At 70.2% G+C, this 922,746-nt stretch carries 757 protein-coding genes, 2 tRNA genes and 45 pseudogenes (2 of these 804 only partly in view); 356 read left to right on the top strand and 448 right to left on the bottom strand.

Annotated features, from left to right (window positions below):
• The 6 genes and pseudogenes from OG788_RS45305 to tnpB (OG788_RS45280) all read left to right on the top strand — a co-directional run.
• Positions 1–1,073, top strand: the 3' portion of a protein-coding gene (locus tag OG788_RS45305) for a glutamine synthetase family protein (protein WP_356757366.1). It extends 436 nt beyond the left edge of the window; 1,073 of the gene's 1,509 nt are visible here — the last part of the coding sequence; the start codon falls outside the window, past its left edge; it ends in the stop codon at positions 1,071–1,073.
• 155 nt (positions 1,074–1,228) lie between these two features.
• On the top strand, positions 1,229–2,023 hold the full coding sequence (locus OG788_RS45300) for a DUF3050 domain-containing protein (protein ID WP_351544518.1): 795 nt from the start codon (positions 1,229–1,231) through the stop codon (positions 2,021–2,023).
• A 30-nt stretch (positions 2,024–2,053) separates the two neighbouring features.
• Positions 2,054–2,389, top strand: coding sequence for a 4Fe-4S dicluster-binding protein (locus OG788_RS45295; RefSeq protein WP_356470612.1), 336 nt, complete (start codon positions 2,054–2,056; stop codon positions 2,387–2,389).
• Positions 2,386–4,269, top strand: coding sequence for a hypothetical protein (locus tag OG788_RS45290; RefSeq protein WP_406368635.1), 1,884 nt, complete (start codon positions 2,386–2,388; stop codon positions 4,267–4,269). Before OG788_RS45295 ends, OG788_RS45290 begins: the two co-directional genes overlap by 4 nt.
• 146 nt (positions 4,270–4,415) lie before the next feature.
• A pseudogene (locus tag OG788_RS45285) lies at positions 4,416–4,990 on the top strand (IS607 family transposase).
• Positions 4,987–6,435, top strand: coding sequence for an IS607 family element RNA-guided endonuclease TnpB (tnpB, locus tag OG788_RS45280; protein WP_406368636.1), 1,449 nt, complete (start codon positions 4,987–4,989; stop codon positions 6,433–6,435). Before OG788_RS45285 ends, tnpB (OG788_RS45280) begins: the two are co-directional and overlap by 4 nt.
• A gap of 67 nt (positions 6,436–6,502) precedes the next feature.
• On the opposite strand, the gene OG788_RS45275 is transcribed toward tnpB (OG788_RS45280), so the two are convergent.
• From OG788_RS45275 to OG788_RS45250, 6 genes are read right to left on the bottom strand one after another with little or no spacing between them, the layout of a single operon-like run.
• Positions 6,503–7,246: an antibiotic biosynthesis monooxygenase gene (locus OG788_RS45275; RefSeq protein WP_406368638.1), complete on the bottom strand. Its 744-nt coding sequence runs from the start codon at positions 7,244–7,246 to the stop codon at positions 6,503–6,505.
• Between the two features lie 50 nt (positions 7,247–7,296).
• Positions 7,297–8,784: an FAD-dependent monooxygenase gene (locus tag OG788_RS45270; RefSeq protein WP_406368640.1), complete on the bottom strand. Its 1,488-nt coding sequence runs from the start codon at positions 8,782–8,784 to the stop codon at positions 7,297–7,299.
• The gene (locus OG788_RS45265; RefSeq protein WP_406368642.1) at positions 8,760–9,965 is read right to left on the bottom strand and encodes an FAD-dependent monooxygenase; all 1,206 of its coding nucleotides are present in this window, start codon (positions 9,963–9,965) and stop codon (positions 8,760–8,762) included. The genes OG788_RS45270 and OG788_RS45265 overlap by 25 nt, the downstream gene beginning before the upstream one ends.
• Positions 9,962–10,921 (bottom strand): aromatase/cyclase, encoded by a 960-nt coding sequence (locus tag OG788_RS45260; RefSeq protein ID WP_406368644.1) that lies wholly within the window; start codon positions 10,919–10,921, stop codon positions 9,962–9,964. The genes OG788_RS45265 and OG788_RS45260 overlap by 4 nt, the downstream gene beginning before the upstream one ends.
• Positions 10,918–12,519: an FAD-dependent monooxygenase gene (locus OG788_RS45255; RefSeq protein WP_406368645.1), complete on the bottom strand. Its 1,602-nt coding sequence runs from the start codon at positions 12,517–12,519 to the stop codon at positions 10,918–10,920. The genes OG788_RS45260 and OG788_RS45255 overlap by 4 nt, the downstream gene beginning before the upstream one ends.
• Before the next feature lie 57 nt (positions 12,520–12,576).
• Positions 12,577–13,605: a methyltransferase gene (locus OG788_RS45250; RefSeq protein WP_351544484.1), complete on the bottom strand. Its 1,029-nt coding sequence runs from the start codon at positions 13,603–13,605 to the stop codon at positions 12,577–12,579.
• Positions 13,606–13,949: 344 nt separating this feature from the next.
• Here OG788_RS45250 and OG788_RS45245 point away from each other — a divergent pair, with 344 nt between their 5' ends.
• Positions 13,950–14,567 (top strand): DsbA family protein, encoded by a 618-nt coding sequence (locus OG788_RS45245; RefSeq protein WP_406368647.1) that lies wholly within the window; start codon positions 13,950–13,952, stop codon positions 14,565–14,567.
• A gap of 67 nt (positions 14,568–14,634) precedes the next feature.
• Here the strand turns inward: OG788_RS45245 and OG788_RS45240 are convergent, their stop codons facing one another.
• The 3 genes from OG788_RS45240 to OG788_RS45230 all read right to left on the bottom strand — a co-directional run bounded on the left by OG788_RS45240 (position 14,635) and on the right by OG788_RS45230 (position 17,011).
• Positions 14,635–15,513, bottom strand: a complete 879-nt coding sequence (locus OG788_RS45240; RefSeq protein ID WP_406368649.1) for an NmrA/HSCARG family protein — start codon at positions 15,511–15,513, stop codon at positions 14,635–14,637.
• A gap of 95 nt (positions 15,514–15,608) precedes the next feature.
• Entirely contained in the window at positions 15,609–15,908 is a 300-nt protein-coding gene (locus OG788_RS45235) for a hypothetical protein (protein WP_406368650.1), read from the bottom strand.
• Positions 15,909–16,282: 374 nt separating this feature from the next.
• Entirely contained in the window at positions 16,283–17,011 is a 729-nt protein-coding gene (locus tag OG788_RS45230; RefSeq protein WP_356759641.1) for an SDR family oxidoreductase, read from the bottom strand.
• A 321-nt stretch (positions 17,012–17,332) separates the two neighbouring features.
• Between OG788_RS45230 and OG788_RS45225 the strand changes: the two genes are divergently transcribed.
• The 3 genes from OG788_RS45225 (at position 17,333) to hemG (ending at position 21,925) form a co-directional block, all read left to right on the top strand.
• Positions 17,333–18,844, top strand: coding sequence for an FAD-dependent monooxygenase (locus OG788_RS45225; protein WP_406368652.1), 1,512 nt, complete (start codon positions 17,333–17,335; stop codon positions 18,842–18,844).
• 13 nt (positions 18,845–18,857) lie between these two features.
• On the top strand, positions 18,858–20,327 hold the full coding sequence (locus OG788_RS45220; RefSeq protein ID WP_406368653.1) for an FAD-dependent monooxygenase: 1,470 nt from the start codon (positions 18,858–18,860) through the stop codon (positions 20,325–20,327).
• Between the two features lie 119 nt (positions 20,328–20,446).
• On the top strand, positions 20,447–21,925 hold the full coding sequence (gene hemG, locus OG788_RS45215) for a protoporphyrinogen oxidase (RefSeq protein WP_406368654.1): 1,479 nt from the start codon (positions 20,447–20,449) through the stop codon (positions 21,923–21,925).
• Between the two features lie 160 nt (positions 21,926–22,085).
• On the opposite strand, the gene OG788_RS45210 is transcribed toward hemG, so the two are convergent.
• The 9 genes and pseudogenes from OG788_RS45210 to OG788_RS45170 all read right to left on the bottom strand — a co-directional run bounded on the left by OG788_RS45210 (position 22,086) and on the right by OG788_RS45170 (position 34,134).
• On the bottom strand, positions 22,086–23,837 hold the full coding sequence (locus OG788_RS45210) for an FAD-dependent monooxygenase (protein WP_406368656.1): 1,752 nt from the start codon (positions 23,835–23,837) through the stop codon (positions 22,086–22,088).
• A gap of 194 nt (positions 23,838–24,031) precedes the next feature.
• A complete protein-coding gene (locus tag OG788_RS45205; RefSeq protein WP_351544455.1) occupies positions 24,032–24,490 on the bottom strand; it encodes a pyridoxamine 5'-phosphate oxidase family protein in 459 nt (152 codons plus the stop codon).
• Between the two features lie 105 nt (positions 24,491–24,595).
• Positions 24,596–25,993 (bottom strand): annotated as a pseudogene (locus tag OG788_RS45200) (GntG family PLP-dependent aldolase); the annotation flags it as partial.
• A gap of 5 nt (positions 25,994–25,998) precedes the next feature.
• Positions 25,999–27,486, bottom strand: coding sequence for an aldehyde dehydrogenase family protein (locus OG788_RS45195; protein WP_406368658.1), 1,488 nt, complete (start codon positions 27,484–27,486; stop codon positions 25,999–26,001).
• Complete coding sequence (locus OG788_RS45190; RefSeq protein ID WP_406368660.1) at positions 27,483–28,580, bottom strand: hypothetical protein; 1,098 nt, start codon at positions 28,578–28,580, stop codon at positions 27,483–27,485. The genes OG788_RS45195 and OG788_RS45190 overlap by 4 nt, the downstream gene beginning before the upstream one ends.
• Positions 28,522–30,363 (bottom strand): asparagine synthetase B family protein, encoded by a 1,842-nt coding sequence (locus OG788_RS45185; protein ID WP_406368662.1) that lies wholly within the window; start codon positions 30,361–30,363, stop codon positions 28,522–28,524. Before OG788_RS45185 ends, OG788_RS45190 begins: the two co-directional genes overlap by 59 nt.
• Positions 30,351–31,364, bottom strand: a complete 1,014-nt coding sequence (locus OG788_RS45180; protein WP_406368663.1) for an alpha/beta hydrolase — start codon at positions 31,362–31,364, stop codon at positions 30,351–30,353. The genes OG788_RS45185 and OG788_RS45180 overlap by 13 nt, the downstream gene beginning before the upstream one ends.
• Positions 31,361–32,767 (bottom strand): MBL fold metallo-hydrolase, encoded by a 1,407-nt coding sequence (locus tag OG788_RS45175; RefSeq protein ID WP_406368665.1) that lies wholly within the window; start codon positions 32,765–32,767, stop codon positions 31,361–31,363. Before OG788_RS45175 ends, OG788_RS45180 begins: the two co-directional genes overlap by 4 nt.
• Positions 32,767–34,134 (bottom strand): formylglycine-generating enzyme family protein, encoded by a 1,368-nt coding sequence (locus OG788_RS45170; protein ID WP_406368667.1) that lies wholly within the window; start codon positions 34,132–34,134, stop codon positions 32,767–32,769. The genes OG788_RS45175 and OG788_RS45170 overlap by 1 nt, the downstream gene beginning before the upstream one ends.
• A 316-nt stretch (positions 34,135–34,450) precedes the next feature.
• Here OG788_RS45170 and OG788_RS45165 point away from each other — a divergent pair, with 316 nt between their 5' ends.
• Positions 34,451–35,245 (top strand): phytanoyl-CoA dioxygenase family protein, encoded by a 795-nt coding sequence (locus OG788_RS45165; RefSeq protein WP_406368669.1) that lies wholly within the window; start codon positions 34,451–34,453, stop codon positions 35,243–35,245.
• Between the two features lie 79 nt (positions 35,246–35,324).
• Here the strand turns inward: OG788_RS45165 and OG788_RS45160 are convergent, their stop codons facing one another.
• On the bottom strand, positions 35,325–36,566 hold the full coding sequence (locus OG788_RS45160) for an ATP-grasp domain-containing protein (RefSeq protein ID WP_406377021.1): 1,242 nt from the start codon (positions 36,564–36,566) through the stop codon (positions 35,325–35,327).
• 115 nt (positions 36,567–36,681) lie between these two features.
• On the opposite strand from OG788_RS45160, the gene OG788_RS45155 reads away from it, so the two are divergent.
• Together OG788_RS45155 and OG788_RS45150 are read left to right on the top strand one after the other, a co-directional pair.
• Positions 36,682–37,932, top strand: a complete 1,251-nt coding sequence (locus tag OG788_RS45155; RefSeq protein WP_406368672.1) for an MFS transporter — start codon at positions 36,682–36,684, stop codon at positions 37,930–37,932.
• 76 nt (positions 37,933–38,008) lie between these two features.
• Entirely contained in the window at positions 38,009–39,433 is a 1,425-nt protein-coding gene (locus OG788_RS45150; protein WP_406368674.1) for a nucleotide disphospho-sugar-binding domain-containing protein, read from the top strand.
• 75 nt (positions 39,434–39,508) lie between these two features.
• Here OG788_RS45150 and OG788_RS45145 read toward each other — a convergent pair whose 3' ends face one another.
• Positions 39,509–41,059 (bottom strand): alpha/beta fold hydrolase, encoded by a 1,551-nt coding sequence (locus tag OG788_RS45145; RefSeq protein ID WP_406368675.1) that lies wholly within the window; start codon positions 41,057–41,059, stop codon positions 39,509–39,511.
• 166 nt (positions 41,060–41,225) lie between these two features.
• Here OG788_RS45145 and OG788_RS45140 point away from each other — a divergent pair, with 166 nt between their 5' ends.
• From OG788_RS45140 to OG788_RS45130, 3 genes are all read left to right on the top strand, one after another.
• The gene (locus tag OG788_RS45140) at positions 41,226–41,579 is read left to right on the top strand and encodes a VOC family protein (RefSeq protein ID WP_351543883.1); all 354 of its coding nucleotides are present in this window, start codon (positions 41,226–41,228) and stop codon (positions 41,577–41,579) included.
• A 273-nt stretch (positions 41,580–41,852) separates the two neighbouring features.
• The gene (gene rfbB / locus OG788_RS45135) at positions 41,853–42,833 is read left to right on the top strand and encodes a dTDP-glucose 4,6-dehydratase (RefSeq protein ID WP_406368677.1); all 981 of its coding nucleotides are present in this window, start codon (positions 41,853–41,855) and stop codon (positions 42,831–42,833) included.
• A complete protein-coding gene (locus tag OG788_RS45130) occupies positions 42,830–44,218 on the top strand; it encodes an NDP-hexose 2,3-dehydratase family protein (RefSeq protein ID WP_351543877.1) in 1,389 nt (462 codons plus the stop codon). The genes rfbB and OG788_RS45130 overlap by 4 nt, the downstream gene beginning before the upstream one ends.
• Before the next feature lie 398 nt (positions 44,219–44,616).
• On the opposite strand, the gene OG788_RS45125 is transcribed toward OG788_RS45130, so the two are convergent.
• Together OG788_RS45125 and OG788_RS45120 are read right to left on the bottom strand one after the other, a co-directional pair.
• Complete coding sequence (locus tag OG788_RS45125) at positions 44,617–45,123, bottom strand: carboxymuconolactone decarboxylase family protein (protein WP_266766269.1); 507 nt, start codon at positions 45,121–45,123, stop codon at positions 44,617–44,619.
• A 96-nt stretch (positions 45,124–45,219) separates the two neighbouring features.
• Positions 45,220–45,963, bottom strand: coding sequence for a gamma-glutamyl-gamma-aminobutyrate hydrolase family protein (locus OG788_RS45120; RefSeq protein WP_351543874.1), 744 nt, complete (start codon positions 45,961–45,963; stop codon positions 45,220–45,222).
• 229 nt (positions 45,964–46,192) lie between these two features.
• Here OG788_RS45120 and OG788_RS45115 point away from each other — a divergent pair, with 229 nt between their 5' ends.
• The 3 genes from OG788_RS45115 (at position 46,193) to OG788_RS45105 (ending at position 49,336) form a co-directional block, all read left to right on the top strand.
• Positions 46,193–47,119, top strand: coding sequence for an ABC transporter ATP-binding protein (locus OG788_RS45115; protein WP_406376645.1), 927 nt, complete (start codon positions 46,193–46,195; stop codon positions 47,117–47,119).
• Positions 47,116–47,943 (top strand): ABC transporter permease, encoded by an 828-nt coding sequence (locus OG788_RS45110; RefSeq protein ID WP_351543867.1) that lies wholly within the window; start codon positions 47,116–47,118, stop codon positions 47,941–47,943. The genes OG788_RS45115 and OG788_RS45110 overlap by 4 nt, the downstream gene beginning before the upstream one ends.
• A 145-nt stretch (positions 47,944–48,088) precedes the next feature.
• A complete protein-coding gene (locus OG788_RS45105) occupies positions 48,089–49,336 on the top strand; it encodes a nuclease (RefSeq protein ID WP_406368680.1) in 1,248 nt (415 codons plus the stop codon).
• A 584-nt stretch (positions 49,337–49,920) separates the two neighbouring features.
• Here the strand turns inward: OG788_RS45105 and OG788_RS45100 are convergent.
• Positions 49,921–50,184: pseudogene (locus OG788_RS45100) on the bottom strand (helix-turn-helix domain-containing protein); the annotation flags it as partial.
• 521 nt (positions 50,185–50,705) lie between these two features.
• Here OG788_RS45100 and OG788_RS45095 point away from each other — a divergent pair.
• From OG788_RS45095 to OG788_RS45085, 3 genes are all read left to right on the top strand, one after another.
• Positions 50,706–51,116 carry a VOC family protein gene (locus tag OG788_RS45095; protein WP_406368684.1) on the top strand — a complete coding sequence of 137 codons (411 nt, stop codon included), beginning with the start codon at positions 50,706–50,708 and terminating at the stop codon, positions 51,114–51,116.
• Positions 51,117–51,255: 139 nt separating this feature from the next.
• Entirely contained in the window at positions 51,256–51,720 is a 465-nt protein-coding gene (locus OG788_RS45090) for a helix-turn-helix transcriptional regulator (protein WP_406368686.1), read from the top strand.
• A 5-nt stretch (positions 51,721–51,725) separates the two neighbouring features.
• The gene (locus tag OG788_RS45085; RefSeq protein WP_406368687.1) at positions 51,726–52,361 is read left to right on the top strand and encodes a glyoxalase; all 636 of its coding nucleotides are present in this window, start codon (positions 51,726–51,728) and stop codon (positions 52,359–52,361) included.
• Positions 52,362–52,844: 483 nt separating this feature from the next.
• Here OG788_RS45085 and OG788_RS45080 read toward each other — a convergent pair whose 3' ends face one another.
• The 8 genes from OG788_RS45080 to OG788_RS45045 all read right to left on the bottom strand — a co-directional run bounded on the left by OG788_RS45080 (position 52,845) and on the right by OG788_RS45045 (position 65,020).
• Positions 52,845–54,944: a condensation domain-containing protein gene (locus tag OG788_RS45080; RefSeq protein ID WP_406368689.1), complete on the bottom strand. Its 2,100-nt coding sequence runs from the start codon at positions 54,942–54,944 to the stop codon at positions 52,845–52,847.
• 184 nt (positions 54,945–55,128) lie between these two features.
• Positions 55,129–56,100 (bottom strand): 4'-phosphopantetheinyl transferase family protein, encoded by a 972-nt coding sequence (locus OG788_RS45075; RefSeq protein ID WP_406368691.1) that lies wholly within the window; start codon positions 56,098–56,100, stop codon positions 55,129–55,131.
• Between the two features lie 12 nt (positions 56,101–56,112).
• A complete protein-coding gene (locus OG788_RS45070; RefSeq protein WP_406368692.1) occupies positions 56,113–57,840 on the bottom strand; it encodes an acyl-CoA dehydrogenase in 1,728 nt (575 codons plus the stop codon).
• Positions 57,841–57,935: 95 nt separating this feature from the next.
• Positions 57,936–58,892, bottom strand: coding sequence for an aromatase/cyclase (locus tag OG788_RS45065; RefSeq protein WP_406368694.1), 957 nt, complete (start codon positions 58,890–58,892; stop codon positions 57,936–57,938).
• A 51-nt stretch (positions 58,893–58,943) separates the two neighbouring features.
• Positions 58,944–59,747 carry a 3-oxoacyl-ACP reductase FabG gene (gene fabG / locus OG788_RS45060; protein ID WP_266766282.1) on the bottom strand — a complete coding sequence of 268 codons (804 nt, stop codon included), beginning with the start codon at positions 59,745–59,747 and terminating at the stop codon, positions 58,944–58,946.
• Positions 59,744–61,735 carry an FAD-dependent oxidoreductase gene (locus OG788_RS45055; RefSeq protein WP_406368696.1) on the bottom strand — a complete coding sequence of 664 codons (1,992 nt, stop codon included), beginning with the start codon at positions 61,733–61,735 and terminating at the stop codon, positions 59,744–59,746. The genes fabG (OG788_RS45060) and OG788_RS45055 overlap by 4 nt, the downstream gene beginning before the upstream one ends.
• 57 nt (positions 61,736–61,792) lie before the next feature.
• Entirely contained in the window at positions 61,793–63,397 is a 1,605-nt protein-coding gene (locus OG788_RS45050; RefSeq protein ID WP_406376627.1) for a class I adenylate-forming enzyme family protein, read from the bottom strand.
• A gap of 672 nt (positions 63,398–64,069) precedes the next feature.
• Entirely contained in the window at positions 64,070–65,020 is a 951-nt protein-coding gene (locus tag OG788_RS45045; RefSeq protein WP_406368701.1) for an MBL fold metallo-hydrolase, read from the bottom strand.
• Between the two features lie 170 nt (positions 65,021–65,190).
• On the opposite strand from OG788_RS45045, the gene OG788_RS45040 reads away from it, so the two are divergent.
• Positions 65,191–65,430, top strand: coding sequence for a DUF6059 family protein (locus OG788_RS45040; protein WP_406368703.1), 240 nt, complete (start codon positions 65,191–65,193; stop codon positions 65,428–65,430).
• 271 nt (positions 65,431–65,701) lie between these two features.
• Here the strand turns inward: OG788_RS45040 and OG788_RS45035 are convergent, their stop codons facing one another.
• From OG788_RS45035 to OG788_RS45025, 3 genes are all read right to left on the bottom strand, one after another.
• Positions 65,702–65,968: an acyl carrier protein gene (locus OG788_RS45035; RefSeq protein WP_356758536.1), complete on the bottom strand. Its 267-nt coding sequence runs from the start codon at positions 65,966–65,968 to the stop codon at positions 65,702–65,704.
• 120 nt (positions 65,969–66,088) lie between these two features.
• A complete protein-coding gene (locus OG788_RS45030) occupies positions 66,089–66,937 on the bottom strand; it encodes a thioesterase II family protein (protein ID WP_406368705.1) in 849 nt (282 codons plus the stop codon).
• A 51-nt stretch (positions 66,938–66,988) separates the two neighbouring features.
• Positions 66,989–67,804, bottom strand: coding sequence for a BTAD domain-containing putative transcriptional regulator (locus OG788_RS45025; RefSeq protein WP_406368706.1), 816 nt, complete (start codon positions 67,802–67,804; stop codon positions 66,989–66,991).
• Positions 67,805–68,056: 252 nt separating this feature from the next.
• Between OG788_RS45025 and OG788_RS45020 the strand changes: the two genes are divergently transcribed.
• The 5 genes from OG788_RS45020 (at position 68,057) to OG788_RS45000 (ending at position 72,359) form a co-directional block, all read left to right on the top strand.
• Entirely contained in the window at positions 68,057–68,308 is a 252-nt protein-coding gene (locus OG788_RS45020) for a hypothetical protein (protein ID WP_406368708.1), read from the top strand.
• 197 nt (positions 68,309–68,505) lie between these two features.
• Positions 68,506–69,714: an LLM class flavin-dependent oxidoreductase gene (locus OG788_RS45015; protein WP_406368709.1), complete on the top strand. Its 1,209-nt coding sequence runs from the start codon at positions 68,506–68,508 to the stop codon at positions 69,712–69,714.
• Positions 69,715–69,878: 164 nt separating this feature from the next.
• A complete protein-coding gene (locus OG788_RS45010) occupies positions 69,879–70,916 on the top strand; it encodes a BTAD domain-containing putative transcriptional regulator (protein WP_406368711.1) in 1,038 nt (345 codons plus the stop codon).
• Between the two features lie 219 nt (positions 70,917–71,135).
• Positions 71,136–71,372 (top strand): hypothetical protein, encoded by a 237-nt coding sequence (locus OG788_RS45005; RefSeq protein WP_351543803.1) that lies wholly within the window; start codon positions 71,136–71,138, stop codon positions 71,370–71,372.
• A 414-nt stretch (positions 71,373–71,786) separates the two neighbouring features.
• The gene (locus OG788_RS45000; RefSeq protein WP_406368713.1) at positions 71,787–72,359 is read left to right on the top strand and encodes a DUF4240 domain-containing protein; all 573 of its coding nucleotides are present in this window, start codon (positions 71,787–71,789) and stop codon (positions 72,357–72,359) included.
• Positions 72,360–72,671: 312 nt separating this feature from the next.
• Here OG788_RS45000 and OG788_RS44995 read toward each other — a convergent pair whose 3' ends face one another.
• Both OG788_RS44995 and OG788_RS44990 read right to left on the bottom strand, forming a co-directional pair.
• Positions 72,672–73,847 (bottom strand): hypothetical protein, encoded by a 1,176-nt coding sequence (locus tag OG788_RS44995; RefSeq protein ID WP_406368715.1) that lies wholly within the window; start codon positions 73,845–73,847, stop codon positions 72,672–72,674.
• Between the two features lie 760 nt (positions 73,848–74,607).
• Entirely contained in the window at positions 74,608–75,438 is an 831-nt protein-coding gene (locus OG788_RS44990; RefSeq protein ID WP_351557020.1) for an AfsR/SARP family transcriptional regulator, read from the bottom strand.
• Positions 75,439–76,388: 950 nt separating this feature from the next.
• Here OG788_RS44990 and OG788_RS44985 point away from each other — a divergent pair.
• Positions 76,389–76,766 (top strand): hypothetical protein, encoded by a 378-nt coding sequence (locus OG788_RS44985; protein WP_406368716.1) that lies wholly within the window; start codon positions 76,389–76,391, stop codon positions 76,764–76,766.
• Between the two features lie 54 nt (positions 76,767–76,820).
• Here the strand turns inward: OG788_RS44985 and tnpB (OG788_RS44980) are convergent, their stop codons facing one another.
• The gene (gene tnpB / locus OG788_RS44980) at positions 76,821–78,272 is read right to left on the bottom strand and encodes an IS607 family element RNA-guided endonuclease TnpB (RefSeq protein ID WP_406368718.1); all 1,452 of its coding nucleotides are present in this window, start codon (positions 78,270–78,272) and stop codon (positions 76,821–76,823) included.
• Positions 78,269–78,842 (bottom strand): annotated as a pseudogene (locus OG788_RS44975) (IS607 family transposase). Before OG788_RS44975 ends, tnpB (OG788_RS44980) begins: the two are co-directional and overlap by 4 nt.
• Before the next feature lie 57 nt (positions 78,843–78,899).
• Here OG788_RS44975 and OG788_RS44970 point away from each other — a divergent pair.
• Entirely contained in the window at positions 78,900–79,286 is a 387-nt protein-coding gene (locus tag OG788_RS44970) for a DUF6193 family natural product biosynthesis protein (RefSeq protein ID WP_406368720.1), read from the top strand.
• Positions 79,287–79,570: 284 nt separating this feature from the next.
• Here the strand turns inward: OG788_RS44970 and OG788_RS44965 are convergent, their stop codons facing one another.
• A complete protein-coding gene (locus tag OG788_RS44965) occupies positions 79,571–80,047 on the bottom strand; it encodes a carboxymuconolactone decarboxylase family protein (protein WP_406368722.1) in 477 nt (158 codons plus the stop codon).
• 70 nt (positions 80,048–80,117) lie between these two features.
• Between OG788_RS44965 and sigJ (OG788_RS44960) the strand changes: the two are divergent.
• Positions 80,118–81,000, top strand: a pseudogene (gene sigJ, locus OG788_RS44960) (RNA polymerase sigma factor SigJ).
• Positions 81,001–81,366: 366 nt separating this feature from the next.
• Here sigJ (OG788_RS44960) and OG788_RS44955 read toward each other — a convergent pair.
• The 3 genes from OG788_RS44955 to OG788_RS44945 all read right to left on the bottom strand — a co-directional run bounded on the left by OG788_RS44955 (position 81,367) and on the right by OG788_RS44945 (position 84,032).
• Complete coding sequence (locus tag OG788_RS44955) at positions 81,367–82,068, bottom strand: ScbR family autoregulator-binding transcription factor (protein ID WP_406368724.1); 702 nt, start codon at positions 82,066–82,068, stop codon at positions 81,367–81,369.
• A 12-nt stretch (positions 82,069–82,080) separates the two neighbouring features.
• The gene (locus OG788_RS44950; protein WP_406376626.1) at positions 82,081–83,670 is read right to left on the bottom strand and encodes an acyl-CoA carboxylase subunit beta; all 1,590 of its coding nucleotides are present in this window, start codon (positions 83,668–83,670) and stop codon (positions 82,081–82,083) included.
• 95 nt (positions 83,671–83,765) lie between these two features.
• The gene (locus OG788_RS44945; RefSeq protein WP_406368728.1) at positions 83,766–84,032 is read right to left on the bottom strand and encodes an acyl-CoA carboxylase epsilon subunit; all 267 of its coding nucleotides are present in this window, start codon (positions 84,030–84,032) and stop codon (positions 83,766–83,768) included.
• Positions 84,033–84,353: 321 nt separating this feature from the next.
• Between OG788_RS44945 and OG788_RS44940 the strand changes: the two genes are divergently transcribed.
• Positions 84,354–85,340, top strand: a complete 987-nt coding sequence (locus OG788_RS44940; RefSeq protein WP_406368729.1) for a ScbA/BarX family gamma-butyrolactone biosynthesis protein — start codon at positions 84,354–84,356, stop codon at positions 85,338–85,340.
• A gap of 547 nt (positions 85,341–85,887) precedes the next feature.
• Here OG788_RS44940 and OG788_RS44935 read toward each other — a convergent pair.
• Positions 85,888–86,328, bottom strand: a complete 441-nt coding sequence (locus OG788_RS44935; protein ID WP_406368731.1) for a hypothetical protein — start codon at positions 86,326–86,328, stop codon at positions 85,888–85,890.
• Between the two features lie 514 nt (positions 86,329–86,842).
• On the opposite strand from OG788_RS44935, the gene OG788_RS44930 reads away from it, so the two are divergent.
• From OG788_RS44930 to OG788_RS44910, 5 genes are all read left to right on the top strand, one after another.
• Complete coding sequence (locus OG788_RS44930; protein WP_406368733.1) at positions 86,843–87,418, top strand: Uma2 family endonuclease; 576 nt, start codon at positions 86,843–86,845, stop codon at positions 87,416–87,418.
• A complete protein-coding gene (locus tag OG788_RS44925) occupies positions 87,415–87,687 on the top strand; it encodes a helix-turn-helix domain-containing protein (RefSeq protein ID WP_406368735.1) in 273 nt (90 codons plus the stop codon). Before OG788_RS44930 ends, OG788_RS44925 begins: the two co-directional genes overlap by 4 nt.
• Before the next feature lie 524 nt (positions 87,688–88,211).
• The gene (locus OG788_RS44920) at positions 88,212–89,717 is read left to right on the top strand and encodes an MFS transporter (protein ID WP_406368737.1); all 1,506 of its coding nucleotides are present in this window, start codon (positions 88,212–88,214) and stop codon (positions 89,715–89,717) included.
• Positions 89,718–89,980: 263 nt separating this feature from the next.
• Positions 89,981–90,847 carry a class I SAM-dependent methyltransferase gene (locus tag OG788_RS44915; protein ID WP_406376646.1) on the top strand — a complete coding sequence of 289 codons (867 nt, stop codon included), beginning with the start codon at positions 89,981–89,983 and terminating at the stop codon, positions 90,845–90,847.
• Between the two features lie 407 nt (positions 90,848–91,254).
• Positions 91,255–91,818: a hypothetical protein gene (locus OG788_RS44910; RefSeq protein WP_406368739.1), complete on the top strand. Its 564-nt coding sequence runs from the start codon at positions 91,255–91,257 to the stop codon at positions 91,816–91,818.
• A gap of 315 nt (positions 91,819–92,133) precedes the next feature.
• Here the strand turns inward: OG788_RS44910 and OG788_RS44905 are convergent, their stop codons facing one another.
• Positions 92,134–93,021 (bottom strand): NAD(P)H-binding protein, encoded by an 888-nt coding sequence (locus OG788_RS44905; RefSeq protein ID WP_406368740.1) that lies wholly within the window; start codon positions 93,019–93,021, stop codon positions 92,134–92,136.
• Between the two features lie 1,187 nt (positions 93,022–94,208).
• Between OG788_RS44905 and OG788_RS44900 the strand changes: the two genes are divergently transcribed.
• On the top strand, positions 94,209–94,874 hold the full coding sequence (locus OG788_RS44900) for a ScbR family autoregulator-binding transcription factor (RefSeq protein ID WP_266766307.1): 666 nt from the start codon (positions 94,209–94,211) through the stop codon (positions 94,872–94,874).
• 920 nt (positions 94,875–95,794) lie between these two features.
• Here the strand turns inward: OG788_RS44900 and OG788_RS44895 are convergent.
• The 3 genes from OG788_RS44895 to OG788_RS44885 all read right to left on the bottom strand — a co-directional run bounded on the left by OG788_RS44895 (position 95,795) and on the right by OG788_RS44885 (position 100,165).
• On the bottom strand, positions 95,795–97,435 hold the full coding sequence (locus tag OG788_RS44895; RefSeq protein WP_406377019.1) for an FAD-dependent monooxygenase: 1,641 nt from the start codon (positions 97,433–97,435) through the stop codon (positions 95,795–95,797).
• Between the two features lie 1,533 nt (positions 97,436–98,968).
• A complete protein-coding gene (locus tag OG788_RS44890; protein WP_406376625.1) occupies positions 98,969–99,148 on the bottom strand; it encodes a hypothetical protein in 180 nt (59 codons plus the stop codon).
• 342 nt (positions 99,149–99,490) lie between these two features.
• Positions 99,491–100,165 carry a hypothetical protein gene (locus OG788_RS44885; RefSeq protein WP_406376624.1) on the bottom strand — a complete coding sequence of 225 codons (675 nt, stop codon included), beginning with the start codon at positions 100,163–100,165 and terminating at the stop codon, positions 99,491–99,493.
• 819 nt (positions 100,166–100,984) lie between these two features.
• Between OG788_RS44885 and OG788_RS44880 the strand changes: the two are divergent.
• A pseudogene (locus OG788_RS44880) lies at positions 100,985–101,666 on the top strand (IS5 family transposase); the annotation flags it as partial.
• Here OG788_RS44880 and OG788_RS44875 read toward each other — a convergent pair.
• The 5 genes and pseudogenes from OG788_RS44875 to OG788_RS44855 all read right to left on the bottom strand — a co-directional run bounded on the left by OG788_RS44875 (position 101,663) and on the right by OG788_RS44855 (position 105,917).
• Positions 101,663–102,007, bottom strand: coding sequence for a DUF2750 domain-containing protein (locus OG788_RS44875; protein ID WP_406376623.1), 345 nt, complete (start codon positions 102,005–102,007; stop codon positions 101,663–101,665). The pseudogene OG788_RS44880 and the gene OG788_RS44875 sit on opposite strands and share 4 nt — an antisense overlap.
• A 186-nt stretch (positions 102,008–102,193) precedes the next feature.
• Complete coding sequence (locus OG788_RS44870) at positions 102,194–103,498, bottom strand: phospholipase D-like domain-containing protein (protein WP_406376622.1); 1,305 nt, start codon at positions 103,496–103,498, stop codon at positions 102,194–102,196.
• Positions 103,495–104,115 (bottom strand): integrase, encoded by a 621-nt coding sequence (locus OG788_RS44865; RefSeq protein WP_406377046.1) that lies wholly within the window; start codon positions 104,113–104,115, stop codon positions 103,495–103,497. The genes OG788_RS44870 and OG788_RS44865 overlap by 4 nt, the downstream gene beginning before the upstream one ends.
• An 18-nt stretch (positions 104,116–104,133) precedes the next feature.
• A pseudogene (locus tag OG788_RS44860) lies at positions 104,134–104,892 on the bottom strand (IS5 family transposase); the annotation flags it as partial.
• Between the two features lie 263 nt (positions 104,893–105,155).
• Positions 105,156–105,917 carry a maleylpyruvate isomerase family mycothiol-dependent enzyme gene (locus tag OG788_RS44855; RefSeq protein ID WP_406376621.1) on the bottom strand — a complete coding sequence of 254 codons (762 nt, stop codon included), beginning with the start codon at positions 105,915–105,917 and terminating at the stop codon, positions 105,156–105,158.
• Between the two features lie 134 nt (positions 105,918–106,051).
• On the opposite strand from OG788_RS44855, the pseudogene OG788_RS44850 reads away from it, so the two are divergent.
• Positions 106,052–106,276, top strand: a pseudogene (locus tag OG788_RS44850) (transposase); the annotation flags it as partial.
• Positions 106,277–106,518: 242 nt separating this feature from the next.
• Here OG788_RS44850 and OG788_RS44845 read toward each other — a convergent pair.
• The gene (locus tag OG788_RS44845) at positions 106,519–107,367 is read right to left on the bottom strand and encodes a LysR family transcriptional regulator (RefSeq protein ID WP_406376620.1); all 849 of its coding nucleotides are present in this window, start codon (positions 107,365–107,367) and stop codon (positions 106,519–106,521) included.
• Positions 107,368–107,462: 95 nt separating this feature from the next.
• Here OG788_RS44845 and OG788_RS44840 point away from each other — a divergent pair, with 95 nt between their 5' ends.
• Positions 107,463–108,194, top strand: coding sequence for an SDR family NAD(P)-dependent oxidoreductase (locus OG788_RS44840; protein ID WP_406376619.1), 732 nt, complete (start codon positions 107,463–107,465; stop codon positions 108,192–108,194).
• Between the two features lie 90 nt (positions 108,195–108,284).
• On the opposite strand, the gene OG788_RS44835 is transcribed toward OG788_RS44840, so the two are convergent.
• The 3 genes from OG788_RS44835 to OG788_RS44825 form a co-directional block, all read right to left on the bottom strand.
• The gene (locus tag OG788_RS44835) at positions 108,285–108,743 is read right to left on the bottom strand and encodes a hypothetical protein (protein WP_406376618.1); all 459 of its coding nucleotides are present in this window, start codon (positions 108,741–108,743) and stop codon (positions 108,285–108,287) included.
• 494 nt (positions 108,744–109,237) lie between these two features.
• Positions 109,238–110,356, bottom strand: coding sequence for a fatty acid desaturase family protein (locus OG788_RS44830; RefSeq protein ID WP_406376617.1), 1,119 nt, complete (start codon positions 110,354–110,356; stop codon positions 109,238–109,240).
• A 7-nt stretch (positions 110,357–110,363) separates the two neighbouring features.
• A complete protein-coding gene (locus OG788_RS44825) occupies positions 110,364–111,419 on the bottom strand; it encodes a ferredoxin reductase (protein ID WP_406376616.1) in 1,056 nt (351 codons plus the stop codon).
• A gap of 87 nt (positions 111,420–111,506) precedes the next feature.
• On the opposite strand from OG788_RS44825, the gene OG788_RS44820 reads away from it, so the two are divergent.
• Positions 111,507–112,646: a PucR family transcriptional regulator gene (locus OG788_RS44820; RefSeq protein WP_406376615.1), complete on the top strand. Its 1,140-nt coding sequence runs from the start codon at positions 111,507–111,509 to the stop codon at positions 112,644–112,646.
• A gap of 348 nt (positions 112,647–112,994) precedes the next feature.
• Here OG788_RS44820 and OG788_RS44815 read toward each other — a convergent pair whose 3' ends face one another.
• Together OG788_RS44815 and OG788_RS44810 are read right to left on the bottom strand one after the other, a co-directional pair.
• Complete coding sequence (locus tag OG788_RS44815; RefSeq protein WP_406376614.1) at positions 112,995–113,723, bottom strand: SDR family oxidoreductase; 729 nt, start codon at positions 113,721–113,723, stop codon at positions 112,995–112,997.
• A gap of 608 nt (positions 113,724–114,331) precedes the next feature.
• On the bottom strand, positions 114,332–114,796 hold the full coding sequence (locus OG788_RS44810; protein WP_406376613.1) for a hypothetical protein: 465 nt from the start codon (positions 114,794–114,796) through the stop codon (positions 114,332–114,334).
• 597 nt (positions 114,797–115,393) lie between these two features.
• Here OG788_RS44810 and OG788_RS44805 point away from each other — a divergent pair.
• Together OG788_RS44805 and hemC are read left to right on the top strand one after the other, a co-directional pair.
• Positions 115,394–115,810, top strand: a complete 417-nt coding sequence (locus OG788_RS44805) for a hypothetical protein (protein WP_406376611.1) — start codon at positions 115,394–115,396, stop codon at positions 115,808–115,810.
• A gap of 485 nt (positions 115,811–116,295) precedes the next feature.
• Positions 116,296–117,228: a hydroxymethylbilane synthase gene (gene hemC, locus OG788_RS44800; protein WP_406376609.1), complete on the top strand. Its 933-nt coding sequence runs from the start codon at positions 116,296–116,298 to the stop codon at positions 117,226–117,228.
• A gap of 364 nt (positions 117,229–117,592) precedes the next feature.
• On the opposite strand, the gene OG788_RS44795 is transcribed toward hemC, so the two are convergent.
• Entirely contained in the window at positions 117,593–118,519 is a 927-nt protein-coding gene (locus OG788_RS44795; RefSeq protein WP_406376608.1) for an immunity 49 family protein, read from the bottom strand.
• A 365-nt stretch (positions 118,520–118,884) separates the two neighbouring features.
• Here OG788_RS44795 and OG788_RS44790 point away from each other — a divergent pair, with 365 nt between their 5' ends.
• Positions 118,885–119,442, top strand: a complete 558-nt coding sequence (locus OG788_RS44790; RefSeq protein ID WP_406376607.1) for a hypothetical protein — start codon at positions 118,885–118,887, stop codon at positions 119,440–119,442.
• 188 nt (positions 119,443–119,630) lie between these two features.
• Positions 119,631–119,951: a GYD domain-containing protein gene (locus OG788_RS44785; RefSeq protein WP_351552791.1), complete on the top strand. Its 321-nt coding sequence runs from the start codon at positions 119,631–119,633 to the stop codon at positions 119,949–119,951.
• 177 nt (positions 119,952–120,128) lie between these two features.
• On the opposite strand, the gene OG788_RS44780 is transcribed toward OG788_RS44785, so the two are convergent.
• Together OG788_RS44780 and OG788_RS44775 are read right to left on the bottom strand one after the other, a co-directional pair.
• Positions 120,129–120,899 carry a polysaccharide deacetylase family protein gene (locus OG788_RS44780; RefSeq protein ID WP_406377017.1) on the bottom strand — a complete coding sequence of 257 codons (771 nt, stop codon included), beginning with the start codon at positions 120,897–120,899 and terminating at the stop codon, positions 120,129–120,131.
• Positions 120,900–121,253: 354 nt separating this feature from the next.
• Complete coding sequence (locus tag OG788_RS44775) at positions 121,254–122,225, bottom strand: NAD(P)-dependent alcohol dehydrogenase (protein WP_406376606.1); 972 nt, start codon at positions 122,223–122,225, stop codon at positions 121,254–121,256.
• A 32-nt stretch (positions 122,226–122,257) separates the two neighbouring features.
• Between OG788_RS44775 and OG788_RS44770 the strand changes: the two genes are divergently transcribed.
• Positions 122,258–122,542 (top strand): hypothetical protein, encoded by a 285-nt coding sequence (locus tag OG788_RS44770; RefSeq protein WP_406376605.1) that lies wholly within the window; start codon positions 122,258–122,260, stop codon positions 122,540–122,542.
• Here OG788_RS44770 and OG788_RS44765 read toward each other — a convergent pair.
• Positions 122,510–123,562, bottom strand: a complete 1,053-nt coding sequence (locus tag OG788_RS44765) for a helix-turn-helix domain-containing protein (protein ID WP_406376604.1) — start codon at positions 123,560–123,562, stop codon at positions 122,510–122,512. The genes OG788_RS44770 and OG788_RS44765 overlap by 33 nt on opposite strands.
• Positions 123,563–123,818: 256 nt before the next feature.
• On the opposite strand from OG788_RS44765, the gene OG788_RS44760 reads away from it, so the two are divergent.
• Positions 123,819–125,555, top strand: a complete 1,737-nt coding sequence (locus tag OG788_RS44760; protein WP_406376603.1) for a RecQ family ATP-dependent DNA helicase — start codon at positions 123,819–123,821, stop codon at positions 125,553–125,555.
• A gap of 388 nt (positions 125,556–125,943) precedes the next feature.
• On the opposite strand, the gene OG788_RS44755 is transcribed toward OG788_RS44760, so the two are convergent.
• Positions 125,944–128,364, bottom strand: a complete 2,421-nt coding sequence (locus tag OG788_RS44755) for an ABC transporter permease (protein ID WP_406376602.1) — start codon at positions 128,362–128,364, stop codon at positions 125,944–125,946.
• Complete coding sequence (locus OG788_RS44750; protein ID WP_351556612.1) at positions 128,361–129,053, bottom strand: ABC transporter ATP-binding protein; 693 nt, start codon at positions 129,051–129,053, stop codon at positions 128,361–128,363. Before OG788_RS44750 ends, OG788_RS44755 begins: the two co-directional genes overlap by 4 nt.
• A gap of 217 nt (positions 129,054–129,270) precedes the next feature.
• On the opposite strand from OG788_RS44750, the gene OG788_RS44745 reads away from it, so the two are divergent.
• The 3 genes from OG788_RS44745 (at position 129,271) to OG788_RS44735 (ending at position 132,179) form a co-directional block, all read left to right on the top strand.
• Positions 129,271–130,656, top strand: a complete 1,386-nt coding sequence (locus tag OG788_RS44745) for a sensor histidine kinase (protein WP_406376601.1) — start codon at positions 129,271–129,273, stop codon at positions 130,654–130,656.
• Positions 130,653–131,348, top strand: a complete 696-nt coding sequence (locus OG788_RS44740; protein ID WP_406376600.1) for a response regulator — start codon at positions 130,653–130,655, stop codon at positions 131,346–131,348. Before OG788_RS44745 ends, OG788_RS44740 begins: the two co-directional genes overlap by 4 nt.
• Positions 131,349–131,480: 132 nt before the next feature.
• A complete protein-coding gene (locus tag OG788_RS44735) occupies positions 131,481–132,179 on the top strand; it encodes a nucleotidyltransferase domain-containing protein (protein ID WP_406376599.1) in 699 nt (232 codons plus the stop codon).
• Between the two features lie 131 nt (positions 132,180–132,310).
• Here the strand turns inward: OG788_RS44735 and OG788_RS44730 are convergent, their stop codons facing one another.
• The gene (locus OG788_RS44730; protein ID WP_406376598.1) at positions 132,311–132,853 is read right to left on the bottom strand and encodes a flavin reductase family protein; all 543 of its coding nucleotides are present in this window, start codon (positions 132,851–132,853) and stop codon (positions 132,311–132,313) included.
• Between the two features lie 182 nt (positions 132,854–133,035).
• Positions 133,036–134,526 (bottom strand): MDR family MFS transporter, encoded by a 1,491-nt coding sequence (locus tag OG788_RS44725; protein WP_406376597.1) that lies wholly within the window; start codon positions 134,524–134,526, stop codon positions 133,036–133,038.
• 129 nt (positions 134,527–134,655) lie between these two features.
• Here OG788_RS44725 and OG788_RS44720 point away from each other — a divergent pair, with 129 nt between their 5' ends.
• A complete protein-coding gene (locus tag OG788_RS44720) occupies positions 134,656–135,312 on the top strand; it encodes a helix-turn-helix domain-containing protein (RefSeq protein WP_356759422.1) in 657 nt (218 codons plus the stop codon).
• 86 nt (positions 135,313–135,398) lie between these two features.
• Here OG788_RS44720 and OG788_RS44715 read toward each other — a convergent pair whose 3' ends face one another.
• Together OG788_RS44715 and OG788_RS44710 are read right to left on the bottom strand one after the other, a co-directional pair.
• Positions 135,399–136,802 carry an aldehyde dehydrogenase family protein gene (locus OG788_RS44715; protein ID WP_406376596.1) on the bottom strand — a complete coding sequence of 468 codons (1,404 nt, stop codon included), beginning with the start codon at positions 136,800–136,802 and terminating at the stop codon, positions 135,399–135,401.
• A gap of 113 nt (positions 136,803–136,915) precedes the next feature.
• Complete coding sequence (locus tag OG788_RS44710) at positions 136,916–137,218, bottom strand: hypothetical protein (RefSeq protein WP_406376595.1); 303 nt, start codon at positions 137,216–137,218, stop codon at positions 136,916–136,918.
• Positions 137,219–137,486: 268 nt separating this feature from the next.
• Here OG788_RS44710 and OG788_RS44705 point away from each other — a divergent pair, with 268 nt between their 5' ends.
• The 4 genes from OG788_RS44705 (at position 137,487) to OG788_RS44690 (ending at position 164,197) form a co-directional block, all read left to right on the top strand.
• Positions 137,487–161,423 carry an SDR family NAD(P)-dependent oxidoreductase gene (locus tag OG788_RS44705; protein WP_406376594.1) on the top strand — a complete coding sequence of 7,979 codons (23,937 nt, stop codon included), beginning with the start codon at positions 137,487–137,489 and terminating at the stop codon, positions 161,421–161,423.
• A 193-nt stretch (positions 161,424–161,616) separates the two neighbouring features.
• On the top strand, positions 161,617–162,075 hold the full coding sequence (locus OG788_RS44700) for an allene oxide cyclase barrel-like domain-containing protein (RefSeq protein WP_351556875.1): 459 nt from the start codon (positions 161,617–161,619) through the stop codon (positions 162,073–162,075).
• A 31-nt stretch (positions 162,076–162,106) separates the two neighbouring features.
• Complete coding sequence (locus tag OG788_RS44695) at positions 162,107–163,132, top strand: 3-oxoacyl-ACP synthase III family protein (RefSeq protein WP_351556872.1); 1,026 nt, start codon at positions 162,107–162,109, stop codon at positions 163,130–163,132.
• A gap of 36 nt (positions 163,133–163,168) precedes the next feature.
• Positions 163,169–164,197, top strand: coding sequence for an LLM class flavin-dependent oxidoreductase (locus OG788_RS44690; protein WP_406376593.1), 1,029 nt, complete (start codon positions 163,169–163,171; stop codon positions 164,195–164,197).
• A gap of 86 nt (positions 164,198–164,283) precedes the next feature.
• Here the strand turns inward: OG788_RS44690 and OG788_RS44685 are convergent, their stop codons facing one another.
• From OG788_RS44685 to OG788_RS44670, 4 genes are read right to left on the bottom strand one after another with little or no spacing between them, the layout of a single operon-like run.
• On the bottom strand, positions 164,284–166,128 hold the full coding sequence (locus OG788_RS44685) for a dipeptide ABC transporter ATP-binding protein (RefSeq protein WP_406376592.1): 1,845 nt from the start codon (positions 166,126–166,128) through the stop codon (positions 164,284–164,286).
• Positions 166,115–166,993 (bottom strand): ABC transporter permease, encoded by an 879-nt coding sequence (locus OG788_RS44680; RefSeq protein ID WP_406376590.1) that lies wholly within the window; start codon positions 166,991–166,993, stop codon positions 166,115–166,117. Before OG788_RS44680 ends, OG788_RS44685 begins: the two co-directional genes overlap by 14 nt.
• Positions 166,990–167,928: an ABC transporter permease gene (locus OG788_RS44675; protein ID WP_406376589.1), complete on the bottom strand. Its 939-nt coding sequence runs from the start codon at positions 167,926–167,928 to the stop codon at positions 166,990–166,992. The genes OG788_RS44680 and OG788_RS44675 overlap by 4 nt, the downstream gene beginning before the upstream one ends.
• Before the next feature lies 1 nt (position 167,929).
• Complete coding sequence (locus OG788_RS44670) at positions 167,930–169,564, bottom strand: ABC transporter substrate-binding protein (RefSeq protein WP_406376588.1); 1,635 nt, start codon at positions 169,562–169,564, stop codon at positions 167,930–167,932.
• 247 nt (positions 169,565–169,811) lie between these two features.
• Here OG788_RS44670 and OG788_RS44665 point away from each other — a divergent pair, with 247 nt between their 5' ends.
• The 6 genes from OG788_RS44665 (at position 169,812) to OG788_RS44640 (ending at position 208,205) form a co-directional block, all read left to right on the top strand.
• On the top strand, positions 169,812–170,879 hold the full coding sequence (locus OG788_RS44665; protein WP_406376587.1) for an alpha/beta hydrolase: 1,068 nt from the start codon (positions 169,812–169,814) through the stop codon (positions 170,877–170,879).
• Between the two features lie 76 nt (positions 170,880–170,955).
• Positions 170,956–186,807, top strand: coding sequence for an SDR family NAD(P)-dependent oxidoreductase (locus tag OG788_RS44660; protein WP_406377015.1), 15,852 nt, complete (start codon positions 170,956–170,958; stop codon positions 186,805–186,807).
• A gap of 51 nt (positions 186,808–186,858) precedes the next feature.
• The gene (locus OG788_RS44655; RefSeq protein ID WP_406376586.1) at positions 186,859–191,796 is read left to right on the top strand and encodes a type I polyketide synthase; all 4,938 of its coding nucleotides are present in this window, start codon (positions 186,859–186,861) and stop codon (positions 191,794–191,796) included.
• 27 nt (positions 191,797–191,823) lie between these two features.
• Positions 191,824–202,110, top strand: coding sequence for a type I polyketide synthase (locus tag OG788_RS44650; RefSeq protein WP_406376585.1), 10,287 nt, complete (start codon positions 191,824–191,826; stop codon positions 202,108–202,110).
• 37 nt (positions 202,111–202,147) lie between these two features.
• Positions 202,148–206,761 carry a type I polyketide synthase gene (locus OG788_RS44645; protein WP_406377013.1) on the top strand — a complete coding sequence of 1,538 codons (4,614 nt, stop codon included), beginning with the start codon at positions 202,148–202,150 and terminating at the stop codon, positions 206,759–206,761.
• 10 nt (positions 206,762–206,771) lie between these two features.
• Positions 206,772–208,205, top strand: a complete 1,434-nt coding sequence (locus OG788_RS44640) for an FAD-dependent monooxygenase (RefSeq protein WP_406376584.1) — start codon at positions 206,772–206,774, stop codon at positions 208,203–208,205.
• A 306-nt stretch (positions 208,206–208,511) separates the two neighbouring features.
• On the opposite strand, the gene OG788_RS44635 is transcribed toward OG788_RS44640, so the two are convergent.
• Together OG788_RS44635 and OG788_RS44630 are read right to left on the bottom strand one after the other, a co-directional pair.
• A complete protein-coding gene (locus tag OG788_RS44635; RefSeq protein ID WP_406376583.1) occupies positions 208,512–209,534 on the bottom strand; it encodes an LLM class flavin-dependent oxidoreductase in 1,023 nt (340 codons plus the stop codon).
• Entirely contained in the window at positions 209,527–210,486 is a 960-nt protein-coding gene (locus tag OG788_RS44630) for an ACP S-malonyltransferase (RefSeq protein WP_406376582.1), read from the bottom strand. The genes OG788_RS44635 and OG788_RS44630 overlap by 8 nt, the downstream gene beginning before the upstream one ends.
• A gap of 452 nt (positions 210,487–210,938) precedes the next feature.
• On the opposite strand from OG788_RS44630, the gene OG788_RS44625 reads away from it, so the two are divergent.
• The 4 genes from OG788_RS44625 (at position 210,939) to OG788_RS44610 (ending at position 216,847) form a co-directional block, all read left to right on the top strand.
• Positions 210,939–213,737, top strand: a complete 2,799-nt coding sequence (locus tag OG788_RS44625; RefSeq protein WP_406376581.1) for a LuxR C-terminal-related transcriptional regulator — start codon at positions 210,939–210,941, stop codon at positions 213,735–213,737.
• Positions 213,738–213,885: 148 nt separating this feature from the next.
• Positions 213,886–215,799 carry an HAD-IIIC family phosphatase gene (locus OG788_RS44620; protein WP_406376580.1) on the top strand — a complete coding sequence of 638 codons (1,914 nt, stop codon included), beginning with the start codon at positions 213,886–213,888 and terminating at the stop codon, positions 215,797–215,799.
• Positions 215,796–216,023: a phosphopantetheine-binding protein gene (locus OG788_RS44615; RefSeq protein ID WP_351555863.1), complete on the top strand. Its 228-nt coding sequence runs from the start codon at positions 215,796–215,798 to the stop codon at positions 216,021–216,023. The genes OG788_RS44620 and OG788_RS44615 overlap by 4 nt, the downstream gene beginning before the upstream one ends.
• Positions 216,020–216,847, top strand: a complete 828-nt coding sequence (locus tag OG788_RS44610) for a 2-oxo acid dehydrogenase subunit E2 (RefSeq protein ID WP_406376579.1) — start codon at positions 216,020–216,022, stop codon at positions 216,845–216,847. The genes OG788_RS44615 and OG788_RS44610 overlap by 4 nt, the downstream gene beginning before the upstream one ends.
• Positions 216,848–216,969: 122 nt before the next feature.
• Here the strand turns inward: OG788_RS44610 and OG788_RS44605 are convergent, their stop codons facing one another.
• Together OG788_RS44605 and OG788_RS44600 are read right to left on the bottom strand one after the other, a co-directional pair.
• Positions 216,970–217,707, bottom strand: coding sequence for a thioesterase II family protein (locus OG788_RS44605; protein ID WP_406376578.1), 738 nt, complete (start codon positions 217,705–217,707; stop codon positions 216,970–216,972).
• 2 nt (positions 217,708–217,709) lie between these two features.
• The gene (locus tag OG788_RS44600) at positions 217,710–218,474 is read right to left on the bottom strand and encodes an AfsR/SARP family transcriptional regulator (protein ID WP_356756285.1); all 765 of its coding nucleotides are present in this window, start codon (positions 218,472–218,474) and stop codon (positions 217,710–217,712) included.
• A 216-nt stretch (positions 218,475–218,690) separates the two neighbouring features.
• Between OG788_RS44600 and OG788_RS44595 the strand changes: the two genes are divergently transcribed.
• The 4 genes from OG788_RS44595 to OG788_RS44580 all read left to right on the top strand — a co-directional run bounded on the left by OG788_RS44595 (position 218,691) and on the right by OG788_RS44580 (position 222,388).
• Positions 218,691–220,028: a carotenoid oxygenase family protein gene (locus tag OG788_RS44595; RefSeq protein ID WP_406376577.1), complete on the top strand. Its 1,338-nt coding sequence runs from the start codon at positions 218,691–218,693 to the stop codon at positions 220,026–220,028.
• A gap of 69 nt (positions 220,029–220,097) precedes the next feature.
• The gene (locus OG788_RS44590) at positions 220,098–221,681 is read left to right on the top strand and encodes an acyl-CoA carboxylase subunit beta (RefSeq protein WP_406376576.1); all 1,584 of its coding nucleotides are present in this window, start codon (positions 220,098–220,100) and stop codon (positions 221,679–221,681) included.
• A 90-nt stretch (positions 221,682–221,771) separates the two neighbouring features.
• Positions 221,772–222,011, top strand: coding sequence for a hypothetical protein (locus OG788_RS44585; RefSeq protein WP_351557169.1), 240 nt, complete (start codon positions 221,772–221,774; stop codon positions 222,009–222,011).
• Positions 222,011–222,388: a toxin Doc gene (locus OG788_RS44580; protein WP_351557172.1), complete on the top strand. Its 378-nt coding sequence runs from the start codon at positions 222,011–222,013 to the stop codon at positions 222,386–222,388. Before OG788_RS44585 ends, OG788_RS44580 begins: the two co-directional genes overlap by 1 nt.
• A 133-nt stretch (positions 222,389–222,521) precedes the next feature.
• On the opposite strand, the pseudogene OG788_RS44575 reads toward OG788_RS44580, so the two are convergent.
• Together OG788_RS44575 and OG788_RS44570 are read right to left on the bottom strand one after the other, a co-directional pair.
• A pseudogene (locus OG788_RS44575) lies at positions 222,522–223,121 on the bottom strand (maltokinase N-terminal cap-like domain-containing protein).
• Positions 223,122–223,280: 159 nt separating this feature from the next.
• Entirely contained in the window at positions 223,281–223,796 is a 516-nt protein-coding gene (locus OG788_RS44570; RefSeq protein ID WP_406376575.1) for a helix-turn-helix domain-containing protein, read from the bottom strand.
• A 118-nt stretch (positions 223,797–223,914) separates the two neighbouring features.
• On the opposite strand from OG788_RS44570, the gene OG788_RS44565 reads away from it, so the two are divergent.
• Positions 223,915–224,406, top strand: coding sequence for a YbaK/EbsC family protein (locus OG788_RS44565; RefSeq protein ID WP_406376574.1), 492 nt, complete (start codon positions 223,915–223,917; stop codon positions 224,404–224,406).
• 125 nt (positions 224,407–224,531) lie between these two features.
• Here the strand turns inward: OG788_RS44565 and OG788_RS44560 are convergent, their stop codons facing one another.
• A complete protein-coding gene (locus tag OG788_RS44560) occupies positions 224,532–225,344 on the bottom strand; it encodes a metallophosphoesterase family protein (protein WP_406376573.1) in 813 nt (270 codons plus the stop codon).
• Between the two features lie 480 nt (positions 225,345–225,824).
• Positions 225,825–226,121: a hypothetical protein gene (locus tag OG788_RS44555; RefSeq protein WP_356756269.1), complete on the bottom strand. Its 297-nt coding sequence runs from the start codon at positions 226,119–226,121 to the stop codon at positions 225,825–225,827.
• A gap of 63 nt (positions 226,122–226,184) precedes the next feature.
• Between OG788_RS44555 and OG788_RS44550 the strand changes: the two are divergent.
• Positions 226,185–226,422: pseudogene (locus tag OG788_RS44550) on the top strand (hypothetical protein); the annotation flags it as partial.
• Between the two features lie 135 nt (positions 226,423–226,557).
• On the opposite strand, the gene OG788_RS44545 reads toward OG788_RS44550, so the two are convergent.
• The 6 genes from OG788_RS44545 to OG788_RS44520 form a co-directional block, all read right to left on the bottom strand.
• A complete protein-coding gene (locus OG788_RS44545) occupies positions 226,558–227,874 on the bottom strand; it encodes a ferric reductase-like transmembrane domain-containing protein (RefSeq protein ID WP_406376572.1) in 1,317 nt (438 codons plus the stop codon).
• Between the two features lie 247 nt (positions 227,875–228,121).
• On the bottom strand, positions 228,122–229,318 hold the full coding sequence (locus OG788_RS44540; protein WP_406376571.1) for an ABC transporter ATP-binding protein: 1,197 nt from the start codon (positions 229,316–229,318) through the stop codon (positions 228,122–228,124).
• A 38-nt stretch (positions 229,319–229,356) separates the two neighbouring features.
• The gene (locus OG788_RS44535; protein ID WP_406376570.1) at positions 229,357–230,190 is read right to left on the bottom strand and encodes a carbohydrate ABC transporter permease; all 834 of its coding nucleotides are present in this window, start codon (positions 230,188–230,190) and stop codon (positions 229,357–229,359) included.
• Positions 230,190–231,131: a sugar ABC transporter permease gene (locus tag OG788_RS44530; protein WP_351551263.1), complete on the bottom strand. Its 942-nt coding sequence runs from the start codon at positions 231,129–231,131 to the stop codon at positions 230,190–230,192. Before OG788_RS44530 ends, OG788_RS44535 begins: the two co-directional genes overlap by 1 nt.
• Positions 231,128–232,399 carry an ABC transporter substrate-binding protein gene (locus OG788_RS44525; protein WP_406376568.1) on the bottom strand — a complete coding sequence of 424 codons (1,272 nt, stop codon included), beginning with the start codon at positions 232,397–232,399 and terminating at the stop codon, positions 231,128–231,130. The genes OG788_RS44530 and OG788_RS44525 overlap by 4 nt, the downstream gene beginning before the upstream one ends.
• 353 nt (positions 232,400–232,752) lie before the next feature.
• Positions 232,753–234,345, bottom strand: a complete 1,593-nt coding sequence (locus OG788_RS44520; protein ID WP_406376567.1) for a serine/threonine-protein kinase — start codon at positions 234,343–234,345, stop codon at positions 232,753–232,755.
• Positions 234,346–234,635: 290 nt separating this feature from the next.
• Between OG788_RS44520 and OG788_RS44515 the strand changes: the two genes are divergently transcribed.
• A complete protein-coding gene (locus OG788_RS44515) occupies positions 234,636–236,114 on the top strand; it encodes a glutamate--cysteine ligase (RefSeq protein WP_406376566.1) in 1,479 nt (492 codons plus the stop codon).
• 230 nt (positions 236,115–236,344) lie between these two features.
• On the opposite strand, the gene OG788_RS44510 is transcribed toward OG788_RS44515, so the two are convergent.
• From OG788_RS44510 to OG788_RS44495, 4 genes are all read right to left on the bottom strand, one after another.
• Positions 236,345–237,457 (bottom strand): hypothetical protein, encoded by a 1,113-nt coding sequence (locus OG788_RS44510; RefSeq protein ID WP_406376565.1) that lies wholly within the window; start codon positions 237,455–237,457, stop codon positions 236,345–236,347.
• Between the two features lie 113 nt (positions 237,458–237,570).
• Complete coding sequence (locus OG788_RS44505; protein ID WP_356756253.1) at positions 237,571–237,996, bottom strand: SRPBCC family protein; 426 nt, start codon at positions 237,994–237,996, stop codon at positions 237,571–237,573.
• Positions 237,997–238,379: 383 nt separating this feature from the next.
• Positions 238,380–239,348 (bottom strand): alpha/beta hydrolase, encoded by a 969-nt coding sequence (locus tag OG788_RS44500; RefSeq protein ID WP_406376564.1) that lies wholly within the window; start codon positions 239,346–239,348, stop codon positions 238,380–238,382.
• Positions 239,349–239,446: 98 nt separating this feature from the next.
• The gene (locus OG788_RS44495; protein WP_406376562.1) at positions 239,447–239,764 is read right to left on the bottom strand and encodes a putative quinol monooxygenase; all 318 of its coding nucleotides are present in this window, start codon (positions 239,762–239,764) and stop codon (positions 239,447–239,449) included.
• A gap of 143 nt (positions 239,765–239,907) precedes the next feature.
• Here OG788_RS44495 and OG788_RS44490 point away from each other — a divergent pair, with 143 nt between their 5' ends.
• A complete protein-coding gene (locus OG788_RS44490) occupies positions 239,908–240,813 on the top strand; it encodes an AraC family transcriptional regulator N-terminal domain-containing protein (RefSeq protein WP_406376561.1) in 906 nt (301 codons plus the stop codon).
• Between the two features lie 154 nt (positions 240,814–240,967).
• Positions 240,968–241,717, top strand: a complete 750-nt coding sequence (locus OG788_RS44485; protein ID WP_406376560.1) for an SDR family oxidoreductase — start codon at positions 240,968–240,970, stop codon at positions 241,715–241,717.
• A 296-nt stretch (positions 241,718–242,013) separates the two neighbouring features.
• On the opposite strand, the gene OG788_RS44480 is transcribed toward OG788_RS44485, so the two are convergent.
• Together OG788_RS44480 and OG788_RS44475 are read right to left on the bottom strand one after the other, a co-directional pair.
• Complete coding sequence (locus tag OG788_RS44480) at positions 242,014–242,742, bottom strand: family 16 glycosylhydrolase (protein ID WP_406376559.1); 729 nt, start codon at positions 242,740–242,742, stop codon at positions 242,014–242,016.
• A 365-nt stretch (positions 242,743–243,107) separates the two neighbouring features.
• A complete protein-coding gene (locus OG788_RS44475; RefSeq protein WP_406376558.1) occupies positions 243,108–244,433 on the bottom strand; it encodes an MFS transporter in 1,326 nt (441 codons plus the stop codon).
• 72 nt (positions 244,434–244,505) lie between these two features.
• On the opposite strand from OG788_RS44475, the gene OG788_RS44470 reads away from it, so the two are divergent.
• The gene (locus OG788_RS44470) at positions 244,506–245,510 is read left to right on the top strand and encodes a GlxA family transcriptional regulator (RefSeq protein WP_406376556.1); all 1,005 of its coding nucleotides are present in this window, start codon (positions 244,506–244,508) and stop codon (positions 245,508–245,510) included.
• 85 nt (positions 245,511–245,595) lie between these two features.
• On the top strand, positions 245,596–245,844 hold the full coding sequence (locus OG788_RS44465; RefSeq protein ID WP_406377011.1) for a VOC family protein: 249 nt from the start codon (positions 245,596–245,598) through the stop codon (positions 245,842–245,844).
• A gap of 107 nt (positions 245,845–245,951) precedes the next feature.
• On the opposite strand, the gene OG788_RS44460 is transcribed toward OG788_RS44465, so the two are convergent.
• The gene (locus tag OG788_RS44460; RefSeq protein ID WP_406376555.1) at positions 245,952–246,314 is read right to left on the bottom strand and encodes a hypothetical protein; all 363 of its coding nucleotides are present in this window, start codon (positions 246,312–246,314) and stop codon (positions 245,952–245,954) included.
• Positions 246,315–246,414: 100 nt separating this feature from the next.
• Here OG788_RS44460 and sigJ (OG788_RS44455) point away from each other — a divergent pair, with 100 nt between their 5' ends.
• Positions 246,415–247,329, top strand: coding sequence for an RNA polymerase sigma factor SigJ (sigJ, locus tag OG788_RS44455; protein ID WP_406376554.1), 915 nt, complete (start codon positions 246,415–246,417; stop codon positions 247,327–247,329).
• A gap of 160 nt (positions 247,330–247,489) precedes the next feature.
• Here sigJ (OG788_RS44455) and OG788_RS44450 read toward each other — a convergent pair whose 3' ends face one another.
• Both OG788_RS44450 and OG788_RS44445 read right to left on the bottom strand, forming a co-directional pair.
• Positions 247,490–247,804, bottom strand: coding sequence for a hypothetical protein (locus tag OG788_RS44450; protein ID WP_406376553.1), 315 nt, complete (start codon positions 247,802–247,804; stop codon positions 247,490–247,492).
• Positions 247,805–248,187: 383 nt separating this feature from the next.
• Positions 248,188–248,445 (bottom strand): LapA family protein, encoded by a 258-nt coding sequence (locus OG788_RS44445; RefSeq protein ID WP_351551210.1) that lies wholly within the window; start codon positions 248,443–248,445, stop codon positions 248,188–248,190.
• A 76-nt stretch (positions 248,446–248,521) separates the two neighbouring features.
• Here OG788_RS44445 and OG788_RS44440 point away from each other — a divergent pair, with 76 nt between their 5' ends.
• From OG788_RS44440 to OG788_RS44430, 3 genes are all read left to right on the top strand, one after another.
• Positions 248,522–248,665 (top strand): hypothetical protein, encoded by a 144-nt coding sequence (locus OG788_RS44440; protein ID WP_406376552.1) that lies wholly within the window; start codon positions 248,522–248,524, stop codon positions 248,663–248,665.
• Positions 248,666–248,894: 229 nt separating this feature from the next.
• Entirely contained in the window at positions 248,895–250,400 is a 1,506-nt protein-coding gene (locus tag OG788_RS44435) for an FG-GAP repeat protein (RefSeq protein ID WP_406376551.1), read from the top strand.
• 377 nt (positions 250,401–250,777) lie between these two features.
• Positions 250,778–251,344, top strand: coding sequence for a hypothetical protein (locus OG788_RS44430; RefSeq protein ID WP_351551204.1), 567 nt, complete (start codon positions 250,778–250,780; stop codon positions 251,342–251,344).
• Positions 251,345–251,455: 111 nt separating this feature from the next.
• Here the strand turns inward: OG788_RS44430 and OG788_RS44425 are convergent, their stop codons facing one another.
• A complete protein-coding gene (locus tag OG788_RS44425; protein WP_406376550.1) occupies positions 251,456–251,581 on the bottom strand; it encodes a hypothetical protein in 126 nt (41 codons plus the stop codon).
• A 384-nt stretch (positions 251,582–251,965) separates the two neighbouring features.
• On the opposite strand from OG788_RS44425, the gene OG788_RS44420 reads away from it, so the two are divergent.
• The 5 genes from OG788_RS44420 to OG788_RS44400 all read left to right on the top strand — a co-directional run bounded on the left by OG788_RS44420 (position 251,966) and on the right by OG788_RS44400 (position 259,173).
• Complete coding sequence (locus tag OG788_RS44420; protein WP_406376549.1) at positions 251,966–252,454, top strand: sortase; 489 nt, start codon at positions 251,966–251,968, stop codon at positions 252,452–252,454.
• A gap of 154 nt (positions 252,455–252,608) precedes the next feature.
• Positions 252,609–253,232, top strand: coding sequence for a class F sortase (locus tag OG788_RS44415; RefSeq protein WP_406377010.1), 624 nt, complete (start codon positions 252,609–252,611; stop codon positions 253,230–253,232).
• Positions 253,233–253,331: 99 nt separating this feature from the next.
• Complete coding sequence (locus OG788_RS44410) at positions 253,332–255,068, top strand: MOSC domain-containing protein (RefSeq protein ID WP_406376548.1); 1,737 nt, start codon at positions 253,332–253,334, stop codon at positions 255,066–255,068.
• Between the two features lie 389 nt (positions 255,069–255,457).
• Positions 255,458–257,605 (top strand): DUF4139 domain-containing protein, encoded by a 2,148-nt coding sequence (locus OG788_RS44405; RefSeq protein ID WP_406377009.1) that lies wholly within the window; start codon positions 255,458–255,460, stop codon positions 257,603–257,605.
• An 8-nt stretch (positions 257,606–257,613) separates the two neighbouring features.
• On the top strand, positions 257,614–259,173 hold the full coding sequence (locus tag OG788_RS44400) for a mucoidy inhibitor MuiA family protein (RefSeq protein WP_406376547.1): 1,560 nt from the start codon (positions 257,614–257,616) through the stop codon (positions 259,171–259,173).
• Positions 259,174–259,274: 101 nt separating this feature from the next.
• Here the strand turns inward: OG788_RS44400 and OG788_RS44395 are convergent, their stop codons facing one another.
• Complete coding sequence (locus OG788_RS44395; protein WP_406376546.1) at positions 259,275–259,403, bottom strand: hypothetical protein; 129 nt, start codon at positions 259,401–259,403, stop codon at positions 259,275–259,277.
• A gap of 213 nt (positions 259,404–259,616) precedes the next feature.
• Between OG788_RS44395 and OG788_RS44390 the strand changes: the two genes are divergently transcribed.
• Both OG788_RS44390 and OG788_RS44385 read left to right on the top strand, forming a co-directional pair.
• Positions 259,617–260,681 (top strand): hypothetical protein, encoded by a 1,065-nt coding sequence (locus OG788_RS44390; RefSeq protein ID WP_406376545.1) that lies wholly within the window; start codon positions 259,617–259,619, stop codon positions 260,679–260,681.
• Positions 260,682–260,715: 34 nt separating this feature from the next.
• On the top strand, positions 260,716–261,453 hold the full coding sequence (locus tag OG788_RS44385) for a VOC family protein (RefSeq protein ID WP_406376544.1): 738 nt from the start codon (positions 260,716–260,718) through the stop codon (positions 261,451–261,453).
• A 251-nt stretch (positions 261,454–261,704) separates the two neighbouring features.
• Here the strand turns inward: OG788_RS44385 and rph are convergent, their stop codons facing one another.
• A complete protein-coding gene (gene rph, locus OG788_RS44380; protein ID WP_406376543.1) occupies positions 261,705–264,302 on the bottom strand; it encodes a rifamycin-inactivating phosphotransferase in 2,598 nt (865 codons plus the stop codon).
• Positions 264,303–265,069: 767 nt separating this feature from the next.
• Positions 265,070–266,302 (bottom strand): RNA-guided endonuclease InsQ/TnpB family protein, encoded by a 1,233-nt coding sequence (locus OG788_RS44375; protein WP_406376542.1) that lies wholly within the window; start codon positions 266,300–266,302, stop codon positions 265,070–265,072.
• Between the two features lie 73 nt (positions 266,303–266,375).
• On the opposite strand from OG788_RS44375, the pseudogene tnpA (OG788_RS44370) reads away from it, so the two are divergent.
• Positions 266,376–266,743: pseudogene (tnpA, locus tag OG788_RS44370) on the top strand (IS200/IS605 family transposase).
• A 750-nt stretch (positions 266,744–267,493) separates the two neighbouring features.
• Here tnpA (OG788_RS44370) and OG788_RS44365 read toward each other — a convergent pair.
• The 3 genes and pseudogenes from OG788_RS44365 to OG788_RS44355 all read right to left on the bottom strand — a co-directional run.
• A pseudogene (locus OG788_RS44365) lies at positions 267,494–267,611 on the bottom strand (IS5/IS1182 family transposase); the annotation flags it as partial.
• A gap of 81 nt (positions 267,612–267,692) precedes the next feature.
• A complete protein-coding gene (locus tag OG788_RS44360; RefSeq protein WP_406376541.1) occupies positions 267,693–269,498 on the bottom strand; it encodes a fatty acyl-AMP ligase in 1,806 nt (601 codons plus the stop codon).
• 71 nt (positions 269,499–269,569) lie between these two features.
• Positions 269,570–271,366: a fatty acyl-AMP ligase gene (locus tag OG788_RS44355; protein ID WP_406376540.1), complete on the bottom strand. Its 1,797-nt coding sequence runs from the start codon at positions 271,364–271,366 to the stop codon at positions 269,570–269,572.
• 373 nt (positions 271,367–271,739) lie between these two features.
• Between OG788_RS44355 and OG788_RS44350 the strand changes: the two genes are divergently transcribed.
• On the top strand, positions 271,740–273,047 hold the full coding sequence (locus OG788_RS44350; protein WP_351551169.1) for a beta-ketoacyl-[acyl-carrier-protein] synthase family protein: 1,308 nt from the start codon (positions 271,740–271,742) through the stop codon (positions 273,045–273,047).
• Here the strand turns inward: OG788_RS44350 and OG788_RS44345 are convergent.
• Complete coding sequence (locus OG788_RS44345) at positions 273,031–273,783, bottom strand: LuxR C-terminal-related transcriptional regulator (protein ID WP_406376539.1); 753 nt, start codon at positions 273,781–273,783, stop codon at positions 273,031–273,033. The genes OG788_RS44350 and OG788_RS44345 overlap by 17 nt on opposite strands.
• A 384-nt stretch (positions 273,784–274,167) precedes the next feature.
• On the opposite strand from OG788_RS44345, the gene OG788_RS44340 reads away from it, so the two are divergent.
• From OG788_RS44340 to OG788_RS44325, 4 genes are all read left to right on the top strand, one after another.
• Complete coding sequence (locus tag OG788_RS44340) at positions 274,168–275,157, top strand: AraC family transcriptional regulator (protein WP_406377008.1); 990 nt, start codon at positions 274,168–274,170, stop codon at positions 275,155–275,157.
• 662 nt (positions 275,158–275,819) lie between these two features.
• On the top strand, positions 275,820–276,242 hold the full coding sequence (locus tag OG788_RS44335) for a hypothetical protein (RefSeq protein WP_406376538.1): 423 nt from the start codon (positions 275,820–275,822) through the stop codon (positions 276,240–276,242).
• A gap of 24 nt (positions 276,243–276,266) precedes the next feature.
• Positions 276,267–276,548 carry a hypothetical protein gene (locus OG788_RS44330; RefSeq protein ID WP_406376537.1) on the top strand — a complete coding sequence of 94 codons (282 nt, stop codon included), beginning with the start codon at positions 276,267–276,269 and terminating at the stop codon, positions 276,546–276,548.
• 202 nt (positions 276,549–276,750) lie between these two features.
• On the top strand, positions 276,751–277,668 hold the full coding sequence (locus tag OG788_RS44325; RefSeq protein WP_406376536.1) for an aminoglycoside phosphotransferase family protein: 918 nt from the start codon (positions 276,751–276,753) through the stop codon (positions 277,666–277,668).
• A gap of 5 nt (positions 277,669–277,673) precedes the next feature.
• Here OG788_RS44325 and OG788_RS44320 read toward each other — a convergent pair.
• Both OG788_RS44320 and OG788_RS44315 read right to left on the bottom strand, forming a co-directional pair.
• Positions 277,674–277,811 (bottom strand): annotated as a pseudogene (locus OG788_RS44320) (IS5/IS1182 family transposase); the annotation flags it as partial.
• A gap of 359 nt (positions 277,812–278,170) precedes the next feature.
• Complete coding sequence (locus OG788_RS44315; protein WP_406376535.1) at positions 278,171–279,361, bottom strand: RNA-guided endonuclease InsQ/TnpB family protein; 1,191 nt, start codon at positions 279,359–279,361, stop codon at positions 278,171–278,173.
• Between the two features lie 155 nt (positions 279,362–279,516).
• Here OG788_RS44315 and OG788_RS44310 point away from each other — a divergent pair, with 155 nt between their 5' ends.
• From OG788_RS44310 to OG788_RS44285, 6 genes and pseudogenes are all read left to right on the top strand, one after another.
• Entirely contained in the window at positions 279,517–279,936 is a 420-nt protein-coding gene (locus OG788_RS44310) for an FKBP-type peptidyl-prolyl cis-trans isomerase (protein WP_356756197.1), read from the top strand.
• A 102-nt stretch (positions 279,937–280,038) separates the two neighbouring features.
• Positions 280,039–280,268 (top strand): annotated as a pseudogene (locus tag OG788_RS44305) (transposase family protein); the annotation flags it as partial.
• A gap of 568 nt (positions 280,269–280,836) precedes the next feature.
• Positions 280,837–280,911, top strand: a tRNA-Met gene (locus OG788_RS44300).
• A 502-nt stretch (positions 280,912–281,413) separates the two neighbouring features.
• Positions 281,414–282,304, top strand: coding sequence for a glycoside hydrolase family 19 protein (locus OG788_RS44295; RefSeq protein ID WP_406376534.1), 891 nt, complete (start codon positions 281,414–281,416; stop codon positions 282,302–282,304).
• A 510-nt stretch (positions 282,305–282,814) separates the two neighbouring features.
• Complete coding sequence (locus OG788_RS44290) at positions 282,815–284,404, top strand: hypothetical protein (protein ID WP_406376533.1); 1,590 nt, start codon at positions 282,815–282,817, stop codon at positions 284,402–284,404.
• 113 nt (positions 284,405–284,517) lie between these two features.
• Positions 284,518–284,856: a thioredoxin family protein gene (locus tag OG788_RS44285; RefSeq protein ID WP_406376532.1), complete on the top strand. Its 339-nt coding sequence runs from the start codon at positions 284,518–284,520 to the stop codon at positions 284,854–284,856.
• Positions 284,857–285,059: 203 nt separating this feature from the next.
• On the opposite strand, the gene OG788_RS44280 is transcribed toward OG788_RS44285, so the two are convergent.
• Both OG788_RS44280 and OG788_RS44275 read right to left on the bottom strand, forming a co-directional pair.
• Positions 285,060–285,920, bottom strand: coding sequence for an oxygenase MpaB family protein (locus OG788_RS44280; protein ID WP_406376531.1), 861 nt, complete (start codon positions 285,918–285,920; stop codon positions 285,060–285,062).
• Position 285,921: 1 nt separating this feature from the next.
• Positions 285,922–286,755, bottom strand: coding sequence for an oxygenase MpaB family protein (locus OG788_RS44275; protein ID WP_406376530.1), 834 nt, complete (start codon positions 286,753–286,755; stop codon positions 285,922–285,924).
• Positions 286,756–286,987: 232 nt separating this feature from the next.
• Here OG788_RS44275 and OG788_RS44270 point away from each other — a divergent pair, with 232 nt between their 5' ends.
• The 4 genes and pseudogenes from OG788_RS44270 to OG788_RS44255 all read left to right on the top strand — a co-directional run bounded on the left by OG788_RS44270 (position 286,988) and on the right by OG788_RS44255 (position 291,836).
• A complete protein-coding gene (locus OG788_RS44270; protein ID WP_406376529.1) occupies positions 286,988–287,620 on the top strand; it encodes a DUF6230 family protein in 633 nt (210 codons plus the stop codon).
• A 24-nt stretch (positions 287,621–287,644) separates the two neighbouring features.
• On the top strand, positions 287,645–289,189 hold the full coding sequence (locus tag OG788_RS44265; protein WP_406376528.1) for a DUF6114 domain-containing protein: 1,545 nt from the start codon (positions 287,645–287,647) through the stop codon (positions 289,187–289,189).
• 44 nt (positions 289,190–289,233) lie between these two features.
• Positions 289,234–290,103 (top strand): annotated as a pseudogene (locus OG788_RS44260) (oxygenase MpaB family protein); the annotation flags it as partial.
• Positions 290,104–290,330: 227 nt separating this feature from the next.
• Positions 290,331–291,836: an aldehyde dehydrogenase family protein gene (locus tag OG788_RS44255; RefSeq protein ID WP_406376527.1), complete on the top strand. Its 1,506-nt coding sequence runs from the start codon at positions 290,331–290,333 to the stop codon at positions 291,834–291,836.
• Positions 291,837–292,031: 195 nt separating this feature from the next.
• Here OG788_RS44255 and OG788_RS44250 read toward each other — a convergent pair whose 3' ends face one another.
• A complete protein-coding gene (locus OG788_RS44250; protein ID WP_266765378.1) occupies positions 292,032–292,658 on the bottom strand; it encodes a TetR/AcrR family transcriptional regulator in 627 nt (208 codons plus the stop codon).
• A gap of 91 nt (positions 292,659–292,749) precedes the next feature.
• Here OG788_RS44250 and OG788_RS44245 point away from each other — a divergent pair, with 91 nt between their 5' ends.
• Positions 292,750–293,889 (top strand): acyl-CoA dehydrogenase family protein, encoded by a 1,140-nt coding sequence (locus OG788_RS44245; protein WP_406376526.1) that lies wholly within the window; start codon positions 292,750–292,752, stop codon positions 293,887–293,889.
• 70 nt (positions 293,890–293,959) lie between these two features.
• Here OG788_RS44245 and OG788_RS44240 read toward each other — a convergent pair whose 3' ends face one another.
• Together OG788_RS44240 and OG788_RS44235 are read right to left on the bottom strand one after the other, a co-directional pair.
• Positions 293,960–295,813, bottom strand: a complete 1,854-nt coding sequence (locus OG788_RS44240) for an AMP-dependent synthetase/ligase (RefSeq protein ID WP_406376525.1) — start codon at positions 295,811–295,813, stop codon at positions 293,960–293,962.
• A gap of 127 nt (positions 295,814–295,940) precedes the next feature.
• Positions 295,941–296,156 (bottom strand): annotated as a pseudogene (locus tag OG788_RS44235) (hypothetical protein); the annotation flags it as partial.
• Between the two features lie 342 nt (positions 296,157–296,498).
• Here OG788_RS44235 and OG788_RS44230 point away from each other — a divergent pair.
• Both OG788_RS44230 and OG788_RS44225 read left to right on the top strand, forming a co-directional pair.
• On the top strand, positions 296,499–297,191 hold the full coding sequence (locus OG788_RS44230; protein ID WP_406376524.1) for a TetR/AcrR family transcriptional regulator: 693 nt from the start codon (positions 296,499–296,501) through the stop codon (positions 297,189–297,191).
• Between the two features lie 92 nt (positions 297,192–297,283).
• On the top strand, positions 297,284–297,985 hold the full coding sequence (locus tag OG788_RS44225) for a hypothetical protein (RefSeq protein WP_406376523.1): 702 nt from the start codon (positions 297,284–297,286) through the stop codon (positions 297,983–297,985).
• A 263-nt stretch (positions 297,986–298,248) separates the two neighbouring features.
• On the opposite strand, the gene OG788_RS44220 is transcribed toward OG788_RS44225, so the two are convergent.
• The 3 genes from OG788_RS44220 to OG788_RS44210 form a co-directional block, all read right to left on the bottom strand.
• Complete coding sequence (locus OG788_RS44220) at positions 298,249–299,217, bottom strand: hypothetical protein (protein WP_406376522.1); 969 nt, start codon at positions 299,215–299,217, stop codon at positions 298,249–298,251.
• Positions 299,218–299,374: 157 nt separating this feature from the next.
• Positions 299,375–299,773, bottom strand: coding sequence for a peptidase inhibitor family I36 protein (locus OG788_RS44215; RefSeq protein ID WP_351542367.1), 399 nt, complete (start codon positions 299,771–299,773; stop codon positions 299,375–299,377).
• Positions 299,774–299,904: 131 nt separating this feature from the next.
• The gene (locus OG788_RS44210) at positions 299,905–300,927 is read right to left on the bottom strand and encodes an ArsR/SmtB family transcription factor (RefSeq protein WP_406376521.1); all 1,023 of its coding nucleotides are present in this window, start codon (positions 300,925–300,927) and stop codon (positions 299,905–299,907) included.
• Positions 300,928–301,441: 514 nt separating this feature from the next.
• Here OG788_RS44210 and OG788_RS44205 point away from each other — a divergent pair.
• Entirely contained in the window at positions 301,442–303,220 is a 1,779-nt protein-coding gene (locus tag OG788_RS44205; protein WP_406376520.1) for a SpoIIE family protein phosphatase, read from the top strand.
• A gap of 46 nt (positions 303,221–303,266) precedes the next feature.
• A complete protein-coding gene (locus OG788_RS44200) occupies positions 303,267–304,193 on the top strand; it encodes a hypothetical protein (RefSeq protein WP_406377006.1) in 927 nt (308 codons plus the stop codon).
• Between the two features lie 144 nt (positions 304,194–304,337).
• Here OG788_RS44200 and OG788_RS44195 read toward each other — a convergent pair whose 3' ends face one another.
• Positions 304,338–305,432, bottom strand: a complete 1,095-nt coding sequence (locus OG788_RS44195) for a pentapeptide repeat-containing protein (protein WP_406377005.1) — start codon at positions 305,430–305,432, stop codon at positions 304,338–304,340.
• A 222-nt stretch (positions 305,433–305,654) separates the two neighbouring features.
• Between OG788_RS44195 and OG788_RS44190 the strand changes: the two genes are divergently transcribed.
• Positions 305,655–306,494, top strand: a complete 840-nt coding sequence (locus OG788_RS44190) for an aminoglycoside N(3)-acetyltransferase (protein ID WP_406376519.1) — start codon at positions 305,655–305,657, stop codon at positions 306,492–306,494.
• Positions 306,495–306,600: 106 nt separating this feature from the next.
• Positions 306,601–307,371 carry a DUF817 domain-containing protein gene (locus tag OG788_RS44185; protein ID WP_406376518.1) on the top strand — a complete coding sequence of 257 codons (771 nt, stop codon included), beginning with the start codon at positions 306,601–306,603 and terminating at the stop codon, positions 307,369–307,371.
• Between the two features lie 517 nt (positions 307,372–307,888).
• On the opposite strand, the gene OG788_RS44180 is transcribed toward OG788_RS44185, so the two are convergent.
• Positions 307,889–310,168 (bottom strand): FlgD immunoglobulin-like domain containing protein, encoded by a 2,280-nt coding sequence (locus OG788_RS44180; RefSeq protein ID WP_406376517.1) that lies wholly within the window; start codon positions 310,166–310,168, stop codon positions 307,889–307,891.
• A 366-nt stretch (positions 310,169–310,534) separates the two neighbouring features.
• Entirely contained in the window at positions 310,535–311,107 is a 573-nt protein-coding gene (locus tag OG788_RS44175) for a GNAT family N-acetyltransferase (protein WP_406376515.1), read from the bottom strand.
• Between the two features lie 384 nt (positions 311,108–311,491).
• On the opposite strand from OG788_RS44175, the gene OG788_RS44170 reads away from it, so the two are divergent.
• The 3 genes from OG788_RS44170 to OG788_RS44160 all read left to right on the top strand — a co-directional run bounded on the left by OG788_RS44170 (position 311,492) and on the right by OG788_RS44160 (position 315,814).
• Positions 311,492–312,187 (top strand): hypothetical protein, encoded by a 696-nt coding sequence (locus OG788_RS44170; RefSeq protein WP_406376514.1) that lies wholly within the window; start codon positions 311,492–311,494, stop codon positions 312,185–312,187.
• A 293-nt stretch (positions 312,188–312,480) separates the two neighbouring features.
• The gene (locus OG788_RS44165; protein WP_406376513.1) at positions 312,481–313,269 is read left to right on the top strand and encodes an intradiol ring-cleavage dioxygenase; all 789 of its coding nucleotides are present in this window, start codon (positions 312,481–312,483) and stop codon (positions 313,267–313,269) included.
• A 283-nt stretch (positions 313,270–313,552) separates the two neighbouring features.
• Positions 313,553–315,814, top strand: coding sequence for an ATP-binding protein (locus tag OG788_RS44160; protein WP_406376512.1), 2,262 nt, complete (start codon positions 313,553–313,555; stop codon positions 315,812–315,814).
• Positions 315,815–315,987: 173 nt separating this feature from the next.
• On the opposite strand, the gene OG788_RS44155 is transcribed toward OG788_RS44160, so the two are convergent.
• Positions 315,988–317,070: a protein kinase family protein gene (locus tag OG788_RS44155; RefSeq protein WP_406376511.1), complete on the bottom strand. Its 1,083-nt coding sequence runs from the start codon at positions 317,068–317,070 to the stop codon at positions 315,988–315,990.
• Here OG788_RS44155 and OG788_RS44150 point away from each other — a divergent pair.
• Positions 317,010–317,408, top strand: a complete 399-nt coding sequence (locus OG788_RS44150; protein WP_406376510.1) for a DUF5959 family protein — start codon at positions 317,010–317,012, stop codon at positions 317,406–317,408. The genes OG788_RS44155 and OG788_RS44150 overlap by 61 nt on opposite strands.
• On the opposite strand, the gene OG788_RS44145 is transcribed toward OG788_RS44150, so the two are convergent.
• Both OG788_RS44145 and OG788_RS44140 read right to left on the bottom strand, forming a co-directional pair.
• On the bottom strand, positions 317,326–317,829 hold the full coding sequence (locus OG788_RS44145) for a DUF1877 family protein (protein ID WP_406376509.1): 504 nt from the start codon (positions 317,827–317,829) through the stop codon (positions 317,326–317,328). The genes OG788_RS44150 and OG788_RS44145 overlap by 83 nt on opposite strands.
• 205 nt (positions 317,830–318,034) lie before the next feature.
• Positions 318,035–318,778: an SOS response-associated peptidase gene (locus OG788_RS44140; RefSeq protein WP_406376508.1), complete on the bottom strand. Its 744-nt coding sequence runs from the start codon at positions 318,776–318,778 to the stop codon at positions 318,035–318,037.
• Positions 318,779–319,126: 348 nt separating this feature from the next.
• Here OG788_RS44140 and OG788_RS44135 point away from each other — a divergent pair.
• Both OG788_RS44135 and OG788_RS44130 read left to right on the top strand, forming a co-directional pair.
• Positions 319,127–319,912, top strand: a pseudogene (locus OG788_RS44135) (ABC transporter permease); the annotation flags it as partial.
• On the top strand, positions 319,800–321,068 hold the full coding sequence (locus tag OG788_RS44130; protein WP_406376507.1) for a HEAT repeat domain-containing protein: 1,269 nt from the start codon (positions 319,800–319,802) through the stop codon (positions 321,066–321,068). The pseudogene OG788_RS44135 and the gene OG788_RS44130, both read left to right, overlap by 113 nt.
• A gap of 145 nt (positions 321,069–321,213) precedes the next feature.
• Here OG788_RS44130 and OG788_RS44125 read toward each other — a convergent pair whose 3' ends face one another.
• From OG788_RS44125 to OG788_RS44110, 4 genes are all read right to left on the bottom strand, one after another.
• A complete protein-coding gene (locus tag OG788_RS44125) occupies positions 321,214–322,503 on the bottom strand; it encodes a phosphatase PAP2 family protein (RefSeq protein WP_406376506.1) in 1,290 nt (429 codons plus the stop codon).
• A gap of 256 nt (positions 322,504–322,759) precedes the next feature.
• On the bottom strand, positions 322,760–323,989 hold the full coding sequence (locus OG788_RS44120) for an RNA polymerase sigma factor (RefSeq protein ID WP_406376505.1): 1,230 nt from the start codon (positions 323,987–323,989) through the stop codon (positions 322,760–322,762).
• Positions 323,986–324,309 carry a YciI family protein gene (locus tag OG788_RS44115; protein ID WP_351542346.1) on the bottom strand — a complete coding sequence of 108 codons (324 nt, stop codon included), beginning with the start codon at positions 324,307–324,309 and terminating at the stop codon, positions 323,986–323,988. The genes OG788_RS44120 and OG788_RS44115 overlap by 4 nt, the downstream gene beginning before the upstream one ends.
• Before the next feature lie 226 nt (positions 324,310–324,535).
• Positions 324,536–324,943: a MarR family transcriptional regulator gene (locus OG788_RS44110; RefSeq protein ID WP_351542382.1), complete on the bottom strand. Its 408-nt coding sequence runs from the start codon at positions 324,941–324,943 to the stop codon at positions 324,536–324,538.
• A gap of 183 nt (positions 324,944–325,126) precedes the next feature.
• Between OG788_RS44110 and OG788_RS44105 the strand changes: the two genes are divergently transcribed.
• The 3 genes from OG788_RS44105 to OG788_RS44095 all read left to right on the top strand — a co-directional run bounded on the left by OG788_RS44105 (position 325,127) and on the right by OG788_RS44095 (position 328,964).
• Positions 325,127–326,635: an MFS transporter gene (locus tag OG788_RS44105; RefSeq protein WP_406376504.1), complete on the top strand. Its 1,509-nt coding sequence runs from the start codon at positions 325,127–325,129 to the stop codon at positions 326,633–326,635.
• A gap of 44 nt (positions 326,636–326,679) precedes the next feature.
• Positions 326,680–327,495, top strand: coding sequence for a maleylpyruvate isomerase family mycothiol-dependent enzyme (locus tag OG788_RS44100; protein ID WP_406376503.1), 816 nt, complete (start codon positions 326,680–326,682; stop codon positions 327,493–327,495).
• Between the two features lie 215 nt (positions 327,496–327,710).
• Complete coding sequence (locus tag OG788_RS44095) at positions 327,711–328,964, top strand: hypothetical protein (RefSeq protein ID WP_406376502.1); 1,254 nt, start codon at positions 327,711–327,713, stop codon at positions 328,962–328,964.
• 99 nt (positions 328,965–329,063) lie between these two features.
• On the opposite strand, the gene OG788_RS44090 is transcribed toward OG788_RS44095, so the two are convergent.
• From OG788_RS44090 to OG788_RS44060, 7 genes are all read right to left on the bottom strand, one after another.
• Positions 329,064–329,513, bottom strand: a complete 450-nt coding sequence (locus OG788_RS44090) for a response regulator (RefSeq protein WP_406376501.1) — start codon at positions 329,511–329,513, stop codon at positions 329,064–329,066.
• Positions 329,510–331,120 (bottom strand): ATP-binding protein, encoded by a 1,611-nt coding sequence (locus OG788_RS44085; RefSeq protein ID WP_406377004.1) that lies wholly within the window; start codon positions 331,118–331,120, stop codon positions 329,510–329,512. The genes OG788_RS44090 and OG788_RS44085 overlap by 4 nt, the downstream gene beginning before the upstream one ends.
• Positions 331,121–331,173: 53 nt before the next feature.
• Positions 331,174–332,391, bottom strand: coding sequence for a PP2C family protein-serine/threonine phosphatase (locus tag OG788_RS44080; RefSeq protein ID WP_406376500.1), 1,218 nt, complete (start codon positions 332,389–332,391; stop codon positions 331,174–331,176).
• Between the two features lie 164 nt (positions 332,392–332,555).
• Entirely contained in the window at positions 332,556–332,990 is a 435-nt protein-coding gene (locus tag OG788_RS44075; protein ID WP_406376499.1) for an ankyrin repeat domain-containing protein, read from the bottom strand.
• 168 nt (positions 332,991–333,158) lie between these two features.
• Positions 333,159–333,770: an acetoacetate decarboxylase family protein gene (locus OG788_RS44070; RefSeq protein ID WP_406376498.1), complete on the bottom strand. Its 612-nt coding sequence runs from the start codon at positions 333,768–333,770 to the stop codon at positions 333,159–333,161.
• Positions 333,767–335,479 carry an FAD-dependent oxidoreductase gene (locus tag OG788_RS44065; RefSeq protein ID WP_406376497.1) on the bottom strand — a complete coding sequence of 571 codons (1,713 nt, stop codon included), beginning with the start codon at positions 335,477–335,479 and terminating at the stop codon, positions 333,767–333,769. Before OG788_RS44065 ends, OG788_RS44070 begins: the two co-directional genes overlap by 4 nt.
• On the bottom strand, positions 335,476–336,129 hold the full coding sequence (locus OG788_RS44060; RefSeq protein WP_406376496.1) for a TetR/AcrR family transcriptional regulator: 654 nt from the start codon (positions 336,127–336,129) through the stop codon (positions 335,476–335,478). The genes OG788_RS44065 and OG788_RS44060 overlap by 4 nt, the downstream gene beginning before the upstream one ends.
• A gap of 209 nt (positions 336,130–336,338) precedes the next feature.
• Here OG788_RS44060 and OG788_RS44055 point away from each other — a divergent pair, with 209 nt between their 5' ends.
• Together OG788_RS44055 and OG788_RS44050 are read left to right on the top strand one after the other, a co-directional pair.
• Positions 336,339–337,673, top strand: coding sequence for a flavin-containing monooxygenase (locus OG788_RS44055; RefSeq protein ID WP_406376495.1), 1,335 nt, complete (start codon positions 336,339–336,341; stop codon positions 337,671–337,673).
• An 89-nt stretch (positions 337,674–337,762) separates the two neighbouring features.
• Positions 337,763–337,942 carry a DUF6480 family protein gene (locus OG788_RS44050; protein ID WP_351542336.1) on the top strand — a complete coding sequence of 60 codons (180 nt, stop codon included), beginning with the start codon at positions 337,763–337,765 and terminating at the stop codon, positions 337,940–337,942.
• 69 nt (positions 337,943–338,011) lie between these two features.
• Here the strand turns inward: OG788_RS44050 and OG788_RS44045 are convergent, their stop codons facing one another.
• Positions 338,012–338,455, bottom strand: a complete 444-nt coding sequence (locus tag OG788_RS44045; RefSeq protein ID WP_406376494.1) for a DUF742 domain-containing protein — start codon at positions 338,453–338,455, stop codon at positions 338,012–338,014.
• Between the two features lie 744 nt (positions 338,456–339,199).
• On the opposite strand from OG788_RS44045, the gene OG788_RS44040 reads away from it, so the two are divergent.
• The gene (locus OG788_RS44040) at positions 339,200–339,523 is read left to right on the top strand and encodes a hypothetical protein (RefSeq protein ID WP_406377003.1); all 324 of its coding nucleotides are present in this window, start codon (positions 339,200–339,202) and stop codon (positions 339,521–339,523) included.
• Positions 339,524–339,531: 8 nt separating this feature from the next.
• On the opposite strand, the gene OG788_RS44035 is transcribed toward OG788_RS44040, so the two are convergent.
• Together OG788_RS44035 and OG788_RS44030 are read right to left on the bottom strand one after the other, a co-directional pair.
• Positions 339,532–340,533: a hypothetical protein gene (locus tag OG788_RS44035; protein WP_406376493.1), complete on the bottom strand. Its 1,002-nt coding sequence runs from the start codon at positions 340,531–340,533 to the stop codon at positions 339,532–339,534.
• Positions 340,534–340,629: 96 nt separating this feature from the next.
• Positions 340,630–341,847: a PQQ-binding-like beta-propeller repeat protein gene (locus OG788_RS44030; RefSeq protein WP_406376492.1), complete on the bottom strand. Its 1,218-nt coding sequence runs from the start codon at positions 341,845–341,847 to the stop codon at positions 340,630–340,632.
• A 474-nt stretch (positions 341,848–342,321) separates the two neighbouring features.
• Here OG788_RS44030 and OG788_RS44025 point away from each other — a divergent pair, with 474 nt between their 5' ends.
• Complete coding sequence (locus OG788_RS44025) at positions 342,322–342,900, top strand: dihydrofolate reductase family protein (RefSeq protein WP_406376491.1); 579 nt, start codon at positions 342,322–342,324, stop codon at positions 342,898–342,900.
• Here the strand turns inward: OG788_RS44025 and OG788_RS44020 are convergent.
• The 4 genes from OG788_RS44020 to OG788_RS44005 form a co-directional block, all read right to left on the bottom strand.
• Positions 342,872–343,162: a helix-turn-helix domain-containing protein gene (locus OG788_RS44020; RefSeq protein ID WP_406376490.1), complete on the bottom strand. Its 291-nt coding sequence runs from the start codon at positions 343,160–343,162 to the stop codon at positions 342,872–342,874. The two genes, OG788_RS44025 and OG788_RS44020, sit on opposite strands and share 29 nt — an antisense overlap.
• Positions 343,144–343,443, bottom strand: a complete 300-nt coding sequence (locus OG788_RS44015; protein ID WP_406376489.1) for a Tn3 family transposase — start codon at positions 343,441–343,443, stop codon at positions 343,144–343,146. Before OG788_RS44015 ends, OG788_RS44020 begins: the two co-directional genes overlap by 19 nt.
• A gap of 131 nt (positions 343,444–343,574) precedes the next feature.
• Positions 343,575–343,913, bottom strand: a complete 339-nt coding sequence (locus OG788_RS44010; protein WP_406376488.1) for a CU044_2847 family protein — start codon at positions 343,911–343,913, stop codon at positions 343,575–343,577.
• 27 nt (positions 343,914–343,940) lie between these two features.
• Entirely contained in the window at positions 343,941–347,522 is a 3,582-nt protein-coding gene (locus tag OG788_RS44005; protein ID WP_406376487.1) for a CHAT domain-containing protein, read from the bottom strand.
• A 280-nt stretch (positions 347,523–347,802) separates the two neighbouring features.
• Between OG788_RS44005 and OG788_RS44000 the strand changes: the two are divergent.
• Positions 347,803–348,021: pseudogene (locus OG788_RS44000) on the top strand (transposase); the annotation flags it as partial.
• 135 nt (positions 348,022–348,156) lie between these two features.
• On the top strand, positions 348,157–348,327 hold the full coding sequence (locus tag OG788_RS43995) for a hypothetical protein (RefSeq protein WP_406376486.1): 171 nt from the start codon (positions 348,157–348,159) through the stop codon (positions 348,325–348,327).
• A 518-nt stretch (positions 348,328–348,845) separates the two neighbouring features.
• On the opposite strand, the gene OG788_RS43990 is transcribed toward OG788_RS43995, so the two are convergent.
• Positions 348,846–349,007, bottom strand: a complete 162-nt coding sequence (locus OG788_RS43990; protein WP_406376485.1) for a transposase — start codon at positions 349,005–349,007, stop codon at positions 348,846–348,848.
• Positions 349,008–349,063: 56 nt separating this feature from the next.
• Here OG788_RS43990 and OG788_RS43985 point away from each other — a divergent pair, with 56 nt between their 5' ends.
• Positions 349,064–350,044 carry a threonine/serine dehydratase gene (locus tag OG788_RS43985; RefSeq protein WP_406376484.1) on the top strand — a complete coding sequence of 327 codons (981 nt, stop codon included), beginning with the start codon at positions 349,064–349,066 and terminating at the stop codon, positions 350,042–350,044.
• Positions 350,045–350,204: 160 nt separating this feature from the next.
• Here OG788_RS43985 and OG788_RS43980 read toward each other — a convergent pair whose 3' ends face one another.
• The 3 genes from OG788_RS43980 to OG788_RS43970 form a co-directional block, all read right to left on the bottom strand.
• On the bottom strand, positions 350,205–350,447 hold the full coding sequence (locus OG788_RS43980; protein WP_406376483.1) for a hypothetical protein: 243 nt from the start codon (positions 350,445–350,447) through the stop codon (positions 350,205–350,207).
• 132 nt (positions 350,448–350,579) lie between these two features.
• Complete coding sequence (locus tag OG788_RS43975; protein ID WP_406376482.1) at positions 350,580–350,807, bottom strand: hypothetical protein; 228 nt, start codon at positions 350,805–350,807, stop codon at positions 350,580–350,582.
• A 238-nt stretch (positions 350,808–351,045) separates the two neighbouring features.
• Entirely contained in the window at positions 351,046–351,522 is a 477-nt protein-coding gene (locus tag OG788_RS43970; protein ID WP_406376481.1) for a hypothetical protein, read from the bottom strand.
• A 389-nt stretch (positions 351,523–351,911) separates the two neighbouring features.
• Here OG788_RS43970 and OG788_RS43965 point away from each other — a divergent pair, with 389 nt between their 5' ends.
• Complete coding sequence (locus OG788_RS43965) at positions 351,912–352,421, top strand: DUF2867 domain-containing protein (protein ID WP_406376480.1); 510 nt, start codon at positions 351,912–351,914, stop codon at positions 352,419–352,421.
• 484 nt (positions 352,422–352,905) lie between these two features.
• Complete coding sequence (locus OG788_RS43960; protein WP_406376479.1) at positions 352,906–353,586, top strand: adenylate kinase; 681 nt, start codon at positions 352,906–352,908, stop codon at positions 353,584–353,586.
• 185 nt (positions 353,587–353,771) lie between these two features.
• Here OG788_RS43960 and OG788_RS43955 read toward each other — a convergent pair whose 3' ends face one another.
• The 5 genes from OG788_RS43955 to OG788_RS43935 all read right to left on the bottom strand — a co-directional run bounded on the left by OG788_RS43955 (position 353,772) and on the right by OG788_RS43935 (position 356,642).
• Positions 353,772–354,533, bottom strand: a complete 762-nt coding sequence (locus OG788_RS43955; protein ID WP_406376478.1) for an isocitrate lyase/phosphoenolpyruvate mutase family protein — start codon at positions 354,531–354,533, stop codon at positions 353,772–353,774.
• 7 nt (positions 354,534–354,540) lie between these two features.
• Positions 354,541–355,353, bottom strand: a complete 813-nt coding sequence (locus OG788_RS43950) for an SDR family NAD(P)-dependent oxidoreductase (protein ID WP_406376477.1) — start codon at positions 355,351–355,353, stop codon at positions 354,541–354,543.
• 97 nt (positions 355,354–355,450) lie between these two features.
• A complete protein-coding gene (locus OG788_RS43945) occupies positions 355,451–355,795 on the bottom strand; it encodes a helix-turn-helix domain-containing protein (protein ID WP_351542315.1) in 345 nt (114 codons plus the stop codon).
• The gene (locus OG788_RS43940; RefSeq protein WP_406376476.1) at positions 355,792–356,244 is read right to left on the bottom strand and encodes an SRPBCC domain-containing protein; all 453 of its coding nucleotides are present in this window, start codon (positions 356,242–356,244) and stop codon (positions 355,792–355,794) included. The genes OG788_RS43945 and OG788_RS43940 overlap by 4 nt, the downstream gene beginning before the upstream one ends.
• A gap of 248 nt (positions 356,245–356,492) precedes the next feature.
• A complete protein-coding gene (locus OG788_RS43935) occupies positions 356,493–356,642 on the bottom strand; it encodes a hypothetical protein (protein ID WP_406376475.1) in 150 nt (49 codons plus the stop codon).
• Positions 356,643–356,759: 117 nt separating this feature from the next.
• Between OG788_RS43935 and OG788_RS43930 the strand changes: the two genes are divergently transcribed.
• Complete coding sequence (locus OG788_RS43930; protein ID WP_406376474.1) at positions 356,760–357,191, top strand: DUF5958 family protein; 432 nt, start codon at positions 356,760–356,762, stop codon at positions 357,189–357,191.
• A 124-nt stretch (positions 357,192–357,315) separates the two neighbouring features.
• On the opposite strand, the gene OG788_RS43925 is transcribed toward OG788_RS43930, so the two are convergent.
• Positions 357,316–358,014 carry a 2-phosphosulfolactate phosphatase gene (locus OG788_RS43925; protein WP_406376473.1) on the bottom strand — a complete coding sequence of 233 codons (699 nt, stop codon included), beginning with the start codon at positions 358,012–358,014 and terminating at the stop codon, positions 357,316–357,318.
• A gap of 115 nt (positions 358,015–358,129) precedes the next feature.
• On the opposite strand from OG788_RS43925, the gene OG788_RS43920 reads away from it, so the two are divergent.
• Positions 358,130–358,666 (top strand): GNAT family N-acetyltransferase, encoded by a 537-nt coding sequence (locus tag OG788_RS43920; protein WP_406376472.1) that lies wholly within the window; start codon positions 358,130–358,132, stop codon positions 358,664–358,666.
• A 292-nt stretch (positions 358,667–358,958) separates the two neighbouring features.
• On the opposite strand, the pseudogene OG788_RS43915 reads toward OG788_RS43920, so the two are convergent.
• The 3 genes and pseudogenes from OG788_RS43915 to OG788_RS43905 form a co-directional block, all read right to left on the bottom strand.
• Positions 358,959–359,426 (bottom strand): annotated as a pseudogene (locus tag OG788_RS43915) (peptidoglycan-binding protein); the annotation flags it as partial.
• Positions 359,427–359,567: 141 nt separating this feature from the next.
• Positions 359,568–359,828, bottom strand: a pseudogene (locus OG788_RS43910) (M23 family metallopeptidase); the annotation flags it as partial.
• Positions 359,829–360,362: 534 nt separating this feature from the next.
• Positions 360,363–364,496, bottom strand: a complete 4,134-nt coding sequence (locus OG788_RS43905; protein WP_406376471.1) for a BTAD domain-containing putative transcriptional regulator — start codon at positions 364,494–364,496, stop codon at positions 360,363–360,365.
• Positions 364,497–365,033: 537 nt separating this feature from the next.
• Between OG788_RS43905 and OG788_RS43900 the strand changes: the two genes are divergently transcribed.
• Complete coding sequence (locus tag OG788_RS43900) at positions 365,034–365,459, top strand: hypothetical protein (protein ID WP_406376470.1); 426 nt, start codon at positions 365,034–365,036, stop codon at positions 365,457–365,459.
• Between the two features lie 64 nt (positions 365,460–365,523).
• Positions 365,524–366,432, top strand: coding sequence for a hypothetical protein (locus OG788_RS43895; protein ID WP_406376469.1), 909 nt, complete (start codon positions 365,524–365,526; stop codon positions 366,430–366,432).
• 45 nt (positions 366,433–366,477) lie between these two features.
• Here the strand turns inward: OG788_RS43895 and OG788_RS43890 are convergent, their stop codons facing one another.
• The 10 genes from OG788_RS43890 to OG788_RS43845 all read right to left on the bottom strand — a co-directional run bounded on the left by OG788_RS43890 (position 366,478) and on the right by OG788_RS43845 (position 377,104).
• Positions 366,478–366,801, bottom strand: coding sequence for a dihydrofolate reductase family protein (locus OG788_RS43890; protein ID WP_406376468.1), 324 nt, complete (start codon positions 366,799–366,801; stop codon positions 366,478–366,480).
• A gap of 268 nt (positions 366,802–367,069) precedes the next feature.
• Positions 367,070–367,540, bottom strand: coding sequence for a hypothetical protein (locus OG788_RS43885; protein WP_406376467.1), 471 nt, complete (start codon positions 367,538–367,540; stop codon positions 367,070–367,072).
• A 603-nt stretch (positions 367,541–368,143) separates the two neighbouring features.
• The gene (locus tag OG788_RS43880) at positions 368,144–368,587 is read right to left on the bottom strand and encodes a hypothetical protein (RefSeq protein WP_406376466.1); all 444 of its coding nucleotides are present in this window, start codon (positions 368,585–368,587) and stop codon (positions 368,144–368,146) included.
• Positions 368,588–368,688: 101 nt separating this feature from the next.
• Complete coding sequence (locus OG788_RS43875; RefSeq protein WP_406376465.1) at positions 368,689–369,114, bottom strand: hypothetical protein; 426 nt, start codon at positions 369,112–369,114, stop codon at positions 368,689–368,691.
• 23 nt (positions 369,115–369,137) lie between these two features.
• Positions 369,138–371,618: an ABC transporter substrate-binding protein gene (locus OG788_RS43870; protein ID WP_406376464.1), complete on the bottom strand. Its 2,481-nt coding sequence runs from the start codon at positions 371,616–371,618 to the stop codon at positions 369,138–369,140.
• 413 nt (positions 371,619–372,031) lie between these two features.
• Positions 372,032–372,793 (bottom strand): YqjF family protein, encoded by a 762-nt coding sequence (locus OG788_RS43865; protein ID WP_406376463.1) that lies wholly within the window; start codon positions 372,791–372,793, stop codon positions 372,032–372,034.
• Positions 372,794–372,998: 205 nt separating this feature from the next.
• Positions 372,999–373,826 (bottom strand): hypothetical protein, encoded by an 828-nt coding sequence (locus OG788_RS43860; RefSeq protein ID WP_406376462.1) that lies wholly within the window; start codon positions 373,824–373,826, stop codon positions 372,999–373,001.
• A gap of 520 nt (positions 373,827–374,346) precedes the next feature.
• The gene (locus OG788_RS43855) at positions 374,347–374,871 is read right to left on the bottom strand and encodes a hypothetical protein (protein WP_406376461.1); all 525 of its coding nucleotides are present in this window, start codon (positions 374,869–374,871) and stop codon (positions 374,347–374,349) included.
• 440 nt (positions 374,872–375,311) lie between these two features.
• Positions 375,312–376,211 (bottom strand): PIG-L deacetylase family protein, encoded by a 900-nt coding sequence (locus OG788_RS43850; RefSeq protein ID WP_406376460.1) that lies wholly within the window; start codon positions 376,209–376,211, stop codon positions 375,312–375,314.
• 263 nt (positions 376,212–376,474) lie between these two features.
• Positions 376,475–377,104, bottom strand: coding sequence for a DJ-1/PfpI family protein (locus OG788_RS43845; RefSeq protein WP_406376459.1), 630 nt, complete (start codon positions 377,102–377,104; stop codon positions 376,475–376,477).
• A gap of 95 nt (positions 377,105–377,199) precedes the next feature.
• On the opposite strand from OG788_RS43845, the gene OG788_RS43840 reads away from it, so the two are divergent.
• Positions 377,200–378,537, top strand: a complete 1,338-nt coding sequence (locus OG788_RS43840; protein WP_406376458.1) for a PLP-dependent aminotransferase family protein — start codon at positions 377,200–377,202, stop codon at positions 378,535–378,537.
• 131 nt (positions 378,538–378,668) lie between these two features.
• Here OG788_RS43840 and OG788_RS43835 read toward each other — a convergent pair whose 3' ends face one another.
• The 12 genes from OG788_RS43835 to OG788_RS43780 form a co-directional block, all read right to left on the bottom strand.
• Positions 378,669–379,448, bottom strand: a complete 780-nt coding sequence (locus OG788_RS43835; protein WP_406376457.1) for an alpha/beta fold hydrolase — start codon at positions 379,446–379,448, stop codon at positions 378,669–378,671.
• A gap of 77 nt (positions 379,449–379,525) precedes the next feature.
• Positions 379,526–380,662 carry an alpha/beta hydrolase gene (locus tag OG788_RS43830; protein ID WP_406376456.1) on the bottom strand — a complete coding sequence of 379 codons (1,137 nt, stop codon included), beginning with the start codon at positions 380,660–380,662 and terminating at the stop codon, positions 379,526–379,528.
• Positions 380,659–383,457, bottom strand: a complete 2,799-nt coding sequence (locus tag OG788_RS43825) for a thioester reductase domain-containing protein (protein ID WP_406376455.1) — start codon at positions 383,455–383,457, stop codon at positions 380,659–380,661. Before OG788_RS43825 ends, OG788_RS43830 begins: the two co-directional genes overlap by 4 nt.
• Before the next feature lie 67 nt (positions 383,458–383,524).
• Positions 383,525–398,026: an SDR family NAD(P)-dependent oxidoreductase gene (locus tag OG788_RS43820; RefSeq protein ID WP_406376454.1), complete on the bottom strand. Its 14,502-nt coding sequence runs from the start codon at positions 398,024–398,026 to the stop codon at positions 383,525–383,527.
• 306 nt (positions 398,027–398,332) lie between these two features.
• The gene (locus OG788_RS43815) at positions 398,333–400,093 is read right to left on the bottom strand and encodes a fatty acyl-AMP ligase (protein WP_406376453.1); all 1,761 of its coding nucleotides are present in this window, start codon (positions 400,091–400,093) and stop codon (positions 398,333–398,335) included.
• 613 nt (positions 400,094–400,706) lie between these two features.
• Positions 400,707–401,822 carry a S8 family peptidase gene (locus OG788_RS43810; protein ID WP_406376452.1) on the bottom strand — a complete coding sequence of 372 codons (1,116 nt, stop codon included), beginning with the start codon at positions 401,820–401,822 and terminating at the stop codon, positions 400,707–400,709.
• 189 nt (positions 401,823–402,011) lie between these two features.
• A complete protein-coding gene (locus tag OG788_RS43805; RefSeq protein WP_406376451.1) occupies positions 402,012–403,736 on the bottom strand; it encodes a dolichyl-phosphate-mannose--protein mannosyltransferase in 1,725 nt (574 codons plus the stop codon).
• Entirely contained in the window at positions 403,733–404,035 is a 303-nt protein-coding gene (locus OG788_RS43800; protein ID WP_406376450.1) for a hypothetical protein, read from the bottom strand. The genes OG788_RS43805 and OG788_RS43800 overlap by 4 nt, the downstream gene beginning before the upstream one ends.
• A gap of 272 nt (positions 404,036–404,307) precedes the next feature.
• The gene (locus OG788_RS43795; protein ID WP_406377002.1) at positions 404,308–406,254 is read right to left on the bottom strand and encodes an amino acid transporter; all 1,947 of its coding nucleotides are present in this window, start codon (positions 406,252–406,254) and stop codon (positions 404,308–404,310) included.
• Between the two features lie 454 nt (positions 406,255–406,708).
• Positions 406,709–407,248 carry a DUF6300 family protein gene (locus OG788_RS43790; RefSeq protein WP_406376449.1) on the bottom strand — a complete coding sequence of 180 codons (540 nt, stop codon included), beginning with the start codon at positions 407,246–407,248 and terminating at the stop codon, positions 406,709–406,711.
• Positions 407,249–407,326: 78 nt separating this feature from the next.
• Positions 407,327–407,866, bottom strand: a complete 540-nt coding sequence (locus tag OG788_RS43785) for a GNAT family N-acetyltransferase (protein ID WP_356749737.1) — start codon at positions 407,864–407,866, stop codon at positions 407,327–407,329.
• Positions 407,867–408,222: 356 nt separating this feature from the next.
• Positions 408,223–408,861, bottom strand: coding sequence for a TetR/AcrR family transcriptional regulator (locus OG788_RS43780; RefSeq protein WP_406376448.1), 639 nt, complete (start codon positions 408,859–408,861; stop codon positions 408,223–408,225).
• A 67-nt stretch (positions 408,862–408,928) separates the two neighbouring features.
• Between OG788_RS43780 and OG788_RS43775 the strand changes: the two genes are divergently transcribed.
• A complete protein-coding gene (locus tag OG788_RS43775; protein WP_406376447.1) occupies positions 408,929–410,527 on the top strand; it encodes an FAD-binding oxidoreductase in 1,599 nt (532 codons plus the stop codon).
• A gap of 177 nt (positions 410,528–410,704) precedes the next feature.
• On the opposite strand, the gene OG788_RS43770 is transcribed toward OG788_RS43775, so the two are convergent.
• The 3 genes from OG788_RS43770 to OG788_RS43760 form a co-directional block, all read right to left on the bottom strand.
• Positions 410,705–412,156, bottom strand: a complete 1,452-nt coding sequence (locus OG788_RS43770; RefSeq protein ID WP_406376446.1) for an amidase — start codon at positions 412,154–412,156, stop codon at positions 410,705–410,707.
• Positions 412,157–412,310: 154 nt separating this feature from the next.
• Entirely contained in the window at positions 412,311–412,793 is a 483-nt protein-coding gene (locus OG788_RS43765) for a GntR family transcriptional regulator (RefSeq protein ID WP_406376444.1), read from the bottom strand.
• Entirely contained in the window at positions 412,786–413,580 is a 795-nt protein-coding gene (locus OG788_RS43760; protein WP_406376443.1) for a hypothetical protein, read from the bottom strand. The genes OG788_RS43765 and OG788_RS43760 overlap by 8 nt, the downstream gene beginning before the upstream one ends.
• Before the next feature lie 418 nt (positions 413,581–413,998).
• Between OG788_RS43760 and OG788_RS43755 the strand changes: the two genes are divergently transcribed.
• Positions 413,999–415,264: an MFS transporter gene (locus OG788_RS43755; protein ID WP_406376442.1), complete on the top strand. Its 1,266-nt coding sequence runs from the start codon at positions 413,999–414,001 to the stop codon at positions 415,262–415,264.
• A 264-nt stretch (positions 415,265–415,528) separates the two neighbouring features.
• Here OG788_RS43755 and OG788_RS43750 read toward each other — a convergent pair.
• Positions 415,529–415,888, bottom strand: a pseudogene (locus tag OG788_RS43750) (transposase); the annotation flags it as partial.
• 13 nt (positions 415,889–415,901) lie between these two features.
• Here OG788_RS43750 and OG788_RS43745 point away from each other — a divergent pair.
• From OG788_RS43745 to OG788_RS43735, 3 genes are all read left to right on the top strand, one after another.
• Entirely contained in the window at positions 415,902–416,450 is a 549-nt protein-coding gene (locus OG788_RS43745) for a hypothetical protein (RefSeq protein WP_406376441.1), read from the top strand.
• Positions 416,451–416,795: 345 nt separating this feature from the next.
• Positions 416,796–417,554: an SDR family oxidoreductase gene (locus OG788_RS43740; RefSeq protein WP_406376440.1), complete on the top strand. Its 759-nt coding sequence runs from the start codon at positions 416,796–416,798 to the stop codon at positions 417,552–417,554.
• Between the two features lie 113 nt (positions 417,555–417,667).
• Complete coding sequence (locus OG788_RS43735; protein ID WP_356749719.1) at positions 417,668–418,285, top strand: VOC family protein; 618 nt, start codon at positions 417,668–417,670, stop codon at positions 418,283–418,285.
• 233 nt (positions 418,286–418,518) lie between these two features.
• On the opposite strand, the gene OG788_RS43730 is transcribed toward OG788_RS43735, so the two are convergent.
• Positions 418,519–419,082, bottom strand: a complete 564-nt coding sequence (locus tag OG788_RS43730) for a DinB family protein (RefSeq protein WP_406376439.1) — start codon at positions 419,080–419,082, stop codon at positions 418,519–418,521.
• Positions 419,083–419,222: 140 nt separating this feature from the next.
• Here OG788_RS43730 and OG788_RS43725 point away from each other — a divergent pair, with 140 nt between their 5' ends.
• The 3 genes from OG788_RS43725 to OG788_RS43715 all read left to right on the top strand — a co-directional run bounded on the left by OG788_RS43725 (position 419,223) and on the right by OG788_RS43715 (position 423,310).
• Positions 419,223–421,175: an SMI1/KNR4 family protein gene (locus tag OG788_RS43725; protein WP_406376438.1), complete on the top strand. Its 1,953-nt coding sequence runs from the start codon at positions 419,223–419,225 to the stop codon at positions 421,173–421,175.
• A 268-nt stretch (positions 421,176–421,443) separates the two neighbouring features.
• Positions 421,444–422,208 (top strand): alpha/beta hydrolase, encoded by a 765-nt coding sequence (locus tag OG788_RS43720; RefSeq protein WP_406376437.1) that lies wholly within the window; start codon positions 421,444–421,446, stop codon positions 422,206–422,208.
• 724 nt (positions 422,209–422,932) lie between these two features.
• Positions 422,933–423,310 (top strand): hypothetical protein, encoded by a 378-nt coding sequence (locus OG788_RS43715; RefSeq protein WP_406376436.1) that lies wholly within the window; start codon positions 422,933–422,935, stop codon positions 423,308–423,310.
• Positions 423,311–423,498: 188 nt separating this feature from the next.
• Here the strand turns inward: OG788_RS43715 and OG788_RS43710 are convergent, their stop codons facing one another.
• On the bottom strand, positions 423,499–424,422 hold the full coding sequence (locus OG788_RS43710) for a phosphotransferase family protein (RefSeq protein ID WP_406376435.1): 924 nt from the start codon (positions 424,420–424,422) through the stop codon (positions 423,499–423,501).
• Positions 424,423–424,785: 363 nt separating this feature from the next.
• On the opposite strand from OG788_RS43710, the gene OG788_RS43705 reads away from it, so the two are divergent.
• The 3 genes and pseudogenes from OG788_RS43705 (at position 424,786) to OG788_RS43695 (ending at position 426,604) form a co-directional block, all read left to right on the top strand.
• Positions 424,786–425,856, top strand: coding sequence for a hypothetical protein (locus OG788_RS43705; RefSeq protein WP_406376434.1), 1,071 nt, complete (start codon positions 424,786–424,788; stop codon positions 425,854–425,856).
• A gap of 65 nt (positions 425,857–425,921) precedes the next feature.
• Positions 425,922–426,033, top strand: a pseudogene (locus OG788_RS43700) (transposase family protein); the annotation flags it as partial.
• Between the two features lie 145 nt (positions 426,034–426,178).
• Positions 426,179–426,604, top strand: coding sequence for a hypothetical protein (locus OG788_RS43695; RefSeq protein WP_351542480.1), 426 nt, complete (start codon positions 426,179–426,181; stop codon positions 426,602–426,604).
• A gap of 56 nt (positions 426,605–426,660) precedes the next feature.
• Here OG788_RS43695 and OG788_RS43690 read toward each other — a convergent pair.
• Positions 426,661–426,753 (bottom strand): annotated as a pseudogene (locus OG788_RS43690) (IS5/IS1182 family transposase); the annotation flags it as partial.
• Positions 426,754–426,842: 89 nt separating this feature from the next.
• Here OG788_RS43690 and OG788_RS43685 point away from each other — a divergent pair.
• On the top strand, positions 426,843–427,094 hold the full coding sequence (locus OG788_RS43685; protein WP_406376433.1) for a hypothetical protein: 252 nt from the start codon (positions 426,843–426,845) through the stop codon (positions 427,092–427,094).
• Positions 427,095–427,293: 199 nt separating this feature from the next.
• Here OG788_RS43685 and OG788_RS43680 read toward each other — a convergent pair.
• Positions 427,294–427,404, bottom strand: a pseudogene (locus OG788_RS43680) (IS5/IS1182 family transposase); the annotation flags it as partial.
• Between the two features lie 83 nt (positions 427,405–427,487).
• Between OG788_RS43680 and OG788_RS43675 the strand changes: the two are divergent.
• From OG788_RS43675 to OG788_RS43665, 3 genes are all read left to right on the top strand, one after another.
• Entirely contained in the window at positions 427,488–428,363 is an 876-nt protein-coding gene (locus tag OG788_RS43675; protein WP_406376432.1) for a hypothetical protein, read from the top strand.
• A gap of 451 nt (positions 428,364–428,814) precedes the next feature.
• Positions 428,815–429,459: a GAP family protein gene (locus OG788_RS43670; protein WP_406376431.1), complete on the top strand. Its 645-nt coding sequence runs from the start codon at positions 428,815–428,817 to the stop codon at positions 429,457–429,459.
• Between the two features lie 147 nt (positions 429,460–429,606).
• Positions 429,607–429,759 carry a hypothetical protein gene (locus OG788_RS43665; protein ID WP_406376430.1) on the top strand — a complete coding sequence of 51 codons (153 nt, stop codon included), beginning with the start codon at positions 429,607–429,609 and terminating at the stop codon, positions 429,757–429,759.
• Here OG788_RS43665 and OG788_RS43660 read toward each other — a convergent pair.
• Entirely contained in the window at positions 429,743–430,756 is a 1,014-nt protein-coding gene (locus OG788_RS43660; RefSeq protein WP_406376429.1) for an ArsR/SmtB family transcription factor, read from the bottom strand. The genes OG788_RS43665 and OG788_RS43660 overlap by 17 nt on opposite strands.
• 121 nt (positions 430,757–430,877) lie before the next feature.
• On the opposite strand from OG788_RS43660, the gene OG788_RS43655 reads away from it, so the two are divergent.
• Positions 430,878–431,396 carry a DUF2690 domain-containing protein gene (locus OG788_RS43655; protein WP_351542411.1) on the top strand — a complete coding sequence of 173 codons (519 nt, stop codon included), beginning with the start codon at positions 430,878–430,880 and terminating at the stop codon, positions 431,394–431,396.
• Between the two features lie 230 nt (positions 431,397–431,626).
• Positions 431,627–432,136 carry an NUDIX hydrolase gene (locus OG788_RS43650; protein WP_406376428.1) on the top strand — a complete coding sequence of 170 codons (510 nt, stop codon included), beginning with the start codon at positions 431,627–431,629 and terminating at the stop codon, positions 432,134–432,136.
• Positions 432,137–432,182: 46 nt separating this feature from the next.
• Here OG788_RS43650 and OG788_RS43645 read toward each other — a convergent pair whose 3' ends face one another.
• Positions 432,183–433,583: a histidine-type phosphatase gene (locus OG788_RS43645; RefSeq protein ID WP_406377001.1), complete on the bottom strand. Its 1,401-nt coding sequence runs from the start codon at positions 433,581–433,583 to the stop codon at positions 432,183–432,185.
• 109 nt (positions 433,584–433,692) lie between these two features.
• Complete coding sequence (locus OG788_RS43640) at positions 433,693–434,121, bottom strand: hypothetical protein (RefSeq protein WP_406376427.1); 429 nt, start codon at positions 434,119–434,121, stop codon at positions 433,693–433,695.
• Between the two features lie 257 nt (positions 434,122–434,378).
• Here OG788_RS43640 and OG788_RS43635 point away from each other — a divergent pair, with 257 nt between their 5' ends.
• On the top strand, positions 434,379–434,981 hold the full coding sequence (locus OG788_RS43635; protein WP_406376426.1) for a PadR family transcriptional regulator: 603 nt from the start codon (positions 434,379–434,381) through the stop codon (positions 434,979–434,981).
• A 68-nt stretch (positions 434,982–435,049) separates the two neighbouring features.
• Positions 435,050–436,768, top strand: coding sequence for an acyl-CoA dehydrogenase family protein (locus OG788_RS43630; protein ID WP_406376424.1), 1,719 nt, complete (start codon positions 435,050–435,052; stop codon positions 436,766–436,768).
• Positions 436,769–436,781: 13 nt separating this feature from the next.
• Here OG788_RS43630 and OG788_RS43625 read toward each other — a convergent pair whose 3' ends face one another.
• The gene (locus OG788_RS43625; RefSeq protein WP_406376423.1) at positions 436,782–438,014 is read right to left on the bottom strand and encodes an RNA-guided endonuclease InsQ/TnpB family protein; all 1,233 of its coding nucleotides are present in this window, start codon (positions 438,012–438,014) and stop codon (positions 436,782–436,784) included.
• A 79-nt stretch (positions 438,015–438,093) separates the two neighbouring features.
• Between OG788_RS43625 and tnpA (OG788_RS43620) the strand changes: the two are divergent.
• Positions 438,094–438,456 (top strand): annotated as a pseudogene (gene tnpA, locus OG788_RS43620) (IS200/IS605 family transposase); the annotation flags it as partial.
• A 427-nt stretch (positions 438,457–438,883) separates the two neighbouring features.
• Positions 438,884–439,723, top strand: coding sequence for an endonuclease/exonuclease/phosphatase family protein (locus tag OG788_RS43615; protein WP_406377000.1), 840 nt, complete (start codon positions 438,884–438,886; stop codon positions 439,721–439,723).
• Positions 439,724–439,864: 141 nt separating this feature from the next.
• Here the strand turns inward: OG788_RS43615 and ltaE are convergent, their stop codons facing one another.
• Together ltaE and OG788_RS43605 are read right to left on the bottom strand one after the other, a co-directional pair.
• Positions 439,865–440,983, bottom strand: coding sequence for a low-specificity L-threonine aldolase (ltaE, locus tag OG788_RS43610; RefSeq protein WP_406376422.1), 1,119 nt, complete (start codon positions 440,981–440,983; stop codon positions 439,865–439,867).
• A gap of 134 nt (positions 440,984–441,117) precedes the next feature.
• Positions 441,118–442,521 carry a NucA/NucB deoxyribonuclease domain-containing protein gene (locus tag OG788_RS43605; RefSeq protein ID WP_406376421.1) on the bottom strand — a complete coding sequence of 468 codons (1,404 nt, stop codon included), beginning with the start codon at positions 442,519–442,521 and terminating at the stop codon, positions 441,118–441,120.
• Between the two features lie 306 nt (positions 442,522–442,827).
• On the opposite strand from OG788_RS43605, the gene OG788_RS43600 reads away from it, so the two are divergent.
• On the top strand, positions 442,828–443,403 hold the full coding sequence (locus OG788_RS43600; protein ID WP_406376420.1) for an SMI1/KNR4 family protein: 576 nt from the start codon (positions 442,828–442,830) through the stop codon (positions 443,401–443,403).
• Between the two features lie 153 nt (positions 443,404–443,556).
• Here the strand turns inward: OG788_RS43600 and OG788_RS43595 are convergent, their stop codons facing one another.
• On the bottom strand, positions 443,557–443,859 hold the full coding sequence (locus tag OG788_RS43595) for a helix-turn-helix domain-containing protein (RefSeq protein WP_406376418.1): 303 nt from the start codon (positions 443,857–443,859) through the stop codon (positions 443,557–443,559).
• A 66-nt stretch (positions 443,860–443,925) separates the two neighbouring features.
• Here OG788_RS43595 and map point away from each other — a divergent pair, with 66 nt between their 5' ends.
• The 4 genes and pseudogenes from map (at position 443,926) to OG788_RS43575 (ending at position 447,107) form a co-directional block, all read left to right on the top strand.
• Complete coding sequence (gene map / locus OG788_RS43590; protein WP_406376417.1) at positions 443,926–444,720, top strand: type I methionyl aminopeptidase; 795 nt, start codon at positions 443,926–443,928, stop codon at positions 444,718–444,720.
• A 294-nt stretch (positions 444,721–445,014) separates the two neighbouring features.
• A complete protein-coding gene (locus OG788_RS43585) occupies positions 445,015–445,656 on the top strand; it encodes a hypothetical protein (protein WP_406376416.1) in 642 nt (213 codons plus the stop codon).
• Positions 445,657–445,855: 199 nt separating this feature from the next.
• The gene (locus tag OG788_RS43580) at positions 445,856–446,101 is read left to right on the top strand and encodes a hypothetical protein (RefSeq protein ID WP_406376415.1); all 246 of its coding nucleotides are present in this window, start codon (positions 445,856–445,858) and stop codon (positions 446,099–446,101) included.
• 13 nt (positions 446,102–446,114) lie between these two features.
• Positions 446,115–447,107 (top strand): annotated as a pseudogene (locus OG788_RS43575) (IS5 family transposase).
• Positions 447,108–447,333: 226 nt separating this feature from the next.
• On the opposite strand, the gene OG788_RS43570 reads toward OG788_RS43575, so the two are convergent.
• The gene (locus OG788_RS43570) at positions 447,334–449,124 is read right to left on the bottom strand and encodes an RNA polymerase sigma factor (RefSeq protein WP_406376414.1); all 1,791 of its coding nucleotides are present in this window, start codon (positions 449,122–449,124) and stop codon (positions 447,334–447,336) included.
• 191 nt (positions 449,125–449,315) lie between these two features.
• Here OG788_RS43570 and OG788_RS43565 point away from each other — a divergent pair, with 191 nt between their 5' ends.
• Positions 449,316–449,660, top strand: coding sequence for a hypothetical protein (locus tag OG788_RS43565; RefSeq protein ID WP_351542423.1), 345 nt, complete (start codon positions 449,316–449,318; stop codon positions 449,658–449,660).
• Positions 449,661–449,926: 266 nt separating this feature from the next.
• Here OG788_RS43565 and OG788_RS43560 read toward each other — a convergent pair whose 3' ends face one another.
• Positions 449,927–450,703 (bottom strand): helix-turn-helix transcriptional regulator, encoded by a 777-nt coding sequence (locus OG788_RS43560; RefSeq protein WP_406376412.1) that lies wholly within the window; start codon positions 450,701–450,703, stop codon positions 449,927–449,929.
• 334 nt (positions 450,704–451,037) lie between these two features.
• Between OG788_RS43560 and OG788_RS43555 the strand changes: the two genes are divergently transcribed.
• Positions 451,038–451,472 (top strand): peptidoglycan-binding protein, encoded by a 435-nt coding sequence (locus OG788_RS43555; protein ID WP_406376411.1) that lies wholly within the window; start codon positions 451,038–451,040, stop codon positions 451,470–451,472.
• A 422-nt stretch (positions 451,473–451,894) separates the two neighbouring features.
• Here the strand turns inward: OG788_RS43555 and OG788_RS43550 are convergent, their stop codons facing one another.
• Entirely contained in the window at positions 451,895–452,371 is a 477-nt protein-coding gene (locus tag OG788_RS43550; protein WP_406376410.1) for a GNAT family N-acetyltransferase, read from the bottom strand.
• Positions 452,372–452,528: 157 nt separating this feature from the next.
• Positions 452,529–453,710, bottom strand: coding sequence for a serine hydrolase domain-containing protein (locus OG788_RS43545; protein WP_406376409.1), 1,182 nt, complete (start codon positions 453,708–453,710; stop codon positions 452,529–452,531).
• Positions 453,711–454,082: 372 nt separating this feature from the next.
• Between OG788_RS43545 and OG788_RS43540 the strand changes: the two genes are divergently transcribed.
• Complete coding sequence (locus tag OG788_RS43540; RefSeq protein ID WP_351542428.1) at positions 454,083–454,421, top strand: hypothetical protein; 339 nt, start codon at positions 454,083–454,085, stop codon at positions 454,419–454,421.
• Between the two features lie 276 nt (positions 454,422–454,697).
• Here OG788_RS43540 and OG788_RS43535 read toward each other — a convergent pair whose 3' ends face one another.
• From OG788_RS43535 to OG788_RS43525, 3 genes are all read right to left on the bottom strand, one after another.
• The gene (locus OG788_RS43535; protein ID WP_406376408.1) at positions 454,698–455,810 is read right to left on the bottom strand and encodes an ABC transporter substrate-binding protein; all 1,113 of its coding nucleotides are present in this window, start codon (positions 455,808–455,810) and stop codon (positions 454,698–454,700) included.
• A gap of 272 nt (positions 455,811–456,082) precedes the next feature.
• Positions 456,083–456,625 carry a GNAT family N-acetyltransferase gene (locus OG788_RS43530; protein ID WP_406376407.1) on the bottom strand — a complete coding sequence of 181 codons (543 nt, stop codon included), beginning with the start codon at positions 456,623–456,625 and terminating at the stop codon, positions 456,083–456,085.
• A 292-nt stretch (positions 456,626–456,917) separates the two neighbouring features.
• Positions 456,918–457,853, bottom strand: a complete 936-nt coding sequence (locus tag OG788_RS43525) for a LysR family transcriptional regulator (RefSeq protein ID WP_406376406.1) — start codon at positions 457,851–457,853, stop codon at positions 456,918–456,920.
• A 134-nt stretch (positions 457,854–457,987) separates the two neighbouring features.
• On the opposite strand from OG788_RS43525, the gene OG788_RS43520 reads away from it, so the two are divergent.
• Positions 457,988–459,256: an MFS transporter gene (locus OG788_RS43520; protein ID WP_406376405.1), complete on the top strand. Its 1,269-nt coding sequence runs from the start codon at positions 457,988–457,990 to the stop codon at positions 459,254–459,256.
• A gap of 307 nt (positions 459,257–459,563) precedes the next feature.
• Complete coding sequence (locus OG788_RS43515; RefSeq protein WP_406376404.1) at positions 459,564–460,112, top strand: DUF1062 domain-containing protein; 549 nt, start codon at positions 459,564–459,566, stop codon at positions 460,110–460,112.
• A gap of 49 nt (positions 460,113–460,161) precedes the next feature.
• Here the strand turns inward: OG788_RS43515 and OG788_RS43510 are convergent, their stop codons facing one another.
• From OG788_RS43510 to OG788_RS43500, 3 genes are all read right to left on the bottom strand, one after another.
• Positions 460,162–460,665: a polyketide cyclase gene (locus OG788_RS43510; protein WP_406376403.1), complete on the bottom strand. Its 504-nt coding sequence runs from the start codon at positions 460,663–460,665 to the stop codon at positions 460,162–460,164.
• Positions 460,666–460,801: 136 nt separating this feature from the next.
• Positions 460,802–461,269, bottom strand: coding sequence for an HIT family protein (locus OG788_RS43505; RefSeq protein WP_406376402.1), 468 nt, complete (start codon positions 461,267–461,269; stop codon positions 460,802–460,804).
• Positions 461,270–461,401: 132 nt separating this feature from the next.
• The gene (locus OG788_RS43500; RefSeq protein ID WP_406376401.1) at positions 461,402–462,013 is read right to left on the bottom strand and encodes a TetR/AcrR family transcriptional regulator; all 612 of its coding nucleotides are present in this window, start codon (positions 462,011–462,013) and stop codon (positions 461,402–461,404) included.
• Between the two features lie 121 nt (positions 462,014–462,134).
• On the opposite strand from OG788_RS43500, the gene OG788_RS43495 reads away from it, so the two are divergent.
• Together OG788_RS43495 and OG788_RS43490 are read left to right on the top strand one after the other, a co-directional pair.
• Complete coding sequence (locus tag OG788_RS43495; protein WP_406376400.1) at positions 462,135–463,157, top strand: aldo/keto reductase; 1,023 nt, start codon at positions 462,135–462,137, stop codon at positions 463,155–463,157.
• An 81-nt stretch (positions 463,158–463,238) separates the two neighbouring features.
• Entirely contained in the window at positions 463,239–464,618 is a 1,380-nt protein-coding gene (locus OG788_RS43490; RefSeq protein WP_406376399.1) for an FG-GAP and VCBS repeat-containing protein, read from the top strand.
• A 201-nt stretch (positions 464,619–464,819) separates the two neighbouring features.
• Here OG788_RS43490 and OG788_RS43485 read toward each other — a convergent pair whose 3' ends face one another.
• Positions 464,820–466,391, bottom strand: coding sequence for an N-acetylmuramoyl-L-alanine amidase (locus tag OG788_RS43485; RefSeq protein WP_406376398.1), 1,572 nt, complete (start codon positions 466,389–466,391; stop codon positions 464,820–464,822).
• Between the two features lie 217 nt (positions 466,392–466,608).
• Positions 466,609–467,358 carry a D-Ala-D-Ala carboxypeptidase family metallohydrolase gene (locus OG788_RS43480; RefSeq protein ID WP_406376397.1) on the bottom strand — a complete coding sequence of 250 codons (750 nt, stop codon included), beginning with the start codon at positions 467,356–467,358 and terminating at the stop codon, positions 466,609–466,611.
• Positions 467,359–467,537: 179 nt separating this feature from the next.
• On the opposite strand from OG788_RS43480, the gene OG788_RS43475 reads away from it, so the two are divergent.
• Together OG788_RS43475 and OG788_RS43470 are read left to right on the top strand one after the other, a co-directional pair.
• On the top strand, positions 467,538–468,578 hold the full coding sequence (locus OG788_RS43475; RefSeq protein ID WP_406376999.1) for a helix-turn-helix domain-containing protein: 1,041 nt from the start codon (positions 467,538–467,540) through the stop codon (positions 468,576–468,578).
• 68 nt (positions 468,579–468,646) lie between these two features.
• A complete protein-coding gene (locus tag OG788_RS43470; RefSeq protein WP_406376396.1) occupies positions 468,647–469,300 on the top strand; it encodes a hypothetical protein in 654 nt (217 codons plus the stop codon).
• 155 nt (positions 469,301–469,455) lie between these two features.
• Here OG788_RS43470 and OG788_RS43465 read toward each other — a convergent pair.
• Positions 469,456–470,322: pseudogene (locus OG788_RS43465) on the bottom strand (helix-turn-helix domain-containing protein).
• 144 nt (positions 470,323–470,466) lie between these two features.
• On the opposite strand from OG788_RS43465, the gene OG788_RS43460 reads away from it, so the two are divergent.
• The 5 genes from OG788_RS43460 (at position 470,467) to OG788_RS43440 (ending at position 475,087) form a co-directional block, all read left to right on the top strand.
• Positions 470,467–470,871: a cupin domain-containing protein gene (locus tag OG788_RS43460; protein ID WP_406376395.1), complete on the top strand. Its 405-nt coding sequence runs from the start codon at positions 470,467–470,469 to the stop codon at positions 470,869–470,871.
• Between the two features lie 78 nt (positions 470,872–470,949).
• On the top strand, positions 470,950–471,972 hold the full coding sequence (locus OG788_RS43455; protein ID WP_406376394.1) for a zinc-dependent alcohol dehydrogenase family protein: 1,023 nt from the start codon (positions 470,950–470,952) through the stop codon (positions 471,970–471,972).
• 324 nt (positions 471,973–472,296) lie between these two features.
• Positions 472,297–472,962, top strand: a complete 666-nt coding sequence (locus OG788_RS43450) for an SDR family NAD(P)-dependent oxidoreductase (RefSeq protein WP_406376998.1) — start codon at positions 472,297–472,299, stop codon at positions 472,960–472,962.
• A 323-nt stretch (positions 472,963–473,285) separates the two neighbouring features.
• The gene (locus OG788_RS43445) at positions 473,286–474,272 is read left to right on the top strand and encodes an alpha/beta fold hydrolase (RefSeq protein WP_406376393.1); all 987 of its coding nucleotides are present in this window, start codon (positions 473,286–473,288) and stop codon (positions 474,270–474,272) included.
• An 86-nt stretch (positions 474,273–474,358) separates the two neighbouring features.
• Positions 474,359–475,087 (top strand): nucleotidyltransferase domain-containing protein, encoded by a 729-nt coding sequence (locus OG788_RS43440; RefSeq protein ID WP_406376392.1) that lies wholly within the window; start codon positions 474,359–474,361, stop codon positions 475,085–475,087.
• Positions 475,088–475,174: 87 nt separating this feature from the next.
• Here the strand turns inward: OG788_RS43440 and OG788_RS43435 are convergent, their stop codons facing one another.
• From OG788_RS43435 to OG788_RS43425, 3 genes are all read right to left on the bottom strand, one after another.
• On the bottom strand, positions 475,175–475,708 hold the full coding sequence (locus OG788_RS43435; RefSeq protein WP_406376391.1) for a DUF6817 domain-containing protein: 534 nt from the start codon (positions 475,706–475,708) through the stop codon (positions 475,175–475,177).
• Positions 475,709–475,855: 147 nt separating this feature from the next.
• The gene (locus OG788_RS43430; RefSeq protein WP_406376390.1) at positions 475,856–476,692 is read right to left on the bottom strand and encodes a serine hydrolase domain-containing protein; all 837 of its coding nucleotides are present in this window, start codon (positions 476,690–476,692) and stop codon (positions 475,856–475,858) included.
• 180 nt (positions 476,693–476,872) lie between these two features.
• Positions 476,873–477,292 (bottom strand): hypothetical protein, encoded by a 420-nt coding sequence (locus OG788_RS43425; RefSeq protein WP_406376389.1) that lies wholly within the window; start codon positions 477,290–477,292, stop codon positions 476,873–476,875.
• Between the two features lie 230 nt (positions 477,293–477,522).
• Between OG788_RS43425 and OG788_RS43420 the strand changes: the two genes are divergently transcribed.
• The 4 genes from OG788_RS43420 to OG788_RS43405 all read left to right on the top strand — a co-directional run bounded on the left by OG788_RS43420 (position 477,523) and on the right by OG788_RS43405 (position 481,527).
• On the top strand, positions 477,523–478,506 hold the full coding sequence (locus OG788_RS43420; protein ID WP_406376388.1) for a phosphotransferase family protein: 984 nt from the start codon (positions 477,523–477,525) through the stop codon (positions 478,504–478,506).
• 317 nt (positions 478,507–478,823) lie between these two features.
• Positions 478,824–479,414 (top strand): hypothetical protein, encoded by a 591-nt coding sequence (locus tag OG788_RS43415; protein ID WP_406376387.1) that lies wholly within the window; start codon positions 478,824–478,826, stop codon positions 479,412–479,414.
• Positions 479,415–479,637: 223 nt separating this feature from the next.
• On the top strand, positions 479,638–480,108 hold the full coding sequence (locus tag OG788_RS43410; RefSeq protein ID WP_406376997.1) for a DUF4259 domain-containing protein: 471 nt from the start codon (positions 479,638–479,640) through the stop codon (positions 480,106–480,108).
• 189 nt (positions 480,109–480,297) lie between these two features.
• Positions 480,298–481,527, top strand: coding sequence for a serine hydrolase domain-containing protein (locus tag OG788_RS43405; protein ID WP_406376386.1), 1,230 nt, complete (start codon positions 480,298–480,300; stop codon positions 481,525–481,527).
• Positions 481,528–481,643: 116 nt separating this feature from the next.
• Here OG788_RS43405 and OG788_RS43400 read toward each other — a convergent pair whose 3' ends face one another.
• On the bottom strand, positions 481,644–482,111 hold the full coding sequence (locus tag OG788_RS43400; protein WP_406376385.1) for an SAM-dependent methyltransferase: 468 nt from the start codon (positions 482,109–482,111) through the stop codon (positions 481,644–481,646).
• A gap of 225 nt (positions 482,112–482,336) precedes the next feature.
• On the bottom strand, positions 482,337–483,080 hold the full coding sequence (locus tag OG788_RS43395; protein ID WP_406376384.1) for a TetR/AcrR family transcriptional regulator: 744 nt from the start codon (positions 483,078–483,080) through the stop codon (positions 482,337–482,339).
• Between the two features lie 121 nt (positions 483,081–483,201).
• On the opposite strand from OG788_RS43395, the gene OG788_RS43390 reads away from it, so the two are divergent.
• Complete coding sequence (locus OG788_RS43390) at positions 483,202–484,425, top strand: saccharopine dehydrogenase family protein (protein ID WP_406376383.1); 1,224 nt, start codon at positions 483,202–483,204, stop codon at positions 484,423–484,425.
• A gap of 213 nt (positions 484,426–484,638) precedes the next feature.
• Here the strand turns inward: OG788_RS43390 and OG788_RS43385 are convergent, their stop codons facing one another.
• The 9 genes from OG788_RS43385 to dnaK form a co-directional block, all read right to left on the bottom strand.
• Positions 484,639–485,649 carry a zinc-binding dehydrogenase gene (locus OG788_RS43385; protein WP_406376382.1) on the bottom strand — a complete coding sequence of 337 codons (1,011 nt, stop codon included), beginning with the start codon at positions 485,647–485,649 and terminating at the stop codon, positions 484,639–484,641.
• Between the two features lie 646 nt (positions 485,650–486,295).
• Complete coding sequence (locus tag OG788_RS43380) at positions 486,296–488,110, bottom strand: FAD-dependent oxidoreductase (RefSeq protein ID WP_406376381.1); 1,815 nt, start codon at positions 488,108–488,110, stop codon at positions 486,296–486,298.
• Positions 488,110–488,373 (bottom strand): UBP-type zinc finger domain-containing protein, encoded by a 264-nt coding sequence (locus tag OG788_RS43375; protein WP_406376380.1) that lies wholly within the window; start codon positions 488,371–488,373, stop codon positions 488,110–488,112. Before OG788_RS43375 ends, OG788_RS43380 begins: the two co-directional genes overlap by 1 nt.
• 5 nt (positions 488,374–488,378) lie before the next feature.
• Positions 488,379–488,825, bottom strand: coding sequence for a thioredoxin (gene trxA / locus OG788_RS43370; RefSeq protein ID WP_406376379.1), 447 nt, complete (start codon positions 488,823–488,825; stop codon positions 488,379–488,381).
• On the bottom strand, positions 488,822–491,461 hold the full coding sequence (clpB, locus tag OG788_RS43365; protein WP_406376378.1) for an ATP-dependent chaperone ClpB: 2,640 nt from the start codon (positions 491,459–491,461) through the stop codon (positions 488,822–488,824). Before clpB ends, trxA begins: the two co-directional genes overlap by 4 nt.
• Positions 491,452–491,859, bottom strand: coding sequence for a chaperone modulator CbpM (locus OG788_RS43360; protein ID WP_406376377.1), 408 nt, complete (start codon positions 491,857–491,859; stop codon positions 491,452–491,454). The genes clpB and OG788_RS43360 overlap by 10 nt, the downstream gene beginning before the upstream one ends.
• Complete coding sequence (locus OG788_RS43355; protein ID WP_406376376.1) at positions 491,856–492,809, bottom strand: DnaJ C-terminal domain-containing protein; 954 nt, start codon at positions 492,807–492,809, stop codon at positions 491,856–491,858. Before OG788_RS43355 ends, OG788_RS43360 begins: the two co-directional genes overlap by 4 nt.
• A gap of 6 nt (positions 492,810–492,815) precedes the next feature.
• On the bottom strand, positions 492,816–493,427 hold the full coding sequence (gene grpE, locus OG788_RS43350) for a nucleotide exchange factor GrpE (RefSeq protein ID WP_406376375.1): 612 nt from the start codon (positions 493,425–493,427) through the stop codon (positions 492,816–492,818).
• Between the two features lie 8 nt (positions 493,428–493,435).
• Positions 493,436–495,337 (bottom strand): molecular chaperone DnaK, encoded by a 1,902-nt coding sequence (gene dnaK / locus OG788_RS43345; protein WP_406376374.1) that lies wholly within the window; start codon positions 495,335–495,337, stop codon positions 493,436–493,438.
• Positions 495,338–495,625: 288 nt separating this feature from the next.
• On the opposite strand from dnaK, the gene OG788_RS43340 reads away from it, so the two are divergent.
• The gene (locus OG788_RS43340; RefSeq protein ID WP_406376373.1) at positions 495,626–497,392 is read left to right on the top strand and encodes a PucR family transcriptional regulator; all 1,767 of its coding nucleotides are present in this window, start codon (positions 495,626–495,628) and stop codon (positions 497,390–497,392) included.
• A gap of 254 nt (positions 497,393–497,646) precedes the next feature.
• Here the strand turns inward: OG788_RS43340 and OG788_RS43335 are convergent, their stop codons facing one another.
• Positions 497,647–498,537 (bottom strand): LysR family transcriptional regulator, encoded by an 891-nt coding sequence (locus OG788_RS43335; protein WP_406376372.1) that lies wholly within the window; start codon positions 498,535–498,537, stop codon positions 497,647–497,649.
• A 266-nt stretch (positions 498,538–498,803) separates the two neighbouring features.
• Between OG788_RS43335 and OG788_RS43330 the strand changes: the two genes are divergently transcribed.
• Positions 498,804–499,991: an MFS transporter gene (locus tag OG788_RS43330; RefSeq protein WP_406376371.1), complete on the top strand. Its 1,188-nt coding sequence runs from the start codon at positions 498,804–498,806 to the stop codon at positions 499,989–499,991.
• A gap of 119 nt (positions 499,992–500,110) precedes the next feature.
• Here OG788_RS43330 and uvrA read toward each other — a convergent pair whose 3' ends face one another.
• The gene (uvrA, locus tag OG788_RS43325) at positions 500,111–502,597 is read right to left on the bottom strand and encodes an excinuclease ABC subunit UvrA (protein ID WP_406376370.1); all 2,487 of its coding nucleotides are present in this window, start codon (positions 502,595–502,597) and stop codon (positions 500,111–500,113) included.
• A 394-nt stretch (positions 502,598–502,991) separates the two neighbouring features.
• Here uvrA and OG788_RS43320 point away from each other — a divergent pair, with 394 nt between their 5' ends.
• The 3 genes from OG788_RS43320 (at position 502,992) to OG788_RS43310 (ending at position 508,035) form a co-directional block, all read left to right on the top strand.
• Positions 502,992–504,080: a hypothetical protein gene (locus OG788_RS43320; RefSeq protein WP_406376369.1), complete on the top strand. Its 1,089-nt coding sequence runs from the start codon at positions 502,992–502,994 to the stop codon at positions 504,078–504,080.
• A 323-nt stretch (positions 504,081–504,403) separates the two neighbouring features.
• Positions 504,404–505,579, top strand: a complete 1,176-nt coding sequence (locus OG788_RS43315; RefSeq protein ID WP_406376368.1) for a glutathione-independent formaldehyde dehydrogenase — start codon at positions 504,404–504,406, stop codon at positions 505,577–505,579.
• Positions 505,580–505,857: 278 nt separating this feature from the next.
• Positions 505,858–508,035, top strand: a complete 2,178-nt coding sequence (locus OG788_RS43310; protein WP_406376367.1) for an FUSC family protein — start codon at positions 505,858–505,860, stop codon at positions 508,033–508,035.
• Positions 508,036–508,314: 279 nt separating this feature from the next.
• Here OG788_RS43310 and OG788_RS43305 read toward each other — a convergent pair whose 3' ends face one another.
• Entirely contained in the window at positions 508,315–509,073 is a 759-nt protein-coding gene (locus OG788_RS43305) for a hypothetical protein (RefSeq protein WP_406376366.1), read from the bottom strand.
• A gap of 124 nt (positions 509,074–509,197) precedes the next feature.
• On the opposite strand from OG788_RS43305, the gene OG788_RS43300 reads away from it, so the two are divergent.
• The 3 genes from OG788_RS43300 (at position 509,198) to OG788_RS43290 (ending at position 512,366) form a co-directional block, all read left to right on the top strand.
• Positions 509,198–509,842 (top strand): GNAT family N-acetyltransferase, encoded by a 645-nt coding sequence (locus OG788_RS43300; protein ID WP_406376365.1) that lies wholly within the window; start codon positions 509,198–509,200, stop codon positions 509,840–509,842.
• A gap of 122 nt (positions 509,843–509,964) precedes the next feature.
• Complete coding sequence (gene thpR, locus OG788_RS43295; protein ID WP_406376364.1) at positions 509,965–510,561, top strand: RNA 2',3'-cyclic phosphodiesterase; 597 nt, start codon at positions 509,965–509,967, stop codon at positions 510,559–510,561.
• Between the two features lie 281 nt (positions 510,562–510,842).
• Positions 510,843–512,366 carry a hypothetical protein gene (locus OG788_RS43290; RefSeq protein WP_406376363.1) on the top strand — a complete coding sequence of 508 codons (1,524 nt, stop codon included), beginning with the start codon at positions 510,843–510,845 and terminating at the stop codon, positions 512,364–512,366.
• Here the strand turns inward: OG788_RS43290 and OG788_RS43285 are convergent.
• Complete coding sequence (locus OG788_RS43285; RefSeq protein ID WP_406376362.1) at positions 512,349–516,716, bottom strand: discoidin domain-containing protein; 4,368 nt, start codon at positions 516,714–516,716, stop codon at positions 512,349–512,351. The genes OG788_RS43290 and OG788_RS43285 overlap by 18 nt on opposite strands.
• Before the next feature lie 909 nt (positions 516,717–517,625).
• On the opposite strand from OG788_RS43285, the gene OG788_RS43280 reads away from it, so the two are divergent.
• Positions 517,626–518,171, top strand: coding sequence for an RICIN domain-containing protein (locus OG788_RS43280; protein ID WP_406376361.1), 546 nt, complete (start codon positions 517,626–517,628; stop codon positions 518,169–518,171).
• A gap of 482 nt (positions 518,172–518,653) precedes the next feature.
• Here the strand turns inward: OG788_RS43280 and OG788_RS43275 are convergent, their stop codons facing one another.
• On the bottom strand, positions 518,654–519,271 hold the full coding sequence (locus tag OG788_RS43275; RefSeq protein WP_406376359.1) for a CGNR zinc finger domain-containing protein: 618 nt from the start codon (positions 519,269–519,271) through the stop codon (positions 518,654–518,656).
• A 165-nt stretch (positions 519,272–519,436) separates the two neighbouring features.
• Between OG788_RS43275 and OG788_RS43270 the strand changes: the two genes are divergently transcribed.
• Positions 519,437–520,180, top strand: coding sequence for a metallophosphoesterase (locus OG788_RS43270; RefSeq protein WP_406376358.1), 744 nt, complete (start codon positions 519,437–519,439; stop codon positions 520,178–520,180).
• A gap of 98 nt (positions 520,181–520,278) precedes the next feature.
• Here OG788_RS43270 and OG788_RS43265 read toward each other — a convergent pair whose 3' ends face one another.
• From OG788_RS43265 to OG788_RS43235, 7 genes and pseudogenes are all read right to left on the bottom strand, one after another.
• Complete coding sequence (locus OG788_RS43265; RefSeq protein ID WP_406376357.1) at positions 520,279–520,716, bottom strand: cytidine deaminase; 438 nt, start codon at positions 520,714–520,716, stop codon at positions 520,279–520,281.
• Between the two features lie 115 nt (positions 520,717–520,831).
• Positions 520,832–521,431, bottom strand: coding sequence for a DinB family protein (locus tag OG788_RS43260; protein WP_406376996.1), 600 nt, complete (start codon positions 521,429–521,431; stop codon positions 520,832–520,834).
• A 160-nt stretch (positions 521,432–521,591) separates the two neighbouring features.
• Complete coding sequence (locus OG788_RS43255; RefSeq protein WP_406376356.1) at positions 521,592–522,098, bottom strand: DUF6584 family protein; 507 nt, start codon at positions 522,096–522,098, stop codon at positions 521,592–521,594.
• 120 nt (positions 522,099–522,218) lie between these two features.
• The gene (locus OG788_RS43250; protein WP_406376355.1) at positions 522,219–522,575 is read right to left on the bottom strand and encodes a hypothetical protein; all 357 of its coding nucleotides are present in this window, start codon (positions 522,573–522,575) and stop codon (positions 522,219–522,221) included.
• Positions 522,576–522,739: 164 nt separating this feature from the next.
• The gene (locus OG788_RS43245; RefSeq protein WP_351542467.1) at positions 522,740–523,120 is read right to left on the bottom strand and encodes a VOC family protein; all 381 of its coding nucleotides are present in this window, start codon (positions 523,118–523,120) and stop codon (positions 522,740–522,742) included.
• Positions 523,121–523,349: 229 nt separating this feature from the next.
• Positions 523,350–524,516: pseudogene (locus OG788_RS43240) on the bottom strand (MFS transporter); the annotation flags it as partial.
• Positions 524,399–524,797, bottom strand: a complete 399-nt coding sequence (locus OG788_RS43235) for a hypothetical protein (RefSeq protein WP_406376354.1) — start codon at positions 524,795–524,797, stop codon at positions 524,399–524,401. The pseudogene OG788_RS43240 and the gene OG788_RS43235, both read right to left, overlap by 118 nt.
• 108 nt (positions 524,798–524,905) lie before the next feature.
• On the opposite strand from OG788_RS43235, the pseudogene OG788_RS43230 reads away from it, so the two are divergent.
• The 3 genes and pseudogenes from OG788_RS43230 to OG788_RS43220 all read left to right on the top strand — a co-directional run.
• A pseudogene (locus OG788_RS43230) lies at positions 524,906–525,007 on the top strand (aminoglycoside phosphotransferase family protein); the annotation flags it as partial.
• A 228-nt stretch (positions 525,008–525,235) separates the two neighbouring features.
• Positions 525,236–525,466 carry a DUF6332 family protein gene (locus OG788_RS43225; RefSeq protein ID WP_406376353.1) on the top strand — a complete coding sequence of 77 codons (231 nt, stop codon included), beginning with the start codon at positions 525,236–525,238 and terminating at the stop codon, positions 525,464–525,466.
• A gap of 193 nt (positions 525,467–525,659) precedes the next feature.
• Positions 525,660–526,556 carry an NAD-dependent protein deacetylase gene (locus tag OG788_RS43220; protein ID WP_406376352.1) on the top strand — a complete coding sequence of 299 codons (897 nt, stop codon included), beginning with the start codon at positions 525,660–525,662 and terminating at the stop codon, positions 526,554–526,556.
• Positions 526,557–526,839: 283 nt separating this feature from the next.
• Here OG788_RS43220 and dacB read toward each other — a convergent pair whose 3' ends face one another.
• Entirely contained in the window at positions 526,840–528,474 is a 1,635-nt protein-coding gene (gene dacB, locus OG788_RS43215) for a D-alanyl-D-alanine carboxypeptidase/D-alanyl-D-alanine-endopeptidase (RefSeq protein ID WP_406376351.1), read from the bottom strand.
• A 380-nt stretch (positions 528,475–528,854) separates the two neighbouring features.
• On the opposite strand from dacB, the gene OG788_RS43210 reads away from it, so the two are divergent.
• Positions 528,855–529,514, top strand: a complete 660-nt coding sequence (locus tag OG788_RS43210; protein ID WP_406376350.1) for an SMI1/KNR4 family protein — start codon at positions 528,855–528,857, stop codon at positions 529,512–529,514.
• 112 nt (positions 529,515–529,626) lie between these two features.
• Here the strand turns inward: OG788_RS43210 and OG788_RS43205 are convergent, their stop codons facing one another.
• Positions 529,627–530,598, bottom strand: a complete 972-nt coding sequence (locus OG788_RS43205) for a hypothetical protein (protein ID WP_406376349.1) — start codon at positions 530,596–530,598, stop codon at positions 529,627–529,629.
• Between the two features lie 235 nt (positions 530,599–530,833).
• Positions 530,834–532,252 carry an FG-GAP-like repeat-containing protein gene (locus tag OG788_RS43200; protein ID WP_406376348.1) on the bottom strand — a complete coding sequence of 473 codons (1,419 nt, stop codon included), beginning with the start codon at positions 532,250–532,252 and terminating at the stop codon, positions 530,834–530,836.
• A gap of 243 nt (positions 532,253–532,495) precedes the next feature.
• On the opposite strand from OG788_RS43200, the gene OG788_RS43195 reads away from it, so the two are divergent.
• Positions 532,496–532,924, top strand: a complete 429-nt coding sequence (locus tag OG788_RS43195) for a VOC family protein (RefSeq protein ID WP_406376347.1) — start codon at positions 532,496–532,498, stop codon at positions 532,922–532,924.
• Positions 532,925–532,928: 4 nt separating this feature from the next.
• Here the strand turns inward: OG788_RS43195 and OG788_RS43190 are convergent, their stop codons facing one another.
• Entirely contained in the window at positions 532,929–533,354 is a 426-nt protein-coding gene (locus OG788_RS43190; protein ID WP_406376346.1) for a DUF3592 domain-containing protein, read from the bottom strand.
• Positions 533,355–533,746: 392 nt separating this feature from the next.
• Between OG788_RS43190 and OG788_RS43185 the strand changes: the two genes are divergently transcribed.
• Positions 533,747–535,018, top strand: coding sequence for a Rieske 2Fe-2S domain-containing protein (locus tag OG788_RS43185; RefSeq protein WP_406376345.1), 1,272 nt, complete (start codon positions 533,747–533,749; stop codon positions 535,016–535,018).
• 95 nt (positions 535,019–535,113) lie between these two features.
• Here the strand turns inward: OG788_RS43185 and OG788_RS43180 are convergent, their stop codons facing one another.
• On the bottom strand, positions 535,114–536,328 hold the full coding sequence (locus tag OG788_RS43180) for an MFS transporter (protein WP_406376344.1): 1,215 nt from the start codon (positions 536,326–536,328) through the stop codon (positions 535,114–535,116).
• Positions 536,329–536,753: 425 nt separating this feature from the next.
• Positions 536,754–537,473, bottom strand: coding sequence for a hypothetical protein (locus OG788_RS43175; protein WP_406376343.1), 720 nt, complete (start codon positions 537,471–537,473; stop codon positions 536,754–536,756).
• Between the two features lie 349 nt (positions 537,474–537,822).
• On the opposite strand from OG788_RS43175, the gene OG788_RS43170 reads away from it, so the two are divergent.
• The gene (locus OG788_RS43170; RefSeq protein ID WP_406376342.1) at positions 537,823–538,287 is read left to right on the top strand and encodes a GNAT family N-acetyltransferase; all 465 of its coding nucleotides are present in this window, start codon (positions 537,823–537,825) and stop codon (positions 538,285–538,287) included.
• A gap of 41 nt (positions 538,288–538,328) precedes the next feature.
• Here the strand turns inward: OG788_RS43170 and OG788_RS43165 are convergent, their stop codons facing one another.
• On the bottom strand, positions 538,329–539,027 hold the full coding sequence (locus OG788_RS43165; protein ID WP_406376341.1) for a DUF4328 domain-containing protein: 699 nt from the start codon (positions 539,025–539,027) through the stop codon (positions 538,329–538,331).
• Positions 539,028–539,344: 317 nt separating this feature from the next.
• Entirely contained in the window at positions 539,345–540,304 is a 960-nt protein-coding gene (locus tag OG788_RS43160) for an endonuclease/exonuclease/phosphatase family protein (RefSeq protein ID WP_406376340.1), read from the bottom strand.
• Between the two features lie 265 nt (positions 540,305–540,569).
• On the opposite strand from OG788_RS43160, the gene OG788_RS43155 reads away from it, so the two are divergent.
• Complete coding sequence (locus tag OG788_RS43155) at positions 540,570–541,142, top strand: DUF6368 family protein (protein ID WP_406376339.1); 573 nt, start codon at positions 540,570–540,572, stop codon at positions 541,140–541,142.
• Positions 541,143–541,192: 50 nt separating this feature from the next.
• Positions 541,193–541,672, top strand: a complete 480-nt coding sequence (locus OG788_RS43150) for a hypothetical protein (protein ID WP_406376338.1) — start codon at positions 541,193–541,195, stop codon at positions 541,670–541,672.
• Between the two features lie 653 nt (positions 541,673–542,325).
• On the opposite strand, the gene OG788_RS43145 is transcribed toward OG788_RS43150, so the two are convergent.
• Together OG788_RS43145 and OG788_RS43140 are read right to left on the bottom strand one after the other, a co-directional pair.
• A complete protein-coding gene (locus OG788_RS43145) occupies positions 542,326–544,140 on the bottom strand; it encodes a hypothetical protein (RefSeq protein WP_406376337.1) in 1,815 nt (604 codons plus the stop codon).
• 235 nt (positions 544,141–544,375) lie between these two features.
• A complete protein-coding gene (locus tag OG788_RS43140; protein WP_351551952.1) occupies positions 544,376–544,693 on the bottom strand; it encodes a hypothetical protein in 318 nt (105 codons plus the stop codon).
• A 401-nt stretch (positions 544,694–545,094) separates the two neighbouring features.
• Here OG788_RS43140 and OG788_RS43135 point away from each other — a divergent pair, with 401 nt between their 5' ends.
• Complete coding sequence (locus OG788_RS43135) at positions 545,095–545,514, top strand: VOC family protein (RefSeq protein WP_351551955.1); 420 nt, start codon at positions 545,095–545,097, stop codon at positions 545,512–545,514.
• A 240-nt stretch (positions 545,515–545,754) separates the two neighbouring features.
• Here the strand turns inward: OG788_RS43135 and OG788_RS43130 are convergent, their stop codons facing one another.
• The 7 genes from OG788_RS43130 to OG788_RS43100 form a co-directional block, all read right to left on the bottom strand.
• The gene (locus tag OG788_RS43130) at positions 545,755–546,030 is read right to left on the bottom strand and encodes a hypothetical protein (RefSeq protein WP_406376336.1); all 276 of its coding nucleotides are present in this window, start codon (positions 546,028–546,030) and stop codon (positions 545,755–545,757) included.
• Between the two features lie 32 nt (positions 546,031–546,062).
• Complete coding sequence (locus OG788_RS43125) at positions 546,063–546,935, bottom strand: hypothetical protein (RefSeq protein WP_406376335.1); 873 nt, start codon at positions 546,933–546,935, stop codon at positions 546,063–546,065.
• A 278-nt stretch (positions 546,936–547,213) separates the two neighbouring features.
• Complete coding sequence (locus OG788_RS43120; protein WP_406376334.1) at positions 547,214–548,233, bottom strand: 3-oxoacyl-ACP synthase III family protein; 1,020 nt, start codon at positions 548,231–548,233, stop codon at positions 547,214–547,216.
• A complete protein-coding gene (locus tag OG788_RS43115; RefSeq protein WP_406376333.1) occupies positions 548,230–548,883 on the bottom strand; it encodes an SRPBCC family protein in 654 nt (217 codons plus the stop codon). The genes OG788_RS43120 and OG788_RS43115 overlap by 4 nt, the downstream gene beginning before the upstream one ends.
• Positions 548,855–550,654 (bottom strand): thiamine pyrophosphate-binding protein, encoded by a 1,800-nt coding sequence (locus OG788_RS43110; protein WP_406376332.1) that lies wholly within the window; start codon positions 550,652–550,654, stop codon positions 548,855–548,857. Before OG788_RS43110 ends, OG788_RS43115 begins: the two co-directional genes overlap by 29 nt.
• Entirely contained in the window at positions 550,651–551,667 is a 1,017-nt protein-coding gene (locus OG788_RS43105) for a GlxA family transcriptional regulator (RefSeq protein ID WP_406376331.1), read from the bottom strand. Before OG788_RS43105 ends, OG788_RS43110 begins: the two co-directional genes overlap by 4 nt.
• Before the next feature lie 446 nt (positions 551,668–552,113).
• A complete protein-coding gene (locus tag OG788_RS43100) occupies positions 552,114–553,616 on the bottom strand; it encodes a SulP family inorganic anion transporter (RefSeq protein ID WP_406376330.1) in 1,503 nt (500 codons plus the stop codon).
• A 324-nt stretch (positions 553,617–553,940) separates the two neighbouring features.
• On the opposite strand from OG788_RS43100, the gene OG788_RS43095 reads away from it, so the two are divergent.
• Positions 553,941–554,066 carry a hypothetical protein gene (locus tag OG788_RS43095; RefSeq protein ID WP_406376329.1) on the top strand — a complete coding sequence of 42 codons (126 nt, stop codon included), beginning with the start codon at positions 553,941–553,943 and terminating at the stop codon, positions 554,064–554,066.
• Positions 554,067–554,192: 126 nt separating this feature from the next.
• Here OG788_RS43095 and OG788_RS43090 read toward each other — a convergent pair whose 3' ends face one another.
• On the bottom strand, positions 554,193–554,996 hold the full coding sequence (locus OG788_RS43090) for a HEAT repeat domain-containing protein (protein WP_406376328.1): 804 nt from the start codon (positions 554,994–554,996) through the stop codon (positions 554,193–554,195).
• Between the two features lie 72 nt (positions 554,997–555,068).
• The gene (locus OG788_RS43085) at positions 555,069–556,298 is read right to left on the bottom strand and encodes a glycosyltransferase family 4 protein (protein WP_406376326.1); all 1,230 of its coding nucleotides are present in this window, start codon (positions 556,296–556,298) and stop codon (positions 555,069–555,071) included.
• Positions 556,299–556,718: 420 nt separating this feature from the next.
• Here OG788_RS43085 and OG788_RS43080 point away from each other — a divergent pair, with 420 nt between their 5' ends.
• The 5 genes from OG788_RS43080 to OG788_RS43060 all read left to right on the top strand — a co-directional run bounded on the left by OG788_RS43080 (position 556,719) and on the right by OG788_RS43060 (position 563,959).
• Positions 556,719–558,143, top strand: a complete 1,425-nt coding sequence (locus OG788_RS43080) for an FG-GAP-like repeat-containing protein (RefSeq protein WP_406376325.1) — start codon at positions 556,719–556,721, stop codon at positions 558,141–558,143.
• Positions 558,144–558,307: 164 nt separating this feature from the next.
• Positions 558,308–559,801, top strand: coding sequence for an FG-GAP and VCBS repeat-containing protein (locus OG788_RS43075; RefSeq protein WP_406376324.1), 1,494 nt, complete (start codon positions 558,308–558,310; stop codon positions 559,799–559,801).
• Positions 559,802–560,032: 231 nt separating this feature from the next.
• Positions 560,033–560,515 carry a hypothetical protein gene (locus OG788_RS43070; RefSeq protein ID WP_406376323.1) on the top strand — a complete coding sequence of 161 codons (483 nt, stop codon included), beginning with the start codon at positions 560,033–560,035 and terminating at the stop codon, positions 560,513–560,515.
• A gap of 343 nt (positions 560,516–560,858) precedes the next feature.
• The gene (locus tag OG788_RS43065; protein WP_406376995.1) at positions 560,859–562,373 is read left to right on the top strand and encodes an alpha/beta fold hydrolase; all 1,515 of its coding nucleotides are present in this window, start codon (positions 560,859–560,861) and stop codon (positions 562,371–562,373) included.
• The gene (locus OG788_RS43060; protein WP_406376994.1) at positions 562,373–563,959 is read left to right on the top strand and encodes an alpha/beta fold hydrolase; all 1,587 of its coding nucleotides are present in this window, start codon (positions 562,373–562,375) and stop codon (positions 563,957–563,959) included. The genes OG788_RS43065 and OG788_RS43060 overlap by 1 nt, the downstream gene beginning before the upstream one ends.
• 257 nt (positions 563,960–564,216) lie before the next feature.
• Here the strand turns inward: OG788_RS43060 and OG788_RS43055 are convergent, their stop codons facing one another.
• Together OG788_RS43055 and OG788_RS43050 are read right to left on the bottom strand one after the other, a co-directional pair.
• Positions 564,217–564,561, bottom strand: coding sequence for a hypothetical protein (locus OG788_RS43055; RefSeq protein ID WP_406376322.1), 345 nt, complete (start codon positions 564,559–564,561; stop codon positions 564,217–564,219).
• 355 nt (positions 564,562–564,916) lie between these two features.
• Positions 564,917–566,053, bottom strand: coding sequence for an LLM class flavin-dependent oxidoreductase (locus OG788_RS43050; protein ID WP_406376321.1), 1,137 nt, complete (start codon positions 566,051–566,053; stop codon positions 564,917–564,919).
• Positions 566,054–566,885: 832 nt separating this feature from the next.
• Between OG788_RS43050 and OG788_RS43045 the strand changes: the two genes are divergently transcribed.
• The 3 genes from OG788_RS43045 to OG788_RS43035 all read left to right on the top strand — a co-directional run bounded on the left by OG788_RS43045 (position 566,886) and on the right by OG788_RS43035 (position 569,307).
• The gene (locus tag OG788_RS43045) at positions 566,886–567,455 is read left to right on the top strand and encodes a winged helix-turn-helix domain-containing protein (RefSeq protein ID WP_406376320.1); all 570 of its coding nucleotides are present in this window, start codon (positions 566,886–566,888) and stop codon (positions 567,453–567,455) included.
• Between the two features lie 13 nt (positions 567,456–567,468).
• Positions 567,469–568,698, top strand: a complete 1,230-nt coding sequence (locus OG788_RS43040; protein WP_406376319.1) for an acyl-CoA dehydrogenase family protein — start codon at positions 567,469–567,471, stop codon at positions 568,696–568,698.
• Positions 568,699–568,848: 150 nt separating this feature from the next.
• Entirely contained in the window at positions 568,849–569,307 is a 459-nt protein-coding gene (locus OG788_RS43035) for an RrF2 family transcriptional regulator (protein ID WP_406376318.1), read from the top strand.
• A gap of 79 nt (positions 569,308–569,386) precedes the next feature.
• Here the strand turns inward: OG788_RS43035 and OG788_RS43030 are convergent, their stop codons facing one another.
• The 4 genes from OG788_RS43030 to OG788_RS43015 all read right to left on the bottom strand — a co-directional run bounded on the left by OG788_RS43030 (position 569,387) and on the right by OG788_RS43015 (position 573,615).
• A complete protein-coding gene (locus OG788_RS43030; protein WP_406376317.1) occupies positions 569,387–570,730 on the bottom strand; it encodes an LLM class flavin-dependent oxidoreductase in 1,344 nt (447 codons plus the stop codon).
• A gap of 33 nt (positions 570,731–570,763) precedes the next feature.
• Positions 570,764–571,816 (bottom strand): aliphatic sulfonate ABC transporter substrate-binding protein, encoded by a 1,053-nt coding sequence (locus OG788_RS43025; protein ID WP_406376316.1) that lies wholly within the window; start codon positions 571,814–571,816, stop codon positions 570,764–570,766.
• An 87-nt stretch (positions 571,817–571,903) separates the two neighbouring features.
• Positions 571,904–572,644: an ABC transporter ATP-binding protein gene (locus OG788_RS43020; protein WP_406376315.1), complete on the bottom strand. Its 741-nt coding sequence runs from the start codon at positions 572,642–572,644 to the stop codon at positions 571,904–571,906.
• Positions 572,641–573,615: an ABC transporter permease gene (locus OG788_RS43015; protein WP_406376314.1), complete on the bottom strand. Its 975-nt coding sequence runs from the start codon at positions 573,613–573,615 to the stop codon at positions 572,641–572,643. Before OG788_RS43015 ends, OG788_RS43020 begins: the two co-directional genes overlap by 4 nt.
• A 1,042-nt stretch (positions 573,616–574,657) precedes the next feature.
• Here OG788_RS43015 and OG788_RS43010 point away from each other — a divergent pair.
• From OG788_RS43010 to OG788_RS42970, 9 genes and pseudogenes are all read left to right on the top strand, one after another.
• Positions 574,658–575,446, top strand: a complete 789-nt coding sequence (locus OG788_RS43010; RefSeq protein WP_351555743.1) for a GntR family transcriptional regulator — start codon at positions 574,658–574,660, stop codon at positions 575,444–575,446.
• 41 nt (positions 575,447–575,487) lie between these two features.
• Complete coding sequence (locus tag OG788_RS43005) at positions 575,488–575,715, top strand: ferredoxin family protein (protein WP_406376313.1); 228 nt, start codon at positions 575,488–575,490, stop codon at positions 575,713–575,715.
• A 16-nt stretch (positions 575,716–575,731) separates the two neighbouring features.
• Entirely contained in the window at positions 575,732–577,075 is a 1,344-nt protein-coding gene (locus OG788_RS43000; RefSeq protein WP_406376312.1) for an ABC transporter substrate-binding protein, read from the top strand.
• Positions 577,072–578,022, top strand: coding sequence for an ABC transporter permease (locus OG788_RS42995; RefSeq protein ID WP_406376311.1), 951 nt, complete (start codon positions 577,072–577,074; stop codon positions 578,020–578,022). The genes OG788_RS43000 and OG788_RS42995 overlap by 4 nt, the downstream gene beginning before the upstream one ends.
• Positions 578,006–578,773 carry an ABC transporter ATP-binding protein gene (locus OG788_RS42990; RefSeq protein WP_406376310.1) on the top strand — a complete coding sequence of 256 codons (768 nt, stop codon included), beginning with the start codon at positions 578,006–578,008 and terminating at the stop codon, positions 578,771–578,773. The genes OG788_RS42995 and OG788_RS42990 overlap by 17 nt, the downstream gene beginning before the upstream one ends.
• Positions 578,774–578,784: 11 nt before the next feature.
• The gene (locus tag OG788_RS42985) at positions 578,785–581,568 is read left to right on the top strand and encodes a fumarate reductase/succinate dehydrogenase flavoprotein subunit (protein ID WP_406376309.1); all 2,784 of its coding nucleotides are present in this window, start codon (positions 578,785–578,787) and stop codon (positions 581,566–581,568) included.
• A 57-nt stretch (positions 581,569–581,625) separates the two neighbouring features.
• Positions 581,626–581,744 (top strand): annotated as a pseudogene (locus tag OG788_RS42980) (class II aldolase/adducin family protein); the annotation flags it as partial.
• Between the two features lie 271 nt (positions 581,745–582,015).
• The gene (locus tag OG788_RS42975) at positions 582,016–583,224 is read left to right on the top strand and encodes a S8 family peptidase (protein ID WP_406376308.1); all 1,209 of its coding nucleotides are present in this window, start codon (positions 582,016–582,018) and stop codon (positions 583,222–583,224) included.
• 156 nt (positions 583,225–583,380) lie between these two features.
• Positions 583,381–583,841, top strand: a pseudogene (locus OG788_RS42970) (transposase); the annotation flags it as partial.
• Between the two features lie 154 nt (positions 583,842–583,995).
• Here the strand turns inward: OG788_RS42970 and OG788_RS42965 are convergent.
• The 4 genes and pseudogenes from OG788_RS42965 to OG788_RS42950 all read right to left on the bottom strand — a co-directional run bounded on the left by OG788_RS42965 (position 583,996) and on the right by OG788_RS42950 (position 585,633).
• Complete coding sequence (locus OG788_RS42965; RefSeq protein WP_406376307.1) at positions 583,996–584,577, bottom strand: dihydrofolate reductase family protein; 582 nt, start codon at positions 584,575–584,577, stop codon at positions 583,996–583,998.
• Between the two features lie 66 nt (positions 584,578–584,643).
• Positions 584,644–585,045, bottom strand: coding sequence for a helix-turn-helix domain-containing protein (locus OG788_RS42960; protein ID WP_406376306.1), 402 nt, complete (start codon positions 585,043–585,045; stop codon positions 584,644–584,646).
• Positions 585,046–585,169: 124 nt separating this feature from the next.
• Positions 585,170–585,283, bottom strand: a pseudogene (locus tag OG788_RS42955) (hypothetical protein); the annotation flags it as partial.
• Between the two features lie 44 nt (positions 585,284–585,327).
• Positions 585,328–585,633 (bottom strand): Tn3 family transposase, encoded by a 306-nt coding sequence (locus OG788_RS42950; RefSeq protein WP_406376305.1) that lies wholly within the window; start codon positions 585,631–585,633, stop codon positions 585,328–585,330.
• Positions 585,634–585,644: 11 nt separating this feature from the next.
• Here OG788_RS42950 and OG788_RS42945 point away from each other — a divergent pair, with 11 nt between their 5' ends.
• Positions 585,645–585,800, top strand: a complete 156-nt coding sequence (locus OG788_RS42945) for a DUF6131 family protein (protein ID WP_406376304.1) — start codon at positions 585,645–585,647, stop codon at positions 585,798–585,800.
• A gap of 206 nt (positions 585,801–586,006) precedes the next feature.
• On the opposite strand, the gene OG788_RS42940 is transcribed toward OG788_RS42945, so the two are convergent.
• The 5 genes from OG788_RS42940 to OG788_RS42920 all read right to left on the bottom strand — a co-directional run bounded on the left by OG788_RS42940 (position 586,007) and on the right by OG788_RS42920 (position 589,852).
• On the bottom strand, positions 586,007–586,801 hold the full coding sequence (locus OG788_RS42940; protein WP_351555717.1) for a SigB/SigF/SigG family RNA polymerase sigma factor: 795 nt from the start codon (positions 586,799–586,801) through the stop codon (positions 586,007–586,009).
• 457 nt (positions 586,802–587,258) lie between these two features.
• Complete coding sequence (locus OG788_RS42935; protein WP_406376303.1) at positions 587,259–587,687, bottom strand: GNAT family N-acetyltransferase; 429 nt, start codon at positions 587,685–587,687, stop codon at positions 587,259–587,261.
• Positions 587,688–587,827: 140 nt separating this feature from the next.
• Positions 587,828–588,946, bottom strand: coding sequence for an iron-containing redox enzyme family protein (locus tag OG788_RS42930; RefSeq protein WP_406376302.1), 1,119 nt, complete (start codon positions 588,944–588,946; stop codon positions 587,828–587,830).
• On the bottom strand, positions 588,946–589,245 hold the full coding sequence (locus OG788_RS42925; protein ID WP_406376301.1) for a CDGSH iron-sulfur domain-containing protein: 300 nt from the start codon (positions 589,243–589,245) through the stop codon (positions 588,946–588,948). The genes OG788_RS42930 and OG788_RS42925 overlap by 1 nt, the downstream gene beginning before the upstream one ends.
• The gene (locus OG788_RS42920; RefSeq protein ID WP_406376300.1) at positions 589,229–589,852 is read right to left on the bottom strand and encodes a HemK2/MTQ2 family protein methyltransferase; all 624 of its coding nucleotides are present in this window, start codon (positions 589,850–589,852) and stop codon (positions 589,229–589,231) included. Before OG788_RS42920 ends, OG788_RS42925 begins: the two co-directional genes overlap by 17 nt.
• Positions 589,853–590,233: 381 nt before the next feature.
• On the opposite strand from OG788_RS42920, the gene OG788_RS42915 reads away from it, so the two are divergent.
• The 4 genes and pseudogenes from OG788_RS42915 to OG788_RS42900 all read left to right on the top strand — a co-directional run bounded on the left by OG788_RS42915 (position 590,234) and on the right by OG788_RS42900 (position 592,867).
• Entirely contained in the window at positions 590,234–590,425 is a 192-nt protein-coding gene (locus tag OG788_RS42915; protein WP_406376299.1) for a hypothetical protein, read from the top strand.
• Positions 590,425–590,877, top strand: a pseudogene (locus OG788_RS42910) (PAS domain-containing protein); the annotation flags it as partial. The gene OG788_RS42915 and the pseudogene OG788_RS42910, both read left to right, overlap by 1 nt.
• A gap of 102 nt (positions 590,878–590,979) precedes the next feature.
• Positions 590,980–591,690, top strand: coding sequence for a PP2C family protein-serine/threonine phosphatase (locus tag OG788_RS42905; RefSeq protein WP_406376993.1), 711 nt, complete (start codon positions 590,980–590,982; stop codon positions 591,688–591,690).
• 64 nt (positions 591,691–591,754) lie between these two features.
• Positions 591,755–592,867 carry an AI-2E family transporter gene (locus OG788_RS42900; protein WP_406376298.1) on the top strand — a complete coding sequence of 371 codons (1,113 nt, stop codon included), beginning with the start codon at positions 591,755–591,757 and terminating at the stop codon, positions 592,865–592,867.
• A gap of 388 nt (positions 592,868–593,255) precedes the next feature.
• Here OG788_RS42900 and OG788_RS42895 read toward each other — a convergent pair whose 3' ends face one another.
• The 10 genes from OG788_RS42895 to OG788_RS42850 form a co-directional block, all read right to left on the bottom strand.
• Entirely contained in the window at positions 593,256–593,534 is a 279-nt protein-coding gene (locus OG788_RS42895; protein WP_351130956.1) for a gas vesicle protein K, read from the bottom strand.
• Positions 593,531–593,758, bottom strand: a complete 228-nt coding sequence (locus OG788_RS42890) for a gas vesicle protein (protein ID WP_351555683.1) — start codon at positions 593,756–593,758, stop codon at positions 593,531–593,533. The genes OG788_RS42895 and OG788_RS42890 overlap by 4 nt, the downstream gene beginning before the upstream one ends.
• Before the next feature lie 2 nt (positions 593,759–593,760).
• Complete coding sequence (locus OG788_RS42885) at positions 593,761–594,573, bottom strand: GvpL/GvpF family gas vesicle protein (RefSeq protein ID WP_406376297.1); 813 nt, start codon at positions 594,571–594,573, stop codon at positions 593,761–593,763.
• Positions 594,574–594,649: 76 nt separating this feature from the next.
• Positions 594,650–594,973: a gas vesicle protein GvpJ gene (gene gvpJ / locus OG788_RS42880; RefSeq protein WP_351555677.1), complete on the bottom strand. Its 324-nt coding sequence runs from the start codon at positions 594,971–594,973 to the stop codon at positions 594,650–594,652.
• Positions 594,966–596,066 (bottom strand): SRPBCC family protein, encoded by a 1,101-nt coding sequence (locus tag OG788_RS42875; protein ID WP_406376296.1) that lies wholly within the window; start codon positions 596,064–596,066, stop codon positions 594,966–594,968. The genes gvpJ (OG788_RS42880) and OG788_RS42875 overlap by 8 nt, the downstream gene beginning before the upstream one ends.
• Positions 596,067–596,072: 6 nt before the next feature.
• A complete protein-coding gene (locus tag OG788_RS42870) occupies positions 596,073–596,999 on the bottom strand; it encodes a histone protein (RefSeq protein WP_406376295.1) in 927 nt (308 codons plus the stop codon).
• Positions 597,000–597,006: 7 nt separating this feature from the next.
• Positions 597,007–597,261: a gas vesicle protein GvpG gene (locus tag OG788_RS42865; protein ID WP_351557129.1), complete on the bottom strand. Its 255-nt coding sequence runs from the start codon at positions 597,259–597,261 to the stop codon at positions 597,007–597,009.
• 1 nt (position 597,262) lies between these two features.
• Positions 597,263–598,012, bottom strand: a complete 750-nt coding sequence (locus OG788_RS42860) for a GvpL/GvpF family gas vesicle protein (RefSeq protein WP_406376294.1) — start codon at positions 598,010–598,012, stop codon at positions 597,263–597,265.
• A 3-nt stretch (positions 598,013–598,015) separates the two neighbouring features.
• A complete protein-coding gene (gene gvpJ / locus OG788_RS42855) occupies positions 598,016–598,489 on the bottom strand; it encodes a gas vesicle protein GvpJ (protein WP_406376293.1) in 474 nt (157 codons plus the stop codon).
• A gap of 36 nt (positions 598,490–598,525) precedes the next feature.
• Complete coding sequence (locus OG788_RS42850; RefSeq protein WP_406376291.1) at positions 598,526–598,846, bottom strand: gas vesicle protein; 321 nt, start codon at positions 598,844–598,846, stop codon at positions 598,526–598,528.
• A 293-nt stretch (positions 598,847–599,139) separates the two neighbouring features.
• Between OG788_RS42850 and OG788_RS42845 the strand changes: the two genes are divergently transcribed.
• Both OG788_RS42845 and OG788_RS42840 read left to right on the top strand, forming a co-directional pair.
• Positions 599,140–599,940: a class I SAM-dependent methyltransferase gene (locus tag OG788_RS42845; RefSeq protein ID WP_406376290.1), complete on the top strand. Its 801-nt coding sequence runs from the start codon at positions 599,140–599,142 to the stop codon at positions 599,938–599,940.
• A gap of 83 nt (positions 599,941–600,023) precedes the next feature.
• Positions 600,024–600,377: a VOC family protein gene (locus OG788_RS42840; protein WP_406376289.1), complete on the top strand. Its 354-nt coding sequence runs from the start codon at positions 600,024–600,026 to the stop codon at positions 600,375–600,377.
• A gap of 274 nt (positions 600,378–600,651) precedes the next feature.
• Here OG788_RS42840 and OG788_RS42835 read toward each other — a convergent pair whose 3' ends face one another.
• Entirely contained in the window at positions 600,652–601,104 is a 453-nt protein-coding gene (locus OG788_RS42835) for a hypothetical protein (protein ID WP_406376288.1), read from the bottom strand.
• 93 nt (positions 601,105–601,197) lie between these two features.
• Here OG788_RS42835 and OG788_RS42830 point away from each other — a divergent pair.
• The 3 genes and pseudogenes from OG788_RS42830 (at position 601,198) to OG788_RS42820 (ending at position 603,033) form a co-directional block, all read left to right on the top strand.
• Positions 601,198–601,707: pseudogene (locus OG788_RS42830) on the top strand (transposase).
• A gap of 342 nt (positions 601,708–602,049) precedes the next feature.
• A complete protein-coding gene (locus tag OG788_RS42825) occupies positions 602,050–602,829 on the top strand; it encodes a hypothetical protein (protein ID WP_406376287.1) in 780 nt (259 codons plus the stop codon).
• A gap of 105 nt (positions 602,830–602,934) precedes the next feature.
• Positions 602,935–603,033, top strand: coding sequence for a transposase (locus tag OG788_RS42820; RefSeq protein WP_406376992.1), 99 nt, complete (start codon positions 602,935–602,937; stop codon positions 603,031–603,033).
• A gap of 2 nt (positions 603,034–603,035) precedes the next feature.
• Here the strand turns inward: OG788_RS42820 and OG788_RS42815 are convergent.
• Positions 603,036–603,581, bottom strand: a pseudogene (locus tag OG788_RS42815) (carbohydrate binding domain-containing protein); the annotation flags it as partial.
• An 833-nt stretch (positions 603,582–604,414) separates the two neighbouring features.
• On the opposite strand from OG788_RS42815, the gene OG788_RS42810 reads away from it, so the two are divergent.
• The 4 genes and pseudogenes from OG788_RS42810 to OG788_RS42795 form a co-directional block, all read left to right on the top strand.
• Positions 604,415–604,756 carry a metalloregulator ArsR/SmtB family transcription factor gene (locus OG788_RS42810; protein ID WP_356754888.1) on the top strand — a complete coding sequence of 114 codons (342 nt, stop codon included), beginning with the start codon at positions 604,415–604,417 and terminating at the stop codon, positions 604,754–604,756.
• A gap of 2 nt (positions 604,757–604,758) precedes the next feature.
• A complete protein-coding gene (locus OG788_RS42805) occupies positions 604,759–605,265 on the top strand; it encodes an SRPBCC family protein (RefSeq protein ID WP_406376286.1) in 507 nt (168 codons plus the stop codon).
• The gene (locus OG788_RS42800) at positions 605,265–605,900 is read left to right on the top strand and encodes a dihydrofolate reductase family protein (protein WP_406376285.1); all 636 of its coding nucleotides are present in this window, start codon (positions 605,265–605,267) and stop codon (positions 605,898–605,900) included. The genes OG788_RS42805 and OG788_RS42800 overlap by 1 nt, the downstream gene beginning before the upstream one ends.
• Before the next feature lie 578 nt (positions 605,901–606,478).
• Positions 606,479–606,782: pseudogene (locus OG788_RS42795) on the top strand (coproporphyrinogen III oxidase family protein); the annotation flags it as partial.
• A 124-nt stretch (positions 606,783–606,906) separates the two neighbouring features.
• Here the strand turns inward: OG788_RS42795 and OG788_RS42790 are convergent.
• On the bottom strand, positions 606,907–608,100 hold the full coding sequence (locus OG788_RS42790) for an MFS transporter (protein WP_406376284.1): 1,194 nt from the start codon (positions 608,098–608,100) through the stop codon (positions 606,907–606,909).
• 73 nt (positions 608,101–608,173) lie between these two features.
• On the opposite strand from OG788_RS42790, the gene OG788_RS42785 reads away from it, so the two are divergent.
• Positions 608,174–608,932: a DeoR/GlpR family DNA-binding transcription regulator gene (locus tag OG788_RS42785; protein ID WP_406376283.1), complete on the top strand. Its 759-nt coding sequence runs from the start codon at positions 608,174–608,176 to the stop codon at positions 608,930–608,932.
• Between the two features lie 126 nt (positions 608,933–609,058).
• Here the strand turns inward: OG788_RS42785 and OG788_RS42780 are convergent, their stop codons facing one another.
• Complete coding sequence (locus OG788_RS42780) at positions 609,059–609,199, bottom strand: hypothetical protein (protein ID WP_406376282.1); 141 nt, start codon at positions 609,197–609,199, stop codon at positions 609,059–609,061.
• 416 nt (positions 609,200–609,615) lie between these two features.
• Here OG788_RS42780 and OG788_RS42775 point away from each other — a divergent pair, with 416 nt between their 5' ends.
• Together OG788_RS42775 and OG788_RS42770 are read left to right on the top strand one after the other, a co-directional pair.
• The gene (locus tag OG788_RS42775) at positions 609,616–609,987 is read left to right on the top strand and encodes a DUF2255 family protein (RefSeq protein ID WP_406376281.1); all 372 of its coding nucleotides are present in this window, start codon (positions 609,616–609,618) and stop codon (positions 609,985–609,987) included.
• 97 nt (positions 609,988–610,084) lie between these two features.
• A complete protein-coding gene (locus OG788_RS42770) occupies positions 610,085–611,119 on the top strand; it encodes an alcohol dehydrogenase catalytic domain-containing protein (RefSeq protein WP_406376280.1) in 1,035 nt (344 codons plus the stop codon).
• A 97-nt stretch (positions 611,120–611,216) separates the two neighbouring features.
• On the opposite strand, the gene OG788_RS42765 is transcribed toward OG788_RS42770, so the two are convergent.
• Entirely contained in the window at positions 611,217–611,432 is a 216-nt protein-coding gene (locus OG788_RS42765; RefSeq protein WP_406376279.1) for a hypothetical protein, read from the bottom strand.
• Between the two features lie 463 nt (positions 611,433–611,895).
• Here OG788_RS42765 and OG788_RS42760 point away from each other — a divergent pair, with 463 nt between their 5' ends.
• Positions 611,896–613,236, top strand: coding sequence for a phosphatase PAP2 family protein (locus OG788_RS42760; RefSeq protein WP_406376278.1), 1,341 nt, complete (start codon positions 611,896–611,898; stop codon positions 613,234–613,236).
• Positions 613,237–613,446: 210 nt separating this feature from the next.
• Here OG788_RS42760 and OG788_RS42755 read toward each other — a convergent pair.
• Positions 613,447–613,522, bottom strand: a tRNA-Trp gene (locus tag OG788_RS42755).
• Positions 613,523–613,862: 340 nt separating this feature from the next.
• Between OG788_RS42755 and OG788_RS42750 the strand changes: the two genes are divergently transcribed.
• Entirely contained in the window at positions 613,863–614,510 is a 648-nt protein-coding gene (locus tag OG788_RS42750; protein ID WP_406376277.1) for an FMN-binding negative transcriptional regulator, read from the top strand.
• 99 nt (positions 614,511–614,609) lie between these two features.
• Here the strand turns inward: OG788_RS42750 and OG788_RS42745 are convergent, their stop codons facing one another.
• Positions 614,610–615,521, bottom strand: coding sequence for a tetratricopeptide repeat protein (locus OG788_RS42745; RefSeq protein WP_406376276.1), 912 nt, complete (start codon positions 615,519–615,521; stop codon positions 614,610–614,612).
• Positions 615,522–615,862: 341 nt separating this feature from the next.
• Here OG788_RS42745 and OG788_RS42740 point away from each other — a divergent pair, with 341 nt between their 5' ends.
• The 3 genes from OG788_RS42740 to OG788_RS42730 all read left to right on the top strand — a co-directional run bounded on the left by OG788_RS42740 (position 615,863) and on the right by OG788_RS42730 (position 622,428).
• Positions 615,863–619,177, top strand: a complete 3,315-nt coding sequence (locus OG788_RS42740) for an NACHT domain-containing protein (RefSeq protein ID WP_406376275.1) — start codon at positions 615,863–615,865, stop codon at positions 619,175–619,177.
• 323 nt (positions 619,178–619,500) lie between these two features.
• Positions 619,501–619,962 carry a pyridoxamine 5'-phosphate oxidase family protein gene (locus OG788_RS42735; RefSeq protein ID WP_406376274.1) on the top strand — a complete coding sequence of 154 codons (462 nt, stop codon included), beginning with the start codon at positions 619,501–619,503 and terminating at the stop codon, positions 619,960–619,962.
• A gap of 276 nt (positions 619,963–620,238) precedes the next feature.
• Positions 620,239–622,428 (top strand): protein kinase domain-containing protein, encoded by a 2,190-nt coding sequence (locus OG788_RS42730; RefSeq protein ID WP_406376273.1) that lies wholly within the window; start codon positions 620,239–620,241, stop codon positions 622,426–622,428.
• Positions 622,429–623,140: 712 nt separating this feature from the next.
• Here the strand turns inward: OG788_RS42730 and OG788_RS42725 are convergent.
• Together OG788_RS42725 and OG788_RS42720 are read right to left on the bottom strand one after the other, a co-directional pair.
• The gene (locus tag OG788_RS42725; RefSeq protein ID WP_406376272.1) at positions 623,141–623,704 is read right to left on the bottom strand and encodes a cysteine hydrolase family protein; all 564 of its coding nucleotides are present in this window, start codon (positions 623,702–623,704) and stop codon (positions 623,141–623,143) included.
• A gap of 179 nt (positions 623,705–623,883) precedes the next feature.
• A pseudogene (locus tag OG788_RS42720) lies at positions 623,884–624,357 on the bottom strand (hypothetical protein).
• 239 nt (positions 624,358–624,596) lie between these two features.
• Between OG788_RS42720 and OG788_RS42715 the strand changes: the two are divergent.
• Entirely contained in the window at positions 624,597–626,189 is a 1,593-nt protein-coding gene (locus OG788_RS42715; RefSeq protein WP_406376271.1) for a hypothetical protein, read from the top strand.
• A 365-nt stretch (positions 626,190–626,554) separates the two neighbouring features.
• Here the strand turns inward: OG788_RS42715 and OG788_RS42710 are convergent.
• Positions 626,555–627,085 (bottom strand): annotated as a pseudogene (locus OG788_RS42710) (hypothetical protein); the annotation flags it as partial.
• A 384-nt stretch (positions 627,086–627,469) separates the two neighbouring features.
• On the opposite strand from OG788_RS42710, the gene OG788_RS42705 reads away from it, so the two are divergent.
• Together OG788_RS42705 and OG788_RS42700 are read left to right on the top strand one after the other, a co-directional pair.
• The gene (locus OG788_RS42705) at positions 627,470–630,583 is read left to right on the top strand and encodes a tetratricopeptide repeat protein (protein WP_406376270.1); all 3,114 of its coding nucleotides are present in this window, start codon (positions 627,470–627,472) and stop codon (positions 630,581–630,583) included.
• A gap of 803 nt (positions 630,584–631,386) precedes the next feature.
• Positions 631,387–632,418: a S8 family serine peptidase gene (locus tag OG788_RS42700; protein WP_406376269.1), complete on the top strand. Its 1,032-nt coding sequence runs from the start codon at positions 631,387–631,389 to the stop codon at positions 632,416–632,418.
• Between the two features lie 238 nt (positions 632,419–632,656).
• Here the strand turns inward: OG788_RS42700 and OG788_RS42695 are convergent, their stop codons facing one another.
• The 11 genes from OG788_RS42695 to OG788_RS42645 form a co-directional block, all read right to left on the bottom strand.
• Positions 632,657–633,250, bottom strand: coding sequence for a hypothetical protein (locus tag OG788_RS42695; protein WP_406376268.1), 594 nt, complete (start codon positions 633,248–633,250; stop codon positions 632,657–632,659).
• Positions 633,251–633,328: 78 nt separating this feature from the next.
• Positions 633,329–634,225: a phytanoyl-CoA dioxygenase family protein gene (locus OG788_RS42690; protein ID WP_406376267.1), complete on the bottom strand. Its 897-nt coding sequence runs from the start codon at positions 634,223–634,225 to the stop codon at positions 633,329–633,331.
• Between the two features lie 46 nt (positions 634,226–634,271).
• The gene (locus tag OG788_RS42685) at positions 634,272–635,555 is read right to left on the bottom strand and encodes an MFS transporter (RefSeq protein WP_406376266.1); all 1,284 of its coding nucleotides are present in this window, start codon (positions 635,553–635,555) and stop codon (positions 634,272–634,274) included.
• A gap of 11 nt (positions 635,556–635,566) precedes the next feature.
• Positions 635,567–637,126 (bottom strand): amino acid adenylation domain-containing protein, encoded by a 1,560-nt coding sequence (locus tag OG788_RS42680; RefSeq protein WP_406376265.1) that lies wholly within the window; start codon positions 637,124–637,126, stop codon positions 635,567–635,569.
• Positions 637,126–637,368, bottom strand: coding sequence for a phosphopantetheine-binding protein (locus tag OG788_RS42675; RefSeq protein ID WP_356754933.1), 243 nt, complete (start codon positions 637,366–637,368; stop codon positions 637,126–637,128). Before OG788_RS42675 ends, OG788_RS42680 begins: the two co-directional genes overlap by 1 nt.
• On the bottom strand, positions 637,369–638,493 hold the full coding sequence (locus tag OG788_RS42670) for an acyl-CoA dehydrogenase family protein (protein ID WP_406376264.1): 1,125 nt from the start codon (positions 638,491–638,493) through the stop codon (positions 637,369–637,371).
• On the bottom strand, positions 638,490–638,939 hold the full coding sequence (locus tag OG788_RS42665; RefSeq protein WP_406376263.1) for a GNAT family N-acetyltransferase: 450 nt from the start codon (positions 638,937–638,939) through the stop codon (positions 638,490–638,492). Before OG788_RS42665 ends, OG788_RS42670 begins: the two co-directional genes overlap by 4 nt.
• Positions 638,932–639,210, bottom strand: a complete 279-nt coding sequence (locus OG788_RS42660) for a hypothetical protein (protein ID WP_356754939.1) — start codon at positions 639,208–639,210, stop codon at positions 638,932–638,934. The genes OG788_RS42665 and OG788_RS42660 overlap by 8 nt, the downstream gene beginning before the upstream one ends.
• 31 nt (positions 639,211–639,241) lie before the next feature.
• The gene (locus OG788_RS42655; RefSeq protein ID WP_406376262.1) at positions 639,242–640,018 is read right to left on the bottom strand and encodes a hypothetical protein; all 777 of its coding nucleotides are present in this window, start codon (positions 640,016–640,018) and stop codon (positions 639,242–639,244) included.
• A 46-nt stretch (positions 640,019–640,064) separates the two neighbouring features.
• Positions 640,065–641,204, bottom strand: coding sequence for a YcaO-like family protein (locus OG788_RS42650; RefSeq protein WP_406376261.1), 1,140 nt, complete (start codon positions 641,202–641,204; stop codon positions 640,065–640,067).
• Positions 641,191–642,327, bottom strand: coding sequence for a TfuA-like protein (locus OG788_RS42645; protein ID WP_406376260.1), 1,137 nt, complete (start codon positions 642,325–642,327; stop codon positions 641,191–641,193). Before OG788_RS42645 ends, OG788_RS42650 begins: the two co-directional genes overlap by 14 nt.
• Here OG788_RS42645 and OG788_RS42640 point away from each other — a divergent pair.
• From OG788_RS42640 to OG788_RS42630, 3 genes are all read left to right on the top strand, one after another.
• Positions 642,313–642,759, top strand: coding sequence for a hypothetical protein (locus OG788_RS42640; protein ID WP_406376259.1), 447 nt, complete (start codon positions 642,313–642,315; stop codon positions 642,757–642,759). The two genes, OG788_RS42645 and OG788_RS42640, sit on opposite strands and share 15 nt — an antisense overlap.
• Positions 642,760–643,235: 476 nt before the next feature.
• A complete protein-coding gene (locus OG788_RS42635; RefSeq protein WP_406376258.1) occupies positions 643,236–644,579 on the top strand; it encodes a MauE/DoxX family redox-associated membrane protein in 1,344 nt (447 codons plus the stop codon).
• A 707-nt stretch (positions 644,580–645,286) separates the two neighbouring features.
• On the top strand, positions 645,287–646,705 hold the full coding sequence (locus OG788_RS42630; RefSeq protein ID WP_406376257.1) for a S8 family serine peptidase: 1,419 nt from the start codon (positions 645,287–645,289) through the stop codon (positions 646,703–646,705).
• 505 nt (positions 646,706–647,210) lie between these two features.
• On the opposite strand, the gene OG788_RS42625 is transcribed toward OG788_RS42630, so the two are convergent.
• From OG788_RS42625 to OG788_RS42610, 4 genes are all read right to left on the bottom strand, one after another.
• Positions 647,211–647,918: a hypothetical protein gene (locus OG788_RS42625; RefSeq protein ID WP_406376256.1), complete on the bottom strand. Its 708-nt coding sequence runs from the start codon at positions 647,916–647,918 to the stop codon at positions 647,211–647,213.
• A gap of 136 nt (positions 647,919–648,054) precedes the next feature.
• Positions 648,055–648,741 carry a winged helix-turn-helix transcriptional regulator gene (locus OG788_RS42620; RefSeq protein WP_406376255.1) on the bottom strand — a complete coding sequence of 229 codons (687 nt, stop codon included), beginning with the start codon at positions 648,739–648,741 and terminating at the stop codon, positions 648,055–648,057.
• A gap of 9 nt (positions 648,742–648,750) precedes the next feature.
• Entirely contained in the window at positions 648,751–649,449 is a 699-nt protein-coding gene (locus tag OG788_RS42615; RefSeq protein ID WP_406376254.1) for an alpha/beta fold hydrolase, read from the bottom strand.
• Positions 649,446–650,405, bottom strand: coding sequence for an LLM class flavin-dependent oxidoreductase (locus tag OG788_RS42610; protein WP_406376253.1), 960 nt, complete (start codon positions 650,403–650,405; stop codon positions 649,446–649,448). The genes OG788_RS42615 and OG788_RS42610 overlap by 4 nt, the downstream gene beginning before the upstream one ends.
• A 99-nt stretch (positions 650,406–650,504) precedes the next feature.
• On the opposite strand from OG788_RS42610, the gene OG788_RS42605 reads away from it, so the two are divergent.
• Entirely contained in the window at positions 650,505–650,933 is a 429-nt protein-coding gene (locus tag OG788_RS42605) for an organic hydroperoxide resistance protein (protein WP_351544787.1), read from the top strand.
• A 191-nt stretch (positions 650,934–651,124) separates the two neighbouring features.
• On the opposite strand, the gene OG788_RS42600 is transcribed toward OG788_RS42605, so the two are convergent.
• The 3 genes from OG788_RS42600 to OG788_RS42590 all read right to left on the bottom strand — a co-directional run bounded on the left by OG788_RS42600 (position 651,125) and on the right by OG788_RS42590 (position 653,183).
• The gene (locus OG788_RS42600) at positions 651,125–651,433 is read right to left on the bottom strand and encodes a DUF6194 family protein (protein ID WP_406376252.1); all 309 of its coding nucleotides are present in this window, start codon (positions 651,431–651,433) and stop codon (positions 651,125–651,127) included.
• Positions 651,402–651,665 (bottom strand): DUF6194 family protein, encoded by a 264-nt coding sequence (locus tag OG788_RS42595; protein ID WP_406376251.1) that lies wholly within the window; start codon positions 651,663–651,665, stop codon positions 651,402–651,404. Before OG788_RS42595 ends, OG788_RS42600 begins: the two co-directional genes overlap by 32 nt.
• Before the next feature lie 87 nt (positions 651,666–651,752).
• Positions 651,753–653,183: an FG-GAP and VCBS repeat-containing protein gene (locus tag OG788_RS42590; protein ID WP_406376249.1), complete on the bottom strand. Its 1,431-nt coding sequence runs from the start codon at positions 653,181–653,183 to the stop codon at positions 651,753–651,755.
• A gap of 510 nt (positions 653,184–653,693) precedes the next feature.
• On the opposite strand from OG788_RS42590, the gene OG788_RS42585 reads away from it, so the two are divergent.
• Entirely contained in the window at positions 653,694–654,335 is a 642-nt protein-coding gene (locus tag OG788_RS42585) for a DNA alkylation repair protein (RefSeq protein ID WP_406376991.1), read from the top strand.
• 73 nt (positions 654,336–654,408) lie between these two features.
• On the opposite strand, the gene OG788_RS42580 is transcribed toward OG788_RS42585, so the two are convergent.
• From OG788_RS42580 to OG788_RS42545, 8 genes and pseudogenes are all read right to left on the bottom strand, one after another.
• On the bottom strand, positions 654,409–655,407 hold the full coding sequence (locus OG788_RS42580) for a patatin-like phospholipase family protein (protein WP_406376248.1): 999 nt from the start codon (positions 655,405–655,407) through the stop codon (positions 654,409–654,411).
• Positions 655,408–655,489: 82 nt separating this feature from the next.
• Positions 655,490–655,714 carry a hypothetical protein gene (locus OG788_RS42575; protein WP_406376247.1) on the bottom strand — a complete coding sequence of 75 codons (225 nt, stop codon included), beginning with the start codon at positions 655,712–655,714 and terminating at the stop codon, positions 655,490–655,492.
• Between the two features lie 236 nt (positions 655,715–655,950).
• A complete protein-coding gene (locus tag OG788_RS42570; RefSeq protein ID WP_406376246.1) occupies positions 655,951–656,568 on the bottom strand; it encodes a TetR/AcrR family transcriptional regulator in 618 nt (205 codons plus the stop codon).
• Positions 656,569–656,724: 156 nt separating this feature from the next.
• Positions 656,725–657,186 carry a DUF6069 family protein gene (locus OG788_RS42565; protein ID WP_406376990.1) on the bottom strand — a complete coding sequence of 154 codons (462 nt, stop codon included), beginning with the start codon at positions 657,184–657,186 and terminating at the stop codon, positions 656,725–656,727.
• A 5-nt stretch (positions 657,187–657,191) separates the two neighbouring features.
• The gene (locus OG788_RS42560) at positions 657,192–657,488 is read right to left on the bottom strand and encodes a hypothetical protein (protein WP_406376245.1); all 297 of its coding nucleotides are present in this window, start codon (positions 657,486–657,488) and stop codon (positions 657,192–657,194) included.
• Between the two features lie 5 nt (positions 657,489–657,493).
• Entirely contained in the window at positions 657,494–658,492 is a 999-nt protein-coding gene (locus OG788_RS42555; protein ID WP_406376243.1) for an RNA polymerase subunit sigma-70, read from the bottom strand.
• Positions 658,493–658,589: 97 nt separating this feature from the next.
• Positions 658,590–658,823: pseudogene (locus OG788_RS42550) on the bottom strand (IS5/IS1182 family transposase); the annotation flags it as partial.
• An 89-nt stretch (positions 658,824–658,912) separates the two neighbouring features.
• On the bottom strand, positions 658,913–659,566 hold the full coding sequence (locus tag OG788_RS42545) for an NADPH-dependent F420 reductase (RefSeq protein ID WP_406376242.1): 654 nt from the start codon (positions 659,564–659,566) through the stop codon (positions 658,913–658,915).
• A gap of 98 nt (positions 659,567–659,664) precedes the next feature.
• Here OG788_RS42545 and OG788_RS42540 point away from each other — a divergent pair, with 98 nt between their 5' ends.
• The gene (locus OG788_RS42540) at positions 659,665–660,066 is read left to right on the top strand and encodes a winged helix-turn-helix transcriptional regulator (RefSeq protein ID WP_406376241.1); all 402 of its coding nucleotides are present in this window, start codon (positions 659,665–659,667) and stop codon (positions 660,064–660,066) included.
• A gap of 189 nt (positions 660,067–660,255) precedes the next feature.
• Here the strand turns inward: OG788_RS42540 and OG788_RS42535 are convergent, their stop codons facing one another.
• Positions 660,256–661,605 carry an alpha-amylase family glycosyl hydrolase gene (locus OG788_RS42535; RefSeq protein ID WP_406376240.1) on the bottom strand — a complete coding sequence of 450 codons (1,350 nt, stop codon included), beginning with the start codon at positions 661,603–661,605 and terminating at the stop codon, positions 660,256–660,258.
• 11 nt (positions 661,606–661,616) lie between these two features.
• Positions 661,617–662,120: a MarR family winged helix-turn-helix transcriptional regulator gene (locus OG788_RS42530; RefSeq protein WP_406376239.1), complete on the bottom strand. Its 504-nt coding sequence runs from the start codon at positions 662,118–662,120 to the stop codon at positions 661,617–661,619.
• A gap of 172 nt (positions 662,121–662,292) precedes the next feature.
• Between OG788_RS42530 and OG788_RS42525 the strand changes: the two genes are divergently transcribed.
• The gene (locus tag OG788_RS42525) at positions 662,293–663,870 is read left to right on the top strand and encodes an FUSC family protein (RefSeq protein ID WP_406376238.1); all 1,578 of its coding nucleotides are present in this window, start codon (positions 662,293–662,295) and stop codon (positions 663,868–663,870) included.
• Between the two features lie 287 nt (positions 663,871–664,157).
• Here OG788_RS42525 and OG788_RS42520 read toward each other — a convergent pair whose 3' ends face one another.
• Positions 664,158–665,390, bottom strand: coding sequence for a hypothetical protein (locus OG788_RS42520; protein ID WP_406376237.1), 1,233 nt, complete (start codon positions 665,388–665,390; stop codon positions 664,158–664,160).
• A gap of 548 nt (positions 665,391–665,938) precedes the next feature.
• On the opposite strand from OG788_RS42520, the gene OG788_RS42515 reads away from it, so the two are divergent.
• Entirely contained in the window at positions 665,939–667,183 is a 1,245-nt protein-coding gene (locus OG788_RS42515) for an SUKH-4 family immunity protein (RefSeq protein WP_406376236.1), read from the top strand.
• Positions 667,184–667,485: 302 nt separating this feature from the next.
• Positions 667,486–668,223 carry an alpha/beta fold hydrolase gene (locus tag OG788_RS42510; RefSeq protein ID WP_406376235.1) on the top strand — a complete coding sequence of 246 codons (738 nt, stop codon included), beginning with the start codon at positions 667,486–667,488 and terminating at the stop codon, positions 668,221–668,223.
• A 1,224-nt stretch (positions 668,224–669,447) separates the two neighbouring features.
• On the opposite strand, the gene OG788_RS42505 is transcribed toward OG788_RS42510, so the two are convergent.
• Complete coding sequence (locus OG788_RS42505) at positions 669,448–669,696, bottom strand: hypothetical protein (RefSeq protein WP_406376234.1); 249 nt, start codon at positions 669,694–669,696, stop codon at positions 669,448–669,450.
• 711 nt (positions 669,697–670,407) lie between these two features.
• Between OG788_RS42505 and OG788_RS42500 the strand changes: the two are divergent.
• A pseudogene (locus tag OG788_RS42500) lies at positions 670,408–671,266 on the top strand (transposase); the annotation flags it as partial.
• A gap of 455 nt (positions 671,267–671,721) precedes the next feature.
• On the opposite strand, the pseudogene istA reads toward OG788_RS42500, so the two are convergent.
• Positions 671,722–672,501: pseudogene (istA, locus tag OG788_RS42495) on the bottom strand (IS21 family transposase); the annotation flags it as partial.
• Between the two features lie 1,097 nt (positions 672,502–673,598).
• Here istA and OG788_RS42490 point away from each other — a divergent pair.
• Positions 673,599–673,949 (top strand): transposase, encoded by a 351-nt coding sequence (locus tag OG788_RS42490; RefSeq protein ID WP_406376233.1) that lies wholly within the window; start codon positions 673,599–673,601, stop codon positions 673,947–673,949.
• 1,263 nt (positions 673,950–675,212) lie between these two features.
• On the opposite strand, the gene OG788_RS42485 is transcribed toward OG788_RS42490, so the two are convergent.
• A complete protein-coding gene (locus OG788_RS42485; protein WP_406376232.1) occupies positions 675,213–675,626 on the bottom strand; it encodes a DUF4345 domain-containing protein in 414 nt (137 codons plus the stop codon).
• Between the two features lie 91 nt (positions 675,627–675,717).
• On the opposite strand from OG788_RS42485, the gene OG788_RS42480 reads away from it, so the two are divergent.
• The 3 genes from OG788_RS42480 to OG788_RS42470 all read left to right on the top strand — a co-directional run bounded on the left by OG788_RS42480 (position 675,718) and on the right by OG788_RS42470 (position 677,508).
• Entirely contained in the window at positions 675,718–676,356 is a 639-nt protein-coding gene (locus OG788_RS42480) for a TetR/AcrR family transcriptional regulator (RefSeq protein ID WP_406376231.1), read from the top strand.
• A gap of 176 nt (positions 676,357–676,532) precedes the next feature.
• Positions 676,533–677,156, top strand: coding sequence for a histidine phosphatase family protein (locus OG788_RS42475; protein WP_406376230.1), 624 nt, complete (start codon positions 676,533–676,535; stop codon positions 677,154–677,156).
• Between the two features lie 82 nt (positions 677,157–677,238).
• A complete protein-coding gene (locus OG788_RS42470; RefSeq protein WP_406376229.1) occupies positions 677,239–677,508 on the top strand; it encodes a hypothetical protein in 270 nt (89 codons plus the stop codon).
• A 26-nt stretch (positions 677,509–677,534) separates the two neighbouring features.
• Here OG788_RS42470 and OG788_RS42465 read toward each other — a convergent pair whose 3' ends face one another.
• Complete coding sequence (locus OG788_RS42465) at positions 677,535–678,497, bottom strand: MerR family transcriptional regulator (RefSeq protein WP_406376989.1); 963 nt, start codon at positions 678,495–678,497, stop codon at positions 677,535–677,537.
• A 286-nt stretch (positions 678,498–678,783) separates the two neighbouring features.
• A complete protein-coding gene (locus OG788_RS42460; RefSeq protein ID WP_406376228.1) occupies positions 678,784–679,293 on the bottom strand; it encodes a hypothetical protein in 510 nt (169 codons plus the stop codon).
• Positions 679,294–679,882: 589 nt separating this feature from the next.
• Between OG788_RS42460 and OG788_RS42455 the strand changes: the two genes are divergently transcribed.
• From OG788_RS42455 to OG788_RS42445, 3 genes are all read left to right on the top strand, one after another.
• Positions 679,883–680,326: a hypothetical protein gene (locus tag OG788_RS42455; RefSeq protein ID WP_406376227.1), complete on the top strand. Its 444-nt coding sequence runs from the start codon at positions 679,883–679,885 to the stop codon at positions 680,324–680,326.
• Positions 680,327–680,759: 433 nt separating this feature from the next.
• Positions 680,760–681,152 carry a DUF6176 family protein gene (locus OG788_RS42450; protein WP_406376226.1) on the top strand — a complete coding sequence of 131 codons (393 nt, stop codon included), beginning with the start codon at positions 680,760–680,762 and terminating at the stop codon, positions 681,150–681,152.
• Between the two features lie 260 nt (positions 681,153–681,412).
• Complete coding sequence (locus OG788_RS42445) at positions 681,413–682,105, top strand: PH domain-containing protein (protein WP_406376225.1); 693 nt, start codon at positions 681,413–681,415, stop codon at positions 682,103–682,105.
• A 133-nt stretch (positions 682,106–682,238) separates the two neighbouring features.
• Here the strand turns inward: OG788_RS42445 and OG788_RS42440 are convergent, their stop codons facing one another.
• Positions 682,239–683,183: a GlxA family transcriptional regulator gene (locus OG788_RS42440; protein WP_406376224.1), complete on the bottom strand. Its 945-nt coding sequence runs from the start codon at positions 683,181–683,183 to the stop codon at positions 682,239–682,241.
• A 113-nt stretch (positions 683,184–683,296) separates the two neighbouring features.
• On the opposite strand from OG788_RS42440, the gene OG788_RS42435 reads away from it, so the two are divergent.
• From OG788_RS42435 to OG788_RS42425, 3 genes are all read left to right on the top strand, one after another.
• Entirely contained in the window at positions 683,297–684,214 is a 918-nt protein-coding gene (locus OG788_RS42435; RefSeq protein WP_406376223.1) for an NAD-dependent epimerase/dehydratase family protein, read from the top strand.
• Between the two features lie 123 nt (positions 684,215–684,337).
• Positions 684,338–684,742, top strand: a complete 405-nt coding sequence (locus tag OG788_RS42430; protein ID WP_406376222.1) for a ribosomal protein L7/L12 — start codon at positions 684,338–684,340, stop codon at positions 684,740–684,742.
• A 272-nt stretch (positions 684,743–685,014) separates the two neighbouring features.
• Positions 685,015–686,733 carry a hypothetical protein gene (locus tag OG788_RS42425; RefSeq protein ID WP_406376221.1) on the top strand — a complete coding sequence of 573 codons (1,719 nt, stop codon included), beginning with the start codon at positions 685,015–685,017 and terminating at the stop codon, positions 686,731–686,733.
• A gap of 482 nt (positions 686,734–687,215) precedes the next feature.
• Here OG788_RS42425 and OG788_RS42420 read toward each other — a convergent pair whose 3' ends face one another.
• Together OG788_RS42420 and OG788_RS42415 are read right to left on the bottom strand one after the other, a co-directional pair.
• The gene (locus OG788_RS42420; RefSeq protein ID WP_406376220.1) at positions 687,216–688,691 is read right to left on the bottom strand and encodes an FG-GAP-like repeat-containing protein; all 1,476 of its coding nucleotides are present in this window, start codon (positions 688,689–688,691) and stop codon (positions 687,216–687,218) included.
• Positions 688,692–688,951: 260 nt separating this feature from the next.
• Positions 688,952–689,182, bottom strand: coding sequence for an e9imm peptide (locus tag OG788_RS42415; RefSeq protein WP_406376219.1), 231 nt, complete (start codon positions 689,180–689,182; stop codon positions 688,952–688,954).
• A gap of 125 nt (positions 689,183–689,307) precedes the next feature.
• Here OG788_RS42415 and OG788_RS42410 point away from each other — a divergent pair, with 125 nt between their 5' ends.
• Positions 689,308–690,420 (top strand): LLM class flavin-dependent oxidoreductase, encoded by a 1,113-nt coding sequence (locus OG788_RS42410; protein WP_406376218.1) that lies wholly within the window; start codon positions 689,308–689,310, stop codon positions 690,418–690,420.
• Positions 690,421–690,449: 29 nt separating this feature from the next.
• Here OG788_RS42410 and OG788_RS42405 read toward each other — a convergent pair whose 3' ends face one another.
• Positions 690,450–690,845, bottom strand: a complete 396-nt coding sequence (locus OG788_RS42405; RefSeq protein ID WP_406376217.1) for a MerR family transcriptional regulator — start codon at positions 690,843–690,845, stop codon at positions 690,450–690,452.
• A 68-nt stretch (positions 690,846–690,913) separates the two neighbouring features.
• Between OG788_RS42405 and OG788_RS42400 the strand changes: the two genes are divergently transcribed.
• The gene (locus OG788_RS42400) at positions 690,914–692,128 is read left to right on the top strand and encodes an MFS transporter (protein ID WP_406376216.1); all 1,215 of its coding nucleotides are present in this window, start codon (positions 690,914–690,916) and stop codon (positions 692,126–692,128) included.
• A gap of 196 nt (positions 692,129–692,324) precedes the next feature.
• Here the strand turns inward: OG788_RS42400 and OG788_RS42395 are convergent, their stop codons facing one another.
• Positions 692,325–693,122: a hypothetical protein gene (locus OG788_RS42395; protein WP_406376215.1), complete on the bottom strand. Its 798-nt coding sequence runs from the start codon at positions 693,120–693,122 to the stop codon at positions 692,325–692,327.
• A 294-nt stretch (positions 693,123–693,416) separates the two neighbouring features.
• Here OG788_RS42395 and OG788_RS42390 point away from each other — a divergent pair, with 294 nt between their 5' ends.
• Complete coding sequence (locus OG788_RS42390) at positions 693,417–694,577, top strand: hypothetical protein (protein ID WP_406376214.1); 1,161 nt, start codon at positions 693,417–693,419, stop codon at positions 694,575–694,577.
• Positions 694,578–695,063: 486 nt separating this feature from the next.
• Positions 695,064–695,744 (top strand): alpha/beta fold hydrolase, encoded by a 681-nt coding sequence (locus OG788_RS42385; protein WP_406376213.1) that lies wholly within the window; start codon positions 695,064–695,066, stop codon positions 695,742–695,744.
• Between the two features lie 71 nt (positions 695,745–695,815).
• On the opposite strand, the gene OG788_RS42380 is transcribed toward OG788_RS42385, so the two are convergent.
• From OG788_RS42380 to OG788_RS42360, 5 genes are all read right to left on the bottom strand, one after another.
• On the bottom strand, positions 695,816–696,973 hold the full coding sequence (locus OG788_RS42380) for an RNA-guided endonuclease InsQ/TnpB family protein (protein ID WP_406376988.1): 1,158 nt from the start codon (positions 696,971–696,973) through the stop codon (positions 695,816–695,818).
• A 571-nt stretch (positions 696,974–697,544) separates the two neighbouring features.
• Positions 697,545–698,264 carry a DinB family protein gene (locus tag OG788_RS42375; RefSeq protein WP_356755032.1) on the bottom strand — a complete coding sequence of 240 codons (720 nt, stop codon included), beginning with the start codon at positions 698,262–698,264 and terminating at the stop codon, positions 697,545–697,547.
• A 138-nt stretch (positions 698,265–698,402) separates the two neighbouring features.
• Complete coding sequence (locus OG788_RS42370; protein ID WP_406376212.1) at positions 698,403–698,675, bottom strand: hypothetical protein; 273 nt, start codon at positions 698,673–698,675, stop codon at positions 698,403–698,405.
• A 1,412-nt stretch (positions 698,676–700,087) separates the two neighbouring features.
• Entirely contained in the window at positions 700,088–702,028 is a 1,941-nt protein-coding gene (locus OG788_RS42365) for a glycoside hydrolase family 5 protein (RefSeq protein WP_406376211.1), read from the bottom strand.
• A 428-nt stretch (positions 702,029–702,456) separates the two neighbouring features.
• Positions 702,457–703,188, bottom strand: coding sequence for a TetR/AcrR family transcriptional regulator C-terminal domain-containing protein (locus OG788_RS42360; RefSeq protein ID WP_406376210.1), 732 nt, complete (start codon positions 703,186–703,188; stop codon positions 702,457–702,459).
• 62 nt (positions 703,189–703,250) lie between these two features.
• Between OG788_RS42360 and OG788_RS42355 the strand changes: the two genes are divergently transcribed.
• Positions 703,251–704,705, top strand: a complete 1,455-nt coding sequence (locus OG788_RS42355; protein ID WP_406376209.1) for a hypothetical protein — start codon at positions 703,251–703,253, stop codon at positions 704,703–704,705.
• Positions 704,706–704,810: 105 nt separating this feature from the next.
• Here the strand turns inward: OG788_RS42355 and OG788_RS42350 are convergent, their stop codons facing one another.
• Together OG788_RS42350 and OG788_RS42345 are read right to left on the bottom strand one after the other, a co-directional pair.
• Complete coding sequence (locus OG788_RS42350) at positions 704,811–706,427, bottom strand: alpha/beta hydrolase (protein ID WP_406376208.1); 1,617 nt, start codon at positions 706,425–706,427, stop codon at positions 704,811–704,813.
• Between the two features lie 256 nt (positions 706,428–706,683).
• Positions 706,684–707,133 (bottom strand): Clp protease N-terminal domain-containing protein, encoded by a 450-nt coding sequence (locus tag OG788_RS42345; RefSeq protein WP_406376207.1) that lies wholly within the window; start codon positions 707,131–707,133, stop codon positions 706,684–706,686.
• Between the two features lie 249 nt (positions 707,134–707,382).
• Here OG788_RS42345 and OG788_RS42340 point away from each other — a divergent pair, with 249 nt between their 5' ends.
• Complete coding sequence (locus tag OG788_RS42340; RefSeq protein WP_351556529.1) at positions 707,383–707,841, top strand: nuclear transport factor 2 family protein; 459 nt, start codon at positions 707,383–707,385, stop codon at positions 707,839–707,841.
• Between the two features lie 244 nt (positions 707,842–708,085).
• On the opposite strand, the gene OG788_RS42335 is transcribed toward OG788_RS42340, so the two are convergent.
• From OG788_RS42335 to OG788_RS42205, 27 genes are all read right to left on the bottom strand, one after another.
• Positions 708,086–709,375 carry an MFS transporter gene (locus tag OG788_RS42335; RefSeq protein WP_406376206.1) on the bottom strand — a complete coding sequence of 430 codons (1,290 nt, stop codon included), beginning with the start codon at positions 709,373–709,375 and terminating at the stop codon, positions 708,086–708,088.
• The gene (locus OG788_RS42330) at positions 709,372–710,253 is read right to left on the bottom strand and encodes an alpha/beta hydrolase (RefSeq protein ID WP_406376987.1); all 882 of its coding nucleotides are present in this window, start codon (positions 710,251–710,253) and stop codon (positions 709,372–709,374) included. Before OG788_RS42330 ends, OG788_RS42335 begins: the two co-directional genes overlap by 4 nt.
• 41 nt (positions 710,254–710,294) lie before the next feature.
• The gene (locus tag OG788_RS42325; RefSeq protein ID WP_406376205.1) at positions 710,295–710,879 is read right to left on the bottom strand and encodes an NADPH-dependent FMN reductase; all 585 of its coding nucleotides are present in this window, start codon (positions 710,877–710,879) and stop codon (positions 710,295–710,297) included.
• Positions 710,849–711,850: a DMT family transporter gene (locus OG788_RS42320; protein ID WP_406376204.1), complete on the bottom strand. Its 1,002-nt coding sequence runs from the start codon at positions 711,848–711,850 to the stop codon at positions 710,849–710,851. The genes OG788_RS42325 and OG788_RS42320 overlap by 31 nt, the downstream gene beginning before the upstream one ends.
• 66 nt (positions 711,851–711,916) lie before the next feature.
• Positions 711,917–713,689, bottom strand: a complete 1,773-nt coding sequence (locus OG788_RS42315; RefSeq protein WP_406376203.1) for an acetyl/propionyl/methylcrotonyl-CoA carboxylase subunit alpha — start codon at positions 713,687–713,689, stop codon at positions 711,917–711,919.
• 141 nt (positions 713,690–713,830) lie between these two features.
• Positions 713,831–714,079: an acyl-CoA carboxylase subunit epsilon gene (locus OG788_RS42310; RefSeq protein WP_406376202.1), complete on the bottom strand. Its 249-nt coding sequence runs from the start codon at positions 714,077–714,079 to the stop codon at positions 713,831–713,833.
• An 11-nt stretch (positions 714,080–714,090) separates the two neighbouring features.
• Positions 714,091–715,656 (bottom strand): acyl-CoA carboxylase subunit beta, encoded by a 1,566-nt coding sequence (locus OG788_RS42305; protein ID WP_351550580.1) that lies wholly within the window; start codon positions 715,654–715,656, stop codon positions 714,091–714,093.
• 47 nt (positions 715,657–715,703) lie between these two features.
• The gene (fabD, locus tag OG788_RS42300) at positions 715,704–716,672 is read right to left on the bottom strand and encodes an ACP S-malonyltransferase (protein WP_406376201.1); all 969 of its coding nucleotides are present in this window, start codon (positions 716,670–716,672) and stop codon (positions 715,704–715,706) included.
• Positions 716,669–717,526, bottom strand: coding sequence for a 4'-phosphopantetheinyl transferase family protein (locus OG788_RS42295; protein ID WP_406376200.1), 858 nt, complete (start codon positions 717,524–717,526; stop codon positions 716,669–716,671). The genes fabD and OG788_RS42295 overlap by 4 nt, the downstream gene beginning before the upstream one ends.
• Before the next feature lie 23 nt (positions 717,527–717,549).
• Positions 717,550–719,019, bottom strand: a complete 1,470-nt coding sequence (locus tag OG788_RS42290) for an MFS transporter (protein ID WP_406376199.1) — start codon at positions 719,017–719,019, stop codon at positions 717,550–717,552.
• Between the two features lie 43 nt (positions 719,020–719,062).
• Positions 719,063–721,498 (bottom strand): SDR family oxidoreductase, encoded by a 2,436-nt coding sequence (locus tag OG788_RS42285; protein ID WP_406376198.1) that lies wholly within the window; start codon positions 721,496–721,498, stop codon positions 719,063–719,065.
• 2 nt (positions 721,499–721,500) lie between these two features.
• A complete protein-coding gene (locus tag OG788_RS42280; RefSeq protein WP_406376197.1) occupies positions 721,501–722,442 on the bottom strand; it encodes an aromatase/cyclase in 942 nt (313 codons plus the stop codon).
• A 55-nt stretch (positions 722,443–722,497) separates the two neighbouring features.
• Positions 722,498–723,283: a 3-oxoacyl-ACP reductase FabG gene (gene fabG / locus OG788_RS42275; protein WP_351550559.1), complete on the bottom strand. Its 786-nt coding sequence runs from the start codon at positions 723,281–723,283 to the stop codon at positions 722,498–722,500.
• Positions 723,284–723,425: 142 nt separating this feature from the next.
• Entirely contained in the window at positions 723,426–723,695 is a 270-nt protein-coding gene (locus tag OG788_RS42270; protein ID WP_406376196.1) for an acyl carrier protein, read from the bottom strand.
• A gap of 64 nt (positions 723,696–723,759) precedes the next feature.
• Positions 723,760–724,974: a ketosynthase chain-length factor gene (locus OG788_RS42265; RefSeq protein WP_351550550.1), complete on the bottom strand. Its 1,215-nt coding sequence runs from the start codon at positions 724,972–724,974 to the stop codon at positions 723,760–723,762.
• Positions 724,971–726,242: a beta-ketoacyl-[acyl-carrier-protein] synthase family protein gene (locus OG788_RS42260; RefSeq protein WP_351550547.1), complete on the bottom strand. Its 1,272-nt coding sequence runs from the start codon at positions 726,240–726,242 to the stop codon at positions 724,971–724,973. Before OG788_RS42260 ends, OG788_RS42265 begins: the two co-directional genes overlap by 4 nt.
• Positions 726,239–726,568, bottom strand: coding sequence for a TcmI family type II polyketide cyclase (locus OG788_RS42255; RefSeq protein WP_351550544.1), 330 nt, complete (start codon positions 726,566–726,568; stop codon positions 726,239–726,241). Before OG788_RS42255 ends, OG788_RS42260 begins: the two co-directional genes overlap by 4 nt.
• Positions 726,569–726,643: 75 nt before the next feature.
• Positions 726,644–728,134, bottom strand: coding sequence for an FAD-dependent monooxygenase (locus tag OG788_RS42250; RefSeq protein WP_266764813.1), 1,491 nt, complete (start codon positions 728,132–728,134; stop codon positions 726,644–726,646).
• A 414-nt stretch (positions 728,135–728,548) separates the two neighbouring features.
• Positions 728,549–729,253 carry an O-methyltransferase gene (locus OG788_RS42245; protein WP_406376195.1) on the bottom strand — a complete coding sequence of 235 codons (705 nt, stop codon included), beginning with the start codon at positions 729,251–729,253 and terminating at the stop codon, positions 728,549–728,551.
• On the bottom strand, positions 729,250–731,532 hold the full coding sequence (locus OG788_RS42240) for a hypothetical protein (RefSeq protein ID WP_406376194.1): 2,283 nt from the start codon (positions 731,530–731,532) through the stop codon (positions 729,250–729,252). The genes OG788_RS42245 and OG788_RS42240 overlap by 4 nt, the downstream gene beginning before the upstream one ends.
• A gap of 351 nt (positions 731,533–731,883) precedes the next feature.
• Positions 731,884–732,543 carry an antibiotic biosynthesis monooxygenase gene (locus tag OG788_RS42235; protein WP_351550535.1) on the bottom strand — a complete coding sequence of 220 codons (660 nt, stop codon included), beginning with the start codon at positions 732,541–732,543 and terminating at the stop codon, positions 731,884–731,886.
• A gap of 194 nt (positions 732,544–732,737) precedes the next feature.
• Positions 732,738–734,321, bottom strand: a complete 1,584-nt coding sequence (locus OG788_RS42230; protein ID WP_406376193.1) for an MFS transporter — start codon at positions 734,319–734,321, stop codon at positions 732,738–732,740.
• Positions 734,322–734,391: 70 nt separating this feature from the next.
• The gene (locus tag OG788_RS42225) at positions 734,392–735,369 is read right to left on the bottom strand and encodes a DUF6081 family protein (protein ID WP_406376192.1); all 978 of its coding nucleotides are present in this window, start codon (positions 735,367–735,369) and stop codon (positions 734,392–734,394) included.
• Between the two features lie 2 nt (positions 735,370–735,371).
• Positions 735,372–736,529 carry an acyl-CoA dehydrogenase family protein gene (locus OG788_RS42220; RefSeq protein ID WP_406376191.1) on the bottom strand — a complete coding sequence of 386 codons (1,158 nt, stop codon included), beginning with the start codon at positions 736,527–736,529 and terminating at the stop codon, positions 735,372–735,374.
• Between the two features lie 48 nt (positions 736,530–736,577).
• A complete protein-coding gene (locus tag OG788_RS42215; protein WP_266764806.1) occupies positions 736,578–737,162 on the bottom strand; it encodes an NADPH-dependent FMN reductase in 585 nt (194 codons plus the stop codon).
• Between the two features lie 220 nt (positions 737,163–737,382).
• A complete protein-coding gene (locus OG788_RS42210) occupies positions 737,383–737,847 on the bottom strand; it encodes a nuclear transport factor 2 family protein (RefSeq protein WP_266764805.1) in 465 nt (154 codons plus the stop codon).
• Positions 737,848–738,327: 480 nt separating this feature from the next.
• Positions 738,328–739,011 carry a response regulator transcription factor gene (locus tag OG788_RS42205; protein ID WP_356747922.1) on the bottom strand — a complete coding sequence of 228 codons (684 nt, stop codon included), beginning with the start codon at positions 739,009–739,011 and terminating at the stop codon, positions 738,328–738,330.
• Between the two features lie 436 nt (positions 739,012–739,447).
• Between OG788_RS42205 and OG788_RS42200 the strand changes: the two genes are divergently transcribed.
• Positions 739,448–740,014, top strand: coding sequence for a TetR family transcriptional regulator (locus OG788_RS42200; protein ID WP_356747920.1), 567 nt, complete (start codon positions 739,448–739,450; stop codon positions 740,012–740,014).
• Between the two features lie 83 nt (positions 740,015–740,097).
• Here OG788_RS42200 and OG788_RS42195 read toward each other — a convergent pair whose 3' ends face one another.
• On the bottom strand, positions 740,098–740,772 hold the full coding sequence (locus OG788_RS42195; protein ID WP_356747918.1) for a ScbR family autoregulator-binding transcription factor: 675 nt from the start codon (positions 740,770–740,772) through the stop codon (positions 740,098–740,100).
• 169 nt (positions 740,773–740,941) lie between these two features.
• Between OG788_RS42195 and OG788_RS42190 the strand changes: the two genes are divergently transcribed.
• From OG788_RS42190 to OG788_RS42180, 3 genes are all read left to right on the top strand, one after another.
• Positions 740,942–741,922, top strand: coding sequence for a ScbA/BarX family gamma-butyrolactone biosynthesis protein (locus OG788_RS42190; protein WP_406376190.1), 981 nt, complete (start codon positions 740,942–740,944; stop codon positions 741,920–741,922).
• Between the two features lie 540 nt (positions 741,923–742,462).
• The gene (locus OG788_RS42185; RefSeq protein WP_406376189.1) at positions 742,463–743,440 is read left to right on the top strand and encodes an NAD-dependent epimerase/dehydratase family protein; all 978 of its coding nucleotides are present in this window, start codon (positions 742,463–742,465) and stop codon (positions 743,438–743,440) included.
• A gap of 41 nt (positions 743,441–743,481) precedes the next feature.
• Complete coding sequence (locus OG788_RS42180) at positions 743,482–744,744, top strand: cytochrome P450 (RefSeq protein ID WP_406376188.1); 1,263 nt, start codon at positions 743,482–743,484, stop codon at positions 744,742–744,744.
• A gap of 373 nt (positions 744,745–745,117) precedes the next feature.
• On the opposite strand, the gene OG788_RS42175 is transcribed toward OG788_RS42180, so the two are convergent.
• From OG788_RS42175 to OG788_RS42165, 3 genes are all read right to left on the bottom strand, one after another.
• Entirely contained in the window at positions 745,118–745,573 is a 456-nt protein-coding gene (locus OG788_RS42175; RefSeq protein ID WP_406376187.1) for a hypothetical protein, read from the bottom strand.
• A 117-nt stretch (positions 745,574–745,690) separates the two neighbouring features.
• Complete coding sequence (locus OG788_RS42170; RefSeq protein ID WP_406376186.1) at positions 745,691–748,060, bottom strand: FGLLP motif-containing membrane protein; 2,370 nt, start codon at positions 748,058–748,060, stop codon at positions 745,691–745,693.
• A gap of 398 nt (positions 748,061–748,458) precedes the next feature.
• Positions 748,459–748,770: a WhiB family transcriptional regulator gene (locus OG788_RS42165; protein ID WP_351550495.1), complete on the bottom strand. Its 312-nt coding sequence runs from the start codon at positions 748,768–748,770 to the stop codon at positions 748,459–748,461.
• 446 nt (positions 748,771–749,216) lie between these two features.
• Between OG788_RS42165 and OG788_RS42160 the strand changes: the two genes are divergently transcribed.
• Positions 749,217–749,582, top strand: coding sequence for a nuclear transport factor 2 family protein (locus OG788_RS42160; protein ID WP_351550492.1), 366 nt, complete (start codon positions 749,217–749,219; stop codon positions 749,580–749,582).
• 64 nt (positions 749,583–749,646) lie between these two features.
• Here the strand turns inward: OG788_RS42160 and OG788_RS42155 are convergent, their stop codons facing one another.
• Positions 749,647–750,546 carry a LysR substrate-binding domain-containing protein gene (locus tag OG788_RS42155; RefSeq protein ID WP_406376185.1) on the bottom strand — a complete coding sequence of 300 codons (900 nt, stop codon included), beginning with the start codon at positions 750,544–750,546 and terminating at the stop codon, positions 749,647–749,649.
• A gap of 155 nt (positions 750,547–750,701) precedes the next feature.
• Between OG788_RS42155 and OG788_RS42150 the strand changes: the two genes are divergently transcribed.
• Entirely contained in the window at positions 750,702–751,715 is a 1,014-nt protein-coding gene (locus OG788_RS42150; protein ID WP_406376184.1) for an aldo/keto reductase, read from the top strand.
• Between the two features lie 58 nt (positions 751,716–751,773).
• Complete coding sequence (locus OG788_RS42145; RefSeq protein WP_406376183.1) at positions 751,774–752,250, top strand: SRPBCC family protein; 477 nt, start codon at positions 751,774–751,776, stop codon at positions 752,248–752,250.
• A 430-nt stretch (positions 752,251–752,680) separates the two neighbouring features.
• Here the strand turns inward: OG788_RS42145 and msrA are convergent, their stop codons facing one another.
• Positions 752,681–753,193, bottom strand: coding sequence for a peptide-methionine (S)-S-oxide reductase MsrA (gene msrA / locus OG788_RS42140; protein ID WP_351550480.1), 513 nt, complete (start codon positions 753,191–753,193; stop codon positions 752,681–752,683).
• A 319-nt stretch (positions 753,194–753,512) separates the two neighbouring features.
• On the opposite strand from msrA, the gene OG788_RS42135 reads away from it, so the two are divergent.
• Positions 753,513–754,487: an MHYT domain-containing protein gene (locus tag OG788_RS42135; RefSeq protein WP_406376182.1), complete on the top strand. Its 975-nt coding sequence runs from the start codon at positions 753,513–753,515 to the stop codon at positions 754,485–754,487.
• 81 nt (positions 754,488–754,568) lie between these two features.
• Positions 754,569–755,384: an alpha/beta fold hydrolase gene (locus OG788_RS42130; protein ID WP_406376181.1), complete on the top strand. Its 816-nt coding sequence runs from the start codon at positions 754,569–754,571 to the stop codon at positions 755,382–755,384.
• A 123-nt stretch (positions 755,385–755,507) separates the two neighbouring features.
• On the opposite strand, the gene OG788_RS42125 is transcribed toward OG788_RS42130, so the two are convergent.
• Entirely contained in the window at positions 755,508–756,125 is a 618-nt protein-coding gene (locus OG788_RS42125) for an ATP-binding protein (protein ID WP_351550472.1), read from the bottom strand.
• A 231-nt stretch (positions 756,126–756,356) separates the two neighbouring features.
• On the opposite strand from OG788_RS42125, the gene OG788_RS42120 reads away from it, so the two are divergent.
• Positions 756,357–756,953, top strand: a complete 597-nt coding sequence (locus OG788_RS42120) for a TetR family transcriptional regulator (RefSeq protein ID WP_406376180.1) — start codon at positions 756,357–756,359, stop codon at positions 756,951–756,953.
• A gap of 58 nt (positions 756,954–757,011) precedes the next feature.
• On the opposite strand, the gene OG788_RS42115 is transcribed toward OG788_RS42120, so the two are convergent.
• Positions 757,012–758,661, bottom strand: coding sequence for a sigma-70 family RNA polymerase sigma factor (locus tag OG788_RS42115; RefSeq protein WP_406376179.1), 1,650 nt, complete (start codon positions 758,659–758,661; stop codon positions 757,012–757,014).
• 387 nt (positions 758,662–759,048) lie between these two features.
• Here OG788_RS42115 and OG788_RS42110 point away from each other — a divergent pair, with 387 nt between their 5' ends.
• Complete coding sequence (locus OG788_RS42110; protein ID WP_406376178.1) at positions 759,049–760,464, top strand: DEAD/DEAH box helicase; 1,416 nt, start codon at positions 759,049–759,051, stop codon at positions 760,462–760,464.
• 140 nt (positions 760,465–760,604) lie between these two features.
• Here OG788_RS42110 and OG788_RS42105 read toward each other — a convergent pair whose 3' ends face one another.
• Positions 760,605–761,057, bottom strand: a complete 453-nt coding sequence (locus OG788_RS42105; RefSeq protein ID WP_266764782.1) for an iron chaperone — start codon at positions 761,055–761,057, stop codon at positions 760,605–760,607.
• Between the two features lie 160 nt (positions 761,058–761,217).
• On the opposite strand from OG788_RS42105, the gene OG788_RS42100 reads away from it, so the two are divergent.
• The 3 genes from OG788_RS42100 to OG788_RS42090 are packed head-to-tail and all read left to right on the top strand — an operon-like array spanning position 761,218 to position 763,883.
• Positions 761,218–761,880 (top strand): TetR/AcrR family transcriptional regulator, encoded by a 663-nt coding sequence (locus tag OG788_RS42100; RefSeq protein WP_406376177.1) that lies wholly within the window; start codon positions 761,218–761,220, stop codon positions 761,878–761,880.
• A gap of 49 nt (positions 761,881–761,929) precedes the next feature.
• Positions 761,930–762,856, top strand: coding sequence for a helix-turn-helix domain-containing protein (locus tag OG788_RS42095; protein WP_406376176.1), 927 nt, complete (start codon positions 761,930–761,932; stop codon positions 762,854–762,856).
• A gap of 55 nt (positions 762,857–762,911) precedes the next feature.
• A complete protein-coding gene (locus tag OG788_RS42090; protein WP_406376175.1) occupies positions 762,912–763,883 on the top strand; it encodes an SMP-30/gluconolactonase/LRE family protein in 972 nt (323 codons plus the stop codon).
• Positions 763,884–763,928: 45 nt separating this feature from the next.
• Here the strand turns inward: OG788_RS42090 and OG788_RS42085 are convergent, their stop codons facing one another.
• A complete protein-coding gene (locus OG788_RS42085) occupies positions 763,929–765,563 on the bottom strand; it encodes a WD40 repeat domain-containing protein (RefSeq protein ID WP_406376174.1) in 1,635 nt (544 codons plus the stop codon).
• Between the two features lie 257 nt (positions 765,564–765,820).
• Between OG788_RS42085 and OG788_RS42080 the strand changes: the two are divergent.
• Positions 765,821–768,156: pseudogene (locus OG788_RS42080) on the top strand (discoidin domain-containing protein).
• Between the two features lie 108 nt (positions 768,157–768,264).
• On the opposite strand, the gene OG788_RS42075 reads toward OG788_RS42080, so the two are convergent.
• Positions 768,265–769,284: an aldo/keto reductase gene (locus OG788_RS42075; protein WP_406376173.1), complete on the bottom strand. Its 1,020-nt coding sequence runs from the start codon at positions 769,282–769,284 to the stop codon at positions 768,265–768,267.
• A 185-nt stretch (positions 769,285–769,469) separates the two neighbouring features.
• Between OG788_RS42075 and OG788_RS42070 the strand changes: the two genes are divergently transcribed.
• Positions 769,470–770,060, top strand: a complete 591-nt coding sequence (locus OG788_RS42070) for a TetR/AcrR family transcriptional regulator (protein WP_406376172.1) — start codon at positions 769,470–769,472, stop codon at positions 770,058–770,060.
• A 60-nt stretch (positions 770,061–770,120) separates the two neighbouring features.
• Here OG788_RS42070 and OG788_RS42065 read toward each other — a convergent pair whose 3' ends face one another.
• Entirely contained in the window at positions 770,121–771,581 is a 1,461-nt protein-coding gene (locus OG788_RS42065) for a PucR family transcriptional regulator (RefSeq protein WP_406376986.1), read from the bottom strand.
• 100 nt (positions 771,582–771,681) lie between these two features.
• Between OG788_RS42065 and OG788_RS42060 the strand changes: the two genes are divergently transcribed.
• From OG788_RS42060 to OG788_RS42050, 3 genes are all read left to right on the top strand, one after another.
• Positions 771,682–773,217 (top strand): purine-cytosine permease family protein, encoded by a 1,536-nt coding sequence (locus OG788_RS42060; RefSeq protein ID WP_406376171.1) that lies wholly within the window; start codon positions 771,682–771,684, stop codon positions 773,215–773,217.
• A gap of 112 nt (positions 773,218–773,329) precedes the next feature.
• Positions 773,330–773,731 (top strand): YybH family protein, encoded by a 402-nt coding sequence (locus OG788_RS42055; protein WP_406376170.1) that lies wholly within the window; start codon positions 773,330–773,332, stop codon positions 773,729–773,731.
• A gap of 16 nt (positions 773,732–773,747) precedes the next feature.
• Positions 773,748–775,187, top strand: coding sequence for a gamma-aminobutyraldehyde dehydrogenase (locus OG788_RS42050; protein ID WP_406376169.1), 1,440 nt, complete (start codon positions 773,748–773,750; stop codon positions 775,185–775,187).
• A gap of 83 nt (positions 775,188–775,270) precedes the next feature.
• Here the strand turns inward: OG788_RS42050 and OG788_RS42045 are convergent, their stop codons facing one another.
• The gene (locus OG788_RS42045; protein WP_406376168.1) at positions 775,271–776,047 is read right to left on the bottom strand and encodes a polysaccharide lyase family 7 protein; all 777 of its coding nucleotides are present in this window, start codon (positions 776,045–776,047) and stop codon (positions 775,271–775,273) included.
• 258 nt (positions 776,048–776,305) lie between these two features.
• On the bottom strand, positions 776,306–777,577 hold the full coding sequence (locus OG788_RS42040) for a hypothetical protein (protein ID WP_406376167.1): 1,272 nt from the start codon (positions 777,575–777,577) through the stop codon (positions 776,306–776,308).
• A gap of 214 nt (positions 777,578–777,791) precedes the next feature.
• Between OG788_RS42040 and OG788_RS42035 the strand changes: the two genes are divergently transcribed.
• Positions 777,792–777,941 carry a hypothetical protein gene (locus tag OG788_RS42035; RefSeq protein ID WP_406376166.1) on the top strand — a complete coding sequence of 50 codons (150 nt, stop codon included), beginning with the start codon at positions 777,792–777,794 and terminating at the stop codon, positions 777,939–777,941.
• Positions 777,942–778,051: 110 nt separating this feature from the next.
• Here OG788_RS42035 and OG788_RS42030 read toward each other — a convergent pair whose 3' ends face one another.
• The 3 genes from OG788_RS42030 to OG788_RS42020 form a co-directional block, all read right to left on the bottom strand.
• A complete protein-coding gene (locus OG788_RS42030) occupies positions 778,052–779,401 on the bottom strand; it encodes a helix-turn-helix domain-containing protein (protein ID WP_351551660.1) in 1,350 nt (449 codons plus the stop codon).
• 195 nt (positions 779,402–779,596) lie between these two features.
• Entirely contained in the window at positions 779,597–780,319 is a 723-nt protein-coding gene (locus OG788_RS42025) for an HAD family hydrolase (protein ID WP_406376165.1), read from the bottom strand.
• Positions 780,316–781,701, bottom strand: coding sequence for a CynX/NimT family MFS transporter (locus tag OG788_RS42020; protein ID WP_406376164.1), 1,386 nt, complete (start codon positions 781,699–781,701; stop codon positions 780,316–780,318). Before OG788_RS42020 ends, OG788_RS42025 begins: the two co-directional genes overlap by 4 nt.
• Positions 781,702–781,747: 46 nt before the next feature.
• On the opposite strand from OG788_RS42020, the gene OG788_RS42015 reads away from it, so the two are divergent.
• Entirely contained in the window at positions 781,748–782,668 is a 921-nt protein-coding gene (locus OG788_RS42015; protein WP_406376163.1) for a carbohydrate kinase family protein, read from the top strand.
• Here OG788_RS42015 and OG788_RS42010 read toward each other — a convergent pair.
• From OG788_RS42010 to OG788_RS41900, 23 genes are all read right to left on the bottom strand, one after another.
• Entirely contained in the window at positions 782,655–783,161 is a 507-nt protein-coding gene (locus OG788_RS42010; RefSeq protein ID WP_406376162.1) for an NUDIX domain-containing protein, read from the bottom strand. The genes OG788_RS42015 and OG788_RS42010 overlap by 14 nt on opposite strands.
• 17 nt (positions 783,162–783,178) lie before the next feature.
• On the bottom strand, positions 783,179–784,444 hold the full coding sequence (locus OG788_RS42005; RefSeq protein WP_406376161.1) for a UbiD family decarboxylase: 1,266 nt from the start codon (positions 784,442–784,444) through the stop codon (positions 783,179–783,181).
• The gene (locus OG788_RS42000) at positions 784,441–785,025 is read right to left on the bottom strand and encodes a phosphoribosyltransferase (RefSeq protein ID WP_406376160.1); all 585 of its coding nucleotides are present in this window, start codon (positions 785,023–785,025) and stop codon (positions 784,441–784,443) included. Before OG788_RS42000 ends, OG788_RS42005 begins: the two co-directional genes overlap by 4 nt.
• Positions 785,022–786,179: an IMP dehydrogenase gene (locus OG788_RS41995; RefSeq protein WP_406376159.1), complete on the bottom strand. Its 1,158-nt coding sequence runs from the start codon at positions 786,177–786,179 to the stop codon at positions 785,022–785,024. The genes OG788_RS42000 and OG788_RS41995 overlap by 4 nt, the downstream gene beginning before the upstream one ends.
• 17 nt (positions 786,180–786,196) lie before the next feature.
• A complete protein-coding gene (gene folE / locus OG788_RS41990; protein ID WP_266764760.1) occupies positions 786,197–786,799 on the bottom strand; it encodes a GTP cyclohydrolase I in 603 nt (200 codons plus the stop codon).
• Positions 786,799–787,596, bottom strand: a complete 798-nt coding sequence (locus tag OG788_RS41985) for a 7-carboxy-7-deazaguanine synthase QueE (protein WP_406376158.1) — start codon at positions 787,594–787,596, stop codon at positions 786,799–786,801. The genes folE and OG788_RS41985 overlap by 1 nt, the downstream gene beginning before the upstream one ends.
• A complete protein-coding gene (locus OG788_RS41980; RefSeq protein ID WP_356747843.1) occupies positions 787,577–787,957 on the bottom strand; it encodes a 6-carboxytetrahydropterin synthase in 381 nt (126 codons plus the stop codon). Before OG788_RS41980 ends, OG788_RS41985 begins: the two co-directional genes overlap by 20 nt.
• Positions 787,958–788,066: 109 nt before the next feature.
• A complete protein-coding gene (locus tag OG788_RS41975) occupies positions 788,067–788,864 on the bottom strand; it encodes an ABC transporter permease (protein WP_351551693.1) in 798 nt (265 codons plus the stop codon).
• Positions 788,865–788,886: 22 nt separating this feature from the next.
• The gene (locus tag OG788_RS41970) at positions 788,887–789,675 is read right to left on the bottom strand and encodes an ABC transporter permease (RefSeq protein WP_406376157.1); all 789 of its coding nucleotides are present in this window, start codon (positions 789,673–789,675) and stop codon (positions 788,887–788,889) included.
• A complete protein-coding gene (locus OG788_RS41965) occupies positions 789,675–790,676 on the bottom strand; it encodes an ATP-binding cassette domain-containing protein (protein WP_406376156.1) in 1,002 nt (333 codons plus the stop codon). The genes OG788_RS41970 and OG788_RS41965 overlap by 1 nt, the downstream gene beginning before the upstream one ends.
• Positions 790,677–790,688: 12 nt before the next feature.
• Positions 790,689–792,905: an asparagine synthase (glutamine-hydrolyzing) gene (gene asnB / locus OG788_RS41960; protein WP_406376155.1), complete on the bottom strand. Its 2,217-nt coding sequence runs from the start codon at positions 792,903–792,905 to the stop codon at positions 790,689–790,691.
• Between the two features lie 413 nt (positions 792,906–793,318).
• Positions 793,319–793,603: a PqqD family protein gene (locus OG788_RS41955; protein WP_406376154.1), complete on the bottom strand. Its 285-nt coding sequence runs from the start codon at positions 793,601–793,603 to the stop codon at positions 793,319–793,321.
• The gene (locus OG788_RS41950; protein ID WP_406376152.1) at positions 793,603–794,400 is read right to left on the bottom strand and encodes a hypothetical protein; all 798 of its coding nucleotides are present in this window, start codon (positions 794,398–794,400) and stop codon (positions 793,603–793,605) included. The genes OG788_RS41955 and OG788_RS41950 overlap by 1 nt, the downstream gene beginning before the upstream one ends.
• A 14-nt stretch (positions 794,401–794,414) precedes the next feature.
• Complete coding sequence (locus OG788_RS41945) at positions 794,415–795,494, bottom strand: diiron oxygenase (protein WP_406376151.1); 1,080 nt, start codon at positions 795,492–795,494, stop codon at positions 794,415–794,417.
• Between the two features lie 79 nt (positions 795,495–795,573).
• Positions 795,574–796,143 (bottom strand): pyridoxamine 5'-phosphate oxidase family protein, encoded by a 570-nt coding sequence (locus OG788_RS41940; protein ID WP_406376150.1) that lies wholly within the window; start codon positions 796,141–796,143, stop codon positions 795,574–795,576.
• Complete coding sequence (locus OG788_RS41935; RefSeq protein ID WP_406376149.1) at positions 796,140–796,940, bottom strand: SDR family NAD(P)-dependent oxidoreductase; 801 nt, start codon at positions 796,938–796,940, stop codon at positions 796,140–796,142. The genes OG788_RS41940 and OG788_RS41935 overlap by 4 nt, the downstream gene beginning before the upstream one ends.
• A complete protein-coding gene (locus OG788_RS41930) occupies positions 796,937–797,965 on the bottom strand; it encodes a Gfo/Idh/MocA family oxidoreductase (RefSeq protein WP_406376148.1) in 1,029 nt (342 codons plus the stop codon). The genes OG788_RS41935 and OG788_RS41930 overlap by 4 nt, the downstream gene beginning before the upstream one ends.
• Positions 797,966–798,751, bottom strand: a complete 786-nt coding sequence (locus tag OG788_RS41925; RefSeq protein ID WP_266764747.1) for a hypothetical protein — start codon at positions 798,749–798,751, stop codon at positions 797,966–797,968.
• 36 nt (positions 798,752–798,787) lie between these two features.
• A complete protein-coding gene (locus OG788_RS41920; RefSeq protein ID WP_266764746.1) occupies positions 798,788–799,492 on the bottom strand; it encodes a hypothetical protein in 705 nt (234 codons plus the stop codon).
• Between the two features lie 25 nt (positions 799,493–799,517).
• Positions 799,518–799,823 (bottom strand): hypothetical protein, encoded by a 306-nt coding sequence (locus OG788_RS41915; RefSeq protein ID WP_266764745.1) that lies wholly within the window; start codon positions 799,821–799,823, stop codon positions 799,518–799,520.
• Complete coding sequence (locus OG788_RS41910) at positions 799,820–800,488, bottom strand: dTMP kinase (RefSeq protein ID WP_406376147.1); 669 nt, start codon at positions 800,486–800,488, stop codon at positions 799,820–799,822. Before OG788_RS41910 ends, OG788_RS41915 begins: the two co-directional genes overlap by 4 nt.
• On the bottom strand, positions 800,476–801,372 hold the full coding sequence (locus tag OG788_RS41905) for an HAD-IIB family hydrolase (protein WP_406376146.1): 897 nt from the start codon (positions 801,370–801,372) through the stop codon (positions 800,476–800,478). The genes OG788_RS41910 and OG788_RS41905 overlap by 13 nt, the downstream gene beginning before the upstream one ends.
• The gene (locus OG788_RS41900) at positions 801,369–802,046 is read right to left on the bottom strand and encodes an HAD family hydrolase (RefSeq protein ID WP_406376145.1); all 678 of its coding nucleotides are present in this window, start codon (positions 802,044–802,046) and stop codon (positions 801,369–801,371) included. The genes OG788_RS41905 and OG788_RS41900 overlap by 4 nt, the downstream gene beginning before the upstream one ends.
• Positions 802,047–802,356: 310 nt before the next feature.
• Between OG788_RS41900 and OG788_RS41895 the strand changes: the two genes are divergently transcribed.
• From OG788_RS41895 to OG788_RS41865, 7 genes are all read left to right on the top strand, one after another.
• A complete protein-coding gene (locus OG788_RS41895) occupies positions 802,357–803,541 on the top strand; it encodes a hypothetical protein (protein ID WP_406376144.1) in 1,185 nt (394 codons plus the stop codon).
• A complete protein-coding gene (locus OG788_RS41890) occupies positions 803,538–804,338 on the top strand; it encodes a formyltransferase family protein (protein ID WP_406376143.1) in 801 nt (266 codons plus the stop codon). The genes OG788_RS41895 and OG788_RS41890 overlap by 4 nt, the downstream gene beginning before the upstream one ends.
• Before the next feature lie 23 nt (positions 804,339–804,361).
• Positions 804,362–805,318, top strand: a complete 957-nt coding sequence (locus tag OG788_RS41885; RefSeq protein WP_406376142.1) for a nucleoside-diphosphate kinase — start codon at positions 804,362–804,364, stop codon at positions 805,316–805,318.
• Positions 805,315–806,682, top strand: a complete 1,368-nt coding sequence (locus tag OG788_RS41880; RefSeq protein WP_406376141.1) for an aminotransferase class III-fold pyridoxal phosphate-dependent enzyme — start codon at positions 805,315–805,317, stop codon at positions 806,680–806,682. The genes OG788_RS41885 and OG788_RS41880 overlap by 4 nt, the downstream gene beginning before the upstream one ends.
• Positions 806,679–806,849, top strand: coding sequence for a (2Fe-2S)-binding protein (locus OG788_RS41875; RefSeq protein ID WP_351132521.1), 171 nt, complete (start codon positions 806,679–806,681; stop codon positions 806,847–806,849). The genes OG788_RS41880 and OG788_RS41875 overlap by 4 nt, the downstream gene beginning before the upstream one ends.
• A 71-nt stretch (positions 806,850–806,920) precedes the next feature.
• Positions 806,921–807,718 (top strand): inositol monophosphatase family protein, encoded by a 798-nt coding sequence (locus tag OG788_RS41870; RefSeq protein WP_406376140.1) that lies wholly within the window; start codon positions 806,921–806,923, stop codon positions 807,716–807,718.
• Between the two features lie 55 nt (positions 807,719–807,773).
• Positions 807,774–808,247: an SRPBCC domain-containing protein gene (locus tag OG788_RS41865; protein WP_406376139.1), complete on the top strand. Its 474-nt coding sequence runs from the start codon at positions 807,774–807,776 to the stop codon at positions 808,245–808,247.
• A 100-nt stretch (positions 808,248–808,347) separates the two neighbouring features.
• Here OG788_RS41865 and OG788_RS41860 read toward each other — a convergent pair whose 3' ends face one another.
• Entirely contained in the window at positions 808,348–809,961 is a 1,614-nt protein-coding gene (locus tag OG788_RS41860) for a cation acetate symporter (protein WP_406376138.1), read from the bottom strand.
• A gap of 425 nt (positions 809,962–810,386) precedes the next feature.
• On the bottom strand, positions 810,387–811,181 hold the full coding sequence (locus OG788_RS41855; RefSeq protein ID WP_406376137.1) for an SDR family NAD(P)-dependent oxidoreductase: 795 nt from the start codon (positions 811,179–811,181) through the stop codon (positions 810,387–810,389).
• 255 nt (positions 811,182–811,436) lie between these two features.
• Here OG788_RS41855 and OG788_RS41850 point away from each other — a divergent pair, with 255 nt between their 5' ends.
• The 3 genes and pseudogenes from OG788_RS41850 to OG788_RS41840 all read left to right on the top strand — a co-directional run.
• Positions 811,437–812,051, top strand: coding sequence for a hypothetical protein (locus OG788_RS41850; protein ID WP_406376136.1), 615 nt, complete (start codon positions 811,437–811,439; stop codon positions 812,049–812,051).
• Positions 812,048–812,272: a hypothetical protein gene (locus OG788_RS41845; protein ID WP_406376135.1), complete on the top strand. Its 225-nt coding sequence runs from the start codon at positions 812,048–812,050 to the stop codon at positions 812,270–812,272. Before OG788_RS41850 ends, OG788_RS41845 begins: the two co-directional genes overlap by 4 nt.
• 307 nt (positions 812,273–812,579) lie before the next feature.
• Positions 812,580–812,939, top strand: a pseudogene (locus OG788_RS41840) (HGxxPAAW family protein); the annotation flags it as partial.
• A gap of 160 nt (positions 812,940–813,099) precedes the next feature.
• On the opposite strand, the gene OG788_RS41835 reads toward OG788_RS41840, so the two are convergent.
• Positions 813,100–813,630, bottom strand: coding sequence for a MarR family transcriptional regulator (locus tag OG788_RS41835; RefSeq protein ID WP_406376134.1), 531 nt, complete (start codon positions 813,628–813,630; stop codon positions 813,100–813,102).
• 1,119 nt (positions 813,631–814,749) lie between these two features.
• Here OG788_RS41835 and OG788_RS41830 point away from each other — a divergent pair.
• The 5 genes and pseudogenes from OG788_RS41830 to OG788_RS41810 form a co-directional block, all read left to right on the top strand.
• The gene (locus tag OG788_RS41830; RefSeq protein WP_406376133.1) at positions 814,750–815,163 is read left to right on the top strand and encodes a DUF6188 family protein; all 414 of its coding nucleotides are present in this window, start codon (positions 814,750–814,752) and stop codon (positions 815,161–815,163) included.
• A 410-nt stretch (positions 815,164–815,573) separates the two neighbouring features.
• Positions 815,574–815,822: a hypothetical protein gene (locus OG788_RS41825; protein WP_406376132.1), complete on the top strand. Its 249-nt coding sequence runs from the start codon at positions 815,574–815,576 to the stop codon at positions 815,820–815,822.
• A gap of 253 nt (positions 815,823–816,075) precedes the next feature.
• The gene (locus OG788_RS41820; protein ID WP_406376131.1) at positions 816,076–816,915 is read left to right on the top strand and encodes an IS5 family transposase; all 840 of its coding nucleotides are present in this window, start codon (positions 816,076–816,078) and stop codon (positions 816,913–816,915) included.
• A 165-nt stretch (positions 816,916–817,080) separates the two neighbouring features.
• Positions 817,081–817,386, top strand: a complete 306-nt coding sequence (locus OG788_RS41815) for a CPCC family cysteine-rich protein (protein ID WP_406376130.1) — start codon at positions 817,081–817,083, stop codon at positions 817,384–817,386.
• A 102-nt stretch (positions 817,387–817,488) separates the two neighbouring features.
• Positions 817,489–817,548, top strand: a pseudogene (locus OG788_RS41810) (hypothetical protein); the annotation flags it as partial.
• Positions 817,549–817,795: 247 nt separating this feature from the next.
• Here OG788_RS41810 and OG788_RS41805 read toward each other — a convergent pair.
• From OG788_RS41805 to OG788_RS41795, 3 genes are all read right to left on the bottom strand, one after another.
• Positions 817,796–818,017, bottom strand: a complete 222-nt coding sequence (locus tag OG788_RS41805) for a hypothetical protein (RefSeq protein WP_406376129.1) — start codon at positions 818,015–818,017, stop codon at positions 817,796–817,798.
• 620 nt (positions 818,018–818,637) lie between these two features.
• Positions 818,638–819,222, bottom strand: coding sequence for a hypothetical protein (locus OG788_RS41800; protein WP_406376128.1), 585 nt, complete (start codon positions 819,220–819,222; stop codon positions 818,638–818,640).
• Between the two features lie 215 nt (positions 819,223–819,437).
• Entirely contained in the window at positions 819,438–819,878 is a 441-nt protein-coding gene (locus OG788_RS41795; protein ID WP_406376127.1) for a VOC family protein, read from the bottom strand.
• Positions 819,879–820,516: 638 nt separating this feature from the next.
• Here OG788_RS41795 and OG788_RS41790 point away from each other — a divergent pair.
• A complete protein-coding gene (locus OG788_RS41790; protein WP_406376126.1) occupies positions 820,517–821,134 on the top strand; it encodes a hypothetical protein in 618 nt (205 codons plus the stop codon).
• A 133-nt stretch (positions 821,135–821,267) separates the two neighbouring features.
• Complete coding sequence (locus tag OG788_RS41785; RefSeq protein WP_406376125.1) at positions 821,268–821,756, top strand: hypothetical protein; 489 nt, start codon at positions 821,268–821,270, stop codon at positions 821,754–821,756.
• 105 nt (positions 821,757–821,861) lie between these two features.
• Here OG788_RS41785 and OG788_RS41780 read toward each other — a convergent pair whose 3' ends face one another.
• Together OG788_RS41780 and OG788_RS41775 are read right to left on the bottom strand one after the other, a co-directional pair.
• Positions 821,862–822,122 (bottom strand): hypothetical protein, encoded by a 261-nt coding sequence (locus OG788_RS41780; RefSeq protein ID WP_406376124.1) that lies wholly within the window; start codon positions 822,120–822,122, stop codon positions 821,862–821,864.
• A gap of 109 nt (positions 822,123–822,231) precedes the next feature.
• A complete protein-coding gene (locus OG788_RS41775; protein WP_406376123.1) occupies positions 822,232–823,071 on the bottom strand; it encodes an alpha/beta fold hydrolase in 840 nt (279 codons plus the stop codon).
• Between the two features lie 71 nt (positions 823,072–823,142).
• On the opposite strand from OG788_RS41775, the gene OG788_RS41770 reads away from it, so the two are divergent.
• Entirely contained in the window at positions 823,143–823,622 is a 480-nt protein-coding gene (locus OG788_RS41770; RefSeq protein ID WP_351545927.1) for a MarR family winged helix-turn-helix transcriptional regulator, read from the top strand.
• Between the two features lie 167 nt (positions 823,623–823,789).
• Positions 823,790–824,323 carry a GNAT family N-acetyltransferase gene (locus tag OG788_RS41765; RefSeq protein ID WP_406376122.1) on the top strand — a complete coding sequence of 178 codons (534 nt, stop codon included), beginning with the start codon at positions 823,790–823,792 and terminating at the stop codon, positions 824,321–824,323.
• A gap of 151 nt (positions 824,324–824,474) precedes the next feature.
• Here OG788_RS41765 and OG788_RS41760 read toward each other — a convergent pair whose 3' ends face one another.
• On the bottom strand, positions 824,475–824,903 hold the full coding sequence (locus OG788_RS41760) for a YrdB family protein (RefSeq protein WP_406376121.1): 429 nt from the start codon (positions 824,901–824,903) through the stop codon (positions 824,475–824,477).
• 257 nt (positions 824,904–825,160) lie between these two features.
• Entirely contained in the window at positions 825,161–825,745 is a 585-nt protein-coding gene (locus OG788_RS41755; protein ID WP_406376120.1) for a TetR family transcriptional regulator, read from the bottom strand.
• Between the two features lie 130 nt (positions 825,746–825,875).
• Between OG788_RS41755 and OG788_RS41750 the strand changes: the two genes are divergently transcribed.
• The 4 genes and pseudogenes from OG788_RS41750 to OG788_RS41735 form a co-directional block, all read left to right on the top strand.
• Positions 825,876–826,811, top strand: a complete 936-nt coding sequence (locus OG788_RS41750) for an SDR family oxidoreductase (RefSeq protein WP_406376119.1) — start codon at positions 825,876–825,878, stop codon at positions 826,809–826,811.
• A 141-nt stretch (positions 826,812–826,952) separates the two neighbouring features.
• Positions 826,953–827,324, top strand: coding sequence for a VOC family protein (locus tag OG788_RS41745; protein ID WP_351545912.1), 372 nt, complete (start codon positions 826,953–826,955; stop codon positions 827,322–827,324).
• 172 nt (positions 827,325–827,496) lie between these two features.
• Positions 827,497–828,273, top strand: a complete 777-nt coding sequence (locus OG788_RS41740; protein WP_406376118.1) for a DUF6082 family protein — start codon at positions 827,497–827,499, stop codon at positions 828,271–828,273.
• A 40-nt stretch (positions 828,274–828,313) separates the two neighbouring features.
• Positions 828,314–828,814 (top strand): annotated as a pseudogene (locus tag OG788_RS41735) (transposase family protein); the annotation flags it as partial.
• Between the two features lie 72 nt (positions 828,815–828,886).
• Here the strand turns inward: OG788_RS41735 and OG788_RS41730 are convergent.
• The gene (locus OG788_RS41730) at positions 828,887–830,101 is read right to left on the bottom strand and encodes an MFS transporter (RefSeq protein WP_351545906.1); all 1,215 of its coding nucleotides are present in this window, start codon (positions 830,099–830,101) and stop codon (positions 828,887–828,889) included.
• Between the two features lie 307 nt (positions 830,102–830,408).
• The gene (locus OG788_RS41725) at positions 830,409–833,012 is read right to left on the bottom strand and encodes a PA14 domain-containing protein (RefSeq protein WP_406376117.1); all 2,604 of its coding nucleotides are present in this window, start codon (positions 833,010–833,012) and stop codon (positions 830,409–830,411) included.
• 159 nt (positions 833,013–833,171) lie between these two features.
• On the opposite strand from OG788_RS41725, the gene OG788_RS41720 reads away from it, so the two are divergent.
• The 5 genes from OG788_RS41720 (at position 833,172) to OG788_RS41700 (ending at position 838,964) form a co-directional block, all read left to right on the top strand.
• The gene (locus OG788_RS41720; RefSeq protein ID WP_351545900.1) at positions 833,172–834,185 is read left to right on the top strand and encodes a LacI family DNA-binding transcriptional regulator; all 1,014 of its coding nucleotides are present in this window, start codon (positions 833,172–833,174) and stop codon (positions 834,183–834,185) included.
• 143 nt (positions 834,186–834,328) lie between these two features.
• On the top strand, positions 834,329–835,429 hold the full coding sequence (locus OG788_RS41715) for an ABC transporter substrate-binding protein (RefSeq protein ID WP_406376116.1): 1,101 nt from the start codon (positions 834,329–834,331) through the stop codon (positions 835,427–835,429).
• Between the two features lies 1 nt (position 835,430).
• The gene (locus OG788_RS41710; RefSeq protein WP_406376115.1) at positions 835,431–836,990 is read left to right on the top strand and encodes a sugar ABC transporter ATP-binding protein; all 1,560 of its coding nucleotides are present in this window, start codon (positions 835,431–835,433) and stop codon (positions 836,988–836,990) included.
• On the top strand, positions 836,983–837,945 hold the full coding sequence (locus OG788_RS41705) for an ABC transporter permease (protein WP_406376114.1): 963 nt from the start codon (positions 836,983–836,985) through the stop codon (positions 837,943–837,945). Before OG788_RS41710 ends, OG788_RS41705 begins: the two co-directional genes overlap by 8 nt.
• On the top strand, positions 837,942–838,964 hold the full coding sequence (locus tag OG788_RS41700) for an ABC transporter permease (protein WP_406376113.1): 1,023 nt from the start codon (positions 837,942–837,944) through the stop codon (positions 838,962–838,964). The genes OG788_RS41705 and OG788_RS41700 overlap by 4 nt, the downstream gene beginning before the upstream one ends.
• Positions 838,965–839,058: 94 nt before the next feature.
• Here the strand turns inward: OG788_RS41700 and OG788_RS41695 are convergent, their stop codons facing one another.
• The 8 genes from OG788_RS41695 to OG788_RS41660 form a co-directional block, all read right to left on the bottom strand.
• Positions 839,059–839,688: a class I SAM-dependent methyltransferase gene (locus tag OG788_RS41695; protein WP_406376112.1), complete on the bottom strand. Its 630-nt coding sequence runs from the start codon at positions 839,686–839,688 to the stop codon at positions 839,059–839,061.
• A 392-nt stretch (positions 839,689–840,080) separates the two neighbouring features.
• The gene (locus OG788_RS41690) at positions 840,081–840,914 is read right to left on the bottom strand and encodes a lamin tail domain-containing protein (RefSeq protein ID WP_406376111.1); all 834 of its coding nucleotides are present in this window, start codon (positions 840,912–840,914) and stop codon (positions 840,081–840,083) included.
• Positions 840,915–841,547: 633 nt separating this feature from the next.
• Positions 841,548–842,030 carry a hypothetical protein gene (locus OG788_RS41685; protein ID WP_406376110.1) on the bottom strand — a complete coding sequence of 161 codons (483 nt, stop codon included), beginning with the start codon at positions 842,028–842,030 and terminating at the stop codon, positions 841,548–841,550.
• 42 nt (positions 842,031–842,072) lie between these two features.
• Entirely contained in the window at positions 842,073–842,417 is a 345-nt protein-coding gene (locus OG788_RS41680) for an ArsR/SmtB family transcription factor (RefSeq protein ID WP_406376109.1), read from the bottom strand.
• Entirely contained in the window at positions 842,414–842,860 is a 447-nt protein-coding gene (locus tag OG788_RS41675; protein ID WP_406376108.1) for an SRPBCC domain-containing protein, read from the bottom strand. The genes OG788_RS41680 and OG788_RS41675 overlap by 4 nt, the downstream gene beginning before the upstream one ends.
• 105 nt (positions 842,861–842,965) lie before the next feature.
• Entirely contained in the window at positions 842,966–843,319 is a 354-nt protein-coding gene (locus tag OG788_RS41670; RefSeq protein WP_406376107.1) for a hypothetical protein, read from the bottom strand.
• Positions 843,320–843,612: 293 nt separating this feature from the next.
• Entirely contained in the window at positions 843,613–844,695 is a 1,083-nt protein-coding gene (locus tag OG788_RS41665) for a MerR family transcriptional regulator (protein WP_406376106.1), read from the bottom strand.
• A gap of 146 nt (positions 844,696–844,841) precedes the next feature.
• Entirely contained in the window at positions 844,842–846,848 is a 2,007-nt protein-coding gene (locus tag OG788_RS41660) for a serine/threonine-protein kinase (RefSeq protein ID WP_406376105.1), read from the bottom strand.
• A gap of 377 nt (positions 846,849–847,225) precedes the next feature.
• Here OG788_RS41660 and OG788_RS41655 point away from each other — a divergent pair, with 377 nt between their 5' ends.
• Positions 847,226–849,445: an FUSC family protein gene (locus OG788_RS41655; RefSeq protein ID WP_406376104.1), complete on the top strand. Its 2,220-nt coding sequence runs from the start codon at positions 847,226–847,228 to the stop codon at positions 849,443–849,445.
• 188 nt (positions 849,446–849,633) lie between these two features.
• Here the strand turns inward: OG788_RS41655 and OG788_RS41650 are convergent, their stop codons facing one another.
• Together OG788_RS41650 and OG788_RS41645 are read right to left on the bottom strand one after the other, a co-directional pair.
• Positions 849,634–850,500: a YwqG family protein gene (locus tag OG788_RS41650; protein ID WP_406376103.1), complete on the bottom strand. Its 867-nt coding sequence runs from the start codon at positions 850,498–850,500 to the stop codon at positions 849,634–849,636.
• A gap of 191 nt (positions 850,501–850,691) precedes the next feature.
• Positions 850,692–851,729, bottom strand: coding sequence for a LysR family transcriptional regulator (locus tag OG788_RS41645; RefSeq protein ID WP_406376102.1), 1,038 nt, complete (start codon positions 851,727–851,729; stop codon positions 850,692–850,694).
• Between the two features lie 187 nt (positions 851,730–851,916).
• Here OG788_RS41645 and snpA point away from each other — a divergent pair, with 187 nt between their 5' ends.
• Positions 851,917–852,612, top strand: coding sequence for a snapalysin (snpA, locus tag OG788_RS41640; protein ID WP_406376101.1), 696 nt, complete (start codon positions 851,917–851,919; stop codon positions 852,610–852,612).
• Positions 852,613–852,772: 160 nt separating this feature from the next.
• Here the strand turns inward: snpA and OG788_RS41635 are convergent, their stop codons facing one another.
• From OG788_RS41635 to OG788_RS41625, 3 genes are read right to left on the bottom strand one after another with little or no spacing between them, the layout of a single operon-like run.
• Positions 852,773–853,327: a TIGR03086 family metal-binding protein gene (locus OG788_RS41635; RefSeq protein ID WP_406376100.1), complete on the bottom strand. Its 555-nt coding sequence runs from the start codon at positions 853,325–853,327 to the stop codon at positions 852,773–852,775.
• Between the two features lie 26 nt (positions 853,328–853,353).
• Positions 853,354–853,866, bottom strand: a complete 513-nt coding sequence (locus OG788_RS41630; protein WP_406376099.1) for an SRPBCC family protein — start codon at positions 853,864–853,866, stop codon at positions 853,354–853,356.
• A complete protein-coding gene (locus tag OG788_RS41625) occupies positions 853,863–854,225 on the bottom strand; it encodes a metalloregulator ArsR/SmtB family transcription factor (RefSeq protein ID WP_351545845.1) in 363 nt (120 codons plus the stop codon). The genes OG788_RS41630 and OG788_RS41625 overlap by 4 nt, the downstream gene beginning before the upstream one ends.
• Before the next feature lie 557 nt (positions 854,226–854,782).
• Between OG788_RS41625 and OG788_RS41620 the strand changes: the two genes are divergently transcribed.
• Genes OG788_RS41620 through OG788_RS41600 form a run of 5 tightly spaced genes read left to right on the top strand, consistent with a single transcriptional unit; the run spans position 854,783 to position 857,683 of the window.
• Positions 854,783–855,778, top strand: coding sequence for a 3-oxoacyl-ACP synthase III family protein (locus tag OG788_RS41620; RefSeq protein WP_406376098.1), 996 nt, complete (start codon positions 854,783–854,785; stop codon positions 855,776–855,778).
• A gap of 4 nt (positions 855,779–855,782) precedes the next feature.
• The gene (locus OG788_RS41615; protein WP_406376097.1) at positions 855,783–856,049 is read left to right on the top strand and encodes a hypothetical protein; all 267 of its coding nucleotides are present in this window, start codon (positions 855,783–855,785) and stop codon (positions 856,047–856,049) included.
• A gap of 7 nt (positions 856,050–856,056) precedes the next feature.
• Entirely contained in the window at positions 856,057–856,434 is a 378-nt protein-coding gene (locus OG788_RS41610; protein ID WP_406376096.1) for a hypothetical protein, read from the top strand.
• Positions 856,431–857,384, top strand: coding sequence for a cytochrome P450 (locus OG788_RS41605; protein WP_406376095.1), 954 nt, complete (start codon positions 856,431–856,433; stop codon positions 857,382–857,384). Before OG788_RS41610 ends, OG788_RS41605 begins: the two co-directional genes overlap by 4 nt.
• A 5-nt stretch (positions 857,385–857,389) precedes the next feature.
• The gene (locus tag OG788_RS41600; RefSeq protein ID WP_406376094.1) at positions 857,390–857,683 is read left to right on the top strand and encodes a cytochrome P450; all 294 of its coding nucleotides are present in this window, start codon (positions 857,390–857,392) and stop codon (positions 857,681–857,683) included.
• A 110-nt stretch (positions 857,684–857,793) separates the two neighbouring features.
• Here the strand turns inward: OG788_RS41600 and OG788_RS41595 are convergent, their stop codons facing one another.
• Positions 857,794–858,303, bottom strand: a complete 510-nt coding sequence (locus OG788_RS41595) for a molybdenum cofactor biosysynthesis protein (RefSeq protein ID WP_406376093.1) — start codon at positions 858,301–858,303, stop codon at positions 857,794–857,796.
• 222 nt (positions 858,304–858,525) lie between these two features.
• Here OG788_RS41595 and OG788_RS41590 point away from each other — a divergent pair, with 222 nt between their 5' ends.
• Complete coding sequence (locus OG788_RS41590; RefSeq protein WP_406376092.1) at positions 858,526–859,098, top strand: hypothetical protein; 573 nt, start codon at positions 858,526–858,528, stop codon at positions 859,096–859,098.
• 180 nt (positions 859,099–859,278) lie between these two features.
• The gene (locus OG788_RS41585; RefSeq protein WP_351545826.1) at positions 859,279–859,725 is read left to right on the top strand and encodes an SRPBCC family protein; all 447 of its coding nucleotides are present in this window, start codon (positions 859,279–859,281) and stop codon (positions 859,723–859,725) included.
• A 341-nt stretch (positions 859,726–860,066) separates the two neighbouring features.
• On the opposite strand, the gene OG788_RS41580 is transcribed toward OG788_RS41585, so the two are convergent.
• Complete coding sequence (locus OG788_RS41580; RefSeq protein ID WP_406376091.1) at positions 860,067–860,666, bottom strand: DUF5994 family protein; 600 nt, start codon at positions 860,664–860,666, stop codon at positions 860,067–860,069.
• 534 nt (positions 860,667–861,200) lie between these two features.
• Here OG788_RS41580 and OG788_RS41575 point away from each other — a divergent pair.
• Both OG788_RS41575 and OG788_RS41570 read left to right on the top strand, forming a co-directional pair.
• On the top strand, positions 861,201–862,223 hold the full coding sequence (locus OG788_RS41575; RefSeq protein ID WP_406376090.1) for an acyl-CoA desaturase: 1,023 nt from the start codon (positions 861,201–861,203) through the stop codon (positions 862,221–862,223).
• 22 nt (positions 862,224–862,245) lie between these two features.
• Positions 862,246–862,686: a DUF5994 family protein gene (locus OG788_RS41570; protein WP_406376089.1), complete on the top strand. Its 441-nt coding sequence runs from the start codon at positions 862,246–862,248 to the stop codon at positions 862,684–862,686.
• A 24-nt stretch (positions 862,687–862,710) separates the two neighbouring features.
• Here OG788_RS41570 and OG788_RS41565 read toward each other — a convergent pair whose 3' ends face one another.
• The 5 genes from OG788_RS41565 to OG788_RS41545 all read right to left on the bottom strand — a co-directional run bounded on the left by OG788_RS41565 (position 862,711) and on the right by OG788_RS41545 (position 865,702).
• Entirely contained in the window at positions 862,711–863,157 is a 447-nt protein-coding gene (locus OG788_RS41565) for a DUF5994 family protein (RefSeq protein ID WP_406376088.1), read from the bottom strand.
• Positions 863,158–863,392: 235 nt separating this feature from the next.
• A complete protein-coding gene (locus OG788_RS41560) occupies positions 863,393–863,644 on the bottom strand; it encodes a hypothetical protein (RefSeq protein WP_351545813.1) in 252 nt (83 codons plus the stop codon).
• A gap of 111 nt (positions 863,645–863,755) precedes the next feature.
• On the bottom strand, positions 863,756–864,517 hold the full coding sequence (locus OG788_RS41555) for an ANTAR domain-containing protein (protein WP_406376087.1): 762 nt from the start codon (positions 864,515–864,517) through the stop codon (positions 863,756–863,758).
• On the bottom strand, positions 864,514–865,269 hold the full coding sequence (locus OG788_RS41550) for an ANTAR domain-containing protein (protein WP_406376086.1): 756 nt from the start codon (positions 865,267–865,269) through the stop codon (positions 864,514–864,516). Before OG788_RS41550 ends, OG788_RS41555 begins: the two co-directional genes overlap by 4 nt.
• Before the next feature lie 64 nt (positions 865,270–865,333).
• Positions 865,334–865,702, bottom strand: coding sequence for an STAS domain-containing protein (locus OG788_RS41545; RefSeq protein WP_406376085.1), 369 nt, complete (start codon positions 865,700–865,702; stop codon positions 865,334–865,336).
• Positions 865,703–866,320: 618 nt separating this feature from the next.
• Here OG788_RS41545 and OG788_RS41540 point away from each other — a divergent pair.
• Together OG788_RS41540 and OG788_RS41535 are read left to right on the top strand one after the other, a co-directional pair.
• Entirely contained in the window at positions 866,321–868,048 is a 1,728-nt protein-coding gene (locus OG788_RS41540; RefSeq protein ID WP_406376985.1) for an ATP-binding cassette domain-containing protein, read from the top strand.
• 121 nt (positions 868,049–868,169) lie between these two features.
• On the top strand, positions 868,170–869,123 hold the full coding sequence (locus tag OG788_RS41535; RefSeq protein WP_406376084.1) for an NUDIX domain-containing protein: 954 nt from the start codon (positions 868,170–868,172) through the stop codon (positions 869,121–869,123).
• A gap of 163 nt (positions 869,124–869,286) precedes the next feature.
• On the opposite strand, the gene OG788_RS41530 is transcribed toward OG788_RS41535, so the two are convergent.
• The gene (locus tag OG788_RS41530; RefSeq protein WP_406376083.1) at positions 869,287–870,525 is read right to left on the bottom strand and encodes an AI-2E family transporter; all 1,239 of its coding nucleotides are present in this window, start codon (positions 870,523–870,525) and stop codon (positions 869,287–869,289) included.
• 476 nt (positions 870,526–871,001) lie between these two features.
• Positions 871,002–871,241 carry a hypothetical protein gene (locus tag OG788_RS41525; RefSeq protein WP_351545799.1) on the bottom strand — a complete coding sequence of 80 codons (240 nt, stop codon included), beginning with the start codon at positions 871,239–871,241 and terminating at the stop codon, positions 871,002–871,004.
• Positions 871,242–871,492: 251 nt separating this feature from the next.
• On the opposite strand from OG788_RS41525, the gene OG788_RS41520 reads away from it, so the two are divergent.
• The gene (locus OG788_RS41520) at positions 871,493–874,339 is read left to right on the top strand and encodes a SpoIIE family protein phosphatase (protein ID WP_406376082.1); all 2,847 of its coding nucleotides are present in this window, start codon (positions 871,493–871,495) and stop codon (positions 874,337–874,339) included.
• A gap of 45 nt (positions 874,340–874,384) precedes the next feature.
• Here OG788_RS41520 and OG788_RS41515 read toward each other — a convergent pair whose 3' ends face one another.
• Entirely contained in the window at positions 874,385–874,930 is a 546-nt protein-coding gene (locus OG788_RS41515; protein WP_406376081.1) for an ArsR/SmtB family transcription factor, read from the bottom strand.
• Between the two features lie 57 nt (positions 874,931–874,987).
• Here OG788_RS41515 and OG788_RS41510 point away from each other — a divergent pair, with 57 nt between their 5' ends.
• Entirely contained in the window at positions 874,988–875,893 is a 906-nt protein-coding gene (locus tag OG788_RS41510) for a S41 family peptidase (RefSeq protein WP_406376080.1), read from the top strand.
• Positions 875,894–875,984: 91 nt separating this feature from the next.
• On the opposite strand, the gene OG788_RS41505 is transcribed toward OG788_RS41510, so the two are convergent.
• A complete protein-coding gene (locus OG788_RS41505; RefSeq protein ID WP_406376079.1) occupies positions 875,985–876,812 on the bottom strand; it encodes an alpha/beta fold hydrolase in 828 nt (275 codons plus the stop codon).
• Positions 876,813–877,162: 350 nt separating this feature from the next.
• Here OG788_RS41505 and OG788_RS41500 point away from each other — a divergent pair, with 350 nt between their 5' ends.
• Positions 877,163–878,371 (top strand): cytochrome P450, encoded by a 1,209-nt coding sequence (locus tag OG788_RS41500; protein WP_406376078.1) that lies wholly within the window; start codon positions 877,163–877,165, stop codon positions 878,369–878,371.
• Positions 878,372–878,484: 113 nt separating this feature from the next.
• Positions 878,485–879,258 carry a crotonase/enoyl-CoA hydratase family protein gene (locus OG788_RS41495; RefSeq protein ID WP_406376077.1) on the top strand — a complete coding sequence of 258 codons (774 nt, stop codon included), beginning with the start codon at positions 878,485–878,487 and terminating at the stop codon, positions 879,256–879,258.
• A gap of 111 nt (positions 879,259–879,369) precedes the next feature.
• On the opposite strand, the gene OG788_RS41490 is transcribed toward OG788_RS41495, so the two are convergent.
• Positions 879,370–880,257: a GntR family transcriptional regulator gene (locus OG788_RS41490; RefSeq protein WP_406376076.1), complete on the bottom strand. Its 888-nt coding sequence runs from the start codon at positions 880,255–880,257 to the stop codon at positions 879,370–879,372.
• Positions 880,258–880,554: 297 nt separating this feature from the next.
• On the opposite strand from OG788_RS41490, the gene OG788_RS41485 reads away from it, so the two are divergent.
• Both OG788_RS41485 and OG788_RS41480 read left to right on the top strand, forming a co-directional pair.
• Complete coding sequence (locus OG788_RS41485; RefSeq protein ID WP_406376075.1) at positions 880,555–881,991, top strand: cellulose binding domain-containing protein; 1,437 nt, start codon at positions 880,555–880,557, stop codon at positions 881,989–881,991.
• 208 nt (positions 881,992–882,199) lie between these two features.
• The gene (locus OG788_RS41480) at positions 882,200–882,652 is read left to right on the top strand and encodes a hypothetical protein (RefSeq protein ID WP_406376074.1); all 453 of its coding nucleotides are present in this window, start codon (positions 882,200–882,202) and stop codon (positions 882,650–882,652) included.
• A gap of 76 nt (positions 882,653–882,728) precedes the next feature.
• Here OG788_RS41480 and OG788_RS41475 read toward each other — a convergent pair whose 3' ends face one another.
• Positions 882,729–883,652, bottom strand: a complete 924-nt coding sequence (locus OG788_RS41475) for an SGNH/GDSL hydrolase family protein (RefSeq protein WP_406376073.1) — start codon at positions 883,650–883,652, stop codon at positions 882,729–882,731.
• A 353-nt stretch (positions 883,653–884,005) separates the two neighbouring features.
• Between OG788_RS41475 and OG788_RS41470 the strand changes: the two genes are divergently transcribed.
• The 4 genes from OG788_RS41470 to OG788_RS41455 all read left to right on the top strand — a co-directional run bounded on the left by OG788_RS41470 (position 884,006) and on the right by OG788_RS41455 (position 888,143).
• Positions 884,006–884,521: a SigE family RNA polymerase sigma factor gene (locus OG788_RS41470; protein WP_351545765.1), complete on the top strand. Its 516-nt coding sequence runs from the start codon at positions 884,006–884,008 to the stop codon at positions 884,519–884,521.
• Between the two features lie 8 nt (positions 884,522–884,529).
• On the top strand, positions 884,530–885,045 hold the full coding sequence (locus tag OG788_RS41465) for a hypothetical protein (RefSeq protein ID WP_406376072.1): 516 nt from the start codon (positions 884,530–884,532) through the stop codon (positions 885,043–885,045).
• 189 nt (positions 885,046–885,234) lie between these two features.
• Positions 885,235–886,542 (top strand): glycosyltransferase, encoded by a 1,308-nt coding sequence (locus OG788_RS41460; RefSeq protein ID WP_406376071.1) that lies wholly within the window; start codon positions 885,235–885,237, stop codon positions 886,540–886,542.
• Between the two features lie 368 nt (positions 886,543–886,910).
• Positions 886,911–888,143, top strand: a complete 1,233-nt coding sequence (locus tag OG788_RS41455) for a hypothetical protein (protein WP_406376984.1) — start codon at positions 886,911–886,913, stop codon at positions 888,141–888,143.
• A 211-nt stretch (positions 888,144–888,354) separates the two neighbouring features.
• Here the strand turns inward: OG788_RS41455 and OG788_RS41450 are convergent, their stop codons facing one another.
• The 4 genes from OG788_RS41450 to OG788_RS41435 form a co-directional block, all read right to left on the bottom strand.
• Positions 888,355–888,684, bottom strand: coding sequence for an antibiotic biosynthesis monooxygenase (locus OG788_RS41450; protein WP_351553592.1), 330 nt, complete (start codon positions 888,682–888,684; stop codon positions 888,355–888,357).
• A gap of 84 nt (positions 888,685–888,768) precedes the next feature.
• Positions 888,769–889,476 (bottom strand): hypothetical protein, encoded by a 708-nt coding sequence (locus OG788_RS41445; RefSeq protein ID WP_406376070.1) that lies wholly within the window; start codon positions 889,474–889,476, stop codon positions 888,769–888,771.
• Between the two features lie 138 nt (positions 889,477–889,614).
• Positions 889,615–890,613, bottom strand: coding sequence for a type I glyceraldehyde-3-phosphate dehydrogenase (gap, locus tag OG788_RS41440; protein ID WP_351553584.1), 999 nt, complete (start codon positions 890,611–890,613; stop codon positions 889,615–889,617).
• A gap of 103 nt (positions 890,614–890,716) precedes the next feature.
• Positions 890,717–891,673: a helix-turn-helix domain-containing protein gene (locus OG788_RS41435; protein ID WP_351553581.1), complete on the bottom strand. Its 957-nt coding sequence runs from the start codon at positions 891,671–891,673 to the stop codon at positions 890,717–890,719.
• Positions 891,674–892,035: 362 nt separating this feature from the next.
• Here OG788_RS41435 and OG788_RS41430 point away from each other — a divergent pair, with 362 nt between their 5' ends.
• Complete coding sequence (locus tag OG788_RS41430) at positions 892,036–893,208, top strand: amidase domain-containing protein (RefSeq protein WP_406376069.1); 1,173 nt, start codon at positions 892,036–892,038, stop codon at positions 893,206–893,208.
• A gap of 98 nt (positions 893,209–893,306) precedes the next feature.
• Here OG788_RS41430 and OG788_RS41425 read toward each other — a convergent pair whose 3' ends face one another.
• On the bottom strand, positions 893,307–893,672 hold the full coding sequence (locus tag OG788_RS41425) for a DoxX family protein (RefSeq protein WP_406376068.1): 366 nt from the start codon (positions 893,670–893,672) through the stop codon (positions 893,307–893,309).
• 107 nt (positions 893,673–893,779) lie between these two features.
• Between OG788_RS41425 and OG788_RS41420 the strand changes: the two genes are divergently transcribed.
• From OG788_RS41420 to OG788_RS41410, 3 genes are all read left to right on the top strand, one after another.
• Positions 893,780–894,157: a winged helix-turn-helix transcriptional regulator gene (locus OG788_RS41420; RefSeq protein ID WP_406376067.1), complete on the top strand. Its 378-nt coding sequence runs from the start codon at positions 893,780–893,782 to the stop codon at positions 894,155–894,157.
• Between the two features lie 37 nt (positions 894,158–894,194).
• Positions 894,195–894,515, top strand: coding sequence for a DUF6191 domain-containing protein (locus OG788_RS41415; RefSeq protein WP_406376066.1), 321 nt, complete (start codon positions 894,195–894,197; stop codon positions 894,513–894,515).
• 262 nt (positions 894,516–894,777) lie between these two features.
• Entirely contained in the window at positions 894,778–895,953 is a 1,176-nt protein-coding gene (locus OG788_RS41410; protein ID WP_406376065.1) for an epoxide hydrolase family protein, read from the top strand.
• A 42-nt stretch (positions 895,954–895,995) separates the two neighbouring features.
• Here OG788_RS41410 and OG788_RS41405 read toward each other — a convergent pair whose 3' ends face one another.
• Positions 895,996–896,484: a nuclear transport factor 2 family protein gene (locus OG788_RS41405; protein WP_406376064.1), complete on the bottom strand. Its 489-nt coding sequence runs from the start codon at positions 896,482–896,484 to the stop codon at positions 895,996–895,998.
• Positions 896,485–896,653: 169 nt separating this feature from the next.
• Between OG788_RS41405 and OG788_RS41400 the strand changes: the two genes are divergently transcribed.
• Positions 896,654–897,376: a Type 1 glutamine amidotransferase-like domain-containing protein gene (locus OG788_RS41400; RefSeq protein ID WP_406376063.1), complete on the top strand. Its 723-nt coding sequence runs from the start codon at positions 896,654–896,656 to the stop codon at positions 897,374–897,376.
• Positions 897,377–897,470: 94 nt separating this feature from the next.
• Here the strand turns inward: OG788_RS41400 and OG788_RS41395 are convergent, their stop codons facing one another.
• The 4 genes from OG788_RS41395 to OG788_RS41380 form a co-directional block, all read right to left on the bottom strand.
• A complete protein-coding gene (locus OG788_RS41395; RefSeq protein WP_406376062.1) occupies positions 897,471–898,145 on the bottom strand; it encodes a formylglycine-generating enzyme family protein in 675 nt (224 codons plus the stop codon).
• A gap of 65 nt (positions 898,146–898,210) precedes the next feature.
• Entirely contained in the window at positions 898,211–899,017 is an 807-nt protein-coding gene (locus OG788_RS41390) for a rod shape-determining protein (protein ID WP_406376061.1), read from the bottom strand.
• The gene (locus tag OG788_RS41385; protein WP_406376060.1) at positions 899,014–899,388 is read right to left on the bottom strand and encodes a TraR/DksA family transcriptional regulator; all 375 of its coding nucleotides are present in this window, start codon (positions 899,386–899,388) and stop codon (positions 899,014–899,016) included. Before OG788_RS41385 ends, OG788_RS41390 begins: the two co-directional genes overlap by 4 nt.
• Positions 899,389–899,455: 67 nt before the next feature.
• Positions 899,456–899,785, bottom strand: a complete 330-nt coding sequence (locus tag OG788_RS41380; RefSeq protein ID WP_351553551.1) for a TraR/DksA C4-type zinc finger protein — start codon at positions 899,783–899,785, stop codon at positions 899,456–899,458.
• Positions 899,786–900,180: 395 nt separating this feature from the next.
• On the opposite strand from OG788_RS41380, the gene OG788_RS41375 reads away from it, so the two are divergent.
• The 4 genes from OG788_RS41375 (at position 900,181) to OG788_RS41360 (ending at position 905,679) form a co-directional block, all read left to right on the top strand.
• Positions 900,181–901,131, top strand: coding sequence for a HAMP domain-containing sensor histidine kinase (locus tag OG788_RS41375; protein ID WP_406376059.1), 951 nt, complete (start codon positions 900,181–900,183; stop codon positions 901,129–901,131).
• Positions 901,128–901,793: a response regulator transcription factor gene (locus tag OG788_RS41370; protein WP_351553545.1), complete on the top strand. Its 666-nt coding sequence runs from the start codon at positions 901,128–901,130 to the stop codon at positions 901,791–901,793. The genes OG788_RS41375 and OG788_RS41370 overlap by 4 nt, the downstream gene beginning before the upstream one ends.
• 198 nt (positions 901,794–901,991) lie before the next feature.
• Complete coding sequence (gene secD, locus OG788_RS41365; RefSeq protein WP_406376058.1) at positions 901,992–904,289, top strand: protein translocase subunit SecD; 2,298 nt, start codon at positions 901,992–901,994, stop codon at positions 904,287–904,289.
• Between the two features lie 145 nt (positions 904,290–904,434).
• Positions 904,435–905,679, top strand: coding sequence for a hypothetical protein (locus tag OG788_RS41360; protein WP_406376057.1), 1,245 nt, complete (start codon positions 904,435–904,437; stop codon positions 905,677–905,679).
• A 45-nt stretch (positions 905,680–905,724) separates the two neighbouring features.
• Here OG788_RS41360 and OG788_RS41355 read toward each other — a convergent pair whose 3' ends face one another.
• From OG788_RS41355 to OG788_RS41335, 5 genes are all read right to left on the bottom strand, one after another.
• On the bottom strand, positions 905,725–906,069 hold the full coding sequence (locus tag OG788_RS41355; protein WP_406376056.1) for a carboxymuconolactone decarboxylase family protein: 345 nt from the start codon (positions 906,067–906,069) through the stop codon (positions 905,725–905,727).
• Between the two features lie 338 nt (positions 906,070–906,407).
• Entirely contained in the window at positions 906,408–908,795 is a 2,388-nt protein-coding gene (locus OG788_RS41350) for an ATP-binding cassette domain-containing protein (RefSeq protein ID WP_406376055.1), read from the bottom strand.
• 290 nt (positions 908,796–909,085) lie between these two features.
• Positions 909,086–909,385 (bottom strand): DUF6510 family protein, encoded by a 300-nt coding sequence (locus OG788_RS41345; RefSeq protein WP_406376054.1) that lies wholly within the window; start codon positions 909,383–909,385, stop codon positions 909,086–909,088.
• 1 nt (position 909,386) lies between these two features.
• On the bottom strand, positions 909,387–910,142 hold the full coding sequence (locus OG788_RS41340) for a ferredoxin reductase (protein WP_406376053.1): 756 nt from the start codon (positions 910,140–910,142) through the stop codon (positions 909,387–909,389).
• On the bottom strand, positions 910,112–910,759 hold the full coding sequence (locus OG788_RS41335; protein WP_406376052.1) for a sulfite oxidase-like oxidoreductase: 648 nt from the start codon (positions 910,757–910,759) through the stop codon (positions 910,112–910,114). The genes OG788_RS41340 and OG788_RS41335 overlap by 31 nt, the downstream gene beginning before the upstream one ends.
• Positions 910,760–910,875: 116 nt before the next feature.
• On the opposite strand from OG788_RS41335, the gene nhaA reads away from it, so the two are divergent.
• Entirely contained in the window at positions 910,876–912,777 is a 1,902-nt protein-coding gene (gene nhaA, locus OG788_RS41330; RefSeq protein ID WP_406376983.1) for a Na+/H+ antiporter NhaA, read from the top strand.
• Positions 912,778–912,814: 37 nt separating this feature from the next.
• Here the strand turns inward: nhaA and OG788_RS41325 are convergent, their stop codons facing one another.
• Together OG788_RS41325 and OG788_RS41320 are read right to left on the bottom strand one after the other, a co-directional pair.
• Entirely contained in the window at positions 912,815–913,726 is a 912-nt protein-coding gene (locus tag OG788_RS41325; RefSeq protein WP_406376051.1) for a GlxA family transcriptional regulator, read from the bottom strand.
• Between the two features lie 10 nt (positions 913,727–913,736).
• Positions 913,737–914,336, bottom strand: a complete 600-nt coding sequence (locus OG788_RS41320; protein WP_356747648.1) for an isochorismatase family protein — start codon at positions 914,334–914,336, stop codon at positions 913,737–913,739.
• A 537-nt stretch (positions 914,337–914,873) separates the two neighbouring features.
• Between OG788_RS41320 and OG788_RS41315 the strand changes: the two genes are divergently transcribed.
• The 6 genes from OG788_RS41315 to OG788_RS41290 form a co-directional block, all read left to right on the top strand.
• The gene (locus OG788_RS41315) at positions 914,874–915,326 is read left to right on the top strand and encodes a phospholipase (protein WP_351553512.1); all 453 of its coding nucleotides are present in this window, start codon (positions 914,874–914,876) and stop codon (positions 915,324–915,326) included.
• 256 nt (positions 915,327–915,582) lie between these two features.
• Positions 915,583–916,293, top strand: coding sequence for a lipoprotein (locus tag OG788_RS41310; RefSeq protein WP_406376050.1), 711 nt, complete (start codon positions 915,583–915,585; stop codon positions 916,291–916,293).
• 332 nt (positions 916,294–916,625) lie between these two features.
• Complete coding sequence (locus OG788_RS41305; RefSeq protein WP_406376049.1) at positions 916,626–917,186, top strand: three-helix bundle dimerization domain-containing protein; 561 nt, start codon at positions 916,626–916,628, stop codon at positions 917,184–917,186.
• Positions 917,187–917,227: 41 nt separating this feature from the next.
• A complete protein-coding gene (locus OG788_RS41300) occupies positions 917,228–918,262 on the top strand; it encodes a polyphosphate kinase 2 family protein (protein WP_406376048.1) in 1,035 nt (344 codons plus the stop codon).
• 54 nt (positions 918,263–918,316) lie between these two features.
• Positions 918,317–921,034, top strand: a complete 2,718-nt coding sequence (locus OG788_RS41295) for a cation-translocating P-type ATPase (RefSeq protein WP_406376982.1) — start codon at positions 918,317–918,319, stop codon at positions 921,032–921,034.
• Positions 921,035–921,087: 53 nt separating this feature from the next.
• Positions 921,088–922,746: the 5' portion of a SulP family inorganic anion transporter gene (locus tag OG788_RS41290; RefSeq protein WP_406376047.1), read on the top strand. It continues 99 nt past the right edge of the window; 1,659 of the gene's 1,758 nt are visible here — the first part of the coding sequence; it begins with the start codon at positions 921,088–921,090; the stop codon falls past the right edge of the window.

The following is a 922,746-nucleotide window of genomic DNA, read 5'->3' as shown; positions in this document are numbered from 1 at the left end:
CGCACCCGCTGTCCGCGCGCGGCGTGCTGCGCCGGGTCTGCGCCGAGTACGCCCGCCAGGACCTGTCCCCGGTCATCGGTCTCGAGGTCGAGTGGTACCTCACCCGCCTGACCGGCGGCCCGGTGGGCAACGCGGGCAACGGCTTCGGCCTCCAGGGCCCGGCCCCGGAGGTGGAGGCGGTCAACCCCGGCTACCAGTTCAACCTCGACAGCGCCTACGACTCGGTCGCCGACGTCGCCGACCCGCTGGCCGCGATGCTCCAGCAACTCGGCCTGCCGCTGCGCTCGTTCGAGCACGAGTCGGGTCCCGGACAGCTCGAGACGACGTTCAACCCGATGCTGGCGGCGGACGCCGCCGACGCGATGCTGCTGTTCCGCACCCAGCTCAAGCAGGAGTGCAGGCGGCGCGGCTACCACGCCTCGTTCATGACCCTGCCTCGCCTGGCGAGCTTCGACCCCAGCGGCTGGCACCTGCACCAGTCGGTCACCAGCACCAAGACGGGCCTCAACCTGTTCGCCGAGGGCGACGGCCTGCAGGACGCCATCTCCGCCGAGGGCCGCGCCTACATCGCGGGCCTGCTGGCGCGGGCGCGGGAGTTCAGCCTGCTGTCCGTCCCGACCGTCAACGGCTACCGGCGCCTGGCCCCGGAGTTCACGCTCGCCCCGACCGCCGTCGACTGGAGGTTCGAGGACCGCAGCGCCCTGATCCGGGTCCTCAGCGGCGGCAGCTCCACCCACGTCGAGAACCGCATCGGCGAGCCGTGCGCCAACCCCTACCTGGCCATCGCCTCCCAGCTGCACGCCGGCCTCGAAGGGCTGCTCGCCGGCCCCGAAGCCGCCCGTACGGCGCCCGCTCCCGCCCCGCTGCCCCGGACCCTGCGCGAGGCGCTGGAGGCCTTCCGCGCGAGCGAGAGCGCCGAACGGCTGCTCGGCGCACCGCTCGCCTCCTGCCTGACGAAGCTGAAGGAGAGCGAGGCCGCCCGGTTCGACGCCTGGTGCGCGGCCGGGCCCGCCCCGACCGCGCCGGGCGAGGTCACCGCATGGGAGCACCGCGAGTACTTCGGCGCCTTCTGAAAGCAGGCGCGCACCGGACCGGCCCACTCCCGGCCCGGGCCTTGAACCACACCTCTCCGAACCAGACCTCTCCACCAGACCCCTGAACCAGACCTCTGAACCAGACCTCTGAACAGATTTCTCCGAACCAGACCTGAAGAAAAGGGAGTTGCCGCATGTCACGGTACGAATGGGATGGGACCAACTCGGGCGTCGAGACGCTCAAGGAAGCCATCGAGCCGTCCCGTCAGAAGGTTCTCGGCCACCCGGTCTACCACCAGCTGAACAGCGTGGACGCGGTCGTCACGTTCATGGAGCACCACGTGTTCGCGGTGTGGGACTTCATGTCCCTGCTCAAGTCCCTGCAGCGCCGGCTGACCTGCGTGGAGGTGCCGTGGCTGCCGTCCGCCGCCACCGGCAGCCGCCGGCTCATCAACGACATCGTCCTGGTCGAGGAGAGCGACGAGCTCGGCGAGGGCTTCATCAGCCACTTCGAGCTGTACCTCGACGGCATGCGCCAGTCGGGCGCGGACACCACACGCATCGACACCTTCATCGCCCTGCTGCGCCAGGGACGTACGGTCCCGGCCGCGCTGAAGGAGGCGGGCGTGCCGCGGTCGGTGACCGAATTCGTGGGCACGACCTGGGAGTTCATCGAGCACTCCCCCGTGCACTGCCAGGCCGCGGCGTTCGCCTTCGGCCGCGAGGACCTGATCCCCGACATGTTCGACCAGGTCGCCGCGCTCAACGCCGGCCACGGCTCGCTGTCCACGTTCGTCGACTACCTGCGCCGGCACATCCAGGTGGACGCCGAGGAGCACACGCCGATGGCGATGCAGATGCTCGCCGACCTGTGCGGCGACGACGCCGCCAAGTGGGCCGAGTGCCAGGAGACCGTCGACCGCGCGCTCGCGGCCAGGACGGTTCTGTGGAACGGCATTTCGGACGCGATATCCGAGCGCTCCCGCTGACGGGCCATCACTGGTGAGGGTGAGCACAGCATGCCAAGGGTAAAAGACACTCCTTCCACCGCCGCCTCCAAGCGCACCGAGCGGATCGCGCGGCAGTCCCGCGACGAGAACTGGAAGAAACCGCCGCGCCGTATCGAGACGTCGGAATGCATCACCTGTGACACGTGCCTGCGCAGCTGCCCGCCGGAGTTCGGGGCGATCTTCGACGACGGACTCAACGTCGTGATCGTTCCCGAGCTGTGCTCGGGCTGCCCGGTGTGCGTGATGGTCTGCCCCGTCGACTGCATCTATGTGGACGAGGAGTGGACCGCCACCGAGGCCCGCATGTGGGACCACGTCGGCCTGACGGCCAGGGGCCCGGCATGACGGCGCCCGCCGAGCGGGACGGCACCCTCACCCGCAGGGCGGCCCTGGCCAAGGCGCGGCAGAGCCGCAGGCCCAGCAGGCTCGGCCGGCCCGCCGGTGCCACCGGCGGGCCCGACGGCACCGGCGTGCGGGACGCCGGGTTCCCGGCCCTGCTCCGGGCGGTGTGGGAGCAGGCGCGTGCCGCGCCGGACCTGGCGGGGGCCGTGGACACGCTGCTGACGCTCGCCGGGCACGTCCCGGCGGACATCCAGCTGCGGGCGCTGGATGTCGAGGCCGAGACCGCGCTGAAGGCCCTGGCCGGACGGTCCTGGCGCGACGAGGGCGGCGACACCGGCCGGGCCGGCGGCGCCGGCACCGCCTTCCTCGGCGAGATCGGGCTGGACACGAGCGGCCGGGTCGTCGTGCGGGTTCCCTCCCAGGGCCCGCTGAGCGCGCAGGCCGACCTGGTCGACGGCGTGCTGCGGGTGCCGTGGTCCGAGGAGGACCTCGCCGGCTACCGGACCGAACTGGCCCGGGCCGCCGGCCGGTGGCAGGAGTCGGCGGACGACTGCCGCCGGTGGCTGGCGCAGGCGGGCCCCGACGGACGCGCCGCCCTGCTGCAGGACCTGGTCGAGGCGGCGCTGCGCACCGCGCCGTTCGTCCTCTACGCCGGAAAGCGCCAGTACACCAACTTCCGCGGGCCCAACACCCTGACGGGCAAGACGCTGCCCCCGGGGCACCCCGACTGCGCGCTGAGCAGTCTGGCCGGGCTGCCGCTGGAGCTGTGGTCGGACAGCGATGTGCTGCTGGTGGTCTGCCTGACGCTGCTGGTGCGCTCGGCGGGGTACGCCCGCATCGAGGAGGCGAACGGCACCCAGCTCACGCTGGACCACGTCGCCCTCCTGCTGGAGCGCACCCGCAGGGCCTACAACGCGGCCGCTCCCGCGCTGGACCCGGTGCCGGAACCGGCCTCGCACACGGTGGCCGCGCTCGGCGAGCTCGCCGGGTCCCTGGCGGTACGGCGCCGGGACCTGATGCAGCGCGTGCAGCTCTACCGCGAGATCTACGGCCCGCTGATGCACAAGATCGAGCGGGTCGCCGGTCCGGTCAAGAGCGACGCCGAGCGGCTGGAGGCCGAGGTGTGCGCGCGCCTGCGCGAGCGGCTTCCCGTCACCGGTGACACCCTCGCCGAACTGGCCGCGGGCGTGGAGTCCTCGCCGGGCTGGCTGGCCGGGGCGCACGGACAGTTCGGCACGGGGCTGGAGTCCCTGGTGCACGAGACGGTGTGCGCGGCGGCGGCGGTGTTCGACGCCGACTTCGCGATGAGCCGCGGGATGCGGTCGCTGCCGGCGCTGATCGCGGCGCTGCGCGCGGGGGCGTATCCCGAGATCGCCGGCTGGGAGATCCCGCACTTCTTCTGCTGTGTGGTGCCCTCGCCGGACGCGGCGCGGCTGTTCGGCGGTTCGGCGGGCCGGCTGGCCGACACCGCGTGGGCGATCTCCTCGCGGATGCAGTACAACTCCTGGCACTTCCTGGTCGGCAACCTGCCCAAGGTTCCCGAGATCGCGGCACGTGACCACTTCGTGCCGCCGGCGATCCCGGACATCGCGTACTACTCCGATCAGCACCACAACGGCCATGTCGCGGCCAGGGTGCGCTTCACCGTCCGCAGTCCGCAGCCGGTCCAGGTGCTGGGGCAGCGGTTCAACGGGTTCATGGACCTGCGGCTGCTGCGCTGCGAGGGGCTGCCGTTCGACGAGCAGGACCTGCTGGCGGCGCACCGAACCTCCGCCTTCATCGCGGGGGCCACGACCCTGGCGGCCGGCCTGGTCGCCGGTGGCACGGACATCGAGGTCACCGCGTTCGACTCCGCGTGGCACTGGAACGAGATCGCCGGATAGCCGCCGGTGACGGCACGACGAGGCCCCTGACCGTGCCGGTCAGGGGGCCTCGTCGTGCCGTCGGTGTCCGCGGGGGCGACAACTGCCACGGATTTCCTGATTGTTCATAGTCGTCTCAAGTCAGGCATCTCACGTAGCTTGGTTGTGTGAAGCTTTCGGAGTGGGCGCGTTGGCAGCGCGTGAGCTACCAGACCGCCTGGCGTGGGTGAGGGACGGGAAGATGCCCGTGCCGGTCCACCAGGCGCCGTCCGGGACGTGGCTGGTCGACGAGGTTGCCGCCCAGCCGTCCGGACGCGTAGTGGCGTACTGCCGTGTGTCGTCAGCCGAACAGAAGGCCGACCTGGATCGCCAGGCCGCGCGGGTGGTGTCCGGCGCGAACGGACTTGGCCTGGCCGTCGCGGAAGTCGTGACCGAGGTCGGGTCGGGGCTGGACGGGCGACGCCGCGAGCTGCAGCGGCTTCTCGCCGACCCGGACACGGCTGTGATCGTGGTCGAGCACCGTGACCGGCCGGCCCGGTTCGGCGTCGAGCACCTGGAGGCCGCGCTGTCGGCGTCCGGCCGGCGCCTGGTCGTCCTCGACCCTGCCGAGACCGCCGACGATCTGGTGCGGGACATCACCGAGGTGCTCACCTCCATGTGCGCCCGCCTGTACGGGCCGCGGGCGGCGAAGAACCGGGCCGCCCGCGCGGTGGCCGTGGCGACCGGCGAGGCCGCCGAGTGAAGAAGTTCCGGCCGCAGCCCGGGTTCGTGGTGCAGGCGTACCGCTTCGCGCTGGACCCGAACGCCGCCCAGGAGGCCGCTCTTGGGTCGCACTGCGGTGCGGCGCGCGCGGCGTACAACTGGGCGGTGGGCTGGGTGACCGCGTCCTGGTGGCAGCGCCGGGCCGAGGAGACGTACGGCGTCGCCGGGGCGGAGCTGACCGAGTGGCGGCCGTGGTCGCTGCCATCGCTGCGCAAGGCGTTCAACGAGGCCAAGAGGACTGATCCGCGGTTCGCCTCCTGGTGGGAGGAGAACTCCAAGGAGGCGTACTCCACCGGTCTGGCGAACGCGTCGGCTGCGTTCGACAACTACGCGAAGTCGAAGAACGGCAAGCGGTGCGGCCGGCGGATGGGGGCGCCGCGCTTCAAGTCGAAGCGCAAGGCGCGCCTGTCCTGCCGGTTCACCACCGGCACCATCCGGGTGGACGCCGACGGACGGCACGTCACACTGCCCCGACTCGGCACGATCCGTACGCACGAGCCCGTCGCCGGGCTCCTCGCCCGTGTCCAGGCCGGGACCGCGCGCATCCTGTCCGCCACCGTCCGCCACGAACGCGGACGCTGGTTCGTATCCTTCCACGCCGAGGTGAAACGTGACCTGGCGAGGGTCGCCCGCCCGGGCGTCGCGGTCGGCATCGACCTCGGCATCAAGACCCTGGCGGTCATGGCCGACAGCACCGGCGAGATCCGCGAGGTGTCCAACCCTCGGCACCTCGATGCCGCATTGAAAAGGCTGCGCCGCGTATCCCGTACCGTGTCCCGACGCCGGGGCCCGGACCGCCGTACCGGGCAGCAGCCGTCCCGCCGGTGGGAGAAGGCCAACAAGGCGCGTAGCAGGGTGCACTACCGCGTCGCGAATCTTCGGGAAGATGCCCTGCACAAGCTGACCAGTGCCGTGGCGGCCGAGTACGGCACCGTGGTGGTCGAAGACCTCAACATTGCCGGGATGCTCCGCAACCGGTGCCTGGCCCGGCGTATCGCCGACGCCGCATTCGGCGAGATCCGCCGACAGCTCACCTGCAAGACGCAGTGGAACGGCTGCCGCATTGTGGCCGCCGACCGCTGGTACCCCTCCTCCAAGACCTGTTCCGAGTGCGGCGCGGTGAAAGCCAAACTGCCGCTGCACAACCGGACCTACCACTGCGACGCCTGCGGCCTGGTCATCGACCGGGACGCCAACGCCGCACACAACCTCGCCGCACTCGCGGCAGCCGCAGTAACGGGTACCGGAGTGGCCGGAGACCCGGACGCCGTCAAGGCGTTGAAGCCTCGTGGAGCCGACCGGAAGACCCGCACCACCCCGCCCGGCCGCAAAGCCGGGCGGGGGCGGGCAGGTGGCGCAACCCTGCCGCAACAGCAGCAGACAGAAACGAGAGACCGTCCTCACATCGAAGCCCTCACGCTTTGATGATGTGACGGACCGTCCGGGCAGAAATGCCCGGACGGCTGAGACCTGACTACGGACTCAGCAACGGTCAGACCGTCACGGGCTGCTCGGCGGAGCGGGTGTGCACGGCGCGGTAGCTGTTCCAGTCGGCGCTGGTGATCAGGGAGTTGCGCCGGTCCTGGAAGCCGCGGCGCGCGGAGGACCACTGGGCGTCGGCCTGCGTGCGGAAGGCGTCGTAGGAGTCCTTGCCGTCCCACTGGGAGTAGACGACGACGAAGTCGTTGTCCGCGCCGACGGTGGCCAGGGTGCCCTCGCCGCCCTCCAGGTTGCGCGAGCGGATGCCGCGCAGCACGCTCTGCGAGCGGTAGCCGGGCACGTCCACGAGCCAGGAGTGGGCGCCGGCCAGTGTGGCGGTCAGGGCGCCCTGCTCGGCGGGGTCCACGCCGAGGATCTCGATGACCGTGTAGTCGTCGCGCCCGGGCGAGACCTCGGTGACGCCGCCCAGCGCGGGGTGGCGCCGGCTGGAGTCGACCTCGGTCTGCATCAGGCGGACGAAGGTGGTGATCTCGCGGAAGACCGGGACGGTGTGGTGCTTGAACTCGCTGTCGTTGTAGCGGGTCTCCAGGTCCTGCATGCCGCGCCACTGGATGAAGTTCGCGGTTCCCGGGTTCTGTTCGCCGCGGTGCACCGTGCTGGAGATCCAGCCGGGGAACGCCGCGGTGTCGACGATCGCCTTCATCTCCTTGACGAGGGTGTCGACCCGGGCGCGGGTGTCGGTCTTGAACAGGTTGAGGACGGTCAGGTGCCCGTCTTCGGGGTTGATGAACGGCATGGTTCCTCCTGGGTAGTAGTTGAGTGCCCGCGCCGGCGGGGCGTCGTGTCCTAGCGGGGGTCGCGGGGCGTGCCGAAGAAGCGGCCGAGGGCGTCCGTGAGACCGTCCGTCCCGGATCCGTCCGCGCCGATCCAGGCGATGTAGCCGTCCGGGCGGACCAGCAGCGCCTGGACGTCAGCGAGTTCGCCCTCGGGGCGGACCTGTGCGACGACGACGTCGATCCGGTCCGTCCACGGCTCGGCGGCGGCGCTCAGGGCGGCGTCGCCGCGCAGGTCCAGGACGAAGCCGCGCCCGCCGTTGAGGAGTCCGTAGGCGCTCACCTCGCCGGACGTCCCGGCGGTGAGCTTCAGGTCCGGCAGGCGCCGGCCGAGCAGCGGGTGGCCGGAGCCCGGGGTGTCGTAGGCGATGTCGAGTCCGGTGACCATGCCGACCAGGAGCTTCTGGACGTCCTCGTAGGCCAGCAGTTCGGCGAAGACCGACCGCATCGGGTCCATCTCGGGGCCGCCGAGGTAGAGGCTGCGCTGGGAGAGCGTGTTGGCCAGGATGCGGGCGGCGACGGGGTGGCGCTCGCTGTGGTAGGTGTCGAGCAGGCCTTCGGGGGCGGTGCCGCGGATCTCGGCGGCGAGTTTCCAGCCGAGGTTGACGGCGTCGCCGACGCCCGCGCTGATGCCCTGCGCGCCGATCGGCATGTGGATGTGCGCGGCGTCCCCGGCCAGGAAGACGCGGCCCCTGCGGTACTCGGCGGCCTGGCGGCTGGAGTCGGTGAAGTAGCTCAGCCACTGCGGGTTGCCGCTGTGGATGTCGTCGCCGGTGACGCGTTTGAAGGCGTCGGCCACCTCCTGGAAGGTGGGGGGCTGCGCGGTCGGCCGTACGCCCGCGCCGCGTTCGAAGACGACGACGCGGGTGGTGTTGGGGCCGACGGGCAGGACGACGACCATGCCCGCGTCGCCGAGTTCACCGGTCGGGCGCAGCCGTACCTTCACGTCGGTGACGTCGGCCATCAGCATCTCGATGGTGGCCTCGTAGCCGGGGAAGTCGATGCCCGACAGGGTGCGCACGGCGCTGCGGGCGCCGTCGCAGCCCACCACGTAGGCGGCGCGCAGGGTGCGTTCGCCCTCGGGGGTGTTCGCGCGGACCTCGACGCCGTCGTCGCCGGCGGTCAGTGCGGTCAGTTCCCAGCCGCGGCGGACCTCGGCGCCCAGGCCGGTGGCCCAGGCGTGCAGGATCGCCTCGGTGAACGCCTGCGGGACGCCCCGCACGCCGAAGTTGCCGCCCGGCACGACGGTGTAGTCCAGCGGCATGCCGCCGAAGTGCCCGAAGGGGATGACGCCCAGGTCGCCGAAGTGTTCCAGCAGCCCGCGCTGGCCGAATTCCTCCATGGTCCGGGCGGAGAAGCCCAGGGCGCGTGACTGGCGCATCGGCTCGGTCAGCCGCTCCAGTACGACGGCCTCGACGCCCGCCAGGCGCAGTTCGCCCGCGAGCATGAGCCCGGTGGGCCCCGCCCCCACGATGATCACGTCTGTGTCGAAGTCCTGCATTGCCTTTCCTGCCTCCCCTTGCGTACCTGCAAAAACGGGTGGTCGAGGTTGCTCGCCACCGCCGTCAGATGGGTGCGGACCCCCTCGAGGGCGATCAGTTCGGACCAGAGCGTGCGCAGCGGCCCGGCCTCGGGGCCGGCGAACATCAGCTGTTCCTGGGCCGCGACGTGGTCGAGCACCCGGGCCGCCACGGGGTGCCGCTGGTCGTGGTAGGTGTCCAGGAGGCCGGGGGCGGCCCGGCCGTGCACGGTCTCGGCGAGCTTGTGGCCCAGGTCGACGGCGTCCTGCAGTCCGGTGTTCAGCGCCTGGCCGCCGACCGGCGGATGCCAGTGGGCGGCGTCGCCGGCCAGCAGGATCCGGCCGCGCCGGTAGGAGTCGGCGTGTCCCTTGGCGTCGTCGAAGGCGTCCAGCCACACGGGGGTGCCCTCGTGGATGTCCTCTCCGGTCACCCGCTTCCAGGTGGTGGCGACCTCCGCGAAGGAAGGGGGCCCGGGGGGCCCGTGCTGCTTGTCCGGTGTGTCGCCGAAGGCGTGCACCATGACCCGGGTGACGCCGTCGCGGGTGGCCGCCACCGCGAAGCCGGCGTCGAGCCGTTCGAAGCGGCGGTCGCGGATGCGCAGCCCCGACACGTCGGCGCGCAGCAGCCGTCGGGTCGCGGGGGTGGCGGTGACGGTGAAGCGGGCCAGCCGGCGCACCGTGCTGTGCGCGCCGTCGCAGCCCACCAGGTAGGCGGCCCGCAGCAGCCGGTGCCCGGCGGGGCCGCGGACCGCGCATGCGACGTGGTCCCGGCGGTCGGTGAGCGCGGTCAGTTCGTGCCCGCGCAGCACCAACGCGCCCAGCTCCACCGCGCGTTCGCCCAGGGCGGCCTCGGTGCGGTACTGGGGCAGTTTCCAGTGGCCCGCGTACGGGCTGTCGACGGCGGTCAGGGCGAAGCTGAGGCCGCCGAAGTGGGTGCGCGGTTCGTGCGCGGCGCCGGCGAGCAGCGCCGAAAAGCCGCGCTCGTGCAGCAGTTCGGCGCTCAGCGTGGTGAGCTGGCCGGCCCGGGATTCGGTCATGGGGCGGGCCAGGCGTTCCACGACGGTCACCGGGACGTGGGCCCGGCGCAGTTCGCAGGCGAGCAGCAGGCCGACGGGGCCCGCGCCGACGATGACGACCGGCGCGGCGGCCCGGGCGGAGGTCACGGCCGGGCGGGTTCGCCGGCCAGGCCCTCGGCGTAGGCCTTCGCCAGGCGCAGGGTGGCCAGGCTGTTGCCGCTCAGGGCGGTGCGGACGAAGTCCCGTGCGCTGTCGGCGGTCGCGTCCGCGCCGAGGACCTTGGTGATGTTGTCGGTGTTGATCCGCACCGTGTGCCGCGATGTCACCGACACCCCGCCGCCGTCGCGGTCCTCGATGAGCCAGCGCCCGGTGTGCAGGGTCATCAGGGCGGGCAGCACGATCTGCTTGTAGACGATGGCCGTGGCGGCCTTGCACACGCGCACGGAGCGTGTGGTGTGGGTGCTGCCGTCCTTGGTGCGGGTGTCCATCTCCAGGATCTGCAGGCCGGGCTCGTCCTCCTGCAGCGACACCCGGGCGACGTGCGGGAGCCGTTCCTGCCACAGCTGTGCCTCGTTGAGGAAGGCGTAGACGTCCTTGCCGCTCGCCTCGACGGTCACGGTGTCCTCGAAGGTGAACAGTTCGGCGGGCCCGGCCGCCTCGGCGCTGTCCTTCAGCGCCCGCAGTTCGGAGGCGCTGTTGCGGTCGACCGCCGCGCTGATCCAGTCGAGGTCGGCCGCCTCGTCGGTCGCCGCGTAGAAGTCGTGCAGCAGGCGCACCCGGCACGAGGTGGCGGAGCGGGGCTCGACCACCCAGCTGCCGCCCATCCCGCCGACCGGGTGCTGCGACCGTTCCTGACGGAACGTCACGCTGAGCCGGTCCGGGTCGTGCACGCGCCGGGAGGTCCAGGTCTTGGCGGCGTTGTTCGCGGTCGCCCACAGCCGGATCAGTTCCGTGTCGCCGTCGCGTTCGACGACCTCGGCGTGCACGGTCGGGGGGAAGGTCTCGGGCCACCGGCCGACGTCCGTGATCAGCGCGTACACCGACGCGGCGGGGGCTTGGACGTCGATCTCGTGTTCCGTTTCACGTACCGCGTTCTCGGTCACGTCGTGCTCTCCTCTCGGGTGGCGGAGTCCTGGATGGCGGAGTCTCGGGTCGCGGAGTCCTGGGCCGCGGAGTCTTGGGCCGGCTCGCCGAACCAGCGCCGCAGCGCGGCCTCGAGGCCGCCTCCGTCGGGTGCGGTCCAGGCGATGTAGCCGTCGGGGCGGACGAGCACCGACTCGGTCGCGGCGCCGTCCTCCTCCGGTCCGGCGGGGAAGTCCTTCACCCGGACCAGGTCGACGCGGTCCAACCAGCCGGCGGCGGTCCGGCCGGTGTCGCCGGAGGCGTCGGCGGTGATCAGGACGCCGCGGGCCGGGTGCAGCAGGCGGGCGACCTGGTCGTGGCCGCCGTCGGCGCGTTCCAGTGCGCGGTCGGCCATCCGGGCGCCGAGCAGCGGGTGCGCGGGCCGGCCCGTACCCGTACCGGTGCCGGGGCCGGGGCCGGGGCCGGGGCCGGGGCCGGGGCCGTCGAGGTCGTAGCGGATGTCGAGGCCGCTGACCAGGCCGGACAGGTGCCGGGCCACCGCCGGGATCGCGATGATCTCCGCCATCACGGTGCGCAGCGGTGCGACCGACCGGCCGGTGAGGTTGAGCGTTCCCTGGGCGAGTGTGGTGCGCAGGACCCGCGCCGCCACCGGGTGGCGTTCGGCGTGATAGGTGTCGAGCAGGTGCTCGGGGGCGTGGCCCCGGACCGTCGCCGCCAGCTTCCAGCCGAGGTTGAAGGCGTCCTGCACGCCGATGCTCAGGCCCTGCCCGCCGGCGGGCAGGTGGATGTGGGCGGCGTCGCCGGCCAGCAGCACCCGGCCGCGCCGGTACTCGGTGGCCTGGCGGGTGGCGTCCGTGAAGCCGCTGACCCAGCGGGCCTCGCCGTGGTGGATCGAGTCGCCGGTCAGCCGCTGCCAGGCGTCCGCGACCTGAGGGAAGGTCACCTCGCGGCCGCGGTCGGGCTGCGTGCCGTTCTCGCAGACGATGATGCGGGTGTAGCCCTGCTCCAGCGGCGCCGCCATGACCATGCCGTTCGGCAGCAGTTCACCGATCATCCGCGGCTTGATGTCGCAGCCCTTGACGTCCGCCAGGTACATCTCGCGGGTGGCGTCCGAGCCGGCGAACTCGAAACCCGCCAGGCGCCGCACGGTGCTGCGCCCGCCGTCGCAGCCCACCAGGTAGCGGGCGGTGCACTCCTCGAGTCCCCGCGGGCCGCGCACGGTCGCGGTGACGCTGTCGCCGGAATCGCTCACAGCGGTGAGTTCGTGGCCCCGGCGCAGGGTCACGCCCAGCTCCAGCGCCCACGTCTCGAGCATTTCCTCGATCTTGTACTGGGGGGCGCCGCGCACGCCGAAGTGCGAGCCTTCCAGCACCCCGTAGTCGATCGGGATGCCGCCGAAGTGGCCCTGCCGGGTGATCTCGATGTTCTCCAGGCGGTCGAGGATGCCGCGCTGGTGGAACGCCTCGGTGGCGCGCGCCGTGAAGCCGATGCCGCGCGACTCCCAGCTCCGCTCGGTGCGCTGCTCGAAGACGGTGACCTCGGCGCCGCCGAGGCGGAGTTCGGCCGCGAGCGTCAGTCCCGCAGGACCCGCCCCGATGACTATGACCTCGGTATCCATGGTTCCTGTCCTTGAGCCTCGGCTTCTGCGATGGGGACCGGCTTGTGCCCGCCGGGATCAGACCGGGATCGCCTCGATGATCGAGATCGGCGCGCTGGTGGGGACGGCCCGGGTGACCTGGAAGCCGGCCTTGGCGAACAGCTCGGTGTACTGGGCGAGCGTGCGGTCCTGGGCGCCGAGCATCAGCATCAGCCACAGGTCGATGGTGTGGCCGAGGTGCTTCTCGTTGTTCTCGGGGAGCACGTACTCGATGACCAGCAGCTTGCCGCCGGGGGCGATCGCCTCGCGCGCGTTGCGCAGCGCGGTGACGGCGTCGGCCTCGGAGAAGTCGTGGATGATGTGCTTGAACAGGTAGGCGTCGGCGCCGGCGGGCAGCTCGCCGAGGTAGCCGCCGTGCTCGATGGTCAGCCGGTCCGCGACGCCTGCGGCTTCGAAGAGCGCGGGCGAGTCGACGGTGGCGATCTCGGAGTCGTACAGCACACCCTTGACGTCCGGTGCCTGCTTCAGGATGCCCGCCAGCAGGTTGCCGCGGCCGGCGATGACGTCCACGACCGTGGAGAAGCCGGAGAAGTCGTAGGCGGCCAGGATCGGGTCGGTCTCCGACTCCGAGAGCTCGCCGAACGCCTTGAAGAACACGGCCGCGTACTCGGGGGTCGCGTGGAAGAAGTCCAGCGCGCCCATGCCGCGCAGCTTCGGCAGGTTGGGCTCGCCGCTCTCCACAGTGGCCTGCAGGTGGCCCCACTCCTCGTGCAGCAGCGGGTGGCTCATCAGCAGGGCGAACCCGCGCATCGAGTCCGGCGCGTCCTCACGGAGCTTGTCGGACAGCGCGCTGTGCTCGTACCGGCCGTCGCCGCGCACCGCGAAGACCCCGTGCCCGGACAGCGCCCGCAGGATCCGGTGGGTCGCCTTCGGGTCGGATCCGACCCGCTGGGCGATCTCCTCGGCGGACAGCGGTCCGTCGGCGAGGACGTCCGCAATGCCGAGCCTGGCCGCGACGGATATCGCCTGGGTGATCACAGCACCCTGAATGAGATGGAGCAGCTCGTACGAATCGGACTGGTCACGGACCTCGGGCAATGAGGACATGGCTTTCCTTTCATAGCGCCCTTTTCGGGGTTCCAGACGATAGGTCGGCGCTTCCGCGGCCCGCAACTCCGGAATTATCGGAATTCACTCGAACGTTCAACCAGGGAATTTGAGCGGTTGAACAGCACAATTCCAGCGCCGCTCCACCGGTATTCCGGCCCGCCCTTGCCAGGGTGTTCCGGGGTCGCCATGGAAACCGAGAAGGATCCGGGTGAAATGACGGACCCGGGGCCGGCCGCGGCGGTGCGCCGGCCCCGGCTCGACCCGCGCGGGCGGCGCACCTCCGCACCGGCCGCGCAGAGCGCCGGCCCCGCGATCCCACAGGCACTTTCGAGGAGGACCCGTTGCGGCACGACAGCCCCACCCCCGTGGACTTCTGGTTCGACCCGACCTGCCCCTGGGCGTGGCTGACCTCCCGCTGGATCCTCGAGGTCGCCCGGCACCGGCCGCTGGAACTGCGCTGGCACCTGATGAGCCTGACCGTGCTCAACGAGGGGCGCGCCGACCTGCCCGAGCGCTGGCACCGGGACCTGGCCCTGCGGATGGAGCCGGTACGGGTGTGCGCCGCCGCCGTGCAGGCCTACGGCCCCGAGGTGCTGGGCCGGCTGTACACCGAACTCGGCACCCGGTTCCACCTGGAGAAGGCGCCCAAGGAGCGGTCCACCTACGCGGCGGCGCTGGCCGCCGCGGGCCTCGACGCGGGCCTGGCCGACGCGGCCGGGTCCGAGGAGTTCGACGGCGCGGTGCGCGCCTCGCACCGCGACGGCATCGGCCGCGTCGGCACCGACGTGGGCACCCCGGTCGTCGCGGTGAACGACGTGGCGTTCTTCGGCCCGGTGGTGACACCGGCCCCACGCGGCGAGGCCGCGGTGAAGCTCTGGGACGGGGTGCTCGCCGTGGCCGGGACCGAGGGCTTCTTCGAGCTCAAGCGGACCCGTACCCGGGATCCGATCTTCCTCTGAGCTCCCCGGCCCCGGTCCCGGCGACCGGCGTGGTGATGTGGCCGGCGCGGTGATGTGGCCAGCGCGGTCAGCGCGGTGATGTGGCCAGCGGTGCGGTCCAGTTGTCGCTCAGCCAGGTCTCCAGGGAGACCAGGCCGGGCCTGCCCCGGCGCAGTTCGGGCAGGTCGGCGTGGTAGCCGTCGCGCTCGAACCAGTCGAACATGTTGGCCAGGTCGGGGCGGGCCGCGCGCAGCGGCTCGATGGGCAGCTGCCGGAAGCGGGTCGGGACGCCGGACGCGGCCTCGAACGCGGCGGCCATCTGCGGTCCGGTCAGGACGTCTCCGGCGATCTCGACGGTCCGGCCGAGCCAGGCGTCCGGGTTCTCGAAGGCGTCCGCGGCGAACACGCCGATGTCGCTGGTCGCGATGAGCTGCACCGCGGTCCCCGGGTCCAGCCACAGGCCCAGGACGAGTCCGTCGTCCACCGGGCGGGGGGCGATGTCCAGGAGGATGTCGTGGAACATGACCGGCCGCAGCACGGTCACCGGCAGGTCGAGCGTGGACAGGTGCCGCTCGATCCTCAGCTTGCTCTCGAAGTGCGGGACGCGGGTGTCGCGGTCGGCGCCGCCGACCGAGCTGTAGACGAAGTGCCGCACCCCGGCCCGGACGGCGGCGTCGGCCACCGCCCTGCCCTGGCGCTCCTCGGCCTCGACGCCGCCGGGGCCGCGGAAGGTCTGGACGCTGAACACCCCGTGGACGCCCTGCATCGCCGCGAGCAGCGACGCCTCGTCGTCCAGGTCGCCGCGTACGAGGACCGCGCCCGCCTCCTCGAGCTCCCGTGCCTGTTCCTTGCCCGGGTCGCGGACCAGGGCGTGCACGGTGTGTCCGCGCCGCAGCAGTTCGCGGGCCACCGCCCCGCCCTGCCGGCCGGTACCGCCCAGCACCAGGATCGTTCCTTCAACCGCCACTGCCTGCCTCCGTGTCGTGTGCCGCGCCGGGGCTTTTCGGCCCGGCTTCGGTGATCCGTTGTGATGGCCGCGAACGGCCGTTGATCCCCGGGGGATCAGGCCGCGGGGACCGAACTCGCCCACGCCCGCGCCGGCGTGCCGCGGGAGCCGGCGCCGTGGTTCCGGCCGGCCCCGCCGTCCCTCCCCGGCGCGGCGGGAAGAGCGGGTACCGGCTCCTCGGTGACGGCGCGGACCGCCGCCGCGAACGGCAGCACGTGACCGGCCCGGCCCGCACGCGAGCCCGGGCGCGGGACCGTCACCCGGTACGAGTGCGTGGCCGCGCCCGTGACGGGCGGGGCCGGGGTCGCAGCCGGGGCCGGGGTCGTGGTCGCGCCCGTGGCCGCGGCCGCGCCCATGGCCGAGGTTGTGGCCGGGGTCGCTCCCGGGGCCAGGGGCGGGACCGGGGCCGTAGCCCAGTGCGGGTGCGTGGCCGCGCCCGTGATTGTCGGGGCCGGGGTCGCTCCCGGGGTTGAGGCCCTGACCAGGGTCGAGGCCGTGGCCGAGGCCGTGGCCGAGGTCGAGGCCGTGGCCGAGGCCGTGACCGGGCCCGCAGCCGGGGCCAGCGTCGTGGCTCCGCCCGTGGCCGAGGTCGTGGCCGGAACCGGGACCGGGACCGGGACCGGGGTCGGGGCCGGGGCCGGGCCCGCAGCCGGTGCCAGCGTCGTGGCTCCGCCCGTGGCCGAGGTCGTGGCCGGGACCGGGGCCGGGGTCGTCGCCCGGGCGTTCCGTGTCACCACGGCAGGGGTCCGTCGTCCGCCAGGCAGGCGCCCGACGGGCCGGTCTCGTCCAGCAGGGCGAGCCGGACCACGATCGCGGCCCCTTCGGCGGGGGTCCGCCGGCCGCGGTGGTGGTTGATGTCGGTGGCCACCACTCCGGGCAGGGCCGCGTTGACCTTGACGGGGGTGTCCCGCAGCTCTTTCGCGTACGCGAGGGTGAGCGCGTTCAGCGCGGTCTTCGAGGACTGGTAGGCGATCATGTTGACGCCCGCCAGCGGGGAGCCCGGATCCGCCTGCAGGGTCAGCGACCCCACGTGGCTGGAGAGGTTGACGACGCGTCCGGCCGGGGAGCGGCGCAGCAGCGGCAGCATCGCGTGGGTCACGGTGACCACGCCGAAGACGTTGGTCTCGTAGACCTCCCGCAGGTCGGCCGCCCTCGCCTCGCCGGGCGTGCCGGTGAAGGCGCCCGCGACGCCGGCGTTGTTGACCAGGATGTCCAGGCGTCCGTACCGGCGTTCGATCGTGCGGGCGGCCTCGGCCACGCTGTCCGGGTCCCGCACGTCGATGCGCAGCGCTGTCGCGGTGATGCCGTCGGCGGCCAGCGCGTCGGCGGCCTGCTTGCCGAGCACCTCGTCCCGCGCACCGACGATGACGACGACGCCCTGCTCACCGAGCTGTCGCGCGGTGGCGTATCCGATGCCCTTGTTGGCACCCGTGATGAGCGCGATCTTCTCGACCGTCACGTCCTGCTCCTTTCTCGGGGGTTCCGCCTGTCCGCGCCGGCGACGGTGTGCCGCGCGGTGTCCGGGAGGCCGGGCGGCATGTCTTCGAGAATCTGAATGACGCGCGGCACGCACCGTAGTGAGAAGCGGAACGCGAAGGCATCTCCGATATTGCTGTCGCACGGACTCCGTGTCCAAAGTGTTCACTGCCGTGTTCAAGCACGCCGATTCCGCAGTCGAACACCGAACCGGTGCCGGTGAATTTCAGTTCATTGCGGTCGGACATTGCGCTGGGTAGCTTCACGATGGCCAACCATTGCCACAGTGCAGAGGCCTCAAATAATGAATACAACTGACGTGATAGTGGTCGGTGCGGGTCCTGTCGGCCTGATGCTGGCCGTAGAACTCCGCCTGGGCGGAGTGGACGTGAGTGTCTACGACAGGCTGCCCGCCCCGAGCGGGGAGTCCCGTGCCCTCGGCTTCAACCGGCGGGCCGCCGAGTCGCTGGACCAGCGCGGGCTGCTCCCCCGCCTCGGCGCGTTCCGGTGGGGCCCGATGGGGCACTTCGGCGGGGTCCGCTTCGACCTGGGCATGCTCGACGAGGACCACAGCGGAGTGCTGGGCCTCTCGCAGGCCAGGACCGAGGAGGCGCTGGGCGGCCGGCTGGAGGAGCTCGGCGTCCCGGTGCACCGCGGCCGCGAGGTCACCGGGCTGCGCGAGAGCCCCGAGGGCGTGGTGGTGTGCTCCGAGGGCCCCGGCGGACCGGGCGAGGAGAGCGCCGCGTACGTGGTCGGCTGCGACGGCGCGGGCAGCACCGTCCGTGCGCTGGCCCGGATCCCGGCCACCGGCTGGGAGGCCACCCGGGGCATGTACACCGCGGAGATCACCGGTGCCGTCCCGCGTCCCCGGCCCATCGGCGAGCGTCTGGCGGGCGGCAGCATGGTGGTGTGCACCCCGCTGGGCGAGGGCCGCTGCCGCATCGTCATCCACGACCCGGCACTGCCCGCCCGCCCGGACCCGGGAGCGCTGACCTTCGCCGAGGTCGCCGGCGCGTGGCGGCGGCTGACCGGCGAGTCGATCGACGACGCCGAGCCCCAGTGGCTGTGGGCGTGCGGGAACTCCGCCGCGCTGGCCGAGGAGTACCGGCGCGGCCGGGTGCTGCTGGCGGGCGACGCCGCGCACGAGATCCCGCCGCTGGCCGCGTGGGGGCTCAGCGCCGGACTGCAGGACGCGGCCAACCTCGGCTGGAAGCTGGCGGCGACGGTCAGGGGCCGGGCCCCCGAGGGCCTGCTCGACACCTACCACGCCGAACGCCACCCCGTCGGAGGCGAGTTGATCCGCAACGCCCGGGCGGCGTCGAAGATCTACCTCGGTGAGGACGCCCTGGACCCGGTCCGTGAGGTCATGGGCGAACTGCTGGCCCACAAGGGAGCCGCCGAGCAGGCCGCCGGGATCGTCAGCGGTCTCGGCATCCGCTACGACCTCGCCAAGGGCGACCATCCCCTGCTCGGCCGCCGCATGCCACCGTCGCGTGAACTCACCCTGCCCGACGGCACCCGCACCCGCGTCGCCGACCTCCTGCACACCGCCCACGGCCTGCTCATCACCACCGACAGCGGTGCGGCGGCGCAGCATCTGCCGGGCCGGCTCCCCGACCGGCTCGACGTCGTCACCGCCACCTGGACCACCGGCCCCGACCCCGGCCTGGACGCGGTCCTCGTCCGCCCCGACGGCTACGTCGCCTGGACCTCCCCCGGCACCACCGACGACCTCACCCAGGCCCTGGATCGCTGGTTCACCAACCCCAGGCCCCCGGCCCGCGGGCGGGTCACCGCCTGCGGCATCGACCGCTGAGGAGCACACACAGATGACCAGGGATGTGATCGTCGTCGGCGCGGGCCCGGTCGGGCTGATGCTGGCGGGCGAACTCAAGCTCGGCGGCGTCGACGTCGTCGTCCACGAACGGCTCGCCGCCCCGGCGCGGGAGTCGCGCGGCGCGAGCTTCACCAAGCGCACCGCCGAGTGCTTCGACCAGCGGGGCCTGCTCGGCCGGCTCGGCGCGACCGAGCCCGCCGACAGCCACTTCGGCGGGGTGCCGATCGATCTGGGCCTGCTGGCGGAGGACCACTACGGGCACCGGGGGATCTCCCAGTTCCGCACCGAGCGGATGCTGGAGGACTGGGTGGACGAGCTCGGCGTGCCCGTCCTGCGCGGAGTCGAGGTGACCGGCTTCCGCGAGAGCCCCGAGGGCGTCGTGGTCTCCTTCGAGGGCCCGGACGGACCCGGCGAGGAGAGCGCCGCCTATCTGGTCGGCTGCGACGGCGGGCGCAGCTTCGTGCGCAAGCTGGCCGGGATCGGCTTTCCCGGGTCCGAGGGCCGGCGCGGCTTCCTGACGGCCGACGTCACCGGGATCGACACCCGCAAGCGCCGTATCGGCGAGAACCTGCCGGGCGGCAGCATGGTCATGGCGATGGACCTGGAGAACGGGGTGACCCGGGTCGTCGTCCACGAGGCCGGCACACCGCCGCGCGACCGCGCCTCCCTGACCTACGACGACCTCGCCGACGCCTGGGAGCGGCTGACCGGCGAGGACATCCACCACGGGCGGTGCCGCTGGATCAGCTGCTTCACCGACGCCTCACGGGCCGCCGCTCAGTACCGGCGCGGCCGGGTGTTCCTGGCGGGCGACGCCGCGCACGTGCAGCCTCCGGCCATGGCGCAGGGGCTGAGCGTGGGCGTGCAGGACGCGGTGAACCTCGGCTGGAAGCTGGCGGCGGCGGTCAGGGGCCGGGCCCCCGAGGGCCTGCTCGACACCTACCACGGTGAACGCCACCCCGTCGGCGAGCAGTTGGCGCGCAACGCGCGGGCGGCGATCGAGCTGCGGCTCACCGGCGAGGACATGGACCCGGTCCGTGAGGTCATGGGCGAGCTGGTCGCCCACCGGGACGCCGCCGGCCACCTGGCCGGAATGCTGAGCAACCTCGGCATCCGCTACGACCTCGCCAAGGGCGACCATCCGGTGCTCGGCCGGCGCATGCCACCGTCGCGTGAACTCACCCTGCCCGACGGCACCCGCACCCGCGTCGCCGACCTCCTGCACACCGCCCACGGCCTGCTCATCACCACCGACACCAGCAGTCCGGCGGCAGGGCTGCCCGCACACCAACTCCCCGACCGGGTCGACGCCGTCACCGCCACCTGGACCACCGGCCCCGACCCCGGCCTGGACGCGGTCCTCATCCGCCCCGACGGCTACGTCGCCTGGACCTCCCCCGGCACCACCGACGACCTCACCCAGGCCCTCGACCGCTGGTTCACCACCGAAGACCGGCCCTAGCCCTAGGAGCTCTCGACCGGGGGTCCAAGGCCCCCGGCCAGACTGCCAAGACCTGCCCCGACGCCGGGCGCCGGCGCCGGGACGGCCTCTACGACACTAACCATGAAGGATCTGGTGGAATGGCTGGCACCGAACGGGATCAGGCGAGTGGAAAGCCCCATGTGGTCATCATCGGGGGTGGTATCGCGGGACTGGCGGCGGCGTTCTATCTGCGCAACGAGCCGGTCCGGATGACGGTCCTGGAGGGATCGTCACGGATCGGCGGGAAGCTGTCGGTCTCCGAGGTGGCGGGGGTCGCGGTCGACGAGGGCGCCGAATCGCTGTACGCCAACCGACGCAAGACCACCGGGCTGGTCAAGGAGACCGGGCTCGGCGAGCGGATCATGTCGGCGGGCGTCACCGCGTCGGCGATCTGGACCAGGGGCGGCATCCGGCAGCAGCCGGACCGTCAGTTCATGGGCGTGCCCTGCGACATGGACGGCCTCGCCCGTTCCGGGGTACTGTCCGCGGCGGGACTCGACCGGGCCCGCCAGGACCTGGTGCTCGCGCCGTCCGAGCGGGACGGCGACGTCTCGGTCGCGGCCCATGTCGCGGGACGGCTCGGCCAGGAGGTCGTGGACCGTCTCGTCGACCCGTTCCTCGCCGGGGTGTTCTCCGGCCGCGCCGAGGACCTGTCCTTCGAGGCCACGCTGACCCCGCTGGCCAAGGCCTCCCGCGCGCACGTCTCGCTCGCGGACGCGGCGGGCTCGCTGACGCCGCAGCTCGCGCCGGGCGAGAAGCCGCCGCCGGTGAGCGTGGCGACCCTGGACGGCGGGTTCGGTTCGCTGCCCCCCGCGCTCGTGCGGGAGGTGCTGGCCGCCGCACCCGACGCGTCCGTGCGCACCGGAGCCGGTGTCCGCGAGCTCACCCGTACCGCGGACGGCTGGCGGCTGACGGTGGGCACGGGCGGCGCGAGGGAACACATCGACGCGGACGCCGTCGTCGTCGCCGTCCCGGCCGGCCCGGCGAGCAGCCTGCTCTCCGGGGTCTCCGGGATGGCCCCGGCCGTCTCGGAACTGGCCGAAGTCCCCTACGCGAGCGTCGCGATGGTCACGCTCGCCTACCCGCGCGCGGCGTTCCCCGGCGGGCTCTCGGGCCGCGGATACGCCGCCTACCGGGTGCCCGCGGTGGAGAAGAAGGCCGTCAAGGAGGTCACGTTCACCACCGTGAAGTGGCCGCACCTGGCGGGCGAGGTGGAGATCGTGCGCTGCTCGCTCGGGCGTTTCGGCGAGGAGCACCTGCTGCTGCGCGACGACGCCGATCTCGTCGCGCTGGCGACGGCCGAACTCGCCGAGGCCACCGGGGTGAGCGGTGTCCCGGTGGCGAGCCGGGTGAGCCGCTGGCCCGACGCCCTGCCGCAGTACACCGTCGGTCACCTGGAGCGGGTGCGGCGCATCCGTGAGGCGGTGGCGGCCCAGCCCGGACTCGCGGTGTGCGGGGCGCTGTACGAGGGGGTGGGCGCCGGGGTGTGCATGGCCACCGCGCGCAAGGCCGCCGACCAGGTCCTGGCCTGGCTGAAGTCGGACGCGGCCGCCCGGTCCGTCGCGGCCGGAGTCTGAGGAAGCCGGTCCGCAGCGCACGTCCGCCCGCAGCGGGGTGTGCCGGGGGACGCGAGAAGGGGGCCGTGCCCGGTGATCGGGCACGGCCCCCTTCTTCTTTTCGTGTTCCCCGGCGCGTTGTTCCTGGCGTGTCCGTTCCTGGCGCGCTTTCCTGGCGCGTTCAGCGGTCCAGGAGGGCGGCGAAGACCTCGGTGAGGATCTGCTCGGGGTCCTCGCCGGTGCCCGTGGCACGCCAGGCGACGTGCTGGTCGGGGCGTACCAGGAGCGCGCCGGCGTCGGTGATCTGCCGGACGGCCTCCCATCCGCCGTCCACGTCGGCGAACTCGGCGCCGGTGCCGATGCGAACCGTGCTGATGGGGACGGAGAACTTCTGCGCCGCCTTCTCGGCCGCCTCGCACCACGGTGTGCCCTGCGGGCCGGTGATCAGGGTGAAGGCGGTCGGGGTGGTGAGGTCGAGGGTGGACAGGCGTTCGCCGTCCCGGGTGATCCAGGCGTGCGGCAGCCGGTGTCCGGGGCGGGACGTGGGCCGGTGCTCGTCGCGCATGGGCACGCGCGCCGGCGGCTCGCTGCCGTCGGGGACGATCGCGCCCTGTTCGTAGGCGAAGCCGACCTCCATGTCGAGCGACTGGCATCCGCCGCGGTGGGTGTGGAACATCTCCAGGGCGCGGGTGCGCACGGTGTCGCCGAGCGGGGACGGGTCGAAGTAGGCCGCCAGCCGCTGTCCGCGGCGCCCGGCGGGGACGTTGTGGCCCAGCCCGATGGCGTCCATGAGGGCCTGGTGGTGGACGGCGGCGGAGGTCGCCCAGTCGACGTTCTCCCGGCCCACGGGCCGGCGTTCGGCCTCGTAGGTGTCGATCAGGCTGTCGGGGGCGCGGCCGCTGAGCACCGCGGCGAGCTTCCACGCGAGGTTGTGGACGTCCTGGATGCCGGTGTTGAGGCCGAGTCCGACGGCGGGCGGCTGGCGGTGCGCGGCGTCACCGGCGATCAGTACCCGGCCGACCCGGTAGCGGTCGGCGAGGTGCGCGTGCACGATCCAGTCCGTGACCTTGTGCACGGTCACCTCCAGGTCCGGCAGGCCCAGGAGTTCACGGATGCGGGGTATGACCGTCTCGGTGTCCCAGCGGCCGGGCGGGCCGGGGGCGAAGTGCAGGCCCCACTGCTCGCAGGCCTTGCCCCAGCTCGGTCCCATCTCGATGAGGTTGCTGGACAGGTCGGGGTCCTCGGGGCTGAGGAAGTGCGTGATGAGCGTGCCTTCCTCCCACCACGGGGACAGATCTGCGGAGAAGTACGCGGTGGTGGTGTTGACCAGGGAGGGCGGTCCCTCCATGCGGATGCCGACCGCGGGTCCGACCATGCGGCCGCCGTCGGCGCCGATGAGGTACTGCGCCTTGACGGTGGTGGTCTCACCGGTCTCGGTGTCGCGGATCTCGGCCAGGACGTGGTCGCCCTCGTCGGAGAAGGCGGTCACCTCGTGGTGGAACAGGACGCGGCCGGGGCCGCGCTGTTCCGCGTGGCGGCGCAGGATCGGCTCCAGCCACATCTGCGGCAGCTTGGCGGGCAGGACGGGCCCGACCTTCGCGTAGCTCTCGCGCAGTGTGCCGCCGCCGAAGGCATCCATCTCATGGATCAGGCGGCGGTCCATCGGCCCGTCGCCCGCGAGCGTGGTCTGCCAGCGCACCTTGCCGAACAGTTCCAGCGGCGCCGCCTCGGCGAACACGTCGTCGGCGATGCCGTGCCGGCGGAAGATCTCCATCGTGCGCTGGTTGAGATAGTGCGCCTTCGGAATCCTCGATGTGTCCGGGTGCCGTTCCACCAGCAGATGATCGACGCCCTGGTCGGACAGGAACACGGAGGCGGACAGGCCGCATCCGCCGCCGCCGACGATCAGGACCGGAACCTCGATGGCTCCCATATTCGCCCCTCCAGAATTGACAGATGCCTTGCCTGTCGCAGCCTGTCAAAGCGCTCTTCAGCGCCGGTCAAGAACGACTGGACCTCGCGCCGCCGGCCGCTCGCACGGCAGACCGGCCGACGGCCACGACAACGACAACGGCGGCAGTGGCAGTGGCAGTGGCGGCGGCGGCGAGGGGCCGGGTTCCCGGGTGGTCAGTCGAGCCAGGCGCCGTCGCGCATGAGGGTGCGTCCCGCCAGCTCGTTCGCCTCCCGCCAGGCCTGGACGCGGCGCGGCCGGATCCGGAAGTACTGGTAGGGCGCGTCGGTCTCCTTGCGCGGGTCGAAGCCGGTCTTGGCCGCGAACGCCTCGCACGTCTTGTCGCCGAGGTCGGCGCTGTCCACCGGCTCCGCGACGCCGTCGACGATCACGACGTCGCGGGTCGGGCCGACACCCAGGCGCACCTGGGCGTCGGCCAGCAGGTTGCGGCCGGTGACCGAGGTCCGCGGTGTCGAGACGAGGAACGCGGTCCCGTCCCAGAGGTAGGAGAGCGGGACGAGGTGGACGCCGCCGGAGGCGCCCGCTGTCGCGACCCACAGGTCGACGTCGTTCTCCAGCCTCGCGCGGGTGTCGCGCAGCCGCTCCTGCGGTCCACGCGGTGGCACGTCCGTCATGTCTTCCTCCAGGGTGTCAGGAAGAGCTCCCCGTACGGGAGTTCTCCGTCGGTCGCCGGCCGGCCCCGGCGCCGTGGCGGCCACGGCCGCCACGGCGCCGACGGCCTCGCGCACACCGATCATGTCGTGTGCGCGGTGCGTCACGAAGCGCACATGATGGTTGGGCAGCGGCAGGACGCGCACGCCGTGGCCGGCCAGGCGCGCGGCGCACTCCTGCGCGCTCAGCCCGGCCAGGCGCGCCATGACCATGTTGGTGGGCCGGGGCGGGCGCATGACCGTGACGCCGGGCAGGGCGGCGAGGCCGTCGGCGAGCGCGGCGGCCCTGCGGTGGTCGGCGGCCAGGTCGGGCAGGCGGCGAAGCGCGATCAGCGCGGGCGCGGCGGCCACGCCCGCCTGGTGCAGGGAGCCGCCCAGCCATCCCCTCAGCTCGCGGGCGTAGGCGATGTACGCGGACGTCCCGCACAGCAGAGCGCCGACCGGCGCGCCGAGCCCTTTGGAGAGGGAGAAGGCGATGCTGTCCGCGGGTCCGGCGAGCTGGGCGGGCGGGACGTCCAGGGCCACGGCCGCGTTGGCGAGGCGGGCCCCGTCGAGGTGGAAGTGCGCGCCGTGGCGGTGGGCCGACGCGGCCACCGAGCGCATCGCCGCGGCGTCCAGGGCGTTGCCCGCGTGCATCATGCTCGTGTTCTCCACACAGACCACGGTCGGCCGGTCCGCCGGGGCGGACAGCAGCGCGGCCAGGGCGTCGAGATCGGGCAGGCCGTCGGGGCGCTGGTCCACCGGCGTCACCTCGATGCCGCCGAAGCGGCGCAGCCCCGGTGACTCGAGGAACGCCATGTGGGTGCCGGCGCCGGCGATCAGACGCGGCGGCGGAGATCCGGGGCCGAACGCGGCGAGCGGGGCGAGCAGGTTCGCCATCGTGCCGGTCGGGAGGAACAAGGCGGCCTCGGTGCCCAGCAGTTCGGCCGTACGCCGTTCGAGCAGGGCGACGGTGGGGTCGTCGCCGTACACGTCGTCACCGACCTGGGCTCGGGCCATCGCCGCGCGCATCCGCGCGTCCGGCACGGTACGGGTGTCACTGCGGAAGTCGAGCCGCGCACAGGCGGGTTGGGCGGAGGCGGGCTGCGGGGTGGCGGAGGGCCGGGCCAAGGGCCGCGCGGATGTGGGGTGTTGGGCGAGGTACGGGGTGGCGGCGGGCCGCGGGATCGAGGGCCGCAGGGTCGAGGAGCGCGGGGCGGCGGGCCGCCGGCTCGGGGTCTGTGCGGCAGGCGGCTGCGGGGCGGAGGTCTGCGCGGTCGGGGTCTGCGCGGCAGGCGGCTGCAGGGCGGAGGTCTGCGCGGTCGGGGTCTGCGCGGCAGGCGGCTGCAGGGCGGAGGTCTGCGCGGTCGGGGTCTGTGCGGCAGGCGGCTGCGCGGTGGAGGTCTGCGCGGTCGGGTGCGGTGGGGTGACGGAGGGCCCGGTCAAGGGCCTTGCCGTCGGGGGGTGTTGGGCGGGGGGTGGGGGCATCGTGGCTACCGCCCGGTCCGGTGGGCCACCCAGACGGCGCGGGGCCGGGTGTAGCCCTCCACGGCGTGGATGCCCAGTTCGCGGCCGTACCCGGACTGGCCCATGCCCGAGACGCTGACCGTCTCCTGGGTGTCGCCCCAGGTGTTGACCCATACCATGCCGGCGCGCAGGGCGCGGGTGAACCGTTCGGCGCGGTCGGTGTCGGAGGTCCAGACCGACGCCGACAGGCCGTAGGCGGTGTCGTGGGCGAGGTCCAGGGCCTGGGCGTCGGTGTCGAACGCGGCGACGGACAGCACCGGGGCGAAGAGCTCCTCGCGCCAGGCGCGGGTGTCGAAGGGGGCGCCGTCCACGATGACCGGGTGGACGTAGAACCCGCCGTCGAGGTCGCTTCGGACCTCGCGGCGGCCGGGCGGGAGGATCACCCGCGCGCCGCGTTCCGCCGCCTCCTTCACCGCCCGGTCCGCGCGGTCGGCGGCCGCCCGGCTGATCAGCGGGCCGAGATCGGTGCGGGGGTCCTCGGGCCGGCCGACGCACAGGGCGCCGGCGAGTTCGGCGACGCGGGCGACGAACTCCTCGTGCACGGCCCGGTCCACGATCAGGCGGGTCCCGGCCACGCACATCTGGCCGGTGTTGCCGGTGAAGCCGGCGACGACCGCCCGCGCGGCCGCGTCCAGGTCGGCGTCGCGGAAGACCACGACGGGGCTCTTGCCGCCCAGTTCCAGCGAGACGGGCTTGAGGCCGTCCGCGCAGCGCCGGGCGACCTCGCGGCCCGCCGCCGTCGAACCGGTGAAGGAGACCATGGCGACGTCAGCGTGCTCGCACAGCAGCCGGCCGGTCCGGGCCCCGCCGTGGACGGCGGTGAGCACACCGGGGGGAAGCACGTGGGCGGCGTTGTCGGCCAGGCGGCGCACGGACAGCGGTGTCTCGGGTGCCGGTTTGACGACGACCGTGTTGCCGTACGCGAGCGCCGCGGCGATCTTCCAGACGGCCAGCAGGAGCGGGTAGTTGTTCGGGCAGATCGCCGCGCACACCCCCACCGGGACCCGGTCGGTGTAGGTGCGCATGCCGGGGCCGGCCGGGTGGGTCTCCCCCACCGGGTAGCGGGCGGCGGCGGCGAACCAGTCGACGACGTCGGCGGCGAAGTCCACCTCGGCGGCGGCACGGGCGGTGGGCTTGCCCGCGTTGCCGCGTTCCAGCGCCGCGAGGTGGTCGCGGTCCTCGCGCAGCAGGCCGCCGAGTTCGCGCAGCAGTTGGGAGCGGCGGGCGGCGGAGGTGTCGGCCCACACGGTGCGGAACGCGGTGTCGGCGCGGGCCACGGCGTCGGCGACGCCGGGCCCGTCGGTGTCGGGCACATGGGTGAGGACGCGGCCGGTGGCGGGGTCCAGGACGGGCCGTCGCGCCGTCCCGCCGGCATCCGGCAGGCCGGTGACCGCGGGACCGGTGGCGACGGGGCCGGTGGTGGCGGGGCCGAGGGTGCGTTCCGTGGTGGTCACCCCAGCACCTCCGCGTTGCCGGCCAGGCGCAGTCCGGTGTCGATGGCGGTGAGCAGGGTGAAGAACGTGTCGCGTCCCAGGCCGGTGCCGGCGCTGGACAGGAGTCTGAGGTCGTAGCCGTCGGGGTGCTGCCACCAGGCGTCGCAGGCTCCGAACTCAGCGCTGAGGTAGCCGAGATGGACCGGGCGGCCGCCGAGGTCGCGGGTCTCGGCGGTGGCGGGGTGCTTGTCCCTTTGCGGCGGGAACCGAAGGCGTCCGCCGCCGGTGCGCTGGGCGGTCAGGCGCAGTTCGCCGCCGGCCGGGGTGGCGTAGACGACGTCGAGTTCGCGGACGGTGGTGCCGTCGCCGTAGGTGGCGGCGCTGTCGGCGTGGAAGGGGCCGGCGGTGAGCGGGATTCCCTGTTTGCCGAGGAAGGCGGTGAGGTCGGCCGAGGGGGTCCAGTGGCCCTCGTGGGTGCGGCCGCGGCGCTGGAAGGCGAAGACGCCGGTGGGCACGGCGACCGTGTCGGCCCGGTGGCGGGCCCAGTAGCTGAGTTCGGAGAACGGGGTGGCCAGGATCCGGGGCAGCGCCTCGGGTACGGCCGGGCGCAGGGCGGCGTACAGGGCGATGATCTCCTCGTCGGTGAACTCGCCTTCGAGTACGGAGAGTTCGACGGTGGTACGGGCCATGCGGGCGCTGCCGGCCCGGTGGCCGAGGTAGTCGGTGCCGAGCCAGACCACGCGGTCCTCGCCGATCTCGTGGGGGCGGGTCTCGCTGCCCCACAGGCAGGGGTGGTCGGCGGCGGGGAAGGCCCAGTCGTAGAGGAACTGTTTGAGGCGCAGCCTGCGTCCGCCGCCGGAGATCTCGGTGCGGTAGCCCGAGGGGTTGGCGTCGCTCCAGGGGGTGCGGCCGGCGGCGTCGACGCGGCCGGGGGGTGCCTCGCGGCGCAGGGTGCCGGTGCGGGTGTCGCAGCCCCGGGGCAGTTCGGCGGGCTGCCAGAGCACGAAGGTGCACCAGGGCTGGGCGCTGGTCTCGTCCAGCACCGGGGGGACGGGGTCAAGGTCGGCCGCGTGGTGCAGGGCCTGCGGGCGCCATCGGGGGACGGAGTGGCTCACCGTGACTCCTCGGGTGGGTTGTGAGCTCGTTGAGGTGGTCGGTCCAGGCGGAGGCCGATGCCAGGAACATCCATTCGCCGACGCCGAGTTCGGCGCGCAGGGCGGCGGGGGGTGCGGGCAGGCCGAAGGGGGTGCCGAGGCCGTCGGCGAGTTCGGTCAGGCGTCGGGTGTATCCGGGGTCGGCGGGGCTGGGGAAGCCCTGTTTGCGGCGGGCGCGCACCGAGTCGGGCAGCAGGTCGGCGAGTGCTGCTTTGAGGAGGCCTTTGTGGGTGCCGGGCTGGTTGGTGTCCTTGAGGTGTTCGGGGCAGCGGAAGGCCAGTTCGGTCAGGGCGACGTCCTGGAAGACGGGCCGGTCCTCCAGGGTGAAGGTGGCCGAGGTGGCGTCGACCATGTCGTTGACGTAGACGAGGAAGCGGCGCATCAGGTGGTGCCGGCCGCGTTTGAGGGGGGAGGCGGTCTTCAGCGCCCGGTACTCGTCCAGGGTGCGTTCCCACACCCGGTCGGTCACCGTGGTCATGTCGACGTCGAGTTCGTGGGCCATCCAGCTGATGAGGCGGGCCCAGACGGGCCGTTCGTCGGCGTGCAGGCAGTGGGTGAGGTAGTGGCGTCCGTGGATGTAGGTGGGGGCGTAGGGGTCGACGACGGGGAAGTAGCGGCCGTCCTGGTATCCCCAGAGTTCGTCGGCTCCGTGTCCGGAGTAGACGACGGTGTTCTTGTCGTCGGCGATGGTGCGGTAGAGGTGGTGCATCGCCAGTTCGGCGCCGTGCAGCAGGGGCCGCATCAGCCGGGTGGGCAGGACGGGCACCAGGGCGGCGGCGCTGTCGCGGTCCAGGTCGCAGACGGTCAGCGGGATGCCGAGACGGGCGGCGACCTCGGTGGCGTAGGAGACGTCGTCGCCGGAGCCGCCGATGCCGTCCTGGTAGCGCAGGACGTATCCGTCCAGGGGTACTCCGGTGCGGGTCAGGGCGGCGGCGATGGCGGTGCTGTCGACGCCGCCGCTGAGGACGGCGGCGCGCGGGACGTCGGACACGGACCGTTGGTGGACGGCCCGGTCGAAGGCGGCCCTGATCTCCTCGGGCTGGATCGGGTCGTCGACCGCGGCGGGTTTCCAGTAGCGGTGGGTGCTGGTGTGCGGGCGGTCCAGGAGGAGGTATTCGGCGGGCTGCAGGGAGCGGATGCCGCGCAGCCAGGTGTGGTCGTCGGCGGCGTCCATCCGGATCCAGGAGCGCAGGAGGAATTCCTCGGGGTCCACTTCGGGGCTCACCAGGCCGGTGCGCAGCAGGACGCCCTGTTCGGAGGCGAACAGCAGGGCGCCTTCGGTGACGGTGTAGAAGAGGGGTTTGACGCCGAAGTGGTCGCGGGCCAGGACGACGCGGCCGGTGGTGGTGTCGTGCCAGGCGAGGGCGAACATGCCGTCCAGCGGGCGCAGTGCGTTCCCGGGGTCGTCCTGGCGGCAGATCTGCTGGAGGACGAACTCGGTGTCGCAGGTGGTGCGGCGCTCCCACAGGGGTGGTGCGGGTGAACGGGAGCCGTAGACCTCGCCGTTGTGGACCAGCGTGATGCGGCCGGTGGGGTCGGTCATCGGCTGGTCGCCCGCCTCGGTGCGGTCGCGGACCGCCAGGCGGGTCGCGCACAGCATGACGGTGCCGCACGCGGAGACGTAGGGGGCGCAGGCGGCCTCGCCGCGGTGGGCCATGGCGTCGGTCATGGTCCGGCCGAGCGCGTCCAGCCACGCGGGGTCGCGCCGTCCGTCCAGGCTGATGAAGCCCGCTATGCCGCACACGTGTCGCTCTCCGGTTCCTGCCCGTGCCGCCAGGTCTGCCACAGGTGGGCGAGGGCGTCGGTGAAGACGTGCTCGATGCCGTGGTGTCCGCCCGTGTGCTCCTCGTAGACGTGGGGGACGTGGTGGGTGTCGAGGGCGGCGTGCAGGGCGCGGGCTCCCCAGTGCATGCCGTATTCGTCGCGTTCGCCGACGCCGAGGTGGAGCAGGCCCAGGGCGGTGAGCGGGGCGGTGTGGGCGGGCAGCATGCGGACGGGGTCGTGGGTGAGCCAGCGCTGCCACACCCGGTCGCGGAACACGCCGGTCACGGGGTCGCAGGGCAGGGCGTCCTGCGGGGTGGTGCCGGGCCGGTCGGCGTAGCACATGCCCATGGCGATGATGCTCATCGCGACCATGAAGGGTCCGTCGTGCGGGCCGCTGTCGCGGCGGGCCAGCAGGGCGTCGACGCCGCCGGCCGCCCGGATGGTGTCGAGGGTGGCGGGGAGCAGCGGCAGATAGCTGTGTTCGAAGCCGGCGTCGGGCGAGCAGGCGATGACCGCTCCGAACAGCGGGGAGGTCATGCCGGCGACGAGGGCGCCGTAGCCGCCGCTGGATTTGCCGCCGATGGCGCGCCAGGCGGGCTGGGCCCGGGTCGCGAAGCGGCGGTCCACTTCGGCGACGATCTCGGCGAGGTGGCCGGCGTAGCGGCCCGAGGCGGCGGAGTCGAGGTACTGCGAGCCGCCGTAGGCGGTGGTGCAGTCGGGCACGACGAGCAGGGCGGGCGGTACCCGGCCGTCGGTCATCGCCTGGTGCAGGCGGTCGGCGACGGATGTGCCGAAGGCCAGGGCCCGGTTGCCGAGGCCGGGGTGGGCGCCGAATCCCGGCAGCCAGTAGATGACCGGGTAGCGGCGCACGCCGTCGTATCCGGGCGGCAGGTGCACCTCGATGCGGCGGCGGTGGGGGTCGCCCAGCGGGTTGCCGCGCAGGCAGGCGCTGTCGTAGGTGATGACGGCGGGGGTGTTCACGGGGTGCTCGCCTCTCGCAGTCGGCGGTCCATGTGGCGTGTGTAGAAGGACGGGTGGTGGAAGACCGCGGAGAGCAGGACGCCGTCGCTGGCCCACAGGCCGAAGGAGCTGCCGAACAGCAGGTCGGCGTCGAGGAGGGCCTCGAGGGTGCTCGCCGCGATCTCGGTCCAGCCCTCGCCGCCGGCCAGGTGGGCGCGGGCCGGGCCTTCGCCGAGCCGGGTCACCCGGTCGGCGACCGGGTCGAGGAGGAAGGCGGTCTGGGTGCCGTGGTCCTCGTACAGGGAGATGACGTGGCGTCCGGCGCCGTCGTCCAGGGCCCGGTACCAGTAGTCGGTGGCCACCAGGCGGTCCAGGAGTTCGCGCAGCAGGTGTTCGCCGCTGCGGCTCTGGCGGCCGTGGCGGTCGGCGGCGGCGTCGAAGGGGGGCACCGGGGTGGCCGGGTCGAGGGTCACCTCGGCGTAGAGCCGGTCGAAGTCGTAGGCGGCGGGTGCGACGGGTCCGTCGGTCAGGGCGGCCTTGCCGTCGGCCGCCTCGATCACCTGGCCGGGTCCCCACAGCAGGCCGTCGCGGCCCAGTTCGTCGAGCCGGCGCAGGGCCTGGACGGGGGTGAAGGGGAACATGGTCGTGTTGCACCAGGAGTAGTCGCGTGCGCCGTCGCCGCTGACGCGCCAGCCGAAGGAGGAGGGCACGGTCACGGCGGCGGGGATCGCCTCGACGTAGCGGTCGAAGGTGGCGGCGGCGCGGGCGCGGACCGCGTCCGGGTCGGCCAGGGGGCGGCGTTCGGTCAGCACGCCGGGCGGCGAGACGCTGTGCGCGGGGACGAGGACGGCGTCCAGCCGGGGTGCGTCGTCGCGGCGGAAGGCGGCCACGGTCTGCTCGTGCAGGAGGGCGTCGCCGCACAGCATGACGGCCGCGTCGGCCGTCTGCACCAGCACGCTCATCTCGGGGAACGGCACGGCCGAGGGGAAGGTCCGCAGGGTCGCCGCGCCCAGGGTGAGCGTGTCGCCCGGTGTCACCGGGTGCAGGTGCTCGAAGCCCAGGCGGCGCAGGGTCCAGGCGATCGCCTGGTGTCCGAGCCCGGAGGCGGTCAGCCGCGGCGGCACGGGGCCGGCGGGGTAGATGCAGGTGACGGCGGAGCTCTGGCGGGGGCTGTCGTCGAAGTCGACGTCGGCGCCGTCGGCGAGCTGCCGCAGGGAGGGGAAATGGTGGTGGTCGAAGTGGTGGTGGCTGAGGACCACGTAGTCGACGCCGTCGTCGAGGACCTGGCGGACCAGGTCGTGGGGCAGCGGCGGGTGGTGTTCCCAGAAGCGGTCCAGGCGCTGGGTGAGCCAGGGGTCGAAGAGGATCCGCTCGCTGCCCGTCTCGACAAGGACCGCGGCGTGGCCGAGCGAGGTCAGGCGCATCAGGTGCTCGTCTCGTACACGCAGCGGAAGCCGACCTCGTTGTGCCGGTCGGTGATCAGGTCCTTGCCGCGGTAGAAGGTGGTCAGGCAGGTGGGCGGTGAGGTCCAGGTGCCGCCGCGCAGGACGTGGAAGGCGTCCTTGCGGTTCATGAAGTCCAGCGGGTGGCGTCCCTGGAAGAAGGGGTCCATGTCCTGGCCGGTGTAGAAGTTGGTGCGGGTCAGTTCCCACACGTTGCCGGACATCTGCAGGGCCCCGTAGGGGCTGGCGCCCTGCGGGAGGGCGTCGGCGGGCAGCACCGGGTGGTCGGGCCGCTCGCCCTGTTCGACGGTGACCAGCAGGGCTTCGAGGGAGTCGAGGTCGCTGACCTGCTCGCCGAAGGACCGCTCGACGTAGTTCACCCGTGCGGGGTCCCAGTCCTGGCCCCAGGGGTAGCGGCGGCCGTCGACGCCGCGGGCGGCCTTCTCCCACTGGATTTCGCTGGGCAGGGCGCCGCCGGCCCACTTCGCGAAGGCGTAGGCGTCGTACCAGTCCAGGCCCACGACCGGCAGGCCGGGCGCGTTGAAGCGGACGTCGTGGCCGTGCGCGGGGCGGTGGGAGCGCTCGAGGGGCTGGTCGGGGTGGTCGAACTCGCCGGAGTCGCCGACCTCTTCGAGGAAGACGCGGTAGCGGGCGTTGGTGACGGTGGTCCGGTCGATGAGGAAGGCGGGCACGTCGACGGCGCGCAGGGTGCTGTCGTCCTGTGCCATGCGGAAGGCGTCGGGTTTCTCGTCGGCGCCGATGATCGCCGGGCCGCCCGGCACCGCGATCACGTCGGTGTGGCGGCGGGGCCGGCTGCGCGCGGCCTCGATCCGGGTCCGCATGTCGGTGAAGTACTCGTCCTCCAGGCGGCGCAGTTCGGCGGGGTCGCGGGTGCCGAAGACGGCGATGAGGGCGCGTTTGGTCAGCGCCGCGCCGCAGCCGACGGGCTTGCGCGCCCAGTCGGGCCGGGTGAAGTTGCTGGGCCAGCCGGAGATGCGGATGAGGTCGGGGACGGCGGCGGCGATCCGGTACTGGGTGATGACCTTGAGGGCGGTGAAGGCGACCCAGTCGACCGTGTCGTGGGTCGCGGCGGCCACGGCGCTGCCGGCGGCGGGGTCGTCCGCGTGGTGGGCGGCCAGCAGCCGCACCGCGCCGGCGCGCACCGGCCACTCGGGGTGGGCGGCCACCAGGCTCGCCAGCAGCGGCACCCCGTCGGCGGTCGGTGCCTTCTGTCCGGCCAGGTCGACGACGCGTTCCACCGAGGCCCAGTAGCGGTCGTCGGTGGAGTCGTCGATCACCAGCAGGTCGGCGGGAAGGTCGATGACGTGGGAAACGCGATTGCCTACCATTTCTGCCTCTCTCGGGACGACGTGCCGCCCGTACGGAATTCCCGTACGGGCGGCGCGTACTTCGCTGTCAGAGGATTACCACTTGCTGGTCTCCTCGTCCGCGTCACGGGTCTCCATAAAGGTGCGGTCGCTCATATTCCACTCCTTTCGCACATAGCTTTCGATGCGGCCGAACGGCCTCATGGCCCGAGAGGATACGCAGAGCGCCGAAGGGGTGGCAACGAACCGTTTTCCGGCTCGTCTTGAACATGAACGCCCTGTGATACATACGGGTAAATTCGCGGGTGATCCGATGTCAAGAGAGGGAGGACGAGAAATGGTGGAGACCGATTCCGGGGGAATACGGGAGACCGGATTCGTGCGGCTTCCGGGGCTCGCGGCCGGTGACGCGCTGGTGCGGCTGCGGCGGGCGGTGGGCGCGCTGGAGGACCTCACCCGCGACCGCGCCGTCTCGGAGGGGGACTTCGTCCTGGAGGCGCCCGGCATCGGCGGCTGGGCGGCCTGGCAGCAGGGGGAGCGGGCGCTTGCGGGGGTGCTCCGGTCGGCGGACCGGATCCATGTGCACGTCCCCGAGTTCGAGGCCGTGCAGCGCTCGCTGGACCTGGCCGGCGGGGCGGTCGCCCGGGCCGCCGGCGCCCCGGGCACGCTGGTCAACTCCTTCCTGTGGGCCAAGCCGCCGGTGGTGGGCTCGGCCAAGCCCTGGCACCAGGACATGGCGTTCGCGCCGCCCGGCTTCGACGCCGGCGAGCACGGCATCGTGACGGTGTGGGTGGCGCTCGAGCCGGCCACCGTGCACAACGGCTGCCTGGAGTTCCTGCCCGGCTCGCATCTGCTGGGGCTGCTGCCGCACACCGGGGACAGCGAGCGCCTGCCGGGCGAGCCGCCGCTTCGGCGGGCGCGGGAGCCGCGGGTCGCCGACGAGCATCTGCCGCGCACGGCCGTGGTCGCGATGCCCCTGGAGCCGGGGTCGGCGGTCCTGTTCGACGGCCTGGTGCTGCACCGCTCGGCGCCCAACACGACGGCGTCGCAGCCGCGCACCGCGGTCAGTTTCGTCTACCGGGTGCCGCGGCCGGCGTGGTCGCGGCCGGCAGCGGCTCGCGCCGGGCGGTGATGTTCAACTGCTGCCGGGCGGCGGTCGAACGGCGCGACCGGCCCCCGGCCGCGCGGCCTGGGGCACGGCAGCCTGCGGGTCAGGGGCCGGCCGCGGGGTCGAGGACGTAGAAGCCGGTGCCGTCCAGGTGGCGGATCGTGTTCAGGTCGCGCTGCACGACCTCCTCGAGGTCGTGCAGCAGTGTCACGATGACCGGGTAGGTGAGGTCGTCGACCGTCAAGGCGATGTCCTGGCCCGGTTTGACCGGGGTCGCCAGGGCGTGGAAGCTCTCCAGCCGCTGGATCTCCTCGATGCCCCGGTACTGGCTGAGCACGCCCCTGACCGGCGAGACCATGCCGGCGATCGCGCAGTACCGGCGCAGGGTGTAGGTGTCCTGGGCGCGGGCGTGGAAGTCGTGGGGACGCAGGTACGCCTCGACGGTCCACTCCAGCTGCGAGGCGCCGATGCCCAGGCCGGCGGTGGCCGGGATGCCGCCGCCGGCGATCCGGGCGCCGACCTCCACCAGGCACGGCCCGGCGGGGGTCATCCTGATCTCCACGTGCGCGGGGCCGTGGCGGATGCCCAGGGCGTCCAGGACCTGGAAGGCGTAGTGGGTCAGCGGGGCCGCGGCCCGGTCGCCGGAGTCGGTCAGCGCGAGGGCGTCGCACAGGTCCAGGACGCCGTTGGCGCTGACGCGGCTGGTGCGCCAGATGTCGCAGACGTGGTGGCGGCCGTCGCGGCTGACGGTGTTGACCATGTACTCGGTGCCGGGGAGGTACTCCTGCGCCACGGCCCCGTCGTTGGCGCGGGAGAAGACGTCGTCGGTGCCGGCCAGGGAGCGGAACGCGGCGGCCGACTCCTCGGGTGTGTCGCAGAAGAAGACGCCCTGGCTGCCGGCGCTGCGCAGCGGTTTGACGACGACGCGTCCGCCCAGTTCGCGGTGCCAGGCGGCCAGTTCGCCGGCGTCGGTGGCGCGCAGCTGGCGGGCCGCGCGCAGCCCGGCGGCACGCACGGTCTCGACCATGACGTGTTTGTCGCGCCGTGCGGTGCTCAGGGCGGTTCCGTTGCCGGGCAGGCCGAGCCGTTCGGCGAGCAGGTCGGCGAGTTCCACCCCGGACTCGCCGCCCGAGACCACCGCGAGGGGCGTGAACGCGGCGAGGGCGGTGAGGGTGGCCGCCACGTCGCCGTCGTGGACGATGTCGGCGATGAAGTCGTCACGGACGTAGGGCGCCGAACGGTAGACGAGCGGAACGTCGCGTGTGCTTTGCACCCGGACGACCGAACATCCCTGTTTCCTGAATTCAAGAACGAGTGAACGGACGGCGGCATAGGCGTCGACCATCACAATGCACGGGCTGTTCCCGGTGGTTGCTGTCATATGTTCACGATAGGCAGCGGCCCTGGTCGCTGAAATGTGTTCAGCTCTGGCATCCTCCGGTTCCTGGAGGGGGGCTGTGATGACATCGACCTTGTTTCCGGCGGTGCGCCGTTCGCCGAATTTCACTCCCGTATTGCTGTTCGTCAACGCGTGCGGGAGTTTCCTGCTTCTGGTGAGCCTGTCCACGCGGGTGGGGTCGGCCACCGGGTCGGGGCTGCTGGCCGGGGCGGTGCTGAGCGCGCCGTGGCTGCCCGCGCTGCTGCTGGCGCATCCGCTCAACCGGCTGCTGCGCCGGCATCCCCCGGAGCACCTGGTGCGGGCGGCCGAGGCGGCCAGTCTGGTGCTGACGCTGGCCGCCCTCGCGGCGCCGGGCCGCGCGCTGGCGGCCGTGGCCACCGTCCTGGTCCTGGCCCGCGGGTTCTGCGAGGCGCTCACCCGCTCGGCGACCTCGGTCGCGCTGCGCGCCGCCGTCGACCCCGGGCGGCTGGAGCGCGCCAACACCCTCGCGGAGATCGGCAAGCTGACGGGGGTCAGTCTCGGCGCGGCGCTGGCGGGACCGGCCGCCTCGGTCCTGCCGCTGCGGGGCCTGGTCGCGGTGAACGCGGCGCTGCTGGCGCTGTCCGCGCTGCTCGCCTGGGCACTGCCGTCGCCCGCCGGGAACACCCGCGCGAACACCACCGCCGGCACGGACCGCACAGGCGGCACGGACGGCGAGGCTGCCGGGGGTGCCGGGGAGGATGCGGAGGGCGGGCGGCTGCGGGTCACCGATCCGGTGCTGCGCAGGCTGTTCGCCCGGTTCCTGCTGGTGGCGTTCTGGCAGGGGTTCCACACCGTGGCCGTCACCGTGATCCCGCTGCAGGTGCTGGGCGGCGGGACCCGGCTGGTGGGCGTCTTCGTCGCCGTCTCCTCGGTCGCCGTCTTCGCCGGGTCGCTGACCGCCCTGCCCGCCCAGCGCCACCTCGGGCACCTGCCCTCGGCCGCGTGGGCACTGGCACCGATGCCGTTCCTGGCCACCGCGGTGCTGGCCGGGCGCACCGCGCCGACGCTGGTGCTGTACGCGCTGTTCCTGGTCCTGTTCGAGGTCGCCTACGTCCACTTCAACAACCGGCTGCTGGCGGTGGCCACGACCGAGCAGCTGCCGGCGGTGGTGACGCTGCGGGCCACACTGCTGCCGCTGGGCGTGGTGGTGTCCATCCTGCTCACGGGAGCGCTGTGCGACCTGGCGGGACCCTTGCCGACGGCTCTGGCGGTCGCCGCCGTCTCCGTGCTGGTGACCGCCTCGACCAGCACCAGTGGGCAAACCTGGAGAAGCCCCGTACGGGATACGTGATCAGGATGGCAGGGGCGTCGACGCGTGCCGTCGACCGCGCCACCCCCCATTGCCCCTGACCCGAAGGAGATCCGCCGTGCGGGTTCTCATCGTGCCGTTCCCGTTCAAGACGCACCTGTTCAACCTGGTTCCGCTGGCGTGGTCGCTGCAGACGGCCGGGCACGAGGTGCGGGTGGCCGGATGGCCCGACCTCCTGGACGCCGTCGCCGGGGCCGGGCTGACGGGCCTGGGCGTGGGGCCCGGTGAGAGCCCCGAGCTGCGCAGACGGCGCGACGAGCGGCGCCAGGCGGCGGCCGCCGCCGCCCCGCCCGGCGCGCGGAAGTCCGCGCAGGACGGGCTCGGCCCGCTGTTCGAGCTGGGGCCCGACCGTGCGCGGCTGGACTGGGAGCAGGTCACCTCGGTGATGGAGGACCTGGTGCTGCCGCAGGCCCGGCGCTCCAACGACTCGATGATGGAGGAACTGGTCGCCTTCGCCCGCTCCTGGCGGCCCGATCTGGTGCTGTGGGGGGCGAAGGCGTTCGCGGGCGCGGTGGCCGCCGCCGCGGTCGGGGCGGCGCACGCCCGGGTGCTGTACTCCGTCGACGTCTACTCCCGCATGCGGGAGGACTTCCTGCACGCCCGGGCGCTGCGCCCGCCGCACGACCGCGCCGACCGGCTCGGCGAGTGGCTGGCGGGCTGGGCCGAGAAGTACGGCTGCGCGTTCTCCGAGGAGCTGGTGAGCGGGCAGTTCACCATCGACCCGCTGCCCGGGGCGTTCCGCCCCGACGAGCGGGCGACGACGCTGCCCATGCAGTGCGTCCCCTACAACGGGCCGGCCGTGGTGCCGCGGTGGATCGCCGAGCCGCCGCGGGCGCCGCGGGTCCTGATGACCTTCGGGGACGCGGTCAACGACGGTCCGGTGCGGCAGCTGCTGCCCGTGGAACGGATCCAGGAGATCCTCGACTCGGCGGCCGGCCTGGAGATGGAACTGATCCTGACCCTGCCGCGGGAGTCCCAGGCCCGGCTCGAGCGGGTGCCGGCCAACACCCGTCTGGTGGAGTCCGTGCCGCTGGCCGACGTCCTGCCGACCTGCGCGGCCATGGTGCATCACGGCGGCACCTGGTCGTTCGGCTGCGCCCTGCGCTACGGCGTGCCGCAGCTGCTGGTCAGCCGGGCGTTCGACGTCCCGCTCAAACTCCGCTGCCTGGAACGCTCGGGGGCGGGGCTGGCCATGAAGCCCGCCGAGGCGGACGGGCCGCGGGTGCGGGCCGCGCTGGAGCGGCTGCTCCACGACCAGTCGCTGCGGGCCAACGCCCGAAAGCTGAGCGAGGAGGTGCTGGCCATGCCCTCCCCCAACGAGATGACACAGACCCTGGAGGACCTGGTCGCCGCCCACCGGGCCGGCACGGCGCCCGCGGACGTGCTGCGGGCCAGGACGAGCGAGGTGCCCGCGCGGCTGCCGGCGTCCGGGGCGGTGCCCGCACAGGTGCCGGCGTCCGGGCCGGTGCCCGCCGTGCGCTGAGCCGCGACGGCGGGCAAAGGCGGAAGCGGCCCCGCACCCTTCAACGGTGCGGGGCCGCCGTCCGGTTCAGGCGGTTCAGGACGCCGGGACCGGGTCCGGGGAGGCCTGGCAGGTCGCGTCGATGCCCTTCTTGGAGGCGGGACGGGTGCCGTCGCGCAGGTAGTCGCCGACGAAGGTGTTCAGGCAGGCGTTGTTGTTCGCCGACAGGGCCGCGCCGACGTTGTGGCCGCCCTGCTCCAGCACGAGGCGGGAGTTGGGGAACAGCTTGTGCGTGCGCACCGCGCCGGTGGTGCCGTGCGCGGTGTCGAACTCCGGCTGCACCAGCAGGACGTTCACCGAGGGGTCACCGACCTGCTGCGGAGTCTGCGCCGGCACCGGCCAGAACGCGCACGGCGCGTTGTACCAGGCGTTGGTCCAGGTCAGGAAGTGGTTCCCGGCGGCGTACTGGCGGGAGTAATCCTTGTGCCAGCGGCTCCAGTTGCGCGGCTGGGAAGCGTCGGTGCACTGGACCGCGTTGGTCATCGCGTGCCGGTTCTGGTGCGGGAAGCCCGGGTCGGAGTAGGTGGCCCGCAGCGAGGCGGGGTCCTGGCGCACCACCCAGTCGGAGAGCACCTTCGCCCGGGAGAGCCAGGTCCAGCTGCGGTAGACGACCGGCTCGAAGACGTCGGCCCACTCGGACGGGCCGATCTTGCCGTCGAGGGGGGCGGCCCCGAGCGCGTCCTGGCCCCGGTAGTAGTTCGCCTCGACCGCGGCCGCGGTGGTGCCCAGGTGGTAGACCGCGTCGTACTTGGCGACCCAGGTGAAGAAGATCCGGGCGTTCGTCTCGGACGTCTCGTTCTTGGCGAGGTTGTTCTTGTACCACTTGCCGTTGGGCCGGGCCACGCTGTCCAGGATCATCCGCTTGACCCGGTGCGGGTACATCGAGGCGTAGACCGAGCCGAGGTAGGTGCCCCAGTCGGTGCCGAAGTAGGTGATCTTGTCCTGGCCGAGCGCGATCCGCATCCGGTCGAGGTCGCGGGCGGCGTCCTTGGTGGTGAGGTGGTTGAGCACGTCACCGTAGGTGTCGCCGCAGCTCTGGGCGTAGGCGCGGGCCCGGTCGGCCCATTCCTGCTCGGCGGCGGGCGTGGCGGGCACGGAGGCGGGCTGCGCGTGCCCGGGGTAGACGTAGTCGCTGTCGCAGACCACGGACGGTTCGCTGGCGCCGACGCCGCGCGGGTCGAAGCCGATCCAGTCGTAGGCGGCGCCGACGTCCTTGGCCAGCCCGGTGGTGCCCTGGGCGTACCGGGTGGGCAGGTCGCGGCCGATGCCGCCGGGCCACTGGCCGCGGTTGAGGACCACGGCGCCCTGGTACTGGCTGTCGGGGGCCGTGTGGACGGCCCGGGTCAGCGCCAGGCTGATCTGCCGGCCGCCGGGGTCGGCGTAGTCGAGCGGTACCTGGACCGTGCCGCAGTCCAGGCCCTTGAGCAGGCTGCCGAGGACCGGGTCGGTGTCGGGACACGGCGACCAGGCGATGGTCGAGGCGGCCGAAGCGGCCGGCTGGGCCGCGTCCTTGGCCGCCGCCGGGACGACGGCCGGCCCCAGCAGACCGGCCACGGCCACCGCTGTGAGCCATGCGAGCTTATTCACGTGATTTCCCCTCCTGAATTCAGCGCGCTCGCAGCCTGGCAAGGGCCTGTCCACTTCTGGTCAAGAGTGGCTGGAAACCCGCTGGAGTGATCGGGTACGGGGATGCATCACGGCCGCGGATCTTCCTAGCATGGGGGCACGAAATCCCAACCCCCCAGGAGTGGAAATGGCTGACTCGGCCATTCAGGGAATCAAGACCGTCCTGCATCCCGTGGCGGACGTGGCCGCGGCGAAGAAGGTGTACGCCGCCCTGCTCGGCATCGAGCCGCAGACCGACTCGGAGTTCTATGTCGGCTTCGACATCGCGGGCCAGCACATCGGGCTGGTGCCGGCCGGAGCGCAGGACATCACCTCGCCGGTCGCCTACTGGCACGTTCCCGACATCGAGGCGAAGCTGGCCGAGGTGACCGCGGCGGGGGCCACGGTCAAGAGCCCCGCCGCCGACGTCGGCGGCGGCCGGCTGGTGGCCACCGTCACCGACCTCGACGGCAACGTTCTGGGGCTGCTGCAGGACAGCTGACACCCCGGCACACGCTCAGGCAGTTCCGAAAGCCCCCTCGAGTCCGTTTCGAGGGGGCTTTTAGGCGGGCGTCCTAGCCTCGCCGGGCGGGACCGGGTCACAGGCGGTCCCCTCCCCCGGGACCGCCGGGCCGCGTCAGGCAGGAATCCGGCGGCCGAAGGGCGACCGGGAATCAGGCAGTTCTCCAGCGCGGGCCGAGCGGTATCCGTCCCCTCGTCGAAAAGGGAAAAGGCACATGCTTCGAGCGTGGAATTCCGACTGCGATGTGGTCACATGAGAATCCTCGTCACCGGCGGAGCCGGGTTCATCGGCTCGCACTATGTACGGACCCTGCTCGAGGGGGGTTATCCGGGTTTCGAGGACGCGCACGTCACGGTGGTGGACCTGCTGACGTACGCGGGAAACCGCGACAACCTGCCCGCCGCCCATCCGCGGCTCACCTTCGTGCGGGGGGACGTCCTCGACCGGGACCTGCTGGCCGGTGTGCTGGCCGGCCAGGACGCGGTGGTGCACTTCGCGGCCGAGAGCCATGTGGACCGTTCGATCGCCGGCGGCGCCGCGTTCGTGCGGACCAACGTGGAGGGCACCCAGGCACTGATGGAGGCGTGTCCGGCGGCCGGTGTCGGGCGGGTGGTGCACGTCTCGACGGACGAGGTGTACGGCTCCATCGAGGAGGGGACCTGGACCGAGCAGTCGCCACTGCTGCCCAACTCCCCCTACGCGGCGTCCAAGGCGGCCTCCGACCTCGTCGCCCTGGCCTACTTCCGCACCCACCGCCTGGACGTCTCGGTGACCCGCTGCTCCAACAACTACGGCCCCTACCAGCACCCCGAGAAGTTCATCCCGCTCGCCGTCACCCGGCTCCTCGAAGGACAGCCCGTCCCCGTCTACGGCGACGGCGGCCAGATCCGCGAGTGGCTGCACGTGGACGACCACTGCCGGGCCGTGCACCGGGTGCTGACCGGAGGCCGGGCCGGTGAGGTCTACAACATCGGCGCCGGCACCGCCGTGGCGAACCTGGAGCTGGCCCACCGGCTCGCCGAACTGTGCGGGGCAGGGCCGGACATGATCCGGCACGTCACCGACCGCAAGGGCCACGACCGGCGCTACGCCCTGGACCAGGGCAGGATCGAGCGGGAGCTCGGCCACCGGCCGCTCACCTCCTTCGACACCGGTCTGGCACAGACCGTCGCCTGGTACCGGGACAACCCGCAGTGGTGGAAGCAGGCCGCGGACCAGGGCGGCCGGCGATGAGCGCACCGGCGCGGCTGGTCGCCCGGTCCCGGCCCGGAACCGGCGAGCGGCTGGCCCTGTCGGCGGCGACAGCCCAGGGCGTCCACATCGCGACGTCCGAGGTGCCGCGGTGGCTGGAGCGGGTGCGCCGCTCCGCGGGGGCGACGGTGCGGCGCATCCCGTTCGCCGGGCTCGACCACTGGTCGTTCGCGCCGGACACCGGCGACCTGCGGCACCGGTCGGGACGGTTCTTCACCATCGAGGGCCTGCACGTGATGCGGCCCGGCGCCCAGTGGCAGCAGCCGATCATCGTGCAGCCGGAGATCGGCATCCTGGGCATCCTGGCCAAGGAGTTCGACGGCGTCCTGCACTTCCTCATGCAGGCGAAGATGGAACCCGGCAACCCCAACCTGGTGCAGCTCTCCCCCACCGTGCAGGCCACCCGCAGCAACTACACCAAGGCGCACGGCGGAGCGGCGGTGACGTATCTGGAGCACTTCGTCGAGCCGGACCGGCAGCGGGTGCTCACCGACGTCCTGCAGTCCGAGCACGGCGCCTGGTTCTACCGCAAACGCAACCGCAACATGATCGTCGAGACGGACGGCGACGTCCCCGCCGGCGACGCGTTCCGCTGGCTCACCCTGGGGCAGATCGCGGAGCTGCTGCGGCTGGACAACGTCGTGAACATGGACGCGCGGACCGTGCTGGCGAGCGCTCCGGCGGCCGCCGCCGAACCCCGGGCGCTGTCCTGCGACGCGGGCCTGCTGGCCTGGTTCACCGCGGAACGGGCGCGGCAGGACGTGAGCGTGCGCCGTATGCCGCTGCGCGAGGTCGCCGGGTGGCAGGCGGACGAGAGGTCCATCGGCCGGGCCGACGGCCGGTTCTTCCGGGTGGTGGCGGTGTCGGTCGAGGGTGCGGGCCGGGAGGTGGCCGGCTGGACCCAGCCGATCATCGAACCGGTGGAGCGCGGGATCGTCGGCTTCGCCCACCGCGTGTTCGACGGCGTCCCGCACGTCCTGGTGCACGCCCGTGTGGAGGGCGGCTTCCTCGACACCGCCGAGCTCGCGCCGACCGTGCAGTGCGCTCCGGCGAACTACCCCCCGTCGGACCCCGGGCCGCGCCCGCCGTTCCTCGACCTGATGCTGGACGCGCCCGCGGACCGGATCCGGTACTCGGCCGTCCACTCCGAGGAGGGCGGCCGGTTCCTCGACGCCGAGAGCCGCTACCTGATCGTCGACACCGACGAGGCCACCACCCCCACGCAGCCGCCCCCGGGATACCACTGGGTCACCCCGGGCCAGCTGAACTGGCTCGCCGGGCACAGCCGTTACGTCAACGTGCAGGCCAGGACTCTGCTCGCCGTCCTCAGCACCGGTGCGGCCGGCCGCACCGGGCGGGCCGCCTGAGCCGGTCCCGGATTTCCGTACGAGCCAACGTGACTCCCGTGGGCCCGCACCCGTTGTGCGGGCCCACGGGAGTCCGGCATGTCCGCACGGGCCCACGGGAGTCCGAACAGATCCGCGCGGGCCGACGGGTGCCGGGGCGGGGTCCGCGGGTGTCCGCGCGGGCTGGGGCGGGTCCGCGCGGGTTCGGTGGATGCCCGAGGGGCCGGCGCCGGGCCGGGACGGGTCCGCGGGCCGGTGGATGCCCGAGGGGCCGGGGCGGGTCCGCGCGGGTCCGCGGGCCGGTGGGTGGTCGCGGGGCCGGGGCGGGCCGGTGAACGCCCGAGGCCCTGTCCGGCGGTGGTGGCGCCGGACAGGGCCTCGGGCGTGACAGGGAGGCGGGAACGCAGGGGCGGACGGGGTCAGGGGGCGGCGGGCAGCCGGGTGGTCATCGGGGTCCACGTCTTGGGGTTGATGCGCCAGTCCACCGGCTCCTGCTTGGTGGCGACGTTGACGCGGTTCCAGAGGTTGACCAGACCGATGTGCAGGACCACCGCGCCCAGTTCCCGCTCGGTGAAGTGCCGGGCGGCCTCGGCCCAGACCTCGTCCGACACCGGGTCCTTGTGGCCCTCGATGCGGGTGGCGGCCTCGGCCAGTGCCAGCACGGAGCGTTCGGCGTCGGTGAAGCAGGTCTGCTCCCGCCAGGTCTCCACCAGCGGCAGACGGTGGTCCTCCTCCCCCGCCTCCTCGAACTCGCGCTTCTTCACGGGTATCTGGACCGGGCGGCCGTTGATCTGGCTCACCCGCAGGTGGATGAGCACGAGCGTCTGCAACGGCACGCCGACACTGTTGACGGCCTTGACCAGGGCGCGCATGGGCGGCAGGACATCGGGAACGACCAGCGACGGGTTGGGCATCCGCGGCGGCATCTTTAATTCTCCTTCGCGCAGGGATCGGGAAAGACCGGAAAAGACTCTGCCCTCGGGGCCGTGCTTTTCCGCGACGACAAAATTTTCGGCGGCCCGCTAATTCTTCGGACGTCCGGCGGCTTGGGCAAGTGCCTCATGAAGCCGCCGGTCGGATGTCTGCCCGCATTCCCATTGCACACCGACCGCGAAGGGGTGGTCCGTGACTTCGACGGCCTCGACGATCCCGTCGCCGGCCCATCCGGTGGCGGTGAGGCCGGCGCCGAGCCGGCCGACGGCCTGGTGGTGGTGGCAGGCGGTCCGTGGCTCGTCCTCGTCCAGGACGGCCGCGATCCGGCTGTCCGGCCGGAGCTTGAGCGGATGGCGGCCGAGGGTGAAGGACGCGGTGCGCGGGCGGTGGCCGTCGTCGCCGGTGGTGTCCGGCAGGTGCTGCTCGAGGGTGCCCCCGTGCAGCACGTTGAGCAGCTGCATGCCCCGGCAGATCGCCAGGACCGGCAGCCCGGCGTCCAGTGCCCGCCTGGCCAGCGCCAGTTCGACGCGGTCGGCGTCCGGGCTCATCGCCCGGGTCGCCGGGTGCGGGTCCTGGCCGTAGAGCGCGGGATCGAGATCGGGGCCGCCCGGGATCAGCAGTCCGTCGAGCCGGTCCGCCAGGTCCGCCGCGCCGGGCAGCAGCGGGAGCAGCAGCGGGGTGCAGCCCGCCTCGGACAGGAAGGCCACGTGCGACTGGAGGGCGAGGCTGACGGCCAGGTCGCTGCCCTGGAGCGTGACCGGCGCGGTCCGCGCGCAGATCCCGATCACCGGGCGCCGGCCGGTGCCGGGCGGATCGTTCGTGACTGAATTCATGGCCACCCTCATGGGTTTGCGGGTTCAACCGAGGAAAGTAAGCAGATGAAACAGGCGCTCGAGCGGGCAGTCATCACTGCCAAAATAACCACGGGTCGAAGCGGAGGCCATCGTTCAGGACCGGGGCGGTCTGCGACTACTGAACGGAATGGAACTCCTGATACCACAGGCGGGTGGGGAGTGTTTTTTCCCCGGCGAAACTCTCGCAGGCCATTCAACCGAGGTGACCATGATCGAGGCCAAGAACCTCACCAAACGCTACGGCGACAAGACCGCCGTGAACGACCTGTCGTTCACGGTCGAGCCCGGCCGGGTCACCGGCTTCCTGGGCCCCAACGGCGCAGGCAAGTCCACCACCATGCGACTGCTGCTGGGACTGGACCGGCCCGACGCCGGCGAGGCCACCGTCGACGGTGTGCGCTACCGCGATCTCGCGCAGCCCATGCAGGTGGTCGGCGCGCTGCTGGAGGCGCGCGCGGTCCACACCGGCCGCAGCGCCTACGACCATCTGCTGTGCCTGGCCCAGACGCAGGGGTTCGGCAGGCGCCGGGTCGAGGAGGTCATCGAGCGGGTCGGGCTGGCCGCGGTGGCCCGCAAGCGGGCGGGCGGCTTCTCGCTGGGCATGGGGCAGCGGCTGGGCATCGCGGCGGCGCTGCTGGGCGATCCCGCGGTGCTGGTGCTGGACGAGCCGGTCAACGGTCTCGACCCCGAGGGCATCGTGTGGATCCGGAATCTGATGAAGTCGCTCGCGGCGGAGGGCCGTACCGTCTTCGTCTCGAGCCATCTGATGAACGAGATGGCCGTCACCGCCGACCATCTCATCGTCATCGGCCGCGGCCGGCTGGTCGCCGACTGCTCCACCGAGGAGTTCATCGAGCGCAGCACCGAGCAGTCCGTCCTGGTCAAGACCCCTGACGGGGCGCGGCTGGTGACGCTGCTGCGGGCCGAGGGCGCCACCGTCGAACCCACCGGCGACGGGGACCTGGACGTCACCGGGGTCGAGGCCCCGCGCATCGCCGAGATCGCCGCCGCCGGCGGTCTGGTCCTGCACGAGTTGTCGACCCGTCGAGGATCGCTCGAGGACGCCTTCATGGAACTGACCCGGGACGCCGTCGAGTACGACGCCGTCGCACCCACCGCCGGAGGCGTGAAGTGACCACTCTGAGCGCCCCCGTGCGCGTCGCCGCAGCGCACCGGCCGAGCTTCGGGCGGCTGATGCTCTCCGAGTGGACCAAGATCCGCTCGGTCCGCTCCACCGTCTGGTCGCTGGCCATCCTGGTCGTGCTCACCCTCGTCTTCACCGTGCTGTTCATGGAGATGGGCGTCGCGAACTGGGACAAGAGCGATGCCTCCCAGCAGGCCGCGATGCGTCTCGATCCGACCGGCACCATCCTGGGCAGCGGCATCCTGCTCAGCCAGCTCGCGATCTGTGTGCTGGGCACGATGGTCATCGCCTCCGAGTACTCCACCGGCATGATCCGTGCCAGCCTGCTCGCGGTGCCCAAGCGGGTGCCGGTGCTGGCGGCCAAGGGCGCCGTCTTCGGGCTGCTGGTGCTGGCCGTGGGCGAACTGACCGCGTTCGGCTCCTTCTTCATCGGCGCGCCGATCCTGCACAGCAAGGCCCCGGTCGCGATCGGTGACCCGGGAGTCCTGCGGGCCGTCGTCGGCTGCGGCCTCTACCTGTCCCTGCTGGGCCTGTTCGCGCTCGCGATCGGCGCGATCATCCGGCACACGGCGGCGAGCATCACCGGCGTCATCGCCTTCGTCCTGGTGATCGCCCCGATGGCCAAGCTGCTGCCCGGCAGCGTGGGCGAGCACGTCCACGGCTATCTCCCCACGGAGGCCGGATACCTGATCACCCAGCAGCACCCCCGCACGGGCGACGTGCTGGGGCCCTGGCAGGGCCTTGGGGTGCTCGCGCTGTGGACGGCCGCCCTGCTGGCCGTCGCGGCCGTACTGCTGCAGCGCAGGGACGCCTGACCCCCGGCGCCCGCCGCGGGCGTCCGCCGATCCGGCGGGCGCCCGCGGCGTCGTGTTTCCAGAGAACGTCGACCTGCTCTCGACTGCAGCTAAAGACCCTCCTGCGACGCTCGTCGGCAGCGGCAGCAGAGAGGGAGTAACAGGAATGGCTCAGAGCAACGCGCAAGCCGTCTTGATAACGAGTGCATTCAGCCCCGTCCGGATGGAGGGCATCGATTCTTCGACCCGCGGCGAATTCGATCTGAAGAATTTCGAGAAACTGCCGGCACGCGATGTCCCCGTCACCGCGCTGTCGCCCGGGGTGTCCCTGCGCCAGAGCGGAACCGACGCCGCGCACATCCAGCTCCTCGTCGACGCGGCGGGCTCGGCCGAACTGCCGCCCATCCTCGTCCAGGTGGACGGCTGTCGCGTCATCGACGGACTGCACCGGCTGGAGGCCGCCCGGCTCCGCGGCGACGACACCATCCGGGCCCGCTTCGTGGACTGCTCGAACTCCGAGGCCCTCGTCATCGCCATGAAGGCCAACGGCGCGCACGGACTTCCGCTGTCCAAGACCGACCGTGTCTGCGGAGCCCAGCGGGTGCTGACCTCCCACCCCGACTGGTCCGACCGCGCCATCGCCCAGATCACCGGTCTGAGCGCGAAGACGATCGCCTCGCTGCGCGAGAGGACGGCCGGCCACACACCGCTCGACGGAAAGCGCATCGGCCAGGACGGACGCCGGCGCCCGGTGGACGCCGGCGAGGGCCGCCGGCGCGCCGCCCAGTACATCGCCGCCCACCCCGACGCCCCGCTGCGCCAGGTCGCCCGGGAGACCGACGTGTCCCTCGGCACCGTCCACGACGTGAGCGCGCGGCTGCGGCGCGGCGAGGGCCCCGAACGCGACGGACGCCAGAACGCCGCCCGCCCGCAGCACATGCGGCCCGTGCAGTTCGTACCGCCGATGCAGTCCCTCCCGTCCCTGCAGTCCATGCAGTCCATGCAGTCCGTGGCGCCGGCGGGGCAGGGCGAGCGGACGGCGGAGGCGGCGGAGGCGGTCTTCGACGGCGCCGCGCGGGTGCCGCTGCGGGTGGCACCGAACGCCGACGCCGCGCCGGGGCACCGCAGGAACCACACCGACCCCCCGCCCACCTGGGCGGCGGTGGCGGCCAAGATGGCCGCCGACCCCGCCATCCGCTACACCGCCGGCGGCCGGGAGTTCCTGCGCTGGATGCAGCTGCACGCCACCGAGCCCGGCGAGGACTGGCGCACGCTCGTCGACGCGGTCCCGCCGCACTGGCTCGGCGTCATCGCCCCGATCGCCGAGCACATCGGCCGGGAGTGGGGCCTGCTCGCCGAACGGCTCAAGACCCGCCAGGAACTGTGCCGCACTCCCCCGCGCTCACGGCCGTGACCGGGCCGGCGCCGCGGACGCCAGCCGCAGGTGGCCCCCAGCGGCCCGGCCCCCGCGGCTCGGCCCCCCGCGGCTCGGCGCCGCGCGGCGCCGCCGGCGGCCGGAGTGACGGAGGCGCACCCGGGGCGGGCCGTCACGGTGGCCGGGGGGTCCAGCGCGGGCAGCGCGAGCAGGACCGGCGGATCGGCCGGCCTGACCGGGCGCAGCCGCACCGCCACGCTGGTGACACCGTCGGCGGCGACCGTCACGGCCGGCCGGCCGTGCCCCCCGACGAGCACGGTCCGCCCGGCCCGCTCATCGGGCCCGACACCGGCGGCCTGCGCCACCGCGAGCAGGTGCCAGCTCCCGCCGGGAACGTTCTTCAGGGAGTAGCAGGACGGACGCCCGCTGGGCACGTCGACGACGGTCCAGGCGAGCGGCGCGTGCTGGACGACGGCCGTGCGGAACGCGCCCAGGTACACGCGGGCGTTCCCGTGGCCCTCCGGCAGGCTGATCGTCCCGGCGACCGTGCCGCCCCCGGGCCACACGGCCGGCTCCGGGTCCGGCAGGCCCTGCCGCCCGTCCCGCGACAGCCGGCGGAACCGGCCCGGGGACACTCCGACACTGGCCGTGAAGGACTTCGTGAACGAACCCAGGCTGTTGTACCCGATCGCCAGGGATATCTCGGTGATGCTCATCGAGGTGCTCTCGATCAGCCGTTTGGCCTCGTGCATACGGACCGCGGCCAGAAATCTCCCCGGAGTGAGCCCGGTCTCCGCTTTGAATACCCGCGTGAAATAGAAACGGCTGAGCAGAGCGCTTTCGGCGATCTCGGCGAGAGTCAGCGGCTCGCCGCAACGCTCCCGCATGTAGGCGACCGCCCTTTCCACCGCCTGGTCCATCGCGCACCTCACTCCCTCTTGATCCACCCAGCAGCGTGACGCGTCGGCGTCGCGACCGGCTCGAGAAACACTCGGGATCCGGCACAGCCGCGAACGGCAACCGCTCGGCACGGACAGGAACAACGCCGCAGCAGCACGGGAGTTCGGGGGCCGCGGCGCACGTACGCGCGGACCCCGAGTGCGCGATGTGCGGTGCGCGGTGCGCGGTGCGCGGTGCGCGGTGCGGGGTGCGCGGTGCGCGGTGCGCGGTGCGCGGTGCGGGGTGCGGGGCCAACGGGCGGACGGACGGCGGAGAACGGGCGGACGGCATGACAGCCGGACGAACGGTCCGGCTGGCGGCGGCGGAGACGGTGGGACGAGCAGGAGGGAGGGTGCCGGGCGGGCGGGCGGGCTGACGAACAGGCTGGCGGGCAGACGAGCGGGCTGGCGGGCAGACGGGTCAGGAATCGAGAAGCCCCGCTGAGCGGGGCGCCGCTAGCGTGACGGCCATGGATCTCACCATTCATACGAGCGTCATCGCGCATGACGACCCGGACGCCGCGCTGGCCTTCTACGGCGGCGTCCTCGGCTTCGAGGTCCGCAGCGACGTCGGACAGGGCCGGACGCGCCGGATCACGGTCGGCCCCGCCGGCCGGCCCGGCACCTCCCTCCTGCTCGCCCCGGCCGGCGCCGGTCACGGGATCACCGAGGCCGAACGCCGCACCATCGCCGAGATGATGGCCAAGGGCACCTACGGCTGGATCCTGCTGGCCACCGAGGACCTCGACGCCGTCTTCGCGAAGGTGCAGGCGAGCGACGCCGAGGTCGTCCAGGAACCGCTCCTGCAGCCCACCGGCGTCCGCGACTGCGCCTTCCGCGACCCGGCGGGCAACCTGGTCCGCATCCAGGAGACCCGCTGAACCCTCCGGCCGGGGCCGGCCGGGCCCGGCCTGTGCGCCCCACCCCGCCGCACCCGCCCGCTCTGCTCCACTCCGCTCCCGGCATCCACCGAGGTTCTCCCGGAAGGTTCTCCCGGACACGGGAGGAAGGAGTTCTCCCATGTGCCATCCCGCATGGCGGCGCGCACGGATCGCCGCGCAGCACCTGCGCGATCTCGCGCAACTGCGCCGCGTCCGCGACCGGATCGACCGGCAGTACGCGCAGCCGCTGGACCTCGAGGCGCTCGCCCGCGCCGCGGACATGACGGCCGGGCACCTCGGCCGGCAGTTCCGCCTCGCCTACGGCCAGTCGCCGTACGCCTATCTGACGACGCGGCGCATCGAACACGCGATGGCACTGCTGCGCCGCGGCGACCTCGACGTCACCGAGGTCTGGCACGCGGTCGGCTGCCCGTCCCCGGCCGTCTTCACCGCCCGCTTCACCGAGCTGGCCGGTATGCCGCCGGATCTCTACGCCCGCCGCGCGGCGGCCGGAACGGGCGGCATCGCGTGGTACGCGAGTGACCCGGCGGACGGATCGAGCAGGAATGGAGAAGCCACCGCACCCGCACCGCAACTAGCGTGATCGGCATGACTTCCATCGCATCCATCACCCTCGAGGTGGCCGACCCCGCCGCCGCCCAGAACTTCTACACCAACGCCTTCGGCCTCGGCTCCCAGGTGCGCCTGCGGGCCGGCGAGACGCCCACGACCGGCTTCCGCGGGTTCACGCTGGCGCTCACGGTGTCCCAGCCGGCCGACGTCAGCAGCCTCATCAACGCCGCCATCGAGGCCGGCGCCACGGAGCTGAAGCCCGTCGCGAAGTCGCTGTGGGGCTACGGCGGCGTCGTGCAGGCCCCGGACGGGACGATCTGGAAGGTCGCGACCTCCGCGAAGAAGGACACCGGCCCGGCCGGCAAGAAGATCGACGAGATCGTGCTCCTGCTCGGCGTCGAGGACGTCAAGGCGAGCAAGCGGTTCTACGTCGAGCAGGGCCTGACCGTCGGCAAGAGCTTCGGCGGCAAGTACGCCGAGTTCACCGCGGACGAGTCCAGCCCGGTCAAGCTGGCGCTGTACAAGCGCCGCGGCCTGGCCAAGGACCTCGGTGTCGCCGACGACGGCACCGGCTCGCACCGGATCGTCCTGGGCAGCTCCACGGGGTCCTTCACCGACCCGGACGGCTTCGCCTGGGAGGCCACCTCGATGAGCTCCACGTCCTCGTCCTGACCTGCTGCCCCATGACTCCAGGCCCTCGGCACCCGGGCCTTTGTCCGCCGATCCCGGTCTGCCGTGCACCGCACTGCCGTACCGGGGGCGGGCCGCCGGGTGCCGACCTCGATGTGTGTCCGTCTGTACGGGCGGCATGGGTGAAAACCGTGCCGCCCGTACGTGGCGACCGTTGAAGACACCGGGTGAAGAAGTTCCAGCCGCAGTGCGGCAGTTCTCCCTCGGGGAGGATCACCGTGGTCAGGGCTCCGGGCCGAATAGGTGCCGCGTGCCGTGTCGGCCGCCGGAGGCTGACCCGCGAGCAGTGGCTCGAGCGGCGGCGCGACGACATCGGACTCGTCGCCGTCGGCGACTGCCTGCCAGTCCTCGGGATTGACCCGCCACCGTCCGGCTGATCACCACGCAGCCCGGGGAAGAGCGCCCTGTCCTGGCGTGGGACGCCAGGCCTCGCCTTCGCCCGGATCGACACCAGGACCGGCTACCTCACGGCAGGCCGACGGCGGTGTCGTCCGTCATGCGGGGCAGGTCCGCCTCCGGCAGGGCGGCGACGATGTCGGCGATGGTCGTCGACTCGTCGTGGGTGGACGGCAGTTCGCGCAGGAGCCGGGCGCACAGGCCGACCAGCCGGCCGGCGTCGGTGTCCGAGATCCGGGTGCGGTCGTGCACGGCGGTCAGGAGCAGGCTGCCGTCGGTGCCGGGGGACGCGAGCAGGGTGATGGGGAAGGCGCTGTGCAGTCCGAGGGTCTGCGGGGGGCTGATGCGGATGTCGTGTGCGGCCAGGGCGGCGTCCAGGGCCGGTGAGGTGCGCGGGCGGTTCTCGAAGACGATCAGGCTGTCGAGGAGTTTCTCGTCGGCCCCGCGTCCGCTCCATTCGTGGATCTGTGCGGTCGACACCCATTCGTAGGCGGCCATGTCGAGTGCCTGGTCGCGCAGTTGGGCCAGCAGGCGGGGCATGGAGTGGTCCGGGTCGATGCGGACGATGACGGGCAGTGCGTTCATCAGGAGGCCGGGCAGGCGTTCCACGGCGTCCAGGGCGATGCCGCGGCCGGACACGCTGACGCCGAAGCCGACCGGGGCGGGTCCGTGGGCGCCGCCCGTGCGGTAGAGGAGCAGCGCCCACACGGCCTGGAGCATGCTGGATTCGGTGGCGGCACGGGCGGCGGCCCAGCGGCGCAGGCGGCCCGATTCGGCCCGGCTGAGGCGGGCCTGTGCGCGGCCCCAGCCGGTCTGGCCGGTCGCGGGGCCGGGCAGGGCGGGGCGGGTCGTGGGGGTGGCCGGTCCGGTGGCGGCCGACCAGAACGCGCGGGCCGGGGCGGTGTCCTGCCGGGCGAGCCAGTGTGCGTAGTCGCGGATGTCGGGGCGTCGTTCGCTGCCCGGCAGGAGGCCGTCGGCGAGGTAGGCGCGGTAGAACTCCTGGAGCAGGACGGACACGCTCCAGTGGTCGAGGAGCGCGTGGTGGAAGGTGATCAGGACGCGGGTCGACGTGGCGCGTTCGGTGTCACCGGTGGCGCGCGGGTCGCCGGTGGGGGTGTCGTCAGTGGCGCGGGGGTCGCCGGTGGGGCGGGTGTCGTCGAGGAGGGTGGCGCGCAGCAGGCCCGGTGCGCGCAGGTCGAAGCCGCGCAGCCGGTCCTGGTGCAGCAGGTCGTCCCAGTCGAGGGTGCCGGCGCGGTGGTGGACCACGTCGGCGGTGACCTGGTCGTGGAGCACGACGCGCGGTTCGTGGTTCCAGTCGAACGCGGCGCGCAGGACGGTCTCGCGGTCGAAGACGGACTGCCAGGCGGTGGTGAACCGGCCGGTGTCGAGCGGGCCGTGCCAGTGCCAGAACAGCTGTTCCACGTAGCGGCCGGTGCCGTGGTGGGCCAGGGCGTCCAGCAGCAGGGCGTGCTGGCGGGGGGTGACCGGCAGGGTCTGCGGGGCGGCGGGGTGGCTGGTTTCGTGGGGGTGTCCGGGTTCGTGGGGGTGTCCGGGGCTGTTCGCCGCGGCGGGGTTGTCCGGGATCGCCCGGGGGGCGGGGGCGGTGGTGTGGGCGATGAACGCGCGGGGGGCGGCGGCGGGGTTCTCGCCGTGCTCGTAGGCGTCGAGGAGGTCGGCCAGGAGCAGGCCGGCGCACTCGCCGTCGGCGACGAGGCGGTGCATGACGAGCAGCAGGGTGTGGTGCGCGGGCCCGTGGGCGATCAGCACGGTGCGCAGGACGCCGGTGTGTTCCAGGTCGAGTTCCTGGCCGGCCTCGTCCTCGGTGGGCGGGTGGCCGGTGGCGGTGCGGCGTTCCAGGCGGGGGGTGCGGGCCGGGTCGAGGTGGAGGCGGGGCGGACCGTCCGGGCCGTCGGGGCCGGGTGCCAGGCGGGCGGAGAGCAGCGGGTGGCGGGCGATGAGGCGGGCCAGGGCGCTGCGCAGTTCGGTGTCGTCGAGGGGGCCGCGCAGGTCGATGGCGAACACCTGGTTCGAGGAGGCGTCGTGGGGGTGGGCCCGGTGCCGGCGCAGCAGGGCCAGTTGCCGCTCGGTCAGGGGTACGGTGCCCGCCTCGTCCGCCCCGGGTCCGGCGGTCGCGGCGGGCGGCGCGCCTGGGGGCTGGAACTTGGTCATCGGGTGTCTCCTGAATCGCCATCCGGGGCATGGTGCTTGCGGGCATGCCTCGGCTCGGTGGTCCGCACCGTCCGTTCCCGAGTGTCGGGTATGCGGCTGCCATGGCGCTGACGTGCGGCTGACGCGCCGAGCGGGGGTCAGGCGGGTGCGAGCGGGTCTCGAGGTCTCGAGCGCCGGTGCTCGCTCACCCGGGGCGGCGGGGGGCGCGGGGGTCGTGCGGCGGTGGGAGGGAGTGCGTCATGACCGCCGCGAAGCCGGGGTCGAGCATGGTGCGTGCCGAGGTGTCGGGGGCGGTGTCCAGGCCCGCGTCGTGGCGGGCGGTGCTGAGCAGGTAGCGGTCCAGGATGCGGTGGGTGGAGAAGGTCCATTCGGTGCGGGCGGCGGGTGTGCCGTCCGGGGCGAGCAGGCGGCCGGTGTGCAGGCCGAAGCCGAACTCGGTGAAGCGCAGCCGCATGCCCTGGCCCAGCGCCTTGGTGTAGGCCTCTTTGAGGGTCCACAGGCGCAGGGTCTGTTCGCTTTGTTCGTCCTCGGCGAGCCGGGCCAGTTCGGCTGCCTCGGTGGGGGTGCACATTTGGGCCTGCAGCAGGTCGGGGCGCATTTTGCGGTCGGCGGGCTCGGCGTCGACGCCGATCCGGCCGTCTCTGCTGAGTCCGAGGGCCATCAGGTCGCCGGTGTGGGTCAGGCTGAGGTCGAGCTGGTCGAAGCCGCGCAGGTAGGGGCGTCCGCCGAGCCGGTAGGAGACGTCCAGGCCCTCGGGTGCGGTGGCCAGTGCGGCCGCCGCCGTGTATTTCATCAGCAGGCGGGAGGCGACGAACCGGTAGCGGACCGCCGGGTCGGTGATGCGCCGGCAGCGGGCCCAGTCCCGCCGTCCGAGGAGCCGGCGCAGGTGGGGCCGGGTGAGCGCGGCGGGCAGCCATTCGCCCCAGGTGGTGTGGACGACGGCGTGGCCGTGGGCGCTCAGGTGGTCGCGGACGGGCCGCCAGGGTCCGGCGGGCAGGACGTGGATCGGCTCGCCCCTCGCGGGCCGTGGCCGGTCCGTGGCCTGGAGGGGCTCGCCGGCCGCGGGCCGGGGCCGGTGCGTGGTCTGGAGGGGTTCGCCGGCCGCGGGCCGGTCCGAGTCGGCGGGCAGGGGCTCGCCGGTCGCCGTCCGGTGCATGGCGGCTGTCTCCTAGCCTGCGAGGGGTGTGTCGTACACGTCGAAGCTGCGGCCGTGGGCGAACCGCAGGAGTGCTTCCTCCAGGAGGGACTGCACGACGCCGTGGGGCGGTTCGGGGACCGGGAGGCCGAGCCGGCGTCCTATCCGGGACAGGGCCAGCACCGCCCAGGCCGGCTGGGCGAGGAAGGTGCCGGTGTGGTGGTGGCCCTCCCACACGCCCAGGCAGGCGGCGGCGGCGAGGACCAGGACGTAGCGGTCCAGGAGGGTGCAGGCCCGCGGGTCGGCGAGGGTGTCGTGGACGGCTTCGGGGAGGTGGCCGCACTGCTCGCGCAGGGTGCGCATCTCCTGGACGAAGGTGTCCGCGAGGTCGGCCAGTGCCGCCCGCTGCGGGCCGGCGGTGCGCTGCGGGCCGAGCCGGTGGGCGGCGCCGAGGAGGGTGGCGGTCAGGACGTCGTCGCCGCCCGTCAGGGACAGCCTGCGGTAGTCCAGGTCGGGGACGGCGGCGGTGGGCAGGTACAGGGCGGGGGCGGGTTCGGGGGTACGGAACCACGAGGTGCGGGCGAGGGCGCGCAGCCGTGGCACCAGGACGGCCTGGCAGGCGGCGCTGCCGGCGTGGCCGAGTCCGGCGACGGGCAGGTCGCGTCCGAGTTTTTGGAAGCCGCCGTACAGGGGGCCGCGGTCGTAGCCGTGTGCGCCCAGGACGGTGGCCAGTTCGTCCAGGTTCTCGCGCAGCACGTCCTGGGTGGCGAGTTTGACGGCGGCGGCCGCCAGGTGGGCGCTGTCGGGCAGCAGGCTCAGGGTGCGCAGGGCGGTGACGGCCATGGCGTCGCAGGCCAGCAGGTCGGCGAAGACGCCGGCGAGGACCGGTTGGTGACGGCGGGCCGGCTGCCCGGTGGTGCGGCCGGTGGTCGCGGCCTTCACCGCGAGCCGCAGGGCGCTGTCGACGCCGGCGACGAGGGCGGCGGGGATCAGGCAGCGGTTGACCATGAAGGTGCGCAGGGCGAGCGGGAGTCCGTCGCCGGTGGCGGCGACGAGGGCGTCGGCGGGGACGGGGCAGTGGGTGAACTCCAGTCCCGTGAAGCGGTTGCCGCGCATGCCGGGGGTGGCCACGCGCGGCAGGCGGCGCAGCCGGGCGGGCGGGAGCCGGTCGGGATCGAGGAGCAGTACGGAGTGGCTGTGCGGGCCGGGCGCGGCGCTCGTGCGGGCGTACATGACGAACGCGCGGGCCCGGTCGGCGTTGATGATGACGTCCTTGCGTCCGTCGAGGACGAAGCCGCCGCCCGGGGCGGGGTGTGCGGTGAACTCGTCGCGCAGGATGGCGTTGGCGTGGGTCAGTTCGTGGTGCAGGATCGTGACCCGGCCGCCGCCGTCGTCGTCGCCGTGGAGCAGGTGGCGGGCGGTGCGCTCGCGCTGTTGCCGGCTGCCCGCGGCCCAGACGGCGGCCGCGCCGAACAGGGCGGTGATGCCGTAGCCGAAGCCGAGGGCGACGTCGCGGCGGAAGAGCGGGCGCAGCACGCGGGCCAGGGTGTCGGGGCGGGCGAGGCGGCCGCCGAGTTGGTGGGGGACGAACTCGGCGGCGAGGCCGGCGTCGGTGAGCAGTGCCTCGGTGTCCTGCGGGGTGCGGCGCTGTTCGTCGGCGTCCAGGAGCGCGCGGTGGCCGTGCGGGTTGCGCGGGTCGGCCGGATCGCCGAGGAGTTCCTCGATCCGCGCGGCCCGCTCGGCGCCGTCGGACCCTGCCACACCGGCACCTGCACCTGCACCGGCACCGGCGCCGACGCCGGCGGCGGCGGCGGCGGTGTGTGCGGCGGGGGCGGCCGGGGGGCCGGGGGCGGCCCTCACAGGAGCGTGACCGCGCTGCGGGCGTGCCGGCCGGCCAGGTCGAGGACCGCTGTGCTGGTGCGGCCCAGGACCTGACGCAGATGGCGGCGGGCCCCGGCCAGGTCCGCGTGCTCGCCCAGCACCGTGGTGATGTCCTCCTCGCGCAGCACGACATGGTGCTGCGCGATGAGCGTGACGCCCTTCTCGTCGGGGACGACGGACCATTCGCCGGTGTGTGCGGCGATCAGCGGTGCGGTGGCGGTCTGCTTGTAGACGATGCGTCCGGCGTGCGGGAAGCAGACCCGCACGGACCGGGTGGTGTGCGTGCGGCCGTCGGGGGTGCGGGTGTCCATGGACAGGGACTGGATGCCGGGTTCGTCCTCGGTGAAGTCCAGGCGGGTGACGTGCGGGAGCACCTCGGGCCAGTCGCCGATCCGGTAGAGGAAGTCGTAGACCAGTTCGGCCGGTCCGGGCACCCGGAGTGTGTCCTCGAAGGACAGGACCAGGTCGTCCAGGCGGCCCCAGCGCTCGGCGAGAGCGCGCAGGCTCTCCAGCTGTGTACGGGTGTTGGTGTCGGTGGCCCGCCGCACCCAGGCCACGTCCTCACGGTGGCCGCCGGTGACCGTGAAGTCGTGCTGCAGGGTCAGCCGGGAACGGTCGGCGCCGAGCGCCTCGACCGTCCAGGTGCCGGTCATGGAGCGCAGGGGGGCGGCGGGCAGTTCCTGGCAGAACGTGATCCGCCGCCGCTGCGGGTCCAGGGTGCGGCGTGAGGTCCAGGACGTGAGGTGGCCGTTGGCGGTGGCCCACATGCGCAGCCGCTCGTGGTCACCGTCGAAGTCGAGCTGCTCGACGTGCACGGTGGGCGGCAGGAACAGCGGCCACCGGGGGGCGTCGGAGATCAGCCCGTACGCCACGCCCGCCGGCGCGGCGACGATCACCTGGTGCGTGGTGCGGTGCACTCGCTCGGCGGACATGTCCCACTCCTCGCTCTGGGGATCACACGGACGGTTCGGGGCGGGCGGATCTCAGAAGTTGCCCAGACCGCCGCAGACGTTGAGGGCCTGGGCGGTGATGGACGCGGCGTGCTCGGTGGTCAGGTAGCCGACGAGGCCGGCGACCTCCTCGGGGGTGGAGTAGCGGCCGAGCGGGATCTTCGCCTCGAACTGCTCCAGGACCTGTTCCTCGGTGGTGTTCCAGGCGCCGGCGTAGCCCTGGCGGACCCGCTGGGCCATGGGTGTCTCGACGTAGCCGGGGCAGACCGCGTTGACGGTCACGCCGGTGGGGGCGAGTTCCTTGCCGAGCGCCTTGGTGAAGCCGACGACGCCGTGCTTGGAGGCGGAGTAGGGGGCGCCGAGCACGACACCCTGCTTGCCGGCGGTGGAGGCGATGTTGATGATGCGGCCGCCTCGGGTGCCGGCCAGGCCGCCGTTCTTGAGGACCTCGCGGGTGAGCAGGAAGACGCTGTTGAGGTTGGTGTCGATGACGTCGTACCAGAGCTCGTCGGAGAGGTCGGCGGTCGGGCCGCCGCCGCTGCGCCCGGCGTTGTTGACCAGGACGCCGATCGGGCCGAAGGCGTCGACCGCGGCCCGCACGAGCGCGGCGACGGACGGGGCGGAGCGGACGTCGGCGGCGGTGCCGTCGACGTCCAGGCCCTCCTCGCGCAGGTCCTCGACGACCTGTTTGACCTGCTCGGGGTTGCGCGCGCAGATGAAGACACGGTGGCCGCGGCGGCCCAGGTCGCGGGCGACGGCCAGCCCGATGCCGCTCGTCGCGCCGGTGACCAGGGCGGCCGGCTGGGCGGGCGAGGGGGCGGGCGGGGATGACGTCATCGTGTTCTCTCCATTTCCGTGGCGCCTGCTGGGCTGTTCGTCTCGACCGTGTCCTGAACGGCTCGACGGCTGCCGGAGGGCCGCTCGAGAGGCGCTGCATCCCGGGCGGCGACGGGGTGGACCGGGGCGAGCGCCCGCTCCAGCACGGCGGGGGTCAGCGTCTCGCCGCGTGCGGCGAGGTAGCCGTCGGGCCGCACCAGCACCCAGGACCCCTCGGCCGCCAGCCCCAGGGCGGCACGCAGGGCTCCGTCCGGGTCGGGCAGCACTCCCTGTCCTCTCCGGCCGCCGACGCGGCGCACGGACAGCCAGGCCCCGTACCGGCTCTCCGCCTCACGGGCCGTACGCAGCGCAACACTCCCGCTCCCGCTGCCACTCCCGCTCCCGCTGCCACTCCCCCTCCCGCCGATGCCGCCGCCGCTGCTGCTGTCGTCGTGGTCGTGGGCCAGGAGCAGGGACCAGCGCACGTCGCGCAGTTCACGGACCAGCGCGTCGCCTGCGGTGGCCGCTGCGGAGGCGCGTTCGCCCGGCGCGGGCCCGGGCCCCGGCCGGCCGCGCGGACGGCGGGTGCGGGGGATGGCGGCGGGTGTGGTCAGGGGCGATCCGGCGTAGTGCAGGCGCAGCCCCGACATGCCGCCCAGCACCTTGCGCTGGATGGCGCGGCGCAGCCACGGCACGTTGCGCACGACCGCGAAGACCAGCGGCAGCGCGATGGCGGCCAGGGCGTTCTTGAACTGGACCAGCCAGGTGGCGGTGCGCGTCGAGTCCAGCAGCGCCCGCCCGACCGGGACCCGTTCCTGGCCGTAGGACTCGAGCAGCGGGCGCCGCGCGTGCCCGTGGTGGACGGCGGCGAGTTTCCAGGCGAGGTTGTACGCCTCCTGGATGCCGGTGTTCATGCCCTGCCCGGACGCCGGGCTGTGCACATGGGCGGCGTCGCCCGCGACGAACACGCGGCCCTCGTGCATCCGCGGGACCATCCGCTGCTGGAAGGTGAACACGGACGTCCACTCGGGCTCGCCGACCTGGACACCGGTGCCCAGGCCGCGGGAGAGCCTGGCGCTGAACCGTTCGGCGCTCCCCCTCCCGTCATGGCTGCGGGGGGCCGTGTCGAGCAGGCGCCAGTGGCCCTCGCGGGCGTAGGGGACCATCATCAGGGCCTGGCCGCCGGTGTGGACCCAGTAGATGGTGTCGGGCGCCAGGTCCATGCGGACGGGGGCGTCGGCGAGCATCCAGGTGTCGCGGCTCTCGCCGACCAGCGGCAGGCCGAGGGTCTTGCGGACGGTGCTGTGGCCGCCGTCGCAGCCCACCAGCCAGGGCACCGCGCAGACTTCCTCCCACTCCCCCGAATCCCCCGACTCCCCCCGCCCCCGGGGCTCTTCGCGCTCTTCCCGCCCCTGGGGCCCCTCGCGTTCCCGGGGCTCTTCCCGCGCTGGCCGCCCCTCGCGTTCCTCGTGCTCCGCGGCGCCGGTGCTGTCGCGGGTGAGGGTGCTGTCGCGGGTGAGGGTGCGGGTGCTGTCGCGGGTGCTGTCGGTGTGGACCAGCCGTGCCCGTACGCCGGTCGCGTCCTGCTCGAACCCTGCCAGGCGCACGCCCCATTCGACCCGCACGCCGAGCCGGGCGAGGGCGGCGCGCAGCACGCCCTCGGTGCGGGTCTGCTCGATGATGAGGGTGTAGGGGTAACGGGTGGGCATCGAGGCGTAGTCGGCCTCGAGACGGACCAGGCGCCGGCCGGTGGCGTACATGGTGAAGGCCCGGTTGCGGCGGCCGTGGCGGAGCATGCCCTGGACCGTTCCCATCTGGTCGAAGGTCTCCAGGGTGCGCGGGTGGACGGCGACGGCGCGGCTGGTGCGGGCGGGTCCGGGTGCGGCGTCGACGACCCGCACCCGCAGGCCCCTGCGGGCCAGTTCGTGGGCGGCGGTCAGACCGACCGGCCCGGCCCCGACGACCAGCACGTCGGAACCGGGGGGCGGCTTGTGCACAGAGGTCGCCATGAGGGGTCTCCTGTCGGACGGGCGGCCCGGGTGTCGGGCGGGATATCAGGGCACCGTTCAGGCGCCGGCTTCGGCGGCGGCGCGGGCGCGCACGGACTCCCGCAGCGCCTGCCGTTCGGGTTTTCCGGTACGGGTGCGGGGCACGGCGTCCAGTGCCTGGGCCCGGTGGATCCGCTCGCCGGGGGCCAGCCGCCCATTGGCGTCCCGGACGATCGCCTCCAGCGTGCGCGCGGTGTGCCGGGCGGCTCCGGGCGGGCCGCACAGGACGATGCCCGCCCACGCCACGGCGCCGTGCTCCGCGTCCGGCCAGGCCACGACGGCGCAGTCGGCGACCCTGGGGTCCGCGGCGATGACGCGTTCGACGCCGGTGGGTGAGACGAGGTGGCCGTCGCAGGTGAAGACGTCGTCGATCCGGTCCACGAGGAAGAGGCGGCCGTCCTCGTCGAGCAGGCCGACGTCACCGGTGGACAGCCAGCCCTGCGCGTCGATCGGGGACGGTCCGCCGTCGTCCAGGTAGCCGGCCATCACCTGGGGTCCGCGCACCTGCACTTCCCCCGGGGTCCCGGCCGGGACCCCGGCACGTGAGCGGAGGTCCACGACACGGCACTGGGTGCCGGGCAGGGGCGGGCCGACCGCGCCGGGCAGCACGGGGTCGTGGGGGCGCTGCATATGGGACAGCGGGGAGAGTTCGGCCAGGCCGTAGCCCTGGATCACGGGGACGCCGAGCACATGGTGCAGGCGGCGGGCGGCCTCGGGGGCCAGCGCGGTGCCGCCGGACATGAGCGCGGTCAGCCGCGGGCCGGCCGGGATTCCCTCCCGGGCCGTGTCCAGCCGCGGATCGGCGGCGAGCCGGTGCAGCCGGGCGGGCAGCCCGTAGTAGTGGGTGGCACCCGCCCGGGCGGCCAGCGCGAGCGAGGCCACCGGGTCCGGGTCGTGGCACAGGACCTGCCGAGCCCCCGCGTACACCGCGGAGTTGAGATGCATCAGGTGGAACAGCGGCAGGTGGTTGAGGGTGACCGAGGCGGGCCCGAGCCCCTGGGCCAGGGCGGTCTGGGCGGCGTTGGCGACAAGGTTGCGGTGGGTGAGCCGCACTCCCCTGGGGCGCCCGGTGGTCCCGGTGGTGAACTGCAGGCAGACCACCGCGGACAGGTCCGGGGCGGCCGGCGGCGTGTAGGGCTCGCCGGGCACGGTGTCCAGGACGGTGTGCAGCGCGAGGGCGCCCTCGGGGACGGCCCCGCCGGCGTCGGCGTCGGTGACCAGGACGGTGTGCAGCAGGGGCAGCCGGCCGCGGATCCTGGCCAGCGGCTCGGCGACGGCGGCCGGGACCAGGGCGATCTCGATGCCGGCGGCGGTGCACAGGTGGTGCAGGGTGCTCTCGTCGGCCAGTGGATTGATCAGGGCGACGGTGTTGCCGCTGCGGCTGGTGCCGTAGAGGGCGGCGGGGAAGAGCGCGTCGAGGCCGGCGGCCACACCGACCACGACCGGGCCGCGGCCCGCCGTGCGGGCGGCGAGGAACCGGGCGATCCGGTCGGCGTGGGCGTCGAGCTGCCCGAAGGTGACCGTCCCGCGTCCGGTCGTGAGGGCGGGCGCGTGCGGGGCGCGTGCGGCGGCGCGGCGCAGGAGTCCGTCCAGTGGCAGTTGCGGGCACGTGAAGTGCGGCACGGTGTGCGGCCCCCTCTGCGACGGGTCGGCTCCGGCGCGTCGACGGGCCGGCTTGGCGTGGTGGTGGGTACGCCCACGCTCAGGGCCGGAACTCGAGAGATGTTCGAAACCCGCTCGACCGCGGCCGCAGAACACGAGGAGAACCGGCACAGCCGACCGCGCCCCGGCACGGCGCGCGACCGGGCGCGGCGTCGTGAACTCAGCCCGTACACGCGCGGCGAACTGGCCCCGTACGCTTCCGAGTTCGCCGCCTTGGTCCGCGCGGATACGGCGGCACGCGCACCCGGGTGCGGCAGCGCCCGCGCACCGGATACGGCCCACACCGCGCCGGGCCGCGCCGGGCCATGCCGGGCGCGGTGATGGGCGGGGTGATGGGCGGGGCAGGCGGCGAACGCCCGCGCCGGGGACGCCGACTTCACCGGGGACGCCGACTTCGTCGTAGCAGACATGCCTGGGCGCGCGGACATGCGCGGCGCGGACATGGTGGTGTGCGGTGCGCACGGGCGTGGTGGCGTGCGGTGCGCACGGACATGTGCGGCGCGGGCGTGGTGGTGTGCGGTGTCTGCGCAGGGCCGCTCGGGGCGGCCCGCAGGGGCGACGCTCGAGCCGGCCCTCAGAGCGGTTCGGGGCGGCCCGGAGTCAGGGCCGGGTTCCGGGCCGGGGTGCGTCCGGTCAGGCCAGGCAGCAGAGTGGGCCGCCGTTGAACTCGGTCATCTCATCGAGTGCGGCGTGCTTCTGGGGCAGGGGCAGCGGCGCGTCGGCGGGCAGGCCCTGGAGTTCGGCGTAGGCGCGGCTGAGGTTGGCGGACAGCCGCTCCGGGTCCAGGAGGCGTGCGTAGCGTCCCAGGTCTGCGCCGCGTGCCGTCTCAAGCGGGGTCCGGCCGGCCCGTACGCCTTCCTGCGCGAGCCGGCGCACCAGGAGCAGGTAGCCCTCGACGGCGTCGAACACCTCGGGTCCGCACACCGCTCCGTGACCGGGTACGACGGTGGTGGCGCCGTACGCGCGCAGCCGCTCGATCGCGGCCAGGGATCCGGCGAGGGAGCCCATCAGGAAGAAGGGGGTCACTCCGTTCATGGCGAGGTCGCCGGTGAACAGGACCTTCTGTTCGGGCAGCCAGACCACTGTGTCGTTGGAGGTGTGGGCGGGCCCGACGTGCTCCAGTTCGGCGCGGATCTCACCGACGTGGAGGGTGAGGCGGTCGCGGTAGGTCACGGTGGGCGGCGCGAGTTCGATGTCGCCCCACCGCACGTGCGGCCACAGGCTTTTCAGGTGCAGTCCGGCCGCGGTCATCTCCGTGCGGGTGCGCTCGTGGCCGATCACCAGGGCCTCGGGGAAGACGAAGTTGCCGAAGGCGTGGTCGCCGTGGAAGTGCGTGGTGACCACGGTGCGCGGCGGCGCCGGGTTCAGTTCCAGTGCGGCGGCCCGCAGGCTGCGGGCCCTGGTCTCGGTCGCGGCGGTGTCGACGAGGGCGCTGTGGCCGCCGGAGACGAGGATGCCCGCGTTGTTCAGGCACCAGCCGCCGGGCGGCTGGAGATAGGCGTGCACGCCTATCGCGATCTCGGTGACGCGGCCGGCCGGAGCGGGCACGGTCACCGGGGTGCGGACTGAGGGGCTGGGGTGCACGCCGGTCTCCTCACACGAGTTCTCGGTCCGGTGAGCCTGCCAAGTCCGCCTCGCGGCGTGGTGGACAGCGGCCGAACCCGCCGCGCGAGCGGCTCTCGAGCGGTTGTCGACCGTTTCCTAAGAGCGTTGCGGCCACGACCGGTCCACCGGGAAGAAATGGGGAGAGCCAGATGAGCGAGCGCCGCCGATGGCCGTCCCGTCTGCTGCGGCGGGTGTGGCCCGCACTTGCCGCCGCGGGACTGCACCACGTGCTGGGTGAGATGCACCGGGCCCGCGCCCCGAAGGTGCCGCTGGCGCGGCCGCCCCAGGGCCACCCCGAGCGGCTGCGCCCGGATGTGCCGCTGACGTCGCTGGAACTGGCCCTGGTCCGGGAGCTGGACATCCACTGGCGTTCCCGCGCCGAGGGCTGAGGGCAGCGACAGCGGCGGCGGGCGCGGAGGTGCCGCACAGCGCCGGACCGAGCCCCGGTCCGGCGCCGCGGACGGACACGGGCTCGGGCACTGCTCAGGCGCTGCGGGCTCAGGCGCGGGCCGCAGGGGCGCGGGCCCCGGCGCGGACATGGGCGCGGCCCGAACGGGGTTGCTGTGCGCGGGCGTTGTGCCCGGGCCGGCCGGGCAGGTCACCCGGCCCGGTCATCCGCACCCGGCCTTCCAGGGCCTGCCCGGCCTGCCCGGTCGTGGTTCAGGCGACGGCCCGGGGAGCGGACAGTGCGCCGTTGACGAGGGCGAGGAAGGCGCGTGGTGTGTCGGCCTCCTCCAGTGCGTCCTCGTCCAGGGTTATGCCGTGGTCCCGCTCGATCTGGCCGGCGGTCTGCAGGATGGCCAGCGAGTCGTAGCCGAGTTCCATGAACGGGACGTCGATGACGTCGCCGTCCAGGTCGACGCCCTCCTCCTCGCCGGCGCACTCGCGCAGCAGGGTCTTCAGGTCGCTGAGCTCAAGGCGGTTCATGATCTCTCCGTTCGGTTGTGCGGGCGGGTCAGCGGGCGGTGGACGGGGGGCAGTTGGGCGGCCCGGGACGGCCGGACGGCCGGGGCCGGGCGGCGGGGGCGAGCCGTGTCGCCGGCGCCCTCACCGGTGTCCCACGGCCGGCCGGAGTCCCGGTGAGAGTGCGGGTGCGGGTGCGGGTCCGGGTGTCGGTGCAGGCACGGGTGCGGGTGTGAGTGTCGGTGCAGGCACGGGTGTCGGTGCGGGTGCGATGCGGTGTGCCACGCGGCAGGCGCGCCCGATGAGGCGGGGCAGTTCGGGGCCGCGTACGAAGAAGTGGTCGCCCGGCAGTGTGCGGCGCACGAGGCGGCCGCTGGTCCACTGCCGCCAGCCGTCCAGGGCGGCGGGGCCGGCCACGGGGTCGACGCGCCCGCCGACGGCGAGCACGGGCACCGGCAGGGGGCCTGCCCCGTCGTCGACGGCGGCGGCGCGCAGCGCGCGGGCCAGTTCGAGGTCGTCGCGCAGCACGGGCAGGACGGTGCGGTGCCAGACGCTGCCCGGCCCGGTGAGCGGTGTGTCGGGGGCACTGTCCAGCGCGCCGAGCAGACTCAGCAGGTCCCCGTCGGTGGTCTGGCCGGGCCCGGTGGTGCGGGCGGCGGCGAGGTGGGGGGCGGGGCAGGCGCCGACGGCCAGCAGGGCGGGTGCGGGCAGGCCGGCGTCGAGCAGGGCACGGGTGAGGGTGTAGGCGACCATGCCGCCGAGGCTGTGCCCGTAGAGCGCGTACGGGCCCTGGTCGGCGGCGTCGGCGAGCGGGCCGAGCAGATCTCCCAGCAGCCCGTCGCGGTCGGTCGCCCGGGGTTCGCGGCGGCGTCTGCCGCGCCCCGGCAGCAGCAGCGGGACGACGTCGATGCCGGGGCCGCAGAGTTGCTGCCAGCGGCCGAAGCTCGACACCCCGGCGCCGGCGTGCGCGAAGCAGTACAGCCTTACGTCCATGGCCCGAGCCTCGCCGACCCCTCTGGAGAACGGCTTGAACCGGACGTCGGGTCAGGCGGCGTACAGGTCGAACGTGGAGGAGCGGCGCGGCCCGCGCAGGATGTCGAGCTTGGGGTCGACGGCGAGCATCGCGTGGTGCAGGCGCTGCAGCTGCGGTGCGGGTTCGACGCCGAGCTCCTCGATGAGCCGGCCGCGCAGCCGGTGGTAGACGCCGAGTGCGGCGGCCTGCCGGCCGGAGCGGTAGAGCGCGACCATGGCCTGGGAGTGCAGTCCCTCGTGCTGCGGGTGACGGGCTATCAGGTCGGTGAGTTCGGCGATGACCTCGACGTGCCGGCCCAGGCGCAGGTCGGCGTCGATGCGGCGTTCACGGGTGACCAGACGGCTCTCCTCCAGCCGCATGACCTCGATGGACAGGATGGGGCCGACGCGTACGTCGACCAGTGCGGGGCCCTGCCACAGGTCCAGGGCCGCCCGGTAGGCGGCGGCCGCCTGTTCGTCCTCGTCCACGGCCTGCTGTCCCTGGGTCACCAGCCGCTCGTACTCGCGTACGTCGACGGCTTCGGAGGGTATCTGCAGCAGGTAGCCGCCGTGCCGGGTGGCCAGCACGTCCTTGGCGGCGCCGGGTGCGCCGGGTCCCATGGCGGTGCCCAGCCTGCGGCGCAGCTGGAGGATGTAGGTCTGCAGGGTGGTGAGCGCGCTCTGCGGCAGTTCGGTTCCCCAGATCTCCTCCATGAGCGTGGGTACGGGCACGACCCGTCCCGGGTAGAGCGCGAGCAGTGCGAGGATCTGCCGGGGCTTGCCCGCCGTCGGAACGATCGACATCCCGTTGACGGCGGCACTCAACGGACCCAGAACCTGAATCTTCATGGTCTCCTCCGTACCGGTATCCAATTGGGCGTCGATTTTGCGCCGCTCAGATAATTCCTGTCTTTTCCTCACAAGCCGGGGACGAGACGAACCGTAGCCTCTCTCAGTCTTTCGCGGCGTCATCCTCAAGACGCCTTCGAGCAGTTCTCCACACATCCGTTCCTGACAAGGCGCTGACATCGCACTGACCCTTTCCACACGGTGTCCGGCAGGGTCTTCCGGAAAATTCGGGGCGTCATTAGCTTCCCTTCCATGGACAGCCGTGCGCAGCGTGCCGTGCCGACGGACGCGGATCCCCTGACCCGGCAGCTGCTGCGGCAGCTGGCCGCCCGTGCCACAGGGACGCCACCGTCCGGGGGCCCGGACGGTGCGGGGGAGGCGGCCGGCCGCGGGCCGGACGCGGCCGGTGCGCTGCGGCTGCTCGCCGCGTGGCACCGGCGCGGGACCGAGGTGGGATTTCCGGAACTGACGGCCCTGTCACGGACGTCCGCCGCCGGCGGCTGACCACCCCTTCGGGAGAGGTTTCTGCGGGGCTGTGCGCAGGGTTGCCCGGAGGGTTTCCTCGAGGCTGCGCACACGGTTCCTCGAGAGACGCTCGTGTTTGTCCCGCGGCCGTCCCGCTGCGTCTATGGTCCGGTGACCGAGGAGTCTTTTCAGGTTTTTCCGGCAGGCCGGAAACGGATCACGGGACGGAGCCCCTCATGGAATTCGGTGTGAACTTTTTCCCGGCCGTCGACCCGGCGCGGAAGAGCGCGAGCACCTATTACGACGAGAGTCTTCAGCTGGTCGAGCTCGCCGAGGAACTGGGTTTCGCCCATGTCCGGACGGGCGAGCACTACGGCTCCGCGTGCGGCGGCTACAGTCCCGACCCGGTGGTGTTCCTGACGGCGGCGGCGGCGCAGACCCGCCGCATCCGGCTGGTGGCCGGCGCGGCCGTCTCCCCGTTCGCGCACCCCGTGCAGATCGCCGCGCGCCTGGCCCTGCTCGACAACCTCTCGCACGGCCGTCTCGACGCCGGTTTCGCTCACGGCGGTCCGCAGTCCGGGCTGTTCGGCGTGCCGGGCGGGGACGGCGCCGCCCCCGTGGAGGAGACCGCCGAGGCGTGCATCGCCCTGTGGAGCGGCGAGGAGGTCCGCTTCGAGGGCGACGTGCACCGCTTCGGCCCGGTGACCGGCTTCCCCCTGCCCTACCAGCGCCCGCATCCGCCGGTGTTCGTCGACGCGGCGCACAGCGCCGGGTCGTGTGCCCGGGCGGGCGCCCGGGGCCATCATCTGCAGCTCTCCCCGGTCCCGGGCGGCCGCCGGCAGGCGCAGAGGATGACCGGGGCCTACCGAGCGGCGCGGCGGGCCGCGGGCCACCGGGGCGAGGGCCGCGTCCAGATCGCCTACACCTGTTATCTCGGCACGGACCGGGAGGTGACCCTGGCGGCCGCCCGGGCCGGCGAGGACCACCGCGCACGGCTGACGGGCCTGGCCTTCCGGGCGGACGGGCGGCACCCCGTGCCCGGCGCCCCCGGCACCACGGCACACGAATACGACTACGACTACGGCGGTTACGACTTCGACCGGGCGCTGGCCGGCCATCAGGTTCTGGCCGGCACGCCCGACGACGTGCGCGCGCAGATCGAGACGGTCCGTGCCTGGTACGGCTCCGGCAGCTGTCTGAGCCTGCAGTTCAACCCGGGGCATCTGCCCTACGGGCGCGCCGTGCGCGCGATGGAGCTGTTCGCCGCCGAGGTCGCCCCCGCCTTCACCCACTCCCCCGCCCCCGCCCCCGCCACCGCCTCGACCGGCCCAACCGTCGCCCGTGCCGGTGCTGCCGGTGCCGGGGCCGGTGCTGCCGGTGCCGGGGCCGGTGCTGCCGGTGGCCGTGGTGGCGGTCCGGCGGTGGCGGCGACGGCCGCGGCGTGAGAGGCCGAAAGGCGCGGGCCGGGGACGTGCCCGGCCGCGTCCGGCCGGCGAAGGCCTGTCCGGCCGGGTGGCGGCCGGCCCGTACCGGCTGAGCAGTGGGCACCGTGCGCGGCGTGCCGTCACCGGGCCGGTCTGGGCAGCCGCGAGGAAGATACGAGGAAGAGATGCAGTTCCGCATTCTCGGTCCCGTGGAGATCCAGGACGAGCGAACCGGTCTGAGGATCCTTCCGGCGGGCACCAAGCAACGCGCCCTGCTGGGCGCGCTGGTCGCCAGATCCGGGCACGTCGTGCCCGTCCGCCAGCTGATCGACGAACTGTGGGGGCACCGTCCGCCCGCCAACGCGGCGAACGCGCTGCAGGCCCATGTGGCCCGGCTGCGCCGGCTCGTACCCGAACCCGGACCCGAACCGGAACCCGGACCGGGGGCGGGGGCGGGGGCGGGGGTGGTGGGGCGGCAGCGGGAGTGGCTCGTGACGCGCCCGCCCGGCTATCTCCTGCGCCCGGGCCCGGGTGCGAGCGACGCGCAGCGGTTCAGGGAACTGGCCGCCCGGGGCCGGGCCGCCGCCGCCACCGATCCGCGGCATGCGGCCGAACTGCTGCGCGCCGCGCTGGCGTTGTGGCGGGGGCCCGCGCTGGAGGGCAGCGCCCGGGGCGGCATCTGCGCGGCCGAGGCGGCGCGGCTGGAGGAGCAGCGGCTCACCGTGCTGGAGACGCTCTACGACGCATGTCTGCGGGCGGCCCGGCACGACGAGATCATCGGCGAGCTGGAGGAACTGACGGCCGATCACCCGATGCGGGAGCGGTTCCACGACCTGCTGATGGTGGCCCTGTACCGGTGCGGACGCCAGGCGGAGGCGCTGGGCGTGTACGACAAGGCGCGCCGGCGGCTGGTGCGTGAGCTGGGTGTGGAGCCGGGGGCCGCCCTGCGCGAGCGGCTGGACGCGATCCTGCGGCACGACCCGGACCTGGCGCCGCCCCGGCCGGCCGGACACGGGCACATGGCGTCGGTGCACCCGATGCCGCTGCCGGCCCCGCCCCCGCTGCCGCTGCCGGCCGGGACCGCCGGCCCCGACGCGACAGTTGTGAGCCTGAGCGGGGAACTGGCCCGGCTGCAGCACCGCATCGAACGGCTCTCCGCGGAACAGCACGCCCTGATGCGCCGCTTCGACCAGCTGGTCGCCCAGCGGGCGGCGGGCCAGTAGCCGGCAGCCGGCCAGGCCCCGCGGGTGCGGCCGCGGGCGACGCCGCGCGGCCGCAGAACGGTGCCGGCGGCCGTCATCCGACGCGGCCCCGCTCGTGTCCGGGCAAGGGGCGGGTGCAGGCAGCGGGACGTACGTGACACCTCACCATCACTCCAGCCCCCGGTCCTCGGCCCGCGCGCCCGGCCGGGTGCTCCCCCGTGCCCGGCCTACACTCCGGCCGTGGACATCCCGGATGAACTGATCAACCTCGAGCGGATCGCCGAGCAGGAGCGCGCCCGCGTGGCCGGACTCGCCGGCGAGGAGTACGACGCGCAGTGGAAGGCGTGTCGCGAGGCGTCTGCCGCGGTGCAGGCCGCGATCACCGCGCACGCGGCCGAGAGCGGGGCAAGCCGGTACGACGTCGAGCAGGCGGTCAAGCGTGCGGCACGGCGCATCGAGCAGGATCCGACGGAGTAGCCGCCATGCGGTGAGGCCTTGGCCCGGGCGGTTCGGGGCTTCGTACGGGTCCGCGCTCGGGCCGCGTGAGATGCCCGTGCCCGGTCGGCGCGCAGGCCGTACCGGTCCCGGTGGAGCGACCCGCCGCAGTCGACACGCCCCCGCCCGGCGGGCCGGGAACTGGCAGGCACAGCTGCCGGCCCTGCCCGCACGGCCGGGCTTCCGTGGCTCCATAGGGAACGGTCGCCGTCGGTCGCTTCTGTCCGCTCCCGTGATCGACGGTGTTCTCGTGGTTCGCCGCTCGGTGGGCATGGGAGGGGCACGTGGGACGGGCACTTCGGTGTCTTCGGATCGGGGACGGCCCAGTGGTCACGGTGGCGGTGGCGATCCGCTCCGAGGAGCTGTTGTCCTACCGGGGTGGCAAAGTGCCCGGCCATGGACACCTCCGCGTTCTGGACCACCATCGAAGCCGCTCGCTCTGCCACCACGGCGGACAAGCCGTTCGCCGAAGCTCTGGTGGACGAGCTGGCCACCCGCACCAAGCAAGACATCCTGGGCTACCAGGAGCGCTTCGACGAGGCGAGTGGTGCTGTGTACCGGTGGGACGTGTGGGCCGCCGCCTATCTCATCGGCGGAGGCTGCTCGGACGACAGCTTCACGGACTTCCGCGCCGGCCTCATCGCCCTGGGCCGCGACTGGTACGACAAGGCGGCAGCCGCTCCGGACGGACTCGCTGAGCACCCGTCAGTGATCGCCGCCGCACAGGCGCACCGCGACGAAGCGATCTTCGACGAAGAAGCCAACTACGCGGCCAGCGGCGCATTCGGGCGCATCACCGGCGACGAAGAGGACTTCTACGAGGCGTGGGCCACCTACACGGCCTCGCGCGAGCGTCCCGCACGAGACAGCAATGACATGGGTGAGGACTTCGACTTCGACGACGCCCGTGAGATGCACCGCCGACTCCCACGGCTCGCCGCCCTCTGCCTCCGCGACACCACGCGCTGACGGAGGCCATCGTGGTCATCCGTCTCGCGACACCCATGGCTCTGCCGGCGTTGTTCATCGCCGCGGCGGGCCCTGGCGGCACTCGCCCGGGGACCGGGTGCTTCCCGTGGCATCAGCGTGCCCGGCAGGCGGTCCTGGGCCGTGTCGCTCAGCTCCGAAACCGTCGGGGTCGGCCGGTGTCCTGCGGGCGGTGTCCGGCCGGAGGGGGCAGGTCCTGGCCGGATCGGCGTTCGGGCGCTGCCGGGCCACGTCGCGGGGTGGGGCCCGAGAAGCTGTGTGGCGGCGATCCGGCGGATGTCCTGATGTCCCGGGTCAAGGGGCTGTGGTGAAGCGGACGATGACGGGGCGGGAAGGGAACGTACTGCTGCTGACGGAGCCCACGCCCCAGACCTGCCGGGTTCCCGGGACTGCGGTGTAGTCCTTGAGGTGGAGTTTCTGCCGGCAGCCGCCCTCACCGAGCCTGCCCGGCCGGCCGGCGAGGCAGGGCGGCTGGGTGATCCGCTCTTCCTCGCCGGACAGTGTCATATAGCGCTTGGGGGTGAGCATGATGGCGTTCCCGGCCTCGCCGGTCACCCACGGCTCCCCGTCGTCCTCGCTCCACCGGGTGCCGTCCCAGCGCAGTGCGAGCCCGGCGGAGTACGCGTCGCTGTCTCCGCCTTCGCTGGATACGGTGCCGAAGGCGCGCACGTCGTGGGCGGACAGGGCGACGACGCGGGTGAGTTCGCCGTCATGCGGATCGTCCTTGGGTCCCGGCGGCATGGAGGGCATGGTCGCCTTCGTCCAGGTGCGGCCGTCCCAGTGCATGGCCGCAGGGCGCGCAACCTGCTCCCGCGTCAGGCTGAACCCCACGGCCCACAGGTCCCGCCCCGATGCACCCGCCAGGGCCTGCGCCGTGCCGGGCAGCCGCAAGAGCTGCCAGTGCCGCCCGTCCCAGTGCCAGGCGGTGTCCGAACCGTCTACGGCCCAGACGTCCCCGGGGCCGAAGACGGCGACGCCTCTCACGACTTCGGGGAAATCCCGGGGAAGGTCCACGGCCTGCCACGCCGTTCCGTCCCAGTGCGCGGCGAGTGGCGAGCGGCCCCCGCCGGGGTTCGTCGTGGCGCCCGCGAAGAGCCACACGTCGTGCGGCCCGGCGGCGTCGAGCCGGACGGACGAGAGGTCATCGAGGTGGCGCAGCGGGGGTGGGAGGTCGTAGGGGCGCCATGTCTTTCCGTCGTAGTGGAAAAGGAGAGTCTCGTGGATGTCCACCCACCCGGTGACGGGACTCTTGCCGATGGCCCAGGCATCGTCGGCGGAGGCGGCGGCGATGTCGGCGAAGGCGGCGTTGGTGTTCTTCCCGGTGTAGTCGTAGCGCCAGGCGGCTCCGGTGCGGTGGTCACTCGTGCCGGCTCCGCGGGAGGCATTCCGGTGCCCGCCTTGCGGGCTGCCGCATCCGGCGAGCGTCAGGAGGGCCGTGCAGAGGGCGGCGATGCGGCGCCAGGTGGGCATGTCGTTCCCCCTGGGGTGACGGGACGTTACGGCCGGCGGGTGGGGGAAGTGGGCAGGATTCTATGTGAGGCCGGGCCCCCGTGACAGCGGTCGGTGCAGGCAGGACGGTGGGGGGGGGACGGAAGGTGCGGATCATGGTGCCGGCCGGGGTGCGGTACGGGTGCCGGTGCCGGCGGTGCCGGGGCGATGGCCGCGGACGAGCGGCGCGTACCGGAGGTTCGTGCGGCACGCGGTGCTCGTTTGGCCTGTGGCCTGCGGCCCGGTGAGGAGCGCGCGTTGGGCTGCCGGCGAGTGCCGGCACCTGTGCTCCTGCGGTCCGCGGCGAAGGCGGGACGGGCTCAGATCCCGAGCGTGCGGGAGGCCCGCTCGGCAGCCTCCGCGGAGCGCCGAGCGGCCTGCCTCGTGCCCGGGCCGGCCGGGACGCCGTGCTCTTCCCGCCTCCGGCCTTCCGCGTTCTGACGGGACGTCGGGATGCCGTGGAACCGCCGCGTGCGGGTGCGGACGAAATCCCGGGCCGCGGGCATGGGTGACCCCTCCCTCCCGGACGGGGGGTCATCGGGAGGGAGGGGCCGCTGGGACGCGGCACCGGCCGCAGCCGGCCGTGCGGGCGGGCCCGCGGTGCCGGGACGGGGTGCCGGAGCAGGATGCCGGGACGGGGTGCCGGAGCAGGATGCCGGGACGGGGTGCCGGAGCGGGGTGCCGGAGCGGGGTGCCGGAGCGGGGTGCCGGAGCGGGGTGCCGGGACGGGGTGCCGGGGTGGTCAGGCCATCCGGCCGACGAGGCGTGCGGCGGGGTTCTCCGGTCCGGCCGTGAGGGTGGGCTCGGGGTGGGCCATCAGGATGGACCGCTGGAGCCTGCCGAGCGCCGTGGACGGTTCCAGGCCCAGCTCCCGCACCAGCGTGGTGCGCAGGCGCTGGTAGGCGTTGAGGGCCTCACCGCGGCGGCCCGAGCGGTACAGGGCGAGCATGAACTGGCCGTGCAGGCTCTCGTGCATCGGGTACCGGCTGACCAGCACGGTCAGTTCGGACAGCAGCCCGCGGTGGTTGCCGAGCCGCAGGTCGGCCTCGATGCGCTGGTCCAGGGCGCACAGCCGGGTCTCCTCCAGCCGGCTCACCTCCAGGGTGATCTGGCTGCCGGCCTGGACGTCGGCGAGCGCGGTGCCGGTCCACAGCGACAGTGCCTCGCGCAGCCGTTTGGCGGCACCGGCGTAGTCCTCCGCGTCCATGGCCCGGTAGCCGGCTCCCGCGCGCCGTTCCAGCTCCTGGAAGTCCAGGGTGCCGCCGCGGGTCTCCAGCCGGTAGCCGCCCGGCAGGGTGACCAGGACGTCCTTGGCCCTGGTCCCCTCGTCGCCGCCGCGCAGCAGTGCCTCGCCGATGAGTTCGCGCAGCTGCAGGATGTAGGTCTGCAGCGTGGTGCGGGCGCTGCGGGGCGGGTTCTCGTCCCACAGCTCCTCTATCAGCGTGGACACCGGGACGACGTGGTCCGCGTTGAGCGCGAGCAGAGCCAGCACCTGCCGGGGCTTGGGGGCGGTCGGCGCGATGGGGATGCCGTGCTCCCGCACCGACAGCGGGCCCAGTACTTCGATGTCCATCGTTTCTCCCCTGTTGGATGCAGGCAGGTCAGCGCGTGCAACGGGGTCAGCGCGCCGGCACCGGAGCGGGCGTGCTGCGGCATCTGTCCCACCCCCGATAAAAAAACAGCATAGACGGTTTGTCAATCCGGTCGGGCAGTCATCTTTTCCCCAAGACCCCCCGGCCTCGCACCGGATGCACCCGCCACGCCCCGTCGGCACCCCTCCCTCACGCCCGGTTGCCATCCGCCGCCGATTGCGCCCGCGAAACGTCTTTCCGCCGCTCCGGTGACGCGCGCCGGCCGGAGCGGCACGGGCACGCCGCCCGCCCCCGGTACCACCCGCGCCCCGGCACCGGCCCACTTGCCGCCGGTCCGGCCGTGCGGGCCGGCTGCACCCTCAACTTGCCAGGACAGTGCACCGAAAGGGGCTAACAAGGGTGGACGGTCGGGGGCTCGGGGGTACATCGACGAGGGGGCGCGGGGCGCAGCAGCGGCAGCCGGGCCGGGCGCACCCACGGGCCGTCACGCCGAGGAGAAGGACGTATGCGAGACGGGCGCGACTTCCAGCATTCTTCTCGTATGCAACCTTTGCTTTCCGAGCGAGGGCGGGGTGTCGTCCAGTCTGCGCCCCGGTCCGGCAGGCTCTCGCCCCCGGGGATCCGCAGGCTAGGGCGGCGGTCGTGTCACGCCGGAGCCGGTGGAGAGGGCGACTGCGGGAGGAGCCGGAACCCTTCTCGAATCAGACCGGATGGTCTGTTCAATGTGCCGGCATGCCGGGTGCCGGTGGGGGCGGCCCGGGAGTCGGCCGTGGTCGTGCGGGTGACGCGGATGCGGCCTCGGCCTGGCGGTCCCACCCCGTGCCCGCTGTGAACTCGCCCGTCCCCGGGCCGGGTTGCCCGCCCTTGCGGCGGGCGGGAGGGCCGCGCGGGGGCGGTGGGGGCGGTGTGCCGGACTGGCAGACTCGGTGCCGTGCCCGAACGGCCTGACGGCGCCGCAGCGCCGAGCGATCCGATGCACGCGTACGTGGCGCTCTATCCCGAGGTCGTGCGGGCGGGCTCGTTGCGGAACGCGCTGCAGGCGGTGGCCGATCGCGCGGGCCACGGGCTCGCGGTCGAGCTGGCGTCCTCACCGGGGTGGCGCTGCGTGGCTGCCCGGGTGGAGGCCGGCGGCCGCTGGGCGCGGGTCCTGATGGCCCTCGGTGAGCGCCGCTTCATCGTCGACTGCGGGACCGGTGGTGTCCGCATGGCTTGCGGCACCACCCCGGATCTCTCCGCGGTTGCCGGGGCGTTGCACTTCTGGTTGCGGGCACCCCGGGTCCGGGAACTCGTCGCGCAGTGCCGTTGCTGAGTCAGTAGTCAGGTCTCAGCATTCCGGGTATTTCGGCCCGGAAGGTCCGTCACATCACCAGAGCGTCAGGGCTTCGGTTTGAGGACGGTCTCTCGTTTCCGTCTGCCGCTGCTGCGGCAGGGCTGCGCCACCTGCCCGCCCCGTCCCCGTCTTGCGACGGTGGCGAGTGGTGCGGGTCTTCTGGTCGGCTCCACGAGGCTTCGACACCTTGGGGGTGTCCAGGTCTGCGGCCACTCCGGTACCTGTTGCTGCGATTGCCGCGAGTGCGGCGAGGTTGTGTGCGGCGTTGGCGTCCCGGTCGATGACCAGGCCGCAGGCGTCGCATTCGTAGGTCCGCACGTGCAGCGGCAGCTTGGCTTTCACCGCGCCGCACCCGGAACAGGTCTTGGAGGAGGGGTACCAGCGGTCGGCGGCCAGGGTGCGGCAGCCGTTGCGCTGGGTCTTGTAGGTGAGCTGGCGGCGGATCTCCCCGAATCCGGCATCGGCGATCCTGCGGGCCAGGCGCCGGTTGCGGAGCATCCCGGCGACGTTCAGGTCCTCCACCACGACGGTGCCGTATTCGGCGGCCACGGCGGTGGTGAGCTTGTGCAGGGCGTTGGCGCGGAGGTTCGCGATGCGGTGGTGCACGCGGTTGCGCTGGGCGTTGGCTTTCTCCCACCTGCGGGAGGGCTTCTGTCCGGTGCGGCGGTCGGGGCCGCGTCGGCGGGAGACCGTCTGGGAGGCCCGGCGGAGCAGATTCAGGGCGCTGTCCAGGTGCCGCGGGTTGGGCACGGTGCGGATCTCGCCGGTGCTGTCGGCCATCACTGCGAGGGTCTTCACACCCAGGTCGATGCCGACCGCGACGTCGGGCCGTGCGACGCGGACGAGGTCGCGTTTGACCTCGGTCTGGAAGGACACGAACCAGCGTCCGCGTTCGTGGCGGACGGTCGCGGACAGGATGCGCGCGGTCCCGGCCCGGACACGGGCGAGGAGCCCGGCGACGGGCTCGTGCGTACGGATCGTGCCGAGCCGGGGCAGTGTGACGTGCCGTCCGTCGGCGTCCACCCGGATGGTGCCGGTGGTGAACCGGCAGGACAGGCGCGCCTTGCGCTTCGACTTGAAGCGCGGCACCCCCATCCGCCGGCCGCACCGCTTGCCGTTCTTCGACTTCGCGTAGTTGTCGAACGCGGCCGACGCGTTCGCCAGCCCGGTGGAGTACGCCTCCTTGGAGTTCTCCTCCCACCAGGAGGCGAACCGGGGGTCCGTGTGCTTGGCGGCGTTGAACGCCTTGCGCAGCGATGGCAGCGACCACGGCCGCCACTCGGTCCTCTCCGCCCCGGCGACGCCGTACGTCTCCTCGGCCCGGCGCTGCCACCAGGACGCGGTCACCCAGCCCACCGCCCAGTTGTACGCCGCGCGCGCCGCACCGCAGTGCGACCCAAGAGCGGCCTCCTGGGCGGCGTTCGGGTCCAGCGCGAAGCGGTACGCCTGCACCACGAACCCCGGCTGCGGCCGGAACTTCTTCACTCGGCGGCCTCGCCGGTCGCCACGGCCACCGCGCGGGCGGCCCGGTTCTTCGCCGCCCGCGGCCCGTACAGGCGAGCGCACATGGAGGTGAGCACCCCGGTGATGTCCCGCACCAGATCGTCGGCGGTCTCGGCAGGGTCGAGGACGACCAGGCGCCGGCCGGACGCCGACAGCGCGGCCTCCAGGTGCTCGACGCCGAACCGGGCCAGCCGGTCACGATGCTCGACCACGATCACAGCCGGTCCGGGTCGGCAAGAAGCCGCTGCAGCTCGCGGCGTCGCCCGTCCAGCCCCGACCCGACCTCGGTCACGACTTCCGCGACCGCCAGGCCCAGTCCGTTCGCGCCGGACACCACCCGCGCGGCCTGCCGATCCAGGTCGGCCTTCTGGTCGGCTGACGACACACGGCAGTACGCCACCACACGCCCGGACGACGGGGCGGCAACCTCGTCGACCAGCCACGTCCCGGACGGCACCTGACGGACCGGCACGGGCATCATCCCGTCCCTCACCCACGCCAGGCGGTCTGGTAGCTCACGCCCTGCCAACGCGCCCACTCCGAAAGCTTCACACAACCAAGCTACGTGAGATGCCTGACTTGAGACGACTATGAACGATCAGGAAATCCGTGGCAGTTGTGGCCCCCTTTCTGAGGATCTGGGAGCTGGCCGAGGCCCGTGAGCGCGGGGAGACCGAGGCCGTGGCGGTGAGGTGGCGCCGGCTGCGCGAGGCGGCCGCACGTATGCCGGACACGGCGCTGCACGATCTCGTCGAGGCCGCCTTCCGGCAGGAGCGGCTCCGGGCCCTGTCGCCGGGGCGGAGCACCTGCCGGCTCACCTTCAGCAGGCGGGCCGCGCCGCCCGTCCGCGATGACCTGCCGGGGGCCATGCCGGTCGGGAACGGCCGCTACCGGGTGCGGTTCGCCGACGGCCGGCTGCAGGAACTGGACGGTGCGGCACAAGCCGTTGCGGTCATCCTCGCGGCTCTCCCCGGCGACGCCGTCCCGCGCACGTGAGCGTCACGTGGGCGGGACGGCGAGGCGAGCGACTCCGGCCCGCCGCCTGAAGCACGGGGGCACTTCAGGGCGCTGTCCGTGCTTCCGTGGAACCGGTGGTCGGGAGCTGTGCGGGAAGCCGGCGCCGGTCCCGCCCGGGCCACCGAGGTCCAGCGCGACGCGACGTCGCCCGAGCCCGGGGTGGTGCCGGTGGCACAGGCTCCGCGGCCACCGGCACCGCCGCTGCGGACGGGTTGGGCATGCACTGCGCGCCTGCGCGCCCTGACGGCAGGCCGGCAGAGCCGTCACCAGGTGGTGCCGGCGGGCTCCTCGATGGTGGTGTTGATGCGGTTGAAGAAGTTGGTGAGGCCGATCATCAGGATGATCGCGGAAAGCTGCGCCTCGTCGAAGTGGTCCGCGGCCTCGTTCCACACCTCGTCGGGGACGGCCCTGCCGGAGCGGTCGGCGATCCGGGTGGCGGCCTCGGTCAGGGCCAGGGCCGCGCGCTCCTCACCGGTGAAGAACGGCGCCTCGCGCCAGGCGGCCACGGCGTGCAGGCGTTCGTCGCTCTCGCCGTGCTTCTTGGCGCCCGCCACGCCGGCGAACACGCAGGCGCTGCATCCGTTGATCTGACTGGCCCGCAGGTGGACCAGTTCCAGGATCTGCGGGGAGACGCCGCCCTGGTACATGGCCTTGTAGATGTTCTGGATGCCCTTCATGGCGTCCGGCAGGACCAGAGCGGGGTTCTTCATCCGGGCACTGGTGGTGATCGCGGTGTTCATCTGATGCTCTCCTGGTGATCCGTTAGCGTCTGTCACTGGACCGACGGATCCGGACGCGGGGGTGTGACAGGTGAGCGAGAATTCTTTTCTGGCCGACCGTTTCGAGGCCGAGCGGCCCGGGCTGCGGGCGGTGGCCTACCGGATGCTGGGCTCGCTCGCCGAGGCGGAGGACGCCGTCCAGGAGGCGTGGTTCAAGCTCAGCCGCACCGACGTGAGCGACGTGAAGAACCTGGGGGCCTGGCTCACCACGGTCGTGGGCCGGACATGCCTGGACATGCTGCGCTCGCGCACCTCGCGACGCGAGGATCCGCTGCCCGAGCAGGACGGGGCCGTCCGGCTGCCGGACCCGGTGGTCACCGCGGCGGCCCGCGTCGACCCCGAGCGGGAGGTCCTGATCGCAGACTCGGTGGGCATCGCACTCATGATCGTTTTGGAGACCCTCTCCCCGGACGAGCGGCTCGCCTTCGTCCTCCACGACATGTTCGACGTGCCCTTCGACGACATCGCCGCCGCCCTCGGCCGGACCGCGGTCTCCACCCGGCAGCTCGCCAGCCGCGCCCGCCGCCGGGTTCAGGACGCCGCCCCGGCGGCCGACACGGACAATGCCCGCAAGCGCGATGTCGTGGACGCCTTTCTGACCGCCTCCCGCGGCGGCGACTTCGAGGCGCTGCACCGTCCTCCACCCCGACGTGATCGCGCGTTCCGACGGCGGCACGCTCGTCCCGAGCATCCTGCGGCACGGCGCGGGCGACGTGGCGTCCCAGGCGATCACCTTCGCCCGCTACGCGGCGAACGCGCGTCTGGTGCTGGTCAACGGCTCGCCCGGCGTTGTCTCGTTCACCGGGGACCGGCCTTTGTCCGTCATGTCGTTCACCATCCGGGACGGCCGCATCACCGGGCTCGACATCCTCACCGATCCCGACCGCCTGGCCGCGCTCGGCCTGACCGCCTGACCGTCTGACCGGTGCCGGCCACCCCCCGCAGCGGAGGCGGCCCGCAGCGACCGGAGCCAAGGCGTGCTCGGCGGGCTGGGGCGCTGTCACGTCCCGTGATGCTCCCAAGTCCCGTCGGCCGGCCGCGATCAACGCCGTTCACGGACCGTCCTGCACGGCCCGAACCGCTCCGGCACATCACCCCGCCGCACCCCCCTCCGCACCCTGTCCGCACCCGGTACAGCATCCCGTCGATCACCTGCCGGTGGTCCCGTCACCGGCCACAACGCCCTTTGCCACAACGCCCGTTACCGGCCAGGAACGGCCGAAGCCGCTCTGCACGGAAGGCGGCGGCTGCGGCCGGTGCGACGCGGCGCGGTGCGGTGGTCAGGGTCCGGGGCGGGCCGGTGGGGGGCCGGGGGTGTTGCCGGGGGCCGGGTCCTGGTGTGCGGGGGCCGGGGGGTGCGGGGGGTGTGCCGGGGTGCCCGCTGCCTGGAGGTGTCCCAGGGCGGCGGGTGCGGCCAGGCGTGGCAGCAGCAGGCGCCAGAACCGGGTGAGGGTGCGGTAGGAGAGCCATTCGGCGTCCTGGGCTCCCAGGACCTCGAAGCCCACGGTCGCCGCGACGACGGCGACCACCGCGTCGCGCGGCACCACCGTGTCGGCGAGTTCGCCCTCGCCGTCGGCGCGTTTGAGGGTCGACTCGACCCACTGCGTCCACTGCCGGCGCAGGTCCCGTTCGCCGGTGTAGAGGTGTTCGGAGCCCAGGGCGAACCCGGCGCGCAGGACGGCGTCGTCGTGGAGGGTGCCGGCCAGGTGGTGGGTGGCGTCCACCAGGCACTGCAGGGCCTGGCCGGGCCGCTGTTCGCCGTGGACGGTGATGCGGGTCAGCCGGTGTGCGGCGGCCTCCTCGACGGCTTCGGCGAGGGCGGCCTTGCTGGCGAAGTGGAAGTGCAGTGCTCCGTTGCTCACGCCGGCCTGGCCGCTGATCGCGGTGAGCGAGGCGGTGCGGTAGCCCTCGCGGTCGAAGACCGCGGCGGCGGAGTTGATCAGCGCCTCGCGCGTGCGCAGCGCGCGTTCCTGTTTGGCCATCGTGGTGCTCCGTTACTGCGGCGGGTTGCCGTGCTTGCGGGAGGGCAGGTCGGCGTGCTTGGTGCGCAGCATCGCGAGCGATTCGATCAGCACCTCGCGGGTCTCGGCGGGGTCGATGACGTCGTCGACCAGGCCGCGTTCGGCCGCGTAGTAGGGGTGCATCAGCTCGGCCTTGTACTCCTTGACCATGCGGGCGCGCATCGCCTCGGGGTCGGCGGCCGAGGCGATCCGGCGGCGGAAGATGACATTCGCGGCGCCTTCGGCGCCCATCACGGCGATCTCGTTGGCGGGCCAGGCGTAGGTGAGGTCGGCGCCGGTGGACTGGGAGTCCATGACGATGTAGGCGCCTCCGTAGGCCTTGCGCAGGACGAGCGAGATCCGCGGCACGGTGGCGTTGCAGTACGCGTAGAGCAGTTTCGCGCCGTGGCGGATGATGCCGCCGTGTTCCTGGCCCACGCCCGGCAGGAAGCCCGGCACGTCCAGGAGGGTGAGCAGGGGGATGTTGAAGGCGTCGCAGGTCTGCACGAACCGGGCGGCCTTCTCGGAGGCGGCGATGTCCAGCACCCCGGCCAGGTGCCGGGGCTGGTTGGCGACGATGGCGACGACCTGGCCGTCCAGGCGGGCCAGCGCGCAGATGATGTTGCGGGCCCAGTGCTCGTGGACCTCCAGGAAGTCGCCGTCGTCGACGAGTTCGGCGATCACCTCGGTCATGTCGTAGGGGTGGGCGCCGTCGGCCGGGACCAGGCTGGACAGCGCATCGCCGCGCCGGCCCACCGGGTCGGTGCACGCGGTGCGCGGCGGGCTCTGGCGGTTGTTCTGCGGGAGCATGGAGAGCAGGTAGCGGACCTCGGCGAGGCAGGTCTGCTCGTCGTCGTAGGCGAAGTGGCACACCCCGGAGGTCTGCGCGTGGACGTCGGCGCCGCCCAGGCCGTTGTGGGTGATCTCCTCGCCGGTGACCGCCTTGACCACGTCGGGTCCGGTGATGAACATCTGCGAGGTGTCGCGGACCATGAAGACGAAGTCGGTCAGCGCCGGGCTGTAGGCCGCGCCGCCCGCGCACGGGCCGAGCATCACCGAGATCTGCGGGATGACACCGGAAGCCTTGGTGTTGCGCTGGAAGATGCCGCCGTAGCCGGCGAGCGCGGAGACGCCCTCCTGGATCCGGGCGCCCGCGCCGTCGTTCAGGGACACCAGGGGCGCGCCGGCCGCGACGGCCATGTCCATGATCTTGTGGATCTTCTGCGCGTGGGCCTCGCCGAGGGCGCCGCCGAAGATGCGGAAGTCGTGCGCGTAGACGAAGACGGTGCGGCCCTCGACCAGGCCCCAGCCGGTGACGACGCCGTCGGTGTAGGGCTTGTTGGCCTCCAGGCCGAACCCGGTCGCCCGGTGCCGGCGCAGTTGCCCGACCTCCTGGAACGAGTCCGGGTCCAGCAGCAGGGCGATGCGTTCGCGGGCGGTCAGCTTGCCCTTGGCGTGCTGGGCCGCGGTCGCCTCCTCGCCGGGGCCCTGCAGTGCCTGCGCGCGGATGGCGTGGAGTTCCGCCACGCGCCCGCGCGCGGCGGCGCTGTGCGGCCCGGGCCGCTGGGGGGCAGTCGTCGTCATGTCAGGTCCCCTCCTGGGACAAGGCCGAGGAGGTCCCGCCCCGGGTCCGTACGTGGACATTAACAAACCGCTGAAGCGGTTTAAAGTTGTTCTACTCAAGAACCGCTCGAGACGCCGTCGGCCCAGCTGCCCGCCGGCACGAAACCTCCCGGCCCCGGCCACCGGGACGGGCCGGTCCCGGCCCACCCCCCGGGCCCCTCGCCCGCCGGCTCGTCCTCGCGTCCGCCGGCCGGTTCCCCGGGCCGTCCGCCGGCCCGTCCGCGTGCGCCGAGGACCGCGAGCAGCACCGCGGTCAGGGCGGCGAGTTCCGCCTCGTCGGCCTGTCCGCGCTCGACGCGCAGCACCGTGTCCCCGCTGCTCATCGATCACCCCTCTCCCCCGGCGGGCCGTGTCGGGCCGTCACGTCACCGTCGGCCAGGGCGCTGGAGAGACGCTGTGGTGCCGCTCGAGATCGGCTCGCCCCCGCCCGGAGCGCGGCGGCCGGGACCCGACGCCCCAGCTCACGGGCCGCGTCCGGCGGTCCGGGGCGCCGGCCGGGCGCCGATTCGGAGCAAACTGCTCCATTTCCCGCGGGCAGGACCTCGCGGAGAACCCTAGAAACTAAACCGGGTGGTCTGTATCTTCCTGATTCTCAGCGAGCACATCCGACGCCAGGCCAACGCAGCTCAGGGGGAAACATGTCCATGACCACGTTCCGCACCGGGCCGGCCCCGATCGCCACCGCGCCCCTGCCCGCCCCGCCGGACGGCGCCGCGGGGCCCGCCGGACGGGACCCGCGGTTCGCCACCCTGACCACCACGGTGCCCAAGGAACTCGTCCACCGCGCCAGCGTCGCCGAGGTGCTGCTCACCGACTGGGAGCGCATCGCGGCGGACCGCTTCGAGGTCAGCGCCCAGTGGCCGCGCGGGCACAGCTTCTTCACCGCCGTCCAGGGCCGCCACGACCCCCTCATCGCCGCCGAGTCCTTCCGCCAGGCGGCCATCCTGCTCGCCCACACCGAGTTCGGCGTGCCGCTCGAGCACCCCTTCCTGATGCACAGCCTCACCCTGGACGTGCGCCCCGAACACCTGGCCACCGGCAGCGCACCGGCCTCCGTCGGCATCGAGATGACCTGTCACGACGTCACCTGGCGGCGCGGCGCCGCATCGGCGATCCGCTTCGAGGCCGTATTCCGGCGCGGCGGGCACACGGTGGCGAGCGCGTCGGGCTCCTGTACGGCCACCACACCCGCCGTCTACGCCCGGCTGCGCGGCAAGCAGACCGCGCTGGCCGGGGTGCCCGCACCGCTGACCGCCCCGCTGGCCCCGCAGCACGTGGGCCGCACCTCACCCGCCGACGTCGTCCTGTCCCCCGCCGGCGGACCCGGACGCTGGCTGCTGCGCACCGACACCAGCCACCCCGTGCTCTTCGACCACCAGGTCGACCACGTCCCCGGCATGGTCCTGCTCGAGGCCGCCCGCCAGGCCACCGTCGCCACCCTGGGCCAGAACACCTTCGTCCGCCACCTCGCCAGCACCTTCGAACGCTACGCGGAACTCGACGCCCCCTGCACCATCGAGGCCCACCCCCTGCCCGGCCACGCCGGACAGCGCCGCGTCCGCATCCTCGCCCACCAGAACAACACCCCCGTCTTCACCGCCACCACCGGAACCGACCCCCACCCCGCCTGACCCGCGCGCCGGGCCGGCTCCCGGCTCCCGGACTTTCCGCCGCCCCCGCCGGCCGGGCATCCCGGACACCGGACCGCCACGACGGACACGGCAGGCACGGCGGTCCGGCACCGGCGAGACCCGGCGGCACGCGCCGCATCCCGTGCCGCCCGGACCGCCCGCCCCCAAGACCCGCAGCCGGCCACGGACCCGGCCGGGGCGCCCGCCCGCCGTCCGCGCCGCCGCCCCGCCGCCCGGCACCGCGGACGGCACCACGGCCGGCACCACGGCCGGCACCACGGCCGGCACCGCGGACGGCGGGCGCGGGCGGCGCTGCGGACGGCGGGCGCGAGGGCGTGGCGAGAGGGCGTGGCCGCCGGCGGCCACGGCGGCCCGGCACCGACGACCGGGCCGCGGGGCCAGAGCGTGCGAGCCGATCTCACCCGCCGGCGGTCGCAACCCTGCGAAACCGGTGTCGCCGGCCCGTCCGGTGAAGTTCCCCGGACGGCGGGAAACGGCCCGCCGCCCCTGCCCTGCCCTGCCCTGCCCTGCCGTCGGCGGTGTGCCGCTACGAGGCGGGGTCCCGGACGCCGGCCAGGGCTCGGCGGACGGTGCCGGAGAGCCTGCGGGTTCCCTCGGCGGAGGGCAGTTCGCTCTGCCAGGCATCGACGGCCTGCCATCCGTGACCGGCCAGGAACGGGACGGGGGTGCCGGCTTCGAGGCCCGAGGGCGCCGCGGGAAGGCGCACCAGCAGGACCGAGGTCCCCACAGCAGCGGCGGCCGCGATGCCCTCGCGGGCCAGGACCGGGACGCCGTAGGCGGCATGGAGGGGCGCGTGCCGGGCCAACTCGGCCAGCCTGTCCAGGAGATCGGGGTGGGTGTGCAGCTGCCATGCGCCCAGCGCGTAGTCGTCCGGTCCGCCCGGCGGACAGCCCTGCGCCCGCAGGAAGTCCAGCAGCGCAGCGTTCAGGGGATGCTCTGCGCGTATCGGCGGCAGGTCCAAGCGCATGGGCCCGACTCTACGTCCCTGCCGCAAGAGGCGGCCGGATACGGGCAGTTCAGGGCACAGGGTTCGGGGCTCGGGGCTCGGGGCTCGGGGCTCGGGCAAGACGTCCGTGAACGGGGTCACGCGCCGTGACGCCGTCCGGATGCCGCTTCTGGCGGTACTCGCCTCCTCGCCCCGGACCCGCGCGCCGAAGGCTTTCGCTACCCGGCACATCCCCGCGGTCACTGCCGTTCGGGTTCTTGGCGCTCATCCCTCCCGGCGTCCGGTGCAAGGAGGCTTCGAGGCGCTCCCCGTCGTGAGGCGTGATCATCACCGGGAGGTGACTGCCCGGGCCCGTGAACTCTCCCGACGGGCCGGAACCCCCAAGTCGCCGAGTCCGAACCGGGCACGGCACAACGGGCCGTTCCAGTCCGGCGCGGGCACGGTAGTCCCGCTCGCCTCCCGGAAGGCAGCGCGAAGACTCCCGGCGGCTGCGAGGCCCACCATGCATGACGATTTCGTCATGTACGGTGAGGGTATGACGGAACAGAGCATCTACTGGCATCTGCGTGAGTTCCGTGAGACTTTCGACAGGCCTGAACCGCTGGCCTGGCCGGAGATCAGCCATGGCCAACTGCTGATGATGATGAGCCCGAAGAAGCAGCATCAGCTGGTTGCCCACCGCCTGCGCACCCAGCTGGAGCCCCAGTTGGGCAAAGGCATGCTCCTCATGCTCGAAACCGACATGGAAGATGCCGGTCTCGGCATCCTGCGTGTACCCGATCTCGTCGTGATCGACGAGGAAGAGGCCGTGGCCGACAGTGATGCGATCGACCCCCGCCGCTGCCATCTGGTGATCGAGATCGTGTCCCGGTCCAATCCCAGCAACGACTACGAGGGCAAGCTGCGCGACTACCCGGCCATGGGAGTGCCGCACTACCTCATCGTCGACCCCCGTGACGGGAGCGCAGTCCATTACTGGGCACCGGTGCACCGAAGCGGCGTGCCCACCTACGACAACAGGCAGCACTACACGTTCTCGGACACCGTCACCATCGCCGACTGGAAGATCGACACTGCCGGCCTGCCCCGTTACAGCAAGGACGGGCAGTGAACGACACAGCAGACCTGGTCCGCTCCTGGCGCCGGCAGCGCGGAATGTCCCAGACACGCCTGGCCGAGCTCGCCGGGACCGGGCAAGCCGCGATCTCACGCATTGAATCAGGACGGGACCTGCCCACACTGGCCCTCCTCGAGCGCATCGCCTCAGCACTGGACTGCCGGCTGACCGTCACTTTCACATCCGGCTCCGGACAGACACTGCCTTCAGCCCGAGCGTTCCCTCCCCTGCCGGCCAAGCCGACAGGGGGTCCGGACTGCTGACGATCCGCCACCCGCGACACCAAGACCCGTCCGCCCGCACCTGCCCGGCACTTCACCGGCCCCTGCACGCCCGCCGGGTGTCACCACATCCCCCGCGCCGGCCCGGGCACCCGAAGCGCTTCCAGGTGGTCGCGGACGACGGCTGAACACAAGCACGGTCAGGGCCCGCCGGGACTGAGCAGACGGGCCTCGATCGGGCGAGCGAGGCCGGAGAACGGACCCAGCAAACCCGCACCACCGACCTGCGGATTACGCCGCCGCGAGGTCGTCCCGTGCGTTGAGCCGGGACCGGACGCACAGGGACGGCTGCGCTGCCGTCCCGCCGTCCGCCTCGCCCGCTTCCTCATCTCAGCCGGCCTGCACCGCAAAATACGCCCGACCGCCAAGACAGCGCGGTGCAACGCCAGGACAGTGCGGTGCACCCTTGCCGCTGCCCAAGGCATGGGTGCAGGCCTGACGGCTTACGACGCGCGCGGAAGGGCTCCTTCCCTGCGTTGCGGGCGGTTGCTGCTTAGCGTGACCCCATGACCACAGTCCAGGCCCGGCCCGTTTCCGACGACCGGCGGTGGAAGGCGCTCGCGGTCTGCCTGACGGCGGGCTTCATCTCCCTGCTCGACACCTCGATCGTGAACGTGGCGCTGCCCTCGATGGAGCACGGGCTGGCCGCCTCGGAGGCCGCCCAGTCCTGGGTGGTCTCCGGATACGCCCTGGCCTTCGGGCTGGTGCTCGTCCCCGCGGGCCGGCTGGGCGACATGCGCGGGCGGCGGCAGGCCTTCCTGCTCGGGCTGGCCGCGTTCACGCTGGCCTCGGCGGCCTGCGGCCTGGCACCCAGCGCCTCCTGGCTGGTGCTGTTCCGGCTCCTGCAGGGCGCGGCGGCGGGCATGGTCGCCCCGCAGACCTCGGGACTGATCCAGCAGATGTTCCAGGGCGCCGAACGGGCCAAGGCCTTCGGCATGCTCGGCAGCGTCATCGGCATCTCGACGGCACTGGGCCCCCTGGCGGGCGGTCTGCTGATCAACGCCGCCGGCACCGGCGACGGCTGGCGCTGGGTGTTCTTCGTCAACCTGCCCATCGGGGCCGCCGCCCTGGCCGCGGGACTGCGGCTGCTGCCCCGCTTCCCGGCCCCGGCAGGCAAGAAGAAGGAGGAGTTCGACCTGTTCGGCGTGCTGCTCCTGGGCGCCGCGGTACTCGCGCTCATGCTGCCCCTCGTACAGGAGCAGCAGTGGACCGGGCGGCTGAAGTGGGCACTGCTGCCGGTGGGGGCGCTGCTGCTGGCCGCGTTCTGGGCCTGGGAACGGCGCCAGGGACGGCGCGGACAGGCTCCCCTGGTCGACCTGGGCCTGTTCTCCCTGCGGTCCTTCACGTTCGGCTCCCTGATCAGCCTCACCTACTTCGCCGGCTTCACCACCGTCTTCTTCGTCTACTCCCTGTTCCTGCAGAACACCGTCGGATACAGCGCGCTGGCGGCCGGCCTGTCGGTGCTGCCCTTCGCGGCCGCCTCGGCCGTCGGCGCCACGATCGGGGGCCGTCTGGTGATGCGCCACGGACGCATGCTCGTCGTCACCGGCCTCGGCGCCGTGGCGGTGGGACTGCTCGGGGTGATCGCGGCGGTGCAGCTGGTACCCCTGCAGAGCGTGGGGTGGGCCACCGCCCTGCCGATGGTCGTCGCCGGGATCGGCTCCGGCCTCACGGTCTCCCCCAACACGACACTCACCCTCACCCGCGTCCCCGTGCACCGCGCCGGTGCGGCCGGCGGAGTCCTGCAGACGGGACAGCGCATCGGCTCGGCAGCCGGAATCGCCGTGGTCGGCGCGGTGTACTTCGCCCACCAGGCCAACCACGGACAGTCCGTCACCGCCATCCAGCTGGGACTGCTCACCGCCGTCGGATTCAGCATCCTCGCACTGCTCCTCGCGGTCGCGGACCTGCGCGAACGCGCCGCGCATCCCGAACCGGAACCGGCCGTCAAAAACGTCCGGCACCGTTCCGAGGACGGTGACACCGACGACATGGTCCGGCCCGGCAGCTGAAAAAAAGGGGGGCCGCAACACGCCCGCCACGGCGGCCCACCACCGGCCTTGTCCACGACAACGGGCTCAGGTCCCCTTCGTGCGGCCACACAGGGCGGCTGCCGGTCTTCGCCTCATGACGGTGCGGTTTCCGTGGCCGCAGGCGGTCGGTGCGCATGACTGGAGGGCCGCGCATGAAGCCGGCTGCCCTCATCGGACCCTTGCAACCGGTCATCTAGGCTGGCGCGGTGGCTGATGAGCAGGAGCGGATGCAGCCGTCGGGAGTGTGGGCCACGGCGGTGGGAGTGGCCAGGGTGCGGGCGCTGGAGACCGAGCGGGAGAACGCACTGTTCCGCGACCCGCTGGCACAGGCTTTCGCCACCGCCGGCGGCCTGTGGCCCTCCTCGCCGCCGCTGCCCGACGACGAGGCCGCGCGACGCCGCCGGCAGGCCGTGTCGTTCTCCATCGTCATCAGGACGAGGTTCCTCGACGAGGTGTTGCAGCAGGCCTCCGCGTCCGGGGTCCGCCAGGTCGTGCTGCTCGGCGCCGGCATGGACAGCCGGGCCTTCCGGATGGACTGGCCCGAGGGCACCCGGCTGTTCGAGATCGACACCGCCGCGCCCCTGGACTTCAAGGCTTCGGTGCTGCGCCAGGAGCGGGCCGTCGCACGCTGCGAGCGGATCACCGTCGCGGTGGACCTGCGGGAAAACTGGCCGGGCGCGCTCGCCGCCGCAGGGCACGACCCGGCCGTGCCGACCGCGTGGATCGCCGAAGGACTGCTGATCTATCTGCCCCAGGAGGCGGTGGAGCTGCTGCTGGCCCGGATCAGCGCGCAGTCGGCGGCAGGCAGCCGGATGGGGCTGACCCTGGGCTCGCGCGGCGTGATCGAGCGCTTCGGCGCGGACGCCGCGCAGGGATCGGCGGCGTCCATGTGGGTCTCGGAGATGCCCGACGACCCGGTGGACTGGCTGGCCGGGCACGGCTGGGAGGCCCACAGCCACACCCTGCGCGAGCGCGCTGGCGCCTACGGCCGCCCGGCCGGCACCCCGCCGCAGCACGAGGAGCAGCCCGGCGGACTGATCTCGGCGGTCCGCCGGCAGAACGCCTCCCGGTTCCCCGGACGACCGACTCCCAAGGGGGCAGATGACTGACTCCAAAGGGGGGGCCTGACGAGGGCAACCGGCTTCATGCGCGGCCAGCCAGTCACGCGCGCACCGACCGCCCGAGGCCACTGAAGTCCGCCCAGAAACCGGCCGGCCCGACGACGGCGCGGCCGACAGTCCTTCACCGCGAACGAAGTACTGCCGCAGCTGATGCCGCAGCTGAACGAGCTGCTGTTCTCCTCGGTCCAGGCCGTGTCGGCAAAATCGGCCGAGGCGAGCCGGCACGGCCGTCGGCCAGGGCTGGAGCCAGAGCCCGACCAAGACGACGGCGACGGTGCCGCGACGGGCCACGCCGATGCCCCCGCGCACAGCCGGGGCACGCACAACCGGGACGCGCACAGCCGGGACGCGCACGGCCGGGGCGGTGGCCGGAATTCCGCCCCTACGATCGGAGCGTGGACGCAGCGACCTGGCTGAACCTGCTCGCCATCCTGATCTCGGTGAGCGCGGTGGTGGCCTCCATGTGGTTCGGGGCCCGGCAAGTGCGCACCGCGCGGCACGCCAACCACCTGCCCGCCTTCACCGAGTTGCTGGCCGAGTTCCGCAAGCCGCAGATGCACGAGCAGTACGTGTACGTGTGCAGCGAACTCAGGCAGCGGCACTCGCCCGACGGCGGTCTGCGCGGCCTGCCGCCGCAGGCGAAGACCGCGGTCTACAACATCGCCTACTTCTTCCAGACCCTGGCCAGCCTGTACGCGGTCGGGGTCATCGACGAAACCACCGCCGCCCTGATGGTCCGGGGCCGACCGGCAAAGGTCTGGGCCGCCATCGAACCCTTCGTGGAACGCGAACGGCAGTACCCGGACGTCGACCCCCACCTGCTGTCCCTGCTGGAAGCCTTCGCCCGCATCTCCTCCACCTTCGACGGACCCACCCCCGGCCAGCTCCTCGAGGCCCGCCACCGCCGCACCCGCACCCGCACCCGCATCCGCATCCGCCTGCCGTACCGGCCCCGATGACCAGGCCCGATGACCGCGCCCGGCCAAAGACACCGACGGACCGGGAAACACCGCCGCCGGGGACCGGAGTGCGGTGACCCAGCGGTGGCGGCAGGCCCGTCCGCCTCCGCGACGCCGGCCCCTCCCACCCGCAGGACCGGACCACCGCTCCCGTGAACAGCCCGCCGGCCGGCGGGAAACACACCCCAAAAGCCGTGCCGAAGTCCTGAACCGTCAGTCCGGCGCGAACAGGGTTTCCGCTCCCCACCCGGAAGGGGAACACGAAAGATTTCCGGCGGCTCCCGGCCATGGACGCACCCGGCCTTCCCGGCCGCCTCACCCCACCGGCGCCCCGGCGCCCTGCGCACCGGACAGCCGGAACGCGTCCAGGTGGTCACCGACCCAGTCACGGTAGGAACGGGCCGGCCGGCCCAGCAGCGCGGCCACCGCGGGCTCCACCACCTGCTTGGCACCCGCCCGCTGCCGGCACGCACTGTCCAGCAACGCCTCCACCACCAGCGGCGGATACCGCCGCCCCAACACCGCCCGGGCCGCCTCCCGGCCCAGCTCCTCCACACCCAGCTCCACCCCCAACTGCCGCCCCAGCTCCCGCGCCTGCTCCCGCACCGTCAGCGCCTGCGGCCCGGTCAGCGTGTAGGCGCGGCCCGCATGCCCCGGCCCGGTCAGCGCACACACCGCCACCGCCGCCACATCCCGCGGATCCACACACGCATTACGCGACGTCGCACACAACGCCCGCACCACCCGCTCCGTCTTCACCGACGCCGCCCACCCCAACGTGTTCGACATGAACGCCCGCGGACGCAGCAACGTCCACTCAAGCCCCGACCCACACACCACCGCCTCGGCCTCACGCTGCCAGCACGTCACCACATCCCCGGCCTGCGGATCCGTCACCGCCGCAGCCGACAGCTTCACCACCCGCCCCACCCCCGCCGCCCGCGCCGCCCGCACGAACCGCACATCATCACCCTCACCCACCCGGCACGTCAGCAGGAACGCCGCCCGCACCCCCAACAGCGCCCGCTCCAGCGACGCCTCGTCCCCCAGATCCCCCACCACCACCTCCACCCCCGCAGGCAACCCCACCGCACGCCCCGCATCACGCACCAATACCCGCACCCGAACACCCCCGGACAGCCGGCCCAGCCCCTCCACCACCGCCCGCCCCGTCGTCCCCGTCGCCCCCGTCACCAAAATCACAACCCCCACCCCTCCCCACCACCACGAAACAACCCCGACCACACCCGACCCGACCCGGACCCACCCCGGCCCCACCACACCCCAATCCAGCCCCGCCCCACCCCAACACCACCGCCACACCGCCACTGCCACTGCCACTGCCACTGCCACTGCCACTGCCACTGCCGCGAACCAGCCCGCACCTGACCGTGAACCAGCCCGCAGCCACCCGGACTCGGGCCCGGACTCGGGCCCGGACTCGGGCCCGTGCTCGGGTTCGGGCTCGGACTCGGGCTCGGGTTCGGGCTCGGACTCGGGCTCGGGCTCGGGTTCGGGCTCGGGCTCGGGCTCGGACTCGGACTCGGGCTCGGGCTCGGGCTCGGACTGGGGCCCGGACCCGGGCCCGGGCCCGGCATCACCCCAACCGGCCCGGGAGCCACCGTGAACCGGCCCGCAGCCACCCGGACTTGGGCCCGACCTCGAACCCGGACCCGGGCCAGAGCCAGGGCCAGGGCCAGGGCTCGGCTTCGCCCCAACACGGCCGGCACCACTGCGGACCGGCCCGGATCCGACCGTGAACCAGCCCGCAGCCAACCGGACTTGGGCCCGACCTCGGACCCGGACCCGGCTTCAGCCCAGCACCGTCGGCACCACCGCGAACCGGCCCGCGCCTCACCGCGAACCCGGCCCGGAGCCACCCCGGCCCCGGCCCGGGTTCGGGTTCGGGTTCGGGTTCGGCGGTACTCGGGTCCTGGCAGGTGAGCGAACGCGATCCGCGCAGCGGCATACCGGCCGCCCGGCTTCTCACCCCGCATCACCGGGCCCCGCACCGAACCGTCCCGGGGACCCGCCCTCACCCCGGCCATGCGGCACACCCCCGGGCGGGCGGTCCGGGCACGGTCCGCGCGAGCGGCAGCCCGGCCGCCGAGCACGCCGCCCCGCCCCGGCCCACCGCCAGTTGGGCCCGCAAGCGCATCGAACCGGCCTGCTCCCGCCCCGCCCGGCCCCGGTTTCGCCCCGGCCCGTCCTGGTTTCACCACGGACCGGCACCGCTCTCCCGGACATCCGCCCGGCCGGCGTGTCCCGCAATCGGCCGAGGCAGGAGGCCCCACGCCCGACAACCTGTAATATACAAACTGGACGGTTTCTTTTGCCGGGTCGGCGGACCGGGCATATGCCCAGCAAGAACAGCACGGAAGGAGGCCGACATGGCCATGCAGGACCGGGCGATCCGCACCCGGCAGTCGATCCTCTCGGCGGCTGCCGGCGTCTTCGAGGAACGCGGCTACCAGGCCGCCACCATCAGCGAGATCCTCACCGCGGCCGAAGTCACCAAGGGCGCACTGTATTTCCACTTCCCCTCCAAGGAACACCTCGCCCAGGGCGTGCTGTCCCAGCAGGACGGCCAGACCTCCATCCCCCGCGCCTGCAAGGTCCAGGAACTCGTCGACATGGGCATGCTCCACGCCTACCGCCTCCAGACCGACCCCATGGTCCGCGCCGGGGTCCGCCTCGCCCTGGACCAGCAGGCCCAGGGACTGGACCGCAGCGGCCCCTTCGCCCGCTGGAGCCAGTCCATCCGCGACACCCTCACCGCCGCCCAGCAACAAGGCGAACTCCTCCCCCACGTCCAGCCCCACACCACCGCCGACGTCATGGTCGGCGCCTTCGCCGGCGTCCAGGCCATGTCCCAGGCCGTCTGCGACTACCAAGACCTCCAACGCCGCATCTCCGACCTCCTGCGCCACCTGCTGCCCTCCGTCGTCCACTCCTCCGTCCTGGCCTCCGTCGACCTCGCCGACGGCCGAGGCGAAAAAGTCTTCGACGAACTCCAGCAACACCACCACGACACCCCCCAACCCACCACCAACTGACCGGCCCACCCCCACAAACCCCAGGCCACAGGCCCCACGGGCCCCGGGTCCCGCACCCACCACACGACCCGCAGCCCACCCCCACCCCCACACCGCCGCCCGCCACAAACCGGGCGGCAACCCCGCCCGCTCCGCTCCCCACGGCAGACACACAGCCGGGACCGGGCCAGGACCCGGCAAGCACCCGCGGGCAACGCGGCCGACCCACAACCCCGGCCCCGCAACGCCCCCAGCACCCCCCAGGCGCCCTGCCCGACCCCCCGGCATCCCCAGGCGCGCCCTGCCCGACCCCCCGCCGTCCCCCACGAACCCGCCGACAGCACCACCGGCACAGCGGGGCGGGCACCGACACCACCACCGGCACCGACCGCACCGCGGGCACTGCCGGCACCGACCCCACGGCGGGCACACCGCCCCGGCTCCACGACCACCCTCAGCGCCGCGCCCGAACCGGCTCCACGACCGCCCTCAGCGCCGCGCCCGCACCGGTTCCGCCCCTCCGCAGCCCGGGCCACGCAGCCGCCCGGCCGGACCCCGCCCGGGACCGGCCACCCGATGACCGAGACGGACCGCCCCGAGACGGTGAGCCACGCCCCGGACCCGGCGGCCGAGCCGCCCGAGGAACTCACCACAGCGACCCGCGAACACACATCCGCGGATCACCCGCCACACCCCGCCACCGGCGCCACCCACACCCGCACCCCCAGCCCAGGCCCCACCCCACGCCCCTGCCCCGGCCCCTGCCCCGGCCCCTGGCCCGGCCCTGGCCCGGCCCTGGCCCATGCTCCGGCTCCGGCTCCACTCCGGCTCCAGCTCCGGCTCCGGCTCCGGCTCCGGCTCCGGCTCCAGCTCCAGCTCCAGCCCATGCTCCAGCCCATGCTCCGGCCCCGGCGGGCTCCGGCGGGCTCCGGCGGGCACCCTCAGCGCCGCGTCCCGCTGCCCGCCACCCGCCGCGACCCGGCCGGCACCCCCGCAGACCGCACCCCCGCAGACGGCACCCCCTCAGACGGCACCCCCTCAGACGGCGGCCCCGCCGGTCCGCCACACACACCGGGACCCAGCATCGCCCTCAGCGCCACATCCAGCCCCCTCCCCCCGTCCGCCGCCCACGCGATGTAACCGTCCGGCCGCACCAGCAACGCCTCACAGTCCACACCCGGAATCGACGCCACCCGCACCACCCGCACCACCCGCGACCACCCACGCACCTGGTCCACGAAACAACCCCCCGACTCCCCGGCCAGCAACAACACCGGCCCCGCCCCACCCCGCAGCACACCGACCACATCCGTCACCCCGCGCCCGGCCCGCAACACCACATTGCGCAGAAACCTTCCCTCACACCCCGACACAGACCCCTCCGCCACCGGCAGCACCGTGTCCTGCGCACTGACCATCTGCCCCAGACCCCCCGCCCCGCCCTCACGCATCAACGACCCGAACAGATCACGCAACGGATCCAGCTCCGCCCCCGGCCGCATCAACGCCAACTGCGCCCGCGTGCTCTCCACCACCCGCAACGCCGCCGCCCTGCGCTCCACGTCATACGAATCCAACAACTCCTCCCCCGCCACCCCCCGCACACACAACGCCAACTTCCACCCCAGATTCACCGCATCCAAAAGCCCCGTACTCAACCCCTGCCCCCCCACCGGGAAATGCACATGCGCCGCATCCCCCGCCAACAACACCCGCCCCCGCCGAAACGACCCCGCCACCCGCGAAAAATCACTGAACCGCGACAACCACCGCCCCTCCCCCAACACCACATCCCGCCCCACAATCCACGACACCTCCCCCCGCAACTCCCCCAACGACACCGGCCGCCCCCGCACCCCCTCCACCTCACCACCCCCACAATTCAACGTCCGCACATGCACCCCCCCATCCCCCGCCTCCTTCACCACCACCCACCCCCGCCGCGTCCGATGCCACCCCGCCACCAACTCCCCCACCCGAGAAGGCCGCACCCACCCCATCAACGCCCGCGCCGACGCCGGCCACGACCGACACCCGAACCCCGCCAACTCCCGCACCACACCCCGCGCACCATCCGCCCCCACCACAAACCCCGCCCGCCAACTCACCACCCCCCACGGCCCACGCCCCACCACCCGCACACAATCCCCCTCCACCTCCAACCCCTCCACCACCACCCCCCGCACCACCCGCACACCAGCCAACCGCGCCCGCCGCTCAAACCCCACCTCCAACTCCGCCTGCACACACCGCACCACCGGCACCGGCTCCCCCACCGGAGCCGAAATCACCAACCCCCCCAACCCCCCAAAATGAAACACCGACGACACACCCACCCCCGACACCCCACCCACAAGGGCCCCACCCCACCCCGCCGACACACCGGCCGCAGACACCCCCGCCACCGGTGCCCCCCACTCCACCGGCACCACATCACCCCCATAACCACGCCGCACCAGACACTGCACCGACCGCGCATGCAACACCGTCGCCTTCGGCCGCACCTCCACCGACTCCCGCACCTCCACCACCAACACCCGAACCCCCGCCCCCGCCAACTCCGCCGCCAGACACAACCCCACCGGCCCCCCACCCACCACCAACACATCCACATGCACCCGACCCACCACACCAACCCCCAACCCCAACACCCCGACACCGACACCGACACCCGGCACCCGACAGCCAGCAGCACCCAGCCACCAGCACCCGGCCACCAGCCACCAGCCACCAGCAACCGACAGCCACCAGCACCCGGCACAGCACCAGCCACCGCAGCAACCAACCACCGGCACCCGGCACCCGGTACCCGGCGGCAGCCGCCACCGCAGCAACCAGCCACCCGTACCCGGCGGCAGCGGTCACCGCACCCGACCCTAAACAAAACCGGGTGGACGGTTCTTTATAAACCCGGCCCCCACCCCACCACAACAACCCGCACACACCAACACCCCACAAAAGACCAACCACCCAACCCCACCCACACCACCCAACACACCACCCCCACACCACCAACAGCCAAGACCGGCGCCAATGCCCCCGGGCACGCAGCCCCCTCCGAAGCACCCGGGCACGGACAAACCCCAACCACCGACCCCCATGCCACCAGCCCGACGCCGCACGACCAGCAGCTCATGGAAACGCTCTTGGCCCAGCCCACCGATTGAGCGACTGGGCCCGGCAGTCGGTGGCGGTGGTCAGTCCTGGACAAAAGCTTCCGCCAGGCCTGTGCGGACGAGGATGTTGAACAGGTCCGGGAACTGGCGGAGTTCCTCCAGATAGGACCTCCCGACCTCACTACTCGCCTCGCCAAGGTGAGCGGCAGAGACGCAGAGAGCAGCGAGGTAGCCAGGCATCTCACGGCCCCAGGTCTGCCGCTCCGCTGCGTCCTGGCACGCGGACAACGGCCAGCCCTGGCGCGGCCAGCGGGGTCGAGAGCCCGCCGGACCGTCATGACCTGGTGGAGAAATGACGGGTCATGACCAGCAGGCTCTAGGCTGTACGCCGCCCCGTGGCCTCATCAGCACAAAGCACCCCGTCCCGCGTCCCGCCGGTTCCCAGAGCCCTATCCCGCCGACGTTGCACCGTGGTCCCTGTGGGTCACCGGATGGTTGGGCGTCGCGCGGAGGGAGCGCGGTCATCGACTCCGCCCCCGGCGCGGGGACCTCTGCCCGCTCCCGCAGACTGCGCCGGTGACCAGTGCGGTCGGCGCGACCTACGTAGCCTTGGGGCTGCCACTTGTTGCCGTGCCAGAGTTCGGGCAGAACCCAGCGTGAGCACGCCTGTTCGACGTCCTTAGTCACGCTGACGATGTTGCTGAGCCCGATGCGGAAGCGCAGTCTCGGGAGACCGTCGGCGGGCGGGTCCGCGTCCCGTACACGGCGCCACAGCACGGGGTGATCGTGGTCGAAGTCCCCGCCGGGAAAGAGCTCGAGTGTCGCGGTGCTGTATTCGACGGCTGCGTCACCGGTGGAGCAGATGCACACCCCCGCCAGCGAATCCCACGTCAGCAGCGTGTCCCCGACCAGGCTGAACCACCACCACCCCGTCGCGTCGAAGACGAATCTGTCATGGGACGCGGCGGCTGTCCCCATCAGTGCGAACAGGCAGCCGGCCTAGGCGTGAAGCCACCGCGCCACGTCATTGTCGACCAGCGCGGCCCCCGACAAACCGACAGCGGCGAGCGACAAAGCGACCACGGTGACGATCAGACCGTTCTGGACCTCCCGCTGCCCGTGCCGCACGGCGGTCGCATCGTCGGATGGCCGCGCTGGCAAGCTCCCCCCGGCGCTCATGGCCACCACTGTACGGAGACCCTCCGGAGAGGTCCCGGCATTCGCACTCCAGGGGATGGCGCAGCGGGGGCGGCCGAGCCGTGAGCCGATCCTGATGCTGCTCGTGCCACAACGGCCCGACCTCAAAGCTGAGTTCAGCGGGCCCCAGCCCCACCATGCACAGTTCAACGAGCCACCCAGGCGCCGAGCACGGCGCTACGAGGCGCTGGAGGGGTGGCAATGGAAAGGGGGCGGTCGCTGGGGTTGCGGTACTGCGCCTCTGTTCGTAAGGAGGCACCTGGACGCTCGTCCGCCCGGGTGCCCGTGTGTGTGTGGGGGGCGTCGGACGTAACGGGCACCAAGCTACGGGTTGCAATCCTGGAGATCGACAATCCGCACGTGAGGGGCACTGAGTACCGAGCCGATCGTGGACACGAAGACTCCGCGGTCCTCGACTACGCCGGAGCCCAGTCGGCTGAGCGTTCCTCTCGACTGACGTACCCACATGCGTCCTGTGGCGTCTCGAATTGTCAGCCCGGTTACGACGCGGTGCCGCACATTGCCGTTGTCGTCCTTGTCGTATGGCTTGGCATCGAACTCGCTCATGGGGATTTCGATCCGCTTGCACGGCGGCAGCATTCCGACCCAGTCCTTCGTGATGCCCTGTCCCGGTTCCTGTCCGAGGTACACGACGTTTGCCCAGCCTCCCGCCGCGTCGGGAGACCGATTCGAGATCACGAGCGTGTCCTTCTCGGCCCAGATAGTGATGCGCGAGGCCTGCAGTTGCGTCTCTTCGTCACGCTGTTGGCTCGATTGAGCCAGCTGATCATCGGCGACCTGTGCGGACTTCCAGGTGCCCCAGGCGGATATGGCCAGACTGGCGGCCGCGACGACGGCGGCCAGGACGGCCGTGTGCTTTCCGAGATCTGCGACCTGGTACCAGCCGCGTATCCCGGAGAAGGGACGCGTAATGAAGCCGAGCAGACCGGTCGAGCGGCGCTGGGGCGCACGGCGGCGTAAGGGCGGACGCGGCGTCACGCTGCGCACCCGCAAGCGCCGACGGGGATATGCCAACCTGGTCTCACTCTCGTCCCGTAAGTGTTAACGATGACGTCCTCAGCGACGCGACAGTTGCGCTCGGTCGCGTCGAACTTGGACAGAGTTCCTCTGGGTTCGCAAGGGCAGTTCCGGCTGCGGCACGGTGGGCCAGGACAGCGAGAGGCTCCCCGCCCTTCGCAGGTCAGCCAACAGCGCAGCCGCCGCGCGCAGGTCGCCCACTGCAGATCCTGTCCCTGCAGCAGAGGGCTAGCACGGCGGCTTGCCTATCCGCAGCAGGTTCACTCCAGGTCCTCCCATGTCCACGAGGCGACGGCGCTCCTATCGGGCTCCCGCCCGAATACGCCTCGTCAGCCAGCGCGTCCGAGCTGAGAGGCCTACGTACCAAGCGTCGCGGCGCGCGAAGTTGATCACGTTTGCGACGGTGCGGACATCACGATCCAGGCTAGAAGTGAGCCTCGCCGGCGTGGGGCGGGTGCGTCCGCCCGACTGCAGGAGGGCTCGCGCGCTGGGGATGCGTTCATCGCGATCGCCCTCGAGATCCGCGGGCCATGAGAGTACGCACAAGCTCCTGAGCGTCCCGACGTCGCTTTACGTGTCGAGACCAGAACGCGGGGAGCACTACTCCGCAGAGAAGAACGATCACCACGATGGTGATCAGCAGGAATGCCCACGGGTGAGTCGTGAGAACCGTCAGCAGACTCACTGCCGATGCGGTCCCGACTACTCGGCGCATCACCGGGCGTGGCCAGCCACGGCGCTGCCCTCACTCTCTCAATCCACCTGGCGGTGAGGGTCCGGTTGCACACCGGGATCGCCTGGGAGCACCTGCCGCAGGAACTCGGCTTCGGTTCGGGCATGACCTGCTGGAGCCGTCTGGCCGAATGGACAGAGGCCGGGGTGTGGGCCCGGGCTCCACGAGGTTCTCCTCGCCAAGCTCCGCCGCGCGAACGCCCTGGACTTCTCCTGAGCGGCGGTCGACGGCTCCCACATTCGTGCGTTAAAGGGGGGCACCAAGACGGGACGAAGCCCCGTCGACCGGGGCAGGAGGGGCAGCAAGCACCACCTGATCCCGATGTCACCGGCGTCCCGCTCGCCGCCACCGGCGGCAACCGCAACGACGTCACCCAGCTCATCCCACTTCTCCAGGCCGTGCCGCCGGTACGCGGCAAGCGGGGGGCCGGCCCCGGCGTCCTCCTGACGCAGTGCTCGGTGACCGTGGCTACGACCATGACAAGTACCGCCGTCTTGTCTGGGCCTCAGGGTGAAGCCATTGATCGCCCGCCACGGCACCGCGCACGGCTACGGCCTGGGCACCCAGCAGTGGGTCGTGGAGCGCGCGTTCGCCCACCTGCACTGGTTCCGCCGCCTACGGATCCGCTGGGAGATTCGCGACAACATTCACCAGGCATTCCTCGCCCTCGGATGCGCACTCATCTGCTGGCGGCGACTGTGCGCTCTGACGAACCATGCCGTGGGCTAGTCAGCCGCTGCCAGCCGGCTGAGAACTTCCATGGGGGTGAATCTCCAGCCGACCAGTCGTGGCCCGCTCCAGTTGATGCCGACCTTGAGTCCGTCCCGGGCGAGATCGGGCAGTTCGCGATCGCGCCAGGTATCCAAAGGCATGGATGTGACGCGTAGCCCATGCCCCCAGATCTTCCCTGCCCTCTGGGCGCGGGCCGAGGTCGACCAGAAGGGAAGACTTCGCGTGCCGTCCGCGGAGAGGTGCGTCGGACTTCCGTCATCATCCCGAACAAGCCAGACAACTCCGCTTTGGCGGACGTCTTTAAAGAATGCTGCCGCTTGCGAACCACTCTGACTCATGCCCGCCGAGCCTAGCGTTCCTCGCCACTCATTTCGTCAGGACCTCTAAGCCCGTCTCACCGCGACGCCGCAGGCAGACCGGTAAACGCGAGATCCGAGAGAGCGTCTACGCCGTCACCAGTCTCGACACCCACCGGCCCCGCCGACCTCGCCGCAGCAATTCGCGGCCATTGGACACAGTGGCGCCTATTCCTGGACCTGCCTCGGATCGATCGGAATCTCTCGTGCCGTATTCTCGCCGCGCTCCTCGGCGCTCAACCGCTGCGCCACAGTCCCGCAGCAGCGGTCGTACTGGTTCTGCCAGTCCGTCATGAACAAGTCGTAGCTGGACCGGCCGCTCAGCTTCAGGTCCGACTCGTCGTTGTGCCAGACGCCGTTGCTCGTCCAGTTCGAGGAACCGACGAACACGAGCCTGGAGTCGACCACACCCGCGTAACCGCCGCTGACCATCATGTACTTGTCGTGCGTGTAGTGCAGAGCGTTGCCGTTCGCGTCGGTGCCGCGGCTGGTGTCGTGCACGTCGATATTCGACCGGTTCCTCAGGTAGTTCTGCACGCTGTCATCGACCTGGCCGGCGGTGACAAGAATGTGGATCTTGACGCCGGTTTGTGCCAGACTCACCAGCTTCTTCGGCAGCTCCAGATAGTTCGGGTCGCCCGGCTGCCCATGAGAGGTCCACTGGAACATGGCGATGTTGATCGTGGCCGGCGTCTTGATGTTGCTCAGGAAGTCGACCCAGGTGTCGCTTCTGGTGCGTGCCTTGGGCCACTGGTAGGAGGGCGGGGACAGTTTCCTGGCGGCCGTGGCGCTGGTGGAGTTGTAGTAGTCGGGTGCCAGCGGGCCCGGGCCATTGAGCGCCCCCTTGGCCATGGCGGTGAAGTAGCTGACGTAGGAGTTGTACAGGGCGACGTTGCCCTTGACGGTGGCGCTGCTGTTCCACGCGGTGCTGGCCTGGGCGGAGGTGGGGTTGGCGCTGCTGACGGTCACTGTCCTGTTCGCATCGCTCCCGCCGCTGAGCATGTAGTACTTCGCGTGCAGGGCGGAGCCGGCGTAGTGGGTCAGGCAGCCGCCCGGGCACAGCGCGGCGAAGCTGGAGGCTCGCGGGTCGTTGCCCAACTCGGTGACCATCGACTGCCAGAGTGTATTGCTGCTGTGAGCATCCATCAGAGCCTTGACGGTGACGCCGCGCTGGTGCGCGGCAATCAGGGCGTTGGCGAAGTCCGGGCCTGGCTGTGCGTTGCTGATTGAGTACATGGCGACGCGGATGGTCTGCCCGCAGCTGGCGCTGTTGATCGATTCGATGATCGGGCCCATGACCTTCATCTGGGCGGCGGGGTCCTCCGGGTCGTTGAAGCGCGGGCCCGGGCTGGAGGTGAACGTCCGAGACTCGCAACTGAGCGGGGGTTTGGCCTTCTTGACCGCGGCGTGTGCCGTTGTCGGCGACAGCACAGTGACGACCAGCGCGGTGATCAAGGTGAACGTTCGCTTCATGGGCGGCCTTTCACTGGGCTGTCGTGATGAAGAGTCGGGCTGCCGCAAGAGGCCCGTGTGCGCGCCGAAAACCCTGTCACCTTATGCGACATGCGTGTATTTGTGGATGGTGCCGCCGAGGCGATCGCGCCGGATGGCACGCGATTGCTCATCGGCGGGGGGGAAGGTCGGGCGTGCCCACACCGTCGGGGCTTCGTTGTCCGAGTGATCGGTGCAGCCGGGTGCTTGTTGTGGTGGTCGGCGTACTGGTCGATGACGAGGCGCAGGTGTCGTTCTCCGGCGATGAGGATGCGGTCGGTGGCTTCGCGTCGGCAGGATCCGACCCAGCGCTCGGTGATCGCGTTCATGCGAGGCGTGCCGGGCAGGATGGGCACCACGCGGGCGCTGAGGACGCTGAAGACCGCGTCGAAGGCCTCGGTGAAGTAGCCGGCGTTGTCGCGGATCAGGTACCGGATGCCGGCGGTGCGCACGTCGCCCAGCCTCATCAGGGCGTTGCGGGCCTGCTGGGTCACCCACTCGGCGGTGACGTGCCGGGTGACCTGGCGATGTGCACCCGCCGGGTGCCTTGCTCGATGAAGAAACAGGACGAACAGCCGCGCGAGGAACACGGTGTCCACGTGGAGGACGTCGACGCCGAGGAAGGCCTCGTGGATGTCGTCGCGTCGTTCCAGTGGATGCGTAAGCGGCGGAAGCCGTGGAGCCAGGGATGGTGCGCTCGACGACCCAGCGGAAGATGCTCAGGCCAGTGCCGTGGGGTTGGCCTCGTTCGGCGATCACGGGTCGGATGCCGCGCTGCCGGAGCAGGCGCCGGTACTTGTCGTGGTCGTAGCCGCGGTCAGCGAGGAGCGCGTCGGGTCGGTGTCTGGGCCGGCCGACGACACCGGCAACGGCCGGGATCCTGTCGAGCAGGGGCAGGAGTTGGGCGACGTCGTTGCGGTTCCCGCCGGTCAGGGACCCTGCGAGCGGGATGCCCTGGGCGCCGGTGACGACGTGGTGCTTGCTGCCCGGTCGCACGCGGTCGACCGGGCCGGCTCCGCTTTTGGGCCTCGCCGAGCGGCCCGCACGTGGGAGGAGTCGATCACCGCCCGCGATCAGTCCAGCTGCTTCGCGGCCCGCAGCTTCTCCTGCAGCACCAGGAGCAGTTCGTCCCAGACGCCGGCTTCGTTCCACGCAGCCGGGCGTCGCCAGCACGTCATACCCGAGCCGAAGCCCAGCTCCTGGGACAGGTACTCCCCCTGGATGCAGGTCTGCAGCACGAACAGGATCCCGCACAAGGCCTGCCGGTCCGGGACTCAAGGTCTGCCCTGGACCAGCTTCGGTGCCGGCTCGGGCAGCAACGGCTCGACGAGTGACCACAGTTCATCCGACACGATCCACGGCCGCGACTGACGTATTCTCACGCTCGGACCAACGACCACCGAGGCCGAAAGTCACATGATCAACAGCTTCTGTTAGGACCTCTAAGAGCACCTAACAGAAAGCCTGGTCGTAGCCATATCCCTTCCTGGCTGAGTCGGCAGTGCTGCGGGAGGCGCCCGGACCCGAGCTGTACGAGGCCGTACTGGCCGTACTGGCCGTACGCCGCGCGGACGCGGAGCTGTTCGCGATGTTCACCGAGGCGGACGTCATCAAGGCGTCCGCCGGCGGTATTGACCGGCTACTCCTCGGGCTCCCAGGCGATCAGATGCTCGAACACCTGCTGGTCGCCCTCGATCTTCAGGTCGCTCAGCGTGAGGCGGCCCCAGACGAACAGGAGCAGCTGCTCGGCCGTGCCCGTGGCCGTAGCGGAGGCGGGCGCGGCGTCGTCCGTGAGGGGTGCGGGCCAGGCTCCGGTGCCGTCCAAGGCGAGGAGCCAGGAGCGGCCCTCGGTGGCGTGGTAGTGGATGGTGGCGGCCTCGTGCGGCCAGGCCGCCGGGGTGGAGTTGCAGGTGTCGAGGAACTCGGCCACGCCGTCGATCGCGACGTCCGCCGGCATCGGCTGCACGGCGCCTGCGGCGAGCTGGGCGTCGTAGGTGTGCACCAGCACCTCGTGCACCCGGCGCCGGGCAACGCCCCAGGCATTCGCCGGCGACACGCCGGCGCTCCACCACGTCCAGCACTCGCGCTCCGGGCCTGCCTCGCGCAGCGCACTCAGCAGGAGCTCGTTCGAGTCGGCGTACCAGGCCAGCAGCGCCTTGAGCTCGCGCGGCGCCTCCGCGGCACCCTTGGCCGGCGGAGCCTCGGCCGGGCCCGCGGCGACGATCGCGGCCCACCAGCGCTGGCCCGTACCCAGGTGCTGCACCAGATCGAACAACGTCCACTCGGGGCAGGACGGCACCGGCGCGTCAAGGCCGGGCGCGGCGGCAACCGCACTCCGGAACGCGGCCGACCGCTCGTCGATCAGTTGCAGCAGGGCGGAAAACTCAAGACTCTCTGTCACATCACTTACCTATCACCCCAGCTCAGCCGACCGCACCCTATTTTCCAGGCCGTCAGCTGCGGGAGTCAGAGCACCCAATAGAAGGTCTGGTGTAGTCATGTCCCCTTCCTGGCGGGCTCGTTGAACGAGCCGTGGGGAAGCCCGGCTCGAAGCACCACGTCATCACCGACGCAGGCGGCACCCCGCTCGCCATCACCCTGACCGGTGGCAACCGCCACGACATCACCCAACTGCTGCCCCTGCTCGACGCGATCCCGCGGATCCGCGGAGTGACCGGTCGCCCCCGTCACCGGCCGCGGCAGTTGTTCGCCGACCAAGGCTACGACTTCGTCGAGCCGCGCGAACGGCTCCAGGCCCGGCCCCACCCGAACGCCGAGACCCGCAGCTGACTGCCATGATCAAGTGCTTAGCGCCAACGGCTGTACCGCGGGTCCCACGGCCGTGACAGAAGCCGTGCAGTCCAGAGCGGGGTTTCAGCGGCATGTGACGGGTCGAGGCAGATGTCACCTGGCCTCGATATCCGTCACCCGCGTCAGCTCGGCGGGCTGCCATCATGAGCCGGGACACGATAGGTGGAACCTGGCCAGGCATGTTGGAACTACTAGAGACGTGTCGCAGTCCGGACAAGGTCGGCGACTGCTCTGGACCGGCTGTGCTGGGGCCAGGCAATGACGGTGGTAACTGCTGGCGCGTCCAGCACGGGCACGGCGGCGAGGTCATCGTGCAGCTGGGCTCGGCACGACTCCGGTGCGACCGCGCACGCGCGACCGAGCGCGACGAGCTGCAGCAACTGTGCTTGGTCGCGGACTTGTGGGCCGGGGCCGGGCGGGTAGGTGCCGTCGGCGTCGGGCCAGAGTGGCAGGGGCAGGCCAGGCAGGGCGGTGATGTCGGCCATGTGCACATGGGTGCGGACGGTGAGCGGGTGCCCGGCCGGCAGGACCACAACCTGGCCCTCCGTGCTGAGTTCTTCGGAGTGGAACCCGGCTGTCGAGTCGAACGGCCGGTGCAGCAGCGCCACGTCGGCCCGGCCCTCGCGCAGGAGTCGTTGCTGCTCGGCAGGGCCGCACAGGATGACGTCGACCGGGACCGCGCCGGGTTCGGCGGCGTACGCGTCGAGCAGTTTGGCCAGCAGTTCTCTGGACGCGCTGGCCTTCGTGACCAGGGCCAGGCCAGGACGGCCGGTCGCGGAAAGGCCCGCGCGGCGGGTCCGGCGCTCGGCGGCGTCGACCGCGTCGAGGGCCGCCCGGCCCTCGGCCAACAGCACCGAGCCGGCCTCGGTCAGCGTGACGGCGCGGCTGGTCCGATCCAGCAGTGCTGCCCCGAGCCGGCGTTCGAGCTGCTGGATCGCCCGTGACAGAGGCGGCTGCGCGATCCCGAGCCGCTGCGCGGCCCGCCCGAAGTGCAGCTCCTCAGCGACAGCGACGAAATATCGCAGTTCCCGGGTCTCCATGCCGCCACGGTACTCCGGATCAATACCCTGACGGTATCGCTGCCTACCCGATCGGTCTTGGACCCCCGCCGGGGTCCGAGAGCAGCATGGTCCCCATGAGCGAACGAACGATTGCGCTGGTCACCGGCGCGAACAAGGGAATCGGTTACGAGATCGCCATGGGCCTGGGCGCCCTCGGCTGGAGCGTCGGCGTCGGCGCCCGAGACGATCAGCGCCGTGAGACAGCGGTGGAGCAACTGCGCGCGGCCGGCGTCGACGCGTTCGGCGTACCGCTGGACGTGACCGACGACGCGAGCGCCACCGCCGCCGCACAGCTGATCGAGGAACAGGCGGGGCGCCTCGACGTGCTCGTCAACAACGCCGCCATCACCGGCGGCATGCCACAGGAGCCCACCCGGGTCGACCCCGCCACCATCCGGACGGTCGTGGAGACCAACGTGATCGGCGTCATCCGCGTCACCAACGCGATGATGCCGCTGCTGCGCCGCTCTGCCTCACCGAGGATCGTGAACATGTCCAGCAGTGTCGGCTCCCTCACCCGGCAGTCAGGAACCGCTGCTGAGCAGATAACGGGTCCGGTGGCCGTGGCGTACGCGCCGTCGAAGACGTTCCTGAACGCCGTCACCCTCCAGTACGCCCGGGAGCTGAGCGGCACGAACATCCTGATCAATGCCGGCTGCCCCGGCTATGTCGCGACCGACCTCAACGGCTTCCGCGGCGTGCGTACCCCCGAACAGGGCGCAGCGATCGCCATCAAACTGGCGACCCTGCCGGACGACGGTCCGACCGGCAGGTTCTTCCAAGACGCCGGCGTAGTCCCCTGGTGATGTGCACGGCGGTCATCAGCCGCCGGGTGAGGCGGCTTCGCCCGCGCGTCTCGAACCGGTATATCGACAAGGGCTCCAACAGGAGATGATCTACTGGCGGTTCTGAGTTGTCCGGCTTGCGGCGTCTGCGGTGGACACGGGTGGCGGCCTATGCAGCTGGAGCTCCTGACCATTCTCCTGCGAGGGACGCTCGTTCTTGAGGCCGCTGCATGCCAAGAGCTCGGTCCCTGTGGAGTCGAAGTACAAGGTGAAGAACCAAGATCGGTCCGCTGCGACGATGTTGCCGGTACGCAATCGCTCGTCGCGGTGCCGAGCGCGGAGGATCTCAACGGTCTCGTCGAGGCCGAGGGTCGTCAGGCCAATCTTCAACGACCGCTTCAGCCTTGTCGCAGCGATGCCGACGACCATCCACTGTGGCGGCTGTCCGTCGTAGAGCACTACCTCGCCGCCGGCGGCGATGGCGTCGCGTGCTGCCTTGCAGGCACTGGTTTGCTCTTTGAGCATCACGGTGATGTCGGGCGGACTTGGGCTCTCGTCCTCGGTGGCCATGTGGCGACTGTAGAGACCGAATGCAGGCGTTGCTACAGGATTCGGCGCTACAGGATTCGGCGTGACCTGCGCAGGGCTCAGAGACAGAGGCGGTCGTGACACGGCGGCCGGTATGGAAGGGATCTTGCAGCCAGGGTTTGGTGTTGATTGACCACCATGTTGCCGGTCCGCCGTTCTACCCGATCAGTTCGCCGTTTATGTGAGCTACCACATGTGTCTCATCAACAGCTTCCTGTCCGTCGGCAGATCACCGCCGGGTGTGGTTTCTGAGCGGGGAGAAGGCGCCCAGGCCTCGGCTTCGGGATGGTGGACGGATTCGACGTCGACGAGGTGATCGAAGCGGGATGAGCTGCACCTCGTTTCGTGGAGTCCCCGGCCTGCCCCGGATCCCGTGTCGTACGGTCTGACGTCGCGGTCGCCCACCGTCCGCAGCGGATATCACCGAACCGGCGGTGCCGCCGGTTCGGCCGAGAGATCTGAACCAATGCCGGGAATCAGGCGGCGACGAGCTCCCGCTCGCGGTCCGGCGTTTTGACCTTGGGCTTCTTGTTCGGCAGCGAGAGCCGGAAGACCTTGTGCCACGCGGAGAACACCTGCTTGGGCAGCGGGCCGGTGACGTACTCCAGCTCGTACTTCTCGAACAGTGCGCGCACCTTCACCGCGACCTCGGCGTACCGGTTGCTCGGCAGGTCCGGGAACAGGTGGTGCTCGATCTGGTGCGACAGGTTGCCGGTCATGAAGTGCATGGCCTTGCTGCCGCTGATGTTCGCCGAGCCCATCATCTGGCGCAGGTACCACTGGCCGCGCGTCTCGCCCTTGATCGACCGGCGCTCGAAGACCTGTACGCCCTCGGGGAAGTGTCCGCACATGATCACCGAGTGGGACCAGACGTTGCGGACCAGGTTCGCGGTGAACGTGGCGGCGAGCGTGGTGAGGAACGACGGGCCCGACAGCAGCGGGTGGATCACGTAGTCCTTGACCACCTGCTTGCGGATCTTGCGGCCCACGGCCTTGGCCCGCGCGCGGAACTCCGGGTTCTTGCGGCGGCGCTTGTCCAGGTTCTTGCCGAGCTCCAGGTCGTACGCCGCGATGCCGTACTCGAAGAAGCAGGCGTTGAAGAAGTTCCACAGCGGCTGGCCGAGGTGGAACGGGTGCCACTTCTGGTCCTCGTCGACGCGCATGATGCCGTAGCCGAGGTCGTTGTCCTTGCCGATCACGTTGGTGTACGTGTGGTGCAGCTCGTTGTGCGAGTGCTTCCACTGCTCGGCCGGCGAGACGTGATCCCAGTCCCAGGTGGTGGAGTGGATCTTCGGGTCCCGCATCCAGTCCCACTGGCCGTGCAGGACGTTGTGGCCGATCTCCATGTTGTCCATGATCTTCGCCACGGACAGACCGGCGGTGCCGATCAGCCACGCGGGCGGGAAGATCGAGAACAGCAGCACGCCCCGGCTCGCCAGCTCGAGCTTGCGCTGCGCCGAGATGACCTTGCGGATGTAGGCGGCGTCCTTCTCGCCGCGGGCGGCGATCACCTCGTCGCGGATCGCGTCCAGCTCGCGGCCGAGCTCCTCGATCTGCTCCGCGGTCAGGTGGGCGGTGGGGTCGATGGCGGTCAAGGTGCTCCTACCGTTCGATGTCGCAGGGGCCCGCCGCGGCGGACACGCAGGTCTGGATGAGGACGCCCGGCTCGGCCTCGGTGATCTCGCCGGTACGCAGGTCGCGGACGGCGCCCGCCTTGAGCGGCGTGACGCAGCCGAAGCAGATGCCCATGCGGCACCCGGACGGCATGAGCACGCCGGCCTCCTCGCCGACGTCCAGCAACGGCGTGGCGCCGTCCGCGTCGACGGTCTTGCCGGTGGTGCTGAACGTGACCTCGCCACCGTCGCCGGCGACGACGATGCTGGGGCGGAAGCGTTCGGTGTGCAGGCGCTCTCGGACGCCGTGCTCGGTCCAGTGCTCTTCGACGGCGTCGAGCAGGCCCGCGGGTCCGCAAGCCCAGGTCTCGCGCTCGGCCCAGTCGGGCACGAGTTCGCCGAGACGGGCGATGTCGAGCATGCCGTCTGTGTCGGTGTGCAGCTCGGTGAGCCGCAGCTTCTTGTCCGCGACCAGGTCGTGCAGCTCGTTGCGGAAGATCACGTCTTGCGGCTGTGGCGCGGAGTGGACCATGACGACGTCGTCGAACTCGACGTCGCGGAGCATGCCCATCACAGGCGTGATGCCGCTGCCGGCCGTCAGGTAGAGCACTTTGGCGGGCTTGGCCTCCGGTAGCACGAAGTCACCGGTCGCCTGGTCGAGCTGGATCAGCGTGCCCGGTTTCGCCCTGCGGACCAGGTGGTTGCTGACCTTGCCGTCCGGGATCGCCTTCACGGTGATCGTGACAAGGCCGTCCTGGCGGCTTGTCGGCGAGGTGACCGAGTAGGCACGCCACAGGCGCACCCCGTCGACGTCGACCCCGATCCGCACGTACTGACCGGCCGTGTGGCCGCGCCAGCCCCGTCCCGGCCTGATCACGATGGTCGCGGCGTCACCCGTCTCGGGGTGCACGGCCTCGATGCGCCCACGCAGGTCAGCGCCCGCACGCATCGGGCTGACCAGGTCGAGGTAGTCCGACGGCAGCAGCGGCGTCGTGACCATCTCCAGCAGTTTCCACGCCCTACTGCGGAGGGCTGCACTCGTCATGACTCCAGCTTGATGCGCCTCAGGGCGTAAAGTCCTGTCCGCAGGACGTAAATCTGGTCGGCCGAATTGTTCGCAGGGAACAAAACTATGAGCCATGCAATCCGGAGGGCCACCGAGCTGGCCCTGGATGAGACGACGGTCACCGCACTTCGGGCCGCGCTGAAGACCACCGCCGACGAGGTAGTCCAGGCGATCATCGACGAGGTCCCGTCCTACGCCAACGCCCTTTCGGGCCGCATGGGTGGCACCATCCGCCGAGCCGTCCGCACCGCCCTGGGGCACTACCTGGACCTCGCGAGCGGGAACGCCACGGGCGGCGACGGCGATGACGCAGCTTACGAGCTGGGCCGCGGCGAGGTGCGCGACGGCCGTTCGATGGACGCCCTGCTCAGCGCCTACCGCGTCGGCGCCCGCGTGGCCTGGCGATGCCTGGCAGCGGGTGCCGTACCCGCAGGTCTGCCCGCCGCCGAGGTCGCCAAGTTCGCCGAGCTGACCTTCGCCTACATCGACGAGCTCTCGGCCGCGAGCGCCGCGGGCCACGCCGACGAACTGGCCGCCCGAGGCAGGGCCCACGAGCGCCTCCTGGAACACCTGGCCCGCGACCTCCTCGCCGGCGCGAGCCCGGACGTGCTGCTGGCCTCTGTTCAACGGGCCGGGTGGCAGCCTCCGGTTTCGCTGACCGCTGTCCTGCTGCCCGCCGCCCAGGCCCGGCCTGCCTACCGCGCGCTCGACCCGAGCACCCTCGTCCTCGACGATCTGCCGGATGCCACCGGCGTGCTGCTCGTCCCCGATGCCGACCGATCACATCTCTTGCGGCGGCTGACCGACCGCACCGCCGTGGTCGGTCCGGCCCGGCCATGGACTCGTGCGTACGCCTCGTACGCACGAGCCGTACGCGCGCGCTCCCTCTCCTCTGATATTCGCGACACCGAGGACCACCTGCCCGAGCTGGTGCTGAGCGCCGACGCGGACGCGTTCGCAGACCTGCGTGCCCGAGCCCTCGCACCGTTGCGGACCTTGCCTGTCGCGACCGCACGGCGGCTGGAGGAGACGTTGCGGGCGTGGCTGCTGCACCAGGGCAGGCGGGACGAGGTGGCGGCGGCGTTGTTCGTCCATCCCCAGACAGTCCGGTACCGGATGTCGCAGCTGCGGGAGCTATTTCCGGATCTCGCATCGCCACACCGGGTCCTTGAACTGACGCTGGCGGTCGGTCTTCGGGTCAGCTGACGCGTACTTCGACCGTCCACGACCGCGTCCGCGAGGTCCAGGAATCGTGCCTCGTTCTCGGTGCCAACTGCCGGCTCGTGCGGCCCGGGGAAGAGCGGTATGAGCCAGCTGAGACCTGGGGGTGGTCGGTATGGGCTGGGGCACTGTCCAGGTCACGCGGCATGTCTTCCACGTCCGCCGGCCCACGGGCCCTTCAGCACCCGTATGCGCGGTCCCCCGCCTTGGCCAGAAGCGGGGCGGACCTCGTGTCAGGCGTCTATTGGGCGCGTGCTGGTGAAGCAGGAGCACCTGTCGGCTACCTGAATCGTCCGGGTCTGGCCGAACTGGAGGCTGGAGGGCGCGAGCGGTTCAGGAGAGCCAGTCGACGTAGCGGGTGGGGGCGAGGTGGGCGTCCTTGTCGGTGAGGACGTCACCCTTGACGGCGGCGAACATGCCGGCGGTGGGGTCGGTGACAACGGTGCGGCCGTCGCCCTTGTGGGTGAGTGTGATCCGGCCCAGCTCGTCCAAGGAGAAGACCTCAGGCCCGGCGATGTTGCGAATGCCCCCCAGCGGGGCGCCCGCGGCGACTTCGGCCACCGCGTCGGCCACGTCCTTGGAGGCGATCGGCTGGATCGGCGTGGCGGGCAGTCGGACGGTGTCGCCGTCGGCGGTCCAGGACAGGACAGCGTCCATGAACTCCATGAACTGTGTCGCGCGGACGATCGAGTAGGGGACCGGCCCTGCCGCGAGGACGTCCTCCTGGAGCACCTTGGCCCGGTAGTAGTCCAGCTCCGGCACCTGGTCCACGCCGACGATCGAGAGAATGACGAAGTGGCCGACGCCGCCCTTCTGGGCCGCGGCCAGAAGGTTGTCCATCGAGGTCTGGAAGAAGGCCGGGGAGGCTTCGTCGAAGGTCGGGGAGTTCGTCAGGTTGACGATGACATCGGCCCCAGCCACCGCCTCACCCAGTCCCTGGCCGCTGATGACGTCGACTCCGGTGGACTGTGAGTGCGGCACCGCCTCGTGCCCGGCGGCGTTCAGGTTCTTGACGACCTGGGACCCGATCAACCCGGTACCGCCGATGACCGCGAACTTCATGACATGCCTTTCGCCGGAAGATGTGTCCAAAATATGGCACAAAATCCCTAGGTAGGCGTTTGGTACCGAGCCGACGGACCCGCCGGTCGTAGTAGGCGAAGGAGTCGTCGGACAGGGGCGTAGAACGCGCAACTCGCCGCGGTCCTCGCGCACTCGGTGACGGCCTCGGCCAGCGTGCGCTTGTCGTTGCCAGCCCGCCCGGGTGGCCGACGGAGCGTCCGCCCCTCCAGTGATGCTGAGGGGCGGACGATTGCGCAGAGTGACGCACATTTTCGCCCTGGTCCCCGCCTGCCCCGGCCGGGAGCTGGACCGGGGCAGGCGGGGACGGTCGGTTAGCGGCGGAAGTGATGTGCGGGGTGGTCACGCACACCCGTCCCTGCTCGTCGGTCCGGTCGATGAGCTGTCAGAGCGGGTGCGGCATGCCCGGGTGGTTCCACTCCGGGATGCCGATGAGGTAGATGCCGGCCTGACCTTTGTCGAAGGCGTTCAGGGGGCCGGTGTGCAGGAGTTTGTTCGGGGCGAGCGGAACGGCTGAGCAGGCGGAGAGGTAAGTTCCTTTCCGGAACTCCCCGCACCCACCCACCGCCTGCCCGGACGGGCGACCGCGCCTACGCCCGGATGTCTATCGGGCCGGCGCATGCTTCAGGCCCGGCGGACTTCCCCACGCACCCGTAGAGGTCCAGAGAGGTGCCTTCTGTGAGGTTGCCGGTGTTCCACCCGGTGTAATAGGGGTAGGAGTGCCCATATGTCGAAACCGTGCGCTCAGTGCCGTTCGTGCTGGGCCATAGGGTCGCCCCCTTGATTCCGTACCCGTCGGCCGCACCGTCATACGCCCGCAGCGCGTCTCCAGGGGTGCCGAAGCTGTCCGGGTCAGCGTTCCAGTTCACGTATCCGGCGTAGTCGCCGTTGAGATAGAGGTATATGGTCGCCGACTTGCCGGAGTCGTAGTGGCTCACCGTGTAGGTGACATTGAAAGCCGCGCTGGCGGTGCCTGCGCCGATGCTGAGGGAGGCGCCGGCCATCACGGCGGTCGCAGTCAGCAGGGTGGCGATCCGGTTCCTCATCTTGGCCATCAGAAGCCCTTCCCTAACGGAAATGATCGAATCGGTGTAAGGCTGTCGGGCCGCCTTCCAGATGTCATTGGCACTCCGTCCAGACGTCCTTGGCAATGCGTCTGAAGTTGCCCTGCCGCGACGAGTGGTGTGGGCTTCGCACACTTCGTGAAGAACGCCACTGAGCATCCACCACGGAACCGATCGGCCCCCATCGAACCGGGCGGAGTCGCAGCGCGCCTGCTCGCCCCGGAGCGGCAACTCGCCCACGTGTACGCGCTGCACGAGGTGAAGGGCATCTCCGAGCGGCTCGCGGACACGGCGGGCCGCGCAGCCGGAGGGCCCTCGTCGGCAAGTCGGCCTGCGCGGAAGCCATGCGCTCACACGCCATCCATCCTCGACCACCACGACCGGGCATCCCCCATGCCCGCCGACTGCCGTCGTCACAAGATCAGCGCCTGAGCCCGATACTCCCGCATCCGATGACCCGTCGGCGACACCCTCAGACGTCCAGTCGCTCGTGGCAGCACAAGCTGTCAAGTCGCGTACGGGAAGCGGGTGTTGCCTGTCCGACCGGAGCGGGGAGAGACTGTTTGCGAGCAGAGAGAGGGTGCGCCCGTGGCAGCAGCCGATCCGGAACACGTCGTCTGGTTGACCGAGAGGAAGCTGGCCCGAGCCTGGCCGACCATCCGGCCGACCTGCCTGCACGCCACCGCGAACGCCAACGGAGTCCGCAACCACCATCGCGTATCGCACGGCACTTGGGGCGAGAGCACGTGGCGCACGTACCACCCGGCGGACGTCAACCGGGTCGCCGGGGCGATCGCCGACGGCACCGCGGCGCTCCAGCCGCACTGGCGAAACGACACCCCCGAGGCCAAGCTGCTCGATCAGCGCCTCCGCAGGAAGAACCTTCCCGGTGCCATCGGGTGCGCCCTGGTCATCGCCGTCGCGCTGGCGATCATCGTCACTGTCCTGGTCATCCTCTGGAACGACTCCCCATCGTCGTCTTCGACCCCCTCCTACTGGCACTGACCCGACGGAGGCCGCTCAGTCGAGATCCGGTTCGCCGTCGCCCAGGCAAGGACTCCGGGTGCGCCTGGGCGAGCACCAGATGAGGACCCTCGCCGTCGGCCTTGATGGACGTCGGGCTTGATCATCGACGTCGGGAATTCACTCGTTCGAGTGACCGCCGGACATGGAGGCGGCCTTCTCGTGATCCTGAGCGCTGCGCAGAGATCCAGGGATTGGCAGCACAGAAACATTGTTCGATTTGACCTACCTGGACTGCCGCCCGGTGGAGTACTGCACGTCGCCGACCTGCCTGATCTGCTCGAACCGGTCGGTCCGTGCATCGTGGACGACATGCTGCCACCAGACACGTCGCCCACAGACAACCGGGAACGCTCGATTGACTTCCTCGCACGTTTGCCCGATACCCCAACCTCCTTGCTGTGCCGAGGAGATGGGTCTCTGAGTTGGGACCGGCGGGTCGGGCCTCACGGACTATCGTGTACGACATGTCCGCCCCTGAGCTGATCCGTATCGTCTCCCGTGACTCGCCCATGGCTCTGGCCCAGGTGGAGCGCGTCCGCGCCGAGCTTGCGGTGCTCCACCCCGATATCCAGACCACGGTGGTCCCGGTCAAGACAACCGGCGACAAATGGATGGGAGATCTTTCCCAGGTCGAGGGCAAGGGGGCGTTCACCAAGGAGGTCGACGCCGCGCTCGTCGCCCGGGAGGCGGACGTCGCGGTGCACTGCGTCAAGGACGTGCCGGCGGACCGGCCGCTGCCGGCCGGCACGACCTTCGCGGCGTTCCTCAGGCGGGACGACATCCGGGACGCCCTCGTCCATCCCGGCGGCCTGCTCCTGGACGAGCTTCCCGCGGGAACCCGGATCGGGACCTCCTCGGTGCGCAGGGTCGCGCAACTCGCGGCCTCCCACCCGCATCTGGAATGCGTGCCGTTCCGCGGCAACGCCAACCGGCGCCTGGACAAGCTCGCCGCGGGCGAGGCCGACGCACTGCTGCTGGCCGTCTCCGGCCTGGAGCGCATCGGCCGGCCCGACGTGATCACCGAGGTCCTGTCGCCCGAGACGATGATCCCGCCGATCGGGGCCGGCATTCTCGCTCTTCAGTGCCGTGAGGACGACACCTCCACCATCGACGTCATCAGCGCTCTGAACGATTCCGGCACCTATCGAGAGGCCACCGCGGAGCGGATGTTCCTCCACGTCCTCCAAGGCCACTGCAACAGCCCGATCGCCGGATACGCGAAGGCCTCCCGGGGCGATCTGTCGCTCCGCGCCTGCGTGTTCAGCCCGGACGGGAAGACCGTCCTGAACGCTCACGAATGGGCCGGGCGCCTCAGCCCCTCGGACCTCGGCGCTTCCGTCGCACTGGCCCTGCTTCGCCAGGGCGCCCGCGAACTGATCGACGGCATCGCCCACTGACCGCCCCGTCTGGGGCAGGGCGAAGCGATTCCCTCACGGACTCCGTCTCGGTCGGTCACGTGATCGATCGTTCCAGGAAACTCGACCTGCCAAGGACCGTCCGAGTCCGGGGCACGCGCGACCGTGACCCGGCTGCCCGGTGCCAACGCAGCCGTCGGCCATGTCTGCCTCAGGGGACGACCGAGGATGTGCTTTGTCGCCCTGCGGTCATCTACGTCCGCAGGACCAGTGTCGGAACCGTCCGTCATGCCTCTCACCCTGTCGGACGGTCCCCGGCTCGTCGGTGTGTGCGTCACCCGCGGCCCGGAGTCTCGGAGCCTGCTACAAGCCCTCGTGTCTGCTCGCATGGACAGACGGGGGTTGTTCAGGACGCGGCTGGGGCTGGGGCGTTCAGTAGACAGGCGGGCAGATAGCCGGACTTGATCCGCAGGTTCCAGTCGTGCGCCTGCACGGCGAGCGCGGTCAGGGCGATGGCACCGAGCGGCATCAGACTCCGGGGCGCGGGATCCGCGCCGACGCCGACGCGGTGCTCCTCCAGGCGCTGGTGCAGCGCGCGCTCGAAGGCGGCCTGGTCGTCTCGGAGCAGGACGCGCAGCAGCCGCTGGTCGGGGCTCGTCGCTTCGGCGGCGTCCAGGGCCAGCGCCGCGTCCAGCCGCTCGTCGATGGATGGCTTGCACAGCGTCACCTGCGGCCAGTCCCGCGGCAGGTGGCCCGAGGACGGGGTCAGGTAGCCGCACAGGGCGTCCATGTGTGCGAGGTCGGCCGGATCGGAGATCGAGTCCCGTTGTGCGTAGGGCAAGTTCTTATGCAGCATCGGGGCGTAGTCCTTTCGGAGCAGCAACCCGAGCGCCCGCTCCCAGTCCCTCACCAGGCCGCTGGCCACACAGATGTGGAACGCTTCGACCCACGTCCGGGCGGTGACCGTGTCGGTCGCGTCCCGCATCTCGTCGAAGTCCTTCTCCTCACTGCTGAAGCGCGTGCGGGTCAGTGGGAAAGGGATCTCCCAGTCGCCGCCGGGGCAGCAGCCCAGCTCCAGTACGCCGAGGAGGGATTCGGCCGCCGTGGTCAGCGCGAGCCGGGTGCGCTCCTCCTGCAGGTCTGGATCGCTCACGCTGCGTGCGGCGACGTGGTCGAGCAGCTCGTGGCCGAGCTCCGACAACATCTCGCGCAGCGGGTACTCGTGGTGGTAGACGTCCTCGAAACGGCGCTGAACATGGTCCGCCTTGTCGCCGAGAGCCTGCTCCAAGCGCTGCCGGCTCACCGGATGACGCGGCACGTCGTTGATCCCCATGCGTTCATCCTGTCAGTCGCCACTGACAGCCCGGACCTCAGAGCCTGTGAACGGACCCGGCTGCGTCCTGGTACGGGGAGGTGACCGACTGGGGTCTGTTCCCAGGCTCTCGCTTCGAACTTCCGCCAGTACGCCGTCCGTTTCCATGACCAGCTTCCGCCCTCGACGCCGTACACCTTCTTGCCGTCGAGTCACTTCCAGGACATGTGCTGCATGAGCGGGGCGGCCCGGCGGTCCTCAAGTTCCGCATGGGCAGGATGCCTTCCAGTGGCTGACGGACCGCATCGAAGGGGTTCACCGGTGGCGCTGTCCACGAGTTTTGGTGCTGGCGATACGCTGCGGGCCGTTGATCGTAAAGGGAAGACATGTTCAAGCAACTTGTGACGGCCGCAGTGACAGCAGTTCTGATAGCCGGGCTCGGCGCGTGCAGCAGCGGGAGCGACCTCCAAGACGAGGGCACCGACTACTCGGTCGACGTTGACCAGGACGGCGGAAGCGTTGCCGAGGAGCCCCAGCCGGACACAGCCACCACGGCGGACACGAGCGTCTTCGGCCTCCGGGACAAGGTCCGCCACGTCGCCGCCAGGACCACCCGGGCCACACGGCCGCACATGACCAGGAAGTGCAGCACGAGCACGCGGCGGGTCAAACACACGACAAGCACCGGATCGGGCACCAAGCGGCGCACCCGCACCTGGTACTCCACGGAGCAGTCCAAGAGCTGCAAGCAGGTCCGCAGCGGAACCGAGACCTACAGGCGCGTCGTCCGGCCGGAACAGTGGTGCGTCAGCCTGGACAACCTCGGCGGCGACGCAAACCGAGACGACGTCTGGTACCAGGTCAGCAAGACGACCTACGACGCGGCCATCGGCACGGACGAGCACGCCCGGATGACCCTTACTCCCACCGGCAGCGGCTGCTGACAGTCGGCGGAAGCCCGGATGTGCCACCACAGCAGGTGGCCGGACGGCCCACGCTGGAAGGGCCTCACAGCCCAGATGACCGGCGGCCCGCCGCTGTCCGGATGAATCCGGCCCGGTCGGAGTGGTAGTCGGCGAGCCTGCGGGAAGGCCCTTGCGGACCGGACAAGCGATGGGCAGGGAGCATCCCGATGCCGAAGTTCCTCATCCAGGCCAGCTACACGCCCCAAGGCACCAAGGGGCTGCTGGAGGAAGGCGCGAGTGGCCGCCGCGCCGCCGTCGACCAGGTGGTCACCGGCCTCGGCGGCACGGTCGAGGCCATGTACTTCGCTTTCGGTGAGGACGACATCATCCTCATCGTCGACTTCCCCGACCCGGTCTCCATGGCCGCCGTCAGCCTCACCGTCAAGGCCAGCGGTGCCCTTCGCACACGGGCCACCCCGCTCCTCACCCTCGACGAGATCGACGAGGCCGCCCGCCGCCAGGTCGCCTTCCGCGCCCCCGGCGCGTAGCGGAGAAAGAGGCCTGCGAGTTCACGTCGACCATCGTGCAGGACCGGTTCCGGACGTTGAGGAGCCCTCGCGTACCCGGGAGGCCAACAAGCCGGGGGCCCGGCCCGGTGCCGGCCGCGGGCCGCCGCAGGCCGCTCGAGGGCCGGCACCGGGCCCGTGACCGACCCAGGACCGGGTTCAGTGCACCGGGAAGCCGAAGGAGTAGCCCTGCTCCTTGAGCCAGGGCAGGATCCGGCGTAGGGCCTCGACGGTCTGGGAGCGGTCGCCGCCCGCGTCGTGGAAGAGGAGCGTCGGCCCGTTGGGCAGCTCCCGCTGGACCGTGGCGACGATGGTGTCCGTGCCCGGCCGCTCGAAGTCCTTGGAGTCCACGTTCCAGCCCAGCGGGCGCATGCCACGGGAGGCGGCCAGCTTGCGGCTGTAGGGAGTGAACGCCCCGCCGGGCGCCCGGTAGTACATCGGCCGTACGCCCCCGGACGCCTCGGTGATCATGCGTTCGGCGTCGAGTATCTGCTGCGACTGGTATGCATGGGACTTGGCGTCCATGGCGGTGTCGTGCGACACGGAGTGGTCGCACAGCCGGTGCCCGGCAGCGACCACCTTCTTCACGAGGTCCGGGTGGGCCTGCGCCTGCGTCCCCACCATGCAGAACGTGGCCTTCACCCCGTATTCCCGCAGCACATCGAGCACCTGAGGAGTCCACGCGGGGTCGGGGCCGTCGTCGATGGTGATGTTGACGCCTTGCACACCCTTGTCCGAGGCGTGCACGATGGTCACCGCCGCCGGCTTGACGTCACTGCCCGGCGTGGCCGACGCAGCGTGAGGGGACGAGCCGCCCACGGCACCGGCCTGCGCGGTCCACACCGAGGCACCGACGGCCAGCACCGTCACCCCGAGCGCCGCCCCGACCACCTTGCCGTACCAGCCCCGCCCGCCACTGTGCCGTGCCATGTCCGCCCCGCTCTCGCGCAGTTCCTCGCCGATGCCTGGTCGTCTTCCGACCACCTGGCAGGACGAGAGGCGGCGGTCATGGGATGCGTCTGTTACCGATCAAGGACAATTCCGGGAGAGTTCATGGACAACTCGGCGAGCACCGGCCCTCGACCAGCCCATCACCGTCACGCTCGCCCGCCGACTTGGCGACGCTCGGTCACTGACCGGCGTCTGGGGTCAACAGTTGCCGGTGGTGTCTCAGGGCACGGCGCCGCCGGCCGTGTCGAGGCTGCACGGGTACGGCTCTTTGCCGGTGGGGGTCTTGAGCGGACTGGGTCCGGAGGTCCGGCCGCAAAGGGCGCTCGGCTGAGATCAGTTCGGCGGTACGACGGTGATGACGACGTTGCCGATCTTCTGCCCGCCCTCGACGTACCGGTAGGCGTCGACGATGTGCTCCAACGGGTACCGCCGGTCGATGACCGGCCTGAACTCTCCTGATTCCATCAGGTCCCGCAAGTGCCGCACGATCTTCTGGTCCTGCTTCGGAAAGGGGAACTTCACCCTCCTGCCGCGGAACAGCGGCGTGACGAGCGGCAGGAGCAGGTTCTGGCACCAGGGGCCCAACTCCGAGGACAGGTACGCCCCGCCGGGTTTCAGCAGCCTCCTGCAGCGGCCGAACGTGGTCTTGCCGACCGCGTCGAACACCGCGTCGTAGCGCTGCTCGTCCGTCGTGAAGTCCTTCGCCGTGTGGTCGACGACCCGGTCGGCGCCCAGGCCCTTCACCAGCTCCAGGTGCGCCGTGCCACACACCGCGGTCACGATGGCCTTGCGCTGCTTCAGGAGCTGCACCGCCGCCGACCCGATCGCGCCGGTCGCGCCGTACACGAGGACGTCCTGCCCGGCCTGGATGCCCGCGGTCCTGATGAACGCCAGCGCGTAGTGCGAGCCCTCGGTACCGGGAGCGGCCTCCTCGAAGGTCACCCCGGCCGGCATGATCGCGACGGGGCCGTGGTGCGGAACCGACAGGTACTCGGCGTGAGTTCCGAACGCGCCCTCGTTGTACCCGAACACCCGGTCGCCCACCGTGAAGGACGTCACGCCGCTACCGACGGCCTCCGCCACTCCCGCATACTCGGTGCCGAGCACGGTACGCCGGGGTCGGGCAAGACCGGTGAGCATGCGCATGAAGAAGGGGCTGGCCGCCCGGTAGGCACAGTCCGTCCGGTTCACCGTCGTCGCGTGCACCCTGACGAGAACGTCATGGTTCCCGATCGAGGGCTTGTCCACCTCGGCGACCCGCACCACGGCCGGCGGTCCGTACCGGTTGTACACCGCTGCCTTCATGGGCGAACCCTATCGGTAGCGCGGCGATCGGCGTGATCCGCAAGCCCGCGCCGCCCCATGAAGGGCGGTTCCTGCACCGGGACTTCCACCCGGGCAAGGTGCTGTTCGACGACGTGCCGCCCTTCAAGGTCGGCGGGGGCCCGGACCACCGGCGTCGTCGACTGGTCGGCTGCCTCCTGGAGCCCGGCGGATCTCGATGTGGCGGCCACCTCGGCATCGGCATCACCTTCGCCATCGAATGGCCGCGAGCCGCCGCCGAGACCGGGGCGCCTACGCAGCCGAGATCACCTCGCGTGCGGCACGGTGACGAATCCTGACCTTGAGCGCCCGGAGGTTGGTTCGAGTGTCTTCGCGTATTCGGAGAGCGCTTGGAGCCGGTATTCCTTGGGTGAGAGACCGTAGGCGGTGCGGAAGGCACGGGTGAAGTCGGAGGCCCGGTGCAGGCCCCAGCGGGCGGCGAGAGCGTGAATCGGCGTGCTGCGCAGCGCGGGGTCCGCCAAGTCACGGCGGGCGCCTTCGAGCCGTTGGCGGCGGATCAGGGCCGCGACCGTTTCGCCCTGCCCCTGCTGCTGGAAGATCCGGTGCAGGTAGCTGAGGGAGATGTGGTGCGCGGCGGCGATCGTGGGTGGCGCCAGCTCCGGGTCGTGCAGGTTCTGCCGGACGAACGACCGGACGCGTTCCGCCATAGCGTGTTGCCGAGTCTCGGGCGACAGGGCGCCCTCGGAGTCGAGGGACTGGGCGAACAGGGCCGAGATCAGGTCGAGTACGACCGCGCCCAGGCGCGGCGCGGCGGACGGCTGGAGGGTTTCGGCCTGGCGGCTCAAGCCGACCAGGAAGTCCGTGAGGAGAGCGCCGGTGCCCTCCCGGCCGGACAGTGCCCGGCCCAGCAGCTGCTCGACCCGGTGCGTCGGCACGGGCAGCAGCTCTTTGGGAAAGTCCACGCCCACTCCCCTGACAACGCGACGCTCACCGTCGCCGACCGACCGCAGATCGTACGGGCGCGAGCTGTCGACCATGTGCAGGTCACCGGGACCGAACGTGCTGTTCCGTCCGGCATGGTCGAGTGCGAGTTCTCCCTCGAGCAAGAGCGTGAGGTGATACGTCTCGGGGTCGGACCGCCTCACGTGCTGCGGACTGCGCCGGTAGCGGGCCGGCAGGAACGAAGACGGCCACACGGTCACCGGTCCCATTTCCATCAACCGGTGTTCCGCCCGGAAGTCGGTGGCGTGGACGCTGCTGATGTCATGGGGTGAGCGCGTCCGGCCGACCAGTTCCCGCCAGTACGCGAATCGGTCCTCCGCCGGCACGTCCTCGCTCCGGTACAAGGTCCCGATCATTCCGTCATCTCCCCCATCCCCGGCGAGCGCATCCGCCGACATCCTCGCACGTGGGCATCACGTCGTTCCGGTCGCGGGCACGGGCGCCGGATGGGGCGACATCAGCGGAGGACAAAGGACGAAAGCAATGCAGGGAACCCCGCACCGTCGCACGCCAAGGACACGGAACGACAACTCCGCGCGAGCGGCCCGCATTTTCGTCCCATCGGGGGTACACGAGCGCCGAACCCCAGTGGAGAACGGCGTCAGGAGTGCCATGCGCGTCAAGGTCGGATACTTCAAGACCAGGTCACTCAGGAGACGCCTGCGCCGCTGTGCCCGTGAGGTGTTCGGCTGGGAGCGCCTGCGTCCGTCCCAACTCGATGCCATGACAGCCGTGATGGCGGGGCGCGACACCATCGTGGTGATGCCGACCGGTGCGGGGAAGTCCGCCGTGTACCAGGTGCCGGGTGTGCTGCTGGAGGGGCCGACCGTCGTGGTGTCGCCCCTGATAGCGCTCCAGCGGGACCAGGTCGCCCATCTCGCCCGTATCGAGGGGTCCGGCGCCTCGGCCGTCAACTCCGCGCAGCGCCCACGGGACAACGAGGCCGTGTGGGAGCGCGTACGCGAAGGCAGCCTGGACTTTCTGTTCGTCTCTCCCGAGCAGCTCGCGAAGGACGAGGTGGTGGAGCAGATCGCCGCGGCCGCTCCCGCGCTGATGGTGGTCGACGAGGCGCACTGCGTGTCCTCGTGGGGGTACGACTTCCGGCCCGACTACCTGTCCCTGTGCCATGTGCGCGACCGTATCGGCCGGCCTCCGCTCCTCGCCCTCACCGCCAGCGCGGCGGCCCCCGTGCGGGCGGACATCGTGGAGCGGCTCGGCATGCACGAGGCGCACGAGGTGGTCGCGGGGTTCGACCGCCGCAACATCACGCTGGAGGTCGTGCGGCACCGGGAGAACGCGGGGAAGCGCCGGTGGGTGGTGGAACGGGCCGCGGCCGAGGCCAAACCGGGCATCGTCTACGCGGGAACGCGGCGGGAGGCCGAGCAGTACGCGCAGGAGCTGTCGGCGCTCGGCTTCGACAGCGCCGCGTACCACGCGGGGCTGTCGGCGGCGGAGCGCTCCCGGACACACGACCGCTTCCGGGACGGCGGACTCGACGTGGTCGTCGCCACCTCCGCGTTCGGGATGGGCATCGACAAGCCGAACATCCGCTTCGTGCTGCACGCGTCGGTGCCGGGTTCCCTCGACACCTACTACCAGGAGATCGGCCGGGCGGGCCGCGACGGACAACCGTCGACGGCGATCCTCGCGTACCGGCCCGAGGACCTCGGTGTACAGCGGTTCCGGACGGGCGCTCCCCCCGACCCGGAGGCGCTGGGCGAGCTGATCGACGCGGTGCGCGAGCACCAGGGACCCGTCACCGCGACCGGTCTGCGCGAACGCACCGGGCTGTCCCAGACGCCGCTGACGTCGATGCTGCACCTGCTGGAGGAGGCCGGAGCCGTGACGACAGAGAAGCGCGGCGGCGTTCGGGCCGTCCCCGGGGCGCGACGGGACACCTGCGTCCGCGAGGCGCTGCGGATCGCTTCCGCCCGTGTCGACCTCGAGCGTTCCCGGGTGGAGATGATGCGGGCGTACGCCGAGACGAACGGCTGTCGCCGGCGCCACATGCTCGGGTACTTCGGTGAGCGTCTGGCCGAAGGCGACTGCGCGGGCTGCGACACATGCACCCGTACACAGGAGTTGAAGGAGGCTCCCGTCCGGACAGGAGACGTCCTCTCCGGTACGGGCCCCGACCCGCTGGATCCCGTGGCGGCCGACGGCGCCGGCGCCTTTCCGCCCGGGATGCGGGTGGGGCACAGCACGTGGGGCGAGGGCGAGGTGATGAGCGAAGAGGGGAACAGGATCACGGTCCTGTTCGAGAGCGTGGGCTATCGCACGCTGTCCCTCCCCGCCGTCCAGGCGCGGGGTCTGCTGACGCCGGTGTCGTCCGCCCCGACAACGGGCTGACACCACCTCGGCCGCGGCTGCACGTGCGGTCTGGTGACCGCACCCGGAACGGACCGGACCGGACCCGTGGCAGTCAAAGCGACACGTTCATGCAAACCCCGGCGACGGCCGCCGAGCCCGGGCCGTCGACCGCCCGGGCTCGCCACAAGCGACATTCGACATCCCGGACGGCCTCACCGAGCCGCGGTCAGCGCCGCTTCCTCGGGTCCGCGACACCCGGGCGATGCGGACGTCACCTCACCGTTTGCCCGCCTGCCCCCGTCCGGGGGGGCGGGACACACGCACGACCGTTCGGCCCGCGCCGGCCCGCGCCCCGCGCCGCCGGCACCCCGCGGTTCAGCCCGCCGCGTCCCGGCGGGCTGAACCGAACGGCGCCGACCGCCGTCGGTCACTCCGTGCGCAACGCCGTCGCCGTACGGACCTTGGCCGCCCAGCCCGCCGGAGCCGTCGCGCCCAGCAGGGCGACGAGCACACCGGCCAGGCCCAGCAGCACCAACTGCGAGGGGTCGTACACGTCGAGGACCGACGGCGGCAGGCCGGTGCCCGCGGCCTCTCCCATGACCGGCAGCACGTAGCCGTGCAGCGCGAACCCGGCCGGGACGCCGATCAGCCCGCCGACCACGCCGATCCCGGCCACCGACGCGAGCACGAGCCCCACCGTCTGCCGCGGGGACATGCCGAGCGCCTTGCACACCCCCAGGTCGTGGACGCGCTCGCGGGTGTCCAGGACAACGGAGTTGAGCACACCGAGACCCGCCACGGACACCAGCATCAGGGTGAGCAGCGCGGCCATGGCCTCAAGTACGAGGATCATGTTCTCCCCCTTCGGGGCGAAGTTGGCGATGGCGTCAGCGCCCAACGGCTCGATCGCATCACCGAGTTCGTCGGCGTATTCGGCGGGGGTGACTCCCGGATCCACCTCGATCTGGAAGGCCCCGGGTTCTGCCGAGGGGAAGCTGTCGAGATCCGCGTGGACCTGCATGCCGTCGTCCGACGTGTCGAAGGCCTCGCCGACGATCCGCAGGCTCACGGACTCTTTCTCGAACGTCACCCTCACGGTGTCGCCGATCTTGGTGCCCGTCCTCTCCAGGAAGCGGGTGGGCACCACGACCTGGCCCCGCCCGTCGATCCAGTGCCCGTGGATCATCTCGTAGCTGCCCGGGCGGGAATCACCCTGATAGAGGACGGCCCGGACCGTGCCGGAGATCCCGGACACCGTGGCGTCCCCCCGCGCCACGCCGTAGTACGAGGCGGTGCCGGGCTGCGCCGCGATCGCGGCACGCACCGCGTCCGGATCGGCCGACGGCTGTCCCTGGTTCGGCCCCGAAGTGGCGGGCGCGCGCTCGGCGCCGGCCGCGGGCTGCTTCGGCTTCTTCTCCACCCGTTGCCCGACGCCCGAGTTGGGGCCGCCGCTGATGGCGGTGACATCGGCGCGGTCCTCGGGATCCTGCGCGCTGCCCACCGCGTTGAGGGACTGCGTCAGCCCCACCGCGAACGTCGCGGCGACTGTCCCGAAGGTCACGGCGAGCACCATCGCGACGGCGCGCACGGGGTGCGCGAAGGGGCTCGCGAGGCCGTACGTCACCGGCCTCGGCAGCGGAAGCCGCCCGGCCGCGCGGTGCGCCCACTGCCCGCGGGCGGTGCGCGGCGCCCTGCCGACGGCGATCGCCTCGACGGTACGCAGCCTCCCGGCCCGCAGCGCGGGCAGCAGCGCCGCGATCCCGACCACGAGCAGCGCGCAGGCCGGCACCACGACATCCACCCACCAGGCCACCGAGAGCGACACCGTGCCGTACACGGACTCGGTGTCCTCGAGCAGCGGCACGGCCAGCAGGTTGCCCAGGACGACACCCAGCGCGATGCCCGCACTGGCCGGGATCAACGCCTGGGCCACATAGGCCCGTACGACCTCGCCCGGGGTGAATCCGATGGCCTTGAGGATGCCGATGCGGCGCAGACTTGTACCGACGGCGCCGCTGATCACGCTGCCCACGATGATCACCGACATCACGATGCCGAGCACGCCGAAGGCGAACAGGAACGGGATCGTCGCCGCCGCGCCCTGATCGGCGGCCCGCTTGGTGTCCAGCCACGACTGGGTTCCGACCAGCGCCCCGGAGGGCAGGGCGGCGGTGAGCTTCTTCCGGTCGTCCGCGATCTGGGACTTCGTCCCCGCGGAGTCGAAGCGGTAGAGCATCTGGCTCGTGAGGCCGCTGTCTCCGGTCGCGAGCGACCTGACCTGAGCGGGGGTCGCCCACAGGTCGGCGCTTCCGCCGGCCGACAGCGCGAAGCCGACGACGGTCAGCGTCCGCGCGTCCGCGGCCTCGGAACTCATCAGCGTCGAACCGAGCTTGAGGAACTCGCCGGAGAACGAGGCGGACAGCACGATCTCGCCCGACTTCCGTGCCCACCGGCCCGACTTCAGGTCCACTTCGTCCACGTCACTCCCCGGACCGGGCCGTCCGACCAGCGTCAGCGCGGGAAGGTGTCCGCCGTCCTGGCCCACCGGGCTGATCGTCGTGGACGGGAAGGGCCCCGCGCTCGCCGTGACCCCGTCCAGGCTGCGGGTGCTCGCCAGTTGAGCCGCGCTCACCCGGTCCGGATCGAACTCCGCGGTGATGTGCGCGCCGTGCTGCGACGCGAAGGCACGGTCGAAGGGAGCGTTCGTGGCGACCACGAGAGACCCGGCGACCACGGCGGAGGCCACCGCCATCATGGTGGCCACGGCGATCACCAGCGTCTGGACACGTCGCCTGCCGACCCCCGAGCGCACGACCCGCCCGAGGGCACCGCTGCCGAACCGGCTCATCGGACGGTCTCCGCGTGCGTGTCGACGGCGACACGGCCGTCCACCAGATGGATCGTCCGGTGCGCGCACGCCCGGGCCAGCTCCAGGTCGTGCGTGACGAGAACGACGGTCTGGCCGCCGCGGTGCAGGTCCACGAGCAGCTCCCGTACCTCCTGCCCCGAAGCGGTGTCCAGCGCGCCGGTCGGCTCGTCGGCGAGCAGCAGAGCGGGCCTGTTCACCAAGGCCCTTGCCACCGCGACCCGTTGGCGTTCGCCGCCGGACAACCGCCCGGGGTAGGCGCGGGCGTGCTTCTGGATTCCCAGCACCTCCATCAGCTCCCCGGCACGGGATGCCGCCGCCCGCCGGGCGGTCCCGGTCAGCTGGGCGGGAAGCTGGATGTTGTCGGTGACGGTGAGGTCGTCGAGCAGGTTGAAGAACTGGAAGACCATGCCGATCCGTTCGCGGCGGAACCGGGCCAGCGCGTGCTCGCTCAGCCGGTCGATGCGCTGGCCGGCCACGGTCACGGTTCCCTCGCTCGGCCGGTCCAGACCGGCGACGAGGTTGAGCAGCGTGGACTTGCCGCTGCCGGACGGACCCGTCACGGCAAGGGCCTCGCCCTGGGCCACGCGGAGGTCGACCGGTCCGAGCGCCGCCGCGTCGGCTCCGCCGTATCGCTTGGCCACGCCCTCCAGTTCGATCACCTGAGTCATGGGAGTTTCCGTCCTTCGTGGTCGAGGAGCAGCCGATGCCTGTGCAGGCCCGGTGAACGTACGGGCGGACGCCGATGCGGCGCGTCGGCCGCGGCACCGACATCGGGCCCTCCCCGCGGAGGACCCGGCCGCGGGGTCATCCCCGAGGAGTACTCCTGGCGGACAGGAGCCCCCGCCGCACAGGTGGACGCTGACCAGTGCCGCGGGGCCACACAATGTGCGGATGGAGACGGAGGACCTGTACGGGCGGCCACGCGACACGCTGTGGGCGGCCAGATGGCGAGAGCGGGCCGGTGACGCACTGCGGCCGGGGACATGGCGGGCGCACGTCCGCGACGCGCTCCGACCGGAGGGGGAGCCCGCTCCGCTGTCCCGGCGGGCGGTGCGCGTGGACGTGGTGCTGGGGGTCCTGCTGACCGTCGTCGCGCTGGTCGTGGCGGCGCGCTACCCGGGCGACGGGCCGGTACGGATCAGCTCCAGGGTCGTGTCCGAGGGCCCTGGCGCGTTCCCGTACCCGCAGCGGCCTCAGGTCCCTGTCCCGGAGGCCACCTACGACCCGCGGTCCTCCGCGCCCTGGGTCCTGGTCGTGCTGTCGGCGCTGCCGCTCGTGGCCAGGCGCAGGTATCCACTGGTCGTGTTCGGCGTGGTCCTCGCAGCCGTGCTGGCGATAGGTGACAGCGTCTCCTGGATCAACGTGCTGACCTGCAGTATCGGCGCGTACGGAGCGGTCGCGCTCAGCCGCTACCGGATGCGGGCGATGGCCGCGCTGGTCGTCGCCGCCGTGCTGGCGGGTGTCGCGTTCCGGGAGTCGGACCCCATGCTCCCCGGCTGGTCGAGCCCCGCTGTCGTACTTCTGGTCGTCGGGGTGCTGGCCAGCCTCGTCCGCTTCGGGCGGCTGCGGCTGGAGGCGAGCCGGAAACGCTTCACGGACCTCCAGCAGGCCCAGGAGAAGGCTACGCGCCGAGCCGTCGAGGAGGAGCGCGCCCGGATAGCCGCCGAGCTGCATGACGTGGTCACCCACAATGTGAGCGTGATGGTCATTCAGGCGGGCGCCGCGCGCAAGGTGATGGACGCGGCCCCGGAGCGGTCCAAGGAAGCGCTGCTGGCGGTGGAGGCCGGCGGCCGCGCCGCCATGGCAGAACTCCGCCATGTGATGGGCCTGCTCGCGGGCCCGGACACGGGCGCCGACGGCCCCGCCGACGGCCTGGAACCGCAGCCCGGGCTCGGACAGCTCGACGCCCTCGCCGAAAGAGTGCGGGCCGCCGGGACACCGGTGACCGTGACGGTGTCGCTGCCTCCCCGGCAGCTGCCACCCGGGGTGGAACTCACGGCGTACCGAGTCGTCCAGGAGGCGCTCACCAACACGATCAAGCACGCGGCGGGCGCCGGTGCGGCGGTGGCGATCGGCTTCTCCGGCTCCTGGCTGGAGATCGAGGTCACCGACACGGGAGCCGTCCGGGACTCGCCGCCGGTGGACGGCAACGGCCGCGGACTGATCGGGCTGCGCGAGCGGCTCGCGGTCTACGGCGGCGAGCTCACCGCCGGGCCTACGCTGACCGGCGGTTACCGGGTCACGGCCCAGGTCCCGTGGGAGGCGGTGTGAACGGGCCGGCCCTGCGCGCCGTCATCGCGGACGACCAGGCACTGGTGCGTACGGGTTTCGGAATGATCCTCGCCGCCGACGGCATCGAGGTGACGGCCGAGGCCGCGGACGGGGCCGAAGCGGTCGACGCCGTCAGGCGCACCCGTCCCGACGTCGTCCTCATGGACATCCGGATGCCGCGGATGGACGGCATCGAAGCCACCCGGCGCATTCTCGGCGGCGGCCCCGACGGCTCCGACGGAACCCGGGTCATCATCCTCACCACGTACGACCTCGACCACTACGTGTACGCGGCGCTCACCGCCGGAGCGAGCGGCTTCCTGCTCAAGGACGTCACCCCCGAACACCTCGTGGCCGCCGTCCGCCTGGTGCGCTCCGGCGACGCCCTGCTCGCGCCCACGATCACCCGCAGGCTGATCGAGCGCTTCGCGCACCGCCAGGAGTCCCCGCAGACCGGCCTCCACCGTGACCTGTCGGGGCTGACCCCGCGCGAACTGGAAGTGCTGCGCCTGCTGGCGACCGGCCTCAGCAACGCCGAACTCGCAGACCGCCTCTTCCTCAGCCCGACCACGGTCAAGACGCATGTCGGCCGCATCCTGTCGAAGCTCGATCTGAGGGACCGCGTACAGGCCGTCGTACTCGCCTACGAGAGCGGCCTGATCTCCCCGCAAAGCCCGCCCGGCGCCGGCTGACGAGCGCGGCCGGGGATGGGGCCGGGTCGCGAGCATCCGGAGACTGTCCTTCCGTCCAGGTACCTTGCCGTGAGCGAGCAGAAGCTCGACGACGCGCCCCTTGGGCCCGGCGTCGGCGCATACGCTGCGATCATGGATGACCCCGTGCTCACCGCCCGCGAACTGGTTCGGGACCGATTTCCCGCCGCCCGGGCGGCCTTCCTCGCCGGCAGCGTGCTGACCGACCGCCGGACGCCCGCATCCGATCTGGACATCGTGGTCCTCTTGGACGGGCCGCCCGCCCCCAGCCGGGAGAGCCTGGTGCACCGCGGCTGGCCGGTGGAGCTGTTCGTGCAGACGGAGGCCGTCTGGCACAGCTTCGCCGACCAGGAGACCGCGAAGCGGAGATCGCCGCTGCTCTCCATGTGTGCTGGCGGCATGCTCCTGGTGGACAGGGACGGGCTGGGCGCTTCGCTCCAGGACGAGGCGCGACAGCGTTGGGCCGCGGGCCCGCCGCCGCTCTCGGACCGTGAGCGTGACGACCAGCGGTACGTCCTGACCGACTTGCTCGATGACCTGCGTGGCTGCGCGGACCCTGCGGAGCGGGTGTACTTGGTCTCGCACATGCTGCAGCGTGCCTCGGAGCTGGTCCTGCTGGTCGGCGGGCACTGGCTCGGCGGAGGCAAGTGGTTGTCGCGGCGGCTGGCTGCGGCCGACCCCGACCTGCACCGCGCGTTGTCCGAAGCCGCGGCGCAGGCGATCGCCGGGGATCCGAGAGTCTTCCCCGCGGTCGTGGCAGAGGTGCTGCAGCTCGCCGGCGGCCCGCTGTGGGACGGGTATGCCATCCGATGAGTCGGTGGGGCGCGATCACACCAGCCAGGAACACGGCGGCGATCAGCTTGTCGCGGGAGAACACGGGGCCTTGACGCGGCACTCGGAACGGCGTCGGGTCCTGTCGTCGTACTCCCGCACATTCTCGGTGGTCAGCGCGGGTTCGGCGGAAGGCCTTCGAGGGTGCGGTAGGTGCCGTCGTGGTAGAGCAGGGGGCGGTGGTCGCCGGTGGTGGTCACCTGTCGGACCCGCGCCGTCACCAGGTGATGGTCGCCGGCCGGTATGAGGCTCTCCAGGGAGAGCAGCAACCAGGTGCCGACCTCATCGAGCAGGGGTGCGCCGCCGGGCAGGAGTCGGTAGCGCGTGGGCGCCGCGAAGCGGTCGATACCGCTGGTGGCGAACCGGCGGGCGATGTCCTCCTGGTCCGCCGCGAGCAGGTGGGCCACTGCGGTCGTCGCGTCCCGTACGGCCGCCCAACTGGACGCGGTGGCGGCGATCGAGAAGCAGACCAGCGGCGGTGTCAGCGACAGCGACACCAGTGACGTCGCCGTGAATCCGGCGGGGCGGGGGGAGCCCGGCACCGTGATCACGGCAACTCCGGCCGGATGGGCGCGAAAGGCGGACCTGAACCTCTCGGGTGGCACGCTGGGCTGCGCGGGCACGGAACCGGCGGCGACGGGCCTGGCCACGGACACGAGAACTCCCCTCACGGCGGGCGGTGGTGAATGTGCGACAGGTGTTGGGCGGGATGACGCGTTGAGGGCGGACCGTGGGGGCGGCGCGAGAGCGTCCGTCCCCACGATCCGCCATGAGGAACACGAGCGAGCGCCCGGGGGATGTTGGCGCCCGCCCGCATACCCCGCCAGGGGGAGCCGGGTCAGGCCTGCCCGGCCTCCTTCAGGGAACCGGCAGGCGGAGCGGTCGCGGGTGCGGCGGCGGCCGCAGCACGGCGTTCGACCACGGCGAGGAGGACCGCCGGGAGGGTGGCCGCGACGCCGATCCCCAGCGTCCACCAGAAGGCCACGCCGAAGGCGTCTGCCTGGTCGGCCGGCGTCCGGGCGCCCTGGAGCTGCTGCTGCAGCACGACGGCAAGGATGGCCGCTCCGAGCGAACCGCCGATGCGCTGACCCATGTTGAGCTGCACGGTGGCGTCCGGGATCTTCATCATCGACACCGCCCGGTAGGCCGCGGTGACCGCCGGGATCGCGCAGGTGCCGATACCGAAGCCGCGGACCACCATGGCGGCGCCGATCCACCAGTACGAGGTGCCGTCGCCGATGAACACGAACGGGACGGTCGCCACGATGCTGACCAGGCCACCGGCCAGGGCGACCGGGCCGCTGCCGAACCTGTCCACGAAGCGAGCCACCCGCCACATCGCCACCGCGACGCCCACTCCCTGGGGGATCAACAGGAGGCCGGTGCTGACAGCGTCCTCGCCCCGGACCGTCTGAAAGTACAACGGCATGAGGATGACGGCGCCCAGGCTCAGCGCGCCCATGAAGAAGTTGGTGAGCGAGGCCGCGGTGTAGAGCCGGTTCTTGAACAGCCTGATGTCCAGCAGCGGTTTGGCGCTGCGCAGGGAGAGGACGACAAACGCTGCCAGGAGCAGGACGCCCGCGCCGATCGAGACGACCACCTTGGCGGAGGCGGCGTCGCCGGAGTTGCCGATCTCGGAGAGCCCGTAGGTGATGCCGACGCTGCCCGCGACGATGGTGACCAGGCCGGGGACGTCGAGCTTGCCGGGGTGAGCCACGGTGTCGGCCGGCAGCAGCTTCACGGCGAGCAGCACGGTGAGGATGCCGATCGGGATGTTGACCAGGAAGATCGACTCCCAGCCGACGTGCTGGAGCAGCAGACCGCCCACCGTGGGGCCGACAACCGGGGCCATGATGACCGGGATGCCGCTGACGCTCATGACGCGGGCCATCAGCCGGGGTCCGGCGGCGCGGACCAGAATCGCCTGGCTGACCGGGACGGCGATGCCTCCGATGCCCTGGAGGGTACGGAAGACGATCAGCTGCTCGATGGAGGTGGCCAGGCCACAGGCCAGGGAGGCGAGCGTGAAGACGGTGATGGCGGCGATGAAGACCCGTTTGGCGCCGAGCCGCGCGCCGAGCCAGCCGCTGATGGGGATGACCGCCGCCATCGCCAGGAGGTAGGCGGTAACGAGCCACTGGATCGTGGACAGCGAGGTGTCCATCTCGCTCGTCAGCGTCTTGAGCGCCACGTTGACGATGGTGGAGTCGAGGAAGGTCATGAACGCGCCGAGCGTGGTCACCACGATCACTTTGCGCAGCTCCGGGGAGAAGGGCTCCCGTCCGGTGTCCGGCGCGTTCGGCGGGCTGGAGGTGCTATCCGCTGCCATGAGTCGATCTCCCTAAGTGCCGACCAAGGGGGGGTTATGTAGAATTAGGAGCACTGCTCCGAAAAAACGAAGCACCGCTCCGGATGACTATACGGAGCACTGTTCCGAATCTCAACCGAGCGAGGTGCCATGAGTGACCAGCAGGGCGCGACCACAGGCCCGGCCGATGCCGCGGGCCCACCCGCGGGAGCCACGCGGACCGAGTCGGGCGGCGGGATGCGCGTCGACGCCCGCCGCAACCGGGAGAACCTCCTCGCGGTGGCCCGCACCGTCATGGCCGAGGAAGGACTGGACGCCTCCCTCCGGGATGTCGCGCGCCGCGCCGGGGTGGGGATCGCCACCCTCTACCGGCACTTCCCCACCCGCGAGGCACTGGTGCAGGCCGTGCTCAGCGACCGGCTCAACGCGCTCGCCGACGCTGCCGACGAGTCCCTCGCCGCGGCCTCCCCGGGCGCGGCGCTGACCGCGTGGCTGCACCGGTTCACGGCCGGCTCCGGCACATTCCACGGACTGCCCGGATCGGTGCTGGCGGCCCTCCACGACGGTGGCTCCGAGTTGCACGGCTCCTGTGTGGCCATGCACGAGTCCGCCTCGCGGCTGTTGGAGCGCGCCCAGGAGAGCGGTGAGGTGCGCCGGGACATGGACGCCGAGGACCTCTTCACCGCCGCCGCAGCCATCGGCTGGGCCGCGCAGCACTCCGAGACCGAGCGCGCCGAGCGCATCCTGACGCTCCTCACGGACGGGATGCTGGCCGGCGAGAAGGACTCCCGCGGGCGGCCCGGCTGACCGGCCCGCCGCACGTCCTCGGACCGGGCGCTCCGACCGACCGGCCCCGGCACGTCCGCGGACGAGGCCGCCGCGGTGGCGGCCCGTCAGGCCTTCGCGCGGTGCAGTACTTGGAGGTCGGTGAAGGAGTGGTAGCCCCACACACCGTTCTCGGTGCCCACCCCGCTCCACTTGTGGCCGCCGAAGGGCTGGTGCGGCCCCAGCGCGAAGTGGGTATTGACCCATGCCGTGCCGCACTCCAGACGCTCCGCCACCGCGGCCGCCCGGTCGGTGTCGGTGCCCCACACCGAGCCCGACAGGCCATATGTGGTGCCGTTGGCCCGGGCCAAGGCGTCCTCCACGTCGGTGTAGGGGACGACCGGGAGCGCCGGGCCGAACTGCTCCTCGTCCACGATGCCGTCTCCGTCCACGGCGCCGTCCACGATCGTCGGCGGAAAGAAGTAGCCGCCTCCAGTGGGGGCCTTCCCGGCGAGTAGCCGGGCCCCGCCCGCTCGGGCCCGCTCCACGAGTCCGGTCACGCGGTCGAGCTGCCGCCGGTTGTTGACCGGCCCCAGCGCCACTCCGTCATGGGTACCGTCGCCGACCCGCGCGCGCCGTGCCCGGTCGGCGAGCGCCTCCACGACCTCGCCGTACAGCGACCGTGGGGCATACACCCTCTTGACCGCCGCACAGACCTGACCGTTGTTCGCGAAGGCCGCGGCGAACAGACGATCGGCGACCTCGGCCGGGTCCACGTCGTCGAGCAGGATGGCGGGGTCGTTGCCCCCGAGTTCCAGGGTGAGCCGCTTGAGGTCCGGCGCCGCGGCGGCGGCGATGTTCTTGCCGGTGGCGACCGATCCGGTGAAGCTGATCTTGCGGGGGATCTCGTGCCGGGCCAGTCCGGCGCCCAGCTCGTCGCCGCCGCTCACCACGTTGAGCACTCCCGCGGGCAGTACCTCCGCCAACACCTCGCCGGCTTTCAGCGTGGCCAGGGGGGTGTACGGCGAGGGCTTGAGCACCACGGTGTTCCCGGCGAGCAACGCGGGCGCCACCTTCCAGGATGCAAGCACCAGCGGGAAGTTCCACGGCGTGATCGCGGCGACCACACCCACGGGCCGGCGGACCACCTCCACCAGCGCGCTCTCGTCGTCCTGGAGGATCTCTCGCGGCAGTGGCAGATCCGCGTAGTACTTCAACCAGTAGGCGAACCCGAAGACCTCCTCGGCGGCCTCCTTCAGGGGCTTGCCCTGCTCGGCGGTGAGGACCGGGGCGATCTCCCCGACCCTCGCCATCAGCAGGTCCGCCGCCGCATGCAGGGCCGTGCGGCGCGCAGCCAGATCCGCGGCCCAGCCGGGCTGCGCCGCCTGGGCCGCCAGCAACGCCTCGTCCAGTTGCCCGGGCGAGCAGTCAGGCGCCTCGGCCCACACCTCGCCGGTCGCCGGATTGACGACACCGAACGTCCCCGCCGAGGTCACCCTCTCGCCGTCGATCGTCATCGTGAAGTCCGCCATGTCCACCCTCACCGTCGTCGCACGCCGGAGAAACGCCACGACGCTAGAACGCCCCGCTAACGGGAACCCTTGGTACCGCTAAAACCGGTGTTCGGCCCAGCCGTGACGTCCTGTCAGCTTCCGGCCCGGTCCACATCGATGCCGAGCCCCGCCCACAACTCCCGCTCGATCCGGCTCGGTGGGCTCGCGCAGTGCCGCTCCGGATGGGCGGCCGGCGGCTCCTGGGTGCGGCCGCCGCCCCCGTACGGGCCGTGCGCCGCTCCCGGCGGCCAGGCCTCCTGCGCATCGGGTCCGGCACCCGAGTCCGGGTAGTGGACACCGGGCAGCGGTCCCACGGCGAAGAAGCCGAGGCCGGCATGGATCAGCATTTCCATCGCGACGGCACCTGCCTTGGCCAGCCAGAACCTCAGCCTCATACCCGCTTCCTCCCCTCCCGCAGCGCCCCCTGGGCCCGGCGGCCCTCCATGGTGGTCGGCGGTTCTGAAGCGCCGCTTAGGCCTTGGCCGACGGAATAGACACGAAAGGGGCGGCGAGCAGGCGACCGCACATCCGTCGGGCGCGGTGTTGCGGGTGCTTTAGGGCAAGGCAAGGGCGTCGTTAGCCGGCCCGGTGAACCTGATCATCGGTGCGGCACATCCAGCCGCATGCAGCGCGTGCAGTGACGACGAGGGGTGGTCGAGCACCATGGAGCCCAGGTCCGATTCCTCACTCCCCCGGCGGACCGAGCCGGCGCGGCAACCGGGCGGCACCGAACGGGAGCGGCCGATCGCCGTCATCGGACTGTCGTGCCGCCTTCCCGGGGCTCAGGACGCCGCCGCGTTCTGGCAGTTGCTGCGCGACGGCAACGACGCCGTGTCCGACGTGCCGGCCGACCGCTGGGCCGGCGAGGCGCCCACGGCCATGGAGGATCCCGACGGCGACTGGGACCGTACCCGCCGCGGTGGTTTCCTCGACCGGGTCGACGGATTCGACCCGGCGTTCTTCGGCATATCGCCGCGCGAGGCCGCCGCCATGGACCCGCAGCAGCGCATGGTGCTGGAACTCGGCTGGGAGGCCCTGGAGGACGCCGGCATCGTGCCGGGCCGGCTGGCCGGGAGCCGCACGGGCGTCTTCGTCGGCGCCATCTGGGACGACTACGCCAAACTGCTGCACGCCTACGGCTTCCAGGCCGTGGGCAGTCACTCGGTCACCGGACTGCATCGCAGCGTCATAGCCAACCGCCTCTCCTACGCGCTCGGTCTGCGCGGACCGAGCATGACCGTCGACACGGCCCAGTCGTCGGCCCTCGTCGCCGTGCACCTCGCCGTGGAGAGCCTGCGCTGGGGTGCCACCGATCTCGCCCTGGCCGGTGGCATCAACCTCAATCTGGCCCCCGAGAGCGCCCTCGGCGCGTCCCGATTCGGAGGACTGTCACCCGACGGACGCTGCTACACCTTCGACGCGCGGGCCAACGGATACGTGCGCGGCGAGGGCGGCGGCATCGTCGTCCTCAAGCCACTCGACCAGGCACTGCGTGACGGCGACGACATCGTGTGCGTGATTCGCGGCTCCGCAGTGAACAACGACGGCGCGACCGACGGGCTGACCGTTCCGAGCGCCGCCGCGCAGGCGGACGTCGTGCGGGCCGCTCACGAGCAGGCGGGCATCACGCCCGACACCGTCCAGTACGTCGAACTCCACGGCACCGGCACTCCGGTGGGCGACCCCGTCGAGGCGGCCGCGCTCGGTGAGGCGATCGGCCGACACCGTACCGCGGACCGTCCGCTCGCCGTCGGATCGGCGAAGACCAACGTCGGTCATCTCGAAGGCGCCGCCGGCATCGTCGGTCTGCTGAAGGTCGCACTGAGCATCCGCCACCGCCGACTGCCGCCCAGCCTCAACTACGCCACACCCAACCCGGCGATCCCGCTCGACGATCTGGGCCTGCGTGTACAGACCGAGCTGACGACGTGGCCGCAGCCGCGCAAGAAGCTCGTCGCCGGGGTGAGTTCGTTCGGCATGGGCGGCACAAACTGCCACGTCGTCCTCACCGAGGCCCCCCGCCGCAGGCCCCCGGCCGTCACCGGCGCCCCCCGCCTTTCCCCCTCGGCCGGCCGCCCGCTGTCCTGGCTGGTTTCGGCCCGTAGCGAGTCGGCACTGCGGGCGCAGGCCGCGCGGCTCGCCGAGCATGTCCGCACGGCACCCGAGGCGGATCTCCTCGACCTCGCCTCCTCGCTCACCACGAACCGCAGTGCCTTCGAACACCGGGCGGGCATCGTCGGAAGCTCGCGCGAGAACCTGCTCGACGGTCTCGCGGCACTGGCCGCCGGAGACCAGGCACCGCACCTCGTTCGCGGTACGGCGACGGGTGCGGCGCGCGTCGCCTTCCTGTTCTCGGGTCAGGGTTCGCAGCGAACCGGGATGGGACGAGAGCTGTACGACACCTACCCCGTCTTCGCGGAGGCGTTGGACGAGGTGTGCGCCCTGCTCGACCCTCACCTCGAAGCCGCGCACCTCGAAAACCCGCACCTCGAAGACCCGCACCTCGAACTGTCCCTGCGGGACGTCATGTTCGGACAGGACGCCGATCTGCTCGGGCAGACCCTGTACACGCAGACAGCCCTGTTCGCCTTCCACACCGCGCTGTTCAGGCTGCTGGACAGCCTCGGCGTACGGCCTGACTTCCTGGCCGGGCACTCCATCGGCGAGATCTCCGCCGCCCACGCCGCAGGCGTCCTCTCCCTCCACGACGCCACCAAACTCGTCGCCGCCCGGGCACGGCTCATGCAACAACTGGCCCCCGGCGGCACCATGATCGCCATCGAAGCCACCGAAGAAGAACTCCTCCCAGCACTCGCAGAGTTCAGCGACCGGGTCGCGATCGCAGCCGTCAACAGCCCGACCTCCATCGTCCTGTCCGGCGACGAAGGACCCGTCAGCGAACTCGCAGCGCTATGGGAGCAGCGCGGACGGCGGACCCGACGCCTGGACGTCAGCCACGCCTTCCACTCCCCCCACATGGACCCGATCCTCGAACAGTTCCGCTCCACCGCAGCAGAGCTCACCTACAACCCACCCACCATCCCCCTCGCCTCCAACCTCACCGGCGCCCTCGTCAACCCGCAAGAAATCGACGCCGACTACTGGACCCGCCACATCCGCAACACCGTCCGCTTCCACCACGGCATCCAGACACTCCACACCTCAGGCGCCACCACCTACCTCGAACTCGCACCCAGCACCACCCTCAGCTCGCTGGTCCGGCAGAGTCTCGACCGGGCCGTGGCGTTTCCGGCCCAGCGTCCCGACCTCGTGACGGCACTGACCGGCCTCTACGTCCGTGGCACGGAGATGGACTGGGACGCGGTCTTCCCCGGTGGGCGCCGTGTGTCGCTGCCCACCTACGCCTTCCAGCGTGACCGGTTCTGGTTCGACACCTCGGTGGGGCGCGGGCCTGTCCGGGCGCTGACCGCCCGGCTGGGCGAGACGGCCACGGCGACGGCGACGGCGACGGCCGGGGATTCCGCAGCGGAATCATCCGGGCAGGACGCGGCCGCGGGACTGCGGCGACGGCTGGTGCCGCTCGGTGACGCCGAGAGGAACGCGGAGCTGCTGGACTTGGTCCGTACGTCCGTGGCGATCGTGCTGGGGCATCTGACCCCGGAGGCGATCGAGACAGACCGCGCCTTCAAGGATCTCGGTTTCGACTCGCTGTCGAGCGTGCAGTTCCGCGACCATCTCGCGGGGGTCACCGGGCTGCCGTTGGCACCGACCGTGCTGTTCAACCATCCGACGCCTGCGGCTCTCGTACAGCACCTGCGGACCCTGCTGCTGGACGCGGCGCCGGACGACGAGGCCGCACAGGGCGCGCGGGTCAGGGCCGACGAACCGATCGCCATCGTGGCGATGAGCTGCCGTTACCCCGGTGGTATCGGCTCGCCCGAAGAACTGTGGCGGTTCGCCGTGGACGGACGGGACGCCATCACCCCGTTCCCCACCGGCCGCGGATGGAATCTGTCCGAGCTGTTCGACGCGGACCCCGACCGTCCCGGCCGTACCTACGCGCGTGAGGGTGGCTTCCTGCACGACGCCGACCTCTTCGACGCGGCGTTCTTCGGCATCAGCCCACGCGAGGCGACCGCCATAGACCCGCAGCAGCGCCTGCTGCTCGAGCTCTCGTGGGAGGCCGTGGAGCGGGCCGGCATCGATCCGACGTCGCTGCGCACCAGTGCCACCGGCGTCTTCATCGGCGCCGTCGCTCAGGACTACGGCCCCTCTCTGCACGCGGGAGCCGACGGGCTCGGCGGGCACCTCCTCACCGGGTCGACGACGAGCATCGTCTCCGGACGCGTCGCCTACGCGCTCGGGCTCCAGGGGCCCGCCGTCACGATCGACACGGCATGCTCCTCGTCGCTGGTCGCCCTCCACCTGGCGGCTCAGGCGTTGCGCGGCGGCGACTGCGACCTCGCGCTGGCCGGCGGAGTCACCGTCATGGCGAACCCGGGCATGTTCGTGGAGTTCAGCCGGCAGCGCGGCCTTGCCACCGACGGCCGCTGCAAGCCGTTCGCCGCGGGGGCCGACGGCACGGCCTGGGCTGAGGGTGCCGGTGTTCTGCTGCTGGAGCGCCTCTCCGACGCCCGCCGCAACGGTCATCACGTGCTCGGGCTCGTCCGCGGTTCGGCAATCAACCAGGACGGCGCGTCCAACGGTCTCACCGCGCCCAACGGCCCCTCCCAGGAACGCGTCATCCGCCGTACGCTCGCCACCGCCGGCCTCGCCGCCGACGACGTCGACGCGGTCGAGGCCCACGGCACCGGCACCGCGCTCGGCGACCCCATCGAGGCGGAGGCCATCCTCGCGACCTACGGCCGGGACCGGTCTCCCGAGCTGCCTCTGCTGCTGGGTTCGGTCAAGGGCAACATCGGCCACAGCCAGGCCGCGGCCGGTGTGGCGGGTGTCATCAAGATGGTCGAGTCGATGCGGCAGGGGGTGCTCCCCGGCACGCTCAACGTGGACCGCCCGACCGCGCACGTCGACTGGTCGCCCGGAACGGTCACTCTGGTCCAGGAGGCCACACCCTGGCCCGAGACGGCCCACGCACGCCGTGCGGCGGTCTCCTCCTTCGGCATCAGCGGCACCAACGCTCACGTAGTCCTGGAACACGTCCCGCAGGAACCCGCCGAGAGCACGGAGGCCTCCGGTATCGTCCCGGTGGCCTTCTCCGCTCGCACCCCGGAGGCGCTGCTCGCCCAGGCGACCCGTCTGCACGACTTCCTGTCCGAGCGCTCCGACATCGCCCCGCGCGACCTGGCCTATTCCCTGGCCGTCACCCGCACCGCGTTCCAGCACCGCGCCGTGCTGCTCGCCGCCTCCCGCCACGATCTACTGGCCGGACTGTCGGCCACCGCCGAGTCGCGGCCGCCGTCCGGCCTCATCCGCGCGATCGCACCGGACGGCGAGCCGCGACTGGCCTTCTTGTTCTCGGGTCAGGGGTCGCAACGAGCCGGGATGGGACGAGAGCTGTACGACACCTACCCCGTCTTCGCGGAGGCGTTGGACGAGGTGTGCGCCCTGCTCGACTCGCACTTCCAAGACGCGCACCTCGAAGACCCCCACCTCGAACTGTCCCTGCGGGACGTCATGTTCGGCCAGGACGCCGACCTCCTCGGGCAGACCCTCTACACACAGACAGCCCTGTTCGCCTACCACACCGCACTGTTCAAGCTCCTGGACAGCCTCGGTGTGCGGCCCGACTACCTCGCCGGGCACTCCATCGGCGAGATCTCCGCCGCCCACGCCGCAGGCGTCCTCTCCCTCCACGACGCCACCAAACTCGTCGCCGCCCGGGCACAGCTCATGCAACAACTGGCCCCCGGCGGCGCCATGATCGCCATCGAAGCCACCGAAGAAGAACTCCTCCCAGCACTCGCAGAGTTCAGCGACCAGGTCGCGATCGCAGCCGTCAACAGCCCGACCTCCATCGTCCTGTCCGGCGACAACGGACCCGTCAACGAACTCGCCGCCCTCTGGCAGGAGCGCGGACGGCGGACTCGACGCCTGGACGTCAGCCACGCCTTCCACTCCCCCCACATGAACCCCATCCTCGAACAGTTCCACAACACCGCAGCAGAACTCACCTACCAGCCACCCACCATCCCCCTCGCCTCCAACCTCACCGGCCAACTCATCTCACCCGACGACCTCAACGCCGACTACTGGACCCGCCACATCCGCGACACCGTCCGCTTCCACCACGGCATCCAGACGCTGCACGCCGTCGGCGCCACCACCTACCTCGAAGTGGCACCCAGCACCACCCTCAGCTCGCTCATCCACCAGACCCTCGACAACCCCACCACCATCCCCACCCACCCCGACCTCACCACCACACTCGCCCACCTCCACACCCACGGCACCCCCGTCGACTGGCACGCGATCCTGTCCGGAGCCACCCGCGTCGACCTCCCCACCTATCCCTTCCAGCGGGAGTCGTACTGGGCGACGACACCGGATGCGGATTCGAAGGGTCTGACGGCGGCGGGGCTGGACGCCGTCGGGCATCCGTTGTTGGGCGCGGCCGTGGAACTCGTCGACGGCGGAGACCTGGTGCTGTCCGGGCGGCTGTCGCTCGCCGCGTATCCCTGGTTGGCCGACCACGCCATCGCCGGGACGGTCACACTGCCGGGCACGGCCTTCGTGGAGCTGGCGCTGGAGGCGGGCCGGCAGACCGGATACGGGCATCTTGAGGAGCTGACCCTGACGCAGCCGCTCGTGCTGACGGAGGGAGCCTCGCTTCAGCTCCAGGTGACGGTCAGGGCGGACGACGGCAGTGGTGTGCGGGCGGTGACGGTCGGTTCCCGGGCGGACTCGGACAAGCCCTGGACACGGCATGCGAGCGGTGCGCTGACCCGGGCCGTCCTGCCGGAACCAGGTGGTGAGCCCGTGTGGCCGCCCGCGGGAGCCGCACCGGTGGACCTCGGGGTCTTGTACGAGGACGAACTGCCCGAGCGGGGCTACCAGTACGGTCCCGCCTTCCAAGGTCTGGGCAGGTTGTGGCAGCGGGACGACGCACTGTTCGCCGAGGTCACGCTCTCTGCCGATGAGGTTGCGGAGGCGGACCGGTTCAACCTGCATCCGGCCCTGCTGGACGGGGTGCTGCACGCCGTCGTACGCGAGGGGGCGCTGCGGCTGCCGTTCTCCTGGAACGGGGTCACGCTGCATGCCACGTCGGCGACCACCCTGCGGGCACGGATCACATCGGTGGGCGCGGACGCGGTCGACCTCGCGGTCTTCGACCCGGCCGGGCAACCGGTCCTGTCCGTAAGGCGGTTGGTACTTCGGACGACCACCGCGCAGGCGCTGACCGTTCCGCGGTCGTCCGACGAGGAGCAGTTGTTCACGGTGGAGTGGGTCCCCGCGCCCGCGGCAGCGGCGTCCGCTCTCCCCGACGATGTCACGCTTGTGCGGTTCGGCGCGGACGGGGACAAGTCCGGTCCGGGTGACGGCGTACCGTCGTCAGTGCCTGTCGGCGTACGGTCGTCGGTGTCGGACGCGCTGCGGATGGTCCGGGAGTGGCTGAGCGACGAGGATGCCTCCGGCCGGCTGGTCGTGGTGACCGAGGGCGCGGTGGCGGTGTCCGACGACGAGCGGCAGGACCTGGGTGTCGCACCCGTGTGGGGGCTGCTGCGGTCGGCGCAGAGCGAGAACCCCAGCCGCATCGTCCTGGTGGACCTCGACCGGAGCGCGGCCGCCGCGACTGCCCTGCCCGGTGCGCTGGCAGGCGGCGAGCCTCAACTGGCCTTGCGCGGCAGCACCGTTCTCGTGCCTCGGCTGACACGTGCGCAGCGCCCTGTCGCCGCGGAACCGGTGCTGGACACCGACGGCACGGTTCTGGTGACCGGCGGCACCGGCACGTTGGGCACGCTGATCGTCCGGCATCTGGTACGGGAGCACGGTGTGCGGCGTCTGCTGCTCACCAGCCGTCGGGGTCCTGGCGCGCCGGGCGCCGCGGAGCTGGTCGCCGAGCTGGCCGAACTCGGCGCCCACGCGGATGTGGTGGCCTGCGACACGGGGGACCGGGAGTCTGTCGCGACGGTTCTGTCGGCGGTGCCGGCGGAGCACCCGTTGACCGGGGTGTTGCACGCGGCCGGGGTACTGGACGACAGTGTGGTCACCGCTCTGACCGACGCACGCGTGGCGTCCGTTCTGCGGCCCAAGGTCGACGGGGCCTGGCATCTGCACGAGCTGACCCGGGATCTGCCGGACCTGCGCGCGTTCGTGCTCTTCTCATCGGTGTCGGCGGTCATCGGCAATCCGGGGCAGGCCGGCTACTCGGCGGCGAACACCTTCCTCGACGCCCTCGCACGGCGGCGGGTCCAGGAAGGTCTTCCCGCGGTGAGCCTCGCCTGGGGGCTGTGGGACCAGTCGGCCGGCATGGCGGGCGGGCTGAGCGACGCCGACCGGGCACGCATGGCCAGGAACGGTGTGGCGCCGCTCTCCGTTCACGACGGCCTGGCCCTTCTGGACAGGGCATTTGATGCCGACAGTCCGGTGCTGGTGCCGACCCGGCTCGACCTTGCCGCACTGCGCGGGCGCGCGGCTGCGGGCGATCTTCCGCCGCTGTTCTCCTCGTTGGTGCACGGTGCCGCACTCCGGGTGGCCGCCCCGGCGGCGAGCGGGCCCGCCTCGGACCTCGCGGCACGTCTGGTCGGTCTGTCCGAGGAAACCCAACTGGCCGAGGTGCTCGATGTCGTACGGGGTACCACGGCATCGGTGCTGGGCCACGTCACCGCGGACGGACTCGATGGCGCGCGGGCGTTCAAGGAACTCGGCTTCGACTCACTGATGTCGGTCGACCTGCGAAACCGTCTGAACCAGGTCACCGGTCTGCGTCTGCCCACGACGCTCGTCTTCGACCACCCGACCCCGGACGCGGTGGCAGCGCTCGTGAGGTCGACGGTCGCCGGGGACCTGCCGACCGGTGATGTGCCGGCAGCGGTGCGAGCGGTGGGCTCCGACGATCCGATCGCGATCGTGGCGATGGCCTGCCGGTACCCGGGCGACGTCCGTACTCCGGAGGACCTGTGGCGGCTGGTCACGACTGGCACGGACGCCGTCTCCGGATTCCCCACCGACCGCGGCTGGGACATTGCCGAACTCTACGATCCCGACCCGGACCACACCGGCACCAGTTACAGCAGGCACGGCGGATTCCTGCACGACGCCGCCGATTTCGACCCGGACTTCTTCGGGATCAGCCCACGCGAAGCACTCACCATCGACCCCCAGCAACGACTGCTGCTCCAGACCGCATGGGAGGCGTTCGAACGCGCCGGCTTGCGCCCCGCGAAACTCCAGGGCAGTCGCACGGGCGTCTTCACCGGCGTCATGTACGACGACTACGGTGCGCGGCTGCGTCCCGCGCCGGATGGGTTCGAGGGGTACATCGGCAACGGCAGCATGCCGAGCGTGGCCTCAGGCCGGGTGTCCTACACCTTCGGTCTCGAAGGTCCCGCGGTCTCCGTCGACACCGCCTGCTCGTCGTCGCTCGTCGCCCTGCACCTCGCCTCCCAGGCACTCCGCTCAGGTGAATGCGACCTCGCCCTCGCCGGCGGAGTCACCGTCATGGCGACGCCCAACACCTTCATCGAGTTCAGTCGGCAGCGGGGGCTGGCCCCCGACGGCCGATGCAAACCCTTCGCAGCAGCAGCCGACGGCACCGGCTGGGGCGAAGGCGCCGGACTCCTCCTCCTGGAACGACTCTCCGACGCCCGCCGCAACGGCCACCCGATACTCGCCCTCATTCGAGGCTCCGCCGTCAACCAGGACGGCGCCTCCAACGGCCTCACCGCACCCAACGGCCCCTCCCAACAACGCGTCATACGCCAAGCACTCGCCAACGCCCACCTCCAACCCACCGACATCGACGCCGTCGAAGCCCACGGCACCGGCACAAAACTCGGCGACCCCATCGAAGCCCAAGCCCTCATCGCCACCTACGGCCACAACCGCGAACGCCCACTCCACCTCGGCTCCATCAAATCCAACATCGGCCACACCCAAGCCGCCGCAGGCGTCGCCGGCATCATCAAAATGATCCAGGCCATGCACCACGGCGAACTCCCCCGCACCCTCCACATCGACCAACCCACCCCCCACGTCGACTGGGACGAAGGCAACATCACCCTGCTCACGGACCACACGCCATGGCCCGAAGCCGACCGGCCCCGCCGCGCCGCCGTCTCCTCCTTCGGCATCAGCGGCACCAACGCCCACGTCATCCTCGAACACCTTCCGGAATCAAGGACCGTGTCCTCGCCCGCCCCCACTCCCCCGGTCCTGGCCTGGCCGCTCTCCGGCAGGACTGAGGAGGCCGTCCGTGAACTGGCCTCCCAACTGCATTCGTTCACGCCGGGTTCGTCACTGGTGGACGTCGGCCACACGCTCGCTACCGCACGGACCGTGTTCGAGCGGCGCGCCGTGGTCGTCGGCAAAGACGAGGAGGAACTGCGGTCCGCGCTGAGCGCACTCTCCGCAGGAACCTCAGCACCGGGCCTTGTCGAAGGGGCTGCGGCCGGGGCACCAAAACTGGCGTTCTTGTTCTCGGGTCAGGGGTCGCAGCGAGCCGGGATGGGACGAGAGCTGTACGACACCTACCCCGTCTTCGCGGAGGCGTTGGACGAGGTGTGCGCCCTGCTCGACCCCCACCTCGAAGACCCGCACCTCGAAAACCCGCACCTCGAAGACCCGCACGTCGAACTGTCCCTGCGGGACGTCATGTTCGGACAGGACGCCGACCTGCTCGGGCGGACCCTCTACACACAGACAGCCCTGTTCGCCTTCCACACCGCACTGTTCAAGCTCCTGGACAGCCTCGGTGTGCGGCCCGACTTCCTCGCCGGACACTCCATCGGCGAGATCTCCGCCGCCCACGCCGCAGGCATCCTCTCCCTCCACGACGCCACCAAACTCGTCGCCGCACGCGCACAGCTCATGCAACAACTGGCCCCCGGCGGCGCCATGATCGCCATCGAAGCCACCGAAGAAGAACTCCTCCCAGCACTCGCAGAGTTCAGCGACCAGATAGCCATCGCAGCCGTCAACAGCCCGACCTCCATCGTCCTGTCCGGCGACGAAGGACCCGTCAACGAACTCGCCGCGCTATGGGAGCAGCAGGGACGGCGGACCCGACGCCTGGACGTCAGCCATGCCTTCCACTCCCCCCACATGGACCCCATCCTCGAACAGTTCCACAACACCGCAGCAGAACTCACCTACAACCCACCCACCATCCCCCTCGCCTCCAACCTCACCGGCACCCTCGTCAACCCCCAAGAAATCGACGCCGACTACTGGACCCGCCACATCCGCAACACCGTCCGCTTCCACCACAGCATCCAGACACTCGACCAAGCCGGAACCACCACCTACCTCGAACTCGCACCCGAGAGCGTCCTAGCCGCGCCCGCCCAGCAGTCGCTCCCGGAGGACGCCGCTCCGGTCGTTCCGACGCTGCGGCGCGACCGGCCCGAGCCCCTGTCGCTGATCACCTCGCTCGCGCAGTTGTACGTCGCAGGCGCGGAGGTGGACTGGGCCGCGCTGCATCCGGGCGGCCGGTTCACGGACGTACCGACGTATGCGTTCACCAACCGCAGGTTCTGGCTGGCGCCGCGAGCGGCGACAGGCGGGGTGCTGACGGCGGGGCTGGACACGGCGGACCATCCGCTGCTGGGTGCGGCGGTGGAGTCGCCGACGGGATCGGGTCTGCTGATGACCGGCCGGCTGTCTCTGGCGACGCATCCCTGGCTGGCCGATCACGCGGTGGCCGGTACGGTGCTGGTGCCCGCGGCCGCGCTGGTGGACACCGCGCTGCACGCGGCCCGCCGGGTCGGGCTGTCCGGGGTCGCCGAACTGACCATGGAGAACCCGCTGGTGCTCACCGCGGAGGGTGCCGTACGGCTACATGTGGTCGTGGCCGACGGCGAGGGCGACCGGACCGTGGAGATCCACGCGCGGGCGGCGGAGGACGCGCCGTGGGTACGGCACGCGACGGGGCTGCTGACAGACGCAGTACCGGCGGCCGCTCCCGGTCCGCAGGTGTGGCCACCGGAGAACGCCACGCCCGTCGACGTGGCCGAACTGTCCGAACGGCTGGCCGACGACGGCTACCACTACGCGGGTGTCTTCGCCGGGCTGCGTGCGCTGTGGCGAGCGGACGACGACCTGTTCGCCGAGGTGGCACTCCCCGATGACGTCGACCTCGCGGGACACGTCCTGCACCCCGCGCTGCTGGATGCCGCCATCCGGCCGCTGACCGTCTTCAACCGGCCGGGCGAGATCCGGCTGCCGTTCTCGTGGACGCGGATCGGCGTCTCCGCCACCGAGGTGCGGCAGGCGCGGGTACGGATCACACGGACCGGAGAGGACTCCTTCCGGGTGGCCGTCACCGATCAGGCGGGGCTGCCGGTAGCAGCCGTCGAAGGCCTGGCCGTCCGGACACTTCCGGCAGGGGCGTTGTCCGGTGTCCGGCGCGGCCCCCTCCACCACCTGGAGTGGGTGGCCGTCGATCCCGGCGGGCCGGCCTCCGAGGTGGCAGGGGGCGCGACGGACGAACTGCTGCTGTGCGAGGGCGATCCTGCCGCTTCGCCCGCCGACTCCGCGCGGGTCCTCGTCCACCGGGTGCTGGCTGAGGTACAGAGCCTGCTTGCCTCGGACGGGGGCGAGGGGCGGCGGCTGATCGTCGTCACGCACGGCGCGGTGGACTCCACTTCCGCCGATCCGGCGGCGGCCGCCGTGTGGGGTCTCGTGCGGTCGGTCCAGGCCGAGCACCCCGGACGGCTCGTACTGCTGGACCTCGACGACTCCACGTTCGCGAGCCTCGCGGAGGGCTTGTCGAGCCCCGTGGGCGTGGTCGCCTCCGAGGCGGTCGCCACCGGGGACGTGGCTCGGGCTCTGGCCGCAGGTGAGCCGCAGCTCTCCGTACGGGCCGGGGTCGTGCGCGTGCCGCGGCTGGCGGCGTTCCGTGGCGGCGGCGAACCCCCTGTGGCCTTCGCACCCGGCGGGACCCTGCTCATCACGGGCGGCACGGGTGCGTTGGGAGGTCTGCTGGCCCGGCACTTGGTCGCTACACACGGGGTACGGCATCTGCTGCTGGTGAGCCGACGCGGCCGGGCGGCCGACGGCGCGCTCGAGCTGGAAGCGGAGCTGACGGCGCACGGGGCCGAGGTCACCGTGGCGGCATGCGACACCACCGACCGTGCCGCGGTGGCGGCGCTGATCGACGGGGTGCCGTCGGAGCACCCGCTGACATCGGTCGTCCATGCGGCCGGTGTCCTGGACGACGGTGTGATCACCTCGTTGACACCGGAACGGTTCGACGCGGTCCTGCGCCCGAAGGCAGAGGCGGCGTGGCATCTGCACGAACTGACGAGGGAGTTGGGGCTTGCGTCATTCGTCCTGTTCTCGTCGATCGCCGGCACTGTCGGCACGCCGGGGCAGGCGAACTACGCGGCTGCCAACGCCTTTCTCGACGCCCTCGCACAGCGGCGACGGGCGGAGGGGCTGCCCGCCCTGTCCCTGGGCTGGGGGCTGTGGGAGCAGGACGGTGCCATGGCCGAGGGTCTCGGCGGGGCCGACTTGGCCCGCCTCGCCCGCGGCGGCATCGCGGCGCTCGCGCCGGACGAGGGCCTCGCCCTCTTCGACACCGCGCTGACCGCGGAACCCGCCGTATTGGTGCCCGCGCGCTTCGACCTCTCAGCGCTTCGCACCCAGGCAGCACGCGGAGATCTGCCGGAGATCTTCCGCAGCCTGGTACGGGCGACCACGCATCCGACCGCGACAGCAGGCGGCGATGCCTCAGCCCTCAAGGCCCGGCTCGCCGGGCTGGCTCCCGAGCAGCAGGCCGAGCTGTTGCTGGACCTGGTCCGCTCCGCCGTCGCGACCGTCCTGGCGCATGGGTCCGGGCGGACCATCGACCCACATCGCGCGTTCAACGAGATCGGCTTCGACTCGCTGACCGCCGTCGAGCTGCGCAACCGGCTCAACGCCGCGACCGGCTTGCGGCTGCCCTCGACGCTCGTCTTCGACCATCCGACCCCCGACACGCTGGCCCGCCTGTTGCTCACCGAACTGGTGGAGCGCACGAGCGACACCGGCGCTCCGGCCGCTCCCGCTCCGGCCTCCGCCGTCGACGACGAACCGATCGCCATCGTGTCGATGGCGTGCCGCTATCCGGGTGGCGTGGAGAGCCCCGAACAGCTGTGGGACCTTGTCGCGCAGGGCCGGGACGCGGTCTCCGGATTCCCGACCTCCCGCGGTTGGGACCTGGACCGCCTCTACGATCCCGACCCGGACAGCGCCGGGACCAGTTACAGCAGGCACGGCGGCTTCCTGCACAAGGCCGCCGAGTTCGACCCCTCGTTCTTCGGCATGTCCCCGCGCGAGGCCCTCTCGACCGATCCGCAGCAGCGGCTCCTGCTTCAGACGGCGTGGGAGGCGTTCGAACGCGCCGGCATCACTCCGGCATCCCTGCGCGGCACGGACACCGGCGTCTTCACCGGCGTCATGTACGACGACTACGGTTCACGCCATGTGAAGGCCCCGGACGGGTTCGAGGGCTACCTCGTCACCGGCAGCGCGGGCAGTGTGGCCTCGGGCCGGGTCGCGTACACCTTCGGTCTCGAGGGCCCGGCCGTCACGGTCGACACCGCCTGCTCGTCATCACTGGTCGCGGTCCATCTGGCCTCACAGTCACTCCGCAGCGGCGAATGCGACCTCGCCCTGGCCGGCGGAGTCACCGTCATGGCGACGCCAGCCACCTTCATCGAGTTCAGTCGGCAGCGGGGGCTGGCTCCCGACGGCCGATGCAAACCCTTCGCAGCAGCAGCCGACGGCACCGGCTGGGGCGAAGGCGCCGGACTCCTCCTCCTGGAACGACTCTCCGACGCCCGCCGCAACGGCCACCCGATACTCGCCATCGTCCGAGGCTCCGCCGTGAACCAGGACGGCGCCTCCAACGGCCTCACCGCACCCAACGGCCCCTCCCAACAACGCGTCATACGCCAAGCACTCGCCAACGCCCACCTCCAACCCACCGACATCGACGCCGTCGAAGCCCACGGCACCGGCACAAAACTCGGCGACCCCATCGAAGCCCAAGCCCTGCTCACGACCTACGGCCACAACCGCGAACAACCCCTCTACCTCGGCTCCATCAAATCCAACATCGGCCACACCCAAGCCGCCGCAGGCGTCGCCGGCATCATCAAGGTGGTACACGCACTGCGTGAGGCGGTGCTGCCGAAGACCCTGCATGTGGACCAGCCCACCCCGCACGTCGACTGGGACGAGGGCAAGGTCGCCCTGCTGACGGAGCACACGCCGTGGCCCGAGGTGGACAGGCCCCGTCGCGCCGCCGTCTCCTCCTTCGGCATCAGCGGCACCAACGCCCACGTCATCCTGGAGGGCGTACCCGCACCCGAGCCGACGGCACCCAGCAGGACTCCCGCCGCGTTTCCAGTCGTACCACTGGCACTGTCCGCACCCGACGGCGAGGGGCTGCGGCGGCAGGCCGACCGCCTGCGGTCCGTGATCCGGGACGCGTCGGACCGGCAGTTGGCCGCGATCGCCCTCTCCCTGTCCACCACTCGTACGGCGTTCCCCCACCGTGCGGTCATCCTCGCCTCCGACGCGGCGCACGCCTATTCGGCCCTCGCCGCCCTGTCCGAGACGGATGCCGACGGAGAGGGGGTGGTGCGAGGTATAGCCGTGGACGCGCCCAGGGCGGCGTTCGTGTTCTCGGGTCAGGGGTCGCAGCGAGCCGGGATGGGACGAGAGCTGTACGACACCTACCCCGTCTTCGCGGAGGCGTTGGACGAGGTGTGCGCCCTGCTCGACCCCCACCTCGAACTACCCCTGCGGGACGTCATGTTCGGACAGGACGCCGACCTCCTCGGGCAGACCCTCTACACGCAGACAGCCCTGTTCGCCTTCCACACCGCACTGTTCAGGCTCCTGGACAGCCTCGGCGTACGGCCTGGCTTCCTGGCCGGGCACTCCATCGGCGAGATCTCCGCCGCCCACGCCGCAGGCGTCCTCTCCCTCCACGACGCCACCAAACTCGTCGCGGCCCGGGCACGGCTCATGCAGCAACTCCCACCCGGCGGCACCATGATCGCCATCGAAGCCACCGAGGAAGAACTCCTACCGGGACTCGCAGAGTTCAGCGACCGGATAGCCATCGCAGCCGTCAACAGCCCGACCTCCATCGTCCTGTCCGGCGACGAAGGACCCGTCAACGAACTCGCAGCACTATGGCAGGAACGGGGAAGGCGGACCCGACGCCTGGACGTCAGCCACGCCTTCCACTCCCCCCACATGAACCCCATCCTCGAACAGTTCCACAACACCGCACGCGAGCTGACCTACCATCCCCCCACCATCCCTCTCGCCTCCAACCTCACCGGCACCCTCATCAACCCCCAAGAAATCGACGCCGACTACTGGACCCGCCACATCCGCAACACCGTCCGCTTCCACCACAGCATCCAGACACTCGACACCTCAGGCGCCACCACCTACCTCGAACTCGCACCCACCACCACCCTCAGCTCGCTCATCCACCAGACCCTCGACAACCCCACCACCATCCCCACCCACCACGACCTCACCACCACACTCGCCCACCTCCACACCCACGGCACCCCCGTCGACTGGCACGCGATCCTGCCCGGAGCCACCCGCGTCGACCTCCCCACCTATCCCTTCCAGCGGGAGTCGTACTGGCTCGAGTCCGTGCCCGAGCCGGCGGACGCGGAGGGGCTGGGACTGGCCGAGGCCGAGCACCCGTTGCTCGGGGCCGCGGTGGAGCAGCCGGACGGGGACGGGCTGGTACTGACCGGCCGTCTCTCGGTCGACACGCATCCTTGGCTCGCCGAGCACACCGTTGCGGGTCGCCTACTCTTCCCCGGCGCGGGTTTCCTCGAGTTGGCCCTGCACGCTGCCGGCCAGGTGGGAAGCGACCGAGTCGAGGAACTGGCCGTCGAGCAACCGTTGCTCCTGCCAGAGCGGGGCGCTGTGCGGGTGCAGGTTGTGGTCGGTGCGTCGGACGCGGCGGGGTCGCGACCGGTGACCGTGTACGCCCGGGGCGCAGCGGACGAGGGCTGGACCCGGCATGCATCCGGCACGCTGGGGCAGAGCGCCCTCGCAGCGGGTCGCGGTTCGGCGTGGCCGCCGGAGGGGGCCGAACGCCTCGACGTCGACAATCTCTATGACCGGTTCGCCGACGCAGGGTACGGGTACGGTCCGGTCTTCCAGGGCGTCACCGCGGCTTGGCGGGAAGGGTCGACCGTCCACACCGAGGTCTCGCTCCCGACGGAGGCCCTGGTCGATGGGTACACGCTTCATCCGGCGCTGCTCGACGCGGCATTGCACGGCATCGGGCTGACCCGTGCTCTGGAGGGCGAGGTGCCGTTCGCGTGGCGGGGAGTCACCGTCTTCGCCTCGGGCGCGTCCGCCCTGCGGGTGTCGGTGACGCCCGCGGCGGACGGTGAGGTGGCCGTGAGCATCGCTGACGCCGAGGGGAATTCGGTGCTCGACGTGGACGGTCTCACGCTGCGCAAGGCGGCTGGCGGCATTGCTCCGAAACACTTGTACCGGCTGGAGTGGCAGCGCGCCGCGTCAACGGCCGAGCCGGTTCACTGGTTGTCCTGGGGCAGTGAACTTCCCGGCGCAGCAGGGTCCTTCACCGAACCGGCGGAGCTGACGGAGTCGGCCGTGGGTTCGGCCCCGTCGACGGTCGCTGTCGTTCCCGCCGCTCCCGGTGCGGACGTGCAGGAGGCCACGGAGCGTGCACTGTCGCTTGTTCAGGAGTTCCTGGCCGAGGAGGTGTTCTCGGCGTCACGGCTCGTGGTCGTGACCCGACGGGCCACCGCCGAGGAGGACGTGGACCTGGCCGGCGCCGCCGTGTGGGGCCTGATCCGCTCGGCGCAGTCGGAGCACCCGGACCGCCTGGTCCTGGTCGACCTGGACGCGGAGGGCAGCACACGAGACGCGATCCCGACCGTACTCGCCTCCGGTGAATCTCAAGCCGCCGTTCGAGACGGCGAGTTGATGGTGCCGCGACTCGTGCCGGTGACGGCGGTTCCGGAGCCGCGGCGGCTGCGGACGGACGGCACCGTCCTCATCACCGGCGGCACAGGAACCCTCGGCACCCTCCTCGCCCACCACCTCGTCACCCACCACGGCATCCGACACCTCCTCCTCGTCAGCCGCCACGGACCCCACGCACCCCAAGCCACCCACCTCCACCACCAACTCACCACCCTCGGCGCCCACCCCACCATCACCACCTGCGACACCACCGACCCCCACGCCCTCACCACCCTCCTCAACCAAATCCCCACCGAACACCCCCTCACCGCCGTCATCCACACCGCCGGCACCACCGACGACGGCATACTCACCGCACTCACCCCACAACGACTCACCACCGTCCTACGCCCAAAAACAGACACAGCCTGGAACCTCCACACCCTCACCCAACACATGAACCTGGACGCCTTCGTCCTCTACTCCTCACTCGCCGGAACCCTCGGCAACCCCGGCCAAGCCAACTACGCCGCCGCCAACACCTACCTCGACGCCCTCGCCCACCACCGCCACACCCAAGAACTCCCCGCCACCTCAATCGCCTGGGGACTCTGGGACCCCGAAGAAGGCATGGGCAGCGCGCTGAGCCAGGCGGACCGGGATCGAATAGGGCGCGGCGGGGTCGCACCGATCACCACCGCGGAGGGCCTCGCTCTGTTCGACGCCTCGCTCGGTCTGTCGGAGCCCGTGGTGATGCCGGCCCGCATCGACGTGACAGGTGAGCCGGCCTCTCCCGTCCTTCGGGGACTGGCGAGGCGATCCGCCAAGCGCGTCACGACGGGGCGGAGGAACGACACAGCTCTGTACGACCGCCTGGCCGCTGTCGCCGACGACGAGCGGACGCGTCTGCTCGCGGAGACGGTGCGGGAGCACGTGGCCGCGGTACTCGGGCATGCCCGTCCCGGCGACATCGCACCGGACCAGGCGTTCAAGGATCTGGGGTACGACTCACTGATGTCCGTGGAGCTGCGCAACCGTCTACAGCAGACCACGGAACTGCGGCTGCCGTCGACGCTCGTGTTCGACCACCCCACGGTGCTCCAGCTCGCCTCCCACCTCGAGGAGCTGTGGTTCGGCAGGGGCGTTGGGACCGCGGCCCCGCAGGCGGCCGGTACCCACACGACGGACGACCCGATCGTCGTGGTGGCGATGGCGTGCCGCTACCCCGGGGACGTCCGCACGCCCGAGGACCTGTGGCGGCTGGTGAGTTCGGGCACGGACGCAGTCTCCGCCTTCCCGGACGACCGCGGCTGGAACGTGGCGGGCATCCACGACCCGGACCCGAGTCGCCCGCACACCACGTACACGCGTCACGGTGGATTCCTGCACGACGCCGCCGACTTCGACCCGGACTTCTTCGGGATCAGCCCGCGGGAGGCCCTCGCGATCGATCCTCAGCAGCGGCTGCTGCTGGAGACCGCGTGGGAGACGTTCGAACGCGCCGGCATCGATCCGGCATCCGTGCGTGGCGCGAACTCCGGAGTGTTCACGGGCGTCATGTACAACGACTACGCAAGCCGTCTGACGCGGCGCCCCGACGAACTCGACGGTTACGTCGGCACGGGCAGCGCGGGCAGTGTGGCGTCGGGCCGGGTGTCCTACACCTTCGGTCTCGAGGGCCCGGCCGTCACGGTCGACACCGCCTGCTCGTCATCACTGGTCGCGGTCCATCTGGCCTCGCAGTCACTCCGCAGCGGCGAATGCGACCTCGCCCTCGCCGGCGGAGTCACCGTCATGGCGACGCCCAACACCTTCATCGAGTTCAGTCGGCAGCGGGGGCTGGCCCCCGACGGCCGATGCAAACCCTTCGCGGCAGCAGCCGACGGCACCGGCTGGGGCGAAGGCGCCGGACTCCTTCTCCTGGAACGACTCTCCGACGCCCGCCGCAACGGCCACCCGATACTCGCCATCGTCCGAGGCTCCGCCGTCAACCAGGACGGCGCCTCCAACGGCCTCACCGCACCCAACGGCCCCTCCCAACAACGCGTCATACGCCAAGCACTCGCCAACGCCCACCTCCAACCCACCGACATCGACGCCGTCGAAGCCCACGGCACCGGCACAAAACTCGGCGACCCCATCGAAGCCCAAGCCCTCATCGCCACCTACGGCCACAACCGCGAACGCCCACTCCACCTCGGCTCCATCAAATCCAACATCGGCCACACCCAAGCCGCCGCAGGCGTCGCCGGCATCATCAAAATGATCCAGGCCATGCACCACGGCGAACTCCCCAAGTCACTCCACATCGACCGTCCCAGCGACGAGGTCGACTGGGACGAAGGCAACATCGCCCTGCTCACGCACCACACGCCATGGCCCGAAGCCGACCGGCCCCGCCGCGCCGCCGTCTCCTCCTTCGGCATCAGCGGCACCAACGCCCACGTCATCCTCGAACAGCCCCCCGCCCCGACAGCTGCCAAGAAGGCGACGGACCGACGGCATCCGGCACCATGGGTCCTCTCAGGGAAGACAGACGAAGCGCTGGTCGCCCAGGCCGACAGCCTGCGTTCGTACCTCGTGGAACGTCCCGGACTCGCGCCCGCGGACATCTCGCACGCCCTGGCCACGACACGCACCGCGTTCGACCACCGCGCGGTCCTCCTCGGCGACACGGAGGACGACCTCATGGGAGCTCTCTCCGCCCTGGCCGACCGGCAGAACTCGGCCTTCGTTCTCCGCGGTACGACGACGGGTGCGGCGCGCGTCGCCTTCCTGTTCTCGGGTCAGGGGTCGCAGCGAGCCGGGATGGGACGAGAGCTGTACGACACCTACCCCGTCTTCGCGGAGGCGTTGGACGAGGTCTGCGCCCTGCTCGACCCCCACCTCGAAGACCCGCACCTCGAAGACCCGCACCTCGAACTGTCCCTGCGGGACGTCATGTTCGGACAGGACGCCGACCTCCTCGGGCGGACCCTCTACACACAGACAGCCCTGTTCGCCTTCCACACCGCACTGTTCAGGCTCCTGGACAGCCTCGGTGTGCGGCCCGGCTTCCTGGCCGGGCACTCCATCGGCGAAATCTCCGCCGCCCACGCCGCAGGCATCCTCTCCCTCCACGACGCCACCAAACTCGTCGCCGCCCGCGCACGGCTCATGCAACAACTGGCCCCCGGCGGCGCCATGGTCGCCATCGAAGCCACCGAAGAAGAACTCCTCCCAGCACTCGCAGAGTTCAGCGACCGGGTCGCGATCGCAGCCGTCAACAGCCCGACCTCCATCGTCCTGTCCGGCGACGCAGAACCCGTCAACGAACTCGCCGCACTATGGGAGCAGCAGGGACGGCGGACCCGACGCCTGGACGTCAGCCACGCCTTCCACTCCCCCCACATGAACCCCATCCTCGAACAGTTCCGCTCCACCGCAGCAGAGCTCACCTACAACCCACCCACCATCCCCCTCGCCTCCAACCTCACCGGCGCCCTCGTCAACCCCCAAGAAATCGACGCCGACTACTGGACCCGCCACATCCGCAACACCGTCCGCTTCCACCACAGCATCCAGACACTCGACACCTCAGGCGCCACCACCTACCTCGAACTCGCACCCACCACCACCCTCAGCTCGCTCATCCACCAGACCCTCGACAACCCCACCACCATCCCCACCCACCACGACCTCACCACCACACTCGCCCACCTCCACACCCACGGCACCCCCGTCGACTGGACAGGTCTCCTCCCGGAGGAGGCCACCTCCGTCGATCTGCCCACGTACGCGTTTCAACGTCGGCGGTACTGGCTGGACGCCCCTTCAGCCGATCGGCCGGAGAGCGAGCGCAATGGCCATCCGCTGCTGGACGGTGTCGTGGAACTCGCGTCCCCTGGCGGGCTCTTGTACGCCGGTCGACTGTCGGTCACCTCTCATCCGTGGCTTGCCGACCATGTCGTGCTGGGGTCGGTGACAGTCCCGGGAAGCGCCCTCGTGGACATGGTGGTGCAGGCCGGCGGTGTGCTGGAGGAGCTGTCGCTCGACACCCCGCTCGTGATTCCTGACGGCCGGGCGGTCGACGTCCAGCTGGCGGTCGAAGCAGCCGACGACACGGGGCGGCGCGCGGTGGCGGTGCACGCGCGGGTGGCCGGTGGCGGTGAGCCGTGGGTACGCCACGCGCGCGGACTGCTCGGCCCGGCCCCAGTGACCGGGGTCGACCGGCCGAGTCCGGCCGAGTGGCGCCCGGCGGACGGTACGCCGGTGGATGTCGCCACGCTGTACGACGAGTTGTCGGACCGCGGTCTGGCCTACGGGCCGGCGTTCCGGGCCTTGCGCGGGGCGTGGCGGCACGGCGACGAGGTCTTTGCCGATGTGGCGCTGCCCGAGGGGCTGGACGCCGCCGGACACACTCTGCATCCGGTGCTTCTGGATGCAGCCCTGCATGCGATCGCGGCGGACGACGACGGGGGGCGCGGTCAGGTGCCGTTCGTGTGGGAGGGGGTATGGCTGACGGACGGCCGGGCGGCCGTGCAGTCGGCGCTCGTGCGGATCGCGCGAAGCGGGCCGGGGCGGTGGGAGATGGACTTCGCCGACGAGGAGGGCAGGCTCGTCGCAGCCGTGCGGGGGCTGGCCGTCCGGCCGTTGTCCGCGGTGGCGCCCGATGCACTGTTCGCACTGGACTGGGTACCGGCGCCTGTCACCCTGGCGGAGGGTACGGCTGCGGCGCCCTGGGAACTGTTCGGCGACGGGGGCGGTGTGCCGGCGCTGTCGGGGGCGCGGCGGGCGGCGGAACTGCCCATGGCTGCCGATGGGCCGGTGGTGGTGTTCGCCTGCATCGGGGCGGATCCGGTGGGCGGTGATGGGCTGCCCGGTGACACTCCGGGCCGGGCTCACTCGCTGACCGCCGAGGCGCTGGAGCTGCTCGGTGGGTGGCGGTCCGCGGAACGTTCTCGCGAGGCGCGGCTGGTCGTGGTGACCGGTGGCGTGGCCGGGGAGGCTCCGGATCCTGCGGTGGCCGCGGTGTGGGGGCTGCTACGGTCCGCGCAGGCCGAGGAGCCGGGATGCGTGACGCTGCTGGATCTGGACGCGGGCGCGGAGACTGACGCGGTCGTAGCGGCGCTGGCCACCGGGGAACCGCAGGTGGCGGTGCGGGACGGCCGGGTACTGGTCCCTCGATTGCTGCCGGAGCGGCCGGACGGCGATCCCGAGGGCGGGGTGTTCACCGCGGCGGGCACGGTGCTGGTGACCGGTGCCACGGGCGCGCTGGGTGCGGTCGTGGCCCGGCATCTCGTGGCGGAGCACGGTGTGCGCAGGCTGCTGCTGACCGGGCGGAGGGCGGTGGACCCCGAGTTGGTGGCGGAGCTGACCGCAGCGGGTGCCGAGGTGTCCACGCGGTCGTGCGATCTCGCCGACCGGGCGGCGGTCGAGGAGTTGCTGGCGGCGGTGCCGTCCACGCATCCGCTGACCGCCGTGGTCCACGCCGCGGGCGTGCGGGACGACGGGCTGGTGGGGTCGCTGACCGCGGAGCGGCTGGCCGGGGTGTTGCGGCCGAAAGCGGACGCGGCATGGCATCTGCACGAGCTGGTCGGACCGGAGTGCTCGCTGGTGCTGTTCTCCTCGCTGGCGGGTGTGGTGGGTACGGCGGGCCAGGCGGCGTATGCGGCAGGCAACGCCTTCCTGGACGCGTTGGCCTGGTCCCGGCGTGCAGCGGGGCTGCCCGCGGTGAGCCTGGCGTGGGGTCCGTGGGCGCAGACGGGCATGGCCGGGACACTCGGTGAGGCGGACGTGGCGCGGCTGGCCCGTACCGGTGTCGTGGCGGTCTCCCCTGCGGAAGGGCTGGCCCTGCTGGATGCCGTGCTGGGGGCGCGGGTCGCGCCCGCGGTGGCGCCGGTCCGGTGGGATCGGTCGGTCCTGGCCGAGCGGTCGGCCGACGGCGGGCTCGCTCCGGTGCTGAGCGGCCTGGTGCGGTCGGCGCCGCGGGCCTCGGAGCCGGCGGGCGACGGCGGACTGCGGCGTTCGTTGCGCGGCCTGGCTCCCGAGGCACAGCGGGCGGCCCTGTTGGAGCTGGTGCGGACGACTGCCGCGCAGGTGCTGGGCCATGGCTCCGCGACTGTGGTCGCCGCCGAGCGCGGCTTCACCGATCTGGGCGTCGACTCCCTGATGGCGGTCGAGCTGCGCAACCGGCTCAATGGCGCTGTCGGCGTGCTGTTGCCGAGCACGGCTGTCTTCGACCATCCGACGCCGGCCAGGCTGGCCGAGCAGCTGGCTCAGGAACTCGGCAAGGACGAGGAGTCACCGCAGGAAGCGTCGCTGCTGGCCGAACTTGAGCGGTTGGAGGCGGTGTTCACCCGGGCGCGGGACTCCGGAGTCTCGGCCGGCATGCGCGGCCGTATGGCGGCGCGCCTGGGCCGGCTTCTGGCGGCCGTGAACCCGGACGGTGACCTGACGGACCCGTACGCCGAAGCGGACTCCGGGGCGCAGGAGACAGCGTTGCTCTCGCGGATGGACGAGGCGTCGGACGAGGACATCTTCGCCTTCATCGACCAGGAGCTCAACTCCGAATGACGCGCGATACGGCCCGGTACGTCCAGGTCGCACCACCCCTGGCCCGGGCGGGCCGTGCCGAGGTCGAAAGCGCGCCCCAAGAGCGACTTTAGCCCGGTCTTCCAAGATGGCTGTGCCTGCACCTTCGGCACGGACCGATCAGGGCGGACGTGCGAGGACAGCATCGTCCGCCACAACCCAGAGAAGAGGGATCATGGCAGTTCAGACGAAGGATCTCATCGTCATCGGCCCGCTGACGGAGGTCACGCAGGAGCTGAAGATGGTCAACAGCGTCGACCAGGACGCGGTCGAGGGCGGCGACTACAACAGCGTGAAGATCGGCGACTTCGGCACGTACTTCGACCACCTGATCGATGCCGACGGGCAGAAGGTCGGCGAGGTGCTGGGCCGGGCCGAGGCGGTCTACCAGCGTGAGTCGGACGGGCACTTCTTCAGCTGGTACCGGGAGGAGATCACCCTGCCCGACGGCACCGCGCTGTACGAGGGGCCGCTGGACACGACGCAGGCGATCCAGGGCGGCATCACCCGCGCTCCGATCATCGGCACGGGCGGTGCCTACAAGGGGCTGTTGGGGCTGCGCGAGGTGCGGGTGGCCAACGCCAAACTGCTCACCGACGTGAAGTTCGTCTTCTTCCCTGGCTACGAGGCCTGACCGACCGGACGGACAAGGAGGCGACAGGGACGTGGACACGCATCTGCTGGGTGTGGGGACTGCACTGCCCGGGCCCCCGCTGGACAACGCCGTGCTCGCTCGGCTGTTCCAAGTGGGCGAGGCATGGGAGCAGTGGGTCGAGGCGTTCATCGGCACCGCAACGCGGCATCTGTCGGTGAACCTCGAGACGGGGGAGGTCGACCAGTGGCTGGCCGACCTCGGGGCGACGGCCGGGGCGCGGGCCCTGGCCTCGGCCGGGGTCGAGCCGGGCGACGTCGACCTGGTCGTGATGGGCACCTCCTCGCCCGACCAGCTGATGCCGGCCACCGTCAATGTGATCGCCGACCGGCTGGGCATCGACGGCGTGCCCAGCTTCCAGCTCCAGTCAGGCTGCTCGGGCGCCCTTCAGGCGCTCGACGTGGCCCGGCAGTTGCTGCTCGCGGGCCGGCACGAGACGGCGCTGGTGCTGGGCGGAGATGTGTGCGCCAAGCACTACGACCTGTCGGTCGACCCGCGAACGCTCGACCCTGCCGAACTGGTCAATGCCGTGATGTTCGGCGACGGGGCGGGCGCGGTCGTACTCGGCCGTACCCCGGGCGCGGACTCCGTGGTTCTGCGCGAGGTCCGGGTCCGGCTGGCCGGCCGCGGCCGCCCCTCGGGGCACATGGTGGACTGGTTCGGCGTGGCCGACCGCCACCGGCTGCGGACCGGGACGACCGAGGACTACAAGGCCATCGAGGAGCTCGTACCGGTGCTGGCCGTGGACGTCCTGGGGGAACTCCTGGACGACTTGGGGTGGAAGCGCGACGACCTGGACTATCTGCTCCCTCCGCAGTTGTCGGGGCGGATGACGGCACGGATCGTCGAGGCCATGGACGCACCCGGGGCAGCCGAGATCAGTGTCGTCCGCGACATCGGAAACACGGGCAACGCCCTGCCGTTCTTCCAACTCGAGCGACTGCTACCGCGTATGACATCACGTCAGCGTGCGGTGGCGGTCGCTGTGGAGTCCAGCAAGTGGATCAAGTCCGGTTTTGCGCTGGAGAAGTTGTCTTGAGCCGCTGAACAATCGATCGCAGAAGGACAATCCCTGATGAGCGAGTTGAATCGCATCCGGTATTCGGTGCTCGACATAGCGCCTGTGATGTCCGGCTCCACCAGTGCGCAGGCCCTGCGCAACACTCTCGACCTGGCCCGGCGCGCGGAGGAGTTCGGATTTCACCGCTACTGGCTCGCCGAGCACCACAACACCGGGAGCATCGCCAGCTCCTCCCCAGCTGTTCTCGCGGGGCAGGTCGCCGCGTCCACCGCGTCGATCAGGGTGGGCTCGGGCGGAGTGATGCTGCCGAACCACCAGCCGCTGGTGGTGGCGGAGCAGTTCGGGACGCTGGCGGCACTCCATCCGGGCCGGATCGACCTCGGCCTGGGCCGGGCACCCGGCGGCGACCCGTTGACAGCGCAAGCGCTGCGCCGTGATCCGCTGAACGGCGTGGATTTCCCCGAGCAGGTGCGGGAGATCCTCGGCTACGCCACCGGGGAGAACCCCATCACCGCGAACCCGGTGCCGGACGAGTGGCCGCCGGTGTGGATCCTCGGCTCGGGCGGCGGGGGTCCGCGGACCGCCGGCGAGCTGGGTCTGCCGTTCGCGTCGGCGCACCACTTCACTCCGCAGAACACCGTGCCCGGTCTCCAGCTGTACCGCAGGTCGTTCCGGCCGTCGCGGTGGCTCCAGGAGGCATACGCCGTCGTGGCGGCCGTGGTGGTCCTGGCGGACACCGACGCCGAGGCGCAGCGGCTGGCCGCATCCCTGGAGATCGCGCATCTGAAGATGCTGCGGGGCAAGCTCGGCCCGTACGTCAGCCCGGAGGAGGCGGACCGGGAGCCCTTCACCGCTGCGGAGCGCCAGATGGCGAAGGACTCGTTCGTGCCGCAGTTCGTCGGCGGTCCGGAGACCGTCCAGCGGTCGCTGGGGGCACTGGTGCGGGCCTCCGGTGCCGACGAGATCATGGCCCTGACGATCGTGCACGACCACGCGGCGCGGGTGCGTTCGTACGAGCTGCTGGCGCAGGTGTGCGAGTCGCTGCCGCTCTCCCCGGAGTCGGCGGTGGCCGGGGCGGAGTAGCGGACGGCGCGCGCGGGTACGCCGAGGGCGGTGCCGTGGCCGGGGTTGTTCTCCGGTCGTGGCACCGCCCTTCGTGCTGGGGCCGCTCAACCGGCCAGCCCCTCCTCGGGGTTGGGGAGCGCGGCGAGCAGTTCACGTGTGTAGGGGTGCTCCGGCGCGGTGTACACGCGCTCCACGGGACCGTGTTCGACGACCTCGCCGTCACGCATGACGAGGACCCTGTCGCTGACATGGTGGACGACGCCGAGGTCGTGCGAGATGAACAGGCAGGCCAGGCCCATCCGTTCGCGGAGGTCGGTGAGGAGGTCGAGGATCTGTGCCTGGATGGAGACGTCGAGGGCGGAGACCGGCTCGTCGCAGATCAGTACGTCGGGTTGTGGTGCGAGGGCGCGGGCGATGGCCACCCGCTGGCGCTGGCCTCCGGAAAGCTGTGCGGGCCGGCGCCGGAGCAGGCCGGCGTCCAGCCCGACCATGTCGAGAAGTTCGGTGATGCGGTCCCGTCTGCGGCGCGCGGACCACCGGCCGGGGGCGCCCAACGCCTCGCCTACGACGCGTTCGACGGTGTAGCGGGGGTCGAATGCGCTGAGCGGGTCCTGGGGGACGAATTGCAGACGGTGGCGGTCCCGGCGGCGTGCGGACTCCCGTACTCCCGACCAAGGGCGGCCCTGGAGCCTGACCGTGCCGTGGTCCGGTCGCAGCAGGCCGAGGACGATCTGCGCGACGGTGCTCTTGCCGGAGCCCGACTCGCCGACCAGTCCCACGGTCTCCGCCCTGTTGAGGGTGAAGGACACCGAGCGGACGGCGGCGCGGAGTTCGCGGTCGGGGCCGCGGAACGACTTGCCGACTCCGTCGATCTCCAGCAGGACCTCACCGGGGGCGTTGGTGCGTCCGGTGTCCGTCCGGACGCGGGGCCGCCACTCCTGGTCCGTACGCAGACAGCGCGCCCGGTGGCCGCCGCCGACGGTGACGGGCGGCGGGTCCTCGGTCCGGCAGCGGTCGATCGCGAGCGAGCACCGGACGGCGTAGGAGCATCCGGGCCCGTCCTCGCCGGGTGCCTCGGGGCGGGCGGCCGCGAGGCGGGTGCCGCGGGTGTGGGCGGCGGGGACGGCCGCGAGCAGTTCCCGGGTGTACGGGTGCCGGGGCGCGCCCAGGACCTGCGCCGCTGGTCCCTCCTCGATGATCCGCCCGGCGTACATCACGGCGATGCGATCCGCCAGCCGCGCCACGACGGCGAGGTCGTGGCTGATCAGGAGGATGCCGGTGCCCTTGCGTTTCAGGTCGCCGAGCAGGTCGAGGATGTGCGCCTGCACGGTGACGTCGAGGGCGGTCGTCGGTTCGTCGGCGATGAGCAGTCCGGGTTCGGCGGCCAGGGCGGAGGCGATCAGGGCGCGCTGGCGCAGCCCGCCGGACAGCTGGAAGGGGTACTGGCGGGCGCGGATGTCGGGTTCGGGCACATGCACGTCGTCCAGCAGGGCGCGGACACGGGCGGCTGAGGTCTCCAGGCCGTGGCTGCGCAGGGGTTCGGTGATCTCGGCGCCGACCCGGCGCAGCGGGTCGAGGGAGGTGAGGGCGTCCTGGACGACGAGGCCGATGCGCCGGCCGCGGATCCGCCGCCAGTCGGCGGGGCGGAAGCCGGCCGCGTCCTCGCCCGCGACGGTGAAGGAGCCGGCGCGGACGTCGGCGCCGGGACCGGCGAGTCCGACCAGGGCGCGCGCGGTGACACTCTTCCCGGATCCGGACTCGCCGACGATGGCCAGGCATTCGTCGGCCGCCACCCGCAGGTCCACCCCCCGGACCGCCTCGACGGAGCCTGCCGGGCCGCGGAAGGCGACTGTCAGCCCGGTCACGGTGAGCAGGTCGTCGCGGGGGGCGGCCGACTGTCGGACGCCGCCGGGCGGCCGTTCCCCCACGGTGACGTCACGGTCGCGCATGTCGGTCCCTTCCGGCCAGGCGGCGCTGAAGATCGCGGCCGACCACGTTGACCGCGACGACGGTCGCGGTGACGGCGAGTCCGGGGAAGACGGCGACCGCCCAGGACACGCCGAGGAACTGTTGTCCCTGGGCGAGCATGGCTCCCCACTCGGCGGTGGGGGCGGCCGGTCCCAGACCGAGGAAACTGAGGGAGGCGCCCGCGATGATCGACACACCGACGTTGATGGTGGCGAGGACGAGCAGCGGTGGCAGCGCGTTGGGCAGCAGGTGCCGGAGGTAGGCGTCCAGCCGTCCCCGTCCGAAGGTGACGGTGGTACGGACATAGTCGGCGTCGCGGATCGCCAGTGCCTGGCCGCGTACCAGCCGGGCGAAGCCGGGGGCGGCGGACAGGCCGATGGCGATGAGCGAGTGGCCGGTCCCGGGGCCCAGCATGGCGACCACCAGCAGGGCCAGGAGCGTTCCGGGGAACGCGAGCAGCACGTCGGTGACCCGCATGAGGGCCTCGTCCACCCAGCGGCCACCGATGGAGGCCAGACCGCCGACGAACGCGCCCAGCCCGAGGGCGAGTGCCGTAGAGCCGACACCGACCGTGACCGATATGCGGGCGCCGTGGACCACACGGGTGTAGACGTCCCGGCCGAGCTGGTCGGTGCCGAACGGGTGTGCCGCGCCGGGTCCGTGCAGGGCCTGGGTGACGTGTGTGGCATCGGGGTCGCCGGAGGCGAGCAGGTGGGGCCACAGCGTGGCCACGGTGACCAGGGCGAGCACCAGCCAGCACAGGGCGAGGCCTGGTCGCAGTGCGCGCAGCCTCCGGTTTCGCGCGGGCGCGCCGAGCGCGGTGGGGGGCAAGGCCGTGGCGGTCATGGGGCGGTCTCCCTCAACCGGGGGTCGACCACGCGGTACAGCAGGTCGACGGCGATGTTGACGACGGTGAAGACCACGGCCGAGACGACGGCGATCCCGGTGACCAGTGGGAGGTCACGGCCGCTGATGGCGCTTGCCATGACCCGGCCGATGCCCTGCCTGCTGAAGATGGTCTCCACCAGGACCGAGCCGCCGAGGAGTGCGCCGACGACCCAGCCGGACAGGGTGATGACAGGCAGCAGGGCGTGGCGCAGGGCGTGGCGCAGCCGGACAGTGGTCTCGGTGCTGCCGCGGGCTCGTGAGCTGAGGACGAACGGTTCGGTGAGGACCTGGTCCAGGCCCTCACGCATGACTTGCGCGAACGTGCCCATGAGGCCCAGCGACAGGGTGACGGCGGGCAGCACCAGACCGGCGGGGCTGGTGCCGGACACGACCGGGAACAGGCCCAGCCGGAAGGAGAACACCGACAGCAGCAGGACTCCGACCCAGAAGCCCGGTGCTGAGATCATCAGGAGTTCCAGGCCGGCGCTGATCCGGCGCGGCACCGGATGCCCTGTGCCGGCGAAGGCGAGGACCAGTGCCCCGGCCAGGGCCAGCGTGAAGCCGGCCACGGTCAGTTGGACGGTGGGCCACAGCTGACTGCCGATCACTTCACCGACCCGTTGGTGGAGTTGGAAGGACTGGCCGAGGTCGCCGCGGGCCAGATGGCCGAGGTAGTCGGCGTACTGCACGGCGACGGGCCGGTCGTAGCCAAGTTCGCGGCGTGTCTGCGCGAGGATCTCCGCGCTGGGCGTGGAGCCGCCGAGCATCACCACCACGGGGTCCCCGGGGACCATGTGCAGCGCGGTGAAGGCGACGGTGGCGGCGCCCCAGACGACGAGGACCCCGGTGCACAGCCGGCGTACCAGCCAGCGCAGCAGCGGCAGGCGGGTCATGTCAGCCGAGCCACAGGTCGTAGAAGCGCAGCGTGGAGTCCGGGTTGAAGGTCACGCCGTGCACCTTCTTCTGCGCGGCCAGCAGGTTCGCCGGCACCAGGACGGGCACCTGGAGGCCGTGCCGCACGACGTACTGCTGTACCTCGGCGTAGTTCTTCGCACGGACCTTCCAGTCGGTGGTGGATGCGGCGCCGTCGAGCAGGCTGTCGAGCCGGCTGTTCTTGAGGCCGAAGATGTTGCCGCCGCCCTTCCGCAGGGTCGCGTAGGAGGCGAACGAGGAGCGCAGGATGTCGGGGTCGAGACGCTGGTTGCTGCCCGCCCAGATATCGAGGTTGCCGGAGAGGATGTTCTTGGCGAAGGTGCCGGTGTCCTCGGTCTCGTAGCGCAGGTCGAAGCCGGCCTTCTTGGCGTCGGCCTGGATGCCCTGGGCGACGGTGCCGCGCTGGTCGCGGTCGAGCTGGGCTCCGGTGCGCCAGTGCACGGTCAGCCGCTTTCCGTCCTTGGTGCGGTATCCCGCGGTGTCCCGGGTTGTCCAGCCGGCCTCGTCGAGCAGCCGTGCGGCCCGGGCGGTGTCCTTGCGCCAACTGTCTTCCAGGGAGGCGTCGTAGCCGCGGGTGACCGGGCTCAGCGGACTCCACGCCCGCTCGTACTGCCCGAAGTACACCGACTTCACCAGTCCGTCGAGGTCGAGAGAGTCCATGAACGCCAGCCGCACCCGCTCGTCGGTGAACGGACCGCGCGTCGAGTTGAGGCGCAGCCCGTACACCTGGCCCGGTGAGTCGGTCTTGTGGAAGGTGGCCGTGTCGGAGGACTCGAGCGTCTTGACGTTTGATGCGGGCACGTTCTCGATCACGTCGAGCTGGCCACTGGTGAGCGCGCCGAAGCGGGCGGTGTCATCGGCGACGAACTGATAGCGGATGCCGTCGAGATGAGCCGGCCCGGTGTGTGCGGTGCCCGGCGGGGCCCACTGGTAGGCGTCGTTGCGTTTGAGCACGAGTTCCTTGTTCGGTGTCCAGCTGGCGAAGCTGAACGGCCCGGTGCCGACGGGCTTCAGGCATGGCTTGCCCCGGAGTGAACCGGGCGCCTGGATGCCGAGGTACGGCGACCCCAGTGACGTCAGCAGTGCGGCGTCGGGCCGGGTGAGATCGACGCGGACGCTGCGGGACCCGAGCACGGTACTGCCCTTGTAGGCGGACAGCAGCGAAGCGGCGTTGAGGGACTTGGTCTTCGGGTCGACGGCGTGGTCGAGGGTCGCCTTGACGGCCTTGGCGGTGAAGGGAGTACCGTCCTGGAAGGTGACGCCCGCGCGCAGCTCGAACGTATAACTGCGGCCGTTTGCCGAGATCTTCCAGCCGCTGGCGAGCCAGGGGTCGGTGGTGCCGTCGGCGCCGACGGAGACCAGCGAGTCGAAGATGTTGCGGTCGATGAGCCCCGTCGCCGTGTCCGGCGCGAAACCCGGGTCCAGGCACTGGGGTTGCTGCACGGATCCGTAGCTGAGCGTCCCACCCCGTTGGGGCCGGCCGGCCGCCGAGGACTCCGATCCCCCGCCGTCACACGCCGTCACCCCCATGAGCAGTCCGAGCGCGACGACCGCGCCCGCCCCCCGTCGCAGTATTCGGGCCCGCACTCTGTTCACTCTGCTCCTCCTCGGCACGCCGCGCCGGAAATTGACGCCCTGACCATCACAGGAGAATGCATCGGGGTGTCCGAAGAGCACATCAGAACAATCACGTACGGAGATTCCATGGGTCATACCTGAGCGGGGCTTTAGCCATGCTTCAGTCGCTTCCCCATGGACCGCCGACAGTGATTCACGTGACCCTTAGTGGCTCTTTAGAGAACTTTCCCAGGATGGTTGAACGTCCATCATCGGGGAGGCGCTCATGAATGACCTCGACGAACTCAAACAGCATGTGGTGGTACATGCGCGCACTCAGGGGATTCCGCCGTCCGTGTACCTCGATGTCCTCGGGCGAATCTCGGACGACGGTGAGGGAGGCGCCGGTTCCTGGGTCGCGGAATGGAGCCGGGCGGGCGATCTCCAACTCGCCGCCGGGCGCCCCTTCGAGGCATTTCGTTTCTACAGCATTGCGCGTTTTCCCTATCCGTCCGGCGAAACCCGGCAGTCGGCGGCACAAAACGCCGTGGCGGCCTTCGACACATGGCGGCAGGACATTCCCGGGCTCACCCGGATCGACGTGGACCTGCCCGATGGCCGGGTCCGCTGCTGGGCGGGCGGCCTGTCCGCCGAGCGGCCCAAGCCGCTGCTGCTGCTCATGGGTGGCATCGTCAGCACCAAGGAGCAGTACGCGACCGCGCTGGCGCAGGCTCCGCAGCTCGATGTCGCGGGCATCGTCACCGAGCTGCCCGGCGTCGGCGAGAACACCCTGCCGTACACGTCCGACAGTTGGCGGATGATTCCCGTGGTACTGGACGCCGTCGCCGACCGCGCGGACGTGGACCGCACCTATGCCGTCGCGCTCAGTTTCAGCGGGCATCTGGCTCTGCGGGCGGCCCTGCACGACAAGCGGATCCGCGGGGTGGTCACCACGGGGGCACCGATCCACGACTTCTTCTCCGACCCCGGATGGCAGGCCCGGTTGCCCGCCCTGACCCTCGACACGCTGGTCCACCTCACAGGGACCGGACGCGAAGGCCTGGCCGAGGAACTGCGGAAGTGGGCGCTGACCGACGAGGAACTGAGCGCCCTGGACATCCCGGTGGCGTACGCGGCCAGCAGCCGCGACGAGATCATCCCGCCGACCGACCCGGCGCGACTGCGTCGCCACCTCGCCCGGCTGGAGCTGATCGAGAAGGACGACGTGCACGGGTCGCCGGAGCACGTGGACGAGGTCCGCCTGTGGACGCTGTTGTCCGCGCTGCGGATGTGCGGCGACCGGCCGGCGCAGGTTGCCTTCCTGGAATCCGCGCTCAAGGACGCCACACGCTGACGACCGCCGTACGGGTGCACGGTTCCACCGGTCCTGGCTTAGGGGATGGGCACAGATGACGACCAATGAGCAGAAGCTGCGCGAGTACCTCAAGCGCGTCACGGCCGACCTGCACCAGACCAGGCGCCGCCTTCAGGCGGTCGAGGCCCGGGAGCAGGAGCCGATCGCCGTGGTCGGCACGGCCTGCCGGTTCCCCGGCGGCGCGGACACCCCCGAAGCGCTGTGGGACCTGGTGGCGGCAGGCCGGGACGTCGTGTCGGGCTTCCCCACCGACCGGGGCTGGGACCTCCAAAGGCTCTACGACCCCGACCCCGCTCACGAGGGCACGGTCTACGCCCGCGAGGGCGGCTTCCTCCACGACGCCGCGGACTTCGACCCAGAGGTGTTCGGGATCAGCCCTCACGAGGCTCTGGCCGTCGACCCCCAGCAGCGGCTCCTGCTGGAAGTCGCCTGGGAGGCCTTCGAGCGCGCCGGCATCGTCCCGGCCACATTGCGCGGCAGCCGCACCGGAGTCTTCGCGGGCGTGATGTACGACGACTACGGCTCGCGGCTGAGCCCGGCACCCGAGGGATTCGAGGGTTACGTCGGCATCGGCAGCGCGGGCAGTGTCGCTTCAGGCCGAGTGTCCTACACCTTCGGTCTCGAAGGCCCGGCCGTCACCATAGACACCGCCTGCTCGTCCTCCCTGGTCGCCGTGCACCTGGCCGCCCAGTCCCTGCGGCGCGGTGAGTGCACGATGGCGCTGGCCGGCGGGGTGACAGTGATGGCGACCCCGGCGACGTTCGTGGAGTTCAGCCGGCAGCGCGGCCTGGCCCCCGACGGCCGATGCAAGCCGTTCGCCGCGGCGGCCGACGGCACCGGCTGGGCCGAGGGAGCCGGCATCCTGCTGCTGGAACGGCTGTCGGACGCCCGGCGCAACGGCCACCCGGTACTCGCCCTGGTCCGCGGCTCCGCGGTCAACCAGGACGGCGCCTCCAACGGGCTCACCGCACCCAACGGTCCCGCCCAGCAGCGCGTCATCCGCGAGGCACTCGAGAGCGCCCGCCTCGGCCCGGCCGACGTCGACGCGGTCGAGGCACACGGTACGGGCACGAGGCTCGGCGATCCCATCGAGGCCCAGGCCCTTATCGCCGTCTACGGCGAGGACCGCCGGCACCCGCTGCACCTCGGGTCGGTGAAGTCCAACATCGGCCACACCCAGGCCGCCGCGGGCGCGGCCGGCCTCATCAAGACGATCCACGCCCTTCAGGAGGGCGTACTGCCGAAGTCCCTGCACATCGACCGCCCCACGGAAGAGGTCGACTGGTCGGCGGGCACCGCCTCTCTTCTCACCGAGAAGACCCCGTGGCCCGAGGTCGACCGGCCTCGCCGGGCCGCCGTGTCGTCCTTCGGCATCAGCGGTACGAACGCACACGTCATCCTGGAACAAGCGCCTCCACCGGAGTCGGCGCCCGCCGAGCAGAGCACCTCCCCGCAGAATGCCGTTGCGGCCGAGGAGGAGCCGACGGTGGCGCTCGCCGACGCGTCCGTCGACGTGCCCTGGCTGCTGTCGGGGACCTCAGTGGCGGCGCTGCGCGCACAGGCCGCCAGTCTTCACACGTGGCTCGCCGAGCGGCCCGCCCTCGACCTCACGGCGACGGGCACGGCCCTGGCGACGGCCCGCACTGCCTTCGCCGAGCGCGCCGCGCTCCCGGCGGCCTCCCGCGAGGAGCTGCTCGCAGCCCTGACCGCGCTCGCGGACGACCGCGAGGACGAGCGAATACTTCGAGGCACGGCCGTCGAGACACCGAGGGTGGCGTTCGTGTTCTCGGGTCAGGGCTCGCAGCGCGCCGGGATGGGACGAGAGCTGTACGACACCTACCCCGTCTTCGCGGAGGCGTTGGACGAGGTGTGCGCCCTGCTCGACCCGCACCTCGAAGACCCGCACCTCGAACTGTCCCTGCGAGACGTCATGTTCGGCCAGGACGCGGATCTGCTCGGGCAGACCCTCTACACACAGACAGCCCTGTTCGCCTTCCACACCGCGCTGTTCAAACTGCTCACAAGTTTCGGCGTACGGCCCGATTTCCTCGCCGGGCACTCCATCGGCGAGATCTCCGCCGCCCACGCCGCAGGCGTCTTCTCCCTCCACGACGCCACCAGGCTGGTCGCCGCACGCGCACGGCTCATGCAGCAACTCCCACCCGGCGGCGCCATGATCGCCATCGAAGCCACCGAGGAAGAACTCCTACCGGGACTCGCAGAGTTCAGCGACCAGATAGCCATCGCAGCCGTCAACAGCCCGACCTCCATCGTCCTTTCCGGCGACGAAGGACCCGTCAACGAACTCGCCACCCTGTGGCAGGAACGGGGAAGGCGGACCCGACGCCTGGACGTCAGCCACGCCTTCCACTCCCCCCACATGGACCCCATCCTCGAACAGTTCCACTCCACCGCAGCAGAGCTCACGTACAACCCACCCACCATTCCCCTCGCCTCCAACCTCACCGGCGCCCTCGTCAACCCGCAAGAAATCGACGCCGACTACTGGACCCGCCACATCCGCAACACCGTCCGCTTCCACCACGGCATCCAGACACTCGACACCTCAGGCGCCACCACCTACCTCGAAGTGGCACCCAGCACCACCCTCAGCTCGCTCATCCACCAGACTCTCGAAGACCCCACCGTCATCCCCGCCCACCCCGACCTCACCACCACACTCGCCCACCTCCACACCCACGGCATCACCCCCGACTGGCACGCGGTCCTACCGGGAGCCGCCCGCGTCGACCTCCCCACCTACTCCTTCCAGCACCGGCGCTACTGGCTCGACGCACGCCCGGTGAGCGGGGACGTGCGGGGTGCGGGGCTGCTGCCCGGCGGACATCCGCTGCTGGGCGCGGCGACGACGCTGGCGAACGGTGGCAGCACGCTGCTCACGGGCCGGCTGTCGACGACGAGCCACCCGTGGCTGACCGACTTCACCGTCCACGGGGTGGTGACCGTGCCCGTCGGCGCGCTGGCCGAACTGACACTTCATGCCGGCGAACTCGCGGGATTCGAGCGGGTCGGGCGTCTGACCTTCGAGGAACCGCTGACCGTCGTCGCAGGTGGTGCCACGGATGTACAGGTGACCCTGACCGTGGCGGAGGACGCCAGGTCCGCCGAACTCACCATCCATGGGCGACCCTCCACGGACGAGACGGGCAACTGGACTCTGCACGCCTCGGCCTCGTTGGAGCAGGCCCACGGTTCCGGCGGCGAGGAAGAGTCGACCGACACGTGGCCGCCGGCAGGAGCGGTGCCCTTCGACGTCGATGCGGTGTACGACCGCGCCGCCGAGGCAGGTCTACGGTTCGGGCCGGCCTTCGAAGGGCTGGAGGCAGTGTGGACGGTCGGCGACGACCTGTGCGCGACGGTCGTCGCGCCCGAGGGTCTGCTGCCGGACGCAGCTCGTTACGGCCTGCACCCGGCTCTGCTGGACGCCGCCCTGCACCCGTTGGGACAGCAGGTCGCCGAGCTGACGGGCCTCGAGCTGTACGCGGTCGGGGCCTCCGAACTGCGGGTGCAGGTCGCGGGGTTCGGGCAGGACACGGTTTCCGTCACGGTCACCGACGCCGAGGGCCGACCGGTGGCTCGCATCACGTCACTGACCGTACGACCGTGGGCGGCCGGGCGGCCGGCACGGGCGCGGGACGCTCTGCTCCGGGTCGTGTGGCAGCCGTCGGCACGGGCCGAGCGGACAGGAACAGCCCGCCGGGCCGCCCCCTGGCCCGTGCTGGGCTCTACACGGTTACCGGATGAGGTTCCGGTGATCCATCACCCTTCGGTCGCGGCGCTGTTGGAGTCGGTGCCGGAGGAGGCACCGATGCCGCCGGTGGTGCTGCTGGGAGCGGCCACGGGCGACGGCCATCCTGCGGCTCGCGCCGGTGAACTCGCCGTGCAGCTGCTGGACACGGTGCGGGAGTGGCTGGCCGAGGACCGTCTGGCGGCCGTGCGACTGGTGGTCCTCGTGAACGAGAACGACCTCGCGCAGTCGGTCCACCGCGGTTTCGTGCGGTCGGCGCAGGCCGAGCATCCGGGCCGACTCGCACTGGTCGCGCACGACGGTGCCCCGGAGTCGCTGCGCGCTCTCGACGCGGCGCTGGACGCCAGTGAGCCCGAAGTCGCCCTGCGGGCCGGGACGGTGGAGGTTCCTCGACTGATCCGGGCCGAGCCGGCCCAGCCGCGGCGGCTGCGGACGGACGGCACCGTCCTCATCACCGGCGGCACAGGAACCCTCGGCACCCTCCTCGCCCACCACCTCGTCACCCACCACGGCATCCGACACCTCCTCCTCGTCAGCCGCCGCGGACCCCACGCACCCCAAGCCACCCACCTCCACCACCAACTCACCACCCTCGGCGCCCACCCCACCATCACCACCTGCGACACCACCGACCCCCACGCCCTCACCACCCTCCTCAACCAAATCCCCACCGAACACCCCCTCACCGCCGTCATCCACACCGCCGGCACCACCGACGACGGCATACTCACCGCACTCACCCCACAACGACTCACCACCGTCCTACGCCCAAAAACAGACACAGCCTGGAACCTCCACACCCTCACCCAACACATGAACCTGGACGCCTTCGTCCTCTACTCCTCACTCGCCGGAACCCTCGGCAACCCCGGCCAAGCCAACTACGCCGCCGCCAACACCTACCTCGACGCCCTCGCCCACCACCGCCACACCCAAGAACTCCCCGCCACCTCAATCGCCTGGGGACTCTGGGAGCAGGAGAGTGCGCTGACCACGGGCCTGGACAAGGCACCCGACGGGGTGCTGGCGCTCCCCGCAGACGCGGCGCTGGCCCTCTTCGACCAGGCCATCGCCGGGACGGAACCGGTTCCCGTCGCCGCCCGGCTCGATCTGCCGGCGCTCCGTGAGCAGGCAGCCGACGGCACGCTGCCACCGCTGCTGAACGGTCTCGTCCGCACGTCCCGTCGCCGGACCCCGCCGGCCTCCTCGCTCGCGCGCAGGCTGACCGGGCTGACCCCCGAGGCGCAGGACGAGTTGCTGCTGGACACGGTCCGCACTGCGGTCGCCGCAGTTCTCGGCCATCTCACCTCCGACGCGGTGCGGCCCGCCCGGGCCTTCAACGACCTCGGCCTGGACTCGCTCGGCGCGGTCCGGCTGCGCAACCGCCTCGGCGCGAACACCGGCCTGCGGCTGCCTGCCACGCTCGTCTACGACTATCCGACCCCGCAGGCCCTCGTGACCCACCTGCGAGAGGTGCTCCTCGACGACGGACAGGCTGTGGGTGCCCCCGCCGCGACCTTCACCGCCATCGCGGACGACGAGCCGATCGCCGTCGTCTCCATGGCGTGCCGCTTCCCCGGCGGAGCGCGCACCCCCGAGGAGTTCTGGCACCTCGTGCGGTCCGGCACGGACACGATCGGCGGCTTCCCGGAGGACCGCGGCTGGAACGTCGACGAGCTGTACGACCCCGACCCGGAGACTCCGCACACGACGTACGCGCGGCACGGCGGGTTCCTGTACGACGCCGCCGGATTCGACCCGGACTTCTTCGGCATGTCGCCGCGGGAGGCGCTGACCGTCGATCCGCAGCAACGGCTGCTGTTGGAGACCGCGTGGGAGACGTTCGAGCGGGCCGGGCTGGGCCGGGACGCGCTGCGCGGCAGCCGCACCGGCGTCTTCGCCGGCGTCATCGCCCAGGAGTACGGTCCGCGCGGCACCCAAATGCCGGAAGCACTGGAGGGATACTTCCTCACCGGCAGCACGACAAGTGTGGCGTCGGGCCGGGTGTCCTACACCTTCGGTCTCGAGGGCCCGGCCGTCACGGTCGACACCGCCTGCTCGTCATCACTGGTCGCGGTCCATCTGGCCTCTCAGTCACTCCGCAGCGGCGAATGCGACCTCGCCCTGGCCGGCGGAGTCACCGTGATCGCAGATCCGGGCATCTTCACCGAGTTCAGTCGGCAGCGCGGGCTGGCCCCCGACGGCCGATGCAAACCCTTCGCGGCAGCAGCCGACGGCACCGGCTGGGGAGAGGGAGCCGGACTCCTCCTCCTGGAACGACTCTCCGACGCACGCCGCAACGGCCACCCGATACTCGCCATCGTCCGAGGCTCCGCCGTCAATCAGGACGGCGCCTCCAACGGCCTCACCGCACCCAACGGCCCCTCCCAACAACGCGTCATACGCCAAGCACTCGCCAACGCCCACCTCCAACCCACCGACATCGACGCCGTCGAAGCCCACGGCACCGGCACAAAACTCGGCGACCCCATCGAAGCCCAAGCCCTGCTCACGACCTACGGCCACAACCGCGAACAACCCCTCTACCTCGGGGCCGTGAAGTCCAACATCGGTCACACTCAAGCCGCCGCAGGTGCGGCGGGCGTCATCAAGATGATTCACGCGCTGCGTGAGGGCGTCCTGCCCAAGACGCTCCACGTGGACCAGCCCACCCCGCACGTCGACTGGGACGAGGGCAAGGTCGCCCTGCTGACGGAGCACACGCCATGGCCCGAGGTCGACCGGCCCCGCCGCGCCGCCGTCTCCTCCTTCGGCATCAGCGGCACCAACGCCCACGTGATCCTCGAACAGGCCCCCGACGCCCCGGTGGCCCCGGCGCCGGCCGACGGCAGGCCGCTCCCTTGGCTGCTCTCCGCGAAGACCGAGGCCGCCCTGGCCACGCAGGCGGCCCGGCTCCACGCTCATCTGGCCTCGGATCCCGCGGCCGACCCCGGCAGTGTTGCGCGCACACTCCTCACCCGTGAACAGATGACGCACCGTGCAGCCGTCATCGGCGGCACGCTCGCGGAACTGCAGGCCGGACTGGCTTCTCTGGTCGACGGCCATGAGGCCTCCGGCGTCCTCCGTGTCACGGTGCCCGACAACGAGCCACGCCTGGCCTTCTTGTTCTCGGGTCAGGGGTCGCAACGAGCCGGGATGGGACGTGAGCTGTACGACACCTACCCCGTCTTCGCGGAGGCGTTGGACGAGGTGTGCGCCCTGCTCGACCCCCACCTCGAAGACCCGCACCTCGAACTGTCCCTGCGGGACGTCATGTTCGGCCAGGACGCCGACCTCCTCGGACAGACCCTCTACACGCAGACAGCCCTGTTCGCCTTCCACACCGCACTGTTCAAGCTCCTGGACAGCCTCGGTGTGCGGCCCGACTACCTCGCCGGGCACTCCATCGGCGAGATCTCCGCCGCCCACGCCGCAGGCATCCTCTCCCTCCACGACGCGGCCAAGCTGGTCGCTGCACGCGCACGGCTCATGCAACAACTGGCCCCCGGCGGCGCCATGGTCGCCATCGAAGCCACCGAAGAAGAACTCCTCCCAGCACTCGCAGAGTTCAGCGACCGGGTCGCGATCGCAGCCGTCAACAGCCCGACCTCCATCGTCCTGTCCGGCCACGCAGAACCCGTCAACGAACTCGCCGCCCTCTGGCAGGAGCGCGGACGGCGGACCCGACGCCTGGACGTCAGCCATGCCTTCCACTCCCCCCACATGGACCCCATCCTCGAACAGTTCCACAACACCGCAGCAGAACTCACCTACCAGCCACCCACCATCCCCCTCGCCTCCAACCTCACCGGCCGGCTGATCTCACCTGACGACCTCAACGCCGACTACTGGACCCGCCACATCCGCGACACCGTCCGCTTCCACCACGGCATCCAGACGCTGCACGCCGTCGGCGCCACCACCTACCTCGAAGTGGCACCCAGCACCACCCTCACCCCCCTCATCCACCAGGCCCTCGAAGACCCCACCGTCATCCCCACCCACCCCGACCTCACCACCACACTCGCCCACCTCCACACCCACGGCATCACCCCCGACTGGACCACGCTTGTCAAAGGGACGGCTCACCTCTGTGACCTCCCCACCTACCCGTTCCAGCACCAGCGCTACTGGATCACCAAGCCCCGTCCGGCCGGGGACGCCACTCGGCTGGGTCTTGGCGCTTCAGCGCATCCGCTGCTCGGTGGGGTCGTGCACACGGCGACGAGCGGCGAGGAGATCTACGTCGGCCGACTGTCGGTGGAGACGCATCCGTGGCTTGCCGACCACGTGGTGGCGGACACCGTGCTGCTGCCCGGTACGGCCTTCGCCGAGCTGGCGGCCGAGGCGGCTCAGCGTGCCGACGGGGCCGTGCTGGAGGAGCTCACCATCGAGGCGCCGCTGGTGCTTCACGGCACGCAGGCCGTGCAGTTCCAGGTCGTCGTGGGTTCGCCGGACGCCTCTGGGCGACGGGAGTTGAGCATCCACGCGCGCACCGCAACGGAGGACGAAGCGGCGCCGTGGACACGGCACGCGGGTGGTTCGCTCGGGGCGCCGGCCACGGCCGAGGAGGTGCCGTTCGACCTGTCGGCGTGGCCGCCTCCAGGGGCTGCACCCGTACCCCTCGACGAGTTCTACGACCGGCTGGGCGAGCGCGGCCTCGGCTACGGGCCGACGTTCCAGGGGCTGGTGGGTGCCTGGAAGAAGGGTGACGACACGTTCGCCGAGGTCTCTCTGCCGGAGGGCCTGGTGGCGGACGCCCATTTGTACGGCGTCCACCCCGCGCTCCTGGACGCCGCGCTGCATCCCCTCGCTCTGCTGGGCGGGGACGACGTGATCCGCCTTCCTTTCGCCTGGATGGGCGTCCGCTTCTACGCGTCCGGCGCCGGGTCCCTGCGCGTCCGTCTGACGACGGAGGAGGGCAGCGTCCGGCTCGCCGTCGCCGACGGGGCGGGTGCTCCGGTCGCCTCAGTGGACGCGCTGTCGGTCCGCCCGGTGGACCCGGCGGCGCTGGGTGAAGGCATGCGCCGAACGTCTGCGTCGCTGTACCAGTTGCAGTGGCAGGACGTTCGGGCACCGGGCGTGCCGTCGGTGCGCTGGGGTGTCCTCGACATCGCGGCGCACGCCGCCGCCCTCCCGGAGTTCGCGGCCGCCGTACGCGGTGACCTGGACGCCCTCGCGGAACAAGCGCCGGACCTGGTGCTGCTGCCGTCGCCGCAGGACGCCACCACCGGTGAACGCAGCGCTCGGGTAATGGAGTTGGCTCAGGCGTTCCTGGCGCGCGCCGAATTGGCCGCCACGCGGCTGGTGGTGGTCACGCGGCGTGCGGTGAGCACCGACCCCGCCGGTGATGTCACGGATGTCGCAGGGGCCGCGCTGTGGGGTCTGGTTCGCGCGGCGCGGGCCGAGCATCCAGGCCGCTTCGCGTTGCTCGATCTCGACGACGGGTGCGAGAACGCGCTCGACCCGGCCGCCCTCGCGGGGGCGCTGGCCGCCGGGGAGGACGAAGTCGCCTTTCATGGCGGCATGTTGCGTGTGCCCCGACTGGTGCGGGTCCCGTCGTCCGCGCCGTCATCCTCCCGTCGACTACGGAGCGACGGGACGGTCCTGATCACCGGCGGCACCGGCACGCTGGGCGCGCACCTCGCGCGACACCTCGTGACCGCGCACGGCGTGCGCCACCTGCTGCTGGTGAGCCGCAGCGGACTCGACGCGCCGGGCTCGCTGGAGCTCCAGGCCGAACTGCTGGCGCACGGCGCCGACACGACGGTGGCCGCCTGCGACGTGGCCGACCGGGATGCCCTGGCCGCGTTGCTGACGCAGATCCCGTCGGACCATCCGCTGACCGCCGTGATCCACGCTGCCGGAGTACTGGACGACGGCGTGCTCACCGCGCTCACCCCGGAACGGCTGGCGGCCGTGCTACGCCCCAAGGCGGACGCGGCCCGGAACCTGCACAGCCTGACGCAGGACACCGACCTGGACGCGTTCGTCCTCTTCTCCTCGCTCGCGGGCACCCTCGGCAGCCCCGGCCAGGCGAACTACGCCGCCGCCAACGCCTACTTGGACGCCCTGGCCCACCACCGCCACGCTCGAGGCCTTCCGGCGTCCTCCCTCGCCTGGGGGCTGTGGGACCCAGAGGAGGGCATGGGCAGCGGACTGAGGGACGCCGACCGGGCTCGTATCACCGCGAGCGGCATGCAGCCGTTGCCGGCGGCGGCGGGCCTGGCGCTCCTCGACGCCGCTCTGGCCATAGACCTGCCCGCGCTGGTGACAGCGCGACTCGACCTGCCCGCGCTCCGTTCACGCGCCACGGCCGGGACGCTTCACCCCGTCCTGGAGCGGCTGGTGCGCACCCCGGCACGGCGTGCCGCGGCCGGCACTTCCCTCTCACACCGGCTCGCCGGTCTGTCAGCTGCCGAACAGGCTTCTGCGACAGTGGAGTTGGTGCGGGAGACAGTGGCAGCCGTGCTCGGGCACGACAGTGCGGATGCCGTGGCGACCGAACGCGCCTTCAAGGACCTCGGCTTCGACTCTCTGGCCGCGGTGGACCTGCGCAACCGTCTCAACACGGCAACTGGGCTGCGCCTTCCCGCGACCCTCGTCTTCGACCACCCCAGCCCACGGCTGCTCGCCGAGCGGTTGTTGTCCGAGGTACTCGGGGCGGCCGACGCCGAGACCGTCTCCGTGGCGTCGGCCGCGGGTGACCCTGGTGAGCCCATCGCCATTGTGGGGATCGGCTGCCGCTACCCCGGCGGGGTCGCCGACCAGGAGGACCTGTGGCGGTTGGTCCACGGCGGCACGGACGCCATCGGCGACTTCCCGGCCAACCGGGGGTGGCAGGTGGACACGCTCTACGACCCCGACCCGGCGAGCCCCGGCCACACGTACACGCGCGAGGGCGGATTCCTCTACGACGCCGACCAGTTCGACCCCGGCTTCTTCGGAATCAGTCCCAAGGAGGCACTCACGGTGGACCCTCAGCAGCGACTGCTGCTGGAGATCGCGTGGGAGGCGTTCGAACGGGCCGGCATCGATCCCGTGGCCGTCCGCGGCAGCCGGACGGGCGTCTTCACCGGCGTCATGTACAACGACTATGCGGGGCGTCTGTTCAACAACATTCCGGAGGAGTTCGAGCCCTACCTGGGCAACGGCAGCGCGGGCAGTGTGGCGTCGGGCCGGGTCGCATACACCTTCGGCCTGGAAGGCCCGGCCGTCACGGTCGACACCGCCTGCTCCTCGTCCCTGGTCGCCCTGCACCTCGCCTCCCAGGCACTCCGCTCAGGTGAATGCGACCTCGCCCTCGCCGGCGGAGTCACCGTGATGGCGAGCCCCGCGGTATTTGTGGAGTTCAGTCGGCAGCGGGGACTGGCCCCCGACGGCCGATGCAAACCCTTCGCGGCAGCAGCCGACGGCACCGGCTGGGGCGAAGGCGCCGGACTCCTCCTCCTGGAACGACTCTCCGACGCCCGCCGCAACGGCCACCCGATACTCGCCCTCATTCGAGGCTCCGCCGTCAATCAGGACGGCGCCTCCAACGGCCTCACCGCACCCAACGGCCCCTCCCAACAACGCGTCATACGCCAAGCACTGGCCAACGCCCACCTCCAACCCACCGACATCGACGCCGTCGAAGCCCACGGCACCGGCACAAAACTCGGCGACCCCATCGAAGCCCAAGCCCTGCTCACGACCTACGGCCACAACCGCGAACAACCCCTCTACCTCGGCTCCATCAAATCCAACATCGGCCACACCCAAGCAGCCGCAGGCGTCGCCGGCATCATCAAAATGATCCAGGCCATGCACCACGGCGAACTCCCCAAGTCGCTCCACATCGACCGACCCAGCGACGAGGTCGACTGGGAGACCGGCGCACTGACCCTCCTCCGGGACGCCACGCCATGGCCCGAGGTCGACCGGCCCCGCCGCGCCGCCGTCTCCTCCTTCGGCATCAGCGGCACCAACGCCCACGTCATCCTCGAACAGGCCCCCGACACCACGTCCGTCACCCCCGTGGAGGCCCCGGCACCCGCCGCGACCGTCGTGCCCTGGCTGCTGTCGGCACGCAGCGATGACGCACTGCGCGCTCAGGGTGCGGCACTCAGCGGTTACCTCGCCGCCCACCGGAGCAGCACCGTCCACGACGTCGCCCACACCCTGGCCACCAACCGGTCCTCACTGGAACACCGCGCCGTAGTTCTGGGCAGCTCGACCGGCGAATTCCGCACGGCTCTGACGGCGCTGACGGACGGCGAGGACCACCCGGCGGTCGTGACCGGCAAGGTGAACCCCTCAGGGGTGGAGAAGGTGGCGTTCCTGTTCTCGGGGCAGGGGTCGCAGCGAACCGGGATGGGACGAGAGCTGTACGACGCCTACCCCGTCTTCGCGGAGGCGTTGGACGAGGTGTGCACCCTGCTCGACCCGCACCTCGAACTGTCCCTGCGGGACGTCATGTTCGGCCAGGACGCCGATCTGCTCGGACAGACCCTCTACACGCAGACAGCCCTGTTCGCCTTCCACACCGCACTGTTCAAACTGCTCACAAGCCTCGGCGTACGGCCCGACTTCCTCGCCGGACACTCCATCGGCGAGATCTCCGCCGCCCACGCCGCAGGCGTCCTCTCCCTCCACGACGCCACCAAACTCGTCGCGGCCCGGGCACGGCTCATGCAGCAGCTCCCACCCGGCGGCGCCATGATCGCCATCGAAGCCACCGAAGAAGAACTCCTCCCCACCCTCGACACCAACGTATCCATCGCCGCCATCAACTCACCCACCTCCCTCGTGCTCTCCGGCGACTCCAGCACCGTCACCCGGCATGCCGAACACTGGCAGGGACAAGGGCGACGCACCCGTCGCCTGGACGTCAGCCACGCCTTCCACTCCCCCCACATGGACCCGATCCTCGAACAGTTCCGCTCCACCGCAGCAGACCTCACCTACAACCCACCCACCATCCCCCTCGCCTCCAACCTCACCGGCACCCTCGTCAACCCCCAAGAAATCGACGCCGACTACTGGACCCGCCACATCCGCAACACCGTCCGCTTCCACCACAGCATCCGGACACTGCACGCCGCGGGCACCACCGTGCACGTCGAGCTGGGGCCCAGCACCACCCTCAGCTCGCTCATCCACCAGACCCTCGACAACCCCACCACCATCCCCACCCACCCCGACCTCACCACCACACTCGCCCACCTCCACACCCACGGCATCACCCCCGACTGGACAGGTCATGTGGTCGGGGCGACGTTGCACGACCTTCCGACGTATCCGTTCCAGCGGGCGTCGTACTGGATCCACGCTCCACAGGTCAGGAACGCGGGTGGGCTGGGACTCGACGGTGCGCGGCACCCGCTGCTGGGTGCGGCGCTGGACATCGCCGGCAGGGACGCGCAGGTGCTGACCGGGCGGATCTCGCTGGAGACGCATCCGTGGCTGGGCGATCACGCGGTACTGGGCGCGGTGCCACTGCCGGGCGCCGCTTTCCTGGACCTCGCTCTGCACGCTGCGGCGCGCTCGGGCTGCGGGCGGGTGGAGGAGCTGACTCTGGAGGCACCGCTGGTGCTGCCCGAGCAGGGGGCTGTGGATCTCCAGATCGTGGTGGGTGACGCGGACGGTGACGGGCGGCGGCCTGTCGACGTGCATGCGCGGACGGCCGGGGACGCGTGGCTGCGGCACGCGACAGGAACGCTGGCCACGCCGGACCGGGTTGAGCCGGCGTCCGTGTCGACGCTCTGGCCGCCGCAGGACGCGGTGGCGCTGGAGACCACCGGGCTCTACGAACGGCTGCGGGATTTCGGGCTGGCCTACGGTCCGGCTTTCCAGGGCGTGCGGCGGGCGTGGCGCGGGCCCGAGGGGCGGTTGCTCGCCGAGGTGGCCGTGGACGAGGAGAGGGCGCGCGCTGCCGGTGACTTCGTCGTGCATCCGGCCCTGCTGGACGCCACGTTGCACGTGCTGAGTTTCCTGCCGGGTGCGGGTGACGTCGTACGGCTGCCGTTCTCATGGTCGGATGTGACGGTGCATCAGGCGGGGGTCGCCGCGGTGCGGGTGGAGGTGGTGCCGGTCGGGCCGGAGTCCGTGCGGCTGACGCTGTCGGACGCGGCCGGCGTGCCGGTCCTGAGCGTGGGGTCACTGGCACTGCGGCCGGTGTCTGCGCAGGCGCTGGCTGCCGCTCGCGGGGGCGTGTCAGGGGACGCACTGTACGAGGTGTCGTGGGCGACGGCACTCGCGACGACCGGTTCCAAGGGCGATTCCTGGGCGCTGCTGGGCGAGGTCCCCGAGGGGTGGGGGGAGGCGGGTCCGGACGTCGTGCGGTTCGCCGACCTGGCCGCGTTGCGCGTGGCGATCGCGGATGGGAGGTCCGTTCCGGGAACGGTCGTGCTGCCGTTGGTGTCCGCGCCGGACGGTGGGGGCGACGACGTGGTGGCCGGGGCGCGGTCCGTGCTGCGGCAGGTGCTGGCGGTGGTCCAGGAGTGGCTGGCCGACGAGCGTCTGTCCGCCTCCCGGCTGGCGTTGGTGACCGGGGAGGCGGTCGCCACCGAACCGAACGCGGCGGTGGACCTCGCTCACGCTCCGGTGTGGGGGCTGGTTCGTTCGGCGCAGACGGAGAATCCGGGCAGGTTCGTTCTGGTCGACACGTTCGCCGGAACGGCCGGGGCCGCAGCCGGGAACTCGGTACTCCCGCTGTTGACGGACGCGCTGTCCGCTGCCGGTGCGGCCGGCGAGCGGGAACTCGCCCTGCGCGGCGGGCGTGTGCTGGTGCCGCGGCTCGTGCGGTCGACGGCGGCCTCCGCGGAGCCCGTGCCCTTCCTCGGCGAGGGAGCGGCGGAGGGCACGGTCGTGGTCACGGGCGGCACCGGCGCCCTCGGTGGCCGGCTCGCCCGTCATCTGGTGGAGCGTCATGGCGTACGGCGGCTGCTGCTGGCCGCACGGCGGGGGGCCGAGGCACCGGGTGCGGCGGCGCTGCGCGCCGAGTTGACCGCGCTGGGCGCCGAGGTCTCCTTCGCGGCCTGCGACGTGGCCGACCCGCGCGCGGCTGAGGCTCTGTTCGCGCAGGCCGGGCGGGTCGCGGCGGTGATGCATACCGCCGGTGTGGTGGCCGACGGTCTGGTGACCGGGCTCAGTCCGGAGCGGCTCGACGCGGTGCTGCGGCCCAAGATCGACGCGGCCTGGCATCTGCACCGGCTCGCCGAGCGGCACAAGGTAGGCGCGTTCGTGCTGTACTCCTCGATCGCCGGGGTGACCGGCAGCGGGGGGCAGGCCAACTACGCGGCCGCCAACGCCTTCCTGGACGCCCTGGCACACCACCGGCGGTCTTCGGGCGCGCCCGCGACGAGCCTCGCATGGGGCCTGTGGGCGCAGGAGAGCACCCTCACCGGAGCGCTCGGCGCGGCCGACCGGGACCGGATCGCCAGGTCCGGACTCGTACCGCTGTCCCCTGAGGAGGGCTTGGAACTCTTCGACACGGCGGTGGCGCGGGACGTGACCGCGGCTGTCGTCGCCCGGCTGGACCTGGCGGCTGTGCGGGCGCGGGCCGCGGAGGAACCGCCACCCGCGCTCCTTCGGCAATTGGTGACGGGACCGACTGGCCGCCCTCGGCCGTCCTCCGAGTCCGGGCCGGCCCCGGACCTGGCGGGGCTGTCGGACGCGGAACGCGAGCGGGTCATCACCGAGCTGGTGCGGACGCTGACCGCGACACTGCTGGGCCATGGCTCGCCCGCCGACGTGGACATGGAGCGCGGGTTCCTCGATCTCGGAGTGGACTCGCTGAGCGCGCTGGAGCTGCGCAACCGGTTGCAGGTACGCACGGGGCTGCGGCTGGCGAGCACGCTGGTGTTCGACCATCCGAGTCCCCGGGCGCTGGTGCGTCATCTGCACACCGAACTGGGCGAGGCGCAGGCGGCGGTGGACCGGCCGGGGCCGGCCGAGCTGGACCGGCTGGCGCTGGCGCTGACCGGGCGGGCTGCGGACGACGACTGGCGGGTGGACATGACCATCCGGCTGCGCAATCTGCTGGCCGACCTGGAGTCCGGCCGGTCCGCTGCGCCCGCCGCGGCGGCGGACTCGCTGCGGACGGCGAGCAACGAAGAGTTGTTCGACCTGATCGACAACGACCTCGGCATCAGCTGATCCGAACAACGACCCCACACTCCGCGCGACTTCCGAGGGAGCGACATTCCGATGGCGGACGAAGACAGGCTGCGCGACTATCTTGCGCGGACCATCACCGAGTTGCAGCGCACCCGGCAGCGGCTTCAGGAGAGCGAGTCCGCCGGGCACGAGCCGATCGCGATCGTGGCGATGAGCTGCCGTTACCCGGGGGGCGTGGCCTCACCGGAGGAACTGTGGGAACTGCTGGTGGAGGAGCGGGACGCCGTCTCGGGTTTCCCCGCGGACCGCGGCTGGGACCTGGACGCGCTGTACGACCCGGACCCCGGGCATGCGGGGACCGCGTACGTGCGCGAGGGCGGGTTCCTGTACGGAGCCGGGGACTTCGACCCGGAGTTCTTCGGCATCAGCCCACGGGAGGCGTACGCGATCGACCCGCAGCAACGGCTGCTGCTGGAGCTGGCGTGGGAGTCGTTCGAGCGGGCCGGGCTCGACCCCCGGGGACTGAAGGGCAGCCGTACGGGGGTGTTCGCGGGGGTGATGTACGACGACTACGCGTCGCGCCTGTTCCACGCGGTTCCGCAGGAGTACGAGCCGTATCTCGGAAGCGGCAGCGCGGGCAGCATCGCGTCGGGCCGGGTCGCGTACACCTTCGGTCTTGAGGGGCCCGCGGTCACGCTGGACACGGCCTGCTCGTCGTCGCTGGTGGCGGTGCATCTCGCGGCGCAGGCGCTGCGACGCGGCGAGTGCTCGATGGCGCTGGCCGGCGGAGTCACGGTGATGGCGAGCCCGGGGGTCTTCATCGAGTTCAGCCGGCAGCGGGGACTCGCTCCCGACAGCCGCTGCAAGGCGTTCGCGGAAGCCGCCGACGGCACCGCGTGGGGTGAGGGCGCCGGACTGCTGCTGCTGGAGCGCGAGTCGGACGCGCGGGCCAACGGGCACCCGGTGCTCGCGGTGCTGCGGGGGTCCGCGGTCAACCAGGACGGTGCGAGCAGCCAACTGACCGCGCCCAACGGTCCTTCGCAGCAGCGGGTGATCCGCGAGGCGCTTTCGGATGCCGGGCTCTCGACGGCCGACGTGGACGCGGTGGAGGCGCACGGCACGGGTACCCGGCTGGGCGACCCGATCGAGGCGCAGGCCCTGCTGGCGACGTACGGTGGCGGGCGACCCGCGGACCGGCCGCTGCTGCTGGGCTCGGTGAAGTCCAACATCGGGCACACCCAGGCGGCCGCGGGGGTCGCCGGGATCATCAAGCTGGTGCAGGCGATCCGGCACGGGGTGCTGCCGCGGACGCTGCACGTGGACCGGCCGTCGACGCAGGTGGACTGGTCGGCGGGAGCGGTACGACTGCTGTCGCGGGCCGAGACATGGCCGGAGGTGGGGCGGGCGCGCCGGGCGGCGGTGTCGTCGTTCGGCATCAGTGGTACGAACGCGCACCTCATCGTGGAGCAGGCCGGCGACAGGCGGGAACCGACCGACACCGACCCTCCGAGCACGGCAGAAGAGGCCACCGGCGCGCCGCATCGTCCGTTCGTCCCGTGGGTGTTGTCGGCCCGTTCCCCCGAGGCGCTGCGCGCGCAGGCCGAACGGCTGCACCGGCGGCTGTCCGCGCGGACGGCCGTGTCGCCGGTGGACGTGGCGCACGCGCTGGCCACCACCCGCGCCTCGTTCGAGCACCGCGTGGCGGTGGTGGGCCGTACGACGGAGGAACTGCTGGACGGGTTCGCGACGTTCGCCCGCCGGGAGAGCGCCCGCAATGTGCTGCCGGGCACGGCCGGGCCGGCCGGCCGCACGGTGTTCGTCTTTCCCGGGCAGGGATCGCAGTGGCCCGGGATGGCGCGGGCCCTGCTCGCGGGGAACGCCGTCTTTCGTGAGCGGATCCGGGATTGCCACGAAGCGTTGGCGCCACACACCGATTGGTCGCTGCTCGACGTGCTGGAGGAACGGCCGGGCAGCGCCTCCCTGGAGCGGGTCGACGTGGTGCAGCCCGCCCTGTTCGCCGTGATGGTGTCGCTGGCCGCGGTGTGGGAGTCGTACGGGGTACGACCGGACGCGGTGGTCGGGCACTCCCAGGGGGAGATCGCCGCCGCGTACGTCTCCGGGGCGCTGTCGCTGGCCGACGCGGCGCGGATCGTGGCGCTCCGCAGCAGGGCACTGACCGGTCTCGCCGGGCAGGGCGGGATGATGTGGGTCGCGCTCGGCGCGAACGCGGTGGCGGAGCGGATCGGCGAGCTGGACGTGCATGTCGCGGCGGTCAACGGGCCTGGCTCGGTGGTCCTGTCGGGGACTCCGCAGGCGCTGGACGCGTTCGCGGCGGCGTGCTCGGCCGACGAGGTACGTACTCGGCGGGTGCCGGTGGACTACGCCTCGCACTCGCCGCAGGTCGAGGGGCTCCGGGACAGGTTGCTGACCGAGCTTGCCGGCGTCGCGCCCGTCGGCGCCGGGCCGGTCTTCTACTCCACGGTGACCGGCCTGCCGCTGGACGCGGGAGGGCTGGACACCGGCTACTGGTATCGCAATCTGCGGGAGCCGGTGCGGTTCGAGGAGGCCACGCGGGCGCTTGTGGCCGACGGCCACCGTCTGTTCGTCGAGTGCAGCCCGCATGCCGTGCTCACAGCGGGCGTGCAGGAGACGGCTGACGCGCTGGGCGTGACGGTGGCCGCGACAGGCACCTTGCGCCGGGACCGCGACGCCGAGGAGTCGCTGGTGGAGTCGCTGGCCCGGGCCCATGTCCAGGGCGCGGTGGTGGACACGGCGGTGCTGACGGCCGGGCACGGGCCGCAGCCGGTGGAGCTGCCGACGTACGCCTTTCAGCGGCGCCGCTACTGGCTGGAAGAGTCCGCGGAGGGCCGCCGGCTGCGGGCGAGGGCCGCGGGCGGCGACGACGGCGCCGCCTTCTGGGAGGCCGTCAAGCGCGGCGACGTGGAGGATGTGTCGCGCACCCTGGAACTCGGTGCGCACGAGCCGCTCGCCGAGGTGCTGCCGGCGTTGGCCGCCTGGCGCGTCCGCTCCGAGGAGCGTGCGCTGGGCGACCGCCGGCGCTACCGGGTCCGGTGGCGTCCGGTGCCCGAACCGGCCGCCCCGGTGCTGTCGGGAACCTGGCTGCTGGTGGTGCCCGAGGGATACGAGGACGGCGCGGTGGCGGGGCTGTGCCACAAGGCGCTCGCGGGCGCCGGTGCCCGGGTACGGCAGGTGCTGGTCGACCCCGCCACGGCCGGCCCGCAGGATTACGCGCGGCTGCTCGACGGTACGGAGACGGACCGGCCCAGCGGAGTGGTGTCGGTGCTGGCGCTCGCCGACGGACCGCACCCGGCGCACGAGGCGGTGCCGGCGGGAGTGGCCGCGACGGTCGCCCTGGCCGGGGCACTGACCGATGCGGCGAACCCGGCGCCACTGTGGGCGATCACGCGCGGCGGCGTCGCCACCGGCCTGCCCGGCGACGGCCCGGTCTCCCCGGCACAGGCACAGGTGTGGGGGCTGGGGCTCACGGTAGGCCTCGAGCAGCCTCGGCTGTGGGGCGGCCTGCTGGACCTCCCCGAGAACGACGACGACCGTACGGCGGCGCAGGTGGCGGCGGTACTCTCCGGCGGCGGCGCCGAGGACCAGGTCGCGGTCCGGCCCTCGGGTGTGCACGCGCGACGGCTGGTGCCCGCGCCGCGCACGGGCACCGCGCCTGACTGGCGTGCCCGGGGCACCGTGCTGGTCACCGGCGGTACCGGCGGGATAGGCGCCCATGTGGCCCGCTGGCTCGCCGCACGCGGCGCCGAGCACCTCGTCCTGGCCGGGCGGCGCGGGGCTGCCGCGCCCGGAGCCGCGGAGCTGGCGGAGGAGCTGACCGCGACGGGCGTCGGTGTGTCGCTCGTCGCGTGTGATCTCGCCGAACGCGGAGACGTACAGCGTCTGCTGGCCGAGGTACCTCGGGACGTGCCCCTGACCGCTGTCTTCCACGCGGCCGGACTCCCCCAGGACTACACGCCGTTCCAGGACACCGACACCGCCGCGTACGCGCGGGTCGTCGCGGGCAAGACCGGCGGCGCGGACCTCCTCGACGAACTGCTCGCCGGGCGGGAGCTCGACGCGTTCGTGCTGTTCTCCTCCAACGCGGGGGTCTGGGGCAGCGGTGGGCAAGCCGCCTACGCGGCGGGCAACGCCCATCTCGACCTGCTGGCCCACCGGCGGCGCGCCCAGGGGCTGCCGGCGACGTCGGTGGCCTGGGGGGCGTGGGCGGACGGCGGCATGCTGGCGCGTTCCTCGGCAGCCGAAGAGCTGGAGCGGCGCGGCCTGCGGGCCATGACTCCCCGAACTGCCCTCGGTGTCCTCGGCGAGGCGCTCGCCGACGGCGAGACGACGCTGTCGGTCGCCGACATGGACTGGGCTCGGTTCGCGCCGAGTTACACCGCGCTGCGGCCCAGCCGGCTGCTGGCGGAGATACCGGAGGTCCTGGAGGCGGCCGACGAGGCCGAGGGTGCCGGGGCACCGGACGGTGATGTGCTCGCGGCGCTGCGGGATCGGCTGGCGCCGTTGTCCGGGGCGGCCAGAGCCGAGCTGGTGCTGGGCCTGGTGCGCGCCGAGGTGGCGGCGACGCTCGGACACGCCGGTGTTGACGCGGTGGCCGACGACCGGGCGTTCACCGAACTCGGATTCGACTCCGTCACCGCCCTGGAACTGCGCAACCGGCTGGGTGGTGCGGTCGGCCTGCGGCTGCCCGCGGCGGTGGTGTTCGACTTCCCGACGGCCGCTGCGCTGGCTGGGCACCTCGTGACGGAACTGGTCGGCGCCAACGACGGCGTGCAGGCCCTGGCCGCTCAACTGGACAGGCTGGAGCGTGCGTTGTTCGCCGAACCACCCGCCGATGACCTGCCACCGGGCATTGCCGACAGGCTCAGCTCCCTGGCACGGCGGCTGACCGGCGAGCGCACGGTCGGGACGGAGGCCGACGACTCGGCGCTGCTGACCGCCTCGGACGACGAACTCTTCGACGCCCTGGACAGCGAACTCGGAACTCTCTGACGTACTGACGAAGGGTGGGGCGTGGCCATGTCGAACGAGTCGAGCCGATCGAACGAGGAGAGGCTCCGCGATTATCTGCGGCGGGCGACGGCGGACCTGCGCCAGGCCAAGCGCAGGCTCCAGGAGGCAGAGGACGAGCGGTACGAGCCGATCGCCGTCGTCGGCATAGGCTGCCGCTTCCCCGGCGAGGTGCGGACTCCGGAGGACCTGTGGCGCCTGATCGCCGCCGGCACGGACGCGATCGGACCGTTCCCCGCCGACCGCGGCTGGGATCTGGCGGCGCTCTACGATCCCGACCCGGAGACATCGGGCACCTGCTACACGCGGGAGAGCGGCTTCCTGCACGACGCGGGCGACTTCGACGCGGCGTTCTTCGGAATCAGCCCGCGCGAGGCACTCGCCGCCGATCCGCAGCAGCGGCAACTGCTGGAGGTCGGCTGGGAGGCCGTCGAGCACGCCGGGATCGACCCCGTCACCCTGCGCGGCACCCGTACCGGTGTCTTCGCCGGGGTGATCTCCCACGACTACCGGCCGCAGTCCTACCAGGACGGCGAAAGCCTGGAGGGATACGTCCTCACCGGGACGACCAGCAGCGTGGCGTCCGGTCGGGTGGCGTACACACTCGGCCTGGAAGGGCAGGCGGTGTCACTCGACACGGCCTGCTCGTCCTCACTGGTCGCCATCCATCTCGCGGCACAGGCACTGCGGCGCGGGGAATGCACGCTGGCGCTGGCCGGCGGCGTGACCGTGATGGGCAGTCCGGGCGCGTTCGTCGAGTTCAGCCGACAGCGCGGGCTCGCCCCCGACGGGCGCTGCAAGGCGTTCGCGGCGACGGCTGACGGAACCAACTTCGCCGAGGGCGTCGGGATACTTGTCCTTGAGCGGCTCTCGGACGCCCGGCGCAACGGGCGCGACATCCTCGCTGTCGTGCGCGGCTCGGCGGTCAACCAGGACGGCGCCTCCAACGGCCTCACCGCGCCCAACGGCCCCGCCCAGCAGCGCGTCATCCGTCAGGCGCTGGCGAGCGCCCGGCTGGGTCCGGCCGACGTCGACGCCGTGGAGGCGCACGGCACGGGCACCCGCCTGGGTGACCCGATCGAGGCGGAGGCGGTCCTCGCCACCTACGGGCGCGAGCGCGAACGACCGCTCTACCTGGGCTCGGTGAAGTCCAACATCGGCCACACGCAGGCCGCGGCGGGGGTCGCCGGCGTCATCAAGATGATCGGCGCGATGCGACAAGGGATGCTGCCGCCGACCCTGCACGTCGACGAGCCGACCCCGCATGTCGACTGGTCGGCAGGAGGTGTCACGGTCGTCACCGAGCCGACCGCCTGGCCCAGGACCGGGCGCCCGCGGCGGGCGGCGGTCTCGGCGTTCGGCATCAGCGGAACGAACGCACATCTGATCCTGGAGCAGGCCCCGGAGCCGGTGGGGATCCAGACGGACGGAGCGGACAGCGCCCCCGAGGAGACCGAGACCACCGGCATCGCCCCGGCCGGGACTGAGGCCGCCCGCGACGCCGCCGTCGGCCCGGAGGCCGGCGCCGTGCCTGTGCCATGGCTGTTGTCGGCCAAGACCGATGGGGCACTGCGTGTTCAGGCCAGGCGGCTGCTGGCGCACGCCGGCGAGCGCCCGGACCTGGCCACCGCGGACATCGCGCGCTCCCTGATCACCACGCGCACGACGTTCGAGCGGCGGGCGGCAGTGTTGGGCGTGTCCCCCGACGAGCTGCTCGCGGGCCTGACGGCACTGGCCGAGGCTCGCGACCACGAGAGCGTTCTGGCGGGCGCCGTCGGACGTCCGGCGAAGGTCGCCTTTCTCTTCTCCGGGCAGGGCTCTCAACAGCCAAGCATGGGAAGGGAGTTGTACGAGAGGTTCCCCGTCTTCGCGAAGGCGTTGGACGAGGTGTGCGCCCTGCTCGATCCGCACCTCGAACTGTCCCTGCGAGACGTCATGTTCGGACAGGACGCCGATCTGCTCGGACAGACCCTCTACACACAGACAGCCCTGTTCGCCTTCCACACCGCACTGTTCAAACTGCTCACAAGCTTCGGCGTACGGCCCGACTTCCTCGCCGGACACTCCATCGGCGAGATCTCCGCCGCCCACGCCGCAGGCGTCCTCTCCCTCCACGACGCCACCAAACTCGTCGCGGCCCGGGCACGGCTCATGCAGCAACTCCCACCCGGCGGCGCCATGATCGCCATCGAAGCCACCGAGGAAGAACTCCTTCCGGGACTGGAGGAGTTCGGCGACCGGATAGCCATCGCAGCCGTCAACAGCCCGACCTCCATCGTCCTTTCCGGCGACCAAACACCCGTCAACGAACTCGCCGCACTCTGGCAAAAGCGCGGACGACGGACCCGACGCCTGGACGTCAGCCACGCCTTCCACTCCCCCCACATGGACCCCATCCTCGAACAGTTCCGCTCCACCGCAGCGGAACTCACCTACAACCCACCCACCATCCCCCTCGCCTCCAACCTCACCGGCACCCTCGCCTCACCGGAGGACCTCACCTCCCCTGAGTACTGGGTCCACCACATCCGCAACACCGTCCGCTTCCATCACAGCGTCCAGACACTGCACGCCGCGGGCGCCACCGTGCACGTCGAGCTGGGACCGGGGGCGACTCTGACGCCCCTGGTGCACCAGGCCCTGGACGACACCGTTGCAGTGCCGGCCCAGCACCCCGACTTGATCAGGGCCCTGGCCGGGCTTCACACCCACGGCGTGGCGGTGGACTGGACGCCCTTGCTCGCGGGAACCCACACGGTCCCGCTGCCCACGTACGCCTTCGAGCACGAGCGGTACTGGATCGAGTCGGCCTTCAGCCCGTCCTCCGCCGGAGCGGGTGAGGAAGTCGGGGACGCGGAGTTCTGGGACGCCGTGGAGCACGGCGATCCGGAGGAACTGGCCCGCCGCCTCGAGATCGGAGAGGACGCTCCACTGGGCGAACTGCTGCCCGCTCTCGCCGACTGGCGGCGCCGGGCGCGGGAGAGTTCGCAGGTCGACCGGTGGCGCTATCGCGTGATGTGGCAGCCGGCGACGCGGAGCGAGCGGGCCTCGCTCAAGGGCACCTGGCTGGTCGTCGTTCCCGCGGCATACGCGGACGACCCGGCCGTGGAGCTGGCCGGCACCGCGCTGGCCCGGCAAGGCGCGAGGGCCGTGGTCCTGACCGCCCCTGAGGCGGCGCCCAGCGCCTGGTTCGCGGCCCGGCTGCGCGAGGCGGGTGACGGACTCGGTGGTGTCGTCTCGCTGCTGGGCCTCGACCGGCAGCCGCATCCGGCGCACCCCGCGGTCCCGGCAGGAGCTGCGGGGACACTGGCCCTGGTGCGGGGACTGGCCGACAGCGGTTCCTCGGCACGGCTGTGGGCGGTCACACGCGGTGGCGTGGTGTGCGGCGTCGCCGGGGACGGCGAGGCATCGGGCGGTCAGGCGCAGTTGTGGGGGCTCGGTCGCGTGGTCGCCCTGGAGCAACCGCGGCTGTGGGGCGGTCTGGTGGACCTGCCGACGGTGACTCAGGAGCGCACCGCCGCTGATCTCGCCGCCGTGCTGGCCGGACTCGGCGACGAGGACCAGGTGGCCCTGCGCCATGCCGGGCCGCTGGTTCGCCGACTGGTCCGGGCGCCGCTGGTGCGCCGGACCCCGGAGCCCACGCCGTGGAACCCCCGCGGCACCGTACTGGTCACCGGGGGCACAGGCGGCATCGGCGGGCATCTCTCCCGGTGGCTGGCCGCGCACGGTGCCGACCATCTGGTACTGGCGGGGCGGCGCGGGCGGGCAGCGCCGGGCGCGCCGGAGCTGGCGGCGGAACTGGAGGACCTCGGTGTGCGGGTGACGCTCGCCGCCTGCGATGTGAGCGACCCGTCGGCGCTGGCGGACCTGGTGTCGGAACATCCGCCGACAGCCGTGTTCCACGCCGCGGGCAGCGCGCAGGCGTACACACCGGTGGTGGACACCGATCTGGACGAGTACGCGCGGGTGGTGTCCGGCAAGGTCGCGGGCGCGGAGCACCTGGCCACGCTGCTGGCGGACCGCGACCTGGACGCCTTCGTGCTGTTCTCCTCCAACGCGGGCGTCTGGGGCAGCGGCGGGCAGGCCGCGTACGCTGCGGGCAACGCCCATCTCGACGGGCTGGCCGAGCAGTTGCGCGCGGGCGGCCTGCGGGCGCTGTCGGTCGCCTGGGGGGCCTGGGCGGACGGCGGGATGGCCGAGCTGGACGGCGCCACCGACCTGCTGGAGCGGCGCGGTATCCGCCCCATGGCGCCGGCTCTGGCGCTCGGCGCGCTGCGGCAGACCCTCACCGACGGCGAGGCCCTGCTGTCGGTCGCGGACATGGAGTGGGAACGGTTCGCCCCGAGCTACACGTCGGTCCGCCCGAGCCCACTGCTCGACTCGATTCCCGAGGTGCGGGCGGCGCTCATGGAGTCCGGGGACACCACCGGGCGTGAAGCCACCGCGTCGGCGCTGGCCGCGGAAGTTGCCGCGGTCTCACCGCGCGAGCAGCGAGCACTCGTAGGCAGGCTGGTCCGCGGCGAGATCGCGGCGGTGCTCGGGCACACCTCGATCGGAGCCGTGCCGCCCGATCGCGCCTTCAAGGACCTCGGCTTCGACTCGCTGACCGCTCTGGAGGTACGCAACCGGGTCAACCGGGTCACCGGTCTGCGCCTGCCGGCGGTGGCGGTCTTCGACCATCCGACGCCGGCGGCGTTGGCCGGCCACGTCCTGGCGGAACTGCTGGAGAGCGGCGGACCCGCGGAAACCGAGCGGGCGCGTGGCCCGGTCGAGGACGGCGAACCGATCGCCGTGATCGGGATGAGCTGCCGCTACCCGGGCGGGGTGGCGTCCCCTGACGACCTGTGGCAGTTGGTGGCCGAGGGCCGCGACGCGATCTCCGGTTTTCCCACAGATCGCGGCTGGGACCTCCCGGGTCTGTACGACTCGGACCCGGACGGCGTGGGCACCTCCTATGCCCGGCACGGCGGCTTCCTCGACGGCGCCGCGGACTTCGACGCGGCCTTCTTCGGCGTCAACCCGCGCGAGGCGCTCGCCGCCGACCCCCAGCAGCGCATCCTGCTGGAGAGCGCGTGGGAGGCCGTCGAGCACGCCGGGATCGACCCGACGACGCTGCGCGGCAGCCGCACCGGCGTGTTCGTCGGGGTGTTCGCACAGGAGTACGCGGCCCGGCTGCGCAGCGTCCCGGACGGCGTCGAGGGCTATCTCGCCTCGGGCAACGTCACCAGTGTGGCGTCCGGCCGGATCTCCTACACGCTGGGCCTGGAGGGTCCGGCGGTCTCGGTGGACACCGCCTGCTCATCCTCGCTGGTGGCGCTGCACATGGCGTGCCGTGCGCTGCGCGGCGGCGAGTGCGACCTCGCGTTGGCCGGTGGCGCCACGGTCGTGGTGACGCCGAACATCTTCACCGAGTTCAGCCGGCAACGGGGACTGTCCCCCGACGGGAGGTGCCGGTCCTTCGCCGCCGCCGCGGACGGCACCGGATTCGGCGAGGGCGCGGGGCTGCTGATGGTGGAGCGGTTGTCGGACGCGCTGCGCAACGGACACCGGGTGCTCGCGGTGATCCGCGGCAGCGCGGTCAACCAGGACGGTGCCTCCAACGGCCTCACGGCGCCCAGTGGTTCCTCCCAGCAGCGGGTCATCCGGGACGCGCTCGCCGACGCCCGGCTGTCCACGGCGGACGTGGACGCCGTGGAGGCGCACGGCACCGGCACGACTCTGGGCGACCCGATCGAGGCGCAGGCGTTGCTCGCCACGTATGGGCAGGACCGTACGGAACCTCTGTACCTGGGCTCGTTGAAGTCGAACATCGGGCACACCCAGGCCGGTGCGGGTGTCGGCGGAGTCATCAAGATGGTCGAGGCGCTCCGGCACGGCGTACTGCCGCGAACACTGCACGTGGACGCACCCTCGCCGCACGTCGACTGGACGGCGGGGAAAGTGGAACTGCTCGCCGAGCAGCGGCCGTGGCCCGAGGTGGGCCGGCCGCGGCGGGCAGGGGTGTCCTCGTTCGGACTGAGCGGGACCAACGCCCACGTGGTGCTTGAGCAGGCACCCGAGCAGGGGACCGCCGAGCCCTCGGAGGCGCCCGGCGATCCGGCGGTGTCCGGCACCTCGCCGTCGCCGGTGTCCGGGCTCTCGGTATGGCCGGTGTCCGCGCGGACCGAGCCCGCGCTGCGCGCACTGGCCGGGCGACTGCACGCGCTGGCCACCGCGCTTGCGGACGACGCGCCGGCCGACGCCGGACGCGCGCTGGCGGTGCAGCGGGCCACCTTCGACCGGCGGGCCGTGGTGGTGGCCGCGGACCGGGACACGCTGCTCGACGGCTTGGCGGAGATGGCGCGCGGCGGCGAGAGCGACTCCGTCGTGCGCGGCACCGCCACGGAACTCGGCGGCACGGTCTTCGTGTTTCCGGGCCAGGGGTCGCAGTGGCCCGCGATGGCACGGGAGCTGCTGGTGTCCTCACCGGTGTTCCGGGAGCGGATCGAGAGCTGCGCGAGGGCGCTGGAGCCGTTCACCGACTGGTCGCTGGTGGACGTCCTCACCGAGCGGCCGGGGGCCGCGTCGCTGGAACGGGTGGACGTGGTCCAGCCCGTTCTGTGGGCCATGATGGTGTCACTCGCGGCGGTGTGGGAGGCGTACGGCGTTCGCCCGGACGCGGTCGTGGGCCACTCCCAGGGCGAGATCGCCGCCGCCACCGTGGCGGGCGCGCTCGATCTCGACGACGGGGCGCGGGTGGTCGCCCTGCGCAGCGCCGCCCTGAAGGCGCTCTCCGGCCAGGGCGGCATGATGTCCGTGCAGTTGGCGGCGGATGCGGTGCGCGAGCGGGTCTCGGCAGGCGCCGATCTCAGCGTGGCCGCGGTCAACGGGCCGACCTCCACGGTGGTGTCCGGCGCCCCGGACGCCCTGGACGCGCTCGCGGCGGACTGCGAGGCCGCAGGAGTACGGGTCCGCCGGGTGCCCGTGGACTACGCCTCGCACGGTCCGCACGTGGCACGGGTCGAGGCGGAGGTGACGGAGCTGCTCGCCGGGATCCGGCCCCGCTCCACGGACGTCGCGTTCTACTCCACCGTCACCGCCGGCATCTTGGACACGGCGGAACTGGGCCCGGAGTACTGGTACCGGAACCTGCGCCAGACGGTGCAACTGCGCCCCACGGTCGAGGCGTTGATCGACGACGACCACCGGCTGTTCGTCGAGGTGAGCCCGCATCCGGTGTTGACCGTGCCGCTCCAGGAGACCGCGGAGGCGGCGACGGAGGCGACGGTGGCGGTGATCGGCACGCTGCGCAGGGACCACGGCGACGCCACCGAGGTGCTGACCGCACTCGCGCGGGTGCACACCGCGGGCGGGCCGGTCGACCGGGCCGCGCTCGCGGGCGGGGCTCCGCGCCGGGCGGTCGACCTGCCGACGTATCCCTTCCAGCGGCAGCGGTTCTGGCTGGAGGCACCGGCCGGCACCGGCGACCTCGCCGGGGCAGGCCTCGCCGGTGCGGACCACGCGCTGCTCGGCGCGGCGGTGGAACTGGCAGACGGGTCGAGCGTCCTCACCGGCCGGGTGTCCCTGACGACCCACCCCTGGATCGCCGACCACGCGGTCGCCGGGACCGTGCTGCTGCCGGGAACCGCGTTCGTGGACCTCGCCCTGCACGCGGCCGCCGGAAGCGGCGGGGGCGGCCTGCGCGAGCTGACCCTGCACACCCCGCTGACGCTGCCGGAGGACGGCGCAGTGGACCTTCAGGTCGCGGTCGTCCCCGGTGAGGACGAGACACTGCGCACCCTCACCGTGCACGCCCGCCCGGTCGGAGGCACCGACGGTTTCGACGGAGCGGCCTGGACACACCACGCCACCGCCGTCCTCGACTCCGCCACCGGCCCCGGTACGACGACCGTCCTCGGCGCCGCCTCCGGGACGTGGCCGCCGGAGGGCGCCGAAGCCCTGGACACCGAGGCCTTCTACGACGGTCTCGCGGACGCCGGTTACGACTACGGACCGGCGCTGCGCGGCCTGCGCGCCGCCTGGCGGACCCCGGACGCAATCCTCGCGGAGATCGCCCTGCCCGAGCAGATCGGCGCGAGCGGGCACGGTATCCACCCAGCGCTGCTGGACGCGGCGCTGCACGCCATCGCCGCGGACGGCCTGCGCAAGAGCGACGACCGGCGGGTACGGCTGCCGTACGCGTTCGGCGACGTCGTCCTGCACGCGCGAGGCGCCACCGCGCTGCGCGCCCGGCTCACCATCGTCTCCGAACAGCCCGAACAGTTGACGGTGAGCGCCGAGATCGCCGACGCCGACGGGCGACCGGTGCTGTCCGTCGGCAGCCTGGTCCTCCGTCAGGTGGCGGCGGCAGCCACTGTCCGACCCCGGTCCCTCTACGAGATCGCGTGGCCACGACTGGACGGCGACGGTACGGCGGTCCCGGGCCGCTGGGCGCTGTTCGGCACGGACGCCGAGGGACTCGTCCCGCAGGAGGATGTGCACGCCGGTCCAGCGGCGCTGGCGGCCGCAGTCGACGCGGGCCTGCCGGTGCCGGAGGCGGTGCTGGCCCCGCTTCCGGTGGACGCTCGGGACCCCGTCCAGGGCGCGCACGCGGCGGCACAGCACGTGCTCGCCCTGGCGCAGGAGTGGCTCGCCGAGCCCCGGTTCGGGGCGTCACGGCTGGTGGTGGTCACCAGGAACGCCGTCGCCGTCCACGACGACGACGGGCCGGCCGACCCGGCCCGGCTGGCGCACGGCACCGTGCCCGGCCTGCTGCGGTCCGCCGCGGCGGAGAACCCCGGGCGTTTCCTCCTGCTGGACCTCGACGGTACGGCCGCCTCCGACGCGGCCGCTCCCGGCGCGCTGGCCGCAGCCCTCGCCGGGGACGAGCCGGAGGTGGCGGTGCGCGAAGGCGTGGCCCTGGTGCGCAGGCTCAGCAGGGCCACGCCCGGAGAGATCCCCTCCGAAGACCGACTCGACGGCTCTGGCGGCTCCGTCGACTTCGACGGCGAGGGGCCCGTCCTGCTCACCGGAGGCACCGGCACCCTCGGTGCGCAAGTGGCCCGCCACCTCGTGACCAGGCGCGGCGTACGCCGCCTTCTGCTCGCCGGCCGTCAGGGGGCACAGGCGCCGGGGGCGGCCGAACTGGCGGCCGAACTGACCGCCGCCGGTGCCGAGGTGGAGATCGCGGCCTGCGACGCCGCCGACGCCGATGCGCTCCGCGGGCTGCTGGCCGGGCGTGAACTCTCCGGAGTGGTGCACGCGGCCGGCGTCCTCGACGACGCAACGCTCTCCTCGCTCACGAACGGGCAGCTGACCCGGGTGCTGCGACCCAAGGTGGACGCGGCGTGGAATCTGCACACGCTGACCGAGGACCGCCCCGGCACGCCGCTCGTCCTCTTCTCGTCGGCCTCGGCGATCCTCGGCAGCCCCGGACAGGCCAACTACGCTGCGGCCAACGCCTTCCTGGACGCGCTGGCCCACCACCGCAGGAGCCGCGGGCTGCCCGCCGTCTCCCTGTCGTGGGGGCTGTGGGCGCAGGCGAGCGGGATGACCGGGCACCTGGACGACAGTGACCTGCGCCGCATCGGGCAGGGCGGAATCCTGCCGCTCGAGGGTGTGGAGGCACTGGACCTGCTCGACGCTGCGCTCGGTCTCGGCCGGCCGGCTCTGGCACCGGTCCGGCTGGACGCGGCCGCCCTGCGTTCACGGGCCGCGGAGACCGGCGCCGTCCCGGGAGTGCTGAGGGCGCTGGTCCGGGCGGCGGACACCGGGGCCGCGGCCGGGGACGACCTGCTGCGGCGCCTGGCGGTCCTGGACGAGGAAGGGCGGCGGACCGCCGTACTCACCCTGGTCAGGGAGGCGGCGGCGGCCGTGCTGGGCCACGCCGATCCGCAGGCGCTGGAGGAGGACCTGCCCTTCAAGGATCTCGGATTCGACTCGCTCACCGGGGTGTCTCTGCGCAACCGCCTCGGCACGGCTACCGGGCTGCGGCTGCCGGCCACCCTCGTCTTCGACCATCCGACGGCGCGGGCCCTGGCCGACTGGCTGCTGTCGCGGCTGGAGCCCTCGGAGGCGGGAACCGCTCCGATACTCACCGAACTCGACGGCATCGCGGCGGAGTTGACGCGTCTGGGTGCCGACTCAGGTCTGCGCGACCAGGTGGCCGACCGGCTCCGCGCCCTCCTGCGGGACGTCGCGTCGACCGGAGACACGGACAGCGGCGAGGACCACGGCCGGGACGGTGGCGAACGCATCGCGTCCGCTTCCGCCGAGGAGATTTTCGACCTGATCGACAACGAACTGGGCGTCGTCTGATGAGCACGGCCACACCGGCGAGCCGAGGAAAGGGCAACTGATGGCCAGCGAAGAGGAACTCGTCGCGTATCTGCGGCGGGTCACCGCCGACCTCCAGCAGACCCGGCGCAGGCTGGCGCAGGCCGAGGAGAGGGCGCACGAGCCGATCGCCGTCATAGGCATGAGCTGCCGCTACCCGGGCGAGGTCCGTACGCCGGAGGAGCTGTGGCGGCTGGTCGACGAGGAAGTGGACGCCGTCGGCGGCTTCCCGGCCGAACGCGGCTGGGACGTCGAGCAGCTCTACCATCCCGACCCCGACAGGTCCGGCACCGTCACCACCCGGCAGGGCGGCTTCCTGCGCGACGCCGACCGGTTCGACGCCGCGTTCTTCGGGATCTCGCCCCGGGAGGCGCCGGCCATCGACCCACAGCAGCGGATCCTGCTGGAGACCTCGTGGGAGGCGTTCGAGCACGCCGGGATCGACCCGCGTGACCTGCGCGGCAGCCGGACCGGGGTGTACGCGGGCGTGATGTACAACGACTACGGCGCCCGGCTCCAGCACCGCCCGCCCGAGGAGGCCGAAGGCCTGCTCGGCAGCGGCAGCGCGGGCAGCGTGGCGTCCGGCCGGATCGCGTACACCTTCGGCTTCGAGGGCCCGGCCGTCACCGTGGACACGGCATGCTCCTCGTCCCTGGTCGCGGTGCATCTGGCCGCGAGGGCGCTGAGGTCCGGGGAGTGCACGCTGGCACTGGCCGGCGGGGTCGCGGTGATGGCGACCCCGGCGACCTTCGTCGAGTTCAGCAGACAGCGCGGACTGGCGCCCGACGGCCGGTGCAAGGCGTTCTCGGCCGACGCCGATGGCACCGGCTGGGCGGAGGGTGCCGGACTGCTGCTGCTGGAGCGGCTGTCCGAAGCCGAGGCCAACGGGCACCGCGTGCTGGCGGTGATCCGCAGCTCGGCGGTGAACCAGGACGGCGCGTCCAACGGCCTCACCGCCCCCAACGGGCCCTCGCAGGAACGGCTGATCCGGCAAGCGCTCGCCGACGCCCGGCTCGCGCCCGCCGACGTGGACGCCGTCGAGGCGCACGGCACCGGCACCCGGCTGGGCGACCCGATCGAGGCGCAGGCACTGCTCGCCACGTACGGGCAGAACCGTGAACAGCCCTTGCTGCTGGGGTCGGTGAAGTCGAACATCGGGCACACACAGGCAGCCGCCGGGGCCGCCGGAATCATCAAGATGGTGCACGCCCTGCGCGCCGGGGTGCTTCCCCGCACCCTCCATGCCGACCGCCCGACCCCGCACGTCGACTGGTCGGCGGGCCGGGTCCGGCTGCTCACCGAACGGGTTCCGTGGCCGGACGCAGGGCGTCCGCGACGGGCCGCGGTGTCGTCGTTCGGCATCAGCGGCACGAACGCGCACGTGATCCTGGAACAGGCTCCACCACCACGCACGTCGGCGGGCGGTGGGACGCCGAGGGCCACGTCGCCGGAAACGGGGCGGACGAGGACCGACGCGGAACCGCTGACGGAGGCCTCACAAGACACGCCTCCGCTCCCCTGGCTGCTGTCCGCCCGAACCGAGACCGCGCTCGCCGCGCAGGCCGCGCGGCTGCACACCCATCTGACGGGCCGTCCGGACCTGCGCCCGCAGGACGTCGCCCGCACCCTGGCCGGACGGACCCGGTTCGACCATCGCGCCGCGGTGACCGGCGCCGACCGGGAGCAACTCCTCGCCGGGCTGGCCTCCTTGGCCCGCGGAGACAGCGGCGAACCGGTGCTGCTCGGCTCCGGCAGGCCCGGGCGCACCGCGTTCCTCTTCACCGGACAGGGCGCCCAGCACCCTGGGATGGGACGGGAACTGGCCGCCGCCCACCCCGTCTTCGCCGACACCCTGGCCGAGGTGGCCGATCTGTTCGCCCCCCATCTCGAACGCCCCTTGAGGGACGTGCTGTTCACACCGGGCGAGCCGCTCGACGAAACCCTCTACACCCAACCGGCGCTGTTCGCCTACGAGGTCGCGCTCCACCGGCTTCTGCGGCACTGGAACGTCACGCCCGACCTCCTGGCGGGCCATTCCGTCGGCGAACTGGCGGCCGCCACGGCGGCCGGCGTACTCGACCTCCCGTCGGCCGTGCGACTGGTCGCTGTCCGGGCCCGGCTGATGCAAGGACTGCCTCCGGGGGGCATGACCGCACTGGACACCGACGAGGCGACCGCCTTGGCGCTGCTGGACGGGCGGACCGACCTGCTGTCGGTGGCGGCCGTGAACGCGCCAGGATCGGTCGTCGTGTCCGGCGACCCACGCGCGCTCGCCGAGGTCGAGGAGGAGTGGCGCCGCCGAGGCGGCCGCAGCCGGCGTCTCACGGTCGGCGGCGCCTTTCACTCCCCGCTCACGGACACCGTGCTCGCCGAGTTCCGCGCGGTCGCCGAAGGCATCGAGTACCGGCCGCCGTCGGTCCCTGTCGTCTCCACGCTCACCGGCCGCACGGCCGAAGGTGACGACCTGGTCACCGCCGACTACTGGACCCGCCAACTGCGGCACACCGTACGGTTCCAGAACGCGGTGACCGAACTGCGCCGGCTCGGTGTCACGACCCTGCTGGAGATCGGCCCCGCGCCGACGCTCACCGTGCTGGCCAGGCGCACCCTGGAGGCGGACGCATCGGCACCACCGGTGCGTGCCGTGCCCACGGCACGGCCGGAACGTGCCGAGACGGCGGCGCTCCTGGCGGCCGCCGCCGAAGCGCACGTGCAGGGCGTACCGGTGGACTGGCCGACAGTCGCGCGTGGTGCGGGCGCCCTGGTCGAACTGCCCGGCTACGCCTTCCAGCGCGAGCGGTACTGGCTGGACACGCCGTCCGTGGCGGCGGCCGGCACCGAGGAGTCGGCACTCTGGGACGCGGTCGACCGCGCCGACTCGGCGTCCGTCGCGGAGATCCTGCACCTGGAGCACACCGGTCCGCTCCGCCCGGTCGTGGAGGCGTTGTCCGCCTGGCGGCGCCGCCCGCACTGGCCGCACCGCCTGACCTGGCGCCCCGTCCCGGTGCCGGACCGTACGGCCCCCGGCGGGCCCTGGGCGCTGCTCTGTCCTGCCGATCCCTTGCACGGCCGAGCGACGCTGGACGCCGTCGCCGACGCGCTCAGCGCCCAGGGAGCCGAGGTGGTCCGGGTCGCCGACGTGCCCGGCGGGGTCGCCGACGTGCCGGGCGCGGCGCTCGACGGGCGGCCGTGGACCGGAGTGCTGGCCTTTCCGGCACGGGATGCGGCCGACCCCGTCACCGCCACGCTGGGGACGCTCGACGCGCTCGCGTCCGCGGAGTTCCCGGCCCCGCTGTGGGTGGTCACCGCGGGCGGCGTAGCGGTCGACGAGGCCGACGACGACGGGCCCGACCTTGCGCAGGCCGCCCTGTGGGGGCTGGCCCACGGGCTGTCCGTCGAGCGTCCCGGTGCGTGGGGCGGGATCGTCGACCTGCCTCCGGGTACGGCCCCCGATCCGCGCTCGGCGGCCAGGCTGGCCCGGTTCCTGGCCGCGCCGGACGGCGAGGACCAGGTGGCCGTGCGCGGGCCCGAACTGTACGGGCGGCGTCTGGTGGCGGCCCCGGCGCCCCGCCAGGACGAGGTCAAGGTGCCGCCGGGCACGGTCCTGGTCACCGGCGGCACGACCGGGCTGGGCCGGGACGCGGCCCGCTGGCTCGCCCGGCACGGCGCCGAGCACCTGCTGCTGACCCGTGCTCCCGGCGCCCCGGCCGAGGTGGACCCGTATCTGGCCGAGCACGGCGCCGGGGTGACCACCGTGGTCTGGGATCCCTCCGGACGGGAGGCGCCGGCCGCTCCGGAGGTCCAGGCCCTGATCCCGGCCGCCGTCGTGCACATCGTGGTCCCGCCCGGCCCGCCTCCCACCGCCGCGCTCGACCCGGACCGAGCCGGCCGGGAGCTCGACCGGGTGCGGGCACAGGCGGACGTCCTGGCAAACATCGCCGACCGGGCCCCCGGCACGACGCTGCTGTTCCTGGGCGGCGCCAACGGGCTCCTCGGGGGACCCGGCGCCGCCAACGAGGGCCCGGCGCAGGCGTATCTCACCGCGCTGGCCGGGCGCAGGACCGCCGCCGGCCGCCCCACCTCGGCGCTGCTGTGGGGCCCTTGGTCACGGGACGGCACCGTGGAGGGACCTCGGGGGCACGGGCTGCGTCCGGTGCCTGCGGAGGCGGCGATGGAGCATCTGGCCCGCGCGTTCGGCGAGGGCGGCGCACGGCTCGTGATCGCCGACCCGGACTGGGAGCGGCTGCTGCCGGAGTTCGGCGGGGACCGCCCTCGCCCCCTCCTGTCCGAGCTGCCGCCGGCGGCCCGGCTGCTGCGGGCCGCGGCGGTCGAGGGTCGCCCGCTGTCGTGGCGGCGGCGCCTGGCCGAGGCCACCGACGAGGACGTGCCGTCCGTGCTCCTGGATCTCGTCCGTACCCAGGCGGCGGTGGTGCTGGGGCTGCCGGGGCCGGACGACGTGCCCGCGGAGGAGACGTTCCTCGGCATCGGGTTCGCCTCGCTGACCGCGCTCGAACTCAACAACCGGCTGCGGGACGTGGCCGGTCTGTCCGTCCCGGCCACCGGGATCTACGACTTCCCCACGCCGACGGAGCTCGCCCGCTTCCTCAGCGCTTCGTTGCCCATCACCCCGTAAGGAGTCCCGGATGACCCGCACTGTGATCATCGCCGGAGGCGGCCCGGTCGGCCTGCTGGTCGCCGCCGAACTGCGGCTGAACGGCGTGCCCGCCTTGGTCCTCGAACGGCGCACGCACCGCGAGACCGAGGCGTTCTCCCGGCTGCTGCACGGCCGGTCCGCGGACGTCCTGGAACGGCGGGGACTGCTTTCCGGGCTGGGGGAGCTGCCGCGATGGCCCGCGGTGCACTTCGCCCATCTGCCGATGGATCTCGGCAAGGCGTCCCCCGACGACTGCTGGCTGATCGTCCCGCAGAACCGTGTCGAGGCGGCCCTGGAGGACCACGCGGTGGCCCTCGGTACCGAGATCAGGCGCGGCCACGAGGTGCTGGCGGTCGAACAGGACGACGGCGGGGTGACCGCCACCGTGCGCGGGGTCGACGGTGAGTACCGTGTAGAGGGCGCCTTCCTGGTGGGCGCGGACGGCGGCAACAGCACGGTCCGCGAGGCCGCGGGATTCGTGGCGCCGCCGCGGGGGCCGTCCTGGTACGGGCTGGTGGCGCAGGTGGAGGGATACGCCGGACCGGAGGGCGCGGCCACCGGACCGGCCGGGCTCTACGGCGTCATTCCCGACGCCGGTTTCCACCACGTCATGACCACCGAGTTCGCCCGCGACACGCCCGGCCATGAAGTGCCGGTGACCTTCGAGGAGGTCCGGGCCGGCGTGCTGCGCGTGGCAGGGGCACCGGTGACCGGCGGCCGGCCCCGCTGGATGGCCCGCTACGGCAACGTCACCCGTCTCCCGGACAGCTACCGCAAGGGCAGGGTCGTCCTGGCCGGCGACGCCGCGCACACCCACTTCCACGCTGTCGGACACGGGCTGAACACCGGGCTCAACGACGCGGTGAACCTGGGCTGGAAGCTCGCTGCCGAGGTCGACGGCACGGCGCCGGAAGGTCTGCTGGACAGCTACGAGGCCGAGCGGCGCCCGGTCGGCGAGCGCGCGGTCCGGGTGATGCTCGCCCAACTGGCCTTGCTGCACCCGCTGGAGCCGCTGGAGCCGCTGCGCTCCCTGCTCGCCGAACTCGTCGAACTCCAGCCGGTCGTGGAGCACCTGGTCGGTGCCGTCACCACGGTGCGGTATCCGCTGGAGCTGGATCTGCCGGGCGACTCGTCCGAGTTCTCCCCGTTGATCGGCCGTTCGCTGCCCGTGCTGCCCGAAGCGGCGGCTCCGGCCGTGCACAGCGGCCGGGGCGTCCTGCTGGCGCGCGAGGGCGACCCGCGCTCCCCCGGCCCTCTTCCGAACTGGGCGGGCCGTGTGACCCGTGTCGAGATCCCGGCCGTACCGGAGCTGGACGCACCGGGCGTGCTCGTTCGCCCCGACGGCGTCGTCGCGTGGGCCGGCACCGACGACAAGGGCCTCACCGCCGCACTGGAGACCTGGTTCGGCCCGGCGGCCCAGTAATCCAGCCGTTGATCGTGCTTCTTCATGGCTGAGCCGTCGCTCGTACCGGCGGAGTCGGTGCGCAGGGTCGTGGCCCGGGTTGATCGGTGTCGCGGCCAGGTGCTGGTGTCGGCTTCGGCCCGGTCGCAGTGGCGCTCTCTCCGCGCCTGCTCCAGCCGGGCACACGTCGGCTTCGCCGTCGAGTCGTGGTCGTCGCCCTGAAAGCAGTAGACCCCACCGAGGTCAGCGAGGCCTGCTCGCGGTCCGTCCTACCACTCCGACCTGACGTACCCACGCTTGAAGCCGCCCGGAATGGGCGGTCGGTGTCTACCGTGTCCGCAGGTCGGCAGCGACCTCGGCCAGGAGTTCGTACGAGCGCAGTCGGGCCGAGTGGTCGGTGACGATGGTGATCGCCATGAGTTCGTCGGCGCCCGTGCGCTCCAGAAGGGCGGTGAGGGTTCGGCGCGCGGCCGCCGGGTCCCCGACCACCTGACTTTCGAACTGGACCCGTACATGGGCGCGTTGTTGCTCGGTGTAGCCGGCGGTCGCCACCGCCTCGGGACGCAGGTAGGGCCCGAGACGGCCTTCGCTCATCTGGAGGGCGGCCACTTCCAGCGGACCCGCGAGGTACCGCGCACGCTCCTCGCTGTCTGCGAGCAGCACCATCACGTCCAGCACGACGTAGGGCTCCGGCCACCGCGCGCTGGGCCGGAAGGCGTTCCGGTACGCCTTGAGGGCACCGTCCACGGCGTGCGGGCTGAAGTGGTAACCGAAGACGAAGGGCAGGCCGAGCCGGCCGGCGAGCGCGCCGTCGGTCTCGTCGCGGCCCACCAGCCACACGGGTGGCCGGCTGTCCGGGCGGGGTGTGACCGTCACGGTCCCGCCGGTGTCCGCCGGGTCCAGCAGCCGCAGCAATTCCTCGGTGCGTCCGGCGAAAGCGTCCGCGGCGAAGGGGCCGGGCTCGCCGCGCAGGGCGATCTGGACGTCCGGGTTCATCGTGCCGAGCGCGGGGCTGACGCCGAGGTCGACCCGGTCCGGGTGGAAGGCGGCCAGCGTGCAGAACTGTTCGGCGACCGTCAACGGGCTCTGATGGGCGAGCAGGACGCCGCCGGCCCCGACCCGCAGCGTGCCGGTGGCCCTGGCGGCTTCGGCGACGAGCAGGGCGGGCGCCGAGGCGGCAAGACTGAGGGTGCTGTGGTGCTCGGAGAACCAGTGGCGCAGATAGCCGAGGCGTTCGGCGTGGCGGGCCAGGTCCAGCGTGTCCCGCAGCGCCTGTGCTGCGGTGGAGCCCTGCACCACGGGCGCGATGTCGAGCACGGAGAGCGGCACGCCCGCCCGGTGGTCAGGCACGGGCCGTGCTTCCGGCCAGTTCCGCCACCGCGGCCGCGGCCTCGTCGAGGTCACCTGGCTCGTGGATGTGGACGACCGGGAAGGGAAAGTCGATGACTCCCTTCGGTATGGATTTCCCCAAGAGCACGGCCAACCGAGTGCCGTGGCGCTCCAGTTCGGCGAGCATTCCTGGCATGGTGATGGGAGCCACGGGGTTGCGGTCGAACAGGTCGCGGACCTCATCGGCCGTGGTCAGCGCCCTGGGTTCGGGCTGGACCGCCGAGCAGACCGGCACCCGGGGGGCGGTGAAGGGCATGGTGTGGACATACGGGGCCAGGAAATCCCGTTCATGGGCACGCAGTTCGGTGTGGGCGGCGATGGTCTGTCCCTCCAGGACGACCACCGTCCGCTCCGGCAACGACGCCGCGAGGTCCTCCACCGCCGCGCGATGACCGCCGAGCAGCAGCATCCGCTTGGTGCCCTCCAGTACCGGGCCGAAGTCCCCGGCGAGATGGACCCCCGGCCGGGCTTCACCGTAGTAGTCGGCGGGGTTGTCCCCGGCCGGCACGAACGCGCGGGCCACGGCCTGCTCCGGCACCTCCGACGGCAGCCGGGGAACCAAGCGCTGCCGGTGCAGGAAGCGCAGATAGTGCTCCCGGTCGAGGGCTCCGGCCAGGGCGCCGGCGGTCATGCCACCGAGGCTGATGCCGCCGGTCACGGACGGGGAGACGCCGCGTTCCGCGAGGACGTCTGCGATGCCGAGGACGAGAGCGGCCTGGCGCAGAGACCCGCGGCTCTGCCGCTCCTCCTGGTCAGCGGGCAGTTCCTCGGTGCGCAACTGGGCCACCGTCAGGCCGGTCCACCGCGCCGCGCGCGCATAGACCTCCCGGACGGGCGCGAAGGACTCATGGAAGCTGTCGGTCGCCGCGGCGTCGAGGTTGACGCGGCCTCCGACCACGTAGGCAACGGTCATAACGGGAGTCCACACCGTCCACCCAAAGCGCCACTAAAGGAGAAACAAAGCACAATTTCAGCATGTCACCAATCGTGGCATTCACGCCCGGATCGATCACCTTGACGCTCACTATCCGTTTGATATACATTTCGATACGGGACTGTTCGCAACAGAAAGGCCAGGCGGTGCGTGATTCTGCCACCTCCGAGACGGGCGGGCACCTTTCGATCGATCGCGACGTCCCCCTGCCACCCGGATCGATCCGGTGCCGATGTCCGTACGCCGCGGGCGACCGCCGTCCGCCCAGACCGTAGCACGCGCGACCATGGGCGTCTGATGCTCAAAGTCGAGTACAGGCGCGAGCGTTCGGCTGGGTGTACCGAGCCGTTGCCACGGCTGTGAGACTCGCCGTGCACTCTGACGGCGACCCCTTTTTCACCGTGCATTCCTGCATTTAACGGGGTGGCATCATGACGTCTGGCACCATTGATTCCGGAATTCCCATACCGGCGTCGCAGCGGATGGAGATGGAATCGCTGCTCAGCACGCTGGTCGCACTCAAAGGCGGTCGGGGACGCATCATCGAAATCGCCGGGGCGCCCGGCACGGGAAAGTCTCGCATACTGGCGGCAATATCTGCGAGGGCACAGCGCATGGGATTCGCGGTACTGAATGCGCATTATGCGGAATCAGTCGGTCCGGAGAATATTCCGGTGCATGGCGGATCGCCGTTCTCCGGCGCGCCGGTCCCGACGAACGGACGCCTGCTCCACGAAGCACTCGGCGCCCTCCCCTCCCCGGCCGGCGACTGCCGTGCGGTGGTCCTGCTCGACGACTTCCACTGGTCGGGCCGAGGCGGCGCCGACCTGCTCGAGCAGTTGATGCGGCGCACGGCGGTGGTGCCGCTGCTGCTCGTCCTCACCCACCGTCCCAAGCAACTCCCCCCGGCCCTGCGCTCCGTGCTCGCGCGCGGGGTCGAGCAGGGCACCGTCCAGCGCGTCGACCTCGGCCCACTCGCCCCGGCCGAGTCCGCGCGGATCCTCGGGATGCCCGCCTCCGACGCCCGGCTGCTCGAACTGCACCGGCTCAGCCAGGGCGTTCCCCTGTTCCTTTTAGCCCTCGCCGAGTCCGGCCCGGACGGCGCCGTGCAGGAGCGGTACGCGGCACCGGTCCTGGCCGAGATCGCCCGGCTCGGCCCCGACGAACTGGCGGCCGCTCGCGCCGCGGCCCTGCTCGGCGGCAGGTCCTTCGACCTGGAATCCATCGCGGCGGTCACCGAGTTCGGCGTCCCGCGCACCGTGGAGGCGCTCGACGGACTGCTGCAACGCGACATCCTCCGTGCCGTGGGCATCCGGCTCTCCTACCGCCACCCGCTGTTGCGCCGACTGGTCGGACAGGAGACCGACCCGGCCTGGCTGGCCGCCGGACACCGCAAAGCCGCCGTCCACCTGGCCGCACGAGCGGCATCCGCGACCGAACTCGCCGCCCACCTCGAACACTGCCTGGGCGACCCCCTCCCGGGGGACGTGGAGATCCTGCACCGGGCCGCATCCGAGGCGCTGCTGACGGACCCGCAGTCCGCGGCACGCTGGGCCCGCGCGGCACTCGACATCACCCCGGCCGAGGACGACGGGCCACGCCGGGCACTCACCACCATCCTGGCCACGGCGGTCGCCACCGGGGGCCTGCTGGAGGCCGGGCGCGACCTGCTGCACGCGCTGCGCTCGGAGCACGAGGCACTCTCCCCGGCCACGATCGCCCTCTACGCCCAGGTGGAGGTGCTGCTGTGCAACCACGCCGAGGCCGGCGCACTGCTCGGAGCGGAACTCGCCCGCTGGGAGCATCTGCCCGAACCCCCGCTGGAGACGGTCGAGATGATCGTCGTGGAGAGCCTGCTCGCGGCGATCGACGGCCGCCCGCCGGCACCCGGAAGGATCGAACTGGCGCTGCGGATCGCCCGCTCCCACCGCTCGGAGCTCACCGAGGCCGGAGCGCTGGCACTGCAAGGACTGGGCGCCGCCCTGGAGAACCGGATGGACGCAGCGACGGCGGCGCTCGCGGACGCGGCGGCACTCATCGACCGGTTCACCGACCTGGACCTGGCCGCGCATCTCCCCTACCTGACGGCGCTCGCCTGGGGCGAGGCGCTGGCCTGCGAATTCCACAGCGCGCAAAGGCACTTCGCCCGTGGCACGGCCATCGCCCGGAAGCACGGCCGACGCGATCTGCTGCCGGTCCTGCTGCTGGGACTGGCCGTGACCCATCTGCAGATCGGGCGGCCCTCGGTGAGCCGGGAACTCGCCCGTGAGGCGGGCACCCTGGCCCAGGAGTCGAAGGCCCGGCACGTCTGGGGCTTCGCCCTGGCCGTCGAGGCGCTCGGGGCGGCCTGGGCCGAGCCCGAACAGGACACGATCCGGCTCGCGGAGAAGGCCGTGACCGTCCTTCAGGGCGACCGGTTCCACTGGGCGCTGGCAGCCCCTCTGGCCCTGGCGACCGTCGCGCGGCTGCGGGGGGACCGACGCAGGGCGGTGATGCTGATCTTCGACACCGGCGGCGGCCCGGCGCTGGAGGAACTGCCGTCCGTGCTGCGCCCCCGGTCGTTCCAGCTGCTGGCCGGAGCGGTGATGGAGTCCGGCCGGCCGTTCTCGGCCCCTGCCGATCCGGTGCAGACCTCGGACGGCTGGGCGAGCCGCGCCGAGGAGGTCGCGCGGGTCACGGGACGCGCCTCCCACCGAGCCCACGCCGGCATCGCCCGAGGACACGCCCTGCGCACCCGCGGCGAGTTGGAGGCGGCACTCGACAGCTACCGGACGGCCGCATTCCTGTTCTCCTCGGTGGGGATGACCCGTGAACAGGCACTCGCCCTGATGGCGGGCGCCTCCTGTGCGTCCGCGGCGGGTCGCGCCGACGACGCCGCGTCGATGCTGCAGTTCGCCGACGAACTCGCGCACCGCATCGACTCGGAGACGATCGTGGGGTTCCTGCAGCATCTGCGCGCACCGGAGACGGATTCGCTGGCGATGGCAGAACTCACCCCGCGCGAAAGGGAGATCGCGACGATGGCGGGCGACGGCAGGAAGACCCGGGATATCGCCAGGCAGCTCTCGGTCAGCCCGCGCACGGTCGAGGTGCACCTGTCCCGGATCTACCGGAAGCTCAACATCGACTCGCGGACCTCGCTGGCCCTGCTGCTGGCGGGAGCGGCCGGACAGAGCGGCTCGCCCGCCCCACGAGCGGCCGGCGACGAGCACCGGGTCGGAGCCTGGTGAATCCCGGTTCCGCAACGCCGTGAACCGGCGGGCCGCGGCGGAACCGGAACCGGGGAATGCGGCAAGGGGCGCGTAAGCGCGTCTTTAGGGCCGTCTCGGAATGTGGGTCGCACAGCCCGAGCCCTGCCCGTTTCCCGGAAGGACCGCAATGGTGACGAGCCGACCGGACGCGTTGAACGAACTGCTGGCCCTGCAGAGGAACGGCACGCTCCTCGCGGAATTCCCCCGGATCGGTCCGATGCTCGACACGCTCGACGACCACGGGCGGGCCACCGCGGGCCGCCGGCTGGCCGCACTCGATCCGGCCGCCCTGCTGTCGGCGCATCCGGGGCTCGCCGCCCTCACCGTCGCCGTCACCGGGCACGGCACCCTCGCGGAACTCGTCCCCGCACTGACCACCGAGTTCGCCAGGGCGGGCATCGTCGTCCGCCCCGTGGTGTCCGACTTCGACTCCTGGGTCTTCGACCTGGCCGACCCGGAGAGCGGCCTGTACGCGGCATCCCCCGACCTGGTGCTCTGTCTGCTGGATCACGCTGTGGTACTGGACGCGCTGCCGTCACCCTGGGACGTCGACGACGTCGCCCGCGCGCTGGAGGAGAAGGTCCGCGCGGTCGAGGGGCTCACGGCCCGCTTCACCGAGCGCAGCAAGGCCGTGCTCGTCCTCAACACCCTGCCGCTGCCTGGTTCCTTCGCGGCGCTGACCACCGACCAGAGCGCACGGGCCCGGCTGGCGCGGCTCTGGTACGAGGCGAACGCCCGGCTGCTGGCGTTGCCCGAGCTGTATCCGTCGGTGGTCGTGGTGGATCTCGGCGCCCTGACCGCCGAAGGGGTCGCGGTGGAAGACGCCCGGCTGCGCGCCTACGCCCACGCGAACCTCTCACCGGCGCTGCTCGGCCGCTACGCCCGGCAGATCGGCCCGGTCGCGCGCCGGCTCACGGGACGCAGCAAGAAGGTGCTCGCGCTCGACCTCGACGGGACCCTGTGGGGCGGTGTGCTCGGCGAAGACGGGCCGGAGGGCATCGAGCTGGGCGACGGGTACCGCGGTGCGGCGTTCCAGGACTTTCAGCGCGTGGTACGGCAACTGGGCTCCCAGGGCGTTCTGTTGGCGATCGTCAGCAAGAACGACCCGGAGGCCGTGCGGGAAGTGCTGCGCGGCCATCCCGGCATGGTGCTGAAGGAGGAGGACTTCGTCAGCGTCGCCGCGAGCTGGCGGCCGAAGCACGAGAGCCTGCGGGAACTCGCCCAGACGCTCAACCTCGGCACCGACAGCTTCGTGTTCGTGGACGACAACCCCTACGAGTGCGGCCTGGTCCGGCACGAGCTGCCGGAGGTGGCCGTCGTGCAGCTCGACGAGGAGCCCGCGCGGCATGCCGGGCGCCTGCTGGCCGACGGGCACTTCGACGTGGCCGGGCTGACCGCCGACGACCGGGCCCGTCCGGCCCGTTACCGCCAGGAGGTCGAGCGCAGGACGTTCCTGGAGAGCTTCGACTCCCTCGACGGCTACCTGCGCGAACTGGACACCAGGGTGCGGCTCGCCCCGGCCGAGTCCGGTGACATCACCCGGGTCTCCCAACTGACTCTGCGCACCAATCAGTTCAACCTGACGACGGTACGGCTCCAGCCGGCCGCGGTCGGTGACCTGCTCGCCGATCCGAGCGCCTTGGTGCTGACCATCAGTGCCGCCGACCGCTTCGGCGACCACGGGCTGATAGGGGCGGTGCTGCTGCGCCGCGAGGGCGACCGGCTGGACATCGGCAACTTCCTGCTGAGCTGCCGGGTGTTCTCCCGCGGCATCGAACAGGCCTGCCTGGCAGCGGTGTTGCGCGCCGCCCGTGCCGACGGTGTCAGGGAGGTGACCGGCAGTCACCGGTTGACGGCGAAGAACGGCAAGGTGCGGGACTTCCTGGAACGCGGCGGGTTCGAGGTGGTCGGGCGGGACGAGACCGAGACCGCGTTCCGCCACGATCTGGCGGAACTTCTCGCGCCGCCGCCCCACATCACGCTGGACGACCGGGCCGGTACCGGCCCGGCCTCCACGGCCCACGAGGAGAACACGCTGTGAACAGCATCGACGACTTCGTCGTCCTGGTCCGCGACGAGACAGGCCTGGAGGTGACCCGGGAGAACGTGGACGCGGGCTTCGACGCGCTGCCCGGCTGGGACTCACTGCATCTGCTGACGTTGCTGACCGTCCTGGAACGCGAGACCGGCCGGCCCCTGTCCCTGCCGGACGTCCTGGAGGCTCCCAGCCTCGCCCATGTCTACGCCCTGGCGGTGCCGCGGTGAACGGCGCCCCCTTCCCCCGCGCGCGGCTGCACACCCTGTACTTCCTCGGCCATGTCGCCGACTTCGCGCCGGTCTTCCTCGACACCGACGTCGACATGACAAGGGTGCTCTCTCACCGTGCGGCGGCCAGAGCGGACGGTGAGACCTACTCGACGCTCACCTACATCCTGCACACGGCGGCGCGGGTCGTCGCGGCCCACCCGGACGCCAACGCGGCTGTACACCGAGGCCTGTTCGGCCATCGAGTGCACTCCTTCACCGGCGCTTCCGCCAAGATCACCCTGGACAAGCGACTGGGCGGCCGGCGGGTGGTGCTGTCGGCTGTGCTGCCCCGGCTGGACACGGCGTCGCTCGCGGACATCCAGCGGCAGGTGGCGCGCTACCGGGACGGAGATCCGGAGACGATGCCGGAGTTCGCGCCCGTGCGCTCGCTCCAGCGGCTGCCGGAGCCCGTCGGCCGCGCCGTATTCAGGCTGTCACGGCGTTCACTGGGGCGGCGGGAGGCGATGATGGGCGGCTTCGCGGTGACCTCGCTGGGTCACCGCGCCGTACAGGGCTTCCACTCGGTGGGCGGCACCACCCTCACGTTCGGGCTCGGCCAGGTGGAGGAACGGCCGGTTGTCCGCGCGGGGGAGATCACGACCGCCCCGCTGCTGCGGCTGAACCTCGCCTTCGACCACCGGGTGGTGGACGGCGCCGAGGCCGCCGACGTGCTGCACGAGGTGAAGGAGTCCCTGGAGTCCCTGCCCCCGTATGCCACGGGGACGCGGGCCACGCACGCCGCACCGGCCACGGAGCCGGCCGGCCACGGCGCCACCGACTGAGGGCGACAGGGCTGCCGGCGTACGCGTCGCCGCTGCAGTCGTATGTGCGGCTGCCGACGCGGCGAGGGGTGGTACGCGGAGGGCCCGCCGGCCCGAGCGAGCAGCCGGCGGGCCCTCCCCTGTCACGCCCAGGTCTTCACCGAGTCGCGGATCGCCCGCACCACTTCGTCCTGCTGTTCCGCCAGATAGAAGTGACCACCGGGGAACACCTGGGACGCGAAGGCCGCCGTGGTGTGCTCGGACCAGGCGAGGGCGTCCTCGACAGGTGTGACGGGGTCGCGGTCACCGGTCAGCGCGACCAGCGGACAGTCCACGACGGCGGCCGAAAGGCCGTAGCCGGCCAGTGCCCGGTAGTCCGCGCGAATCGCCGGCAGGATCATCTCCAGCAGTTCCGGGTCGCCCAGCACCCGGGCGTCGGTGCCCGCGAGCTTGCGCAGCTCGTCCAGGACGCCGGCGTCGTCGCGGCGGTGGACGGTCTCGGGAACCTGGCGTGAGGGCGCCCTGCGTCCCGAGACGATCAGGACGGCGGGCGGCCGGCCGGCTGCCGACAGCTGCCGGGCGGTCTCGAAGGCCACGACCGCGCCCATGCTGTGCCCGAACAGCGCGAGCGGGCGGTCGTCCTCGGCGTCCAGCGCCGCCACGACGTGCCCGGCCAGGCGTCCGATGTCCGTGACCGGTTCCTCCGTCCGCCGGTCCTGCCTGCCCGGGTACTGCACCGCCAGCGTCTCCATGTCCGCGCCGAGCCGCCGTGCCAGCGGGTGGTAGAAGCTCGCGCTGCCGCCCGCGTGCGGCAGGCAGAGCAGCCTCGGCACGCCCTGCGGGGCCGCCGCATAGCCACGGAACCAGGTGCTGCGCCCCACGGTCACACCACCTGCCGGATATCGGAGTAGTCGGTCCCGAGGATGCCCTGGTGCAACTCGCGTAGCCCGCGCCCGGGTTCCAGGCCCAGCTCCCGCTGGAGCACCTGACGTGCCGAACGGTAGACCTGAAGCGCGTCGGCGCGCCGCTCGGAGTGGTACAGCGCGAGCATCAACTGCCGGTAGAAGGCCTCGTGCAGGGGATACTCGGCGATCAGTGCGAACAGCAGCGGGATCAGCTCGCTGTGCAGCCCGAGTTCGAGGTTGGCCTGCACGAGCTTCTCGGTGCACTCCAGCCGCATCTGGTCCAGCCAGGCGGTGAACCCGGTGATGATGGGACCGCTGGAGGTGTCGACGGGGGCAGGCCCTCGCCACAGGTCCAGGGCCGACGTCAAATGGGCGACCGCGTCGCCGTGGCGGCGTTCACGCACCGCCGCGCGGCCCTGGTTGACCAGGTCCTGGAAGGTGTGGAGGTCCAGTTGGCCCTCCTGCGGCGCGATCAGGTAGCCGGGCGGGCCGGTGACGATGACGCGCGGTCCGCCGGGCCGTTCGAGGATCTTGCGGAGCTGCGAAATGTAGACGTACAAGGCGGCGGTGGCCTGCCGGGGCGGCTTGTCGCCCCAGATCTCCGCGATGAGCTGTTCACAGGAGACAATCTCTCCCGAGCGGATCAGCAGGGCCGCCATCAGCACCTGCATCTTGCGAGCGCTGACCGTGACGACCTCCCCTTCGTCTGTGACGCGGAGCGGACCAAGGATCTCGTAGCGCATGAACTTGCCCCCGTCAGGTGTACTTCGACTCCTACGATCTGGCCGCTCGAGCCTGCCACGGCCGAATATCTGTACGCATCAGCGAAAGCACGTACGTGGCCGGGTCGGTGACCCACGTCACACCTGGCTCGGCAGTCGCTCGGTAGTCGCACGCAAGGTGGTCTTTAGCCCCCGCTGTGAGCATCGGCGTATCGGACCGACGCTACGGGAGCACCCATGGGCAACCGCTATCTCGAAGGACCGTTCGCCCCGGCCACGGAAGAGACCACGACCCTCGACCTGCCGGTGACGGGGCGCATTCCGGCCGAGCTGAACGGGCGTTATCTGCGCAACGGCCCCAACCCGCTGGGGCTGGAGGACGCCGAGGCCTACCACTGGTTCCTCGGCGCGGGCATGGTCCACGGGATACGGCTGCGGGACGGCCGGGCCGAGTGGTATCGCAACCGGTGGGTGCGTTCCAAGGCGATCTCGGCGGCGCTCGGCGAGGACTGGACGCCGGGTCCGCTGTTCTCCGACATAGACGCGGCGCCGAACACGCACGTCATCGGCCATGCCGGCCGTACCTTCGCGCTCGGCGAGGGCGGCGCGACCCCGTACGAACTGGGTTACGAACTGGACTCGTTGGGCCCCACCGACTTCGGCGGCACGCTGCCGGGCACCTACTCCGCGCACACCAAGCGCGACCCGGACACCGGCGACCTGCACGCGATCGCGTACTTCTGGGGGTGGCCGCACGTCCAGTACTCGGTGCTGAACGCAGCGGGGCTGATCACCCGCACGGTGGACATTCCGGTGTCGGACAGCCCTCTCATACACGACCTGGCGCTGACCGACCGGTTCGCCGTGATCTACGACCTCCCGGTCACCTTCAGCATGGACCTGGCCATGACCGGCGCGTCCTTCCCGTACGCCTGGAACGACGCGCACCCGTCACGGGTGGGCCTGCTGCCGCGGGACGGCGACGCGGACGACATCCGCTGGTTCGAGGTGGAACCGTGCTGGGTCTTCCACACCCTCAACGCCTACGACGACGGCGAGCACGTCGTCATCGACCTCGTGAAGTTCCCGAAGATGCTCCAGGGCGGTCGGCTCGACGACAACCCGCCGCCGGTGCTCGAGCGCTGGACACTGGACCTGGCGAGCGGCAAGGCCGTCCAGGAGACACTGGACGACCGGGCACAGGAGTACCCGCGGATCGACGAGCGGCTGGTGTCCCGCCCGCACCGCTACGGCTACACCGTCTCCGGCCTCGGCACCTTCCAGCTCAGGAGCGGGGAGGCCGTCCTCAAGCGGGACTTCCGCACCGGCCGGACCGAGACGCACGCCTTCCCGGCCGGGCACGCGGTGAGCGAGGCCGTGTTCGCGCCGGCCTCCCCCGACGGCGCCGAGGACCACGGCTACCTGCTCACCGTGGTCACCGATCCCGACCGCGGCGCGAGCGATCTGGTCGTGCTGTCGGCCCAGGACGTCGCCGGGGAGCCCGTGGCCGTGGTCCACCTGCCGGTGACCGTCCCGCTGGGACTGCACGGCAGTTGGGTCCCCGACCTCGGCTGAACCCGGCCCGCGCCGGGAGGGTCGGCCCTCCCGGCGCCCGTGACGAACCGACGACGAACAGGAACGGTGATGGCGGAGGTACTGACGACTGCCGACGCGTCGGCGGGCACGCGGCTGCGGGTCACAGAACTGGCCGCGATCCGCGAGGAGGTCCGTCGCGGGCCGAGCGAGAAGGCGACCGAAGCCCAGCGGGCGAAGGGCAAACTGACGGCACGGGAGCGGATCGGACTGCTCCTGGACGAGGGCTCGTTCCACGAACTGGAACCGTTGCGACGACATCGTGCGACAGGCTTCGGCCTGGAGGCCAAGCGCCCCTACACGGACGGGGTGATCACCGGCTGGGGCACGGTCCACGGCCGAACCGTCTTCGTCTACGCGCACGACTTCCGGATCTTCGGCGGAGCACTGGGCGAAGCCCACGCCACGAAGATCCACAAGGTCATGGACATGGCCCTGACGGCGGGCGCGCCGCTGGTGTCGCTGAACGACGGTGCCGGCGCCCGGATCCAGGAGGGCGTGTCGGCGCTGGCCGGATACGGCGGCATCTTCCGCCGCAACACCCGCGCCTCGGGCGTGATCCCGCAGATCAGCGTGATGCTCGGGCCGTGCGCGGGTGGCGCCGCGTACGCGCCCGCGCTGACGGACTTCGTGTTCATGGTGCGGGAGACCTCGCAGATGTTCATCACCGGTCCGGACGTGGTCCAGGCGGTGACCGGCGAGGAGATCACCCAGAACGGCCTGGGCGGCGCGGACGTGCACGCCGAGGTGTCCGGAGTGGCGCACTTCGCCTACGACGACGAGTGGACCTGCCTCCAGGAGGTCCGCTACCTGCTGTCGCTCCTGCCGCAGAACAACCGGGAGAACCCGCCGGCGGAGGAGTCCGACGACCCCGCCGGGCGGCGCGGCGACACCTTGCTGGACCTGGTACCGGCCGAAGGAAACCGCTCTTACGACATGCGGCGGGTCATCGAGGAGATCGTCGACGACGGCGCCCACCTGGAGGTCCATGAGCAGTGGGCCACCAACATCGTGTGCGCGCTGGCCCGTCTGGACGGCCAGGTCGTCGGCATCGTCGCCAACCAGCCGGCCTCGCTGGCGGGAGTGCTCGACATCTCCGCCTCGGAGAAGGCCGCACGTTTCGTGCAGATGTGCGACGCGTTCAGCATCCCTATTGTCACCCTGCTGGACGTGCCCGGATTCCTGCCGGGGGTGACGCAGGAGCACGGCGGGATCATCCGGCACGGCGCGAAGCTGCTGTACGCCTACTGCAACGCGACCGTCCCGCGGGTCTCGGTGATCCTGCGCAAGGCGTACGGCGGCGCCTACATCGTGATGGACTCGCAGTCCATCGGTGCCGACCTGACATTCGCGTGGCCGACGAACGAGATCGCGGTGATGGGCGCGGAGGGCGCGGCAAATGTCGTCTTCCGCCGGCAGATCGCTGAGGCGGACGACCCCGAGGCGATGCGTGCGCGGCTGGTCAAGGAGTACAAGGCCGAGCTGATGCACCCCTACTACGCCGCCGAGCGCGGCCTCGTCGACGATGTGATCGACCCGGCCGACACCCGCGCGGTCCTGATCGACTCCCTCGCGATGCTGCGGACCAAGCACGCCGACCTGCCGGTCCGCAAACACGGCAATCCTCCCCAGTAGCGACGGACCCGACCCGACCTGTCGTTCGCCACCGCGGCCGTACCGCCCAACGGGTCGCGCGAGAAGGTACCGGGTAGGTACCATGCCGGTATGCCATCACTGAATGTGACCTTCACCGAGGAAGAGATGGAAGCCGTGCGCGCGTCCGCCGCGGCCGAGGGCAAGAGTCTCAAGCAGTACATGCACGACCTCGGCGTCCGCGAAGGGCAGCGCAAGCAGTTCGTGGCCGGCGCCGTCTCCTGGGCGGACAGGCTGCGCGCCGAGTTCGACGAGGCGTTCCCGGACGAGATTCCCCCGTCGCAGCGCGGTGAGGGAGCCACAGCCGCCTGATGACTCTGTACATCGATGTCCCCTGGCTCCTCGACGTCCAGGACGCCGCCCTCGGCAATGACGACGTGACGGTCACCGACTACTCGGCCCTCGTGGCGGCTGTCGCGCGCCACAAGACGCGCATGCCGACCCTCGCCACGTCCAACCCCGACGCGGCGTGGCGCGCGGCCGCGCTCCTGCACACCATCGTGCGTCTCGAACCGCTGCCCCACCGCAACAGCCTCTTCGCCGCCTTCGTCACGGGCCAGTACATGGACCAGTCCGGGGAAGGGATCGACCCTCCCTACGGGGCTCTGTCCGACCTGATCAGAAAGGTCCGCGAGACCCGGCTGGGCATCTACGACATCGCCGACGCCCTCCGCTCCTGGCGGCTCTGACGCCGCTCACCCCCATCGAGCTCCAGGAACAGGCTGCAACGGTGGACCAAGGGCCGTACCGCGCTCGCACGGCACGAACCCCGTCACCCAGCCGCTGGGACAGCGGCCCGAACCGCCGACCCCGACCACGCGCCTACTGTCCCCGCGCGACCTCGTACCGCAGGGCGACGGCCGCGAGCACTCCCCGCGCAGCCGTTCCGTCCGGCCACATCCAACCGGCGACAAGCCGTACGGACGACGTCCGCGCGGCCTCCGCCGGCCGCAGGACACGGTTGACCTGAACGTCGAGCCCGTCGTCAGGGCCGGTTCCGTGCACAGTGACGGTCGGGTCGGGGGTGTCGCTCTCGCTCTGGTGCTGCGGCACCGCCTCGCCGCGCAGGAGCGCGCGCAGCTGCGCCATCACCACCGGGTCGTGGACGCCATCGTGGATCCACCGAGTGCCGAGCACCCCGTGCTCGGACGTGCCGATCAACGCCCCGCCGGGGACGCCCTCCAGCGCCGCACCGCGGTAGCCCAGCGGCACCGCATACGCCACCGGCTCCCGCGCGGTGGCGTCCGCCACGACCATGAACTCGATCCCGACCGCGCCATCCGGATCGTCCAGGCGGAACCCGCCCGCCTTGACCAGTTCCGGCGATTCCGCGTCGCCCAGATACCAGCTCTGCTGCGGAAGTCAGCGGGTGAGCAGTTCCAGCCTGGTAGGCGTCATGGTGGTGCGATGGATGGCTGCCATGCCGGCTCCCTCACGCGTAGATCTGGGGCCCGTCCTCGAACGGGAGGTGATCGAACCTGTCGGACACGGCCGCGGCCACCGGGGCGAACCCGCTCACGCGCCTGGCGCAGTCCTCGTACGAGAAGCGGGAGCACCGACGAATGCCGAGCCGGTGATGCCTCACTGTGGGTAACGCACGACGAGCAGGGCCTCGACGTCTCCCGAGGGTGCCTCATACAGGTGCGTGGCATCGGCGGCCCAACTGCCGTGCATGCCGGGGCCGATCAGGACAGGCGCATCGAGTGCGCCGACACGTGCGGTGCCGGCGAGGACGATGACGTGCTCCGACGTGCCGGTCGCATGAGGGGCGGACTCCTGCCTCGTCCCGGCTCGGATGCGCACCCGGTAGGTTTCCGCGACCGAATCTTCGGCCTCGAATCGCTCGATGAGGACGGCGTCGACGGCGTCACCGGAGATCTGGGCGGGAGACGGGAGGTCACTCAGCGCGGCGCTCAGCGGGACCTTGATCGCTGTCGTCACGGCGTAGAGCGTCTCCAGGGTGGGGTTACGGCGACCGCTCTCCAATTCGGACAGTGTCCCCTTGCCGATGCTGGACCTGCGAGCCAGTTCGGACAGGGTCAACCCCTGCGCTTCGCGCAACTCCCGCAAACGCAGGCCGACGCGAGTCAGATCCATGGCGCCTCCACTCCTCGCCGAGGGTGGTTGCTCCATCACCCCGAAGGCCTCTATCGTTCCATAAACAGAACGTTCTGTTTATGGAACGTTCGACGGTGCCGCCGTACGAAGGAGACACATGGCGCCCCAGGAAGGCACGTCCCTGCCCGTTCGCACCATGGAGGTGGCCCGCGCCCTCGCCGCGGCCGGCATCGTGAGCGAGGTGCGCGAACTCTCGGAGTCGGCCCGCACCGCCGCCGAAGCAGCCACGGCCCTGGGCTGCGATGTGGGCGCGATCGCCAACAGCCTCGTCTTCATGTCGGACGACGAAGCGGTACTGGTGCTGACGAGCGGTCGGCACAAGGTGGACGTCACCGCTCTCGCCACCCGTTGGGGACGGGGCAAACTCCGGCGCGCCACCCCGGAACAGGTACGCCAGGCCACCGGACAGGCGATCGGAGGCGTGGCTCCCGTCGGCCACCCTCAGCGCCTTCCCACCGTGGTCGATGAGGCGCTGAGCGAATACCCCCGACTCTGGGCCGCCGCCGGAACTCCCCACACTGTCTTCCCCACCACCGTCACCGAACTCCTCCACCTCACGGAGGGAATCCTGCTGCCCGTCGGCCCATGACCAGGCGTCTCGCCGAGTCGGGCAAGGTCCCACGGCCTCAGTCGGCGGCGCCGCCATCCGATCAGGCGCCGGATGGGGCGATGCAGGCGAACAGGCGTCGGGTCTCATACAGGTGGCGGCGGCAGTCAATTCACGAAGATCCGGGTCTCCGCCTCCAGGACGATCTCTTCCGGATCGGGCGCGTTCGACAGGGTGTCCACGTAACGCTCCGCGTCCGGGTCGGCGGCGCGGCGGGCGCACGCGACAGCGTCCGCGACGTCGTAGCAGCTGGTCCTGAGCCGGACGTCGGGGCCCAGCAACGCCCAGTAAGCGGTGCCCGGTTCACCCCTGTGGTACGGCAGCCCGACGCTGCCCGGGTTCACGCTGCGCAGGCCCGCCACGGCGCGGTCGAACTGGAGGTGTGCGTGTCCGGTGACCAGGACCCGCGCGTCGACGGCCCCGGACAGTTCCGCGAACCTCTCGGGAGGGGTCCCCGGCGTGACCAGTTCGTGGTCACTGCGCGGCGAGCCGTGGCAGAAGTGCACGGGCCCGAGCCCGTCGACCTCGACGACGACCCCGAAGGGGAGGCGGTCGAGGAAGGCGATCGCCTCGGGCGAGTGCTGTGCGACGACCCATGACTGACGCGGGGTGTCGGCGACCCGCGCGGCCGTGCCGATCTGCGCGGCGTAGCGGTCGGCGTTGCCCCGTACGCACAGGGCGCGCCCGCCCAGCGCGACGATCCGTTCGTACGTCTCCTGCGGCTGTGGCCCCCAGGTCAGATCGCCGCAGAGAACTACGAGGTCGGCCGAGGCGACGTCCGGTTCGGCGAGCACCGCGTCGAGGGCGGGGATGTTGGCGTGCACATCGGAGAGCACGGCGACCCGGGCGACGGGACCGTAGCGGCGTGGCGGTCCCTCCCAGTTCGCCGGACCGTGCATTTCGACGTCGTCGTCGGGCATCAGTGCCTTCCTCCTGAGGCTGCGGAGTCCTCGATCGGGCAGGGCCAGGTGCGTTCAGCGGTCCGCGGCGGCGGCCGGGCCCGATGGGACGGACCGCGCGGGGGTGGGTGAGGCAGTTGCCCGGCGACGGGCCGATCAGCGGCCCGCCCTCGGACGGCATGCCGTCCACCTCACGGATCAGGTCGGAGGGATCGTCGGGCGTGTTCCGGAAGTTGAGACACATCAGCTCGCATCCGAGCGCACCGTACAGCGAACAACCCTCCACCGAAGGGTTGTTGGACAACTCCTAGAGCTCGGCGAGCCGTTTCGCCGCAGTCGTAGCCCTCCGTTCTCCTCCGTTCCGGACCACCGGGCGGACCTTCCACTCCGGCTACTTCGGCATCGACACGTGAACGCCGCTGCGGGCAGCCCGTGCGCCGTATCGAGTAGCCGGGTCCGGCGACTCCCTCACCCGCTCGATACTGCGCACGGGCCAGATGATCAACGGCTGAACGGTCGGCGCTGGGCCAGCCCGATCAAACCCGTGGCAAGCAACATCACAACGGCACCGGACATCGTCACCACGAAGCGGACATCCGGTGCGCTGATCAGCAAGCCGCCGACCAGCTGAGCGACAAGTGCGGCAGTCATGGTGAGCTGCGCCCAACCGAAGAGGGCCGGGCGGACGATCCGGCCGCGCGACCAGGGCGGCAGCCAGCCCCGACCAAGGGTGGCGGCTGCCCCACAGGCGACGAGCAGGGCCATGACGCCGAGCAACGCGGCAACGTACGAACTCATGATCGATCCTCCGGCTCCGGAGGGAAATCTTGACACACGCTCTCTGCACCGCCTACCCGGCCGGCACCGCGTTACGAACAGCTCAGCAACTGCCTGTGCAAACTCGCCCGCCACCAGTCTCAGCAGCAGGGCGCCGACAGCCTGGCCGACGTCCTCGCCTTCCTCACCGACGCCGGCCGGATCGCCGGCGAGGCGCGCGGCGGGGTACGAGGCGCGTGGCCGCTCCCTGGACTCGGCGCTGGCCTACGAGTACGGGCGGGACAATGCCTACGCCGGTGAGTACGAGGACGCCTTGGCCGCCCGGCTGCGCGACGAAGAGTGACGCGGCGGCCGCGGTGCCGGGGCGACAGCCCTTCCCGGCACCGCGGCCGGCCCCTCCCCCCGGGAGTCGGCCCCCACGTCTCGCCCACTCCGTCTCCACGGTGCGGATCAGACCTCAGGCCAGGCCGAATTTCTCGGCATGCACCTGTCGACGGGGAACCCTCAGACTCCGCAGGCCGCTGAGCACGGCCGAGGTCATGGCGGGCGGGCCGCAGACGTACACGTCGCGTTCGGTGATGTCGGGGACGAGCGCGAGGAGATTGTCCGCTGCCAACGGCGACTTCCCCTGCCCTGTCCGGCCGGTGAGCAGGTGCAGCCGCCCGCCGCGGGCGGCGGCGAGTGCGCGCACCTCGTCCACCAGCACGGCGTCCCGCTCACTACGGGCCCGGTAGAGCACGACGACATCGCCGGCGGATTCCTCCTCCAGCAGGGCCCGAACGGGCGTGATCCCCACCCCGCCGGCGATCAGCAGCACCCCGGGCCGCGTGCGATGCAGGGAGGTGAACGCGCCGTACGGCCCTTCGAGGTAGGCGCGGGTCCCGACCGGGAGGTGCCGCAGGCCGGTGCTCGCGCTGCCGACCGCCTTCGCCGTCAGACGCAGTCCGCGGTCATTGGGCGCCGCCGACAGCGAGAAGGGATTCGCCGACCACCAGTGGTTGTGCCCGGGGAACCGCCAGATGAAGAACTGACCGGCCCGAGCGGGCAGTTTGTCGAGGTGGCGGCCGGTCACGTGCACCGACACCACGTTGTCCGACTCCGGCGTCACGGCCGCTACCCGGAACCCGTGGTAGGCGTTGCGCCACACCGGCACCACAATCCGCCCGGCGAGCAGAGCGCCGAACGCGAACAGCCACAGCGCCCACCAGTAGACCCTCGCGAACGCGGACGACGTGAAGGTCGTTGTCTCCATCAACTGGTGGACGAACGACAGCCCCAGTGCCACGTACAGCATCAGGTGAAGTCCGTGCCAGACCTCGTAGGGAAGCCGCCGTCGAAGAGGACGAGTGGACACTGCGGCGATCACCACGATGACGCCCGCCGCCAGCATGCCCAGGAGGGAGGCCGGCACCCCGGCAAGCGCCAGGAACGTCTTGGCCATCGACGCGTCGTCGAGTGTCGCGAAACCGAGCACCACCAACGTGGCGTGGGTGAGGACGGTCCACAGCAGAGTGAAGCCGACCCACCGGTGCCACACCGTCAATCGGTCCATGCCGATGCGGCGGTCCAGCCACGGCAACCGGGCCACCAACAACAGTTGGAACAGCATCAGCAAGGCGGCGTGCAGCCCGAAGAACTTGGCGGTGGTGAGCACCCCGTTCTTCCCGGTACCGGCGCTGATGAACAAGGCCTCGACTGTCACCACGTTGACGACGACAAACGTCCACAGCGCCCATCGCGCCGCATCGACCGGAAGCACGGTGCTTCTGGGCACCTGATAATCAGCGGCCACCATCGTTTTCCCCCATACCCCGTCATCGCTGCGCGGCCGCAGTCACGACCGGCGTCCACGATGTCACCAAGACCGGGGATTCCACCCTGTTGCGGATCCCCTCGGGGGATACGGAAACCGACGCCGTCCCGGTTCAGTCAGATCTCGAATATCTGGACGGCTCTTCGGATGCCGGCCGGGCCGGCCCCGCAGATCAGCGGCCGCGTCGGCTCATCCCGCTCGGAGCGGGTCAGCCGACAGGCTCGTCGGACAGGGTCAGGTTGGCCCCGGAGGCCGGGTCGAAGACGTGCATCTTGGTGGTGTCCACCCAGAGTTCGGCTCGGCTGCCCTCGCGCACCTGCGTGGAGGCGTTGAGACGGGTGACGATCTGGTGCCCGCCCGCTCCGGTGTCGGTCATCCCCGAGTCGGCGGCGAGCTCGGCGAGTTCGGAGGTGGCGGTGGGCTGCCACTCGTCCTCGGTGAAGTAGGCGTAGACATCGGACCCCAGGGATTCGACCACGTCGATGTCCACGCTGAAGGTCGTACCCGATCCGACCCTGCCCTCCTCCACCAGGGCCGCGTCCTCGAAGGCCTCCGGACGCAGCCCCACGATCAGGTCACGGGGTGCGTCGTGCCGCTCGAGGGTGCGGCGCACCCGGTCGCTGAGGTCGAGGTCGCCCACCGATGTGCGCAGGCGGCTCTCCTCCACGGTGGCGTGCAGGAAGTTCATCGCGGGCGAACCGATGAACCCGGCGACGAAGAGGTTCTTCGGCTGCTCGTAGAGATGTTGAGGGGTGCCGATCTGCTGCACCACTCCCCCGCGCATCACCACCACCCGGTCGCCCAGGGTCATGGCTTCGGTCTGGTCGTGGGTGACGTAGACCGTGGTGCTGCCCAAGCGTTGCTGGAGGCGGGAGATCTGGGTGCGCATCTGGACGCGGAGCTTCGCGTCCAGATTGGAAAGCGGCTCGTCCATCAAGAACGCCTTGGGGTCGCGCACGATGGCCCGCCCCATCGCCACCCGTTGGCGTTGACCGCCGGAGAGGTTGGCGGGCTTACGGTCCAGATGCTCCGTCAGATCCAGGATGCGGGCGGCCTCTTCGACCTTCTCGCGGATGGCCGCCTTGTCCATTTTGGCCAGCCGGAGCGCGAACCCCATGTTGTCGCGCACACTCATGTGGGGGTAGAGGGCGTAGCTCTGGAAGACCATGGCGATGTCACGGTCCTTCGGGGTTTTGTCGTTGACGACCTGCCCGTCGATCAGGAGGGTGCCCTCGGTGATGTCCTCCAGCCCGGCGATCATGTTGAGGGTGGTGGACTTACCACAGCCGGAGGGACCGACGAGGATGACGAACTCACCGTCCCCGACACTGAGGTTGACGTCCTTCACCGCCACCGCGCCATCGGGGTAGCGCTTGGTGATGCCTTCGAGAACGATCTCTGCCACGGTCGGTCCTTCTTGTCCTGACGAACGGCTGTCGCCGGTCAGCCCTTGACGGCTCCGGAGGTGAGCCCGGCCACGATGCGCCGCTGGAAGAGCAGCACGAAGACGATGATGGGGATGGTGATCACCACGGCGGCTGCGGCGATCGAACCGGTGGGCTGGGCGAACTGGCTGCTCCCCGTGAAGAAGGCGAGGGCCGCCGGCACGGTCCGGGCCGCCGAGGTCGAGGTCAGCGAGATCGCGAAGAGGAAGTCGTTCCAGCAGAAGATGAACACCAGGATCGCCGTGGTGAACACGCCCGGCGCCGCGAGCGGAGCGATCACCAGCCGGAACGCCTGCGCCGGGGTGGCACCGTCCACCTTGGCCGCCTTCTCCAAGTCCCAGGGGATTTCCCGGAAGAAGGCCGACAGGGTGTAGATGGCGAGCGGCAGGGAGAAGGTCATGTACGGGATGATCAAGCCGACCCAGGTGTCGAAAATACCGATGACCCGTTCGATGTTGAACAACGGCGAGACCAACGAGATCGGCGGGAACATGGCGATCAGCAGCGACATGCCGATCAGGAGCCTCTTGCCGGGGAACCGGAGCCGGGCGACGGCGTAGGCCGCCATGGTGCCCAGCACCACGGCGATCACGGTGGAGATCAGGGCGATGCCGATGGAATTGATCAGCGCCCGGGTGAACTCGGAGGTCTGGAAGATCCCCTGGTAGTTCTCCCACGTCCACTCGGTCGGGATGAAGTTGCCGTCGGTGAGGGTGCTGGGGTCCTTGAAGGACAGGGCGATGATCCACCAGACCGGGAACAGGGCATAGGCGATCACCAGGATGTTGACCACGGCCCATCCCGACTTCCGTCGCCGTCCGGTGGCGGACATCAGCGTCCCCCTTCCTGGGAGCCGGGGGCGGCTGCCCCGAACAGTTTGATGAAGGCGAAGGCGATCACTGCCACGCACAGGAAGATGAGTACGGAGATGGCCGAGCCGATGCCGAGGTTGAGCGCGGTGAAGAGGTTGTCGTAGCCCAGGATGGACACCGAGCCGGTGTTGTGCGCGCCGGCCGTGAGGATGTAGATGTTGTCGAAGATCCGGAAGGCGTCGAGGGTACGGAAGAGCAGGGCGACCAGGATGGCCGGCTTCATCAGGGGGACGGTCACCAGGAAGAAGCGCTGCCAGGCTCCGGCGCCGTCGACCTGGGCGGCGCGCAGGGTCTCCTCCGGCACCAGGGCGAGCCCGGCGAGCAGCAGCAGGGCCATGAACGGGGTGGTCTTCCACACCTCGGCCAGGATGATCAGGCCGATGGCCGGCCACTGTTCGGTGAGGGGAGCGTCGCCCGAGGGCAGGAGATCGGCCAGGTAGCCGGTTTCCGGGGTCCAGGCGTACTGCCAGGAGTACGCGGCGACCACGGTGACGATGCCGTACGGGATCAGGATGGCGGTACGAACCGTCCCGCGGCCGAAGATGGTGCGGTGCATCACCAGCGCCAGGGCGAATCCGAGGACGAGTTCCACGACGACGGAGACCACGGTGATGAACACCGTCACCCACAGAGCGTCCCACCAGAACTCCGAGGACAGTACGGCGCCGTAGTTGCTGAGGCCGACGAACTCCGCCTGTTGCGGGAAGCGCAGGTCATATCGCTGGAGTGAGAGGTAGACGGCGTAGACGATGGGGTAGGCGGTGACGGCGAGCATGACGATCACGGCGGGTGCGCACAACAGCCAGCCCAACCGGCGCTCCTGCCTGGCCCCTTCGGACAGAGCGCGGTTGTCTTTGGGGGCCGGTGCGTCCTGAGGGGCGGTCGGAGCCGACTGGGTCATGGGATCAGCCCCTTCGAGGCGAGGGCGTCCTCGATCTGGTCACTGATCTTCTGCACGTCCGGTCTCGGTTCGATCCCGTTCGGCGGCGACAGGGTGTGCGAGATCGCGATGGACACGTTCTGGTAGGCGGGGGTCTTGGGCCGGATACTGGCGTTCTCCAGGGCCGCCAGCACGGTGGAGGCGAAGGGATAGTTCTTGACCAAGGCGGGGTCCGAGTAGAGCGGGCGGAGCGTAGGTGGGAGCCCGCCCTCGAGCGCCGCGGTCATTTGGTTCTGCCGGTTCCGCAGGCACAGCGCCGCCTCGAAGGCGAACTCGGAGTGACGGGTGTAGGCGCCGATGGCCAGGTCGATGCCGCCGATGGTGGGCTTGGCCGGCCGCCCCTCTTCGACCCCCGGGTAGGGCGCCCACCGGAACTGCTCGAAGAGCTTGGGGTTGTTGGCCTTCATCGAGGGATACACGAAGGGGTAGTTGATCTCGAAGGCGGCGGTTCCGGACTCCATGGCCAGCCGGTTCTGGTCCTCCATCTGGTTGGACAGGGACGGGTCGGCTGCGGCCGAGGTGGCCAGGTCCTTCATGATGGAGGCCGCTCGCACGGCGGGTGGGCCCAACCTGGGTGCTGTGGCGGTCGCGTTCAGGATGGAGCCTCCGGCGCTCTCCACCAGTGTGTTGAACCAGACCGTGAGTCCTTCGTACTGTGCGCCCTGGATCTCCACGTAGTGCGGCTTGCCCTGCTTCGCCAGGCCTTCCGCCATCCGGATCATCTGCGCCCAGGTCTTGGGGGGCGTGGGGACCAGGTCCTTGCGATACCAGAGCAGTTGGGTGTTCGTGTTGTACGGGACGGCGTACAACCGCCCCTTCCACGTGGCCGTCTGCAGCGGGACCTCCAGGGTGTCCCGGGTCGCCGCGGTGCGGTTGCTCCCGGTCCACGGCAGGATCCACTTGGCTTCCGCGAACTCGGCGGGCCAGGTGACGTCCAGCCCGATGATGTCGACCGTGTCGTCCTCGGCGGCCAGTCGGCGCACCAGTTGCTGGCGCTGCCCGTCCGCCGTACGGGGCAGTTTGTTGTAACTGATGCGGTAACGCCCACCGGACTGCTTGGAACAGGCGCTCGCCGCACTGGCCAACGCACCGGAATCATCCGGGAAGTTGTACCAGTTGAGGGTCACCGGCCCGCCACCTCCGGTACCGCAGCCGGCCAGCAGAGCCGCCGACAGGCACAGAGCGAGGAGAACCCGCAGGAGGCCACGGATGCCGGACAGACGCGCCACCCTCACACTCCTTCCAGACCAGTACGAGATCCGGACGGAGCAGGAGAAGGTCCGGACGCGCGACACGTTAGGCCCGCACCCCGGCTTCACCGTGCACGCCTCACCAACCAGTCATCCGAACGGCCGCACCGAGCACGGCACACACCGCACAGACCACGGTGATCCGACACCGCACGACGGCCCTGCCACGACGCCCGGCCTCGCCCACGCGAGCGCCGGTCCTCGCGGAGGCCGCCCGGCGTCCGTTCACCGAGCTGCCGACGTCGACCCGAACCCCGGTGGGCTCGCGGTCCTCTCGGCGGTGGCGCCGACAGGTCGACGAACATGGTCTGGCATGAACGAAACGATCCCGGTCACGTGACGGGTGGCTGCTTCGGCCCTGCAAGCCGGAAAGTGCTGCGGATCAGCGCCACACATCCCAGGGCGAAGAGCCAGCCGCCCAGGGCCAGGCGCGGAAAGCCCAGCCCGTTGATCATCTCGACGAGCGCGAAGGTCACGAACAGTCCCGCGGTCAGTGCGGTGGCGAGAATGTGCAGGTACCGGATCGGACGTGGAACGGATGCGGCAGGGGAACGCCGCAGTGCGGAGAGCACCGCCGCGCACGTACACCAACTGAGCACGATGGCTGCGGCGAAGGGCCAGGCACGGGTGAAGGACCATGTCCCGACGAAGAACGAATAGCCCCCGGTCAGGTAGTCCAGGAGAGATGCCTGCGGGGTGAAGGGCAGATACACGGCGAGAGCCAGTGCCACCGAGGAGATCCAGAACAAGAGAGCTCGGCGGAACGTGGAGGACGGCGTCTTCAAGGCCGGTACCGCTCGAGCAGCCCGGAGATTCCCGGTCGTACGGGGAGCTCCGACAGCCGCCGTGGACCGTGCCGGAACCGGCACCGCCGTGGGCCGTACCGGAACCGGCTTCGACACCTTGGGCACCGACCGCGCGGGCCCGGTCGGCGCGGTTTCTGCGGAGACCGGTGCTGCGACTGCGGGCTCCGGTGGAGGGGGCGTCGTGCCTGGCGAAGGTGGTGCGGTGACGGTGGCAGGCAACGCCGCGGCGACCTGCTCGGGCAGCCAGGCCACGGGCTCCGCGACGATCTCCGTGGGGGTATAACCGCCGATGCCCGCCACCAAGGCGAGTTCCTCGATGAGCTCGGCCACTTGCGGGCGCTGAGCGGGGTCCTTGGACAGGCAGCGGGCGACCAGCTCCAGACCCGGCGACGGCAGTCCGCCGAGACGTGGTTCCTCGTAGGCGATACGGAAGTTGAGCGACTGTGCCGAGCCCGTGCCGAAGGGGCCGGTGCCGGTGGCCGCGTAGGTCAGCACGGCGCCCAGGGCGAATACGTCGGTTGCCGGTGTGACGGGCTCGCCGGTGAGCTGCTCCGGAGCCATGAAGCCAGGGGTGCCCACGATCGTTCCGGCTCGGGTCAGCGCGGTGGCCTCGGTCGCGACGGAGATACCGAAGTCGACGACCCGCGGCCCGTCAGGAGCGATGAGCACATTGGAGGGCTTGAGGTCCCGGTGGATCAGGCCGGCCGCGTGGATGGCTTCCAGCGCCTCGGCCAGTCCTGCGCCCAGGGCCCGTACCGAGGTCACCGGCCAGGAGCCATGCGCTGCGACGGCCGCGTCCAGGGGCATTCCTGGGACGTAGGCTGTCGCCAGCCAAGGGGGAGAACCGTCGGCGTCGGCGTCGACCAGAGCGGCGGTGAAGAAGCCGGTGACCTTACGGGCCGCCTCCACCTCCCGGGCGAACCTGAGACGGAAGCCGGGATCTCCGGCCAGTTCCGGCCGAACCACCTTCACCGCCACCAGGCGCCCGCTGGGCGAGCGCCCCAGATAGACCCGGCCCATCCCACCGGCGCCCAGTCGCGCGGAGATCCGGTACCGCCCCACCAGCCGCGGATCGCTCGGCTTCAGTTCTTGCACCGGGATCCCCACCCCCTCACTCACCCTGTGCCTCCACACTCAGCGTCATTACACACCACCGGCCCACGGGACATCGCCGCAGGACCGACCTGGCATCGGCACCCCCGGCGCACTCGACGCAGCCGCGGACGCTCACTCTGCGTGGCACATCCGCGCCGCTGATGAGCTGGGGGACTGCTGCCGACGCAACCGGACGCCGACGAGGCCGCTCCGGCGGTCAGCCGCGGCGTGGGGCCCCGTCCCGCATGGTCAGACCTGCCCTGTGGTGCGACGCTGGAGGGGAGAGGTATCCGTGGGGCCACCCGGGAGGGCCGATGGGACGCGACGTTCCGGCGCAGGTCTTCACCCGCGATGACCGTCGCCGGTACCGGATCAAGATGCAGGAGTGTCTCGACGCCTTCGCACAGATGCTGCGCGAGTCACGGTTCGACGCGGAGCGCCCTCAGGTGGGCCTGGAGATCGAGCTGAACCTGACCGACACGGAGGGCGAGCCGACCATGCGGAGCGGTGACGTGCTCGACGCCATCGCCGATCCCGCCTGGGACACCGAGCTGGGCCGGTTCAATCTGGAGATCAACATTCCGCCCCGGCGGCTCACCGAAGGTGGCCCCAACGACTGGGAGGAGGAGATCCGCGCCGCGCTGAACCACGCGGAGGAGCGCGCCAGGACGGTCGGCGTCCATCTGATCATGATCGGCATCCTGCCCACCCTGCGGGAGGACGACGTGGGCGGGCAGGCCCTGTCGGAGAACGCCCGCTACCACCTGATCAACGAGCAGGTCTTCGCGGCACGCGGCGAGGATCTGCTCATCGAGGTGAACGGTGTCGACCGGCTGCGGACCTACGCGGACACGATCACACCGGAAGCCGCGTGCACCAGCACCCAGTTCCACCTCCAGGTCTCCCCGGAGGAATTCGCCGACTATTGGAACGCGGCCCAGGCCATCGCCGGAATCCAGGTCGCTCTGGCCGCCAACTCCCCCTTCCTGTTCGGCAAGGAACTCGCGCACGAGACCCGCATCCCGCTCTTCGAGCAGGCGACGGACACCCGCCCGCAGGAGATCAAGGCGCAGGGGGTACGGCCCCGGGTCTGGTTCGGTGAACGATGGATCACCAGCGTCTTCGATCTCTTCGAGGAGAACCTCCGCTACTTCCCGGCGCTGCTGCCGCTGTGCGAGGAACAGGACCCCACGCAGACGCTGGACCGCGGAGACACACCGGACCTGTCCGAACTCACCCTCCACAACGGCACCATCTACCGATGGAACCGCCCCGTGTACGCCGTCACCCAGGGCAGACCACACCTGAGAGTGGAGAACCGCGTGCTGCCCGCGGGCCCGACGGTCGCCGACACCCTCGCCAACGGCGCCTTCTACTACGGCCTCACCCGCGCTCTGGTGGACGAAGACCGGCCTGTGTGGTCACGGATGTCCTTCTCGGCCGCCGAGGACAACCTGCACGCCGCGGCACGTCACGGCATCGACGCCCGCCTGTACTGGCCCGGAGCAGGCGAAGTCCCGGTGCCCGAACTCGTCTTGCGGCGACTGCTGCCGCTGGCGCACCAGGGCCTGGAGCGCTCGGGCATGGACGCGGCCTGGCGGGAACCGCTGCTCGGCATCATCGAGCAACGGTGCGTCACCGCGCGCAACGGCGCGGTCTGGCAGAAGGAGATGCTGCACCACTTCGAGGCCTCGGACCACTGCGGCCGTCATGAGGCCCTGCGGCGCATGACGCGGCAGTACATCGACTACATGCACCTCAACGCACCGGTCCACACCTGGCCGGTCGACTGACGGGAGCGGCACGATCGGCCGGTGGACCGGCGCGGAGTGCCCAGCGGACCTCGGGCACGAATCGGCCACGGAGGCAGATCCTTCCAAGTCGCCAAGACCCTTTGCCGCACTCGGAGTTGTGCGGCGGCACCGGCGTATTCGGCGGCGTGCGTCCTTTCGAGCGGAAGCGGAACCGGGCGTCGGTGCGGCCGGCCGGGTCGATGCTGCCTGGACGACCAGGTCGTGGACGGCTAGAAGATGCGGGCCCTGGTCTGCTGCGTGAGGTTCTCGTGGATCTTCCGCAGCCACGGGCTGCGGACAGCCGGCAGCCGGACCATGGCGCGCTGGAACGCCATGGGATCGGCCCGGAACAGGTGAGCGGGACGCGGCGCGGGTGGGTCGTCGCGAAGGACACCGTCTGGCATGGCACCCGACGCGGGGAGGGGTAGGTGCGGCTCGGGAAAGGCCAGCCACAGCCACACCCCGAACGGCAGCGGTACCAGGTACGCCGAGGTGGCAGAACCTTCCGGGGCCCAGACGTTCCCGGTCTGCGGATGGCCCGGCACGAGGAGGATTTCCACGTCCGCGTCGGGGGCGGGCTGTCCCGGCCCGGCCAGGACGGCGCGCCGCACGGGTGGACCCGCGGGCAGCAGGACGTCGAGGGCGCGTTGGAGGACTTCCTGAGCCAGGCCGTCCGGGACCGTCACCGGCCGCCCCTGTGAAGCGGCCAGCAGGTGGGCGAGAGCCCGGCCGACCGCGGCCTCCCACCGCGGGCTCCAGGACCACCAGTGGGCCGACCCCCGGACCGACCCCCAAGTGGTGACCGGCTCGAACGGGGGCGTCCCCATTCCCTCCGCCATCGCCTCCGCCCAGGAGAGCGGTGCGACCTCGGCGTCGGTACCGTCGGCGGGAAGGCGGTGCACCGCGTCGGGGGCGAGCCACACCGCCTGCCAGAGCGAGCAGTCGTCGATCCGGCTCGCCACGGGCAGGCCGCACGCCTCGCAGGCCATGTTCGGGCCATCGGCCCCGTCGAGACCGCAGCAGTATCCGCCGGCCTTCTCCGGGATCAATACGGTGCCGCGGGCATCGCCTGGTGCGATGACGACCGCGCCGGGCGCACCGTCGGAGAGGGAGTAGACCGGCGCATGGATACCGCGGGCGGCCGCCTCGTCCGGCTGGATTTCCTCCCACTTCCGCCATGGCGGCCCCCAGGGCTCCGGCTCCACGGCGAACGTGCCCTGTTCCATGAGCACCGGGAGCTGAATGCCGTTCCCGTACTTCTGATGGGCGTGGACGGGCAGGGCGACCTGGGACAGCGGGGCGGTCAGCTCGGCGCCGCATCCGGCGCACACGAAAACGAACAAATGTCCTCCGTCTGGGAAACAGAGGCATCATCGCAGTTCGTCAGCCGTCCGCCCATCGGATTCGAGCAGGGCCTGAGGGCACGGGAGTCACCACCCTGCGGGCCGGCGGGAAGTCAGGACGAGGCCGCGGTTTCGGCGAGCTTCTGGAACTCGCCGAGGTCGTAATTAGCGAGGACCGAGTCCAGATTGGTGAGTGCCCCGAGGCGCTCGACGAATCCCTTCGGGTCGTACTCGACCTGGAGGGTGACGCGGCTCGAGGCCTCGCTCAGGCGGTGGAACGTCACGACACCCGCGTGGTGGACACCCTGGGTGGTGTGCCAGGCGATCCGCTCCCCGGGGATCACCTCGGTCAGTTCGGCGACGAAGTTCTTGTCCGCCCCCGGAAGGGACAGTTTCCAGGCGAAGCGGCGTTCGTCCAACGGCTCCACCAGGCGGACGTGGCTCAGGAAGGCGGGCCACCTGGTCACATCGCTCCACAGATCCCAGGTGACGGACACAGGGGCTTGGACGTCGACGGTTTCCACCAGGGAAGCGGACACGCGGGCACCTCTCTCGTCCTCGGATCGACGCCGGGTGGCGACGAATCAGTGAGACCCGGCTACCCGCGCACGTCCCTCCCACACGACGTGCATGACCGTGTCCCTCGAGGCCTCTCGCGTGACGGGACCGCGGTGAAGGGTGTCGGCGTAGCCGTCAATCGTGCCCAGCCACATACGGATGAACGTGGGCCCGGTAGTGCTGAGGGCCGGCCTCACCGGCCTCGTGTCTTCAGCCCCGGCCCGGCCCCGCAGCGCTCTGGCGCGGGCCGGACTGCTCGCTGCTCGCTGCTCGCGCCAGGCGGTTTCCGTGCGCGTCGATCCGTCGCACCTCTGCGGGCTGGAAGAGGAGATCGGCACCGCGACGGTCGAGTGCGTCGACCGCGCTACGCGGTGCCCTTCGGAAGCAGCACTCGTGCCAGCCAGTCGGTGCGGGTTCGGCGGGCTGTGGCAGAGATGTGCGCCTGCGGGTACAGGGCGTCGAAGCCGTGGAAGCCGCCTGCCCAGACGTGGAGTTCGGCCTGTCCGCCGGCCGCCCAGATACGGGTGGCGTAGTCGGTGTCCTCGTCGCGGAAGACTTCGGCGGAGCCGGTGTCGATGTAGGTGGTGGGCAGGCCCGAGAGGTCGTCGGCCAGCGCGGGCGAGACGTATGGGGGTACCTCGTCGTGGCGGGTGTCGCCGAGGACGGCGCGCCATCCGAACGCGTTCATCTCGCCGGTCCAGACGCCGGGCACGCCGGAGTACTGACGGCTGGAGATGCTGGTGTTGCGGTGGTCGAGCATGGGGCAGATCAGCACCTGAGCGGCGATCGCCGGGGTGCGGAGATCACGCGCCAGCAGGGTGAGGCCGGCGGCGAGGCCGCCGCCCGCGCTGGCGCCGGCGACGATGATCCGGGCTGGGTCGATGCCCAGTTCGGCGGCGTGTTGGGCAGTCCAGAGCAGACCTTGATAGCAGTCGTCGACGAGCGTGGTGCCCGTGGCCTCCGGTGCGAGCCGGTAGTCCACGGAGACGACGACCGCGCCGAACTCGTCTTGCCACTCCAGCGGGATGTCGATCTGCGAGAAGCGGTCGCCCATGACCATCCCGCCGCCGTGGATCCAGTAGATGCAGGGCGCGGCGGTGGTGCGATCAGGTTGCGCGGGGCTGAAGACCGACAGGCGGATCTGGGCTCCGTCCTTGGCCGGCACGGTGATCTCGCGGCGGTCGACCTTCCGGTGTGCGAGAAGCGAGTCGACAGGCGCCGGGGGGAGCTGCCGCAGTTGCGCGAGAGTTTCCGGAGTGAGCTGGGACATGAGGGGCATGTCGGCCAGCAGCTCGCGGAGTTCGGGGTCCAGGGCGGGACGTGCCGGGGCCATGGTCGTGGGCCTTTCGTGGGGTGGTGCCGGGTGGTCGGACGTGGGCGGGGGTTTCGCAGGGGGGCCGAGGCCGCAGGAGGGCGGAAATCGATCCGGGTTCAGAAGGCGGCCTTGCCGCGGACCGGGACGAAGTCGGTGTACTCGGACCCTTTGGCAAGCAGTCCGTCGACCTGGGCCACGATGGCCTGCGCGGCGTCGCCGGCGAAGACCCGGTGGTGGTCCTCCTCGCTGGTCCACCCTTCGCTGACATGGACGACGTCGGGATCGGACGCGGAACGGGAGACGAGGTAGACGACGCAGTGTTCGCTCGCGCCGGGGCTGCCTTCGTCGAGACCGCTCAGCAGCAGGTCGACCAGCTGGTCGCCCATTCCGGTCCTGGCGGTCAGGGTGGCGTTGAAGCCATATGCGGCGATCATGGAGTCCTTCTTCCCTCTGGTGGAGTGCGGTGATTCCATTCAATCGCCCTGACCTGCGGAAATGTTAGAATCATGCTCGCTCGTACTTGCATAATCCTCGCGGATTCGGGAGTCCGGTGGTGGAGGGGTGCTGCAATGGAGGCATGTACCTCGAAGAGCTCCGCACCCTCCTGGCCCGGCACGCCCGGCCCGACTGGACCACCGCCATCGACGGCGTCCTCATCTCGAAGGTCGACCGGCCGGATCCGCCGGCGCCCTCCATGTCCGGCACGGTGCTGGCGGTCATCGCCCAGGGCGCCAAACGCCTCGCCCTGGGCGAGAGGGTCTACGAATACGGCCCCGGCCAGTATCTGGTCGCCTCCGTCGACCTGCCCGTCACGGGGCAGTTCACCCAGGCCGATCCCGCACAGCCGGCCCTCGGCTTCGGCCTCAGCCTGGAGCCGTCCGCCGTCGCGGAAGTGCTGCTGCAAGCCGGTCCCGGCGACCTCTCCCGCGCCGGCGGAGGCGTTCCCTCGGGGATCGCCGTCAGCGACGCTTCAGCCTCGCTGCTCGATGCGGTGGTCCGGCTGCTGCGACTGCTCGACGAACCCCGCGACCGGGCCGTACTCGCGCCGCTGGTCAAGCGCGAGATCCTGTGGCGCCTGATCACTGGCGAACAGGGTGCGACGGTACGCGAACTCGGCCTGGCCGACAGCGGCCTCAGCCACATCTCCCGGACCGTGCGCTGGATCCGCGAGCACTACGCGCAGCCCTTCCGCGTCGAGGACGTGGCACGCATGTCCGGCATGAGCGTCTCCGCCTTCTACCGCAACTTCCAGGCGGTGACCGCGATGAGCCCCATCCAGTTCCAGAAGCAGATCAGGCTGCAGGAGGCCCGCCTGCTGCTCGCCACCCACCCGGGCGACGTCACCGGCATCGGCCAGCGCGTGGGCTATGACAACCCCTCACAGTTCAGCCGGGAATACCGCCGCCAGTTCGGTGCGCCCCCGAGCCGGGACGCCGCCCGTCTGCGCAGCACCGCGCACTCCCCCGCGACTGTCCTGCCCTGAACCATCGAGGGCACGGTAGAGGATCGTGCAGGAAGCGGCGAGGATAGTTCTACTGTTTCAGCAGTTCAGAGCGATTCAATGGAATCACCGATTCCCCCGCCGAGTAGGAAAAGACCTGTCCGGCCGGGGATCCCATCACATCGCGAGGATCACCATGAAGACCGTTCTGATCACTGGCACCTCCTCCGGATACGGACGGGAGACAGCCCTCCGCTTCCACTCGCAGGGGTGGAACGTCGTCGCCACGATGCGCACCCCGCGACCGGACGTTCTGCCCTCCTCGGACCGGCTGCGCATCGTCGAACTCGACGTGACCCGGCCCGAGAGCATCACCGCCGCGCTCGATGCGGCCGGCCCCATCGACGTCCTGGTCAACAACGCGGGCGTCCCCTCGATCGGCGTGTTCGAGGGCACCCCCATGACCCGCGTCCGGGAGGTGTTCGAGACCAACACCTTCGGTGTGATGGCGACGACCCAGGCGGTGCTGCCCCAACTTCGCGAGCGCGGCTCCGGCGTGGTGGTCAACGTGACCTCCAGCGTGGTGCTGGGCCACATGCCGCTCTCGGCCGTCTACAAGGCGAGCAAGATGGCCGTCGAGGGGTTCACCTCCTCCCTCGCCCTCGAACTCGCGCCGTTCGGCGTGCGGGCCAAGACAGTCGAGCCGGGCGCCTGCCTGACGACAAACTTCGCCGCCACGGCGACGCAGGGTGCCCCACTGGACGAACTGGTCCCGACGCCCTACGCGGCATGGGCGAAGAAGGCCATGGACGACTTCACGGGTCAGCACCTGTTCACCGAGGAGAGCGACGTGGCCGAGGCGGTGTGGCGAGCCGTGCACGACACGACCGGCCAGCTCCGGTTCCCGGCCGGTCCCGACGCGGTCTGGCTCGCCCAGGCGAAGTGACGTGGAGCGAGCCGGCAACGTCCTCAGAGCCGCGACGTCTTTCGTCGCGGCCGAGCTCGACCGGCCGCACACACTCGCAGCCTTCATCGACGCATACCCGATCCGCCTCCGGCGCGCTGCCCCTCGCGCTGTGACGGGCGGCGAGACGCACTGCACCCAGGTCGCCCCGTGCCCCTGGTGAACCCCCTCCGGTCGAGCCATGCAGGAGGGGGTTCGTGCTGACGGTTGTGACTGCCCCGGAACGCTTCCCCTCGGGTCAGCGGGAAGGTTGACCCGGGACGGGCCCGAAGCTCACGTCACGGCGTGTACGGCGTGTATGTGATCGACGAGACCTTCAGGTACCGGGCGCCGTCAGCGGTCGCCCAGGTCGAGGCGTCAGGATTCCCCGGCCAGTCCCCGCCCACGGCCGTGTTGACGATGAAGTGCATGCCGATCCCGGCCGGAGTGGTGTAGGCCTTCGAGCCCGTGATGGTGCCGTCCACAGCGAAGTCGATGTGATCGGGCCACCACGTGAACGAGTACGTGTGGGAGGCGTTCGTCCAGCCTGACGAGTTGCCCGACGCATACTGACTCTGAGCGTTGTTCACGTCGTGGAGGGTCTGGTACACGGTGTTCGGGTTCTGCCCGACGATCTCAGCGGCATCGAACTCGGGCAACCACGGGTTCAAGTAGGCCGCCCACACGGCAGGCAGAAGTCCCTGACCGTTGGGCATGTTCGCGGTGAAGCTGTACGTGCCATAGCCGTAGAGGTTCTTCGACTCCACACGGCCTGAGTAGTACGTCCCGTCGCCGGCCTTGTAGGTCTTGATGATCAGCGTCTCACCCTCGTACCAGACGCAGTTGGGCGTGTAGGTCTCCAGCTCGTTGTTGGCCGTCCACCTCCCGTTGATGGTGTTCCACGAGTTGACTTTCTGCGGTGCGCCCCAGGTGCCCGCGTGAGCCGGCGGCTGGCCCAGGAGAAGCAGCAGGAGGGCAGCCAGCGCGACGGCTATCAAGCGTCCTGGCTTCCGAAGTGCGGATGACATCGCGGCTCCATTGCTCGGATGACATTGACCGTGGGAGCGGTCCCACAACCACTTCGGTTCCGGACTGTAAGAGTCCGTTCAACATGTGACAAGACGTGCGGCACCAGTTGTTCGCCGCCTTCTTAAGTTGAACGCAAGACCTGATGTCGGGCGCGACAGGAATCGCCTCAGGGCGTTCGCCGCCAACGGCCCACTCCCCGACCGGGACGCGTGCGAAGAGGAGTTCCGAAGGCACGTCCAACAGCTCGATGCGATTCCGAGGCCAGTCACGGGATTCACCCCCCAGCACCCCCAGTCCGAAGCGCTGGATCATCCAGTGAACCCAAGGCCCCTCGGTGCCCCGCCACCCAGTGTTTCGGGTCGCCTCATGCTCCGTCCGGACCGGCCGGTTCCCTCGGCGTGCCGACGTCCGTGGGAGCGGCACGGCGCAGCGTGCGGATCGCCGGGATGGTGAGCAGTGCCACGCAGCCCGCGAGACAGGCGCCTGCCGAGATCAGCAGGAGCCGTCCCGGGGAGGCCAGTGCGGTGGCCGGCCCCGCCAGAATCTGACCCACGGCGATTCCGGACACCGAGCCGGCCAACTCGTAGGCGGTGACCCGGTTGAGCACCGCGGGCGGGGTGTGGGTCTGCACGCTGGTCGCCCACATGACGGACCAGAACGCCCAGGCGCCGCCGCCGAGTACGTGGCCCACCAGCAGCACCGGCAGTCCCGCGCTCAGTGACACGCAGAGCGGCAGCACGGCGAACAGTGCCATCGCCACCGCGCCCGCGGCCAGCGGCCGGGCCGGGCGCAGCCGCAGCGCCAGCAGGCCGCCGAGCACCGTTCCGACGCCGAGGAAGGAGACCGCCAGGCCGTAGGCGTTCGGGCCGAGCCGGGCGCCGACCAGCGCCGAGCTGAGCGGTACCAGCGGGCCGAAGAGCAGCACGCCGTAGCCCACCCAGATCAGGATCACCGCCCACATCCAGGTGCGGGAGCGGAACTCGTGCCAGCCCTGGCGCAGGTCACGGCGGAGCGAACTTCCGCTGGACTCAAGGGAATCGGCGTCGTTCGGGGTGTCCGCGGGCGCGTCGGCGGGGGCGGGACGGATGAGCGCCAGGCACAGGGCGCTGAGCACGAAGGTGCCGCCGTCGATCGCGTACACGGTGCCGGCGCCGGTCAGCGCGATCAGCAGCCCTGCCAGGGCCGGGCCGAGCAGTTGGGCGAGCGCGTCGGCCACCTTGAGCGTGGCGTTGGCCCGCTGGGGGTCGCGGGCGACCAGCGGGACCATCCCGTTCACGCCCGGCTGGAACATCGCGGCGGCCGCACCGGCCAGCGCTGCCATGGTCACCAGCAGCCAGAACGGAGGCGGCCCGACGAAGAACGCTACGGCCAGCACACCCTGGGTGAGTACCCGGGCGAGGTCCGCGCCGACCATCATCCGCCGGGCGCCCAGCCGGTCGGCGAACACGCCGCCGAACAGGACCAGGGCGACGAACGTCCCGGTCCAGGTGCCGAGGACGAAGCCGACACCGGAGATCCCGTAGAGCGCGCCGACCGCGAGTGCGGCGGCCACCGGCATCATCGCGTCGCCGACCAGCGAGACCGTGCGGGCGGTGAAGTAGAGCGTGAAGCGCCGGTCCCACAACGGCGGCCGGGCGTCGGGCGGATCGGTGTGCGGGAAGGTACGGGTCTGAGCCTGCGTGGTGGTCACAGCACGCCATCCTGGTCTGGACTATTCGGCCGCCCCAGTGTCCCGAACGACATGACTGGGTACTTTCACGCCATGACGATGCGTTCGCTGCCGAAGTCCCCGGCCCTGCACCGGGTGGTGGCCCTGCTCCAGCCGCCGCAGTCGACCTTCCCGCTGGCCTGCGCGGCCGAGGTGTTCGGCGAGCACGGCCCGGCGATCCCCGCCCGCTACACGTTCGAGGTCTGCACGGAGCACCCCGGCCCGGTGCGCACCCAGGCCGGCTACGACCTGCTGGTCACAGCGGGCCTGGACGCGCTGGAGCGGGCGGACACCGTGGTGGTCCCCGGCTGGCAGCAGGCTCCCGGCACCGAGGTGTCTCCGGCGGTCGTCGCGGCGGTCCGCCTGGCGCGCCGGCGCGGCGCACGGATCGTCGGCATCTGCTCGGGCGCGTTCGTGCTCGCCGCCGCCGGACTGCTGGACGGCCGCCGGGCCGCCACCCACTGGGCCCAGGCCGCCGAACTGGCCGTACGGTTCCCGCAGGTCCGGGTCGACCCGGCGGTGCTCTACGTGGACCACGGTGACGTCGCCACCAGCGCCGGATCGGCGGCGGGCGTGGACCTCTGCCTGCACCTGGTGCGCGCCGACCAGGGCGCCGCGTACGCGCTGCGGATCGCCCGGCAGATGGTGATGCCGCCGCACCGCGAGGGCTGCCAGCTGCAGTACGCAGAGCTGCCCACCTCCGGGCCGGTCACGGACTCGCTGGCCCCGCTGCTGGAGTGGCTGGCCGGGAGGCTGGACCAGCCGGTCAGCGTCGCCGAGATGGCGGCCCGCTCCCAGGTCTCGGCCCGTACGCTGACCCGGCGCTTCACCGAGCAGCTGGGCATCAGTCCCGGACGCTGGCTGCTGGACCGGCGGATCGCCGCCACCCGGGCGCTGCTGGAGGAGACCGACCTGCCGGTGGAGACCATCGCGCACCAGGTCGGCCTCTCCTCGGCCGTCAACCTGCGCCGGCGCTTCCACGAGGCCCTGCGCACCACGCCCGCCGCCTACCGGCGCGACTTCCGCACCGACGAGGCCGGGCAGACCACAGCCGGGTAGCCCGCCCACCGCATGAGGCTTCGGCGGAACGATCGTCCTCGGGCGCGGTACGTGAAGCTCGGGGGACGCCTCCTCAACCACGCTCCTGTTCCTCGATGCCGCGGAGGTCCTGTGCCACTGGACCTTGAGCGTGCACCAGCGAGGTGTGGCGAACACGCTGGGCATTCGCCGCATCATGTTCGCCGTCGACGACATCGACGACGTCATCGCCCGTCTGCGCGGCCACGGCGCCGAACTCGTAGGCGAAGTGGAGCAGTACGAGGACAGCCATCGACTCTGTTGTCTCCGCGGCCCCGAAGGCATCATCGTCGGACTCGCCGAGCAACTCGGCTGACCACAAAGCCGAATTCGGTCTGGGGAGGCGAGCGGGCGGCCCCTGATGCGACCCGATCCGCCGGCCGGCCGGCCGCAGCGGATCCCGGTACTCCCCCGAAGCGGCCCTCAGCGCCGCGCCAGTGCCAGCAAGCTCAAGCCGAACATCAGGACGCCCAGGGGAAGATGGACCGACGGGATGTGCGCGACGCCGAGCACGACCTGGACCGAGGCGAGGGCAAGGAAGCCGGACGCGTGCCAGACGGGCCGGGGCGAGCCGCCACCCGGCTTCCATGCCAGCACCGCCGCGAGCACGTACAGCATCGACGCCCCGTACATCACGCGCGCTCCGACACCGTGCAGTGTCTCTCCGTAGGACGCGGTCAGCAGCAGTCCGGCGGAGACCGCTTGAAGGAAGATCGTCAGGGTCTGCAGGGTGATCGCGATCTGCAGAAACGAGTAGCGGTGCGGTGCCGTCGCCTGGGTCGCCATGCCGCGGTCCCCTCTTTCCGCCCGGAGGCAGTTGATCGATAAGGTCTCATCAACCCGACGACGCGGGCCCGCGAAAGGTAAGGCGAGGAGGCGGCGGAGCATGGGGACGGCTGGGACGAGCACCGACGAGATGGCCGGCGAGCGGCGCCAACTGATCAACGTCGCCTACCGGTTGCTCGGCTCACTGGCGGAGTCCGAGGACGCCGTACAGGAGGCCTACGCGCGCTGGTACGCGCTGCCACGAAGTCGACGGGTCGAGATCGTGTCCCCCGGCGCCTGGCTGACGACTGTGACCGGCCGCATCTGCCTGGACGTGCTCGGCTCGGCCCGGGCGCGGCGTGAACGCTATGTCGGCGCCTGGTTGCCCGATCCGCTGCCCGACCACGCCGAGTGGGACCGCGGCCGGGGCGCCGACCCCGCCGACCAGCTGGTCCTGGACGAATCGGTGACCATGGCCTTCCTCGTGGTCCTGGAGTCGATGACACCCGCCGAGCGGGTGGCGTTCGTCCTGCACGACGTCTTCCGGTACCCGTTCGCCGAGATCGCCGAGATCCTCGGCCGGACTCCCGCGGCATGCAAGCAGCTCGCGGCCTCCGCCCGGCGGCGGGTGCGCGCCGAGCGGCCTCCGGTGACGGCGGCCGGGCAGGCCGACACGGTGCGGCACGTCAAAGAGGCATGGCAGACCAAGAACATCGCGGCCCTCGTCGACCTCCTCGACCCGGCCGCCGTGATGACCGCCGACGGCGGCGGCATGGTCGGTACCGTCCTACGCCCGATCGAAGGCGGTGCGCTCATCGCCCGGTACATGGTCGCCATCGCCGACAAGGCTCCCGGGCTTGAACTCCTGGAGCGGTCCGTCAACGGTGTGCCGGGCTTGGTGGCCCGGCGTGCCGGCGCCGTCACGACCGTAGCCTCGTTCGATGTCGCCCACGGCCGCGTCACCCGAATCTGGGCGGTCCGCAATCCGGAGAAGCTGCGGGCGTGGATGCGCGACAGCGAGGGCGTGTCCGAGTGATCTGCTCGCCTCAACAGATCAACGTCAAACCTCAGTTGGACCAGGAGGACTGACTAGCCGCCGGTTCGGACGCGAAGCCGGAGGCTCCGGGTGCGGTCCCCGTTCCAGAACCGCCTGATGGACCACGGGACTTGGTCACCCGGAACCTCCATGGAGCCCGTTACGCCGCCGAGCGCCCGTCCAGTTCCCGCCGCCTGGCCGCGAGTGCCCTGGCCAGTACTTTCGCCCGGTAGGGGTTCGCGGTATCCAGAGCCGTCGCCACCGTCACCGCCTCGTCCAACAGAGCCAGCCGTTGCGCCGGCAGCTCCCGCACCAGCGGCGAGGCGCCGGCCTCCTCCACCAGCACGTACGCCAGCTTGGACCCGTACGCCTCCGGCTCCACCTGTGTCAGAAGACGGTAGATCCACAACCCCTCGGCACCCCGCACCACCCGCCGGTTGGCGCTGAGCAGCCTGACCCTCGCGAGTACCACCATGTCCTGATCCACCAAACCCCCTTCGCTCCCCCACCCCCGGCCCGCACCCGTCACCCGACGAGGCAGCACAACGAGCGCGCCGGCAGCCAAGGACGGATGCCGGCACGAACGCCGGAGAGTGGATGACCACGAGTCTGCGGGCGGACCACCACCTGCGACAAGGCTGAACGGACGTGCGCTCCGTCCTACCGCAAACCGCTCCGCAGCAGGCATGATGGACCTGACACTCCCCCAGGCCCGGCGCGCACACCGGCCGCCTTCACGCCGGGCGATCTCCGGCAGCACACATCCCGCCGGAACCACTGATGTGACCGCATGCTCCGCCACGCACGACAAGTGGCCCCGGGTCCCCGCATGAGCCGGAGCGGTGTTCCAGAGCCGGGCTACCGGCGGGCGCGACGGCGGTAGGCGATCAACCTTCCCAGGAGGATGCCGACGAGGAGGGTGACGGTCAGGACGATCCACAGCGGGAGGGTGACCTTGGGAATCCAGAGCCTGATGGTGACCGAGCCGGTGTTTGCGGCGATGAACCAGATGGTCAGGGCTGCCAGCACGAAGAAGCCGACGGTGCGCAGCCGCACGTCCCGCCCCTTGACCGTCACGGTGGACGGCCCATGTGCCTTCGCGGTCTTCTGGGCCATGATTCCAGTATCAGGCGGTTCACCCGAGCGGGCGACTCGGTTGCCGGCTCCCTGCCGACGAACCGGGAGGGCCGGCGTGGGCGTGTACGAGGACCGCGGACAGCAGATCGCCCTCGTACATGTCCCGCACTGCCATCGGGCCCTCCTGCAGTCGGGTACGCCGACGACGGGCGCCGTCCGGGTCGTCGTCCCCGCATCCGACGACTTTCCGGCGCGCTGACTACAACCCCGTACGAACTTGGGATGTCTTCTGAGTGAGCGCAAGGGGGGTGTAGTACTCACGGCACCGTCCGACGGGGGAGGCCACCCATGACTTCATGCGGCTTTCCGGCGGGCGCGGTGGCGTCGTGGCCCTCCGAGCGCCTGCCACACCCCTGTCCCTTTCCCGTCCTCGCCCCTGAACTGTGCGTCGCCGTCGGCCGGTCCAGGAAACGAAGGAGGCTCCCCCAGTGCGTCACATCACCAGCGCGGCCGTGACGGCCGCGGCACTGCTCACCCTCGGTGGCAGCACGATGATCGCGGCTCCCGCGGCGCAGGCCGCTGTTCCCTTTCCGTCCATCGGCTGGCAGCAGCACAACTGCGACTACGACGGCAACGGGTTCGACGATGTACTGATCGGCGCCCCAGGCGCCACGGTGGGCGGCGCCAAGGCCGCCGGCTACGTCACCGTGCAGTACAGCTCGTCGAGCGGCCTCAGCACTTCCAGGAAGAGCGTCCTTCACCAGAACACTTCGGGCGTCCCGGGCGCCGCCGAGGCCGGCGACACCTTCGGCAGCGCCGTTGCCTCCGGCGACCTGGACAACGACGGCTACGACGACGCGATCGTCGGTATCCCCGGCGAAGACCTGACCGGACTGTCCGACGCGGGCGGTGCCGTCGTCTTCTGGGGCTCACCGAGCGGGCTCCACGGGAACGACAGCACCTGGCTGCAGGACCCCACCCGGCTCCGGGCCGGCGCGAACTTCGGTCTGGCCATCGAAGCGGCCCGATACTTCGCCCCGGACCCGGCGGCCCCGGACGCGGATCCGCGTGACAGCATCGCCCTCCTGGAGAACGACACGCTGCTGTTCTTCACCGCCGCGCCGGAGGTGGCGGCCAGGCGTCTGAAGGCGGTGGACACGGGTGTCCGCGCTCGGGACATGAGCCCGCTGGGGACCGGCGGTTTCGCCTTCCGGAGCCTCAGTCACGGAAACTACAACGAGGACTCATGGGCTGACCTGGCGATCTCCGGCGTGACCACCGGCGACCAGCCGGGCATCGGCGCCACCCAGGTACTGCACGGCGCACCCGACGTCGAGGCACTGGGAGACGGCGGCACGTTCGAAGGCGGTCCCGCGGTCGTCTCCAGCGACTTCAACCACGACGGCCAGGACGACCTGGCCGTCGGGGACACGGCCGTCGGCTCGCCCGTCGGTGGATCGGTCTCCGTCTACCTGGGCCAGGGCGACCTCTCCGGGCTCGACCCGACCCCGGCGCAGACATGGACGCAGGACTCCCCCGGCGTCCCCGGCACGGCCGAGGCCGGCGACCGGTGGGGCGCCGAACTGTCGTCCGGTGACACCGACGGCGACGGCCGCCCGGACCTCGCGATCGGCGCGCCCGGGGAGGATGTGGGCTCCGTGTCCGACGCGGGTGCGGTCTGGACGCTGCGCGGCGCACCGGGCGGGCTGACGGCGACCGGCGCACGTAGCTTCGACCAGAATTCCGCGGGCGTTCCCGGCGCGGCGGAGCCGTCGGACCACTGGGGCGGCCAGGTGCGGCTGATCGACGCCGACCAGGACGGTCTGTTCGGCCTGCTGGCGGCGGCCCCGGGTGAGAACACCGACGACGGCTTCGTATGGGTCATTCCCGCGTCGTCATCGGGGCTGATCACCAGGGGTTCGTGGACCTTCGACGGGGCGAGCCTCGGAGCGCCGGTGGCCAATGGGCGGTTCGGCGCGGCGATCGACGAGTAGCGGAATCCACCAGGAGGACTGGGAGTTCATCGCCGTGAATCACAACTGCCCATTCCTGTGGGCCTTTTGAGTGGCGGTGAGGGCCCTCCCGGGCTCCGAGTGTGGCGCCGTGTCCGCGGGAAATCGGGTTCGGCGCCACAACCGTCCGCACGTTCGCGGCACTGAGGTCGATCCGCGGAGCCCTTCGCTCGCCTCGTGTCTTCACAGGGCGGCCGGGGTCGGCTGCCGGTGAGGGGGTCCGCGGGGCGAGCGTGCGGACTCGAGGCCTCGGCGGGCGCGCGGGGTTCAGGCCGATTCCAGAGCAGCCCGTACAACCAAACCCGTGACCGGCATGTCTGACATGGCAGGAAACTCAGAGCCGCAAGCAAGGGGACGCGATGCGTACAAGACGATACGGGGCGGTGCTGGCCGCCCTGACGATGGCCGGTGTGGGCGTGGGAGTGGCGGCGCCCACGACGGCGGGTGCGGCCACGACGGCTGTCGCCTGCCCGACCGGATGGGGCAGCCTTCCGAAAACCGCGGCGGACGCCGACACCGGGTCGCTGACCGACATCAGGACCGGCGAGCACGACTGCTACGACCGCATGGTCTTCGACGTACCCACGGCGGGCACCGTGCCGATCGGGTACACCGTGCACTACGTTGACGCCTTCTACCAGGACCCGACCGGCGTGCGCATCCCGATCTCCGGCGGGGCGATCATCGAGATCATGGTGTCCGCCCCCGCCTACGACCCAGAGACTCACTCGGCGACGTACCCGGGCCGGGGCGGGCGACCGCTCCCGGGTGTCGACCTGACCGGCTACCGAACCTTCCGGGACGCGAAGTTCGGCGCCAGCTTCGAGGGAGTCACACAGGTGGGGCTCGGCGTCCGGGCACGGTTGCCGTTCCGGGTGTCGCAGCTCTCCGACCGACTGGTGATCGACGTCGCCCACACCTGGTGACACAGCCGCCGTCGACCGCGTCCAGCCGGATGACGTGTCCCGGCCGAGCCCGGCCATGAAGAAGGATGTGGCGCGGTTGCGTGCAACCCCGCCACATCGCCTCGCACACTGCTACAGCTCGAACTGCCAGCCACTCGTCTTCACCGTTTTGACCGTGCTGTACGAGGACGACCCGGCCTTCTTGAACTGGAGGTCGATGTCGTCGCCGGCCGCGATCCAGCGCGGGTCGATCGTCATCGTCGCCGTGCACACCGACGTCGTGTCACTCCGCGTCGTGCCGCAAATACGAGGGACGGTCGCGCCGGCCCTTTCTCCATGACACAGGCGGGAACTGAGTGGGCATCACCACTCGCCCGGGCACCTGCGACCGCGCGCCAGGAAACAGTCGGGGGTGACGATCGTTCGCCCATCCGCACCCCTCGGCCAAGACATCCACTGCGCCGGTCCCTGCGGCGGCGACCTGCGGAAACGCTGTCGCGCAAGCGGTCACTGCACCTGCCCGGGTGACGGGCCCGCGATGTCTCCTGTTGCGAACCTGACGGAGTGTCGGTTTCCTCGTCGATGGAGCACCACACGGGCACCGCGACTACTCGTCGGCCACAGCTTTGATGGAGGATTCCCTTGCGAAACGCACACGTTGGCGTCGGTATCGGCCTGATCATCGGTGTCCTGGCTCTGGGGGGTCCAGCCTCGGCCGACGCCCCTGACTCACAGCTCCGCATCAACCCGGGCAATGCGGCACCGGGCTCTACGGTCACCGTCACCACCACGGCCTGCGGTGCGGAGACCTACGGCAAGGGCGAGTCGGAGGCCGGCGGGCAGTTCCACCTCTTCGCGGGCAAGCGCAAGGGCGAGCTCACCGGCGAGTTCCAGATCCCTGCGGGGGGAACACCCGGCACCGACACCGTCACCGTGAAGTGCCCTCCACGGATCAAGATCACGGATACCTACGAGATCACCAGCCGACAGCCGAACGGCGCCGTCGAAGCCGGCTTCGGAGACGTCAAGGACACCGACACGCAAGTCGCCCTGGGCGGTGCGCTGCTCGCTGCGGCCGCCGCCGGATCCCTGGTCAGGATGCGCCGCCGCACCCTCGCCGACCGAACCTGACCTCCCGGCTCCCGCCGCCCAGGCCCGGCATGGCGTTCGCCCCCGGGCCGGCGGGAATGAACCCCACCCTGCTGCAGGCAAGAGGCTCAACGTGACGGAACCCCGGCACAAGGCCAGCGCGCGCCCACGCGTATTCGTCCCCCCGGTCGCGTATCTGGTCCTGGCCTTCGCGACAGGCTGCCTGTTGTTGATCAGCGGGTTCCTTCACGGACAGCCGCCTCAGCCGACGGCCGACCAGGCCTTCTCCAGCGCAGCAGGCGGCCCCACCGCTTCAGCGGCACGCCGCGCCGTCCAGCCGCTGCCCCCCGCGCAGCCCGTCCGGATTCGCATCCCCGCCATCGATGTGAATGCCCCCATGGCACGGCTGGACCTCGACAGGGCGGGGGCGCTTCAGCCCCCGCCCGCGGACAGGCCCGGCCTTGCCGGCTGGTACGGCGGAGGCCCGGCGCCAGGTTCGTCCGGCACAGCGCTGACGACGGGGCATGTGGACACGCGCACCGGCAGCCCCGGCGTCTTCTACGAACTCGGCGCCCTCACCAAAGGCGCCACGATCGAGATCAGCCGGACGGACGGCCGGACGGCGGTCTTCACCGTCGACGCCGTGGAGGCCTACGACAAGGACACATTCCCCACCGGACAGGTCTACGGCAGCTCCGACCTGCCCGAACTACGAGTGATCACCTGTGGCGGCCGCGTCAACGACACCGGATACCAGGGCAACGTCGTGGCCTACGCGACGCTCACCGCGGTGAAACAGCCGAGCAGCCAGGTCAGATGAACTGCTCGGCGCCGACCATCGGCACGCCCGCGCCGGGAGCGTGGACTCCACGGTGTGCCGACGCATCCGTAGAAAAGCCACCGCGGGAGGTAGGACCCGATGCCGTCATTGCTTTCGGTGAACGTCGGTATGCCGAAGAACGTGCCGTGGCAGGGCCGGACCGTCTTCACCGGTGTGTGGAAGTACCCGGTGCACGGACCGGTGATGGTGCGACGACTCAACATCGACGGCGACGGGCAGGGCGACACGGCCGGCCACGGCGGCGAGCAGCGGGCCGTGCTGGTCTACCAGATCGAGTCGTACCGGCACTGGAAGCGTCACTTCGGACGCGACGACCTCGAGCACGGTCAGTTCGGGGAGAACCTCACCGTCGACGGCCTTTCGGACGACGAGGTGTGCATCGGTGACCGGTACCGCATCGGCGAGGCCGAGTTCGAGGTGACGCAGCCGCGGGTCACCTGTTACCGCGTGGGTCTGCGCTTCGGTGAACCCGAGCTGCCTGCCCTGCTGGTCAGCCACCACCGTCCCGGCTTCTACATGCGGGTCCTGCGGGAAGGGCACATCCAGGCCGGCGACGAGATCATCAAGACCGGGGCCGGGCCTGGCACGCTGAGCGTGGCCGACACCGACGCACTGCTCTACCTCCCCGACCGGGACCCCGAGAAGCTGCGTCTGGCGGTGAGCATCCCTGCTCTGAGTCCCGGATGGCAGGGCTCGTTCCACGAACTGCTCGAGCCCGCGGAGGGTTCGGGAGCTGCCGCCGCAGGTGGCGGGGCATCGGCTTGGGACGGCTTCAGGGCGCTGCGCGTGGCTGAAGTGATTCCCGAGAGCACAACCGTCTTCTCCATCCACCTCGTCGCCCCGGACGGGTCCCGGCTCCCTCCCGCCCGCGCGGGCCAGTACCTGACACTGCGCGTGCCAGGAGCCGGACAACCTGCCCCGGTGCGCAGCTACTCGCTGTCCTCGGCGCCCGACAGCGGCCGATATCGGATCAGCGTCAAACATGAACCGCACGGCGCCGTCAGCGCGTATCTCACGACGAAGCTGCGGCCGGGCGCGATGCTCGATGCGGCGGCGCCCCGAGGCGACTTCGTCCTCCAGGAGGGCACCGAACCGGTTCTCCTCATCTCCGCCGGCATCGGCCTGACTCCGGTGCTGGCCATGCTGCACGAGCTTGCGGCCTCGCCCGACGGCCGCGAGGTCTGGTGGATCCACGGTGCCCGGGGCCCGCGGGAACACCCTCTGGCCGCAGAAGCGCGGGCGCTTCTCACCGCGCTGCCGCACTCCTGCGAGCATGTGTTCTACAGCGCCGCCGCGCCCGGCGAGTACAGCCGCGACAACGCCAGGCCAGGGCGCCTCACCAAGGACAGCTTGCTCGCTCTCGGTATCCCGGCGAACGCGACCGCCTACGTCTGCGGGCCGGCCTCCTTCATGACCGACATCAAGGACGCACTCATCACGGCGGGGGTCGAGCCGGCTGCCGTCCATTCCGAGCTGTTCGGCGCGCTGCCCCCCATCACCCCCGGTGTGACAGGGCGGAGCGGTCCGCAGCCGCATCAGCCGCCCGGCCCGCCCGGGACCGGGCCGGTGGTGACCTTCGCCCGCAGCGGCATCTCCACGCCGTTCCCCGCCACGCGAAACAGCCTGCTCGAACTGGCCGAGGCATGCGACGTTCCCGTCCGATGGAGCTGCCGCACCGGGGTGTGCCACACCTGCATCACACCGCTCCTGTCCGGCGAGATCGCTTACACCTCGCCCCCGCTCGAGGATCCCGCCACGGGACAGGCACTGATCTGCTGTGCCCGTCCCGACTCCGATGTCGTCCTCGACATGTGAGGTGATGTCGGCCATGACCGCACCCGTCCCGCCGTGAGAGGGCGGGCGGGCCTCGAATCGTGACGCTGTACGACGCGTTGCTCTCTGTGTGCCCCTCACCGGTGGTGGCGTCGAACCGCACGGTGACGGTATCGATGATCCCCGGACCAGACTTCGCGTCGTACATCTTCTGCTGGTTGTCGGCGACACCGGCGATGCCGTCCTGGCTCGCGCCCACGTACTGGGCGGGGATGCCGAGGGCGCCGGAGGGCGTGACCGCCGACGGGTTGGTCTCTGCCGCCGCCACGGTGGAGACGCTCCTGACGGCCGTGCTGCGGCTCGCGGCCAACAGCGCGGCGCCGCCTGGACGTAGGCTTCGCTCAGCACGGACACGGCGGGGGACGGAGCACATGGCGGCTGAGACAGCACACAGGTGGGCGTCGGCCCTCGATTCGGTCGTGGTGTACGCGCAGGGCGCGATCTGCCGCCGCCTGGCGCGGGGCAGCGTGCCGCCGGGCGGGCGCGTCCGGGTGACGGGACTGCCCCGCTCACTCGACCCGGGGTCCTTGCGGGCTCGCATCACGGAAGCCGCCGGAGTACGCGTCGTCGAGGCACGGGTGGAGGTCGAGGCCGAGCCGCTCGGCGCCACCGTGCCCGACGCGTTGCAACGCGAGGTGGAGCGGCTGCGTGAGGAGTGCGCGGCGGCACGGGAGCGCCGCGACCGGCAGCTGATTCTGATCGAGGAGGTCAGGTCTCTGCACCCGGTCCCGCCGGTCCGCAGACGCGACGACCCGCACCGTCGCACCCCGGTCGACGCGTGGCTCGACCTCGCCGAGTTCGTCGACGAGCGGCTGACCAGGCTGCACACCCGTCTCGCCGAACTGGAGGAGGCGCAGGCCCAGGTCGAGCACGCGCTCCGCGTCGCCGCCGACCGGCTCGCCCGCGCCTCCACCGACGCGCCGCCCGCGCATGTGGAGACCACGGTCTCGGCGGTCGTGACCTTCGACGGCACCGGTGACGCGGAAGTGGAGCTGGAGTACACGGTGCCGGGTGCGGTCTGGGTGCCGGCCTACCGTCTCACCCACCGTCAGGGCGACAGCACCGGCCGTCTGGTGCTACGCGCCTCCATCGCCCAGCGCACGGGCGAGGACTGGACCGGCGTACATATCGCCCTGGCCACCGCCGACCTGCGGCGCCGCACCGACCTGCCCAGGCTGCGCTCCCTGCGGATCGGACGCCGTCAGCCCTCCCCCACGCCCTCCGGCTGGCGCGAGCCGCCCACAGGCCTGGCCGACCTCTTCGACGGCTACGACGGAGCGGGCCTTCGGCCTGCCACGACCAGCACGTCGCCCACTGTCGAGGGCGGCACCGTGGTCGCGGCCGGCGGCTTCGCGTACGCTCCCGTTCCGCCGTCACAGTCAATGCCGCAGGGCTACGGCCGGCCGCTCACCGCGGCGTCGCCGGCACCTCAGGGTTACGGCGCACCGCCACCTGCGCCCGGCAGCGCGTACCCGGAGGTGTTCGACACCGACCTGGGCGACTTCGCGCAGCCGGTCCCGTCCCGACCCGGCAGCACGCCGCGTGCCGGCGGCCGTTCCCGCCCGGCCCTCGCCGGCATGGCACCCGCGGCCCCCGGCCAGGCCGCGCCTCCGCCTCCCCCAGCACCCGCGGCCCCCGCCTGGCCCGAAGCGCCGCAGCGAGCCGCGGCGCCGGCGTCCGGTCCGCCGCAGCCGAGCGGCGCTGAACTCGACTACTCCGCCCTCGTCCTGGGCGGCCCCGACGAGCAGGACGGGCGCCGGGGCCGGTTGTTCCCCGACTCCGCCTTCGACCCGATGGCGGCCGAGTACCGCCGCCGCGCCGAGGCGGTGGCGTCGTTGCCGCTGCCCGGACACGCCGTGCGCCCCCGCGAGTCGGCCGGTTCCTTCGACCACCGCTTCGATGCCCTCGCCCGCGCGGACGTACCCTCGGACGGCACCTGGCACACCGTCACCGTCGGCGAGATCCCGGTCGGACTGCGCACCGAGTACCTCTGCGTGCCGTCCGTGGAGCAGACCGTGTACGCGACGCTGGCGCTCGCCAACTCCACCGACCAGGCACTGCTGGCCGGACCGGTGGAGGTCACCGCCGACGACGACTTCCTGCTGACCGCAGCACTGCCCACGCTCGCCCCGGGCGGTGTCTGCCGGGTGGGGCTCGGCCCGGCCGAGGGCATCCGGGTCACCCGTCGTACGAACCTGCACGAGTCGACCTCGGGGCTGCGCAACACCACCACCGTGCTCGACCACCGCGTCCACGTGGAACTGGCCAGCCGGCTCGCCGGACCGGCCACCGTCGAGGTCCTCGAGCGGGTGCCGGTCGCCTCCGACACGGACGTCCGGATCGAGGAGCGGGCCGACTGGACCACGCCCCCGGACGACGCGGAAGGGGAACACCATGCCGCTGGGACACGCATCTGGCGCGTAGACCTGCCCGCCGGCGCCACCACCGCCCTCGACGGCGGCTACGAGATCCGTATCCCGTCCGCCAAGGCCCTGGCCGGCGGCAACCGCAGGAGCTGACGCACCCCATGTCCACGGCACCGGAGCCGATCCCCCTCCCCGTCACCGCCGTCACCTGCCTGGAGGACCGCGCCCACGTCGAGCGCACCGCCGTGCTCGACCTCGAGGCCGGAGTCCAACGGCTGCGTCTGGGGCCCGTCAGCTCGCTGGCCGTCGACCGTACGCTGCACGCCGAGGTGACGGCCGAGCACCCGGCGACCGTCCTCGACGTGCGGATCGTCCGCGACTGGACGCCGCGCGGCCCCCGGCCCGGCGACCACGACTCCGCCCTGCGCCACCGCGTGCACACTCTCGAAGAGGACCTGGTCGCCCTGAGGCGGAAGCACGACCGGCTCCAGGCCCGCCTCGACACCCTCGGCCGTCTCGCCGCCGATCTGCTGCGGGACATCGGCGAAGGCGCCGGCTCGGGAGAGATCGACGGGCTCCGCTGGACCAGGGAACTGGACCGTGTGGACGATGAGCGCGGCTCCTACGGCGAGCAACTACGCGCCGTGGCAGCCCACCTGGATGCCCTCGGCACCGAACTCGCCACGGCCCAAACGGCCTTGACCCTGGCCGAGGAGGAGCCGGCGGAGCTGACCGGCCACATCGAACTGACCGTGGAGGCCGCGGCCGCCGGGCCCGCCGGGCTGCGCCTGAGCCACCTCACCGCGTGCGCGTTGTGGCGGCCCGCCTACCGCGCCGTCCTCGACGGTGAACGCCTCACGCTGGAGACCGAGGCGACGGTCTGGCAGCGCACCGGCGAGGACTGGTCGGACGTACGGTTGACGCTGTCGACGGCGCGCTCGGCACTGGCCACCGAGCCACCCCGGCTGAGCGAGGACCGGCTCACGCTCCAGGACCGCTCCTCCCTGGAACGGAAGACCGTCGACGTCGAGCTGCGCGAGGAGGAGATCGCCGACCTGGGTCCGGCCTCCGTGCTCGGCCTGCCGGGAGTGGACGACGGCGGCGAGGTACGGGTGCTGCACTCGCCCACATCGGTCACGGTGCCCGCGGACGGACGCGCCCACCGCGTGCCACTCTCCGCCTTCACCACGACCGCGAGCAGCGAGTACGCCTGCTCACCCGAGCTGTCCCCGCTGGTGACCCGGGTGGTGCGCTTCGACAACCTGTCCGGCCACGCCCTGCTCGCCGGACCCGTCGACCTCATCCTCGGCAGCCAGTTCAGCGGCCGCGGAACCCTGGACTTCACCGCCCCCGGCGCCCCCGTAGAACTCGCCTACGGCAGCCGCGACGACCACCGGGTCGTCCGGCACACCGACGAGACCCGGGACACCTCCGCGATCACTCAACGCACCGTGCTCACCCGCACCGTCCGCCTCCACCTGTCCCGGTTCTCCACCCCCGAGGAACACGGCGAACGTGTGATCGTCCTCCGCGAACGGATCCCGGTCTCCGAGATCTCGGCGGTGCAGACACGCCTGCGCGAAGAGGACTGCTCCCCCGCCCCCGACACCCTCGACGCCGACGGCATCGCCCGCTGGAACGTCACCCTCCCACCCGGCGGCCGCCGCACGGTCACCCTGGTCTACGAACTGACGGCGAACGCCAAGGTCACCGGGCTCTGAACTCTGGCGGTGATACCTCGCCGGCGCTCCGCCCGGAGTTCGACGCCACTCTTCACCGGTGACGAGCGATGCATTCCTGTCGCAAGCGGGTAGAGGACACCTCACCGCACGATGTGATGGGCGGTCGAACACCACGACAGCGGGCACATGCCGGAGGGTGACCGGCGGGGCGTCGTCGTGCGGGCCTCGACGATCAGTGCGACCACGTAGTCGACATTCCAGGGGGTCACGTGAGCACGGACTGTGTGGGAAACGTCCTCGTCGTCGTTCTCCCCGCGAGGCTCACCACCGCGGTCCCGTCGGACGAATGGCTACCCGGCCCCCTGCCCGTTCATCACGACGGTCTGTGCGCGCATCTTCAAATGAGGAGCTCTCACTTCCTGCCCGCAGTCTCCAGGTTGCTCTACGGCACATCGGAGGCGCCACGCCGCTGGCATCGCCTCGTGCCGCGGAGCGCGTCCGACGCGCCGTTGCTCGCGGTGGAACTACAGCTCGCCGACACCGGGGGCGATGAGCGAAGCGCGCACGTGATCCTGCATCTGCGGATCAATGACACCGAGGTTCTCGATGTCGTCCGGTATTTCGCCGGGCGCCCCAAGGCTCCGTCGTGGGAGCTGCCCGGAACCGACCTGTTCGGACCCTCTGTCAGCATCACCTGGCCGGGGCGCGCCTCCTACCCGTTCGTCCACCTGAAGACGTGGGAGGCTCCCTACACACTCGCCCTCGTCACACCACAGCACGCGGCGCTCCCGCACGTGTATCCGTCGGAGGCCGGCGTTCCCTGGGATCCCCCGGACCAGTGGCTGTTCACCCTCGCCTCTCGGACGGCGCTGGTGGACTACCCGCCGCATCCCGAGAGTCACCAGCAGCTCATGGCGCACGCGATGAACCATTCCGCGTCCTGGAGGAACCTGATCCTCAATCAAGGGGCCGCATTTGTCGGCCTGCGAACCGGGAACTCGTTCCACGCCGTATGCGAGCTCTACGTAAGAGGCCTCTATCTGGACACACTTCTGTTCGGGATCCTGCAGAACGACCGGCTGGAAAGGATGGCCCGCAAGGTTTCGGACGCCTTGAGTTCCCGAAATCTTGCCGTACAACTCGGGTCGCTCGAAAGCGATCTGGCCGTGTTCCGCGGCACCCACTGGAAGCAGGAGATATCGTCCGACAGCCGGACCAACAGCATTCTCCAGACCTTCCAGCAGCAGCACAGGATGACCACACGTTACGAGCAGGCCGTCACGGAGATCAGTGAACTGAACCGGCTTGTCCAGACGCAGGAGAGTCGGCAGATCGGAGCCGCTCTGGGGATCCTCACCATTCTGGGACTACCTCTGGGGACGGCCTTCAGCATCCTCGACGTACTCGAGCTCCACTCGGTGCGGAGCCTGTTGTTCGCCCTGGCCTGCACCGCTGTCTTGTCCGGTCTCATGCTCCTCACCCCGTACGGACGCACCGCGCTGCGCTCGCTGCGAGCGATCCTGCCCAACAACGGGCATCGTCCGTGAGTCTCCGGACCCGGCCGTGCATAGGATCGCCGACATGACGCTGCGACCCGTCCTGGTGAACATCAAGGCACTTGACGACTCGGCGGTCGGCCGGTTCTGGGCGGAGGCACTCGGCTGGCAGGTTTCCAGCTCGGAACCCGGCGCGACCGCGGCCAAACCCGTGGGCTTCGATTGGCTGGACCCCGTCGGCGTCTGCGTCGACGTCATTGCCGTCCCGGAACCCAAGACGACGACGAAGAACCGTGTGCACCTCGATCTCGCCACCACCTCTCGGGCCCATCAGGCGGAGTTGGTCGAGCGCCTCCAGGCTCTCGGTGCGACGCCCGCCCACGTGGGCCAGGGCGATGTGCCGTGGACGGTCCTCGCCGACCCGGAGGGCAACGAGTTCTGCGTGCTGGAGCCTCGGGAGATCTACCGGGACACGGGTCCGATCGCGCGAGTGGTGGTCGACTGCGCGAATCCGAGGGCCATGGCCGGGTTCTGGGACGCCGCGATGGACTGGACCCTGCACGAGGTGACCGACGATCATGCGGTGTGGCGCTCCGCCAAGGGTGTCGGCCCGTATCTGGAGTTCCGCCGCACCGGCGTGAAGACCGTGCCGGACCGCGTCCATCTCGACCTGGTGCCGGACCCCGGTGACGACAAGGCGGCGGAGGTGGCCCGCCTTCGAGGTCTCGGCGCCACCGACCTCGACGTCGGCCAGGGCGACGTCCCGTGGACATGTCTGGCCGACCCGGAGGGACATGAGTTCTGCGTTCTCGCCCGATCCTGACGCGGAGCCCTGAGGACACACCAAGAAGGTGGAAAGTGCCTCGGAGCCGGTACGACAGGACGTTCTGAGCGTCCCGTACGTGGTGGCGGAAGAGGCACTTCCCAGGCGCTTCCCCAGGTGATTCCCAGGTGAGGAACGGCTACGGGTCATGGCCGCGTGCGCGTGTCGCGCGCTGCGGTCGTGGGGTGGCCGTCAACTGCTCGGCGCTTGGTTCGCCGGCAGCTGCGGATGGGGCGTCTCGGTGCGGTCGTTCACGCCAGGATCTCGACGTACCCGTCGGTTCCGTGCACACGGATCCGCTGCCCGTCCCCGATCAGCCGGGTCGCCCGCTCCACTCCCACGACGGCCGGCAAGCCGTACTCACGGGCGATCACCGCGCCATGGGTCATCAGGCCGCCCACCTCCGTCACCAGGCCCGCGATCGCGACGAACAGCGGCGACCAACTGGGGTCCGTGAAGGTCGTGACCAGGATGTCGCCCGCTTCGAGATCGGCTTCCGCCATGTCGAGGATGACGCGGGCCCGTCCCTCGATGGTCCCGGCGGACACCGGTAGGCCGATCAGGGCACCGGCCGGCACGTCGTCGCGCCGGTACGACCCGGTGACGGCCTCACCATCCGATGTGAGGACCCGGGGCAGTGTGAGCGCGTGGTACGACCGGAACGCTTCCTTGCGCTGCTGGACGAGCAGGTCATCCACCTGGTGCGAGCGCACGACATCGTGGAGCTCCTGGAACGTGAGGTAGAAGGCGTCCTCCTGCTCCGAAAGCACGCCTGCCTTCACAAGGCGCCCGGCCTCCTCCATCAGGGCCCGCTTGTAGACGAAGTAGCGGCTGACGATGCCGTACTTCGGGTACTCCCGGTATCCGATGAAGGTGCGGACCCGGTCGATCATCCGCTTGGTCTCGTCGGCCTTCCGGTCCCCGTCCGGCAGGGCCCGCAAGCGGGACAGCACCTCCTGCTCCTTCTTCTGCGCCTTCCGCCGCCCTTGCTCGAAGCGACGCCCGGCGGCGCCCGGCTCGAAGTTCCTGACGTTGTCGAGGATCACGGGCACGAGCGTGGTGGGGCGCTCACGCCACCGTGGCCGCGTGATGTCGATCTCGCCGACGCAGCGCATGCCGTAACGGTCGAGGTAGGCCTCGATGGCGTCGCGCGCTTCGGACCCGCCCGGAAGCTTCGCCAGTTCGTCCAGGAAGCCCTCGTCCTCGACGCCCGCCAGGAAGGCCACCACGTCCGGCTGCGGACGGATCACGTCCGCGACGTCGAGCAGCGCCAGTCCCATCTCGGACGTGACGTTGTCGGGGGCGGACAGCGTGAGCGTGTCAGCGGCGTTCTTCTCGCCCAGCCATTCCTGCAGGTTGTCGTTGAGCCACCACGTGGCCTCCATCCCCGCCATGATCGCCTGCATGCTCAACGGATCACTGAGGACTCGCTTGTGCTCGTCGAAGGCCTCCAGCAGGAAGTCGAACAGGGCTGGTCCGGTCTTCGTCCGGATGTCTCGCTCCAGGGCGGTGACGGACGTCCGGCTGCGCTCGATCAGCTCTTCGACGATGGCCGGATCGGTCTCGATCGGGGCGGGCGCGCCGCTGGCCGGCGGCCCGCCGGGACGCGCGTCCGAGAGCGGCGGAACGAAATCGTCGCGGTCGAGGACGGTCTCCAGGGCGTCCCTGACCAGCGGATCGCCTCTTCCGATGACGTCCAGGAGGCCGGCGCGGCTCGCGGGCGAGGCCAGGCGCCGGGTGACATCGACGAACAGCCTCCCGCCGGCCTCGTGCATCGGCACCATGGCCGTCAGCTGCCACATGGAGAACCCCAGGGGCTTCATGGGGTCGGTCATCATCTGCTGATGCCCCACGGAGACGTAGACGTGATTCTCCTGATCGACCGCCTCGGGGATGGGGAACAGCGTCGTGATCGGCCGGCTCTGAACGATCTGGAAGCCATCGTCGACCAGGCACCATTCGATGTCCTGCGGGCGGCCGAAGTGCGCTTCGATCCGCCGCCCGAGCTGCACGAGCCGCACGACCTGCGCATCCGTCAGCGCCGGTTGCTTCTGCTGCCGCGCGCCGACCGCCACTTCCTGCGTACCGCCGGTCGGCAGGGCCTGAATGGCTCGCTGCTTGGCTGCGATCGTCCTGTCGACGACTTCGCCGTCTCGCACCTTGAAGACGTCCGGGTTCACCAGACCGGAGACCAGCGCCTCGCCGAGGCCGAAGCCGGCGTCCACGGTGGCGACCTTCCGGTTGCCCGTGACGGGGTCGGCCGTGAACAGAATGCCGGAGGCCTGAGGCAGGACCATCAGCTGGACGACCACGGCCATGTGGACCGTACGGTGGTCGATCCCGTTCCGCTGGCGGTAGGTCACGGCCCGCTCGGTGAACAAGGAGGCCCAGCACCGGCTGACGTGCTGGAGGATCGCCGTCGGCCCCACGACGTTCAGGTACGTGTCCTGCTGGCCGGCGAAGGAGGCCGTCGGCAGGTCCTCCGCCGTCGCGCTGGACCGGACGGCGCAGGCGGCTTGCTCGCCGAGCCGGGCGAGCGCGCGGGTGATCGCCGCCGCGAGATCGCCCGGGATGACAATCCCTTCGATGGTCCGACGAATCTGCGCGCTGAGCGTGCGGATCGCCTCCCGGTCGTCCGGGTTCAGGCGCGACAACTGGTCGAGCCGATCGTCGATCGACGGCGCTTCCGCCATGATCCGCCGGAAGGCGTCCGTCGTCACGCAAAAGCCACCCGGCACGGCGACGCCTTCGATCCGCGACAGCCCGCCCAGGTGCGCGGCCTTGCCGCCGACGACCGCGACCTGAGACGCGTCGATCTGCTGAAGGTCCAGCACGTACTGATTGATCATCGCGTTACCTCCGAGGCAGCCGTACTCCGTCGCACCGCGGTGGCCGATCGATTCACCGGCACCTCCCACTCTGTCGAACCTCTTGTCGAGCGTGTACTCATCCCCGATTGCCTTCCCTCTGACGAGTCGGCTGGGCGCTCCGCCCAATGGGGCGGCGCGCACCCCCGCACCTCCGCGCCGAGCACCCGCACTGCCGGTCTCACCACTGGTTCGACGTCACCGCGTCCCCCATACATCGACAACACCCGCAAGTCGTGCCCCCGTTTCCGCAGGTTGTGGCCTCGGCCGACGATTCTGCACCGAGACCCGGGCCTTGCGGCAAGCCCCCCAGCGCGCTATAAGTTGAGAGTGGCAAGGAGAGAGCTCTCCTTGCCTTTGCCTTTTGCCGTCCCATGGAACTGACCAGCTTCTCGCGAAGCGGTGGCGCACCGCGTGCGGGTCCGTCGGTGGCCCAGTCGGATGTCCTCTCGGCCTACACATGCAGCCGCGGAACCAGAAGTTCGTTCCCTTGCCGGCAAGGGAACGAAGGTCGTCGCATCACGCGAGTGCTGGCCCCGGGTTCAGCCGAAGTCACTCCTCGGCCTCGGCGGGAGCGTCGTAGCCGACACCGATGGGCGGAGCGAGATCGAAGTCCATGCGCGCATGATGCCAAACACTCCAGCTCACACCTGCTCGCCCGCTGACTCGAGGCCGCCTGCCGACGAGTTGCTGTCGGTGTGGCCCTCACCTGTGGTGGCGTTGAACCGCACCTTGACATCCTCCCCGGCCTAAAGGCCGGGGATTCCCGCCTGCTCCCACACGACTCGTGCGGGTTGCTTCGGGTGGGTTCCTGCTTCGCTGCGCTGTGCGGGCACGGGTGCCCGTCTTACCTGCGCTCCACAGGCTGTTGCCGCCAGTCCGGCGGCCTGGGCGACGTTGACCGCCGCGTTCACGTCCCGGTCCAGGACGGCCCCGCACGCTCCGCACGTCCAGGTACGCACGTGCAGGGGCTTGGGACCGTCCTTCACGCCGCACACGGAGCACACCTGGGAGGTCGGCTCGAACCGGCCGATCCTCACAAAGGTGCGTCCGTACCGGGCGGCCTTGTACTCCAGCATGGTCACGAACGCGGACCATCCGGCGTCGTGGACGGACTTGGCCAGGCGGGTGCGGGCGAGTCCCTTGACCGCCAGGTCCTCCACGGCGACCGCTTGGTTCTCGCGGATCAGCTTCGTGGAGAGCTGGTGGTGGAACTCGCGGCGCGCGTCGGCCACCCGCGCGTGAGCGCGGGCGACCTTCAGCCTGGCCTTACCGCGGTTGCTGGAGCCCTTGGTCTTGCGGGACAGGTCGCGCTGGGTCTTCTTCAGGCGTTTCTCGGCGCGGCGCAGGAAGCGTGGGCTGTCGATCTTCCGGCCGTCGGAGAGGATCGCGAAGTGCGTCAGCCCCAGATCGATGCCGATCGCGACCGTGGTCTCGGGCAGGATCTCGCTGCCGTCGGTGTCGACGACGAAGCTCGCGAAGTACCGGCCCGCACTGTCCTGCACCACGCTCACCGTGGACGGTCTCGAGGGCAGGACACGCGACCACTTCACCTTCAGGTCGCCGATCTTCGGCAGCCGCAGCTTGTGCCCCGGCGTGATCGACCAGCGGGCGTTCGCGGTGAACCGCACCGCCTGCCGGGTGTCCTTCCGCGACTTGTACCGGGGCGCGCCCATGCGCGGGCGCTTGCCCTTCAGTGCGTCGAAGAAGTTCTTGTACGCGGTGTCCAGGTCGCGCAGGGACTGCTGGAGCACGACCGCCGACACCTCGCCGAGCCAGGCACGCTCCGGCGTCTGCTTGGCCTCGGTGATCAACGTCTTCGACAGGTCGCCGGTCTTCGGGAACGGCATGCCTTCCCTGCGGGCCCCCTCCCGCGCCCGCAGAGCGTCGTTGTAGACCACCCGCGCACACCCGAACGCCCTTGCCAACGCCGCGCGCTGACCAGCCGTCGGGTACAAGCGGAAGCTGTACCGAAGCTGCACACGGATCACGATACGCAGTTGGTTTACGGGTATCGATGAGAACATTCGTACAGGCCGTCACTGTGTCTTCCGCATGCACGTCCACTTGGTTTTCGTGACGAAGTACCGGCACTCCGTCTTCTCCGGAAGCACCTGACGCGGTGCGAGGAGCTCATGCGGGCCGTGTGCGAGGACTTCGAAGCCGAGCTCGTGGAGTTCAACGGCGAGGCCAACCACGTCCACCTGCTCGTGAACTTCCCGCCGAAGGTCGCCGTGCCCAGGCCGGTGAACTCCCTCAACGGCGTCTCCTCACGCCGCCTCCGCCAGGAGTTCCCCGACCTCGTCCGCCACTCCTGGCGTGCACAGCGCCTGTGGTCCGGCTCCTACATCGCCGGATCCGTCGGCGGCGCGCCACTCAGCATCGTGAAGCAGTACATCGAGCAGCAGAACCGGCCGCTCTGACACGGCTGAGGTCAACCCTGCGGATCCGTGCCCACAGCCGAGGTCAGAGCAGTTCTCAGATTCGCTTCACCACCAGGCTGAAGCCCGGTGCACTGCGAATGAACCCGGTAGCGGTGTCGATGGTCTCCGGGCCGGCACCGGCGCTCGAGGAGGTCACGGAGCTGGAGAAGGACGGCCGGCTCGCGAGATACCAGTACCTACCGGCGTTCAAGGCGGACCTGCTGCATCGCCTGGGCCGCTCGGAGGAGGCCTCGGTCGCCTACCCCCCAGGCGCTGGAGTCGACCGGGAACGACGCCGAGCGCGAGTTCCTGGCCGAACGCCTCGCCGGTCCGGGTCGCGCACAACAACGCCCGACAAATTGACGTGGATTGCCTCGGTCGCCCATCGTCGGGGGCAGTTCGTCGTCGGGGGCAGTGGATTCATCTGCCGGCTTGTGCGGCACCATGGCTTCCAGGCGCAGAGGCGAGGGGAAGCAGGCATGGCATGGCTCTTCAGACGGGCGACAGCTGAGGCTCAGTCGTCACGGACGCCGCCGCCCGAGCTGGTGGCGGAGGCTCGCCGACACCCTGGTGGTTGGGTGTACGAAATAGACAGCGACATGGTGAGTGACCCCTGCCATGGGGCGGTGCCCCCTACGGCCATCATCGGGGCATGGGAGGTTGATGAGTGCGGGAATCTCACCGGCACCTATCAGGCGAATCCGAACTACGACCCACGGACGTGACGAGTGCCGTCATCCGGTGGCCGCACAGGGACTCCAACCGCCGGTAGGTGATCAGGCAGCAGGCAAGTTCGAGGAACGCTCTGTGACCGTCGGCCCTGCGTTCCCATCGGATGCGCGGGACGTCGGAAGCCGCGCGGCCAGGCGGGATCCGGCGTCGGCGAACCCGCGCGGTGCCCTGGTCGGCAGGGCACCGCCAGGGCACCGGATCCGCAGCAGGCGCACCGTCATTCGATGAGGGCCGCCTCGAAGGAACCCCCGAGGTACCGGTCCCGGCTGTCGCGCCGTTGCAGCTTGCCGGTCGTCGTGAGCGGCAGCGTCCCCGGCTTGAGAAGGACGACGTCGTGTACCTGGATGCGGTGTCCCGCATGGACAGCGCGCCTGATCTCCCGCTTGATCTCCTGGGCGGTCACTTGATCACCGGTCTCGCCTCCGGCCGCCGTCGTCTCGGCGAGGACGATGAGCCGTTCGTGTGTTCCGTCATCGACCGACACGGCGCAGGAACCGAACTCGCGGACTGCCGGGTGGCTGGCCTCGACGGTGGCCTCGATGTCCTGCGGGTAGTGGTTGGCACCGGCGATGATGATGACATCCTTGGCCCGGCCGGTGATGAACAGCTCCCCGTTCTGCACAAATCCGAGGTCACCAGTACGGAGGAACCGCTCCCCCGGCTGGTCGGGAAGGGACCCCATGAAGGTCTCGGCGGTCTCCTTGGGAGCGTTCAGATAGCCCGTCGCGACGCTCGGGCCGGATACGAAGATCTCACCCACTTCGTCCTCTCCGCAGGGCTTGCCTGTCTCCAGGTCTACGGCTATGGCCGTGCTCAGCGGATGGATCGGACCGCAGCCGACCAACTCCCGGCTGTCCTGTGCCGACGCGGCTGGGCGCACCTTTCCGACGGCGAGCGACTCGGAGTCCAGCCGCAGGACTTCCGGGGCCCGGCCGATCGGCACGGCCGTGACCATCACGGTCGCCTCGGCGAGGCCGTACGCGGGGGACAGCGCCTCGCGCCGGAACCCGGCCTCCGCGAATGCCGCGCTGAAGCGGTCGAGCGTGTCGGAGCGGACGGGCTCACCTCCGACCATGGCCATCTCCCAGCGGCTGAGGTCGAGTTCCCGGCGCTGTGCGTCCGTCACCCGGCGGACGCACAGGTCGTAGGCGAAGTTCGGCGCGCAGCTGTCCGCACGTCCGAGCCGGGAGATGGCCCGCAGCCACGTGAGCGGACGCTGTACGAAGGTCATCGTCGGCAGCAGGGTGACGTCCCGGCCGGTGAAGAGGGGGTCGAGGACATTGCAGATGAGGCCCATGTTGTGGTGGGGCGGCAGCCACGACACGGACGACGGGCGGGGCAGCCCGGCGTCGTCGGCAGACCGACGCGTGTTGTCGTATATCAACGACAGGTTGTGCAGCACATTGCCGTGAGTGATCGCGACGCCTTTGGGCACACCGGTCGATCCCGATGAGTACTGCAGATAGGCGACCATCTCAGCCTCGGCCACCGGTGGGCTCCACTCCTGAGCCAGGTCCAGGTGCACCTCGTCGGTCGCCACCCGGTTGAGTGGGGCGAGCCCGTCGGTTTCGGTGAGGACGTGCTCCGCGGCGGCAAGCATCGGGCCGGTCGACAGGAACAGCGAGGGCTCGGAACTCGCGGCGATCGACTCCACCCGAGTCCATTTGGCATTGCTCCGCGTCCCGTCGAGGGGGGCCACCGGCACCGGGATCAGACCCGCATAGATGCAGCCCAGGAAGGCGACGTGGAAATCCAGTCCCGGCGGGTAGCTGAGCAGCGCGCGTGCGCGCGCGGCAGGAACCCGCTGTCGTAGCGTCACGGCGACCGCTCGTGCCCGGCGGTCGAGTTCGGCAAGGGTCAGTGATTCTGTTTCCTCGACACCGTCGCCCAGGAACACAAAGCTCTTCCGGTCGGGCTCTGCTGCCGCACGAGTGCGGCACAGGTCGATCAGCGTCGGCAGTGCGCTGTGCTCGCCGGCCACCGTCTCGGGCAATCGGACACCGTGCTCGTGATGGGTTCGCATGTGACCACTCCAAACGGAGGAAGAGGAAGAAGGCGGCGCACAGTTCGCGCGCCCCCTGCACGGAGCGAGGCTCAGACTGTCGCGAATGCCCGCGCCCGGTACTTGGACCGGCACTGTGCGCGCTGCAACTTGCCGCTGGTGGTGAACGGCAGCGCACCGGCCTTGACCAGAAGGAGATCGTCGGCCCGGAGGCCGTGCCCGGCGAAGACGGCCTCCTGGACGGCTTCTTCGACCTCGCCCGCCGCGATGATCGCGCGGGGACCTGACGGAGTGTCCGGGACGGGGGCGGCCATGACGCGGTACCGGCTGTTGATCTCAGCCAGAACGACGAGGCGTGTGCGTCCGCCGTCCTCGACGGTGAAGGCGCAGCAGCAGCCCTCCCGTATGGCGGGATGGCTTGCTGCCGCGGTCGCCTCGATGTCGTACGGGTAGTGCTGCACGCCCTCCACGACGATGAGGTCGTCCACACGGCAGGTGACGAAGAGCTGACCGCCGTCCAGAAAGCCCAGGCTGCCGGTGCGCAGGAACCGGCGGCCCTCGTGGCCGCCCACGGTGGCGCTGAACGTACGCGCTGTCTCCTTCGGGGCATTCCAGTACGCGGCACCGATACTCGGTCCGGAAGCCAGGATCTCCCCTGTCTCGTCCGAGGCGCACGGTTCGCCGGTGGCCGGGTCCACCACCGCGATGGTCATGGACGGATGCACCTGGCCCAGGCCGACCAGTCGGCGGACCTCGTCCTCGCGACCGGCTCGCTGCACCTTGCCTTTCGCCAGCGCCACCGCGTCGAACCGGCGGATCACCGGTTCGGGCTCCACCGGCCCGCCGCTGAGCATGACGGTGGACTCGGCGATGCCGTAACTCGGGAAGAACGCCTCGCGGCGGAAGCCGAACGGGGCGAGCATGGCACTGAACTGGTCAATCATCTCCGCACGCACCGGTTCGTCGCCGACCACCGCGATCCGCCAGGCACTGAGGTCGAGGGGACGCAACTGCTCCTCGGAGACGCGCCGCAGGCACAACTCGTATCCGAATCCGGGTGCTGAGCTGATGCCCGCCCCGCGGTCCGATATCGCGCGGAGCCAGTTGACCGGATGCTGGGTGAACGCCGAGGGCGGCATCAGTACGGCGTCGTACCCGACGTAGATCGGCTGGAGAACGCCGGTGATCAGTCCCATGTCGTGGAACACGGGCAGCCAGGACACAACTGGGGGCAGCCGGTCGAAGTCGTCCGTGGCCCGGCTGCCGTTGGCCAAGATCAGTGAGAGGTTGTGGAGAACGTTGCCATGGGTGAGCTCCACACCCCGGGGCGGACCGGTTGTGCCGGAGGTGTACTGCAGGTACGCGATGGTGTCCGAGCCGATGCCGGGGTCATTCCAGCCGTACGCGTCCGTCTCACTGATCTCGTCGGTCGCCACAGCGGTCGGCCGGCGTGGTGTGGAGATGTCCTTCAGCAACGCGTCGACACGGTTCAGCCGTGACCCGATCGACAGCAGCACATCCGGCTGGCAGCTGTTGACGATGGCCCGGAAGCGCGCATACCGGTCGTCGACGCCGACGCGTAGCACCGGAGGAGCCGGCACCGCGATCAGGCCGGCGTACAGGCAGCCGAAGAAGGCGGACACGAAGTCCAGGCCGGGCGGGTAACTCAGCACGGCGCGGGCGCCCGGCGGAGCCTGCCTGCTCAGATGCGCCCCGATTGCCCTTGCCCGGGCGTCCAGTTGGGCGAGGGTGAGCGAGTCGGACTCTTCGAGGCCGTTCTCCAGGAAGGCGAACATCCGTCGATCCGGCTCCTTGGACGCGCGATACCTGCAGAGCTCGACCAAGGTCGTCGGCTCCGGTCGGGATTCTGTGACGGCATGCTCTGACATCGTGGTCCTCCTTTGCGACTCGGCCATTGGCATTGCATCTGCCCTTTGCCCACTGACCCGTGGGGACTTGTCTACGTATCCAGCTATTGCTGTACGTGTGCGTCGTGGTGGTTCCACTCGAAGAGATGCTAAGTCGGCGGAGAAATATCGGGTATCCGCCGCGGGATGGTGTCCGACCTCCTACCGGAGGCGAGCTTCGATTAAGCCGGAAGACGGGTTAAAGCCATCCTCAGGTCGCCGTCAGGGTTCGGTCCGTCGGCCGTTACGGAAAGCACCTCGCACTGGCTAAGTTCATGACGACGGCCAGTGGACGACGGATGGCCCGCATCCAAGGGAGAACATTTCCCCAGAAGGATTCAGAAAGGGAACCTTGATGTCCTACGACGCGTCTGACGATTACTTCTTGGGCTATCCGAAGCTCCCCGATCTCCCCGATCTCCCTGGTCGCCCGGACGGGGAGGTCCTGGGTACGACCGGCGTTGTGGTCACCGGTTTGGGAATGACCACGCCGCTGGGCGGCGACGTCCACTCCACCTGGGAGGCGCTGCTCTCCGGCGCATCCCCGATCACCGTGCTCGACGAACCGTGGGCTCGCGATCTGCCCGTACGGCTGGCAGGCCGGCTGAGTCAGGAACCGACCGAGGTACTGGACCGGGTCGAGGCCCGACGAATGGATCGCTGCCAGCAGATCGCGATGGTGGCTGCCCGGCAGGCATGGGCCGACGCCGGCGCGCCCGAGGTGGCGCCGGAGCGGCTGGCCGTGGTGATCGGTACCGGCCTCGGCGGCGGGGGGACGCTGGTCGACCAGCACGACCTGTCCTTGGCCAAGGGACCGGGCCGCGTGTCACCTTTCGCGGTGACCATGCTGATGCCCAACGGTTCGGCCGCCGCCGTCAGTCTGGCTCTCGACGCCCGGGCCGGCGCCCACGCGCCGACCAGCGCCTGCGCCTCCGGAGCGGAGGCAATAGCCATGGGGCTCGCCATACTGCGTGCCGGGCGGGCCGATGTCGTTGTCGCCGGCGGCACCGAGGCATGCATCGGCCGGCTGTCCATGGCGGCTTTCGCCCGCATGGGAGCCCTGTCCGGCCGTCATGATGACCCTCAGAACGCGTCGCGGCCGTTCGACAGCGCCCGTGACGGCTTCGTCATGTCCGAGGGCGGCGGCGCCGTCGTGCTGGAGCGAATCCCGTTCGCGCAAGCTCGTGGCGCGCGGATGTATGCCACGCTCGCCGGTGCGGGGATGAGTTCCGACGCGCACACCATGACGTCTCCGTCAGCGGACGGTCAGATCAGTGCGATCCGCGAGGCCTTGCGCTCCGGCGGCCTCGGCCCGCAGGACATCGTTCACGTCAACGCCCACGCTCCCGGTACGCCCGTCGGTGACCGTATCGAGGCGGCGGCATTGCTGGAATCGCTCGGTCCGCATGCTCTCGTGACGGCGACCAAGTCGATCACCGGCCATCTCATAGGCGGGGCCGGCGCGATCGAGGCGATCTTCACGGTCCTCAGCGTCTTCACCGACGTGATTCCGGCGACCAGGAACCTCGACGACAAAGACCCGGAGGTGAAGGTGGAGATCGTCACGGAAACCGAGCGGCGCGTCAGCGTCACCGCGGCCATCTCGAACTCCTTCGGTTTCGGCGGTCACAACGTGGTCCTCGCGTTCACCAAGCCCGCCTGACCGCGGGCTCGGGACGGGCGGCCGGAGGACAGGGGGCCGCCTCGGCCTGTTTGGCCCGCGGAGGCTGGGGCAGGTGCGCGAGGCCGCTCCGCTGGGCCATCAGTGCCGCGTGCATCCGGTTCGGCAGCTCGAGCTTGGCGAGGATGCGCGAGACGTGGGACTTCACGGTGGCGAGCGTGACATGCAGGTCGTGGGCGATCTCCTGGTTCGACCTGCCCATGGCTATACCGCGGAGAACTTGTGTCTCGCGGCCGCTCAGGCTTGCCAGGGCGACCGCGTGAGACCGCTCATGCGGCGGCGGCAGGATCTCGAACCGATCGATCAGCCGTCGGGTCATCGTGGGGCACAGGAAGGCCGCGCCCTCAGCAACCGCACGCACGGCTGAGATCAGCTCGTCCTGGCTGGCACTCTTGAGGAGAAACCCACGTGCGCCCGCCTTCAGCGACCCGAGCAGATGACTGTCAAGGGCGTTACTGGTCAGGACAATTACCCCCGGCCCGACCCCGGGTACTGCCGTCTCCGAAAGCTGGGCCAGTTTCCGGATGAATTCGCATTCGGCATCCACCAGGACGACTTGCGGGCGCCGCAACTCGGCCATGCGTAACGCTTCCTCGCCTACCCTCGTATCGGCGACCACCGTGATATCCGGCGCCTCCCCGATGGCCTGCCGGAATCCGCGGCGCACAAGATCCTCATTGTCGACCAGCATTACTTCCAAGGTGCTGAATTCGTCCATCATTCGCTCCGCCTGTGCGATTCGGAAGTGACCCGTTGCCTTCAGTGACCAGCAACCGGCACTGTGCGTTTCACTGGCTGTGCTCGAGAATGCTTTCCGGTGGAGCGGTTGCGCACGTGATGACCGTGGGGCGCGCCGAGCGCTACAGACAGCGGTGGCTGATAACGCGTACGCCCCCTGGTCCGCACGCACATCCCGACTAGGCTGAATGGCAGCCTACGGCGGGATACGCCGCATCGATCCCTTCCGATGCTAGGGGGATTGGCAGTGCTGGTTCCAGGCAATGGCGGCCATACTGTTGGCCGTTCCGGACACGGGGCGGCGGCCGGCGAAGTCGCCACGGCCCCGCGGCTGTTCAACCGAGGCATCGCAGGCGTGCGCGCGATGGTGGACGTGGGCGTCGAGCGCGGAGTGACCGTACCGGCATGCCTCGACGGCAGTGGTGTGGACGAAGACGCTCTCGCCGACGATGCCGCACATGTCCGGGCCTGGCAGGAGCTCACGGTGGCGCAGAACCTGGTCCGCGCCACGGGCGACGCGCCCGGCCTGGGGCTCGAGGTCGGCAACCGGATTCCGCTTCGTACATACAGCGTGTTGGGCTTCGCACTCCTCGCCAGCCCGACGCTGCGCGAGGCCGCGGCTGTGGGACTTCGCTACCTGGAACTCACCTTCGCCATGGTCGGGATCCACCTTCAGGAGGACGGGAACGAGGTGCGTCTCGTCCTGGACGACGGGCTGGTGCCCCCGCCCGTCCGGCACTTCTTCATCGAGCGGGAAATAGCCAATATCCGGGCCATCCTCGACACCATTGTGGGCCGGCCCTTCACCCCCCTCCGGCTGGATCTGCGCTTCCCGCGGCCTGAAAAGTCCGCGCCGTACGAGGCGTTCGACGACGTCCCGATCGCCTTCGGGGCGCCGCGCAACGCGATCGTCACGCTCGCGGCGGTACTGGAGCAGTCGCTGCCGCAGGCGGACCAGCACACCCTGCAGGTGTGCGAACGCGAGTGCAGGCTCCTGCTGGCCCGGCGCACCGACACCGGATTCGCAGCGCGGGTGGGGGAACTGCTCATGCAGTGGCCGGACGGCATCCCCGACATGGGCGCTGCCGCAGCCGCGCTGCACGTCTCCACCCGCACGCTGCACCGGCGTCTGGCGGTGGAGGGCACGTCCTACCGGCGTCTGATCGACACAGCGCGGCACGCTCGTGCTGTCGAGATGCTGTCCGACCTCGGACTCGGCGTCGACCAGATCGCCGCACGTCTCGGGTACGCCGACGGGGCGGCATTCATCCGCGCGTTCCGTCGGTGGACCGGTGCGACCCCCGGTGCCTACCGAACGCGGTCAGTACGCAACCTGTCGAGGGCCCGTGCCTGAGGCGACACGTCCGCCCGGCTCGCTCCGAGAGACGAAAGGGCTGTTGCCGCTGACGACCCCGTTCCTTCAGCTGATCGACGGCGAAACGTCGGGGTTCGCCGAGGACAAGCTGATGGTCGTCCTGACCGAAGTAGACAGGCGAAGCCACAAGCGGATCCAGGCCAGGGTCACCGTGCCTCGAAAGACATAGGCCCCTCTTGTCGTAAAGGTTGCCACCGCCCGGATGAGTTGCTGATCCATAGGACCGGCTCTAGCCGCGCTGTGGACGGCAGTAGGTGCACGGCGCCTATGCCGAACCCGACCCGTCCGGGCCCTGCGTGGAGAGCCGGGGCGGGCAGCGGGCAGGCCGCAAGCGCATCACTCGTCGGCATCCACCGCCGCTGACAACTCGCAAGGTCAGCCTGGAAGGCAGCACGCGTGAAACGGGAGAGCCCGCCCCCACTCCTCATCAACTGACGCCGTGGTTCCGGCACCTACGATCTGGCGCGACACTCCCCAGCGGCAGCCCCGTACCGCTGCGAACGACTCCACCGTTCACCGCACAGGACATCGTCTAGTGTGCCCCGCGTGACCTCAACACAGACGTCCTCGCAGGTGCTGCACGGCAGACGCCGAGCCTCCATCCGGCTGCGGGGCGGGGTGGTAGTACTGGGACGGGCGACGTGCGACGCCGGATACCGGCCGCGGCGATCGAACGGGTCGATGTCGACGGAGCCACGGGCCGGCAGCTGACGATCGTACTGACGGGCGACGCTCCCGTGACGTACCGGTTCATCAGTCGCAGTGCTCCCGCTGTGCGGGAGTTCGCGCGCGTCGTGCACCGTGCGCTGCCCGTGCGGGACGCCGATGAGCCTCAGCCGGACGGGGCCGGTCTGGTGACCGAAGAGCCACTGGAGCGGGCGGCACCGAACCGGGTCCCTCTGCTCTGGTGGGGCCTGGCGGCCGGGTATGCGCTGGTGCTCGTCCTGCTGCTGGTGAAAGGCGCCGGAGTGGTCCCGACAGTCCTCTGGGGGGAGTCCCCGGCCCCGATCGGCGCCGGGGGGCTGGGCGTCCACGTCGGATGGGGAATCCTTCGGGAAGCATGACTGCTGCGTACCCGGGGGATCACGGTGGAAGGGCGGCTGCAACGCTCCCACTGGTCCAACACCGTCGAGCAGTACACCTACACGTACACCGACACCCACGGCGTACAGCGTGAACGCACCGGCTCGGACGGGGGTGCCGAACTGGTGGAGATCACGTACGTCCCCGAAGACCCCAAGATCACCAAGGTCGGCCGCAGAACAACAGGGAAGCTGGTGTTCGGCGCGGTGCTCGTCCTGCTGGCGGGTGTTGTTCTCCTGGCCGGAGTCGCGTTCGTGATCGTGGGCGTGGTGGCACTGGCCCTCTGAACGGGTGGCGGAAGTCCGCAGAGAATGCCCGTCCGAGCGCTTGTGCGAAGCCGGCGATCCCCCAATCAGCATCTGTTCCCGCAAGACGGCTCTGGCTGTACTCCCGCATACGGCGGATCGATCCGCCATCCCTGACGCCCTGAGGCGTCACTCTCCGGTCCCAACCGTGTTGGTGGCCCGGATCCAACTACGGTTGCTCCACGTGGAACCCACCGAGTTGGACATCACTGAGGACTTGATCCGGGATCTGCTGCGCGAGCAGCACCCCGACCTGGCTGATCGCCCGTTGAAGCTCGGAGCGCGTGGCTGGGACAACCAGGTGTGGCGGCTCGGCGACGACCTCGCCGTCCGGATGCCCTGGGCGACGCAGTCTGCGGACGCGCTGCTGCGCAAGGAACACACCTGGCTGCCCATCCTTGCCCCGCGTCTTCCTCTGCCGATCCCTGTCCCGCAGCGCCTCGGTGAGCCCTCCGAACGGTTTCCGCGGCCCTGGCTCGTCACCACCTGGGTACCGGGCGAGCCCGCCGACCGCGCCCCCGCCACGCGCGCCACGGACGCGGCCGTCACCTTGGCCGCCTTCATGACAGCCCTTCACCGCCCCGCCCCCGACGGGGCGCCCGCAGGCCGGGACCGCGGGGGACCACTGGCCGACACCGAGGAGCCCTTCACCCAAGGGCTCGCCTCAGCCGCCGAGCGCGGGCTGATTCGCGATCCGGACGCCGTCCGCGCGGTCTGGGAGGACGCCGCCGCCGCGCCCGCCTGGGCAGGCCCGAGTCTCTGGCTCCACGGCGACCTGCATCCAGCCAACGTCCTGACCACGAACGGCACCTTCTCCGGTGTGATCGACTTCGGCGATCTCTTCGCCGGCGACCCGGCCTGCGACCTCGCCGCAGCCTGGATCCTGCTGCCGGACGGCGCCGCCGACCTCTTCCACGAGACCTACCGACCGACCCCGGACACCGCGACTCTCCGGCGCGCCCGCGGCTGGGCGGTACTGCGCGCCATCGGCGGCATCCATATCGGTGACGCCGGCGTCCACGGCCGCCCCGGAGGCAAGCCCACCTGGGGCCCGCCCGCTCAGGCCTCACTGCGACGCCTCACCGCATCGGTCGACCAGTGAGCGATTCAGCGTTGCCTCTCCAGGTCGAGGACGGCTGTGGCGACGACGGTCATGCCGTTGGGGCTGATGTGGGATCTGCGGAAGATCTGCCAGGACTTCAGCCGTGCCATGACGCGCTCGACCGGAGCCCTGGCTTGGGAAAGTAGGCACTGCCTACACTCCGCCACAGGTAGACGACATCCTCCCCGATTGCATCCGGCCGGCAGGTGCTTGCGCGGTCACTCCGGGGCGCGAACCGATCGGTCCTTGGCCCGCCTCCGGGGCCCGGGGTCACCCTCCCCCGGCGCCCGCGGGGGTGTGGCTGGCTCTCGCTCCGGTACCTCCCCCGGACGCGAGAACCGTGTTCCGTGGCACGGGGTGCACATCGGAGCATGGGCATTGCCGGTAGCGTGATCGCCTGCCGCATGGAATGTCCATGTGTCCGGCCGGCCCGTGCGAGGGATTCCGGTGGCGAGCGATGGGACCGCGTTGACTTCCTCCCCCTCCTGAAGGAGGGGGATTCCTACGGCTCGCGCCGTGGGGTTTCCTGCTTCGTCGCCGCCTGCCCGCCCGGAGTGCTCCGTTGAGGTCTTACGCCAGCTCCACAGGCTGTCACCGCCAGTCCGGCGGCCAGCAGGTTCTTCGCCGCGTTCACGTCCCGGTCGTGGGTCGTGCCGCAGTCGCACGTCCAGGTACGAACATGCAACGGCATCCGCTCCCGGAGGGTGCCGCAGTTGGAGCACAGTTTGGAGGAGGGGAACCATCGGTCGACGGCGATCACCTCGCGTCCGTACCACTGGGCTTTGTACTCCAGCAGGCTCCGGAAGTCTGCCCATGCCGCGTCCGAGACGGCCCGGGCCAGGCTCCGGTTCCTGACCATGTTGCGGACACTCAGGTCCTCGATCACGAGCGTTTGATTCTCACGCACGAGTCGAGTGGTCAGCTGGTGCAGGGTGTCACGGCGGCGGTCGGCGATCCGGGCATGGATCTTCGCGACCTTGCGGCGGGCCTTGGCCCGGTTCGCCGAGCCCTTCTCCTTCTTTGCCAGTCGGCGCTGCGCTTTGGCGAGGGCGGCACGGTCGCGGCGCTCATGCCTCGGGTTGGTGATCTTCTCGCCGGTCGACAGGGTCAGCAGATGGTTCAGGCCGACGTCGATACCGACCGCCGTGTCCGTGGCGGGCAGGGGCCGGACGGACGGGTCCTCGACCAGAAGGGACACGAACCAGCGTCCGGCCGCGTCCTGGGACACGGTCACGGTCGAGGGGGTCACGCCGGCGGGCAGGGGCCTGGACCAGACGATGTCCAGCGGCTCACGCATCTTCGCGAGCGTCAGCCGGCCGTCCCGGAAACGGAACGCGCTGCTGGTGTACTCGGCGGACTTCCGCGACTTCTTCCGGGACTTGAACCGCGGGTACTTCGCCCGCCTGCCGAAGAAGTTGGTGAACGCCACCTGCAGATGCCGCAAAGCCTGCTGCAACGGAACCGACGACACCTCGTTCAGGTAGGCCAGTTCCCCGGTCTTCTTCCAGGCCGTCAGCATCGCCGAGGTCTGGTTGTAGTTCACCCGCTCCTGCCGCGTCCACGCCTCGCTACGCGCGGCCAGCGCCAGGTTGTAGACCTTCCGCACGCATCCGAACGTGCGCGACAGCTCCGCCGCCTGCGCGTCGGTGGGACAGAAGCGGTACTTGAACGCCCGCTTCACGTGAGTGGCCACGGCTCACAAACTAGCGCCAACGTCGGCGACGCATCTAACCTGCCGGTCAGAGCACTGGGATCCACCCTGACAGCGAATCCCAGCCCGCTGCCCTGCTCCGCAGGAGTCCGTTTCCTCCCCGGCCTGAAGGCCGGGGTATCCACGGAGGAGTTCCGATGAGCGAACTGACGAAGCCCGGAATCGAGGTTCCGGAGGGTGACGCGCCCACCGAGCTGACGATCCGGGACCTCGTGGTTGGGGACGGACCCGAGGCGCAGCCGGGCAGGGTCGTCCAGGTTCACTATGTAGGGGTCACGTTCGCGTCCGGAAGGGAGTTCGACTCCTCCTGGGAGCGGGACCGGCCGTTCAAGTTCGCCGTGGGCGGTGGCAGGGTCATCAAGGGCTGGGACCGAGGAGTAAGGGGAATGAAGGTCGGCGGCCGGCGCGAGATCATCGTTCCCCCGCGTCTCGGTTACGGCAAGCAGTCACCCTCTCCGTTGATCCCGGCGGGCTCGACGCTGATCTTCGTCGTGGACCTACTCACGGTCGTGGGCGGGCCCGCCGGAGCGAGGCCCGGCTCGACCGGCTCGGCCTGAACCTGGCGCTCCTGTGGGGCCGGGGACACCCTGTCGCTGCCACGTAAGGACAGCTGCACTCCTCGACAGACACCTCCTCAACCCGTGGCGCGCGAGATGACGGCCCGTCACGGCGCCGGCACCTGGGTCACCACCGGCCTCAAACCGCCACCAGGCGGAGAGCTGACCCCGACCCAGCACACCGTCACCGGGCCCTTGCCCCAGCCGGGGCTCCGGTCGAGCGCGCCATGGCACGGCTGAAGTCCTGGCAGAGCTTCCGCAGATCCCACGTCAGCCCCACCCGCATGACCGTCGTCGCCAAAGCCGTCCTCGACCTGGAGAGGCAACGCTGACAAGGCAGTGATCAAGCACCCCGTCGGGAGGTCAGCCGAGCGCGATCGAGACGTGTGCGCCGATCAGGTCGGCTACGCACGTCGACGTCGCAGGGGTGGCGACCGCCACCCGGGCAGTACGCGGACATGGCCTGAGCGGGGCGCCGGCGATGACGGCACGGGCGTGGCACCGCACCTCGACCGGCACGATCGCGTGTGTGTTGACGCCGGGCCGCGCCGCTCGGGTAAACACGGCGACCAGGATCCGCAGTGTGCCCCGGAGCCAGACGGCGCAGCCAAGCATCCGTCAACTGCCGAGGGCAACTGGGTAGGACGGAAGGTAGTTGGCTCGCGGCCGCTACCACCGCTTCGCGGGCCGTGCCGAACAGGACGCGGTCCCTCACTCGCCATGGTCTGGGAAACCGTGTACCGGTCGACTCCGTGGGCGCTCAGCAAAGGTCCTCCGTCGGCTCCCGATCCCAGGGATTCTGGCCCCTGGGACCGACGGGCGGCCGAGCGTCCATACCGCTGTGCCTTCCGGAAATCCCCTGAATCGATCACCCTTCCTGACGTAAGCTGGGTGAACCGACGCGGGGTGGAGCAGCTCGGTAGCTCGCTGGGCTCATAACCCAGAGGTCGCGTGGTTCAAATCCCGCCCCCGCTACGAACATCCGGCCCCCTGCGACGTACACGTCGCAGGGGGCCGGCTCGCGTGAAGGCGCCTCCCGAAGGCCTCTGCTCCCACAGGGACCCGGCAAGATCCCTTCGGTGCCGACCGACCAGGAGCCGCGTCCTCGCCGGTCTCTTTGCGCGGCGAGAATGCACGGCCGCTCGGCGAGGCAGGGGCGGATTTCGGCCTTTACAGCGCGATGACTTGGCCTGGGCCGAGGGCTTCACTGCCGTCGGCCCGGAGGGTGAGAACGGTGCCCGGCACGTGCAGGCGGCACCGAACCCGGTCGCCTTCCAGCTCACGGCGGTTTCCTGCCAACCTTGTTGGCATTGATTGGTCTACACCCTTGACTGGTACAGACCAAAGCGGTTGAGTGTGGCTCCACACCCCCCACCGCGGTCGCCCCCGGACTCCGCGGCGCCGGCCCTCGTCGGCGCGTGCGCACAAGGCTCCGCCTTGCCTCCGGTGCGGCCTTGCTCCGCAAAGGATTGATTCTGTGTCACACCGCCGCACGTCTTCCCTCTTGGCCGCGATTCTGATCGGCACCGCCGCGCCCGTGCTGCTGCCGGCCGCGAGCGCGTCCGCCGGATCCTGTTCGAGCTACCCGAGTTGGGTGGCCGGCAAGTCCTACGTCACCGGCACCATCGTCCGGTACACCGACGGCAAGGCCTACATCGCAGAGCACGACAACCCGGGCTACGACCCCACCATCAGCACCTGGTTCTGGGAGCCCTACGCCTGCGACGGCGGCCCGACGAACCCCTCCGACGGATTCGTCGTCTCCGAGGCGCAGTTCAACCAGATGTTCCCGAGCCGGAACGGCTTCTACACGTACAGCGGCCTCAAGGCCGCACTGAGCTCCTACCCCGGCTTCGCCAAGACCGGCAGTGACACGGTCAAGAAGCAGGAGGCCGCCGCGTTCCTCGCCAACGTCAACCACGAGACCGGCGGTCTGGTCTACGTGGTGGAGCAGAACACCGCCAACTACCCGCACTACTGCGACTGGAGCCAGTCCTACGGCTGCCCGGCCGGCCAGGCGGCGTACTACGGGCGCGGTCCGATCCAGCTCAGCTGGAACTTCAACTACAAGGCCGCGGGCGACGCCCTCGGCATCGACCTGCTGGGCAACCCCTGGCTCGTCCAGAACGACTCGGCCGTGGCCTGGAAGACCGGCCTCTGGTATTGGAACACCCAGTCCGGCCCCGGCACCATGACCCCGCACAACGCGATGGTCAACAGCGCCGGCTTCGGCCAGACCATCCGCAGCATCAACGGCTCCCTCGAGTGCGACGGCAGGAACCCCGCACAGGTCCAGAGCCGCGTCGACGCCTACCAGCGCTTCACCTCGATCCTCGGCGTCACGCCCGGAGCCAACCTCTACTGCTGAACGGCCCGGTGAAGAGGCGGTTCGACGTCACTCGGGACAGGGTCTGGTGAGACTCGCCGGCCCTTGGTGGCACTCACCGGCAAGGGCGACATGAGTCGCCGTGCGCCTGTGCATGACCAAGCCCCGCCTTCGGCCGAAGAGTTCCGACACCGCGTTCTTCGGCCGAAGGCGACACCGCACGTACTCACGTCTCGCCCGCCTCCGGCACTCCTCCCCTTCCGAGACTGCCGGAATCCGGAGGGCAGTTCGTCCGCGCGAAGCTGGTCCCCACGTCGGCGCTCCGCGCGCGAAGAAGCAGGACAGGGTCCTCGATGTCCGTGCCGCTCGTTCCGGGGCTGCGGAGGAGAACTGCCCGGCCCCATGCGGTCGAAGCCCGGAACACGGCCGAGCGCTGGAAGGGGAAGGCGCGCACCGGCACGAGCGCGACCCCAGCCTCTCCCGGATCGGCCGGCCTCGCGAGCGCCCGTGAAACGTCTCGCGCAGTCCGGACGCCCATGGGAAGATCAACAGGTGCCTTGTATACGTCGCCGGTGGGCGGCCCTGGCCGTCCTGGTCGGCATCCTGCTCTCGCCCACGGTCCCGGCCCAGGCGGCCGGCCCGGCCGTCGAGTTGAAGGTGCCGGACACGGCGTACCTGCCCGAGCGGAACGTCAGCCCCTCCGGAGGCATCCGCCTCTGGCTGGCCCCGCAGCCGGGCGCGGGCCGCGCGACGCAGTCCGATGTGACCCTGACGGTCGACGCGTCGGACCTGGAGGACATCGCCAGGCTCCGCACCCGCCGCGAGTGCGGAGACCACTCCTTTGGTTCGACCGACGTCGTCACCTGCACCCTGGGCTCGCTGACCCACGGCAAGGACAACTACCCTGACGCGATCTACATCGAGGCACTGCCGGGGGTGAGCCGCGGCAGCCACGGCACGATCCGCTACACCTTCAGTGCCCCCGGCGCCGACGACTCCATCTTCGAGACCGACGTCTGGATCGAAGGCCCCGACCTACGCGCACGCCAGGAGAAGCCCCGCAAGGGCGACACGGCCGGCGCGAGCTTCGACTTCACACCGCAGGTTCGCAACGCCGGCAGATTCCCGGCCAAGGGCTTCGGCATGCTGTTCCAGAGCTCACGCGTCACCTTCCCCGTGCAGTACAGCAATTGCCGGTACGCGCTCCAGAGCCCCGGATCCTTCGCGGACTGCTGGTTCGACGAACAACTCATGCCGGGCCAAGCGTACGAATTGGTGGAGCCCGTCGCCGTTCACGTACCGGACTCGATGGTGAACGGCAGTTTCCAGTACAAGCCATTTCTTCAGGGCATGACCGGAAATGCCGAGGAGGTCCCGGGCGCCACCGGCACCGACCCGGGCATGCGGCAGGGTACGGGTCCCGAACTGAAGGTGCGCCCCGTCGACAGCCCGGCCGGCGCCTTCGGCAAGAAGTACAGGCTCGGCGACGTCCGGCTCCACACCTCGCAGACCGCCGACCTCCAGGTGAGCGCCGACACGATCGAGGGCACGACAGGCAGCACCGCCAAGGCCACGTTCCGCCTGCACAACGCCGGACCGGGCCGCATGTCGGGCACGGCTCTGCGCGTCACCGTTCCTGAGGGCCTGAGCGTGGTGGCGCCCACTCCGCCGCCGGACCCCGACAACGAGTCGGAGTGGCAGTGGGAGTGCTACGGGCCCCAGAAGCGCGCCTATACCTGCGGCGCTTTGGGCCCTTTGGAGCCGGGTGACACCTGGCAGACGACCCTCGAGTTCCGCATCGACAGACGCGTACGCGGAGCCGAGGGACTGGTCGAAGTGATCTACGATCCCGAGCGGCCCTCGAACGATCCGAACAACTCGGACAACGCGGCGCCCATCGAAGTACGTGCCGCAGGAGGCCCGTTGGCCGAGCCGTCCGAGCCGAATCCGAAACCGAAACCGACAGCGAAACCGACAGCGAAACCAGCGGCAGCCACCGTGAAAGGCAGCGGCAACGGTGACTCCATGCTCCTGCTGGCGCTGGCGATCGGTGCGGCGATCGGTGGCGGCGCACTGGCTCTCGGACTCCGCGCGCGGGCAGCCCGTCGTGGGGCAGAACCCACCGGTCCGGACGAGAACTGACGGAGCATCCGCAAGAGACGCCGCCGACACCCTGAGCGGATGTCGGCGGTCCGTACCTCATCGCACGAGGGATGATGGGGATGGAATGACGGAACGCGAGGTCAGGAGCTTCCATGGCGAAGCGGGTTCACCAGCCCCGTGAGGACGCGGAGTTCGATTTCATCCTCGGGATGAGCGGAGTCCCGGTCCTCGCCTACTTCACCGGGACCTGGCCCAAGGCGATCGAGCACTGCCGGGCGATGGACCTCGTCGTGGGTGGCATCGCCGACGAGTACTCGGGCCGCCTGACGGTCGTCCGCGCCGACATCACGCGCTGTCCGGCCGCAACCGAGCGATACGGAATCACCGGAGCCCCGTCCTACGTCCTGCTGAAGGAGGGAGAGGCGGTGGCGCACGGCACGGGGCCCATGACCACCGCCGAGGTACGGAAGTTCCTGGACGGCCACCTCTGAGCGGGCGCCGCGGCACTGCCGCCGCCACGTCCGGCACGCAAGCCGTGGGCGTGCCGTCCGCTCTCCTACACGGGCGTCGACGTTCTGTCCTGCGACGAAGTCGGCCTGGGCCGGCGAATCGCGGCCGCGGACGCGACGGCCGGTCGAGCAGTTGGAGACGGCCCTGCGCATCGCCTCCGCCAGTGGTGCGCGCGCACTGGGGCTCAGTCTCTGCTTGGTCCCGGTGCCACATCGACGGTGGCCGCGCGGGCCGCGCGGGCTGTGGGGAGGTAGCGGAGGCGCTCGGGGAGCAGGGGGACCAGGGTGCGTACGACGGCGCCGAAGCGGCGCAGTCTGCGTTCGTCCCTCGGCGTCCACGGAACGCCGAGCCGGTCACGCGCGGCGGGCGGGAGCAGGCCGACCGTGACGAAGACGTGCAGGCGGCCCAGCGGCCGGCGCAGCAGCGGCCACAGCAGGCGCGTCGACGTGCCCGAACCGGGAGGCGGGGTGATGGGGCGGCGCGGGTCGAGCAGTTCCTGGACCACAGCGGTGCTCTCCAGTTCCTCCTGGATCATCGTGTCGAAGTAGGGCCAGAACTCCCCGGGAGTTCCCGGCATGTCGCGCTCGTTGATGCCGAGGATGGCGCCGAGTTGCAGCAGTTCGTCGTAGAGGCGGCGCTCGTCCTCGGGGGACAGTGGCCGGGACAGGTAGCGGGCGGCCCGCAGGAACACCGGGTAGGCGGTGGCGTGCACCCAGGCGTAGTAGGCGGGGGTGAGCGCGTGGTAGCTGCGGCCCCGGCTGTCGGTGCCGCTGATGGTCTTGTGCAGGCGCCGCAGGCGGCGCCCCTCCTCGATCGCCCGCTCGCCACCGTAGACCCACAACTGGAGTGATTCCAGGGAGCGTTCGGCGCGCCCCCAGGGGTCCGTGCGGAACACCGAGTGGTCGTCGACGCCCGCGCCGACCGCCGGGTGGGCGACCTGGAGGACGAGGGCGGCGGGCAGCGAGAGCAGGAGCCGTACGTCGCCCGCGATCTCCCACAGGATCGTTCCCGGGGCGAGCGGAGCGGGCTCGGTGGTGGATTTCATGTCACCTCGCCCCCAGCGGGCGCCGCGCGGCGGGATCGGTGCCCGGCCGGTGCGTGGCCCAGTAGGCGATGGCGAGCGATCCGGTGATGCGGAGCGGGGGCGGGACGAGCAGCATCAGGAACCTCACGACGCGGGCGAAGCGCCGCAGGGCGCGCTGTTGCCGCGGGCTCCAGTCGAGGTGCAGGCGGTCGCGCAGGTGGGGCGGCAGGGTACCGACGGTGACCAGCAGCGCGTAGTGGGCGGCGATCCGGGCGAAGGGCCGCCAGAGCGGGCCAGGGAGCAGGCGGAACGGCTTGGCGGGATGGGCGAGTTCGTCGACGACGTCCCGCACGGACTGGTTGTACTCCAGGCGGTTGTCGACCATGTCGTCGTAGTACGCGGTGAACGATGCCCAGTCCGGGGGCAGATGGTGGTCCTTGAGTCCCCAGACCCGTCCGACGTCCCGCATTTCGCGGTAGTACTCCTCTGTTTCCTCTTCGGTCATGCCCTTGCCGAACAGGTTCTGCGCGTCGACCGGCCCTTTGACGAGGGTCGCGTGCACCCAGTGGTAGGCCTCCGGGTTGAGGGCGTGGTAGCGGCGGCCCGCGGCGTCGGTGCCCTTCATCCCGGCGTGCACGTGGATCAGTCGCCGTGCCTCGTCGGTGGCGGCGCGCTGCCCTCCGTAGATGACGGTGCTCAGTGAGAGCACGGTGCGGATCAGGCGGGGCCAGGGTTCGGCGCGGAAGTTGCTGTGGTCCTCGACGCCGGCGCCGACGACGGGGTGCGCGACCTGGAGCAGGAGCAGCTGGGGCGCCATGAGGGTGGCGCGGGCGTCCCCGAAGTGACGCCAGGCCATTCCGCCCCGACGCGGTGCCCTCACTCTGGAGGTCGCCTCAACTCCCTTTACATATACGGGCGTTGGATCGGCCGACAGGTGCGGCAGAGCAGCCATGACGCCTCCGTTTCTCCGTTGTGTCCGGAGTATTGACGTGCTTCGTGAAACAAGTCAATAGTTTTTGTATCTTCGACTCATCGATGGCCTCCGAGAGCTCGCCACCATCGCCCCAGCCCTGCGAAAGGGACCTCCCATGAGTGACAGATACGCCCATACCTGGACGAGTACCCCGGTTGTGGGTCGTACGCACTGGAAACGCAGCGCCGTCATGTTCGTCCCCTGCACCCTGGCGGTGGGGGCACTCGGCATGGCCCTCGCCCAGGGGGCGCTCGCCGCGTCCTTCGCCGTCTCCGGCGCCGCGTTCAAGGTCTCCGCCTCGGAGATCACCGCGGAGGGGGTGTCGTCGTTCCCCTCCTCCGTCGGCGACTCCGCGAACGACGCGAAACCCGTACTGCTGGCCGCCGTCAAGAACGGCACGGTCTCCGACGTGTGCGTCTCGCTCAAGCAGAGGCTTCCGCTGGTCGGGGACATCACCATGCTGGTGCACTCGGGGGCGGACAAGCCGCTCGAAGGCAGCAATCTCGTGGTGAACGCGGACGCCCTCACCGGAGGCGGCGGCAAGGTCACCGGTGTCCAGGCCGGCCGGGACGCCTCCACTCTGACCGGTGCGCCCGGTGTCACCGGACCCAAGGGCACTTTCGGCGTCCAGGCGAGCACCGCGGTCGCCCATGACGTCGAGAGCACCGCGTACGCCGCCAACGGGGGGACCCTCACGCTGGAGAAGCTGGAGATCGAGTTCAGCCGCACCGGCAAGCAGTGCTTCTGACGGCGACGAAGGGCGGACTCGGTCATGTTCAGCTTCGTCTTCGGCTTCCTGTCGGAACTGGCGCACGAGACCGGCGACTGGTTCGACCGGATCCTGCCCGCGCCCCGGCTGCGCCGCTCCCTGCGCGGCTGGCGGCGCAGGCGTCCGTTCTGGGCGGCGGTGTGGATCATCGCGGGAGGCGTGGAGATGGTCGCCATCCCGCTGGCCCCGCTTCCCCTGATGATCAAGATCGGCGTGGGCGCCATGTCGGCCGTCGGCATCAGTCTGGTACTCATCGCGGGCGGCCTCTTCTTCCTCTTCAAGCCCGACCAGCGGATGTTCGTCTCCGTCGTCACCGCCATCGCCTCGCTGACCTCGATGGCGACGACGAACCTGGGCGGATTCGGCGTCGGCATGATGGCCGGGCTCATCGGCTCCTCGATGGCGTTCGGCTGGATGCCCGATCCGGTCCGCGAGGCGGACGGCGAGGACGGGGGCCGGCTGCCCGGTCCGTCAGGAGCCGGCCCGGGCGATGCGGCCCCGGAGGTCCATGCCGAGGCCGCCCCCGGCGCGGCGGGCCCGCCTCGGGAGGCCGGTGCCCCGAAGGGCCGGGAGGGCGCTGCCCCAAAAGCCCGTGAGGTCCGTGCCCGCTCCGGTGGCCTCCGGAGGCCCGCCCGGGGCACGGCCCTCTTCGTGGTGAGCGCGTGTGTCGCGGCGGCCGGACTCCCGGCCGCCGGCGCCGCCGCCGCTGCTCCGGGCACGGACGTTTTCCCGCTCCCCTGGCCCACCCTGACCTGGCCCCGGGAGCCCAGCCCGTCCCCCTCCCCCACGCCCTCACCCGGCCGTACCGGCTCCGCGTCCGCGCCTCCCTCTGCGGCCGGATCACCGCAGGCCACTGGAGACGCGGACGCCGACAGCCGCGACGCCCCGGACCAGAACGACGACCAGGGGACGGAAGAACGGGAGGACCGTGCCGGGGCCGTCCAGGTCACCCTCCCGTGTCTCACGGGCGTCGACACCGGGGGACTCCCCGACCCTGACCAGGAACTGGAGGAGGCCACACCCGGCGAGTCCGCCACCGACCCGGACGACCTGACCGCACTGCGCCCGCCGGTCGTGGTCGGCGACCAGCCGGGCCGTCCACGGGCCACCTATCCGATCAGCCCCGCCCATCCCGAGGTCGGTGCCGACACACTGACCGCGTACGGCGCCGTCATCCACGGCGCGACCTACCTCCCGACCGTCGGCGGCGGGCGGATGAAGGTGCTGTGGGTGCACGCCGACCGGCTGATCGCGGACAACTACGCCTTCCGCCTGGAGAGCGCGGGCCAGGTCCAGACGATCGATGTGGACCTCGACATCCCGCAGGTCGACATCTACGTCACGCAGCTCACCGGCTCCATCACCATCCCCGTCCTCGGCGTCGGCACCCCGCGCATCTGCATCGGGGCCGACATCGTCCCGGCGAACCTCCCGATCGCCGTACAGCTGCCGAAACTGTCGGTGACCGCGGTGGAGGCCGGTCAGGTGCTGGTCGACGCCGAAACCGTCAACTTCGCCGACCTGTCCGTACACAGCAAGGCCCGATAGCCCACCCGTCCGCACACAGCGGAGACCGATAGGAGACCGCCCCCATGGGCCGCTACAGCCGGCTCCACCGCATCCGGCAGATGGACCCGCAGCAGGACTACGAGGAGATCTTCCGCTGGGTCACCCAGTACGAGTTCCCCTGGGACTACCTCCAGGGCGTCTCGGTCGCCTTCCTGCGGGACTACGGCGTACCGCGCATCTCGCGGCTCCTGGACCGCACCCAGGAATTCGAGCGCGCCGGGCAGAAGCGATACGACGACACCGTGCTGATCGCTCACGAGATGGTCCGCGACGGCATGGAATCCGAGCAGGCCCGTGCCGCGGCCCGCCACCTCAACCGCATCCACGGCCGCTACCGCATACCGAACGAGGACTACCTCTATGTCCTCGCCACGACCGTGGTGGGCCCCAAACGGTGGATCGACCGGTACGGCTGGCGGGAACTGTCCGAGCAGGAGACCGAGAGCCTCGCGCTGGTGGGGCGGCGCATGGGCGAGCTGATGGGCATCACCGGCATCCCGGCCGACTATGCGGGCTTCGCCCGCCTCCACGACGCCTACGAGCAGACGATGTTCGCGTACGACCCGGCCAACCGGCGGGTCGCCGCGGCGACGCTGAGAGTCGTCACCCAGTGGTACCCGAACCTCCTGCGCCCCCTGGTGGTGCGTGCCTCGCTCGCCGTCCTCGACGAACCGCTGCTCACCGCGCTGGGCTTCCGTCCCCAGCCGCGTCCGGTCCGCGAGGCCGCCCACCGCGCCCTGCGCACCCGGGCCGCGCTGCTGCGCCACCTGCCGCCGCGGCCCGAGTGGTGGCCGTACCGGAACAAGCCCCGCAGCTATCCCTTCGGCTGGACCCTGGACGACCTCGGCCCGCACTGGGCCCACAGCAGGCCGCTTCAGCCTCTCCCCGACAAAGACCCCGCAGACACGGACACGGACACGACACCCGCACCCCGGTCGCCGGTGGACCGGCGGACGGCCTCCGAACGGACGGCGGACGAGCCGCCCGGGGCCGTCGCTCCCTCTCCGGCGGACGGACCACCGGAGACCCACGCTGCCGCCGCCCGTCCGGCGGATGAACCACCCGCAGCCGTGACACCGTCCACCCCTCCGGTGGACCGCCACACACCTCTGGAGCAGCGATGACCGAGACGGACCGAGAAACCGCGTCACCCTCCGCGACCTTCACCGTCCACGCCCCGGCGACGGGCAAGGCGCTCGCCGACCACCCGGTCCACGGACCGGCGGACGTGGCCCGCGCCGTGGAGCGGGCTCGGTCGGCCGCGACCGGCTGGGCGGCGCTGCCCGCGGCCCGGCGCCGCGACCATCTGCTGCGCTGGAAGCGGAAGCTCGCGTCCAGGCTGGACGACCTCGCGGACATGATCACGGCGGAGACCGGCAAGCCGCGCGGTGACGCGGTGCTGGAGGCGGTCCTGACGCTGGAGCACCTCACCTGGGCGGCGCGCAACGCGGGCCGCGTGCTGCGGCGGCGTGGTGTGCGCACCGGGCTGCTGGCCGCCAATCAGCGCGCCACGCTGGTTCACCGGCCGCTCGGTGTGATCGGGGTGATCGGGCCGTGGAACTACCCCCTCTACACCCCCATGGGTTCGATCGGTTACGCCTTGGCGGCGGGCAACGCCGTGGTGTTCAAGCCGTCCGAGTACACGCCGGGTACGGGTGTCCTGGTGGCCGGTCTGTTCGACCAGGCCGTTCCCGAGCACGCGGGGCTGCTCCGCGTCGTCACGGGAGCGGCGCCGACGGGCGAGGCGCTGGCCCGGTCCGGTGTCGACAAGGTGGCGTTCACCGGGTCGCCGGGAACGGCGCGCAAGGTGATGGCGGTGTGCGCCCAGTCGCTGACGCCGTTCCTCGCCGAATGCGGTGGCAAGGACGCGACCGTCGTCACCGCCGACGCGGATCTCGACGCGGCCGCCGACGCCGTCGTGTGGGGTGCGATGAGCAACGCCGGCCAGACCTGCGCGGGCGTCGAACGCGTCTACGCCGTGCGGGAGGTGCACGCCGCGCTGTGCCGCAAGGTGGTGGAGCGGGCCGGGGCGCTGAGTGTCGGCCCGGGGCCCGACTCCGCGTACGGGCCGATGACGATGCCGGGTCAGGCGGCCGTGGTCCAACGGCACGTGGACGAGGCGCTGGCGGCCGGTGGGCGCGCGCTGCTGGGCGGATCGGCGTCGGTGACCGGGGCGTACGTGACGCCGGTCGTCCTGGCCGACGTACCGGAGAACGCGGCCGCGATGAGGGAGGAGACCTTCGGACCGACGGTGGTCATCAACGCGGTGGCCGACGCGGACGAGGCGGTGCGGCGCGCCAACGCCTCTCCCTACGCGCTGGGCGCCTCGGTGTTCAGCGGCGACCGGCGCGCCGGCGCCGCGATCGCCGGCCGGCTGCGGGCCGGTGCGGTCTCCGTCAACTCCGTGCTCGGCTTCGCCGCCGTGCCCGCGCTGCCGTTCGGCGGTTCGGGGGATTCAGGTTTCGGACGCGTCCATGGCGCGGACGGGCTGCGGGCCTTCACAGCGCCTCAGTCCGTCACGGTCCAGCGCTTCGTCCCGCCGGTGAACCTGACCTCCTTCACCGCTCCGGCGGCCGCCAGGGCCCGCGCGGTCTCCTTCGCGCGGTGGCTGCACCGACGGCGCTGAGGCGCGACGCCGAGCGCGAACCGTCAGGACGCGCAGGAGGGCCTGAGGTGGCGGCACTGAGGCGCCGTGCCGAAGGCGAATCCCTGGGGCTCGCGAGCGGGGCCCGAGGTGGCCGCCTTGCGGCGCGGCGCCGGACGCGCCGTCAGACGTACGAGGAGAGAAGCGAGCCGGCGGCGGCGCGCCGGCCGCGAACCCTCAGGCGTCGAGGAGCGGGGCGAGATAGCGGCGGGCGAACGCGCGGGCCTGGTCCTCGTCCTCCATCTCGATGCAACTGGACGGGTTCAGCAGGAAGGAGACCGCGACGCGGATCATGAGTTCGGCGACGGGCCGGGGGTCGGACTCGGGGTGTCCTTCGGCCTGCTGGGCACGGCGCAGATGCGCCGTCAGGTAGTCGCAGGTGGCCGCGAGCGAGGGCCCGCCCTGGACGGTCAGATAGGGCAGTACCACCTCGGGTTCGAGGCGCAGCAGGCCGCCGAAGAGCGGGTGGGCCCTCGTGTACCGCAGGGCCACCACGAAGCCCTCGACGACCCGCTCGGCCATGGTCGGCAGGGGCGCCACCGCGGAGTCCAGCTTCTGGAAGAACCTGCTGCCCTCGCGCAGCAGGCAGGCCTCGACCAGTCCGTCCTTGCTCTGGAATCGCCGGTAGACCGTGACCCGCGAGACCCCGGCCCGTTTGGCGACGTCGTCCACCGAGGAGCGGCGCAGGCCGAAGGTCGTGAACTGCTCCAGCGCGGCGTCCAGGATGCGCCGCGCCACCTTTTCCTCGGTCTCGGGCCGGGCGATGGCCCGCGCGAGCAGGGAGTCGTTCGCAGATGTCGTCATGGTGCCCCTCACGATACCGCCACATCCACCCAAAAGAGACTATGAGACATCCCGTATTTCTTTGTAACTCACCCGGAACCCGGAGGACCCCGTGGGCACTCGACTCACCCCCGAGCAGACCGACTTCGTCGCGGCCGTCCGCGACTTCACCCAACGTGAATGCGGCACACGCGACCAGCGCGACGCACTGACCGGGAGCGGCCGTGAGCCGCACAACGCCGAGCTCTACGCCAGGCTCGCCGACTTCGGCTGGCTCGGTGTGTGCCTGCCGGAGGAGTACGGCGGTGCCGGCGGCGGGCTGGCCGATGCCTGTCTGTTCCTGGAGGAGACGTCCTACGGGATGGTCCCCGCGGGCGGCTTCATCACCACCGTCATCACCGCCAAGGCCTACGAACGGTTCGGCACGGAACGCCAGAAGGCCGAGGTGCTCGCGGGGGCGGTGCGGGGCGCGGTCCTCGCCATCGCGATGTCGGAGCCGGCGGCGGGCTCCGACGTGGGCGCACTGAGCTGCCGCGCGCGACGCGGGCCCGGCGGCGACTGGCTGATCGACGGTCAGAAGACCTGGATCTCCAACGCCCATGTGGCCGACAGCATCCTGCTCGTGGCACGCACCGGCGGGGCCAAGCACGCCGGGCTGACGATGTTCCACGTTCCGGCCGGCACGCCCGGGGTGGAGGTCCGGGGCATCGAGACCATGGGCGGCCGGGAGGTCAACGACGTCTTCTTCAGTGGCGTGCGGCTGCCCGTGGACGCCGTCGTCGGGGAGGTCGACAACGGCTGGCGGCAGCTGATGGCCGGGCTGAACTACGAGCGGCTCTTCCTGGCCGCCACCATGCTCGGTCTGGCGCGCCGCGCCTTCGACGACGCCGTCGCCTACGTCCGTGAGCGCGAACAGTTCGGCCGGCCCGTCGGCTCGTTCCAGGCGCTGCGGCACCGGATCGCCGACCTCGCCACGGAGATCGAGTGCACCCGGCTGCTGGTCCGGGAGGTGGCCGCGGACTGCGACGCCGAACCGGACCGGCTCTTCCCCCGCGAGGCGTCCATGGCCAAGCTCAAGGCCACCGAGACCGCCAAGCGGGCCGCCCTCGAAGGCATGCAGATGATGGGCGGCTACGGCTACGCCACCGAGTACGACATGGAACGCCATCTGCGGGCGGCGGTCGTCTCCACCGTCTACGGCGGCACGAGCGAGATCCAGCGGGACGTGATCGGAAAGAGCTACGGACTCTGACGGACGCGACGCGGGCGGCGGGCGCTCCCCTCCGGGGTGGAGCGCCCGCCGCCGTGATCCGCGCCCTGCGTCAGCCCTCGTACAGCTCCGTCAGCTCGGCGCCGTACTTCTCGCGGATGACCTGCCGCCGCATCTTCAGCGACGGCGTCAGCTCACCGGTCGCCGGACCCCACTCCTCGGCCAGCAGCGTGTAGTGCTTGACCTGCTCGGTGCGGTTCAGCCGGGAGTTGGCCGCGGCCACCGCACGGTCCACCTCCTCCCGTACGGCAGGATGCGCCGCCAGCGCCGCCAGGTCCGCGAGGTCGCCGCCGGTGTCGACGCCGTGGGCCGCCGCCCAGGCCGGAGCCGCCTCCGGGTCGAGGACCAGCAGCGCCACGAGGTAGGAACGGTTGTCGCCGTGAACGAGGGCCTGCCCGATCAGCGGGTGCTCCTTGAGGGCGTTCTCCACCAGGGCCGGGGAGACGTTCTTGCCCGTCGAGGTGATGATCATCTCCTTCTTGCGGTCGGTGATCCAGAGGTAGCCGTCCTCGTCCAGGCGCCCGATGTCACCGGTGCGGAGCCAGCCCTCCTCCTCCACCGCCGGCCTCACCGTGCCGTCCTCCCGCAGATAGCCCGCGAACACGGTCGCGCCCCGCACCTCGATCTCGCCGTCCACGGCGATCCGGACCTCGGCCGAGGAGACGGGCCGCCCGACCGAGCCGAGCCGGAATCCCGTGCGGGGACTGTTGGTGGTCGCCACCCCCGTGGTCTCCGTCAGCCCCCATGCATCCATGATCACGATCCCGAACCCGGCCCAGAACCGCACCACGTCGATCGGCATGGGCGCCGACGCGCTGCCCGCCCAGGTGACCCGGTCCAGACCGCCTGCCGCCAGCAGCGGCAGCAGGACTTCCGCCCGGTGCCGGGCATAGGCGGCCTGCAGTCCGGCGGGCGGATCCTCGCCCCGCTCCCGGTGGGCGACATGGTCGCGCGCCACCCGCGCGGCTTCCTCGATGACCGCCTGCTGCTCCGCCGGCAGCAGCGACAGGACGGACCGGACGGTGGCGGCGAGCTTCTCCCATACGCGCGGTACGCCGAAGAACTGGGCCGGGCGCACCTCGCGCACCGTCTCGGCGAGGCCCGCCGGATCGCGACACAGGTAGACGTGCGAGGCCCGGTGGCACGGCAGGTAGATGCCGAGCATGCGTTCCGCGATGTGCGCGAAGGGCAGGTAGCAGATGTGTTCGACGTGGGGTGGCAGCTCCACGACGTCGTCCAGTGCGAGGGCGTTGGCCAGCACGTGCCGGTGACCGAGCACCACGCCTTTGGGTTCTCCGGTGGTCCCGGAGGTGTAGACGACCGTCAGGGGGTCATCGGGCCGGGCCGTGTCCAGGGACTTCGCGAACCGCTCCGGCACGGGCTCCCGGCTGAGGGCGGCGTACGGGAAGTGGCCGTCCTGCGCCCCGGGTTCCACGACGACGAGCCGGTCCAGGGGGGTGTCGGCGTCGTCGAGCAGCGGCGCCCACAGGGCCACCTGCTCCCGTCCCTCGACGACGGCGATCCGGGCCCGGCAATTGCGGGCGATGTGGGTGACCTGTTCGGCGGCCGAGGTGCCGTAGACACTGACGGGCACGGCGCCGAGGCGGACCAGTGCCAGGTCGGACAGCCAGTGTTCGGGCCGGTTGGCCATCATGAGCAGGACGTGGTCGCCTCGGCCGACGCCGAGCGCCGCGTACCCGGCCGCGAGCCGCGTGGTGTGCTCCCGGACCTGGGACCAGGTGAGTGTGCTCCAGCCGTTCTCGCCGGTTCCGGCACCGTCCTCCGGCCGCCAGGACAGGGCGGGCAGGTCGGCGTACCGGAGGGCGTTGCGTTCCAGCAGCAGTGGCACGGTCTGTGCGGTCTGCTCCGCTGGTGGTTCCCCGGTGGTGCGCGGGGCTGTCGTCATCTAACTCGGCCTCCTGGCGGTGGGCGTGCTCGGTGTGGTGAGGGGGCGGCGACTCAGGCGTCGGTGAAGATCTCGCCTCGCTCGGCCTTGCGCAGCAGCAGCCCGGGCGGCGTGAAGCGCTCGCCGTGCGCAGGTCGCCGCCGGCGAAGAAGGACTTCTTGGCGGAGGTGAGGACGACGCCCCTGAGGGTGTCGCGCCGGGCCTCCAGCCGGTCAACCGTGGCATCCAGGGAGTCGATGAACGCCGCGTTCATGGTGGTGGCGGACCGGTCGGGATCGTCGAGGACGAGTGTGACGACGCGGTCGGTGTCCTCTTCCCAGCGGATGGTGCGGCTCTCGGCGATGGTGGCCACGGGTCGGTCTCCAAAGGCAGCGGAAACGCCGACACCGGCGAGGAAGCATGGTGGTTCAACGTCTGCCAGGCCGGGAACTTACTGAGCGTTCGCTAAAGAAGGTACGAGCGGCGGTGAAGACGGTCAACGCCTGCGACGGACCGAGTTTTCGACGCGCTCCCTGAGAGCTGTCAGTGAACTCCCCTTCAGAGGCGCGTACTTCGAGAGCTGGACGTCGAACGAGCACGGACGGCTTCATGCGCAATTGCTGAGCGATCGATAAGCAGAAGTGCGGCGGTGACCGCCCCTCATGGACGTACGATGTCCCCGTCGCCGACCCGCCGAGGAGAGCCGTTGAGCACCGAACCGAGTCAGGCCACCGCCGCTCCCGCGCAGTGCTGGCGCTCGTACGGCCCGCTCACCCTGCACCCGATCCTGCTTCACGCCATGGAGGCCTTCAACGAACACGGCTACCACGGCACTTCGGTCCGGGACATCGCCGGCCGGGTCGGCGTCACCGTGCCCGCTCTCTACTACCACTACGAGAACAAGCAGGCACTGCTCTCCACCTTGCTGGAGACTTCCATGAAGGACGTCCTGGACCGTTGCAGGGCCGCCGCCGAGGAAGCCGGTGACGACCCGCTGCCCCGCTTCCGCGGCATGGTGGAGTCGATCGTGCTCTACATGGCCCACCGCAAGGGGCTCGCCTTCCTGGACACCGAGATCCGCAGCCTGGAGCCCGCGAACCGCGCCCGGTACGTGGCGCTGCGGGACTATCTGGAGCACATGCTTCTGGACACCGTGCACGCGGGCATCCGCCAGGGCACATTCACCACGCCGATCCCGGCCGACGCCGTCCGCGCGGTCCTCATCATGTGCCAGGGCGTCGCCAACTGGTACCGCGAGAGCGGTTCCCTGACCGCCGAGGAGGTCGCCGAGCGCCACGTCCTGCTGAGCCTCGGCACGGTCGGCTACCCCGGAGCCTTCAGCGGAGAGCCCGTCCCGGCGCCGCGGCCACGAGGGGCAGCACGAAGGCGACAGACGTAGGGCAGCTTGCCCCGGGAGGGAACCACCGCCCGGGGAGGTCTCGTGTCCTGGTACGGGTGGACCGGAAACCGGGCGAGGCTCGCGGGGGAATCATGCAGATCATCGAGGTGACCGGGTATGCCGTCCGATCCGCTGTGATCACCATGAGGCGGGCCGGGACGCCGCTGGAGTTCGTGATCTTCCCGATGCTGCATGTGGCTTCGCCGACGTTCTACTCCCAGGTCCGCCTCAGACTCAGGGAATGCGACCTCATAGTCATGGAGGGAATCCGAGGGAAGTCGGTCGGCATAAGCACCCTCACGCTTGCCTACCGGTTCGCCCCACGCCGACGGCGCAACGGCCTTCAGGAGCAGCGGAACGAGCTGCTGCTTTCCGACACCGCACAGGTCATCAACCCCGATGTGACCGCCGCCGAGGCGATCGCGGATCTGAGGACACTCTCGCGATGGACGTACCTGCTGCTCATGGTCGCTGCGCCGGTGATGGGCCTGGTGTTCGCCCTGCGCGGTCCGCGCGCGTTCCTCGATGATGACCTGGTGGTCGAGGATCTGCCGTCGACGCTGGAAGCCGAGATGATGGCCGACAATCCGGTGATTCACGCACTGACCGATCGGCGCGACAAACGGTTGCTCGACGCGCTCGGCGAGATCCACGCGGAGCACGGCGACGAGCCGATCCGGGTGGCGATCGTCTACGGAGCCGGTCACGTCCCGGCCATCACATCGGGACTGATGGACCGCTACGGGTACCGGCCACGCGAACCGGAATGGCTCACCGTCCTCGTCCAGGCATAGATCGCGGGGGAAACGGTCCTGCACAGTCGGGCGGACAACTGTGGTACGACTCCGATGCGCGTCGACCATGCCCGCTGCGGCAAGGATCCTGTGCCCGGCGACTTCCTCATGAAGGCCGGCGGGGATCCGTTCCGCTGGTTCACTCCTCGTCGATCCGCGCCCCGGCGGCCGGCGACCGCGCCGGATCGAGGGAGAATTCAGCACCCCCCCCGCGGTGACGATGCGTCACGCACGCGAACCCGGCACCTGATCGGGTGGGCCCGTCATCCGGCGAGCACGGCCGCCGCGATCTCCACCCGGGCACGGATCGCCTTTTTGATCTCGGCCAGAGCCCCACTGTTCTTCTCGATCGCCTGCTTCTGCAAGGCTGCGTCGACCGCGTACCAGACGCCGACGACGTTGTTCCGCATCTTGCAGTCCGCGTCGGCGCGGGCTGCCGCCTTCTCCTTCGCCGACGCGGTCCTTGTGCGCCAGGCACTGTCGCTGGTGGCCGCGAGCGGGTCGGTGTAGGAAAAGCCGCGGGCTTCCATGCACTGCGACCACTTGGCGAATACGGCTCTGACCAGGGGGTGCTTCCGCGAGGTCTCAAAGCTGTCGATGTTGATGTCGTTGGAGAGCTCCGCGTCGCCTCCGGCTTCCGGCCCTTCGGAGAGCAGTCGCGCCCGAGCCTCACCGAAACATCCGCCGGCAGGGATCTTCCGGCCCTGGTAGACCTGCCCGCCGGCCGCGGTGGAGCCGGGTTTGATGTGCGGGTCGTCAGTTCCCGTCAGTACGAGAGTCATCTCCGCGGACAGCGACGCGGGCTTGACGGTCTTCGGGGCGGTCCTGCTGCCGTTCGGAGCGAATCCATCGACCGCCGCCTCGTTGGGGTCGGTCACGCCGTACCGGAACTGGGTGGGGGTCCTCGGCCTGAAGACCGGGGTCGGGGCTGGAGACGTGTAGCGGAACCCGAACCGGGTCATGCACTGTTCGGTCAGCTTGGCCTGGGCCGCGGTCAGCTCGTCCGACTGCTTGTTGCTCAGGAGGTACGGGGCGATCGGCAGTGATGTGTCGGCTGCCGTGATCAGCCGCGGCACGGAGGAGACCTCCGGCATGACGACGGCCGCGCCCTTAGGCCGGGGAGGCACGGAGGACGAAGGCGAGGACGAGGAGCAGCCCCCGGCCATCAGCACGGAGACCGTCGCCAGGACGACGGCGGCTTTCGGGTGGCCGGTGGTAGGGGACGAAGTCATGAGCCGGTGTGTCCTCGATGCGGTGGGTGGGTACACAAGGACGGCCGAGCATGCGGCCGGGGCGCAGGGGATGCGCCGCCCGGTGTCTTCGGAGCGGGGCACCCCCTGCGTGAGGCTGCGGCGAACAGACCTCAGTCGGTCGGGACGTTCCGCCGGGTCAGCCGAACTTTCCCGAAGCGTTCTCGTTGCGCAGCGTGGTGTTGAAGTTCCCACCGCCGCCCGCGGCGAACCGCTGACTCGCTCCGGTGTAGTTGATGTGGTAGTACACGGTGAAGGCGTTGTTGAAGTCCCAGTTGTCCACCGAAGCGGCATTGTTCCGGACACTCAGGCCCGCGCCGTCACTGCCGTTGGCGCTGGTCGTGAACCTGTAGCTGGAGTAGTTGGGGATGCTGGGGAACTGCTTGAAGAAGGCCCCCTGGTAGTTGGGGTGGTAGTACAGGCAGGCGTAGCCGGTGGAGCAGGTCGTGTCGGCCGCTGCCGCGGGGCTGATGGTGAGGGCGGTGGCGCCGGCGGCCAGGACGGCTGCGACTGCTGCCGAGCGACGTAAGTTCTTCACGGTGTGTCGTATCCCTTCCGGTACGGATGCGGGCTGCCAGCCATACTCGCCAGCTTGTTCGGTTGAGGGACACCCCTTTCCATCGTGGTCGAAATGCGCAGGTGACCAGTGCCCCGGTCACGTTTCCGGTATCAAGTGCCCGAGGTATGAGCCGCGTCGACCAAGGCGGATCCGGTGGAGGTACGGGTGTGCAGGATGAGCTCGCCCTGATGCAGGGTGCTCAGAAGACCCGCCGCGCGCAGCGCGGACAGGTGATGACTCACCGTGGCAGCGGACACACCCACCCGGCGCGCGAGTTCCCCTGATGTGGTCGCGGTCTCGGTGGCGATCAGGATGGAGGCACGGGTGCCGCCCATGAGCCGGCCCAGAGCCCGGACGGTCACCGGCACCGCCGCCCTGTCGTACCCGGCGGGATAGACGAGGACGGGCGGCAGAGCGGGATCGGCGAGCGAGTTCGCGGGTCCCTGGCCGAAGTGCGACGGGGCCAGGAGCAGCCCTCGTCCGTTCAGGTGGAGTGTCTGATCAACGGAATACCGAACGTGCAGGACAGGAGGCGCCCACCGCATCAGCGGCCGGTAGCTGTGCAGCAATCCATCGACTCCGCCGTCGAGAAGGGCCCGGGTACGCATGGCCCGATCCGTCTCGACGCTGTTACGTATCGCATTCCAGTGAGGGACGAGGGCGATACGCTGGTAGTCCATCAAGAGTTTTTGCAAGTCTTCTCGGGCCGCGGAATCCGCTTCGTACAACCGCTCCAGCCAAGGGGATCCCCGACCTCGGTCGAGGAGGTCGAGTTGACTGCGCAGGACGATTCTCGGACATCCGGCCACGGCCTCGATGATCGATTCGATTCCTCCGTGCCGTCGGTATTCCGGAGTCAGAAAATCCGGAAAATATCCCGAGGCCGGGATCATGGGCATCAGCATGAGCCGAATGCGCTGCAGCAGATCACTGCGGGCCGCTTCGGCCTTGACCTGCCGATACCATGGTTCGTACCGGGCTACGGCCAACCGTCTGCGTAATCGGAAGACGCTCAGTACCAGTTCCCACATGGGATCCGGCGATGAGACCACCCTGGTTTTCAATAGATCATCGGTCGTAAAATGAATCCGTAGCATCCCCACCCCCACGAGCCCCCCTGCCTCGTAGGTCATTGTCTATATCAGGAATGTCTGGCTCGCAAGAAACTTTCTCGCATTTCCGCGGCCGCCAATCCCTCCGGCCCGACCCGTCGACTCCGGTCTTCGCCGGCCCGTATCTCCATCGCCACCCGACGGGTGGCTGAATTTCTACCACCGTTTCAAACGAGTGCGTCGGCCGCTTCTTGCGGCGTATCCACGCCTGGGCCGCGACACGCCCCGGACGCGCTCGGGGCCGAGAGCGGTCGCGCGCCTGAACGTGATGGCGGCCTGAGCAAGGCTGTGGCTCGAACGCGGGACAGCGAAGCCGGTTCTCCGCCACGCAGTCAGCCGCCCGGGCGTTGCGCGCGGTCCGTGGAAGCACACGTCATCCGCACGCGGCCGAGAGCCGCACGTCTCTCCTCATCGACGGGGGCACGCGCCACCTCGGCCTGTCACTGCTGATCACCACACTGCGCAGGCGGCCCGCTTGGGCCCGGCGGACCATGGGGAGGACGAGAGTACGCCGAGCCGTGACGGGAGTGCGCAGGTGGCTGGTGGAGGGGAGATCCGCAGCTCCGAGGAGTACGCCGAGGTGCGCCAGATCGAAGCTCTCAATCGTATGGAGGGCCCGGACACCGGCGGATCCCGCTCCTCGTCGGACCGTCGGCGCGCCCGCGAGACCGGCCTCCTGGTGGCAGGGCACGCGCTCGCACGGGCCGAGTCGTTGCGTGAGGCATTGGCCATCGTCCCCCGATTGGCCGACTCCTCGCTGCCTCTGCGCAGCCAGATGGTCCTTCGTTCGGACCGTGAACGTCTGCACTGTGTGGACCAGCTCGGATTTCGGGACTGCGGGGGTGACGACTTCCAGGTTCCGCTGGACTCGGACCACCCAGGCGCACATGCGGTGCGTACAGGACACCCCGTCTTCCTGCCCTCCTTGGATGAATACCGTGCCCGCTTCCCTCCCCACCGGCAGCCTTGCGAGCAAGAGGACCACCAGGCGTGGGCCTATCTGCCGCTGATCACCTACGGCCAGGTGACCGGTGTCTGGGTGGCCGCCTTCGGAGCTCCGGTGGAGATGACCGATGGCGTGCGCGCCCTCCTGACGACGGTGGCCCGTCTCCTCGGCCAGACCATCGAGCGCACATACGCCGACGAGACCGACCTGGCCCTCTCCCGTAGCCTGCGCAGCAGCATGAGCCGCACCGGTCCCGGCGTCGACGGCCTCACCGTCGCCGCCCGGTACGTTCCCACCGGCGGGGGCCTCATGGTCGGCGGCGACTGGTTCGACAGCCTCAGCCTTCCCAACGGACGCCTCGGTCTGGTCATCGGCGACGTCCAGGGCCACGATGTGCATGCCGCCGGGCTGATGTCCCAGCTGCGTACCGCGATCCACGCCTACGCGGCGGAAGGCCACGGACCCGATGCGGTCCTGGTCAGGGCCTCTCAGTTCTTGGCCGCACTGGACGGGGACCGCTTCGCCACCTGCATCTACCTGGAAGCCGACCCCGCCACCGGCACCCTGCGCATCGCTCGCGCCGGGCACCCGCATCCTGTGTTGCGGCTCCCCGACGGAACCTGCCTGCTCAAGCACCTGCGCGGTGGCTTGCCGCTGGGCCTGAGTCTTGGAGAAGACGACTACCCGGTCAACGTCCTCACCCTCCGCGAGGACGAGATCCTCATGCTGTGCACCGACGGCCTGATCGAGACCGGCGGCCACGACATGTACTCCGGCTGGCTCCGGGTGCGCAACGCTCTCGCTCCCGGCACCTCCGAAGATCTCGAAGGCCTGGCGGACCGGCTGTTGAGGGCGGTCGTAGCCCCCCAGGACCCGGAAGAACACCGCCCACTGACATCCCTCACCGAGGACGACATCGCCCTGCTCCTCCTCCGCCGCGACGTCAACGAGCCCAGCCCCGCCCTGCTTGAGCGCCATCTGTCCCTGACCCTCGAACAGGATCAGGCACATGACCTGTCCGAGGCCCGGAACGAGATCCAGGGGCTTCTCCATGACTGGGCCAGTCCTGAACAGGTCGACACGGCCGTGCTGCTCACGTCCGAGCTCCTCGGCAACGTCTTGGTCCACACGGAAGAGGCCGCCGGACTTCGGGCCGATCTCGAGGGGGTGCAAGGCCACAGACGGCTGCGCGTGGAGGTCACCGACCGCAGCGACGACGTTCCACACCGGCGCGCCCCCGGCGAGCTCTCTTCCTCAGGTCGCGGCCTGCTCCTCCTCGACCTCCTGGCCCACCAGTGGAACGTCCGTCCCGAGCCGGAGGGCAAGACGGTGTGGTTCGAGCTGGAGGAGGACCGACCCGAAACCTGACATTTCCAGGATGCGCGGTGGTCCGGCTCGGGAGAATCTGATGATCATGCGGCGAAAGGGCGAAGGAGGCGAGGTTCGGGACGGCGTGGACGCCGCTCTCGACGCGTTGTACACCACGGCTCCGCCCGACTTCGTGGCCCGTCGCGAGCAGCTGGCCGTGGCGGCCAGGACCGCGGGGCGGGCAGATGATGCCCGCCTCATCCATGCCGCTCGCCGCCCCACACTCGCGGCCTGGGCGTCGAATCTGCTGCTGCGCTCCGAACCGGAGGAAAGCCGGCGCTTCCTGGAACTGGGACAGGCGCTGCGCGCGGCCTACCAGGACCTGGACACCGACGCCGTCAAGGAGCTGTCCGAGCGGCGGCGCCAGATCGTGTCCGCGCTGTCCCGGCAGGCCGCACAGCTGGCTCGCACGGCTGGTCACCAGCTGTCGAACGCGGCCGAGCGAGAGGTCGAATCCACTCTCCAGGCCGTGCTCACCGACGAGAGCGCGGCGAGCCAGTGGGGCACCGGCCGTCTGGAGTCAGCACTCAAGCCTCCGTCCTCCCTTCCCGTCGCCCCTCCCCTGACTTCTGGCACACGGCGCAAGCCGCCCGGGTCCACCCGCGCACCAGCGTCATCGCGGACAGCGGCGAAGGACGAAAGTGCCGCTCGGCGCCGCCGGCAGCAGGAGCTGGCCCGGGCCCGGAAGGCGGCCGAAGCCGCGGCGCGGCATCTGCGCGAACTACAGGCGGCTCGAACGGACGCAGACACGTTGTTGCAGCGTGCCCGCGACCGACATGGCAAGGCCCGTGAGCGGTTCTCCATCGCCGAGGAGGAACTGAAGGAGGCGCGGGAGCGACTTCAGCGGACCGAAGAGGACCGGCAGGACGCGGAGACGCGCGATGCCGCTGCCGCGGATGCCGTTGCCGCGGCCGAACTGGCAGTGCACGAAGCCGACCAGGAAGTTCATCGCCTGGGATCGTCCAACGCATAGTGGGCGGCGATGGGCCTGAGCAACCGACTGTCCCGAAGTCTCCCTCAGGTCGTGGGCCGGCAGCTCACCCTCAACTGAGGGGGATGGTCGCGACCGGCGTGATCATCGTCCCGCACCTCGGGGCCTGTCACAGGAGTTGCTCGGTCACGGCATGGAGCTCAGTGGGGGGTGCTGCGCCGTCATCCCCGGCGGCTGGAGCAACGGCGGGGGCTCAGGGCCGGGGTCATCGGTGACGACGACACCGGCGGCCGTATGGTCGAAGTCGGACGGCCAGCGGGTGTGACCGCTGGCCCGGGCTCCGGTCAGGCGCGCCTGCCGAAGGTCGGCCGTGCTCAAGTCGGTGCCCCGCAGATCTGCCAGGCGCAGGTCGGCCCGGCGGAAGATCGCACCGCGCCCGTCGGCCTTGCGCAGGTTCGCCTCGCGCAGGTCGGCCTCGGTGAAGTCGGCGTCCCGCAGGTCCGTTTCGACCAGCCGCGCGCCGCGCACGTCGGCCAGCGCACAACGGCTCTGGCGCAGGATCGCGGTCTTGAGGTCGGCGTGCCTCAGGTTGACCGAGACCAGGGACGCCTGGGTCAGATTGGCGCGGTACAGGCCCGCCGCTTCCATGCAGGAGCGGTCGAGATTGACCTCGGGCAGCCACAGCCCGTCGCAGTCGGCCCGGCGCAGGTCGGTGGCGCTGAGGTTGACCCAGGTCTGCTCCCGGGTCTGGCACAGCACACCGAGGCCGGTCAACGCCACCTGTGAGTCGGCCGCACGGGCCTCCAGCGGCGCGATGTCGTTGATGGGCATGTCCGCCGTCGGCGCTTCGGGACCGGTGGGCGGCCAGGGCAGGTGCGTGCGCAGATAGGCGGCCTGGATGGAGATGACGGCTTCGCGGTCACGGGCGGACTGCTCCGCGACCCGCCACAGCGCGTGGAGTCCGCCGACGCGCACGTCCAGCTTGTCGCTGCCGAGCTGATCGACCGCCCGGCTGAACCGGTCGGTGACATAGCCCTCCTGGGTGGCGCGCAATCCGTCCTGACTGACCCGAAGCTGCCGCCACGTGGCATACGCGCCGAAGAGCACGACCAGCCCGCCGATCACCTGCAGCAGGGTCGTCCGGACATCGTTCACGGCCTTCAGCCGTTCCTGCGGCGCGACAGAGGCTCCGGCGAGATCGTGGTCGACCACCACCCCCGGCAGAACGACGAACACGGTTCCCAGAACGGCCAGGCCCACCACCCCGGCCGGCAGCGCCATGACCGCACGACCGACCGGCCCCTCGCGCCACCGCTGCCGGTTGTGGACCCGTTCCCCCATGGCAGACGAGCCTAGGTGCCGCTGCGGAGGTGATCAAGATGCGGCTCACACACGTGTGAGAGCACGCGGTAACCCGGGCCTTCAGGCCCGGGAGGATGTCAGGATGAGCCGTCACCGACCACACTCCCCCACCTTGCCGCGGGGCGGCGGGAAGGGAGAGCCGTGAGCGCTGTCCCCGCCACGGAAGGGCTCACCGAGTCCGAGATCACTCACCGGCTCGCCGAACTCGGTGTCGAAGAAGGCGACATCCTGCTGGTCCACGCATCGCTGAGCTCCTTCGGAAGGGTCGCGGGTGGCGCCGCCGCCGTACTGAGGGCACTCGGTCGCGTTCTGGGCACACGGGGAACCCTGGTCGTTCCCACGTTCACTGCGGACAATTCGGACACCTCCTCGGTCTACCGGAAACGGGTTCGCGGTCTGAGCGACCGAGAGCGCACTGCGCTTCGGAACGCCATGCCGCCCTTCGACCCCGAGACGACCCCCTCTACGGGCATGGGGGTTCTGGCCGAGACGGTTCGACGCCACGCGCGCTCCGTGCGCAGCGGCCATCCACAGACATCCTTTGCCGCATTGGGCCCTCGAGCCGCGAGGATCACCGACAACCATCATCCGGACTGCCACCTCGGCGAGCACTCGCCTCTTGCCCGGCTGTACGAGCTGAGAGCGCGCGTACTCCTGCTGGGCGTCGGTTTCGACAGGTGTACCGCGTTCCACCTCGGTGAGTACCGCGTCCCCGATCCGCCGCGCCGCACCTACCGGTGTGTGGTCCGAAGGAACGGACTTCGGCAGTGGTGGTCCTACGAAGACGTCGCTCTGGACGACAGCGACTTCGACAGACTCGGAGCGGACCTTGAACGGGCAGCGGCGGGTGAGCGTGTACGAAGCAGCCTGATCGGGGCGGCTCACTGCAGGCTGCTGAGCCTTGTGGACTCCGTTGACCACGCCCGGCATTGGCTCCCCTCCCATCGTGTGGCCGCCGAACAGCGCCCAGCGGACTCATGAGCGCGGACGCGGACGCCGAGCCCTGTTGTCGGCAGGGCTCCTGAACGATCGGTGAAGCCTGTGCCAGGGGAGGAACCACCGCCTCCACCAGCACGTCTCTCCCCTCATGACCGTGATCGTCGCCCCGGTCCAGCAACTGCTGGTCTTCGCCCGCCTCCAGACGCGCTCCTGCGCGTTCGCTGTCGCGCTGCTCTCGGGCATGGCCCTCTCGACCCTGGCCCCGAGGTTGCCTGTGGCCAGGTACGACCTGCTGCTTGTCTACGGGCTGCTGCTCACGCTGGTCTTCCGCCTGCGCGGCTGGGAGACAGGGCGCGATGTCGCGGTGATCGCCGTATGCCACGCGATCGGACTGGCCTTCGAGCTGGTGAAGGTTGCTCACGGTTCCTGGAGCTATCCGGAGCCCGCGGCGCTCAAGATCGCGGGCGTGCCCTTGTACGGAGGGTTCCTCTATGCCGCCGTCGGCAGCTACGTCTGCCGCGCGTGGCGGCTGATGGAGCTGGAGCTCGTCCGCTACCGCCCTTGGGCCACCGCGACCGTGGCCGCCGCCATCTACGCGAACTTCTTCACCCACCACTGGCTGCCCGATGTGCGCTGGCCGCTCGCCGCACTGCTCGCCGTGGTCACCGCCGGTACGTCGGTGCGGTTCAGCGTGGGCAAGGCCCGCTACAGCATGCCGCTGCTGTTCTCGTTCACGCTGATCGGATTCTTCCTGTGGCTGGCCGAGAACATCGCCACCTACCTCGGCGCATGGCGCTACCCGTACCAGCTCCAGGAATGGCAGCCGGTCTCCTTCGACAAGATCGGTGCCTGGTCCCTCCTGATCAGCGTCACCTTCGTGCTCGTCGCGGCGACCAGACGGCGAGCGGATCCCACCTGAGCGTCGGGGGGCGACAGCATCCGCATCGCCTCCCCTCGAGCGCTTGGGCGGCGCGTCCGCGCTCCGCGATCCGACCGCACGGCCGGCTCCGCGGGGGCCGCCAGTTCCTCGGCGCCGATCGTCCGTGCCCCCACGCTGCTCCAGTCCGCGCGAGCGACGACGACCGTGTGCCCCTGCTCGTGCGCGTCCGGGTTCTCCCAGTCGTCACGGGGCGCCAGGGCGAGCCGCAGTTCCGTCTCGCTGCGCCACGCGACATCGAGGGCGGCACCCACATGGCCTTCCGCGACCCGACCAACGTGATCGGGCTGCCCAGGAGGCCGTGCCGTTCTTCGGGGCAGGACCTGCCGGAGGCCGGTGCCCAGCCCCGTGCGGCGCTTCGGCGTCGCCAACGCGTGCAGTTCGCTCGATAGCTCTCCCCACCAGGACGTGTTTTCGTACCTGTTGCAGGGGGCGGGGTCACCGGCCCCTCCCCCGAGTCGGACCGGAGAAGGGGCCGGCTTTCACACGGCTGCCGCCGTCAGTCGGTGACCCGCACGACGCCCGAGGCCATGGCCTCCGCGCCTGTCCCGTCCGCCGGGGTCGAGGTGAGCTGCCAGGTGTACGCGCCGGTCGGCACCGGGGTTCCCGAATCGGACGTGCCGTCCCAGGAGACCCGGAGCGCGCTGAGCGTCTTGCCTCCCGTCCAGGTGCGTACCACCTCGCCGGTCGCCCGGTGGATGAGGGTGACCCGCCAGGATGCCGCGGGCTTGGAGAGCCACCAGGCAGCGGCCCACTCACCGGTGCCGTCCTGCGCGAGCGTGCGAGGTGCGGCGGTGCGGGCGACGCGCAGCGGGGAGACCTCGTGCTGCGGAGCGGTGACGTGGACGGTGTCGTCGGCGCCGACCCAGGCGAGCTTGCCGGCGCCGGCGTCGAGGGTCCAGGTGGTGCCGCGCCCGTCGCCGTTCACGGGCTGCTTCAGGCCGGTGACGGTACCCAGGTCGGCCGTTCCGCCGTCCGCGTGCAGTGCCGTGAGGCGCAGATCGCCGGACGCGTCGCGGTGGGCCAGGAAGCGGTCGCCGAGAAGGGCGCCGGACACCGGTGCGGGGTACGTGCGTCCGGTCGCCAGGTCGCGTACGCCCGCCGCGTCCTGGGAGGCGCAGCTCCAGTACAGCAGGGTGCCGCTGCGCTGGAGTTCGTCCGGGACGCAGGCGGTGCCGAGCTCGATGGTCTCGGTCAGGACGCCGGTGCGCGCGTTGAGGACCTTCACCGTGCCGGGGGTGTTCCGCGCCGCCTTGAGCAGCCACTTCTGTTCGAGTGCGGCGGCCTGCGCCGGCTGCCGGCGGACGATGCGGTCGCGGGCGGTGTCCACGACGTATTGCCGTCCGGCGGCCTCGTACAGCACGAACTCCGGTGCCGTGTCGAGGATCCGGCCGTCCGTACCCGGCAGCGGGAGGCTGTCCGCCGGGTGGTCCGGGTCGTCGCCGGTCAGCAGTGTGTCGGTTCCGGTGTCAGGGTCGGTGACCAGCCGTGCCAGCCCTTCGTCGGTGCCGTCGGAGAAGCGGCCCGCCTCCAGGCCGGGGAAGTCGGCGAGCTCCGCGCCCTTCTCCGGATCGAGCCCGATACCGATGTCCGAGCCGTGCAACGTCTTCGTGCCGGTGAGGGAGTTGGCGTACCGCAACCGCCCCCGGTCGAGGCTCAGCGCCCGGATCTCGCCGTCCGCGGTCTTGACCCGTGGCACCTCCCGCAGGGGCAGGTCGGCGACGAGCCCCAGACCGTCCACGCTGAACAGGTGTACGGCGCGCTTGCCGTCGGTGTCCTTGCCGAGGACGACCAGCGAGCCCGAGCCCTCGGCGCGCAGGTATGCCTGTTCGACGTCGCGGAGCAGGGTTCTTTCCGTCTCCGCGCCTGCGAAGGGGGTGAGGCGCAGGGGGCCGTCGGCGCCCTCGTGCCAGAGCACGTTGTCGCCCACCACGAAGGACGTGACCTCACTGTCGGGGGTCTGAGTGGTGAGTGGCACGATCCGCGGGGCGGCAGTACCGCCGCGCGGCATGATCCGCACGCCCGGCTCTCCGCTCCGGCTGAACCAGCTGACGGTGTTCTGTGTGATTCGGAAGCTGCTCGCCTCACCGGTCACCGGGAGCGGGGCGACCTTGCCGTTGTACGCGGTGAGGACGCCGTAGCCCTGCGTGCCGTCGGCGGTCGTGTAGCCGATCACGAGCTGGTTCGAGTAGGCGCCGAGCAGCACGGGCTCGGCGCCGGTGGTGGCGCCGGCGGGGAGCTGCACCACCGGGTCGGACGCCGGGGCTCCACCGCGGGCCACGCGCAGTTGGTGAGTGCCGTCGCCCTGGTCCACGGTGGCCAGCACCCAGCCGTTGGCGACCCGCGGGTTGAGGTACCCGGCGGGCACGCTGATCGTGCTGGTGAACCCGGGGTCCTCCATGCCGACGCGCACGACGTCCGTGCCGCCGTCCTCGCGCGGCTTGGTGTAGGTGACGCGGTTGAACTCGTCGTGGGTCCGGACGATCGCGTCCTGCGGTACGCCGTCGAGTTCCGGCACGGACTTCGTGGTTCGGTTGTACGTCGTGGTCCAGAGGTAGCCGCTGCCCTCGCGGTGCAGCACACCCTGGCTGCCGGTGGCCAGCACGGTCTCGGCCCCGTCGCCGTATGCGTCGGGCGCGGGTATCTGGATCTCGGCGGCGTCGGCCGCGTGTGCCGTGGTCGGCAGTAAGGTGGCCGACCCCAAGGCGAGGACGACGGCGACGGCAGCGGCGGTGGCGCCACGCCGGGTGCGGCTGGTTGTACGCAGGTGATGGGACACCTGACCCCCCACTTGTTAACCGGTGACAATCGAGTATTTCGCTGTGAACTCGGTTAACAGTACCTGGATGGGCGGGAGTTGTATTCGAAATGTGCACCGCTCGCGTCACAGGAGTGTCGCAGGGAACACGGCTGACATGGAGGGCGCCGCGCCAGGCCCTCCGCGAGGCTCGGCGCAATGACGTGCCCGCGCCCGCATCGCGAGCCCCAGCCCTCTGCACTCAGCCTGCACACGGTCAACTGCCTTACGCGCAAGGACGACTGGCAATTCGGGCGGGCCGCTTGCGTTCGAGCAGGCGCTGAACGCCGCCCTCACCCGTCAAGGCTTCCTCACTCAACCCGGACGTGGTCTCTAGCGGAAACGGACTTAACGTCGCACTTCGCGGGATTGGGACGGCCGCCACTCTCGCCTGATCAACCCGAACACCCACGAGTCGGATACCTCGCCGTTCACCACGCAGTCTTCCCGCAACGTCCCTTCACGCACGAACCCGATCTTCTCCAGAACCCGGGCAGATGCCACGTTGCGCGTATCGGCCTCGGCCTGAACTCGATTCAGGTCCAGTGTGTCGAATGCCCACTGCAGCAAGGCGTGTGCGGCCTCCGTCGCATAGCCGCGGCCCCACATCGCCTCGTCGAGGACATAGCCCAACGACGCGCTGCGGTAGTCCGGGTTCCATCCGGTCAGACCGCACCAGCCGACGAAGGCCCCATCAGAAGCACGGTCGATGGCCACCCGCGCCCCGGTGCCTTCGTCCGCCATCTTCCGGCACATCGCGATGAAGCGCTCGGCGCGGGCCCGTTCGTTCCACGGCGGGGAGTCCCAATAGCGCATCACGTAGGTGCTGCTGTGCAGCGTGAAGAGGGGGTCCGCGTCGGCGTCGGTGAAGGCGCGAAGTCGCAGGCGAGCGGTGTGCAGCGTGGGGGTGGCCAAAGTCATGCGGACCATCTTGTGTGCTCGCGGGGCGGGCAGAAAACCGAATATCCGATCCCGGTCCGGCCCTCACGACCAAGGCACCGCCTACCAGCAGATCATGCATGCGACCCAGACATGAACGTCACCCGCAGCCACCGCTGACGCCAAGGCTTCCTCACCCACCCGGACCAGGCCACTAATGGACACGGACTTAAGGACCCCTCAGTTCTCCGGCGACGCTCGGTTCGACAGAGCGCGGTTCTCCGGCGACGCCATGTTCGGCGAGGCACAGTTCTCCATCAACGCAGCAGGCGCAGTCAAGCCGCACCTGTGGACCGACCAGTGCTGTGACCGAAAGGTTCGCCGGGTCGCGGCGCTGGGTGTGGCCTGGGTCCGTAGCCTGGCCCGATGCCCGATGACATCCTCGCCCCGTGGCCCCTTGCACCCACCTCCGAGACCGACTGGCTCGCGGCGCTCGCCCAGGACGACGGCCTCACCGGCTACCTGGCACCCGGGTTGCCCGACGCGGCCTGGGTGCTCGGCGGCATGTATGAGCGCGGGGAGACCGCGGGGGCCTCCGTCAACGACAGCCAGAGCCGGGACGAGCACCCCGGCCCGGGTTGGGAGCGGCTGCGCTGGACAGAGCTGGCCGCCCGCATCGGCGATCCGGTCGTCCCGCAGGGCGTGTACCCCTGTCTCCGCTGCTTCCCCTCCGCGAAAGGGGCGGGCATTCCCCCCGGCTCCATCGAATGGCCCGCCGAGGGCAGTCTCGACAGGCCGACATGGGACCAGCTGATCCGGCTCCTCACCGCGCACAGCCCTCAGGGAACGGACACCGCCTGCCTGGTGTACTACAACCCGATCATCACGCGGGACTTCGAGAAGGGGCACGTCCGCACCGGCCGCCTGGGCGACGCCCAGGCCCTCTTTGACAACCCGGACATCCTGTACACCCCGTCCAACCTGTGGGCTGCAGACCGCTCCTGGGTCGTCTGTACCGACTACGACCTGTGGGGCACCAAGGTCTGCGGTCACCGCCCGCTTGTCGAAGCGCTGCTCGGGGACCTCGACATCGAAGCCATTCGCCTGCCCTGGACCAGCTAGTGACGTGTGTGAGGTACAGCAACGGCGTCGACTGGAGGCGAGAGCGAACGCCGGCCGACCGTATCCCCGATACGCGCCGGCCGGCTGGGACGCGGGCCCAGTCGAACGCCGTGCCCGTAACCCTCGCCAGGTCGAAGCGCCGCGCCGACGATGTCGTCCGTGCCGAGAGCAATAGGGCCTGGCTCCGCGGCCGGACCGGGCTGGACCTGGCGACGCGTTGGGTTCCGTAACGCACCCGAGTCATCGGTTGTCCGACCGATCCGCTATGCCGCTGCACGGGCCATCGTGGCGGCATGACTGAAACCCCCCACCACGAACCTGCGGAGCAGACCGACGCCACCCGCAGATCCATCCTCGCCACCCTGGGCGGAGCGGCCCTCGGTGTGGCCGCTCTCGGAATCCCGGCTTCGCGAGCCGCAGCGGCAGCCGCAGACCCAGGCGACACGCCCCAGGCCGCCACCGGACTGGCCGCTGCCTGTGTCCTGACGCCCGAGCAGACCGAAGGCCCCTACTATCTGGACCTCGAGACGGTCCGCAAGAACATCACCGAGGGCAAGGCGGGCGTCCCACTCACGCTCCGCGTGACCGTCGTCGACACCGCGACCTGCTTCCCCTTGCCCAACACGGCGGTCGACATCTGGCAGTGCGACGCCCTCGGCGTCTACTCCGGCTACGTCGCGGGCGGCTCGACACCGGACACGACCTTCCTGCGAGGCGTGCAGCTGACCGACTCCGCCGGCGTCGCGGAGTTCACTACCGTCTATCCCGGCTGGTACGTCGGCCGCGCAATCCACATCCACCTCAAGACCCATGCCGGCGGCACGGTGTCCAACGGGACGTACCACGGAGGCCACGTCTCCCACACGGGCCAGCTCTATTTCCCCGAGACGTACAACACCAAGATCGCCGCGTTGACCCCCTACCGGAACAACACGGCGACCCGCACCCTCAACGCGAGGGACGGCATATATCGCAACGGGGGGTCCTCGACCCTGCTGAACATCACCCAGGTCGGCAGCGACCTCGGCAAGGGAGTAGTCGGCACCGTCATCCTCGGTGTCAATCCCGCCGCAACGCCCTGACGCCCCCTCTCGGGCGGCCGAGCCGATGAGACCGGAAGGTTTCGCCCAGGAAGCCCGCGGCCAGGAATCGGGGATGACCCGGCACAGGACATGCGAGTTGTGCGGAGCGGCGCTGACCGCCGGATCACGCGGCGGTCGGCCAGCCCGGTATTGCTCCAATGCGTGCCGACAACGCGCGTTCAGGCAACGCTCGACACAACGCTCCAGAGGGGAACCACCAACCTCACCGGATGCCTCCCTTTCGGATTCGGGTCGCGGGCTGCCGCGAGCGCTCGACTCCTTCGTGGGGCGACGAGAGGAACTCGCCGCCCTGCGCGCCCTGCTGAGGACATCGCGCTTGCTCACGCTGACCGGATCCGGAGGCGTCGGCAAGACGCGGCTGGCGCTGGAGTTCGCCAAAGGGCTGCCCGAGCGCTACGCGCGGGTTGACCTGATCGAACTCGACTCGCTGCACGACGACGCTCCGCTCGCACAGTCCGTGGCCGCCGCGCTGGGCGTGGGCGAGCGAGCGGGGCGTTCCGGCACCGACGCTCTCGTCCGCGCGATCGGCAACACCTCCCGGCTTGTCGTCCTGGACAACTGCGAGCATCTGGCGCAGCCGTGCGCTCAGCTGGCCGCGACGCTGCTGAGCCACTGCCCGCGGTTGCGGATCCTGGCCACCAGCCGGGAAGCGCTGCGGGTCCCCGGCGAGACCGTGTTCCGGGTCGGCGAGCTGTCGCTGCCACCGAGCAGCGCCGGTGACGACCCTGTCGCCCTCCTGCGCTCGGACGCCGTTCGCTTGTTCGTCGAACGCGCCGCCAACCGTGCGCCCGGCTTCACCCTCCGGCGTGGCAACGCTGCGACTGTTGCGGAGATATGCCGCCGGTTGGACGGTCTGACGCTCGGCATCGAACTCGCGGCGCGCCGCGTCGGCACACTCCCCCTGGGCGACATCCTCGCCGGGCTGGACGACCGGCTGTTCCAGCTGTCGCTTCTGGCCGACGGAAGCCGGACAGGTCCCTGTCGTCACCATGGACTGACCGCCGCGATCGACTGGAGCCATCGGCTCCTCGATCCGACGGAACAGGCGGTTTTCCGGCGCCTCGCGGTGCTCGTCGGAGGATTCGACACGGCCGCGGCCGAGGCGGTCTGCGCCGGCGCCGGCGTCGCCCCGCGCCACATTCTCGGCGTCTTGTGCGGCCTTGAGGCCAAGTCGCTGATCGCACGGCTGCCGGGCGACGCACACCCCGCGCGCTTCCGGCAGTTGAACGTCGTTCGCGCCTGCGCCATGGAGCGTCTGATCGCGTCGGGCGAGCTGGATGCCGTACGGCGGCGGTCCCTCGACTGGCTGAACGGCCTCGCGGAACATACCGGTGGCGAGGTGTTCGCCGACCAGGCCCGTGGGCCGCTCACCGGAGAACGGGACAATCTCGCAGCGGCCCTGGCCGGCGCCGGCGGCAGCGATGCCCTCTCGAGCGACCGGCTGACCCTGGAACTGGCCCGCGTGTACTACCAGCGTGAACAGCCTTCGGCCGCCCGCTCGCTACTGGACGACCTTCTGCAGCGGCCTGCCACGCCTGGCCTCGGGGGCGCGGCAGCGGCACTCGCCACCCGTGTCGCCTGCCAGCAGACCGACCTGGCCGCAGCGCTACGCCTTGGTGAGCAGGCGGTACGCCAGGAACGCACGCGTGACCACCCCGCCGGTCTCGCCAACGCCCTGGACGCGCGGGCGGCAGCGCTGCTGTGCCGTGGTGACTTCGCCGCCGCCGTCGCGGACCTGCGTGATTGCCTGCGTGTCGTCTCCGCGCTCGGCCGCCGGGAGGACACCGCGTGGTGCACCCAACACCTGGCTTGGGCCCTGCTCCAGGCAGGCGAGGAGGCCGAGGCCGACGTGCTCATGGATGGCTGTCTTCCGGTGCTCAGGGCGCAGGCGCACTGGAGCCGGGCCGCCGCCGCCCTGCACACCGCCGGCGCCGTACGGCTGTCCCTGGGCCGTCTGGACAACGCCGAGGAACTGTTCGGCGAGGTGCTCCGGATCGTCCCCGAAGCAAGCTTCCACGCGCTGTACCCGGTCGAGGGCCTGGCCCTCGTGGCCGCCGAGAGCGGTGACTTGCGGCGAGCCCTGCGGTTGTACGAGGCGAGCGCGCAGGCACGCCGTCGGCTGGACACCGAGCCGGAAGGCCCGTGGCGCCGACGGGTGGAACTGACCGCGGCTCGTGCACGGGCAGCGCTGTCGGCCGCTGCGCAGGACGCTGCTGTCAGCGGTGGCCGGCGACTACGGGGAGACCGGCTCGTCGCATACGCCCTGCGGAGAGGGAGCGGCCACCCTCGCTCGGCGTCTGACGCCACCGCGGTCGTCGTGGACCAGTTCCCGCTCACAGGACGGGAGTTCACGGTCGCCGAGCTCGTCGCCGAGGGGCTGACCAACCGCCAGATCGGTACAAAGTTAGGTCTTTCGGAACGTACTGTCGCCACCCACCTGGACAAGGTCCGCGACAAACTGGGCCTGCGCTCACGCACCCGGATCGCTCTGTGGGCGGCCGCACGAACCAGGGACGATTCCTGACGACGCCAGGCCCCGTGAGCATCCTCGACGGCTCGTCCAACGGCCGCAACTCCAGGGCCTGTCGGCCCAGACGCCGCTCATTGCTCGCCGGCCTCACCCGAAGCGCTGGGTCCGGCAGGCCCATGGTGGACCAGCTCCGGCGCCACACGCCGCTCGCCAGCGGGAGAGCGCAATCACTCTCGTGACTCTGAGGCGCCGGCCAGGGCTCGCTCGACCTCAGCCGCGGGGAACGGAGTGAACTTGCTCCGCGTCAACAACCGATGGTGGAAGTCGTCCAGGACCGTGGCGTGCGGGGCGTGCCGGTCCAGAATCGCGCCGATGTCGGACGGTACATCGACGGGTCGGTGACCCTCGAGCCATTCCCGCAGGAAGCTTCCGTGGTCGGAGCCACCCCGCATGCCGTCGGGGAGATGGTGGCGCAGCAAGTGGTTGGGTGCGTACGAACGGTCGTACACGAGGTGCTCGGTGAGGAACACGCGCTCCTCCGCCGACAGTTCGAAGTCGCGGCTCGACGCGAGCCCGAAGTCCGCGAAGTACACCTGCCGCCCGTCCGTCAGCAGGTTGGCGAAGTGTGCGTCGAAGTGGACCAGTCCGCGCGCGCTCATGAACTCCGTCCCCCGCAGCAGCTGATCCTCGACCCAGAGGTAGGGCGACTCGCCAACCTGTTCAGGCCGGACGGCGGCGCGCGTGTCGCCGAGCCAGGCGGCGAGCGTCTGGGGCACATGCTCCAGGAAGAGCACGAGACTGAAGGCGGACTTTCCGATGGTCTCCAGCCGACGGCGCACGGCCGCTGAGCCCTCCCAATGCGCGACGGCACCTTCAACGCCACCGAGCCCGTCGGCGAAGCCGACAGGGGCGCTGTCCGGGAGGATCCGCCAGTGGTACAGCAGCGGGAAACCGGCGTACTCGTTCCTCAGCACCCAGCCCGTGGTCATCGCGTGGGCGGCCAGCTCGCGCCAGGCACCGAATCCCGCCGAGCCCGCTCCGTACTGGTAGAAGAGAGGCAGATCGAACAGGTTGCGGGTCGACCGCACGTGCTCCGGCCGCAGCTCGATGTCCGTCAGCGGTACCCGCTTGACGAAGACCCGTATCCCCTCGATCTCCATCTCCGCCGACCTACCGCCGATCCCGGAGCCGAGATTCGGCGCCGAGGCCACCGCGTCCTCGAGCCGACGATCGCTCAGCAGAGAAAGCCGTGCTCCCACGGCCGCGTACGCGGACACGCGCGCGGCATACCCTGACTCGGTCTCATCCACCGGCGGCTCCAACCCGACAACAACACGGCCCGGTTGATCATGCCAGAGGCCTTCCAAAGCCTCTCCCCTGTGGCTGCTCTGCCGAAGTGTGCCCGCTGCTTGCGGACTTGGACGACTGGACAACTGCCCTCGACCTCCGGGCCGCAGGCCAATGGGTCCGGTGGATGGACGACGGACGCCGACCGGCGATCCAGATGACGCCGCAGGGGACCGTGCAACTCGTGATCTGTTGGCACGACACTTCACCGACGACAGTCAGTCAACCCAGACGACCACTGCCATACCCCGCTGTCCGGCGAATTCATAGAAGCTCTGCAACAGGGCGAAGTGTTCCGTGAGATACGCCCGCGGGTCTCCGGAGAACGCGGAGAATCCTCCGACCTCCCGATATGCCGGGAGTCTCTCCAGCAGATGACCGATGTCCATGGCTGCGAGTGCATGAGCCACCTCGGTCACCGCCGCAGGAGTCAGCAGAGCCGGAGGACCATCGAAGCCGTCGTACACCCCAGGATGGTCGAGGAAGGCGATCGGGTCGCTGTCATCCCCTCTGATGCTCCGCTCAAGAACGGCGATCTGCCACGCATCGGGTTGCATGCGCCGATAGAAACCGAGGAGTTGCCAGATCGCCCAGTCAAGATCCAGGGTGTCCTCGTCGGGTGGATCCCAGTCAGGATCGCCGTCGGACGCGGACGCGGCAACTCCACAACACCGGTCGAGGTATTGCAGGGATACTCGTGCAAGTTGCTGGGTCAACGCCATGCACCGGAGTATCACCGGCGACGGTCCGGCAAGGGCAGCGGTTTTCCCTGCACGACCGAAGCCGGCTGCCCACGGGCGGCTCCGTGGCAGGTGAGACGGGTACCCGTGCCCGCACAGCGCGGCGAAGCGGGAACCGACCCGAAGCGACCCACACGGCGTGTGTGGGAGCAGGCGGGAGTCCCAGGCCTTTAGGCCCGGGAGGATGTCAAAAGGGGATCTCGTCCAGGAGGTGGGGGCCGTTGTTGCGGACGTTGTTGACGGCCGGTGAGACGGGGCGGGCGTCGAGATGGCCCTCGGCGGGCTGGGTGAGCAGGGCGCGCAGGTCGTCCGTGTCCTGGTGGTGGGGGTCGAGCCAGGGGTCGTAGTGATCGGGTGTGAGGGCCAGTGGCATGCGGGGATGGACGCGGCCCGCCGTATCGGTGGCCTCGGTGGTGAGGATGGTGCAGGTGATCAGCCAGGCGGCGGGGTCGTCGTCCTGTTCCACCTCGGGGTTGCGCCAGTACTCGTACAGGCCGGCGAGCGCCATCACCTGCTCGTCCTGGGGGTGGATGAAGTACGGCTGCTTGCGGGGCTTGCCGGTGGCCTCGTCCTTGACCTGCTGCCACTCGTAGAAGCCGTCGGCCGGGAGCAGACAGCGGCGTCTGGCGAAGGCCCGGCGGTAGGCGGGTTTCTCGTGCACCGTCTCCACCCGCGCGTTGATCATCCGTGCGCCGGCTTTCGGGTCCTTGGCCCAGGACGGCACCAGGCCCCACCGCAGCGGCCGCAACTCCCGCTCCGCCGCTGCGGATTCGTTCTTCTGGCGGGGGATGCGCTCAAGGACGGCCCATACGGGGTCGGTCGGGGCGACGTTCCAGCTCGGCGCGAGGGCCTCTTCGGGACGCCAGTCGGTGACCTGGAACAGCTGGACCAGGTCCTGAGGGCTGCGGGTGGAGGCATAGCGACCGCACATGCAGCCCACTCTCCCACTCACCTGTGGTCTTCACTCGTGGTCTTGACCCGTGCTCGTCCCGTGTCGTGCGGACGGAGGCAGTCCTGGGCGTCGGCTGCGCGGAGGACGGGACCTCGACAGGTGATCAGCGGCGTGCGTCTCCGCCGCAGAGGCGCAGTGTGCTGTGCAGGCACAGTGCCTCCGCCTCGTGGGTGGTGAAGCGCCCGGTCGCGACCTCTGCCGCGGCGGTGTGCTGGAGCCCCAGGACGGCGGCGGCGAGCCAGGCCGCCGGGAGCGACGGGTCGAAGTCGCCCGTGTGCTGGCCGCGCTGGATGAGCCGTTCGAGCCGGGGGGGGCACGACGCCCTTCGTACTGGGCGGCCTGCTCAGCGACGGCGCTCGCTACCTGTTCGCCTCCGCCATCGTGCTGACCCTCGGCCTGATCATGGGTTACCGCCCCGAAGACGGCGCGTCCGGTGTGCTCGCTGCGGTCGCGCTCGTCGTCGTCTTCGGGCTCTCGCTGTCCCTGCTGTGGGCCGCGGTCGCCCTGGCCGTCCACGACCCGGCCGTCGTCATCAGCATCGCGAACGCCGTACTGATCCCGCTCTCGTTCGCCGGCAACATCTTCGTCCAGCCCCGTTCCATGCCCGGCTGGCTCCAGGCCTTCGTCGACGTCAACCCACTCAGCCATGTGGCGACCGCGGCCCGGGGCCTGATGAACGACGCCGGCGGCGTCGGCGGCGCGGTCGCCTGGTCCCTCACCGCGAGCGCCGTCATCGCCCTCGTGTGCACCCCGATCACGCTCCGCCTCTACGGCAGGCAGGGTCGAGCGCGCGCGTGGACGCCGACTGCTATTGCCGTGTCCCTCGGCCGCGTTCACGCGCGGACGGGTGATGGCGGCGGCGACCCGGCCCCGACGGGTGCGACCGATCACCAACGACCCTGGCTGACCGACCGTGTTCCCCTTCCCGCCGGCCTCTGCCGAGACGGACCTAGACTCGGCCGCGAGAACACGACGGGGGGACCGGCATTTGGGTACAGGTATGGATCCGGGCAGGGGTACGGATGCGAGCGCCGCAGCGGACGGCGAGTCCTCCCTGATCCGCGCGGTCCGGGCCGGAGACACGGCCCTGGTGAAGGACCTCCTCCTCCATGAACGCGACCCCGGCCCCCTCGACACCGCGTTCTGCCTGGCGGTGCGGACGTACTCGGCGGGCCTCGCCCAACTGCTGCTCGATCACGGCGCCGACCCCAGCAGTCACGGGCCGGACGAGCTGATGCCGCTCCGCGAGGCGGTCGAGTCCGGCTCGCCCGCGTTGGTCGAGGTGCTCCTGCACCGAAGAATCCGGGGGCGGTACCCGAGGTCCGAGCTGTTGCGGATGCGGGATCTTGCGCGCCACTGGCACGACACGGGGGTCGACACCGAACTGCGGCGCCGCACGGGCTCGCAGGATGCCGTCGGCCGCACCCGGGTCGAGGACGACGAGTACTACAGCGTCGACGAACTCACCCTCGGCGAGATGACGGTTCGCGACGGGCACGCGGCGATCCTCACGCGCCTGGAGGAACTGCTCGGGATCCGCTCCTCGTTCGAGGAGCTGACGGAACGCGCGTTGAGCCACTGCGACCAGGACCACGCCGCATGGGGAGCTGTCACCATCCTGCTGAGCTCCCGGTGCGACCATGAGACCTGGGCGGCTGCGGCGGCCCTGCGCACACATCCGGACCCCGCTCACCGGCTGTTCGGTGCCGAGGTGCTGCGGCTGACCCACCTCCTCGACGGCAGCGACGAGGACGCGTTCGCGGGCCCCGCCCTCAGCATCTTCGCCGAGTGGGCGACCGCGGAAGCGGATCTCGCCGTGCTCACCGAGGTGCTGGTCGCACTCGGAGAGCACGCCGACCCGCGCGCCGACGCGGCTCTCATGCTCTACACCGGCCATCCCGATCCTCGGGTACGGGGTGCGGTGGCGCGGGGGTTCGGCACGTGGTCGGAGTCGGCTGCCTTCTCCGATGATGTTCGTGAGGCGCTGCTGGTTCTGATGACGGACAAGGACACAGCGGTACGACGGGACGCCTGTCTCACGGTCGCCCAGGGCCGTGACCGCGATCCCGTCCTGGCCGATGCGATGGCCGCCCTGCTGGGTGACGCGGAGCGTCAGGTCCAGGTCGCCGCAGTGCACGGGCTGGCCCTGCACGACGACGAGCGGTGCGTGGAAGCGTCACGCGGTCTTGGGCGGCCGCGGCCCGGCGCCTTTCCCGAGGAGCACTACCTCGACGCTGTGTGGCGCTATGAAGGGCGCCACGGCGTGTGAGGTGCCCCGATCGGTCACGCCCGCCGAAGCGACAGGACACCATCACAAGGTGCGATGGCCGCCCCGCCGGCCGGCTCGGCTCCACTGGGCACCGCCAGTGCACGGCGGCCGGCCGGCGAGGACTGCGAGCGGGCGGCACCGTTCCTCACGCCAGTTCGGTCTGAGGTTCCGAGAGCTTCAGTTCCGGTTGTTGCGCGGGGGCATCGTCGGGATCCCACAGCTTGGTGGTCCGTACATAGGCGTAGATCACCGACGACATCGCCAGGACGAGAAGAGGGCCGAACGCCCAAGGGTGGGTGGCCATTTCCAACGGGATCCAGCGATACGACGCCAGCAGCCCGACGAAGACCGTCGTACCGTAGGCGACCAGCAGCAATCCCGGTCGGCTCCACCCGCGGTCGAACGAGCGCATCGCCGCCTCGATCGTGAGCGCGAACACCACACCGGCGAGAAGGTCGACGCCGTAGTGATAGCCGAACCCCAGCGTCGCGCTGAGTGTGGCGACGAGCCAGAAGGTCCCTACGGATCTCAGGAACCGTGAGCCCTTGCGGGAATGGATGAAGATCGCGGTGGCCCACGCGGTGTGCAGGCTCGGCATGCAGTTGCGGGGGGTGATCTCGTCGAACGGCACCGGGTGCGGGGTGGTGACCGGCGGCGGAATGTTCGGCCACAGGTTCGCCGCCGCCCAGTGCCCGCCGTCGGCGCCGTAGGCGAAGACCGGCCCGACCACCGGGAAGATCATGTAGATGCCCGGTCCCAGCAGGCCTATGGCCAGAAAGGTGCGCACCAGATGGTGGCCCGGGAAGCGCCGCTCGACCGCCACGTGACGTAGTTGATAGAGCGCGAAGACGGCTGCTGCCAGAGGGAGTTGGCCGTAGACCCAGTAGAGGACGTGGGGGCCGACGGGGTCGGTGGCCGCGACGATCCGGCCGGCCAGCCAGGAGGGGTTGCCCAGCGCGTGATCGGCCGTGGCCACGAACGGGTCGAGCACCGTCGGGTGGGTCGCCGCGGTGATGTGGAGCCAGGTGTCGCCGGTCTTGTGGCCGGCCATCAGCAGCAGGCCCAACCCGACGCCCTTGAGGAGCAGGACACGTTCCCGGCCGGTGCGGCGCGTGAGAGCGATGACCGCGTAGCCCAGAACCACCAGCAACGCGCCGTTGCCGAAGTTCATTTCGGCGTCGGCCGCCCACCGCACCAGGAAGAAGGCGACGTCGATGCCGATCGCGGTACCCATCGCGATGAAGCGTTGCCGCCAGGTGAGAACCACCATCATCAACGCCAGGCCGGCATACAGCAGAGGTCCTGAATCGGGGGCGAGGATCACCTCGCGTGCCTGGCTGGTGATCGGCCCCGGCACACCGTAGTGGCGCGCGGCAGCCTCCAGGGCGACGAGGAAACCGAGGGTCGCCACACTTGCGGTGACCCACAGGGTCATCCGGCCTCGGCGCCAAGCAGCGAACGCAGTGCCGCCTTTTATTCGTGAAAGTGCTCGCGTTATAGAAGAAATCAACTCTTTGGCCGCTTTGGTGTATTTGGTCGAATAGTCGCGTCTGTACCGAATCGAGAGAAGGGTAGGCGAATAGGGGTGATCTTTTGCGAGTCAATCACGTTGCCGAGCGAGTGCGCGTCATTTTTTCGGGCGACATATGGTGCGACTCTCGATCGATCTCCCGGTCCGCGGATCCGCGTGACTACCCCAGTTGGTCGCGGCGGCGGGTGAGGCAGGCGGTCTCGGCGGTATTGCCTGCCAGCTCGAGGGCTCTGTCGTAGGCCGCGCGCGCTTCGCCACTGCGGCCCAGCCGACGCAGCAGGTCGGCGCGGGTCGCGTGGTAGGCGTGATAGCCGGCCAACTCGTCGGCGAGGCGGTCGACAAGCGCCAGCGCCACCTGCGGGCCGTCGATCTCGGCGACGGCGACGGCCCGGTTGAGGGCGACGATCGGCGAGGGGTCGAGGCGGACGAGCTGGTCGTAGAGGGCGAGGACCTGCGACCAGTCGGTGTCGCGCACGTCGCGGGCGGAGGTGTGCACGGCGTTGATCGCCGCGCGGATCTGGTAGCGACCGGGGCGCTCACCGCCGGCCAGGCGCTCGCGTACGAGTCGATGCCCCTCGGCGATCAGCGCCGCGTCCCAGGCCCCGCGGTCCTGTTCGCCTAGGGCGACCAGTTCGCCGCTCGGCGAGATCCGGGCGGTTCGGCGGGCCTCGGTGAGCAGCATCAGCGCCAGCAGCCCGGCCACCTCACCGTCCTGCGGCATGAGGGCACGGATCAGGCGCGTCAGCCGGATCGCCTCGGCGGTCAGGTCGTGCCGTACGGGATCGGTGTCAGGGCCGGTCGCCAGGTAGCCCTCGTTGAAGACGAGGAAGAGGACGGCGAGTACGCCGGAGACGCGTCCTGGCAGGTCCTCGGCGGACGGCACCCGGTAGGGGATGCGAGCCCTTTTGATCTTGGCCTTCGCACGGGTGATCCGCTGCCCCATGGCACTCTCCTGCACCAGGAAGGCACGGGCGATCTCGCTCATGGTCAGTCCGCCGACCATGCGCAGCGTCAGCGCCAAGCGGGTCTCCATCGCGAGCGCCGGGTGGCAGCAGGTGAAGATCAGCCGGAGCCGGTCGTCGTCGATGGGCCCGAGAGGCTCGGGCGGGTCGTCGTACGACATCTGAGCCTCCTTCTGCTTGTCCTCGCGCTTGTTCTCGCGCCGGATCCGGTCGATGGCCTTGCGGTTGGCGGTCGTCGTCAGCCAGGCGCCGGGGTTGGGCGGTACACCGTCGGCCGGCCACCGCTCGACGGCGGTCGCGAACGCGTCGGCCGCCGCCTCCTCGGCGGTGTCGAGGTCGCCGAAGCGTCTGGCCAGGACGGCGATCACCCGCGCCCACTCCTCGTGGTGGGCCCGGGTGATCGCCTCCCGGACGTCGATCACGCTCACAGGAACGGCCGCACCTCGACCTTCCGGTTGCAGGCCTTCGAACCCTCGGTCGCGAGTTTGAGCGCCACGTCGAGGTCGGGAGCCTCGATGACCCAGAAGCCGGCGAGGTACTCCTTCGACTCCAGGTAGGGCCCGTCGGTGAACACCGCCTCCCCACCGCGGTTGTCGATCACCGTGGCCGTGTCGGGCGCTCCGAGGCCACCGGCGAAGACCCAGTGACCCTCGGCCTGGATCCGCTCGTTGAACACGTGGATCGCAGCCATCTCGTCCGGGTCGGCGAGGTCGGCCCTGTCATGGATCACGGAAAACAGGTACTGCATCGCGCATCGCCTCCTGTGCGCCGGGGACGCCCCTCACGGGCGACCGCTCACCCTTACTACGAACGCCGCCGCCCCGATCCGACACCACCCCGAATTCTTCGAGGACTTTTCCGGTACGCCGGCCGTGGGCGACCGGCACCGACGGTGTCCAGTCCGGATCCCCGAGGGCTTCGAGCGAGGAGATCCGGAAAACTGATCGCTCCGGCAGGCCCGCCCGCAGGCGAGCTCAGGGCCGGGTGGCGGTGTCCTGGGAGGTGAAGGCGCGCTCCAGCAGGGCGTACAGGGTGTCTCGCTCCTGCTCGTCGAGTCTGTTCAGGCCCGCTTGGGTGGTGTGCATCTTCCCGCGGATCACGTCGATGACCCGCTGCCCCTCCGCGGTCAGGACGACGTCCTTGACCCGGCGATCGGAGGGCCTCGGCTCGCGGCGTACCAGGTCGCGCTTCTCCAGCCGGTCGATGATCCCGGTCATGTTGGAGGCGTCGCAGGTGAGCGTGGTGGCCAGCGCGCTCATGGAGGCGGGCCCCCGGCGCAGCACGTTGAGCGTCTTGCCCTGGCTGGCGGTGAGGTTCTCGCTCGCAGCGGCGACCGTGAAGTCGCCGTAGTAGGCAGCCAGGGAGACCGAGAGCAGTTCCATGAGCTGGGCCGGGTCGCTGCGGGGAGTACCAGTCACGCTCGTCACCCTACGCCAGGAAACTTGACGATCTCAAATATTGATGGCTACGGTCTTGCTATTGCTTGAGTTCATCAAGCATCAACGTCCTCAAGCATCGACGTTCTCAAGTAGTTCCGACAGCTCTCAAGGTAGGAAACACTCTCCGTGTCTCACGAACAGCACACGGTCACCCGACGGCCCGCGGGCGACACCGCCGTCGTCCTGGTGCTCGGGCTTGCCGCCATGGTCGTCTCGATGATGCAGACCCTGGTCGTCCCGATCCTGGGGATCATCCAGAACGACCTCGACACCACGACGGCGAACGTGAGCTGGGTGACCACGGCCACGCTCCTGTCGGCCGCCGTCTTCACGCCCCTGCTCGGACGGTTCGGTGACCAGCACGGCAAGAAGCCGACCCTGGTGGGGGTACTGCTCGTGATGATCGCGGGCTCGGTGCTCGCCGCCACCACGACGTCGCTGACGTGGCTGATCGTGGGCAGGGTGATGCAGGGAGCGGCAACCGCGATCTTCCCGCTCGCCCTCTCCATCCTGCGCGAGGAGATCAGGCCTGAGAAGCTGCACGGCGCGATGGCCCTGGTCAGTGGAACACTCGCGTTCGGCAGCGGGCTCGCGCTGGTCGGTGCGGGGCTGCTGACCCGGGGCCTCGACCCCGACTACCACCGCGTCTTCTGGCTCGCCGTGGTGCTCGCGGTCGTCGCGCTGGCGGGCGTGGTGTTCGCGGTCCCCGCCTCCCGCACGAAAACGGGAGGGCGAACGGACTGGCTGGGCGCGGTGAACCTGGCGGTGCTGCTGGTGCTGCTGCTGGTGCCCATCTCGCAGGGGCACGCATGGGGATGGACGTCCGGCCGTACGCTCGGCGCCTTCGCCGGTGCGGTCGTGATGGCCGTCGCGTGGGTCGTCATCGAGCGCCGGGTCAAGGAACCGATGGTGGACATGAAGATGTTCGCCCACCGTCCCGTTCTCTTCACCAACCTGGCCGGGCTGCTGCTGGGCTTCGCGATGTTCGCCCAGTTCATCGGCGTCTCCTACCTGGTCCAGATGCCCGAGGACATCGCCGGTTACGGCTTCGGTGCCTCCGTGCTCCGAGCCTCCGTCGTGTACCTGCTGCCGACCACCCTCGTCTCGCTCGTGGGCGCCCAGCTCGGCGGTGTTCTGGTCCGCCGGCTCGGCGCGCGCGGCACGCTGGCCGCCGGTGCCTGCTTCGGCGTGCTCGGCTTCACCTGGCTCAGTGCCGCGCACGACACCCCTGCCTCCGTGATCGGCGCGGGCATGGTCATCGGTCTGGCGATCAGCTTCGGCTACGCCTCCATGCCCGCGCTCATCGTCGCCAGCGTCCCGGCCCACCAGACCGGCATCGCCAACGGCATCAACTCCATCTCCCGCTCGGTCGGAAGCGCCATCGCGAGTGCGGTGATCACCTCGCTGCTGGCGTCCAAGACCATTCCGCTGCCGCAGGGGATGCCGGCCCTGCCGCAGGAAGGCCAGTTCACGTTGAGCTTCGTGATCGCGGGAGTGGCGTTCCTGCTGGTTGTGGTCGTCGCCCTGTTCGGTATCAAGGCGGTGCACGCACCTCGTACGACAGCGCCGAGGAAGGTCACGGACTCCGGAACGACGCCGCTCGCCGATGCGGAAGCCGACCCCGAGCTCGTCTGATCACCGCCCTCCGGCATGCCCGCCCCTTCTCCGAAAGGCAGTTCATGACGACCTACGGCCATCCCGGTCACGACCGCTCCCCCGCCGCGGTCGACCACCCCACGGCGGTCGCGGCGGAGACCGCCCGCTTCGTCGCCACGGTCAAGAACGCCGACCTGGCCACACCCGTGCCCACCTGTCCCGGCTGGACGCTGGCCGACCTGGTCAAGCACACCGGCAGCGTCCAGCGCTGGTTCTCGGCGCTCATGCGGGCGCGCATCCAGGAACCCCCACGCACGCGTGAGGTGGACCTGCGGCTCCCGGAGCGGGAGGACGGGTACGCCGGGTGGCTGGACGAGAGTGCGACGGTCGCCGCGGACACGTTCGCAGCCACCGACCTGAGCCTGCCGATGTGGGCGTGGGGCGTCGACCAGCACACGCGCTTCTGGGCACGCCGGATGCTCTTCGAGACCCTGCTGCACCGGGCCGACGCCGAACTCGCACTCGGTCTCCGACCCGCGATCGACCGAACGGTCGCGGTCGACGGGATCGATGAGTTCCTGGTCAATCTCCCCCTCGCCACGTTCTTCGCCCCCAAGGTGGCCAACCTGCGCGGGCCCGACAGGACCATCGGCTTCCGCGCGACCGACGGGGACGACGGTTGGCTCGTACGCCTGCGGCCGGACGGCTTCGGGCTCGACGGGACCCGCCCCGCCACGGACACGGTTGTCCCTGCCGGCACCGCTGACGCGATCGTCCGGGGAACCGCCGCCGACCTGCTCTTGCTCGTCTACGGCCGCCTGCCCCACGCCGCTGAGGTCTTCACGGTCGAAGGCGACGAGCAACTGCTGGCCCACTGGTTCGCCAACTCCGCATTCTGAAACGGGGTGTTCGTCCGTCGAAGGTCGGCGACGGCGAGCGCATCCTCGTCAGCACCAGTACCCGTGCCCGTGCCCGTATGACCATGCAGGGAAGGCACCCGCGCGCGTGCCACTCGGGGACCTCCCGCGTCCGCGCCCGCCGTCCGGGGTGCCTGCGGACAGGTATGCTGCCCGCTCGCTGAGATCCGCTCCGAGGGCAGCGGTGAGGGGGAGCGTTGATACGCAGAGCAGTGGGCCTGGGGCGCAGGAGCCTGGTGGTGGTGACCGTGCTGGCCATTGCCGTCGCGGCAGACGGGTGCGGTGGGGGCTCCGAGCGAGGCGGCTCCCCCACCGCGGGCTCCGCCGGCGCGACCAACTCCGGTGACAAGGAATCTTCGCCGAAGGCCCCTGCGGGTTCCCTCACTTGGGAGTTCGCGCACATCGCGGATTTCAGCGGACGGTTCACGGACGTCGCCGCACTCGCGGATGACGACATCTGGGCGGTCGGGACCGCGGACGACGGCCGGTCCAACGCCCACCTGCTCCACTACGACGGTACGCGGTGGAAGCGGGAGCCGCTGCCCGAAGCGCTCGGCACCAGCGATTATCCGCCCGTTCTCCATGAGGTCGGCACGGAAACCCTCTGGCTGCAGCCACAGCCGCAGGCCTATGAAGAGAGCGGCTCGCATTCATGGGCGCAGTGGGACGGCGCCCGTTGGTCAGCGGTGCCGAACCCTCCGCCGGGCAATGTCGGGGACTTCGAGGCGAAACGCCCGGACGACGTCTGGGCCCTCACCGACGAGCTCACGGCCCAGCACTGGGACGGCACCCGATGGACCACGACCCGGTTGCCGTACGGCGCCTCGGACCTCGCGGTGGTGGGACGGGACGATGTCTGGGCCGTCGGCAGTCGCTCGACCGGGCCGGGCACCGAACTGGGCTACGGCGAGCGGTACAGCCAACCCGCCTCGATGCACTGGGACGGCACGTCCTGGAAGTCGGTCGAGACTCCGCAGGTCCGCTTCGAGAAGCCGATCCCACCGGAGCCCAGTGCCGGACTCCGGCAGGTCTTCGCACTCGACAGCGGTGAGGTGCGCGCGTACGGCAACAACTCCTTCAACCACGGCGAGATCGAGAACGAACCCGCGGACGAGTTCATCCGGCTGCGCTGGGACGGCTCGCAGTGGGTCGAGCAGGACCCCGCGCCCGGCGGGTGCGCTCTACGGACCCCGGTGGGCCAGGACGACAAGGGCCTGTTCCTCGACGGCAACTGGTACCTGACCGACGACGGCACGTGCGTGAAGATCAAGCGCCATCGCCTGCCCCTGTCCACCGGCGCCCGCAAGGATTCGAACCAGTCGCTGTGGCTGGAGGACATCCACCGGGTACCCGGCACCGACGCGTGGCTGGGCGCCGGACACATCCAGGTCAACCAGAGCGGTGACCCCTTCGACGCCCCCGTCGTCGTACGCCTGAGGAGCGGCGGCTGACGGCGGCCGCCCCAACGCGGAGACGGCCCGGTTCTGGAATTGCCTCCGCGTGGGCACGGTTCGGCGAATCCCCGGAAGGCTCCGGTGCCGCCTCGGCGTTCAGCCGTTCTGTCGCGGCAGGCGCACCACCTGGACGAAGAAGTCGTCGATCTGGCGGACGGCGGCGATGAACTGGTCCAGGTCGACCGGCTTGGTGACGTAGGCGTTGGCATGGAGTTTGTAGCTGCGCAGGATGTCCTCCTCCGCGGCGGAGGTGGTGAGCACCACGACCGGGATGTGCGATAGAGCCGGGTCCGACTTGATCTGCTCCAGGACCTGTCGTCCGTCGTACTTGGGCAGGTTGAGGTCGAGGAGGATCAGATCGGGTTGCGGCGCGCCGGTGTGGGCACCGCGCCGATAGAGGAAGTCGAGCGCCTCCTCGCCGTCCCGCACCACGTGCAGCGTGTTGCCGATCTTGTTGTCCTCGAAGGCTTCCCGGGTCATCAGCTCGTCGCCCGGGTCGTCCTCGACGAGGAGGACGTCGATGGGGGTGCCGCCAGGGGTTGTCATGTAAGGGCCTTGTCTTGGGTGCGGGCGTGAGTTCCTGCCGCCGCGTCGGCGGACGGGAGGGTGAAGCAGAAGCGCGTGCCGTCGGTGTAGGTCGTGTCGATCCAGATGCGGCCGCCGTGGTATTCGACGATCTTCTTGCACAGCGCGAGGCCGATACCGGTTCCGCCGTAGGCGTCGCGGCTGTGCAGCCGCTGGAAGATGACGAAGACCTTGTCCTCGAACTCGCGGGGGATGCCGATGCCGTTGTCGGTGACGCACAGGCGCCAGGCGTCAGGGTCCTCCGGATCCTGTTCGCACGTGATCCGGATGTGTGGCGTGCGCTCGGGGTGACGGAACTTGACGGCGTTGCCGACCAGGTTCTGCCAGAGCATCGTCACCAGCGTCGGGTCCCCGACGATCGGGGGCAGTTCGTCCGGTCGCTCGATGAGCGCGCCGCTGTCGGTGACAGAGCTGTCCAGGTTGGCCAGCGCCTTGCTGAGCGCCTGATCCAGATCGACGGGGAGGCGGGAGTCGTTGACGCGGCCCACGCGGGAGAAGGTGAGCAGGTCGTTGATGAGGATCTGCATGCGCTTGGCGCCGTCGACGGCGAAGTCGATGTACTGCCGGGCGCGGTCGTCCAACTGGTCGCTGTAACGCTTCTCCAGAAGCTGGCAGAACGAGGCCACCTTGCGCAGCGGTTCCTGCAGATCGTGGGAGGCGACGTAGGCGAACTGTTCCAGTTCGGCGTTGGAGCGGCGCAGCTCGACGGCCTGCGCGTCCAGGTCGGCGGTCTGCCGGGTCAGGACCTCCTGCTGCGCGCGGGAGGAAGCCAGTTCGGCGACGATCCGCTGCCGCATGTTCTCGACGTCCTCCGCCACCGCGGTGAGGTCCACCGGCCCTCCGCCGGTGATGACATGGTCGAAGTCGCCCTGTGCCACCCTGCGGGTGGCGGTCCGCAGGTCGTCCAGCGGACGTGTCACCAGCACACGTACCAGAACCGTCAGCACCACGCCGGTCAGCAGGAACACCACGACCATGGCGATGAGCACGGCGTCGCGGACCTTCCGCGAGTACGCCAGCTGGTCCTGACCGTCCTCGACCGCCGCCGCCAGCCCGGCCCTCTGCTCGGCCGACGCTCTGCGGATGCGGTCGAAGCTCTCCTTGCCGCGTTCGGCGGTCGCCCGGTCGATCGTGCGTGGCTTGCCCGGCGTGACGCGGTCGACGAGGGGGTCGGCGTAGGTGCGCCGCCACTCGGCCGCCAGCTTCTCGACCTTCTCCAGGTCGTCGAGGAGGCCGTGACGGTCGCCGATGAGATCGCGCATCCGGGCGGCGGCACGCGTCTCGTCCTTCTTGCCCTGATCGTAGGGGTCCAGGAACTGGCGGTCGGCCGCGATGGCGTAGCCGCGGATTCCCGTCTCCTGGTTCACCAGGGATGCCTGCAGCCGGTACGCCTCCGTCTGCGCGGGTTCGACGTCTCGGAGCAGATGGTCCGTGACGGAGGCCGTCCGCTGGAGCAGCACGGCGCCGATCACGGCGCCCACGACCACGAGCAGCGCCATGAAGGCCAGCACCAGCCGGATCCAGCCCTGCACTGTCAGCCGGCTTCCGGCCCACCGCTCGCCGGTCATGTTCCGTATCCCGTCCTCGGAGTCACTGTTCTCACGTTCGCTGTTCACAGCCATCAGCCCCAGCGCAGGTAGAGCACGGCGACGTCGTCGGCCAGGCCGCCCTGCCCCTCGGCCAGTGCCTCGGCCCGATTGATCAACCCGTCGACGAAGGCGGCCGGCCGCAGATCGGCCAGTTCGCGCGCCACCGCCAACAGCCCCTCCTCGCCCAGCCGCTCGGTGCCGCGTCCGACGCGGCCCTCGAACAGTCCGTCGGTGAACAGGACCATCGCCGTGCCCTCTGGGACGTCCAGGTCCTCCACGGGCCAGCGGGCGCCGCCGGGAAGGATTCCCAGCGCCGGCCCGCCTGTCACCTCCACCCACTCGACCCCGGAGGTCCCGCACAGCAGCACGCCGTGATGGCCTGCCCGCACCATCCGGACACGCCGTTGACCGGGGCTGACGGTGAGGATGACCAGGGTGGCGAAGACGCCCACCGTGGCCCGCTCGGCCATCAGGATCTCCTCGAGCCGGCCCACTTGGTCGGCGCCGGTGACACCGCTGAGCACCAGGGTGCGCCAGGCTATGCGCAGCGCGACCCCCAGGGCGGCCTCGTCCGGACCGTGTCCGGAGACGTCTCCGATCATGGCGTGGAGGGTGCCGTCGGCGCTCTGCACGATGTCGTAGAAGTCTCCGCCCAGCAGCGCGTGCGCGCGGCCGGGCCGGTAGCGGGTCACGACCTCCACACCGTTTCCCCGCAGCAGCGGGCGGGGCAGCAGCCCCCGTTCCAGGCGGGCGTTCTCCCGCGCCTGCATCTGACTCGCCTGCAACGCGACCGCGTCCTGCTCGGCCTGCTTGCGCTGGATCGCGTAGCGGACCGCCCGGCCGAACAGCTCCGGCTCGACCCGGCCCTTGACCAGATAGTCCTGCGCACCGGCCGCCACGGCCGCCAGACCGGTCCCCTCCTCGGCGAGTCCCGTCAGCACCACGACGGCCACGTGTTCGGCACGCTCCCGCACCCGCGACACCGCCTCCAACCCCTGCGCGTCCGGGAGATGCAGGTCCAGCAGTACGCAGTCCGGGGCCTCGGACGCGAGCACGTCGCACGCCTCGGCCATGGAGCGCACCCAGCGCAGGCGCATGCCGAGCGCGCTGTCGGCGACCATCTCCTCCACGAGCAGCGCGTCGCCCGGATCGTCCTCGACCAGCAGGACCGACGGCTCCTCCGTCCCCCAGGCCGCCGTACGGTCCAGTTCAGGCGAAGCCACGCCGGCAGCCCCAGGCTGCGACGTCATCATTGAATGAACCCCCCACCCGCCACCATTCCGCCGCTGCCTGACGGATAACTCCGCGAGCATACTCACGCTTCCCTCGGAGCACGGCGTCAGGAATGCCCCTGAGGGGCCGCCGGCCCCAGCCGGAAGCAGACGCCGGTGGCGTCCTGATGACGAACGATGACCTACGTGGTTCCCCCTGGGTGCGTGGCTCCCGCTGCGGTGAGGAGATCGGCGGTTTCGGGGTGGGGGCCGTTCTTCGCCCAGTCCAAGGGAGACCAGCCCGTTCCGTGATCTTCGCGAAGGTTCGGGTCCGCGCCGTGCGCCAACAGTTCGCGCACGGTTTCGGTGTGCCCCCAGCATGCGGCTGCGCACAGGGGTGTGCCCTCCGAACCGAGGCCTCTGCTCTCGGTGTTGGGTGAGATCCCGGCCGCCAGGAGCAGGCGGGCGATCTCCGCTTCTCCGTTCACGGACGCCATGTAGAGAGGGGTGGTGCCCTCACTGTCTCCCCGCTCGGGGTCGGCTCCAGCCCGCAGAACCGCCTTCACACGAGCGGCGTCACCTTCCAGAATCGCTTCGACGAGATGACGGGAGAGCCCCTTCCGCTTGCGCTGGTTCATGGGTGGCGAGGTTAGCGACCGGTACGAGGCGCAGCCATCCGTTTCCACTCGCCGGTGTTGCGGGAGTCGGTGGGGTCAGGGCTTCGCGGAAGAGGCGACACCCGCGAGGTTCTGGGCCGCCGGGCCCAGACCCGGTCGTACGTCGAGGCGTCCCGGTTCGCGGGCCGGTCAGTCTCCGAAGCGCAGGCTGAAGTCCCGCAGGGTCAGGCTGACCAGTGGCGGGCGGCGTGTGAGGGGGCTCAGTGGGCTGTGTGCCGGTGCCGTCCAGCGGGCCCGCGCGAACCTCAGGGCGGTCTTGCTGCTGACTTGGCTCGTCTTGAGCCGGCCGTCCAGGGTCTGCGCCACTTTGTACGAGACCGGCCAGCGGCCGGGCAGCCGCCAGGTCGGGCTGAAGCGGCTCGCGGCCAGGGCGCCCTCCCCCGTGCTGGCGGCCGCCTCGAGGACGTCGGCCCGGTCGAGTTCGAAGACGGCTCTTTCCTTCGGGATGCCCCATAAAGCACGCCCTCCGGCCAAGGAGGCTTCGTTGTCGACCCAGATGTCGGTGATGCAAGCGCGGGGCCGCCTCCCGTCGCGTACCAGCACCGCGCGGAGAAGTTCGTTGTAGTGCAGGACGCTCTCGTCCTCGTAGACGACCCAGGCCGCGCCGACCACGCCCCGGCCGAAGGCCGTGACGGGCACGGTGCCGGGGACGACCTGGGGCAGCTCACTGCGCGGCTCGAGCCACAGGGACAGATACATCTGCCCGGCGAGGTGCCAGGGCTGTTCGGGGTAGGGCGTCATCGCGCGTCCTTTCCGGTGGAGGGCGGCAGGCGCAGGGCCCCGGGAGCGGTGTCCGGGACCACGGGCCGACGCGGCGGTACGGGTTCGACCGGGCGGTAGCGCTCTCCGGGCTCGGGGCGGGGGTCGGGTTCGTCCTTGTTGGGCCACAGGGCCGTTGCGCGCTCCGCGAGGGCGGTGATCGTGAGGGAGGGGTTGACTCCCAGGTTCGCCGACACGGTGGAGCCGTCGATGACGTGCAGTCCGGGGTATCCGTGCAGCCGGTGATACGGGTCGACCACGCCGGTGGTGGCGTCGTCGCCGACGGTGCAGCCGCCGATGAGGTGGCCGGTGGTGGGTATGTCCAAGAGGTCTCCCCAGGTGCCGCAGGGCTGGCCTCCGATGTGGGCTGCCGCGACGCGGGCGGCCCGGTGCCCGGCCGGTATCCAGGTCGGGTTAGGGGCACCCTCGCCGGGGCGGCTGGTGAGGCGGCGCCGACCGGTTCTGGTGCGTCGCAGGAAGGTCGTCACCGAGTTGTCGGCGGTCTGCATGACGAGCAGGACGACCGATTGCCGGGACCAGCGACGCGGATCGTGCAGAGCGGGCAGGTGGCGTGCGTTGCGTGCCATGGCGGCGAGTCCCGTCAGCAGGCGGGACCGCCCCGGGACGGGGTCGGTGAGCAGCGCGCCGAGCAGTGCGAGCAGGTTGCTGCCGGGTCCGTAGCGGACGGGTTCCATGTGGGTGGTCGCGTCGAGGTGGACGGAGGAGGTGATGGCGACCCCGTGGGTGTAGTCCGCGTCGCGGTCCTTGGAGCGGACGCCGAGGATCGCCTCGGAGTTGGTGCGGGTCAGCCACCCGAGACGGGGTGAGACATCGGGGAGGGAGCCGTCGGCGCGCAGTGCGTGGAGCAGCCGTTGCGTGCCCAGGGCGCCCGCCGCCAGAACGACGTGCCGTGCGGTCAGTGTCCGCCGGCGGCGGCCCGCGACGGCGCCGGTGCGCGCCGAGGTGACGGCCCAGCCCTGGCCGTGTCGGGCGATGTGGGTGACGGTGCGCCGCTCCAGCACCGTTGCCCCGGCCCGCTCGGCGAGGCCGAGGTAGTTCTTGGGCAGCGTGTTCTTGGCGTTGTGCCGGCAACCGGTCATGCAGGCACCGCAGTTGAGGCAGGCATGGCGGGTGGGCCCGGCGCCGCCGAAGTAGGGGTCGGGGACGGGTTCGCCGGGTCGGGCGCCGGGCGGGCCGAAGTGGACACCGACCGGGGTGGGGCGGAAGGTGTCTTCGCAGCCCAGTTCGCGAGCGGTGTCCTTGAGCAGGCGGTCGGCCGCGGTGAACACGGGGTTGGGTGTGACGCCGAGCATCCGGCGCGCCTGCGCGTAGTAGGGGGCGAGTTCACGGCGCCAGTCGGTGATGGCGGCCCAGGCCGATCCCTCGTAGAAGGCGGCGGACGGCTCGTAGAGGGTGTTGGCGTAGCCGAGGGAACCGCCGCCGACGCCGGCGCCGCTCAGGACGAGCACGTCACCGAGCAGGGACATGCGCAGGATTCCGGTGCAGCCCAGGCGGGGTGCGAAGAGGTAGTCCCGGACGTGCCAGGACGTTCGTGGGAAGTCGGTGTCGGCGAAGCGCCGTCCCGCTTCCAGCACCGCCACGTCGTATCCCTTCTCGGTCAGTCGCAGGGCGGTGACGCTTCCGCCGAAGCCCGAACCGATGACGAGGACGTCGTGGTCGAAGGCGGTCACCGGTCGCCCCGTGCGGCGAAGCCGGCGAGCAAGGGGGTGACGAGGCGTTCGAGGTTGTCACGGCGGGTCTGGGGATGGCGGGCCGTGAGCGGGACGGGGCCGTCCAGTCCTGGGGTGTGGGTGACGAGGGCGAGGTGCGGGAGCATGACGAGCAGCAGGGAGAGCAGGGCGTCCAGGTCGGCGTCCTTGCGCAGGTCACCTCCCTTGACAGCGCGCTCCAACAGGGGGCGCAGGCCGCTCAGATAGATCTCGTTCACTGGAACCCGTACCGCGTCGCGGACGGCCTGGTCCATCTCCATGTTGGTGGCGGCGGTGACCCCGCGTTCCAGGGGGTGCGTGGCGAAATAGTCGAGCCAGGCTTCCAGCGCGTCGAGGAGATGGAGAGGGAACGCCCTGGTGCCGTCATAGCCGTCGAGCCAGGGCTTCATGTGGGCGTAGATGCGCAGCGATGTCTGTTCCGCGACGTAGGTGAACAGGTCGAGCTTGCCGGAGAAGTACTGGAACAAGGAGCCCTTGGCCACGCCGGCCTCTCGGGCGATGACGTTGAGGCTGCCCGTGGAGTAGCCGTGGGTGCCGAATTCGTCCATGGCGGCGACCAGGACGCTCTCCCGCCGGGCCGGGGAGAGCCGGGTCCAGGTAGGTGTGGGCATGGGGCGCTCCTGTGGGTGACCGGGCGGTCATGTGACCGCCCGGTCATCGTGGGACGCCCGTCATGAAGTGTCAACGCGTCTGACAGGAAAGCATGTTGAGATTTTTCGCAGAGCCGAGAAGCCTGCCCCGCCCCATTGACACCGCGTGGCGCGAGCTCCAGCCTGTGACCACTCGGTCACATGACCGAGTGGTCACAAGGGGCGTGGACATGCGCAAGGTGTGTGTGATCGGGGCGGGCTCATCCGGAATCGCCGCCTGCCAGGTGCTCGCGGAGCGCGGCATCCCGTACGACTGCTACGAACTGGGCTCCGAGGTCGGCGGCAACTGGAGGTACCTGAACGACAACGGCCTGTCGTCCGCCTACCGCTCCCTGCACATCAACACCTCGCGCCAGGTCATGGAGTACGCCTCCTACCCGATGCCGCCGAGCAGTCCCGACTATCCCGGTCACGCGCACATCGCCCGCTACTTCGACGCCTTCGTGGACCATTTCCGGCTGCGCCCGTCCATCGCCTTCCGTACGGAGGTGGTCGATGTATCACCGGCCACCTCCGGCCGGTGGACCGTGACCCACCGCCACCGCGACACGAATCGGCAGGCGGAAACCACCTACGACGCCGTCCTTGTCGCCAACGGACATCACTGGAAGCCCCGCTGGCCGCAGCCGGCCCTGCCGGGAGCCACCGACTTCGCCGGCACGCAGACCCACGCACACGACTACCGGACACCCGAGCCCTACACCGGCCGGCGCGTCATGGTGCTCGGTATCGGCAACTCCGCCTGCGACATCGCCGTGGAGACCTCACGCGTCGCGCAGCGGACGATCCTCGCGACGCGCCGCGGTGCGCACATCCTTCCCAAGTACCTGTTCGGCACACCGACCGACCACCTCACCAACTCGTGGCTGGCCAAGACCCCGCTGGCCCTTCAGGACCGCGGCCTGCGACTGCTGTTGCGCCTGAGCCGAGGCCGACTGACGGACTACGGACTGCCCGCGCCGGCCCACCGCGTTCTGGCCGCACACCCGACCATCTCCGACGACCTCCTGTCACGGCTCGGACACGGAGACATCGTGGTCAGGCCCGCCCCGCAACGCCTTGAGGCGAAGCGGGTGCTCTTCGAGGACGGCAGCGCGGAGGACATCGACACGATCATCTACAGCACGGGATACGACATCTCCTTCCCGTTCCTCACAACCGAGCTGATCGACCCCTCCGACAACAACCTGGGTCTCTTCCACCGTGTCGTCGCACCCGGACACCCGGGTCTGTACTTCATCGGCCTCATCCAGCCGCTCGGCGCGATCATGCCGCTGGCGGAGGCGCAGGCGCACTGGGTCGCCGACCTGCTCCAGGACAGGTGCGCCCTGCCCGCGCGACAGGACATGATCGCCGAGGTCGACGCCTACCGTGCCCGCCTGAAGCGGCGCTACGTCGCCTCGACCCGGCACACCATCCAGGTGGACGCACGGGCCTACCTGCGAGAACTGGCCAAGGAGCGCCGTCGCGGCGCCGCGCGCGCCCGCAGGCGACCGCCCCACTGACCTCCGCGCGCACCGCGGTCGGCCGACGGGCAGCGAACGTCGCCCGGTGCGAAGATGCGCCGTCACAGGTTCGGAGGGACCGTTGAGAGATGACACATTCCCTCGTACCCCCAGGTGAGACCCCGCCCGCCGAAGGCTGCATCGCCGAAGCGCATCAGGAGCGGCCGGACGGCGGAATCTGGGAACACCCCTATTTCTGGCTCTCCCTCATCGTCATCGGCTCGGTGGTCGTCGCGGGCTTCTTCGTGGCCCGGATCGGCGGACTCTGAGCGGCACACCTGTCGCCGAGCGGCCCCCGCACGGCCCGAGTGCCGCGCGAGGACCTGCCATCGGCCCTCCTAGAGTCTCCGAAGGCCGCTGAGCACCTTTTCGAGCAGCGTCACGTGGGGCCTTCCCCCATGGGCGTCGTCCCCTTGAGGCTGTTGCACCGTTACGAGGCCCGCCTCCGCGAGATCCGCAACGAGGATTCGGGCGACTCCCAGCGGAATGGCGAGGTGCGCGGAGATCTCCGCGACCGACTTGACCTCTTGGCAGAGAACGCAGATCCGATAGGCCTCCGGCGTCTGAGCACGAGGCTCCCAGAGGTCTGTTCTGGTGCTGACCAGCGCCTCGATGGCGAGGTGGTGGCTCGGGCGGGTGCGGCCTCCGGTCATGGCGTAGGGGCGGACGAGGGCGGAGGGCTTGGCTCGGCCGCCCGGTGCCGCGTGGAGTCGAGGATCCTGAGCCGTGGACGGCGGCGGACGGTATGCCCTGTACGGATCGCCACCGGGGGGCGTCGTCACGGTTACTGCTCCATTCGGCTGGCGCACCCGAGGACGTCGGGTACCGGAAACGGCCCACTACCGGTGCCGGCAGAAGGTGCGCGTTCATGAACCACACGGTCCGAGCCTGCGCAGCGTGCGGGCGTGCGACGTGCGCTGCGTGGCACAGGACACGGCCCCGAAGCGGGACCCTCGTCGTAATCGATTACGAATCGATTCACAAGAAGGACACTAGCCGCCGCGGCGTCCTCACGGCGGATCTTGGCGTACTTCGTACCCCAGTTCGGAAATCGGCATATGCCGCCACCCCGTTCTGCCCGTGCGAGCGACAGAGTCACCCGGCTCGCGCCCACGACGCCGGGCACAACAACCCCTCGAAGCAAGGCGAGTTGGTCATCGACACCCGCCTCACTCACCGGCCGCGGTCGGCCCACTGCTCCTACGGGACCGCCCCGGGCTCCGTCGCCCAGCCGTTGTCTGCGGGAGGACGCGACAGGCCTCGACGACTCCCCCGGTCACCGATGGGTATCCGGCCCGCCGGCCGCATCGATACCGTAATCGCGTGGATCAGGACCAACGGCTCCTTCACAGCTCGTCGTTCGGCGCGGCGGCCGCCGCTTACGCCGAGCACCGCCCGGACTACGCGCAGAACAGGGTGCGTTGGGCGCTCGAGCAGCAGGGTCGTCAGCAGAAAGGGACCGATGTAGTTGGTGACGGTCTGCAGATCCAGGCCGTCGGCCCGAGGAGCACGACCGCAACAGCCGGATCAACGCCGCGCTGCTGCGCGCGGCTGTCACCCGGGACGGGCCCGGCTCCCCCGCGGCGGACCTGGCCGACATCCTGCTGCGCACCAGCGACGAGTTCGCGCGACTGTGGGAGCGCCACGAGGTGGGCCTGCGGTGGAGCGAAACCAAGCGATTCGTCCATCCCCAGGTCGGACAGCTGGACCTCTACTGCCGACTCCTGCTCGAGCCGGACCAGGGGCAGTCGCTGCTCATATTCACCGCCACCCCGGGCACGGAAAGCCACGAGAAACTCGACCTGCTCCCTGTGCTGGGCACGGACCGTTTCACGGCCGACACCGAGTGACTGCGGCGTCAGTCGTGGTTCCCCGATCGACCTGGTGCTGACGGCGGCAGGCTCTCAGTCAGTCGGTCGACGCCGAAGCCGCTGATCAGTAGGCGTTCCTTGCGGCTGCCGGTGAGGAGTTGGCTCCAGTCGACGAAACCGCCGTCGGCGACTTCCACGAAGTGGTCCTCAACCCCGGCACAGATCTTGAAGCAAACGCCCGTGTAGTAGCCGCTTCCGCTTGTCCGGTCCGGGTCCTCGAGCACGGCGATGCCGGGAAGCGCGCCGAGATCATCACACAGTCGTCCGATGACCGGGCGACTCGCATCGTCCAGGCAGGTGAGCCCGATCCGTGCGCGCTGCACTCCGGCAGCGGCAAGCGCCCGGGCGGCGAACCGTAGATGTTCGGTCAGCTGCTGGTACTCGAAGGATCGGTTGCCGGTGTCCCGACCGGCGGTCACCAGGCCGAATATCTGAAAGTGGGCGAGCATCCCGGGGGTTTTGAAGTGCTGTGCGCGGACGACTCGCTGACTTGCCGCCAGTCGGACCGGCGTACTTGAACGAGCATCTGCGGCCAGAGCCTGGGAACGGCGCAAGGACGCCTCCAAGGCCAAGGCGTTCGTCGGGTCGGCGGCAACCTCGCTGCCGCGAACCGTTGCGATCACCTTGCGCGGATCGACGGTCGCGACGGCTGAATGAGCCGCCAGCGGCAGCACCGGGGCCGGCACGAGCATCTCGAAGTCGTCGGGCAACGCGGACAACAAGGCGTCTTCGGTGCGGCGCAGTGCGGCGAAGCTGATCGGTGCAGGCGCCACGAACCGATCGCTGCGGTACCGCCGCATCACCTCCGCCGGTGAGAGCTGGTCTGCTCGGCGCCGGAACACCTCGAGCAGCAGCGTTGTCAGATCGCCACCAGACATACCCTCGGTCAGCAGATCCAACAGCTCCGTGCCGCGAGGCCGTCTCAGGATTCGTCGTAATGCCGGGTTGGCCTGGATTTCCCCATCGGGATCGGGATCATCACGCCTCATGAATAGGCAGTATCGCCGGACCGGTTCCGCTGGACGAGGGATTATCTGGCGTGCGGACGGGCCCCGCCGCCGGTCGGTGATGTGGCGCGGGCACGGTCAGTCCGTGGCGATCAGTAGGCGCCCCCCGCCGTCTCGCCACCCGATGCTCAGCGCGCCGTCGGCGATGTCGAAAATGTCGAGCTTCCCGAAGTAGCCGGAGTCGCTCCGCGCGGTCATGACCGGCAGCCGCAGGGTGTGGAGCAGGCGGCCGGTTCCCGCATCGAGAATGAGCAGCTCGGCATGGATCCGGCGCCCCGTGTCCGCGTCGGTGAGGAAGGGCTGGCGTACGACGTACACGCGGCCGTCGGTGATCTCGGGGAACCCGTACTCCTGTCCTGCCGGCGCCCGCACCTGCCAGGAGGGGTGACCATCTCGGGCGTCGTAGGCGCGCAGGAGCGTGTCGTGCTCCTCCGAACGCTCTTTCGGGTCGGTGCCGGACAGGACGGTGCCGCTGCCCGCGGCGACCACGTCCCACCCGTCCAGAGGGAGAGTGCCGCGTGGAGAGATCCCTTGACGGTTCATGTCGAGCAACCGGATGGTCCGTTGGTGGCCCAGGTCCGGAGCGACGACGGTGTGCGCGTCGCCCCAGGCCGTTTGCTTGGGGTCCACGGTGCGCCGGCGCCACAGGACCTTGCCCGTGCGGTCGTCGACACCGAGCAGAACGTCGTACTCGTCCCGGTCGACACTCGTCACGTTGCACATCACGTGGACGGCGCTCAGATGGTCCGGCATGGCGTGCACGGAGAAGACGAGTACATCGGCACAGGACTCAGGCATCTTCACCGTCCACAGGCTCCGACCGTCACGCTCGTCGAAGGCACGCACGGCGCCGGGCGCCCCGGTGACGACCTGGCCGCGGACGAGGTCCACGGACCGATAGCCGTGTTCCCGGATCTCTGCGCGCCACAGCAGCTTGCCCGTACGCAGATCGATGCCGACGAGCCTTCCGTCAGCGTGGCCGATCACCGCGGTGCGTTCCGACGCCTTGAAATCCATCACGACGTCCTTCGGCTCCCGGCGCTCATAGCGCCAGTACTCCTTGCCGGTCCGCAGGTTCAGCGCCGTCACGCCGAAAGCCGTCCACCGCAGGGACAGTCCGTGCGCCAAGGCTCGCTCGTCCGCGGTCCGGCGTACGACGCGTTCAGGCGCGATCGGGGCGCCCGCGGCGAACGCGGCGGGAAAGGAGCCACGGGCTCCGGTGAACACGTCCCCCGACGGGTTCCGGCTGGGGCTCACCAGCAGACCGATCACGAGGAGGGCCAGCACGATCAACACACCCCACGCCTGGCCGCGGGCCCTCTGTACGTCCGCACGGCTCGGAACAGGCCTGCCCGGTCCCCTTGGCAGCCCCACCCCTGGCTCTCCCAGCAGATTCATCCGTTGCACCATGACTGCCCCCCACAGGCCCTGCCTCCCGTCACGGCGACAAGGCGGCTCAGGGATCTTCACCCTCGTACAAGGAGCCAGGCAAGTAGGGCCGCCGTCGAAACGCGTCGATCGGCCCGCTTCGGGTGGGCATGGCGCCATGGAGCATTCACGATGCGGAGGCGGATCGCCTGGGAAATGCTTGCTGAGGGTGTCCCGCATCTCCTGTGCGGCTATGCCTGAGGAGCACCGTCGCCCTGCGCCGCATCCGGGTCGGCGCCGGACTCCAGGAGTCCGTGAACGATGAGTTCTGCTGTGGTCTCCGGTCTCTATCCACACACCCGAAATCCACACACCCGAACAACCGCACTCGAGGAGAACGTCATGACCGCTACCTACACCTTCGACGTCTTTTCCAGCCTCGACGGCTTCGGCGCCGCCGGCGGCAACTGGACCGGCTATTGGGGCAAGCAAGGCCCCGAGCTCCTCGACCGCCGCCTCGCCCTGTACGACGAGGAGCAGCGGATGGTCTTCGGGGCCAACACGTACAGGGCGTTCGCACAGATGATCGCCTCGAGCACCGACGAGTCCGAGGTACGTGACCCATGGGTCACGCGGATGAGGAGCCTGCCGGCGACGGTGGTGTCGACCACCCTGGAAGAACCCCTCGACTGGCCGGATGCGAACGTCGTGAGCGGCGACGCCATCGACGTCGTCGCTCGGCTCAAGAAGGAATCCGACGTAGCGCTGCGCTCGCACGGCAGTCTGTCGATGAACCGGGCGCTGATGGCCGCCGGTCTGGTCGACCGCGTCCAGGTGACGCTCTTCCCCGTGATCACCGGCCAGACCGGGCTGGACCCCATCTTCCAGGGTGCGGCCGACTTCGACCTCGAGCTCATCGAGCACCGGACGCTCGACGGCCACATCCAAGAGCTCATCTACCGGCCCAACCTGCATGTGTGAGAGAGGCCGCGAGCGCCTCGTCCAACCGGACTGCGGTCAACGCCCGGAACTCGTGGCCGAAGTGGGCGTGGTCGAAGTAGCCTGCGCCACCGGCGAGGTCGCCCAAGTCGATCGGTCCGGCGGGGTTAATCGCGAACACGGTGGCGGCGAAGCGGTAGGTTCGGGCCAGCCGCTTCGGCGTGACGTCGATGAGCTCTTTGAACCGCTGTGCCAGATGAGTGCTGCTGACCCCGGCTGCCACCCTCAGGTCGCCGATCGCCACCGCCCCGCGTCGCCGCGATGACACTGCTCGTATGGCGGACCAGCCCCAGGACGGCGGTCTCGCACAGCCGTCGCATCAGCTCCTCCTCGAGCAGCGTCCAGGCGGAGAACCCGTTTGCAGGCCTCGGCCTTGTTGGTGGCCGCGGTCACCCGTGCTCGCAGCCCCGAGTCGGCGAGGAACCGCAGCAGCGCCACGGTCCGCATCACACGCCCGACCTCCCGGAACGCCTTGTAGTTCTGGATTTTGCGCGAGTTCGACGACAATCGGCGCATCAGCGTCACCGAAGACACTTTGCATTGTGAAGGGCCGCAATACCATATCTATTGGTGGAGGACTGCGGCTCCGCTGACGACTACAGCGGGCAGGCCATCACATGACGCCCCAGTACGGTGATCCGGGTCTGCCCCGTCCTTCATTCGGCGGGTCGCGGCTCGTTCCGGTGCCAGGTGAGTGTGACGGTGAAATTGGCAGTGGCGCTCGCTGCGGCAATAAAAGCGCCTGCCTCGGCATGCAGGTTCAGTCCGAACTCGACTTGGACCTCGTTGGGAGACTGCGCTGCGGATTGAATATGGGAGACTACCGCGTGGATGGCGGGCTGCACGCGGTATATAGCATCCTCAAAGGTGCGTTGAGCGCGTTCCGTGATGTTGGATCCATTAATTCCGCGCGTCACCACTCCAGTCGATTGGTCACTGACCTCGACGAGTACGGTACTGCCACCCTCAGCAGGGAATTCAACAAGCCGCCCCATGGGCTCTCCTCCTTTTTTGGAAGACCACTAGAAATATTGAAGCGCCCACACCGTGACAGCGTGTCGAGTGCCGGTTGCTAGACGGGTGCCGCCTGGACTGAATGCCAACGAATTAACAGGAAGATTATGACGTATTTTCCGCATCATATGCGCGTTGACTGCATCCCAAATGCGCACTCTTCCGTCTTCGCTGCCAGTGGCGAGCCGGGTACCATCCGGGCTGAATGCCACAGATGTGACAGGCGCATTGTGAGCCAATTCGTGGACCTGGCCCGGGTTCCAAAGGTAGGCCTTGTTATCAGTGCTGCTGCCTGCAGCGGCGCGTTTCCCGTCCGGGCTATACGCCACTGAGTTCAAAAAGCTTCGGCGATCTTCAAATATTTTTAGGCCAGTATCCACTTGCCACACATGTAGTCCACATTGATCAGCCACAATCAATCGGTTTCCGTCCGGGCTAAAGGCCACTGCTTGTACAGGCCGCTGTTCAGCCCAGAAAACTTTCTCGGCGGTCTCAGCATCCCAGATGCAAGCCAAGTCGTAAGATCCGGTGGCGACACAGGTGCCATCCGGATTGAATTCTGCTGCGGCCACTCCATTCCCGGCCGGTATGTGAAGAAGTTTCTTTCCTGTATAGGAATTCCATATTGTGGCGCCCTTTTTTCCTTTGCCGACGAGGCGCGTGCCGTCCGGACTGAACGATGCAATATAGGGAGGCCCCTTCTTTCCTGTCTTGATATTCAACCGCTCAGCACCGGCCATGTCGTAGACGTTAATCTGCGCATCGGTCCAAATGTCGACGGCTAGGTGCTGAACGGACTGATGCTGGCCACTTGATCCCCATGCCATGGCCCCGCAAGGAGCGGCGATATCGAGTGTCTTTCTTGCGAAGATCGACGATGAATTGCGACCGCTCGAGGTTGACCGGGCGATGCGCTGACGGTCACGGCAGAAGTCGAGTCGAGTGACGGTATCCCGGTAATCCGGGTCCCCCTGCATGATCTGTTCATAGCCGTCGATCGCGGTGTTCCAGTCTTTGGAGCGTTCCGCTTCGAAAGCCTGGGCGTACAGGTTTTCTAGGTGTGCCGTGTACTGTTCTTTTGCTACTTCTTGGCGAGCCCGTGTGGACAGTCCGTCGGGGTCGGCAGCGGTCGCGTCCAGTTGCTCAAGTCGTTCACCCACTTCGAGTGCGGCTTGCCATCGCTCTTCGCTCGCGAAGGAGCGCAGTTTATCTTGCAGGTGGGCGATGGCCTGACGGTCGCGGCAGAAGTCGAGTCGAGTGACAGTATCCCGGTAATCCGGATCCCCCTGCATGATCTGTTCATAGCCGTCGATCGCGGTGTTCCAGTCTTTGGAGCGTTCCGCTTCGAAAGCCTGGGCGTACAGGTTTTCTAGGTGTGCCGTGTACTGTTCTTTTGCTACTTCTTGGCGAGCCCGTGTGGACAGTCCGTCGGGGTCGGCAGCGGTCGCGTCCAGTTGCTCAAGTCGTTCACCCACTTCGAGTGCGGCTTGCCATCGCTCTTCGCTCGCGAAGGAGCGCAGTTTATCTTGCAGGCGGGCGATGCGCTGACGGTCGCGGCAGAAGTCGAGCCGAGTGACAGTATCCCGGTCATCCGGGTCCCCCTGCATGATCTGTTCATAGCGGTCGATCGCGGTGTTCCAGTCTTTGGAGCGTTCCGCTTCGAAAGCCAAAGCCTGGGCGTACAGGTTTTCTAGGTGTACTTCTTGGCGAGCCCGTGTGGACAGTCCGTCGGGGTCGGCAGCGGTCGCGTCCAGTTGCTCAAGTCGTTCACTGACTTCGAGTGCGGCTTGCCATCGCTCTTCGCTCGCGAAGGAGCGCAGTTTATCTTGCAGGTGGGCGATGCGCTGACGGTCGCGGCAGAAGTCGAGTCGAGTGACAGTATCCCGGTAATCCGGATCCCCCTGCATGATCTGTTCAAAGCCGTCGATCGCGGTGTTCCAGTCTTTGGAGCGTTCCGCTTCGAAAGCCTGGGCGTACAGGTTTTCTAGGTGTGCCGTGTACTGTTCTTTTGCTACTTCTTGGCGAGCCCGTGTGGACAGTCCGTCGGGGTCGGCAGCGGTCGCGTCCAGTTGCTCAAGTTTTTCACTGACGTAAAGTGCGGCTTGCCATCGCTCTTCGCTCGCGAAGGAGCGCAGTTTATCTTGCAGGTGGGCGATGGCCTGACGGTCGCGGCAGAAGTCGAGTCGAGTGACGGTATCCCGGTAATTCGGATCCCCCTGCATGATCTGTTCATAGCGGTCGATCGCGGTGTTCCAGTCTTCAGATTCCTCAGCCTCTGCTGCTCGGTCATAGACCTTTATGAGCCGCTCCTGCCTGGCCGCCTGATCACGCATCTTGATGGCGTCGCTATTATCAGGGTCGAAAGAGAGCAAGTCGTCAAGCAACTCGATGGCCTTACCGAGGTGGCCGATCCGCAATTCTTCACTGGCCTTGGTGTAAAGCCGGAGCGATCCAACGTTGCATTGGGCGCCTCCCTTCGGTGGCTGAGGCTGGGCGGTCAAGTCAAAAAGAACGTCCGCCTCGCCGTGAACGTACAACACGGGAGTTATCCACTCCAACGACTTGCTGGCACCAAGCATGGAGAGCCGTCCACTCCTGACGGCATCGTCGACTCGACGACCATAAGCCAGCGCAGTATAGAACCCGTGAGCGAAGCATACTGAGGCATCGTCGCTGATCGAAAACTGCATTGCTGCCACTGCGTTTATTCCGCTGCGAACGAGGGCGGCTCCAGTACTTGAGAATCCGTCCCCAGCCCCTCCTTGAGCGGAGGCACAGGAATTAAGCACCACTAGTCGAGGTACGGGGTTGGCCAACCTGATAAGTTGTGCGAGGCGAAACGCTTCTACCATGTGAGCGCGACCGCCCGCGCCCACCAGCGCAATCTGACCCTCTTCGTAATGGAGGTCGTAGTCACCGTGGCCAATGAAGTGGATTACGTGCCATGGGCCAGCATGGAGGCGGTTGTGCAAACTCGTCCAGCTTGCGTCCGTCAACCAGACCAACTCGACCGAGCCGACCTTGACTTGCTCTGCCAGCGCCTCCTCCAATCGTGCGCATTCGGCGTTGGTGTCCAGCAAGGGGAGGCCGCGCGGAGAGGCGATTACCGCAAGGATCCGCAGCGGCGGCTGCACGGGCAAGGGGTTGAGCGTGCGCTCGGATGGAAGGTGTCTGACTATCGGCTCCTGGAGGCACACATAGGAGTCGTTGCGGAAGTCGAACAGAGCCTCCCAGGGTAGGAGCGCCAGCTCTGGCGGATCCAGCCGCAGCACTATTTGCAGGCATTCCTGTCGCTCTTGCGCCACGCCAAGACTCGCGCGGTAGGTTACCAAGATCTGGTCACTGAATAGTGCGTCGAACAGTTGGCGTCCTACACGTTGCACCAGCTGCTCACTCGGCCGTACAGCCCGGCGAGTTGGCTCGGCGGAGAACACCACCTTGTCCTCCAGCGCAGGGCGCTGCTCCAGCAACTCGTCAACGTTGAGAATTAGCGGCGCTCTGGGCTCCCCGCCAGCAGCAGCCTTCACCACCCGCACCTCGTACTCACGCGGGTGAAGCTTGCAAATCTGCAGTTCCAGGATAGTGGCCATCGCCGCCTCGTTCCTGGCACACCCACACGGCCGTAAAAATTGCCAGGCAACCATCATCACGGAAAGCGGCACGTCCGCTTACACCTCCATGATGCGACGAGGCCAATACGCTTGCACGTCGACCATATGTTGAGCCTTCAACGCATAGTCCTGTTTCTCGTGCCCCTCCCCTCGTAGCGTAGAGACCGTGACTGCAGTGGAAGTTGGGAGTCATGGCGGAGAAGCGACGGAAGTTCGGGCCGGAGTTCCGTGAGGAGACTGTACGGACGTCACGGAGACCGGCAAGACGATGGCCGAGGTCGCCGAGTGCCTGGGGATCAACGAGACCACCCTGGCGAGCTGGGTCTCCTTTGCCCGTCGAGCAGGGACCGCACAAGCCGGCGGGAGTGACGAGCTGGAGCGGTTGCGGCGGGAGAACGCCCAGCTCAAGCGGGACAGCAAGGAGCTGGTCATGGAGCGTGATGTCCTCAGACGCTGCATGGTCCTGTGGGTGAAGTAGCCGTGGCGGACCCAGCGCCCGTCGTCGGGGGGATCAGCGGCTTCAGGACCGAGCACGGGCAAACGGCCGGCCGCCCCGGACTTCGTGGGCCGCGACTTCACCGCCGAGGCCCCCGACCTGGTCTGGTGCGGGGACATGACACAGATCGAAACCGGTGAGGGCAAGCTGTATCTGCCCACGGTCATCGACCCGTTCTCCCGGCGTCTGCTGGGCTACGCGACGGGGGCACGCCACGATGCCGAACTAGCGCGGTGGCCTCGGCCTCGATCAGTTCCTGCAGCAGGCGTTCGGCGACTTCGCGGATGAGTTCAAGACCATCCGCTGAACGTAGTGACTCAGCAGGCGAAGTAGTCACGCCGGAACAAGGCCACCGTGCGCTCCTTGGATTGAACTGGCCGTTCACCAAGGACAGTAGCGCCGGGGCCCGCCCTGGACTGGTGCGGGGACCCGAACTTTCTCGAGCACCCGTTGAAACTGCGGGCTGTCGTGCCGGTGCCCGGCCGTGATGATGAAAGGCATGGGCCTTTGCCCCTGTTCGGCGGCGAGGTGAGTCTTCGTGGTCCGCCCGCCGCGGGACCGCCCGAGGACATGGTCATCCGGCTCGGTGTGGATGCTGCCGGGAGGCTCTTTCTGGAGATCCCCTTTTTGCGGGCGCCCGCGGTGTGCTGATGGCACGGCAGACGGTGCAGTCCACGCTGGCCTCCCAGGTGATCAAGCCCTTCGCGCCGACCTCGGTCTGGAGCCGTTCCAGGATCCTTTTGCACGTCCCGTTGCGCTGCCATCGCCGGAACAGGTCGTACACCCGGTCCCACGGGCCGTAGCGCTCAGCCACGTCCCGGCCAGGGTGTTCCGGCGCGGGTACGCCCCCGTATGCCGTCGATCAGCTGCCGCCCGGTCCAGATCGGCGGCCGCCCCGGCCCTTCCCGGCGCGGCAGCAGCAGCTCCAGCCGTGACCACTGCGCATCCGTCAGGTCTCCACGCGCCACAGCGCCACTGCCCAGCCATCAGAACAGAAACCGTTGCCGTACTAGGCTCCTGTGGTGTGCAGGAGACGCGTTTAGATATTGCTCGGATCCGGGCGGCTCGCCGGGTGATCGACCCCATTTTTCTCGACAGTCCGCTGTACCGCTGCGAGGCACTGGAGCCCGGCCTCGGATGCACGGTGAGCATCAAGCTCGAAACGGCGAACCCGGTCCGCAGCTTCAAGGCCCGTGGTACCGAGGTCGTGACGAGCCTGCTCGCCGACCATGGCTCACGAGCCGTGGTGTGCGCCAGCGCAGGCAACCTCGGCCAAGCCCTCGCTTGGTCCGGTCGCGCCCGTGGGCTCGACGTCGCCGTCGTGGCATCCCGCTTCGCGCCTGCGGCCAAGCTTGATCGCATTCGCGCATTGGGGGCCACCTTGGAACTGGTGGACGGCGACTTCGAGATGGCTCGCGCGCGGGCGGCGGCTGTCTCGCGGTACGACGGCATCCGACTGCTCGAAGACAGCCTGGACATCGAGACCTGCGAGGGTGCGGCGACCATCGGGCTGGAGTTGGTGGACGGCCTGCCGTCGGTCGACGCCGTCCTGATCGCTCTCGGCGGCGGGGCGCTGGCCACCGGTGTGGGGCATGTGGTGAAGGCCTGTGCACCCGAAGCCGAGGTGATCTGCGTCCAGCCGCTGGGCGCACCGGCGATGACACACTCGTGGCGCCAACGGCGCGTCGTCACCACCGACACGACCGACACCATCGCTGACGGCGTCGCCGGTCGACGCCCCATCCCGGCCGTCCTGGACGACCTCCTCCTGGTCGCTGACGACGCCGTCCTGGTCGAGGAAGCGTCGATCATCGCCGGTATGAGGCTCCTGTTCGACCACGCCGGCCTCGTAGTCGAACCGTCGGCCGCACTTGGCATCGCGGCGATCCTCGAAGACCGTGACCGCTTCGCCGGTCGACACGTGGTCACCATCGTATGCGGAGGCAATGTCGACGTGGGTGCCTATCGTCGCTGGGTCGGTGGGGCTCCCATCCCCAGATCTTGACAATCGCCCCCAGGCACCCGCCACGGGGGCGGCAAACGCGAACTCGGCAACCGCCGCACGCCGCAGCTCCCTGCTCAAGTCCGCCGCACCGAGGGCGCGGTAGGCACGCAGAAGCCCCCGACTGGTCGGTCACGACGGTCGAGGGGCTTGTGCTGCGTGGCTACGCCACATCGAGAACGTATGTGAAGACCAGACCAGGGATGCCGGCTGTGCCGAGGGCGTTGTCGAGGATGTCGGACGTCCTCGAGGTGGCGTCCTGCGGGGCGTTGGCCGACGAGGCGCCGGCCTTCGCGTCCGGGGATTCGGCGGCGGCGCTGATGACATTGTCGCTCAGCCCTCCCATGGCGCCGACGGCGACAATGAGAGCGGCGGACGCGACGATGATGGCGGTGCGGCTCTTCACGGAACGGACCTCCCCAAGGCTTGTGCTGCGTGCAGGGGACATCTGAGCCGAGGCAATGGCCGCGGATACCTCTGAACCCTGTTCATAAGGCTGACAGAACGGTTCGGTATGGCACTGGGCGGAAGGTCGGTGTCAGTGGGCGGGCCAGCGGATGGGGTGGCCGGAAGGGTCGCTGGTCAGCCAGGTTCCGTCGCCGAGGGGAGTGAGGTCGTACGAGTTGTGGCTGGTGACGGGGAACTCGGTGATCTCGCGTGTGAGCAGGTCGAGGTGGTAGTGACGGTGCCACTCCCTCTCGTCGTCGTCCAGGTCCTCGTCCTCCTCGTGAGGGCGGTGTCCGGAGTGAGGTAGCCGCCGCTCCATTCGATGTACGCGTCCTCCGCGTCGTGCCCGAAGGCGTCGGCCGTCAGGACGAGCGTCGTGTCCCCGTCGGGGTAATTGTGGAAGGCGACGTCGGCCTGCCCGTGGTCGACTGTCATGAACTGGCGGCCGTCGGGTGCCAGGTCGATGAGGCACCGGTCGGGCCACGGGTAGCGGGTCAGCCTGACCTCGGCCCCGTCCAGTGCCGCCCGGTAGATGACCGAGCCGTCCTGGCCCTCACCTACGTCCAGGAGAATGTGGCCGTCCGAGGGGTTCCGGTACTGCTGGCCGCCGTGCCCGACGGTCTCCAGGTCGGCACCGGCGACGGGGGCGCCCGTTCTGGCGTCCAGTACGACCCACCGGTCCGGTCCGTTGCGCCCAGCCATCGCGTGGGCCGGTAGACCCACACCTCGCGCTCGTCCAGCGACAGCGCACAACCGGGCCAGTGCCCGTGCAGACGGTCCGACAGGGGCCGGAGGTCCGAGCGCCAGAGCTCGGTCCCGTCGGCGGCCGCGCAGACGACGCTGTTGAGCGTCGTGTACACGGCCCGCTCAAGGTCGGCGAAGACCGTGTGGCTCTTCACTTCGTCGTCCGGGAGGGGCCGGAACTCCGCAGTGGGTGCGAGCACACCCCGGAGGTCAGGAGACAGGTCGTAGGCGCAGATCCGTCCGTTGAGCAGACGAGTCGGGATCGAGGGACGACGCGAGGGCGTGATCACGGCCAGGAGGCTAGCGGTACCAGTGGGCACGGTCGTTCCCGGGGGCAACGGGGTAGGCGTGGGTCGGTGCGCTTGAGCCTTCGTCCGGTGACTCTGGATGGGTGAGCATCCAGACCGAGGATGGGGCCGCACCGGATTGTCTGGCTCGTGCGCCGAGATCCGGTCGAAGTACTGGGGCGCCGCAACGCCGCGGCGCGGGAGGAGGCGATCCGCGCCGGGCGGATCAAGGCCGACCGGCAGCGTCTGCCGCAGCCTCCGCGGACTCCGCAGCCTCGTCCTAGCCAGGGCCGGCCCTACGGATGAATGGCGCGTTGAGCGCGGTACGCCCCGATGGTGGTGAAGAATCAGAGACAGAGGTGTAGGACCATCACGGGGGAGGGATCCTGATCATGGCTGACGTGCAAGTCCGTAAACACACGAGGCCCGTTGTCGAGAGCGCCGTGGCAAGTCTCGGCGGCTATGACCATATGGATGCGGTGGCCGTGGGTCTCCCCGCAGGTACCAGCGCAATCGAGTTCACTCGTATGGTCTTCACCGGGACTCCTGAGTGGGTGCACAGACTGCTCACCCTGCGCGACATGTTGATGGCGCCCTTAGGACTCCACTCGCAGAAGCGCGTCCCGGTGCAGGACATCCGGATCGAGCCCGGCCTGAAGATGGGGCCCTTCCGATTGTTGGCCGTGACCGAGGACGAGGTCCTGTGCGGAGACGACGACAAGCACCTGGACTTCCGAACCTCTTTCGCGGTTCGTCCGTCTTCCTCTGGTGAAGGGCAGGAAGGCGTGTGCACGACGGTCGTTCGGTTCCACCGCCCAGTCGGACGCTTGTACTTCAAGGCGATCCAGCCATTTCACAACCTGATCATTCCCCGCGTTGTCGCTGGTGCTGTCCGTGTCTGACAGCCACCCTTGGTGAGGCTGCTGGTGCGGCTCACGCGGAATCCACCCTCTTTCCTGGAGGACTTCGGTCGAATCCGCGCCACCGGGATAGGTCTGGTAGGCCAACTCGCCGGGCAGCAGCGGGCCTGCGGCGCCGCCGAACTGGCCCCCATCCTCAATGGGTTCAAGCATGGTTTCGGTGGCGCGGACCAGGGACTGTTCCTCGGATCACGTGCGGAGCCAGATGGTGAGGGACACGAGGGTGACAGGGCCGAGGTAGATCTAGGCGCGTTTCTCGTAGCGGGTGACGACTGACCGGATGCCCTTCGACGACCCGTTCGGCATCCCGGGCACGCCACGGAAATACCTGGGCACCCTGGCGAGAGGACCTCCTATCATCTGCTGGGATGCACAAAGAGCGTGGGCGTGTACGCAGTCACGACGCCCAGGTGCTTCGAATCCTGGGATTGACCCTGGCCATGCATGACGAAGGGACGCCTCATCGATGCGCATCCTCCTGATCGGGCCGCCCGGAGCCGGCAAGGGCACACAGGCAGTGCGCCTTGCCGCGCATCTGTCGATCCAGCACATCTCCGCCGGTGACCTGTTCCGCGAGCACATCGACCAGGGCACCGAGCTCGGGCGGAACGCCCACACGCACATGCGCGCCGGCCTTCTGGTATCGGACGAGGTCACGATCGGGGTGATCAAAGAGCGCCTTGCCCGCCCGGACACCGAGCGCGGATTCCTGCTGGACGGCTTCCCCCGCAATCTTGCCCAGGCGGAGGCGCTGGACGGCATCCTGGCCGACTCGGAGTCGAGGCTGGATGCCGTGCTCGACCTGGAGATACCCGAGGCCGAGGTGGTCAGGCGGATCGCTGGACGATGGCTGTGCCGTCGGGACCGCGAACACATCTTCCACCTCGACTACAGCCCGCCTGTAGTGGCAGGAGCCTGCGACGTCTGCGGCGGTGAGCTGTACCAGCGCGATGACGACCGCGAGGCAACCGTTCGTAGGCGACTGAAGGTCTATCGCAGCGAGACGGCGCCGGTGGTCGACCACTACCAGGCCCAGGGTCTGGTGACCACGATCTCGGCCCTCGGCGCGGTCCAGGAGGTCCTGGACCGCGCGCTGTTCGCGATCGGCCAGGGTCAGATCGATACCTCCGGTGCGTCGAGCTGTTGACCTGTCCGCCCGGCAGGTGCGGGCTGCCGTCCCTGACGGCCGCCGCCGAGGACTGCAAGCTCCGCCCACCCCGGCCTCCGCGCCTCAAGCCACGCCGTGACCGGCTGGGACGGCCGGGGATCCTCAAGACGAGACACCGCCGGTGAAGAACTGTCCGCCCGGCGCGCGACTGTCGATCCGGTCCGTCACTTTCGTGTCGCGAAGAGCGGCAGGAGATCGGTGCGCAGGTGGTCGAGTGCGCTGCCATACAGCTGGGGCCCGACAGACAACCGGGCCACACCGATTGCACGAAGCGCCTCCAGCGACCCGCGCTTGAGCGGAAACCCAGCGTTCACCGGCGCGCCGACCTCCGCGACGATGGCCCGGAGGTCGTCCGGTCCGGCTCCGGGAGGGAATACGCAATCAGCGCCGGCCGACCAGTACGCCTCAGCCCTGCTGATCGCATCGGCACGCTTTCGATTCTCGGCGAGAGGCGAGGTGGGGAAGAAGGAGTCGATCCGGGCGTTGATGACCAGTGGCACCCCGACGCGGTCGGCGGCAGCGCGCATCTGCGCGATGTAGGTGGCGCGGACCTCGACGTCGATCAGGCCTCCCTCGGCGTGATCGCTGTCCTCGATGTTGCAGCCGGCGGCTCCGATCCCGGTCAGCAGTTCGACCAGGTCCTCCGGCGCCATCCCGTAACCGGCCTCGGCGTCGACGGTGACCGGCACGTCGACCGAAGCCGCGATGCGTTGGGCGACGAACATCATCTCGTCCCTCGGAGCACCCTCACCGTCGTCGTAGCCCAGTGCCGCGGCGATCGCGTTGCTGGCGGTGGCGACCACCGGGAAGCCTGCGTCGACGACGGCGCGGGCACTGCCCACGTCCCAGACGTTCGGCAGCACCAGCGGAGCGCCGGGGATGTGCAGGGAACGAAGCAGCCTGGCCTTGTCGGCTCGATCGGACATGGCAGGCTCAGTCGACCAGTGCGCCGGCGGACAGATTGGCGACGGTGCCGGTCATGGCTCCAGCTCGGTCCGAAGCCAGGAACGCGGCCGTCTCCGCGATTTCGGAGAGCGTAGGCAGCCTCTTCAGAAGCGTCCCTTGCACCATCCCCCCGCCTTCGAGCATTTCCTGGACCGACTGCCCGCCCGCTGCCGCCATTTGCTTGAAAAGGTCCTTGGTGTAGGAACCCGCTGCCGGCGCGTCGACGACGGCGTGTGGACGGATACAGACCACCCGAATGTTGTCGGGTGCCAGCTCCGCGGCCAGAACCCGCGAGAAGGCCTCCTTGCCGGCCGCGCTCACGCTGTGTCCCAAGATGCCGCCCACGGCCAGTTTGGAACCGGGCTCGGACAACGTCAGGATGACGCCGGGCCGCTCGCGACCCATGTGGCGCGCCACAGCCTTGCTCGTGATGAACAGCGTCTGCAGAAAGCCGTCGATGGGCCGCATGAACTCCTCGAGTGAGAGGTCCGCGAGAGAGGTCCCCTGGTCGTGCATGACGCTCACGGCGCTGAGGGCGATGTCGATGCTGCCGGCCGTCGCCGCGACGGCGTCGGCGTGCTTTTCGACGGCCTGTTCATCGAGGACGTCGACTTGTGCCGTCTCGACTTTCCCGCCTGTGGCGGCGATATCGCGCGCAACGGCGTCGAGCTTCGCCTGTGTCCGCCCGGCGATAAAGACCCTCGCACCTTCCCGGGCGAATACCCGTGCGATCGCGCCGCCGATAGCGCCCCCGCCTCCGTAGATCACAGCGTTCTTGTCGCCGAGCAGCAATCCACTCATGGTGTCCTCCAAAGGTGATGGTTCATTGCGTGCCGCGTCACCAGGGCGCCGACCTTGGCCGCCGGGACGCCAGAGATCTCCTCCGGCGGCCTGGCAGTCAGTCCCGCTCGTGTTTCTGACGCTGGATCTGTTCTGCGATGCGCTTGATGCGGTTCAGTCGTGCGTCCCATGTCTTGCCAACTTCGTTCAGTTGCCGGACCGCGCGGGCGAGCTGCGCCTCGTCGACTTCGTAGCGCCGCTCGCGGCCCATCGGTGTCGCGTGTACGAGGCCTGCGCGATCGAGGACGCCCAGGTGCTTGGTGACCGCTTGACGCGAGATCGGGAGACGATCACTCAGGCTGGTCGGCGTTCCGACGCCTTCCGCGAGCAGCAGGTCGAGCAGGCGGCGCCTGGTCGGGTCGCCTATCGCCGACCAGAGTTCGTCGTCGACCGCGGCAGTCATCGCGCCACCACGGAAGGGGCGTAGCTCTGCAGTTTGGGCAGGAACAAGTCCCAGCCGCGCTCGTGGTCGTGGAAGGCTTCCTCGAGCACGGCGGCTTCCCAGCCCTTTTCTCGCCAGCCGCTCTCGGTCAGGCGCAGAATCGTGCCGTCCCCGGACGGCTCGAGCTCGATGCTGACCAGGAGAGAGTTTTCGGCGTCGGGCAGCTGACCATCCGCGGCGACCCAGCGGAAGGAGAACCTGCGGGGCGGATCCACGTCGACGACCACGATCCGTTCCACCGCGGCGCGGTCGCCCCAGACCAGTTCGCCGACAGCGCCTGGCGCGGGATCGAACGAAGCGTCATCGGACCACCACATCTTGATGTGCTCGGGACGACTCACGACATCGAACACGATCTCCGGTGCGGCGTCGATGTGGATCTCGCGCTCCAGCTTTCCGAACTCCACCACGGACCTCCAAATAAGCAACCATCGGTTGCGTATAACCCTAGTCGCCACATCGCCGATACGCAACCTTGCGTTGCGCAATGACCCGCCGGCCTGCTTGTAGGCGAAGGTGACGGTGCACGTGAAGCGGACGTCCAGTGAGGGAAGCGGCCTCAGCTGGAGGGTGCGTATCCGACCGGGAGCTCGCTCACCTGAAGGTCAGAGAAGAGCAAGGTCAGGTTGTGCGCGTTGGCCTCGATGCGAACCTCTGCTCAAGTACGGCGGTATCCATGCCGCCCTTTTACCTCACGTGCCGAGACCCCGTGCTGGTTCACCGAGACGGCGCGAAACCCAGCTGCCGCCAGCGGCTCGGCCGGCGGCTCGGCCAGCCGCTCGGCCAGCCGCTCGGCCAGCCGCTCCATCTGCCCTCATGGTTGAAAACGGCGAGAGGTTTGCGTCCGATCACCTCACCGGTGATGCCGTCCCGCTGAAGCGGCCTACCGTCCCGGCCGAAACCGGCAACGTGACACCATCAAGAGATGAGCGGAGCGAGCAGCGACGACGGCGCCGCCTTCCGGCGCGAGACCGAGCAGGTCGTCAACGAGATCGCTCAAGGGCTCCGCACGTTGGACGCCGGTGTGGCCTGGTTCTCCGGCCTCGCCCCGGCACGCCGGCAGGAGGTGTTGCGGGAAGTCGGCGGCTACGCGATGCAGGCGCACATCACATCTGCGGACGGCCGCGCGGGGGTGGCGCGATCCGGGGTGAAGCCCACGGCCAACCCCTCGGTCATGATCTGCATGGACCCACCTCGCTACGGGTTCGCAGGACTCCCCTCCGCCGAACACATCAAGGCATTCCGTGTCCTCGTCTCCGCGTTCGCCGTCGGCGACACTCGCCGCCGCGAGACGTACTGCAGAGGCACCTGCGGACACTCCTGGCACAACCTGCCGACGGCACCCGAGCCGACGTAGCGACAGCGACAGCCAGCCCCTCGCCCCCAAGCAACAAACGGCACACCGACTCCTCGCCATCAGCGTTGCCCGGCGCCACGACCTCCGCGGGATGCGGCGCCGCCTTCTCCGAAGTTCCAGCAGATCAGCGGATATTGAACGGGAGGTCAGGCACCGCAACGGGACGGAGCACCGTGAGAGATTCTTCCTGGCGAGCCATCATCGCAAAGGGGAACCTGTCGATTTCCAGGCAGAGATCGACATCGTCCGGGTGGTATCCGCTCCGCAGCCCAGCGGCAAGATCGGCCGCGGCACGAGAAGTTCTCGCGCGGTGGAGGTACGGGGCCGCCTCGACATCGCCTCCAGCCATGCGTCGGCCGATGTATTCGGCGCAGGCCAGGTCCTCGTCGGCCCGGCCTCCCTCGCCGGTGACGACGAACGTCACCGGACCGGAATCCTTCGTCTGCAGGAACCGCGCGGTCGGGCCGGCCACCACGAAGCTCGCGCACAGGACCAGCGGCGCGTTCGCGACGGCCAGCGCGCCCACCGTTCCTGCCGTCGTCTTCTGCACCAGCGTGCGGCCGGCGAAATCGCATGACCTGAGCAGACCGGGTGAGTTCACCGCGTCGAAGCCCTCCGCCGGTGCTCCGTCCTTCAGAGCCAGCCAACCCGAGCGGCTCCGCTTCAAGGCAAGTGCCTCACTCTCCGTCGAGGCCAGGACGATCCTCTCGACGCCACGAGAGAAGGCCCAGGCAGCCACGGTGAAGGCGCGCATGACGTCGATGACGACAGCGACACGGGGAACGCCGGTCAACTCCGGGATGCCGACGAAGTGATGCTCCATCGCGCCATTTTGACACCCTTGATCATCCGAAGGGCACCTGAATCGGCGTGGCCCACGCGCCGGAGCCCACTTCGACCCTGGGCATGCTGATGGAGAGTTCTGAAACGATCGCAGCGTGACAAGAGACCGCGATACCAGCGCACCACCTTGCCGACGACTCAACGAGCCCCTCCGCCTCGACCTGGCCGACCCAGCCACCCTGCGCCAGCTGTGGGAACTTCAGCGCGCTGCCTACGCCGTGGAGGCCGCACTCATCGGTTTCGACGGCATCCCGCCACTGCACGAGACCCTCCAAGAGTTGCGCGGCTGCAACGAGTCCTTCCTCGGTATCGCTGACGAGACCGGCTTGGCCGGAGCCGTGTCCTGGACCCGACCGGACGACGGCGCCTTGGACATCTGCCGACTCGTGGTCCATCCCCGCGCACACCGCCGCGGCATCGCCACAGCGTTGCTCGACCATCTCGATGCCATGGAATCCGCAGACCTGACCCTGGTCTCCACGGGAACCGCCAACCATCCCGCGCTCGCCCTCTACAAAAGACGCGGATTCACCCCCACCGGCGAACGTCGGATTGCGCCCGGCGTCACAGTCACACTGCTGGAACGAAAGACCGCTGCGCCGGCCAACGGACAGCCCGTCCAGACGACTTGAGACGGGGGGGCACCTTGTGGCCCTCTCCCTGGCGGGTAGAGGTAGGCGCACATAACCGCGCCTCCTCGGTTTCAGGGGGTTGAGAAACATCGGGACGAACGTCGTCATGCCAGGACCAACGCCCCTCGGCTGCCCAGGTACCGGGAGTCGTCCCGGGTGGCGTCTGGAAAACTTCCGGCAGGTCTGTCGAATTCACGTCGCCCGTCCGACGTAGAGGCGTACCGACCAGACGCACAGCGAGGGAGACCCGTGATGGCCCAGTGCGCGAGTGCTTCCCCGCCCACGAGGGTGCTTATCGTCCGGCCTGCAAGGCTGCCCAGGTCTGCGGGCCGACGTCGCCGTCGACGCCGAGGCTGCGGGTGGTCTGGTAGTCGCGCACGGCTTGTTCGGTGTTGGGGCCGAAGTCCCCGTCGATGCCCACGGTTCGGCCGAGTGCCGCGGTCAGTGCTCGCTGCAGTCGGCTGACGTCCGCGCCGGTCGACCCGTTCTGCAGCGCCGGTGTCGAGCCGTACGACAGCAGGGCCGTCCAGGTCCTGGGGCCGATGTCACCGTCGGCCGTGAGGCCCCGGGCGGACTGGAAGGCCATCGTCGCCGTTGCGGTGTTGGGCCCGAAGTCGCCGTCCGGTTCTCCCGGATTGTGTCCGGCGGCGATCAGTCGGCATTGCGCCGCCTTGACCAGACTGCCGTTGGATCCCTGCTGGATGAGGGGGTACGCAGTGAAGTCGAGGTTGACGCCGCTGCAGGTGGGCGCTGGTGTGCCGCCGCAGTTGTTGCTGGTGACGTTCCGCCAGGTCTGGCCGTTGGCCTGGCCGTACTCGACGCCGTTGAACCAGGGGCGGATCCGTTCGGAGGTGGAGTTGCCCCAGGTGGCGGCTCCGTTGTTGTCGGCGTCGTAGGCGAGCTCGAAGTGCAGGTGCGGGTGGTTGTTCGAGGTAGGCCCCGTCCTGCCGACCCAGCCGATCAGCTGGCCGCGCTGCACCGTCTGGCCCACGCTGACATCGCGGCTCTGCAGGTGCAGGTATGTGGTGAAGTAGCGCTGCCCGTGGTTGATCTGGATCACGTTGCCGGCGTTGGAGTGGTAGAAGGACTGCCGGACCGTGCCGGAGGCCGGAGCCAGCACCGGTGCTCCTTCGGTGCCGACCTGGTTGGGCTCGCGGACCATGTCGAGCGCGGGTGCGTGTGCCCAGCTGTCGAGTCGCCACTGCTGGCCGCAGGTGAAGGGCAGTTGGAAGGCGATGGGAGGGGCCGCCGCGGCGGCCGGCGCCGCGGCCTGCCAGGGCAGGACGACGAGGGCGGCAACAGCCACGAGCAGTCTGCCGAGCAGCCCTGGGCTGAGCGTGCGGATGAGGGATATCAACGTGCCTCCTTCTTTGGTGCCGAGTTCATGCGTGTCTGGGGCGGGGTGTGCGGGCGGCGATGGGACGGCAGGTGCCCTTCCGCTGTGGCTGGGCGCTGCGGGACGGCCGCGTTCGGTCGCGGTGTGTCGCCCGCATGGCGCTCACGATGAGGGCCGAGGTGGCGGCAGCCATGTACGGCCCTCATCGTGAGCTCGCCGGCGGGGGGAGCGACCGGTGCGCTGAGCGTGCCCTGCGTCGGTATAGCCCGGGTATTTCCGAAGGTCACCCGGCCGCCCTGGGCGGTGGTGCCAGCCACGGACCGCTTACAGGGGAGCACGCCGCGCCGACGGCGTGCCGGGTCAGGGCTGCGGACAGAGCGCGCCGGTGTCCTGGCCGGGGAGGTAACGGTCGAGTTGCGCCGCGGTCGGCGGTGAGGCGGTGGCTCGGCAGATGCGCCGGATGGCTTCGGTCGCGGTCAGCGGCCAGTGGATGATGCGCTGGTCGGCTCCCGCGGACAGCAGGGTTCGGTCCGGGGTGAACGCCAAGCCCTGCACGTCTGCCGAGTGGCCGGTGAGGGTGGCGATGCGCCGGTGGGTTCGTACATCCCAGACGACGATCGTGTGATCCTCACCTGCCGAGGCGAGGAGGCGTCCGTCCCTGCTGAAGGCGAGCGTGCCGACCGCTGCGGTGTGGCCGGTCAGGGTGCCCCTGCTTTTCCATGTCCGGGTCGACCACAGGCGCACCGTGTGGTCCGAGCCGGCGGTGGCGATCAGATCGCCCGCCGGAGTGGCCGCGATGTCCTGCGTGGACCCCTGCGTGGCCGGGAAGGCCTTCACCAGCCGGTCGTCGGCGGTGCTCCACACGGCGATGCCGCCGGCAGGTGTGCTCGCGACGAGGAGGCCGCCCCGAGCGGGGTAGGCCATGGCGGTCGAGGTGCGCGGGCCGGTCGGCGCCGGCAGTGGACGGGGGTGTGCCGGGTCGCTGACCCTCCAGCGGAACGTTCCTCCCAGGGACATCACGGTGACCGTGCTGCCTTCCGGGCTGAAGGCGACGTCCGTGCCGGTGCCCATACCGGTGAAGGCGATGGTGGTGTAGCGCCGCCCGGTCGACGGGTTCCACAGAGTCAGGGTGTGGTCGCGCGTCACGGCCGCCAGCACCGTGGCGTCCGGGTTGAACGCGACTGCCTTGACATGGTCGGAGTGGCCGCCCAGCAGCCGTTCGGCAGCACCGGAGGCATTCCAGATCCGTACGGACCTGTCGTCGCCGGCGGAGGCGACGAGCCGGCCGTCGGGGCTGACGTCCACGTCGTTCACGGCGCCGCCGTGACCGCTGAAGGGAAGGGCCGTCCGGCGCACCACGATGGTGCGTCCCAGACCGCCCGAGACCACCGTGCTCGCGTCCGGTGCCAGGTCCAGAGCCATGGTCTCCGAGCGGTAGCGGTCGGCGTGGCGGGCGATCTGCTCGCGGCGCCGGTAGTCCCAGATCGAGATCATGCCCTCTTCGTCGGCGATCGCGATCCGATCACCGACCGGCGCGGAGATCATCCAGGGGAAGGCCGTCTGCACCGGGAGGTCGGCGAACTGGCGGGCCGAGCGGCCGGTCAGCCGCCAGAACCTGATGCCGTGTTCTTCGGAGGCCGTGGCCAGGACATCGGATGTGGAGCCGAACCGGGCCACCTGGGCGCCTTCGGTGTTCAGCTCGAAGCGACGGCGACCGGTTTCGATGTCCCAGACGGCCACCGTCCCATCGGTAAGGGTGACGGCGAGCGAGCGCTGATCGCCGGCCAGGCTGAGTGCCGCGGGCATACCGGTGGGCAGGAACACGGCCTTGCCACCGCCCAGCGTGGCTACCCGTGTGCCCTCGCCGGTGCCGTAGGCCACGACCGTGCCGTCGGCGCTGAAGGCCAGACCGTTGCTGAGGTCGCCGGACACGACCTGCTTGAACAGCACCTTCCTCGACCGGACCTCCCGCACGACGACCGAGCCTCCGGTCGGCTGCTTCGGATTGTTCAACCGGGCCAGGGACGCCAGCCGGGTCCCGTCGGCGTTGAAGGCCACCCTCAGCGCGAAGAACCCCTGGGGGAGCGGCTTGACGACATGCTCGGTGAAGGAGGCCAGCCTCCTGTGTCGTTTCGGATCCCACAGCTCCACGGTGCCGTCGCTGGTGGCCGCGGCCACCAACGAGCCGTGAGGGGACAGGGCCAGGCCGAACGACGCGGGCCCGTTCGTGTTGAGTACGACGCTGGGCTGCGCGGACGCCGACGTACTGATCACCGCGCCCAGGGTGTCGGCGTCGGGATGCAGCCGATAGGCGGCCAGGGCGACGGACCGGGCGACGTCCGGGTCGGTGGCGACCAGCGAGCGCGACGTGAGCGCCGCCTGATGGGCCAGGACGGTCAGGTGCTCGCGCTGTGCCACCTGCCGCTGCTGCCAGGCGGCACCGCCCCCGGCCACGGTCGCCGCCAGCAGCACCGCCAGCACTATCGCCAGGACCCTCAGCCGGCGGACCCGGCGCCGCGCCGCAGCGAGTTCGGACTCGGCCAGCTCCTCGCTGGCGTCGAGGAACTCACGCTCCAGAAGGTTCAACTCCGAGCGGTGCGGGCGCGCCTCGGCCAGCCCCAAGCCCCGATAGAGCCCTCCGGCGTCCCGCCCCGACTGCTGCCAGACTCGGGCCGCGGCAGTGAGCCGCTGCCGTACGACCAGGCGCCGGCGGTCCTCGCTCAGCCAGGCCCGCAGCCTGGGCCACGCCACGATGAGCGCCTCATGGGCGATCTCCACCCGATCCTCGTCCACGACCACCAGGCGCGCCGCCACCAGCTCGTCGACCACATCCGCGACCGCCGCGGCCGGGCCCATCCCGTCGAGTTCGGTTTGCGGGACCCGTCGCCGACTGTCCCGCACCCCGTCCTCGTCCAGGCTGATCAACCGCTGCATGAGCCGGCGCACCAGGTCCTGCTCGGCGGGTTCGAGCTCGGCATAGACGTGTTCGGCGGTCTGGGCGATCGCACCGTGCATCCCGCCCCCTGCCTGGTACGCCGCGAGGGTCAGGGTGCGGCCGGCCCGCTTGCGCCAGGTCTCCCGCAGCGCGTGGGACACCAACGGGAGTGCGGCGGCAGCGCCGGAGGCCTCCGCCACCACGGTCGCCAGCAGATCGGCGTCGACCGAGCAGCCCTCAAGATCCGCCGGCCGGACGATCAGCTCTCGCAGTTCCGCGGCCGACGGCGGACCGACCAACAGCTGCGCCTCGCTCATCAGCGCCGGCGCCAGCTCGCTCAGCCCGGTCATCTGGACGAAGAAGTCCGCGCGGACACTGAGCACGACCTTCGTTCCGGCATGGGACGCCGCTAACAGCCCGGCGACGAATTCCTCCCGTACTGTGGGATCGGAGCACACGGTGAACAATTCCTCGAACTGATCGACCACCAGCAGCACCTGACCGGCGGGCCGGTCGTGCTCGGCGAGCGCGGCCGCCAGCTGTTTCACCGGCTGGTCGGTCGGCGTCATCATGACCGGCTGCCACCGAGCGGTCGTATCCCGCCGGATCCGGCCCAGTAGGCCCGCCGCCAGCAGCGAGGTCTTCCCCGATCCCGACGCGCCGAACACGACGACCATGGGGAAGCGTTCCACGCGCTCCCACAGCAGCCCGCACAGCCGGTCGCGGCCGAAGAACCGGTCGTGATCCGAGGAGGTGAACGCCGGCAGGCCCCGGTAGGGGTTGGCCCCGACCGGCACCAGTGCCGCGACGGGGACCGGAGAGGGCATGAGGCCCTCATCTCCGCGGAGCATCGCCTGGTGCAGGCGCTGCAGACCCGGGCCGGGCTCGACGCCCAGTTCGGTCCCGTACAGCGCATGGGTCCGCCGGTAGAGGTCGAACGCCTCGGCCTGCCTGCCCGAGCGATACAGGGCCGTCATGAGCTGGCCGCGGAGCGACTCCCGAAAGGGATGCCGGGGCAGCAGCCCCGTCAGCTCCACGACCACCTCGGCATGCCTGCCGAGGGCCAGACCGCAATCGGCCCACCGCTCATGCACGGCAAGACGCAGCTCCTCCAGCCGGGCCGCCCGGGTCGCGACGGCTTCGGTATCCAGGAACTCCGCGAACGCAGGCCCGTTCCAGCACCGCAGCGCCTCACCGTGCAACTCCTGCGCGCCCGCTGTCTCACCCTGTCGCAGGGCCTCCTCCGCCTGGAGGGCCAGCCGTTCGAACCGCGTGGCGTCCAGCGCATCACCCGCCACCACGCGATAGCCGTCGCCCTGCCGTTCGATACGCTCCGGGCCCAGGGCCTTGCGCAGTAGATGGACGTACAGCTGCAGGTTCTTACGCGCCGAGCGCGGCGGTCGCTCGCCCCACAGTGCGGTCATCAGGAGCTCCGAAGGCACGGGCCGGTCGGGCCTGCTCAGCAGGACCGCGAGCAGCAGACGCACCTTGGGCGATCCGATGTCGACCGGCAAGCCCCCGCGACGGACCGCCAGATCCCCCAGAATCCCCAACTCCACTCGGCCTCCCCCAAGGCTGCACGGATCAACGCTGGCGGCCCGAAGGTACACCAGCCCTCCGACGCAGAACCGCGCCGGCCCGCCCGACCCACGCATGACGCCGCACTGACGTGGATCAGCGGACTGCCGCCTGGTGCGGCCTCCCAGGCCGGCACCCTCTGGCCACATACCCCAAAGAAGCGCGATGCGCAGCCGGCCGAAGCCACGCCCGATCACCCGCCGCACGCATCCCCATCAGGACTTATACGGGCCCTATACCGCGTCTCACAACGATCGCTTCCCGTACCGGGCCCACCGGCTCCTGAACCCCTCCGATCAAGGAAGGAACGGGTGCGCCCATCCAGAACGACACCGACCAGTCCAACAGGCACCCCCCGCCGTGGAGATGACGTCGTAGTCGCAGAGAACGCGAAGAAGGGACACAGCGTGAAGCTCAGGTTCAGCTCGGTAAGCGATCAGAACACCCATCAGCGGATCACTGGGAAGGCAGGACAGCACATGCGTACAAAGCTCGCGGCAGTCGCAGGAGTGGCCGCCATGACCGCCACGCTCGGACTGGCCAGCGCGTCCCCCTCGGCCGCCGGCCCCAACTGCGCCTCCGGCTACCACTGCGTCTTCTACACCGACATCAACTCCGCACGGCAGTCCTTCTTCAACTCCGATCCGGACTTCTCCAACGACACCTTCGACGAGTACAACGTGAGCGGGGTCGGTCGCAACGACACGGTCAACAACAACGTCTACTCGGCCAGCAATTCAAGCACCGGGAACTACGAGAGCCACTACTGGGACAACACCAACGGAACGGGCTTCCTGTTCTGCCTGAACCCCGGTCACTACGTCAACTCCGCCTCCACCGTCGACCAGGCGGGCAGGCAGAGCGGCGATCCGCTGCCCGCTGACCTCCGGAACCGGGCCAGCCGGCTGACGCTCCCGGGCCGAACGTCGACCGACTGCTTCTGACCTCTGTGAACGGCGGGCCCGGCGCAAACCGGGCCCGCACGTTCCGGACCTCGACAGGATTCCCATGGCACTGAGCTTCCACGGCACTCGCCGGCACATCGCCGCCTGCGTCCTGACCGTCACGGTGGGCGCAACGATCTGGGCGCTCGCCGACGCGAGGGCCCAGAACCCCGAACCCCGACCCCATCGTCCGCTGTCCCCGGCCATGCTGGCCGAACAGGGCTTGCGTCCGCCGATCTACACCCAGCTCTACGCCTGGACCCAGAGCGGCGAACAGATCGCGACCGCCCAGCAACAGGTCCTCGTCGCCTGCATGGCCGAGCGCGGATTCACCCTCAAGCCCGCTCCCGTGGCGAAGGCGGGTGACGCGGCGGTGTCCCGCCCGACTCCGTTCGGTCTCGAGACCCTCGAAGAAATCGGGGCGGACAGCCAGACGCAGGCGCCACCGGAGCAGCCGCAAGGAGAGGCCTTCAACCGCGCCCTCTACGGCAAACCCGGAAACGAGATCTCCGTCAAGGGCAAGCTGCTCAAGGTGACCATGCCGGCGGGAGGCTGCCAGGCCGAGGCGGAGAAGCACATGCTGGGCGACGGCCGGGTGCGGTGGACGGAACTGCGGATGCAGCTCGACGAAGGGGAGCAGACAGCGTTCAAGTGGCTCAAGCACGACTCCCTCTTCCGCAAGGCGAACGAGGGCTGGCGGCAGTGCATGCTCACCAACCGCGTCCAGGCCAAAGACCCCCTCGACCTGATCAGAGCCTTGCCGCCCGACGCGGACATCCGCACCCACCCCGCAACCAAGGCGGACGTCCACTGCAAGCAGGACACCGGATACCTGCGCACCGCCTACGCCAGACTCGCCGTGATGCAGCAGCGCTGGCTCGACGATCACCCCGACGTACTCAAGGACCGCACCGCGCTGCGGGACAGGCAGCTGAGAATCGCCCGCCAGGTCCTCCAGGGGCAGGTTGGCTGAGCAATCGGCGCACCCGATCTGCCCCGGCCCGGCTGCACCGGGTGCTCACGGCTGGGTGTGGTAGCGGAGGTAGACCACGCCGCTGGTGAGCCGGCGTTCGTCCAGGAGCTCGAAGCGGAGCCGGGCCCCGTCGGGGAGGAAGGGCTTGCCGCCGCCCAACACGGCGGGGCCGACGAACAGGTGGTACTCGTCCACCAGCCCTGCGGCGATCGCGTGGGCGGCGAGGGCGGCCCCGCCGACGGTGAGGTCACGCTCGGAAGATGCCTTCAGCCGCCGAACCGCCTCGGGGTCGAAGTCGCGTTCGATCCGGGTCCGGGTGGTGGCTTCGTACGCGCCCCACTGCCGAACGAACACCCCACGGTCTGACATCGCCAGCTGACATCAACGTCGCCGAACGACAACGGATCACAGCGATTGAAGCTGGACCACGGCCCGCCCAGCAAGCACGAGTCCAGCCGCACGGATGAGGGATCGAACTCCTAAAGCGGGTGTCGCAGGTTCGAATCCTGCGGAGGTGACACAGACGACAGGGCCGCTTAAAAGGTCTCCCCCTTCGGCTGCCCCCTCGTCGTGTCGCCATCTGCGGACGGCTATGTTCTTGGTGGGTCTCGGTCAAGAGACTTCACTGCGAAGGTGTTCAGCGCAGCGATCGACGCTCATCCACACGGCGTGGTGGGACTCCCAGGAACGCGCCGGGCTCCGCGGAACCGTAGAAGATGTTGAACGTCTCCAGCCGGTAGGACCATTCACCGCCACAACTCCCAACGAACCGGTAGTTGATCTGCCACTGCAGCCACTGACCGGGAGCCAGACGAACGGCAGGCGGGCGTCGGTTGCGTCGAGGCATACCGAACATGGTCACCTCTGGTGGATCCACGCGCAGCAACCCGTCTATCTCGCGAAGGACTGTCCCGGGATTCAGCAGATCCCGCACCTGCATACGAGGCACGAAGGATTCGGACTCCCACATGGCGACCTCGTGCAGGGCAGAACTCAACCCCGAGGGCAACAAGAAGGCCGTGGGAGCGGCATTCCTCCGGGTAGCTTCAGCACCGCCGCGCGACTTCTTGGTCCACGACGTAAGCACCCGCTGAACGACAGCATCCATGGGCTCGATCATCCGGCAGGACATCCCGCCGCGGCCACAGGGTTACCTGCCCTGCCAGAACCGACACCTGCAGGGCGAGAGGAGGGTCTGACGCCCGCTGCGTGTCTAACTGCGTGACAACGGTGACGAACAGCAGCGGACGATCGCAGACGCCAACGGACGATCGCCGCAGGTAATGGCACACCAGCCCAAGGCAGAGCGCCCGTCCAAGTTGCTTCGGGACGAAGCGGTCGGGCTGCAATTCGAAGCAGATCTACAGCCACGTTCCGTTAGGGTGCGCCACATGATCAGCGATGTCCCGGCCTGTCCTGAGTGCAGCCAGCCGATGAGGTCTGGTGGCCTCGTGCTCTCCAGACGCGAGGACGACGGCCGGCGGACCTGTCGATCGCTGTGGCGATGCGTCAGTCAGCACGTCTGGTGGAACTGGGCGGATCGGCCGGGCGAGCCCTTGGAGATTTACCCCATGCCGCAGTTGTTCCAGTGACATCCAACGCTGACATCAACGACCACGGACAGCTGCAGCGTTGGACGGCCGTAGGCGGCACTCGTGTGCGCAGCCAGGCCCCGCCAAGGGCCAGTTGGATCGAACTTACAAGGCGAGGGTCAGTCTTCGCCTACCTGTAGCAGGACCACGGTAAAGCCGTTGCCAGTGCCGACGACCACGCGGTCGAAGGTGTGACGAGTGACGGAACTCCAGGCGCGTACCCGATCCGAGAGATCGCTGATGTTCGTGTGCCAGGCGGACCCGTAGCCAAGCAGCTCGACCACGCGGGCCGCTGCCCGGCGTGCATGGGCGCGGTCACGTCGTGGTCTACCGGGGAACACCAGCTCGTCCACTGCGAGGTACGCCATAAGGTCTGTCGCACATTTCGGGTCGACCTCGATGAGCGCCTCGTCCACCTCGGCTGGCGAGTTGGGGCCGATCGCCCCAGGCGCGGCGTACTGTTCCCAATCCCGTTGCGGCACGTCGTTGTTCCTCCCGGGAAGGCTGAAAACCGCGCAGACATCAGCGGGCACGGTGCGCAGGCTCGACTGCTCTATCCGCACGTCGATATCGGGGGCCGATCATCCGTGCCGCCCTTGCGGTCATCGCCGATCGGTAGCAACGCCGCGGTTGCCGGCGCACCCATCACCGTTGTCCATGGGGGTCATTCGTCCCAGTCGAGCGTGAACTGGCCTGTGGTGCTGTCGTGGCTGACGGTGCAGTTTCGGGGTGTGAAAGCGAAGGTCTCTGCCGCCCATCCGGCGATCGCCGGAGCGAGGGCCTCCTCCGCGTAGTTGACCTCGAAGATCTCCAAGGCCCGAACTGAGATCAGGATGTAGGCGCTGGTCTCGATGCGTTCGATGTCGCCGGCCACTTGGCCCAAGCCGGCCCGCAGCCAGGCGACTTCGCGCTCGTTGAGGACCAGCCGATTCCCGTGGAAGGCGTTGACGACTTCGGAAGCGTCCAACCAGACCCGGTTGCTGACGGGGGCGCCCGGTGTCGGCACATCCGTCAGGTGCGTGACCTCGGCTGCGATCCCGAGAAACAGCCCGAAGCCGCCCTTCTGCACCTTGTAGCGATAGGCTCCCATGCTCCTCAGTCGTTTCGTGAAGGTCAGGGAGTGACGGGGCCGCTGGTCACGGTGGTCCATCGGCCGTCGGCCACCGAGTACACGGTCAGGCGCCGGTTGCGGGTGTCGCCGTACCCGTCGAAAGCGACAGGGCCCGTGACCCCGTCGAAGGAGAGCCGGGCCACGGCCGGTGGCATCTTCGCGCGGGCGTCCCGCGGGAGGGTGCCGCCGTTGGCCGTCACGAGGGACTTCACGGCCTCGATCAGACTCCAGGTCGCGTCGTAGGCGTACGGTCCGTACCAGCCGGCCGCCTCCGAGTACCCCGCCTTGCGGTACCGGGCGAGGAAGTCCACCCCGCGCGCCTCGTGTTCGGCAGGGACGCCGATGTTGACGGCGAGGTCGCCGTCGGCCTTCGGGCCGGATGTGAGGAACTGCTGGTCGAAGATGCCGTCGCCGCCCATCAGGGGGATGCCGGCCCCGGCCTGCTTGAGCTGCTTGGAGAGCGGCCCGGCGGTGTCGTAGTAGCCGCCGAAGTAGACGGAGTCGGCGCCCGAGGCCCGGACCTCCGCGGCGAGGCCGGGGAACTCCCGCTGCGCGGGATCGACCTGCTCCGTGCCGACCACGGTCCCGCCGAGCTTCTCGAACTCGGCCGTGAAACCGGAGGTGAGGCCGGTGCCGTAGGCACTCTTGTCGTCGACGACGTACACCTTGCTCTTCCCCGCCTCGGCGTGGAGGTACCGGGCGGCGAACGGCCCCTGGTCCACGTCCGTGGTAACGGTGCGGAAGTACGTGTCGTACGGACGGGACTTGGTGCCCGCGGCCCAGTCGGGGCCCAGCGTCAGCGCGGGGTCGGTGTTGCCCGGTGAGACGTTGACCAGGTCCGCCCGGGCCAGGGGTGCCACCAGGGTCCGGGCCGTGCTGGAGTTCAACGGTCCGACGACGCCCAGCACCGTCTCGTCGGACACGAAACGGGCGGCGTTCGGCCCGCCCTTGGCCGGGTCGGCCGCGTCGTCCAGGGCCTTGATCTCGAACTTCACGCCCGGGACGTACCCCTTCTCGTTCGCGGTTTTGACCGCCAGGTCGGCCGAGTTCCGGATACCGAGGCCCATCGTGGACAGACCGCCGCTGAGCGGTGCGTCGACCCCGATCACCACCGTGACGGCGGAAGCCGTCGCACCGCTGCCGGCCGCTCCGCCGCCGCCGGGTGTCTCATCCTCTCGGGAGAGACTCCAAGTCAGGACGGAACCGGCCGCGAGCGTGGCCAGCGCCGCGCCCAGGACCACGGAACGCCGGGTGAGGGCGCGCGCCTTCACCGACCCCTGCGCGTCCCTCTCCACCTTGGCCGTCGCCCCCAGCGAGACCAAGTCCTCGGTCGGGGGCAGGGTTACGGGCCCCGGCGGCGGGCCGGTCGGCCGGTCCTGGGCGGGGCGCCGTGGGTTGACCGGGGCGGGGCGCCGTGGGTCGACGGGGGCGGCCCCGGAGTCCTGGACCGTGGGCTTGTGCGGAGTTGAGGGCTCGGGGGGCGTACGGGGCTTGGGCGGCGTAGGAGGTGGTGCCTGCTCCGTCGCGGCGTCCGGTGCCGGTTCCGTCGCGGCGTCCGGTGCCGGTTCCGTCGCGGCCTCCGGTGCCGGTTCCGGGTCGGGAGCGCGTTCGGGCTCCGGCCCCGCCCCCCGCGTGGTGGCCGCGTCCTCCCGGGCGGGGAAGGAGCGCAGCACCGACGCCAGCATCCCGGCGGCCTCGGTGGCGCCCACCCGCTGCTCCGGGTCCTTGGTGAGCAGCGCCTCCAGCACGGGCGCGAGCGGTCCGGCGTGGACCGGCGGCCGGTACGGGCGGGTGAAGACGGCCACCGCCAAGGCGTGGAGCCCTTCCGCCTCGAACGGCGGCTGCCCCTCGACGGCGTGGTACAGGGTGGCGCCGAGTGCCCACAGGTCGTTGGCGGGGGTCGGGCGCTTGCCCTCCAACTGCTCCGGGGGCATGTACTGCGGCGTACCGATGACGATCCCGCTGTGGCTCAGTTTGGTCGTGGCGTCCGCGAGGTGCGCGATGCCGAAGTCGGTGAGGACGACCCGGTCCTTGGTCAGGAGCACGTTGTCCGGTTTGATGTCGCGATGGACGATCCGCGCCTCGTGCGCCTCGGCCAGTGCGTCGAGCATGGCGGCGCCGATCTCGGCCACCCGCTGCACGGGCAGTCGGCCCTCCCGGCGGATGGCGGCGGCCAGGGACTGCCCGCGGATGAACTCCATGACGATCACGGGGGCGCCGTGGTGTTCCACGACGTCATGGATCGTGATGATCCCGGGGTGGCTGAGAGTGACCGCTGCGCGAGCCTCGCCGGTGAAGCGTCTGAGCAGCGTGGCGCGGTCGTCCTCGTCCATCCCCGGTGGGAAGAGGATCTCCTTGATGGCGACCTCGCGTCCGAAGAGCTGCTGGTCCAGGCCACGCCAGACCCGGCCCATACCGCCCTGGCCGATGCGTTCGACCAGCTGGTAGCGGTCGGCGATGAGTTCGGAGTTCTGCTCGGTCACGCGCACACTCTAGGTGCTGCCGCGCCGGTCAGGTGAGGGAACGGTGGCTTGATCCCGTCCCCTGAGAGCAGGGGCGGGGCAAGCCCGGGGCAGGGCTGGGAGCAGGCCCTCGCCGCCCCTCCGGACCCGGTTCGCGTCCAGAGGCCCTGACAAGACCCGCAGTTGTCGGTCTGCGGTGGGGCGGTGAGGATTTTCGTCGGCCCGACAACACCTCCGGGAACGCTTCCTCGCCGACCACTCCGAGGAGATCCGTGACCTGCGCACCGAAGCCGTCGGCGCCGACAGGGCCGGCTGTACAGAGGTTTTCGTCGGTACGTGACGGCGCGGCCGCGCGGATGGCGTCACGCGAGCGCAGGCCCGTCCGCGGGACATCTCCGCTCGCGCGGAGATGACAGACCCCATCATGAAGTCGGCTACGACGCTCGACGGTGCGCTTCGGCACTGGCCCGGATCGGGTACCCGAGGCGGACCGGGACGCCTGGCGAGTACAGGACACTGACCGGGGCGTCACCGGGAGCGAGGATTCCTGCCGCCGGAAGCAGGTTCTCTTCGCACGTGATCAGCTCGGCACGGTACAGGGGCCAGCGCGGATGGTCATTGGGAAGATACTTCGAGCCGCCGAAGAACGTGTTGTGCATCCCCCATCGGGCAGTGAGAAAGTGCTCCAGCTCGGTGGGTTCGTCGACGCGTTCACCGGTCCGTACGGTGATCCGGCTGTACGCCCCTCGAGGGGCGGGCCAGCGACGGGAGCTCGAGTACGTGACGGTGTCCCCGGCGGACCGGATGTCCATCCGCGACCACAGGTACGGCAGCCGGAACCCGAAGCGCCCGATCAGCACCGGGAGCAGCCGTGCCGCGTCCATCGACCTGAAGACGACCCCGCGACGCCCTTGCTCATCGACCGAGTAGAGCCGCACGTTGGTCTCGGGGAAGGACCCGAAGTACGGCACCCCGGGCAGGCGCAGCAGTCCGACCTTGTGCATCCGGAAGGCGACGAGCCCCACGTGAGCAGCTCCGTGATGGGTATCGGGGACGGTCCCACTCGGCAGCAGCCCGGCAACGGCGTCAGGTTCGACGGCCCAATGGACGAACGTGAGGTCGAGCCATTGCTGGGTGAAGAGAGGACGGTCCAGGGATACGGGAGCGTCGGGCGTGACCGAGGTGGGCGATTGCACGTCGCCAGAATGGCAGAAACCACCAAACCCGATGATCGGTCCTTGCACTGAAAGGATGGTTTTCGGGGAGTGCAGCCGCCATTCCGAGAAATGCCAGGTCGCTCTCCGGGCTTCCACCGACCACCGACCACCGGAACAACAGGGGTCCGTGACGGGCATGCCTGTCGACACGATCTGGAGGGTGCCCTCACCCGTCAGGGCCGGACTACCGGCGCGTCCTGTGAAGGAAGCGGCCCGACGGCCGTGACTCCCAGCGCAGGCGCACGCCGGTGGCGCGGGCGACCAGGCGCAGATGCGGTCCGGTGTTCCCCGTGTACCAGATCGCCCGGTCAGAACCGGGCCATGCGTAAGCCGGAACCCCGTCGTCCAGCAGGGAGGTCAGCCGGGGCTCATGAAGGGCCATTGCGGAGTACGCGTAGACCGCGGAGAGCCGAGGGGCGATCAGGCCGTAGTCGAGGAGGCGGGCGAGGGCGTGCTCGTCGAGGATGGCCTCCTCGACGGGCACGCCCACCGGGTATTCGGACGGGAAGGACCGGCCAAGGTCCAGGAACATCCGGACGGTACGCCTGCGGGGGTCGGCCAGCAGGGGACCGAGCGCGGCCAGCGGGCCGAGCGCGAGTCGGGGACGGACCAGCATCGCGTGGGTGAACAGGACGCGGAGGAGCGCGACGTTCATCATGAAGCGCTCCACCTGGAGCTCGGTGGCCGCCAACTCTTCGTGCTGCAGGTAGCCCCCGACGATGCTGGCGTTGTGTGCCCGGTACCAGAGGCCGGGTGCCGGGGTCCGGATGAAGTCGAGCCAGAACTCGACGCTGCGGGCGCTGGCGGTGCCGGTGACGCCGTCGGTCAGCAGACGAGCCTCGACCTTGTCCCGGAGCAGCCGGTCGTTGACAGCACGCCACCAGGGGCTTCCTGGCACGTCGGCGGATTCGGGCGCGAGCACTCCGCGGGCACGCGACCAACGAGTGAAACTCAACTCGGCGTTGCCGTACGGACGGATTGCGTCGGAGGCGAGATAGAAGTCCCGTGCCAAGGCGAAACGGTCGGCAACCCTGTTTCGTACACGTGCCACCTGCTGGTCGGCGTATGAGGCCGCGTCAGTCACAGCTGCCCGATCGGCTCGGAAGCATTCGAGAACCCCAAGAATTCCAGGACCGACGCCCTTGCGAACATCGGTACATTCCGCATGCAGAAAGCGCATGAGCACGGTATCGCGCCTCACGCGATTCGCATCGGCATCACCGCGCCCTGACGTGTGCCAGGTCCGCCGACAACGACGTCCGCTCCTTTGTCTTCCGCCCTCGAAGCGGCGCGGACGGCCTTCAGCGGGGCCGTTTCCGTGCGATGGAATTCGGGAGTCAGTGCCCTGCGCGAGGGGCCCGGCCGCTGGAAACCACCCAGCGGCCGGGCCCCTCGTGCTCGTCCGGTTCACTCGCCCGTCACCGTCGGTCGATGTCTGCCGGCCGTGCGCCACGCATCCGGCGCACCAGACATCCGCACCACCGTTCACCGTGTCGTACCGATGCCGGACGCCCGGCGGGGCGGCTCCGCCGTCAGCCGTTGGTCGTGGTGGTGATGTCGGCGATGTGGTTGTAGCGCTCCAGCAGCACGAAGAGCTTGGTCTTCTGCGTCGTGTCCCCGCTGCCGAAGGTCAGGGTGACGATCACCTCATGGCCCATGCCCACGGCGCCGTTGTCGGCCACCGTCCACCGCGCCGGGACGTTCTGGGCACGCAGGACGCCGTCCACCCCGTTGTCCTCCTCCCAGGCCGCCAGCCGCTCGGCGAAGTCGGGGGTCAGGTAGTGCTTGCGCAGCGCCGTCGCCAGCGTGACGTCCGGGTCCTCGTAGTCGCCCTTCGCGTCGATGTAGGCGCCGTAGAAGTCGGCGACCCGGGTCACCGCCTGGCCGGTCGTACCGCTGACCGACCGTGATGCGGCGGCGGACGCCTTCGTGGGGGCATGGACGGCGGCCTGTGCCGACACCTGCGTCGACACTCCGACTCCGACGGCCAGGACGAGGCCGGCGGCGACGACCGCGAGGCGGCCCGAACGACGGCGTGCGGGGGACTTCCTGCTCATGTGCGGCTTCCTTTGCTGGTCCGTAAGGGGTTGCTCTCGGCCGGTTCCGGCTTGCGTGCCGAAGACGCCTGCCGACGTGTCGCCACCTCGTCCGTGTCCGATGCGAAGACAGGACGGCGGCCGGCTGCCCGATCGGACAGAAGTCGGCCCGGTGTCTTCGTCCCGGGGCGGTCGTTCCACCTCGGTCGGTGCGACACCCAGAGCTTCGAGGACGCCGGAGATCCACCACAACAGCTGCCGCCACACGTGCAACGGTGGAACGGTCCCATCCCTGTTGACCTGCGGAAACAGGGGGTGCCTGGGATGCCCTCCCGGGACGCGGAGACGACGCGAGGTGGTCGGCCGAGCGTCCGGCGAACCAGCCTGGACCGGGCCGTCCGCGTGGCCGTCGGGCCTGCTACCGGCCTCGGGACGCGACGGACCCGCTGGACGTACCTTCCCTACACCGGGCCGGTCCGGTAGTTCGAGGGCAGTGTGTACACGAACTCCCGTGGATCGGCGTGCGCCTGCTCCAGCCAGACGGGGACGCTGTGGTACCCGAGGGTGTAGAGATTCCGGCTGGGGTCCCAGGTGTTGTAGGCCAGGATCGAGGAACGCTTCTTGGCCATGTGGGCCGCCGGAATGTTGAGCACATACGCGGCGCCGCGGCCGCGATCGGCGGGGTTGGGATACTGCTGGTAGGCGTAGATGTGGTTGAAGCGGACGTCGGTGAGTTCGCCGTTCTTCATCAGCCAGTAGGCGGCATCGCTGCACGCCTTGTGCGTGGGGTTCTTGTCCAGCCACCCGGCCGCGAACTTGTGCGAGGCACCGGGATATTGCTGGGCGAGTGCCCGGACCTTGGCCATGATCTTCTTGACGAAGTTGTCATAGTCGCCGAAGGCTTCGTCGGAGAGCTTGAAGTTGATGACCTTGTCGACGCCCAGGGCCTTGGCGGAGAGGTTGAACTCGGCCGTGCGGCCGGTGACGACCTCCGGTGTCGGCCAGCTCTCCTGCCACCCGAGCTTGTGGTAGTGGCCGGGGGCGGAACAATTGCCGCCCAGGCTTTGGCAGTTGCCCTGGTTCATGAACGCGGCGAGGTCACCGTTCTCCCCCTTGCTGACGAGCACCAGATAGACCGGCCTGCCGGCCGCCTTGTGCTCCAGTATCGAACCGGCGAGCCCGATCGCCTCGTCGTCCTGGTGCGGCGAATAGAAGATCGCCGGGGCCGCTGCCGCCGATGCGCTCGGAGCGCCCACGGCGGTGTCGAGCGCCACTCCCGCGGCCACCAGGCCGGCGGTCGTCAGCACCGACCTTCGCGAAGGACCGGACGATGTGGGGCGGTTCGGATCGTGGGCAGGCATGGGTATTCCTCTCACGCGGTGAGTGTGCTGCCGCGGGAGCGCCCGATCACACGAGGTGCGGGCGCTGCTCCGTGGCATGAATCCACGCTGCCAGGCGTCACTGACGTTCCACTGACCTTTTCCTGATGGCCGAAAGCACCTCTCCTGACGGGGCTACCGCGACTGCCACCCCGGCACGCTGTGTGCCTTTTCGCTGGTCACCCTCCGGGCGGTGCCAAGAGCGGAGACGACGGGGGCGGAACTCCCGGTCGAAGATCGGTCGTTCAGATCAGGGCCGGCGCGGGGGCGGGAAGGTAGGGGGTGATGTTGCGCCAGGCGCGCTCGAAATTTTTTTTCTCCTTCTCGCCGACCGGGGCGACATAGCGCAGCGCGCTTTCCGCGGCGTCGTTGCCCTTGAGGCGCGCGATGATCCAGGCGGCGAGGTAGTGCGAGGCCAGGCAGCCGCCGGCGGTGGCGATGTTCTCCTTGGCGTAGAAGGGCTGGTTCAGTACCTCGACGCCGGCGGCGACGACCCAGGGCTTGGTGATCAGGTCGGTGCAGGCGGGGATGTCGTTGAGCAGGCCGAGCTTGGCCAGAACGAGCGCGCCGGAGCACTGTGCCGCGATGAGCTGGCGCGAGGGGTCCAGGCGGCGCAGGACGTTCATGATCGCCGGGTCTTCGACGACCTCGCGGGTGGCGATGCCACTGCCGACGATGACGGCGTCGGCGGCGCACGCCTCCTCAAGGGTCGACATCTGCTCGATGACCACCCCGTTCATCGACGTCACCTTCGGGTTGGGGGTGGCGATGGTGACGCGCCAGTCGTCGTTCTTGACGCGGTTGAGCACACCGAGCGCGATCAGGGAGTCGAGTTCGTTGTAGCCCTCGAAGGTGAGGATGGCGATGTGCGGCACGGCGGCTGTCCTTCCGGCTGGGTGCTGGGTGAGTGCCGACGGTAGGGACCCACAGACAGGACAGTCAAAGAATTGTCATGGATACAATCCGGTGCATGGCAGCCTCGCGGTACAAAGCGCTGGTCGACGCGCTCGCATCCGACATCCGGACCGGGCGGCTCGCCGCGGGCGTGCGGCTGCCGACACACCGCGGGCTCGCCGCCCGGGAGGGCATCGCCGTGGTGACCGCGACCCGGGTGTACGCCGAGCTGGAGACGATGGGCCTGGTGAGTCGGGAACAGGGCCGCGGCACCTTCGTGCGGGACATCGCGGTGCCCGCCGGTCACGGCATCGACCAGCAGGTCGTCGCCACGGACGCGGTCGACCTCAACTTCAACTATCCGTCGCTGCCCGGGCAGGCCGATCTCCTTCGGCAGGCCCTGCGCGAGCTGGCCGCCTCTGGTGATCTCGACGCGCTGCTGCGCTACCAACCGCATCGAGGGCGCCCCCAGGACAGAGCCTCGATCGCACGGCACCTGAGGCGCCGGGGAATCACCACCGACCCGGATCGGATCCTGATCACCAACGGTGCGCAGCACGGCCTCGCCATCACCGTCATGGCCACGCTCAACGCCGGCGACGTCGTCGCGGTCGACGCGCTCACCTACCCGGGCTTCAAGGTGCTCGCGCATGCCTTTCACCTCGACCTGGCACCCATCCCCGCAACCGCCGACGGGCCTGATCTCGACGCGTTGGAGAAGCTGTGCGCGACCCGGCCGGTGCGCGCGATCTACACCATGCCCACCCTGCACAACCCGCTGGGCTGGGTCATGCCGGCGACCGGCCGAACCCGCCTGATCAAGATCGCCCGCCGGCACGGTTCGCTCATCATCGAGGATGCCTCCTACGCCTACCTGGTCGAGGCCCCTCCGCCGCCTCTGGCCGCAACCGCGCCGGACATCACCGTCTACGTCTCGGGACTCTCGAAGAGCGTCGCCACCGGCCTCCGAGTCGGCTTCGTCGTCGCCCCGCCGTCCGCCGTGCCGTCGCTCGAACGCGCGATTCGCGCGACCACCTGGAACACTCCGGCCCTCACGACCGCCGTCGCCTGCCGATGGCTGGAGGACGGCACGGTGGATCATCTGGAAGCGCTGAAGCGCGACGATGCCAAGGCCCGCCAGGCGCTGGCCGGACGAGAGCTGGCAGGTCTCCCTCTCATCAGCCACCCCTCGTCCTATTTCACCTGGCTGCCGCTGCCCGACGACGCGCGCGCCGACCGTCTCACCGCCACCCTCGCGCGCCTGCACATCTCGGTAGCCACAGCCGAGCCGTTCACCACCACGACGCACACACCGCAGGCGATCCGCCTCGCTCTGGGCTCGACCGATCTGGACAGTCTCCGGTCGACGCTGCGTACAGTGCGACGAGTCGCCCTCGAGGACGCCCAGGCCTGAACTCCCCCCAGTCGGCCGCTTCCTGGCCGCACGCGTCACAAGACGCGTGCTCCTTGGCGGACTTGAGGCGAGAGCCGTCGCGCGGGCCGGTCGGCGGCGGGCGTCCGCTCCGGCCCGCACCGAGGGCCCGGCTACGGCTGGTCGGTCACGAACCGGTCGACCACGGCGGTGAGTTCCGCCGGCTTCTCCACGGGCAGTTCATGGCCGGCGTCCACGATCCGCACCACGGCGTCCGGGTAGGCCTTCGCCATCCGCAGCATCTGTGAGAGGGGCAGTTGGATGTCGTGGTAGCCGTGGACCAGGAGGGTGGGGGTGCGGATCTCCCCCAGCCGGTCGAGGACGTCGAAGGACCGCATGGCGCCGTAGCACGTCATGACCACCTCCTGGGGCGTGTCCGCCGAAGCCCGGACGTACTCGCGGATCTTCTCGCGCGGGTAGCCGGGGGCGAAGGCCCGCTGGATGTTGGCGGCCACGAACAGCTTGAACGGCACCATGGTCGAGACCGCCATCAACAGACCCCTCCCCCGGCTGTAGGTCATCCTGCTGATCGAGTTCACCAGAACCAGCCGCTCGACCCGCTCGGGGTGGTCGAGCGTCAGGGTCTGCGCGATCATCCCGCCCATCGAGTGGCCGACGAGGACGAACCGGTCGAGCTCCAGGTGGTCGAGGACGGCGAGAACGTCACCGGCCAGCTCCGCCACGGTCCGCCGCCCCGATCCGGCGCTCTCCCCGTGCCCGCGAAGGTCCAGCCGTACGACCCGCCGCTTCTGGGCGAAGTGGTCCACCTGGTGGTCCCAGCGGTGCCGGTTGGCCGTCCAGCCGTGGATGAACACAAGGGGCACGCCGTCACCGTCGCGGGGGCCCTCGTCGTCGTACGTCAGCGCGGCGCCGTCGACTTCGAGCTGCGGCATGGGGCCTCCTGGAGTGCGGTCCGGTTACTGGTCGGTCTGGTTACTGGTCGGTACGGTATCCGGGCTCGGGGCCGCCGTCACCGTCGTTCGCCGAGGAATTCGAGGATGTGCCCGAACACGTCGAGGGCGGCGCCCCGGCCCAGGAACGTGTCCAGGTGCCCGTAGGCGGGGATCTCGGTGTACGACACGTCCAGCTGGGGCTGGCGGTGTGCCAGCACCTCGTGGCAGAGCTTCTGCGAGTCCAGCCACAGTCCGTTCTCGCTGCCCGCGAGCAGCAGCACCGGGGTGTCGATGCGGGCGGCCGCGTCCAGCGCGTTGGGCGGCAGTGCCCGGTAGCGGTGGTCGGTGTCGTGCCAGCGGACGACGCTGCGGGCGAGTTCGATACGGCGCAGGTGCGGCAGGATCCACAGGGGCGCAGGCCCGAGGAGCTCGGCCAGCCGGTCGTGGGTGGCTTCGGACAGGTTCTCGTGCAGGAACAGCGAGGCGCCCGAACCCCAGGCCGAGTTGTGGAGGATCTGGCAGGTCGGGTCCGGGCAGCCCGCCCCGCGGGAGGCCAGCGCGAACAGGGGCGTGTACTTCGAGCGGAGACCCACCTTGCGGAAATCGACCGGGATGTGGTCGATCCGGTTCTTCAGCAGCTCACCCGCCACCGTCATCCGCAGCGAGGTGCGTCCGGCGAGCTTCGGCGTCAGGAACACGCCCTGGGAGACGACGCCGGCGAGGCCGGGCACCAGCCCCGCCGTCATGCTCAGCGACAGGGTGAGGGAGCCGATGCAGTGGGCGACCACGAACAGCGGCCGGTCGCCGATGCGTTCGCGGATGCGGGAGACGGCTTCGGGGATGTCGTACAGAGCGACGTCGTCGTAGGTGTACCTCTGGCCGGTCTCGTTGTACGGAAGCCGGCAGCTGCCCCGCCAGTCGAGCAGCCAGGGCTCGTAGCCGTCGTCGAGCAGGACGTCGACCAGGTTGCGGGTCTCGGGGAGCAGGAACATGTCGGCGGACGCGGTGTGCCCGTGCAGGAGCAGCACGGCGGGCCGGTCCTGCTCGCCGCTGTCGACGCGGGTGAGACCGAGGCGTACACCGTCCCCGGCCGTGAAGGGGATCTCCTCGACCCGTGCCGGGTCGAGGCGGTGGCGCAGCGGCCGCAGGGCCGTCCCCGTCCTGACCTTGCGGATCGTCGGCCTGGTACGGGAGTTGGTGGTTCTGAGGATCATCGGTGGCGCTCCGAGGGGGTCTTGGTGCGGCGCAGGTCGAGGAGGTCCGCGGCGGCGCGGGCGAAGGGGCCGAGCAGTCCGCGGCCCATCTCCGCGCCGAACCAGGCGAGCCAGGTCAGCTTCGCGACGCGCTTCTCCTGGCCGGTCAGACGCGGGTCCACCTTGATGCCGTCGATCTGGTCGCGCACATAGCTGTCCGCGGGCACGACGAGCTCGCCCGCGAGGCTCGCCGGTTCGCCTTCGCGGCCGATCTCGACACTCAGCGCACGGGTCTGCCGCCACACGTCACGGCGGGCGCGGGCGTACTTGTGGCCCTCCAGCCACCAGCGGCCTCCGTCGGTGTCACGCAACGTCAGTCGGTAGCGCAGGAGTTGGTGGCGCATCCCGTGCCGCTGCGGGATGCCCTCCTCGGGCCGGATCCAGACGTCGCCGTGTTCCACCAGCAGCGGCGCGGGATGGGCCGCGGTGCACACCACCTCGCCGCCGACGTCCACCCGGCGCTCCTCCACCAGTTGGTACATGCTCGCGATGGAGAGGGTGAGCGCCATCGAGCAGGGGGTGTCGGCGCCGGCGCCGACCGGGCCCACGTTGCCCTCGGTCGTCTCGGAGAACCACAGGTACGGCTGGTCGTCCTTGTCCGGCAGCCGGGCCAGTCCGTCCTGGGCGAGCCGCTCGAACGTCCTCAGCTGGGCCTGGGCGTCGTAGCGGGCCGCAGGGCGCAGGCCGAGGGCCTCGACGAGCGCGGCAGTGCGTTCGTCGGTGGCCGCCGGCCCCTTCAGGGTCGCCTCGCACAGCTTGAGGGCGGTGGGACTTCGCAACACCCTTGTGAGAAAGTCGAGTTCGGGGACAGGGTCGGCCTCCAGGCGGGCCAGGGCGTCGGTGCGCCACTCGTCCCAGTCCTGTACACGCACATGCATCCCGCCGAACGCCATGTCCCGTACGACGTCGTCGAGGGTGTTGGGTACGCCGGTCAGGTTGTAGTCGAATCCCCAGGCATCGGGTTCGCAGATGACGCCCGCCGCGACCCGGCTCACCCAGTCCACGGGGGCCGCGTTCAGACGGTGGAAGGCGGGCACGGTGCGGAAGCGGCCGAAGGCCGAGATGAGGCCGCTGCTGAGGTCCTGCGGATTGTGGGCGCCCGTCCGGGTGTGGCCCCCGATTCCTCCCGGGCGCATCGCGGTGACGATCAGGCCGTGGTCGCGGGCCCGCCGCAGAGCGACCTCGGCGGCCCATTTCGTCTGGTCGTAGCCCGCGACGAGGCGGTCGACGTGGGCGAGCGGGTCGTCCTCGCCCATGGAGGCGATGCCGACCTCGTTGAAGACCGCGATCGAGGAGATGTGGTGCAGCGGCTTGGGCGGGCCGGTCGCGGCCAGTTCGGCCAGGGTCAGCGCGCCGATGACATTGCTCTGGCGCAGCGACTGGTAGCCGCGCAGGAAGTCCACGGCCGCCGCCACGCCCACGACGCTGTCCAGTTCGTGAGCGAGCTTGTTCCAGACGTCGTCGGACAGGCCGAGGTGGGGACGCCTGATGTCGCCGGGGAGCACCGTCACCCGGCGGCGGATCTCCGACGACCAGGGCAGCCGGTGACTCTTCAGCGCCTCGCCGAGGCGGGCCGTGGCCGCCTCCTCGTCGGCCGCGCGGACGAGGCAGTGGACATGCGCGTCGCTGTGCCTGAGCAGATCGAGGAGCAGATGACTGCCGAGGAAGCCGGTGGCGCCGGTGAGCAGGATCCGGCGGGGCGGCAGGGGCTCGGGCGAGCCGGTCCAGGGCAGGCGGTCGGCCAGGGAGAGGTCGGCCAGGATCTGGTCGAGGTCCTCGGGACGGGCCGTGGCGTACGGGGTACCGCCGCCGGTGGTCCTGGCGCTGACCGTCGTCCCGGGCGCGATGCGGGGCGAGCGGATGGATGGGGTGTCCGTAGCGGGCGCCAGGCCGGAACCCGGGGCGCGAGCGGAGCTGAATTCCGGGGCCGGAGCCGAGGCGAGGTACGGGAAGGTGTCCGGGGCCTGTGTGGTGCCGATCCTGTCGGTCGCCGGGGCCGGGGTCCGTGCGGCCGTCGAGGCTGCCTGCGCACTCGGGGCCGAGAGGGCCGCCGTGGCACCCGCGGTCGCCAGCCAGCGCAGGGCGAGACTGCGCGGCCGGGCGTCGGCGAACACCTCGTCGAGGTCGATCTCCATGCCCAGCTCGTCCTCCAGCGCCGCGACGAGTTCCACGGCGCCTACGGAGGTGCCCCCGGCGTCGAAGAAGTCGGTGTCGGGTGACAGATGCCCTCCGGGTACGAAGGGACCGGCCGCCGCGGCGACGACGGCGGCCAGGCCGTCCGCGTCGGGTGCAGGGGCCGGTGCGGCCGCAACGGCGAGGGAGGGCAGTGCGCCGGCACCACGGTCCGTGCCGGTATCGGTGTCGCCACCAACTCCCGCGCCCGCTCCCGCACCGAACGGCACGGTGGGCGCATCCGCGTACAGGTCCGTTCCGGCAGCTGACGGCGCGACAGCCGCACCTGCGCCGGACGGCACGGTAGGCGCACCCACGTCCCCACCGGCACCGGACGGCACGGCAGTCTTCGCCGCGTCCGCATCGGCGGCTTCACCGACGCGGGGCGCGGAGGTCTCCGCACCCGCATCGGTCCCCGCACCCGACTCCGTGCCGGTTCCGGTCGCTGTGGGTGTGGGTGTGGGGACCTGTCTGATCCTGGCCAGCAGGGCCTCCACGCTCGGCCCGCCGTCACCCCGCTCGATCGCCTCACCGGTGGCCCGCTGTCCAGCGTACGCCGCCGCGTCCTCGTTCACTTCACTCATCACAGCCCTTCCCCCCGTGCACTGTCCTTTTCCGTACTGCCTCCGCGGGCCGAGCCCGCTGCCCCGCTCACTGCCGCCGCCACGAGCGGAAGGCCCGCAGCTGTTCCGGCGTGACCACGCTCTCCAGGTGCTCGTCGTCCTGGTCGCCGCCGCCGAGCGCGGCCAGCAGACGCCGGGCCGGTACGTTGCGGTCGGTGCGCTCCGCCGTCAGCCGGACCTTCACGCAGCCCAGTCGGTCGGCGCGGTCGGCCAGCCACTCCAACAGCCGTTCCTCGACGCCTCGGCCGAGCGCACGGCAGCTCAACATCCACGCGAGCACGTCGAGTTGATCGCCGTCCGCGCGCAGGGCGAGCAGGCCGATCTGGCCGTAGTCGCCGAAGCGATCCCGTGCCGCGGCCGTCCACACCTCGCCGTGCTCCCGCCATCGCGCCAGATCGCCAGCGTCGGCGGACCGGGGACGGAGCGTGAACTGATTGGTGCGGCGCACGAGTTGTTCGGCCCGCTCGACGTCGGCCCCGGACAGCGCCCGGATGTCGACCTCGAGTTCCAACTGGGCGAGGAACTCCTCGAAACCGGCCTGCTCGCGCACCGCGTCCCGCTCCCGCTCCTGCGCGTAGAACCCTGCCCGCAGTCCGTCCTCGGCCGTCGCCGCCGCCGGGACCAGCGGCCACAACCGGCCGAGGAAGTCGTCCAGTTCGGCCGCCGGAGGGCAGGTCACCGACAGCACCTCCGGCAGCGCCGACCGCATTTTCGCGATCTCTACAGAGTTGTCGTCGAGGAACAGGAAGCTGTCGATCCCCAGGTTGAGGGTGCGCGCCGCCTCCGTGAGACGGCCCGGCTTCGGGCCCCAGCCGGCGGAGAGCACGCTGAAATGCTCTGCCTTCAGCGGGCTGTCCGGACGGTCGAGGACGGCCCGTACGGTGTCCTCGTCGTTGTTGCTGACCAGGGCGAGCAGCGCTCCCGCGGCACGCCAGCTCAGCAGCTTCCGTGCCAGCAGGGCGCGCGGTCCGGTCAGATCCACCGACTCGGGGCCGATCTCCCCGGCGACCCCGCCCCACAGGGTCTCGTCGCCGTCGACCGCGATCACCTTGGGCGCGGGACGCAGTACCGCTCGTACGACCTGGGCCAGCCGCAGGGCGACCGCCGCCTGGAAATGCGGGGTGAAGGGGAGATGGGCCAGCCGTTCGGTCCTTTCGTCGAAGCGTTCCGCGACCGCGTGGTGGCGCGTCCAGTCGTCCGGGCCCAGCACCGCGATGCCGGGCGAATCGGCCAGCTCGGCGAGGAGGTCGCTCTCCCACAGCGCGAAGCGGTCGTCCTGCCGCGCCGAGGGCAGGACGCCGACGATCAGTGGTCTGCGGGTCCGCTCGGACAGGGCCCGCAGCGCGGCCGGGTAGGCGGTGCGCAGTTCGGTCAGCACCGCTTCGGTCACCGGGCCGAACCGTTCCAGGTCCACCGCCCGCAGCAGCACCACACCGACCGCTGTCGTGGGGTCGGTGAAGACGCCCGAGGGATCGCGCAGGGCGGCGAGCACCTGGTGGTACGGCGCTTCCGCGACCGTCGGGCCCTCTTCCCGCGCCCGCTCCCCTGCTCCTTCCCCCGTGCCCTCCTCGATCGCCGCCTCGCACAGCGGCGGCAGATTGCCGAGCGCGAATGTGGCGGCGAGGGCGAGCGTGCGGCGCGGGTGGGCAGCGGGGTCCCGCACGACCGGAGGCGCCGTCGCGAGCGGAGGTGCGGTCGCGATCGGAGGTGCGGTCGTGCCCGTCGCGATCGGCGTCGCCGTCGCAACCGTCGCGGCAGTTGCCGTCGCACCCGTCGTACCGACCGCCGCGGTCGGGTCGTCGGCCGTCGCGGCGAGCAGCCGCAGGAACTCCTCCGCCAGTTCGGTGGAGGTCACCGCGTCCAGGATGTCGAGGTTGTGGTCGAGCCGTACGCGGCCCGCGTCCGGGGTCATGGTGACCATGAGGTCGAGGTCGGAGTAGCCCGTTCCGGCCGGGAGCACCTCCAGCCGGCCGAGGCGGGCCGCCGAGGAGCGTACGTAGTTGAAGTACACCTCCACCAGCGGGGCGTTCGGCCGGTACAGTCCCTGCCCGGCCAGGGTCGAGAGCACGTCCGAGAACATGGCGCCCTTCGCGATGACCCGGTCCAGGCGCGCGTCCGTCCGGCGCAGTACCTCCTCGATCCGCTCCCCCGCCGCCGCTTGTGCCGGGAACGGCACCGGTACGCCGAAAAAGCCCACCGCGTCGTAGGCGTCGGCGTGGATGCGCGTGTCGACGGGCACGGCGAGCACGAAGCGCTCCCGCTCCCGCATCCTGGCCAGCAGGACGGTCAGGGTGCCGAGACAGAAGGCGGCCGGTGTGACGGCGAGCCTGCTCGCGGCCGCCGACACCCGTTCCATCAGTCCGTCGGGTATCGCCACGGTCACGCTCCCGGCCCGGTACGAACGCGTCGCCGGGCGCGGCCGGGCGAGTGTCAGGTCGAGACGCTCGCTGCCGTGGAAGGCCTCGCGCCACTCGGTGGTGCCGGCGCCGGAGGCGTCGCCGGTCCGCTGGGCCTCGATCAGCAGGTCGATGTCACGGTTGGTGACGGCGTCGCCGAGTGAGGTCCCGGACAGTTCGGCGTCGATCTCCCCCGCGACGAGAAGCAGCGACTGCAGGTCGCTCACCGCGTGGTGGGCGCCGAACACCAGGATCTGGCCACGCGTACCGGCGTCGAGCAGCTCGAACCGCCACAGCGGCGTCCTCGCCAGGTCGAACGGCGGCTCCAGCAGCCGGGACAGCCGGTCGTCGGCGTCGAGTACGGCATCGGCGGGCACGTCCGTCCAGCGCAGCAACGGCTCGGCCGGCTGCCGCTCCACCCGCAGCTGTCGGCCCCGTCCGCCACCTGCGGCCATCGCCGTGCGCAGGGCCGCGTGCCGTCCGGCGAGCCGGGCGACGATGTCGGTGAGCGCCTCGCGGGTGGTCGGCGCGGTGAGCCGGACGGCCAGGCCGACGGCGTGCGCCGCGTCCGGCATGCCCGGCTGGGCGCTGCGCAGCAGCCGCACGACGTCGCGGGTCGCGGGCCGCAGCTCGCTCTCGGGCACCTCGGAGGCGGCTTCGGGCTGTGGCTCCTGTCCGCGGGCCCCGGTGTCGCGTTCGGGCAGCACCGCGCCCAGGGCCCGTGCCAGACCCCGGATGTCGGACGCCGAGAAGACGGCGGCGGCCGGGAGTTCGGCGCCCAGCTCGCGGGTGAAGGCGTTGCGCAGCCGGACCAGCATGAGCGAGTCCAGGCCCAGTTCCTTGAGGGCCGTGGTCGCGGACACTTCGACGGCACCGCCGGAGACCTGGTCGATCTTGGCCCGTACATACGCTTCGAGCCGTGCGGTCCGGTCCTGGTCCGTCGTCGCAGCGAACACCCGCGCGACGAGGTCGTCCGTGCCGGCCGGGTCAGCGGCGGCGGTGATCAGGTCGCCCAGGATCGGGCGGGTGCGCGCGGCGTCCGGGTCGAGGTCCAGTGCCGCCCGGTCCAGGGCGAGGGGGGCGAGCTGGCGGCGGGAGGTGGCGAGCACCCGCTCGAACAGGTCTCCGCCTTCCGCCGGAGTGAAGGCGACCAGACCCGCACGGCTGGTCTCGGCGGCCCGGGTGCCGGAACCGGCGACCATGCCGACCTCCGTCCAGGCGCCCCAGTCCAGGCTCAGCGCCCGGCGGTCGGTGCGGGAGAGGTGGTGTGCCCAGGCGTCGAGGAAGGCGTTCGCCGCCGCGTACGGGCTCTGGCCGGCCGAGCCGAGGACACCGGCCGCCGAGGCGAAGAGGACGAACCTCTCGGCCTCCGGCGCCAGTTCGGTGAGCAGGGTGGTGCCGAGGACCTTGGGCGCGAGCACGCGCAGGACGCGTTCGTCGGTCAGGTTCGCCACCGTGGCGTCGTCCAGGACGCCCGCCGCGTGGATGACCGCGGCGATCGGTCCCCCCTCACGTCGTACGGCGTCCAGGGCGGCCGTCAGCGTGGCACGGTCGGCGACGTCCGCGCGGGCGAGGTGCACGGTGACACCGCGTGCTTCGATCCCCTTGATCCAGCTCTCCGCGGCCGCGTCGGGCCCGCCCCGGCTGAGCAGGGCCAGTCGGCGGGCACCCCGGCGGACCAGTCGCTCGGCGGCCACCCGGCCGAGGCCGCCCAGGCCGCCCGTGATCAGGTGCACGCCGTCCGGGCTGATCCCGCCGTGCCCGTCGTCGTCCGGGCGGGTGCGGGCCAGCCGTGGCACCAGCCGGCCCGACTCCCGCAGCGCGACGAGCCGTTCGTCGTCCGCGTGCCGCAGTTGCGTCCACAGGCCGTCGCCGTCGTCCGTGGCCGGCAGGTCGATCAGTGTGGTGAGCAGTTCCGGATACTCCTGGGCCACCGAGAGTCCGAAGCCCCAGGCGAGCGCCTGCTGAGGGTGCGTCACCCGGGTGCTGTCACCGGCGGCCTGGCTGCCCCGTACGACCACGAACAGGCGCGGGGCACGGCCTCGGGGACGGTCGGTGAGCGCCCGTACCAGGTGCAGGGTGCTCAAGCAGCAGTACCGGGCGGCCTCTTCGGCCGTGGCGGCGTCCTCGACGGCCGGCGCGTCGAGGGCGGTCAGCTGAACCACCCGCTCCGGCTGCCCGTCGGGGAAGGCCTCGTCGAGAAGGCGGGTCAACTGCCCTGGATCGGACGGATCGAGGACGTAGCGGCCGGGGCTCTGGGCGCCGAACGCCGCGCCTCTGCGCACGATCACATGGGGTACGGCAGCGGAGGCCAGCCGTTCCGCGAGCGCGTCGGCCACCCCGGTCTCGTCGGCCAGGACGAGCCAGCCGCCGTCGCCGGGCCGCTCCTGTGCCGCCGGGCGCGGCTGCCAGCGGGTCTCGAAGAGCGCACCGTCCAGCGGCGAGAGCGCGGCGAGTTCGAACTCCACCGCCTCCAGGAGCAGTTGCTCCTTCTCGTCCCAGAGCCGCAGATCCACGAGCGCGGTGTCGCCGTCCACGGAGCGCAGGCGGCAGGTCGCCCACGCCGGCGCGGAGCGCAGGCCGGTGAAGCGCAGCCGTCCGACACCGGCGGGCACGAAGGCCCGGCCCGCGGGCGCGTCGGCCGGCAGGGCCGCCGTGTGGAAGGCGGCGTCGAGGACCGCGGGGTGCAGCAGATGCCCGGCGGCGGGCCGCGGGGCGAGTCGGCCGAGCGCCGCGGTGTGCGTGCGGTGCCCCTGCTCCAGGAGCCTGAAGGCGGGGCCGTAGTCGATGCCCAGGGCCGTGAGCCCCGCGTAGACGGCGGACAGGTCGGCCTCTTCGTCGCACCGCTCGCGCAGCACCGCGGGCTCCTCGCCCGCGTCGGCCGCGGCGGGCGCGTCGGGCACGGGATCGGCGGCGGCGTCGACGATCCGTCCGGTGACGTGCCCCTCCCACGGCGCGCGCCGCTCCCCGGTGGCCGCCGAGGCGATGGTGAAGTCCCGTGAGCCGTCCGCCCCCGGGGGCTGCAGAACCAGTTGCAGCCGTACGGGCTGGTGCGCGTCGAGAGCCAGGGGCCGCAGGAACCTCACGTCGGCCAGTGCTACCTCGCCGCCGTCCCGCAGTGCGGACGCGGCCTCCAGGGCCAGGTCGAGGAAGGCGGCGCCGGGCAGCCAGACCTCGCCGTTGACCCGGTGGTCGGTCAGGTAGGCGAAGCGGCTGTCGCGCAGGTCGATGTCGCTCTGGAAGATGTGCCGGCCGGGTGTGTCGCTGGCCTCGACATGCGTGCCGAGCAGCGGTGAACCCCCGGCCGTCCCGGTGGCCGGGGAGGGTGCGCGCCAGTGGCGTTCGCGGGCGAAGGCGTACGTGGGCAGGTCGATCCGGCGGCCCCGCGGGAGCAGCACCGGCCAGTCGGGCGTGTGCCCGGCCTCGTACAACTCCCCCAGCCGGCCCAGCAGAACACCCCGTCCGTCCCGTCCGCGGCTCAGCGAGCCGAGCGAGACCGCGTCGATCCCCGCCTCGGCCGCCACCGCCTCGACCGACGCGGTGAGCGAGGGGTGCGGGCTCAGTTCGACGAAGTAGCGGTAGCCGTCGTCCAGCATCCGCCGGATCGTGTCCGCGAACCGGACGGGACGCCCGAGGTTCGCGTACCAGTGGTCGGCGTCGAGCCGGTCGCCGGGCACCGGTTCGGCCAGCACCGTCGAGTACAGCGGGGTCGTGGTGCGGGTGCCCCGGATGCCGGAGAGCCGGTCGAGGAGATCCGCCCGGACGGGGTCCATCAAGGGGGTGTGGGAAGCGAACGGCGTCGTCAGCCGCCGTACCGGGATGTCCCGCGCTTCGAGGTGCGCGCGCAGTTCGGCCAGCGCCTCGGTGTCGCCGGAGACGGCCGTGGAGTGCGCGCTGTTGACCGCGGCGACGAACAGCCGGTCCGGGTGGGACGCGAGCAGCTTCTCGACTTCCGTGCGCGGCAGCTCCAGGGCCAGCATGCCGCCCTGTCCGACCAGCGGGGCGACCGCTCGGGCGCGCCCCGTCACCACGGACACGGCGTCGTCCAGGGTGAGGGCGCCCGCGCTGTACGCGGCGGCGATCTCGCCCAGGCTGTGCCCGATCACGGCGTCCGGGCGGACGCCGAGCGCACGCCAGGCGGCGGCCAGGGCCGCGTTGACGGCGAACAGCACCGGCTGCAGGTACTCGGTGCGGTCGAGCGGGGCGAACTCCTCGGGTGCCGCGAGCACGTTGAGCACCGACCAGCCGACGTGGCCGTGCACCGCCTTGTCGATACAGGCCAGTTCCTCGCGGAAGGCCTCCGACTCGGCCGCCAACTCCATGCCCATGCCCGGCCACTGGCCGCCGTGCCCGGCGAAGACGAAGGCCACCTTCCCGGACTGCTCCGGACGGGGCGGGGCCAGCGGGACCCGTCCGGTCGCCAACGCGTCGAGCCGTGCGCGTAGTTCGTCCCGGTCGCCGGCGACGATCCCCGCTCGCCGTTCGAAGTGGCTGCGGTGGTGCGCCAGGGTGTGGGCGACGTCGGGCAGCGCGACATCATCCTGGTCCAGGTACCGGGCCAGCCGTGCGGCCTGCCCCCGGACGGCGGCCTCCCCTCTCCCGGACAGCGCGAACAGCCGCTTGCCCGAGGCGGTTTCGTCCTCGGGCGGGAGCTCGGCCGGATCGGCTTCCTCCACGATCAGGTGAGCGTTCGTTCCGCTGATCCCGAAGGCGCTCACGCCGGCCCGCCGTACGCGTTCGCCCGACGACGGCCAGGCGACCGTCTCCCGCAGCAGGTGCAACCCGCTGTCGTCCCAGTCGACATGGCGACTGGGCGTGCTCGCGTGCAGGGTGCGCGGCAGGGACTGGTTGCGCAGGGACTGCACGACCTTGATCAGACCGAGCACGCCCGAAGCGGCCTGCGCGTGACCGATGTTGGACTTGAGCGAGCCGAGATGCAGCGGGTGGCCCTGAGGGCGCGAGGCACCGAAGACCTCCGCGAGGGCGTTCGCCTCGATCGGGTCACCGAGGGTGGTGCCGGTCCCGTGCGCCTCGACGTAGTCGATGTCGGCGGGTTCAAGACCGGACAGCTCCAGTGCCCGTCGGATCACCTGCTCCTGGGCCGGACCGTTCGGCGCCGAGAGGCCCTGGCTGCGGCCGTCCTGGTTGACGGCCGTACCGCGCAGCACGGCCAGCACCTCGTCGCCGTCGCGCCGCGCGTCGCCGAGCCGCTTCAGTACGACCATGCCCGCGCCCTCGGCCCAGATGGCACCGTCGGCGTCGTCGGAGAAGGAGCGGCAGCGGCCGGTCGGGGACAGCCCTCGCAGACGGCTGAACTCGACGAAGGTCCCCGGCGTCACCATCAGCGTCACCCCACCGGCGAGCGCCAGGTCGCACTCGCCCGCGCGCAGCGCCTGCGCCGCCAGGTGCAGCGCCACCAGGGACGACGAGCACGCGGTGTCCACCGTCAGCGCCGGTCCGTTCAGGCCCAGTGTGTACGCGAGCCGGCCCGAGGCCACGCTCGGCGCCGATCCCGTGCCGACGTACCCGTCCAGCTCATCGAGCCGGGAGCCCGCGAGGTAGTCGCTGCCGAACATGCCGACGTACACACCGGTGCTGCTGCCCGCCAGCTCGGCCGGCACGATCCCGGCGCGCTCCAGTGCCTCCCACGCCGTCTCCAGCAGCATCCGCTGCTGCGGGTCCATGGCCGCCGCTTCCTTCGCTGTGATTCCGAAGAAGCCCGCGTCGAAGGACTCCAGGTCGTCGAGGAAGCCACCTTCCTTGGCGTACGACGTGCCCAGGGCCTCCGGGTCGGGGTCGTGCAGCGACTCCACGTCCCAGCGGTCCGCCGGGAACGGGCCCACCGCGTCTCGGCCCTCGGCGACGAGATGCCAGAGGCCCTCGGGGTCACTCACGCCGCCGGGCAGACGGCAGGCCATGGCCACCAGGGCCAGCGGCTCGTCCGACGCCGGCGCCGGGGTGTGGGGGGCCCGCGGATCGGGTGCGCCGCGCCGGGTGGCGTGGCCGTCCGTGGCGAGTGCGGTGGTCAGCAGGTGGGCGGAGAGCCGGGCCACGGTGGGATGGTCGAACAGCAGGGTGGCGGGGAGCCTGGCGCCGATCCGGGTGCCGATGCGGTTGCGGAGCTCCACCGCCGTGACCGAGTCCATGCCGAGCTCACGCAGTGGCTGATCGGGACCGACGGCCTCCGTCGAGCGCAGGCCGAGCGCCCGCGACGCCTCCTCGCGGACCAGGGCCAGGACGCGTGCGGCGCGGTCGGCCTCGGGGAGCCGGGCCAGCCGGTCCGCCAGAGGGGAACCGCCGTCCTGACCGGTCCGGGGCGCGGGCAGCAGCGAGCGCCACAGAGCTGCCGTACCGTCGTCCGTGGCAGCCGTGGTCTCGCGCAGGCGGGGCAGGTCCAGGGACCAGGCGATCAGGTGCGGTGCGCCCCGGCGCAGGGCGAGTTCGACGAGTTCGCGGCCCTGGTCGGGGGTGAGGGCACGGTGGCCCAGCCGGGCCATCCGGTCCAGGTCGGCGTGTTCGGCGGCGAGACCTTCGCCCGCCCAGGCACCGAAGGAGACCGAGACTCCGGGCAGGCCCAGGGCCCGCCGGTGGTGGGCCAGTTGGTCGAGGAAGACGTTGGCCGCCGCGTAATTGCCCTGACCCGGGCTGCCGAGCACGCCGGCCGCCGAGGAGATCAGCAGGAACAGGTCGAGCGGGGTGTCGGCGGTGAGCCGGTGCAGATGGGCGGCGCCGTCCACCTTGGGGCGCAGCACCCGCGCGAGGCGTTCGGGCGTCAGCTCGGCGACCACCCCGTCGTCCAGGATTCCGGCGCAGTGCACGACACCGCGCAGGGGCAACTCGTCGCCGACGCCTGCGAGTACGCCGGCCAAGGCGGTCGCGTCCGCGACGTCGCACTGCGCGATCTCGACCTCGGTTCCGAGCGCGGTCAGTTCGGCGGTGACCTCGACGGCGCGGGGATCCGCAGCGCCCTGACGTGAGGTCAGAAGAAGCCGGGGGACACCGTGTTCGGCGAGGAGCCGGGCGATGTGCCGGCCGACGGCCCCGAGCCCGCCGGTGATGAGCACCGTGCCGTCGGTGGGCGCCGGCGCGCCGTGGCCGACGAGGTCGAGGACGACAGGGGCGCTCGACACCCTGCCCCGCCGTATCGCCTCTCGTGCGGCGGTGACGGGCAGGACCTGGGGGCGGGCCGGACGCGCCCGTCCGGCGACGGTCTCGTGCAGCGTCCGGGCCGCCTCTTCGGCAGTGGTGGCGTCGTCGGACGCGAGGGGCAGGGCGGCCGCGGTGGTGAACGGCATCTCGTCCGGGAGTACCGCGACCAGCCGTGCGTCGGCGACCGCCATGGAACCGGGCGGGGTGTCGGCGAGGCCGACGACCCGCAGGCCGGGTCTCAGGTCCGTCACATCGGCTGCGGTCTCGGTGACCACACCGGCGCGGACGGTACGGGGTCGCTCTCCGCCGGGCCCGGGAACCGCCACGGCGTGCACCTGGATCCGCACCTGGCCCGAGGTCAGGGCCGGGGAGACCACAGCGCGCAGGGTCGGGTCGGTCGCGGGACCGGACAGTTCGTAGCAGTCACCGGCCGGGATCCGCAGCGCGTCGGCCGCGCGGGCACGCACCAGCCGCGGAGCGAGCAAGGAACCTTCCCGGAAGGCGAGTTCGGGCTCGTCGACATGGGCGACGGCCGCCGGAAGGACGTCGGCGGGATCGGAGTCCTCAAGGTCGAGCAGGGTCAGCCCGAGGTGCGGGTGTTCGGTCCGGGCACTGCGGGCGAGGCCCCACAGGACCGACTGGGCCAGGCCGGGCACGGTGTCCGATGCAGCGGTCGCGACCGCGCCGTGGGTCACCCAGACGGTCCGGGAGGGCGGTTGTTCGTCCACCGGCTCGATCAGGCCGCGCAGTTCGGCCAGCGCCGCGGCGGCCAACTCCTGGGCTGCGGCGGCCGGTTCGGCATCGGCCTCCGGACGCGGCCAGAATCGTACGGCGATGTCGGCGCCCGTCTCGCGCACCTGGACACCTGCCGCCGCCAGGCCGCGCAGGGCGGCCGCGACCTGCGGGTCCGAGCGGTCGCCGTGGACGGCCCACGCGGCGCGCGGTACCGCCGCCGGCTGTTCGGTCACGGCCGTCCACGCCACTTCGTACAGGTGACGGCCGTTCTCCGAGGCGCCGTTCAGGTCCGCCGGGTCGACGGCCCGCAGCCGTACGTCCTCGAGTCGGCCCGCCGGAAGGCCGTCGGTGTCCCACAGGGTCACATCGAGGGTGAGGTCCGTCCCCGAGCCGCCCGAACGCCGGACCAGCGCCGTGAGGTCGCTCTCACCGCCGGGCGGCGGCAGGACGCAGCGGCCCACGGCGACCGGCAGCAGCACCCGCCCGTCGGACGCGTCCAGCGCGGCGGCAACGTGCAGGGCGGCATCCAGCAGCGCCGGGTGGACGGGGTACGGATCGCTCGCGTCGCGGGCCACGGCCGGCAGCGACAGCCGGGCCAACAGCTCACCGTCGACGGTGGTCGTGACCGCCGACCGGACGCCCTGGAAGGAGGGACCGTAGCCGAGACCGAGCGCGGCCAGCCGTTCGTACGTCCCCGCGCTCCAGGCCGACTCGGCGGCCTCCGGCCACACGGGCGGCCGCGCGGCCGTCACCGGGGCGGGGGCGGCCGCCGACGCGGTGGCGTGCAGGGTCCAGCCCGGGACCTCCTGGCCGCGCGGTCGGCTGTGCACGGTGACCTCGGGCGCGGATCCGGCGGTGACCACTTCGACCGACACCTCGACCGCGCCGGTGTCCGGCAGCACGAGGGGCGCGAGCAGGAGCAGATCGGTGACGTCGCCGGGAACGTCCGGGCGGGCCACCGCGAGCGCGGCACGGCACAGCTCCATCACGGTCGTGCCCGACACCACGGTCCGCCCGAACACGGCGTGGTCGGGCAGCCAGTCGGCGGTGGCCGGGGACCATTCGTTGCGGAAGGTCCAGCGGGTCTCGTCCGCCGACTGCAGCTGAACGCCCAGCAGCGGGTGCGCGGCGCGGTCGAAGAGACCGTGGGCCACGGCCCCGGACCCGGGTTCGGGCTCGATCCAGTAGGACTGCGGATCCCAGGCGTACGTGGGCAGGTCGGCCGCCTCCCCGTCGGGAACGACGCGGCTCCAGTCGATCCGCCGTCCGTGGACGTGGAGTTCGGCGGCGGCCCGGTCGAGGCAGGCGGGCCCGTCCTCGTCCCGGCGCAGCGATCCGACGGCGACCAGGTCCTCGTGGCCCAGGTCCTCCGCGACCGTGCGCACGGCGGTGACGAGGGAGGGGTGGGGGCTGAGTTCGACGAAGTGGCGGTAGCCGTCCACCGTCATGCGTTCCAACGCGGGCGCGAAGCGCACGGGTTCCCGCAGGTTCGTGTACCAGTAGTCGGCCTCCAGCTCCTCCGTGACCGGCTCGCCGGTGACCGTGGAGTACCAGGCGACGGTGGACGGGGAGGCGGTGACGCCGTCGAGTTCGTCGAGGATCGTCGCGCGCAGTGGCTCGACCCGGGCGCTGTGGGAGGCGTAGTCGACGTCGAGGCGGCGGACGAACACCTGCTCCCGGTCGAGGTCGGCGAGCAGGGCGTCGAGCGGCTCCACGTCGCCGGCGATCACCGTCGAGCGGCCGCTGTTCACGGCGGCGACGGACACCCGGCCGCCGAGGCCGGCGAGGCGCGCCTCGACCTCGGTGTGCGGCAGGGCGACGACGGCCATCGTCCCGGTGCCGGACACCTCGGTCAGGGCCTGGCTGCGCAGGGCGACCACCGCCGCGGCGTCGTTGAGGCTCAGGGCACCGGCGACGCAGGCCGCGGCGACCTCGCCCTGGCTGTGCCCGATCACGGCATCCGGCCGTACGCCACGGGCTCGCCACACCGCGGCCAGGGAGACCATCACGGCGAACAGGACCGGCTGGACGACGTCCACCCGTTCCAGGGACGGAGCGCCCTCGTCGCCGCGCAGGACCGCCGCCACCGACCAGACGGTGAAAGGACGCAGCGCGGCGTCGCAGCGGTCGAGTTCGTCGGCGAACACCGGTGACCGGTCGAGGAGTTCGCGGGCCATGCCGGACCACTGGGCACCCTGGCCGGGGAAGACGAATGCCAACTTGCCCGGCGGGAGGGTCTGTTGCGGGCCCACGACCAGGTCGGGGTCCGGCTTCCCCTCGGCGAGGCCGCGCAGCGCGGCGAGCAGTTCGTCGTGGTCGCCCGCCCGGACGACGGCGCGGTGCTCGAAGTGTGTGCGGTGATGGGTCAGCGTTGCGGCCACTTCGGGCAGGGCCGGGCGCGGTTGTGCGGCGAGCGCGTCGAGCAGGCGGGAAGCCTGCCCCCGGAGGGCCGGGAGGGTGCGGGCGGACAAAGGGAAGAGGACGGGCTCGCCGGTACCGTGGTGCCGGGCGGTCGTGGGAGTGGGTGCCGACATCGGCCCGGTACGGGTGCCCCGGGCGGGCGTCGGCGTGGGAGCCGACGTCAGCATCGGCGTCGGCATCGGCGTCGCGGCCGGTCGTGTCAGGTCCTCCGGTGACTCCTCCAGCACCACATGCGCGTTGGTGCCGCTGATCCCGAACGCGCTCACCCCGGCCCGCCGCACCCGGTCACCGCGCCGTGGCCACGCCTCGCCGCCGCTGTGCACGCGCAGGCCGCCGTCCGCCCAGTCGACGTGCTCGGTCGGGTTCTCGGCGTGCAGGGACGCCGGGAGCCGTTCGTGTCCCAAGGACAGGACCGTCTTGATGACGCCGCCGATACCCGCCGCGGCCTGTGAGTGACCGATGTTGGACTTCAGGGAGCCGACGGCGAGCGGCCGGTCCGCCGGGCGTCCCGGTCCGAAGACCGACGCGAGTGCCCGGCCCTCGATGGGGTCACCGAGACGCGTGCCCGTGCCGTGCGCCTCGACGTAGTCCAGGTCGACCGGCCGCAGCCCGGCGTCGTCGAGGGCGGCGCGCAACACCCGTTCCTGCGCCGGACCGTTCGGCGCGCTCAGGCCCTGACTGCGGCCGTCCTGGTTGATCGCCGACCCCTTGACGACCGCGAGGACCCGGTCGCCGTCCCGGCGCGCGTCCGCGAGCCGCTTCAGGAGCACCAGCCCGCAGCCCTCGGCCCACACCACCCCGTCCGCCTCGGTGGAGAACGGGCTGCACCGCCCGGACGGCGACAGCCCGCGCAGCCTGCTGAACTCGACATGCCCGCGCGGTGTCACGAGGAGCGTCGCGCCTCCGGCCAGCGCGAGGTCGCACTCGCCGCCGGCCAGTGCCCGCGCCGCCAGGTGCAGGGCCACGAGAGAGGAGGAGCAGGCGGTGTCGACCGTGACGGCCGGCCCCTGGAGTCCGAGGGTGTAGGCGATGCGCCCGGACGCCACGCTGGACGCCGAGCCCGTGCCGACGTGCCCGTCGAGCCGGTCCAGCGAGGCCGAGGCGAGGTATCCGCTGTCGTACAGGCCGATGTAGACGCCCGTCGAGCTGCCGTTCAGTGTCTCCGGGACGATCCCGGCGCGCTCGATCGCCTCCCAGCCGGTCTGCAGCAGCAGCCGTTGCTGCGGGTCCATGGCCGCGGCCTCGCGCGGCGAGATCCCGAAGAAGGCCGCGTCGAAACGGTCGATGCCGGTCAGGAAACCGCCGCGCAGGGTGTACGCCTTGCCGGTGGCCTCCGGGTCGGGGTCGTACAGTCCCTGAGTGTCCCAGCGGCCCGCGGGCACCTCGCCGACGGCGTCCTCACCCGCGGCGAGCAGCCGCCAGAGGGCCTCCGGGTCGTCGGCGCCGCCGGGGAACCGGCAGGCCATGGAGATGATCGCGATGTCGTCGTCGTTCCGCACGGACAGGCCGGCGGGCGCGGAGGCCGGGGCCGGATCGGCCGTACCCAGGGGCTGTTCGTCGAAGATGGCCTCGGCGATCCCCGCGATCGTGGGGTGGTCGAAGACGAGGGACGGCTCAAGGGGCCGCCCGGTCCACTCGGACAGGCCCGCGGCCAACACCACCAACTGCCTTGATCCCAGACCGAATTCGGCGATGGGGCGGTCCGGTGCGACGGCCGCCGGGGCAAGCCCGGCCGCGTCGGCGACGGCCGACGTCAACCAGACCCGCACCCCCTCGGAGGTCGTCGGGGACGTCTCGGGGAACTGCTTCGGGGACTCGTTCGCAGGCATCTGGGCTGGTGTCCTCGTGAACTTGGGCTCAGGTGGATTCCGTACGGCCGACGCGACGGGTGCGCAGGGCGTACGACTGATGCCGCCGACGCACGGCAGACGGCAGACGGCAGACGGTGAACTCGGGTGGCGTGCGGCGGATTCCGGTGGATGTATGAGCGTGGCGCGACTCCCATGGCGCTGTCGCACGACCGCCGTACCGACGACCCACGACCCACGGCCCACGAAGCACAAATGAGGAACGGACCTACCCGAGGCCGCCGTTGAGCCGCCGACGGCGCGTGGGCACGCCGCCGGCCGGATAGGTCATCTCGTCGCGGGCCCGCCCACCAGGGAGAGGGTGCCGTCGAGATACGCCGCCCGCGAGGCACGGCGCTGGATCTTCCCGCTGGACGTCTTGGGGATGGTGCCGGGGTGGACGAGCACGACATCGCGCACCGGCAAGCCGTGTGCCTCGCCGATCGCGCCGCGGATCAGATCGATGATCTTCTCGGACTCGCCCGCCGCCTCCGGTGCCGTCTCGGCGACGACGACGGGCTGCTCGCCCTCCCCTCCACCGTCCACGGAGAAGGCGGCGGTGCAGCCGGGCCGCAGCGCCCAGTGGGACATCTCGGCGGACAGTTCCAGGTCCTGCGGGTAGTGGTTGCGTCCGTCGATGACCATCAGGTCCTTGAGACGGCCGGTGACGAATAGTTCGCCGTCCCGCAGGAACCCGAGGTCGCCGGTGCGCAGGAAGCGGCCCTCGCGACCCCTGAGGGTGGCCCGGAAGGTCTCCCGGGTGGCGAGCGCGTTGCGCCAGTAGCCCTTGGCGACACTGGCGCCGGAGACCCAGATCTCGCCGACCTCGCCCTCGGGCAGTTCCTCCTGCCGTTCGGGGTCGGCGATCACCAAGGTGATGCCGGGGCCGGGTCGGCCGGAGCCGACCGCTGCCGCGTCCGCCGACCTGGTCTCCGCCGCGTCGGCGTGCGGCCCGGTCCCTGCACCGTCGGTGGCAGTGGCAGTGGCAGTGGCCAGGGTGGGCGGCTCCTGCACCGAGCTGCCGGTGACGATCAGCGTGGCCTCGGCCAGGCCGTAGCACGGATACAGTGCCTCACGGCGGAAGCCGGCCGCCCCGAAGGTCTCGGTGAACCGGCGCAGGGTCGCGGCCCGCACCGGTTCGGCGCCGTTGAAGGCCACCTTCCACCGGCTCAGGTCGAGGCCGTCGAGCAGGTCCGGCGTGGCGTTCTTCAGGCACAGCTCGTAGGCGAAGTTGGGGCCGCCGCTGGTGTGCGGGCGGTACCGGCTGATGGCGTTCAGCCAGCGCTCGGGCCGCTGGAGGAAGTGCAGCGGGGAGAAGAGGGTGGCGGTCACGCCGAGGTAGGCCGCGTTCAGGACCGGGCCGATGAGGCCCATGTCGTGGTAGACGGGCAGCCAGCTGACGAAGAGTTCATGGTCGTACTCCTCGATCACGTCCGGGGTGTGGCCCATCCGCTCCGTGATGACCCGCTCGTTGTCCAGCAGGTTCCCGTGGGTCACCATCACCCCGCGCGGGGCGGAGGTGGACCCGGAGGTGTACTGGAGGAAGGCGACCGAGTCGGCGGTGAGGTCGGGTTCGTGCCAGGAACCGGCCGCCTCGTCGGGGATGTCCTCGGTGGCGACGCAGGTGATCCCGTCCAGTTCGGGCAGGTGTTCCGACAGGGTGGCGAGGGCCGCGATCGCCTCGCGGCCGCCCAGGATCACCTTGGCGTCCGCGTCGGCGATCAGGCGCTTCATCCGGAGCAGGGCGCGGTGGTTCTGTGACCGCCCCTGCGGGGGCAGGCCCGGCACGGCGACGACCCCGGCCGAAAGGCAGCCGAGATAACCGCAGATGAACTCGATGCCGGGCGGATACAGCAGCATGGCGCGGGAACCGGCGAGGCCGCGCTCCTGCAGCCAGGCGGCGACGGCCCGGGACCGCTCGGCGAGCCGCCCGTAGGAGATGTCCTGAATCTCTCCGTCGCAGTCACCCGTGAGGAGGTACCGGTAGGCGGTCCGGTCGGGCTGTCGGGAGGCATGCGTGGTCAGCAGATCGACCAGGGAACGAGCCATAAGAGGAGTCTCACCTGTTCGGATAAGTGAGTGAGAAGACTGGAGTTCAGAGGCCGCGTCATAGGTACGCGCAGATGCCGTGTCCGCCTGGCCCCCTTGCCAGAACGTCCTTCTCGACCAATCCGCCCGGGAAGCGGCGGCGATGCACGCGCCGGCTCCCCGTGGCCCCCTACGGATTGCTACCAACGAGTAACACACTAGCAAGTTCGACCGGCGCCTCAGATGTAACCCCGGGTACTAAATGCGGAATTGGGCGTTCTGACAGTCGGTCACCGCACGCGAACGGCGTGAAGTCGCTGGTACGCGGGCTGCCGGGAGGGACATGTGTGCCGCGTCACGCGCTCCGAACAGCGTTCGGGGGACAACCGGCCACTCCCCCGACGTCCGGTGTCGCCCACAGGCCGGGCATGAGCGAGGCGGACCGCACGATGCGCGGTCCGCCGCATGCCCTCGCCGTACAGAACTGCCCAGGCGCACGCGGCGTGTGAGACTGCGAAGACCATGGCGTGGGCGCGGTGACGGCGCGACGTGCGCCCACCGGCCCGGTGAGGCGCGACGCTCGTGCGACCGGGGCGACCGGGGCGACCGGGGCGACCGGGGCGACCGGGGCAGGTCACAGGCCGCCGGTGTTGAGCAGCCGGTTGGGCGTGTCGGAGCGGACGCCGCGCACGACACCACGGGTTGCCGTGTGGTCGAGCCAGACGTGGACCTCGTGAGCCGTGGCGTGGGGGTGCGCCGACAGGTACAGCGCGATCACGCCGGTGGCGTGCGGCGCGGCCCAGGACGTCGCGCCGTCGTCCTGCCTGGTCGTACCACCGCCGGCGAGGGCGGCGGTCACCTTCTGGCCGGGGGCGTACAGGTCCACGCACCGCCCGTGACCCGATCCGTAGGAGCCGCCGTCGCTCCACGCGCGGTCGTTCGAGGTGGAGGCCGCCACGACGATCGTGCCGGGGACGCCGGCCGGGGAGTGCTTGCAGGCGTCGTCATGGAAGTTGCCGGCCGACACCACCGTCGGGATCCCCGCGTCGACCATCTCCTTCACGGCGGACTCCACGGCCGCCGACCGGTGGTCGAAGTTGAGCGACATGTTCACCACCGCAGGCTTCTGCGCGTGCGCGGTGACCCACTTGACCGACTTCACCACGGCCGCTTCGGCCGCGGCCGCGGAACCGCCTTCCTCGCTCTCGCACAGGACGCCCTGGACCCGTACGAGCTCCGCCTTGGGCGCCACCCCGTACTTCGCCCCGCCGATGATGCCTGCGACGAACGTGCCGTGGCCGATGCCCCCCTCGCTGAAGCAGTCACCGGAGTCCTTCGGGCCCACGAAGTCGGCGCCGCGGTGGGCGCGTCCGCCGAACTCCTTGTGAGCGATGTCCATCCCGGTGTCGATCACATAGACGTGAACGCCCTTGCCCCTGGCGGTGGTGGTGAGCTTCCCGTTCAGCGGCCTCGACCGCTGGTCCAGGATGTCCAGGTTCCACGGCACGTGCCGGGTGACGGGTGACGCCGGCGTCCCGGACAACTTCCCCACGGCGCCGGGAGACGTCGGCGCCGAGCCGGACGACGCCCCGTGCCCGAAGGGCGCCACGGACTCCCCCTTCCCGTGCGCGGGCAGCGTCCCGCCGGCCCCCGCGGCCGCCGCGCCGGCTTCCCCGCCGCAGGCCGAGGCCCCGAGCACCGTCGCCATGGCCGCCACCAGGAGCCCGGCCTTCGTCACGTTCCGCGTCACAGCGTCCCCCGCATCCCCGCTTCGTACACAGTCAGCGCACAAGACGACCACAGGGGGCGGGCGGTTCCGGCGGGGCGTTGTGGGGGGGGCGGTTCACTCGCTTGCCGGAATCCCGTGCGGCCCGTTGTGGCAGATGGTCCGCGACAGCAGGTGGGGAGCGAGTCGCCCGCGTGTGCCGTGCGGCCGGGCTCAGATCCAGGTGTCGAGCCACATCCTGGCGCGCCAGTCGGCGTACGGGATCGTCTGCCCGGTGTAGATCGGGAAGAAGTAGATGAAGTTCCAGGCGATGAGCAGGACAAGTACGCCCGCGCCCACCGCGCCTCGTATGCGGCGCTTGCCGGCCGCTCCCGGGGGACCCAGCAGCGCTCCCAGCATCATCGCTACGGCCAGGCACAGGTACGGCACGAAGACGACCGCGTAGAAGGAGAAGATCGTGCGGTCCTGGTACAAGAACCAGGGCAGATAGCCGGCACCCACCGCACACAGAACGGCGCCGGAGCGCCAGTCACGGCGCAGCGCCCATCGGTAGAGCAGGTACACGAGTGCGCAGCATCCCGACCACCACAGGAGCGGTGTTCCCAGGGCGAGGATCGCCTGTGAGCAGTCGGCCGTCGCGTGGCAGCCCTCTTCCCCGGGTTTCGGCGACTGGTAGTCGAACAGCACCGGGCGGCCGAGGACCAGCCAACTCCAGGGGTTCGACTGGTACTTGTGGGGAGTGCTCAGCCCGACATTGAACTGGTAGACGCCGTACTCGTAGTGCCACAGGCTGCGCAGCGGTGCCGGAATCCACGACCATGTGCCGCCTCGGCCGTCCGCCCAGTGGCGGCCGTAGCCGTTGTCGGAAAGGAACCAGCCGGTCCATGTCGCCAGATACGTCAGGGCAGCGACCGGGGCGAGGGACAGCACCGACCCGCCGAGATCCTTGCGCAGTACGGCGCGGTAGGGGCGGCGCGCGCCCGCTACCCGGCGGGAGCCGACGTCCCACAGCAGGGTGAGGATCATGAAGAAGGCGAGGAAGTACAGGCCGTTCCACTTGGTCGAGGCCGCCAGTCCCAGGAAGAGGCCCGCGGCGAGCCGCCAGGGACGGGCTCCCGTCCCCGCACGGTCGCCGGTGTGTCCGTCCGGGCGCACCCGGCCGTCCTCGTCGACCGGCAAAGCCGCCGCGAGCCGGGCGCGCGCACTGTCCCGGTCGATGAGCAGGCATCCGAACGCGGCCAGTACGAAGAACATGACGAAGAGGTCGAGCAGAGCGGTCCGGCTCATCACGTAGTGCAGACCGTCCACCGCCATCAGTGCTCCGGCCAGGCAGCCCAGCAGTGTGGAACGGAACAGGCGGCGTCCTATTCGGCACAGCATCAGCACCGACAGCGTGCCGAGGACCGCCGTCATGAAGCGCCAGCCGAACGGGGTGAGGCCGAACATCCACTCGCCGAGGGCGATGACCCACTTGCCCGTCGGCGGGTGCGCGACGAAGGACCCGGTGTCGGAGAGCGGGATCACCTGGGGATCGGCCAGGATCTGCGGGTCGGCAATCCTGCTCTTCGGCCAGGTGCCCTCGTAGCCGAGCCGCAGCAGGGACCAGGCGTCCTTGGAGTAGTACGTCTCGTCGAACACGACCGTGAACGGGCTGCCCAGACGCCAGAAGCGCGGCAGCCCGGCAAGGAGCGCCACCAGCAGTGGGCCGCCCCATTCCGACCAGCGCGCCAGCCGGCACGCCGCTACCGGGGACAGCCCGAGCGTGCGCCACAGCCGTGACCCGGGTTCGGGAAACGGCACGACCAGGCGGTCGCGCACGGACGTACGCGGGCGCTCGACGTGCCCGAAGCGGCGCAGCCGTCGCTCCCAGGAGAGCGGCGGGCGATGCTCCGCCGTCCGTTGCTCGTCGGCAAACGCGGGCGTGTTCTCTTGAATCACGTGGTGAGCTTTCTACTCGTGGAGAGCTGGACGAACGAGCTGTGTCCGCCGGACACCCAGCACTTCCGCGACGTGCTGCTCGGGCAGGTCCTGGTGTGGCGCGGAACCCCGGCAGCCCGTTGTCGCGCCGACAGCAACGCCGGCATGGCCTCCCGCAGGGTCCGTTCGCCCACGGCGTTGATCTCGTCTCCCACCCCGGGGGGGTCGCGCAGTTGGTCCACGGGTGCTCGCCCCACGAGCGACGCCGACCACCGAGCCGTCACGAACCGGTCGGACTCCTCGGCTCCCAACTGCCCCATCACGTCGACCCCTTACGTCCCTGCCGCACCCGTCGGCCTCTGCCACAGCCGCGTGGGACTGCAGGACGGCGCACACCTCATCGACCTCGCACGCCGACGCACGACCGCGGGACCGGGACCACACCCTTACACCTTGGCCAAAGACACTGGCCCCGGTCCCGCTATGCACTCCCACCCTATGGCGTGGATCACACTCGCCACGTCGACACTTGAAGTTCCCGACTTCTCCTGGCTCCCGACGTGTCCTTGCTACGCCGGAGCGGTTCGAGAATTCAGCCGCCGACGTGAATGCCGGGGCGTCGGTCAGGGTCGGGTTCGTTGCTGCGGATGATTTCGCGAGTGACGGGGGCGGTGTCGCCGCGGCCCAGGAGGAAGTAGCGGAACATGTGACGCAGGGGACTTCCTTCGGCCCACGCGAAGTAGCAGTGCGGCTGGACACCGGTGGCGTTGCGCAGGGCGAGCAGGATCGCGGCAATGGCATTCGGAGCGGCCGGGGCCTCGGCGCGCAGGACGCGGTAGCCGTCCACCTCGACGCCCTGTACGCAGAGGGTGTCGCTGAAGTCGGACGGATCGACCACGTCGATCTCCAGGAACAGCACGTCGGCGGGGCCGGGCACGGGGTTGGTGCCGCGCTGTTCCCGTTCCTTGTGGGCGTACTCGGTGCTGTCGCCGGTCTCTCGTCGGTTGGCGATGATGTTGATGGCGTTGTCGTGCGCGAGGGTGTCGGTGATGAATTGGCGCGCGTTGGTGTCGAACACGATGCGGTCGGCGCGTAGTTCAGTGCTGCGTGAGACCCGGGAGATCAGGGACACGGCGACGATGCCCGCGATGAACATGCCCGAGATGGCGATTCCCTCGGGCTTGTCGACGATGTTGGCGACCAGCGCGTAGAGCAGAACAGCGGTGAGCAGGGCGAATCCCGCACCAGCCACGCGTCGGCCGCCGCGGACGACGGACACGGTGACGGCGAACGCGCCGGAGACCATCATGGCCAGGATGCCGGTGGCGTAGGCGCCGGCCTGTGCGTCGACGTCGGCGCCGAATGCGATCGTGATGACGACGCAGAGCACGGTGTAGACGATCACGACCGGGCGTACGGCGCGCCCCCATTCCGGGGCCATGCCGTATTCGGGCAGATACCTGGGCACGATGTTGATGAGCCCGGCCATCGCGGACGCGCCCGCGAACCACAGGATCGAGATGGTGCTGATGTCGTAGGCGGTGCCGAACACTTCGCCGACCTTCTCGTGCGCCAGCCAGGCCAGCGCCCGGCCGTTCGCCTGACCGCCGGACTCGAACTCCTTGTGAGGGATGAGGACAGTGGTCACGAAGCTCGCGGCCAGCAGGTAGACGCTCATGACGAGCGCAGCGGTGGTCAGCAGCCGTCGGGTGTTGCGGATGCGGGACTGCTTGTGCTGCTCGGGGTCGCTGCCCTGCGCGGATATGAGGGGCATCATGCTCACGCCGGTCTCGAAACCGGACAGGCCCAGCACCAGCAGGGGGAACGCCAGCAGTGCGGGCCCTGCCAGGCCTCCGAGACCGCCTCCCCCGTCGCCGAGGGCGTGCGTCCATGCCGAGAACGCGCCCGGCGTGGTGAAGACGTCGACCAGGCCGACGGCGATGACCGCCGCGTTGAGTGCCAGGAAGGCGACGACCAGGGGAATGGCCACCTTGACCGCTTCGCTGAACCCGAGCAGGAACACCCCGCCGAGCACCACCAGCAACGCCACGGTGAGGGCGACCTCGTGACCGTGCAGGGCATGCGGGAAGTAGGGGTTCTCCACGACGTGAACGGAAGCGTCCGCCGTGGACAGCGTGATCGTGATGATCCAGGACGTGGCAACGAAGCCGAGCAGCACCAGCACGAACAACTTGCCCCACCAGAACGGCAGCAGGTCCTCCAGCATGGCCACCGACCCCGCTCCCTCGGAGCTCTCCCGAGTGACCCGCCGGTACATCGGCAGCATGCCCACCAGGGTCAGCGCCACGATCACCAGCGTCGCGAGCGGCGACGCCTCCCCTGCCGCGAGTGCGGCGATCGCCGGGACGTAGGCCAGGCTGGAGAAGTAGTCGACCCCGGTCAGGCACATCACCTTCCACCAGGCGTGCTGCTCGGTGTGTCCCTCGCCTGCCGCGGGCCCGGCCGGCTGCACCCGGTGGCGCAGCAGCCATCGAGCAAGGCTTCCGGTCGGCTGGGTCCGCAGAGCGGGACTTTCCATCTCTGCCGGTATGACCGGCTCGTTCGCGACCTTCATGTCCCCCATCAGCCCTTCCAGTTCACGCCATCGGCGCGCCCGTCCCCGTTCACGGCACGGACGGCCATGAGTATGCGGCCCACCAGCGGTGTCGCGATCACCGGGGCGCCCCAATGGCGCCTGCCGTGGCATCGCCCTGTTCCCAACTGGTGCGGTGTCAGCGCTGCTGGACAGCACGAATCCCGGCAACCCTTGGAACGGGAAGGTGGCTGCGACCAACCAACTCCTCGCGGCGGCTCACGGCCGGCGGCCCGCCCCGTGTGAGCTGAACGGCGGCCCGACGTCAGGGCGTTGCGCGTCTCTCGCCCGCGATCAGGCCCACGGGGCGCACCCTGTCGGCGTGCGGCGCCTGCCGGCCGTGCCGTACCCGGGCTGGAGCGGCTCCACCGTGTCCGGCACGACGCGCCGGCCGGACCGCTCAGGAGTCAGTACAGCCATCGGGTGCGCTCTCGGTGGCGAGTGGGCCGGCGATGGCGGCGCCCAGCTCACGGATGCGTTGCTGAAGCCGCCCGCGCTGCTCGGAGTGGGCGTTCGCCAACTGGGCGCGCAGCGCGTCGCGTTCCTGCCGCAGTTGGTCGACCTCGGGGAATCCGCCGGTCGTTCCCGGGTTCATGAGGTCGCGGGCGGCTGCCTCGTCGTGCGACAGGCCGGGCATGGAGATGGCTGCGTCCACGTCGGTCCCACGCCAGTACCAGCCGTACTCGGCCATCGCCTCCTTCGTCCATCGCATCAGCAGCCGCGCGCCCTCCTCGCTTCGTTCCATGTCGTGCCCGCCGCCCGAGGCGAACCAGAACAAGAGCGCACCTGCGGCCGACTTCTCACCGTCGCACCCCGTGCACAGCTCAAGGTGGATCGGTCGACCGGCGGTGTCGTTCTTGGGCGCGACAACGCTCACGATCAGGTCGCTGCCGCACTGGGAGCACTGCGGCATCCGGTCGGAAATCTGAATACGGTGCACTTGGCTCCTCACTGCCGGCCGGCCCCGTCTAGCCGACGGCACCCGTCTTGTCGCGCATCCTCGTTGTCGGGAGCGAACTCAATCGGACGGCGTGACCGGGGACCACATGCCGAGCCACTGCTCTGCGCCCCAGGCCTCGAACCGCTCCACCTCAGTGAACCCCAGCTTCGCCGCGAGACGCATCGAGCCGACGTTGGCGGTCTGGGTGGTGAGCACCACCGGCTCGCCGGGAAGCGCGTCGGCGAGCCAGCCGAGTGCCGCCGCGCACGCCTCGGCGGCGTACCCGAACCCCCACACCCGCGGCAGGAACAGGTAGCCGAGATCGACCTTCCCCTCGGCAGCCGGGCGCCGGTGCCCCGGTGCCCTTCTGAGCAGGATCTGGCCGATCATCGACCCGTCGAGATCGACGACGAAGCTCCCGGGCCACCGCTCGGGCGCCTCGGGCATCTCGCGCTCAAGCTCGTCACGCGGGCGGGGGCCGCCGAGGTAGGTGTGCACCTCCGGCGACGCGAGCAGCTCGATGAACACCGCACGGTCCCGTGCCTCGGGCTCGCGGAGCACGAGCCGTCCGGTCTTGATCGGGGCAGGCGGCCAGGCGACGGGTCCGAGTTCGGTCATGCCGACCAACCAATCAGCAGGCTCGGAAACGATCAAGACTCGTGGCCCGATTGCCCATCCGTCAGATCCCACGGATACCCGCCCCCCGGAGCCACTCACGCAAGGCTCGACGCCTCCTCCCGCCCCGAGACACAGCAGATCTCAAGCGAACGGTCCGAGGCGAGCGGGGCGAGGCCCCAGGGAACTCCCAGGAACGACCGTGAGCCACGCTTCCGTTGTCAGGGCTTGCGATGTCCGCCCGGTCTGACGCCCCTCCTGACGTACGGCGTGCCTGGAACCCGGGTAGTGCCAGCCGCTGCGCCCGACGATCCGGTCGGCCGCGCCGCCCGCTGTTCCGAAGGCGGCACGCATCCGGTTCACATGCCGTCGCCGCCGCTCGCGAAGATGCTGTGGCCGACGGCGAAGAGCCGTGCACACCGTTGCGCCATGGCCTCCGGTGACTGATCGGGGTGGGTGACCCACCAGCGGACCAGGGCGGTACACAGGCCGCGCCAGGCGTACTTGAGTGCGTCGGCGTCCAGCGGATCACTGGAACCTGCCGCGTCCAGGAGGTCGGTGGTGCCCACCGCGGCGAGGTCGTCGATGGCACGGCGGTAATGCTCGGCGCGTCGGGCGGCGTCACTGTCGGGCGGCAGCGTGGTGTCGTAGAGGACGAACCACGCCTCGCGCTGCCCGTCCAGCGCCGTGAACAGTGCGTGCAGGACGCGGAGAGCTGTGGGCGGTGCTTCGGAGGTGTGTTCGGCCATCGCGGCGCGGATCGCGTCCAGCAGGCGATCGCCGACCGGGTTCAGGCAGGCCAGATAGAGATCTTGCTTGCTGCCGAAGTAGTGGTGCAGGAGGGGTTTGGTGACGCCCACGCGGGCCGCGACGACGGCCACGGTGGTGGCCTCGTAGCCGCGGCGGCCGAACTCCTCGGTGGCGGCGGCCAGGACTTGCTGTTCGCGCGCGGCCCTGGGCACGCCTTTGGTGCCGGCCCTGGAGGAAGGCGTTGTCATGCCTTCGATATTACCCTAGGGTAATTTTCCGTTGGGTAAATTCAGTGGACCCGCTGGGAGCACACGCATGCCTGTCGCCCCGTCCGACCCCGGCACCTCCCGCACCCGCTCCTGGTGGGGCTGGGGGTACGCCGACTCCCACCCCGCCGATGCCGAGTGCGCCGCCTTGGGAGCCCTACTGCCGGGAACCCTGCCTCGCCCGCTGCCGATCCCCCGGGTCGCCGACCTGGACATCGCCCGCCCCGGGGCGACTCCCCCGGACACACTGGCGCACCTGGTCACCGCCGATCCCGAGGTGCGCGCCGCCCACGCGATGGGCAAGGCCTACCGCGACGTCATCCGGGCCCTGCGGGGCCGGCCGGGCCGGATCCCCGACCTGGTCGCCCGCCCGACCGACGGCCGGGAGGTGGCCGACCTGCTGGACTGGGCCGGCGGGCAGGACGTGGCCGTCATCCCCTTCGGCGGCGGATCCTCGGTGGTCGGCGGCGTGGAGTATCGCGGAGACGCCCATCGTGCCGTGCTGTCGCTGGACCTGACCTCGATGGACCGGGTCCTGGAGATCGACGCCGTCAGCCGTTCGGCCCGCATCCAGGCCGGTGCGCTCGGCCCGGTGCTGGAAGACCAATTGCGGTCCCACGGCCTCACCTTGCGTCACTTCCCGCAAAGCTTCGAGTTCTCGACCCTCGGCGGCTGGCTGGCCACGCGGGCCGGAGGCCACTACGCCACCGGCCGCACCCACATCGACGACTACGTGCAGTCGCTGCGCGTCGTCACGCCTGCCGGCGTCAGCGCGTCCTGGCGCCTGCCCGCGTCCGGCGCCGGACCGTCGCCCGACCGCCTGTTCCTCGGCTCCGAGGGCGTGCTCGGTGTCATCACCGAGGCATGGATGCGCCTCCAGGAGCGCCCGCGGCACAAGGCCTCGACGTCCGTGGCCTTCGCCGACTTCCAGCAGGCACTGGACGCGGTGCGTGCCATCGCCCAGAGCGACCTCGCGCCCGCGAACTGCCGCTTGCTGGATCCGGGCGAGGCCCTGCTGTCCGGTGCCTCGCACGATGGTTCCGCCATCTTGATCCTGGGCTTCGAGTCCGCCACCGCCGGCGTTGCCGACCGTCTCACGAGTGCCCTGGACCTGGCCCGCGCCCACGGCGGCCGCGGCGAGGATCCGAGGGGAGACCACAACGCCGTCACCGCCGTGAGCAGTTGGCGTTCGGCGTTCCTGCGCATGCCCTACCTACGTGATGGCCTGGCCCGCATGGGCGCCGTCGTCGAAACCTTCGAGACCGCCGCCACCTGGGACAGGATTCCCGCCCTGATCGACGCCGTGCGCACCCAGGTCGGCGCCGCCGCACTGAAGGCCACCGGACACCCGGCCACCATCAACTGCCGCCTGACCCACGTCTACCCCGACGGCGCAGCCCCCTACTTCACCGTGGCCGTCGCCGGCAGACCCGGCGAGGAGGTGGAGATCTGGGACGACATCAAAGCCGCCGCCGGCGACGTCCTGCACCGCTACGAGGCAACCATCACCCACCACCACGCCGTCGGCCGCGACCACCGTCCCGCCTACGACCTCCAGCGCCCGGAGCCCTTCGCGCTCGCGCTGCGCGCGGCCAAGGACGCCCTGGACCCCCATCACATCCTCAACCCGGGGGTCCTGATCGACTGACCGGCAGCGAGCCGGCGAGCCGTCCCGGCAGGTGAATCGGCAGCCGGCTCCACGCTCGCAGCGGTGGGATGTGACATCTCCCCCATGAAACGGTGCAGGTCATCGGCGAAGCGGCCGAACAGGCCGCCACCCACGAGGATCCGCACCTCGTCCTCGGCGGACATCCGGTGTTACGCCTTACTTCGGTTCCTGGAAGCCGCCGATCTTCCGCTCGAGCAACTCGGCCAGCCGCAGCGGAGTTCGGTCCTCGAACATCGGACCGATGAGCTGCACGCCCACCGGCAAGCCCTCGGGGGACCTGCCCGTCGGTATGGCGGTGGCGGGCAGGCCGGGCATGGTGGCCACCCCGGCCCAGACGAGCTGGTCGAGGTACGGGGACTCGACGCCGTCGATGTCGATCCGGCGTTCCATCGGATCGGGGTGGTGATCGTGCGGGAACGCGGGAGTGGGAGTGATGGGACACACCACGGCGTCGAACTCGGCGAAGAGCCGTCGCCAGCCGTGACGGTGGAGCTCGCGACGGCTGTTCGCCTCGATCCAGTCCCGGTGGCTGAACACCATGCCGCGCAACCGCGCCGCTTCGAGACTCCGGTCGTCTGCGCTCAGTCCGGCGGCTCGGGTCCGCAGCTGCGCGTACGCCTCGACGGGAAAGCGCGCGACGGAGCTCGAAAAGAGCAACTGCGTGTAGAGCATCGCGGCTTCGGTCAGGTCGGGGAGCAGCGGACTGTGCCGTTCGACGCGGGCGCCGTCGTCGACGAGCGCGTCGGCCACCCGGTTCACGCCCGCCCGCACGGCGGACCCGGTGGGAATGAGCGGATGCGTGTCGAGGACCAAGACCCGGAAGTCGCGGAGCCGCTCGTGGCGCGTGGGCGGCAGCTTCAGGTCGTGGGCCACGCCCAGCGTCAGCGGGTCCGGTCCGGCCATGACGTCGAGCAGGAGCGTGAGGTCGCGGGCAGTGCGCGCCATCGGGCCGACGACGGCGAGGTCAAGGTCGGCCGGGAGTGCCGGCTCGGGCGGCGGGACCATACCGCGGACGGCCGCCAGCCCGAGTGTCGGCTTGTGTGCGTAGACACCGCAGAAATGGGCGGGGGTGCGCAACGAACCGGCGATGTCGGAGCCGATGGACAGCGCGCCGAATCCGGACGCCAGGGCCGCCGCTGAGCCGCCGGAGGATCCACCGGGCGTGCGGCCGTGATCCCACGGGTTGTTGGTGGTTCCGTAGATCTCGTTGAAGGTCTGCACATCTTGCAGCCTCAAGGGCACATTGGTCTTGCCGAGCACTACCGCGCCCGCTTCCTTGAGCCGCCGCACCTGCACCGCGTCCTCGGCCGGAATGTAGTTCCGGTGTTGCGGCATCCCCCAGGTCGTGGGCAGCCCGGCGATGTTGTAGGACTCTTTGACCGTCACCGGAATGCCGAGCAGCGGGCGGTCCTCACCGCGGGCGCGCGCCTGGTCGGCGGCGCGCGCGGCGGCCCGCGCACGGTCGAAGTCCGGCACGCAGATCGCGTTCATCGCGGTGTCGTCCCGCTCGATACGGGCGATCGCCGCGTCGGTCAGTTCCGCCGAAGTCACCTCACCGGCACGCAAGGCAGTCGCGAGCATCTCGGCCGTCTGAAAATTCCACTCCATGAAACCGACCGTACGGGCCTGTGGAAGAGGTCATGAAATACCCCTTCCCACAAGCCCCTTCGCAGGATCGATGAACTCCAAAAGGCAATGCCCGGCCCCAGCATCGCCTCCGGTCAGTACCGAATTGTGGGGACATCTGGATCCGGGGTGACGATCAAGTACGAAAGCCGTGGTCGCTCGGGTCGTCGTCGAAGATGAAGGCGCCCGGCCCTTCGGGTCCACCCGCTCCACCGTCGGCGGCGGCCGGGGAGAAGGCGGGCCCTGGGTCCAAGGCGTCACGGACGGCCGTGAGGATGTCCTCGGTATCGGCGCCCAGCGCTCGGGCGGCGGACGTGAAGTCCCTCACCAGAGTCTCGAGTTGGTCGGCATCGTGTGTGTGCGAATCGGACGGGAGGGCCGCGACCCGGGTGCCCGCTCCACGGCGGGTGCGGATCAGGTCGGCGGTCTCCAGCTCGCGGTAGGCACGCGCCACGGTGCCCGGCGCCAGACCGAGGTCGGCGGCGAGCTGACGCACGGTCGGCAGGCGCTCGCCCTCGACCAGCCGTCCGGTGCGGATCAGCGCGGCCAGTTGGGCGCGGATCTGCTCGTACGGCGGTACCTGGCTGGTGGTGTCGACGCGGACGGCGGAGTCACGCATCGTCGAATGTCCCGTCGTCGGCTGCCCCGTCGTCGACCGCCCGGGGGGCCACCACGGTGACCAGGGACCATCCGAAGGTGAACATGCCCAGGAGGCCCAGGGGGCAGATCGCCACGATGGTGGCGGCGCCCAGCGGGCCGGCGCAGGCCTTGTCCGTGAGTGCGACAAGGACCATCAGTACGACGAGCAGCACCTGGCTCGACACCAGCAGCCCCCAGGCTCCGGTGATCGCCCACGCACGGTCGCGGCGCTGCTGGTCGTCCCCCGGGCCGTGGGCGATGCGGCGCAGGGCCCAGACACAGACGGGGGTCCCGACCGCGAGGGCGGCGAACATCGGGCCGCTGTAGTACAGGCCGGGCCAGGGCCCGAGGGATGTGCGCATCCCTTCGCAGGTGACGTTGACGACACGCCCCGCTCTGCCGGTCCGGTCAAAGTCGGAGGAGGCCGTGACCGCACCGATCAGCAGCAGGGTGACGAGGGACGCCGCCTGCAGAAGGAGCAGAGGCGCCATACGGGGCGGCACCTGGTCTCGGATCAGGCGCGGGGCGAGACTCGCGGTGCGTACCGCTGCCTGGGGACGCAGGGTCAGGGCGTCGCCGAGCAGCACACCGCCCACCGCACACAGGCCGAAAGCGGTGATGGCGAACACGAGAGGCATCGTGATGTCGTCGCTGTCCATCGTTACCAGGTGCTGTGCGGCCACGATGCCGATGGCCAGGCCGGACCAGCGGGCGAAGTGGTCGGCGTGGTCGAGGAGCCGGGATTGGAGCGCATCGGTGTCGAGCATGTGGAGATCCCCCCGGATATTCTTGTATCAAGCGGTGGGTACAAGATGCCCTGGTCGAGATCTTGTGTCAAACGCTCGATACAAGGCGGTACGCGGGGAGGTGACCTCTGGCGCGGGGATGCGGCCGACACAAAGGGGGACGACCCCCGACCCAGGTCGCCCGCCGGGCCGGCCCGGGCCCACGGCGACGACGCGGGCTTCCGCTTCGCTCAGCGCTCCCGTCCCGTGTCGATGAGTCGTGGGTGGAGCCTGCAGGATTTCGAGGTGCGGCGACCACAGGCCTGCGGGAAGTCCTGGAACGGGCTGCGACCTGGAGAAATTCAGGTGCCAGGCCAGGACGGCCTGCCTTACCATCGGGCGTTTCGCCTCTGTCCTCTTGCCCCTGATCGGCCACCACGTGAAGTTCTTGATTCCTGGCGTGCTGCGCGACGAGCCGCAGTTCGCCCGCCTGTTCATCGGACAGTCGCTGTCGGTGCTGGGCGACCGTGTTTCGTTCGTAGCCGTCCCCTTTGCCGTGCTCTCCATCGGCGGGTCCGCTTCCGATGTCGGGCTGGTAGCGGCCTCCGGGCTGATTCCCATGCTGCTGTTCGCCCTGGTCGGTGGTGTGTGGGCGGACCGTTTCAAGCGGCACCGCGTCATGCTGGTCTCCGACGTGGTGCGGTGCGCTGTACAGGGGCTCATTGCCGTACTGCTGATCACCGGCGCTGCCAAGATTTCGCATCTCGCACTGCTCATGCTGGTGTTCGGCACGGCCGACGCGTTCTTCATGCCCGCTTCCACAGGGCTGTTGCCACTGGTCGTCGGACCTGACCGGCTGCGGGAGGCGAATGCGCTGCGAGGATTCACCCAGTCGTCCGCGCTGGTGCTCGGTCCGGCTCTGGCCGGCGGTGTGGTCGCGTGGCTCGGCCCCGGCGGCGCTCTGGCCCTGGACGCAGTGACCTTCGCCGCCAGTGCCGCGTTCCTGGCCCGACTGAAACCTCGCAGCACGGCACCCGAGACAGCAGAGCCCACCGCCGGGGGGACGTTCCTCAAGGAAGTGCGCGCTGGTTGGGTGCAGGTGCGCAGCCGGACGTGGGTGTGGTCGGGCATGGCCGCCATCGCGGTCTACCACGTTGTCGTGCTGCCGTCGGTGTTCGTGCTGGGGCCTGTCCTGGCCGAACAGGAGTGGGGCGGTGCGGCAGCCTGGTCGACCGTGACTGCGGGCTTCGGTATCGGCTCCGTTGTCGGAGACGTCTGCGCCTACCGGCTGAAGGTCCCGCGCCCCATGGCCCTCGCCGCCGCAGGACTCGCCGTGGGCTCCTGCCAGGCGATCATCATCGGATCCGGCTCCTCACTCGCCTTGATCACGGTCCTCGAAGGGATCACCGGTGTCGGCGTCTCCCTCTTCTTCGTGCTGTGGGAGACCGCGCTGCAGACACACGTGCCCGAAGCCGCCCTGTCCCGCGTGAGTTCGTACGACTACCTGCTGTCGGCCGGACTCATGCCCCTGGGCCTTGCACTGGCCGGCCCGGTGTCCGACTCCCTCGGCGTGCGACCCACCCTCTACGCCATGACAGTCCTCGCGGTCCCCGCCGCCCTCGCGCTGCTCTGCGTCCCAGCCGTACGACGCCTCCCGGCGCATGCCTCCGGCACGGCCGACGGCCCAGGCAGCATCCACACCGCCCCAGAACCCAGCCTGCCGTGAACACGGTTGGCTGAAGCGGCCCGTTGCACCGGTGAAAGGTCCTGGTGCCAGTAGCCGCCGCCAGGCTTCCTGACATGACGAACGGGCCGGTGGTGAACTCCATCGGCCCCTGTCCTGATCAGCTCGGCTCAGCTCACTGGGTCGCGATCGGGACCGCCAGCACCAAAGAGCTACGGATCAGCCGGTGCCTGGTCCGCATCATGCCGAGCGCACGCAGGTAAGGGGCCCTGTACTCCAGCTGTAGATCACGATCATGCTTGGGTCGCCGCTTGGCGTTTGTACTGGCTCGTAGGTGCGGGCCACCGCGAGGGCGTATCCGGTGGCGCGTTCCTCCAGGGCGGCGCGCAGTGTGCGGTTGCCGCCGTACACCTCGCCTCCTGCCACCCAGGGGGCGTGGTGGCCGGAATCCGGGAAGCGGGTGATCATGCGGGCGGCCAGTTCGGGCTTGGTGGCGAACACGGTGTCCGGGTTGAGCCCGGCCGCCTGACAGCGGTCGGGCCGGCCGGTCCACGAGCGCTGGATGTACAGCTCCCGGTCCAGTGCGGCGTGTCCGCGCCGGCCTGCGTAGGCGAGGTGGACGGCGACTTGGGAGTTCTCGATCCGGCCCGCAGTGCCGGTGTACTGGAAAGGAGACGCCGTGCTGGGATTGCTGGGCTTCTACGACGAACTGGACAACTGCTCCGGCCAGCCGAACGGATCGATACGCGATGCCGTCCAGTCCGTCGGCGAGCCGGACGAGATGGACCTGGTGGCCTACCTGGACGCCGGCCACGTCCTCATCGACGTCATGGAAGGCGGACACGACGTCATCACCGGAAGCGCCCACCGACACTCACCGGGATGTTCTTCCCTGGCGACCGACGGTTCCTGGCTGTGGCGCCAGGACTTCCCGCACTACGTGGAAACGCACCATGTCTCGCTGCCCGACGCGTTCATCGAACACGTCCGCAGCCTGAACTATCAGATGCCCACCATCACCGTCGCGCAGTTCGCTCCGCACTACGACGAGACCATGCCCCTGGTCGGCTGGGCCTCGGCTGTCCCGTGGCGATCGACTGCGACCACGCTCGTACATGGACCACGAGCAGTGACCAGCAAGGCCCAGTTCGACGCGGCGACGCTGGCCCGGGAACGAAACCGGCCGCACGGCAGTTGGCACAGGCCACGCAAACCGCGGAGCACATAGGCGCCACCAGCCATGAGCGATCTACAGCTGGACTACCAGAGAGACGGGGCCCCCTGCCCGCCCGACCGGTAACCGGTCGACGAGCACCGCCTCTCGAGTCGCGGATGCCGTCCACTCGAACGAGTGACAGACTGAAAGTCGGATCGGCGGCCTGTGCCGGAGGGCATGGGGCATGACGCGGCCAACGCAAATGCCCCGGCCGAGGGGTGAGGCGAGCGCGGTGCGCACGGGGTCGCGCAGGCCGGCGCCACCCACAACCTCCATGGGCAGGGGCCCCTGAGCCTGCGTTCGTAGGCGCGAGCGGGGAACGTACGGAATCCGTGTTCTGAGGGTGGTGACCCCCTTGTGAGTGGGACCGATGGAGAGGCCGGTGGAGCACACGGACTGCTTGCCGGGCAGACGGTCGTGGTGGTGGGAGGCAGCGCGGGCATCGGTCTGGAGACCGCGCGGCAGGTGCGTGCGGCAGGCGGCGAGCTGGTTCTCGTGGCGCGCGACGCCGGACGCCTCAAACGGGCCGCGGACGAGCTGAGCCCGCTGAGCACGGCCGCGTTCGACGCCCGGGACGTCGAGCACCTGGAGCGCTTCATAGGAGAGCTGCCCGGGCCGGTGGACCATGTGATGGTCACGGCGGGCAGCCCGTCGTACACCCCGATCGCCGAACTCGACCTGGCCAAGGCCGCGTACGACTTCGGCGGGCGTATCGCGATGATGCTGGCAGTGGCTGGGGCGAGCCGGGAGAAGGTCAGAGCCGGGGGAACGCTGCTGTTCATCGGCGGCACCGGCGGCCGGCGGCCCGCGCTCGGGATGGCCGTGACGGGCGCTCTCACCGCGGCGCTGCCGGCTCTGACCGCCAACCTGGCACTGGAGGTCGCCCCTGTTCGGGTCAACCTCATCGCGGCCGGGTTCGTGGACACACCACTGTCGGCTTCCCTCCTCGGCGACCAACTCGACGCACGGCGGGCGGAGTTGAGGGAGACCCTGCCCATCGGTCGGGTGGTCGGACCTGAGGATGTCGCCGCCCTCGCAGTGCACATCATGGCCAACGGCGCCCTCACCGGCGCCACCTACGACATCGACGGTGGCCAGCAGCTCGTCGCGCGCTGACCGTTCGCTGCCCCGGCCCATGCCGCAGCCGGCCGTCGCGTGCGGTCCGGCGCCGCTCGCGGATCAGGTCGTCGCCGGTAACCGGTCCAGGTCCGAGAGGAGAGGAACAAGCCATGGACATGAAACTCGAGGTCGTGGTGGTGCCGGTGTCCGATGTCGACCGGGCCAAGGACTTCTACACGGCGCTGGGCTGGAGGCTCGACGCGGACGTCGCCACCGACGGCGACTTCCGGGTGGTGCAGGTGACCCCTCCGGGTTCCCCGGCTTCGGTCATCTTCGGCAGATCGGTCACCGATCAGGCCCCGGGCTCCGCTCGCGGACTGCACCTGGTCGTCGACGACATCGAAGCCGCCCGCGAGGAGCTGAGACGAGGCGGCGCCGACCCGGGCGAGGTGTTTCACGACGCCGGAGGCGTCTTCCACCACGCCGGCACCGACGCCCGGGTGCCCGGCCCCGATCCTCAACGCGGCAGCTACGGCTCCTTCCTGTCGTTCAGTGACCCGGACGGCAACGGCTGGCTGCTGCAAGAGATCACCACGCGGCTTCCGGGACGACTGGATCCCGCGACCACCTCGTTCGCCTCGGCCGAGGATCTGGCGAGCGCTCTGCGGCGGGCCGCGGCGGCGCACGGTGAGCACGAGGCACGCATCGGCGCGGAGGACCCGGACTGGCCGGACTGGTACGCGCGGTACATGGTGAGCGAGCAGGCCGGGACAGAACCGCCCTCGTGAGCGGGTCGGACGCACGGTCGCACCGACCACACCGTCGTGGCAAAAGGGCGCGGGCACGCGGGCACAGTCTGCCGGGCCGGTCGCGCACGAGCGGGTCCGGACGGCCGCGGCAGGCAGGCAGGCAGGCAGGCAGGCAGGCAGGCAGGCAGGCAGCGGAGCATTGAAGCTCTCAGCCACGAAGCGTCACGGAGTCCACGTAGGTTTCCGAAGCTCGATCGCCAACTTCCGGAAAGTCAGGTTCGGCGCGGTACGGCTCCGTCCTGCCAGCCGTAGAGGTCGCGCAGCAGGGAAATCTCGGCGCCGTGATGGATCAGCTCCCTGTTGACGTGCAGGACGATGCCCTCCATGGGAAACCGCTCGGGACCCACCGCGGGCGGATTCTCCAGGTCGGCGTCCGAGAGCTCGCGGACCCCCGCGTTCCATCTCCCATACATCTCATCGAGCTGTTTCAGCGCCTCGTCAGCGGTCCCCGCGTAGGCGAATGTCTCGGAGTGGACGTCCTGGCCGCCGAAGTGCCATCCGACCCGATAGCCCAGGCAGGAGACGATGATGTGCGCCAGCCGCCAGGCAATCGTGGTCACCGGCGCCGGCACCGGGCCAGGGGACGCGTAGTCCATCGTCCATTCCCCCGAACCTTCCGACATCGGTGCGGCCGACGTGCCACGCGGGCGGATGCTCCAGCAGCCACGCACCGGCTCCCAGAAGTACTCCTCATCGGCAAGACCGTGCAGCCGCGGCCGCAGGTTCTTTTGCCAGTGCCGGTCCAGCTGGTCCGCGATGCGCTCGCTTCTTGTCATTTCCGCACACTACATACAACGGAGACCTGGCTGCGACGCACGCGTGAGTAACCCGAGCGAGCGCCACGCCAGAGCCTCCGACCTGCATGTTCGAAGATGACGAAGACTCATTGTCAGTGCCGGGTGGCAGCATCGGGTTCATGACGGACACCACGGCATTCGACTGGCCTTCCCTGCTGCGCAGGTGGAGTGGGGAGTGGGCGGATTCCCTTCCGGACGACGAGACGCGGGACGAGGACGACGAGACCGCGCGGCAGGCTCGGTGGCTGGGGTTCCCGCCCGCTTCCGAGGAGCGGATCGCAGCCATGGAGGCGCGCCTGGGCCTGCGGATGCCCCCGTCATACAGGGAGTTCCTCAGGGTCAGCGACGGGTGGCGGCACGCGGGCGGGTTCGTGTGGCTCCTGGCGGGGACCGAGGACGCGCGCTGGCACAACAACGCGTCGGGACTCGCGGACATGTATGAGGAAGACATGGACGAGGACGCCGGGCCCGAGGAGCGGCGGGAGGCGGGCATCTGGCGGCGCGGGCTGCAGCTCGACGTCGAGTCCGACATCACCCACGTTCTCTTGGATCCTGAAGATGTGGACGAGGACGGTGAGTGGGCCGTGTACACGTGGGCGAGTTGGCGGGCCGCTCCGCCCGAGCGGTACGCGAACTTCCTTGAGTTCATGCGGGACATGCATCGGGAGTTCCACAGCCTTCAGGCGCGGCGGAGCGGCCCGGATCCGGTGTTCGCCAACGACACGACGCGCGAGCTGGACACTCTGGTGGAGCAGGCCCGGCTGGAGGCGCTGGGCGGCGGCTGGGAGCGGGCCGGGAAGGCCCTGGACGAGGCCAGGGGGTACGGCAGGCCGCGGGCCGCGGGGCTGGGTGATCAGATACGTCGGCTGCTCGGACAGACCCACACGGTGTACTTCGAGGACCTGGTGACGGACCCGCAGTACGCGCCCGAGCTGCTGCCGTCGCTGGTCGCCGAGCATGTGGCGCGCTCGCACCGAGATGACTCCACGCTGAGATTCCATTTGGGGGGCGCCGACGACGACGTGACGTCGCTGGCTTTCGCGACACTGGAGCAGGTGAGGAATGGCACGTACCGGTACACGGCGGCCGGACCGTTCGGGGAGGCGGTCGAGCGGGCGCGGGAGCTGGCGCGGTGGGGAGAGACCGACGGGGCATGGCGGACGCTGATGGACGCCTTGCCCCTGTGGGAGCCGCTGGGGCCGGACCATCTGGCACCGCTGGGGTGGGTGGCCGACCCGGTGCTCGGGCCGCTGCTGACTCCGGAGCGGGGCCGGGAGCTGCTGTCCACGCCGAGGGGCGGGCAGGCGGGCGAGGCACCGAGGCCGACGGCCGGACTCGACCCGGGCAACTTGGCCTGGCTCGCGGAGCCGGACCCGGGCAACAACCGGACGTCTTTCCGGTTCGTCCTGGTGGAGGGCGTGGAACCGCAGGAGGTGCCCGGACGTCTCGCAGACGGGGGCGACACCGCGCTGAACGAACCCTTCACCTTCTGGGAGGCGTACCGCAGATCGCGGCACAACCGGCGGGAGCACTCGTCCTACGGCGACAGGGCCCTCATGGCGGTCGGCCGGGCAGGCACCGGTTGGAGCTTCGCCTTCGACGGCGATCCCGCCCCGTTCGACCAGCGGCGGTTCGTCTCTCCGGCCGCGGCCGCCAGCGAGGGCACTCGCGCGGTGGTGGTGTGGAGCGGCCTGAGGACAGGGCGCGGGAATTCGTTCTTCCATCTCTCGGTAGCGCGAGATGGTGGCGAGCAGTACGCATTCACGTACTCGGACGGAGGGATCCAGCAGAGCGGGGAGATACCGGATCCGCTGGATCCGAGCCGGTTCTTCGGTGCCTTGGAGGTCGGGGCCGAGGTGGAACGGTCGCTGCTGGAAGCGGTAGCAGGGGAGTTCGGTGTCCATCTGCCGCGCCATGCCATCGTGAACGGACGGCTGCACACGTTCACGACCCGTTCCTGGACGCGGCCGCCGAGGGACGGTGAGACGTACACGGTGATCCGGGTGGAGACGGGCGGCGCGGGCCCGGCGGACGGCCGGCAAACGGGAGAGGACGGGCCGGCCAGCGGGTAGGCGACCGGCCAGGCCGCTTGGCCGCCCGCCCCGGACGGACATCAGCGGCACGGTCGCCCCGCGGTAGTTGCGATCAGTGGTGGGGAAATGGAGTGGAGGGATGATGATCGGGCTGGTAGCTTGCGGTTTGCTGTGACGCCGTCCGAGGAGGTGAGACCCATGAACGCTGTATCGATGTGGGTGCTCCCCCTGCCGTCACGGTCGGGCGATTGACGTAGGTGTCGCCGGGAGCGCCTCGACAGCAAGGCACTCCCGAAAGGCAACACCTATGCGATCTGTACAGTTCACCGCCGAGTCGTCGTCGAACGGCATGGTCGAGCGCGACTTCACCGTGGGCGACGTCCCCGGCGTTCTCTGGTCGCCGGCCTCCGGCGCCGATCGTGCGCCCCTGGTCCTGATGGGCCACGGCGGCGGCAACCACAAGAAGCATCCGGCGATGGCGGGGCGCGCACACCTTCTCGTGACCGGCTGCGGCTTCCATGTCGCCGTCGTCGACGCGCCCGGTCACGGCGACCGGCCGCGCACCGCGCACGACGAGCGGGAGATCGCCGCGCTGCGCAAGGCGCAGACGGCGGGCGAGCCGGAAGGCCCGATCGTCGTCCGTTACAACGCCCGCCTGGCGGAGTTCGCCGTGCCCGAGTGGCAGGCGACCCTGGACGCCCTTCAGGAACTTCCGGAGATCGGCGCCGATGGGCCGGTGGGCTACTTCGGCATCGGCCTGGGCACCGCGATCGGGGTGCCGCTGGTGGCGGTCGAGCCCCGGATCACGGCCGCTGTCTTCGGCCTGCACTGGCCCGATGCCCTGGTCGAGACGGCGAAGCAGATCACCGTCCCGATCGAGTTCGGCCTCCAGTGGGACGACGAGCGCATCCCGCGCCAGGCCGGCCTCGCGCTGTTCGACGCCTTCGCCTCGAAGGAGAAGACGTTGCACGCCAACGCGGGCAAGCACTTCGACTTCCCCAGGTTCGAGGCCGACAGCGCGGTGCGGTTCTTCGCCCGGCATCTCAGCCAGGTGGTCACCTCACCCGCCTGAAGGTGAGCGGTAGCGGCGTCCGGTCTGCCGATCGGGCGCCGCTACGTCAGCGACCTCCCCGCCCACCCTGCGCATCGAGGACACGACGCACCCCACTTGGCCCCCCTCTGAGCTCTAGGCCGCTGTTCTCTGCCGGGACAAGGCAATGAACAGAAGCGGCGGCGCTGGCAGGCTCCGGGACATGAGAAGGACTTTCACGCTGCACAGCGGGATCGCGGTCGGACTGAGCACCGTTCTGCTGTCGTTCGTCTCGTTCACCTGGCCATCGGGGCCGTCTCCCGTCGACAGCACAGGGTGGCCAGTGCCTGTGTTCTTGCCGGCTCTTCTGCTCCTGGGGACGGCAGTTGTGCCCGTGTTCGAGACTGGACGGACGCTTAACGCGCCGCTCGGAGGGCGAGGTGGTCACCTGTCCGGCGCTTGCACGGCATCGGGGAACAGCGACGAGCGACCCGTGGACTCGCGGGTCGGCGCTGTGTTGGCGCAGCGTGCGGCGGATGGCATCAGCTACTGACACCAACACATGCTGACAGCGTCGGTCACGGCCGGGCGTCAGCAGAGGTTTCCCCGAGGAACAGATCTCTGGAGTGGGGGCCGCCGTCTGAGCATGGCACCTTGGCGGTCGCCGCACTGATCCCCGGCCGATATCCGGCGGGCGGAATCTCATCGTTTCAGCGAAACAGCATCATGTTCAGCCCCGGGAGGGCCCCCGACCATGTCTCCTCATGTGACCACAGACGACTGGGTCGTCATCGCCGGCGTCATCACCGTCATCTACACGGTCGCGATGCGCTGGTGCATGCCGACACCAAAGGCAAAGCGGCTGATTTCCTTCGCCCCGCTGGCCGGCAGCGTGTTTTTGGTACCCAGCGCAGCGACAAAAGGATACTCGGCCTCTTTCACCCTGTACTTGTACAGCTGCGTCCTGCTCATGTTCGTCATCATGCTGGTGCCGATCAAGAATCGGGTCGCAGCCGACATTTTGGAACAGGAGCAGAAGCCGTGGGACACAGTGCCGTTCAATAGTGCTTCGTTGTACTGGATCGCATTTTCGTTCACGGGCTGCACCGTCGCGATGCTCTCCATCTGGCCGGCCATCAATTGAACACGGGGCAAGTCACGGTCAGACCGTCATGCTGTTGCGAGCTGGTCGTGGTGTTGCTGGTGGCCCGGCTGTCGCGTCGGGTGGGCGCCGGGTTCCGCTGCTCGTGTGGGGTGATGCGGCTCGGAGGGACTCGAAGGTGCTGGTCAGCCGAGGTTCGGCAGGGCTTGGAGCCGGTCGACAACGTGAGTTCACACGGTGCCAAACCACGCCTCTGCCAGCGAATCCAGCGTGGCTTTCGGCGGCGTCGGCAGCACCCTGAAGTACCAGGGCAAGTTGCTGTAGACGTGCACGAGCGTGTGCGCAAGCAGTTCGCGCGGTGAGAAGTCACGGCCGTAGGCGGCCGTGATCCGGCCGAGCAGACGCGGATCGCCGCGGGAGACGAAGACGCCGACGGCGACGAAGTCGTACGCACGGTCGCCGAGCACGGCAGGCTCGAAATCGAAAAGCCCGCTCAGCGTCCACCGGCTCGAATCCACCAGCAGATGTTCACGCATGACCTCGGTGTGCAGCAGCACCCGGTCCGGTTCACCGGCCAGCGGTGCGGACTGAAGGAACTCCGGTATTTGTTCCAGCCACAGCTCTGGCAGCTTGCGCTCACGCTGCCGCGCCACGGCTGTTCCACACTGTTCGGCAAGAAAGGCACTCCAGCTCGGTGGGCCGAGTACATCACGCAACGGCTCCGTGTCGAGAGCGTGGAGTGCCCCGAGCGCCTCGCCGACCTCGCTTGCCAACCGTTCCCGGTCAACTCCCGGCACACGCGGCCACGACTCGGCCAGCCCCTGGCCGGTGAGCTGCGACATGAGGATGTAGCGCCAGCCGTTCTCGTATTCGCCGTCGGCGTGGACCTCTGGGGTGGCAACAGGAAGCTTGCCCTGGACGTGCTCCAGAACACGCGCTTCCGTGCGGCCCTCCTCAGCGCGGACTGTGGGATACAGCTTGAGCACGTGCCGGTCACCGACTGCGTAGACGGGAAAAGACCCTTCGGGATATCGCCGGAGGGAGTGGCCTGCCAGGCCCAGACGGGCAGCCAGGTGCTCAGCGCCTGGCCGCATGATCGCCTCGACGCCGACAACGGCATCCCACTCCTCATCCGTGTGCACGGCAGGCAGCATGTCCCGGAGCGTAGAGGTGCTTGATCGCACGCACGAATGGTTTTCGAAGCCTGAGCCGTCACGACGATCGGACACCCCAGGTCACCGCGGAACGACGCGCGCTCACTTGAGAAGTGCGTCCGGCGGGCGCTGCGATGGGGAACTCGCCGGCACCATTCTTACTGGTCAAGGCACTCTTTGCCTGCCTGGTGGCCCGTCGCGCAGCGTGCTCCGTGAAAGCGCGAGGCCAGTTGTCACACAGGCAGCGTTACTGTCACTGTGGCCGAGACTGCGTGCGTTGGACTTGGCCAGCAGAACACCCATGCCACCGACGCCGGTTGAGGCGGCCGGGGGTTGTCAGTGGCTGGTGACAGGATCGCCGGCATGGGTTTCGTACGTACTACTCCGCCGCGGCCCGTGGACGTGACCGCGGTCTTTCCTGAGTTGGCTCCGCTGGCGCGTCCTGCGATCCGGCTGCATCCTCGTCCCGGGTCGCCTTCGACAGGGGAGAGTTCGGTCGGGGGGCCGTTGCTGTGGCCGGCCGAGGAGCCGTGGCCACACTGCGAAGGCACGCATGTGGACAGCGGATTCCGCGAGTCGCCGGCAGACATACGGCTGACCCGACGCAGGGTGGCCCGGCAGCTCAGTGATCCCCATGGTCCCGCGTTCACGCCGGAGGAGGAGGCGATCAAGGAACGGAACGCCGCGATGCTCGCGGAGCGACTCGACGCAGGCCCTCCGGGGCCCGCGGAGTGCCCGGTCCCCATGTTGCCCGTGGCCCAGCTGTATCTGCGCGACATACCCCTGTTGCGGCCGCCCGGACAGGCCGATCTGCTCCAGGTCCTCTGGTGCCCCTACGACCACAATCCGGGTCACAAGCCGTCGACCGCACTGTTCTGGCGGTCCGCCGCGGAGGTCGGCGACGTCCTCGTCGCACCGCCGGAACCGTATGAGGTGAACTGGTGGGGATATGTGCCGGAGCCGTGTCTGCTGGCACCAGAAGCGATCACCGAGTATCCCAACAGCCTCGATCTGAGCCCGGAGATGCGGCTGACGGTGGAAGACTGGAGCAGATGGCAGGCAGCCGACGTCGGCGTGGACAGCTCGTACGCGGAATATCCGGCGGAGTTCTATGACGGCAATCTGGCTGACGCTCCCGGCTGGAAGGTCGGCGGCTGGCCTCCGTGGGGCCGCACCGACCCCAACCCCCGGTACTGCGCTGTGTGCGACGTGCAGATGGTCCCGCTGCTGACCATCGCGTCCTTCGAATGGGACGGTGGTGAGCTGCGTGGCTGGGCGCCGTACGAAGACCGAGCCGCCGCCTACGCCGACAGTCACTACGCCGGCCAGGACCCTGCGCAGCCGACCAAGGTAGAAGTAGGCAGCACCGACAACATGCAGCTCTACGTCTGCCCGACCTCTCCCGAGCATCCGCACACCGACCTGATCCAATGACCTGTCGGGCCTGTCACACACCCTCCGCAGTCGGCAGCAGAAGTGCAGCCGCGTCAGGGTGTTGACTCGCACCGCACCAGCCCGCGCTGGTCGCCTTGGTGTACCTGCGCAACCAAGACACCTTCGCGCAGATCGCCGTCGGCTTCGAGCATCTCGGTGGGCACCGCCCACGCCTACGCCCGAATCGAATGTCGTCAATCGGCGCTGCCGTCCTCACCCAGGAGCGGCAACGCCGAAAAGGTTCAGTGACAGGTCGCCAGGGCCAAGAGGCCGTAGCGCTGCGGCATTTAGACTCAGGCCGGTCTGGAGAGTGGAGGGGCGAATGAGCATCGAGGAGCGATGGCAGCGCAGACAGAAGGAGATCGTGACGGATGCCGACGCCCAGGAGGCTGAGAGCGTCCGGCGGCACAACGACCGAGTCGAGGAAGTGCACCAACGGCTTGTGCAAGCCGCGCGCCAGGCCTTCGAGCGGGGCGACGGCTGGTTCGAAGCCGAGATCCCACAGCGCACGGTCGGCAGCCTGAACCACTACTCCCTGTCCCAGATCAAGCGCGATCATCCCAGCGTGCCGCACCCTCCGCGGGCTGACCTGCTCTCCCGGATCGAGGACGAAGGCTGGAAGCTACACACTGCCCAGTACCTCTACGTCCAACTCGGCGAGGAGTCGCGCGACAAGTTGTTCTCGTCGGGGCAACAGGTGAAGGCCAAGGGCGAGATCATCGGGGTGTACCTGTTCCAGAAGGCGTGAGCCCATCGGCGCCGGGCCGCCCCTGGCCCGTGCGACGGCTCTCGGCAGGGACCAGCAACGACCCGACGATGTCGCCCCAGCCGACGCGAGGACTCAACGCCCTTGCGAGCGAGGCAATGTCTGATCCCACGGGCAGGAAGCGAGCCGCGCTCGCCGGCCCGCCACGTCCGCCGGAGTCACATCGAGCGGCAGGTCGATGTCAGCGCGCCAGCCCGGACCAAGAGGGTGGGGCCCTCCCATGTGCGAGGGCTGCGTGACGCCGTACGGCAACCTGGTGGCGGCACTATCTCGGATCGAGATCCAGAGGAAGTTCAGTGGTGGGTCGTGGACCGTCATGGCCAGCACGCGGGGCCACAGCGTGGTAGGCGACAGCTACTGCACGTTCTGGGAGACGGACAACATGGATGAGGACACTCTCCTCCAGGTCCGGGTGTGCATCGTGGAGGGGGAGCACTCGACGTGCTCGGAGGCGAGGTACTCCTACGCCTGACCGGCATCCAGAACCCCTGCAGGAACGAGACAGGCCCCGGCGCTTCACAGCGACAGGGGCTTGCCTCTGGCCGTCCGTCGTTACGGCCGGGGTGACAGAGTCCGGTGGACAGCCGGTCCGCGCCAGAACTCACTCGCGATCAGCGATGGAGAACGACGAAGGCCCGGACTCACTCCCACTGAGTCCGGGCCTTCGTGCGGCGGTGGAGTTGGCCCCACGCCCTCGCCTCGGACCACTCGGTGAACCGGCGGAACGCGGTCACACCCGACAGCCCCAAGCCGGGGGGCAGTTGATTCCACGTACAGGAAGCGAGGGTGAACGTTCCTTGCGGCCGGGGCGTCACAGATTTGGTGGCGGGTCCCGTCCACAACGCCGTTCGTCCCCGGGGGAAACATGCGAAGCATCAGACTGCGCCGGCCGCTCGTCGCGCTCGCCCTGCTCGCGATCGGGGCCGTGGGAGCCACAGCCTGCGGTACCGAGACACCGGCGCAGGTCGGCAGCGACGACCGGGAACGTGCTGAGCGTGCCCGCCGAGTCTCCGAGGCATGGGAGGGTTCCGAAGCCGCGAAGGCCTGGCAGGAGGGCTACTTCCCTCTGGACGATCCGATCCGGCTGCCCGAGGACGCCTTCCACAACAACGCCGACAAGCTCGCGTACCAGACCCGGAACATCGAGCTGCGCGGCAAACTCCCCGACTCCAGCGCCAAGAAGGGCAAGATCCGCTGGCGCGCCGGCGGAGCCCTGACCGTGTCGATCGACTCCGCGCAGACCTCGTACGAGGGCTTGGCCCAGGGCAAGGCCACGAGGGCCGCCCTTGTCATCACCGGCGCCCGGCTCGGCGAGAGGACCCTCCTCACCAGCCGGGGTCCGGCAACCGTGCCTGCCTGGTACTTCACGCTCAAGGGGTACGACACTCCGCTCGTCCGCGTCGCGGTCGCCGGACCGGCGAAACCCCCCAAGTCTCCGATCAAGTCGCTGAAGCTGCCGTCAGATGTGCTCTGGCCACTGGGCGGCCTGGTCTCGGTCTCGAAGGACGGCCGCCGCGTCACGGTGCGCGCCCAACACGGGGCCTGCGACGACGGCCCGGTGGTCGACGTACGGGAAACGGCGAGCAGCGTGGTCCTCTCCGGCTGGATCCGCGGCCGCTCCGACGGTCCCTGCACGAAAGACCTGCTCGCCAAGGAGGTGACGGTGAAACTGGACCGCCCGGTCGGCGAGCGCCCCCTTGTTGACGCGTACACCGGCGGGCCCGTGCCCTACAAGAACTGACCAGCGGGGGCTCCGGTGCGCCGCAGGGCGCCGGGCTCCTCGACGGCCGGCTTTGACCACCGCCTGAACCGCTCTACGAGCCGCTCGCCAGTCCCCGGGATGGAGCGGACGGACGGCAGCCCAATGGATGGAGCGGGACGGACGGCAGCCCGGCGCCGGCGCCTGCACGCGTGTGGCGAAGTCGATCGTCCGCACACGACGAAACCCTCGCCAGTTGGAGTGCGGACCGCCATCGGTGGGGCCATCGAGGCGAAAGGCCGCGAGGGACTGGGAGTAGCGAACTCGGCCACTCATCAGCCTTGTCGCCAGGCGCGGGCGTGGCCTGCTTGACCGGCCGGGCAACCCATTGCAGGGTCGGGATGCGGCACCGCAGCAGGGCCGCCCGACCCTCCGACCGGCCCGCTCGCCCGCAGGCGCCGGACGACCCCGATACCCAGGAGCGACTGATCCAATGGTCCTCGACCTGCTTGTGATCGGAACGGCGATCACCCTGGGGCCTTTGCACAACAGCGCCTTCATCCTGCTGCTCTCCTCCCGGCGCGGCGTTCGCCAGGGCCTGGCCTTCCTGCTGTCGTGGCTGGCCAACCTGCTTGCGGTGATCGCCTGTGTGGTGCTCCTGACCGGCGGTCAGCCCCCGGCCCGTCACAGTGCGCCCTCGACCGCCGCGATCGCCGCGAAACTCGCCATCGGCCTCGCGCTGGTGGTCTACGGTGCCCACCGGCACCGCCGACCGCCCCGCCCGCACGGCCCCCCACGCTGGACCTCCCGGATCGACGACGCCTCCCCGGGCGCGGCAGCCGGCCTGGCATGGCTGCTGCAGCCCTGGGCGATGGTCGGCGCCGGGGCCGCGACCGCCGTCGACGCGGATCTCTCCACCCTCACCGACTGGCTCGCACTGACGGGCTACTGCCTGCTGGCCACGCTCAGCCTCATCGTGATGGAGATGTACACGGTCTGGGCACCCACGGCCGCCAACGCCCGGTTGAACGCGCTGCGCACTTGGCTGGAGCACCATCAGGAGCAGCTGATCGTCACGCTCTCGCTGCTCGTCGGCCTGTGGCTGACGGCCCGAAGCATCTACGAACTGGTCGCCTGACACGGACGGGATCGGCAGTAGCGCCACCGCCCCTGACCGAGGGCGAGGAGAAGAACGGTGTGCCGCCACCGGGTCCGTCGAGCGACGCGAGAACCGTATGGCTCTGCGGGCCACGGAGGCGCCTGGGCTGCGTCGCGCCCGAGGGCGGTGAGCCCGATCAGCGGCACGCGCAAGGGTCGTACGGCCGAGCCCACGGCCGCGATCATCGACGCGCAGTCGGTGCGGGCCGCCGCGACGGTGCCCGAGAGAGCCGCCGCGGGCGTCTGCGGGAGGCGGCGCTCGGTCAAGGGGCGCGCGTAGGTGAGCCTGGAGCAGGGCGGGGTCTCGCCTCACGCAGCAGCGCCGCCCCCAGCGGGGTGAGCGTATGCAGCACGTGGGCGGCCAGGCGCTCGCTCGCGATGAGCCCGGCGTCGCGCAGGGCACGGGTGTGGAAGCTGACGGTGGCCGGCGACACCCCGGCCGCCCTGGCGGCCTCGGTCGAGGTCACGCCGTGCGCTGAAGCGAGCAGGACCGCCGTCCGTGTGCGCCCCAGCAGTGAGTCGAGCGCGGGTTGCCCGCCGCCGCGCACCGGGTCGGGCGGGGCTTTGTGGAGCAGGGGGTAGACCAGGACCGGAGGGAGGCCCGGGTCCGCCAGGGTCACCGGGCTGTGCCAGATGAAGTAGGACGGGAGGAGGACGAGGCCGCGGCCTTTCAGATACAGGTCACCGCCCACCATGTGGTCCTCCACCTCCAGCACCGGAGGCCGCCAGTTCATGCGCGGCGCGAGGCTGGACAGCAGGCCCTCGGCGCCGCCGTCGAGGAAGGCCCGGGCCCGTACGGCCCGGTCGGCGTCGATGCGGGCCTGCATCCGCTCCTCGTACGGCCTGATGGCCGACTCGTGGTACGCCCGCAGCGCGTCGGTCAGCGTCCTGCGCTGCTCCGGCTCGGCGAGGCGCGGCAGCCAGGGGTGGCGGGCAGCGCCGGCGACCAGCGCCATCTCGCGCAGTACCCGGTCACGGGGCGTCGCCAGGATCGCCTCGAGGCCCGCCGCCAGGCCCTCCTGCGACTCCGGGGGTGTCAGAAAGTCGGGGTAGTACGCCGCTCGCGGGAAGGCGGGAATCAGCAGGGACCTCACCGTGGGCGCGAGGCCGGACCCGGTCAGCCGGTGCGCCGCCGACCGGTACCAGCCGGAGTAGGCCCACCTGCCGCGGCGGGTCTGGAAGCGGTGCAGGCTCGATGCGATCTCCCACAGCGGGTCGGGGCGGGACGCCAGCCGCGTCCGGGCCAGGTCTACCTCGGTGAAGTGGATCCGGAGCAACGAATTCCCCCTCGCGGCCAGCGCACTTCGAGCCTGTTCGCAGAGTCTGGGGCGCGCAGGGACCGACTGGCAAGCTGACCGCGTTCCGCATCCGCGGACGATGACAGAAGGGGGCGATTCCGTGCAACGAGTGCGTGTCAAAGCGCTGGTGAGCGCGCTGACCCTGACAGCGGCGACAGGCGCCGCGTGCCTCGGTCTGGCGACACCCGCCCAGGCGGCCACCTGTTCCTGGTACTCGGGCCAGACCGGGACCTCGTCCAACTGCGACAACAAGGACCCCGACGTCCTCGCCGCGTCCTGCGGCTACGACGGGCGGACGATCTACTCCACCCGTCTGAAGCGCAGTTACGACGGCGTCGCGGACGGTCCGTTGCTCGAACTCCGCTACAGCCCGAGCTGCCGCACCGTCTGGGGGCGCCTCACCGGTGCCTGGGGTCCCGACTATGACCAGAGTGGCTGCACCGTCACCGTCCACCGCAACTCGGACGGCCAGGAGTACTCGCGCAAGCCCGCGTTCGAGGCCACGAACGCCACCGTATGGCCGAACACCGTCTACGACGCGGGCGTGACCGCGTACGTCAAGGCGAACTGCGACACGGGCCCCGGCTACCAGTACAGCGGCCAGACCGCCGGCTACTGAGTTCGCGTTCGGCCTGCGCCTGACACCAGAAAGCCCCGCCGCGAGGTGGGTCGCAGCAAGCCACGGGTTCTGCCGGCAGGCTCATCCGGCCGCGCAAGTAGCCGTCCTCGCAACGGTGTTGAAGTTTCCCGAAGGGCCGCTGCTCCTCAACCGCCCCACCCGCGTCGCGGCTGTTGATCCGTCATGACCGGCTCGGATTCTCACGGCGATGGACTGGGAATCATCGCGAGGTGCCCCCCTCTCATGTCCCGCCCCTCGCGGTCGACGGTCGCGGCAATCACCTGGTCTCCTTCGCACGCGGGACCGAAGGCGCGCCACCGTGTGACGCGCCGCTGCCGGCGGCGCTGGTCGCCTTCTGGCACGCCGACCGCGTCCTCATGGTCTTCGATCGATTCCGCCAGGCGTGGGAACTGCCGGGCGGCCGTATAGAGGAAGGCGAATCCCCTCGTCAGGCGGCCGCTCGCGAGTTGCTGGAGGAGAGCGGCCAGGTACCCGACGGACCGTTACGGTTCATCGGGTACGCGGGTTTTGTCCTCGCACCCGACCGACAAGCCGAGAACGCGGCGCTGTTCGCAGGCCGCACCACCGATATTCGGGACTTCCGGGCCACCGAGGAGATCGCGGCGATCCGCTGGCGGAACCTCCGGGAAGTCCTCCCGGGACGTGTTCAATCCCTGGACACGTACCTCGCCCGGCTCACGCGCGAGTCGGGCTCCGGCCCCTCCCACGATCCACGGTGACGTCAAAACTCAAGCCGAGAGGCCCCGTACGTCATCGTCCGGGGCTTCAAGGCCGGGCCTTCGCCGCTGTGCTCACGCGTTCCGTCAGGAGGCCGGGCTTCACGCGCCCGAAGCAGCGTTCCAGTTCGTTCAGGTCGTAGAACGTGCTGCCCTTCGACACCGGACGGCAGCCGGCCTTGAACGACGTCTCCTTCTCGTTGTAGAGCATGCGAACGAGGTAGGCGTCGCCCTTGCGGAACACGTCCCACTGGATGTTCGCTCCGAGCGGTGCCACGGACGCGCCCCGCCAGGGGTTGTCGGCGTAGGTGTAGGGCTGGTCGGGGGTGGCCGGCTCGGTGCTGCCGGGCAGGCCCATCAGGGCCGCCAGCGGGATGATCTCCTCGGCGTGGGTGAAGCGCAGTTCGGCGCCGAGCGTGCTGGTTCCCGCGCGCTTGGCCTCCGCCTGGCGGAAGAAGTCGTCGAGCAGGACGTCGGCCATCTTGTAGGTGATGTCGCTGTCCGCGAAGCCCGGGCCCTTCTCGTAGAAGTCCTCGGTGTCGCCCAGGTATCCGAACCAGGCGGCATCGTGCCGGGAGATGTAGCCCCGCATGTCCCAGCCTCTTCCGCCGGGGCTCTCGTCGCTCATGGCGGGGGCGATGGCGTACAGGTTGTAGACGGCCTCGGCGGCGTCGACGTCGCTGCCGATGGAGGAGAACTCGCCGTCGGTGACGCGCCGCACGAAGTCGTCGGTGAAGATCTCCCGCAGGACGCTGCGGGCGGCGCGGTGGGTGGCGGGCTGGTCGGTGATGGTCTTGAGGGTGGTCGCGAGCCGCTGGTCGTTCGCGATGTAGTCCCGGTAGGCGGCGCCGCCCGCGGCCTTGTGGAAGTAGAGCAGGTCCTTGTCCGTGCGGGTGGGGCCGATCAGCGGGGCCAGGTCCGGGTCGGCGGCGGCGAGCGCGGCGCCGTACAGGTTGCCGCTGTCGACGGCGCGGCCCTGCCCCGAGCTGACCACGTCGATCCTCTCGGAGTCGGCGGCGATCCGGTCGAAGAGCCCGGGCAGCCGCTGCTCCGCGCGGACGGCGGTCTCCTGGATCTCGCGCTTGCCGCGTCCGCTGAGGTTGCCGTACCCGACCGTCGCCATGGCGTCGAGGAGAGCGCGCACCCGGGGCCCGAACCCGCGACCCTTCCGAGTGAGTTCGCCCTCGCTCTCGGCCTTGTCCCACAGGGCGAGAATCAGGTCGCCGTCCTCGCTGTCGGTCGCCGAGCGTGCCCCGTGGCGGGAGACGTTCTCGGTGAAGACCGGGACGAAGCCGCGGGGCGCCCGCTGGTAGGTGCGGGTGTCCTGCCGCGCCTCGTACACGGCCTTGGTGCCGTAGCTGTCGGTGGTCCGTTCGCCGGCCTGGGCCGGGACGGAGCTCGCCAGGAGTGCGCAGAGCCCCAGGGTGAGAGCGGGGGTGACTCGTTTCATGGACGGGCCGTTTCGTCGGAGGGTCACGCGGGTGATCTTCCGTATGGTCGACGGCCGATGTGAACGCAGAGTGGCTCGGGAGTGGCGGGTCAGGAGGGGGCCGGGTGACTCACCCCTGGAGTTTCATGCCCTTGGGTGACGTGAGGCCCTTGTCGGGGTGGGCACGGAAGGTCGCCGTCCAGACGGTGGGCGGGCAGGAGTTGCCGTTGGGCCGCTGCTCCGTCAGCCTGGCCCGGGTGCTGTCTTCGACGACGGTGTCTCCGCTCTTCGCGGACGTCACGGTGAGCCGTACCGGCACGGTGGACGCACCGACGCCGTCGGGGAGTTGCACCGACAGCGAGGCGAACGGGTCGTCGGGACTGCCCGACATCTGCTCCTCGCACGTGCCGTCCACGCACAGCCGGATCCTCGCCGCGTCCCGGCCGCCGAAGTCGGCGGGCCGCCACACCGCGGAGATCCCCGAGTCCGCATCGGCCAGGGTGCACGGCAGGCTCTGGCCGAGGAACGAACATCCGGTCAGGGCCGCTGCCAGCGCCACTGCGAGAAAGATTCTGTGCATGTCAGCGCCACGCTACCGTGCCGGGGAAGGCGCTCTCGGCCGGCCCCAGGCCGGTGACTTCCACGAGCGGTCCGAAGACTTTTCTCGCACCCCGGTGTTCCCAGGCTTCGCAGTGACCCCGAGCACCGGCACGGCGAGTGCCATCGTGACCGACTGCGCCGTCGCTCGGGTGAGCCGCGTCTCACCCGGGCGACGGCGCTTGTCTATGCAACGAGTTGCATAGAAAGCTGTGGGGCATGGCGCTCGAACACGCGATCCTCGTCTCCCTGCTGGAAAAGCCAGGCTCCGGCTATGAGCTGGCCCGGCGGTTCGAGCGGTCCATCGGCTACTTCTGGACCGCGACGCATCAGCAGATCTACCGCGTTCTCAAACGCATGGAGAGCGAGGGCGTTCTCTCCGTGCGCGAGGTACCGCAGCGAGGACGTCCGGACAAGAAGGAGTACTCCGTCGCCGATCCCGGCCGCGCGACCCTCTCCCGATGGCTGCACGAGCCGATCGAGCCGGAGAGCCTTCGTCACGATCTCGCGGTGAAGATCCGCGGCAGCGCCTTCGACGACCCGGCGGCGCTCATCGACGAGGTCGAGCGGCACCACCAGGTCCACAGCGACCGGCTCGCGCACTACCTCACCGGGGAACTGCGGGACTTCACCGGGCCCGACGCCCCCGCACCGCTCGACGCGGGTCAGCAACTGCAGCACGTCGTGCTGCGCGGCGGCATCGCGTTCGAGCGGATGACGATCGCCTGGCTCGACGACGTCCTCGCCACCCTCCACACCCTGGCCATGACGACCGGTGTCACGGTCGGACAGCAGGGCAGCCCGTCGAGGCCGCCAGCCTGAGTCGCACCCTCTTCGTCCATCCCCGTACGGCAATCTCCCACCTCCCATCCCTCGGAAGGCGAACCTCCATGGCCACCCCCTTGCTGTTCAACCCGCGGACCTACGACCCGACGCACTTCGACCCCGAGACGCGCAGGCTCCTGCGCGCCACCGTCGACTGGTTCGAGGACCGCGGCAAGCGCCGCCTGATCGAGGACTACCGCACCCGTGCCTGGCTCGGGGACTTCCTCGCCTTCGCCGCCAAGGAGCGCCTGTTCGCCACCTTCCTCACCCCGGCCTCCGCCGCCGGGCACGAGGACCAGCGCTGGGACACCGCCCGGATCGCCGCTCTGAACGAGATTCTCGGGTTCTACGGTCTCGACTACTGGTACGCCTGGCAGGTGACCATCCTCGGTCTCGGCCCGGTCTGGCAGAGCGACAACGCCGCGGCTCGGAGCCGTGCCGCGGACCTCCTCTCCCAGGGAGAGGTCTTCGCCTTCGGCCTGTCCGAGAAGACCCACGGCGCCGACATCTACTCCACCGACATGCTGCTCGAGCCCGACGGCAGCGGCGGCTTCCGGGCCGGCGGTTCCAAGTACTACATCGGCAACGGCAACGCCGCCGGCCTCGTCTCCGTGTTCGGCCGCCGCACCGACATCGACGGCCCGGACGGATACGTCTTCTTCGCGGCCGACAGCCGCCACCCGGCGTACCACCTGGTGAAGAACGTCGTCGACTCCTCCAAGTACGTCAGCGAGTTCCGCCTGGACGACTACCTGGTCGCCCCCGAGGACGTCCTGCACACCGGCCGCGCCGCCTTCGACGCCGCCCTCAACACCGTCAATGTCGGCAAGTTCAACCTCTGCACCGCCTCGATCGGCATCTGCGAGCACGCGATGTACGAGGCCGTCACCCATGCGCACAACCGCATCCTCTACGGCCGCCCCGTCACCGCCTTCCCCCATGTACGCCGGGAACTGGCCGAGGCCTACGTCCGCCTCGTCGGGATGAAGCTGTTCAGCGACCGCGCCGTCGACTACTTCCGTTCGGCCGGTCCGGAGGACCGCCGCTACCTGCTCTTCAACCCGATGACGAAGATGAAGGTGACCACGGAGGGAGAGAAGGTCATCGATCTGATGTGGGACGTCATCGCCGCCAAGGGCTTCGAGAAGGACAACTACTTCTCCCAGGCCGCCGTGGAGATCCGCGGCCTGCCCAAGCTCGAGGGCACGGTCCACGTCAACCTCGCGCTGATCCTCAAGTTCATGCGCAACCACCTGCTCGAGCCGATCGGCCACCCCGACGTGCCGACCCGTCTCGACGCCGCCGACGACGACTTCCTCTTCCGGCAGGGACCGGCTCGCGGCCTGGGCTCCGTCCGCTTCCACGACTGGCGCCCCGCCTACGACGCGTATGCAGAGGTCCCGAACGTCGCCCGCCTCCGGGAACAGGCCGACGCCCTGTGCGAGTTCGTCACCACCATCGCCCCCGACGAGGAGCAGAGCCGCGACCTCGACTTCCTCCTTTCCGTGGGGCAGTTGTTCGCGCTGGTGGTGCACGGACAGCTGATCCTGGAGCAGGCCCGTCTGACGGACCTGGACGCGTCCGTGCTCGACGAGCTGTTCTCCGTGCTCGTCCGTGACTTCTCCGGACACTGCGTCGAGCTGCACGGCAAGGACTCCGCCACCGAGGACCAGCAGCGCTGGGCGCTTGGCGCGATCCGGCGTCCCGTCGTGGACGAAGAGCGTTCGGCACAGGTCTGGGGTCAGGTCGAGGCACTGTCCGGGGCGTACGAGATGTCGCTTTGACGTCCTCCCGGGCCTAAAGGCCCGGGATTCCAATCTGCTCCCACCGCGGCGACGTGGTGGGTAGCTCTTGGTGGGTTCCTGTTTCGCTGCGCTGTGCGGGCACGGATACCCGTCTTACCTGCGCTCCACAGGCCGGCACCGCCAGTCCGGCGGCCTTGGCGACGTTGACCGCCGCGTTGATGTCCCGGTCGAGGACCGCCCCGCACGCCCCACATGTCCACATACGGACGTTGAGGGGCTTGGGGCCGTCCTTCACGCCGCAGTGTGAGCACACCTGGGAGGTCGGCTCGAAGCGGCCGATCCGGTGGAAGGCGCGCCCGTACCGGGCGGCCTTGTACTCCAGCATGCTCACGAACGCCGACCATCCGGCGTCGTGGACGGACTTGGCCAGGCGCGTGCGGGCGAGTCCCTTCACCGCCAGGTCTTCCACGGCGATCGCTTGATTCTCGCGGATCAGCTTCGTGGAGAGCTGGTGGTGGAACTCGCGGCGCGCGTCCGCAACACGGGCGTGTGCCCGAGCAACGCGGATCCTGGCCTTGTCCCGGTTCTCGCTGCCCTTCTCCTTGCGGGACAGCTCCCGCTGTGCCTTCTTCAGGCGCTTCTCGGCCCGGCGCAGGAAGCGCGGGCTGTCGACCTTCCGGCCGTCGGACAGGACCGCGAAGTGGCCGAGGCCGAGGTCGATCCCGATCTCGGGCGTCGTCTCCGGCAGTACCTCCGAGGCGTCCGTCTCGACGACGAAGCTCGCGAAGTAGCGGCCGGCCGCGTCCTTGACGACGGTCACGGTGGACGGGGTGGACGGCAGCGTCCGGGACCAGCGCACGGGAACGTCGCCGATCTTCGGCAGCCGCAGCTTTTTGCCCGGCGTGATCCGCCAGGCCGCGTTCGCGGTGAAGCGGACCGACTGCCGGTTGTCCCGCTTCGACTTGAAGCGTGGCGCGCCCGTCCTGGGGCGTTTGCCCTTGAGGCCGTCGAAGAAGTTCCGGTAGGCGGTGTCCAGGTCCCTCAGGGACTGCTGGAGGATCACCGCCGAGACCTCGCCGAGCCAGACCCGTTCCGGCGTCTTCTTCGAGGCCGTCAGGTTTCTGGACAGCTCCGCCGAGGTGACGAACGCCAGCCCCGCCCTGCGGGCGTCCTCGCGGACGCGCAACGCGTCGTTGAAGACGACCCGCGCACACCCGAACGCCCTCGCCAACGCAGCACGCTGACCAGCCGTCGGGTACAGGCGGAAGCTGTACCGAAGCTGCACGACGATCACCATACCGCTGGCGTATGTCACCACGATGGGAACCAAAACCCCTCAGGGGCAGAACAGTCGTATGTAAAACCTGCATGCGCATTTGGTCTTCGTCACCGAATACTGGCGTGGAGTCGTGAACGACGAGATGCTGACGCGCTGCGAGGAGGTCATGCGCAAGGTGTGCGAGGACTTCGACGCGCAGTTGAAGGAGTTCAACGGCGAAACGGACCACGTCCACCTGCTCGTGCACTACCCGCCCAAGGTCGCACTCGCCAGCCTGGTCAAGAGCCTCAAGGGCGTCTCCTCCCGCCGCCTGCGCGCGGAGTTCACCGGCCGGGTCAACCGGGCCATCAGGCACGGCCGGTTCTGGTCGCCCTCCTACTTCGCCGGCTCGTGCGGCGGCGCGCCGCTCCACGTGGTCAAGGACTACATCGCACAGCAGAAGCGCCCGGACCGAGAGCGGGCAGCCGTGGGCGCGGGCAGACAATGCAGACCCATGCCCACGGCTGAGGCCAGAACAGTCCAGAGATGCGATTCACCCCCGGGCCTAAAGGCCGGGGCACTCTCGCAAGATCAGAGGTAGACGGCACAGCCACGAGGTCGTGCGCAACAGGCGCCCCCGCGGTGCCAGCCGTTGCGCATGACCGTTCCCGTTCCTGTTCCCGCAACGGCCGGCCCTGGCGCTGCGGTGGCTACGCCAGCCGACGGGAGGTGTCGCGGTGCGCCGGGGCATGCTGGTCGCGGATCGTGTTGATCCGCTCCGGGCTCACATCGTCCGAGCGCGACGAGCACCGGCACACCGTATGCGGGGGTGACAGCCTCGTCCCGTAGCCTCGTGCAGGGAGACGCCAGGTTCGTGCGTGCGCATTGAGGAGGCGATGGTGCTCGGGAGGGGCACACGGTTGCTCGTCGGCGCCGTGATCGTGGCCTGCATGCTGCTCGTGGGCCCCAGCGCACCCAGCGGTGCCCTGATCGCCAGGCCGCTGCCCGCCGACGCCGTCAGGGATGTCGTACCGAACCGGGTCATGACATGGAACATCTGCAACCCGTGCGCGGCGAACAACGTCGACCGGGCTGCGGAGATCGCCACGTATGCGCCCCAGGTCATCGGCCTGCAAGAAGCGTGCGTGCGCGACGTCGAGAAGATCCGGGACTATCTGGAGAGCTTCTACGGGCTCGTTTACCACGTCGAGTACGGGCCGGTTCTTCGGAATTGGGGCCGCTGCGGCGGAGCGCCGTGGAATCCGGGAGCCTACGGACAGGCGGTCCTCTCGGCGGCACCGATGACAGACCGCGTCAGTGTGGAATACCCCGACGGAGGATCCGAAGACCGTGGCTACATGGCAGTCACCACCACGGTGGACGGTCGGCCGGTCCGCGTCTTCAACACCCACCTCGCCCAACGACGTCAAGAGGCAGTCCGAGCGAGCCAGATCGGCGTACTCGCCGCGGAGGTCGCTCGGCACGACCGTGCCATCGTTCTCGGCGACTTCAACACCGTGCCGGATGCTCCCGAACTCACCCGGATGTGGTCACTGGCCGCGGATACAGACCCCCGGTGTCATCCCTCGCCCGTCGGCACCTGCGGGCCGACCACCGACTGGCACAGCAAGTTCGACTACATCTTCCTGCGAGGCATCGTCCCGCTCGAGCACCGTGTACATCCGACCCCGTACTCGGACCACCACCAGCTGTACACCGACCTGGACCCGACTTGAGGGGCATCGTGGCCGGCTCCGCCGGTGACGGCGAGAGCCGACGATCCGCTCCCGGCCAGGGCCCGCGTGACCGGCTACGACCGCCTTGATCCACTCCCGGGAGGCGGCATGACACGAGCGCGGACCAACGGCCCTACAGGCTCAGCGTGTTGCCGTCTCGGCCACGGCCTCGCGCACGATCCGCACCGCGCGTTCCGTGTCGGCGCGCGTCACGTCCAGGTGGAACACGAAGCGCAACTGCCCCGGGTATCCCCCACACAGCAGGCCACGCCGCTCAAGTCGGTCGCGTAGATCGTCGGTCTCGAGGCCGGGAGCGGACTTCGCGAAGACCATGTTGGTCCCGCTGGGCTCCATGGTGAGGCCCTCGACGTCCTTCAGGCCCTCGGCGAACAGCGCGGCGTGCGCATGGTCGTCCGCGAGCCGGGTGACATGGTGGTCGAGCGCGTGGAGTGCCGCTGCCGCCAGCACGCCGGCCTGCCGCATCCCGCCGCCCAGGACCTTTCGCCAGCGCCGTGCGCCGGCCACGAACTCCCGAGATCCCACGAGCGCGGAGCCGACCGGCGCGCCCAGGCCCTTACTGAAACAGACGGAGACGCTGTCGAAGTGGCCGGCGATCAGCCGTGCCTGCTCGTACGGGTCGTCCCCTCCGGCCACTGCCGCGTTGAACAGCCGTGCCCCGTCGAGGTGCGTGGCGAGTCCGTGGTCGCGGGCGACCTGCGTGGCGGTCTTCAGGTAGTCCATCGAAACGGCCCGGCCGCCGACGGTGTTCTCCAGGCAGAGCAACCGTGTGCGCGCGAAGTGCGGGTCGTCCGGTTTCACGGCCGCCGCGATGTCCAGCGGGTCCAGCGTCCCGTCCGCCCGATGCGGCAGCGGCTGGGGCTGGATGCCTCCGAGCACGGCGGCGCCCCCGCCCTCCCACCGGTACGTGTGGGCCATCTGACCGGCGATGTACTCGTCGCCGCGGCCACAGTGGGTCAGCAGGGCACACAGATTGCTCTGCGTCCCCGAGGACACGAAGAGCGCGGCCTCGAAGCCGAGCAGCCCGGCGATCCGCTCCTGCAGCGCGTTGACGGTGGGATCATCGCCGAAGACGTCGTCGCCCACCTCGGCCTCCGCCATCGCCCGGCGCATCGCGTCGCCGGGCCGGGTGACGGTGTCGCTGCGCAGATCGATGACGTGGCCGGGGTCCGCGTGGGCGGCGGCGGTCCCGCTCTCAGCAGGGGAGGCGTCGACGGTACGGGCGGCATCAGTGGTGGGCACACGCATACTCTGCCACGCCAGGTGCGGCCTCGACCGCCGGGGTGGCCGGGGGCCACTCCGACGATCCGAAGCACGCGGCCTTGGGGTGGTGCGGGCCGGACCCCATGTCTGCGGCATGATCCGAACGACTCTCCTCAGTCGCGGACCTCGACCCAGAAGGCGTCCGTCCCGTACAGGATGCGGTCGCTGAAGTAGTACCAGCGCAACAGGCCGCCCGCGGATCGGTTCTCGCCGTTCGGAACCGCACGGACCGAGAAGTCCCAGGTGAAGCTGCCCGCGCCCTCCTCGGTGGACTGGAACGGGTACTCGTCACAGTCCTGGGTGGCCGTGTCGTACGGCGGCAGCCCGCGCCAGTCCTCGTACGGGGGCTTGCGGTTGCAGGCGGCGTCCTTCATGGCCTCATTGGCTTGGGCCGAGGGGCTGCCGTCGGCGACACGGTGCAGACCCTGGTCGTCCCGGGAACCGCTGTACTTGCCGGGGATGTGCTTGGGCTCCAGCTCGATCGGATAGGTCTTCTCGGGGGTGTCCTGGGCGACGCGGATGTGCCGGGCGACCGAGGTGACACGGGTGTCGCTGATGTCGTACTGGAGGTGCGGGATCACCTCGTAGTTGACGCATGCCTTCGGATAGTCGACGCCGAACTGCGAGAAGTAGCCGGCGGAGTCGCAGCGGAAGGCGCGGTCGGCGGTGGTGGCGTCGGGGCCCACGTAGCCGCCACCGGAGCCGCCGAATCGGAAGTGCCAGTGGTGGAAGAGAACTTTGTCGGTGGAGGTGGACGCCTCCTCCTCCGAGTAGATGTCCCAGTGCAGCCACTCGCGGTGGTAGTCCCACTCGTCGAAGGTGTGCTCGATGCCGCTGCCGGTCCCGAAGCAGTACTCGTAGCTCTCCGCGCAGTCCGAGAGGATGAACATCTTGAGGTCCGGGGCGGTGAAGTACCGGTCCCAGAGGCTCCAGTCGTCGTACTCCACCGAGTCGTACTGGGCTTGGAGGTAGGTGCGCAGGACGCGCTGCTGCCCGTTGCCGACCGCCACCGCGTGGTAGGCCACGCTGTTGGTCCCCTGGTACTCCGGCTTTCCATCGATGATCTTGAAGTACTGGACGCCGACGCGCATCTTCCGGCACCACAGCCAGCGGTTGAGGGTCTCCCCCTGAGCGGAGGAAGCCCCGGCGCGGTCGAGGCACTGGTTGGTGTCCTGCGCCGGGGGCTCGTCTCCGAGGTTGGTCGGCGGGAGGCCGAGGGCGGCGGCCCGGGCGGAGGCCCGTCCGTCCGTGGCCAACGGCACCTTGGACGTGTCCAGGTAGGACTTGGCGCCCACCTTTCTCGCCTCTGCCAAGGCTTCCTTCATCGCCTGCTCCGGCGACAGGGACGCCTTCTTGGCCTTGGGCGCGGGCGCGGCCCGCCACGCGGACCGGGGGCGCTGCGCCTTCTTGTCCACGTCCTCGCCGGTGAGGATCACCGGCTTCCCGATCAACTTGCCTTCGGCCGCCGTCCGTTGCCCGCTCCCGTCACCGGGCGAGGGCGCAGGCGTGGCGGACATGGCCGGCGCCCCCATCCCCAGGATCAGGGCGAGCGCCGCCACGACGGCGGACAGTAACTTTCCGCCCCCTGCGCGCACTACGGTTGGATTCCTCACGATCACGGTCCTCTCGTTGCCCCGAGTACCAAAGCCGTCAAACCTGCCCTTGAATGGACTCAGACAACGTTGGTGCGGGTGGCGAGACCAGACCAGGACGGAACCGGACGTTCCCCATGTGCGGGACGTCTGACCGCGGCCGCGACGGTGAGTGAAGGGGAGTGAAAGACCTTGCCCGGTGAACCGGTTGACGTGCCATGGAGCCGAATCGTGCGCCTGCTCACGCGGAACGCTCCCGCCTGTCACGCCCGGCTGAATCCGCCCGCCGACCCCGCGGCGCTACGGCGGGCGGAGCAGGAGACCGGCCGCCCCCTGCCCGAAGGACTGGCCGCCTGGTGGCGCGCCGCCGATGGCGTCTCCCCCACCCGGCCAACCGTCGGCGAGACGCCGTTCCGGCTCTTCCCGTACGGATGCGACCCGTATCCGGTGGCGGAGGCGCTGACGCGACGGAAACAGTATCTGCGCTCGCTGCGCGACACCGTGCCGCCGCCACTGGCCGACGCTCTGGAGGGTTGGCTGGCCCGCTGCGGTCAGGACCGGGCCGGCACGTACTACCCGCATGACGCGACGCCGCTCTGGCTTCCTCAGTGGTTGCCGGTGGCCGGGGACGGCCTGGGCGGCGGCCTTTTCGTCGACCTGCGCGCGGGTGACCAGTACGGGTGCGTCGTCCGCCACGGCACCATGTCCCACGGCCCGAAACCGTCCTGGCCGGACATCGAGACCCTCCTCGCCCACGTGGCGGACACCCTGGAGGAACTCGGCGGAGACGGCGACCACCGACGTTGAACTCGTGATGTCGTCTCGCTGCTCCGCCGGTCGGCCCGGTCCCTGCGGGACAGTCTTCTACGAGGTCGCTGCGGCACTGGATGTGCCATGGGCAGAGCACCCGCTGACGGGCTGCGGTCAGAAGGTCCTGACAGTCGCGTCAGGCGAAGCACGTCAAGAGGTCAACTGCTGACGTGCGTTGCGACCGGAGGCGGTCGGCCCGACGCCACGCTCGGGCCGGCTGATCTCGACCCACACCGCGTCGAGGGAAAGGCCGAGGACATCGGCGATGGCCGCGACGGTCGAGAAGGCGGGCGTGGCCACGCGGCCCGACTCTATCTTCCGGAGGGTCTCCGGCGAGACGCGTGCGTCGAGCGCGGTGGCGAGCATCGAGCGCTCTCCCCTGGCCCGACGCAAGAGGGCGCCGAGGCGCTGTCCTCGTTCGACCTCGGCGGGAGTGAGCGGCAACCTGACCATGACTCCAATTCTAGTACCGGTATAGTTTGACCGGTATAGTTATTGGATTCACGAGAAGGACGCCGCATGATCGAGATCCTGAACCCCACTCGACTGGCCCGAGCGAAAGACACAGGCGCCCTGGTCGCCGCCATCCTGCGGACGCTGAAGAGCCGTAGCACGATCGGCACGAACCTTCTGGACATCGACCGCTGGGCCAAGACCCTGATCGTCGAGGCCGGTGCGCAGTCCTGCTACGTCGACTACGCACCGTCCTTCGGACGCGGCCCGTTCGGCCACTACATCTGCACGGGCGTCAACGACGCCGTGCTCCACGGACTGCCGTACGACTACACACTCGCCGATGGCGATCTGCTGACGCTCGACCTCGCCGTCTCCAAGGGCGGAGTAGCCGCGGACGCTGCCATCAGTTTCATCGTGGGCGACACACAGCCCCCGGAGAGCGTCGCGATGATCAGGGCGACCGAACGCGCGCTGGCCGCAGGGATCGCCGCTGCCGGTCCCGGGGCTCGCATCGGCGACCTCGCCCATGCCATCGGCACGGTCCTCAGCGAGGCCGGGTACCCGATCAACACCGAGTTCGGAGGTCATGGCATCGGATCGACGATGCACCAGGACCCGCACATTCCTAACACCGGACGGCCTGGCCGTGGATACAAACTGCGCCCCGGGCTGCTGCTGGCGCTGGAGCCGTGGGTCATGGCGGACACCGCCGAACTCGTCACCGATGCCGACGGATGGACGCTCCGAAGTGCGACAGGCTGCCGGACAGCACACAGCGAGCACACGATCGCCATCACCGACGACGGGGCCGAGATCCTCACCTTGCCGAAGCAGACGCAGACGCAGGCGCAGCCGTAAGGTCGGAGCCCCCGTGTTCCTCCTCTTGAAGCCCAGGTGTCCCGGCCCGCTGTGAGGCGGCGGTCAGTCCGCTGCCGCTCTGACCGCACAGGTTCGCCGGGTTGTGTTCAGGCCTGATGAGGATCTCTGAAGAGGTCTCTGGCCGCTCTCTGGTGAGCGCGGTCCTAGTAGGGTCCTGGCGTGCCGTTCTCTACTGCCATGAAGCGATCCATGTCTCGGGGCGTGTTCTCGTCGCTGCCACGACCCCGTACACGGCGCCGGCGGCTCACCGCCGCTCTGGGCGGCAGTCTCGCCGTGATCGCCGGTGGTACGTGGCTACTGCTGGGCACCGGGCCCCGACCCGGCGACCACGCCCCCATGACCATATGCGCCGTCGACGGCTTTACCCTGCGCGCCGACGTGGACGCGGACGGACATCTGGACGAGATCAACGAGGGCACCAGCTCAGTCGTCTTCCAGGGAGACGATCAACGGACCGCTGTCCGAGTCGACGATGCCCGCGGCTTCTGGCAGAAGCTGCGAGGTGCGTCGAAGGAGGACATGGCGACCCGGGGAGCCTTCGGCGACTTCGACGGCGACGGTTACCTCGACTTGGCCATCTTCTACAGCCAGCGCGACGAGGGCGACTCGACCCGGGACAACATGGTGGTACATGAGGTGCATTACGGGCCGCTCGCCCACGATGTGAGCAGCGACCGGATCGGCACCATCCGTATCCGGTCGTCGTCGTTCGTGTCCGAAGTACGGGCCGTCGATACGAACCATGACGGCCGCGCCGAGCTGGAGGTCTTCCAGTCGGGCGGGGACGGCTCGATCTCCCGCCACATCGGCCGGCAGGACGGAGGCGGCGTGTCTGTGAGCCGTGAGGGTACCGACGATTTCGCGCCCTACCGCGAACCCGATGCCCTCGGCTACGGCGCCTGCGCCGATCGCTAGGGCCTGTCCTGAGTTGTGGTCAGGGTGTGGATGTCCCTTCCGGTGATCGTTCGTGAGCTGGTGTCCTGTGACTGTGAACCTTGATCATGGCCATCGAGGTTTGGTGATCGTGGGGTCGTGCCGCCGAAGGTTGGACGTGCAGGCGTGCACCCATTGAGCTGCGACGCCCGGCATACCGCTGACCTGGCATGATGCCCTTATGGAAATCGGCTTCCCATGGGGGTCCACGCCAACCGTCGATCTCCGCCTGTGGCGATCTGATGCCATCGTGCTGTTCGACTGGCTGATGAGCACCGACCTGAACGCCGTACCGATCACGCATCCGGCTCAGAAGCAGGCTCTCGCGGACCTGCTGGCGCGCTTGGAGGAGGTGGACGTTATTGAGTCCACCGAGGAAGAGATTGCCGCAGCCCAGGAAGAGGTAGCCAAGGATATGGGCTGGTAGGAGGCAGGAGACGATCAAGCGTCGCCGGCACGCGCTCAAGGTTCAGATCGGGCCGTTGCTGCCGGTAGGCAGGTTCGGCCCCGTATCCGGAGCATCTGCGGGAGCAGTTCGAGGGCGTGATCTGGAAGTTCCGCTCGGGCAGTCAGTGGCGGGAGATGCCAACGGAGTTCTGGGTCTGGCAGACCGTCTACAACCGTTTCCTCCAGTGGCGCGACGCGGGCGTCTTCCAGGCCCTGATGGACGCGATGATCACCGAGGCGGCCCGGCGCGGGCAGGCAGACCTTTCCCTGGTCAGTGTTGACTCGACGGTCACCCGTGCCCACCACGATGCAGCTGGCATGCGGGTCAGTGAGGAGGTTCTGTTGTCCCTGGAAGAGGCGGCCGAGGCGTCAAAAGGGGCCGCGGAAAGGAGCGAAGGCCGCAGGTTGCAGACGGCCGGAACGCGCCGGACCCGGTCCGGGACGAGCGGCGACGCGTTCGGCGACGCCACCGGGCCCGGCTGAAGGCCGCCCTGCTCGGGCGCTCGCGAGGCGGCCTGACCAGCAAGGTCCATCTCGCCTCCGATCCGCGCTGCCGCCCGCTCGCTTTCGTCCTGACCGAGGGCCAAGCCGCTGACAGCCCTCGATTCGTCCCCGTGCTGAACAGGATCAATGTCCGTGGCCCGGTCGGCCGCCTGCGCACCCGGCCCGATGCGGTGGCCGGCGACAAGGCGTACTCCTGTCGCGCCAATCGCGCTCACCTGCGGAAACGGAACATCAAGGCAGTCATTCCGGAGAAAGCTGACCAGCCCGCGAACCGCAAGAAGAAGGGCCATCGGGGCGGCAGGCCCATTTCTCACGACGCGGAGCTCTACAAAGATCGCAACCGCGTCGAACGCTGCATCAACAAAATCAAGGCGTGGCGCGGCCTTGCGACCCGCTACGACAAGACGCCCGACAGCTACCTCGTCGGCCTCCATCCGCGCGGAGCAGTGATCTGGATGCGCAGCCTCCGTCCCGAAACATGATCACGACTCAGGACAGGCCCTAGTGCGCCAGGTCACGGACTCCCCCATGGGGTGCTGACGCCACGGTCGGTTTGCCACGGCATGGCGGAACTCCGGCCTGGCCAGACACAGACACAGACACAGACACAGACACAGACACGGCGAAACGCCGGAACCAGGCCCTGGCTCTGGCTCTGGCTCTGGTTCTGACTCTGGCCTGCAAGATCACAGCCCTCTGCAACACGCTTCAGGCCGTACCGCCCCATTGCGGGGTCGGCTTGTCCGTATCCGTGGCGGTGATGGGTTTGCCGTCGGCCCAGTTCCTGTAGGTGATGTCGAAGGTGTCGACGGGCTTCTCACCCTCATATCCGTCCGTGCGGGTGACGGGGATGTTCAGTGTCAACGACGTCGGCAGGTGGCGGGAGTCGGTGGCCAGGGTGAAGGTTGCCGTTCCGGACGGAGAGGTCTTGAGGTACGGGCGGTAGAAGACTCCCACCGTCGGATCGGCGGCCAGGTCGCTCAAGGCGGCGGTTCCACGGAGAGTCGGTCCACTCTCCTTCCCCTTCTTCTCCGTGAACGCCGATGCCTTCTCTATGAGCACCGAGAGGTCGGCGGGTTGCGCGAGCCACTGGGCTTCCAGGGCGTTGCGGACGGAGAGGTCGGTGACCGTGTCGGTGACGGGGACCACTTTGGTGGCTCCGTAGGCTTCGGCGCCCTTGGTCACCGGCGTGTTGTCCGGAGTGACGTACGCGCTCCCGCCGACGAGCACGATGTCCGGCGGAGTCCAGGTGTGGCCCTCGCCGTAGTCGTACAGCACGTGTGTCGCGGCTCTGACGGGCTTTCGGGTCATGTCGAGCCGGCCCTGTCCGACGAAGAAGTTCGGGTCGCCCGGGGGCCTGGCGTTGATGTCGAAGGCGACCAGTCTCTGCTTGAGCATCGCGGAGGTGACGGCGGATGCCGCTGCGGCCCGCTGGTCCGGAGCGGTCTTCGGCGCCGCGCCCGCGTTGAGCGCGCGGAGGGCGAGCAGGGCAAGGACGGTCGTCACGGCGACGGCCGCTCCGGTCCGGACAGCCCGGCGCCGGATCGTCCTGCCCTTGCCCGGCGGTCGGCCGTCCGGAGGGCCGGGGGGCGAGGGCGGGGGTTGAGGTGAACGGCTGGGTACGGCAGTGGAGTTGGCGACCTCTTGGAGGGCCGACTCGACGCGCTCGCGGAACGCGGCGGCCAGGATGACCGGAATGGCGACCGGGGCGGCCTGCCAGATGAGCCGCTGCTGAGTAATGCGGCACGAGGAACAGTTGCCGCATGTCCGGCAGGTGCTGTAGTGCTCGACCACGCGTTCGGCCAGGGCCGCGGTGTAGCCGGGGCCGTTCTGCCGCTCGTGGTCCGCCAACAGCTCACCGAGCGCGGCACACCGGGTCGCGCCGTCCCGGACCAGCAGCAGGACATGGAACCGCTCGGCCACGAGCTTGTCGAGCTTGGTGCACGCCTTGCTGACGGTGTTGGGGTCCTCGCCCTTGCCGGCCGCGATCTCTCGCCCGGTCAGGCCTCCGAGGTTACGGAGTCGATAGAGGTCCCGCTGGCCTTCATCGAGGCTCTCGAACACCGCTCCCAGGAGCTGATGGACCCGTTCGAGGCGGATGAGGTCGTGGCCCGGCTCGATGACGCGTTCGCGTTCTTTCAGCACTTCGACCGCTCCGTCGGCCATGCCTGGGCGCTCCTTGCGGCCTCGCGACCAGTACTTCAGCACCCGGCGCCGGGCGACCTCGACCAGCCAGGCCTCGAGTCGGTACGGCGGTCCCAGCGACGTGTACTGGTCGAAGTAGCGGAAGGCGTCGACGAACGTGTCCTGCACGATGTCCGGCGCGTCGTCGGCGTCCACCCGGCCGGCGACGAATCGCAGGACGACGGGGCGGTGGCGCTCCGCGATCACGGCATAGACGTCGGCCCGGGCGGCAGGGTCCGGGTAGCGCTCCAGTAAGCGCAGCAGTTCCTCGTCCGTCTCGTCGGCCAGCGTGCGACGAGAAACCCGCTCATTCATCCCGCGCCTCCGTGAACTGCGGAAACGGCAATCGGAGAAGGCCTGTTGAAGATTCTTGCGCGGAACGCGGGAAAAATCCGCCGGACCCGGCCTGACCCTCCGTACGGCCCCGAGCCCGAGGAGGCACCCATGTTCCGTACAGGAGGGCGTTCCACGCCCGGTCGTCCCGTCGTCGCCGGTGGGTGGTCCCGATGAGCTTCTTCTCCCGGGCGCTGGTCGTTTCTGCGGGAGCGCCGCTCGCGCTTCTGAGTGTCTGGCACGGCCGGCGTGGTCTCGCGCTCGCCGCCGTGGTCACGTTGGTCGCATGCCTCGGCCGGGAGGTCGTGGGAGCCGTGTCCCGCTGGGCCCTCGCACCCGCGCAGCGCCAGCAGCGCTGGCTGCTCAAGCACGGCCATGTCGCCGGGCAGTTGACCGCGCGACAACTGGTCGAACTGACGCAGGCGACGCACGCGGCGGAGTTGTCCGCGCGTGCCGGGACAACGCCCCCACCCGCGACTCCCCCGTCCGCACCGCGCACAGACACCACAGGCCCGTGACAGCGGTGCTCCCCCTGTCCCCATAAGCCCCTCTCCCGCCCAAGCACCCACGCGGCACCCCATGCTAGAGAGGACCACCTCATACCAGGGCTACTTCGACGAAACGCCCCGCGGGCATCTGGCGCCGCACGGCATCTCACCGCGCGACGGGGAGATCCGTGGCCTTGTCCGCCGCCACCGGTCCGAGGCCCGACCGCCGGCCCGGGTCGAGCCACACGACCGACAGCCGCAGCGGGGCCGGCCTGGGAACGCGTGGGACGCGGTGCTCAGTTGGGGTGCCGGAGCATCGCGCTCGTCACCTGCCCCGGGACGAAGTCCTGCGCGTCATGCAAGGAGGCGCCGGAACGGTAGGCGCTGAAGGCGCTGGGCGTACGGCCCGTCATCGCTTTGAACACCCGGTCGAAGTGCGGCTGGTCGTGGTATCCCGCCTGGGCCGCCGCATCCGCCCACGTGGCACCCGCCTCTTTGCCGCTCAGGGCCGCCTGCAGCCTCATCACCTGCGCCGTCCCTTTCGGGGTCAGCCCGATCTGGGCGCGGAAGCGGCGCTCGAGGTGACGGCGGCTCCAGCCCGTGCGGGCCGCGAGTTCCTCGACCCGGATCCGCCCGCCCGTGGTCCGGATCCGATGCCATGCCCAGGCCACCTCGGGGCTGACGGCGGGCCCCGTGTCGAGTGCCTGCCGCAGAACGTGGTCCAGCAAGGCGAAACGCCGGCCCCAGTCGGAGACGTGGGCCAGCCGGGCGGGTAAGTCGGCCCAGGGAGAGGGGCGCAGGTCCTCGGGAGGTACGGACAGCTGAGCCCACTCGGACATGGGCACCCCGAACAACCGGTAGGCGGCGAGCGGAGTGAGCAGGATGGTCACTCCGTGGATGAGGCCGGTGTGCTCACCGATCGCGGACGTCGTGCGGGCCCCGCTGGCGAGGCAGACGCCACTGAAGCAGAGGGTCGGGTCGGCGGAGTCGCGCACGCGCACCGGGTCGCCGAAGCCCACCATCACCTTCACCACGGCGTCGGGGATCAGCAGCCTGCGCCGCGTCCCGATCACATCGAAGCGAAAACCCCGGTACCCCAGAACCCGATCGCGCAGGTCCGACGCAGCTGGTCGTAAGAGCAGTTCGTGCACGTGCCGATCCCCCCATCGGTCAACTCGGGCACGGCAACCCTAGAAGTGCCAGGTGTCCCGCGCGGCCCGAGCATCCCGAACTTGGCCGGTATCAGGGGGCGTTGGCCGATACGGGGCATGTCGGGCTGCTGGTCGCATTCGTGCAAGCAGTCGACGCCCGCTCCCGGCGAGGCTGTGGCAGCGCGGTCGGCCGATGACGGCGACCGAAGGAACCGACAGAAACGAGGAGACAATGCGTGCTGTATCCAGGGCACTTGTGAGTGCCACCGCTGTCGTCGGGATCGCCGTGGGGTCCCTGATGGGCGCGAGCGCCGCCCTCGCGGCGCCCCCGTCGGCCGCCGGAGCCGCGGTGAGCACCCAGGGCGTCACCATCCAAGCCGTCAACAACCTCGGTCTCACCACCTCCGAAGGCAAGAGCGTGCAGTGCTACGTCCGCGACGCCGGGTTCAGCCCCGGCACGATCGACGGGCAGCTCGGCACCAGCAGTTGGAAGGCCTGGCAGCGATTCCTCAACGATCGCGGATACAACGCCGGAACCGTCGACGGCGACGTCGGCCCCGCCACCATCCGTGCCCTCCAGCGCTTCCTCACCTACATCGGCTACGACACCGGCGGCATAGACGGCGTCGCAGGAACCAAGACCCGGGCCGCCTGGAAGGCGTTCTCCCACCTCGGCGGAGGCTGGTGCTGACCACTCGCCGCGGCCTAGAAGCGAACGGGCGCCTGCCTACGCGGTTCTCCATCGCGTAGGAGTTCTTGAAGGCCCCGGCCGACTGCTGTCGGTCAAGGCTCAGCCGTGACCCGGTCGTGTTGCTCTCCGGCGGAGTCGGCTACCTGCTTCCTGGACGGCGAAGCAGGTAGCCATCCGGTTCCGACTCTGGGAGCACGTCGGTGGAGGCCGCGACGTCGCCGTCGCGTCGGCGGGCGGCCTCAGCGGTCGCCTCCGCGATGTCGCCGTCGCGCCACGGGTCTCGGGACGCACCGGTGACCACTGCCGTTGCCGGGCAGCGTTGCTGATCACCCTTGATCCAGATCATCGCCGGAGTCGGCCACGGAACGCGGATCGCGTGCGTTGGTGTGGGCGTTGGCGTTGGCGTGAACGTGGGCGTGCGGTCAGTGGAGCAAGGTGAGGAGCACCTCGTCGACTTCCTCGCCTCGTGCGTTCGCGAAATCCCGTGCGCTGCCGGAGATTTCGAACCCGCACTTCTTCAGGACCTGGATCGAAGCGAGGTTGTCCGCGGCCGCACGGGCGTGCAACGGACGCTCCGTCGCGACACCGATGATCTTCCGCAGCGCGGCGGTGGCTGCTCCTCGCCCCCAGTACTCCCGCCCGATCCAGTACGTGACCTCGCGTTCCTCGGGGGGTCCGAACACGCCGGCATGCCCGACGACCTCATCGCCGTCGCCAAGGATGGTGCGCGCGACCACCGTTGAGTCTTGGCGGATCCGTGCCCAGTGGGCCTCGAAGAGCGCCCTGTCCGAAGGGTCCTTGGCAGTGAACGCCGCCATCCGGAGCCCTTCGGGGTCGTTCATCTGAGCGAAGAAGGTGGGCAGGTCATCGTCCCTCACGTCTCGCAGCACTACCTCCATCAGAGCCCTCCCCGGCTGGTGATCGTGAGCGGTCAGCAGTGTCGCTCGCCAGTAGTGGCCTGCGCTGTCAGCCAGACCTCACCGCACCATCTGCTCCGCGATCAAAGGATTACCCATGGCCCCTCTCTGCGCCAGTCCAGCCGGTTCGTCGTTACGTTCAGGGGGTGTTGGAGCCTTCGGCACACAATGCGTGGTCGATCAGGGTGCTGCCCGCGCCTTCCTGGCCCAGGATGTGCTCAAGGGTGTCGCCGCGGGCCTCGGACATGGACACCACGGCGCTTCGGGTGCCGTCGTCGGTGACGCCGTTGAGTGTGATGTAGCCGCCGTCCCCGCCCTCGTGGCTCCAGTAGGTTCCTCCACAGCTCAGGGGTCGTTCGACCAGGCCGAGCCCGTATCGGCCCCCGGGCCAGAGCTGTTGGACCTCCGCGTTCACGGGGACGGTCCGCTTCATCTCGGCCAGCTGCCGCGCCGGGAGCAGGCGGCCCGTGAGCAGCGCGCGGAAGAAGCCGTTCTCGTCTCGTGTGGTCGTGACGAACGCGAGGTTCTCGTGGTCCACCGGTATCTGGTCGGTGACGTCCACCAGGGAACCGGGGCCGAAGAGTTGGTAGGCCTGGGCGTGCGGCCGGGGCAGGGTGGGTGAGGTGCCGGTCCAGCGGGTCCGACCGAGGCCGAGCGGGCGCAGGATGCGATCTTCGATCTCCCGGTGAGCGGGTCGACCCGTGACCTTGTGGATGACGGTGCCGAGCAGAACGTACCCGGTGTTGGAGTATTGCCAGCCCTCACCGGGCGGGAAGTCCGGCGCGTGGCTCATGGCCCGGGCGACGAGTTGCTCGGGGCCGTAGACCTGGTGGCGCTGCTGGAAGTACTCCGTCGGCGTGGTGTATCCGGGCAGGTCGTCGTGGATGCCGCTGGTGTGCTGGAGCAGTTGACGGATGGTGATCCCGCTGCCGTCGTTGCCGTTGCCGCGCACCACTCCCGGCAGCCAGTGCTCGACCGTGTCGTCCAGGGAAAGCCTGCCCTCGGACTCCAGTTGGAGGACCACGGTGGCGACCAGCGTCTTGGACGTGCTGGCCATGCGGAAATAGCCGTCGGACGGGACCGGGCGGCCGGTCTTGAGGTCGGCGGTGCCACTGGTGGCGACCGACTGCCGACCGTCGGGCGCGATCGCACGGGCCTGCACACCACTGATACCGAGGGCGTGAATCGCTGCGGTGTCCTGGCGTAACTGGGCCGTACGGGAGGGACCGGTGGGCTGGGCAACGGCGATGGCCACCTCGGCGGTGAGCAGCACAGCGACCCCGAGTGCCATGACGAGGTGCTTTCGCGGAGTCGACATCATGGCTGAACGCTAGTTTCGCCCCCAGTGGGGGCGCGATCCTGTGCACCCCAGGATCGGAGTGGGGATATCCCCCGGAGCGCGCCGTCACCAGCGTGGAAACGATCCTCTGGCCTCTTCGACTCATGTCGGCCGCACCTGTTGACGCCAGCACGGGACATGACTCTGCCGCATCCATGACCGACCACGGAGCCGGAGCCGGAACCGGAGCCGAGAGAATGCAGCGGGACGGGCTGACGCGCGTGTTCATGCCCGTCGGGCACCGTCGAGGTCGGCGAAGGCGCGCCCCGGTCTCCGTGCGCCGGTGGGTACGTCCGCGGCGCGATCACTCTGACGTGCCAAGGGCGCCGCGCTTCCAAGATCTAGGCTCTGGGCATGACCGACGAAGAAGTGATGGCGCGCGTCGTCGCGATCCTCACCAAGACACGTGAGTACGTGGGGGAAGACGCCCCGGAACCGGACAGCGAAAGCGATGTCCTCCTCAACGAGTTGGTGAAGGACATCTTCCCGAGAAGCGTGGACATCGACGACGATGCCACCCCGCAGGAGGTCGCCAACGCCATCGCCAAGGCAATGAGCGGCCCGATCTTCGCAGCCTTCGGCGCGTTCGCCGCGGCATTCCACCAACTCGCGGCGGAACACGATCGCGATGATCCCGAGGTCACCTCCGCCCAGGTGCTTCGCGACCTCGCCCTACGCGCCAGCAGCGAGTGACAGCCGATCAGCAGCCCCGTCCGCAGGGAGCTTCCGGCGACCGGTGAGCCCCTGCGTGATCGGACGGTCGGCAGGGACGCCGAACTCGCCCGCCAGGACGGACCCGACCCGAGCCTCCCGAGCCAGGCGCAATCGTCCGACCGGCGTCGGCGCCCGTGTGGGGAAACCCTGCCGCCTCGCCGGAATGCGGCACGGGACGCTGCGCGGCTTCATCCCGCACTCCGTGCAAGGCGGAGGCCCCCGGGTGCCGGGGACCGATCGGACGTCGGCGCTGCCTCAGCCGACGTGAAGGATCCGAAAGCGATCCGGTTCCGCCGGATCTCGGTCCACGACCTGGACCGGCGTCCAGGCCCATTGCCAAACGCTGATGCCCGGCGTGCGGGAGAACTCGATCGACCCTCGGGTGCCTTCGACTGCGACACGCCCCCAGGATTCGGCAGTGCGCGCCCGGTCCGTGCCGTGAGAACGCAGCATTTCTGCGAGGACCGTGATCGTGTCGTAGCCCTCGAAGGCGACGAAGGAGGGCGCTTCGGCCAGTCGCTCGCGGAGGACCGTCTCGACTCGTGTGCCGAGCGGGCTGAGGCGCTCGGGCAGGTAGCGCAGGAACGGGATCGCTGCGCCGTCGTCACCCAGCAGCGTCGCCCATTCGGCGAACTCCGGTTGCCCGGCGGGAGCACCGATCAGCATCTCGGCGAGGCGCTCGTCTCGGCGCACGGACGTCACGATCGACACCGCCGGATCCGGGTGGCCGACCAGAAGCAGGAGGGCCGTCGCGCCCGTGTCGACGAGTTCGTCGCATACGGCCGCGGGGGTCAGTGTGCTCACATCGAGTTCGATGACGGTGCCGCCGCGTGGAGCGAGGTAATCCCGCAGGATGCGGGTCCCCGATGCCCAGTAGACACTCGGCTGGGTCGCTACGACGATTCGACTGTGGCCCGCGCCGAGGAGGAAGTCCGCGTAGATCTGCCAGCCGTGGGACTGCGCCGGGGCGAGGCGCGCGACCCAGTCCGTCGGTTGCTCGGTGAGTGCGTCGAGAACCGCTGACGAACAGAGGAAGGGCAGGCCGAGGGCGTCGGCCCTGGCGGCGGCGGCGCGAGCGACGACGCTGTGATACTCCCCCGCCAGGGCGGCGACGCCCAGGCGGGCCAATTCGTCCACGGCCGCCGCGGCCTTCTGAGGATCAGCCGCGGTTTCGCGGACCACCAGCTCGAGTGGTCTTCCGACGATCCCGCCGCCGTCATTGACGTCGCGAACGGCCAACTCGATTCCAGCGAGCAGGTGTTCGCCCGCCTCGACCCACCCGGGCCGGGTCAGCGGAACGAGGGCTCCGATCCGGACGGATGATCCGTCTGTTCGCTCCGCTCCACGTGGCGATGGTGGCGCGTTCATGTGGCGTCTCCCGTGTGACGATGCGGTCGCGGTCTGCCCGGAGGACAGAGGGGCAAGGCCCGGTGGTACGTGTTCATCTCCTCCCGCCGTGGCGGGCGCACCCGGGTGGCCATGCCGGATATTGGATGCACAACCATCGCCACCAGGCAACCCGTTGTGGTTCCCCGAGCAGTCCGTCACCTGATCGCGGCGTCCCTGGCTCCGGGTGGCGGGAACCGGTGACTGCCGACCATGTTCAAGACGAGCGTGAACAACGAATCAGAACTACGCGTCTAGCCCTTCGAGTCCGGCTTCCAGTCCTGAACGAGGAGCCCGAGCAGCACCTGGTCCAGGAACTCGCCCAGCACCCAGGCCGAGGAGCGCAGCACGCCCTCGCGGACGAACCCGTTGCGCTCGGCGGAACGCAGCATCGCGGCGTTGTCCGCCAGTGTCTCAATCTGCAGCCGCTGAAGGCCGCGCACGACGAAACCGTAGTGGCACGGCACCGCGACCACGTCGGTGCCGTAGCCCTTGCCGCGCGAGGACGGCAGCAGCCCCAGCCCGATGTGCGCGGAGCGGTTGTGGTTGTCGATGCCCCACAGCGTCGCGGTACCGACCAGCGTGCCGCCGTCCAGCTCCACCACGGAGAACGGGACGTGCCCCTGCTCCTTGTCGTCCACTACGAGCCGCGGGTCCTTCGAACCTGGCGTGATCGGCCGCCACGGCCGGCCCTCGGCCCGCGAACCGTTGACCACGTCGTCGTAGAGTTCGGCCCGCAGGACCGGGACGTCGTCGTCGTGCCGGGCCCTCAGCCCGACCTTGCTGCCCTTTAGCATGCGAGCTTCCTATCCGACCGGGCCGGCCGGCGGCAAACCATGAGAAGATCGGCTCAGTTGGTGGAGCGGTGGCGCTGGCACCTGCGGAGTGGAGTCCGTCCGAGACCGGTAGTCAGGCACCCACCGTCCCGCAACACTCCTTCGGTGCCTGGGCTCCCCTTCCACTCCGCCCTACGGCAGTGCCGTCAACGTCCCGGACCGACGTACGCGCGGTCCGTCGAGCGGGCGCTGCACCGGCCAGGCCCACGATCCTGGGGTGCGCTTCGTCCGAAGGCCGACGGCGGAACGGTGTTCAGCGCGGAATGACCCAGTCCGGCACCCACGTCCCGGCGGCGTCGGGACCGGCCGCTGTGGCGGCGAGGTGGGAGCGGAGGGTGGCCAGCGCCGGGTGGGGGTTGTCGCGGCGCCAGAGGAGCGAGTGCGGGTAGACGGGCGTCGGGTCGGTGACCGGGATGCGGCGCAGGTCGTGGCCGGCGGGCCAGACGAGGCGGGTCTGCCCGCCCATGAAGGTGGCCAGGGCCGGGGTGTCGGCGACGGTGTCGAGGAGCGCGTCGGAGCCGAAGTTGGGGCCGGTCGCCTCGATGGTGAGGCCGAACTCGGCGACGAGGTCGTCGTAGTAGACGGCCCATTCGGTACCGGGGACGATGCCGGGCATCCAGATCCGGTGCCCGGCCAGCCGGCCGAGGGGCACCGACCGGGCGCCCGCCAGCACGTGGGCGGGGCCGGTGAGGAGCTGCAGCGGCTCGTCGAGCACCCGGACGGACTCGACGTCCTCGGGAAGGGGCCGGCCGGGTACGGCGACAGCGCGGAAGGACGCGTCGATCTCACCGGACCGGATGGCGGCGACGGCCGTCTCGATGTCGAACAGCCACACCACGTCGAGCTCGATCTCGGGGTGCGCGCGGTGGAACCCGCGCATGAGACCCGACGCAGCGCCGCGCGAGGCGATCACGTCGACGCGCAGCGGACGACGGCCGGTGCGCACGGACGTGACCGCGCGCTCGGCGACGCGCAGCAGCTCGCGCGCGTGGGGCAGGAACGCCTGCCCGTCGATGGTGAGCTCGGCACCGCGCGCGGTACGGGTGAACAGCCGCACACCGAGGGTGCGCTCCAGCGCGGCGATGCGCTTGGAGACGGCCTGCTGGGTGACCGCCAGCTCGGCGGCGGCCTCCTGGAACTGCCCCGCGTCGGCGGCGGCGACGAAGGTCCGGACGGTGTCGAGGTCCATGTCCACACCCTACGGGGCACAACCAACGGTTGTGGCCCGGCGGCCTGGCGGTTGTTTGACCCCCGGGTACGGTGCTCGCTTTGATGCTTCCGATCGCGGATCGGTTGTGCGGGTGAGTGGCGAGGGGCGTCGACATGAGGAGCGGGGACCGGCTGGGGCAGCTGCTCGGAGGTCGGCTGGGGCGGCAGTTCGGGTGGCTCTGGGGAGCGTACGGGACCAGCGCGCTCGGCACCTGGCTCGCGTTCGGCGCGTTCCCGCTGATCGCCATCCAGGTACTGCACGCCGGACCCGCCGAGGTCGCCGCGCTCTCCTCCGTCGGGGCCGCGGTGGGCGCTGCCGCGGCGGTGCCGCTCGGCCCGTGGGTGGAGTTCCGCCGCAAGCGACCGGTCCTGATCGCCATGGACCTGGTGCGCTGCGCCGCGTTGCTGACGATCCCCGCCGCGTTCGCACTCGGCGTGCTCACCTTCCTTCAGCTCCTGGTGGTCTCGGTCGTCGTCGCGGCGGCGGACATCACCTTCCGCACCGCCTCCGGCGCCTACCTGAAGACGCTGCTGGCGGCCGAAGACCTGCTCGTCGCCCATGCCCGGTTCGAGTCCACGGCCTGGACGACCACGATCATCGGACCGCCGCTGGGCGGCGCCGCGATCGGGCTCCTCGGTCCGGTGGCGACGGTGGTGGCCGACGCGGTCAGCTACCTGCTCTCGGCCCTGGGCATTCGCGCGACAGGCGGGCACGAGCCGCTGCCCGAGCGCCGCAAGGCCACGCGCATGCGCGCCGGTGACCTGCTCGATGGCTGGCGGTACATCCTCGCCGACGCGACGCTACGTCCGCTGTTCTTCAACACCGCCTTGTTCAACGGCCTGGTGATGGCCACCCAGCCACTGCTGGCCGTCCTCATGCTCGGCCGACTCGGGTTCGCCCCGTGGCAGTACGGCCTCGCCTTCGCCGCGCCCTCGATCGGCGGGCTGCTCGGCTCACGGCTGGCCAGGCCGCTCGTCACCCGGTTCGGGCAGCACCAGGTCCTGGTCGTGGCCGGCGCACTGCGCGCGCTCTGGCCCGTCGGCCTGGCCTTCCTCGGGCCGGGCACCGGCGGCCTGCTCCTGGTGATGGGCGTAGAGCTCGGGCTCATCTTCTGTTGCGGAGTCTTCAACCCCGTCTGCGCCACCTACCGCCTCCAGCGCACCGAGACCGACCGGGTCGCCCGCACCCTGTCCGCCTGGTCGGTGACGACGAAGGCCTCGACCGCACTCCTGACGGCCGTCTGGGGCGTGCTGGGCGGCCTGCTCGGCCCGCGTACGGCCATCGGCCTGGCCGGCGTGCTCCTGCTGGCGACCCCGCTGCTGCTCCCCCGCCGCGCGGCAACGCCTCTCTCCGAGCCGGAGCCGACACCGGACCGCGCCTGACGGCCGGCCTCGCCCGTCACACATCAGCACCACCGCGCCCACGTGTCGCGCCACGGAGCCAGGTTCGCCCCGACAGCACCGGCTTCGTCCATGATCCGCAGAGCAGGACCTGGCCGCGAGGGGCCCGAAAAGCAGTGGAGCAGAGCCGCTGTGCGCCACTACCGTGCTGCCGGACCCAGTCGTCTCCCGTCAAGGACGTGCCGTTGTACACCCTGTGAGACCTCCCGAGCGCTGAATCGTCGCGCGTCGCGCATGTGCGCCGCGCTCCTTTTTGCTGCGGACTTCTCACTGAAACCGGTGTACTTCTGTGCTCGAAAACTGGGTGGTCATACCCACCTGCCTGCCGCTCGTCCTCCGCCGCTGCCACGCATGCGCGTCGGAGCGCTTCCGGGCAAGCGGAAAGTTTCGCGTCAACGCGAACCACAAGCTCATCGACGCCTGGCTCCTCGCGCTCTGTACCGGCTGCGGGGACACGGTGAAGCTCACGGTCCTGGAGCGGATGAATGTGCGCTCCGTACGGCCTGAGCTGCTGGACCGGCTCCATGACAACGACCGTGGTCTGACAGCCGAGCTGCTTCAGGATCCGGTCGTACGGCGCCGTAATCGCATCGCCCTCGACTGGGGCAACGCCTGGCGCCTGGACACCGGCGGATCGGATCGCCGGGACCGTGAGGTGATCGACGTGTCGGTCCGCTTCGCGGCGCCGATCCCCGTGCGGCCGGTGCGGCTGATCGCCGAAGGCTGCGCTCTTTCGCGGGCCGAGGTCGAGAGGCTGATCGCGGAGGGGAATCTCGTCTCGGCCGTCCGGCTGAGCGGCAAGCTCTCCGGCGACTTCACCTTCACGCTCAAGCGCTGAGCCGTCGTCGGGGCCAGGGGCCTGTCCGGCAAGATCCGCCGGACAGGCCTCAGCCGCCGGTCGTCCCGGCCCCCGACGTCCGTGCGGCGAGCTCGGCCAGATGGTGCAGCGAGTCGGGGAGATGCTCAGGGCCGAACGGCGGGAACCGGATGCCGCGCTCGCGGATGAACCGCGGCACCGCCGACCAGTCGTAGGTGAGCGTGACCTCGGTCTCGGACGGACCGAGCGGCGCAAGGTCGTATCGCCAGATCCAGCCGCCGAACTCCAGCCGGCCATCGCCCTTCTCCTGCCCCGTCATCCAGCCGATGGCGCGCGGCGGGTCGAGCACCTGGACCTTGTTGACCACCCGGTAGTCACCGTCCGGATGCTTGGCGTGGTACATGTCCATCCGGAAGATCTGCCCCACCTCCGTCAGCGGCGCCCGGTCGACGGATTCCTGGACCCAGCCGGTGCCATCGATCGCGGAATGGGTCGTCGGGTCCGCCAGCACCGCGAACACGCGCGTGACGGGCACGGCGATCGTCAAGGCGGCGCTCACGCTCTCCTGATTCACGGTGTGCACGCTCCTTGCCATCTCGTCCCCGGGCCCCGCCGTTCCGGAAGGGATGTTCCCTTCATACAGACGACGCGGCGACGCGAAACTCATCGGTGGGCAGGCGGGATTCCCCTGTCTCCGGGCGAGGATGATGTCAGCCGGCGTTCGGGTGCCCATCGAGCTGGGCGCGGAGTGTGCGGGCGATTCGGTCTGCCCGGTCAGCCGTCACCCGCTCCTCCTCCGGTCGCCGGAGCAGCTCGAAGATGCCCGGCCCACGATGCTCCGGCCGCAGATCTGCCATGCGCGGCACGATGTGGAAGTGCACGTGCGCGAAGCCCTCGGCTTCGGCGAATTGGACGACGTAGGTCTTGTGGCAACCCGTCACACTCCGGAGAGCCCGGGAGAGCTTGACCTGCCACACCCCCAGGGCAGATGCCTCAGCGTCGGTGAGGTCATGGACTGCCGCGACATGGCGCCGGGGCAGCAGCACCAACCAGCCGTGAACCGCGGTGTTCAAGGCGTGGGCCACCCGCCAGTGTTGGTCATGGACCACGCACTCGCGGGGTGGGAGGTCGTCGAACTCTGCTTCCTGGCTGCATGTGTAGCAGTCGAGAGTCGTCATGCTCCGAGATCGTAGAGCTGTGTCGGGCGCCGCATCGGGGAGCGGACGGCGCCTCTACCGTCGGCGCCACCGGTGCCCCACAACCGCCTCCGGCTACCTCCCCACCTCCCCGTCGCAGGCGCCCTCGTCCGGTCAGCTCGACGGGCCGGACGAGACGCCCTGGCGCGGGGTGCGCAGCCCGTCGATGAGCACGGCGACCATGCGTCGGTTGTACTCGGGGCCTTCGCCGGGGACGGGCATGCACAGGTTGGCGATGGCGTAGAGCAGGTCGTGCGCGCTGACGTCGTCACGAACCGCTCCTTCGGCTGCCGCGGTGTCGAGCAGCGCCGTGAGAGCGGGGCCGACCTTCTCCAGGAAGTAGCCGGACAGGCCTTCGTAGGCCGGATCGCCCGAATGGAGCGCCGGAGCCAGCCCTCGCTTGGTCCCCAGGAACTCGGTGTACCGGCGCAGCCACTCTGCGAGCGCATCTCCCGGCTCGTGGACGGCACTGAGCTGCGGTCCTGCCGCGGCGCAGGCGTCGATCCCGCTCTCCACCACGGCCTTGACCAGGTCCGACCGCAGCGGGAAGTGCCGGTAGAGCGTCCCGACGCCCACGCCGGCCAGGTCGGCGATCTCCTTGGCGGGCGCGTCGACGCCGGAAGCGTCGAAGACGGTCCTTGCGGCCTTCATCAGGGCGTCCACATTGCGCTGTGCGTCCGCGCGCAGGCGACGGGGCGTCTCGGGCGACCCTGCCTTCTCGGTCATGTTCCCTCCGGTTGCATAACCGGAAACGCTTTCCGTATAGTTCTGGAAAGGCTTTCCGTTTAACTGCAGGGTAGGGCATCCCGCAGGTTCGGGTGCTCTCCCACACCTCAGGAGGGACCGCATGCAGTACCGCACTCTGGGCCGCACCGGCATGCAGATCAGCCCGTACGCACTCGGCACGCTGATGTTCGCCTCGGCCGTCGGCAACGCCGACCACGGGGATTCGATCCGCGTCATCCACAAGGCGCTGGACGCCGGCATCAACTTCATCGACACCGCCGACGCCTACGGCGACTCCGAGGAAGTGGTCGGCAAAGCCATCGAAGGGCGCCGCGACAACCTCGTCCTGACCACCAAGGTGAGCCGCCCGATGGGCGAGGACCCCAACCAGCAGGGCGCCTCCCGGCGCTGGATCATGACCGCGGTCGAGAACTCGCTGCGTCGTCTGCGGACCGACTACATCGACCTCTACCAGATCCACCGCGTCGACCCCACAACCGACGTCGAGGAAACCCTCTCCGCGCTCACGGACCTGATCCGCAGCGGAAAGGTCCGCGCCATCGGCTCCTCCACGACTCCCGCCTCCGGCATCGTCGAGGCACAGTGGGTCGCGGAGCGCCGGAACCTGGAGCGCTTCCGCACCGAGCAGCCGCCGTACTCCATCCTCAACCGCGGCATCGAGCGCGAGGTCCTGCCCGTCGCCCAGCGGTACGGCATGGGCACCCTGGTGTGGGGGCCGCTCGCTCAAGGTCTCCTCACCGGCCGCGTCCGCAAGAACCAGCGCAACGACCTGAGCCGTGCAGGCTTCTTCAAGCACCTCAACGACGAGCGCCGCATCGACATCGTCGAACAGCTCATCCCCCTCGCCGAGGAAGCGGGCATGCCGATGACCCACCTCGCGACGGCGTTCGCCATCGCCCACCCCGGCGTCACCAGCGCCATCATCGGGCCGCGCACGACGGACCACCTCGATGACCTCCTCGCCGGCATCGACGTCGTCCTCGGCGACGACGTCCTGGACCGGATCGACGAGATCGTCCCGCCGGGCACCGATGTCGGCGCGCTCGACCAGGACTACCGGCCTCCCGCCCTGGAATCCGCGAGCCTGCGCCGCCGTCCACTCGGCGAACGCGCAGCCGCCTGAGAATCGTGTACAACCCGAGGGCATCTCCAAGCGTCATGTAGTTGCCAGCCGCTTTCCCCCGTTGTCCCCGGAGGCCCGTCCGTGCGCCGTTCCCTTCCCCTCGCCGTCGCCGTCGCCGCACTCGTGATCGGCCCGGTGTCCGTCGCCGGACCGGCCGGAGCCGCCCCGGCAGTACCTACGCCGGTCACCGACTTCAACGGCGACGGCTACGCCGATCTCGCTGTCGCCGCGCCTGCGGCCACCGTGAGCGGCCGGGACGACGCCGGGTACGTCACCGTCCTGTACGGGTCCGCCGGCGGTGTCGACACCGCGCGCCCCCAGCTCATCAGCAGGGCGTCCCCGGGTGTACCCGGTGCCGTGGTGGACTACGACTCCTTCGGCCGCACGAGTGCCGCCCGCGACTTCGACGGCGACGGCTACACCGATCTCGTCCTCGGGTCCGAGAACGGGCCGACGATCGTCCTGTGGGGCTCCCCGGCCGGTCTCAAGGACTCCGTCGCTCTCGCGCTCGCCCCGCACAGCGGCCCCCTGGCCGCCGGCGACGTCAACGGCGACGGGCATGCCGACCTGGTCGTCGGCACGGGCCTGGTGGGTGTGGAGTTCGGCCCGATCACCCGAGCGGGCAAGTCCGCGGGCCGCACCGTCGTCCCCTTCGGCGACGAGGACGAGGCCCGCTACGACTTCATCGTGGGCGACGTGACCGGCGACGGGGCCGACGACATCGTCACCACCCACGGGTTCGAGGACCAGGGCCTCGGAACACGCCTCTGGAAGGGCGGCAAGGACGGTTCCGTCACCCGTGTCCCGGGAACGACCACTCCGTCCTCGGAGGGAGTGATCGCCGACTTCGACCGCGACGGCTACGGCGACTTCGCCACCTTCAAGTTCGGCACGAGTCATGAGGACATCGTCACGCGCCCCGGCACCGTCGAGATCCGCTACGGCTCACCCTCCGGCCTCTCCACCCGGACGACGACGATCACCCAGAACACGCCTGGAGTTCCCGGCGTCAACGAGGCCGGAGACCAGTTCGGCCGGGCGCTGGCGGCAGGCGACGTCACCGGAGACGGCTACCCGGACCTCGCGGTGGGCGTGCCGGGAGAGGCCATCGGCAGCACCGACGCCGCGGGGAGCGTCATCCTCCTGAAGGGCGGGCCGATGGGCCCGACAGGCAACGGAGCACTCGCGTTCTCGCAGTCCACCAAGGGTGTCCCCGGGGTCTCGGAGAAGGACGACAGCTTCGGTGACGAGGTCCTGCTGGCCGACATCAACGACAACAACCGCGCCGACCTCATCGTCGCAGCGCCCTGGGAGGACGCTCCGCAGACCGACTCCGGCGCCGCCTGGGTCCTGCGCGGCTCGAAGGACGGCCCTGTCACCAAGAACATCGCAAGCTTCACCCCCGCCACCCTCAACACACCTGGAACAGAGGCCCACTTCGGCTCGTCGCTCGCCCACTGAACCTCGCGGAGCAGGGTCCGCCCAGTGCCCTGGTCGGCGGGCGTCGCCGCTCGGCGGCCGGGGACCGGGCCGGGCTCCTCGTCGACCCGACCGCTCTTGGACCTTGACCACCTCGGAACGGGTACGGCGGCTGGTGCACGTCGACGCTCACCAGCCGCGGCCTCGTCACCGCGGCCGCGGCTGGTCACGCGGTGATCCCGGTCAGCGACCGGCCTGCAGGGCACTCCAGGTCGCGGGGCCGACCGAGCCGTCGACGCTCAGCCCGCGACTGCTCTGGTAGTCCCGGACCGCCTGGTCGGTGCCTGATCCGAAGTCACCGTCCGCGGAGACGGTCCGCCCCAGAGCGGCCGTGAGAGCCCTCTGAAGACGCCGGACGTCGGAGCCCGTGCTGCCCTGGCGGAGCACCGGCACGCTGCCGGCGGAGAGGAGCGCGGTCCAGGTGTGCGCGCCGACGACCCCATCGGCGCTGAGCCTGCGGGCCTGCTGGAACGCCGTGACGGCCGCCGTGGTCTTCGAACCGAAGCTGCCGTCCACGGTGCCCGCGTCGAATCCCTGCTGGTTGAGAAGTGACTGCGCGGCCGACACCTGAGCTCCGGAGGAGCCGGAGCGAAGGGTGTCGTAGGACGGGAAGGTCAACTGGACGTCGCCTCCGCCTCCCGTGCTGCCGCCGACCAGTTGCATGTAGTAGGTCCAGTTCCAGTTCGGTCCTGGATCGGTGTGATCGTTGCCGGGCACCTCCGAGTGTCCGACGATGTGGGCGCGGTCCTTGGGGATGCTGTAGCGGTTGCACAGGTAGGCCGTCAGTGCCGCGGAGGAGCGGTACATCGCGTCGGTGAACCAGCTCGGGTTGTCGATGTATCCCTCGTGTTCGATGCCGATGCCCGATGCGTTGCCCGACCGGGCGTGCCAGGCCGTGTCCTTGTCGCGCACCATCTGGGTGATCTGACCGTCGGAGGAACGCACCACGTAATGGGCGCTGACCTCGGACGAAGGATTCTGGAACCAGCTGATCGTCCCGGCGTAGGAGCCTTGGGTGACATGGATGACGACTTTGCTGATCGTGGCCGTGCGGCCCACGGTGTAGTTGGCGGAGTTGGCTGCGACCCAGAGGGCCGGCGGGTAGTCCGGGCTCTGTGCCGTCGGCGCCGCGGCGGCCTCGTAGCGGCCGCGTTCGGGGGCGACAGGGCGGGCGGTGACGGTCAGCTCCTCCCCGTCCGGCGTGCGGGTTGTCACGCCGTCGGCCAGGAAGGTGTAGACGGTGTCGGCGTAGAGGCGCGCGGCGGAGGGGGTGGTCGCGCCGCCGTACCGGGCGATCAGCGGATACCAGGCATCGGTGTCATGCCGCTCGGCTCGGCCGAGGCCGGCGTCGTCGGCGTAGGCGCGCAGGACGGCCGCTCCGCCGCGGATGTTCGCCGCGGTGTGCTGGCGCAGTGCGCGGGGTGCCTCACCGGTGAGCCGGGAGGCAAGTTCGAGGGTGTGCTGATCGGGGTTGCTCACCAGGTGCATCACGCCGTAGCCACCGGCCTGGCTCGGCAGGCCCGCGTGGTCGTCGAGGTGGGTTTCCCCGTATCCGAGGGCGACCAGGACATCGCGCGGCACGTCGAACTCGGCCGCCGCCCGGGTGAAGGCGCGGCTGACGGGGCCCGGAGCCGTGAGGCCCCCGGCGCGGGGCGCGGCGCCGGCGGGCTGCACGGCGGCGACCAGCACGGTCAGGGTGCCGAGGACGGACAGGGCTGCGCGCCGCAGGGGTACGCGCGACGGACTGCGGTTCATGGGTGTGCCTCCAGGTGGGGACTGTGGCTTCGGGCGCGCGAGGGCAGAACCCGGGTGGCGAGGGGGCGGGGGCGGGTGGCGGGCCGCTTCGGACACCGGGCCGCCGGGACCTCACCGGAGTCCCCGGCTCGGCCCAACCCGGCCGAGCCCGGCTCGACTTGGGTCAGGTCGGGCCGAGCCGGGCTGTCGGGCTGTCGGGCTGTCGGGCTGTCGGGCTTCAGATGGTGCCGCTCTCCCACCACCAGGCCCGCCCGAGGTCCGCGCGGCTGTCGACATGCTGGTGATCGACGGTGTACCGCTCCAGCCCGGAGAACCCGCAGGTCTCCGCCTTCTGATACACCGTGCGGTTGCTGACACCGGGGACGGTGAGGTCGGCGGCGGTGCCGTAGAGGTGCATGCTGTCGCTGGCCCCGCCGATCTCGGCGTTGTGCGCGATGCTGCGGAACCCCGAGTTGACGGTGATGGGTGTGTTGCCGAGCTTCTTGCGCAGGGCCTCCAGCTTGTACATGCAGCGGCGGGCGTTTTCCCTGACGGTGGCAGCGCTCACTTTGCCGCCGTCGAAGGTGCCGCTCGACCGGTCGGTGAACTCGCTCCAGTTGAAGTGGGCCGTCGAACCGTCCGACTGCTCAAGGGCATTGAGCTGTGCCTGGGTGGCGGGTCCGGCGCTGCCGTCGACGGCCAGTCCGTAAGCCGCCTGGAACCTGCGGACCGCGGCGGCCGTGCCCGGGCCGAAGTCGCCGTCGATGCTCACCCGGGACTGGCTGGCCGAGTCCGCGGCCCAGCCGGAGATCCGGATCTGCAGTTCCGTCACATCCGATCCGCTGGCGCCCTGGTTCAGGGTGCGTGACCAGTTGTAGGCGTGTGCGGTGCCCGACAGCAGCAGGGGGCCCGCGAGGGCGCCCACGGTGGCGGCGAAGGTTCCGCGCAGGATCGCGCGGCGGTTCATGGGACGCAGGGGGGAGGTCATCGTGATTCCTTGGGGGACGTGCGCGGGTGCGGCGCTGGGGCGGGGGGTGTCAGGCACGAGAACCGCATGAGGTGTCGCGAGGCCGGTGGGACGGGGCGAGTTCATGCTCCGGCCTACGCCTCTACCTGTCATGCTCATTCGAACGTGCTGAAATATCGCAGGTGGAAAGGGTGTTGGCCGTGCTTCGCTTCCACTTCTCTGCTGAGGATCTGGCCAGGACCCGGGTCACCGCCGCCCCGCACCCGATGTGGGAGATCGCCTCCAGCCTGCACCGCTTCCAAACCCCTGCGGGCCGTTGGGCGTACGCGCACTGGTACGGGCCCGCTCGTGAGCGACTTCGGGAAGCGGGCCTCGAGGACGTGGTGCGGCGGGTGCTGCTGCCCCTCTTCCCGCGCGCGTCCTACTTCCCCGACTTCCTCACCCCACTGGAAGGCACGGCAGGTTTGGAGGCAGGGCTCGAGGCGATCCTCCGCACGCCGTCGGACCAGGTCGCGACGCAACTCGCCGCCCTCGCCCGGGTCACCCGGGTGCCGGCCTGGCTCGGCCGGCTGACGGAGCGGGAAACGCGTGGCGAGCTGGTGGACATCCTGCGCGCCTACCACCGGACCGTCATCGCACCCCACGAGGAGTGGGTGCACGAAAGCCTGCACACCGAGCGGATCCGACTGGCCCGTCACCTGCTCGACGGGGGCACCGAGGGCCTGCTCGAAGGGCTCGGACCGACAGTCCGGTGGAGGCACCCACGCCTTGAGATCACCACGTATCCGACGGAACACGACATCCACTTGAAGGGCCGCGGGCTGCTGCTGATTCCGTCGTACTTCTGCTGGAAGGGACCGATCTCTCTCGCGGATCCGGGGTTACCCCCCGTCCTCATCTACTCCCTGCGCCACGAGATACCCACCGCGCCGTCCAAGACGGCGGCCGAGAGCACCGGTTCGCCGCCGTTGCAGGTGCTGCTGGGCCGGGCCCGCGCCGCCGTCCTGCAGGCCACGGCCGCCGGAGTGACCACCACCGAAGCCGCCCGACGGGCCGGAGTCACACCGGCCACCGCCACCCATCACACCACCGCGCTGCGTGATGCCGGACTCATCACCAGCCACCGCCACGGCAACACCGTGGTCCACACGCTGACCCTGATGGGGGCGACCATGCTGAGCAAGAACCAGCGGCATCCCCTCCAAGCGTCCGCATCGGCTCATCACCACCCGCGAGCGTGACCGCCCCCGCTGAAGCGTGAGACGCGGGCGCTCAAGTGCACGAACGGTCCTCCGCCTATCCTCTTGCCGTGGAGCTTCCCGGGGATCCGTCGAACATCGCCGTCCTGGTCGCAGCGTTCCCTGCCTGCCTTGCCGACGACGTACAGAGCGTGCTGAAGGTCATGCCGGAGGCCAGGCACGCGCCGGTGGGGCCGTTCGAGATCGAGGTGCGGGGCGAGACCGTCGCCATCCCCGCACGCCTCTACAACGAGGAGCCCGCCGTCGGCTCGGAGCGGTCCCTCACCGGAACGCAGCAGGTGATCCTGCATTGCCTGTACTCCCGGCACCATGACGGCCACGTGCGTCAGCGCCACCTCGAACGGGTCCTGGCGTCGAGCGAGCCGTGGGTGGTCCCCTTCGTGATGCAGCCGGCCGGGGAGTACGTGCTGGAGATCCTGCACGTGATCGCTTCGGGGCTGGCGGAGCTCGCCGTCCCGGGCTCGGCCCAGTGCAGGCGCTACGGAGAGTTCATCGCGAGGAACCCGGCCTTCTTCGCACGCACGGAGCGACGCGTGGTGAGCTACTGGTCGGTGTACTACCGCTGGAAGTACCCCGTGTTCGGGACGTATCCGGGGTGCGCACTGCTCGATGCGTTCCGGAGCGCCGCGTCGCACCATACGGGGACGAGGTGGCCGCGCAATACGCCGTCTTCCCTGGCAGGCGGGGTCGACGGGTTCGTCTGAGCGGTTGTGCGCCTCTTTCCCTGCCGGGAGGGTGGCCCGCGCCCTCGGTGACTCCCACGGTGGCTGTCAGACCTCGCTGTGCGCCGTGCCGATGCCCACACCTGTCCGGGTGGTCGCACCCTTGCTCATCCCCGTTGGGCCGGCGTGGCCGCTGGTCAGGCCGCCGGGTCCGAGGAGGCAGTCAGATGCCGGTCGGCGGCCCAGGAAGCGAGGATGCGCAGTCCGTCGCGGCCGGGAGTGCCGACTTCGGCGGTCCAGACGACGAGTTGCTGGTCCGGGTCGGTGCTGGCGGTGAGGGTGTCCCAGTCCAGCACCAGCTTCACGGCGACGGGGTGGTTGAGGGTCTTGGTGCCGATCGTTCGCGCGGCGACATGACGGGCGGCCCACCACTGCCGAAAGTCGGCGTCCTGCACCGACAGCTCACCGACCAGGGCGGTCAGCCGGGAGTCGTCCGGGTATTTCGCCGCCTCCATCCGTAGCTGGGCCACCGCGGTGCGCGCCACACTCCCCCAGTCGGCATACAGAGTTCTCATCGCCGGGTCGGTGAAAAGAATCCGGGTGTAATTCCGCTTCTTTTCGGGAACCTCCCCGAAATTTGTCACCAATGCGGCAGCGAGCGAATTCCACGCGAGAATACCCATGCGGCGGCCCATGACGATGGCCGGTGTCGCCGTCAGGTCGTCCAGGACCCGCTGGAGCTACGGCTGCACCTTCTGCATCGGGCGGCGCCGGGGGCGGCTCGTCCTGCCCGCCAGTTCGAACAGGTAGTCGCGCTGGTCGTCATCCAGGTGGAGTACCTGAGCCAGGGTGGTCAGGACCGGCGCGGACGCCTGCATACGGCCCTGCTCGACCCGGGTGTAGTAGTCGGTGCTGATGGCGGCGAGCTGGGCGACCTCCTCACGGCGCAGCCCCTTGACCCGGCGGATGCCGGTCTCCGGCAGTCCCACCGTGCGGGGGCTGAGCGCGACCCGGCGCTGTTTGAGGAACTCGCCCAGCTCGTCGAGGGGTGCGTTGCGCGTCATGGTCGACAGTATCGCACCGGATCCGCCGCTGTATGGGGGGGAGGCTCAGTCGGTGAGGAGATCTTCGACGAGGCCGAGGGTTCCTGACCGACCGGCTCACCACCCCCGTACGGAACGTACACGCACAAGGAGAGACACGAAACCATGGAGCTTCTGAAGAAGCAGCCGACGATCAAGCTGCCGGAGACCTGGTTCACCGGGGATGCCTGGGCCGATGTGATCTACCGCGGCGAGGCCCCCTCCCGGGCCCGCGCGAACGCGGTGCGCTTCTCGCCCGGCGCCCGCACCGCCTGGCACTCCCACGGCGTGGGCCAGACCCTCTGCATCGTGGAGGGCACCGCCCTGATCCAGTCCCGCGGCGGAGACATCCTCGAAGCCCACCCGGGCGACGTGATCTGGACGCCGCCGGGCGAGGAGCACTGGCACGGCGCCGCCCCCGACCACTTCATGGTGCACATCGCCCTGTGGGAGACCGACGAGGTCAACTGGCTCGACCACGTCACCGACGGCGAATACGGCGGCCCGCGCCGCAGTACCCGAACCGCCTGACCCACCCCACCTTCGACTCCCGCGCCCGGCTCTTCCCCCGGCGGGACGCGGTCCCCCTTCTTTGAGAAAGGCACCATCATGCGCGGAGCAGTCCTCTACGCTCCCGGCGACGTCCGCTTCGAGGAGCGCCCCGACCCGAAGATCGTCAACGCGACCGACGCGGTCATCCGCACCGTCGCCACCTGTGTCTGCGGCTCGGACCTGTGGGACTACCGCGGTATCAACCCGGTTGAGCAGCCCACCCCGTTCGGACACGAGTACGTCGGCGTCGTCGAAGAGGTCGGCGACGACGTGAAGACCGTCAAGCCGGGCCAGTTCGTCGTCGGCTCGTTCATGGCCTCCGACAACACCTGCGCGAACTGCCGGAACGGCTACCAGACCAACTGTCTGCACCGCGAGTTCGTCGGCGCGGAAGGCTGCCAGGCCGAGCGGCTGCGCGTTCCGCTGGCCGACGGCACCCTGGTCGCCACCCCCGAACTGCCCGCCGAACAGTACGTTCCCAGCCTGCTGGCCTGCTCGGACGTGATGGGCACCGGCTGGTACGCGGCCGTCGCCGCCCAGGTCCGGCCCGGTGACACCGTCGCCGTGGTTGGCGACGGAGCGGTGGGGCTGTGCGCGGTCATCGCCGCCAAGGAACTAGGCGCGGAGCGGATCATCACCATGTCCCGGCACGCGTCCCGCCAGAAGCTGGCCCGCGAGTTCGGCGCCACCGACATCGTCGCCGAACGCGGCGAGGAGGGCGTGGCCCGGATCAAGGAGATGACCGGCGGGATCGGCGCCGACCGCGTGCTCGAGTGCGTGGGCAACGAGCAGTCGATGCAGCAGGCTCTCGACTCCACCCGGCCCGGTGGCAACGTCGGCTTCGTCGGCGTCCCCCACGGTGTGCGGATCGACGGCACCGAACTGTTCTCCTCGCACGTCGGCCTACGCGGCGGCCCGGCCCCCGTACGGGAGTTCCTGCCCGACCTGATCGACCGGGTCCTGTCCGGCCGAATCGACCCCGGCAAGGTCTTCGACCTGGAACTGCCGCTCTCCGAGGTCGCCGAAGGCTACAAGGCCATGGACGAGCGCCGCGCCATCAAGGCCCTGCTCAAGCCCTGACCACCGGCCGCCGCAGGGCACCCCGCGGTCAGCACCCCGTGGCACACGTCCGCACCCGACCAGCCGCTGTCCGCGCTCACTTGAGGGAGTTCGATCGTGCATACACGTACGCTCGGCCAGGGCCTCGAGGTCTCCGCCATCGGGCTCGGACGCATGGGCGTGTCGCAGCGTTACGGCCCCAACCCCGGCGGCCGGCGCGCCCGCCCGTGCCCAGGTCCCCCGATGGCCATCGACCGTGCCCGCGCCAGCACCAGCACCAGCACCAGCACCCTCAAACTGACCCCGCCTGACCCAGTCCCGTCAGTACGTCGCAAGGAGTGCCTCGTGACCACGTTCGCCCTCATCGGTGCCGGCCCCGGACTCGGTGCCGCCGTCGCCCGCCGCTTCGGCCGCCAGGGCTTCGACATCGCCCTCATCTCCCGCTCCCGGCCCCGCCTTGACACCCTTGTGGCCCAACTCGGCGAGGACGGCATCACCGCACGCGGCTTCGCCGCCGACGTCCTGGACCCCGCCACTCTGGACGCCGCGCTGGACGCCGCGAGCAGCACCCTCGGCCCCATCGAGGTCATGCAGTACAGCCCCGTACCGCACAAGGACTTCATGAAGCCCCTCCTGGAGACCACCGCCGCCGACCTGGAAGGCCCCTTCGCGTTCTCCGTCCGCGGCCCGGTCACGGCGGTACGCAATGTCTTGCCGGGCATGCGCGAACTGGGCCGGGGAACCATGCTGTTCGTCAACGGCGGCTCCGCCGTCCAGCCGCACGCCGAACGCGCCGGCACCTCGATCGCCTTCGCCGCTGAAAGCGCCTACGCCCACCTGCTCCACGACCAGCTCGCCCCGGACGGCGTCCACGTCGCCCAGCTGATCATCCCCGGAGCCATCACGGCGGGCGATGCCCGCAAGGACCCCGACGTCCTGGCCGGCCTGCTGTGGGACATCCACCGCGAGCGCACCGGCTTCCGGCACTTCGCCGAACCCCTCGAATCCTGACAACGCCTCAGGTCGCCAGGAGGGGCCCTTGCGCGGCACCGGACGCGCGACCACGGAAGCCGTCGTAACCGTCCTGCAGCGCCCCGACCATCGTGGTGCGCCTGGACCCGGCCGTGTCGAGGTCGGGCCGACGGGACCGCGCCGACGTGGGGGACGAGCCGGGCGAGTGACGGGACGGGACGCGTTTGCCGAAGCGGCAACAGGACTCGTGGCGGCCTCCAGGCCTGCCGCACGATCATTGCCTGAGCCGCAGGCACGCTGCCCCTGGACCGGTCTGTGGCTCATTCGACGCACACGGATCGATCGACAACCCTGGAGGATTCATGTCGCAGCCCGCCCAGGCCACGGAAGTCACACATCGTCTGGTCCCCTCTCCCGCCGGCAGGATCCACCTGGTGGAGCAGGGCGTTGGGCCCTTGGTACTGCTGGTGCACGGGTTCCCGGAGTCCTGGTATTCCTGGCGCCACCAGCTGCCGGTGCTGGCCGCAGCCGGGTACCGCGCGGTCGCCATGGACGTCCGCGGCTACGGGCGTTCCTCCAAGCCCGAGAGCGCGGCCGCATACCGGATGCTCGACCTGATCGAGGACAACGTGGCCGTGGTGCGGGCGCTCGGCGAGGAGACGGCGGTGATCATCGGGCACGACTGGGGCTCGACCATCGCCGCGAACTCCGCCCTCGTCAGCCCGGACGTCTTCCGCGCGGTCGGACTGCTCAGCGTTCCGTACGCGCCCCCCGGTGGACCGCGGCCCAGCGAGATCTTCGCGCAGATGGGCGGCGACGAGGAGTTCTACGTCTCCTACTTCCAGGAGCCCGGCCGGGCCGAGGCCGAGATCGAACCCGACGTCCGCGGCTGGCTCGCGGGCTTCTACGCCGCCCTCTCGGCCGAGACCATGCCCGCACCCGGAGCCCCGGACCCGCACTTCGTCAGCCGCGGCGGGACACTGCGTGACCGCTTCCCCACCGGACGGCTGCCCGCCTGGCTCAGCGAGGACGACCTCGACGTCTACGCAGGGGAGTTCGAGCGCTCCGGCCTGCCCGGAGCGCTCAACCGCTACAGGAACATGGACCGGGACTGGGAGGACCTGGTCGGCTTCAAGGGCGAGCCCATCACCCAGCCGTCCCTGTTCCTCGGCGGGGCGCTGGACGCCTCCACCACCTGGATGGCCGAGGCGATCCAGGCATACCCCACCACCCTGCCCGGTCTGGTCTCCTCGTACGTCCTTGACGGCTGTGGCCACTGGATCCAGCAGGAGCGCCGCGAGGAGGTCAACGAGATCCTGACCGGCTGGCTCGCCTCCCTGCCGGCCTGAACACGGGCACCTGCGAACCGAGCCGGCCCTAGGTAAGCGTCCGGAGCAATGCACACTCAGCGAACCGGCTGGCACCATGAAGGTCCATGAGTGATCAAGAAGCTGCGTCCGCTCACGCGGGTCGCCTGGTGGAAGCTCTGTTCCCGCAGGCACTGGGGGCCGTTCTCGGTGGGTCGGCTGCCGCAGGCCGTTCCACTCCGACCAGCGACCTCGACATCGGCATCCTCCTCCCGGACTCTGCCGCGAGCGGCCGGGAGGTGATCCGTCACGAAGGGCGCCTTGTGGAGCTGTTCCTCAACTCCATCGGGGACGTGCCCAAGTTCTTCGAGTGGGACCGTGCTCGTCGACGGGCGACCGTGGTCTTCGTCTACGCCCAAGGGGTGACACTGACGGACCCCCACGGACATGCCGCCCGCACGCGTCAGCTGGCAGAAGAGGTCGTCACCATGGGACCACCGCCCCTGACGGCAGAGCAGTGGCGTCACGGCCGCTATGTGCTGACCTGCTATCTCGACGACCTGGTCGACACCCCGCCATCAAGGCGCCATGAGCAACTGGTCATCGCGGACCACCTGCTGCGGGAGGCTGCCGAACTCGTCACGGCTCACCATGGTGTGTGGACGGGGATCGGCAAATGGCTGCCCCGCCGACTCGTGGCGGCGGACCCCGACCTGGGCACGGCGTTGCTGGACGGACACCAAACGGTGGCAGAGCAAGCTGATCCGACTCCGTTGGCAGCCGCGGTGAAGGAACTCCTGGAGCTGATCGGCGGACCTCTGCGAGAGGGCTACTCCCACAGGTGGCAGACGACGTGAACGGAACCTGACGCAGTCAGTCGCCAGGTCTCGGCGATTCGTCGCGCCCGGCTTGCTGGGTGTAGGTGGCGGCCGCCGGCCAGTGGGTCACGTCCGGTTCAGCACCCTGCCGCAATGCGCCCAGGCGGGCTCGGACAGCAGGGGCCGCCATCGAGTGAACAGGCCCAGCAGGTCCGCCCCGTGACGGGAGCGGATCTCCGGGCTGTTTGCGGCTACGTCCAGCTCGTTGGCGGCGGTGAGCTCTGCGAAGTCCCTGCGCGCTGCGCGGGACGCAGACATCTGTGCGCCCGTGAACCGGTTGACGAACGGGCCCGTGTCCTCGGCCAGGCCGCGGTAGGAGGCCTCGCGGTCACAGGACGCGTAGACGTAGACGAGTCCCTCGGCTTCGGCGCCGATCGCCTCGACGAGTTCCGCGCGACGCCCCAAGTCCCACAGCACGACCGGGAACCCGTCGGTCCCGTAGAACGCGTGACACAGCCCGGCCGACACCAGCTCCGGGCGAGCGCCCCAGGAGGAGAGAAGACCGCTGACGCGCTGCAGGTGCGCCAGCAGTGTGCCGCCAGGGTGCTCGATGCCTTCCGCTCCGGCCGCCTGCAACAGCGCCGGCGCTTCCGCGGTCAACTCAACGTCACCTACCCGAGGGATCGCTGCAGGATCTGGAACAGGGCCTGATCATAAGACGGTTGGCCGCCGCCTGACCGCGGTCCTACGGCTTCGACCGTACGGACGGGTGGGCAGGCCGAGGGCAGGCCCTTCAGATCCTTTCCGTCAGGACGGGGGCGTCTGCTGGTTCTTGAGTGAGTGCAGGCCGAGCTGGTCCGTGGCGTCGGGCGAGCCGTTGAGGCGATGTACGAGGACCCAGCGGCCGTCGGGCATGGCGCCGGCGAAGACCGACGCGTCGCGGGTGGCGCCGTTGTGCCACAGGAGGGGACCGGCTGTCTGCCAGGCGAGGCCGGGGTCGCCGAGGGCTCGGTCGATGAGCAGGCGTACGACGAGGGCGGCCGCGGCGTCAGGGGTGGCCCACAGTCCCCCGGCGGGGAGGATCGCTCCCGACATGGTCCACGGACGGCGTTCCTTGCGCAGCCTGCCCGGAGCGAGCAGGCACCGCTCTCGGGGCGGGAGGACGGCGACGTCGCTGATGCCCAACGGGCCCAGGACGTAGCTGTGCACGAGCTCCTCGTACGTCGCCTCACCAGCCACGGTGAGGGCCCGGCCCAGGATGGCGTAGCCGAGGTTGGAGTATTCCTCGTGCTGCTCCGGCGGGCTCTGAACGAGCGCAGGCAGGCGTTCCAGGATTTCTTGGAGCGCCCGGTCGTCGAATGCCGCGTAGGGGTCGCGGCGTGAGGTCCGGGGCGGCAGGCGGGGCAGCCCGGAGGTGTGCTGGGCGAGGTGGCGCAAGGTGATACCGCTGCCGGCCGGGACGTTCAGCCAACGTTCGAGCGGGTCGTCGCTGCGCAGGACGCCGGTGGCTTCCATGCGCTGCAGGACAGTGCTGGTGACGACTTTGGTGAGGGAACCGATCTCGACGAACCGGTCGGCGTGGTGTCCGTCGCTGATGTGGACCGGTGAGGAACTGCTCAGGATGCAAGTAGGTATGCGGGGCATGGGTGTTCTGACGCCTTCGGCTGCGGGTGGAGGGGAGCAAAGTGCGGTGGCGCCGGGCCTGCGGTGGCGGTTGCGGTTGCGGTTGCGGGCCACACGACGGGAGAGGCGGTGGGCCGCCCTGCGCAGGCCGGGCAGTTCGACGAGGGCAGCGGCGATTCGCCGGCCGCCGGAGTCTCGCCGTCAAGGTCGACGCGGCCCGGTCAGAGCGGTCTCGACGGCCTCGGCCGTCATCTCGATGACGATGGCACCGTGTTGCATCTCTGGCGGAAGGTCGGCGTGCTGCTCCTGCCGGCATACGACTCGGCCGCTGCCCGGGTCGATGATGACCGCGCCCAGCCGGGAGACCAGTTCCGCGACAATGCCGAAGACGCCGCCGGCCTGTGGACGGTGCACCGTGATGCCGTACTCATCGACAAAGACCTCTGCCTCACTGCCGTCGGAGGCCCGGATCCAGAAACCCAGGCTCCCGTCCTCACCCACCGTCAGCTGCGGGTCCCCGACATCGTGCGGCTCCAGAACAGCCCGTACCAGCTCCAGGTCCGGCGAAACGGGCGCCTCACCACCGCCGACGAACTTGTGGACCGACGGACTCCACCCCACGAAGACCCCCACCTATGACAGAGCTTGGCCGGATCACGAACCTGGTCCCGTCGACGCGTTGCCGTCGGTCACGCGGTGCCGTGACACCAGCCCCACCCACCCTAGACCGCTCGGGGTCGGACGGAACACCAAGCTGTCGAGGTCCAGGCAGCGCCGTCCGCCGCCGCCAATGCTGTCACGGCTGTCCGTCATGCCCCGTGCGTGAGTGAGAAGATCAATAGGCTGTCGTCATGGCTGAGGACGAGAGCGCGGCGGTGGTCGAGGCTGAATTCGATGACCTGGGCTGGTCCAGCACGCGGAGGTGGGTGGAGCGGAACTTGCGCCCCGGAGACCGGATCCGCGCTGTGGAACGCCTGCGAGGGGGCTGGACATCGCAGATGCGCCGCCTGGACATCGAGGGGGATCGTGAGCCGTACTCCGTCGCGCTCCGGTCCTTCGTCAAACCGTTCTTCGTGAAGCACGCGCTGGGACTGCTCACACGGGAGGCAGACATACTCCGCCTGCTCGCGGACACCGCCGTGCCGACCGCTCGTCTTCACGGTGTTGATGCGGCAGCCGAACACTGCGACCATCCTTCGCTGCTGATGTCGTTGCTTCCAGGGAGTGTCCGGCTGGGTGACGAGGACATCGAGCGGAAGTCATGGCTCCTTGCCCGGCAATTGCTGGCGATCCACGAGGTGAACGTTCCAGAAGGAGCCCGGCCGCGCACCTACGAAGCGTGGACCGGTCCAGAGCGGGTGCGGCTTCCCGAGGGCTCGAGACGGCCGGAGGTGTGGCAGCGTGCCGTGGAGGTGATCCGGCGACCGCCCCCGGGCTACCGGCCTTGCTTCCTGCACCGTGACTTCCACCCCGGGAACGTGCTCTTCGAGGGAGAAGGAGCCGGTTTGACGATCACGGGTGTCGTGGACTGGGTGGAGACGTCCTGGGGACCCGCTGACCTTGACGTCGCCCACTGCTCCACCAATCTTGCTCTGCTGCACGGAGCGCCTGCCGGAATGCGGTTCGCCGATCACTACGTCGCAGCCGGTGGAACGCTCAGCGGCGACCCTGCCGATCACCTCTACTGGCGCCTGCTGGATGCACTGGCCTTCGCACCGAACGCGGAGAAGGTCGCCGAGCCTTGGCGAGAACTCGGGCGAGAAGATGTGACATCAGTGGTGCTCGCCCAGCGCCTGGAGGAGTACCTCCAGGCACTTTTCTGCCGGTACGGCTGACCGCGCGGAGGGCGGCGCCTGGCTCGGAGGGCGTCGCCTGGCTCGGAGGTCAGTGCCTGGCGCGGAGGTCGGTGCCTGGCGCGGAGGTCGGTGCCTGGCGCGGAGGTCGGTGCCTGGCGCGGCAGCGGCCCCTGCCGCCGGTTCACGGATGAACGCAAAGTGGAACGGCCCCTCGCATGCGTCGCCGTCGCCGCAGCCCTCATCGGCTCGTCGCAGGCTCGGCAGGTGAGTCGGCCCGCCTCAAGTGGACGCCACCATCTCTGCGTTGTCAGTGGAAGCCCATAGGGTCCGTCCATCATCTCGAAGGAGGAACTCCCGTGGGATTCTCGGGTCACCTGGTCTTTGCTCGGAGCAACCACCCGCTGCTGGAAGCACCCGTGTTCGACAGCGTCGAAGAAGAACTGAAGGACACCGTGCACGCATGGGAGACACGGCCCGGGGGCTGGCAGACGCTCGAGCTCGATCACGGGATATGGGACGACGCCTGCCTGCCCGCCCTGGTCGAATGGAGCAGGGCGCCTGCCTGCGTCGCCGACGTCTCCGACAGCGACCTTGCCCTCCTGACCGGACTGGACACCACCGGCCGGCGGTGGCAGGCATGGCTCAACCTGGACAAGGCGGCAAGGCTCCTGGCCGATGAGCCCGAGGACCTCGACGATGAGATTCTGTGGCTGGACACACCTGACTTCCACGACGCCGTCAGGCGCAAGCGCGCGGAGCTCGACGCGGACGTTCGCGCCGACGCCACCGGCGCCCTTGCATGGGCAGCAGCCGCCGGCCTCCCGGGCAGAGCTCAGCACTCCCGCATCGAGGAGCTGCTTCGATCACACGAGACCTTCGTGGAAGACCTGTTCACCACGCTGCTCGACCAGTTGGGCTTCCCCCCAGACAGTCCCTCTGTCCCGTGATCGGTGAGGGTCCAGCCGGTCGTTCCCGTCGGTGTCACGGTTGGCCGGAGATCCGGGGATGGTAGCGCTGCACGCGCCGCGAAGCGGAGGTGCGAGCCGAGACGGACAATTGCCGATGTCCGGCCGAGCCGTCCGGGCCCCCACTCAGGCGAGATCTGTCCGCGCCCCCGCCGTGTTGTCAGTGACTGCTGCGACGATCCCGGCACGACGCGAGGAGATCATCATGGGCACCTGGGACACCGGCCCCTTCGACAACGACACAGCGGCCGACTTCGCCGACGCACTCGACGACGCCGGGCCCGAGGAACGCGAGCGCCTGATCCGCGGCGTCCTCACGCGCACGGTGAACGCCACCGGCTACCTCAAGGAAGCCGAAGAGGCGGTGGCCGCCGCCAGCCTGATCGCGGCGCAATGCCCAGGCGGTGAACCCGTCGACACGCCCTACGGCCCCGAGACATCGATGCCGGACTTCGCCCCCGATCTTCGGACTCTCGCCGCCGAAGCCCTCACCGTCATCGTCAGCGACGACAGCGAGCGGGCCTCGAGCTGGGTCGACCCAGGTGACTGGAAACGATGGCGTGCAGCCCTCGACCGACTTCGCGACGTACTTGATCCGCCTCCACCCTCCATCGACATCCCGCTCTTCGACATCCGCTCTTCGAGAACGAGTCATGACGCAACGCTTCATGGATGAGGTCGGTGCGGTTCTGAAGCCTGAATTCGAGGCAGCGGAGGGGAGCTTCGTGAACCTCGCCCAGGATGTCGGCGTTTGCTGTCGACCGCACGTCCGTACCGCGCCGCGGGCAGCCCGATGGGTGATGTTCTTGCGGGTCGTGCGGTCGCCGGGCCGCCGCCCGGGCGGTCCGATCCGATACTGCGGGACATGCGACCCATGCACCCGGCTACCCTGCTGCGCCTGACCGCGGTCTCTGCCCTGATCGCCCTCTGCTCCCCCGCTACGGCCGCCAGCGGAGCGGCGAGCGACGGTGGCCACCGTCGGCCCTGCGTCAGTTCTCGGCTGCCCGACCGCGGCCCGGCACGCGACATCCTGCGGATCGCCGAGCAGGCCAAGAGGGAAATGGACCTCAAGTCCGTCATCCTGCGCGTCACCGTCGACGGCCGCGAGGTCATCACCACCGCTCTCGGCGAGTCGATGACGGGGGTGCCGGCCGAACCCGCCATGCATTTCCGGAACGGCAACGTGGCCATCAGCTACATGGGCACGACGCTCCTGCGGCTGGTCGACGAGGGGAAGGTCGGCCTCGACGACCCCGTCGGGCGATGGCTCCCCGACCTTCCGCACGGCCTCGGAAACCGGATCACCCTGCGCATGCTCGGCGCCTCCACCTCCGGACTCATCGACTACGTCACCTCTCCCGGCTTCTCCGACGCCGTCTACGCGGACCCCTTCCGCCAGTGGACGGCCGAGGAACTGGTGGCCATCTCGACCAGTAAGCCTCTGTGGTACGAGCCGGGCACCAACTGGAGCTATTCGCACGCCAACTTCGTCCTCCTCGGCGCCGCCCTGGAGAAGATCACCGGGACTCCGCTCGACGTCCTGCTCCGGCAGAAGGTCATGGGTCCCCTCGGTCTGCGCGAGACCAGCAACAGCTCTACACCCGACATTCCGACCCCTGTCCTGCACGCTTTCACCGCCGACCGCGGAACGTACGAGGAGTCCTCTTTCTGGAACCCCTCATGGACCACCGCTCCAGGAGCGGTGCAGACCACCGACATCTGCGACCTGGCCCGCTCCGCCGCCGGCATCGGCTCGGGCGAGCTGCTCTCCCCGTCCGCCTACCAGGAGCTGCTGAACCCCGGGACGGTGGGCCTGGGCCACGCCACCAAGACCTGCCCGGCAACGGTATGCATCGCGAACACCGAAGCGACCCACTACGGAATGGGCCTGCTCGTCCTGAACGACTGGATCTCCCAACACCCGCTGTTCTTCGGTTACACCGCCGCGCAGGCATACCTTCCGGCGAAGGACCTGGCCATCGCGGTGTCGACCACCAAGGGCCACAACACCCCCGACGGTCACACCGCCCAGACGATCACCCAGCGGATCGCCGCGGCACTCGTCCCCGGCCATCCGATCCCCGACTTCGGCTGAGCCCAGTACGCGCGTACCGCGGGAAGCCGACTCCGCCTCCGCCACGCAGGCCGGACCGGGCAGTAGTGCCGAGGTCGCCGAGCTGGGCGTTTCCGGGCTTCGCCCTCGGATCCCGCCTACGGCTGGAAGTACTCCGACATCATGCGGCTGACCCATTCCGGCTGCTTGATGTCCGCCGGGCTGAACTCCGCCATCGTCGGCTTCAGATCGATGACCGGGGTACCCGAAACCGCGTCGAGGCCGACCACCGTCAGTTCACGGCCGTGGACGGCATCGATGGCGCAGCACGTCACCCCGATGCGGTTGGGTCTGCGGGGGCCGCGGCCGGCGAAGACACCGACGGGCGGGAGGTCGGAGCGGCCGCGGTAGGGGCGGGGTTCGCTGTAGTCGTCGAGTTCCGGGAGCTGGTCGAAGACGAAGAGGACCTCCACGTGGGAGAAGCCCTCCAGACCCTGCAGGCACGCCTCGCCGAAGCGTTCGTCGATGGTGATCGTGCTGCGGACAGCACCCCAGTTGTCCGTGTGCTGGACGTCCGTCCGGTTGTTCCGGACCGTGCCTATCGGTGTGATCTCGAAGCTCGGCATGGCCAGAGGCTATCGCCAGGGCGTGTACGTACGTCACGGCGAGGTGTGCCCGCCGCACCGGGCTCGCTCGCGAGGTGCCGGTCCTGCCGGACGACCGTCGGCGCGGGTCCGGACGCCGGATCGCGGCACAGGTCACGCTGCCGTCGGAACGTCGCGGTGATGAGGAACGCGCGGATAGGAGAAGGGGTCCACGGCGTTGGCATAAGCCTTGGGGTCAGGGTTTGGTCAGGGTTTCTGTGCGCTCGCGGCGTCGGGATACCGCCGCGCGCGTGCCCAGGAGAGCTGCTCTGCCGCGCTGTTCAGGAGTGTGTCGAGGACGACGGGATACGCGCTGTGGGTCATCCGCCCGGCCAGGAGCCGCGCGGTGGCCGCGATGTGCGGGTGGGTGTCGGCGGGCAGTTCGGCGTAGGTGGAGTGCCACATCTCCTCGTCCGCCGCGCGGGCCTCGCCCGTCAGCGCCAGCGATCCGGCGTCCAGGGCGGCGAAGGCCAGCGTGAGGTCGATGAACGCGTGGTACACGACGACCGCGTCCGCGTCCGGGAAGCCCGCGGAACGAAGGATGCCCAGGATCGTCTCGTCCACCGCGATCTCCCGTGGCCGTCCGGTGACGCGGCTGGCGGTCAGCACGGCGGCCTGGGGATCGGCGAGGTAGGAGGCGTGAATGGCCCCGCCGAGGACCCGCAGGTCGGACCGCCAGTCTCCGGTGGCCGTCCAGGTGTCCAGCGCCCGCCCCATCAGCTCCTCGCCGATGGCCCTGGTCAGGTCGTCCAGTCCGGCGAAGTACCGGTAGAGGGTGCTGGGGTCGGCGCCGAGTGCCGCGCCGAGCCTGCGTGCTGTCAGCCCCGTGCTGCCGTGCTCCCGCAGCATCCGCAACGCCGTCTGCACGATCAGCTTCTCGGACAGCACCGTGCCCTGCCTCGTCGGCCGGCGCCTGCGCCGTGCCACCTCCGGCACCACCTGTTTCCCCATACCGACTCTCCCTGCGCGCCGCGCGGCTCTTATGCCAACTTCGTTGACTTTACGCCAGGACATCCCGTTGCATCGATCCAGCCCCGGAGGCGTGCGTCTCCGGCAACGAAAGGTGTGTGACATGCGAGTGCTTCTCGTGGGCGCCGGCGGTGTGGGCACGGCCGTCACCCGGATCGCGGCCCGCCGCGACTTCCTGACCCACATGGTCGTCGCGGACTACGACCTCGCCCGCGCCGAAGCGGCCGTCGCGGCGCTCGAGCAACATGGGGACCGGTTCAGCGCGAGGCGCCTGGACGCCTCCGACGAGGACGCCGTACGTCGGGCGCTCACCGAAGAGAACTGTGACGCCCTGCTCAACGCGACCGATCCACGGTTCGTGATGCCGCTGTTCAACGCGGCCCTCGCGGCGGGCACGCACTATGTCGACATGGCGATGTCCCTGTCCGCGCCGCACGCCACCCACCCGTACGAGCGATGCGGCGTGAAGCTCGGCGACGCGCAGTTCGAACAGGCCGGTGCGTGGGAGCGATCCGGGCGGCTGGCCCTGGTCGGCATGGGCGTGGAGCCGGGCCTCTCGGACGTCTTCGCCCGGTACGCAGCCGACGAACTCTTCGACGAGATCGAGGAGATCGGCGTCCGTGACGGCGCCAACCTGACCGTCGAGGGCTATGACTTCGCGCCGTCCTTCAGTATCTGGACGACCATCGAGGAGTGCCTCAATCCCCCGGTCGTCTACGAGAAGGAGCGCGGCTGGTTCACCACCGCCCCCTTCAGCGAACCGGAGATCTTCGACTTCCCCGAGGGCATCGGCCCGGTGGAGTGCGTCAACGTCGAGCACGAGGAAGTGCTGCTCATCCCCCGCTGGGTCGACGCCCGCCGCGTGACCTTCAAGTACGGCCTCGGTGACGACTTCATCACCAAGCTGAAGACCCTCCACGAGCTGGGTCTGGACGCCACCAAGAAGGTCACCGTCCCCTCCGAGAACGGACCTGTGGCGGTCTCCCCGCGCGACGTGGTCGCCGCCTGCCTGCCCGACCCGGCCACACTGGGCGACCGCATGACCGGCAAGACCTGTGCGGGCACCTGGGTCAAGGGCACCAAGGACGGCTCGGCGCGCGAGGTCTACCTCTACCACGTGGTCGACAATGAATGGTCGATGCGTCAGTACGGATCCCAGGCGGTGGTGTGGCAGACCGCCATCAACCCCGTCATCGCCCTCGAACTCGTCGCGGGCGGAGCCTGGTCGGCCGGCGGCGTCCTCGGTCCGGAGGCTTTGCCGCCCCGCCCCTTCCTCGACCTGCTCACCGAGTACGGCTCGCCATGGGGCCTGCGCGAGGAAGGCTGACGGCTCGCGCAGGCCGCGAGCCCGGGCGGCCGACGGGCCCTCGGCGGAGGGGTCCCGGTCGCCGGTCGGACGACGGGGCTCGAGGCCTGCGCGCGGGCGCGCACTGCACGGGTAGGTGTGGCGAGGTGGGCAGCGCTGTATCGACCTGAGAGTAGGGGGACGCCGTAACCGGTTTACAACGGCTACTGGCGCGCCATAACCGGTCTCCGGCGGCTACTGGCGCCGATGCCGGACGCGGACGACGAGCTTGCCGGTTGCGCGGTCGTGCTCCATGTCGTCGTGGGCCTTCTGGACCTCTTCCAGACCTTGGTAGACGCGGTCCACGGGGAAGGACAGCCGGCCGGCCGCGACCGCGTCGAGGATGTCCTGGAAGGCTTCCCGAGGCAGGTCGGCGGCGTCACCGAAGTAACCCGCCAGGCGCACCCCCCTCGGCAGGTACTCGTTCGGGGAGAAGTCCCGCACGGTCCATTGGTTGGAGAGGCTGCCTCCGAAGCAGGCCGTGCCGTGCACGCGTACGGCGCGCAGGGTGTCGGGCAGGGTCGGCGTGCCGACGAGGTCAAGGGCCGCGTCGACTCCGTCCGGATACAGCTCGCGCACGGCGGGCGCGACCTCCCCGGTGTCGAGCAGGGGATGGTCGACGCCGTGCTCCTTCAGCAGAGACAGGCGGCCGGCCCGGCGGGTGGTGGACAGCACCGTGGCTCCGCGCCATGTGGCCAGCGCGGCGGCGGCCAGGCCCACCGAGGAGGTGCCGCCACGGATCAGCACGGACTGACCGGGTTTCAGGTCCAGGCCGATGGTGAGCGAGCCGTAGGCGGTCTGGACCATCTCCGGCAGGGCGCCCAGCACCTCCCAGGGCAGGTCGGTCTCGACGGGGATGACCTGGGACAGCGGCACGGACGTGTATTCGGCATAGCCACCGTCGTACGTGCGCCCCATGTCCCCCATCATCGCGACGACCTTCTGCCCGGGAGCCAGCCCGCTGTCGGCCGGTGCCGCATCGACGGTGCCGGCGGCCTCGATGCCCGGAACCCGGGGGAAGTCGGCGCCCACGCTCAGGCCCAGCCGAAGCTTCAGCTCCGAGCGGTTGAGGCCGAACGCCTCGACACGGATGCGCACCCAGCCGGCCCTCTCGGGCGGCAGCGGGAGCGTGCTCAGCCTCAGGTTGTCCACGGGGCCGGGGCCGGAGAGCCGTACGGCACGCATGGTGGTCGGCGAGGACGTCATGGGGCTGCCTTCTTCCCGGGGTAGGAGAGTCGGTCGGCGATGGTCAACGTGCGGTCGCTGCTGTTGCATTCCCGACTCGCGCCGGTTTTCCGTCTGCCCGGTCACCGCCGCCCGTGTCCGTGCCCACAGCGCGCTCTCCTCGTGCCGCGTCCGCGCCTGCCTGTGGCGGCTCCGGATACCCCCACATCATCGCGGGCAGGCGCGACCGGGCCGGGTACCGCCGTCGGCGCGGCTCCGGCGTCGGACACGCATCCGGTTCCGTCAGCGAACGCGCCGCGTTCCGCTCCACCGACGCCAACGCCCAGGCCAGTGCCGACGCCCACGCCCACGCCGATGCCGATGCCGATGCCGATGCCGCCAAGGCATCCCTCGCGTCCTCATGCGAACGGAACCAGGAGCCCCGACCGGCCGGGACGGAACGCGTCCTCGGACTCCGACACGTTCGCGAGAGGCGTCCACGCGCCCGCCGCCGACTCCAGCGGGCCGATCACCTGGTTGAGCAGTTCGTCGACCTCGACCAGGGGGTGAGAGGGGTGGGTGCCCAGACGGGCCTTTCCTTCAGACCGCCACCGCGGTGCCGCCGGACGGGCACGGCCACCGCCATCGCCTCCATCTTCCTTCTCGTGATCTCATCGCCCGCCATTCGTCATGCGAGCCATGCGGACTCCTTGTGCCGTATGCGTGGGGAGACATCCGAGCCGCCCGCGGCAGCGGACGTGCCCGTGGTGCCGGGTGCGGCCGAGTGCCCCAGGTGCCGGTGCACGAAGTGGATGGCCATCGCGCCCTCACCGGCCGCCGAGGCCACCCGCTTGACCGAGCCGCTACGGACGTCCCCTACCGCGAAGACCCCTGGCAGGCTGGTCTCCAGAGTCATGCACGAGCGCCCGCGGCCGTGCCACACCTCGGGGTGGGCGCAGGCTTCCTGGGCCTCCGGACCGGTGAGGACGAAGCCGCGGGAGTCGAGAGCGATGATGCCGGCGAGCCACTCGGTGTGGGCGTCGGCGCCGGTGAAGACGAACAGGCCCCGTACCGCGAGTCGGTGGTGTCCGCCCGTGCGGTTGTCGACCATGGCGAGCTCCTCCAGCACCTCCTGGCCGATGACCTCGGTGACCTCGGTGTGCAGCATGACCTCCACCCGCGGGTGGCGTTCGACCTGCTCGACCAGGTAGCGGGACATGTTGGCCTCAAGGCTGGGTCCTCGGACCAGCAGGTACACCTTCGGCGCGTACCCGGCGAGGAACAGCACCGCCTGGCCCGCCGAGTTTCCTCCGCCGACGACGGCCACCGGGTCGGTGCGGCACTGCTGGGCCTCGTAGACGGTCGCCGAGTAGTGGACGCTCGTTCCCTCCAGGCGTTCGATGTTGGGCACCTGGAGCCGGCGGTAGCGGACGCCCGTGGCCAGGACGACGGCGCGGGCGGCGATCTCGCTGCCGTCGGCGAACGCCACCACGTAGTGGTCCTCGTCCTTGGGATGGAGACCGGTCGCCTCCAGCGGGATGCTGATCCTGGCGCCGAACTTGTCGGCTTGGAGCACGGCGCGTTCGGTGAGTTCGGCGCCGGAGATGCCGGCGGGGAAGCCGAGCAGATTCTCGATGCGGGACGACGTGCCGGCCTGGCCACCGGTGGCCATCTCCTCCACCACGGTGGTGCTCAGGCCCTCGGAGGCGGCGTACACCGCGGCAGCGAGGCCGGCGGGTCCGGAGCCGACGATGAGGACGTCGCCGTGACGGTTTCCGGCGGGCAGTGACGGAAGGCCGATGAGCCGGGCCAGTTCCGCGTTGCTGGGGTTGCGCAACAGGGTGGTGTCCCGCCAGATGACGAGCGGTGTCTCCTCCGGGCCGACGCCGAAGCGGCGCAGCAGGTCCTCGGCCTCCCCGTCGGTCTCCAGGTCGATCCAGCGGTGCGGCAGCCGGTTGCGGATGGCGAACTCGCGCAGCCGCCGGGTGTCGGGCGAGTAGCGCGAGCCGATGATGCGGAAGCCGGCGCCCTGTCCGACGAGCAGCGCGCGACGGCCCAGACAGGCGCGCAGCACGAGGTCCCCGATGGTGGAGTCCTGGGACACCAGGTGGCGCAATTGGTCCAGGGAGACGACGAGGACCTCGCCCGGCTCCCTGGCGACAGCGGTGTAGAAGGCCACCTGCCCGTGCAGCAGCCCGAGTTCCCCGATGAAGCGACCGGGGCCGTGCACACGCAGCACGTGTTCCTCGGGAGCGCCGTAGTCCTCGACGACGGCGACGGTACCGCCGAGTACGACGAAGAGCGTCTCGCAGCGCTCCCCCTCTTGGATCAGCACGTCGTTCGGAGCCGTGCTCCGGCGTTGCCCGTGCTCCGCCAGACGTGCTATCTGGTCCTCCGTAAGGCGCGGATACGCGCCGTAGATGTCCGGGGTCTCCCAGAAGACGGCCCCGTCCGCCTCCTCCGGCACCAGTTCTTCGCCCGGCAGCGGCTGGTCGCCGGACATCAGACGAACGCCTCGTGAACGTAGCACCAGCGCCATTCCTCGCCGGGCTGGAACGACTGCACGATCGGATGGGCGTCTGCAGCTGCGTGCCTACGCGCGTGCTTGTTCGGCGAGGAGTCACAGCAGCCGACGTGCCCGCAGGTCAGGCAGAGCCTCAGGTGGACCCACGGGGAGCCGCGCAGGAGACACTCCTGACACCCTTCTGGGGTCAGCGGCTGGACCGGCCGGACAAGCGCGAGGTGGGGGTCTGCGTGCAGGGTCATCCGGATCACCCTTCCCGAGCTGTGATCGACTGTTCCACCCACTGGCGCAGAACGGGGGCGGGCGCCGCCCCCGCCTGCCGGGCGACCGTCTCACCCTGGTCGAGGACGAGCAGTGTCGGTACCGCCTGGACCTCGAAACGCTGCGACAGCCGCGGGTTCTTGTCGATGTCGACCTTGACGAGTTTGATTCGGCCGGCGAGATCGGTGGCGACCTTCTCCAGCGCGGGGCTGACCATGCGGCAGGGGCCGCACCAGGTGGCCCACAGGTCGACCACGACGGGGACGTCCGCCCGCTCGGCGACCTCGGTGAAGTCGGCGTCGCCCGCGTCCACCATCCACGGGATGGGCTGCTTGCAGTGGCCGCACTTGGGGCGGCCCTCCGCGGCCACGGGCACCCGGTTGGTGCGCCCGCAGTTGGGACAGCTGACGGTCGTCGCCTGCATCGTGCTCATGCCGCCCGCGCTCCCTTCACGTCCTCGGGCTGGTCGTAGGTGACCACCAGATCTCCGTGTTCGGCGTCGACGCGGACCGTCGCGCCGTCCCGGACGTCGCCGCGCAGCAGGGCGCGTCCGACCAGTGTCTCGACCTCGTGGGAGATGTAGCGGCGCAGTGGCCGGGCCCCGTACACCGGGTCGTAGCCTTGGTGGGCGATCACTTCCCGGGCGGTGTCGGTGAGTTCCACGGTGATGCGGCGTTCGGCGAGCCGCTGCCGCAGTTCGTCGAACTGCAGTTCCACGATCCGCTCGATCTGCCGCTCGCCGAGCGGTTTGAACAGCACGATGTCGTCGACGCGGTTGAGGAACTCCGGGCGGAAATGCCCGCGCAGCTCGCCCATCACCAGGGCGCGGGCGTCGGGCTTGATCTCGCCTTCGGCGGTGGCGCCGTCGAGGAGGTGCTCGGAGCCGATGTTGGACGTCATGATGATCACGGTGTTGCGGAAGTTGACGGTGCGGCCCTGCGCATCGGTGATGCGGCCGTCATCGAGGATCTGCAGCAGGGTGTTGAAGACATCGGTGTGCGCCTTCTCGATCTCGTCGAACAACACAACGGAGTACGGCTTGCGGCGTACGGCCTCGGTGAGCTGGCCGCCTTCCTCGTAGCCGACGTATCCGGGCGGTGCGCCCATGAGCCGGCTGACGGTGTGCCGCTCCTGGTACTCACTCATGTCGAGGCGGACTATGTTCTCCTCGGAGTCGAACAGGGTCCGGGCGAGCGTCTTGGCCAGCTCGGTCTTCCCGACGCCGGTGGGGCCGAGGAAGATGAACGAGCCGATGGGGCGGCGAGGGTCGCGGATGCCGGAGCGGGCGCGGATGATGGCGTCGGCGACGAGCTTGACGGCTTCGTCCTGGCCGATGACACGCTCGCGCAGGATCTCGTCGAGACGCAGCAGTTTCTCGCGTTCGCCCTCCTGGAGGCGGGCGACGGGGATGCCGGTCCAGGCGGCGACGATCTCGGCGATCTCCTCCTCGGTGACGACCTCGCGCAACAGCCGGTTCTGCCCTTGTTTGGCGGCCAGTTGCTCCTCCTCTGCGGCGAGTCGGCGCTCCAGGTCCTGGAGTCGGCCGTAGCGGAGTTCGGCGGCGCGGTTGAGGTCGTAGGCGCGTTCGGCCTCCTCTGCCTCGTGGCGGACCTGCTCCAGTTCCTGGCGCAGTTCCTGCACGCGGCGGATCGCCTGCCGTTCGGCCTCCCACTGGGCGTGTTTGGCGTCGGCCTCGCCGCGTAGGTCGGCCAACTCCCTGCGCAGCTCCTCCAGGCGGGTTTTGCTGGCGGGGTCGGTCTCCTTGGACAGGGCCGCGTCCTCGATCTCCAGGCGGGTGACGCGGCGGGTGATCTCGTCGAGTTCGGCGGGCATCGAGTCGATCTCGGTACGCAGCCGGGCGCACGCCTCGTCGACGAGGTCGATGGCCTTGTCGGGCAGGAACCGGTCGGTGATGTAGCGGTGGCTGAGGGTGGCCGCGGAGACCAGCGCGGTGTCCTGGATCTTCACGCCGTGGAACACCTCGAGGCGTTCGCGCAGGCCGCGCAGGATGGAGATGGTGTCCTCCACGCTCGGCTCGTCGACCAGGACCTGTTGGAAGCGGCGTTCGAGGGCGGCGTCCTTCTCGATGTGCTTGCGGTACTCATCGAGGGTGGTGGCGCCAATCATGTGGAGTTCGCCGCGGGCGAGCATCGGCTTGAGCATGTTGCCCGCGTCCATGGCCCCTTCGGCGGCGCCCGCTCCTACGACGGTGTGGAGTTCGTCGACGAAGAGCAGGATGCGCCCCTGGGCGGCCTTCACCTCGGACAGCACGGCCTTGAGGCGTTCCTCGAACTCCCCGCGGTACTTGGCACCGGCGACCAGGGAGCCCATGTCGAGGGCGAACACCGTCTTGTCGCGCAGGCCCTCGGGGACGTCGCCGCGAACGATGCGCTGGGCCAGACCCTCGACGATGGCGGTCTTGCCGACGCCGGGGTCGCCGATGAGGACGGGGTTGTTCTTGGTCTTGCGGCTGAGGATCTGAGTGACGCGGCGGATCTCCGCGTCACGGCCGATGACCGGGTCCAGCCGCCCGGACCGAGCCTCGAGGACCAGGTCGCGGCCGTACTTCTCCAGAGCCTCGTAGGCCACTTCGGGGTTGGCGGACGTGACGCGCTGGTTGCCGCGGACCTGGGTGAGCGCGCTCAGGAACGAGTCCCTGGTGATGCCGGCCTGTTTGAGCAGTCGCCCGGCGGCGGTCGAAGAGCTCTCCTCAGCCAGGGCGAGCAGGAGGTGCTCCACGGACACGTACTCGTCCTTGAGGCGTTTGGCCTCCCGTTCGGCGGCGTCGAGCAGCCGGGCGAGGCGCTGGGTGACGAAGACCTGGCCGGGTGCCGCGCCGGGGCCGGTGACCTTCGGGCGGCGGGAGAGTTCCTCACGTACGGCCGCGCGCAATTCCTTCGGCTCGGTGCCCGCCTGTTGCAGCAACCGCGGGATCAGACCGTCCTCCTGATCGAGAAGTGCGAGCAGTAGGTGTTCCCCGTCGACCTCGGTGTGCCCCATGCCGACGGCCGCGGTCTGGGCCTCCTGGAGGGCTCCTTGGGACTTCTGGGTGAGACGGTTCATGTCCATGGGGGTGTTTCACTCCTCGTGCCGCGGCCGCGCAGGGCGGCTTCGAGCAGGCTGATGCGGTCGAGCAGGTCGAGCACCAGGCCGATGGATGCGTAGTTGAGGCAGAGTCCGGTGCGCAGCCGCTGTATGCGGGCAAGGACCGCCGGGGCCGTGGGGTCGAACACCAGGTGTCCCGCGGCGTCGCGTTCGGCGTCGACCAGGCCGAGGGCGACGAACCGGCGGATCAGATCGGGGTGGAGGCCCGAGAGACGGGCCACGGCGTCGAGGGAGAGCCTGGGGGCGGGCACGAGCGCGTACCGGACAGCCGTCGTGGCGGTGATGTCTGCGCCCGTTCGTACCGGCCGGGCGCCCCCGTCGGCCCAGCCGCGGCCTGCCGCTCCCGCGCGTCGGTCGTTCATCGCGTCCTCCTGGGGTCGAACGAGGAAGTGGCGGCGAGCTCCTCGAACAGTTCGCGCTCCCGGTCGCCGAGGGCGGGCGGCACCATGATGCGGAGTTCGGCGTACAGATCGCCGTTCGCGCCGCGCGGGTTCGGCATGCCCTCGCCACGCAGCCGCAGCCGCCGGCCGCTGGACGAACCCGCGGGCACCGTGACCTTGGCCGTGCCGCCGCCGGGCGTGGGCACTGGCACGGTCGCGCCCAGGGCCGCCTCCCAGGGGGCGACCGGGACCTGGATGTGCACGTCGCGGCCGTCCAGCCGGAACCGGGGGTGGGGCTGGATACGCACCCGCAGGTACAGGTCGCCCGCGGCGGCGTCACCACTGCCCCGGCCGCCCTCGCCCGCCAGCCGGATGCGCTGCCCGTCGGTGACGCCCGGCGGCACGTCGACCTCGTAGCGCCGCGGCTGCCCGGTGGGACCGGCGAGCGTGACGGTGCGACGGCCGCCTCGGTACGCCTCCTCGACGGTGAGCGGCAGCTCGGCCTCCTGGTCCGCTCCGGGGACGCCGCCTCGGGCGGCGTCGGCTCCGAACATGGAGCCGAGCAGGTCCTCGATGTCGATGCCCTCCGCGCCGAAGTCGTCGCCGAAGCCGGTGGTGTACCGGACGCGAGGACCGCCACCGCCTGCGGTCCTCCGACCGTGGAAGCCGCCGCCCGCTCCGGCCGCGACCCGTTCGTCGAAGTCCTCGGGGATCTTGCGGAAGTCCTCGCCGAAGCGGTCGTAGCGGGCCCGGGTCTTGGGATCGGACAGGACGCTGTGTGCCTCGTTGAGGTCCTTGAAACGCTCCTCCGCCCCGGGGTCCTTGTTGACGTCGGGGTGGTACCTGCGGGCGAGTTTGCGATACGCCTGCTGGATCTCGTCCTGGCTCGCGCTCCTCGACACGCCCAGCACCTCGTAGTAGTCCCGTGCCATCGCCGGTCACTCCCGCTTCGCGACGGTCACCGCGGCCGGCCTGAGCTGCCTCTCGCCGTCCCCGTAGCCGGGGCGCAGCACCTCGACGACCGTGCCCGGTGGGGCGTCCGGCTCCTGGACGACGCCGACCACCTCGTGCCGGGCCGGGTCGAAGGCGACGCCGGTCTCCGCGTGCCGCGGGTAGCCGAGCAGTTCCAGGACGTTCACGGCCTGGTCGCGTACGGCCCGGATGCCCTCCACGATCGCGCCCGGATCGGCGCCGGCATGGGTCAGGGCGAGTTCGAGGTTGTCGAGGACGGGCAGGAAGGCGGCCGCCGTGCGGGACCGCTCGACGGCCCGTTCGCGCTCCAGTTCCCTGGCGTGACGCTTGCGAAGGTTGTCGAGGTCGGCGAGTGCGCGCCGCCAGCGGTCCTCCAGTTCCTGGATCGCGGTCGTGTACTCGTCCTCGGCAGGCGCGGGGCCGGCGGCGTCGGGTCCCGGTTCGCCGTTCGCCGCTTCCGGCCGGGTCGGCGGGCCCGGTTGCGGCAAATCCCCGCGAGGAGGGCGTACGGCGCCTTCCGGGGCTGGTTCGACCGGATCCGACCCGGCCCGGCCGGGTTCCTGGGGGTGGGTGGGCATGGCGCGCCTCAGCCCTTGTCGAATTCCGCGTCGATGACATCGTCGCCACCGGCGTCGCCGCTCGTGGGACCACCGGTGGCGGCATCCTGGCCGGGACCGCCGTCCGCGGTGCCGGCGCCCTGATGGGCCACCAGCCCGGCGAGCACCTGCTGGAGTTCGGAGGTCAGGGGCCGCACGCGCTCCACGCCTGCCTCTTCCTTGACCGCCGCCCGGGCGTCGGACACGAGCATCTCGGCGCGTGCCTTCTCGTGCGCCGGCGCTGCGTCGCCCAGTTCGGCGAGGCGCTTCTCGACCTGGTATGCGACGGCGTCGAGTTCGTTGCGGGCATCGACGGCCTCGCGGAGTGCGTGGTCCTGGCCCTGGTTGCGCTCGGCCTCCTGGACCATGCGTTCGACCTCACTGCGGTCCAGGTTGGAGCTCTCGCTGATGGTGATGCCCTGTTCCTTGCCGGTGTCCCGGTCGCGGGCCTTGACGTTGAGGATCCCGTTGGCGTCGATGTCGAAGGTGACCTCGACCTGCGGTTCGCCCCGCGGCGCCGGCCGGATGTCGGTGAGCTGGAACCGGCCCAGCACCCGGTTGTCGGCGGCCCGCTCGCGCTCGCCCTGGAGGACCACCACATCGACGGCCGGCTGGTTGTCCTCGGCGGTGGAGAAGGTCTCGCTGCGACGCACCGGGATGGTGGTGTTCCGCTCGATGATCTTCGTCATCACTCCGCCGCGCGTCTCCACGCCCAGCGACAAAGGTGTGACGTCGAGCAGCAGGACGTCCTTGACCTCGCCCTTCAGCACCCCGGCCTGGATCGCGGCGCCCAGGGCCACGACCTCGTCGGGGTTGACGCTCATGTTGGGTTCCTTGCCGCCGGTCAGTCGGCGGACCAGAGCCTGCACCGCCGGGATACGGGTGGAGCCGCCTACGAGGATGACCTCGTCGATGTCGCTCTCGCCGACCTTGGCGTCGGCCATCGCCTGCTGCACCGGTCCCAGGCAGCGCTCCACCAGGTCGCCGGTGATCTGCTCGAACGTGGACCGCATGATCGAGTCGGTGAGGTGCTTGGGCCCCGAGGCGTCGGCGGTGATGAACGGCAGGCTGACCTGCGTCTGCGTCACCGAACTGAGCTCGGTCTTGGCCTTCTCCGCCGCCTCGAACAATCGTTGCAGCGCCTGCGGGTCCTTGCGCAGGTCGATGCCGTTCTCCTTCTGGAAGTCGTCCGCGAGGTAATCCACCAGACGCCGGTCGAAGTCGTCGCCGCCCAGGTGGCTGTCGCCGGCGGTGGAGCGGACCTCCACCACGCCGTCGCCGACGTCGAGGATGCTCACGTCGAAGGTGCCGCCGCCCAGGTCGAAGACGAGGACGGTCTCGTGCTCCTTCTTGTCCATGCCGTACGCGAGGGCCGCCGCGGTCGGCTCGTTGATGATCCGCAGCACCTCCAGTCCCGCGATCCGTCCGGCGTCCTTGGTGGCGGTGCGCTGAGCGTCGTTGAAGTAGGCGGGCACCGTGATGACCGCCTCCGTGACCCGCTCCCCGAGCTGCTTGGAGGCGTCGTCGGCGAGTTTGCGCAGCACCTGTGCGCTGATCTCCTCAGGCGCGTACAGCTTGTCGCGCACCTTGAAGCGCGCCGCCCCGCCGTCGCCTTCGACGACGTCGTACGTCACCGCCCTGGCCTCCTCGGAGATCTCGTCGAAGTGCCGGCCGATGAACCGCTTGGCCGAGTAGATGGTGCCCTTCGGGTTGAGGATCGCCTGGCGCCGGGCCAGCTGGCCCACCAGACGTTCCCCGGTGTCGGTGAAGGCCACCACGGACGGTGTCGTGCGGTTGCCCTCGGTGTTGGGCACGACGGACGGCTCGCCGCCCTCCCACACGGCGATCACCGAGTTGGTGGTGCCCAGGTCGATGCCCACTGCCTTGGCCATGAGGAACTCCTCCCGGTACGGCGCCTGCGTCGACTCTCCGGATCACGTTCGTTCAGGTAGAGGTTGTGCCTCCGCCGGTTTCCCACCGGTGCGCACGGAGGGTCTCGAGCACTCCCCAGGGTGACTGCCCGGGTGCCTCCACGCCTGCGCCTGGCGAGTCAGGAATGCACGGGTCCGGTCGCCCCACGAGTACGAGAGAAAGAATCCGAACATCTCGGGTAAGCCGGCCGGGAGCGGGTACGCGAAATACCACTCTCCCTGAAGGCTCAGGGAGAACGGAGTGATCCCATGGCCGGCAGTCGGACGCGCAGCCTGTACCACCGCCGCTCCGACCGGGCGAGCAGCCTTCCGCGGGGCAGCGCCCGGTGGCACCCCACGGCCGCGCGCATACGGCCCCGCCCACCCGTTCGCAACCTGGACGACCATGCCCTCCGCGACCTGACGCTGCTTTCCCGCGCCCTGTTCGACACCCCGGACGAAGGCGAGATCCTGCGACTGGCCATGGACCACATAGCCGCCGCGGGGCCATACAGCGCCGAGGCCGGATACCTCAAGGTGGACGGCGACCTGGTCCCCAGCCCGAGGAACGGGCAGACGCATGCCTCGGCCGTGGGCCGGAGGGTGCGGGAGCTGGCCGGGCAGGACGGCCCCGTGACCGTACCCGGCAGGCCCTGGGGCCGAGCCCTGGGGCTACGCGGACTTGACAGACTCCACGGCTACCTCGTGGTGACGTCCCGCTCCCGGCCCACCGAGGCCGAGCGCTCCCTGCTCGCCACACTCGTCCGGCACACCGCTGCTGCCCTGTCAGTCGCCTTCGCACACAGCCGCCAACGCGAGGACACGCTAGAACTGCACCGACTGAGGGACGAACGCACAGCCCTCCAGCGGCAGCTGATCTCCGTCGTGGCCGAGCTGAGGTACCAGCGGGCCGTTCACGCGCTCATGGCCGACGTCACGGCCTCGAGCGGCGGCGAGGAAGCCATCACCCGCGTGCTGCACAGGCTCACTGGATTCCCCGCGCTGGCCGAGGACCGCTTCGGTCGGCTGAGGTCCTGGACCGGCCCCAGCCGCCCCGACCCCTATCCCGAGCCGGACCCCGTGCGCCAGGACGAAATGCTGCACGCCGTCGCCCGTCAGGCCGGGCCGGTGCGGATAAGGGACCGGCTGATCACGCTGGTCCGCCCGCACGGCGAGATCCTGGGCGTGCTGGCCCTGGTCGATGCCCGGGACGAGGCCGACGAGCACACCGTGCTCGCGCTGGAACACGCCGCCGTGTCGCTCGCCCCGGAGCTGGCGCACCTGCGCAATCTGGCCGAAGTGGAGCTGAGGCTGCACCGCGGGCTGGTCGACGACCTCCTGGCAGGGACGGACGAGGGGAGCGCCTACGCCCGGTCCGAGGCAGTCGGACACGACCTGCACCGAAGCCACTACATCGTCGTGGTGCAGTGGCCGAACCGGACCGCGGACGATTCCTTCGCGCAGACCGTGGGACGGGCGGCCTCTGCCGTGGGCATGCACTCGCTGCTGACCCGACGTTCCGACCACGTGGTCCTGGTCGCCGACGACAGGCCGCACGCCCGCGCGTTGTACGAGGCGCTCGCCCGGGAGACCGGGTCACGGTCCGGGACGATCGGGGTGAGCTCCCCTTGCGACTCCCTGGACGACATCCCCCACCACTACCAGGAGGCGCAGCGCCGCCACTCCCGCGAGCACTACGGCACGACGTTCTTCGACGAGCTCGGCCTCTACCGCATCCTGGGGCCTGGCAACGATTACCGGGAACTGGAGACGTTCGTCCAGGAGTGGCTCGGGCAGCTCATCGACTACGACTCCCGGCACCACACGGCCATGGTGGAGACCCTGTCCCGGTACTTCGACTGTGGCGGCAACTACGACGAGACCGCGGACTCCCTCGCGATCCACCGCAGCACGCTGCGCTATCGGCTCCAGCGCATCCGCGACATCAGCGGCAACGACCTCGCGAACGTCGAGGACCGGCTGAACCTCCAGGTGGCGACCCGAGTGTGGAAGATCGTGCTGGGCGGCCCCGGCTGATGCCTCGCTGGAACTCTTGCGCGATCGGAGTCAGCAGCAGTGGGCGAGCTGCCCTGTTACCGAGCTGCAGCGGGTGGCTGGCCCTTCCTCGGTTGATCCAGGGAGGTCACGTCGCGCCAGAAGATGGGGGCCCTGGTTCGTCACCGCCATCGCGATGATCGGCGGGGGCACCAGCCTCGAAGGGGCCGAGAAGGCGGCCGCAGTGGCCCGGACAGACACCACCGACGGGAGACGTCCGGGCCGCGGCCCAGGCGTCACAGGGCGATGACGTGGAGGTCGACCAGGTCGAGCAGCGCCCGCAGGGCGGAGCTGGGCCGCCGGGTCGACGACGTACCGAGATGCATGCTCCAGCGGAGCATGGTGCCGTGGACGTCCAGGACGTGCAGGCCGGGGGTGCGGGCAACGGCGAACGCGGGCAGGAAGGCGATGCCCAGACCGTGCCGGACCAGTGCCGCCCCCATGTCGATGTCGGGCACTTCCAGTGCCACCCGGCGTACGACGCCCGCCACAGCGAACGCCCGGTCGACCACCTCGCGGTTGCCGTAGCCCGGCGGGAAGTCCACGAAGGGTTCCCCCGCGAGGTCCGCAAGTGCCACCTCCCCCCGCTGGGCGAGCGGATGGGCGGCGCTCACCACCAGGACGAGCGGCACGGTGGCCAGCTCCCGTGCGTCGATCCCGGCGGGTTTGTGCTCGGGCAGCGACAGGAAGGCCACGTCCAAGTCCCCGCTGAGCAGTGCGTGCGCCAGTCCCGCCGATCCGGTCGTCGCCAGCCGTAGCCGGACGTCGATCGCCGGATGCCGCGCGTGCAACTGTCCGAGGAGCGCAGGCAGGTCCACCACCTCGACCGAGGCCATGGCGCCCACGTTCACCGTGCCGCGCAGCGTGTCCTGTGCCTCGCGCACGGCGTCCTGGGCCGCCTGGGCGGCGTGCAGGGTGGCCCGAGCCTCCGGCAGCAGCGCCGCGCCCGCCCCGGTGAGCCGGACCTGCTGCGACGTGCGCTCGAACAGCGCGCAGCCGAGCTCGCGCTCCAGGGAGCGGATCGCGGCGGACACCCCGGACTGCACCACGTGCAGCCGACGGGCGGCACGCGTGAAACTCAGCTCCTCGGCGACCGCGATGAAGTGCTCCAGCTGACGTAGCTCCACCCGAGAAGTATCACTCGCATTGCTCGAGCCCAGCAAAAACATTCGTTGGCACTGATCCCGGCTGGTGAGGAGGATGGAAAACGCCATCCACTTCCGCCCGAGGAGGGGTACCCCTGCCTGCCGTCCCGACGCCGCTGAGCCGTCCCAGAGCCGACGCTCCCGACGATCCGACCCACCGGATCCCAGGACCCGCTCCCGCAGACCTGCCGCCCCGCGCCCCCGCCCGGCGCCGTGCCTCGCACGCGACCGGCTTCTGGTTCGTGGCGGTGGCCTTCACCGTGCTGATGGCCTTCGGCACCGCGCCGACCCCGCTGTGGCCGCTGTACGAGGCCCGGGACCACTTCGGCGCGACCACGGTCACGGTGGCGTACGCCTCGATGGTCGTGGGCGCAGCGGCCGCCTTCCTCGGACTGGGACACCTGTCGGACCGGCTCGGCCGGCGGCGCATCATCGTCCCGGCGCTGCTGGTCGGCATCGTCGCGTCGGTCGTACTGATCGCGTGGCGGGACCTGCCGGGGCTGATCGCGGGCAGGATCCTGAACGGCGTCGGACTGGGGCTGATGGCCTCGACCGCGACGACGTACCTGCACGACCTCCACCACGAGGCCCGTCCGGAACGGACGGGTTCGGTGCTGCCAGGCATCGTGGCCACCGCGGCCAACCTCGGCGGCCTGGCCTCAGGCCCCCTGGTCGCCGGAGCCGCCGCCGAGTGGCTTCCCACGCCCCTGATCACCACCCAGGCGATCTTCACGCTCGCCATGGCCGTGTGCCTGGTACTGGTGCTGTCCATCCCTGAGACCGTGGACCTGGAGCTGCCCGCGGCCGAACCGCCCAGCAGGTTCGTCCTGCGCCCCGGCGGCCGGCGGACGTTCGCCGCGGCCGGCGCGCTGGGCGCCTTCGCCTTCGCGATCCTCGGCCTGATCTCCTCCCTCGGGGCGAGCGTGCTCCACGGCACCCTGCACAGCGACTCGCACCTCGTGGTCGGCCTGGCTGCCTTCCTCATGTTCGGTTCCGCGGCGGCCGCCCAGCTGGTGCTGGGCCGTCTCCCACTGCCCCGGGTCCTGACCGTGGGGGCAGTGGTCTTCCCCGTCGGCCTGGTCCTGTGCGCCGTCGCCCTCTGCCACCCGGCGCTCTGGCTCTATCTGGTCGCCGTGTCCCTGTCGGGAGCCGGCTCCGGGCTGCTGTTCAAGGGAGGCGTCGAACGTGCCGTTTCAGTGGCCGAGCCCGCCTCACGCGCGGGGGTCCTCGCCGTGTTCTTCGTCGTCGCGTACCTGGGAATGGGCCTGCCCTCCGTCCTGTTCAGCATCGCCCTGAGGCATTTCGCCGTACAGACCGCGATGATCGGCTTCGCGGCGGCCCTCGCCTGCGGCGCCGTTGTGTCGGTCGCCGTCGCGTTGCGCGACCGCGCACCCGGTCCCGGCGCGCTCTCGGCGCAGTCCGCCCGCCCCTCCTGACCTCCCTCCGGCGCTCGCGACGCCGGTTGCCTGGGAAGCGCGGACCTGGGCACCCGGTGCGGGCGCGAGTGACACGGATCCGCGGATACGCCCTTCGAGTACGGGCCGTGGGGACCGGTCTACGAGCTGTTCCGCCGATGGCGGCGCGCGAGCCGGGCCGCGAGATAGGGGGCGGTGGCGCTGCGGCGGGCCCTCGCCACCTTGGCCGGCGGGCCCGCCGCGACCACCCGCCCGCCCGCGTCGCCGCCGCCCGGCCCGAGGTCGATGACCCAGTCGGCGGTGGCGATCGTGTCCAGGTCGTGCTCGACGAGGACGACGGTGTTGCCCGCGTCGACGAGCCGGTGCAGCTGTCGCAGCAGCAGCGCGATGTCCGAGGGGTGCAGCCCCGCCGTCGGCTCGTCGAGCAGGTAGAGCGCGTGTCCGCGGCGGGCTCGCTGGAGTTCGGTGGCCAGTTTGATGCGTTGCGCCTCACCACCGCTGAGTTCCGTCGCGGGCTGCCCCAGCCGCAGATACCCCAGTCCCACCTCCCGCAACGTCTCCAGACTGCGGGAGGCGGCCGGGACGGCGGACAGGAACTCGGCGGCGGCGTCGACGGACAGCTCCAGCACTTCCGCGATGTTCTTGTCGCGGTAGGTGACTTCCAGCGTTTCGGCGTTGTACCGGGCGCCCTGGCAGGTCGGGCACGGCGCGTAGGTGCCGGGCAGAAACAGTAGTTCGACCGCGACGAATCCTTCGCCCTGGCAGGTCTCGCAGCGCCCTTCGGGCACGTTGAAGGAGAACCGTCCGGCCGAGTAGCCGCGTGCCCTGGCCTCGTCCGTGGCCGCGTACAGCTTGCGCACCGCGTCGAACATCCCCGTGTACGTGGCGAGGTTGGACCGGGGAGTTCGGCCGATGGGCCGTTGGTCGACCCGGACCAGCCGGTCGAACGACTCGACCCCCGACGCGTCCTGGACGTCGACCTCCAGCTGCGCCTCGTCGGGCTCCTCGGGTACGAGTCCGAGGTGGCCGCGGACGACCTCGGCGAGCACCTGCGTCACCAGCGTCGACTTTCCGGAACCGGACACGCCCGTCACCGCCGTCAGTACGCAGAGCGGTACGTCGACGGACACGTCGTGCAGATTGTGGCGGGAGACGCCGCTCAGGTGCAGCCAACCGTGCGGAGTGCGCGGGCGGTGATCGAGCGGCTGGGCGCGCCCGAACAGGTACTGGCTCGTGGCCGACTCCCCGACCCTCTCAAGGCCGGCGACCGGGCCGCTGTACAGCACGCGTCCGCCGCCCTCACCCGCGCCGGGGCCGATGTCGACCACCCAGTCCGCCCGCCGTACGACGTCCATGTCGTGCTCCACGACGAACAGCGAGTTGCCCGCCGCCTTGAGACGGTCCAGCACGTCCAGCAGCGGTTCCGCATCAGCCGGGTGCAGGCCCGCGGAGGGTTCGTCGAGGACGTAGACGACGCCGAACAGCCCCGAGCGCAGCTGGGTGGCGATCCGCAGGCGCTGCGCCTCGCCGGGCGACAGGGTCGTCGAGCGGCGCCCGAGGCTGAGATATCCGAGGCCCAGGTCGAGCAGTACGTCGACCCGCGCGACCAGATCGCCGCAGATCCGGACCGCGACCTCGGTCGTCTCCCCGGATCGGGCGGTCGACGTGGTGGCGTCGGCCTCGGACCGCCCCGCGACGGGCCGCAGCAGCGCCACGACCTCGGTGAGCGGCATCGCGTTGATCTCGGCGATGGAACGTCCGGCGAAGGTCACGGCGAGCGCCTCGGGCCGCAGTCCGCTGCCGTGACACTCGGGGCAGGGCACACTCCTGACGAACCGGAGCGCCCGTTCGCGCATCTTCTCGCTCTTGGAGTCGGCGAGGACGTGCATGACGTGCTTGCGGGCGCTCCAGAACTTGCCCTGGTATCCGTAGTCGACGCGGTCCTCCTCCGGCTCGATGTACACGGAGGGCTGCTCGTCCGTGTACAGCAGCCAGTCCCGGTCCTTCTTCCTGAGCCTGCGCCACGGTCGGTCGATGTCGATCCCCAGACCGCTCACGACACTGCGCAGGTTGGCGCCCTGCCAGGCGCCCGGCCAGGCGGCGATCGCCCCCTCGCGGATGCTCAGCGACGGGTCCGGGACGAGCAGGTCCTCGGCGACGTCGTGCACGACGCCCAGTCCGTGGCACTCCGGGCAGGCCCCGGCCGCGGTGTTGGGTGAGAACGACTCCGCCTCCAGCCGTGCGGCCCGGGGCGGATAGGTGCCGGCGCGGGAGTACAGCATGCGCAGCAGATTGGACAGCGTGGTGATGGTGCCGACCGTCGAGCGCGAGCTGGGCGACCCGCGTCGCTGCTGCAGGGCCACGGCGGGTGGCAGTCCGGTGATTTCCTGCACGTGCGGTGCGCCGACCTGTTGCAACAGCCTTCGGGCGTACGGTGCTACGGACTCGAAGTAACGCCGCTGGGCCTCCGCGTAGAGCGTGCCGAACGCGAGCGAGGACTTGCCCGAACCTGAGACACCGGTGAAGGCGACCATCGCGTCCCGCGGAACGTCGACATCGATGTTCCGCAGGTTGTTCTCACGGGCGCCCCGGACATGCACGAAGGGGTCGGTCGCGTCCTTGTTCACCGTTCCTGACTACCTGATCGCGCCGGGAACCGCGCGACAGGCGCCGTGACGGGGGCCCGCTCACACCAGCCTCCGGAGGCAGTGATGCCCATGAAGGTGATCACGGTGACGAGGTTGAACAGGAGGCGGGCCTGCTGCCGATCGATCTCGCCGCGGTGCCCGGGGTCGCGCGGAGCTGCTGTTCGCGGTGGCGCACGCAACCATGGCCCGGTGGTGGAGCAGGCCCTGTGCGGGGAGGACGAGGAGACCTGACCGTACCTCCTGCACCTGCCGGCAGGGGCCAGCGTGTCACGCGGCGTCGGCGATACCTCGGGGGCATTCTGTGGGCACGGGCGATCGCGGGGGCAGCCGACGAGAAGGAGTCATGCGGGTGTCGTCTCAGGGCGTTACGGTCGTGGCTCTCCTGGCGGATCCCGACGCGCCCACGGAGATCGCGCAGCGCATGGCCCGGACACTTCCTGCTCGGCTCGCCGACAAGTCAGGCCAGGGACGACGGTTCGACGTCGAGGTGGTCAGTGAGCCCTTCACCGCAGGGACCGAGGACCCGCCCACCTTGATGCGCCGGATCATGGACCGCGGAAGAGCGGAGAGTTGGGACATCGTCGTGGCCCTCACCGACCTTCCGCTGCACTCACTCGGGCGCAAGCTCGTTTTGGATCTGAGTCACGAACACGGCGTGGCCCTGCTGTCTCTTCCTCCGCTGGGGGCCTTGCGTCTGCAGACGAGAGCCCGGCGGGCCGTGGAAGAAGCCGTGCTCAGCTTGGCGGGCCCGCGGGCCACCGGGGCTGAGGGACCTCCGCGGAGTCAGCCGCTTCTGGGGCCCTTCGTCAGTCGCCTCGCGCCTATTCACCCGGGCCAGGTCGGTGCGGAGGAGACCGCTGATCTTCGGTACGTCGTCAGCGGAGCGCGCGGTTACCTGAGGGTGCTCTTCGGTATGGTCCGCGCCAACCGGCCGTGGCGCTTGGTGCCGGGCTTGTCGAAAGCCCTGGCGGCCGCACTCGCCACGGGAGTAGCCGCCACGGTGAACTCCACCATCTGGAACCTGGCCGAGTCCCTGAGCGCACCACGCCTCGCGATCGCCACGGTCGGGTCCGTCGCGCTCATGATCGGCTGGCTGATCGTGGACGCGCAGCTGTGGCATCGATCAGCGGAGGTCTCGCGGGAGGCGAGGCAGAGGGCGAGGCTCTACAACGCCTCGACGGTCATGACCGTGGGTATCGGGGTGCTCGTCTGCTACGCGGGTTTGATCGTCGTCAACTTGGTGTGGGCCCTCTTCATCCTCAACGGCCAAGTGTTCGCCTCTACGACAGGAACCCCGCTTCACGCCGCGGAATACTGGACGTTGTCCTGGTTCGTCGCTTCGGTCGCCACGGTGGGCGGGGCGCTGGGATCGGGCTTGGAGAGCGACGAGGCGATCCGGGCGGCCGCCTACTCCAAGCGCGAACAGGAGCGCCGCCGAGTGCTCCAAGGCGACGACGACTAGCTGGTGACCCGAGTCGGAGATTCGTCGGTGGCTGGGGGTTGGTGGTTGGTGGTCGTCCGTGTACGAAGATTCCGCTGATCGATCGTGCGTGGTTGTTTCGCGTCAAGGGCCGACGGGGACTCGGAAGGCACGCCGCCGGAGCGCCGAAGCTCCGCCGGACAGGCCCACGGCGGCACCGCCGTTCCACCTGAACCGGGTGAACGACCCACAGAGGCATGTCAGAGCCATGGACCCCGTCGCACCAACTCCCGGGAGTCAGGCTCGGTAGGCCGTCCCCATCGCACCCGTGCTGCGGTCATGCCGCGGCACCGAAGGAAGCGATCATGAAAGCAGCGGTATATGAAGGTCCGCGAACGGTCACGGTGAAGGACGTACCGGACGCGAAGATCGAGCATCCTTGCGACATCATCGTCAAGATCACCACTACCAACATCTGCGGTTCGGACCTGCACATGTACGAGGGCCGCACCTCGTTCGAGGCCGGCCGCACCCTGGGACACGAGAACATGGGTCAGGTCGTGGAGGTCGGCCCGGCCGTCCGCAAGGTCCAGGTCGGCGAGTATGTGGTCCTGCCTTTCAACATCGCCTGCGGCTTCTGCAAGCAGTGCGAGCAGGGTCTGACCAGCTACTGCCTGACGATGCAACCGGAACCGGCCCTCGCCGGAGCCGCCTACGGATTCGCCGAAATGGGCCCCTACCAGGGAGGCCAGGCGGAACTGCTGCGCGTGCCCTACGGCGACTTCAACGCGCTGCGTCTGGGTGAGGACGCCGCCGAGCGGCAGACCGACTATGTGATGCTCGCCGACATCTTCCCCACCGGCTATCACGCCACTGAGATGGCCCACGTCAAACCGGGCGACCAGACGATCGTCTTCGGGGCCGGTCCCGTCGGGCTGATGGCGGCCTACTCCGCCCTCCTCAAGGGCGCCGGCCGCGTGTGGGTGGCCGACCACCAGCCCGACCGGCTGCGCAAGGCGGAGGAGATCGGGGCCATCCCGATCAACACCGCCGATCAGAATCCGGCGGAGGTCGTCAAGGAGGCCACCCTCGGTCTGGGTGCCGACAACGGCTGTGAGTGCGTCGGATACCAGGCACACGACCCCGAGGGACATGAGGACGCCAGCCTCACGCTCAACGGACTGATCGACGCGGTCAGGTTCACGGGCGACATCGGTGTGGTGGGCGTGTTCCTGCCCGAGGACCCCGGCGGTGCTGAGGCCCAGGGGGAGCTGGAGGCGTGGGGCAAGGTCCCGATCGACTTCGGCATGATGTGGTTCAAGGGCCAGCACATGGGCACCGGGCAGGCGCCCGTGAAGAGGTACAACCGGGCGCTGCGTGATCTGATCGCCGGCGAGAAGGCAACGCCGAGCTTCGTCGTCTCCCACGAACTCAGCCTGGACGAGGCCCCCACCGCCTACGAGCACTTCGACGCCCGGGACGAGGGCTGGATCAAGGTGGTCCTGCACCCGAACGGACACGGGAACGGCCACAAGCGATAGGGAATCCGAAGGGCCACCGTCCCGCCCGTCCTCCGGCCGGGGCTGGGGGCAATCGCCCGTGCTCCGGGCGGACCTGAACCAACGGCGACTGCCTGCGCTCCGGCCCGGCAGGACGGACGGCGGACGCTCAGGAGTGTCCGCAGTGGCTGCACCCCGTCCAGCCGCTGCGGCCGCCGGCCTGTTCGCGGGGCGTGTGGGAGGCTTCCCTGCCCGACGGTTGCCGCACCTCGAATCAGGCCGATGCGACCCGGCAGGGTCTTCCGGCTAGGCTCACACCCGTGACGTGGCTGCGGGCCTTCGGAGAGGTCGTGCGATCCGGGCTCACGATCGAGGAGACGCGGCTGGAGCCCCTGCTCGCGCTGCGCACGGCCGCTGGGGTGGCGATCGTCGTCGGGCCGGCGCTGTGGCTCGTCTCCCCTGCGTATGCCGCGTCCGCCGCCCTCGGTGCCTACTCCGCGGGTGGGGCCACCTTCCAGCGCACCTGGCGTCCACGCAAGGTGATCGCGCTCGGCGCGGGCGCGGGTCTGGCGCTCAGCACCTTCGTGGGCTACCTGGCGGCGGGGCGACTCGTGACGTTCCTCCCACTGCTGGCCGTATGGGCCTTTGTCGCGGGGATGGCGTGGGCCGTCGGATCGACCGCTGGGATCGTCGCAGCGACGACGGTCGGCAGCATGCTGGTGACCATCACCCTGCCCACGAGCGTCGGGCGAGCCCTGGAGCACGCCGGGGTCATCGCGCTCGGGGGCGTGGTGCAGGCCGTGCTGATCTTGCTGTTCCCGATCCGCCGTTGGGGGGCGCATCGTGACGCGCTCGCCGACGCCCTGGCCGCCGTGGCGGACTACGCCCGCCGGTTGCGGCACGACCCGACCGCCCCGTTCGACCCGGAGCCGTTGATGACGGCCCGGGACGCGGCCGCCGTGACGCCGTCACAGGCCCGTACCCGTCCCCCCGTCCTCCACGGCCCCCGAGGACTCGCCGAGCGCATTCGGCCGGTCGTCGCCGCGCTCGCCGACCCGGACGTCGGCGCCCCGGCGCAGGGACCCGGGAGGGACCGCGCGCGGGAGTTGCTCGACGCGGCCGCCGACGTCCTGGATGCGGCCGCTCGTTCGATCCGCCGCGGCACTCCCGCCGAGGTGCGGCCCGGGAGCACGGACGTCCTGCGTGTCGACGAGGAGCACGAGGTGCTGGAGGGGCCCGCGCGGCAGGCGGCCGAGCGGCTCGTGGAGCTGCTCGGCGAGGCGTTGGAGATCGCCGGGAGCGGCGGCGCACGCGGGAGGACGCCTACGCCGCCCGGCCCTGCCGGCGCCCAGTTCCTGGTGCGCCCGACAATGCTCCGACTGGTCCCGGTCGTCATCCGGGCGGTCCGCCGTGAGCTCCGGCGAGACTCGCCCGTGTTCCGGCACGCCGTCCGCCTGGCAGCGGTGGCCACGCTCGGCTACCTGATCGCCACCCGGCTGCCCCTGGGCCACGGCTACTGGGCGCCCATCGCCTCGGTGATGGTGATGCGCCCGGACTTCCACCGGACTTACGCGCGCGCGGTGGCCCGTTTCGCCGGGACCCTGGCAGGGGTCGCGCTCGCCACCGGGATGGTGCGGGCCCTGGGCCCGGACGCCCATGTGTTCGGCGCGCTGGCGGTGATCTCGGCAGGCCTGTCGTACACGCTGATCCGTACCGGCTACGCATACTCCCAGTGCTTCACTGCCGCATACGTCGTCTTCCTGCTCGGCATGGGCGGCCAGGCGTGGGAGCAGACGGTCCCGGAGCGGGTGGTGCTCACCCTGCTCGGCGGGGCCCTGGCAATGCTGGCCTACGTGGTGTTCCCCGCGTGGGAGACGCCCCGGCTGCCGGGCCGGCTCGCGGACTGGCTCGCCACCAACGGCCGCTACGCGGCCGCGGTGCTCCGCAACTACGCCGAACCGACCCGGGAGCATCACGCCGACATACGCAGGGCACTGCTGGCGAGCAGGGAGGCACGTGCCGCCTGGCAGGAGACATACGACCGGGCACGGCAGGAACCGGTCCGCCCCAGGGGTCTGACGTCGCGTGAGGCGGAGGAGGCGCAAGAGGCGCTGAAGGGGTTCGGCCGGGCGGCGATGCTCATGGAGAGCCACGTCCCGCGGGCCGACAGCCATCTAGTCCCCGAAGCGGAGCGGCTCGCCGAGGCCCTGGAGACGGACACCGCGAAGGCAGCAGTCGACGTGCGCGAGCACAGGAATCCAGACTGGGGGCGTGTGGAGGAGGCGCTTCACGCGTGGGAGGACGCTGCCGCCGGCAACCGGAACCCGGTCGTGCGGCGCGAGGCGGAACTGCAAAAGCGAGCCTTGGAAGACCTCGCGACGGCCGTGAGTCGCACACCCCTGGAACGGGACGTCGGCTCTGCTCGCGAGGAGCAGCGAGTGCGGGCTGCCGTGGCGGCGGAAGGTGACGGATCGGGCACCGCGCACCGGGGTGGGTGACGAAGTCGGCCATGGGGAGCGCCGCGCCTCCTGGAGCGGCAAGTAGTCTCCCGGCCGCGTCGGGCGCCGCCACACGTACGCCGCTGTCGCCACGCGGACTTCGGGCCGGGACCCGGACGGCTTGGATTCGGCGACGGTCATCACGATTCCTCTCCAGCGTGCGGCGGGGGCTCGTGGCGGCCCCGGCCCCTGCGGATCATCCACCGGGGCCGGATGCGGCACCAGCGATTTACGAGGGGCCGGCGAGCGAACCCTGCGCGGCCACCGCCGCCCCGGATATCAGGGGCGTGTGGCGGGGGCGGTACGGGCCGCGGGAGCCTGCGGGAAGTTGGCGGCGGCCACGACCACGGGCGGCCGTACGTAGCCGCCGATGCTCTCCACGCGGACGACGAGCGCCAGAGGTGACTTCGTGTCGTACGCCTTGGCCAGCGCGCGGATCTCACCGCGGGCGAACAGCTGGGTCGCACCCGAGGTGGCCAGCAGAGCGCACCCCGCGATCATCACGAGGCGGCTCCGGGCCGCGAAGGGATTGCGGGCCAGCAGGACGATGGCGTGGTCCACGAGTGTCGACCGGTCGAGGTCGGACTCGCCGTACTCCTCGCCGGTCTCCACGCAGACGATGCGATAGTCCGTGGGAAACTGCCGGAACTCGTAGGGGGCGTCGAGCCGGTCGGCCATCAACCGCCAGACGTCGTTGTGCAACGGTCCGCCGATGACGACCAGGTTCTCCTCGGCATCCGATGCCATGGCGAAGGCCCTGGCCCTGACCGTTGCCGCCTCGTGCAACCGCAGGTCCTGGGAGAGGAACTGCCGTAGGTTCATGGCCGCCAGGGCATCGGTTTCCGGGATCTTCGGATACGCGGACGACGCTCCGCCCGACTCGCCGACGACCATCACCAGGCGCCTGTCGCGGTCCAGCCGCCACACACGCCCCGCCGGCAGCCTGGTCCGGTAGTAGTGCACGAGAGCGCGGCCGAGCCAGCCCACGGCGAACGCCAGCAGCGAGGCCACGAGATTGACCGTCAGATCCTGTCGCACGAACGGCTCCCCCGCCCTCGTCTGCGTGTCAACGAGCAGTCTGCACTACGGAATTGGCGAGCGCGAAGTGGCCCGTGGTCCAATCGACTGGTCCACCGGTCCCGGTGATCGATAGCCTCCGTCCGTGATCGAAGACATGGCTGGGGCTGTGGATGCGCGCCTTACCGGGGAGCAACTGCAGGACGGGGAAACGGAATCGCCTCGCGAGGTTTGCTGGCGGGGTAAGGGCGTCGCGTTCGCGCCGCTCGACGTCGACGACGCGGAGCTGATCCAGGTCTGGCGCTCCGACCCCGTGGCTGCCCACGAGATCGGCATGTGGCCGCGTTCCCTCTCCGCCGTGCGCGAGCGCATCGAGCACGACCGCGACGAGCACGACCGCGACGACTTCCTCGTCCTGCTTCCCGACGGCACGCCGATCGGCCACATCGCCCTGACGGACCAGGACATGGTCGACGGTACAGCCGAGATCATGCTGATGCTGGACTCCGACCACAGGGGCAAGGGCCATGGCACGGACGCCGTTGACGCACTCGTCGACCTCGCCTTCGGTGAACTCCCCATGCACCGCGTCCAGGCGGTCACGCACACCACCAATACCGGGGCTCTCGGCGTCCTGGCCAGGGCCGGGTTCGTCCAGGAGGGAGTGCGCCGCTCCGCCTGCCTGCACCGGGGCCACCGGTACGACGTCGCGGTGCTGGCCCTGCTCCGGGACGAGTGGCAGGCGCTCAACCGACCCCGGTCCTGGGACGTGCTGATCACCGGCCGGTGACCCCGCCGCTCGCATGGTCTCCGCGGGCCGGTCGTGGCCGCCTCGGCATCGCGCCCCCGAACGGCTCTCCGGCAGCACTTCGGCCTTCGCATCGGCTGCCCAGGTGCGGTACGAAGGCTCGTGTGAACGATCAGACCCAGCCCTTGTCCGTGCGCGTGTTCATCGCCCTCGCCCCACCGGACCACGCGAAAGAGGAATTGGCCCGGCAACTGCGCCCCGCTTACGAGGCATTCCCGCACATGCGGTGGAACCGCATCGAGGACTGGCACATCACCCTGGCGTTCCTGGGGGAACTGCCGGTGGAGACGGTTCCGCTCCTGCGACCGCCTCTCGCCGCCCTCGCAGCGGACGACCGACCCCTCAGTCTGGCACTGCGCGGCGGCGGTACCTTCGACGACCGCGTGCTGTGGAGCGGCATCGACGGAGACCTCGATGAGCTGCACAGGCTCGCAGCCGACGTGCGTAACGCCGTCAAGAGCTGCGGGATCGTCTTCGAGGACCGGCCGCTTCGCCCCCATCTGACGTTGGCCCGTGCCCGCAGAGGAGACCGGTCCTCGGCAGGAGAGATCGCCCAAGGGCTGGCCGAATTCGCCGGCCGGCGATGGGCGGCCGAACGTCTGCATCTGGTCGGCAGCAACTTCGGCCGTAGTCCCGGACCGATCCACTACCGCGACATCGAGGCCTGGACGTTCGGCACCGGGAAATCCCCCGCGTCCTGAACGAACCGGCCGCGTAGGGGGAACAGAAGTCCTCGCGCGGCAGACGCCCGGCCCGCACCGGGGCATGTCTCTGCCGGCCTGTGCCGACCGTCAGCACCTCTCGCGGGCCCGACAACACTCCGAAGGGATCAGTAGGTCGGGCACCACCCGGGTAGCCTTCCCGGCGACGCGGCCAGGGGGAGGCAGGAGTGCGGGCAGGGGATCTGACTCCGGTGGAACTACGGGTTCGGGATGCGTTCTCCCGTGGCGAGAGGCTGGACCTGCGAATCGGCGATCCGGAAGTGGACGACCCGGCCGCCGGCGACGGATGGGGGCCCGAGCGTGTGGTCAGGGGCGCTGCCCTCACATGGTTGCTGCTCGACGGCGGTACTGCCGAACCGGGCCATGTCCCCGCGTTACGCCTTGCCGGCGCACGGATCGACGGATCACTGGAACTCGACTACGCGGAGATCCCGTACCGCGTCACCATGGATGCCTGCGACTTCCGAGGCCGGATCACCCTGTACAGCGCACGCACCCGCCAGTTCAGCCTGAAGCACTGCCGCCTTGTCCGCTTCTACGCCGCCAATGCGTCCGTCGACGGCACTCTCAGAGTGCATCGTTGTCAGCTGGACGGTCTGCTGAAGCTGGACGGCACGCACATCACCGGCGTCCTCGATCTCGATGGAAGTGTGCTGACCAACTCCGACGGTCCCTCCCTGGCCGCCGACCGGCTTCAGGTGGACGACCACATACGGATGCGCCACGGATTCACCGCTGAGGGTGAGGTGACCCTGCGCGGGGCTCACGTCGGCGGTGACCTCGACATGAGTGACTCTCGGTTGTCGAACCCCGGAAATGTGGCGCTGACGGTCGCGCAGATGCATGTCGAGGGCGACGTGTTGTGCGACCGGATCAAGACGGTGGGCCAGGTCGACTTCGCGGGCGCCAAAGTCATGGGAGTCGTTCGCTTCTGGGGCGCGCAGCTGAGCAACCCGGGCAGGAAGGCGCTGTACGGATACCACCTGGAGGTCGGCACGAGCCTGCACCTCAACAGCGGATTCTCGGCGGAAGGGAGCATCGAGCTCGCTGGAGCCAGGGTCACTGGCCGGATCACGCTGGAGGAGGCGCGGATCATGGCTCCCGGCGGCGTGGCGCTGGCCCTGCCGCATGCCCAGGCGGAAGAGGTGGATCTGCGGATGGCGCAGCGGCCACAGGGCCTCGTCGACCTCCGTCACGCGGTGCTGGGAATCATCCGCGACGGATGGGCGAGCTGGCCGGACGAGCTGAAGCTCGACGGTCTTCGCTACGACCGGTTCGAGAACCCGCTGCCCCCTGGGCAGCGCGTCCGTTGGCTGCTCCGCGACGGGTCGGGATACACCCCGCAGCCCTTCGAACAACTGGCCCTCACGTACCGCTCGTTGGGCCACGAGGACGAGGCGCGCACGGTTTCGCTGCTCAAGGAACGTCTCCGCCGAAAGACCCTGCCACGGCCGGCTCAGGTCTGGGGAGTCGTTCAGGACATCACCGTGGGCTACGGCTATCGACCGATGCGCGCGGTGTTCTGGCTGTTGGCCCTGCTGGTGCTCGGCTCTGTCGTCTTCACCGTCCAGCGGCCCACCCGAGCCGGCTCCGGTGGTACCGAGGTCTTCAATCCAGTGATCTTCACCCTCGACGTTCTGCTCCCCGTCATCGGGCTCGGACAAGGAACGGCGTTCACCCCCACGCCTGGCACTCAGTGGATCGGCTATCTGCTGACCGCCTCGGGGTGGATCCTCGCGACGACGATAGTCACCGGCGTCACACGTTCACTCAACCGACGGTGATCGAGCGTCGCACGACGGCGCGGGGCCGCCCTCGCGGAGGGCGGCCCCGTACTGTTCAGTGCCGTTCGGAACGTACTCGATATTGATCTTGAAGGTGCTGGTCCTGTTGCGGATGTCCTCGGCGTTGCCGCTCATCCGCAGGTTGCGGAAGGTGGCTTCACCGACGGCCGGGCCCTGGCCGGGCTCCGGTAGTTCGTTCGCCCAGACGCCGAATCCGGACTTGGCGTCGAAGGCGTCTCCGCTCTTCTTGGAGTTGGTGATGGAGATGTCGGTGAAGATGGTGTCCTTCACCGGGAACTGGGCTTGGCCACCGGAGTAGTTGGTCTGGAACATGACGCCTCCGTAGGTGGAGTCGTCGATGTCGACGTCGTTGACCCGGATGCCCTGGAAGACCTTGGAGGCGGAGAACGCCCAGATGGCGGGGAAGACCTGCGAGCCCCAGAAGTGGCCGCCCGTTCTTTCCAGGGAGACGTTCTCGATCGTCGTGGGCTCGGTCCCGAAGCCGTTCATCGGGTAGCCGAAGTCCAGTGAGGAGATCGTGATGCCGGAGTAGACCAGGGTGTCGGCGACGCGGATGTTGCGGAAGGTGTTGTTGTAGCCGCCGTAGACGGCGATGCCGGCCGCTCTCCAGGTGAGCGTCGACGTCAGGTTCTCGTAGAGGTTGTTCTTCTCGTCTGCGCCGCCGGCGTCGATCGCCGAGAAGAGGGCGAAGCTGTCGTCGCCCGTGGCGCGGGCGTCGTTGTTGACCACGTGGTTGTCCGTGGATCCGTTCGTCATGTTGATGCCGTCGGCGAACGTGTCCCGGATGCGGGTGTTCTTGATGGTCATGCTGTCGGTGTTGGCGCCCCAGTAGAGGCAGACCATGTGCTCGACCCAGACGTCGTCGATGGTGATGTCGGAGACGTTGGAGAAGTCGAACACCTTGCCCGGGCCGTCGATCCGGGATGTGTAGTTGCCGAAGTAGGCGAAGCCGCCGAAGGTCGAGCCCTTGGCGCTGGCCTCGGCCCGGAAGCCGACATCGGTGTTCTCCTGCGAAGCGGGGGCACGGAAGCGGGTGAACCACGGCCCGGCTCCGACGACCTTGACCGCCTTGCCGTACACCTGGAACTTGCTGGAGGTCTCGTAGTCGCCTGCCGGCAGGTAGACGCCGATGAGCTTGCCCGTCGTGTCCATGCGGACCTTGTCGAGCGCGTTCTGCACGTCCTGGTGCGTGAAGCCGGTCGGGACCGCGTACGCGGCCGGGTCCGGGTTCGGGGCAGCCGTGGCCTGCTCGGTGTTGACGAAGTCGATGGCGTAGGTGGAGCTGTTGGCGGTGTCCTTCTGGAGTCGGATCTTGGAACCGGCCTGAACGGTCTTGCCGAGCAGCAGGTTCGCCTCGTCGTAGATGTGGCGCGGTGCACCGGAGCCGGGCGAGTTGCCGGGCGCGGTCTCGTTGCCGTAGAGCCAGGCGTACTTGGAGGTCAGGTCGATCGCCTTGAGGAACTGGCCGTCCACGTAGACGTTGAGCGTCGTGTCGGTGCCGTCAGGGATCGAGAAGCGCGTCACCAGGCTGTTGGTCGCCGCGCGGGTGGTCCACTCGACGTACTGTCCGGTCCCGGTGAGGGTCACCGCCTTGCGGCCGCTCGCCTCACCGGCGACGTCGCCGATGGTCCGGTTCGGGCCGACGACCTTGGCGCCGCCTCCGACCGTGCCGTCCTCGGCCTCGTACATGTCGTACGGCATGTCCGCGCCGCGGCCGACGAACAGGGCCTGGGTGGTGGTGTTGTTGGGCCGCTTGACCGGGAGTTCGTTGGCGTCGTCGGCGAGGACCGTCTTGACGGTGTACTTGCCGTTGACGGCCGTCCACGAACCGAGGCTGACGGGAGCGGTGGTCTGGCCCGCCGCGATGGCGCCGCTGTAGGAGCCGGAAAGCGTTCTGACGGTGGCGCCCTTGGAGTCCTGGACCGTCAGCGTGACGCCGTGGGCACCGGACGCCGAGGCGATCGATCCCTGGTTCTTGATCGCGACGGTGAACTTGACGTCGTCGCCGGCGGAGGCGCTGGTGGGAGTCCAGGAGACCGGTGCGGCGATCAGGTCGGAGCTGGAGACGGGCTTGACGACGAGAGCGTCGGAGCGGGTGAAGGAGTTGTTCGCCTCGTTCTGCTCGATGACCTTGTTCGACGGATCCACGGCGGCACCGACCGGGTAACTGCCCGCGTCGCGGGTCCCGATGCTCGCGCTGACCGTCTTCGACTCACCGGCCGCGAGGGCCGGGACGTCCGCCGTGGCGGCCTTCGTACCGCCGAGCGTGAAGTTCAGGTCGGTGGCCTTGGCCGCCTTGCTGCCGCTGTTGGTGACGGTCGCGGTGAGACTGATGGCGTCCGACTCGACCGGGGCGGCGGGCGTGTTGGTGATGCCGGTGACCTGGAGGTCCGGGTTGGCGGACGGGGTGCCGATCACCTGGAACTCGGCGACCTGCCCGCCCGGGGCACCGGAGTTGGCGGTGAACTTGAGCTGGATGTCGGCGGCGGCACCGGAGACGGGGATGGTTACGGTGTTGCCGCTGCCGGGCGAGAAGGTGTAGTCCTTCGCCGCGGCGAGGCTGGTGAAGGCCGTGGTGTCCTGGTCGCGGCCGAGTACCTGGATGTTCTGCGTGCGCGTCGACCAGGCGGCGTCCGGATTGAGCTTGACGACAACCTGGTTCAGATCGGCGTTGGCACCGAGCTTGGTGGTGAGGGTGGCCGGGTAGGCACCGCCCGCACTCTCCCAATAGGTGCTGCTGAGACCGTCGTTCGCGTTGGTCGCGACGAATGTGAAGGTGGACGAGGACGCCTCGATGGGCTTGCCCTGGGCGAGGTTGGAGCCGGGACCGGTCGGTGAGCCGGGCCGGGTGACGCTGTTGCTCGCCGTGGACACGTTCCCGGCCGCGTCCTTCGCCTTCACGTAGTAGGTGACCGTGGTCGCGGCCGACGGGGTGTCGGTGTACGTCGTGACGTCGCCCGCCACGGACTTGACGAGCTGGTCGTTGCCGTAGACGTCGTAGCCGGTGACCTTCACGTTGTCGCTCGACGCCTGCCAGGTGAGCTTCACGTCGCCGCCGGTCTGCGTGTAGGCGAGGTTGCCGGGCGCCGTGGGGGCCTGGGTGTCTCCGCCCGAGCCCTGGCGGGTGACGCTGTTGCTGTTGGAGGAGACGTTGCCCGCGGCGTCCTTGGCCCGCACGAAGTACGTGATGTCGCTGCCGGCCGGCTGCGTGTCGGTATAGGTCAGCACGTTCCCGGCGACGCTCGCCCGCAGTTGGCCGTTGGCGTAGATGTCGTACCCGGTGACGGCCGTGTCGTCGCTCGCGGCGTTCCAGGTCAGCTTGATCTGCCCGGTGCCCGGCTCTGTGTAGGCCAGGTTCGACGGCGCGGTGGGCGCCTGGGTGTCACCACTCACCGGGCCGTAGACCTCGAGCTCGGACAACTGCCCGGCGGGCCAACCGGTGTTGGCGGTGATCAGCGCGCGCACGTAACGCGTCGTGGTGGTGTCGAAGCTGATGGTCGCCGACTGGTCGTTGCCGCTGTCGAAGGTGTACGCCTTCGAGGTCGTCAGGTCCGTGAAGTTCTGGTTGTCGGTGGAGCCCTGGATCTTGAGTGTCTGGCTGCGGCTCGGCCACCCTCCGGGCAGCCGCAAGGCCACCTGGTTCACCTTGACCGATGATCCGAGATCGACCTGGATCCACTGCGGGAACGCGTTGTTCTTGCTCTCCCAGTAGGTGGCGCGGTTGCCGTCACCGGCGTTGGCGGCGACGTACACGTCGGCGTGCCCGCTCTCGCTGAAGGGCTTGCCCTGGGCGAGATTGGGGGTCGACGCGGCGGTCGTCAGGACCTGCATCTCGGCGAGCTGGGCGGTGGCGGCGACCGAGTTCTTGCTGAAGTCGGCGCGTACGTACCGGGCCAGGGTCGCCGGGAAGGAGACGTTCACCGTGTTGCCGTTGCCGGGGCTGAACACGTACTGCGCCGACGACTTGAGCGTGGCGAAGCTCTTGCCGTCGGCGCTGCCCTGCAGCGCCAGTGTCTGCTTGCGGGTCTGCCAGTCCTGGGGAAGGCGCAGCACGACCTGGCGAACGCGCCGGGTCCGCCCGAGGTCGGTCTGCACCCACTGGGCCGACTTCTTTCCGGCCTGCCAGTAGGTGTCGGCGTCGCCGTCGGTGACGTTGGCGGCCGTGTGTGCGCCGCGGGCGCTTCCGGCCTTGGTCGCGGCGTCCGCGGCGGCGTCGGGACCGCCGGCCGCGTGGGCGCCGATGGCGGGCACGCCCAGAACCATGACGGCGGAGGCGAGCGCAGCGGTCGCTGCGCGCCGTCTCCAGGATCTCGGCTTGTGTCGAATCATGCGGGGTCACTCCCTGCGGAGGTTCGCGCGCCGGAGGGGGCGGCGAGGTCGGCTCGTTCCTGGGCAGAGCGGTGGCGCGGTACGACAGAGCGGCAGGAGCTGTCTGCACAGACCTGCAAGACTTCCGAAAGGGGATCGTGCGCAGCTTCTTGCGTTGTTTCATCGCAATATTGCAGAGCAGTACGAGTCCGTCTACGGTCAGTGCGGCACAAGTTTCACCTCAACACCCGCGTCCTCAGCGGTGAAGGCATAGCGCGCGCAGCCTCCAGACCGACGAACCGGCGATGCACGAGGCTCGAAGGACCAACCGAAGCAGACGGGACGCCGCCGAAGCACCGCTCCCCCGGACGCAATCTCCTTACTCCGCCCACCGAATGCCTCTCGTCGCCCATGCGGAGGCGAGCTTCGCCCGCGCCGGCACCTCGTGGCCTCAGTCCCGCAACACGCCTATCCAGACCTTGCGTCCCGCAATGCAAGCGAACGCAAGTCACGCAACTTTTTGCGCTCCCATGCTTCACTACTGACCGGCGTTCCGGTTCGTTGCCCGCTCGCGGAGTCGGTCGACCACGAGGCCACGCTCACGATCGCCTCACGCACCCTGTACATCAGTTGCCTCTGCCCGATCGCCGAGTACCGGCCCGGCCGGCCAAGGAAGCCGAAGGGGGTGCCCCCTGGGTGCGGTCCACCCCGACCCGGACGGCGTGGACGAGGGCTTTGGTACGGGTCGCTGCCGAGTGCTCGCCGGGGAGAGGAGCGGAGGAATCGGTTCCGCCAACCCGGCCGGGCCCGCGCGACCTGTCACGGCCCAAGTGGGCGGTGTAGAAGATCAGTTACGTCGCAAACTTATGCGATCATGAGCGGCGATTTCCGGCTGCTCGCCGGATTCTCCCTATTCGATTGCAGAGGACCATGAAGCCCACCGCGTTCGTCCGTGCCTGGCACGGCCTGCTTGTTCTTGCCGCCTCCCTCGGTCTCGTCTTCGGCCTCTCGGCCGTTCCGGCCCAGGCCGCGCCGTCCCTCGATTACCTGTCCACTGTCGAGATCCGCGCGGAGCACTCCGGCCAGTGTCTTGAGGTGGCGGACTGGAGCACGGCGAACGGCGCGGCCGTCCGCCAGTGGCCCTGCACCGGTGGCGACAACCAGAAATGGCACCGCTACTCCTCGACGGACATGCCCGGCGAGTCGTACTTCTACGTGAACGCCAACAGCGGCAAGTGCCTGGAGATCGGCGGCTGGGGGCGCAACAACGGTGCGACCGCCAACCAGTGGGACTGCCACTACGGCCTCAACCAGCTCTTCTACGGCCAGTCCGGTTTCGCCATGGACTACACGTACGTTCAGCACAAGTGCCTGGAGATAGCCGACTGGAGCACGCAGGCGGGCGCCCCCGCGCGGCTGTGGACGTGCCACTACGGTGCCAACCAGAGCTTCAGCATCAAGGCCGTGGACTGGTAAGCCCCTGGGCGGGCGTCGGGCGGCTGTCCGACGCCCGCCCGTTCACGCGGATGAACAGCCTGCCGCGCGGGCAGGCACCTGCCAGACTCCAGGGACCGACGCTCATCCAGCAGCCGTTCGTAGATCCACTTCGCCGTATGGCGCTGCTTCCGCGGTGCGGTCAGATCGGTCGTGAGGATCTCGTCGATCGCCGGCCTGAAGAGGCCAGCCGCGTTTCCCGGTTGCATCTTCTTCCGCGGTTTCGGCAGCGCCGACACCAGTGCCCTCTCCACGGTCTCGTAGCCGACGCCGCACTCCGTACAACCGCACGCAGCGGCAGGCCGGCCTGCCGCTACCCGAACAGAAGGCTGCTGCCGACGACTTGGTTGTCGGCAGCAGCACCCCACACTCACGGCAGTACCGCCGAACCGCCCCACCCAAGGCCATAGCACCCGGGATCCAGACCACCGGATCTCCTCGCCAGAGAGATCTCAGACAGGCGCTCAGGACGGGACGGAACCGCCATCGGTAGCCGTGCGGTGACGCTGGTAGTGGCGAGCCGCTCGGGCACGGTTTCCGCACGACGGTTTGCACCACTCCTGCCGCCCATGGCTCTTCACGAAGTAGCGCACACAGCGGGGCGCGGCGCAGGCACGCAACTGCTCGCACTGCGGGCCGCTCAGAAAATCGATCGCGGCGCGGGCCAGCGCTGCCACGAGTCGGATCCTTTGATCGTGCTGCGCGGACAGCAGACGGGCCGTGGGAGTGCCGTCCGGTGGCCACTCCAGCTGCGGGACGACCGTTTCACGGGCGGCCACCGTGTTGAGGTGCGCCAATGCCTGGTCGGACGGCATCAGTTGACCGACCTCCACCGAGCTGGCGGGAGCGCGCCCGACGGCCCGGACGAACAGCGCCCGAACCGACTGCCGCAACGCGATGATCTCCATCCTGAGGTCCTCGTCCGCCGCCATCTCCCCAGCCGGGACATGACCGGCCAGCAGGTCGGCCTGCGCGTGAATCCAGCGGGTCGCTCCACGCGCCGTCGCGAGGTCGTCGGTGACGCCGCCGTCTCCGTCGTGGCGGATCGTGCTCGCCAGCTCCAGTGCCAGCCAGCGCTCCATCAGCATCCCCTTCTCTGCCTGGCCGCATACCCCCTTGAGGACATCCTCCCGCTCAGCCTAGAGTCTCTAACGGCAAACTGAAAATTTCCGTTAGAGACGAGGGGGACGACACCCCCGCCTCGGTGTGGAGCGGCGGCCCGAGCCGCCAGTGGGAGGGGACAGACGATGACGGTGCTGCTTGCACAGATCAGTGACCTGCACCTGGACGGCAGCGAGAGGGCCAGCCGGCGCGCCAGTCGTGTCATGGACTACCTGCGGGCCCTGCCACACCCGGTCGATGCCGTCCTGGTCACCGGGGACATCGCCGATCACGGGGAGGAAGCCGAATACGAGGAAGCGGCCCGGATTCTGACGGCCCCTTTCCCGGTGCTCACCTGCCCCGGCAACCATGACGTACGTCAGGCCTACCGCAAGGCGCTGCTCGGCGAGGCGCCCGACCACGGGCCCGTCAATCGGATCCATCGCATCGCCGGGGCCGCCATCCTGATGTGCGACTCGACCATCCCGGGCCGGGACGAAGGACGCCTCGACGCGGAGACGCTCGACTGGATCGATGCCCAGCTCACCGGACTCCCCCGGGACACCCCGGCGCTGATCGCCTTCCACCAGCCGCCGGTAGAGCTCCACCACCCTCTGCCCGACTCCGGAATGCTCGAACAGCCCGGCCGACTTGCCGCCTTGCTGGAGGCACACCCTCAAGTGGTCGCCGTCCTGACGGGACACGCCCACACAGCCGCCGCCTCGACCTTCGCCGCCCGTCCCCTGATCGTCGGACCGGCCATCACCTGGACCCTGCGCATGCCCTGGGAGGGCGACCAGCCGGCGGACCGCGACCAGCCGCCCGGCGTCGCCTTCCACATCCTGGGCGACGACCGGCGCCTGACCACGCACTACCGCGTCGTGCTCTGACCTCACCTGCCGCCGGCCCTCTGGCCATCGCGGCCCGCCCCCGCGCGCTCCTCGAGTTGTTCTCGCCGGCGGCCGCTCCCAGCCCGCGCATCTCGGCGTCAGCTCGTGCCGAGCGGTGTGCTCTCCTCAGTGGCGAGCTGATGGTCCGCCCAGACGTAGCCTTCGGGAAGCAGGTCGGTGACGGGCACCATCCGGAGGCCTTCCTTCGTCCCGACAATGACCTCGAGTGCTGGGAAGTAGTCAAGAAGTACCTGGCGGCAGCGGCCACATGGGGGCACGACCCCACGGTCGCGGTCCCCCACGGCGACAATGATGTCCAGCTCATAGGCGCCCTGGGCGGCAGCGGTCCCGATCAGGACGAGCTCCGCGCAGGGGCCGCCGGTGAAGTGATAGGCGTTCACCGCGGTGATGATCCCGCCGCCTCGGACGCGGGCCGCTGCCGCCATGGTGTGGTTGTCACCCCGGCAGCGTGTGGCCGCGACGTGCGCCGCCGCCCGGATCAGTTCGTGGTCGACGCGGTCGGTCTGTGTTGTCATCTTCTCTGCCACCTTCGCAGGGTCAGGTCGGGGGACGGTGGCCCTGTCGACGACAGAGAGCCGGCGCCGGTCGCCGACGGGGAAGTACCGCCGCAGTCACCGGGATCGGGCGGGTTCAGCGGTTGCCGACCTCTCGCGCGACCTGCTCCAATCGGCTCCGGTACTCCTTCCACCATTCCTCATCGCCTGACGGCACATTCTCCTTGCCCTGCAACCATCCGACGGACCCGTCCATGAGTTCGCGCAGGACATCGGCGTGGCCGGCGTGCCGGTGGGTATCGGCGATCACGCGAACGGCGACGTGGTGCAGGGTCACCTCTCGTTGTTCCTCGGGCCACCACGGAACGTGGCCGATCGTGTCCAGGGCCAGCGTCTCGATCGTGCTGTTGGTGTGCTCCCATGCCTGCCGGTACAGCCCCACGATCTGTTCACGCGACTCGTCCGCGGTGGCCCACATGTCCGCGTTCGACTCGGCGTCCTCCGTGTACCACCATTGCGGAGGCTCCGCGTCGAAATACGGCCGCCCGAACGTGTCGCCGAAGTAGGCCAACTCCACCCCCGTGACGTGCTTGACCAGCCCCAACAAATTGGTGCCGGTCGGCGTGAAAGGGCGGCGGATGTCGTACTCGGAGAGACCCTCCAGCTTCCACAGCAAGGCATCGCGAGCATCCTGCAGGTACCGGAGAAGGTCCGCTTTCGCATTCGATTCGACCATGCCCGGCAGTTTCCCACCCGCCACTGACAGCCGGCCACCGCCGCACACTCCTGCCTTGTCCTCCTGCGCGCCCGTGCCCTGTTCACGGAAGGCTCGGCCGGTCGCACCACTACCTTGGGCGGCGTCTCCCCAGCCCCCGACACAGCCCCGACGCCTTGAGTCAGCCAAAAAGGGCAACGAGCCCGTTCACCCAGATCGCGAGGAATGCGAGGACGGCCACCAGACATCCGGCCGCCGCCAGGAAACCGGCGAAAGCGCTGCCACTGTTGTCTGTCTCCCGGCTGGACGGCACCGTGTCCCAGTCGACGGGGTGCCCCACGTCGTCGGAGCAGGCTGCTCGTATTGCTGCCAATTGCTGTCTGGCAAAGGCAGATTCGGCAAGCGACTCGGAGCCGTGCCAGGCAAGAGCCCGCATGCGCTGCGGAGCGGTGCGGTATCTCGCCTCGAAGGCCGAGGTCTCGGATGCGTCCCGGTCCTTGTCGAGGTACGTCCAGCGGCCCGCTTCGGCAGGCTCTCCGTACATTCGGTACACCTCGGCCAGGCGGCGACGAAGCATCAGGTCGTTCGGAAAGGACGACACCAGCCCGCGCAGGCGCTGGCGCGCGACGGGAACCCGACCGGCGGCGAGGTCCGCATCGACTCGGGAAAGGGTGTCTCTCAGCGGCATAAACGCATGATCGGGTACCGCAGTGACCGCCGTCGACCTGGTTTTGTCGGTGACAGTTTTCGGGCCCCTGGCATCAAGCACGCGCCGAGCAGGCGACCAGCCAGTCAGGCGGTCAGGCGGTCAGTTGAAGGCATCGGTCATGCAGTCCACCCGGCAGTCGGCGGCCTCAAAGCGCCGGCGGAGGGCGGCAGCTGCCTCTTCGCGCTCCACGAAGAGGTGTCCATAGTGCTGACCCGCCACCCTGGTCACGTCCTCGACCGTGACGATGGCCGGTTCACCCTGGGCAGCCCTGCGGCGGGCCTCGGCGATCGCCATGTCCGCGGAACGCAGCAGACTTCTGGAACGGTCCCGGATCGCGGCCGCCTGTGCTCGTTTCGCCGAGAGGGGGCGCAGGACACGCCCCCTCCAGACGAAACCGGCAGCGACAAGTACGAGACCGAACGCTATGAACAGGAGTCCGCCGGGATCGTGAGGCATCTGTCCAGTCTTCACCACTCGCCTGTTGATGGCTGCAGCCGGGAGAACCGGAAGGACTGGAGGGGCTCGTGAGGCGTGCTCGTGCGACCCCCGTTACAGGTTGGTTCCCAGATCTTGTGCGCGGCCGCGGGTGGCGACCGCGTCGATCGTTCGGGCGACGACCGTCAGAGCGGGTCGAGGCGGCGCTTGAGGAGGCAGAACTCGTTGCCCTCCGGATCGGCGAGGACGTGCCAGGACGCGTCCGCGGGCTGACCGATGTCAACGGGTTTGGCTCCGGCGGCCAGGAGGCGCTCGAGCTCGGCGTCCTGGTCGCGGTCGGTGGGGTTGACGTCGATGTGCAGCCGGGCATGCCCGTTCTTGGGCTCGTCGTCGCGGATGAGGAAGATCGTCGGCTGCGCGCCGCCGAACCCTTCGCGCGGACCGATCTCGATACAGCCCTCCGCTTCGCGCTCGAGTTCGACGAAGTCCAGGACCTCGCACCAGAACCGCGCCAGCACCTCAGGGTCGTGGCACTTGAGCACGAGCTCACTGATACGGCATGCCATTGACGAAACCTACTCTCAGCGTGGGGACTGCCAGGGTGGCCACACACATCTCATGGGCACCCTGCAGTGAGAACCGGATCGTGACCGTACCGGGCGAGTCATGCGGGGTCGAGTCGATTTCGCCAACTACACCTGGCAATACGGCAGGACCCGCTCCTTGACGGTGCTCCAGCCACTCCCTACACCGGGAGGTCGCGGCTCGCGCCCGGCGCAGCGAACCGCTGAGCCGCCTTCCTCGATCCTTCTCGATGACAACGGCGGAGGCGGAGAGGAGCGTCGCGGCGGCGAGGCTTCCCCAGAGGGCGGCCGAGCCGCGGGGTGCGAGAGCGGTGATGACCGCCGGGGAGATGGCGAGGCCGAAGCCGGTGGAGAGCTCGAAGCGGGCGAGCACGCGTCCCACGGCATGGGCGGGGGCGAGGCCGGTGACGAGCGCGGTGGCGCTGCCGGCCTAGATGATCTCGCCGATCGTGCAGACCACGGACACCGTGGCGACGGCCGGGGCACCCCAGCCGTGCCCCAGGGAGGTGGCCGCGAGGAAGCCGAGGTAGGACGCGGTGAGGACCAGTCCGGCGAGAGCCAGCGCGGTGCGCCGCGTGAAGCGGAACATCAGGACGGTGACCGGAACCTGAAGGGTGACCACCAGCACCGTGTTGGCCACGAAGACAGCCGCCGACCACGCCGGGGATGCGTGCAGCTGCGTCACCAGGACCAGAGGGACCGCGATTTCGGGGACGTTGAGGCAGAAGACGTGTACAACGTTGGCCGCCAGCAGTGCGCGCATCCGGGGTGCGGGTCCGTCGTCCCTGTCCTTGGCCGGGGCCACAACCGGATCCGCGTGCAGGTGGACCGACCATGCCAGGGTCGCCGCAGTGAGATAGGCGAGCCCGGTGACGGCCGCCAGCGCCCGCAACGCGGTGGTGCCGCCGGCAAGGCAGGCGGTGGCGAGGAGCGCGCCCGCGCCCAGGCCGGCGTTGCGCAGGGCGCGGCCCGCCGCGAGAGCGGCATCGCGTTCCCGGCCGTGGGCGACCGTGGCGACGAGAGCCGCGTGGGCGGCCGGCCAGGCCTGGTTGCCGATGCCGAGGAAGAGCGCGGCCGTCGCGAACAACTGGGCGTGCCCTGTCGGGGTGGCCAGCAGCAGCGCGACGCCCAGGACCCGCACGAGCATCGCCGCTGCCACGACCGTGCGTGCGCCGCGGTCCAGCCATCGGCCCACCGCGGGCATGCACACCAGGCCCACCACGATGCCGATTCGCCCAGGTGCCGCACCAGCTGAATCGATCAGTGAGCCGCGAACCGTCGCCAGAAGTCTGCGCCGGCGCGGGCCACCTCCGCGTCGTACTCGCTCGCGTCGAAGTCGAACTCCAGTGGCCGGGCCCCCGAGTCGGGAACCTGCCAGTCCGACCACTGGACGACGTTTGCGGTGCGCTGCACGACCAAGGAGAGGAAGCCGCAGCACCCTCCGGTGCACTCCGGCTCGCCCAACTGCACGCGGCGCGGCTCGCGTGTCGCCCGTAGCGTGCTGGGGAGATCAAAGGGCAACGCCTGTGCGGCGAACGGTCCGCGGCCCCCAGCGCCGACTGCCTGTTCCACAACGTCCTTGCCGTTGACCCAGAAGCGAAGCTGGGCCGGGAAGCGTGGCCCTGGCGGCAGCACCGCGATCTCCAACCGATCGAACATCACGCCACCCTATGGCCGCCGGCGGCCACGGGTACGCGCTCGGCCTGGCGTGCTCCCGGGGGGGCGACGGGCGATGCCGTGTCGCCTCTGCGGCCGCCGTGACAGGAGGCAGGCCCCCTCCGACTCCTCGATGGCGACTTTCCTGACCGCGAGTTCATGCGAGGCATCGCCGAACACAATCTGCGGGAGGCATTGGCCCCGCTTCCGTAAGGCCCGTTGCTCCCAGCCTCCGTAAAGCCCGGTGCTCCCCCGGAGCCCGCGATCCGGAGGCCGGACATGTCCCGCCGTTGGAGTCTCCTGCCACCTCCGCATTTCTCAACAACCGTACTCACCAAGCGAGTTCGCAGAAGCAGGGTCCGCGCTAGTACTCGCTGCCACTGCCCGGATCTGCGCGTGGATGTACCGATTGCGGACACCCCGTATGGGCATACTGCCTGCATGGGGGAGCAGAGGACCCAGGCGCAGAAGGACGAGGTCACCGTCGAGTCGATGTACGTCGCCATTTCCGCCGTGATCCTCGCTGGGGCCGCCTTTCTGGTGGTGGCGAGCCCCGCGTTGCTGTTTGACATGGTCCACGGCGATGCACGACGCGCCGTAGTGATAGGCGCCAAAGGTGCCGGAGCAGCAACGTTCCTGGCCAGGCTGATCACGGGCTTGTGGCGCTGTTGACTTCCGCTCCCTGCGCTCATGCTCCGAATGCCCCTCATGTCCTTCATGCCCTTCATGCCTCGCATTCCCGCACGCGGACGCGGCCTGCCGGCGATCCTTCCGGCTCCTGGAGTCGGTGACCGGCGCAGAGCTCCTCCAGCGGAGGCGAGGGTGCCGCTCCGCGCCGCGTGCGTCGAGTCCGTACCCTGGCGGCATGCGCATGCGCCCCACTCTGCACTGGACTCCCACCGAGGACCTGCCGCCGGGCACCACGGATCTGGAGCCGGTCGCCGACGCGCTGAGCACCGGCGGGGTGCTGGTCCTCAGCGGGGCGGGCATCTCCACGGAGTCGGGCATCCCCGACTACCGGGGCGAGGGCGGAAGCCTGAGCCGGCACACCCCGATGACCTACCAGGACTTCACCGCAAGCGCGGGGGCCCGGCGACGGTACTGGGCTCGCAGCCACCTCGGCTGGCGAACTTTCGGCCGCGCCCGCCCCAACGACGGGCATCGGGCGGTGGCCGCGTTCGGGCGGCACGGCCTGCTCTCGGGGGTGATCACCCAGAACGTCGACGGTCTGCACCAGGCCGTCGGCAGCGAGGGCGTCGTGGAACTCCATGGAGGCCTGGACCGGGTCGTCTGCCTTTCCTGCGGCGCCTCCACCCCGCGCCGCGAACTCGCCGCGCGGCTGGAGGAGGCCAATCCGGGCTTCGACCCGGTGACCGCCGCCATCAACCCGGACGGTGACGCCGACCTCACCGATGAACAGGTCGGGGACTTCCGCGTGGTGCCCTGCACCGCATGCGGCGGCATCCTCAAACCGGACGTCGTGTTCTTCGGCGAAACCGTTCCGCCCTCGCGGGTCGAGCACTGCCGCGGGCTGGTCCGGGAGGCGACCTCGCTGCTGGTACTGGGGTCCTCGCTGACGGTGATGTCCGGGCTCCGGTTCGTCCGCCAGGCCGCCCAGGCCGGGAAGCCGGTGCTGATCGTCAACCGGGACCCGACCCGGGGCGACCAGCACGCCGTCACCCGGGTCGCGCTCCCCCTGGGCAGGGCCCTCACCACCGTGGCCGACCGGCTGGACATCCCTCTCGACGATGCGGCGGCCTGAGGGCGTCGGACGCCATGGGGCGGCCCCCGCTACGCTCCCGCTGTCATGGGCACCGATGGTCAGGCGCAGCCTGCCCTTCCGGTCGTCTTCGGCCCAGATCGTCGGGGAGCGCAGACGAAGGCAGATGAAGGACGACGGGAGCGCGGATCCTGATCTTCTCCAGCAGGGGGTGAGCTGCGGGCCGGCGGCGGCCTGGCCCCCGGGCAGGACGAACAGCGGCGGGCGGTCGCGGGAGGGCCCCGGCCGCTGGGTGCGGTCGGGGCCCTTCGGGTCGGAGGGAGGATCAGTGGGAGTGGCCTGCGGCCTGCTCCTGCAGCAGTCCGGCGATACGGGCCAGGTCGTCGCCGATGTCGATGACGCCCTGGATGTCCGGGGTGGACGCCCCGTTCACCGCGAGGTAGAAGGTGTGCAGGCGTCCGTGGCCGGCGTCGAGGTAGCCGCCGATGGTTTCCGCGCCGACCGCCAGCCGTTCGTTGAGGGCGTCGAGGCCGGCGACCGTACCGGTCTTCGCCCACACCTTGCCCTTGCCGGGGCAGGTGGGTTCGCCGTCGCAGACGAAGGCCAGCAGGCCGTCGACGCCGAGGATCGGCTGGGCCTCGCGGAATCGGTCCGCGCCCGGAGTTCCCTGCCAGTAGTGCAGCAGTTCGTTCTCCGCCCGCGGGGTCACCCGGTCGACGGGATCGCCGCCGCGGCCGTCGAGGAGCTGCACCTGCGTCGGGTCGACCCCGGCCTTGCGCAGGAAGCGGTTCAGGACGGGGAAGCCGTCGATGCACTGGTGGCTGCCCGCGGTGACGGCCATCAGGCAGATCGCGAGGTTCGCGCCGAGGTTGTGGCTGACCTTGAAGATGAGCTTGGCGTACTGGGCGTAGACCGGCGAGACGTACGCGGCGACGCGCTGCGTACCCGCGTACGACCGCGGTACGAGGTCGGCCGGATTGGAACCGGTCGGTCGAGCGGTCACCCTGACGCCTGCCCGGGCGAGCGCCTCGATCAGCGCGGTGCGCCCGAAGGCCGCCGGGTCCTGGACGTTCGAGATGCGCAGCGCCGGCTGCGCGTCGGCGGCGATCGTGCCCGACAGCTTGATCCGGGTTCCGTCGGGGGAGGCGGACACCTGGATGTCCGTGGTCCCGCCCGCCGCGACCGTCCGCACGGTCGAGGTCACCCGGTAGGGCGCGACCTGGGGACGCCAGCTGAGCCGCGCGGGCCGGCCGGGGGCGGTCGGGGTGGACAGCAGGTCGATGACGTTGTCGTTGATGATCAACGGGGTCGGCGTCGGATCGAGTGCCGCGTAGGAGGTGAACAGCCGGGTGTCGACGGCCAGGTTCCCGCGCACTTCGGTGATGCCGGAGCGGCGTACCTGACGGGCGATGTGGTTGAGCCCGGCGAGCGGGTTCTCCGGGGTGAGGGTCGCCCCGGGGACGTTGTTGGCGTAGGTGTGGTCGATCGTGGTGTACGACACCGAACCGTCGGGTGCGGTCCGGCCGCCCATGGTCAGATCGCCCTTCCCGACGAGCACGAGATTGCCGTTCAGCACCGGGCCGTCGCGGCGGCCGACCGCCTGGACGGGGGTGGTGAACCGGTGGTCACCGCCCAGGGCGTTCCAGGCACCGGAGACGCTGACCAGTTTGGCCGTCGACCCGGGGATGAAGAACTGGTCCGGATGCTGCGAGTGGATGACCCGGCCGGTCCTGTTGTCCATCTCCAGCAGCCCCCACTGGGCGTGCTTGTAGGCCGGCTTGTTCATGATGGCGGTGATGTCGGGGCTGAGGCCGCCGCCGTGCGGGCCCGTCGGGCCCGCGACGCCCATGGTCAAGGCGCCGGTGACCACGGCCGCGACGGCGCCGACCCACCCGCGCCGAAACCGGCGGCCCGGCCCGGTCGGCCCGGCCTGCTGATTCTGCTGTTTTTTGTGGAACACGGCCGCACACATACCGCACCGGCTTCCCGACCCACCCCCCGTTCACCCGCCCGTTCACTCGCCCGGCCGCCTCCCCGCCCGCGTCCGGCCCAGGCCCTCTGTGAGGTCGCGATCAATTGCCCGGATCCGGGAGGTCGTCGATCCGGATCGTGGAGGCGCGAAGTGGAGTCCGGCGACGTGGCTTTCGGGGGCCTTGTCGTAGCGGGTGACGATGTCGGGCCGCGGAGCGAGCGGGGGACGGCGAGGTCATCGACACGGAGATCGCCGACGCGCTCGTCGGTGATCCGACCACCCTCGTGGGCAGCGCACGGTGCCGAGCTAAGGCCCGCCCCACAACCGCACCATGAGGACTCCGGCCAGAGGTGACCTACGCTCGTCCCATGACAGAACCGCCCCTCATCGAGAGCGAGATCGCAGAGGCCGAACGGGAGCTCGGTGTGTCCTTTCCCGAGTCCTACCGCGCCTATCTGAGTGGGGTGAGCGCGGGTGGGGCGCTGTCCCGGCTGGAGCGATCCGGGCGCGGTTGGTGGTGGGCGGGGAACCGTGAGGACCGGCGGGCGCTGCTGGCCCTTCCCTTTCCCCATCCCGACTCCTACGTCGAGGCCGACGACGAGCTGACGGCACGCGAGCCGCAGGCCGAGGCGTTCGAGAACGAGGCCGCGCATCTGGCCGCCTGGCACGCCTGGGACGACGAGGCAGGCAGGTTCGAGGACTTGAAGACGGCTGGTGCCGTCGTCGTGCAGGAGCACGGGTGCGGTTTCTCCACGCTGCTGGCGCTGACCGGCCCCCTGGCCGGGACGATGTGGTGGGACGGACGGGCCACCTGTGACCTGATCGTCCCGCTGTCCCTGGACCACGTCGGTGGCGCCCCACCGGTGCGGTTCAGCGAGTGGCTCGAACACGGTTCGTGGGCCCTGCTGCCGCCGGGCTGGGGGCCGTCCAGTCCACCGGCCCCAGTCATTCCCCTCAGCGCGGATCCATTCCCTCGAGATCGTTTCAGGGGCCTGGCTCGACGGCTGAGAATCCGCCGCCCCCGGTAGGCGCGCCCGCGGTGTACTCCACGTCGGCGAGCATGCGGGCTCTGGTACGACAGCACTTCGTCGCCCCTCCAGCGAACCCGATCCACGAGTCCGGCCCCCTCCCCGCGCATGGTCACGAGGCCAGGGACTGCCACCGGTCTTCCTGCGCGGGGGTGACCCCGCTGAGCCACACCAGCGCTTCACCGATCAGGCCGGGCTTGTCCCGGGTGGCCAGGGCCGGGGCTTCGAGCATGTCGGCAGCCTCTTCGAGATAGGTGACGAGCGTGTCGAGTTCTTCGCCCGGGGGTTCGCCGTAGCGGGACCAGCTGCCCAGGTAGCCGGTCGTGGCGTCCAGGTACAAACCCGAGGTGCGGTCAGAAGCGCCGTAGGAGACAACCGGAATCCAGGTGGGCTTCCACACGGTGATGCGGTCGCCGTCAGGGCGGCCGGCGTTCAAGGTGTCTTCGTGGGCCTGCGAGTCCATCATCTGCCGGTGGAAGGCGGCCACGGCGTCCAGGGGCATCAAGGTCCGATTGCCCGGGAGACATCCCCAGCCCTTGGCCCCGTCGTCGCCCGCGGTCAACAGCCAGAGAGCGCACAGCTCGACGGGTATCCGAATGCCGAGGTCGCCTTCCAGGGCGGCTATGGTGCCGGGGCCGGCGCCGGCGCGGAGTGCAGCGTAGGAATCGGGGGCGTTGTGCTGGAGCCAGCGGGTGATGCGGTGCCAGGCGTCCACTGTCTCCCGTACGGTGATCGCCGCGGTGGCGGGGTCGGCAGGCCGCTCCTGGTCGCGTCCCTGCTCCGGGTCATGGGCCTCGACATCGGCATCGGCATCGGCATCGGTGGACGGCTCGGTCGAGCGGACCGGCCTCAGGAAGCGAATCTCGATCCGGTCCGGCTCACGGATGTAGCCGACGGACAGGTGGGGGCAGTCCTCGAACAAGTCGCCGTCGACCGTCACGTCAAGGATGCCGGGCAAGCCCGAAGGCCGGCCCATGTCAGGGTCGTCGGCCAGCCGACCGGCCAGGACCTTCAGCGCGTAGGGAACACCGGCCCCGAGCTGGGAGGCGGTGTCGCTGACGTCCGGCGGGATCTCGACGTTCACGCCTGATGCTCCTCGCTCAGTGGATGCGGGACAAGCGCCTCACACTGTAGGCCGTCCGCGTTCGCACCAAGCGGGGGCGCAGCAAGCCGCGTCCGCCGGCAAGGAGGGCGGTGTGACGCAGCCGCGGCGGGTGACAAACACGCGTGGCACGGCGGGAGTTGGGGAGCGAGCGACTGCGTACGGGACTTGGGCCCCGGCCGACGACGTGCGTCGGCCGGGGCCGAGGTACTCCTGGTCAGGGTCGGGTGGTCGCGCCCAGAGCCGTTCCGAAGCGCGCCTTTGCTGCGGGGTGGTCCAGACTCTCGGGGGTGAAGAGGATGGACCCCGTTCCGGTGGGCCCGTCGGCCGAGCCGGGGATGACGCTGACCGCACCGGTGCCGAGGTACTTGCCCGGGGCGCCGACGGTGAGGTCGGCGGTTCCGTCCGCGTCGTAGTCGCCCGCCGCCACGGCCGCGCCGAAGAGGTCGTTGCCCTCGCTCGCGCCGGTCACGCCGGGCGTGGCCAGGGTGATCGTGCGCGCGTGCGCCGCGTCGAGGCCGGCCCCCGTGCCCGGTACGACCGTCACCGCGCCCGCGTTGTTGAAGCCGTCCGGGTCGACGGCGCTGGTGTCGGAGGTGACCAGGTCGGCGTGGCCGTCGCCGTCGAGGTCGGCGAGGGTGGCGGCTCGGCCGGGCTGCGCCGGGCCGCCGTAGGGCACGCCCGCGCCGAGGCCCGAGGCGGTGCCCGGGAACATCCGGAGCAGGAAGTCGTCCGGGCCGTCCGAGAAGCCGGTGTCCACGACGATGTCGCCCTTGCCGTCGCCGGTGACATCACCGGCGACGATGCTGTATCCGGCGAAGGGCAGACCTGTCTTGCCCAGCGACCTGCCGGTGAGGCCCTGCGCCGAGCCGGCGAGAACGCCGAGAGTGCCCTCGTCCGCCGGGTCGTCGAAGTAGGCGACAGTGGCGAGGTCGGTGTACCCGTCGCCGTTCACGTCGGCGGCCGCGATCTGTCCGGTGCCGGCGCCGCCGCCGGGCGGGGTGTAGGACTTCATGGCGGGCTTCGCCGTGTCGCGGAGCTTGGCAGCGCCCTTCACCACCTGCACCTTCGTGCCGGCCGCGACCGCGATGTCGTCGCGGCCGTCGTGGTCGAAGTCGCCGACGGCCAGCCTGTTGCCGAAGGCCTGACGGGCCGTCGGCGTGGGTGCGTGGAACGCGATCGCGTCGCCGCTCACTCCGCCCTTCGCACCGAAGACCACCGTCACCGAGCCGGCGCCCTTGACGGAACCGATCGCCTCGCCGCCCGAGCCGATGACGAGGTCCGCGTACCCGTCGCCGTCCACGTCCCCGACGGCCACGGCGGACCCGAACCGGTCGCCCGTCTCGGGGGTGCCGGGAATGCCCGCCGTGCGCTGGGTTATGCCCTTGTGGCGAGTGGTGCGGACGCCCTGCGCGGTGCCGTACACCACCGAGACATAGCCGGCCTTCGAGAACCCGGCGATCGTCCCCTCCGGCGAGCCGACCGCGAGGTCCCCGAAACCGTCACCGTCGAGGTCACCGGCGCGGGCGGCTGCCGACCCGCTGCCGGGCGCCGCCTGCGCGGGCATCAGGCCCAAGCCCCCGCCCGTTACCGCCAGCGCCGTCGCACATGCCGCGAGGATCCGTCGCCGTCCCATACCGTTCACACTCCTGTGTCGTCCTCATGCGGTTACGCCGATACGCGTACGGTCCGGGCGGTATACGCCGTACCGTCACCACAGCAGACCCGTGGGGCACATGAACGGTTGCCCTCGAAGCATTGAGAAGGCGTGAATGCCGGGCTGTGGGCAGACTCCGACCGGCCCCCGCGCATTCGCCTGGCCGGATGATCCACCGGGCCGGCTCCGACCGATGAGGCACAGGCGCGGCACAGTGGAGACATGGACGCAGACAGCGGGAACGATCTGGCGCGGGCGCTCGGTGTGGCGACCCGGCTGCCGGCTCAGGATCTGGAGCGGGCTCGGCGCTTCTACTCCGAGAAGCTCGGTCTCGATCCCGTCGACGAGCGGCCCGGCGGGCTGCTGTACCGGTGCGCGGACTCCGAGTTCGTGGTGTTCGCGTCGACGGGATCCTCACCCGGAAGCTTCACTCAGATGGCGTTGCGGGTCGACGACATCGAGGCGGTGGTGGCGGAACTGAAGCGGCGCGGCGTGGTGTTCGAGGAGGTCGACCTGCCTGGGTTGCGGACCCGGGACGGCATCGCCGAGATTCAGGGGAACTATCCGAGCACGGGTGCCCGCGGCGAACGCGGCGCCTGGTTCCACGACAGCGAGGGAAACCTGCTGGGCATCGGCGAACCGATCGTCTGAGCGGTCAGAGAGTGAGCAGTCGGACGAGCACCACTCCCAGCGTGCCCACGGTGAACAGCGACCCCAGCACGGTGAACAGGAGGTCGATCGTCGTTGCGTCCCAGCCCTGGATCGCGAACCGGCGGGGGTCTTCTGGATCGTATTTCACCGTGACCATGGCTCCCACGCCGAAGCCCGCTCGGACGGAACCGCGGCCGAGCCTCGACGCGTACTCGCACGCGCGGCCGTCCCGGGTGGTCCAGGCCGCGACCGGGTGCTGATACCTGGCCCCTTCGTCACCCCGGCTGACATCGTGTCGGACGATCCGGCCCTGTGCGATGACGCCTGTGCGACGCAGCACGCTGGCACGGTGGAGTCCGTACACGCCGAGGCCGAGGAAGAGCACGCCGATCGTCAGCGGGATGAGCGAGAAGAGCCATTCACGTTCCATGTCTTCTGCGACGCGCGGGACAGGGGTGCTGGTTGCGAGTGCACGGCCGTGGCAGCCCTTCTGCCCCTCCGGCGACGCGACGGGTCGAGGAGTACGCGGCTGTCCTCGTCGTCGTTGCATCGGGCACGACGTCCGGCGCGGCAGCGCTGCCTTCCGGCTGCCTTGGCATGTGCCGGACCAGTGGTGCCACCAATGCACCTCCGCGGTTGACGAGCGGGGTGGCCCCGGCGACCGTGGGGAGGTGGAGCCCCGCGGCGGCGGGCTGATCACCTGCGTCGGCGGCGGCTGTCCGTGGTGGGGTCGCGGGCGTGCGGGGCACCGCGCGCCTGACGCGCGGCACCCTCGCGACCACCCGACACGACCTCCCGCACGAGCGCAAGGGACCAGAGCAGATGACTGAGGCCCGACCCGTCCGCCCCGGAGCAGACCAGCAGGACCGGCACTCCACCGCCGACCCGACGGCGTACCCGCCACATGTCCCGGACGGCCGGCTCAGGGCCCTTCCCGCCCCGGTCCAGGACCTCCGGCGGATCGGTATCTCCCCGGACCACTGGTATCCGGTGGCGACATCCCGGAAAGTACGGCGCGGTCGGACGTTCGCGACCGCCTTCGCCGGCGAGCGGATCGCCCTGTACCGGGGACGCAGCGGCACGGTCCACGCGTTGGAGGACCGCTGCGCCCACCGCCAGGTACCCCTGAGCATGGGTGTGGTGGAGGGCGAGATCCTGCGATGCTGCTATCACGCCTGGGCCTACCGGGGTGACGGCCGCATCTCGCAGATCCCCTACCTGCCCAAGGGCTGTGAGCGGCCGCCGCGCGGTGTCCGCTCCTACCCGGTCCGAGAAGCCTACGGCCTGGTTTTCGTGTTTCCCGGAGACCCGGCCCTGGCCCCGGCGGCGCCGTTCCCGATGCTCCCCGAGTACCGTTCGGCCGCCCACCGGACCATGACGTTCTCCCGTACCGTGCGGTGCCACTACTCGTTCATGCACGAGAACCTCCTCGACATGAATCACCAGTTCCTGCACCGGAGCGTGCTCGGCAGGATCAAGCCCGAGTTGCTGGGGTACGAGACCGGGCCACGGCACGTCCAGGCCCGGTACCTCTTCGTCCCTGCCGGAGGGCGCAAGGACCGGGGTGCGGGCCTGCTCTCCGCGGAGGGGATCGGCGGCCAGGACACACCCGACGTCATCACCATCCGCACCGAGTACCCCTACCAGACGCTGCGGGGCGTCCCGGAGGGCACGGACCTTCCGGCGTTCTCGCTCTGGGCCGCGTATGTGCCGGAGGACGCGGAGCAGCGTGTCAACCACGCGTACGGCCTGCTGACGATCGCCAAGCCGTCGGTTCCGGGGGCGCTCCATCTCGCCTGGCCGCTCATCCGCCGCTTCACCGAGCGTGTCTTCGCCCAGGACCGGACCGCGGTCGAGGCCGAACAGCGTGCCTGGGACGAGCAGGGCGAAGATCACAACCACGAGGTCTTCCCGCTCATCCTCGACCTCCGCGACGTACTGCGCAGCAACGGAGTGCCGCTGAGTCCGGACCAGGCCTCGGGCTGCGGGCCGTGCGGGCTGGCCACGCCGGCGCACCACGCCGAGGTCACGGGCCATGCCGGACCTGTGGAGTCCGCCGGCTCGGTGGCGGAAGGCGCCGCCGGGTCCGAGTAGTGCCACCGGTGCGTCGAAGGGCAGCGGTACCGCCTCCGGATCAGAGGCGGGCCCAGTGCTTCAGCAGATCCTGAGGTCGACGCACGGTCGAAGGGTCAGTCCGCCGTGTGGACGTGCGCCTGTTGTTCGATGACGGGCGACGCCTTGGTGATCACCTCGGAGCGTCGGTGGCCCCGTTCCACGAAACCGCCCGTGAAGGCGAGCCCGAGACCGGCCACGGCGAGAGCCGCGCCGACCAGGTTGGGGGCGGCCCAGCCCCAGCCCGCCGAGATGACCAGGCCGCCGAGCCAGGCACCACCCGCGTTGGCCAGGTTGAAGGCGGAGTGGTTGGAGGCCGCCGCCATAGTCGGGGCGTTCTTCGCCTTGGCCATCAGGAGCATTTGGATCGGCGTGGTGATGAGGGAACCCATAGCACCGATGAACGTGATGGTCACCAGGGCGGGCACAGTGCTGTGGACCGTGAAGTAGAACGTCACCAGCGCCGCGGCGAGGAGAACGAGCCCCCAGTACATCGTCGGGCGCAGCGCGCGGTCCGTGAGCGGTCCGGCGATGAGGGTGCCGAGCGTCATGCCGACGCCGTAGAGCGCGAGGACCCAGGTGGTCGAGGTGCCGGAGACACCGGTCACGTGCGTGAGCATGGGCACGAGGTAGCTGTAGACGGCGAAGAATCCGCCGAATCCTATGACGGCCGTGGCCAGGCCGATGGCGACCTGCCTGTTGCCCATGGCCCGCAGTTCGTGCCGGATGCCTGACTGCTGCCCGCGTGGCTGGTGCGGGACGAAGGCGGCCAGGGCGGCAAGAGCGACCAGGCCGATGACGGCGACCGCCCCATAGGCGGACCGCCAGCCCAGCTGCTGCCCGAGGGCCGTGCAGGCCGGCACCCCGACGATGTTGGCGATGGTGAGACCGAGGAACATCTTCGAGACGGCGCGTGCCGCGCGCTCCGGAGCGACCAGTCGCGAGGCGACGACGGCGCCCACGCCGAACAGCGCACCGTGCGGCAGACCTGCCAGGAAGCGCGCGGCGAAGAGCGTGCCGAAGTCGGGAGCGAACGCGGACGCGATGTTGCCGATCACGAACAGCCCGGTCAGGAGCAGCAGCAGCCGCTTGTGCGGGATGCGCGCGCCGATGCCGGTCAGCACCGGCGCGCCGACGACGACACCGAGCGCGTAGGCCGACACGACGTTGCCGGCCTGCGGCACGGACACACCGATCCCGTCAGCGATCTGGGGCAGCAGCCCCATGGTGGCGAACTCGGTCGTGCCGATACCGAACGCGACGACCGCCAGGGCCAGCAGAGCCAAGGGCATGGTGCGGGAGAACCTTTCGAAGACAGCGGGCCAGGGACGAGGGAGCGGGCAGGATCGAGATCATTGGCAGTTCTCGTGTCCCGTCGTGCCGAGCGCCGTTGCCCGGAGCACCCTGGAACAGGGTGAGCCCATGAGGGGTGCAGCAATACCGAAGGGCCATCCATTCCAAGATCGACCTGCGGTTCGCCGCATCGGGCGGGGCCCTGTCCCCCAGGCTGTGGCAGTCTGCCCCGGCCGGTGAGAAGGATAGCCTCTGCGGCTTCTGCGCCGTCCTCGGCAGCTGCGGGCCCATGGCCTCGAGCGTTGCGACCTGTCGCGCCTGACGCCGACAGTGAAGGGCCCCGCAGCTCGCCTGCGGGGCCCTTCACTCGAACCGAACCGGAACCGTCGGACGAGTCCGTCACGCGATCCCTCAGACGGGTCCGTCAGGCGGTCTTCTCGAGCTTGGTGACCTGCGCCTCCATGACAGCGGCCGGCACCTCGGGCGCCTTGCCGCCCAGGGCGTTCATCGCGTAGAAGACGGCCAGGGTCGACCCGCTGCGCACGACGGTGTACGTCACCGGGATCTTGTCTCCGTCGATGTCACTGGTCATCGTGTACGACACCGCCTCGTCACCGAGGGCAGGAGCCTTGAGCGGCTTGACGCCGGTGTACTGGTAGCCGGTGTGCTCGTAGGAGCCGCACTTCTCACTCTGGGTGCGCAGGTCACCGACGACCTTCTTGGCGTCCGCTTCCTTGTGCGCGAGCAGGCCCAGCCGCAGCACCGTGGCGTCGGTCGCGGTCAGGCTGGTCAGCGTCCGGGACACACGGGACGTGGCGTCGGGCTCGGTGCCGAGCAGGAACATGTCGGCGACGGCCTGGCAGGTGGCGGGCTTCGCGGGCACGCTGACTTCCGGGATCTCGTCGTCGGGTGTGTTGCCGACGCGGTAGCCCTTCACGTCCGCCTTGGTGATCGCGGACTTCGTCAACTGCGCCTCGGTGAGCGGCTTCAGAGCATCCTGGGCGGCGGGCGACGCCGTTTTGGCCGCAGGCTTCTTCGATCCGCTGCCCTTGTCGTCGGTGTCCTGTCCCCCGCATGCGGCCGTCGCGGCGAGCGCAGCCGTCACGCCGATGCCTACCAGGACGCGCCCCAGAGCTGACTTCACGTTCGTTCCCATCTCATGTGTCCAAGGACGCGTCCATGATCCGATCGCGCCGAGCCGACATCAAAGCCGACAACCAGCAGGCTTTGCCAGCCCATTGGGTTTGCTTGACGTAACGATCAGAGATCGACGATTTGGTTGTACGGCGAGGGCGTGGCGCTCGACACGGTCAGGTGTCTCAACGCGGCACGGTGGAACGGTGAGGTCGCCGCGCCGACGCTGAACTGCACTACAGGCCACAGGTCTTGCGGTTGGCGCCCCATCGCCGACGGAAGGGCGACCAGTCGGGCTGCGTGCCGACCGGTGGCAAGGCGTCGAAAATTCACTTGCAGTGGCCACGTAGGGTGCCGTCATGCCGACTTCGCTGCACCTGCAAGAGATCACGCCCGACAACTTCGAGACCGCCATCAACCTGAGAGTCCGCCCGGACCAGGAACACGCGGTGGCACCGGTCCTGAAGTCTCTCGCCGAGGCGTACGTCCACCCTGCGGTCGCATGGCCCCGGCTCATCTGCGATGACGACGAGGTCGTCGGGTTCCTCATGGCCTTCCTCGGTATCGACTGGACCGGCGACGGTACCGACCTGCGCTCCGGGCTCTGGCGTCTCAACATCGCGGCCGGAAAGCAGGGGCGCGGCTACGGACGCTTCGCGGTCGAGTCCGTAGCCGCCGAGATCCGGCGCCGAGGCGGCACCCGTCTGACGACCACCTGGCATCCTGGCCCGGATGGCCCGTCAGGCTTCTATCTGGCGCTCGGATTCCAACCGACCGGAGAGATCAGTGGAGACCAGACGGTGGGGACGCTGGAGCTGAACTGACGCCTGGCTGCTGGATGAGGGATCGTATCGTTCCTGTGCCGTCAGGCTCGCTTGGTCACCAGGAGCTCGTTCGAGCTCTTGGGCAGACTCTCGGCCGGGGCATGCGCCGTCGGTACGGCGCGCTCCAGTGTGCGACTGAGCTGCCAGACGACGGTGATCGACAGCGCAGCGGCGCAGACGAACAGACCGTCGCTGACCATCAGCTGCCGCAGGGCATGTCGAGCCTGGCTCGCGGTGGCAGCTTTCTTCAGCTCCTCGGGGGCATCGTTGTAGGCATTCGCCGCCACGAGGACGGCCAGCCACCATGCCGTGAGCAGGGGATGTCCGCGACGACGCCGCGCTTCCGGCCTACCGGCAGCCCACAGGTCGTTGATGAACATCTTGGGTATGAAGAGCTGCGCCACCGGTATCACCCAGCCGAATGCCAGCCACGCCCTGCGCCGACGCTGCCCCTCTCGCCAGAGCACATCGGCGAGGTCGCGCATGTTCGCGAGCCAGATGCTGAACTGGAGCAGGGCCATGAGGAGCAGCCCCGTCCGCCACCCCATCAGGTTCCGGAAGTACGTGTCGACCTCGACGAACGGGTTGTCGACGTACGGCTCCGGCGCCCCCGGTCCCGCCAGCAGCCGGTACTTGTGCCACGCTGCCAGCCCGGCCGCGACAGTCACCAGCGCGAACGCCGCAAGCGTCCCGCAGGCCATCCGGGCCTGCCAGCTCGGCGGCCTCACGGCTCTGGCCACTTCACACCCCCTGGAAGCCGCCCGTTCGGACTTTCCGCAGGTCGGCAGCGGATCTTAACTCCCGGTGAGCCGGCGCCCACAACTCCGGCTCGTGAGCCTTTCGGCACCGAGTTCCGCGACCAGATATGCCCATATATCGACGGGTACGCGGGGTAGGCGGTCGGGGCGCCGCCACGTCGGCACATCGGAACGGTCCTTCGACGCCGGAACTCCCACGGGTCAGCGTCAGGTCAGGTCAGGTCAGGTCGATCCTCAGGGGGCCGTTCGCCCTCCGTAGGCTCCTCGTACGCCACCGGCCTCGCCGACCAGGACGGTTCTCAACTCATCGTGAACCGTGCGCCGAGAGGCAGGTGGTCGCTGCCGGTGGCCGGCAGCGTATGCATGTGGCTGATGGTTGCCGAGCGGGCCATGACCTGGTCGATCCGTCCCAGCGGGAAGGCGGCCGGGAAGGTGAAGGCGAAGCCCCCCTCCGCCACGTCCAGTTGTGAGGTGAGGGGGGTGAGCCCACGGTCGTCCACCGTTCCGTTCAGGTCTCCGAGCAGGATCACGGACTTCAGCTTCTCGGCGGCGATGGCCTTTGCCAGCAGACGGGCACTCTCGTCTCGCCACGAAGACGCCAAGCCGCTCGCGCGGAGGCGGACCGAGGGAAGGTGTGCAACGTACGCCGCGAACGCACCCTGTGGTGTGTGGACCTCCGCTCGCAGCCCGCGACTCCACTCCGCGACGATTCCACTGGGTTTGATGTCCACCGACCGGACACCGGTGAGCGGATACCTCGACCAGAGCCCGACGGTGCCCCGAATCGCGCGATAAGGGTAGTGCGGGGCGAAGGCTTTCTCGTAGAGCGGCACTGCGTCGGGCACCAGTTCCTGCAGCGCGATGAGGTCGGGCTCGCCATCGGCGAGGGTGCGAGCCGTGCCGGCCGGATCGGCGTTCTCATCACTGACGTTGTGCTGCACCACGAGCAGATCGTGGGTGTCGTGCGTGTCCGCCTCCGCCAGGGGCATGAGCAACCCGCCGAAGAGGTACGCCCAGGCCGTCACCGGTAACACCAGGGCCACCAGAGCGATGGTCGAACGGCGCAGCAGGGCCAAGCCGAACAGGGGGACGACCACCAGGCCGAGCCAGGGCAGGAACGATTCCAGCAGGCTTCCCAGGTGTCCCACAGAGTTGGGCACCGCCCGGTGGAACATCAGCAGTCCGGCCGTCAGCACCGCGAGCGAGGCAAGGACCCGCCCTCTTTCCCCAGTCGAGCGGCTCAGGGTGTCCGCCTTCATCCCCGGCTCCGGTGGCCCGGCGCGACGCCGTACCCACCAGGGCCCCGCTGTCTCCACCGTCGACGTCACACCTCTGCCCGACTTCTCCACCATGACTATCCGTCCTCGTGAGTTTGCTTCCCAGGACGAGCTGCCGGGTGAATCGGTTCTTGATCGGCATCGGCAAGGCGCGGGAGCCGCACGATTTCCTGGCGGTTGAAAATCTCTGGTGGATGCGCCTCCCCGCCGCCACGCTGGACGGCAAGCGCGGTTCGAGGAGGTTGTCATGGGTGGGCCCGCGGCAGGACTGTGGCTGGCAGAGGAGCGCAGCGCGCTCGACGCTCTGCCGTGGCTGGAGCCCTTCTGTGAGGTGCGGGTCGAGAAGGACGAATCGCTTGAGTTCCATGTCCGTCGGCCCTCGGCGTTCGGCCTTGGCGGTCTCGCACAGCCGTCACCCGGAGCATTCCATCTTGGGGCGGAATCCCTGGAGGACTATGAGGAACGGGGGTTCCCGGGGCTCGACCGCCCGCCCGCGGCCGAACTGGCCCTGCTCGCCCACTCCTCCGGGCGGGACAACCACATGCTGCTCGGACACCTTGCACTGCTCCTCGCCGAACGCTTCGACGCCCTGATCGACTTCGGCGGCCTACTCGGCTACCGCTCTTCCCTCCACGAGGTGTCGGACGAGGAGGAGGCGGTGCGCCTTGCCGAAGCCCGGAATCTGGTGTCGTCTCTTCCGGGTCAGGTCTGGGAGATGCCCTACGCCACTGTCGGCGGTGGCTGCTGGTACAGCCACATCGGCGACCGCGCATTCCTGAGTGCTTGGCTGAAGCACCCGGACTTTCGCATGATCAAGTAGGAATGAACGGAAGGACCCGTGACGCTGCTCACGGCCCTGGACGAGGTGCCGTGACCAGCATTCCGCGACACGCCCAAGTGGCAACTCACCCGCCTGAGTCACTGCACGACAGACACCGAATCGCGCTCGCCCGCGTCGCGTGTCGACCCGCCATCGCGGCCACGAAGTCGACGCTGTTGGATGGCTGGGTGGTGAGGCGAACGCGGGAGAAGCAGAGGCAGCCTTTCTTCGGCATGCCGACGGGAATCGCTTTGCTGGCCACGCCGGACGGCTGGCGCCACAGTGTCCTCAGCGTTGACGGCGGAATGCTCTGCGGACGTCTCACCGACGTGCCGGTCGACGCCGACCCGAACCAGGCACAGGCTGCCGCGGCCGCCATGGTGGTGGGACTCGCACGCGACTTCCACGAAGCCTGCGTCGAAGTGACGTGGGATCCACCTCAAGAACCCTGGTCCTGGACCGGTCGGGTCACCCCCGTTACCGGAGACGAGATCGTCCTCCCTGGCAGCGGAAGCTCATCGGCGTGCTGACGATCCGGCTTGCGTAAGTGGTGCCATGACGAACGGAGCAGAGACGAAGCTCTTCGGGAACCGCTGGGGCGACGCGTCGGACCCCTCTCCTGGTGGGCGCGGGTCATACAGAGACACGTGCTCATGCTTCGACCAGGCCCGGCGGCGTCCACGGGCTCGCGTCGGATTCCACAGCGAACGGCAAGACACTTCCGCGCCAGGGTGGCGGCGCCTTCTGGAGCTCATCGACGAGGCCGCGGGAGACGGGCGGGAAGAGTTCCGTCCGTTGGCTGCGCTCAGCCCTGAGGAGCGGCGCCGGGTCGTCACCCTGCCCGCGAGCATCGCCAAGCTGACAGCGGTCAAGCGCCTCGTGCTCTACGGGAGCAACCTGGTCCGTCTCCCGCCCGAGATCGGCGCCATGGAGGGCCTGGAGGAGTTCACTCCCTACACCTCCTATCGACTGCACTGGTTCCCGTACGAGATCACGCGCTGCGCGCGTCTCACCCGCAGCACGGTGAGCACCCGTGCGTTGTTCGGCAACCACAGATTCCGCCCGCCGTTCCCCCGACTCCAACCCTCGAGGGAAGATGCACCAGGTCTCCCCGTCACCGACCTGGATCCCGGCCTCTGGGGGATCCGGGACCCCCGGTCAAGGCACCTGGGCGGTCAGACGCCTACGGCCACGGAAACCCGAGCTCCTCGGCGCGTTCGCGGTTGCCTCCGCAGACCTGTCCGTAGGTCTTCGGGTCCTCAACGGCCAGCCGGCGGAGAGCGGCGGCGGCCTGTGTCTCGGGAGGGGTGCCGTCGTCCGGTACGACCCAGCGGAATTGGAGGGGGATGCCTTCCGGCTTCCCGGAGGCGAGTCCTGGCGCGTACGAGAACGTCACCACAGTGCTGTCCGGGTCGTCGAAGCCGCTGCTGATCCAGCCCCGCTTTGCGTCCCAGCGGCTCAGCAGCTCCGGCTGTTTCATCAAGCCTGCTTTGATCAGGCGGGCGACGGTGCGGGCCGGCCAGGACCAGGAGTAGTCCGCTTCCGCCCGGGCGATCTCCGCGTCGTAGGCGGTGGCGTCGAACCGGTAGGCGGGCAGTTCGGGTACGGGCTCAAGGGAACCCGGCATCGTAGGTGGCCGCCGCCAGTTCTCCCAGACGACGTGATCGCCGTCGCGTCGGATGGTGACGTACAGCGCGCCACAGCATCCTTCGGTGCAGTAGGCCACGGCGAGCCCAACCTCGCGGGGCTCCGGCCCGGCCCGGAGCCTGCCCTCGTCCAGGAGGTAGTCGGGGCTGTGGGCAGGCCCGCGAGCGAAGACGGCGGGGACGAGAGGGCGTTCGTCGAGGAGGATGCGGGTCTCGACGGGTTCACGGTCCACGGGATCGCCGGCCACGACCTGAATACGCAGCCTGCCGGCCGTGGCCGGGCGGACGAACGGCTGCCTACCGGTGCGCCGGATCCACCCGGCCCACAGCCGCTGGTCCACCGTGCCCGCGTCGGTCTCCGTCAGGGAGGCCCACTGCGGCGCGGCCAGCAGCCGGCCGAGTGAGTCGAGCAGTGCCTCGCGCCGCCCGGGAGGCCAGTTCAGCAGCATGCCGGGGCCGCTGCTCAAGTCCAAGGCCAGGGAGAGCAGCATGGCGTGGTGCTTCAGCGTCGGTGGGAGCAGGCCGGCGCGTGAGATGACGTCTTCGTACAGAGTGATTGCGTCGGGGTAGTCGAGCAGTTCGGTCGGGTTGTCGCGCGGGCAGACCATCCGGGCCAGGATTCTGCCCGCCCTGGCGAGCAGTGCCGTGTCGGAGGGGTACCGCCCGAGCAGGTCCGGCAGCCGCGCGGCTTCTGCGATCCTGCGGGCAGCCGCGGTATTGAGGTACCGGGGTGACGCAGAAAGCGCCTCCAGTCCCGCGCGAATGGTGTGCGGGTCCCCTGCCCGCAGGGCCTGGACGAGCGGACGCAGTTCGTCGCCGCGGGCTCGGACCACGAGCCAGAGGACGGCGGCGGACCGGCGGTCGAGGGCGTCGAGCGCCTCGACGGCGGCAGGAGTGAGATCCCGGAGCAGGCCGAGGTCGGCGATGTACGGGACGTCTTCGGCTTCGCCGAGGCGGATGAGCAGGGCAAGGCCCACGGTGACGGCGGGCACGGTGGTGCCGGTGCGGATCAACTGGCGGGCCAGCGACCGGACCGCGTCACGCTGCCCGGCGGGTAGCTGCAGGTTGGCGACGGCGGATCGGATCAGGTGCCTGTGGTGGTCCCAGATGCCCAGTCGGGTGAAGCGGCGGTGCAGAGTGGCGGAGTCGTCCGGCAGCGGGATCAGTGCTTCCCGGATGATGTCGGACGCCGCTTCCCGGGGCCCCAGGGCCTCACCCGGTTCGGGCCGCTCCGGTAGAGGGAAGCCTCGCCTGGGTGGTTCCCCTTCGGGAGACTCGCCCAACAGGCGCTGAACATAGTCGTACAAGGCGAGCGGAGGGGTGAGCGCGTCGCGCTCTTCCTGGGCGCTCACCGGGCGGCGTGGAACTCGATTCCGTAGGTCATGCCCCGCAGCCTGCCAGCTCCGTCCCACACTGTCGAAGCAATTTCCTGCACCCGGGAATCACCGTGGAATCACGGTGGCAGCGGACTACCGGCCGGCGCTGGCACCGAGGGCCGATGCTCCCTGTGTGCGACGGCGCCGGCGCGTCATGCCGCGGGCGTGCATGAGAGCGCCGGCCGTCGCGTCGAGGAAGCGGCTCCCCGGCCTACAGGACGTGGTGCAGCCAGCGCTGAAGGGCGTTGTTGACGTCTGCCGGCAGAGCACTGATCTGGTCGATGACGGCACGGTCTTCGGGCATCGGGGGAATACCGGCGGCGGTGAGTGCCGCGTGCAGGTCGAGACGGCGCTGGTCGTGCGGGTCGAGGGTGTAGCTGAGACGCTGGGCGGGGTCGGGCGGTGCCAGGAAGTAGTCGACGTCGTCACGGGGCTGTGCCTGAACCGGCCAGGCGGCGTCTCGGGAAGGTGCGGCATAGGGGTCGACGAAGGCGCAGGAACCGAGGTTCTCGTTGCTCCAAGGGGCCATCTCTGTCTCCTCACCGAATGCGTTGCTGATTACTGATCCAGAGCCCCGCGAGGGCCGCTTCGGTTGCGGTCGCGGCCATATGTCACGCGGACGGCGCCATCGGCGGCTGATCACCTCGTGTGACCAGCAGACAGTTCCCTGCGCCACGACTCGAGATGGACGATTCCTTGTCCGGCTCCGACGACGGGATGCCGCCGCTCTCGCCGCGGACGATCCGCAAGATTCCGGGTAGGTGAGAGCAGTTCAGGCGGCCTTCAGAGCCCGTGCCGGCCGCGGACGAACGCGGTGGGGCGAGCCGCCGTGCGGGGGGCCCGGCCTCACCGCCGGGCGCAGTTGCCTTCCGGGGCGGCCGGCCGAGGCTAGTGTCCAGTTGCGGCAAACCGTCACGAAAGGATCTCACCTTGAGTTCTCGCCTCAACCCGTACCTGAGCTTCGCGGGTGACGCCAGACAGGCCATGACCTTCTACGAGAGCGTGTTCGGCGGCACGCTGACGCTCAACGAGTACGGCGCCTTCGGTTCCGAGGCGCCCCCTGGGTACACCGACAAGGTCATGCACGGTCTTCTGGAGGCGCCGAACGGCTTCGTCCTCATGGGCGCCGACATCCCGCCGGGCATGGAGCACCAGCCGGGCAACAACTTCGCCGTGAGCCTGAGCGGTGACAGCGCCGACGAACTGCGCGGCTACTGGGAGAAGCTGTCCGACGGCGGCACGGTGTCGGTCTCGCTGGAGAAGCAGATGTGGGGTGACACGTTCGGCATGTGCACGGACCGTTTCGGTATCAGCTGGATGGTCAACATCAGCGGAGCGAAGGGGGCCTGACGCACCCTCGGCCCGTGGATGCGCGCGGCGCGAATCCGACCGTCCGTGTCACGCCGTCCGGTCCAGCCGGACTCCGACTCCCCCTTGCGTTCGCGCCGCCTGCCCGTTCCCGGAGTCCGGAGTCCGGCGTCCGGCCAGTCGGGGAGAGAACAGCGCCGAACCCCGCCCCTGACTTGTCGGGAGCGGGGTTCGCGTCGGACGTTCGGGCTTTCGGACGTCCTGACGTTCGGGCTTTCGGTGCTACGAGAGCAGCGCGCCGGTGACGGCGACGGCGATGATCGCGAGTGTCATCGCCCGCACGAACCAGGGCTTGTCTCCGAGGCCCTTCCAGTCGGCGCCGAACGTCAGAGCGGCGACGGCGAAGAGTGGGACCGCCAGCCAGGCGGCGCTGACCGTACGGTCGAGGAAGTAGACCAGCGGCAGGTAGGAGACGGCGTATCCGAGTGCCATCATCGCGGCCCCGCGCCACGGGACCGACCGTCGCCGCCGGGCCGAATCGGCAGGGAGTGTGTTCACATGAACCTCTTGAGAGCGAGTTGCCGGACGGACTACTTCAGATCGTCGAAACATGCCTTCTTGACCGCTTTGATCCCGAACAGGGTAGATCCACCGGACCCGAGGGCCGACAGGGCCCCCTTCTTGGTGTCCACGCTGGCCAGGACCGTGAGGATCTTCTTGATCCCCCCAGCCGCCTTGATCACCTTGTAGGCCTTCGCTCCCGGGACGAAAGCGGCCCCCAGGGCGGCGCCGCACTTCATGGAGTTCCAGGTGTCGCTGACCATGCCGCCCCCTATCTCCTTGGCCTTGTCCCACCAGGAGGGGTCGGCGACGACCGGAAAGGCGGTGGACTCATCGACCTCGACCGTCTGCACGAGGTCACCGCCCTCCAGGCGGTAACTCGTCTTCACCGGCGCCCCGTTCGCGTCGACCGCCCACGGCGCGGCGAACGATCCGAGCGTGCGGCCCGCCCCGTCGGCGACGGTCAGCCCTCCGTCGGCGTCGAACACCACGCGGCTGCTGTCGGGAAGGGAGAGCGGGAAACGGAACTCCCTGGGCGCGGCCGCGTTCTTGAGGACGACCAAGGCGCTCACCGCACCGCTGTCCGAGACACGGACGGCCACATCGGTGGAGGCATCCGGCTCGGAGTACATCACCGTGCCGTCCGGATACGTCTCGGGCTGCGCCTGCGGCGATCCCGGCAGGCCGATACCGAGCCGGGCGCCTGAGGAGTCGGCCATGGTGACCTGACCGGAACCGGCGGAGGGCAGGTCGGGGAGGGTCTGCGAGGGCTGTGCGGTTGCCGGTTCTTCCGTCGCCGCGCCCGCCGGGGCGGCCACGGCCAGGAGCGCCCCGGTGGTCAGCGCTGCGAGCAGGGGAAGGGCGGAACGACGGTGGGTGGCCCCGGAGCCGGTTATGAACACTCAAATTCCTTGCGTCTGTTGCATGGGGGGTCTGGCCGGCCCGAGGGCAACTCGAGCTCGTGACCAGCGAGTTCGATCATAGGGGCAAATGATCACCACACTTACCGATATGAGCAACATCTGAGCTATATGGCCTTCAGCCCCTTCGCACCCTGGCTCTGCCCACCCGCGAGCCCCTGACCCGGCCCCTCACCACCATGAATGAGCCCCGCTCCACGGAGTTGGTTGCTTCCGACGCCGTGACGAGTGCCACGATTCGCCCGGACCGGTTCCGCGTGTCATCCCTGCCCGCCGTGCCAGCGGACGGCGGCGGCACCGGCGAAGTCGCCCGCGTGGGCGAATCCCCCCACGACCACCAGGTCACCGTCCTTCACCTGCCCCGAGCGGATCGCGCGGTCCAGGGTGATCGGGATCGCCGCTCCGAAGAGGTTCCCGTACTGGTCGAAGGTGTTCAGGTGCCGCTCGGCCGGCAGTTGCAGCGCCTCGCGCCAGTTCCGCAGGAAGGTCCGGTTCGGCTGGTTGGTGACGAGGACGTCGATGTCGCCGGTGGCCACGCCGAGCCGTCGGCACAGGTCCGTGATCACCTCCGGGACGAGGCGGTTGCCACGTGCCAGAACCTTGGCGACGCTGGCGTCGGTGAACCCGATCCGCAGCTGGGACTCCCCCGGCTCCCAGTACTTGCGGCCGTCGTCGACGGCCACGGTCATGTCCCCCGCGTACTCGCCGATGTGCCGGGTCTCCACGTCGAGGACGGGGGTGTCGGCCGACGTCGTCACATATCCCACGCCGCAGCCGTCGCCCGGGACCGCCGCCTGGGCGAGCCGGCGTACCTCGGACTGGGTGAAGCACTGGCCCGCGGCGCTCTGCGCGTTGCAGATGAGGGCGGTCTTCGCATCGGTGGTGGTGAGGATCTGCCGGGCCAGCTTCAGCATGTACACGAAGGACGCGCAACCGGCGTTGGCCACATCGACGAGCCACTCCGGGTTCAGGCCCAGTCGGCGTGCCACCTCGGTGCCGGCGCCGACGAACGGCAGATCCGGCAACTGGCTGTGCACCAACAGCACGTCGACACCCCGGATCTCGGCCCTGCCGTGCCGTTCGATCAGGGGCTGCACGGCTCGCTCGACCATGTCCGCGTTGGTCTCGTCCGCGGCCACGTGGTGCCGTGACGGCGGGACCTTGAACATGGGGTGGTTGCGGAGCTTGTCCTCCGCTCCGGGGTAGTCGGTGTAGAACTCGGCGGGGACCGGCTCGCCGGGAAGGTAGCTCGCGACGTCGGTGAGGCTGACCGTGGTCACGGCGCCACCGCCGTGGCCGGAGCCACGCTGACCGGAAGGCCGTTGCGGTAGCGGTGTTCCAGGATGGCCTTGAGGTTGTTCATCTCCACGGTGTGCCCCGCGTAGAAGAGGTCCCAGTAGTCGCCCACCCAGGGCCGGTCCGGACGGGGGGCCAGGTCGGGGTGCGGGTTGATGTCGTAGTAGGGATGGCGGCAGTTGGTCCAGGTGATCACCGATCCGGGTTTGTCGAGCACCAGGCGGGCCGGAACGACGCGCATCAGGTAGATCATCCACAGCTTGTCGGCCTGATCCCAGGAGCAGTGGTAGTCCACGGTCATGGCGTCGGGGTTGGCGACCACCTTGCAGTAGATCCTGGTGTCGTCCTCGAGCCGGTCGCGGCCGACCCACAGCCCGGGTGTGCCGGAGGGAGCGAAGTCCCGCAGGCTGCAGGTCCACTCCTCCAGGTGGTGGCCTCGGCTCAGGTAGTCGTAGGTCAGTTCTGGAGGGCAGTCCACGTACTCATGGATGGTGCAGTACTGCCCGTAGACCTGATGGTGGGGGTAGACGGCGTGAGTGAGCTCCATGCAGTGGGCCGTCAGCTCGTCCTTGCCCGGGTTCTCGATCCGCATCAGACCGGGGATGTCAGCCAACGCGGACGACTCGTCGCTCATCTGAACTCTCCTTGCTGTCGGCGTTCTCATTACTGCCGGTGGCTTCGGCGAAGGGCTGAAAGGGCAGGAACGGAGGGATCTCCTGCGGGTCGCAGTCCAGCGCGACGAAAGCCGGGCCGCCGCCCGTGTTGCTCCGCAGTAGCGCGTTGCGCAACTGCGCGGCGTTCTCGGCCCCGGTGACGTCGAGGGACGGGAAAGCGGCGGCCACCCCGGCGGCGATGTCGGTCCGGCCGAACAGGTCGTCGGTGCGGCTGCCGCCCTGGAGGAACTCCTCACGCATCGCGCACATGGCGTGGGCGTTGTTGTTGAAGATGACGAAGGTCACGGGTGCGGCGTACTCCACGGCGGTGTGCACTTCCATCCCGTGCATGAAGAAGGCGCCGTCGCCGGCGAGTACGTAGGTCCGTCGCCCGGTGGCGAGCGCGGCGCCGATGCCGGCACCGAAGGTGTAGCCCATGCCCCCCATACCGAGCGCCACCACGAAGCGGCCGTGGCGCGGTGCCGGGAGGAGATGGATCGCGCTGGCGCCCGCGTTGCCGGCGTCCACGAAGACGTGCGCGTCCTGAGGGAGCACCGCCCCCACCGCGGCGATCGCCTCCGTGTAGGGGACGGTTCGCGCGCGGGTCGGCGGGGAGACCGGGCCCGGCATGAGGGTGGGGAGGGGACCGGAGTGCTGGGGGCAGTCATGTGGGCGTGCGGGAAGCGCCTCGGTCACCGCGCGCAGCGCGTCCCGCAGGTCCCCGCCCAGGGCGGTGCCCGGCACGAACGGCCGTGCGTGCCCCAGGGACACGACGTCGGTGGCGGCCAGGGCCCGCTCCAGGCCGCCACGCGCCAGAAGCGGCAGCCGGGTACCCACCAGCAGGCACACGTCGGCCCGCCGCAGACAGTCTTCGACGTTGGCATGGCCCATCACTCCGGCCACCCCGGCGAACCGGGGATCATGGTTGTCGAAGACGTCCTTGGCGTCCGGAGTGACCGCCACCCACGCCCCGAGGCTCCGGGCCAGTTCCGCCAGTTCCGCACGGGCGTCCGCGGCGGCAACCTCCTCGCCGGCGATGACCAGGACCCTGTCGGCCCCACGGAGGATGTTCGACGCCTCGGCGAGTGCCGCGCCGTCGAGACGTGCCGTCGGTACCGTCGGCGCTGACGTCGGCAGGCCCGGTGTGGGCGCCGGGCCGGCCGGTGTCGGTGCCGGGCCGCGGCCGGGCAACCGGATCCGCGCCTGCTGTACGTCCTTGGGCAGCAGCAGCACCGCCGGCCCGCGCGGATCGGTCTGTGCCGCCGCCAACGCCCGCGGCAGCAGCTCCATGAAGGAGTCCGCGTCCTCGACGCGGGCGCAGAAGCGGGAGATGGGTGTGAAGACCTCCCCGGCGTCGAAGGAGCCCCCCTTGCCGCTGGAGTCCTGGAACGCTCCGTGGCCTTCCTGGCCGGTCGGCGGCTGGCCCACCAGGGCCAGCACGGGCACTTGGGAGGCGTACGCCTCCGCCAGGCCCGGTACCAGGTTCATCGCACCGCCGCCCGAGGTGGCCGCAACAACCCCGAGGCGCCTGGTGGTTCGGGCATATCCGTCGGCCATCGTGACGGCCGAGAACTCGTGTTTGGCGACCACACCGCGGACGGCGCCGCCGCGGTGAACGGCGTCGTAGAAGTCCTCGATGTTCGCGCCGCCGACGCCGAACACATGGGTGACACCGGCCCTGGCGAGCTCCGCCGCCAGATGGTCGACCAGGCGTACTGTCCCTGCCTCGGGTAAGTCCGAGGTGATGGTCATGCGGGGCTCCTGTCCGTCTCGTGGCGCCGGTCGATGAGGCCGGATGGCGTGACGACCTGAAAGCGGTGCCGGTACTCCTTGGGAGTGAGTCCGAGACTTCGTCCGAAGCAGCGGAAGAAGGTCTCGGGGGCGCCGAATCCGCAGCGGCCCGCTATTTGACCGATCGGCAGATCGGTCGTCTCCAGCAGCTCTCGCGCGCGGGCGATGCGCGTGCGTTCGACGAACTGGCCGGGGGTCGTGCCCACCTCGCGCCTGAAGACCCGGGCGAAATTGCGCGGGCTCATGTTGGCCCGCATGGCCATCTCGGCCACGGGTAACGGGTTGTGCAGGTTGTCCAGAATCCACTCCTGTGCGGTCCGGATGGGTGGATGGTCGGCCAACTGGGCGTCCAGTACCGCGCTGAACTGGGACTGCCCTCCGTGCCGTTTGAGGAAGAGCACCAGAAAACGCGCCGTCTCCAACGCGAGCGCCGCACCGTGATCGGCCTCCACCAGGGCAAGGGCCATGTCGATCCCGGTCGACACGCCCGCCGAGGTCACAAAGGGGCCGTCCCAGACGAAGATCGGCTCGGCGTCCACCGTCACGGCCGGATAGCGGCAGGCCATCGCCTCGCTGTACGCCCAGTGCGTGGTGGCACGTCTGCCGTCCAGAAGTCCCGCCTCGGCCAGCAGAAAGGATCCGCCGCATACCGAGGCGACTCTGCGCGACCGGGCCGCCGCCTCGCCGATCCACGAGACCAGCGCACGGTCCCCGAGCACCTCGCCGAGACTCCATCCGCCCGGGACGAGGAGGGTGTCGATGGAACCCTGCCCCGCTTCCAGTGGCGAGGCCTGCACGACCACTCCTGAACTCGTGCGCACCAGTGGTGCGTCGACGGAGACCAGGTCGATCCGATAGGGGGCGGCCGCCGGGGCAAGGAGCCGGTTGGCGACATCGAACACTTCAATCGGTCCGGTGATGTCCAGCGCCATGGCGCCCGCGTACACCACCACAACAACACGTCGCTCAGACACGATCACAGCCTGTATCGGATCTCGCACTGACTGCAATGACAGATTACTGACGTATCCGGCCAGCGAGGGTCGCCGGATGCGGGATCAGGGCTGTTGGCCAGGCAGTTCGGCCACGGCAGCCGACCGCGACGGGTGAGGTAACTCACAGGTGGGGTGGCTCGTCGGGACGTCACGCCGGTGAGCCGAGTTCGCCCGGGCGCGGCGCCCTCGTCGCCATGGTCATCTGGCTGCGGTCGGCAGCCGTGCCTCGCCCTCCCCCGACGGGCAGGGCGGTGGTGTGGCCGAACACCACGATCAGTGCCGCGACCGCACGCTCCGCCTCGGGGCCGACGGTCTCGACACGCGCGGCGCCGTCGACGGTTCGTCGTCCGGCTCGGGAATGCCCGTGGCAACGGAGAAGGACCTCGGCCGGCGGCCGAGGTCCTTCGTGGTTCGCGAGACGGGGTTCAGTGGCTGGTGAGTTCGCCGGTGAGCCTGCTGTGCAGGTTCGCGCTGGGAACGTTCAGGCCGACGATCTCGACCGTCTTTCCACGCTGCTCGTACTTGGACTCGATGGCGTCGAGTGCGGCCACCGACGAGGCGTCCCAGATGTGGGCGGCAGTGAGGTCGATGACGACCTTGTCCGGGTCGCCCGCGTAGTCGAACCGGCTGACGAGGTCGTTCGACGAGGCGAAGAAGAGCGCCCCCGTCAGGGAGTAGACCACCGTGGTGCCGTCGGGGTCGGTGACGGCTGTGACGTCGGCGAGGTGGGCTACGCGCCTGGCGAAGATGACCATGGCGGTGACGGAGCCGACGACGACCCCGATGGCGAGGTTGCTGGTGGCGACCACACAGGCGACCGTGACGACCATGACGGTGATCTCGCCGACCGGCATCCGCTTGAGGGTCTTGGGGGCGATGGAGTGCCAGTCGAAGGTCGCGAAGCACACCATCACCATGACGGCGACCAGGGCGGCCATCGGGATGTCGGACACGATCGGGCCGAAGACGATGCACAGCACCATCAGCAAAGAACCGGCCAGGAAGGTGGACAGCCGGGTGCGGGCGCCGGAGACCTTCACGTTGATCATCGTCTGGCCGATCATGGCGCAGCCCCCCATGCCGCCGAAGAAGCCGGTGACGATGTTGGCGATGCCCTGGCCGATGGACTCGCGGGTTTTGGAGGAGTGCGTGTCCGTGATGTCGTCGACCAGCTTGGCCGTCATCAGCGACTCCATCAGACCGACCAGCGCCATCGCGAACGCGTAGGGGGCGACGGTGGTCAGGGTGTCCATCGTGAACGGCACGTCCGGCAGGCCGGGCACGGGCAGCGAGGAGGGCAGCTCGCCCTTGTCTCCGACCGTCGGCACCGAGATTCCCGCGGCGACGGTGACGGCGGTGAGGATGACGATGGAGACGAGCGGGGCCGGGATCACCTTGGTGATCTTCGGGAAGAACACCATCAGGGCGAGGCCGCCGATGATGAGCGGGTAGACCGGCCACGGGACGTCGTGCATCTCGGGGACCTGGGCCATGAAGATCAGGATGGCGAGAGCGTTGACGAAGCCGACCATCACGCTGCGGGGCACGAACCGCATCAGCTTCGCGACGCCGAGCGCACCGAGAAGGATCTGGATGACACCGGCCAGGATGACGGCGGCGACCAGGTACCCGAAACCGTGCTCACGGTTCAGCGGCCCGATGACCAGGGCAACCGCACCGGTCGCGGCGGAGATCATGGCCCGGCGCCCGCCGACGACGGAGATGGTGACGGCCATGGTGAAGGAGGCGAACAGGCCGATCGCGGGATCGACACCGGCGATGATCGAGAAGGAGATCGCCTCGGGGATCAGGGCCAGGGCGACCACGAGGCCGGCAAGCACCTCGGTGCGCCAGACCTTCGGATCGGAGATCCAGTCGGGGCGCAGGTCACGCAGTCGCGCGGCGGGAGACAGTACGGAGGAAGACAAAGAAGGGGAACCTGACGTGCTCGGGCACAGACCCACGGACCACCGGGGCGTGCTGGAAGGGCGCGGAAGGTCGGACCGGCCCCCGCGGACGGCCCGGCAGTCGGGCCAACGGTCTGGGATCGACGCAGCGGCGGCGCAGGACGCGGCCGGGCTTCGTCAGGGGCGAAGCATCACGGCGGGCAGGCGGCGACGGCCGGCACGGACACGCGCACGCTTGGCTCCTGCACAGTTCGGGATCTACGCCGGGGGCGCCATCGGCCCCGACACGGCAGCGGGCTGAGGACGGCACCACGCCGTCCCTCAGGATCGGCAACTCTACCCCGTGTGCGCGCGTACGAGCGGGCCGGCGCCGTGCAGGTCGACCGGCTGCGCGTCCGGCTGACCCGCGCCGACTTCACCTCCATCCTGTGCTCCCGCCTGGAGCACACCGCTCCTTCTCGACGTTCCTGATCGTCGGCGTGGGGCGCGTACCGCCCCGCTCTTCGGCGCGTACGGCGCACCTAGTCGACGCGTTCCGGGAGGGGGCCGCGGGTCGGACGCGCAGCGGTGCGGACGCACCGTCGGTGACCGCTGTCGTCACGCCGGCTCGCGGACCGTTTCCACCGCCTCCCGGACATCCGGGTGCGGGTCGTCCGCGAGGACGTCCAGGAGCTCGGCGACCCCGGGCGTGGTCCAGCGGCCGACCGCCCACACCAGGTTCTCCCGGACGCCGGCGTAGGGATGGGCGGCGAGAGGCGCCAGTTGGGCCACCGGACCTCGTCGCCGCATGCCGAACCAGTGCAGCGCGTCGCTCAGCACGTCCGGGTCGCCCGGGTCACCCGCCGCCGCGACACGGGCGAGCAGCACCGGGACCGGCGGGGGCGGGCCGTCCAGCGGATGCGGCAGCCGCTCACGCAGGCGTCGCGATCCGTACTCGCCGCGCACCCGGCACCCGTAGCAGGTGCAGGGGCGCACTCCGTGCGCGTCCGGCCAGTACCGCCAGCCCGCCACCTGGGGCACGGAACGGATCCGGTGCAACTCGCGCGGCCGGATGGCCCGGGGCACGAACACCTCCCATCCCCGCGGGTCCTCGAGCGCCGCGACGCGCCGCACCGCCTCGGCCGCGGTGACGCACCTCTGCGCATCCCGGGCCCGGTCCGAGTAGCGCCCGACCAGCACGCTCTGGGCGTCGTCCAGCCGCACGTGGACGGCGACCAGCCCGCCCCGGGTGCCGCTCCGGGACAGTTCTCGCACCCACTGGTGGGTGAGGGTGTAAGACGGCAGCACCGGGAAGCAGTAGACGCCTCGTGCACCGCCCTGCCCACGACTGTCCGCACGTATCCCGGTCCTCCGGACGCGCGGCGCGTTCGCCGCCGACATCAAATGCACGAACATCGCCATGCCCGGAATGCTAGGGGCATCCGCGGCGACGCGGCACGCGACATGGGCCGACGCGAGTGGGGTGGCCGCTGTTCAGCGGCGGGGCGAGGGGAGCAGTCGGCGCGCGAAGGGACCGATGCGGGCGCGCAACCAGCCGCGTCTGCGCAGCCAGGCACGGGAGCGGCGGGTTCCGGCCAGCTCGGTGAACAGGTCGTCGTAGGACCTGGCGATGGGAACCGGGTCGAAGCGACGGGAGGCGGCCCGCGCCGCGTCGCCCATACGACGGCGGGTGGCTTCGTCGTCGATGAGGTCGAGCAGGGCCGCGGCGAGCGCCTCCGAGTCACCGACGGGGACCAGTCGGCCGTCGACACGGTCGCGGACTATTTCGGCCGGGCCGAGCGGGCAGTCGGTGCTGACCACGGGAACTCCGCAGCGCATGGCCTCGACCAGGGTCATGCCGAACGACTCCGCGTCGGAGGCGCTCGCCACGATGGACGCCTGGGCGAACTCGGCCTCAATGCGTGCGGTCGCGCCCATCAGAGTCGCCCGCCCCACCAGACCGCGGTCGTCGATGAGCTCTTGGAGCCGCTCCTTGTCCGCGCCGGTGCCATAGATACGCAGGGCCCAGTCCGGGCGCTCGGCGGCGACCTTGGCGAAGGCCTCTATGAGCAGGTCGAACCGTTTGCTGGGGACCAGGCGCCCGGCCGCGGCTATGACGTTCGCTCCGCCGAGGGTGGCCGGTACGTCGGGTTCGGGCACGCTGTTGGCAATGGCCTGGATGTGCACACCGGGCAGGCGCATCCTGGTGCGGTACGCGGTGGCGTCCGCTTCGGTGGTGGTGATCACGGCGTCCAGGGCGCGGTAGTGCTGGGCGAGTTGGCCGCGCAGCCGCTTGCCGTGGGTGTCGTGCGTGAGGTGTTCCTGAGCGATGCGCAGCGCCTCGCGGGGTGCGAATCGCGCCAGGTAGACATTGATGCCCGGACGAGTGCCGATGATCACGTCGGCGTCGCAGGTCCGCAGATACTCCTCGGCCCGCAGGTCGGTGAGCCGGCTGTACTGACCGTGCCGTTTCTCGGCAGAGGGGAACGCCTCGGCCGGCTGACGCGACCGCGGATCGGCCTTGTCGGCGGCGTCCTTGCGGTGGTCGACCAGCGGTAACAGGGTCACCCGCTTGTCGATGGTGAACCGGGGTTTGGTGCGGTGGCGCAGCATCGAGACGATCGTCACCTCATGGTGGTCCGCGAGGGCCGAGGCGAGATTGAGCGTGGTGCGGATGGTTCCGCCGATGCCGTAGACGTTGTGGATCAGGAAGACGATTTTCACTCAGTGGGGCTCCTTTCACTACGCGGTTGAAGACGGCCGGCCAAGGCTCATGGTTGCCCCATTTGCCTCAACTGCTTCTGTCCGTTCTCGCGCCGCTCGGCGCGTGGCCCCTCGCCCGGCGCACCAAATCCAGCCCGGAACACGTCTGTTGGCCGTCGGCCCGGTGGGGCTCGGCATGGCCAAAACTCATCGCCGACACCCATGGGTCGAGGGCGCCGGGAAGACGGTCCTCGGCCCGGTCCCGCGGCTGGGGGCGCGACGCCGGGCGGCGGTCCGTCCGTCCTCCACACCTCCGGCCAAGCTTCATGACCGCGCGAATGTTCACCCTCTCTTCCCACTCGTACAACCCTTTGTCCACTCGAGGGGTCGTACGTCACCGAAGCCGCGCCGGAGTCGGTTCCACAGACAGGGAGCACCACCTTGCACGCACGCACTCTCGCCGTCGCCACGGCTGCCGTCCTCGCCGTCGTGGGGCTCGGCTCCCCCGCCGCCGTCGCGGCTCCCTCCGGGCTGCCGGACGACTTCAACGGGGATGGCTACCGCGACCTGGTGATCGGCACCCCCAAGGCGAGCGGGGGCACGGTCACCGTCCTCCTCGGCTCGGCCTCCGGTGTCAGCCCCGCGCGCTCGATGACCATCACGCAGAACACGCCCGGTGTACCCGGCGTCTCGGAGTCCGAGGACAAGTTCGGTGAGAACGTCACCAGCGGCGACGTCGACGGTGACGGCTACGCCGATCTGATCGTCGGCGCGCCCCGCGAGGAGGTCACGGGCAAGCCGCGCGGCTCGGTCACCATCATGTGGGGCGGGGTGAAGCCGTTCACGTCCGGCGGCATGGTGCTCACGGCCCCGACGGCCGATGCCGACTTCTTCGGCGAGGGCACCGCTTTCGCCGACCTCGACGGCGACGGGACCGGCAACCTGGTCGTCGTGGGCGGCAACAGCTTCTGGTGGTACGCCGACGGGAAACCGTCCCAGGACGGCGCGCTGGCACCGGAAGTCGGTTTCCTGCCCGAGAACGTGCAACTGGACGGTGTCGTCGCAGGTCACTTCTCCGGCACCGACGGCAGCGACTACGTGCTGCACGGCAAGAAGCTGGCCGCCGACAGCGGCGCCTCCAGCACCTACGTCGGCGTCCTGCGCGGCGGCCCCGGGGACCTCGGGTACAACTACTCGGCGCTGGCCGAAGGCACCACCCCGGGAGGCGCCTCCTGGGCGTCGGCCGTTGCGGGCGGAGACATCAACGGCGACGGATACGACGACCTGGTCACCGGCAACACGGCGGTCGCACAGGGTGGTTCGTTCACCGTCCGATATGGCAGAGCGGCCGGGCTCCCCCTCACGGGCACGACCTACACCCAGGCCAGCGCGGGAGTCCCCGGCACCGACGAGGCGTTCGACGACTTCGGCGCGGCCGTGGCGGTGGGCGACGCGACCGGTGACGGCCGCGCGGACGTCGCGATCGGCGCCTCGTACGAGGACGTGGACGGCCACAACAATGTCGGCAACGTCGTCTTCCTGAAGGGCGGTTCGGGCGGCCTGACCACGAGCGGTGCCCAGTCCTTCCACCAGGCCACTCCGGGTGTGCCGGGCGCCGCCGAGGCGGGCGACCACTTCGGATCCTCGCTGCGGCTGCGTGACATCAACGGCAACGGCAGGGCGGATCTGGCGGTCGGCGCGTTCGGCGAGGACGTCCTGCCGAACGGGTACGACGACGGTGCGGCGTGGGTCCTGCGCGGCGCGACCACGGGCCTGACGAGCACGTACGCGACAGCCTTCAACGCGACGGACTTCGACTACCCCGTCGTCGACGGACGCAGGTTCGCGGACACCTTCGGCCGCTGACGCGCCTGCCCGGGTGCCCTGGCACCCGGGCTCGCACCCGCAGCCGTCCCAAGACGCGCTCGTGGAACAGCGGGTCCCCACGAACACCCCGAGAAGCGCCACAAGAACCACTTCCGGCAAGCACCCCTGACATGCAACCGACAACACACGGAGTCCGGACACCGATGCGAAACACGCTTCTTTCCGCGACGGCGATCTGCGCGGTGACCCTGGTGGGTCTGACCGCGCCCACCACCTCCGCTGCCGCGGGGCCGGCCGGGACCACCGCGCCACGCGGGGACTTCAACGGCGACGGCTACCCGGACCTGGCGGTGGGCGTGCCCTCCGCTCAGGTCGGTGCCGCCTCGCAGGCCGGATATGTGCAGGTTCTGTGGGGCGGACCCGACGGCCCGGGCCGGCACGGATCCGTGCGGATCAGCCAGGCCACGGCCGGGGTGCCGGGCACCCCCGAGGCGGGCGACCTCTTCGGCTCCGCGGTCACCGCAGCGGACGTCGACGGCGACCGGTTCGCCGACCTGGTCGTGGGCGTCTCCAGCGAGTCCCTCTCCGCCGACCCGCTGGCCGAACAGGGCACTGTCACCGTGCTGCGGGGTTCCGCTACCGGGCTCACCCACGGCTACACGGTCGCGCGGGGCGTCGACGAATTCTCCCGGATCGGCTCGGTGCTCGCCGCCGCGGACCTGACCGGCGACGGTCTCACGGACCTCGCCCTCGGCCGTAGGGGGGAGGAGTACAGCAGCGTGGTCCTTCGGCCCGGCCCGCTCACCGCCCCGTCCCCGGACACCCTGACCGGGGACATGGTCGAGCAGGACTTCGGCCGTCAGCCCAGCCTCGCCACCGGTGACTTCGACGGAGACGGCGACGACGACCTGGCACTCTCGATCTCCGCGACGGAGAACCGATTCACCGGGGTCTACCGCTGGCAGGAGGGCGCTCCGGTGCGGCTGTGGAGCACCACGGCCTCCGCCACCGCCCTCGCCGCCGGAGACTTCGACGGGGACGGTACCGACGATCTGGCGCTCGGCGCCTGCTACCCGAACTACGAGGCGGACGAGCCGGACTGCGCGAACTACGCGACGGGCCGCGCCGAGGTGTTCACGGGCGGACTGGTGCACATCGCCTACGGCTCCAAGTCCGGCGCATTCGGCGCCCGCACCCACGACATCCACCAGGACACCCCGGGCATCGCCGGAACCGCCGAGTCCGAGGACCGTCTGGGTGTCTCCCTCGCCGCCGCCGACATCGACGGCGACGGATACGCGGACCTCGCCGTCGGCGACCCGTACGAGGCGATCGGCACGCGGCAGGAGGCGGGCTCGGTGCTCCTCGTGCGCGGCTCCGGCACCGGCCTGCTGTCGTCGGGCGGCACGGCGGCGAGCCTCGCCTTCAGCCAGAGCACGGCCGGCGTCCAGGGCACCGCGGAGAAGGGTGACCATTTCGGGGCCTCGGTCGGGCTCCAGGACTACGACGCCGACGGCCACGCGGACCTCACGACGGGTGCTCCCGGCGAGAACGCGGCGACGGGGGGCGTCTGGCTCCTCCCCGGGACCTCGCAGGGGACCACGGCGACGGGCTCCCGTGCCCTGACGCCGAAGAGCCTGGGCCTGCCGTCGTCGACGAGTGCGCTGGGGTACGGGCTGGTGCTGGGACGCGACTGAGGGTTCAGCGGTCGGTGCGGGCCGTCGCCGTTTCGGCCGTCGCCTTCACAGCCGTCACAGCCGTCGCCGCCGTCGCCGCCACGGGCGAGCGGGGTATCCCCCTGCCCTCCCGTGGCGCCGACGGGCGGGAGCACGCCGCCGAGGTCACGCCACCGCCGCCCGCCGACGGCGTCGCCCTGATGGTCGGCCCACGTCGTGCCGCTGCGGGAAGGCCCATGACATCCTGCGACCGTGCGATTGAGTGATCAGGCAAGCGGAGTCGAACTCCGTCCGCTGCGCTATGAGTTCGCCACGGCCCGGGGCAACCGCTATGACGACAACTGGCTGGTCGTCGGCGGCACGGTGACGACTCCCGAGGGCACCTGGTCCTTCACCGATCCCTCTCTGCTGACCCACGAAGCCCACCAGGTCACAGCCTGGCTGCGCGCGGTGGCCGCGGGGACGATGCCGGTAACCCTGCCTGACGCCGAAGGCTACTTCTCCCCGGACACGTGGTTCGACGAACCGGTCCTGGCCTTCAGCCTCGCCGACCGAAGCGAGACGGAGGCGGTGATTCGCCTCCACCTGTCGCTGGAGGCGAGGCCTCCATGGCAGCAAGGTGAGAACAGGGCCGGCATCTACCAGTACTTCGTGGAAGTGCGCGTGGACACAGCCGCGCTGCTTCGCGCGGCCGACCAGTGGGATCTCGCTCTGGCCGCGTTCCCGACCCGCTGACCCACGTCGGTCGCGGCACACGGAGCGGCCAAGCGGCTGCGCGGCACAGCGGGGGCTGCCCCGGGGTGATGCCGACGGCCAAGTGGAGCCCACGAGTGGTGGACGTCTCCCCACCGACTCAGGCTGGCGTACGCAGTGCCCGCCCCGATCATGTGGCGGCGGGCGGAGCCACGCGGCGTCGTCCCGGTGAGAGAGGCCGGGGACGTCAGAGAGACGGGATCACATGACGGAACAGGGCCTCAGTCCGGGTTGCCTGCCGTCCGTTCGCGGGAACGGCGGGATCGTACGAAGAAGGGTGCAACACCGGTACGCACAGCGGCGCTCCCGGGGCGCGCGCACCACCATGGCGCTCGTCGCGGCCGGTCTGGCCTTCCTCGGAACGGCGGGCGCGGCACCGAACGGTGCCGTGTCACCCGTCGGCGCGCCCCTGTCGAAACCTCCGGCGCGGTTCGTGCCCGGTCCTTGCCCGAAGACGCCCGAGCCGGTCCCCGGGCGATGCGGGGTCCTGGAGGTGCCCGAGAACCGCGCCCACCGGCGAGGGCGGACCATCCGGCTGGCCGTCGCGATCATCCCCGCCGCGTCGGCGCGACCGGCCGGGGACCCGGTGGTGTTCATGTCCGGGGGTCCCGGTGGCGACGTGATGGGGGATGTTCCCTTCCTGATCGGCGCCGGTGTGAACCGGGACCGCGATCTGATCGTCATGACCCAGCGCGGAACGCTCTATGCGCAGCCGAACCTCGCCTGCCCGGAGATCGACCGGTTCTACGCGGACGCCGTGGGGCTGCCTTACGACGCGCCGTCGACCGGGCGTCGTCTGGTGCGCGCGACGAAGCAGTGCCGGGACCGTCTGACGGCCGACGGAATCGAGGTGAGTGCCTACAACACCACGGAGAACGCAGCCGACTTCGCCGACCTGCGGAAGGCGCTCGACATCCCCCGGTGGAACGTCTACGGGTACTCCTACGGCACCGACCTGGCCCTCACCTACCTGCGCCGGCACCCCCAGGGGATCCGCTCGGTGGCCATCGACTCCGTCGTCCCTCCGCAGATCGTGAGCCTGCCCTGGACCTGGGACAGTGCCCAGGAGGGGATCGGCGCGATCTTCGCGGCGTGCGCGGCCCAGCCCGCGTGCAAGAGCCGCTACCCCGATCTCCCGCGCACGCTGACGCGACAGATCCGGCGACTGGAGGCGCACCCCCTCACGGTGACGACACCGCCGCCGGGCGGCGGAGACCCGGTGAAGGTCGTCCTCGACGGAGGCGCGCTGGTGAACCTGCTGGTCGCCAACGCGGTCCCGGCCGTCGACGTCCCCGCGGCCCTCGACGAACTGGCCCACGGACATCCTGACCGCTTCGCGCAGGCCCGCGCCGCCGGCGCGAATCCCGTCATCGGTGAGTTCGCCCACGGCCTGACGCAGTCGGTGGCCTGCAGCGAGTGGGTGCCGGGCTTTTCGCGGTCCGACCTGCTGAAGGCGGGCCGCCGGGCCTTCCCCGGGTGGCCGGACACGGTCCTGGCCCAGGCACCGCAGCTCCCCTTCCAGCACGACGCCTGCCGCGTCTGGAACGTCCCGGACCGCACCCCCGTCCAGCGGGTGGCGACCTTCAGCAAGGTGCCGACGCTCATCGTCTCCGGGACCTTCGACGCGAAGACCGGAGCGCGCTGGGGGCCGTACGCGGGCCGAACGCTGCCCCGCTCGACCGCCGTGCGGATTCCCGGCATCGGCCACTGGGTGGTCCCCCAGTCGCCCTGCGCGGAAAGCGTCCTGGCCTCCTTCCTCACACATCCGACCTCGCCCGACACCGCCTGTGTGGCAGGGCTCGAACCGAGACCGTTCACCATCACCCCGGAGAGCGCATGATGTCCATCCGCCCGCCCCACCACCGTCGCACCGTGCGACGACTCCCCGCCGCGTTGGCCGGAGCCACGGCCGGTGTCCTCGTCCTCGGCCTCGCCGTGACACCCGCGCGAGCCGAAGGCAGCCCCGCGGCGCCCCTCGGCACCGTCGCACGAACGGTGGGCGACGCCCGCTTCGTGCCAGGGCCCTGTCCGAGGACGGCGGACCCGATCCCCGCTCTCCAAGGGGCCCGCTGCGGGACGCTCACCGTGCCCGAGAACCGCTCCCGCCACAAGGGACGGAAGATCACCCTCGGAGTCGCGATCGTTGCGGCCGCGACGAGGAGACCGGCGCGCGACCCGATCGTGTGGCTCGCCGGCGGGCCCGGCGACGACGCGGTCTCCGAGGCCCAGCTGGCGATCGACGGCGGCCTGAACCGCGACCGGGACGTCATCTTCATGTCCCAGCGGGGGACCTACTCGGCCGACCCGACGCTCACCTGTCCGAACGTCGACGCGTTCAACGCACGCGCCGTCGGCCTCGTCTACGGTGCGCCGTCCACCGGGCGTCTGCACGTCAGGGCGACGCGGGTCTGCCGCGAGCAGTCGGCGAGCCGCGGCGACCTCAGCGCCTACGACAGCACCGAGAGCGCCACCGACTACGCCGACCTGCGCGTCGCGCTGGGCATCGAGCGGTGGAACGTATTCGGTATCTCCTACGGCACCGACCTGGCTCTCATCTACCTGCGCGACCACCCCAAGGGCATCCGGTCGGTCGGCATCGACGGCGTCCTGCCGCCGTCCCTGGCAGGCGGAGCCGTGACCTGGAGCGCCGCACGGCAGGGCTTCGACGGCCTGTTCAAGGCCTGCGCCGAACAGCCCGCCTGCAACGGCCGGTACCCGAACCTGTCGGACACCTTCGAGCGCCTCGTCCGTCAGCTCGAAGCCCGCCCGCTCACCACCCGCGTCACGATCCCGGGCCAACCGGCGCCGGTCAAGGTCGTGCTGGACGGCGGGGTCCTGGTGAACTGGCTGACCTCCGCCACCCATGTGGCGGCCGGAGTACCCCGCTCCATCGACGAGTTGGCCCACGGCAACCCGCAGCGCATCGCCGAGCAGTGGGCGGGGGGCAAACTCAGTCCGCAGGCCATGGGCAGGGTTGCCCACGGGCTCGCCTACGGCGTCTTCTGCCGCGAGTGGACACCCTTCGAGAGCGAAGCCGATGTGATCCGGGGAGGGCGGCGCGCATTCCCCTCCTTCCCCCGCTCGGTGCTCGCCAACGCACCCCAACTCCCGTTCCTCCACGCGGACTGCCGCGCCTGGGACGTCCCGGCCGCACCGCGCTCGGTGCGTGACGTGACGCGAAGCAACATCCCGACCCTCGTCATGTCCGGCGGGTTCGACGCCCAGACCGCGCCGAGCAACGGCGCCTACGTCGCTCGTACGCTGAGCCGGTCCACCGTCGTGACGGTCCCCTACGTCGCCCATGTCGCCTTCGCCGAGTCGCCGTGCGCGCAAGCGATCACCGCCTCGTTCTTCGACAGGCCGACCTCGCCGAACACGGAATGCCTCGCGGGTCTCCAGCCGCCCGAGTTCGAGATCGCGCCGTAGGACTGGGGGCAGTCGCCCTCACGGGCCGGGTGGTCTTACAGGCCGGGTGGGCCGGGTGGCCTCGCAAGCCACGTGGTCCTGTCGGTCAGGTGGTCTGGCGGCCGGTCAGGCTGTAGGGAACGCGCCGCCGAAGCCCGCGCCACCCTGCCGATGTCGCTCGACCCGACGTCTCCGGAGCGGAGTTCCGCTCCGGAGACGTCGCGACTTGGAGCTCCCTGCCGAGGAGTGGCAGTCCCGGCCCACTCGGGTCACGCACCTCAAGCCAGAGGCCAGAGCTGCATCCTGCGTCGACTCAGGGGGTCGGGCCCTTCCCGCCAGGCGACGCAGAGGACGACTCCGTCGCCGCGGCTGTCCTCGGACGGCACCTGGAAGTGCAGTTCAGCCCCGGCGGGTACCTCGTTCCACTGCCGGATATGGCGGAAGGGCCGAAAGTGCCCCCTCGGCGTGGCCCAGCCGACCGAGATGCCCACGCGGTACGCATTCGCGTATCCGCCGTTGGCCAGCCCGTATTCGCCCGGCGCGGCGTTGTGCCGCACCAGCAAGCGGATGGCGGGGTTCTCCTTCCGGGACCGCCAGGAGTGAACGCCCTCCGTGGCCACCACGCCGACCAGTACTCCGACAACCGCGGTAACGAGATCCCCCAGCCCATGAGACGAACGTACCGCGCGTCGGCCGTCGATCGACACGGAAAGGGTTTCGTCCTCAGCCAATGGACTCAACTTGGCGCCTGCACAACCCCGTTCGTCGCGCCGTTGTCCCCACGCCCTATCGGCACGTCACCGTCGTGTCACCTTTCATGCCTCCACCGCCGCCGGCGCCGACTGCGCGCCGCGTTCGGCACGCCAGTGAGCGAAACGTTCGATCATGATCCTGTGCTTCTCAAGGTGCTGTTCAAGTAGAGCGCCATCCTGAATGCCCGTCAGCTCGGCCGGGGCAGCGGTGGTTGCGCGACCGGCGTCATCCGTGCACCGCCGCGAGACTCTGCGTGCCACGCGCCGCTCGCTCGGCGTCGCGCTTGGCGACCTCCTCGCGGACGATCGGGATCACGTACCGGCCGAAGTCGATCGCGTCACCCAGCAGGTCGTAGCCGCGGGCGGAGAGGATGTCGACACCGAGGTCGTAGTAGTCCAGCAGGGCCTGGGCGACCGTTTCGGGGGTTCCGACCAAGGCGTTGGAGTTGCCCGCGCCACCGGTCGCGGCGGCGGTCGGCGTCCACAGGGCGCGGTCGTAGCGCTCCCCCGCCTCCGCTATGGCGATCAGCCGCTGCGAGCCGGAGTTCTGCGGCTGGCCCTGGCCGTTGCGGCGCTTGGTGACCGGATCGCCCTTCTCCTTGCGGGCCTTGATCGCGCCGACCGTGCGGTGCGCCTTCTCCCAGGCCAGTTCCTCGGTCGGGGCGATGATCGGGCGGAACGCGGCCTGGATGCGCGGCACGTCGGTGCGACCGGCCGCCTTGGCGGCGGCCTTCACCGCCTCGATCTGCTCGGCGGTCTTCTCCAGGGGCTCGCCCCACAGGCAGTAGATGTCGGCCTCGGCGCCCCCAGCGGCGTACGCGGCAGGTGACGAGCCACCGAACGACACGTTCGGACGGGGATGCTGGACCGGAAAGACGTCGCTGACGAAGTCCTCGAACCGGTAGTGCTCCCCCTCGTGGTCGAAGGGCTCGTGGGTGGTCCAGATCTTCTTGACGATCTGGATGTACTCACGCGTGCGGGCGTAGCGTTCGTCCTTGGTGAGGGTGTCGCCCTCGCGGCCCTGTTCGTGGTCGTTGCCACCGGTGATGAAATGCACGGCCAGCCGGCCCTCGCTGATCTGGTCGAGGGTGGCGAAGGTCTTCGCGGCGAAGGTCGGGTACGAGACGTTGGGCCGGTGGGCGAGCAGGATCTGGAGGCGGTCCAGCCTGCTCGCGATGTAGGCGGCGGCGGGCGCGGGATCCGGCGATCCGGAACCGTAGGCGAACAGCACCCGGTCCCAGCCGTGGTCCTCGTGCGCCCGGGCGAGCCGGAGCGTGTACTCCTTGTCGAAGGCGGCGCCGGAGCGCGGGGTGGTTTCGGAGCCGTTGTTGGTGGCTGCGATGCCAAGGAACTCCACTGGCATGGGAGATGGCCTTTCCTCAAGTCCTGCGGGACCGCCGTCGGCGGCGCGTGGGCACGGCGGAGCGGCCCTCGGTGCGGCGGGGTGTGACGGCGCTTCAGGGGCAATGGATCCACATGGGTGAGCAGGCGTGACGACGCCGGGGTACGGGCCTCGGGTGATGTCGGCGGCGGCCGGTGTCAGGCGTCGCTGAACCGTCCATGCACGGGTTCGGCAGGTTTTCAGCGCATGGCTACGACGGTGGGGCGACGGGAGGACTCGGCCCGCTACGGGGTCACCGAGGGAGGCGGGACCGTTCAGACGGCCCGCTGCCGGATCAGGTGCAACACGCGGCGGACCACACCCGACCGAAGTCGATGTGGTCGCGGGTGACCAGGCGCTGCTCGGCATTCATACGGCCAATTCAGCAGTACATCTCGCTCCCCCGTCAACTGTGGCCCGGATACTGGACCCTTCAGCCGTAGCGGCACGTGGTCGACCTGCGTCCCGGCCGCTTGGACGGGCACGACCTGCCGCCCGCGGGCGTCGGCCTACGGCGACGGGTGTGCCCGCCGCGGTGCCATGTTCCCTACTTTTCCTATCGATTTACTAGGAAAGCATTGACCGCCCGTCCAACGGGTGCGCAGGATGATGCACATGACCCATACGCAGCAACGACTCGTTCGTCGTCGGCATGTCGACTTTGGTCACGTCGTCAGCGCCGCCTGCTGTCGCGTCTAAGGCACGCGCCACACACACCGCGCGTCCCACCCCGCTCCTTCTCTCTCAACCCTGGTGATCAGGCGCACCACCCCCTGCGCCTGACGACCCGACGCACTTCCGAAGGGCAACCGCCATGACCACGGCACTTCCGGCCCAGACCACTTCCGCGGATCCAGCGCTCCCCGGCACGCGCCGGCTCCATCTCGTGGACGACGCGGCGCCGAGCGGCACCCCGGAGCACAACTCCCCACGCCTCGTCGGCTACCTCGTGTTCGTCCCCGAGGGCACCGATCCCGCCACGCTCTTCGCCGAGAACGTGCCGCGGCCGGAGATCCGTCCGCTCGCCTCCACGGACTCACCTTCCTTGCGGCGGACGGGACACGGCGCCCTCCGCATCGATGCGGAGCAGCGTGTCGCAGCACTGGACGGACGCGAACTCGACCTCACATACCTGGAGTTCGGGCTGCTGGCCCATCTCGTCCTGCACCCCCACCAAGTGCACTCGCGCGAGCAGTTGATGGCCGTCGTCTGGGGCTACGACCACATCGGCGACGGCCGCACCGTGGATGTCCACATCGCGCGGCTGCGTCACAAGCTGGGCAAGGTCCACCGGCGCGGGATCGTCACCGTACGGAGCGTGGGCTACAAGTACGTGCCCGACCAGCAGGAGAGCACCGACACCGCTCCTTGCCGCCGAACTTGAGGAGACCACCACCATGGGCGTTGCCACCGCGCCGTCCGGGCCCACCGCGGAATCCGTCCGGACCGGACCCGACCGTGTGCACTGGCTGCGCGCGGCCCGCGAAACGGCGGACGACCTGGCCACGGACGCGGTGGCCAGGGAGCAGGCGGGCAAGACCCCGTTCGACGAAGTGTCCCGCCTGCGTGAGGCAGGGCTGTTCACGCTCCTCGTACCGGCCGAAGCGGGGGGAGGCGGCGCGGACTGGCCCACGGCCTACGCCGTCGTGCGGGAGATCTCCGCGGCCGACGGCGCGATCGGTCAACTGCTCGGCTGTCACTACTTCCTGTCGTGGAGCGCCCGGTTCCTCACCGAGTTCACCCCTGCCGCTCGCGCCGAACGGCCGTCCGTGGCGGACCAGTTGTGCTGGGGTGGCGGTTTCGCCCGTCAGGAACTGCCTCTGACCCTGGCCAGGAAGGCCGATGGCTATGTGCTGGACGGTCGGCAGAGCTACGCCACGGGATTACTCGTCGCCGACCGCCTCGCCGTGCGGGCCGAGCGGGTCGACACCGGCGAGCCCTTCGCCGTGGTCGTCGATCCCGCCCATCACGGCGTACGGATCGACGGCGACACGGATACCTTCGGCCAGCGGCTCGCGGCCGGCGGAAGCGTGGAGTTCGACGCCGTACCGGTCTCCGCCGACAACGTAGTCGGCTCGCTCTCCGTGGACGAGGATGTCCTGTCACCATCGGCCGCTCTCACATCACCGGTCGGACGTCTCCTCTCCGTCCAGATCCTTCTCGGCATGGCCGAAGGAGTGCTCGCCGAAGCACGTGAGTACAGCAGAGCGGGCCACTCACCCTGGCATCCCGCCTGGCCCGTCGGCTCGCCCCAGGACCCGCAAGTGCTGGCCGTCTACGGAGAGCTCATCGTCCTCGCCCGCTCCGCCTCCGCACTCACCGAACAGGCTGTGGAAGCCGTGCACGGCGGGCTGGCACGCGGTGAAGACCTCTCCTACGACGAGTACGCGGAGATCTCTGTCCTCGTGACCATGGCCGAGGCCGCCGCTTCCCGGGCCGCGCAGGAGTCCACAGCCCGCGTCCTCGACATCGTCGGCGCCCGCTCGGCATCCTCCCGGCTGGGCTTCGACCGTTTCTGGCGCAATGCGCGGACCCATACCCTGTACGAGCCCGTCGCCCACCGGCTCCGCGACGTCGGGGACCACTTCCTCAACGGCGCGCACCCTCCGTTCGTCCTGCCTGTCTGACCTGGGGCTTCCTGCCCGTCCTGCCCAGGGTCCGTGGGGCGCCGCGCAGAGGTCTCAGCAACCGGACCGTCGGGCAGGGGCGGGGACCCGCGCCCCCGGCCGGGCCCGCCCGCGATGGAGACCGACCGAACCGTACGGGATAATGCGCACATGCGGATTTCAGCCAGGGCGGACTACGCGGTACGTGCCGCACTGCAGCTCGCCGCGTCACAGGATGACGGGCCGTTGAAGGCCGAGGCGATCGCCGACGCCCAGGACATCCCCCACAAATTCCTCGAAGGCATCCTGAACGACATGCGCCGGGGCGGTCTCGTGCTCAGCCAGCGCGGCGGCAACGGCGGCTACCGACTGGCCAAGCCCGCCGAGTCCATCAGCATCGCCGACGTCATACGCACCGTCGACGGACCGCTCGTCTCGGTGCGAGGGGTCCGCCCCCCGGACCTCTCCTACACCGGCCCGGCCCAGTCGCTGCTCCCCCTGTGGATCGCGCTGCGGTCCAACGTGCGCGAGATCCTCGAGGGCGTGTCGCTCGCCGACGTCGCATCGGCCCAACTGCCTCCCGACGTATCCGCGTTGACCGACACCCCAGGCGCCTGGGCGAACCCCTGACGCCATGGGGCCGCACGGTGAGCGTGCGCGTGCCGAACCTCTGGGCGAGCGGAGCCGGCGGCCCGTCGTCAGTCACCGGTCATACGGGCCCTTCCGCGCGGAACTGGTTGGCCGGCACCGGCAGCCCGTAGTGCTCGCGAAGGGTCGACCCTTCGTACTCCTCACGGAACAGGCCCTTGCCGCGAAGGATCGGCAGGACGTGCTCGATGAAGCTTTCCAGGCCGGACGGCAGGGCCGGCGCCATGATGTTGAACCCGTCCGCGGCACCTCCCTCGAACCAGGCGACGATCGTGTCCGCCACCTGTTCGGGCGTGCCGATGAACTCGAAGTGGCCGCGGCCGCCGCCGAGCCGCGAGATGATCCGGCGGACCGTCAGCTTCTCGCGTACGGCGAGTTCGATGATCAGGTCGGAGCGGCTCTGCGAGCCCTCCAGCTTCGGCCTCGCGAGGATGAAGTCGGGCAGCGGCCCGTCGAGTTCGAACACCGACGGTTCCGTCTCGAAGACCGCGGCCAGCCGGCGCAGCCCGTACTCCGGAACGCGGAGCTCGTCGAACTGCCGCGACAGCGCCCGAGCTTCCGCCTCGGTCGACCCGATGTACGGGACGATGCCCGGCAGTACGATCACGCCGTCCGGGTCACGCCCCGCGGCCCTGGTCCTGGACTTGATGTCGGCGTAGAAGTCGGCTGCGCGCTCGTACGTCTGATGGGCGGTGAAGATCGCCTCGGCGTGCCGTGCCGCGAAGTCCTTGCCGTCCTCGGAGGAGCCGGCCTGCACGAGCAGGGGGTGACCCTGCGGCGGACGCTCGACGTTGAGCGGACCGGCCACCGAGAAGCGCGTGCCCCGGTGGTCGAGCCTGTGGAGCCGAGCGGGGTCGGCGTAGCGCCCCGTGGTCTTGTCGGCGACGACCGCCTCGGACTCCCAGCTGTCCCACAGTGCCTTGGCGATGTGCAGGAACTCGTCGGCCCGGGCGTACCGCTCGGCGTGGTCGGGACGGTCGACGAGGCCGAAGTTGGCCGCCTCGTCGGCGCCCGCCGAGGTGACGATGTTCCATCCGGCCCGGCCGCCGCTGACATGGTCGACCGATGCGAGGCGACGGGCGAGGTTGTAGGGCTCGTTGTACGTCGACGACACGGTCGCGATGAGTCCGATCCTGCTGGTCGCCTGTGACAGCGCGGTCAGCAGGGTGAGCGGTTCGAGCTGGCCCGGAGGCCGGAACTCGCCCGTGCCGACGATGGCCGGGCCGTCCGCGAGGAACAACGAGTCGAACTTGGCGCTCTCCGCCAGCTGTGCCAGCTCGATCCAGTGCCGCAGGTCGAAGTCCGCCCGCGGGTTGCTGTGCGGGAGCCGCCACGCCGCCTCGTGGTGTCCGGCCTCCATGAGGAAGGCGTTGAGGTGGAGCCGGCGTCTTGTCTGATCGCTCACGACTGCTCTCCAGTCCGTTCGTGGTGTGCCGACTCAGCCGACCGACAGCTTGGAGCTGTCGTATCCGGCCGGAAGGAGGTTGTCGGTGATCGACGAGACATCGACCTTCTTGGTGATCTGGCCCGCCTCACGGAAGGAGTCGGCGAGCTTCTGCTCCGCCTCGATGTCCGGCTTCCCCACCGGAGTGACCCGGAACTGGAAGGCGGCCAGCGTCGCCTTGGCGTCGGCCAGGGGAATGCCCTGCTCCCGAGAGAGCGCCTGCGCGTGCTTGCCCGGGTGCTCGACCGCCCAGGCGAACTCGCGGGACAGCCTCTTCAGGACGTCGGTGAGAGCCGCCCGCTTCGTGGGGTCCTTCAGCGACTTGTCGGTGGCGACGTAGTAGCTGCTCGTCTGGTCGATCGGCGGGAGACCCTTCGCCAGGATCCGCGCGCCGTTCTTGACCGCGATCGCCGACTGCGGATTCCAGATCGACCAGGCGTCCACCTTGCCCGTGTTGAACGCCGTGGCGCCGGCCGCCGGATCGAGGAAGACCAGCTTCACGTCCTTGAGACCGAGGCCCACGCTCTTGATCGCGTTCAGGGCCAGACCGTGCGCCGAACTGCCCTGTGGCACGGCGATCCTCTTGCCTTTGAGGTCCTTCAGCGTCTTCAGCTGCGAGCCCTTCGGCACGATGATGTTCTCCAGTGCCTGGTCGGGCCTGAGCGAGCGGTTGACGGCGACGATCTTGAAGCCGTACTCCTTCGCGGCACCGGTGATCGGCGGCACGTCGCCGACGCTGCCCAGGTCGATGTCACCCGAGGCCGCCGCCTGCACGAGCGGCGGGCCGTAGGTGAAGCGGGCGAACTTCACCTTGTAGGGAGCGTTCTCGAACACTCCGGTGATCTTCGCCAGCTCCTGGCTGCCGTCACCGCCGTTGTCACCGATGGTGAAGGTGTACTTCTTCCACTCGGGGTGGCTGTCGGCCCCCGATCCGCTGGGACCGCTCAGGGGCGCGGCGGCCTCCGACGTCGAGGCGCAGGCGACGAGAGTGCTTCCCAGGGCGAGCAGGCCGACGGCGGCGACGATACGGGAGGGTCTTCTGGACATGGGTTCTCACGTGCTTTCTGTGCTGTGGTGGAAGGGGTCGGTGGATGTGCCGGGACGTGCTGGATGTGGTGGATGTGCTGGGCGAAATCAGTGCTGGTTGGCCAGACCGAGGTCTTCCAGAAGCGCGGAGCGCAGCTCCTCTCGCGCGATGCTCGCCTCGCGGTCCCCGGCCGACAGCTCGACGAAGTGCGAGGTGCCGATGCGTCCGTTGCTCATGACGACGACGCGGTCGGCCAGCGCGATCGCCTCGTCGACGTCGTGGGTGACGAGCAGCATGGCCGCGTGGTGCCTGCTCCGCAGCTCCCGCACGAGGTCGTGCATGCGCAGCCGCGTGATCGCGTCGAGCGCCGCGAACGGTTCGTCGAGCAGCACGAGTTCGGGCTCCGAGACGAGCGCCCGTGCCAGTGACACCCGCTGGGCCTCGCCGCCGGAGAGCTCCTTGGGCCAGGCCTTCTCGCGGCCCGCGAGTCCGACCTCGGTGAGCACGTCGAGGGCCCGCTGGTCGGCGTCCGGTCCGTGCAGGCCGAGGGTGACGTTGCGCAGCACCCGCTGCCACGGCAGCAGACGGTCGGCCTGGAACACGATCGCCCGTTTGGCCGGGACCTCGACCCGCCCGTCGTCGGGCCGGTCCAGCCCCGCGAGCAACCTGAGGAGGGTGCTCTTGCCGCAGCCGGAGGGGCCCAGCAGGACCACCAGCTCCTCGTCGGCGATGGTGAGGTCCAGGTGGTCGAGGACGACCCGGTCCCCGAACCGGCGGACGACCTGCTCGACGACGGCGCCTGCCTGCCGGCGAGGCTGTGTGCCGTGCGAAATTGCGGTGGTGCTCATGCCGCCTCATAACTGGGACGCCACCGCAGCAGCACCCGCTCGAGAACCCGGACGAACTGGTCGGCGAGCAGACCGAGGAGCGAGTAGATCACCAGCCCCACGAAGACCTGGCCGGTCTGCAGGTAGGTCTGCCCTTGGGTGATGAGGAACCCGAGCCCCTTGTCTGCGTTGACCGTCTCGGCGGCGACGAGGCCCAGAACGCTGTACGCGAGGGAGAACCGGAGTCCGACCAGGAACCCGGGCAGGGCTCCGGGCACCAGCACCCGCGTCACGAGTCGCCAGGTGCCCGCGCCCGTCGTCCGCGTCATCTCGATCAGCCGCTGGTCGACGCCGCGGATCGCGGCGAACAGGTTGAGATACATCGGGACGCCCGCACCGAACGAGATCAGCAGCACCTTCGTGAGCTCGTCGATGCCGAACCACACGATCATCAGTGGCAGCACCGCCAGCAGCGGGATCGTGTTCAGGATCTGCACGAGGCCGTTGAACAGATACTCGCCGCTGCGCAGCAGCCCGCCGAGCACACCGCTGATGATCCCCACCGTCAGACCGAGCGTGAGACCGATGCCGGCCCGTTGCAGCGAGATGGCCAAGTCCGGTCCCAGGACGCCCTGTTGCCATAGATCGACAGCGGATCCGACGATGGAGGACGGTGCCGGGGCATAGGTCTTCTTCAGTGCTCCGGCCCTGGCCAGGATCTCCCAGGTTACGAGGATCACGGCCGGAGTGGTGTAGATGCCCAGCGGCCAGCGCAGCCGCTCGCGAAGGGTGCGGAGCAGGGTCCGGCGGCGGGCGTCGCGCGGCAGGAAGACCTCGCGCCCCGGTGCGGTCGCCGACTCGGCGGTAGTCGGCGCGGTGGTCGCCGGCGCGGTGGTCGGCGCGGTCGCCGACTCGGCGGTCGTCGAGTCGGCGATCGCCGACGCGGCGGCAGCGGGTTCGGCGGCCGGCCTCTTGAGGCTGACCTCGGTCATGGGGCGGCCACCTCCAACTCCTTGCTGCGGTGCGGGGCGTCACCGGCGACCGCGCCGATGCGGCGCGTGAGTTTGCGGATGGACGGAGGCATGAGGGGCCCCTCTCGAGGGTTTGGGCGCACCGGGTGCTGAGAGTCGGAGTGAACGGATGATGACGGCGATGAGCGGCGATGAACGGCCACGAAGCCGGTACCCGGTCCGGTCGCGGACGCGAGAACCTCGACGGCTCCGCGGGCGTACCGGACGAAGGCCTGGCTGTGTGGTGACGGTCGTGCCGCCGCGCCGGCCGGTGTGCGCCGTCCGGGACGCCTTACGGAAGTCCCGCCGGGCACACGCCACTTGCACGACGTGCCCTTGGCCCGTAGCTGATGGCGGATCCCCTCGCCCACCTCGCAGTGCGCCGCACCCACTTCTCCCCGGGGAGAGGGAGAGGGAGGGAGTAGGAGCGGGAGCGCGGAGGGAAGTACGAGGGGAAGGAGAAGGCAGTCATCCCGCGGATACCGCGGTACCCCGGGAGACACCGCTGAGGCGGTATCGCACCGAACCTTCCGAGGTCAGGCCTTCGGAGCCCATCGACGGCTGCGGCTGCCGAGGACCGCTTGGCGGATCAGCTGCACACCTTGGGGGTCAACGACAACAGAACGCGCTGGAGACGTGCGCCAGGTCGATGTGGCGCCTCCGAGTCAAATCCACGCGGGGGTTCATGGAACGTGAGTTGAGCAGACACCCGCGCCGTCGGTCAACAACTTCCGGACAGGTCTCACATTGCGGAAACGTGGAACCGGCCCGCTCTGGAGAACACAGTCGAGGACGGCGCTACACGAGAGGCGGCCCCTTGCGCCGAGGGGGCGGAAGTCGGTGCCTGCTCCGCCGCGGATCGCGTCCCGCAGCGCCCGGCACCGCTCCCCGGGACCGGCAGCAGCTGGCACATCTTCCCACCGGCCGCCGGAAACCCCAGGTCAGTGGCGTGTCTGGCCAGGCGTCAGGTGGCGCAACACTTCAGCAACACGACTTTTCCTATCGGATCGCTAGGGTTCGACCCGTGCCTCCCACCGACCGCATCCGAGACCACGCCGGCCAGGGCGCGACCACCGTCGCCGCCCACCGCGCGCGGCGCCGACTGCGCGCCGATCAGGCCCGGCAGCTTGCCGACCTCCTCCGCCACCAACTCCTCACCGGCGGCTTCCCCACCGGCACGCTGCCGCACGAGTCGACCCTCGCCGGCGAGTACCGCGCTTCCCGCAACACCGTCCGCCAGGCTCTCGACCTCCTGCGGGCCGAAGGCCTCGTCGAACGCCAGCCCGGCGTCGGCACCGTGGTCGTCGCCCGGAAATATCCCCACGGCCTCGACCGCCTGATGGGCCTCGCCGAGACCCTCCGTGAACACGGCCAAGTCACCAACGAGGTCCGCACGGTGGGTCCCGCCCCGGCACCCGCCCCGGTCGCCGAGCGCCTTCACGTCCCGCCCGGCACCGACGTCCTCTACATCGAACGCCTGCGCCGCCTGGGTGGCCTCCCCCTTTCTCTCGACCTCACCTACATCCCCCTGGACGTCGGCACCGCCCTGCTCGGCGCCGACCTGGAGAACACCGACGTCTTCCGCCTCCTGGAAACCATCACGGGCCAGCCCCTCGGTCACGCCGAAATCACCCTGGAGGCGGTCACGGCCGACGCCCACTCCGCCGCCGTGCTCGAAGCCCCGCGCGGCGCGGCCGTCCTCATGCTGGAACGGCTCACTCACCTCGCCGACGGCCGCCCGGTCGACCTGGAGTTCATCCGATTCCGCGGCGACCGCATCACGATGAGCGGCCTCCTGCACCGGTCGCTCTGACCCCGTCCCCCTTCCTCAGCACGACCTTCCCGGAGACAGCCATGCCCTTGACACCCCAGCGGGCCGATGTGCCCGTGACCATCGACCAGTCGAAGTGCATCGAAGGCTGCACGCTCTGCGTGGACATGTGCCCGCTGGACTCCCTCGCCATCGACGACGGCAGCGGCAAGGCGTACATGCACGTCGACGAGTGCTGGTACTGCGGCCCGTGCGCGGCCCGCTGTCCCACCGGAGCCGTCACGGTCAACATGCCCTACCTGCTCCGGTGAAAGGCCCCGAACTCCCATGAAATTCACACCAGTTGCCGCAGGTGCCCTCCTTCTCCTCCCTCTGACGGCCTGCGGCGGCAACGCCGCGGCGGGAAGCGACGGCTCCACCGTCACCGTCACCGTCGGCTACCAGTCCAAGACCATCAACACGGTGACGGCAGGCACCCTTCTGCGGTCTCTCGGCTACTTCGAGAAGGACCTCAACGCCCTCCACGACGGCCACACCTACAAGGTCGACTGGCAGGACTACGCCACTGGTGCCCCCATCACCGCCCAGATGACCGCCGGGAAGATCGACATCGGCTCGATGGGTGACTTCCCTCTTCTCATCAACGCGGCCCGGGGCAAGCAAGTCGGCCGCCCCACCCACCTCGTCTCGGTCACCGGCTACAACCTCCGCGGCGGCCTCAACACCATCGTCACCGCCCCCGACTCCCCGCTCGGCTCCCTCGCGGACCTGAAGGGCAAGAAGGTCTCGACGAGCATCGGCTCGGCCGCCGACGGCACACTGATACGCGCCCTGCGACGCGCCGGCATCGACCCCGACAAGGACATCCAGAAGCTCAACCAGCAACCGGCGGTGGGGGCGTCCGCCCTCTCCGGGGGCAGCGCGGACGCGCTGTCGCAGTTCGTCGCCTGGCCGGGCCTGCTCGCCTACCAGGGCAAGGCCAAGGCCCTTTACGACGGCGCCCAGTTGAACCTGCCCACCTTCCACGGTGTCACCGCCCGCGAGGACTTCGCCAAGGAGCGGCCCGCCGTCCTGGAAGCCTTCCTCAAGGCCCAGGCAGAGGCGACGGACTATCTCAACGCCCACCCCGTCCCCGCCGCCGAGAAAGTAGCCGAGGCCACCGGCCTGCCCGCCGAGGTCGTCTACCTCTACAACGGCGCCCACGGCATCTCCACCTTCGCTCCGGCGATCAAACCGCAGCTCGTCTCCGCCCTGAAGCGGGACGTGTCGATCCTCAGGTCGGCGAAGCTCACCGGTGACGTGGACGTGGACGCCTTCGTCGACGACCGGTACGTCAGGAAGGCCCTCGGACCCTCCTACGCCGAGCGCCTCGCCGCGACGCCCGCACCGGTCGCGAGCGAGGTGTGGCCCAAGGGCGCCGAACAGACCCGTACTCTCAAGTCTCCGGCAGCGCTGCTGAGTTACGTCGGCCGGAACAAGGACGCGATCCGCGCCGCCTACGTACCCGACGCCACCACCGGCACCCTGTGGTTCGCCGACAGGGCGGTCTGGGTGGCCGACGGCGTCCGGCTCCTCCCCTTCGTCGCACCGGCGACCGCGAAGGCGTACGTGGCCGAGCACGGCGGCGCCCGTGTCATCACGTACGCCGACGCACTACGGCGGGCGTCATGACCCGGGACGCGCACCGGGCCGGCCGGTTCACGCCCCGGCATCCGCACCGGGCCGGCCGGTTCACGCCCCGGTATCCGCGGCGGGCGGGCCGGTTCGCACTGCGCCTCGGCTCGCTGGCGGCCGCCCTCGGCCTCTGGCAGCTGCTGACCAGCCTGAACGTCGACCTGTGGCTGCGCTTCTCCCAGTTCCCCACGGTCGCCGACGTGGCACGCACCTTCACCGAACGCCTGTCCGGCCCCGACTACTGGACGGACCTCACCGACAGCCTCACGCGCATCCTCACCGGCTTCCTGCTCGCCGCCGTCCTGGGCGTGGCCATCGGCGTGCTCGTCGCCCGCTCCCGCCTCGCCGAGGACCTGCTCGGCCCGCTGCTGGAGGTGATCCGGCCCATCCCGGCCATCGCCCTCGTCCCCGTGGCGATCCTCCTCCTGCCCTCCAACGAACAGGGCATCGTCTTCATCACCTTCACCGCCGCCTTCTTCCCCGTCCTGGTCTCCACCCGGCACTCCGTCCGCGCGCTGACCCCGGTGTGGGAAGAGGCGGTGCGCACCATGGGCGGCGGCCGCCTGCGGATCCTCGGCTCGGTCGTCCTGCCCGGCGCGCTGCCCGGCATCTTCGGCGGCCTGTCGGTCGGCCTCGGCGTCTCGTGGATCTGCGTCATCTCCGCCGAGATGATCTCCGGCCAGTACGGCGTCGGCTACCGCACCTGGCAGGACTACACGATCGTCAACTATCCGGGCGTGTTCGTCGGGATGGTGACGATCGGTGTCCTCGGCTGGGTCACCTCCACGGCCGTGGAGCTCCTGGGCCGTCGCCTGACCCACTGGCTGCCGCGCACGTCGTACGTGCCCGGGGTGCGGGTCCCGCGGCGGGTGCGCGATGCCGGCACCCCCGTACCCGTAGCACCCAGGACCGAGGAGGACGTGCCCCATGACCAGCTTGTCTGACGCCCGTTCACCGTCGCGCACGGGGGCGGGGCTCGCCCTGCGCGACGCCACCCTCGGTCGCCCGGGCGCGCCCGTGCTGGACCGGGTGGACCTCGACGTGACTCCCGGCGAGATCCTCACCGTCGTCGGTCCCTCCGGCTGCGGCAAGTCGACGCTCCTGCGCACGCTGGCCGGGCTGCTGTCTCCCCTCGCCGGCGAGGTCGCCCAGGACACGCGCCGGCTGACGGGCCCCTCCGCCGACCGCGCCCTGATCTTCCAGGAGGACGCTCTCCTGCCCTGGCGCAGCTTGCGCGCGAACGTCGAACTGCCGCTCGCCATCGCGGGGTTGTCCCGAGCCGAACGCCGCGCACAGGCCGAGTCCTGGCTCACCCGGGTCGGACTCGCCGAGCAGGCCGGACAGTTGCCGCACCGCGTCTCGGGTGGCCAGCGCCAGCGCGCACAGCTGGCCCGCGCCCTGGCGCCCGCGCCGCGCGCCGTCCTCATGGACGAGCCCTTCGGCGCCCTCGACGCCCAGACCCGCGCCGGTATGCAGGACCTGCTGGTGGAGGTGTTGCGGGGCACGGGCGCGACCGTCGTGTTCGTCACCCACGACGTCGACGAGGCGCTCTTCCTCGGCGACCGGGTGGCGCTGCTCGGCTCCGGCCGGCTCGCCGCAGTGCGCGCCGTGCCCCGCCCGCGCGACCGCACGGCGCACGACGACCCGGCGCGCGTGGCGCTGCGACGCGACGTCCTCTCCTCGCTCGGTACCTGAAAGGCACACCGGTGACCACCCCCGTGAACACCCCCCTGGAGATCCCCGCCCTCGACGACGCCGAGGAGCTCAGCTGCGACGTCCTCGTCATCGGGGGCGGCACCGCCGGCACCATGGCGGCGCTGACCGCCGCCGAACACGGCGCGCGGGTGATCCTCTTGGAGAAAGCCCACGTCCGCCACTCCGGCGCCCTCGCCATGGGCATGGACGGCGTCAACAACGCCGTCGTCCCGGGCCGCGCCGAACCCGACGACTACGTCGCCGAGATCACCCGCGCCAACGACGGCATCGTCGACCAGTCCACCGTCCGCCAGACCGCGACCCGCGGTTTCGCCATGGTGCAGCGCCTGGAGTCGTACGGGGTGAAGTTCGAGAAGGACGAGCACGGCGAGTACGCGGTCCGCCAGGTGCACCGCTCCGGCTCCTACGTGCTGCCCATGCCGGAGGGCAAGGACGTCAAGAAGGTCCTGTACCGGCAGCTGCGACGGCGTGAGATGCGGGAGCGGATCCGCATCGAGAACCGGGTGATGCCGGTGCGCGTGCTGACGGCGCGGGGGCAGGCCGTGGGGGCGGCGGGATTCAACACCCGTACAGGGCAGTTCGTCACCGTCCGCGCGGGCGCCGTGATCCTGGCGACCGGCGCCTGCGGCCGGCTGGGCCTGCCCGCCTCCGGCTACCTGTACGGCACGTACGAGAACCCGACCAACGCGGGCGACGGCTACTCCATGGCGTACCACTCGGGTGCCGAACTCACCGGCATCGAATGCTTCCAGATCAACCCGCTGATCAAGGACTACAACGGTCCTGCCTGCGCCTACGTGGCCAACCCCTTCGGCGGCTACCAGGTCAACCGGCACGGCGAACGGTTCGTCGACTCCGACTACTGGTCCGGGCAGATGATGGCCGAGTTCGCGGCCGAGGTGGCGTCCGACCGCGGCCCGGTGTACCTGAAGCTGAGCCACCTCCCGGAGGAGTCGGTCGCGGCGCTGGAGTCGATCCTCCACTCGACCGAGCGCCCGACCCGGGGCACGTTCCACTCCGGCCGCGGCCACGACTACCGCACGCACGACATCGAGATGCACATCTCCGAAATCGGTCTGTGCGGTGGCCATTCGGCCTCGGGCGTACGCGTGGACGACCACGCCCGTACGACCGTGCCGCGTCTGTACGCCGCCGGAGACCTGGCCTGTGTCCCGCACAACTACATGATCGGCGCTTTCGTGTTCGGCGATCTGGCGGGCGCGGACGCGGCCCGGTACACGGCGTACGAGGGTGAACTGCCGTCCGCCCAGCTGCGCGAGGCGCACGATCTGATCTACCGCCCGCTGCGCAACCCGGACGGCCCGCCGCAGCCCCAGGTCGAGTACAAGCTGCGCCGTTTCGTGAACGACTATGTGGCCCCGCCGAAGTCCGGCGCCCGGCTGTCCCTCGCCCTGGAGGCGTTCGAGCGCATGCGTGACGACATCGCGGAGATGGGCGCCCGCACCCCGCACGAGCTGATGCGCTGCGCCGAGGTCACCTTCATCCGCGACTGCGCGGAGATGGCCGCGCGGGCGTCCCTGGCGCGCACGGAGTCCCGCTGGGGCCTCTACCACGACCGCCTCGACCACCCCCGGCGCGACGACACCTCCTGGTTCCACCACCTCGACCTGTACAAGTCGCCTTCCGGCACTATGGAGTTCACCACCCGTCCGGTGGCTCCGTATCTGGTGCCGGTCGACGGCTTCACCCCGGTCGGCGGCCCCTCCCGTCACCTCGGCGAGGTCCACCCTCAGCAGGTGGCGACCGCCGGGGCCCGGGAAGCGGCGCCGGTGACGATGGCGCACGAAACCTCACCGAGCGGCGCGACCGTCCACCGCGCCGCCGCCGCGGACGCACCCACCACACCGCGCCTCCTCGAACTGCTCTCGCTCGCGGAGGAGGAGCCCGAACTGTCCTCCGTCGCGCCCTACTTGAGCGACGCCGATCCCACCGTCCGGCGGACCGCCGTCACCGTCCTGACCGAGACCGTGCCGCCCGGCACCGGACCCGCCCTCGCCGCGGCACTCGTCGACGCCGACGCCGACGTGCGCGAGGCCGCGGCCGGCTCATTGCGCGAACTCGTCGAGACGCTGCCGCCCGAACCGGCGCTGCGCGACGGCCTCGCCGCCGCCTTGTCCGGAGCAGACCCCATCGTGCGGGCCGCCGCGCTGGACGTTCTGCGCGCCCTGCGTCTCGGTGACGCCGCACTGTTCCGGGACTCTCTCTCGGACTCCAGCATCGCCGTCCGTATCGCGGCCGTGCGTGCGCTCGTGTCGGTCGACGCCACCGCGGACGTGGCCCGCGCGGCCGTGGACCCGTCCCGTGAGGTCCGCGTCACGATCGCCAAGGCACTGGGCACCACCGTCGCGGGGCAGCTCGGCGACACCACACCGACGGGCCCCGAGCCCGGTACGGCCCACTCGGCCCTGTCCGAGCTGATCGACGATCCGGACGCCCTGGTGCGTGCGGCCGCCTACGAGGCACTGGGCGCCATCGGCTGCCCGGCACCGCTGGACGCCCGCGCCGTGGCCGCCCTGTCGGATGCGGCCTGGCAGGTCCGGGCCGGCTCCGCCACGGCCCTGTCGTTCGCGGACCCCGGCCTGGCGGTCCCCGCCCTGGCAGAGGCCCTGGACGACCCGAACGCCGACGTACGCAAGGCCGCCGTACTGGCGTTGACCCGGCACCGTGCCGTCGAGGACGCCCGCGCCGCCCTGGCCACGGCGACGGCCGACCCGGACGCGGATGTCCGGGCCTACGCGGCACGAGCACGGTGACGGCGCCCTCCGCCTCGGGCCGAGTGCCGGAGGGGCGGGCCGCGGCCCCGGGTTCCGATGCCGGCTGCGGTCGTGGCCGGGCACGGCTGTCCGCGTGGGGTGCCGATCCGCGGCAGGCCCGGCACCACACGGAAGTCGTCGAGTGGCTGCTGGAGTTGGAGCTGACGCGGCGCTGAGCAATTCCGGCCCCCCTTTCGACCCGGAGCCATCCGATCGGCCCGTGTCCGCGACCGCATTTTCTTTACACGCACATGACGCTCCATTACGCGCCATGGACGCGTCATGGCAGGGATATGACAAGAACCGTTTTCCCTTGTTCCCCCGGTCCGCGGTGTTCAACGGTAGGAAAACCGCAGGAGCTGACTCCGGCCTCCGGCGATGTGTGCAGCGAAGCCCCCGTCGAGCGCGCCCGCACAGCGCGCCACCGATCGAGAAGGAACACTCGCGATGACACTGATCCATACCACCGGGCGTCTGATCGCCGCGGCGATCACGACGACCGTCACCGCCGCCACCCTGGGAGCGGGCACCGCATTACCGGCGCACGCGGCGTCGCCCGAGGGCCGGGTGCTGCACACCGGGTCGGCTGCGGCCGTCCCCGGCAGCTACATCGTCACCCTCAAGAACTCGGCGGGCCTCAAGGCCGCCTCCACCACCGGGAGGAACCTGATAACCGGCTACGGCGGCAAGGTGAAGCGCACCTTCGGCTCCGCGCTCAACGGCTACACCGCGACCCTCACCGCCACCGAGGCCCGCAGACTCGCCGCCGACCCGTCCGTCGCCACTGTCGAGCAGGACCAGAAGGTCCACGTCGACGCCACCCAGTCCAGCGCCCCTTGGGGACTGGACCGGATCGACCAGGCGGCCCGCCCGCTGAGCGGCACCTACACCTACCCCGACACCGCAGGCGGCGGGGCGACCGTCTACGTCCTGGACACCGGCGTCCGGATCTCCCACTCGGAGATCAACGGCCGGGCCTCGTACGGCTACGACTTCGTCGACAACGACTCCACCGCCCAGGACGGCTACGGCCACGGAACCCACGTGGCCACCACCGTCGCGGGCAGCACCTACGGGGTCGCCAAGAAGGCCAAGATCGTAGCGGTCCGGGTCCTTGGCAACGACGGTTCCGGCACCACGGCCGGAGTGATCGCCGGGGTCGACTGGATCACCGCCAACCACACCGGCCCCTCCGTGGCCAACGTGTCCCTCGGAGGCAGCGCCAGCACCGCACTGGACACCGCGGTCAGCAACTCCATCGCCTCCGGAGTGACCTACTCCATCGCGGCCGGCAACTCCGGCGCCAACGCAGCGAACTACTCCCCCGCCCGAGTGAGCAGCGCCATCACCGTCGGCGCCACCACCAGCAGCGACGCCAGGGCCAGCTACTCCAACTACGGCTCCAGGGTTGACCTGTTCGCCCCCGGGTCGAACATCACCGCCGGGTGGAACACCTCGGACACCGCCACCTACACCGGCTCGGGCACCTCGTTCGCCGCCCCGCACGTGTCGGGCGCGGCCGCCGTGTATCTCACCAGCCACCCCACGGCCACTCCGGCCGAGGTCGCCGACGCGCTGGTCAGCGGCGCCACGTCCAACGTCCTGACCGGCATCGGCACCGGGTCGCCCAACAAGCTCCTCAGGCTCGTCGCGTAACACCCCGCCGATTCGGACGGGTCGCCCGCCGGGTCCCCGTGGGCCGCTGAGGCCTTCGGGGATCCGGCCACGGCCCGGTCGGGTCGGCCAGCGTCCGGAGCCCGATCGCGCGGTCCTGGCGTGCCGGGTCCTGGAGGCCGATGACGGCACCGAGGGCGCCCCCACGCATGGCGCGAGGCCGTGGAGGTCGTCGCGATGGACGGGTTCACCGGCCTCGAGAGCGCCGCCGCTGAGGAGATCTCCGTCGCGGTCGCGGTGATGGACCCCTTCCACGTGGTGCGCCTGGCCGGCGACGCCCTGAACGACTGCCGCCGCCACGTTCAGCAGACCACCCGCGGCCGCCGCGGCCGTAAGAACGACCCGCTCCACAGTGCCCCGGCGAACCCTGCACACCGGTGCCGACCTGGTCACCGACAAGCAGGCCGCCCGACTCACGGCCCTGTTCGCCATCGATGCACGTCGAGGTCGAGGCCACCTGGGGCATCTACCAGCGGATGATCGCCGCCTACCGGCACCCCGACCCAGCCGCGGGCCGCGAGCTGATGGTCAAGCTGATCGAGTCGCTCAGCGCCGGCGTCCCCAGGCCGCTGGTCGAGATCGCCAAGCTCGGCCGCACAACCAGTGATCTCGAGTTGAACTGGCCGCAGGTGAGGTGCTGGGGCGGATCGGCGTCGGCTGCCCGACCAGGGACAGCGATGCGCAGACGCAGCCGGAGGCCCGATCCTGTGTCACCGTTCGCAGTGGACTTCTTCGCCTACCCGCTCAGATCGGTCAACGGCGCACCCGATAGCGCAGGTGAAGCACCCGGTTGCCCTGAATCACCACGTCAGGATCCTCCAACAGGTGCTGCGCGTGGACCGACCCGAAGTAGCGCTTGCCGGACCCGAACACAACGGGTACGACGTCCATGCGCACCTCGTCGATCAGGCCCGCGGCAAGCACCTGGCCACCGACGTCGCCGGCGGCGACCTCGACCATGCGGTCACCCGCAAGCTCCTGCGCCTTGGCCACGGCCGCCTCGACGCCGTCGACGAAGTGAAACGGCGCCTCGGGGTCCCAGCCCTCGGGCTTCGGCCGGTGCGTCACGACGACCACGTGGTCGATCCCGCCCGGAGGCTTCCCGTCCCAGCCGTCCGTCATGTCGAAGACATGGCGGCCGACGAGTGTCGCCCCGATCTGGTCCCAGTACGGCCGGGTGTAGTCGTAGGACGTCCGCGACACCTTCAGCTCGCCGCTCTCGTCCAACGGGACGTCACCGCTGGACAACCAGTCGAACAGCGGTCCGGGCTGGTCATTCTCGTCCGCGATGAAGCCGTCCACCGACACCGAGCTGTACATGACCACCTTGCCCACGGGGCTCTCCTCAGCTTTGGGATGCCCCCAAATTAGCGTGTCGCGAGCTGTCGCTCTTGTCAGAAATCAATCGGCCGGGAGCGGCCAGCTGTCCAGCGCGTGGCCGGGATGTTCGCGCAGGAACCGCCGCCGGACTTCGACGTACCGGGTAGGCGTGAGCCCGGTGAACGCCCGGATTTCGCGGCCGAAGTGGGCCTGATCGAAGTAGCCTGCGCCCGCGGCGAGGTCGCCCCAGTCGATCGGTCCGGCGGGGTTGATCGCGAACATGGTGGCGGCGAAGCGGTGGGTGCGGGCCAGCCGCTTCGGTGTGACGCCGATGAGCTCTTTGAACCGCTGTGCCAGATGAGTGCTGCTGACACCGGCTGCCACCCTCAAGTGGCCGATCGCCACCGCCCCGCTGGTCGCCGCGATGACGCTGCTCGTATGGCGGACCAGCCACAGGCCGGGGGTCTCGCACAGCCGTCGCATCAGCTCCTCCGGAGGGTAGAGCAGTCGACCTCGTCCAGCGCGGGGTCGAACACGTCCGGCGGGATGTGGAGTTCGTCGGTCGCGTAGGCGCCGAACCGGAGGATGTGGGAGTCAGGTGGGGCGAGAGCCGGGCCAGATCCTCGGCGGTCACCTGCCACCCCTCGGTAACCAGCTGCCGGATGACCTCCATCATGTCGATCGCGGTGTGGAACACGATCAGGTTGCACAGCAGCGAGTTCCATTTGACCGGCTTTTCCTACTCGGCCGGGTCGTTCTCGGCGATCACGCCCTGGTTGCCGAACCGGGGTCCAGGCCGAGAACCCCTTGTGGGCCTCGGCCTTGTTGGTGGCCGCCGTCACCCCGTGCCCGCAGCCCCGAGTCGGCGAGGAACCGCAGCAGCGCCACGGTCCGCATCACGCGCCCGACCTCAATGAACGCCTTGTAGATGTGGGCTTTGCGCGAGTTCGACGACAATCGGCGCATCAGCCTCACCGAAGACACTTCGCATGGTGAAGAGCCCGTTTGCCTCACAGGAAGACGGGGACTCGTGAAAGGAAATGGGGACGCCCGCAGACGACGTCCCGTCATCGGAGGACGCCATGATCATCCTCGGACTCATTCTGCTCGTCGTCGGCCTCATTGCGGGCATGGGAATTCTTTGGACCATAGGGGTCGTCCTGGTCGTGGTCGGAATTCTGCTGTGGATTCTGGGAGCGATAGGACATGAGGTCGGCGGACGACGCCACTACTGGTAGTGGCTGACCGGTAACCGCCGTTCCAGAGCGTTCGTCAGACCAAGATCAGCGATGTCCCGTGGGGACGGACATCACTCACGGACATCGCTATGGGCTGCACGCCCCCGCAGCGGTTCGGTGCGGCCCTCCATGATTCCCGAGCCCCGGCCGCCTGGTTTCTGCGAACGGCGAACCCGCCGGGCGGCCGGCTCTTCCGCTCCCGGAGCCTACGGTGCGTCCGAGAGCACCTCATCGCGCAGCGACGCGCACGTGCTGCTGAGCAGACGCGACACATGCATCTGCGAGATGCCGAGCTGGTCCGCGATGCAGCTCTGTGTCATGCCGCAGAAGAACCGCAGGTAGAGGATCGTCCGCTCGCGCTCGGGAAGTGTGCGCAGAGCCGGCTTGACGGCTTCGCGGTCGACGACCAGGTCGAAACCTGCATCGGACTCGCCCAGCGCGTCGGCCAGGGTGAATCCGTTGTCACCGCCGGGCAGTTCGGCGTCCAGGGACAGCGTCGCGAAACTGTCCAGGGCTTCCAGACCGGTGCGTACGTCGTCTTCCGTCAGGTGCGCGCACTCGGCGATCTCCGTGACGGTGGGCCGACGGTCCGAGAGCGTCGGTGCGAGGTCCTTCATGGCGGTGCGCACCTTGTTACGCGCTTCCTGGACCCGGCGCGGCACGTGGAGGACCCACATGTGGTCGCGGAAGTGACGCTTGATCTCTCCGACGATGGTCGGGACCGCATAGCTCTCGAACGCGTTGCCCCGGCTTGGTTCGAAACGGTCGACGGACTTGACCAGGCCCAACGCGGCGACCTGGGTCAGATCCTCGACGGACTCGCCCCGGCCGCGGTACTTGCCGGCGATCCGTTCCGCCATGGGCATCCACGCCTGCACGATTTCGTCACGCAGAGCCTGTCGCTCGGGTCCGTCGGGGAGACCGGCCAGGTGGGCGAAGGGGGCGGCGGTATCGGGGGCGTCGTGATGCGTATGCCGCTTCGTGGTGATCGTAGGGCGCATGGTGCTTACAACTCCCTCAAGGGGTTGCCGACTGGGCGGAACACCATGGGGCGCACGCACGAGCGACGCGAGACACCGTCTTCCGGAGCTGACCGCTCCCACGGACGTGCCTTCCGTCCGAAGCACTAATGTGGGGTTGCCCTCGCGTCGACCCGGTAAACCGATTTCGAAATGGCGTGACGCTGGGGCATCGACCGGTCCTGAAGCGTGATATTTGCGGGCCGATTCAGTAATGCCGACAATTGCGCGTCGTGCATCCCGCAGGCCTCTTCGGGAGGGTGATTCCCGAGTTTGAGATCACGGCCCGCACATCCTGATCACGAGCCGGAATCCGGACGGCCTGGAGTCGTCCCGAAGAGGCCTCCCGAAAAGCGCTCCGAAACGCTTTCCTGGCCGGTTTAACGAAGAGGTTGCCGAAGACAGTGTCGTGAGGACCGTTCGCCGGGAGAGCGCCTCACTACTCGCCGAGCGTCATCCAGTTCCCCGGCTTTTCGAGCGGTGCGAATCCCACTTCGGCGTAGACACCGTGCGCGTCCGCCGTGGCCAGCAGCACACGGCGCAGTCCATAGGGGGCGAGGTGGTCTCTGACGGCAGCCACGAGAGCGGTGCCCAGGCCTTTGCCACGTACGGCGGGAGCGATGTAGACGTCGCAGAGCCAAGCGAACGTGGCCCGGTCGGTGACGACTCGGGCGTAGCCGGACTGAGAACCCGAGGCACGGTCGTAGATGCCGAAGTTGAGAGATCGGGCGATGGCCTGGTCCTGCTTCTCCCGGGAGCGGCCCAGAGCCCAGTACGCGTCCTGTGACAGCCACTGATGGATCAGCGCGTGATCAAGACGCTCGAGGGCGGTGGAGATTTCATACGCGGCCGGAAGAACCCTGTTCATGTCCGCATCCAAGCAGCCCGGATCCGGACAGGCCAACGGATTCCTTCGAGACCGCGGTCCGGCCCCAGGAGAGCGCGCCGGGCAGAAGGCCGAAAGGCATATGACCGGGGCCGGGACCGGGACCCACCCCTGTCCTCCGCTCAACGGGGTCCTGTGGTTCGACCTTCACGCCGGCTGGCTTCCTTGCTGGCTTCCTGTCCCGGGTGGGGCGAGGCAGAGGTCGGGCGAAGCACCTGGCCCTGTCCGCGGGACTGGGCCGGGATGCGAAGGGCGCTGCTTCCGTCCCGCCAGGCAGCGAGGAGCACGGCTCCGAGCCGGTCCTCCAGGAGCGTGGTGGCCTGGACGCCGAAGACGACGTCCGGCTCCAGCGCGGGCTCGCTCTCCAGCAGACCGCCCACCACGTCATGGCGCACGACCTGTTCGTGGACCGCGTCCGCCTCGACGTGCTCGTCGTAGAACCGGATGGCGGCCGGACCGGCACCGGTGCGGCGCAGCGCCTTCGCCAGTCGGCGCGAGCCCGGGGAGGACGTCACCTCGACGGCGGCGAAGTGTCCGACGAGCGCGCCCCGCAACGCCCGGTGCAGCCCGAACAGGGACATCAGGTTCACTGTGGCGAGTGCCGCGGCCGGGGCGGCATCGAGGTAGTGGCCGTATGCCGTCTCCAGGCCGAGGTCGTCCATGAGGTCGGCGAACAGTCTGGCATGGATCTCCTCAGGGCGCCCCGCACCGAATTCGTCGTACTCGACCGCCACCATCGCCGCCTTGGCGCGGCCGTGCAGCCGGGGGATGACCCAGGCGTGCGGGTCCGCCTCTTTGAGGTGGTACAGCGAGCGCAGCGCCGCATATTCCGCCAACTGGCAAGGTTCGCCGTCGCGTTGCAGATAGTGCGAGACGCTCGTTCCGTCGTGGCCGACCAGCTCGATCTGCAGATCGTCGAGCGCCTCCTTCACCGTGACCGGGCGTGGGACGTCGGCACGCAGAGCGGCGAGAAAGCTCTGTTCGAGTGCGCGGCGCAGGGCCAGAAGGCCGGGGTCCCACTCACGCTCTTCGTCCACGCCCTCGAAACCTTGGTAATGGAGTTCGTACAGCACATACAGCGCGAGCTGCAGATCGTCACCGTAGGGATCGACACCGGCTGCCCCTTCTGGTCCCGGCGCCGGCTGCCCGTGCCCGAGAGCCGAGACGACGCCGGTGGACAGCGGTCCCCGCGGGGTGGGCAGAGGCGGGCTGGACCGTCGGGCCTCTTGTCGGGTGGACATCACTCGACTCCCCTCGGCCCGGCTGCCTGTTCGGCCGCATCACCGGGCTCGGGTCCGCGGTCCGCGGGCGCCCCGACGGGCCCGCTGGTCTCGCCGTCCGGCTTCACACGGCGGCGGTGACTGGTGTCGCACCACGGATAGGTGCGGCTGCGTCGACAGGTACAGATGGCCACCATGAACCGGCGGGAGACAGTGACGCTGCCGTCCTTCCCGATCACCTCGACCGGCCCCTCCACGAGCAGCGGCCCGTCCGGGTCGACCCGGACACGGCGCGGTCGTTGTTCAGGCGTGTTCGGCACGGATGACCACCAGCTCTTCCTCGACCTCGTCGCGGACCAGACCCGTCCGACGCAGCCACGGCAGACGGGACCGGAGCACCGGCCCGAAGGGCACCATGGCCCTGTCCGTGACCACCGGAGTCATTCCGGCGCCCGTGAGCCGGTCCAGGGTGGCGTCGACACCGCAGAGCCCCGAGTGGACCACGAGCAGTACACCGGTGGGCCGCAGCGCCGCGGGGGCGGCATCGCAGATCCGGTCCACCAGAGTTCGGCCGTCGTGTCCCGCGTCCCAGGCCCGGGCTGCGCCTTTGCGCGGGGGGCGGGCGTCGGGTGAGGGCACGTAGGGCGGATTGCTGATCACCAGGTCGTACGACCGACCCGCGACCGCGGCCGTGAGGTCGCCGTGCCGCACAGTGACGTGTGCCCGGGCCATGAGGGCGTTGAGGCGCGCGGTCAGCACGGCCCGTCGGGAGATGTCGACGGCCGTCACCCGAGCTCCCCGTCTCGCAGCCTCCAGCGCCAGGGCACCACTGCCCGTTCCCAGCTCCAGCACCTGGGTGCCGGACCCCATGTCCTCACGTCGCAGCGCCTGCGCGAGCAGGCGTGTGTCGTACTGGGGCCGGTACACCCCGGGGGGCGCCAGCAGAAAGGGGGGAACCAGGGGGCGAACGTCTGGGTGGTCACTGCCTGTCTCCGATGTCCGGGTACGGCGCGGGACGACCTGGGTCCTCCTGTCGCGCACCCATGCCGAGTCGTTCGAGGAATCGCGGAGGCGGACGCCTCGTGCGTCCGCAACGACGCCGTGCTGCGGTGCAGCCCTCCGTCGAGGCGAGTCCTGTCCCTTTCGGCACTCGGGTCCCGTGGCTCTCTTCGCACCGAGTGCCCCCGCGGCGGCGAGCCATACATAGATGGCAGGATTACGGGAGATGCAGGGATACAAGGGGTTCCTTCAGGTTTCAGGGCAGTCTGCGAGGATGTCCGTATGGACGTGCGGAGCAGGAACCGGACGGTGACCGGCCGAACGGCCGGCCCCGTCGTGACACTCGCGCACGGATACGGGTGCGACCAGAACCCGTGGCGGCTGGAGCGCGATGCCACCGCGGTGCTGTTCGACCCCGTGGGGTCGTGGCGCCCGGATCTGCCCTCCTGGCGCGAGCGGCGCCACACCGCGATCGCGGCCTTCGCCGGAGCCGGGCTCTGATGTGCAGGACCGACGACAACGGGACGAGCGAGAGTCCTCCCCCTCGCTCTCAACCGATCGGCGACCAGGCCGTGTTCTCCGCTTTGCTGGAGGACAGCGCGGAGGACCTGTACGAACACGCGCCGTGCGGCTACCTCTCCACGACGCTGAACGGCCGCATCGCGAAGATCAACCAGACTCTGCTGAACTGGCTCGGCTACGAAAACAGCGACTTGGTGGGCCGGAGGGATTTCTCCGATCTGCTCACCGTCGGCGGCCGGCTCTACCACGAGACCCATTTCGGCCCACTGCTGCGCCTGCAGGGCGAGATCAGCGGCATCGCCCTGGAACTCAAAACCGCTGACGGCGACCGGCTGCCTGTTCTCGTCACCTCCATCCTGCGCACGGGCAGTGACGGACAGCCGCTGCTGATCCGCACCACGGTCTTCGACGCCCGGGACCGGCGTACGTACGAATCCGAGCTCTTGCGTGCCCGTCAGGAATCGGACCGGGAACGCGAACGCCTGAAGAACCTGAACGCCACACTCCAGAAGACGCTGCTGCCCCCCACCCTGGTGGACGTGCCCGGCCTGGACGTCGCCGCCCACTACCACGTCGCCTCCACCGACGAGGTCGGCGGTGACTTCTACGACGTGTTCCCCCTCGCCTCCGGCACCTGGGGATTCTTCCTGGGCGACGTCTGCGGCAAAGGAGCCGCCGCCGCGGCCGTCACTTCCCTGGCGCGCTACACACTGCGCGCGGCCGCCGTGTACGACCCCGATCCCGCGGCCGTGCTCGCCAACCTCAACACCGTCTTGAATCATGAGTACAACGGCGACGACCCGCGCTTCTGCACCGTCATCTTCGGTCTGCTCACCCCGGACGGAGACAAGGGCGGCTTCCAGGTCACCCTGGCCGCCGGTGGCCACCCGCCGGCCCTGCTGATGCGTTCCGACGGCCGGGCCGACTACCTGCCAACCCCCGGCGGGCAGCTGATCGGCGTCCTGCCCGACGCCGACATCGCCACCACCAGCGTCCGCCTCGACCCCGGGGACACACTGTTCCTCTACACCGACGGTCTCACCGAAGCCCACGCCGCCGGCCCCGACGGCCGCTACGGCGACGAAGCCCTGCTGAGGTTCGCCCAGGAGCTCGCACCCACAACCGCCCGCGACGCCGTTGCCGCGATTCAGGAGTTGCTCGACACCTTCGGGACCGGCGTGGACGACGACACCGCAGTCCTGGCCTTCAATGTTCCCCGACACACCGGCGAAGAGCGGACATGACCCACGGACTGACCTCTCTGGCCAGGACAGCGGAGTAGGACCCGTACACCCATAGGGTGATCGCATGACTGCCCCGTTGAGTTCCACGAGGACCCGTGCCGCGCTGCGCGCGTCCGCGCGCATCTCGGTCGATCTGCTGCTGGTTCTCTTGATGACCGGGGTGGCTCTGTGGGTTGTGGGGCGGATGTGGTCGGTGGTCTGGCCACTGATCGTCGCTCTGTTCCTCACCACCCTGACCTGGCCCCTTACCCGCTTCCTGCGCCGGCGCGGCTGGCGCCCCGCACTCGCCGCGTCAGCAGTGACCGTGCTGTTCCTCGTCGTCGCCCTGGGCGTCGTCGCTCTGATCGCGGTGCCGGTGGCCTCCCAGACCGGTGAGCTGACCGACGGCGTGGTCCAAGGGATCCACAAGGTCCGCGAGTGGGCCGCGGGGCCACCGCTGAACATAGGCGACGACCAGATCTCGAAATCCTCGGACGCCGCGATCGACCGTATCCAGAACAGCGTCGGCAGCGTGGTGACGGCGCTCGTCACGGGCGTGAGCACAGTCGTGAACGGCCTGGTCACCGCCGTACTGGCCCTGTTCCTGATGTTCTTCTTCCTCAAGGACGGTCCGAGATTCCTGCCGTGGCTCACCCGTCAACTGCCGGGCCGCCTGGCCACGGACGTTACGACCGTGGCAGCGCGCGGCTGGGAAACGTTGAGCGCGTTCGTACGTTCGCAGGCACTCGTCGGCCTGCTCGATGCCGTGCTGATCGGTGCCGGCCTCTGGATCCTGGGAGTCCCGCTGGTCCTCCCGCTGGCCGTTCTGACGTTCGTCACCGCCTTCGTCCCGATCGTGGGCGCCGTCTTCGCCGGCTTCGTCGCGGTCCTCATCACCTTGGTGTCGAACGGCCTGACGGACGCGCTGATCATGCTGGCGATCATCGTCGTGGTGCAGCAACTCGAGGGAAACGTGTTCCAGCCCATGATCCAGAGTCGCGGACTCGGCCTGCACGCGGCGGTGGTGCTGCTGGCGGTGACGCTCGGCGGCAGTCTGGCCGGTGTTGTCGGGAGCCTGCTCGCCGTACCGGCTGCCGCATTCATCGCCGTGATCTGGAAGTATCTGCGCGAGCAGCTCAGCGACGTGCCACCGCAGCCGGAGGCGGAGCTTCGAGCCGGTACCGCCGGCTCGTCCTAGCGCGTCCTCTCGGCCGCGAGAGACGGCCGTGCCGCATGCCCGCGGACGCACTCGGATTCCTGATCCGGACTGGGCACGAACACGGCAAGACCCGGTGGCCTCCTCTCCCCTGCGGCCCGCGACCCGCTGACATGCCTGTTTGAACGAACCAGGCAAGGTCACTCAAGGGGTGGGTCCGTGAATCCCCGGACCCGGCGCTGATCGTTGGGACAACAGCGACCAGCGCCGCCGCCGCATCCGACGTCCTGTCCACACGGCGGAACGCGATGGCATGGCAACGGCAACGACGTCGTCCCGCCGGCCGAACCGACGCACCGGCGCGATACACCGCAGGGAGCATGGCGGGCCGGACCGCACGGCTCCGAGGAGGCGGGCAGCATCAGCTTCGTCAGCTTCTGGGCAAAAGGGTCCCGAGCGGGCCGAGGTCGAGGTTGAGATCTTCCGGACGCACTCCGTGCTGCTCGCAGAGTTCGGCCATTCGCTGGTCGAGCAGCATCAGCGTGGTCCCGATCTCGTCAACCTGCTCGTCGCTGAGGTCACCCTGCTCGACCCGGCGAATCGCCTGGCGCTCCATCAGCTGCCGAAGCAGTTCGACCACGGTGAGTACCAGGGCGACCAGGTCGCGCCCCATCTGGTCGGAGTCCAGGTCGAGTCGGGAACCGCTCATAGCGGGCCGCCGTCCGCCCAGGGAGCCGGGACGCGCTCGTTGACGGACGACAGCAGCGCATGAAGGGACAACCGCACCAACGGGACGTCGGCGATGGCGATGACCAGATCCCCACTGATCACCACGCCGGTCGCCAGGACACGGTCCAACAGGTCGACGAGCGGTACCCCGATGGGGCCGCTCAGGGGCCCGGAACTGTCCCAGGGCACCACGTCGCGCGTCATGTCTACACCTCGCCAACGAATGAGTAGGGCACCCACGGCCCCGACAGCTCGATGTCCGCCCCCGTGCGTTCCCGCAGTGTCCTTGCCAGCAGGGCGAGTTCCTCAGCGCGGTGCTCGGCCACCAGATACGTCGCATTGAGGACCTGGATCCGGCGTTCCCCCGAAGGCTGGACGTGCGGCCGCAACCTGCGGGACGCCGTGGCGAGGCCCCGGACTTCGGTGTCCACCGCTTCCGCGGTCCTCAAGGCCTCCTCCTGGCTCTGCTCGCGGCGCTCTTGCGCCCCTCGCTTGCGGTTCAGGTAGGCGAGGCCGGCTCCGGGCGCAGGGCGCGATCGGTCGGTCGGCGTGAGATGCCGGATCGGCGCCTGCCCCGTGTCCTCTCGCGGGCAGGGCGGCGCGTAGACCTTCACACCCCATTCGGCGTGGTGCGCGATGCGCTTGAGCGCGGCGTTGAACCGACCCGCTTCCTTGCCCAGCGCCTCGCGCGCCCTCTCCTCATCGTGGTACAGCGTGGCCATCGGCAGGGGAACCGTCGGGCAGCGAGCCGCGGCCGCAGAGACGACGTCGTGGTGGGCGCGCGCGTATCGCTCCAGTTCACGTTGGTCGGACAGGCGCGCCTGCCAGACTTCGTCGGTGAAGTCGCTCGCCCGGACGGTCTGGACGATCGCCGTCAACTTCCCCAGCGACAGTGAACTCACAGGCGCCTCGTCCGTGACACCTGGCAGTCCGACGACGGCCGAGAGGTCCGGATTCCAGCAGACAGCGAACACATAGATGGCGTTGGCGCCCGCAGGCACAGGGCCGCGCTCCGTCATGTACTTCGGTCTCCTTGTTCCTTGCCGGGTGAGTTCGGGGGGCGTTCGGGGCGTTGCTGTGGGGCCTTCGATGTCGCTATGTTTCGGTTGCCTCGGATTCGAGTTCCTTGACCCGCTCGCGCAATTCGCGGTTCTCGTCCTGCAAGGCGTCGCGGGAAGCACGCGAGCTGAGTGCCGGATCATTTTCCCACCAGTCGATTCCGGCCTTCTTCGCGGTATCCACGGATGCCACGAACAAGCGGAGCCGAATGGTGAGCAGCTCGATGTCAAGGAGATCGATCTTGATGTCCCCGGCGATCACGATGCCTTTGTCCAGGACGCGTTCGAGAATATCGGCGAGGTTGGTGGTCTGAGGGCCGGAGACGGGATAGGACCCCTGCCGGAAGTCGACGTCAGTCACGGCGTCGCCTCTGTCCTCTCCTCTTCCTGGGAGCGTCCTCCTCTTCCTCCGCCTCCTCGTCCTCCGCTCCCTCTTCGTCCTCGTCCTCGTATGCGTCCTCCGCCCCCTCCTCGCCCTCCTCGTCCTCGTCCTCGTACTCGTCCTCCGCCGCTCCTTCGTCCTCGTCCTCGTCCTCGTCCTCGTATGCGGAGTCGGCACCTTCCTCCGCATCGCCTTCGCCCTCACCGTCACCCTCGGGCTCTTCGCCCTCGGATTCCTCCTGCTCAGCCTCTTCCTCTTCCACGGCGTCCTCATGGGACACGACGACTTCGCCGTCCCGGATTTCGCCGCGCCACCCCTCGGGTTCTTCATTGGTGAGGGTGACGTACCGCTGGAAGTTCTTGAAGTCCAGTCGCATACGGCGCCCTTGCGCCCGCCAGAGGTTGCCCGTCTTCTCGAAGAAGCCGGACGGGTAGTACTCCACCACCAGGACGATTCGCGTCAGGGTGGGCGCCAGCTCATGGAAGCTGACCGCGCCGCGGGTGGTGCCCTTGGCTCCCTCAGAGGTCCACACGATGCGGTCGTCAGGAATCTGCTCCTGGACGGTCGCCTTGAAGCTGCGCGACGAAGGACCGACTTTGACCTTCCAGTCACTCCCGACCTCATCGGCCTTCGAAACGTCGCGAACACCCTTGGCAAAGCTGCTGAACTTGTCGTACTGCGTCCAGTAGTCGTACGTGTCCCGCAAAGGCACTCCCACATCGAGAACCTCGATGATGTTCATGACCTTGCCGCCACTGGCCTTCCGTTTCCCCTTCCCCCCGCCACCAAAGACACCCTTGGCCTTCTCCACGACGTTGTCCTTGACACCCTTGGCCTTCTCCGACACGAAAGCCTTCACCGGTGAGTCGCCTTGGAGGATGCGGGAGCCGATCGCGGGAAGGGAGCCACTCTCGGCCGCATCACTGAGCTGCCCGGTGACGTCCGACAGTTTGTCGCCGGCCTTCTCGGCAAGATTCTCCACCTGCGCGGACAAGAACTTGGACAGCTCTTCACGAACCCGGTCCGCACCCGACGTTCCCTCTGCAGGTTCGTCTCTCTCCGTCTTGGTCATCGATGTCTACCTCCGACGATCGGCGCGCTTGGATGCTGCCCGCTTCGATGACGTCGTCTTCCTGGCCGCGGTCTTCTTGGCCGGAGCGGTCTTCTTCGCCGCGGTCTTCTTCGATGCCGTCTTCTTCGCCGCCGTCTTCTTGGCAGCCGTCTTCTTCGCCGCGGTCTTCTTGGCCGGAGCGGTCTTCTTCGCCGCCGTCTTCTTCGCCGCCGTCTTGCCGGCCGCCGTCTTCTTGCTGGGCGCGGTCTTCTTCGCCGCTGCCCTGCTGGAAGCGGTCTTCTTCGCCGGTGCCGTCTTCTTCGCCGCCCGAGGCTTCTCTCCGCCGGCGGGAGCGGCCTTCTCGCGTGCCGATGATGCGGGTGCCTTGCGGGACCGGTCCGATCGCGAACTGCGGCGCCTCCGCGGCTTCGCTTCCGGTTCTTCCTCCTCCTCTTCCTCCTCTTCCTCGAATTCGCCTTCCGGCTCTTCCTCTTCCTCTTCCTCGGCCTGGTCCTCGGCCTGGTCCTCGTCGTACTCGGCCTCGGGCTCTTCTTCCTCCTCCGGCTCTTCCTCCTCCTCGTACTCCTCGTACTCGTCTTCCGGCGCGTACTCCTCCTCGTCCTCCTCGCCCTCGTCCGGCTTCTCGAGGAGTCGGGACGTACGGTCGCTGAGGCTGTCGGCAAGCGTGGCCATGCCCCGGTCGGCGGCGGCGGTCATGGCCTTGCGCCCTGCCTCCAGCACTTCCCCGCGCAACTGCTCCTGCAATTCGGCGACCTGCGGAATCTCCCCCAACCTGCGCATTCCTTCGGCGGCGAGCTGGCGAGGTTCGAGACCGAATCGCCGACCGGCCAGGTAGGTCGCAATGGACAGGGCCAACCGGCCCTTCTTGGTACGACCCAGCACGTATCCGCCCACTACAGCAGCGGCGAGGGCCACCTTTTCCTTGTCATCCATGATCGCGTCACCTTCGATCGTTCGGCCCGGAACAGGCTTGAGCGGCATGCAGCCGATCGAGCAGCCGTTCCTCTTCTCGTTCGAACTCCTCCAAGCTGATGTCGCCCTCTTCAAGTTCCCTGTTCAGCACGGCCAGTTGGGCACGGAGCACTCCTGGGTCGTGCAACTCACGCTCGGCTGCGTCATTGAGCTTCTCCGCCACCCAGACGACGCCACGGACCGGCGCGAGGGGCAGGGTGAGCAAACCGGTGATCAGTCCCATCTCAGACTCCGACGGTTCGGGCAGGAGCGCCTTCGGCGGAGACGAAGCTGTAGCAGGGCAACGGACCCGAAAGGCGGAGCTCCACCCGGTCACGGTTCGTGCGAGCCAACTTCTCGGCCGTCCTACGGAAGGCATCGCTGTCACCGCGGTTGACGAGAAACGACGCATTGAGCACGCATCCCTGGACCGCGGGCCCCGAGGCCACCGCACGGGCCTTGGGTGTGAGCTCGCGCAGAATACGCCGACCGGCTTCGGCGGCCCTGCTCTCCAGAGCGGCCGCGATGGCCTCGCCCAGTCGCATGCTGGCTTCGTATCCGGGCCGTCGACGCACTTCGTCCCGCAGGCGACGGACGTTCTTGTCCTCCGCCACAAGGCTTGCCAGCGCGTCCTGCGCCGGGAGCGCCTTGACGTTGACCTCGACCCCGTCGGAGAGGTGTTCCAGCGCAGCCATGTGGTCCGCCTCGCGGGCCCTCAGCTCGCCGCGCACCGTGTCCTCGTCGCGTGCGACCATTCCGAACCGCATCGGCAGTACCGGACCCTGTTCCGACAGGCGCAGCAGTAGATCCTGGTGAGCGAGGAGATCGCGTCGTCTGGCGCGGAGCTTGGGAGGAGCCTCACTCACGACAGCGGCGACCCGCCCCTGCCGGATCGCCCGCAGCGAGGCAGCCGGGTTGCCCACACCCGTCGCGTCTACCGGCAGTGGCCCTTCCGCCCGAATGATCGCGTAGACGTACACACCATCGGCTGTCACAACTCACGCCTCCGCATGTCGTCGTCGACTGCTACTGCTGCTGCTCCGGGCCGGAGCGCGCCGCTTCCTCGGCCGTTCCTGCTGCTCTTCCTCGTCCTCGTCGGACTCGTCGGAGCCGTCGTCGCGCCCCCCGACCGCCTTGCGAACGGTGTCCCCCACCGTCTCCGCGGCCTTACGGACCTTGCGCTTGCCGATGGACTTGGCGGCGCCACCGCTGAGCAGCTCGGGGATGGTGGTGCTGCTGGAGTCCCGCTCCAGGTCAAGGCGGTTGCACGCCTCCGCGAATCGCAGGTATGTGTCGACACTCGCCACCACGATGCGCGCATCTATCTTCAGGATCTCGATGCCGACCAGGGACACCCGGACGAACACGTCGATCACCATGCCCCGGTCAAGAATGAGCTCGAGCACGTCGTACAACGTGCCGGCGCGCGGTGGGCACGCCACTACCTCATCGGAGTAGGTGGTCGCAGGCATAGGGTGTCCTTCCGGTTGTGAGGCAAACCTGAGTGGTCACTCATCGGCGGATCCCCGCCGATAGCGGCGGACCCTGCGGTACTCCATGAGTTCACCGTCCTGGTCGAGCCGCACCTCGTACGACGCGAGGAGGCTCGTCGTGTCGGGAATCCGCGGCAGCTCGAGGACGTCCACGACGACACACCAACCGTCGTCCTCACGCCCCACCGCTGATACACCCTCGGTGGGATGGCCGATCAAGCCCTCCAGGCTCCGGCAGGCAGCACGCGCAGCTTGTTCCGCTCCACGCACGGGCTGCGTGCGGCGAGCGGTTGTCGTCGAGGGTTTCCTGGTACGCGGACGACGCTCTTCTGCCATGAACACAAGTCTGGTACGTCTCCGGCCAGGCGCACCTTGAGTGGACCAAGCGAGCGTTCGTACCGGCCCGCCGCGCCGTGCCGTGCCGCTGGATCAGCACCCGCGGCACGTCCGGATCTCTGGACAGGCCAGGTCGCCGTGGGTGTTCCACGTACTCCCCACCCCCGGGACACCGGTCTGCGGTCGGGCCCGAAAGCTGTCACCCTGGCTTCAGCCGGTGATCAATGCTGAGGAGTCTCCATGGCACGGACGGGCGGGCGAGGCACGGGAGCACCGAGGCTCGAGGGCGGGTCATGACCGGCTCTCCGGACTCCGGCGGCCATTACGGCCAGGACCTGTTCGAGCCGGAGCACCCCGAGGAAGCCGGACGCATCGACGCGGCGGCGCTCGTCTACGACCCGGTCACCACACGTCGGCTGCGCGCTCTGGGCGCAGGGCCGGGCAGTCGCTGCCTGGAGGTGGGGGCCGGGACCGGAACGGTCGTTCGCTGGCTCCTGGAGGAGGCGGGCGCCGCGGAGGTCGTCGCACTGGACCGGGACACCAGCGGCCTGGACACACTGTCGGATCCGCGGGTACGGGTGGTCACGGCGGATCTCAGTGACGAGAGCCTGGACCTGGGCAGCTTCGACCTCATTCATGCCCGGTTCGTGCTCATGCACCTGCCCGAACGCCGTCGGCTCGTCTCGCGCCTCACGCGATGGCTGAACCCTGGGGGCTGGCTGGTGCTGGGTGATGCCGTGGAGGTGCCGAATGTCCTGGACACCTCGTCGGCCTACCGGCGGACCATGGATGCCATGTGGCAGGCGCTGAGGTCGACGATCGGTACGGACACGTCCTCCGTCCCCGCATATCCGCATTTCCTGCGCGAGGAGGGCCTCCAGAACGTGGCCGGGGAGCTCATCTGCCCACCGCTGGTCGCAGGCGGACCGCTGGCCCGTTTCTGGTCCGAGACGTGGAACCGGATGCGGCCCGCGCTGGAGGAGACCGGGCGAGTGGACTCCGCCGTCATCGACGACGCACTCGCCTATCTGGCCTCACCCGAGCTCGCCGAACTCGGACCCGGCATGGTGATGGCCTGGGGCCGGCGACTCTGAGCCGTGGCCGCCGACCGGCGTGACGAAAGCGGGCGAGGGTGTGGTGCCGCCACGCCCGATCGCCGTCCTGCCAAGATGGCGGCATGGAACGCGTACTTGGAATCGGTGGGTACTTCATGCGGGCTGCCGACCCGACGGCCCTGAGCGCTTGGTATCGCGATTCCCTGGGCCTGGACGCCGACGAGAACGGCCTGTGGCGTCAGGAATCCGGGCCGACGGTGTTCGCGGCGTTCGAGTCCGAGACCGACTACTTCGGGTCCCGCGCCCAGCAGGCCATGCTCAACTTCCGGGTCCGCGACCTGGATGCGATGCTCGCGCAGTTGCGGGCCAAGGGTGCGGACGTGGCCGAAGAGACGCAGGACATGGAGGGGGTCGGTCGATTCGGCTGGGTCACGGACCCCGAGGGCAATCGGGTCGAGCTGTGGCAGCCCGCCTGACCGTGCCGCAGGTGCTGGGATCCACCGACCGGACGGCCGGTCGCCCTGGGCCAGTTGGGCCGCGGGCACTGGCAGCGCGTCCCGCCGACGGGCGCAGCAGACGGGGCCCGGGCACTATCCCGGGCTGACCGGCGGCGCGCTCCGTGAGGTCTGTACGTCCCGTGCTCTCAAGGGCGAGTTCGGAGATGCGACGCGGCAATGTCCTCAGCAAGGCAGGGGCCGCCTCCCCATGGAGAAGGCAAACTCTGTCGAGAGGCAGAGACCAGCTCCGCGATCAGTCGAACCAGACCACGAGTCGCACGTGCTCCGGGCCATGCAGCTCGCCGAGCGTCCGCATCACGTCCCAGACCGGCGCCCAGTGGGTCCCCGCCCCGGCGACCATACTTCGGCTGAGCCTGCCGGACCGATCCTTCTCGTCCCAGTCGGCGCCTGCCAGCTCGGCCCATGTGATCCATGTCGTTCCGTGCGCGTCCTGTGGCCCGCCCCACGCGTTGAACGCGTCCCGCAGTCCGCTCGAGGCGTCCTCCGGCAGACCACGGTCCTCGGTCAGCGGCCGGAAACCGAAGGAGTTGTGCACCCCGAAGAGGCAGGCGAGGGCGTCATAGGCGTTGCCGGTGTTGAGGAGGAACAGGTCAATGGCGTCGTGCCATACCGCGTCCTCGTCGTCCTCTCCCCAGATCCGGGCCAAGGGTCTGCACTCGATCATTCCGCTCACGTCGGTGGACATGTCCGCAGTCTGCCGATGGGGGCACGGCTCGTCGCCTGGATTTCGATGCAGAACTTGGAAGTCGTCTTTGGTTGACTCGGCATTCTGTGGGTCATGGTGGGGATGATTGAGCGGTTGGTGCCGGACACGTTGTGGGAGTTGTTCCAGCGGGCGGTACCGGGAGGCGCCGTCGCGACCCCAGGGGGTGGCCGGCGTCGATACGGTGACCAGGAGGTGCTGGCCGCGATGGTGTTCGTAGCCACGTCGGGTTGTACCTGGCAGCAGGTGCCGTCGGCGTCGTTCGGGCCGTCGGGGGAGACGGCCCACCGCCGCTTCACGGAGTGGTCGAACGCCCGGGTGTGGGCCAAGCTCCACCGCCCGGTCGACGACGAGCTGGGCGCACGCGGCGAGTTGGACTGGTCCCGTTGCGTGATCGACGCGGTGAACATGCGGGCCCTGAAAATGGGAGGGACCTGACAGGTCCGAATCCGTTGGACCGTAGAGCGCACCATGGCCTGGCTCGCCGGCTGCCGCCGCCTCCACCGACGCTACGAACGCAAAGCGGACCACTTCCTCGCCTTCACCAGCATCGCCTGCACCCTCATCTGCTGCCGCAGGCTCTGAGGGGCACGTTCACGTGTCCCCACGGGCGTGGAACGCCTTCGCCGCCCCGCAGGTTGGCCGCCCACTTGTCGTCCTGCGTGCGGTACACCGGCCGCTCCTCCTCGGTGGCAGGGGCCAGGGAGAGCGGGGTACAGCCGGACGGGGGACGCAGGTGCCACGGTACGAGGGCGTGCGGGAGGTGGCTCATCATCGGCCCGGCCGTCGGGATGTGTCCGTCAGGCCCTTGACCGGGTGCGGCTGCGACTGCGACTGCGACTGCGACGGAGGATGGGGGAAGAGAGCGGGTCTGCGTGGTGCAGTGTGGGCCTCTGACAACTCCGACAACAAGGAGCGTTTCTTCCGATGACCACACAGCCCGCCCGCACTGAGCGCAGCGGTCCCGAGACCGCCTCGGTCATGGATGTCTCGCCGTTCAAGCCTTCTCTCGTCAAAGCGGTGTTCAGGGACGTGACCCCGATGCACGTCTCTCGGTCGGCCGCATGGGCCGCCGCGTCGGTGACGCGGACAGTGCTGACGGAGATCATCGACGGCGCGAGGAGAGCGGCGGCGGCGGAGGCCCGGAAGAAGCTGATTCCCGGGGACCTTGTCTCGGCGATCGACCGGAACGTCGAGCTGGAGCTGGGGGCCAAGTGGTACGACCACAGCCCGACGTTTCAAGGCCTGACCGGTGTCCTGTACGACGCCGAGGGTGTCATTGTGCCTTCTCGTAAGCGCAGCAGGTCGCGCAAACCGAGTGCTGTGGTCGGCGCCCACCGGTTCGAGGCCGGGGTCAAGAAGTTGCTGCGGAGCCAGGGGGCGACGGCCGTCCCGGCGATGGTCCGCGACCTGGACGGAATCGCGAGCGTGTTCCTGACGGACCTCGCCCGGGACGCGGCCATGGTCGTCCGCGAGGGCGGGGTCAAACGTTTCGGTACGGTCACCCCGGTGATGTCGGGCGAACCGGCCCCACCCCCGTTCCTCAAGGATTCCCGCCGGGCCCCGTCCGCCCGCAGGGGGCACAGGCGGACCATCGGCAGGGATGACATCCTGGCCGCCACCACGATTCAGTTGTTCGGCGGCAACCTCAGGCAGCGAGCCCTCACCGAGGCACGCGAGGCGGCACAGAACACTGCGGCCGACTGAGCGGGTGCGACCGACATCGCCGCCTGCACCCTCATCTGCTACCGCAGACTCGCCAAATGACATGGCCTCTTGACCGCTGGGCCGGCGTGCGGCGACCCGGACCGGGTGCGGACCGGCGTGCAGTGGCGTGGCCTTCCCGAACCGTTCGGGCCATGGAAGACCGTCGATGAACGCCACCGGCTGTGGTCGGCCTACGCAACCTAGGCACCACCGCCGCCGCCAGGCCCGTCCAGGGTGATGTCGTCGGCGTAGTACTTGCCCTGTGCGTACCAGCCGTGCACGTAGATCGTCACGCTGGTCTGGGAGGCGCCTGTAGTGAAGGAGACGGTCAGTGGGCTGTATCCGGAGGGAGAATTGGTCCAGGTGGAGGCACCGCCGTTCACGCCCAGGTAGACGTAGGAGCCGCGGACCCAGCCGCTGAGTGAGTAAGTGGTCTTCGGCCGTACAGCGATGGTCTGGTTGCACTGCGCGGTGTCGCTCGAACTCACCTTTCCCTGAAGGGCCTTGGAGCCCGTGTGGACGGGAGACGAGACGATCGAGCCCGGGTTGCCGGCGCAGCTCCACGGCGAGACGCTGCCCGACTCGAAGCCGGGGTTGGTCAGGACGTCGGCGGCTCCGACCGCGCCCGGGGCGGCTGACGTCGGGTCCGCCGAGGCGCTCGCCGAGGGTGCGGCCGGGGTGGCGTCGCTACGGCTGGGGATCAGGAGGGAGCAGCCGAAGCCGATGACGGCCGCCGCGGCGACCGCGATCACCACGGCCGCCCGGCGCTGTCCGGGGCCGAGGCGCGGGCGACCTCCGGGACGCGACGGGCGGGCGTCGCCGTCACATGCGGGAGGTCTCTCCGTCGTGCCGCCGGCGACAGGAGGAAGCTCCTCTGTCTCGCCGCCGGGGACAGGTGGAAGTTCCTCTGTCTCGCCGCCGGTCCGGGTGTGTGGGACCTGTGCGGCCACGGTCTCGTGGCTGCGGTAGTCCTTGTCCTGACGTATCTCGTCGAGCAGTTGGGCCAACGCGTCGGTGCGGCGCGCGCGCAGCACGCGGACGGGCTCCAGCGCGGGGCGGTCGTCCGGTGAGTCGGACGCGGGCGGTGTGGGCACGGTGCTCTCCTTCCGTCCCGTGGTAGGGATCTGAGCTGTCCCTCTGGAATTGATACGCATCGCCCGCTCCGGAGGTTCAGCCGACGTTGCGCCTGGGGAAGCATGCGGAACGCCCGTGAGGTCAGGAACAGCCGTACGTCGATCGGGCGTTGACGTGCGCCGGCCTGAAGTCCTCGACCTCCATGTGCGCGGCGTTGGTGCCGTTACGGCCGTAAAGCATGACCTCGCTGCAGCGCCCGCACCATCCCCGAGCGGGCCGATCAGGTACGCAATCGCGGCGGGCGCGGCGGTCGCGGCGGTCGCGGCGGTCGCGGCGGTCGCGGCGGTCGCGGCGGTCGGCCAACCGCATACGCCGCGCGCGCCGCCAAGGTCCGCCTGGACCCGCCGAACGCGCCCCGGCCCGCTCCCGTCGAAGCCGCCGGGCCGGACCTGACACGACACGCTGATCCCTCCGCCTTGACGCATGCCGATATCGGAATACGATAGACCCCATGGCACGAGCAGCGACGACGTCGGACGTCTTCAACGCGATCGCGGAGCCGCAGCGCCGGGAGATCCTGCTGCTGCTGCGGGCAGGTGAGCGGCCGGTGACCGAGTTGGCCCAGGAGTTGGGGATGACCCAGCCGGGGGCGTCCAAACACCTGCGGGTGCTCCGGGAGGTCGGGCTGGTGCGGGACCGCAAGGCAGGCAAGCAGCGCCTGTACGGCCTTGACGCCCGCGGGCTGCGACCGGTCCACGAGTGGACCGGCGGGTTCGAGCGGTTCTGGAACGAGAGCTTCGACCGGCTGGACGAGTACGTGCAGGACCTCAAGCAGGCAAGGCAGGAGGATTGACCATGACAGCGACAGGACGGGACGCGCCGGCGCAGTCAGCGACGGCCGACCGCGAGATCGTGATCTCCCGGATCATCAGTGCCCCACGGGAGCTGGTGTTCGAGGCGTTCACCGAGGTGCGGCACGTGTCGCGGTGGTGGGGACCGGAGGGGTTCACGACCACCACGCGGGCGTTCGAGTTCCGCGTCGGCGGGGAGTGGGACTTCGTGATGCACGGACCGGACGGGACGGACTACCAGGAGTGGATCTCCTGGACCGAGATCGCCCCGCCGGAGCGGATCGCGTTGCTCCACGGTGAGTCCCGCGACGACCCGAACGCGTTCGAGTCGTTCCTCACGTTCGCGCCCGACGGCGCGGCGACCCGGATCGAGATGCGCACGGTGTTCCCGACCAAGGAGCTGCGCGACGAGGCGGTCGAGAAGTACCACGCCATCGAGGGCGGCCGGCAGACCCTGAGCAACCTGGCTGCCTACGTCACCGAGATCGTTCGGAAGGGAGCGGAGGACTGATGGCCGGAAAGGTGTTCTTCAGCGTGACGATGTCGCTGGACGGGTTCATCGCGCCCGAGGAACGCACGGACGACCCGGATGCGCAGCGCTGGACGGCGCAGTGGATGGAGTTGCAGCAGTGGCTGTTGCCGCAGCGGTTCCTCCGGGAGAACCTGAAGATCGGCGAGGGCGGCGAGGAGGGGCGCGACAACGACATCGTGCGGGAGACGTTCGAGCGCACCGGCGCGAGCGTGATGGGCAAGCGCATGTTCGACCTCGGCGAGCCGTCGTGGCCGGAGGAGGCGCCGTTCCACACGCCGGTCTTCGTCGTGACCCACGAGAAGCGTGACCCGTGGGAGCGGCCGGGTGGAACCACCTTCCACTTCGTCAACGACGGCATCGAGCCCGCGCTCGACCGGGCCCGCGAAGCCGCCGGCGACCGGGACGTCCGCATCGCGGGCGGCGGCGCGACGATCCTGGAGTACGTGAACGCGGGCCTGATCGACGAGTTCTCGATCGCGCTGTCACCCGTGCTGCTCGGCTCCGGAATCCGCCTGTTCGAGGGCGTGGACGCCGGCCGCGTGGCCCTGGAGCCGGTCGGCGCCGAGCCCTCCCCAAGGGCGACGCACCTGACCTACACCGTCCGCAAGCGGTAACTGTCCCGAACTCAGCGCTCTCCCGCCGAGGTCGGCTGCCCGCGGACTACCCGGCCCGCCCTGGCGGCGACGACCATCGATTCTTGGAGCCCTGAGCCGCGACCGGTGGATCCCCCTCCACGCGGCAGCGGCAGCGGCTCCTCCGAGACCGCACGGCCCAGCGCCGCCGCGTGAATCTGGCGCCGGTCACATTGCAAGAGCCCCCGCCCTTCTGCGTCCCGACACAGCGTGAAACCAGCGCAGTTGATGCTCCGGACGACCGGCCGACCGGGTGCTGCGAGTGAGCGCTCACCGCCGCTGCTCGCCACTTCAGAGTCCGACCCGCCGCGATCTCCACCCTCGAACGCGGCAGCCGCCGCGACGACGAGCTCGCGGACAGCTACCGCGACCGGCTCCAAGTCGCGTGACGACCAAGAGGAGCATCCATCGGACGCGGAGCCGGGCGCCGCCCGCTCGGCGACCGGGCCTCGGACTCCCGCCGCCCTGCGTCGACCCCCCGGCCGGTGGCCCTCGGGGTGTTCACCCGACGGCTTCCTCCCCCTCTCCCCGTCCCCAGGGGCCCACCCCTGTTCGCCGTGATGTCAGTGGGGCTTGGTAGAACTCGCACCGCCTGCCGGCCGCTCGTCCCACGCCCCGCGCTCAAGGACCTGTGGGCGGGCGAGCCCCGGCGGTCGCTCTCGCTGCACGTGCACATCCCGTTCTGCGAGGTCCGCTGCGGCTTCGGCAACCTGTTCACCCGGATCGGCGCGCCCGGCGACCTGACGGGACGCTACCTGGAGGCGGTGCGGCGCCAGGCCGCCGCTGTGCGTGAGGCACTCGGCGACAAGGAGACCCCCGCGTTTCGCCAACGCCGCGTTCGGGGGTGGCACACCGACGTTCCTGAAGCGACACGGCACTCTGCGCTCCGCCCGGTACGACTTCACCGGTCTCATGCCGGCGTCGACGGAGGCAGCACCCGTCCTGCAGTCCGCCGGAGAGGCCCCTGCGGCGCCGACGTCGGGGCTCATCACACCGTCTCCACCTCCACCTCCACCTCCACGCGTCCGGAGGGCTGCGGTTGCAGGATTCCGGCCGCACAGGCCGCGACAACGCAGAAGGTGACAGGGAGGAGGAAGGTGATGTTGAGGGGGACGAACTGAGTCAGCGGCCCGATGACAGCGGGGCCGGCGAGCATGCCTAGATAGCCGAGGCCCGCGACCCGGGAGACGTTGGCGCCCGCGGCGTCCTGGTCCGCGTGTCCGGCGGCGCTGAAGAGCTGCGGGACACAGCCGGACAGCCCGGCTCCGAACACGGCCCAGCCGATCAGCACCAGCGGGACCCAGCCGGACAGTGCGGCGACGGCGAGGCCGAGAGCCGCGGTGGACGCCCCGTACCGCAGGATGGCGACGGAGCCGAAGCGTTCGGCGAGCCGGTCGGCGAGCAGCCGGCCGACGGTCATCGCGGTGGCGAAGGCCCCGTAGGCGAGGGCGGCGGTCGCCGGAGGCGCGTCCAGGACCCGGCGCAGGTGGAGTGTGCTCCAGTCGTTGGCCACGCCCTCGCACAGCATGATCATCAGTGCCAGCACCGCCAGCATCCAGATGTGCCGGGGCGTCCTGCGTCGGCCCTTCGGGGAACCGGCACCGGGCTCCGGCGCGTGCGCGCCGTCGGACCTGAGCAGCGACGGGGCCGCGAGGACGGAAGCGGCGAGGCCCAGGGCCGCGACGGCGAGCAGGGTGGACGCGGGGCTCCACCCCCAGCTGAGCGTGCGGGCTCCGACCAGAGCCGCAAGGACGCCGCCTATGGAGAAGGTCGCGTGGAAGGCGGACATGACGGGGCGCGCGTAGACGCGCTCCACCTGGACGGCGTGGGCGTTCATGCTGACGTCCAGGCAACCGTTGCCCACACCCAGGGCCAGCAGTGCCGCACCGAGGGTCCAGACGTTCCCGGCCATGCCAGGCAGGGCGACGGTGGCACTGCACAGCGCCGCGCTGAGCGGCACGACCGTGCGCGCCCCGAAGCGGTCGGTCAGCGGCCCGACGGCCTGCATACCCGCGAAGGCGCCCGCACCGAGCAGCAGCAGGAGCCAACCGAGGGTCGCATGGCCGATCCCCACGCGCTGCTCGAGGCTGGGGATGTGGACGATCCACATCCCCATGAGGAAGCCGTTCAGAATGAAGTAGGCGAAGGTGGCCAGCCGAGCGGCCCGCAGGTGTCTTTCCACCCTTCAAACGTAACGAACAAACCTTACTTTCGAAAGATTGCCTTTCGAACATCCTTCATGTTCAATACGTGGCATGGCTGGCACTGACCGACTGAGGCAGATCACCGAGGCCGTGCGACAGGCAGGCCGCCTGGGCGTCGCGGAACTGGCCGAGCTGACCGGGGCGTCGGAGATGACCATCCGCCGCGACCTGGAGGCTCTGGCCGCGCAGGGCGTGCTCGAGCGCTACCGCGGCGGCGCACGCAGCCTGCTGCTGCGCGGCGAGGAGCCGCCGTTCGCGATGCGGGTCCATGACGGGCTGGAGACCAAGCGGCGCATCGCCACCGAGGCCGCGCGGCTCATCGCGGACGGCGAGTCCGTCGTCGTCGACAGCGGCACGACCTGCCTCGAGGTGGCCCACGCCCTGAAGGACCGCCGAATGACGGTGATGCCCCTGTCGTTGCACGCGGCCAACGCGCTCACCGATGCGCCACAGCTGACACTGCTGGTGCCGGGCGGCCGGCCACGGCAAGGCGAGCTGGCCTTGACCGGCCCTCTGACGCTGGCATCGCTGGCCGCGCTCCGCTTCGACACCGCTGTCATCGGCTGCTGCGGTCTCGACGCCGTGAACGGCCTGACCGCCTACGACCTGGACGACGCCGCCGTCAAACGCGCCGCGATCGCCTCGGCCCGCCGCGTCATCGCCGTCACGGAGGGCTCGAAGTTCTCCCACACCGCCCTGGCTTTCGTCACGCCCGCCTCCGCCCTGCACTCCGTCGTCACCGACGAGCACGCCCCGGAAGACCAGATCGAGGCTTTGTCCGCGGCGGGCGTGACGGTACGGCAGGTGTGACTCCGCCCTCTCGTGAAGGAGGCGGATTCCTGGCTGACGTCGGCTGCGGACCGGCGACCGGCAGTTCTTGCACGATCAGCACCAGCCGGGTCGGGACCAGCCCGGACGAGCATCACGCGGGCGGCGTCAAGGCGCGGGCGACGAGGGCCGGGCGACGATCGGCGCCGCGGCCTCGGCGCGGGCGCGCGCCATGGCGGTCTCGACCTGCTCCCGCGTGACCTCCTTGTAGAGGCGGGGCGCCGCTCGGCGGACCAGCCGACCTGGCACCAGTGCCGTTCCGGCGCACTCGGACGCGCCGGGAAAGGGGCCCTGTCACTCCCCCGCCGGCCGTTCCCTGGCAGATCTCGGCCTGCCTGACTCGTGCATGAGGCCACAGACTGGGTTGTGACGCCCGGAGGCGAGACGCGGCAGAGAGCGGTGATCTCCAGGTCACCGGCATGTACGTCCCCGGGCGGTGGACACCCGCAGGCACCCGCACAAGCCGGAAGGACCGCAAGGACCGCACGCCACCCGCACCCCCGCCGCGCACCGCACCCCTCGTCGGCGCCGTGGCTCCTGATGGCGCCGTGGCTCCTGCTGGCGGCGCTCGCGGGCTCGGGCGACGGTGGAGCGGAGGGACGCGGTCACGGCTGCGCACCTGCCGGTCCGGTGACCGGCCGAGCACGACGTGGAAGGAGACGACGATGACGCGGTGGAACGACAGGGACCTGGAGCAGATCGGTACGGCCGAAGAGCTGGACCTCCGGTCCGAGCGCGCCGACGGCACGCTGCGTGACCCCGTGACGATGTGGGTGGTCCGCGCCGACGAACAGGTCTACGTCCGTTCGGTCAAAGGCATCGATGGCCCTTGGTACCGCGGAACGCGGTCCCGTCACCAGGGCCGCGTCGACGCGGGCGGCGTACGGCAGGACGTCACCTTCCGCACGGCGGATCCCGGCGAATACGCAGCCGTGGACGCCGCCTACCGCGACAAGTACGGGCACTACACGAGCATCGTCGAGCACGTCCTGACCGACCGGGCCCGCACCTCCACCCTCTGCCTGGAGCCGCGCTGATACCTCTGCCGGGCCGCCGCGACGCCACCGAGAACCCGCGACGCCGCCGCCGGGCGGCCCCTCACTCCATCTCCCCCACTTTCGAGGAGCTGCGCTCATGCGTGCCACCCTGCTGTACGCGGCCGACGACGTACGCGTCGAGGACGTTGTCGACCCCAAGATCCAGAATCCGACCGACGCGGTCGTGCGGATCGTGCTGTCCTGCGTCTGCGGCAGCGATCTGTGGCCCTACAAGTCACTGCCGCCCACCGACCACCCGCGCCACATGGGCCACGAGTTCCTCGGCATCGTGGAGGAGACCGGCTCCGAGGTGTCGGGACTCAAGCCCGGTGACGTGGTCGTGGCCCCCTTCGTCTACGCCGACAACACCTGCGAATACTGCCGCGAGGGCCTCCAGACCTCATGCGTGAACGGCGGACCGTGGGGCGTGAACGGTGTCGACGGCGGCCAGGGACAAGCCGCGCGTGTCCCCTACGCGGACGGCACCCTCGTGAAGCTGCCGGTCGGTGAGGACTCGGAGCTGCTGCCCGACCTGCTGACCCTGTCCGACGTCCTGTGCACCGGCTACCACGCCGCCCGCACCGCCGGAGTCCGGCACGGCGACACCGTCACCGTCGTCGGGGACGGCGCCGTGGGCCTGGCCGCCGTGATCTCCGCCAAGCTGCTGGGCGCCGAACAGATCATCCTCATGGGCCGCCACCAGGTGCGCACCGACCTGGGCCGCGACTTCGGCGCCACCGACGTGGTCGCCGAGCGGGGTGAAGCGGGCATCTCCAAGGTCCGCGAGCTGACCGGCGGCGAGGGCACCCGCAAGGTCCTGGAATGCGTGGGCCTCGAGGACGCGCTCGTGCAGAGCTTCGCCGTGGTGCGCAACGGCGGAACGATCAGCCGGGTCGGGGCTCCGCAGTTCACCGACGTGCCCTTCGGCTTCGGTGACTTCATGCGCAACATCACCCTCACCGGCGGTGTCGCCCCGGCCCGTGCCTACATCGAAGAACTGATGCCGTACATCCTCGACGGCTCGATCCGACCCGGCCGCGTCTTCGACCGCACCGTTTCCCTGGACGACGTCGCCGACGGCTACCGGGCGATGAACGACCGCGAGGCCCTGAAGGTCCTCATCCGGCTCTGACCCGACGCCCCCGGCCGCCGATCGCCGCCGTGCCCTTGATGCCCCACTTGATGACGTGATAGGGGGACTTGCACGCCAGGGAGATGGCGCGGCGCTGTCAGTGGTCCCATACGCCGGGGCCGCCGCCGCGCCATTCGATCCAGTCCGCGGCCCTGACGTCGGAGGCTTCGACCTCGTCCATGCCTGCCCGGCCGAGGAACTCGGCGATGTCGACGAGGGTGTAGGCCATGCCGACGAACCTGGCGGCGACGCGGACTCTGCGGCCGCCGTCCGCGGCGGGCGGGTAGACGACGACGGGCTGATCAATGGCCATGCCTTCAGCGTGCGGGCCCCACCGGCCCCGCGCACGCGGAGCGGCCGCGCCGACCCATACCCCGGACTTCGTCGCCGCTTCGTCGCCGAGGGCGAGCTGATCGCCGCATTCGGCGTTCGGCGTGATGGCGTGATGCCAACATTCCCTCCCCCGCCGCCGGTTCACGCGGATTGCGTACTCGCGTCAGAGCCACCGGATACCCCAAGGCGCCCTCGCCGTCCCCTGACAGCGAGAGTTCTCGGCCGTCCCCGAGTCGAAAACCGGCCAGGCGGGATCGGCCGAACTGACACCACCCGTGACCAGCGAAACCCGCCCGCAGCGCTCCGCTAACATGATCGACCTAACGGCGATGCCCTCAGATCGCCTTTCGTTCACCGGAAATCCATGCCATCCGGCACGAAGAGTGACCTATTAACTAACAACTAACAAATCGGCCAAACACTTGATACCTATAGCATCGCGGGTGTTTTCGCGAATAAACAGCAGAATACCGTTCGCCACGTGGCGCCGGCCACGGGTGATCCTCTGGACCGCAGTGAGCGTGACGGCCCTCGGATTCCTCATCACGCTGGAGATCGCCGCGCGGCACTACGGCCTGCCGGGACCGATCACCAACCAGGTGAAAGAGGTGATATTCGCGCCCAAATCGGGACCGCTTCTCTACGCCAGCATGGCGTTGATGATGGTGGTGCTCACCCGGCGGCAACGGTTCGTCGCGGCTGGTGTCGCGGTCGGTATCGACCTCGCGTTCTTCCTGGTGCGGTGGGCGGTCGACGCCAAAATGATGTTCGGCAACGGCGCGTTGTGGGTCATCTTGGGCTGTGCGGTCATCGCCGTCACGCGACGCACCGGCCAGGAGCGCGTCCTGCTGCTGAAAGGCGTCGGGCTGGCTCTGCTCCTCGTGGCCGGCCGGAAGACCGGCGACACCTGGCTGCTCATCACGTCGAAGACGCGCCCGGCGGTGCTCGACCAGTACGTGGCGACCGCCGATCACGCGCTGGGCAACCCGTCCTGGCTGGTGGGCCGGATGGTCAAGGCGACCGGCCCGATCGGCGCCCACGTCCTCGACTACGTCTACATACAGCTTGCCGTGTTCGCGGTCATCGTCACGCTGTATCAGCTGCGTCATGTGGGGGTCGAGCGCCGCTTCCCGCGCCACCACCTCGTGCGCACCTTTCTCGTCATAGGCCTCCTCGGGCCGGGCATCTACATGCTCTTCCCGGTGGTCGGACCGATCTTCGCGTACGGCGCCGACGGCGGGCAGTGGGCGGCGGCCGACCTCTGGCCCAACACTCCCCCGCCGATCCACGCCCCGCTCCACATGTCATTCGACGAGATCACCCCGCGCAACTGCATGCCCAGCCTGCACACCGCGTGGGCCACCGCGATCTTCATTCATTCCCGCAAGGGCCCCCGCGTTCTGCAATTCGCGGGCGCCTTCTGGCTGATCGCCACGCTCGGCGCGACGCTGGGCTTCGGCTATCACTACGGCGCGGATATCGTTGCCGGAGTCGTGTTCACGCTCACCATCGAGGCAGGTCTGCGCTCGCAGGAACGTGGCTGGGACCGGTCGGGAATCCAGCTGGTCGCCCACGGTGCGACGGTCTTCGTCGCGCTCTTGCTGGCCTATCGCTATCTGCCGATGGAGATGGCCGAACACCCGTGGGTGTTCGGCCCCCTTGTCATGCTGGCGATGGCCTCAGTGATCCACGGCTACGTACGGACCACCAGGCTGTGGGACCCGACGGCCGCACCGGCACGGCTGCCGAACCAGCGATCGGAACCGCAACCCGAACTGGTGTGAGCCGTGTTCTCCAGAGGACACCCGCTGTGGGCCCCTCCTGATTCAGGAGGGGCCCACAGCGTTCTGTCACAGAGCCGGTCGGAAGGCGGCCCGGGTCGAGGGCGGGCGGGGCCTCTGCCCGCGGCCGTCGGCTCGAAGCTCTCAGCCGGGCAGACGGCCACTTCCCAGCACAGACGACGCGGTGCGACCGTGCTGGGCAGCCGTGACCGGTGGCAGGGGCGGCAGGAGTCGAACCTGCGGCATCCGGTTTTGGAGACCGGCGCTCTGGCCTCTGAGCTACGCCCCTTCGATGGGTGTCATCCTGGCATGACCAACGGGACGATCTCCAAGGGATTTCCGCTCGCCCGGAACGGGCACGGGACACCGACCGTCCCCGAGGGCGGCGCGAGTCAGCCCGTGGGAGCCGGACCGGGCCCTTCTGTTCCCGCCGGCCGCCCGCTGCGGGGACCTCGCCGTCGTCGCCGTAGATCACCGCTCTCCACCCGGCCGGCACCGTCCCGCTCGCCCACGGCGTCCTCCACGAGCTTGTCCACCGCGACCAGTCCGTCGGCCGGGGCACCGCCGCCGTCCCCTTCACCTTCCTCGCCCTGAACCGAGCCCATGGCTCACCCCGTTAGGAGCACCTCATGTTCATCCAGCCCTGGGACGCGAGCCTGGACGAAGCCGAATGGCAGACGTGGATCGCCGAAGGCCACGACTTCGGACAGCTCAGCGTCAACGGCCTGCCGGGCCACCCTCCCGTCGCCGTCCCCACCCACTTCACCGGCGACGGACGCCACCTCCTCGTCCATCTCGCCCGCCCCAACCCCGTTTGGAAGGCGATCGAGAACGACCCGCACGTCCTCCTCACCGTGATCGGCGACTACGCCTTCATCCCCGGCCCGTGGCGCGCCAAGCCGGACACCCCGCCTACCGAGGGCGTCCCCACCAGCTACTACACAGCCGTCCAGTTCACCTGTCGCGCGCACATCGTCGACGACCCCGAGGCCAAGGCCGAACTGCTGCGCCGCCAGCTCGCCCACTTCCAGCCCGACGGCGACCACGCCGACGTCGCTGTCGACCAGCCGCCGTACGGCCGGATGCTGCCCGGCATCCGCGGCCTGCGTCTGGAGGTCACGACCGTGGTGGCCAAGTTCAAGTACGACGACCAGAAGCCCGTCGAGCACCGCACCGCCGTCGCCGACCGTCTCGGCACACGCGGCCAGGGCCTCGACGTTCCCACGGCTCGCCAACAGCTCCGCCGCCTGGACCGCATCGGCCCCTGGACGCCCTGACACCACCCGCCCGTACACCCGAGGGTTCCGTCGGGCCGGTCGGCGGCTGTCCGGCCCGTTTCCCCGTCGTCTCCCCTCCGTCCTGGACGGATCGGACCCTCAACTGTCTTGGAAGCGGCGGGCCGCAGCCACGAGTTCGGCGGGCAGGGCGGGACCCGCGCACGCGTGGTCGATCAGCAGGCCCCGGTACGAGTCGTTCGGCAGACGCGGCGCCAGTTCGATGAGCTCACCCAGTTCGGCAGGTGATCCGGTGAGCCGTGCGCGGTAGGCGGCCCCGGCCGCGCGAAGGGTGAGCTCATCCGGCTCCTGCCGCAGTCCCTGGTCGACCAGCCGGACCGTTGCGGCGAAGTCGCCCTGCTCGGCGTGCACGTCGGCCAGGTCGAGGTAGAGCGACCAGTTGGCCGGGTCCAGGGCAAGAGCTCGCTCGAACGCCGCCACGGTCTGTCGAGCATCCCCCAGCTTGCGCCACGTACCCGCTCGCACGACTTCCGTCAGCATGATCCGCTCCGTGGAGTCCGCCCGGTCGCAGAGGGCGAACGACGCTTCCGTGCGACCACAAGCCCTGAGGAGGATCGCCATCTTGGCCAACGCCTCCGGCAACGGCTGTCGGGTGGAGACGGATTCGACGGCGCGGAACCAGGGCCGGAACCGCTCCCGCATGACTTCTGTGTCCAGGACATGGCCATGGTCCATCGTCCGGACAGCTGCCTCGGCCAGCGCGTCGGCACTCACCCCGCCGAGAAAACGTTCGCCGCCGAACCAGGGGGCTTCGGCCCACGCGACGTCCGGCCGCGCGCCCGTGACCGACCCGATCGCCAGCGCCGCACCGTCCATGTCTCCTTCGAGGAAACTGATGTACGACTGCGCCAGGACGGCCCTCAAAGAGTCGGCGCCCTGGACGACTTCGGCCAGGTCCGCCGGACTGTCTCTCCACAACTCGGCGAGAACCGTATAGGGCTCGGAGTTGGCGGGTGCGGACGCGATGGCACCCGCCAGGTAGCGCACCGCCATTGCGGGACTCCCCCCGCAGTGCGCCATCACCCGCGCGAGACCTGCTCCCGTCGCTGCTGCCCGATTCGACACCGCCCGAGGGTATCCCTGATCGTTGCGTCGTCGGCCCGACCCCGTCGCTCGTCGGCTGTGCTCGTACCCGAAGGCAAAGGGAGCGGTCTCGCGCCACCGTGCTCATCGCTCATCGCTCATCGCACTCCCTCCGATTGCCTGAACCCGGATTCGGCCCCGCACGCTGTTTCAAGTTTCGGTGCGGCAACGGATGTTGGGGCCGAACGGGTTTATCCGGTCCCGCCCGCTGCCAGAATCGACAGGAGTTGCACAGAGGGGCAGGGGGGCCTGTGTCGCTGTCGGGCAAATACCTCGCGCTGGACAGCGCGTCCGTCGTCACGGCGCTCGGTGGACTGCTGGTCGCGATGATCGCGGCGGCGGTGGCGCTGTGGCAGGTGAAGCGCGTCCAGAGCCTGGAACGGGAGAAGATCCAGCTCGAAACGGCCGCCCAGATGCGGCTGAAGGAGCAGGAGTGGCAGCACGAAAGACAAGTGACGGCGCGTGAGCGCCGCCGGGCCGCCCGCGAGGCCGAGCAGGAACGAGAACGGGCCGCCGAGCGGGTGGCCGCCCACCGCAGCACGCTGGAGGCGGGGGCGGCGGCGTACTGCGGACGCCTGGTCCAGGAGCTGTCGACGCTGCGGATCCTGGACATGTCGCGGCCGCTGCGACTGGAGCGGTTGTACGTGCAGGTGGGGGTGCAGGAGCAGCAGCCGTTGCGGTTCCTGTCCGCCGACGAGGTGGAACGACAGGCCCGCCGTACGGACGGCGAGCGCCGCACCTGGCGTACGGAGGCGGAACGCGCGGAGGCCAGGGCCGCGGCCGAGAGCCACGCCGCCGTCCACACCTACGCACCGGTCGACGCCCTCCAGCGCTACCGGCGCATCGTGGTGGTCGGCGACCCCGGCGCCGGAAAGACGACGATGCTGCGGCATCTGGCGCTACGGATGGCCACGCAGTCGGAGCACGAGTCGCTGCCCGTGCTCCCGGCGTACGTCGAGTTGTTCAGGTTTGTCGAGAGCGGTCACGAGTCGCTGCTCGACCACCTCGCGGAGCACTGGGCCGACCATTACGGCTTCGAGGACGCCCGTGACTACATCGTGGAGAAGCTCACCGACGGCAGCGCGGCCCTGCTGCTCGACGGGCTGGACGAAGTGCTGGGCGGCGAGAGCGCACGGGAGGCGGAGAGTGCCTACCACCGGGTGACGGCCGAACTCACCCGTCTGGCAACGCGATTCCCCCGTGCGCCGATCGCCACGACCTGTCGCCGACAGGGCTGGCGGGGAGGACTGTCACAGTTCCAGGTGCTGGAGGCACTGGACTTCGAGTGGCCGCAGATCGAGACGTTCGTCGCCAACTGGTTCGGCGCCGGCGACCGGCGACGGGCCGGTCTCGTCCGCGCCCTCTCGGCGAACGGTCGCCTCCAAACCCTCGCCGCCAACCCGCTGTTGCTCAGCCTGATCGCGATCGTCTACGAGCGTGACCTCGAACTCCCCGAACGCCGCGCGGCGTTGTACCAGCGCTGCGTGGAGGTGCTGCTGCGCGAGTGGGACGCGCACCGCAAGATCTCGCGGTACAGCCGCTTCACCACCGACCGCAAACAGGACCTGCTGAAAGAGATCGCCCGCCACTACCACCAACGGGGCCTGCGCTATTTCCCCGAGGACGACCTCCTCGACCAGATCGCCCGCTTCCTGCCCACCATCGATCTGGCCCCCGAGGACAGCCGGGCCATCCTCGACGAGATCGCGGCCCAGTACGGCCTGCTCAAACCGCAGGCGCACGGCTGGTACGGCTTCCTGCACCTCACCCTCCAGGAGCACTTCACCGCCGCCGCCCTGCTGGAGCGGGGTGCGGACGGCATCCAGCAGGCGGTAGGGGCGCGCTACGACCCGTGGTGGGAAGAGGTGATCCTGTTGCTGGCGGGGTCCCTGCCGGACGCGTCCCCGCTGCTGTCGGGCCTGCTGCAACTGGAACCGGACCGGCCACGCACGGACGCCGCCGGCCTCCTCGACCTGCCCGACGACGACCTCTTCCACACGGACCTGCTGCTCGCTGCGCGCTGTCTGACGGGCAGCCCGCGGGTGGCCGATGTGGCCCTGCGGCGGGAGATCGTCGCCTCCGTCTGGCACCTGCTGGACGGATCCCGGTACCCGGACGAGAAACGGCGGGCGGCCGAGGCCCTGGTCGGGGTGGCGCGATCGGACGCGCAACTGGACGAGATCGTCGCGTACATCTGCGACGAGCAGCGGGACAGCGAGGCCCGGCTCGCGCTGATCCAGGCGCTGGAGGCGCACGGCGGGCGGCGGGTGGGCGAGCGGTTGCTGGGCGTCTTCGGGCTGGGCGGCGTCAACTCCTTCTACCTGCGGGAGGCGTTGATCACCGCGCTCGGCACGCTGCGCGTGGAGGCCGCGGTACCGGCGCTGCGCGCGGAGCTGGAGCGGAGGCTGACCTCCCTGGCCGGTGCGCCCGCACGCGACAACTGGTCGGCTGCCAAGGACATCGCCATGATCATGCGTGCACTGGGTCAGGCGGGCGCCCCTGCCGAGGTCTTCCTGCACGCGCTGGAAAGTCGCACGGGCTCCCCGTGGTTCTCGACCATCGCGGCGGCGGCGCGGGACGCGCTCAAGAACACCCGGGAGCCGGGCACGGCCGAACGGCTGCTCGAACTCCTCCTGCGACCCCTCGACAACGAGGATGTGGCCGGGGCCTATCTGGACGCGGCGGGCGAGGCCGGGGTCCGGACGCTGCTGGACCGGTTCCGGTCCATGGGGAGCACCGGTGCGCTGCTGACGGCGGTCCGGGACCACATCGCCGAGAGTCACGGCCGCGCGCCGCGCGACGCGCTCCTCGCTCTCGTCCGGGACCACACCGTGACGGCCCAGGCCCGCTGCCTCGCGCTCGAATGCCTGGACGAGAGCCCCGGAGACCCCGACGAGCTCGACACGTTCGTCACCCACCCCGACACGAGCGTGCGGGTGGCGGCCGCGGCGACGCTGGCGGCATGGGGGGCGCCGGTGGGCCTCGACGTCATCCGTACAGCGATCCTGGACGGCAGCGTGGTGCTCCTGGACCGCTGGAACATCGAGGAGGAGGGGGACGAATCCGTCTCGACTCCGCACCGCCTCGTCTCCGTCCTGGTGCCGTACGGCGTCACGGGGATCGTGGAGGACCTGCGGGCCAGAGCCGGGCTGTCGGGTCGCGACGGGGTGAAGGCGCGCGACTGGCTGTACGCCTTCTCCCCCGAGGACGAGGTGGACGACTGCCTGTACCGGCTGAGCAGCGGCGAGCATCTGGGGCGGTACGAGATCCCGGATCACGTACCGTCGTCCCGGACCAAGACGGTCTTCCAGTACTTCCAGAGCACCCCGAGCGCGGGCTTCGGCTCCCTGCGCAGCGACTACGAGAAACTTCTGACCGTCGCCGCTGCCGCCGCCGAAGGCGCCGAATCGGTGGCCTGGCTGGTCCGCTTCCTGCCCGGCGGCGACCTCAGCAGCATGTACTTCCCGCAGGCTCACCACCACGCCTACGAAGCGAGCCGCCGCGCCCGCGTGCGGGTCCTGCGAGACCGCACCGTCCGGCCCATCGGGCGCCAAGGCGACGAGTGAGCGGAGCCGACAGAAAAAAGACCCCGTCCCGGAAGTACGGGACGGGGTCTTCACCGAGCGCCGGGCAGGCCTTGCACCTGCATCTCCCCGCAGGAAGCGGGACGTCTTTCCTTGGACCACCGACGCACACGAACCGGCTCGACATCCGCCGACCAGCTCAAGATCCACATTATCAGACGAGTGCGCGGACCTTGTCCGCCGCTCCCCTTCCCGGGCCCTCTGGGTCACCCGGCCGAGCCAAAAGCTGAGCGGCTCATCGGTCGCTGGGAGTAGGTCCTGTGCCTCAGGCGCCCTTCGGGCCTGCTTGGCTAGGGTCGATCCTCATGGAGACCACGGGAATCGTTCGCCGCCCGACGGCGGAACGTATGCACGACACTCTCGAGCGGCTCGTTACCGAGCGGGATGTATGGGTGTCGACGGCTCACCCTGATCACGGGCCGCACCAGGTGCCGCTGCGGTTCCTGTGGGATGGGCGAGCAGTGTGGATGTGCACCAGCGCCACTTCCGTGACAGCGCGAAACGTCCGCAAAGAGCCGCGCGTGCGCCTGGCGCTACCGGACACCTTCGACGTAGTGCTCCTCCAGGGTGAGGCGGAGTGCTTCCCCGACCGAGAGGTACCCGAAGGCGCAGCTGAGGCGTTCGCCGACAAGTTCGGGTGGGATCCACGCGTGGAAGAGGGTTCCTTTCTGTATGTACGAGTGGTCCCGAGGACTGTGCGCGCTTGGCGCGGCGAGCCAGAGCTACGCGGGAGAGTCATCATGCGCGACGGGATGTGGCTGGAATAGCCGTCCCTCACCGAGGCACCAGACGGTGCCACATCCTCAGATCCTCCTTCAACAGGCCAGCGCGCCATGAGACTCGAAGGTGCAGCCGCTCCCCGGACAAGTCAATGCCCGGATCCTTCGCCGCCGAGTCTCGAACCACTGTTCTCCATTCCTTTGACTGCCATGCAGCAGTGACGTTTCACTGAGACTGATCCACGCAACCCGCCACCGACGGCCGTCCGGGAGCTCTACGCTCACTCGCGGTCTCGGGGAGAGGCCGTGTGCAAGGGGGCTCGGATGACACTGCTGAAGGACGATCCCACCTGGGTGGGCACGTACCGTTTGGAAAGCCGACTCGGGTCGGGCGGCATGGGAGTGGTGTACCGGGCGTGCTCCGCGTCCGGTCAGGTCCTTGCGTTAAAGGTGATACGCCGGCAGTGGGCCGCGAACCCGGAATTCCGGGCCCGCTTCGAGCTGGAGGTCGCCGCCGCCCGCATGGTCCACAGCAAGCACACCGTGCCGATCACCGACGCTGATCCCCACGCACCTGATCCGTGGATGGCCAGCCCCTACGTCCCGGGAGAGTCCCTGGCTGTCCGCGTGGAGGAGCGTGGACCCCTCGACGAGCCGGAACTTCGTGCGCTGGCCCGGGCGTTGGCCGGCGCCCTGCGGGACGTTCACAGGGCCGGGGTGGTCCATCGCGACCTCAAACCCGGCAACGTGCTGCTCAGCGAGCGCGGTCCGCTGATCATCGACTTCGGTGTCTCCCGAGCCGTCGACGGAAGACCCCTCACCGCCGCTGGCCAGATCGTCGGCACCCCCGCCTTCATGGCACCCGAGCAATTCACCACACCCTCCGAAGCCGGCCCGGCGGCCGATGTGTTCTCCCTGGGCTGCGTGCTGGTCTTCGCCGCGACCGGACGCAGTCCATTCGAAGCTGGCAGCCCCTACGCCTCGGCCCACCTGAGCATGCACGAGGAGCCGGACCTGAGCACCCTGCCCGAGTTCTTGCACGACCTGGTCACGGCCTGTCTGCGGAAGCTTCCGGCTGAACGGCCCACCCCGGAGGAACTGCTGCTGACCCTCACCCCTTCCGAAGCGCCACGCAAGTCCGCGCGTTCCACGGCGCTCCGCAGGTTCCGTGCGCTCGCGGTCCGCTGGCTAGGTCGGCGGGTGCCCGCGTGGCTGATGGCTCTCACCGTCCTGGCCTCGGTGGCGACGGGCATCGGCACCATGGCGGCCTGGCCACCCTCCCCGGCTACCGTGCCGGCCACCCGTCATACCCAGACGGACTGGCACCCGTGGGAGACGAGGCTTGCGGGAAACGGCGACATTCAGCGGTGTTCCGCGTACGACGAAGTCATCTACTGCACCACTGGCAACGGCTCCGTCGCCCGTATCAACACCTACAACAACGGCCGCATCGCCTGGACGAGCGACGCCCCTGCCGACCAGTACGCCAACTTCACACCCCCCAACGGTGGCACGGCCGTGCTCGGCATCTCCCACGGCATGGTCTTTATCGTGCGGGACCGCGCCCGCCACGACCCCGAGCCCGATGACGCATGGGTCACGCTGCCCTCTCGGCTCTACGCGCTGGATGCCGGCACCGGGAAGACGCTGTGGACCCGTCTTCTCCCCGACAACACCACAGACATCCCAGGATTTCAGGCAGCACAGTTGGTGCGGGAGACAAATACCCTGTACCTCACTGATCTGGCCAGGCGCGAGATCCGGGCGATCAATGTGGCCACCCGCGAAACTCGGTGGAAACGGCCGCTCGCCCCGAGAGAGATACTCGCCGCGACACCCGACGGCCTGTACGCCATCCGGACCTCGCTGAAACGTGCTCAACAACCCAACAAGTCTGTGATCACGGCAGTCGAAGCATCAACCGGGCGGACAGCGTGGTCCACCACCAAGGCAGGCATCCTCGACTTCGCCGCGTCCGCACCAGGCGCCTTGTACCTGTCAGAGCGCAACAAAGACCTGGCCAATGACGTCAGGAACATCGCGCTGGTCCGCCTCGATACCCGTACCCGCACCGACCTCCGCGTCCACATTCCAGGAGGCTTCGAGATTCGACTGGCACCAAACACCACACAATCGATCAAGGACCACTATGGAGTACCTGATCGCAACTTCTTCTACATCGTGGCTTACAGCGGCGACACCATCGCCGTGGACACCAAGAGCAAGCGCATCCGATGGCACCGCACCCCTGGAACAATTGTCCCGACGGGCATGCCGACCCTCGTTGGGACACAGCTGCTCTATCCCACTCGCTTCGGAGAGGTGTTCGCTGTAGACACTCATACGGGCGATCAACTCTGGCAGACCCACCCGCGTACCGCCTCCGTCAAACGCCCATGGACCTCCTCGAGCCCTGTCATGATCGTAAATGGCAGGCTGTATGTAGCCTCTCGCAACAGCGTCTTCGTAGTCGATGCGAGCCCTTCCCCGCCAGCCCTCGATCAGCAAACATGATCATCTTCCCGAACGGGAACATGAGCCAGCACTGCAGCCCAACGAACCGCGTCAATGCTCAGAAGTTGTTGTCGTTCCGAACCTGACAGCTGACTTTCGGCTGGTCAGGCATGGCGTCGTGGGTTCCGTGGCAGGCCCAGGGCGTCGTGTCGTCGCGGTGGTGGAGGTTAAGGAGTGCCCTCGGTGAGAGGTCTGCTGGTGGAGCGGGAACGGGAAACTGCTCGGCGGGTGGAGGTGCTTCCTCGCCCAACTGCAGGACGCGGGAGGGGACTGGGAGCGATTCGTGATGTCACGGGAGACGGTGGTCGAGGTCCTTGCTGGTCCCGGACCATGACGACGTTGCGGCCGGGCCTGGTGGTCCAGCGATGAGATCCCTTTGCTGGCGCCGATTTTGAGGTCGGTGGTGCCGGTGTGGGGTGAGGGCCGTCAGGTCTCGGTGCTGCCGGCGGACTATCAACGGCTGACGGCGGTCCTGCCTGTCCAGGGTGGCTCGTTGAGCTGCAAGGAGGTCGTGTCGGCACTCGGAGTGCAGCCCGTGCACTCGAAGATCGAGGGAGTGCGGTCGGGCAGGTCCTCGGAGTGGTGAGGGGGCGCCGGTGCCGCCGAAGTCCAAGGTCGATCTGTATGCGGCGATCCGCCGTGATGTCCGGGCGGGAATGTCGAACCGGGCCGTCCAGCCCAAGTATGGGGTGGGCTTCCGGGCGGCCTCCCGCTAACGCGGGGCGATGGCTTTGAGCCAGTCCTCGACGGCGAGGACATCTGCCCACTCCGGGAACAGTTTCTCGGTGAGCATCCGGTGCACCTCGGGGTCGGTGTCGAGGCAGGCATCCGCCAGGACGGTGAGGGCGAAGTCCAGGTCAATGGCGTGCCACAGAGTGGACAGCACTACGGCGCTGGTGGCGATGCCGGTGAGAACAAGGCTGTCGATATCGCGAGCCCTGGGCACCAGGCCGAGGTCGCTGCCCGAGAACGCGCTCCCCCGCCTCTTCGTGACCACGACGTCGCCCTGCTGGGGCTCGACGTCGTGATGAATCGCGGTTCCAGGGGCCCCCTCGGTGAACAGGCCGGCCCGCACGGCGTTTGTCATCACCCTGTTGCGGGGGCTGACTTCCGGATCGCCCGGCCGTAACCCGAGCACGACGTAGATCACGGTGATACCGGCAGCCCGGGCACCGTCGATCGCCCTGCGCAAGCGTGGCAGATATCCGGAGCCATCATCGGCGATGGCCACGACGTCCCGTTGGACGTCCATCACCAGAAGTGCGCTGTTCGCCATGCCTACCGTCCCTTCTCCGTCGGGGATACAGGAGCAAGTCTGGTGGACCAACCGAGCTGCGGTGGAGGTTTCGGAGCTCCTCAAAGTCAGTCACAAATTCCGTGAGGACGATCGACGGAGTTTGGTCTCGGCGACCGCGCGTCATCAGGGATCAATCGTGGTCGCCGTCCAGGACCCGGCTATCTGACCGGCCCTTGCTCATCGACGAGCATGGTGGGCGTGGACAGGAACACATCGTTGTTCACCGGGCCGTAGGCGATGTTGAACGTGTCGAGCCAGTACGACCAGTCCTGCATGCCTGCCATGCTGCTGAAGCGATAGTTGAGCTGCCAGCGCACCCACTGGCCGGGGGCAAGTCGCACCGCCGGGGGACGTCGCGGCCTGGGCGGCAGGGCGAACAAGGGCTCTACTCGGGGCAGGACCCGCAGGCGTCCGTCGGTTTCACGGAGCTGGACATCGACCTTGCCGCGGTCTTCCTGGGTGTCATACGGCTCGAAGCCGTCTCGCTCGTGCATACGGATTACGTGTGCGGAGGCGGCCGCGACATACGGGAGAGCGAAGCCGATCGGGGCCGCGTTCCTGCGCGAAGCAGCCTCCCCTCCCCGGGACTGCTTCGTTCAGGACGTCCGTATCCACTGGACGGTGATCTCCATGGCGAACCCCTGCCGACTCGTCGAGGAACTCACTCTAGGTTCCGTGCTCAAGAATCACCGAGCCCCTCCGACAGTCACTGGCTGTTCCGACGGGCGGGCAGCAGTGAGTAGGACGGCTTACGGCGGAGTGGGAGTTCGGCCCGTTCCCGATCACGTACACGGATGAGTCGATTCCTCGGAAGACCCCAGGAAAGCGCCGGGCCTGACAGACTGTGCGCCACCTGGGGGGAGAGATTGTCGTGCCGGATGAGTTGACCGTCCGCCGGATACTCGGGGACCAGCCGTTCGCCGAGATCGGCAGGCCCGTGTGGGCGGTGCCCGACGCGCGTCACGGCTGCGTCATCGCGGCCGGTGACCTCGGGCACGTCATGTGGCGCGGTACGGGCCACTGGCTCGGCCACCGCATCGGCGTGTACGAGGCCGACACCCTCCGTCCGCGCCACGTCGTCGCCTCCCGCTACTCCGTATGTGCCATCGAGCCTCACCCCGAGCTGCCGCTCGTCGCCGTCGGCACCGGCCGCTACGACGGCTCGTGGGACTTCCAGGGACAGCTGCTCCTGCTGCACCTGGAGACCGGGCGCGTGACGAACCTGCTGAGCAAGAGCCGCCAAGTGCGCCACCTGCGCTGGCTGGACGACGGCAGGCTCGCGATGCTGCTCTCCCCCGAGGACAAGGACGGCGGCTTCCGCGAGGGCTTCGAGCTGGCCGTCGCGGTGGACGACTGGCTGTCTGCTCCGGCCGGTCTGGTGGACCCCGACGACACACGCCATCCGATGGTCGAGAGCGGGCTCCTTCACGACCCGCGTGTGGAGGACACCCTCGCGCGGCTGACGGAGGGCCGGTGGCGGCGGCGGGCGGAGGTGCGGGACCTGGCGGTGCTGGCCGACGGCCGGGTGCTCGCCACCGGCAGGCACACGGACCTCGAATGCTGGGATCCGTCCGGCACGCTGATGTGGGCTCTTCCTGCGGACGGGGAGGGGAGCGTCCGGGTCGAGGCAGCCCCTGGCGACGAGTCGGCGTGGGTGACGTACCGGGGCTACCGGCGCCACGAGGTGACGGGTCGCCCGGTTGACCGCGCGACCACTGTTCGGCGGATATCGACGGCGGACGGCGGTGCGGTGGACTGCGTGGACGTGCCGTCGGTCCCCGCACTGTGCGCCGCGGACGACGGCTGGCTCGCCCTGCGCCCGCAAGGGCGCGAGGCACACGCCGCCGCGCTGCTGCTCGCCCCCACGCATCAGGAGGCGGCACGCCTCGGCCTCGCCCCCAGCCGCTCCAACTCCCCGGCGCTGCGCGTCAGACACAGCGCCCGTCTGCTGTACGTGGACGGCCCCGGCCCGGACGACGACGCGCCGTGGATCCACGCGATCGAACCTCCAGGCGCCCACGGCCCCGCCACTCTGCGCGCCCTCTTCCCCTTGCGCTGGGACCCGGCGTCCGCACTCCAGCCCTGGTACGGCCCCGCCGTCGAGCTGACACACACCCTCGTCCACGCGGGCAGGTCGTACGAACAGGGCGCCACATACGCGGAAGCCCGCGAGGGCACGTACGTCGCGAGTCGCCGGCTGCCGAACGGAGAGGCGCGCTGGGTGTACCGCACCGACAAGCCGCTCGCCGATCTCGACGGCGACGAGCGGAGGATGTACGTCGTGTATCTCACCGGTGAGGTGGAGACCCTGGACACGGCGACGGGCGAGGTGCGAGCCCGGCACACGCTGCACGCGCACGGCCACCCGGTCACGCCGGTGTCCGCCGCGTACCGGGCGGAGCAACAGCGGCTGGTCGTAGGGACGGTGGACGGGCGGATCCTGGACTGCTCGGTCTCGGGTTGACCGGGTCGGCACAAACCGCCCGCCACCACAATGGGCCAACTGCGGGCGGAGATCTCCTCACGAGGCTTCAACGGACGACCGAAGGGTGAGGGGCCCGGCTGGCTGCATCGGACGAGCACCAGTCAGTGCCCCTCCGCGCGGAGACGATCCGCGAAAACCCACTGTCAGCGAGGTCTTGCCGTCATCGGTGCGCGGCAATGCGGTCGATGGGCAGCAGCTTCCCCTCCAGGACAGTGTGAGGAATGGCTGTTTCGCTGTTGACTGAGCGCGCTCGTGGCCGGCCTGGCCCCGGAGCGCGCTCAGGGTTCTGCACGGCGCACATCGCCGTGACGCTTCTGTGCGGGGAGGCGGTCCGCGTGCGTCGCCTACCGTACGGCGACGTAATCGCCGGTCGACGACTTCGCTCCGGAGGTGGAGTTCCCGTAGTACGTCCACCGCCACGTCCCCGGCCCGGCGGCCTTCGCCGTGGTCGTGAGCGCCGCCGTGCTGCTCGACGTCGCCTTCTTGACCGTCGTGTACGAGGAGGCGCCCGTCGCCTTGAACTGCAGGCTCACCGTGCGGCCCGCGTACCCCTGGTACGTGTGGGTGTCCCAGTTCGCCCGTGTGACCTGCCCGGTCACGGTGATCGTCTTCCCTGCCGCGACCGGCTCCGGCGAGGCGTTGACGGTGACGCGTGTAGCACGCTTGACCTGCAACGGGAGGTTCTCGTCGTCCGTGTCGTAGGCGTCACCGGCGAGAAAGACCCGAGCGGCGGTTTTCCAGGTGCCGGCGTCCTCGTTCCCGAAGTCGGAGTTCCGCGGGTCGATGTACAGCCACTCCTTGAAGTCGCAGACTCCGTTCGCCTTGTCCACGACCGTGCAGTCGCTGGTGATGACGGAGCTGTGCAGCGTGTCCCCCGTGTCCGGCCTCCCCCTGAGTTCCGAGAGCCGTCCGCACAGTCGAGCAGATCCATGTGCCACAGATGGCTCTCGTGCCTGTAGCTATCGGTGGAGTAGCGCTCGGCGTGGACGCTCACCACCGCGATGGCCGCATCCCGATCCCGGCGCTGTTCCGCTGCCTGGGCCCTCTCGAACGTGGGGTGACAAGCCGCCTCTGGTGAACCTCTGGGCGAAAGGACTGCGGCGAAGCCAGACTGGTCTCACGGTCTGACGCAGGGGGGCGGGCGGGTGAGACACAGGCTGCCAGGAGAGCAATCAGTACAGGACATTCTCAGCGAACGTAGGCGCCGCGGCTTCCTCGGCCGGGAGGCGGAACGCGCCGCGTTCACGGAGAACTTCACCGTGGCACCGGAGGATGAGCGCCATCGTTTTCTCTTTCACATTCATGGCGACGCCGGTGTTGGCAAGACGTTCCTCTTGGCCGAGCTGGAGCACATCGCGCGTGAGCAAGGAGCGTTGACTGCCTGCGTTGACGAATCCGCCGACAGCGTGCCGGAGGCGCTCGGTGCGCTCAGCGCCCAGTTCGGTCGCCAAGGTCACCGATTCCGGGAGCTCAACCGCCTGCTCGCCGTCTGGCGGGAGCGCCGGCATGAGGCGGCATCTGTGGGTTTGGATGAACTGCCGGACAGCAGTGTGCCGGAGCCGTCGCCGAGCAGCATGGTGGTCGCGCGTGCCAGCCTCATCGGGCTTGGGCTGGTGCCCGGTGCGGGAGTCTTCACGGGGGCGGTCGATCCGGCTCAGGTGGCCCGAGGAGCGGACCGGCTGCGGGTCGGGCTCGGTGCGCGGTTACGCAGCCAGGAAGACGTCCAGATGGTGATGTCCCCCGAGCTCGTGCTGACTCCGGTGTTCTTACGGGAGTTGGCCGAGGCGGTCGCGTCCGTTCCATGGATCGTGCTCTTCTTCGATGCGTACGAGAGAACGGCGCCCGTTCTGGACGACTGGCTGCGGGATGTGATGACGACGACGCGGTATGGCGCTTTGACGTCCCGGGTCGTTGTGGTGACGGCCGGGCAGTACGCCATCAATGCCGCCGGATGGGGTGATTTCGCCAGTGTGATCGCGGACTGGCCGCTGGGGAACTTCACCGAGGCGGAGGCACGCAAGCTGCTGCGGAACAAGGGGGTCGTCTCCGAACCGGTGGTCAGGGAGGTACTCCGGCTCAGCGGCGGCTTGCCCGTGCTGGTCTCCACTCTCGCGGCCGGCAGGCCCACGGAACCCGACCGAGTGAAGGACCCCAGCGCCACGGCCGTGGAGGGCTTCCTGAAATGGGAGCAGGATCCGGTGCGGCGAGCGGCGGCACTGGCCGGCGCGCTGCCTCTGCACCTGGACGTTGACATCTTCCGTACAGCGGTTGGCTGCTCCAACGCCGAGGGGGCCGCTCTGTTCCCGTGGCTGCATGGCCTGCCCTTCGTAGCAGAGCATGGCATCGGTGTGCGCTATCACGATGTGGTGCGGGCCCAGATGCTGCGCCTGCAGCGCCGCCGTTCGTTGCGTGACTGGATCGAGCGGCACACGGCTCTGGTCGAGTTGTTCAGGCAGTGGCGGGTACAGGCCGAGGAACACCTGACTCCGGGCTCGTTCTGGAAGGATGACAGGTGGCGAGAGCTACGCGTGGCGGAGTCGTATCACCTCCTGTGTACCGGGTCGCGACGTGCGTGGGACGCTGTCCTGCTCGACGTGGCGTCGGCGTGTACTGCAGGTGAGACCGTGGCCCGCCGCTGGGCGCAAGTCTTCCGGGACGCGGGCGGGGACACGGAATCCGAGGAGCTCCTTGCGTGGGGGCGCCGCCTGCACGCGGCCCTTGCCGAGGGTGGAACGACGCAGGCTCTGCATCTGCTGCTTGACCAGGCGGGTTTCGGCTCAGAGGGTCAGGCGGCAGTCCTGGTCGCCTGCGGGGGCTTGCGTCGCGCGGAAGGCGAGGTCCGTCATGCCCTGGCCGACTACCACCGGGCTGTGGCTCTCAGTCCTCGAATGGAACCGGCCTACGTAGGCCGGGCACTCGCCTATGCCGAACAGGGCGAGTATCCCGCGGCCATCGAAGACCTGGACCTCGCCGACGCACTGGCTCCTGATACCGCGCAGACCCTGCGACGGCGCGGTGACTACTACCGGATCACGGGCCGACCCCAGGAATCGATGCGTGATCTCCAACGGGCCGTTGAACTTTCCCCGCTCGATCCCATGGTGTGGACGTCCCGGGGCACGACACACGACAGTCTCGGCGACACCGCGGCGGCTCTCACCGATCTCAACCATGCCTTGCAGCTGAAGCCCGACAGTGTGCGCGCCCTGATCCACAGGGCCCGGGTGCATACCTTCCAGCCGCAGCACCGCGCGCAGGCGTTGGAAGACCTAGACCGAGCAGTGGAGTTGGAGCCCGACGCTGCCTGGGTGCGCTGCGAACGCGGTTCAGCGCTGCGGATCATGGGTCGCAGCCCGTCCGCCCTCGCTGACTTCGACCGAGCCATCGAACTCGACCGCGGATATGCCCGCGCCTACAGCGGTCGCGGCGCCACGCTGGGCATTCTGGGCCGGTACCCGGAAGCCCTGAGCGACCTGAACCGTTCGGTGGAGCTGTTTCCCCTCCATGCCTGGTCGTGGTCCCGCCGCTGCTGGGTCCACACCAAGCTCGGAGCGTACGAGGAGGCACTTGCCGACGCCAACCATGCACTCGCCTTGACACCCGGTGATGCGAGCACGCTGATGCACCGCGCCGAAGTACTGCACAGATTGGGACGGTTCGAGGAAGCACGCGTTGATCTCGAGACCACCATCGAAAGTGGCTTCGAGCACGCGAACACCTGGTCGCCGTGGCTCAGGATCGACTTCTGCCTTGCAACCGGCCGCCTGCAGCAAGCCCAAGCCGACCTGCACTTCTACCTAGAACGCGGAGTGCAGGAATCCGCCGCACAAGCACAGCATCTTCTCGCCCGTATCCACCTGCTCAACGGCCGGACCGAACAGGCCATGACAGCACTCCAGAAGGCCTGGAGGGCGGACCCGCCAAGGCAGACCATGCTTGAAACTCTATGCACCGCGCACCGACGAACCGGCCGGGGCGTCGCGGCGCTACAGGCAGCCGAGCAACTGCGAGTCAGCGACGAAGCCTCCGGACTGACATGCCGCGCCCTTACCTTGGAGACCTGTAACGGCAGGCAGGCTGCCCATACCTGGTGGCACGCCGCAGAGCAGGCCCTCCACCAGGCCAAGCTCCCCGCCGAGACACGGCATCAATACAGCGCTGTCGTCTACGCGGCGCTCGATCGCTGGCCCGCGGTGGATGCAGAACTGGCCCATCAGCTGGCCACCCCGTCGGCCCGCTGGAACGAACTGGCCGAGCTCGCCGACACACTGGAAGAAATGCTACGCACCACCGGCATCGACCGCACCCGCCTCGCGCCCCGCCTGACGGCCCTCGCCGCCGCGCGCGATTCCATCCGCGCCCGCTACGAATAGGGCCTTGGCCCAAGGCCCGTCTCGCTGTGGGCTGCCTCCTGATACTGGGGGCTGGCTACGACGGGGATTGGTCAGGTCTCTGGGTGGGGTGCGGGTTCAGTATCGGCATGGATGCAAGGAGGCTGAACTCTTCCGCCGCCCTCATCCATGGGTTTCGGGAGGCCCGGACCAAGACTGCGATGTGCGGTCCGTGGCGATGCTGCCGGGTATAGCTGGGCACCGAAGCCGGAGGGGTGCCCTCCAACCATGGGTCACTGAGCACGTCCGCTTACCACGGCACACTGACGTTCGGGCTGCTCGGCAGCGTGCCGCAAGGCGCCCGCACCTGTGCCGGCGAGCCGCCGCCCGAGTGAACGACTGTCCCGTACCGACGCGGACGTGGCAGTCATGTCGTGTCCGGACATGTCCCGGGCGAACGCTTCTCCCCTCGGAACGGAGTGCCCGTGGCCCGTCTCGGCCGTGCCGCCGCCTTGTCCACATCGGCGTTGGTGTTCTTCGCCCTCGCCGCCCCTCAGACCACAGTCGCAGCTCCGGATCCGGCACCGGAAGCAACCTTCGTGGTGGTGCTGAAGGATTCGGTGACCGATCCCCAAGCAGCCTCACGGGATCAGATCAAGGCTTACGGAGGCGCTCGGCGTGGCGTCTACACCCATGCTTTGAAGGGGTACACAGCCGTGCTGACAGAGGCTGCGGCAGCCCTCCTGGAGCGTGACCCGGCTGTGCGATTCGTGACCCGGGAACACACCTTTCGCCCGCCTGCCCGGACGCATCCCAGACTTGTCGGCTGCAAGGAGTCGACAGGCGTGAAGCAGTGCCTTCCGGACTGGGCGCGCCGGGTGAACGCCGACCGGTCGTCGACGCGTTCGGGCGACGGACGGGGCTCGGTCCACGTGAACGTCGCCGTCCTCGACACGGGCATCAGTAACGCCCAGCCCGACCTCAATGTGCGCGGCGGCGTCGACTGCCTCTCGGGCACGCCTGTCGTACCGGGCGCCAGCTTCGACGATCCGGACGGGCACGGCACGGAGGTCGCGGGCGTGGTCGGGGCGAAGGACAACGGCATCGACGTCGTGGGCATCGCCCCGGGTACACCGGTGTGGGCGGTCAAGGTGGCCGACGACCAGGAGCAGATCACCGATTCCGCCGCTCTGTGCGGACTCGACTGGATCACCGCGACCCGCACCGACGGCGACCCCGCCAACGACATCACCATCGCCAACATGAGCTTCGGCGGTCCCGGATCCGACGACGGCGCGTGCGGGACGACGAACGCGGATGCCGAGCACGTCGCCGTGTGTGGCGCGGTGCGGGCCGGAGTCACCCTGGTCGCCTCCGCCGGCAACGAGCACCGCGATCTGGGGCAGCGCGTTCCTGCCACGTACGACGAGGTGCTCACCGCCACCGCCATGGCGGACTTCGACGGACGCCCGGGCGGCAAGGGCGTCGCGCAGTGCTACGGCTTCGATCACGCCTTCTTCGGAGAGTCCGACGACGAGGCCGCGCTGGAGTTCAGCAACTTCGCGAGATCGGTGGCAGACCGCCGGCACACCGTGGCCGCACCCGGAGTCTGCATGGAGACCACGGAGCCTCCCGGTTCGCCCTACACCTGGGTCGACGGCACGAGCTATGCCGCGCCTGTGGTCACCGGAGTGACGGCGCTGTGCGTCTCCGTGGGCCGCTGCGGCACCGACAGCCCGGGCCGGAATCTGCGCACGATCGTGAACGACGCGAAGAAGGCCAACACGAAGCAGCCTCGCTACGGCTTCTTCGGCGACCCCCTTCGCCCCATCCCCGGCCGCTACTACGGACACCTCGTCACCGCCGACCGGTACTGACGGTGCCGCCATGTCCCGACGGGGCCGCGCCATGAGATCCCCAGCCTGTCCGAGATGGTCGACGTCGCCCCCGCGTCAACGCTACGGAGGCGGACCGCATCCTCGGGTACCTGCACCCCGAGGCAGTGAACATCAAGGCCGTGCCGACCGCCCGTCCATATCCCTCCGTTCGGTACGGCACCACCCGCAGGCCAGTGTGCTGGGATGCACCACGTCGCGGATCTTGCGAACGTGCAGGTCAACGGGGGTTCGTCTCTTTGGAGGTGGACCCCCGGCCTGCTGCTTTGACTTCGGCGAGCGAATGGAACCTGCGGACCCGGTCGGGTCGCGAGGTCTCGGCAACCGGGCGCAGATGCCAGCGCGCCGTGGGCGTATGCGGGTTCCGGTCCGGTGATGTGTCGGAGACGGCGACGATGTCGTCCTCGTACGCCTCCGTGAACACGTATCCCATGCTCGGGTTGCCCAGCACGGGGCAGTAGTCCACCGCAATCCGGAGGCACTCGGCATGGATGGCGGCAGAGGACACCACCGCCGACCCGTCCCGCGGCTCCTGAAGGGCCACCCACGCCGTGGTGCCCAGATCGTTCCCGCACACCTGGCAGCCCCAGAGCCGGCGGCACAGCTCCGCCTTCACCCGCTCGATCTCGCGGAAGAGCGGCTGGCCGTCGCCCATGGGGGTGACCCAGGGAAAGGGCAGCCCGCCCACCACCGGGCGCGGCAGTCCGGCGGGGTTCTGGAACTCCTCGCCCCTGTAACGCGGCGGATGGACGTACACGACGTCTTTCATCCGCTGGCCGTCCAGCCGGTCCCGCAGGTAGACAACTCTCTGCATGCTCTGCTCGGTCCTTTCCCAGGTTTCTCGGCGTCGCTCTCGTCGAGCACGGTCACGCCCGGTGCCCGTGTCCCGGGTTCACCGGGCGACGGTGCCTTCCTTCAGGCGTGCGATCATGCGCTCGGTCGTGACGATGGGGGTCTCGACGACGGAGGAGGGGTCGGAGGCAACGCCGGGCTGGTCGTTCCACGTCTCGTGGCCCGCGAACGCAATGGTCTCGCGGGGCGAGTACCGCGGCAGCGGACGGTAGTTGTTCACACTCTCGACGGATTCGCCGCGTACCAGGACCGGATCCAGGTAGAGCCCCTGGCTCTCGATGCGGGTGGAGGTGGCGATGTACCCGATGTCCAGCCCGCAGCGCCGCTTCGGTGAGGTGTTCGCCTCCGAGCAGTGCAGCAGGTGGGGGTGGTGGATCGAGACGTCCCCGGGGTTCAGCTCGATGTCGACGATGCCCCGCTCCTCGGCCCACTGGCGTACCAGTCCGCCGTCGGCTTCCGAGAACAGCATGTTGGGCTTGTCGGTGCGTAGGTTCGGTTCGTACAGGGGCAGTTCGTGGCTGCCGGGGATCATGCGCAGGCAGCCGTTCTCGGTGGTGCTCTCGTCGACGGCCAGCCACACCGTGAGAGCGTTCATCGGTGCGAGCTTCCAGTACGCGCCGTCCTGGTGCCAAAGCACCGGTTGGCCGTCGTAGGGCGGCTTGCAGATGTAGTGCGCGGTGAAGCACGCGAGGTCGGGGCCGAGGAAGTACTCACCGATGTCCACGAGCCGCGGGTCCGATATGAGACGGACCCAGAACGCGTCGTTGCGGATCAGCGGGTGGTGGAAGTGCTCGGGACGTATGTGCGGGTACTTGGCCGTGAGCCAGTCGACGTGTTCTCGTGCTTCTTCGAGCAGGTCCTCGGGGATGACGTTGCGAATGATGGCGAAGCCGTGTTCCGCGTAGTCGGCAGCGGCCTGTTCCAGCGCGTTGGTCATGCGTGTCTCCAGTCGATCACGGTACTTCTGTGTGTGCTTGCGGACTTCAGCCGCGGACCTCCCACTCCTCGGGGAGTCTGCTGTGGCGGCGTACGGGGGACAGGAGCAGCAGAACGAGCGGGACGCCCATGGCCACGGCCCCTGCCCACAGAGCCGTGCCGGTGGACCAGTGGTTGGCGATCAGGCCGCCGGCGAGGGCCCCCAGAGGTGTGGCCCCTTGGACGACGACGCTGTACGCGGCCGTGACCCGGCCCATGTACTCGTTCGGGGTCACCCGGGCCCGCAGTCCTGCCGTGGAAACCGACCGGCCCACGATGGCGACGCCGATGAGGACCTCCGCCAGCGCCATGAGCGGCACGGCGGCGCCTCGGAAGACGCCGGCGAGGGGAGCCGCCACCACGGCGAACGGGGCCAGGGCGGAGAAGATGAGCGTCATCCGGATCTCACCGAACCGGCGCCGCAGTCGTGGAGCCAGGAGCGAGGCAGCGAACCCGGCCAGGGCGCCGAGCGTGGACAGCAGGCCGAACATCCAGGTCGAGATGCCGATCTCCTTGAGAAGGAAGACCGGCAGCATGGCCAGGATGATGCCCGCGCCGATGTTGTTCATGGCTGCCTGGTTGAGGAGCAGGCGGAGCAGGGGCTGCTTGAACAGGACGCCCATACCGTCCGCGATCTCACGGCGGAACCTGCGCTCGGGTGCCCTGCCTCGCGCGACGTCCCCGGACGGGTGGATACGTCGTACCAGCAGGAGCGACATCAGGTGGCAGAGCCCGACGAAGCAATAGAGAACAGGTGCGGCGATGCTCTGTGCCACCACGCCCGCGACGCTGGGCGAGATCGCCTGAATGGTGGTCTGGGAGGTCTGCAGCCGGGCGTTGCCGTCGGCCACTCGCCGTCTGGGCAGCACGTACGGCAGCACGCTGCTGTGGGCCACTTCGAAGAAGACCCCGGCCATGCTGACCACCAGGGCCACCACGATCAACTGGGCCACGGTGAGGACGTCCAGGAAATAGGCGACCGGGATGCTGCCGAAGGCGACGGCGTAGGCGACGTCTGCCCAGACCATCACCGGCTTCTTGCGCCAGCGGTCGATCCAGACGCCGGCGGGCAGACCCACCGTCAGGAATCCCGCCCGGCTGCAGACGAAGATCAGACTCATCACCAGCGGACGCGCGTGCAGCAGCAGGAGCGCGGTGACGGGCAGGGCGAACCCGGCGACCTCGGAAGCCGCGTACCGGAAACCGTTCGCGGCCCACAGTCGCCGGAAGTCGGGGACCTTGAGGACCTCGGTGGCATCGTCGTCGGCGTCGATGACAGAAGAAAGCGTCACGGTCTACTCCGTCAGCGGATGATGGTGAGGCTGGGGATCTCACCCAGCGTCTGTCGTGCTGCCAACTCCGCCAGCACCTTGCGGTCGGCCTTCCCGTTGGAGTTCCGCGGCAGTTCGTCCGCGACCAGGAGGATGCGCTGCGGGATCATGTAGTGCGGGAGCCGGGCGCGCAGCAGGTCGGGCAGTTGTTTGACGTCGTCGATGTGGTCTGCGGTGACGAACGCGGTGATCAGGTTGGAGAAGACGGCGTCCGGTGTCGCCACGGCGACGCAATCTCGGACGCCGCCGAGCGCGCGAAGGTGCCGCTCGATCTCTCCGAGTTCGACACGGAAGCCGCGTGACTTGATCTGCGCGTCCTCGCGACCGATGAACTCGAGTTCTCCCGACGGCGTTTCCCGGACGAGATCGCCGCTGGCGTACCATGACCGTCCGTCCGCGGTCCGGACGAACGCCCGGGCCGTCTGGTCGGGATCGAGATAGCCCTCCATCAGCATGGTGCCCCGTACCAGGAGTTGGCCCGCGGAGCCCGTCTCCACCGGTTCCAGTCCCTCGTCCACCACGGCGATCTCGGCGCCGGGAAGCACCCGCCCGATGGGGATGACGGCATGGGCCGGCTGCGTACCGCGGATCTCATGGAACGTGCACACATTGCTCTCGGTGGGGCCGTACACATTGAGCAGCCGCAGCCCGGGCACGGCCGAGAGCAGTACGTTCACATCGTCGGGCTGCAGCACCTCGCCGCCGACCACCGCCGCACGCAGTGTCCCGAGCTGCGGCAGCAGGTCCTTGCCCCGGCGGGTGAGCCAGGCCAGGGTCGACGTCACGGCGTACCAGACGGTCCCGCCGACCTGTCGGCAGAAGTCGATGTAGGCAGCGGGAAACGGTGCCGCCGACGCGGGCATCAGCGCGACCGCGGCACCCACCCGGACGGCACCGAAGAGGTGCAGCGTCGTGGGATCGAAGTGCAGCGGTGCGGAGTTGATGATGACGTCACGCTCGGTGAGCCCGAGTTCCCGGACCGACCAGTCGACGAAAGCCGAGGCGCTCGCATGGGTGTGCACCACGCCCTTGGGAACGCCGGTGCTGCCGGAAGTGTGCAGTACGTAGGCGAGATCAGCGACCGGCGCGCGCGGTGCTTCCTGCGGGATCGCGCACCACAGCGCGTCGGCCCCTTCGAAGCCGGCGGTCAGCGGTTGCCAGACGAGCTGCGGCATGACCGTACGCCACTGGTCCCGGGCTGCGGCGTCCGCCACCAGTGCCCGAGGGCGGCTGCGACCGACGATGAGTTCGGCCCTGCTGATGGGGCCGTCCGGATCGACGGGCACGTAGCCGGCCCCGGAGCGGAGGATGCCGTGGACGGCCACCACCGCGAGGGCGTTCTTCGCCCCGTGCCAGACGACGCAGCTCCCAGGCCGGACACCCAGCTCTCGCAGGACCCCCGCGATGTGCTCCGCGCCGGCGTCCAATGCCTCGTACGTGAGCGTGATCGTCCCGTCCATGACGGCGGGGCGGTCGCCGTGGCGCGCGGCGGTCGCGCGAAGGTCCTCCACAAGGGATCGTCCGGGAGCCATCAGCAGCCCTTGGTCTTCAAGAACGCGCGGATGGCGGTCGGGCTCTCGAAGTTGACCGGCAGCACCTCCGCGTCCCGGATGGTGACGGGGAATTCCTTCTCGAGGAGCGCGACCAGGCTCAGCAGTGACAGGGAATCGATGATCCGCTCGGCTATGAGCTGGGTGTCCTCGGAGACCCGGGCGCCCGGCGCCACCTCCCGCACCGCGGCAACGACGGACTCGAGCACAGTGTCCTGTGTCATCTACAAACCCAGCCCTTCGGAAATGATCTTCATCTGCATGTCGGAGGTTCCGGAGTAGTACCGGCTGGCCACCGCGTCGGCCGTCAGCGTCATGGCCTCTGTCTCGGGCAGCAGCGCGTAACCGCCGTACACATCGGGGAGTTCGTGGCAGAACCGGTTGAACTCGGTGCTCACGTGCAGCTTCGTCAGCGACGACCGGCCATGGTCCAGGGAATCCTCATCCCCTGCACGAGCCGTGGCGTACAGCACCTCGCGCGCGCTCATCAGACTCAGATGCATCCGGACCAGGCGCTGTCGAATCGTGTCGTAGGTGCTGAGCGGCTGCCCGAACTGCTTGCGTGCCCGCGCGTGTTCGACTGCGCGACGCAGCGCCCGGGCCATCAGCCCCAGTACCGGAGCGAGGATGAAGGCACGTTCATGGCGCATCGCATGCATGAGCACGGCGAACCCGCAGCCGGTTCCGCCAAGCTGATCCTTGTCGTCGACCGTGCAGTCGTCCAGGAGCAGCGAACCGAGCTGAGCGCCGTCCAGGGCGGCCTTGTCGATGTCCTTGCCGATCCGCAGGCCTGGGGTGCCGCGCGGGACGAGGAAGGCGGTCAGCCCGGAGAGGGCACTGCCCTCGGCGGTGCGGGCCAGGATCAGGAAGACGTCAGCGGTGGGCCCGTTGGTGACGAAGGTCTTGGAGCCGTTCAGCCGCCACCGCCCGTCGGCGTCCCGCTCGGCGCGGGTCCGCAGCGACAACAGGTCTGAGCCCGAGTCGTACTCAGTGGCCGCGAAGGCGCCGACGGCCCTTCCCTCGATGAGCGGCGTCAGGTACCTGGAGTGCTGGTCCGGGGCGCCGAATGCGAGCAGCGGCTCCTGGCACGCCCACATCTGTGCCGCCATCGCGAAGGGCAGGCCGCTTCGACCGCTCTCCTCCGCGAACGCCTCCAGGGCGAGGCAGGCAGCCTCGTAGCCGGTGCCGGTACCGCCCGCTGTTGCGGGTACGGGCAGGGCCAGCAGCCCCTGACCGGCCGCCTCACGCCAGGCGGTGGCACCCTCCGGTGATTTGCCGGCCCAGTCCCGCAGCCCGGCCAGCCAGTCGGCGAACTCCGCGCTGTTCGGTGATGTCGCGCGCTCCGTCATGTGCGCCTGTCTCCTTCCACGACGGCCCACTTGAACGCCTGATGGGACTCCGACAGTCCGAACCGATCGAAGGCTGCTGGACGTTGCCCCAGCGGGGCCAGTGCGAGAAGTTCCCTCTCGGTGCCCACGGCGCGGCTTTCCTCCAGCCAGGCCAGGATGTCCTCCGCGACTCCCGCCCCTCGGACGCTCGGCCGTAGCTTGATCTCGTGGAGCAACAGCCGGTCCCTTCCGTCGGGGCGCAGTCGGCCGAGGCCGGTGAGTGCGAAGGCCGCGACCGTCTCACCGTCGGACTCGGCCACATAGTGCGTCGTCCCGGATGCTGTGTGCGTGTCCGCGAGTCGCGCCGCGAACTCCTCGACATCGCCGAATCCGTAGAGTTCACGGATGGCCCGGGCGTCCGCGACCGTGGCCTCGCGGATGGTCCGCGACGGTTTCGCCTCAGCCACCGGCCACCGCCGACATGATCATCACCGTGCTGTTCGGCGCCACCGCGACATCCAGCGATCCGAGATCACGGATGTTGTCCTCACCGATGTAGACGCTGACGAAGGGCAGAAGGGCGCCGGAGTTGTCCTCCATGCGCACGCGCAGTGTCGGATGCCGCTCGTAGACCTTGTCGATGATCTCCTGGAAGGTGCCGGCGGGCACCCGGAACTTGCTCTCGCCGTCGGCGAACTGGGCGAGCGGGGTCGAGAGGACGACTTCTACCTCGGGCACTGCGTACTCCTCACTCGGATATGGCCTGTCGTCATTCAGAGGCGCTGACGCTTCGGGAGGAATGCAGGTCCCTATAGGTCTCCCAGCGGCTGATGGCATCCCTGAGCTGGGAGTCGTAGTCGGCGTCCTTGACGAACCCATGGCCCCGCTCATCGCGAAGCATGGCCGCCCGGGCGCTCTCATGGCCCTTCAGGTTCCGCATGATCGGGCGCAGGTGCTCGAGAGCGAAATACGAGTCCTTCTCCGAGATCAACGCGTGCAGATAGCGACCCGCGTCAGGAGCGGCCCAGTCCTTGATGATGTCGGTCATGGTCTCGGGAGCGGCCATGCCGGGCAGATCTGCGAACGGCTTCGCTTCGCGATCCCACTGAGGGAGGACGGTGGGGTCGTTGTGCGGTGCGATGACGAACGCCAGGTCGTCGCCCCCCGCCCGCATGCAGTGCTTGAGCGCGGCATAGCCGCCCGACGACAGACCGTGCCAGACGGTTGCCTTGAGGCCGTGGCGTTCCAGCAGGGTCGCGCGCAGGTCGTACATCTTCGGTACGAACTCTTCCTCGCCCAGCAGGAACCAGCCGCAGCACGAGTCCTGGGTGAAGCGGTGGATCGGGTCCGAGAAGGAAAGGCAGACGGACTGCGCCGCCTGTTTCCACTGCTTGCGTGCGAAGACCGGAGGCACGTGCTTCTCGATACGGCTGAAGCCGTGGAAGAGGATGTGCAGATACGGGCTGGAGACGGTTTCGGGTTCGGAAACCTCGTACTCCAGGACGTATCCCTTCGAGTGCCGGAAACGGTCCTGCTGAATCTTCACTGGAAAACCTCGTATCGAATGGTCCCGCGGTCACAAGTTCGGGAGGTCAGGGGGTGAGGGTGCGGCCTTCCGCGTACGAGAGCCCCGGGCAGACGACGCGTACGACGCTGAACGGCTCGGATTCCTCGGACAGCTCGACCACGACGGGCGCATGACCGGTGGTGTCGGTCATGCGCCGCACCACGAAGGCGAGCTCCTGTTCCATGTCGTCGTAGCTGCTTCCGTGACCACGCAGGGCTTCCTCGAGGCTCAGGCCCTCGGCGTGTGCGCCAAAGCCCGGATCCGTGCTCGCGTCTCTGGTGGTGTCCTGGTCCGAGGGGATGTCGTCACGCGTGGCACTGATTTCCGTCAGCCGGCTCTGCACGGCTTCGGTCAGCGCACGGGACAGGGCGACGTCCGAGTCCAGGTGGGTGCCGGATCCAGCGCACACGATGGGGAAGAGGGCCGACCAGACGAACGCGGCGAATGTCGGAATGCCGAACCGGTTCGGAATGCACGTGATCTCGAACTCGACGCCCGCGTCCGTGAGATGCCGGATCAGGGAACGCAGGTGTGCGCTGTGGATCGTCGCCGGATTCACCCGGACACGGCCGGGGTGGGTGCGGGAGGGGTGAGCTGCCAGTACGTCGCGCTCGACCACTTCGTAGATCCCGTGGAGACACGCCTCCACGAAGGTGTTGCCGGACGCCAGCCCGGTGCTGCTCGTTTCGAAGACTCGAGGGCGCCAGAAGTGTTCTCCGCTGTACGAGAGCCGGACAAGGTCGAGGGGGACCGGAACGGGTCGGTCATCAGCCAGCGATCGCCCCCAGACCCAGGGAAGCTCGAGCTCCTCGATCCAGTCCTCCGCCACCCGCAGGTTCAGGTCCCGCAGGGAATAGGGCAGGTCCAGGCTGCTGGGCGGTGCGGTGAAGGCGTCCAGCGGTGGGCGCTCGGCGTGCCACAGCTCGACGGACTCCATGACTGCGGAGAGCATCGCGAGGAGCGGCGATGCGCCCTTGCCCTGGGTGACGGCGAGGGTCTCCGACTCGGGCCGTACGGCGAGGAAGACGGGAACGCCTATGTTGTCCAGGCGCGTGACATCGGCGACGCGGGTGATCCCGTAGTGGCGCAATCTGGGTTTCAGGCGTGCCCACGTGGTCTCCGGCGCCACGGCCCGGTGCGTTCCGGGCAATCTAACCTTGGGCATGGCTGCGTTCTCCATGTGTTGTCGGTTCCCGGAGATCGGACAGGTAGCCGATGGCGAAGGGCCGCAAGGCCGCGGATGCCTGGCGCACCGAGGAGAAGCCCCTCCTGCCGCACTCCGTGGCAAGGTCCTCGACGCCGACGCCCCAGATGCGTCCCAGCAGCCGCGCGCAGACAGCTTCCCTGATCTGGCTGAGGCTGCGTTCCGGGTGAGCGTCCAGGTGCCGCCGCGTCTGTTCCAGCCAGTCAGCGCTTCGGGCCCGGTCCTGAGGCGTCTCCCTCTGCAGGAGCAGCTTGGCGTCGTGGCGGTTCACCAGGTCGGGCAGTGGAGACAGCAGCCTGGTGATGCGCGCCCGCAGCCGCGGGTCGTCGAGCCACCGGAGCGCCACCGGGCCCAGCTGCCGCTGGATGTGAGCGCGAAACCCGCCGGTGGTGCAGGGGGATGTCGGGTCGGAGGAAACGTGCAGGAAGTCCCACCACACGTCGGGGAATTCGGGGTTGAAGACCTGCTGGTAGGCGAGCCGGTGGTGCAGATCGGGTGCCGCCGTCGCGAAGCGGTTGCGCCAGCGTCGGTGGTACTCGGTGGACCAGTCCCGTCCGCTTTCGCCGCCCGCGGTCCAGCGCTGTTCGGGGCGTGCGCGGTTGTCGAGCTGCTCGGCCAGCGCACATGCTTCGAGGGCGTCGGCTCTCTTCTGGTCGAACGCGTCCGGGTCGGAGGCGAGTTGTTGGCCGTACCAGTCCGCGAACGGCGTCTCACCGCACTCCTTGGCGAGAGTGAGGACTCGTTCCCGGGTGCGGAGAGGGTAGTACTCGCGCTCGAGTCGGGCCATCAGATCCCGTCCTGCCTCCTGCCGCAGGACGCCTGCCTCGCAAGCGGCCACGACGGCGGTGTGGAGGCTGACGAGAGGCACGTTGATCCCGGCCGGCGAGCGGGTCTCGCCGTGGGCAACGCTGACCGCGTCGTCCCCGTCGAAGACGCCGGAGCGGTACCAGTGGTAGACGCGGCCGACGCCGATCATGCCGAACTCGTCGAGCTCGGCGGCGCGCAGGGCACCGATGCTGGCCGCCCCGAGGACCGCGATGCCACGCGCCAGTGCATCGAGGATCTCTTTGTGACGCAGGGCCAAGCGGTGGTGATAAAAGCCGTCCACAATGACAGCGACATCTCCGGAGGAGAGGTCACCCGAGAACAGATCACCGTGTTTTGCAGGTCCGCGCAGAACACAATCCGGATGATTCTTCAGTACAAGAGGTTCGGGGCACGACGGCCCGACGAACACATGAACCGTCATGCCCTTCCCCCTCAACGGCGTGCCGGTAAAACCAGATCGAGCGATTCAATCAGCACGAACCGCATCATGCGATGGTCAGTCGCGGACTTCGCTGTCCGTGATGATGAGCGGGCTGTCCGCGAAGAGGTTCTCGAAGTCCTCACCGGTGAGCTCTTCAACCTCACTGACGGTCTCAACAGTGGTCTCAGCCATGCCTTTTCTCCATCTCTGATTGAGGGAATTGCCGACGCCACCGTGGCGCCTGATGCAGGCTACAACGAGCCTTGATCGCAGGTCCAGAAACTTTTTTACTGCGACTGGTTTTCCGCCAATTGCCGGAGTGGCTGATTAAGCCGATCCGAGTGTCCGGCCGCTAACGTGGCATCAAGTCCAAGGGCAACAGCGAGCACGGCGGTCGACCGGTTCTTTATTGATCCAAAACCCTTCAATGACTCACCCATGGGTGAAGTATGAGACCTCCTTGGTGAACCCACAGCGGCTGGCCAATTGGGGTCGCGAAGCAGCCCACCGATGGAAATGAGACAGATCCCCTCGGGTTCCCGTCGCCGCCGGCCGGAGGCGACTCTCCGGTCACGCCTGTGGCTCTTGACGCCCCGCCGTGGCCGTATGCAGGATCTTGGAGCCGGGGCAGTTGACGGGCGATGACTGTGGAATCGTCGGCGCATGTGAGCATCGAGCAGGCCTCGTGTGCGACGTGAGCGAGCCGGGACGGCGCGAGACCTGACTTCCTCGGGGGATTAGTAATGGCTTTCCAGATCACGCCCATGGCCCTGGTGATATCGAGCCTTCTCTTCCATCAGATCAACAGGCATTGGGAGTACGGGTTCTCTGCGGTGGGGCAACACTTCGCGCCGGTATTCGGCATTCGCCTGCCGCGTGTGGCCGCAATTGCCGGCCAGGTCGCCGCGCTCCCGCTGGCCTTGCTGATCGTGTCGACGGCACACTCACTCGCCGGACGCCTCACGGCCGTTGCGTTTGCCTTCTACTGGATACTTGCGACGCACCGAAGGCTTTCGGATCACTCCTGGCTCGGGTGGGTTGCCGCAGCAGTGATGGCGGTCACCCCCGCAGGAATCCATCCATTTGTTGCGCGAGACCTCTTGGCGTGCGTTTACCTGACTACAGCACTGCTCAAGGTCAATGACGAGTATCTGTTCACCGAGCGGAGCGCGGGCCGTATCGTCACCGCGCACTACCTCCAACTGCTCGGGCTTCCGGCCCGTCCCGCGTTCCTGAAAACCGTGGCGACTTCAGTGATCGTCGTTGAGTTCACGGCGGGCGTCACGCTGTTGGTCCCGGGCGGGGAACCCTGGAGCCTGTGGCTTGCGATACTGATGCACCTGGCCTTCGGGGTTTCGGGAAACCTCCCGTTCTCGGTCGTGGCCATGGCGCTGTGGGTGACGGTGTTCTCCCCTGACGGAACGATCGACATCTCGGGTGACACGGACCCGGTCTGGCTTGCCGCCCTCCTCGCTGGTCTGGCCGCTCTGACGCTGGGGCGCACCGCCACCGGCCGCCGGTCCCGCAGGTGGCTCGTGAAGGACTTCTACCAGGGCGCCGTCTACGGGGCCCTGTGCGCGGTTGCCGTACTGTCGCGGGCCGAGGGACCGGCCCCGCGAAGCAGCCACGTCGTGCTTGTCCACGGGCTGGTCGGGACCGCGTTCGTGGTGAACTTCCTTCTGGTGGTGACCGGCGTGAAACTCGAGTGGGCCTTCGCCATGTTCACCAGCCTCCGTCCGTTCGGCCGGTCCTGGCTCGAGCGCCACCGGCTCATGCACTGGCCCCGTTACTACGCGCTCACGCTCCCGGCCCGCATCCCGAAGTCACTGCTGCGCGAGATCGACCCGGAGTTCCTCTACCTGGCGACACGGGCGGAGAACGTCGTCCACGAGGGCGTGGTCTACCACCTGGAGGCCACGGCGCGGAAGTGCGACGTCTCGTTCGCTCCTCAGGCGATGACCGTCGATCTCGGCGTGCGCGAACTCGTCCCCGCCCCCGCCGATCCGCCCCAACCCGCTCCCCGGCGGCGTCTTCTCGCGTACCCGGCCATCGCACCCAAGAGCCTGGACCGGCGCTACCTCGTCTGAGGGAAACGGTGCCGCCGGCCGAGCGGGTCGTCGGGCCGGGGGCCGGCCCGGCGCCCCCCGCGGGGCGCCGCTCGCGCACGAGCCAGTGCACCGGACAGCGCGCGTGACATCCCGTCAATGCCCTCCGCCCAACCCCGCCAAAGGGCAACGGCATACGGAGGCCGGCTGACCACCGGGTGGTCGGCGCGCAGGCGCAGCGAGCGGCGTTGCTCGTGGCCCTCCAGGCTTCGGGCAGGCCGAGTTTCACCGCGGCCGCCGCGGTGGGCACGACGAGAGGGTCGGCGTCCTTGCCGTTGCGGTGCAGTTTCGCCGCACCGAGTCCGGAACTGGTGAGGGTCCATTCCACCAGTTCCGGGATCGTGCTGGCCGGGCGGTCCAGCACGATGCCGTCGGTGCCGTACGCGGAGCTGTCGCCGTCCAGGACGGTGAGCGGGCCGTGCGGGAAGCGCGGGTCGGTGTCGGGGGACGGGGCGGCCCTCTTCTTCACCGGACGGTGCGACGACGTGGTGGGCCGGGTAGCGAGGCTCTCCTGTTCCGGTGCGCTCTGGTCTACGGGCGTTTGGGTTGCGGGCGACGTCGGTGGCCCGGGCACGGAGGGCCGTCACCCGGATCTGCCCAGCGCAACGGCAGGTGACGTTTCGCCGGAGACGGCCGCCGACCGGGTGAGGGACCGTGGGACGTGTGGTGGGCGGGGCACGTATGACCTTGTGAACCGTCTCAGGCGTACCGTCATCCTGGCCACGTCGGTCGTGGCATTGCTGGTCCCCGCAGTCGCCCCCGCGGCCCCCGCGGTCGCCCCCGCGGTGCCGTCCGCCCACTCCGCCGCGTCAGCGCAGTACGTGGTGGTACTCAAGGATTCGGTGGGCGATCCGAAGGCGGCCTCGGCCGCTCAGGTCAAGGCCCACGGCGGCACTGTCAGGGGGGTGTACTCCCACGCGTTCAAGGGGTACGCAGCCGAGCTGACACCGGATCAGGCCGCCAGGCTCGGAAGTGACCCGGGGGTGCGGTTCGTGAAGCGGTCACGCGGTTTCCACCGGCCCGCCTCGCACCCCGAGGCCAAGCCGGTGCGATGCGGCACGCCCGAAAGCGCGACCGGCCAGTGCCTGGCGAACTGGGCGGACCGCGTCGAAGCCGAGCGGTCCTCGGCGCGTTCCGGCGACGGCCGCGGCTCGGTCGGCGTCCATGTCGCGGTGATCGACGACGGCATCGCCGGGGGACACCCGGACCTCAACGTGCGAGGCGGCGTGGACTGCTCCACCGGTTCGCCGGTCGTCCCGGGAAACAGCCTCTCCCCCGTGACCCCGCACGGCACGGCGGTGGCCGGCGTGGTGGGTGCCCGGGACGATGAGCAGGGGACGGTGGGCGTCGCCCCCGGCACCCCGCTGTGGGCCGTGAACGTCTTCGACGGCGCCACCGAGGACGCGACCGACGCCGCCGTTCTGTGCGGGATCGAGTGGGTCACCGCGACCCGCACCGACGGCGACCCCGCCAACGACATCACGATCGCCAACATGAGCATCGACGGATCAGGAACGGACGACGGCAAGTGCGGAACGGTCGACCACGACGTCCTCCACATGGCCGTCTGCGCGGCAGTGCGGGCAGGAGTCACCCTGGTGGTCAATGCGGGCAACGACCACGCCGACTTCCGTGGCTCGATCCCCGCAGCCTACGACGAGGTGCTCACCGCCACCGCCATGGCGGACTTCGACGGACGCCCGGGCGGCAGGGCCGAACCGGTGTGCTACGGAACAGATCTCGGTGATCTCGGCGATGCGGACGACCAGGCAGTGCTGGGATTCAGCAACTTCGCCACATCGGCGGCGGACCGCCGGCACGCGGTGGCCGCGCCCGGAGACTGCATGGAGACCACCTACCTGTCTCCCGGCTTCTTCGCGCTCGTCGCCGGTACGAGCTTCTCGGCGCCAGTGGTCACCGGAGTGACGGCGCTGTGCGTCTCCGTGGGCCGCTGCGGCACCGACAGCCCGGGCCGGAATCTGCGCACGATCGTGAACGACGCGAAGAAGGCCAACACGAAGCAGCCTCGCTACGGCTTCTTCGGCGACCCCCTTCGCCCCATCCCCGGCCGCTACTACGGACACCTCGTCACCGCCGACCGGTACTAGGTCCGCCTGCAAACGGGCACACCGGTGTGCGCCTTGGGAGACGCGCCGTGCGCCGTCGATGTGCCGACGCGTCGGATGCCTGAGGGGGGTCACACCCCTCCCCTGCCAGGGTGTGACCCCCCGTACGGTCGTTTCGCTCCGCGTCACCGGCACGTGCGTGCCGGTTGTGCGGGCGAGGGGTTCGTCAGTTGTCCCGACACCCCCATCTACATTCCGCCGCCGGACATCGGCACCTGGTCATAGCCGGCTTCGCAGCCATGGTGGGGGGCGGTGCTGCGGCCAGGATGCTGCGCGCTTCCCTGGAACCCCATCCGTGCCTGTGCTGGGCGAAGGCGCCGAGGACCGCCGGGTAGAACTCTCGGAGCTGGGAACGAAGCCTGTTGTGGTCCTGGCCGCGGGCCCGGACGGCGTCTTGCCGGGCCCGGGCGAGCACGGCGACGGCATGGACGAGCTCAAGCCATATCAAGCACACGCACCGTTCCCGAGCCTGAATGAGTGCCTCGAGTCAGCCGGTTCGGGTGTCCGCGAGCCAAGTCCTCCAGACGTGCAGCGTGTTGGGGACCTCCGGACGGTCGAGGAGCCAGAGCACGTAGCCCGCGTGGAGTTGGGACCACGGGTTGTGCGAGTGGCGTGCCCAGTTGAGCCTCGTGCGCAGCTCATCCCCGTCGACGGCTCGGGCCACCCGGACGTACTCGCGGTCCTTGCAGCGGTAGGCCCGCTGCACGACGAGTTCGACGAGGTCGATCAGCTTCTCTGTGACGGCCTCGCTGTGGCCGCTCACCGCCACGCTCCGAATGAGGGATTGCTTCGTGCCCCATGCCTTGGCGTGCTCCGTCCACTCCTCCGGATAGCGCGCCTCCCACTCCAGGAAGAGCAGGGCGAAAGACAGTTGCGGGGACGTCCTGATGTCATCGGCGGGTCTCGTCAGCCACAGTGCTTCCGGCAGACAACGGCTCTCGACATCGTCCGCGCGTGCGCGCGCCGCCAGGACCTCCGGAGCTCGGAACAAGGTCTCCGCATCCGACCTGCTCGCCTGGATCCAGTACTCGTTGTACTCAGCGTGTGCCTTCTGGGCTTCTGCGCGGACCTCGTCCAGCCGGACGAGCGCCGCACCCCGCTCGACGTTGTCGGGCGCTATCAAGCCGTACGTCCAGCCCAGACGCTCAGCCCACTCTCCGGGGCCGTACGTGTTCGGACCCGCTGCTTCCGCCATGGGCACATCTTGCCTTGGCCTGTGCACAAAAGGCGATCCCCGATTTTGGCGGTGCCCGGGCGCCGGAGAGCGGCACAGCAGCGACGTACCGCAGGCACGGCAGCCGCCGTCGCCAGGTGGTGGGATCAGGGCGTGATCAGGACGACGGCTGGTCCGGGGCACGGGTGTGCGGGGGCGGCAGACGGAACAGGTCTCCCAGTCTGCGCAGAGCCTGCTTGTCACCGGATGCCGACGCGGCACCCGTCTCGATCGCCTCGGCGAACGTGAAGCCCTGGCCGGTGAGGCGGAGGAACGCCTCCTGGCTGATCGTGACGGTCGCGTCCGGGCGCTGGGCCGGTCCGTGCAGCGCCTCGATCGCCCCGTCATCGATCCGGGCGTGGAACAGCTCGTCGTCGATGCGGAACTCGTACACCGCGTGGAGTCCCGCGGCGGCCTCGGTGTCGAAGCAGGCTCGAAGGCCGAGCACGGCCCAGCCCGGATGGAACGTCTCGGTGGCGCGCCGTTCACCCATCGCCCACTTCAGGCCCCACCGGGCCAACTCCAGGATCGCCGGGCCGAGTTCTTCTCCGGCTTCGGTGAGGGCGTAGGCCGGGGTCCGGGCGGGCGGAGGGAGCGTGATCTTGTGCGCCAGTCCTTCGCGCTCCAGATGCTTGAGGCGGGCGGCCAGCAGTCCGGTGCCGAGGCCGCGGAGGCTGGCCTGGAGGTCACCGAACCGCTTGGGTCCGGTCAGAAGCTCGCGGATCAGCAACAGCGTCCAGCGCTCGCCGACGAGGTCGAGGGTGCGCGCGGTGGCGCAGTACTGGTTGTACGTTCGCTGTTCCACTGCATCATTCTAGACTTCACGCTTCCCCTTCTTGAAGGAGGAGGCATCGAGGAGGATCCGGGCGAACGGCTCCGGATCGGTCAGCATGATGTCGTGCGGACCGTCCAGCACGTGGGTCCGGTAGCCGACGGCCTCGCCGAAGCGGTCGAACGGGTAGGTCTGCGGTCTGCAGTGGACGGCGGTTCCGGGAATCCGGTCGACGGCCCCGCTCAGGCGCGTGGGTTCGGTGAACGTGCGCAGCGGTTGGGGGACCATGCGCGCGGCCAGCCAGGCCGCGTCGTCGGTGTCGACGACGCCGAACACCTCCGGGGGCGGGGCGGGGATCCGCCAACCGTCCCCCAGCTTCTCTGCCGCCGTACGGACCGTGTCGGCGAAGCCGTCGGGAGCCAGGCTCACCATGCTGGCACCGTCGGGGCCCGCCCATCCGTCCACGAGGACGATGCGGCTGATGAGATCGGGCCGGGCGTCGGCGGCCTCCCGGACGACCAGGCCCGCGTAGCTGTGTCCGACCAGCACAAGGTCGCCGTCCTCCCGAACGGTGTCGAGGGCAGCGACGACCGTACCGGCGTGGTCGTGGAGCCCGTGGTCCCCGACGGTGCTCAGGTCCGGGGTGAGCGTTCGCGCGCCGGCGGCGTGCAGCAGGGGGACGGTCCGGTCCCAGGCCCATGGACCGTGCCAGGCGCCGTGGACCAGGACGAACGTGGTCATCGGCCGTCCTCCTCACGCAGCAGAGGCAGCACCCGGTCGGCGAACTCTTCCAGTCCCGAGTCGTGGTCGTCGGTCGCGAGGCGGATGACGAGGTGGCGGGCGCCGGCCGCGATGTAGCCGTTCAACCAGTCGGCGGCCTGGCGGGCGGTACCGGCGAACATGGCCTGGACGGAGGCGACGAACTCGAGCGGTGCGTCGTAGTAGCGCTCGACGCTCGTCCGCAGGCGGCGGCGCGCGTTCTCCGGGGCGTCGTCCAGGCAGAGCGTCGCGTACAGGGCGGGGGTCACCGAACGGGGCGTCGCCGCTTGCCCGATGGCCTCCTGGATGGTCTCGCGCTCCTCGGCGTAGGTCGTCGCGTCGATCGGATAGGGGAGCCAGCCGTCGGCGAGCCGGGCCACGCGCCGCAGCGCCGGTCCGCCGCTTCCCGCCAGCCAGATCGGCGGGCCTCCCGGACGGGACGGCGGAGGCTCGATCCGCACGTCGTCGAAGGCGAAGTGCTCGCCCTTGTACGTCACCGCCTCCCCCGACCAGAGCCGCCGCATGGCGTCGATCGACTCCTCCATGCGGCTCATGCGGCGGGCGAATCCGATACCGACCGCAGAGAACTGCGCCTGGGTGTTCGGGTTCGGGAACCCGCCGCCCATGCCCGCGATCAGCCGTCCTTCCGACAGCCGGTCGAGGGTGGCGAGTTGATGCGCCAGCAGGATCGGATGGCGCAGCGCCGGCAGCAGCACCGCCGTGCCGAGCGCGACCCGCTCGGTGGCCTGGGCCGCGGCGGCCAACAGCATCAGCGGGTCCGCGCGCGGCCTGGTGACGGGGCTGTCCCCGGCCCAGACCGAGTCCAGCCCCAGTCGCTCCGCTCGTCGTGCCTGGGCGATGAGCCGGCCCGGTTCGTGCTCGCCCTTAACGGACTGGTCGCGCGTCGGCAGCAGGTAGCCGATCTTCAGTTCCGCCATGTCCCCTCCCGGTTGCCGTGAGGGTCCCGATCATAGGCCGTTGACTTCTTGTTTTTGAAGTGTCAGATTCATATTTCGGTAGCATTGAGGGGAGTCAGGATGACCAAAGCGCTCTACACGGCCCATGCGCACGTCGCCGGCGGCAGGAACGGCCACGGACGCACGAACGACGGGCGACTGGACCTGGATCTGCGGCAGCCCAAGGAGCTGGGCGGCGACGGTGAGGGGGCGAACCCCGAGCAGCTCTTCGCGATCGGATACGCCGCCTGCTTCGGTACGACGCTCGCCCTGGTCGGGCAGTTCGCCGAGCTCAAGGCCGACGACGCGGAGATCGATTCGTCGGTATCCCTGGTACCGGTCGACGGCGGCCGCTTTCAACTCGGCGTCGAACTGCGCATCTCGCTCGCCTCGATCACGGACGAGCAAGCGGTCCAACTGGTCAAGACGGCCCATCAGGTCTGCCCGTACTCCAACGCCACGCGCGACAACATCGACGTCGCCCTGGTGGTGAACGGCACCCGCCTGTGACACCGGCCCCGCTCCTCACTCGACGAGAGGAGCGGGGCCTCAGCACACCGCCGGCCCGCAACCAGCACCGAACGGACCACCGCCGGCCGAACACGGCCCGCCCGCGATCCCTGGACCACTCAGGTCCCGGGCATCTGGGTCCCCCGCGTCCGCAAGGACTTCAGAGCAGCCTCATGAGCCCGGTACGCCACTCACGCGCCATGCCGTCGCTCGTGGCGCGCCCGTGCGCGTTGACAGGCCGTGCGGAGCAGCTCGCGGGTTGCCTCGCCCGTGCGCTTGCCCGGATTCACCACCGCGAGCCAGCCGACTGAGCCGTACACGGGGTGGGCGATCACGGCGTCGGTGACGCTCGGGTCGTCCTCGCCGGCTGGTCCGCCCGGTGCGTGGCCGGTCCAGCCGATGAACGCCTCCTTCCCGGCGGGGATGTTGACGCGGAACATATCCGGGCGCTCCAGGCGCGAACTTTCGTCACCCGGGTAGTTCTTCGTCACGATCGTCACGAACGGCTGGGCCGTCCTCGGCGTTCTTCGTCACGATCGTCGGGAACGGCTGGGCCGTCCTCGGCACGACGCCGTCGGGCGAGTAGAAGAAGAACGTGTCTCCCCGACTGATCTCTGGTGAGCCGTCGTCGGGGCCCGGCCTGATGGCCAGGACCCCGTCGAAGCCCGAGCTGCGGCACGGGCGCGGATCGGCAGATGTCCGAGCCGCACTGGCGGCCCGGGAGGCGAGCATCGCGACTCGCTCCCGACCCCTCCTCGACGCGGCGGCCGCACTCAGCGCCGTCCTCGCTGCCGCGACCGCGACCCGGACATGAGGGTCTCAGCGGAGGTCCTCGACGGTGAAGTGGCGGTGGTATCTCATCCCCTCATCGGTGCCGCGCAGGACCCAGAACGCGTCAAGGTCCCGCTTCTTCGCGTCCAGGAAGCCCGGGGCACCGAACACCACGTCCAGGTGCTTGTCACCGTCGGTGTCCAGCAGCGGGCCTACGACGGTGATGCGATTGCGGGTCGGGCCCCGGCCGGCGGGCGGGGTGTCGCTGCCCGGGACGCCGGGGGTGCCGAGGGTCACCGCCTGCACGCCTCCGGCCTCCGCCGCGAGCAGATCGGGAACCAGCCAGACCACACCGTTGTTGTTGTTGGCGCCGGTCGCCGAGACGACCAGATCGGCCCTGCCGTCGCCGGTGACGTCACCGAGAGCGGTGCCGCCGATACCCCCGTACTGCGGCTCGTCCGTCAGCCCTGACGCAGGGCTCGTACTCACCCCGTCCCGCTCACCGGTCTCGGGCCCGGACCGGGTGCTCAGCCAGTAGCCGGCACCGAGTTGCTTCCGATACGCGAGGAAGCTCGCCGTGTACAGATCGTCGATGCCGTCGCCGTCCACGTCCCCCGGCTGCCCCTCCAGGCCGATGTCCGGGCGATCGCGGCGCTCGGAGAGCTTCAGCCCTCGCGGGCCGCCCCGCAGATACTGCAGACCGCTGATGGTCACATCGCCGTCGCTCTCCATGTCCGGGTCGGTCCCGTAGAACCACAGCGCCAGATCGGTGGCCTTGTCGCCGTCGAAGTCGCCGGCGAGGAAGCGGGCCGGAAGGGAGTCCGGCCAGCGCCCGTTGGTCAGGTTCTGGACGCGGGCGGGTGCGCCGCCGCGCTTGACGGGGCCGAACCACACCGTGCCCTCCGGGCCCGTGGTGCCGCCTGGGATGAACAGGTCGGCGTTGCCGTCCCCGTCGAAGTCCCCGGTGGCCGCGGGGCTTCTCGGCGCCCCTGCGAGCGGCTGCGGGTCGCCCACACCGCGTGGCCCGCCCCGGAGCACGGCCGGACCGCGTCGGTCAGGGGCCTGGACCAGATCGGTGTAGCCGTCGTGGTCCAGATCGGCGCGGAACAGTTGCACCTGCTCCGGCCCCGTCTTCGAGGCCGGCTGCGGGAACACGGTGCGCCGGCGCGGATCGAGTCCGTCCGCCGAGCCGTACACCACGACCAGGCTCGGGCCCGCCACCATCGCGGCGAAGTCGTCGTAGCCGTCGCCGTTGAGATCTCCGGACCGAGGTCGCTCCGAGGGCTTCCCTGCCGACGGCCGCTCGCCCTGGGAGCGGGTCGGCGGCCGCTCGCCCTGGGAGCGGGCCGATTGTCGCCGCCCGTTGCCGCTGTCGCCGTCGACCGGACGCTGATCGGTGCTGCACCCGGCCCCCAGCAGCACGGCTGCCAACGCCGCTGCGGCGAATCTCCATGGGCGGCCGACGACGCGACCTGCCATGAGGGTCGGAGGTCGACGCCTGTGCCGCGTACCGAGATGCCTGTCGACTTTGGGGACCGCCGACCGCACCGGCATCTCCGCCTTCCGTGGCACTCGCACCAGCCGCTCCATGAGACCTCGCACTTCGACGATGCCGAAACACACTCTGGACCACCGGCAGGTCGGAAAGGTTGCCGCCGATCGGCAATTCCGCCGGGGTGACAGCGGCCTCCCCCGCCGCCCGGACAGATGGCTGACCGGGGCGGGAAGCCCGCCCGCGACAGACTCGGTGGCGAACATCCGGTGACGTCGCGCGGTGTGCAGATCAGCGGCTCGCGGACCTGGTCTCGAAGTTCGAAGTCCGGTGGCCCCCGGGTTGCGGTGGAGCAGTCGTCGCCCGCGGCCTCGCTCACGCGGGCGGACAGCATCTCGCACCGGCCTGTACGGCAAGAGCCCGACCTGCCTCGTACGCTGCATGTCGTCGATGGTGAACAGGAGGCTGAGGTGGCCGAGACGACGGTGGCCGAGGTGATGGCCGAGCTGGCCGAGCTCGAGGACCCCAAGGCACGCGCGGTGAACGAGAAGCACGGTGACGATCACGGGGTGAACCTCAGCAAGCTGCGCGCGCTCGCGAAGCGACTGAAGACGCAGCAGGAACTCGCGTGCCGGCTCTGGGAGACGGATGACACCGCGGCGAGACTGCTGGCGATCCTGATCTGCCGTCCGAAGGCGTTCGGGCGTGACGAGTTGGACGCCATGGTGCGCGAGGCGCGCGCACCCAAGGTGCACGACTGGCTCGTGAACTACGTGGTGAAGAAGATCCCGCACTCCGAGGAGCTGCGCCTGGCCTGGTCCGCCGATCCGGATCCCGCGGTCGCCAGTGCCGGCTGGGCGCTGACCACCGAGCGCTTGGCGAAGAAGCCCGAGGGACTCGACCTCCCGGGACTGCTCGACGTCATCGAGGCAGAGATGAAAGATGCCCCCGATCGCCTGCAGTGGGCGATGAACCACTGCCTGGCTCAGATCGGGATCGAGCACGCCGAGCACCGCGCCCGTGCCATCGCCATCGGTGAGCGCCTGGAAGTGCTCAAGGACTACCCGACGTCCCCGGGCTGCACGTCCCCCTTCGCACCGGTCTGGATCACCGAGATGGTGCGCCGGCAGGACGCCTGAGCCGGAGGGCAGACAACCGAGGCCGCCGGACACGGGCATCAAGCGACCGAAGCGGCCAGGGACCGCCCATCGGTCAGTCGCCGCTGGGCGTTCGGGCGTCGCTCAGGCCGCTGTAGGCCTCGTGGACCGCGGCGCGTCCCGCTTCCAACGCGGTTTCGAGGAGGTCGCCCTCGCGGGCCAGGCGGCCGACCGACGGCGAGTCCGCGGCGGGGCGGATCGAGACGACGGCCGAGTGGTGGGCCAGGCGGGCATCGTCCTCGGCCAGGCGTGTTTCGCGGTCGAGGAACACCTGGCGCAAGGCCACGGGCTCACGGCGCAGGAAAGCCCTGGCGATGATCGGTGCGGAGCGCGACGGCCGCGCGACGTCGGTCGCACGCCGGGATCGCAGCACCATGACATGGGTCGCGCCCTGAGCCAGTGCGGTCCGGTACGGCACGGATTCCGAGACGCCCGCGTCGTAGAACCGGCGCCCGCGCAGCGTCACGGGGTCGCCCGCCAGCAGCGGCAGGGCGGCACTGGCCCGCAGCGCCAGGCGCAATTCCGCGTCGTCGTCGATGAAAGGCCGCAGGTCGGTGGAATCGCCGGTGGCGGCGTCGGTGGCCAGCGGGTGGTACTCGACGTCGTTGGCCAGGATCGACGCGAAGTCCATCGGCGCGCAGTCCTGGTCGCCGTAGCGGTAGAGCACCTCGTAGAAGGCGTGCAGGTCCACGAGCGGCCGCCCCCGCAGCGGGTTGGAGCGCCGGATCAGCGTCCTCGCGTACTTGGGCACCGCCCAGAAACGCAGTGATTCCGGGCTGCTGCTCAGCAGCCACGCCCCGGAGGCGGCTCCGGCAGAGGCACCGTAGACGGCGTCGAAACTGTTGGTCAGCCCGAGTTCGTGCAGTGCCAGGGCCATCCCGCCAGCGATGATTCCCCTCATCCCGCCGCCCTCGATGGCCAGTGCGACCCGGTGCCCGTCGGCACGTGCGCCGGGCCGGCTGCCGACCCTCGCTCGTTCGGTGAGCACGCCCCATACCGGGTGCGGCTGCTCGGGCCCGGGCGTCGCGGCGGAACTGGTGGCGGTCGTCGTCATCTCGGTCAGGGCTCCAGAGGGACTGCTCGGGTGCGGTGTCTGCGCACAGGGTCGGGACGGCACGGCACGAGCGCCGGCCGGATCACCGCTTGGTCGTCAGGGCGGCTGCGCCGACATCGTGGGTGACGGCGGCCTTGGCCGAGCTCAACAGGGCGCGGCGTACTTTCCGGCCGAGGCGGCTCTCGGCGGTCCGATCCGCGGCATCGGCGCTGATGGTCTCCGCGACGGCAAGGCGAGAGAAACCTCGCGTGCCGGGCAACCTGCGCGGCACGCGGCTCTGCAACGGCATGCCCACCACCCGCACCATCGCCCTTCGCCCCTCGATCTCACGAACCCGCACTCACTTTACCAGCGAGTAGCCACTCACTAGCCATCGGCTAGCGAAGAGATTCACGCTGCTCGCTGCGGCTGTCCAGGCAGTGTCGGAGCACGTGCGTGACCCCGAGCCCGTCGCCGGTCGACAATCGGCAATCGGCAATCGGCAATCGGTGCCAGATCTCCCGGATTCGGGTCCGCCCGGCCGCCGGCTTCACGGACGTCGACTCACGCCTCGTCGGATGTCGCTTCGCCGGACTTCGCTTCGCCGGGAACGGCGAGGAGACCTCGGGCGGTCAGGAGAAGGGTGGCCCGTAGATCATCGTCCGAGAGGTCGGACAGTTCGCCGAGCCCCTCCAGCATCCACACGCACATCACATAGGCCATGCGTTCCGCCGGTGTGGGTGAGCTGCCGAACAGAACCCGCAGGATGCGACGCCTGCGCCCGTCGTTCTCGGCGTAGACACTGGCGGCCCGAATCTCAGGATCGTGCAGGAGCATGGTTCCGAGTTCACGGTTGCGCACCAGGAAGTCGACCCAGCCGACCGCGTACGCGTCCAGCCTCTCCCTGCGCGATGTCATGCCCGCCAACTCGTCCAGAAGCACCGTCATTTCCTCGACCACCGGATCGAGCGAGGCCTGGAGGATCTGCGCCTTGGTTCGGAAGTGGTAGTAGACAGCTGCCTTGGTGAGACCCATGTCGTTCGCGATGGCCTGCAACGAGGTCGACTGGTAGCCACGGTCTGCGAAGAGGCGCTGCGCCGTCTCGACGATCTGTTGCCGGGTGGCCGCGGCCTGCGCGGATCGACTGACCGCGGGGGCACCCCACTCTCGATCCCTGAGCACGCTCGCTTGCTCCCGCATAGGTCTTGCCTTCATGGGGCCGTAGCAGCCACCGCCGAACCCCACTTTACCTGCACTGTCCGTCGACTGGCCAACGGCTAGCGGACGGCCGGGAAGAGGGTTCGGCCGCTCCGCCCCCTGCTTCTTCGTACACCCGACTCAGCTTTCGAATCGACCAACGGTCCGGGCGCGGAGGCTCCGCGCCAGGGTGGGGATCATCACCGTCGCAGGGACGAGGTGCAGCCCGAGAAGGGCGATGGTGGTGGCGCTGTCTGCCCCGGACAGGAGGGGCGGGACCAACGAGATCGCGGTCAGCGACACTGCCGTCCACACGAATCGCTCGGCGGGGCGAGCGCTCCAACGATGAAGCGCGACGGCAATGACGATGCCCACGACCGAGAAGAAGCCGGTCACCACGGCGAACCCGGACAACGGGATCGTCTCGCCACCGTCGGGGACCTCGAAGTCGACGCCAAAGGCCTGGGCGAGCGCGGCGGCAAGGGTGGTGGCCACCAACGCTGCGAGCGTGGCGATGAAGCCGGTGCCGGCGAGCCCGCGGAGTGGGTGGGTGCGGCCGCTCTGGCCCGATGTCGGGCCCGCGCCGACCCCGGCGTCGTTCATGCTGTTCACGTCGTTCCTCCGTCATTCGGCAACTGGGGTACGGAGTGTCTTGACTGGCATGTGACGGTCCTCGCCCCGGGGGTGAAGATGCGCACCCTCGCCGTGCGACGGCCGGGGTTCCGCAGGGCGCGGACGCCGGTGCCGCGGAGCCAGAACCCGGCTTCGCGTCCCAGGACCGGCCCGGGCTCGCCGTCGCGCAGCTCCAGCTGCACCCGCCCGCGGGTGACGACGCCGAACGCCTCGCACCACTCCGCCGCGACCACCGCGACACGCGCGCCACCGCGCAGCGCGAGCGTCCACACCGCGACTACTCCGTGCCGTCCGCCGGCAGGCGTTCCGGCAGCCCGAGCCGCGGGAACCGGTCGTCGTGGAACGTGACGATCTCGGTGATCGCCCCGCCGGTGACGCGCAGGACGTCGATCGTCAGCGGCAGGTACACGCCCTCCCGCTTCTGCCAGAGGTAGAAGGCGACGGCGGGCTGCCGATTCACCGAGGTGAGGACGGTGCGCAGGCCCTTCATGCCCTCGAAGCCGCTCTCGATCCAGTCGTTCACCACCGCTTCGCGGCCGACGTACAGGCCCGGCGTGGGAGGCATCGAGCAGCGGGCGTCGTCCCGTAGCAGTGCGGCGAGCCGGTCGATGTCCGTGGCCACGCTGGCGTCGGTGTAGCGGCGCACCAGCTCGCGCGTCCCGGCGTCCTGTTCGCCGCCGGTCCAGTCCTGCCGCTCGGCGGGCAGGTGCTCCCGCATGCCGGCGCGGGCCCGCTGCAGCGCGCTGTTCACGGAGTTGACGGAGTCCCCGAGGAGCTCGGCGACGTCCTTCGCCGGCCAGCCGAGCACGTCCCGCAGGATCAGCACGGCCCGCGGGCGCGGTGCGAGGTGCTGGACGGCGACCAGGTACGCCAGCTCGATCGTCTCCCGCGCGACGGCGACGGTCTCCGGATCGTCCGCGTCACCCGCGGGCAGCTCGTCGAGCAGCCGGTCCGGGTAGGGCTGCAGCCACAGCACCTCGCCGCCGGTCGCGGGCTCCGGGCGGCACTTGGCGAGCAGGTCGAGGCAGGCGTTGGTGGCGATCCGGTACAGCCAGGCCCGGAACGTCGACCGCCCCTCGAAGGTCTCCCGCCGCCGCCAGGCACGGAGGAACGTCTCCTGCACGGTGTCCTCGGCGTCCTCGAACGACCCGAGCATCCGGTAGCAGTGCACGTGCAGCTCCCGCCGGTGCCGCTCCGCCAGCCCCGAGAACGCCGACTCGTCGACCTCGCCCAGCCCGCTCACGCCCAGCTCCTCCAGCCGCGTGTCCGCACTCATCACGTCATCCTTCCGCCTCGTCGTGTCCCGTCGTAGGTGTGACGGGTGCGGGCGCGAAAACTCATCACCAGGATCGGTCGGCATGACTGAGCGTTTCTCATCCTTGGCTGGTCGGGTCTTCGACGTGGTGGAGAACGAGGATGGCCTGCACCCTTACGGTCGTCCCGGAAGGGCTGCGGCGCAGCTTGGCCAGGATTTTCCAGGTCGTGAAGGTGGCGGCGGCGCGTTCGCCGCGGCAGCGGATCCGGGCGTGGGCCTCGTTCGCGGCCTTCTGCCGGCACGACAGCTTCGGCCGGTGGCGGTGTCGCTTGAACGGGATACGCACGGAACCGCCGCCAGGGAGCACGTCAATGTTCGCCCTCGACCCAGCCGGATGCACGGGCGTCACCCCCGATCTCCCCGATCGGCGTGGACAGCGGTTCAGTTCGTCGCAGCCGGTGAAGGGACGCGCGGGATGGCGGAGTTGGGGTCGAAGCCCGCGAACGCCAGCCCGATGACGAAACCTGCCACCTCCTCCAGCTGACGGACGCGATCCAGCGCTCCGAGGGTCGCGGGCGTCCCGCCGACATCGCGGACCAGCTCGCCGACCACGCCCAGTGCGGCCGCATCGTCCCCGCACATCGCCACGGTCACAGGGGATCGGCCGCCGACCGGTGAGCTCGTCCACTGGTCGGCGGGAAAGAGATGAAACGCTTTGACGACATGAGCTCCAGGAGCGAGCTCGGCGATCCGGCTCGCCATCGACTCGCCGTAGCCGGTGAGGAGGGCGCCGACACCGTGCGTCACAGCGTTCGTGGGATCGATCAGCGGCGTCCCCTCGAGCACGCCGTCGGAGGCGCCCGCCAGTTCCAGCATGTCCTCGACGCCGTCCCAGGTCACGGCGAGCAGCACCGCGTCGCGCCCCGTGACCGCCTCGCGCGGCGAGAGGGCGAGCACACCGTGGCCCAGCCGCTCGGCAAGGTTCTCCGCCCCGACCGACGAGCGTCCGCCGATCGCCACCTCGTGCCCCGCACGTGCCCAGCCCTCCCCCAGTGCCGCCGCCAGTGTCCCCGTTCCCAGGATCCCGATACGCATCGCCGCTCCCTTTCCACCAGTTGTCGGTCGAGTGGCTACGGTAGGGAGGGCGTTACGCACCGATCAGTGCGTGACCGGCGCGCGATGATGGTGGTGCGATGACTGAACACGAAGCCCACTGCTACGAGTTGGTCGCCGATTGTCGTCTGCGCGCGGCCACCGATCTCTTCGCCCACACCTGGGATCCCGTCGTACTGGCGGCGCTCCGTGAGGGACCGCGCCGACGCCGCGTCCTGCGCGCCTCGATCGGCGGCATCAGCGACAAGGTCCTGACGGACACCTTGCGTCGCCTGCTCACCGGCGGCCTGATCGGCCGGCACGCCCACGCCGAGGCACCGCCTCGTGTCGAGTACAGCCTTACGAGCCTGGGGCAGAGTCTGGTCGAGGGCCCGATGAGGGAGCTCGGGCGCTGGGCGGTCGAGCACGGCGACGAGCTTCTCGAGGCCCAGGAGAGCGCGGCCCGAACACGATCGGACGGGAAGGCGACCGCGAAGCCGTAGCGGTCCGCCGGCCCGACGCACGGGTGCGTCGGGCCAGGTCTGTGCGTCGGGCCAGGTCTTCCCCCTACTTCACAGCCCCACGGCTGTTCTCCGTTCGCCGCCGTTCACCGGGATCGTCGGCCCGGGCTGCACATGATCACGCGACCACCGTCCACGGTGAAGGCCTGGCCCCGGATGTCGTCCGTCTCGTCACGGGCCAGAAAGGTGACCAGCCCGCCGGGCCGCGATGTTCGCTCCCGATGTCGTGGCGATGAACCACCCCAGCGGGGGCAGGGAGACGGAACCCGTGGCGGGTTCGACGGAGGCGTCACCCGCGGCACAGGTCCATGAAGCGGCCGGAATGTCTGCGGTGGCCGGAGCAAGGCCGAAGTTGAGGGCGACCGCGACGGCGGAGCCGGAATCAGGTGCGGTGAGTGTGTAGCTGAGGACTGTGTTGTCGAGGGTGTGAACCCGGGTCTGGGCGCGTACGAGCCAGGAGTGGCGGCGTCGAATGCCCACCAGGGTCCGGTGAAGCCGCTCGACGGGGAGACCGTCGGAACCGAGGCCCGACGGGGAGGCGGGGAACGCGGGACGGATGGCGTCGTCCCCGCCCGCGCGCTCCTCCTTGACGCCCGGCCACGCACGCTCGTCTCCCGCGTAGACGGACGGCGTCCCCCCGACGGTGAACAGCACGGTCAGCGCGTGCGCCAAGTGGCGGGGCTCGTGCAGCCGACTGGCGACGCGCGTGACGTCGTGGTTGCCGACGAACGTCTGCGGCGCGAAGGTGCCGACCATGGCGTTGTGGCGCTTGAGCGCCCAGGCCAGCTCGTGCGGGTTGCGGTCGTTGAGCGAGCTCCAGATCGCCTTCCACAACTCGTACTGCGTCACGGAGTCCAGTCCGCCTTCGGTGACGTACGCGGCGTAGTCGCCGTGGATCACCTCGCCGCTGAACCACGCCTCGGGGTGGCGGGAACGCACTCGTTCCGTGACGGTGCGCCAGAAGGGCCGGGGAACCGCGTAGGCGGCATCCAGCCGCCAGCCGGCGATGCCACGCTCGAGCCAGTGGTCGAGGACGGCGACGACGTGGTCGGCGACCGCGGGGGACGCGTGGTTCAGGGCGACCAGATGCGAGTGCCCCTCGAAGGTGCGGAAGTCGTCGCCCTCGGGCACGAACCAGTCCGCGTACGGGGAAGCGCTGCCGTGCCGCGTCACGTCGACGAAGGGGGCGAAGGACCGGCCGACATGATTGAAGACACCGTCGAACAGGATGCGAACCCCGCGCGCCGCAGCCCGCTCGACGAGTTCGAGCAGGTCGTCCTCGGTTCCCAGACGGGGATCGACGCGAAAGTGGTCGGTCGTGTCGTAGCCGTGCGTCTCGGCGGCGAAGACCGGCCCCAGGGCGAGACCGTTGCACCCGAGGCCGACGAGATGGTCCAGCCAGTCGACGAGGACCGGCAGGCGGTGCCGCGGAGGTGCGTCGGTGGGCAGGGCGGTCGGCTCCGCGCCGAGGAAACTCAGCGGGTGGACCTGCCACCAGATGGCATGGTCGGACCAGGACACGGCAGCCTCCGTCAGTGGGGTCGGGTCGTGGGGCCGGGCGCGGCGGTCGGGGAGTCCGCGAGGCGGTTCATCAGGCGGGCGGCGAGCAGCAGGACCTGACGCTCCGTCTCGGTGAGGTCGACCAGGGCGACGTCGAGCCACGCGTCGCGCTGTGCCATGTCACGGGCGAGGGCCTCTCGGCCCGCGTCGGTCAGTTGCAGCACGCGCTGCCGCCCGTCCTGAGTGTCGCGCGTCCGGCTGATCAGACCTTCCTGTTCGAGATCGGCGAAGACCCGCGTCAGAGACTGGGGTTGCTGGTGATCGGCGGCGGCCAGCGCGCCGGCCGGCATGGCGCCGTTGCGGTGCAGGTGACCGAGCACGCTGCTCTTGTTGAGGCTGAGCCCGTCCGCGGGGCGCTCGGCACTCAGTCTGCGCGCGAGCCGGATGACGCCGGTCCGGATCTCGGCGGACGCCCGGCTGTCCCGCCCCTCGGGCGCCGTTCGTTCCGCGTCACCGTGCTCTGTTCGCTCTCCCATCACATTGTTAAGGTAGCACTTACGATATGGCTGGAGCCTCGATTCCTCCAATGCCCCATTCCCGGGAATCCCTCGGCGGTGATTCTACGTGCTGCGTACCTTTCTCAGGTCGGCAAGTCGTGCGTTGCACTTCGACCCGCGGGGGACGCACCTGCGCGCGACCGCCGTGGCCATGGCCACCGTGCTGGGTACGTACGGCTGGGCGTTGTTCGTCGAGCACGAGGCGGGGCTGCGCGTGGACAGCCTGGTGCAGGCCGTGGTGATCGCCTCGGCGCTCGGCCGCGTACAACGCCTCTTCGATCGAGCCGACCGACTGCTGGCCTGCACCGTGCTGCCCTGCGCGGCGGCGGGAGGGACAGAGCTGAGCACCTTGATCCAGCGGCACCCCCTCGCGGGTGACACGGTGTTCGTCCTGGGGGTCACGGCGGCGATCTGGGTCCGCCGGTTCGGAGCGCGCGCCACCCGGGCGGGCACGCTCGTCGTTCTCCCGCTCGTCGCGGTACTCGTGGCGCCCTCGGGTACAGGGCCCGTGAGCGGGCACGAGCACTCGCTATGGGCGGCGGTAACGGCGCTGGTGGCGGTCGTCTGGGGAACCGTGCTGACGTGGACGGCACAGCACACCGGTCTCGTGCCGCGGCCACCCTCCACGAGGGTGACCGCGGTGGCCCGCGCGGCGCGCCGCCGGATCCCGGCCGGCACCCGGATGGCGTTGCAGATGGCGGCCGCGTCGACCGCCGCGTTCGTGATCGGACGGTTTCTGTGGCCGGAGCACTGGGCGTGGGTGGTGCTCACGGCATTCCTGGTGTGCAGCGGTGCGCGCAGCCGCGGGGACGTACTGCTCAAGGGGACGTGGCGAACGCTCGGCGCCGCGGGCGGCACGGTGGTGGCCGGCACCGTTTCCGGACTGTTCGGACCCCGGTCGGACACCGCGGTCGTCGTCATCTTCGTCGTACTGGCCGTGGCCACATGGCTGCGTGAACTCGGCTACGCCTACTGGGCGGGCTGCGTCACCGCCGTACTCTCGCTGTTCTACGACTGGCTCGGGCAGAGTCCCGGAGACCTTCTGCACACCCGGCTGGCAGGAATCGCGGTCGGCGCCGTACTCGGCGTGGCGGCTTCCTGGCTGGTCCTGCCCGTCCGCACCGGGGCAGTGATACGAGCACGCACGGCCGCGGCGCTCTCGGGCCTGGGCGAACTGATGGAAGCCGACTGGCGCGACGGCCCGGCTGTCCGCATGGCGCAGGCTCGTTTCACCTACCTCGTCCAGCAGTTGGGAACCGCGACCGCCCCGATGCGCATCCAGGCCGCTCTCCCCAAGACCCGGATACTGTCCCCTCGTTGGCACCCCGACCCGTTCACGCTCCGGTCCCTGACAGCGGTTCGGTGCTGCGGCAACCCTGTCGACGACCTCGTCCTGGCCATCCAGGCGACCCCGGACGCCGTCACCGCCGACCCGGCCGTGACGGTACGGCGTACTCAGATCGCGGCGCATGCGATCGCCCTGCGCCGGGCCATCGGCCGCCGCCCGGCCCCGCTCTCCGCCCCGCGAGCCGAGCCGTCGCAACAGCTCCGGCCGGCCAACGCCGCGGCTCCCCTCAGCCGATGTACCCAGACCGCCACCCTCGCTGCTCTCGCTGCTCTCGCAGCTCTCGACGGAATCGACACCCAACTCGGCGTGCTCAGCGGGTTGTTCGTTCCTGCACCCGCACCCACACCCACGTCCGACACGACCGCGACGGCGGCCAACTGACCGGGGGCCGCGCCCTGATCCTCAACACCCCACGGATTCAAGGAAAATGCCCTCGCAGCCCTCGGCAACACTCGTTCAAGGCTGTCCCCTAGGTCGACGGCTGAGCAACTGTTCCGTTCGGGGCGATGCAGGTCAAGGCAATGGCGAACCCTGGAACAGGCCCGCCAGCAGTGGCAGCAGCGAGCCGAAGCCGTGGCGGGACGGCTGGACGGCTGGACGGCTGGACGGCTGGACGGCTGGACGGCTGGACGGCTGGACGGCTGGACGGCTGGACGGCTGGAGGTGAACTAGGGCCGGTACCGCACGATCACGGCGCGGCTGAAGTTCGCGTCACCGAACGCTCCGAGTTCGGCCGTGCCGACGCCCCATGCCTCATCGGTCCCCGGAACCGGGGCGATCTCGGCCAGCCGGAACGCCTGTTTCCTGTCGACCTCGGTGACCTTCCCGGTGATCCCGGTGACGTAGGGCGGCCGTGCGATGCGGCTCACCTTCCCGTTCTCGCCGCGCACCCTCTTCGCGTCGAGGATCCCCGCCGGTAGTGCATGCGACTTGCTCCACCGCTTGCCGTCCCAGTGCAGAGCGCAGGGACGGTCGCCCGGAGGCGCGTATCTGGTCCCGGTGTACGGGCCGTACTCGATCCCCATGGCCCAGACGTCGTCGGCTCCTCGCGCGACGAGCGTCTGTATGTGCGTCCGGCAGCCGGGAAACCTCGCGTCCGGCGTCTCGACGTCGGGCATCCGCTCCTCGCGCCACTTCCGCCCGTCCCAGCGCGCGGCCGCGAGCCGAAGGCGGCGCGGCTTCGGATGGTCCGGATCCGACTCGTCCGCCTTGTCCGCCTCCGGGTCGGGAATGTTCCCGGCCACCCGGAGGTCCCCGCCGACGGTCTCCGTCGTGATGGCCTGTGCCTCCAGCGGCAGTCGGGTGGCGGTCCAGCCGCGCCCGTCCCAGTGCCAGGCCTTACGTTGCTTGGGCTTCCCGAGCGCCCAGATGTCCGAGGGGCCGAGCACCGCGACGCCGGCCATGTCGCTGTCCTCGGGCAGCGCGACGGGCAGCCAGCGGGTGCCGTCGAACCGGGCGGCGATCGGAGTGGAGTGCGTGCCCGGCCCGTGGTCGACGCGCGCGAACAGCCAGGCGCTGCCCGCGCCGGCGTGCAGAGTCGGCGAACCGAGCGTGCCGCTGCCGAGTGCGTCACGGAGATCGGAGGACAGGTCGTACTGCTGCCACCGTGAGCCCTCGAACCGGAGCATCTGCATCCGCGCGCCTGAGCCGCCGGCTTCGTGCAGCGCCGCGACGGCCCAGGCCTCGCGCTGGGACACGGCGGCGATGTCGAGCACCTGATTGCCGACGGGGTCGGCGTCGGAGACGTACTCGTACGCCCACGCCCGGTGGACGGGTGCCTCACTGGTACGGGAGCCGCTCGGCGCCGGATCGGCCGGGTTCGCCCCCTCCCTGCCGCACCCGGCGAGCAGCGCCGCAACGGCAACGAGGGCGACCTTGCTGGTGACGCGTGGTATCGGCATTCGCGGGATTGTACGACCTGGCCCGGCCTGGCCCTACGTCGTCGCGAGCACCAGGTGCCTCCTGCCTGTTGCCGTTGCCTGTTGCCTCTTGCCTCTTGCCTGTTGCCGTTGCCTGTTGCCTCTTGCCTCTTGCCTCTTGCCTCTTGCCTCTTGCCTCTTGCCTCTTGAAAGCGTGTCGCCGTCTCGGCGGTGGCCGCGATGACGCCGCAGGTCCCGTTCCGCGACCGCCAGTTCCTCCCGCCAGGTGTCCACCTCGGCGGCCTGCTCGACCAACGGCTGTTGGCAGCCATCACGGTGTCCGCCGCGACCGCCAGCCGTCGCGGCGGTGGGAAGGCGGCGTACAGAGTCACGGAGCGCGGGCGCGGAGCTGGCCAACACGTCACTGATACGGCCTTGGTGCGGCTGGTGAGATCACCGCGTCGTCGAACCACCCTGAGCCTTGGGCGCCGGGGCGCCACGTCGCCCCGGCCCTCCGAGTGGCCCGGCCCTTCCCGTCGCGACCCGTCTCAGCGGGCGGTGCTGTCAGCGGCGGCTGGCAGCATGTCCGCATGACTCGCGACGATCTTGACACGCTGTTCGCCTCCCCCGCGGCCCTGTTCGCCGCCGGCCCCGTGGCCCTTCGGGACCTGCCCGCCACGGGCGGTGGAGTGGGCCGCGAAGCCTACGCCCAGGCTGCCACGATCCTCGACGGAGCCGAGGTGCCGCGGGCGGAGTTCGCCTCGTGGCTGCACTTCGGCGCGAAGGTTCTGGGCCACGACGCCTACGCCGACCTGGTCGCCGAAGCCGAGCCGGAGATGCCGTGGCGAACCGTCTGGGCCTGGTGGCGGCCGGTCGGCGCCTACCGGGCCAGGCCGAACTTGAGCGGGGACGCCAACGTCGAGGTCCACGAGGCGCCGGACGGCCGTCTCCTGCTCAAGCTGTGGTCGCAGTGGACGCGGGAGCGCTGGCTCGATCCGGCCACCGGCGAACGGGTCCCCGCCCCGGCCGACGGCGAGTTCACCGAGCGGCCGTACGACGCCCCCATCGAGGGGCACGCCCTCTTCGACCCGGACGACGACCACGGCCTCCACCAGCCCGACGCCTGGGAGGAGCCCGCACCCCTCGGAGTCGATCGCGTCATGTTCTTCGAGCCGCGCGGCGTCGTGGTCCTGGAGCGCAACGGCGCGGCGGCGGGCGGGTCGGCAGGGTCCGAAGCCGTCTCCTGGGGCGCGGGCGGACCGTGGTTCACAGGGCCGACGGCAGCTGAAGCACCGCTGGACGCCGCCCGCTTGGAGGAGGCGTTCGACACGGACGGGATGGTGCTGCTGACGCAGGATCAACTGCCCGCCGCGCTGACGCACGCGCCCACGCGGGACCTGGCCGTCACGGCGGGGCTGCCGACATGGTTCGCCGCGGGAGTCGCCACGTTCACCCTGGCCTGGAACGACGAGAAGGCGCACGGGCTGGAGCCCGACGAGAACGGCCTGCTGCACCTGGGCACCTTCGAGCTGGCGTACGCCGACACCGGCCGGGTACTCGTCCACCCTCAGACTGGCGCGGTGCCGATGGTTCGCAACGACCAGGGCCCGTTCCCCCTCGCCCGGGACACCGAGACCTTCGTACGGCTGCTGGAGGCCGTGTACCGGTTCATGGGCGCCTGCTGGAACCCGTACACGGGCGAGCCGAGCGAGCGGGACTTCCTGACCGAGGTTGCCGCCCTCGAACCGCTTTCGGTGAACGAGGAAGCGCCCGCGCAGGACGTCTGGGGGCACCTGTTCGCATCCATCGTCGAACTCAGCCCGTGGGGCTTCTGACAGCAGACGAGCCGACACCGAACGTCCGGGCGACGATGCCGGCCCGAGCGCAGGGCACAGGGCACAGGGCACAGGGCACAGGGCACAGGGCACAGGGCACAGGGCACAGGGCACAGGGCACACCAAAGGCTCGCGCAGGACGACGAGTTCGTCGCTGCGACGCGGCTCCAGTTCGATGCGGCTTGGGTCCTTTCCGGCGGATCCTGCCGGGCCCGTGCGCCAGGAACGACTGGAATCTCCCCCAGGGGGAGGTCCTACCGTCCTGACCGACCGCACAGGCGATGCTTCGAAAGAGGGCTGTCATGACTACGTTTCTGCTGATCCCGGGGCTTTTCATGGGTGGCTGGGCCTGGGAGGCGGTGGCCGCCGAGCTGACCGCGCAAGGGCACCGGGCGCTTCCGGTCACCTTGCCCGGCATGGCTGAGCGGGCCGGGGAGGACCCCGCCGGCGTCGGGCTGGGCGAGCACACCGACGCCGTGGCGGCGCTGCTCGACGCGGAGGGCCCGGGGGTTGTACTGGTGGCGCACAGCTACGGCATCTTCCCCGCCCTCGCGGCGGCCGACCGGCGCCCCGGACAGGTCGCCCGGGTCGTGTTCGTGGACACCGGCTTCCCGGAGCCGGGTGAGTCGATGGTGGCTCAGATGCCGCTCGGCCTGCTGGACCGCGCCCACGGCGGCGTCATCCCGGTGCCCGAGGAGATCCCGGCCGTGCACGCCGTCCCACCGGCGGAGCTGGAGCGGTACCACCGCCTGGCCACCCCACACCCGGTCCGGACCGTCACCGAGCCGATCGAGCTGACCGGTGCCTGGCTCAAGCTCCCGACCACGGGGGTGTTCTGCCTCGCGAACGGCCTCAGCCTGGAGTTCGCCCGCACGCTGCACGGCACCGGCCTGCCACGGTTCGCCAAACTCGCCGAGCCCGGAGTCACCTTCTTCGAACTGGCCACCGGCCACTACCCGATGCTCTCCACCCCGGTGGAGCTGGCCGACGTCCTGGTGCGCGCGGCGGCCGGCGAGGGCCTCGGCCTGTACGACGGCTGACTGTCCGCAGGTGCGGGGCTGATGAGGGTCACGGTCGCCCAACGGCGTTCACGCCGGGCGTCAGTGCGGCTGACCGCCTGCTGCTTGACGCGGCGACGAGGTGACGGCCCCGGTTCGCGGCTTCGGTGACGACGCGTGAGCCGACCATGCCTGAGGCTCCGATGACGACGATCCTCTTCGATGGCCCCTTTCCGGTACGGGTGTTAATGCGGCGTCGGGCGAGCGGACGGGCGCGGGGAGCTGCCCCGCGACGATCGAGGCGAGGGCGAGGCCGAACACCACGAGTTGGATCGGGCCGAGGGTCTGGCCGAGGACGACGGCGCCCAGAACTGCGGCGACCAGCGGGGAGCACGGGCCGAGAACCGCGACCTAGGTGACCGGCAGGGTGGCGACGCCCTGGAACCACACAAGAAGGTGAGCAGACCGCCGACCCAGGACGGCGACCATGAGCGGCTGAGCAGCCACCAAGGTGGCGGCGACGCCTCCCGGCAGGCGTTCGGCCGCGATGAACAGCAGCGGGAGGAGGAGGCCGATGTTCAGCAGGCCGAGCGCCGCGGCTTTCCCTCACCACGCTTCGTACCGCAATTCGCTCCGCGACCGTCCATCCTGCCGTCGACTCCAAGAGCGTCGGTCGTCACTGGTGGCTCAAGTCTGCTGAAGCCCGCTGTCGTTGATGTCACGCGTGGATGTCAGCCGTTCATCAGATCCTGGTAGGGACAGCGCTCCAACGGGGCGGTCGGCCGATCGGCCCACTTCCACCAGACGTGTTGGTTGGAACAGCCCCAGACCACACGGCAGGTTCGGCGGTCATCCTCCTCGCGGTGGCAAAGCGCCATCGCGCCGGCCTTCAACAGGCCACCGCACTGGGGACAGGTTGGCACGGACTCGGTCGGCACCCTTGCAACGTACCTCCTGCTCCGGTGGCCTGAGCCTCAACTTGGGGAGCCTGGGTTCTCTCATTGCGAGAGCTCAACTGACGTGCGGCGGAGCGGTGTCGACGCCTGGGAGGCGGCCGACTGGTTTCCCGCTGTTCCCCTTGGTTCCCCGCACGATCTGGCACGCACCTGGCACCTGAGCCCTCGGTCGGTTGCGGCCCCGCGGTCATTGGCCAGCTGCTTCGAAGACGCTTTGCTCGGTACGTCCGCAATCGGCCCCTGGCCTGGGCTGTCACCCGTTCCGATCACGGCTTGCCCCCGACTTCGACAGCATTCGACACGGCCCGGACTACTCGTAGATGGTTGCCGCTCTCAGAGCTCGTGCGAAGAATCTCCAGTCACCGCCGGCCGGCAACTCCCGGCCAGTGTTGCTGTACCAGCCGTCCGCGTCGTCGATCCACGCTGCCAAAGCCTCCAGAAAGCTCGGGAGGTCCGCGTTCTCCCATGAGCTTCCATCCTCGGCGTGGCTGCACTGCAGGGAACGAACGAAGGCTGCTAGGTCTTCTTTGCTGTCGACGTTCTCTGGAGAAGTAGTCACGCCCGGGACCCTACTTGGCAAGCCAGCTCTGAGGCTTGGTGAGCACCGATTTATGAGTTCGATCGCCTCAGCCGTCTGGAACTCTTCCCCTTGCGTCCACGCCCCGTGGCTGACTATCGCGGACCACCCATGTCCGCCGTCGTTGATGTCACTTGGTGATGCCAGGAGCGGATGGGGTCTTGAGGTACCGCCGCATCAAGGTTCGCAGAGCTTCAAGTTCGGTGCGAGGAAACGACATCTCGGCGCGTGAGTCTTGATCACCCAACACCAGCCTGGCTACGGCGTACAGGAATTGCTCCGGTCCATCGCTGATACGTGAAGCGCTCATCTCCGCTTCGCCTTGATCGTCACTCACCTTGACGACGGCCCATCCGTGGTGGCGTGGAGTCCAAGTGATCGTTAGAGATCTCATCGCATTCCCCCTTACCTTGAGCCTAGGACGAGGCGCGCGACAGGGCCTGCAAATAAATTTGGGAAGCTGAGGTGATCTAGGAGCTGCTACTTGGCTGACGTATGGCGGAGCCGGGACGGTGCGAGGGCTGGCGCCGAAATGTTGCCCGGTGCTCCCCGTGGTTCCCCGAAGGATCTGGCACGGCCCTGGCACGACACGTAACCCTGTGGCCGCAGTGCGGCACCCGACCGATGATTGAGCGCATGGATGCAGTTGTTCAGCGAGTGCGCACGTCGTGGACGAAGGAGTCACGTGGTGGTTCCGAAGCTGCTCGCAGAATCGCCGCCCCAACGGCCTTCTTGCTTCCGCCCGGCTTGAGTTCTGCCCTCCACGAGGTCGCCATGCGGGAGTCCGATTCCTTCGGGCCTCGTACACGGGTCCGTCTACTCAATCGCCTCCACGACGTGCTCACCAGCATCAGTCCGGCCCTGGAGTCGGCCTTCGACTACGCCGATCACAAGGGCGCCCTGGTCCTGCTCACCGGCTACCAGACACCTGCCGCCCTGCGCCGGGTACGGTCAAAACCGCCTCACCCGCTGGCTGACCGGCCGAGGCGTGCGCCACCCCGACACGGTGGCTGCTGCCGCCCTCAAGGCCGCGCACGCCCAGCACATCACCCTGCCCGGCCAGGACACCGCCGCGAGCATCACCGCGGACCTTGCCCACCAGGTCCTGGCCCTGGACGACCGGCTCAAGCAGCTTGACCGGCAAATCCGCGACGCCTTCCACACCCACCCGCAGGCCGCCCTCATCGAGTCGATGCCCGGCATGGGCCCGATCCTGGGTGCTGAGTTCCTCGTCGCCGCTGGCGACCTCAAGGCCTACGCCGACGTCGGCCACCTCGCCTCCGCTGCCGGGCTGGTTCCGGTGGCAAAAGACTCCGGACGCCGCACCGGCAACCTGCACCGGACGAAGCGCTACAGCCGCCACCTGCGTCGTGTCTTCTACCTCTCCGCCCAGACCAGCATCATCCGCGACGGCCCCAACCGCACCTACTACCTCAAGAAGCGAGCCGAGGGACACAAACACATCCCCGCCGTCATCGCTCTCGCCCGCCGCCGCGTCGACGTCGTTTGGGCCCCCCTACGCGACAACCGCCCCTTCAGCACCGAACCGCCAAAAAACACCGACAGCAACAGTCACGGCGGCCTGACCCGGGCGCGAAGCCCCGATCACCTGCGGTGCGCACCAGAGTTGACTTCCTTGTGCGCCCAGCCGACCGAGCAGGTGATCCATGCGTCCACGCCCTCATCCGCCCACGCCGTGCCCTCACTGCGGGGCAGCAAAAGACCGCGTCCTGACCGTGTTCGTGCCCACCACCACAGACGAGCACGAACTCTTTCGCATCGCGCACAGCACATCAGAGTCGGTGCCCACCTACCTCACCTGCGCCGACTGCCGCCACGAGTGGGGATGGGAAGAAGGGACCAGCACTCCAAAGGGTTGACTCGGTCATTAAGACTCCACCGACCTGGACACTCCGGTGTGCCGGTTCGGGCACCTACGGTGCGATATGGGTAGTTTGGGATGGATTCCGATCATCTCTTGGTGTGTGGGGTGTTGTGGGAACTCATGAAGTCGGCCGGCGAGGCGAACACCCGCCCGGGCAGGAACGACGTCTCCAGATTGCCGTTGGCCCGCTCGACCAGGCCCTTGGCCTCCGGATCCCGCGGCTTGCCGAGCAGGAACTTGATGCCCAGTAGTCCGGCGAACGCGGCGAATTCGTCGGTCAGTTGAGGACCGCCGGGCCTCCAGGAGCCGACGGCTCCCTCGTTGTCCCAGACCAGCACCCGGGGGACGGCGTCCAGCTCGGTCAGCAGCCGCCAGTGTCCGGCGATCAGGTCGGCCGCAGACCTCGACGGCAGCATCCGGGCGGTGATCCACCGCGAGTAGCCAGCGACCATGACCAGCACCGGCGGCCGTCCGACCTGGCCGAAGCCGAGCGGGATGTCGGCCGGCGGGAACCACAGGTCGCACTGGCCGATCTCGCCCGGCTCATAGACCGTCCGCGAGGCCGGATCCGTGGGCCGATAGGCCGGCCGCAGGTCTCGGATGCGGTCCTTGAGCACCGTCAGACCCCGGTTCCAGCCGATCCGCTCAGCGATCACCGTCGCGGGCATCTCCGGCCACTGCTCGAGCAGTTCACGGATCTGCGGCTCGACCACGTCCACGATCGAGCCCTTCGGCGCCCGCTGATACTTCGGCGGCGCGTCGTCCGCGATCGCTCTGCGGACAGTGTTCCTCGCGATCCCCAGCTTCCTCGCGATCCCCAGCTTCCTCGCGATCGCCCGCACCGGCATCTGCTCGGCCCGATGAAGCCGGCGGATCTCCGCCCAGTCCTCCACGCTGATCACCACTCCTCCCGGCCTGGCTCAACGAGCCAGACCCTGGAGGGGGTCAACTTTCAAGCGCCGCTACCGGTCCACTTTTCAGCCGTCGCCGACACCGCTCTTCGTCGTTGTTGCGCGCTGATCTCGTGTGAGTGGCGTGTGGGTCACGACTGCGGCTTGCGAGACTAGGCCTCGCGTCGGCCGCGTTCCTGGGTTGCGGCACCATGACAGGCATGGATCTTGAGGTCGTAGGCGCGCTCTCCGCAGCCGGGGTGGCGCTGATCGGGATACCCGCCACAGTGCTCATAGGCCGATGGCAGATGAAAGCCCGCATTGCGCACGGCAGAGGCCACGAGTGAGGCGGGTTTGGCCCAAGCCAACTCCTCCTACCGTGCAGCATTGGACGCCGTCCGCGCTGAGACATACGCCGCTCATATGCAGTGGCGTCGTGGCATCCAGCGGGAGGCGTACGCCTCCTTCCTGCTTGCCGCGCATCGCGTTGCGGAGGTGGGAGAACGTTTTGCCATGGATAACGCGGAAGAACTCCCAGTGGAGAGCATGAGAGCCGGGAAGACCGCGATCGAAGATGCCCTCTTGGCACTCAAGGCAGCTCAAACGATCATCGAATTGGAAGGCCCCGATGACGTAGCTGCGCCTGCCGCACGGATGGCCAATGCTGCCAAGATGATAGCTATGCACCTAGGTCACCAGGCCACCTTCGAGAGAGCGTTGGGAAAGCTCCACAGAATGCAGGATGATCAGTCGCCGCTCGTGAGTGCCCCGGCTGAAAGACTCGGCCAGGCACTTTCCTATCTCCGCCGTCTCCACTTCGCAGTCTCATCCGAGTCCGCTGACCTGGACGAACACGCGACCGAGGAACTCGAGCCGCAGAGCGGTCCTGCCGTGAGGCCGAAAGGGCCTTGCCGCCCAACGCCCTCGATTACGCGGAGTTCGAGGCACTCCTCGTGGGACATTCGCCCCGTCCTCCAATGCTCAGCAGCAGGTACTTCGATGTAGCTCGTCAATTTGACGAGGCAGAAGTAATCTTCGTCCGAGCCGCGAAGGTGGAACTGCACAGCCAAATTCCCTGAGACCGCGTTTGAGATCTACTGTGTCCCGGGATGGGAGGGGTCGTTGAGCCTTGCGTGAGTGGCCCTGGGGGCGGGTATCCGTGGGATCTGACCGATGAGCAGTGGGCTCCGGTCGAGCCGTTACTGCCGGCGGCGAGGGTTGGGCCGAAGGGCGGGCGGCGTGAGAAGCACCCACGCCGGCGGATCGTGGACGGGATCTTCTATGTGGTACGGACCGGGTGCGCCTGGCGCCAACTGCCGAAGGACTTCCCGCCCTGGCCCACTGTGCCGAGGGCCTCACCGCCCGCCGGGCGGTGCTGGCGTCGTGGACCTGCTCGACGGTGCCGTCGTCGTTTTGGCGATCCCTACACGGCGGTCAGGCCGGCGGCCTGCGTCTGCTAATTGAGCGGGATCATCGCTATTACAGCGCGGCTGCGATCTTCGCGTTGGCTGCTTCCTCGTGGCCATCGATACATCCGTGGTAACGACAGTGGATCACTCCCGGCGAGTCGCCCACCCGTCAGGCCACCTCCGCGATCGGCACACCGGCGTTCAGCCACCGCCTGATGCAGGCGTGTCGAAGGTCGTACGGGGCGCCCAGCCAGCGGCGAGGTGACGCGCTCAGGCGGTAGGGCGTACTCCCGCGCTTCCTCCCAGACCCGCCAATAGGTGAATGAGCCGACCACTCCCCCGCGCTCGTTGCCGAACACGCTCCCCTCCTTCGCTGTCCCGAACTCCTTCAGGTGTGCCCGGAGGATCGCCACCAAGATGGGCGGGATGGGGACCGGTCGGTCCGCGGAGGCCTCGCTCGCCTTCAGGCCCCGGCGGTCGTGCCGTTCCCCGGAGTCTGTCCACTGCTTGCCGGAGACGGGACGCGTCTCCCGTAGTGTCAGAGTGCCCCAACCGGTCTCCGGCAGGTGACAGGCGAACGGCCGGAGTCCGACTGCCTCTGCGGGTCTGAGACCCGCGTAGTAGAGCACCGCGTAGAACGCCACGAGACGCCGACCACGGTTGCGATGCCACGACCCGACGTACGAGACGGCGGTGAGCAACTGGCGCCCCTGCACGGCGTTCACGAGGACGCGCCTGTCCACCACATCGTCCGAGCCCATGCGCTTCCTGCGGGCCCGCTGGAGAGGATTCTCCGGGAGCTCCCCGAGGTCCCACCGCATGTTCGAGCGCGGTGTTCAGCGCGCGGCGCCGCCGCTTGTACGTTTCGCCTGCCGGGCGGACGCCATCGACGCGATAGCTGAGGCAGTACTGGACGTCCTCGAAGACCTCCGCGTCGGTCAGATCCAGGACCGGCCGATCCGACGTCGTGAGCCACTCTTACGGGGCCCCAACTCTGCCGACGGCTTCTCCCCCGCGTTCGCGGGCACGATGCCCCACCGGAACGCGAGGCGAAGATCCGTGTCTTCCGGAACGCCCTCACCGCGCTGGACCATGGCGAGAGCCACGGCCGCGAGCCCGTCCGCCATGCTCTCGCGCGTCCTGGCCGCGCCGGTACGCCAACGACCTGCTATGTACTTCCGCTACCAGGTCGACCCCCAGCTCTGGGCCACAGCAGGAATACTGCGGTGCCGAGTTGTCGACGATCACGTATTTCCTCACCGGCAGCCTCAATGTGCCCGCCCAAGCGTTCGATCTGGACGAGCTCAGGCACGTTCATCGCCCGGCGGGCATGGACTCAACGTCGCTGTGCGGGGCCCGCTCCTCTGCGTCGGCCAGCCAGAAGAAGACCGGTGGGAGGCTGAGTTCGATCACCGCCAGCGCAATCTGGAACCACTGGGGCCAGCCGTGCACGGCGAGCGAGAACAGTCGGCCCACGCCGCCCAGCAGGAAAACGCCGGCCAGCCACCGCACCGTCCGAGCTGGGATCGGGCGCTGCCGCGCGGCCCAGAGCCAGGCCAGCCCGTAGCCGACGAAGCTGGCCCCCATGAACCGGCCCCAGCTGTCGATTGTCGTGCCGGCGGAACCTGCGCCCGGGATTGCCGCGTTGCCGAGTGCCACGTGGAGCAGGCCGATCGCCACGCAGGTCCAGCCCATCAACTGTGTGAGTACGCGCAGAGCCCTGGCCATAGTCCCTCCAAGTCGTCTTTGGCGGAGCTTAGTTGACATGCGTCTACTACAGTGGATGCGCTAGTAGACGCATGTCAACTAAACTTCGTGCGTGCCTCCCCGTAAGCGACTCACTCCCGCCGACCGTCGCACCCAACTCCTCGCCGTCGGCGCACGGCTCTTCGCCGCACGCCCGTACGCCGACGTGCTGATGGAGGAGGTCGCCGCAGAGGCCGGCGTCTCGCGGGCCCTGCTCTACCGTCACTTCCCCAGCAAGCACGCCCTCTTCGCGGCCGTCTACCAGCAGGCTGCGGATCAACTGCTCGCCGAGACGCGGCTCGACCCCGCCGACTCCCTGGTCGAGCAGCTCATCCAGGGCATGGACGTCCATCTCGACTACTTCGTCGCGAACCGCAACGCCGTCCTCGCCGCGAACCGGGTCCTCGCGGGCGACCCGGTGATCCAGACGATCATGACGAACGAGCTGGACGCGCTCCGTGCGCGGCTGCTGGCCGTACTCCCGCTCACGGACGAGAGCGCCCGCGAGGCCGTATCAGGCGTCCTAAAAAGCTGGCTGGTCTTCGTCCAGGTCCTCTGCGTCGACTGGCTCACCCAGGCGACCTGTACCCGCACCCAGCTGCGCGACGTCTGTGTCGGCGCGGTACTCGGCGCCCTCCGGCCGCTGCTCGCCGAGGACCCCGCCCCCGACTGGCCGTCACCCGGTCGACGGCGGTCTGCGCCCACTGCGTGACCCAGGGGCAGCGATCTTGACGAGGACGATGACGGCGAGGATCAGGGCCCGTCCTCCCGGCCTTGCGATGCGCTGATCCAGCTTGAAGCCCGGCCCCAGCCCATTGTGGAACCGGCCCACGCCGGTCGGCGTCCCTCCATGAGTCCGCAAGATCGACTTCACCGAAGGAGGCACCCATGACCGGTACGGCCGCCCGCTACCTCTACCTCACCCGCCACGGCGAGGCATCACCGGACGAAAGTGAACTGACGGATGCCGGCCGCCGCCAAGCCGCCTTGCTCGGGGAGCGGCTCTGCGGGGTTCCGCTGGCGGCAATCCACCACGGGCCGCTCGCCCGTGCCGAACAGACCGCTCAACTGGTCGGTGAGCGGCTCGACGGCGTCCCCCGGCATCGCTCCGAAACAGCCGGCGACTACATTCCCTACCTGCCGACACGCGAGGAGCTGCCGCCGGAGGCAGCCGAGGCCTGGCTCAAGTTCCTGGACCAGTTCACGGCCGAGGAACGCGAACAGGGCCCCGGGCTCGCGGCAGCGGCGCTCGCGGACTTCACCGGACCTGTCGTCGGCGACGAACCGCGCCACGAGCTTGTCATCACCCACAACTTCCTCGTCGGCTGGCTCGTCCGAGCCGCCCTCGACGCGCCGAAGTGGCGATGGTTGGGCGTCAACCACGCCAACGCGGCCCTGACCGTCATCCGCTACACACCCGACCGCCCTCCGGCGGTCCTCCTCTTCAACGACACGGGCCACCTCCCCGCCGAGCTCCGCTGGACCGGCTTCCCGCCAGAGCTCCACGTCTGAAGCCCGTAGACGAGATCGGTGTTGATCCATCGGAGGGTCATCCGATCCTGTCGGCAAACGATCCTTCGCCGACAGGAGATGTATGCATCCAATTGACATGCCGGGCAAGGTCGCCGACTTCCTCCGCGCCACCGAGCTGGGCGACGCCGACCTGGCCGCGCGCGACCACGGCGTAACCGTACGGCGCGGCCAGGGCTACACCCTGCGCGTCAGCGCCACCCCGGCTGCCCACCGCCGGCTCCTCGCCCGCTGCCCCCCGGCGGCAGCCGCGGCGCCCCGACCGACCCGGCACTGCGCAGGGCCCGCCGAGAGCACGAGAAGCGGGTCAGCGCCCTTCCCGACCGAGCCATGATCATCACCAACATCTGTTCCGACCCATCAAGGCCGGTGGGTGTTGTCGCCGAGCCAGGCCAGGACCTGGTCGGCGTGTTCGTCCGGCGGGAAGACCGGATAGAAGACGTGCTCGATCATGTTGTCCTTGATGATCAGCGTGAGCCGCTTGTACAGCGCCAGCCCGCTGGTGGTGAACGTGGGAAGGTCCAGTGCCTGGGCCAGGCTCCGTGCGGGGTCGGACAGCATCTGGAACGGCAGGCGGAGCCGCTCGGTGACCTCGCGCTGGTAGTCGCTGCCCTGGCTGGAGAGGCCGTACACCTGGGCCGCGCCGGCCGCGAGCAGGTCCTGGTGGTGGTCGCGGAAGCCGCACGTCTCGGAAGTGCAGCCACGAGCGCCGGGGATGGAGTCCCAGCCCTCGGGCAGATCGGTGCCAGGGCGGCCCGTCAGCGGGTAGACGTAGAGCACCGTGCGACCTGCACCCAGCGCGTCAAGGCCGACCGTCGCGCCGTCGGTGGCACGGAGTTCCAGATGCGGCATTCTCGCACCACGCAAGTGGGCAGCAGCGCCGTCGTCCTCGGGAACGGGCAGGTCGGCAGGCAGGCTCGTGTAGTCGGTCATCGGTTCCTCTCCTTCGGCAGCCGGTGAGAGGCGGCTGTTGCGGTGAGCGGCCTCGTGCAAGTGCGCCGCCAGCACCGCCCGGCGGGCGGTGAGGCCCTCGATCCGCTGCGTGAGCTCGTCGATGGCGTCCCGGTACCCGGCCAGCGCGGCCGGGCAGTCGTCCGCGTGCCGGTGCCCCACGGCCAGACATTCCAGAAACGGCCGTGTCCCCTCGACAGGGATGCCGAGGCGACACAGCGCCCTGATCTCCTGCGTGAGCCGTACGTCGTGCTCGTCGTAGTCCCGGTAGCGGTTGGTCAACCGCACCGGCGCTAGCAGCCCCAGCGATTCGTAATAGCGCACCGCTTTGGTCGTCACACCCGCTCGCCGGGCCAGCTCCCCGATCCGCATGCCTCTCACTTCGAAGAACGTAAACCTTGCCCTTGAGGGTAAGGTCAAGCGCTCTGCGGGGATGCCTGAACGACGGGCAGTCGAACACAGCCGCCCGCTGGTTCGGCATTCTCACTGCTCTTACGAAGCCCACCACGGGCCGAGGCGATGTACGCGCTCATCGACACCACCCGGCCATGATCGATTTCCCCAATGACCCGGTACCGATGTTCCACGGGGCCGGGAGCCCGTGGGTTCAGGGAACCTGAAGCCTGTTCAGCGAGAACTCCCGGGTTGGTCCGTGTCATCAGCTGGGCGCATCCGTGGGTTTGGCGGAAACCGCCGGGTGGGCTGCGAGGCGGCGGGCTTCGGCCATGACCTCGGTATCGACCTGGTCCACAGTCCTGCCGCCGTATTCGATGGTGTCGTACTCATCGTCGAGTTCGGCGAGCCGCTCAGTGAGGGGCAACTCGTGTCCGTAGCGCTGGTGGGTGCGGAATGTGAACTCCCGAGGGGTGAGCTCGCCGCCGAGCATGCATCGTGCCAGCGCTCGGGCGGCGGCCTCTTGGCCGGTATCGCTGGCGACCGGATAGAAGGTGAGGCCGAGTTCGTCGAGTGCCTCGGGAAGCAACTCGTGGACGTCGTAGTCCGCCTCGGCGCGGGTGCAGGCAGCGAGGACTCGAAGGCCAGGGGTGTCGAGTCCGGCGACGAGCGCATCACAGGCGGCGTTGACGACATCGCTCGCACGGATTTCCCCCATGCTCCAGAGGGCGGCATGGTCCTGTAGGGCGAGTGCTGCTGCTTCAGTCGACGTCACTCGCCCATGATTCCCTTCATGCCGCGTCCCGGTCGAGCCGGTTTCATCAAAGTTGCTGTTCAGCGCTCCGTTCCAGCAGAGATCGTGCGGATTCCGCGTAGCGCACGGCGGGCTTCTCGTCGAGGCCGAACACCTCGGCGAGGTGGAGCGGATCGGGCCCGTGGGTCAGGGCTTCTTCGAGTTGCCGGTTGACGCGGAGCCGTCCAGTGTCGCGTCCTGCCCGCGCATGGAGGCACTGATCCAGCGGTTGCCGGCCCGGCTGACCTCGGTGGCGGTCTGGCGCCGTTCTCGTGAGCTTTGTCCGCCAGTGACCGTGGCTCCCCGCTGCCCCGACCGAAAGGGCACGGGAGGGACGCGTCGATTGGCGATCCCTACACGGCGGGCAGGCCGGCGAACAGCCCGGCCGCCACGGCAGAGAAGCCCGCGGATTTCTCCGGCCCGGCCCCGAGCACCACACGATCACGCGCACAGCCGCACAGCCGCACAGCCGCACAGAGAAGTTGAACATGTTCAATAATGCTGTCAAGATGACGAGCACCCGCTCGACGACTGGTCGAACCCGGGTCGTCCGTGTGTCCCGCTGAAGGTGTTGGGGTGGCGTGAGTTGCGTTCCTGTCGGGCAGTCCTGGTCCTCGTTCCCATCGCGTTCGCCCTCGTCGCATGTGGCAGGTTCGCCTTCCCGCCCGTCCCTGACGGAAAGCCGGCCGAGCTACCCCGATCGCAGACAGCGACCACGTGGGGCGACGGCGCGGGCGGCAGACTGGAGCTGAAGCCGGATGGAACGTTCACTGCCGACGATGTCTGCGGTGATTACGACATCTCTGCCTACGGGCCGGAGAACGAACCCCGGTCGGGATCGGGCACCTGGGACGACGATGACTGGGAGGGACAGAGCAGCGTCACGGTGTCGTTCGAAGCCGATCGCGTGAGCTCCACCTACGAGGCCCTGCGAGACGGCAAGACACTGAAACTCTGGACATATGTCGGGGACCCCGACGAGGGCCATTCGCTCTGCATCCTGACCTTGCGGTAGGACTGAATCGGCCCCTGCCCAGCCAACTTGGTCAATACCACTTGAAGCGCGCGATGTTTCCACTGCCGCGCAGCACGAACCGCGTGATGGGCTCGCCTCCGCCATCCGGCACTCACTCAAGGCCCGGCGCGTGCATGGCCGTCGTCTCCCATCAGACTATGGAAGACACCCTCGCCAGCTACCAGGGCCGTCGGCCTTCACGGCCGCCTCCATGCCTCTCGGCTGCCGAGCATCCCGTGTCGCCTCGCCCAAAGGTCTCAACGCCGGCCGGCCGGTCGAAGGCTCGCAGCGGAAGACCAGGGCCACGACACACACCCAGCTCCATGTTCTTGTGGACGACGCCCGAGAGTTGGCCGAGGGGCCGGGCCTCCCTTGGCACACTGCCCATCGCGCCCAGGTACCTCGGAAGAGCGTTCTGACAAACTGCCCGCTTATGAGTGAAGAGCGTCCTGCGAGCATCCCCTCCGGTCTGGTTGTCGAACTGTCGCGTGCCAAGGTCAAACCCGGCGCCGAGGCCGAGGCCGACAGATGGATGCGCATGCTCAACGACCGACTCGACGAATGCGTAGCCACGCTGGATCGCGAACGGATGGCGATCGAGATCGTGTTCCGGCTACGGGAAGACGGCGAGGACCATCTGTTCTGGGTCACCGTGAGAGGTCAGGACGGGGCAGGCCTGGAACACACTCTTCCCATCGATCGCGATCACATCGAGCAGGCAAAGCGGACGAAGGAACCTGGCTGGGTGGAGGCTGAACCACAGGTGCTCATGCTTCCAGAACCAGTGCGGACGGCGGTGTTGAACTGGGCGCTGCGAGACCAGTGACCGCTCGCTCAATCGTGCCCAGCCGTCCGTCATCGCATCAGTCCCCCCGGCGCCGGCCGATCCCCTGCCGGAAGCTTCGTCTTCACAGTTTGTGCCCGTGCGACGCCGAGGAGCCTCAGCGGGATCTCTCCCACTGGAGCCGGCCACCCGGCCGACAGCCTGCGGAAACGCTCCGGCTACTGTGTCGCGACGATGGACGGCGCAAGAGGCGGGGCGGAAGCGTGCACACAGGGCAACGGGAGTACCGGAAGCGCAAGAAGATGCCCCGGGCATTGCTGGTGTTCTTGGGCGTCCAGACGCTGTTGGTGACCGGCAGACTGGGCGCTATCGACAGCGACCGCCCCTGGGCCCCGTGGCTCAAGGCAGGCAGCGTCCTCGCCCTGCTCTTGATGTACACCTGGCTGCTGGTACGCATGCGGTTCGGGCGCACCATTGTGGGGCCGGACGGTGTGACCACTCGGGGGGCCGTGATGCGCCGCCACCGGGCCTGGCCCGACCTCTACGACATCAGGGTCGAGCCGACCAAGGCCGGCGCGATGGCCCCCGAGCACTCGACGTTGGCCTACGGCACGGACGGACGCCGCCTGCCGCTCTTCTTCGTGGACAGCCGTCAGTGCGACGACCTCCTCGCCGAGGTCGAGGCCATCCGCACCGATGGCGCTGCGTGGCGCGACAGGCCCTGGATCCGTCTGCCGGAGGTGGAGGAGAAGATCCGCCGCCGAGCACTGCGCCGGGACAGTTGGAATTGGGCCTTCATCTGCATGATCTGCTCCTACGTGCCCGCACTTTTCTTCGTCTTCTGGCGCCTTTTCCATCATGAGGAAGGCCATCCGGTCCTGTTCTTCGTGTGGGGGCCGCTGGCGGTGCTGCTCGCTTGCCTGACGCTGTTCGTGGCAACGGAATCCCGGCGCCCCTTTCCGTCCTCTCGGCCGGGTGTCCTGACAGACTCCTGATGGGTGGGCCCGGTCGTGCTGTGAGCGAGGTGCGCGAAGGCCAGGAAGTGGTGTGCGAAGGCCAAGAAAGGGATGCGCTGACCGCTTGAGCCCGCCGTCGTCTGCTGACGCGCGGCGACCATGACGCCTCGATCTATTGATTCTGGGTGAAGGCGGCGCGGTACGCGCTGGGAGTGAGCCCTGTCCTTCTCGACACGTGCCCGCGTAGAGAGTCCGTGGTGGCGAGGCCACTGAGCTGGGCGACCTGGTCCATCGGCAGGTCCGTTGTCTCCAGGAGCTCCTGCGCCCGGATCACACGCTGATGGAGAAGCCACTGCAGCGGACTCAGGCCTGTTTCGTCGTGGAACCTGCGCGTCAGCGTGCGGACGCTGGTCGTCGCGTGAGCGGCGAGGTCGGCACGGCTGAGCGGTTCATGCAGGCGATCGAGCGCCCATGTCCGGGTCGCGGCCAGCGAGGTGCCCCTCTCGGGTGGCAGAGGCGTCGCGATGAACTGTGCCTGCCCACCGGGCCGCACCGGTGCCGCCACCACCAGTCTGGCGACGGCATTGGCCGTCGCGGCGCCGTAGTCGGAACGGACCAGGTGCAGACACAGGTCGATGCCGGCGGACAGCCCCGCGGAGGTCAGGACGTTGCCGTCCTCGACGTACAGCACATCGGGCCGCAGCCGGACCGCGGGAAATCGGGCGGAGAACTCCTCGGACTTCGCCCAGTAGGTGGTGGCGCTGCGGCCGTCGAGCAGCCCGGCTTGGGCGAGGACGAACGCTCCTGTGCAGATCGAGGCGATGCGTTTGCCCGCGGCCGCCGCGTGGCGCAGCGTCGCGAGAAGCCTCGGCTCGACGTCGTCGCGGGCACCGGTTCCGGTCACGATGACGGTGTCGGCGTCGTCGACGGCCTCCAGGCCGTGGGGGACGGTGACTTCCATGCTGCCGCTGGTGGCGACGGGACCTGGGTGGACGGTACAGATGCGCACCTGATAGCCGGGGCGGCCGTCGATGGTCGTCTCGCCGAGGACCAGCTCCGGAATCGACAGGTCGAAGGTGGTGGCAGGGGGGACGGCGACGACGGCAACGCGGCGCATGGCCCGAACCTCCGGATGTTTGGCATTCGGGCCACTACCCTACGGATCAACCGTGGCTGAGGGTAGGGGCGTTGGGGCGGGCGGTCCCGACTTTTCGACCAGGGAGTGCACGCATGTCCTTGTACGTCATCGTCGGAGCCGGAGCCACGGGATCGGCCGCCGCGCGGCTGTTGGCGGACGCCGGCGAGCAGGTCCGGCTCGTCACCCGCCGGGGCAGCGGACCGGCGCACGATCGGATCGACCGGGTGACCGCCGACGCCACCGATACCGCGCGACTGATGGAACTGACGCGCGGGGCGGCGGCCCTGTTCAACTGCGCCATGCCGGCCTACGACCGATGGCCGTCCGAGTTCCCACCGCTGGCCGCCTCGTTGCTGGGCGCAGCGGAACACGGTGGAGCGGACTATGTGATGCTCGGGAACACCTACGGTTACGGACCCGTTGACGGGCCCGCCACCGAGGACCTGCCCATGGCGCCCACCAGCGTCAAGGGCCGCGTCCGGGCTCAGATGTGGCATGACGCTCTTGGCGCGCACGAGGAGGGCCGGGTGCGGGTGACCGAGGTCCGGGCCAGCGACTACCTCGGTGCGGGCGCGTACTCGCCGTTCACGCTCATGGTGGGGGCACAGGTGCTGACCGGTGCGCCCGTCTCCTACCCAGGAGACCTCGATGCCCCACACAGTTGGACCTACACCGCCGACGCAGCCCGGACACTGATCGCCGCCGCCCGGTGCGAGAAGTCCTGGGGCCGGGCCTGGCACGTGCCGTCCGTCTCCCGGGCCCCGGTCCGCGAGCTGGCCGCACACCTGGCCCTCGCAGCCTCGGCGCCCGGCCCCGAGCTGACACACATGACGAAGACCGAGTTGGAGGAGATCGGACGGACCGATTCGGTCATGGCGGAGTTCCCGGAGATGCTGTACCTGTACGACCGTCCCAACATCCTCGACGCGTCGCTCACCGCGGAGGTCTTGAACATCGCGCCGGCTCCGCTCGATGCGGTCCTCGACGAGATGGCGGGGGAACACAGTTAGGTCGCATCATGTGCCGATCTCGGAGCTCTATGACGGCAAGCGCCGGCCTTGTGGCTACAGCAGCCTGGTAGCGCTCGTCCACAAGGCGAAACGAGCGTGCGGTCGTGGCGATCACCTGCTTCCATGGTGCGGTGCCCACCAAGCCTTTCACGTTCCCGCTCCCGAGCCCGGGAAGGCCGTTTGTCGCGGAGGTCTCCCCTGGAAGAGCCTGAGTTCGACGTGGTGCTGTCCTCTGGCGGCGATCGCGGGATCGACGTTGTCCAAGTGGTTCGGGCAGTGACTGGGCTGAGCGCATGGCGAAGCAAGCAGCTGCTCGAAGCCGGCCCGACAACGGTGGTCGACCGGACATGCTTTGAGGCCGCGACGGAAGCGGTGAGGCGCCTCGACGCAGTCGGCGCTCGAGCTGAATTGCTCTGCGGATGGTGTGAGCGGGTGCTGTCTCTCGAGGACTGCCCGGTGGACGCGGGGCCGTGCTCGTCGCCCTTCTTGTCTCCGGACGGATGCCCCGCAAGCCGACCGAGAGCTTGATCCCCGCCCTTCCGAACACCGTCACTCCGGCACATGTCCACGTCGGGTGACGTGTTCTCGGGGCGCGGGAGGGTGGGCGGCGGTGGGGCGCAGCCGACCGTCAAGACGGCCTCGACGCAACCAGGTTCCGAGTGCACGCCCCGTCGACGTCGGAGGACGCGCCCGGTCGGTAAGGTGTGCGGCTCGATGAAGATCAATCACGGGCGGCCGGGGAGCCGTTGAGGGAGGAACGGGTTGTGGGCAATCTGCCCGGTGTATTCGCGATGCCTCGGATGCTGCGTCATTTCGGGGCCACCGGCGAGCACATGCCGCCGGACGGCGCGGTGGAGGTGGACGCTCCGGACTCCGCTCTGCGGGCCGCGCTGTTCGCGGCCCGGTCGGGGAGCTGGGAGCCGACGGCGGAACTGATGGCGCAGACGCGCACCGCCCGGGACTGGGACCGGCGCAGCCGGTGCACCGCCGGACTGGCCGAACTCGCTCTGCACCACACTGGATGGCTCGACGACTGGCGCCGGGAGCGGCCCGGCGACCCCGATCTCGCGCTGGTCGCGGCCGAACTGGAGATCAGTCGCGCCTGGGAGATCCGCACCGCCGCGCGTGCCCGCCATGTGTCTCAGGAGCAGTTCCAGGCGTTTCGCGCTGTCCTGCGCGACGCCGAACCGGTCCTGCGGACGGCCGCCGACCTCAACCCCGGCGACCCCGTACCCTGGCGGATCCTCATCGCCCACGCCATGGGGCTCGGCGCTCCCCGCCCCGTGTTCGACGAGTACCTGGCGCGGGGGCGCGAGGCCGACGCGCACCATCTGGGGCTCCACGCGCGCGCGGTGCAGTATCTGGCTCAGAAGTGGTACGGCTCCCACGCGGAGATGTTCGAGTTCGCAGAGGCGGCCGCCGCAGGGGCCCCCGAGAGTTCACCGCTGCGCGGACTGCCCCTGCACGCGGTCACCGAGTACGCGCTGGAGCACAAGGCGGGCAGAGGGCGGGGCCCGGTGGACTGGTCCCGCATCGAGGGTCATGTCGAGGCAGGTCTGAACCTGTCCGCCGGGTACGAACCGGGCGACCAGCGGGCGTCCGATTTCCGCAACCATCTCGCGCTCGGGCTGATCCGCTCCGGGCGCGAGGCGGAGGCCCTGGAGGTCTTCCGCCTCATCGGCACCGACGCTCGTACCTTTCCCTGGGCGTACATGGGTGACCCGAGAGAGATCTTCCTTCTGATGCGCCGCGCGGTCCGGGTGCATGTCGCCCGCCGGACGCCGTACTTCGGCGGCTCCGTACCGGCGCCGGCTTTCGGCGACGCGGCGGGTGCGGCGACCTCGACGACCTCAACGACCTCGGAGAATGGGGCTGCCCAGACCGCCGCCATGGCCTTCGCGCTCGCCGGAGCGACGCTGCGGGACGTCCGCGAGGCGATCCTGATCACCGGCACGACCATGCGTCTCGCTCCGGCGCGCGGCGGCGGCACGTTCGTCGAGATCGCGCCCTCGGCGGATCCGCCGGGCCGCCGCAGGGGCGTACGAGGGACCCTGCTCGGCGAGGGCGGGCTTCCCGGTCTGGCGGGCACGTTCAGCCGGGGTGAGAAGTGGCCTGTGCTGGTGGCGGTCAAGGAGGGGGCGGACTACACGCTCCACCTGTACCGCGACGGCCGCCTGGTGGCCGCACACGTCTGGTGGGCCGATCCGGCCGAGATGCCGACCCAGGAGGAGGCGGCGGAGCGGGCTGCCGCGCTGGCGGCGGCCTACGGGACGTCGGACGCTCGCCCCCTCACCGCGATTCTGCGGGGCACCGGTGATCCACGGCAGCACCTCGACGAGGCCTTCGCGGCGCTGGGACTGCCCTCGCCACCGGCCGGCTTCGGGCACCGCCCCGAGCCGCTGGCCGAGGTGCCGGGTGCGCAGCTGGTCGAGCGGAGGTCCTTCTTCCGCGCCATCAAGGAGACGCTCGCCTCCGAAGACGACGCAGCCTCCGGAGGTGAACTGCCCCCGCTGTCCTGACGTCGACAGGTCAGTTCAGTTCAGCTGGTCATCCAGGAGACGGCAGAAGCCCTGCTCGAGCGCAAAGACACCATCGGCCTGCGTCATGTCCTCCTGGCCTGCGGCCGCGCGACCACCGACGACGCGCTGGATCATCTCGGTGCTGCTCTGGACTGTGATCCCGAGTGGATGACGACCGAAGGCACGGACCTGCTGATCAAGCAGTTGAGCAAGCTCGCGACGGACCAAGACGCCGGCGTCCGCGACGAAGCCCGACAGATCCTGGCGAGGCTGCGGCCGCGCGTGGAATGCGCGCGACTCGAGCCTCGCCGAACCTTGATCCGCATCCTTGATGCTCGTCGATCAGGGCTCTTCCGCGACCCGCGGGCTGAGCCACTCGATGATGCGCCCGCGGATGGGAACCCGCGGGCTTCACCGGCTCCAGGTCTCGCTGCCTGCGGTCCCACGGTCCCAGAAGGCCGCTGATTGACGTGTCGTGAGCTCTACGGGATGGCCATTCCGGGGCCGTTGTCGCCGCTCAGGTTCTCGCCGAACAACGCCTTCGCCGCCGGTGCCCCGATGTCCGTCGGGTTCTGCGCGACCGACTTCGAGGCCGTCAGGCCGGAGGCGGCGCCGCGCAGCAGCCATACCGCGCCGCCGTTCACGACGTTCCCCAGGTTCTCGCCAGGCGCGCCCGCGACCAGGTCCGCCCTGCCGTCACGGGTCACGTCGAGCAGTCGTATCGAACCGCCGAACAGGTCGCCGGACTCCGCGACGCCCGGCACGCTCGCCGTGTCCTGGTGGAAGGCCTGCGCGCCGGTGCCGGTGAGTCCGGCCCTGCCGCCCTTGAGCAGCACCACGGCGCCTGCCTTCTTCTTCGAGCCGATCGCCTCTCCGGGGACACCGACTGCCAGGTCGGGGTATCCGTCGCCGTTCACGTCGCCCGCGCTCAGCCGCCCGCCGAACTGGTCGCTCTTCTCGCTCACCCCGGGCACGCCCGCCGTGTTCTGCGTGATCGTCCGCGTGCGGGTCTGGCTGGGGCCGGCCGGCGAGCCGTAGTAGATCTTGACGGTGCCGGGGTCCTCCACGTTCTCGGTGTCACCGTTGGGGAAGATCCGGGTGGCGAGGTCGGCGTAGCCGTCCTGGTCGAAGTCGGCGACGGCGGTGCTGGCGGCGGAGGTCAGCCGTTGCGGGACGGTGGACAGGCCGTCCTTCGTGCCGAGCCACAGCTTGCCGCCCTCGGCGTGGTTCTCGTAGACGTAGAAGGTCGCGAGGTCCTCGATGCCGTCGCCGTTGAAGTCGCCCGCGGCGGTGGAGTTGATGGTGTTGTCGGTGCTGTACACCTGCAGCCGCTGATCGCGGGCGGGAGAGCCGCCCCGGTCGATGGGGCCGTAGAGCACGTCGTGGTAGTCGTAGGAGTCTTCGCTGTTGCCCATGAACAGGTCCGTGTGCCCGTCGCTGTCGAAGTCGCCGGCGGTGATGTCTTCGCCGACCTGGGCGTTCGCCGGTGCGTCGAGGCGGACGGCGTCCTGGCCGGACATGCCGAGCTGCCGGCCCCACAGGACGATCACCGATCCGCCGATGTTGTCCTCCGGCCGGTATTCGCGGGTGACCAGGGCCAGGTCGGTCAGGCCGTCGCCGTCCAGGTCGCGGGAGATCATGTCATAGCCGAATTGCGCGTTGTCGCTGGGGACGCCGGGCACACCAGGAGTGTCCTGGGTGATGACCATGGTGCGCTCGGGGTCGAGGTCGTGCGCCGAGCCGTAGGTGATCGTGATGTAGCCGGCCCACGTATGCCCATTGACCGTCCCGCCGGGGGCTGCGACGGCGAGGTCCTGGTAGCCGTCGCCGTTGAAGTCCTCGCGCACGGTGGCGGCGCCGTCCTTCGCGGATGCGGTGCCCGCGACGATCGGTACGCTGAACGACCCGATCAGCGCGGCGGCTACGGCGGTCGACAGGGCGGGTCGGCGGATGCTCACGGTTCCTCCTTTGAGCGCGAGCGACGTCGAGACGCGTGCGCGCGGATGTGACTCACCTGCGAGACACGCGGCAACGGCTGATGGTTGTGCGGTGAACGGCACTTGAACGGATGGAAGTCGCCCAGGGACCGGCACCGCGCGCCGCACGACGAGCGTCGAGACCGGCGAAGAGGTGCGCGACCGGCTGCGTGCCCCGCCTCGAGCAGCGTGGCTCCGGCATCACCGACGTGCTCATCCGGCGTCTGAGCTCAGTCCCGGCCTCACAACGCGATCGGCCGATACGCCAGGGCCTGATCTACTACCTCTTCGGCCGAGAGTTCCCGCTCCGGCGGCCAGAAGATCAGGTCGCAGACATGACCGGACGGGCATGCCAGAGCTCTGTCGAGCCTCTCCAGCCAGGCGTCCGCCTCTTCGTCCGAGGCGTGGTCCGCTCGCATGACCCGCTGCACAAGCGCGACCGCCTCCGCGCGACTCATCTCCACAGCACTCATCAGATCCCTCCGCAGAGTCAGCCCAACCGCACGCGTGATCTCCCGGACAGGTCCCTGGTGTTGCGGGTCGGGAGGTTGTTGACGGGTTGACCTTCACATCGGTGTGATGGTTGTGCAATCGAGTCATGGAAAAGGACTCGATGAATCCCGGCTCGTTTCGGATCGGCCTGGCGTTGGAGGGCACGGGTTGGCACCCTGCCTCGTGGCTGTTGTCGTCGGTGACTGATGCCGAGGAGGTTTTCAAGGGCGGCTACTGGACGGACTGGGGGCGCGCGGCCGCGTCAGGTGGCGTCGACTTCGTCACGCTCGAGGACGGTCTGAGCCTGCAGACCGACCGGTTCGGTACGGCCGACCAGGCCCACGACCGGGTACGCGGCAGGCTCGATCCTCTGGTCACCGCAGCGGTCCTGCTGGCGACGACGGACATCAGCGAAGTGGTCGTCTCGCGCAACGTGACGCACACCGACCCGTTCCACATCGCCGTCCAGCTGGCATCCTTGGCGGCGATAGGGCCCGGCCGGGTGGTGTGGCGGCCGCAGGTTTCCGCCGACGCGCGCGACGCCACCGTGGTCGGTGGACCGGCGACGCCTCAACTGCTGCCCGAGGACGTGTACGTCCCGACTCGCATCGCACGCCGGCTGCGGGACCTCTTTCGTGATGCCGAGGACTACGTGCGAACAGTGCGCGAGCTGTGGAAGACGTTTCCCGCCGAGAGCCTGAGCTCCGGGGACACGTTCCTGCACCGGGACATGGTCGCCCCGTTGCGGCTCACCGGCAGGGAGAGGTACCCGGCGGCCGGCCCGCTGACCGTCCCGGTGCCGAGCACCCCGAAGGTCGCGGTGCTCGCGCACCATGCCCTGGAGCCGTATCGACTCGCTGCCGCCGTCGCGGACCGGGTCTTCGTGACTCCGTCCCAGGAGCATCCGATTCCCGCGCTCCTGACGGCGTTTCGAGAAATCGAGAGGCTGACGCCGGACGCCGCCGGGACCGAGGTGTACGCGGATGTGGCGGTTGTCCTGGGCGACACTGCCGAGCACGCGGAGGCGAGGCTGGCCCGGCTGAACGAAGCGGCCGGCTTCGTCTGGGCACCGGACACACAGGTGTTGGTCGGTACCGCGGACCACCTCGCCCGCGAACTCGGCCGCTGGCGTGAACAGTTCGGCCTGAGCGGGGTTCGGCTGCGCCCCGCCGTGCTCTCGGATGACGGCGCCAGGATCGTCCAGGAGCTTGTCCGGTGAGGAACTCGCCTCAGGCCCCGCGTAGTTGATCAGACGCTGTCCAGTTGACTCGACACAACCGGGGCGCGATGGTGCTCCACCTCGGCCAAATACTCGGTCATCGCGTTCCGGTTGCGGGTGAGCACCTCGATCCGGTCGGTGAGCTTGTCCCGCTCCGAAGTCAGCAACGCCAGCATCTCCGGGGTCGCGTCCGGGAAGTGAATGGACCTGGGCTTGTCCAGGCACGGCAGGATCTGCTTGATGACCCGGGTCGGCAACCCCGCCGCCAGCAGACCGCGTATCTGCTTCACGCGGTCCACGTACCGCTCGTCGTAGTCACGGTATCCGTTCGTCGTCCGATCCGGCACGATCAGACCCTGCTCCTCGTAGTACCGCAACAGACGCCGGGACACACCCGTCAGGCGGCACAGTTCACCGATCCGCACATGCTCGAGCGTAGCCGCGCGGTCCGAGCTTGACCATCACATCAATGTGAGGGTTTCACGATCAGTGCATGACGACCACAACAGCCTCTCCTACAAGACGTGATGCCCTGCCCTGGTCCGCGCTCCTTGCACTGGGCACCGCGGTCTTCATCACCAGCCTGACCGAGACCCTCCCGGCGGGCGTCCTCCCGCAGATGTCCTCCTCCATCGGCGTCAGCTCCGGTGCGGCGGGCCAGACCGTCACCGTGTACGCCACCGGTACGGCCCTCACCGCCATACCGTTGGCCGCTGCCACGGCGGGAGTTCGGCGCAAGCCACTGCTGCTGAGCGCCATGACCGCCTTCCTGGTCGCGAACACGCTCACCGCTGCCGCGCCCGGCTACACGGTCCTGCTTGTCTCACGGTTCCTCGCCGGCGTCGCCGCCGGACTCGCGTGGGCCATCCTTGCCGGATACGCGCGGCGTATCGCGCCCACCGGTCAGGAAGGACGTGCCATCGCGATCGCGATGACCGGGATTCCCCTGGCGCTGTCGCTGGGAGTTCCCACCGGGACGCTGATCGGGCAACAGATCGGGTGGCGAGCGTCCTTCGCGGCCGTCTCAGTGATCACCCTCGCCGTCCTCGCGTGGATCACGGTCAGCGTTCCCGCCGTCAACGAGACGACGGCGGCGGCTGAAGAGCCCAAGCCGACCGCCCTGCAGACACTCCGGGTCCCTGGGGTCACCGCCACCCTGGTCGTCGTCGTGACCTTCGTCCTCGGCCACACCATCCTCTACGCGTACATCGCGCCGTACCTGCGTCACGCCGGCCTCGCCACCGCAGTGGACGCGATCCTGCTGACCTTCGGCATCGCCTGCCTGGTCAGCATCTGGTACACCGGCCGTCACATCGACAGACACCCTCGTGGCCTCGCGCTGACCGCCGCAACGCTGTTCACCGTCGGCACGGCCGTCTTCGCCACCACCACGGCACAGGCCGCCGTCTGGGTCGCAGCCGTCGCGTGGGGCCTGGGATGGGGCGGTACACCCACGCTCCTCCAGACCGCGGCCGGTCATGCGGGGATGCGACGCGGCCCAGCCGTCGCCGACACCGCGCAAGCCATCCTTGTGACGTTGTGGAACGCGGCCATGGCACTCGGCGGCATCATCGGCGGCATACTCCTGCAGCGTGTCGACATCACCGCCGACGCCGTCGCCGCGGCAGGGCTCGGAATCCTCAGCCTGGCCGTGATCACGCTCGCGCGGAAGCACGCCTTCGCACCAACGGAGCAGGAAGCACCGTGACACACGCGAACGCAGCACTGTCGGTCGAGGGGCGACACCGGCAGGGTCTCGAGCTCGACGTGCTCCAGCCCGTGCGCCTCGGCGACCTGCGTGGCCGGACGGCCGGGTCTGCGGCACTCGCACGGGACCGGCGGAGGGCTGCGGCCTCCGCCGATCACCCGCACCGCCGACCGTCCTCGGGCGACGAGCTACGCCGTCACACCGGGGCCGGTCGGCCACCGTCGGATACGTCCATCGTGCCGGCGGCCCGGATGCGCCCTACCACCACCCGCAGTCTCACCAGCGCGGCCACAGTTCCGGCACCGACAGGAACGAGCGGCCAGAACACGGGGCGGATCCCGAAAGCCGCGCACCCGATGAGCGCGGAGATCGCCGCAACCCCGACGAGGAACCCGAGCAGCCAGGGCCCGGCGCGGTCCCGCCGCTCCAGCCGCACCCGGTCGCGGCGGCACATGACATACGCGAAGGCGGCCACGGCGAGGGCCAGCAGATACCCCATGATCAGTGGGTACAGCACGAACAGCGCGATGTCCCACGCGCCTGGGTGCCAGCCGGGCCACACGTCGCGCCCGTCGATCTCCACGATCCGCCCGTGCCACAACCCCGCCTCGACCCGCTGCCCCTCCTGGAGGCCGTGCGCCGAATCGTCCGGGACGCCGTCCACCGTCTTCAGCTCGTCACCGACGCGCAGTTCGATCGTGTACTCGGTGTGGACGAACCAGCGCCCGCTGCCGCCGTCCTGGCCTCCGCCCTCCCTCCCGGACTCCGTGTGGCCTGTCAGTCCGGTGACAGTGGCCCCGACCGTGCGCAGCGACCCGTTCGACCGCGCGAGTGCCACGGCCGTCTCCTCGTAGGTGCGTACGCCGAGCAACACGATGAGGGCAGCCATGAAGAGGCGGAACACCAGACGTACTGCGCGCGCCTTCACGGTGCCGGTCCGGCCGGGGTCCGGTCCGGCCTGCGACCTCACGTCCCCTGCGGGGTCCTGCGTCATCGGCTCCCCCTTCGCGTTCAGGTTCCGATCGGGACGGGCGACCGCTGTCCCACCAGATCACACGCCGTACAACTGACCTTGGTTGCGGCTCCCTTGACGGCTACGCCCGGTCGCGGACGTGGAGCGCCGGACCGGCCCCCCTTGGGCCCGGTGGCGCCATGGGCTCGGGGCGACGGCGGCTGAAGCCGGAACAGTCGACTGCCCGACCGGACATGTGTCGCAAGCGATCTTCACCCCCTACTCTTCGGTTGATCGAAACACTGACGGACGCAGGTCCGAGGCGGGGGAAGGCACATGACGTATCGGCGCGCGGTGATACCGGCTGTGATCGGAGGCCTGGTGATCACGATGCTGCTGTGGTGGGCGGGTGCGAGCACACAGGCACTGCAACTGCGCGGCACCACAAGCGTGTTCGACGCTCAGTCCGCGAGCGAACTCACGCGATGGCTGGCACCGTGGTCGTACAGCCCCCCGGCGGACCTGCTGTCCGACGGGCCTGGCGCCGCCGGCGGAGACACCGTGGTGAGCGGAAGCACTCAGTACGCCGGGCTGTACGGCACCGCGATGCAGATCAGGTTCGTGGCGGTCTTCGTGTTCTTCGTGGCGGGCTCGCTGCTCCTGATCCGCAGGATTCCGCCGACGCAGGGCCGTACGCCGGCCACGCTGCTCGCGCTCTGGGCCTGGGGGCCGGTGGCCGGGACGCTGGCCGTGACCGTCTCCGCTCCGTGGCTGCTCGCGTCCCGAGGGCACGGCAGCTACCGGGTCCTGCCGCAGCTGGCGAGCGTGATCGCGTCGAGCGGGCCGGTCGTGGTGATCACGGCCCTCTTGACCGCCCTGCTCACGGTGCTCGTGGCGCGTGTCACCGCCAAGGGTGAGGACCCGCTGCCCCGGCAGAGTGTGCCTCCGCGCGCGGCCCGCCTGGCCGCGAGCGCCGGGACCGCTGTGGTCGCGCTGTCGCTGGTGATCCTTTCGTACGATTCGGTGGCGGCACGGATCCAGACCTCGTTCGTCGGTGGAGGGCTGCTGTCCGAACCCGGTGACCTCCTGCGTCAGTGGCTGCTGCTCGGCAGCTGGACGAGCCCGGCGACCACGCCGCTCGGCGACTGGCTGCTCTACCGGGCCGCCGACGTGCTCGCGCTGGCCGTCGTGTGGTGGGCGCTGCGGCTCCTGCCCGGCCTGCTCACCCGGGCCACGGTTCCGGCGATGGCGATCGGCGCGGTCTGCGCAACCGTGCTGGGGCTGTTGGCGAGTCAGGTGCTGCACATGGCGATCGACGACACGGTCGCCGTGTGGGGCCCTGTCCACCTCTTCTCGAACCTGGGCGTCGGTGTCCCGGCCGCGCTCACCTTCGGCACCGTTGCGGGGATGGCGGCCCTCGTGACACTGCGCCTGGCCGGGGGCCGTGACACTGCGGAGGCCGCGGAGGCCCCGGTGACGGAACGAGCTGAACGGTAGACCGCGTGGCGATCCCAGCGGCTACCACCTGGTGGCGACATGAGGTCGGGTGCTGCGGCATCAGGTCGGGTCTCACGGGGTGACGATCCAGCTCGCGACGGCTGTCCCAGCCCCCACGGAAGCGGTGCCTCTCAAAAAAAGACCCTGTCCCGCACTGCACGGGACAGGGTCTTCACAGAGCGCCGGGCAGGCCTTGCACCTGCATTTCCCCGCAGGAAGCGGGGCGTCTTTCCTTGGACCACCAACGCATCGCGAACCGGCGCGTCTTCCGCCGATCTGCTCAAGATCAATGCTAACGCATGACCCTGCATGCACACCACGCCGGACGAGGGACGCAAACGCGCAGACCTCACCCCGACACCGCACCCGCGGTTGCGTACGGTCTCCCGCGTGCCGAAGGGATACACATACCCGCGGCTGCCACCGATGACTTTCGTCGCTCCCGGCGGTCGGTATGTCCTGAGGGTGAAACGGATGGAAGTGAGGATGAGCATGTTCGTCCTGGTTCCCGGGGCCGGGGGTTCGGCCTGGTACTGGCATCGTGTGGCGTCCGCGTTGCGGAGCCGAGGGCATGAGGTCATCGCCCTCGATCTGCCCGGCGCCGACGAGTCCTCGGGGCTGCCCGAGTACGCCGACGCGGTCGTCGCGGCCGTCGGTGATCGCCGCGGCGTCGTAGTGGTGGCCCAGTCGATGGGCGGGTTCACCGCGCCGATGGCCTGCGCCCGCACCTCCGTAGAACTGCTGGTGCTCGTCAACGCGATGATTCCGCTGCCGGGCGAGACGCCAGGGCAGTGGTGGGGCAACACCGGATCAGAGCAGGCCCGTATCACGGCGGCCGAAGCAGGTGGATACACCGCGGAAATCGACCTGGACACGTACTTCCTGCACGACGTGCCGGCCGAAGTCGCCGCCGCCGGAGCGGATCACCAGGGGCCCGAGGCCGACATCGCCTTCAACCAGCCCTGCGACATCCGCACGTGGCCCGACGTGACCACACACGTGTTTGCCGCGGCCGACGACCGGTTCTTCCCCCTGGAGTTCCAGCGCCGAGTCGCCCGCGATCGTCTAGGGGTCGAGGCCGAGACGATTCCCGGTGGGCACCTGGCCGCGCTGTCGCACCCGGTTCCCCTCGTCGACCGACTCATCGCGTATCTGCCGTCAACTTGACCCGGCCAAAGGACCGGGCTTGGAGGTAGCGCCCAACTGGCTGCTGGGTGGGCTCCTCCGTCCTGACACCCCTACGGGGTGTCAGGGACGCGTGACTCACGCCCCGCAGTCCACACAGCCTCGCCCTTGTGGGCGATGTTGTGGGAAGCGTTCCGGTCTGCGTGGGCAACGACCCCGCAGTTCCGGCAGGAGAAGAGGGCCTGGCTTGCCCGGTTCTTCTTGTCGGTGTGGCCGCACGCGCAGCACTGCTGCGACGTGTTGGCGGGATCGACGAAGACCACGGGGACGCCAGTCCGGTGGGCCTTGTAGACGATGAAGTCTGCGAGCTGGGCGAAGGCCCAGGAATGGAGCGCGACCCGTTGGGGCTTGCGGAGCCGTACCCTCTGCCGGATTCCCCTGAGTTCTTCCAGGGAGATCCCGGCCGAGGTGCGTTCAGCCTCGGTCACGATCGTCTTGGCGATGATGTGGTTCTGGTTCTTCGCATGCCGCTGCTCGCGCCGGTTGCGCTTCTTCAACAGCCGCTTGGCGGACTTGGTGCCCTTGGCCTGCAGCTTCTTGCGCAGGTCGAGTTGCCGCTTGCGGTACCGGTTCAGGCCACGCCCGGCGGCCTGGTAGCCGGCGGAGGTGGTAGCGATGTTGACGATGCCGAAGTCCACGCCGATGAAGTGGTCGGGCTCGTACTGCTCGGCCTCAGGCACATCGCAGGTCGCGATCAGGTAGAACACGCCGTCACGCTCGATCAGATCAGACTCGCCCTGCCGGTGCTCCCTGAGCAACTTGAGTGCGTCAGTTGAGCAGGCGAAGCGGACGTTCTTGATACGCCCGGCGGTCGTCCAGATCGAAACGGTCCGCACGTCGTACTGCCAGCTCAAACACCGGTCGTCATACGGCTGCGCGGCCTCACGCCGGAAGGTGATCGGCTTGGACTCGGCCTTGGTTCGGCGCGTCGATCCCGGCTTCCCCAGGCTCCCGGCCTTGATGTTGGCTCTGAGCGTTGTGTAGGCGTCGCGGGTCTTCTTGATGACGTGCTGGGCGGCCTGCGCCCCCAGCCCCCGCGACCGCAGTTCACCATAGGTGTGCTTGCGCAGCTCGTACTCACGCGGGACACCGTGCTCGAACGCCACCGCCGACACCCAGCAGGCTGCCTCGCTGACCGTGCGCAGCGTCAACGACAGCGCGGCGGCCTGCTCCGCCTCCGGCATCAGCTTCACCTGCGTCACGAGTTTCATGACCACGACCGTATCGCTGATCGATGTCCCCACGCTGGGAGCCAAACTCCCATATCCGCCAGGGTCGCACCGTCGCCTACACCCTCCATGCCCACGTGGTCTTCACACCGCATTGAGAACCAGAAGCGACCCGACTCAGGTCCACGGTGCAGGCCCGGGCGCCCGCGCGGGCAGAGCAGTCCAGAGAAGCGCTTCGTCCCGGGCGTGACTGCCCGGGGTTCCGCGCTAGATCACGCTGAAACACCGGCGAAGCGGCGCTGTCGTGGTTCTGCCCCTCCCCGGGCAGAGCTCATGCCGCAGCAGGTTCGCCTCGTCTTGGGCGTCTCACGCCACGCCCGCGGCACGTCCGGTCAAAGCCGCGCGCCGGATCGTATCCCCTGGGGCGGAATCTCGTTGAAGAGGTCATCGCGCAAACGCCCCCGACGGTTGCGCGGCACGTGAGGGCCCGAATCCCTGCCCGGTCTCGGGCCCTCACACCCGTCCGTCGAGAACCGGGCCGACGGCGACGGAGGGGCCGGCGAACGTACTTGCGGCCTGCCGGGCATACCCGGTCGGCAGGCCGGCGCCCGGCCTAGGCGGAGGTGGTGGGGCGGGTCCGCCACAGGTCGCGGAGCAACGCGATCTCGGCCATGTGGTGGATGAATTCGAGGTTGGCCCCCGCCAGTACGGCGATGAAGGGGTCGTCGGGGTCGGAGCCGTACGGGTACTGCGAGAAGCCGACCGTGTCGAGCTGCTCGTCGGTGACGGCGCCGACGCTGTCGCGCCAGCGGTCGATCAGCGCCCAGAACCGCTCGAGCGCCAAGGGGGCCGAGGGAGTGAAGTCGGTCAGCAGCTTCGGTTCGTGCCGTCGTTCGCCGAAGGTCCATTCCCAGCCGCCGGCGAAGTGGAAGTGCAGGTGCCCAAGCCGCCACGCGATGGTCGTGACCGGCGTATCGTCCGGCTCCGGCGCGCCGGTGTGGGCGAGGATCTGCTCCACCCGCTCGACACTCACGCTCCAGTCGTCGGCAATCTTGGCCACGCTCATACCGCCGGCGGCCTGCCGGGCCACCTCGGCGTACTCGCCGGCCGGGATGTCCGCTGCGCCCAGGTCGAGCACCCACTCGCCCGGCCCGAACGCCCTGGGCGTCGTCGCCTGGTCCCGGCGTCTGATCGACCAGCTTCCGGGCACCGGTTCCCACAGGTACTCCTCGTCGCTGAGCCCCGTGAGCCGCACCTGGGCCATCTCCCTGGCATGGTCGAACTGGTCGAGCAGCAAACCCAGCCGGTCGGTCCTCGCGCCCTTGATCTCCATGCCCGATTCCCCTCGCGTTCGCGTCTCGCAACTCACTGCGCTCAGGCGGAAGTTAGCGGCTCGGCATACGGGACGCGACCGATTTCCTCGCCCGCCGACCAATGCGGCACCACCCTCAACGCCGCACCCTGGGAGGGTTCAGGTTCTGCGGAGGACGCGGCCCGCACCGGCCGCGACGGTGGTCGCCGGCAGCCGGCCGGTACCGACGAAGACGATCGCCACCCACTGCATCGCCCCGCTCGGGCTGTACGCCCGCTCCTGGCCGAGGTCGACGAGGGAGAGCAGCGGATCGAGGGCGTAGATGACCGGCTGGTAGTGATAGGGACCGTCTCCCACGGGTGTGGGCGGCCACGTCCCGAAGAGCGTGGAGCCGATGATCAGAAGGCACGCCAGGAGCCATCCGGCTCGCATCGGCCGATACCCGTAGCCGACGGTCGCATCCTGGAGGAAGCCCCACAGGACATGCCGGCAGCGCCAGAGTGGACCGCATGCTGCGCTGCTTGGCCACCAGGACGGTGCGTGCGTCGGCGTCCCGGCCGTGCCGCTGGTAGACGGAGGCCAGTTGCTCGTACGGCTGGGGCGTGAAGCCGTCCGGATCCCGCCCGAGCCAGGGAAGGCGCTCGGCGGCGGGGAGGGCGGGGCGAAGGGTGTCGTAGACGGTCCCCTCGAGGATCAGGGAGGCGGGCCAGGCCGTGGGCTCGTCCTGCAGCAGTCCGACCCTGGTGCGGCTGAGATCGACGGTACCCAGGGATGCGTCACGGAGGTGAAGGGTGAGGACGGATGCCGTCGTACCGCGACAGATGAGGGCCTTCTCATCGGCGGCGGCGTCCAGGAGCGCATCCTCGAAGCACAACCTGCTGCGAATAGTGGCGCTGCTCAGGCGGATCCGGCCGTGAGCGGTGAAGCCGTCGCACAGGTTCGCCACGCCGCCGACGTCGACGCCGTTGGCCTTCAGGACGACCCAGTCGCTTGTGGAGGCGGTCAGTTCGGCGGCTTCGCACAGGACCGACCCGCCGACGCGGGCGTCGCACAGGTCGATGGTTCCCTGTGCCGTGAGTCCGTCCCGGCAGTCGAGTCTCCCGGTGCGGGGCGGACCGTCGTGTCCTGGAACAGCCGATGTGTGCCGACGCTGAGGGAGCGTAGGTCCAGGGTGCCGTTCACGGTGCAGCGGGTCACCTTGAACTCCTGTGTGACGCGGGCACTGTGGGCGTTCAGACCGGGGAGCCGGCACTCGTCGAGTTCGACCGCCTCGAACTGCCCGCCCTCCGGGCGCGGAGCGTCGTCGAGGCGGCACCGACGCAGCCGTACGGCGTCCTGCACGGCGGCCTCGGACAGGTCCAGCTGGCTGTCCCCGTGTGCGGGCGTCGCTCAGCCGGAGTCGGGCCAGGGGGCCGGGGTAGGGGGACGGCGCGGACAGCAGGAGCCTGCGCACGGCGGCCCCCCGCACCTCCGTCACGTCGTCGCACCGGTCGCCGCGGCGATACGCCTCCCACATGCGGCGCTCTCGCTCACCCCAGTCCGCTGGTGGGTCGTCGTCCTCCGCCATCCGGGTCCCCCTCCGCCACAGCCCAGCCGCGCGAGCACCTCTTCCTTGCCTGTGGGAGGGATTGATCATCCGCGATCTCCGCGTGCCGGTGCCTGCTCGCCGCACCCGGGGATCGGCACGTCCGACGGACGCCGACCGAGCCAAGTCGGCCTGCGATCGACGTACTTGGCCAGTTGGGACCCGCGTGGATGACTCTCGCGCAGCGGCCGTCACTCACGGCGCGCCGCCGCTCGACAACGACGATGACGCAGAGGCCTTTACAGCGGACGAGTGCCGATCAGGTCAGTTTGCGGCACAGCAGGGCGGCCGGGCCCTGGTTGGCGCCGAGGCGTGTGGTGAAGGCGATCCCGGCGGCGTACTCGTCGTCGGCGCACTGGCCCTTGTAGTCGCCGTTCGCGAAGTCGCCGCCGGCGGCGCCGGAGGGCCGGTTGTCGGACCGGTCGAACCACACGGTTCGACCGGCGCCCGCCAGTGAGTGGCCTGCGGGCACGCAGAGCGCGGCCGATGTCCGGCCGCCGCGACGGCTGTAGCCGATGAGGAAGTTCCCCGCGGGACACTGCAACTTGGTGTACCCCGAGGCCCAGTCGCCGCCCGCGGGAACGTGGCGTTCGTCGGGGACGACCGTCTGCGTGTTGCCCGCGGCGCGAAGGTCGCCGGTGGAGACGTCGGTGCACAGCCCGCGAACGCCACTGTGGCCGAGACCGATCAGTCGCTGACCGTCGGGGCAAGCGGCCTTGGACGCACCCGAGTTCCAGTCACCATTCGCTCGCACCCGGAGCGACTGGACGTAGTCGCCGTGATCGGTGGCGAGCATGCGCCAGCTGGGAACCGCGGCGACGGACCCGGTGCGTGTCGGCGCGGTCATGAGCCGGTTCCACGCGGTCGCGCGCCAGTCGGCCTGGTCGAGGATGCCGTACCGGTTGCCCGAGGTGTCGTAGCGCAGCAGGGACCAGTCGTCGTGGCCCTCCCACCCGACGAGCGGCCAGTAGGCGAAGTCGGCGTCGTGGTCGGCGAAGTAGTCGGTGATGTTGCCGAACCAGGTACGGGCGGCCGCGCCGGTCTCGCCCGCTCCGATGCCGAACTCGCTGATCCACACCGGTGCGGTGAAGTGCTGGTTTCCCTCGGAGGAGACGAAGAAGGCCTGGTCGTTGAGGACTTGGTGGAGCTGGTCGCGGGTGAGGTCCTGGTAGCGGGCGTCATGGGTCTCGCCGATCCCGGTGGCGCCGCTGTGATTGGGGCCGGTGTACCCGTAGAAGTGGGCCGAGTACACCAGCTTGTGCGTGGCGACGAGGGTGTGCGAGAGCGTGCGCGCGGGGGTGAGGGTGGGGCGGCCGTGCGGGAGTCCGTCGACCGGAAGGCCGGTCCAGTTGATGCCCTCGATGACGATGAGGAGGTCGGGGTTGGCCTCGGCGAGGATGCGGTCGGCGGCGAGCTGGGCGGCCGCGTACCAGTCGTGGGCGTCGCCCAGGCCCCAGTTGGGGTCGTCCAGTACGTCACGGCGTACCTCGTTGTAGAGGTCGGCGCCCGCCACGCGTGGGTCACTGGCGTAGCGGCGGGCCATGAAGACCCAGTCGTCCGCCCACTGCTGGGTCGACTGTCCGCTGTTCCACCGTTCGTTGCCGTCGACGCCGCAGCACCAACGCGAGGTATTGGTGTGATTGTTGAGGATGACCGCGAACCCGTCCTGGGTGAGGGCGGCGACCACGGCGTCGTAGACCTGCAGTGGTGTTCTGCCGCGCAGTCCCGGGTTGGCGGTGAGGGCGACGTCCGGAACGGGCGTCGTCGTGTGGATCATCTCGTTGGAGAAGGGCAGTCGGATGCTGTTGATGCCGAGCCGGTGGAAGTCGCCGAGCAGTTGGGGCAGGGGGACCCGGTCCAGGCCGAGGGGGATGCCGTAGGAGTTCTGTCCGGCGTGGTGGTTGGCCGGGTCGGCGGTGCTGCCGCTGCCGTTCCAGGAGCCCTGCGCGCCGTCCCAGTTGGCCGACTTCAGCCGGAACCGGTTGCCGTCGGCGTCGACGACGTACCGTCCGCGGGTGGACAACGGCGGTTGCCACGCCTCCGTCGCCTGTGCGCCGGCGGACGTCGTCCACGCGGTGCCCGCAGGGTCCGCGGTGGCGGCAGGGTCCGCGGTGGCGGCGACCGCCCCTGGGGCCGCGGCCAGCAGCAGGAGGGCCGCGGTCGCCAGTGTCAGGTACTTGCCAAATCTGAGGGTGGGCATCGGACCTCTGTGAGTGAGTGTTGGTGCGCGGACGTGGGAGTCTTTGCCGACCGGCGCCCAAGTGTGCGGGGTCTGTCGCCGAGTTCGTGACGGACGGGCGGATTCGGCTCTCGGGCGGGCCTCTTGGGCGAACGTGCGCGTGCGGCTCTGGTGCGGCTCGTGCGGGCGGCGGCCACCGGTTCAGGGGAACCCGGGTGTCGCCTCGGTTGGGTCGGTCGGGTCGCGACGGCATGATCTTGGACGGGCGCTCATGGCCGCAACGTCGGCTACGCCACGGCGACTTCATCCTTCCCACCGACCACAGGAAGGTACCGGAGTCCGGCGGCGCGGCCGAGCTTCGGGCGATGGTTCCGGTCAGTCCCCACGCCCAGCGGCGCCTTGGGGGGCGCGCCCGCCGGGCGCGTCGGCCGCGCCGCTCGCCGGCAGGCTCAGCGCTTGAGCTGGGCCTCGATGCCGTCGAGCAGAAAGGTCAGGCTGATCTCGAACTGCTCGTCCATGTCGGGCCCGGATGGCGCCCCCATCCAGCGCGCGAGCAGCTCGTACCCCCCTTGCTCCGCCAGCCCTTGGGCCGCGGTGACGGCCTCGGTGAGCCGCTGCGGGGTGTCGAAGCCGAGCCGACGCCGCATCGCATGCTCCTCGGCCACCTGTTGTGCGCTGCCCAGGACATGGCGGTCGAGCAGCGCCGCGTAGGCGACGGCCCGGCCGAGGTCGGCTCCTTGCCCCACGAGGACACGGAGCTGGAATTCCGTGCGGCGCAACATGTGCGGGCCGAGCGGGGGGCGGGCCGGGGCGAGCTGGGCGTACCAGAGGTGCCGTTTCGCCATCTCCCATGTGTCCATGGCCACCGCTCGCAGGGCCGGCCACCCCTCGTCCCCCGGCTCCGGGGGCAACGGAACCTCCGCGGTCGCGGCGTCGAGCATCAGGTCGACGAGTCCGTCCTTGTTCAGCACATGGCGGTAGAGGGCCATAGGTGTGTACGGGCCCAGCCGCCGGGCCACCGCGGTCATCGTGAGCGCTTCCGCGCCGCCCTCGTCGGCGACGGCCATCGCCACGCGGACGATGTCCTCGCGCTCCAGCGGGCTCTGCCGGCGCCGGGGTGCGGGATGGGCCCAGATCAGGGGTACGCCGGCCTCCCCGATCGGCTTGCGCGCTTCGTCCACGTCGAGAGTTTATCTCATCAGCTACAGTTTATGGCATATACGTAAGAAGGGAGGAGAGCGCGATGGAGCAGGACGCGGTGCCTGCCGGGATCCGGCTCGGTGTCGGCCGGGGCATCAGTTATGGCCTGTTCGGTGCGCCGGACGCGTTCGTGCCACAGGTCCGGGCGCTCGGCGGCACGCTCGTACGCGTCTATGTGTACTGGGGGCAGGTGGAGCCGCAGCCCGGCCGCTACGACTGGACGGCGGTGGACGCGATCCTGGAACAGCTGGACCCGGCCGCCGAGACCTGGTTCACGGTCTGCTCCAGCTCGCCGTGGGCCACCCGGACCCCGTCTGGTTTCCTGCCGTCGTCCCCGGCGAACGACGAAGGGCGGTACGCCCTCTTCATCGACCGTCTGGTGTCCCGCTGCCGGGGCCGTGTCGCGTACTGGCAGTGCGGCAACGAACCGAGCAACACCGGTCTGCTCTGGGACGGCACCGCGCCGGAGTACGTCGCGCAGCTCGCCGCCTTCGCACGGGCTGTGCGGGAGGCCGACCCCGCCGCCCGCGTCGTCCTGGGCGGCTGCGGCTACGACGTGCTGTCCAGCCCTCCGGGCAGTCCCGCCCGCGTGTTCTTCGACCAGGTGGTGGAGCAGGCCCGCGACGACTACGACCTGTTCTGCGTGAACCTGTACGGCGATCCGCACGACATCCCAGTGTACGTCGACGACGCCCGCACGATGATGCGCGGGCACGGCTATGAACGTCCGGTGGTGGCGGGTGAGTACAACGGCCCGACACTGTTCGAGTTCCCCGAGGCGCAGGCGGCGTTCCAGCGGGAGATGACGGCCGCCTTCACCGCCCCTGCCACGGGTCCGGAGGCGGAACCGCCGGACCGCCGTACCATGCGCGCGTTGTACGACCGGGCGGCCGAACTCCCGGACACCCTGCGGATGTTCCTGGAGGACTGCCCGCCGGAGCTGACCGCGCGGCGGGACCGGATCAACTGCCGGCAGATCGTGACCCGCAACATCCTCGCCCTGGCCGCCGGTGTCAGCCGCACGGTGTGCTGGAACCTCGCCCCGGAGATCCCCGGCTACCGCGACCGGCTCAACATGATGGGTTTCCTCTTCGGCAAACTGGCGCTGCTCGACTACGACGGGACCGAGCTGACCGTACGCCGCCCGTCGGCCGACACGTTCGCACTCCTGGCCGCGCACCTGGAGGACGTCGATCACGTGCGCCGCGTCGCCGCGGAGCACAGTCCCGATCTCTTCCTCTTCGAGGTGGAGCGGCACGGGCAGGGTCCGCTGGAGGTCATGTGGACCGACGGTGACGTGTTCACCGGAGAGGAGCGGCCCGCCTCGTGGATCGAGCGCCCCTGGCCGCACGCGGACGCGCACGCCGTCGACGCCTTCGGCACACCCGTGCCGGTGGAGCGGGACGGCGTGCTGGTCCGCCTGCGGGTCTCGGTGACGCCGGTCTTCCTCTCCGGCGGTCCGGCACCCGTGCCGGAATCCGGGAGATCACTGCGGTGATCGGCATGTTGCCGTCGAGTGTTGTGGGCCGGGGAGATGACATGCTCCAGCGCGCCGCCCTGCTCCCGGCCCGACCGGACCGAGCGGCCCTCGCAGCCTCCCCGTTCAGCGTGGGGCGGGCCCGCCTGCGGCGGTGGGGGCGCCGGTCCGTGTGAGGGGGGTCGAGAAGGGCGGGGTGTCCTGGTCGCACTTCGTTCCGGGCCGTGGGAGGGTGCCGTCGATGAAGTAGCGGCTCTCGTGAGCGTTGATGCAGCTGCTGGGGTTGAGCAGTGCGGTGTGCCCGTAGCCGGTGTTGGTCAGCAGGCGGGCGTCGGCCAGTTCCTTGGTCATGGCCTGCGCGTCGCGGTAGGGGGTGGAAGGGTCGTAGGCGGTGCCGACGACGAGGACCGGGTTCGCGGTCCTCTTGTTCCACGGGCCGGTGTAGCGGTGCGCTGCGACTGCCGGCCAGGTGGCACAAGGCTCCGCCGCCCACGTCCAGAAGCGTCCGGCGTCACCCGCACGGGCGGCACTCGCCTCCTCTAGCGGGTGGTAGACCCGCGGATCACGCGGATTGGGGCTGTCTCCGCAGAGCACGGCGCCGGCCTGTTCCTCACCCAGATACGGAACGGGGTACGGGAGGGAGGGGGCGGCCGGGGCGGCGGGAGGCTGAGGCACGCGTCCCTGCCACAAATCCTGCAGCCGCGCGGCCAGTTGCGTCCAGCCGGGGTGGACGATGTAGAGGCTGCTGACCGTGTCCCCCACCGTCCTGGCGTACGTCCACGTGCTCACCGGATGCTTCCGGAGGCGGTTCATCAGTCGGTCGAACTTGCTCCGGGTGGCTTGCGGGCTGCCTGCGGAGAAGGCGCAGTGCGCTGCGTCGGATCCGCAGAGTTTCAGGAACTGGTCCAGAGTGGCTGCGGCGCTGCGGTCCGAGCCCATGCGCAGGAATGTCGGCAGCCGGGCGTCGTCGGAGGCGTGGTTCGTCCATGCCGTCGGGGCGATGTTGCTGTCGAGGGTCATGGCGCGGACCCGGGAGGGGAAGAGGTTGGCGTAGGTGGCGCCGAGGATCGTGCCGTAGGAGATTCCGAGGTAGTTGAGCTTCGGGTCACCCACCGCCCTGCGGAGCTGGTCGAGGTCACGGGCGGTGTCCTCGGTCGACACGTGTCGCAGCAGCTCGGGGTCACGCTCGTCGCAGAGCCGGCCGAGTTCCTCGTACGCGGAGACCCACGCCTTCCGTTCCTGTCGGCCCACCGGAAAGCCGGCCGGCTTGCTCGCGTTCCAGGTCTCGGCCTCCTCGGGGCTCGCGAAGCAGTTCACCGCGGTGCTGTTGCCGACCCCGCGAGGGTCCCAGCTGACGATGTCGAACCGCTCGCGCACCTCCTTCGGGAAGAAGTCGTAGCCCGTCGGCATCTGGAGCGTCCCCGGCCCACCGGGTCCGCCGGGGTTGAAGAAGAGGGTGCCGATACGCCGGCCGGGGCCGGTCGCCTTCCGCTTGATGACCGCCAGTTCGATGGTGCGCCCGCGTGGCCTGCTGTAGTCGAGCGGAACACGCGCGGTCGCACAGTCGTACGGGCTGTCCTGGACGCAGACTCGCCAGTCGAGCTTCAGGGGCGGCACGGAAGGTGTCGCGCCCCCCTCGGCGGCGACATGGTGCTGCCCCGCCAGTGCCGTCGAGAACGCCACCATCGCGGCGACAGCCGCGCCGCTCCCGCGACGGCTCCCCCTGAATACCGATCCGCGCATGCCTCGTCCTTTCACGGCCGAGCGCCCGACACCGTCCGCGCGGGTGCCGGCACGCCTCCGTGACCACCACACCGAGGTCCGGCGAGGGGCGCGAGGTGACCGCAGCCGAATGGACCAGCCAGTGCTCATGTCACCGCATCGCGCACCCGAGTCGGGTGACGCAGTACCCCGCTCGCGGACTCCTCACGCCGACCAGAGACGCGGCGGTCATCCGGACGGCGGTGGGTGACACGCCGGCCGGATGACCTCCCCGTGGTCACACCGTCGAGTTCTTCCTCAGGGCGTCCAGGCTCTTGCGGACCGGAGGGTAGGAGAGCCCGAAGACGGCCCATGCGCCCTTGCCGGGACGGTACTTGAGCGCTGCCAGCAGCAGGTGCTCGGTGCCGAGCCGGCTGTCGCCGATCTCCCCCATCTCGGCGGCCGCGCCCTCCAGCAGGGCCGCGTGCTCCTGGCTCGGCCGGATGTCGTCCGCGGACGTCCGCGAGACCGGCGGAATCATCTGACGGCTGCGATTGGCGGAGAATTCATGGAAGGCCGCCAGATCCACGCCGTTGGCGACCAGCAGGGCCGAGAAAGTGGAATCATCCTGTGCACTCAGCACGGTGAGAAGATGAATGGTGAATAATTCGGGACTGCGCTGGGCGGCGGCGAGTTCACTCGCGGTCCGCACGGCCGTCGCCATGCGATCGGTGTACTGCACCTGCATGAGGAATTCCCTTCACTTCGTGTTTATTTCCGGCGGCCGGACGGGCGCGCACCGCACCCCTTGCCCACGCCGCTGAGCAGGTCAAATGCGGTGCCTCAGAAAGAATGTGACGCACCGTCGACCTTCGATGTCGTGTCGCAATCATAGACCGCTTTCCCGACCCTACTACCTACTCAACTCTTTTTCGACGGCCGGCTGACCAAATACCTACTTGACGGTGCATCGGGCTGGAATGGCAGTCTTTACGGCATGACCACTCAAGAGGACACCATCGCCATCACTGTACTCATCAGCCGGTTTTTCCGTGCTCTCAATGAGCGGCGCTTCGAAGGGGATTGGAGCAAGGAATACTTCACCGATGACGTGAGGGCGGAGAGCCCGCACGGAACCGCGGTGGGCGCGGAGGCCGTGCGCCAGTCGCAGCAGGCCGTGGAGGACTGGGCCGTCATCCAGTACATGAACACGGACATCCTCGTGGAGGGCGACGGCGACACTGCCACGGCGTCGTGGAACTCCCTGATGACCCATATCCACCACGAATCCACGCTCAAGAAACTCGGTGAGGGTCTCGACCCCCTGTTCACCGTCGGCGGCGTCTGGGACGTGGACCTGCGTCGCACGGCCGACGGCTGGCGCTTCTCCCGGACCTCTGTCCGTCCGATATGGATGTCCGGAACGGCGCCCCAGCTCCCCGCGGCAGCCGAGTGATCCAGCGGATCCCGACGTCTCTCGCGGGACGTCGGGATCCGCTCCCCCGATCGATCGGAGCCGCCCGGGCGAAGGCGCGGGCCGGAGCGCACGGGACCGTCCCTGGCCGTCGTCGCCGGGCTCGGTTCGGGTTCCATCTCGCAGGCTCCCTCCGGGGATGCCCGTTCCGCTGAGGGCGGGCTCTCTTTCAGCACCCCGTGCCCGAGGCGTATTCCACGGCCGTGCCGAGCGCACCTCGTGACCATCAGGGGGCCCGCTTCCTCTCCGCGGGCCCTGTCTGCCGGGAGGCGCGGAGCGCGAGGAAGGCCAGGGCCGCCAGACCGGTGGCCAAGGAGATCAGGCCGCCGGCGACGAGGGCAGCGCGAGCACCGTGGCGGGCGGCGATCCAGCCGGTCAGGAGTGCGCCGAACGGCGTCGATCCTTGGAGCAGGAGGGTGTACAGCGCCAGGATCCGGCCACGGAAGCCGGGGGCCGAGCCGAGTTGGACGCGGTGGTTGACGGCCTGGGTGAAGTAGAGGGCGGTGAAACCCGTGACGGCCAGCAGAACCAGGGCGGTGCCCTGCCCCGGAGCGAGCCCGGTCAACGCCTCCGCCGCACCGAAGGCCACGGCCCCTCCGGCCACCAGCAGCGCCGACGGGCGCCCCTTGCGTCCCGTACCGACCAGGGCGCCGATCAGCGATCCCGCGGCGACGGCGGAGGTGAACAGCCCGAAGGACCCGGCGTCGGCGTGGAAGACCGTCTTGGCGAGCAGCGGCAGGGTGAGCTGGAAGTTCAGGCCGAAGAGGGCGACGAGGGCGACCGTGAGAAGAGGCAGCAGCAGGTCGGGGCGCGCCGCGACGTACCGCAGCGCGTCGACGGAGCGTCCGTCACGCGCGGTGCTCCTCCCCCGCAGCAGTTCCGCGGGACGCATCATCAGCAGCGCCGCCACGGTGGCCAGGTAGCTGACCGCGTTGAGCACCGACACGGTTCCGATGCCGAGCCAGGTGATCGCGAGGCCGCCCAGCGCGGGCCCGAAGATGCGTGCCAGATTGAAGTAGGCGGCGCTCAGGGCCGAGGCGTTGGGCAGGAGTTCGCCGCCGACCATCTCGTGCACGAAGGACATCCGGGTCGGCGTCTCGATCGCGTTGACCACGCCGAGGCAGAAGGCCAGGGCGCACACGTGCCAAACGCGCACGGCTCCCGTGATCACCAGGGGAGCCAGGGTCATCGACAGGGCACCCGAGACGAGGTTGGCCGCGACGAGAATCGTGCGCTTGTCGTGGCGGTCGGCGAGCCGGCCTCCGTAGAGCGAGAGAAACAGCATGGGCGCGAACTGGAGCGCTGTGACGATGCCGAGGACGCCCGCCGAGTCGTCGGACAGGGACAGCACCAGCCAGTCCTGCGTGACGATCATCATCCAGGTGCCCATGACCGAGATGAGCTGGCCGGTGAAGAACAGCCGGAAGTTGCGTACCGACAGGGACCGGCCGATGGCCTTGACCCGAGGGACGGGCCCGGCCGTGCGAGCGGTTCGCCGGGGCGCCTCCTGTCTCACGCGCCGACCTGTCCGCGCCGCGCGAGCAGTTCCTCCAGGAAGGCCAGGACACGCAGGTGGTAGGAGCGGGCGGCCCACCCGAGGCTGATGTTGTGGCCCGCGTCCGGCTGCCGGTCCATCGTGACGGTGGTCGCCCGCAGGTGGCTCGTCATGTCCGCGAGGGCGTCGGCGTCGTGGAGCCACCAGTTCTCGTACTCCGCGAAGGTGAACCGGACCGGGACCCGGACCCGGGCGGCAACCCCTGGAAAGGACTGCGACCACTGCCGCAGCTCGTGTTCCTCCGCCAGGGGCATGGGCGCGAGCAGCGGGCGGCTGTAGCGGAAGCTGTTCGGCGGGTAGAGCCGCAGGGGGCCCCAGTGCCACTTCCAGGAGTCCCGGGCGAGGACGCCGGGCGGCTCCCTGGACTCGGTGGCGTAGCGGTGGCCGCAGCCGGAGATGTCGAGGCCGATGAGCCGGCCCCGCTCGTCGTCGGCCGCGGCCGTCAACGCGACCTTGCCGCCGAAGGAGTGCGCGACCAGCAGGAATCCCGCACCCGTCGGGAACCGCCGCGCGTAGTCGTCGAGTGCCGCGTGCAGGGTGGCCGACTGCTCGGTGAGGCTCTGTCCGTGCGGAATCTCGCGGGCGGAGCGCCCGTAGCCGGGCCGGTCCAGGCTCAGCACCGCGAATCCGAGGCGCGCCCCCAGCCCCAGCAGCGACACGCTCGGATGCGCCTGCCCGTCGAAGTACCCGGCCGTCATGCCGCCGCCGTGCACGGCGACCACGACCGCCCGGGGTGAGGGGCCCGGCGGCTCGATGTGCAGTCCGGACAGGGTGATGCCGCCCGCGTCGAGGGTGACGTCCGTGACCCCGGACGTCCTGGTCGCGTACGTCCGCTGCATGCCCGGGGTCTCCAGCCTTGCCACCGTCGTCTCCTTCGTGTTCACGCCGCGAACGGGCGTCGCTCGCGCGCCTGTTGGAGCGCGGCCGCCCACCACATCAGCTGGCCGAGCATGGTTTTCACCGCTGCTTCGAGACCCGGGGCGTCCCTCGGGTTGCCGTCCTCGTCGAAGTGGCTTCGCGCGTCCGCCAGGCTGACCCCGTCGCGCAGGGTCGCCACGTGGAGTTCGGCGAAGGTCTGCCGCAGCTGCTCCACCGCCCGCAGCCCCCGGGAACGGCCTCCGTACGAGACGAAGGAGACCGGCTTTCCGCGCCACTGCGTGGGATGCCAGTCGATGACGCTCTTCAGGACGGCGGGACAGCCGTGGTTGTACTCGGCGGTGACGACCACATAGGCGTCGGCCGCCTCGATCCGCGTCGCCACATCAGCGAGTCGGTCCCGCGCCTCCGCGGCACGGGCCGGGGAGACCACCACCGGAAGATCGGCCTGCACGGCGTCGATCACGTCGACGCTGAACACACCGAACTGCTCGGCCTGTCGGGTCAGCCACCGGGCGACGACGGGACCCGAACTGCTCTCCGGGGGACTGCTGGTGATCACTGCGAGACGTAGGGGCTCTTCGTGCATGACTGGCCTCTCGTGACATCGGGACTCGGTCTTCCATGGGCTGACAGGCGGGGCGCGCGCTCCCCGGGGGACGCGCGCGGCACACCGGAGGCCACGGGAACCGATCCCTCGGAGCGCCCGGTGCCTTCGCGGACCGCCCGGTCGCGGACCAGTGCCAGCAGTCCGACGGCCGCCGTGCCGGCGGCCGTCACCACCAACGGAAGTCCGGCCGCGCCGTAGCGGAATCCGTCGTCCATCACGGCGACACCGATCAGGGACGCGACGACCGGATTCACCAGCGTCGTCGTCACGAGCGGCACCGTGAGGCCGGCCCCGCCGTACGAGGCCTGGGACGTGGCCAGCCCCGCCACGGCCATCAAAGCCGTGAGACACAGGCCCGCCGCCTCGGCGCCCACGCCGAGAACGCCCCAGCCGTCCACGACCGCCTTGACGTGGACCGACGCCCCACCGAACGCCACACCGGCGGCAGCGGCGAGCACCGCGCTCCGTCCCGCGGCCCACCGCATCCTGAACGCGGTGACAGCCAGCAGGGCCACACCTCCGATGACCAGTCCCGCGATCACCGACTGGTCCCGGACGGACAGCACGCCGCCCGGCCCCGTGTCGACCATCGCGGTCAGCACCGCGAGACCACCGGCGACGAGTCCCACTCCGGCCCACGCGGCCCGCCCCGCACCTGCACGGCCGGCCCCTCGGCCGTGGCCCAGCGCGGCCAGGGGCAGGGCGAACACGATGGTGAGCGCGCCCAGCGGCTGTACGAGGGTCAGGGGCCCCCAGCGCAGGGCGAGCACGTGGAGAAGTCCGCCTCCGCCATTGAGCGTGAGCGCGGCCCACCAGAGGCCGGAGCAGAGCGTCGCGTGCACGGCCGGCTGCCGTGCCGCGACGGCGACCCGCTCCTGGAGCAGCGCCCCCACGGCATAGCAGAGTGCCGACACCAGGCACAGCAGCACCGACAACGCCGAGGCGCTCACCGCCCGCGCCTCCGCACCACGTCCGGCGCCGCGTCGCGAACCCCGCTGTGGACCGTCCTCATCCGTTCAGTCCTTGATCTCGCAGATGGGGGCGCCCGAGGTGAACGCGGCGCCGACCTCGGCGACCAGGTCCTTGATGGTGCCGGAGCGGTGGGCGTTGAGGGGCTGTTCCATCTTCATGGCCTCGAGGACGACGACGAGGTCGCCCTCCTTGACCTCCTGGCCCTCCTCGACGGCCACCTTGACGATGGTGCCCTGCATCGGCGAGGCCAGGGTGTCGCCCGAGGCGACCGGCCCGGACTTCCTCGCCGGCCTCCGCTTCGGCTTGGCACCCGCGGCCAGACCCGTACGGGCCAGCGACATGCCCAGCGAGGAGGGCAGGGAGACCTCCAGGCGCTTGCCGCCGACCTCGACGACCACGGTCTCGCGGCCGGGTTCGTCGTCGGTGTCGGTGTCGGCCGGGGCGGCGAACGCCTTGATCTCGTTGACGAACTCGGTCTCGATCCAGCGGGTGTGGACCGTGAACGGGGCGTCGGAGCCGGTGAGCTCGGGGGCGAAGGCCGGGTCGGTGACGACCGCGCGGTGGAAGGGGATGGCGGTGGCCATGCCCTCGACCTGGAACTCCGCCAGTGCGCGGGAGGCGCGCTGCAGGGCCTGTGCGCGGGTGGCTCCGGTGACGATCAGCTTGGCGAGCAGGGAGTCCCAGGCGGGGCCGATGACGCTGCCCGATTCCACGCCGGCGTCCAGGCGCACACCCGGGCCCGAGGGGGGCGCGAAGGCGGTGACGGTGCCGGGGGCGGGCAGGAAGTTGCGGCCCGGGTCCTCGCCGTTGATGCGGAACTCGATGGAGTGGCCGCGCAGTTCGGGGTCGCCGTAGCCGAGTTCCTCGCCGTCGGCGATGCGGAACATCTCGCGGACCAGGTCGATGCCGGCGACCTCTTCGGTGACCGGGTGCTCGACCTGCAGACGGGTGTTGACCTCCAGGAAGGAGATCGTGCCGTCGGTGCCGACCAGGAACTCCACGGTGCCCGCGCCGACATAGCCGGCTTCCTTCAGGATCGCCTTGGAGGAGGCGTACAGCTCGTCCACCTGCGCCTGCGACAGGAAGGGGGCGGGAGCCTCCTCGACCAGCTTCTGGTGACGGCGCTGGAGCGAGCAGTCACGGGTGGAGACCACGACCACGTTGCCGTGGGTGTCGGCCAGGCACTGCGTCTCCACGTGCCTCGGCTTGTCGAGGTAGCGCTCCACGAAGCACTCGCCCCGCCCGAACGCCGCGACCGCCTCACGCACCGCCGACTCGTACAGCTCGGGCACCTCTTCGAGGGTCCGGGCCACCTTCAGACCACGCCCGCCGCCACCGAAGGCGGCCTTGATCGCGATCGGCAGACCGTGCTCCTCGGCGAACGCCACGACCTCCTCGGCACCCGCAACCGGGTCCGGGGTACCGGCCACCAGCGGCGCACCCGCGCGCTGGGCGATGTGCCGGGCGGCGACCTTGTCACCGAGGTCCCGGATCGCCTGCGGCGGCGGGCCGATCCAGATCAGCCCCGCGTCGAGAACGGCCTGCGCGAAGTCCGCGTTCTCCGAAAGAAAGCCGTAACCGGGGTGGATCGCGTCGGCCCCGGACTCGCGTGCGGCCCGTAGCACCTTCTCAGCGTCCAGGTAACTGGTGGCCGGGGTGTCACCGCCCAGCGCGAACGCTTCGTCCGCGGCGTGGACATGCAGAGCGTCCCGGTCCGGGTCGGCATACACGGCGACGCTCGCGATCCCGGCATCCCGGCACGCCCGGGCCACGCGGACAGCGATCTCACCGCGGTTGGCGATGAGCACCTTGCGCACGATGATCCATCCTTTGCTCGCTTGAAGATCGGTCGAAGAAAAGTCTGTCGAAGGCCGGTCGAGGGGCGGTGGAAGGCGGGGGCGAAACGCGGAAGCTCCGTCAACCGCTGAACCGCTCCGCCGAAACCTCGGCGGGGGCGGTCAGTCCTGTCGGGGCCGGTGGGCGGCGCCCCGTGCGGGCGCCGATCGCCAGCTCACGGGGCTGCCCGCCACGGGACGGGTACCCGCCCTGCTCCAGCGCGCCGTCGGCGCCCGGCCCTCGTCGGCGCAGACGTCGTGCGCGGCGCGGTGGAGCAGTACCGCGGTGAGGGCGGCGAGTTCGGCGGGGCCGGCCGTGCCCTTCTCGACGCGGAACAGCGGTTCGGGGGCTGCGAAGGGGGCGATGGTCATCGGAACACTCCTCATTGCGGCGGATTCCCGTGCTTGCGGGCGGGCAGTTCGGCATGCTTGGCGCGGAGCATCGCCAGGGACCTGATCAGCACCGTTCGCGTCTGGCGCGGGTCGATGACATCGTCGATCAGGCCGCGTTCGGCGGCGTAGTAGGGATGCATGAGCTCCGACTGGTATTCCTCGATCTTGCGCTGCCGGACCGCGTCCGGGTCGTCGGAGGCGTTGATCTCCCGGCGGAAGATGACGTTGGCGGCACCTTCCGCGCCCATGACCGCGATCTCGTTGGTGGGCCAGGCGAGGGCCAGATCGGCGCCGATGGAACGGGAGTCCATGACGATGTACGCGCCGCCGTAGGCCTTGCGCAGGATCAGGGAGATGCGCGGCACGGTGGCGTTGCAATACGCGTAGAGCAGCTTGGCGCCGCGCCGGATGATGCCGTTGTGCTCCTGGTCGACGCCGGGCAGGAAGCCGGGGACGTCGACCAGGGTGACCAGGGGAATGTTGAACGCGTCGCACAGCTGGACGAACCGGGCCGCCTTCTCCGACGACTCGATGTCGAGCACGCCGGCCATGGAGGCGGGCTGGTTGGCCACGACGCCCACGACGTGCCCGTCCAGCCGGACGAACGCCACGACGATGTTGGGCGCCCAGGTGGCGTGCACCTCGAAGTACTCGCCGTCGTCGACGATCTCCTCGATGACGGCCCGGACGTCGTACGACCGGTTGGCGTCGGCCGGCACCAGGTCGAGCAGGGCGTCCGTGGTCCGGTCCGCGGGGTCTCCGGTCGTCTCGACCGGCGCCGTCTCGCGGTTGTTGGAGGGGAGCAGCCCGAGCAGGTGACGCACGTCCTCCAGGCAGCTCTCCTCGTCGTCGTACGCGAAGTGCGCGACGCCGCTCGTCGCGGCATGCACGTCCGCACCGCCGAGGCCGTTCTGGGTGATCTCCTCGCCGGTCACGGCCTTGACCACGTCCGGGCCGGTGATGAACATCTGCGAGGTGTCGCGGACCATGAACACGAAGTCGGTCAGCGCCGGGCTGTAGGCCGCGCCGCCCGCGCACGGGCCGAGCATGACACTGATCTGCGGGATGACGCCGGAGGCGCGGGTGTTGCGCCGGAAGATGCCGCCGTAGCCGGCGAGCGCGGTGACGCCCTCCTGGATGCGGGCCCCGGCACCGTCGTTGAGGCTCACGACCGGGGCACCGGCGGCCTCGGCCATGTCCAGGATCTTGTGGATCTTCTGGGCGTGCGCCTCGCCCAGGGCGCCGCCGAAGATGCGGAAGTCGTGCGCGTAGACGAACACGGTCCGGCCGTCGACCGTTCCCCAGCCGGTGACCACACCGTCCGTGTAGGGCTTCCTGGCCTCCAGACCGAATCCGGAGGCGCGGTGCCGGCGCAGGGGCTCGACCTCGTTGAACGAGCCTTTGTCCAGCAGCAGTTCGACGCGCTCACGGGCGGTCAGCTTTCCCTTGCCGTGCTGGCGCTCGGTGGCCGCGGGGTCCGGTCCCGCCAGGACCGACTCCTTGATGGCCTCCAGTTCGTCCAGGCGTTCCTGGATGATGTTTCCGGTGGCGGGCATGGTTTCCCCTCCTTGACGTGGCGTGGCGATCAGACGTGGCGTGGCGATCAGACGGCGTGGACGGTGTCGTCTGCCGTGGCGAGGAGCTCCAGGGCCGAGACGACGTGACTCACGTCGTGCGTGGGGTGGGCGGGCACGTCCGGTGCGATCCGGCGGCACAGACCGGAGAGGACCTTGCCGGGGCCCACTTCGACGATCCGGTCCGTCCCCTCGTCGGCGATGCGGGTCACGGTCTCGGTCCAGCGCACCCGGCCCGTCAGCTGGCGCCGCAGGGTGTCCACGACCTCCCCCGCGCTGGTCAGGGGCGCGGCCGTCACCGCGGAGATCACCGGGACGGCCGGGTCACGGAACTCGGTGCGCAGCAGGGCCTCGGTGAACTCCTCCTCCACCGGTGCCATGAGGCTGCTGTGGAAGGGCGCGCCGACCTTCAGCGCGAGGGCGCGTGCGGCGCCCGCGGCCCGCGCCGACGTGATCAGTTCGTCCACCGCTTCGGCCTGTCCCGACACGACCGTCTGGGCGAACTCGTTGTCGTTGGCGACCTCGACGACCTGGCCGCTCGACTCCCGGACGGCGGCGCAGAGGCCTTCGACGGTGCGCAGGTCCAGGCCCATCACCGCGGCCATCCTGCCGGGCACCCGCTCGTTGACGGCGGCCATGAGCCGGCCGCGCAGCCGGACCAGGCGCAGGGCGTCGCGCCAGTCCAGGACACCGGCGGCGACCAGCGCCGCGTACTCGCCCAGGCTGTGTCCCGCCACCAGGGCGGGGCGGATGCCGTGGCGCGTCAGGACGTCGAGGGTGGCGACGCTCGTCAGCAGGATGGCGGGCTGGGTGATCGCCGTGTCGGCGAGTGTCTCGGCCGGGCCCTGCCGGCACAGCTCGGTGAGCGGGAGTCCGAGGATCTCGTCGGCGGGCCGGTAGTAGGTGTCGAGCAGATCGGGCCATCGGGTGACGAGGTCCCGGCCCATGCCGACGCGTTGTGAGCCCTGGCCCGGGAAGACGAAGGCGGTGGTGGTCATGTCAGTGTCTCCTTCACGCGAGCGGCCGTGGTCAGGGGCGCGATCCGCGCCAGGACGTGGGCGGCGTCGCCGTCGTACAGCCACTCCGCAGGGAGCGGGCGGACCGTGCAGGGGCCGGCGGGGGTGCCCAGGACGGCGACGGCGGCTCCATGTGCGGGGCCGCAGGGCAGGTCGAGGACCGTCCAGTGCGGGGGCCTGAGCCATGGGTCGCGGTGCGGCGAGCCCAAGTAGTCGGCGTGCAGCGGGCGTTCGAGGCCGGTGCCGAGGCCCTTCAGGTAGGCCTCCTTGCGGGCCCACAACTGTCCGAAGGCGGCGCCGCGCCGGCCGGGCGGCAGCTCGTCGAGTTCGGCGCGCTCGCCCGGGTGCAGCAGGCCGGTGCAGACTTCCGTGGTCTCCGCCGAGGGCATCCGCTGGATGTCCACTCCGATCGGTGCCGGGGCCACGGCCACCAGGGCCTTCCCGCTGCTGTGGGACAGCGAGAAGTGGACGGCGGGTTCGTCGCCGCGGACTCCGGGAGCGGGTCGCAGGGCGGGCCGCCCGTGCGGTCCACCGCATTCCGGGCAGGCTTCTCGGACGTACGCCACGTCCTGCGGCGCGAGCCCGAGGGCGGCCGCGAGGACTCTGCGCAGGGCGATGTGGGCGGCGGTGTAGAGCAGGGCGTCCCGGGGCCGCGGCAGGGACGCGGCACGGGCACGCTCCTGGGCGTCGAGTTCGTCCACGGCGAGCCTGCGTCCCGTGTAGTGCGGCACGGGGTGGTGCACCAGCCAGAGGTCGACGGCGACACCGCCGTCCGGGCCGGTCTCCTCACGAGGCCGGGAGGACCCGGTGCGGTGCGACGCGGAATGTGAGGACAACGCCAGGTCCTCCCTTCGGTTCGTCATGACGGGCTCGGTCGGTGCGTACGCCGTGGCAGGACGCCGGTGACCGAGACGGCCAGCCCCGCGATGCCGACGGCGGTGATGAGCAGGAGCGCCGGGTGGTAGCCGGCCAGGACGTCGGCGGAGGACGCGCCCGGCCCCGGGCGGTGCGCCGACATCAGGGCGGCCACGAGGGCCAGCATCAGCGCGGCGCCGAACTGGACGGCGGTCTGGTACACGCCGCTCGCGATGCCGGGTTCGGCCTTCGGAGCGGCGGTCAGCGCCTGCATGTGCAGCGCGGCGAAGCACAGCACGAAGGCCGCGCCGAGGAGCAGCAGTGTGGGCAGGACCTCGGTCGCGTACCGCGTGGGCACCGACGCCCGCAGGTACAGGGCGTAGCCGAGCGGAGGGGCCAGATACCCGACGGCGATCAGCCGGGCCGCTCCGAACCGCTGGACCATCCGCCCGGAGTACGCGGCGGAGAGGGCCAGCGGCAGGGCGGCGGGCAGAAGTGCCAGTCCCGTCCTGGCCGGTGACCACCCCAGCAGCGCCTGAAGCTGGAAGGTGACGACGAACAGCAGCCCCAGGTACGACCCGTTCAGCGCCGCGGCGCCGAACGCCGAACGCCTCAGGGCCGGTTGGGCGAGCACCCGCAGCGGCAGCAGCGGATGTTCGGCCCGCCGCTCCCGGAACACCACCAGGGCACACAGCGCGGCGGCGAGTGCGAAGGCGACGAGGGTTCCGGGAGCGCTCCAGCCGTGTACGGGTACGTTCCCGATCCCGTACACCAGCGCCAGCAGCGCGGCGGGCAGGCCGAGCGCGGTCGGCAGCTCGTACGAACGGCCGCCGTCCGCCCGGCTCTTGCCGCGCTGCTCCGGTACGAGGCGCAGCCCGACCAGGAGCAGCACCGCGGCGACGGGCGCGGGGAAGGCGAACGTCCAGCGCCAGCTGACCTCGGTGAGCAGCCCCGAGAGGACGAGTCCCAGGGAGAAGCCGCTCGCTCCGAAGAGGCTGTACACCGAGACGGCGCGGTTGCGGGCCGGACCCTCCGGGAACGTGCTGGTGATGATCGCCAGCCCGGTGGGGGCGGTGAGCGCCGCGCACACGCCCTTGACCACTCGCGTGACGATCAGGAACCACGCGGCGCCGGCCAGTGCCCCGGCCAGCGAGGCGACGGCGAAGACGGTGACGGCCGCGAGGTACACCCGGCGCCGTCCCAGCCGTTCCACGAGCCGGGTGCCGAACAGGATCACGGCGCCGAAGCCGACGGCGAAGCCGCTCATGACCCACTGCAGCGAGGTCGGGCCCGCTCCCAGGTCCCCGCCGATCGACGGCAGGGCGACCACGGCCACCGACACCTCCAGGGCGTCGATGAGCATGTTGCCGGCCAGCACGAGCAGCAGCGCCCACAGGCGCGGGCTCCATCGGCCGGTCCCGCCGCCGGCCGCTCCGGGCCGTTCGGCGACCGGTCGCACGGTCGTCGGTCTCATCGTCCTGTCCCCCGTCTCGTTCCGTTCCCGTCGGCTCGCGTGCTCAGCCGACGAGGGTGCCCCCGCTGGCGTCGATGAAGGCGCCGGTGATCCAGCGGGCGTCGTCGGACGCGAGCAGGGCGACGATGTCGCCGACGTCCTGCGGTTCGCCGACCCGGTTGAAGACCGACAGCTGCGCCATCTGCTCGACGGCCTCGGGGATGTCGAAGACCGGGTTGCCGTTGCGGGTGATGCCCGGCGCGACGCTGTTGATCGTGATGCCGCGCGGGCCGAGGTGCTTGGCGAAGTGCAGCGCGAGCATCTCGACGGCGCCCTTGCTCATCGCGTACGCGATCTCCTGGGGGTTGGCGACCTTGGTGAGGCCCGTGGAGATGTTGATGATGCGGCCACCGTCGGGCATGATCGACAGCGCGCGCTGGATAATGAAGAACGGCGCCTTGGCGTTGACCGCGATGACCCGGTCGAACAGCTCGGGGGTGGTCTCCTCCGGGGGCACGCCGCCCATGACACCGGCGTTGTTGACCAGGATGTTCAGCTCGGTGGCGCCGGTGCGCTCCTTGAGCCCCTGCTCCAGTCCGAGGAACAGCTCGTGGACGTCACCCGGGACGCCGAGTTCGGCCTGGACGGCGAAGGCCCGGCCTCCCTCCTTCTCGATCGTGCGGACGACGTCGTCGGCCGCCTCCTGGTTGCTGGTGTAGTGGACGGCGACAAGTGCCCCCTCGCCGGCGAGGCGCAGGGCCGTCGCCCGGCCTATGCCTCGGCTCGATCCCGTGACCAGTGCGGTCTTCCCGGTGAGCGTTCCCATCGTGGTCCTCCTGTGGTTGCCTGTGTCGGCGGTTGGGGCGGGTGCCTCGGTCGGTGTGGCAGGTGCGGTGGTGCGTGTTCCGGGCGCGGTGCCGGGGGCGCCGGGTGGTGTTCCGAACCAGCGGTGCAGGGCTGTCGGCAGTCCCGTGGTGTCAGGTGCGGCCGCCCAGGCGACGTACCCGTCGGGCCGCAGCAGGACGGCGTCGGTGCCGGTGAGGTCCACGCCGTCGTTGTTCCGGAGCCGGGCCGTCACGAGGGAAACCTGCTCGGCCCAGGGCCGGAGCTCGGCGGACCACTCCGCCCGGAGCCCGGCGTCCCCGGAGAGGTCGAGCAGGACGCCGCGGCCGTCCCGCAGCAGTTCGGCCACCGTGCGGGGCCCGTCCGGTGTCGTCAGGTCCAGCGGGGGGAAGCGTCGGCCGAGCAGCGGGGGGCCGGTGCGGTGGCCGGTGCTCCCGCCGTCGCCGTCGCCGTCATCGGTGTCGGTATCGGTGTCGGCGTCGGCGTCGGCGTCGGCGTCGGCGTCGGCGTCGGCGTCGGCGTAGGAGATGTCGAGGCCCGCGATCATCGCGGCGAGGTGGGCCCGGGCGGCCGGCAGCAGGACCAGTTCCCCGAACACCTCGCGGACGGCCTCCACTTCCTCGCCGCCGAGCAGCAGCCGTGCCTGGGTCCGGATGTTGCTCAGGACCCGGCGGCCGACGGGGTGGCGTTCGCCGTGGTACGAGTCCAGCAGGTCCTCGCCGGCCCGGCCGGTCACCCGCGCGGCCAGCTTCCAGCCGAGGTTGACCGCGTCCTGGAGAGCCAGGTTGAGGGCCTGGCCGCCGATCGGCATCTGCCGGTGGGCGGCGTCCCCGGCCAGCAGGACGCGTGCCCTGCGGTACTCGGTCGCCTGGCGTGAGGCGTCGCCGAAGGAGTTCACCCACAGCGGGGTGCCGTGGCCGATGTCCTCGTCGGTGACGCGGCGCCAGACGGCGGCGATCTCGGCGAAGTCGGGCTCGGTGGTGCGGGGGCGGGCGGGGCTGCCGAACTCGTGCACCATGACCCGGGTGACGCCGTCGGGACGCCGGGCCGCGATGGCCAGACCCAGCGGCAGCCGCTGGAAGCGCCGGCCCGGGATGTCGATGCCCGCCACGTCGGCGCGCAGCAACTCCCGTTCGGCGTCCGCTCCGGCGAACTCGAACCCCGCCAGCCGTCGTACGGCGCTCTGCTCCCCGTCGCATCCCACGACGTACTCGGCACGGATGCTCAGCGGCCCGTCGGGGCCCGACACCTCGGCCACGACGTGGTCGTCGGCGGTCGTCAGCGCGCGCAGCTCGTGGCCGCGCAGCACCACCGCGCCCAGGCCGGTGCTCCACTCCTGCAGGACCCGCTCGACCTCCGCCTGCAGGACCTTCCACTGTCCCGGGTGGGTGCCGGGCAGCGTCAGGTCGAGCGGGATGCCGCCGAAGTGGCCCATGGGCTCGTTCGGCGGAGTGCCGAACCTCTCCAGCAGGCCCCGGGCGTCGAGGGTCTCCATGGTCCTGGCGTGCAGGGTCGAGGCCCGTGACTCGGTGGTGGGGGTGTCCAGCCGCTCCGCGACCAGCACCTCGGCGCCACCGAGCCGCAGTTCCCCGGCGAGCATGAGGCCCGCCGGGCCGGCCCCGACCACCAGTACCTGGGTACGCAGAGTGCGGGACATGGTCAGCGCGCCTCGGCGTGGGCCTTGGCGTACCCCAGCGTGGCCCGGCTGTTGGTGCTCAGCGCGGTGCGGACGTACTCGCGCGCCTCGGCGACGCCGGCGTCCGGCCCGAGGATCTTGGTGATGTTCCCGGTGTTGAGGACGACGGTGTGCTGGGAGGAGGCCGTGGCGCCGTCCGCGTCCTGGGTGAAGGTCCAGTAGCCGGTGTGCAGCGTCATCAGCGCGGGCAGCGTCACCTGCTTGTACGAGATCTTCCGGCCCTCGAAGCAGACCCGGTACGACTTGGTCAGATGGGTGGACCCGTCCTTGGCGCGGGTCTCCATCTCCAGGGTCTGCAGACCCGGCACGTCCTCGTCGAGACGGACGGAGGCGACGTGGGGCAGGCGCTCCTGCCACAGGTGTGCCTCGTTGATGAAGTCGTACGCGTCCTTGGCCGAGCCGTCGATCCGGATGGTGTCCTCGAAGGAGAACGTCACCTCCTCGGCGGCGTGGGCCAGTTCGACGTTGGTCTTCAGGGCCGCCAGTTCGGAGCGCGAGTTGCGGTCGACCGCCTCGTCGATCCACCGCAGGTCGTCCGGGTCGTCGTCGACGGCACGGTAGTCGTGCAGCAGCCGGATCCGGGACGTCTCGTCGTCGAGCGGCTCGATGATCCAGGTGCCGCCCATGGCGGCCACCGGCGGCGTCGAGACCTCCTGGCGGAACGTGATCCGCAGGGTGTCCGGGTCCAGGACACGGCGGGAGGTCCAGTTCTTCGCCTCACCGTTGGCCGTGGCCCAGATCCGGATGCGTTCGGTGTCCGCCTCACGCTCCAGGTGGTCGACGTAGATGGTCGGCGGGAAGATGCGCGGCCAGTTCTCGACCTCGGCGATCAGACGGTAGACGGCGGCGGCCGGAGCCGAGACCGTGATCTCGTGCTCCACCTCGCGCAGGCCGGGCTGCGACATGCTCAGGCTCCTTGGAATGAGTGCGTGGTCGGCGGACGGGGTGCGGCGGGCGGGCTCAGAAGTTGCCCAGGCCGCCACAGACGTTCAGCGCCTGGGAGGTGATGGAGGCGGCCGTGTCGGAGGCCAGGTAGCCGACCAGGCCGGCGACCTCCTCCGGGGTGGAGTAGCGGCCCAGCGGGATCTTGGACTGGAACTTCTCCAGGATCACTTCCTCCGTGGCGTCGTACGCGGCGGCGTAACCCGCCCGCACCCGCTGCGCCATCGGCGTCTCGACATATCCGGGGCACACGGCGTTGACGGTGATCCCGGTGGGGGCCAGCTCGTTGCCGAGGGCCTTGGTGAAGCCGACCACGCCGTGCTTCGACGCGGAGTACGGGGCGCCCAGGACGACGCCCTGCTTGCCGGCGGTGGACGCGATGTTGATGATGCGGCCCCACTCTTTGTGGCGCAGGCCACCGGTGTTGAGGACCGCGCTGGTGAGGCGGAAGACGCTGTTGAGGTTGGTGTCGACGACGTCGTCCCACAGCTCCTCGTCGAGGTCGGCCGTGACACCGCCGCCGCTGCGGCCCGCGTTGTTCACCAGGATGTCGACGGTGCCGAAGCGGTCGACGGCGGCCTGGACGAAGGCGCGCGCCGAGTCCGTGGAGCGCACGTCGAGGGTGGTGCCGTCGGCGTCGATGCCCTCGCTCTGGAGCAGCTTCACCGTCTCCGTCACGTTCTCGGCGTTGCGCGCCCCGATGAACACCTTGTGCCGCGCGCCGCCGAGGAGGCGGGCGATGGCGAGGCCGATGCCGCTCGTGGCGCCGGTGATCAGGGCGACCCGGCCGTTCTGCTCTGTCATGTGCGTCTCCTTGTGCGGGGAGGGTTGGGGAGGAGGCGGGCCCGTCGGGGGCCGGGGCCGGGGTCGAAGCGGGCCGGGCCGGAGGGGGGACCCGCCCCGGCCCGCTCGGTCGGCCCGACACGCGGTCGGGCCGAGTCAGGGGTCAGGCGGCGATGTCGACCGAGAGGAGGTCGTTGACGGCCGCGACGAGGGCTCGCGGAGTGGTGATGTCGGAGAGGTTGACGTCGTCGAGGCTGACGCCGAACTCGCGCTCGATGCGGCCACCGGTCTCCAGCAGCGCGAGGGACTCGTAGCCCAGCACCTCGAACTCGCTGTCGGCGATGTCGCCGTACAGGTCGATGCCTTCTTCCGCGCCCGCGCTCTCGAGCAGAATGCGGCGCAGGTCGTCCAGGGTGAATATCCGGTTGGACATGGTGTCTTCCTCCAGTGCTGAGGGTGTGTGTGCTGTCGGGCTCTGGTGCTGTGGGGGCGGCCGGTCAGGCCGCTGCGCGCACGACCACCGCGGAGTTGAAGCCGCCGTAGCCGCGGGCGATCACCAGCGCGGCACGTACGGATGCCGTGCGCGGGGATCCGGTCACCAGGTCGAGGTCGTACTCGGGGGCGAGCTGCACGTTCGTCGTGGCCGGGATGAGACCGTCCTGGATCGCCAGCAGGGCGGCCGCCACGTCCAGGGGCGCGGCGCCCGAGTAGAGGCGTCCGGTCATCGTCTTGGGCGCCGTCACGGGGACGCCGCGCGGCCCGAAGACCTCGGTGATGGCCTCGGCCTCGATGCGGTCGAGCTCGGGCACGGCCGCCGCGTCGGCGAAGACCACGTCGATGTCGGCGGGCGCGGCACCGGCGTCGTCGAGCGCGGCACGGATCGCCTGGCGCAGGCCGGGCTGCCGGTCGCTGCCGGGCTTGGGGTCGAAGGTGGCCCCGTAGCCGGCGATCTCGCCGTAGACCCTGGCGCCGCGGGCCCGAGCCGCCGCGAGGTCCTCCATGATGAGGATCGCGCCGCCCTCGCCCGGGACGTGACCGGCGGCGAGCGGGTCGAAGGGCACGTACGCGCGGTCCGGGTCGTCCTTCTGGCTCAGCCTCTCGCTGGCGAGCTGGGCGACCCAGCCCCACGGGCAGATCGAGGCGTCGATCCCGCCGGAGACGATGAGGCGGGTGCCCTTGCGGATCTGCCGCCGCGCCTGGGCCAGGGCGTCGAGGCCGCCCGCCTGGTCGCTGACCACGACACCGCTGGGGCCCTTCATGCCGTTGCGGATCGAGATCTGGCCGCTGTTGACCGCGTAGAACCAGGCGAACGACTGGTAGGCGCTGACGAACTGGCCGCCCTTGCTCCAGAGCTTCTGGAGTTCGTTCTGCCCGAACTCGAAGCCCCCGGAAGAACTCGCGGTGACCACGCCCATGTCGTAGGCGTTCAGTTCCTTCGGCGTGACCTCGGCATCCTCCAGCGCCCAGTCGGTGGCGACCAGCGCGAGCCGGGTCATCCGGTCGGTCTGCGGCAGGAGCCGGCCCGGCAGATGCTCCTCGGCGACGAAGCCGGGCACCTCTCCGGCGAGGCGCGCCGGGTACTGGTCCGGCGTGAAGCGTGTGACCGGTCCGATCCCGCTCTCGCCCTGCAGCGTGGCCGCCCAGAAGTCCTTGGTGCCCAGGCCGTTGGGAGCAGCGATGCCCAGGCCCGTGACCACTACCGGGGTCGTCATGCGATGCTCCTGTCGGGTCGCGCCAGCACCATGGCGCTCTGGAATCCGCCGAACCCGCTGCCGACGGTCAGGACCGTGTCGGTGCGCCACTCCCGCGCCGTGATGGGCACGTAGTCGAGGTCGCACTCGGGGTCCGGGGTGTGCAGGTTGGCCGTGGGCGGGACGACGTTGTTCTCCATGGCCAGCGCGGAGGCCGCGATCTCGATGGAGCCGATCGCACCGAGCGAGTGGCCCACCATCGACTTGATCGAGCTGACCGGCGTCCGGTAGGCGTGGTCACCGAGGACGCGCTTGAACGCGGCGGTCTCGTGACGGTCGTTCTGCTTGGTGCCGGAGCCGTGCGCGTTGATGTAGTCGATCGCGTCGGGGTTCATCCGTGCCTCGTCGAGGGCCACCCCGATGGCCTCGGCCATCTCGGCGCCGTCGGGGCGCAGTCCCGTCATGTGGAAGGCGTTGCAGCGGGAGGCGTAGCCGGCGATCTCCGCGTAGATGTGCGCTCCGCGGCGCTTGGCGCTCTCCAGCTCCTCCAGGACGAACACCGCCGAACCCTCGCCCAGCACGAAGCCGTTGCGGGTTCCGTCGAAGGGGCGGGAGGCGTGCTCGGGGTCGTCGTTGCGTGACGTCGTCGCCTTGATCGCGTCGAAGCAGGCGACGGTGATCGGGGAGATCGGGGCGTCCGAACTGCCCGCGATCATGACGTCCGCCGTCCCCTCCCGGATGATGTCCACCGCGTGGCCGACCGAGTCGAGGCCGGAGGTGCAGCCGGTGGAGACGACCGTGGAGGGGCCCTCGGCGCCCACCGCCCAGGCGACCTCGGCCGCGAAGGAGCTCGGCACGAAGTGGTTGTAGAGGTGGGGCACGGCGTAGCGGTGGTCGACCAGGTCCAGCCGCCCGCCGTCGCTGACGACGCGGTACTCCTGGTCGAGCCCGGTGGTGGCGCCGACCGCGCTGCCGATCGTCACTCCGGTGCGGTAGGGGTCGAGTTCGGCCAGGTCGATGCCGCTGTCGGCGACTGCCTCCCGGGTCGCCACGACGGCGAGCTGGGCGGCACGGTCCATACGGCGGATCTCCTGCGGGCTCAGCCCGTGCTCCTCGGGATCGAAGTCGATCTCCGCGGCGACGCGTGAGCGGAAGGGAGAGGGATCGAAGAAGGTGATGCCCCTCGTGGAGGTCCGCCCTTCGCTGAGCAGATTCCAGAAGTTCTTGGCGCCTATGCCGCCCGGCGCGAGGACTCCGATTCCGGTGATGGCAACTCGACGGCCGGTCACGAGGACGCTTCCCAGTGGTAGAAGGACTTGGCCATGGCATCGGCGGGCGAACGCCAAGTGGCGGGGTCGTACGCCTGGATGTACGGCTTGAGGTCCTCGCTTATCCGAACAAAGCGCGGATCTGTTTTCGCCTCTTCGATGATCTCGCCACCGTTGTCGGTATCGAATTCCTGGAGATGGAAGTAGAGGCCCTTGTACTGGAAGAGCTGGCGCCGCCGGGTTCCCATGATGTGCGGCATTTCTGTTCCGTCGAACTCCTTGAAGAGCCTGGCGACGTCATAACGCGCACCGGGTTCCATCCGGGCGACAATCAGTGTGCTATGCATGCTCTTTTTCTTCTCCTTCGCGGCGAGCAGGTCCGGTGAAGCCGGAACGGCCCCGGAGTGCGGATCGAAAGGCGGTCAGCGCTGCCGGCCCGCCCGGGAGGGGCCGAACCAGCGTTCCAGCGCCATGGGAAGGTCGTGGTGACTGCCGGGAGCGGCCCAGGCGACGTAGCCGTCCGGGCGGACGAGGATCGCGGCCGTGCCCGCCAGCGGGCTCCCGGCGGACAGGCCGACCGGTGCCGCCGTCACGATGTCCACGCGGTCGGCCCACGGTTGCGCCCGCTCGCGGAGGACGGCGGTGTCCTCCAGGTCGAGCAGCACGCCACGGCCCGGGTTGAGCAGGTCGAAGCTGCTGACGCGCTGCGAGGTCGAGGCCGTCGCCAGTTCCAGCCGCGGCATGCGCCGGCCGAGCAGGGGATGCGCGCCGGACCCGACGTCGTACCGGATCTCCAGGCCGCTCACCATGCCGGCCAGGTGACGGGACACCTCCGGATAGGCGATGAGCTCGGAGAGCACGTCGCGGACCGGCTGGACCTCCCCTCCGCTGAGGAAGAGCAGCCCCTGGGCCCTGGTGTTCATCAGCAGGCGCCGGCCGACCGGGTGGCGCTCGTCGTGGTACGTGTCCAGCAGCGCCTCCGGCGCCCGGCCCTGGACCACGGCGGCAAGCTTCCAGCCCAGGTTGACGGCGTCCTGGATGCTCGTGTTCATGCCCTGGCCGCCGGCGGGCAGGTGGATGTGCGCGGAGTCCCCGGCGAGCAGGACACGCCCGTCGCGGTACCGGGTCGCCTGGCGGGTGGCGTCGCCGAACGCGCTGACCCACACCGGCTCGCCGTGCGAGATGTCGACGCCGGTCAGCCGCTTCCAGGCCGCCGCCACCTCCTCGTAGGCCGGGGCCTCGGTGCGGCGCTGCGGGGGCGTGCCCCGCTCACAGACGATCAGGCGGGTGATGCCGCCGGGCAGATGGCCGACCATCACCATGCCGCCGGGCAGGGTCTCGCCGATCATGCGCGGCTCGAGATCGAGCCCCCGCACGTCGGCCAGGTACATCTCCAGCGTGGAGGCCGTACCGGGGAAGTCGAATCCGACGGCCTTGCGGACCTTGCTGCGTCCGCCGTCGCAGCCGACGAGGTACTGGGCGCGCAGCTCGTGCACGCCGTCGGGGCCGCGTACCTCCACGAGGGTGCTGTCGCCGTCGTCCTTGACGGAGACCACCTCATGGCTGCGGCGGATGTCCGTGCCGAGGTCGGTGACCCACTGCTCCAGCACGGTCTCGGTGTGGGACTGCGGCACGGTCTTCGCCGCCTGGTGGGCTCCGTCGAGGATGCTGAAGTCGACGGGCAGGCCACCGAAGTGCCCGAAATCGCTGACCTCGATCTCTCCGAATCGGGAGAGCAGCCCCCGTTGGGCGAACACCTCCATCGTCCTCGCGGTGAATCCCAGTCCGCGCGACTCACCGGTGCGTTCGGCCAGTCGCTCCAGAAGGACGACGTCCACTCCGGCGAGCCGCAATTCGCCGGCGAGCATCAGTCCTGCGGGACCGGCTCCCACGACTATGACTTCGGCGTCCATGCCACTCTCCTCGGTCATCCTCGGGAATTTATCCAAAGTTCTGCATTCACGGTGCTGACGGCATGACGACTCCATTCGGGAATCCATGACCGTCAGGTAAGGCGTCCGGCATCCGGCGTCCGATGGGACTGCCGCTCGAAGACAACTCAATAATCACTAGAACTGACCGGCCGGTTCAAGGAGATGTGGGTGCGACCTCGTCATGACTGTGCGAAGTTTCGTCAGATCTTTGTGAGGTGACGCCGTGGAGATTACGGAATTGTTTCCGCCGAATTGATTCCCGCGCGCCGGCCGGAGCCGGGTCGTCCCGGCTCCGGCGGGCGGGCCTCCGGCCACGTGGCACACGGCACGTGGCACACGGCACACGGCACACGCGGCGGCGTCATCCCCGCGCCGGCGCGCGGAGGGGCCGGATCATTCCGGCCAGCGGCTGACTTCGAAACCGCAGGCGTCCACCGGCAGCGTCGTGGTGGCGACGGCCCCGTGGTCCTTGGTGAACGCGGCGTAGTCGCGCAGGTCCCAGGCGAAGACCGGGTGGCACACGTCGTGGGCGATCACCAGCGCGCCCGGCGCCAGATGGGGCAGCCAGCGCTCCAGCAGCCGGGCGTATCCGGACTTGCGTGAGCCCGGCACGTCGATGTCGATGAGGAGCAGGTCCCACTGGCCCCCCGCGCTGTGCTCCGCGGCGTCGAAGGCGTCGCCCACGACGGCCTCGGCACCCGGCGCGAACCCCGCTCGCCGCAGATTGTCCGAGGCGAGCGCCACCGGCTCGGCGGCCACGTCCAGACCCAGGGACCGCCGACCGGGATAGACGGGCGTCGGGCCGAAGCCCGGTCCCGAGGTCCAGGCCATGAGGTTGCCGGCGAAACAGCCCAACGTGGCTACGGAGGCGGGCTGTCGAGCCGCGGACAGACCGTACAGAACGCGTGCCGCCAGCGGTGTGAGTGTCGTGGTCGGAACCTGGAAGGAGGAGACCAGGTGGGCGCGGAAGGCGTGGTAATCCGGCCAGGACACGGCGGGCGCGTCCGGAGCCAGAACCCCGGCCGCACGGCAGTGGTCCAGGAAACGGTCTGCCAGCGCGTCCGCCTGAGGACTCGTCAGCCGAGGAAGAGGACTCATCGCCGACCACGTCCGGCGACCGCTTCCGCCGGGTCGAGTACGGCCCTCGGCACGGCGCTCGCCGTGCCGGCTGTGTCCCCCTGGGCAGCGGCATCTGCGGTGACGCGTGCGCCCGGTGCCACGACGGCCTCCGCCGGGCCGGAAACACCCTTCGCCGCAACCGAGTTCACCACGCCGGAGGCGCCTTCCACGTCGGAGGACCTCACCACACCGGAGGTGCCTGCTGCCACAGCGGACGTCACAGCGCCGGAGGCGCCCTCCGCGTCGGAGGACCTCACCACACCGGAGGTGCCTGCTGCCACAGCGGACGTCACAGCGCCGGACGCACCGCCCCTCTCGGCGGACGTCACCTCGCCCGAGGAATCTCCCGCCCTCTCCCCCAGCAGCCGGCTCGGGTTCTCGCGGGCCGTGATGCCTGCCAGGAAGCGGTTGAGGTCCCGGTCGGGCAGCCCCTCCAGGTCGACGGCGGCCAGGTAGGAGGGCAGTTTGGAGGAGGGTGGCGCGATCTCGGCGCCCGCCTGCGTCAGGGCCTCGGCCAGCTCGTCACCGCCGACCCCCCGGTCGTACGCGCCGGCCGCCTCCGGGTACCAGATCCGGGCCGCTGTCAGGGTGTGCCGGTCCCAGCGGGATCCGCCCAGGGTCAGTGCCCACAGCAGCCCCGCCAGGTCCTGGGCGAACGCCGGCTCGTCGCAGAGCCGGCGGGCGGTCCGGGCCGCGTCGCGGTAGTGCCGGGCGGCGTCCGCGTGATCGCCCCGCCGCAGATCCGTGTACCCGGCGGCGGCGAACAGCTTCTCCAGATGGAAGGGGTCGCTCAGCTCCCCGGCGACACGGACGGCCGCTCCGAACGAGGCCGCGGCCTCTTCGTGACTGCCCCTGCGCAACTGCAGAACGGCGATCGCGTAGTGGTGCGGCACGAAGAACTCGGGCCTGCCGGTGCCGAGCATCGTCGCCGACACGGACCGCAGGAAGTCCTCCGCCTGCCGGTGCCGGCCGGTGATCTGGAGCAGGAAGGCCAGGTTGTGGCTGAGGTTGTACCGCAGGTAGAAGGCGCTGTCCCCCGGCATCTCCCGCACCATCCGGAAGGCGTCGAATTCCAGCTCGAACGCTTCCTTGAACAACACGTCGCGGCGCTCGGCGTCCTCGGTCGCGCGAGCGTCGATGGCCGCGGCGAGCGCCAGGCCGTTGAGGATCCACGCCTTCTCCACCTGCGCGTCCACGCCCGGCGTGTCGAGTGCGTCGATGCACTCCAGCCCCCGCAGGTAGAAGGCGCGCGCCGTCTGTGTGTCGTCCTTGCGCTTGGTGACGAGGAGCGCGATGAGGTAGTTCAGATGGGCCCGGAGCTCCGGCTTCTCCGCCAGGTCCAGTGACCGCTCCAGCTTGGCCACGGCGGTGTCGATCCGCCCGGTCTGCGCTTCCGAGATGGCCTGGAGCCTGATCAGGTCGGCCAGATCGTCGGCCCTCCCGCCCTCGGCGCCGACCGCTTCCAGATGGGCGGCGATCAGGAGGTCGGCCCGCTCGAAGTTCTGCAGCGCGATCGCGTCGCCGATGGCACGCAGCGGGCTGGCGGGGCCTCCGGAACGCCATGCCTCGACCACAAGGCCGGGGGCGCCGCGCGGGGCGTCCGGCACCGGCGGCAGAGCCGCGCAGACACGGACGGCACGCAGCCGGGAGAGCCGCTCGAGGAACAAGGTGCCGCCGTCGCGCAGCAGTCCCCGCACGGTGATGCTCCGCCCTTGCTGGTCCGCGATCAGAACGGTCCGGTACAGGATGCGGACCGAGATGCGGTCCCAGTGGTCGAAGGCGCGCAGGACGAGGACGGGCCGGCCGCCCAGGGCGGGCAGGGCGTCGACGAGGAAGCGGGCCGCGCGGTCGATCCAGCCGGCGGTGATGTGGGATTCACGGCTGATGCGCCGGGTGGTGCCGAGCGAAGCGGTCTCGGACACGGGCACGAACCGGCCCCGGCGTCCGGCCCCTTCGCCGTCCGGACCCTCCTGTCGCGTGAGCAGGCCGACGACGTCGGCATGGCGCTCCAGCACCTCGGGCAGGGCGCCGCGCACCGCGGGCAGCAGGACGGCCAACAGCTCCTGGAGTCCGCACAGATGGTCGTAGCCGACACCGGGTGGGCCTATGTCCACGGCCGCTTCGGCGGCGTTCGGGCCCAGACAGGCGGCGAGGTCGTGGGGTTGGGCGCAGAGCACCACGCCGTGTGCGGCGGGGCGCCATGCGAGGGTCGGATCCTGCAGCCAGTTGGGACGGGGTGCCACGGCATCAGAGGTCACGGCGCGCTCCTAGTTCCGATCGGAAAAGGCCGGCCCCCGCTGCGGAACAGCGAGGGCCGGCGATGTGGAGACCATGGGCTACCAGGTCTCGTTGCCCAGGGCGAGCTCGAACTCGCTCTCGGTCAGCTCGTTCTCGGCCGAGAACGTGGCGAGGACCTCGTCCAGAGCGGCGCTCAGTGCGGCGTCGGTCATGGGTGTCACCTCCTCCCTCAGAGGTCGTTGCGGGTGGGGGGCTCCCGGACGCACCCGGCGCTCGCTCGCTCGGGGCGGGCGGTGCGCGGGGCGCGTGCGGGAGGGTCTGTGGTGTACGGCCGACGCGTGTCGGACCGCGGGTCCGGGACCCTCAGGTCCTCAGACCTTGGTCGCCTCGGTGATGTAGGCGATCTTCAGCGTGTACTCGCGTACGTCGATGCCGTCCAGCGCGGCCGGCTCGGCGCCCTGCGCGGCGCGGAAGGCCCGGTAGGCGTCCTCGCTCTGCCACTGCGAGTAGCTGACGACGGACTCGCCCTCGAAGTCCCGGTGGACGCTGTGCGCCATATAGCCCGGCGTCGCGTCGAGGGCCGCGTCGTGCTGGGCCACCGCCTCGAGCAGTGTCTCCTGCTGGGACTTGGACCGGGTGCGGGCCACCTCGATGACGGTGAAGACGTCCTGCTGCTCCGATATCTCGAGTATCTCGGCGGTCGGATCGTCCAGTTCGGGGTTCCGCTGGGTGTGGACGACCTCGCAGTGGATGCTGTCGAACGTCGCGAAGGTCAGGACTTCCTTGAAACGCTCCTGGCGGCCCGGGTCGACGAGGATGTTCTCCCAGGCGGCCTTGTCACGCCACTGTATGTAGCTGATGACGGAGTTGCCGTCGTGGCTCAGGTGCGCGTTGACCGACACGAGTCCGGTCCGCTCGTCCGCGGCGCCGAGACTCTGCCAGATGTCGATCAGCCGGTGCTGGTGCTCCGGGGACGTCTCGAAGATGTTGACCAGTGTGTAGTACTGGTCCTTGACACTGATCCTCGTCATGCGAGGAACCTCCTTGTCGTTCCCGGCATGCCGGGGGGCGAGTGGTTCGGGGGCCTGTCCGGCGGATCGGGCCGGTGGGACCACCGGTGTCGGATCGGCACCGGTGAGCGGGGCTCGGCGAGCGACGCCGACGCGCGGATGTGCGTACCGAGCCCCGCGGTCTCCGGCGGGATCCGCCGGACAGGTCCTGGTTCCTAGTTCTGCGCGCCGGTGGGCACCGTCTCCTCGGCGACTGCCACCGGCTGCGGCTCGGGCTGGGCCGGCGCGGGAAGTGCCCTGCGCAGCAGTACGGCGACCAGTGCGGCCATCGCGAGGAGTACGCCGATGGAGACGAAGGAAGCGATCTCCATACCGTGGGCGAAGGCGTCGTGGGCGGCCGCGCTCAGCTCACCGCCGACCCGGGCGGGGAGTTCGCCCGCCACGGCGGCCGCCTCGGAGACGCTGCTGCGCGCCGCCTCGTGCGCCGCTCCGGTGACACCGGAGGGCAGGTTGTCGTCGAGGGTGGCGCCGTAGACCGCGGTCGCCAGGCTGCCGACGAGGGCGATGCCGACCGCGCCGCCCAGTTCGTTGGTGGTGGAGGCCAGTGCGGACGCCGCGCCGGCCCGCTCGACCGGGGCCGCCTGGACGATGGTGCCGATCCCGAGCGCCATCACCGGGGCGAGACCGATGAACATGATCGCGGACGAGACGACCACCAGCGCCGTGCCGGAGTTGCCGTCGATCTGCGTCAGCACGCCGAAGCCGACGGAGCCGACCAGCAGACCGGCGATCAGCACGGGCGGGGTGCCGATCTTCTGGGAGACGCCGGTACCGACGATCGCGGCGATGATGCCGGGGATGATGACCGGGAGCTGCCACAGACCCGCTTCGGCCGGCGACATGCCGAGCACGACCTGCATGTAGGTGGCCAGCAGGTACTGGATGCCCATCATCAGGCCGGTGGTCAGGAGCAGGGTGCCGACGGAGACCGAGAAGGCGGCGCGGGAGAACAGCGTGATGTCCATGAGAGGCACGGACAGGCCGCGCTGGCGCAGCACGAAGGCCACACCGAAGGCCAGGCCGATCACGAGGCTCAGCGCGGGCCAGATCTCGAATCCGTCGCGGGCCAGCTCCTTGATGCCGTAGACCGCGGGCAGGATCGCGGCCAGCGACATGCCCAGGCTCAGCAGGTCGATACGACCGCCGGCCGGGTCCTTGTACTCGGGAAGCAGGAGCGGTCCGGCGATCAGCAGCAGGACCATGACCGGGACGGCCAGCAGGAAGGGCGCGCCCCACCAGAAGTGGTCGAGCAGCAGTCCACCGGCGATCGGCCCGACGATACCGCCGACCATGAACGACGTGGTCCAGATCGTGACCGCCGTCGTGCTCTCCTTCTCGTCCCGGAACATGACGCGCAGCAGCGACAGGGTCGACGGGGCGAGGGTGGCGGCCGAGATGCCGAGCAGGGCTCGGGCGGCGATGAGCATCTCGGGGCTGTTGGCCTGCGCCGTGAGCACCGAGGCCACTCCGAAGAACACGGCTCCGATCATGAGCAGCCTGCGGCGCCCGATGCGCTCGCCGAGGCTGCCCATGGTGATGAGGAAGCCGGCGATCAGGAAGCCGTAGATGTCGCTGGCCCACAGCAGCTGGCTGCTGGTGGGGTCCAGGTCGGCCGTCAGCTTGGGGACGGCCATGAACAGGAGTGTCAGGTCCATGGTCGTGAGCAGGGCCGGCAGGCAGAGGACTACCAGACCGATCCACTCACGGCGGCCCGCCTTCGCGGGCGTTACTGCATTCACAACGAATTCCTTTACTACTGAATGGGGGGATGGCGGAGTTGTCAGGACCGCTGAGGCCGGGGGCCCGGACTCAGACGGCGGTGACCGAGACGTCACGCACGTTCAGCGCGACGCCCTGGCCCCACAGGCGGTTGGCGGAGATGCTCTGTTCGTCGAGAAACTTCTGCGGCCAGGGGGCACCGGACCGCGGATTGACGTAATGGGCGGGCGCCGAGTCGATGCGCACCAGACCGGTGCCGTCGGCGTCCAGGGCTCCGTCGAGCAGGGTGAACATGCCGATGCCGGTGATCAGTTGACGCGGGGAGACGTCCTCCGGCTCTCCCGCGTGGTCGAGCAGCTGGTGCGCCCGGTCCAGGACCGGGTGTCCTATCCGGTCGACCGAGAGGACCTCCCGGCCGTTCACCTCCCAGGTGACCGTGGAGCGTGCGCGGTCCAGCGTGATCCGCAGCATGTCGACGTCTCCGGGCGCCCGTCGGGCGACAGGCACGGCGTAGGTGTACGCCGCGTAGGTGGTGCCGGGTATGCGGAGCCGCTCGTAGTTCGCGTACACCTGGGTGTTGGTGACGAAGAACCCGAATATCGACGCGCTCTCCACGTCCGCCGTGATCATCGAGCCGCAGGCCAGCCGCGGATCGGCCTGGGGGTCGGTGACCGCCGCTCCGAACGGGTGGTCCTCCGTGCCGTAGGTGGACACCGCGAGGGTGGTGGTGCAGACGAGAGCGCCGGTCGCGGGGACGTCGAAGCCGGGCAGTCCGGTCGCGGCCGTACGGTTCGGCATGGCTGTCCACTTGACATGGTCCCGGGTGCCTTCGCCCCCGTCCGCCTGCTGGCCGGTCGTCGAGACGAAGGCGGGGGCGCCGGTGCGCGGGTTGACGCCGGTGGGCACCACGGCGAGACCGAGCGCGGACGCGTGGGGCACTCCGTCGCCGCCCGGGACGCCCGCGACGTCCTGGGTGTGCCAGGCGGCGTCCGGGCCGGTGGCCGAGAAGCCGTTCTGGAAGGTCTCGTGGAACAGCCGGCCGCTCTGGACGGCTCCTAAGGTGCTCATGGTCAGGAACTCTTCTCGGCTCGGGCGGCGTCGAGCGGACCGCGGGTGAAGGCCAGCGCGGCGGGCTCGAACTGCAGCACCATGTGGCTGGCGGCGGAGTTCACGTCCCTCCAGATGCGCTGCAGCGGGTCGGACGCGGACTGGCTGCGGGTACCGCCGCCGCGGAAGAGGGTGTCCACGGCGCCGACGAGCAGTTGGGTGGCCAGTGCGCAGTCCCTGCGGTTGCGCACCAGGACGTCGTCGGTGGCCCTCGCCCGGTCGACGCTCTGGGCGGCGCGGGTCAGCAGCAGGCCGGCCGCGTCGATCTCACCGGCCGCCCGGGCATGGGCTATGCGCTGTGTCTCGCTCGGCTCGTTGCCGCGTGCCGTCTTCTCGGCGAGTGCGCGTGCCGAGAGCTTCAGCGCGCCCCGCGCCGCACCCAGGATCGGTGCGGCGAAGGTGAGGCCGTTGACGGCGAACGTCGGCTGGGAGTGGCGGAGTTCGTCCGAGACGGCACCCCGGCCCGCGAACATGTCGTCCATGAGGCAGGTCCGGTGCGTGGGGACGAACTCCTCGTCGACGAGGAGTGTGTGGCTGCCGGTCGCCCGCATCCCGACCGTGTCCCAGGTCTCCTCGATCCGGTAGGCGCTGCGGGGTACGGCGAAGAAGCGGGCCTGCGGTTTCTCGTCCGCCCCGGGCACCATCGCCATCACCAGCGCCCAGTCGGAGAACTCGACTCCGCTGGCGTAGGTCCAGGTCCCGGACAGGTGCCAGCCGCTGTCGGTCGCCCGGGCGGTGGCGGCGGTGGAGACCAGGGAGCTGACCAGTCGGCTGTCGGGGCCGTCCGCCCAGATCTCGGCCTGTGCCTCGGCGGGCAGATAGGCGGCGAAGCGAGCGGTGTAGGCGAGCAGCGAGCCGATCCAGGCGGCGGAGGCACAGCCTTCGCCGACCGCGGCGACCGCCTCGGTGAGCGTGGCGAAGTCCGTCGCTTCACCGCCGTGGCGGGCCGGGACCAGCGCCCTGCTGAAGCCGGCCTCGACCAGTGCCTCCACCACGTCGGCGGAGAGCCGTCGTTCGCGGTCGGCCCGGGCCGCGTGGCGGCCCGCCGGCACACCTGCGGCCCGTGCGGCGGACACGAAGGTGTCCGAGGTGGTGCGGGGAGCGAGGAGCATCCCGGTCATGGCTGTCTCATTTCATGAACGTCTCGGCTGAGAGCGGGGCGGGCCGGCTCAGGCGCGGTAGGGACGCTTGGCGCGCGCCTCGCGCAGCGCGGTGCCCCACCACACGAGCTGGTCGAGCATGGTCTTGGTCGCGGCGGAGCAGCCCGCCGGCTCCTTGGGGTTTCCGTCCGCGTCGAACGTGGCGGCGGCACCGTGGAAGCTGACCGTGTCGCGCAGGGTGACGGCGTGCATCTCGGCGTAGACCTGGCGCAGTTGCTCGACCGCGCGCAGACCGCCGGAGAGGCCGCCGTAGGAGACGAAGCCGATCGGCTTGGCCTGCCACTGCGTGTAGTTCCAGTCGATCGCGACCTTGAGCGGAGCGGGGAAGCTGTGGTTGTACTCGGGGGTCAGGACGACGAACGCCTCGGCCGCCTCCAGCCGGGCGCTGAGGGCCGCTGCCGTCGCCGCGTCCGCCGGCTCCGGGGCGTCGGTCACCGCCACCGGCAGGGGGTAGTCGGCGAGGTCGACGATGTCCAGCTCGATGCCGTCGTTCTGCCGGGTCTCTTCGGCGAACCACTTCGCGATGGTGGGACCGAAACGGGTGGCGCGGGTGCTCCCGATCACCAGGGCTACTCGGAGACTTTCCTCGGACATGGGGATCCTCACGGTCGAAGGTGTGCTGTGCGGGTGGGGGCGCGCCACCCGGTGGTCCGGGCTCGGCGGAGCGGTACGCCCCCGCGTCGGGCTCTGGGGAGTGCGGTGCGGTGCGGCGGGCCGTCCCCACGTCACCGCCGCACCGCCCCGGCACCCGCTACCGGTAAGACCGTGGTCTCCGCTACTGCCACGGCCGTACCGGGGTCGGTGTCGCCGGAGGTCAGACGACCTGGCGGCGGGCTCCCTGGGCGTCGCGCGGCGACCACCACAGAGCGGTGGTCTCGGCGCCGGCGCCCAGGACCGTCCAACGGCCCTCCACGATGCGGCCGTTGCTCCAGCGCAACAGGTGCAGCGCCTCGACCGCGAAGGTGTCGTAGGGGGAGGTGCTGTCCGCCGTGGCCCCGGCGCGCACTGCCGTGATGTGGTTGACGTCGACCGAGTAGCCGGCTTCGGGGTTCACCAGGACGGTCACGTTCTCGCCGTGCATGGTGCCGCCGGAGAGCCGGAACATGTTCCCGAAGAACTCCAGGAAGGCGTCGAGACCCTCGTACCAGCCGGAGTAGGCGTGCAGCCCGGGTACTTCGAAGCGCACGTTCTCGTCCCAGAACTCGGTTATCTTCGCCCGGTCCCCGGTACCGAGGGATGCCCAGGCGGCGCCGACGCGTTCGGCGGTGAGATCAGACATGGATCTTCGTTCCTTTCGAAGTGTTCCGTTCGGACTGCTGTCGGTTCGGCCCTGTGCCGAAAACGCTGTACCGGTGGCGTCGACGCGTGGGCCGGTGATCGCGGAATCGACCACCCGGATTCCGGTCTCCACCTTTCCGGAACGCTCCGAGAGCGCCTGAACCGAACCGCTGTAAAATTCGGCGACGGCATTCGGCAGGGCGGTGTCTGCCCGTACGGTGAATGCCCTGCCGCCCACCGCTCCAAGGGACTTGACGACCTCGTGGCCTGCCGTGACGCCGTGTTCCTGGTCCACCGAGCCACTGCTGTCGCTCTCGGGATTTCCCACGGGAATCCTCCTTGAAGACGGCCGGAAAACCGTTCCTCAGACCGCCGAGAACTTATTGATAGTCATATCGGTACGTCCTGCGAGAGATAACTCGACGGCGGGCACCGTCAGTCAGTCACCCGAAAGTCCGAACCGGCAGGTGAAGAGCCGGAGTCAGCGATGGTCGGCGGGTTCGAAACACAGTCCGACACCGCGTATCGTCGTTATCCATTCATCGGGTCCGAGCTTTCTGCGCAAGCTGGCCACATGGGTGTCGATGGTGCGGCTGGGCGGGGACCAGTGCTCCCCCCACACCTGGCTCATGAGCTGACGCCGCGACACCACCGCGCCCGGCTGTGAGGCCAGCAGGCAGAGCAGGTCGAATTCCTTGCGGGTGCACTCCACGCGCCGGCCGCGCAGCGTGACCTCCCGCACCTTCATGTCTATGCGGAGCGATCCCCACTCCATGACATCCACCGCGCGGTCCTGGCGCAGGCTGCGACGCATCACCGCACCGATCCGCGCCGTCAACTCCCGCAGGTCGTAAGGCTTGAGGAGGCAGTCGTCCGCCCCTGCCTCAAGGACGAGTACCTGGTCCCACTCACTGCGGCGACAGGTGAACGCGATGATGGGCGTGTCCCCTGCCGCCCTGATCGCCGCGCACACGTCGAGACCATGCAGATCCGACAGCTCCAGATCCAGCAGGACCAGATCGGCGTGCTCGTACATCTCCAGCGCCTTGCTGCCGCTGTCGACACTGACAACGTCGCAGCCCTGACGCTTGAGACTGTGAGCGATTCCCCGTTGTGCGTGCACATCACTTTCGACCACGAGCACACGCCACGCCACTTCAGTCACGTGTACTCCCGACCTGAGACCCGGCCCTTCCCACGCTGCGCTGCGCTGCGCACCGGAAGTGCGGTGACGGTGATGCATGCCGCGTGTTCTGTGCCGAACTATGCCCGGCTGGCTCATGCGACGTTCCCCCTGTTCCTGCGTGGACACCCACGCCGAAATCGTTCAAGCACCGCCAGACTACAAACCGACACGCATGTATGTCAACGCGCCGCGAGTGGCTTGGAGCACACCCTGCCGGGCCCGATCGGCACTGGAAAAACGGTCATACGCCCACGAAACGACCAAGGTCCACTTGCCGACCACCGACTCGACGGCCGAGAAAAGCCCCGAACGAGGAGGATAAAGATACAGGTGTGAATGTTATATTCGCCCCCTTGCGGCGCGGATCCGGATCCGACGGCACCGCAAGCCACCTGCACGAACGTGAGGAGTCGGCATGAGAGACAAGGCGGCCCGGACCCGCTCCCGATTGATACGTTCGGCCGCGACGGAATTCGCCGAACATGGCTACGTGAGAGCGAAGTTGTCCACCATCGCCGCGGATGCCGGAGTGAGCAGAGGAGCTCTCCACTTCCACTTCCCCAAGAAGGAAGCCCTGGCGGACGCGGTGGAGGCGTCGGCGGCCGAGAGATTCGCGGACGTCACGAGCGACTGGGACGAAAGCGCCGCGCAGAGCCTGTCGCAAGCCGTCCAGGCGTTCGCCGACCTCTACCGGCGGGATGTCACCTTCCGCGCCGGGGTACTCCTGAGCTGCGAAAAGGACCGGAAATCCACGGTGAACCTGGTCCAGCGGTGGGAGGAGTACGTGACGTCCGCCGTCGCGGCCGCGGAGCGCGGGTCACCCTTCTCCCGCTCCGGCGCGGCGCGGCACGCCTCCAGCGCCATCGTGGCGATGACCGTGGGGCTGGCGTTCCTGTGGCATGACAACGAGCAGTGGCTCGCCGAGTCAACCGTCAGCGGTGTATGGAATCTGCTGCCGCCCCTGGGCGGCCGCGTGGGCTGAGGAAGCGGCGCGACCGGGGCCCGCCCCCAATGGGTGGGCCCCCACACTTCGGAACATGTTCGACAAGCCGAACATGCGGAGGATCAGCAGTCGCCGTGCTCGCTCTCCTCGGCTTCCCGAGCCGCCAGGGCGCTCAGCTCCGCGCCGACCTTGAGCCCACGCTCCGGACTCAGATCGAGCTGCACCAGGACCGAGGGCTCCGCGATGCTGGGAAGCACGTGCTTCAGCAGCGCCCGGATCCGCGCCTCCAGGTCCACCCAGCCGGTCATGACCTGCGAGAACAGCTGCACCCCGGTGAAACAGGAGCACAGCAGCTCGGCCGTCTCCACCAGATCCACGTGCGGGCGCAGCTCGCCCTGCGCGCGCGCCTGCTCGAGGATCCGCTGATTGCGCTCGACCCAGCTCCTGAAGGGGAGCTTCCGGTCCAGCCCCACCGAGTCCAGCTCCAGCGACAGTCTGACGCTGCCCTGCAGGACGGGGTCCCTGGTCAACTGACACGCGAACACCAGCCCCAGGTCGACCAGCTCCTGGAGCTTGATGTCCCGGACGACGGCGGGGATGTCCGCCTGACTGGCGAGCACGGTCCGGGCTAGCTCCTCCTTCGAGGAGAAGTGGAAGTACACGGCGCCCCGGGTGAGGCCCAGCTTCTTGAGCACGTCGGCGACCGTCGTGGCGCTGTAGCCACGTTCGGCGAAGACGGATCCTGCGGCCTCCAGGATCATCCGTCGGGTCGCGAGTCCTCGTTCCTGCGTCGCCATCGGCCCTACCTCCGGGGTTGTGCGGCTATCTGTGCGGGCGGAGCCGGCTTAACCCACCATTAATCTCACTATGTGAGACACCCCATTGAGCTACATACCGACTCGCACGTATGTTACGTCCCGCTCGAGGTTAACTCGAGCTCAGCTTCAGCATTCCTGGGGGGAAGGCATGCAAGCCATAGCTCTATGTACGGAAAGCAGACAAGACTCCGGACGAATAGAAACGGACATATCACCCGATATACCGTTCCATTCCGTCCCGAAAGAACTGGTGCACCGTACGAACCCGTCCGATGTCCTGCCCGCCGGATGGCGTCCTCTGACCAAGGATCGCTTTCTGATCAGCGTCGCCTGGCCGCAGGACCACCCGTTCTATACACGAGTGCATGGTAACCACGCGGCGAATCTGATCGGCGAGACCATCCGGCAGTGCGGCCTGTTGCTCGCCCACGCCGCGTACGACGTGCCACTGGGCCACCACTTCGTGATGTGGGACATGACGTACACCCTGGAAGCGGCCCGTCAGGCCGCGCACGGGACCCATCGCATCGAGGTGGAGGTCCGCTGTTCCGACCTGCGCTTCCGCGGTTCCCGGCTGGGGGCCATGACCTGCGAGATGACCCTGCGCGCTGACGGCAGGACCGTGGCGCAGGGAGGCGGTCGCTTCGACATCGTCAGCCCCGCCGCGTACCGCAGGCTGCGCGGGGATCAGATCGAGGCCGGCATCCAACCGTTTCAGCCCGACCCCGTCCTGCCCGCCGCGGTCGGCCGTACCCGGGCGATCGACGTTCTGCTCGCCCCGGCTCCCGAGCCGGCGCCCAAGGCCGACGCGCCGTCGGGCCGATGGCGACTGCGCGCGGACTTCGGGCACCCGACCCTGTTCGACCACCGCAACGACCACTACCCGGGGATGGTTCTCGTCGAGGCGGCGTTCCAAGCCGCAAACGCGACCGTCGCACCGGCCCTGCACCATCACACCTCGGCCAAGATCGCCTTCCTCGGCTACGTCGAGTACGGCGACCCGTGCTGGATCGAGGCCCGCGTCCAACCGACCGGCTCGGCGCATCTGACGGCGATCGAGGTCACCGGGCGCCAGAGCGACCGTCTGATGTTCACGGCACTGCTCGAAGGCACTTCGGCGCAACGCTGAAAATCCCTTCGTTCGCTCGCCCGTCATCGAGCGGGGCCCGAGTCACCGTCGACCGGCCCGCTCATCCCGCGGATCGTCACCACCGCTGTCGGTGAATCCCGTTCCACATCGCTGTCCGCGGCGTCCGGTACACCACAGACCTGCGCTGTTCGATTCCCGTCACCGTCACTGACGCCTGGTGGCGCCCCCTCGCATGCCCTGTGCACAGGGCTTCCGCACGGGTGCCGCCAGGCGGTTCACACCGGCCCGCCGAAGTGTCCGCGAGGCCACCGGCCGCGCGACGCCTCGCGGTGCGACGACCCGCGTCAACAACTCCGCTCCAGCAGGAAAGGATCCGACTCCTGTGACGCACCTCTTCACGGCCGAGAACATCGGCCGGCCATCCCCGCACACGCACAACTCCCGTCCGCACGCGCTTCGTTCCAACGGCCGCAGCGCCGTCATCGTATCCCGCACCACCGGAATTGCCTCCGCCCGTGCAGGGCGCTGGCTGATCTCTTTCGCAAACAGGCGTGATAGCGAGCGGTGGGTGAACCCGGCATGAGCGACGGCCCGTCCACCATCCTCGTCACCGGCGCGACCGGGTTCATCGGCCATCAGGTCGTCCACCGTCTGCTCACCCACCCGACTCGTCCGCGACTGCGGCTGCTGGCCCATGAGACGGACGTACCGGACTGCTGTGCCGCCACGGCCCCCGTCGTCCGGGGCAGCCTCACCGACCCGGCGTCCCTGCGTGATGTGTGCCGCGGTGTCGACACGGTCCTGCACCTCGCCTCGGTGATCACCCAGGACCCCGCACACGCCCATGCCGTCAACGCCAGGGGGGCCGAGAACCTGCTGGCCGAGGCGCGCCGGTCGGGCGTCCGGCGGTTCGTGCGGCTGAGTACCGCCGCCGTCTACGGGCAGGGCCCCCATCAGGGCGGGCCCCGGCCGTCCGAGCGTCCGCTGTCGGTGACCAGCGCCTCGCGGCTCGCCGGCGACCGGAGCGTCCTCGACGCCGGCGGCGTCGTCCTGCGCCCCTATCTCGTCTACGGCGCCGGTGACGTCTGGGTCCTCCCCGCTCTCGTCAAAATGATCACGCTGCTGCCTCGCTGGATCGAGGGAGGGCGGGCCAGGCTGTCGCTGATCTCCGTCGACGACCTGGCCCGTGTCACGGCGGCCCTGGCGACCCGGCCGACGCCGCTTCCCGCGTCCGCCGTCCTGCACGCGGCCCATCCCCGGCCGGTCGCCGTGCGCGACCTCGTCGCGACGATCTGCCGTTACCTGGGGCTTCCGCTGCCGCTCGGGAACATGTCCTCGGCGGACCTGGCCGAACGATTCGGCGGCTCGGCCGATCCGGCCCTGGCGCTGAGGCTCGCGCAGTTCGGAACCGACCACTGGTACGACAGCGCTCCGCTGTGGTCCCTGGCCGGGCTCGAACCGGGTCCCGGCATCGCGGAGCACTTCGCCGCCTGCGCTCCCTGGTACCGCGAACACCTGAGGGACCTCGTGCCCGCCGCCCTGCCTCCCGCCGCGTGAACCGGCCTTCCTGTCACCCCGACCCGAAAGCGGAATCAACGATGCACCCCACACAGTCCGCCCAGCAGCCTGCGACGTGCCCCTTCGCGATCGACCCCACCGGCCGCGACATCCAGGGCGAGATCGGCCGTATCCGTCAGCACGGCCCCGTCACCCGGGTCGAACTCCCGGGGGGTGTACCGGCCTGGTCGGTGACCAGCGCCGATCTGATCAAGCGGCTCCTGCTGGATCCGCGTGTCTCGAAGGACGCCTACCGGCACTGGCCGGCGTGGATCAACGGCGAGGTCACCGCGGACTGGCCCCTGTCCATCTGGGTCTCGGTACAGAACATGGTCACCGCGTACGGCTCCGAGCACTCCCGCATGCGCCGTCCGGTCGCCGGAGCGTTCGGCGTCCGCCGGGTCAACGCGCTGCGGCCCCGCATCGAGAAGATCGTCGACGAACTGCTGGACCGGCTCGCGGATCTGGCGGCCGCCGCACCCGACTCGGTGGTGGACCTCCGGGAGCACTACGCCCATCCGCTGCCCAGCAGCGTCGTCTCCGAACTCTTCGGCGTTCCCGAGTCGGCGCGCGGGGAACTCCTGCGCATCATCAAGGGGTTCTTCGCGACGACATCGTCGGCGCAGGAGGCGCAGAGCAATGTCGTCCGCCTCTACACGACCATGAACGACCTCGTCGCCCTGAAGCAGCGGGAGCCCGGCGACGACCTGACGACGGACCTGATCGAGGCCCGTGACGACAAGGGCGCGGTGATGAGCGAGAAGGAGCTCGCCGACAATCTCATTCTGCTGCTCACGGCCGGTTACGAGACGACGGTGAACCTCCTCGACAACGCGATCACCCGGCTCCTCGCCCATCCCGAACAGCTCGAACTCGTCCGCTCCGGGCAGGCCTCGTGGGACGACGTCATCGACGAGTCGCTGCGCCTGGACGCGCCCGGTGCGCACTCCGTGCTGCGCTACGCGGTGGAGGACCTGGAGATCGGCGGGGTGACGATCGCCCGCGGCGAGGCGATCTCGATCTCGTACGCCGCCGCGGGCCGGGATCCCGACCTGCACGGGGAGCACGCCGACCGTTTCGACGTCACCCGCGCCACCCGGGGTGAGCACCTCTCGTTCGGGCACGGAGTGCACTACTGCCTGGGAGCCCAACTGGCCCGCATGGAGGCGTCCATCGCCCTCTCCGCACTCTTCGCACGCTTCCCCGCACTTCGGTCGGCCGTACCCGCGGACGAACTGCGCCCGCTGGAGTCCTTCATCTCCAACGGCCACCAGGAGGTACCCGCGTTGCTGACCGCGCCGTGACGTGACCGGGGCCGAACGCCCTCCGGAGCCGGCCGACGACAGCCGTCCTTACGGAAGGGGACGGTGGTGATGCGGGTGATGAACGCCCGTCGGGGTTCGTCGTGAGGGCCCGCCGGGCTCCTCCGGAAGCCGGCCTCCGTCATCCCGCCCCACCCCGGACGCCTTCGGGGGGCCCGGCCGCTGGAGGAGACACTGCGGCGCCTGAACGGCGCCGCGGTGCTCCCGGCGGTGTCGAGAGCTCCGACGAGGCCGGGCACCGACTCCCGCGCTCCCGGCCCTTGGTGTCTTTGCGCAGCCACACGCCCGGGTTCCCGCAATACCCTCCGGACCACTGTCGGACGACCCGGACGGCGGACTCTTCCACAAGCCCTGCTCACCGTGCCGGAAGTCCCTCCGCACGACGGCGAACCTCGAAGAGGGAAACGGCGGGGCGGCCCAGTGTCTCCGTCAGCACATGCCGTTGGTGCTCCGTCAGAGGGGCGACGAAGACCACGGCGTCGGCATCGGTCGCTGCGCGGACCGCCGCCAGTTCGCGGACCTTTCCGGAGCTCAGCAGGGTGCGAGAGGAATACGGCAAGGCCATCTTCTCGACCCCGCCGCCCGAGACGCCACGCCGTTGCACGGTCCGCCCGACGATCCGAGCACCGCGCGCTGTCAGTTCCGCGGCCGCCGCATCCATGATGCCGACGAAATTCCGCTCCTTCGCGGAGAAGTAGCCGACGAGCAGGACATCGGCCCCCGCCAGCTCCACGTCCGCAGACCGGCGCTCCGCGGACCCCACTCCCCCACGACGGGCTGGACGCCGGTCGCGCCTTCGGAACCGCTGCATGGCCCACAGGTTAGACGCCCGCCATCCTCGGCGGTACGCGAATTCTCACGACTTGAGGTCGAAGGGTGGTCGGCGCGCGGAACGGCCGGGCGGTGCGAGGCCGGCCAGCCGTCGTGGTCAGCCGGCGGGCGCGGGCTGCCGCTCCACGCGGGCCACGTGCCACCGGAGGACGAGGGACAGCACCCACGCGAGCAGGAACAGCCCGGTGGCCACCACCACGGTGCACCAACGCAGGTCCGCGTCGGCCACGAGATCGCTGCCCACGCCGGGGTGGAGAGTCGACAGCAGGACGTGGAAGAAGAAGAACAGGCCTGTCAGGTAGAGCGCGTACCAGGCGGCCTTGTTCCACTCCTTCAAGTGGCGTCCGTCCATCCCCGACAACGGGAGCAGGCCGAAGACCACCACCTCGATGCCGGCGACGGCAGCCAACCCGACGGCATAGGCGGCGACGTAGGGCAGGCTGCCGGGAGCCGCGTGCTCCGTCCGGGCGGAGGCGATCAACGGTGCGCCCAGCACCCAGACGAGGACCGCGGCCGCCAGCACGCAGATCCCGCCGATCAGGACCGCTTGCCCCCTCTCCGTGCCGCCGGGCCGCGTGCCACCGCCGGAAGGCCGCACCCCGGCAGCGATATACACGGCGACCAGGCCATAGACGTAGGGGACCGGGAACTCGAGGAACCGGGACATCGCCGTCATCGCTACGGCCAGCAGCAGTCCGGCGGGAATGACCTTCAGCTGTGAGGTGATCGGGCCCCGCGCCGGGTGGAGCAGAGAGTCCTTGGTCTTCTCGTAGGCCACCAGGATGATGAGCATCCCCGCGGCGGCCCCGACGATCTTGATCGCGGTCGAGCCGCTCCACCCTGTTCCGGCGTCGGCCCAAACGGCCAGAGAGCCGCCCAGCAGGGCGAATCCGCACATCGTGACCCACCCGGGCGTGCTGATCCGCCAAGACCGCCCGGTCCGCCTCGCCCGTCGCTCCCGAAGGCGGCGCCACCAGCGGGTCAGCGCGTTGTCCGCCAACTGGGAGGGAAAGGCCCGCTCCAGGAGGAGAACGAGCACGAGGAACCACGCGGCCATCGCGGCCGACCCGGCCACGTCCTTCAGCCTCCATGAGACGTCGGCCGGGGTGTGCAGCGACCCGACGAGCCCCGCGTCCGGTTGGTCGTGGCCCTTTGCGGGATCGTCGGGGCCTTCGGGCTCGCTGGGGTGCGGCTTGCCGGAAGCGCCGCTCGAGTGCGAAGCACCACCCGTCGGGTGGCCCCGTGACGTGGAGGCACTGGGTGACGGACCGGGCGAACCGGCACCGTCCGTGGGCGGGGGTGTGATCGCTCCGCTGTCCCCCTCGTGATGACCGGTGGATCCCAGGGGGAGAGCGAAGAACGTCAGCTCCTCGGACGTCGGCAGGGTGATTTCACCCGCCCTCTCCCGAGACCGCCCCGCGCAGGTCAGTTCCACACCGAGGCGGCCCTTCAGGTCGTCCGGCAGGTGCGCGTGGAGATCGATGAACTCCCAGTGTCCCGGCCGGACGTTGCCCTCGAACGAGTCCCTGTCCAGCCAGGTGTCCAGACGGTGACCGCCGATGACGATGTGACCCCGCGTGCACGCGACCGGGTGGTCGGTGATGTGGATGGTGACGTCGTGGGGCACTCCGGACGGGGTGACGACGACCTCCCGGGGTTCCACGGCGAAGGTGTCCGTGTCCCGCGTCTCCGCCGGACTCCCGCACGCCGCGGTCACTTCGTGCCGCCCCTCCTCTGCGGTGGAAGGGACGGTGATCGAGCTGTTGAGCGACCCGTTCTCGTCCGGCGTCCCTGCCGCGACAAACTTCCCGTCCCAGAGGAGGTCGACTCCGGATCCTTCGTCGCATACGAAGTCCGTGCCGTCGATCGTCAACGGACTCGACGGGGTCCCGGAGCCGGGTGACAGCGTGATCTCCGGTCGGGGCCGGGGTCGGACCGGCTCGACGACCTCGAATTCGGCCTGGGCGGTGGGCCCTTCGACGTCCGCGCACCGTGCCGTCGTCCCGTACACCCCCGGAGTGGCGTCTTCCGGCACCACGACCGGTTGCTCGAAGGTTCCGGTGTCGTCGACCGACAGATCCACAGGGGCCTGACCCTCCACGGAGAACGTCAGCGGGCCCGCCGCCGTATCGCCTTCCGCGGAGCAGGCGAAATCCGTGCCGGTCACCGTGAAGGTCTCACCCCGTTTCACCTTGACGAAGGGCGGCGACAAGGAGGGGTCGGGGGGCTGCGGCGAGGGGGTGTCTTCCGTCTCGGTGTCCGTCGGCTGCGGAACGGGGCTCGTCCCGAAGGGAGTTGCCTGTGCCGGCGTCCGTACCGGCCCATGACGCGCCGGGACATCGGCGACCGCCCGCGCCCCACCGCTCGGACCGACCACCGTCGGCATCACCGCCGTTCCGACGAGCACCGACACCGTGGCGACCGCGTCCCACACCCCGCGGTACCTCACCCGACCGGCATGCCTCATGGCCGTCCCCCCTCGCCCGCCCGCACGGCCCTGCCCGGCCGTGTCCCCCTGGGCTCAACAAGTCGGACGAACCAGCACGCTCCCTCGTTTCCGCACTTGGGGGCGTACGAGGGCGTGATGCGGTACATGGGAGGGTCACGCGCCACTGGCGCACGCCTCGAGTCACCCCGCAGGGGCTCCGCGCCCCCGGCCGCACGGGAGGTTCCCCGAGCGTCTCGGCGTCACCGGGGCGGGCGGGGTCAGCGGCTCGCCGCGATGGGCCCGCGCGGTTCGGACGGCGCGCGAGATCACCCGGACCGGCCGTGGTTCAGAACACGGGGTCGGTCACTGTCTCCGCGCGGGGGACGGTCCGAGCGCCGTCCCCTCACTCGCCGCGTCGATGCGCATGCGCGCCTTCGTCAACTCGCCCTCTGGGCGACGGCCGGGGCGTCGTGGGTGCGCTCGTGTTCCACCCGGGCCGTTTCCAGGAGACTCCGCCAGGAGGTGACGGTCGGCCGACGGCGCAGCAGGGCCCGCCGTTCGCGCTCGGTCATGCCTCCCCACACGCCGTGCTCGATGCGCTGGTCCAGCGCATAGGCGAGGCATTCGGTGAGTACGGGGCAGCCACTGCACAGCATTTTGGCCCGGTTCTGTGCGGCGCCCTCGACGAACAGGTCGTCAGGGTCGGCCGTTCGGCACAGTCCCCGGTCGCTCCAGTCGGTGCTCGTCATCTCGTGATGCCGTCCTCTCCCCTGGCCCCCGCCTGCGAGTTACCCCTCTGCCCTGGGCAACAGGCATATGACACTACGCCTTTTGAGGACCGTCACTCTATCTGCCGTACGTCACCACACCTTCGAGTGAGCGCCGCTTGCCTCCTGCGCCCCGCAGCGCTATGGAGGTCCGGAACGCCTTGCGGTGCGGCCCAAAGGCCGACTTGGCGGGTTTGTCGGTCCGCCGGGCCCTGGTCGCGGTTCCTGTCCGTGTCCTGTCCGTCGCTCTGGGCGGAGTTGTGGTCGCGGAGGTCTGATTGATCACGCCCGAGCGCCCATGAAGCGACATCCTCGGCGCCGGCGGCTGCCTTTCACCCTTCCTCGTGCGGCGCTTCCACGTCCACCGGCGGCAGCGGCGGATAGCGTCCGAGGAGTCGCGCAGTCGAGGCCACCGGAAAGCAGGAGTCATGTCCCGGAACAAGCAGACCGTCGAGACCTATCTGGACGGCTTCCGCAAGAACGATCACGCACAGATCCTGAGTTGTCTGACCGATGACATCGAGTGGACCGTCTTCGGCGGCTTCCGTCTGACCGGCAAGGAGGCCTACGACGCCGCCATCGAGGGCCCCGGCTTCGTACCGCCCCCGCAGCTGGAGGTCGTGCGCATGGTCGAGGAGGACGACGTGGTCATGGCCGAGCTCGGCGGAACGGTGAAGCGCGACACCGGGGAGGTGATGCGCATGTCGATGGCCGAGGTGTTCCGGATGCGCGACGGGAAGATCTGCGAGCGACGCGCGTGGGTGATCGAACTCAAGGAGAACGACTACCGCTGAGGCCATCGGCCGGCACCGGTGCCGGCCGGTGGAGCGGTCCGGACCTGTGCGAAGGCCCCTCGCCTCATGCGACGGCCCGGTCCGCGAGCACCGTCTCGCGGAAGGCGGCCACCACGGGCCGCAGATCGATGCGGTGCCAGGACGCCCACAGCTGAACGGACCCCTCGTACCAGGGCAGTTCACGGACGGCGACGCCGTCGGACGTGCCGCGCACCATGCTTTTCTGGATGAGGGCGAGGCCCAGGCCGGAGGCGACCAGGCCCAGCGCGGTGAGCGGGTCGGCCGCGTCGAGACGGATGTCCGGCGTGAAGCCGGAGGCGACGCACGAGGCGACGAACGTGTCGCGCCACGCCGGGTCCCGGGCGTCGCCCACCGCGATCCACGGCTGCCCGTCGAGATCGTCGGGTGTCACCTCCTCGCGCCGGGCGAGGGGATGCCGCTCGGGCAGCGCGAGCAGCAGCGGATCCCGCAGCAACGGCGCCGCGTTCAGATCCGGGTCGTCCTCGGGCGGCGGCGTGCGCACCAGCGCGATGTCCAGGCTGCGCTGGCGCAGTCCCTCGAACTGCTCGGACGACTCCTGGTCGTACAGCGCGACATGGATACCCGGGCGCTGGTCGCGCAGGGTGCGCAGGGCCGAGGGCAGCACGCCGGTATGCATGGCGTCGGCCACGTATCCGATGCACAGGCCGCCCTCCTCCCCGCGGCCGAGCCGCCGGCCGAGGTTCTCCAACCGGTCGGCATGGCGCAGCAGCGCCTGTGCCTCGGTCAGGAAGACCCTGCCGTCGGAGGTCAGCCGGATGCGTTGCTGGCTGCGCTCGAAGAGGGTGAGGCCCAGGTTCTTCTCGAGCTGGGCGATCTGCCGGCTGAGGGGTGACTGGGAGATGTGCAGCCGCTCGGCGGCGCGGCCGACGTGTTCGGCCTCGGCGACGGCGACGAAATAGCGGAGTTGTCGCAGGTCAAGCATGTAGGACCTCGGAGGACTCAACTGTGTCCAAGCAAGTCTTGGACAGTCTCATGTAGGGATCCTAGCCTCGAACACGCAAGGCCGACGGATCGCACATTCAGGAGCTATCCGTCCGAACCGCCATTGCTCCGAACCACCCTTGTGAGGACCCCTCCATGAGCATCAAGCCCCTCCTGCCCGGCGCGCTCGGCTTCGGCACCGCACCGCTCGGCAACATGTTCCGTGCCATCCCCGAGGAGGAGGCCGCGGCCACCGTCGAGGCGGCCTGGGACCAGGGCATCCGCTACTTCGACACCGCGCCCTTCTACGGCGCCGGGCTCTCCGAGATCCGGCTCGGCGACGTACTGGCACAGCACCCGCGCGAGGAGTTCGTCCTCAGCACGAAGGTCGGTCGCGTCATCCTCGACGAGATGGAGGACCCGGCCGCCCGCGACCTCGGCGAGAAGGGCGGCCTCTTCGAACACGGCCGCCCGAACAAGATGGTCAACGACTACACCGCCGATGCCACCCTGCGCTCCATCGAGGACAGTCTCAAGCGTCTTCGGACGGACCGCCTCGACATCGTGTGGGTGCACGATGTCGCGCAGGACTTCTACGGGGACGAGTGGCTGGCCGCCTACGAGAGCGCCCGCACCGGTGCCTTCCGCGTCCTGCAGAAGCTGCGCGAGGAAGGGGTCATCAAGGCCTGGGGCCTCGGCGTGAACCGTGTGGAACCCCTGGAGCTCACCCTTGACCTGGACGAGCCGAAGCCCGACGCCTTCCTCCTCGCGGGGCGCTACACCCTTCTCGACCACGACCGCGCCCTGCAGCGCCTGCTGCCGGCCGCCGCGGCCCAGGACGTCGACATCGTGGTCGGCGGCCCGTACAGCTCGGGCATCCTCGCCGGAGGTACGCACTTCGAGTACCAGAAGGCGCCCACGCACATCATCGCCAAGGTGGAGCGGATCAAGGCGCTCGCCGAGCGGCACGGAGTCGGCATCAAGTCGGCCGCGCTGCAGTTCTCCCTCGCCCATCCGGCGACGGCCGCCGCGATCCCCGGCGCCACCCGGCCCAGTCGTATCGCCGAGGACGTCACCGCTCTCGGTGAGAAGATCCCGGCCGCGTTCTGGACCGACCTGCGCGAGGAACGACTGATAGCGCAGGACGCTCCCGTTCCCGCCGCCGCCTGACCCCTCCCACCCCGCACACCCCCACACCCCCACACCCCCACACCCCCAGGAGAATCCCGTGGCCACGACCAGCGCGTCCATCGACATCGCCGCGTCACCCGACCGCGTCTGGCAGCTCATCGGCGGCTTCGACTCGCTGCCCGACTGGCTCCCCTACATCCCCACCAGCGAACTGAGCGAGGGCGGACGCCTGCGCCGCCTGGAGAACGAGGAAGGCGAGGTCATCGTCGAACGGCTCGAGACCTTCGACAACGACGCCCGCACGTACAGCTACTCGATCCTCCGGGCGCCGTTCCCCGTCACCGGCTACCGCTCCACACTCACGGTGCACGAGACGCCGCGCGAGGACACGGCCCGGGTGGAATGGTCCGGCTCCTTCACCCCCGACGGCATCAGCGACCGCGACGCCGTCGCCCTGTTCGACGGCATCTACACGCAGGGCCTGACCGCGCTGAGCGAAACCCTCAGCGCGTCCGCCGGGTCCGCGCGCCGCCAGGGCGACAGCGGTCAGCGCAGTGTCGCCGCCGCCTTGTAGGTGCGCAGTACCGGCGCCGTCTCGATCCGCGTGACGGCGTCCCACGCCCCGCCGCGTCAGGTACTGGTGCAGGGCCTCCGTCCCGCGGCACAGCGCGTGGGCGACCAGGTTCGTCGGGCCGGTCGTCGCCGCGGCCACGGCCAGTTCCTCGCGGCCGGCCGACGCTGTCGCCACCGTATCCAGGTGCGCCGCGGTCCTGGCCGCGGCGGCGTTGGCGGCCGCGACGATGACCGCGCGGCCCGCCGGGCGCTGACGGCCTGCTGCCGACCCACGACCGACGGCCGCCACCGGCCGGGACTGTACCGGTGGGCCGCCGAGCAGTTCCCCGAGCTGCACCCGCAGGACCGGGGCGCAGCTGAGCGGCCCGCCCATCGATCCGGATGAACGCCCCGCGCCCGCGGAATTCGCGGGCGCGGCGATCAGCCCCGGATCAGGATTCCGCGCGCCTCGGCAGCCGCCAGTTCGGACGGACGAAGTGGCAGGTGTAGCCGTCCGGGTAGCGCTGCAGGTAGTCCTGGTGCTCGGGCTCCGCCTCCCAGAACGGACCGGCCGGCGCGACCTCGGTCACGACCTTCCCCGGCCACAGTCCGGAGGCGTCCACGTCGGCGATGGTCTCCTCGGCGACACGCTTCTGCTCGTCGTCGACGTAGAAGATGGCGGAGCGGTAGCTGAGACCGATGTCGTTGCCCTGCCGGTTCTTCGTCGACGGGTCATGGATCTGGAAGAAGTACTCCAGGATCGTCCGGTAGTCCGTCTTCGCGGGATCGAACGTGATCTCGATCGCCTCGGCGTGCGTGCCGTGGTTGCGATACGTCGCGTGGTCCACATCGCCACCGCTGTATCCGACCCGCGTGTCCAGCACGCCCGGGAAGGTCCTGATCAGATCCTGCACGCCCCAGAAGCAGCCGCCCGCCAGCAGCGCCTTCTCCTCGTTCCGGCTCATCGCACGCACCCTTCTTCTTTGTCTTCGCCAGACTCGCACAGGCGCCACCGCCGCACGTGCTCCGAGCGGTCCGTCTCCCCCGCCCTCGCGGCGACGCGGCACCGATCTGCACAAGGCCGAAGACACCCGTCGAAATTCCCGGGCCGGCCCTGAGTCGCTGGAAGGGGCAGAGGCCGGTCGCCGGCCGGGCCGACGGTCCCGCACGGCACCGATAAAAATTGTGCAAGTTTCAATCACCAATGCCGTGAGAATTTGCTATCGCTACCAGGAAAAGGGCTCAATGTCCCTGCTATGTCAGCAGAAAATGGATAGGGAGCGGATGAACGGCACGATCGACGGCTTCAGCTACGGACTGGTCACCCCGGTGGCCGCCTACGTGATGGCATGCGTGGGCTCGGCGCTGGGGCTGCGCTGCGTGGTGCGCACGGTGCACCACGAGCCCGGCTGGAGGCTGGGCTGGCTCGCCCTGGGAGCCACCGCTCTCGGCTGTGGCATCTGGACCATGCACTTCATCGCCATGACCGGCTTCTCCGTGGAGCAGACGTCCATAACCTACGACGTCCCTCTGACCGTGCTCAGCCTGGTCGTGGCGATCGTCGTGGTCTCCGCGGGCGTGTTCATCGTCGGGCACCGCGGTGCCACGCGGAACTCCCTGACCGTGGCCGGCGGCATCACCGGTGTCGGCGTCGCGATGATGCACTATCTCGGCATGTTCGCGATGCGGCTCAACGGAGACCTCGAGTACAACGTGTTCACCGTGGCCATGTCTCTGGTCATCGCCCTGGTCGCGGCGACGGCCGCGCTGTGGGCAGCCGTCTCCGTGCAGGGCTTCCTTCGCTCCCTCGGCGCCAGCCTCGTCATGGGCCTCGCGGTCACGGGCATGCACTACACCGGCATGGCCGCAGTGAGCGTCCATCTCCACGCCGGGGCGCAGCAGGCGACCAGCGGCCAGTCCGGCGCCTCGCTCCTGCTGCCCATGCTCCTGGGCCCGACCATCTTCCTCATCCTCGCCGCGGCCATCGTCATGTTCGACCCGGTCCTGATCCTCGGGGAGAGCAATTGGAACCGGTCCCCCGAGCGACGCTCCGCGACAGCGGCGAGCGGGACCCGGATTCCCGTGTCGGTGCCGGGCATCGAGAGCTCTTCGTCCTTCACGTCCTCTGCCTGGCACGCCGACAGCCGGCCTCCGGCTCCCGCTCCCGCTCCGTGGCTCGCCGCTGATGAGGAGCACGTGTCCCACTACGGCGACAGAGGCACCGGCGAGGCCCACAGCTCCCGGCAGAGCACCGAGTAGGTCACCGCGTTCGGCTCCTCATCGTGGCGGAGCGCCACAGTCCTCTGCCCTCGGGACGATCTTGAGACTAGGGTGCCGGGCATGACCTCCATAGCCTTGCGCGGCACCACGCTCCACTACGACGACACCGGTTCGCCTGCCGGGCTGCCGGTCATGCTGATCCACGGGCATCCCTTCAACCGGACCCTGTGGGCCCCGCAGGTCGAGGCGCTCGTCGCGGCCGGACACCGTGTCGTCACCCCGGACCTGCGCGGCTACGGCGACAGCGGGGTGGATGACGGTCCCGTCCATCTCGAGGACTTCGCCGACGACCTCGTCGGACTCCTGGACCACCTGGACATCGAGCGGGCCGTGGTCGGCGGCGTCTCGATGGGCGGCCAGATCGCCATGGAAGTGCAGCGCCGCCACGCCCGTCGCGTACACGCCCTCGTCCTCTCGGACACCTCCGCACCGGCCGAGACGGACGAGGGCAAGGCGTTCCGCAACCGGCTCGCCGACCGCCTCCTGGCGGAAGGCATGGACGGCTACGCGGACGAGGTCATCGACAAGATGCTCGCCGCCTACAACGTGACCGCGATGCCGGACGTCGCCGCTCGCGTGCTGCGCATGATGCGCGCCACCGACCCCCGCGGCGCCGCGGCGGCCCTGCGTGGCCGGGCCGAACGACCCGACTACCGGGACACCCTCGCCGCCGTACAGTCCCCCGTGCTGATCGTCGTGGGCGCCGACGACGCCTACACACCGGTCGCCGACGCCGAGATGATCCATGCCCTCGTCCCGCACGCGATCCTGACCGTCGTCGACGGTGCCGGCCATCTCCCGGGCGCCGAACAGCCCGGCCTCTTCAATGCCGCGCTGCTGGACTTCCTCACCAGCCAAGTGGCCACCCGTACCTGATCGCACGTCCGGCCGGTGTCGGCTCGGTACGGCGCCGGCGACGGCGAGGCCCTTCAGGCGGCCCTCTCGAGAAGTGATCTTCACTCCGAGGCTACGGCACCGGTGAACCGCCGGGCGGGCCGGTCACAGCAGGAAGGGCGACGGTGTCTGCAGCGGGATCTCGAACCACATGGTCTTGCCGGTGGGCATCCGCGTGCTGCCCCAGGCTTCGGCGAGCAGATCGAGCAGCTCGGTACCGCGCCCGCCCTCCGCGTCGGCGTCGACCTCCCGGCGTACGGGGCCGGCGGGATCCGTGTCCTCGACCTCGCAGCGCAGGCGGGAGCCACGCGCGCACAGGTTGAGCCGCAGAGGGCCGCGTGTGTGACGCAGCGCGTTGGTGACCAGTTCGCTGACCAGTAGTTCCGCGGTGTCGGCCAGACCGTCCAGATCCCAGTCGGCCAGTTGCGCGGTCACCAGACGGCGGGCCCGGCGCGCCGAGGTCAGTTCCCGGGTCAGGGGCCAGGAGGTGTCCCAGGCGGTGACACGGGCGCGCGGCGCGTCGAACGGCCTGATGGGTTCCAGCGCACGCGACCACAGAGCCTGGTGCCGGGCGAGCCACGAGGTGGGCGCGGCCGGACCGGATCGGTCCTCCTCCGCCCGGTTCTCGGCAGTCTTGCGCTCCGACCCCTCAGGCCGGCGGCAGAACCGTGCGAAACGCCCACGGCGAGGTATCGCCGGGAGGTCGATGGCCCCGGGGGCCATGGGAATCAGTCCCTTCTGCACTGCTGGCGACCACGGCTGCCGGGGCGAAAACAGAACCCGTCGAAGACTGGTCCAGGCATGTGCCAGGTCACGTGTTTACGTGGCGCTCGTCACGATAACAAAAATACATGTAGCACTCGCTACGGTAAAAATACTTTCTGATGGTACCCAACCGGGCATATGGAATGTGTTCGGTGTCACGGAGCCGCACGCAACGCAGCGGGGAGCCTCATGCCACGGCCGCCCGACCAGGCCAAACGACGCGACCTCATCGACCGGGTTCGCGCCTACATGGTGCGCCACGGCTTGGCAGACCTCTCCCTGCGCCCTCTCGCCCGGGCCTTGGGCACCAGCGACCGCATGCTCCTGTACTACTTCGGGAGCAAGGAACGCATGGTCGCCGAGGCGCTCGCCCTCGACGAGCGACGACCTCTCCTGCGCGCCCGCAGCCTGCTCGGACCCGCCGGTTCCGTCCGGGACCCGGCGGGACTCCGCCGCTTCATGGAGGAGACCTGGGAGCAGTTCAGCGCTCCCGGCCTGCGCGCCACGCTTCCCCTCTACCTCGAGATCATGACGGTCGGCCTTCGCCACCCCGACCGGTACGGGCCCGTCATGCGGGACGTGCTGACCGAGTGGACGGCCCTGCTCACCTCCGCCTTCCGCGGCCTCGGCATGACCGAGGACCGGGCCCGGACGGAGGCCAGCGTGCTGGTCGACGCGACCTTCGGGCTGCTGATCGCTTCGCTGGCCGTCGACGACCGGGGCCGGGCGGACGCGGCGTTCCACGCCCTCCTCGACCGCCTCGAACCCGGCTGGCACGTCTTCTGAGACCTGTCGGCCCGAGCCCCGACCGGCGGACGCGCCGTTCGAAGCGGATCAGCAGGCGTCAGAGCTTGGTCCCGAAGTCCTGGGTCCACCACGGGCCGCCCGACCCCTTGTGCACCCCCACCCCGATGTTCTTGAACGAGCAGTTCAGGATGTTCGCGCGGTGCCCTGGGCTGTTCATCCAGGAGTCCATCACCGCCTGCGGTGTCTGCTGGCCCATGGCGATGTTCTCGCCGTAGGTGGACCAGCGGTAGCCCGCGGCGGTGATGCGCTCACCAGGGTCGGCGCCGTCGGGGTTGCTGTGGTCGAAGAAGTCGCGGGCGGCCATGTCCTGGGAGTGAGCCAGGGCGGCGTCCTCCAGCTGCGCGTCCTCGGTGAGCGGACCGCAGCCGGCTGCCGCCCGCTCCTTGTTCACCAGCGCGACGACCTGCGCCACGGAGCCCGTGGGGGCCGACTGTGCCTGGGGTGCGGCGGACACCCGCCGAGTGGGGGGAGCCGAGGAGGGGGCGGCCGACGCGCTCGACCTGGCAGGACGGGGAGTCTTGGAGGCCTTCGCCTTCGGCCGCTTCGACGCGGACTCCGATGAAGAGGGGGATGCCGACGCCGAGTCGGACGCGGAAGGGCCGGCGGCGCCGGAGGCCGAGAGGTCCGTGACGGGGTCGCCCGCGGTGCGCGAGGGGGTCGCCTCGTCGGTTCGTGTCCCGGGCCCGATACCGAGATACCAGAGGCCGCCGCCCGCCACACAGGCCGCCAGGACGGCAGCGCCCACGGCCCGGCGCCGGACGCGCCGGCGTCGGCGCGCCTCGCTGCGGGAGGTCGCTCCGCCCCGGGACGCGCGGTGCCCGAGCGTCACCGAGCCCGCTTCTCCGTGGCCCGCGACGACCGGGAGCTCCGATGTCGAGCCCGCGGCGGCCATCCCGTCGGAGGTGGTCCTCAGGGCGGCGAGCAGCCCGGGTGATACGGCGATCAGGGCCAGGCCGGCCAGCAGTCCCTCCGCCGGCACCAGTCCGCTCCACAGGCCGGAGCAGCGTGCGCAGTCGCGGGCGTGCCGGGCTATTCGCTTCCGCCACAGCGCCGAGGGACGGCCGTCCCAGGAAGCGAGGACGCCCCGCAGTTCCTCGCAGGGCGGCCGGCCGTCGAGGGCGCGTACCACCACCCGGGCCGTCTCCAGCTGCGCCTTCATCCGCTGCACCCGGACCGCCGTGTGCTGCGGCGAGAGCTCCAGTGCCTCGGCGACCTCGGTCCGGGTCAGTTCACCGGCGCACTCCAGCCACCACAGGGAGAGGACTCCCCGATCGTCGGGCTCGAGCCAGCGGGTCGCCAGCGCGGTCTCCCGGCGCTGGCCGGAGAGCTGGAGCCGCACCATCGTCAGGTCCACGAAGTCGGCGCCCGGGTCCGCGAGCTCCTCGGCCTCCTCCACGGCACCCGCGAGCTGCCGGTCCTGCCAGTGCGCGCGGACCTGGTTCATCGCGATCGCCACGAGCCAGGAGCGGAAGCTCTCCGGCGTCCGCAGCCCGTCCAGGCCGTCCAGGGCGCGGAGCATGGTGTTCTGCACGACGTCGTCGACATCGACAGAGCCGTTCAGGGCCCGCCCCACGATGTTGTAGACCAGCGGCAGGAAGGTGCTGACCAGGGCGTCCTGGGCCTCCGCGTCACCCGCTCGGGCGGCAGTCACCAGTGCCGCCGTCGCCACCCCGTGCTGTCTCCTCATGAATACTTCCCTGTCCTCGACTCCGAACGATGCTGCCGTCACCTGGGAGACCGCCCGCAGAACCTCGGATAACAGTTCTTCGGAGACTCGTTGCGGGAGACACTTGCCGCGTCCGTCCGTCGGCCGCAATGGGAAAGGTCACATCCGGGCCACCCCGTCCGAATGAGTCGGATCGCTATGGCAGCCTTGCCCGGATTCGACCATGTACCTGCACCGCTCGCCGCACGTCTGACTGCCGGACGGCGGTCACGCGCAGCGCCGGACAGCGGACCGGCGGACGCCCTGGGGCCCGCTGGTAAAATGGGGGCACGCTTCGTGTCGCCGGGGCCCGTGCCAAGAGGTACGGGCCCCGGGGCGTTCCGGGCGTCAGACCGAGGAAGGTTCCCCATGAACGCGAAGCCGCCGGCTCCTGGACTCTCCCCCGCCGGCGAGCGCCGGCCGACGACAGCGCCGCAGGGCGACGTGCCGACACCGCAGTCGCCCCCCACGGGACTGCCTCCGGCCGCGTCGTTCGACGCACTCGGACTGCCGTCGGAGCTGGTGAAGAAGATGACCGGCCTCGGGGTGACGGAGCCCTTCCCCATCCAGGCCGCGACGCTGCCCAACGCGCTGGCCGGGCACGACGTCCTCGGCCGCGCACGGACCGGGTCCGGCAAGACGCTGGCCTTCGGACTCGCCCTGCTCACGCGGACGACGGGCCGGCGCGCGGAGTCGAAGCGGCCGCTGGCGCTGGTCCTGGTGCCGACCCGGGAGCTCGCACAGCAGGTGAGCGACGCGCTGGAACCGTACGCGCAGACCTTGAACGTACGACTGGCGACGGTGGTGGGCGGCCTGTCGATCAACCGGCAGCAGGCTCAGCTGCGGACCGGCGTCGAGGTGCTCATCGCGACACCCGGGCGGCTGACCGACCTGGTGTCACGCCGGGACTGCGTCCTGAACCATGTGCGGATCACGGTGCTGGACGAGGCGGACCAGATGTGCGACCTGGGCTTCCTGCCGCAGGTCTCGGACCTCCTCGACCAGATCCCGGCCGACGGACAGCGGCTGCTGTTCTCGGCCACGCTCGACAACAACGTCGACCAGCTCGTACGGACTTACCTTCACGACCCGGTTCCGGCCTCGGTCGACCAGGTGGCGGGCTCGGTCGCCACGATGCAACACCATGTGCTGAACATCCACGGCGCCGACAAGTACGCGTCCGCGACCGAGATCGCCGCGCGGGACGGCCGGGTACTGATGTTCCTGGACACCAAGGCGGGCGTCGACCAGTTCACCCGCCACCTGCGGGCCAGCGGCATCCGTGCCTCCGCGCTGCACAGCGGGAAGTCGCAGCCGCAGCGCACGCACACGCTCGCCCAGTTCAAGAACGGTGAGATCAACGTGCTGGTGGCCACCAATGTCGCCGCGCGAGGCATCCACATCGAGGCGCTCGATCTCGTCGTCAACGTCGACCCTCCGGCCGACGCCAAGGACTACCTCCACCGGGGCGGGCGCACGGCTCGCGCCGGCGAGTCCGGGAGCGTGGTCACTCTGGTCACCCCCAACCAGCGGCGCGATGTGAACCGGCTGATGTCCGAGGCCGGGATCCGGCCGGTCGTCACCCAGGTGCGCTCGGGCGAGGCGGCGCTGTCGGCCATCACGGGTGCCAGGCGCCCGCCGACCGAGACGAAGACCAACACCGGCAACGCGCCCTTCCGCGGTCTCGGCACCCGGCCGGGGCGCGCCAAGGAGTCCCGGAAGACCTCGGACGCCCGAAAGGCCGCGGAGGCCCGTGCGGCGGCCCGGGTACGCAGGGGTCGCTGACGCGGGACGGAACCGCTCTCCCCGGGGCGTCCCGCGCGGCCACGCAGGACGACGAGGAAGAGACGTACGCAGGGCCCTCCGCACGACGAGGAGGGCCCTGCGCGGCTTCGGCCTCCCCCGAGTCCTCTCCGGGTAAGCCCTTAGCTCACCGCCTGCTTCACCAGCGCGGCGATCCGCGCCTCCGCCTCGTCCGTCAGCTCGGTCAGGGCGAAGGCGCTGGCCCACATCGTGCCCTCGTCCAGCTTCGCCTGGTCACTGAACCCGAGCGTCGCGTAGCGCGCCTTGAACTTCTCCGCGCTCTGGAAGAAGCAGACGACCTTGCCGTCCAGCGCGTAGGCGGGCATGCCGTACCAGAGCTTCGGCGCGAGGACCGGTGCGTTGGCCTTGACGACGGCGTGGACGCGCTCGGCCATGACCCGGTCGGAGTCCTGCATCTCGGCGATCTTCGCGACCACGTCCCGCTCGGCCTCGGCCGCCTTGTCCGCACGCGAGCTGCGGCGGGCCTCCTTCTTCAGCTCTTGGGCGTGGTCCTTCATCGCGGCCCGCTCCTCGGCCGTGAATCCCTCGTGCTTGGCGCTTTCGCTGCTGCTCATGGCAGATGTCCCCTTGAGGATCTGATGTGCGTGATGTCGGGCTTGTATGTGGCGTCACACCACTATCCCATCATCGGCACGCACCGTGCCGATAATGCCTGAATATCCCGCGCGATCCCGGCATTGTCAACGGCACGGATCGTGCCGATAGGGTGGCCTCATGACCGAGCCACCCGCCATGCCACGCCGCCGGGGCGCCGCGCGCACCGACGAGCTGCTCCAGGTGACCCTCGATCTGGCCGCCGAGGTCGGCTACGCGGGCCTGAGCATCGAGGCGGTCGGCCGACGGGCCGGGGTCGGAAAGCACACGATCTACCGGCGCTGGCCCTCCAAGGCGGCACTGCTGCTCGACGCGCTCAGCCGCGTCTGGACCAGCGACCTGGACTACCGCGACACCGGGGACGTCCGAGGGGACCTGCGGGAGCAGTTCCTCCGTTCGGGCCGCGCCCTCTCCAGCCCGCCGATCGGCCCCGTCTACCGCGCGGTCATCGCCGAAGCGCAGGCCGATCCCACCCTGCGGGCGACCCTGCACGAACGCTTCCTGGCCACCGTCGAGCAGAGCACCCTCGACCGGATCACCCGCGCCCAGCACACCGGGGAACTGACCGCGGAAGCGGACCTGGAATTCGCCGCCGAGGTGCTGTGCGGTGCCCTGTACTACCGCAGCCTCCTGTCGACCCGCCCCATCGACGAGGCCGCGGTCGACGGCCTGCTGGACATGTTCATGGCCGCCTACGGAACCACGGGCCAGGACGACCCGGATTCGCCTGGCGACCCGGTTTCGCCGACGCGACGAGGAGGAAGCGAACCCCCGTTTGCCTAGCCACAGTTGGGGCAGGCTGTGAGGCCGGAGGCGGCCCATACTCGGATCCATGACCGGAAAATCGCAGCTCGGGGACTTTCTCAAGGCCCGGCGCTCCCAACTGGGGCCAGAGGACGCCGGGGTGGCCACCTACGGGGAGCGGCGCCGGGTGCCAGGGCTTCGGCGCGAGGAACTGGCGTTGCTGGCCGGGGTGAGCGCCTCCTACTACACCCGGCTCGAACAGGGGCAGTCACTGAGCGCCTCACCCGAGGTGCTGGACGCCATAGCCGGGGCTCTGCGACTGGACGAGTCCGAACGCGGCTACCTCCACGACCTGGCCCGGGCCGACCGGCCTCGCGTCCGGCGCCGGCGGCCCGGGCCGGAGCACGTCACGCGGGCGACAGGGCAGTTGCTGGAAGCACTGGCGGACACACCCGCGATCGCGCTCGGGCTGCGCGGTGACGTACTGGCGTGGAACCGCCTCGGCCACGCGTTGTTCGCGGGCCACCTGGATCCCGGTGCCCCCGGCCTGCCGGCCCGACGGCCCAACATGGCCGCGCTCGTCTTCCTCGACCGTCATACGCGCGACCTGTACGCGGACTGGCCGAGCAAGGCCAGAGCGGTCGTCGGCCATCTCCGCCTGGTGGCGGCCCAGCACCCGCAGGACACCGCCCTTCACACCCTCCTCGGTGAACTCAGCACGCAGAGCGCGGAGTTCGCCTCGATGTGGGCCGACCATCGCATCAAGGCCTGCACCGTCGCGTCCTATGAGATGCGGCATCCCTTGGTCGGCCCGCTCACGGTCCTTCAGCAGACCCTGAGCCACGGGCCCGGTCCCAGTGTCGTGGTCGCCACCGCGGAGGCCGGCTCACCCTCCCGTGCGGCGCTGGCGCTCCTCGCCCAGGCCATCACCCGGGACGACGTCCCGGCCGCCCCTGCCGGCCGGGCACCCCGGCCGGCAGCACCTGACCGACACCGGCCGACCGGTACCCGCTGACACCGCTCCCCCCCCATCACTCACCGACGCACGCCCGAAAACCGGAGAAGGAACCATGCCCAAGAAGCACTCCATGTCCGCCGTGCCCGCGGCCGCCCTTGTCGTGGCCGCCGTCGCTGCCACAGCGCTCGCCCCCGGCTCGGCGGCAGCCGTCTCGGCCCCCCTGGACAACGCACGGATCGCCGCCCACTTCGACCTGGCCGAGGGCCAGACGCCGGAGAACATCGCCCTGACACCCCGTGGCACCGCGTACGTCACCTTCGCCCAGGCCCGCCAGATCGCCGAGGTCTCCCCCGGGGGCGCCACCAGGATTGTGGCCACGCTGCCCGAACCCGCCGACGGCGGCGTCCACACCCCGGCGCTGGGCTTCCCGCTGACCTCCGGCATCGTCCGCGACCACGACGGCACGTTGTACTTCCTGTATGCCACCGGCACCCCCGACCTGACCGGCGTGTGGCGCCTGCGCGTCGGCGGCGAACCGCAGCGGATCGCCGCGCTGCCCGCGGACGGCCTGCCCAACGGCCTTGCTCTGGACCCGCGCACCCGCACCCTGTACGTCGCCGACTCCGCACTCGGCACCGTCTGGAGCCTGCCCATCGCGGGCGGCACTCCCACCGCCTGGTCCACCGCGCCCGAACTGGCCTCCACCGGATTCCTCGGCGCCAACGGCCTGAAGGTCCACAAGGGAGCGGTCTGGGTCACCAACCTCGACAGGGGCACCGTCCTGCGCATCCCCATCCGGCACGACGGGCGTGCCGGTTCGGTCCGCACCAAGGCCACCGGCCTGACGGGAATCGACGACTTCGCCTTCACCGGTCGCGGCGACCAGCTCCTCGCCGCCCTCGACGGCCCGAGCGAGGTCGCGCTCGTCCAGCCCGACGGCAGGCGTTCCACCGTGCTGGACTCCGCCGACGGCCTGCAGAACCCCACGTCCATCGCGCTGCGCGGCCACACCGTCCACGTACTGAGCGCCGGCTGGATCACCGCCAAGGACCCCAACCTGGTCCTCGCCCACCTCGACGACTAGGACAGCGGCCGCACTTGGGCCGACCGGAGCGCGAGAGGCACCGGGTCATGGGACGACGGCGGCCGCGTCCCACATGATGAGTGTGCCCTCGCGGTCCATGGTCAACAGGTATTTCCGGTCCGGCGACAGGTGGCACTCCTGAATGTTCTCGGTGCGGAGTTCAAGGGTGTTCAGCAGCTCGCCGGAGCGAGTGGAGCGGATCTGCACCCGTTCGCGGTCGGGCACGGCCAGCCAGTCCTCGGTGGTGGCGAAGTCGGTGCCCCGCTGCTTCACGGTGAAACGCTCGTCCCCGCCGGGCAAGTCCAGAACCCGGATTCCGTACAGGTCACCGATCGCGATCCAGGATCCGTCCGGGGCCATGCCGAGCCGGTCGACCGCATAGGGATGGTCCGGCAGTTTCGCTGCCCGACGGCCGGTACGCGGGTCCCAGAGCCCGATCTGGCCACGGGCGTTCCCCATGGCGAGAACCGACCCGTCGGCGGCCAGAGCCAGGCGTCCGACCTGACCCCCCAGGGGTTTCGTCGGCAGGCGTTCGCCGGTGAGCGGGTTGACGAGGTCACCGGTGGCCGCGTCGTAGGAGAGCCACATGTCGCCGGGTCCGTACACGGAATCCGCCAAGTCACCGACCTCGAAAGGGATGCGCTCTTCTCCGGTGGCCGCGTCCCACGCCCGGGCGTCCTCACCGGCGGACTTGGTCATGATGAAGCTGCCGTCCGGGGCGACGGCGCAGTTGTAGCCCACCTCGGGCGGGGCCGCGATCACCTGCCGTACGGCCTGAGCCGCCACGTCGTAGATCCTGATGTGCTTGTCCCGCCCGACCGCCACCAACCATGTGCTGTCCGGTGACATCGCGAAGTCCTGTGTCCGGACCGGCAGGCGCAGGACCGCATGATGCGCCGGAGGCCGCTGGGCGACGACAACCTGCTCCGCGAGGCCCAGGGCTTGCGACAGCTCGTCGGCCAGCCCTCTCGGGTCGTCGGGCGCGGCGGGATCCAGTCGGCTCAGGACCTCGTCGATCACCGAGGCGGCGGCCCTGGACTCCGGGGAGTCGACCAGGACCAGGTCGGCCAGCAGTCCCCGCACCTCCAGCCGCTGGATACGGGCGATCTGCCAACTCGGATACACGACCAGCGCCGCGGCCTTCTCGGGGGCGCTGTGCCACAGGTGCCAGATAAGGTTCCGCCACCAGTAGTCCGCCAGAACGGGCAGATCCAACCAGGTGCCTCCGGGCTGGGCCAGGACGCGGGCATTGTCGAGCAGTCGCTCGTGCCACTCGGCCTCCTCGTCCGCCGTCCAATGTGGCCTCAGGCGGTCGCGCAGTCCTTCGGGGACGGTGAGCCGCATCCTGCCGTCGGCAGCCGGGGCGACGGTGACCAGCCGTACGTCCCGGAGACGCTCGAGCAGGTTCAGCGTGAACGCGTAGGGGCCTCCGTCCATCCCGGCCCAGGCCTCCTTGACCTCGGCCACACCCAGCCCGACGCCCGGGCGAAGGGCCGACAGGCGCCGCGCGTCGAGAGACTCACGCAGGTTGAACACAGTCGTCAGCGCAGTGCCGATCCGGTCGTCGCCCCAGTCCTCGTGGCCCGTCTCCCGCAACCACTCCGCGGCCTCGCGCGCCCTGACCCTCTCCTCGAACCGGCGCCAGCGCCAGTCACCCCAGATCCCCCACGGTGTCCTCATCGCCCGCGCCCCCGCCCGCACATGTAATCCCGGTCAACCGTTCGAACGCCCGCGCGTAGGCCTTCCCTCGCGGTCCGTGTGTCAACCACACCGGCCGAAGAGGACGCACGCCGACGGCGACAGCCCACCCCCATCACGATGCCGTCGATAATTTGCGAAGTCTCGTATCAATCTTGCGCACGTTCATAGACTTCCCTTGCCGTGACTCCTAGCCTTCTTGCGTCCGCTCACCCCACGAGCCCTAAGGACGCACGCCTGTGACTTCCTCTCCCCAAGGCAGACCCCTGCGCCGCGGCGTAGCCGCATCCGTGTCATTGGCACTCGCCGCGGCCGGCACGGTCGCGGCGGTGGCACTCGCCCCTCACGCGGTCGCGGCGGGAGTGCCCGCCCCCTCCCCGGTCGGGATCTCCGGCCGGGGCGCCGACGTTCCGTTCAAGGAACAGGAGGCCGAGTACGCCGCCACCAACGGCACCCTCATCGGGCCGGACCGCCTGTACGGCCATCTCCCCTCCGAGGCGTCCGGACGTCAGGCGGTGACGCTGGACGCGACCGGCGAGTACGTCGAGTTCACCCTGACCGCACCGGCCGACGCCATGTCGTTCCGCTACTCGCTGCCGGACAACGCCGCCGGCACGGGACGTGACGCGAGCCTCGACCTGAAGGTGAACGGGAATCAGCTCAAGAGCATCCCGGTGACCTCCAAGTACGGCTGGTACTACGGCGGTTACCCCTTCAACAACAACCCCGGGGACACCAACCCGCACCACTTCTACGACGAGACCCGCACCACGTTCGGCTCCACGCTGCCCGTCGGCAGCAAGGTGCGACTGCAGGTCTCCTCCACGAGCGCCTCACCGACGTTCACCATCGACCTCGCCGACTTCGAGAAGGCGGGCGCGGCGATCGGCAAGCCCTCCGGCGCTCTGGACGTGGTGAGCGACTTCGGCGCGGACCCGACCGGTACGGCGGATTCCACCGCCAAGATCCAGGCCGCGGTCGACGCGGGCAAGGCGCAGGGCAGGACCGTGTACATCCCGCAGGGCACCTTCCAGGTACGCGATCACATCGTCGTCGACCAGGTGACACTGGCCGGGGCGGGCCCCTGGTACAGCGTTCTGACAGGCCGTGACCCGTCGAACCGGTCGAAGGCCGTCGGCGTGTACGGCAAGTACGCCGCTCAGGGCGGCAGCAAGAACGTCGTCCTCAAGGACTTCGCCGTCATCGGCGACATCCGGGAGCGCGAGGACAACGACCAGGTCAACGCCATCGGCGGCGCGATGTCCGACTCCACGGTCGACAACGTGTGGATGCAGCACACCAAATGCGGGGCCTGGATGGACGGGCCGATGGACAACTTCACCATCAAGAACAGTCGCATCCTGGATCAGACCGCCGACGGCGTGAACTTCCACATGGGCGTCACCAACTCCACCGTCACCAACACCTTCGTACGGAACACGGGTGACGACGGGCTCGCGATGTGGGCGGAGAGCGTCCCGAACGTCAAGAACAAGTTCACCTTCAACACGGTGGTCCTGCCGATCCTCGCGAACAACATCGTCACGTACGGCGGCAAGGACATCACCCTCTCCGACAACGTCATGTCGGACACGATCACCAACGGCGGCGGCCTGCACATCGCGGCTATCCCGGGGTCAACTCCGGCCAGGGCACCGCCGTGTCCGGCACCACGACGGCCGCCCGCAACACCCTGATACGGACCGGGAACAGCGACTACAACTGGCAGTTCGGAGTCGGCGCGGTCTGGTTCAGCGGCCTCAACGAACCTCTGGACGCGACCGTCAACATCACCGACAGCGAGATCCTCGACAGCTCCTACGCCGCGATCATGAACATCGAGGGAGCGACGAAGGGGCTGCACTTCGACCATGTTCGGATCGACGGGGCAGGCACCTACGCACTCCAGATCCAGGCACCCGGGTCGGCGTCGTTCAGCAACGTCACGGCGACGAACATCGGCCAGTCCAACCCGATCCACAACTGCGTCGGTTCCGGCTTCGCGATCACCCGCGGCGCGGGCAACAGCGGCTGGTACGCCGACCCGCCGGTCTGCACCGGCACCTGGCCGGACCCGAAGTGGACCAACGGCGGAGTACCGGGCGGGGGCACCCCGCCGCCCACCGACCCGCCGACCGACCCTCCGACCGACCCCACCGTGAACCTCGCCAGGAACCGGCCCATCACCGAGACGAGTCACACCGACGTCTACCCGGCTTCCAAGGCCGTGGACGGCAACGCCGACACCTACTGGGAGAGTGCCAACAACGCCTTCCCGCAGTCCGTCACCGTCGACCTCGGCAACGCTCAGGCGGTCAAGCGGGTCGTCCTCAAGCTGCCCCCGGCGTCCGCCTGGGCCACGCGTACCCAGACCCTGAGCGTCCAGGGCAGCACCGACAACACCACGTTCACCACGCTCAAGGCGTCGGCCGGATACACGTTCAATCCGGCGAGCGGCAACACCGCGACCCTCACCCTGTCCGGCACCCCCACCCGCTATCTGCGGATCACCGTCACGGGCAACACCGGCTGGCCCGCGGGACAACTGTCCGAACTCGAGGCCTACACCGGCTGAGAGCGGCTCTGTCCCCCACGTTCCTGGCGGTCCTGTTCCGGAACTCTGACCCGGAGCAGGGCCGCCAGGTGCTCGACCGAGTCGCGAGACGGTCGACCGCCTCCGCTGTCAACGGCGTCGCAGTGACGGGTCGAGGAGCGCGGGCGGAGTGTCGTACTTCTCGTCGGCGGCGAGGTCGGTACCGGGGGCGACGATCTCGTCGATCGCGTCGAGCACGTCGGTGGAGAGCACGGTGTCGGCCGCAGCGAGTTGCGCTTGCAGGTGGGCCTCCGTGCGGGGGCCGATGAGTGCGCTCGTCACGGCGGGATGCGCCGTCACGAATCCGAGCGCGAGCTGGATCAGGGTCAGGCCGGCTCCGTCGGCCACTCCGGCCAGTCGCTCGACGGCAGCGAGCCTGGCCCGGTTGGCGGGCACCGTGGTGTCGAAGCGTTGCGGCATGAAGGTCGAGCGGCTCGTGGTGATGTCCCGGCCCTCGCGGACGGCGCCCGACAGCCACCCCGAGGCCAGCGGACTCCACACCAGCACACCGAGCCCGTACTCCTCGGTCACGGGCAGGACGTGGGTCTCGATCCCCCGCTGCAGGATCGAGTAGCTGGGCTGTTCGGTGACGTACCGGCTCAAGTGATGTTCGCGGGCGGCCCATTGAGCCTGCACCAGTCGGTAGGCGGGGAAGGTCGAGGAGCCGAAGTAGCGGATCTTTCCCGCGCGTTGCAGGTCGGTCAGGGCCGACAGCGTCTCCTCGTCGCTGGTGTTCGGGTCCCATCGATGGATCTGGTAGAGATCGACATGGTCGACACCGAGCCGGCGCAGGCTGTTGTCCAGCTCGGTGACCAGCCAGCGGCGCGAGCCGCCCCGATGGTTGCGCTCGTCGCCCATGGGCATGCCCGCCTTCGTGGCCAGCACGAGGTCGTCACGGCGGCCGGCGATGGCCTTGCCGACCATCTCCTCCGACTCGCCGTCGCCGTACCTGTCGGCGGTGTCGATCAGGTTGATCCCGCCTTCGAGAGCGGCATCGACGATCGCGGTGGCCTCTTCCTGGGTGGTGCGCCCGATCGCGCCGAAGTTCATCGCGCCGAGCGCGAGGGAGCTGACCTGCACGCCGGTGCTGCCCAAGGTGCGGTACTGCATGATCCTGTCGCCTCCATTGAGGGTGAAGCCTGGTGGTGATGCGCGGATTGGTCGCCGGGTGCCCGGTCTGCCATCATGAACAAACGGAACACCGTCCCGTTTGACGATACGGAACACTGTCCCACTTAGCAAGCCGATACGGAACACTGTCCCGTTTGGTGGTTCGATCACGGAGGAAGGGCGCGATGAGCGACAGCGACGAGGCCGCCGGGCGAACGGGCAGGCCGAAACGGGCCGACGCCCGGCGCAATCAGGAGACGCTGCTCGACGCGGCCGCCGCGATCTTCGCCAGGTCGGGCGTGGAGGCACCCGTACGCGATGTCGCGGCCGAGGCCGGTGTCGGGACGGCCACGATCTACCGCCACTTCCCGACCCGAGCGGACCTCATCGTCGCCGTCTACCGGCACCAGGTCGAGGCCTGTGCCGAGGCGGGGCCGGCCCTGCTGAGGGACTGCGCGTCCCCCCATGCCGCGCTGGCGCGATGGATCGACCTGTTCGTCGACTTCCTCGTCACCAAACACGGACTGGCCGCCGTCCTCCAGCCCGACAACACCGCCTTCGAGGCCTTGCACACCTATTTCCTCGACCGGCTCCTCCCCGTGTGCGCCCAGCTCCTCGACGCCGCCGCCGAGGCCGGCGAGATCCGCCCCGGCCTGAGCGCCTACGAGCTGATGCGCGGCGTCGGGAACCTCTGCATCGGCGCCGGCAACGACCCCCGCTATGACGCGCGGCGACTGGTCGAACTCCTCATCGCGGGCCTGCGCCGACCCCACTGATTCCCCTCGGCTGCCGGAGCCCGAGCCGGGCGGGCCGCTCCCGGCCGGCCCCGGGTCCGCTCAGTCGGGGAGGCCGAGCGCTCCCGCTGCCTGGATCGCCAGCCAGACCTCGGCCAGGGCACCCGTCGACGTCAGATCCCGGTCGGCGAGCGCGCCGAACCGGCGCAGCCGGTAGGCGAGGGTGTTGGGGTGGATGTGGAGTGCCGCCGCGGCCGTCTCGGTACGGCGGTCGCGCTCCATCCAGGTGCGGACGGAGACCAGCAGCTGCGAGTCATGGGTCTCGTCGTAGCGCAGGACGTCGCCGAGGACGTGCTCGACCAGCGCGGTCAGGACAGCGGGGTCGTCGGGCAGCCACCGGCCCGCCCCGTCGTCGCCGTAGCGGACGACGGGGCGGCCCGACTCGACGGCTTGGGAAACGGCCCAGAGCGCCTCGCGCTGGGCGACCCTCAGTGCGGCGCCCGGCAGGAAGGGACGACTGGTGCCGGCCGCCACGGCCGGGAGCTCACCGACGGCCGCCGCCAGTTCCGGCGCCCCGAGGACGTAGCGGTCCTCACCTCGGGTGAGCAGCAGATGGGGTCGGTCCTCCAGACAGCGCAGCAGTGCCTCGTCGGTGGTGCGGCGCACGACGAGGAGGATGGCGTCTCCCTCGATCCCGTGCCGGGCGAGCCGCCGCCGCGCCGCCTCCGGGTCGAGGATCTCCTGCAGCAGCTCGGCGAGCGTCTCCGCTCCCTCGCGGCGCAGCGTCTCGCGTTCGTTGCGGACCATCGCCAGCCGCAGTGCCGCCACGGTGGCGATGTGCTGGACGACGGCGAGTCCCGCGGGCCGGGCGCCCTGACGCTCGTACGCGACGAGAAAGCCCGCCGGGCCGCCGGGCGCGGGCACCGGGATGACGAATCCGCCGGGGATGGTCGGCGGGGCGTCGACGGACGCGGGCAGGACGGCGGGGTCGGGCACGGGGACTCCGGGAAGGAGCGGGCGGCCCTGGGGTGTGCACAGGAAGACGTCGTAGCCCGACAGGCCTTCGAGGCGGCGCAGGAGCGTCGGTGTGTCGAGGTTCTCGGTGACCAGCCAGCGCAGCGCGCCGAAGACCTGGAGCTGCGCGCCCAGCCTGTGGCGCGCCTCTTCCTGGGCCGAGGCCGCGACCTCCTGGGCCACCGCGATGAAGGGGACGGCGAGCGGCACCTCGAGGACGGGGAAGCCCCGCTCCTCCGCCGCCTCGAAGAACGCTTCGTGCAGCGGGGGCATGTGCAGCTGCGCGGAGACTGCCAGCGCGGATGCCCCGGCGTCGTCCAGGCACTCCAGGTAGGCGCGCTGTTCGGCGGCGGTCCGGGGAATCGCCAGGCCCGCCGTCATGATCAGCTCGGCTCCCAGGAGCCAGGGCGTCGGATCGACGAGTTCGCTGGCGTGCGCCCAGGAAACGGACCGGCCCAGACCTCCGCGGCCGGCCTTCAGGGTGAGCTGGAGTGCCGGAGAGGAGAGCAGGTCTCCGATGGTGAGGTTGTTGCTGGCCACAAATGACATCGTACGCATCTGTGATCGGCACCATTGTCGCTGGTCACGGGGGGCCTCACACTGTGGAAACCGCCCCTTGCATGGTGCATGAACGGAAAATGGAGCGCCCGTGACGACATCGGTCACCGAAATCGAGACATATGGCGTCGAGCGGATCCCTGACGAGGACCGCACGGCCGGACCCATCGACCTGTTCCGGCTCGCCTTCGGCGGTGCCAACACCTTCGCGACCTGCGTGCTGGGCGCCTTCCCGATCCTCTTCGGCCTCTCCTTCTGGCAGGGGCTCGCGGCGACCGTCCTCGGCCTGGTCGCGGGTGCGCTGCTACTGGCGCCGATGGCCCTGTTCGGCCCTGCCAACGGCACGAACAACGCCGTCTCCTCCTCCGCGCACCTCGGCGTGCACGGCCGGGTCGTCGGTTCCTTCCTCTCCCTGCTCACCGCCATCGCGTTCTTCTCGATCTCGGTGTGGTCCTCGGGTGACGCGCTCGTCGGCGGCGCGCACCGGCTCGTGGACGTCCCCGAGTCGGACGTCACCTACGGCCTCGCGTACGCGATCTTCGGCGGGCTCGTGCTCGTCGTCTGCATCTACGGTTTCCGGTTCATGCTGCTGGTGAACAAGATCGCGGTGCTGGCGGCCTCGGCCCTGTTCGTGCTCGGTGCCTTCGCCTTCGCGGGCGACTTCGACCCCGGCTACGCGGGAGCCTTCGCCTCCACCGCCGATCCGCTGTTCTGGCCGTCGTTCATCGGCGCCGCGCTGATCGTGCTGTCCAACCCGGTCTCCTTCGGCGCGTTCCTCGGTGACTGGTCCCGCTACATCCCCGCGAACACCCCGCGCCGCCGGGTGATGGGCGCCGCGTTCCTCGCCCAGATCGCCACCCTGCTGCCGTTCCTGTTCGGCCTGGCCACCGCGTCGATCATCGCGACGAAGGCCGCGAAGTACGTCGACCCGGCCGCCCCGAACTACGTGGGCGGGCTGCTGGCGATCTCCCCCGGCTGGTACTTCCTGCCCCTCTGCCTGATCGCCCTGATCGGTGGCCTGTCCACCGGCACGACGTCCCTGTACGGCACGGGTCTGGACTTCTCCAGCGTCTTCCCGCGCTTCAACCGCGTCCAGGCCACCTTCTTCATCGGTGCCCTGTCCATCGCGTTCATCTTCATCGGCCGCTTCGCGCTCAACCTCACGCAGTCCATCTCCACCTTCGCCACGCTGATCATCACCTGCACCGCACCGTGGATGGTCGTCATGGCGCTCGGCTTCGTCACCCGACGCGGCTGGTACGACGCGGAGGCGCTGCAGGTCTTCAACCGGCGCCAGCGCGGTGGCCGCTACTGGTTCGCGCACGGCTGGAACTGGCGCGGTATGGGCACCTGGATCGTCAGCGCCGTCGTGGCGCTGCTCTTCACCAACCTGCCGGGCCAGTTCGTCGGCCCGCTGGGCAACCTCGCGGACGGCGCGGACATCTCGCTGCCGGTCGGCCTCGCCCTGGCCGTCGTGCTCTACCTCGCCTCGCTCGTCGTGTTCCCCGAGCCGCGCGCCGTGTTCGGGCCGGCCGGACCCCGCTTCGTCCGGGCGTCCGACGCCGAAGTGGCGCCGATCACCGGCGGCACCGAGGAGAAGGCGGCCGAGCCCGCCCCGGCCCTCTGAGCCCTGGGGGCTGTCGTCCGCATCACGCGGCGGACGGCGGCTCCCGGACGTCACCCCCCGCAACTTGGGCGTCCGGTCCTGACCGCCGGACGCCCCTGACCAGGAGTCGTGCATGAGCACCACCACTGTCCAGGAGGTCCGGGCCGCCGCGGACGCGCTCGTCGCCGCCTTCGCCGAAGGCCGCCTCGACGACTACTTCGGCGCCTTCGCCCCGGACGCGACCTTCGTCTTCCACACCACGCCGCAGCGGCTCGGCTCCACGGCCGAGTACCGCGCCCTGTGGCAGCAGTGGGTGGAGCAGGACGGTTTCCGCATTCTCGGCTGCGTGTCGTCCGCGCAGCTGATCCAGCCCTTCGGCGACACCGCCGTCTTCAGCCACGACGTGGAGACCCGGGTCGCCACCCACGCGGGCGAGGAGACGGTCCGCGAGCGGGAGACCATCGTCTTCGCCCGCTCCGGGGACGGCACCTGGGGTGCCGTCCACGAGCACCTGTCCGCCCGTACCGCCGCCTGACCAGGAGACACGTTCCATGAGCAGCACGTTCCGCAACTACATCGACGGTGCTTTCGCGGACGCCGCGGACGGCCGGACCCTAGAGGTGGTGGACCCCAGCACCGGCGACGTCTACGGGACCTCCCCGCTCTCGGGGGCGGCCGATGTCGACGCGGCGATGGCTGCCGCGGCCGCGGCGTTCCCCGTCTGGCGCGACGCGACCCCGTCCGTGCGGCAGCGCGCGCTGCTGAAGATCGCCGACGCGATGGAGGCGCGGGCCGAGGAGCTGGTCGCCGCGGAGAGCCGGGACACCGGCAAGCCGCTGCATCTCACCCTCAGCGAGGAGCTCGCCCCCGCGATCGACCAGGTCCGCTTCTTCGCCGGCGCCGCCCGGATGCTGGAGGGCCGCTCGGCCGGCGAGTACATGGACGGGATGACCTCGATCATCCGCCGCGAGCCGGTCGGTGTGTGCGCTCAGGTCGCGCCGTGGAACTACCCCCTGCTGATGGCCGTGTGGAAGTTCGCCCCGGCCCTCGCGGCAGGCAACGCCGTGGTCCTCAAGCCCTCGGACACCACCCCGGCCTCCACCGTCCTGATGGCCGAGATCATCGGCGGTGTCCTGGCGGAACTGGGCCTGCCCCAGGGGATCTTCAACGTGGTCTGCGGCGACCGCGAGACCGGCCGGCTGATGGTGGAGCACCCGACCCCGGCGATGGCCTCCATCACCGGTTCGGTCCGCGCCGGCATCCAGGTCGCCCAGAGCGCGGCCAAGGACGTCAAGCGGGTCCACCTGGAGCTCGGCGGCAAGGCCCCGGCCGTGGTGTTCGAGGACGCCGACCTGGCGAGGGCGGTCGAGGACCTGGTGGTCGGCGGCTTCTTCAACGCCGGTCAGGACTGCACGGCCGCGACCCGCGTCCTGGTCCACGAGTCGGTCCACGACGAGTTCGTCGCCGCGCTCGCCAAGGCCGCCGCCGAGACGAGGACCGGTCGGCCGGACGACGAGGACGTCCTGTACGGACCGCTCAACAACGCGGGCCAGCTCGCCCAGGTCAGCGGCTTCATCGAGCGCCTGCCCGAGCACGCGAAGGTCGAGGCGGGCGGTCACCGGGTCGGTGACAAGGGCTACTTCTACGCCCCGACCGTCGTCTCGGGCCTGCGGCAGGACGACGAGATCATCCAGAACGAGGTCTTCGGACCGGTCATGACCGTCCAGTCGTTCACGGACGAGGCCCAGGCCGTGCGGTACGCCAACGGTGTCGACTACGCGCTCGCCTCCTCGGTGTGGACCAAGGACCACGCGAGGGCGATGCGGATGTCGAAGAACCTCGACTTCGGCTGCGTGTGGATCAACACCCACATGGCACTCGTCGCCGAGATGCCGCACGGCGGGTTCAAGAAGTCCGGCTACGGCAAGGACCTCTCCGCGTACGGCTTCGAGGACTACACCCGGATCAAGCACGTCATGACGTCGCTCTGAGGGAACGCTCCACCGCCGTGATCGCTTTCGGGTGATGGTGCCGGGCAGGCCCACGGGCCTGCCCGACCGTGCGTCACGGCCCGTCAGCCGTGCGAGACGTTCAGCCCGTAGAACGCGACGCGCGCGCCCTTCGTCGTGCTGTCGGAGGACGACTGGTTGTACGAGCCGGCCTTGAAGTACTGCTTGTACGGGAAGAACGACGACGGAATCGGGTAGTGCGTGGTGCTGCCGTTGACCGTCAGGTCGATGGTGTTGCCGCCGGAGACGGCGATCGTGTAGGTCCACGTCTTACCGACCGCCACGTGCCCCACCGTGTGGGGTGTCTGCCCGCCCGACGGCGAGTTCTCGGTGCCGACGACGATGTCGCCGCTGGAGCGGTAGTACAGCTCCACCAGCGGTTTGGTGGACGAGCCGCCGGTGCCGAGGTGGATCTGACCGACACACACGTTGGAGGTGACCGACACCACCCGCAGCGTCGCGCTCAGCCGGTGACTGCCGCTCAGCGACCAGTTCGCCGCGCTGCCGCTGCGGTTCATCTCCCGCAGTTCGGAGCGGGCGTACGAGGAGTTCGGCGTCGTGACGCCCTTCTCGGGCGCCCAGAAGGTCATCGCACCGTCGCGGGTGTCGGTGTAGAAGTACGCGTCCTGGTAGCCGTTCGCCCCCTGCAGCCGGGAGGAGGAGATGGTGGTGGGCGAGCCCGGGGAGCCCACGGGCTCCTGCAGTTGCCAGACGGACAGGTCGAAGTTGCCACCGGGCGCGACGCCCGGATCGGCGGCGCCCGCGCCGCCGGTGCCCAGGACGGTCGCTGCGACGACGACGCCCGTGACGGTCGCCGTCGCCAGAAGATTGGAACGGGTCATGTTGACGTCCTTCACTGATCGTGGGGGATGGAAGGCGTTCCGCGGGTCCGGCGTGAACCGGTCCGCCCGGTGACGGTGACGACCCTCCTGGCGATCGTCCCGACCAGACGGCAAGATAAGCGTTGTTCATGTGAGTGAACAACGGGTTCACCTATGAACCCTGTGTGCCGTGACGCTAAAGGTCTGAACCAGCGCCGTCAAGAGGTCGCGCGCCTCGCCGCCCTGGGGTCAGAGGACTTGGGACCAGGCACCCGGGAATCAGGGAGACCTCGGAAATCGCGGCCCGCCCCCGCCGACCGACCGGCCGAACCCCGCGTCAGACTCCGGCCGACCCGCCCCGCGCTCCGAGGACCGCTCCCCCAGTGTCAGCCGGGCCAGCTCCCTGCTCGGGACGGCGATCCCGTCGTCGGCCAGCCACATCACCAACAGCCCTAGCGGCGCACCGTGTTCGGCCATCAGCACAGCCAGGGCGCGTGCCGCGTCATCGCCGGGCGGACGGTGCAGCACGGTGCGCACATAGCGCTGTCGCACCTTGCCCACCGCCCGGCCGAACCGCACCCGTTCGGCATGCAGCCGCCGACGCAACAGTGGCGCGTCACAGAACGGGAATCCCGCGACACCGCCGAACAGTTCGGCCGCCCGGCACACCACGTCGTCGAGAAAGTCCAGGGGTACCTGTCCCGCGAAGAGCCGGGTCAACTGGTCGGTGACGAGCCGCCGTACGACGTGGCCGGCACCTCGGGGACCTGGCACGACCCCCAGCCCGAGGAGCAGCGCCAGCGATCGCGCGGCATGCGCGGCCGCGTCGGCCGCGTCGGCACCGAGTCGGCCGGCGACCCACTCCCGCAGCTCCGCCATGTCCGGGAAACCGGTCGTAGCGCCGCCCGCCCTCACGGCCGCCGCGACACTCTCGACCCTGACCAGCAGGCCGAGACGGTCTTGGTGACGGCGCGTCAGATCGAGGTCGGCCAGGGGCAGCAGTCGGCCACAGAGGCAGCTCGGAGAGCAGTCGGGGGAGCAGTCCGCGCCGAGGTCGCAGAGCAGCCGGACAAGGACCGGTCCGCCGCCGTCGGAGCCGTCACTCTCACGGACGACCACCGGAACACCGCACGCCGCAAGGGACTTGGCGATTCCCGTCGCCCGGTCGGACCCGGCCTCGTCACCCTCGACAACACCGACGATGCCGGCCGCGTCGACTCCGGCCGCGCGGAGCATCCCGAGGACGTCGCCGAAAATCCGCTGGTCTCCGCATTCGCGCGAGAAGGCCACGGCCGTGACGCACTCGACGGAGCCGGGAGTCCGCGGCCCGAAGGGATTGATGCCGTGCGGATGGACGCACCACTGGGACATCACGGCGGGCGAAGCCCTGGCGAGCCCTCCTCCCCGAGGCCAGTTCCACCATCGGTGCGGGTGCGCGAGCGCGGTCGCCTCGTCCGCCACGGCGACCGGCCCCGCGGGCACCCGCGCATATCCGTGATCCGCGAGGTAATCGGCGACGAACGTATCCGAGCATCCTGCAATCGACACCATGACAACAATAATGACAGGTGTCATGACAGTAGTCATGGCCGGAGCCACCCCGCGATCGAAGTCGGTCCTCACGGCCAGAATCAGTCGGCGGATAGGTCGGCATCACGTAGCAAAATACCCCAAAACCAACCCTTGACTCGACCCTTGACAGGCCGAGTCAAGTTTCACATGATTAGGTCGCTCGCCGACAAGATCATCAAAAAGGGGAACCCAAATGCTTCGCAAGCGCATCGTTGTCGCTGCTATCGCCATTGCCTTCACCGCTCTCGGCTTCGCGTCAACGAGCGGCGTCGCCACCGCCGGCGCGCCCACCGCCGCCGCGCAGACAGAGGCCGCCCTGATCGGCTTCCCGCCCTGCTGCTGAGCTTGCTCACGCACAAAAAAGTTCTTGCCGGGCAGATGCTGCACGCCTGCCCGGCAAGAACACCGCGATGAGGGGAACCCGTCCCCCGCGCCCCGTGTGAAGGGGCGGCCCTACACCGAACGCCGCCCCTTCAGGAGCGGCCCTCTGGCCCGGTCCGAGGACTGGTAGCCCAGACACCGCATCCCTTCGCGGTACGCCTTGACCGCGCGCTCGGCCTCGCCCTGGGCGTCGAGGAACTCCGCCAGCTCGGTCCAGACCCGGGCCGCCTGCCGGCCGGCGCCCGAAGCCTCCAGGCTCAGCGCCGCCCGCTCGTACGCCTGCCGCGCTCGCACCGAGTCGCCCTGCGCACTGCGGGCCGCCCCCAGGATCAGCGTCGCCCGTGCCGCCTCCAGGCGATGCCCGTCCCCCAGCCCCCGCAGCGCCTCCAGCGCACAGCTCTCGGCCTCCTCCGGCTCGGCGAGCAGCAGCGCCACCCGCGCGAGTTCGGTCTGGCAGTACGCCATGTCCACATCGCCGCCGATGCGCCGGAAGGACTCCACGGCTTCGGTGAGCAGTCCGCGCGCTTCGGCCGGCTGCGGCGGGTCGGCCTGCAGCAACACCGCGGCGTGGGCCGTACGGAGCCGGGCGACCGCCCGCTCGTTGTCGCTCTCGGCGTACAGCGCCTGGGCTCGCTGCACCAGGCGCAGTGCGTCCGAGGTGCGGCCGGCCTCGTACGCGACCATGCTCGCGTTCCAGTAGGCGGCGCCCAGCGCCTTGCGGTTGTCCAGTGCCGAAGCGCGCTCGACCGCCATCTCCGCGAGGTAGCTCGCCCGGTGGATGTCGCCGCGTTCGCAGTACAGGCCGACGATCGTGGAGATCAGCTCGATGCCCTCGGGGCTGGGGACCAGAGCCAACTGCTCGAGCGCTGCGAGCGCCTGCTCGCCGACATCGATCGCGCGCCCGAGGTCACCGAGTTCGCGGTAACAGCGGCAGACCGCGATGAGCACCGCGGTCCTGTCCACCCGCTCCGCCCCCGCCCCTTCGGGCCAGGTACGCAGACGCTCGTACAGGCGAACCGCCTCTTCCAGCTTGCCGGATCGCTCCAGCCCCTGGGCCAATCCCCACGTGGCACCGACGGTCAGACCGGCGTGGCCGGAGGGCGTGACCCTGTCCAGGAGCGCCGAGAAGCGCTCGACGGCATGCTTGGCATCACCGTTGGCCAACGCCAGCTCGGCGTACCGCAGCTCCAGCTCCAGCTCGTCGTCCTGCTGACGGCCGAGGTAGGACAGCAGCTCGGACTCGGGACACTTGAGCTTCGCCGCGAGCTTCGAGACGACCTCGGGTGACGGAATCCGCTTTCCGGCTTCGACCAGGGAGACATAACTGGGCGAGATGCCGTCACCGGCCAACTGTGCCTGGGACAGGCCCTGCTGGCGCCGGAGCGCACGGATTCTCCCTCCGAGGGACTGATGGTCCGCCATCACTACCTCTATCCATATCGATGGAATCTATTTTAGCATTACACCAAACGAGACGGGCAGGTCAACAAGATTTGTCACTAAAGTGACCGATTGATCGCGAGATCTTCACTGGCCCGTAATAGGCAGCGCAACTGGAGTTACTTTACCTCCCGTGAACCGGGAATCACGCTCGGTAGAACCTTTATTGACCATCGGTCAGGAAACCCGCGCTGTGCCGTTCCATTCGTCCACCACGGCCGGAATGTCCTTGAGCGACGCCACGACCGCATCCGGCTCGCCACCGCGAGCGCCCAGTTCCTCGGCCGGAATGGCGCTGTGCGGCACCAGGATCGTACGCATCCCCGCCTCCCTGGCCCCGTGCACGTCCTCGAAGAGCCGGTCGCCGACGAACACGCAATCGGCCGGCGAGTCCGCGCCGAGCCGCTCGACTACGGCCGCGAAGATCTCCGGATGCGGCTTGGTCCAGGCGACCTCGCTGGAGTAGACGGCCGCGTCGAGAAGACCCAGCACCCCGTCCCGGTCGAAGATCTCCTCGTGCCAGTCGGCCGGCCACAGAGTGTTGGAGAGCACCCCGATCCCGTAACCGCGCTCACGCAGCCCCACCAGCATCTCCGCGCCGTCCGGGTCGAGCAGCGTGTGCGCCTCCCACGCCTGCCGGTAGGCGGCGAGGGCCTGCCGCCCGGCCACCACCCCGGCCAGTTCGAAGACCTCCCCGAGAGTGGCCGAGCACTGGGTGTCGCGACAGCGGGCCATCAGCTCCCGTTCCGCGGCGAACAACCGGTCCGCGACACCCTCCACCTCGTCCGCGGCGACCCCGTCGAGGGCTTCGGCGGCCGCCCGCCAGATGCCCGGCAGATCCACCGTGTGCCAAGGGGTGAGCGTGCCCGCCCAGTCGAACACCACATATTTGACGGTCACGCCGACTTCTCCTTCTGGTCTTCCTGCTGGTCTTTCACACTGTTCCGGCCGCTCCGGATCCGGCTGTCCCGCGGGTCCGCCCTCTCCCGCACCCCCAGCTGCAACAGCACGAGCCCTCCGACGCATCCCGCGAGCAGGCAGGGTCCGACGGCCCACCAGCCGTCGGCCGTCGTCACCGCCAGCCCCACCAGCGGCGGCGCAGCGAGCGCCCCGATGCTGCCGAACTGGGCGACCAGGCCGTTGGCGGCGCCCAGATCCGAACCGGCCCGTACGGTCAGGGGAATCGCGGCGAACACACACGCCACCACCAGCTCGTTGGCGAGCGCGATCACCAGGGCGCTGCCCACCGAGACTCCGAGCCCGCCCGACCCCGCGAAGGCGGCCAGGGCACCGATCGGCATCAACAGAGCGGCCAGGAAGAGGTACTTCACACCGACGCCCCTGACCAGCAGCCAGCTCGCGAGGAAGCCGCCCGCCACTCCGACCAGGGAGACCGTGCCGGTGAGCGTGCCGGCCGCCCCGGCCGCGAGCCCGAACTCCTCGTGAAGATAGGCAGGGTAGAGGGTCACGACGGTGACGATCGACCCGCTGATCGTGGCGAATCCCGCGCCGAGCGCGGCGGGTCGCGCCAGCCGTGCGATCCGGGCCCCGGGGCGGACGGCCGCCGGGGTCCCGGAGGCCTCCCCGCCGACCGGCTTCCCGGGCATCGACGTGCCCGGTGTACGCGGCAGTCGGCTCGTCGCCACGCCGACCAGCAGCGTCCCGGCCGCGGTGACCGTCAGCCAACTCTGCCAGTCCAGCCGGCTCGAGAGCAGCCCGCCCGCGAACGAGCCGAGGGCGAGCCCCACGGGCATGAAGGTGCCCCAGATCGCCAGCGCGCCGGTCAGTCTGCGGCCGTCGCCGAGGGCGAACAGCAGCACCGGCGCGACGATCACCACGACCACGTATCCGACGCTCTCCACGAGCCGCCCGCCCAGCATGGCGGCGAACGTTTCGGTGCGGGCGCAGAACAGCCCCGCGAGCCCCATCAGGACGAGCCCGGCGACCAGCATCCGGCGCGGGTCGAGGGGCCGGATCAGGTAGCTGACGAACACTCCGAGAACGGCGGCCACGAAAGTCACCAACGAGGCGATCAGGGCTACTTGAGCGAGCGAAAGATGAAGATCCGCCCGGAGCGCGACGGATACCGGTGATATCTTTCCCATACTGGTGGCGGCGGTGACGCCCGCCAGATAAATCAGAGCGAACTTCCACCAGAACGCGCGTGCCTCGCGCCTTTCGAAGCTCACTTCCCCGCGTTCATCCCCGCGTCCTGGCCGGTGCCCTTCCGGGACCGGATCGATTTCTCCGTCGCCGAACGCGACGTCGTTCTCCGCTGCCATGAAGCCCTACCCCATCCTGAAACTGTCGGAGGTCTGTCCTGTGAGCATGCTTTTCGGCCGCGACGTCGGCGACACCGATCGGGCCGCGTGCGACGTGGTGGTGCTCGGGTCGCTCGTCATGGACCGCAAGTACTTCGCGGCGGGGACCTTCGCCGCGGCGCTCCCGGTCTGGGGCGTGCAGCGCCAGCACGGTGGCGTCGGCCGCAACGTCGCGGTCAACACCGCCCGGCTCGGGGGCCGTACGGCATTCGCGGGCCTGTCCGGGTTCGGGCGTGACGCCGTCGATCTGGAGGCCGAACTGAGCGGGCTCGGCGTGCACCTCGAAGTCCTGCGCACGGAAGCCGGCATAGGGCGCTTCGACGTGCTGCTCGATGAGCGGGGCCGCCAGATCACGTCGACGATCGAGCTCCCGGATCCTGCGTCCGCCAAGGGCCTGTGCGGGCCCGCCCTGGCCGCCGTCATCAGCCGGGCGAAGGCGGTGGTGGCCGAGGGGGGCCTCGACGAGGACGTGCTCGCCTGGGTGTCGCGAGAGGCCCGGCGGCACGCGATACCGATGTGCTGCATGCCCACCCGCCAGGCCGACTTCGGGCCACGCGGCCATCTGCTCGGGCTGTACGACGTGCTCGTGCTCAACCTGAAGGAGGCCGCGGCCCTCACCGGTCGGCCGGGAGACGCCGCCGAGCAGGCGGAGCGGCTCCTCGTCCGGGGGCCGCGGGTGGTCGTGGTGACCTCCGGGGCGGACGGCGCCGCGGTGGCCTCGGCGGAGCGGCCGGCGGCCGTGACGGTGCCGGCCGAGGAGGGCCCCTGCGCGGACGACACCGGGGCCGGCGACGCGCTCGCCTCCGCGTTCCTGCTCGCGCTCGTGGACGGCGCGAGCCCCCGGGCCGCGTTGACCCGAGGGCTGCGGGCGGCCCGGCAGACCATCGGCTGCCGGGAGAGCACCTGCCAGGCGCTCACGGCGCGATGAAGCGGGTGGTGGAGGCCACCTGGTGCGCGTGCATCGTGATGCCGTCCGCCGCGAGCGCCCGCTCGACGGTCTCGTCGTCATAGGCGGCGAGTCCGGCGTCGGTGAGGATCCGCAGGTCCGTCGAGTGCATGGGAATGTCCTCGACACGGGCCTGGCGGATCTCCCCCACGTTGTCGCCCTCGAAGCCGTCGGGCATCTCGTAGGCGCCGTCCGCGAGGAACGCGAACATCAGCAGGTGGTAGCCGCCCTGCTCCCACTTGCCGGTGAACTCGTAGACGGCGAAGAGCGAACAGGACCGTACGGCGATCCCGGTCTCTTCGCGAGCCTCCCGCAGGGCGGCTGCCGCGGCGGCCTCGCCGGGCTCGATCCCGCCGCCCGGCAGCAGCCAGTTGTGGGCGTACGGGCCCTTGAGCTGGCGGATGAACGTCACCGTCCCGCCGGGGCCGGGGATGACCATCAGGGCGGCGGGCAGTGCGCGTGCGAATCGGTCCATGGGTGTGCGGTCCTCGTTCAGTACTCGGTCGGCCAGCCGTCCGGCGGGAGCACCAGGGCCAGCCCGATGCGTTCGCCCTCGACCTTGCCCTTGCGGTAGTACGGCCCGGTCTGCGTGGTGAAGCCGTACGTGGCCAGGGCCTGGCCGGGGTTGGCGAGGTCCGGGCCGGCGATGATCACCTTGGAGCGTACGTCGAACTCCATCGCCTCTCGCACGAGTTCCTGGCTCGGCGCGTCCGTCTCGATGTACGCGACGAACTCGCCCCGCGCCTTGATCGAATAGCGTACGGACCTGATCGCGTACCCGAGGCCGCGCAGGTGGGCGTACATCAGGTACTCGTTCTGGAAGCTCATCAGGGTGAGTCCCGACTCGCCGCCCGCCACGATCGTCGGCCAGGGCGCGCCGGGCGTGGCCTCGACCGAGGTCACCGTGAGCACGTTGCTGCGCCGGGCCTCGGCGTAGTAGCCCTTGAACTCGCCGAAGGGGCCCTCGACTTCGTCCCGGGCCTCCACGTACCCGGAGACGACGTGGGTGGCGTCGTCCGGAACCGGCGGGGTGCCGCCGACGCCGAGCGGGCGTCCGAGGAGCCGGGAGGCGATCGCGTAGTCGTCTCCCTCGGCCGGCAGCCGGGAGGCGGCGACCACGGTGATCGCAGGATCGGCGCCCAGGAAGATCGAGACGGGCATCGGGCGGCCCGTCTCGTGCCAGGCGAGCATGTTGCGGTGGCCGTCGGTGCGCGGGTCCAGGAAGATGCGCGCCTCGCCGGGGCCGACCACCTGGATCCGGTAGAAGCCCATGTTGACGCCGCTGCCGTCCGGCCTCGAAGTCACCCCGACACCCGCCGTGATGTACGGTCCCGCGTCGCCCGGACGATGCTGGAGGATCGGCAAGTCGTCGAGCAGGCCGGGAAGTTGCTGCCGGAGGACCGGTCCCGCGCCGACGGGCGACGGAGCGGGGGCGGGCGACGCGAGCCGCCGCGCCATCTCGTCCAGGTGCTTCTCCTCCGTCGTGGCCAACGCCGCCAGCAGCACGGCCCGCGGATAGGGGTGGCACAGCACGCTGGTGCCCGGGAGCTCGGCGATGTCGGTGAACACCACGGTGGGCCGGGCACCGTGCGCCTTCTCGATGTCGGCGAGGGTGCGGGCCACCTCCACGCGGCCGCTCAGCCGACGGTCGTAGGTGTAGAGGTCGACCGCGTCGTAGCAGGCGGGCAGGCCGAGCCCGGCGGCGGAAGCCGCCGGGCTCAGCCCGCTGCCCTCGAAACCAGGCCTGGACGCGTTCATGTGCGCACCCTCAACTCACTCGGGAAGGGGCGGCACTTGTCGAGGGACTCACGCGTCGTCTCCCAGGGGAAGACGATCCAGTCGTCGATGACGGCCGGGCAGAAGTCCGGGACATAGGCGCTGAGATGGTTGCGCACCACCGCGGCGAACCGCACGTCGTCCGCCGCGATCCCCTGCTCGGCAAGGAACGCCAGCACCACGTCGGCGGTCGCCCCCGTGCCCACGATGTCGTCGACCACCAGGATCTTGTCACCCGGCTTCAGCGCCAGGCCCGCGGAGGCCTCGATGACGGGCTGCTGCTTGGCCGCGTACCGGCTGTCGTCGGCGGTCCTGCGCACCCGCACGGTGTGCATGACCGGCACGTCCAGCGCACAGGTCAGATACCCGGCGGCGGTGAGCCCGCCGCGGGCCACCGCGAGGACGGCGTCCGGCGCGAAGTCCTCGGCACGCACCGCGTCGGCGAGGTCGTCGGTGAGCTGCCCGAAGCTCGCCCAGTCCAGCAGATAGGCACCCTGCCGGGACCACATCCCGGGCTGCTCGCCGGCCACACCCGGCTGTTCCGCGACCCGTGTCGGGCTCATCCTCGTACCGCCTTCGCGACGTGGTCCGTGTCGATCTGCACCGAGCGCTCGCGGGCGTGCGGCACGTTCTCCGCCCGTCCCGCGCTGGTCACCCGGATGAACTCGGCCTGCGCGCGGAAGGTGTCCAGGTCACGCGCCCCGGAGTAGCTCATCGCCGACTGCACGCCGCCGGTGAGTGCTCGCAGGGTGCGGGCGAGCGGTCCGGAAGCCGGGAAGGTCGCCTCGACGCCCTCGGGGACGTAGTCGTCGACCTCCTCCTGGGTGACCTTGCCGCCGGCGGCCTTGCGCAGGGTCAGTTCCATGCCGAGCGACACGAATCCGTTGCTGACGCGGTAGTGGCGGCCGTCGCGCTCCACCGGGGTGGCCTCGCTCTCGTCGGCGCCCGCGAGCGCCGAGCCGAGCATCACCGCGTGGGCGCCCGCGGCGAGGGACTTGGCGATGTCGCCGGACTGGCGGATTCCGCCGTCGGCGATGATCGTCACGCCCGCCGTCTCGGCGGCGGCCGCGCAGTCCAGGACGGCCGTGAGCTGGGGCACTCCAGTGCCCGCCACGAGCCGGGTGGTGCAGACGCCACCGGGGCCGATGCCGACCTTCACCGCCTGGGCGCCCGCCGCCGCCAGGTCGCGTACGCCCTCCGGTGTGGCCACGTTGCCGGCGATCAGCGCGGTCTGCGGCCAGGAGGCGCGCAACTCCTCGACCACGGAGATGACTTGATCGCTGTGGCCGTGGGCGACATCGACGAGGAGGACGTCCACTCCGTGCGCGACGAGTTCGGCGGCGCGCTCCCGCCAGTCGCCCGTGACACCGACGGCGCCGCCGACGAGCAGGCGCCCGTCCGCGGCGAGCGTGGCCTTCTCGGACTGTTCGGCGGACAGCTCCACGAACTTGACCGCGTCGAGCTGCTTGATCTGCTGCTCGACGGTCTGCATCCGGTGCAGGATGCCGAGGCCGCCCTGGAGTGCCATCGCGGCGGCCATCCGGTCGCCGGTGCACCACTGGGTGTTGGCTGAGATGATCGGCACCCGCAGCCGCACACCCGGCACCAGCTCGGAGCTGGTGTCCGCCTGTCGGCGGCTGGTCAGCGAGGTGCGCCGGGGCACGAACAGGACGTCGTCGAAGCTCAGTCCGGTACGGGCCGGTTCGGTGATCCGCATGAGTGTCTCCTTCCCCGTCAGCCGCGGCCGGCGACGGTCAGCGCGAGCAGTTCGGCCCGCATCGGAGCCTCCGCGAGCGCGCCGCGCCATACGGCGGTCGTCATGGTGGCGGGGGTGCGAATACCGCGCATGGCCATGCACAGGTGCTCGCCGCGGCCGATCACGGCCACGTCGGGCGAGCCGGTGAGCTTCTCGATGTCGTCGGCGATCTGCTGGGACAGCTGCTCCTGCGACTGCAGCTTGTGGGCGTGCTGGTGAGCGATGCGGGCGAACTTGCTCAGGCCCAGCATCTTGCCCTGCGGCAGATAGCCGATGGTGATCTCGCACGAGAACGGCAGCAGGTGGTGCTCGCAGAGCGACCAGACGCTGATGCCGGAGACAGCGACCAGACTGCCGCTCGCGGTGGTCTCGAACACCGTGTCGACGGAACCCGGGTCGTACTGGGTGAACTCGCGCCACCAGCGCGCATAGCGGGCCGGTGTGTCCTGAAGACCCTCACGGTCGGGGTCCTCGCCTATCTCCACGAGCAGCCGGCGGGCGATGGCCTCCAGCGGGTCCCGGCCCGCGGGGTCGCCCGGCAGGGCCAGGTCGTCGGTCAGTACTTCGATGCTGCTGGTCATCAGATACCCCGCTTGCTTCCCCACACGTTCACGTGCAGCCGTCCCGACAGATTCCATTTGCGCGCGATCACGTCGTCAGCCAACGTGCGCATACCGTGCTCGATCTCTTCGGGGGACTGCCCCCGGGGCATGATCCAGACGTTCTTGAGGTTGAGCTCGCCGACGAGTGCGTCGACCTCGTCGAGGTCGGATCCGTCGGCGCAGACGAACTTGAAGGCCGCGGTGGGCAGTTCGCCGAACCTGCGCAGCACCTCGGGCACGATGCGCCGTTCCTCGGCGACGCCCGAGTGCGCCAGTTTCGGGGACACGTTGAACCGGACTCCGGTCTCCACCAGCGTGTCCGTGGGCATCACGGTGCCGTTGGTCTCGAACTCCACGGCCACACCCTGGCGACCCAGCGCCCGGACCACGGGCAGTACCCGGTCCTGCTGGCTGAGCGGTTCACCGCCGGAGATCACGATCAGTTCGACGCCGAACCCGAGCAGCCGCTCGGTCACCTCGTCGACACTCAGCGCGTGCAGCTCGTCGGCCGCACGGTAGGCGATGCCGGTGTCCGACTCGCCCTTCCAGTCCCAGGTGTACGGCGTGTCGCACCAGCGACACGTCAGATTGCATCCCCCCAGCCGCAGGAACGCGCACAGCCTTCCGGTGGAAGGCCCTTCGCCCTGTACGGCGCTAGGTGGGTCCGAATATCTCGTTGACCACGAGCTTCGGAACCGCCATTTACACCACCCCCTACTGCCCAACCGGGCTTTGTCGCCTATGAGTTGCTGTTGCTCAGACGGTCTCTCGGGCACCCGGCCGGTACGTCGCCCAGGTCTTCGGCGTCTCCGAGACCCGTACGGCGGTCAGCTCGGGGAAGTCCGCGGACCAGGTGCGATGGATCCACATCGCGATGTGTTCGGCCGACGGGTTCTCGTCGCCCAGCACGTCGTTGAGGTGCCGGTGGTCGATCGTGTCGTCGATCCACTTCTTGAAGACGGCCAGCTCGCCGTAGTCCCGGACGAAGCCGGGCTTGGTCAACTGCTCCGGAGCCGCGGAGAGTTCGAGCACCACGATGTAGTTGTGGCCGTGCAGCCGGCCGCACGGGTGGCCCGGCGGGAGGTGGGCCAGCTGGTGGCTGGCCGAGAAGTGGAACTCCTTGGTGATGGACAACACGGCGCGGTCTCTCTTTCTCGGAAAGCGGCTTTGTCACGGAGGTTCGTCACGGAGGTTCGTCACGCGGACAGCTCGTGGACGGGTCCGGACGCACAGGTGGCGTGGTCGGTCACATGACGTCGAGGGCAGCGTCCGCCCGGCTACGGCGCTCGAAGAAGCGCAGCAGCCCGAGGGCCAGGAGCCCGTAACCGAGTGCGACGAGCAGCTCCCGTCCGAGGCTCGACCACACCTCGGCGAGCGGGGCGCCGGCGAACAGGGCGCGCAGCGCCTCGATGGAGTGGGACAGCGGCAGGAGGCTGCCCGCTGTGCTCATCCAGCCGGGCATGGCATCCCGCGGCAGGTTGGCGCCACTGAACAGGATCAACAGGGTGAAGGCAGCGTTCGAGATGACGAACACATCACGGATACGGACCGCGAGCGCGCCCAGCATGAGGCCGAACAGCGCACAGGACGTGGCCGCGGCCACGAACACCTGGACCAGGCCGAACAGCACGCGCGGCGGCAGGTCGAGCCCGAGGGCGAGTGAGCCCACCAGCATCATGAACGCCATCACCGCACAGCCGTTGAGGATGTACGGCAGTACCCGGCCGCCCCAGATCAGTCCCCGGGAACGGGGGCTGAGCAGCACCGCTCCCAGAGTCCCGTAGCGGCGCTCGTTGGCGACCGCCATGATCGCTCCGTACACGCAGGGCACGCTCGTGGCGAGCACCGCGTTGCCGAGCAGGTAGAACCGGTCGTCGGCGACGCCCAGGCTGCGCCCGACGTGGACGAAGAAGAAGATCTGGAACAGCGGGCTGACCAGCAGCGTGCCGATGAACATCGGCGGTGTGGTCCAGTTGAACAGGGCACGGTAGGAGATGCCGCCGCCGCGGAATGTCAGGCGCAGGGCGCGGGTCACAGAATTCATCACTTGTCTCCGATCCGGGCGCTCAGGTGAGGGCGAGGGTGCCGGCGCCGCGTGCGCGGCGCTCCACCCAGACGAGGGCGACCAGGGCCAGGACCACGTAGAGCACGCCGAGCCCGAGAGCGACGGCCGACGGCCACAGGACGGGGCCGCCGGACGTGGCCGCCTGGACCGCGCGGGCGCCCCAACTGGTGGGCAGTGCCCAGGTGATGGGGTGTGTCCAGGCGGGCAGGGTCGCGGTGGAGACGAGCATCCCGGACAGCATCCAGACCGGCGAGTCCAAGGCGTTGGCGAGGGCGTTGGCATTGCGGAGCAGCACGAACGTGGCCGCCATCAGCAGGCCCATCATGCCGAGCGCCACCACACAGACCAGCAGCGCGGGCACGAACAGCAGGGGCGCGGCGGGGGTGAAGGGCACACCGAACAGCATTACGCCCCACAGGATGGTGGCGACCATCGAGTAGACGCCGACCAGGGCGGTCGCGAAGGTGATGGGGATCAGGACCAGGGAGAGCCGGGTCGGCGCCGACACCAGTGTCTCCAGCGTTCCCATCCAGCGCTGCTCCTGGATGGCGCCGCCGGAGCCGAAGAGCACGGCGGACCAGACACCCATCAGGCCGGCACCGACCGACGCCTGCAGCAGCCGGTCCGGGCTGTCCCCGGCGCGGAAGAGGTAGACGGCCAGCGTGGCGAAGACGAGGGGCGTGAACACCGCCATCACCAACTCCACGCCGGAGCGGGACAGATGCAGGACGTGGGTGCGCAGACCGACGGCCATCAGCCGCCAGAACCGTTGCAGGGAGAGCCCGTTCATCACTGCTCCCCCGTCGCGCCCGAGGCACCGATGATGGAGACATAGGCGTCTTCGAGGGTGGGTTCGCGGCTGGTGACCTTTCCGGTGCGCAGCCCGGCGAGCGCCGCCATCACGGCTCCGTGGTTCCCGGCCGAGGGCTGGGCGTGCACGGTGACGGTGTCGACCGGTCCACGGGTCTCCACGGTGACCTGTTCGACGCCGGGGGTCGCCCGCAGCGTCCGGAGCTGCTCGTCGCCCGCGGCCTCGTGGACCTCCACCTCCAGGACGTCGAGTTTGCGCACCCGGTCCTTGAGTTCGGTGGGGGTGCCCTCCGCACGCAGGGTGCCGGAGGCGATGACCGCGATGCGGTCGCACAGTTGGTCGGCCTCGGCCATGTAGTGGGTGGTCAGCAGGACCGTGGTGCCGGCCGCGACGAGGTCGGCGACCATCTGGCGCAGTTCGCGGGCGGCGACCGGGTCGACGCCGATGGTCGGCTCGTCGAGGAAGAGAACCTCGGGGCGGTGCAGCAGGCCTCGCGCGATGTGCAGCTTCTGCCGCATGCCGCGGGAGTAGCCCTCTACCCGTTCGCCCTCCCGTCCCTTGAGGCCGACGGACTCCAGCAGTTCGTGGATGCGCGGGAGTTGCTCGCGCGCCTCGACTCCGTACAGCTCGGCGAAGTAGCGCAGGTTGTCGAGGGCGGAGAGCCGCTCGTACAGGCCCCGGTCGCCGCCGAAGACGTACCCGATACGACGGCGCACCTCGACCGGATCGGTCGCGACGTCGTGGCCCAGCACCCGCGCGCTGCCCTCGGTGGGCAGCAGCAGGGTGTTGAGCATCTTGATCGTGGTGGTCTTGCCGGCTCCGTTGGGGCCCAGCAGTCCGAAGAGTTCGCCGCGGCCGACGGTGAAGGAGACACCGCGGACGGCTTGGATCGTCTTGCGTTGGGGCCGCAGCCAGCCGGTGCGCGTGTGGTAGGAGCGGCACAGGCCGGCCGCCTCGATGGCCAGGTCGTGGTCGGTCATGGTCGCCTCGTCTCAGTCGGTGGGGGATGACGCCGGGGTCCCCGGCAGTTCGAGGAGGCCGAGGTCGAGGGAGTCGTCGAGGAACGCGCTCACCGATTCGGGCCGCACGCCTGTCGTGGCGGCCGCGTCGTCGAGCGAGCGCTCGCCGTCCAGCGCCAGCAGCAGCTTCAGCCAGTCGCTGTCTTCCTCCAGGACGTACTCGAGGGCTCCGTCGACCGCGAGGTACCAGGTGCCGGACCGGTCCTGGAGCAGCGTCGCGTTGTCGGCGAGGGCAGGCACGCTCTTCCCGTCCCAGCGCGGTGGCGCGAACACCAGAGCCTCGATCTCCTCCGCCTCCGCGTCGAAGTCGCCGACGGGGTGCTCGGGTCGGACCGGGGGCAGCAGATGCGCGGTGTCCGCGAGCGGCGGCGGGACGTCGGCGACCATGCGGTCGAGCAGGCACAGGTTGAGCAGGGGCAGCAGCCGCTCGACGTGTCCGGCGAGCGGCGCGCGCTCCAGGCGGGCCAGCAGGCCCCTGACGCGGTCGGCGTCCAGGAGCGTACGGCCGTGCTCGGTGGAAAGGGCCTCCTCCACCAGTGCGCCGTTGTCCCGGGTGAGCATGGCGATGAAGGGGCGGTGGGTGTGCTGGACGCCTTGGCCGTAGAAGAAGGGCACCTTGGGGCGGTTCACCACATCGGGGGGCAGCAGGTCGGCGACGGCCTCGCGGACGATGGCCTTGTCCCACAGGAGTCGTTCGCGGCGAGAGGCCGGGATGGAGGCGACCAGCTCGATCAGCCGGCGGTCCAGGAACGGGACGCGCGCCTCGGTGCCGCTGCCCGCCGCGGTGCGGTCCTCGTGCCAGCAGTTGAACTGCTCGACGTCGCGCATCTTCGCGGCGACGAAGGCGCCGTAGGGGTCACGGCCGAGCAGCGTACGACCGTGGTCGAGGGCCGCGTCGCTGAGCAGTCCGCCCTCGGCACCCTCCCACCAGGCCCCGAGCTTCGGCCGGTGCTCCTCCAGCCGGCCGCGGCGGGCCATCTCGGTGAGCGCGTGTTCGAAGACGTCCCAGCCTCCGCCGCCGGAGCTGGTCACCGAGTATCCGCCGCAGAACTCGTCGGCCGCGGCGCCGAGCAGCATGCCCTTGATCTCCGGGTGCTCGGCGCGCACGTACCGGTGCAGCTCGTGCTTGTAGTACTGCTCGGGACTGCACGTCGGCATCTCGGTGAGCCACAGCAGTCGCTTCCACTCGTCCGCGCTGGGCGCGTACGAGGCGTCGAAGCGGATCTGGTGGTTGGGGACGCCGAGCTTGTCCGCGACGATCCGGGCGTACCGGGCGTCGCCGTTGACGACGGTCGAGCCGCTGAGGACGGAGAAGGTCTCCAGCGAGGTGGTGTCGGCGGCGAGTGCCGCGACCGCCGCGGAGTCGACACCGCCGCTGAGGAAGAGTCCGATGGAGGCGTCGGCGGTGGCGCAGGCCCGGACGGAGTCGGCGAGGATCTCGCGGAACTGCCCGATGATCTCGCGGTCGCTGAGCGTCGACTCACCGTCGAAGGAGGGAAGTTGCCAGTACTGGTGGCGCTTGGTGGCGCCGTCGCGCAGGTCGATCTCCAGGATCGTGGCGGCCGGTACGGACTCGACGCCCTCGAAGTACGTGGTGGGCGCGGCCAGGTCGAGCGAGGGTGCCGAGGTGACGGTCGGGTTCACCAGCGCCTTGTCCCAGGCGATCCGGCGCGGGGAGGCCGGGTCGGCGAAGAGCGCCTTGATCTCGGAGGCGAAGGCCACGCGTCGCTGGTCCCGCGTGTAGTAGAGCGGCTTCACGCCGAAGTGGTCGCGGGCCATGACCAGGACATTGCGCCGCCGGTCCCACAGCACCAGGCCGAACATGCCACGGACGTCGTCGAGGAAGTCCAGACCCTTCTGCTGGTACAGGTGGACCAGTACCTCGCAGTCCGACCGGGTCCTGAAGGGGGTGCCGGCCGGCAGGGTGGCCTCGAGCTCCTTGTGGTTGTAGACCTCGCCGTTGGCGATCAGGACGACGGAGCCGTCGGGGCTGTACAGGGGCTGGCCGCCGTTCTCCGGGGCGACCAGGGAGAGCCGGGTGAAGGCGAGTCCCACGGGACCCTCACGCAGCAGTTCCTCCTCGTCGGGGCCACGGTGCGCCAGTGTGCGGGCCATGGCCGCCAGGACGGCATCGGCCTCGACGCCGAGGTCGTGTCCGTCGATCCTCGCCAAACCGCCGAGTCCGCACATTCTCCCCACCCATTCCTTTCCAGCGAATCTTCTGCGGGTGCACCGCACAACTGGTGCACCAAGAGGAAGGGCGCCTCCGGCGGAGAATTTCCGCGAGAGGCGCCCTTACCGCGTAATTAGCGGTTGTTCATCATGACGCGGTTGAAGTCGATCTTCTTGACCTCGGGCTTCGTGTACTGCTTCATGTGAATACTCCTTCAATGGTTACCGCCCGCCCGGATCTTCCGGACCGGCGAGCTGTGGCTGAGCTTATGAGGATCTTTCCCGCCCTTGCAAGCCCGTTCTCGGATTTATTTTCAGCGCCTTTGAAAACGGAAAAAGGAAACGCCTCCAAGCCGTTTGCGAATATCGCAAACGGCTCTGTGCACGGCTCGGTAACTAAAAGAAATTCTCGGAAATTCGCTTCAGACGACTCACATGAATACGAGCTTCTCCTCGACCAGCCATGCGAGCATGTCGACGGTGTCCGAGAGCGCGGTCGGGCCGTCGATCCCGTACCGCTCGGCGACCGCTCCGGCGATGTCCGTGACCGGTGTGGTCCCGTCGATGCGACGCCAGATGAAGGCCGCCACCTCCGGCAGTTCGTAGGCCTGGTCGTAGCGGGCCAGCAGGATCGCGCCCTGGCTGGAGCGGATGCGCACCTCGAGGTTGTGACGGGGCACGCCGGCCGCGGACGTCACGGTGTGTGCCGCGCTCATCAGACCTCCACCTCCATGGAGACACGCCGGACGCAGCCGATCACGTCCTCGATCCAGCGGCCCGGGTCCTCGGGGTCGTACGTGCGCATGGTCTCGATCTCCCAGTAGCGCTCGAAGGGGAGCACGGTCGGCGCGGCGGCCCGGTACTTCTTGGACCGCCACTTCGCGGTGGTGCCGTACTCGCCGTGGTGGGCGAGCAGGGCGTCGGCCGCGTATCCGAAGGCGAGTTTGGCCGTGAGCAGCGCGCTCTCCGGGTCGCCCGAGCCGAGCTGGCCGAGCGCGTCCTCGGCGAAGGTGTCGGCGAGGTCGAGGCTGCGGGCCGCGATCGTCCTGCCGAACGCGGAGTCGGCGAACTGCTGGCGGCGCTCCGCCAGCCAGTCGGCGCCGTCGAGCGCGACCGCGTGCTGGAGCTTGACCAGGCAGTCGCGCTCGATCTGGCTGACCGTGGCGCCCGTGTCCCGGCCGCTGCGGTACTCCTCCCAGGAGATCTTCGCCATCAGCTGATCGAACTGCCCGGTCGTCCAGTACTCGACATCCCCGCGCAGCGCGCCGAACTGTGGCACGGCGACCCCGACACGGTCCGGTTCCAGGGACACCGGGTGGAAATCGGCTTCGCCTTCCCAGACGAAGGGATCGTCCGTCACGACGTACAGATCCAGGTCACTCGTGGCGTTTCCCCAGCCACGTACGAGCGAGCCCGCCGCGTACACACACCGACAGGAATCCGGTAGGAGCCCCTGTTCCTTCAATTGGCCGATGAGCCGGGGTCCGTCCGCGGCCGTGATTGTCTCTGCCATCAGCATTCCATTCATCAGATCAGTCCGTACGCCGCGAATTCTTCGCGTACCTGGGCGTCGTTCAGGGCGCCGACCGAGGCGAAGTGCCGCACCGTCTGCTGGGCCACGCCGCGGGCGTAGCCGTCCACAGCCGCGTCGGGGAACAGTTCGCCGACGATCTGTTTGGCACCGTCCCGCGAGATGCCGTATCCCCTGATCTCGCTCTCCATGGAGTCGACGTCCGGGTCGATGAAGATGCGGATCAGCCGTGGCACCTGGAGTGCGGCCCTCCTGCGGGTCGTGGGCGGCAGCTGCCCCCACAGGTGGCGCAGGAAGACGGCGAAGTAGGCGTGGTGCTTGCCCTCGTCGAGGGCATGGTCGCGGACGGTCTCCCGGACCGCCGGGACGACCGTCGGGTCGTTCGACATCTCCGACAGCTGGGCCGAGATGAGCGTCTCCGAGACGATGACGAAGAGGATCTCGGTGAGCGCCCGCAGGTCCTGCGGGGTCTCCTCCAGGAACCGCTCCAGGCGCGCCATGAAGTACGGGACCGGAGGCAGCTCGCAGCGCACACCGGTCGTCTCCCGCACCTGGCCGGCGAGGTCCGCCGAGAACAGCGCGTGGTACGCCTCGTCGCAGTAGATCTTGAAGGCGTCCAGCCGCATGGCATCGGGGAGTTCTATGCCGACGGTGCCGTGCGCGATGCCGAGCACCGTGCGGTTGACCACCAGGTGTTCCAGCTTGGCGGTGAAGTCGAGGTACCGGTACAGGTGCCGCACGAGCACCTCCTGGTACAGCTCCGGGCGGTCCTCGCGCAGCCCCTGGACGAGGGGGTGTGAGGCGAGCGGGACCAGCTCCGGGGCGAAGAAGTGCTGTTCGGGTTCGAGCGGGGTCAGCTCACGACGCTTGCCGGCCCGTACGGTGGAGCGCTCGTACCAGTTACGGAAGGGGCTCACGTACGGATCGTCCGGAGCCACCAGGGATCCGGCCGGCCCCTCGGCCCCCTCGGGACCGGTCCCCGGTCCGGCGGTCTCCTCCCGCCCGGCCATGAGGGCCTGTTTGGGGCAGAGGCTCACCGCCGTGCACCCCATGAACAGACCGACCGTGCCGCACATGCGTCTCCCGCCCCTTCTCTTGAGTCCTGGCTGCGTCTTCGTGCGTTGTGCTGTGAACAGGCCGTCTTCTCCGAGCGCCTCAGCGGGTCGGCGTACCGGGGGGCCGCTTCGGCAGCGGCGGGTTCGCGAGGTTGCGCTCGATGTCCGCGGTGTTCCACAGGTTGCTGAACTTGCTCGCCCGGCCGCAGTGGTAGTACGCCTCCGACACGTGCACGAGGGTGCCCCACCGGTAGCGGGCCCGCTCGCCCTCTTCCAGGGGAAGCCCTCCCCACCGCGAGTCCTCCGGACTCAGCGGCTCCGCATGTCCGTTGACCCTGACGGTCTCGCGCATACCGGGGATCAGGAAGAGCAGCCCGATGCCGGGATTCTCACGCAGGTTGTGCAAGGTCTGGAGCAGTCGGTTCCCGGACTCCTCCGGCACGAACAGCGTCCGCTCGTCGAGGATGCGCACGAATCCGGGAACGCCGCCGCGAGGAGACGCGTCGCAGTGCCCCGTCCCGTCCGCACTGGCCATGACCACGTACGGGGAGAGGGTGATGAACTCGCGCAGCCACGCGTGCAGCACGGGTGAGATCTTCGCGTGTACGCGGTCCAGCGGGGCTCCGAGACTCTCGGCGAGTGCGTCGTGGACCGATGTCTCCGAACTCAAGGCACCATCACCGCGCCCCCGTTGACGCCGATGGTCTGGCCCGTGAGGTAGCTTCCCGCGTCACCGACCAGATAGGCCACCGCGTACGCCACGTCCTGGGGGGAGGCGACCCGGCCGAGCGGGATCTCCTTGCCCTTGGCGGCGAACCCCTCTTCGTCCAGGCCGGGTTGGCCGGTGCGGGTCACCCCGGGCGCCACGGTGTTGACCGTGATCCCGTACTCGGCGAAGGCTCGCGCGAGGGACTTGCCGAGGGCCACCAGACCGCCCTTGCTCGCCGCGTAGTGGGCGCCCTTCGGTGAGCCGGTGAAGGCCGCGCTGGACGCCACGTTGACGATCCGCCCGGACCGCTGGGCCATCATGAGCGGGGCGGCCTCCTGGGCACAGAGGAAGGCACCCTTGAGGTTGGTGTCGAGGACCAGGTCCCAGGTCTCCTCGTCGAGTTCGAGGACCTTCGCACGGGGGAAGACCCCGGCGTTGTTGACGAGGATGTCGAGCCGGCCCAGCTGATGGCGGGCGTCGGAGAACATGGCGGCGACCTGTTCCCGGTCGCGCACGTCTGCCTCGACGGAGAAGCAGCCCGCGGGCAGTTCCTCGGCGCCGCTCTCGGTGCCGGAGCCCGGCAGCCGGTTGACCGCGACCCGGGCCCCGAGCCCGGCGAGCGTGCGCGCCACGGCCAAGCCGATGCCACTGCCGCCGCCGGTGACGAGCGCGGTGCGCCCGGTGAGGTCGGGAGACACCGGGTTGACGAGGTCCGTCGGCCCGACCGGCCTCCTGGACTCGGGCCCTTCCGGGATCATGACCCGCCTTCCGTCGGAATCTGCCGGAGGGCGTCGTCGAGCACCCGGTAGACCTCCAGGCATGCCGAGAGGGGCGAGGTGCTGGGCGTGCCGGTCGTGACGGAGTGGTGGAAGGACTCCAGCTCCGTGGAGTAGCCGGTGCGGCCGTACCCTCCGCGTCTGCTGGGCCAGTCGTAGACCACGCTCTCCTTGCCGTCGAGGACCCCGGCGCCGGGCGCGCCCGAAGGCCGGCTCAGGACAAGAGAGTTCAGCTGGTCGAGGACTCCGGTGACGCCCTGGTCCGTGACGAACTCGCAGCGGACTTCGAGGCGGTTGGAGTAGTTGCCGACCCGCAGGGTCGCGAGGCGGCCGTCGGCGTACTCCAGGAAGAGGTGCACGGCGTAGCGTGTGCCGCCGACGCGCGCACGGCGGGCCGTGACCCGGTCCGGGACGCCGAACTCGCGCAGAGCCATGTCGACCGCGTGCGTGCCGAGCCCCTGCAGCAGGCTCTCGACCACCGTCGCGCTCCCCCACACCGGGGTGGTCGGCTTGGCCGACACCATGCGCAGGTCGAAGGTCCTCGGTTCGCCATGGGCGCGCAGAGTTTCGCGGAGCTTCCGGTAGGACTGCCCGTAGGGGAAGTTGAAGCCGACGAACGCCACTGTGCCGCCGGGCGCCGTGCGCTCGGCCTCGACCAGCTTCTCCAGCGTGGCCGTGCCGGGTGCGGGCGGCTTCTCGACGAAGACGCTGACACCCCGGGCGAGCGCCGACTCCACGACCTCGGCGTTCAGTTCGGGTGAGCCCGCCACGACGAGGGCGTCGACCGCCCCGTCCAGGAGCTCTGTCCAGTCGACCGTCCAGGCGGTCGCGCCCCAGCGCCGGGCCGCCGCGGCGGCGGCCTCGGGCCTGCGCGCCGCCACCGCGGTCAGCCGGGCGCCCTCCAGCACCGACAGGGCGGGCAGCAGATTCTCCTGCGCGTGCGTGCCGGGCCCGATCAGCCCGTAGCGCAACGGGCCCGGTCCCGGCGGAAGCTGATGGAGGGTCATTTAGACGATCCCCAGCTCTTCCAGCCGCTTGCACCAGTAGTGGTACTTCTCCTTGGTCATCTGCCGCTCGGCGCGCCGCTCGGCGGACTCGCGGTCCTCGCCGACGCGCCAGAACATGGTGCCGACCCCGGCGGCCTCCGGCTCGACCTCGGAGAGGTCGCCGTCGGCACGCTCCTGGTGCAGCCGCAGCGCCTCCTCGCGCCCGCGGGTCTCCTTGAACATGACGGGCGCGCGGTCCTTGACCGGGTTGCCCCGCAGCACCAGGGATATGGTGCCCAGTTCGGTGAACGGGGTGGAGTGCAGGGCGTTGTGGTGAATGGTGAAGCACTCGCCGGCCCGGTCCTGGTGCAGCAGCACGGGCTGCACGTCGTCGGGCAGCGTGTTCTCGTCGAACCCGTTGCGCGCCACGTAGTTGCGGTGCAGGTAGGTGCCGCGCAGCACCAGGTTGGTGAAGGAGAAGCGGTGGTTGTGGGCCAGCTGCTGCTGGTGGTCCGTGGACATCCGGAGCCTGATCCGCAGCCCCTTCTCCACGTCGTCCCACAGGACGATCTTGTCCTCGACCACGTCCTCCTCGCACTTCGCCCAGAGGTACGGGTCGTGCTCCACCGCGAGAAGAAGGCGCTTGAACAGTGCCTTGTCCTCCGCGAACTCACGGATGAGGCGCTGGGTGAGGACGGCGACCTTGGGCAGGTCCTCCCAGTCGATGGGGCCGATGTCGTCGAACAGCTCGACCCGGGTGTTGTTGACGTGGACCCGGTCCGCCGTCTCGGTCGTCTGGATGCTCATGGGTGTCCCTAGTCGTCAATGGTGGTGGGGTGGACGTCAGATGACGCCGAGCTTCTCCAGGCGCTCCCGGATCTGGCGGTACGCCTCCAGGCCCATGGCCTTCTGCAGACGACGCTCCTCGGGCTCGTCCTGACGGCCGAAGCGCCACCACAGCGTGCCCTCCTCCTTGTCCATGATCACGGAACGGTCCTTCTCGACCGGGCCGCGCAGGAAGAGGGAGACGGTGTCGGGCGTCGTGAACGTGGTGTGGATGGCGCTGTGGTGCAGCGTGTAGCAGCTGCCGGGCTCCTCCCAGCGCACCACGTGCGGCGTCAGCTTCTCCAGGTGGACGTTGCCGCGCGGGTCCGGGTTGTGCCGGCTGAGGTACTGCCGCGCCTCCGGGTCCGGTCCGTCCGCGTACAGGTCACCGTCGAGGTGGTACCAGGTGTGCGTGTAGCCGCCGGCCACGATGCGGCTGGAGAAGGAGAAGCGGTGGTCGTGCGGACGGTCGTAGTGGTCGTCCGTGGAGATGTGCAGGCGCAGCCGGATGCCCCGGTCCAGGGCGTCGTACAGCACGATGTAGTCGAGCAGCTGATGACGCTCGCACATGGCGAGCAGCTCCGGCTGGTGCTCCACGTCATAGACGAGCTTGCGCAGCGACTCCTTGTCGTCCGCGAGGCGCTGCACCACCTCGCGGGTGATCTGGCCGGCGGCCTCGAAGTCGTTCCAGTCGACTGTGAGTCGGTCGAGGTAGTCGATCACGGTTGCTCCTTGATGCGGGGCTGCTTCATGGGTGTTCGCGGGCGGTGGTCGGCTCGCCGAGCGCGGAGAGCGCGGCGAGGGCCTCGGGGGTGCCGAGGGCGGTGAGCACCTCCCGGCACGCGCTTCGGGTGTGCCGGGCGCCCGGTCCGCTCCTGTCGTGGCGCGCGGCCGACTCCAGGAAGCGGACCAGGGCGGGGACTTCGGCGGACGGGGCCGCGGCGGCGAAGGCGGTGAGTTCGGCGGTCGTCCTGCGGCCGGCGAGCACATCGCCGAGGAGGTCGGCGAGCACCTCGGGATGGGACGTGCCGACGACGTCGCGCGTGGGGCTCATGGCTGTCTCCTCGTGGTACGGACCCGGTCCACCACGGCCTGCGCGATCCGCTCGGGCGGCTCGTCAGGGTCGGGCGCGAGCACCAGCCAGCCCCGTTCCCCCGCCATCCGCAGCAGTTCGCCCCGTACGACGCTCTGGTACGCATGGAACGCGTCCCGCGGCGGACCGGTGAACCCGTCCCAGCGGCCGGTCTCGGTGTCCTTGAAGCTGCCGCGGCGCGCCCAGGCGGTCTCCGGTGCGACATCGAGCAGGACCGTCAACTCCGGTTCGGGGACGGGCGCGAAGAGCGATTCGACCCACTGCGCGTCCAGCGGCTCGCGCACCAGGGTCTTGGCTATGTTGCGGTAGTACCAGCCGTCCATGACCGCGATACGGTCCGGGTCGGTGAGATCGGATCGCAGCCGGGCCAGCCCCGCGTACCAGGACGCGATGAGCAGGATCCAGTGCGTGGCGCCGAAGGTGTCTCCGTCCGCCTCGGGCGAGGCCCAGATCAGTCGGCGGAGCCGGTCGGCCCGGGCGGCGGCCTCGGCCCCCAAGGGACCCAGTGCCTTCTTGCCGCCCGAGCCGGCGGTGCCGACGGACCCCGGGGAGTTGAGCTCCTGCTCGACCAGCCGGGCGACGGTGGACTTCCCGCTGCCGTCGATGCCTTCCATCACGAGGAACACGGCGGGCCCTCCTCGCGCAGCAGGTGACGCACCACACCGTCCTCGTCGTTGGCGGCGGTGACCGCGGTGGCGCGGGCGAGCACGTCCGGGTGGGCGTTGACGGGCGCCACCCGACGGTCGGCGACGGAGAACATCGGCAGGTCGTTCAGGTGGTCTCCGTACACGGTGAGCCGCGCGTCCGCCATCCCGACGGCCTCCGCCAAGTTCCTCACGGCACGCCCCTTCTCGGCCTCCGGATGTGCCACCTGCACCTCCGACCAGCCGGGCACGTAGCGATTCGCGGCGGCGAGCACGGCCCCCCTCCCGTGCAGCGCCTTCTCCAGTTCGGCCACAGCCCGCTCGGCCCGGTCGTCCGGCACGAAGGCGATGACCGCGGCGGTGTGCTCCGCTCGTGCCACGGCCCGGACGTCGGCACGGGACCGCAGCCGGGGGTCGCCGTACGCGCGCTTCTCGTCGATGTACCAGGTGGCCCCGGCGTTCAGCCCCGCGCCGAAGTGGACGTGGTCGGCGGCGCCGTCCCAGGTGGTGAGGACCGCCTGGGTACCCAGTGCCTCCAGCGTCTCGATCGCGACCAGCGTGGTGTCGGCGTCGAGGGTGCGGTGCGCGAGGTGACGTCCCGTCGCGAGGTCGGTGAGGAAGGCGCCGTTGAGTTCGACGACCGGCAGGCGCAGCCGAACTCCGGCGAGCAGTGTTGCCATGGCGGCGGCACTGCGGGCACTGGCGACGGTCAACGCGAGCCCGGCGTCGAGGAGTTGGTTGAGCCCGTCGCGCGCGAACGGGCTGAGGGTGGCGTCGGAGCGCAGGAGCGTGCCGTCGAGATCGCAGACGTGCAGGTCGCCGCGGTCGTCCTGGCCGGCGGTCCGGTCCACGGGGGCGGCGGTCATCGGCTCACCTCCACGAGTGGTGCGGGGAACAGTTCCGGGAGCAGGTCGGCCAGTTCGTCCATGGCGCCGAACACCCGGTGCGCATCGGCGAGCCGTTCGCGCGGGGTGACGGAGGCGAAGCCGTACACGGTCATGCCGGCCGCCCGCGCGGCCGCCACACCCCGCGGACTGTCCTCGATCACGAGACACGCTTCGGGTGCTGCCCCGAACTGCGCGGCCGCATGGAGGAAGAGGTCGGGTGCGGGCTTGGGCCGCTCGACCATGTCGGAGCTGAAGACACGGCCGGCCATGCGGTCGAGGAGACCCGTGCGGCGCAGGGACAGGGCGAGCCGGTCGGCGGTGTCGTTGGAGGCGACGCAGTGCGCGACGCCGAGCGCGTCGAGCCCGTCGAGCACCCGCTCCACGCCCTCGACGGCCGCTAGCCGCTCCTCGAAGACGTCGAACAGTTCGGTGTGGAAGCTCTCCACGAATCCTTCGGGCACCACCGCACCGGTACGCCGCCGCACCTCCTGCGTCACGTCCGTGAGCGTCTTGCCGAGGTAGTGCTCCACCGCTTCGTCGAAGGTCGTCGGCACCACGAGCCGGGTCAGGAGTCCGGCCAGCACCTGGTTTCCGAGGGTTTCACTGTCCGCGAGTACACCGCTGTTGTCGAAGATAACCAGATCGTGTTCCAACGGACTCCCCCTCGCTCTGCCTTCCCGGCGACCATACTGACCCATGACAACTGAGTCAAGGTTTATTGACTCAGTAAGTTGACAGAGAGTCTCGGTGTCCGTATTGGCCACTTTCGCGGTCAAATTTCCGCGCTTTTTGCCTCTTGCAGACCACCCGTTCGATGGTAATGTCGGCGCTCGCCCGCCCAGACAGGCCTTGTTTATTGACTCAGGCAGGGACGGCAGCAGATCAGAAATTTCCCGGAATGGAATCGCGTCAATAATTCCCGGTGGATTCCAGGCCGGCCCGGAGAGTGATGAGGGATGAATCATGGGGAACCTGTCTGACTCGGCCGAGCAGACGCGCGCGCCGCTGCTCCCGGTGGAGGTCCACTGCCACGGCTTCGAGGGCGTGGACTTCTCCGAGTTCTCCCTGCTCGACCTGGAAGCCCTGGAAGAGGTCTGCGCACGGGAGGGCGTGCTCAGCATCCCCACGCTCTACCTTCATCACCACCGCCTGGCGGAGTTCGAGAAGTTCATGCGCCGCTACGACGTGATGCGCCGGGCCGGCCGGATCCCGCACGTCGTCGGCGTCGCCCTGGAGGGGCCACTCCTCTCCAGCCACGGTGGCACCCCGGCCGACACCGTATGGGCGCCGACCCGCGCGGAATGGGAGCGCCTCGCCCGGCTGGGCGACTACGGGCTCTGCTACATGGTCCTGTCGCCGGACGCCTTCTCGCCCGCCTCCGACTTCCACGGTCAGACCTTCGACCGCCACCCCGGCTTCGCATGGATCGTCCCGCTGCTCATGGGCCACGGAGTGCGCCCCGCGCTCGGCCACTTCACCCGCAGCGACCCGCGCCTTGCGGCCCAGCTGGTGACGGACATCGTCGACATCGCGTGGGACGCCGAGTGGAACGGCCAGGGCGCCCGCGTCGTCACCGACCACCTCTTCAACGACATGCCGCTCAACATCCGTCACGCGTTCCGCACGACGCGGGCCCGCCAGACCCGCGAGGCCACCCTCGCCTCGTACGACCTGCCGGGCTGGACGCTCGACGCGATGGACGAGATCGCCGGCCCGGTACCCGGCGCCATCATGCGCGAGGCCGCCGCGGGCCGGATCGCGGCGTGCATCAACTTCGACGGCGACCACGTCGACCTCGACATCGCGAGCCGCGCGGTCGTGCTCATGGGCCTCGAGAACTCGATGATGATGACCGACCGCTGCGACTCGGCGCGCCTGGGCGGCCAGGACCTGACGCAGGGCGAGGAGAACGGCCTCTGGTACCAGGCGGGAGGCATCGTCGCCGCGGGATCCCAGCCGCTGGCCCAGCAGATGCGCAACGCCATCGGTCGTTCCATCGAGGGTCCCGAGCTGTGGGACCTGGCAGCCGGCACCGCACACCGGGCGTTCGGGCTCACCGCGCTGGACGCGTCCGAACTGCCCGACGGCATGCTCGCCGCCTCGCACGCCGGCTGGGCCTCGCTCGAAACGGTCGGCGGCTCCCGGTGACCGTCGTCGCCTCCCGCCCCCTGCGCCGACTCTCCACCTCCGGCCCCCTGCGGGTGGGAGTGCTCGTCTCGGCGACCGGGGCCAACCTGCGCACCCTCATCGACCTGCAGACGGCCGAGCCGGACGCCTTCCAGGTCAGCCTGGTCGCCTCGCACGGCACCCGGTCCAAGGCACTGGCCGTCGCCGCCGACCACGGCGTCGAGGCGTGGCCCGGCGACTTCGACGCCCGCTGCGGCCTGGTCTCGCAGGCCCGGACCGAGGCCGACCACGCCGCCTACCGGAGCCGGGCCCGGCAGTGGCACGACGAACTCGACCGGCGCATCGCCCGCTGGGAGTTGGAGGAGGGCCCGCTCGACCTGATCGTGCTGGCCTACCACCGCTGGATCGAGGGCGAGCTGCTGACCCGGTACCGGGGCCGCATGATCAACCAGCATCCAGGCGACCTGAGCGTCCTGGACCCGTCCGGGGCCCGCGTCCTGACCGGCAACGACCCGGTGGCCAGGGCCATAGAGCTGGGGCACGCCTCGACCCGTACGTCCTGCTTCCTGGTCGACGAGACGTACGACGGCGGCGCGGTCCTGTGCCAGGGACCGGCCGTGCCGCTGCCGCCCGAGCCCGATCCCTGGGCGCACGAACTCAGCCAGAAGCAGCTCAGCGACCGCCCCTGTCTGGAGTGGACGGTACGAGCCTTCGCCGCCGGTTCCCTGGAACTGACCGGCGCGACCCACCCCGACGGCAGCCCGGCCGTCGGCGTCGACGGCGTCCCGATGCCGCTCGGCGGAATGAAGCTGACATGAGCCCGAGCCGAAGGAGCGAACCCGTGCCGCGCAGCGCGATAGCCGCCCATGCGCTGGATCCGCTGACGAAGGACCCCGCCAAGGCCGAGGCGTACCGCTACGACACATACCTGCGAGAGGGCATCCACTCCCTCGCGTCGGCCGGTGGCCGGGCGGGGGAGAGCTTGCTCGACCACACGTTCGTGGTGCTGAAACCGGACGCGTTCGCCGGCCGACGCTGCCGGCTGATCCTGGACATCCTGCGGTCCGAGGGCTGGCACCCGGTCGCGGCGACGCCGATACGCTTCGACCCACTGCTCGTGCGCGAACTGTGGCGCTACCAGTTCAACGCCGCGTCGGAGCAGCGCATAGCCGTCGTCGACCACCTCCTGTCGTCCGGCCCCAGCCTGCTCGTGCTCCTCGCGGACCGGCAGCGCCCCGACTGGCTGCCGGCCAGCGCCCGGCTGACCGCGGCGAAGGGATCGGCGGAGCCGAGCGCGGCCCGCGCAAGCGACCTGCGCAGCCGCATAGGCAGGGTCAACGGCCTCTTCAACTTCATGCACACGGCGGACGAACCAGCCGACGTGGTAAGGGAGTTGCAGCTCTTCTCCTACCAGGCAGGATGGGACTGGTGCGCGGGTCCCCTCCTCGGTTCCGGGCCGACGCACCCGGCCTGGACCCCGGACGCGCTGTTGACCGAGCTCGAGGCCGAGATCCCGGCGCACGACCTGGACGTCGAGGCAGCCCTGCGCCGTCTGTCGGCCCTGTCCTTCCCCTGGGGCGAGTGCGCCCGGGCGAACAACACGCCCGACACGATCGGGAATTGGCTCGGGATGCTCCGTGTCGCCCCGCTGCCCGCCGGCGGCGCCCGCTGGGACGTACTGACGGTCCTGACCAGCTGGATCGACTGCAACGAGCCGGGAGTCACCCCCCTGATCGCGACCGGCACCGCCGAAGCCTGGCGCCCGATCGCCCTCCCCCACGAGGTGAGCCCCGTATGACGACAGCCCCCGGCCCTCTCGCCTCCGCCCCGGAGGCCGAACGGCCCACTGTCCCGGCGCATGTCGGTGCCGGAAACCTCATCTACCGGGCCGACCACATCCCCCGATTCGTCCGGGCCGAGGGAAGCCACCTCGAATCCGCCGACGGACGACGGTACTTGGACGCCGAGGCGGCGAACGGCACCGCGGCCTTCGGCTACGACCGGACCATTCTGGCGGACGCCCTGCGCCACTGCCAGGACCTCCCCGCGCTGCCCTCCTTCTGTGAATCCGACCTGCGCCTGAACGTACTGCACCGCCTGGAGTGGCTGTTCGGCGAGGCGACCGGCGTACCGGGGCGGGTCGAACTGGACCTGGGCGGCGCGCAGGGCATGGAGACGGCGCTGCGCATCGCCTTCAGCGCGGTGGGCCCCGGCACGGTCGTCGTCTTCGAGGGCTCCTTCCACGGCAGGTCCGGTGTCACCAGCATGCTCAGCGCCAGCCCCCGCTACCGCGAACTGCTCGCGGCCTGGGGCCTGGAGGTCGTCCGGCTCCCGGTCCACGACGGCGCAGGCTGCCCTCACCCCGATCCCGCCCGGGGCGGCTGCGGCGCCGCCTGCGTCGCCGCGGTGACCCGTTGGGGCTCCGAACTGTCCGGCGTCGGCGGCACCGGCTTCCGTCGCGGGGTGAGCGCGTTCGTCTTCGAGTCCGTCCAGAACGTCGGCGGCATGGCGGAGCCCGACCACGCGGTGCTGCGGGCCGCGGTGGACCACGCGCGCGCCAACGGCGCCGTGGTCATCGCCGACGAGATCTTCACCGGCATGCACCGCACCGGTCCGCGATGGGGCTTCCAGCGCTCGGGCGTCACCCCTGACATCGTGGTCGCGAGCAAGGCTCTCACCAACGGCGCCGCCGCACTGAGCGCGGTCTGGGCCCGCGAGCCCCTGGCCGGCCCGGAGACCTACCGGCCGGGCAGTCACTCGTCGACCTACATCGGCATTCCGCACGCCCTGGGAGTCGCCCGAGCGGTCCTGGACCGCTGGGACAGCTGGCCCGACGCGGAGTCCGCCATGAGCGACCTGGCGGCGGCCATGACCACGCGCCTGGCCCAACTACAGTCGTCCCACCCGGATCTGGTGGACGGCCACCGGGCGTTCGGCGGCACCGCCCGGCTGGTCCTGACCGGCGACCACGCGCCCCTGCTCCGTCGCCTGTGCCTGACGGCGGACCCCGGCCTGGGCCTGATCGTCGCGTCCACCGGCATGGCCCCCGACGTCATCAACATCCACCCCCCGCTGGTCATCGGGGCCGACGACCTCGACGCCATGACGGAGGTCCTGGACCGCTCCCTGACCCTCCTCGCCGAGACCCTGGAGCAGCGGTGACCCCCGACCCCCTGATCTGCCTCTGCGCCCGGGTTCCGGAGAGCATCATCCTCACCGCGGTGGCCTCCGGAATCCACGACATCGCCTCCCTCCGCGAGGCCACCGGGGCGAACACCGGCTGCGGCGACTGCCTGATGGATCTGGAGGAACTGCTGGAAGCGGGGTGAGCGTCGAAGGCGCGGAGCCGAGTCCGCGGACCCCGTCGCGGACTCGGCCCCCTCCCCCTAGTCTGGGCACCATGATCGATTCGTACGCCCATCGGGACGACACCGAGGTCGCGGCGGCGGCGGCACGTTCCGGCGCGGAGGTGGTACGCGGCCTGTACGGCCGACGGCTCGCCCGCGTCGACAAGGGCGGCGGGGACTTCGCCACCGCGGCCGACGTGCTGGCGGAGCAGGCGATCCTGGACGTCCTGCGTGCCGCACGCCCCGACGACGCGGTGCTCGGCGAAGAGGGCGGGCAGCAGGGGGCCGCGGGTGCCGCTCGCCAGTGGTTGGTCGATCCCCTGTGCGGCACCCTCAACTACGCCGTCGGCTCCCTGCTGGTGGCGGTCAACGTGGCCCTGCGCCATGGGGCGGCGGCGGTGGCCGACCCGTTCGGCGACGAGGTCTTCTTCACCGACGGCGAGGCTGCCTGGGTCCGGAACGACGGGGTCGACGCGCGCCTCGCGCCCACGCCCGCCAGTCGGTTGGTCGACGTGAACCTGGACCCACCCTTTCCGAACGCGCCCGGATTCCGGGCCGTGGACCTGCTCGCCCACCCCGGATTCGTGGAACGGTTCAGACCGCGGGTCATGTCCACGACGCTGGCGTTGGCCTGGGTCGCGGCAGGCAGGCGCGCCGCGTACGTGACCGACGGCGGCGACCTGTCCGGAAGCGTGCATTTCGCCGCGGGTATCGCCCTGTGCCGGGCCGCAGGCTGCGTGGTCACGGGGATCGACGGCGCCCCGCTCGGTGAGAACGGCCGCGGACTCGTGGCGGCCGCCGACGCCGAGACCCACGATCTGCTGATGTCGATGATCCGCACCCAGAACTGACTGCGCCCCTGGAGTCGACCGCGTCCTCGCACCCGCCCTGTGTAGCCTGGAAGTCGTGTATACGACGCGCGTCTCGCGGCGCATGAACGCCTCGCGAGCAGAGGTCTACCGGACGCTGCTCGACCCGAACGCCGTCGCGAAGTGGCGGGTGCCGACCGGTATGCGCAGCGAGGTCCATGGGTTCGAGGCCCACGAAGGTGGCGCCTTCCGGGTCTCGCTCACCTATGAAACACCGAACGGAACCGGCAAGTCGGAGGCGCACACCGACACCTACCACGGCCGTTTCGTGGAGCTCGTCCCGGACGAACGCGTGGTCGAGGTCGTCGAGTTCGAGACGGCCGATCCCGGGCTCCGCGGAGAGATGACCATGACCACGGAACTGACCGAGGTGGACGGCGGAACGCAGGTCGTCATCGTGCACGAGGGAGTCCCTGACGCGGTGCCCGCCGCCGACAACGAGACCGGAACGCGCATGGCGTTGGACAACCTGGCTCGGCTGGTCGAGCCGAAGCAGGGCGAGGGGCCGTGAGGCCGACACCTCCCCAAGGGCCGCCGGCCTCGGCAACGCGTCATCCGAACCGGGAGGACGGGGGACGCAGCGAACGGGTCGGCAGGCCCTGAGCGGAGCTTCATGGCCGTCCCGCAGGGTCGAGTCTGCCCGGTCCGGGCGGTACCGGTCCGGTCCTCTCCTTCCAGGGGTGCTCGGAAGCGCGGGCACGAGTGCGGCCGACGAGCCCGAGCAGGAAGCCCGCCGGGATCGTGACCAACCCGGGCGTCTGGAGCGGGAACCAGTGGAAGTCGTCGTCGGGGAAGATCGCGATGGACGTGCCCGACACCGCGGGGGATCCGGTCAGCAGCAGCACGATCAGCGGAAGGGTCCCGTAGACGGTCCAGCGCACGCCGGTGGCGGAGTGGCCGGGCAGGAAGAGCGCGTACAGCAGGACCGGGGCGAGCACCGAGGCCGCGACGGTGAACGACAACGAGATCAGCGTCAGTCTCCCGCGGTCCCCGAGCATCGCCGCCAGGACGACGGCGACGGCTCCGACCAGGACGATGGCCAGCCGCGCCCGGCGTATCTCCCGGGCCGCCGAGCGGCCCCCATTTCCGTGGGCGGCGGCCCGGCCGCCGAAGTCGCGGGCCAGGCTGGAGGCGGCCGCCAGGGTGATACCCGCGACCGCGGCGAGGGTGGTCGCGAACACCGCGCAGGCGACGATCGCGAACAGCATGCTGTGCCGGGCACCGCCGGCGACCGGATCGAGAGCGCCCGTCACCATCAGGAGTGCGGTCGCTCCCCCGGGGTCGGCGGCCCGCAGCAGGTCCCGCCCGATGAGGGCGCAGGCACCCAGCCCGGCCACCACGACTCCGGCGCACACCACCGCGACGGGGCCCACCGCCCAGCCGACGGCGCGCCGCGCGGTGCGGGCGTCCCGGACCGGATACAGCCTCATGGTGATGTGCGGCAGACACGCGGCGCCGACCAGGAGTGTGGCCTCGAAACTGATCAGGTCGAGGCGCCCGGCGACGGAGTGGCCGAAGTGGAGTCCGGGGGTCACGTAGTCGCCGCCCGCTCCGGAGCGCTCCCGGGCGGCGTCGAAGAGGGCCGGTGGTGACCATCCGTACCGGGCGAGGACGATCCCGGCGAGCAGCAGCATGGCGGTGAGGGCCACACCGACCTTCAGGATCTGTACGTATCCGACGCCGCGCATCCCTCCGAACGCGGCGTAGCAGACCATCAGGGCGCCTCCGGCGACGGTGCACCCGGTGAGCGCGCCGTCGGGGAGCCCGAACATGGCCGCCATGATGCGACCGGCGGTGGAGAGCTGCACCAGGAGCAGCGGAGTGAGGACGACGAGCGTGGCGACGCCGAGGGCCCTGCGTACGGAGGGGGCCCCGAGCCGGTCGGCGAGGAAGTCCCCCAGGGTGAACACGCCCGCGCGGCGCAGGGGTTCACCGAGGATCCGCATGACCAGGTAGAGCGAGATGATGGTGGCACAGGCGAAGAGGATGCCGTCCACCCCGTCGAGGGCGACCGCGCCCGTGGTGCTGAGCAGGGTGGCCGCCGAGATGTAGTCACCGGCGATCGCGATCCCGCCTCCGACCGGTCCGAAGGCCGCGCTGCCGCCCGCGTAGAAATGCTCGGGGTCGTCCAGGTCGGCCGCCGCCAGCCCGCACAGCAGCAGGGACACGGCGACGAACCCGAGGAAGACCACGACGGCGAGCGACTGTCCGTCGGCGGCGCTCACGGGTGGCGCTCCGACGTCGCTGGTGCGTGCAGTCCTGTCGGTGCGCCCGGGACCGGAGGCGAGGGAGATACGGGAGACATGCCGGGCATGGCATCAGCCGCCCCGGGCCGGGTACAGGGGACGGCGCGTTCGGGAGGCGGTTGCACAGCGGTACGGGGGTGGACCTGTGCGGGGGCACAAGTCCGGTACGCCTCCATGAATCGGCGCGCCAACACCCTTGTCCACCGGGGGATTTGGCGCGGGCATTGCCCCCCGGGGCTCTCCCCCGTGCTCTCTCCCCCCGGCTCTCCCCCGTGCGAGAAGAGTGCATCCCACGCCGTTGCTCGGCCCAGCACCCTGACGGCCCTGACGGCCCTGACGGCTCCCGTCCGGACCGTCGGAGGCGCGGAGCAACGGACCGTCGGAGGCGGGGAGCGACGGCCGTCTCAGGGAAGGATCGAGTCGACGTATCCGCCGTCGACCCGCACCGCCCCCCCGGTCGTCGCCGAAGCCTGTTGCGAGCTGAGGTACACGACGAGGTTGGCGATCTCCTCGGGTTCGATCAGTCTCTGCAGGAGGGACTGGGGGCGGTATTCGCGCATGAAGGCGCGCTGCGCCTCGTCCCAGGGCAGGTCCCGGTCCACGAGTTCATAGACGAACTCCTCGACGCCGCCGGTGTGCGTGGGGCCCGCGATGACGGAGTTGACGGTGACGCCCGTACCCGCGGCCGCCTTGGCGAATCCCCTGCTCACGGCCAGCAGTGCCGTCTTGGACATGCCGTAGTGGATCATCTCAGCCGGGACGGCCACCGCCGAGTCGCTGGCGATGTACTGGACGCGCCCGAAGCCCCGGTCCGTCATGCCGGGCAGGTAGAGGCGCGTGAGACGGACGGCGGCGAGCACGTTGATCTCGAAGTAGCGCCGCCATTCGTCATCGCTGATCTCCAGAGCCGGCCGGGCCCCGAAGATCCCCAGGTTGTTGACCAGGATGTCCACCTCGGGGAGAGCCTCCAGGGCACGGGCGGCGCCTTCCTCGGTGCCGACGTCCGCGGTCACCGCCACCAGGTCCGCCCGGGGCGCCTCGGCCCGGGCGCGTCCGACAGCCTCCTCGACCCGGCGCTCGTCCCGCCCGTTGACACCGACGCGAGCGCCGGCCCGGGCCAGACCCAGGGCGATCGCCGCGCCGATTCCCTGCGTCGAGCCGGTGACGAGTGCTGTCCGTCCTGCAAGATTCAGCTCCATCAGCGCACTCCATTGCGGTCGTGGAGAGTAGGGGGCACCTCGCTCTCCCCCGTCCCGATCATCACGGATGGCCCGGACATCGGCATGGCGGACAGGAGTGGCACGAGCACCGTGGCGGCCTGGCCACCACGTTGATCCATCGGAATGATTCACCGGCGCCGCGGAGTGAAGGATCGGACGGCACGCCCCGCGTCGACGGTGCCCGGACCCTCGCGGTCACTAGCGTTGCCGCTTGTGTCGATGAGCTATGCCTTTGTGAACCTGAAACCCGGAGTGGGCAAGACGACGAGCGCGGTGTGGTTGGCCCACGCGCTGCACGAATCGGGCTTCTCACCACTGCTCGTGGACAGTGACCCCGCTTCCTCGGCTCTGCGGTGGAGCGAACTGGCGGGAGGTTTTCCGTTCCCGGTGTTCTCCCTTCCGGTCGGCGACGTGCACCGGCGCGTGAACGACTTCCTCGGCGACCGGCGGGCCGTCGTCTTCGACGCGCCGCAGATGGAGGACCACGCCCACATCACCCGGAGCGTCATGCGGTACGCGAGCGAGTGGATCGTGCCGGTCACCCCGTCCCCCATCGAACTGGACCGAATGGCGCCCATCGGCGGCGAGATGGGCGACGTACAGTCCCTGCGCGCTCTGCCGGCTCGCGCCGCGGTGCTGCTGAACCGTACGAACCGGCCCGACGCGACCCGGACCGGTCCCGACGCCGACGCCCGCGAAGCGCTCACCGAGCGCGGCTTCGACGTACTGTCCACCCACATTCCGCGACTCGACCTGTACTCCCAGTCGTTCGGCAGCCCTGTCGAGGTCAAGGGATCGGCGTACATGGATCTCGCGGACGAGCTCATCAAGCGTCAGGACACGATGTGAATCAGCGCAGGGACACGTACCGGGCCGCCTTGCAGCGGGAACCGGACACCGCCGGACCGCGCCACGCCAAGGTCGCTCGCCTGGACACGCGATACGTCCGAGTGACGATCGAGTTCGACCCCGCGTTGCCGCACGAGCTGACCCGATGGGTGGGGCCACCCGTGTCAGCGGTCCTGCGCGTCGGCGCGGCCCTGCTGCGCCCTCTGACGGGCACCACGTAGGCACGTCGCCGCACGCCCGGGGGCGCTCGAATGCCCACCGAGGACCACCGAGGACCCGCCAGAACCCACCACGGACCCGCCAAGGACCCGCCAAGGACCCGCCCGGGGAGCGAGGCACAGGATGACCGCGAGATGGGGCAGCCTGTTCGGCGCCTCGTCTCGCCCGGCCGGGCGAGACGCATCGACAGATGACCGCCCGGCCCCCGCCCCACCGGTTTGCCGTCCCCCTTCGGTGGTTCTACGATGGCGCCAAATATTTTAGCTCGCGAGATAAATCTTCTCGCGCCTTGCCACTCCGAGGAGACTCATGAGCGGTCTGCATGGAACGCACGACCTGGGCCACACCGTCGCCGGATGGACCGGAACCGCCATCGCGGTGATCGGTTTCTGTGTCGCGGGAGCCGCCATGACGAGGGGCTCGACACCGGGTCTCGTGCTGGGCGCGGGTGTCGTCGCCGTCGCCGCGCCGGTCACCTGGGTGCTGCATCTGAGCGGCTGGGGCAAGCCGAGCGGGCCCCGGTCCGTCCCTGAACAGAACTGGCGCGTCAGGGACCACGCAGCCGCCCAGGGACACCCCGAATGTCTCGGCTGCCGCGTCGCAGGACGAACCGGCGCCCGCCGCGGCGCCGCCGGGTCCGGCAGCAGGCGGCTACCGTCCGCGCGTCCATCCCGAGAGAGCGCGCCGACCCGCTTCCGGTCAGCCGTGCCGGTAGAGGCTTCAGCGGTGCCGGCTGAGGCTGCAGCGGTTCCGGCTGAGGCTTCAGTCGTACGGAGCGAGGGCTGGGGCTGGGACGGGGGCGGGGGCGGGCGCTGAACCGCCCGGGCACTCAGTCCCGTGCCGGTGACGGGCTTTCGGCCCGGGCGGCGCCCTCGGCCCGGGCGGCGTCGCGCAGGTCGTCCAGGCTCTCCTGCATCGCCGTCCTGGCCCTGGAGAACCAGTCCGCCAGTACCGCGACCTCGTCGCGGGTGAAGTCGGCGAAGAGCAGGCGCAGACGCTCGTAGAAGGGGCCGTAGACCTCGAGGATGCGCGCCTGAGCGGACTCGTCCATCACGACCCAGACCCGTCGACGGTCCGTCAGGTCACTCTCCCTGCGGATGAAACGAGCCTTCTCCAACCGGTTGAGCACACCGGTGACAGCACCCGTGCTCAACCGGGCTCGCGCGGCGAGATCGCTGGCGCCCAGCGACTCACCGGCCAAGGAGGCCTCGATCACGAACCCGAGACAGGTCAGGTCGGTGACGTTGAGCCCGAGCCGTCCGGCGATGTCCTGCTGCCCGAACTGCGCCAGCGCGATCAGGCGGTCCATCTCGTACAACGCCTGATCGGCGGTCGCCTCGGGACGCGCCTTGCCCTCCATGCATCACCCATGACCCATGACATCACTACGCCAAGCCGAATCGGACGGGACAAACCCTAACGTTCATCCGCCCAGGCCACAGACCAGGCCGCGAGTACTGACGAACAGGGGTGTGCGGCGACGGGGCCCTCCGTGAGAGCCACCGGGCCCGGATCTGCGGCACCACAGCCGTTCGCCCCGTTCGGCAACTCGACCAACCGCGACCGCACGCTCGCCGGCCGAGCGCTCACCCAAACTGCTTCGGGACGAAGAGGTCCGGGTCCAAGGCTCGCAAAGCCGGCAGGCGTCATGCTGGCTGAGCCGGTTTCGACGCTGCCTGCTGTCAAGCCAGGGCAGGCATGAAGCCGCCGCGGGCGGTGCCCGGGGACAGCAGGGCAGACCAGTCGAGCGCCTCGGGTAGTTGGTCCAAAGACAGAACGACTGCTCCGCCCGCCTGCTCGGCATCCACGCACCAGTCAGCCATGCCGCTCGATACCGCACCACCCTCGGCCCCGCCGAGCACCGGCGCAACGAAAGCGGGAACGACTAGTCCGTGTTCCCGGGTCCATCTACGACACACAGGGTGAGTCGGGGGACGATGCTCCACCCCTCGCACAGGGGCACTGCCCCGTCGTGTGAGGTCAGGAGCGGCAGGGCATCGTGAACAGGCGCGTCGGCCAGCAGGAGCACGGGCGTGGCACCACGGACGAACAGAGTTTTCTCAGGATCCAGCAGCACGGGACCACTCTCGCAGGCTGGGGGAAAGGAGCAGCAGGGGGGTGTCGAGAAAGGCAGCGAGCGCGCGTTGGCCAAACGCGCCTGTCATCCATCGCTGCCATTTGCCATTTGCCATCAACGATCTCGGACAGCGGCGTACCCCCTGGAAAACCGACGTACGACGCGCGGCAGCAAGACCCCCGAGTCTGCAGAAGTCCGGGAACGACGTCGGGCGGCGAAGCGGCTCGGGCTGCCTGGCTTCCGGATGAGTAGTGGCCCCGTTCTGGAACGGGTTCTGGCCCCACTTGGACGTCGGGAAGACATTGATCACCAGCGAGTCTTGGCCCCACCCAGGGGTAGCTGTGGGGCCTCCGGGGCGGTTCTGACTGGCGTGGTCGGCATGGGGCAATGCATCGTGCGGTGGTGAATGAATTTGCCTTTGTCGAGCATGAAGACCGTTGGACCTTGGGTCTTCGGGGTCTTCCTGTTGCCAAGATCAGCGTTGACTACCGGTTGTCACTTCTGCTGGGGACGGATGCCTGGGTCGTTCTGGAGGGGCCGTGCCGGCTGTCGCAGGGGGCGGCTGGCGGGGATGATCGGCGGGAGATGCTGGATCCTCAGCAGCAGGACGTAGCTGCGGCTCTGGCCTTGTTCGGAGCCAAGGTTGTGTCGGCTGTGGCTTTCAAAACGGGTTCGCTGAGGCTGGTTTTCGACAATGGGCTGCATCTCACTTGCCGGGCCGACCCATCGTTCGAAGCCTGGCAGCTGACGGGGCCGGGAGGCTGGCGTTTCGTGTCGATGCCCGGTGGGGAGCTTGCGGTGTGGTCCGGCTCCTAGGGGATCAAGAGTGGTGTAAACCCGTTGAACCTCGGGCCAGTATGGGCACTACTGTTCCATCGTGATCGACATCAGCGCGGCCCGACTCGGGGCCGAAGCCGCCCGCCGCTTGAAGCAGGCCGACTGCTGCGAGATAGAGCCCGGGCTCACTGACGACGAGTTCGAGCGTATAGAGGCGGAATACGGCTTCCAATTCTCAGACGATCACCGTGCCTTTCTCGCTGCTGGCCTACCGGTCAGCGAACCACCCCAGGAAGGCGCGACCTGGGACAAGCCCTGGCCCGATTGGCGCAACGGCAATCCCGCCGAGCTGCGATCCCATCTCGCATGGCCGACCGAGGGCATATTGCTCGAGGTGGAGCATGGTTACTGGTACCGGGGATGGGGGCGGCGGCCCACAGAGCCGCAGGATGCCCGGGGCGTCGCCGAACGACACCTGGCAGCAGTCCCTCAACTGGCCCCGGTATACGCGCACCGGTTCCTTCCGGCGGACCTACGCGCACCCCGTCCTGTCGATCTGGGACGGCACCGACATCATCTACTACGGTAGCGACCTGGCCGATTACATCGACCACGAGTTCAACGAAGATCACGAACCAGACTGGGAGAACTGGAACCCGAAGGCGACCGTCCCCTTCTGGAAGGACTTCTTGCGGTAGTCGGGCTTCCTGCCAGCAGATCTCAAACACGGTCTCAAAGAGTGTTTTGTCCCGCTGAGGTTGTTTGGTGTCGATTTGCAGACCGAGGTGGTATGGGGCCCTTGGGGCAGGCGTGCCTGATGTGGGGCAAGGGATTCGTGTCGTCGTTCGGCGACCCGTTTCGTTCCGTTCGCTCCTGTCTGATGCCAACGCGCCCCCGGTTGACCTCGTTTGCGCCCTGGGGAGATGGTCTGCTCGACGGTACTACCGAAACATGACGCGACACCGCCCATACCCCAGCGACCTCTCCGATGCGCGCTGGGAACTGATCGGGCCCACTCTCACCAACTGGCGGGCCGAGCGCAGAGGCAAGGGTCTCGACATCGGTCGCCCGCCTGAGCATGACCTGCGCCGCATCATGGACGCCATCCTCTACGTCGACCGCACCGGCATTGCCTGGCGCTACCTGCCCCACGACTTCCCGCCATGGGAGACGGTCTACGGCTACTTCGCCGCCTGGCAAAAAGAAGGCGTCTTCGGCCAACTCAACGGTCTCCTGCGACGCCTGGTCCGTGAGGCCGAAGGCCGCGACGCCGAGCCAACCGCATGCATGCTGGACGCACAGAGCGTGAAGACCTCCGCGAACGTGCCCGCCACCAGCCAGGGCATCGATGCCGGCAAGAAAATCGCAGGCCGCAAGCGCCACATCGGAGTGGACACCCTCGGCCTGCTCCTCGCTGTCTGGGTCACCGCGGCGAGCGTCTCCGACAACGTCGGCGGCATACACGTGATGTCCCACATCGCCGCCACTCACCCTCGCGTGACCAAAGCATGGGCCGACACCGGCTACCGCACCAAAGCCATCGACCACGGCGCACGCCTCGGCATCGACGTCGAAGTCGTCCAACGCAAGCCGGGCATCAAAGGGTTCAAGGTGATTCCCCGACGTTGGGTGGTCGAGCGGACCTTCGGCTGGCTCATGCACCACCGCCGCCTGGCCCGCGACTACGAAGCCCATCCCCACCGTTCCGAAGCCATAATCCACGTCGCGATGATCGACCTCATAAGCCGCAGACTCACCCGCGAATCCACCCTGAACTGGCGCGACACCTGAACCTCGAACCAAACCACCTCAGCGGGACAAAACGCTCCTTCAGCGACTGCCTGGGGTCACTGCCGCAGTGGACTGAAATCACTGCGCGCCCGATAGGTCCAAGTCCATACCCTCTGCGACATGGCCCCTTAGGAATCAAGCTCGTTGCCCCGTGGGCCCCGGCCTGTGGACGGAGGACCATACGAGTGCCCGTGCCGCCGACTCATGACTCTGGAGACATCGCCCGGCTTCGAGATCTGTCCAGAACGCGAGTGGGAGGACGATGGGCAGGACGATTTCGACGCGGACAAAGTCCTGGGCGGTGCCGACGGGTTGGAGAGCCTGACGGAAGCGCGGGAACGCTACGCGGCGTGCATGGCCGAGTCAGCCGATCCTGGCAGCGTCAGTCGGGGCGGCGAGGGGGCTTGGTGGTCCGCCGCAAGATTGGTTATCGAAGACTCAGGCGAGCTACAGCCGAGACAGGCCGAGTAGGCGCGCAGTTGCAGGTCAGATCAAACATGCCCGCGTGCCACCATCGCGCCAGATGAGGCGGGAACTTACGGGAACCTCGGCCACCGGCAGTTGATCGACGCGGTGCGCTGCCTCGTTGACAACGGCATCACATGGCGGGCGATGCCGTCCAACTTCCCGCCCTGGCCGTGCGTCTACGCCTTCTTCGCTCGCTGGCGGGATACGGCGTTGGTGGGCGAACTGCATGAGCATCTGCACCAGGCAGGCCGCCGGACGGAAGGCCGTGGACCGGAGCCGAGTGCAACCGTGGTGGACACACAGTCGGTGAAGGCGGACGCCACTCCACCGAGGGGTGGGACGGCAGACCGGATGGCGGCAGGGAGGATTGTGGTTCCGTGGAACCGATCAGTGCAGTCGCCGGCCCTCAGGCTCATGCGAAGGGGGAGAGTCCAGCAGTCTCAAGGTGATCAAGCAGGTCTTGAAGACATGCGTCCGGCGAGGGCTGGTCGGTACGAAAGAACGAATCCTTGCCCAAAGCTCCGCCGGACACGATCACCATCCACCGTGTGCCCGGGGTGCGCTCGCCGTCAGCCTTGAAGACTGCGCAGCACCCCTGCTCGGTCAGCCATTCCATGAGTTCCACGACGTCCATGCCCACCCCTCCCCTGTAGATCTTGCCAGCACCAAGCATCAGGTGACCGGTGGGGCCGTCCCTGGGCCGTGCGAAGGTGACCAAGGGTGCACCACGACGACAACCGCTGACGGTTCCCCGCAGCTCACGGGAATGATCATGGGTTGGCCCGCAGGTCAAAGAACCGGGGCGTCACTTCTTCGGCTACTGACCACACCCGGAGGCGCTTGACGTCACCATCGCCGCAGCGGCCATCTAGAGGCGGCCAACGGCGTGCCCTCCCGGGCTCGTTCGGTCGGGAAACCGCGAGGAGCCCCCAGCCAGCCCATGGCGCCGCGGCTCCAACGGGGACACCTCGCGTCACCTCACCCGAGCCGCTCGACCTCCGACAGCCGGACACCGCCGATCTTGGAGAAATCGCCCTTCGTGATCTCCGCCCGTCCCCGCTGACAGTCAACCCCGAGAGGAGGGCGCCCGCGGGAACGGCCAGGTCATGTCCGGTTGCATTGATCCCATGGCCGCATCCTCGTCTACGACCGGAGTCCCGTCATGCCCTGGGGCCGCTACTCAGGGCGCCGGAGGGATGGTTGAGGGATAAACGCCACCCCGTGAACCGTCCCGGGCACAGCACCAGGCCCCTCTCACGCCGGTGCGGCACTGTCACCCGGAGGGCGGCGGAGCAGGTGCAGACAGACGACCGAGGCAACGACGGTCCGCCGTTCGAAGGCGTTCAGGCGGGGATTCGTTTCGACTACGTACCGCTGCAATCCGAGCCACGCGTCGCCGGAGCTCACCGTGACCCGGCCGAGTATCTCGGGCGCCGGGCTCCGTCTCGGATCGGTCTCCGTAAGAAGCCATTCGGCGGACAGGTGACCCCACCGCGTGAGGAGGAGCTGGCGTCCCTGTTCCGTCTGAAGGGTCAGCCGTAGGGTCTTCACGACTCCACGGGCAACGGCGGTGCCGACCTCCGAGTCCGCGCTGTCGGTGAAGTGGAACCACACCGGTCCGAACTGGCCGAACCGGGAACGCCTCTTGATACGGACGATGCACTCGCCGGACGCTTTCGCGAGGAGGGAGTGAGTGTCGTCGGTGTGCGTGACCTGGGCCAGCAGGGTCCCTTCCACGGTGGACACGGCCAGGGCGGGACCCACGTATCTGCGCCACCGTGAACGCTCCGGTTGCCCCACCACGACGGCTTCCAGTTCGAACAGACCGGGTTCCGTCATCGGTCTTCCTTCCCCCACCACGGCTTCCCCCTCGACTGAGTGGGTTCACTGTGACGGAGAACCTGCCCGACTCCCATCCTTCGGGCGGAAATCGACGCCACGCGATGTCGCCCGGGACGATGCCCGTCTGCTAGAAGTTCTCAGGGCGAGCGCAGCTCGAACGCCGAGGTCCATCTCGTGGCTTCCGTTCGGCTGCATGGTTCGGTTCCTCCTTCTCAGCGCAGCTGCTCGGCCAGTCCGACGATGATGCCCTCCGGGCCGCGGAGGTAGCAGAGCAGATAGCTGTCCTCGAACCGGGCGATCTCGCCGACGAGTTCGGCGCCGTGAGGGCGCAGGCGGGCGACGGTGTCCTCGATGTCGTCGACGGCGAACATGACGCGGTGCGTGCCCAGAATGTTGTGCGGCTGGTTGCGCGGCCCGGCGCTGATCGCCGCTGGGCTGCGGTACTTCGCCAGCTCGAGCCGGCTGTGACCGTCTGGAGTCCGGACCATCGCGATGTCACAGTGGACGCCGTCGAGCCCGGTGCACTGGTCGGCGACGAGGCCCTCGACCTCCGCCCTGCCCTCCAGCTCCATTCCGAGTTCCACGAAGAACGCGATGGCGGCATCCATGTCCTCGACGACGATGCCGACGTTGTCCATCCGCTGAATCGCCATGCTGGTTTCTCCTTCTCCTCGTGCGGCCGGTGGTGGCCGCTGCTGTCCCTGGGACGGAGCCGGTGGCACGTTCTCGACATCCGCAGACCGCCGAACTCCGAAAAATCTGGATCGCGCCTCAGGTGAGATTCATACCAATGTGCCAACCCACCGTCGGCACGATGAGAATGGCTCCCACGATGCCCGCACCGTGGCTGCTGCGCTGTGCGAGGTAGAGAGCGGAGCAAGCGCGCTCAGCCAGATACCCGGCAGGAGCGACCTTAGCCAAGGGACGTTGGCGCCCCTACCTCGACCTTCGAGGTGACGGGTCCGACTCATGACCATCACCCCGGCCCTCCTGCCACATGCACCGCAGAGCGCCAGGACCTGCGAGAGAGCAGTCAAAGCGTTCGAATTTGGCCTACGGAACCAATGCCGGTAGAAGCATGTCGTAGATGTAGATCCTCCGACCATGAAACGAAATGGATTTGCATCAAGTGGCACAGGCGACCCGTCCGGACGAACCAGAACCTCCCGCATCTCCCCCAGCGCAGGTGCCCCCACCACGGCCGACTCCCGATCCAGGCCAGACTCCCACCCCCCGGCTTTCAAGAAGGCTGCGGGCTCGACAAGCTCTGCACAGAACGAACTGGGAGAGGTTGGCCACCATAACGGCTGCCGCAGCGGCTGCCATCGGCCTCGTATTCAGCGCCTGGACCACTTACATCTCACAGGAGGTGGCGCGAGATCAGCTGGCGCATTCGAAAGATCAAGATGAAGAATCGCAGCGCTCTCAGGCCGCTTCGGCAAATGCGTGGGTGGAACAGAGATGGAAGAGCGGAGTAGCGGCACTGGTCATCTCGAATCGATCTTTTGAGCCGCTCAAGGACGTAGTAGTTGGCATGATCGTCTTCGGGTACGTCGGAGAGGAGCAGAAACCTCTACGAGTCGCCACTATCTCAATAGCGGACTCGATCCCGCCGTGCTCAAAAGTAGAACTACACCTTAAAGATGTCTACGCTACAGACGAAAAGGTGAACACTCTGCTGGAGCACGCCAAAGTTGACGACTATTTCATCTCATTCAGAGACGCCAACGCGAGGGAATGGGAACGCGATAAATACGGCAGCCTCCGGCAAGCGTCTCGAAATGCCGACAACTCCACCCGGGAAGAGTATGTTTCTCTCGGAGAGACTCTCGAATACGATGGACCGCATCAAGCGAAACTTGACGAGGAACTCAACTCTTACAAAGCTCTTGATTGCGGAGATAGGTAATTCAAGACCGGCTCGCCCCGGCAACGGCTCATACAGAGGGAAGACCCCCGCAGGCCCCAGGGCGAGAAGAAGCACAGGCCACGACAGCCGTATTTGGCTGGCCAGAACGCGTCTCCGGCTCCAACATGACCGCATGGACCGGTTGCGGCACAGCGCTTGGCAGTACGTGGCAGAGGTACTCCACGCCGAGGAACTGCCGATGCTGGCCGCGCATGCGCTCGTTGACGGGCATGATTCGCCGTCCCTGCGCGAGCTGGCGGGACTGCCACGCCGGAGCGACGCGTCCGAAGTGCGCGAGCTGTACGTCCAAGCCCTGCACGAACTCGACGTACCCCTTCCTGACGACGTGGCGGCCGGCCGATGTCTCCTCGTGAGCCTCGCGTTCGGTCTCGCGGAGGGCGAGCTGAGCCCCAAGGAAGTGGCCGACCGCATGTCGATGACGGTCACAGCTCTCAGTGAGGAGGAGGCGCGGTTCCTCTCCGTCGCTGCGGACTACAGCGAATGGCTCGGGCCCACAGACCTCCCGGGATGGGAACGCGATCTCCGGACCGCAGCCCACGCATTGGCTGCCTCCACCGACCTTGCTCCCAGCATCGGTCGCCCAGGCATGCGCGTCACTTGACCAACCCGCCTTGGTCCCGCTCGGGTGCCAACACTGAAGGCGGAGATGCGGGCTGCCACCGAGCCGCCGAGCCCCGCCCGGCACCGCACGTGCCCTGCCGGAAGCTCAGGTGTCCATCGGGTGGCCGCCGTCGCCTTCGACCACGGTCCGGTCGACGCCGGGCTCGTCGGCCCGCTCGACCATCGTCAGGTCGATCTCCCCGTCGCCGGTGGTGTCGAACTGGTAGAGATCGGCCTTGCCGTCACCTGTGGTGTCGGTCATCCATACGTCGGTCCTGCCGTCACCGTTGGTGTCGGCGCTGAGGACGACGTGATGCTCGTCCCCCTGGGTCTCGATCACTTCTTCGGTGCCGTCATTCGTCTCCATGACGGCCGGTTGCCCCCGTCGACCCGTCCAAAACTACGGCCCCTCGCGGCCTGGCAGGACAGGATCAGGCTCCAGGGCCGGCCCCGGAGGCCCGCGAGCGGCTGAACGCTCAGGCCAGGAACCGCGTCAGCGCATCGTTGACTTCGACCGGTTGTTCCGTGGGGAGGGAGTGGTGGGAGGCGTTCGGGAGGAGAGTGACGGTCGCGCCGGGCATGAGCCGGCGGGCCTCGGCGGCCACGCGCCGCACGTTGTGTGCGCGGCTGCGACCGGCAAGGAGTACCAGCGCAGGAACGGCGCAGGCCGTCAGATCCTCCGGCTTCGGGCGTCGCATGGCGACGACCTTCGAGCGGCGGGCGGTGGCGGTGCTGCCCAGGAACGCCCGCCAGGCGGGATTCTCGGGCGTACGGCCCGTTTCCCACCGGTGGAAGGCTGCCACGCGTTCGGCGCTGGGCTTGAGCAGCATCGGCAGCGCGCGACCGAGGTATCCGAAGCTCATCCCGGCGAAGCAGTTGGTGGGGTCCAGCAACGCGAGGCGGCCGAGCCGGTGCGGTGCGCGCAGCGCGTAGTTCAGGGCGATCCAGGCTCCGTAGGAGTGGCCGCACAGGTGCGCGCCGTCCAGGCGCAGCTCGTCGAAAAGGGCGTCGAGCCACGCCGTCAGGTCATCGGCGCAGCGCAGTGGCGCCCCGTCGTGGACGCTGCGGCCGATGTCGCCCATCAGGTCGGGCGCGTAGACCCGATGGGCGGCGGACAGGGGCCCGACGTTGGCGAACCACACGACCGAAGTGGTGCCGCCGCCGGGCAGCAGTACGAGCGGGGTGCCGTCCTTCGGACCGGTGATGTGGACTCGGGTTCTGCCGTAGGGAGACGACACATCGACGCTCTCGACCTCGACGGGCCACTGGCGCAGGACCGTGTCGTACGCCGCCTGGAACCCCGCCTCACCATCCATGATCGCCGCCCTATGATTGCTCGACCAACGATAGTCTCGATGGTCGAGATAATATCATCGGGAGGAACACCGTGGACGATCGGAACCCGGACCTGCACCTGGTCCATCTGCTGCGAGCCGTCACCGTGGAACTCGATCTCTTCGCGGCCGAGTTCGCCGGACTTCATGGCCTGCATCCCACCGATGTGCGCGCACTGATCCACCTCCTGGACGCCGGCCGGGCCGACACGCCCGCCACCCCCGGATGGCTCGGCGCGCAGCTGGGAGTGAACTCGGCGTCGACCACGGCCCTGATCGACCGGCTGGAGGGCCTGGAACTCGTCCGCCGGGAACGGGACACCCGCGACCGCAGGCGGGTCCTGCTCACCGTCACGGACAAGGCCGTCGCCCTGGGCTGGTCCTTCTTCGGTCCGTTGATCGACGAGATGGTCGCCTCGATGCGTACCTTCGACGAGGAGGACCTGGCCACAGTGCGGCGTTTTCTGCTGGCCATGCGTGACGTAGCCGCCACCGGGCGAAGGAATCAGAGGGACGGCTCCGCCGGACAGTGACATGCCGACAAGGCGCAGGTGGCGGCCGACCGGGTGACCGCGACTGCGGACAAGGTGCCCGCAGGCTGTCGGCAGACCGGTCGCGCCTCGCGGCCGTGATCCGCGGCGGTGCGTCACCGCACCCCGGCCACCGGCCGGTGCCTCTCCCGTAGGGCAGGATGGGTGTCATGACCGAGATCCGCACCCCCCGCCTCCTCCTCCGCCGCTGGTACGACGACGACCTCGCCCCCATGGCGGACATCAACGCGGACCCCCAGGTCATGCGCTGGATCGACGACGGGTCGGTGCGCGATCTGGACGACACGGCCGAGGCCATCGAGCGGTGGGAAGAGGAATGGGACGAGGAGGGTTTCGGCCTCTTCGCCGTGGAACTGCTGGGCTCGGGTGAGATGGCCGGCTTCGCGGGACTGTCCGTACCGGAGTACCTGCCGGAGGTCCTGCCCGCCGTGGCGATCAGCTGGCGGTTCGGCGCGCAGTTCTGGGGCCAGGGCTACGCGTCCGAAGCCGCCCACGCCACCCTGGAGTTCGCGCTCCAGGACCGCGGCCTCGACCGCGTCATCAGCATCAACCGGCTGGGCAACGACGCCTCGGAGAACATCGTCCGCAAGCTCGGCATGAAGCCGGAGAGCGAGACGACGCACCCGGTGTACGGCTTCCCGCTGAGCATCCACGCCATCGATCTGACCGAGTTCCAGGCGTGAGGGCGGCTGCTCGCATCTGAACAGCCCTGCCGTCACTCCTGCCCAGGGGATGACGGCAGGGACTGCGGCAGCACTGTGGCAGGGACTGTGGCGACGCCCGGGAAGACGCGACGCCGGGGAGGATCAGTGCCGTGGACGCCCTTCCGCGCCCTCAGCCGGTCTCCGGTGAGCCGGTCGCAGCCTCCCGCCCTGCGGGTCGGACGGCGACCGTGCGGCGAAAGGTCTCGGCCGCGGCCGTGTTCGTGACCACCACGATCGCCATGACCACGGCGGCGACGGGATGCCCGACTCCGTAGAGAGCCGCCGCGCCGCCGCCCAGCACCACCGCCTTGACGACGAGCACGAGGGGCAGCCCCGGTCGCAGCCGCGCCTTCGGCGCCGCGAACAACCACCAGAGCACTGTCCCCAGCAGGGGCGTCCCCACACCGAGCAGGATGTGCGGAGCCGGGCCGTGGCCGACGGTGAACCCCCACCAGCTCAGACATGCCAGCGCGGCGAGTTCCACCATGAACGCCAGGAGTTCGTTGGCCGCGAACCAAGGCCGCTCGGCGAACAGGGTTATGTCGGGGTCCGTTGACATGACGTCCTCTCGTTGCGCCAGGAAGCCCAGCATGACAGGACGCCAACACCTGATCTATCGATTCAACGAACCATGGCCGGACCCGCGGCCGGAACCACAGCCGAAGAGCACCCCCAAGAGGAACGACTGGCCGATTTACGGGAGTTGAGCCCAGCCATGGGTCACCACCTCGTGCCGAGTGCGCATGTCCCACCCGTCGAGTCGGAGGTGAACTACCGGCCACCCAGGGCGACTTGACCCCGTCCGGGCATCAGACCTCAAGCGCCCTCCGTCACCACCCTGAGTCCCGCCAACGACTCTCCGATGAACTGTGACAAGTCCATGTGCCGGTCGCGCCGGCCCTGCTGATCCTGCTCGACCCAACGCCGGAACGCGATCTTGAAGACGGCGATGCCCACCTCCGCGGAGAGGCTCGCCGTGGCGTCGTCGACGCCGCGTTGCCGCAGGGCGTCGGCGAGCGCCGTGGACAGCGAGGCGAGTTTGATCAGCTCGCGTTCCTGCAACTCGGTGTTGGCATCGATCACGGCCTGTCGCCGACGGGCATGCTCCTGGCGTTCCTGCAGCACGCCTGCGGCCGCCTCCAGCGCGGCCGCCACCGCCTCCATCGGGGTGACGGGCTCGGGAGCGCCGGCGACGGCGCCCACGAGCACCTCCTGCAGCGCGCTCGAACCCGCGAACAGCACTTCGCGCTTGTCCGCGTAGTGCCGGAAGAACGTCCGCTCCGTCAGCCCCGCCCGTTCGGCGATCTCCGCCACCGAGGTGCGCTCGAAGCCGCGCTCGACGTAGAGCTCCAGCGCCGCCCGTTCGAGGCGGCCACGCGCGTCCGGCTGCCAGCGACCCATGCCCGGCATCGTACTCGATGACAGTCACTGACATCGAGTGTTACGTTTGATGACAGTGACTGACATCGCCCGGTCGCCCCGCCCACATTTCCCGGCGCGGGGGCGATCGCCCGACACTGGAGGCTTCCTCATGCGCGTTTTCGTCACCGGGGCATCCGGATGGATCGGCTCCGCACTGGTCCCCGAACTCATCGGCGCGGGTCACCAGGTCGTCGGCCTCGCCCGCTCGGACACCTCGGCCGCCGTCCTCACGAAGGCCGGAGCCGACGCCGTGCGCGGCACCCTCGACGACCTCGACGTGCTGCGCGACGCCGCCGACGCGTCGGACGGCGTGGTCCACCTCGCGTTCAAGCACGAGATCGCCTTCTCGGGCGGCTTCCAGAACGCCGCCGACGCGGATCGCCGCGCCGTCGAAACGTTCGGTGACTCGCTCGCGGGTTCCGGCCGACCGTTCGTGCTCGCCTCAGGACTGCTCGGGCTGCTCCCGGGGCAGGTGAGCACCGAGGCCGACGGACGGACGTCCGAGGCGATGCCCGCGCACCTGACGGGCGGCCCGGCGACCCGTATGGGCACCGCCCACCTGACCGTCGCCCTCGCCGACCGGAACATCCGCTCGTCCGTCGTACGGCTCCCCCCGACCGTTCATGGTGACGGCGACCACGGGTTCATGGCGGCCCTGGTCGGCATGGCCCGCGACAAGGGCGTCTCCGGATACATCGGTGACGGCTCCCAACGCTGGCCGGCCGCGCACCGTATCGATGTGGCACGGCTCTTCCGGCTCGCCCTGGAAGGCGCACCGGCCGGCTCGGTCCTCCACGCCTCCGCCGATCAGGGCGTGCCGATCCGTTCGATCGCCGAGGTCATCGGTCGCCACCTCGAAATGCCCACCCGCTCCGTCCCCGCCGAGGACGCCGCCGGGCACTTCACCTGGCTGGCGGCCTTCCTCGGCCTCGACAGCCCGGCATCCAGCGGGGCGACCCGCGAGCTGCTGGGGTGGCGGCCGGACCAGCCGGGCCTGATCGAGGACCTGGACAAGGGCCACTACTTCCGAGCCCAACAGCGGTAGTCGGCCGCTTCTCCCGGCCGGGCGAGGACGGCGAGGCGCCGTCCGGCAGCCGACCCGCGCCGACTCCTCGGATCACGCTCTTGATGACATGAAGCCGCCCGCCGGGTTCCGTCCGGGCGGAACCGGGGCACAGTGGCCGACATGCCTCTCTCGCTGCATCACATCGTCATCGACGCTCACGACCTCCCCGCCCTGGCCCGGTTCTGGGCCGAGGTGCTCCACTGGCGGATCCTGTCCGAGCGGGAGCGGGAGGTCGTGATCGGGCCGGACGAGACGGCCCCGGTGGGCATCTGTTTCATGCCGGTGACGGACCACAAGGTCGTCAAGAACCGCCTGCACCTCGATCTGACGTCCGCGGCCGAGGACCGGGAGGCCGAGATCGAGCGCATCCTCGCACTCGGCGCCCGCAGAGCGGACGTCGGGCAGAGCGGCGACGAGTCATGGACCGTGCTGGCCGATCCGGAGGGTAACGAGTTCTGCGTGGTCCGCCCCAAGGCGACCCTCATCGGCTGAGGGTTGTCCCGTAGATGACCTTTAGCTGGTGCGGCTGTGGTCCGTCCGGCAGCGAGCTGTCCGTCCATCGGGCGCGGTTGAGGGGTGCGGGCGGGCGGGCGATGTTGAGCACGGCAGCTGGAAGTAGGCTGCCTCAGGCTCGCCCTGGTCACGGGTACAGGTACACACGGGGGTGATTGACCTGATAGGTCGTCATGGGTCTGCGGCTGCAGCACCGGTGGCTCGCCGAGCAGGCAGAGTTCTGGGTCTGGTCGGTGCCGCTGCGGTTGCGCTGACGGTGGTGCTGTTGTCGCCTTTCGTGCTGGAGGCGCTCTCCGGCTCCAAGGGCGTGGACTGGAACAGGCTGAGTCAGATCGGCGCGGCGTACGGCTTCACGTCGGCGATCGTCTCGGCGCTGGCGTTGGCCGGCGTTGCCGTTTCCCTGGTCGTGCAGAACCGGCAGGCGAAGGCGGAGCAAGTCCAGGGGATCCGCAGTTACTACCTGGAGCTCGTCCGCCTGGAACTCGACGACATGCCGCTCTTCCAGCCCGTGTGGGGCGACACGGACATCGTCGATCCGCATGAGCAGAAGCGGCATGTCTACGCCGACCTCATGATGAACTACGCGTGGATGGGCTTCGAGATCGGGACCGTTCGCGAAGGCCTGCTGCGCGACATGCTCGCCGGGATGTTCACCGGAGAGGCCGGCCGACATTACTGGAGCAGGGCTCACACCTCGTGGATCGCCGGCACGTCCGCAAGCCGGGTCGGCCGTCGCTTTCTGGCCGTCGTGGGCGAGGAGCACGCACGGGCTGTCGCTTCCGGACCGCCGACGCGCTCGATCATTGCGCCCCGTCCGCCTGCCGTGCCGGCCTCGGCGGCGTCGCCCGCGCTGCGGACATCGGTCGGTGCCCTGATCGGTCTGGGCGCCGGCCTGGCGCTCGGGTCGCTGCTGCGCAGCCGACGCTAGGTGTTGCCTGCCGCAGGCTAGATGATCACGGTGGGGCGATGTGATTACGGCGTCGGAGCCGTCTTGGACAACGTCGTTCTCCGGACTGAGCTCGCGCCGGTTCGGCAAGTTGATGGCTGCCGTGCGGCGTGAGAGCGCCGAGCAGTCGAAGAACTACCGGTATTCCACCAACCAGCCGGTCATGATCGACGGCGACACCCGCCCGGCAGTGGTCGGCCGACCACTGCCGGGCAGCCGTAACGACTGCATGCGACCGCATGGGCGGAATCCGGCGCCAGGGCAGCAGTCGGCGGCACCACTTGCCGACGGCGGTTGTCCGGGCACCGGACTCGTCATGCCCCACCGGCGCCGTGAGGGCGAAGATCTGCCGGACTGGAAAGTCGCGCACAACAAGTCGCACAAGAAGGTCCGCGCCCGCGTGGAACACGTCTTCGCCCGCATGAAGACTTGGAAGATCCTCCGCGACTGCCGCCTCACAGGCGACGGCATCCACCACGCCACGCTCGGCATCGCCCGCTTGCACAGCCCCACCCTCGGCGGATGGCCGGACGGGTTCAGCCGCACGACCCCGAAGATCGTTTACGGGGCAGCCCTCAGGACGTTGCGAGCACGGTCACCGCTCTCCCGAGTCACGCGACCGGGTCCTCACCGATGCGGGCTGTCGGAGCAGGTAGACGGCCGCGATGGAGACCAGGACGGCCATGCAGGCGATGAACACGAGCCCCGCGCCCTCCAGGCCGATCGGACCCACCAGCACGCCCACTCCGATCACCGGCAGTGAGATGCCCGTGTAGGCCACGACGAAGAGGGTGGAGATCACCGCGGCACGCTGGTGCTCGGGAGACGCCTGCGCCACGGTGGCCAGCGCCCCGCGGAAGGCCAGCCCTTGGCCGCCTCCACCGACGATCGCGCTCAGCACCACCAGTGCCAGCAGGTCCCATCGCAACGCGCCCGCGAGCAGCGCGAGCCCGCCGAGGAGCGCGAAGCAGCCCAGCGGCAGTGACCGCCGTACGCCGACCCGGCCGACGGCGAGCTGACCGGCGGTCGAGGCGAAGAAGGCGAGTGCGACGATCAGCCCGCTCACCGCGTGGCTGTGGACGTCCAGGGACTCGGTGAGGAACGCCGGGCTGACCGACGTGAACACCCCGAAGAGGGCGAACCCCACGAACGCGGCGATCGCGGGCGGCCCGAACACCGGCCGCACCTCCGGGGGCAGGCCGGGCCGCTGGGGTCGTACCGTACTCAGCGGCCGGCGTTCCCCTACCGTCTCCGGGAGCCGCAGCAGGACGGCGGCCGAGCAGGCCACCAGGACGAGGTGTACGACGAACGGCAGATACAGCGGCCAGGGCGCGAACTGTGCGAGCAGCCCGGCGAGCAGGGGGCCGCAGCCCAGCCCGCCCATGTTGGCGGCCGTCGCCACGAAGGTGGCCCGGGCGGCGCCGCCCCGGGGGGCCAGTTCCATCACGTACGCCGTGGCGGCCCCGGTGAACAGACCGGCGGACAGTCCGGACAGCAGCCGCCCCACGTACAGCCAGCCCAGCCCGGTGGCGCAGAGGAAGCAGACAGCGCTCGCGGCCGCGAATCCGAGGCCCCACAGCAGCACCGGACGCCTGCCCACCGAGTCCGAGGCGTTGCCCGCCAGCAGCAGCACGCCGATGACCCCGAAGGCGTACACGGCGTACACGACGGTGACCATCAGCTCGGAGAATCCGAACTTCTCCTGGTAGAGGCCGTAGAGAGGGGTCGGCAGTGTGGTGCCGGCCATGCATACGGCGAACACTGCCCCGCTGAGCAAGCATGGGCGCCACCCTCGGCGATCACCGTCCATGCCGCCGACAGTAACGTCGTGCGCCGCCATGGTCCTCCCCGACGTGCCGCGACGGGGCGGGGAGGCCCTGCGCGTGCTCACGATCCGGTACGCCGGAACGTCCGGTCCCCCGCCCGTGGATGACGGACGGGGCACGGTCCGCCCTCCTTGTAGCGGTAGCGGGAGGGCGGACCATGCCGACGACCCGTCAGCGGGTCGGGGCGAGGCGCACGCGGTGCGGCGGGGAGGCGTGTGCCGGGCGCCTCGTCGTCAGGAACAGCCCGTCGGCGTGGGCGTCGTCAGGAACAGCCCGTCGGCGTGGGCGTCGTCAGGAACAGCCCGCCGGCGTCGGCTGTGACGCGTCGTGGATCAGCGCGTCATGGGCGGCCTTCAGCCGCTTCACGTCCGGCTTGACCACCTTCCGGTCGTACGTGACCAGTCCGTTCAGCTCTCCTTCCACGTCCGAGATCTGGGTGTAGACGGCGCCGTTGCCGCCCTTGCAGGCGAGCTTGTGCACCTCGGCCAGCCGGGCCAGGTAGTCGTCGGTGTACGTCGAGGGGTCGACGTCCACGTAGGACTGCTGGACGGACCAGGCGTGTCCGGGCACCGCGAGTCCGAGCCCGCCGTACTCGCCGCTGACCAGGGCCCGTTTCCCGTCCGGGTGCGGTGGCAGCGCGGGGCTCGGGTAGCCGTGCTCGTCGATGATGTCGCCGGTGCCGCCGTCCACGCCGAGGTTGATGCCCGACATGGAGTTGATGAGGCGCGTCGGGTCCCAGGCCTTGGCCTGGTCGGCGATGCGGGCCTCGTCGTACTGGCCCCAGCCCTCGTTGAAGGTCACCCACATGACGATCGACGGGCTGCTGATGTGCTCGTCGATCATCTGCTTCATCTCGCGCTCGTACTCGGCGCGGGACGCGGCGTCCGGGTTGACCCCGGCGGTCATGGCGGGCATGTCCTGCCACACCATCAGGCCGAGGCGGTCCGCCCAGTAGAACCAGCGGTCGGGTTCCACCTTGATGTGCTTGCGGACCGCGTTGAAGCCCATCTCCTTGTGCATCTTCAGGTCGTACGCCAGGGCCTCGTCGGTCGGCGCGGTGTGCAGGCCGTCGGGCCAGAATCCCTGGTCGAGGGTGGCCATCATGAAGACGGGTTCGCCGTTGAGGACGGTGCGCGGGGTTCCGTTCACCTGTTCCACGGCGATGGACCGCATCCCGAAGTAGCTGCCGACACGGTCGGCACCGACGCTCACCTTCAGGTCGTAGAGGAACGGGTCGTCGGGCGACCAGAGGTGCGGGTCGGTGATCTTCAGGGTCAGCGGCTGCCCGGTTCGGCCGGTGACGGTGGCGACCTTGCGGTGTCCGGCGTACGCGGTGGCGGTGACCGGCACTCCGTCCCGGACGCCCTGCGGCTCGACGGTGAGCCGGCCGTTCTCGACGTCGGGCGTCAGCTTGAGCGAGCCGACGTGGTCGGCGGCGACCGGCTCCATCCACACCGTCTGCCAGATTCCGGAGGACGGGGTGTACCAGATGCCGCTGGGGTCGAGGCGCTGCTTGCCGACCGGAGGGTTCTCGCCGCCCTGCGCGTCGGTCGGGTCGTAGACGCCGACGATCAGTTCCTGCGTGCGGCCGGGCTTCAGCGCGGACGTGATGTCGGCGCTGAACTTGTCGTAGCCGCCCTGGTGTTCGGCGACCCTGGTCCCGTTGACAAAGACCTCGGCCCGCCAGTCGACGGCGCCGAAGTTGAGCTGGAGGCGCTTGCCGGAGCCGACCTTCCAGTCGGACGGGACGGTGAAGGTGCGCCGGTACCACATACGGTCCTCGTGCCGTTCGATGCCGGAGAGCTGGGACTCCACGGGGTAGGGCACGAGGATCTTCTCGGCGAGCTTCCTGCCCACCGGCGGCTGCTCACCGGCCTCGGCCGCGGCGAACTGCCACGAGCCGTTCAGGTTGCGCCACTTGTCCCGGGTCAGCTGCGGCCGGGGGTACTCGGGGTGGGCGTTGCCCGGGCCCACGTCGTCCGCCCATTTCGTGCGCAGCTGGTAGGTGGAGTGGTTGGGGCCGCTGCTCCAGAAGGCGTTGACAACGTTGCCGTTCGTCCCGGAGAGGCCGCCCTTGCCGTCGTAGCGCAGGTCGGCGGTGCCACGGGCCGTGCCGGTCTTGTTGCCGACGACGGGTTCCTTCAGGCCGACCAGCAGGGTTTTGGGGTCGGCCGGGTCCAGTTTCGCCGAGACCAGGGGCCACTTGGCGCCGCCGATGACGGCTTCGACATGGCCGGTGAGACCGGCCGGGGGCGCGGTCAGCGCCTGGGCGAAGTCGAGGCGCAGGGTGCGGCCGTCACCCTGGACGGTGGTCGCGATGGCGCCGTCGTAGGCGTATCCGTCGGGCAGCCGGAGGGCCGATTGCGGGACGGCCGCCCTGGTGCCGCCGGGCGGGGTCCAGCGCAGATGGAGGTTCGAGCCGCCGAAGTGCTCGAAGTACTCGACCTTGATGTCGTAGGCCTGACCGGCCGTCAGATCGAGGGCCGGGGAGGTCTGTTCGCGGTCCCAGTCGTCGACCCAGTGGTCGATGGCGAGGCGTCCGTCGACCCACAGCCGGAAGCCGTTGTCGCCGGTGATCGAGAAGGTGTGGGCGCCGGTCTTCTCCGGGACTATCCGGCCGGTCCAGCGGACGTTGACGTCGTCGGACTGACCGGTGGCGAAGTCGAGGCGTGGCTCCAGGTTGTCGAAGTCGAGGTTGGTGTCGAATCCGGTGGCCTTCAGCTCATGGAAGTCGAAGGCGCCGGGGGCGGACTGGGTGTAGTACTCGCCCTTCAGGCCGTGGACTTCCACGGGGTCGTCGGCGGCTGTGGCGGCCGGGGCTGCGGTGAGTCCCGCGGCGCCGAGCACCGCGACGAGCAGGAGTGCCATTCGGGTTCGGAGTCTTCTGATGCGCACGGATCCTCCTTGGCTGAGGAAGGGTGGCGGCTCGTTGCTTCAGTCTGTACAACGTTGGAAGGAACGGGAGTTGGCATCACAGCACGGGTCCCGGCCTCTGTCCAGGGTCATGACAAACGCCCAGGTGACAGAGGCGCACATCGATGAAGAGGAGATCCCTTGCGGGTCAGCCTGAAGGACGTCGCCGAGCACGCCGGCGTCTCGATCAAGACGGTTTCGAACGTCGTGAACAACTATCCGCACGTCACCCCGGCCATGCGGGCACGGGTTCAGGAAGCCATCGACGAGCTGGGCTACCGGCCGAACCTCACGGCGCGCCACCTGCGCAAAGGGCGCACGGGCATCATCGCCCTCGCCATCCCCGAGCTGGGCAACCCGTACTTCGCGGAGCTGGCGGGCGCCGTCATCGACGCCGCCGCCGAGCACGAGTTCACCGTGCTCCTGGACCACACGCGCGGCGACCGTGAACAGGAAGTGCTGGTGAGCCAGGGTTTCCGGGCCAACGTCATCGACGGCCTGATCCTCAGCCCGCTGGAGCTGGAGGACGAGGATCTGCGCTCCCGGACCGACGACGTGCCGCTCGTGCTGCTCGGCGAGCGGGAGTACGAACTGCCCTACGACCACATCGCGATCGACAACGTGGCGGCCGCGCGCAGTGCCGTACGCCATCTGCTGAGCCGCGGACGCTCGCGGATCGCCTACCTGGGGGCCCGGACGGATTCGGCCAACCGGCCCGCCCATCTGCGACTGGCGGGCTGGCGCGAGGAGTTGACGGAGGCCGGGGTGCCCGCGCCCGACGAACTGGTGGTGCCGGTCGGCGGCTGGGACCGCGACGAGGGCGCCCGGGCGATGGCCCGGCTGCTGGATTCCGGAGTGCGCCCGGACGCCGTCTTCGCGTACAACGACCTGGTCGCGATCGGTGCGATGCGGGTGCTGCACGAACGCGGTCTGCGGGTGCCGTGGGACGTGGCGGTGGTCGGCTTCGACGACATCGAGGAGGGGCGATTCGGCGCGGTCACGCTGACGACGGTCTCGCCGGACAAACAGGCCATCGCGCGGATGGCGGTGGCCTCCCTGCTGCGCAGTCTGTCGGGTCGGACCGAGCCCGGCGGACGTGAACTGACCGCGGATTTCAGGCTCGTTGAACGCGAGAGCACCTTGGGGCGGCGCTGACGAGATTTCGGACGGAAGGCTTTACAGCCTCCTTCCAACGATGTAAAAACCTCCCCGGAACGACGTGTACACCGAGTTGACCGCAAGAGCCGATCATCCCCGGGAGCGCTCTCAGCGCCGGGGCCGCGCCGTTTGGGGACTCCATGAAGCCGATCGCACCACGTCATCGCACCTCCGCCAGGACCCTCCTCGCCACCGGCCTCATCACGAGCCTCGCGCTCGTCTCCGGATGCGCGAAGTCGGAGGACGACTCCGCCGACAAGGACAAGAACTCCACCGGCCAGGGCGACTCGGGGCAGGTCGTCGCCTCACCGTCCGCGGGCTCCGGACCGACCTGCGCCATCGACGCCTACGGCGCCCGGAAGATCGACCTGAAGACCGCCACCGTCGGCTTCTCCCAGTCCGAGAAGGAAGCCAACCCCTTCCGGATCGCCGAGACCGCGTCGATCAAGGCCGAGGCGGACAAGCGGGGCGTGAAACTGCTGACGGCCAACGCGCAGTCGCAGTTCTCCAAGCAGATCAGCGACGTCCAGGACCTCATCGCCAAGGGCGCCGACCTCCTCGTGATCGCGCCGCTCAACTCCGACGGCTGGGAACCCGTCCTGCGCTCGGCCTCCGCCAAGCACATCCCGATCATCACCATCGACCGCAAGATCAACGCCACCGCCTGCAAGGACTACGTGAGCTTCATCGGCTCCGACTTCGTGGAGCAGGGCAAGCGGGCCGCCGACCGGATGATCGAGGCCACCGGCGGCAAGGGCGACATCGCCATCCTGCTCGGCGCCGCGGGCAACAACGTGACGACCGAACGCACCCAGGGCTTCGAGGACCGCATCAAGGAGAAGGCCCCCGGCCTCAAGATCGTCTTCAAGCAGACCGGCGAATTCGCCCGGGAGAAGGGCCAGTCGGTCACCGAGAACCTCATCCAGTCCAAGCCCGGCATCACCGGGATCTACGCCGAGAACGACGAGATGGGACTCGGTGCGGTCAACGCCCTCAAGGGGGCCGGCAAGAAGCCGGGCGCGGTGAAGATCGTGACGATCGACGGCACCCGCAACGCCGTCCAGGGCATCGTCGACGGCTGGATCGACGGCGTCGTCGAGTCCAACCCGCGCTTCGGGCCGCTCGCCTTCCAGACCCTGGACACCTTCACCCAGGGCGAGAAGGTCGCCCAGGACATCGTGATCCAGGACAGCGCGTACACCGAGGACAACGCCAAGTCCGACCTGGGCAAGGCCTACTGACATGTTGTCGGTGAACGGCCTGTCCAAGACCTTTCCCGGCGTCAAGGCCCTGTCCTCGGTGGACTTCACGGCCCGCGCCGGGGAGGTGCACGCACTCATCGGAGAGAACGGCGCCGGCAAGTCGACCCTCATCAAGGTCCTCACCGGCGTCTACCGGCCCGACGAGGGCGAGGTGACGTACGACGGCGCCCCGGTCCACTTCGCCACGCCGCTCCAGGCGCAGCACGCGGGAATCTCCACCATCTACCAGGAGGTCAACCTCGTCCCGCTGATGAGCGTGGCCCGCAACCTCTTCCTCGGCCGCGAACCACGCAACCGGCTCGGCCTGATCGACTTCCGGCGTATGCACCGGCAGGCGGACGAGGCCCTGCGCGCACTCGGTCTGCGCGTCGACGTACGCCGGCCGCTGCGTGAACTGGGCGTCGGCGCACAGCAGATGGTGGCCCTCGCCCGCGCCGTCTCCGTCGACGCCCGGGTGGTCGTCATGGACGAGCCGACCTCCTCGCTCGAACCCCGCGAGGTGCGGACCCTGTTCGGAGTGATCCGGATCCTGCGCGAGCGGGGCATCGCGGTGATCTACGTCAGCCACCGGCTCGACGAGCTGTACGAGATCTGCGACGCGGTCACCGTGCTGCGCGACGGCAAGGTGGTGCACACGGGCCGGATCGCCGAACTCGACCGCCTGCGGCTCGTGGCGCTGATGCTGGGCAGGGAGATCGCGGACGTACGACAGGACGGCCTGACCAAGTTCGCGGGCAGCCACGACACGGAGGCCGAACCCGTCCTGGAGGCACATGCCCTGACAGTGCGTCATCAACTGGACGGTGTGTCGGTCTCCGTGCGGCCCGGCGAGGTGGTGGGGCTCGGCGGACTGCTCGGTTCGGGCCGCACCGAGACCGCGAAGGCCATCGCGGGCGCTCTGCCCACCGACTCCGGGCGGGTCGTGGTGGCGGGCGTGCGCGTGCGCTCCGGCTCGACCCCCGCCGCGATCCGGGCCGGCATCAGTCTGCTGCCCGAGGACCGCAAGGCCGAGGGCATCGTGCCGGGCCTCTCGGTCCGCGAGAACATCGCGCTCGCCGCGCTGCCAGGGCTCTCGCGCTTCGGTCTGGTCGACGAGGCACGCATCGACCGGATCGTGGAGACCTTCATGAAACGGCTGCGGATCAAGGCCGCGAGCCCCCACCAGAAGGTGGGCGAACTGTCCGGCGGCAACCAGCAGAAGGTCCTGCTGGCCCGCTGGCTGGCCATGCAGCCCAAGGTCCTGCTCCTCGACGAGCCGACCCGTGGCATCGACGTCGGCGCCAAGGCGGAGGTGCAGAAACTGATCGACGAACTGGCCGACGACGGACTCGGCGTCCTCCTGATCTCCTCCGATCCCGAGGAACTGATCGAGGGCAGCGACCGGGTGATCGTGCTCAAGGACGGCGCGGTCGTGGAAGAACTGACCGGCGACGCCGTCACCGAGGACCGGCTGATGCGCGCCATCGCCACCGCACCCGCCGCATCCGCCGTCCCCACCGCGACGGCTACCGGCACGGGCCCGGGAGGCCACGATGACTGACCTGACGCTGGGCCGGGTGACCGCCGACCGCGACCGGCTGCTGCGCCTGCTCCAGGAATACGGCGTGTACCTGGGCGTCGTGGTCCTCTTCCTGGTGAACACGGTGTTCACGCCGCACTTCCTGTCCACCGAGAACTTCCGCACCCAGGCGGTCCAGGTGGCCCCGGTCCTGATCGTGGCGCTCGGCATGGCGCTGGCGATCGGCAGCGAGGGCGTCGACCTGGCGGTGGGCTCGGTGATGGCCCTGTCCACCTCGCTCCTGTCCCTCTACCTCGGCTACGGGCCCGGCCTCGCCATCCTCGTCGCGCTGGTCGGCGGCGCCGTGATCGGCGTCGCCAACGGCTCGCTCATCGCCTTCGTCGGCGTCCAGCCGATCGTCGCGACACTGGCCCTGATGGTCGCGGGGCGCGGACTGGCCCTGGTGCTCCTCCCCCAGCTCAAGGACGTCCGCGACCCGGCCATGGCGGAACTCGGCGCGGGCGACGTGCTGGGCATCCCGTACGTCGTGCTGATCGCCGTCGCCCTCGCCCTGCTCGTCGCCTTCGTCGTGCGCCGCACGACGTTCGGCCGCCGGCTCCTGGCCATCGGGGACAGCCGCCCGGCGGCCCGGCTCGCCGGACTGCCGGTGCGCCGCGTACTGATCCTGGTGTACGTCTGCTCCGGCGTCCTCGCGGCCGCCGCGGGCGTGCTGGCCACCGCCCGCCTGACCGCGAGCGACCCGACCTCGCTCGGCAACCTGATGGAACTGTCCGCGATCACCGCGGTCGTGGTCGGCGGCACCCCGCTGAGCGGAGGCCGGGTCCGCATCGGCGGCACGGTCGCCGGCGCGGTCCTCATCCAATTGCTCACCACCACGCTCATCAAGCACGATCTGCCGCCGTCGTGGACCCAGATCGCCCAGGCCGTGGTGATCGTCCTCGCCGTCTACGCGGCACGGGAACGGGGAAAGCGATGACGACCGACGTGGACACTCCGGTACGCGCGAAGCACACGGCCGAGGCCGAGGCGTCCGGCTCCGGCCGCTCCGAGCGGGTCAGCGCCCTCGCCCAGCAGCACGGCGCCCTGGTCACCCTGATCGTCGCGATGATCGCGGCGTCCCTCGGCTTCGACACCTTCCTGACCGGCGACAACCTCGAGAACATGGCGCTCTCCTCGGCGTTCCTCGCCGTGGTCGCACTCGGCATGACCTTCGTCATCATCACCGGCGGCATCGATCTGTCGGTGGGCTCGCTCTTCGCCCTCGGCGGCGTCCTGGCGGCCTGGGGTTCGCAGTACGGAACGGCGGTCGCCCTGCTGTTGCCGCTGGTGGTATGCGGACTGATCGGCCTGGTCAACGGCCTGCTGATCGCCTGTTCGGGCCTGACCCCCTTCATCGTCACCCTGGCCGCGATGCTGGGCGCCCGGGGCATCCTGCTCTCCGTCACCGACGAGGGCTCGAAGACGTACCTCGTGGACAAGGAGTCGTTCTTCGCCAAGCTCGGACAGGGCACGCTGCTCGGTGTCGGCGTGCCCGTGTGGATCACCGTGGCGCTGTTCGTGCTCGGCGCGGTCGTGCTCCGGCGCACCCGGTTCGGCCAGTACGTGTACGCGGTCGGCGGGAACGAGGACGCGGCGGCGCTGATGGGCGCGCCCGTGGCCCGTACGAAAATCTCCGTCTACACGCTCTCCGGGCTGTGCGCGGGGCTCGCCGGAGCGCTCAACGCGGCCTGGCTGGTGTCCGGCGTGACGATCCTCGGCTCCGGCATGGAACTGGAGGCGATCTCCGCGGTCGTCATCGGCGGCACCCTGCTCACCGGCGGCTTCGGCTTCATCAGCGGCTCGCTCGTGGGCGTGCTCCTGCTGAAGGTCATCCAGAACGTCATCAACCAGATCGGCTCCCTGGACTCCGCCTACCAACAGGTCGTCAGCGGCGCCTTCCTGGCCGTCGTGGTCATCGCGCAGACGTGGCTCGGACGCAGACGCCGGGTGCTGTGAGGGCCGCGGCCCCGACTCCGTCGTCGACGGCCGCGCCCCGTCGCGGGTCACCGGACCACTGCGGGTCACCCCGACCCACGGATGCCGGCACCCCTCACACCCTCGTCATGGCGACGCGCCAGGCCCGGATGCCGGCCGGGTCCAGGGTGATCTCGATCGTGGCCGGCTCGATGGAGTCGACGCGCAGCGCGTCGGCGAAGGCGTCCGTGATCTCCTCCCGCGTCAGCCGGTGCGGGCCCCTGGCCCCGGTCTCGGGCTCACGGTCGCTGAAGCACAGCATGAAGTAGCGGCCACCGGGGCGCAGCACCGCCCGCAGTCCGCCGGTGAAGGCGGCGCGGTCGTCCGGGTCGAGCATGTGGAACAGACCGGAGTCGAGCACGGTGTCGAACCGCTCCTCCAGAGCCGCGAGTCGCCGCGCGTCGTAATGGAGGAACCGCACCTCGGCGCCGCGCCGACGCGCCTTGTCCTCGGCGGCCCGCAACGCGGTGTTCGCCAGGTCCACGCCGAAGACCTCGAGGCCGAGGCCGGCACACATGAGCGCGTGTTCTCCCGTGCCGCAGCCGACGTCCAGCACCCGTCCCCGGATGGCGCCCGATCGCGCGAGGTCGAGAAAGGCCGGCTGCGGATGTCCGATCTCCCACGGCGGCCGGACGGCGTACAGGTCGTCGAGCCATTGCCAGGGGTTCGTGGCATCCGCTTCGTCGTGCGAGGACAGTCCGGCCATGCCATCGACCTCCCACCGCGTCGCCATCGCCCGGCTCCGGCGCCCGGGTTCACGTCACCGGTTCACGTCACGGCAGCGCTCTCCCCGTCGACTCTACGCCGAGGGGGCTTTTCGGGCCGTACGGGCGACGGCGCGTGCCGAAGGCCGTGCGCGGCTCCAGACTTCGCCCGAAGGCCCAAGTCCGTGGACCCCTCCCCCGAGCGGAAGGGTCCACGCGTGCTCGGACGCAGAAGACCCGCACCGTGCGGTGCGGGTCTTCTGCGGTGCTTCCGTCCTGCGGGCCCCTGGTTCTCACCAGGTCCGATCGGGCCCGTGACTACAGCCGGTCATCTCCACGTCCTGACCGGATGCTGTCCGCGCGCACCCTCGACGGGTGTGCTTTCAGACGCTGTTCAGCCCCGGCCCGGACCGTGCCCGTGGCCCTGTCCCTGACCCTGGCCCTGACCCTGTCCCTGACCCTGTCCCTGGCCCTGACCCTGACCCTGGCCCTGGCGCGGACCGCGGTTGTCACCGTGCCCGCGGTTGTCACCGTGACCCCGGTTGTCGCCGTGCCCGCGGTTGTCACCGTGACCCCGGTTGTCGCCGTGACCCCGGTTGTCGCCGTGCCCTCGGTTGTCACCGTGACCCCGGTTGTCGCCATGCCCTCGGTTGTCACCGTGACCCCGGTTGTCGCCATGCCCACGGTTGTCACCGTGACCCCGGTTGTCGCCATGCCCACGGTTGTCACCGTGACCCCGGTTGTCGTCGCGTCCGTGGTCACGGTCGTGGTGCCGGCCCCACGAGACGTTGTCGACGAAGCGGCCGCGCTCGGTCCTCAGGGTGGCGGTGTCGGAGCGGTTGTCCCACACCTCGGCACGGCGGTCCTGGTAGACGTCGCGGCTGGTGTCGCGGCCGTAGCCGGTGTGGACACGGACGGTGGAGCGGCCGGCCAGGTAGTAGTGGTGGAACGTGTAGCGGTTGCCGTCCTCGTCCGACAGCGTCCAGCCGTTCAGGTTCACCGAGCGGCGGTTCGAGTTGGTGATTTCCACCCACTCCGCGTTCAGGGAACGGCTGGAGCGGTCGTCAAAGCCCGGCGCGTCGCTCTGGACCCTGCTGATGGCGACGTGCGTGCGCTCATGGCGCGGCTCCGCGGCGGAGGCCGACACGGCGGCCGAGCCGACCAGCGTGCCGGCGGCGAGGACCGCGGCCGCCAGACGACGGGCCGTGACAGACGTGGAAGCGGACATGAATGCTCCTCAAGGTTCGAGAGCAGGCACACCCTGAGCAGCGCCCCTTTGTAGGGAACTGCACGGTGCGACCTTGTGCGAGTCCCGGCCCGGTGGCCGAGGACTCATAAGTTCCTCCTCGTCCCGGCCCGATACGAGCGACACCCGACCGCTGTTACCGATTGAGAACATTTCGGTTACAGACGCCTGTATCCGGCCTTTAACTGCCGAAAGCTGAAGAGTGCGGGACTGTCATCCTCAACTCCCGTACTCCTACAGCTTCTGGCCCATAAGCGGGCATCCGGCACATCGGCCCACGTCGTGCACCCGTCACCCGAAAGTGAGTAACACGGTTCCGCCCCCGACCGACCCGAAACGGGTACGCCACGTCTCCACAGGGCCACCTGACAACGCCTCAGGAACGGGAAGGGCATGGGGCCCCGAGGAGACATCACACAATGCGTGCCGTTTTCACCCCACTTGCACATTCCTGCCAAATAATCGGACCGCAGGGTGCCGCATCCGCCGAGTTGCGAGCGAGGCGTTCCGCCGTTGACCGGCCCGAAGGACTTGGCGGGGGCCGACCACCGTGACGTTCACGGCCGTACAGACGGCGGCCGTGCCCGGGCAGGCCCCGGAGCGTCGAGGTGACGGTCAGACTCGGCCGGGGGCAGCGACACGCAGGTCCAGGAGCTGCCGGGTGTGCCTGGGCACGTGGTCCTCGGCCAGGCCGTCGATGAGGGCGGCGAGCGGAACCGGCTGGTCCAGCACGAGTGCGTCGCCGGACAGGAGGAGCGAGGGCACCAGGACCGCCGCGGCCTGCTCGCCGAGCCGGTCGGCGATGCCACACAGGACGGTGACCTGGCTCCGCAGATGGGCTGTCAGGTCCGCCCTGCCCGCGTGCTCGGCGATGATCCGCTCGAGATTCCATGGGTCGAGGGAGACACGGTTGTCGAAGGTCGGGCGTGAACCGGAGACGACACCAAGAGCGACGGCCGCGATCGCGGCGTCGACGCTGAGGAGGTGAGCCAGTATCTGATCGGCGTTCCATCCTCCGTCCTCGGCTTCACCGAGGTCGGGCCTGGCCGCGATGTCGAACAACGTGTCGTAGGCGGCGCGAAGCCCTGTCGTGTCCATGGGTGGTTCCTTTCGGTCGTGCCGATGTGAGCGCGACGACGCCTACTCCCCCGCTTCGGCGACGCGCTTGACGTGCGCGAGCCGCCGGTCCCAGTCCGCCGCGAGCGCGGCCATCCACCGGGCGGTCGCGTCCAGCGCCGCGGGCCGCAGCGCGTACCGCACTTCACGTCCGACGCGGCCGCCGGAAACCAGTCCTGCGGCGTCCAGGACGGCGAGGTGCTTGACGACCGCCTGCCGTGAGACAGGGAGTCGTTCGGCGAGGGTCGTCGCGGTGGCCGTGCCCTGTTCGGCCAGCAGATCGAGCAGTTGACGGCGCGTCGGGTCGGCCAGCGCACCGAGGACGCTGTCGACATCCTCGGCGGCGCCTGCAGCCTGTTCCTCCCTCACGGCGACGGCTGTTCGGCGCGCTTCTTGAGCGCGTCGAGTTCCAGGGGCCAGCCCGCGCTGTGGTCCTTCAGGTTCTGGCTGCGCAGCTCCTCGGACCCGGCCAGTGCCGCGAATCCGCTCTCCACCACGCGCAGCCGCGTCCGGTCGCCCTCCTGGGTCAGCGTGAACTCCACGAGGGTGCTGTTCTCCTCGCGCAGTTCCTCCCCGGGGAACGCACTGGTCCAGCGGTAGGCCAAGTACGTCGGCGGCTGAACCTTCTCCACACGTACGGGGAAGTCGCCGTGCTCGGCGTTCTTCGCCACCATCGACTCACCCTCCCTCGCCACAGTGCCGGGCAGGCTCGCCTTGTCGGCGACCCAGAAGCCGGGTTGGGCCACCAGCGACCAGACGCGTTCCAGAGGTGCCTCGATCAAGGTTTCGCGTTCGATCCGGTCAGCGCTCATGAGGGGACTCCTTCATCGCCACGATCAGATGCAACTCCAGGGTTGCACAATGACCCTCGTGGTGCAACCCGAGAGTTGCACCACGAGGGCGTGGCGACCCGCCGGTCAGCGGAACTCGTGCACCAGCTGGATCCTGCCGACGATGTGGGCGTTGAACTCGTCCAACTCCTCGGCGGGTACCCACAGCTCCAGGATGGTCCGGCCCCCTGCCTGCTGGACGGGGTACCGGCGCAGGAACTCCGAGTCGACCTCGAAGCGGGTGACGAAACCGGCACCGTCGTGCTTGACGTTCCAGTCCCTCGCGATCTTCACCGCGTAGTCCTCGTCGAGGACGGGGTAGAAGATCGGCTGCTCGGGAAGGCGGGGTGGCCAGGCGCTCCAGTCCAGCGCCCGGACGAGGTCCAGTTCCGCGGGGCCGGTCGGGCGCCACAGAGTCGTCGTCGCGCGCTGACTGTTCATGGGCGTCACTCTCTGGATGTGGCATACCGCTCGTTCGGTCGGCCGGGATTGCAGACCGTACGACAACACCAGCGCGACAGCCACGCCGATTTCGAGTGGAGACCCGGCCGGCCGGCTGCCCGACCGCGCTCAGGAGCGGAGCGCGACGTCGAGTTCGCGGACGAACGCTCCCACGCGCCCGCCTCCGGAAGGGGCCTGATCGTCACGGCGCCCTGGAAGGCCGTGCCTCGGCGCCGTTCAGGAGCGCCGCACGACCGCCGCTGTGCCCTGCCCGTCGGGCCCTGGGCCTGTGCTCAGGTGTCCAGGCGGACCGGCATCAGCATGGAGAGCGTGTTCTCGTCGTCGGGCCGTCGGATCGCGATGGGCGCGGTGGGGGCGCCGATCTCCAGGATCAGTCGGTCCCGGGCTCCTGCGGCGAGCGCGTGCAGCAGGAACTCGCGGTTGACGGCTACCTGGTCCTGATCGTCGTCGCCGTCTTCGACGAGGGTCACCGTGCCGTCGGCCGTCACCTTGAGCACAGTGAGGTCGGGAGCCTTGTCGTCCGGGCCGTGTTCGTCGCTCGTGCGGACGGGACCGGTCCGCACCGCCTCCTGGAAGGCCGCCGCGTCGACGACCGCGCGTCGTCCGGCCGGCAGGTGGACGAGGCGACGGTAGTCGGGGAAGTCGTGGTCGAGGCATTGGCCCGCCGCCTGCCGGTCCCCGGTCTCGAGCGTCACCCGGTCGCCGTCCACGGCGAGTTGGACGTGGTCCTCGCCGCTGAGCAGTGCGCGCATCGCGTCGGCCAGTGGGGAGGGGACGATGACCTGCGCGCGGGAATCGGCGGGCCCGTCGGCCTCGGCGTGCGCGACGGCCATCCGGTACCGGTCGGTGGCCACGACGTGAAGGGTCCCGCCGTCGACGTCGAAGAGGACACCACCGAGCATCGGCAGCTCCGGGTCGGTGCCGGCGGCGAAACGGACCGCGTCCAGCGCGGCGGCCAGCTCCGGCGCGGAGACCGTCAGGCGGGCGGCGGCGGTGCGGGGCAAAGGCATGGGTTTCTCCCTGCGTTCGAGGAGTGCTCGGAGCGTGGAGAACTCGCTGCGGGCATCGGACAACCCCGCCTCAAGACGGCGCACATGCGCCTGAAAGAGCCTTCGCACGAGGTCGGTGTCCGCGCCGGACCAGCCCGCGAGCATCAACCGGATGTCCGCCAACGGCATACCGGCCCGGCGCAACCGAGCCAGCAACCGGGCTTCGTCGAGCTGCTCCGGGTCGTACCAGCGGTAGCCGCTCACCGGATCCACCCAGGCAGGGACCAGCACACCGCCACGGTCGTAGAACCGCAGGGCGCTGACGCTCAGTCCGCTGTCCCGGGCCATCTCACCAATGCTGCGCATCTCGCTCTCCACACCCGGAACCCTGTGCCCTCGACCAGGTCGAGGGTCAACCTGCGTCGGACAGGCCGTTCCTTCGTCGTTGCTTCACCACTCCTCGGCCGGTCCCCGACTCCGGTCCTCGGGCGGTTCCTCTGCCCGGCCCGCGATCAGGACGGGCAGTCGGCCGAGGTCTCCGCCGTGCCCCAACGGATCATCAGGTAGCCGGAGCCGCCTATCTCCGCCACGGCATAGCGGGAGTACGGCCACGCCTCGCCCGCGCTGTCCTTCTGCTTCACCAGAGCCCGGCACGCCTCGCCCGCCGTCATGGCCGCCCAGGTCTCGACCTGCCCCTGGTTCCATGCGACGTAGTCCGACCACACGTACATCGTCGCGTCTCCGGGGTCGAAGCCCACCTTGAGCTCCTTGTTGCCCAGCAGGCGGTCGGTGCCGAGCGTCGTGCGCATTCCGTTGGTGCGCTCGATGATCTTCCTGGCGGCGCGGTCCGCGACCTTGATCTCATCGCCGTCGGTGCTGGGGATCATGGCCTGGCCGAGCCCCTGTTCGTCCGGCTGCCAGTCCTGCCCGGCGTCCGCGGCCTGCCCGGCGTCGTCGTCGGCGGCCGACGTGCACTGCGCGTCGGTGCGGAAGTCGTCGTACCACGTCACCTGCGGGTCCCGGCCCGTCGATTCCTTCACCAGGACATAGGTGCGGTACGGCAGAGCCGGGTGGAGGCGCAGAACGACGTCGCGCAGCGTCCGGCACATCAGACCGGCGACCTCCGTCTCCGCGTACATCGTTCCCTGCTCGTCGGAGGAGAGCCGGTACGAGAGGTAGACCTCCCGGCGCGACGCGTGGAACCTGACGGTCTTCGGGGAGAAGTCGATGCCTTCGCCGAGTTCCTGGACGAGAACACCTTGGTCGTGCAGGACGGCGCGCGCCACGTCGTGTTCGCCCTCGCCCTGGGCCGTCCGTGCCGCGGCCCAGCTCGCCGCGCCGGCCGGGCCGTCGCTCGCGGTCTGCTTCCCCTTCGCCGCCGTGCTCGCCTTCGCGCTCGCCGCGGACGGTCCCGGGCTCGTCGAGGAGGACGGCGGAGCGGAGGCCGTGGCCGTGGTCCGGTGCTTGTCGCCCTCCGTCTTTCCGGGCATCAGGGCCACCACTCCGCCGGCCAGGCCCCCGATGACCGCTGCCGCGACGACCACCATGCCTGCCCAGGGCCTTCGTCGGCGGTTCGCGGGCATGGGCCACACCGGATCGTTCCCGGTGGGTATGTCCCAGACGGCTGTGACCATGTCCTCGGCCCGCGTGAACAGTGTGTCGGCGCGCACCACTTGGGTGACCTGGGAGGCGAGGAGCTCCACACAGTCCTCGGCGGCGTCCGCGGCCGAGGGACGGCCCTCGGGCTCCTTGGCCAGGGCCCGCTGCACGATCGCGCGCAGGGGAGCGGGGACGCCGTCCAGGTCCGGATCGCCCGACATCACGCGGAACGCGACCACGTCGGGGGCACCGGCCCCGAAAGGTGTTCTTCCGGTGGCCGCGTAGGCCACGAGCGCTCCCCAGGCGAACACGTCGCCCGCGGGCCCGGTGGCCCCCGTGCGGTACTGCTCAGGGCTGATCCAGCCCGGGGTGCCGGTCATGACCCCGGTACGGGTGACGCTGGTGCCGTCGGCGGCGTGCGCGATCCCGAAGTCCAGGACGTGGGGGCCTGCGGGCGTGAGGATGACGTTCTGCGGTTTCACATCGCGGTGCACCACACCCACGGCGTGGACGGCGGCCAGCGCCTGCGCGGTGGCCGTCGCGAAGGCGTACAGACTCGCCCCGGTGAGCGGTCCGTGCGCGAGCACCTGCTGGTTCAGCGTCGGTCCGGGTACGTACGCGGTCGCGAGCCAGGGTGTCACCGCGTTCGCGTCGGCCCTGAGCAGGGGAATCAGGTACGGGCCTGTGACACGGGCGGACAATTCCACTTCGCGCTTGAACCGGGCCCGGAACTCCGGCTCTTGGGCCTGCGCGGGATGAATCACCTTCACCGCCACACGCGTTCCGTCGGGGGCGACTCCGGCGTGGACGGTACCCATGCCCCCGGCGCCGAGGCGGCCGATGATCCGGTAGGGACCGATACGGGAGGGGTCGCCGGCATGAGCCGGCTGGACTCTTCCGGAGGAGCCGGTTTCGCTCACAGATGGTTCCTTCGTGCGGGACTGAATGCCTGAGCAGACAGCGATGTGACAGGTAGTCGCGGATCAGCTTCGAACCCCAATAGGCCTTTTGGGTGACTGCCCGTCCGGATGCTATGCCCTGTCCTGCCGCCTGGGTAGAGAAGATCCCTGCCCAGCGGCGGTGTGCCCGGCCCCGTCGCTCCGGATGCCGGGCGGGCTTCCGCGCGGGCGCTCCGGCGCGCGTGGGAACAGCGCGTCACCGGACCCTCGGGAGCGTGCGCCGGGCCCACCGGGCAGGGACAGAGCGCGGGAGGGTCGCGCTGCCCGTGCCCCGGTCCCGGCCGACAATGGACGTACGGCGGGGACGGCCCCGGGGAGGCGCCGGGGAAGGAGCGTGCATGCCGAAGCGGCCCCTCTCCCCCGGTCGCGTGCGGGCCGCGCGGCAGTCCGCGCGGGTCACGGTCGCGTCCGCCGCGGGCTTCTACCCGGCCCTGTACTGGCTGGACCGGCCGATCGTCGCGATCTACGCCCTCTTCGCGGCGATCTCGCTCGGGGTTCTCTCCCCCGTTCCCGGCGGCGGCCGGGACCGGGCGCGTACCGTCCTGTTCGCGCTGCCGGTCGCCATGGCGCTGACCGGCCTCGGCACCGCTCTCGCCGTGACGACCGGCTCCGCCGTGGCGGGGACGCTGGTGGTCGGCTTCACCGTCTCCTTCGCCGCCGCCTATGGACCGGCTCCGGCGAGTGTGGTCCCGGGGCTGCTGCTCTTCTACGTGCTGGCCTGCTTCCCGCCGTACGCGCCGGACGCTCTGCCGCAACGGCTCCTGGGCGTGCTCGCCGGTGGCGTTCTGCTGGTCGTGTGCGAGCTGCTGGTCCTGCCCGCCCCACCCTCGCAGCCCTACCGCGCTCGGGTCGCCGCGGCGCTGGACCTCGCGGCCGCCGCGGCTCTCGCGGCCGCGCAGGGCCACCGTCACGGTCCCGAGGCCGCACGGGACCTGCGCCGGGCGGGCCTGGCACTGCGCCTGTCCCAGGCCCCACCGGCCTCGCGCCCGACCGGGGCGGGCCGCACCGCCCGCGGACTGGCGCAGGCCGGAGCCGCGACACGGCGCGTACTGGACCAGCTGGCCCGGATGGCCGAGCGGCCCGAGTCCGCGCCGGTCGGCGATCCGCCCTCCGAGGCGCTGCTTCGCGGTGTCGCGGCCGGATGCGCCGCTACGGCGGGCGCACTGCGCGGTGCGCGGGCCGTTCCGGGACCCGAGGCCCTCGAGGAGATGGCCGCCGACTTCATCGCCGTACGCGGGCGCCCGTCCGGTACGCGGGCCGACATGGACGGCAGACCGTCGCCGCGGCTGCTGAGTCACCGGTCCGGCGTACTGACCGCGGCGGCCTCGGCCATGACCGCCCAGGCCGCGGTCGCCGTGGCGATCGGAGGGCGCCGCACCGCGCCGGGCCTGCCGCACGACCAGTTCTGGTACGCGGAACCGCCCGTGAGACGGCTGCTGGCGCTGCGGCTGACCGGCAATCTCACACTGCGCTCGGTCCTGTTCCAGAACGCCGTGCGCACGGCCCTGGGGCTCGGCGCGGCCCGTCTCGTGGCCGGAGCCCTGGACCTCTCGCACGGCTTCTGGGTGCTGCTGGCCGTGCTGACGCTGGGGCGCACGACCGCGGGGGCGACGTGGTCCACGGTGCGCTCGGCGGCACTCGGCACGCTGGTGGGCTCACTCGCCGCCGGGGTACTGCTCTTCGAGGCGGGCGGTGCCGTCGACGTCTACGCCGTCGTGCTGGTGCCCGCGATGTTCGTGGCCTTCTCCGTAGGGCCGATCGCCGGACCGGCCTGGGCGCAGGGGCTGTTCACGCTGGTCGTCGCCGCTGCCTTCAGCCAGCTCGCTCCGCCCGACTGGCGGCTCGCGGAGGCACGGCTGCTCGACGTCCTGACGGGCTGCGCGATCGGGCTGGTGTGCGGCGTGCTCGCCTGGCCCGCCGGAGCCCGTGGCGAGGTTCGGCGCAGTGTGGCGGATCTGCTGCGGGCGGTGGCGCCGCTGGTGCGTCTCACCGTGGTCGCCGCGGTCGGCGCGCCCGGCGATCCGGAGACTCGGCGCGTCGCGGCGGAGGAAGCGCTGCGCCTGACCCGGCACCGGCTCCGTATCGCGGAGGCCGCCTACGCGCAGTACCGGACGGAGGGCGGCCGGCACCCCGTCGAGGGCGGACCCGACTGGCATGTGGCGCTCAACTGTGCCTCCCACGCGGTGGTCGGGTCCCACTGGCTGCCTCGGCAGGAGTACGGTCCGGCGCCGCCCGACGCGGTCCGGTGGGCGCGGGACGCGGTCGGGCAACTGACCGCGGCGATGGACCGGGCGGCCGCACTCCCGTCCGGTGCTGTACGGGCACGACCGGCACCTCTGCCGCCCGAGGTCGTCTCCACGTCCCCGGGTCCCGTACTGCCCATGCTGGTCGACATCGACGGCTGGCTCCAGACCCTCGCGGCGGACCTGACGGCGATCGCCGGGGACGGGAACGTCCCGGACGGGCGGCCTCCGGTCGCGGACGCCGGCTCGGAGACGGGCGATGGGGCGGAGCCGGGCGGCCGGCAGGGCTCGGGTGCCGCGTCCCGGGCCGGTTGACGCCGTCCGCTGCTGCCGCGCGCGCTCACCGCGGTCCGCGTCCGTCCGGAACCGGACCGTGGAGCGAGCGCCGCTGCTCCTCGTCGGCGCGGCCGCTCTCTTCCGCGGCAAGGGCACGCGCAGAGTGCTCTCGACACCAGAGGGAAGGCAGAGGGGCCCCGGAAACCGCACCGGCGGGTCATCCGGCCTCAGCTGCACTGCCAGGTGAACATGGCCCGGTCGAAGCGTCGTTCGGCCAGATCCGCCGGGCGGATCAGCCAGTACAGGGCACCGCCGTCGCCCCACATCATCTCGGAGGCGTCGTCACTGCCGAACTGAGCGAGCAGCACCCACTCGCCGATCTCGGCGTCGAGAGCGGGGTCGCCCCACGACACGTCCCCGTCCATGACCGCTTCCGCCACCTCGATCTCCACCGGGTTCTGTATCGAGTGGGGAAGACCACCGATCTGATGGCCCGGCACCTCGTCGAACTCCCAGAGAGCGTCGAGGAATTGCTGCGCGCACACCGGATGGTCGTACCGATTGCCCAACGGTGCCCCAGGCGCGAACGCGTCACGGATCCGAGGATGCCAGGGCTCGGCCGCGGTCAGACCCGGCCGTGCGGCGAGCGAAATCCTCGGAAAGGCCCGGAGACCGGCGGGCGTTTCACGCTCCCCCGACGTCTCGTCGGCCGGCGTGTACAGGACGCGCGCTCCTGCCCAGCTCTCCCGGTCCTCGGCGAGCACGAGCGCCTCGCCGTCGTCCAGTTGACCGTCGAAGTAGAAGAACGACAGGGTCCCGTCGGCCGGCAGCCCGATGTCCAGGGCGCCCGCGGGCAGCAGGGCGCAGTCCACCGAGCCGACGAACGAGAGCGGCCCGTGGTCTTCCCACTGCGGCCACTCCAGATGCGCCGACAGCTTCGGCGATCCGCCCATGTGCCCGACGGCCTCGTCCGAGGACCCGGCCGCCTCCAGGCGGACAGCCGGACGGAGCAGGCGGACCCAGCGCTCCGCCGTCTCGGCGGACAAGTGCTGGTGGGCGAGGGCGCTCAGGGCTTCGGAGGATCCGTGTGTCATGCGTTCGATGATGCCCCGCCCCACTGACAGCGGGTTTCATCAGCCCTCTCGGACGGACATCGGCCGTCCCTCGCTTCACCGGCGAGGCCTCGGCAGCGACGCGCCACGGCTTTCCCGCGCCAGAGCCTGTCCGATCGGGCGGTCGACAGGCCCGATCCGCGAAGGCAGATCACCCGCCCGGGCTTACGGAGTCACCGCCCGCCTCCGCCCGTGCCGGTACCGTCCGTCGTGAGCACCCGCTCGGGTGTCTCCCGCGTGTCGTCAGTCCCGGGTTCACGCAGGACTCGCGTGGCCTCCGGCGTACCCGAACGCTTCAGCCAGGCGCGGTAGGCCGGCGCCTGACGGGCCACCTCCCAGTAGGCGTCCACCAACTCGTCGTATCCGTGGTCGAGTTCGGCCTCCGAGCGGGCGGCGAGCAGTAGTCGTACGCCTATCGGGTCGCCCTGCAGCGGCCGGACGACGACATCGGATCGCGGGCGCGCGGTGGGCTGGCTGACCGTGACGACCTCGCCGGTGGCGGCCAGGGAGTACGCCGTGAGGTAGTCGCCGTGCAGCATGTCGGGTTCTATCCCCGCGTCGCGAAGGACACGGCAGAGCGCGTCCCACTCGCCGTCGACCGTGGAGTCCACCATCCAGTGGTCGTCGGCCAGGTCGGCGAGCCGCACCTCGGACCGCTCCGCCGCCGGGTGGTCGGCGGCGAGCGTGACGAACTGCGGTTCGCGTTCGACCAGGACGCGCAGACAGAGCCCGGACGGGATGCACAGAGGACTGCCCTCGACCTCATGGACGAAGGCCAGCTCGAGCCACCCCCCGGCGACCATGCGCAGCAGGGAGTTCGCGGAAACGTCCATCCGGAGCGTGGGTTCGGTGCGGGGAACACGGGCGCGCAGTCGGCGCAGCCAGCCGGGCAGAGCCCGGCTCGCCGTGGCCCCGATACGCAGGGTGTACTCATCCGTGGCCCGGGCCACCGCCGCCCTCGTCTCCGTGACGATCGCGGCGAGTTCGGCGACGAGAGGTCTGGCGCGGCTCAGTACCGCGTGGCCCAGTGGTGTGGGGCGGCAGCCCGTGCCCGCGCGGACGAAGAGCTGCGCGCCGAGTGCCTGCTCGATACGGCGCAGTTGGGTGCTCAACGAGGGTTGTGCCACGCCGAGTTCACGCGCCGCCTTGTGCAGGCTGCCCGTGTCGGCGATGGCGCACAGGGCACGTAAGTGCCTCACCTCGAGCTCCATGCCGGAAGGGTAGGGCGAGGCGGAGCGACGCACCAGATGTTCAAAACGCGACGAAGCCTGACGAGTCGGCTCCCCGATAGCTCCGCGCTATCCCCGAATGCCATCATCCGCCACCCCCTTGGCCTACCCGAGACTCCTGCTGAACCAATCGTTCACCACCCCACACGAACGAGTAGGAGCACCCCACATGCTGTCCTCCCGCATGAAGTCGAAGGCCTCCAGGAGAGTCCTGGCTCTCACGCTCGGCCTGGGTCTGGCCTCGGCCGCGCTGGGCACCGCGGTCCCGGCGAGCGCCAAGTCGGCGGACTCCGCCCCGGCCGGTTCCACCTCCGCCTCGGCGGCCCGGTACGCCGGTTCGGCCGAGAACGCCGCCGGGAACAAGGCGTTCTTCGACGCCGTACTGAAGTCGGTCGCCAAGAAGCAGGCGGCCAACCCCTCCGTGCAGTCGGTGACCGTCTACTACAACGCCTCCCAGGCGCCGAGTTTCCGTTCCCAGATATCGAGTTCCGCCTCGATCTGGAACAGCTCCGTGTCGAACGTCAAGCTCCAGGCGGTCTCGAGCGGCGCGGACTTCACCTACTACGAGGGCAACGACTCGCGCGGGTCGTACGCCTCCACGGACGGCCACGGCAGCGGCTACATCTTCCTCGACTACGCGCAGAACCGGCGGTACGACTCGATCCGCGTCACCGCCCACGAGACCGGTCACGTGCTGGGGCTGCCGGACCACTACAGCGGTCCGTGCAGCGAGCTGATGTCGGGCGGCGGCCCGGGCACGTCCTGCACCAACCGCTACCCGAACACGGCCGAGCGCTCCCGCGTCAACCAGCTCTGGGCCAACGGCCTCGCGAAGGCCCTCGCCAAGCTGGAGAACGCGCGCTGACCCAGTGCCCGGCACACGTGTCGCGCGCTGCGCGCCGCACACCCGGGCCGCGCTGATACGGGCCGTGGCATCCGAGCCACGGCCCGTACCGAGCCCGTCCGGGGCGGGCCGCGGCCCGAGGACACGACCGTCCGGGCATTGATGCGTCCGGTCGCGTCGCTCAGGGCTGACGTCCGATGAAGGCGATCAGACGAGTCTGTACGTCAGCGCTCTCGGGGACCTCGACCCGCGGCCCGTACTGCCCGCTCTTGCGCAGCACGTCGTCGAGCGGCAGCATCCCTTCGAGCAGTCGGGCGCACATGCCGGGGTCGAGGCGCTCCTCCTGGCCGCTGGCCCGCGCCAGGTCCCAGGTGTGCATGAAGACGTCGGCGGTGTAGAAGCGGTCGACCGCCTGGTCCAGCGGCACCTCCCCGATGTGCGGGTTCGACAGCGTCTTCCCCGCCGTGGCCGGATCGTCGAGGAGGGCCTGCACGCCGTCGCTGTGCACCGTCCAGGCGGCCACCGGATCGTCGTCCGCCGAGGGCCCCTTCGGCAGTTCGACCCCGGCGCCGGCCTTCAGGAAGTCCGGGAACCACTCGACAAGATGGCGCACCACGTCCCGGGCGACCCATCCCTCGACCGGTGCGGGGTTGTCCCAGGCTCCGGGGCGCACTCCGCGCACACGGTCCGTGAAGACCCCCGCGACGGTGCGGTGTTCATCGGCTGCGCTCGTCATGATCTCAAGCCTTCCGTCTCGGTCCGTCATACCGCGTCGCCGCTCGGGCGGCCGGCGAGCAGCTCGTCCAGCCGCTCGTGGCCTTCGCGGACGCCGCGTTGCATGCCACTTCTGATCATCGAGTCGCGGGCCTCGATGGAGCCCATGAGGGATGTGGTCGTGACCCGGGTGCGGCCGCCGAGGTCCTCGAAGACGGTTGTCTCCAGGCTGACGCCGTCCGGGAAGCCGTCGAAGGCGAAGGTCTGCACGATGCGTTCGTCGCGGCGGACCTCGTGGAACACGCCGCGGAAGCCGTACTCCGTCCCGTCGTCCTCACGGTGCACATAGCGGTACGAGCCGCCGCTGCGCGCCTCGTACGCGTCGATCCTCATGGTGAGCCGACGCGGGCCGAGCCACTGGACGACGAGTTCGGGATCGGTGTACGCCCTGAACACGCGCTCCGCAGAGGCGTCGAACTCCCGGGTGATGAGGATGGTGGGCAGCGCCGGGTCGGCGGCGATCTGTGTCTCGTGCCGACGGTTCGCCTTCGCGGTGCTCACGATGCCTCCTTCTTCCTCGTGGTGTCCTTCACCGGCTGTTCCTCCATCCGCTCGAGGACGGCGTCGAGCCGGCGGAAACGGTCCTCCGCCTCCCGGCGGTAGCGTTCGATCCATCGCGTCATCAGGTCGAAGACCTCACCCTCGAGGTGGCAGGGCCGACGCTGCGCGTCCCTGCTCCGGCTGACCAGACCGGCGTCCTCCAGAACCCTGATGTGCTTGGAAACGGCCTGCACGGTCACGTCGTAGGGCTCGGCCAGTTCGTTGACCGTGGCGTCTCCCGTGGCCAGCCTGGCCACGATGTCGCGCCGGGTCGGGTCGGCCAGAGCGGAGAACACCCGGGACAGCCGGTCGTCGGCCACCTCTCACCTCACCTATTCAACCAATCGGTTGAATAACCGTACGGCCGGGCCCCCGCCTTTGTCAACCGATCGGTTGAATGACGGCGTCAGCCCGGACGGGCCCCGCCACCACCGACGCCTCCGAGAACCCCACTCAGGCAGGACCGGCGGTCACGGGATCCGCACACGAAGAGGCCCGTGCAACACGTTCAACAGGTACCGCACACCCTGCCCGTTGCCCACGCCGCGCCGATGCGGTCCCCTCACCCGGAGAGGCCCACTTCCGGGCGTCAGCACGACGCCTCGACAGCCGTGCCAGATTCAGCCCTTGGGGCGATACGCGGATGGCCCAGCGGCCGTAACGTTTCCCCCTGGACACCCCTGAGCTGCCCGGACAGCGTCTCGTTCCGCACTCAGAACATCCGTTCTCCTCTCATGCGTTCCCGACGTGATCTTGACGCGCCCTACAGTCGTGCCGCTCCCTCCAAGATCGCTTCTGAGAGACGTGCGTGCCCCTCTTGTCTTGCGCAGAACAGCAGTTGTTCCCTCTTGCCACCCGGCCCGCGCCGCCCGGACCCTTGGCCCTTCACAGCGCCGTCGTCCACGCCACCGTCCACGTACCGGAGGAACGCCAGAGCGTCTCCGCGGTCGAAGACCGTTTCCGGGCGAGCAGCCCCGGAATCCCGATGTCCCGAGGCGTACTCCAGCACACGTACGGGCTGGCCCAGCGCACGGTGGCCCCACTCGACGAGCAGCCCTCCGACCTCGCGGTGCACGCGGCCCGGGACCTGCTGGCCGAGAGCGGCACCCCGCCCCAGGAGGTTGATCTGCTCCTGTACGCCGGCATCCTGGCCGACATGGAGGAGCCGGCCACCGCCCACGTGGTGGCGGCCAAACTCAGCCTGGAATGCCCGGTGTTCGATCTGAAGAACGCCTGCAACGGAGTACTGAACGCGCTGGAGGTGGCCGACGCGTTCATCCGGACCGGCCAGTACCGGCGCGTGCTGATCACCAGTGCCGAGGTCAGTACCCGCGAGAGCCGCTGGAGCGTCACGGACCCGGACGACGTCCTGAACGCCCTGCCGAGCCTGAGCACCGGCGACATGGGCTCGGCCGTGCTCGTCACCGCGAGCGGGAAGCCGGGGATCCTCGGGAGCCGGTTCTTCGCCAACTCCTGGGGATGGGAGGCCGCGACGCTGCCCAACCCGTACGCGAACCACCGCAGGCTGGGACAGCTGGAGATCGACTCCGTGAAGCTCGTGGCCTCCTTCGACGGGATGCCGGCGAAGGTGCGCGGAGCGGTACGCGATCTCGGGGTGAGCGTGGAGGACTTCGACCTCGTCTGCGTGCATCAGCCGTCCGTGGCCTTCACCCGGGCGGCATGCGACTGGGGCGGAGTGGATCCGGAACAGATCCTCTCCACATTCCCGGCCCACGGCAACGTCGCCACGAACACCATCCCCCTGCAGCTGGCGACGGCGCTGCGGTCGGACCGGCTCCACCCGGGGGACCTCGTGGACATGTTCGGGTTCGCGAGCGGCGCCAGCGCCGGCATCGTCGTCTGCCGGTGGTGAGGCGATGAACAGCGACCCCGGGAATCGGTCCGGAGCGAGCACGACGAGCGGCCCCGCCGCACCCGCCGCACCCGCCGCACCCGAGGAAGCGCCGACCCGCCCCGTGCGCATCACCCCGCTGCCGCCCGAGCGGTGGACACCCGAACTCCGCGGGCTCCTGGCCGGATCCGCCAAGGACGGTCCCGGCCGCGTCAACCTCTTCGGCACCCTCGCCCACCATCCGGAACTCGCGGCACGCCTGGCTCTCGCTCGCCCGGGTCCTCACCCATGAAGGCACTTTGACGGACCGTCAGCGCGAACTGATCATCCTCCGCACGGCGCACCGGCGCGGCGGCTCCTTCGTGTACGACCGCCACCGAGCGATCGCCGGCTCCTGCGGTCTGGACACCCGGGAGACAGCGGCCACGGCACAGGCGCTCGGCGAACACCCCTGGGCCGACGGCGAACTGGCACTGCTGGAGGCCTCCGACGCGCTCGCGGCCGGCGAGCCGCTGCCCCAGCCGCTGTGGGACCGACTGGCAGGCGAGCTGCCTCCCGAGCAGCTCATCGAGCTCCTGATCCTCACCGGGCAGTGCGCCACCATGTGCGCCACCCTCGGCGCCCTGCACACCCCGCCCGACGGCGGCCGAACCCTCTCCGATGGAGATTCGCCATGATGACCGCGACCACGAGCGCCCCCACCGAGGCGCGGGCCCTGGCCCCGCTGTCCCTCCCCGCCGCGTACGGGTCCTGCCCGTACGACCCGCCTCCCGGATACACATCGGCTGCCGCCGAAGCCCGCGTCAGCCGCGCCGACCTCCCCGACGGCTCTCCATGCTGGCTCGTGACGGGCCACCAAGAGGTCCGCGCGGTACTCGCCGACGCCCGCTTCACCGCCGACGCCCGCACCCCCGGCTTCCCCTTCCTGTCCCCCGGTGAGCGTCAACTGGCCACCGCCCAGCCCAGTTTCATCCGGATGGACGACCCCGAACACGCCCGGCTCCGCCGCATGGCCGCCAAGGACTTCCTGCCCCGCCGCATCCAGGAACTGCGCCCGGTCATCGCCGACGTCGTCGAGACGGCCGTCGGCGCCATCACCGCCGACGGCCGCCGGACCGCCGACCTCGTAGCGGACTTCGCACTCCCCGTCCCGTCCCTGGTCATCTGCCTCATGCTGGGGGTTCCGTACGAGGACCACGCGATGTTCCAGTCCCTCAGCCGGACCCTGCTCGACAACACCACCGCCCCCGACCGGGCGGCGGTGGCCCACCCCGAGCTGATGGCCTACCTGGCGGCACTCGCCGAGCGGAAGCGAGCGACACCCGGGGACGACATCCTCGGCCGGCTCGCCGTCCGGCCCGACCTCACACCCCAGGAGACGGCCTCACTCGGCTTCATGCTCCTGATCACCGGGCACGAGAGCACCACCAACATGGCGGCGCTCAGCGTCCTCGCCCTTCTGCGCCGCCCCGCCCAGGCGGCCCTGCCGCGGGCCGACCCCGCGCTGATCCCAGCGGCGGTCGAGGAACTCCTGCGCTACCTCACCATCATCCACCTCGGCCTGGGACGGGCAGCCACCGAAGACGTACCGTCGGCGATGTCGCGATCCGGGCCGGCGACGGGGTGATCTGCGTGCTGTCCACCGCCAACCGGCAGCCGGAACTCTTCGGCCCCGAAGCACGGAGCGAGGGCGCGGCATGTCCCGCCGAGCCGGACGTGACCCGGGACGCGCGCCGGCACGTGGCCTTCGGGCACGGCGTGCACCAGTGCCTCGGCCACACGCTGGCACGCGTCGAGCTCCAGATCGTGCTGGAGACCGTACTGCGCAGGCTGCCGGAACTACGGCTGGCCGTACCCGAGGAGCAACTCGTGTTCCAGCGCGACACCATCGTCTACCGACTGCGCGAACTCCCCGTCACCTGGTGACGGCCCGAGCGGCCGGCCCGTCGTAGGTGCGGCGGCACCCACGGATCAGCCCCTCGCGGGTGCCGGCTCCACCACCGCCGGCCCGTCGTAGGTGCGGCGGCACCCACGGATCAGCCCCTCGCGGGTGCCGGCTCCACCACGTCGAAGACGGCGGGCCCCACGGCGAGGATCCCGTCGGACAGGGGGCGGCAGCGGACTCCCCCACGGGCGCGCAGCGCCCGCTGCGCGCCCAGGCCCAGTGTCGTGTCCATCCACGCGCAGGGCCTGGCCGCGCTGTGCACGGCCAGCACCACAGGCCCGGTACCGCAGTCCAGGGAGACGGTCGCGCCGACGTACGCGTCGATGTCCGCACCCCGCAGCAGGACATTGCGCCGGGTCGGACGGAGGTCCGCTTCCGAGGCAAGCCCGTCCGGGAAGCGTTCGGCGGCCATGACGGTGATCGAAGCGTTGCGATGCGCGGGGTGACGGAAGTAGCGGTCGCCGACGATCCCGAGTCCGGCGCGCACCCGCGCCGTCGTCACCAGGTCCGCGTCGGGCAGCGGGGGCGCTCCGTCACCCGGGCGCCCCTCGAACCGGTGTACGGGCGAGACCAGCAACTGAAGGATTTCCACACGGTGCACCTCATCGAGCCTAGGGGAGCCCCCGTGGATGATCCACGGAGAGGAGTGGGTCGAGACCGCCCCGCACGGCCGGGCCCGGCCGGTCAGCGATTCCGCCGCCCACAGGGCGACGCAACGGAGGGCATCGAAGGGGTCGTGTGCCGGACATCCCGCTGACACGGCGACGGCGCGCGTGACAGGGTCGGCGGTGATCGAAGACAAGCAGCGGCGAAGGGGGCTTCCGTGGACACGCAGACGTGGGACACGCTGGTCAGCTCGATGAAAAGCACCTACGTCAACGGAGTGGGCGAGGGCGCGGTGCCCAGGCCGGTCATCATGCCGCTGGTGCGAGGCGAGCTGGTCGGGCTGATCTGGGTCCGCCCCACCGAGCCCGGCGCCGACACGCTGACCGGTGTCGCGGCACTGTCGAACATCGCCGCGGCGGCCTGCGCGGACGAGGTCGTCCTCGCCTGGGAGACCCATGACCTCGCCACCGGCGGCGGGCTGCCCGTCGTCGGCCCCGCCCCTTGCCTGAACATGGTCCACGCCACCCCGGACGGTCATGTGCTGCATCAGTTCCCGTACGAAGAGGGGCGCACGTCCCACGGCTCCGAGGACGGGACCACGACCGCTCTCGACTGGAAGCCGGCTCCCGCTCCCCAGCCGGGCGGCGAACTGCCGCCGCCCATTCGGGCCGCCGTCGACTACGCCTTCACCCCGATGGAACTGGACCACCCCAACCCCTTCGGCGTCACCGTCGTCCTGATGGAGGAGGACGGCTACACCGTGCGCCTGACCGAGAGCTTCGACCACTGATCGTGCGGGTCCGGCGCGCGGAGGCATGAACAAGGCCCCCTCCTCGCGTCCCGCGTCCCGGTCACCGTACGAATGGGTCCGTGTGACGCGCCGGTGAACCGTCCGGCCCCTAGGCTGAGCGTGCGCGGCAAGCCCGCGCGCCCTCAGCGGGCGGTCCGTGATCGCAGCACAGGAGGAACCGTGTCCGGTCAGTTCGAGGCGACAACCGAGATCAACCGCCCTGTCGAGGAAGTCTTCGCCTTCCTCGCCGCCGGCACGAACGACCCCAAGTTCAGCCCCAGGGTGCAGTCGATCACCAAGACGCCGGAGGGCCCGACGGCCGTGGGCACGATCTTCACCAGCACGGTGAAGGACGCCGGCATGAAGACGGGCCGGAAGTTCCGGATCACCGAGTTCGAGCCGCCCCATCTGATCCGCTGGGCGGAAGTATCGAAGAACACCGTGACGGCGGACGAGGGTGGCTACGACCTCGAGACGACCGGCGCCGGCACGACCCGTGTCAGGATCTTCAACGTCCTCTCCGGCCATGGCATCGGCAAGCTTCTGGTGGGCTTCGCGCTGAGTGCGGCCCGCAAGGACGCGGACGCCTTCGGCAAGCGGATCAAGGCGGCGGTGGAGGCTTCCTGAGGAACGCCGACCCCTCGGCGGTCCGCGCGCGGGGCCGGTGCCGGATCCCGGCCGGTCAGCTGCCGTCAGGGGTACGACTGGGGTGGCGCCGCGATGGGAAGCGACCGCGGCCCCCGTCGCTGTGGTCACGTCGTTCGCCCGGGGGCGGCCTATCGGACCGCCGCGGTCCCGCCGGGGGCTGCGGCGCACTGGGGCCGCCGCGGGCGGGCCGGGCCGCGCTGTACCGGTGCTCGGCGATTCTTTCGGCGTGCTGGATGTTGAGCCGGTGGATCATGTAGGCCGCCACCGCGATGAGACCCACGCAGGCGAGGGCCGTCAGAAGGTCGTCCATGGCGGCCGCCTCACATTCCGACGATCAGGCGACTGGCCCGGCTGTCCGGACCGGTCTGTTCCGGAATGACCGCGGCGACCGCCGAAGCGCCGCCTTCGTACTCCCACGCCTCGTCCGGCCCCAACGGCCGGTCGGCCACGGAGACTCCGTGCAGGGCCTCCTCCGCTGCCATGAGCGCGCTCGCGGTCAACGGCGGACCGTCGCGGTCGGAAGCGGCTCTCATCAGACGGGCCGCCGACGCCGCCCCGGTCTCGGGCGGGATGATCAGGAGATCCCAGCGGCCGGTGCCGTAGGAGAGCAGCAGCAGCTTGTGCGGGTCGATCTCCGGGGTGAACCATCCGACCTTGACGACGTGGCCGTCCACGGGAACCTTGTGCGGGATGACCGGCCAGTATCGCGGGTTGACGGCGATCCGGGTGATGCGACCCCATAGGGGATCCAGCGTCTTGACCAGGGCGGGCAGTTCACTCGGCAGATCCCGGGAGCGGGGCCACCAGGCACCGTCCAGAAGTCCGCGGGAGGCGCCGTCGGTCTTGAGGGCGAGACGCGCGGCAGCCGGGGCGGCAACGGGCTCGACGTGCGGCAGAGTTGGGTACAAGGTCGCCGACATGATGCGGACCCGTCTCCGGGCCGCGTCTGCGGCGACCCGGGTTTCGTGTCTCTCCGAGGACGACCCGGCATGGAAGCCGGTGCGCGAAGTGCCCTCGGTACTCGCAACATTACTCCGCGCATGTCCGAGGCGGGGCGCTGCGGCCGTCCGGATGTCGAACAGTCGTGGTGCGTTCTCCCGTGTACCGCCGCGGCGCGAGCCGGAGTTCGTCGGACGGGCTCCGGGCGGGACGGAGGGGCGGTGGGCCTCGCCCGGTCCTTGAAGTGCGAGGCCCTGCTCCGGACCGTCGGCGCCCTGCGCGGCACCGTGGGGCCGGCGTCCGCCGGAGGTCCGTGGCGTCGCAGTGGTCACGCGATCCGGCAAGCCCCGTTTCGGAGCGTGCGGGAGTACGGTGGAGACACCGAGGACTCTTCCTATGTCGCTGTCCGGGCTCCTATGTCGCTGTCCGGAGCGGTCCCGTTCTCACGACTCCCAATCACAGGGGCAGCCCCTGACCCCGGCCGCGCCACCCGCACCGAGGCCGAGGAGTTCCGTATGCCTCTCATGTCCACCCCCGCCACGACGGCCGGTCCGTCGGACGGCCCCTCTCCGCCTCAGGTCTACGACGGGACCTCGCCCTTCCCAGCGGACGGCTCGGTGCCCGCGCGCGGCGGCGGGGAGCGGCTGTACGTGACGGTGACGGCGGTGATCGTGGTCCTGCCGTTCGTGGCGCTCGGTCTGGCCGGCTGGCTGCTGTGGGGACGTCTCATCCATCCCGTCGACGTGCTGCTCGCCGCTGTCCTCTACATGGTCACCGGCCTCGGCGTCACGGTCGGATTCCACCGCGGCCTCACCCACGGCGGATACCGGGCCGTCCGCCCCGTGCGCGTCGCGCTCGCGGTGGCCGGTTCGATGAGTTTCCAGGGCGATGTCATCGGCTGGGTCGCCACGCACCGCCGCCATCACGCCTTCACCGACCGGCCCGGTGACCCGCACTCCCCGTACCGCTACGGCACGCACCTGCGGGGCCAGCTGCGCGGGCTGATCCACGCGCACGTCGGCTGGCTGTTCCGCAACGAAGCCACACCGGCGGAGCGTTACGCCCCCGACCTCGTCGCCGACCGTGACATCCGGGCCGTCGCCCGGGCCTTCCCGGCACTGTGCCTCCTCACCCTCGCTCTGCCCTTCGGGCTGGGCTGGGCGATCGGCGGCACCTGGGTGTACGGCCTGACCGCCCTTCTGTGGGCGGGCCTTGTGCGCATCGCGCTGCTCCATCACGTGACCTGGAGTGTCAACTCACTGTGCCACATGATCGGCGAACGCCCGTTCCACACCCGGCGCCACGACAGGGCCACCAACCTGTGGCCGCTTGCCCTGCTGTCGTTCGGCGAGAGCTGGCACAACCTCCACCACGCCGACCCCACGAGCGCCCGCCACGGCGTGGACCGCGGGCAGATCGACCCGTCGGCCGCCTTCATCCGCGTCCTCGAACGCCTCGGCTGGGTGTACGAGGTGCGCTGGCCGACCCCGGAGCGCGTCGCCGCCCGTCGCGTCCGAGTCAAAGTCTCATCCATGTAAGGCAGTTGGCAGGAGCGCCTCGATGACCACCGCACTGCAGCCTCCGCTTCCCGTCCACCCTCTTCTCCGTCTGCGTCTGGCGCCTCATGGCGGCCTGCCCCGGGCCATCGACGGAGCGTGGTGGCCGCGGTCGTACGATCTGCTCGCCGAACTTCCCCAGCTGCTCGCCGGGTTGCCTCGCGCGTGGGGCCACATCAGCAGCGTCACGGTCAGCGGGGCCGCGTGGTCCGCGGTGCCCGGCCGCATCCTCGTAGACGGCCAGGTGGTGCGACTGCACGTGAGCCCGACGGCATCCACTCGGCACTCCGTCATCCTGCTCGCTCCCGGCTGGGGACGCTGGGACCTGCTCGTCGTGCCCCCGGATACGACCTCGGAGGCCGCCGAGCCCCTCATGGCAGCCGCGGCGGGAGTCACGGCTGGTCCCACTGGCGACGGACCGCCCCGCGGATCGCCGGTGGGCTGACGGCCAGGGCGGTGGCGCGGGCCGTCACCTGGCCGGCACCGGTCGCTCGGGGCGGCCGGTGTCGGGCTCGTCCGACAAGGGCACGGTGTCGACCTGTTCCGCCGCCATGAGGGCGGTCGCGGTCGGCGACGGGCCGGTGCCGGCACTCGCGGCGGACATCAGCCGGGCCGCAGCGGGGGCGCCGGTCTCCGGAGGGATCACGAGGAGGTCCCAGCGGCCCGACGTGGAGGAGAGCAACAGGATCTTGTGCGGGTCCTGCCCCGAGGTGAACCAATCGACCTTCACCGCACGGCCGTTGACGAGGATCCTGCGCGGGATGACCGGCCAGCGGCCGGGATCGACGGCGATCCGGGTGATCCGCCCCCACAGCGGATCCAGCACATCTGCCAGAGCGGAGAGTTCGGGCGTCAGATCATGAGAACGAGGCCACCAGGCACCGTCCAGTTCGGCACGGCCTCCTGACGGACTCACCGGTTTCAGGGCGAGGCGCACGATCGGGGCCCTGAAGGGCGTTGGCCGTGGCGGGGGTTGGTCGGCGGTCGCGTGCATCGCGCGAACCCGTCTCCGGGCCGCTGTTCTCGAGCGATCGCCCGGCGCTTGTGACTCACCGGGAACGACACCGGCATCGGGGCCGGTGCGCGGAATGCTCCCGATGGCCTCACGCTACTCCTGGTGAAGGCCGAACGGACCGTTCCTGGAGGCCGGCTCACTTCCGGTCGGAACGCGTTGCCGGGGAGCGGCTGGTCTCCAGCCAGGAGCGTGCCGGTTCCGCCGGGTTATCGGTGTCGACGGTGAGCTGGAGCCGCGTGCCCCCGTCGGTGCTCGCGGGATAGCTGCGCTGCTCGGTGGCGTCGAAGCACCGGCGAAGCACTTCCGCCACGCGGCGGGCGACATCCGGGGAAGCCGCGACGATGCGTACCTCGGCATGTCCGTCCGAGAGCGATTCCGATGACTGCATGGCGACCTCGTCGTTGGGGGCAGAGATCAGCTGACCGGAACTTTCACTCTACTCCCGCGTGCCCCTCAGGAGCCGCCTGCCAGGCGTGCGCGGGCCGGGAAACGGCGGCGCTCAGCCGCTGTGCCCCTCGGGCGGGACAGGTGCCGGAATGGCCGCGGTGTCGAAGCCCCCCGAGATGATGCGTACGGCGAGGTCGGAGAGCCGCAGATGCCGGGAGCGCGCGTAGGAGCGGAAGGCGGTGAAAGCGTCGTCGACAGAGGTGTTCCAGCGTTCCGCCAGCACTCCCTTGGCCTGCTCGATCAAGATGCGACTGGTCAGCGCGGTCTCCAGCTGACTGTTCTCGACGTGCGACTGCTCCAGCGTGCGCTGCTGCAGGATCGCGATGGTCGCCACGTCGGCGAGTGCCTGGGAGAGCGCGATGTCGTCGTCACCGAGGCGGTCCCGGGTGGTGTGGAAGAGGTTCAGCGCGCCGACGACCCGGTTGCGCAGGCGCAGCGGGATGGCGTGCGTGGTCACATACCCCGTCTCACGGGCTCGCGCGGCGAACCGCGGCCAGCCGGCGGTCGTCTCGGTACGCGACAAGTCGATGTTCGTCCGGGCCGTGCCGGAGCGGTAGCACTCGACGCACGGACCCTGGTCGTGCTGGAGGGCGAAGAGTTCCAGCAGGCGGGTGTGTTCGTCCGAGGCGGCGATGACCTGCAGTTCGCCGTGTGCGTCCGCGAGGAGGATCCCGGCCGCGGACACGTCGAGCAGTTCGACGCAGCGCGCCGACAGACGGTGCAGGAGGTCGATGACGTCGAAGTCCTCGACGAGGGAGTCCGCGACCTCCACGAAGATCTCGGCCAGACGCCGTTCGCGTGTCATGCCGCTCATCCCTTTCCGCCGTCGGGCGAATACAGCCCGCTCTTATCGTCGTCGAAGTCGTCGTTGAAACGGAGCCTGCGGGCGACGACGTCTTCCGCGACCTCGCCGAGGGGGCGCTCACTGCCATAGGCATGAGCACGCAGGCGCAGGAGGGCCACGTCCATGGGCACGCCCAGCTGCACGCTGATCATGCCCGTGGCCTGATGCACGACCGCGCGATGCAGCCCGGAAGGCCACTGCAGCACCATGCCGAGACCGGACACATTGCCAACTCCACTCGCCCCTCCACGTTGCTCCACGTTCAGGAAGGCGCCGGTCAGCGCCGCCGCCAGGGCGGTCGCGTCGGCGCACTGCTGCTCACTCAATCGCCGGTCCTCGTCGCACAGCACAGTCAGTACACCGACCCGGATGGCCCCCACACCCAGCGGAAAGCAGCCCACACCCTGCACGCCCATCTCCCGCGCGAGTGGCAGCAGCACCGGCCATCGCCCGGGGTGCACCCGCCGCAGGTCCGGCTCCAGGACGGTCAAGCCGGTACGGACCGCGTCCGGCCCGGGGCCCTCGCCCAGCGTGAACTGGAGTTCCTCGAAGCGCTCGCTCGGCCCGGGCCGGCACCAGAGCGGCTCGGCCGCCCGGTCCTCACCGACCAGCAACGACAGCGCGACACCCTCGACGCCCAGCGCCCGCACGCACACCAGTGCCGGATCGCCGCCGCCCAGGCGCAGCGACCGCAGGGCATCGGCCATGCCGTCGCTGATCACCGTGCTCCGCCCCTTCCCGGCCGGGAGTCCTCGATGTGAGACAGCGTCCGGCTGCCGACGTACCTCACGTGTCGCGGTCAGCCGACGCACCGTCGGCGGTACAGCCCTTCCACGCGTCATGAGCGTTCGCGTAACGCGGGAACCGCTCCAGTAGATCGCCGGCCCGGAACACGAGACCCGGGCCGGGCCGGGTGTGCACGACGCGGACCCATCCGAGCCGCTCATGACACTCCTCCCACGCCGCGCACAGCGGGGCCAGGACGCTGCCGTCCATGAACGTCACGCCGCGCAGGTCCACTATGAGGAACAACCGTCCGGTGCCGTGCCGGGCGTTCTCCAGGTCATGCGCGAAGGCGGCCGCTGTCGTCAGATCCAGCTCGCCGTCGGCCCGGACCACGCGCACCTCGTCGAACAACCCGGGATGCGGGCCCATGCGTCCCAACTCCTCTGCCGGTGGGATGGCTTTCGCCTTGCGCAGTGCCTCTGTTGCGCGGAACGAGACTGCACGGAGAGGGCCGGGGACACGGGCGGGCCGTAGGGCCAGGGTACCGCCGGGGTGGAGAGGGCGGTCACCGTTCTCCAATTGCGGATCAGTTGGCCACGGATCGGGACAGCGGCCTGCGGAGGGGGAACCGCTGCCGATGCGCCTGCATCGCCATCTCCGGAGCCCGCCGGGCGCTCGCGGGCAGCACCGCAAGCCCCATCCGTCACTCACGCATCAACCACGGCGATTCGGCCATCCGCTCGTGGCCACCGGACCCCGTATCCCGGAAGGCCGCGACCGGCCTGCCCCGCCGCGCACGGATTCCGATGCGGCCGAAACACGTGTGTTCGATATCGCGGTACCTGTCGTTGAGTCATCTGAAGTCGTCTTCATCCCCATCAAATCGCCCAGGGAGACGAGCAGTTGACCTCAAAGACCGCGTCCGTTCCACCGCCGCCTCCCGCTGAGATCACGTACTCCGGGCAGTACTCCGTGAATCCGCTCGGCGAAGTCGGCTTCCGGGCCCTGTGCTCCCAGCTCCCGCGCGTCGTCGGCCGCATCACGGGCATGGCCTGGCGGATCGACCGTCGCGCCGTACTCCTCATCCTCGCCTGCCAGTTGGCCACAGGCTTCACCGCCGCCGTGCTGCTGGCCGCCACGGCGAGGGCCATGTCCCCCATCCTCGGTGGCGGAGCGGTGTCGGACCGCCTGTACGAGGCGCTTCCGGCCCTGGCCGTCGTGGCCGGGGCCGGCGCGGTCGCGCGGCTTTCGGTGGCCGTCGCCGCGTACGCCGAGCGGCGCATCACACCTCGGCTGACGACGATCATGGACTCGGCGCTGGTCGAGGCCGTCTGCCGGGTCGAAGCGTCCGCGTACGCGGTGGACGGGTTCTCCGACCGCCAGGAGGCCGCCGAGATGGGAGTGATGCGCACGCACGTCATGGTCATGGATGCCCAGCGCTTCCTGTCCGCCCTGATCAGGATGGTCACCGCCGGCGGCGTTCTGTCCGTGCTCAACCCCCTGATGCTGCCGCTGCTCCTCCTGGCCGTCACCCCGGCCGGCGTCGGCGCGGTCCTCACCGCGCGGGTCGACTACGAGATCCACTACGCGAACGTCGCCGACCGCAACGTCCGCGGGATGACGCGCTGGTGGGCCACCACGCCGAAGTACGGCGACGAGGTCCGCGCCAACGGAATGACCGACTACCTCCTCTACTGGTACCGGGCCCTCTCCGATCGGGTCGACCGACGCACGCTCGCCGCCGCGCCCCGGACTCTGCGGATCGCGGTGCTGTCCTCCCTGGCCGGCGGAGCCTTCCTCGGGGCGGCCTGGGGCATGCTCGCCTGGCTGGCCGTCACGGAACGGATCGCGCCGGCGATCGCGGCCACCGCGGTCGTCGCCGTCCAGACCACTCTGGCCGCGCTGTCCCAGGTCGTCATCAATGGCGCCGCCGTGTTCCACACCAGCCTCTACCTCGGCGACATGCAGGCATTTTTCGACGACGCCGCCGAGCGCGCGCCCAAGCGAGGGCGAGCGGTCATCGAGGCGCCGGTGGAGGAGATCCGATTGGACGAGGTCACCTACCGATACCCGGGAAAATCGAAGCCCGCGGTCGACGGCGTCTCCCTGACCCTGAGGCGCGGCGACATCCTCGCCGTCGTCGGCGTGAACGGCTCGGGCAAAAGCACCCTGACGCGTCTGATCACCGGGATCTACCTCGCCGACAAGGGCCGGGTCACCTGGAACGGCACCGACCTCGCTCACGCCGATCCCGCCACCGCCTGGAACTGCACCGGCCTCGTACCGCAGATCTTCGCCCAATGGCCCCTCCGGGCCCGCGAGAACGTGACGCTGGGCCAGCCCAGGTCCGCCGACGACCACCACGTGTGGGACGCCGTCGAGGCGGTGGGCATGCGCGAAGCCATCGAGGAACTCCCCGCCGGGCTCGACACCCTTCTCGCGCGCGAGATCTTCGGCGGCGCCGAACTCTCCGGCGGCCAATGGCAGCGCCTCGCCTGCTCCCGGGCCCTGTACCGGCGGCCGCCTCTGCTGATCCTGGACGAACCCACCTCGCAGATGGACCCGCGAGGCGAGCACGGCATCTTCGAGAAGATCAGGAGCATCTCCGCGGACCGCATCACCATCGTGGTCACGCACCGGCTGGAGAACACCCGGATCGCCGACCACATCGTGGTCATGGAACAGGGCCGCCTCACCGAACAGGGCACGTACGACGACCTCGTCCACGCCGGTGGCACCTTCGCCGATCTCCTGCGCCTGTCCCAGGAACGCTGAACGTCCGACCGGCTCCCGCCCGGCCACCCACCCGGTTCACACCACCGCTTCCCGCCCCCCTTCAGGCCACCGCTTCCCTGCTCGGTCTTTCGGGATCGCGCGACACGAAAGGACTCTCTCCGTGACCGACACGAGTGCCTCCGGACCCCCGATCAGTCCTCGCACCATCGAGGTGCACGGCACAGCCGCCCTGCTCGTCGACGACTCCGGGCGTTACCTGCTGCACCTGCGCGACGCGAACAGACCCATCTGGCGCCCCGGGACCTGGGCCCTGCTCGGCGGGGGCACCGAGCCCGGCGAGACGTGTGCCGAGGGCATCGCCCGCGAGCTGTACGAGGAGACCGGCCTCACCGTCCCCGACCTGACCCCGTTCGTCATCCTGGACACCCTCGACGCGTCGGGCACGCTCAAGGACCGTGCCCTCGTCTACCGGGGCACTCTGAACCGGCCCGCCCACGAGATCCCGCTCCACGAGGGCATCCAGCTCCGCTGGACCCACGCCGACGAGACGGCGGACATGACCATGGACCCGGGCGCGGTGGCGGTCGTCCACGAGCACCGGAGGCACCCGCTCCCCCGCCTCGACAGCAGCGGCACACCGTCGACCGTGCGGGTCCGGGAGGAGAGCGAGCCTCGGGGGCGCAGTATCGTCGGCGCCCATCTCGTCCTCGTACGTGACGGCGCGGTGCTGCTCGGCAGACGCCACCCTGACAGCGCCTTCGCGCCCTCGACCTGGCACGTACCGGCCGGACACCGCGAGCAGGGAGAGTCCGCGCTGGCGTGCATGGTCAGAGAGACCTCGGAGGAAACCGGCATCACCCTCGAGGCGAGCGACCTCGCCCTCGTGCACACCGTGGATCAGCACAACTCCTGGAGTCTCGTTCCCCGCGTGCAGCTGTTCTTCGCCGCCTCCCGCTGGAGCGGTGAGCCCGAGGTCCTGGAGCCCGACCGGTGCACGGAGTGGCGGTGGTGGCCGCTGGACGCGCTCCCCGACCGGCTGGTCGACTACACCCGCACCGCGCTCGCCGCCATCGCCCGCGGAGAGTCCTACACACATCTGGGCTGGACGGAATGAACTCCACCGGCAGGCCGGAAGACGAGCGCCCCGGCGGGCTGGGGCCTTTTCCGGCAACCGGCCACCGGGCGGTAAGCGCTGGAGCGGCGCCGCGATCTCGGCCGCAGGGCGACACGACGGGGCCGGCTTCACCACCACGGGGCCGCCCGGCCCGTCGGGCCGTTCACCGCGCAGGGCCCGTGGCCCGGGACGGTCCGGTCGGCCGGGAGCTCGGGCCGGGCGGGGCGGACGGGTGACCAGGTGAGCGGCCGGCGGGCTCGGGCTCGGGGGGTGCGCGCAGTTCGCAGATCACGGACCAGGCGACCGAGACCAGCGGCACGGCCACGACGGCGCCGACCACGCCGGCCAGGATGCTGCCCGCGATGACGGAGAGGGCCACGACCACGGGGTGCAGCCGGACCGCCCAGCTCAGGACGAGCGGGTGCAGTACGTGACCCTCCAACTGGCCGATGACGACGATCAGGGCCAGCACCACGATCGCGACGACGGGCCCGCGGGTGGCCAGGGCGACGACGGTGGCCACGCCAAGCGCGACGGGCGAGCCCACCAGAGGGATGAACGCCGCGAAGAACTCCAGCAGCGTCAGCGGCAGTGCGAGGGGGACGCCCAGCACGTACAGGGCGATTCCCACGAGCACGGCGTTGGTGGCCGCCACGATGATGATGCCGCGCGTGTACCCGGCGAAGGTACGCCAGGCCGCCCGTCCCGCCCGGTCCAACGGGTCTCGCGCACCCCCCGGCATCAACGCCTTGAACCAGCGCCAGAACCTGTCCCCGGAGCGGATGAAGAACAGCGAGCAGAAGAGGGCGAGCACCAGGCCGGTGATGAACTCGACCGCCCGGCCCGCGCCGCTGAGGGCGCTGCTGATCAGTACGGAGCGGTGCTCGGAGACGAAGGTGGCGACCTTGCCCTGGAGGTCCGACAGCACCGCGTGGCTCACGTGGAAAGGGGAGCCCTCCAGCCAGCGTTCGATCCGCCCCAGGCCCCCGGCGAACTCATGGCCCAGACGACCCGATTCGCCCGCCACCTGGCTACCGACCAGCGCCATCACTCCCAGGACCAGGAGCAGGCTTCCGATGATGCTCACGATCACAGCCACGGTCCTCGGCATGTGACGCGCCAGCAGATCGGCGAGCGGACGCAGGACCGCCGTCACGACCAGGGCGAGGAACAGCGCCACGGCGACCAGCTGCAACCTGCCCAGAAAGGCGAAGACCACGTAGACGGCCGCTCCGAGGACGAGCAGCCGCCACGCGTACGCGGCGGCCACGCGCAGCCCGTGACCCACCGTCACTCCGTCACCGTGTCCGGCGCCCCGCCGCACGACGGCACCGGCGGTACGCGCCCGCGCCACCGACCGGGCGCCGCGGGAGGAACGGTTCCCCACGACGACGTACCGCATCCGGCGTCCGCCGCGACCGGTGCCGGGCGAGTCCGGCCGCCGGTGAGAACGGCGCGATCCGGCGTTCACCTGTGTGCCACCGTCCTCCCGCCGTCGGGGCCGTCCGCCACGTGTGCCCGTACGGGAACCGCCGCGCGACGCCGGGGGAACGGGCGACCGGGCGGCGTAGACCGTCGATCACTCGGGCGTCCTGGCCAGCGTGGTGTCGCGCACCGGGCCCCGCAACCCGGGGCACGCACGGTGGGCGGCGCCGAGCGGCGGTCCGGCGCACCGCTCGCGGGGCCGGCCCGATGACCCGGCGCCGACGCCGCGGGGGACGAGCCCGGCCTGCGGAGGACGCGTCGGCGCCCCCGGCCGTGGCGGCCCAGGTCGACGGCGGTCTCCGTACGGCGAGCGGACCGTGGCACCTCGGCACGGGAGCGTCGGGTCCGCACACACTTCCCCGCGCGAGCGGCCGCGGCCGCCGGCCGCACGCACTAGCCGATGGCCGCGAACGTGATCGTGATCGGGTCCTGCTCCAGGCCGGTGTTGCCGACGCTGAACACGCGACCGGTGAAGTCCAGGCCGCTGAGGGTGTTGTCGCTGATCGTCTGCGTCGCGGTGGTGCCGTCACCGTTGCCGTTACCGGCGTCACCGTCCGCCGCGGCGGTGCCGGCCAGGCCGACCAGGGCTACGACAGCGACGGCGGGGAGGGCGAGAGCCGTTCTGATGCGCATGAATGCGTTCCTTCGAAGTCGGTGGATCTGCTGTTGCACCACCAAAAGCGATCACACGCCCGACACACGCGGATTGAGCCGTCCCTTGGCGCGCCGCCCCGCGCCGGCCTCGCGCCGACCTCGCGCCGGTGCCGGTCGCCGCGCCCGCCCGGAACGAGGCGACTCCCCTCACGCCGGTCCGGAACGAGGCACTCTCCGTAGCAGAGAATGCCATTAATGTCATTTACGGCATTCCATCCTATATTGGGTCTGTGATCAGGCGGCTGGACCTACTCGACACCGCTGACGACGACATCACGGAAAGCGAGGTCTTCCGGCTCGCCCTTCAGCACTCCGTCGCGGAGCTGGGCTGTGTCGGCGGGGCCGTCTACCTGCGGGGCCCCATGTCGGCTCTGCGTCTGGTGTCCTCCGCAGGACTGCCGTCGTCGCTCACGCGGGCATGGGAGATCGTCGACCAGGACGGACCGACGGCGACCGCCCGTGCCGTGCGCTCGGGCGAGAACGTCTGGGTGACCGCACTCCCCACCGACCTGGTCGAACCCGACGCGCCGCTCCTGTCGCGGTCCGGCTGGTTCTCCGTGCCCCTGGTCGACAAGAACCGTGCCATCGGCGCGATCACCTGCCTCACCGGGGACAACGAGGAGCCGGCGCCCGCCCAGTGGACGTTCCTCACCTCAGTGGCCCAATGGGCCATGAACCGTCTGCGGAAGATGCCGGAGCCCGCCCGCCTGCGCACCGACCTCGACTTCACTCCGGTCGGATCCTGGGAGTGGGACGTACGCACCGGCGAGCTGCTGTGGGACGAGGCGGCGATGACGGTCTACCAGACCGATCCCGCGGCCTTCGTCCCCGGCGTCGAGAGCTGGATGAAGGTGGTGCACCCCGACGATCTGCCGAGCACGCTGGCGGCGGCGGAACGCACCATCCGGACCCAGGCACCCTTCGAGGCCGAGTACCGGGTCCGGCGCGGCGACGGGGGCTACACATGGACGCGGGCGTCCGGTCACGTCGTCCTCGACGACGAGGGCCAGGTCGCGCGCATCATAGGCAAGGGCTGGGCCAGCGACGCCTCGCGTTCCACCCGCGACACCCTCAGCCGCGCCCTGCAGCACATGAGCGACGCCTTCCTGTCCGTGGACGACGACTGGCGCATCACCTTCGCCAACCTGGAGGCGGAACGCGTCCTCGGCTCGGAGGACGAACAGCTCTTCGGACGTGACCTGTGGGACCTTCCCGCCCTGCGCCGGATGTCCGATCTGGAGGAACGGTGCCGTCGTGGTGCCGAGCGGTCCACGGCCACCGGTTTCGACGTCACGATGGCCGACACCGGCCGCTGTTACGACCTGCGGCTCGTCCCCGTGCCCAGCGGTCTCACCCTCTACTTCACCGACGTCACCGATCGGCGCCGCCGCGAGGCCGAGCACGTGGCGGCCATCCGGACCGCGGCCGAGCGGGCGAGCCGGACGGTGGAGCTGACCACGCAGCTCGCCGCGGCGACCACCTCGCAGGACGTCGTGAAAGCCGTCGCCCAGCGTGTCCTGCCGCCGTTCGACGCCCAGGGCCTGCTCGTGCTCGTCATCGAGGAGCAGCGGCTGGTGCACATCGGGTCCGTCGGCTATCCGAGCTCCTTTCTGCGGCAGATGCGCGGTGCGCACGGCATGGAACTGTCCGGTGCCGATCCCGCCGGACAGGCGGTCCTCACGGGCGAACCCCGTTTCTACTCGTCGCGGGAGGAATGGGCGTCGGCGTTCCCGGACGGCGAGCAGCAGCCTCCGACGGACAAGGAGGCCTGGGCCTTCCTTCCGCTGACGGCCTCCGGCCACACCTTCGGCGTGTGTGTCATCGCCTTCGACACCGCCCGGCGCCTCACCTCCGAGGAACGCACCCTCCTCATCACCATCAGCGCGCTCGTGGCGCACGCTCTGGAGAGGGCACGGCTCTACGACGCCGAGCTCACCCGCTCGCAGGAACTCCAGGAAGCCCTGCTGCCGCTGCGACTGCCCACCGTGCCCGAAGTCACCGCGGCGGCACGCTACTTGCCGGCCGGCCAGACCTCCGACGTGGGCGGGGACTGGTACGACCTGATCCCGCTGTCCGCGGGCCAGGTGGCCCTGGTCATCGGCGACGTGATGGGCCACGGTCTGCCCGAGGCCGCGACCATGGGACGTCTGCGCACCGCGCTGCACACCCTGGCCGCTCTGGAACTGCCTCCCGACGAGATCATGGGGCACCTCAACGACATCGTCGGAGCCCTCGGCGATCACGCGTACGCGACCTGCCTCTACGCGCTCTACGACTCCACCGACGGGTCGTGCACCGTGGTGCGGGCGGGGCATCCGCCGCCGCTCGTCGTACGGCCCGACGGCAGCGCCTACTTCCCCGAGGTCCCCGCCAATCCTCCCCTCGGCGCCGCGTTCCCTCCGTTCGAGACGACGAAACTGAAGCTGTCGGCGGACAGTCTTGTGGTCCTCTACACCGACGGACTCGTGGAGTCACCGCAACGGGAGATCGACCAGGGCATGGCCCAGCTCGCCGATCTGCTCCCCCGTACCACCTGCTGTCCGGACCTGGAGGAGCTGTGCGACACGGTCACCGCGGGCCTGCTGCCGGGCGGGCAGCCCGCCCACGACGACGCCGCCCTGCTGATCGCACGGCTGCACACGGTGGCCGACCGGCAGATGGCTTCCTGGGACCTGTCGGAGGGCCCGGAGGCCGCGGGTGAGGCCCGCCGCCATGTCCGGGAACAGCTCGCCCAATGGCATCTGGACGACCTGGTCATGACGACGGAGCTGCTGGCCAGTGAGCTCGTCGGCAACGTCATCCGCCATGCCAGGGGCCCCATCGGGCTACGGCTCCTGTGCAGCGGAACCCTCGTCTGCGAAGTGTCCGACGCGAGTCTGACCATGCCCCGCATCCGGCGCGCCTCCGAGACCGACGAGGGGGGCCGGGGGCTCCAGCTCATCAGCGCCCTGTGTGAACGCTGGGGAAGCCGGTACACCACGGAGGGCAAGGCGATCTGGACCGAGCAGGCGCTCCCCGGCCCGGAGGAACCGGCGGACGGGGATCTGTCCGCCTCGAACGCCGGACAGCCTGGCTGAGGCGGGGATCGCGGAGATGCCGCTCGGTTCTCCGACCGCACCCGGCTACGAGGACCTGTCGGTGATGCCGGGCTCGGTGGCTTGCTGATACAGCGTCACCAGCACGCCGTGCATGGGCTGTTCCTCCTCGTCCTCCTCGGCCTCGTCGACCAGCCGGGCGAGCGTCTCGGCCAGTTCCTGTGCCTTCGCGGGGCTGAGACGCAGGTGTCGCAGCGTCAGACAGGTCTCCGAGGGGGAGCGCTCCAGTTCCTGGGCGACCGCGGCGAACATCGCCGCGGTGCCGTCCGCCCGAGGTTCGTCGACGACCATGCGGCGGGCCGTGCGCTGGTAGTAGTGCTCCGTTCCGCCGCGCACCTGACGGGTCTCGGCGATGTGGACCAGCCCGGCTTCGCGCAGGACTTTGAGGTGGTGGGCGACGTTGCCCTTCTTCGCGTCGAGCTGCACCGCGAGACCGCTGATGGTGGCGGGCCGGTGGCCTAGGACGAACAGCAGGCGCTGACGCAGCGGATGGGCGAGCGCCGCGAACTGCTCGGGGCTGCCGATCTGCTGGAGATCCTGGGGAGGCTTCGGACTGGGCGGCTGATCGTGCATTCCGAAAGTGTCTAATTCTCTTGACGCTTTCGCAAGGGCAGTGCTCTACTCCCTGCCATGACGACCCTGACGCAGTTACGGCCCGCCCCGGTCATCGACGAGACGGCCCGGCTCCTGATCGAACACTATGTCTTCCCGGAGACGGCCGAGCAGTTGGCGGACCTGCTGCGACGGCGCCTCGCCGAGGGCACCTACGACGTCGACAGCGCCGAAGAGCTGGGCCGGTTGGTCACCGCGGACCTGCAATCCGTGAACGGCGACCTGCACTTGAGGCTGGCGTACCACGCCGAGCCGGTGCCTTCGGAGAAGGGAGCGGCCGCCCTGGCGGCGATGCGCCGGAACTTCGACACCTCGCTGGGCGGCGCGCCCCGTGTGGAGCTGCTCGAGGGAGGGGTGGCCGTAGTGGAACTGGCACCGACGCTGTTTCCACTGGAGTGGGCGGCCGAACCGCTGGGTGCCGCGCTCACCCTGGCATCGAGCGCCCGGGCGCTGATCCTGGACCTTCGCGCCAACCTGGGCGGTGACCCGGACACGGTCGCCTTCGTCTGCAGCTATCTGCTGGACGATCGCACCCACCTCAACACCATGCACTGGCGGGAGGGCGAGCGCAACGAGCAGTCCTGGAGCCTGCCGCACGTGCCCGGCGCGCGCTTCGGCGGCACCAAACCGCTGTACGTGCTGTGCAGCAACCGCACCTTCTCCGCCGCGGAGGAACTCACCTACGATCTGCAGCAGCTCGGCCGCGCCGTCGTCGTCGGCGAGCGCACCGGCGGCGGGGCGCACCCGCGTGACGGCTGGACGGTGCACCCGCACCTGGAGGCCACCATCCCGGTCGGCCGCTCGGTCAACCCAGTCTCCGGCACCAACTGGGAAGGCACCGGCATACAGCCGGACATCACCTGCGCCGCCGCCGACTCCCTCGACCGCGCCCACGCGCTGGCCCTCGCGCGACTGGCGGACTGAAGCGGCCTGACCGGACTGCCGGCGTGCCCGTCGGCCACGGGCACGCCGCACCGGTCTCCGATACGCCATGAACACCCAGGTGGCTGTCGGCTCAACTGCGGGCGAACTCAAGGAGGTCGGCGTTGAACACCTCGGCGAACTTGGGCACCATGGCCAGGCCGTGCGGAGCGCCCGGGTACACCTTGTAGACCACGTCCTTGACGAGCTTCGAGGACTTGTCGCCGGAGGCCACGATGGGCACGATCTGGTCGTCGTCGCCGTGCACGATCAGGGTGGGGACGTCGATCTTCTTGAGGTCCTCGGTGAGGTCGGTCTCGGAGAACGCCTTGACGCAGTCGTAGGCGCCCTTGATGCCCACGGTCATTCCCCAGAGCCAGAACTCGTCCTGCGTGCCCTGGGTGACGGTCGATCCGTCGCGGTTGGCGCCGTAGAACGGGGCACTGAGGTCCTTGTAGAACTGCGACCGGTCCGTCTCCACGCCTTTGCGGATCTCGTCGAAGACGTCGATCGGCAGACCCTCGGGGTTGGCGTCGGTCTTCAGCATGAGGGGCGGGATCGCGCCGACCAGGACCGCCTTGGCCACACGGCCGGAGCCGTGCCGGCCGATGTAGCGGGTGACCTCACCGCCGCCGGTCGAGTGTCCGACCAGAATGACATCCCGGAGATCCAGGGCTTCGATGACGGCCGCCAGGTCGTCGGCGTACGTGTCGAGGTTGTTGCCGTCCCAGGACTGGCCGGAGCGGCCGCCACCGCGCCGGTCGTGGGCGATGGCCCGGAAGCCGTTGTCCGCCATCACCTTCATCTGGGCGTCCCAGGCGTCCGCGGTCAGCGGCCAGCCGTGGGAGAAGACAACGGGCTGACCCGATCCCCAGTCCTTGTAGAAGATCTGTGTGCCGTCCTGGGCGGTGGCGAAGGGCATGTGTGGTTCCTCTCCAACTGGTACGGAATTCCACGCTTCACGCGATTTCGGTGCCCGCGCCGGCAGGTGAACGCCGAATGCCACGCCACGGACCAGCGGCGGACGCACGGGGGCGACGGAACGGTCGAGAGCACAGAATGACCGGAATGGGCACGTCGTCCGCATTACTCTAGCCGAGGGACCACGCTTCGGCGCGTCGGGCAGTCGCCGCCTCCGAGGCCGCCGGGAGCGCTGATCCGTCGGAGCGATCTTGCAGGTTCCGGCGCCCGCGGTTCGCCGGTTTCCGTATCCTCCGGCCGCGCCCGGGCGTTGGCGCGGTGTCCGAATCGATCATCGACTCCGGAGCCGGCGTGCCCGTTCCCCGAGTACCGTCCCCACCCCCTGGCCTGCTGGCAGCACGGGTGCGGGACCCGTATCCCTACTTCGCCTGGCTGCGCCGGCATGCACCCGCTCACGCGGACCGCAGACCCGGCCGGCCCACCGTGTGGCAGATCTCCCGCTACGCGGACGTCCGGGCTCTGCTGACCGACGGTCGGCTGAGCAAGGACCCCGGCCGGGTGCCCGGCTATTTTCCGGGGCCGGCCGGGCTGAACCGGCACCTGGTCCACGCCGATCCCCCGGACCACACCCGGCTGCGGACCCTGGTGAACGCGGCGTTCGTACCCCGTCGCATCGCCCGGCTGGAACCCTTCATCGCGGACGCCGCGAACCGCCTGCTGGACGGCATCGAACGCGACACCCACGTGGATGTGATCGCGGCGTTCGCGGCGCCTCTCACCTTCCGGATGATCTGCGCGATCCTCGGTGTCCCCGAGGAGCTGGACAACGCGGCGACCCGGGACACCCTGATGGCCACGATCGCCCCCGATCCGGGCCGGGATCAAGCCCGGGTGGAAGCGGATCTCCATGCCCTCCTCGACACCCTGATCGCCGGCAAGCGCGCCGGGGGCGAGCGCGGCGGAGTGGACCTGCTGGGCGCTCTGGTACGGGCGGGCGACACCAGCGGGGCGATGAGCGAGGAGGAGCTGCGCTCGACCGCCTATCTGCTGCTGCTGGTGGGCCACGACACCACGATGAACCTGATCGGCAACGGCATGCTCGCCCTGCTCCGGAACCCGGACGAGGCCGCCCGGCTGACCGGAGCGGGTGCGGGCCCGGAGCTTGTCGGGACAGCGGTCGAGGAACTGCTCCGCTACGACTCTCCGGTGCGCGACGCCACCTTCCGGTGCGCCACGGGACCGATCAGCCTGCACGGTCAGCTGATCGGCGAGGGCGACATCGTCAGCCTCCTGATCGGCTCCGCCAACCGGGACGACGCCCGCTTCCCGGACGCGGACCGGCTCGATGTGAGCCGGACGCCCAATGACCATCTCGCCTTCGGCCACGGCCCCCACTTCTGCATCGGCGCGGCCCTGGCCCGGCTCGAAGGCGCCGTCGCGCTCCCGCTGTTGCTCCGGCGCCTGGGTGCGGTGCAGCTGGCCAAGCCGGCCGACGAACTCCCCTGGCGGCCCGCCCGGGTCATGCGCGGACTGGCGGCCCTGCCCGTCGTCCGGACCTGACTCCCTCCGCAGACCGCCCGCACGACCGGCCCGCACGACCGGATGGCCTCCCGCCGTCCTACCTCCATCCCCCATCTCCGCATGCCGTACATCCCCCACCAGGAGCACACCGCATGAACAGCCACGAGCCCGTAGTGATGACGGCCGAGCCACGCCCCGGGGTCCTGCTCGTCACCCTCAACAGGCCCCGCGTCCGCAATGCCGTCGACCAGGCGCTGGCCGACGCCCTGGACTCGGCGCTCACCCGCCTGGAGTCCGACCCGTCCCTGTCCGTCGGCATCCTCACCGGGGCGGGCGGCCACTTCTGTTCGGGAATGGACCTCAAGGCCTTTCCCACCGAAGGCGTTCCGCTCGTCGCCGACCGCGGACTCGGCGGGCTGACCCGCGCCCGCGTCCGCAAGCCGCTCATCGCCGCCGTCGAGGGCGCGGCCGTCGCCGGCGGCTTCGAACTCGCCCTCGCCTGTGACCTCATCACCGCGTCCGACACCGCGTTCTTCGCCCTGCCCGAGGTCGCCCGCGGGCTCGTCGCGGCCGAAGGCGGAGCCGTCCGCCTGCCCGGCCGGCTCCCCTACCACGTGGCGATGGAGATGCTGCTGACCGCGGCTCCTCTGCCCGCCCCGGACGCCGCCCGGTACGGACTCGTCAATCGGCTCACGGACGAGGGCCTGGCCGTCGACGCGGCGCTCACCCTGGCCGATCGCGTCCAGGCCCACTCCCGTGAGGCCGTCCACATCACGAAGCGGATCGTCCAGGACACGCGAGGGCTCGACGATCACACCGCCTACACCGTCCAGGACCCGCTGAGCGCACCGGTCTTCACCACCGGCGCCGCCACCGAGGGCGCCCAGGCGTTCACCGAGAAGCGCCCGCCGGTCTGGAGCCGGTGAGATCCGAGCCCGGCGGTGTGGGCGGGGGAAGCACGCGGGCGGGGTGCCGCGGGCCTGGAATCCGCGGACCTCGGCGGCGCCTTGACGGGGGACGGGCAGGACCGTCCGCCGTCATGTCGCCGGTCCGACCCCGCCCCGTCCGCCGCCGTGCCCGAAGAGGTCGCCCGCCACCACGCCACGGGTGGAGAAGGTGACGGGTTCTCCCGGCAGGAAGTCTCCCGGCGGGATGCCGGGGTGGTGCCCGTCGCGTGCTGACGGATGCCCGGACCGCGGACCGAGCGCCAGACGGGAGACGATGCGATAGCGGTCTCCCCGGTAGATCGAGTGGACGTACTCCACCGGCCGGTCCTGGGCGTCCGAGGTGAGGCGTTCGAAGAGGAGGGCCGGGGACAGCTCCGGCACATCGAGCAGGCCCGCCTCGTCGCGGGTCACCACCGTGGGCTCGATCGACTGGACCGCCTCACTGACCTGGATTCCGTGCCGTTCCCCGAGGTGCTCGTACAGGTCGCCGTTCTCCAGCTCGTCACTGGTCAGGTCGGGCACCAGGTCGGCGGGGACGTGCAGGTACTCGATGGCCATGGGCGAGCCGTCGACCAGGCGGAGCCTTGCCACGTACCGGATTCTGGCGGCGGGCGAGATGCGCAGCCTGCGGCCCACCCGGGCGCCCGCCGGGAGCGTGCTGAATTCCAGGAGTCTGCTGGTCCAGGTGCCCGCGGCCTGGGGCAGGCTGAAGGTCTGCCGGTCCGAGACCAGTTCCTGGGTGATCTTCTCCGCGGCCACGAACATGCCGCGGCCGTGTTCGCGCACCAGGAGTCCGGCGACGACGAGTTGGTCCACCGCCGCCCGCAACGTGGGCCGGGAGACGCCCAGTTCGGCGCAGAGCGCGCGCTCGGAGGGAATGGCGTCACCGGGGCGGCGCCCCTCGATCAGTTCGAGGATCGCGTCACGGACTCTCTCGCGCTTGAGTACCGCGCGGGAGGCGGCGGGATCGATCTCCATGCAGGACTCTCGTTCCTCGTCGGTACGGGCCAACTGGTATGGCTTCTGACCATAACTGGTCCGCTGGTCAACGGGGTCGACTCTGATCGGCGCCGCGACACAGGTAACCCGAACCCCCTGCTTCAAGCAAGTCCCCTTGCTGACAAGGGGGTTGACGAGCGCAATGGTCTATGCCACTTTCATGCGACGCCAACTGGTAAGCCCAGCCGGTCAACTGGTCAAGCGCGGAATGTCTCCTCGTGTTCCTGAGCACCCCCACTCTCCCGCGCTCTGCGGGAGCCCCCGAAAGGAACTCACATGAGAAACCGTCCACCCACAGGCCGCCGTCGTGTGGCCCTCGCCCTGTCGGCCCTCCTGGGCGGCACCGCCCTGGTCGCCGTTCCCCTGAGCGCCCCCGCCGCCGCGGCCGGAGGTCTCGCCGTCCAGTACCGCACCAGCGCGAGCGGAGCCACCGCCGACCAGAGCGAGCCCTGGTTCAAGGTGCGCAACACCAGTTCCTCGTCTGTGCAGTTGAGCCAGGTGAAGATCCGCTACTACTTCAAGGCGGACTCGGCGAGCACCACCTATCGCTTCGCCTGTTCCTGGGCGGTCAAGGGGTGCGCGAACATCACCGGCACGTTCGGCACACTGAGTCACCCCACCGGAACGGCGGACCGGTATCTGGAGATCGGCTTCACCTCCGGGGCCGGCTCACTGGCACCGGGCGCCGACACCGGCGACATGCAGCTTCGCTTCTACCAGTCCAACTGGCAGAGCGTGAACCAGGCGGACGACTACTCGTTCAACGCCACGCAGACCTCGTACGCGGACTGGGGCAAGGTCACCGCTCAGCTCGCCGGAACGACCGTGTGGGGCACGGCACCGGAGGGCAACGACCCCACGGATCCGACCGACCCCACCGATCCGCCGACGGATCCTCCCGGTGGCGGCCAGGCCCTGTTCGACGACTTCACCTACTCGTCGTCCACCGACCCCGCGATCTCCGCCCACGGCTGGAACGTCCGCTCCAACTCCGGCGGCCCCGGTGTCCCCGGCGCCACCTGGGACCCCTCCAAGGTCACCTTCCCGAAGGTGTCCGGCAACTCGGTGATGAACCTGGAGACCTCGACCGCGGGCACCGCCGCGTCCACCAAGCAGACCGAAGTCCTCACCAAGAGCACGAAGTTCAAGAACGGCACCTACGCGGCGCGAGTGAACTTCGCCGACGCGCCCCAGTCCGGCCCGGACGGCGATCACCTGGTGCAGACGTTCTTCACCATCAACGACCTCAAGGCGCCCATGGCCGACGACTACGCCGAGTACGACTTCGAGTATCTGCCGAACGGCGGCTGGGGCGAGTCGGGCAACATCCTCTACACGACGTCCTGGGAGACCTACAACCCGGATCCCTGGCAGGCCGTCAACCAGCACACCGAGGCGCGCCAGAGCTACGCCGGATGGCACGACCTGGTGCTCACCATCGACAACAGCAGCATCAAGTACTACATCGACGGACAGCTCTTCGGCACCCACGACGCCCAGTACCTGCCCGAGCGGCCGATGTCGATCAACTTCAACCAGTGGCTGATCGACCTCGCCGGACAGACCTCGACCACGTCCCGCGCCTACAACCAGCAGGTCGACTACGTCCTGCACGTCAAGGACCAGGTCCTCACCCCGGCCCAGGTATCCGCGAAGGTGGCCGCGTACCGCGGTGCCGGCACCGCGTTCGTGGACGAGGTCCCGGCCACCTGACGTCGCCGTTCGGCAGGGTCCCTCGTTCCGGCAGGGTCCCTCGTTCCGGCCGGGCCGCCGGTCCGGCCGGAACGGGTGCCCGCACATGCGTCGTCGGAGTCGGAACAGATCGACGAAGCCCGTGTTCAGCCCCGCCCCTTGCGCGGGAAGCGCCGGGTCATGGACGACACGCGGGTTGGACGAGTCCCGACCGGAGCACAGTAAGGAGGTGGAATGGACAAGCCTCCTCAGCACCACCATGGGTGCGCTCATCGCCCTCGCCGCGTCCGCGCTGGCGGAGCGGCGCCGTTGGCTGCGGGAGAGCGAGCAACGGACCCGGGACGACCGCCGCGCCGCCTACGTCGCCTTCCTCAACGCCACCGCGGAGGCGAGCGAGATCCTCATCAACATCGCCAGAGGACACGACCGCGACGAAACGGCGCTCGCCCGGGCCGGGACGGTCCTGCGCGACAGCAATGTGCTGCCCCGCCGACTGGAACTGTCTCTCGTGGCCGACGACCAGGTCGTCGAGCAAGCCACCCTCACCGTCACCCTGCTGCGCACCTACCGCGACACCGTCGCGCGCGGGCTGACCTTCGACACCGAGGAGTTCCAAGGGGCGCGCACCGCCTTCAACGACCAACGCGACCGCCTCACCCAGCGCATGCGCGGCACACTCTGAACGGGATCCCTGCCGGCGGACGCACGGGCGCTCGCCGACAGGGACGCTCACGAGCCGGGTGCCGCGACCGGACCGGTCAGTGGTGCCCGGATCCCTTGGCCAGACGCTCCAGCACCGCTCGCGCCATCGCTTCCTGGCCCTTGGCGTTGGGATGGGCCGGAGCGGCGGGAGAGGTCGGGCGCAGGGGTTCGATCCAGCGGTCGGCGGGTGCCTTGCACATGTCGTGGCCCACGGTCGGCCCGTAGGTGTCGACGTACTCGGCCCGGTTCAGCCGCGCCACCGTGCGCAGCATCAGGTTGAGCCGCTTGCCGGTGTCCCGCAGATAGGGGAAGTCCTTCGCGGCGAACGGAACGGTCGGGTAGCAGCCACTGCCGTCGTCGGGCAGGAGGTCGGGGTAGCCGACGACCACCACGCGCGCGTGCGGCGCCCTGGCGTGCACCGCGCGCAGCACCCGGGCGACCTTGGGAGCCGTTTCGACGATGTTCAGGGTGAGTTGGTCGAAGCCGGAGGCGCCGTAGTACTGCTGGCACGGATTGCCCGCGAGGTCCTTCGAGCTGAGCCCGGCGCAGGTGGCGATGATGGAGCCGAAGCCCATGTCGTTGCCGCCGATCTGCACGGTCACCAGGTCGGTGTCCCGCTTCACCGCGTCCAGCTGGGGTCCGTTGGTCCCCTGTGCCTTCCACATCTCGTCGGTCTTCGCGCCGCCGCAGCTCACGTCCGTGAAGGAGCGGACCTTGCGCTCGGCCGCGGTGATCGAGGGGTAGTTGTGGTCGGACCGCGCGCAGTTCGCGTCGGTCTGCTGAGGAATCAGAGGCCCGGACGTGTACGAGTCGCCGAGCGCCACATAGTCGACGCCGGAATGCGTGTGACCTTGCCCCGCCGCGGCGGGTGTCGCCGCGGCGACACCCGCGACGAGCGCGCAGCTGCTCAGCGCGGCCCCCACCGCCATGGCGCCGCGTCGCCTCGGGACGGCGTCGTCCGGACGCGTGTGATGGTTCATCGTGCCCCTCCCCTGAAGCCATGACAGCCTGCGGGACGGGCACCGGCTCCCGTCGGCGCGCACCAGGGATCGCGACGCCGCGGAGGCCGGACGGCTCCTGCCCGGCAGACCCAACGTCGCTTGTATACCGGCCGGTAGGCCGCCGGGCCATAGTCTGATCAGTCTCGGCTTGTCCAACCTTCATCAGCCGCTGCCCCGCACTCGTCCGTGGCTGTTCCCTCCGCGCCACGAACGGGGAACCCGCGGACCTCTCAGGGCGCGTGACCCAGATCACGCGATCTGGGTGCATAGTGCGACCCCCGCCGACGTCTTTCTCCAGGTGTACGAAGGCGGCAAGGGCGGGGACGGTGCGGATGCAACAGACAAGGACCGAGGGGATCGACGGCTTCGACGGCTTCGTCGCGGCCCGTTGGTCGGCGCTGTTCCACCTCGCACGCCTGCTCTGCGCGGGTGACCGGCACCGCGCCGAGGATCTGCTCCAGGAGTCCCTGGTCAAACTCTGGTTCGTCTGGCCGAAGGTCGCCGAGGAGGCACCCGAGGCATACGTCCGGAAGGTCCTGGCGCGTGCGGCGGCCCGCTCCGCACGGCGACGGTGGTGGGGCGAACGCCCCGTGGAGGAACTGCCGGACCTGGCCCACACCGGGGACGAGTCCGCGGCCGTGGTGGAGCGGTCCCGGCTCGAGGCGGCGCTCGCCCAACTGCCGCCCAAACAGCGGGCGGCCGTCGTACTGCGCTACTACCAGGACCTGCCCGAGAAGCAGGTGGCGGAGGTCCTGGGTTGCCCACTGGGCACCGCCCGTTCCCACGCGTCACGCGGTGTGGCGCGGCTGCGCCAGATCCTGGCGGACGTCATCGAGCCGGTGGGGTGAAGGGAAGCATGGACCACTTCGAGCGGGAGCTGTCGCGGATGATGCGCGACGCCCAGGAACACACCCCCTTCGAACCCGCGCAGCAGGACAGCCTCCGGGCCGGTGTGCGCGTCCGGCGCCGGGTCCGCGCGGCACAGAGGGCCGCGAGCTGTGTCCTGGCCGTCGCCGGCGTCAGCCTCGGCCTGTTCCTGCTGCCGCACGCCCCGGACCGCGACCGGCCGCTGGCCCCTGTGCCGCGGCCCGCGACCAGCCCCACCTCCCCGTTCGGCACCCCGACACCGACCCACTTCCCGAGTGGGACACCCACCGGGTCGGCCACTGCCGAGAGCACGGACGGGATCTCCGGCCCACCCGACACACCTACCACGACAGGGAGTTCGACCTCGGTGGCCACCGACCCCGCGGGAACAGCGACCACAGGCGCGCCGTCCACCGCACCGGCGACACCGAGCAGAACACCCTCGTCCCCGCCGACGTCGACGCTCGAGCCGTCGTCGTTCGCCAGCGAGACCGGCACCGCGTAGCTCCGGCACGCTCTCCAACCGCCCGCACCACCGGGCGGGTTAGGCCCCGGACGGGTGGACGGGTTCTCGCCCGCACCTCCACCTTCCCTGCCGCCCCCGCCCGCGCACCCCCATCCGCACTCCGTTGTCGCAGTCCGGCCGCGAGCGTCTTCGGCCTGCCCTGCGACGGCGAACAGAACAGGACACATCATGACGAAGGCATTGCGGTCCGCTCCCACGGACTTCGAGAGGGGACTACAGGTGGCGCGCAAGCCCGTGGAGCGACGGTCCGTCGACAGCCTGCCCGTCCGCCTTCCGCTGCCGGCTGACCACGCGGAACCCGTCCTGGACGTGGTCGTTCCCGTGTTCAACGAGGAGACGGACCTGGAGCCCAGCGTGCGGCGCCTGCACGCCCACCTGCGCGACACCTTCCCGTACCCGTTCCGGATCACCGTCGCCGACAACGCCAGCACCGACGCCACTCCGCGCATCGCCGCACGGCTGGCCGCCGACCTTCCCGAGGCCACGTGGATCCGGCTCGACGAGAAGGGACGCGGCCGGGCCCTGCGCACCGCGTGGTCGGGCTCGAAGGCCCCGGTACTCGCCTACGTCGACGTGGACCTGTCCACCGAACTGAACGCACTGCTTCCGCTGGTCGCCCCGCTGATATCCGGGCACTCCGACATCGCCATCGGCTCCCGGCTGGCCCGCGGCTCCCGGGTGACCCGCGGCCCCCGCCGCGAGATCATCTCCCGCTGCTACAACGCCCTGTTGCGCTCCACTCTCGCCGTGGGCTTCTCCGACGCGCAGTGCGGTTTCAAGGCGATCCGCCGCGATGTCGCCGAGCGCCTGCTGCCCCTGGTGGAGGACTCGGGGTGGTTCTTCGACACCGAACTGCTGGTGATCGCCGAACGCGCCGGGCTGCGTATCCATGAGGTACCGGTCGACTGGGTGGACGACCCCGACAGCCGCGTCGACCTCGTCTCCACGGCCGTCGCCGACCTGCGCGGCATCGCCAGGATCGGCCGCGCGCTGGCCCGTGGCACGCTGCCGACGGCACGGCTCGGGCGCGCGCCCGAGGGTGGGCCGCCCGGCTCACTGACGGCACAGGTGCTGCGGTTCGGCGCCGTGGGCGCGGTGAGCACCGTCGGGTACGTCCTCCTGTACGCGGCCCTGCGCCCGGCGGCGGGGCCGCAGGCCGCCAACGCGTGGGCGCTGCTGGTCTGCGCCATCGCCAACACCGCCGCGAACCGACGGCTCACCTTCGGACTGCGCGGCCGGGGCGGCGCACTGCGCCACCAGGCCAAGGGCCTGGCCGTCTTCGGCCTCGGTCTCGCGCTCACCAGCGGCTCACTGGCCGCGCTGCACCGCTGGACGCCCGGGCCCGGACGGCCCACCGAGATCGCGGTCCTCGTCACCGCCAACCTGGCCGCGACACTGCTGCGCTTCCTGCTCCTGCGCACCTGGGTGTTCACCGCCGCAGCGCGGGGCAACGGCACGGGAACCGGGTCGCGATGAACGACCACGGCCCCGCGAACTCCCCGACGGAACGGGACAACAGGCCCCGCACTGGCGTCCGTTGGCCCATGGACAAGCCGGCGGACGGTCCGGATACGGCCCACGGCACCCGCTCGACGCGGGGCGCTTCCGCGGCCCACGGCACTCGTCCGACGCACGGCGCCTCCGCGAACGGCGAGGGAGCCGGTTGCGACGCGGCTACGCAGGACAGGACAACGGCTTGGGCGACGGACCGTCACGGCCAAGGCTCCCACCCGTCACCGGTCCCCACCGAAGCGCCCGCGAGGGTCCTGCTTGCCTCCCACGCCCCCGCCATCACCTCGGCGCGCGACCATGCCCGTGCCCGGGCCCACGACGGGTGGACGCGGCTGTGCGGGGCGGCGCGGCGGCACGGCCCGGTCCTCGCGCTCTACGGCACGGTCAAGCTCATCGGCTTCTGCGTCTTCATGTTCCTGCTGGACTCCTCCGGGGACTTCCGCAGAAAGAACCCCCGCTTCGGGGGTGGCGCCCACGTCTGGGACGTCCTGGCGACCTGGGACGGCTGGTGGTACCAGCAGATCGCCGCGCACGGCTACCACCCCGCGCTCGTGCCGGTGCCCGGTGCCACGGGCCTGATCACCCTCGAGGGCAACTCGGCCGCCTTCTTCCCGCTGTACCCCGCCCTCATGCGCCTGGTCTCGTCCTGCACCGGACTCGGCCTGCTCGGCGCCGGCCTCGTGGTCTCCGTCGCCGCGTCGTTCGTGGCCGCGCTGGGCATCCACGCCGTGACCGCCCGGGTCGGCGGCCGACGCGCCGGGCTGGCCGCGGCCGGACTCTGGGCTGTCTGGCCCGGCTCCGGCATGGAGTGGTCCGCCTACTCGGAATCCCTCTACATCGCCCTCGCCGCCTGGGCCTGCTACGCCGTCATGCGCCGGCACTGGCTCACCGCCGGTCTCCTGACCTGCGCCGCCGGACTCACCCGGCCGACCGCCACCGCGCTGATAGCGGCCCTCACTCTCGCCGTGCTGATGGACCTGCTGCGCCATCGGCGCGCGGTGCGCCGCTGGGGAGACACCCCCCTCCCCGACGGGAGAGCGCGCCGGGGCGCGGTCCTGCGCCCGTTGACGGCGGTCGCGATCGCCCCGGTCGGCCTGGCCGGCTACCTCGGCTGGGTGGGCCACCGGATGGGCGACTACGGCGGGTACTTCAAACTGCAGGACGGCGCCTGGGCCCACTCGTTCGACTACGGCCGACACACCGTCAAGGTGTTCGGCTCACTCCTGGTCGGCCACTTCGACTACCTCTACGCCTACCCCTACGAAGATGCCATCGGCGCCGCCACCGTCCTGCTGGCCCTGATCATCCTGCCCTTGCTGTTCCGGCTGCGCCCGCCCCTCGTCCTGACCGTCTACACGCTCCTGACCATGGCACTCGTCCTGGGGAGCCAGCAGATCTTCGGCAACGTCTCCCGCTATCTGCTCCCCGCCTTCCCCCTGCTCATCCCGTGCGCCACCGCCATGCGCCGGCTCAGCACACCGGTGCTGTGCACCGTCCTCACCATCGCGGCACTCGCCTCGGGCTCCTACGCCGGATACGTCCTGTTCGAGGCCGGTATCCCGTGACCGACGCCCCCACAGGTCAACTGCCGCTCAGCGCACGACAGTTGATCTCCAGAGCGAGAACCGTGTTGTCCACGACGCCGGTCCGCCCCTGATGCCGCCGGTGGATCCGGGTGGCCCCGGACGAGCGCCCCCGCCGCCTGAGGCATCATCCGCCGGCTCGCGACCGGCCGACGGCACCGCGGCACCGCCGGCCGGTCGCGCGACGATCCGTCTACGACTTGGTCGGCTCCGCCTGCTGTACGACCTCGAAGGACCACAACGTGGACCCGCTCGCCGCCGGCTTGGGACGCTCGGCACCCTGCGCGTCACCGCCCTGGTGGGCGGCCTTCATCGGGCCCTCCATCCAGGCCTGGAAGGACTCCTCGTCACGCCACCGGGTGTAGACGAGATAGCTGTCGGTGCCCTCGACGGGGCGGAGGAGCTCGAACCACTCGAACCCGTCGGAACCCTCCACCGCGTGGGCGCGGGAAGCGAAGCGCTTCTCCAGCGTCTCCCGCTGTTCGGCGGGCACGGTCAGTACGTTGATCTTGACTACGCTCATGACCCCATCCTGCCGCACGACCGTGGGCGGAAGGCCCATGGACCGCCCCGCGCCGGGCTCGGGACGGCTCGAGCGGCCCGTCGATCAGGCACGCAGCCAGACGCGCAGCGGGCCGATGGGCTCGAAGCCATGGCGAACCGCCGCCGCGAGGGCCTCGCCGTGCTCGTACCCGACCACCGGCAGCAGCGGGAACAGCGAGTGCACCGCCTCCAGGACGACCGGCCATGCCGTGTCGGGGCCGCCGTCGAGCGCGAAGACATTGGAGATTCCGACCACTCGGCCGCTGCGACTCGCCGTCGCGCCGGCGACGACCCGGCCGTGCGCGGACCGCCCGGCCAGCACGAACGTGGCCGGGTCGTCGAGCAGTTCGGGCCGGAAGAGGTCCGCACCGCCGTCTCCGTCGTCCCAGGCGTGCGCCCAGGCACGCAGAGCGTCCGGTCCGGTCACGACGTCCCAGACGAGCTCCGGGGCGGTGGCGGGCGCGATCGCCGGACGGTGGATCCACTGTGCCTCGAACAGCACCTGGAATCCCGCTCCCGTCAGATCGAGATCGGCGAAGCTGTCCTTGACGGACGCCCCGGGCGCGATGTCGATCCGGGCCGCCAGCGCGGTGGGGTCGGCGCCCGGGACCAACGTGACCGCGTCCGGGTAGTACCGCGGAGTGCGGGTCGGGGAAGCCCAGGCCTGCGGCCCGAATCGGCCCACCGAGCCGTGCGTCCGGCTCATCGCCGCGCACCATTCCGCGTTGTTGGACGCTGCGGCCAGGACCAGGGACTGCTTCGTCGTATCCACGGGTGTGGATCATGGCGCGTCCCGGCCGGGCCTGTCGAACGGTTTCCTGATGGCCGCCCCCGGGTGGTCTCCAGGGGCGGGGCGCCGCGCACGGCGCCCCCGCCCTGTGGAGTAGCGCCCCTGCCCCGCGGCCTTCCGTCAGCCGGCGGCGAGGAGCTGAAGCGTGTCGATCACACGGTTGGAGAAGCCCCACTCGTTGTCGTACCAGGCGACCACCTTGATGTGGCGGCCGTCGACGCGCGTCAGGGCGGAGTCGAAGATCGACGAAGCCGGGTTGCCCGTGATGTCGGACGACACGAGCGCGTCGTCCGAGTACTCGAGCACGCCGGCGAGCGGCCCCTCGGCCGCGGCGCGGTAGGCCTCCAGGACCTCGTCACGCGTCACGTCGCGGGCCACGGTGGTGTTGAGCTCGACGATCGAGCCCACCGGGACGGGCACGCGGATCGAGTCGCCCGAGAGCTTGCCCTCGAGGTTCGGCAGCACCAGGCCGATCGCCTTGGCGGCGCCGGTCGTCGTCGGCACGATGTTGACCGCGGCGGCACGGGCACGGCGGGCGTCGCGGTGCGGGCCGTCCTGCAGGTTCTGCTCCTGCGTGTAGGCGTGCACGGTCGTCATGAAGCCGTGCTCGATGCCGGCGAGTTCGTCGAGCACCGCGGCCAGGGGCGCGAGCGCGTTGGTGGTGCACGACGCGTTCGAGATGATCGTGTGCACGTCCGGGTCGTAGGCGTCGTTGTTGACACCGAACGCGAGCGTCACGTCGGCGCCCTCCGCCGGCGCGCTGACGAGGACCTTCTTCGCACCCGCGTCGAGGTGGGCTCCGGCCGCCTTGGCCGAGGTGAAACGGCCGGTCGCCTCCAGCACGACGTCGACGCCGAGCTCGGCCCAGGGCAACTGGCCCGGTTCACGCTCGGCCAGCACCTTGATGCGCCTTCCGTCGACCACGAGGGTGTCGCCGTCGACGGTCACCGGGCGACCGAGCCGGCCGGAGGTCGAGTCGTAGGCGAGCAGCCGCGCGAGCGTGGCGGGCTCCGTCAGGTCATTGACCGCGACGACTTCCAGGTCGGTGTCGCGTTCGAGCAGGGCGCGCAGCACGTTGCGTCCGATGCGGCCGAATCCATTGATGGCGATACGAGTCATGAGTGGTGTCCCTTCGGTTCCCTCCCAGGTTCGCTCGCGGCATCGGGCCGTGACAGCGGCGAGATCGCCATGGTCCGCAAGGATCGCGCCACCCGCCCGCGGACTACTCGCCCTGGGTGAAGGTGCGCCGGTACTCGCTCGGGGAGGTGCCGAGGATCTTGTGGAAATGCAGTCGCAGATTGGCGCCGGTACCGAGACCGACGCCCGCGGCGATCTGCTCGACACTCCATTGCGAACGCTCGAGGAGCTCGCGGGCCATGTCGATGCGGGCTCGCATGACCCATTGCATCGGTGTGTATCCCGTGTCGTCGGCGAAGCGCCGCGAGAAGGTGCGGGGCGACACCGCCGCGTGCTGGGCGAGCACCTCGAGAGAAAGGGGTTCGCCGAGCCGGTGCAGCGCCCATTCGCGGGTCGCGGCGAAGCGCTCGCCGAGCGGTTCGGGAACGCTGCGCGGCACATACTGCGCCTGACCGCCGCTGCGGTAGGGGGCCGCGACAAGGCGGCGGGCCGCATGATTCGACGCGGCCACCCCGAGGTCGCCCCGCAGAATATGGAGGCACAGGTCGATGCCCGACGCGGCGCCGGCCGAGGTGAGCACGCTTCCCTCGTCGATGAAGAGGACGTTCTCGTCGACCTTGACGAGCGGATGCTTCGCCGCGAGCGCCCGCGTGTAGTGCCAGTGGGTCGTGGCGCGCTTTCCGTCGAGCAGCCCCGTCGCCGCGAGCGCGAAGGCGCCCGTCGAGATGGCGGCGAGCCGTGCGCCCCGTTCGTGGGCGTCGATCAGCGCGTCGACGACGGCGCGCGGCGGGTCCTCACGGTCCGGTGAGCGGTAGCCGGGGACGAAGACGATGTCGGCCCAGGCGAGTTGTTCGAGTCCGTGGGCGACGTGGTACGACAGGCCGTCGCCGCCTGTCACGAGACCGGGTTCCGCGCCGCACACCCGTACCTCGTACGGCATGCTCGCGCGGGTCGTGAACACCTGCGCGGCGATGCCGACATCGAGCGGTTTCGCCCCCTCGAGCACGAGAACGGCGACGTGATGCAAGGGGGAGGCTGCCACGGTGAAGAGGGTACGTGGGCCTCCTCGTCCATGGCTTTCGATGGGTCTCGCGTCGACTCCTCCACCACCGGATGGAGTGGCGCCCGATGCGACACGATCGCCCGGATTGCCCCCTCTCGCTCCGACATGTGATGACCCGTCACGGGAATCGGCGAGGGGCCTCACCTCCGGCCGGGGCGGTCTCGGAGCCCATGACCCGGGCCCGGGCAGGACCCGGCCGCGGGGAGCGGTCCCTCCCGCCGGCGGAGCTACCGCCATCCGCGGAGCCGTGATACCGCTTCGGTAACCCCCTTCACAGGAGCCTCACACGTCGTGCGAGGATGCGGCTCCGGTATCGAATACCGGCGTAGAGGGGAACACCATTGAAATCAAGGAAACTGAGCCGTAAGCGGCAGCGCGCGACCATAGTCGGGGCGGCGGCCGCGTCGGTCGTCGCCGGTGCGGCTCTGCTGCCCAACTGGTCCGCGGGCGCGGCGAATGTCGCCGCCGACCCCAAGGTGGACGCGTCGACGAAGGCCACCTTCCAGCGGCTGGCGGACGCGGTCTTCACCGACCGTACCGACGCCCTGGTGGACAACGACGAGAGCAAGCGGAAGGCGTCCCGGTTCTCCGGCGACGTGCGGCTGTCCTCCACCCAGACGCACGCCGAGAAGGCCGCGCTGTCGCAGCTGGAGAGCCGCAAGGCCCGCCTGGCGTCGCTCGGCGAGAAGTACAGCGCGGCCAACACGACTGTGTCGCTGGACCGTACGCAGCTGAAGGGCCGTCACGCCAAGGTCACCGTCACCGAGACGACGACGCTGACCTACGACGAGGCCAAGGGCACCGAGCCGAAGACCACCGGCTTCGTGGCGCACCACGAGCTGACGTTCAAGGCCGACCGCAAGGGCGACTGGCAGCTCACGGGCGTCCGTGACACCGACGACGGGGTCGCGGTCAACCAGGTCGCCACCACACCGCTCGTCGCCACGCCGATGACCGGCGACACCGCCCCGCCCTCGGCGACGCGCTCCGCGACCACGCGGCCCGCGCCGTCGAAGCCGAAGAACTTCTCGGCCACCGGTTACGACTACAAGGCCATGGCGGCGTACGCGGCCAAGTACTGGAAGAACTACAACCCGGCCTACCCCGACTTCAACGGGGAGGGCGCCGGCGGCGACTGCACCAACTTCGTCAGCCAGTCCCTGAAGGCCGGCGGCTGGAAGCACGTTCCCGGCTACACGAACGACTTCCACAAGTGGTTCGGCAACGCCGACATCCAGTCGGACTCGTTCGTCGGCGTCAACGAGTTCTCGTGGTTCGCCCTGTCGTCCAAGCGGGTCACCAGCCTCGCCAACGTCTATCAGGCGGACGTCGGTGACGTGCTCCAGATGGACTTCAACAAGGACGGGTCCAAGGACCACACCATGATCGTCACGTACCGCAGCCCGCAGGGTGTGCCGTATGTGTCGTACCACTCGACCAACACCTACAACAGGTCGCTGGCGAGCATCATCGCGTCGTACCCGAACGCGGCGTACTACGCCTACCGCACCTGAGCGGTCGCGTTCCGGGGCGGGAGTCGGCACCATGTGCCGACTCCCGCCTTTTCGTTGCGCGGGGCGCCGTGCCGGGTCCCCGGCACGCGGCGGGCCGGTCAGAGCCAGGTGGTCCCCAGCTGGACGGCCGCCGCGGCGGCCAGGAGCAGGGCGATGTTGAGCCCGATCAGCCGGGCCTCGCCGCGAGAGACGTGGACGGCGATTCCGCCGACCTGTAGGAGGACGAGGCCCGCCGCCGCGGCGACGGCGAGCCAGGGCGCGATCCCGGTGAGCGGTGGCAGGATCAGGCCTGCCGCGCCGAGGACCTCCAGTGTCCCGATGAGTCTGACGAGCGGCATGGGAACGCGATCGACCCACCCCATCATGGGCTGGAGGCGCTCCTGGCTCTGCAGGACCTTCTTGCCTCCGGCGTAGACGTAGAACACCGCCAGCAGCGCTGCGACGATCCAGTAGGCGACGTCCATAGCGACCCCTCGCACAATAGTTACCGGGCGTAAGTTGCCTCATGATGTGTCACGGTCGGGAGGCTTACAAAAGGCACATGGATGTGCGCTACCCACAGGGAGTTGTCATGTCGCAGTACGAGCACACGTGCATGATCCGCGGGGACGGCGGTCAGACGATCCGCGCCGTGCTCGACCGCATCTGCGACAAGTGGACGCTGCTGATCGTGACGACCCTCGAGCGGGGACACCTGCGTTTCACCGACCTGCAGCGGCAGATACCCGGCATCTCGCAGCGGATGCTGACGCTGACCCTGCGGAACCTGGAGCGCGACGGCCTGGTGTCCCGGACGGCCTACGCGGAGGTCCCACCACGCGTCGAGTACGCGCTGACCCCGACCGGACAGAGCCTCATACCCCCGGCGCTCGCGCTCGCCGGCTGGGCGATCGAACACATCGCGGAGATCGAGGCCAGCAGGGCCGCGTACGAGCAACGGACCGGCTGACGGCTCTCTCCGGCCCCGCACGGCGGATACTGGGGGGATGGGATTCGTGGTCTTCATGACGTTGCCGGGGCTGGTCATACTTCTGACCGCGGTGGCCTTCGCCGACCAGCTGGTGCTGCGTGCGGGGCGAGCCGGACTGCTCCCCTGGCGGAACAGCGTCCGGCACGGGCAGATATCGGCGACCGGCTTCGAGCAGCTGCACGCGAGCTTCTCGCCGGGCAAGCAGAGCGAGTTGAAGGAGCGGCAGTCGGCGCTCATCCTGCGGGACGACGAGGAGGACGGAGCACCGCCGAACCGGACCGTGGTGGATCTGGACGGCGGAACGGCGGTCGTCCGCCTGCCTCAGCGCGGCCGGTGACCCGACGCTCAGGTCCGCCCGCCGGGGACCCACTCCCCACCCGGCGAGGAGTTCGCTCGTCGCCCGGCGGTGCGGCGGGCTCGACGGCACTTCGGCGCGGAGCGCGCCGGCCGCAGGTCGTCGATCCACCGCGATACCGCCGCCCGGCGGAACGGCGACACGGGCTCCTCCTGTCAGGGGCCCCTGGAGGGTGACCGCCGGCGGCGCCACGCCTGCGGGCGCGTTCGGGACGTCCCGCGGCACGCTCCCTAGGATGCCCCTCATGCCTGATGTCGCGCCTCGCGCCGAGCCGTTCACTCCGCGGACCGCCCCGGCCGCCCTCGACGACCTCCGCTCACGACTGCGCGGGACGCGCTGGCCCGACGCCCCCGAGGACGCCGGATGGTCACTCGGGACCGACCTCGACTACCTCCGCGAGCTCGTCGCCTACTGGGCCGACGGGTTCGACTGGCCGGCGCGGGAGGCGGCGCTCGCCCGGCTCCCGCGGTACCGCGTCCGGCTCGGCGGTCTCGGGATCCACTTCGTGCACGCCCGGGCCGTCGCACCGGCCGGGCCCGTCCTGCCGCTGGTGCTCAGCCACGGCTGGCCGGACTCGTTCTGGCGCTACACGAAGGTGATCCCGCTGCTGGCGGATCCCGGCGCGCACGGAGGCGATCCCGCCGACGCGTTCGACGTGATCGTGCCCGACCTGCCGGGCTTCGGATACTCCGACCGCCCCACGGGCCGGCCACTCGACTCCATCGCCGTCGCCGGTCTGTGGGCCGAGCTCATGGACGTCCTCGGATACGAGCGGTTCGGCGCGGCCGGCGGTGATCTCGGCAGCCATGTGAGCCGCTATCTCGCGCTCGACCACCCGCACCGCGTCGTGGCCGTCCACCGCATGGACGGTGGTCTGCCCGTCTTCACCGGAGATCCCGCCGACCTCACACCGGAGGAGCGGGACTGGATGGAGCGCGCCGCGGCCTGGGGCGGCACCGAGGGCGCGTACGCCGCCATGCACCGCACGAAGCCCCAGACCGCAGCCGTGGGGCTCACCGACTCACCGGCCGGCCTCGCGGCCTGGATCGTCGAGAAGCTCCGGGCGTGGAGCGACTGCGACGGCGACATCGAACGGTCCTTCACGAAGGACGAGATCCTCACGAACGTGACGCTCTACTGGCTCACGGAGACGATCGGTTCGTCCATGCGCATGTACCGCGCGAACGGCGCGATCGCGCCCGCGCAGCTCGCCCGCCGTGTCGAGGTGCCGTCCGGCTTCTCGATCTTCCGCGGCGACGTGGTCCGCCCGCCGCGGGCGTGGCTCGAGCGCACGACGAACCTCGCGCGCGTCACCGAGCCGCCGCGCGGCGGCCACTTCGCCCCCTTCGAGGAGCCCGAGCTCTACGCGGAGGAACTGCGCGCGTTCTTCCGCCCCTACCGGGCGTCGGTGACGGGCTGAGGAAGGGGCTTCGCCCCGGCGGGGTCGGACGGCGGGACGGCATCACAGCGACCGTGGAGGGCCGGTCGGCGCGTCCAGGCGTTCCGTCGGCCCGCCGAACGGCAGGACGAGCGTGCGCGTCGCCATGAGCCAGACGCCGTCGACCCTGCGGAAGGTGTCCTCGTAGTGACCGATGTTCGCGGGCAGCCGCGGCGGAACCAACGTGCCCTCGGTGTGACCGTCGACCCGGTAAGTGGTGAAGTAGGTCGTCGCCGCGGCCGTGTCCGGCGAGTCCACGGTGACCAGGATGTTCGTGCACATCCGCCGGGACAGCCGGTCCACCGGCCGCGAACCGAAGTAGGCCCGCAGTGCCTCCCGGCCTTCGATCCGTCGCCCGTCGTACGGCCATTCCCAGACGCCGTCCGGTGTGAAGAGGTCGCACACCGTACTCGGATCACCCAGGTCGAGCCGACGAACCAGCTCCAGGACCAGCCGCTCACAGGCACGTTCGGCGAGGAGAAGATCCAGAGGGTCGAGATCGCGCGTTGTCATCTCCACTTCCTACCAACCCGGCCGGGGCGCCCACCACTTGATTCTACGCGGCGACGAGAGAAGCTGATCACTCCACAGCGGGATATGCGATTGCGGGCGCACGCGGCGACCCGGCAGGGTTCACGGCACCGTCGGCTCTGACGGACCCGCTTGCGAAGGAGGCTCTTCCGTGACGGCCGTTCCCGTGCGTCGGCTGGCTCTGCTGGGGGGTGGCTTCTCCATCGACGACGACGGACTGCTGGACGCATGGGTCCTTGGCAGAGCGAGGGCTTCACGCCCCAGGGTGTGCTTCGTGCCCACGGCCAGTGGAGATGCCGCCGGCTACGTCGAGCGGTTTCTCGCGGCGTTCGCGCCACGCGCCTGTGAGCCCAGTGTCCTGCCGCTGTTCCGGAGGGAGCTCGACGACGACGCGCTGCGAGCGTTCCTGCTCTCCCAAGACGTCGTCTACGTAGGCGGCGGCAACACCGCGAACCTGCTCGCGGTCTGGCGTGTGCACGGTGTGGACCGGCTGCTGTGCGAGGCCTACGACCGCGGAACGCTGCTCTGCGGTATCAGCGCCGGTGCCAACTGCTGGGCCGCGGGCTCCCACACCGACTCCTTCGGACCGCTGACGTCTCTGCCCGACGGGCTGGGCCTCCTGTCCGGGTCGGTCTGCCCGCACTACGACACCGAGCCGGGCCGCCGCCCCTCCTACCGGGCAGCCGTGGCAACCGGTGGACTCCCGGCCGGGTGGGCTCTGGAGGACGGTGTCGGCGCCCTGTTCACGGACGGCGTTCTGACCGAAGCGGTGACCCGCACGCCACGGGCCCACCTCTACAGGGTCGAGCCGGACGGGCTCAGCGCCGCCCGGGAGCGAGCGCTGCCGTGTCGCCTCCTCACGGAAGGGAAATAGTCCGGGCCGTCACCTCGCGGATGCCGCCGGGCAGTCGCGGGACGGGCCGGTGAAGAACAGGGCTGAAGGACTGGGCTCCCCTCTCACACCCGGATCAGCCGACCAGGGACCGCGCGACACGGAAGCCGACGTCGTCCACCGTGAAGGTGGGGTGGCTGCGGCGCCTTACGGAAGCTCGGCAGCTCCAGTGTTCGTCGAACCAGCCACCGCCGCGTAGCACCCGGTAGCTGCCGTAGATCTCGGGGTCGTAGATGTCCCAGCACCACTCCCACACGTTGCCCAACATGTCGTACAGGCCCCACGAGTTGGGCCGTTTGCCGCCCACCTCGTGCATCCGCTCGCCGGAGTTGCCCCGATGCCAGGCGATCTCGTCGAGAGGGCCGTAACGCGGTCCGGTCGTGCCGGCCCGGCAGGCGTTCTCCCACTCCGCCTCGCCGGGCAGCCGGTATCCGTCGGCCGACGCGTCGCGTTCGATGTCCTCGTCGTCCGCCCCGAGACGGTAGACGGGCCTCAGTCCCTCGCGTCGGGACAGGGCGTTGCAGAACCGCACCGCGTCCCACCAGGAGACGCCCTCGACGGGCAACCGGTCCCCACGCCCGCCGCTCGGACACAGGCCGGTGACCTCCGCGTACAGCCCCTGGGTGACCGGGTGCTCCCCGATGGCGTACGGCGCGAACTCCACCGTCCAACTGCGCTGTGTCCGCCGGTCCGACAGGGTGACCCGCCCCGCCGGGATCGCGATCATCTCGTGCTCCGTGCCCGTATCCATGAGCGGACGATCCTACCGGCGCGTGTCCGCGACGGCGTCGTACGCCTTCGTGGTGCGCGCCCACCTCACCGCACGGTCGGCGGGCAGAGGGAGAGCGACGACGGGTGGGTGTGGGCCGCCGCCAGCAGGTGGGCCGCGCCGCGGACAGCCGCGGTGTGGGGGGCCGGGGCGGGTCTGACGGGAGCGTGCAGGTGCTGGGTGAGGCGGTAGGTGATGTCGGGGCGAAGGGCCCCTCCGCCTGCCAGGAGCGCTCCTCGGTGCACGGCGTCGAGGGTCTGGGTGGTGTGGTCCTGCTCCAGCATGGTGGTGACCATGGCGACGACGGCGTCGGCGATCCGCGTGGACGGGGTGAGGCCGTCCAGATCACTGGTGCCCAGAGCGGTGCGGCGGGCATCGGTGACCGTGCCGTCGGTGAGGAGGACGACCTCGGTGACGTGGGCCCCGAGGTCCACGACGAGCAGGGGCGTGCTCAGGTCGGCGCCGGCGGCGGCCGCGACGGCCCGTGCGGCCGGGACGGTCAGCACCGTGCGCGGTCGCAGGCTCTCGACCGCGAGGCGGGCCTCGGCGCGGAACGCGATTCCGCCGAGGACGGGTGTGGTGAGGATGAGGAGGGGGCGGCCCGTGCGGGGCAGGCGGTGGGTGAGCAGACGGTCGAGCATCCGGGCCGTTCCGGGGGTGTCGACGATCGTGCCCCGCTGGACGGGGTGTGCGGCGCCGCCGCCGGAGAAGGTCACCGTCGGCACGTCGAGGATCGCTCCCCGGCCGGACATCCAGGCGCGGGTGCGGGAGCTGCCGAGGTCCAGCGCGATGCCGGTGCAGTGCCGGCACCGGGGCCAGGGCCGGTGCCGTCCGGGGAGGGGTGTCGTGGTCACCGTCCGGCCTCCCTGACCCGCCGGCAGCGCCCGCAGTATCGGGCTTGCGGCACGATGGTCAGAAGTTCCCGGTCGACGGGCTCGCGGCACAGGTGGCAGGCGCCGTAGCGGCCCTCGTCCATGCGCTGGAGAGCCGCTTCGACGTCGGCGAGAACCATGCGGGCGGAGGCCGCGAGTTTCACGCGGACCTCGATCCGGGAGGCGGTCTGCCGGGTCGGCAGCGCCTCGGTGGCGTTCGTGGCGGCGGCCGCGAGCTGCTGGAGCTGCTCCTGCCGGAACAGGCGTTGCTCGTGGAGGTTCTCGCGGAGCGCGGCGAGGTCCTCGATCGACAGGGTCGTACGGCGGTCGCCGATGATCTGATGGGTCACCACTTCACCCCTCGGGCAGGGCGGGAAACGGACACGGCCGGACGGGACGCGCAGGACGGACGGCCGCTCGTCAGGCGGTGTCGCGCCGGCACGGGACGCAGAAACGTGTGTACGGCAGGATCTCCAGGCGCTCGACCGGGATGGACGTCGCACAGGCCTGGCAGAATCCGTAACTGCCGTCCTGGATACGGCCGGAGGCGGCGTCGATCTCGCCGAGGACACGCTCGATGACGTCTTTCTGCGCCGACATGACCTGCTCCTCCGCGTCCTCGCCGGCCTCGTCGATGGCCCGCAGTTGCGTCAGCCGGGAATTGCGTTCGTGTTCGAGACGCTGACGTGCCTCGTGCGCCGTCAGGAGCTCAGTTCGGTGGGGTCCGGTCCGGGGCGTGTCGAGCGACATGGTGGGTCCTTCCTGCAACACGGAGAGTGACGTACGGCACGACGTGACGGGGCCGGGGTCCCGTGCGGAGCACGGCTCCGCGACACGGTGGCGGTGCGATGCCTTCACCCTCGCCGATGCGCGGCGCGAAACCCATCGGGCGCAGTACCCATCTGCGGCCCGCCTCCGAAGCACCCGTGCACGCCGAGGACCAGCAGGTACGAAGTCCGGACAGCCCTCGCGGCGGGGCCGGGCCCGGGTGCGGAAATGGGCATGGGACCCCATCGACGGACGGAGCCGGACCCAGGCAGGCTGGGCAGCAGGCCGGTCGAGACAAACGGCCGCAGCTCATGCTCCGGGTGCGCGGTGACCGACAGTAGAGAAGAAGCCGCGCACACGAGGAAGGTGTCATCCCGTTGTCCCTGTTCTGGCGGATCTTCGCGCTGAACGCGCTGGTGCTCGGAAGCGCCACCGCGCTGCTGCTGTGGGCTCCGGTGACCGTCTCCGTGCCGGTGGTGCTGACCGAGGCCGTGATCCTCGTGGGCGGTCTGGCCGTCATGCTGGTGGCCAACGCCGCCCTGCTGCGGATCGGGCTGGCTCCGGTCGCCCGGCTCAAGAAGCTGATGACCACCGTCGACCTGCTGCGCCCGGGCCGGCGGCTGCCGGAGCGTGGACGCGGGGAGATCTCCGAGCTGATCCGCACCTTCAACGCCATGCTGGAGCGCCTCGAGCATGAACGGGCCGCCAGCAGCGCCCGTGTCCTGATCGCGCAGGAGGCGGAACGGCGTCGTATCGCCCAGGAGCTCCACGACGAGGTCGGGCAGACGATGACCGCGATCCTGCTGTCCCTGAAGCGGTCGTCGGACGAGGCCGCCGAGCCCTTGCGCGGCGAGCTCCAGCAAGCGCAGGAGATCACCAGGGCGAGCCTGGACGAGGTGCGCCGTCTGGTGCGCCGACTGCGGCCCGGGGTGCTGGAGGATCTAGGTCTGGTCAGCGCCCTGACCTCACTGACCACCGAGTTCTCCACCCACACCGGACTGCGTGTGCTGCGCGCCTTCGACACCGGTCTGCCGCCCCTGGACCAGCAGACCGAACTGGTGCTGTACCGCGTCGCCCAGGAAGCCCTGACCAACGCCGCCCGGCACGCCGAGGCCGGGCGGGTCGAGGTGAGCCTGCGCCACACCGGTGGCACGGTCGTCCTCGCCGTCACGGACGACGGCCACGGGTGCGGCGTCGCGCGGGAGGGCGCCGGGATCCGCGGGATGCGTGAGCGTGCCCTGCTCATCGGGGCCACTCTCGACATCACCTCCGCGTCCTCCGGTACGCAGATCCGGCTGACCGTGCCCGACCCGAGGAAGCAGTCATGACCCCGTCCGACGCCTCCGTGATCCGTATCCTTCTCGCCGACGACCACGCGCTGGTACGACGCGGGGTGCGGCTCATCCTCGACAGCGAGCCGGATCTCGAGGTCGTCGCCGAGGCGGGGGACGGCGCGGAGGCCATCGCCATGGCCCGCGAACACGCGGTCGACCTGGTCGTACTGGACATCGCCATGCCCCGGATGACGGGTCTGCAGGCCGCCCGCGAGCTCATCGCGCTGAAGCCGGGCGTACGCGTCCTGATGCTGACGATGCACGACAACGAGCAGTACTTCTTCCGGGCGTTGAAGGTGGGCGCCAGCGGATACGTGCTGAAGTCCGTGGCCGACCGCGATCTGGTCGCCGCCTGCCGGGCCGCCATGCGGGACGAGCCCTTCCTGTACCCGGGCGCGGTCACCGCGCTCGTCCGCAACTACCTCGACCGCGTCCACGACGGCGAGGAGCTCCCCGAGCAGGTCCTCACCCCCCGCGAGGAGGAAGTGCTCAAGCTCGTGGCCGAGGGCCACTCCTCCAAGGAGATCGCCGAGATGCTCTTCATCAGCATCAAGACCGTCCACCGGCACCGGGCGAACATGCTCCACAAGCTCGGTCTGCGCGACCGCCTGGAGCTCACGCGGTACGCGATCCGTGCCGGCCTCATCGAGCCCTGACCTCCGCCCCGCCGACCGCCTCAGGGCTCCGGCCCCACTCCCCCGTCGGAGCCCTGAGGCCTCCCCCGGCCTGAGCCCCGGCCCCACCGGCGCGCGGGACCGCTTCCGACCGGCCATCACCGGCCGAGACATCTCCATGCCCCTGTCCCGATCACCGCCGCCACTGTCCTGGCCGCGTTCGCCTGCCGGAGGCCCGCCTTGACCCGCGCCCTGCGCATCCGAGGACTGCTCGCTCTCGCCGCTGTCGCCCTGTCGCTCTACGTCGCCTTCACCGTGCCCGTCCACCTTGGACTGGATCTGCGCGGTGGAACCCAGATCGTGCTGGAAACCCGCCCCACGTCACCCGCCGACGGCTCCGACTCCGACTCCGACTATCAGGCCACGGACCGCACCGTGGAGGTGCTGCGGGGCCGCATCGACGCGCTCGGAGTCGCCGAACCCACCATCGTCCGCTCCGGCAGCGACCGGATCGTCGTCGAACTGCCCGGAGTGCAGGACCCCAGGAAAGCCACTGATGTTCTGGGCCGCACGGCTCAGCTCACCTTCCACCCGGTCCTCGGCAGCGCCGCCGACGCGGAGGACAAGCCCGCGTCCCTGCCCAAGCGGCCTCGCCAGCTGGTCCTGCCCGACGAGTCCGGCCGGTTCCTGCGCCTGCAGTCCGCCACGCTGGCCGGCAAGGACGTCGACGAAGCCGCCGCCCGTTTCGACCAGCAGGGCGGTGCCGGGTGGCATGTCACCGTCGACTTCAAGGGGGCCGGCCGCGACGGATGGGCCCGCCTGACCGGCGAGGCCGCCTGCCGTCCGGCGGGAGATCCGTCCCGCCGTGTCGCCATCGTCCTGGACTCCAAGGTCATCTCATCGCCCGAGGTCGATCCCTCGGTGTCCTGCGGTTCCGGGATCGGCGGCGGCTCCACCCGGATCACCGGCTCCTTCGGCGACGGCGAGGCACGCGAACTGGCCCTACTCATCAACGGCGGCGCCCTGCCCGTGCCCGTGGAGACCGTCGAGCAGCGCATCATCGGTCCCACCCTCGGCGCGGAGGCCATCGCGGCCGGCGCCTGGGCCGCCGTCCTCGGCACCGCCCTGACCGCGCTGTTCATCGGCATCGTCTACCGGCTCATGGGTGTCCTGGCCACCATCGGTCTGGCCTGCTACGCCCTGATCTCGTACGCCGCCCTGGCCGCCGTCGGCGCCACCCTCACGCTGCCCGGACTCGCCGGGTTCGTGCTGGCCATCGGCATGGCGGTGGACGCCGACGTGCTCGTCCTCGAGCGCGCCCGCGAAGACTACGCCGCACGAAAACGTCCCACCCCGCGCTCGTCCCTGACCGCCGGATTCCGCGGTGCCTTCAGCGCGATCGCCGACTCGAACGTCACCACCCTCATCGCCGCCGGCCTGCTCTATTTCCTCGCCACCGGACCCGTACGCGGCTTCGGCGTCACGCTGGGCATCGGCGTCCTCGCGTCCATGTTCAGCGCCCTGGTGATCACGCGTGTCCTCGCGGAGTACGCCGCCGCGCGCTCCCTGATACGCCGCCGTCCCCGCGCCACCGGCATCGCCCACACCGGCCGTGTCCGCGACCACCTCACCCGGAGGAATCCCGACCTGATGCGCGCCCCGCGCCGCTGGCTGGCCGCCTCCGCCGCGGCTCTCGTCCTGGCCGCCTCCGGAATCGCAGTGCGCGGCCTCGACCTCGGCATCGAATTCACCGGCGGCCGGCTGATCGAATACTCCACCGCGACCCCCGTCGACCCCGACCGGTTGCGCGGCGCGCTCGCCGACGCGGGGTTCCCGCGGGCCGTCGTCCAGACCTCCGGCGACCGTCAACTCACCGTCAGGACAGACCAGCTGACCAACGCTCAGGCAGCCACGATCACCCAAGTCGTCGGCGACCTGACCACACGGGCCGACAAACTCCGCGACGAGACCATCGGCCCGAGCCTCGGCAAGGAGCTGCGCCAGGGCGCTCTGGTCGCCCTCGTGATCGCGCTTGCCGCCCAACTCCTCTACCTGGCCGCCCGTTTCCGCTGGCTGCTGGGAACCGCGGCGGTCGCCGCGCTGGCCCACGACGTCGTGATCCTCGTCGGTGTCTTCGCCTGGCTCGGCAAGCCCGTCGACGGCGTCTTCCTCGCCGCGCTCCTGACGGTCATCGGCTACTCCGTCAACGACTCGGTCGTCGTCTTCGACCGTGTCAGGGAACTGCGGCGCCAGGACAGCAGGGTGCCGTTCGCCCGCACGGCCAACAAGGCGCTCCTCCAGACCCTTCCGCGTACCGTCAACACCGGTATGGGCGCCGCCTTCATCCTCACGGCACTGGCGGTCCTCGGCGGCGACACCCTGGCGGACTTCGCCCTCGCTCTCCTCATCGGCCTGGCAGTGGGCACCTACTCCTCCATGTTCACCGCCACCCCCCTGGCCATCGAACTGGACGACCGCGCCCGCTCGTCGGCCGGACGCGTACCCGCCCTCGGCTCCGGAGGGCGCCGGTTCCGATGAAGGCGTGCGCGGACGACACCGAGCAACGGCTGCCGCATCCGCCGCGAGCGCATCAACACACCTGATTCGGGGAGGAGTTGCCTGTCGGAGCCCCGGGCGATCCCTGGGCTCGCACGTGACGCAGGTGTCCAGCGTGAGGAGTTCCATGACCACGGCACGACGGATTCCGGACATCCTCTCGGCCGAGTTCGCGGCGGATCCCTACTCCGCCTACCGAGTGATGCGGGAGGAACACCCCGCCATGGAGGCTCGGGGCGCGGACGAGCCGACCCACCCGACGGCCACCGCGTCCGACAACCCGGCCGGGGCCGCGCCCGAGACGCCCGTCGGCCACACCGAGGAACAGCCCTCGGAGCAGGCGGATCCCGCACCCCCGGCAGCTCCGGCAGCTCCCGCAGCTCCCGCAGCTCCCGCAGCTCCCGCAGCTCCCGCAGCTCCCGCAGCTCCCGCAGCTCCCGCAGCTCCCGCGACGAGCGTCCCCGTGATGGGCCTCCTCAAGGAACCCGCCGCCGCTCAATCCGTCACAGTGCCCCAGGCGGCACCGGCCGAAGCGGGGCAGCACCTCGCCGCTCTCGCCGGTCAGGCGACCACCGGCATTCCTCACCTCTCGCCCGCGGACCGGGTCGTACCGGCCCCCGCGCCACAGCCTCGGCGGCGCGGGATCGGCTGGGGTGTCATCACGGCAACTCTCGTGGCGAGCGCGGTCATCGCCGGTGGTGCCACGGCCGCCGCGGTGTGGCTGACCTCCGACCGGTCCGCCGCTCAGCCGCACACGGTTCGGGCCACCTCCGACGCCGTGCCCGAGGGAGCCGGCACTCCCGCTCCGCCTTCGGCGTCGGACCCGGCCCCGCCCAGCGGCCCGTCCACCGACCCTTCCGGCTCGGATGTGCCGGAGTCCGCCTCGCCGACATCGCCGGAGGACATCGCCACCGAGGTGCAGAGTCTGCTGGAGGAGAACGACCCGCTGCGCGCGCGGGTGGGGAGTGCCATCGCCACGGCCAAGAACTGCACGGAGGAGTCGAGTTCGGTCAGGGACGCGCGGGACGGTCTGGAGGACGTGGCGGAGACGCGCGACGACTTCGTCCGCCGGATCGGCCTGCTGACCCCGCAGGCGGACGGCGACCTGGCCGAGGCTCTGGACGATCTGTCCCGGGCGTGGACGGCATCCGCGGAGGCGGACCGGGCGTACGCCTCCTGGGCCACGGACATCGTCGACTCGGTCGACGCCTACGGGGTCGCGGGATGCGGGCATGGCCAAGTGCCCGGCGAGGACTACGAGGCCGCACCCCACAACAGGGATGCGAGCAGGGCGAAGAAGGCCTTCACCAAGGTGTGGAATCCCATCGCCCTGCGGTACGGCCTGGCAGAGGCGGATCCCGACCGCATCTAGCGCATCTGCCGAACCGGGCGTCGGTCGCCGGCCGGCGACCGGCGCTCAGCGCCCGGTCTCGGCTTCGAGCTGCGCCTCGATCTCCGCGTCGGCCACGGTGATCGCGACGCCGAGCGCCTCGGTGATGTGGCCGGCCGCCGTCATGACGCGGGCGGTACCCACGATGGGGGCGATGGCCACCAGGACGTCCTGCACCTCAGCGATGGTCAGACCGGCCTCGATGGCGGGGGCGATGTGCGCGAGGTAGGAGATGGGGGGCGCGTCCGAGGCCGCGAGTGCCGCGATGCGGGTGAGGATCAGCGTGTCCGGGGGCAGTCCGCACCGCTCGAGGGAGTCGACGGTCATGGCGGCGAGGGTGTCCAGGACAGGGGTTTCGGATGCGGTGGTCATGGCGGCCGGCCTCCTGATGCGCTGACGGGGGCGCTGGAGGCGGAAGGAGCTGCTGTCCGCGGGCGCCACTCTGTGCGTCAACCGTAGAAGCATTTCGGGCAGGGCGCGCGCGGAGCCCGGTCGGTCCGGGAGCGCCCGTCCTGACCGGGGCGGCCCGGCCGTCGGGCCGCCACCTGCGGTCAGGGCGAACGCTGTTCGGCGTCCGGCGTCCGGCACCTCTCGACTCCCGATCGGACGGGTCACCCGACCATGGCCGGCGGTCGGGCGGGACGAGTTCCGGCCGAGATCACCGCGATCCCGAGGCGAGAACTCGTCCCCCGCGTCCGCGAGGACCTCGGTCAGGACCCGACGTACGCCGAGAGGTGTTCGCCGGTGAGGGTGGAGCGGGCGGCGACGAGGTCGGCCGGCGTGCCCTCGAAGACGAGCCTGCCGCCGTCGTGACCGGCGCCCGGCCCGAGGTCGATGATCCAGTCGGCGTGTGCCATGACCGCCTGGTGGTGCTCGACGACGATCACCGACTTGCCCGAGTCGACGATCCGGTCGAGCAGACCGAGCAACTGCTCGACGTCGGCGAGGTGCAGGCCGGTGGTCGGCTCGTCGAGGACGTAGACGCCTCCCTTGTCCGCCATGTGCGTGGCCAGCTTGAGCCGCTGCCGCTCGCCGCCGGACAACGTGGTGAGCGGCTGCCCGAGGGTGAGATAGCCGAGCCCGACATCGGCGAGCCGCGTGAGGATCCGCTGCGCGGCCGGGGTGTGCGCGTCCTCGGTGCCGAAGAACTCCTCGGCCTCCTCGACCGACATCGCGAGCACCTCACTGATGTCCCGGCCGCCGAGGCGGTACTCCAGGACCGACGCGTCGAACCGCTTGCCCTCGCAGTCCTCACAGGTGGTGGCGACGCCGGCCATCATCGCCAGGTCCGTGTAGATGACGCCGGCACCGTTGCAGGTGGGGCAGGCGCCCTCGGAGTTGGCGCTGAAGAGTGCCGGCTTCACGTCGTTGGCCTTCGCGAACGCCTTGCGGATCGGGTCGAGCAGACCCGTGTACGTCGCCGGGTTGCTCCGCCGCGAGCCGCGGATCGGAGTCTGGTCGATCGACACCACACCCTCGCCGGCCGGGATGGACCCGTGCACGAGCGAGCTCTTGCCGGAGCCGGCGACGCCGGTGACGACGACCAGCACCCCCAGCGGGACGTCGACGTCGACGTCCCGCAGGTTGTTCGCCGACGCGCCGCGGATCTCCAGCGTGCCGGTGGGCTCGCGCAAGGTCTCCTTGACGGAGGCCCGGTCGTCGAAATGGCGGCCGGTGACGGTGTCGCCGGCCCGCAACTCCTCGACGGTTCCCTCGAAGCAGACGGAGCCACCCCCCGTACCGGCGCCGGGGCCGAGGTCGACGACATGGTCGGCGATGGCGATCGTCTCCGGCTTGTGCTCCACGACGAGCACCGTGTTGCCCTTGTCGCGCAGCCGCAGCAACAGGTCGTTCATGCGCTGGATGTCGTGGGGGTGCAGGCCCGCCGTGGGCTCGTCGAAGACATAGGTGACGTCGGTGAGCGAGGAGCCGAGGTGGCGGATCATCTTGACGCGCTGTGCCTCGCCGCCGGACAGCGTGCCCGACGTGCGGTCGAGGGCGAGGTAGCCCAGGCCGATCTCCACGAACGAGTCGAGGGTCTGCTGGAGCGCGGAGAGCAGCGGCGCCACCGACGGCTCGTCGAGACCGCGGATCCATTCGGCCAGGTCACTGATCTGCATGGCGCAGGCGTCGGCGATGCTGATCCGCTTGATCTTCGAGGACCTCGCGCCCTCGCTGAGCCGGGTGCCGTCGCACTCCGGACAGGTGGTGAAGGTGACCGCACGGTCCACGAACGCCCGGATGTGCGCCTGCATCGCCTCCTTGTCCTTGGAGAGCATCGACTTCTGGATCCGCGGGATCAGACCCTCGTACGTCATGTTGATGCCCGCGATCTTCATCCGGGTCGGCTCGTGGTGGAGGAAGTCGTGCAGCTCCTTCTTCGTGTACTTGCGGATCGGCTTGTCCGGGTCGACGAAGCCCGACTCCTTGTAGAGCCGCATGTTCCAGCCGTCCGAGCCGTAGCCGGGGATGGTGATGGCGCCGTCGTTGAGGGACTTGGAGTCGTCGTAGAGCTGGGTGAGGTCGATGTCGGAGACCGTGCCCCGGCCCTCGCAGCGCCCGCACATCCCGCCGGTGCGGTTGAAGGTCGCCTTCACGGTCTTCTTGGCACCGCGCTCCACGGTGATGGCACCGCTCGCCTTGACCGAGGGGACGTTGAAGGCGTAGGCGCTGGGCGGGCCGATGTGCGGCTTCCCCAGCCTGCTGAAGAGGATGCGCAGCATGGCGTTGGCGTCCGTGGCGGTGCCGACCGTGGAGCGGGGGTCGGAACCCATCCGCTGCTGGTCGACGATGATCGCGGTGGTCAGCCCTTCCAGGACGTCGACCTCGGGCCGCGCGAGCGTGGGCATGAATCCCTGCACGAAACTGCTGTAGGTCTCGTTGATCAGCCGCTGTGACTCGGCGGCGATCGTGTTGAACACCAGCGAGCTCTTGCCCGAGCCGGACACTCCGGTGAACACCGTCAGCCGGCGCTTCGGGATCTCGATGCTGACGTCCTTGAGATTGTTCTCCCGCGCGCCGAGCACGCGGATCAGATCGTGGCTGTCGGCACCGTGCGGCGCAGGCGACTGCGTGTCCGTCCTCGTGGCCTTGCTCATCGTGTCTCCATCTGTCGGGCGGGGCCGCCCTCGCGGTCCCCGCCGGCATCGCCTGGCTCGATCCAACCAGCTGCGCGCGGTACGCCGGGTGCTTCTCGGCCGGTTCCGGCCGCTCGGTCGCGGCCACCGTCCACGACGTACCGCACCGGCGGTGCGTGCCGACGTGATGTGCCGAGGTCCCTGCGGACACGCTAGGTGAGGCCCGGTGGCCGGCGCTTCTCGATTCCTGACCGTTTCCGGTCCGGCCGCCGTCGCCGGGCGTGATCACTGCCGACCGGCCGGACGCGCACTCAGCCGTCGGCGAGCGGGATACGGAGGCAGACGGTGCCGCGCAGGTCCAGCCAGGCGGCGTCCGGACCGCGGACCAGGCGGAGAACGACCTGGGCGCAGTCCGGGCAGCGGGCGACCAGTCCCGGGGCCTTGCCGTAGACCCGCAGTCGGGCCAGCGGGCCCGAACTGCCGCACCCGGTGCAGGAACTGACGGCCGTCGTCACATCGACGGCGAACACCTCCGAGAGGGGGCCGGCCAGGGCATTGCCGTCCTGGTAGGTGTCGTCGTCGTAGGACTCGTCGACGGGGAGCGTACTCATGTCAGCCTCCGCTGGGACCGAAGCGTTCGGTGCGGATGAGATCGGGAGCGTGGCCGAGGCCGACCAACTGGTCGGCCGCGCTCTCGACGAAGCCGGTCGGGCCGCAGACGTAGACGGTCGGCTCGAAGTCGACGGGCCGGCCGGCCGCCACCAGGTCCTCGGGCCGCAGCCGGCCCGGCGGACGCCGCGATCCGTCCGGGGCACCCCGTGTGTACACGTAGGCGACGTCCAACCCCGGCTCCGTGTGCCGGAGTTCGTCCTGGTACAGCCGGTCCTCGGGGGTACGCACCGAGTAGACCAGCCGGAACGGCGACCGGACTCCGTCGGCTCGCCGCGTGCGGATCATGGCCATGAGCGGTACGAGGCCGGAGCCGCCGGCGACCAGCAGCACGGGTTCGGTCTGTTCGGGGCGCCAGACGAACCAGCCGCCGACCGGTCCGCGCAGCTCCACCGCGTCGCCGATGCCCAGGTCGTCCACCAGATACGGCGACACCTCCCCGTCCGTGACGCGCTGGATCGTGAGCTCGACATGGTCCTGGTGGGGGGCGGAAGCGATCGAGTAGCTGCGCTGGGTGCTGTAGCCGTCGTCGGCCGTCAGCCGCACGTCCACGTGCTGGCCGGCCAGGTGCCCCGGCCACCCCGGAACCTCGAGCACCAGGGTGCGGGCCGCCGGTGTCTCCGCTCGCCGGTCCGCCAGCGTGGCCGTACGCCATCGCAGCCGGTCTCCTAGTCGCCTTGGTACCGCTGCTCGCGCCATGGGTCTCCGTAGTCGTGATAGCCCGCGCTCTCCCAGAAGCCTGGTTCGTCCTCGAGGAGCAGCTGGATCCCGCGCACCCACTTCGCCGACTTCCAGAGGTACAGGTGCGGCACCAGCAACCGGGCCGGTCCGCCGTGCTCGGGGGTGACGTCCTCGCCGTCGTAGCCGTAGGCGATCCAGGCCTTGCCGTCGAGCAGGTCGTCGAGGGGGAGGTTGGTGGTGTAGCCCCCGTAGGAGTGGACCAGTGCGTAGTCGGCGGCCGTTTCGACGTCCTGCAGCAGGAGGTCCAGCGAGACGCCCTGCCACTGGGTGCCGAACTTGGACCACTTGGTGACACAGTGCAGGTCGACGGTCGGACGCTCGGAAGGCAGCGCCATCAGATCGGTCCAGGACCAGGTGTGCGCGGTCCCGGCCTCGGTCGTCACCGTGAACTGCCAGGTGTCACGGCTGACCCGAGGCGTGGGCCCGGCCGACAGCACCGGGAAGTCGTACGTCTCGTACTGTCCTGGCGGCAGCCGGACGTCCGAGGACCGCGGCCGCCCCCGGAAGCCCGGAGAGAATGTCACCACAGTGCCGTCCTTCCTGGTCCAGGGTGCCCAGACGATTCTCCCTCGCATGGGCGGGGGCCGCACGGTCGGCCGGTCTCAGCCCGCGGCCGCCCGTCGTCCCGGCACCGCCGAGGGGCGGCGGCAGGTGGACCGGTCAGGTCTGGGGCGAGAATCGGAGGGTGACCATGCCATCCGATACGTCGCCCATGTCAGGCCAGAGTCAGTGCGGCAAGGACGTTCGAAGCCCGTTGCGCTCGTTTCTGCGGACGGAGACCGGCAGTGCCGCCGTGCTGCTCGCCGCCGCCGTGGTCGCGCTGGCCTGGGCCAACATCGGCCCGGACTCGTACGCAACGGTGTGGAGCACCGAGCTGTCCATCCGCGTCGGGTCGGGTGGAGTGTCACTGGACCTGCGCGAGTGGGTGAACAGCGGCCTGATGACGCTGTTCTTCTTCGTCGTCGGCCTGGAGGCGCGCCGCGAGTTCGACCTGGGAGAGCTGCGCGAGCGCCGCCGGGTCACCCTGCCGCTGCTGGCCGGCCTCAGCGGCATGATCGTCCCCGTCGTCGTCTATCTGGCCATCACCGCGGGCCACGGTTCCGCTGCGCACGGCTGGGGTGCCGCGATGTCGACGGACACCGCCTTCGCCCTGGGCATGCTCGCCGTCTTCGGGTCGCGACTGCCCACCAACCTGCGGGTCTTCATCCTCACCGTCGCCGTCGTGGACGACTTCCTGGCCCTGGCCGTCATCGTCGTCGCCTACAGCGAAGCCATCTCGCTGCCCGCGCTGCTGACGGCGCTCGGCCTGTTCGTGGTCGTCCTGTTGCTGCGGCGCACCGTCGGCGCGCGGATTCCGGCCCTGTACGGCGTGCTGGGCGTGGCGATCTGGGTCGCGCTCCTGAAGTCGGGCATCGACCCGGTGGTGACGGGTCTCGCGATGGGCATGATGACCTACGCGTACGCGGCCGAGCGCAGCGATCTGGAACACGCCAGCCGGCTGTTCCGGCGCTTTCGCGAGCAGCCGACCCCGGAACTCGAGCGCACCGTGCGACGCGGCCTCGCCTCGACGCTCTCCCCCAACGAGCGGCTCCAGCAGATGTTCCATCCCTGGACCAGCTATGTGATCGTGCCGCTCTTCGCCCTCGCCAACACCGGCATCACCCTGAGCACCGGTCAGCTCGCCGACGCCTTCACCTCGCCGGTCACCCTCGGCATCCTCTTCGGCTACATGCTCGGCAAGCCCGTCGGCATCATCGGCGGCACCTGGCTCACGACGCGCGCGGCACGGGGACGTCTGCACCCACCCGTGGGCTGGGGCGCCATCACCGCGGGGGGCACCCTGGCCGGGGTGGGCTTCACCGTGGCCCTGCTGATCGCGTCGCTGGCCTTCGACGGCAGCCGTCTGGAGCAGGCGAAGATCGGCATTCTGGCCGCGGTGGCGGGCTCGTTCCTCCTCACCTGGGTCGTCACCCTGGTGATCGGCGCGCTCGGCGCGCGTTCCCGTGCGCGGGCTCTCCTCGGCAGCGGCCGGGCCATCATCGACCTCAGCGAGCCCGTCGACGTGGAGCACGACCATGTGCGCGGGCCGCTCGACGCACCCGTGACGCTCGTCGAGTACGGCGACTTCGAGTGTCCCTACTGCGGTCTGGCGGAGTCCGCGGTGCGCGAGCTGCTCGCCGACTTCGGTGACGTCCGCTATGTGTGGCGCCATCTTCCGCTCACCGATGTGCACCCCAACGCACAGCTCGCCGCGGAGGCCTCCGAGGCCGCGGCCCGTCAGGACCGCTACTGGGAGATGCACGACCTCCTCATGGCACACCAGGGCGACCTGGGTCCGAAGGACCTGCTCCGGTACGCCGCTCGCGTCGGCCTCGACAGCGAACGCTTCCGCGACGACCTCCGGGCCGGCGCGGGCACCGCCCGGGTGGCCAAGGATGTCGAGTCGGCCGACCTCAGCGGTGTCTCGGGCACGCCGACGTTCTTCGTCAACGGCCGCCGCCACTACGGCGCGTACGACATCGCCTCGCTGACGGCGGCCGTGCGCTCCGCGCGCCAGCGGGCAGCGCTCACGGGAGCGGGACAGGACACCTGAGGTCGTTGTTCGTGTCCCGGGCGTGCGCGGTGGCGGTTCAGGTCGCGCGGGCCCGGAGGCGGCGCAGCATACGGGCGTCCTCGAAGCCCACCGCGCGTGCGGCGGCGTCGACGGTCGTGCCGTGGCTGATGAGGTGCTCGGCGCGCTCCAGACGCAGGGCCTGCTGATAGCGCAGGGGTGTTAGGCCGCCGGTGGCGCGGGTGAAGAGGCGCGTGAGGGTGCGTTCGCTCACGCCGACGGCCGTGGCCAGGTCGGGCAGGGGTACTGACCGGTCGAAGCGGGCATCGAGCAGGTCCTGCGCGCGGTGCACGGTGTCGTCCAGGTGGGACCGGTACCGGAGCATCGCACTGGCCTGGGGTTCGTCGCCGTTGCGCCGTGCGTAGACGACCATGTCCCGGGCCACCTGCGCGGCGACGGCCGGGCCGTGCCGGGTGGCGATCAGGTGCAGGGCGAGGTCGATCCCGCTGGCGATGCCCGCCGAGGTGACCACCCGGTCGTCGGTGGTGTAGAGGACGTCGCGGACCACGGCCGCCCGAGGGTAGCGGCGGGCGAGATCGTCCTGGACGTCGTGGTGCGTGGTGCAGCGGCGGCCGTCGAGGAGCCCTGCCCGGCCGAGCGCGTCGGCTCCCGCACAGACACTGGCGACGGTGCCGCCCCTGGCGTGGTGGTCCCTGAGGACCCGCAGCCCTGCCTCACCGATGGCGGGGCCGGCATCCAGAGTGGGCGCCCGCCAGCCGGGTACCACGATCAGGTCCTCCGGGCCGAGCTCGGGCCAGTCGAGCCGCGCCACCAGCGGCAGGCCCTGTGCGGTGGGGATCTGCGCCCGCTCGGCGACGTAGTGGAGTGTGTAGGGGTGCCCGAAGTCGGTGGCCGTGGAGAAGACCTGTGCGGGGCCGGCCAGGTCCAGCAGATGGACTCCGGGCACCAGGAAGAAGACGATGTGGCTCACGATCCGGTCATCATGCCCGAGACGCGGCCGAGGTCTCCAGCTCGTCGACGGTGGCGATGGTGGCGAAGCGCCCCGCCAGGGCGTATTCCGTGCGCCTGATGACCTCCTCGGCGCCCAGGGTGCGGGGGTCCGCCAGCAGTTCCGCCACGCTCCGGTCGGCGGGGGCGTCACGGTGCGGGATGGGATTGGTCGCGGTGGCGTCGGAGACGAAGGTGACCGCGTAACCGAGGTCGCTCGCCAGACGGGTGGTGGTCTCCACGCACTGCTCGGTGCGGATTCCGCAGACGGTGAGCTCGCGGATGCCGCGCTCGGTGAGGAGCTGCTGGAGGTTGGTGGTGGTGAAGGCGTTGTGCGAGGTCTTGTGGATCAGCGGTTCCGCGTCCTCGCGCCGGAGCTCGTCCATCAGGCGGACGTGCCCGAGGGCGGGGTCGAACACGTCGCCGCTGCCGGGCTCCGAGTGCAGCACCCACACGACCGTGTCACCGGCCCGGCGGGCGAGCCGGACCAGTCGGTCCACCTGGTCGGCGATCTTCGGGTTGGAGATGGTCTCCCACAGGGGGCGGGCGCGGAAGGATTCCTGGACATCGATGACGATCAGTGCTCGGGTCATGCCCCCACTCTGACCGTCGCCCGCACGGTGGGGACAGACCTCATCGGGTCCGGGAGCGGACCGATCCGGTCACGCCGGGGATTCCCGTTCCGGTCGCGCCAGGAACCGGTCCGACGGTAGGCCGGGAACTCGTCCCCTCCGGCCGGCCCGGGAGTTGGTCACGTGGGTGCGTGGTGCTTCCGGCCGCCCGGGCCCTTGTCCCCGACTGACATCCGACGGACCTGATCGGGTGGGGGCCGGCACTGATCCCCCTGGACATACGGGCACGGACATGAAGACATGAGCCCATCAAGGCAGACACATGTACATGGGCGTATGACATGAAGGCGTGGGACATGGGCGCGCGTTGGGCAGCCCGGGAACACATCCAGCCATAGTCCGCCATGGTGGTCGCAACCATGAAGCACACCCCTTCAACTCCCCCGAGTTAATTGATTGTTGGGCTCCAGCCACTATGCAAGGGGGGTCGCGATGCCGATCATTCCTGTCATGAACCTGCAGCCCGACGGGCGGGTCGCAGCATCATGGAGGTGTGGGATGCACCGAAGACTCGCCACAGGCCTTGTTTCCTCGGCCATGGCCATCGCGACCATCACGGCGACCGCTACAGCCGCTAGCGCCGCCCCTGCCGACAAGCCTCAAGTCCTGTCCAGCTGGACCCAGACCAGCGCCTCGAGCTACAACACCTGGGTGGCCGCACGCTCCAACCAGTCAGCCTGGTCGGCCTACGCGTTCGACTGGTCCACCGACTACTGCTCCACGTCGCCGGACAACCCCTTCGGCTTCCCCTTCGCCACATCATGTGCCCGGCACGACTTCGGCTATCGCAACTACAAGGCCGCCGGCGCGTTCGACGCCAACAAGTCACGCCTCGACAGCGCCTTCTACGAGGACCTGAAGCGGGTCTGCGCCGCGTACAGTGGCGCGACCAAGACCTCCTGCAACAGCACGGCTTGGACCTACTACCAGGCGGTCAAGGCGCTCGGCTGACCCTTCGTCCCCACACAGGGAGCGCCGAGCCGCGCGCAGGTCGGCCCTGACATGTGTCCTGCCGACACCCTGTGTGAATCGAGCCAACCGCGCTCGACCGACGTTTTGGTGATGGGTCGTCAAGAACGTCGTCGATCCGGCGCGGACAGGCACATCCTGCCGGTTCACAGGTGAACATGAACCCCTGCCACCCGTCCCGCGCTCACCGTCCATGCCCTCGTCTACATTGTCCGTCGGACCAGAGAGGGAGCACATCATGGGTGTGGGAGCGCGGGCCGGGTGGCGCGGACTGGCGGGCGTTGCCTTGCTGACCGTTGTGGCGACAGGCTGCTCGGAGACCGCCGAGGAGAGTCCGAAGACGCCAGTGAGCGCGACGCCGACGGACGAGGCTTCCGGTGCCGCCGGCTCGGTGGCCAGGAGCGGCGGCACCCTCGGTCCCGCGAGCTCGGCCTGCGAACTGCCGGTCAGTTTCGACACGGCCGAGGACTGGAAGCCGAAGGCCGTCGCCGCGGCGTCGCAGGACACGTCCACGACCGGCTCGGACAGCAGCGGCTCCCCGGAGGACGACCTGGCCGGCGATCTCGCCGACGCGCTGCTCCGGCAGGGTCCGGTCAGCCTGGTCTGTGAGATCGATGCCAAGCCCGCCGGGAACATCGGCTACCTCAGGGTCTGGACCGGGAAGCCGGGCTCCGATGACGCCGACGCCGTACTCAAGGCGTTCGTGGCCGCCGAGCACGGCGCGAGCAAGGCGGCCTATCGCACGTTCGAGGCGGGCGGGCTGTCCGGCGCCGAGGTGGAGTACGTCTACACCAGCGAATTGCTCGACGATGCGAAGAAGGAGTGCGCGCTCGCCGTCGTCACCGACGACGGCCCGGTCGTCGTGCACCTCGGCGGGCTGGACACCGCGGAGCACACCGAGATGCTCCCCGCGTACCGACTCGCGAAGCAGACCCTGCGCACCACCTGACTCTCGCGAGCCGTATCCGGCGACGGACGGCCGCCCGTCGCCGGACACGGCCGCCGCACGTCCTTCGCGCACAAGCCGATGCGCGCGCACGCCCGTCACGCCTTCTTCGCGCGATGCCGGTCTCGACGGCTGTGCCCGCGCCTCTGTCACGCACCCCCCGCGCGGGTGCGTCGTCCGTGAGGCGGTTTCGACCGGGCGGACCCAGAATGAGTGGAGCGGCGGCCACGTACCCGGCCGTCGAGCCGTCCTGGGACGGTCGGACCGGGATCGTCGGCCATGCGGTCATCGACCCGTCGGGATCTGAGTCTTGCGAGCGCGCGGGTGGTTGAGCGATGAAGACGGACGAGCCGGCATCCACGGCCGACGAGAGCGGCGCGCCGCAGGGGGCGCGTCGCGCCTGCGCTCCGCCCGCGGGCACAGCTCCCGCTCCACCGGCAGGCATCGCTCCCGATCCGCCCGCGAGCCCCCTTCCGCCGGCGGCCCCGGCGGCTGAGAAGGGCGTCCGCCAGGACGAGGCGGTCGCCCTCCTTCGTCTGGCGGCGAGGTTGAAGGGCGCGCACCCTTCGATCGACCCGTCCGTCGTGGATCAGGCGGTCACGACGGCCCGCGGTACGTTCCGGCAGGCGAAGGTCAGGACCTACGTCCCGATTCTGATCGAACGCCGGGTCAGAGTGGTGCTCGCCGCCATGGACCGTGCCGCCATGGACCGTGAAGAGGCCTCCCCCGTACCGGCGGCCGTCACAGACGCGACGGACGCGCGGCCCACGACGGCCGGGCCGGGGGCGCGGCCGGCCGGGAGCCCCTCACGCCCTCCGCTCCTCGGCCGATGGATACCCGCCCGACTCCGGCCCGCGCCCGCCTCCGACCTGGGCCGGGTCGGTGAGCGCCCATGAGCGCACGGCACTCACCGTGACAGGAAGAGAGGCGGGTCGTCATGCCGGATGCCAGGGCCGAACGCGTCGCGAAGCTCATCGATCCCTTGCGGGTCGAGCCGGGATCGCGGGTGAACCTGGGCGAGGACTTCGATCCCCGGTACAAGGCCGGGCTGAAGAAGAAGCACGGTGCCGAACTGCTGAAGGCGGGGGTGTCACTGCTCGCCGAGTACCAGGAGCGGCTGGCCGCCCAGGACACGTACGGAGTACTGCTCTGTCTTCAGGCGCTCGACGCCGGAGGCAAGGACGGCACGATCCGGCACGTCATGAGCGGGGTGAACCCGCAGGGCGTCAAGGTGAGCAGCTTCAAGCAGCCCTCCGCCGAAGAGCTCGACCACGACTACCTGTGGCGGTACGCCGCCCGGCTGCCCGCCCGTGGCGACATCGCGATCTTCAACCGTTCGCACTACGAGGAGGTGCTCGTCGTCCGGGTGCACCCGGATGTCCTCGACCGGCAGCGGCTGCCGTCGGACGTGTGCGGGCCGGACATCTGGGATCGCCGCTACCGGGCCATCAACGACTGGGAGCGCTACCTGACCGACAACGGGTTCAAGGTCGTGAAGATCTTCCTGAACCTGTCCAAGGAGGAGCAGCGCACCCGCTTCATGAAGCGCCTCGACCTGCCGGAGCGGAACTGGAAGTTCTCCGCGGCCGACGTCCGGGAACGCCGGCGGTGGGACGAGTACCAGCACGCGTTCTCCGAGATGCTCTCGCAGACCAGTACGCCGTGGGCGCCCTGGTACGTCGTCCCGGCGGACCGGAAGTGGTTCGCGCGCGTCTGCACCGCGGCGGTGCTCGCCCACACCCTGATGGACATCGACCCCCGCTACCCCGTGGTCGGCAAGGAAGCGCGCAAGGACCTCCGCGCCGCCCGGCGGGAACTGGAGGCCGACGCTCCTGAGGGCGCGCCGGCCGATCCGTACGCGGCTCTGCATCCGGTCCCCGAGGTGAGCGACGGACAGCGCCGCGACGGCCGCAAGGCGAAGGGCAAACAGTCCTCCTCGGCACGGCGGACCCGGAAGGGCAAGCGGAAGTAAGTCCCCGGGTTCACGGACGGCGGACCGGATCCAGATCGGAGAGCTGAGATGGGGATGCAGTCGAGCGGCCCTACGGCTCCGGAGCGCGTCGCTCCGGAGCTCTGGTACGCGCGTTCTCCGCGGGAAGTCGCGTCGGCGTTCGGTGTCGATCCCGCGTCCGGACTCACCGCGGCCCGGGCCGCCGAACTGCTGGCCCAGAACGGGCCGAACGCACTCCCGGAGGAGAGGTCGAGACCGGCGTGGCGGCGGTTCGTCGAGCAGTACCGCAGTTATATGCAGGTCGTCCTCGTGGTGGCGGCGGTCGTGTCGCTGGCGATCTCCGAGTGGACCACCGCGATCCTGCTCGTCCTGCTGACGCTGCTGAACGCGATCGTGGGCCTGCGGCAGGAGGGGAAGGCCGAGAGCGCGATGAACGCGCTGAAGTCCATGCTGACGGCGACGGCCCGGGTGCGGCGGGACGGCACCGAGTCGGAGATCCCGGCGGAACAGCTGGTCGTGGGCGACGTCGTGCTCATCTCCGCCGGGGACCAGGTCCCGGCGGACGGGCGGATCATCGAGGCCCACGCGCTGCAGATCGACGAGTCGGCACTCACCGGCGAGAGCGTCCCCGCCGGGAAGGACGCCACGACGCTGCCGGAAGTCCTGCTCGGCCCGGGGGACCAGTCGAACACGGCGTTCATGCACACCCCGGTCACTCATGGCAGCGGTGTCGTCGTCGTCACCGGGACCGGTGAGGGCACGGAGCTCGGCAAGATCTCCGAGATGCTGTCGGCGACCGAGCGGGAGGAGGCGCCGCTCACCAAGGAGCTCGACACGCTGACGCTGTGGATCACAGCCGCCGCGGGCCTGACCATGCTCGTGATGTTCGCGCTCGGGCGCAGCCGCGACCAGGCGTGGGACGCCCTGTTCGTGAGCGCGGTCTCGCTGGCCATCGCCGCCATTCCGGAGGCCCTGCCCACGGTGACCCAGGCGATCCTGTCCGTCGGCAGCCTCAATCTGGCGAAGCGCAACGCGATCGTGAAGGAGCTGCCGTCCGTCGAGACCCTGGCGTTCACGTCGGCGATCAACTCGGACAAGACCGGCACCCTGACCATGAACCAGATGACGGCGGTGGAGGTCGTGACCCCCACCGACCGGTACACGGTCTCGGGCACGGGATACGGCCTCGCCGGGAGGGTCCATCACGCCGCGGGCGCCTCCGCGAGTATCGAGGACGCGATCCTTCCGTATCTCGTCGCGAACGACGCGAAGCTGGTGGGCGGCGAGGTCGTGGGCGATCCCACCGAGGGCGCGTTCCTGGTGCTGGCCCACAAGGCGGGGCTGGACATCGACGCCACGCACGAGCGGCTGCCCCGTCTCGCCACGCTGCCCTTCGACCCGGGCTACAAGCTGATGGCCACCTTCAATTCCACCCTCGACGCCGTCGGGCGGCCCGTGGTGCGCTGTTTCGTCAAGGGCGCGGCTCCCGCGGTGACGGCCCGCGCGGCCACCGCGCTGTCGGGCGGCGCGACGATCCCGTGGGACGACGAGCTCAGCCGGCGCGCCGATGAACAGTCCGAGCGCATGGGCGGTGAGGGACGCCGGGTGATGGCGGCGGCGACCCGGGACCTGGACCCGGCCGACTTCGATCCCGCCGGGGACCTGCTCGCCTATGTCACCGACCTGCGGATGACCAGTCTGGTCGGGATGGTCGACCCGCCGCGCGAGGAGTCCCGGGCCGCCGTGGCGAGCGCCCAGGCCGCCCATATCCGGGTCCGCATGGTGACGGGGGACGACGTCACCACCGGTGCCGCCATCGCCCGGCAGCTCGGGATCCCCGGCGAGGCGATCCTCGGTGCCGATTTCGCGGCGCTGCCGGAGCGCGAGCAGGTGGCCCGTATCGAAGACATCGGTGTGGTCGGGCGGGTGGCGCCGGAGCACAAGGTGCTGCTCGCGGACACGCTCAAGAAGAAGGGCGATGTCGTCGCGATGACCGGCGACGGCGTGAACGACGCTCCCGCCATCAAGTCCGCCGACATCGGTATCGCCATGGGCAGCGGTACGGACGTGGCCAAGAACGCGGCGCGGATGATCCTGTCCGACGACAACTTCGCGACGATCGTCTACGCCGTGGAGCAGGGCCGCAAGCTCTACGACAACCTCACCAAGTACATCCGTTTCGTCCTGCTGTTGCTGGTCACGTTCGTGCTGACCTTCCTCGGGGCCACCATCTTCAACATCGCGGCCGGTGAACCCTTCACCCCGCCCCAGGTGTTGTGGATCCACTTCGTGGTCAACGCCTCGTTCGGTTTCGCGCTCGGCTTCGACCGGGAGAGCGCGGGGCTGATGCGGCGCAGCCCGCGTCCTCGGGGGGAGTCGGTGCTGACCCGGCCCGTGATGGTGACGGTCTGCCTCAGCGGTCTGGCGATCACACTGATTCTGCTCGGGCTGATCAAGTTCGGTGAATCGCACTTCGACAGCGTCCGCGTCGGCAGTTCGATGGCGTTCACCGCGTTCGCGCTCTGTCTGATCGTGGCCGCGTTCGAATGCCGTAGTGAGACCGAATCCGTGCTGACGATCAGCACGTTCGACAGCAAGCAGATGAACTGGACGGCACTGGCCCAGTTCGTCCTCGCGGTGCTGGTGACCCAGATGGACGGGTTCCGCCGCATCCTCGGAACCACCGAGATCGACCTGCGGCAGTTCGGCTGGGCGCTGCTCTCCGCCGTCGCGCTCCTGGTCGTGTGGGAGGTGGGTAAGCTCCTGGCCCGCAGGGCGCGGCGCACCGAATGAGTGCGACCCCACGTCTGTGACCCTCGCGGCGCGGACCGACCCGAAGGACACGCGTGTCGAAGCACCCCGGCTCCCCCGGCGGAGGGTGGCGCAGTGCTGTACCGGGGGTGCCCGGCCTCGCGGTGCTCAAGGGGTACCGGCGGAGCTGGCTGCGCGGGGACCTGCTGGCCGGGGTCACGGTCGCGGCCTATCTGGTGCCGCAGGTCATGGCGTACGCCAGTGTCGCGGGACTGCCGCCCGTCGTGGGTCTGTGGGCCATCCTCCCCGCCATCGTGCTGTACGCCCTCCTGGGTTCGTCCCGGCTGCTGTCGGTGGGGCCCGAGTCGACGACGGCGCTGATGACCGCGACCGTCGTGGGGCCGCTCGCCGACGGCGATCCAGCGCGGTACGCGGTCCTGGCCTCCGGGCTCGCCGTCGCGGTGGGGCTGATGTGTCTCGTGGCGTGGGTGGCGCGGCTCGGATTCGTGGCCGACCTGCTGTCCCGGCCGGTGCTGATCGGGTATCTGGCGGGCGTGGCCCTGATCATGATGGTGGATCAGCTCACGAAGCTTACCGGTGTCCCGACGGACGGTTCGGGGTTCTTCCCTAAGCTGGCCTCCTTCCTGGGGAACCTGGACGAGATCCATGCCACGACGGTGGCCTTCAGCGCCGTGACGCTGGTCTTCCTGTATCTGGCGACGCGCTTCCGGTGGAGCATCCCGGGGCCGCTGCTGGCATTGGTCCTCGGCACGGCCGTGGTCGCGGCGTTCGACCTTCAGGACCACGGCCTCGACGTGATCGGGGAGATTCCCGCCGGGCTGCCCCGCCCCGACTTCCCCGCTCTCGACACCTTGCCCCAACTGCTGCTGCCCGCCGTCGGTGTCCTGCTCGTGGGCTACACCGACTTCATCCTGACCGCGCGTGCCTTCACCACCGACGACAGCGATCCGCTGGACGCGAACCAGGAGTTGCTGGCCCTGGGCGCCGTGAACCTCGGTGCCGGCACCCTTCAGGGGTTCCCGGTGAGCAGCAGCGCCAGCCGTACGGCACTCGCGCAGTCCACGGGCGCCCACACCCAGGCGTACGGGCTCGTCGCCGGGGTCTCCGTGCTCGCCGTACTCCTCTTCCTGAGCCCGCTGCTCACCAACACCCCCATGGCCGTGCTCGGCGCGCTGGTCGTCTACGCCGCGATCCGGATGATCGACCTGGCGGGCTTCCGGCGGCTGGCGTCCTTCCGGCGCCGTGAACTCCTGCTGGCCCTCGGCTGCCTGATCGGAGTCCTCGCCCTCGACATCCTGTACGGGGTGCTGGTGGCCGTGGGTCTGTCGGTCGCCGAGCTGCTGAGCAGGGTGGCGCGGCCCCACGACGCGGTCCAGGGGCTGGTGCCGGGCATGGCGGGCATGCACGACGTCGACGACTTCCCCGACGCCAGGGTGATCCCCGGCCTGCTGGTCTACCGCTACGACTCCCCGCTGTTCTTCGCCAACGCGGAGGACTTCAGGCGCAGCGCCCTGGACGCGGTCGCCGAACAGGAGCTCCCTGTCAGATGGTTCGTCCTCAACGCCGAGGCCAACGTGGAGGTGGACATCACCGCGCTGGACTCGCTGGACGAACTGCGACGCGAACTCAACGGGCGCGGCATCGAGTTCGCGATGGCCCGGGTCAAGCAGGATCTGCGCGACGACCTGGACGCCTACGGGCTGAGCGCGTCCGTGGGTGAGGACAGGATCTTC

Origin of the sequence: Streptomyces sp. NBC_00647 (genome assembly GCF_045207245.1) — a bacterium.
GTDB lineage: Bacteria > Actinomycetota > Actinomycetes > Streptomycetales > Streptomycetaceae > Streptomyces.
The sequence above is the reverse complement of the archived record's forward strand: the minus strand, read 5'-3'. Positions and strand labels throughout refer to the sequence as shown.

Excerpts from the sequence above, each read along its gene's own strand:
- OG788_RS45300 (WP_351544518.1), top strand. The coding sequence starts at position 1,229 with ATGTCACGGTACGAATGGGATGGGACCAACTCGGGCGTCGAGACGCTC.
- OG788_RS45295 (WP_356470612.1), top strand. The coding sequence starts at position 2,054 with ATGCCAAGGGTAAAAGACACTCCTTCCACCGCCGCCTCCAAGCGCACC.
- OG788_RS45290 (WP_406368635.1), top strand. The coding sequence starts at position 2,386 with ATGACGGCGCCCGCCGAGCGGGACGGCACCCTCACCCGCAGGGCGGCC.
- OG788_RS45275 (WP_406368638.1), bottom strand. The coding sequence starts at position 7,246 with ATGCCGTTCATCAACCCCGAAGACGGGCACCTGACCGTCCTCAACCTG.
- OG788_RS45270 (WP_406368640.1), bottom strand. The coding sequence starts at position 8,784 with ATGCAGGACTTCGACACAGACGTGATCATCGTGGGGGCGGGGCCCACC.
- OG788_RS45255 (WP_406368645.1), bottom strand. The coding sequence starts at position 12,519 with ATGGATACCGAGGTCATAGTCATCGGGGCGGGTCCTGCGGGACTGACG.
- OG788_RS45250 (WP_351544484.1), bottom strand. The coding sequence starts at position 13,605 with ATGTCCTCATTGCCCGAGGTCCGTGACCAGTCCGATTCGTACGAGCTG.
- OG788_RS45235 (WP_406368650.1), bottom strand. The coding sequence starts at position 15,908 with ATGGGCGCGGCCGCGGCCACGGGCGCGACCACGACCCCGGCCCCGGCT.
- OG788_RS45225 (WP_406368652.1), top strand. The coding sequence starts at position 17,333 with ATGAATACAACTGACGTGATAGTGGTCGGTGCGGGTCCTGTCGGCCTG.
- OG788_RS45220 (WP_406368653.1), top strand. The coding sequence starts at position 18,858 with ATGACCAGGGATGTGATCGTCGTCGGCGCGGGCCCGGTCGGGCTGATG.
- hemG (WP_406368654.1), top strand. The coding sequence starts at position 20,447 with ATGGCTGGCACCGAACGGGATCAGGCGAGTGGAAAGCCCCATGTGGTC.
- OG788_RS45210 (WP_406368656.1), bottom strand. The coding sequence starts at position 23,837 with ATGGGAGCCATCGAGGTTCCGGTCCTGATCGTCGGCGGCGGCGGATGC.
- OG788_RS45205 (WP_351544455.1), bottom strand. The coding sequence starts at position 24,490 with ATGACGGACGTGCCACCGCGTGGACCGCAGGAGCGGCTGCGCGACACC.
- OG788_RS45175 (WP_406368665.1), bottom strand. The coding sequence starts at position 32,767 with ATGCGCCTGACCTCGCTCGGCCACGCCGCGGTCCTTGTCGAGACGGGC.
- OG788_RS45170 (WP_406368667.1), bottom strand. The coding sequence starts at position 34,134 with ATGGTAGGCAATCGCGTTTCCCACGTCATCGACCTTCCCGCCGACCTG.
- OG788_RS45165 (WP_406368669.1), top strand. The coding sequence starts at position 34,451 with ATGGTGGAGACCGATTCCGGGGGAATACGGGAGACCGGATTCGTGCGG.
- OG788_RS45160 (WP_406377021.1), bottom strand. The coding sequence starts at position 36,566 with ATGGTCGACGCCTATGCCGCCGTCCGTTCACTCGTTCTTGAATTCAGG.
- OG788_RS45155 (WP_406368672.1), top strand. The coding sequence starts at position 36,682 with ATGACATCGACCTTGTTTCCGGCGGTGCGCCGTTCGCCGAATTTCACT.
- OG788_RS45140 (WP_351543883.1), top strand. The coding sequence starts at position 41,226 with ATGGCTGACTCGGCCATTCAGGGAATCAAGACCGTCCTGCATCCCGTG.
- rfbB (WP_406368677.1), top strand. The coding sequence starts at position 41,853 with ATGAGAATCCTCGTCACCGGCGGAGCCGGGTTCATCGGCTCGCACTAT.
- OG788_RS45130 (WP_351543877.1), top strand. The coding sequence starts at position 42,830 with ATGAGCGCACCGGCGCGGCTGGTCGCCCGGTCCCGGCCCGGAACCGGC.
- OG788_RS45125 (WP_266766269.1), bottom strand. The coding sequence starts at position 45,123 with ATGCCGCCGCGGATGCCCAACCCGTCGCTGGTCGTTCCCGATGTCCTG.
- OG788_RS45120 (WP_351543874.1), bottom strand. The coding sequence starts at position 45,963 with ATGAATTCAGTCACGAACGATCCGCCCGGCACCGGCCGGCGCCCGGTG.
- OG788_RS45115 (WP_406376645.1), top strand. The coding sequence starts at position 46,193 with ATGATCGAGGCCAAGAACCTCACCAAACGCTACGGCGACAAGACCGCC.
- OG788_RS45105 (WP_406368680.1), top strand. The coding sequence starts at position 48,089 with ATGGCTCAGAGCAACGCGCAAGCCGTCTTGATAACGAGTGCATTCAGC.
- OG788_RS45095 (WP_406368684.1), top strand. The coding sequence starts at position 50,706 with ATGGATCTCACCATTCATACGAGCGTCATCGCGCATGACGACCCGGAC.
- OG788_RS45090 (WP_406368686.1), top strand. The coding sequence starts at position 51,256 with ATGTGCCATCCCGCATGGCGGCGCGCACGGATCGCCGCGCAGCACCTG.
- OG788_RS45085 (WP_406368687.1), top strand. The coding sequence starts at position 51,726 with ATGACTTCCATCGCATCCATCACCCTCGAGGTGGCCGACCCCGCCGCC.
- OG788_RS45080 (WP_406368689.1), bottom strand. The coding sequence starts at position 54,944 with ATGACCAAGTTCCAGCCCCCAGGCGCGCCGCCCGCCGCGACCGCCGGA.
- OG788_RS45075 (WP_406368691.1), bottom strand. The coding sequence starts at position 56,100 with ATGCACCGGACGGCGACCGGCGAGCCCCTGCCCGCCGACTCGGACCGG.
- OG788_RS45065 (WP_406368694.1), bottom strand. The coding sequence starts at position 58,892 with ATGTCCGCCGAGCGAGTGCACCGCACCACGCACCAGGTGATCGTCGCC.
- fabG (WP_266766282.1), bottom strand. The coding sequence starts at position 59,747 with ATGACGTCATCCCCGCCCGCCCCCTCGCCCGCCCAGCCGGCCGCCCTG.
- OG788_RS45055 (WP_406368696.1), bottom strand. The coding sequence starts at position 61,735 with ATGGCGACCTCTGTGCACAAGCCGCCCCCCGGTTCCGACGTGCTGGTC.
- OG788_RS45040 (WP_406368703.1), top strand. The coding sequence starts at position 65,191 with ATGAGCGAGCGCCGCCGATGGCCGTCCCGTCTGCTGCGGCGGGTGTGG.
- OG788_RS45035 (WP_356758536.1), bottom strand. The coding sequence starts at position 65,968 with ATGAACCGCCTTGAGCTCAGCGACCTGAAGACCCTGCTGCGCGAGTGC.
- OG788_RS45030 (WP_406368705.1), bottom strand. The coding sequence starts at position 66,937 with ATGGACGTAAGGCTGTACTGCTTCGCGCACGCCGGCGCCGGGGTGTCG.
- OG788_RS45025 (WP_406368706.1), bottom strand. The coding sequence starts at position 67,804 with ATGAAGATTCAGGTTCTGGGTCCGTTGAGTGCCGCCGTCAACGGGATG.
- OG788_RS45020 (WP_406368708.1), top strand. The coding sequence starts at position 68,057 with ATGGACAGCCGTGCGCAGCGTGCCGTGCCGACGGACGCGGATCCCCTG.
- OG788_RS45015 (WP_406368709.1), top strand. The coding sequence starts at position 68,506 with ATGGAATTCGGTGTGAACTTTTTCCCGGCCGTCGACCCGGCGCGGAAG.
- OG788_RS45010 (WP_406368711.1), top strand. The coding sequence starts at position 69,879 with ATGCAGTTCCGCATTCTCGGTCCCGTGGAGATCCAGGACGAGCGAACC.
- OG788_RS45000 (WP_406368713.1), top strand. The coding sequence starts at position 71,787 with ATGGACACCTCCGCGTTCTGGACCACCATCGAAGCCGCTCGCTCTGCC.
- OG788_RS44995 (WP_406368715.1), bottom strand. The coding sequence starts at position 73,847 with ATGCCCACCTGGCGCCGCATCGCCGCCCTCTGCACGGCCCTCCTGACG.
- OG788_RS44990 (WP_351557020.1), bottom strand. The coding sequence starts at position 75,438 with ATGGACATCGAAGTACTGGGCCCGCTGTCGGTGCGGGAGCACGGCATC.
- OG788_RS44965 (WP_406368722.1), bottom strand. The coding sequence starts at position 80,047 with ATGAACACCGCGATCACCACCAGTGCCCGGATGAAGAACCCCGCTCTG.
- OG788_RS44955 (WP_406368724.1), bottom strand. The coding sequence starts at position 82,068 with ATGGCCAAACAGGAACGCGCGCTGCGCACGCGCGAGGCGCTGATCAAC.
- OG788_RS44950 (WP_406376626.1), bottom strand. The coding sequence starts at position 83,670 with ATGACGACGACTGCCCCCCAGCGGCCCGGGCCGCACAGCGCCGCCGCG.
- OG788_RS44945 (WP_406368728.1), bottom strand. The coding sequence starts at position 84,032 with ATGAGCAGCGGGGACACGGTGCTGCGCGTCGAGCGCGGACAGGCCGAC.
- OG788_RS44940 (WP_406368729.1), top strand. The coding sequence starts at position 84,354 with ATGACCACGTTCCGCACCGGGCCGGCCCCGATCGCCACCGCGCCCCTG.
- OG788_RS44935 (WP_406368731.1), bottom strand. The coding sequence starts at position 86,328 with ATGCGCTTGGACCTGCCGCCGATACGCGCAGAGCATCCCCTGAACGCT.
- OG788_RS44930 (WP_406368733.1), top strand. The coding sequence starts at position 86,843 with ATGACGGAACAGAGCATCTACTGGCATCTGCGTGAGTTCCGTGAGACT.
- OG788_RS44920 (WP_406368737.1), top strand. The coding sequence starts at position 88,212 with ATGACCACAGTCCAGGCCCGGCCCGTTTCCGACGACCGGCGGTGGAAG.
- OG788_RS44900 (WP_266766307.1), top strand. The coding sequence starts at position 94,209 with ATGGCCATGCAGGACCGGGCGATCCGCACCCGGCAGTCGATCCTCTCG.
- OG788_RS44890 (WP_406376625.1), bottom strand. The coding sequence starts at position 99,148 with ATGAGCGCCGGGGGGAGCTTGCCAGCGCGGCCATCCGACGATGCGACC.
- OG788_RS44875 (WP_406376623.1), bottom strand. The coding sequence starts at position 102,007 with ATGAGTCAGAGTGGTTCGCAAGCGGCAGCATTCTTTAAAGACGTCCGC.
- OG788_RS44870 (WP_406376622.1), bottom strand. The coding sequence starts at position 103,498 with ATGAAGCGAACGTTCACCTTGATCACCGCGCTGGTCGTCACTGTGCTG.
- OG788_RS44845 (WP_406376620.1), bottom strand. The coding sequence starts at position 107,367 with ATGGAGACCCGGGAACTGCGATATTTCGTCGCTGTCGCTGAGGAGCTG.
- OG788_RS44840 (WP_406376619.1), top strand. The coding sequence starts at position 107,463 with ATGAGCGAACGAACGATTGCGCTGGTCACCGGCGCGAACAAGGGAATC.
- OG788_RS44835 (WP_406376618.1), bottom strand. The coding sequence starts at position 108,743 with ATGGCCACCGAGGACGAGAGCCCAAGTCCGCCCGACATCACCGTGATG.
- OG788_RS44825 (WP_406376616.1), bottom strand. The coding sequence starts at position 111,419 with ATGACGAGTGCAGCCCTCCGCAGTAGGGCGTGGAAACTGCTGGAGATG.
- OG788_RS44820 (WP_406376615.1), top strand. The coding sequence starts at position 111,507 with ATGAGCCATGCAATCCGGAGGGCCACCGAGCTGGCCCTGGATGAGACG.
- OG788_RS44815 (WP_406376614.1), bottom strand. The coding sequence starts at position 113,723 with ATGAAGTTCGCGGTCATCGGCGGTACCGGGTTGATCGGGTCCCAGGTC.
- OG788_RS44810 (WP_406376613.1), bottom strand. The coding sequence starts at position 114,796 with ATGGCCAAGATGAGGAACCGGATCGCCACCCTGCTGACTGCGACCGCC.
- hemC (WP_406376609.1), top strand. The coding sequence starts at position 116,296 with ATGTCCGCCCCTGAGCTGATCCGTATCGTCTCCCGTGACTCGCCCATG.
- OG788_RS44795 (WP_406376608.1), bottom strand. The coding sequence starts at position 118,519 with ATGGGGATCAACGACGTGCCGCGTCATCCGGTGAGCCGGCAGCGCTTG.
- OG788_RS44790 (WP_406376607.1), top strand. The coding sequence starts at position 118,885 with ATGTTCAAGCAACTTGTGACGGCCGCAGTGACAGCAGTTCTGATAGCC.
- OG788_RS44785 (WP_351552791.1), top strand. The coding sequence starts at position 119,631 with ATGCCGAAGTTCCTCATCCAGGCCAGCTACACGCCCCAAGGCACCAAG.
- OG788_RS44780 (WP_406377017.1), bottom strand. The coding sequence starts at position 120,899 with ATGGCACGGCACAGTGGCGGGCGGGGCTGGTACGGCAAGGTGGTCGGG.
- OG788_RS44775 (WP_406376606.1), bottom strand. The coding sequence starts at position 122,225 with ATGAAGGCAGCGGTGTACAACCGGTACGGACCGCCGGCCGTGGTGCGG.
- OG788_RS44765 (WP_406376604.1), bottom strand. The coding sequence starts at position 123,562 with ATGATCGGGACCTTGTACCGGAGCGAGGACGTGCCGGCGGAGGACCGA.
- OG788_RS44760 (WP_406376603.1), top strand. The coding sequence starts at position 123,819 with ATGCGCGTCAAGGTCGGATACTTCAAGACCAGGTCACTCAGGAGACGC.
- OG788_RS44755 (WP_406376602.1), bottom strand. The coding sequence starts at position 128,364 with ATGAGCCGGTTCGGCAGCGGTGCCCTCGGGCGGGTCGTGCGCTCGGGG.
- OG788_RS44750 (WP_351556612.1), bottom strand. The coding sequence starts at position 129,053 with ATGACTCAGGTGATCGAACTGGAGGGCGTGGCCAAGCGATACGGCGGA.
- OG788_RS44735 (WP_406376599.1), top strand. The coding sequence starts at position 131,481 with ATGGATGACCCCGTGCTCACCGCCCGCGAACTGGTTCGGGACCGATTT.
- OG788_RS44725 (WP_406376597.1), bottom strand. The coding sequence starts at position 134,526 with ATGGCAGCGGATAGCACCTCCAGCCCGCCGAACGCGCCGGACACCGGA.
- OG788_RS44720 (WP_356759422.1), top strand. The coding sequence starts at position 134,656 with ATGAGTGACCAGCAGGGCGCGACCACAGGCCCGGCCGATGCCGCGGGC.
- OG788_RS44715 (WP_406376596.1), bottom strand. The coding sequence starts at position 136,802 with ATGGCGGACTTCACGATGACGATCGACGGCGAGAGGGTGACCTCGGCG.
- OG788_RS44710 (WP_406376595.1), bottom strand. The coding sequence starts at position 137,218 with ATGAGGCTGAGGTTCTGGCTGGCCAAGGCAGGTGCCGTCGCGATGGAA.
- OG788_RS44705 (WP_406376594.1), top strand. The coding sequence starts at position 137,487 with ATGGAGCCCAGGTCCGATTCCTCACTCCCCCGGCGGACCGAGCCGGCG.
- OG788_RS44700 (WP_351556875.1), top strand. The coding sequence starts at position 161,617 with ATGGCAGTTCAGACGAAGGATCTCATCGTCATCGGCCCGCTGACGGAG.
- OG788_RS44690 (WP_406376593.1), top strand. The coding sequence starts at position 163,169 with ATGAGCGAGTTGAATCGCATCCGGTATTCGGTGCTCGACATAGCGCCT.
- OG788_RS44685 (WP_406376592.1), bottom strand. The coding sequence starts at position 166,128 with ATGCGCGACCGTGACGTCACCGTGGGGGAACGGCCGCCCGGCGGCGTC.
- OG788_RS44680 (WP_406376590.1), bottom strand. The coding sequence starts at position 166,993 with ATGACCGCCACGGCCTTGCCCCCCACCGCGCTCGGCGCGCCCGCGCGA.
- OG788_RS44675 (WP_406376589.1), bottom strand. The coding sequence starts at position 167,928 with ATGACCCGCCTGCCGCTGCTGCGCTGGCTGGTACGCCGGCTGTGCACC.
- OG788_RS44665 (WP_406376587.1), top strand. The coding sequence starts at position 169,812 with ATGAATGACCTCGACGAACTCAAACAGCATGTGGTGGTACATGCGCGC.
- OG788_RS44655 (WP_406376586.1), top strand. The coding sequence starts at position 186,859 with ATGGCGGACGAAGACAGGCTGCGCGACTATCTTGCGCGGACCATCACC.
- OG788_RS44650 (WP_406376585.1), top strand. The coding sequence starts at position 191,824 with ATGTCGAACGAGTCGAGCCGATCGAACGAGGAGAGGCTCCGCGATTAT.
- OG788_RS44640 (WP_406376584.1), top strand. The coding sequence starts at position 206,772 with ATGACCCGCACTGTGATCATCGCCGGAGGCGGCCCGGTCGGCCTGCTG.
- OG788_RS44630 (WP_406376582.1), bottom strand. The coding sequence starts at position 210,486 with ATGACCGTTGCCTACGTGGTCGGAGGCCGCGTCAACCTCGACGCCGCG.
- OG788_RS44625 (WP_406376581.1), top strand. The coding sequence starts at position 210,939 with ATGACGTCTGGCACCATTGATTCCGGAATTCCCATACCGGCGTCGCAG.
- OG788_RS44620 (WP_406376580.1), top strand. The coding sequence starts at position 213,886 with ATGGTGACGAGCCGACCGGACGCGTTGAACGAACTGCTGGCCCTGCAG.
- OG788_RS44600 (WP_356756285.1), bottom strand. The coding sequence starts at position 218,474 with ATGCGCTACGAGATCCTTGGTCCGCTCCGCGTCACAGACGAAGGGGAG.
- OG788_RS44595 (WP_406376577.1), top strand. The coding sequence starts at position 218,691 with ATGGGCAACCGCTATCTCGAAGGACCGTTCGCCCCGGCCACGGAAGAG.
- OG788_RS44590 (WP_406376576.1), top strand. The coding sequence starts at position 220,098 with ATGGCGGAGGTACTGACGACTGCCGACGCGTCGGCGGGCACGCGGCTG.
- OG788_RS44585 (WP_351557169.1), top strand. The coding sequence starts at position 221,772 with ATGCCATCACTGAATGTGACCTTCACCGAGGAAGAGATGGAAGCCGTG.
- OG788_RS44580 (WP_351557172.1), top strand. The coding sequence starts at position 222,011 with ATGACTCTGTACATCGATGTCCCCTGGCTCCTCGACGTCCAGGACGCC.
- OG788_RS44570 (WP_406376575.1), bottom strand. The coding sequence starts at position 223,796 with ATGGATCTGACTCGCGTCGGCCTGCGTTTGCGGGAGTTGCGCGAAGCG.
- OG788_RS44565 (WP_406376574.1), top strand. The coding sequence starts at position 223,915 with ATGGCGCCCCAGGAAGGCACGTCCCTGCCCGTTCGCACCATGGAGGTG.
- OG788_RS44560 (WP_406376573.1), bottom strand. The coding sequence starts at position 225,344 with ATGCCCGACGACGACGTCGAAATGCACGGTCCGGCGAACTGGGAGGGA.
- OG788_RS44555 (WP_356756269.1), bottom strand. The coding sequence starts at position 226,121 with ATGAGTTCGTACGTTGCCGCGTTGCTCGGCGTCATGGCCCTGCTCGTC.
- OG788_RS44535 (WP_406376570.1), bottom strand. The coding sequence starts at position 230,190 with ATGTCCGCCACCGGACGGCGACGGAAGTCGGGATGGGCCGTGGTCAAC.
- OG788_RS44530 (WP_351551263.1), bottom strand. The coding sequence starts at position 231,131 with ATGACCCAGTCGGCTCCGACCGCCCCTCAGGACGCACCGGCCCCCAAA.
- OG788_RS44515 (WP_406376566.1), top strand. The coding sequence starts at position 234,636 with ATGGGACGCGACGTTCCGGCGCAGGTCTTCACCCGCGATGACCGTCGC.
- OG788_RS44500 (WP_406376564.1), bottom strand. The coding sequence starts at position 239,348 with ATGGCCCCGGCACGTCCCGCCCTGGACCCCGAACTCCGCGAGCTGCTG.
- OG788_RS44495 (WP_406376562.1), bottom strand. The coding sequence starts at position 239,764 with ATGATCGCCGCATATGGCTTCAACGCCACCCTGACCGCCAGGACCGGA.
- OG788_RS44490 (WP_406376561.1), top strand. The coding sequence starts at position 239,908 with ATGTACCTCGAAGAGCTCCGCACCCTCCTGGCCCGGCACGCCCGGCCC.
- OG788_RS44485 (WP_406376560.1), top strand. The coding sequence starts at position 240,968 with ATGAAGACCGTTCTGATCACTGGCACCTCCTCCGGATACGGACGGGAG.
- OG788_RS44480 (WP_406376559.1), bottom strand. The coding sequence starts at position 242,742 with ATGTCATCCGCACTTCGGAAGCCAGGACGCTTGATAGCCGTCGCGCTG.
- OG788_RS44470 (WP_406376556.1), top strand. The coding sequence starts at position 244,506 with ATGACGATGCGTTCGCTGCCGAAGTCCCCGGCCCTGCACCGGGTGGTG.
- OG788_RS44460 (WP_406376555.1), bottom strand. The coding sequence starts at position 246,314 with ATGGCGACCCAGGCGACGGCACCGCACCGCTACTCGTTTCTGCAGATC.
- sigJ (WP_406376554.1), top strand. The coding sequence starts at position 246,415 with ATGGGGACGGCTGGGACGAGCACCGACGAGATGGCCGGCGAGCGGCGC.
- OG788_RS44450 (WP_406376553.1), bottom strand. The coding sequence starts at position 247,804 with ATGGTGGTACTCGCGAGGGTCAGGCTGCTCAGCGCCAACCGGCGGGTG.
- OG788_RS44445 (WP_351551210.1), bottom strand. The coding sequence starts at position 248,445 with ATGGCCCAGAAGACCGCGAAGGCACATGGGCCGTCCACCGTGACGGTC.
- OG788_RS44430 (WP_351551204.1), top strand. The coding sequence starts at position 250,778 with ATGCGTACAAGACGATACGGGGCGGTGCTGGCCGCCCTGACGATGGCC.
- OG788_RS44425 (WP_406376550.1), bottom strand. The coding sequence starts at position 251,581 with ATGACGATCGACCCGCGCTGGATCGCGGCCGGCGACGACATCGACCTC.
- OG788_RS44410 (WP_406376548.1), top strand. The coding sequence starts at position 253,332 with ATGCCGTCATTGCTTTCGGTGAACGTCGGTATGCCGAAGAACGTGCCG.
- OG788_RS44405 (WP_406377009.1), top strand. The coding sequence starts at position 255,458 with ATGGCGGCTGAGACAGCACACAGGTGGGCGTCGGCCCTCGATTCGGTC.
- OG788_RS44400 (WP_406376547.1), top strand. The coding sequence starts at position 257,614 with ATGTCCACGGCACCGGAGCCGATCCCCCTCCCCGTCACCGCCGTCACC.
- OG788_RS44385 (WP_406376544.1), top strand. The coding sequence starts at position 260,716 with ATGACGCTGCGACCCGTCCTGGTGAACATCAAGGCACTTGACGACTCG.
- rph (WP_406376543.1), bottom strand. The coding sequence starts at position 264,302 with ATGATCAATCAGTACGTGCTGGACCTTCAGCAGATCGACGCGTCTCAG.
- OG788_RS44360 (WP_406376541.1), bottom strand. The coding sequence starts at position 269,498 with ATGCGAACCCATCACGAGCACGGTGTCCGATTGCCCGAGACGGTGGCC.
- OG788_RS44355 (WP_406376540.1), bottom strand. The coding sequence starts at position 271,366 with ATGTCAGAGCATGCCGTCACAGAATCCCGACCGGAGCCGACGACCTTG.
- OG788_RS44350 (WP_351551169.1), top strand. The coding sequence starts at position 271,740 with ATGTCCTACGACGCGTCTGACGATTACTTCTTGGGCTATCCGAAGCTC.
- OG788_RS44345 (WP_406376539.1), bottom strand. The coding sequence starts at position 273,783 with ATGGACGAATTCAGCACCTTGGAAGTAATGCTGGTCGACAATGAGGAT.
- OG788_RS44340 (WP_406377008.1), top strand. The coding sequence starts at position 274,168 with ATGGTGGACGTGGGCGTCGAGCGCGGAGTGACCGTACCGGCATGCCTC.
- OG788_RS44310 (WP_356756197.1), top strand. The coding sequence starts at position 279,517 with ATGAGCGAACTGACGAAGCCCGGAATCGAGGTTCCGGAGGGTGACGCG.
- OG788_RS44285 (WP_406376532.1), top strand. The coding sequence starts at position 284,518 with ATGGCGAAGCGGGTTCACCAGCCCCGTGAGGACGCGGAGTTCGATTTC.
- OG788_RS44280 (WP_406376531.1), bottom strand. The coding sequence starts at position 285,920 with ATGAAATCCACCACCGAGCCCGCTCCGCTCGCCCCGGGAACGATCCTG.
- OG788_RS44275 (WP_406376530.1), bottom strand. The coding sequence starts at position 286,755 with ATGGCCTGGCGTCACTTCGGGGACGCCCGCGCCACCCTCATGGCGCCC.
- OG788_RS44270 (WP_406376529.1), top strand. The coding sequence starts at position 286,988 with ATGAGTGACAGATACGCCCATACCTGGACGAGTACCCCGGTTGTGGGT.
- OG788_RS44265 (WP_406376528.1), top strand. The coding sequence starts at position 287,645 with ATGTTCAGCTTCGTCTTCGGCTTCCTGTCGGAACTGGCGCACGAGACC.
- OG788_RS44255 (WP_406376527.1), top strand. The coding sequence starts at position 290,331 with ATGACCGAGACGGACCGAGAAACCGCGTCACCCTCCGCGACCTTCACC.
- OG788_RS44250 (WP_266765378.1), bottom strand. The coding sequence starts at position 292,658 with ATGACGACATCTGCGAACGACTCCCTGCTCGCGCGGGCCATCGCCCGG.
- OG788_RS44240 (WP_406376525.1), bottom strand. The coding sequence starts at position 295,813 with ATGACGACAGCCCCGCGCACCACCGGGGAACCACCAGCGGAGCAGACC.
- OG788_RS44225 (WP_406376523.1), top strand. The coding sequence starts at position 297,284 with ATGCAGATCATCGAGGTGACCGGGTATGCCGTCCGATCCGCTGTGATC.
- OG788_RS44220 (WP_406376522.1), bottom strand. The coding sequence starts at position 299,217 with ATGACTTCGTCCCCTACCACCGGCCACCCGAAAGCCGCCGTCGTCCTG.
- OG788_RS44210 (WP_406376521.1), bottom strand. The coding sequence starts at position 300,927 with ATGACCTACGAGGCAGGGGGGCTCGTGGGGGTGGGGATGCTACGGATT.
- OG788_RS44200 (WP_406377006.1), top strand. The coding sequence starts at position 303,267 with ATGCGGCGAAAGGGCGAAGGAGGCGAGGTTCGGGACGGCGTGGACGCC.
- OG788_RS44195 (WP_406377005.1), bottom strand. The coding sequence starts at position 305,432 with ATGGCGCTGCCGGCCGGGGTGGTGGGCCTGGCCGTTCTGGGAACCGTG.
- OG788_RS44185 (WP_406376518.1), top strand. The coding sequence starts at position 306,601 with ATGACCGTGATCGTCGCCCCGGTCCAGCAACTGCTGGTCTTCGCCCGC.
- OG788_RS44175 (WP_406376515.1), bottom strand. The coding sequence starts at position 311,107 with ATGACTTTGGCCACCCCCACGCTGCACACCGCTCGCCTGCGACTTCGC.
- OG788_RS44170 (WP_406376514.1), top strand. The coding sequence starts at position 311,492 with ATGCCCGATGACATCCTCGCCCCGTGGCCCCTTGCACCCACCTCCGAG.
- OG788_RS44165 (WP_406376513.1), top strand. The coding sequence starts at position 312,481 with ATGACTGAAACCCCCCACCACGAACCTGCGGAGCAGACCGACGCCACC.
- OG788_RS44145 (WP_406376509.1), bottom strand. The coding sequence starts at position 317,829 with ATGGCGTTGACCCAGCAACTTGCACGAGTATCCCTGCAATACCTCGAC.
- OG788_RS44140 (WP_406376508.1), bottom strand. The coding sequence starts at position 318,778 with ATGTGCGGTCGCTATGCCTCCACCCGCAGCCCTCAGGACCTGGTCCAG.
- OG788_RS44130 (WP_406376507.1), top strand. The coding sequence starts at position 319,800 with ATGGATCCGGGCAGGGGTACGGATGCGAGCGCCGCAGCGGACGGCGAG.
- OG788_RS44125 (WP_406376506.1), bottom strand. The coding sequence starts at position 322,503 with ATGACCCTGTGGGTCACCGCAAGTGTGGCGACCCTCGGTTTCCTCGTC.
- OG788_RS44115 (WP_351542346.1), bottom strand. The coding sequence starts at position 324,309 with ATGCAGTACCTGTTTTCCGTGATCCATGACAGGGCCGACCTCGCCGAC.
- OG788_RS44110 (WP_351542382.1), bottom strand. The coding sequence starts at position 324,943 with ATGGAACTGCTCTCGGTCTCCCTGGCTGCCTACTACGGCGACTTCACG.
- OG788_RS44100 (WP_406376503.1), top strand. The coding sequence starts at position 326,680 with ATGACGACCTACGGCCATCCCGGTCACGACCGCTCCCCCGCCGCGGTC.
- OG788_RS44090 (WP_406376501.1), bottom strand. The coding sequence starts at position 329,513 with ATGACAACCCCTGGCGGCACCCCCATCGACGTCCTCCTCGTCGAGGAC.
- OG788_RS44085 (WP_406377004.1), bottom strand. The coding sequence starts at position 331,120 with ATGACCGGCGAGCGGTGGGCCGGAAGCCGGCTGACAGTGCAGGGCTGG.
- OG788_RS44080 (WP_406376500.1), bottom strand. The coding sequence starts at position 332,391 with ATGACGTCGCAGCCTGGGGCTGCCGGCGTGGCTTCGCCTGAACTGGAC.
- OG788_RS44075 (WP_406376499.1), bottom strand. The coding sequence starts at position 332,990 with ATGAACCAGCGCAAGCGGAAGGGGCTCTCCCGTCATCTCGTCGAAGCG.
- OG788_RS44070 (WP_406376498.1), bottom strand. The coding sequence starts at position 333,770 with ATGACGCCCTACCCCGAACAGCCCTGGCACCTCGCCGGGCAGATGTAT.
- OG788_RS44060 (WP_406376496.1), bottom strand. The coding sequence starts at position 336,129 with ATGCCCACACCTACCTGGACCCGGCTCTCCCCGGCCCGGCGGGAGAGC.
- OG788_RS44055 (WP_406376495.1), top strand. The coding sequence starts at position 336,339 with ATGCGCAAGGTGTGTGTGATCGGGGCGGGCTCATCCGGAATCGCCGCC.
- OG788_RS44050 (WP_351542336.1), top strand. The coding sequence starts at position 337,763 with ATGACACATTCCCTCGTACCCCCAGGTGAGACCCCGCCCGCCGAAGGC.
- OG788_RS44035 (WP_406376493.1), bottom strand. The coding sequence starts at position 340,533 with ATGAGGCGTGATGATCCCGATCCCGATGGGGAAATCCAGGCCAACCCG.
- OG788_RS44025 (WP_406376491.1), top strand. The coding sequence starts at position 342,322 with ATGACCGCTACCTACACCTTCGACGTCTTTTCCAGCCTCGACGGCTTC.
- OG788_RS44010 (WP_406376488.1), bottom strand. The coding sequence starts at position 343,913 with ATGGGGCGGCTTGTTGAATTCCCTGCTGAGGGTGGCAGTACCGTACTC.
- OG788_RS44005 (WP_406376487.1), bottom strand. The coding sequence starts at position 347,522 with ATGGCCACTATCCTGGAACTGCAGATTTGCAAGCTTCACCCGCGTGAG.
- OG788_RS43995 (WP_406376486.1), top strand. The coding sequence starts at position 348,157 with ATGACACAGATCGAAACCGGTGAGGGCAAGCTGTATCTGCCCACGGTC.
- OG788_RS43975 (WP_406376482.1), bottom strand. The coding sequence starts at position 350,807 with ATGGAGCGGCGGCTACCTCACTCCGGACACCGCCCTCACGAGGAGGAC.
- OG788_RS43965 (WP_406376480.1), top strand. The coding sequence starts at position 351,912 with ATGGCTGACGTGCAAGTCCGTAAACACACGAGGCCCGTTGTCGAGAGC.
- OG788_RS43960 (WP_406376479.1), top strand. The coding sequence starts at position 352,906 with ATGCGCATCCTCCTGATCGGGCCGCCCGGAGCCGGCAAGGGCACACAG.
- OG788_RS43955 (WP_406376478.1), bottom strand. The coding sequence starts at position 354,533 with ATGTCCGATCGAGCCGACAAGGCCAGGCTGCTTCGTTCCCTGCACATC.
- OG788_RS43950 (WP_406376477.1), bottom strand. The coding sequence starts at position 355,353 with ATGAGTGGATTGCTGCTCGGCGACAAGAACGCTGTGATCTACGGAGGC.
- OG788_RS43945 (WP_351542315.1), bottom strand. The coding sequence starts at position 355,795 with ATGACTGCCGCGGTCGACGACGAACTCTGGTCGGCGATAGGCGACCCG.
- OG788_RS43935 (WP_406376475.1), bottom strand. The coding sequence starts at position 356,642 with ATGGAGCGGCTGGCCGAGCGGCTGGCCGAGCGGCTGGCCGAGCCGCCG.
- OG788_RS43930 (WP_406376474.1), top strand. The coding sequence starts at position 356,760 with ATGAGCGGAGCGAGCAGCGACGACGGCGCCGCCTTCCGGCGCGAGACC.
- OG788_RS43925 (WP_406376473.1), bottom strand. The coding sequence starts at position 358,014 with ATGGAGCATCACTTCGTCGGCATCCCGGAGTTGACCGGCGTTCCCCGT.
- OG788_RS43900 (WP_406376470.1), top strand. The coding sequence starts at position 365,034 with ATGACCGCCACGCTCGGACTGGCCAGCGCGTCCCCCTCGGCCGCCGGC.
- OG788_RS43895 (WP_406376469.1), top strand. The coding sequence starts at position 365,524 with ATGGCACTGAGCTTCCACGGCACTCGCCGGCACATCGCCGCCTGCGTC.
- OG788_RS43890 (WP_406376468.1), bottom strand. The coding sequence starts at position 366,801 with ATGTCAGACCGTGGGGTGTTCGTTCGGCAGTGGGGCGCGTACGAAGCC.
- OG788_RS43885 (WP_406376467.1), bottom strand. The coding sequence starts at position 367,540 with ATGGATGCTGTCGTTCAGCGGGTGCTTACGTCGTGGACCAAGAAGTCG.
- OG788_RS43875 (WP_406376465.1), bottom strand. The coding sequence starts at position 369,114 with ATGGGAGCCTATCGCTACAAGGTGCAGAAGGGCGGCTTCGGGCTGTTT.
- OG788_RS43855 (WP_406376461.1), bottom strand. The coding sequence starts at position 374,871 with ATGAGCAGGAAGTCCCCCGCACGCCGTCGTTCGGGCCGCCTCGCGGTC.
- OG788_RS43850 (WP_406376460.1), bottom strand. The coding sequence starts at position 376,211 with ATGCCTGCCCACGATCCGAACCGCCCCACATCGTCCGGTCCTTCGCGA.
- OG788_RS43840 (WP_406376458.1), top strand. The coding sequence starts at position 377,200 with ATGGCAGCCTCGCGGTACAAAGCGCTGGTCGACGCGCTCGCATCCGAC.
- OG788_RS43835 (WP_406376457.1), bottom strand. The coding sequence starts at position 379,448 with ATGCCGCAGCTCGAAGTCGACGGCGCCGCGCTGACGTACGACGACGAG.
- OG788_RS43830 (WP_406376456.1), bottom strand. The coding sequence starts at position 380,662 with ATGATCCTCAGAACCACCAACTCCCGTACCAGGCCGACGATCCGCAAG.
- OG788_RS43825 (WP_406376455.1), bottom strand. The coding sequence starts at position 383,457 with ATGAGTGAAGTGAACGAGGACGCGGCGGCGTACGCTGGACAGCGGGCC.
- OG788_RS43820 (WP_406376454.1), bottom strand. The coding sequence starts at position 398,026 with ATGCCTGCGAACGAGTCCCCGAAGCAGTTCCCCGAGACGTCCCCGACG.
- OG788_RS43815 (WP_406376453.1), bottom strand. The coding sequence starts at position 400,093 with ATGGCTCGTTCCCTGGTCGATCTGCTGACCACGCATGCCTCCCGACAG.
- OG788_RS43800 (WP_406376450.1), bottom strand. The coding sequence starts at position 404,035 with ATGGGGCAGTTGGGAGCCGAGGAGTCCGACCGGTTCGTGACGGCTCGG.
- OG788_RS43795 (WP_406377002.1), bottom strand. The coding sequence starts at position 406,254 with ATGGAAAGTCCCGCTCTGCGGACCCAGCCGACCGGAAGCCTTGCTCGA.
- OG788_RS43785 (WP_356749737.1), bottom strand. The coding sequence starts at position 407,866 with ATGACCGAACTCGGACCCGTCGCCTGGCCGCCTGCCCCGATCAAGACC.
- OG788_RS43780 (WP_406376448.1), bottom strand. The coding sequence starts at position 408,861 with ATGACAACGCCTTCCTCCAGGGCCGGCACCAAAGGCGTGCCCAGGGCC.
- OG788_RS43775 (WP_406376447.1), top strand. The coding sequence starts at position 408,929 with ATGCCTGTCGCCCCGTCCGACCCCGGCACCTCCCGCACCCGCTCCTGG.
- OG788_RS43770 (WP_406376446.1), bottom strand. The coding sequence starts at position 412,156 with ATGGAGTGGAATTTTCAGACGGCCGAGATGCTCGCGACTGCCTTGCGT.
- OG788_RS43765 (WP_406376444.1), bottom strand. The coding sequence starts at position 412,793 with ATGCGTGACTCCGCCGTCCGCGTCGACACCACCAGCCAGGTACCGCCG.
- OG788_RS43760 (WP_406376443.1), bottom strand. The coding sequence starts at position 413,580 with ATGCTCGACACCGATGCGCTCCAATCCCGGCTCCTCGACCACGCCGAC.
- OG788_RS43735 (WP_356749719.1), top strand. The coding sequence starts at position 417,668 with ATGGACATGAAACTCGAGGTCGTGGTGGTGCCGGTGTCCGATGTCGAC.
- OG788_RS43730 (WP_406376439.1), bottom strand. The coding sequence starts at position 419,082 with ATGACAAGAAGCGAGCGCATCGCGGACCAGCTGGACCGGCACTGGCAA.
- OG788_RS43725 (WP_406376438.1), top strand. The coding sequence starts at position 419,223 with ATGACGGACACCACGGCATTCGACTGGCCTTCCCTGCTGCGCAGGTGG.
- OG788_RS43720 (WP_406376437.1), top strand. The coding sequence starts at position 421,444 with ATGCGATCTGTACAGTTCACCGCCGAGTCGTCGTCGAACGGCATGGTC.
- OG788_RS43710 (WP_406376435.1), bottom strand. The coding sequence starts at position 424,422 with ATGCTGCCTGCCGTGCACACGGATGAGGAGTGGGATGCCGTTGTCGGC.
- OG788_RS43705 (WP_406376434.1), top strand. The coding sequence starts at position 424,786 with ATGGGTTTCGTACGTACTACTCCGCCGCGGCCCGTGGACGTGACCGCG.
- OG788_RS43695 (WP_351542480.1), top strand. The coding sequence starts at position 426,179 with ATGAGCATCGAGGAGCGATGGCAGCGCAGACAGAAGGAGATCGTGACG.
- OG788_RS43685 (WP_406376433.1), top strand. The coding sequence starts at position 426,843 with ATGTGCGAGGGCTGCGTGACGCCGTACGGCAACCTGGTGGCGGCACTA.
- OG788_RS43675 (WP_406376432.1), top strand. The coding sequence starts at position 427,488 with ATGCGAAGCATCAGACTGCGCCGGCCGCTCGTCGCGCTCGCCCTGCTC.
- OG788_RS43670 (WP_406376431.1), top strand. The coding sequence starts at position 428,815 with ATGGTCCTCGACCTGCTTGTGATCGGAACGGCGATCACCCTGGGGCCT.
- OG788_RS43645 (WP_406377001.1), bottom strand. The coding sequence starts at position 433,583 with ATGAAACGAGTCACCCCCGCTCTCACCCTGGGGCTCTGCGCACTCCTG.
- OG788_RS43635 (WP_406376426.1), top strand. The coding sequence starts at position 434,379 with ATGGCGCTCGAACACGCGATCCTCGTCTCCCTGCTGGAAAAGCCAGGC.
- OG788_RS43630 (WP_406376424.1), top strand. The coding sequence starts at position 435,050 with ATGGCCACCCCCTTGCTGTTCAACCCGCGGACCTACGACCCGACGCAC.
- OG788_RS43615 (WP_406377000.1), top strand. The coding sequence starts at position 438,884 with ATGGTGCTCGGGAGGGGCACACGGTTGCTCGTCGGCGCCGTGATCGTG.
- OG788_RS43605 (WP_406376421.1), bottom strand. The coding sequence starts at position 442,521 with ATGTCCGCCACGCCTGCGCCCTCGCCCGGTGACGGGAGCGGGCAACGG.
- OG788_RS43595 (WP_406376418.1), bottom strand. The coding sequence starts at position 443,859 with ATGGTCAGGTTGCCGCTCACTCCCGCCGAGGTCGAACGAGGACAGCGC.
- map (WP_406376417.1), top strand. The coding sequence starts at position 443,926 with ATGATCGAGATCCTGAACCCCACTCGACTGGCCCGAGCGAAAGACACA.
- OG788_RS43580 (WP_406376415.1), top strand. The coding sequence starts at position 445,856 with ATGGAAATCGGCTTCCCATGGGGGTCCACGCCAACCGTCGATCTCCGC.
- OG788_RS43570 (WP_406376414.1), bottom strand. The coding sequence starts at position 449,124 with ATGAATGAGCGGGTTTCTCGTCGCACGCTGGCCGACGAGACGGACGAG.
- OG788_RS43565 (WP_351542423.1), top strand. The coding sequence starts at position 449,316 with ATGAGCTTCTTCTCCCGGGCGCTGGTCGTTTCTGCGGGAGCGCCGCTC.
- OG788_RS43550 (WP_406376410.1), bottom strand. The coding sequence starts at position 452,371 with ATGGAGGTAGTGCTGCGAGACGTGAGGGACGATGACCTGCCCACCTTC.
- OG788_RS43545 (WP_406376409.1), bottom strand. The coding sequence starts at position 453,710 with ATGATGTCGACTCCGCGAAAGCACCTCGTCATGGCACTCGGGGTCGCT.
- OG788_RS43540 (WP_351542428.1), top strand. The coding sequence starts at position 454,083 with ATGACCGACGAAGAAGTGATGGCGCGCGTCGTCGCGATCCTCACCAAG.
- OG788_RS43535 (WP_406376408.1), bottom strand. The coding sequence starts at position 455,810 with ATGAACGCGCCACCATCGCCACGTGGAGCGGAGCGAACAGACGGATCA.
- OG788_RS43530 (WP_406376407.1), bottom strand. The coding sequence starts at position 456,625 with ATGCTAAAGGGCAGCAAGGTCGGGCTGAGGGCCCGGCACGACGACGAC.
- OG788_RS43525 (WP_406376406.1), bottom strand. The coding sequence starts at position 457,853 with ATGGACCTCGACACCGTCCGGACCTTCGTCGCCGCCGCCGACGCGGGG.
- OG788_RS43520 (WP_406376405.1), top strand. The coding sequence starts at position 457,988 with ATGAGGAGCGGGGACCGGCTGGGGCAGCTGCTCGGAGGTCGGCTGGGG.
- OG788_RS43505 (WP_406376402.1), bottom strand. The coding sequence starts at position 461,269 with ATGACGACTCTCGACTGCTACACATGCAGCCAGGAAGCAGAGTTCGAC.
- OG788_RS43500 (WP_406376401.1), bottom strand. The coding sequence starts at position 462,013 with ATGACCGAGAAGGCAGGGTCGCCCGAGACGCCCCGTCGCCTGCGCGCG.
- OG788_RS43495 (WP_406376400.1), top strand. The coding sequence starts at position 462,135 with ATGCAGTACCGCACTCTGGGCCGCACCGGCATGCAGATCAGCCCGTAC.
- OG788_RS43485 (WP_406376398.1), bottom strand. The coding sequence starts at position 466,391 with ATGAACCGCAGTCCGTCGCGCGTACCCCTGCGGCGCGCAGCCCTGTCC.
- OG788_RS43480 (WP_406376397.1), bottom strand. The coding sequence starts at position 467,358 with ATGACCTCCCCCCTGCGTCCCATGAACCGCCGCGCGATCCTGCGCGGA.
- OG788_RS43460 (WP_406376395.1), top strand. The coding sequence starts at position 470,467 with ATGGAGCTTCTGAAGAAGCAGCCGACGATCAAGCTGCCGGAGACCTGG.
- OG788_RS43455 (WP_406376394.1), top strand. The coding sequence starts at position 470,950 with ATGCGCGGAGCAGTCCTCTACGCTCCCGGCGACGTCCGCTTCGAGGAG.
- OG788_RS43445 (WP_406376393.1), top strand. The coding sequence starts at position 473,286 with ATGTCGCAGCCCGCCCAGGCCACGGAAGTCACACATCGTCTGGTCCCC.
- OG788_RS43440 (WP_406376392.1), top strand. The coding sequence starts at position 474,359 with ATGAGTGATCAAGAAGCTGCGTCCGCTCACGCGGGTCGCCTGGTGGAA.
- OG788_RS43430 (WP_406376390.1), bottom strand. The coding sequence starts at position 476,692 with ATGCCCCGCATACCTACTTGCATCCTGAGCAGTTCCTCACCGGTCCAC.
- OG788_RS43420 (WP_406376388.1), top strand. The coding sequence starts at position 477,523 with ATGGCTGAGGACGAGAGCGCGGCGGTGGTCGAGGCTGAATTCGATGAC.
- OG788_RS43410 (WP_406376997.1), top strand. The coding sequence starts at position 479,638 with ATGGGCACCTGGGACACCGGCCCCTTCGACAACGACACAGCGGCCGAC.
- OG788_RS43405 (WP_406376386.1), top strand. The coding sequence starts at position 480,298 with ATGCGACCCATGCACCCGGCTACCCTGCTGCGCCTGACCGCGGTCTCT.
- OG788_RS43400 (WP_406376385.1), bottom strand. The coding sequence starts at position 482,111 with ATGCCGAGCTTCGAGATCACACCGATAGGCACGGTCCGGAACAACCGG.
- OG788_RS43395 (WP_406376384.1), bottom strand. The coding sequence starts at position 483,080 with ATGGGGAAACAGGTGGTGCCGGAGGTGGCACGGCGCAGGCGCCGGCCG.
- OG788_RS43390 (WP_406376383.1), top strand. The coding sequence starts at position 483,202 with ATGCGAGTGCTTCTCGTGGGCGCCGGCGGTGTGGGCACGGCCGTCACC.
- OG788_RS43385 (WP_406376382.1), bottom strand. The coding sequence starts at position 485,649 with ATGACGTCCTCGCCGACCACCATGCGTGCCGTACGGCTCTCCGGCCCC.
- OG788_RS43380 (WP_406376381.1), bottom strand. The coding sequence starts at position 488,110 with ATGTCCGGCGACCAGCCGCTGCCGGGCGAAGAACTGGTGCCGGAGGAG.
- OG788_RS43375 (WP_406376380.1), bottom strand. The coding sequence starts at position 488,373 with ATGACCCTGCACGCAGACCCCCACCTCGCGCTTGTCCGGCCGGTCCAG.
- trxA (WP_406376379.1), bottom strand. The coding sequence starts at position 488,825 with ATGAGCACGATGCAGGCGACGACCGTCAGCTGTCCCAACTGCGGGCGC.
- clpB (WP_406376378.1), bottom strand. The coding sequence starts at position 491,461 with ATGGACATGAACCGTCTCACCCAGAAGTCCCAAGGAGCCCTCCAGGAG.
- OG788_RS43360 (WP_406376377.1), bottom strand. The coding sequence starts at position 491,859 with ATGAACGACCGACGCGCGGGAGCGGCAGGCCGCGGCTGGGCCGACGGG.
- OG788_RS43355 (WP_406376376.1), bottom strand. The coding sequence starts at position 492,809 with ATGGCACGGGACTACTACGAGGTGCTGGGCGTGTCGAGGAGCGCGAGC.
- grpE (WP_406376375.1), bottom strand. The coding sequence starts at position 493,427 with ATGCCCACCCACCCCCAGGAACCCGGCCGGGCCGGGTCGGATCCGGTC.
- dnaK (WP_406376374.1), bottom strand. The coding sequence starts at position 495,337 with ATGGCCAAGGCAGTGGGCATCGACCTGGGCACCACCAACTCGGTGATC.
- OG788_RS43340 (WP_406376373.1), top strand. The coding sequence starts at position 495,626 with ATGGCCGGCAGTCGGACGCGCAGCCTGTACCACCGCCGCTCCGACCGG.
- OG788_RS43315 (WP_406376368.1), top strand. The coding sequence starts at position 504,404 with ATGAAAGCAGCGGTATATGAAGGTCCGCGAACGGTCACGGTGAAGGAC.
- OG788_RS43285 (WP_406376362.1), bottom strand. The coding sequence starts at position 516,716 with ATGATTCGACACAAGCCGAGATCCTGGAGACGGCGCGCAGCGACCGCT.
- OG788_RS43280 (WP_406376361.1), top strand. The coding sequence starts at position 517,626 with ATGAAGCCCACCGCGTTCGTCCGTGCCTGGCACGGCCTGCTTGTTCTT.
- OG788_RS43275 (WP_406376359.1), bottom strand. The coding sequence starts at position 519,271 with ATGGAGCGCTGGCTGGCACTGGAGCTGGCGAGCACGATCCGCCACGAC.
- OG788_RS43270 (WP_406376358.1), top strand. The coding sequence starts at position 519,437 with ATGACGGTGCTGCTTGCACAGATCAGTGACCTGCACCTGGACGGCAGC.
- OG788_RS43265 (WP_406376357.1), bottom strand. The coding sequence starts at position 520,716 with ATGACAACACAGACCGACCGCGTCGACCACGAACTGATCCGGGCGGCG.
- OG788_RS43260 (WP_406376996.1), bottom strand. The coding sequence starts at position 521,431 with ATGGTCGAATCGAATGCGAAAGCGGACCTTCTCCGGTACCTGCAGGAT.
- OG788_RS43255 (WP_406376356.1), bottom strand. The coding sequence starts at position 522,098 with ATGCCGCTGAGAGACACCCTTTCCCGAGTCGATGCGGACCTCGCCGCC.
- OG788_RS43250 (WP_406376355.1), bottom strand. The coding sequence starts at position 522,575 with ATGCCTCACGATCCCGGCGGACTCCTGTTCATAGCGTTCGGTCTCGTA.
- OG788_RS43245 (WP_351542467.1), bottom strand. The coding sequence starts at position 523,120 with ATGGCATGCCGTATCAGTGAGCTCGTGCTCAAGTGCCACGACCCTGAG.
- OG788_RS43235 (WP_406376354.1), bottom strand. The coding sequence starts at position 524,797 with ATGTTCGATCGGTTGGAGATCGCGGTGCTGCCGCCAGGGCCACGCTTC.
- OG788_RS43225 (WP_406376353.1), top strand. The coding sequence starts at position 525,236 with ATGGGGGAGCAGAGGACCCAGGCGCAGAAGGACGAGGTCACCGTCGAG.
- OG788_RS43220 (WP_406376352.1), top strand. The coding sequence starts at position 525,660 with ATGCGCATGCGCCCCACTCTGCACTGGACTCCCACCGAGGACCTGCCG.
- OG788_RS43210 (WP_406376350.1), top strand. The coding sequence starts at position 528,855 with ATGACAGAACCGCCCCTCATCGAGAGCGAGATCGCAGAGGCCGAACGG.
- OG788_RS43200 (WP_406376348.1), bottom strand. The coding sequence starts at position 532,252 with ATGGGACGGCGACGGATCCTCGCGGCATGTGCGACGGCGCTGGCGGTA.
- OG788_RS43195 (WP_406376347.1), top strand. The coding sequence starts at position 532,496 with ATGGACGCAGACAGCGGGAACGATCTGGCGCGGGCGCTCGGTGTGGCG.
- OG788_RS43190 (WP_406376346.1), bottom strand. The coding sequence starts at position 533,354 with ATGGAACGTGAATGGCTCTTCTCGCTCATCCCGCTGACGATCGGCGTG.
- OG788_RS43185 (WP_406376345.1), top strand. The coding sequence starts at position 533,747 with ATGACTGAGGCCCGACCCGTCCGCCCCGGAGCAGACCAGCAGGACCGG.
- OG788_RS43180 (WP_406376344.1), bottom strand. The coding sequence starts at position 536,328 with ATGCCCTTGGCTCTGCTGGCCCTGGCGGTCGTCGCGTTCGGTATCGGC.
- OG788_RS43170 (WP_406376342.1), top strand. The coding sequence starts at position 537,823 with ATGCCGACTTCGCTGCACCTGCAAGAGATCACGCCCGACAACTTCGAG.
- OG788_RS43160 (WP_406376340.1), bottom strand. The coding sequence starts at position 540,304 with ATGAAGGCGGACACCCTGAGCCGCTCGACTGGGGAAAGAGGGCGGGTC.
- OG788_RS43155 (WP_406376339.1), top strand. The coding sequence starts at position 540,570 with ATGGGTGGGCCCGCGGCAGGACTGTGGCTGGCAGAGGAGCGCAGCGCG.
- OG788_RS43140 (WP_351551952.1), bottom strand. The coding sequence starts at position 544,693 with ATGGCCCCTTGGAGCAACGAGAACCTCGGTTCCTGCGCCTTCGTCGAC.
- OG788_RS43115 (WP_406376333.1), bottom strand. The coding sequence starts at position 548,883 with ATGAGCGACGAGTCGTCCGCGTTGGCTGACATCCCCGGTCTGATGCGG.
- OG788_RS43110 (WP_406376332.1), bottom strand. The coding sequence starts at position 550,654 with ATGACCATCACCTCGGACTTACCCGAGGCAGGGACAGTACGCCTGGTC.
- OG788_RS43090 (WP_406376328.1), bottom strand. The coding sequence starts at position 554,996 with ATGGCGATGTTCGTGCATTTGATGTCGGCGGCGAACGCGCCGCGCGTC.
- OG788_RS43075 (WP_406376324.1), top strand. The coding sequence starts at position 558,308 with ATGCGAAACACGCTTCTTTCCGCGACGGCGATCTGCGCGGTGACCCTG.
- OG788_RS43065 (WP_406376995.1), top strand. The coding sequence starts at position 560,859 with ATGGCGCTCGTCGCGGCCGGTCTGGCCTTCCTCGGAACGGCGGGCGCG.
- OG788_RS43060 (WP_406376994.1), top strand. The coding sequence starts at position 562,373 with ATGTCCATCCGCCCGCCCCACCACCGTCGCACCGTGCGACGACTCCCC.
- OG788_RS43050 (WP_406376321.1), bottom strand. The coding sequence starts at position 566,053 with ATGCCAGTGGAGTTCCTTGGCATCGCAGCCACCAACAACGGCTCCGAA.
- OG788_RS43045 (WP_406376320.1), top strand. The coding sequence starts at position 566,886 with ATGACCACGGCACTTCCGGCCCAGACCACTTCCGCGGATCCAGCGCTC.
- OG788_RS43040 (WP_406376319.1), top strand. The coding sequence starts at position 567,469 with ATGGGCGTTGCCACCGCGCCGTCCGGGCCCACCGCGGAATCCGTCCGG.
- OG788_RS43035 (WP_406376318.1), top strand. The coding sequence starts at position 568,849 with ATGCGGATTTCAGCCAGGGCGGACTACGCGGTACGTGCCGCACTGCAG.
- OG788_RS43025 (WP_406376316.1), bottom strand. The coding sequence starts at position 571,816 with ATGTCCAGAAGACCCTCCCGTATCGTCGCCGCCGTCGGCCTGCTCGCC.
- OG788_RS43020 (WP_406376315.1), bottom strand. The coding sequence starts at position 572,644 with ATGAGCACCACCGCAATTTCGCACGGCACACAGCCTCGCCGGCAGGCA.
- OG788_RS43015 (WP_406376314.1), bottom strand. The coding sequence starts at position 573,615 with ATGACCGAGGTCAGCCTCAAGAGGCCGGCCGCCGAACCCGCTGCCGCC.
- OG788_RS43005 (WP_406376313.1), top strand. The coding sequence starts at position 575,488 with ATGCCCTTGACACCCCAGCGGGCCGATGTGCCCGTGACCATCGACCAG.
- OG788_RS43000 (WP_406376312.1), top strand. The coding sequence starts at position 575,732 with ATGAAATTCACACCAGTTGCCGCAGGTGCCCTCCTTCTCCTCCCTCTG.
- OG788_RS42995 (WP_406376311.1), top strand. The coding sequence starts at position 577,072 with ATGACCCGGGACGCGCACCGGGCCGGCCGGTTCACGCCCCGGCATCCG.
- OG788_RS42990 (WP_406376310.1), top strand. The coding sequence starts at position 578,006 with ATGACCAGCTTGTCTGACGCCCGTTCACCGTCGCGCACGGGGGCGGGG.
- OG788_RS42975 (WP_406376308.1), top strand. The coding sequence starts at position 582,016 with ATGACACTGATCCATACCACCGGGCGTCTGATCGCCGCGGCGATCACG.
- OG788_RS42960 (WP_406376306.1), bottom strand. The coding sequence starts at position 585,045 with ATGCGACGGCTGTGCGAGACCCCCGGCCTGTGGCTGGTCCGCCATACG.
- OG788_RS42950 (WP_406376305.1), bottom strand. The coding sequence starts at position 585,633 with ATGACGGGACGTCGTCTGCGGGCGTCCCCATTTCCTTTCACGAGTCCC.
- OG788_RS42945 (WP_406376304.1), top strand. The coding sequence starts at position 585,645 with ATGATCATCCTCGGACTCATTCTGCTCGTCGTCGGCCTCATTGCGGGC.
- OG788_RS42940 (WP_351555717.1), bottom strand. The coding sequence starts at position 586,801 with ATGCGCCCTACGATCACCACGAAGCGGCATACGCATCACGACGCCCCC.
- OG788_RS42935 (WP_406376303.1), bottom strand. The coding sequence starts at position 587,687 with ATGAACAGGGTTCTTCCGGCCGCGTATGAAATCTCCACCGCCCTCGAG.
- OG788_RS42930 (WP_406376302.1), bottom strand. The coding sequence starts at position 588,946 with ATGTCCACCCGACAAGAGGCCCGACGGTCCAGCCCGCCTCTGCCCACC.
- OG788_RS42900 (WP_406376298.1), top strand. The coding sequence starts at position 591,755 with ATGACTGCCCCGTTGAGTTCCACGAGGACCCGTGCCGCGCTGCGCGCG.
- OG788_RS42895 (WP_351130956.1), bottom strand. The coding sequence starts at position 593,534 with ATGAGCGGTTCCCGACTCGACCTGGACTCCGACCAGATGGGGCGCGAC.
- OG788_RS42890 (WP_351555683.1), bottom strand. The coding sequence starts at position 593,758 with ATGACGCGCGACGTGGTGCCCTGGGACAGTTCCGGGCCCCTGAGCGGC.
- OG788_RS42885 (WP_406376297.1), bottom strand. The coding sequence starts at position 594,573 with ATGACGGAGCGCGGCCCTGTGCCTGCGGGCGCCAACGCCATCTATGTG.
- OG788_RS42875 (WP_406376296.1), bottom strand. The coding sequence starts at position 596,066 with ATGACCAAGACGGAGAGAGACGAACCTGCAGAGGGAACGTCGGGTGCG.
- OG788_RS42870 (WP_406376295.1), bottom strand. The coding sequence starts at position 596,999 with ATGGATGACAAGGAAAAGGTGGCCCTCGCCGCTGCTGTAGTGGGCGGA.
- OG788_RS42865 (WP_351557129.1), bottom strand. The coding sequence starts at position 597,261 with ATGGGACTGATCACCGGTTTGCTCACCCTGCCCCTCGCGCCGGTCCGT.
- gvpJ (WP_406376293.1), bottom strand. The coding sequence starts at position 598,489 with ATGCCTGCGACCACCTACTCCGATGAGGTAGTGGCGTGCCCACCGCGC.
- OG788_RS42850 (WP_406376291.1), bottom strand. The coding sequence starts at position 598,846 with ATGGCAGAAGAGCGTCGTCCGCGTACCAGGAAACCCTCGACGACAACC.
- OG788_RS42845 (WP_406376290.1), top strand. The coding sequence starts at position 599,140 with ATGACCGGCTCTCCGGACTCCGGCGGCCATTACGGCCAGGACCTGTTC.
- OG788_RS42840 (WP_406376289.1), top strand. The coding sequence starts at position 600,024 with ATGGAACGCGTACTTGGAATCGGTGGGTACTTCATGCGGGCTGCCGAC.
- OG788_RS42835 (WP_406376288.1), bottom strand. The coding sequence starts at position 601,104 with ATGTCCACCGACGTGAGCGGAATGATCGAGTGCAGACCCTTGGCCCGG.
- OG788_RS42825 (WP_406376287.1), top strand. The coding sequence starts at position 602,050 with ATGACCACACAGCCCGCCCGCACTGAGCGCAGCGGTCCCGAGACCGCC.
- OG788_RS42810 (WP_356754888.1), top strand. The coding sequence starts at position 604,415 with ATGGCACGAGCAGCGACGACGTCGGACGTCTTCAACGCGATCGCGGAG.
- OG788_RS42805 (WP_406376286.1), top strand. The coding sequence starts at position 604,759 with ATGACAGCGACAGGACGGGACGCGCCGGCGCAGTCAGCGACGGCCGAC.
- OG788_RS42800 (WP_406376285.1), top strand. The coding sequence starts at position 605,265 with ATGGCCGGAAAGGTGTTCTTCAGCGTGACGATGTCGCTGGACGGGTTC.
- OG788_RS42785 (WP_406376283.1), top strand. The coding sequence starts at position 608,174 with ATGGCTGGCACTGACCGACTGAGGCAGATCACCGAGGCCGTGCGACAG.
- OG788_RS42775 (WP_406376281.1), top strand. The coding sequence starts at position 609,616 with ATGACGCGGTGGAACGACAGGGACCTGGAGCAGATCGGTACGGCCGAA.
- OG788_RS42770 (WP_406376280.1), top strand. The coding sequence starts at position 610,085 with ATGCGTGCCACCCTGCTGTACGCGGCCGACGACGTACGCGTCGAGGAC.
- OG788_RS42765 (WP_406376279.1), bottom strand. The coding sequence starts at position 611,432 with ATGGCCATTGATCAGCCCGTCGTCGTCTACCCGCCCGCCGCGGACGGC.
- OG788_RS42750 (WP_406376277.1), top strand. The coding sequence starts at position 613,863 with ATGTTCATCCAGCCCTGGGACGCGAGCCTGGACGAAGCCGAATGGCAG.
- OG788_RS42745 (WP_406376276.1), bottom strand. The coding sequence starts at position 615,521 with ATGGCGGTGCGCTACCTGGCGGGTGCCATCGCGTCCGCACCCGCCAAC.
- OG788_RS42735 (WP_406376274.1), top strand. The coding sequence starts at position 619,501 with ATGGAGACCACGGGAATCGTTCGCCGCCCGACGGCGGAACGTATGCAC.
- OG788_RS42730 (WP_406376273.1), top strand. The coding sequence starts at position 620,239 with ATGACACTGCTGAAGGACGATCCCACCTGGGTGGGCACGTACCGTTTG.
- OG788_RS42725 (WP_406376272.1), bottom strand. The coding sequence starts at position 623,704 with ATGGCGAACAGCGCACTTCTGGTGATGGACGTCCAACGGGACGTCGTG.
- OG788_RS42695 (WP_406376268.1), bottom strand. The coding sequence starts at position 633,250 with ATGCAGAGAGTTGTCTACCTGCGGGACCGGCTGGACGGCCAGCGGATG.
- OG788_RS42690 (WP_406376267.1), bottom strand. The coding sequence starts at position 634,225 with ATGACCAACGCGCTGGAACAGGCCGCTGCCGACTACGCGGAACACGGC.
- OG788_RS42680 (WP_406376265.1), bottom strand. The coding sequence starts at position 637,126 with ATGGCTCCCGGACGATCCCTTGTGGAGGACCTTCGCGCGACCGCCGCG.
- OG788_RS42675 (WP_356754933.1), bottom strand. The coding sequence starts at position 637,368 with ATGACACAGGACACTGTGCTCGAGTCCGTCGTTGCCGCGGTGCGGGAG.
- OG788_RS42670 (WP_406376264.1), bottom strand. The coding sequence starts at position 638,493 with ATGACGGAGCGCGCGACATCACCGAACAGCGCGGAGTTCGCCGACTGG.
- OG788_RS42650 (WP_406376261.1), bottom strand. The coding sequence starts at position 641,204 with ATGCCCAAGGTTAGATTGCCCGGAACGCACCGGGCCGTGGCGCCGGAG.
- OG788_RS42635 (WP_406376258.1), top strand. The coding sequence starts at position 643,236 with ATGGCTTTCCAGATCACGCCCATGGCCCTGGTGATATCGAGCCTTCTC.
- OG788_RS42625 (WP_406376256.1), bottom strand. The coding sequence starts at position 647,918 with ATGGCGGAAGCAGCGGGTCCGAACACGTACGGCCCCGGAGAGTGGGCT.
- OG788_RS42615 (WP_406376254.1), bottom strand. The coding sequence starts at position 649,449 with ATGACCACGTTCGTCCTGGTCCACGGCGCCTGGCACGGTCCATGGGCC.
- OG788_RS42610 (WP_406376253.1), bottom strand. The coding sequence starts at position 650,405 with ATGGCGGAACTGAAGATCGGCTACCTGCTGCCGACGCGCGACCAGTCC.
- OG788_RS42605 (WP_351544787.1), top strand. The coding sequence starts at position 650,505 with ATGACCAAAGCGCTCTACACGGCCCATGCGCACGTCGCCGGCGGCAGG.
- OG788_RS42595 (WP_406376251.1), bottom strand. The coding sequence starts at position 651,665 with ATGCTCGCCTCCCGGGCCGCCAGTGCGGCTCGGACATCTGCCGATCCG.
- OG788_RS42590 (WP_406376249.1), bottom strand. The coding sequence starts at position 653,183 with ATGGCAGGTCGCGTCGTCGGCCGCCCATGGAGATTCGCCGCAGCGGCG.
- OG788_RS42585 (WP_406376991.1), top strand. The coding sequence starts at position 653,694 with ATGGCCGAGCTGGCCGAGCTCGAGGACCCCAAGGCACGCGCGGTGAAC.
- OG788_RS42580 (WP_406376248.1), bottom strand. The coding sequence starts at position 655,407 with ATGACGACGACCGCCACCAGTTCCGCCGCGACGCCCGGGCCCGAGCAG.
- OG788_RS42575 (WP_406376247.1), bottom strand. The coding sequence starts at position 655,714 with ATGGTGCGGGTGGTGGGCATGCCGTTGCAGAGCCGCGTGCCGCGCAGG.
- OG788_RS42565 (WP_406376990.1), bottom strand. The coding sequence starts at position 657,186 with ATGAACGACGCCGGGGTCGGCGCGGGCCCGACATCGGGCCAGAGCGGC.
- OG788_RS42555 (WP_406376243.1), bottom strand. The coding sequence starts at position 658,492 with ATGAGTGCGGACACGCGGCTGGAGGAGCTGGGCGTGAGCGGGCTGGGC.
- OG788_RS42545 (WP_406376242.1), bottom strand. The coding sequence starts at position 659,566 with ATGCGTATCGGGATCCTGGGAACGGGGACACTGGCGGCGGCACTGGGG.
- OG788_RS42540 (WP_406376241.1), top strand. The coding sequence starts at position 659,665 with ATGACTGAACACGAAGCCCACTGCTACGAGTTGGTCGCCGATTGTCGT.
- OG788_RS42530 (WP_406376239.1), bottom strand. The coding sequence starts at position 662,120 with ATGGGAGAGCGAACAGAGCACGGTGACGCGGAACGAACGGCGCCCGAG.
- OG788_RS42525 (WP_406376238.1), top strand. The coding sequence starts at position 662,293 with ATGGCCACCGTGCTGGGTACGTACGGCTGGGCGTTGTTCGTCGAGCAC.
- OG788_RS42520 (WP_406376237.1), bottom strand. The coding sequence starts at position 665,390 with ATGCCGATACCACGCGTCACCAGCAAGGTCGCCCTCGTTGCCGTTGCG.
- OG788_RS42515 (WP_406376236.1), top strand. The coding sequence starts at position 665,939 with ATGACTCGCGACGATCTTGACACGCTGTTCGCCTCCCCCGCGGCCCTG.
- OG788_RS42510 (WP_406376235.1), top strand. The coding sequence starts at position 667,486 with ATGACTACGTTTCTGCTGATCCCGGGGCTTTTCATGGGTGGCTGGGCC.
- OG788_RS42490 (WP_406376233.1), top strand. The coding sequence starts at position 673,599 with ATGGGAGGGGTCGTTGAGCCTTGCGTGAGTGGCCCTGGGGGCGGGTAT.
- OG788_RS42485 (WP_406376232.1), bottom strand. The coding sequence starts at position 675,626 with ATGGCCAGGGCTCTGCGCGTACTCACACAGTTGATGGGCTGGACCTGC.
- OG788_RS42475 (WP_406376230.1), top strand. The coding sequence starts at position 676,533 with ATGACCGGTACGGCCGCCCGCTACCTCTACCTCACCCGCCACGGCGAG.
- OG788_RS42470 (WP_406376229.1), top strand. The coding sequence starts at position 677,239 with ATGCATCCAATTGACATGCCGGGCAAGGTCGCCGACTTCCTCCGCGCC.
- OG788_RS42465 (WP_406376989.1), bottom strand. The coding sequence starts at position 678,497 with ATGCGGATCGGGGAGCTGGCCCGGCGAGCGGGTGTGACGACCAAAGCG.
- OG788_RS42450 (WP_406376226.1), top strand. The coding sequence starts at position 680,760 with ATGAGTGAAGAGCGTCCTGCGAGCATCCCCTCCGGTCTGGTTGTCGAA.
- OG788_RS42445 (WP_406376225.1), top strand. The coding sequence starts at position 681,413 with ATGCCCCGGGCATTGCTGGTGTTCTTGGGCGTCCAGACGCTGTTGGTG.
- OG788_RS42440 (WP_406376224.1), bottom strand. The coding sequence starts at position 683,183 with ATGCGCCGCGTTGCCGTCGTCGCCGTCCCCCCTGCCACCACCTTCGAC.
- OG788_RS42435 (WP_406376223.1), top strand. The coding sequence starts at position 683,297 with ATGTCCTTGTACGTCATCGTCGGAGCCGGAGCCACGGGATCGGCCGCC.
- OG788_RS42430 (WP_406376222.1), top strand. The coding sequence starts at position 684,338 with ATGGTGCGGTGCCCACCAAGCCTTTCACGTTCCCGCTCCCGAGCCCGG.
- OG788_RS42425 (WP_406376221.1), top strand. The coding sequence starts at position 685,015 with ATGCTGCGTCATTTCGGGGCCACCGGCGAGCACATGCCGCCGGACGGC.
- OG788_RS42415 (WP_406376219.1), bottom strand. The coding sequence starts at position 689,182 with ATGAGTGCTGTGGAGATGAGTCGCGCGGAGGCGGTCGCGCTTGTGCAG.
- OG788_RS42410 (WP_406376218.1), top strand. The coding sequence starts at position 689,308 with ATGGAAAAGGACTCGATGAATCCCGGCTCGTTTCGGATCGGCCTGGCG.
- OG788_RS42400 (WP_406376216.1), top strand. The coding sequence starts at position 690,914 with ATGACGACCACAACAGCCTCTCCTACAAGACGTGATGCCCTGCCCTGG.
- OG788_RS42395 (WP_406376215.1), bottom strand. The coding sequence starts at position 693,122 with ATGACGCAGGACCCCGCAGGGGACGTGAGGTCGCAGGCCGGACCGGAC.
- OG788_RS42390 (WP_406376214.1), top strand. The coding sequence starts at position 693,417 with ATGACGTATCGGCGCGCGGTGATACCGGCTGTGATCGGAGGCCTGGTG.
- OG788_RS42385 (WP_406376213.1), top strand. The coding sequence starts at position 695,064 with ATGAGCATGTTCGTCCTGGTTCCCGGGGCCGGGGGTTCGGCCTGGTAC.
- OG788_RS42380 (WP_406376988.1), bottom strand. The coding sequence starts at position 696,973 with ATGAAACTCGTGACGCAGGTGAAGCTGATGCCGGAGGCGGAGCAGGCC.
- OG788_RS42375 (WP_356755032.1), bottom strand. The coding sequence starts at position 698,264 with ATGGAGATCAAGGGCGCGAGGACCGACCGGCTGGGTTTGCTGCTCGAC.
- OG788_RS42370 (WP_406376212.1), bottom strand. The coding sequence starts at position 698,675 with ATGCGAGCCGGATGGCTCCTGGCGTGCCTTCTGATCATCGGCTCCACG.
- OG788_RS42365 (WP_406376211.1), bottom strand. The coding sequence starts at position 702,028 with ATGCCCACCCTCAGATTTGGCAAGTACCTGACACTGGCGACCGCGGCC.
- OG788_RS42355 (WP_406376209.1), top strand. The coding sequence starts at position 703,251 with ATGGAGCAGGACGCGGTGCCTGCCGGGATCCGGCTCGGTGTCGGCCGG.
- OG788_RS42350 (WP_406376208.1), bottom strand. The coding sequence starts at position 706,427 with ATGCGCGGATCGGTATTCAGGGGGAGCCGTCGCGGGAGCGGCGCGGCT.
- OG788_RS42345 (WP_406376207.1), bottom strand. The coding sequence starts at position 707,133 with ATGCAGGTGCAGTACACCGATCGCATGGCGACGGCCGTGCGGACCGCG.
- OG788_RS42340 (WP_351556529.1), top strand. The coding sequence starts at position 707,383 with ATGACCACTCAAGAGGACACCATCGCCATCACTGTACTCATCAGCCGG.
- OG788_RS42330 (WP_406376987.1), bottom strand. The coding sequence starts at position 710,253 with ATGCAGCGGACGTACGCGACCAGGACGTCCGGGGTCACGGACGTCACC.
- OG788_RS42325 (WP_406376205.1), bottom strand. The coding sequence starts at position 710,879 with ATGCACGAAGAGCCCCTACGTCTCGCAGTGATCACCAGCAGTCCCCCG.
- OG788_RS42310 (WP_406376202.1), bottom strand. The coding sequence starts at position 714,079 with ATGACCATCGCCCCCTTCGCAGCCCCCGAACCGCTGTTCCGCGTCGAG.
- OG788_RS42305 (WP_351550580.1), bottom strand. The coding sequence starts at position 715,656 with ATGCCCGCCACCGGAAACATCATCCAGGAACGCCTGGACGAACTGGAG.
- fabD (WP_406376201.1), bottom strand. The coding sequence starts at position 716,672 with ATGACCACCACCGCCTTCGTCTTCCCGGGCCAGGGCTCACAACGCGTC.
- OG788_RS42290 (WP_406376199.1), bottom strand. The coding sequence starts at position 719,019 with ATGAGACCGACGACCGTGCGACCGGTCGCCGAACGGCCCGGAGCGGCC.
- OG788_RS42285 (WP_406376198.1), bottom strand. The coding sequence starts at position 721,498 with ATGTCCCGCACTCTGCGTACCCAGGTACTGGTGGTCGGGGCCGGCCCG.
- OG788_RS42280 (WP_406376197.1), bottom strand. The coding sequence starts at position 722,442 with ATGTCGCAGCCCGGCCTGCGCGAGGTGGAGCACGAGATCACGGTCTCG.
- fabG (WP_351550559.1), bottom strand. The coding sequence starts at position 723,283 with ATGACAGAGCAGAACGGCCGGGTCGCCCTGATCACCGGCGCCACGAGC.
- OG788_RS42270 (WP_406376196.1), bottom strand. The coding sequence starts at position 723,695 with ATGTCCAACCGGATATTCACCCTGGACGACCTGCGCCGCATTCTGCTC.
- OG788_RS42265 (WP_351550550.1), bottom strand. The coding sequence starts at position 724,974 with ATGACGACCCCGGTAGTGGTCACGGGCCTGGGCATCGCTGCTCCCAAC.
- OG788_RS42255 (WP_351550544.1), bottom strand. The coding sequence starts at position 726,568 with ATGCATAGCACACTGATTGTCGCCCGGATGGAACCCGGTGCGCGTTAT.
- OG788_RS42250 (WP_266764813.1), bottom strand. The coding sequence starts at position 728,134 with ATGGACGCCGAAGTCATAGTCGTGGGAGCCGGTCCCGCAGGACTGATG.
- OG788_RS42245 (WP_406376195.1), bottom strand. The coding sequence starts at position 729,253 with ATGAGTCCTCTTCCTCGGCTGACGAGTCCTCAGGCGGACGCGCTGGCA.
- OG788_RS42235 (WP_351550535.1), bottom strand. The coding sequence starts at position 732,543 with ATGACGAGGATCAGTGTCAAGGACCAGTACTACACACTGGTCAACATC.
- OG788_RS42225 (WP_406376192.1), bottom strand. The coding sequence starts at position 735,369 with ATGAGCACCTTAGGAGCCGTCCAGAGCGGCCGGCTGTTCCACGAGACC.
- OG788_RS42220 (WP_406376191.1), bottom strand. The coding sequence starts at position 736,529 with ATGACCGGGATGCTCCTCGCTCCCCGCACCACCTCGGACACCTTCGTG.
- OG788_RS42215 (WP_266764806.1), bottom strand. The coding sequence starts at position 737,162 with ATGTCCGAGGAAAGTCTCCGAGTAGCCCTGGTGATCGGGAGCACCCGC.
- OG788_RS42210 (WP_266764805.1), bottom strand. The coding sequence starts at position 737,847 with ATGTCTGATCTCACCGCCGAACGCGTCGGCGCCGCCTGGGCATCCCTC.
- OG788_RS42200 (WP_356747920.1), top strand. The coding sequence starts at position 739,448 with ATGAGAGACAAGGCGGCCCGGACCCGCTCCCGATTGATACGTTCGGCC.
- OG788_RS42195 (WP_356747918.1), bottom strand. The coding sequence starts at position 740,772 with ATGGCGACGCAGGAACGAGGACTCGCGACCCGACGGATGATCCTGGAG.
- OG788_RS42190 (WP_406376190.1), top strand. The coding sequence starts at position 740,942 with ATGCAAGCCATAGCTCTATGTACGGAAAGCAGACAAGACTCCGGACGA.
- OG788_RS42185 (WP_406376189.1), top strand. The coding sequence starts at position 742,463 with ATGAGCGACGGCCCGTCCACCATCCTCGTCACCGGCGCGACCGGGTTC.
- OG788_RS42180 (WP_406376188.1), top strand. The coding sequence starts at position 743,482 with ATGCACCCCACACAGTCCGCCCAGCAGCCTGCGACGTGCCCCTTCGCG.
- OG788_RS42175 (WP_406376187.1), bottom strand. The coding sequence starts at position 745,573 with ATGCAGCGGTTCCGAAGGCGCGACCGGCGTCCAGCCCGTCGTGGGGGA.
- OG788_RS42170 (WP_406376186.1), bottom strand. The coding sequence starts at position 748,060 with ATGAGGCATGCCGGTCGGGTGAGGTACCGCGGGGTGTGGGACGCGGTC.
- OG788_RS42165 (WP_351550495.1), bottom strand. The coding sequence starts at position 748,770 with ATGACGAGCACCGACTGGAGCGACCGGGGACTGTGCCGAACGGCCGAC.
- OG788_RS42160 (WP_351550492.1), top strand. The coding sequence starts at position 749,217 with ATGTCCCGGAACAAGCAGACCGTCGAGACCTATCTGGACGGCTTCCGC.
- OG788_RS42155 (WP_406376185.1), bottom strand. The coding sequence starts at position 750,546 with ATGCTTGACCTGCGACAACTCCGCTATTTCGTCGCCGTCGCCGAGGCC.
- OG788_RS42150 (WP_406376184.1), top strand. The coding sequence starts at position 750,702 with ATGAGCATCAAGCCCCTCCTGCCCGGCGCGCTCGGCTTCGGCACCGCA.
- msrA (WP_351550480.1), bottom strand. The coding sequence starts at position 753,193 with ATGAGCCGGAACGAGGAGAAGGCGCTGCTGGCGGGCGGCTGCTTCTGG.
- OG788_RS42135 (WP_406376182.1), top strand. The coding sequence starts at position 753,513 with ATGAACGGCACGATCGACGGCTTCAGCTACGGACTGGTCACCCCGGTG.
- OG788_RS42130 (WP_406376181.1), top strand. The coding sequence starts at position 754,569 with ATGACCTCCATAGCCTTGCGCGGCACCACGCTCCACTACGACGACACC.
- OG788_RS42125 (WP_351550472.1), bottom strand. The coding sequence starts at position 756,125 with ATGGCCCCCGGGGCCATCGACCTCCCGGCGATACCTCGCCGTGGGCGT.
- OG788_RS42120 (WP_406376180.1), top strand. The coding sequence starts at position 756,357 with ATGCCACGGCCGCCCGACCAGGCCAAACGACGCGACCTCATCGACCGG.
- OG788_RS42115 (WP_406376179.1), bottom strand. The coding sequence starts at position 758,661 with ATGAGGAGACAGCACGGGGTGGCGACGGCGGCACTGGTGACTGCCGCC.
- OG788_RS42110 (WP_406376178.1), top strand. The coding sequence starts at position 759,049 with ATGAACGCGAAGCCGCCGGCTCCTGGACTCTCCCCCGCCGGCGAGCGC.
- OG788_RS42105 (WP_266764782.1), bottom strand. The coding sequence starts at position 761,057 with ATGAGCAGCAGCGAAAGCGCCAAGCACGAGGGATTCACGGCCGAGGAG.
- OG788_RS42100 (WP_406376177.1), top strand. The coding sequence starts at position 761,218 with ATGACCGAGCCACCCGCCATGCCACGCCGCCGGGGCGCCGCGCGCACC.
- OG788_RS42095 (WP_406376176.1), top strand. The coding sequence starts at position 761,930 with ATGACCGGAAAATCGCAGCTCGGGGACTTTCTCAAGGCCCGGCGCTCC.
- OG788_RS42090 (WP_406376175.1), top strand. The coding sequence starts at position 762,912 with ATGCCCAAGAAGCACTCCATGTCCGCCGTGCCCGCGGCCGCCCTTGTC.
- OG788_RS42085 (WP_406376174.1), bottom strand. The coding sequence starts at position 765,563 with ATGAGGACACCGTGGGGGATCTGGGGTGACTGGCGCTGGCGCCGGTTC.
- OG788_RS42075 (WP_406376173.1), bottom strand. The coding sequence starts at position 769,284 with ATGCAGTACCGCACCTTGGGCAGCACCGGCGTGCAGGTCAGCTCCCTC.
- OG788_RS42070 (WP_406376172.1), top strand. The coding sequence starts at position 769,470 with ATGAGCGACAGCGACGAGGCCGCCGGGCGAACGGGCAGGCCGAAACGG.
- OG788_RS42065 (WP_406376986.1), bottom strand. The coding sequence starts at position 771,581 with ATGTCATTTGTGGCCAGCAACAACCTCACCATCGGAGACCTGCTCTCC.
- OG788_RS42055 (WP_406376170.1), top strand. The coding sequence starts at position 773,330 with ATGAGCACCACCACTGTCCAGGAGGTCCGGGCCGCCGCGGACGCGCTC.
- OG788_RS42050 (WP_406376169.1), top strand. The coding sequence starts at position 773,748 with ATGAGCAGCACGTTCCGCAACTACATCGACGGTGCTTTCGCGGACGCC.
- OG788_RS42045 (WP_406376168.1), bottom strand. The coding sequence starts at position 776,047 with ATGACCCGTTCCAATCTTCTGGCGACGGCGACCGTCACGGGCGTCGTC.
- OG788_RS42040 (WP_406376167.1), bottom strand. The coding sequence starts at position 777,577 with ATGGTGTCGATTGCAGGATGCTCGGATACGTTCGTCGCCGATTACCTC.
- OG788_RS42035 (WP_406376166.1), top strand. The coding sequence starts at position 777,792 with ATGCTTCGCAAGCGCATCGTTGTCGCTGCTATCGCCATTGCCTTCACC.
- OG788_RS42030 (WP_351551660.1), bottom strand. The coding sequence starts at position 779,401 with ATGGCGGACCATCAGTCCCTCGGAGGGAGAATCCGTGCGCTCCGGCGC.
- OG788_RS42020 (WP_406376164.1), bottom strand. The coding sequence starts at position 781,701 with ATGGCAGCGGAGAACGACGTCGCGTTCGGCGACGGAGAAATCGATCCG.
- OG788_RS42015 (WP_406376163.1), top strand. The coding sequence starts at position 781,748 with ATGCTTTTCGGCCGCGACGTCGGCGACACCGATCGGGCCGCGTGCGAC.
- OG788_RS42010 (WP_406376162.1), bottom strand. The coding sequence starts at position 783,161 with ATGGACCGATTCGCACGCGCACTGCCCGCCGCCCTGATGGTCATCCCC.
- OG788_RS42005 (WP_406376161.1), bottom strand. The coding sequence starts at position 784,444 with ATGAACGCGTCCAGGCCTGGTTTCGAGGGCAGCGGGCTGAGCCCGGCG.
- OG788_RS42000 (WP_406376160.1), bottom strand. The coding sequence starts at position 785,025 with ATGAGCCCGACACGGGTCGCGGAACAGCCGGGTGTGGCCGGCGAGCAG.
- OG788_RS41995 (WP_406376159.1), bottom strand. The coding sequence starts at position 786,179 with ATGCGGATCACCGAACCGGCCCGTACCGGACTGAGCTTCGACGACGTC.
- folE (WP_266764760.1), bottom strand. The coding sequence starts at position 786,799 with ATGACCAGCAGCATCGAAGTACTGACCGACGACCTGGCCCTGCCGGGC.
- OG788_RS41975 (WP_351551693.1), bottom strand. The coding sequence starts at position 788,864 with ATGAATTCTGTGACCCGCGCCCTGCGCCTGACATTCCGCGGCGGCGGC.
- OG788_RS41970 (WP_406376157.1), bottom strand. The coding sequence starts at position 789,675 with ATGAACGGGCTCTCCCTGCAACGGTTCTGGCGGCTGATGGCCGTCGGT.
- OG788_RS41965 (WP_406376156.1), bottom strand. The coding sequence starts at position 790,676 with ATGACCGACCACGACCTGGCCATCGAGGCGGCCGGCCTGTGCCGCTCC.
- asnB (WP_406376155.1), bottom strand. The coding sequence starts at position 792,905 with ATGTGCGGACTCGGCGGTTTGGCGAGGATCGACGGACACGACCTCGGC.
- OG788_RS41955 (WP_406376154.1), bottom strand. The coding sequence starts at position 793,603 with ATGAGCGCGGCACACACCGTGACGTCCGCGGCCGGCGTGCCCCGTCAC.
- OG788_RS41950 (WP_406376152.1), bottom strand. The coding sequence starts at position 794,400 with ATGGCAGAGACAATCACGGCCGCGGACGGACCCCGGCTCATCGGCCAA.
- OG788_RS41945 (WP_406376151.1), bottom strand. The coding sequence starts at position 795,494 with ATGTGCGGCACGGTCGGTCTGTTCATGGGGTGCACGGCGGTGAGCCTC.
- OG788_RS41935 (WP_406376149.1), bottom strand. The coding sequence starts at position 796,940 with ATGATCCCGGAAGGGCCCGAGTCCAGGAGGCCGGTCGGGCCGACGGAC.
- OG788_RS41930 (WP_406376148.1), bottom strand. The coding sequence starts at position 797,965 with ATGACCCTCCATCAGCTTCCGCCGGGACCGGGCCCGTTGCGCTACGGG.
- OG788_RS41925 (WP_266764747.1), bottom strand. The coding sequence starts at position 798,751 with ATGAGCATCCAGACGACCGAGACGGCGGACCGGGTCCACGTCAACAAC.
- OG788_RS41915 (WP_266764745.1), bottom strand. The coding sequence starts at position 799,823 with ATGAGCCCCACGCGCGACGTCGTCGGCACGTCCCATCCCGAGGTGCTC.
- OG788_RS41905 (WP_406376146.1), bottom strand. The coding sequence starts at position 801,372 with ATGACCGCCGCCCCCGTGGACCGGACCGCCGGCCAGGACGACCGCGGC.
- OG788_RS41895 (WP_406376144.1), top strand. The coding sequence starts at position 802,357 with ATGGGGAACCTGTCTGACTCGGCCGAGCAGACGCGCGCGCCGCTGCTC.
- OG788_RS41880 (WP_406376141.1), top strand. The coding sequence starts at position 805,315 with ATGACGACAGCCCCCGGCCCTCTCGCCTCCGCCCCGGAGGCCGAACGG.
- OG788_RS41870 (WP_406376140.1), top strand. The coding sequence starts at position 806,921 with ATGATCGATTCGTACGCCCATCGGGACGACACCGAGGTCGCGGCGGCG.
- OG788_RS41855 (WP_406376137.1), bottom strand. The coding sequence starts at position 811,181 with ATGGAGCTGAATCTTGCAGGACGGACAGCACTCGTCACCGGCTCGACG.
- OG788_RS41835 (WP_406376134.1), bottom strand. The coding sequence starts at position 813,630 with ATGGAGGGCAAGGCGCGTCCCGAGGCGACCGCCGATCAGGCGTTGTAC.
- OG788_RS41825 (WP_406376132.1), top strand. The coding sequence starts at position 815,574 with ATGCCCGGGGCGTCGCCGAACGACACCTGGCAGCAGTCCCTCAACTGG.
- OG788_RS41820 (WP_406376131.1), top strand. The coding sequence starts at position 816,076 with ATGACGCGACACCGCCCATACCCCAGCGACCTCTCCGATGCGCGCTGG.
- OG788_RS41805 (WP_406376129.1), bottom strand. The coding sequence starts at position 818,017 with ATGGACGTCGTGGAACTCATGGAATGGCTGACCGAGCAGGGGTGCTGC.
- OG788_RS41800 (WP_406376128.1), bottom strand. The coding sequence starts at position 819,222 with ATGACGGAACCCGGTCTGTTCGAACTGGAAGCCGTCGTGGTGGGGCAA.
- OG788_RS41795 (WP_406376127.1), bottom strand. The coding sequence starts at position 819,878 with ATGGCGATTCAGCGGATGGACAACGTCGGCATCGTCGTCGAGGACATG.
- OG788_RS41785 (WP_406376125.1), top strand. The coding sequence starts at position 821,268 with ATGGACCGGTTGCGGCACAGCGCTTGGCAGTACGTGGCAGAGGTACTC.
- OG788_RS41780 (WP_406376124.1), bottom strand. The coding sequence starts at position 822,122 with ATGGAGACGAATGACGGCACCGAAGAAGTGATCGAGACCCAGGGGGAC.
- OG788_RS41775 (WP_406376123.1), bottom strand. The coding sequence starts at position 823,071 with ATGGATGGTGAGGCGGGGTTCCAGGCGGCGTACGACACGGTCCTGCGC.
- OG788_RS41765 (WP_406376122.1), top strand. The coding sequence starts at position 823,790 with ATGACCGAGATCCGCACCCCCCGCCTCCTCCTCCGCCGCTGGTACGAC.
- OG788_RS41760 (WP_406376121.1), bottom strand. The coding sequence starts at position 824,903 with ATGTCAACGGACCCCGACATAACCCTGTTCGCCGAGCGGCCTTGGTTC.
- OG788_RS41755 (WP_406376120.1), bottom strand. The coding sequence starts at position 825,745 with ATGGGTCGCTGGCAGCCGGACGCGCGTGGCCGCCTCGAACGGGCGGCG.
- OG788_RS41750 (WP_406376119.1), top strand. The coding sequence starts at position 825,876 with ATGCGCGTTTTCGTCACCGGGGCATCCGGATGGATCGGCTCCGCACTG.
- OG788_RS41745 (WP_351545912.1), top strand. The coding sequence starts at position 826,953 with ATGCCTCTCTCGCTGCATCACATCGTCATCGACGCTCACGACCTCCCC.
- OG788_RS41730 (WP_351545906.1), bottom strand. The coding sequence starts at position 830,101 with ATGGACGGTGATCGCCGAGGGTGGCGCCCATGCTTGCTCAGCGGGGCA.
- OG788_RS41715 (WP_406376116.1), top strand. The coding sequence starts at position 834,329 with ATGAAGCCGATCGCACCACGTCATCGCACCTCCGCCAGGACCCTCCTC.
- OG788_RS41710 (WP_406376115.1), top strand. The coding sequence starts at position 835,431 with ATGTTGTCGGTGAACGGCCTGTCCAAGACCTTTCCCGGCGTCAAGGCC.
- OG788_RS41705 (WP_406376114.1), top strand. The coding sequence starts at position 836,983 with ATGACTGACCTGACGCTGGGCCGGGTGACCGCCGACCGCGACCGGCTG.
- OG788_RS41700 (WP_406376113.1), top strand. The coding sequence starts at position 837,942 with ATGACGACCGACGTGGACACTCCGGTACGCGCGAAGCACACGGCCGAG.
- OG788_RS41695 (WP_406376112.1), bottom strand. The coding sequence starts at position 839,688 with ATGGCCGGACTGTCCTCGCACGACGAAGCGGATGCCACGAACCCCTGG.
- OG788_RS41690 (WP_406376111.1), bottom strand. The coding sequence starts at position 840,914 with ATGTCCGCTTCCACGTCTGTCACGGCCCGTCGTCTGGCGGCCGCGGTC.
- OG788_RS41685 (WP_406376110.1), bottom strand. The coding sequence starts at position 842,030 with ATGGACACGACAGGGCTTCGCGCCGCCTACGACACGTTGTTCGACATC.
- OG788_RS41675 (WP_406376108.1), bottom strand. The coding sequence starts at position 842,860 with ATGAGCGCTGACCGGATCGAACGCGAAACCTTGATCGAGGCACCTCTG.
- OG788_RS41670 (WP_406376107.1), bottom strand. The coding sequence starts at position 843,319 with ATGAACAGTCAGCGCGCGACGACGACTCTGTGGCGCCCGACCGGCCCC.
- OG788_RS41665 (WP_406376106.1), bottom strand. The coding sequence starts at position 844,695 with ATGCGCAGCATTGGTGAGATGGCCCGGGACAGCGGACTGAGCGTCAGC.
- OG788_RS41655 (WP_406376104.1), top strand. The coding sequence starts at position 847,226 with ATGCCGAAGCGGCCCCTCTCCCCCGGTCGCGTGCGGGCCGCGCGGCAG.
- OG788_RS41650 (WP_406376103.1), bottom strand. The coding sequence starts at position 850,500 with ATGACACACGGATCCTCCGAAGCCCTGAGCGCCCTCGCCCACCAGCAC.
- OG788_RS41645 (WP_406376102.1), bottom strand. The coding sequence starts at position 851,729 with ATGGAGCTCGAGGTGAGGCACTTACGTGCCCTGTGCGCCATCGCCGAC.
- snpA (WP_406376101.1), top strand. The coding sequence starts at position 851,917 with ATGCTGTCCTCCCGCATGAAGTCGAAGGCCTCCAGGAGAGTCCTGGCT.
- OG788_RS41635 (WP_406376100.1), bottom strand. The coding sequence starts at position 853,327 with ATGACGAGCGCAGCCGATGAACACCGCACCGTCGCGGGGGTCTTCACG.
- OG788_RS41615 (WP_406376097.1), top strand. The coding sequence starts at position 855,783 with ATGAACAGCGACCCCGGGAATCGGTCCGGAGCGAGCACGACGAGCGGC.
- OG788_RS41605 (WP_406376095.1), top strand. The coding sequence starts at position 856,431 with ATGATGACCGCGACCACGAGCGCCCCCACCGAGGCGCGGGCCCTGGCC.
- OG788_RS41580 (WP_406376091.1), bottom strand. The coding sequence starts at position 860,666 with ATGTCGGCGACCTTGTACCCAACTCTGCCGCACGTCGAGCCCGTTGCC.
- OG788_RS41575 (WP_406376090.1), top strand. The coding sequence starts at position 861,201 with ATGCCTCTCATGTCCACCCCCGCCACGACGGCCGGTCCGTCGGACGGC.
- OG788_RS41570 (WP_406376089.1), top strand. The coding sequence starts at position 862,246 with ATGACCACCGCACTGCAGCCTCCGCTTCCCGTCCACCCTCTTCTCCGT.
- OG788_RS41560 (WP_351545813.1), bottom strand. The coding sequence starts at position 863,644 with ATGCAGTCATCGGAATCGCTCTCGGACGGACATGCCGAGGTACGCATC.
- OG788_RS41555 (WP_406376087.1), bottom strand. The coding sequence starts at position 864,517 with ATGAGCGGCATGACACGCGAACGGCGTCTGGCCGAGATCTTCGTGGAG.
- OG788_RS41545 (WP_406376085.1), bottom strand. The coding sequence starts at position 865,702 with ATGGGCCCGCATCCCGGGTTGTTCGACGAGGTGCGCGTGGTCCGGGCC.
- OG788_RS41540 (WP_406376985.1), top strand. The coding sequence starts at position 866,321 with ATGGCCTGGCGGATCGACCGTCGCGCCGTACTCCTCATCCTCGCCTGC.
- OG788_RS41530 (WP_406376083.1), bottom strand. The coding sequence starts at position 870,525 with ATGCGGTACGTCGTCGTGGGGAACCGTTCCTCCCGCGGCGCCCGGTCG.
- OG788_RS41525 (WP_351545799.1), bottom strand. The coding sequence starts at position 871,241 with ATGCGCATCAGAACGGCTCTCGCCCTCCCCGCCGTCGCTGTCGTAGCC.
- OG788_RS41515 (WP_406376081.1), bottom strand. The coding sequence starts at position 874,930 with ATGCACGATCAGCCGCCCAGTCCGAAGCCTCCCCAGGATCTCCAGCAG.
- OG788_RS41510 (WP_406376080.1), top strand. The coding sequence starts at position 874,988 with ATGACGACCCTGACGCAGTTACGGCCCGCCCCGGTCATCGACGAGACG.
- OG788_RS41505 (WP_406376079.1), bottom strand. The coding sequence starts at position 876,812 with ATGCCCTTCGCCACCGCCCAGGACGGCACACAGATCTTCTACAAGGAC.
- OG788_RS41495 (WP_406376077.1), top strand. The coding sequence starts at position 878,485 with ATGAACAGCCACGAGCCCGTAGTGATGACGGCCGAGCCACGCCCCGGG.
- OG788_RS41490 (WP_406376076.1), bottom strand. The coding sequence starts at position 880,257 with ATGGAGATCGATCCCGCCGCCTCCCGCGCGGTACTCAAGCGCGAGAGA.
- OG788_RS41485 (WP_406376075.1), top strand. The coding sequence starts at position 880,555 with ATGAGAAACCGTCCACCCACAGGCCGCCGTCGTGTGGCCCTCGCCCTG.
- OG788_RS41475 (WP_406376073.1), bottom strand. The coding sequence starts at position 883,652 with ATGAACCATCACACGCGTCCGGACGACGCCGTCCCGAGGCGACGCGGC.
- OG788_RS41470 (WP_351545765.1), top strand. The coding sequence starts at position 884,006 with ATGCAACAGACAAGGACCGAGGGGATCGACGGCTTCGACGGCTTCGTC.
- OG788_RS41465 (WP_406376072.1), top strand. The coding sequence starts at position 884,530 with ATGGACCACTTCGAGCGGGAGCTGTCGCGGATGATGCGCGACGCCCAG.
- OG788_RS41460 (WP_406376071.1), top strand. The coding sequence starts at position 885,235 with ATGACGAAGGCATTGCGGTCCGCTCCCACGGACTTCGAGAGGGGACTA.
- OG788_RS41450 (WP_351553592.1), bottom strand. The coding sequence starts at position 888,684 with ATGAGCGTAGTCAAGATCAACGTACTGACCGTGCCCGCCGAACAGCGG.
- gap (WP_351553584.1), bottom strand. The coding sequence starts at position 890,613 with ATGACTCGTATCGCCATCAATGGATTCGGCCGCATCGGACGCAACGTG.
- OG788_RS41425 (WP_406376068.1), bottom strand. The coding sequence starts at position 893,672 with ATGGACGTCGCCTACTGGATCGTCGCAGCGCTGCTGGCGGTGTTCTAC.
- OG788_RS41420 (WP_406376067.1), top strand. The coding sequence starts at position 893,780 with ATGTCGCAGTACGAGCACACGTGCATGATCCGCGGGGACGGCGGTCAG.
- OG788_RS41415 (WP_406376066.1), top strand. The coding sequence starts at position 894,195 with ATGGGATTCGTGGTCTTCATGACGTTGCCGGGGCTGGTCATACTTCTG.
- OG788_RS41410 (WP_406376065.1), top strand. The coding sequence starts at position 894,778 with ATGCCTGATGTCGCGCCTCGCGCCGAGCCGTTCACTCCGCGGACCGCC.
- OG788_RS41405 (WP_406376064.1), bottom strand. The coding sequence starts at position 896,484 with ATGACAACGCGCGATCTCGACCCTCTGGATCTTCTCCTCGCCGAACGT.
- OG788_RS41395 (WP_406376062.1), bottom strand. The coding sequence starts at position 898,145 with ATGGATACGGGCACGGAGCACGAGATGATCGCGATCCCGGCGGGGCGG.
- OG788_RS41380 (WP_351553551.1), bottom strand. The coding sequence starts at position 899,785 with ATGTCGCTCGACACGCCCCGGACCGGACCCCACCGAACTGAGCTCCTG.
- OG788_RS41370 (WP_351553545.1), top strand. The coding sequence starts at position 901,128 with ATGACCCCGTCCGACGCCTCCGTGATCCGTATCCTTCTCGCCGACGAC.
- OG788_RS41360 (WP_406376057.1), top strand. The coding sequence starts at position 904,435 with ATGACCACGGCACGACGGATTCCGGACATCCTCTCGGCCGAGTTCGCG.
- OG788_RS41355 (WP_406376056.1), bottom strand. The coding sequence starts at position 906,069 with ATGACCACCGCATCCGAAACCCCTGTCCTGGACACCCTCGCCGCCATG.
- OG788_RS41350 (WP_406376055.1), bottom strand. The coding sequence starts at position 908,795 with ATGAGCAAGGCCACGAGGACGGACACGCAGTCGCCTGCGCCGCACGGT.
- OG788_RS41345 (WP_406376054.1), bottom strand. The coding sequence starts at position 909,385 with ATGAGTACGCTCCCCGTCGACGAGTCCTACGACGACGACACCTACCAG.
- OG788_RS41340 (WP_406376053.1), bottom strand. The coding sequence starts at position 910,142 with ATGGCGCGAGCAGCGGTACCAAGGCGACTAGGAGACCGGCTGCGATGG.
- OG788_RS41335 (WP_406376052.1), bottom strand. The coding sequence starts at position 910,759 with ATGCGAGGGAGAATCGTCTGGGCACCCTGGACCAGGAAGGACGGCACT.
- nhaA (WP_406376983.1), top strand. The coding sequence starts at position 910,876 with ATGCCATCCGATACGTCGCCCATGTCAGGCCAGAGTCAGTGCGGCAAG.
- OG788_RS41320 (WP_356747648.1), bottom strand. The coding sequence starts at position 914,336 with ATGACCCGAGCACTGATCGTCATCGATGTCCAGGAATCCTTCCGCGCC.
- OG788_RS41315 (WP_351553512.1), top strand. The coding sequence starts at position 914,874 with ATGCACCGAAGACTCGCCACAGGCCTTGTTTCCTCGGCCATGGCCATC.
- OG788_RS41310 (WP_406376050.1), top strand. The coding sequence starts at position 915,583 with ATGGGTGTGGGAGCGCGGGCCGGGTGGCGCGGACTGGCGGGCGTTGCC.
- OG788_RS41305 (WP_406376049.1), top strand. The coding sequence starts at position 916,626 with ATGAAGACGGACGAGCCGGCATCCACGGCCGACGAGAGCGGCGCGCCG.
- OG788_RS41300 (WP_406376048.1), top strand. The coding sequence starts at position 917,228 with ATGCCGGATGCCAGGGCCGAACGCGTCGCGAAGCTCATCGATCCCTTG.
- OG788_RS41295 (WP_406376982.1), top strand. The coding sequence starts at position 918,317 with ATGCAGTCGAGCGGCCCTACGGCTCCGGAGCGCGTCGCTCCGGAGCTC.